This window comes from Pseudomonas sp. AC255 (assembly GCF_979258175.1).
The window spans coordinates 5,145,432-5,974,499 of record NZ_OZ409841.1; the positions used below are offsets into that span (position 1 = coordinate 5,145,432).

Consider the following 829,068-nt stretch of genomic DNA (forward strand, 5'->3'; position numbering starts at 1 on the left):
GAGACCGATGTTCTGGCCGTTCTCGATAATGTTGGAAACGATGAGGATTTCCGGGTGATTGGCCAGCAGGAACTGCTTGAGCACATGGATCTGCAACACGCCGAAGCGACGGCTGAAATCGATTTGCTGTTGCGGGGTGATCTGCTGATCGCGAAAGACCACGACGTGGTGATCCAGGTGCGCGCGGTGAATGCGCGCGAAGTCCTGATCATTGACCGGCCGGCGCAGGTCGAGGCCAACGATCTCGGCGCCGACGGCACCGCTGAAGGGGCGAATTTCGAAGATTTGCGGCGCGGCAGTTGCGGCGCTTTCGGTGGCAGTAGCGGCGGACATCAATCATCTCCCACGCACGGCGCGCTCATGGCCGCGCTCGTCGATCAGACACTCACGCTGGATTGCGTGTCGGTTCAGGTCGTGCGGCGCGCCGATTGGTCGGCAGGTACGCAGATGGGTGACTTTATAGCTATAAGAATTGGAAATTAAATACCGTTAATGAATAACGATATGGCGATTGGTGAGGGGGTGGGTGACCATTTGTGTCACTTACCGACGGATATGTAGCGCTTCGGAGGACGCCTTCGCGAGCAGGCTCGCTCCCACAGTTGGAATGCAATCTCCTGTGGGAGCGAGCCTGCTCGCGAATAGGCCGTCACCAGCGCCGAAGATCTAGCGCTCGTGCAACGCCTCAGCCCGCGCGCGAATGATCGGCTTGAGCAAATAGCTCAACACCGATTTCTTGCCAGTGATGATATCCACCGAAGCGACCATCCCGGGAATGATCAGCAAAGGCTTTTCATCCGTGCCCAAGTGGCTGCGCTCGGTGCGTACCTTGATCACGTAATAAGTGGTTTTCTTGTCTTCGTCGGTGATGGTATCCGCACCGATCTGCTCCAGCTGTGCCTTCAGGCCGCCGTAAATCGTGTAGTCATAGGCGGTGAATTTGACGATCGCTTCCTGACCCGGATGCAGGAACGCGATGTCCTGCGGGCGGATCTTGGCTTCGACCAGCAGGGTGTCATCCAGCGGCACGATTTCGACCATGTCGCTGCCCGGCTGGATCACACCGCCGATAGTGTTGACCAGCAACTTGTTGACGATACCCCGCACGGGTGAGGTGACCAGCGTACGGCTGACGCGGTCTTCCAGCGCCTTGCCGGTGGCCTGGGCCTTGTTCAGATCGGTGCGCGCTTCGTTGAGTTGGGTCAGCGCTTCGCTGCGGAATTTGCCGCGGGTTTCGTCGATCTTGCGCTGCACTTCCTTGATCGCCGATTCGGCGCGCGGAATGGCGAGCGTGGTCGCGTCGAGCTGGCCACGGGTTTCCACTTCGGCACGCTTGAGGCGCAACACTTCCACCGGCGAGACCGCGCCCTGCGCCACCAGCGGCTCGGACATGTTGATTTCCTGACGCTGCAAGCCGAGCTGCTGACGGTACTGCGCCTGCTTGGAGCTGAACTCACGCAGCTCCTGCTGACGCTGGATCAACTGCTCCTGCAAGCCGCCGATTTCATCGTGTAATTGCTGACGGCGGCTGATGTACAGCGACTCTTCGCTTTTCGCCTGACCCGGCACGGCTTTGAGTACGTCCTCGGGGAAATTCAGCGGACGATCATCGACTTCCGCGCTCAGACGCTCGACCCGCAGCAGCATCGACAGGCGATCGGCCTCGGTTTCGCCGACGTTGGAGGCAAAACGTGTGTCGTCGAGACGAATCAGCGGCGCGCCGGCCTCGACGATCTGGCCTTCCTTGACGAACAGCTCGGAGACGATACCGCCCTCCAGGTTCTGGATTTTCTGGATCTTCGACGACGGAATCGCCTTGCCGTCGCCCTTGGTCACCTCGTCGATCACGGCGAAGTTGGCCCAGAGCATGAGGAACACGAAAAAGCCGATGATCGCCCAGATGGTCAGGCGCACGACGCGCGGGGCGTCTTCGATCAGCGCCTTGTTGACCTCCGGCAGCGGCTGACCCTGCAGCGAGGCAGAGCCCTTGAAGTAGCGACGGATCGACTCCTTGACACCGGATTTAAGCAACACTGATCTGCCCCTTCTTCAACGCTTCCATCACGGCGGCTTTCGGGCCGTCGGCGAGAATCTGCCCGCGATCGATCACCAGCAGGCGATCGACCAGCGACAACAGTGATGCCCGGTGCGTGACCAGCACCACGGTCTTGTTTTCAATCACTGCTGCGAGGCGTTGCTTGAGGCGCTCTTCGCCGGTGTTGTCCATCGCACTGGTTGGCTCATCCATCAGCAGAATCGGTGGATTGAGCAACAGCGCCCGGGCCAGGGCGACGTTCTGTCGTTGGCCGCCGGAGAGGTTCTGCCCGCGCTCGCCGACTTGCAGCTCGTAGCCTTGCGGGTGCAGACGGGCGAATTCGTGGACGCCGGCCAGTTCGGCGGCTTGCAGCACCAGCTCGTCTTCGACGTAACGCGCGCCGGACACCAGGTTGTCACGCAGGGTGCCGGACAGCAGCTGGATGTCCTGCGGCACGTAACCTATGTTGTAGCGCAGTTCGCTGACGTCGATCTGGCGGATGTCCACGCCGTCGACCAGCAAGGCACCGTCGTCCGGTTGATACAGGCCCACCAGCAGTTTCGCCAGCGAACTCTTGCCCGAACCGCTGCGGCCGATGATGCCGATCTTCTCGCCGGGACGGATGACCAGGTTGATGTTCTTCAGCGCCGGGTTCTGCTGGTCCGGGTAGGTGAAGCTGAGCTGACGGCATTCGATCGCACCCTGCAAAACCTTGCGGCTCAGCGGGCGCTCTTCGAAATTGCGCTCCTGCGGCAGCTCCATCATCTGGTCGACCGAAGTCATGGTCACCCGCGCCTGTTGATAGCGCGTGAGCAGGCCGGACAGCGACGCCAGCGGGCTCAGCGCACGACCACTGAGCATGTAGCAGGCAATCAGCCCGCCCATGCTCAGGTTGCCGGCGATGATCTGGTATACGCCGAAGACGATCATGATCACCCCGGCCAGTTGCTGGATCAGCAAGGTGATGTTCATCGCCAGACCGGAGAGCATTTTCACTCGCAGCTCTAGGCGGCTGAGGGTGCCGATGGTCTGCTCCCACTGATACTGGCGCTCGCTTTCGGCGTTGTTGACCTTGACCGCGTCCAGACCGGCGAGGGTTTCGATCAGGCTCGACTGGCGCTCGGCGCCCAGCGCCATGGTCCGTTCCATGGTCGCGATCAACGGCTTCTGCAAGGCGTAGCCGATCAGCAGGGCAATCGGGAAAGCCAGCACCGGAATCCACACCAGATGCCCGCCGAGAATGGCGATGACGATGAAAATCAGGATGGTGAACGGCAGGTCGATCAGGCTGGTCAGGGTCAGCGACGCGAGAAAGTCGCGCAGGCTCTGAAACTCATGGATGTTCTGGGCAAAGCTGCCGACCCGCGCCGGGCGGTATTTCATCGCCATGCCGACAATGCGCTCGAACAGCGTGGCGGAGATGATCAGGTCGGTTTTCTTCCCGGCCAGATCCAGGCACAGGCTGCGCAGGCTCTTGAGGATCAAGTCGAAGATGTAAGCGCCGGTGATGCCCAGCGCCAGCACCCACAGGGTTGCTTCGGCCTGGTTCGGTACTACGCGGTCGTAGACGTTCATCACGAACAGCGGTGCGGCCATGGCGATGATGTTGATCAGGAAACTGGCGGCGATCGCATCGGCATACAGCCAGCGCGAACGCTTGAGGGTGTCGCGAAACCAGGAGCGTGCACGCGGGATCAGCGTGCCGTGATTGACGTCGAATTTGTGCTGCGGCTGGGCGAAGAACACTTTGCCGGTGTAATCGTCGCTCAGCAGTTCGCGGCTGACCACCGATTCGCCGCCATCGCTTTCGCTGAGCAGCACTCGTGCTTCATTGTCGCCCTGCCAGCCGAGCAGAACGGCGCTGCGGCCATCCTTGAGCAGCAACAGCGCGGGCATGGCGATCGCCGGAATTTCTTCGAGTTTGCGCTGCAACACCCGCCCCTGCAGCCCGGCGCGAGCCGCTGCGCGCGGCAGCAACTCGACACTCAAACGTTGTTTGGGCAGCGGCAGGCCGGTGGTCAGCATCGCCGCGCTGGCAGGCTTCTGGTGCAGCATGCACAGGGCGAGCAGACCATCCAGCAACGGATCGTCATGCAACGCGCGTGGATCATGGCTGAGTTGAACTCGACTGACTTCTGATTCCACGCTCGACACTCTTTAACAGTTGGAAGGGATAACTCAGTTCATCCCAGGCAGCTGGACCTTGGGCTTCACGTCGTTCTGCACAACGGATGCCAACGGCGCGACCACTCCCTGGCTTTTGAGCAATTGGCCCATGGTCGCCTTGATTCGGTACTGAGTAAATAACTGAATGTTCTTGATTTCCGCCAGACGCCGCGAGGCGGTAAACAGTTCGTTTTCGCTGTCGAGCAAATCCAGCAGGGTGCGTTCGCCGAGGCTGAATTGACGCTGGTAGGCGGTACGCACCGAGGTGCTGCGATCGACGTACTGCTGAGCGATCGGCACTTGGGCGTTGGCATTGTTCAGCGCGTTCCAGGCGAGGCCGAGCTCTTCATTCAACTGACGCAGGGCGTTGTTGCGGATGTCCAGCGCCTGGTTGGCCAGGTACGACTTGGATTCCAGATCGGCCTTGTTGCTGCCGCCGGAATACAGGTTAAAACGCATGCGCAGCATGGCCTGCCATTCGTTGTTGTGGCCGTTCTGACCATCGAGATCGTTGTCGGCGGAGCGGCCCAATTCGGCGTCGAAACGCGGGTAGAAGGTCGATTTGGCGGTGGCGAACTGCTTCTCGGCAGCGGCGATGTCCGACTCGGCGGAACGCAGGATCGGGCTGTTTTCCAGCATTTGCGCGCGGGCTTCATTGAGGTTGGCCGGCATCATCGCCATGAACGGCGCCGGGCGCTCGAGCTGGTCGGGCATCTGGCCTACGGCGCTGAGGAAGTTGGTTTCCGCGTCGGCGAGGTTGGTCTGTTCGGTGATCAGGTTGTTGCGGGCCTGGGCCATGCGCGCTTCGGCCTGATCAAGGTCGGCACCGCTGCCGACGCCGCGCTGGGTGCGCAACTGGATCTGGTCGTAGATGCGCTGGTGGCTCTTGAGGTTCTCCTCGGCCAGACGCACGAATTCGCGACGGGTCAGCACGTCCAGATACACCTGGGCGACGGTCAGTGCAGTACGCTCGGAAGTGCCCAGCAGCGAGTAAGCACGCGAGCTGACGTTGGCTTGTTGACGCGCAACTTCGTTGGACGTCGCGAAACCGTCAAAAACCATTTGCGAGAGACGTAAACTTGACTCGCTGCGGTTCAACGTCTCCCAGTGATTGCTTCCACCGTTCGCTCGCGTGGTCACACTGTCAGTGCCTTCACGGCCATAACCGCCCAGCAGATCGACCTTGGGCAGGTATCCCCCTTTCGCAGCCTTTAACTGATAATCCGCCGCCAATCGACTGTTGACCCCCGCCTGAATCTCCGGATGGACATCCAGCGCCTGTTGCATGGCTTCTGGTAAGGATTGTGCTTGTACAAAAGAGGCGGCGAGAGCGAAGGGAGCGGCAAGGAGCAAAAGCGAACGCATGGTTGGAATTTTCCCGGAACTTCTTGTCTTGAATCACAGCAGAAACGTGGTGCTGCGTCGGATGATGGCAACCCGAAAGACCGTATGTCGGAAAGTTCAAAACAGGAACTGGATGACAGGCTGAAGGACAGGTCGCCGCGGAAATATCAATGTGACATTAGTGGGGCGATTGTTTAGGATGGCTCCCAGAAGGTCAATAGTTTGGCATAAAGTTAATCGCGATAATTTATAGCCAGATTATTGACGGAAATACAGCGTCAATAAGTTATCCATTTATAGAAAGTACGTCCAGACTGAAGTGGCGCCGACGCCCGTCAGGTCCATGGAAGTCAACTGAATGTGACACCCCGGAGAGTCTTCAATGAGCAGTGTTGTTGCCGTCGTCAAAAGCATTGTCGGTCAGGTTTTCGTGGTGTCCCCAGAGGGCGTGCGTCGCGTACTCGTTGAAGGCGATCGCCTGTATGTCGGCGACCAGATCGATACCGGTCTGTCCGGCGCGGTGTCGCTGGAACTGGCCGATGGCCGCATGCTCGATCTGGGCCGTGACACCCAGTGGAGCGCCAGCTCGCCTGACTCCAGCACTGACCTGGCCGAAGCCACGGCGCAGGCTGCGCCTTCTGTAGAAGAACTGCAGCAAGCCATCGCCGCCGGTGTCGACCCGACCACCGCACTCGAATCCACCGCGGCCGGCCCGACCGCCGCAGGTACCGGTGGTGCTGCCGGCGGCGGTCACAGCTTCGTCATGCTCGACGCCACCGCTGGCCGCGTCGATCCGACCATTGGCTTCCCCACGGCGGGCATCAATTCTGCCGGGCAAGTCGCGCAGGACACCACGGGCGGCCTGACCACCGACACCACCACCAACGCACTGCGTGACTCGACCCTGAGCCTCAGCGCCACGCCGACCATCACCGAAGCCGGCGGCGTGCTGGTGTACACCGCGACCCTGACCCAGGCGCCGCTGACCGACCTGACTATCACCCTGTCCAACGGCGCAGTCATCGTCATTCCCGCCGGCGCCACCACCGGCACCGTCAACGTGCCGCTGGCGCCGAACGACACTGTCTATAACGACCCGACCCAGATCGACGTGACCGTCACTGGCACCAGCGGCGGCAACGGCATCACCGTGACCCCGCCGACTATCCCGGCGACCACGCAAGTCACCGACACCGTCGACACCACTACCGTCACGTTGACGGCTGGTTCGAGCGTGACCGAAGGCGGTCAGATCACTTACACCGCGACGCTGACTAACCCGGCGCAAACTCCGGTTACCGTCACGCTGTCGAATGGCTCGACCATTACCATTGGCGCTGGCCAGACTACCGGCACCGTCAACGTGCCGACCCCAGCCAATGACGTTTACAACAATGGCAGCACCGTTACGACCACGATCACCGGGGCTACCGGCGGCAACTTCGAAAATCTGGTGCCGAACCCGACACCAGCCGTTACCACCATCACAGACTCGGTTGATAACACCGGCCTCACGCTGACCGCGACCAACAACATCGTCGAAGGCGGCCAGATCACCTACACAGCGACACTGACTAATCCAGCGCAAACGCCGGTAACCGTCACTCTGTCCAACGGTTCGACCATCACCATCGCGGCTGGCGAAACCGTGGGCACCGTCAACGTGCCGACTGCGGCCAACGACGTCTACAACAATGGCGGCACCGTCAGCACCACGATCACTGGTGCAACCGGTGGCAATTTCGAAAACTTGGTGCCAAGCAACACGCCTGCGGTCACCACCATCACCGATTCGGTCGACAACACCGGCCTGACGCTGACTGCGACCAACAATATCGTTGAAGGCGGTCAGATCACTTACACCGCGACGTTGACCAACCCGGCGCAGACCCCGGTAACCGTCACGCTGTCCAACGGCTCGACCATCACAATTGCTGCGGGCGAAACCGTCGGCACCGTCAACGTGCCCACAGCGGCCAACGACGTCTACAACAATGGCGGCACCGTCAGCACCACGATCACTGGCGCTACCGGCGGCAACTTTGAAAACCTGGTGCCAAGCAACACGCCTGCGGTCACCACGATCACCGATTCGGTCGACAACACCGGTCTGACGCTGACTGCGACCAACAATATCGTTGAAGGCGGTCAGATCACTTACACCGCCACGTTGACCAACCCGGCGCAAACCCCGGTAACCGTCACTCTGTCCAACGGTTCGACCATCACCATTGCAGCCGGCGAAACCGTCGGCACCGTCAACGTGCCAACAGCGGCCAATGACGTCTACAACAATGGCAGCACCGTCAGCACCACGATCACTGGCGCTACCGGTGGCAACTTCGAAAACCTGGTGCCGAACACCACACCAGCCGTTACCACCATCACAGATTCGGTCGACAACACCGGCCTGACCCTGACCGCGACCAACAACATCGTTGAAGGCGGTCAGATCACCTACACCGCGACACTGACTAATCCGGCGCAGACGCCGGTTACCGTCACCCTGTCGAACGGTTCGACCATCACCATCGCGGCCGGCGAAACCGTGGGCACCGTCAACGTGCCGACTGCGGCCAATGACGTTTACAACAATGGCAGTACCGTCAGCACCACGATCACTGGCGCTACCGGTGGCAACTTCGAAAACCTGGTGCCAAGCAACACGCCTGCGGTCACCACCATCACCGATTCGGTGGATGACACTGGCCTGACCCTGACAGCGACCAACAATATCGTTGAAGGCGGTCAGATCACCTACACCGCGACACTGACTAATCCGGCGCAGACGCCGGTTACCGTCACCCTGTCCAACGGTTCGACCATCACCATTGCGGCTGGCGAAACCGTGGGCACCGTCAACGTGCCGACTGCGGCCAATGACGTTTACAACAATGGCAGTACCGTCAGCACCACGATCACTGGCGCTACCGGTGGCAACTTCGAAAACCTGGTGCCAAGCAACACGCCTGCGGTCACCACCATCACCGATTCGGTCGACAACACCGGTCTGACCCTGACTGCGACGAATAACGTCGTCGAAGGCGGTCAAATCACTTACACCGCGACACTGACCAATCCGGCACAAACCCCGGTAACCGTCACTCTGTCCAACGGTTCGACCATCACCATTGCTGCTGGCGAAACCGTGGGCACCGTCAACGTGCCAACAGCGGCCAATGACGTCTACAACAACGGCAGCACCGTCAGCACCACCATCACTGGCGCTACCGGCGGCAACTTCGAAAACCTGGTGCCAAACACCACACCTGCCGTTACCACGATCACCGATTCGGTCGACAACACCGGTCTGACCCTGACTGCGACGAATAACGTCGTCGAAGGCGGCCAGATCACTTACACCGCGACGTTGACCAACCCGGCACAAACCCCGGTAACCGTCACTCTGTCCAACGGTTCGACCATCACCATCGCGGCTGGCGAGACCGTCGGCACCGTCAACGTGCCCACAGCGGCCAACGACGTCTACAACAATGGCAGCACCGTCAGCACCACGATCACTGGCGCTACCGGTGGCAATTTCGAAAACCTGGTGCCAAACACCACACCTGCCGTTACCACGATCACCGATTCGGTCGACAACACCGGTCTGACCCTGACTGCGACGAATAACGTCGTCGAAGGCGGCCAGGTCACCTACACCGCGACGCTGACTAATCCAGCGCAGACGCCGGTAACCGTCACTCTGTCCAACGGTTCGACCATCACCATCGCGGCTGGCGAAACCGTGGGCACCGTCAACGTGCCGACTGCGGCCAACGACGTCTACAACAATGGCGGCACCGTCAGCACCACGATCACTGGTGCAACCGGTGGCAATTTCGAAAACCTGGTGCCGAACACCACACCTGCCGTTACCACGATCACCGATTCGGTCGACAACACCGGTCTGACCCTGGCTGCGACGAATAACGTCGTCGAAGGCGGTCAAATCACTTACACCGCGACACTGACCAATCCGGCACAAACCCCGGTAACCGTCACTCTGTCCAACGGTTCGACCATCACCATTGCTGCTGGCGAAACCGTCGGCACCGTCAACGTGCCAACAGCGGCCAGTGACGTCTACAACAATGGCAGCACCGTCAGCACCACGATCACTGGCGCTACCGGTGGCAACTTCGAAAACCTGGTGCCGAACACCACACCAGCCGTTACCACCATCACAGATTCGGTCGACAACACCGGCCTGACCCTGACCGCGACCAACAACATCGTTGAAGGCGGTCAGATCACCTACACCGCGACACTGACTAATCCGGCGCAGACGCCGGTTACCGTCACCCTGTCGAACGGTTCGACCATCACCATCGCGGCCGGCGAAACCGTGGGCACCGTCAACGTGCCGACTGCGGCCAATGACGTTTACAACAATGGCAGTACCGTCAGCACCACGATCACTGGCGCTACCGGTGGCAACTTCGAAAACCTGGTGCCAAGCAACACGCCTGCGGTCACCACCGTCACCGATTCGGTGGATGACACTGGCCTGAGCCTCAGCGCCACCGACTCTGTGGCCGAGGGTGGCCAGATCACCTACACCGCCACGCTGACGAATCCGGCCGGCACCCCGGTAACCGTGACCCTGAGCAACGGCTCGGTGATCACCATTGATGCCGGCAAAACCACGGGCACCGTTACCGTTCCAGCGCCGGCCGATGACGTCTACAAAGACGCCGGCCAGGTCGAAGTCAGCATCAAGGACGCCACCGGCGGCAACTTCGAAAATCTGGTGCCGAACACTACGCCAGCAGTGACCGAAATCACTGACACCGTCGATACCTCGACAGTGAAGCTGACCGCAGACACCTCGGTTGCCGAAGGCGGCACCGTGACTTACACCGCCACCGTCGGCGCGCCAGTCACCGGCTCGCCTGTGGTCGTGACGTTGGCCAACGGCCAGAACATCACCATTGGCGTCGGCCAGACCACTGGCTCCATCACCTACACCGCACCGAACGATGCCTTGACCGGCAACGCTCCGCTGACCAATTCGATCACTGGCGTAACCGGTGGCAACTACGAAAATCTGGTGGCGGACAAAACTCCAGTTTCGACCACCGTCACCGACGTGGCCGACACCACCAATCTGTCGCTGAGTGCGACCGCTTCCGTCGCTGAAGGCGGCCAGATCACTTACACCGCCACTTTGACCAATGCTGCTGGTTCGCCAGTGACCGTGACCTTGTCGAACGGCGCCGTCATCACCATCAAGGCAGGCGAAACCAGCGGTAATGTGAGCTTCCCGGCTCCGTCCGACGACGTCTACAAAGACGCCGGCTCCGTGCAGGCCACCATCACCAGCGCCACCGGCGGCAACTTCGAGAACCTCGTTCCGAGCACCACGCCAGCGGTCACTCAAGTCACCGACACCATCGACACCTCGACGGTCAAATTGACCGCCGACACCTCGGTCGCTGAAGGCGGCACCGTGACTTACACCGCCACCGTCGGCGCGCCAGTCACCGGCTCGCCTGTGGTCGTGACCTTGGCTAACGGCCAGAACATCACCATCGCCGTCGGCCAGACCACCGGCAGCGTTACCGCCCCGGTATCGAATGACGTGCAGATCGGTCACGCACCGCTGACCAACTCGATCACCAACGTCAGCGGCGGCAACTACGAGAATCTGGTCGCCGACAAGACCCCGGTCAGCACCACTGTCACCGACACCGTCGACACCACCAGCGTCGCGCTGACTGCCACCGGCAACGTCAACGAAGGCGGGCAGATCACCTACACCGCGACGCTGAGCAACCCGGCCGGCACGCCGGTAACCGTCAATCTGAGCAACGGTTCGGTCATCACCATTGAAGCGGGCAAGACCACCGGCACCGTGACCGTTCCGGCACCTGCCGACGACGTCTACAAAGACGCCGGCAAAGTCGAAGTGACCATCAAGGACGCCACCGGTGGCAACTTCGAAAATCTGGTGCCGAGCACTACGCCTGCGGTGACCAATGTTGCCGACACGATCAACACCACGCACCTGACCCTCAGCGCAGAAAGCTATGTGCTCGAAGGCTCTTCGATCACTTACACCGCAACGCTGACCAACGCCGCGCAGACGCCGGTGACCGTCAACCTGAGCAATGGCCAGACCATCACCATCGAAGCCGGCAAGACCAGCGGTTCGGTGACGATTGCCGCACCGAGCGATGACGTCTACAAGGACGTCAGCAAGCTCACCGTAACCATGACCGATGCCAGCGGCGGCAACTTCGAGAAACTCGACGTCAGCAAGACTCCGGTCAGCACCACGGTCAACGACACCGTCGACACAACCGCACTGACCCTGACCGCCAGCGATACCGTCAGCGAAGGTGGCCAGATCACCTACACCGCGACCCTGAGCAACCCGGCCGGCACTGCGATGACCGTGACCCTGGCCAACGGCGCGGTGATCAACATCGCGGCCGGTGCTACCAGCGGCTCGGTGAATTTCCCGGCGCCCGCCAATACGCCGTACATCGATGGCAGCAACGTGCGGACGGCGATCGCCAGCCACAGCGGCGGCAATTTCGAGCGCGTCGAGGCCGATCGTTCGGCTGTGGTGACCAAAGTCACCGACGCCGTCGACACCACCAACATCAGCCTGAGCGCCACCGGCAGCGTTGCCGAGGGCGGCTCGATCGTCTACACCGCCACCCTGAGCAATCCGGCCGGCACCGCCATGAGCGTGACCCTGAGCAACGGCGCGGTGATCAACATTGCCAAAGGCGCGAGCACTGGCACTGCGACCGTCGCCGCGCCTGGCGATGATGTGTACAAGGACGCCGGCAAGGTCGATGCGAACATCACCAAGACCAGCGGCGGCAACTTTGAAAATCTGGTGATCGACAAGACGCCTGCGGTAACTGATGTCACCGACACCATCGACAACAGCACCGTTGCGCTGACCGCCAGCGCCAGCGCGGTAGAAGGCGGCGTGGTTGTATACACCGCGTCCGTGACCGCCCCGGTCACCGGTTCGCCAGTGCTGGTGACCCTGTCCAACGGCCAGACCATCACCATTCCGGTCGGCGCCAGCAGCGCCAGCGTCAACTTCACCGCGCCGAACGATGCACAGGCCGGCGGCAACACCCTGAGCGTGAAAATCGACGGCGCCAGCGGTGGCAATTACGAAAATCTCGTCGCCGACCAAACCCCGGCGGTGACCTCGGTAACCGACGTCGCCGACACCACCAACCTGTCGCTGTCCGCGACCGGCTCCGTGGCCGAGGGCGGTTCGATTGTCTACACCGCGACCCTGAGCAACCCGGCCGGTACCCCGGTGACCGTTAATCTGAGCAACGGCGCGGTGATCACCATTGAGGCCGGCAAATCCACCGGCACCGTCACCGTTCCGGCACCTGCCGACGATGTCTATAAAGACGCTGGCAAAGTTGAAGTCACGATCAAGGACGCCACCGGCGGCAACTTCGAAAACCTGGTGCCAAGCACCACGCCAGCGGTCACTGATGTCACCGACACCGTCGACACCTCGACGGTCAAACTGACCGCCACCGAAACCGCGGCCGAAGGTGGCACTGTCACCTACACCGCCACCGTCGGCGCGCCGGTCACCGGATCGCCTGTGGTCGTCACCCTGGCCAATGGTCAGAACATCACTATCGAAGTCGGCAAGACCAGCGGCAGCGTGAGCACCACCGCGCCGAACGACGTCCTCGCCGGCCACGCGCCGCTGACCAACTCGATCACCAACGTCAGCGGCGGTAATTTCGAAAATCTTGTCGCCGACCAGACCCCGGTCAGCACCACCGTGACCGACACCGTCGACACCACCAACCTGTCGCTCAGCGCGACCGGCGCGGTGAACGAAGGCGGCCAGATTACCTACACCGCAACCCTGAGTAACGCCGCCGGCACACCGGTCACCGTGACCCTGTCGAACGGTGCGACCATCCTCATCGAGGCCGGCAAAACCACCGGCACCGTGACCGTCGATGCACCGAAAGATGACGTCTACAAAGACGCCGGCAGCGTTGAAGCGACCATCCAGAGCGCAACCGGCGGCAACTTCGAAAACCTCGTCACCAGCACAGCGCCGGCGGTAACCACGGTCAACGACACCATCGACACCACCACCGTGTCGCTGAGCGCCACTGCGAACGTCGCTGAAGGCGAAACCGTGGTCTACACCGCCACGGTGGGCGCGCCAGTGACCGGTTCGCCGGTCACCGTCAGCCTGTCCAACGGCCAGACCATCACCATCGCCGTTGGCGAAACCACCGGCAGCGTCAACTACGTCGCGCCGAACAGCCCGCTGGCGGGCGGCAGCTCCTTGAGCGTGACCATTGATGGCGCCACGGGTGGCAATTACGAAAAACTGGTGGTCGACGGCAAGTCCGCAGACACCGTGGTTTCCGACACCACCGACACCACCAACCTGAACCTGACCGCCAGCGATTCGGTCGCCGAAGGCGGCCAGATCACTTACACCGCAACGCTGACCAACCCGGCCGGCACACCGGTGACCGTGACCCTGTCGAACGGCGCCACGATCACTATTGATGCAGGCAAAACCACCGGCACCGTGACCGTCGACGCACCGAAAGACGACGTCTATAAAGATGCCGGCAAAGTCGAAGTGACCATCGAGAGTGCGACCGGCGGCAACTTCGAGAACCTGGTGCCAAGCGCGGTTCCAGCGGTGACCAATGTCACCGATACCATCGACACTTCGACCGTCAAACTGACCGCCGATACTTCGGTAGCCGAAGGCGGCACCGTGACTTACACCGCCACCGTTGGTGCGCCAGTTACTGGCTCGCCAGTTGTGGTAACTCTGGCCAACGGCCAGACCATCACCATCGGTGTCGGCCAGACTACTGGCACTGCAACCGCTGTTGCTGCGAACGATGCGCTGACCGGCAACGCCCCGATCACCAACTCGATCACTGGCGTAACCGGTGGCAACTTCGAAGATCTGGTGGCGGACAAAACTCCAGTTTCGACTTCTGTCACGGACGTTACCGACACCACCAACCTGTCGCTGAGTGCGACCGGCTCCGTGGCTGAAGGTGGCTCGATCGTTTACACCGCTACGCTGACCAACGCCGCTGGTTCGCCAGTGACCGTGACCTTGTCGAACGGCGCTGTGATCACCATCAAGGCTGGCGAAACCACCGGCACCGCAACTGTTCCTGCACCGTCCGACGACGTCTACAAAGATGCCGGTTCGGTGCAGGCGACGATCACAAGCGCTACCGGCGGTAACTTCGAGAACCTGGTACCGAGCACTGCTCCGGCCGTGACGACAGTCACCGACACCATCGATACGTCGACGGTCAAACTGACCGCCGATACCTCGGTCGCTGAAGGCGGCACCGTGACTTACACCGCCACCGTTGGTGCGCCAGTTACTGGTTCGCCTGTTGTGGTAATTCTGGCCAACGGTCAGACCATCACCATCGGCGTCGGCCAGACCACTGGCACTGCAACTGCTGTTGCTGCGAACGATGCGTTGGCCGGTAATGCTCCGATCACCAACTCGATCACTGGCGTGAGCGGCGGCAACTTCGAAGATCTGGTGGCGGACAAAACTCCAGTTTCAACTTCTGTCACGGACGTTACCGACACCACCAACCTGTCGCTGAGTGCGACCGGTTCCGTGGCCGAAGGTGGCTCGATCGTTTACACCGCTACGCTGACCAACGCCGCTGGCTCGCCAGTGACCGTGACCCTGTCGAACGGTGCTGTGATCACCATCAAGGCTGGCGAAACCACCGGCACCGCAACTGTTCCGGCACCGTCCGATGACGTCTACAAAGATGCCGGTTCTGTGCAGGCGACGATCACTAGCGCTACCGGTGGCAACTTCGAGAACTTGGTACCGAGCACAGCTCCGGCCGTGACGACTGTCACCGACACCATCGATACCTCGACCGTCAAACTGACCGCCGACACTTCGGTGGCTGAAGGCGGCACCGTGACCTACACCGCCACCGTCGGCGCTCCGGTCACCGGCTCGCCAGTTGTGGTAACTCTGGCCAACGGCCAGACCATCACCATCGGTGTCGGCCAGACTACTGGCACTGCAACCGCTGTTGCTGCGAACGATGCGCTGACCGGCAACGCCCCGATCACCAACTCGATCACTGGCGTAACTGGCGGCAATTTCGAAGATCTGGTTGCAGACAAAACTCCAGTTTCGACTTCTGTCACGGACGTTACCGACACCACCAACCTGTCGCTGAGTGCGACCGGCTCCGTGGCTGAAGGTGGCTCGATCGTTTACACCGCTACGCTGACCAACGCCGCTGGCTCGCCAGTGACCGTGACCCTGTCGAACGGTGCTGTGATCACCATCAAGGCTGGCGAAACCAGCGGTAATGTGACCGTTCCGGCACCGTCCGATGACGTCTACAAAGATGCCGGTTCCGTCCAGGCAACGATCACCAGCGCTACCGGTGGCAACTTCGAGAACCTGGTACCGAGCACTGCTCCGGCCGTGACGACAGTCACCGACACCATCGACACTTCGACCGTCAAACTGACTGCTGATACTTCGGTAACTGAAGGCGGCACCGTGACTTACACCGCCACCGTCGGCGCGCCAGTCACCGGCTCGCCAGTGGTTGTAACTCTGGCCAACGGCCAGACCATCACCATCGGCGTCGGCCAGACTACTGGCACTGCAACTGCTGTTGCTGCGAACGATGCGTTGGCCGGTAATGCTCCGATCACCAACTCGATCACTGGCGTGAGCGGCGGCAATTTCGAAGATCTGGTGGCGGATAAAACACCGGTTTCGACCACTGTCACCGACGTTTCCGACACTACCAATCTGTCGCTGAGTGCGACCGGTTCCGTGGCCGAAGGTGGCCAGATCACCTACACCGCGACCCTGACCAACGCCGCTGGCTCGCCTGTGACAGTCACCTTGTCGAACGGCGCTGTCATCACTATCAAGGCTGGTGAAACCACCGGCACCGCAACTGTTCCTGCACCGTCCGACGACGTCTACAAAGACGCCGGTTCTGTGCAGGCGACGATCACTAGCGCTACCGGTGGTAATTTCGAAAACCTGGTACCAAGCACTGCTCCGGCCGTGACGACAGTCACTGACACCATCGACACTTCGACCGTCAAACTGACCGCTGACACTTCGGTGGCTGAAGGCGGCACCGTGACCTACACCGCCACAGTCGGCGCTCCGGTCACCGGCTCGCCAGTTGTGGTAACTCTGGCCAACGGCCAGACCATCACCATCGGTGTCGGCCAGACTACTGGCACTGCAACCGCTGTTGCTGCGAACGATGCGCTGACCGGCAACGCCCCGATCACCAACTCGATCACTGGCGTAACCGGTGGCAACTTCGAAGATCTGGTGGCGGACAAAACTCCAGTTTCGACTTCTGTCACGGACGTTACCGACACCACCAACCTGTCGCTGAGTGCGACCGGCTCCGTGGCTGAAGGTGGCTCGATCGTTTACACCGCTACGCTGACCAACGCCGCTGGCTCGCCAGTGACCGTGACCCTGTCGAACGGTGCTGTGATCACCATCAAGGCTGGCGAAACCAGCGGTAATGTGACCGTTCCGGCACCGTCCGATGACGTCTACAAAGATGCCGGTTCCGTCCAGGCAACGATCACCAGCGCTACCGGTGGCAACTTCGAGAACCTGGTACCGAGCACTGCTCCGGCCGTGACGACAGTCACCGACACCATCGACACTTCGACCGTCAAACTGACTGCTGATACTTCGGTAACTGAAGGCGGCACCGTGACTTACACCGCCACCGTCGGCGCGCCAGTCACCGGCTCGCCAGTGGTTGTAACTCTGGCCAACGGCCAGACCATCACCATCGGCGTCGGCCAGACTACTGGCACTGCAACTGCTGTTGCTGCGAACGATGCGTTGGCCGGTAATGCTCCGATCACCAACTCGATCACTGGCGTGAGCGGCGGCAATTTCGAAGATCTGGTGGCGGATAAAACACCGGTTTCGACCACTGTCACCGACGTTTCCGACACTACCAATCTGTCGCTGAGTGCGACCGGTTCGGTAGCCGAAGGTGGCCAGATCACTTACACCGCGACCTTGACCAACGCCGCTGGTTCGCCAGTGACCGTGACCTTGTCGAACGGCGCTGTGATCACCATCAAGGCTGGCGAAACCACCGGCACCGCAACTGTTCCTGCACCGTCCGACGACGTCTACAAAGATGCCGGTTCGGTGCAGGCGACGATCACAAGCGCTACCGGCGGTAACTTCGAGAACCTGGTACCGAGCACTGCTCCGGCCGTGACGACAGTCACCGACACCATCGATACGTCGACCGTCAAATTGACCGCCGATACATCGGTGGCTGAAGGCGGCACCGTGACTTACACCGCCACCGTCGGCGCGCCAGTCACCGGCTCGCCAGTTGTGGTAACTCTGGCCAACGGCCAGACCATAACCATCGGTGTCGGCCAGACTACTGGCACTGCAACTGCTGTTGCGTCGAACGATGCGCTGACCGGCCATGCGCCGATCACCAATGCGATCACCAACGTCAGCGGCGGCAACTTCGAAAATCTCGTCGCCGACAAGACCCCGGTCAGCACCACCGTGACCGACACCGTCGACACCACCAATCTGTCCTTGAGCGCCACCAACTCGGTGGCCGAAGGTGGCCAGATCACCTACACCGCGACCCTGACCAACGCCGCTGGCTCGCCTGTGACAGTCACCTTGTCGAACGGCGCTGTCATCACTATCAAGGCTGGTGAAACCACCGGCACCGCAACTGTTCCTGCACCGTCCGACGACGTCTACAAAGACGCCGGTTCTGTGCAGGCGACGATCACTAGCGCTACCGGTGGTAATTTCGAAAACCTGGTACCAAGCACTGCTCCGGCCGTGACGACAGTCACTGACACCATCGACACTTCGACCGTCAAACTGACCGCTGACACTTCGGTAGCTGAAGGCGGCACCGTGACCTACACCGCCACCGTCGGCGCTCCGGTCACCGGCTCGCCAGTTGTGGTAACTCTGGCCAACGGCCAGACCATCACCATCGGCGTCGGCCAGACTACTGGCACTGCAACCGCTGTTGCTGCGAACGATGCGCTGACTGGCAACGCTCCGATCACCAATGCGATCACCAACGTCAGCGGCGGCAATTTCGAGAATCTCGTCGCCGACAAGACCCCGGTCAGCACCACCGTGACCGACACCGTCGACACCACCAACCTGTCCTTGAGCGCCACCAACTCGGTGGCCGAAGGTGGCCAGATCACCTACACCGCGACCCTGACCAACGCCGCTGGTTCGCCAGTGACCGTGACCTTGTCGAACGGCGCTGTGATCACCATCAAGGCTGGCGAAACCACCGGCACCGCAACCGTTCCGGCCCCGTCCGATGACGTCTACAAAGACGCCGGCTCCGTGCAGGCGACCATCAGCAAAGCTATCGGTGGCAACTTCGAAAACCTGGTACCGAGCACCACGCCAGCAGTGACCAGCGTCACCGACACCATCGACACCACCACCGTAAAACTGAGCGCAACCGCCACAGCGGCCGAAGGCGGCAACGTCGTCTACACCGCAACCGTCGGCGCACCCGTCACCGGTTCGCCAGTGGTGGTCACTTTGGCCAACGGCCAGAACATCACCATCGCGGTCGGCCAGACTACCGGCACCGTAACTGCCGTCGCACCGAACGATGCGTTGACCGGCAACGCTCCGCTGACCAACTCGATTACCAACGTCAGCGGCGGCAATTTCGAAAACCTCGTCGCCGACAAGACTCCGGTCAGCACCACCGTGACCGACACCGTCGACACCACCAATCTGTCACTGAGCGCAACCGGCTCCGTGGCCGAAGGTGGCCAGATCACTTACACCGCAACGTTGACCAACGCCGCAGGATCGCCTGTGACCGTGACCCTGTCGAACGGTGCCGTGATCACCATCAAAGCGGGCGAAACCACCGGCACCGTGAACGTTCCAGCGCCAGCTGACGACGTCTACAAAGACGCCGGCACCGTGCAGGCGACCATCAGCAGCGCCACCGGAGGCAGCTTCGAAAAACTGGTACCGAGCACCACGCCAGCGGTGACCAGCGTCACCGACACCGTCGACACCACCACCGTCAGCATCACCGGCAGCAGCTCGGTGACCGAAGGCCAGACCGCCAGCTATACCGTGAGCCTCAATCACCCGGCGCAGACCGAAGTGACCCTGAAAATCGTCTACAGCGGCACTGCTGCCGACGGTTCGGACTTCACCGGCGTGTACACCGTGAAGATCCCGGCGGGCGCCAGCAGCGCGCAGTTCAACGTCGCCACCCTCGATGACAAGATCACCGAAGGCACCGAGAACTTCGTGGTCAAGATCGATTCGGCTACCGGTGGCAACTTCGAGAACCTCGCGGTCAGCAGCACCAATGGCAGCGTCAGCACCTCGATCATCGACAATGATGCGCCACCGGTGCTGGATCTGGATGCCAACAACTCCAGCGGTGCGACCGGTGCCGATTACAAGGTGACGTTCACCGAGAACACCCCGGGCGCCGGCGTGTCGATCGCTGACACCGACATCAGCATCACCGACCCGGACAGCACGATGCTGACCGGCGCCACTGTGGTGCTGACCAACCGTCAGGACGGCGATGCGCTGAATCTGGGCAATAGCGTCAACGGCATCACCATCAATGCCAACAGCACCAACGGCACGGTAACCCTGACCCTCTCGGGTAACGCGACCCTGGCCGACTACATGCAGGCCATCAAGAACATCAGCTTCACCAACAGCAGCGAAAACCCGAGCACTGTGCCGCGCGTCATCACCGTGACGGTGACCGATGGCGGCAACTACTCGAACACGGCGACGACCACGGTCAACGTGGTGGCGGTCAACGATGCACCGGTTGCTGCGCCGAGCAATGTCACCGGCAACGAAGACACGCCGCTGGTACTCGGCTGGTCGACCTTCGGCGTCAGCGATGTCGACAGCCCGGCGAGCAGCCTCGGTATCAAGATCACGCAGCTGCCGGGCGAGGGCAAACTGCAGTATCTGGACGGCTCGACCTGGAAGGATGTTGCCAACAACCAGACCTTCAGCAAGGCCGACATCGACGCCGGCAAGCTGCGCTTCCTGCCGGATGCCAACGAGTCGGGCACCAACGGTTACGGCGGCACCGGTCTGGGCAACAATCAGGCGGACTACGCACAGATCAAGTTCCAGCCTACCGATGGCCAGGCGCTGGGCAGCACCGGCACGGTGAAGATCGACATCACGCCAGTGGCGGATGCGCCGACCGTAGCCGTGGCTGACAACAGCGTTAAATCCACCGGCCTGATCAAGGAAGTCTGGACCGGTCTCTCGGGGCTGGGCACTGACGGCAGCGGGGCGAATTCGACCACCCTGAAAAACGTCATCGACGCCGCCGGCAAACCGAACTCCAGTGGCAACGTCACCAACGTGCAGTCTGACGGCAGTGTCGCCGCCGGTACGGCGTCGAAGACCTCGGGCCTGATCTACCTGGAAGCCGGCAAGACCTACAGCTTCAGCGGCGTGGCCGATGACAGCCTGCTGATCACCATCGGCGGCAAGAACGTGGCGTCGGGTACCTGGGGCGCGGGGGTGCGATCAACGGCTCGTTCACCCCGACCACCAGCGGTTACTACACGCTCGACATCTACCACCACAATCAGAGCGGCCCGGGCAGCTACGACGTCAACCTGTCGGTCAACGGCGGCACGCCAATCGATCTGAGCAACGCCGGCGTGCCGATCTACACCGGTGTGCAGGATCTGATCAACTCGGGCGTGACCGTCTCCGATCTGCACGGCACCAACGGCGAAGGTTATTACGACGGCTACAAGCTCAACACCGGCGCTGAAGGCACCACGGTGAAACTGTCGGCAATCAGCACCGCGCTGACCGACACCGACGGCTCGGAAACCCTGAGCGTGAAGATCAGCGGCGCACCGGTCGGTTCGGTGCTCAGCGATGGCGCGGGGCATACCTTCACCGTTACCGCGAGCAATGGCGAAGCCAACGTCACCGGCTGGAACCTCGGCTCTCTGACCGTGACTCCGCCGACCTACTACAACGGCCAGTTCAACCTGACCGTGACCTCGACGTCCACCGAACAGGTCGGTGGCTCCGCGAGCAGCACCGCGACCATTCCGGTCACGGTAGTGCCTGCGGTGTACAACGCGGTCACCGCCACCTCGGGTGATGACAACGTCATCGGCACCGACGCCAACGACATCATCGTCGCTGACATCGGCGGCCTGACCGTGGTGCCGGGCACCAACTACAACATTGCGTTTATGGTCGACAGCTCGGGCAGCATGAGCACTTCGTCGCTGAACGCCGCGAAAGACTCGCTGACCTCGGTGTTCAACAGCCTCAAGCAAAGCCTGGGCGGCAGCAACTCGGGCACGGTGAACATATTCCTGGTGGACTTCGATACCCAGGTCAACAAATCGGTGTCGGTGAATCTCAACGACCCGAACGCGCTGACGATGCTCAAAGCCGTACTCAACTCGATGGGCTCTGGCGGCGGTACCAACTACGAGGACGTGTTCAAGACCACGGCCAACTGGTTCCAGAGCGCCGATGCGGTCGCCAACACCGGGGCGAAGAACCTCACGTACTTCATCACCGACGGCCAGCCGACTTACTACCAGACCGGCGAGCAGACCAACCCGACGCTGTATGGCAACGTGAAACTCGACAGCGTGGTAAACACCAGCAACTACAAGCAGGGCGACACGTTCAGCACCTACATCGACAACTCGCACTACCTGACCATCAACAGTGCTGGCAGCGTTGTGCTGCAAACCTACAACTCGTGGTGGGGCTGGAGCAGCGAGACCCTGGGCACGATTCATGCGCAGGGCGACGGTACTTATGAATTGTCGAACCTCGCGGGTACCGGCAACAGCACCAACTCGTCGACGACCAGCAACTCGACCAGCGGCTTTGCCTTGTTGAGCGGGTTGTCGAGCGTCGAAGCCATTGGCCTGAACAACGACGTCAGCCTCAACGACCTCAAGCCGTACGATTCGGACAAAACGCCGCAAACCAACATCGATCCGAAGGATCTGGCCAACTCGATCATCGGCCATACCGAAGCGACGATGCCGGGTAACGACACCGTCAACGGTGGCGAAGGCAACGACATCCTGTTCGGCGATCTGGTCAGCTTCAACGGCATTGCCGGCGAGGGTTACCAGGCGATGCAGGCGTTCGTCGCCAAAGAAACCGGCGTCGACGTCAGCAAAGTCAGCACCAGCAACGTGCACCAGTACATCACCGAGCACTATCAGGCGTTCGATGTATCCGGCGCGCACGATGGCAACGACACGCTGCTCGGTGGCGCGGGCAATGACATCCTGTTCGGCTCGGGCGGCAACGACCTGCTCGACGGCGGCAAAGGCAATGACATCCTGCTCGGCGGCACCGGTAACGACACGCTGATCGGCGGTCAGGGCAATGACATCCTGATTGGCGGTTCCGGTGGCGACACCTTCGTCTGGAAATCGGGCGACACCGGTAGCGATGTGATCAAGGATTTCAAAGCCAGCGAAGGCGACCGCATCGACCTGCGCGACCTGTTGCAGGGCGAGACCGGCAGCACGATCGACAACTTCCTGAAGATCACCACAGTGGATGGCACGTCGTCGCTGCAAGTCAGCTCGGCGGGCAAATTCAACTCGGGCGATGCCGCTGCGGCCACGCCGGACGTGACGATCAAACTGGAAGGCAACAACTGGGCGAGCGCCAACCTGCACAACCTGATTGCCGGCAGCGATCCGACCATCAAGGTCGATCACAACAACAGCTGAGGCTGAAACAACAACGGCCGCCTCTTGTGAGGCGGCCGTCGCGTTTGCGGGCAATGCAGCGGTGACGATTTCATCGGCGCCCCGCATACTGGCCCGCAGTTGGCTATGCTGCTGACAGCATGACGCTGTTCATTTGTGAGGGATGCTCAATGTTTTACGTGCAACGCGATGCGCAAGGCCAGTTGATTCGCGTGGAAGCTGCGGCGTACGCCGAGGCCACGGAAACGCTGCCCGCCGATAACCATGAGATTCAGGCGTGGTACGCCAACGAAGCCGTGGAAAACAGCCTCAAACAGCTCAAGCAGAGCGACTTTGAAATGATTCGGGTACTCGACGACCTGATTCAGGTGCTGACCCAGAAAGGCGTGATCCGCGTCACCGACCTGCCAGCGGCGGCCCAGGCCAAACTGATGGATCGTACCCAGGCACGTGAAGCGCTGGGCGGGTTGAGCCAGTTGATCGATGAGGATGAGGGCGGGTTGATCTGATCCTCCCAGGATCCAAAGCTTACCCTCACCCCAGCCCTCTCCCGGAGGGAGAGGGGGCCGATCGAGGTGTCTTGCGCTATCCATCGACCTGAGAGATCGAGTCGATTTTGGATTCAGTGGAGCTCTTGCACGTCGGCGTATCTCGTAAATATCCCACGGTCAGTCCCCTCTCCCTCTGGGAGAGGGTTAGGGTGAGGGCGCTTATTGGCTCACCCCCAAGGCTTCGGCTCACCGAGCAACTGCCCCTGCACGCCATACAAGCCCATCTCGCGAATCACTGACAACTCCCCTTCAGTCTCGACCCGCTCGGCAATCAGCGGCAAATCGATGCTGTGCGCCGCGCGCTGGATCGCTTCGATGAACAGGCGCTTGTCGCTCTCCTGATCGATCGCCCGAATGTAGCTGCCATCGATCTTCAAATACGCCAGACCCAACCGCGCCAGGTTGCCGATCATGCTGAAGCGCCCGCCGAAGCGCTGCAGGCTCAGCGAGAAACCGAGCTCGCGCAGGCGTCGGGTCAACTGCTCCAGCACCGCCTGTTCAGGCAATTGCTCCTCGCCAATTTCCAGAGTCAGACGCGCGCCGAGATTGGAATGCGCGCGCAGAATCTCGAAGACCTTGTTCAGCGCCTGCGGGTCGGCCAGCGTCGCCGAGGACAGGTTCAGCGCCAGCGAATCCTCGTGCCCTTTCATCTGATCAAGCACGCGTTCGAGCATCAGCCGATCGAGTCGCGCGGTCCAGCCGAAGCGCTCCAGCCACGGCAGAAAGCGCCCGGCGGGAATGGTCTGGCCCTGCTCGTCGAGCAAGCGCGACAGGACCTTGTAATGCAGCACCAGTTGCGTGTCCTGCGCGGCGACCACCGGTTGGAAATACAACTCGAAACGCTGCTGACTCAAAGCCTGATCCAGCAGTCGATGCCAAGCGTGATGGTCGTCACCGACCTCCGCCACCAGACTCTGATCGATGCACGCCCAATTCTGCTCGCCCTGCCCTTCGGCCTGCGCGAGTGCCTGATCGCCCAGTGTCAGCACCGCTTGCGGGGAGTCGCCGTGAGCGAAGGGCGCCAGCCCGATCGAAGCCACCGCCGGCACATCGGTCGCGCCAGTGGCATGCAGGCTGCTCAATGCATTGTCGAGATTCTGCGCCAGTTGCAGCGCTTCCTCACGCACCAGCCCCGGCGCCAGCACGGCGAATTCACCGCCGCGAATACGCGTGACCAAGTCCTGGGTTTGTGGATATCTGGCGCACTCGCGGGTCAGTTGCTCACCGACAGCCTTGAGCAATTGGTCGGTACGCTGGCCGCCGAGACGCTGGTTGAGCCCGGCCAGATCCTTGACCCGCAACAGCAGCAAATAACCGGAACTGGCCTGCTCCGGGTTGCTCACACGGTTGTTCAGTTGCATTTCGAAATAGCGGCGGTTGGCCAGGCCGGTGAGGTTGTCCTGATAGGACTCGGTACGCAGTTTTTCACTGCGCTCGGCCTGCTCCTGAAACAGCGTCTTGAGCTTCTCGACCATCTGATTCATCGCCTGCACCACGCGACGCAATTCAGGCGTGCGCGGCAGATCCGGCAGGCTGAGAAACTCGCGGCGGGCAATCGCATGGGACTGCTGAACCATGTAATCGAGGGGCTTCAACTGCCGACGCAGCAACAGCGCGCCGAGCACCGCACTCAATGCACCGCAGATCAGCAACCAGCCAAGGCTGCCCAGTGCGCTCTGCCACAGCTTGGCCACGGCGAACATCGGATGGCTGACGACTTCGACCCGCGCCGCCTGCTCCCAGCCACGACTGACCAGTGCATCGCCACCAGCCGGTTCGAGGCCGATCAATTTGACGAACCAGTCCGGCACGTTGCTCACCGCCGGGGTACCGCTACGCTCGACAATGGTCTGCTCGGTCTTCACGTCGACCACGCGGATGCTCGCGTAATAACCGCTGTCGAAAATCGAACTGACCAGCAACTCGACCATCGCCGGGTCGTCGATATTCGGCGTCAGCGACAACGCCAGCGCCGTCGCCGCGTCCTGTGCGTGGGAGCGCAACTGGTTGACGTACTGGGTGCGCGAGCTCTCCAGGCTGACCATGAAGCTGCCGGTGAAGGCCACGACCAGGAACAGACAGATAGCGATCAACAGCTGTTTGAACAAAGACATCTGAGCGCGTGCTCCTAGTTAGTCGTCTCGACCGGGAAACCTTCGGCCTGCATTTTTTTCAGCACATCCTGCCAGCGTGACAGGCGTTTGGTGTCGCCGACCTTTTTGTTGCCCTTGGCGCCGGGCAAATACAGGCCTTCGGCATTGAAAGAGTAGACCGGCAGCAAATCGGTTCGCTGCGCCGCCGGCTGGATCGGATCGATCAGGCTGTCGAGCACCAGCGGCATGGCATCGGGGGTCGCATAGTACGTCAACACCATGTGCGCGCGGTTCTGGCGCAGCGCCTTGACGTAGGTGATGCGCAGCTTGTCACTGGAAACGCCGAGATGGCGCAGGCTGAAATACTTGGCGATGGCGTAGTCTTCGCAGTCGCCGGCGCCCTTCCACAGCGCTTCGATCGGGGTTTCCCAGTAATCCACTTCGCGCCACAGATCTATGTCTTCGACGTAACGCACCTGCTTGTTGAAGAACAGGTTCACCACTTTGAGCTTGTCCATCTCACTGGCCTGCTTCTGCGTCGCCAGCAGATTCTGCCAGGCATCGATGCGCTGCTGCCCGGCGCCCAGTGGCCCATAAAGAGCAGTGGCCTTGCGGCTGATCGCGGAAAAATCCCAATCGGCGTGCAGACCGCCCAGCATGACGCCGGCCAGCAGCAATGCGCAGCCAAGCCAGCGCAAGGTCCGAGGGATCGCGAAACGTACCGCCACTGCAGGTTTCCAGAAGGACAGAAAGGAAGCGTTTGATGGTGAAGCCTAGCCCGGCAAAAAACAATGGCACCGTGAGATCATCGAAGACCCGCTAGACTTGAGATTGCCGCGCAACGTTTTACAAGGTTTGACAACCTGTAGAGCAATCACTAGTGTCATTTGGATCCAAATATTGCGACCTACAGGGTGTGTTGTCGTGACTCAGAAGCCCAAACCGCTGCACAGCATCAAAGTCGAAGGACCGATTCCTGCGCATCTGGCCCGGTCGGTGATTGAAGAAACCCTGCGCTCGGCTATTCTCGATGGCCGCCTGCCCTGTGGCACTGCGCTGCGCCAGCAGGATCTGGCCGATCTGTTCGGGGTCAGCCGCATGCCGGTGCGCGAAGCCTTGCGTCAGCTCGAAGCGCAGGAGCTGCTCAGCGTCACCACGCACAAAGGCGCCGTAGTCGCACCGCTGATCCAGGGCGATGCCGCTGAAACCTACGAGTTGCGCATTTTGCTCGAATCCGAGGCATTGCGGCAGTCCATTCCGCTGCTGACTGAGGCCGAGCATCAACTCGCCGCCGGCTACATCGAAGAACTGGAAGCGCAGCACGACTACAACGAGATCGGCCGCCTCAACCGTCTGTTCCACATGGCCCTGTACAGCAAGGCGCCCAATCAGCGACTGCTGCGTCTGGTGGAAGACGGTCTGAATGAAGAAGAACGTTTTCTGCGTTTCAATCTGGAAGCCATGGGCCTGGGCAAGCTGTCCCAGGATGACCATCGCGCCATGCTCCAGGCCGTGATCGAGCGGGACATCCCGCGCTCGCTCGAAATGCTGGAGCAGCACCTCAACCGTGGCGTCGAGGTCATCACCCGCTACCTCGCGACTCCCGCCGCACAGAAGCGCCACACCGCACGCTGATATCTCGTACGTCGAATAATCCCCTTACAAATCTTCGCGACCGCTCTGCTGCCGGGTCTGGCAGCGGATCGGCGTGCCCGCTGGCGACCGCCCCGACCCTGCCGACGCGTTTCCGCTGCCCGCCGATGACCAATCGGTAATAGCCCTGACGGCAATTTACCCGCACTCTTCCAGCGCCACCCCTACAGAACGGGGACGCGCCGCCCTGACGGCACAGTCCCCGCAACAGGAACCTACGGAAGGAGCCTTGTCACGGGAAACAGGAAGTCATGGCGCCGGTCCCGGCCAACTTTCGCCCCCTTTGAATTCATAAACTTCCCTTGTTTAAAAAGTTGCTTCGAGTGAGGCATTCACTCTTGTTATCGATTTTGGCCGTTATTAGCCGAAAGGAGTAACTACGCCCAAATAAAACTTGATCCGAAAGTTTTATCGGCCACTCTCATATTCAAAAAACAGCCAACTTAAAATAATTGAAAATAAACTTGTTAAATGCATTTGCCCTGTATTAGTTTTTCTCTCGCCAGGTTTGAACGTCGCCGTTCAGCGCGGCATACCTCACGTAACAACCGCAGCACCCGTGGCGCCGCAACGGCGCCACAGCGCAATCAATATTTGCCCGACCAACTTGCTATCCAACTTGCTCGACCGCTTACAGCGACTGAAAAGAACCGTGCACTTCAATCAATGATAAAGGACATCATGATGCCCACTAAGCAGCAACTCGCCCTGAAGAAAGCCGAACTGAGTATTCACCCGATCTTTTCCGAGATTACTTCGTTATCGGTATTACGCCGTTTCATGGAAACCCATGTATTTGCCGTATGGGACTTCATGTCGCTGACCAAGCGCCTGCAACAGGAACTGACCTGCACGCGTTTACCCTGGTTGCCGCCGCGCGATCCCCACGCCGCTCGGTTGATCAACGAGATCGTGCTGGGCGAGGAATCGGACGATCGCCTCGATGCCGGCCATTACAGCCACTTCGAGTTGTACCTGGATGCGATGCGCGAAATCGGCGCGAGCACCACGGCGGTGGAGCGCTTCGTCGCGTTGCAGCAGGAAGGCGTGAGTTATGACGTCGCGTTGCAGAGCGTCGACGTCGACCCGGCGGCGGCACAGTTTGTTCGCGATACCTTGCGCATTGCCCTGGAGGCGCCGGGACACAGCGTTGCCGCCGCGTTCCTGCACGGTCGCGAGAGCGTTATTCCGACGATGTTCCAGCGCATCCTTGATGACTGGGGCATCGGCATCGAACAGGCGCCGACCTTCCGCTACTACCTGCAACGGCATATCGAAGTCGATTCCGAAGACCATGGCCCCGCCGCCGAACAGTTGCTGGAGCGTCTGGTCGATGGCGATCCGCAGCGCGCAGCCGAGGTTTACGCCAGCGCCATCGCTGCCGTGGAAAGCCGCATCGCCTTGTGGGACGGGCTGCGCTTGAGCATGGGCGCAAAAGTTGCCGAGGTGACCCAATGAACGCTGCCGACTATCAATCCTTCGCCGAGGCCTGGGAAAGCCGCGCGACCATCCGCACCCGTCCCCGGCGGTTGCTCGAAGACGATCAGCGCTTGATCTATCCACTCAGCCGCCAGCCGCTGGTGCTCAGCGAAACCTTCCTGCGTGAATGCCCACAGCAACGTGATTTCGCCCTGGTGCAGACGTTGTACAAATTCATCAATGACGTAGTGATTTTCGAGACCGAAATCGTCGACAAGACCGCCCGCAGCATTGCCAAGAATCGCTTCGCCGTGGCGTTCCCGTTCGCCTGTCGTTACGACGCGATGACCGTGGTGGTCGATGAGGATTACCACGCGCTGGTGGCCATGGATTTCATGCAGCAGACGGTAGCCATGACCGGCATCGAACCGATTCAGCTACCTGATCAGATCGAGCTGAGCCGGGCGATTCCTGCCGCCGTCGCATTGGCGCCCGAGCCTTTGCGCAGCGCGGTGGAGCTGATCTGCGTGGCCATCGCGGAGAACACCGTGACCGGCGATGTCGCCGCGTTCGCCCGCGACGATTCGGTCAAGCCGTCGATCAAGGGCCTGATGGCCGACCACTTGCTCGACGAAGGTCGCCACTCGAGTTTCTGGGCGCGGATGGTGCGCATCTATTGGCACACCGCCAGCGACACGGACCGCGAAACCATCGCGCAGATTCTGCCGGTGTTCATCGGCCATTACCTGACCAACGACATCCAGAAGTCCTTCGACTTGCGCCTGATCGACGCGCTGACGGTCAGCGAAACCACGCGGTGCTCACTGCGCGAGGAAATCGCCGGACTGGCCTTCCCGATCAACCGCCACCACCCGCTGGTGGGCAACATCGTCAGGTTTTTCCACAACAGCTCGCTGCTCGACACACCGTGCGTGCAGCACGCGCTGCGCGACTATCTGGTTTGAGGAGGCTGACATGAAACGTCTCGACATTTTGCTCACCGGCGCCAGCCAGGCCATGACCGATCTGGCCCGGGAGCTCGAACAGCATGGCCATGCTGTGACCCGCAGCGGCGTGGCTCAAACGGCGGTGGATCTGATCATCGACGATGGCTTTATCGCTGCCGGCGACTTCTGCGCGATCCCGCATCTGCACCTGCGCCTGGGTATCGCCGCGCAAGACCATGGCGGCCTGCCGACCCTCGACTTGCTGTGCTTCCTCGGCTCGTCGCTGATCAGCCGTGTGCCGATTGGCGATGAGCCATCCGGCAACGGTCAGTCGCTACGCCAACGAGCGCTTGCCCATGTGGTCGATGAGGTGGCGTTGCTGGTCAGCCGCTTTTCCCGCGATGCCGATTATTTGCGCCATGCCCCGGCTCTTAGAGCGCCGGATTTCGAACGCCTGGAAGACCTGCTGTTTCTCGACAAGCTAGCGTACGTCCACCGTCTCAACGACACGGCAAACCCGGCGCTGCTGGAGCAGGCGCAAATCCCGCTGATCGAGCGTCTGCAGCCAAGCCTGATCGAGCATGCCGAACGACCGGCGCTGCATGTCGGCGGGAAGACCATCAGCTACGAGCAGCTTCACGCCCACAGCCGCGCGATTCAACAGCGCCTGCTGCCCTTGCTCGAGCAACATCCGCAGCCGTGGGTGGTCGCTGTCTGCCAAGGCAAAAGCCCGGCACTGTTCGCCTCGATTCTGGCGACTCTCGGCAGCGGCGCGGTGTACTTGCCGCTGGAGCCCAGCCATCCATTGCCGCGTCAGCAATACATCCTGGAAAACGCTGGTGCGGTGCTGTTGCTTCACGATGGACAGCAGGCGCTCAGCGAATCGATGGCGGGGCTGGATGTCAGTGGCATCGAAGCGCCGAACGCCGCTCTCGACCGGCCGCTGATGCAGCACCGCCCGGTGCTCGATGCGCCGTGCATGGCGCTCTACACCTCGGGTACCACCGGGCATCCGAAAGGCGTGCTGCTCAGCCAGGCCAATCTCGCCCACTTCACCGCGTGGTACGCCGACTACGTGCAGTTGCACGCCGAGAGTCGGGTGTTGCAGTTCTCATCGCTGAGTTTCGATTCATCGCTGATCGACATCTTCCCCAGCCTGCTCGCAGGGGCAGAACTGGTCGTGCCCGACGACACCCAGCGCCGCGATCCATTGCAGCTGGTTGCGCTGATTCGCCGACGGCAACTGACCCACGCCTTCCTGCCGCCGGCATTGTTGAGCATCCTGCCACTGGAGCAACTGGAGGGCGTGCAGGTGATGACCGGCGGTGATGTCTGCGAGCCGTACGTCATCGAGCAACTGACCCGCCAAGGCACCCTGCACAACCTGTATGGCCCGACCGAAGCCACCGTGCTGATCACCGCGCGCCAGCTCAAACCGGGCGACAGCAACCGCACGCTGGGAGGGCCAATCGCCAACAGTCGGGTGCTGATTCTCGACGACGATCTGCAACCGGTGCCCGATCAAACCGTCGGTGAGCTGTTCATCGTCGGCCCCGGTGTCTGCCTCGGTTACCTGAACAATCCGCAGCAGACCGCCGAGCGTTATCTGAGCCTGTCATTGCCCGGCGGCGAGACCCTGCGCGCCTACCGCAGCGGCGACATGGCCCAATGGGGCGAGCACGGTATCGAGCTGTGCGGGCGGCGCGACAATCAGGTGAAAATCCGTGGCTTCCGCGTCGAGCCGGAAGAGATCGAGCGCTGCCTGCGCGAGAGCCGCTTGTATCGGCAGATTGCCGTGGTCATCGACAATCAGCGGCGCATTCTGGCGTTCCTCGCCCAGCCACAAACCGAGACTGCCCGGGACGAATTGAAGCCTCACGCCCGGCAGTTTCTGCCGGACTACATGCAACCGGTAGCGTGGACCGAACTGGCGCAGATGCCGTTCGCCAGTAACGGCAAAGTCGATCGCAAGGCGCTGTTGGCATTGCCGGTGACGGTGCAGGACAACGCTGCGAAATGCCTGCCGGCCAATGCTGACGAAGCGCTGCTTCTGGAGATCTGGGCCGAATTGCTGGAACTGCCGACCAGCGACATTTCCATCGACGAAAGCTTCTTCAATCTCGGCGGTCATTCGATTCTGCTGTCGCGGATGTTGCTACGCTTGCGTGAGGAATTCGGCCGGAGCATTTCGATCAATCGCTTCATCGAACAGCCGACCATCAGCAAACTGGCGACGCTGGTGCGCGGCAGCGATGACAGCGCCGTGCTCAGCGCTCAGGCCATGGCCGACGCCGAGCGCGAGCTTGATATCGAACCGTTGCCGATCAGCCGCATGGGCGATGTGCACAAGGTCATCGTCACCGGTGCCAACAGTTTTGTCGGCGTGCACATCGTCGAAGCGCTGCTCGGTTGGGGCGCCAGCGAGGTCGCCTGTCTGGTACGTGATAGCGCCGGGCAAACGGCGACGCAACGCTTCGCTCAGGCACTGCGCGAAAACCGTCTGGAGCACCTCGACCTGAGTCGTGTGCGGGTTTACGCAGCTGATATCAGCCGTCCGCAACTGGGTCTCGGCGATGAGGATTATCAGCGCCTGGACCGCGAGTTCGGTGCACTGGTACACAACGCCGCCAACGTCAACCACGTGCTCGATTACGAGTCCCTGGCGGCGGACAACGTCGAGCCGATTTTCGCCCTGCTGAAACTGTGCGAGGGGCGCAGTAAGAAGGTCTTCAACTTCGTCTCGACCCTGTCGGCATCCAGCACCGTGGATGATGCCGGTCGAGTGCTGGAACTGCCCGCCGCCGCGACGCCGCCGATCTACATTCGCAACGGCTACAACCTGTCGAAGTGGGTCGGCGAACGCATCCTTGAGAGGGCGCGCGAGCAGGGTGTACGGGTCAATCTGTATCGCCCCGGCAACATCAGCTTCAATAGCCTGAGCGGCGTCTGCCAGCCGCACAAGAACCGCTTGATGCTGATGCTCAAAGGCTCGATCCAGCTCGGTCAGGTGCCGGCCTTTGCATTGAATTTCGACTTGATGCCGGTGGACTTTCTCGCCCGCTTCATCGCCTTCCATGCCAGCCGTTATTCAGCGGATCGCGCGGTGTTCAATCTGCACAATCCCGAGCCGCTGAGCTGGGATGCCTACGTCGCATCGTTCCGCGAAACCGGCAGCGAGTTTTCGCTGGTCAGCGTCGCCGACTGGCAGCAGCAACTGAACCGGGTCGACGCCGACAACGCGCTGTTCGGCGTGCTCGGTTTCTACCTCAACGGCTTTGAAGAAGACATCGGCGACATCTCGCTGATCGGCCACGCCAACGCCGAGGCCGGCGTGCAGCAGATGGGCGCGCACTACCCACAGAAATCCCCGGCGCTGCTGCGTCGCGGCTGCGACTACCTGAAAGAAATCAACTTCATCTGACTCATCCCAAAGGAGCAACACCATGAGCAATCTGCAACCCGACACCCTGATCAAAAACCCGCAAGGCTGCCACGTTGTGTCGTCGGTGGAAGTGCCGGCGGACGCGGCAAAAGTCTGGGCGATCGTTGGCGATTTCGCTGGCTTCGAACGATTCATTCCGGCGCTGTCGCACACCGAAATGACCGGCGAGGGCGTGTCTTCGCTGCGCAAGAAAATCTTCAAGGACGGCAACGTCGTGGTCGAACAACTCAACTCGCGCGATGAACAGGCACAGCGCATGACCTGGACGACGATTTACAACACCTTGGGGGTGGCGAATCTGTGGGCGGCAATGCAGGTGGAATCGCTGAGCGAAGGGAAGTCGCGAGCGACCTGGACGATCATTGCCGAACCGGCTGCGGGTGGGGATGAAGCATTGCCGGGGTTCAAGGATTTTGTGCAGGGGTTTGCCGATGATGCGATGGGCAATGTGCTGAAGCTGTTTGTTTAAGGCATCGGTTTGGCGGTGATTGAACCGCCGCTTTCGCGAGCAGGCTCGCTCCCACATTTGGAATGCATTTCCCTGTGGGAGCGAGCCTGCTCGCGAAGAACGATAACGCGGTCTGCGATCTGTGAATCAGATCTTGAAGCTGTCGACCAACTGCTTCAACCGGTTCGCCTGCTGCGACAACGCATCACAATCCTTCAACGTTTCGTTGAGGTTGGCCACGCTCTGCTGGTTCAACAGGTTTATCTGGTTGACGTCGACGTTGAGAGTTTCCACCACCGCAGTCTGCTCTTCAGTCGCAGCTGCCACCGACTGGTTCATACCGTCGATTTCGCCGATACGCTGAGTCACGCTGACCAGACGCAGACCGGCCTGATTCGCCACTTCCACGCTCTGCTCGCTTGACGCCTGGCTGGCGTTCATGGTGCTGACCGCCTCACGCGAGCCGACCTGCAGCGAGGTGATCATCTTGTGGATCTCTTCCGCCGATTCCTGGGTGCGATGCGCAAGGTTGCGCACCTCATCGGCGACCACGGCAAAACCGCGCCCGGCTTCACCGGCACGTGCGGCTTCGATGGCAGCATTGAGCGCCAGCAGGTTGGTCTGCTGCGAGATGCCTTTGATCACATCGAGAATGTGGCCAATGTTGTCGGTGCTGGCGTTCAGGGTTTCGATCTGTGTGCACGACAGGCTGATTTTCTGCGACAGCTCGGTCATCGCCTGAATGGTTTGCTCGACCACCTGACGACCGTCGTCAGCTTGCTCGCTGGCGCCGCTGGCGTGCTGCGAAGCATCCGCCGCGTTGCGCGCGATTTCCTGAGTGGCCGCGCCCAGCTGATTGATCGCCGCCGCCACGCTGTTGGTGCGCGCACTTTGCTCGTCGGAACCGACGATCGAAGCGTTGGACGACGCCATCACCCGTTGCGACAGGTCATGTACGTGACGGGTCGCCGACGACACTTCGGAAATCGATGCGTGAATCCGTTCAACGAACTGGTTGAACGCGCTGCCCAGTTCACCGAACTCGTCTTTGCTCTCGACCACCAGACGCCGGGTCAGATCGCCCTCGCCCTGGGCAATGTCTTTCATCGCGCGGCCCATGGTGGTCAGCGGACGCATCAACACGTTGATCAACAGGCTCAGCAGCAAAGCAATCGCCGCGACCGCGACAAACATGGCGATCAACGCCGAAGTGCGGAATTGGCTGAGTGCGGCGTAGGCCTTGTCGCGATCGATCGACAGACCGATGTACCACTGCGCATTCGGCAGATCGCTGACCGGGGTGAACGAGAGAATGCGCTCCTGACCGTTGAGCACGACATTCTGGTTGCCCTTCTCGATGCGCACGCTGGTGTTCGGGTAGATGTCCTTGAGGTTTTTCATTACCTGATCTTTGTCCGGGCTGACGATCACCTGACCGTCTGCACTGACCAGAAACGCATGGCCGAGGCCACCGAAGTCCACCGAGTTGATGATCTTCACCAGGGTTTCCAGGCTCAGGTCACCACCGACCACACCGAGCAATTCACCGTCCTTCTTCACCGGCATGGCGATGGTCACCACCAAGCCGCCGACTGCCGCCATATACGGCGGCGTCAGCATGGTTTTGTCGGCGGCCACGGCCTGCTTGTACCAAGGCCGCTGACGCGGATCGTAACCGTCCGGCATCTTCGCATCGGGGCGTTGGGTGAAGACACCGTTGGCCTGGCCGACGTAAGTGAACTGGAAGTTCGAAGTGAAGGCCGGTTGATCGACAAGGCCCGGCAAGTCGGCATTCCTGCCTTGATGGGCAACGTTCTGCGCGAGGTTTTCCAGCACCAGAATCCGTCCGCTCATCCAGTTCTGCACGCTGCTGGCGGTGAGGTCACCGGCCTGCTGCACAGAGGACTGCAGATTCTGGCGAATGGTGTTTCGCTGCAAGTAATCGTTGTAGAGCGTGAACAACGCGAACGCCAGGACGACGACGCCCGAAGCGGCCAGGAGGATTTTATGGCTGAACTTGAGATTCATTTCATGGGACTTCTTATGCCAAAAGTGGGGATGCGTTCCGGTTGCAACATTCCATGTACAGCGCAGGCAGCGTTCTTCTGGCCGCTCTACTTTGGTGCACGCATTTCTCACCAGTCTGTCGGCCAACGGCGGAGAAATCTTAGGGGCGCGTGAGAAATGGACGCTTTCTGGACAGGATTCCCGCCGGACGGCGTGCCAGAGCGGCTGCGATGGAATTTTTCACAACCGCCATAGGGGCGACGGTTGCAAAATCTGTAACCCTTGATGACAATGCGACTAATTATCATTTGTGACGTTCGGGCTGGCGTGTCATGTCTTCACCTGAGTTGGTCGTACAGGCGCTTTACGGTAGTCATCACGGCTGGCTCAATGCCTGGCTGCGCGCGCGGCTGGGCAACGCAGCGGATGCGGCGGATCTGGCTCAGGACACTTTCCTGCGCCTGCTGCAACGTACTGAACGCCTCGAACTCAAAGCGCCTCGCGCTTTCCTGCGGACCATCGCGCGCGGCCTGGTGATCGATCATTGGCGCCGCGAGGAAATCGAGCGGGCCTATCTGGAAACCATTGCTCATTTGCCTGAAGGCGAAGTACCTGACGCCGAATCGCGCGCGTTGGTGCTGGAACTGCTGGAAAGCATTGCGCGCATGCTTGAGGGTTTGAAGCCGAAAGTGCGTCAGGCGTTTCTCCTGGCGCAGTGCGAAGGTTTGACTCACAAACAGATCGCCGAGCAGTTGGGCGTGTCGGTACGTTCAGTGGAACGATACGTCGCCGATGCGCTGTATCACTGCTATGTGTTGCGATATGAAAGCTGATGCCTGTGGATAACCTCTCACTCGGTCGCCGCGTCGAACTGCGTCAACACGTGGTCAAGCAAGCGATTCACTGGCTGCTGCGGCTGCGCAATAACCACGGCAATTCGCGGCTGACTCGCCAATGCGAGCAGTGGCGCGCCGAGCATCACGAACATGAAATCGCCTGGCAGCGGGTACAGTCGCTGCAAGCCGAATTGAGCTCCAGTCTGCGCGCCGTGCCGGGTGCGCAGGTCGCTTTCAATACCTTGGAAAACAGTGCGCAGGGATTGGGCCGACGCCAGGCCTTGAAGTTGTTGTCGGGCGCGCTGTTGATGGGCTCCGCCGCGTGGCTGGCCAAGGACAGCGCCCCTTGGCAGCAATGGAGCGCCGACTACGCGACGGCGACCGGCGAACGGCGAAGTTTCCAGTTGCCCGACGGCACGCGCATCGAACTCAATACCGCCAGCGCCGTGGACCTGGATTACACCGCGCAGCAGCGCCTGATCAAACTGACCCGTGGCGAGATCATCGTTACCTGCGGTGGCTCTGACGAAGGCGCGGCGGCCGATCGACCGCTGCGCATACAGAATCGCCACGGCACTTATGCGCCGGTCGATGCGCGTTTCATTTTGCGTCAGGAAGATCAGTGCACGCGGCTCAGCGTTACCCGCGGCCGAGTGTTGGTTCGCGCTGGCGGTCATTCCCTCGAAGCGCTCGCCGGGCAGAGTTTTCTGGTCGACCAAAGCGGTTTGCGCGCAGCGCCGACGCCGGATATGGATGCGGGCGCCTGGCTCGACGGTTTGATCGTCACGCGCAATATGCGCCTGGGTGATTTTCTTGCTGAAGTCGCCCGTTATCGCCCGGGGTTTCTGAGTTGCGCGGCGGATATCGCAGACTTGCGCCTCTCTGGGGTGTTCCGTCTGGAGGACACCGACAGGCTGCTGGCGGTCCTGCCGCAGACGCTGCCGGTGCAATTGCGTTATCGCACCCGTTGGTGGGTGACTCTGGAGCGTGCGGTCTGAACATTTTTTGGCGGGTTTTCGCAGGCAGTCCGGCTTAGTCAGTAAGCACTTCAACTCAGCCCCCGCGACTGCCTACGGAAATCCACAATGACTGTCCGCGCCACTTGTAAGAACCCTCTGAATTTCACTGCAGAATCGACACTGCTGCGCCATGCGGTTCGGGCAGCGCTGTTGTCCACTGCGCTGGGCGTCAGCGTGTTACCGAGCCTGAGTCTGGCCGCCAACACCGGCACCGAGATCAGCCACCGCTACAACATTGCTGCCGGGCCATTGGGCGAGGCGTTGAATCAGTTTGCCCGGCAGGCCGGTATCACCCTGGCGATAACACCGCAACAGACTCAAGGTCAGCAATCACCCGGCGTGCAGGGTGAATATTCGACCGACCAGGCCTTGAGCCATTTGCTCGGCAGCTCAGGGTTGGAAGCCGTCAGCCAGGACGGCAGCAGCTACATTCTGCGCCCACTCGCTGAAAGCGAAGCACTGGCCTTGCCGACCACTGATATCAAAGGTTTTGCCCTCGGCAACGCGCTGGGCAGCATGGCCGGCTACAACGCCACGCACAGCCAGATCGCCACCAAGACCAGTACCGCCTTGCTGGAAACCTCGCAAAGCGTATCGGTGGTCACGCGCGAGCAAATGGATGACCAAGGCTCGCAGACCGTCTCGCAAGCGATGCGCTACGCCCCGGGCGTGCTGACCAACCCGTATGGCGCTACGCACCGTTACGACTACGTGGCGATGCGCGGTTTCAACGACGGCTCGGTGGACAACATCTACCTCGACGGCCTCAAGTCGATGGGCGACAGCGGCACCTACAGCACCATGCAGGTCGATCCGTATTTCCTTGAGCGTGTGGACATTCTCAAAGGCCCGTCATCGGTGCTGTACGGTCGCAGCTCGCCCGGAGGCCTGGTCGCATTGACCAGCAAAAAGCCGTTGTATGAGGCCTACCATCAGGTGCAGGCGACAGTGGGGACGCAAGGCCAGCGTGGGGTTGGTTTTGACTTCAGCGGTCCGGTCGATGACGACAAGCGCATTGCCTATCGTCTGACCGGACTAAGCGATCAGTCCGACACGCAATTCGACCATAACAAGGAAAAACGCTTCGCCCTTGCGCCGACGCTGAGCGTCGATTTCAGCGAAGACACCTCGCTGACTCTGCAAGCCTATCTGCAGCACGATCCGGACGGCGGCTATCACGGCGGCGTTCCGGCGGACGGCACAGTCCATCAGCGCAATGGCGAGCGCATCTCGTCGGGCTTCTTCGAGGGCGAGCCGGGGATCGATGGCTACTCCCGTGACCAGCAGTCGTTTGGCTATCAGTTCGAACATCGCTTCAACGATGTCTTCACCGCCCGGCAGAACTTCCGCTATCTCGATTCCAAAGTGAACATGGATCAGGTCTACGCCTATGGCTGGACCACCCCGACCAGCAATGAACTGAACCGCTATTACACCGGCGGTGATGAGCGCCTGCATGCGTTCATCGTCGACAACATGCTGCAGGCCGAATTCTTTACCGGCGCGACCAAGCACACGGTGCTGATGGGCGCGGATTATCAGCGACGTAAAACGGTGGTCGACTGGACCAGCGGTGGCCTCGCGCCGATCAATGCGTTCAATCCGGTGTATGGCAATTCGGCGATCGAAATGTACGGCGACACCAGCTATCTGCGTCGTCTCGAGCAGACCGGTGTGTACCTGCAAGACCTGATCGAGATGGACAAATGGCGCTTCTCGCTTGGCCTGCGTCAGGACTGGGTAGAGACATCCGATGAAAACCGCATTGCTGAAGCAGGGCGTCCTGTTGGCACAGAGATCAATGATCAACGCACGAAACTCACTGGCCGCGCCGGCGCGCTATACCTGTTCGATAACGGTCTGGCGCCATACATCAGCTACTCCGAGTCTTTCAACCCGAACTCCTATGCCGACAGCGCCGGCAACCCACTGGCTCCTACCGATGGCAAACAGTGGGAAGTCGGTTTGAAGTACCAGCCGCCGGGCACCGACAATCTGTTCACCGCCTCGCTGTTCCGCATCGACCAGGAAAACCTCGCGACCAAACTGCCGCAGGAAAACTTCTATCGCGCGGTCGGCGCTGTGCGCTCGCAAGGTCTGGAGCTGGAAGCGCACATGCAACTGACCGATAACTTGAAAGTGCTCGGCAGTTACACCTTCACTGATATCGAATATTCCAGATCGATGATCAGCACCTTGAGCACGCCGACCGATGTAATCGAGAACAAGGGCAACTCGCCGACTCAGGCGCCGCGCCACATGGCCTCGCTATGGGCTGACTACAAATTCGACAGCGCCGCACTTGATGGTCTGCGCCTGGGTGGCGGCGTGCGATATGTCGGCTACAGCTGGGCCGATGCGGAAAACACGATGAGGGTGCCGTCTTACACGCTGTTCGACGCCTCGATTGGTTATGACCTGGGCAAGGTCGGCTTGAAAGGTGTGGATGTACGGCTCAACGCGAACAACCTGACCAATGAATCCTATGTCGCGTCCTGCGCCAGTCTGAACTTCTGCTACATGGGCGAAGAACGCAACGTAGCGGCGACCGTCAGCTATCAGTTCTAAAGCCGTGTCCTGTGCATAAAAAAGCCAGCCCCTGATATCAGGGGCTGGCTTTGTCGTTTCTTCGGGGGTGTTCTGTATGCGTGCGTTTCTGGTTTTATTGCATCGATATATCGGCCTGGCCATTGCGGTGTTTCTATTGCTGGCGGGCCTTACAGGCAGTGTGCTGGCGTTCAATCATGAACTGGATGAATGGCTGAATCCGCAATTCTATAAAGCGACGTCAGTGGGTGAGCGCCTGCCGCCCGGCGCGTTGGTAGAGGCGGTGCAAACTGCACATCCGAAACTGCAAGTCTGGTACATGGAGTATCCCCATGAGACGGGGCATACGGCGCTGCTGGCGGCCGTTCCGCGTAAAGATCCGGCGACGGGCCAGCCGTTCGATGAGCGCAATCAGGTGTTCTATCTGGACCCGATCAGCGCGGAGCAAAAAGGCGCGCGCTACTGGGGTGAATGCTGTTTTCAACGAGAGAACTTCATCCCGTTCATTCTGGAGTTTCATTACAACCTGACATTGCCCGGTAACTGGGGATTGCTGTTGATGGGTGGGGTGGCGATCGCGTGGGTGATCGACTGCTTTGTCGCATTGTTCCTGACCTTGCCGCGGGGCAAGCCCTTCTGGAAGAAGTGGGCGACTGCTTGGAAGGTCAAAGGCGGGCATGCCTACCGCTTGAACTTCGATCTGCATCGCGCCGGAGGATTGTGGTTGTGGCTGCTGCTGTTACCGATCGCCGTCAGCAGCGTGGCGATGAACTTGCCGAGCCAGGTGTTCAAGCCTGCAGTTTCGTTGTTTTCGCCCATCGAGCCGAGCGTTTATGAAGCCAGAGGACGAATGCCCGCCAATCAACTGGGGACGACACAGTTGAGTTATCAACAGGCGTACGAAAGGGCATTGCAGGAAGGGAAACGATTAGGACTGACGGCGGCAATCGGCGAGTTGTATTACAGCTTTGAGTACAACTTCTACGGCGCAGGATTTGGACAGCACGATACGGACGCACATGGAAAATCCTGGTTGTTTTTTCACGGTACCGATGGCCGATTATTGGGACAGGAAATCGCTGGACAGGGAACGCTTGGAGAGCAGTTCTATCGACTCCAGTTGCCCATACATGGGGGACGGATCATCGGGGTAACAGGGCAGGTAATGATCGCGGTACTGGGTGTGTTGATTGCGGGGTTGTCAGGGACGGGGGTTTATATCTGGTGGCGCAAGTGGCAGGCAAGACGCAAAAGCAAGACTCGCAGAACGGCATGATCTTTCGTACACGTTTTAATGACAAAACCCCTGTCTGCGTTAGCAGACAGGGGTTTCGGAATTCAATCTTGACGATGACCTACTCTCACATGGGGAAACCCCACACTACCATCGGCGATACATCGTTTCACTTCTGAGTTCGGGATGGGATCAGGTGGTTCCAATGTTCTATGGTCGTCAAGAAATTCTTTATCTGGCCCGTCAACACGGTAACAAGCCAGCAAAAACAGGAACTTCTACTAAAACAAAACCCCAACTGCTTTCGCAATTGGGGTTTCGGAATTTAATCTTGACGATGACCTACTCTCACATGGGGAAACCCCACACTACCATCGGCGATGCATCGTTTCACTGCTGAGTTCGGGATGGGATCAGGTGGTTCCAACGCTCTATGGTCGTCAAGAAATTCGGGTACTGACTCGGGACCAGACGGCCTCGCTTCAGCAAATTGGGTATGTGACAGCTGGTGTTTGTGAACTTCGAACTTTCGGTTCGTTTCGTCTTCACACACCGCAATCTGGTGCCTTTTCAGGTCAGCAAATTGCTTGGGTGTTATATGGTCAAGCCTCACGGGCAATTAGTATTGGTTAGCTCAACGCCTCACAGCGCTTACACACCCAACCTATCAACGTCGTAGTCTTCGACGGCCCTTCAGGGAACTCAAGGTTCCAGTGAGATCTCATCTTGAGGCAAGTTTCCCGCTTAGATGCTTTCAGCGGTTATCTTTCCCGAACATAGCTACCCGGCAATGCCACTGGCGTGACAACCGGAACACCAGAGGTTCGTCCACTCCGGTCCTCTCGTACTAGGAGCAGCCCCTCTCAAATCTCAAACGTCCACGGCAGATAGGGACCGAACTGTCTCACGACGTTCTAAACCCAGCTCGCGTACCACTTTAAATGGCGAACAGCCATACCCTTGGGACCGGCTTCAGCCCCAGGATGTGATGAGCCGACATCGAGGTGCCAAACACCGCCGTCGATATGAACTCTTGGGCGGTATCAGCCTGTTATCCCCGGAGTACCTTTTATCCGTTGAGCGATGGCCCTTCCATACAGAACCACCGGATCACTAAGACCTACTTTCGTACCTGCTCGACGTGTCTGTCTCGCAGTCAAGCGCGCTTTTGCCTTTATACTCTACGACCGATTTCCGACCGGTCTGAGCGCACCTTCGTACTCCTCCGTTACTCTTTAGGAGGAGACCGCCCCAGTCAAACTACCCACCATACACTGTCCTCGATCCGGATAACGGACCTGAGTTAGAACCTCAAAGTTGCCAGGGTGGTATTTCAAGGATGGCTCCACGCGAACTGGCGTCCACGCTTCAAAGCCTCCCACCTATCCTACACAAGCAAATTCAAAGTCCAGTGCAAAGCTATAGTAAAGGTTCACGGGGTCTTTCCGTCTAGCCGCGGATACACTGCATCTTCACAGCGATTTCAATTTCACTGAGTCTCGGGTGGAGACAGCGCCGCCATCGTTACGCCATTCGTGCAGGTCGGAACTTACCCGACAAGGAATTTCGCTACCTTAGGACCGTTATAGTTACGGCCGCCGTTTACCGGGGCTTCGATCAAGAGCTTCGCGTTAGCTAACCCCATCAATTAACCTTCCGGCACCGGGCAGGCGTCACACCCTATACGTCCACTTTCGTGTTTGCAGAGTGCTGTGTTTTTAATAAACAGTCGCAGCGGCCTGGTATCTTCGACCGGCATGAGCTTACGGAGCAAGTCCTTCACCCTCACCGGCGCACCTTCTCCCGAAGTTACGGTGCCATTTTGCCTAGTTCCTTCACCCGAGTTCTCTCAAGCGCCTTGGTATTCTCTACCCAACCACCTGTGTCGGTTTGGGGTACGGTTCCTGGTTACCTGAAGCTTAGAAGCTTTTCTTGGAAGCATGGCATCAACCACTTCGTGTTCTAAAAGAACACTCGTCATCAGCTCTCGGCCTTAAGATCCCGGATTTACCTAAGATCTCAGCCTACCACCTTAAACTTGGACAACCAACGCCAAGCTGGCCTAGCCTTCTCCGTCCCTCCATCGCAATAACCAGAAGTACAGGAATATTAACCTGTTTTCCATCGACTACGCTTTTCAGCCTCGCCTTAGGGACCGACTAACCCTGCGTCGATTAACGTTGCGCAGGAAACCTTGGTCTTTCGGCGTGGGTGTTTTTCACACCCATTGTCGTTACTCATGTCAGCATTCGCACTTCTGATACCTCCAGCAAGCTTCTCAACTCACCTTCACAGGCTTACAGAACGCTCCTCTACCGCATCATCCGAAGATGATACCCGTAGCTTCGGTGTATGGTTTGAGCCCCGTTACATCTTCCGCGCAGGCCGACTCGACTAGTGAGCTATTACGCTTTCTTTAAAGGGTGGCTGCTTCTAAGCCAACCTCCTAGCTGTCTAAGCCTTCCCACATCGTTTCCCACTTAACCATAACTTTGGGACCTTAGCTGACGGTCTGGGTTGTTTCCCTTTTCACGACGGACGTTAGCACCCGCCGTGTGTCTCCCATGCTCGGCACTTGTAGGTATTCGGAGTTTGCATCGGTTTGGTAAGTCGGGATGACCCCCTAGCCGAAACAGTGCTCTACCCCCTACAGTGATACATGAGGCGCTACCTAAATAGCTTTCGAGGAGAACCAGCTATCTCCGAGCTTGATTAGCCTTTCACTCCGATCCACAGGTCATCCGCTAACTTTTCAACGGTAGTCGGTTCGGTCCTCCAGTCAGTGTTACCTAACCTTCAACCTGCCCATGGATAGATCGCCCGGTTTCGGGTCTATTCCCAGCGACTAGACGCCCTATTAAGACTCGCTTTCGCTACGCCTCCCCTATTCGGTTAAGCTCGCCACTGAAAATAAGTCGCTGACCCATTATACAAAAGGTACGCAGTCACAGAACAAAGTCTGCTCCCACTGCTTGTACGCATACGGTTTCAGGATCTATTTCACTCCCCTCTCCGGGGTTCTTTTCGCCTTTCCCTCACGGTACTAGTTCACTATCGGTCAGTCAGTAGTATTTAGCCTTGGAGGATGGTCCCCCCATATTCAGACAAAGTTTCTCGTGCTCCGTCCTACTCGATTTCATGACCAAGAGATTTTCGCGTACAGGGCTATCACCCACTATGGCCGCACTTTCCAGAGCGTTCCGCTAATCTCAAAGCCACTTAAGGGCTAGTCCCCGTTCGCTCGCCACTACTAAGGGAATCTCGGTTGATTTCTTTTCCTCAGGGTACTTAGATGTTTCAGTTCCCCTGGTTCGCCTCTTGCACCTATGTATTCAGTACAAGATAACCATCTTATGATGGCTGGGTTCCCCCATTCAGACATCTCCGGATCAAAGTCTGTTTGCCGACTCCCCGAAGCTTTTCGCAGGCTACCACGTCTTTCATCGCCTCTGACTGCCAAGGCATCCACCGTATGCGCTTCTTCACTTGACCATATAACCCCAAGCAATCTGGTTATACTGTGAAGACGACATTCGCCGAAAATTCGAATTTCTCAACTAAGAGAACTCACAAATTTTACCTTAGCCTGATCCGTTACCAGTGAAAGTAACGTTCAGTCTATCTTTCTATCACATACCCAAATTTTTAAAGAACGATCTAATCAAAAGACTAGAAATCAATATTCAGTTCGAATATTCATTTCTAAACTCTCAAACTTCGAAGCAGTTTATGGTGGAGCCAAGCGGGATCGAACCGCTGACCTCCTGCGTGCAAGGCAGGCGCTCTCCCAGCTGAGCTATGGCCCCATAACAAAATTGGTGGGTCTGGGCAGATTCGAACTGCCGACCTCACCCTTATCAGGGGTGCGCTCTAACCAACTGAGCTACAGACCCAATTTCGAGCTTGTAACTGTTAGCTCAGAGCTATCAGCTTGGAGCTTAAAGCTGCTTCTATCGTCTTCTTCAATGAATCAAGCAATTCGTGTGGGAGCTCATGCAGCAGCTGATGTCGTCGATTAAGGAGGTGATCCAGCCGCAGGTTCCCCTACGGCTACCTTGTTACGACTTCACCCCAGTCATGAATCACACCGTGGTAACCGTCCTCCCGAAGGTTAGACTAGCTACTTCTGGTGCAACCCACTCCCATGGTGTGACGGGCGGTGTGTACAAGGCCCGGGAACGTATTCACCGCGACATTCTGATTCGCGATTACTAGCGATTCCGACTTCACGCAGTCGAGTTGCAGACTGCGATCCGGACTACGATCGGTTTTATGGGATTAGCTCCACCTCGCGGCTTGGCAACCCTTTGTACCGACCATTGTAGCACGTGTGTAGCCCAGGCCGTAAGGGCCATGATGACTTGACGTCATCCCCACCTTCCTCCGGTTTGTCACCGGCAGTCTCCTTAGAGTGCCCACCATTACGTGCTGGTAACTAAGGACAAGGGTTGCGCTCGTTACGGGACTTAACCCAACATCTCACGACACGAGCTGACGACAGCCATGCAGCACCTGTCTCAATGTTCCCGAAGGCACCAATCCATCTCTGGAAAGTTCATTGGATGTCAAGGCCTGGTAAGGTTCTTCGCGTTGCTTCGAATTAAACCACATGCTCCACCGCTTGTGCGGGCCCCCGTCAATTCATTTGAGTTTTAACCTTGCGGCCGTACTCCCCAGGCGGTCAACTTAATGCGTTAGCTGCGCCACTAAGAGCTCAAGGCTCCCAACGGCTAGTTGACATCGTTTACGGCGTGGACTACCAGGGTATCTAATCCTGTTTGCTCCCCACGCTTTCGCACCTCAGTGTCAGTATCAGTCCAGGTGGTCGCCTTCGCCACTGGTGTTCCTTCCTATATCTACGCATTTCACCGCTACACAGGAAATTCCACCACCCTCTACCATACTCTAGCTTGCCAGTTTTGGATGCAGTTCCCAGGTTGAGCCCGGGGATTTCACATCCAACTTAACAAACCACCTACGCGCGCTTTACGCCCAGTAATTCCGATTAACGCTTGCACCCTCTGTATTACCGCGGCTGCTGGCACAGAGTTAGCCGGTGCTTATTCTGTCGGTAACGTCAAAATTGCAGAGTATTAATCTACAACCCTTCCTCCCAACTTAAAGTGCTTTACAATCCGAAGACCTTCTTCACACACGCGGCATGGCTGGATCAGGCTTTCGCCCATTGTCCAATATTCCCCACTGCTGCCTCCCGTAGGAGTCTGGACCGTGTCTCAGTTCCAGTGTGACTGATCATCCTCTCAGACCAGTTACGGATCGTCGCCTTGGTGAGCCATTACCTCACCAACTAGCTAATCCGACCTAGGCTCATCTGATAGCGCAAGGCCCGAAGGTCCCCTGCTTTCTCCCGTAGGACGTATGCGGTATTAGCGTTCCTTTCGAAACGTTGTCCCCCACTATCAGGCAGATTCCTAGGCATTACTCACCCGTCCGCCGCTGAATCCAGGAGCAAGCTCCTTTCATCCGCTCGACTTGCATGTGTTAGGCCTGCCGCCAGCGTTCAATCTGAGCCATGATCAAACTCTTCAGTTCAAACATCTTTGGGTTTTTAAGAAACCCTAAACTTGGCTCAGCAATCGTTGGTTACATCTTTGATTTCTCGCGGAGTAACTTGTGATGCTGATAATCTTGTTGACTATCAGTCTGACTGCACAAGCACCCACACGAATTGCTTGATTCAGTTGTTAAAGAGCGGTTGGTTAAGATCTTTCGTCTCAACCGAGGCGCGCATTCTACAGCAGCCTCATTTTCTGTCAAGTGATTATTTTCAGAAGTTTTCGAAGAATTCTTCAACAACTTCAACCACTTGCGCTTCCGATCTCTCGTTAGCGGGAGGCGAATTCTACAGCGTTAATCGCTGCTGTCAACACCTCTTTTTCTCCGCTTTCGACCGAGAAGATCGAACCGTTAAAAGAGCTACACATCGCTGCTCTTTCAACTCCTCCCAGGCCTCGATGATCTGAAGCAAGCCGCTGTCGAAAACTGCGTAACTCTTTGAATCTCAAGGAGTTTTCCGTTTCGACTGCGCCGGAAGTGGGGCGAATTATAGACCTCTGGAATCTGCCGTCAACCGTTAATTTCGCTTTTCTTTCAATAACTTGCGTATTGGTTAAAAAACATCCAATCAAATGAGAAAAGAGCTTCTTCTATATAGAAGAAGACTTAAAGGACGCCTTCCTCCTTCAACGCAGCCACCGCGCCTGCCCCCAGACCCAGCACCCGCTGCAGAACCTCTAATGTGTGCTCACCTAATAAAGGAGGCGCATGACGATATTCAACGGGCGTCTCCGACAATCGAATCGGGCTGGCCACCTGAGGCACCATCCCCGCCAATGCATGCGGCAGCTCTATCGCCAGACCGCGCGCCTTCACCTGGGGATCTTTAAACACCTGCGACAGATCATTGATCGGCCCACAAGGCACACCCGCCTGCTCCAGTTGAGCAACCCACTCGGCCGTGGTCTTGAAGACCGTAGCTTGGCGGATCAACGGGATCAGCACCGCGCGGTTCGCTACCCGCAGCTTGTTGGTCGCGAAGCGCGGATCATCCGCCCACTGCGGTTGGCCAGCCACCTCTGCGAACTTGCGGAACTGCCCGTCATTACCCACGGTAAGAATGAAGTCACCATCCGCCGTAGGAAAGTCCTGATAAGGCACGATGTTGGGATGCGCATTTCCCAGACGCTTTGGCGCATTGCCCGTGGTCAGGTAGTTCATCGCCTGGTTAGCCAGACACGCGACCTGCACATCCAGCAACGCCATATCGATGTGCTGGCCGCCACCGTCGTGATCGCGATGAGCCAACGCCGCGAGAATCGCCACCGTTGAATACAGCCCAGTAAGAATATCCGTGAGCGCGACACCGACTTTCACCGGACCGGTGCCCTCATCTCCGTCAGGCCGGCCGGTCAGGCTCATCAAGCCGCCAAGCCCCTGGATCATGAAGTCATACCCTGCGCGCTTCGCGTACGGGCCGGTCTGGCCGAAGCCGGTGATTGAGCAGTAGATCAGATTCGGGTTGAGAACCCTCAGCGACTCATAGTCCAGACCATAGGCCGCCAGACCGCCCACCTTGAAATTCTCGATCAGAATGTCCGACTTCGCCGCCAGGTCGCGCACCAGCTTCTGCCCTTCAGGCCGAGTGAAGTCGATGGTCACCGATTGCTTGTTGCGGTTTGCCGAGAGGTAATAAGCCGCTTCCGATGTGTTCTCGCCGTAAGCGTCTTTAAGAAAGGGCGGGCCCCAGGCGCGGGTGTCATCACCATTGCCCGGGCGCTCGACCTTGATCACCTCGGCGCCCAGGTCGGCGAGGATCTGTCCGGCCCAAGGCCCGGCCAGCACTCGTGATAAATCCAGTACCCGTAGATGCGACAGCGCGCCCATGGTCCGCCCTCCTATTAATAGAACGCCTGCAGACCGGTTTGCGCACGCCCGAGGATCAGCGCGTGAACGTCATGGGTACCTTCATAGGTATTCACCACTTCCAGGTTGACGAGGTGACGGGCCACGCCGAACTCATCGGAGATACCATTGCCACCGAGCATGTCGCGCGCCATCCGCGCAATATCCAGCGACTTGCCGCAGCAGTTGCGCTTCATGATCGAAGTGATTTCAATGGCCGCGGTACCTTCGTCCTTCATCCGGCCCAAGCGCAGGCAGCCTTGCAGCGCCAGAGTGATCTCGGTCTGCATGTCGGCGAGTTTCTTCTGCACCAGTTGAGTCGCGGCCAACGGTCGACCGAATTGCTGACGATCCAGAGTGTATTGACGCGCGGTGTGCCAGCAGAACTCGGCCGCGCCCAGTGCGCCCCAGGAAATGCCGTAGCGTGCGGAGTTGAGGCAGGTGAACGGACCTTTCAGACCTCGGACGTCCGGGAAGATGTTTTCTTCCGGCACGAACACATTGTCCATGACGATCTCGCCGGTGATGGAAGCGCGCAGGCCGACCTTGCCGTGAATCGCCGGAGCGCTCAGACCTTTCCAGCCTTTCTCCAGAACGAATCCACGGATATCGCCGGCATCATCCTTGGCCCAGACCACAAATACGTCAGCAATCGGGCTGTTGGTGATCCACATCTTCGCGCCGGTCAGGCTGTAGCCGCCATCGACCTTGCGCGCCCGGCTGATCATCGCGCCCGGATCGGAACCGTGGTTCGGCTCGGTCAGACCGAAGCAACCGATCCATTCGCCGGAAGCCAGTTTCGGCAGGTACTTCTGCTTCTGTGCTTCGGTACCGAATTCGTTGATCGGCACCATCACCAGTGAGGATTGCACGCTCATCATCGAGCGATAGCCAGAGTCGACGCGCTCGACCTCACGGGCAATCAGGCCGTAGCTGACATAGTTCAGACCGCTGCCACCGTATTGTTCGGGAATGGTCGCACCGAGCAGGCCGACTTCACCCATCTCGCGGAAGATTGCCGGGTCGGTCTTTTCATGACGGAAAGCTTCGAGCACACGCGGGGCGAGACTCTGTTGAGCGAACTGCGCGGCGGTGTCGCGGATCATCCGCTCTTCTTCAGTGAGCTGTTGATCCAGCAGCAGGGGATCGATCCAGTTGAAGCTAGCTTTACCGCCCATGAGTGTGCCCTCGCAATCGGGTGAATTAACGTGGCATTGATCCTAGGCGCGGTTCGCCGTCGGGGCAAACGAGGATTTCGCATTCTGTTGTGCTAATTTCTCACTCCGTACCGTCGCGAATAGCCTTTTATGCGGCGCATTAGTGAGGTTGACGTACATGCGCAGGAAGATTCCCAGCACCGCCGCCCTGATCAGTTTCGAAGCTGCCGCCCGCCATGAGAGCTTTACCCGTGCTGCTGAAGAACTGTCGCTCACCCAAGGCGCCATTTGCCGACAGATCGCCAGCCTGGAAGATTTCCTCAGCGTGGAACTGTTCCGACGCTCGCGGCGTGGAGTGAAACTGACCGAGGCGGGTCTTTCATATAGCCGTCGGGTGGCGACTCAGCTCGATGCAGTGGAGCGCGACACCCTTTCCGTGATGGGCCAGCAGGGCACCAACGTCATCGAGCTCGCAGTCGTCCCGACCTTCGGCACGCAATGGCTGCTGCCACGGCTCAAGGATTTCCAGCTCAAGCACCCGGAAGTGACCGTCAACCTGACCAACCGCACCCGGCCGTTCCTGTTTGCCGACACCGAATTCGATGCCGCGATCTACTTCGGCGATGCCGATTGGTCGGGTACCGAATCCCACAGATTGATGGGCGAGAATCCGATGCCGGTGTGCAGCCCCGCCCTACTCGGCGATCACACGCAGCTGACAGCGCAAGCCATCGCCGAGCTACCGCTGCTGCAGCAGACCACCCGACCTTACGCCTGGCGCCAATGGTTCAACTCGCAGCAACTGAATATCCCTCGCGACATGACAGGTCCACGCTACGAGCTATTCTCCATGCTTGCCCAGGCAGCCATGCACGACATGGGCGTTGCGCTGATTCCGCCGTTTCTGATTCAGCGCGAGCTGACAGAGAAACGTCTGGTGGTTGCCAACTCTCAAGCGCTCTCCAGCATCAAGGCCTATTACCTGATGATTCCGGAGCGAAAAGTCGAATCGGCTTCGCTGAAAGCATTTCGTGACTGGCTGGTAAATCAGGCGCAGAGCTACAGCCTAGAAGAATAAAGGCCTTGCGCAATACCTAACCCCGTAGTCAGAAAAACCAAAGCCCTACAGATATAACTATTTGTCGCTTCTGAGCAGACTGTATCCGAAAGTCGTACAGACGTCCCACAAGCTGCCAAACACGTGGCTTTGAGCCTCTAATGGCGACTCATTGCTGCCTATTCACGCCACCGATGCGAATTTTTTTCAAATTCAGCCAGAATCCTTGCAGGGCACGGCCTGCAAGGGGTTCAACTGGCCATCTGCGACATTCGGTCACGGCATGACTTGTAGTTAATTTTCCGTCACACGTCATAATCCCTTGAAGGGCATAAAGTTCGCCTGCAAAATGCCGCGCCCCGCCCTGATTCGGCGGGATCGTGCTGATCGGCCGCCCCAGTCGCACCATCCGTAGTGCATGGGTTTACTCAATAAGATCACGCAGGAGATTTGACGTGCACATTGGTGTTCCTCTCGAAACCCAGACCGGTGAAACACGGGTTGCTGCAACCCCGGAAACCATCAAGAAGCTGATCAGCCAAGGCCATAAGGTCACTGTGCAAAGCGGCGCTGGCGTCAAAGCCAGTGTCGTCGACAGTGCCTATGAAGCGGCCGGCGCAAGCATTGGCAGCGCCAATGACGCGTTTGGCGCCGAGCTGATTCTCAAAGTGGTCGCGCCAAGCGATGCCGAACTGCCGCTGATCAAGCGCGGCACGGTGCTCGTGGGCATGCTCAACCCGTTCAACAACGAGACCATCGCGAAGATGGCCGAATGCGGCATTACCGCATTCGCCCTCGAAGCGGCGCCGCGCACCTCGCGGGCGCAGAGTCTTGATGTGTTGTCGTCGCAGGCGAATATCGCCGGCTACAAAGCGGTGTTGCTCGCGGCTCACTATTACCCACGCTTCATGCCGATGCTGATGACTGCTGCGGGTACCGTGAAAGCGGCGCGGGTGCTGATTCTTGGCGCAGGCGTGGCCGGTTTGCAGGCGATTGCCACGGCGAAACGCCTGGGTGCGGTGATCGAAGCGTCCGACGTGCGCCCAGCGGTGAAGGAACAGATCGAATCCCTCGGCGCGAAGTTCGTCGACGTGCCTTACGAGACCGATGAAGAGCGCGAATGCGCCGTCGGTGTCGGCGGTTACGCGCGGCCGATGCCGGCGAGCTGGATGCAGCGTCAGGCCCAGGCCGTGCACGAGCGCGCCAAGCAGGCTGATATCGTCATCACCACTGCGCTGATTCCGGGCCGCAAGGCGCCGACGCTGCTCAGCGCCGAGACCGTGGCGCAGATGAAGCCGGGCTCGGTGGTCATCGACCTCGCGGCCGCTCAGGGTGGCAACTGTCCGCTGACCGTCGCCGATCAGGTCGTTGTGGAAAACGGTGTGACGATCGTCGGTCCGACCAACCTCGCCGGTGAAGTCGCCGCCGACGCTTCGGCGCTGTACGCACGCAACCTGCTGGACTTCCTCAAGCTGGTGTTTACCAAGGAAGGCCAGTTCGACGTCAACCTCGAAGACGACATCGTCGCCGCGTGCCTGATGTGCCGCGACGGCCAAGTCATCCGCAAAAACGCCTAAGCAGGGATTCAGACGATGGAAGAGCTTATCTCCCCCGGTATCTACAACCTGATCATCTTCGTGCTGGCGATTTATGTCGGTTACCACGTGGTCTGGAACGTTACGCCTGCGCTGCACACGCCGTTGATGGCAGTCACCAACGCGATCTCGGCGATCGTGATCGTCGGCGCCATGCTCGCCGCTGCGCTGACAATCACGCCTTTGGGCAAGACCATGGGCACGCTGGCTGTGGCACTGGCGGCGGTCAATGTGTTCGGTGGCTTCCTGGTCACCCGCCGCATGCTTGAGATGTTCAAGAAGAAAGCCCCGAAAGCAAAAGAAGAGGCGCCGAAGTAATGAGCATGAATCTCGTGACGACGCTCTACCTGATCGCGTCGATCTGCTTTATCCAGGCCCTCAAAGGCCTGTCGCACCCGACCACCTCGCGGCGCGGCAACCTGTTCGGCATGCTTGGCATGGCACTGGCCATCATCACCACGGTCGGCCTCATCTATAAGTTGGGCGCTGAACTGGCCACGGCTGGCATCGGTTATGTGATCGTTGGCCTGCTGGTCGGCGGCACCGCCGGTTCGATCATGGCCAAGCGCGTTGAAATGACCAAGATGCCGGAACTGGTAGCGTTCATGCACAGCATGATCGGCCTCGCGGCGGTGTTCATTGCCATTGCGGCGGTAGTTGAGCCGCAGTCGTTGGGTATCGTCAAACAGCTGGGCGATGCGATCCCGGCGGGCAACCGTCTGGAGCTGTTCCTCGGTGCGGCAATCGGTGCGATCACTTTCTCCGGTTCGGTGATTGCCTTTGGCAAGCTCTCGGGCAAGTACAAGTTCCGCCTGTTCCAGGGCGCACCGGTACAGTTCAGTGGCCAGCACAAGCTCAATGCGATTCTGGGTCTGGCAACGCTGGTTCTCGGTCTGACTTTCATGTTCACCGGCAACCTTACGGCGTTCGCACTGATGCTGGCCCTGGCGTTCGTGATGGGCGTGCTGATCATCATCCCGATCGGCGGCGCCGACATGCCGGTGGTGGTGTCGATGCTCAACAGCTATTCCGGCTGGGCGGCGGCGGGCATCGGTTTCTCGCTGAACAACTCGATGCTGATCATTGCCGGCTCGCTGGTGGGTTCGAGCGGTGCGATTCTCTCGTACATCATGTGCAAGGCGATGAACCGCTCCTTCTTTAATGTACTGCTCGGCGGTTTCGGCAATACGGCAGATGCAGGTCCTGCCGGTGCGCAGGAAGCCCGCCCGGTGAAATCCGGCTCGGCGGATGACGCGACTTTCCTGCTGACCAACGCCGACACCGTGATCATCGTCCCGGGTTATGGCTTAGCAGTAGCGCGTGCACAACATGCGCTGAAGGAGCTGACCGAGAAGCTGACCCATCGCGGCGTGACTGTGAAGTACGCGATCCATCCGGTGGCCGGTCGGATGCCTGGGCATATGAACGTCCTGCTCGCCGAGGCCGAAGTGCCTTACGACCAGGTGTTCGAGATGGAAGACATCAACTCCGAGTTCGGTCAGGCCGACGTGGTGCTGGTGCTCGGCGCGAACGACGTGGTCAACCCGGCCGCGAAGAACGATCCGAAGTCACCGATTGCCGGTATGCCGATTCTCGAAGCGTTCAAGGCCAAGACCATCATCGTCAACAAGCGCTCGATGGCCAGCGGCTACGCCGGCCTGGACAACGAACTGTTCTATCTGGACAAAACCATGATGGTTTTCGGCGATGCGAAGAAAGTCATCGAAGACATGGTCAAAGCGGTCGAGTAATTCACCACTGCAATAGCGAACGCCCCGACTTGTCGGGGCGTTTTTGTTTGCGCCAGACGCTGGACAATTTGCCGCGTTGTTGCAGATCCGGTAACGGTGTTTTACTGCAAACCCGCGAAATAGAGGCCTCGTTTGCGACCTTGGTAGCGGGACAGGCGCCGGCCAAATTCACTAGACTGCGCATCCTGCTACTCGTTGCCCGAGATAATAATCCATGTACCGTGACCGTATTCGCCTGCCTTCGTTGTTGGATAAAGTGATGAGCGCTGCCGACGCCGCTGCTCTGATTGAGGACGGCATGACCGTCGGCATGAGCGGTTTCACCCGCGCCGGCGAAGCCAAGGCCGTTCCCCACGCACTGGCCGAGCGCGCCAAGGTCACGCCGCTGAAGATCAGCCTGATGACTGGCGCCAGCCTGGGCAACGACCTCGACAAGCAACTGACCGAGGCCGGCGTGCTGTCGCGGCGCATGCCGTTTCAGGTCGACAGCACGTTGCGCAAGGCAATCAACGCCGGCGAAGTAATGTTCATTGATCAGCATCTCTCGGAAACCGTAGAGCAACTGCGCAACCAACAGTTGAAACTGCCGGACATTGCCGTCATTGAGGCAGTCGCCATCACCGAACAAGGTCATATCGTGCCGACCACGTCGGTGGGCAACTCGGCCAGCTTCGCGATCTTCGCCAAACAAGTGATAGTCGAGATCAACCTGGCCCACAACGCCAACCTCGAAGGCCTGCACGACATCTATATCCCGACGTACCGCCCGACGCGGACGCCAATCCCGCTGGTGAAAGTCGACGATCGCATCGGCAGCACGGCGATCCCGATTCCACCGGAGAAGATCGTTGCGATTGTCATCACTCAGCAGTCGGACTCGCCGTCCACAGTATCGGTACCGGACGTTGATACCAATGCCATTGCCGAACACCTGATCACCTTCTTCAAGCAGGAAGTCGCGGCCGGGCGCATGACCAACAAGCTTGGCCCACTGCAGGCCGGCATCGGCAACATCGCCAACGCGGTGATGTGCGGCTTGATCGACTCGCCGTTCGAAGACCTGACCATGTACTCGGAAGTGCTCCAGGATTCGACTTTCGACCTGATCGATGCCGGCAAGCTGAGCTTCGCCTCGGGCAGTTCGATCACCCTGTCCGAGCGCCGCAACAGCGACGTGTTCGGCAACCTGGAGAAGTACAAGGACAAACTGATTCTGCGGCCGCAGGAGATCTCCAATCACCCGGAAGTGGTGCGGCGCCTGGGCATCATTGGCATCAACACCGCGCTGGAGTTCGACATCTATGGCAACGTCAACTCCACCCATGTCTGCGGTACGCGGATGATGAACGGCATCGGCGGTTCCGGCGACTTCGCACGCAATGCGCATCTGGCGGTATTCGTGACCAAATCGATTGCCAAGGGTGGCGCGATTTCCAGCGTGGTGCCGATGGTCAGCCACGTCGACCATACCGAGCATGACGTCGACATTCTGGTGACCGAAGTCGGCCTCGCCGACCTGCGTGGCCTGGCGCCACGGGAACGTGCACGAGTGATCATCGACAACTGCGTGCATCCGGACTTCCGCCAGGCACTGAATGATTACTTCAGCGCTGCCTGTGCAATCGGCGGTCACACCCCGCATATTCTGCGCGAAGCCCTGAGCTGGCATATGAACCTGGAAGAAACCGGGCGCATGCTGGCAGTGTGATTCACACAGATAACCACCGAGGCAAACACAGTTTTGCCTCGAGGGATGCCCGCGAGAAGCAGGATCGCAAAAAAACTGTACTGCTGTACCGGTCTTTTCCTACCGCAAACTCCTACTCAACCCCCTGATACGAGCCGAAATGCACCAATCAAGTGCAGACAGGTACAGTTTGCCCAATTTCGACCCGTACACCATCCATAAACAGTTAACTGCTCACTCACAATACAAATGAACTGTATCTACAGAGACTATCCAAACGAGAGGATCATGGGCACCAGTCAAACCACTACCTGATCCCGCCACAAGCGGAAGGATGTCAACCATGGAACGTACACTCAGTTCCGAACTGTTCTTCGAAGACAAAGCTGTAAACACCCAGGCTTCCCTGCCTCTGCGCGTTATCTCCAACCTGATGTTGTGGCAGCGCCGCATCTCCAGCCGCCACCAACTGGCCCGTCTGGATTCGCGTCTGCTGGCCGACGCCGGTATCAGCGAAGCACAACGCTACGAAGAGCTGAGCAAGCCGTTCTGGCGCTAAGCAGCGTCGCTGGCTCTGGTCGTCAGACCCACCGCCAGCAACCCGAATTGCACAAGCAAAACCCGTCGTGGGCAGCCACGACGGGTTTTGTCGTTTCAGGGCCTTGAATGCTCTAAAACGCATAACTGAACGAGAACAGGTACAATTTACGAAAGCCTCAGGTAACACCAGTACAGTTATGCAGAACCTTTGGAGTATCACTGGCCACCACTGGGCGAACCGGATTTGGCAGCCTAATATCCATGCAGAACGTGGCGAACGTTGCGCAACAGGCGTCTGACTCCTCAGATACCGAGCCACCTCTCACTACGGTTTATCCAAAGGAGTTACATCATGACCCGTCTTCGCCTGCTCAGTGCCGCCGCCCTGCTGGCCGTGGCTGCCAACGCCAGTGCTACCAGTTTCATCGTCACCACCGACTCGATCGTCGGCGCGCTGAAAGCCACTTCCGACGCCACTTCCGATGTGACCTCCTCGTTCCGTGACGACAAGATCGTCCTCGCCGCCCGCGACGATGCCGCCAGCTTCGTGGCCAGCGAAGGCGATATCCGTGGGGTGAAGCTGGAAAGCGCGCTCGATCACATCCGCCATCAGGCGCCACAACTCAATGCCACCGATGCCCAATTGGCTCAGGCCATTCTGACGCTCTGATCGCTTGCGGTATTGCGGGACACGCCAGCCGTGTCCCGATGTTTCAACGCTGGCTCTGGCCCGGGCATTTGCGCTAGCCTTCAGGCTCGCTAACAGTTGTCGAGTCCCATGCGCTTTCTTCCAACTTTGCTCATCTCTTCTACTCTATTCACCGCCTGCTGGGCGATGTCTGCCAACGCCTTCGATGCTTTCAATGCATCGACCCAAGGTACGGTTGTCAGCGGTTACGCCACCAGCATGGTGTCTTCTGCGCCGTTCGACCGTAAACTGCTGCTCGCCGCCCATGATGACGCGGCCGCCTTCGTCGCCAGTGACGGTGAATGGCGAGGCGCACGGCTGGAATCCGCGCTGCATTACCTGCGCAAAACCCGGCCGAAACTTCATGCCAGCGACCTTGAACTGGCAGAAGCAATTCTCGTCCAATAGTTATCCTTGTCCTTCCGGAGTCGTTCCATGCGTAGCCCGCTGATTGCTGCCGCCCTTGGCCTGTTTGTGTTGGCCGATGTGGCCCAGGCGCACACCCTGGTAGCCACCAGTAACATCATCGTTCGTGCCTCCCAGCGCAGCATCGATTTCACCTCCGATACCACCACGTCGATTCGCGACTCGAAAATCATCCGCGAAGCCCACGACGACGCCGCCAGTTTCGTCGCCAGCAACGGCGACATCCGTGGCGCGCACCTCGAAGCCGCTCTCAACACCTTGCGTACACGGGTGCCGGAAGCGCGCGACGCCAGTGACCAGGTACTCGCCGAAGCCATCCTCGCACTGTGAGGTCCGTTGGCGCCTGGCTGCTGGCCGGGGCGTTGTTGCTGCTTGGCAACAGCGCCCACGCCGGCCTGCAATTGCGGCTCAAGACCGAGGGTCTGAGCCCCGCTCAACAACAGGCCAGTCAGGCGCTGATTGATGAGGCCATGGCGAAACTGCCGCCGAGCTTCATCGAGCGGCTGGATCGGCGTATCGATGTCGGCTGGACCGACGACATGCCGGCCAATGCTTACGGGCAGGCGACGCTGGTTGCCGAACTTGATCTGAATCGCAAGCTTCTCGCAGCTCTCACCGATGGCAGCGCGGCGAAAGAGAAAACCAATCGCCCCCACGGCACTGTGCGCCAGGAACTGCTGGCCACAGTGCTGCACGAAATCACGCATATCTACGACCGCGCGCGTTTATGGCCAAGCGCCGAGCGCACGTTGATCCAGCGCTGCACCCGACGCTTCAACAGCGCCGGGCTGATCGGTATTCCCGATGAGTGTCGCGGGCAGAACGGTCGCCGCTTCACCATCAGCGACGATCCGCGCCTGCTCGATCTGGCCGGGTGGCAACAGTACGTCGGCCGCCGTGGCGAGCGTGAACAACATAACCGGCAGATCGCTCGCAGCCCGGACCTCTACGAAATTTCCAGTCCCAAGGAATATGTCGCGGTCAACATGGAGTACTTCCTCCTCGACCCGAGCTACGCCTGCCGCCGCCCGGCGCTGTATCGCTACTACAAAGAACATTTCGGCTGGGCGCCGCCAGCGCAGGACACCTGCAGCAAGAGCTTTGCCTTTCTCAATGCGGGCAATGACTTCGCCAAGCAACCCTTGGGACAAGTCGATCCGGAACGGGTCTACGCGGTCGATTACCTGCTGGCCGAGGCCAATCAGAACTGGGTCAGTCGCTGGGGCCACAGCATGCTGCGCCTGGTGATCTGCGCCCCGGTCGCCCGCGCGGTCCGGATTGCCGCCTCGACCTTGACCAGCACCTGGTGCTGTCCTATCGCGCCTTCGTTGGCGATGTGCAGCTGTCGAGCTGGGATGGACTGGTCGGCAAATACCCGTCGCGGCTGTTCGTGTTGCCGCTGGCACAGGTGATCGACGAGTACACCAAGACCGAGCTGCGCAGCCTCGCTTCGGTGCCGTTGAGTCTGTCTCGCGAGGAAATCGAAGGCGTGGTCGAACATGCCGCCGAGATGCACTGGAGCTACGACGGCAACTATTTCTTCCTGTCCAACAACTGCGCGGTAGAGGGTTTGAAACTGTTGCGCAGCGGCAGCAATAACAGCCAACTGGTCGGCCTCGACAGCATCATGCCCAACGGCTTGCTGGAAGTGCTCAAGGGCCGTGGTCTGGCCGACACCAGTGTGCTCGACGATCCGAAAGAAGCGCTGCGTCTGGGTTACCGCTTCGACTCGTTCCGCGATCGCTATCAAGCGATGTTCGATGTATTGAAGAAGCAGCTGCCGATCAAGCAGACCACTGTCGAAGACTGGCTGTCACTCAGCGCTGAGCAACGCCGCGAATGGTTCGACCGCGCCGACCTGCGCACCAGCGCGGCGCTGTTGCTGCTTGAGCAGGCGAGTTTCCGCCGACAGTTGTTGCTGGCACAGGATGAGGTCAAGCAACGTTACCTCGGCGCCCGCGAGCTGGAAAACGGCGGCATGGACAAGGCCAACGCGACCTTGCAGGAGATTCTCGCCAACAGTGGTTTCCTCAGCCGCCCGGCGGAACTGCTCGACTCTAAAGGTTACGGACTGCCCCAGCCGAGCGAGTTTGGCCGACTGGAAGCGGAAAGCAGCCAGCGGCAGAAGAAGCTGCTGGCGCTGTCCGGCGACCTCGATACTGAAGTGCGCAAGCTGCTCGAACCCAAGCGCGCCGCCGAGATTGCCGCCAGCGAGGCCAACGTGAAACAGATTGGCGAGCATCTGCGCAAACTGCACAAGGCTTCGGGCGGACTGCAATTGCCCTGAGCACAAAAAAGGCTTCAGAACGCCTGTTCTGAAGCCTTTTTGTTTTCCCCTGCGGCTTTAGAGGCGAGCCTTGCGCACGCCTTGGGACAGCGCCGAACACAGACTCAACACGCCATCGATGGCCTGCTCAGGCGTATCGGCACTGGCGATGTGATCGATCAACGCCGAGCCCACCACCACACCGTCAGCCAGACGCGCGATGGCCGCAGCCTGCTCCGGTGTACGGATACCGAAGCCAATGCTGATCGGCAGGTCGGTATGCCGACGCAGACGTGCAACCGCCTCTTCCACGTGTTCCAGAGTCGCTGCACCGGCGCCGGTGACACCCGCGACCGACACGTAGTAGACAAAACCGGAACTGCCGTTGAGCACACGCGGCAGACGCGCGTCGTCGGTGGTCGGCGTGGTCAGGCGGATGAAATCCAGCCCGGCAGCCTGCGCCGGGTCGCACAGTTCTTCATTGTGCTCTGGTGGCATGTCGACCACGATCAGGCCATCGACGCCGGCATCCTTGGCTTCTGCGATGAAACGCTCGACGCCGAATTTGTGAATCGGGTTGAAGTAACCCATCAACACCAGCGGCGTGTCGCTGTTGCTTTCACGGAATTCGCGCACCATTTGCAGGGTTTTCGCCAGATTCTGTTTGGCGCCCAGGGCGCGAATGTTGGCCAGCTGGATCGCCGGGCCATCGGCCATCGGATCGGTGAACGGCATGCCCAGCTCGATCACATCGGCACCTGCGGCAGGCAGGCCTTTGAGGATTGCCAGCGAAGTGTCGTAGTCAGGATCACCAGCGGTGACGAAGGTCACCAGCGCCGCGCGGTTCTGTTGCTTGAGGTCGGCAAAGCGGGTTTGCAGGCGGCTCATCAGTGTTTCTCCTGCTGCGACTGTTGCATATGGTGCATCACGGTTTGCATGTCCTTGTCGCCACGGCCCGAGAGGTTGACCACCATCAGGTGATCCTTCGGCAGCTTCGGTGCACGTTTGAACACTTCGGCCAGAGCGTGGGCGCTTTCCAGGGCAGGAATGATCCCTTCCAGACGACAGCATTTGTGGAACGCTTCAAGCGCTTCGTCGTCGGTTACCGAGGTGTACTGGACGCGGCCGATGTCGTGCAACCAGGCGTGTTCAGGGCCGATGCCCGGGTAATCGAGGCCAGCGGAAATCGAGTGGGCGTCGATGATCTGGCCGTCGTCGTCCTGCAGCAGGAAAGTCCGGTTACCGTGCAGCACGCCCGGCACACCGCCGTTCAGGCTGGCTGCGTGCTTGCCGGTTTCGATGCCGTAACCGGCGGCTTCGACGCCGATGATCTCCACGCTCTTGTCATCGAGGAACGGGTGGAACAGGCCCATGGCGTTCGAACCGCCACCGATGCATGCCACCAGACTGTCCGGCAGACGACCTTCTTGAGCCTGCACCTGATCGCGGGTTTCCTTGCCGATGACGGCCTGGAAGTCGCGGACCATTGCTGGATAAGGGTGTGGGCCGGCCACGGTGCCGATCAGGTAGAAGGTGTTGTCGACGTTGGTCACCCAGTCACGCAGGGCTTCGTTCATCGCGTCTTTCAGGGTGCCGGTGCCGGCCACCACCGGAATGACTTCAGCGCCCAGCAGCTTCATGCGGAAGACGTTGGCCTGCTGACGTTCGATGTCGGTGGTGCCCATGTAGATCACGCAATCGAGACCGAAACGCGCAGCAACGGTGGCCGTGGCCACGCCGTGCATGCCGGCGCCGGTCTCGGCGATGATGCGCTTTTTGCCCATGCGCCGCGCCAGCAGGATCTGGCCGATGCAGTTGTTGATCTTGTGCGCGCCGGTGTGATTCAGCTCTTCACGCTTGAGGTAGATCTTGGCGCCGCCGCAGAACTCGGTCAGGCGTTCGGCGAAATACAGCGGGCTTGGACGTCCGACGTAATCACGCTGGAAGTAGGCCAATTCTTCTTTGAATGCCGGATCTTCCTTGGCAGCTTCGTATTCGCGGGCCAGGTCGAGGATCAACGGCATCAGGGTTTCCGCTACATAACGGCCACCGAACGCACCGAACAGGCCGTTGGCGTCAGGGCCGTTACGCAGATCAGAGGTGTTCGAAGTCTGGGTCATGGGTCGCTCCAGGTGAATTCGGTCAGAAGACAATGACGACCACTCTACCCCTGACTTTCCAGGCTGAAAACCGATAAGATCGCCGCAACCTGTCAGGAAAACTCACAGATACCATGAGCCACGACCTTCCCCCGCTCAATGCCTTGCGCGCCTTCGAGGCCACCGCCCGTCTGAACAGCGTCAGTCAGGCTGCCGAGCAGCTGCATGTCACTCACGGCGCTGTGAGCCGCCAGCTGAAAGCGCTTGAAGAACATCTCGGCGTGAGCCTGTTCGTCAAGGACGGGCGCGGCTTGAAACTCACAGATGCCGGCGTGCGTCTGCGCGATGCCAGCGCAGAGGCGTTTGATCGCTTGCGCACTGTTTGTGCGGAATTGACCCAAAGCACTGCCGATGCGCCGTTCGTGCTTGGTTGTTCGGGGAGTCTGCTGGCGCGCTGGTTCATTCCGCGCCTGGGGCGGTTGAATGCCGATTTGCCTGATCTGCGACTGCACCTGTCGGCCGGTGAAGGCGATCTCGACCCTCGGCGCCCGGGCCTCGATGCGCTATTGCTGTTCGCCGAGCCACCGTGGCCGGCCGATATGCAGGTCTATGAACTGGCGGCGGAACGCATCGGCCCGGTGATGAGCCCGTTATTCAGCGGTTATCAGAACCTGCACGACGCTCCTGCCGCAGAATTGCTCAAGCAGCCCTTGCTGCACACCACCTCTCGCCCGCAAGCCTGGCCCAGCTGGGCACAGCAAAACCACCTCGATCCCAAGGCGTTGAAGCTCGGGCAAGGTTTTGAGCATTTGTATTATTTGCTGGAGGCGGCTGTTGCAGGTCTCGGCGTGGCAATCGCACCGGAGCCGTTGGTAATCGAAGATCTGAAGGCAGGGCGCCTGGTTGCGCCATGGGGCTTCTGCGAAACCCCGGCGCAACTGGCGTTGTGGCTACCCAAGCGCGCCGCGGACGGGCGCGCCCGGCAACTGGCGCAGTGGCTCAAAAACGAGCTGCGCCAGCCTGATCACTCACCGCGCTTGAACAAAAAGTAGGCAGCGAGCAGACCGATTGCACCGACAGCCACACCGGCTGTGGTCCAAGGATGTTCCTGCGCGTAATCACGAGTGGCAATGCCGGTCTCGCGGGTTTTCACTTTGACTTCTTCGTACGCGTCGCTGAGCAGATGACGGGAATGTTTCAATGCACTTTCGGCATTGCTTTTCAGCGCCTTGAGGGTCTTGCGCGACTCGTCCGAAGCATCGTCTTTCAAGCTTTCCAACGATTTGAGCAGACTCTCGATCTCGGCTTCCATGCTTTGCAACGAGGCTTTACGTAAAGAGGTGTTGGCCATGGTGGCTCTCCTGCATTGGTGATGAGTGGCGTGTGTTGGTTGGGACTTCACCACTTCGAGAAAGTGCAGAAATTCTGAACTTCGGCAGCGCAGAGGCGCCGAAATCAACAGTGCAATTGCCTGCTAGGCTCAATTTCATACGCCATTCCAACCCAAGGAGAACGCCATGAGTGACCATCACACGTACAAGAAAGTCGAGCTGGTCGGTTCGTCCACCACCAGCATCGAAGACGCCATCAACAACGCACTGGCCGAAGCCAACAAAACCCTGCGCAATCTGGAATGGTTTGAAGTGACCGAAACCCGTGGCCACATCGAAAACGGCCAGGTGGCGCACTTTCAGGTAACGCTGAAAGTCGGCTTCAAGATTGCCGCCAGCTGAGTTTGAGCTAGTCTTCTGAACTTGCGCGCTGGCCGAGTGCCATAGGGAATGGCAAAGCGCTACAAGGTGAGCGCATCGGGTGGATGACCCGATGCCCGCCTCATTCAATCCGACCAGGGAGTGCGACCGATGAAGAAGTTCATGTTGGCAGTAGGTTTGTTGAGCCTTGCGGGTGGTGCGTTTGCAGCCGGCAAGCCTTGTGAAGAGCTGAAAAGCGAAATCGCCGCGAAGCTCGACGCCAAAGGCGTATCCGGTTATTCGCTGGAAGTTGTCGACAAGGGTGCGGCCGCTGATGGCGACGTCGTCGGCAGTTGCGAAGGCGGCAGCAAGGAAATCGTCTACAAGCGAGGTTGATTGCGCCTGAAATACGAAAGCCGACGCGGATGCGTCGGCTTTTTTGTGGACGATGATTTTCCGGGTAGGAGCTGCGGGACGCTGCGATATTTTGATCTTGATTTCAAATCATAATCAAAAGATCGCAGCCTCGTTGCACTCGACAGCTCCTACAAGGGTTCGCGTTATCCCTTCATGACTTGGGCCAGCAATTCGTAGGAATGGATGCGATCGGCGTGTTCGTAAAGATCACTGGTGAAAATCAGCTCATCCGCCTGGGTCTGCTCGATCAACACTTCCAGTTTGGCGCGGATCTTCTGCGGGCCGCCGACCATGGCGAGACCGAGGAAATCGCCCACCGCTTCACGTTCATGGGGCAGCCACAGGCCGTCCATGGTTTTCACCGGTGGACGCTGCACCAGGCTCTGGCCACGCATCAGCGCAAGAATGCGCTGGTACACAGACGTCGCCAGGTAATCGGCTTGCTCATCGGTATCCGCTGCCACCAGCGGCACGCCGAGCATCACGTACGGCTTGTCGAGCACCGCCGACGGTTTGAAGTGATTGCGGTAGATGCGGATCGCCTCGTGCATGAAGCGCGGCGCGAAGTGCGAGGCGAAGGCGTAAGGCAAGCCGCGCTCACCCGCCAATTGCGCACTGAACAGGCTTGAGCCGAGCAGCCAGACCGGCACGTTGGTGCCGGTGCCGGGCATGGCGATCACCCGTTGTTCCGGAGTGCGCGGACCGAGGTAGCGCATCAGTTCGGAAACGTCTTCAGGGAAGTCGTCAGCGCTGCCCGAGCGCTCACGGCGCAAGGCGCGGGCGGTCATCTGGTCAGAGCCGGGCGCGCGACCCAGACCCAGGTCGATCCGTCCCGGGTACAGGCTCTCGAGGGTGCCGAACTGCTCGGCGATCACCAGCGGCGCATGGTTGGGCAGCATTACCCCGCCGGAACCGACGCGGATCGTCGACGTGCCTCCGGCCAGATAACCGAGCAACACCGAAGTTGCCGAACTGGCGATGCCGTCCATGTTGTGATGTTCGGCGACCCAGAAGCGCGTGTAGCCGAATTTCTCGGCATGCTGCGCCAGGTCCAGCGAGTTGCGCAGCGATTGCGCCGCGCTGCCGTTTTCGCGTACCGGCACCAAGTCGAGGGTGGAAAATTTTACGTCGGACAGTTTTTTCATGAACCTGCATCTCCGGGTGGGGAGGCAGGTTTTTCTTGCGAGCGAAAACCTGCCAAATCCATAAGCGTGTTTTATGGAATGAGGGCATATACCCGAGATTCAATAGCAGCGACGAAATTTCCTACTAAAAAAGTCAACGATTCAGCCAGGCTGAACTTTGTTCCGCCGTCTATCCTCAGAAGCCTTGCTAGTAAAAACCGCGACGGCGCGGCGTTCCGCGCCACATTTGAGGAGGCAGACATGGCTATCGTGAAAAAGGCATCGGCGCATTGGGAAGGCGATCTGAAAACCGGTCTCGGCTCGATCTCCACCGAAACCGGCGTACTGCGGGAAGCACCGTACGGCTTCAAGGCGCGCTTTGAGGGCGGCAAGGGCACCAACCCGGAAGAACTGATCGGCGCGGCTCACGCCGGCTGCTTCTCCATGGCGTTTTCGATGATTCTCGGCGATGCCGGCCTGAAGGCAGACAGCATCGACACCAACGCTGAAGTCACCCTCGATCAGGTTGACGGCGGCTTCGCAATCACTGCGGTAAAGCTGATTCTCAAGGCGAAGATTCCAGGCGCAACTCAGCAGCAGTTTGAAGAACTGAGCAACAAGGCCAAGGAAGGTTGCCCGGTTTCCAAGGTGCTGAATGCGAAGATCACGCTTGAGGCTTCGCTCGTCAGCTGATTCGGCGTTTGCCGGGCTGACGCCTTCGCGAGCAGGCTCGCTCCCACAGGGGATTTGTGCACGTCGCGGATCCAGTGTGGGAGCGAGCCTGCTCGCGAACGCAGTCTCGAAACCAGCTCAGCGGCCGGCAATTAATACAAGGTGTGAGCAAAGTCAGAACCCGCTCCGCAGAATTGTGGTCGAATAATCGACAGCAGCTTCAGCGCACACCCGTGCGCGCTGCCTCAAGGAGCTTCATCGATGAAACGTATTGGCTTGGCGATCCTTTGCAGTGCATTGGCCACTTCCGCTTTCGCAGCCCCCAAGGACTGCGAAAAGCTCAAAAAAGAAATCGAGGTCAAAATTCAGGCGAAAGCGGTCCCTACGTACACCCTGGAAATCATCACGGCGGAGGAGGCGAAGCAGCATGACTCAGCCATGATCGTCGGTTCTTGCGAGAACGGCACCAAACGGATCATCTACCAGAAAAACGACAGCTGAAGCGCTAGATGATGCAGTGGAACTCGCGGTCTTCAGCAACGATCTCGCGCTTGGCATTGTACAAACGCGCGCTCGGCGTAAACGCCAGCGAGCGGCCTTCCAAGAGATAACGCTGGCCGGCCTCGAAGTGGTCATAGCGGATCGTCAGATAACACAAACGCTCCACCGGGCCGGTGAGCAGACTGCCACCACCGCCAAACACTTCGAAGTCGAAACGCACCCGCAGCTCGTGGCTGCCGGGCGTCACCTGAAAGAAGCGCCCGTCGCTCAAGCGCTGGTTATCGAGACGCTCGGCCATCAGCAACTTGCCGCCGGGGCTTGGCGTAGAGAAGTCGACCCAGGCCATGTGCGGGTCAACCGGTGGCAATGGCGTCTGGCAACCGGCGACAAGACCGACAACGAGCAACAGCAGCAAGGTACGCATGATGGATATCCGCAGATTCGAATAGCCAGCATAGCGCCGATCAACTGCTCTGACAGCCCGCCGGTGTGCCCTGACCGACAACCTTGCGCTTTTCGTCATACAGCTTGGCCCAAGGCCGGAAGCCGATGCTGCCCGCCTGCAGCTGATAGCGCTGGCCGGCATTGAAATCCTTGAATTTCACGCTCAACTGGCAATCGCGCCACAGCGGTTCGGCAGTCGGGCCGATGTTGGTGGCTTCGACCGGGAATTGATAGCGCACCTTCAGCTCATGGCTGCCGGGCTGCACTTCGAAATAGCGTTTGTCGATGGCCTGGGTGGCATCGACTTGTACGGCTTGCAGCGCCGTGTCGTGTTGGCGAGCGTCAAGATCGATCCAGGCTTGCGAGGGGTCGGGGTCGGGAATTCCGAATCCGGCACAACCGGCCAGCGTCAGCAGGCCTCCTGTCAGCATCAACATGCGCATAGCGGTGCTCCTTGAGGCGGGATAGTCTTGGGCAGACTTTCCGGGGAATTTCTTATTTTGATCAGGCCGCTTTCCAGCCTTGGGTTACTTGATCGCGTTTTTCCGATTTTGTTTCCGGGTGTGTTGTTTTTGTTGCTCAACGGTTGCGCCAGCGTCAGCTACTACAGCCAGTTGGCCAGCGGACAATTGCAATTGCTGCGCGCGCGGGAGCCAGTGGAAAAGGTCATTGCCGACCCAAGCCGCGACGCCAGATTGCGCGCGCATCTGACCCAATCGCAAAAGGCCCGCACGTTCGCCAGTGAGCATCTGCACCTGCCGGACAACCAGAGCTATCGTCTGTACGCCGACCTCGGCCGGCCGTTCGTGGTGTGGAACGTGTTCGCCACCGCAGAGTTTTCCCTCACGCCGCAAAATCATTGCTTCCCGATCGCCGGCTGCGTGGCCTATCGCGGCTACTACAGCCAGAGCGCCGCCCGTGGCGAAGCGGCGATTCAGCGATTGCAGGGCATGGACGTGTCGATCGGCGGAGTCGAGGCGTACTCAACGCTCGGCTGGTTCAATGACCCGATCCTCAATTCGATGATGGGCTGGGGCGATGAGCGATTGGCCACGCTGATCTTTCATGAACTGGCGCACCAGAAGTTCTATGTGAAGGACGACACCGAGTTCAACGAGTCATTCGCCACCTTCGTCGAGCAGGAAGGCACGCGGCAGTGGCGCTTATTTCGTGGGCTGCCGGCGGAGTCGGATGCCAGGCTCAAGCAGCGTGATCAGTTCATCGAACTGGTACTCGCCACGCGTTCACGACTGGAAAAGCTCTATGCGCAGCCGCTGTCGGTTGAGCAAATGCGTGAGCGCAAAGCAGCTGAATTCGAGCGCTTGCGCCGGGAGTATCGGGTAATGCGCGACAGTCAGTGGGGCGGGGACAAGCGCTATGACGCCTGGGTCAATGCGCCGCTGAACAACGCGCGACTGTTGCCGTTCGGGCTGTATGACCAGTGGGTGCCGGCGTTTGCGGCGCTGTTCAACCAAGTGGGTGGGGATTGGCTGAGGTTCTATGCCGAGGTTGAGCGGTTGGGGCGATTGCCGGTTGATGAGCGTAAGGCGGCTTTGAGGGCCTTGGCAGTTCCTGAGTCCACCAGCGGCTGAACGGGCCTCATCGCTGGCAAGCCAGCTCCCACAGGGACAGCGGTGAGCCTGAAGAATCGCTAACCTGTGGGAGCTGGCTTGCCAGCGATAGCCATCTGCTCAGCGCTGCAAAAAAGCCTGATGCAACGCATTCAAAGTTTCAAAGTGATAAGCCGGCGATTCGGCGTTCAATTCCTCGAAGCTGCCAAACCCATAGCCCACCGCCGCCGCATCCAGGCCGTTGCTGCGGGCGCCGATCAGGTCATGCTTGCGATCACCGATCATCAGGGTCTGTGCCGGGTCCAGGCGTTCTTCCTCAAGCAGATGCGCAATCAACTCAACCTTGTTGGTCCGCGTGCCGTCCAGCTCGCTGCCGTAGATCACTTTGAAATGCCGGGCGAAGTCGAAGTGCCGGGCGATCTCGCGGGCGAACACCCACGGTTTGGACGTTGCGATGTACAACTGCCGCCCCTGCCCGCTCAAGGTTTCCAGCAACGGCGTCACTCCGTCGAACACCCGATTCTCGTAGAGGCCGGTGACCTTGAAGCGCTCGCGATAGAAATTCACCGCTTCCCAGGCCCTGGCCTCGTCGAAGTCATAGAACTGCATGAACGCTTGCAGCAGCGGCGGGCCGATGAAGTGTTCCAGTTTGCTCAGGTCCGGTTCGTCGATGCCGAGATTGGCCAAGGCAAATTGAATTGAGCGGGTGATGCCCTCACGCGGGTCGGTCAGGGTGCCATCGAGGTCGAACAGTACAGTCTGGTAATGCATGGAAATTCCCGAGCAGGTGTAGGGCGATTCAGAGCTGGTCGTAGCCTTCGGCCAGATGCAGGTCCTTGAGCTTGACGTAATTCGCCGCGCTGTAGGTGAAGAAGGCGTTTTCCTTTTCGGTCAGCGGGCGCACTTGCTTGACCGGGCTGCCGACATACAGGAAGCCGCTCTGCAGGCGCTTGCCCGGCGGCACCAGGCTGCCGGCGCCGATGATCACATCGTCCTCGACCACGGCGCCGTCCATGACGATGCTGCCCATGCCGATCAATACGCGGCTGCCCACGGTGCAGCCGTGCAGCATGACCTTGTGGGCGATGGTCACGTCATCGCCGATCAGCAAGGGAAAACCGTCCGGGTTGAACGGGCCGGCGTGGGTGATGTGCAGCACACAGCCGTCCTGCACGCTGGTGCGCGCACCGATGCGGATGCGGTGCATGTCGCCACGGATCACCGTCAGCGGCCAGACCGAGCTGTCTGCGCCAATTTCGACGTCGCCGATCACCACCGCCGAACCGTCGACGAATGCGCCGATGCTCAGGCGTGGGGTGTGATTCTGGTATTTGCGAAGGGACACGATTAGTTCTCTCTCTGTCGCCGATAGCTGCGGTGAGTGTCGATTGTAATTAAGATGGGCGCATGTTTCTTCCAGCCAAGGTGCCAACCGTGAGCGTGAACAACCCTCTTTTGCAGTCCTACGACCTGCCGCCGTTCTCCACGATCCGTGCCGAACACGTCCTGCCCGCCATCGAAACCATTCTCGCGGACAACCGCGCCGCCATCGCCGAAATTCTCAAGACCCAGGGCAAGAACCCGACCTGGGCCGGTCTGGTGCTGGCGATGGACGAACTCAACGATCGCCTCGGTGCGGCATGGAGCCCGGTCAGCCATCTTAACGCCGTGTGCAACAGCGCCGAATTGCGTGAAGCCTACGAGTCGTGCCTGCCGGCTCTGAGCGCCTACTCCACCGAGATGGGCCAGAACCGCGAACTGTTCCAGGCGTATGAAGCGCTGGCCAACAGTCCGGAAGCTGCCAATTTCGACGTCGCGCAAAAAACCATTCTGGAACACGCCCTGCGCGATTTCCGTCTGTCGGGTATCGATCTGCCGGAAGCCGAGCAGAAACGTTACGCCGAAGTGCAGAGCAAGCTGTCCGAGCTCGGCAGCCGCTTCTCCAACCAATTGCTCGACGCCACTCAGGCGTGGACCAAACACATTACCGATGAAGCCGCCCTCGCCGGCCTGACCGATTCGGCCAAGGCGCAAATGGCTGCCGCCGCCCAGGCCAAAGGTCTGGATGGCTGGTTGATCACTCTGGAATTCCCCAGCTATTACGCGGTGATGACCTACGCGCAAGACCGCGCGCTGCGCGAAGAAGTCTACGCCGCCTATTGCACCCGTGCCTCGGATCAAGGCCCGAATGCTGGCCAGAACGACAACGGCCCGGTGATGGAAGAGATCCTCGACCTGCGCCAGGAACTGGCCCGACTGCTGGGCTTCGCCAGTTTCGCCGAGCTGAGCCTGGCGACGAAAATGGCCGAATCCAGCGATCAGGTGCTGAGCTTCCTGCGGGATCTGGCCCAGCGCAGCAAGCCGTTCGCCGCGCAGGATCTGCAACAGCTGCGCGCTTACGCTGCCGAACAGGGCTGCGCCGATCTGCAAAGCTGGGACAGTGGTTTCTACGGTGAAAAACTTCGCGAGCAGCGTTACAGCGTCGCCCAGGAAACCCTGCGTGCCTACTTCCCGATCGATAAGGTCCTGAGCGGTCTGTTCGCCATCGTCCAGCGTTTGTACGGCATCGAGATCGCCGAGCAGAAAGGCTTCGACACCTGGCATCCGGACGTCCGCCTGTTCGAGATCAAGGAAAACGGCCAGCACGTCGGCCGCTTCTTCTTCGACCTGTATGCCCGCGCCAACAAGCGTGGCGGCGCGTGGATGGATGGCGCCCGCGACCGTCGTCGCACCGTCGACGGCGTGCTGCAAAGCCCGGTCGCCAATCTGGTGTGCAACTTCACCCCGGCCGACAGCGGCAAGCCTGCGCTGCTGACCCACGATGAAGTGACCACCCTGTTCCACGAGTTCGGCCACGGCCTGCATCACCTGCTGACCCGCGTCGAACACGCTGGCGTATCCGGCATCAATGGCGTGGCCTGGGATGCGGTCGAGCTGCCAAGCCAGTTCATGGAAAACTGGTGCTGGGAGCCGGAAGGCCTCGCGCTGATCTCCGGCCACTACGAGACCGGCGAGCCACTGCCGCAGGACCTGCTGGAAAAAATGCTCGCGGCGAAGAATTTCCAGTCCGGGCTGATGATGGTGCGTCAGCTGGAGTTTTCGCTGTTCGACTTCGAACTGCACGCCACCCACGGCGATGGCCGCAGCGTGGCCCAAGTGCTGGAGGGCGTGCGTGACGAGGTGTCGGTGATGCGTCCACCGGCGTACAACCGCTTCCCCAACAGTTTCGCGCACATTTTTGCCGGTGGTTACGCAGCCGGTTACTACAGCTACAAGTGGGCCGAAGTGTTGTCCGCCGACGCCTTCTCGAAATTCGAGGAGGACGGCGTGCTCAACGCTGAAACCGGTCGTGCGTTCCGCGAAGCGATTCTGGCGCGCGGCGGTTCACAGGCACCGATGGTGCTGTTCGTCGACTTCCGTGGCCGTGAGCCATCGATCGACGCGCTGCTGCGCCACAGCGGTCTGAGTGAGGACGCGGCAGCATGAGCGACGGCCCTGTGATCACCAAGAAGCGCTTCATCGCCGGGGCGGTCTGCCCGGCGTGCAGCGAGCCGGACAAGTTGATGATGTGGAACGAAGACGGCGTGCCGCACCGCGAATGCGTGGCCTGCGGTTACTCCGACACGCTCAACGAGCAAGGCCTGTCGGTGCCCAAAGAGCTGGGCACGCGGGTCAATACCAGCGCGCTGAAGCCTGCCGCCGACAAAAAGGTTCAGGCGGTGCAGTTTTTCCCCAACCCCAAGTTGAAGAAAAAGCCCGACGAGCAACAATGACAACGACCGCTGCCTGCCGATCATCGTCGGCAGGTGGCGGTATCTATTCACCACCTTGCCCCTGCGCTTCCTGATTAGGCTGGCCAATCCAGCCCTCTCTCACGGAAGACGCCATGCCTGACACCAACCCACTCCTGCAACATTGGCAGTTGCCGCCCTGGTCGGCGATACGCGCCGAGCACTTGCTGCCAGCAGTCGAGCGCATCGTTGCCGACAACCTGCTGATCATCGAAAACGTCATCGCCACTCAGGTCGATCATCCCAACTGGGACGACGTGGTAATTGCCATCGATGAAGCCGATGCGCGCCTGGATGAAACCATGGCAATCATCGAATTCCTCTCGATCAGTCATGCCGATGAGCCCCAGTGGTTGATGCAGGAAGCCCTGAGTACGCACGCCGCGCAGCGTTACAAGACTGCGAAGGCCGGCAATCGACAGTTGCTCCAGGTTTATCAACGATTGGCACAGAGCTCCATAGCCGCCAGCTTCAGCGATGCACGCAAAGCCTCGCTGGCGAAAATCCTGCGCCGGTTTCACTTGGCCGGCAGTGAATTGTCGAGTGCGCAGCGCAAGGATCTGACGCGATTGAACGGCGAAATCGATCTGCTGGAAAAGCGCTTCATGAGCAACCTCAAATCGGTCAACGCGGCATGGAGCAAAGACATCGACGATGCCTCGCTATTGGCGGGACTGCCGGCCGAAATGCGGGCGCATCTGGCCACCAATGCCGACAAGGCCGGCCTGCCCGGGTGGCGGCTGACCCTGGATCAGAACACTTACCAACAGGTCATGAGGCGGGCACAACACCGCGGACTGCGCGAGGAGTATTTCAAAGCCTGGTGCACCCGCGCTTCGGACCAGGGGCCACAGGCCGGTCGCTTCGATAACGGGCCGGTTTTGCAGACGCTGCTGGCCGCACGTCATGCCAAAGCCCGGCTCTTGGGTTTTGACAACTTTGCCCATCTGCGCCTGCACAACCGTATGGCTACCGGTACCGATCAGGTTGGCCGTTTTCTGCGCCAGCAGATCGCCCGCAATGCCGTGTCACTGGCGGGCGAGACCGATGATTTGCAGGCCTTGGCCCGCGAGCACGGGGTTGAACAGCTAGAAGCGTGGGATCACGATTTCCTCGCCGAGCAATTACGCCTGAAGCAGTCCGGCGGCGCGGAGCAGGACCTGCGCGAGTTCTTCGCGCTGCAAGCCACACTGCACAGCCTCTGCCGTTTCAGCGAGCATATGTTCGGTATCAGCATCAGCGAAAATACCGTCCACGAGCGTTTCGCAGAAAATGTGCGCCTGTTCGAAATCAGCGAGCGTCAGCAACCGGTTGGTTACATCTACATCGACCCGTTCCACCGCGACGCGGGCAACGACTATGCCTGGACCGGTGTACTGCGCAATCGACGAATCACCGCCGAAGGCCGACCATTACTGCCGATTGCCTCGCTTCAATGCAATTACCCGGCAGCGGAAAACGGGCAAACGCACCTGCTGGATCCGCAGGATCTGCGCGTTCTGCTGCACGAATTCGGCCATTGCCTGCATCACGTGCTGACGCGTTCGCCGCATTACAACCTGTCCGGCATTTCGCATCTGAGCCGCGACGCTGCCGAGTTCGTCGGGCAACTGTTCGAAAAATGGGCGTTATCCGGGCAATTCCTGCGCTGGCTGGGTACGCATCACCAGAGCGGTGAGCGTCTCTCCGAAGCGCAGGCCAATACCGCGTTTTCCGCCACAGGCATCCAGCGCAGCCGGGAGACGGCAATGCTGTTGCTGAACGCGCTGGTCGACTTCGAACTGCACCGCTGTCACGGTGACGGTCGCACTGTTCAGCAAGTAGTCGAGGATGTGCAAAGTGAGTTCGCGCACCTGTCCATCCCGGCCTACTGCCGCTTCGCCAACAGCTGCGATTATCTGGTTACCGGTTATGAGGCTTCGCTGTACGCCTACAAATGGTCGGGTGTGCTGGCGAGCGAGGCGTTCAAGCGCTTCGAACGTGAAGGTCTGTTCAACGAACAGACGGGCCGCGACATGCGCGAACACCTGCTCTCGGGGGACAGGCAGGCACTGCCCGCCGCACTGCAAGCCTTTCTCGGAAAACCCATCGACAACGCGCTATTTCCTGCGCCAGCCGCTTGAGCTGATCAACGCTGAACGTGGGCCGAGTCGAACCAGCTCTTCATCGAGCACATGGCGAATGCACTGGTGCTGCATTCGCCATTGATCAAGGCTTCGTGCAAGCGGTCGACGTCGGCTTGCATCACGTAACGCACGCTGTCATGAAAGTGCTGGCTGTCACCAAATCCGCCCTCGGTCATTTCCTTGAGCGCCTGCTCTTTGCTCCAGCCCTGCACCACCACCCGGTACATCGCCGCCATCAGACCGGTGCGGTCAGAACCGTGCTTGCAGTGCATGAGCACCGGGCCGTCAGCTTCGGCGGACTGAATCGCGCGCAGAGCCTTGAGCACATCGCTGTCGTCGACGTGGTTGGTGCGATACGGCAGCTGCACTTGCTTGATGCCCGGCGCGGAGAGCCAGTCGCTATCAGCGTCAGGCAGGAAGTTGATCACCGTGACGACATGCAGATCGTTCAACAGCGGCACCGCACTGCGGCTGGGCAAGGCGCTGCGATACAGCGTCGGTGACATGCGGAACAGGTTGAACTGCGCCTCTACCGGTTGCGCCCACTCGGCCGGGCGAGATGGCGTGGCGTCGGCCGCCCGGGCGGCAATGCCATGCAACAGTGCAACAAGCGAAAAACATAACGCGGGGAAAAAGCGCACTCGAGACATGCTGGGCTGACCGTTTCGGCAATCTTCATGGGAGGAATTGCAGCTTCGCTATCAAGCGGTCAATACGCCGTGAGCCGGCCGTCAAAGAAACGTGAATCGGCGCCTCGCCGGGCTTTTTTCCGTGCAAACGGTTTTTCTTGATGCTTAGCCTGCTACCATTTGTCACATGATGTTGCAGAGGGAACGGCTTTTACCCGACCGGACCCTGATCGTCGCAACGCAAAATTCCTCGAGCTGCTCGCAGAAGCGGCTGACTTCTATGCCTGATGAGGTGCCCCCCATGTCTGATCAAGATCGAGACAACCCGCGGCGTGAGTTCTTGCGCAAATCCCTGACCCTGATTCCGGTGGTCACGCTTGCCGGTACCGGCCTGGGCAGCAGCGTGCTGCAAGCCGCACCTGAAAGCACACCGGCGCCGGCCGCAGCAAAACCGGCCTCTGTCGCTGGTGACTATCAGCCGAGCTTTTTCACCGCTGAAGAATGGGCATTCATCAATGCCGCCGTCGCCCAGTTGATCCCCAACGACGCGCAAGGCCCCGGTGCCCTCGAAGCCGGCGTGCCGGAATACATCGACCGGCAAATGAACACCCCGTACGCCGCCGGTGCCCTGTGGTACATGCAAGGCCCGTTCAATGCCGACGCCGCACCCGAGATGGGTTGGCAGAGCAAACTGGTGCCCAAAGACATCTATCGCCTCGGCATCGCCGCCACGGATCAGTGGGTAAAAGGTTTGAGCGGTAAAACATTTGCCGAGCAAGACAGCGCTACCCGAGACGATTTGCTCAAGCAACTGGAAGCCGGCAAGCCGCAGTTCGATGCGGTGCCGGCGAAGATCTTCTTCAATCTGCTGCTGCAAAATACCAAGGAAGGTTTCTTCTGTGACCCGATCCACGGTGGCAATAAAGGCATGGTCGGCTGGACCATGATCGGTTTCCCCGGCGCCCGCGCCGATTTCATGGATTGGGTGGAACGCAACGAGCAATACCCCTTCCCGGCAGTGTCGATTCGCGGCGAGAGGGCGTAAGCATGGCAACGGTAATGAAGAAGGTTGATGCAGTCATCGTCGGTTTTGGCTGGACTGGCGCGATCATGGCCAAGGAGCTCACCGAGGCGGGTCTGAACGTGCTGGCGCTGGAGCGCGGGCCGATGCAGGACACCTACCCCGACGGCAACTATCCGCAGGTGATCGACGAACTCACCTACAGCGTGCGCAAGAAACTCTTTCAGGACATCTCCAAAGAGACGGTGACCATTCGCCACAGCGTCAACGACATCGCCCTGCCCAACCGCCAGCTGGGCGCGTTCCTGCCGGGGAATGGCGTCGGCGGCGCCGGTCTGCACTGGTCGGGCGTGCACTTTCGTGTCGACCCGATCGAGTTGCGCATGCGCAGCCACTATGAAGAACGCTACGGCAAAAGCTTCATCCCCAAAGACATGACCATTCAGGATTTCGGCGTCAGCTATGAAGAGCTGGAACCGTTTTTCGACTTCGCGGAAAAAGTCTTCGGCACCTCCGGCCAGGCCTGGACGGTGAAAGGCCAACTGGTCGGTCAGGGCAAGGGCGGTAACCCTTATGCGGCGGATCGCTCCAATCCGTTTCCGCTTGAAGCGCAGAAGAACACCGTATCCGCACAGCTGTTCGGCAAAGCGGCCACAGAAGTCGGTTACAAACCCTACAACCTGCCTTCGGCTAATACTTCGGGGCCGTACACCAATCCCTACGGCGCACAGATGGGGCCGTGCAATTTCTGCGGTTTCTGCAGCGGCTACGTCTGCTACATGTATTCCAAAGCCTCGCCGAACGTGAACATTCTGCCGGCGCTCAAGCCCCTGCCGAATTTCGAGCTGCGGCCCAACTCCCATGTGCTGCGGGTCAACCTCGACAGCACGAAAAGCAAAGCCACCGGCGTCACCTACATCGACGGCCAGGGCCGCGAGATCGAGCAGCCGGCGGATTTGGTGATCCTCGGCGCATTCCAGTTGCACAACGTGCGTCTGATGCTGCTGTCCGGGATCGGCAAACCGTACGACCCGATCAGCGGCGAAGGCGTGGTCGGGCGTAACTTCGCCTACCAGAACATGGCCACCATCAAGGCCTTCTTCGACAAGGACACCCACACCAACAACTTCATCGGCGCTGGCGGCAACGGCGTGGCGGTGGACGATTTCAACGCCGACAACTTCGACCACGGCCCGCACGGCTTCGTCGGCGGTTCGCCGATGTGGGTCAACCAGGCTGGCAGTCGACCGATTGCCGGCACCTCGAACCCGCCGGGCACACCGGCCTGGGGCAGCGCATGGAAACGCGCCACCGCCGATTACTACACCCACCAGGTGTCGATGGACGCCCACGGCGCGCATCAATCCTACCGTGGCAACTACCTCGATCTCGATCCGGTGTACCGCGATGCCTACGGCCTGCCGCTGCTGCGCATGACCTTCGACTGGCAGGAAAACGACATCAAGATGAACCGCTTCATGGTCGAGAAAATGGGCAAGATCGCCCAAGCCATGGGCCCGAAAGCCATTGCAGTGATCGGCAAGCAGGTCGGCGATCACTTCAACACCGCCTCGTACCAGACCACCCACCTCAACGGTGGCGCGATCATGGGCACCGATCCGAAGACCAGCGCCCTGAACCGCTATTTGCAGAGCTGGGACGTGCACAACGTATTCGTCCCGGGCGCCTCGGCGTTCCCGCAGGGCCTGGGCTACAACCCGACCGGGCTGGTGGCGGCGCTGACCTACTGGTCGGCAAAAGCGATCCGCGAGCAATACCTGAAAAACCCCGGCCCGCTGGTGCAGGCTTAAGGAGCGATGACCATGAAAACCCTCGTTATCGCCACCGTCGCCCTGCTCGGCAGCACTGCAATTTATGCGGCCGATGTTGATCAAAATCTGATCAAGCAAGGTGAATACCTTGCCCGCGCCGGCGACTGCGTGGCCTGCCACACGGCCAAGGGCGGCAAGCCGTTCGCCGGCGGTCTGCCGATGGAGACGCCGATCGGCACGATCTACTCGACCAACATCACCCCGGACAAGACCGGTCTGGGCGACTACAGCTTCGAAGACTTCGATCAGGCCGTGCGCCACGGTGTGGCCAAAAACGGCAGCACGTTGTACCCGGCGATGCCGTATCCGTCCTACGCGCGGGTCAACCAGGCCGACATGCAAGCGCTGTACGCCTACTTCATGCACGGCGTCGAACCGGTGGCGCAGGAGAACAAGGCCAGCGACATTCCCTGGCCGTTGAGCATGCGCTGGCCGCTGATGGGCTGGCGCTGGCTGTTTGCGCCGAAGGTCGAGGATTACCAGGCCACATCGGCCGATCCGGTGATCGATCGTGGCGCATACCTGGTCGAAGGCCTCGGCCACTGCGGTGCCTGTCATACCCCGCGCGCGCTGACCATGCAGGAAAAATCCCTGAGCGCGGCGGACGGCAGCGAATTCCTCGCCGGCAGTGCACCGCTGGAAGGCTGGATCGCCAAGAGCCTGCGCGGCGATCACAAGGATGGCCTCGGCAGCTGGAGCGAAGAACAACTGGTGCAGTTCCTCAAGACCGGGCGCAGTGATCGCAGCGCAGTGTTCGGCGGCATGAGCGATGTGGTCACCCACAGCATGCAGTACATGAGCGACGCCGACCTCACCGCGATTGCCCGCTATCTCAAATCGCTACCGGCCAATGACCCGGCGGATCAGCCGCATCAGTACGACGAGAAAGTGGCCAAAGCGCTGTGGAACGGCGACGACAGCCAACGCGGCGCGTCGGTGTACATCGACAACTGCGCAGCCTGCCACCGTACCGATGGCCAGGGCTACACCCGGGTGTTCCCGGCGCTGGCGGGCAATCCGGTGCTGCAGACGGATGACCCGACATCGCTGATCCACATCGTGCTCAAGGGCGGGACTTTGCCGGCAACGCACACCGCGCCATCGACCTTCACCATGCCCGGTTTCGCCTGGCGCCTGTCGGATCAGGAAGTGGCAGATGTGATGAGTTTCATTCGTGGCAGCTGGGGCAACAAGGGTGCGCCAGTGAAAGCTGCCGATGTTGCCGAGTTGCGTACGGAGGATATGAAGCAGACCTCCGGTGACGATCTTGGCCAAGTGACGCAACACAACTGACCACTCGCCCGATGGCACTAGCCAGATGAGGATCGCCCCGATACTGTGCGCATATACAGTATCGGGGCGTTTTCATGTCTACTCCATTGCCACCTCGCGGTCGCGGCACCGCAACCAACCCGCACAACCGCTTTGCGCCCAGTCGTTCGGTGGCCGAGGACGATGGCTGGTATCAGGAAGTGCCAGAGACGCAAAACACCGAAGTGATCATCGAGAAGGCCAAATCGATCATCAGCCGCAACACCTCGCCGGATCTGCCCTTCGACCGTTCGCTCAATCCCTATCGCGGCTGCGAACACGGCTGCATCTATTGCTACGCACGGCCCAGCCACGCCTATTGGGACATGTCGCCGGGCCTGGATTTCGAAACCCGGCTGATTGCCAAGACCAATGCCGCCCAGGTCCTCGAGGAACAGCTGAGCAAACCCAGCTATCAATGTGCGCCGATCAATCTCGGTTCCAATACCGACCCGTATCAGCCCATCGAGCGCGAATACAAAATCACCCGTCAGACCCTGGAAGTGCTGCTGCGTTACCGGCATCCGGTGACCATTGTCACCAAAGGTTCGCTGATTCTGCGCGATCTCGATTTGCTGACCGAGTTGGCGCAGCAACGGCTGGTGTCGGTGATGATCAGCTTGACCACGCTGGATGATGAACTCAAACGCACCCTCGAACCGCGCGCCGCAGCGCCCAAGGCACGCCTGCGCGCGATCCGGGTCATGCGCGAAGCAGGCATTCCAGTAGGCGTGCTGTGTTCGCCGATGATTCCGATGATCAATGACAGTGAGATCGAAAGCCTGCTCACCGAGGCCCACGCCGCCGGTGCGCAAAGCGCTGCCTACATGATGCTGCGCCTGCCGCTGGAAGTCGCGCCGCTGTTCGAGGAGTGGTTGCAGGCGCACTATCCGCAACGTGCCGCCCATGTGCTGAGCCTGATCCGCCAGAGTCGCGGCGGCGAACTCTACGACAGCCGTTTCGGTGCGCGCATGCGCGGTGAAGGACCGTTTGCAGACCTGCTCGCACAAAGATTTGCCAAGGCCATCAAAAAGCTTGGCCTGAACAAACGCGAGGGCTATAACCTCGACTGCTCGGCCTTCTGTCCGCCGGGTCGCCAGATGTCGTTGATTTAGCGACAATTGGCTTTGGGTTGACGGGTTGGAATCCTTCCGCCGAAACACGCCAGTCACGTTTTTTGTGACCTGGAACACACGTTCTAGAGCGTTTGATTCAGTTTCAGTTAAGTTTCGGCGGCTACCTTGTTCATCGAGTGACTGACGGGTCGGGATGACCCGGATGGTTTAAACAGCCACTGGCTTCATACCGGAATACCGGGGAAGACTCCCTGAATCCGCACAAGAGGATGAATCATGAGTGACAAGGATAAACAGTCGTTGGCTGCCTCGGCGCAAAGCCCTGAAGCACAATCCGCCGATGCAGCACTGCGACAGATCGTTGATGGCTTTTTACGCTTTCATCATGACGTTTTTCCGCAGCAGGAAGAACTGTTCAAGAAGCTCGCCACCGCTCAGGCGCCCAAGGCGATGTTCATCACTTGCGCCGACTCGCGCATCGTTCCCGAGCTGATCACCCAGAGCTCGCCGGGCGATCTGTTCGTTACCCGTAACGTCGGCAACGTGGTGCCGCCCTACGGTCAGATGAACGGCGGCGTCTCCACCGCGATCGAATACGCGGTACTGGCGCTGGGCGTGCAGCACATCATCATTTGCGGCCACTCCGATTGCGGCGCCATGCGCGCGGTACTCAACCCCGACAGCCTGGAAAAAATGCCGACGGTCAAAGCCTGGCTGCGCCACGCTGAAGTCGCGAAAACCATGGTGCACGACAACTGCAACTGCACCGACGAAAAAGACAGCATGCCGATCCTCACCGAGGAAAACGTCATCGCCCAACTGCAGCACTTGCGTACCCATCCTTCGGTAGCCTCGCGCATGGCGAACGGTCATCTGTTCATCCATGGCTGGGTCTACAACATCGAAACCAGCGAAATCAAAGCTTACGACGCGGACCAGGGTCGTTTCCTGCCTCTCGACGGCAGCCATCCGATTCCTGTGGCGACGCCCAAAGCGCGCTTCTAAATCTTCCCAACAATCTGTGTGGTATGACGCCGGCCGCTGATTCAGCGGTCCGGCCTCGCCACGCCTGAAGAAAACTTCGGGAGAATCGCCATGCGTGCGGCTCAATTGAAAGCTGTGTTGCCACGGGAGCTGCTCGCCTCCGTGGTTGTGTTTCTGGTCGCCCTGCCGCTGTGCATGGGCATCGCGATTGCCTCAGGGCTGCCGCCGGCAAAAGGTCTGATCACCGGCATCATCGGCGGTCTGGTGGTCGGTTGGCTGGCGGGCTCGCCGTTGCAGGTCAGCGGTCCGGCGGCGGGTCTGGCGGTGCTGGTTTTCGAGCTGGTGCGCCAGCATGGCATCGAGATGCTCGGGCCGATCCTGCTGCTCGCCGGTTTTCTGCAACTGGTCGCCGGGCGGCTGAAGCTTGGCTGCTGGTTTCGGGTCACGGCGCCAGCAGTGGTCTACGGCATGCTCGCGGGCATTGGCGTGTTGATTGTGCTCTCGCAAATCCATGTGATGCTCGATGCCAAGCCGCAGCCTTCCGGTCTCGACAACCTCACGGCGTTCCCGGCGGCCGTAGCGCAAGCCTTGCCATCGTTCGGCTGGCAGGCGGGTCTGCTCGGTCTGTCGACGATTGCGGTGATGTGGCTGTGGGAAAAATTCCGCCCGCATTCGCTGCGCTTCATTCCCGGCGCATTGCTCGGTGTGGGTCTGGCCACCGTGGCGAGTCTGCTGCTGGCGTTGCAGGTCAAGCGCGTCGAGGTACCGGCGAACCTGGCCGAGGCGATCGATTGGCTCAAGCCAGCCGACCTGATGAGTCTGGCCGACCCGACACTGCTGATTGCCGCGTTCGCCGTGGCGTTTATCGCCAGTGCCGAAACCCTGTTGTCCGCCGCGGCGGTGGACCGCATGCACAGCGGCGTGCGTTCGGACTTCGACCGTGAACTGTCGGCGCAAGGTGTCGGCAACATGCTCTGCGGTCTGGTCGGCGCGCTGCCGATGACCGGAGTGATCGTGCGCAGTTCGGCCAACGTCCAGGCCGGTGCGACCACGCGCTACTCGACGATTTTCCATGGCCTGTGGCTGCTGGCATTCGTGCTGTTACTGTCGAGCGTGCTGCAAAGCATTCCGGTGGCGAGCCTGGCGGGCGTGCTGGTGTATACCGGTTTCAAACTGGTCGACCTGAAAGCCTTCCGTGGTCTGGGCCGGTACGGGCGGATGCCGATGTTCACCTACGCCGCTACAGCGTTGGCGATCATCTTCACTGACCTGCTCACCGGTGTGCTGATCGGCTTCGGTCTGACCATGTTGAAGCTGGCATTCAAGGCTTCGCGCCTGAAAATCAGCCTGATCGACCTGCCGCAGGACGGCGAAATGGAATTGCGTCTGGTCGGCGCGGCGACGTTCCTCAAAGTACCGGCGCTGACTCAAGTGCTGGGCAGCATTCCCCACGGCACCACGGTGCATGTGCCGCTGAACAACCTGAGCTACATCGACCATTCGTGTCTCGAGTTGCTTGAGGAGTGGGGCCGGGCGAATGCGGCGAAGGGGTCGAAGCTGTTGATCGAATCGCGTGGGTTGAAGCGACGGCTTGAGGGGCGGGTGCGGACCAATACCGGGATTGGCTCAGCCGCTTAAATCTCCGGGTTGACTCGACCCCTGTAGGAGCTGCCGCAGGCTGCGATCTTTTGATCTTGATTTTTAAAAACAACATCAAAAGATCGCAGCCTGCGGCAGCTCCTACATTGGATTGTGTATGACTCAGGCAGCAGGCTGATCCAGCTCAAGCCCCACTCCCAACCGGCGGCTCATGCACGGCCAGCGTTTCCACGCCGCGCCAGTGTCCGGACTGCTGAGTTTTTCGCGGTAGGCTTCTACCGACTCCAAAGCAAAACTCTCTTCGTTGAGCATCTCGTCGATCGCGTGATGCACCGCTTCGTCCAGTTGGTTGGCGAATTCCTCACCGATCAATTGGTGAGCAATCAGGTTGGCGACCGTCATGTCCAAGGGGATCAATGGCTGGCCGAAATGCTTGATGTACAGGTCGTTGACCTCTTCGACAAAACGGTGTGCCAGATAGGCCTCGTCGAGCAGGCTGTCCAGGCCGACGTGCCCAGCCATGATCGCCGGCGGCTGGAGGAAATACTGCTCGGCGATCTTCAGCACCGGTTTGATCTGCGATTCGATTCCCGCTTCCCTGGCGACTTCATTGGCTGCATCCAGCAGGTCCGGCACTTCATCGATGTAGGCGGCGACAAAACGTGTCAGCACGCCCTGGGCGTCGGCTTCCGGCAACTGGATCGCCGGGTGCAGGTGAGGCAGCTTGCTTTCCAGCTGACGGGTCAGCAGGCCGGTGTCTTTTTCGTGCTGTTGGGCTTGTTGGATCTGCTCGCGCAATGCGGCGGTGTTCATGAAAACTCCAGGAAACAAGGCAATGAAATAGGGAAGACATAACTTAGCTGGCTTACGAAAAACGCTAAGACGCATTTGTCATAATTATTTCATCCTTGATGCAGCTGCGTTATATCCATTCGCCACCACTCGTCTGCATCCTTCTCCATTCGGGCACTTGAACGCAAGCGCCGGGTGTTTCAGCTCATTTACGTGCCCGGGTTGCAATTCCCGGGCGCTGTCTATACTCGCCAATGAATGGAGTTAGCTGATGACGCCCGACTGCACCCGCAGCAAGGCCCGGCGATTCAAGTTCGTAGTCTGATGCAGCCGCTCCCTTGCCGCAGGCGATACGCCGGCGGGATAACAAGAACGATAAGGGGAACCCGCAATGATGCGACATCCACATGTCTGGATGGGCCTCCTGTTGTGGTCGATTTTCAGCCCGGCCAACGCGGCATGGACTGTGAATATGGCGCCTGGAGCGACTGAAATCAGTCACGCAGTATTCGACCTGCACATGACCATTTTCTGGATCTGTGTGGTGATCGGGATCATCGTCTTCGGCGCCATGTTCTGGTCGATGATGGTGCACCGCCGCTCTACCGGCCAGGTCGCGGCCAAATTCCACGAAAGCACCGGCGTCGAGATCATGTGGACCATCGTGCCGCTGCTGATTCTGGTGGCCATGGCCGTCCCCGCCACCGCGACGCTGATCAAGATGTACGACACCAGCGAGCCGGACATCGATATCCAGATCACCGGTTATCAGTGGAAGTGGCACTACAAATACCTGGGCCAGGACGTCGAGTTCTTCAGTAACCTGGCCACCCCCGCCGAGCAGATTCACAACAAAGAAGCCAAGGGCGAGCACTACCTGCTCGAAGTCGACAAGCCGCTGGTGCTGCCGATCGGCGCCAAGGTGCGCTTTCTGGTGACCTCCGCCGACGTCATTCACTCCTGGTGGGTGCCGGCATTTGCAGTCAAGCGCGATGCGATTCCCGGGTTCGTCAACGAAGCCTGGACGCGCATCGACAAACCAGGCCTCTACCGTGGCCAGTGCGCCGAATTGTGCGGCAAGGATCACGGCTTCATGCCGATCGTGGTCGAGGTCAAGGAACAGGCCGACTACGAAAAATGGCTCGCCGAGCGCAAGGCCGAGGCCGCGCAGCTCAAAGAACTGACCAGCAAGGAATGGACCCTCGACGAGCTCAAGGAACGCGGCGACAAGGTTTACCACACCACTTGCGTGGCCTGTCACCAGGCTGAAGGCCAGGGCCTGCCGCCGATGTTCCCGGCGCTCAAGGGCTCGAAAATCGCCACCGGGCCGATCAAGGACCACCTGAGCATCGTCTACCACGGCAAACCCGGCACCGCCATGGCGGCGTTCGGCAAACAGCTGTCGGAAGTCGATATCGCAGCGGTCGTGACTTACGAACGTAACGCCTGGGGCAACAACAAGGGCGACATGGTCACGCCAAAAGAAGTGCTGGAGCTGAAACAGGCGGAAAGCAAATGAGCCGGTCAATTGCGTATTCAGTGAACCGGTCAGGGCAGCGCGCCCCGGCCCGCCCCGTCCAACTTCGTAAAGGAGACCGGCCATGAGCGCTGTCATCGATGACCACGGTCACGCCGACCACGCCCACGGCCCCGCCAAAGGCCTGATGCGCTGGGTGCTGACCACCAACCACAAGGACATCGGCACGCTGTACCTGTGGTTTGCCTTCTGCATGTTCCTGCTGGGCGGCTCGTTCGCCATGGTCATTCGCGCCGAGCTGTTCCAGCCCGGCCTGCAGATCGTGCAGCCGGAATTCTTCAACCAGATGACCACCATGCACGGTCTGGTCATGGTGTTCGGTGCGGTGATGCCGGCCTTCGTCGGCCTCGCCAACTGGATGATCCCGCTGATGGTCGGCGCGCCCGACATGGCCCTGCCACGGATGAACAACTTCAGTTTCTGGCTGTTGCCGGCCGCGTTTCTGCTGCTGGTCTCGACCCTGTTCACCCCGGGCGGCGGGCCGAATTTCGGCTGGACGTTCTACGCGCCGCTGTCGACGACTTATGCACCGGAAAGCGTGACGTTCTTCATCTTCGCCATCCACTTGATGGGCATCAGTTCGATCATGGGCGCGATCAACGTAGTCGCGACCATCCTCAACCTGCGCGCACCCGGCATGACCCTGATGAAAATGCCGCTGTTCGTGTGGACCTGGCTGATCACCGCGTTTCTGCTGATCGCAGTGATGCCGGTGCTCGCTGGCTGCGTGACGATGATGCTCATGGACATCCATTTCGGCACCAGTTTCTTCAGTGCTGCCGGCGGGGTGACCCGGTGCTGTTCCAGCATGTGTTCTGGTTCTTCGGCCACCCCGAGGTGTACATCATGATCCTGCCGGCGTTCGGCGCGGTCAGCCAGATCATCCCGACCTTCGCGCGCAAGCCGCTGTTCGGCTACACCTCGATGGTCTACGCCACGGCGAGCATCGCGTTCCTGTCGTTCATTGTCTGGGCGCACCACATGTTCGTGGTCGGCATCCCGCTGGTGGGCGAATTGTTTTTCATGTACGCGACCATGCTGATCGCCGTGCCGACGGGTGTGAAAGTGTTCAACTGGGCGAGCACCATGTGGCAGGGCTCGATGACCTTCGAGACGCCGATGCTGTTTGCCGTGGCGTTCGTCATCCTGTTCTCGATCGGTGGTTTTTCCGGGCTGATGCTGGCGATCGCCCCGGCGGACTTCCAGTACCAGGACACCTACTTCGTTGTCGCGCACTTCCACTATGTGCTGGTGCCCGGGGCGATCTTCGGCATCTTCGCCTCGGCCTATTACTGGCTGCCGAAGTGGACCGGGCACATGTACGACGAAACCCTCGGCAAGCTGCATTTCTGGCTGTCGTTCGTCGGCATGAACCTGACCTTTTTCCCGATGCACTTCGTCGGCCTTGCGGGGATGCCGCGACGGATTCCGGACTACAACCTGCAGTTCGCCGATTTCAACATGGTCTCGTCGATCGGCGCGTTCATGTTCGGCGCCACGCAGATTTTCTTCCTGTTCATCGTCATCAAGACCATCCGTGGCGGCGCACCGGCCCCGGCCAAACCGTGGGACGGCGCCGAAGGGCTGGAGTGGAGCGTGCCGTCGCCGGCGCCGTATCACACCTTCACCACGCCGCCGGAAGTGAAATGAACACCTCCTGTTTTTTGCAATGTGTGCAGAGGCACAGATCCCCAGTGGATGCTCACAGATCTTCTGTGGATGTACACAGATCCCCCGTGGCGAGGGGATTTATCCCCGTTGGGCTGCGCAGCAGCCCCAAAATCTGCAATCGAAATTTATCAGGTAGACCGTGTGCGCTGGATTCAGGGCCGCTTCGCAGCCCAACGGGGATAAATCCCCTCACCACAGCATCACCGGCCACCAGGGAACACGAGGGAGGCATGAACCATGGCTGACTCGATCTCGCTGAAGAAACTCGTCACCCGCCTGTTGCTGGTGGTGGTGGCGATGTTCGTCTTCGGTTTCGCCCTAGTGCCGATCTACGACGTGATGTGCAAAGCCTTCGGCATCAACGGCAAGACCGGCGGCCAGTATGCGGGCGAGCAAGTGGTCGACACCTCGCGCCAGGTGCGCGTGCAGTTTCTCTCGACCAACACCGCCGACATGCCGTGGGACTTTTACCCGAAACACGACGAGCTGACCGCCAATCCCGGCGCGGTGAACGAGATGGTCTTCATCGCACGCAATCCCACCGACAAACCGATGAGTGCGCAAGCGGTGCCGAGTATTGCGCCGAGCAACGCCGCGGCGTTTTTCCACAAGACCGAATGCTTTTGCTTTACCCAGCAGGTGCTGCAGCCCGGTGAACAGATCGAAATGCCGGTGCGTTTCATCGTTGACCGCGACATGCCCAAGGAAGTGAAGCACCTGACGCTGTCCTACACGCTGTTCGATATCACCGCCCGACATCCGCCGGTGGCTGTTAACACTGGCGGTTGAGCGTGGCCGATAAGGAGAACAATAAATGGCAACTCATGAGCATTATTACGTCCCGGCCCAGAGCAAATGGCCGATCATCGCCACGCTCGGGATGTTCGTCACCGTGTACGGCCTCGCCACCTGGTTCAACGATCTCAAGGCCGCACGCCCGGACTCCCACGGCCCGCTGATCTTTTTCGTCGGCGGCCTGCTGCTGGCGTACATGCTGTTCGGCTGGTTCGGTGCGGTGATCAAGGAAAGTCGCGCGGGGCTGTACAGCCCGCAGCTGGACCGCTCGTTCCGCTGGGGCATGAGCTGGTTCATCTTTTCCGAGGTGATGTTCTTCGTCGCCTTCTTCGGCGCGCTGTTCTATGTGCGCCATGTGTCCGGGCCGGCGCTGGGCGGTGAGGGGCCGAAAGGCATCGCGCACATGCTCTGGCCGAACTTCGAATTTGTCTGGCCGCTGCTGCACACACCTGATCCGAAACTGTTCCCGCCGCCAAAAGAAGTCATCAGCCCGTGGGGCCTGCCGCTGATCAACACCATTCTGCTGGTCAGCTCCAGCGTGACCATCACCATCGCCCACCATGCGCTGAAGAAAGGCCATCGCGGCGCACTGAAACTGTGGCTGGCGATCACCGTACTGCTGGGCGTCGCGTTCCTCGGTTTCCAGGCGGAAGAGTACATCCATGCCTACAAAGAGCTGGGGCTGACCCTCGGCTCGGGCATCTACGGCGCGACGTTCTTCATGCTCACCGGATTCCACGGCGCCCACGTGACCATCGGCACGATCATCCTGTTCGTGATGCTGATGCGCATCATGAAGGGCCACTTCGACAACGAGCACCAGTTCGGTTTCGAGGCGGCGAGCTGGTACTGGCACTTCGTCGATGTGGTGTGGATCGGTTTGTTCTTCTTCGTTTACGTCCTCTGACTGCTGGCGCTACCAGGGCGCATGGGACACCAACTGGCCGCTGTAGAAACCCCAGGCCATCAGGCCGACGGTGCCCACGGCCAGTGCCACCCGAACACTCAAGGCGATGACCAGGCGATTGGAGCTGCTGTCGTCCTTGACCAGGAAAAACAGGCCGCTGAACAGGCTGACGACCGTGGCAATCAGCATCAGGACGATCGCTGCTTTGAACATGGCAAGACTCCGGGGGACAGGCGATGCAATTGAGTATAGCGATCGCGATGACTGACTTTATGGCGCGCCCATGAAGCGCTTTCGCCCGGGCGTGATTCCCACTGTCGTGGTGGCGCTGTTGCTGCCGCTGATGGTTGCGCTGGGCTTCTGGCAACTGGGCCGGGGCGCGGAGAAAACCGCGCTGCTGGCCAGTTATGCCGAACGTCGCGTGGCCGAACCGCTGGCCAGCAGTGAACTGCTCGGCAACGCCGACCCGGCTTACCGCCGCGTGCGCCTGCACGGCCAGTTCGACCCCGCCCATACCCTGTTGCTCGACAACCGCCAGCGTGGCGGCAAGGTCGGCGTTGAATTGCTGCAACCGTTTCAGGATCAACGCAGCGGTCTGTGGCTGCTGGTCAATCGCGGCTGGCTGCCTTGGCCCGACCGGCGTGTGCCGCCGCAATTTACAACACCCGCCGAGACGCTGACGCTCGACGCCTGGGTCTACGTCGCTCCCGGCGCGACGTTCCAGTTGCACGCCGATCCGGCCAGCAATGCCTGGCCGCAAACCATTACCGCCGTCGAGCCGGGCAAATTGTGGCGAACCCTGGAGCGCGACGGCTTCGCCTACGAATTACGCGCCGAACCCGGCCCGGTCAGCTATCAGACCGATTGGCCGGTAGTCGCGATGGGGCCGGAAAAACACCTCGGCTACGCCGTGCAATGGTTCGCCATGGCCACGGCCCTGCTTGGGCTCTACCTCTATTTCGGCTGGCACCACGCAAAGGAGAAACGCCATGGGAAGCGCCATGAATCCACCCAGCATGTCTGAGGCCAAACCTGCCCCCAGCCGCCGGCGCGGGCGCATTCAGTTGTTGCTGATCGTGCTTGGCGTGGTCGGGCCGATGCTGCTCGCCACCGGCATGTACAAATTGCAGTTCTGGGTGCCGGAAGGACGCAGCTATCACGGCGAGCTGATCGGCAACGGCCAGACCCGCGCCGACCTCGGCGTGCAGGCCGATGAGCAGCGCTGGCAGATTCTGGTCACGGCGCCGAAGGATTGCGCCGTCGATTGCCAGCAACTGGTTTATCTGGCGCGGCAGATCCAGATCAGCCTCGGCCGCGAAGCCGGCCGCGCCAGCCACGCCCTCGCCGCCGCGCAACCACTGAGCGCCGATTACGCCGCCAAGCTCGACCGTGAATATCCGCAGCTGCAGCGCTATCCGCTGGATGCCGGGGTGTTCAACAAGACCACCGGCGACAAAGCCGTGCCGCAGCTGTGGATCGTCGACCCGCACGGCAATCTGGTGCTGCGTTACGAGCCGAATGTGAAGGGCAAGGATCTGCTTAACGACCTGCGGCATCTGCTGAAACTGTCGAACATCGGATGAGGGCATCGTCATGGCCAAACCTGGATTTCGCCTCGCGCTGTTTGCCACCCTGCTGGCACTGATTGTAGTGCTGCTCGGCGCCTACACCCGCCTGACCCATGCCGGCCTCGGCTGCCCGGACTGGCCAGGCTGCTACGGCTTTATCAGCGTGCCGAAAAGCGAAGCGCAACTGGCCCATGCCGAACTGCACTTCCCTGACGCGCCAGTGGAGGCGCACAAGGGCTGGAACGAGATGATTCACCGCTACTTCGCCGGCACCCTCGGTTTGCTGATTTCAGTGCTGGCCGGGCGCGCGTGGGTCAACCGGCGCCATCCGGGCCAGCCGCTGAAACTGCCGCTGTTTCTGCTGGCGGTGGTCATCGCCCAAGCGGCGTTCGGTATGTGGACGGTGACGCTCAAGCTCTGGCCACAAGTGGTCACCGGACATTTGCTCGGCGGCTTTGCCACGTTGAGTCTGCTGTTTCTGTTGACGCTGAGGTTATCCGGCGTGCTGCCGGCGCTGACGGTACCGAAGCGCCTGCAATATTGGGCGACGGCGGGGCTGCTGCTGGTGATCGGCCAGATCGCCTTGGGCGGCTGGGTCAGTTCCAACTACGCAGCGGTGGCCTGCATCGACTTCCCCACCTGCCACGGCCAATGGCTGCCGCCGGCGGACTTCGCCAACGGTTTCCACCTGACCCAGCACATCGGCCCGAATTATCTCGGCGGACAACTCGATAGCGATGCACGCACGGCGATTCACCTGACTCACCGCATCGGCGCTTTGCTGGTGACGGTCGTACTGCTCGGTCTGGCCTGGCAGTTGAAAGTGGTGGGCATGACCCGACTGGCCGGTTTGCTGCTGATCGCCCTTGCGGCGCAGATCACCCTCGGCATCAGCAACGTGCTGTTTCATCTGCCGCTGCCGGTGGCCGTCGCCCATAACGCTGGCGGTGCGGCGCTGTTGCTGACTCTGGTGCTGGTCAATTATCACGCCCGCACCAGCCTGCTGCGGGTGAGCCAACCGGTGCTGGCGCGCTGGCGCTTGAGTGCGCACAAACCTGCCGTTGCGCCCATCGCATTGAAAGGAGAAACGCCATGGCGAGTCTGATCGGCGAGCGTGCGGCGCAAGCGCTGTGGCGCGATTATCTGGAGCTGACCAAACCGAAAGTCGTGGTGCTGATGCTGATCACCTCGCTGGTCGGCATGTTCCTCGCCACCCGCGCGGGCGTACCGTGGACAGTGCTGGTGTTTGGCAATCTGGGCATTGCGTTGTGTGCCGGCGGTGCGGCGGCGGTCAATCATGTGGTCGATCGGCGTATCGATGCGGTAATGGCGCGCACGCACAAACGTCCCTTGGCCGAAGGCCGGGTTTCACCTGCGGCGGCGCTGACCTTCGCTTTGGTGCTGGCGCTGCTCGGTCAGGCGCTGCTGCTGACTTTCACCAATCAGCTGACCGCGTGGCTGACCCTCGCCTCGCTGCTCGGTTACGCGGTGGTCTACACCGGTTTTCTCAAGCGTGCGACGCCGCAGAACATCGTCATCGGCGGCCTCGCTGGCGCCGCGCCACCGCTGCTCGGCTGGACCGCCGCCACCGGTCATGTCAGCGCCGAACCGCTGTTGCTGGTGCTGATCATCTTCGCCTGGACCCCGCCGCATTTCTGGGCGCTGGCGATTCATCGCAAGGAGGAATACGCCAAGGCCGACATTCCGATGCTGCCGGTGACCCATGGCGAGCACTACACCAAAGTACACATTCTGCTCTACACCTTCGCGCTGCTGGCGGTGAGTCTGCTGCCGTACGTGATTCACATGAGCGGCATGTTGTATCTGGTCTGTGCGCTGGCGTTGGGCGCAAGGTTTCTGCAATGGGCCGTGGTGCTGTACCGTGGCACTCGGCCGCACGCGGCGATCAATACCTTCAAGTACTCTATTTATTACTTGTTCCTGTTGTTCATCGCCCTGCTCGTAGACCACTACTTACTGTTGAACCTATGACCCGAACCCAGAAAACCGTCTTCATCCTCGTCGCCGTGATCGCGCTGATCCTCGGGCTTACCGTGAATAAAGTGCTGAACGGCAAAGGCCAGGGCGATCCGACTGCGCTGATCGACGCCGGGATCATTCTGCTGCCGCAGAGCCGCAACCTGCCGGACGTGACCATGACCGATCAGGACGGCAAACCGGTTGCCATCGATGAGTTGAAAGGCAAGTGGAGTCTGTTGTTCTTCGGCTACACCTTCTGCCCGGACATCTGCCCGACCACCCTGGCGCAACTGCGACAGATCAAGAGTGAACTGCCGAAAGAGGCTGTGGACAAGTTGCAGATCGTACTGGTCAGCGTGGACCCCAACCGCGATACGCCGAAGCAGTTGAAGCAGTATCTGGGCTACTTCGATCCGCAGTTCATTGGCCTGACGCCTTCATCTATCGAAGAGCTGCAGAAGGTGGCGAATGCGGTGAGCATTCCGTTCATTCCGGCTGATACCAGCAAGCCGAATTACACGGTGGACCATAGCGGCAATCTGGCGGTGATCGGGCCGGATGGTACGCAGCGTGGGTTTATTCGGGCGCCGTTGAATAACACCAAACTGGTGGCGCAATTGCCGGTGATGCTCAACCGCAAATAAACGCAGAAAGCGAAAAGCCCCTCACCCTAACCCTCTCCCAGAGGGAGAGGGGACTGATTGGGGGATGCTGAAGCAATACGCCGACTTGTAAGCGCTGTGCTGAATCCATAATCGACTGGATCTTTCAGGTCGATGCATAGCGCCAGACACCTCGGTCGGCCCCCTCTCCCTCTGGGAGAGGGCTGGGGTGAGGGGCAGCTTCACAGCAGGTCCAAAGCCAGACACCAGACACAAAAAAGGGGACGCCATTGGCGTCCCCTTTTTCATTGCAGCCATCCAAATCAGAACGCCGGCAATACCGCGCCTTTGTACTTCTCGGTAATGAACTGCTTCACTTGCGGGCTGTGCAGCGCAGCCGCCAGTTTCTTCATCGCGTCGCTGTCCTTGTTGTCCGGGCGGGACACGAGGATGTTCACGTACGGCGAGTCGTTGCCTTCGATCACCAGCGCATCCTTGGACGGATCAAGCTTGGCTTCCAGCGCGTAGTTGGTGTTGATCAGCGCCAGATCGACCTGAGTCAGCACGCGCGGGATGGTCGCGGCTTCCAGTTCACGGATCTTCAGGTCTTTCGGATTCTCGGCGATGTCTTTGACGGTCGACAGGATGTTCTTCGAATCCTTGAGCTTGATCACGCCAGCCTTGTCCAGCAGCAACAGCGCGCGGCCGCCGTTGGTGGCGTCGTTCGGGATCACCACGTTGGCACCGCCGGGCAGGTCTTTCAGATCCTTGATCTTGCTCGAATAAGCGCCCAACGGCTCCAGATGCACACCGGTCACGGCTACAAGATCAGTGCCCTTGGCCTTGTTGAATTCATCAAGATACGGCTGGTGCTGGAAGAAGTTCGCGTCCAGACGCTTTTCCGCGACCTGTACGTTCGGCTGAATGTAGTCGGTGAAGACCTTGACCTTCAGATCCACGCCTTCCTTGGCCAGGGCCGGTTTGACGAACTCGAGGATTTCCGCGTGCGGCACCGGAGTAGCGGCAACGGTCAGGGTCTCGGCGTGGGCCGAAAACGCCGCAACAGCGGCGAAAGCAGCGATCAGTTTTTTCATTCAGCTAACTCCTTGTGAGGGCGCCCGCCAGCGAATGGCCGGCGCCTCTTGATTAAAAAACCGCTTATTTGCGCGAGAAATGCACGACCAGGCGGTCGCCAACCATTTGCAGCACTTGCACCAGAATCAACAGCAGCACCACGGTGACGATCATCACGTCGGTCTGGAAACGCTGGTAGCCGAAACGGATCGCCAGGTCGCCCAGACCACCGGCGCCGACCACACCGGCCATCGCCGTGTAGGACACCAGTGTAATCGCTGTCACCGTAATCGCTGCGAAGATGCCCGGACGGGCTTCCGGCAGCAGGGCGTTCATGATGATCTGCCGCGTGGTCGCGCCCATCGACTGGGTCGCTTCGATGATGCCGCGATCGACTTCGCGCAGCGCGGTTTCCACCAGACGCGCGAAGAACGGCGTGGCGCCCACCACCAGCGGCGGGATCGCCCCGGCCACACCCAGCGAGGTGCCGGTGATCAGCACGGTGAACGGGATCATCACAATCAGCAGAATAATGAACGGCAGCGAACGCAAGATGTTCACCACCAGCGACAGCACGGCGTAGAGGCCACGGTTCTCCAGCAACTGACGCGGGCTGCAGAGAAACAGCAGCACCCCCAGCGGCAGGCCGAGCAGCACGGTGAACAGCAGCGAACCGCCGAGCATCAGCATGGTGTCGCCAGTCGCCAGCCAGATTTCGTACCAGTCGATATTGGCGAAGAAACTCATCAGGTCAGCCATTAGCGCAACACCTCCATGTGAACGTCAGCGGCGGTGAAGCGGGCAAACGCCGCCTCCATGTCGCCACCGGTGACAGCGAGGGTCAGTTGCCCGTACGGAATGTCTTTGATGCGGTCGATGCGACCGGCAAGGATGCTGTAGTCGACGCCGGTTTCCCGGGCGACGGTGCCGAGCAACGGCGCATAGGTCGCCTCGCCCTGGAAGGTCAGACGCACGATGCGCCCGGGCACGTGGGCGAAATCGTCACGCTGCTCGCTCTCGTCAATCTGCTCGCTTTCCTGCACGAAACGCTTGGTGGTCGGGTGCTGCGGATGCAGGAACACATCGGCCACCGGCCCCTGCTCGACGATCACGCCAGCGTCCATCACCGCGACCTGATCGCAGACGCGCCGGATCACGTCCATCTCGTGGGTGATCAGGACAATGGTCAGTTTCAGTTCGCGATTGATTTCTGCCAGCAGTTGCAGGACCGATGCGGTGGTCTGCGGGTCGAGGGCGCTGGTGGCCTCGTCGCACAGCAGAATCTTCGGCTTGGTCGCCAGCGCACGAGCGATGCCGACGCGCTGCTTCTGACCGCCGGACAGTTGCGCCGGGTACTTTTTCGCGTGGTCGGACAAACCGACCCGCGCCAGCAGCTCGGCCACCCGTTGATTGATTTCACTGCTCGACAGCTCACCGGCCAGGGTCAGCGGCAGGGCCACGTTGTCGGCGACAGTCTTGGAGGCGAGCAGGTTGAAGTGCTGGAAGATCATCCCGACCTGCTGGCGGAAACGGCGCAAGCCGTTGGCGTCCAGTGCAGTGACTTCTTCGCCGTCGACGATGATCTTGCCGCCACTGGAGTCTTCCAGGCGATTGATCAGACGCAGCAGGGTACTTTTGCCCGCACCGGAATGGCCAATCAGGCCGAACACCTGGCCGTTCTCGATGGCGAGACTGGTCGGGTGCAGCGCGGGAATATCCTTACCGGCAACGCGGTAAGTCTTGTGGACGTTTTGAAACTCGATCACGTAGCGAACCTTGTGGGGCGCGTTGGAAAAGGATCAGCGGTTAGCCGGGCGCGCATTTTAGCCTGTCCGTATAGAGGTTCTTAGCATTTATTTCGCAATTAACCTTCAATTTGGCAATAACGCGATCAAAGGTCAGATAAACGGAACGGCTGAGACGCTCATCAGTCACTACTTAAGCGACTTGAAACCCCTGGGTGCCGTGCCCGGGAATCACTCAAGGGTCTTCGGAAGGCATCCGGGGCCAAACGAGGAGTTTACGTCTGATGAGCATCAAAAAGCCTGCACCTGATAAAAGCGAAATGGCCGGGACCGATACCCCGGATCGCGCCAACACCAACGCCAAGCTCGACAGCCTGGAAGAATTCCGTTCCGACGCCACCGGTCAGGCACTGCGGACCAATCAGGGCGTGAAGATCGCCGACAACCAGAACACCCTCAAAGCCGGGCCGCGCGGGCCTTCGCTGCTGGAAGACTTCATCATGCGTGAAAAGATCACGCACTTTGACCATGAGCGCATTCCGGAGCGTATCGTCCATGCGCGCGGTACCGGCGCCCACGGTTTTTTTCAGACCTACGAGAACCATGCAGCACTGACCAAGGCCGGTTTCCTACAGGATCCGGGCAAGAAAACCCCGGTGTTCGTGCGTTTTTCTACGGTGCAGGGGCCACGTGGCTCCGGCGATACCGTGCGTGACGTGCGTGGCTTTGCGGTGAAATTCTTTACCGACGAGGGTAACTTCGATCTGGTCGGCAACAACATGCCGGTGTTCTTCATTCAGGACGCGATCAAGTTCCCGGACTTCGTCCACGCGGTGAAGCCCGAGCCGCACAACGAAATCCCGACCGGCGGCTCGGCTCACGACACGTTCTGGGACTTCGTCTCGCTGGTGCCGGAATCGGCGCACATGGTCATCTGGGCGATGTCCGACCGGGCCATCCCGAAAAGCCTGCGCAGCATGCAGGGCTTTGGCGTACACACCTTCCGCCTGATCAACGCCGAGGGCAAATCACGCTTCGTCAAATTCCACTGGCGCCCTACCGCCGGCACCTGCTCGCTGGTGTGGGACGAGGCGCAGAAGCTCGCCGGTAAGGACACCGACTACCACCGCCGCGACCTGTGGGAAGCGATCGAGATGGGCGATTACCCGGAATGGGAACTGGGCGTACAGATCGTCGAAGAAGAGAACGAACACGATTTCGACTTCGACATCCTCGACCCGACCAAGATCATTCCAGAAGAAATCGTCCCGATTACGCCGCTGGGCAAAATGACCCTGAACCGCAACCCGGACAACTTCTTCGCCGAAACCGAGCAGGTCGCCTTCTGCCCTGGCCACATCGTGCCGGGTATCGACTTCTCCAATGATCCGTTGCTGCAAGGTCGGCTGTTTTCCTATACCGACACGCAGATCAGCCGACTCGGCGGGCCGAACTTCCATGAGTTGCCGATCAACCGTCCGGTGGCGCCATTCCACAACGGCCAGCGCGACGCGCAACACCGCAGCACCATCGACAAGGGGCGTGCCTCGTACGAGCCGAACTCGATCGACGGCGGTTGGCCAAAAGAAACCCCGCCAGCGGCACAGGACGGTGGTTTCGAGAGCTACCCGGAGCGCATCGATGCGGCGAAGATCCGTCAGCGCAGCGAATCGTTCAGCGATCACTTCTCCCAGGCCCGCTTGTTCTTCAACAGCATGAGCGACCACGAGAAAGAGCACATCATCGCTGCCTACAGCTTCGAGCTGGGCAAGGTCGAACGTGAGTTCATCCGTGCCCGTGAAGTGAACGAGATCCTCGCCAATATCGACCTGACCCTGGCCAAACGTGTGGCTGAAAACCTTGGTTTGCCGGCACCCGCCAAAGGCACGGTCGAAGTGCGCAAGACCTCGCTGGAGCAATCGCCAGCGCTGAGCCAGGCCAACCTGCTGCCAGGCAACATCAAGACGCGCAAAGTGGCGATTCTCGCGGCCAACGGCGTTGATGCTGCAGCCATCGATGCGATGAAGAAAGCACTTGAAGCCGAAGGCGCCCACGCGAAACTGCTCGGCCCGACCTCGGCGCCAGTGAAGACCGCTGACGGCAAGGCATTGCCGGTGGATGCGTCGATGGAAGGCATGCCTTCAATTGCGTTCGATGCGGTGTTCGTACCGGGTGGCGCGGCGTCGATTACCGCGTTGAGCGGTGACGGCGTGGCGTTGCACTACCTGCTCGAAGCCTACAAGCACCTGAAGGCGATCGCGCTGCACGGCGAGGCCAAGCAGTTGCAGGACTTGTTGAAGCTCGACGCGGATGCGGGGTTGTTGCAGGGCGCGGATGTAGGGGCGTTGACCAAACCGTTTTTCGCCGCGATCGGCGAGCATCGGGTCTGGGCGCGGGAGCCTAAGGCCAAGGCTATTCCGGCTTAAGATCTTTATTGGCTGAGAGGACGCTTTCGCGAGCAGGCTCGCTCCCACAGGTACGCTGTTGCTCCTGTGGGAGCGAGCCTGCTCGCGAAGCTTTTTATGGCTTGCGCGGACTTAAAACCATCTGCGCCGGAACCGTGCGCAAGATCTGCTTCTCGATCTGCAAATCAAAATCAGGATCGAGCTTCTTTACTCGCTTGCTCAGCAACGTCGCCAGCCACGGATAATCCGCGGTGCGCGGCGCCTGAATGCTGACGGCGCATTCGTAATTCACCACATCGGCGGCGATCGCATCGAGTTGTCGTTGCAGCTTGTGAATATCACCGATGTTCAACGCAACAGTGGTGCTCTCGGCGGTCGGGTCGATGACCTTGGCTTTCGGCCTGGCTTCGGCAGCCAGCAACGCGGCCTCGGCCTTTTCCAGCTCGGCCTTGCGCGCTTCGGTGATCGCGCCGTTGACGCCGCCGGTCAGCGCTGGCGCCTTGGGCATCAGAGCACGGGCGCGGCTGAGCGCGGTGGCGGCAGCGTTGACATCGCCCTTTTGCAGAACGATCTGGCTGCGGCGCAGGTACGCCTCGGCCAGCTGCCGCTGGTACTGCTCAAGGGATTGATCGTTGGGGGTTGCGGCCTGCAAGGCGGCCAACTGGTCTTCGGCGGTGGCCAGTTCGCTGCTGGCCAGGCTTTGCTCCAGCTGCGCGATGGCCGTAGCCCGCGCATCGGGGACTTCAGCCACCGGCGGCGTGCTTTGGCAGGCGCCCAGCAGCACTGAAAATGCGACAAGGAGCAGATAACGGGAGGCGAACGGCTTCATTCCTGCGACTCTCTAATTGCGCAAAAAGCGGCCAAGTCTACACCCCACGACGGGGCAGAACAAAACTCAACAGAAACAGCGCGGCTGCCGTCACAACGATAGACGGCCCCGCCGGGGTGTCCTTGAACCACGACAACGCCAGCCCGCCGCACACCGCGAGCATGCCCAGCAGGCTCGCGCCCAAGGCCATCTGCTCCGGCGAACGGGCGTGACGCTGTGCCGCAGCCGCCGGGATGATCAGTAGCGATGTAATCAGCAACACCCCGACGATTTTCATCGCCACGGCGATCACCACCGCGATCAACAGCATCAGCGCCAAGCGCAAACCCGCAACCGGCAAGCCTTCGACCCGCGCCAGTTCTTCGTGCACGGTGATCGCCAGCAGCGGTCGCCACAGCGTCACCAGCAACACCAGCACCGCCGCGGTGCCACCGAGAATCCACGCAAGATCGCTCGGACTGATTGCCAGCAAGTCGCCGAACAGATAGGCCATCAGGTCGATCCGCACTTCATGCATGAAGCTTAGTACCACCAGGCCGAGAGAGAGGGTGCTCGGCGCAAGAATTCCCAATAGTGTGTCGGACGCCAGTGGCTGACGCTGTTGCAGCGTCACCAAGAGCACCGCCAGCAGCAGGCAACCGACCGTCACCGCCACCGTCGGGCTGACGTCCAGCAAAAAGCCCAGTGCCACGCCGAGCAATGCGGCGTGGGACAGGGTATCGCCGAAATAGGCCATGCGCCGCCACACCACAAACGAGCCGAGCGGTCCGGCCACCAGTGCCAGGGCCAGACCTGCAAGCAGGGCGTACAAAAGAAAATCAGCCATGCTTGCAGCCGTCTCCATGAACATGAGGTTGCCCGCCGAGCGGGCCTTTGACCACCGAACCGTGCAGGTCGTGGGCGTGGTCGTGATGGTGGTGATAGATCGCCAGACTCGGCGCGTTCTTGCCGAACAACTCGACAAATGCCGGATCGCCGCTGACCTGCTCGGGATGCCCGGAGCAGCAGACGTGACGATTGAGGCAGACCACCTGATCGGTGGTGCTCATCACCAGATGCAAATCGTGGGACACCATCAGCACGCCGCAACCGTGGCGGTCGCGCAGACGGGTGATCAGGCTGTACAGCTCGGCCTGCCCGGCCACGTCGACGCCCTGCACCGGTTCATCCAGCACCAACAGTTCCGGCTCACGCAGCAGTGCCCGAGCCAACAGCACACGCTGCATTTCGCCGCCGGAAACGCTCTGCACCGGGCTGTCGATCACGTGTTCGGCGCCGACTTCCTTCAACGCGGCCAAGGCACGCGAACGATCGACGCCAGGCACCAGGCGCAGGAAGCGCAGCACTGACAGCGGTAGCGTCGGGTCGACATGCAGCTTCTGCGGCATGTAGCCGACGCGCAGTTTCGGTTTGCGCCAGACGCTGCCACTGTTCGGCTTCAACAGCCCGAGCACGGCGCGTACCAGCGTGGTCTTGCCGGCGCCATTGGGGCCGATCAGGGTGACGATCTGCCCCGGCTCGACGCTCAGCTCGATGTTGTCCAGCACGGTCTGCCCGGCAAACGTGACGGCGACCTGCTCCAGACGGATCAGCGCGTTGCTCATCAGGCCCCCTGGCAACCGGCGCACAGACCAACCACTTCGACCGTCTGCGCTTCGACGATGAAACCCACGTCCTTGGCGCTGCTAATAATCGCGTCGCTGATCACTTTTTGCTCAAGTTCGATAGCGGCGTGGCACTCGCGGCAGATCAGGAACTGGCCTTGATGCGCGTGTTCAGGATGCACGCAGCCAACGAAGGCGTTGAGCGACGAGATGCGATGGACCAGGCCGTTTTCGAGCAGGAAATCCAGTGCGCGGTACACCGTAGGCGGCGCTGCACGGCGGCCGTCCTGCTCGCTGAGCACCGCAAGGATGTCGTAGGCACCCAGCGGCTTGTGACTCTGCCAGACCAGTTCCAGCACGCGGCGGCGCAGGGCAGTCAGACGCAAACCTTTCTGCGCGCACAAGGTATCGGCCTCGGACAGAGCGCTGTGCACGCAATGGGAGTGGTCGTGGGGACGGCTGGCAATCGGTGTAATAGGCATGAGCGGCGACGAGATTTGCTGGAGACGTTATTATGTTACCCGTTCTCGCTTCCTTGAGTGGTTATCGTGTCCCGACTTTTTTCTGTTTTTGTGGCTTGTGTTGCCAGTTTTCTGCTGATCGGTACGGCCCAGGCCGAGGTCAAAGTGCTCACCAGCATCAAACCGTTGCAGCTGATTGCCGCTGCCGTGCAGGACGGCGTGGCGATTCCCGAGGTGCTGCTGCCGCCGGGTGCCTCCCCACACAATTACGCCCTGCGCCCATCCGACGTACGGAAGGTGCAGTCGGTCGATCTGCTCTACTGGATCGGCCCGGACATGGAAGGTTTCCTGCCGCGCGTACTCGGCGGTCGCAGCCTGCCGAGCGTCGCCGTGCAGGATCTGCCGGGGCTCAAGCTGCGGCATTTTGGCGCGGACAACCATTCCCATGCCGAAGAAGCCGACGAGCATGATCACGATCATCGCCCCGGCTCGCTGGATGCACATTTGTGGCTGTCACCGGTCAATGCGCGGGTAATCGCCGACAAAATGGCCGCCGACCTCAGCGCCGCCGACCCGGCCAATGCCCAGCGCTATCAGAGCAATGCCAAAGCCTTCGATGAACGTCTGGATGCGCTGGATCAGCGCTTGAAGAAGCGTCTGGCCAATGTCGAAGGCAAGCCGTACTTCGTGTTTCATGAGGCGTTTGATTATTTCGAAGACGCTTACGGCCTGAAGCACGCGGGCGTGTTCGCGGTGGCCGCTGAAGTACAGCCCGGCGCCCAGCATGTCGCGGCGATGCGCAAGCGTTTGCAGGAAGTGGGCAAGACCTGTGTGTTCAGCGAGCCGCCATTGCGTCCGCGCCTGGCGGAAACCCTGGTGGCCGGTTTGCCGGTGAAACTCGCCGAGCTGGATGCGTTGGGTGGTTATACGCCGGCGACGGCTCAGGGCTATGAGCAGGTGCTGGAAAAACTCAGCAATGATCTGGCCGGGTGCCTGGAGTCGCTGTAACAACACAAACCCTGTGGGAGCGAGCCTGCTCGCGAAAGCGGTTGGTCAGTCAGCAAAAATGCTGAACGGGCCGCCGCCTTCGCGAGCAGGCTCGCTCCCACAGGTTCGTGTTTGCTTGGCGAATCTACTCAGAGGGCGAAGGGCAACGGTGTATTGACCTTCTGCCGCTGCGCCAGGCGCTGCTCGAATTCCTGCGGATCGTGAATCAACACATCCTGCCCGGCGAACTGCTCGGCGGCGATCAGGCGTGACAGCCAGAACCGCACACAAGCCACACGCAACATCGTTGGCCAGAGCTCAGCCTCCGCCGCCGTGAACGGGCGCAGCGCCGCGTAGGCACCGAGGAATGCCCGGGCGCGCGGGCCATCGATCACGCCCTCCTCGTCCGAACACCAGTCATTCAACGCGATCGCCACGTCGTACAGCATCGGCCCCGAGCAGGCGTTGTAGAAGTCGATCAACCCGGTCAGATGGGTGCCTTCGAACATGGCGTTGTCGCGGAACAGATCGGCGTGAATATTGGCCCGAGGTAGCGCAAGAATCTTCTCTTTGCGCTCGGTAATCTCATCCAGCGCCTTTTGCAGCAAGGCACGCGGCTCATCGCTCAGGTGCGAGAGAAATTCAGTGCCCTCCTCCAGCATCCAGTCCAGGCCGCGATCGGTTTTGCGCTTGATCATGCGCTCGCCCTGAGTCGCCAGATGCAGATGTGCCTGCAACTCACCGACCTGCGCGCAATGCTGGGCGTTGGCGACCTTGATGTGCTTGCCCGACAGACGCGGTTGCAGCAGCGCCGGTTTGCCTTTGAGCTCACGCAGGGCCAAGCCGTCAGTGGTGCGCAGGGCGTAAGGCACCGGGAGTTCGGCTTCGTGCAGCACGTCGAGCAGGTCGATGAAGAACGGCATCTCCTGCACCGGGCCGCGTTCGACCAGGGTCAGGACAAACTCGCCCTGCTCCAGACTGATGAAGAAATTGGTGTTTTCGCTGCCGGCGGCGATCCCCTGGAAATCGAGCAGGCGGCCGAGCCCGTAAGGGGCGAGAAAGGTTTCCAGCTCGGGCCGAGCCAGGGGAGTGAACACAGACATGTCTTGACTGCCAGTACGGGCGCCGCAACGGCGGCGCCACAAGTGAATTAAAACCTACTTCCATTCGAAGATCTTCCATGACGGGATCAGCATATCCGGCTGGTCCGAGCGGATGAAGTTGGCATCCGTTCCGTCGGCGCGCACCAGAAAGTACGGCGGCGCGCCCTTCGGCGTGACCTTGATCGCATACAGGAAACCGTTCTGACGGTACTCCTGAATAGTCTTGTCGCCCTCCGTGCGGATGGTGACCTCGGGGTCGCCGCCCGGCGCATCATCCGCCGCAATCGCGGCCAGTGGTGAAACAGCGATCAACCCGACCAGCAGCAAGCGATTTAACGTACGCATGATAACCTTGTCCCTTTGTCGTCAACGGTCCCGCTATTCTAGCGCCGGACCCGCCGAAAAGGTTGATCCTGCTCATGAGCCAAGCCCCCCTCGTCCTGGTGGACGGTTCGTCTTACCTGTACCGCGCCTTTCATGCACTGCCACCACTGACCACGTCCAAAGGCCTGCCGACCGGTGCGGTCAAAGGCGTGCTGAACATGCTCAAGAGTCTGCGCAAGCAGTACCCGGACAGCCCCTTCGCCGTGGTGTTCGACGCCAAGGGCGGGACATTTCGCGATGAGATGTACGCCGAATACAAGGCCAACCGGCCGAGCATGCCCGATGACATGCGCGTGCAGATCGAGCCGCTGCACCAGAGCGTGGTCGCCCTCGGCTTCCCGCTGCTGTGCGTGGACGGCGTCGAAGCCGACGACGTGATCGGCACCCTCGCCCGCAGCAGTGCGGCGGCCGATCGCCCGGTGATCATCTCCACCGGTGACAAGGACATGGCGCAACTGGTCGACGGCCACATTACCTTGGTCAACACCATGTCCGGTAGCTCGATGGATGTGGAAGGCGTGAAGGAGAAATTCGGCGTCGCACCGGAGCAGATCATCGATTATCTGGCACTGATGGGCGATTCCTCCGACAACATTCCGGGCGTTCCGGGGATCGGCCCGAAGACGGCGTCCGGCCTGCTGGTCGGCGTCAACGGCGGTCTGACCGAGCTGTACGCCAACCTCGACATCGTGCCGACCCTGCCGATCCGTGGCGCAAAAACCCTGCCGGCCAAGCTCGAAGAGCACAAGGAAATGGCTTTCCTGTCCTATCAACTGGCGACCATCAAGGTCGACGTGCCGCTGGATATCGGCCTCGACGATCTGCAGATGGGTCAGGAAGATCCGGCCAAACTCTACGAGCTGTACACCCTGCTGGAATTCAAGAGCTGGCTCAATGATCTGGATCGCGATGCCAAGCGTCTGGAACTGAGCGCGGCGGCCGAACCTGCGCCCGCCCATGATCTGTTCAGCGCCCCGCAAGCCGAGGCACCTGCTGCCCCTGCCGAAGCCGCCTACGAAACCATCCTCGATCAGGCTCGCTTCGACGTCTGGCTGGAAAAACTGCGCAACGCCAAGCTGATCGCCTTCGACACCGAAACCACCGGCATCGACGCGCAGCGAGCGCAACTGGTCGGTCTGTCGTTCGCCGTACAGGCCAACGAAGCTGCGTACATCCCGCTGACCCACTCCTACATCGGCGTGCCGGAGCAGCTGGATCGCGACACCGTGCTGCGCGCACTCAAGCCGATTCTGGAAGACCCGAGCAAACTCAAGGTTGGCCAGCACGCCAAGTTCGACATGAACATTCTGGCCAACTGCGCCATTGGCGGCGATCAGAGCCAGGGCATCAGCGTGCACGGCATCGCCTTCGACACCATGCTCGAGTCCTACGTACTCAATTCCACCGCGACCCGTCACGACATGGACAGCCTCGCGCAGAAGTACCTTGACCACACCACGGTGAGCTTCCAGGACATCGCAGGCAAAGGTGCCAAGCAACTGACGTTCGACCAGATCGCTCTGGAACAGGCCGGGCCGTATGCCGCCGAAGACGCCGACATCACTCTGCGCCTGCACCAGATCCTGTTCGACAAGCTCAGCGCGATTCCGAGCCTGGCCAGCGTCTTGACCGACATCGAAATCCCACTGGTACCGGTATTGGCGCGCATCGAACGCCAGGGCGCGTTCGTCGATGCCGAACTGCTCGGCATTCAGAGCATTGAGCTGGGCAACAAAATGGTCGCGCTGGAGCGTGAAGCCTTCGAAATTGCCGGGGAGGAATTCAACCTCGGCTCGCCGAAGCAGCTGGGCGTGATTCTCTATGAAAAGCTCGGCCTGCCGGTGCTGAAGAAAACCGCCAAGGGCCAGCCGTCCACCGCTGAAGAAGTGCTGGCGAAACTCGCCGAAGACGATCACCGCTTGCCGAAGGTGCTGATGGAGCACCGTTCGATGAGCAAGCTGAAAAGCACTTACACCGATCGCCTGCCTGAACAGATCAACCCGCGCACTGGGCGCATCCACACCTCGTATCATCAGGCCGTGGCTTCGACCGGACGCCTGTCCTCCAGTGATCCGAACCTGCAGAACATCCCGGTGCGCACCGCCGAAGGCCGGCGCATTCGTCAGGCATTCGTCGCGCCGAAGGGCTACAAACTACTGGCGGCGGACTATTCGCAGATCGAACTGCGGATCATGGCCCACCTGTCCCGCGACGAAGGCCTGATGAACGCCTTTCGCAACAATCTCGACGTGCACACTGCAACCGCTGCCGAAGTATTCAAGGTCGAGCTTGATCAAGTGACCTCGGACCAGCGCCGCAGCGCCAAGGCGATCAACTTCGGTCTGATCTACGGCATGGGCGCGCAGAAGCTCGGCAAGGACATCGGCGTCGACACCAAGACCGCCAAGGCTTACATCGACACCTACTTCGCCCGTTATCCAGGCGTTCGCGAATACATGGAGCGCACTCGTGCGCAGGCGGCGGATCAGGGTTACGTCGAAACTTTCTTCGGTCGTCGCCTGTACTTGCCGGAGATCAACTCGAACAAGCCGCAGGAACGCGCCGCTGCAGAACGCACAGCGATCAACGCGCCGATGCAGGGCACGGCAGCGGATATCATCAAGAAAGCCATGGTCGCAGTGGACAACTGGCTGGCGACGTCGGGGCTGGATGCCCGGGTCATCCTGCAGGTGCACGATGAACTGGTGCTGGAGGTTCGCGAGGATCTGGTCGAGCAGGTCAGTGCCGAAATTCGTACGCACATGAGCGAAGCGGCGAAACTGGATGTGCCGCTGCTGGTGGAAGTTGGCGTGGGCAACAACTGGGATGAGGCGCACTGAGTTTGTAGAGGTGCCGCGACGCGACGTCGCGGCAAGCCCCGTAAACCGGCTTAGAACGATAAATGCTTGAGGCTATTCCAAAGCTTTTTGAAAAAAATCTGAACTAATCTGTCGACCGAACACTCTGAGGTACTGAATGGCTGGTGAAGCCCTTCGATGCTCCTATGTTGTGTTAAGTGTTGGCAGATATCTGAACCCCGCCCTAGCGGTTCGGAACTTGAACCCCGGAACTTCTCCCTCCCCAATGAAGTCCGGGGCTTTTTTTGCCAAAAAATCGGCTGTCGCGCGGCCATGCTGCGTTAAAAGCATCGCTAAAAATGCTCATTTAGGTCCCCTAAACTCCGCTTTTTAGCGCTACTTTTGCCTTGCCTGGCCACACTACAATCAATTTTTCCCCATTCTGAATTTACTCGGCAGCGGCCTCGGTGTTTTTGTCTGCCAGTTCCATCCAGTCGGCCAATACGGTGTAGGCCTCTTCCAGGCCCATGCGTTTTGGTGCGGAGAACAACTGGATGGTGATCGAGTCGCCCCAGCCCTTGCGGATTTCCGACTGTACTTTCAGCAGGGTGTTCTTGGCTGCGCCGTAGGTGAGTTTGTCGGCTTTGGTCAGCAGGATGTGCATCGGCATGCCGGCGGCGACGGCCCAGTCGAGCATCAGCAGGTCGAAGTCGGTCATCGGATGGCGGATGTCCATCATCAGAATCAGACCTTTCAAACTCTCCCGACCACCGAGGTAAGCCTCAAGGTGGCGCTGCCAGTGTTGCTTGAGCGGGATCGGTACTTTTGCATAACCGTAGCCCGGCAGGTCGACCAGACGGCGATCATCGTCTAGCTTGAAGAAGTTCAACAGCTGTGTGCGACCCGGAGTTTTCGAGGTGCGCGCCAGGCTGGCGTGAGTCAGGGTGTTCAGCGCGCTGGATTTGCCGGCGTTGGAACGACCGGCAAACGCCACTTCGAAGCCTTCGTCGTCAGGGCATTGATCGACTTTGGCGGCACTGAGCATGAACGTGGACTGTTGGCACAGGCCGAGGATGGGATTCTTGAGTTGCATGGGATTTCCGATGTGGGCGGCGCCGGGATTGGGCGCGGAACGCGGTGTCGCTTCCGTTTCAGTGACGCCAGTATATAATGCCGCAGATTTTGTGTGTGCTTTGTCCCAGCGAAGGATGAAGTTCACGAGAGCGACAGACTTTGATTGCGCATTAGAACGCAGAACGCTCTCAACCCTGAAAAGGTCGTTTTATGACGAAATGGCTGCTGGCTGCCGGAGTCTTGATGCCGCTTTACAGCGCACAGGCTACACAGGATCCGGAAGCTGTGTACAACCGTGTTTGTGGTGCCTGTCATTCCGGCCAACTACCCATGGCGCCCGCAAGAGGCGATCAGGAAGCTTGGACGCCGAGGTTGGCGAAAGGTATGGGGACGCTGGTGCAACACGTGACCCAGGGTTTCAAGGCGATGCCGCCGCGTGGTTTGTGCATGGACTGCAGTGCCGAGGATTACCAGGCCATCATCCTGTGGATGAGCGAGAGTAAGCCCGGTCCATAACTTAACCCTTAGCCGTAGTTGGATTAGCTGATGAACAAATTGATCGTGAGTCTGCTGTTGACCGTGGGAATTTCAGGTGTCGCCCATGCTGCCGGCGATGCCGCAGCAGGCCAGGCCAAAGCTGCCGTGTGCGGAGCCTGCCATGGCCCGGACGGCAACAGCATGGCGCCAAACTTTCCGAAACTGGCAGGTCAGGGTGAACGCTACCTCGACAAGCAATTGCACGACATCAAGTCGGGCAAGCGCGTAGTGCTGGAAATGACCGGGCTGCTGACCAACCTGAATGACCAGGATCTGGCCGACATCGCTGCGTACTTCGCCAGCCAGAAAGGCAGCGTCGGCGCCGCCGATCCGAAGATCGTCGCTCGCGGTGAAGCGCTGTTCCGTGGCGGCAACCTGGAAAAAGGCCTGCCAGCCTGCACCGGCTGCCATTCGCCGAACGGTGCCGGCAATGCTGCAGCAGGCTTCCCGCACCTGGGTGGCCAGCATGCGCAATACATCGCCAAGCAACTGACCGATTTCCGCAAGGAAGAAGGCGGTCGCGCCAACGACGGCGACGCAATGACCATGCGCACCATCGCACGCAAGCTGAGCGACGAAGACATCGCTGCGGTTTCCAGCTACATCCAGGGCTTGCACTGAGACCCTGATTCGAGGGTTGCACGAGGCGCGTAACGCCTGCCACGTTAACGCTCGATTAATCCTTCGCAGCAAGTATAAAAAGGGTGGCTTTGGCCGCCCTTTTTTGTGGCCGCTGCCGTTACACTACAGCACTCATGCCCGCCAGGATCTGTGTCGCAACAGGTCGAGCGAGGCGACCCAAATTGTTCAGGAGTAAAGCATGCGTAATCTGATCATCAGCGCCGCCCTCGTCGCTGCCAGCCTGTTCGGCGTCACCGCCCAGGCCGCTGAAGCCCCTGCCGCCCCTTATGTCGAACTGGCCAATCCGGTGCCGGTTGCAAAGCCTGGCAAGATCGAAGTGGTCGAGCTGTTCTGGTACGGCTGCCCGCATTGCTACGCTTTTGAGCCAGTGATCAATCCATGGGTTGAAAAACTGCCGTCCGACGTCAACTTCGTGCGCATTCCCGCCATGTTCGGCGGCCCATGGGACGCTCACGGCCAGATGTTCCTGACTCTGGAAGCCATGGGTGTCGAGCACCAGGTGCACAACGCCGTGTTCAACGCGATCCAGAAAGAACACAAGAAGCTCACCGACAAGAATGACATGGCTGACTTCCTCGCCACTCAAGGCGTGGACAAGGACAAGTTCCTCGCCACTTTCGACTCGTTCGCTATCAAAGGCCAGATCGTCAAGGCCCGTGAGCTGGCGAAGAAGTACGAAATCACTGGCGTGCCAACCATGATCGTCAATGGTAAATACCGCTTCGACATCGGCTCTGCCGGTGGTGCCGAGCAAGCATTGAAGCTGGCTGACGATCTGGTCGCCAAAGAGCGAGCGGCTAACAAGGCTGCTGCCAACTAAGCGCGGCATTCGCCATGCGCCGCTGGAAGTCCGAACGCATCGTTGGCCTGCATGATCCGCAGGTCAACGAGCATCATCTGGCGTCTACGGGCCTGCCCGCAGACCAGCGTCTGCGCTTGCTCAGTTTCAACATTCAGGTCGGCATCAGCACCGAGCGCTATCGGCATTACCTGACCCGCAGCTGGCAGCATCTGCTGCCGCACACCGGGCGTTCCGGCAATCTGCAGAAGATCGGTGACCTGCTCGGCGACTTCGATCTGGTCGCCCTGCAGGAAGCCGATGGCGGCAGCCTGCGTTCGGGCTACGTCAATCAGGTCGAACATCTGGCCCATCTCGGCGCCTTTCCCTACTGGTATCAACAACTCAATCGCAACCTCGGTCGACTGGCCCAGCACAGCAATGGCGTGCTCAGTCGCCTGAAGCCGTGGGCGATCGAGGATCATCCGCTGCCCGGCCCGAAAGGTCGCGGCGCGATCCTGCTGCGCTTCGGCGAAGGTCCGGAAGCGCTGGTGGTGGTAATGATGCACTTGGCCCTCGGCGCGCGGACCCGCAGCCTGCAACTGGCCTACATTCGTGATTTGATCAGCGGTTACAAGCATCAGGTGCTGATGGGCGACATGAATACCCATGCCAGCGACCTGCTCGAACACTCGCCATTACGCGATCTCGGCCTGCTGGCCCCGCAGGTGGAAGCGACCTTCCCCAGCTGGCGCCCACAGCGTTGCCTTGATCATATTCTGCTCAGCCCGACCCTGACCCTGGAAAAGGTCGAGGTACTGGCCCAGCCCATTTCCGATCACCTGCCGGTCGCGGTGGAAATTCGTCTGCCGGGTTCGCTCACGGCCGACGCATTGCCCGCGTTGAGCCCTGCCCCTCGCGGAACCTGTGAATGAGCGACGACGCCCAGCGCTGGAAAGAGAAGTACCTCAAGAGCATCGAACAGCAGGACAAGCTCGAACGCCGCTGGGCCGCGCGACTCGACCTGCTGCGGCGCGGTCTGGTGCGCAGCACGCTGGCGGCCGAAGGCACCGACAAGGTCGTTGATCAGTGCATGAAAGAAATGCGCGAAGTGGTGCGTACCGATGACATGGACGCTGGCCTCGCCGCCCTGCTGCCGCGCCTGGAAAAAGCCGTGCTCGACTCCGAGCAGCGCCGCGAGACCCGCATCGATCAGGTCAGCACCGCGCTGACCGCGCTGGTCACCCAGTTGCAGGCTTTACCGCTGCCGCGCGAAGTCGCGCAACCGCTGAAGAAATTTGCCAAACAACTGGACAGCCGCGTCGGTCAGGCGCGGGAAATGCCACTGCTGCTGAGCGAACTCAGTGGCTTGCAGGGCAAGGCCTTGAGTCAGTTGGAAACGCCTGCCGAGCCGGGTCGGCCGGGGTTGTTGCAGCGTTTGTTTGGTAGTCGCGACGGTGAAGAAGCCGTTGCACCGGCGGCCGACATACCAGCAACACCAGTGCCGCAGCCGGTCGAAGCCCGGCAGCCTGAACCGGAGCCTGCGCAATCGGCACCGGTGGCCAACGCGGAGCCAGCGATCGCAGCGCCCGCGACCATCATCGAAACGCCCGCCCAGACCCCGCCTGATGTGCCGCAAGTCGTTGCGTTCGCTGCGCCTGTGGTCGTCGTTGAAGCCGAGCTAGCGCAAGTTGAACCCGCCGCGGACGCCGAGATGACCGTCGCTGCGCCAGCAACCGAGGCGTTCAACCCCGATGAATTGATCCACCCCGGCGATCCCTCGCCGCTGCTCCTCGACAGCCTGCCCTTGCCCGAGCCAATCGCTCAAGCCTTGGCCGCTATCGACCCGGAGCAGTCGGAACACGACATCCTCTTCGCGCTGCCGGATTCTCCGGAGCCGTCCTACAGCTCCGTGGCCAGACACATCGAAGACACGCTGATCGGCCTGCTCGATGACCTGACCCTGCCCGAGCGTCACCGGCCGCAAGCCGAAGCCATGCGCGAACGACTCAAACATGGGTTGAACTGGTACGAACTGCTGCCGATCCTCGACGATCTTGCAACTTTGATGCTGGCGATTACCGATAGCGGTCAGCACGAATTCGAAGCCTATCTGCAACAGCTCAACGAACGCCTTGAAGCGTTCCAGAGCAACCTGCAAGCGGCCAGCGAAGGGCATGCCGACAACAGCTCGGCGGCGCGGGCCATGGACACGCAGATTCGCGAGCAGGTCGACGGCTTGCAGAGCAGCGTCCAGCAAGCAGCCGACCTCGATGACCTCAAGCATGTGCTGGAGAATCATCTGGAAGGCCTGCTGGGAACGATGGATCAGCACCAGAAGCAGCGCGACGCCCGCGAGCAGGAAGTCGCCGCCAGATTGAAGAGCCTGTCGGAGCGCGTGGCGCATATGGAGCAGGAAGCCATGGGCTTCCGTGAACATCTTGAAGAGCAGCGGCAGAAAGCCCTGATCGATCCGTTGACCGGCCTGCCTAACCGCGCGGCGTGGAGTGAACGCCTGGAGCATGAAATCCAGCAATGGCAGCAGCACGGCAACACCCTCAGCCTGGCCATGCTCGACCTCGATCACTTCAAGCGGATCAACGACAGCTATGGCCATCTGGCGGGCGACAAAGTCCTGAAGATCATCGCCACAGTGCTGCGCAAGCGCCTGCGCGGCTCGGATTTCATCGCCCGTTTCGGCGGTGAAGAGTTCGTGCTGTTGCTGCCGGCGACGCCGCCAGCGGTGGGCGCAAAACTGCTGGAAACCCTGCGCGCGGCGATCGAAGCCTGCCCGTTTCATTTCAAAGGCGAGCGAGTGACCATTACGATTTCCATGGGATTGGCATCGTTCAGGGTCGGAGAACACAGCGATCTTGTGTTGAAAAGAGCCGATCAGGCGCTGTATAGGGCAAAAAACGCCGGGCGCAACCGAGTGGAGCTCGGCTAAGGCAATTGTTCCATTTTGTTTAAATCCGCCCGCTGGCGGACTCTGAGCAAATCCGTACGTTACACTGTTGCATTATCGTTTTCAGCGTATCGTCCCCTGCCATGAAATTCCTTGCCCTTGTTGCCTCGCTGCTCGTCCTCGCTGGTTGCGCCAGCGGTCCGCGCTATGACACCAGCCACCCTTCGGCCAATTACGACAGCCGCATCCAGTTCGTTGTGGTGCATTACACCTCGGCGTCGCTGGAGCGTTCGCTGCAATTGCTGACCCATGGCGACGTCAGCAGCCATTACCTGATCGGCGATGACAACAACGCCACAATCTACAAGCTGATGGATGAAAACCAGCGCGCCTGGCACGCCGGCGAAAGTCAGTGGCAGGGCCGTACCTGGCTGAACTCCAGTTCCATCGGCATCGAAATCGTCAATCCCGGCTACAAGGACACCCCGACCGGGCGCCTGTGGTATCCGTACAGCGAAGCGCAGATCGAATCGTTGATCACCCTGCTCAAGGACATCAGCAAGCGCAACGGCATCAGCCCGCGGCACATCATCGGTCACAGCGACATCGCGCCGCTGCGCAAGCTTGATCCGGGGCCATTGTTTCCGTGGAAACGTCTCGCTGATGAAGGGTTGGGTCTGTGGCCGAACGAGCAAGCGGTAGCGCGTCAGCAAGCCGTGTTCAACAGCAGTCCGCTGCCGGAACCAGGCTGGTTCCAGGCGCAACTTGCGCGCCTGGGTTACGACACGCCGCAAACCGGCGAACTGGACGTCGCCACGCGCCATGTCCTCGCCGCGTTCCAGATGCATTACCGCCCTGCTCGCTTCGACGGCACGCCGGATGCGCAAACCGCAGCACTTCTTCTGGTCCTCAATCAGACAAAATAATGACGCCCGCCCGACGGTCAGGGCGAAATCGCAATCAGCAGCTATAACTCATGGTAATTCTTCGGAAAATCCTTGATGGCTGCGACCCGAGAGACGCTGCGTAGCTGGTTTTATCGCCCTGCTTTTTGGCGATGATCGCGGCTGTCCTCAGCGCCAGCCTGTTGATCGCCGGCGGTATGTTCGCAGCGATACGCCAGATGGAAATGCGCGAGAGCCAGGAAATGAACGCCCAGGGCGAGCGTTTCCTTGCTCGCCTCGAACAATTGTTCGGTCAGTTGCGCGAAAGTCTCGACGATCTTGAAGCCCAGCCCTTGCGTGGCTGCGACGAAGAAATGATCGCGACCCTGCAGCAAGTCACCTTCAACTACCGCTTCGTCTATGAAGCGGCATATATGGACGCTTCGCGATTCTGCTCCAACCGTCCGCGCCAGGAAGGTCTGTCGTTGGTGCGTGCGCCGGACATTCAGGGCCCGACCTACAGCTATTGGCTGAATACCACCACCGAACCCGATGAAAACCGCGCGGCACTGATGCTCGGGCGCGGTAACTTCCGTGTCGCTACCTCGCGCGGACATTTGACCGACATGGTCGATCTGTCGCCCGGCAGCAGCCTGCTGGTGGTACTCGATCACGGCACTCGCGCGATTCCGGTGCTCGGCACCGCACAGACCTGGCCACCGACCGAACCCTGGCCACCGAAGAGCCGTGATGCGCTGCAAGTCACACAAACGCGGCTGATCTATCGCATGCCCACCGACAACCCGGAATATCAATTGGTGCTGATCACGCCGCGCACGGGCATGCACGTCCCGGCTGTGTGGTGGTGGCTGTTGCCGGTGTGCCTGATCGCCGGCGCCGTTGTCGGCTTTCTGACCTTGCTGCTGGTGCGTCAGCGCCAGTCACTGGATGCCGAGCTGCACGGGGCGATCCGCCGGGGTGAGTTGCAGGTGCTGTATCAGCCGATCTTCGACCTCGACAGCCGCCACTGCGTCGGCGCCGAAGCGCTGCTGCGCTGGCGGCGCCCGGACGGCACCCTGACCAGCCCCGACCTGTTCATTCCCATGGCGGAGAACACCGGGCAGATCCGGCAGATGACCGACTTCGTGTTGCAGCGTCTGCTCGAACAACTGGGCCAGTTACTGCGCGCCAATCCGCAGCTGTATATCTCGGTGAACCTCGCGGCCTGCGATGTCATGGTGCCGCGCATCGGCCAGGTCATGGCGCGGCTGCTGGCGCTGCACCGTGTCGCCGCGCGGCAGATAGCCTTCGAAGTGACCGAACGCGGTCTGATCGATGTAGTGGTGGCGCGGGAAAACCTGCAAGCCTTGCGCGACGTTGGCCATCAGGTGCTGATCGATGATTTCGGCACCGGCTATTGCAGCCTTGCCTATCTGCAGACCTTGCCGGTGGACTGCCTGAAGATCGACAAGGCGTTCATCGATGCGCTGGGCCATGACGCGGCGAGCAGCGGCGTCGCTCCGCACATCATTCACATGGCGCAGGCGCTGGATCTGAAAGTGATTGCCGAAGGCATCGAGCTGGAATCCCAGGCAGCGCTGCTCAGCAGTGAGGGGGTCAAGTTCGGTCAGGGCTGGCTGTTCGCCCACGCCTTGAGCGCCGTGCAATTCATCGAACTGATCACCCGAGGTCGACGCCTGGCCGGGCGGCGTATGGACGACGAGGCTTAAACGGCCAGCGCCATGTAGAACTGGGTGCCCTGCCCAGGCCGCGAGTAGACGCCCATGCGCCCGCCGTGCAACTGGACGATTTCCTTGCACAGCGCCAGGCCGAGCCCGGCGCCGCCCTTCTTGCGCCCGACCTGCACGAACGGCTCGAAAATCCGCCCCTGCTGGCCGTAGGCAATGCCTTCGCCATTGTCTTCGACGCTGATGATCACCCGCTCGCCATGGCGGCGCGCCTGCAGACGGATCTGCCCGTCGCGGGCGGTATGGCGCAAGGCGTTGTCGATCAGGTTGTCGAGGACTCGATCGAGTTGCGCCTGATCAGCCTGCAACCTCGGCAGCGGGCCTTGAATCTCGACGTTCAGCGCAACACCTTTGGCCGCAGCCACGTCAGCAAAGCGCAGTTGCGCCTGCTCCAGCAGGTCCTCAATGGAACATGGCGCCAGGGTGAGTTTCTGTAGACCGTTCTGGTAGCGCGAGAAATTCAGCAAGTCGTTGATCAATTGCATCAGCCGCTGCATTTCTTCGTTGACCGTATCCAGCAGGTCAGCTTCGCGCGATTCCACCGGGAACTTGGCCCGCTCGCGAAACAGCCCGAAAGCCATGTGCATGCCGGTGACCGGCGTGCGCAGCTCATGGGAAGCGCGCAAGACAAACTCACTGCGCACGCGCTCGAACGCGCGTTGCTCGGTGACGTCGTGCAGCACCATCACCGCACCGAGAATATGTCCTTGGGTATGACTGACCGGCGTCAGGCTGTAAGTCAGCAGGCGCGATTCGCCATCGACTTCGATGCTCAGATCTTCCGGCGCCCGCTCCAGCGTGCCGCCGCGCAGGACCAATTGCAGTTGCGCATCCAGTTCCGGGCGGCCGAGCGCGGTGCCCAAGCCTTGGCCCAGTCGATCGTCTTCCCAGCCCAACTGGCGCTGAGCAACAGGGTTGAGGTGCTCGAGCTGGCCCTGGCGGTCAATCATCAACAAACCGTCGTCGATACTATCGAGCACCGCTTGCAAGCGCTGCTGACCGGCCAACAGTTCGTCGACATTCATCGCCTGGTGTTCGCGCAACGCCTCGGCCATCAGGCCGAAGCGCCGCGACAGCAGGTTGACTTCCATGGCCGTGGAAATCGGCAGAGTCACGTCATAGTTGCCCTGGCCGATGTTGTCGGCAGCCTTGGCCAGCGCTTCGATCGGTGCGCCGAAGCGCCGAGCAATGCCCTGCGCCGTGACAAAACCGATGATCAGCACTGCCAGCCCGACCAGGCCAAGCAGCCCGGCTATCAGCAGGGCGCGTTCGCGAGCGGCGTGCTGCACCTCATTGATACTGTCCAGCGCGTGCTTGTGCTCAGCAATCAACCCATTACGCAGAATGTTGAAACGCTCGCGGAAATCCGTGCTAGTGCTGGCGTTCTTTGCCGCTTCGGCAGTCACGTCGAATGAGGCGAGGAAGTTCAGGTAATCGGCCTTGGCCTGGCGGAAACCGTAAGGCTGGCCATCGCCCTCCTGCTGCTGGGCGATGCCTTGGTCGAGCAACTCGAAGTAGTGCTGCTTGGACGCTTCGAACGCGACGGGGTCGGGCTTCTCGGCGAGCATGATGATCAATTGATCACCGAGGGTCTGGCGCAGCTTGAGGCCCAGATCCAGAGTGACAAAGTTGCTGCGCACCAACGCTTCCTGCGACCCGGCCATCTGCATCACGCTGACCAGCCCGAGCAAGAGCCCGAGCAAGGCCACGGTGATCAACGCAGAAATGCTCAGGAACAGGCGCGTGCGCAGCTTGATCGCCAGTTTCATCGCGCAGTGCTCACAGGTTGTACTGCTTGCGTTTGCGATACAGGGTCGAGGCGTCGATGCCGAGGGTTTTCGCCGCTTGATCCAGAGTGCCGGCGGTGGCCAGAACCGCGCCGATGTGCGCTTTCTCCAGCTCGTCCAGGCTCAGTGCCGCGCCGACCCGTGGCGCGTTGTTGGCCGGTTGTTCGGCCATGCCCAGGTGGCTGATTTCAACGCGTTCCTGCGGGCAGATGATGCTTGCTCGCTCGACCACGTTGCGCAGTTCGCGAATGTTGCCCGGCCAGCGATAACCGAGCAATGCTTCGCGCGCCTCATCGCTGAAGCCGCGCGCTGGGCGCGCGTACTCTTTGACGAAGCGTGCGAGGAAGCGATCGGCAAGGGTCAGGATGTCTTCGGCGCGCTCGCGCAATGGCGGCAGATGCAGGGTGATGACGTTGAGACGATAGAGCAGGTCTTCGCGGAAACGTCCGTCGCGGACCATGTCTTCGAGGTTGAGGTTGGTGGCGGCGAGGATGCGCACATCGGCGCGGCGAGTGACCGGGTCGCCGACCCGCTCGTACTCCTTGTCCTGAATGAAGCGCAGCAACTTGGGTTGCAAAGTCAGAGGAAAGTCGCCGATCTCGTCGAGAAACAGCGTGCCGCCATCAGCCTGATTAACACGCCCCAAGGTGCTTTCACTGGCACCGGTAAACGCGCCACGACTATGGCCGAACAGCTCGCTTTCCATCAGTTCGGCAGTCAGCGACGGGCAGTTGATAGTGACGCAGGATTTCTTCTCGCGCTTGCTCCAGCCGTGGATCGCACGGGCCAGTTCACCTTTACCCGTGCCGGACTCGCCAAGGATAAGAATGTTGGCGTCGGTGCTTGCGACCTGACGGGCCGTTTCCAGCACGACTTTCATCGCCGGGCTGTGGGAATCAAGACCGTCTTTCGGTTTGCGGATCTCGCCTTCCAGCGCTTCAAGGCGCGCGGAGAGCTGGCGCACTTCCAGTTGCTTGGCGGTGGCCAAGCGCAGTTGATCAGGGCTGCACGGCTTGACCAGATAATCGGCGGCGCCAGCCTGGATGGCATCAACCGCAGTGTCGACCGCCGAATGGGCAGTGACGATCACTACGCGCATCCACGGCGCCTGAATGCGCATCTGTGCAAGAACGTCGAGACCGTTGTCCTCGCCCAGACGCAAATCGAGGAAGCACAGGTCGAAGACCTGACGTTGCAGCAAAGCATCGGCTTGGGCCGCGCTATTGGCGGTGGCTACCGTATAGCCTTCGTCTTCGAGGCAATAACGAAACGTACGCAGGATGGCGGATTCATCGTCCACCAGCAGAATGCGGCCTTGTTGCTCAGTGGCAGATTCCATTTTTCCTACGCTCCATAGTGATTAGTCTTGGGTTAGTCCCGGAAAAATCGGGCAAGTTGCATGGTTGATTCTGAACGATACCAGCCATAGGAGGGTAGCTCTCTACTGCCATAACGGCCAATTCATTGATTTCGTTGAGTTTTAAAACATTCGGCGTTTTGCAGGGCAGATCCTGCGTCCTCTTCTGACATCTGCGTACCGGTAGCAATTCCATATCATCGAAATTTCCCACGAAATAATCGTGCATTGCGCACGACCGCAGAAGAGCCATCGTGCAGGATGCGTCGCAGGAAATTTCCGAAGAGTACGTAACTTATTGTTTTTATTGATAATTTCTGACATCAAAAAACTGGCATGCAGGCTGCAATACCTCACTCAGCCCGGGCAGAACAGCACTGCCCCAACAGAACAAGCGTGAGGAACACAGGATGACTCGCCCAATCGCCGCCCAAGTACGTATTTCGCCACTGCAGATCCAGCAAGGTCTGTTCGGTGTACTGGCGTTGCTGATCACCCTGATCGTCTGCCAGCAGTACATGAGCTGGGAAAACAGCCGTAAACCCGAGCCATTGATTTCGATGCAGCACAGCACTCAGACGCACTTCAGTGCCGTGAGCAGCAGCCAGGCTGAAAACGCTTCGATGCACATGATCGATGTCGACCAGGCGCAACCGCTGGATCAATTGCCACGGGAAGAGCGCTGGGTTTTCTAAGTCAGTGAATACATTCGGGCGCGTAGCGCCGGAAACCGGAAACACCCCTAAATAGAGAAGTAAGGAGAATCACCATGTTGAGCTGGGCAATTACATTCTTGATCATTGCCATCATCGCCGCCGTTCTGGGCTTCGGTGGTATCGCGGGCACCGCCACGGGTATCGCCAAGATTCTCTTTGTCGTGTTCTTGGTGATGTTCATCGCTTCCTTCTTCTTTGGCCGTCGCGGCCGAGGTTAACGATGATCGGTCTCAAGACATTGGCCGCCGCCCTGCTTCTGGGCGGCAGTACCATGGCCATGGCGGCCAATGACGGCCAGACCCGGGTCAACGAACTGCTCGCCTCCGACGCGCAGTACCGTGAAACCTGGGAAGGCGTGATCAAAAAGGAAGAGCGCGTACCGGAATGGGTGATCAACCTGTCCGGCACCTCCGAGCAACAGATGCATGCCGTTACGGAAGATGGCGATCAGTATCTGGTCGGCCCGCTCTGCGAGAGTCAGGACAAGTGCCTGAATCACCGTTTGATCGTGGCCTTCAGCTTCGACAAGGATGACGCCTACGCCATGCTGGTCGATGTGCCGGAAGGTCTGCCGCAAGACAAGTCGCCGACGCGACACGCGACTTATCGCTTCTTCGGCAAACCTGATCAGGGCATGCAGGATCTGCTGATGGAAACCCTGAAGAAAGATCCGAAGTGGTACTGACGCAGGACGCGCAAAGGTTTCGAACACGAAAGCAGCGCCCCGCTGCTTTCCATTGCACCGCCCGATGAGGGTCGGTGCATGACCAGGGGGCCGGGACGTTCTGACTGATGCACGGTCGGAGTGACCTACGGGTACAGGGAGTACCTGCGCAAGGGCCGGGTCAGGGTAAAGCTGCGCCGCAGGTTCGTCGACCCGATGGTCTGACGAATCTGCGCTGGGCTTTGAATCAGCTAAACCATTGATCCAGCGCGCCAATCCCCTTCTTTGAATCGTCGACACTGTGCGGAAAAACATTTCGCGGTGTTTCCTGACGACCGTATATCGACAAAGATCGCGCTCGATTCGTGTGACTCCTAGTCTTTCGATTTGGAGTTTTTCCGGAAATTTCCGCCAATTCCCGCTGTACAAAATTTGACCGCCCTAAGCTGTAATGGCCGGTTCACGGCACTTATGCCGGCTGAAATGTCACAATCGAACCGCTTGGGACGCCAGTTTCAATTGAAAAAGCTCATGCCGATTCGGCATAGGGTAGGCGTTTACGGCATTAGACGGCGCCACCTTGCATCGGAATAGTTGCGCCTTTTTTCGCCTGCCGAAGAGCCGTAAACACGCGCTTCGGGGCACCTTATACGGAGGCAGATGCACAGACTTTTCCGCTGATGAGCGTTCCAGTTCCTGCATGTGCCTGAGTCAAACGCAAGTAAGGGTAAAGATAATGAAGAAGGCAAAAATCAGCCTCGCCTGGCAGATCCTCATCGGTCTGGTTCTGGGGATTGCACTGGGTGCGTTGCTCAATCACTTCAGCGCCGAGAAGGCCTGGTGGATCAGCAACGTCCTGCAACCGGCAGGCGATATCTTTATCCGTCTGATCAAGATGATCGTGATCCCGATCGTCATTTCCTCGCTGATCGTCGGCATCGCTGGCGTGGGCGACGCCAAGAAGCTCGGGCGTATCGGCCTGAAGACGATCATCTATTTCGAGATCGTCACCACCATCGCCATCGTCGTCGGCCTGGTGCTGGCCAACGTGTTCCATCCGGGCACCGGCATCGACATGAGCACTCTGGGCACGGTGGATATCTCCAAGTACCAGGCGACCGCCGCCGAAGTGCAACATGAACATGCGTTCATCGAGACCATCCTCAACCTGATCCCGTCGAACATCTTCGCGGCCATGGCTCGCGGCGAAATGCTGCCGATCATCTTCTTCTCCGTACTGTTCGGTCTCGGCCTGTCGAGCCTGCAGTCGGACCTGCGCGAGCCGCTGGTAAAGATGTTCCAGGGCGTTTCGGAAAGCATGTTCAAAGTCACCCACATGATCATGAACTACGCTCCGATTGGCGTATTCGCACTGATCGCGGTGACCGTCGCCAATTTCGGCTTCGCTTCGCTGTTGCCGCTGGCAAAACTGGTGATTCTGGTTTACGTCGCCATCGCCTTCTTCGCCTTCGTCGTGCTGGGCCTGATCGCCAAGCTGTTCGGCTTCTCGGTGCTCAAGCTGATGCGCATCTTCAAGGATGAGCTGGTGCTGGCCTACTCCACCGCTTCCTCGGAAACCGTGCTGCCACGTGTCATCGAGAAGATGGAAGCCTACGGCGCGCCGAAAGCCATCTGCAGCTTCGTGGTACCGACCGGTTACTCGTTCAACCTCGACGGCTCGACCCTGTACCAGTCGATCGCGGCGATCTTCATTGCCCAGCTGTACGGCATTGACCTGTCGATCAGCCAGCAACTGCTGCTGGTGTTGACGCTGATGGTCACCTCCAAAGGCATCGCCGGTGTACCGGGCGTGTCTTTCGTAGTGCTGCTGGCGACTCTGGGCAGCGTCGGCATTCCGCTTGAAGGCCTGGCGTTTATCGCTGGTGTCGACCGCATCATGGACATGGCGCGTACTGCACTGAACGTGATCGGTAATGCCTTGGCAGTGCTGGTTATCGCGCGCTGGGAAGGCATGTACGACGACGCCAAGGGCGAGCGTTACTGGAATTCCCTGCCGCACTGGCGCAGCAAGGAAAAACTGCCGGCTGGCGAGATTTCCAAGAACTGACACCCCCTGTAGGAGCTGCCGCAGGCTGCGATCTTTTGATCTTGCTTTTAAAAAACAAAATCAAAAGATCGCAGCCTTCGGCAGCTCCTACAGTAGATTGAGGCCACCCAGTAAATCGGGGGGCGGCAGATCCATACGAACCCTGGAGAAATCCGGGGTTTGTCGTTTCTGGCGACCCCGCTATCATTCGCCGCATTCTTCGGGGGATTTGACTGATGCTTAATGGCCTGTGGCTTGGCTTCTTCATCGTGGCAGCCGTGTCGGCGCTGGCGCAGTGGCTGATCGGCGGCAACGCCGGGATCTTTGCGGCGATGGTGGAAAGCATTTTCGCCATGGCCAAGCTGTCGGTCGAAGTCATGGTGCTGCTGTTCGGCACCCTCACCCTGTGGCTGGGCTTTCTGCGCATCGCCGAAAAGGCCGGGATCGTCGAGTGGCTGGCCAAGGTCCTCGGCCCGCTGTTTCTGCGGCTGATGCCGGAAGTCCCGGCCGGCCACCCTGCCCTTGGCCTGATCACGCTGAACTTCGCCGCCAACGGTCTGGGCCTGGACAACGCCGCCACGCCGATCGGCCTGAAAGCCATGAAAGCGCTGCAGGAGCTCAACCCCAGCGCCACCATCGCCAGCAACGCGCAGATCCTGTTTCTGGTGCTCAACGCCTCGTCGCTGACCCTGCTGCCCGTGACCATCTTCATGTACCGCGCCCAGCAAGGCGCGCCGGATCCGACGCTGGTGTTCCTGCCGATTCTGCTGGCGACCAGTTGCTCGACCATCGTCGGCTTCCTCTCCGTTGCCTTCATGCAACGCCTGCGCATCTGGGACCCGGTGGTGCTCGCCTATCTGGTGCCCGGCGCGCTGATTCTCGGCGGCTTCATGGCCCTGCTCGGCACACTATCTGCAACGGCGCTGGCGGGATTGTCGTCGATCCTCGGCAATCTCACGTTGTTCGGCTTGATCATGCTGTTCTTGCTGATCGGTGCGCTGCGCAAGGTCAAGGTTTACGAGGCGTTCGTCGAAGGCGCGAAAGAGGGCTTCGATGTGGCGAAGAACCTCTTGCCGTATCTGGTGGCGATGCTCTGTGCGGTTGGCGTGTTGCGCGCCTCTGGTGCGCTGGATTTCGGCCTGGACGGTATTCGTCATCTGGTCGAGTGGGCCGGCTGGGACACGCGCTTCGTCGATGCGCTGCCGACGGCGATGGTCAAACCGTTTTCCGGCAGCGCCGCGCGGGCGATGCTCATCGAGACCATGCAGACCTCCGGCGTCGACAGCTTCCCGGCGCTGGTCGCGGCGACGGTGCAGGGCAGTACCGAAACCACGTTCTATGTGCTGGCGGTGTACTTCGGCGCGGTGGGGATTCAGCGCGCACGGCATGCAGTGGGTTGTGCGTTGTTGGCCGAGTTGGCCGGTGTACTCGGCGCGATTGGCGTCTGCTACTGGTTCTTTGGTTGATAAAGAACCCTGTGGGAGCTGGCTTGCCAGCGATGAGGGAAGCACATCCGAAATATCTGGTAGCTGACACACCGCCATCGCGGGCAAGCCCGCTCCCACAGGGATTGTGTTGGGCTTAAGGCCTTTGGGGGCCAGTTTCTGGCCTTGCTCCACGGCCCAGGCCACAACCTTGGCCGTAAGGCGATCACTGGCCTGGCCAAACCCGGCGACCACCGCCGGCACCTGCACATCATTCAGCGCCTGGCGCTCTTCAAAGCGGCGACTGGCCAGAATTCGCTGGTCATAGCCACGCACCAGCAACGCATCAACCCGCACCACAACGCCGGCCTGGGTGCCCTGATATTCGGTCTGAAACGCCTGCAAACTGCCGCCCAGTTCCAGATCCGCCTGAAAGTTGCTGTCGTCGGTGCTCAGCAGCGTCACTCGACCATCACGCTGGAATCCATCGAGCAGACGATTGCGCAGCAGTACCGGCGCCGGATCGCTCCAGCGCGAGCCCTTGTAGGAGCTGATCACATCGCCCTGCGGAATCACGGCAATGCTCGGCCGGTTCAGCGCTTCGCTGGCCTGCAATTTATTCAAGCGCAGCGACCACGGCTGAACCGTCGCCGGGCTGGCCGAGGCGGGCGCCGGTGCAGCGGGCAGGCGGTAAACATCCGAAGGTTCCGACTTGGGCAAGATCGAGCACGCGCCGATCAGGGTCAGGCCAGCGCCGAGCAGGGCGATTCGAGTCAGTTTCATGGGGTGAATTCCTTGTTCTTGTCGCTGCCCAGCAGGTAGCCGCTGGGGTTGGCCTCAAGGCGCTGGGAAATCGCGCGCAGCGAGGTCAGCGTCTCGCGCAGTTCGCGAATCGCCGGGGCCAGGCCGTTGAGGCCCTGCATGCCGTTATCCAGCGAATTCTGGTTTTTGCTGAGCAAGCCGTTGATGGTCACGCTGCTTTGCTCCAGCGACTTCATCGCCTGTTCGGCGCTGCCCAAGGCCTGCTTGCCCTGATCGTTGAGCAGGCCGTTGGCGTTGCGCATCAGCAGTGAGGTCTGCTCGAGCATGCTGCCGGCCTGTTTGCCGACGGTCGCCAGTTGCTGCATGGCTTGTTTGATGTCACCGCGCTGGTCATTGATGGTGCCGGTGGTCTGTTCCAGATGGGCAAGGGTCTTGCTCACACGCTCGACGTTTTCCGCGGAGAACATGTGGTTGGCGTTCTGCAGCAGGGCGCTGATGCCGGTCATCAAGTCGCTGCTGTCGTTGAGCAGACGTGAGATAGGCGAGGGCGAGGCGACCAGAGTTGGCAGCTTGCCGTCATGCCCGCGCAGTTTCGGGCTCTCGGGTGTACCGCCGCTGAGCTGAATGATCGACGTGCCGGTGATGCCGGTCAGTGCCAGTTTGGCCTGGGTGTCTTCCTTGACCGGGGTGTCGCCCGCCAGACGAATCCGCGCCAGCACCCGACGCGGGTCCTGCGGGTCAAGGCGCAGGCTGACCACGTCACCGACCTTGATCCCGCTGTACTGCACCGAACTGCCCTTGGACAGACCGCTGACCGCCTCGTTGAACACCACTTCGTAATCCTTGAACTCGGTGTCGACGCTGGATTTGGCCAGAAACAGGCCGAAGAGCAGGGCGCCGGCCACGACGATCACCGTGAACAGGCCGATCAACACATGATGGGCTCGGGTTTCCATATCAGACCTCGTTGAGCTGTTTGGCGGCGTCCAGCGCCGAGCGGCCGCGCGGGCCGTGGAAGTATTCGTGAATCCACGCGTCGGCGGTTTCCGAGACGTCGTCGATAGGGCCGGCGACCAGCACTTTCTTCTGCGCCAGCACCGCCACGCGATCGGTGATGGTGTACAGCGTGTCGAGGTCGTGGGTCACCAGAAACACGCTCAGCCCCAACGCATCACGCAGGGTCAGGATCAATTGATCGAACTGCGCCGCGCCAATCGGATCAAGGCCGGCGGTGGGTTCGTCGAGAAACAGAATGTCCGGATCCAGCGCCAAGGCCCGCGCCAGCGCCGCGCGCTTGATCATGCCGCCGGACAGCGACGCAGGGTATTTGTCCGCCGCCGACAACGGCAGCCCGGCCAGCGCCAGTTTCACCGCCGCTAGATGCTCGGCGTCGTGACGACTGAGGCCGGCGTGTTCGATCAGGGGCAGGGCGACGTTCTCGGTCACGGTCAGCGACGAGAACAGCGCGCCTTTCTGGAACAGCACACCGAAGCGGCGTTCGATCAGCGAGCGTTCATGCTCGGCCAGGTTCGGCAGGTTCTGGCCGAAGACTTTGACCATGCCTTCGCTGGGCCGATTCAGCCCGACAATGCTGCGCAGCAGCACCGATTTGCCGGTACCGGAGCCGCCAACCACGGCGAGGATCTCGCCCTTGTACACGTCCAGATCAAGGTTCTCGTGCACGCTCTGCGGGCCGAAGCGATTGCACAGGCCACGGACTTCGATCACCGCCTCCGAGGGCGCGCGGGGTAGACGACTCACCAGCCCATCTCCATGAAAAACAGCGCGGCCACCGCATCAAGCACGATCACCACGAAAATCGACTGCACCACGCTGGAGGTGGTGTGCGCGCCGACCGATTCGGCGCTGCCGCTGACCTTGAAGCCTTCCAGGCAACCGATCGCCGCGATCAGGAAGGCGAAGATCGGCGCCTTCACCAGCCCGACCAGAAAATGCTGAATGCCGATGTCCGATTGCAGCAGCGAGAGGAACATCGCCGGCGAGATGTCCAGCGACACCGCACAGACCACACCGCCGCCGACGATCCCCGAGAGCATCGCCAGAAACGTCAGCATCGGCAGCGCCACCAGCAGCGCCAGCACACGCGGCACCACCAGCAATTCGATCGGGTCGAGGCCAAGGGTGCGGATCGCGTCGATTTCTTCGTTGGCCTTCATCGAGCCGATCTGCGCGGTGAATGCACTGGCGGTGCGCCCGGCCATCAGGATCGCCGTGAGCAACACGCCGAATTCGCGCAGGAACGAGAAGCCGACCAGGTCCACAGTGAAAATCGTCGCGCCGAAACTGGCCAGCACCGTGGCGCCGAGAAATGCCACCACCGCACCGACCAGAAACGTCAGCAAGGCCACGATCGGCGCGGCGTCGAGGCCGGTCTGCTCGATGTGCGCGATCATCGGCGTAATGCGCCAGCGCTTGGGCCGCAACAGACCACGGGCGATGACTTCGAGAATCAGGCCGACGAAGCCGAGCAGTTGCAGCGTGTCGGTCCAGACCTTGTCCACCGCGCGGCCAATGCGCGTCAGCAGTTGCACGCTGACGCTGATTTCCGGTTCCTTGATCGGCACGCAGAAATCGCTCAGCGAGCAATACACGGTTTGCAGCAAGGCGCGATCAGCCGTCGAAAGGGTGCAATCGGGGTGTTCGGCGGTTTTGCCCAAGCGCTCGGAACCGAGCAGCTCGACCAGCAACGAGGCGCCGGCGGTGTCGAGGGCACCGAGGCCGTTCAGATCGATGGAAGTGTTGGCGTCGTACTGGCCGCGGAGCTTTTCGCTCAGATGCTTGAGCGCGGTGTAGTGGGCGAGCGTCCAGTCGCCGCTGACCCGCAGACGGGCAGGGCTGAGCGCGGTGTCCAGATGGGCACTGCCGGGGTTGGGCTGCTGGTCATAAGCTCCGTGCTTGTACGGCCGTTACGAGATCCTACGTAATAGCACGAACCGGATTACTTTTCTTTGGCCGGTGTGCTGTCGGTAATTGCGAAACGCAGCACGCCGATCAACTGGCCATCCTCGGTCAGCACCCGCACCTGCCACTTGCCCGCCGGGTTGCCGGGGAAATTCTGTTTGTGCGTCCACGCCCGGTAGCCTTCCTTGCGCCCGCCATGGATGTCGAGGGCGATGCGGTCGACCTCTTTGCCGTTGTAGGTCCACACGTGATAAATCCGCTCGTCGAGACCGCGCGGCGCGTTGATCGCAGTGTAGGCGTAGAGCCCGCCGCTGCGGATCTGCTCGGCACTGACGGTGTCGAGGCTGGCGCCGGGGGTGCGATCCTGCAACTGCGTGCTGATCGCTACGTCGGTCATCCACAGCGTTGCCGGCGGCACCCACGAACGCAGCGCCCAACCGACGCCGCCGATGCCGAAAGTAATGAACAGAATCGCCAGGGCATTACGCACCGTGCGGATCGGGAAGATCGACGCCAGGCTCGGGAACGACAGCAGCACGGCAATCCCCAGCGCCCATTTGAAACTCTGCGCGGTGGTCAGGTGCATGATCACCGGCAACGCAGTGAGCAGGGCGGCGAACAGGGTCAGGGTGTGCAGCGCGAGAAACGCCCAGCGCCGTGGCGCCAGCCATTTGTAGTACAGCGGATCGACGATAGAGATCAGTGCAGCAACGCTGAGCAGCCCCGTAAAGACAAACTGGCCGCTGTTCCACGTGGTGGTGATGAAAAAGAACGGCAGAACGAAAAACAGGCTTTCCTGATGGATCATCTGCGTCGCGTAGCGCAGCAGCGGCTGGGGAATTTCGCGTTTGAAGATCCGTGTGAACAGCCCGGTCAGGGTGTTTTCCAGCATCAGCCAGATCCAGCTGAGCAGCATGATCACCGTGATCCAGCTGGCCAGCCCCTGTTGGCGATCGACGAGGATGAAACTGCCGACCCCGGAAATGAAACCACCCGCCGCGATCAACCCGGGGTAGCGCTTCATCAGCTCGAGAAGGCGCTGGATAAGGAGGGTCAGTTTTGGCATTTTGGCGGTTCACGACGATATGGGGAAAATCCCGGAAAGGTTAACGCCGCATGCCCCCTGTGGCGAGGGGATTTATCCCCGATCGGCGGCGCAGCCGTCGTAGATCCTGCGAGCGAATTTTGTCTGGATATACCGAGCTGCCCTTATTGGGGCTGCTGCGCAGCCCATCGGGGATAAATCACCTCGCCACAAGTGCTCACTCACCACAGGATTAATGGCTTCCAGCAATTTTGTGGCGGCGATACACACGCCAGCCGATCAACATCAGCAGCACCAGACCGACCCCGCCTGCAGCCAGCCACAACACCTGATCATCACTGATCAACGGCTTCTCGATCCGGATATACCCCGGCTGCAACAGCAGCTCGCGCATCGCCTTGTTCGCCGCTTCCAGCGTCACCCCTTGCAGCTCGCGCGCGGGATTGGCAAAGCGGCCATCCTGATAGTCGGCCAGCGCGCTCCAGTAATAGTCCGCCAGTGCGCTGTTGCCCTGCACGGCCCAGGCCTGGTGAGCGATGGCGGCTTGCTTGATGCGGGCGAAGGTGCTCGGGTCGAGACCGTTTTGCAGCAGGTCGGCCTTGAGGTCTTCAAGCACCTGGATGGCTTCGTCGACGTCATCGCGATCCAGGTCAGCGTTGAGGCTCATGAAGCCGACACCGCCGAACACTTCGCGCTCGGCCCACGGCCCGTACGACAAGCCATGGTTGAGACGAATCTGCCGGTACAGCGCCCAGTCGAGGTAATCCTTGAGAATGTCGAACGTCTGATCGTACTGATCGTCGAGCACCGGTTCCGGCACCAGCCAGTGCAGCTTGGCGCTGTCGCCGATAAATCCACGGGTGAGGGTGCGTTCATGGGCGGCGCTGGTGCGGATGTCCGGCAGCGCCCGATGCTCGCTCGGCTCGACCGGCTCCAGCTCACCCCAGGTACGCTCCAGATAGGCCGGCAGCAGTTTGTCGAGTTCGCCGACGACGATCAGGGTCATGTTGTTCGGCGCGTACCAGGCTTTGCGCACCTTCTCCAGTTGTTCCTGAGTCAGATGGCCGACTTCGGCACGCTGCGGGCATTTCAGTCCCAGCTCGACAGCCAGTTGATTGCTCGCGGTATGACCGAGGTCCTGACGGTCGAGGAAACGTTGCAGCCTGGTGTAGTGCCCGCCGTCCTCACGCTCGACCACCCGTTTCGCCGCGTTGATTGCGTTGTCGTCGATGCGTGTCTGGGTCAGCAGCGCCAGCAGCAGGTCGAGCACCTTGCGCTGGTTTTTCGCCGGGGCTTCGATGACGAACGTGGTGTCGGCATTGCTGGTGAACGCATTCCAGTCACCGCCCAGCGCCTGCATGCGTTCTTCCAGACCACCTTCGCCGGTGGCGTCGATACCGCTGAACAGCAAGTGTTCGAGCAAATGCGGCAGCTCTTTCTCGTCGCAATCGAAGTCATCCAGGCCAACGCCGACCACCAACCGGATCGCCACATGCCCACGCTCGGTGCCTGGTTTGAGCATCAGCTGCAAACCATTGGGCAGCGCATAGCCTTCGACCTGAAACCGATCCAGGGCAAAGGCGGGCAGGGAACCGAGCAACAGACAGGCAAACAACAGGCAACGCATAACAGGCTTCCATACGGCTGATTTGGAGATCCGTGTCGTCAGTCAGGGCCCCATCGCTGGCAAGCCAGCTCCCACAAGGATCTGCGGCGCTTACAAAACCCTGTGGGAGCTGGCTTGCCAGCGATGACGGTCTCAAGGCTGAACCACTGTAACTGACTGGCCCCAGCCTCAGACGTTCAAGGCGAATGCGTAATGTCGGCCATGTCATCCACCGCCAGCGCGCCGGTGTCCGCCGTTTCCAGCACCACATAGGCGCTGCTGCAGAACAGCGAATTGAGCCGTTTCATGTCGGCGATCAACTCCAGATGCAGCGAGCTGGTCTCCAGACTCTGCACGATCTTGCGTTGCAAACGGCTGACATGCGCATGGGCCAGACGCCGTTCCTGCGCGCGAAAGCGGCGTTTCTCCCGTAACAACTGCCGCGCGCTTTCGCGGTCGCCGCTGAGAAACACTGACAGGCCCAGGCGCAGGTTGGCGATCAGTTGCTGTTGCAGCCCGGCAAGATCTTCCAGGCCTTCTTCGGAAAACGAACGGCGCTGCGAAGTCTTCTGCTGCTGGATCTTGCGCAGCATGCGCTCGATCAGGTCGGCGGCGAGTTTCAGGTTGATCGCCAGTTCGATGATCTCGGCCCAGCGCCGACTGTCGTGCTCGCCGAGATCCTCGCGGGGCATCTGCGCCAGATACAGCTTGATCGCGCTGTACAGCGCCTCGACGTCATCGGTCAGTCGGCGCATCTCCTGCGTGACGGCGGTCTGCTTGCCGCGCAGCACATCGAGGGAGGCGTCGAGCATGTTGTCGAGCAGATCGCCCATGCGCAGAGTTTCCCGCGCGGCATTGGCCAGCGCCAGGCTCGGCGTGACCAGCGCGGTCGGGTCGAGATGGCGTGGTTTGGCGGCGCCGTTGACCTCCGGCCGCTCTGGCAGCAGCCACGCACAAAGCCGCGCCATCGGCCCGACGCTCGGCAGCAGGATCAGGCAGCGCGCGGTGTTGTAGAGCAGGTGGAAGCCGATGACCATTTCCTGCGGGCTGAAATCGAGGCTGTCGATCCAGTGCACCAGCGGGTCGAGTACCGGGATGATCAGCAGCAGGCCGATCAGTTTGTACAGCAGACTGCCCAGCGCAACCTGGCGGCCGGCGGCGTTCTGCATGCTGGTGCTCATGAAGGCAAGAATGCCGCTGCCGATATTGGCGCCGATCACCAGACCGATCGCCACCGGCAAGCTGATCACCGCAGCACCGGCCAATGTAGCGGTGAGCAGCACGGCGGCGAGGCTGGAGTAGGAAATCATCGCGAACAGGGCGCCAACCAGGGCGTCGAGGAGGATGTCGCCGGTCAGCGAGGCGAAAATCACCTTCACCCCTTGCGCGTGCGTAATCGGCGCGGCGGCCTCGACGATCAATTGCAGGGCGAGAATGATCAGCCCCAACCCGATCGACACCCGGCCCATCTGCCCGAGCCGCGTCTGTTTGCGCGACAGAAAGAAAATCACCCCGAGGAAAATCAGCAGCGGCGACAGCCACGACAGATCGAGGGTCAGCACCCGCGCCATCAACGCGGTACCGACATCGGCGCCCAGCATGGTCGCCAGCGCCGGGGTCAGCGCCATCAGGCCCTGACCGACAAACGAAGTGACCAGCATCGCCGTGGCGTTGCTGCTCTGCACCATGGCGGTGACGAGAATACCGGCGATGAACGCCAGCCATTTCTTCGACATGTTCTGGCCGATGACATGTCGCAGATTGGTGCCATAAACCCGCAGGATGCCGGTTCGGACGATGTGCGTGCCCCAGATCAACAGGGCGACGGCGGACAACAGATTGAGCAGGGTGAGCATGCAGACCCCCTGTAGTAGCAGCGCCCCAGAGGGGCAAGTGAACGGCACCGCGCGGTTTCTACGTTTTTGATACTTAAGCTGTAGTTGGCGAACGGTCTCGGCGCCAGCATTGCACAGCTAAAGAGTGGATTGAAACAAAAGTGTCATGAGAAGCGCTTCATACACTCCCATTTAAATCAACGCCGCCCCTGTGGGAGCTGGCTTGCCAGCGATGGCGTCGGCACAACCAACATTGATGTCGCCTGACATTCCGCTATCGCTGGCAAGCCAGCTCCCACAGGGTCCGCGGTGCCTGAATGCTGCACAAACAAATGTGGGAGCGAGCCTGCTCGCGAAAGCGGTGGGCCAGCCAACATTGTTGTCGACTGGCACTCCGTCTTCGCGAGCAGGCTCGCTCCCACAGGGGTGTAGCGTGCTGCCGGGACTACCGGGTTATTGGCCCGGCACATCCTTGCGCAGTTTCACCGGATCCTGCTGTTTCTTTTTCCGGGCCATCGCGCCGCGCAGTTTGATGTTGATCGCTTCCACTGCCAGGGAGAACGCCATGGCGAAGTAGACGTAGCCTTTTGGCACGTGCACGTCGAACGATTCGGCGATCAGCACGGTACCGACCACCAGCAGGAACGACAGCGCGAGCATTTTCAGCGACGGGTGCTTGTCGATGAATTCGCTGATCTTGCCCGACGCCAGCATCATCACCAGCACCGCCACGATGATCGCCGCGACCATCACCGGCACGTGGGAAACCATGCCGACGGCAGTGATCACCGAGTCCAGCGAGAAGACGATATCGATGATCGCGATCTGGATGATGGTGTAGAGGAAGTTGCCGCCCTTGCCCGATGGCGCGTCGTCGCTTTCATCTTCACCTTCCAGCGCGTGGTACATCTCCTGCGAACTCTTCCACAACAGGAACAGGCCACCGAAGAACAGAATCAGGTCACGGCCGGAAATGCCCTGACCGAACACTTCGAACAGGTCGGCGGTGAGGCGCATGACCCAGGTGATCGACAGCAGCAACAGGATCCGCGTGACCATGGCCAGGCCAAGACCGAAGATCCGCGTGCGCTGCTGCATGTGTTTCGGCATGCGGCTGACCAGGATCGAAATCATGATGATGTTATCGATACCGAGGACGATTTCCAGGGCGGTCAGGGTAAAAAAGGCAACCCAGATTTCGGGGTTGGTCAGCCAATCCATGTGTATTCCTTTGAGCGAGTATTAAACCGAAAAAGGTCCGGGCTTCAAACCGCGAAGCCGGGACCCGTAACGGTGAGTCTTGGGCTTATAGAGTGCTGAACAGCGGGAAAGTCCCCAACAGCAGTGCAGCAATCAGAATGCAGATACACACCAGGATCGCCCATTTCAGGGTGAAACGCTGGTGATCACCGAAATCGATGCCGGCCAGCGCCACCAACAGATAGGTCGACGGCACCAACGGGCTCAGCAAGTGGACGGGCTGGCCGACGATCGAGGCACGGGCCATTTCCACCGCAGTGATCCCGTAGTGGCTGGCCGCTTCGGTCAGCACCGGCAATACACCGTAATAGAACGCATCGTTGGACATGAAGAAGGTGAAGGGCATGCTCACCAGCGCCGTAATCACCGCCAGGTACGGGCCGAGGAATTCCGGAATCACCGCCAACAGGCTCTTCGACATCGCATCGACCATGCCGGTGCCCGACAGGATACCGGTGAAGATACCGGCCGCAAAGATCAGCCCGACCACTGCCAGCACGCTGCCGGAATGCGCGGCGACGCGATCCTTCTGCATTTGCAGGCATGGGTAGTTGACGATCATGGCAATACTGAACGCCACCATGAACAGCACCGGCAGCGGCAACAGACCGCCGATCAGCGTGCACATCAGGCCGAAAGTCAGTGCGGCATTGAACCAGATCAGCTTCGGACGGCGTGCGTCGGGGAATTGCGAGACGCTGATTTCACTGTGATCAATCTCATCGCCGACCAAGTGCAGTTCACCGAGGCGGGCACGTTCACGCTTGCCGTAGAAGTAGGCAATCACCAGGATCGCCAAGACACCGGCGGCCATGGCCGGGATCATCGGTACGAAAATGTCCGAAGGATCCACATGCAGGGCACTCGCCGCGCGGGCGGTCGGGCCGCCCCACGGGGTCATGTTCATCACGCCACCGGCGAGGATGATCAGACCGGCCATGATTCGCGGGCTCATGCCGATGCGGCTGTACAGCGGCAGCATCGCAGCCACGCAGATCATGTAAGTGGTCGCGCCGTCACCATCGAGGGAAACGACGAGCGCCAGAACGGCGGTACCGACCGAAACTTTCAGCGGGTCGCCCTTGACCAGTTTGAGGATCTTGCGCACGGCCGGGTCGAACAGACCGGAGTCGATCATCAGGGCGAAATACAGAATGGCGAACATCAACATCACGCCGGTCGGCGCCAGTTTGGTGATGCCTTCAAGCATCATCGGGCCGATCTTCGGCGCGAAACCACCGAACAGGGCGAACAGGATCGGGATGATGATCAGGGCGATCAGCGCGGACAGGCGCTTGGTCATGATCAGGAACATGAACGTGATGACCATGGCGAAGCCAAGGAAAGTCAGCATGGGAATACTCCAGGCGTAGCGCGGCTAGTTGAATGAGCGGATCGGGCGGGATCAGCGCAGAACGGGAGGCGCGAGGCGTACGGGCGGAGTGACCAGCAGGAAGCGGGAGAAACGGCGGGTTGCAGAAGACATCAGAATCACCATTGTTGTTGTTAATTGGGCCGGGCCTGTGGAAAAAACACAGGGCTTGGGCCAACCGGTCTGTTGCCGGGAGTGGGGCGATCCTAATCGGGGAAGCTTTCAGCTACCTTTCGCGACCGAAAGCGATGAATGAATGGTCAACCGGCGGTCGGATGCAGCGACAGCCAATGAATACGGGACGAGAAGCGATACGAGGGAACGGATAGACAACGCTGGCTGGCAGTCTGGACATATTCGTTATCAGTTCAGTCCAAGCACCTGGTTAAAAATCGACAGATCCAGCGGCCGCACCGCGCCCATCCAGATCGCGTGTTCGGTGTGGTCGAGCAGGTCATCGCCAGTGTCCGGATGCAGGAACACCACCAATCCCTTGCGGTTAAGCGCCAGCCACGGCAGCACCTCGCCGATCAGCTCGGGACCGAAAGCCAGTTGGCAGCTCCAGTCGGGGTGCGGCCCCACCGGGCGTTCGTGCACGCGGCCCATTTTCAGCGCAAACAACTGCGCGGCCTGCTCGCACAAGGCCCGCGCCTGGTCGATGCTTTGTGCGTCGAAATAGACATGGGCGTGATAGCCCTTGATCCCTTGCATCGTGTCGCCTCTCAATCGGTTCGAACCCTTGGCTGTTTCCACCGTCACAGGTCATATAGGACAACTATAAGGAAAACAGCCATGAAAAATGCCGAGACCCCAGTGGTCAAAGTGGTGCTTTATGGTGCCATGGCCAGCCTGGGCGGTGCATTGATGGCTGAATTGCTGCGTCGCCAACACGAAGTCATCGCCATTCTCGACGATCTCACCGCACTCGCGCCGCGTCCGGGGTTGCGCACCAAGACCGGCGATCTATTCGACGCCGAGCGGGTCAATCAGAGCGTCGCCGGCAGTTCGGCGGTGATCTGCCTGCTGGACGCGCCGGGGCTGCCGTTCAGCAGCGACCACGTTGAGCGCTCGGTGACGCTCGGCCCAGTGGAGCAGGTGCTGGCAGTCGACGCCTTGGTCGAAGGTTTGCAACTGGCCAGCGTGCCGCGCCTGTTTCTGGTCGGCAACTTCGGTGTGCTCGACGAGCCTGACAATGACGAGCGTTTGCAACGTCACGCTGCCGAAGAAATCCTCGAGGCGGTACAAAGCAGCTCACTGCGCTGGACCTTGGTCAATGCGCCCCATGGCGTGGCCGGATTGACCATCGAGCACTTCAGTCAGGTCGGCGGCAATCTCGAACCGGGATTGGCTGAACCGCTGGAGCGTTTGAACCGTGTAGCGGTGGGTGTCGCCGATGAGCTGCGATTGAATCTGCATGTGGGCCAGCATGTGAATTTTGTGGCGGCTTCTGATTCGTAAAAGATCGTCCGATCTTTTGCTCTTCACACCGCAATCGAGGGCAGGGCCAGACCGTTAAGCGATTCGGCACTGCTGGCCTGTTCCGCCATTAACCAATCAACAAAATCCTGAATCAACGCACCCCGACGCTTGCGTTGCGGCAACACCACGTAATACCCCAGCCGCGACAGCGTGGTTTCCGCCAGCGGCCGGCACAGCAAACCCTGCACCAGCAAGTTATCCACAAGGTGCCGCCAGCCAATCGCCACGCCTTGTCCGCCGATCGCCGCCTGAATCAGCAAGGTGTAATTGTCGAAGCGCAATTGCCCCGGCGCTGGCGGCGTAGTCAGGCCCAACTGACGAAACAAGCCACTCCAGTCGAACCAGTTGCTGCTGTTTTCACCACGCAGATGCAGCAGCGGCAATTCCAGCAGGGCCTGCGCGGGCAACGGCAATGAACGCTCCTTGAGCAGCAGCGGGCTGCACACCGGGAACACTTCTTCGCTGAACAGCCAGTGGCTCTCACCCTGCTTGAATCGACCATCGCCAAACAGGATCGCCACGTCGATGTCGGTGCGCAGCATGTTGTGGTTGCGCTCGCTGGTGACCAGGCTGACATCAATGTGCGGATTGGCCTCATGGAAGCGATGCAGGCGCGGCATCAGCCAATAGGCGGCGAAAGCGAAATCCGTGGCCACTTGCAGCACTTCATGTTGCTGCTGAGTGCTGATTGCGCTTAATCCTGCGTCGATATTCTGCAAACCGAGGGCAACTTGCTGGAAAAGCAGGCTGCCCACCTCAGTCAATTCGATGCCCCGGTAGATCCGATCGAACAGGCGTGTGCCGAGCTGCTCCTCCAGACGTTTTATCTGCTGGCTGATAGCCGGTTGCGTGGTGCCAAGCTCAACCGCAGCAGCGGTAAAACTGCGATGGCGGGCCGCCGCTTCAAAAGCGCGCAGCAGATCGAGGGAGAGGTCACCGAGGGCGTCATACATAAGCTGTACTTATCCTAGTCATTGTCCGGCGCGGGCTTTACCGGAACAGGCATGGAATCCATGCTCGATCGAAGCACTCTCGCATAAATATTCAACATGGAATGCCGCGATCACATGAAGCGCAAGAACATTCTTTTCATCATGGCCGATCAAATGGCCGCGCCAATGTTGCCGTTCTACGGCCCATCGCCAATCAAACTGCCGAATCTGTCCCGCCTCGCCGCCCAAGGCGTGGTGTTCGATGCTGCTTATTGCAACAGCCCGCTATGCGCGCCGTCGCGCTTCACCCTGGTCAGCGGCCAGTTGCCGAGCAAGATCGGCGCCTACGACAACGCCGCTGATTTCCCCGCCGACATTCCGACTTACGCGCATTACCTGCGGCGTCTCGGCTACCGCACCGCGCTGTCGGGCAAGATGCATTTCTGCGGGCCGGACCAGCTGCACGGTTATGAAGAACGCCTGACCAGCGATATCTACCCGGCCGATTACGGTTGGGCGGTGAACTGGGACGAGCCGGACGTGCGGCCGAGCTGGTATCACAACATGTCTTCGGTATTACAGGCCGGGCCGTGCGTGCGCACCAATCAGCTGGATTTCGACGAAGAGGTGGTGTTCAAGGCGCAGCAATATCTGTTCGATCACATTCGCGAGGACGGCGAGCAACCGTTCTGCCTGACCGTGTCGATGACCCACCCTCACGATCCGTACACGATTCCCAAGGCTTTCTGGGATCTGTATGACGATGCTGATATTCCGCTGCCTACAGCCTTGAACCAGGACGAACTCGATCCGCACTCGCAACGTCTGCTCAAGGTTTACGACCTGTGGGACAAGCCTCTGCCTGTGGATAAGATCCGCGATGCCCGTCGCGCCTACTTCGGCGCTTGCAGCTATATCGACGCCAATGTCGGCAAACTGCTGCAAACCCTTGAGGAAACCGGGCTGATCGATGACACCGTCATCGTCTTCTCCGGTGACCATGGCGACATGCTCGGCGAGAAAGGCCTCTGGTACAAAATGCACTGGTTCGAGATGGCTGCTCGAGTGCCGCTGCTGATCAGCGCCCCGGGACAATTCGAGGCCGGCCGGGTCAGCGCCGCCGTTTCCACCGCCGACCTGCTGCCGACCTTCGTGGATCTGGCCGGTGGCACGCTTGAGCCGGGCCTGCCGCTGGACGGCCGTTCCTTGCTGCCGCACCTGCAAGGGCAGGGCGGACACGACGAGGTGTTCGGCGAATACATGGCCGAAGGCACTGTGAGCCCGCTGATGATGATTCGCCGGGGCGCCTACAAATTTATCTACAGCGAAAGCGACCCGTGCCTACTCTTCGATGTGGATAACGATCCGCGCGAAGAAGAAGAGCTGAGCCAATCGCCGCAACATCGTCAGCTGTTCGAAGACTTTCTCGCCGAAGCGCGGGCCAAGTGGGACATTCCGGCGATCCATCGGGACGTGCTGGCCAGCCAGCGCCGACGCCGTTTCGTCGCCGATGCGTTAACCATCGGCAAGTTGAAGAGCTGGGATCACCAGCCGCTGGTCGATGCCAGTCAGCAGTACATGCGCAACCACATCGACCTTGATGATCTGGAGCGCAAGGCCCGTTATCCACAACCCTGCCAAAACCAAAAATGTTAAGGGGAAGTCCATGCGCAAGTTATCCACAGCTGTCACTGTCGGTCTGATCGCATTGAGCAGCGCCTCGGCCTTCGCCGAGCAAAGCTGCGAGACCGTGAAGATGGCCGATCCGGGCTGGAGCGACATCGCCGCAACCAATGCCATCACCGGGTTTCTGCTGGACGGCATGGGCTATAAGGCCAAAGTCGACACCCTTGCGGTGCCGATCACCTTCGGCGGCTTGAAGGATGGCCAGGTTGACGTGTTCCTCGGCAACTGGATGCCGGCGCAGCAGGGCTTCTATGACAAGTTCGTCGCCACCGGTGATGTGACGCAATTGGCCAAGAACCTGGAAGGCACCGAATTCACCCTCGCCGTCCCCGACTATGTCTGGGAGGCGGGTGTGCATGATTTTGCCGACCTGAACAAATTCGCCGACAAGTTCGACAAGAAGATCTACGGCATCGGCTCAGGCGCGCCGGCGAACATTTCGCTGCAGGAGATCATCAAGAAGAACGACTTCAACATGGGCCAGTGGAAGCTGATCGAGTCCAGCGAACAGGCGATGCTCGCCGAAGTGTCGCGGGCGGTGAAGAAACAGAAATTCGTCACCTTCCTCGGCTGGACCCCGCACCCGATGAACGTGCAGCTGAAAATGCGTTACCTCAAGGGCGGCGAAAAATACTTCGGCGACACCGGCAGCGTCTTTACCCTGACCCGCAAGGGCTACGCCGAGGCCTGCCCGAATGTGGGCAAGTTACTGACCAATCTGGCGTTCACCCAGGACATGGAGAACAGCATCATGGCCGAGGTGGTGAACAAGAAGGTCAGCAATGCCGAAGCGGCGAAGGCGTGGATCAAGGCCAATCCGGCGGTGCTGGACAAGTGGCTGGACGGGGTGAAGACCGTGGATGGCAAGGATGCGTTGGTGGCGGTGAAGGCCAAGCTTTGATCTCAGGGTTGCTGGAATAGCGTTCGGCTGGAGATTTTTCCCCCTCACCCCAGCCCTCTCCCCCAAGGGGGCGAGGGGGAAAGGGAGCCGATCGCTGTTGAATCAAAACTTGCGTTCAACGCCGAAATCGCAGGTCGGTGAATCTTCAACAAACAGCTCGGTCAGTCCCCTCTCCCTCAGGGAGAGGGCTAGGGTGAGGGGCTTTTACACCTGACACCCTGATAACCTTGAACAAAACCCCAACCGCGAGGACCCATGGCCATCCCCAGCCGCCATTCACTTTTTCCTTTCCTGAGCTGGTTGCCACGGCAAACCCGCGCCAGCGTCGGGCGGGACCTGATCGTCGGCCTCAGCGGTGCGATTCTCGCCTTACCCCAGTCGATTGCCTACGCGCTGATTGCCGGGCTGCCACCGGAATACGGTCTATACGCCGCAATCATTCCGGTATTGGTCGCGTGCCTGTGGGGGTCGTCATGGCATCTGATCTGCGGCCCGACGGCGGCGATTTCGATTGTCCTGTACGCCAGCGTAAGCCCGCTCGCGGTGCCGGCTTCCGAGGACTACATCACTCTGATCCTGCTGCTGACGTTTCTCGCCGGGATTTTCCAATGGTTGCTCGGCTTGCTGCGCTTTGGCGCACTGGTGAATTTCGTTTCGCATTCGGTGGTGCTCGGCTTCACCCTCGGTGCCGCCGTGGTGATCGCCATCGGGCAATTGCCCAATCTGCTCGGGCTGGAATTGCCGGCCAACACCACGGCGCTCGCCAGCCTGATGGACCTGTTGCGGCATCTGGGGGCTGTGGATAAGCCTTCGCTGATGCTCGGCGTCGCCACGGTAATCGTCGGCGTGGCCCTGAAAAACTTCTGCCGCGCTGGCCGACGCTGTTGCTCACGCTGGTGCTGGCCAGCCTGCTGGTGTGGATCTGGCCAGCGATGTTCGGCCATGTGCATCTGGTCAGCGCTTTCGTCGGACGCCTGCCGCCGTTCAGTACGCTGCCGCTGGATCTGGAGGTTATCCTGCGCCTGCTGCCAAGCGCGGTGGCAGTGGGCATGCTCGGGCTGGTCACCAGCCTGTCGATTGCCCGCTCGATTTCGGCGCGGTCGCAGCAGTTGCTCGATGCCAATCAGGAAGTCCGCGCACAGGGTTTGTCGAACATCGTCGGTGCGTTCTTTTCCGGGTCGCTCTCAGCCGGATCGTTTACCCGTTCGGGATTGAGTTATGAGGCGGGTGCCTGCTCGCCGCTGGCCGGGGTGTTTTCGGCGCTCTGGGTGGCGCTGTTCGCGGTGTTCGGCGCAGGGCTGATCGCGCATATTCCGATCCCGGCCATGGCCGGCAGCATCCTGTTGATTGCCTGGGGTCTGGTCGATCACCGAGGCATTCGCGCTTTGCTGCGGGTCAGCCGCGCCGAGTTCGTGGTGATGGCCCTGACCTGTCTTGCGACCTTGCTGCTGGAATTGCAGACGGCGATCTACGCCGGGGTGCTGGCGTCGCTGTTTTTCTACCTCAAGCGCACCTCGCAACCACGGGTGCAGCATTGGCGCGACGGTGACGACGATGTGTTGCGCGTGGGTGGTTCGATCTTTTTCGGCGCCAGCCATTACCTGCAAGTGCGCCTGCAACGCCTGCATGGCGCACGGGTGGTGATCGAGGCAGAGCAGATCAACTTCATCGATTATTCGGGGGTGGAGATGCTGCATCAGGAAGCGCGACGCCTGCTGGGCCAGGGTCGCAGCCTGACCCTGCGCCGGGCGCGGTCGCCGGTGGTGGAGGAGTTGAGGAAGCTGGAGGGGGCGGAGAAGTGCCCAATCAGGTTTGAGGATTGATCTGATATCGCGGTGGTGATGCGATTCGCGAGCAGGCTCGCTCCCACATTGATCGTATTTCAATGTGGGAGCAAAGCTTAAAGGGCCAGTTGGCGGCGCAGTTCGGCGAGTACCGGCGCGGTATCCGGGCGTACGCCACGCCACAGCCAGAACGCCTCGGCTGCCTGTTCGGCGAGCATGCCCAGACCATCCATCGCCAGCGCCGCGCCGTGCTCAGTGGCCCAGCGGCAGAACGCGGTCGGTTCCTTGCCGTACATCATGTCGTAGCACAGCGTCTGGCCTGGCTCGATCAGGCTTGGCGCAATCGGCGGCACGTCACCGGTCAGGCTGGCGGAGGTGGCGTTGATGATCACGTCCACCGGTTCGCGCAGCCAGTCGAAACCACTGGCCGACACCGGCCCGAGGTCGCAGAACAACTCGGCCAGCAGTTCAGCCTTGTCCACGGTGCGATTGGCGATGATCACCGAGGCCGGCTTCTCCGCCAGCAATGGCTCCAGCGCACCGCGCACCGCGCCGCCAGCGCCGAGCAAAAGGATGCGCTTACCGGTCAGGCTGAACCCGGCATTCACCGTCAGATCGCGGACCAGGCCGGCGCCATCGGTGTTGTCGCCGAGCAGTGAGCCATCGTCCATTTTGCTCAAGGTGTTCACCGCACCGGCGCGCTGCGCGCGGGCGGTCAGGCTGTTAGCCAGACGGTAGGCGTCTTCCTTGAACGGCACCGTCACATTGGCGCCGCGCCCTTCGCGAAAGAACGCCTTGGCGCAGCCGACAAAATCATCCAGCGGCGCCAGCAGCGTGCTGTAGTCGAGGCGCTGGCCGGTCTGTTCGGCGAACAACTGGTGAATCATCGGCGACTTGCTGTGGCCGATCGGATTACCGAAAACGACGTAACGATCCATCACCCGTCCTCAGGCCTCGGCCAGCCAGTCGCGATCCTGCAGGAAGTAATCGGTCAGGCGCGCTTCTGCGCTGCCCGGCTCGGCCTTCCAGTCATAGCCCCAGCGCACTTGCGGTGGCAGCGACATCAGAATCGACTCAGTGCGGCCACCCGATTGCAGACCGAACAGCGTGCCACGGTCGTAAACCAGGTTGAATTCGACGTAGCGGCCTCGGCGGAATTCCTGGAATTCGCGCTGCTGGGCAGTGAAGGCGTCATTCTTGCGCCGCTGCACGATCGGCAGGTAGGCCTCGATATAGGCATCGCCGATGGCGCGCATGAAGGCGAAACTGGTGTCGAAATCCCACTCGTTCAGATCGTCGAAGAACAGACCGCCAATGCCCCGTGGCTCATGACGATGCTTGATATGGAAATAGGTGTCGCACCAGGCCTTGTAACGCGGATAGACGTCCGCACCGAACGGCGCACAGGCTTGCTCGGCGACGCGGTGCCAATGAATGCAATCTTCCTCAACGCCGTAATACGGGGTCAGGTCGAAACCGCCGCCAAACCACCAGACCGGTTCTTCGCCTTCTTTTTCAGCAATGAAAAAACGCACGTTGGCGTGGGAGGTCGGCACATGCGGGTTGTGCGGGTGGATCACCAGCGACACGCCGAGCGCCTCGAAACCACGCCCGGCCAGTTCCGGCCGATGGGCGCTGGCCGAGGGCGGCAGGCCGCTGCCGAATACGTGGGAAAAGTTGACCCCGCCCTTTTCGATCAGCGTGCCGTTTTCCAGCACGCGGGTGCGCCCGCCACCGCCCGCCGGCCGGGTCCAGGCGTCTTCGACGAAGCATTTGCCGCCGTCTTCGGTTTCCAGTGCAGCGCAGATGCGGTCTTGCAGATCGAGCAGATAGGCCTTTACGGCGTCGGTGCGGGTCGTCATGGCTTCACCTTGAATCGGGCGGCGCCCCGGCAGGCGGGCGGCGCAAATGGGCGCGTAGCATACCATCGCAGACCGGCGCGCCGCAGTTGACGAAGATCAAGCAGGGGAGTTGGATAGAGGGCTTAGCAACGACCCAAGGAGAGCAGGCAGATGGCAAAGCGTATCCAGTTCCGCGCCCACGGCGGTCCCGAAGTGCTCGAACATGTTGACTACGAACCCGCTGAACCCGGGCCGAATCAGGTGCGCGTGGCCAACCAGGCGATCGGCCTGAATTTCATCGACACCTATTACCGCAGCGGCCTCTATGCACCACCCGCGTTGCCGTCCGGCCTGGGTTCGGAAGGCGCCGGCACGGTCGAAGCGGTGGGCAGCGAAGTCACCCGTTTCAAGGTCGGCGATCGCGTGGCATACGGCAGCGGCCCGCTCGGCGCCTATAGCCAGCTGCATGTTCTGCCGCAGGACAATCTGGTGCACCTGCCCGATGAAATCAGTTTCGAAACTGCCGCCGGGGTCATGCTCAAGGGTCTGACGGTGCAATATCTGCTGCGCCAGACCTACCAACTGCAGGGCGGCGAAACCATTCTGTTCCACGCCGCAGCCGGTGGAGTCGGCTCTCTGGCCTGCCAATGGGCCAAAGCGCTGGGCGTGAAGCTGATCGGCACCGTCAGCTCGAAGGAGAAAGCCGAACTGGCCAAGGCCAACGGCGCCTGGGCCACCATCGACTACAGCCATGAAAACGTTGCCGAGCGCGTGCTGGCGCTGACTGACGGCAAGAAAGTCCCGGTGGTGTATGACGGCGTCGGCAAGGACACCTGGCTCACGTCCCTGGACAGCGTGGCACCACGTGGCCTGGTGGTGAGTTTCGGCAATGCTTCGGGCGCAGTCGACGGCGTCAACCTGGGCATTCTTGCCGCGAAGGGCTCGTTGTACGTCACCCGGCCTACGCTGGCGACCTACGCCAACAACGCCGAGAACCTGCAGCGCATGGCCGACGAGCTGTTCGAGATGATCATCAGCGGCAAGCTGAAGGTCGACATCAGCCAGCGCCATGCATTGGCCGATGCGGCAAAAGCACAAACCGAACTGTCGGCACGGCGCACTACCGGTTCCACGATTCTGTTGCCATAACGCTTCAAGTTGATACTCGGTGAACTCTTCCATGAGTTCGCCGAGTATCTTTCAGCTATATCAAGTACATCTTCCGGTGAAGTTTCTTCGCCGCTGGCCTACGACCGGAAAACTTCCTGCGCAACTTCTTCGACTCGTATACAAGCCATTTCTCTGCCCACTCTTCGATTATTGGCGGATCAATACTGACGGTTGTGAACATCACGATACTCCGGCTGATGCACGTTCATGTTCACTGGCTGATCCAGGGCCATCAGAATTTGCCGCCATTCGGCGGACAACAGCCAATAATCGCCCCGGGCACGCTGCTCGATATGCATGGCGTGCGAAGCGATCGGTGTCAGGCCGAAGCGCTGAAACAGTTGCCGCTGTGGCGATCTGCACAAGGCCGTCACCCCCTGATATCCGCGATCGATCGCCCATTCGGCGGCGGTGGCGAGCAAGCCATTGATCGACACCGGCCGGTGCTGCTGGGAATGGGTAATCAAGCGACTGAATTCGACATGCCGCGCCAATGCCACAGTGGGAGACACATGATGCTGCGCCAGTGAGGCCCATTCGAACGGCGCCGGGGTTGCCCGCAGCACTGCAATGAGTTGATCTCGCTGGTAGAGCAGGAAGTGCGTACTGCGCGAGGTGATCGCCAAGCGGGTTTCCAGCGCCCGGGCTCTGGAGGTGAGCATGTAATGCTGCAATCGCAGGCGAAACTGCCGACCAATGAAACGCTCGAATTCTCCGGCGTCCGACCCCGCCTCAAGAATGGCCACTCGATAGTCGGCCTGTTGATTCTTGAGTGTCTCCTGAAAGCCCTGCAGATAATCCTTGAGGTGTAAATCCGTAATATCCATTACTTCTCCGCAGCCATTAACATTTCGAAGTTGTATCAAGCACATTGAAAGAATGGTTGCTTTTGAAAATCTCGCCACTGCACGCGTTCTGATAATCGCGTAGGAAAACTTACAGATATTCCAGAGTCGAAGATCCGTCTGACGCATGCAAGAACAATGGCAACGGATAAGTTTTAAGCGAGTGCAGGAATAAACTGCGGGCATGCGCAGAACTCCTCGTCGACGCCGAGGAGTCCGCAAAAAATAAAAAGAATGGCGTCAGTCAGGACGAACGACGTTACCGGTGGCCAGGTCGCGGATCACGCTGGGATTCTTGCGCCCGCCAAGGCTCCCGCCGAGCACCAGATCGACCTGCCCACGGAAATACTGCTCGATGCGCAAACGCGTGCGCGCGGGCGGTCGCCCCTGTGGATTGGCTGATGTCGAGATCAGCGGCCCGACCAGCGAGCACAAGTCGCGCACCTGCGGGTGATCGCTGACTCGCAGCGCCACGGTGTCATGCACGCCTGTGACCCATTCCGGCAACAGGTTCTGGTGCGGCACCAGCCAGGTGTTCGGCCCCGGCCAGGTGCTGGCCATGCGGTCGATCCAGTCCTGCGGGAAGTCCTCGAAGAGGAAATCGAACTGGCGGATATTGTCGGCGACCAGGATCAGCCCTTTGCTCACCGAGCGATTCTTGATCGCCAGCAAGCGGTCCACTGCGTCTTCGTTCCACGGGTCGCAACCCAGCCCCCAGACGGCTTCGGTTGGATAGGCAATCACCGCGCCGGCGCGAACTTCCCGCGCGGCTTGTTGCACACGCCAACTGTTGACCATGAAAAAACTCTCCACAAACAGGTTTCGCGCAGTTTACCGATCTTCATCGTAAAACCTAGCTCGACCGCGCCAACCAGCGACCGTTTTCGCATACCGCACGGCCTTCGATCTCCAGCTCGGTCAACGTTGCCAGCACTTTCGGCAACGCCCAGCCACAGCTCGCGGCCAACGCCTCGCTGGTGTGCGGCGCCGCGTGCAGCAGCGTCAGCAACGGGTGATCGGCCTGCGGCGGCGCTGTGGATAACAACGGTTGCTGCCAGCCGCGCAGGGCTTCGAGGATATGTTCGATAGTCTCCACCAACACCGCCCCGTCGCGAATCAACTGATGACAACCGCGCGCGCCGGGGTGATGGATAGAGCCCGGAATGGCATAAACCTCGCGCCCTTGCTCTGCCGCCAGCCGCGCGGTAATCAACGAACCGCTGGCAACACTGGCCTCGACCACCAGCACGCCAAGGGATAAACCGCTGATGATGCGATTGCGCCGGGGGAAGTTGCTCGCGGTTGGCCCGGCGTCCAGCGGAAACTCCGAGAGCACCGCGCTGCCCGACGCAATCATCGCCTCAGCCAGGCGTTTATTGCGCTGTGGATAAAAATTCTCCAGGCCCGTGCCAAGCACCCCCACGGTCAACCCGCCAACGTCCAGAGCAGCCTGATGGGCAGCGGCATCGATGCCCAGCGCCAGACCACTGGTGATGACAAAACCGGCCCCGGCCAGACTGCGAGAAAACGCCGCCGCCGTGTCCATGCCCGGGCGCGAAGCGCGGCGGCTGCCGACCATCGCCAGTTGCGGTTTTTCCAGAATCGACGGATCGCCGGCGACGAATAACAGTGGCGGCGGGTCAGGAATCTGCGCCAGCAACGCTGGATAGTCCGCCTGGTCCCACATCAGCAAATGTTGACCGGGGCGCTCTAGCCAGCGCATTGCGTGGCTGGCGCCGTCGCGCACCGTCGGACTACGCCGTGCCTCGGCGCACGCCGCCGGCAACCCCAGCGAGCGCCAGGCACTGGCCGGCGCGCTGAGGGCTTTCGACGCCGAGCCGAAGGCTTCGAGCAGTTTGGCAAAACGCTTGGGGCCGATATCCGGCATGCGGTGCAGGCGCAGACGCGCCTCCAGTTCCGCCGGGGAAATGGCTGTACTGACAGACAACATGAATGGATCATCCTTGATCGTTCTGTGCTCCGAACCATTCGGAACAAGTTGTGGATAACTCTGTTGGTAACTTGTTAAGCAAGCTTACGGATTTCGCACCTTGTCGAGCACCGCCAGCGAGCGTGAAGCATTGAGGACCAGGCCGTAACTGAGTTTGTCGTAGGTGCGGAACACCATCAGCAGGCCGGCGCGTTCATCGGGAATCTTCAACGGCTGGCCAGTGATCCGGTCGCGCACCGTTTCGCCGGTTTTCATCACCGCCAGGACATTGCCTTCGGCCAGACCGTCACGTTTGCCTTTGTTCAGGGTAACCACGTCCATCACACCGATCTGCGTGACGCCGCGTGGCACGTCGATGATCAGGCCGTCGATGGAACGCTTCGGCGCGCTGGGCATGAACGTTGAATTGATCGAACGTTCTTCACCGCCGAACAAGCGGTCACCGAGGCGCACTTCCTGGGTGGTGCGTTGCAAGGCGAGAGTGGCGACGTCGCCTTCGGTGGCAACAACCTCGCCGCCGCCGATATCGTCGGCGTTGATGCCGAGGAATTCCTTGGTCTGCGGGTCAGTGTAGACCTTGCCCTGGCGGAAGATGCCGTACACCGGTTGCTCCGGATCGAAATGGCCACGGGCGAAGATGCGGTCACCGGTACCGCTGAGCACCCGTTCGGCATCGCCGGCGACGATGTACGGCGCCTTGTCGAAGTCTTCGGCCTTGTCGACGATGCGATTGCTCAGCAGAAAACTGTTGATCGATTTCAGCGGAATGCTCGGAATCGCCTCGGCCACCGGGCTGGTGCGAATCCGTGGCGAGAGCTTGATGGTGCCGCGCGACTCGCCACGCTGGACGGTCAACTGCGGTTGGCCGTTGACGTAGCTGAGTGTCAGCGTGTCGCCGGGATAGATCAGGTTGGGGTTTTCGATCTGCGGGTTGGCCCGCCACAGTTGTGGCCACTGCCACGGCTCGCGCAGGTATTTGCCGGAAATGTCCCAGAGCGTGTCCCCGGAAACCACCGTGTATTGCTGTGGAAAACCATCCCTGAGTTGCACTTGCCCTTGCGCGGCGCCGGCCGAAGCCAGAAGCAGCAGGGCGAGTAGTGTTTTCCTCATGCAGTGAATCCCTTTATCATGTGCATTCGCGTGAATCGTCAGAGCCCCCGTGGCTCGCTTCTGTTTTTCAGAAGCTACGCTTCACAACGGTAGCCTGCATCTTCGGACCCGCCAGGCCATCGACCCGACTTTACTCAACGTGTGCAGCAATCGAAGCCTATGGCCATTTTAAACATCCTCGAATTTCCGGACCCGCGTCTGCGCACTATCGCCAAACCAGTGGCTGTAGTGGACGACGAAGTGCGTCAGTTGGTCGACGACATGTTTGAAACAATGTATGAAGCGCCGGGCATCGGCCTCGCCGCGACCCAGGTCAACGTGCACAAACGTATCGTCGTGATGGACCTGTCCGAAGACCGTACCGAGCCACGGGTGTTCATCAACCCCGAGTTCGAACCGCTGACCGACGAGATGGACCAGTATCAGGAAGGTTGCCTCTCGGTACCGGGCTTCTACGAAAACGTCGACCGCCCGCAGAAGGTCAAAATCAAGGCGCTGGACCGCGACGGCAAGCCCTATGAGCTGATCGCCGAAGGCCTGCTCGCCGTGTGCATCCAGCACGAATGCGACCACCTCAACGGCAAATTGTTCGTCGATTACCTGTCCACGCTCAAACGCGACCGGATCAAGAAGAAGCTGGAAAAGCTGCACCGCCAGAACGCTTGATGCCCCTCTTCAAAGGCTTGCTGCGGCAAGCCTTTTTCTTTTATGAGACGCCTTTCATGACTGAGCCACTGCGCATTGTTTTTGCCGGTACCCCGGAATTCGCCGCTGAACACCTCAAGGCCCTGCTGAACAGCCCGTACGAGGTCGTTGCGGTCTACACCCAGCCGGATCGCCCGGCCGGCCGTGGGCAAAAACTGATGCCAAGCCCGGTCAAACAACTCGCCCTGGAAAATAATATCCAGGTGTTGCAGCCGCCGACCTTGCGCAATGCCGAGGCCCAGGCGGAGCTGGCCGCGCTGAAGCCGGACTTGATGGTGGTGGTCGCCTACGGTTTGATCCTGCCGCAAGCGGTGCTGGATATTCCGCGTCTGGGTTGCATCAACAGCCATGCGTCGTTGCTGCCGCGCTGGCGCGGTGCGGCGCCGATCCAGCGCGCGGTCGAACACGGCGATGCCGAAAGCGGTGTAACGGTGATGCGCATGGAGGCCGGGCTGGATACCGGGCCGATGCTGCTCAAGGTCGTCACGCCGATCAGCGCGCAAGACACTGGCGGCACCCTGCATGATCGCCTCGCCGAGATGGGTCCGCCCGCCGTGGTGCAGGCGATTGCCGGTCTGGCTGCCAGCACCCTGCAAGGTGAGGTGCAGAACGATGAGCTCGCCACTTACGCGCACAAACTGAACAAAGACGAAGCACGCATCGACTGGAGCCGCCCGGCGGTGGAGCTGGAACGTCTGGTCCGCGCCTTCAATCCATGGCCGATCACCCACAGCACGCTCAATGGCGAAGCGTTGAAAGTGCTGGCCGCGACCGTGGCCGAAGGCACTGGCGCTCCGGGTGAAATCCTCAGCGCCAGCAAGGACGGCCTGATTGTCGCCTGCGGTGCACAAGCGCTGTGCCTGACCCGCCTGCAATTGCCCGGCGGCAAGGCGCTGAACTTCAGCGACCTGTTCAACAGCCGCCGCGAGAAATTCGCCGTCGGCAGCGTCCTCGGCGCTGCGGTGGAAGCGCAATGAACCCGCGTCTGGCCGCCGCCAAGGCGCTCGCCGCCGTACTCAGCGGCAAGGCTTCGCTGAACAGCTCCCTGCCGACGCAACTGGACAAGGTCGAGGATCGTGATCGCGGTTTCACTCAGGATCTGGCCTTCGGCACCGCACGCTGGCAGCCACGCCTGTCGGCATTGGCGGAAAAACTCCTGCAGAAACCGTTTAAAGCCGCCGACGCTGATGTCGAGGCGTTGCTGCTGGTCGGTCTGTATCAACTGCTATACACCCGCGTGCCGGCGCACGCCGCCATCGGTGAAACCGTCGGCTGCGCAGACAAGCTGAAAAAGCCTTGGGCCAAAGGTCTGCTCAACGCCGTGCTGCGCAATGCCCAGCGCGAAAGCGAGACGATCTTCGCCGAACTGGAACGCGACCCGGTGGTGCGCACGGCCCACCCGCGCTGGCTGCAAAAATCCCTGAAGGCATTTTGGCCCGAGCAGTGGGAAGCGATCTGCGCAGCGAACAACGCGCATCCGCCAATGATCCTGCGGGTCAACCGTCGTCATCACGGCCGCGATGCTTATCTCGCGTTGCTGGGCGACGCCGGGATCGCCGCGACACCGTGCGTTTACAGCCGCGACGGCATCGTCCTCGAAGCTGCTGCCGACGTGCGCAGCCTGCCGGGTTTCGCCGAAGGCTGGATCAGCGTGCAGGACGAAGCCGCGCAACTGGCCGCCGACCTGCTCGATCTGGCCCCGGGCCAGCGCGTACTCGACGCCTGCTGCGCCCCTGGCGGCAAGACCTGCCACATCCTCGAAGCCGAACCGGCGCTCGCTGGCGTGGTAGCGGTGGATCTGGAAGCCAAGCGTCTGGTGCGGGTGAAGGAAAACCTTGAGCGCCTCGGCCTCGACGCTGAACTGATCGCCGCCGACGGTCGCGATATCGACAAATGGTGGGACGGCAAGCCGTTCCAGCGCATCCTGCTCGATGCACCATGCTCGGCCACCGGGGTGATCCGCCGCCATCCGGACATCAAGCTGACCCGCCAGCCGGACGACATCGTCGCCCTCGCGCAACTGCAAGGCGAACTGCTCGACGCCATGTGGAAAACTCTCGAAGTCGGCGGCATCCTGCTCTACGCCACGTGCTCGACACTGCCGACCGAGAACACCGAAGTCATCGCCGCGTTCCTCGCGCGCACCCCCGGTGCCCGTGAACTGGACCTGGCCACAGCGGCGGGAATCAAGCAGCCCCATGGCCGCCAGTTGCTGGCCCAGCAGGGCGGGCATGACGGGTTTTACTACGCCAAGCTGATCAAGATCGCCGCCGCGCGCGGCTAAACGGATTCATGGAGTGACTGGATGAAAATCATCATCCTCGGTGCGGGACAGGTCGGCGGTTCGCTGGCCGAACATCTGGCCAGCGAGGCCAACGACATCACTGTGGTCGACACCGATGGCGAGCGCCTGCGCGACCTCGGCGACCGCCTCGACATCCGCACCGTGCAGGGCCGGGGCTCGCTGCCGTCGGTGCTGCGTCAGGCCGGTGCCGACGACGCCGACATGCTGGTAGCGGTGACCAACAGCGACGAAACCAACATGGTTGCCTGCCAGGTCGCCCACACGCTGTTCCACACGCCGACCAAGATCGCTCGCGTGCGCGAAGCGTCGTACCTCAATCGCGAGGAACAGCTGTTCCAGAACGAAGCGATTCCGGTCGACGTGCTGATCAGTCCCGAGCAGGTCGTGACCAACTACATCAAGCGCCTGATCCAGCATCCCGGCGCCTTGCAGGTGATCGACTTCGCCGAAGGCGCGGCGCAACTGGTGGCGGTGCGCGCCTATTACGGCGGGCCTTTGGTCGGCCAGCAACTGCGCCAGTTGCGCGAGCACATGCCGAATGTCGAAACCCGCGTGGCGGCGATCTTCCGCCGTGACCGGCCGATTTTGCCGCAGGGCGACACGGTGATCGAGGCCGATGACGAGGTGTTCTTCATCGCTGCCCGTGAGGACATTCGCGCAGTGATGAGCGAAATGCGTCGCCTCGACGAAACCTACAAACGCATCGTTATCGCCGGTGGCGGGCAGATCGGCGAGCGCTTGGCCGAAGCCATCGAAAGCCGCTATCAGGTGAAGATCATCGAGATGAGCCCGGCGCGCTGCCGCTACCTCTCCGACACCCTCGACAGCACCGTGGTCTTGCAGGGCAGTGCCTCGGACCGCGATCTGCTGCTGGAAGAGAACATCGCCGACGCCGATATCTTCCTCGCCCTGACCAACGATGACGAAGCCAACATCATGTCGTCGCTGCTGGCGAAACGGCTGGGGGCGAAGAAGGTCATGACGATCATCAACAACCCGGCCTACGTCGACCTGATCCAGGGCGGCGACATTGATATCGCCATCAGCCCGCAACTGGCGACCATCGGCACCTTGCTCGCCCACGTGCGCCGTGGCGATATCGTCAGCGTGCACTCACTGCGGCGCGGCGCGGCGGAAGCAATCGAGGCGATTGCCCACGGTGATGCGAAATCGAGCAAGGTCATCGGCAAACCGATCGAGAAGATCGGCCTGCCACCAGGCACCACCATCGGCGCGGTGATCCGCAACGAGAACGTGATCATCGCCCACGACGACACGGTGATCGAAGCGGGTGACCATGTGATTCTGTTCCTTGTGGATAAAAAGCATATTCGCGATGTGGAGAAGCTGTTTCATGTGGGGTTGAGCTTCTTCTGACCTGAAGACAGCGTTGCCCGTGATGGCCCCTTCGCGAGCAGGCTCGCTCCCACAGTGGAATGCATTCCAAATGTGGGAGCGAGCCTGCTCGCGAAAGCGGTTTGACAGACTCGCAGGTTCTCTGACGAACAATAGAAAGGAATCCGCCAATGCTCGAATCCCTGGAAAAAATGCTCGCCAAGGGTGTGGATAACGCGCTGTTGCGCTTCGGTCTGGGCAAGGGTTATCTGGACTTGGGTGAAAACGCCAAGGCTGCCGAGCATTTTCAGCGTTGTGTCGCTTTCGATCCGAAATACTCGGCAGCGTGGAAACTGCTGGGCAAGGTGCAGCTGGCGCTAGGCGATCACGCCGCTGCGCGTCAGGCCTGGGAGCAAGGCCTGGCAGCGGCCCGCGCCCACGGTGACAAACAGGCCGAAAAGGAGATGACGGTGTTCCTGAAAAAGCTCGAGCGACAGGCGCCTTGAGCTATAGACAGCACAAGGCGTCTCCATTGACCGTCATCAGATCGAAGCCGCTCAGTACCAGCGCGCCTCGCCCGGCGGACGCTTCTTGAAGCGTTTCATGCTCCACATGTACTGGCTCGGATACGCCGCAACATAACGTTCCACTACCTTGCTCATCGCCGCGCAGGACTCTGCGGTATCGGTGCTGTACATCGCTTCGGGCGCGGCTTCGAGAATCACTTTGTAGCCCGAGCCGTCAGGCAGGCGCAGGGCGTGCAGGAACACACCGACCGCTTTGCCGCCGGCCAACATGTTCGGCACGAATTTGCTGGTCAGCGCCTGAGTTGCGAAGAACGGCACGAAAATCCCGGCGGATTCGGCCGGTTCCGGGTCGGCGGGAATGCCCACGGCACCACCCTTGCGCACTTCCTTGATGACGCTGAGAATGCCTTCCTTGGTCGACGCCGCGACCTTGTTGCCCAGCTGCACGCGCTGTTTGCGCAGCAATTCATCCACTGCCTTGAGCTTCGGCGGACGATAGAAAATGATCGGTTTGCACTGGCTGCAATAGAAGTGGTTGAGCACTTCCCAGTTGCCGAGGTGGCTGGTGATGCCGACCACGCCTTTGCCCGAAGCGAGCGCCTCCTTGAGCACATCGAGGCCTTCGACTTCACGGACCAGATCGATTGAGCGCTGCGCCGGCCAGATCCACGCGCAGGCGCTTTCGGTCAGCGACTTGCCGATGTCCTTCAAACTCTGTCCGACCAGACGCTCACGTTCGGCCGCATCCATCTGGGGAAAACACTTGGACAGGTTGATCCGCACCACGTCGCGGGAACGATTGGGGGTTTTCCACATGATCCAGCCGATCGCCGAACCCACGGCCTGCACGGCCCGCCATGGCAGCAGGGCAAACAGCCGCAGAGCGCCTACCAGCAAGGCGCCTTTAAACTTTTCCACAGGTCACTCCTGATCTTTGTGCTGTGCGCGAGGCGGGCATTCTAACCGGCGTTGGCGAGCTGCGCGTAGCGGTCGCAATCCTGGGTGTGGTCCATGACCATGCCCGAGGCCTGCATCAGCGCGTAGCAAATGGTCGGACCGACGAAGGTGAAGCCGGCTTTTTTCAGCGCTTTGCTCATCGCCAGCGCTTCGGGGGTGATCGCCGGGACTTCGCTGCGATCCTTGAAATGATTGATGATCGGTTGGTCGCCAACAAACGACCACAGAAATGCCACCGGATCCTCCAGCGCCAGCCACGCCTGGGCATTGCGCCGGGCGGCGTTGAGTTTCAGGCGATTGCGGATGATGCCCGGGTCGAGCATCAGTTCGTCGATCTCGGAGTCACTCATCTGCGCCACGCGCTGCACATCGAAGCCGAACAGCACCTGACGGTAACGCTCGCGCTTGCGCAGCACAGTGATCCACGACAACCCGGCCTGGAACCCTTCGAGCAAAAGCAACTCGAACAAACCCTGCGCATCGCGCAGCGGCGTGCCCCACTCCTGATCGTGATAAGCCATGTACAGCGGATCTTCGGTACACCAAAAGCAGCGTGGCATAAGGCTCCAGGGGGCGTGCGCAGCAACGAATCGGGTATACTCCCGCTCTTTAAATCGCAGCCCAAGAAACAGGTGAATTTCGTGAGCCAGCCTACGCCAGCCGTGCGTACCTTCCAAGACTTGATCCTCGCGCTCCAGCAATACTGGGCCGAGCAAGGTTGTGTGGTACTTCAGCCCTACGATATGGAAGTAGGCGCCGGCACTTTCCACACCGCGACCTTCCTGCGCGCCATCGGCCCGGAAACCTGGAACGCCGCGTACGTGCAGCCAAGCCGCCGTCCGACTGACGGCCGTTACGGCGAAAACCCGAACCGTCTGCAGCACTACTACCAGTTCCAGGTCGTGCTCAAGCCGAACCCGGACAATTTCCAGGAACTGTACCTGGGCTCGCTCAAGCATGTCGGCCTCGACCCGCTGGTGCACGACATCCGCTTCGTCGAAGACAACTGGGAATCGCCGACCCTCGGCGCCTGGGGTCTGGGCTGGGAAGTCTGGCTCAACGGCATGGAAGTCACTCAGTTCACCTACTTCCAGCAAGCGGGCGGCATCGAGTGCTACCCGGTGACCGGCGAGATCACATACGGTCTCGAGCGCCTGGCGATGTACCTGCAAGGCGTCGATTCGGTCTACGACCTGGTCTGGGCTGACGGCCCGTTCGGCAAAGTCACCTACGGCGATGTGTTCCACCAGAACGAAGTGGAGCAGTCCACTTACAACTTCGAACACGCCAACGTCGACAAACTGTTCGAGCTGTTCGACTTCTATGAAAGCGAAGCCAAGCGCCTGATCGAACTCGACCAGCCGCTGCCGTTGCCGAGCTACGAAATGGTGCTGAAGGCGTCGCACACCTTCAACCTGCTGGATGCGCGCCGGGCGATCTCGGTGACTGCGCGTCAGCAATACATTCTGCGCGTACGCACCCTGGCGCGTTCCGTTGCGCAAGCCTACCTGCTGGCCCGCGCCAAGCTGGGCTTCCCGATGGCGACCCCGGACCTGCGTGACGAAGTACTGGCCAAGCTGGAGGCTGCACAATGAGTGCGCAAGATTTTCTGGTTGAACTGGGCACCGAAGAACTGCCACCCAAAGCCCTGAACACTTTGGCTGATGCGTTCCTCGCCGGTATCGACAAGGGCCTGCAAGCCGCTGGCCTGAGCTACGAAAGCAAAACCGTTTATGCCGCGCCACGTCGTCTGGCTGTGCTGATCACTGCGCTGGCCACTCAGCAGCCGGATCGCAGCATCAACCTCGATGGCCCGCCACGTCAGGCCGCGTTCGACGCTGACGGCAATCCGACTCAGGCCGCCCTGGGCTTTGCCAAGAAGTGCGGCGTCGAGCTGAGCGAAATCGACCAGAGCGGTCCGAAACTGCGTTATAGCCAGAACATCGCCGGCAAGCCGACCGCGAGCCTGCTGCCGACCATCGTCGAAGATTCGCTGAACGACCTGCCGATCCCGAAACGCATGCGTTGGGGTGCGCGCAAGGAAGAATTCGTGCGTCCGACCCAGTGGCTGGTGATGCTGCTCGGTGACCAGGTCATCGACTGCACGATCCTCGCGCAGAAGGCTGGCCGTGAATCCCGTGGTCACCGTTTCCATCATCCGGAGAGCGTGCGCATCGGTTCGCCGTCGAGCTACCTCGCCGACCTGCGTGCCGCGTATGTATTGGCCGATGCCAACGAGCGTCGCGAGATCATCAGCAAGCGCACCGAGGAGCTGGCCACCCGTCAGGAAGGCACCGCGATCGTGCCGCCGGCACTGCTCGACGAAGTGACTGCGCTGGTTGAATGGCCTGTGCCGCTGGTGTGCTCGTTCGAAGAACGCTTCCTCGACGTGCCGCAGGAAGCGCTGATCACCACCATGCAGGACAACCAGAAGTATTTCTGCCTGCTGGATGCCGACGGCAAGTTGCTGCCACGTTTCATTACCGTGGCCAACATCGAAAGCAAAGACCCGCAGCAGATCATCGCCGGTAACGAGAAAGTGGTGCGCCCACGCCTGACCGACGCCGAGTTCTTCTTCAAGCAGGACAAGAAGCAGAAACTCGAAGACTTCAACCTGCGCCTGCAGAACGTGGTGTTCCAGGAAAAACTCGGCAGCGTCTACGACAAGGCCGAACGCGTATCGAAACTGGCCGCGTACATCGCCGCACGTATCGGCGGCAACGCGTCGTGGGCTGCCCGCGCGGGCCTGCTGTCGAAGTGCGACCTGGCCACCGAAATGGTCGGCGAGTTCCCTGAGATGCAAGGTGTCGCCGGTTACTACTACGCCCTCAATGACGGCGAGCCGCAGGACGTCGCGCTGGCGCTGAACGAGCAGTACATGCCACGCGGTGCCGGTGCCGAATTGCCAGCGACCCTGACCGGTGCAGCTGTCGCCATCGCCGACAAGCTCGACACTCTGGTCGGCATCTTCGGTATCGGCATGCTGCCAACCGGCAGCAAAGACCCGTATGCCCTGCGCCGTGCGGCACTGGGCGTGCTGCGTATCCTGATCGAAAAGAAACTCGATCTCGACCTGAACGACGCCGTGGCGTTCGCCGTGACTGCATTTGGCGGCAAGGTCAAGGCGGCCGGCCTCAACGAAGCCGTGCTGGAATTCATCTTCGACCGTCTGCGTGCGCGTTATGAAGACGAAGGCGTCGACGTCGCCACTTACCTGTCGGTCCGTGCCCTCAAGCCGGGCTCGGCGCTGGACTTCGACCAGCGTGTGCAAGCGGTTCAGGCCTTCCGCAAACTGCCGGAAGCGGCAGCGCTGGCGGCGGTGAACAAGCGCGTGTCGAACCTGTTGAGCAAAGTCGAAGGCTCGGTACCGACCGTGGTCGAAGCGAAGTATTTCGACAACGCCAACGAGTTCTCGCTGTACTCGGCGATCCAGCAAGCGGATCAGGCCGTGCAGCCAATGGCCGCAGCGCGTCAGTACAACGAATCGCTGGCACGCCTGGCGGCACTTCGCGAGCCGGTCGACGCGTTCTTCGACGCGGTGATGGTCAATGCCGACGACGCCAATGTGCGGGCTAACCGTTACGCGCTGCTGGCGCGCCTGCGTGGCCTGTTCCTCGGTGTTGCCGACATTTCGCTGCTGGGTTGAGGGATTGCTGTTGAAACTGCTGATTCTCGATCGTGACGGCGTGATCAATTACGACTCCGATGCCTACATCAAGTCGGTAGAGGAGTGGATCCCGCTGCCCGGCTCGATCGAAGCGATCGCGCAGTTGAGCAAGGCCGGCTGGACGGTGGCGGTGGCCACCAACCAGTCGGGCATTGCTCGCGGCTATTACGACCTCGCCACCCTCGAGGCCATGCACGCGCGCCTGCGCGAGCTGGTCGCGGAGCAGGGCGGTGAAGTCGGTTTGATCGTGTATTGCCCGCATGGCCCGGATGAAGGTTGCGAGTGTCGCAAACCGAAACCGGGAATGCTCAAAACCATTGCCGAGCATTACATGGTGCCGTTGACCAATGTCTGGTTCGTCGGCGACAGCCTTGGTGACCTGGAGGCCGCCAAAGCCGTCGATTCACAGCCAGTTTTGGTGAAGACCGGGAAAGGCGAAAAGACTCAGGGTAAAACCCTGCCGGTTGGCACCCTGATTTTTGACGATCTGGCGGCGATTGCCGCAGAACTTATCCACAACTAGAGTACTTCTGAATTTCCTGGCCAGGGATTGCTCGGGAGTGCGCTTGAACAGTCGGGGCATTGCCCCGTAACGGTAACCGTCGCCATGTCGATACTGCGGGCCTTCAGAATCTTTGTTTTTTATCTGCTGCTGGGCACAACAGCGTTGCTGTGGTGCAGTCTGAGCTTTTTCATCGCGCCGTTTCTGTCCTTCAAGGCGCGCTATCGTTTCATCAACGTGTACTGGTGCCGTTGCGCCCTGTGGCTGACCAAGGTTTTCCTTGGCATCCGCTACGAAATCAAAGGTGCGGAAAACGTGCCTGACCGGCCCTGCGTGATTCAATCGAACCACCAGAGCACTTGGGAGACGTTCTTTCTCTCCGCTTATTTCTCGCCATTGAGCCAAGTGCTCAAGCGCGAATTGCTCTACGTGCCGTTCTTCGGCTGGGCCATGGCCATGCTGCGCCCGATCGCCATCGACCGCGACAACCCGAAGGCCGCGCTCAAACAAGTCGCGGCCAAAGGCGACGAGCTGCTCAAGGATAACGTCTGGGTGCTGATCTTCCCCGAAGGCACACGAGTCCCCTACGGCACTGTCGGAAAATTCTCCCGCAGTGGCAGCGCATTGGCGGTGAATGCGGCGCTTCCGGTGCTGCCGATTGCACACAATGCCGGCAAATTCTGGCCAAAAATCGGCTGGGGCAAACAGGCCGGAGTGATCACCGTGGTCATTGGCGAACCGATGTATGCCGAAGGCAGCGGGCCGCGCGCCATCGCTGATCTGAATGACCGCGTGCAGGCGTGGAACGAAAAGACCCAGCGCGAAATGGGCTCGCTGCCACCGGCGCCACAGGCACCGGCCGCGAGTGACCAGCTGGCTGTCTGAATTTTGTGGATAACCTGTGTACGCTTTTGCTTAAAAAGACCGCAATTGTTTTATAACTTATTGATTTTCATAGATATTTATAAATTTATGAATTGAACAAAATCCGTGCATAAGTTTTATTCGGATGTAAAAAAACCGGCCGTTATAGCCGGTTTTTTTGTGCCCCTTTTTCATTCAGCAAGCAGCGGCAACTCGATAAGGAAAGTGGTTCCCGCATCGACCACGCTACGACACTCGATCGTACCGCCATGATGATCAATCACGGCTTTGACCATCGACAAACCCAAGCCCACGCCGTCGATGCCCTGGGCCGAAGAGAAACGCCGATACTGGCTGAACAGGTCAGGCAATTCACCGGCGGCAATGCCCTTGCCCTGATCGGTCAATTCGCAGCGCAGCCACTGTCCATCACAGCTGACCTGCAGTTGCACAGTGCTGTCTGCGGGGCTGTACTTGATCGCGTTTTCCAGCAGGTTGAACAGGGCGCGCGTCAGCAATCCCTGATCGGCCAGAATCAGCCGCTCCTGGCATTGCTCATCGACCTCGTTGAGTAGCTCGATGCGTTTCTGCTGGGCGATCGGCAGGGCCTGATCCAGCACGTCCAGTACCAGCATGGCGAACAATGTCGGGCGGAACTGGTAGGTTTCGGATTCAGCGCGCGCCAACAAGACAAAACCATCGGTCAGATCCAGCGCGCGGCGCACCTGGCGCTCAATCTGCTCGAACAGCGGCGCATCAGCACCCGCCTGATGACGATGCACATCCAGCAGGGCGAGGATCGCCGAATGGGGGGCGCGCAGGTCGTGGGACAGAAAACGCAGCAGGACGCCGCGCTGCTCCTCAGCCGCACGCTCGGCACTCAAGTCCGTCAGGCTGAGCAGCCAACCGATCGGCGTATCGCCGTCGACCGGCAGCAGCGCCGCTCTTTCCAGGCGCAGACTGCGTTCCTTGTGATCGCGAAATTCCAGCAGCGGCAGCGTGGCCAGCGGCGGTCGCGGCGTTGTGGATAATTCCGGATAGCCGAGCCGTGCCAGTTGATCGAGTACGTCATCGCCCACCAGCGCAACCTCGAACAACTCGCGCGCCTTGCGATTGCCCAGCAGGATCTTGCCCAGCGGATCACTGATCAGCGTCGCCACCGGCAGGTATTCCAGGCCATCGGCAATGAACCGCCGGGTGTCGCGGGTGCGGCTCATGGCTTGTTCGAGCGCCATGATCTGGCCCTGCAAACGGTCGGCACCGGTGAAGCGGGTCCGCCGACGTTCAGGGAAGACTTTCGGTTCGCTGTCCAGACGTGCCAGCTCCCAGCCAAAATAGGTCAGCACAACACTCAGGCGTCGCCAGTTCCAGATCAGGTAACCGAACAACATCCCCAAGGCTGCTGGCGTTGGCGACCACCAGTAGCGGACTTCGGCCAGCAGGGCGCTGGCGATCAGCGCACAGGCCATACCGACCAAGGTTACCCACAGCGCCCAACGCGGCCGCCACAGCAATAATCCCAGCACACCCGCGACCATCGCCACGGACAACAGAGCGCCGGGCGCTGGCGACGGATTGTGCAGATTGATCTGGGCGCGATAAGACAACAAGGCAGTCAGCGGCAACAGCACTAGACTTATCCACAACCACTCGCGCACCAGCCGCCGGAACAGACGCTGGACCTGGCTCGGCTCACGACTTTCACGTCGGCGTTGAGGGTTACGCATGAGGCAAAGGGCAGGGCAGTGGATAGGGTTTCATAGGTCTCGGGTCGGAGGCGTAGACCCGAAGAATCATAGCGGACGTCGACCACCGACGGGCTGCTTCTTTCATCGCGGCCGGGGAGTCGCTATTGTCGACATCCCAGCCCCAGCGACAAGGAACACCGCCGATGCGCGTTGCCATTCTGGACGACGAACCCGCCGAACTGCGCCGGGTCGAGCAAACCCTGGAGCAAATGGCCGAAGCGGGCGAGCAGCCGTGGTCACTGCACAGCTTCGAGCGCGGCGAAGACTTGTTGCGCCAGCTGCGCCGGGAAACCTTCGACCTGTTGATTCTCGATTGGCAACTTCCTGATCTCACGGGTCTGGCACTGCTGCGCTGGACCCGCGAACACATGGACGCGCCACCCGCTGCAATCATGCTCACCAGCCGCGATGGCGAGAGCGATATCGTTCAAGCCTTGAATGCCGGGGCTGACGATTATGTCAGCAAGCCGTTTCGCCCCAATGAGTTGAAGGCGAGGGTGGCTGCGGTATTGCGTCGGCATAGCCAACCGCGCAGCGCGGCGGGCGAAATACAGACGTTTCACGATCTGACTTTCGACGACGCCGAACTGACCGTCACCCGTGAAGGCAAACCGATCCTCATGACCGAACGCGAATACCGCCTGGCGCGTTGCCTGTTCAGCAACCTGGGGCGGCCATTGTCGCGGGATTACCTGTACGAGCGCTTCTGGCCGAACGAGGAGACAACTTCTTCGCGGCCACTGGATACGCATATCTACCGATTGCGCAACAAGCTCGGGCTGACAGCGGATCGGGGTTGGCAGTTGCTGACAATTTATGGGTATGGGTATCGGTTGGAGAGTGTCGGCACTGGAAATGAGTGAGGCCAAAAAAACCCCGGCATTGGCCGGGGTTTTTCATGAGCGGGTAGCAATCAGGATCAGAAATCCAGGTTGGAAACCGCCAATGCGTTGCTCTCGATAAAGTCTCGGCGAGGTTCGACCGCATCACCCATCAGGGTGTTGAAGATCTGGTCTGCACCGATGGCGTCTTCGATGGTGACTTTCAGCATGCGCCGCACGCTTGGGTCCATGGTGGTTTCCCACAGCTGATCCGGGTTCATTTCGCCCAGACCTTTGTAGCGCTGGATGGTGTGGCGCTTGGTGCTTTCGGCCATCAGCCAGTCGAGGGCTTCCTTGAACTCGGTAACGGCTTTCTTGCGCTCGCCACGCTGGATGTACGCGCCTTCGTCGAGCAGGGTGCTCAATTGGGCGCCCAAAGTGACCACGGTTTTGTAGTCGTTGCTGCCGAAGAAGTCGCGGTTGAAGGTGACGTAGTTCGACAGGCCGTGGGAGATCAGTTCGACCTCTGGCAGCCAGACGCCACGTTCGCGATCTTCACGCAGGCTGGCCTTGTAGACCAGGCCGGACTTCTCGTTGGTGCGCAGGCGAACTTCGTACTGGGCCAGCCACTCTTGCATCGCTGCGTGGTCGCCCAAGGTTTCCAGACTGACGGCCGGCAGATAGATGAAGTGCTCGGTCAGCTCCTGAGGGTACAGACGCGACAGACGCTTGAGGGTCTTCATGACCATGCGGAAGTCGTTCACCAGACGTTCCAGCGCTTCACCGGAAATGCCCGGGGCTTCTTCGTTCAGGTGCAGGCTTGCATCTTCCAGGGCCGACTGCGTCATGTACTCTTCCATGGCGTCGTCGTCTTTGATGTATTGCTCTTGCTTGCCTTTTTTGACTTTGTACAGCGGTGGCTGGGCGATGTAGATGTAGCCACGCTCGATCAGCTCCGGCAGTTGACGGAAGAAGAAGGTCAGCAGCAGGGTACGGATGTGCGAACCGTCGACGTCAGCATCGGTCATGATGATGATGTTGTGATAGCGCAGCTTGTCGATGTTGTACTCTTCGCGACCGATGCCGCAGCCCAGCGCGGTGATCAGCGTGCCCACTTCCTGGGACGAGATCATCTTGTCGAAGCGTGCCTTCTCGACGTTGAGGATCTTGCCCTTCAACGGCAGGATCGCCTGGGTCTTGCGGTTACGTCCCTGCTTCGCAGAACCGCCCGCGGAGTCACCTTCCACCAGGTACAGTTCGGACAGCGCCGGGTCTTTTTCCTGGCAGTCAGCGAGCTTGCCCGGCAGGCCGGCGATGTCCAGCGCGCCTTTGCGGCGGGTCATTTCACGGGCCTTGCGCGCAGCTTCACGGGCACGGGCGGCGTCGATCATCTTGCCGACCACCAGCTTGGCTTCGTTCGGGTTCTCCAGGAGGAAGTCGGAGAAGTATTTGCCCATCTCCTGTTCCACCGCAGTCTTCACTTCGGAAGACACCAGCTTGTCTTTGGTCTGCGAGCTGAACTTCGGATCCGGCACTTTCACCGAGATGATCGCGGTCAGGCCTTCACGAGCGTCGTCACCGGTGGTGGCGACTTTGTGCTTCTTCGCCAGACCTTCCTGCTCGATGTAGTTGTTCAGGTTACGCGTCAGTGCCGAGCGGAAGCCCACCAGGTGGGTGCCGCCGTCGCGCTGCGGAATGTTGTTGGTGAAGCACAACAGGTTCTCGTTGAAGCTGTCGTTCCACTGCAGGGCGATTTCCACGCCGATGCCGTCTTCACGCTGGATGTTGAAGTGGAACACCTGATTGACCGCAGTCTTGTTGGTGTTCAGGTATTCAACGAACGCACGCAGGCCGCCTTCGTACTTGAACAGCTCTTCCTTGCCGCTGCGCTCGTCCTTGAGGACGATGCCGACACCGGAGTTGAGGAAGGACAGTTCACGAATGCGCTTGGCGAGGATGTCCCAGCTGAAGTGAATGTTCTTGAAGGTTTCGCTGGAAGCCTTGAAGTGGATCTGGGTACCGGTGGTTTCGCTGTCGCCAACGATGGCCATCGGTGCCTGAGGCACGCCGTGGACGTAGGTCTGTTCCCAGATCTTGCCACTGCGGCGAACGGTCAGGACCAGTTCTTCGGACAGCGCGTTCACCACCGACACACCTACGCCGTGCAGACCGCCGGATACTTTGTAGGAGTTGTCGTCGAACTTACCGCCAGCGTGGAGGACGGTCATGATGACCTCTGCGGCGGAAACGCCTTCCTCTTTATGCACGTCTACCGGGATGCCACGACCGTTGTCTTTAACGGTGATGGATTCGTCCGGGTGAATGATGATGCTGATGTCGTCGCAATGGCCGGCGAGGGCTTCGTCGATCGAGTTGTCGACCACCTCGAACACCATGTGGTGCAGACCGCTGCCATCGTCGGTGTCACCAATGTACATACCGGGACGTTTGCGTACGGCATCCAGGCCTTTCAGCACTTTAATGCTCGTTGAGTCGTACGTATTTTCTTCGCTCAATGCCTTCACTCCCGATGGTCGTGGGTCTGGGTGATACGGCCCTGTTCCACGTGGAACAAAGCGACTGGCGTTTCCGTCTGCCAGCCTTCCCTCAGTAATTCGTGATCTACACAGGTGATAAACACCTGGCAGCGTAAGTCTTCCAGCAAGCGGCATAGCGCGCGACGGTGGCTCTCGTCCAGCTCGGACGGCAAGTCATCCACCAGATAAATACACTGTCCGCGACGGGCCTGGCTGACCAGGTGCCCTTGGGCAATCCGCAGTGCACAGACCACAAGCTTCTGCTGACCCCGGGACAAAATGTCCGCGGCATTGTGTGCGCCCAATCTGAGACGCAAATCAGCTCGTTGCGGTCCGGCCTGGGTGTGCCCCATCTGCTGGTCCCGTTGTACGGAAGCGGCGAGTACGGCGCTCAATTCGCGGTCCTTGTCCCAGCCTCGGTAATAGCTGAGCGTCAAACCCTCGAGCTCAACCAGTTCGCTCAAGGTCTGTTCGAAGACCGGTTTCAAGGCTGTGATGTAAGCGCGGCGGTATTCATCGATTTCAGCGCTGGCCTGGCACAGTTCCCTGTCCCAAACCGCTTGCGAAACGGCGTCAAGTGTACCATGCCGCAGCCAGGAGTTTCTCTGGCGCAGCGCCTTCTGCAAACGCTGCCAAGTGGCCATGAAACGCGGTTCGACGTGGAACACGCCCCAGTCGAGAAACTGCCGGCGAATCTTCGGCGCGCCTTCCAGCAGACGGAAGCTGTCCGGGTTGATCAACTGCAGCGGCAGGATCTCCGCCAACTGCGCAGCGCTACGGGCGTTCTGGCCGTCGATGCGAATCTGGAACTCGCCCTGACGGTCGCGGGAAATCCCCAGCGCACTGTGTCCGCCTTCAGCCAGCTCAACCTGACCGAATACGGTACAGGCGAGCTGTTCGTACTGAATAACGGGCAACAGCCGCGTGCTGCGAAACGAACGGGCAAGCCCCAGCAGATGAATGGCTTCCAGAACACTGGTTTTGCCGCTGCCGTTGGCGCCGTAAAGAATGTTGATGCGGGGGAGGGGAGAAGGTCACCGGGTGCAGATTGCGCACCGCGGTGACCGAAACACGACTTAACGACATTCAGGATCAGCTGATTACAGACGCATCGGCATGACAACGTAAGCCGAATCGTCATTGTCGGACTCTTGCACCAGCGCACTGCTGTTGGAGTCGGACAGGATCAGGCGAACCTGCTCGGTGGTCATCACGCCCAGCACGTCGAGCAGGTAGCTGACGTTGAAGCCGATCTCCAGCGAGCCGCCGTTGTATTCAACGCCCACTTCTTCTTCCGCTTCTTCCTGCTCCGGGTTGTTGGCCTGGATCTTCAACTGACCGCTGGCCAGTTGCAGACGGATACCGCGGTACTTCTCGTTGGACAGAATCGCGGTACGGCTGAACGCTTCACGCAACGCCTGACGATCGCCGAGTACCAGCTTGTCACCACCTTTCGGCAGGACGCGCTCGTAATCCGGGAATTTACCGTCGACCAGTTTCGAGGTGAAAGTGAACTCGCCTGTGGTGGCGCGGATGTGGTGCTGGCCGAGGACGATGCTGACATTGCCATCCGGCTCGGTGAGCAGACGCGCCAGTTCGAGGATACCTTTGCGCGGCACGATCACCTGATGGCGATCCGGCTGACCGATATCGGCCTGCATCGAGCACATCGCCAGACGGTGTCCGTCGGTGGCCACGGCGCGGATCACACCAGCGGAAACTTCCAGCAGCATGCCGTTGAGGTAGTAACGCACGTCCTGCTGGGCCATGGCGAAGCTGGTGCGTTCGATCAGACGACGCAGTTTGCTTTGCTCCAGGCTGCAGGTCAGCGAGCCCGGGCCTTCTTCGACGGTCGGGAAATCGTTGGCCGGCAGGGTCGACAGGGTGAAGCGGCTACGACCGGCCTTTACCACCAGCTTCTGCTCGTCGACCTTGATGTCGATCAGCGCATCGTTGGGCAGGCTTTTGCAGATATCCATCAGCTTGCGCGCCGGCACGGTGATGGAACCGGTTTCGGCCGGCTCTTCGAGTTGCACACGACCGACCAGCTCGACTTCCAGGTCGGTACCGGTCAGCGACAGTTGCTGGCCTTCGACGACCAACAGCACGTTGGACAGTACCGGCAAGGTCTGTCGGCGCTCGACGACGCCTGCGACCAGTTGCAGGGGTTTCAACAGGGCTTCGCGTTGAATGGTGAAATGCATGGTCTAGTCCCTTGCCTTAATAAGCTGCGCTGGTGTTCATCAAGTGGTCAGTGTACGCAGCAGGTTCTTGTAGTCCTCGCGGATGTCCGCGTCGGATTCCTTAAGTTCGTTGATCTTGCGGCAGGCGTGCAGCACGGTGGTGTGGTCGCGGCCGCCAAACACATCGCCGATTTCCGGCAGGCTGTGGTTGGTCAGTTCCTTGGACAACGCCATGGCCACCTGACGCGGACGAGCCACCGAGCGCGAACGGCGCTTGGACAGCAGGTCGGAAATCTTGATCTTGTAATACTCGGCTACGGTGCGCTGAATGTTATCCACAGAAACAAGTTTGTCCTGCAACGCCAGCAAGTCTTTGAGGGATTCGCGAATCAGCTCGATGGTGATGTCGCGGCCCATGAAGTGCGAGTGAGCGATCACACGTTTCAGCGCACCTTCCAGCTCACGGACGTTAGAGCGAATGCGCTGAGCAATGAAGAATGCGGCGTCGTGTGGCAGATCGACTTTGGCCTGATCGGCCTTCTTCATCAGGATCGCCACGCGGGTTTCCAGCTCAGGCGGCTCGACCGCAACGGTCAGTCCCCAGCCGAAGCGGGACTTGAGGCGTTCTTCAAGGCCTTCGATTTCTTTCGGGTAGCGGTCACTGGTGAGAATGACCTGCTGACCACCTTCAAGCAGCGCGTTGAAGGTGTGGAAAAACTCTTCCTGGGAACGCTCCTTGCGGGCGAAGAACTGAATATCGTCGATCAGCAAGGCATCCACCGAACGGTAGAAACGCTTGAATTCGTTGATGGCGTTCAGTTGCAACGCCTTGACCATGTCGGCCACGAAGCGCTCGGAATGCAGGTACACGACCTTGGCATTCGGATTCTTCTTTAATAGATGGTTGCCCACCGCGTGCATCAAGTGGGTTTTACCCAGGCCGACACCACCATAAAGGAACAGCGGGTTGTAACCGTGCTTGGGATTGTCCGCCACCTGCCAGGCCGCCGCACGGGCGAGCTGGTTGGATTTACCTTCAACGAAGTTTTCGAAGGTGAACGTGCGATTCAGGTAACTGGTGTGCTTGAGCGCACCTTCTACCTGCACGGTGCGCTGCTCCGCTCGAACCGGGGCCTGCTGCGAAGCGGCGCCGGCCATCGGGTCGAAGCTGTCGCGGGAAGGTTCTTCGCTGACTTCAGCGGCCTTCTGTGTGGAACGTTTGGCCGGAGCAGGCGCGGGCGCCGGTGCCGGGTTGCTCGCTGGCACATTATTGGCCTGCGCCTGAGCAACCTGCGCGGCCGCCAGTGGCGCATTGGGTGCAGCGCGAGGTGCCGAGCTGCGTTTGCTGCCTATTAACAAGGACAGCGCCGGCGTCGAGCCATTGCCGTGCTCATCCAGCAGTTCAAGAACGCGGCCCAGGTACTTTTCGTTGACCCAGTCCAACACGAAACGATTCGGTGCGTAGACGCGCAACTCGTCGCCTTCGGCTTCGACCTGTAGTGGACGGATCCAGGTGTTGAATTGTTGGGCAGGCAGCTCTTCGCGCAAAAGCTCCACGCACTGCTGCCAAAGTTCCACTGACACGGATATCCCCTAAGTTGAAAGCCGGTGAGGCAAAAACAAGCGGCCATTGTAGCGGCGAGCGGTTCACTTATCCACATGCAGGTAGGTCCATCGCCATCATTTATCAATGCGTTAAAGCATTAAAAGGCGACCAACGGCACATGAATAAGCCCTGTGGATAAACACCTCTGGGGGCACTGGACAACTGGGGGCTAAACCCGGTGGATAACCAGCCTGTGGATAACAAGCCCTTTCACACACAGCTTTTCCGATAGCGCAGCACAGGCTGAACACGGTTTTCCACTGTAGTTGTCATTCTCTGTACACCACACAAAATAAGGCCTGATAGCAGTTATCCACAGAAGATGGCGTGTCTAGCTTTTACAAGCTTTACAGAAAAGCTTTAAATAATTCCCTTCTTTATTTCTATATCTGGCTGACAGGCTTTCGAGTTCAAACCCTGCCCGGATCTATTTATAAGGAAACGCTGGTTGGAAATTGACCTGAAGGCTTGCTTTCTCTAGAATCCCCGGTCTCTTAAAACGGGGGCCATTCCGGCCCGTTGTGGACGAACCAGGTAACACGACATGAAACGTACTTTCCAACCAAGCACTATCAAACGCGCTCGTACCCACGGTTTCCGTGCTCGCATGGCTACCAAGAACGGCCGCGCAGTCCTGTCGCGTCGTCGCGCCAAAGGTCGTGCGCGTCTGGCAGTTTGATAATCCGGTACTGGAGGTGAGTCAGGACTTCAGTCGGGAAAAGCGTCTGCTTACCCCCCGGCATTTCAAGGCAGTCTTTGACTCCCCTACCGGCAAGGTTCCGGGGAAAAATCTCCTGCTCCTTGCACGCAACAACGATCTTGATCACCCCCGTCTCGGGCTGGTTATCGGGAAAAAGAGCGTGAAGCTCTCCGTTGAGCGCAATCGCCTCAAACGTCTGATGCGCGAATCGTTCCGTCTGCACCAGGATTCACTGGTCGGCTGGGACATCGTTATCGTCGCGCGCAAAGGTTTGGGTGATGTAGAAAACCCCGAATTGATTCAGCATTTCGGCAAACTCTGGAAGCGTCTGGCACGCAACAAGCCCGTTCCGGCAGTCAAAACCGAAACTGTAGGGGTAGACAGTACCGATGCGTAAACTGGCCCTCGTTCCGATCCAGTTTTATCGCTATGCCATTAGTCCTTTAATGGCCAGCCACTGTCGCTTCTACCCCAGTTGTTCCTGCTACGCGTATGAAGCCATTGAAAATCATGGCCTTCTGCGCGGTGGCTGGCTGACCTTTCGTCGTTTAGGTCGCTGTCATCCGTGGAATCCCGGTGGTTATGACCCGGTTCCACCTGTCCCTACCTCCCGTTCTTCTTCGATGGCCGAGTAATCATGGATATCAAACGCACGATCCTGATCGTCGCCCTGGCAATCGTGTCCTACGTCATGGTTCTTAAATGGAACCAGGATTATGGCCAGGCTGCCCTGCCGACTCAGAATGTTGCTTCCAGTACGACTACATCCGGTTTGCCGGACACCGCCACTGGCACAAATGCTGCCAGTGACGATATTCCGCGCGCCGCCAGCGATACCAGCGCACCTGCCGAAACGCCGGTCGCCGCCAGCAAGGATCTGATTCAGGTCAAGACCGATGTGCTCGATCTGGCGATCGATCCACAGGGTGGCGACGTTGCGCAACTGACTCTGCCTTTGTATCCACGTCGTCAGGATCGTCCTGACGTTCCGTTCCAGCTGTTCGATAACGGCGGCGAACGTGTATATCTGGCGCAAAGCGGTCTGATCGGTACCAACGGCCCGGATGCAAACCCGGCCGGTCGTCCGGTTTATTCCTCGGAGAAGAAGGTTTACCAACTGGCTGACGGTCAGGATCAACTCGTCGTTGACCTGAAATTCAGCAAGGACGGCGTCAACTACATCAAGCGTTTCACCATGAAACGTGGGCTGTACGATGTCGCTGTCTCCTACATTGTGGATAACCAGAGCGCTCAGCCCTGGAACGGCGCAATGTTTGCCCAGTTGAAGCGCGACGCCAGCGCTGATCCTTCGTCGACCACGGCTACTGGCACCGCGACTTACCTGGGCGCCGCCCTGTGGACAAGTTCCGAGCCGTACAAGAAAGTGTCGATGAAGGACATGGACAAGGCGCAGCTCAAGGAAACGGTCACCGGTGGTTGGGTAGCCTGGTTGCAGCACTACTTCGTGACCGCGTGGATTCCGGCCAAGGGCGAAAACAACATCGTCCAGACCCGTAAAGACAGCAAAGGCAACTACATCATTGGTTACACCGGTCCGACTCTGACCGCTGCTCCGGGTGCGAAAGTTGAAACCAGTGCTGTGCTGTACGCCGGTCCGAAGAGTCAGGCTGTACTGAAAGAGTTGTCCCCAGGTCTGGAACTGACCGTCGACTACGGCATTCTGTGGTTCATTGCCCAGCCGATCTTCTGGCTGCTGCAACATATCCACGCCATTGTCGGTAACTGGGGATGGTCGATCATCTTCCTGACCATGCTGATCAAAGGGATTTTCTTCCCGCTGTCGGCCGCCAGCTACAAATCGATGGCGCGCATGCGTGCCGTGGCTCCGAAACTGGCTGCGCTGAAAGAGCAACATGGCGATGACCGGCAGAAAATGTCGCAGGCCATGATGGAGCTGTACAAGAAAGAGAAGATCAATCCACTGGGCGGCTGCTTGCCGATCCTCGTGCAGATGCCGGTCTTCCTGTCGCTGTACTGGGTTCTGCTGGAAAGCGTGGAAATGCGCCAGGCGCCGTTCATGCTGTGGATCACTGACCTGTCGATCAAGGATCCATTCTTCATTCTGCCGATCATCATGGGCGCAACCATGTTCATCCAGCAGCAGCTGAACCCGACGCCTCCGGATCCGATGCAGGCGAAGGTCATGAAAATGATGCCAATCATCTTCACCTTCTTCTTCCTGTGGTTCCCGGCGGGCCTGGTGCTGTACTGGGTTGTGAACAACTGCCTGTCGATTGCACAACAGTGGTACATCACGCGTAAGATCGAAGCGGCGACGAAAAAAGCCGAGGCGTAACTTGCACTGTGGATAACACCACTCAAAGCGCCCCCTAGTGGGGCGTTTTGCTATCTGCCACTTTTGTCTGGATGCCGCTTTATGAGCACACCCCGTGAAACCATCGCCGCTGTCGCCACCGCTCAAGGGCGCGGCGGTGTGGGCATCGTCCGTATTTCCGGGCCGTTGGCCAGCGTTGCGGCAATAGCCATCAGCGGCCGAGAACTGAAACCACGTTACGCTCATTACGGGCCGTTTTTCAGTGACGACCAGCAGGTGCTGGACGAAGGTCTGGCTTTGTATTTTCCGGGTCCGAACTCGTTTACCGGCGAGGACGTCTTGGAATTGCAGGGCCATGGCGGCCCGATCGTTCTGGACATGTTGCTCAAGCGTTGTCTGGAACTGGGCTGCCGTCTGGCCCGTCCAGGTGAATTCAGCGAGCGCGCCTTCCTCAATGACAAACTCGATCTGGCCCAGGCCGAGGCAATCGCCGATTTGATCGAAGCCAGTTCTGCACAGGCTGCGCGCAATGCGCTGCGTTCATTGCAGGGTGCGTTTTCCCAGCGTGTGCATAACCTGACCGAGCAACTGATCGGCTTGCGTATCTACGTCGAAGCCGCCATCGACTTCCCGGAAGAGGAAATCGACTTTCTCGCCGACGGCCATGTACTGAGCATGCTCGACAAAGTACGCGATGAGTTATCCACAGTGCTGCGCGAAGCAGGGCAGGGAGCGTTATTGCGTGATGGCATGACCGTCGTCATCGCTGGGCGGCCGAATGCCGGTAAATCAAGCCTGTTGAATGCTCTAGCCGGTCGCGAGGCTGCCATCGTCACCGAGATTGCCGGCACCACGCGGGATATCCTGCGCGAACATATCCACATCGACGGGATGCCGTTGCATGTGGTCGATACTGCAGGACTGCGTGACACCGATGATCATGTGGAAAAGATCGGTGTGGAACGGGCGTTGAAAGCCATCGGTGAAGCGGATCGGGTTTTGCTGGTGGTCGATGCGACCGCACCAGAAGCATTGGATCCATTTGCCTTGTGGCCAGAATTCCTTGAGTCTCGACCGGATCCGGCGAAAGTCACCCTGATCCGGAACAAAGCCGATCTGACCGGTGAAGCGATTGCTCTGGAAACCAGTGACGACGGCCACGTGACCATCAGTCTCAGTGCCAAGTCTGCCGAAGGCCTCGATCTGCTGCGTGATCATCTAAAGGCGTGCATGGGTTACGAGCAGACCTCGGAGAGCAGCTTCAGCGCACGTCGCCGGCATCTGGAGGCACTGCGCCACGCCAGCGCGGCATTGGAACATGGCCGCGCGCAACTGACCCTGGCGGGCGCTGGGGAGTTGCTCGCTGAGGATTTGCGCCAGGCTCAACATTCCCTGGGTGAAATTACCGGGGCGTTCAGTTCTGATGATTTGCTCGGACGGATTTTCTCCAGCTTCTGCATTGGCAAATAAAGAGGGGGCTGTGGATAATTCATCCACAGCCCCTTTTTTGTTCACCAGTTATAGGACACCGTACCGAGCAAAGTACGATCCTCGCCCCAGTAACAGCGACCTGCATCGTTGCATCCCGAAACGTATTCCTTATCGAACAGGTTCTTCGCGTTCAGATCGACACTCCAGTGTGTATCGATCTGATATCCAACCGCCGCGTCGACCAATGTCACGTCGCCGGCATCCAGTTTTCCGTAGAGAGAAGGCGAAGTGTAGGCAAACGCACTGTCGAAATAACGCACGCCCCCCGCCACATACATGCCTTTCAAATCGCCGTCGAGGAAGCGATATTTCGCCCAGGCCGACGCTTGATTACGCGGCACGCCGGTCATTTGATGGCCCTTGACCAGCGACGTCGCTGCATCCTTGGTGATCTTTGCATCGGTGTAGGTATAAGCCGCCGTGACATTGAGGTTCTGCGTCAGATTACTGTTGAGTTCCAGCTCCACCCCTTTGGCGCGGCTTTCGCCCACCTGGCGATAGGTTGACGTCGTTGGGTCGAAATAGGTGTCGTCCTTTTTGCGCAGGTCATACACCGAAGCGGTGAAAGCGGTGTCCCAGCCCATCGGTTCGTACTTCAAACCCACTTCGTACTGGCTGCTGGTGATCGGATCAAGCGGTGCGCCGGCATTGGAAATCTGCTGTACCGGCACGAACGCTGTTGAATAGCTGACATACGGCGTCATGCCGTTGTCGAACTGATACATCACGCCGCCCTGATAGGTGAACTTCTTGTCCTCGGAGCTGATGTTGCTGCCTCGCGCCACCTTGTCGCGGAAGTCACTGTCGACCCAGTCCTGGCGCCCGCCCAGCAGGAACAGCCAGTGGTCGTACTTGCTCTGAATCTGTGCATAAACACCCTTCATCTGCTGCTCGAGCAAAGTGTTCTGCACGGCAATTGGCGTGGTCGGATCGCGCAGGTAAACCGGGTTATACACATCGATCGGCCCGACAACGCCGGCATTCCAGTCCTGGTTGAACGAGGTGCGATCGTAGCTGACGCCAAACAGCACGGTGTTTTCCAGCTCGCCCGCCTCGAACTTGCCTTCGAGCTGGTTATCCAGCGAATACACCATGGATTTGTTGAAGCGATCGTAAGCGGTCACGTTCAACCGCGTGCCGAAACCGGCGTTGTTCAGATTGCCCGGCCAGGTTTCGTGGCGGGTGATGCGCGACTGCATGTAACGCGAGTTCTGGCGGAACTGCCAGTCATCGTTGAACGAGTGGCTGAACTCGTAACCGCTGCTCCAGGTTTCCCGTTCGAAGGTATTCCAGTCCGGATCGCCGAGCATCGTGTCTTTGGATAACCGGCCGTTGGGATTGCTCAGCAACGTACCGGCGGCCGGCAGGCCAAGCTCCATGTTGGTGTGGTCTTTCTGGTAGTTGGCCAACAGCGTCAGCGTATTGAAATCGTCGAAATTCAGGGTCAGCGAAGGGGCGACATAAATCCGGTCGTCAGGAACGTGCTCGGTCTGGGTATCGGATTTGCGCCCCAGCATCACCACGCGTCCGAGAACGTTGCCGCTGTCATTGAGCGGGCCGGAGACATCTACGCCGATTTGCCGGCGATTGTTCGAGCCATAGCCCAATTGCACTTCGCCCTGAGGCGCGGCGGTCGGGCGTTTACTGACCAGATTGACCAGACCGCCCGGCGCATTTTCGCCATACAGCAGCGACGACGGGCCACGGAATACCTCGACCCGTTCAAGTCCGTACGGCTCGGTGCTGGTGTCATAGCGATTGCCCTGCACGCGCAGTCCATCGCGCAGCAGACCGTAGCCGTAATCGGTGGCGTTGAAACCACGGATATAGAACAGGTCGCCAGCCAGGCTGTCACCGGCGGCGAATGGTGGGGCGAAGATCCCCGGCACGTAGCCGAGGACGTCGGTGAGAGTCTGGGATTTCTGATCCTTGATGCGCTGCCCGGTTACCACTGACACCGAACGCGGTGTTTGCGACAGCGGCGTACTGGTTTTCGTACCGATCCGGCTGTTTTGCGCCTTGTAGCCGACGTCGGCGGCGTAATCCAGATGCATTGGATTGCCCAACTGCGCATTGATGTTGGTCGGCGCCAGTTCCAGGGAGTCACCGCTGGGCAAGTTCTGCAGAATGTAACTGCCGGGTGCTTGTGGCACTGCCTGTAAACCCGAGCCTTGCAGCAATTGAGCGAAACCTTGTTCGACGCTGAAATCGCCATTTAAACCGGCACTGCGCAAGCGGCTGGTCTGCTGCGGCGAGAACGACAGAATCACATTGGCGGCAGCGGCGAACTGGCTCAAGGCACTATCCAGCGGGCCGGCGGCAATGGCGAAGCGCTGGGATGTCGACGCCGCGAAGGCGCTGTTGCTGATCACCAGACAGGACGCAGCGCTGGCCATCAATAAGCTGTATGCAATGCAATGTGGAGAAAAGCGCTGACGGAACGTGGGAAGACGCATGTGTGGATTAGCCCTGAAGGTGGCGAAGAGCCGCGTTTATCGCGATTACCTGTAGGGCCGGGTCAGGGCGAAAAAAGATAACCCTGCTTGAAATTATTTTTCCCCAGGCATTTTTTGATCAAGCGCTATGGCTGATCGAGACCCAGTAACGGCTGAAATAACGCACGTTGATTGGCAACGAGGCCTGAAGGTTGGCCAGCACTGCGTCGGTCGAATCGAGCCGGAAAGTCCCGGAGACCCGCAGATCCCGAGCGCGGCGATCACAATGCAATACACCACTGCGATAGCGTCCCAACTCCGCGATTACATCGCCCAGGCGCGCATCGAGAACGATTAACTGGCCGTTGATCCAGCCGACGTCTGATGGTTGGAAGGGATGACTGAGGCCGATATGTCGACTATCGAAATCCGCGCCTTCGCCTGCTTTCAGAATGAGCGCAGCAGTGGATGACTGCGCGGGTTGAACGCTGACTCGATCCTCCAGCACGCCGACCCGGGTTGAGTCCGGCATCTGATGCACCGAGAACCGGGTGCCCAAAGCTTGAATCCGCCCGTCGCGGGTTTGCACATAAAACGGCCGCTGATCGCCAAGCTTGCCGGTTTGGATGAGGATTTCACCGGCACGCAGTTGAATCAGGCGTTGCGCTGCGTCGAAAGAAACATCAATGGCCGAGTCGGTGTTGAGCTGGATCTGGCTGCCATCGGCCAGGCTGATGGTGCGACGCTGGCCCACACCGGTTTTATAGTCGGCCCAGACGTTGCCCAGGGATGTGTGTCGTTGAACGTTCCAGCCAACGAAACCTGTTCCCGCTGCAAGCAACAGCAGTTTGAGTGCCTGGCGTCTTTGTTGGCCGCTATTGAGCGCACGTCGTTTCAGATCCTGCGGCAGCGTACCTAGGTGGCGCTGCAATTGTTCCATCTGGTTCCACGCCGCCAGATGCGCTGGATCGCTGTCTATCCACAGCTGCCAGGCCTTTTGCTCGGCAAGGCTCGGTGGCTGGGATTGAAACTGCACGTACCAGCTGGCGGCAGTTTCCAATACCTGACGGTTTGCAGCGGCGGCCATCATGGCTGCGCCATGACCAGGGCGCACTCAGTCAGGGCGCGGATCATGTGTTTTTTTACTGTGGTCAGCGAGACTCTCAATTGCACGGCGATCTGTTGATAAGTCAGTCCGTCGACTTGCGAAAGCATGAAGATCTGCCGTGTTCGCGGACCCAGTCCGGTCAATGCTTTATCCACAGCGATCAGGGTTTCAATGATCAGCGCCCTGTCTTCTTCGCTGATGACTGACGCTTCCGGCCGAGCTGCGAGGGCCTGCAGATAAGCGCTTTCAATCGCCCTGCGTCTATAACGATCGATGACCAGGCCGCGCGCAATAGTCGTCAGGTAATCCCTCGGCTCACGAATATGAGCTGCATTGCGCGCCGCCAGAATTCGCAAAAACGTGTCATGCGCCACATCGGCTGCATCGCAGGCGTTGTGCAGTTTGCCCTTGAGCCAACCATACAGCCACGAATGATGTTGCTCGTAGATTTGCTCGATCGCAGCGGTGTGGGCGGGTAGGGGCATGGGAGAAACTGATGTGTTAATGATAATGGCTATTATTAGCTTCTGTTACGTCCTCTCACAATAGCCTTTTCATTTCCTGCCCTTGGCTTGCCGAGCGTCACTAATCCCACGCTGACGCTTTTTTTGCGTCCGGAAAAAGACATGTAGGCGATTTTCTATGGACTAAGCCCTGTGAATAACTGCTCCTGAGGTCAGTTGATAAAGGGGTTGAAAACTGGATATAACCCACTCTGTGGATAACCACCCCTTTCATCCACAGGCTTACACCGGTTATCCAAGGGCCTCATTGCCACATGAGCACAGGTTTTTTAATCTCTGTACACATTGTAAAACATGGCCTGTAGAGATCTATCCACAGAAATGGTGCGCAGTAAGAATAAACATAAAAACAAAGGTTTTATAAATTTCTCTCTTTTTTATTCTTTTAACCTCGAGTTCTCCACAGCTGGTTAAATTTTGTGCAAAGGGTTCTTTAGAAAGGGCGAAGTCCCTATACTTGCCGACCAGGTCCAGAAACCTGGTTTCAATATTTCCTGAATGACCTACTTAAGCAGGCACGAGGTGCGTGGTGGATTTCCCTTCCCGTTTTGAAGTGATCGTCATCGGCGGCGGTCATGCCGGTACCGAGGCAGCACTGGCGTCAGCACGCATGGGGGCAAAAACCCTGTTGCTGACGCATAACGTGGAAACCCTCGGCGCCATGAGTTGCAACCCGGCCATCGGTGGCATCGGCAAAAGCCATCTGGTCAAGGAAATCGATGCCCTCGGCGGCGCGATGGCCATGGCTACCGACAAGGGCGGCATCCAGTTTCGTGTGTTGAACAGCCGCAAAGGCCCGGCAGTACGGGCCACCCGTGCGCAAGCCGACCGAATTCTCTATAAGGCCGCTGTCCGCGAAATCCTCGAAAACCAGCCAAACCTGTGGATATTTCAACAGGCTGCTGACGACCTGATCGTCGAGCAGGAGCAAGTCCGTGGTGTCGTCACACAGATGGGTCTGCGTTTCTTCGCCGATTCCGTGGTGTTGACCACCGGTACATTCCTCGGTGGACTTATCCACATTGGTTTGCAGAATTTCTCTGGCGGTCGCGCCGGTGATCCACCGTCGATTGCTCTGGCCCACCGTCTGCGTGAGTTGCCATTGCGTGTCGGGCGCCTGAAGACCGGTACACCGCCGCGTATTGATGGCAAATCTGTGGATTTCTCGGTGATGACCGAGCAGCCGGGTGACACTCCGATCCCGGTGATGTCGTTCATGGGCAGCAAGGAGCAGCATCCGCGTCAGGTCAGCTGCTGGATCACCCATACCAATGCCCGCACCCACGAAATCATCGCGGCGAACCTCGATCGTTCGCCGATGTATTCCGCTGCCGGGGAGATCGAGGGCGTCGGCCCGCGTTATTGCCCGTCGATCGAAGACAAGATTCATCGCTTTGCCGACAAGGAAAGCCATCAGGTGTTCATCGAACCGGAAGGTCTGACCACCCATGAGCTGTATCCGAACGGGATATCCACAAGCCTGCCGTTCGACGTGCAATTGCAGATCGTGCAGTCGATCCGCGGTATGGAAAACGCGCACATCGTGCGTCCGGGTTATGCGATCGAGTACGACTACTTCGATCCGCGCGATTTGAAGTACAGCCTGGAAACCAAAGTCATCGGCGGTCTGTTCTTCGCCGGGCAGATCAATGGCACCACCGGTTACGAAGAAGCCGGCGCTCAAGGTCTGCTCGCCGGGGCCAACGCTGCGCTGCGGGCCAAGGGCAAAGAAGCCTGGTGTCCGCGCCGCGATGAAGCGTACATCGGCGTTCTGGTCGACGACCTGATCACCCTCGGTACCCAAGAGCCGTACCGTATGTTCACGTCCCGCGCCGAGTACCGCCTGATTCTGCGCGAAGACAACGCCGACCTGCGTCTGACCGAAAAAGGTCGCGAGCTCGGGCTGGTCGATGACGCGCGCTGGGCGGCCTTCTGCAAGAAACGCGAAAGCATCGAGCTTGAAGAACAGCGTCTGAAAAGCACTTGGGTGCGGCCGAACACCCCGCAGGGCGATGCGATTGCCGAGAAATTCGGCACACCGCTGACTCACGAATACAACCTGCTCAACCTGTTGAGCCGTCCGGAAATCGACTACGCCGGTCTGGTCGAAGTGACCGGGCAGGGCGCCGAAGATCCACAGGTCGCCGAGCAGGTTGAGATCAAGACCAAATACGCCGGTTACATCGACCGCCAACAGGACGAAATCGCCCGTCTGCGCGCCAGCGAAGACACGAAATTGCCTGTGGATATCGATTACACCAACATCTCCGGCCTGTCCAAGGAGATCCAGAGCAAGCTCGGCGCCACACGTCCCGAAACGCTGGGCCAGGCTTCGCGGATCCCGGGCGTGACCCCGGCAGCGATTTCGCTGTTGATGATTCATTTGAAAAAACGCGGCGCGGGCCGTCAGTTGGAGCAAAGCGCTTGAGTGCCAAGGTCACTTCGCAACACGCCGAAGAGTTATCCACAGGAGCCCGCGAGCTCGGTGTCAATCTCACAGAAACCCAGCACGAATTGCTGCTGGGTTATCTGGCCCTGTTGATCAAATGGAACCAGGCCTACAACCTGACCGCCGTGCGCGATCCTGATGAAATGGTTTCGCGGCACTTGCTCGATAGTCTCAGCGTGATGTCGTTTATCGAAAACGGTCGCTGGCTCGATGTCGGCAGTGGCGGTGGCATGCCTGGTATCCCGCTGGCGATCCTGTATCCGGACTCGCAGGTGACCTGTCTGGACAGCAACGGCAAGAAAACCCGCTTTCTGACTCAGGTCAAACTGGAGCTGAAGCTGGATAACCTGCAAGTTATCCACAGTCGCGTCGAAGCGTTCCAGCCTGCGCAACCATTCAACGGGATCATTTCCCGGGCCTTCAGCAGCATGGAAAACTTCACCAACTGGACTCGCCACTTGGGCGATGCCGATACACGCTGGCTGGCAATGAAGGGCGTTCATCCGGCCGATGAGCTGGTAGCATTGCCGGCAGATTTCAAACTCGATAGCGAACACGCCCTGGCCGTCCCCGGTTGCCAAGGCCAACGCCATCTGCTGATACTGCGCCGCACGGCATGATTGGGAACACAAGCAAGAATGGCTAAGGTATTCGCGATAGCGAACCAGAAGGGTGGTGTGGGCAAGACCACCACCTGCATCAACCTCGCAGCATCCCTGGTCGCGACCAAGCGCCGGGTGCTGTTGATCGATCTCGATCCACAGGGCAACGCCACCATGGGTAGCGGTGTGGATAAACATGGTCTGGAAAACTCGGTCTACGATCTGCTGATCGGTGAATGCGACCTGGGTCAGGCCATGCACTTCTCCGAGCACGGCGGTTATCAATTGCTGCCGGCCAACCGCGATCTGACCGCGGCCGAAGTGGTGCTGCTGGAAATGCAGATGAAGGAAAGCCGTCTGCGCAGCGCGCTGGCGCCGATCCGTGACAACTACGATTACATTTTGATCGACTGCCCACCGTCGCTGTCGATGCTCACACTCAACGCACTGGTCGCCGCTGACGGGGTGATTATCCCCATGCAGTGCGAATACTTTGCGCTGGAAGGTTTGAGCGACCTTGTGGATAACATCAAGCGCATCGCCGAGCTGCTCAACCCGAACCTGAAAGTCGAAGGCCTGCTGCGGACCATGTACGACCCGCGCCTGAGCCTGATGAACGATGTTTCGGCGCAGCTCAAGGAACACTTCGGCGATCAGCTGTACGACACGGTGATCCCGCGCAACATTCGCCTGGCCGAAGCACCGAGCTACGGCATGCCGGCGCTGGCTTACGACAAGCAATCGCGTGGTGCCCTGGCCTATCTGGCTCTGGCAGGCGAGATGGTTCGTCGTCAGCGCAAAAATTCACGCATTGCTGCTGCTCAGCCAACTTAAGGAATCCCCATGGCCGTCAAGAAACGAGGTCTCGGACGTGGACTGGATGCACTGCTGAGTGGTCCGACGGTCAGCGCGCTGGAAGAACAAGCCGCGCAGGCCGACACCCGCGAACTGCAACACCTGCCGCTGGACCTGCTGCAGCGCGGCAAATATCAGCCGCGCCGTGACATGGACCCGCAGGCCCTGGAAGAGCTGGCGCAGTCGATCAAGGCCCAAGGTGTGATGCAGCCGATCGTGGTGCGCCCGATTGGCGGCGGTCGCTTCGAGATCATTGCCGGTGAACGCCGCTGGCGCGCCAGTCAGCAGGCCGGGCAGGAAACCATCCCGGCGATGGTTCGCGATGTGCCGGATGAAACCGCCATTGCGATTGCGCTGATCGAGAACATCCAGCGTGAAGACCTCAACCCGATCGAAGAAGCCGTCGCCTTGCAGCGCTTGCAGCAGGAATTCCAGCTGACTCAGCAGCAGGTTGCCGAGGCTGTGGGTAAGTCGCGGGTGACTGTGGCTAACCTGTTGCGACTTATTGCACTGCCCGAAGTGATCAAGACCATGCTGTCGCACGGTGACCTGGAAATGGGTCACGCGCGTGCCTTGCTCGGTCTGCCGGACAATCAGCAGGTCGAAGGGGCGCGACATGTTGTCGCACGAGGACTGACCGTGCGCCAAACCGAGGCACTGGTTCGTCAGTGGTTGAGTGGCAAACCGGAGCCTGTGGAAGCTGCAAAACCCGACCCGGACATCGCTCGCCTCGAGCAGCGCCTGGCCGAGCGCCTAGGCTCTGCGGTGCAGATTCGCCATGGCAAGAAGGGCAAAGGCCAATTGGTGATTGGTTATAACTCGCTCGACGAGCTTCAAGGTGTGCTCGCACACATCCGCTGAAACATTTCCTCATGTAGCGCGCAGTCGGAAATCACTACCTGACAGTTGAATAGGGGCAGAACCGCCCCTATACTCTGCGCGCATTTTGTCGGCACAAATTATGCCAAGTTATTGAATTTCGGCAGCCGACCATTGGAGAGCAACTGTGATGGAAACCCGCACGCCAAACCGCTTGCCTTTCCATCGCCTGGCGGTTTTTCCGGTGTTGATGGCTCAATTTGTCATTCTGCTCATTGCCGCTTTGGCGCTCTGGCAATGGCATGGAGTCGTTGCCGGATACTCGGGACTTTGCGGAGGCCTGATAGCCTTGCTGCCCAATGTTTATTTCGCTCACAGGGCATTTCGGTTTTCCGGCGCCCGAGCAGCCCAGTCCATCGTCCGGTCTTTTTATGCCGGCGAGGCAGGCAAACTTATTTTGACGGCAGTGCTGTTTGCACTGGTGTTCGCAGGTGTGAAGCCACTGGCGCCGATCGCAGTATTCGGCGTGTTCGTGCTGACGCAGTCGGTCAGCTGGTTCGCTCCCCTGCTGATGAGAACAAGACTTTCGAGACCTTAGGGCGTTTGAGGCAACCATGGCAGAGACAACCGCTTCGGGCTATATCCAGCACCACTTGCAGAACCTGACTTTCGGTCAGCTACCCAACGGCGGCTGGGGCTTTGCCCACACCGCAGCAGAAGCCAAGGAAATGGGCTTCTGGGCTTTCCACGTCGATACCCTCGGCTGGTCGGTCGCGCTGGGTCTGATCTTCGTTCTTCTTTTCCGCATGGCGGCAAAGAAAGCGACTTCGGGTCAGCCGGGTGCCTTGCAGAACTTCGTTGAAGTATTGGTCGAATTCGTCGATGGCAGCGTGAAAGACAGCTTCCATGGCCGTAGCCCGGTGATTGCACCGCTGGCACTGACCATCTTCGTCTGGGTGTTCCTGATGAACGCCGTCGACCTGGTACCGGTCGACTGGATTCCTCAGCTGGCCATCCTGATCTCCGGCGATGCCCACATCCCGTTCCGCGCCGTGTCGACTACCGACCCGAACGCGACTCTGGGCATGGCGTTCTCGGTGTTCGCACTGATCATTTTCTACAGCATCAAGGTCAAGGGCATCGGCGGCTTCATCGGCGAACTGACCCTGCACCCGTTCGGCAGCAAGAACATCTTCGTTCAGGCCCTGCTGATCCCGGTGAACTTCCTGCTGGAATTCGTCACCCTGATCGCCAAGCCGATCTCTCTGGCTCTGCGTCTGTTCGGCAACATGTATGCCGGCGAGCTGGTGTTCATTCTGATCGCTGTGATGTTCGGCAGCGGCCTGCTCTGGCTCAGCGGCCTGGGCGTAGTTCTGCAGTGGGCGTGGGCTGTATTCCACATCCTGATCATCACCCTGCAGGCGTTCATCTTCATGATGCTGACCATCGTCTACCTGTCGATGGCGCACGAAGAAAACCATTAAGACCAGTCTCGACTAGTCTGATGTTCCTCCCGGTCAAACGGGAGGGAGCTCCTTGCGGGGCAGCTGAAACGATTTGTTTTACCGCTTTAATCTAAAAAACCTAAACCATACGACGTAAAAGTCGGGAGGAAAGATGGAAACTGTAGTTGGTCTAACCGCTATCGCTGTTGCACTGTTGATCGGCCTGGGCGCACTGGGTACCGCAATTGGTTTCGGCCTGCTGGGCGGCAAGTTCCTGGAAGGCGCAGCGCGTCAGCCAGAAATGGTTCCAATGCTGCAAGTAAAAATGTTCATCGTTGCCGGTCTGCTCGACGCCGTAACCATGATCGGTGTTGGTATCGCTCTGTTCTTCACCTTTGCGAACCCGTTCGTTGGTCAGATCGCTGGCTGATTACTCGGATCTTCCGGGTAATTTGGTGTGATGGACAACGTAACTGCGAGGTGTTGGCGTGAACATTAATGCGACCCTGATTGGCCAGTCCGTTGCGTTCCTGATTTTTGTACTGTTCTGCATGAAGTATGTATGGCCTCCGGTCATCGCTGCTCTGCACGAACGTCAAAAGAAGATCGCTGATGGTCTGGACGCTGCCAGCCGTGCAGCTCGCGACCTGGAGTTGGCCCAAGAGAAAGCGGGTCAGCAACTGCGCGAAGCGAAAGCTCAGGCAGCTGAAATCATCGAGCAAGCCAAGAAACGCGGTAACCAGATCGTCGAAGAGGCTGTTGAAAAAGCCCGTATCGACGCTGACCGTGTGAAGGTTCAGGCTCAAGCCGAGATCGAACAGGAACTGAACAGCGTCAAAGACAAGCTGCGTGCCCAAGTGGGCTTGCTGGCTGTTGGCGGCGCCGAGAAGATCCTGGGTGCCACAATCGATCAAAACGCGCACGCAGAGCTGGTTAACCAACTGGCTGCTGAAATCTAAGCGAGGGCGATCATGGCAGAACTGACCACGTTGGCCCGACCTTACGCTAAGGCGGCCTTCGAGCACGCTCAGGCCCACCAGCAACTGGCCAATTGGTCAGCCATGCTCGGCCTGGCAGCAGCGGTGTCGCAAGACGACACCCTGCAGCGCGTGCTCAAGGCCCCGCGACTGACGAGCGCAGAAAAGGCCGCCACGTTCATTGACGTGTGCGGCGACAAGTTTGATGAAAAGGCACGCAATTTCATCAACGTCGTTGCCGAGAACGACCGTCTCCTGCTTCTGCCGGAGATCGCCGCTCTGTTCGACCTGTACAAGGCCGAACAAGAGAAATCGGTAGACGTTGAAGTAACCAGTGCATTTGCATTGAACCAAGAACAGCAAGACAAACTCGCCAAGGTTCTCAGTGCACGACTCAACCGGGAAGTGCGCCTGCAAGTTGCGGAGGACGCTGCCTTGATTGGTGGTGTCGTGATCCGCGCCGGCGACCTGGTTATCGATGGCTCGATTCGCGGCAAAATCGCGAAACTTGCCGAAGCATTGAAATCTTGAGTTTGAAGGGGCAGCAGAGCAATGCAGCAACTCAATCCTTCCGAAATAAGTGAAATTATCAAGGGCCGCATCGACAAACTCGATGTGACCTCCCAAGCCCGTAACGAAGGCACTGTCGTCAGCGTATCTGACGGCATCGTGCGGATTCACGGTCTGGCCGACGTCATGTACGGCGAGATGATCGAGTTTCCGGGCGGCGTCTACGGTATGGCCCTCAACCTGGAGCAGGACTCCGTAGGTGCCGTGGTATTGGGCTCCTACCAGTCGCTGGCTGAAGGCATGAGCGCCAAGTGCACCGGCCGCATCCTCGAAGTTCCTGTTGGTAAGGAATTGCTGGGCCGCGTAGTCGATGCTCTGGGTAACCCTGTTGACGGCAAAGGTCCACTGGGCAACACCGAGACCGACGCGGTCGAGAAAGTTGCTCCAGGCGTGATCTGGCGTAAGTCGGTAGACCAGCCTGTACAGACTGGCTACAAGGCTGTCGATGCCATGATCCCTGTCGGCCGTGGCCAGCGTGAGCTGATCATCGGTGACCGTCAGATCGGTAAAACCGCTCTGGCGATCGACGCGATCATCAACCAGAAAGACAGCGGCATTTTCTGCGTCTACGTAGCCATCGGTCAGAAGCAATCGACCATCGCCAACGTGGTTCGCAAGCTGGAAGAAAACGGCGCCCTGGCCAACACGATCATCGTGGCTGCCAGTGCTTCGGAATCTCCTGCGCTGCAATTCCTGGCACCGTACTCCGGTTGCACCATGGGTGAATTCTTCCGCGACCGCGGTGAAGACGCGCTGATCGTTTATGACGATCTGTCCAAGCAGGCAGTGGCTTACCGCCAGATTTCCCTGCTGCTGCGCCGTCCACCAGGCCGTGAAGCTTACCCAGGCGACGTGTTCTATCTCCACTCCCGTCTGCTGGAGCGCGCATCCCGCGTTTCGGAAGAATATGTAGAGAAGTTCACCAACGGCGCAGTGACCGGCAAAACCGGTTCCCTGACCGCACTGCCGATCATCGAAACCCAGGCTGGCGACGTTTCCGCGTTCGTTCCGACCAACGTGATTTCCATCACCGACGGTCAGATCTTCCTGGAATCGGCCATGTTCAACTCGGGCATCCGCCCTGCAGTGAACGCCGGTGTTTCGGTATCCCGTGTGGGTGGTGCCGCTCAGACCAAGATCATCAAGAAGCTCTCCGGTGGTATCCGTACCGCTCTGGCTCAGTACCGTGAACTGGCGGCATTCGCCCAGTTCGCTTCTGACCTGGACGAAGCGACCCGCAAGCAACTTGAGCATGGTCAGCGCGTTACCGAGCTGATGAAGCAGAAGCAATACGCACCAATGTCGATCGCTGACATGGCGCTGTCGCTGTATGCCGCTGAGCGTGGGTTCCTGACTGACATTGAAATCGCCAAGGTCGGCAGCTTCGAACAAGCGCTGATTGCTTTCTTCAACCGCGATCACGCCGATTTGATGGCCAAGATCAACGTTAAAGGTGACTTCAATGACGAAATCGACGCTGGCATGAAAGCCGGTATCGAGAAGTTCAAGGCCACCCAAACCTGGTAAGCCGCAGCGGGAGCCGCGAGGCTCCCGCTTGCTAACCTGATAGGTGTTACATGGCAGGCGCAAAAGAGATTCGCAGTAAGATTGCGAGCATCAAAAGCACGCAAAAGATTACCAGCGCCATGGAAAAAGTGGCGGTCAGCAAAATGCGCAAGGCACAAATGCGCATGGCTGCTAGCCGTCCTTATGCGGAGCGTATCCGCCAGGTAATTGGGCATCTGGCCAACGCCAACCCGGAATACCGCCACCCGTTCATGATCGACCGCGAAATCAAGCGCGTCGGTTATGTCGTCGTGAGCAGTGACCGTGGTCTGTGCGGCGGCTTGAACACCAACCTGTTCAAGGCCCTGGTCAAGGACATGGCGGTAAACCGCGAAAACGGCGTCGAGATTGATCTGTGTGTAGTCGGTAGCAAGGGTGCGGCCTTTTTCCGCAACTTCGGCGGTAACGTCGTTGCAGCTATCAGCCACCTGGGTGAAGAGCCGTCGATCAATGATCTGATCGGCAGCGTCAAGGTGATGCTGGATGCCTACCTGGACGGCCGTATCGACCGCCTGTCCGTGGTGTCCAACAAGTTCATCAACACCATGACGCAACAGCCTACCGTGGAGCAGTTGATTCCACTGGTGGCAACCCCGGATCAGGATCTCAAGCACCACTGGGACTATCTCTACGAACCGGACGCCAAAGAGCTGCTTGACGGCTTGATGGTCCGTTACGTCGAGTCGCAGGTCTACCAGGCGGTGGTCGAGAACAACGCGGCTGAACAGGCTGCGCGGATGATCGCGATGAAGAACGCTACCGACAACGCCGGTGATTTGATCAGCGATTTGCAGCTGATCTACAACAAGGCGCGTCAGGCTGCGATCACCCAAGAGATCTCGGAAATCGTCGGCGGCGCTGCCGCGGTTTAACGGTTCAAATATTCAGAGGATCCAGCTATGAGTAGCGGACGTATCGTTCAAATCATCGGCGCCGTTATCGACGTGGAATTTCCACGCGACAGCGTACCGAGCATCTACAACGCGCTGACTGTACAAAGCGCGGCCGCAACCACCCTGGAAGTTCAGCAGCAGCTGGGCGACGGCGTGGTGCGTACCATTGCGATGGGTTCCACCGAGGGCTTGAAGCGCGGTCTGGAAGTCACCGACTCTGGCGCAGCCATCTCCGTACCGGTCGGTAAAGCGACCCTGGGCCGGATCATGGACGTCCTCGGTAACCCGATCGACGAAGCTGGCCCGATCGACACCGAAGAGCGCTGGGGCATTCACCGCGCAGCACCTTCGTTCGCCGAGCAAGCAGGCGGCAACGACCTGCTGGAAACCGGCATCAAGGTTATCGACCTGGTCTGCCCGTTCGCCAAGGGCGGTAAAGTCGGTCTGTTCGGTGGTGCCGGTGTAGGCAAAACCGTAAACATGATGGAACTGATCCGTAACATCGCCATCGAGCACAGCGGTTATTCCGTGTTCGCCGGTGTGGGTGAGCGTACTCGTGAGGGTAACGACTTCTACCACGAGATGAAGGACTCCAACGTTCTGGACAAAGTGGCACTGGTTTACGGTCAGATGAACGAGCCGCCGGGAAACCGTCTGCGCGTAGCACTGACCGGCCTGACCATGGCCGAGAAGTTCCGTGACGAAGGTAACGACGTTCTGCTGTTCGTCGACAACATCTATCGTTACACCCTGGCCGGTACTGAAGTATCCGCACTGCTGGGCCGTATGCCTTCGGCAGTAGGTTACCAGCCGACCCTGGCTGAAGAGATGGGCGTTCTGCAGGAACGTATCACTTCGACCAAGGAAGGTTCGATCACCTCGATCCAAGCGGTATACGTACCTGCGGACGACTTGACCGACCCGTCGCCAGCGACCACCTTCGCCCACTTGGACGCCACCGTCGTTCTGTCCCGTGACATCGCTTCCCTGGGTATCTACCCAGCGGTAGATCCACTGGATTCGACTTCGCGCCAGCTGGACCCGAACGTGATCGGTCAGGACCACTACGACACCGCTCGCGGCGTTCAGTATGTTCTGCAGCGTTACAAAGAGCTGAAAGACATCATCGCGATCCTGGGTATGGACGAGCTGTCGGAAGCCGACAAACAGTTGGTTAACCGTGCTCGTAAGATCCAGCGCTTCTTGTCGCAGCCGTTCTTCGTGGCTGAAGTCTTCACCGGTGCTTCGGGTAAATACGTTTCCCTGAAAGACACCATTGCTGGCTTCAAAGGCATCCTCAACGGTGACTACGACCACCTGCCAGAACAAGCGTTCTACATGGTTGGCGGCATCGAAGAAGCGATCGAGAAAGCCAAGAAACTGTAATCCCGGCGCCCGGCAACGGGCGCTAATTTAGGTTGAGGCAATCAGATGGCTATGACAGTCCATTGCGATATCGTCAGCGCGGAAGGGGAAATCTTTTCCGGCCTGGTCGAGATGGTGATTGCGCACGGTGCACTGGGTGATCTTGGTATCGCTCTGGGTCACGCGCCGCTGATCACTAATCTCAAGCCGGGTCCGATCCGCCTGATCAAGCAAGGCGGGGAAGCCGAGGTGTTCTACATCTCCGGTGGTTTCCTCGAGGTTCAGCCGAACATGGTCAAGGTACTTGCCGATACCGTGCAACGTGCCGCCGACCTGGATGAAGCTCAGGCTCAGGCAGCTCTCAAGGCTGCCGAGAATGCCCTGAACGAAAAAGGCGCGGGCTTCGATTACGGCGCCGCTGCCACTCGTCTGGCCGAGGCTGCAGCCCAGCTGCGCACCGTCCAGCAGATCCGCAAGAAGTTTGGCGGTTAATCCGTCATCCGCTTGTTGTGCGATTGATAAAAAAGGGTAGCCTCGGCTACCCTTTTTCTTTTCCGAATTTCAAACCCGGTCGCAGTTGCTGACCACCCAGGATTGGTAGCCAGTCATGTCTCTCGAAATCGTTATCCTCGCGGCCGGTCAAGGCACGCGCATGCGCTCGGCGCTGCCCAAGGTGCTGCACCCGATTGCCGGCAATTCCATGCTCGGCCATGTTATCCACAGCGCTCGGCAACTTGATCCACAACGCATTCACGTGGTGATCGGTCACGGTGCCGATGTGGTGCGTGAGCGGCTGGCAGCTGATGACCTGAATTTCGTGTTGCAGGACAAGCAACTGGGCACTGGCCATGCCACCGCCCAGGCGGTGCCGTTCATTGATGCCGACACCGTGCTGATTCTTTACGGTGATGTGCCGCTGATCGAAGTCGAAACCCTGCAACGTCTGCTCAAGCATGTCGTGCCGGGCCAGATGGGTTTGCTCACTGTCGAGCTGGATGACCCGACCGGTTACGGCCGCATCGTGCGTGATGCTGACGGCAAGGTCGCGGCAATCGTCGAGCACAAAGACGCCAGCGAAGCGCAACGTGCGATCACCGAAGGCAACACCGGCATCCTCGCTGTGCCGGCCAATCGGCTGGCAGACTGGATGAGTCGCCTGTCGAACAACAACGCGCAGGGCGAGTACTACCTCACCGACGTGATCGAAATGGCGGTCAGCGATGGTTTGGTCGTCGCCACCGAACAACCGCACGACCCGATGGAAGTGCAGGGCGCCAACGATCGCAAGCAGCTCTCTGAACTGGAGCGTCATTACCAGTTGCGCGCCGGCCGCCGCCTGATGGCTGAGGGCGTGACCCTGCGTGACCCGGCCCGCTTCGACGTACGCGGCGAAGTCAGCGTCGGTCGCGATGTGCTGATCGACATCAACGTGATCCTCGAAGGCAAGGTCATCATTGAAGACGACGTACAGATCGGCCCGAACTGCGTGATCAAGGACAGCACCCTGCGCAAAGGCGTGGTAATCAAGGCCAACAGTCATATAGAAGGCGCCATTCTCGGTGAAGGCAGTGACGCTGGTCCCTTCGCGCGTTTACGCCCGGGCACTGTGCTCGAAGCGCGCGCCCATGTGGGTAACTTCGTTGAGCTGAAAAATGCACACATGGGCGAGGGTGCCAAGGCTGGCCATCTGACCTATCTGGGCGATGCAGAAATCGGCGCACGCACCAACATCGGCGCCGGCACCATCACTTGCAACTACGATGGCGCCAACAAGTGGAAAACCGTGTTGGGCGCTGACGTTTTCATCGGCTCCAACAACTCGCTGGTCGCCCCTGTGGATATCTCCAACGGTGCAACCACTGCGGCCGGATCGACCATCACGCAAAATGTGGATAACGCTCAGTTGGCGGTAGGCCGAGCCCACCAGAAGAACATCGACGGCTGGAAGCGGCCGGAAAAAATCAAAAAATCCTGATTTATCCACAATCCTTTGTAGGAGCGAGCCTGCTCGCGAATGCGGTTATCCGGTCACGTCTTCAGTGGCTGAGACTCCTTTCGCGAGCGGGCTCGCTCCCACAGTCATTTCAATCTTTCTGAATTTTTCTCCCCGCGTCTTGACGGCAACCTTTCGATAGAGTTTCATTGCTTGCGTTATCTTTCGAATCGAAACTTAAGCTGCCATGTCCAAGCGCAATACTCCTCAACGTCGCCATAACATCCTCGCCTTGCTCAATGAGCAGGGCGAAGTCAGTGTCGACGAGCTGGCCAAGCGTTTCGAAACTTCCGAAGTTACGATTCGCAAGGATCTCGCGGCGCTGGAAACCCATGGTCTGTTGCTGCGTCGTTACGGCGGGGCGATCACCATGCCGCAAGAGCTGGTCGCAGAAACGGCGCAGAGTATTTCCAAGTACAAGCAGGCGATCGCTCGCGCGGCGGTCAAACGCATCCGCGAGCACGCGCGTATCATCATCGATAGCGGCAGCACCACCGCCGCGATGATTCCCGAGCTGGGCCAGCAACCGGGTCTGGTGGTGATGACCAACTCGCTGCATGTTGCCAACGCCTTGAGCGAACTGGAACACGAGCCGGTGCTGCTGATGACCGGTGGCACCTGGGATCCGCACTCGGAATCCTTTCAGGGCCAGGTCGCCGAGCAGGTACTACGCTCTTACGACTTCGACCAACTGTTCATCGGCGCCGACGGTATCGATCTGGTGCGCGGTACCACGACCTTCAACGAACTGCTCGGCCTCAGCCGGGTGATGGCCGACGTTGCGCGAGAAGTCATCGTCATGGTCGAGGCCGACAAGATCGGTCGCAAGATTCCCAACCTGGAGCTGCCCTGGAGCAGCATCCATACCCTCATTACCGATGATCGCCTGTCTGTCGAGGCACGCGATCAGCTTCAGGCCCGTGGGATCACGTTGATCTGTGCGGCTGTCAGTCAGGAGAAATAACCATGTGTGGCATTGTCGGCGCTGTAGCTGAACGTAATATCACCGCCATCCTTCTCGAAGGCCTGAAGCGCCTCGAATACCGCGGCTATGACAGCGCCGGTGTGGCGGTTTATACCAATGACCAGACCCTGGAACGCATGCGCCGTCCGGGCAAGGTGAGTGAGCTGGAAACCGCCCTGGCCGAACAGCCGCTGTCCGGTCGTCTCGGTATCGCCCACACCCGTTGGGCGACCCATGGCGCGCCGTGCGAGCGCAACGCTCACCCGCATTTTTCCGGTGACATTGCAGTGGTGCACAACGGCATCATCGAGAACCACGAAGCTCTGCGCGAACAACTCAAAGCCTTGGGTTACTCTTTCAGCTCGGACACCGACACTGAAGTCATCGCGCACCTGCTGACCCACAAGCTCAAGGAACAACCGGACCTGACTGCAGCGCTCAAGGCAACCGTCAAGGAACTGCACGGGGCCTACGGTCTGGCGGTGATCAATGCGAGCCAACCGGATCGCCTGGTCGCCGCGCGCAGTGGCAGTCCATTGGTGATCGGCCTGGGTCTGGGCGAGAACTTCCTCGCTTCCGACCAACTCGCTCTGCGTCAGGTCACTGACCGCTTCATGTACCTGGAAGAAGGCGATATCGCTGAAATCCGTCGCGACAGCGTGCAGATCTGGGACGTGAACGGCAACGCTGTCGAGCGCCAGACCGTGCAGTACACCGACGGTGCCGAAGCCGCCGACAAGGGTGAGTTCCGCCACTACATGCTCAAGGAAATCCACGAGCAGCCGGCCGTGGTCCAGCGCACCCTCGAAGGTCGCCTGGGCAACAATCAAGTGCTGGTTGAGGCCTTCGGTCCACAAGCTGCCGAGCTGTTTGCCAAAGTGCGCAACGTGCAGATCGTTGCCTGCGGCACCAGTTATCACGCCGGCATGGTCGCGCGTTACTGGCTCGAAGAACTGGCCGGCATCCCGTGCCAGGTGGAAGTCGCCAGTGAATTCCGTTATCGCAAAGTGGTGGTGCAGCCGGACACGCTGTTCGTGACCATCTCGCAGTCCGGCGAAACCGCTGACACCCTCGCGGCCCTGCGCAATGCCAAAGAGCTGGGCTTCCTCGCCAGCCTGGCGATCTGCAACGTCGGCATCAGCTCGCTGGTGCGTGAATCCGACCTGACTCTTTTGACCCAGGCCGGCCGCGAAATCGGTGTGGCCTCGACCAAAGCCTTTACCACGCAACTGGTCGGCCTGTTGCTGCTGACTTTGTCGCTGGGTCAGGTGCGCGGCACTCTGGCCAATGGCGTCGAAGCCACGCTGGTCGAAGAACTGCGTCGCCTGCCGACTCGCCTCGGCGAAGCGCTGGCGATGGACAGCACCGTGGAAAAAATCGCCGAGCTGTTTGCCGAGAAAAACCACACCCTGTTCCTCGGCCGCGGCGCGCAATTCCCGGTAGCAATGGAAGGTGCCTTGAAGCTCAAGGAGATCTCCTACATCCATGCCGAAGCCTACCCGGCCGGCGAGCTCAAACACGGGCCGCTGGCACTTGTGGATAACGACATGCCAGTGGTGACCGTCGCGCCGAACAACGAACTGCTGGAGAAGCTCAAATCCAACCTGCAGGAAGTCCGCGCTCGCGGCGGCGAGTTGATCGTGTTCGCGGATGAGAAGGCTGCGATGACCAACGGCGAAGGCACCCACGTGGTGCAAATGCCGCACATCCACGACATTCTCTCGCCGATCCTTTATACGATCCCGCTGCAACTGCTGTCGTATTACGTCGCCGTGCTCAAGGGCACCGACGTTGATCAGCCGCGCAACCTGGCGAAATCGGTCACCGTGGAATAAGTTATCCACCGTTGATCTAAGCTCTCCCACAATCGCAGCCTCGGCTGCGATTGTCGTATCCGCGCCGAGGAATCCCATGGACCGCTTTCAGGAAATGCAGATCTTCGTTGTCGTCGCCCAGGAGCAAGGCTTTTCGGCGGCGTCGCGGCGTCTGGGGCTGTCGGCGGCGAGCGTCACCCGGGCGGTAGCGGCGCTGGAGCAGCATATCGGTACGCAGCTGCTGGTGCGTACCACGCGCACCGTGCATCTCACCGAAGCCGGGCAGCGTTATTTCGATGACTGCCGGCGGATTCTTGCCGAGGTGCAGGAGGCCGAGGATTCGGCGGCGGGCAGCCATGCCTTGCCGCGCGGGCAGTTGACGATTACTGCGCCGGTGTTGTTCGGCGATCTGTTCGTGACGCCAGTGATGGCCGATTACCTCTGTCGTTATCCGGATGTGTCGATCAACGCGTTGTTGCTGGATCGGGTGGTCAACATGGTCGAGGAGGGCATTGATGTCGCGGTACGCATCGGTGAGCTGCCGGACAGCAATCAGCATGCGATCCGAGTTGGGGAAGTGCGGCGGGTAATCTGCGCTTCGCCGGGGTTTCTGGCTGAACATGGCCGCCCGGAGCATCCGCAGGCATTGGCCGGGCTGCCGGTGGTGGCGACGTCGGCGATCGGTCAGCAACGCAACTGGCCGTTTCTCGACGGCGGTGAAGCACTCAGTGTGCGCACCGAACCGCGCCTGACCGTCACGGCCAATCAGTCGGCGATCACCGCTGCGCGCAAAGGCCTGGGCCTGACGCGAGTGCTGTCCTATCAAGTGGCGGACAAAGTCGCGGCGGGGGAGCTGGAAATCGTCCTCGCCGAGTTTGAATTGCCGCCGTTGCCGATCCATGTGGTTTATCAGGGCGGGCGCAAGGCACCGGCGCGGATCCGCAGTTTTGTCGACTTCGCCGTGAAGGCGCTACGCGAGCATCCGGCCTTGAGCGCAGCGGCGTTATTGCACGAGATGAAATAATCGATTGCAGCGGCTGGTTATTCTGTTGTTCCGGCAACCCATAGATGATGACTCCATCGGCGCGCTCATTCCCGTAGCGACGTCACTTTTCAGCGGAGTCGACCATGCAAGCGATCAAACTCTACAACTTTCCCCGTTCCGGTCACGCCCACCGCGTCGAGTTGATGCTGTCGCTGCTGCAACTGCCGACCGAGCTGATCTTCGTCGATTTGGCCAAAGGTGAGCACAAGCAGCCGCAGTACCTGGCGATCAACAGCTTTGGCCAAGTGCCGGCGATTGATGACAACGGCGTGGTGCTGGCCGATTCCAATGCGATTCTGGTTTATCTGGCGCAGAAATATGGCAACGGACGCTGGCTGCCGGCCGACCCGGTGGACGCAGCGCATGTGCAGCGCTGGCTGTCGGCAGCGGCGGGACCGATTGCATTTGGCCCGGCGGCGGCACGCCTGATCACGGTGTTTGGTGCGCAACTGAATGCCGAGGAAGTCATTGGCCGTGCGCACAACCTGCTCAAGGTCATGGAGCTGGAGTTGGGTAAAACTGCGTATCTGGCGGGCGAAGAGCCGACCATCGCTGACGTGTCTGCCTACAGCTACATTGCGCATGCCCCGGAGGGCAATGTCTCGCTGGACGACTACGCCAACGTTCGCGCCTGGCTGGCACGGATCGAAGCATTGCCGGGTTTCGTTGCGATGCCGCGCACTGTCGCCGGCTTGCAGAAGACCGCGTGACATTCCGCCTTCGCAGACGCGAGCCAATTCGCGTCCTCTGAAGGCGGGTCATGTTCACGCGTAGGACAGCGCCTTTTCTGCCAGCAATTCCTGATACAACTCAGTCCACTTGCGGCCCATCACGTCGGCAGTGAACAACTGCCGATAACGCGCTTCTGCCTTGATGCCCATGGCGGCTGCGCGCTCGGGGTTTTCCCATAACGTGCGCATGGCTTCGCTGAATGCCTGTGGATTACTGGGCGGCACCACCAGACCGGTTTCGTTGTGGATATTGATGAAACTGGTACCGGTGCCGATCTCACTGGAAATCATCGGCTTGCCGTACATCGCGCCTTCGAGCAACGAGATGCCGAAGGCCTCGGAGCGCAAGTGCGAAGGAAAGACGAACGCGTAGCTCAATTGCAGCAGCGCGACTTTGTCTTCATCGTCCAGGCGTCCGACGAAATGGATGTTGCGCAAGCCAAGTGCAGTGGCCTGAGCGCGCAGCTTCAGCTCCAGCGGGCCGGCGCCGACGATGACTGTCGGGTAGTCCGCCTGCTTGAGCGCGTCGAGCAGGATATGCAAGCCTTTGTAATAACGCATCACCCCAACGAAAAGGAAAAATTTGTCCCCGACTTGCTGACGCCAGCGGTTCATCCGCTCACCGTCAGGTTGTGGATAACCTGCCTTGTTCAAGCCGTAGGTAATGACGCGAGTCTTTTCCTGGAACTGCTGCAGTACATCACTGGTGTGCAAATAGTTGGGCGATGCGGCGACGATTCGGTCGGCGCTGGCCAGGAATCGTTGCATCAGCGGTCGGTACAACTTGAGCAGGTGTTTTTGCCGAATGATGTCCGAGTGATAGGTGACCACACTGGGTTTGTTCAGGGAGCTGGCGAAGTGCACGAGATCCATGAATGGCCATGGGAAGTGATAGTTGATCACATCGGCCTCGGCGGCCAACTCGCGGAACTGCTTGAACACGCTCCAGGAAAACCCGGTCGAGGCGAACTGGATATCCAGTTTCGCCCGGTGCACTTCATGCTGGCCCAACTGCATGACCCGTGGTGTCGGATCCGTGCTGAGAGTCAGGACTTGCGCTTCGATGCCGTGCTGAACGCCGCTTTCGCATAGTTGGAAGACGACTTGTTCAATGCCGCCGAATGAGTCGGGCAGGTAAGTCTTGAAAAAATGAAGAACACGCATTCAACCTCCCATGGCCTGGCGGTAGGCACCGGCCGTGGCCTGTGCACAACGTTGCCAGGAAAAAAGCCGCGCCTGCTGCAATCCTGCTTCGCGGCAGGCCTGCCAATGCAGCGAGTCGTCAAGCAGACGGCTCATTGCATCGCGCAAGCCCTCGGCATCGTTCGCTTCAATATAGTTGCCAGCCTCGCCGGCTACTTCCGGCATCGCCGAGGAACGGGTGGTCACCACCGGCGTGCCGCTGGCCATGGCTTCCAGCACCGGCAAGCCAAAGCCCTCATACAGCGATGGAAATACCAGCGCCCGGGCGCCGGCCAGCAGTTGCGCCAATTGCTCATCGGGCAGATAGCCGAGCAGGCACACGTGGCCGCTGGCCAGTGCCTGGCGCAGTGGCTCGTTGAACTGTTCGCGCTGCCACCCGGCCATGCCTGCAATCAACAAGGGAAAGCGCTGGCGCACGGCGTCGGGCAGCAGGGCGTGGGCCTGCAACGCCAGGCTCAGATTCTTGCGCGGCTCCAGAGTCCCGACACAGAGGAAATATTCCCGTGCCTGGACCGCGTGAGCCTTGAGCACACTGTCGATTTCCTCAAGTGGCCGGGGACGGAAGCGCTCGGACACACCCAACGGCGCCACAACGAATTGCTGTGCAGGGAGATTGAAGTAGGCCTGCGCCTCGTCAGCGATCGCCTGCGAATCGGTCAGAATGACCCGCGCCTGCTCCACACCGGCGGCCAGACGACGTTCGATTTCCCTCAAACGTGCAGGTGGCTGGGTTTCTGGAAAATGCAGGTGCGTCAGATCATGCAGGGTGATCACGGTCGGGCCGTCGAAGGCCAGCGGCCACAGGCTTGGCTCGTGATAAAGATCAATCTTTTGTGCACGCACCTGATCGAAACGTTTCTGCTCCAGCCAGCGGCGTGCCTGATAGGCCCCGGGAATTTTTCGCAGCAATGGCGTCATGCGCGAGTAGCCGGGCATGGCCGCGTCCGGCAGGGCCGAACTCCAGCCCCAGCCATGAAACAGGCTTACGTCCACATCAGGTTCGCTGCGCAAGGCGTTGACCAGTTCGGCGACGTAGTGGCCGATGCCGGTGCGCGGCGCTTGCAGGATGCGGGCGTTAAGAGCAATGCGCATGCGGCCTCGCTTGCACGCGCGGGGCCTGCAAAATATTTTCAAGACTGCGGGTCGCCAATTGCTCACTGGCCTCGCGCCAGCCGATCCAGCGCCAGTCAGCGACCTCGCGGGCGGCGGGAAACTGTCCGCTGCGCTGATAGGTTTCGATCAGATCGGCAAGGCTTTGTGGGTCCTGCAGATCGAAATAAGCCATGAACTCGCCACCGATTTCGCGGAATACCGCGATGTCGCTGCCCATTGCCGGCAACCCGCGTTGCATCGCTTCCACCAGCGGCAGGCCGAAGCCTTCGACGAACGAGGGGAAGACCAGCGCACTGGCCTGCGCATATGCGTATTCCAGGCTGGTGTCGCTCAGGTCATTGAACATGAACAGGCGCCGATTCAGTTCCGGATGATTGCGGATTCGCTCGAGCAGCGCCTCGCATTTCCAGCCGATACGCCCAGCGATGCACAAGCGTGCCGTCGAGCCGGCAGCCCAGGCGCGTTCGAAGGCGTCGAGCAGGTACCCATGGTTCTTGCGCGGCTCGATGGTGCTGACCATCAGAAAGATCGCTTCGGACCCGGCGAACAGATTCTTGAGGCGTGGTTCGACCGATGCTGCGCTGTGATGCAGATCGAGTTCGGAACCCAGATGGAAGAAATCAAACCAGCGACTGTCAGTCTGGTCAGCGCCGATTCTGCGCTGCAATTCGCCGTGCACCTGATCGCGCACGGTGGCCGAAATCGCCATGTAGCCGTCAGCGGTGCGAGTGATCCAGTCGAACCATTCGTTGAAAACCTCAACCAGACGCGTGTCGTAAAACTGCGGATGTGTCAGCGGAATCAGGTCGTAAACCACGGCGATCACGCCGACTCCGTCGCGTTTGAGCTGTTCGACGTGGGCGAAAAAGTCCGAGTGCCATGAGGAATCCAGCAGCACCAATTGATCGCCCTGCTGATGTTGCAGCGGCGAACAACGTTTGAGCAACTGCCTGCGATTGATCTGCCGGCTCAATCGTATCGGCAAGCCGAATACGCCGATTTGCGTGAGTTGATAGCCAACATACAGCAGCCCTCGGGACACTTTCGAAGTGCATCGCGCATCGCGGCGCTGGTGCCACTGCCAGAAACGATGAGCCAGGCGCTCCAGGCGTTCGCCGAAGGTTTGCAGAGCATTCAGGAACGGCGCGTCGAGCGGCGCCAACCTCAGCACACGATAGAGCTGGCCGTTGATCACCACCACTGGCAGGCACTCGACCCCTTGCGCACTGGCCGGCAATTGCTTGACGACGTTGCGCACCACGCGCTGGATTCCGGAATTGACCTTGGGGTGTTTGAATACGTGAGTGCATTCGACCAGCAGGCGGGTCATGGCGCGCGCTCGACAGACAGGGCCTCGGTGTCGCGGCTGATGGTGGTTTTGGCGTCCAGCCAGGTACAGCCGACGAAGTCTTCCCGACGGCTGTTGATCACCTGGAACACCATCCCGTAGTCACGCCACTCGAAATTGCGATCCAGATGTGAGTCCAGACGCGACAGGCTCAGCGACACCGAATAGTTGCCTTTGCCCAGGCCCATGATGAAGGCGAAGCGATAGGTGAAGCGTTCACCGGCGCGCAGATCGGTCAATGCCTTGTTCAGCCGGTGGGTGTTGATGCCGTACATCATCTGGCCGAGGCGATCCTTGAGAATGAAGCCCAGCACCAGCCGTTCGATGTCCTTGCGCACTTCGACCTGCACTTCGAGCACCACCGGTTGGCCGACTTCGACAGCCTCAATGCTGCGCTGGTTTTCATCGAGCAGGCGTACGCTCAGAATCGCCGCCTCGCCGGTGCCGGAGACCGTTTGCACCTCGCCGCCGGCGAGCGTTTCCTGGCGAACGACCTGACCCTCACGTTCGGCCATCAGCGCATTGTAATAATCGAGAACCGGCTCCGGTTTGCCGCGCATGGCCACGCGCCCATCCTTGAGCAGGATCGCCGAGTCGCAAATCGACTGAATCGCGAAGCGATCATGGGACACGATCAATAACGTCGTGCCGGATTTGCGAAAGCTGCGGATGCGTTCGAAGCTCTTGTGCTGGAAATAGGCATCGCCCACCGACAGCGCTTCGTCAACGATCAGGATGTCCGGGCGCCGGGCGGTGGCGACACTGAACGCTAAACGCATCTGCATGCCGCTGGAGTAAGTGCGGACCGGGTGATCGATGGCTTCGCCGATTTCGGCAAAACGCTCGATATCGGGCATCAGGGCCTGGATTTCTTCAAGCTGCATGCCCAACAACTGACCGGCCATGATTGCGTTCTGCCGACCGGTAAAGTCCGGGTGGAAACCCATGCCCAGCTCCAGCAGCGCTGCGACGCGACCCTGCAATTCAATCCTGCCCCGGGTGGGTTGAGTGGTGCCGGTGATCATTTTCAGCAAGGTGCTTTTGCCTGCTCCGTTGGCGCCGACGATACCCACCGCTTCACCCGGAGCAATCTCGAATTCGACATCTTGCAGTACCCAGTGCTGTTGATGCCGAAGCGGCGAAAACGGAATCAGCCACTCGGCCAGCCGTGCCCAGCGGTTTGGGTATTGCTTATAGGCCTTGCCCAGGCCGGTGACGCGAATATGTCCCATCAGAGTTCATCCACCATTTCGCCGACGCGCTGGCGAAACAGCCGCAGACCGATCAGACAGAACACCACGCCAGTAATGAAAACCGGCAGCAGCGAACTCCATACCGGCCACTGACCGTAGAGAAACAGGTTCTGATAACTGCTGAACAGGTTGGTCAGCGGGTTGAGTTGCAGCAGGCGCTGCACCCATTCCGGCAGGATCGTGATCGGGTAGACGATCGGTGTCAGCCAGAACCAGAACTGCAGGCAGATGCCGAACAACTGGCCGACATCGCGAAAGAACACGTTCAACACGCCAAGGACCATGCCCAGCCCGGCGCAGAACATCATTTGCAGAGCAATCAGCGGAATCAGCGCCAGCAAAGCCATTCCCGGCCAGCGTCCGGTGATCAGCAGAAAACCGAGAAACAGGCTGATGATGATGGCGAAATTGATCCCGGCATTGATCAATACAATCGCCGGAAGGCAGATCCTCGGGAAGCTGATTTTCTTCAGCAGGTTGGCGTTTTCCAGAAACATGTTCTGACTGCGCAGGGTTATTTCGGAAAACAGTCCCCAGGCCAGCAGACCAGCGCACAGGTAGACGCTGTAGGCCATGCTGTCGTCCACACCCGGTAAACGTGCGCGCATGATCTGGGAAAAGATCACCGTGTAGACAATGATCATCGACAGCGGATTGAAAATCGGCCATAGCGCGCCGAACAGCGAATTGCGATAACGCGCTTGAAACTCGCGCTGCACGCTGCCGAGGATGAATCCACGGTAGCTGCGCAGCGAGCGGTACAGGGAAAGCAGCATTCAGAGCGTCCTGCCGTATTGATCTTCAAAGCGAACGATATCGTCCTCGCCCAGGTATTCGCCGCTTTGCACCTCAATGATGACCAGGTCGATCACCCCGGGGTTCTCCAGGCGATGCTTGTGGCCGGCGGCGATGAACGTTGATTCATTCTTGGCGACCAGGGTCGTGCCGGAACCGTTGTTGGTGACCTTGGCCATGCCTTCGACCACTACCCAGTGTTCGTTGCGATGATGGTGCATCTGCAACGACAACTTGCCACCGGGTTTGACCACGATGCGCTTGATCTTGAAACGCGGGCCTTCCTCCAGAACGGTGTAGGTGCCCCACGGACGGCTGACCGTACGATGCAGGCGATAGGCTTCGTGGGACTTGTCCTTGAGTTGCTTCGCCACGCGGCGTACATCCTGCGCACGGTCGGCATGGGCCACCAGCACCGCGTCGGCGGTGTCGACGATGATCAGGTTATCCACACCGACGGTTGCCACCAGCCGGCCTTCGCTCTGCACGAAGTTGTTGTGGCTGTCGATGAAGATCGCTTCGCCGCTGGCGCGGTTGTTGTCGGCATCGGCGGGAATCAGCGCGGCGACCGCGCTCCACGAACCGATGTCGCTCCAGTCGAAACCGGCAGGCACCACCACGACTTTTTCCGAGCGCTCCATCAGCGCGTAATCGATGGAGATGTCGGTGATTTCGGCAAACAGGGTCGACGACAACTCCTGTTGCAGGCAGCCGACCGTTTCGACCGGTGCGCTGACGGCCATGCAGGCGCGGGTCTGTTCCAGCAACTCGGGTGCGTGCAGTTGCAGTTCGGCAATGAGCGTCGCGGTGGTGAAGCAGAACATCCCCGAATTCCACAGGAAGTTGCCGCTCTCCAGGTAATGCGTGGCGGTCTGCAGGTCGGGTTTCTCGACGAAGCGCTGCACCTTGGCCGCGCCTCTGGCGTCCAGCGGCGCACCGGTTTCGATATAGCCGAAGCCGGTTTCCGGCGCGGTAGGGACCACGCCGAAGGTCACCAGATAACCGTCCTTCGCCAGATTCACTGCGTGCTCGACCGCACACTTCAAGGCGTCCTGATTGACGATCAAATGATCCGCCGGCATCACCACCATGATTGCGTCGTCACCATGCAGCGCCTGCAATGACAGTGCTGCCGCTGCGATCGCCGGTGCGGTATTGCGCCCGCTCGGCTCCAGCAGAAAGTGCCCGCGATGGCGCGATACCTGAGCCGCGCAATAGTGATCCTTGCTCTGGAAGTAATACTCGCGGTTGGTCACCGTGACGATGTCGCCCCAGCCGTCCAGCAACGCCGCCGCACGTTGGTAGGTCTTGCCCAGCAGCGACTGGCCGTCGGGCAGGGCCATGAACGGCTTGGGGTGGCCCTCGCGGGACACCGGCCACAAACGGGTGCCGGCACCGCCGGACAGAATCACCGGAATCAGCATGGCCTACTCCTTGGCGACGCGTTTCATGTCCGCATCCATCATCATGCGGATCAAGGTATCCAGGTCGGTTTTCGGTTTCCAGCCCAGCACACGCTGGGCCTTGGCCGGGTTGCCGAGCAGCACTTCGACTTCGGCCGGGCGGAAGAACGCCGGGTCGATCTTCACGTAATCGCGGTAGTTCAGGCCGACGTGATCGAAGGCAATGCGGCACATCTCGCGCACGGTGGTGGTGACGCCCGTGGCGACCACAAAATCGTCGGGTTTGTCCTGTTGCAGCATCAACCACATGGCTTCGACGTAATCGCCGGCAAAACCCCAATCGCGCTTGGCGTCAATGTTGCCAAGCGCCAACTCGTGCTGTTTGCCCTGCTTGATGCGCGCGGCGGCGTCGGTGACTTTGCGTGTGACGAACTCAATACCGCGCAACGGTGATTCATGGTTGAAGAGGATGCCGCTGCTGGCGTGCAGGTTGAAGCTTTCGCGGTAGTTGACGGTGATCCAGTGGCCGTAGAGCTTGGCCACCCCGTAAGGGCTGCGTGGATAGAACGGGGTGTTTTCGTCCTGCTGCTCTGCCTGGATCAGGCCGAACATTTCGCTGGTCGAGGCCTGATAGAAGCGCGTGTGCGGGCTGAACTGGCGAATCGCTTCGAGCAGGTGCGTCACGCCCAGCCCATCGACGATGCCGGTGGTCACCGGTTGATCCCAGGAGGCGGCGACAAAACTCTGTGCGGCGAGGTTGTAGACTTCGTCCGGTGCCGATTTGATTACCGCACGCTGCACCGAGCAGGCATCGGCCATGTCGCCGTCGAGGTAGACAATGTCGGCTTCGACACCCATCTCGCGCAGGCGCCAGCGTGAATCGCTGCTGCGTCGAGCAACGAGGCCGTGAACCTTGTAACCCTTGTCCAGCAGCAGTTTGGCCAGATAGGCGCCATCCTGGCCCGTGATCCCGGTAATCAGTGCACTTTTTGTCATTCTTGTCGTACTCGCATCTCCCAGTCGGACAGGATCGCCCGCAGGGATTGTTGTGTGGTGGTGGCTGGCGCCCATCCTGTGGCGTTGGCCAGTTTTGCGTGGCTGCCGCAGACGCGGCGCTGGTCGGCGCGACGCATGCGCGCCGGATCCGGCACCAGTTCAACGTCGACTTCGGCCAGATCGGCCAATTGCTCGATCAGGCTGCGAATGCTTTGCTCGCGGCCCGAGCAGATGTTGTAGACCTGCCCCGGTGTGCCGTTTTCCAGCAATGCGAAGTACGCGCGAATCACATCGCCGACATCGAGGAAATCGCGGGTCACGTCGATATCGCCGACTTGCAGTTGCGGTGCTTGCAGGCTCTGTTTGATGCGGCAGATCTGCCGGGCGGCACTGGCGATCACGAAGCTGTCCTTCTGCGCGGTGCCGATGTGGTTGAACGGACGCGCCACCAGCACCGGCCAGCCTTCACTCAGGCCCCATTGCAAGCTGAGGAACTCCGCTGAAAGTTTGCTCACCGCGTAAGGATTGCGCGGCAGCGGCGGTTGTTGCTCGGTGATCGGCAGGTGCTGCTCGCCGACTTGCCCGTAAACGTCGCCGGAGCTGACGTACAGGAAAGTGCCGGCAAAGCCGCGAGCCTTGAGCGCCTGCAACAGGTTGAGGGTGCCGAAAAGATTGATATCGAGGGTGCGGGCCGGGTCACGAAAGGCTTCCGGCACGAAGGTCTGTCCGGCCAGATGAATGACTGCATCCGGCATCTCGGGCCAAAGGTCGATGAGGCTGTCGGCGTTCGTAAGGTCGTAGGCCGATGCGGCAGGCAGCAGCGCCCACGACGATCCCGGCGAAGCCAGACGAGACTGAATGTGTTGTCCCACGAAGCCGCTGAGGCCCGTGACGAACAGACGTTTTTTCAAACAGCGACCCCTTGGTCATGACTTGCGCCGCTTTCCCGGATGCTTTTGGGATAAGTCTGAAATACAGCGGGGAATATCCGCGCAAACAGCAGGCGAAGCCGTTGTTGTAGTTGTTTGGTTGCCAATCTGTGCCAATTGCTCGGCAATTTCAACCGGGCAAACCGTGACTGGTCAGTTCTCGTCAGCATAGTCCGATTTATTCTCGCCCGGCGGTTCCCGGACTCGCGATGGATGTGTTTAGAATGGCCTTCGTCGCGAGTTGGCCGGTTGTTTTTGGGGCGCCGCGACGCGGGGTGAAACTGACCACTAAAACAAGAACAGAGACGTGCCCGATGATGACGGACGAGTGCCGGCCTTGCCGACCCGATCCGACGCGCGGCCGTCATAGCATGAAGTAGCCGGGATGGCGCTTCATCGTGGGATGCCATGAATTTCATTCTTTATTCGGACGTCAACGACAGCTCCATCAGTGCCAGTCTGGGGCGTCCGGAATACAGCTATTACTTTGTCCTCAAAGCCTATCGCCCGGTGCTGGAAAGCCTGGGGCGCGTGCACGTGGCCGGATCTGTCGCCGACGTCGATGTGATTTACCGGCAATTGCTCGCCGCAGGTGAAGACACTGTGTTCCTGTCCTTCACCCCACCGCAGAAGACCCCGGTTGATCTGGAATGCCCGACGATTTGCGTGGTGGCCTGGGAGTTCGATTCGATCCCGAATGAACAATGGGACGACGATCCGCGTCAGGACTGGACACGCATGCTCGCGCGCCACGGCCGGGTCATCACTCTGTCGAGCCACACGGCAGCGGCCATCCGCCGCGCCATGGGCGAAGCGTTCCCGGTGCTGGTTTTGCCGACGCCGTTGTGGGACAGCTTCGCAACGATTCGTCAGCAACACCAACCCATGCCGGTCAATCCCGGGACTGCACTGGCGATCAAGGGCTGTATTTTCGATTCACGCACCCTCGGCCTGTCAGCCGATGCGCTGATCCCAACGCCAATCAGCCCTGAAGAGCAGGCTGCACTGGCCGCAGCAATTGAAGCCGCGCGCCCGCCACCGTTGACGTTCAAACGCCGACTGGTCATTGCTCGACATTATCTGCGCCTGTGGGTGCTGGATCTGGGACACGAGCAGGCGGAACCAGTGCCACGGGTGAAATTTCTGCACAACTGGTACTGGGAGGGCATTCGCGATCTGCTGCCGGACGCTTTGCATGGCTGGCTGCAACAGCGTTGGCCTGAGGTGTGCGGCGCTGCGCCGGTGCCCGTGATCGAACCGGCGCCACTCGATCTGCCGGACACCTCATCGGTGGTCGAAACCACAGTCGAGGGTGTGGTGTACGTCTCGGTATTCAATCCCAAGGATGGCCGCAAGAACTGGCATCGACTGATCAGCGCATTCTGCTGGGCGTTCCGCGAAACGCCCGACGCGACGCTGGTGCTCAAGATTACCCAGAATGATCTGGCGTCCTATTACAGCGAGTTGATGACCCTGCTGGCGCAACTCACACCGTTCGCCTGTCGGGTCGTGGTGATGCACGGTTACCTCGACGACGCGCAGTACGCCAGGCTCTATCAGGCGGCCAGTTTCTACGTCAACGCGTCACGTTGCGAAGGGCTGTGCCTGCCCTTGATGGAGTTCATGTCCAGCGGTAAACCGGTGATCGCCCCCGATCACACGGCGATGGAAGATTACATCGATGACTCGGTGGCGTTCGTGGTCAGGTCCAGTGAAGAGCTGACGATCTGGCCGCAGGACACGCGGATCATCTACCGCACGCTGCGGCACCGCCCCGACTGGGGCTCGCTGAAAAACGCCTACGAAAACAGCTATCGAATGGCCAAGGCCCAGCCGCAGGAGTATCAGCGGATGTCTGCCGCCGCCGTCGCGCGCATGCAGCAATACTGCGCCTTCGCGCCGGTGCGCAAACGGCTCGCGGAGTTCTTTGCGCTGACAGCAGGCCCCACCGATGCTGCGCCTGTGACGGATAACGCCTCATGCTGATCATCATTCATTCGGAAACCAACCGGCACACCATTGCGCAGAACCTCGGGCGTTCGGAGTACAGCTATTACTTCGTGCTCAAGGAGTATCGTCCGGTGCTCGAACGCATCGGTCGGGTCGTGGAAGTGGCCGATCCGCAGACGGAAGTCGATGCTCTGTATCTGGAGTGTCTGAGCCGTGGCGAGCCCTGCGTGTTTCTGTCGTTCTCGCCGCCGCATCGCACTCCCGTTCACCTGGCCTGTCCGACGCTGCCGGTGTTTGCGTGGGAGTTCAGCACGATCCCCAATGAAGCCTTCGCGGGCGAGCCGCGCAATGACTGGCGTAGCGTCTTGCATGCCTGTGGCGCAGCGATCACCCACTCCAGCTACACGGTCAATGCCGTGCACGAGGCGATGGGTGCCGAGTACCCGATCGTCGCGGTGCCGGCGCCGGTCTGGGACCGCTTTGCTGCCCGTGGCGCGAAAATGCCCGAGCAAGCCCTGGCCACCGCCTACAGCCTGACGATCAAAGGTCTGGTCGCGGACAGCCGCACCCTCAATCTGAATGCATTCGGGCCGGCGCACCTGCGCAGCGGCGACGGCATCGACTTCGCCGCGCCGGCCTCCGAGCAGACGCTGGTGCTTGACGGCGTGGTTTATACCTCGGTGTTCAATCCCGGTGACGGGCGCAAGAACTGGGAAGACATGCTCAGCGCTTTTTGCGTTAGTTTTCGCGATGTCGAAGACGCGACGCTGGTGCTCAAGCTCACTCACCACGACGCCGAAGAAGCGCTCAGCGATATCCTCCACCATTTGTACAAAAACCAGTCTTACCGCTGCCGCATCGTTCTGATCTACGGTTACCTTGCCGATCCGGACTACGAGCAACTGGTGCAGGCCACGCGGTATGTGGTCAACACCTCGTACGGTGAAGGCCAGTGCCTGCCGCTGATGGAATTCATGTCCTGCGGCAAGCCGGCGGTGGCGCCGCGTACCACGGCGATGATCGATTACCTGAGCACGGAAAATGCCTTTCTCATCGAGTCCACCGACGAGCTGACAGCCTGGCCCCACGACCCGCGCAAAGCCTTCCGAACCCTGCGTTATGTGACCAACTGGAGCTCATTGTGCGAGGCCTATCGGGCCAGTTACGACGTCGCGAAAAACCAGCCGCAGCGCTATGCCGAGATGTCGGCGCAGGCAGTCGTAAGTTTGCAGGCGTTCTGCAGCCAGACTGTGGCTGAACAGCGTTTGCGAGGGTTTCTGACGCAGTTGTTCGAGCATCGTGCGCCTGCTTTGGAAGCCCCCAGGCATGAACGCCAAGCGCATCATGGACGTTGAAGTCCTGCGTGCGGTCGCGGTGCTCGCGGTGTTGTTCCACCATTTGCCGGACAATCTGTTCACTGACCCGGTGCCGTCGCTGGCCCGGATCCACGAATGGGCGCAGACGTGGTGGGGCGTCGACCTGTTTTTTGCGATCTCCGGTTTTGTCATCGCCCGCAGCTTGATCCCGGTGCTGCAAGGCTGCACGACGGGCCAGGAGCGCTGGCAACAGGTGCGCCATTTCTGGCTGCGCCGGGCTTTTCGCCTGTTGCCTTCGGCCTGGTTATGGCTGGCGGTGATCCTGCTGGCCTGTATGTTTTTCAACCGGTCCGGTGCGTTCGGTACGCTGTCCGCCAATCTTCAGGCGACCCTCGCCGGGGTACTGCAATACGCCAATTTCCGCTTCGCCGACAGCTTTTTCCAATACGAATACGGCAGCAGTTTCGTCTACTGGAGCCTGGCGCTGGAGGAGCAGTTCTACCTGCTCTTTCCGTTGCTGATCCTGTTGTTTCGCCGACACCTGGTCTGGGCATTGCTGGCGCTGGTGGCGGTGCAGATTCTGACTGTGCGCACGCCTTTGCTGATGGTAGTACGCACCGATGCGCTGGCCCTTGGCGTGCTGTTGGCGATGTGGAGTGCGCAGCCGGGTTTTCAGCGCTGGCAGCCCTCGTTCTTGCGCCGACCATGGCTTGGCATTTCAGCGTTGATGGTCATTGGAGCGCTGTTGAGCTTCATGGCCACCGACCGTTTTACCCTGGCCAATTATCGGATCGGTTTGATCGCCGTGCTCAGTGCGCTGCTGGTCTGGATCGCCTCGTACAACTGTGACTACCTGATGCCTGCCGGACGCTTGCAGCGGTTGCTGGCATGGATCGGCAGCCGCTCCTACGGTATCTACCTCATTCACATTCCGGCGTATCTATTGGTGCGTGAACTGATCTTTCGCTTGCAGAGCAGTGGCCTGCCGAGCCCCGCCGGACATCCCATCATTACGATGCTGATTGCCTTTGGCCTGATCGCGCTCCTCAGCGAACTCAACTACCGCGTGATCGAAATGCCGATGCGCAATCGCGGTGCTGCACTGGTCAAGCGCCTCGACACCTCCCGAACCGCTATTACCTCACCCGGAGCCACCTCATGCTGAGCTTTTTGAAGAAACTCTCGGCGACAGCGCCTGCACAGCCTGCAGCAGAACCGGTCGCTGCGGTCGCCGACAAAGTCGACCCGTACATGCTCGGCCTTTACGATGCGAAGCTCAGCGGCTGGTTCAACCAGGAAACTCACGAGCTGTACACGGGGTTCGCCGTGAGCGCCGACGACACGCTGCTTGATGTCGGCTGCGGTGATGGCGGCAACGTGCACTTCTGCGGTATGCGCGGGGCGAAGATCATTCTTGCCGATATCGATACGGCCAAGGTCGAGGCCACGCGCCGGCGTCTGAGCGACACCCCGGCCCGGGACATCGAATGCCACGTTACCGACTGCAACCCGCTACCGATTGCCGAGGCAACGGCGACGCGCGTGGTCTGCACCGAAGTTATCGAACACGTTGACGATCCTGCGCAGTTTCTTGCCGAACTGGTACGGGTTGGCAAACCGGGTGCGTTGTATCTGCTGAGCGTGCCGCATCCCAGCTCCGAGGACCTGCAAAAGGACATCGCCGCGCCGGAGTATTTCCAGAAACCCAACCACATACGCATCATCAGCGAAGACCAGTTCAAGGCCATGGTCAGCGAGGCCGGGCTGGAAATCATCAGCCACAGCCAATATGGCTTCTACTGGTCGATGTGGATGATGTTGTTCTGGGAGGCCAAGGTCGAGTTCAGCAATCCCGATCACCCGATGCTCGAGCACTGGGCCAATACCTGGCAAGCGGTGCTTGATTCCCCGCGCGGCGCGCAGATCAAGCAGGCGCTGGATGCGGTGGTGGCCAAGAGCCAGGTGATTATCGCGCGCAAACCTGCGGCATCCCTGTAGGCGCTACGGCACGCTGCGATCTTTTGATCTGGAGTCTTGAAGCAAGATCAAAAGATCGCAGCCTCGTTTCACTCGTCAGCTCCTACACGGTTTTTGTGTAACCTTGCAGCCCTGTGGTTTCAGGGATTTTCAAGGTATGCGGTTGATTGTGTGTCTGTTCCTTGGCGTCTTGCTTGCGGGTTGCGAGCAACACGTCGCGCCGGCCCTCGACCAGCAACTCTACGTCTGGCAACGCCAATGGACACCTGCGCATGAACCGGCATTGCGCGACAGTCGCCATGACTTCTCGACCCTGCGCGTACTGGCATTGCAGGCCTTTCCTGGCGAGCGCTGGAGCCGGGCGCGGGTTGATCCGGCATTGTTGAAAGCCGATGGTCGCCCTCTGATCGCAGTGATTCGCCTCGATGGTCAGCTGCAATCACTGGACCAGCAGCAGGTCACCGCGCAGATTCGGCAAGTCATCGCCGATTGGCAGGCGCAGGGCCTCACGTTGAGCGGCGTCGAGATCGATCACGACGCCGGTACAGCACGGCTGCCTGCGTATGCCCAATTGCTCAAAGATCTGCGCGCGACCTTGCCGCCATCGTTGCCTTTGAGCATCACCGCACTGCCGGCCTGGCTCGACAGCGCGCACTTGCCGGCGCTGTTGCAGAGCGTCGACAGCAGCGTGCTGCAAGTCCACGCCGTGAGCGATCCGCGACTGGGTCTTTTCGACGCCAGGCAGGCGTTGAAGTGGGCCAAGGCCTGGGCACATGTCAGCGACAAACCGTTCTATCTGGCGCTGCCGGCCTACGGCGTTGCGCTGTTGAGCCATGATGGTGGCGCGCCGGTAGTGGAAAGCGAAGTGCAACTGGAGCGCGGCGGGCAGCGCCGGGAATTGCTCGCCGATCCGCAGCAACTAAGCCAATTGGCCAAAACCTTGCGCGAGAATCCGCCTGAGCATCTGGCCGGGTTGATCTGGTTTCGCTTGCCGCTGACCAACGATCGTCGCGCCTGGAGCCTCACCACTTTGCGCGCCGTGGCGCGGGGCGATTGGCTGAACAGTCGGTTGGATTTGTCATTCAAAGAGCAGGATGGACTCTATGACATCCAGCTCGAAAACCGCGGCAATCTCGACAGCCCGTGGCCCGCGCAAATTACGCTGAAGGCGCAGGATTGTGCAGGCGCCGATGCGATCGCCGGTTACTCGTTGCAACAAAGTGCCAATCTGCTTACCTTCACCCGCCTGCGTGACGGCCGCTTGCCGGCGGGCGGGCAGCGCGCTGTCGGTTGGGCGCGTTGTGCACATATTGATCAAGGAGGTTCGCATGTTGACCCGTAACTGGCCCCGCCATCTGCTCTGCCTGAGCCTCAGCCTGCCGCTGGGTTCGGCGCTGGCCTGCGGCCCGGACTTCCCGATGCGCCTGCTCGACAATCGCGCGCAGACCCTTGCCGATTTGCCCGAGGGCAGCTTCAGCTTCGAAATCAGTCGCCTGGGTAAAACCATTGCCGGGCTGAAAAACGTCACCGCAGCGACCCATAACCCCAACGACTATGCCGAAGACAACGCGTCAGAGCTGGCCCGCGAACAGGCTGAGCAGGTTGGCCTGAGCGCCGAGCAATACGCGGTAGTCAAGCGCCTGCGCGGGCTCAGCGATGCCCATCAGGCCGAGGAGCAGGGCGCCAGTCTGCCGGTGGAAATCCGTTTGTACGTCGCCGGCGCGGTGGCTTTTGCCACCGGTGATCATCAATTGGCCACGGAGTATTTCAACAAGGTGCTGGCCCTGCCGGCGGACCAGCGTCCGTTGCGCAGCACGTGGGCGGCGTATTCCCTCGGGCGCATCGCCTTCGCCATGAGCAACGAGGCGCACGATCGCATCGAAGCGCTGGAGCAGGCGCGCGATGCCTTTCGCCAAGCCCGGCAACTGAGCATCGACGGCTTCAGCGATCCGCTGGAACTGGGCGTTGCCAGCCTTGGTGAAGAGGCACGGGCGTTGCGCAGCGCGGGCGACTGGAGCGGCGCCATCGAACTGTACGAAGCACAGAACCTGCACGGTTCGGCCGTCGGTTACACCTCGCTCAAGCAACTGATGAACGAACTGGCCGAATTGCCGGAATCTCAGCTGGCCAAACTGCTCCAGCAGCCAGCAGTGCAGCAACTGGTCACGGCGTCGCTGGTCAGCCGTCAGGGCTGGTCTTTCGGTGAGCAGCCGCCGAATGAAAAGAAACTCGTCACACTCTTGCAAAACAGCACCCGTGGCAGCCTCGACAATGCCGATCGACTGGCGGCGATGAGTTATCAACAGGGCGACTACGCGTCTGCCAAGGCCTTTCTGGTAAACGCCGGGGACGGCGGACTGGCCTGGTGGCTGCGGGCAAAACTGGCAGTGCGTGACGGCGACACGACTGCCGCCGCTGCCGCCTACGCCAAAGCCGCCCAGGCCTTTCCGCAGAACGAAGACTGGGGTTATCGCCGCACGCCGGACTGGGCGTTTGAAACGGTACAGCCAAAATGCCGGGTGGAGGGCGAAAGCGCGATCCTGGCGTTGCAACGCGGCGAATACCTGCAGGCTTTCGTGCAGCTGTATCGCAGCAACAGCCTTTACTGGTTCGATGCCGTCACTGTTGCCGAGCGGGTGCTGACGGTCGATGAGCTCAAGCGGTACGTCGATGAGAACGTGCCGGCGCCGCCGCCATTGACGCAGCAAGAGCGCGACAACTATGTGCCGCTGTCGGTGGCCGCCAATCTGCGCAATCTGCTCGGTCGGCGCTTGCTGCGTGAGGGACGTTACGAGGAAGCGGTCGGTTATTTCGCCAGTGACGATCTGCAGCACAAGGCCCGGCTCTATGGCGAGCAACGGCTCAAGGCCGAGTCGGCGTGGTGGCCGAGCAAACGCGCCAGTGCGTTGTACAACGCCGCATGGACGGCCCGGGAGTGGGGCATGGACATCCTCGGTTATGAGATGGCCCCTGATTACGCCACCTTCGGTGGCAATTACACGCTGGAGAGCACGAAGCTGGATGTCGGCCCGCTGATTTCCACGGCGGAAGTGCAGCGCCAACAGGCCAGCGCCGCGCAACCGGATCAGCGTTATCACTATCGTTTCGTCGCCACGGCACTGGCCAGTCGCGCCGCCGATAACCTGCCGCACACCAGTCAGGCGTTTGCCGCCGTGTTGTGCAACGCGGCCGGCTGGAACAGCAGCCTTGAGGACCAGAGTGCGTTGTATCAGCGCTACGTCAAGGAAGGTCCTTATGTGCCGTGGGCGCAAGACTTCGGCAATCAATGCCCGTACCCGGACTTCGAAAATGCCGACAAGCGCTACGTCACCCAGGTGACCGATGCCGTGCGTGAAACGCTGCGGCCGTACAAGTGGCCGGTGCAGATCGGCGCGATCGTCGTAGTCGCGGCCATCGCGTTACTGCTGATCACCCGTCGTCAGCGCAAGGTGCGCAAAGGCTAGGCCTGTTGAATAAAGCTCAGGCGTACGGCGAAGCCAATCAACAGACTGCCGAACAGCCATTGCTGAACGCGCTGGGCGGTCGGACTGTGTTGCAGCCAACGGCCCAGAGCCGCGCCGGTCAGGGCAACCACGCTGTCGAACAGCAGGCCGACGCAGACCAGCACCAGGCCGAGCACGGCGAATTGGCTCAATACCGGCGCGCCGTGACTGACGATGAATTGCGGCAACAGCACTGAGCAGAACAGCAAAGCCTTGGGATTAAGCAGGTTGGTCAGCAAACCGCGACGGATCGCATCGCGCCACTGGCCGGGAGCAGGTGCCTGCTCTTGGTTTTGCAGACTCGGTACCAGCGAGCTGCGCAAACACTGGATACCGATCCACAACAGATAGGCCGCGCCAGCGATGCGCACCACGTCAAAAGTCCACGGCGCCGTTTTGAACAGCGCCGCCAGCCCCAATGCTGCCAGTGCCACGTGGCAGGCGCGGGCGATGGCCAGGCCCAGTGCGGTGGCCAGCGCCGCACCGCGACCTTGCCGCGCACCGGTTTGCAATAGCAGGATCATGTCCGGTCCCGGCAGTAGCAGAACCACAGCCAGCGTCAGAATAAACAGCCAAAGACTTGCCACATCACACCCCGTTTTCGATGTCGATTTTCTCGCGCCAGTCTAGAGCGAGACGGCAGGGCAGGTGCTTGCGTAGTCGGCTTCTATTGTTCACAGCTTTGGCATAACCTGCTGGATTTCAACCGTCAGACTATCGGGATCTGCCAAAGATGAAACTCGACGCTTATGACCGCAAGATTCTCGCTGCGCTGCAGCGCAACGGCCGCCTGAGCAATGTCGAGCTGGCGGAACAAATCGGCCTGTCGGCCTCACCGTGTCTGCGCCGGGTGCGCATGCTGGAAGAGGCGGGGGTGATCCGAGGCTACCAGGCCAATCTGGATCGCGATGAAGTCGGGCTGGGGCTGACGGTGTTTGTCGGGGTCAAGGTCGAGCGGCACAACGAAGAACGCGCCGAGGCTTTTTATGCGGCCGTCACTGCGTTGCCTGAAGTGGTCTCAGCATTTCTGGTGTCCGGCGAATCGGACTTTTTGTTGCAGGTAGTGGTGCCTGACTTGCGCGCTTATGACCGCTTTGTCAGCGGCCATCTGCTCAAGCTTCCGGGTGTGAGCGATATTCGCAGCAACTTTGCCATTCACACGGTGAAAGCGCCGGGGGCGTTGCCGTTGGGGCATCTGCCGCTGTAGACCGGGTGGCACCATTCGCGAGCAGGCTCGCTCCCACAGGGGGAACGCATTCCAAAGTGGGAGCGAGCCTGCTCGCGAAGACGGCGGCAAGGTTTGGAACCTACATCTGCGTCGCCATCCCCTCGACATTCATCGCTGCCTGCCGCAACGCTTCCGAACGCGTCGGGTGCGGATGGCAGGTCAGGGCAATGTCCTCGGCCGAGGCGCTGAACTCCATCGCCACACAGAACTCGCCGATCATCTCGCTCACGCTCGGCCCGACCAGATGCACGCCGAGCACTTCGTCCGTGCGCTCGTCGGCGAGGACTTTGGCAAAGCCTTCTGTTTCGTGATTGATCTTCGCCCGGCTGTTGGCGGTGAAGGGAAACTTGCCGACCTTGTAGGCGCGGCCCTCGGCCTTGAGCTGTTCTTCGGTCTGGCCGACGCTGGCCAGCTCCGGTTGGGTGTAGATGACGTTGGGGATCAGCGCGTAATTGACCTCGCCAGCCTTGCCGTGGATCTGCTCGACGCAGGCCATGGCCTCGTCTTCAGCCTTGTGCGCGAGCATCGGGCCGGACGTGACGTCGCCGATCACCCAGACCCCGGCGGCTTCGGTGCGATGTTGCTTGTTGGCGAGCATGCCGCGTTTGTCGGCACTCAGGCCGACGTTCTCCAGCCCCAGGCCCTTGGTGTACGGCCGGCGCCCGATGGCCACCAGCACATAGTCGGCTTCGATCAGCTCAGCCGTGCCACCGGCGGCAGGCTCGACGCTCAGCTGCACACCTGTAGCTGAGCTGGTGGCGCTGGTGACCTTCGAGCTCAGTTTGAAGGCAATGCCTTGCTTGCTCAGCGCGCGCTGCAAGGTCTTGCCGGCCTCGCCATCGACGCCGGGGCAGATGCGATCAAGGTATTCGACCACGGTGACCTGCGCGCCGAGTCGGCGCCATACCGAACCCAGCTCCAGGCCGATCACCCCGGCACCAATGACCACCAGATGTTTGGGCACTTCACTCAACGACAGCGCGCCGGTGGAATCGAGGATGCGCTGGTTGTCGATCTCGACGCCGGGAAGGGAGTGGGTTCGGAGCCGGTGGCAATGATGATGTCCTTGGCGCTGAGTTCGCTCTTGTTGCCTTGGGCGTCGGTCACCGTCACTTTGCCCGGGCCGTCGATATGGCCCCAACCCTTGATCCAGTCGACTTTGTTCTTGCGAAACAGAAATTCGATGCCCTTGGTCAGGCCGGCGACGCTTTCGTCCTTCTGCTTCATCATCTGCGCGAGGTTCAGCGTCGGTTTGACCTCGATGCCGAGATTGGCGAACTCTGTCCCCACCGCAGCGGCGTACAGCTCCGACGCGTGCAGCAAGGCTTTGGACGGCATGCAACCGACGTTCAGACAGGTGCCGCCGAGGGTTGCACGTCCTTCGACGCAAGCGGCCTTGAGCCCGAGCTGACCGGCGCGGATCGCTGCGTTATAACCGCCGGGGCCACCGCCCAGAATTACCACGTCATAGTTGCTCATGCGCTTGCTCCAGATTGCTCGATGGGGATAGCCAAGATTAGTTGCGATAAAGATTATGTGCGTAATATGAGCTTCGTCGAACATTTCGGTCAAGGCTTCAGGCAAGCGACAGCTGCGGCATCTTTGAATAGATGCAATTGTGTACGAATATTTCACAGTGTCCGTTATATCGTAACGCTATGAACGCTGAGCCAACATTTTCGGGGTGTTATGCAAGTCGATCTTGAGTTGGACGCCACGCCAGTCACCGGGCTGCCGCGCTTTCAGCAGGCAGCCGCGCAGTCACGCAAATTGCGTCGGTTGGCGTATGGACTCGGCGCAGTGGCCGCGTCGGGCTGGGTGCTGGCGTTTTTCGTCGGCCTGTTTGCGCCGCAGTCCCTGTGGTTACCGTTGTTGGTCAATCAGAGCGCGGCGTTGCTGGTGCTGGTCGCCGGGTTGCAATCGGCGTGGTGGGTGACGCAATGGCGCGCGCGGGTGATGCATCCGCCCGCTTCGCAATCGACCGTCATGGAAGAGGGCGGCGCAGCCGAGGGCTGGTACGAAAGGCTTCTGGAGCGCTTGAGTCAGCAGAGCCGCCATCTGCTTGGACAAATCGGCGCGCCGACATTGTGGCTCGGCGGCTGGGCGTTGCTGGTTCTGCTTGGTATTGAGCAGGTGTGGAATCTAACGTTGCCTGCGGCGGCCTTGGGGCTGTCGGCGAGCATCGGTGCGGCATTGGCGTTGTTGCTGGCGTTTGCCCTGCTGGTGCTGGAACGGCAACTGGCGCAGGAACCGCCGGCGCAATGGCCGGAAGCGGCTGCCCTGGCACAACTGACCCGGGTGGTGATCATCACCCTGTTGACCGGTGCGCCGTGTCTGTTGTTTGCCAGCGAAGACGCAGTCTGGCCGGCGCGTGTTGCGGTATTCAGCGCAATCCTGCCGATGTTGGTTGCCATCGAACTGTTATTGCGCGCGGTGCTGTCTGTTTTCAGCCCGCGCCGCGAACAACTCGAACCGACCCTGCTGGCGCGCAGTTTTATCGCCGATATGCTGCGTTGGCCGCCGCAGCCGTGGCTGGCGTTACAGCATGAAATGCACAACCGTTTCGGCATCGATTTGCGCCAGATCTGGGCCTTCAGTTACATGCGCCGGGCGTTGTTGCCGGTGTTGGCAGTGGTCGCCCTTAGCGGTTGGCTGCTGACAGGGGTACATGAAATTCCCCTGCAAGGTCGCGGCATCTATGAGCGCTTCGGTAAACCGGTACAGGTTTTCGGCCCGGGTTTGCATAGCGGGTTGCCTTGGCCATTGGGGCGTGTGATCCCCATTGAAAACGGCGTGGTCCATGAACTGGCAACCAGTGTCGGCGACAAGCCAATCGCCGTGCAGTCCGACTCCGCTGAAGGCCCGGCGCCGGTGACCGCCAACCGTTTGTGGGACGCCAGCCACGTCAATGACAAATCCCAGGTCATCGCCAGCAGCCGCGGCGCGCAACAGGGCCTGCAAATCGTCAACATGGACGTGCGCTTCGTTTATCGCATCGGTTTGAACGACGAGGCGGCACTCGCCGCGACTTATAACAGCGCCGATGTACCGACGCTGATTCGCAGCACCGCCAGCCGCATCCTGGTTCACGATTTTGCCTCGCGCACCCTCGACGGTCTGCTCGGCGACGACAGGGCAGGGCTGGCCGAGGAAATCGGTCGCTCGGTGCAAAGCGATCTGAACAGATTGAACAGTGGTGTAGAGATCCTTGCCACAGTTGTCGAAGCGATTCATCCGCCGGCCGGCGCGGCGAATGCCTATCACAGTGTGCAAGCGGCGCAGATCGGCGCGCAGGCGTTGATCGCTCGCGAACGCGGGGCGGCTGCGCAGGCCACTAACGAGGCGCAGTTGCAGGCGAGCGCGGCGCGGGATCAGGCAACGGCAAACGCGCGAGAGATCAGTGCCGCTGCGCAAACGGCAGACCTGAAATTCAGCGCCGAACAGAAAGCGTTCGCCAGTGCTGGCCAGGCCTTCGTGCTGGAGCAATATCTCAGCCAGCTCAGTCAGGGCTTGAGTAAAGGCAGGTTGCTGGTGCTCGACCATCGACTTGGCGGGAGCGCAAATGCGCCAACCATCGATCTGCGTACTTTCGCACTGCCGACTGATCCGTCGCCCGCCCGTACCACCGCTCAACCAGGAGCCACCCATTGAGCCAGTCGCCTGTTCATGACGTTCACGACCACAGCGGCCACGACCACGGCCACGGCGGGCATCACCATCATCATGGTCATCATCACCATCACGGCGAGGTGCCAGAAGCCGGACCATTTCCATGGCGGCGTATGGCCTGGGCTGCGTTGCTGGTGGCGTTTGCCATTGCCGCCGCGAGTCTGGTGCAAGTGCGCTCCGGCGAAGCCACGGTCATCACGCGTTTCGGAAATCCGTCGCGGGTATTGCTTGATCCCGGTTTGAGCTGGCGCTGGCCTGCGCCGTTCGAAGCGGCGATTCCAGTGGACTTGCGTCTACGTACCACCTCAAGTGGTTTGCAGGACGTCGGCACCAAGGACGGTTTGCGCATCATCGTTCAGGCCTACGTCGCGTGGCAGGTGCAGGGTGATCCTGAACACGTGCAGCGTTTCATGCGTGCCGTGCAGAATCAGCCGGACGAGGCGGCGCGGCAGATTCGCACCTTTGTCGGTTCGGCACTGGAGACCACGGCCAGCAGTTTCGATCTGGCCAATCTGGTCAACACTGATGCCAAACAAGTGCGCATCGGCGATTTTGAAGCGCAGTTGCGTCAGCAGATCGACCAACAGTTGCTCGCCACTTATGGCGTGCGCGTGGTGCAGGTCGGTATCGAGCGGCTGACTTTGCCCTCGGTCACGCTCAGCGCAACGGTCGACCGCATGCGCGCCGAGCGTGAAACCATTGCTACGGAACGTACAGCGATCGGCAAACGCGAAGCGGCGCAAATTCGCTCCGCCGCCGAGCGCGATGCGCGAATCGTCCAAGCTGATGCGACGGTGAAAGCCGCCGACATTGAAGCGCAATCGCGAGTCGAGGCTGCGCAGATTTATGGACGCGCCTACGCCAGCTCGCCGCAGCTTTACAACCTGCTCCGCTCGCTCGATACCCTCGGCACCATTGTCACACCGGAAACCAAACTGATTCTGCGCACCGATGCTGCGCCGTTCCGTGTGTTGGTCGACGGCCCACCGACTCTCGACAAAAAAGTCGGATCGCAGCCATGAGCGAAGAAGTTCCACGTGGAACACATGCGTTGAACAGTCCGTGGATTCAGGCCGGCCGTCTGACCTTCATCGCCTTGTATGCGATCACTGTTTTGGCCGCATTAGCATGGGCGGTCTCGAATGTCCGGCAGATTGATCCGCAAAACCGCGCAGTAGTACTGCACTTTGGCGCGCTTGATCGCGTTCAGAATGCCGGGCTGTTATGGGCGTGGCCGCAACCCTTTGAGCAGGTGATTCTGTTGCCGGCGGCTGATCGGGTGATCGAGCGTCGAGAGGAAAATCTGTTGCGCAGTGACGAGGCGTTGAAGGCTGACCGGGTGGCGTCCTTCGCTACGCCATTGAGCGATGCACTTGCCGGGTCTGGTTATTTATTGACCGGTGACGCCGGTGTGGTGCAATTGGACGTGCGAGTGTTTTACCAAGTCTCGGATCCCTATGCGTTCGTGTTACAGGGCGAACATGTGCTACCAGCGCTCGATCGGTTGGTGACGCGCAGCGCCGTAGCCCTGACCGCCGCGCGAGATCTCGACACCATTCTGGTCGCTCGCCCGGAATTGATCGGCGCCGACAATCAGGCAGCCGAGCGCCGTGAGCGATTGCGCGGTGATCTGGTGCAAGGCATCAACGCGCGTCTTGCTGAACTGAAGGCGAGCGGGCAGGGCATCGGTATCGAGGTGTCGCGGGTCGATGTGCAATCGAGTCTGCCGGAGCCAGCGATCACTGCTTTCAATGCGGTTCTGACGGCCAGTCAGCAGGCTGACAAAGCAGTGGCTAACGCGCGCACCGATGCCGAGAAACTTGCCCAGTCCGCCAACGAACAGGCAGACCGCACGCTCCAGGTGGCTCACGCGCAGGCAGGCGAGCGTCTTGCAAAAGCCTCAACCGATACCGCAACCGTCACGAGCCTGGCCACGTCTGCCGACCCGCAAATGCTCCTGCGTCTGTATCGCGAGCGCATACCGAAGATCCTGGATCAGGCCGGGTCGGTCACCACCGTCAATCCGAAAGACGATTCCCGGTTGATCATTCAAGGAGCCAGTCAATGACCGCGACCACCGCTGCTTCAAGTCTGTTGTCCTCGGCCGAACAACGTCGCGCCGCGCGCCAATTGACCCTGGCGATGCTTGCGCTCGGGCTGCTGGGTCTGGGGCTGGTCTGGCGCTGGATACTCCCGGAGCAAATCGGTGTCAGCCAACTGCTGCTGGGTTTCGCTTCTTTGCTCGTAGCGGTTCCGGTAATGCGTTCCGCCTGGTACAGCCTGCGTTATCCAAGCCTGCACGGCATCACCGATCAATTGATTGCGCTGGCCATGCTCGGTGCCTGGGCAACCGGTGATCTGCTCACCGCGGCGTTGTTGCCAATCATCATGATCTTTGGCCATGTGCTGGAAGAGCGTAGCGTCATCGGTTCTCAGGAAGCGATTAATGCGCTTGGCCGGCTGACCCGCAGCCATGCGCGCAAGCTGCAAGCGGACGGTTCGATCATCGAAGTGGACAACCGCACGCTCAGTGCTGGCGATATTGTCGAGGTGCGGGCCGGTGATCGGGTGCCGGCGGACGGTCGGGTATTGTCCGGCCAGGCGAGTCTCGATACGGCGTCGATTACCGGTGAATCGGTACCGGTGGAAGCGGGCGTGGGCATGCTGGTGTTTGGCGGCGCGATCAACCTCGATGGATTGCTGCGCGTCGAAGTCACCCGCACCGGCGACGAATCCACCTTGGGCAAAGTCATCGCCCTGATGCAAAACGCCGAGCGCTCGAAACCGCCGATCACGCGATTGCTCGAACGCTATGCCGGCAGCTACATGGTGCTGGTCTTGTTGCTGGCGGCGGTGACCTGGTTCGTCACCCATGATGCACAGGCGATGCTCGCGGTGCTGGTGGCGGCGTGTCCGTGTGCGTTGGTGCTGTCGGCGCCGGCCACGGCGATTGCCGGTGTCGCCGTCGCCGCGCGCCACGGGATTCTGATTCGCAGCTCGGCGTTCCTCGAAGAACTCGCCGATCTGACCTCACTGGTGGTCGACAAGACCGGCACGCTGACTTACGGCACGTTGCGTTTGCAGTCGATCGACAGCCTCAGTTTGGACACTAAAGAAGTGCAGGGGCTGGCCGCCAGTCTTGGCGCGGCGAGCAGTCATCCGGTGAGCCGGGCACTCGCCGGGATGGCCGATCAGGAAGCCTATTGGCCTCTGACCAACATCCATGAGCGCCAAGGCTTGGGCGTAGTGGCGACGACAGAGAAGGGCGAAGCTGCGCTCGGTCGTCCAGAGTTGTTCGCGCAACTGGGCATCACAACGACCCTCGTTCCTGAACACGATGGCCCGATTGCCGGCCTGGCTTTGAACGGTGAATTCCTCGCCTGGCTGCTGCTAGCAGACAGCATCAAACCCGAAGCGCGCTTTGCCTTGAGCGAATTGCGCGAACTGGGGCTGGGACGCCAACTCCTGCTGACGGGGGATCGTCAGAGCGTTGCCCTAACCCTGGCGCAGGAAGTCGGGCTGAATGAAGTGCAGGCGCAAGCGCTACCGGAGGACAAACTCAATCGCGTGCTCAAGGAAATCGATCACGGCTTCCGCCCGATGGTGGTCGGTGACGGCATCAACGATTCACTCGCTCTCAAGGCCGGCGTGGTCGGCGTGGCGATGGGCGCTGGCGGGGCCGATATTGCTCTGGCTTCAGCGGACATTGTGTTGATCGGCAGCGATTTGCGCCGCCTCGGTACTTGCGTGCGCTTGAGTCGTCAGTGCCGGCGTACTTTGCAGGTCAATGTGATCATCGGCCTCGGCTGGACCCTGGCGATCGTGGTCTTCGCGGCTTTCGGTTGGCTTGGCGCGGCCGGGGCGATGATCGCGGCGCTGCTGCATAACCTGAGTACCTTGTTGGTGTTGGGCAACGCCGGACGTTTGCTGCGCTTTCAGGAGCCATTGCTCAGGCTCGACCCTCAGGCTAAATGAAAGAAAATTCATCGAACCGCAGAGTACGCAGGCAGTCATCTATCGTAAGGCACGTTGCCTGTGGCGTTCAGCCGATGTGCCGATCACGATAGACAAGGCCGATCGAATCGATAGCCTGCTATTTTTCAAGGTTGGTCTACCCTCAGATCAGACGTCTGAAACAAGGGGGATTTTCCATGCTCGCGCAACTTCCACCGGCCTTGCAGAACCTGCATTTACCGCTTCGCCTGCGACTCTGGGACGGCCACGAGTTCAATCTGGGACCGACGCCCAGCGTAACCATCGTGGTCAAGGACCCGCAGATGGTTACTCAATTCACCCACCCAAGCCTGGATGTACTCGGTGCGGCGTTCGTCGAAGGCAAGCTGGAACTTGAGGGCTCGATCAGCGAGGTCATCCGGGTTTGCGATGAGTTGAGCAATGCGCTGCTCGACGAAGACGAAGACAGTCAGCCGGTGCGCGCGCAACACGACAAGGACACCGACGCCAAAGCCATCTCCTATCATTACGACCTGTCGAATGCCTTTTATCAGCTGTGGCTGGACAGCGACATGGCGTATTCCTGTGCCTATTTCGAAACCGGCAGCGAAACCCTCGAACAGGCTCAGCAAGCCAAATTCCGCCATCTGTGCCGCAAGCTGCGCTTGCAGCCGGGCGAATATCTGCTGGATGTCGGTTGTGGTTGGGGTGGTCTGGCGCGATATGCGGCGCGAGAGTTTGGCGTCAAAGTGTTTGGTATTACCTTGAGCAAGGAACAATTGGCCCTGGCGCAGGAGCGAGTCAAAGCCGAAGGGCTGGACGATCAGGTCGAACTGCAATTGCTCGACTATCGCGATTTGCCCCAGGACGGCCGCTTCGACAAGGTTGTCAGCGTCGGCATGTTCGAACACGTCGGACACGCCAATCTCGCCGAATACTGCAAAACCCTGTTTGGTGCGGTGAAGGAGGGCGGCCTGGTGATGAACCACGGCATTACCGCCAAGCACACCGATGGCCGCCCGGTTGGACGCGGCGCAGGCAACTTCATCGAAAAATACGTGTTTCCCAACGGCGAGTTACCGCACCTGGCGATGATCTCTGCCGAAATCAGTGAAGCGGGACTGGAAATTGTCGATGTCGAAAGCCTGCGCCTGCATTACGCGCGCACGCTCGATCACTGGAGCGAGCGACTGGAGGACAACCTCGAAGCTGCGGGGAAACTGGTGCCTGAGCAAGCACTGCGTATCTGGCGTCTGTATCTGGCCGGTTGCGCTTATGCCTTCGCGCGGGGCTGGATCAATCTGCATCAGATCCTCGCTGTGAAAGCGCATCCGGATGGCAGCCACGAACTGCCTTGGACCCGCGACGATATCTACCACCCCTGAAACGGGCCACTCAGAGTATCGGCGAAATCAGCCGGGCGATCCGCATGCCGACCTGTTGCAGGCGGTGGATCTCCCGGCTTTCTTCTTTGGCCACCTCATCGGCCTGGGCGAAATCGTCATTGAGCATGTGTTCCACGGCGGCGGCGAACTCACTGTCGACGGTCAGCAACATCACTTCGAAATTCAGGCGGAACGAGCGATTGTCCAGGTTGGCGCTGCCGATGGCGCTGATTTCGCTGTCGATCAACACCACTTTCTGGTGCAGAAAACCCGGTCGATAACGGAACACCCTAACGCCGGCCCGTACCGCTTCAAAGGCATACAGGCTTGAGGCGGCGTAGACAATGCGGTGATCAGGCCGTGACGGCAACAGCAGGCGCACATCGACACCACGCAATACCGCCAGCCTCAATGCCGCGAATACCGCTTCGTCCGGGACAAAGTACGGGCTGGTGATCCATACGCGTTGCGTTGCTGCGTGGATGGCTTCGACGAAAAACAGCGAGCAGGTTTCGTAGGCATCCGCCGGGCCGCTGGCAAGCAATTGGCAAAGCACGCCATCCTCCGGGTACGTATCCGGCAGGATCAACGGCGGCAGAGTGCGAGCAGCCCAGAACCAGTCTTCCGCGAACGATTCCTGCATGCAGGCCACCACCGGCCCGCGGACTTTGACGTGGGTGTCACGCCATGGCGCCAATGGTGGCTTCTCACCCATGTATTCATCGCCGACGTTATGCCCGCCGACAAAGCCGACTACGCCATCGACCACAACGATTTTGCGGTGGTTGCGGAAGTTGACCTGAAAGCGGTTGAGCCAGCCGCTGCGCGTGGCAAAGGCTTTGACCTCGACGCCGGCATCACGCAGCGCCTGCACGTAATGATGGGGCAGGGCATGGCTGCCGATGCGGTCGTAAAGCAAATGAATTGATACGCCTTCGGCGGCTTTCTTCAACAGCAAATCACGCAAGCGCTGGCCGAGCCGGTCGTCGTGAATGATGAAGAATTGGACCAGCACTGCTTGCCTGGCTTGTTCGATCGCCTGAAATATCGCATCGAAGGTCGAGGTGCCGTTCACCAGCAGTTGCACCTCGTTGTTCGCCAGGCACGGCATGCGCCCCAGTTTCGGCATCGCGCGCAGTGAGGCGTAGGCACTCGAAGCGCGAGCGGCCAGGGCTTCCTCCACCCACGGACGCCAGTTCAGTTCGGAAATGGCCAGGCGCATCTGCTCGTTGGCCTGGCGCCGGGCCTTGATGTAGCCATCGAAGGTGCTGCGACCAAATACCAGATACGGAATAAGCGTGAAGTAGGGAATGAAGATCAACGACAATGCCCAGGCGATCGAGCCTTGCGCTGTGCGCACGGTGAGCACCGCATGGATCGCCGCGATCGAACCGAGTGTGTGCAACAGGGCGATCAGGTAACCGAAAATGTGCGGTCCGAAAAAATCCATGGGGCAGCCTTGCTCCGCGAGATGCAATGCTTAACAGACCATGTTCTGCGGCGAATGTCTCTATTTAATCGGCGCATGAACCGACACAATCGGCCGGCGTCTAACGGCCACAACTGATCAGGAGTTACTCGATGAACGTTCGTCTGCTGGGTTTGGCGCTGGGTCTGGGTTTGGCATTACCGGTGGTTGCGCAGGCACAAATGCTGCAGCCGGGGTTGTGGGAAATGTCTTCGAGCAATCTGAAGGTCGATGATCAGGCCATGGACGTGCAATCGATCCTTGGCCAGATTCAAGGCCAGATCACCCCGCAGCAGCGGGCGGCGCTGGAGAAGAACGGCATCAACATCGGCGGTAAAGGTATCCGGGCCTGCCTGACGCCGCAGCAGGTGGCAACCAACGATATCCCGCTGGCCGATCCGCAATCGGGCTGCAAGCAACAGATCACCGAGCGCACCGGCAATCAATGGAAATTCCGCTTCAGCTGCCCGAAAGCCCAAGGCACCGGTGTGGCGACATTCCTCAGTGACCGCGAATTCACCACCGTTGCCAATGGCACCTTCAACGCCATCGGCATTAACCAGAAGGGTAGCCTGGAAACCCGTGCGGTGTGGCTGGGTCAGGATTGCGGCACGGTAAAACCCCGCGCTTAAAACCTTCGCAGCGCTCCACAGTTGGAACCCATTCCAACTGTGGGAGCGAGCCTGCTCGCGAATAGATCGGAAGTTCGCCTCAAGTCATGGCTGACTCAACGCCTTGTACAACGTATTGAGGTTGTATTCGAACAGCCCGGTAAAGGTGCTCGCCGGTCCACTCACCGCCAGCGCATCCGAGTACAGCGTGCCGCCGATGTGTGCGCCGCTTTCATCCGCGATCTGCTTGAGTAGACGCGCGTCCTTGATGTTCTCCATGAACACCGCTTTGACCTTCGCCTGGCGAATCTGCGTGATCAGCGCAGCGACTTCGGCGGCAGAGGGTTCGCGTTCGGTGGACAAACCCTGTGGCGCGATAAAGTCGATGCCATAGGCCTGACCCAGATAGCCAAAGGCATCGTGGCTGGTGACGATCTTGCGATTACCCGGCGGCAGCGCGCCGAGTTTGTTTTTGGCTTCGGCGAGCAGGGCATAGATCTGCTTGAGGTAGGTCTGGCTGTTGCGCTCGTAGTCAGGCTTGTTGGCCGGGTCGGCGGCGATCAGCGCCTTGGTGATGTTGGCGACGTACAACTCAGCGTTCGCCAGATTGTGCCAGGCGTGTGGATCCGCAACAGTCTCGCCGTCTTCATCGAGCGAACGTGGAATCACCCCGCGACTGGCGCTGATCACCGTCGCCTTGCTGTCGGTGCTGGTCACCAGGCGATCCAGCCAAGGCTCGAAACCGAGGCCGTTCTTGATGATCACTTTGGCTTTGAGCAATGCCTTGGCATCGTCCGGTGTTGGCTCGTAGGTGTGCGCATCGGCATCTGCGCCGACCATGTTGGTGATCTCAACGTGTTCGCCGCCGACCTGATGAACCATGTCGGCAAGGATGCTGAAGCTGGTAACCACCGGCAGTTTTTCGGCAGCCGACAGTGACATCGACAGCATCAGGCTGAACAGCACGAGTAGAGCGCGCATCGGGAAACACCTCATTGGGATGTGAGCAAAGGCGGGCGGCGCAGCAAACCGTGAACCGGTCCAAACACCACCGACAGCAGATAGCCGGCCCCGGCAACCAGGACGATGGCCGGGCCGCTGGGCAGCGAGTAATAGAACGACAGCAGCAAACCGAGCCACACCGACACGCAGCCCATGACGGCGGCGACGCCAATCAGTATTGGCAGACGGCGACTCCAGAATCTCGACGCGGCAGCCGGAAGCATCATCAGCCCGACTACCATCAGTGCGCCGATGGCCTGAAAGCCGATCACCAGATTCAGCACGACCAGGGTCAGGAACACGCCATGAGCCAGTGGCCCGAGACGACTGACCGTGCGCAAGAACAGCGGGTCGAGTGTGTCCAACAGCAGGGGTCTGTAGATCGCGGCCATAGCCATGAGGCTGATGGCCGAGACCCAAAGCATGCCGGTCAGCGTCGGTCCATCCACGGCTAGCGCCGAACCGAACAGCAAGTGCAGAAGGTCGAGGCGCTTGCCGGCAATACCGAGAATCAGCACGCCGCTGGCGAGTGAAATCGGATAGATCGCGGCGAGACTGGCGTCCTCGCGCAAACCCGTACGCCGGGTTATCCAGGCTGCAAGTCCGGCCATGCTCAGGCCGGCGCCGAGGCCGCCGAGCGTCAGGGCAGGAAGGCTCAAACCGGCAAACCAGAATCCCAGCGCTGCACCAGGGAGAATGCCGTGGGCGACAGCGTCGCCGATCAGGCTCATCCGTCTGAGAATCAGAAACACGCCCAAGGGCGCCGTGCTGCACGCCAACACTAAGCCGCCTAGCAAGGCCCGGCGCATGAACACAAACTCGCTGAACGGCTGCCAGAAATGGCTGACGGTGGCGAGCATCAGGCGACCTGCATGTGCGGTGTCGGCTGGATCAGTTCTCGGCTGGTTCCGTACACGCAGTGGCCGTTTTTGATCAGCAGCGTATGCGGAACATGTTCTCGTACCGCCGCCAGGTCATGGCAGACCACGACCAGTGTCCGGCCCTCGGCGTGCCAGTGGTGAATGTGTTGCCAGAGCAATTGCTGGCCGAGATCGTCGAGTGCGGCGTGCGGTTCATCGAGCAACAGCACCGGGGCGTCAGCGAGGCTCAGTCGTGCGAGCAGGGCACGTTGTAGCTCACCGCCGGACAGGGCCATCAACGGACGCTGTTCGAGGCCACTCAAGTGCCAGTCTTCCAATGCGTTTTTCAGTCGCTGCGTGCGCAGTTGCGTCGACAGCCGGCGGCCCCAGAAACCTGCGGCGATGAGTTCTTCCAGGCTTATTGGAAATTGCCGATCCAAGTGCTGCTGTTGCGGCAGAAAGGAAATTCCGCTTTGGCGTGGAACAGCCGTTTCCACTTTGCCAGCGAGAGGCTTCTGCAATCCGGCAATGACCTTTAGCAGGCTGCTTTTGCCGCAGCCGTTGGCGCCGATGATGGCGGTCAGGCTGGCGCTCTCGAACTCAAGACTCAGAGGCGTCGTCAGCGGTTGGCCGGGAGCGCCCCAGACCAGCGATTGGCAGCGGATCATTGCTGCTCCCGGTGCCAACTGCTCTCGGCGACAGCGTCATGGGCGTGCAGGCTTTCGGCGTGGATCACGCGGATATGCAATTGTTTGATGCCGGGCGTGCGCTGCAGTGCCAGATTGAGGCGGCGCGCGGCGTCTTCGCAGAACATCAGGTTTTGCCCATTGGCGAGTGCGAAGGCTTGCTCGTCGGGGCGCTTTACTGCGGTCTGCACGGCTGTGCCGAGGGCTGCTTCAGCGTCATCGATGATCGCTGTCAGCGGTAGCTCGTCGATGAAATTGTCGAGATGCAGGTGCAGTTGCGCATAGCTACGTTGGCTGTGCGGCGTCGCTACGATCCCTTTGGTTGAGCCAAGCCATGCCAAAACATCGGCATGTTGCAGAGCCTTGTTGGCGAAGTCGTCGATGAATTGCTGCTGGATCAATTGCCTTGCCAAGGCTGCCGAGCAGGGGCATGTCGAGGAATAGGGCACCTCGAGTCTTAGTTCCACGTGGAACATTTGCTGTTTCAGGCTTGCTGAAATGGTTGTCGGATAGGATTTCCAGCCGGCTAGGGGGCTGACTAACGCCGGTCGTTTCAGCAATAAGTCGGTGTGAATGTTCAGATATGCGCAGGCGGATAGACCTTGGTGACTTACCAGAAAACCCTTGAGTACCTGATGCAGCAGAGCGGGAGAAAGGCGTCGCTGTTCGAGGGCTTCGAGTGCCAGATACAAGCGCGACATGTGAATACCACGCGCTTCACCATCATCGAGACTCACGCCAGCGTCGACTCTGGCGCTGAGGCGTTGGCTTTCGAGCACAACGGGTAGGGCAATCCCACGCATGCCTACCCAATCGAGTGGCAGTGCCTGGCGCGCAGATTGGGCGGCGATATCCGGGAGAGTAAGAGCATTCATGGTTGAGACCGTCGTATTGATCTCTATTTACGTTACATTATAACAATCCATTCAGCGATGCTTTTTTCATGAAAAGGTTTTCACTAGCAGCCCGTCATCCGGCTGCAAGTGAACCTTGCGCTGCTACCACCCGAGCTGGAAAAACGGTTGATGGTCGTCCAGCCGACACGACGGGTATAGCCAACCCAAGCCTCGCCATCGGAGGCGATGCCGGTAAAAAAGGTTAATTGGCCGAAGCGGCTGTTGGTTTGCGCCCAATAGCGATGGCCGTCCTTCTCGAATCCGCGCAGGTAAAGCGTGGTGCCGACCGTATTGACGCTATAGGCATTGCCGTCGGCGTCCACACATGCCAGCAAATTAGCGCTGCGCGTGCAGTGCACGAGCGCCGGCATTTGCGCTTGGGCTTGGCCGGCCAGCGACGTAGCGCAGCTCAAAAGCAGGTATTTCAACCCATTGTTAATTGCGAGTTTCCACGATCGGTGGTGCGGCAATTTGCGAAATCTCCTGCGTCGGACTGGCAAGCTCAGGTTGTTATACCATAACATAAATCGCCACCAGCCTGAGCTGCCGATCACAATCGTTTGCCTTCATTGCCCCGAGTAATGGAGCGCAACACGCCAAGCGCACACCTGAAAGCGCAAATCGGCTGCCATTTATGAGGATTATCCAATGTCAGCCAAATTGCCCGTCACCGTACTTTCCGGATTTCTCGGCGCGGGAAAAAGTACACTTTTGAATTACGTACTACGTAACCGAGACGGCTTGCGTGTAGCGGTGATCGTCAACGATATGAGCGAAATCAACATCGATGGCAGTGAAGTCCAGCGTGATGTCAGCCTGAACCGCGCTGAGGAAAAACTCATCGAAATGAGCAATGGCTGTATCTGCTGTACGTTACGTGAAGACCTCCTTGAAGAAGTCAGCAAACTCGCTCGCGAGGATCGTTTCGATTACCTGCTGATCGAATCAACCGGCATTTCCGAACCGCTTCCGGTCGCTGAAACCTTCACCTTCCGCGATGAACAAGGGCAAAGCCTCGCCGACATCGCGCACCTGGACACCATGGTCACGGTCGTCGACGGCGTGAATTTCCTGCTCGATTACCAGGCGGCCGAAAGCCTGGCCTCTCGCGGCGAAATCCTTGGTGAAGAAGACGAGCGTTCCATCACCGATCTGTTGATCGAGCAGATCGAGTTCGCCGACGTCCTGCTGATCAGCAAAATCGACCTGATCAGCCAGCACGAGCGCGAAGAACTTACCGCGATCCTCAAGCGCCTCAATGCCCAGGCTGAAATCATTCCAATGGTGATGGGCGAAATCCCCCTGGAGAAAATCCTCAACACCGGTCGTTTCGATTTCGAGAAGGCCGCACAAGCGCCTGGGTGGCTGCAGGAATTGCGCGGTGAGCACGTCCCGGAAACACAGGAATACGGCATCGCCTCGACGGCCTACCGCGCGCGCCGGCCATTCCACCCGCAACGCTTTTTCAGCTTCATTGACCGCCCATGGCTGAACGGCAAGCTGCTGCGCTCCAAAGGCTTCTTCTGGCTCGCCAGCAAACCCACCGATGCCGGTAGCTGGTCTCAAGCCGGCGGTTTGATGCGGCATGGATTCGCCGGGCGCTGGTGGCGTTTCGTAGCAAAGAACCAATGGCCCGAAGATCAGGAAAGCGTGCAGGCGATCATGGATAACTGGACTCCAAGCGTAGGAGATTGCCGGCAGGAACTGGTATTCATCGGTCAAAACATAGATTTCCTGCAACTGTCCGCCGAACTCGATGCCTGCCTTTTGACCGATGAAGAAATGGCCATGGGTGTAGAAGGCTGGCGTTTGCTGCCTGATCCATTCGGCCCGTGGCAAGAAGAGGCCGCCTGATGCTCGCACTCAAGGATCAGCCGCTTCTTACCCGTCATCAGCACCAGGGTGTGACACCGCAAACGTTGACGCGAATCCTGGACGACCAGACCAATCTCGCCGTCTGGCAACGCCAGCTACCCGTGCACATCGCCGATTTTGCGCAATTGGTGCTGTCGCTCAACGAGCCCTTGGCCGAGTCGCTGTGTCTGGAATTGCCCGACGAAGATGCCGAACCGGATCTCGCCGGTCTGGCTGCAGGGCTGTGTGATCTGCAAGGATTCGAAGGTTTCATCAGCGACCTCAAGTGGCTGATCAGTGCCTTCGCCTGTCTGTTGGGCGCGCGGCGTATCGGCGTGCGTTTGCGCGTGCTGGACAAGGCCATGTGTCCGCGTTTCCACGTCGATCACGTGCCGGTGCGCCTGATCACTACTTACGCTGGCATCGGCAGCCAATGGCTTGAGGAGGGTGCGATGGACCGCGCGCAACTTGGCCAGTCCAATGCCGAACCGCAAGATCCAGCGTCGATTCGTCAGCTCAACAGCGGCGACGTCGCGCTGCTCAAAGGCGAAAAGTGGCACGGCAATGAAGGCTTCGGCCTGATCCATCGTTCGCCGCAACCGGCACCCGGTGAGCGCCGTCTGTTGCTGACCCTCGACTGGCTCGGCTGACACATCAGGGCTTGCGCCAGACGCCCTGGCTCTGGCCTTCGCAATATGGCTTGAGATACGCCGTATCGGTGGCCACGCCGTAATAGTGGATATCCTGGCGATAGGGCATATTGGCGACTTGCGCGTTGCTGCACACGCCGAAAGCGCCGCTCGGGCACTGGTCGACGTACTGCACCTCGACCTTCTGCCCGGCCAGCGTCGGTTGGCAGAAGCCGTCATTGAACAATTTCTGCGGAATCGTCCGGTTCTGCTGACAGACTTTGACGTCGAGCCGTTCGCCCTGTGTGTGCACCACGCAGGCCTGAGCCCACGCTTCACTCGACAGCAGCGCCAACAGCAACGACCATCCCGACCAGCGCATCTTCGATCTCCTCAATAACTGTCCGCAGAAAGTACCCGCCATGTTGCAGAACATTCCGACCCACGTCATCGCCGGCCCGTTGGGCGCCGGCAAGACCAGCCTGATTCGCCAGTTGCTGGCGCAACGGCCGGCGGACGAACGCTGGGCGGTACTGATCAACGAGTTCGGCCAGATTGGTCTGGACGCCGCGTTGCTGACTCGCGACGACGATGGTATCGCACTGGGTGAGGTGGCCGGGGGCTGCCTGTGTTGCGTCAATGGCGCGCCATTCCAGATCGGCCTTGGCCGCCTGCTGCGCAAGGCCAGGCCGGATCGACTGTTTATCGAGCCATCCGGGTTGGGCCATCCGGCGCAGCTGTTCAAGCAACTTAACGAGGCGCCGTGGCTGGGCGTGCTGGCGGTTCAGCCCTGTGTTCTGGTTCTGGACGCTCAGGCATTGCACGCGGGTAGGGACTTGCCGGACGCCCAGCAGCAAGCGTTGGCCAGCGCGGGGTTGTTGCTGTTGAACAAGGCGGAAGATCTCAATGAAACAGCTCGAGACAGAATCGCCAGCCAGTTGCCGCCCGTCAGGCTGATCTGGACGCAGCAAGCCCAGCTGCCTCTGAGCGAGCTGCCGGGGGTGAAAGTAAAAGCAAACGAAGGCGCAGGTCATCTGCCGCTGCCCACTGGATTGGCACAGCTGCCAGCGCTCTGGAGCGATCCGGCCGAACCGATTTGCCTGAGTCAGGCGCAGGAGGGTGGGTGGAGCATCGGTTGGCGCTGGCATCCGCAGCAGGTATTTGATCAAGCACGCATCGCCTATTGGCTGAGCGCGCTCGACTGGAACCGGGCGAAACTGGTTATCCACAGCACGGATGGCTGGGTTTCGGGCAATGCCCTGGAGCATGCCGAGCTGAGTTGGCAAGCCAGCGAATGGCGAAAAGACTCAAGAATCGAGCTGATCTTCGCTGAACCGCAGAACATCGAACAGCTGCAAGCCGGTTTGGCTGAATGCCGGATTCAGTGAGTCAGCTCAAGGCTTCCACTTGGTATGTTCCTGGCGCCACTGGCTCAGCTCGATGACTTCTGCGCGAGGCTTGTGCACTTCGACCACCGGCGGCGTGTCGTCGAACGGCGCCGGGTAGGGCGCCAGTTCAATCTGCGCACTGTGCGCGCCGAACTGGGTGACGGTGCCGTTGTGGCGGCTTTCGCCAGTCACGGTGAACTCGAAGTTGTAGACCCGCGCCAGTCGTCGGCGACCGTTGGCATCCCTGATCAGCCCGATCTTTTTCAGCGCGACGTTACCGTCCAGCAGCTCGACGCCGACATTGGTGCAATGCTGTTTGACCCGCTCCAGCGCGCGCTCGCGCAAGCCGTGGTTGTGCCATAGCCAGGCACCAGCGGCGGCGAACAGCATCAGCACGAAGATGTTTTCCAGGGTCAGCATCGACATCGAACTCCAAAAGATGGCGTCAGCTTAACTGTCTCGCCGGTCTGTCGTACAGGCTGTGTTTCGTCGCATACTGCGCGGCTTGAATTTCAATCGTTTTACGGAATGACCCGAATGAAACGTACGCCTCATCTGCTCGCCATCCAGTCCCACGTGGTGTTTGGCCACGCCGGCAACAGCGCTGCGGTTTTTCCGATGCAGCGCGTCGGGGTCAACGTCTGGCCGCTCAACACCGTGCAGTTCTCCAACCACACCCAGTATGGTCAGTGGGCCGGTGAAGTGCTGGCACCGCAGCAGATCCCCGAGCTGATCGAAGGCATCGCTGCGATTGGCGAGCTGGGCAATTGCGACGCGGTGCTGTCCGGCTATCTCGGTAGCGCCGCGCAGGGCCGGGCGATTCTCAGCGGTGTGGCGCGGATCAAAGCGGTCAATCCGAAGATGCTGTATCTGTGTGATCCGGTGATGGGCCATCCAGAGAAGGGTTGCAGCGTGCCCACCGAGGTCAGCGATTTCCTTCTCGATGAAGCGGCGGCCGTGGCGGACATCATGTGCCCGAACCAGTTGGAGCTGGACAGTTTTTCCGGGCGCAAGCCGCAGTCGCTGTTCGATTGCCTGGCGATGGCACGGGCGCTGCTGGCGCGCGGGCCGAAAGCGGTACTGGTCAAGCATCTGGATTATCCGGGCAAACCGGCGGATGGCTTCGAAATGTTGTTGGTGACGGCTGAGGGCAGTTGGCATTTGCGCCGTCCCTTGCTGGCGTTTCCGCGTCAGCCGGTGGGGGTGGGCGACCTAACGTCCGGCCTGTTCCTGGCGCGGGTACTGCTGGGCGACACGCTGTTGGCGGCATTCGAATTCACCGCAGCAGCGGTGCATGAGGTGTTGCTGGAAACCCAGGCGTGCGCCAGTTATGAGCTGCAACTTGTGCGGGCGCAGGATCGCATTGCGCATCCGCGGGTGAAGTTCGAGGCGACCGCGATCAGTCTGTAATCTCGTCGTTGTTCAAAAAGATCGCAGCCTTCGGCAGCTCCTACATGGGTTTGCATTCCAAAATGTAGGAGCTGCCGAAGGCTGCGATCTTTTGCTTTTTGGTCTCAGGCGTCGCCCTTGATCTCCTGATAACGCTTCTCCAGTTCCTGACGAATCTGCCGGCGCTGCTGCGCCTGCATGAAGCGGCGTTTGTCTTCGCTGTTCTGCGGTTGCAACGGCGGCACGGCGGCCGGTTTGCGCTGATCATCCACCGCGACCATGGTGAAGAAGCAGCTGTTGGTGTGGCGCACCGAGCGTTCGCGGATGTTTTCGGTGACCACTTTAATGCCAACTTCCATCGACGTGTTGCCGGTGTAGTTGACCGAGGCCAGGAACGTCACCAGTTCGCCGACATGAATCGGCTCGCGGAAAATCACCTGATCCACGGACAGGGTCACCACGTAGCGCCCGGCATAACGGCTGGCGCAGGCGTAGGCCACTTCGTCGAGGTATTTGAGCAGGGTGCCGCCGTGGACATTGCCAGAGAAGTTGGCCATGTCGGGGGTCATCAGTACCGTCATCGACAGCTGGGCGTTTCCGGGTTCCATAACGTTCTCACGGATCAAGGCTGATAGCAGGAAGCGCCTCTGCGGGCACCTGGTGGCTTTTCAAAAAGCACCGTTATCGGGACGCCGCGCGGCGGGCCGCCGTCACGCCGGTAGCGATCTGTTTCCATATATTGCACCGGCTTCCAGAGCGAAGTCGCGGTGTTAACCTGCAAAAGCCCTGCCCAAGGGCAATTCCTACATTAAAAGCGGATTTTTACCCTGCTCGCGCAGAACGTCTTACGTCTGTCCGCGCGCCTCGTCATCAAGGAGCCTACGCCATGCATGCCATCAGTTTTATTCAGGATCTGGCAGTGATCATGCTGGTCGCGGGCGTGGTAACCGTACTGTTTCATCGTTTCAAACAACCGGTGGTGCTCGGCTACATCGTCGCCGGCTTCATCATCGGCCCGCATACGCCGCCGTTCGGCCTGATTCACGACGAAGAAACCATCAAGACCCTGGCCGAACTCGGGGTGATCTTCCTGATGTTCTGCCTTGGCCTGGAGTTCAGCCTGCGCAAGCTGTTCAAGGTCGGCGCCACGGCGTTCATTGCCGCATTTCTCGAAATCATCCTGATGATCTGGATCGGCTACGAAATCGGCCGCTGGTTCGACTGGAACACCATGGATTCGTTGTTCCTCGGCGCGATTCTGGCGATCTCCTCAACCACCATCATCGTCAAAGCGCTGAATGACCTGAAGATGAAGAACGAGCGCTTTGCGCAGTTGATCTTCGGTGTACTGATTGTCGAGGACATCCTTGGCATTGGCATCATTGCGTTGCTGTCGAGCATCGCCGTCAGCGGCACGGTGAGCTCGGGCGAAGTCTTCTCCACGGTCGGCAAGCTGTCGCTGTTCATGATCGTCGCGCTGGTCATCGGCATTCTGTTGGTGCCGCGTCTGCTGGCTTATGTGGCGAAATTCGAAAGCAACGAGATGCTGTTGATCACCGTGCTCGGCCTGTGTTTCGGCTTCTGTCTGCTGGTGGTCAAGCTCGAATACAGCATGGTGCTCGGCGCTTTCCTGATCGGCGCGATCATGGCCGAGTCCCGGCAATTGCTGAAAATCGAACGGCTGGTCGAGCCGGTTCGCGATCTGTTCAGCGCAATCTTTTTCGTCGCCATCGGGCTGATGCTCGACCCGCTGATTCTCATCGAATACGCCTGGCCGATTGCGGTGATTACCGTGGCCGTAGTGCTGGGCAAGATGTTGTCCTGCGGCCTCGGTGCGTTTATCGCTGGCAACGACGGACGGACCTCACTGCGGGTCGGCATGGGTCTGTCACAGATCGGCGAATTTTCCTTCATCATCGCCGCGCTGGGCATGACCTTGCAGGTGACCAGCAACTTCCTCTACCCGGTCGCTGTAGCCGTGTCGGTGATCACCACACTGCTGACACCGTATCTGATCCGCGCGGCGGATCCGTTGTCGATCAAGCTCTCGGCAGTCGTGCCCAAGCGTCTAGGGCGTGTACTCGGCATGTATGGCGAATGGTTGCGCAGCATCCAGCCGCAAGGTGAGGGCGCGCTACTGGCGTCGATGATCCGACGGATCCTGTTGCAGGTCGGGGTCAATCTGGCGCTGGTGATTGCGATCTTCTTTGCCGGCGCATATTTCGCCGAGCGCATGTCGTTGTGGCTGCAGGACTGGATCAGCGATCCGAGCTGGCAGAAGGCACTGATCTGGGGCGGTGCGTTGCTGGTCTCGCTACCGTTCCTGATTGCGGCTTATCGCAAGCTCAAGGCGCTGTCGATGCTGTTGGCGGAGATGGGCGTCAAGCCGGAGATGGCCGGGCGTCACACACAGCGAGTGCGCCGGGTGATCGCCGAAGTGATCCCGATTCTCTCGCTGCTGGTGATTTTCCTGCTGTTGGCAGCCTTGTCGGCCAGTATCCTGCCGACCAACAAGCTGCTGGTGCTGATCGCAGTCGTGGCGGCCGCCGTAGCGGCACTGCTCTGGCGCTGGTTCATTCGCGTGCATACGCGTATGCAGGTGGCCTTGCTGGAAACCCTCGACAACCACAAGGAGTCGTCGGGGCATTGACCACCCGAGGCGTTTGGCGGATCAGCTTTCCAGCCAGACGTCCCGCGCCCAGTGCCACACCGATTCCCAGGTTTCTTCAGCAATCAGTTCTTCTTCGGCCTGCCACAGCACCACGGTGCCGTCTTCTTCGACACAGTAGTAGTCATCGCCGTCCTGACAGATCGGGATCAAGCTGCGATCAACACCCGCGTCCCATGCATTGGCCGCCACGTCCGGCAGATAGGTGTGCGATTGCGGGTCAGTGACGGTCACCGGCTCGAGGCTGCCATAGACCACATCGCTGACGGTCAGCAAAAATTCTTTGAAGACGAACGGAATGTCGATGAACAGTTGTTCTTCGATTTCTACCAGCAGGTCTTCGTCAGGCAATTCCAAAGGAACCGGTACGGGTTCGTTGGCTTCGCGCAGTTGTTCGATGATTTCTTCCACGTCCGGGATCCTCTTGCTGAATGGCGCGGTTTATATGGGCCGGTTTATACAGTAGCTCGCCATAGATGCAACCGTGAAATGAAAAACCCCGGCCGGGGCCGGGGTTCTGTTACCGCAAGTGAAGCGCAGCAGGGATCAGCCGTTCTGGCGGATACCGGCGACCAGCCAAGGCTGGTTGTCGCCCTGCGGACGTTCCATGTTCCAGCTTTCGCTGAACACTTCGCCCTGGTCGAAACGCGAGGTTTTCGACACGCCGGTGAAGGTCAGGGTGGCGATGGTCTTGTCGGCACGATCGTCGACGCCGTCCAGTTGCACCTGCAGGTTGTCGATGTAGGTCGACTGGAAGCCATCGCCCAGATCCGCACGCTCACGCTTGAGGAACTCAAGCATTTGCGGGGTCACGAACTCGGCGATCTTGTCCATTTCGTTGGCGTCCCAGTGCTGCTGCAGCGACTGGAAGTGGCTACGCGCAGCTTCAAGGAAGCGCTCTTCGTTGAACCAGGCCGGTGCGTTGATCACTGGACGGGCGGCAGCCGGAGCAGCCGAACCACCGAAGATCGAACCCATGGCGGCAGGCTTCTGCTCGAACACTTCACGCTGCATCGGCGCGCCGGCCGGAGCGAATTGCTCCTGCTGCTTACGACGACGGGCGGCGATGAAGCGGAAGATCACGAACGCGATCAGGGCCATGATCAGGATGTCGAAGATCTGCATGCCCTGGAATCCGTCGCCCATGAACATCGACGCGAGCAGGCCACCGGCGGCGATGCCCGCCAATGGGCCGAGCCAGCGCGAAGCACCGCCGGCCTTGGCCGCGGCGCCAGCAGCACCGGCAGCGCCAGCGGTCGCTGCTGCGCCGCCCACGCCTGGAGAAGAGGGAGCCATCTGGCTGGTCTGGTGCGTCGGCGCAGCGCCGGCGCTTTTGCCACCACCAAAGCGCTTGGCGTTGGCGTCGAGGCTCATCGTCAGGCCGATGCACAACGCCATGGCGATGCTAAGAAAACGTTTCATAAAGGGTATTCCCGTTTTGTGGAGACACGCGCGCCATGTTGCACAGCTGAAGTGTTACTGGCTAGCGAGAGAGTGTTTCGGGCTTTTGCCTGACAGGTTGCGTTCAGCTTGGCGAGGCAATCAGCCGATGTACTTTTGTCTGTAGGAAAAGGCGATAGGTTCAGAGGGATTGATGCACTTGCGCCGCATAACCTGTGGGAGCGAGCAGGCTCGCTCCCACATGGGTTCAGTGCCGGTGATTAGATCGCTTCCAGCTTGGCATAGCCGAGCATCAGCCACTTGCTGCCTTCGCTGAAATTCACCTGTACCCGGGCCTGGGCGCCGGAGCCTTCGAAGTTGAGGATCACGCCCTCGCCGAAGATCGAGTGACGTACGGCCTGACCGAGCACAAAACCGGTTTCCGGAATCTCGCTGCCGCTGAACAGGCTGCTGCCGCTCATCGACTGGTTGCCGCCGAACGGTCGGCTGACGCTATTGGACAGGCGCACTTCCTGGATCAGGCCTTTGGGCACCTCGCGGACGAAACGCGATACCTTGTTATAGGTTTCGCTGCCGTACAGGCGCCGGGTTTCCGCGTAGGTCATGACCAGATTCTGCATCGCCCGGGTGATACCGACGTAAGCCAGGCGCCGTTCTTCCTCGAGACGACCCGGTTCTTCCAGGCTCATCTTGTGCGGGAACAGGCCTTCTTCCATGCCCACGAGGAACACGTAAGGGAATTCCAGACCTTTGGCGCTGTGCAGGGTCATCAGTTGCACACTGTCTTCGTGCTCGTCGGCCTGAGTATCGCCGGCCTCCAGCGATGCGTGGCCGAGGAATGCCGCCAGTGGCGTGAGTTCTTCGTCCTCTTCGGTGTTCTCGAAGTTACGTGCGGCGCTGACCAGTTCCTCAAGGTTTTCTACCCGGGCCTGGCCTTTCTCACCTTTTTCCGCTTCGTGATAAGCGATCAGGCCGGATTGCTCGATGACGGTTTGCGTCATCAGGTGCAGCGGCATCTCGGCGCACTTGGCGGCGAGGTTCTCGATCAGTTCGATAAATGCACCGAGCGCGCTCGCTGCACGGCCGGTCAGGCCTTTGTTGGCCACCAGCTGGCGCATCGCTTCCCACATCGATACGTCGCTGTGCCGCGCATGCTCGCGGATCGCTTCGACGGTTTTCTCGCCGATGCCCCGCGCGGGTACGTTGATCACTCGCTCCAGCGCCGCGTCGTTGCCACGACCTTCGAGCAAGCGCAGGTAGGCCATGGCGTTCTTGATTTCCGCGCGTTCGAAGAAGCGCTGACCGCCATAGATGCGGTACGGGATGCGCTCGCGCAGCAGGGCTTCTTCGAGCACCCGCGACTGGGCGTTGGAGCGGTACAGAATCGCAATATCGCTACGGGCCAGACCGGTTTTCAGCGCGCTTTCGATGGTTTCCACCACGTAACGCGCTTCGTCGTGTTCGTTGAACGCGGCGTACAGGTTGATCGCTTCGCCGTCGCCGCCGTCGGTCCACAGCTCTTTACCGAGACGCCCGGTGTTGTTGGCGATCAGCGCGTTGGCGGCTTTGAGGATACCGGCGGTGGAGCGGTAATTCTGTTCCAGACGAATCGTTTCGGAGTCCGGGAAGTCCGAAGAGTACTGATGGATGTTCTCGATCTTCGCCCCGCGCCAGCCGTAAATCGACTGGTCGTCGTCGCCGACCACCATCAGGCTGTCGCCGCCCTTGCCGAGCAGGCGCAACCAGGCGTACTGCACGGCGTTGGTGTCCTGGAATTCGTCGACCAGAATATGCCGGAAGCGCTTTTGGTAGTGCGCCAGCAGGCCGGGGTGATCGCGCCACAGATCGAGCGCGCGCAGCAGCAGTTCGGAGAAGTCGATCACGCCAGCCCGCAGGCACGCTGCCTCGTAGGCTTCGTAGATGCCGCGCATGGTGGCGAGGAACAGGTCGCCGCTGGCCTGAATGTGTTGCGGCCGCAGACCTTCGTCTTTCTGGCCGTTGATGAACCACTGCGCCTGACGCGCCGGCCAGCGTTGCTCGTCCAGACCGAGCTCGCGGATCACCCGCTTGACCAGCCGTTGCTGGTCATCGCTGTCGAGAATCTGGAAGGTCTGGCTCAGGCCCGCTTCCTGCCAGTGCGCCCGCAGCAAGCGGTGCGCGAGGCCGTGGAAGGTGCCGACCCACATGCCGGCCGGGTTGATGCCCAGCAACTGCTCGATGCGATGGCGCATCTCGGCAGCGGCCTTGTTGGTGAAGGTCACCGACAGGATGGAGTGAGGCGAGGCGTTTTCGACCTGGATCAACCAGGCGATACGGTGCACCAGCACTCGGGTTTTACCGGAACCGGCGCCGGCCAGGACCAACTGACGGCCAACGGGGGCTGCTACGGCCTGGCGTTGGGCATCGTTGAGGGAGTTCAGCAGAAGGGAGAGATCATCGCGCATCGGGGCATTCTAGGGTGCGCCGCAGGCCCGGGCAAACCGTGCGTTGCATTAGCCGATGAAAGTGCTGCCGATGACGACCGGTCGGTCACTGGCTGCAGGCTTCGGCCCGTCTCGCCTGAGGGGTTGCAGCGGTGCGCAAGCGGCGGAAAATTTCCCCGCAATTGTGATCGGCAGCAGTTTGGCATCGGGATCGGCTTGTGTATGCTCCGTCCACGTTTCGGGCGCACGCCCTCCTATAAGAACAAGAACGTTGCCCATGATCCTCAGCGCCGAACTGTCGGGGCCCTCCGTGGACCCCCGGGTGATCCGCAAGCACTATGCCGTCGAAATGGCGGTGGAGCGCACGCGTCTGCTGTATCAGGGCTCGTTGTTGCCCACGCTGTTCATGTTGATCAATGGTCTGGTCTGCGCCGCTTTGCTCTGGAGCCCGCAGCGCTACTTCGTGGTCAGCGTCTGGCTGGTGTGGCTGCTGTCGCTGGTCGCGCTGCGGGTGATTCAGGTGGCCGCGTTCGATTCGGCGATTCCCGATCGCCAGGCCCGGCCGATTTGGTTCCGCATGTTCCTGCTCGGTTCGACCATGACTGGCCTGACTTTGGCCGGAGCCGGCATCGCTCTGGTACCCGCTGACAACTTCATGCAGCAAGCCTGGGTGTTCGGCCTGATCGGCGCGGCAACACTGTCCGCCAGCGTCGCCTACGCAGTAAGCCTGCCGGCGTTCCTCTCGTTTACCTTGCCGTGCCTGCTGCCAGCGATCGGCTACCTGTTCTGGGGCGGCGACGATCAGGCGCGGGGCTGGGGCTGGCTGGGGCTGATCCTGCTCGGTTCGCTGAGCGTGGTGGCGTGGCAGGTCAATCGGCTGATCGACCGTGGATTGCTGCGGCGCTTCCAGAATCAGCACTTGATCGAGCATTTGCAGCAAGCGCAGACGCGCAGCGAACAACTCAATCAGGAGCTTGGCAAAGAGATCGAACAGCGCCGCTGTGCCGAGGCGCAATTGCGTGAAGCGCAGGTCGATCTGGAAGATCGCGTGGCCCAGCGCAGCCGCGAACTGGATGCCGCCAATCAGGCCCTGAGCAAAAGCGAAGCGCGCCTGGCGCTTGCGCTCAAGGCCAGTGAGCTCGGATTGTGGGACTGGAACCTGCAGACCGACGAAGTCCATCACACACAGATTCAGGAACTGTTCGGCCTCGCCCCGGAGTACGTCACGGCGCTGCTGCGCGACCTCAAGCCACGACTGCACCCCGAAGACGTGCCGTCACTCAAGTTCGCCCTGGTCGAGCATTTGAAGGGGCGCACCGAGGATTATCAGGTTGAGTATCGCCTGCGCCACGGCGACGGCCACTGGGTGTGGATCGAGGACCGTGGCCGCGCCGTAGAGCGCAGCGCCAGCGGCCGGGTGATCCGCATGGTCGGCACTCGCCGCGATATCAGCGCCAGCAAAAGCCTTGAAGAGCAGCAGCGGCTGGCGGCCACGGTGTTCGAAGCGGCCAGCGAAGGCATCGTGATTCTCGACCCGAACTACGCGCTGATTGCGATCAACCAGGCGTTCAGCCGGGTCACCGGTTACGAGATCGACGACATGCTCGGGCGCAACGTCGTCGAGTTGCCCTGCAGCCGCGATGCCCATCGCCACTATGTGGCGATCCGTCATGCACTGGAGCAGCACGGCAGTTGGCAGGGTGAGTTGGTGGAAACCCGCAAGAACGGCGAGTTGTACCCGCAGTGGTTGCAGCTCAACGCGGTGCGCGACAGCCGGGGCAATGTCAGCCATATTGTCGGCTTCTTCGCCGACCTCTCGGCACGGCGTGCGTCGGAAGAACGCCTGCGTTATCTGACCCATTACGACGAGCTCACCGGCCTGGCCAACCGTTCACTGTTCCGCGAACGCCTGCACGAAGCCCATCAGCGGGTGCGGCAGGGCGGGCGCCGCAGTCTCGCATTGCTGCACATCAATCTGGATCGTTTCAAATTGCTCAATGACAGCCTCGGCCATGAAGTCGCCGATCAGCTGCTACAAAAAATGGCGCGGCGGCTGGTCAATGCCTTGCCTGAGGCCGACACCATTGCGCGCTTGTCCGGAGACGAGTTTGCCGTGCTGTTCGATGCCTACGGCAATCTGTCGAGCCTGGCACGGGTAGCGACGCGGTTGTCGGCCAAGCTGCGTTTGCCGCTGAGCGTCGACGGGCATGAACTGGTGGTCAGCGCTTCGATGGGCATCAGCCTGTTGCCGGACAACGCGCGGGAGATTTCCGCGCTGGTCAGCCAGTCGAACATGGCCATGCAGCATGCCAAACATCTGGGCGGCAACAATTTCCAGTTCTTCACCGACAGCCTGCAAGCCAGCACACTCGAACGCTTGCAGTTGGAAAACCACTTGCGCCGAGCCATTGAAGAACAGCAACTGACAGTGTTCTACCAACCCAAACTGTGCCTGCAAACCGGTCGGATGAATGCCGCTGAAGCGCTGGTGCGCTGGGATCATCCGAGCATGGGCCAGGTGCCGCCGGCAGATTTCATTGGCCTGGCCGAAGAGACCGGGCTGATCGGGCCGATCGGCGAATTTGTTTTGCGTCAGGCGTGCTGGCAAGCCTGCGAATGGCAGCGCCAGGGCCTGGCGCCGATCCGCGTGTCGGTGAACCTGTCGGTGCATCAACTGCGCCAAGGCAAGCTGGTCAGTCTGGTCCGGCAAGTGCTGGAAGAAACCGGGCTGGCGCCGCACTACCTCGAGCTGGAGCTGACCGAAAGTCATTTGCTCGACAGCGTCGAACACATCATTGCGACGTTCCAGCAACTGCGCGATCTGGGAGTGAAACTGGCGATCGATGATTTCGGTACCGGGTATTCGTCGTTGAGTTACCTCAAGCGCATTCCGGTGGATTACGTGAAGATCGATCAGGCGTTCATTCGCGGCTTGAGCGAGGGCAGTGCGGACGCGGCGATCACTCGCGCGATCATCGCCATGGCCCACGGACTGGCCCTCAAAGTCGTCGCCGAGGGTGTCGAGCGTGAGGATCAGCTGGCATTTCTGCGCGCCGAACGCTGCGACGAAGTGCAAGGTTATCTGATCAGCCGGCCAGTGGACGCTGCCCGTCTGGCCGGGCTTTTGCGTGATCAGGCCAATCCGCAGTAAGGGCTACATGCACCTCAGCGCGCCTGATGCCGGGACATCGAGTTACGCATTGAGCAGGCAAAATGCCCATTCATGTAGTATAACTACAAGCTTGCTACATCCTTGCCCACAAGAAGAGTCCAGCCCCTTGAATCTGCTGCAACACATCGCCCAGTCACGTCACCTGTTACGCAAGTCGGAGCTCAAGGTCGCCGACCACGTGCTGCTTGACCCTGCGGCAGTGATGCACAGCTCCATGGCCGACCTGGCTCACAGCGTCGGCATCAGCGAGCCGACCATCGTGCGCTTCTGCCGCGCCATCGGTTGTTCCGGCTTTCAGGATCTCAAACTTAAACTGGCTCAGAGCCTGGCCGCCGGCGCCAGCTTCGGCCAGTTCGCGATCCACGAAGATGACTCCGTCGCCGACTACAGCCTGAAGATTTTCGACACCACGCTGCACACCCTGATGGAAGTGCGCGAGAAGCTCGACCCGGTGGAGCTGCAACGCGCGGTGACGCTGATGTCCCAAGCGCAGCGTGTCGAGTTCTATGGCTTCGGTGCTTCCGGAGCGGTGGCCGCGGATGCACAGCACAAGTTTTTCCGTTTGCTGCTGACCGCGGCGGCGTATTCCGATCCGCACATGCAGGCGATGTCGGCTGTGACGCTGAAGCCTACCGATGTGGCGATCTGTATTTCCCAGTCAGGGCGCTCCAAGGATTTGCTGATCACCGCTAACCTCGTTCGCGAGAGCGGGGCGTCGTTGATCACCCTGTGTCCGAGCCAGACGCCGTTGGCCGAACTGTCGACCGTCAATCTGGCGATCGATGTGCACGAAGACACCGAAATCTACACGCCGCTTACCTCGCGAATCGCCCATCTGGTGGTGATCGACGTGCTGGCGATGGGCGTGGCCATGGCGCGCGGGCCGAGCCTGGTCAATCACCTCAAGAGCGTGAAGCGCAGTCTGCGCAGTCTGCGTTTGTCGCCCAAGGCCGTGAAAGCGCTAGACGATTGAGCAAGGTCGTTCCGACCTTGTTCGCGAGCAGGCTCGCTCCCACAGGGGGGCTTCTGAGAACATAAATTCTGGGTCATAACGGGATCAAATGTGGGAGCGAGCCTGCTCGCGAAAGCGTCCTCAACAACAGCACATCCCTGCGCACATTTCATCACATTGTCATCCCCGCGCAGCCAAACCGTCATCCCCCACGCCTATCGTAAAACTCCCGTACTCGCCCTGGGAGACTCGAAATGGCTCAGCCCTACGAAGAACGCAACAGCGCCGCGAAAACCCGTCGTCAGCAGGAAGATCAGCGCCGCATGGAATTTCGCCGCGCAATCGAGGATCGCTTCGAACTTCGCCAGCTTCAGGCCGAGATCGGCGATTTTCCCGAGATCACGCACTGGCAGGCAGCGCCCGCCGCTTCCCGTCGAAACGCTCAACCAGCGCAATAATCTGCGCCCGCTCGCTGCGGATGAACGCCAGGAAGGCGTGCGCCACCGGTGACAGCCGTTTGGCTTTGGCTTGCACCAGACACCAGCTGCGCATCAGCGGCAACTCCTCGACCGGCAGCTCGATCAGGCCGCCGGTCGCCAGCTCCAGGTTCAGGGCGTGGCGCGTCAGCAGCGCCAGGCCCAGACCCGCCAATACGCATTCGCGCTGAGCTTCGGCCGAGGCCACTTCCTGGGTCTGAGTGAAGTGCACGCGCTTTTCCTTGAAATATTCTTCGCAGGCCAGACGTGTGCCCGAGCCCGGCTCGCGGATCAGCAGCGTATACGGCTCCAGATCCTGCAAGCGCAACGGGCCCATGTGTGCCAGCGGATGATCCGGGCGCGCCACGGCGACAATCGGATTGTTGAGGAATGGCAGGAATTCCAGGCCCATGTCCTGCGGCACCATCGACATGATCACCAGATCATCGCGATTGTCCGAGAGGCGGCGGATGACCTGGCCACGGTTGACCACGGTCAGCTGCAAATTGACTTCCGGATGCTGGCGCTTGAACGCGGCGAACAGATGCGGCACGAAATATTTGGCGCTCGATTCCACCGCCAGTTTCAGCTGACCCTGCAGTGAACCCTGCATGTCCGACAGTTGCATGTCGAGGTTTTCCAGTCGTCCGAAAATGTCGCGGCTGGCGCGCTGAAGCGCTTCCGCCGCCTCGGTCATGTAGAGTTTTTTGCCGACATAGTCGAACAGCGGCTGGCCAATCAGCTCTTCCAGCTGACGAATCTGTAGGCTGACGGCCGGTTGTGTGAGGGACATTTCCTCGGCGGCGCGGCTGTACGAGCGTAAATCACACACCTCATTGAAGATCTGCAATTGACGCAATGTCATACGCATCAATGACTTACGCATAGTTTTCAGGCTCGGTCAGCGGTCAGGTAATTCAACTATAAGTGTTTGCTTATGCCTGACCCAATTTTTATTCATTTTTGTTAATCCCTCAGCAGCGCTAGTGTGGACCTGCGACTGAATTGAAACATTTGGTCACGCGTCGACCTGGGTCTAGCAGGTCGTGGTGCCACCGGCTCAAGGGAACCTCCAAGTGATAAAAAGATCCTGATCGCCAACCGTGGTGAGATTGCCGTACGCATCGTACGAGCCTGCGCCGAAATGGGCATTCGCTCGGTTGCGATTTTCTCCGACGCCGATCGCCATGCCTTGCATGTGAAGCGTGCGGACGAGGCCCACAGCGTGGGTGCCGAGCCACTGGCCGGCTATCTGAACCCGCGCAAGCTGGTGAACCTGGCGGTGGAAACCGGCTGCGATGCGCTGCACCCCGGCTACGGCTTCCTTTCGGAAAACGCCGAGCTGGCGGAAATCTGCGCCGAGCGCGGCATCAAATTCATCGGCCCGTCGGCGGAGGTCATCCGGCGCATGGGCGACAAGACCGAAGCGCGCCGCAGCATGATCAAGGCCGGCGTACCGGTAACGCCCGGTACTGAAGGCAACGTCTCCGGCATCGAAGAAGCCTTGGTCGAAGGCGACCGTATCGGTTATCCGGTAATGCTCAAGGCCACCTCCGGTGGTGGCGGGCGCGGTATCCGTCGCTGCAACAGCCGCGAAGAACTCGAACAGAACTTCCCCCGGGTCATCTCCGAAGCCACCAAGGCGTTCGGTTCGGCGGAAGTGTTCCTGGAAAAATGCATCGTCAATCCCAAGCACATCGAAGCGCAGATCCTTGGCGACAGCTTCGGCAACGTTGTGCATCTGTTCGAGCGTGACTGCTCGATCCAGCGCCGCAACCAGAAGCTGATCGAGATCGCGCCGAGCCCGCAGCTGACCCCGGAACAGCGCGCCTACATCGGCGACCTGTCGGTACGTGCAGCCAAGGCTGTGGGCTACGAGAACGCCGGCACCGTGGAGTTCCTGCTCGCCGAGGGCGAGGTGTACTTCATGGAAATGAACACGCGGGTGCAGGTGGAACACACCATCACCGAAGAAATCACCGGCATCGACATCGTCCGCGAACAGATTCGCATCGCTTCCGGCCTGCCGCTGTCGGTGAAGCAGGAAGACATTCAGCACCGTGGCTTTGCGTTGCAGTTCCGTATCAACGCCGAAGACCCGAAGAACAACTTCCTGCCGAGCTTCGGCAAAATTACCCGTTACTACGCCCCCGGCGGCCCGGGCGTGCGCACCGACACGGCGATCTACACCGGCTACACCATTCCACCGTTCTACGACTCGATGTGCCTGAAACTGGTGGTCTGGGCGCTGACCTGGGAAGAGGCGATGGACCGTGGTCTGCGGGCGCTGGACGACATGCGTCTGCAGGGCGTGAAGACCACCGCCGCGTACTACCAGGAAATCCTGCGCAACCCGGAATTCCGTAGCGGCCAGTTCAACACCAGCTTCGTTGAAAGCCACCCGGAACTGACCAACTACTCGATCAAGCGCAAACCCGAAGAGCTGGCCTTGGCCATCGCCGCCGCCATCGCCGCCCACGCAGGCCTGTGAGGAATACAAGAATGAGCAAGAAAATCTTCGTAACAGACACCATCCTGCGCGACGCTCACCAATCGCTGCTCGCCACCCGCATGCGCACCGAAGACATGCTGCCGATCTGTGACAAGCTCGACAAGGTCGGCTACTGGTCGCTGGAATGCTGGGGCGGCGCGACGTTCGACGCCTGCGTGCGCTTTCTCAAGGAGGACCCGTGGGAGCGCCTGCGCCAACTGCGTGCGGCGCTGCCCAACACCCGCCTGCAAATGCTCCTGCGCGGGCAGAATCTGCTCGGCTATCGCCACTACAGCGATGACGTGGTCAAAGCCTTCGTCGCCAAGGCAGCGGTGAACGGCATCGACGTGTTCCGCATCTTCGATGCGATGAACGATGTGCGTAACCTGCGCGTTGCCATTGAAGCAGTGAAAGCTGCAGGCAAACATGCGCAAGGCACCATCGCCTACACCACCAGCCCGGTGCACACCATCGACGCTTTCGTCACCCAGGCCAAGCAAATGGAATCCATGGGCTGCGACTCGGTAGCGATCAAGGACATGGCCGGTCTGCTGACCCCGTATGCCACTGGTGAACTGGTGCGTGCTCTGAAAGCCGAGCAGTCGTTGCCGGTGTTCATCCACTCCCACGACACCGCCGGCCTGGCCGCCATGTGCCAGCTCAAGGCGATCGAAAACGGCGCCGATCACATCGATACCGCAATCTCCAGCTTCGCCTCGGGCACCAGCCACCCGGGCACCGAATCAATGGTCGCCGCGCTCAAGGGCACCGAGTACGACACCGGCCTGAATCTGGAGCTGCTCCAGGAAATCGGCCTGTACTTCTATGCCGTACGCAAGAAGTACCACCAGTTCGAAAGCGAATTCACCGCCGTCGATACCCGTGTGCAGGTCAACCAGGTACCGGGCGGGATGATCTCCAACCTCGCCAACCAGTTGAAAGAGCAGGGCGCTCTGAATCGCATGGGCGAAGTGCTCGCAGAAATCCCGCGCGTACGTGAAGACCTCGGCTTCCCGCCGCTGGTGACCCCGACTTCGCAGATCGTCGGCACCCAGGCGTTCTTCAACGTACTGGCCGGCGAGCGCTACAAGACCATCACCAACGAAGTGAAGCTGTATCTGCAGGGCGGCTACGGCAAGGCACCGGGCGTGGTCAATGAAAAACTGCGCCGTCAGGCGATCGGCAGCGAAGACGTCATCGACGTGCGCCCGGCCGATCTGCTCAAGCCGGAAATGACCAAGCTGCGTGCCGATATCGGAGCACTGGCCAAATCCGAAGAAGACGTACTGACCTTCGCCATGTTCCCGGACATCGGCCGCAAATTCCTCGAAGAACGCGCCGCCGGCACTCTTACGCCGGAAGTGCTGTTGCCAATCCCGGAAGCGGGCACCGTTGCCTCGGCGGGCGGCGAAGGCGTGCCGACCGAGTTCGTCATCGACGTCCACGGCGAAACCTATCGCGTCGATATCACCGGTGTCGGCGTCAAGGCTGAAGGCAAGCGCCACTTCTATCTGTCCATCGACGGCATGCCGGAAGAAGTGGTGTTCGAACCGCTCAACGAATTTGTCGGTGGTGGCAGCAGCAAACGCAAACAGGCCTCGGCACCAGGCCACGTGAGCACCACCATGCCGGGCAACATCGTTGATGTGCTGGTCAAGGAGGGCGATACCGTCAAGGCGGGCCAGGCGGTACTGATCACCGAAGCGATGAAGATGGAGACCGAAGTCCAGGCTGCCATTGCCGGCAAGGTCACCGCGATTCACGTGGCCAAGGGCGACCGGGTCAACCCGGGCGAAATCCTCATCGAGATCGAAGGCTGAGATAACAGTCGCGATCCAATGCTTTAAACCTCGGGGGGCATGTGCTCCCCTTTTTTTGCCTGTGATTTTCCGACCTTGTCAGGTCATTGTCAGGGACCGCATGTGGGAGCGAGCCTGCTCGCGAATGCGCCAGGTCAGCCAATAGCATCTTTGTATGATTCACCGCTTTCGCGAGCAGGCTCGCTCCCACAGGAGGCGTGCTTAATCCATCAGAACGCCATGCGCCATTGACCCGCTACGCCATACGTTCGGCTGTCGCTGCCCAGCTCACCCGTCAAGCCCACGCCCAGTGTGTGCGCCGCCGAAAGGCCAAGATCGAACCCCGCATCCAGCGACAGACTGTTCCGATCCAGTGCCGCGCCGTTCACTTCGAAGCGCTTGCCGCCCTTGCGCAGTTGCTGGCGGGTGTCACTGTCGATGTCACCGTAGGTATGTTTCCAGCCTGCGCTCAATCGCGGGGTCAAATGCATGCCGTTATCCAGCGTATTGACCTGCGCAACCCGCAGACCGAAGGTGCTGCTGAAGTTGTCGCGGGTCTGGCCGTAGACTTTCAACGCCGCGTCGCCGCCCTTTTCGTTGTAGCTGTCGCGCTGATAGCGCTGATAGCCGAGGCTGGCGAAGGGTTCGAGGGTCACGTTGTTGCGGCCCAGGTTGAACCCGGCCTCGGCAAATGCTTGCTGAGTATTGGCGTCGTAATTGCCCTTGAGACGATCGCTGAAACCCTTGAACACGACCCGCCGTGTGCTGCTGCCGTCATGGCTGGCGTAGGTCGCGCCGAGACGCAGCGACAGCGGGCCGTCCTGACGCACGGCATAGGCACCGAGGTGCCAGCTGTCGAGGTCGCCGTCGTACTGGCGGGCATCGAGTTTCGTCTGCGATTTGCCGCCAAGCAGGCCGACATGCCAGTGCTCGTCGAGTCGCCAGTCAGCGCCCACGACCAGTCCTTGCGTGGCATGTTGGAGGATGCCGTCAGCGTCGCGGTCAACCTTGCCGCCGTGGCCCAGCGCCTGAACCCACACCCGTCCGGAGTCTTCGCTGCCTGCGGCCTGACGCGGTGAACTGCGCGAGCCGTAGGTCGAGGCGGAATGATTGTCCAGCTGCCGCATCGCCGAAAGCATGCTCGCACTGACGGGTGTGACACTGCTCAGCGTGGCTTTGGCGAGATTGGCATTGCTGCCTGCGGCAAGTTGATCGAGGGCGATTGGCGCGGTGGTTTTATCGCTGGTCAGCAGTGCGGCGACGGCGGTGTTAATGGGCTTTGCAGGCTCCGACGCGGGCTGTGCGGTGGTTTGTGCAGTTACGATTTCATCGGGTATCGATGATTCCACCGATGCGGAGTCTTCAATCAAGGTCGCAACTGAGGCCAGGGCGGGGGCTGGAGTTGCGATCCCCGCTGTCATTGAAGCTGGAGCGGGCGTTGTCGCGATCGGTACAGCGGGAGAAGTCGGCTGCTCTGGCTCGATAATACTTCCTGCAAGTGCGCCTGCATTTTCTGTAGGAGCGAGGCTTTCAAGCGGTTCACCATTGCGAGCGTAAGTCAGCCCAACCGATTTCTTGTTGTATTGAGCCGTGGCCGTCATATACGCCAGATCGTTCTCGATCCGGCCAAACTCGCCTTTCACCTCACGGGCTTCGATGATTTTGTATTGGCTGCTCTGCGGATATTCTCCGGGAGCCGAAACAATCTTCAGGGTGGCACCTTCGAGTTGGGCGGTGCCATCGACCTTGATCGTCTGAGAACCAGCGGGAGTGACCTCGTAAGCCAATTCGGCACCAGGCGCCAAGTGCAAATTACCCTTCACTCGTGGTGCGCCAAGCGCTGCATTGACGGTGAGCAGCCCACCCACCTCAAGATTTCCCACCGTGCCTTTACCGGCGAAACTGCCGCCATTCTGGACATACACATCACCCTTGATGCTGCCGAGGTTGGTCAACGCTCCACCGCTGTCGACCAGAACACCTTCATGGAAATCGCCTTTGGAGCTCAATGTCCAGTCGCCTTGGGCGACGAATAACCCATTGAAGTTGCGCGTGTCGTTCAACGTGCCGCCATCCGCAGCATTCAGGAACAACACGTTATCGCCCTTGCCGCCATCCAGCCGGCCAGTGAAGCTTGCCCCGTCTGCAAGGGTGATCAAGTCGTTGACGTCAGTCCCTTTGAACACGGCTTCCGGTGTCGTAAAGGTAATCGGCACTGTGCTCGCGTCGTTGAGAAAACCCTGGAGCCGTTCCAAAGCCTGTTGCTTGGGGTTGGCTTCGGGCTGCTCCGTCGTTTCCATGCTTGGGGGCTGCTCGATTGCTTCAGTGGATTGCTCGGCGTTAGCCAGCGCTACGCCACCCAGCGCCAGTGAAATAGCCAGAGCCAGGTGTTTTGGTGCGAATAGGTGTTGAGTGGGCATCAGGTTCGATTTCCGTATCGAGAAAATCCAACTCTATTGCTGCCTGAAAAAAACCGATGTCGGCCGCTTCCCACATCCACGCAGGCGACATCGGATCGTTGTGTAGAAAATCCTCACTGGTGTTCACAAATCAGAGATTTTGCGCAGTGGTGGCTGTTCTTTTTCCTACGGCTTTCTCCCGTTGAAGAACCTTAACCAGCGGCACGTCAGACGCTTAACTGCATTAATTTGCGTTCAGACGGCCACATGGGAGTGCTAATCTGCATTTTGTTGCAGATATTTAAGCGCGTAATAGTGCTCGTATGCACTATATTGCATGTATTGAAAGTTTTTCCTCGTTGAACTGCATTAAAATGCAAATGGAATCAACATGTACAACCTGACACTCCAGATCTTCACCGCCGGGCAATGGCTCGACGCAATGATTCTTGACTTCGATGATCCGGAAAAAGGCTTCGAAAGCCGCTGCAGTTTTGGCTATGAAGCGGACTATCTGGTGGAAAACATCGAGTTGATCGGGTCGCCTTTTTCCCAAGCCGTGAGTGCCCTGTATCCGCTGGATTGGGAAGGTCGGCGCGCGAAGACGCCGGCCTTTGTCCACGACATCGCACCGGCAGGCGCAGCCAAGCGGTTTCTACTCGCCCGCCTGGGTCAGGAAAGACCCGCCGAGATCAGCGCCGATCTCTTTCTGCTGGGTCGCAGTACACCGGCACCCATTGGCAACATGCGAATAAAGGAATCGGCGGAAGCAGTCGATGAGAGGAAGCCGATCGGATTCAAGCGCGAGGAGGTCATTAGCCGCGACAACCGCTTTCTTGAATATGCCTACGAGCTGGGCGCGGCCATCGGTGGCGCGACGGGGGCAGGTGGGGAAGCTCCAAAGCTCTTACTGGCAGAGAACAGCGCCGGGCTTCTGTATCCCGATGCGGTATTGGACGATGAAGAAGTGCGACAGCACTGGTTCGTGAAATTCGCCAGAAACAGGGGCGGGCAGACCGACCAGGACATCCTGCGCAGCGAATTCCATTACTACAAAGCGCTGCAGACATTGGGCATCGCAACCGTCGCGGCAGAAGGCCTGGCCTTGGAAGAGGCGACCAAACCGAGTTTGTGGATGCGGCGTTTTGATCGACAAGTGAAAGATGGGGCGGTGTCGCGTTTCGCCGTCGAATCGATTTATTCGCTGGCTGAAGTGACGACGCCAGGGAGCGCCATGAATCATCTGGAAGTGATCCGCATGCTCGCCGGGCTCTGGCGCAAAGCGGGTCAGGCCAGCCAGATTCCCGGCCTCGTCGCCGATTATCTGCGTCGCGACCTGATCAATAAAATCCTCGGAAACTCCGATAACCACGGTCGTAACACGGCGATCATCCGGCAAGAGAACGCTTTCCAGCTCGCGCCTATTTATGACCTCGCCCCGATGGTCATGGATGACGAAGGCGTGACGCGTACGACCAAATGGCCAAAAGAGTTGGAGCGGGCGGGCGATGTCGATTGGCGAGGTGTCTGCCGCGTATTGGCCGATAGCGCAGATCCGCACGATTCGTTGGCGGGGCTGGATGCCTCGGCGCTGTTCGAAGGCCTGCGCGCGGATGCCCGCCGTCTGGCCGCACTGCCGGATATTCTTGCGGCCAGCGGTTTGCCCGCCAGAACCATGAATCACCCGAGCGTTCATCTGAAAAACCTCGAGCAACGTTTGAAAGAGTGGGACCTGCAATGAGTCTGACCGTCCTCGAGCGCACGGCGCTCATCGAAAGCATTCAGCAAGCGCTGGCCGAAGGCACTCTGGAAATCGGTGACGCCGTGCGCCGTTTACGGGTCGAAGTCACCGGTCTGCATCAGACCCAGTTCGCGAAGATGTGCAAGATTTCAGTGCGCACGCTGGTGCATATCGAACATGGCGAAGGCAATCAGACCCTGAAGTCGCTGAACGCGGTGTTCCGCCCATTCGGCATGAAAATGGGCGTAGTGCGGATTCGCCGGGACACCATTTGAATGCACCTCAACTACGGCGCACATACGCCTTGCCGTAATGCCGCTCCATCCGTGCCTGAATCAGCTCCAGCCCGATCGACATCAGCCAGTAGATGATCGCCGCCGTGGTGAGCATTTCGATGTAGCGATAGCTTGAGCGCCCGTAGGACTGAGCGAGAAACATGACTTCCCAGACACCCATCACCGAGATCAGCGACGAGTCCTTGAGCATCGAGATGAACTGGTTGGTAGTCGGCGGGATAATCGTGCGCATGGCCTGGGGCAGGGTGATGCGCCAGAAGATCACGCTTTCGCGCAGGCCCAGCGCCAGGGATGCTTCGCGTTGGCCGTGATCGACGCCGAGGATGCCGGCGCGGAAGATTTCGCTCAGGTAGGCGCCATAGTTCAGCGACAGGGCAATGATGCCGGCGACGATGGCGCCGGGGACGATGCCCAGTTGCGGCAGGCCGAGGTAGATCAGCAGGATCTGGATCAGCAATGGCGTGCCGCGAAAGAACGAGGTGTAGAAACTGGCGATGCCAAACGCCACGGCGCTGCTCGACAGGCGCGCCAGCGCGGTGATGAAACCGAGCAGCGACGAGGCGATGATCGAGCAGGCGCAGAGAAACAGCGTCAGCGCTGCGCCTTGCAGGAAGCCGTTTGGCGCCAGCTTCAGGCCAACGAGGTTGGGCAGTTTGTCGAGGATGATCGCGAACTTCAGGTCGAAGCTGAGGAAGAATCCGGCGAACAGGCAGAACAGCGCCGCCCACGTCAGGTACAGGCGCGTGCGGAAACCAAAGAGCTTTTGCAGGCGTGTTTCAGCCACCGGTTGCGGTGGCTGTGGCGGGGTCGGAAAAGAAGTCATTGGCTGATATCGGCGCCGATCCATTTCTGCGACAGCTTGCTCAGGGTGCCGTCCTGTTTCAGTTGTGCGAACACCTCGCGTACCTTGGCGTCCCATTGCGGGTCACCCTTTTCGATGGCCACCGAGTTCGGTTCCGAGTACAGCGGTTCGCCGGCCAATTTGAAGCGCTGATCCTGATTCAGGCGCGGCTGTGCGGTGACCAGATTGGTAAGGATTGCATCCAGGCGCACGCCGGCGCCCAGGCCCAGATCCTGGAAGGCGACGTTGTCGGTGTCGTACGGGGCGATCTGCACATCCTCGAACGGATACTGCAACTGCGTATCCTCGGCGCCTTCGATCACCAGATTTTTGTTCAGATAACTTTCGTAGCTGGAGGCGCTGGTCAGGCCGACCTTTTTGCCGCTCAGATCCTTGGCGCTGTGGATGCGATCGTCCTTGGCATTGACCACGATTACCGCTGGCGAGGCGTAGTACTCGACCGGGAAGTCGAACACTTCTGCGCGGGCCTTGCTCGGGGTCATCGAGCAGATGCAGATGTCGTAGCGCCCGCTCCAGCGGCCGGCGGCGATCACGTCCCAGGACGGCGTTTCCAGACGCAGTTTGACGCCAAGCTTGTCCGCCACCGCTTTGGCAACGTCGACATCGAAACCGTCGAGTTGATTCTGCTCATTGAGAAACGAGAAGGGTGGATAGCTTTCCATGAGCACGCCGACCAGTTCTTTTTTCTGCTCGACGCGGTCCAGCGTCGCGCCGCCGAAGGCTTGGGTGGAGGCCAAAATGGTCAGGCCCAGGGCCAATAGCGGTTGGAGTTTCACAGTCGCTTCCTGTTGAAAAAAGAGGTTGTTATTAACCGAGTGGTGCGTATTAAATAGTTATAAGAACGACTCTGATAGTGAGTTATTTTCATAAGCATATGAGTGAAAAGCATATGGGCGCAGCAAGTACGGTCATTCTCGATGGCGGCATGGGCCGTGAACTGCAACGCGCCGGGGCGCCATTTCGCCAGCCCGAGTGGTCGGCACTGGCGCTGAGCGAAGCGCCGCAGGCGGTCGAGGCGGTGCATGCCGCTTACATCAACAGCGGCGCCGACGTGATCACCAGCAACAGTTACGCGGTGGTGCCATTTCACATTGGCGAGGCGCGCTTTGCGGCTGAAGGCCAGGCGCTTGCGGCACTGGCGGGGGAGTTGGCGCGGCGGGCGGTGCAGGCATCCGGCAAGCCAGTGCGTGTTGCCGGTTCGTTGCCGCCGCTGTTTGGTTCGTATCGTCCGGATCTGTTCGAAGCGGATCGCGTGAGCGAGCTGCTGACGCCGCTGGTCACGGGGCTGGCCCCGCATGTTGATCTGTGGCTGGCGGAAACCCAGAGCTCGATTATCGAGGCCCGCGCTATCCACGCCGGGCTGCCGAAGGACGGCAAACCGTTCTGGCTGTCGTTCACTCTCAAGGATGAAGACACCGATGAAGTGCCGCGCCTGCGCTCTGGCGAGCCAGTGGCCGAAGCGGCTGCGGTGGCGGCTGAACTCGGCGTCGAAACCCTGCTGTTCAACTGCAGTCAGCCTGAAGTGATTGGCGCAGCAATCGACGCGGCGCGCGCCACCTTTGAGCGTCTCGGCGTCATGATCAATATCGGCGCGTATGCCAACGCGTTTCCTCCGCAACCGAAAGAAGCCACGGCCAACGACGGCCTCGACCCGTTGCGTGACGATCTTGATCCGCCGGGGTATCTGCACTGGGCGCTGGACTGGCAACAGCGCGGCGCCAGCCATCTGGGTGGCTGCTGCGGGATCGGGCCAGAGCACATTGCGGTGCTGGCGCAAGAACTGCGTCGTTAAGAAAGACCCCGCCAATTGTGGGAGCGAGCCTGCTCGCGAAAGCGGTCAGTCAGGCCACATTTGCAGTGACTGACACACCGCCTTCGCGAGCAGGCTCGCTCCCACAGGGGTATCCGTGAAGTTCAGCTACGGCATTCGGCCAGACCTTTGAGTTGGCCAGCAGGCGTCTGGTTTTCATCGCTCAGCCAGCGCTCGAACCCAGCACCAATCGCCGGCCATTCCGCATCCAGAATCGAATACCACGCGGTATCGCGGTTCTGGCCCTTGACCACCATGTGCTGGCGGAAGACGCCTTCAAAGCTGAAACCCAGACGCTCGGCCGCGTATTTGGAGCGGGCGTTGCCGTTGTTGCACTTCCATTCCAGGCGCCGGTAACCCAGCTCGAACGAATACTTGGCCAGCAGGTACACCGCCTCGGTGCTTTTCGGCGAGCGTTGCATTGGCGCACCGAAAGTGACGTGGCCGATTTCGATGCGGCCCTGCGCCGGGACGATCGACATCAGGCTGAGGATGCCTTGGACCTGACCAGTCGCACGGTCGATGATGCTGAAGAAATACGGGTCGCTGTTGGCCGCATGATTGTTCAGCCAGTCGTTGAACGCGCTGCGCTCGGGAAACGGACCGTAAGGCAAGTAATCCCAAAGCTTCGGATCGGCACCCGGCCCTTCGAGGGCGGCGTAAAGCTCATCGCCATGACGCGCCGGGTCGAGTTTTTCCAGACGAATGAAACGGCCCTCGAGCAGCGTGGCGGAGGGGGCGGGGACGCCTTTCCAGTCAGCGAGTGAAGCAGTCATGTGCGCGTCTCCTTAAAGGGCTTTACGAAACTGGATGAATCCCGGACGTTCGGCAATGCGCTCGTAGAGCTGGATCGCCGTGGCGTTGGTTTCATGGGTCAGCCAGTGGACTTTGCAGCAACCATCGGCCTTGGCGGTAGCGTAGACATGCTCGATCAACAGCCGACCGACACCGGTGCCACGGGCTTCCGGCACCACCAGCAGATCCTGCAAATAGCAGGAATTTTCGATGCTCCAGTTCGAGCGATGATAGATGTAATGCACCATGCCCAGCGCTTTGCCTTCAGCCCAGGCGAGTGCGGCGTGGGTCGGTTCATTCGGGTCGAGCAAGCGCTGCCAGGTGCTTTGGGTGACGGCGTCTGGCAGTTCCGTGTTGTAGAAGCGCAAATAGGCTTGCCACAACGGCAGCCAGGCATCGTGGTCGTCGGCGCTGACCTGGCGAATGTCGATCTCAGTCATGGTGATTTCCTTAGCGCATCAAGCGGGCGAGGGTTTGATCGTTGGCGTCGGGGCTGGCGGCGAGGCCTTCGCGCACGCCGGCAATGTCTTCAGCGCTGCGGTTCTGGCTGAGCTTGCGTTTGCCTTCGAGGCGGTCGATGGGAATGGCAAACCCGACGATGGCCTTGAGCATGCCGTCGATGTAGTCGGCCGGCGCATCGTCGACCGACCACGGCTGCGCGCGGCCCGCTTCGTGACGGTCAGTGAGGGTGCTGACGATGTCGAGCAAGCGGCCGCCATCACTGAAGGTCTCGGCCTGGCCGTAGGCGTGCACGGCGATGTAGTTCCAGGTCGGCACGACCTTGCCGTGCTCGGCCTTGCTCGGATAGAAGCCCGGGCTTACGTAGGCGTCTGGTCCGGCGAAGATCAACATCGCCTCGGCGCCGTCACGCAGGTCTTTCCATTGCGGATTGGCCTTGGCCAGATGGCCGTAGAGCGTGCCGTATTCGCCCTGTTCGCGATGCAGCAGCACCGGCACGTGGCTGGCTTGGAGTCCGTTCTCACCGTGGCTGACCAGAATGGCCAGGCGCGTGGCGAGGATCAGTTCGTGCAGTTGGGACAAGTCTTCGATGGCAAAGGCGCGTGGCGTGTACATGGACAGATTTTCCTTGGCGAATGCCTGCATCCTAGGCAGGCTATTGGTCCGTTGTAAGAGCCATTGATGAGCCATTTCATAGGTCCATTAGCCATGCCCGATCTGCCACCCTTGTCGATGCCTTTCAATCCGGCCGGAATCGAACTCGATCGCCGTCAAGGCCTGAGTCGCCAGCTCTATCAGGCTCTGCGCCTGCGGGTGCTGGATGGACGCCTGGCCAGTGGCACGCGATTGCCGGCCAGCCGAGACCTGGCCTCGGCGCTGGGCATTTCCCGTAACAGCGTGGTGCGTGCCTACGATCAGTTGTATGCCGAGGGCTTTATCGAAGGGCGCGTCGGCGACGGTACTTACGTGGCGCAATTGGCTCAGACAGCCACGTCGAAGAAAAACTATCCACAAATTCATCCACAGGCTTGTCAACAGGCTTACCCACAGCCTTATCCACAAATTGGCTGGATTTACCTGTGAATCCATCCAGCAAAGTTATCCACAGTGGTGGCTTTTCTCGCATTGAAAGGCATCATTTACCTCGACCACCGAGCGGTCCGCCGCGCGCTTTTCGGGTGGGTGTGCCTGCATTCGATCTGTTCCCGTTCGAGGTCTGGGCCAAGCTGAACGCGGCTTTCTGGCGCAAACCGGATCTGCAGCAGCTGTGTTACGGCGACCCGGCCGGTGATGCGCGGCTGCGCGGCATGATTGCTGCGTATTTGCGCAGCTCGCGCGGCATGCAGTGCACGGCTGAGCAAATTGTGATCACCAGTGGCGCACAGCAGGGCATCAGCCTTTGTGCACAGTTGCTGGTCGAGCCGGGGGACGGGGTGGCGATCGAGAATCCGGGCTATCGCGCCGCCGGGCATGCCTTCGCTGTGGCGGGGGCGAAATTGCATGGGGTGGCGGTAGATAGCGACGGCATCGATTGCAGCGCCATGGCCCGGCTCATCGATTGTCGGGTGGCTTATGTCACGCCGTCTCATCAGTACCCGACCGGAGTGGTGATGAGTCTGGCCCGGCGTCTGGAATTGCTCGCCTGGGCCGAGCGTGTCGGCGGCTGGATCGTCGAGGATGATTACGACGGCGAGTACCGCTACACCGGCGCACCGCTGGCGCCGTTGGCCGCACTTGATCGTCAGGGGCGTGTGCTCTACGTCGGCACCTTCGGCAAGGTCGCTTTTCCGGCGTTGCGCCTTGGTTATCTGGTGCTGCCGCCAGCGCTGGTCGACGCGTTTGCGCAACGCCGCGCCGTCGATGTGCGGCATTCGGAGGTCAGCACCCAAGCGGTGATGGCCGAATTCATGGCTGCCGGGCATTTCCAGCGGCATATCCGCCGCATGCGCCGGGCTGCGCTGAGCCGACGCAACTGCCTGCTCGAAGGCTGGCCGATGATCGCCGGTGTCGGTCAGTTGCCGGCCGTTTCAGCCGGGCTGCACCTGACCGTCGCCGTGGACAGCATCGAGCGCGAGCAGCAATTGATCGCTCAGGCCGCTGATGTCGATGTCGAAATCAACGGCCTGAGCAGCTACTGGTTACCCGACTCGACTACGCCCATGGATCAGCGCGCCGGCCTGGTGCTGGGTTTTGCCGCCGTACCTGAGCCTGCGATCAAAGCGGCGCTGTCGCGTCTGCGGCAGGCTTGGCAAGATTGAAGAACAGCGTTTCGGCGCTGCGACTGGAAATTTCGCTGCGATGGATTTCAATCAGCCTCTGATTATCCACACCCGTTATTTCGGCGACGCCCCCCATGCGGTGCTGAGCGAGCGTTTTCATATGTCCACGCACAAATGCACCAACGGGCGCGTCGACGCTGCTGTAATGGAAATGCGCATAGCAGAGGACCTTGTCGGTATGCGCATCACGAATCTGATACTCGTCGAGAAAATCGTTCTGATGGCGCCTCAGACGCCGTCGGGTCAGGGTTTTCGAGATGCTCACTTCGCCCTTGTCCTTGAGCCACTCGACCCCGGCAGCTGTTGGCAGTTGTTGCTTGACCAGGCGGATTCGCGTGCTGGTGCCTTTTTGCTCCAGTGTCGTAGCCGCAGCGTCGAGCTTGTGGTTGAGCTCTTCGGACGGTTCGTGCAAAGCAGCGGTGAGGTTACTCGCCGTTAACGCTTCATCGATCGCCGCACCGGCTTTGCGCAACAGGGTGGCGTGATTGTGGTATTCCTCTTCGACCTCCACTGGAATGCGCGAGCCGCGTTTGAGACGCGACTCGATGCGCCGATGAAACGCCGCCAGCCCGTCGATCAATGCCTGCCCTTCGCTGATGCTCTTGTTGAGGTTGGGCCGGGCTTTAGGCAACGGTGCAGGCCGTGCACTCTGCTCGACCCAGATACCTGGCGATTCCTCCTTGAATGTCGCGATCACTCTCGTCAGCGCCGTACCGACTTCGACCAGATCGGTGTTCTTGCCGTCGAGGCTTTTTTCCGCTGGCCGACCAGGGTGCCCTTGTTGCGTGTCTTGATGATCTGCCGATTCGAAGCTGACGTTGCGGGTCTCGACGGACCGGCTTGCGGCACCAGTAGATGCCGGTAGCGCAACAGATCGGCGAGTCGGTTGTCGGCGCTATCCTTGAATGCGGCCACGCGCGCCTGCAATTGCCTGAGTCGTTCCGTGTGTATGTGTTCGGAATATTCACTCGCCAGGTCATCGAAACGCTTGTCCACGGAAGCGAACTGTTCGCTCACCTGACTCAGGGCGTCGATGCGTATGCGCAGATCACTGAGGCTTTCATCGGCGCTCAGGTCCCGCGAACTCTGAACGTTCAGCGCAGCATCTTCGAACAGACTGGCCAGCGCTTGTTGTGCCTCGACATGAGCGGTGGAATCGCCGGGCTTGATGCAGGTGTACTGGCCGAGACTGATTTGCAGAGTCTTCAGATCATCCAGCGGGTAGGGCGCCAGGCTGATGTTGTATTTCTGCTTTATCTCCAGGCCATCAGGTCCCAGCCTGGTCAGTTCATCCAGGCAGGCTTCAGCCGACTCCATTTTCTCGATAATGGTTTGAGTGGCATCGTTCAACTGTTCAAACGCAGAGGTGACTGCCTGCGATTCGCCGCGCAGTTCGTCGTCCAGTATCGCCTGCACCCTCAGTACGCGTTGCTGGTAATCCGAAGCGTTATTGCTGAGCCACTCCTGCCCCAGAAACAATTGCATGTCCAACCGCTCCGGCATGACCGTGCGGTAGTTGGGAATCGATTGCTTGCAGTTGAGTGTCTTGATCAGCTGAATGTTCGCGGCATATTCGTTGTGCTGTGAATCGAGCGTGGCGAGGTACTGCGCAAGCGCTTGTTCGCGTGCCTGCGCAGGGGCATCGCGCAGGCTATTGCGTTCGGCATCGAGACGGCTGCCTTTGCTCTCCATCGTCAAATCGAACGCGGTGATCTGCTCGGACAATACGGCCACCTCCTGGTTTTTGCCTTGCGCCACCTTGCGCCCGTCCTCCAGCCCGCCTCCGCGCAGGCGCAAACGCAGATCTATCACCCATTGGCCATTGGCGGTATAGGCCAGCTTGGGCCCGGGAGGTCGGGTGGACTGACGCGTATCGACGATGTGCACATCGCCTTGCGCGTTGCGCGCGACTTCGAACCATCGCTCGCCGACCCGGGCGTACCATTTGTCTGCGTGGGCGTAGAGGTCTCGGTACGCGCCTTCCCGGGTGGCTGCGCCAAGGGCTTTGGGCTTGCCGACCTTGAACCCGTCCAACAGCGTGGCGAGTGCCGTCGGGGATCGTTTCAGCGCCGTGATGCTGTCGATCGATGTGCCATGGAATTGGGTTAATTGCGGGCCGGTGATATCGGGCTGGCGCAGCGCTTTGACGATTCTGGCGGCAGGTCTGGTCGTCGCTGGGTCCTCTTCGAGCTCCGTGGCCACGGGTGTCGATGGCGCATCGCCCACCGCCGCACGGTGGGCGAGCACCATGCCCAGCGCCAGGAGAATATCGGCGATGGCCGTCCAGGCGATCTTCCCCGATTGCTCGTTGGCGCCGTCGGTGATTTCCTGCAGATCATCCATGATCTGCCAGATCCACGCCGCTGTGCCTACGCTGCGGCCCAGGAACGGCAGCGCGGCATTGAGCATCACCCAACCGCCCTGTTTCAGCGAGGCCCAGCGTGCTTCGGCATCGGAGACCGACTGCCGGTCGGCTTGAGTAACAAGCGCCTTGACGTTGCTTTCGTGCAGGGTTGCGAGGACATCGCTGGCGATCACCTGAGTGCCCAGCGCAACCGCGCCTGACATATCCAGCGCAGTGGTCGGATTGATCATCAGTTGCGGGATCGTCCACACCGACGGCAGCCTGGCGGTAAAGACGAACTGGCTGTAATTGAAGCGCACATCGTCCGGCAACCAGGCCAGTACCGAGTCACGCAAATGTCGCGAATGCTGGATCGCAAAAAGCAGATTCGCGGGCCCCGGATATTGCAGCAGAGTCTTGTCGAACAGCGGTCGATACAGCACGCACGGCCCTTTGTCGGCATCGCGCGGGCCTATGACATACATGTTGTCGACAGTGTCTGCGGTGGAGCGGCTGCGATGAGCGACGAAGGCCAAAGGGCGAATGACGATTTCCTCGCCATCGACGTAGCGTTCCGCGCCAGTCGTTGCGAATGCGGCGACCACGTATCGATAACCCGATTCATCGAGGCCGGCTTTACCCCGGATCTTGTGCTGCAACGCCAGCAATGGCAGCTCAATGCGCAGCTGACTGGTGTAGAGCCCTTGCAACAGCGGCGCTTGCACGGGGTCGTCTAGCAGCATGGCCTTGAGATGCGCCGGGTAGGTCTTGCCGATGTCGACCGTGCTGACCAGTTTTTCCAGAAAAGTCGCGCTCATCCACTCGGGTACCGGGCTGCCATCCTTGTACCGCACAGTCTTGTTGCCCAACGGCAGGCCTGCGAGGTTTTGCAGGGCAAGCTCGGTCAGCGTCCATGTCTGAGCCTGAGTATTTCCCGGCAATACAAACGTGCCCCAGACCACGAGACTGGTGATGGTGATTTCGATGTTGTCGATGTTCACGTCTTTGGCGCCGGGCTGCTCCTTGAGAATCTGCCTGATCAGCGCTGCACGAGTGAACGCCTGCAGGCTGGTGATTTCGCTTTGAAAGGATTTGCCGTTGTTTTCGTGCTGCAGCGTTGTCAGATCCAGCAGGTGCCGGCTGTAACGCGTCTGATCCATGGGCAGTGCGTCGTTCAGCCAGTCCGGAAGCATCGGCTGCAAACGCTCGAAGTGCGCTTCGAGGCGCGGTGTCGGTTGTGCCGGTTTGCCGGCCGTGCCGGTATGCGGATAGATGCGTTGACCAGGGGAATCCTGAAAAAACTGATTTCGCCCAAGGCATCCGCTTCCATGGAAATCAGCGTGCACGCCTGCTGGTCGAAGAAATTGCCCTGGGGTTCGACCAGCCGCCACTTGAGATCTTCGCCCGAGGCGCTTGCGCCATATATCCGCAGCAGAGCCTCGCCGAGTTCCTCCAGTGAATCGAAACGCTGAAAGCCCTGGGTGACCGCGTGGGTGAGAATCAACTTGCGGTCTGCGATTGTGCCGATCACTACTGCGGCATCGACCAGGGTCAAGTGCGATGACTTGTCGGAGCTACCGCGATCGAGGTCAATCAGATATGCCTTTGCCGAGTACGGGGCGGGGGCCAGGCGTTGTTGCGGGTCGGGCTGTTTGAAAATCGCCCGGGCCATGGCGATCTCGTCAGGTTCCCAGCCGACGCTGGCATCGACGTTCCACAGGTTGCGCAGTGCCTCGGACAATTGCTGCCAGCGCGGTTGCCCGGGGTAGGTGAACTCGTCCCAGTATTCGACGTGCTGCTCCTTGTAGGCGATGAACAGCAGTGGCGCCAGTTCGTTGAGCAACAGGCCGATGGCATCGATCTTTACCGGCAGATGCGCGGGTGCGGGCATGCCGGGTTGCAGGGTCAGATAGTGCTCGCCATCAAGGTACGTCACCGTGGTGCCGGACAGGCCGAGCCGCACCAGGGCGTTGGTCAGCGATCCAGCCTGATACCCATCGGGTACGACTCGACCATCCACAATGGCCCAAGTGGGTTGCACGACCATCGCCAGACGCGGGTCTATGTCGAGATTCGGATACAGCGTCTTGAGGGCATCGCGCAGCGTTTTTGAAGCGACTTCCTGCAGTGAGGGGCCAGTAACCAGCTGAGTCACGATATCGACGGCACTGGCTTTGGGAATGGCGGTCATGGTGGTTTCCTGCTCTGTCGGGACGCCGCAAGGGCGGCGGAGCAGGGCAAGTTAAAAGGCGCAACAGCGACCCGTGCGGTAGATAAAGCTGCCAGGCAAAAAAAGACCCGCCGAGGCGGGTCTTGAGCAAACGAGCCGGTTTCAGGTCCCGGACTTGATTTTCGTCCACGCTCGCGTGCGTGCGCGTTCGGCATCCCGAGGCAGCGGCTGCAAGGTGTAGAGCGTGCTCATTGCCGCGTCGGTCGGGTACAGGTTCGGGTTGTTGCGAATGGCTGGATCGACCAGGCCGGTGGCGTCCTTGTTCGGGTTCGGATAGCCGACAAAATCGCTGACCGGGGCAATCACCGCCGGTTGCAGCAGATAGTTGATGAAGGTGTAGGCGTCCTCGGTGTTCTTCGCGCCCTTGGGAATGGCGAGCATGTCGAACCAGATCGGCGCGCCTTCTTTGGGCAAGCGCATGTCCACCACCACGCCGTTTTTCGCTTCCTTGGCGCGGTTGGCCGCTTGCGAGAAGCTGCCGGAATAACCAACGGCCACGCAGATGTCGCCGTTGGCAATGTCGGCCATGTATTTGGAGGAATGGAAGTAGGTCACGTAAGGACGAATCTTCATCAGCAGCGCTTCGGCCTTGGCGTAATCCGCCGGCTTCTTGCTGTTGGGGTCCAGGCCCAGGTGTTGCAGAGCCAGCGGCAGAATCTCCGACGGCGAGTCGAGCAGGGCGACGCCGCACTGCTTGAGCTTGCTGATGTTCTCTTCCTTGAAGATCAGGTCCCAACTGTCCACGGGCGCGTCGTCGCCCAGCGCTGCCTTGATCTTGGCCGGGTTGAAACCAATCAGGATGGTGCCGTACATGTATGGCACGGCGAACTTGTTCCCCGGGTCATTGGCTTCGATCAGCTTCATCAGCTTCGGATCGAGATGATTCCAGTTCGGCAGTTTGCTGCGATCCAGTGGCTGAAATACCCCGGCCTCGATCTGCTTGGCGAGGAACACGTTGGACGGCACCACCACGTCATAGCCGGAGTTGCCGGTGAGCAGCTTGGCCTCGAGCGCTTCGTTGGTGTCGAAGATGTCGTAGATCAGTTTGGTCTGGCTGTTCTGTGCCTTGAAGTCGTCCAGCGCCTTGGGCGTGATGTAGTCGAACCAGTTATAGACGCGCAGCGTGCGTTCTTCGGCGTGGGCGCCAGCGCTCAGCATGGCTGCGCACAGCGCCGAGGCGATCAGTCGCTTTTTCATTGTTCGAAACCTTCCAGCACGTTCACTGCGTTGATGCCGATTTCTTCCACCGCGTAGCCACCTTCCATGACGAACAGGGTCGGCTTGCCGAGGGCGGCGATGCGCTTGCCCATGGCCAGGTAATCCGGGCTGTCGAGTTTGAACTGCGAGATAGGGTCGTCTTTGAACGTATCGACGCCGAGGGAGACGACAACGATGTCCGCTCCGTAGCGATCAATCTCGTCGCAGGCCTGATCCAGCGCTGCACTCCAGACATCCCAGCCGGAACCGGCCGGCAGCGGATAGTTGAAATTGAACCCTTCACCGGCGCCTTCGCCACACTCGTCGTCATAGCCGAGGAAGAACGGAAACTCCGCTTCCGGGTGACCATGGATCGAAGTGAACAGGACGTCGCTGCGTTCATAGAAAATCGACTGAGTGCCGTTGCCGTGGTGGTAGTCGACGTCAAGGATCGCGACTTTCTTGTGGCCCTGATCGAGAAAGGCCTGAGCGGCGATGGCGGCGTTGTTGAGGTAGCAATAACCGCCCATCAAGTCGCTGGCGGCGTGATGTCCCGGCGGACGGCACAGGGCGAAGGCCGCGCGTGCGCCACGCTGGATTTCTGCCTGCGCGGTAAGCGCCACTTGCGCCGCGCTATAGGCCGCTTGCCAGGTGCCGGCGGTAATCGGCGCGCCGCCGTCGAAGCTGTAATAACCGAGCTGGCCATGCAGGCTGGTCGGTTTGATCGCACGCAAGGTCCGCGCCGGCCAGGTGTAGGGCAGCAGGTCGCCGTCGGTGTTGAACTCGGTCCAGCGTTGCCATGCACCTTTGAAAAATTCCAGATAGTCGCGGCTGTGAATGCGCGCGATCGGCTCCAGGCCGAAATCCTTCGGCGCTTCGACCGCACCGAGGTTTTGCTTCTGCACGCGTTGCAGCACATGGTCGGCACGCGACGGCATTTCGAAGCACGGCTTGAGCTGGCCATCGATGAGTTCGCAGCGGCCATGGTGCAAGTGGTGATCGTCTGAGTAGATCGTCAGCATTTGTTGTTCTCCGCAAGGCTGATTCGGTGGCTTTCAGTGTTGCGGCGCAGTTTGAATCGGAGAACGTCGGGAGCGGCCAAAAGGGGATCGATATGGCCAAAACCTCTGACCGCAATTCGCCCCTCACAATCAAAGATCGCCGCCTTCGGCAGCTCCTACACCGATCCCTGTAGATACCGTCTTGAGCCTCACCGGGCAAGCGCAAGTTTCGGGTCATATGGCAGTCCTGACTTGAGCACTCCGTAAATGAAGTGCAGCAGCTTGCGCATTGCTGCGCAGATGATCTGCTTGGGGGCCTTGCCATTGGCTTCCAGGCGTTCTTTCATCGCCTTGATCGCCTTATTGTGTTTCAGCGCCACCATGCCAGGCATGTAAAGGCCTGCACGCAGCCGTGCTGACCCTACTCTTGAGATCAGGGTGTGACCTTTGAGCTTTCCTGATTCCTGCAGCTTTGGATTGAGCCCTGCGGCAGCGACCAGTTGGCGAGGATCACTGTATTTGCGCAGGTCACCCAGTTCGGCGAGCAATCGTTCAAGCGTTTTTTGTCCGATGCCGTCGATGGTTACGATGAGATCCCGCATCTGACGCATATCCGGGTCGTCATCGATGTGTTTTTTGATCGCCTTATGCGTTTCTACGATCTCTTTTTCGATATGGCGCAGAACGGAGTTGATCGAGTCTTTGACCTTTTCGTCGGAAACGTCCAGACGATTAAGCTCCATTTGTTCCATTTCCTGAAGGTCATCCAGGCGGCGCACCATTGCTTTTAACTGGCGGTATTTCAGCGGCTCAGGCGCCCATGGGTGAAGTTTTTGATCCTTTTCCCGGGCAAAGTCGGCGATCAGTTTGGCATCGCTTTTATCGGTCTTGATGCGGCGCAGTTCGCTGTCAGCGTACGCTTTGGTCGTAGCCGGGTTCACGACGCAGACCCGGAAGCCTTTGTTGTAAACGAATTCCGCGAGCTCCAAGTGGTAGACGCTGGTGGCTTCCATCACGATCAGGGCCGAACGCTCGGCGTTTTTTTCTAGCCACGCCTCAAACTCTTTAAAGCCCTTTGGATCGTTGGCCAGCTTGGCCTTGGTTTTGTGCTTGCCGTTGGGCTGGTGTGTAGCGATATCAAAGGTGTTCTTTGCGATGTCGACGCCAACGAAACCGGACATGATCGTTTCTCCACTTGTTCCCTGTTGCGATCATCACGTCACTCTGTCCAACCTTGCGAATGCGGGCTCTCGCCGCAGGCGGGCCCAAGATACCGTGCGAACTGTACGAGTGAGTGTGGAGGGCTGGAGCACGATCTACGTCACAGGCAAAAAGCCTAAGGAGCTGCGCGGCTTCCAAGTCCCTCCCTCGATGATCAGTCGAGAACTATCGCTCCTGACGGAGCGTTAGTCGAGATACAAGGAGCTGCCGAAGGCTGCGATCTTTGATCTTCAGGATCTGAACTGACTCGGCGCCACGCCACTCCAGCGCACAAATGCATGACGGAAACTCGCGGTCTCGCTGAAGCCCAGCGTCTCGGCGATCCGATAGATCGGCAACTGGTCCTCACACAACATCTGCTTGGCCCGTTCGAAGCGCAGTTCATCGAGCAGTTCCTGATAGCTGCTGCCCATGTCTTTCAAATGCCGGCGCAGGGTGCGCGGTGAGCACTTCATTTGCTGCGCGAGCCCCTCCAGCCCCGGCGCGGCATTCAATTGTGCGCTGAGCAACTGACGAATCCGCCCCAGCCAGGCCTGGCGTCCGGTGAATTCCAGATTCTGTTTGCGGCAACGTTCGGCCATGGCCTGATGAGTGATGGCGTCGGCCAGCGGCAGCGGCTGATCGAGCCAGTGGCGGTCGAAGGCGAAGGCGTTGTCTTTGGCCGAGAAGTGCAGTGGCGAGTTAAAGGGTTCGGCGTAGCTGTCGCGGTAGTCCGGCGCTGCATGTTCGAAGCGCGTGGCGCGCAGCGGCAGGGAATGGCCGAGCAAGTCGTCGCAGATGACTTTCAGGGACACCAGACAGAATTCGGCGTTGAACACCGCCATCGCCGCGCTTTCACGGTAATCAGCAGCGACGAACCAGACCTGCTCGCCATCGTCTTCCAGGCTCAGTTCGAACAACGTGCCCAACAGCGCCGGATAACGGATCGCCAGCCGCAAAGCGTCACCGAAGGTGGCACAGGTCAGCAGGGCGTAACCGAGCATGCCGTAACAGGACACGTGCATGCGCCGGCCCAATTCGAGGCCGATGTCACGCTTGAGTGCCACTGCGTTGGTGCAGACCTGCATCTCTTGATGGGTGGTGATGCGCGTATCGGCACGCTGCAGATCCGCTGCCACGATGCCGCTGCCGGCCAGTAACGCCTCGCTCGACAGGCCTTCGGCCTTGAACGTGTTGAGGATCAGCGAGACCGCGTTGAGGGTGGTGAGGTGGGAGTGGAGCATGGGATCTTCCAGCCTTGAGGTGGCTGGAACGCAGCAAGTTGCATGCCGCAGGCCCTCACCCCAGCCCTCTCCCAGAGGGAGAGGGGGCCGAACGGGGGATATTGCAGAACTACACCGACGTGAGACACCGCCGCCGAATCCATAATCGACACTGTTTATCAGGTCGGTGTATAGCGCAAGACAACAGGGTCAGTTCCCTCTCCCTCTGGGAGAGGGTTAGGGTGAGGGGCAATCCAGCGCCGAGCTCAGATCAACTCACCACACAAATCCAGTTCGATCAATCGTCGCACTTCAGCCGTTTCCAGCCCGGCCCCCAGCAAGCCATGCAACTTGCCGAACGCCGCCTCGCGGGTCATGCCGCCACCGGACAACACGCCCACCCCACGCAAGCGGCTGCCAGCCTCGTAGACATCCAGCTCTACCCCGCCTTCATGGCATTGCGTCACTGCCACCACCACCACGCCGTTATCCCGTGCACGGCCAAGGCTGGCGAGGAACTCGGGGTTATCGCTCGGCCCGGTCCCGCTGCCGTAGCATTCCAGCACCAGACCTTGAATGCCGCTGTCGAGCAGGCCGTCGAGGACTTCGGCACTGATGCCGGGAAACAGCGGCAACACCGCGACTTTCGCCAGTTGCTTCGGCTGGTTGTAGTTCAGCGCGCCTGGAATCGAAGGCGCCTTCACACCACCGCCCTGACGCTCCAGGCGTTTGAACGGATGGCGGCCGAAGCTGCGCACTTTCGCGCAGCGGGTCGGTGCCAGCAGTTCGCCGTGGAAGTACAGGTGCACGCCCGGCGCCAGGCCTTGGCCGAGGGCGACCAGCGCGCCGCCGAGGTTTTCCCAGGCATCACTGTCGGTCACACCCGCTGGCAGCATCGAACCGGTGAAACACACGCGGGCATGCAGACCGAGCAACTGAAAACTCATCGCCGCCGCGCTGTAGGCCAGGGTGTCGGTGCCGTGCAGAATCAGCACGCTGTCGCAGCCTTGCACGTCCACGGCATTGACCACCGCTTCGCGCAGTTGCTGCCAGTAGGCCGGGGTCATGTTGGCGCTGTCGATCAGCGGCGACATTTCCCGAAATTGCCACTGCGGCACTACCAGCTCAGGCTGACTGTGCAGGTAGTCGCGCATCCGCGCTTCGAAACCGGACGCCGGGGCCAGACCGTTGGCGCTGGCCTGCATGCCGATGGTGCCACCGGTGTAGAGCACCATGACGTGTTGAGCGGCGGGATAGGTCGACGAGCTCATAGGATTCTCCGAAACGATGAGGGCCCTGTGGGAGCGAGCCTGCTCGCGAAAGCAGTGTGTCATTCAACAATGATGTTGGCTGAAAGTCCGCCATCGCGAGCAGGCTCACTCCTACAGGTTATTGCATCACAATAACTGACGGGCGCAGGGGATGCGCCCGTCATTCACCTGTCAGCGTTGCGCTGCAGGTACGCCTTGCGGCGCAGTTTCAGTCTGGCCCGCCGCTGCTGGCGGGTTCACCGGCCAGGCGTTGCGATCCAGATCCAGATCGGCGAATTTGCTCGAATCAAACACTGGCTGTTTAACGCCGGCGCGACGCTGCTCATCGTAGTCGCGCATCACCCGCAGGCCGACCTTGAACAGCATGGCCAGGGCCACCAGGTTGACGAAGGCCAGGCAGGTCATGGTGATGTCGGCAAAGGCGAACACCGTCGTCAGGTCCTGCATCGAACCCCATACCACCAGCGCCAGCACCAGGCCGCGGAACAGCATCAGCAGGGCGCGGTTTCGGCTGAGGAACTGCAAGCTGTTCTCGCCCAGATAGTAGTTGTAGAGGATGCAGGTGAAGACGAACAGCGACAGCGCGACGCTGACGAACATGCGGCCCCAGTCACCGACCACGGCCGCCAGCGAGTTCTGGGTCAGGACGATGCCGTCACCTTCGAAACCCGGGGTGTAGAAGCCCGACAGCAGGATCAGCAGCGCGGTGCAGGTGCAGATCACGAAGGTGTCGAGGAACACGCTGAAAGCCTGGACCACGCCCTGCGCGCCCGGGTGCTTGACGGCGGCCACGGCGGCAACGTTCGGCGCACTGCCCAGGCCCGCTTCGTTGGCGAACACGCCACGCTTCACGCCCATGACAATGGCGCTGCCGAGCAGGCCGGCAAAGGCCGGGTCGAGGCCGAAGGCGCTCTTGAAGATGGTTTCCAGCATGGCCGGCACGTGTTCGATCTGGGTGCCGATCACGTACAGGGTCACGCCGATGTAGGCCAGGGTCTTGATCGGTACCAGCAGGTCGGACACCGAAGCGATGCGCTTGATCCCGCCGATAAAGGTGATGGCCAGCAGCACCGCCAGGACGATACCGGTGTGTTGCGGGTTGAAGTCAAAGGCGTTCTGCAGCGAGTGGGTCACGGTGTAGGACTGCAGGCCGATGAAGGCGAAGCCGTAGGTGACCAGCAGCAGAACGGAGAAGACTATCGCCATGCCTTTGAGCTTGAGCCCGTGCTGGATGTAGTAGGCCGGACCGCCACGGTACAGGCCGTCGCCATCCGCGCGCTTGTAGACCTGGGCCAGGGTGCACTCGAAGAAGCTGCTGGACATGCCGACCAGAGCGGTCACCCACATCCAGAACACCGCACCCGGACCACCGAGAGTCACGGCGATGCCGACACCGGCGATGTTGCCTGCACCGACGCGGCCGGCGAGGCTGAGCATCAAGGCCTGGAACGAGCTGAGTTGCCCGGCGCTGCCTTTGAGGCTGTCGCGGAACACCGCGAACATGTGGAAGAAATGACGCAGTTGAACGAAACGCGAGCGAATCGTGAAGTAACTACCGAGCCCGACAATGAGCACGATCAGTACTTTCCCTGAGAGGAAGTCGTTGATGACTTCGAGCATGGATTTATCCTCGCTGTTTTTTGTGGGTGCAAATGCTGGATCGGAGAAACATCGTGTTACACCGGCCTGCGCGCGGCACGACGGGTGAGGCGAAGGTTTCGTCCCGGATCCATATCGCGGGTTTTGTTATTAGTTCGGGTTTCGCATGGGTTATGGCCTCGTTACCGACGACCGCTCACGCGAAGAGGGGCGGCACTATACCGATCAGTGGCGCGCCCGTCTGCACGGTAGTGGTGCAAGCGACGAAACGAGGTTGCTGCAAATCAAAGATCGCAGCCTTCGGCAGCTCCTACAGGTGCACGTCAATCCTGTAGGAGCTGCCGAAGGCTGCGATCTTGGCGGTATCGAATACACAAAGCATCTAACGTCCTGCCCGCAAAGAAGTTAAAAAAAGGGCTCGGGGACAAAATCCCCAAGCCCTCAAAAGGTGAGAGGTGTCTAGTCCCTCGACCTGGTGAGCGGTGCTACAAGTTCGCGTCGGCTCAGGCTTTGAGCGGAACCAGACGCGGGGCAATCATGTTTTCCGGGCGCAGGATGTCGGCGAGCATGGCTTCGTCGAGCAGACCTTCTTCGCGCACCAGTTCCAGCACGCCGCGGCCGCTTTCGAGAGCGATACGGGCGATGCGGGTGGCGTTTTTGTAGCCGATGTACGGGTTCAGTGCGGTGACCAGACCGATCGAGTGCTCGACCAGTTCACGGCAGCGCGCTTCGTTGGCGGTGATGCCGACGATGCAGTGCTCGCGCAGCATGTCCATGGCACGTTGCAGCAGGCGGATCGAGTCGAGGATCTTGAAAGCGATCAGCGGCTCCATCACGTTCAGTTGCAGCTGGCCGCCCTCGGCTGCCATGGTCAGCGCCAGATCGTTACCGATGACCTGGAACGCGACCTGGTTCACGGCTTCCGGGATCACCGGGTTGACCTTGCCGGGCATGATCGAGCTGCCTGGCTGACGCGCCGGCAGGTTGATCTCATTGATGCCGGTGCGTGGGCCGCTGGACAGCAGGCGCAGGTCGTTGCAGATCTTCGACAGCTTGACCGCAGTGCGCTTGAGCATGCCGGAAAACAGCACGAAGGCGCCCATGTCGGAGGTCGCTTCGATCAGGTCGGCGGCCGGTACCAGCGGTTGCCCGCTGATCAGCGCCAGACGCTGTACCGCCAGCGCCTGATAACGCGGGTCGGCGTTGATGCCGGTGCCGATCGCGGTGCCGCCCAGGTTGACTTCGGTCAGCAGTTCCGGGGCCAGCGTCTTCAGACGCGCGAGGTCTTCGCCCATGGTGGTGGCGAACGCGCGGAATTCCTGGCCGAGGGTCATCGGCACGGCGTCTTGCAGCTGGGTACGGCCCATTTTCAGGACGTGGTCGAACTCTTTACCCTTGGCCGCGAACGCCTGAATCAGGCTGTCGAGGCTGGCCAGCAGCGCGTCGTGACCCAGCAGCAGACCCAGGCGGATCGCCGTCGGGTAGGCGTCGTTGGTCGACTGCGCCATGTTCACGTCGTCGTTCGGGTGCAGGTACTGGTACTCGCCTTTCTCGTGGCCCATCGCTTCCAGAGCAATGTTGGCGATCACTTCGTTGGCGTTCATGTTGGTGGAGGTGCCGGCGCCACCTTGAATCATGTCGACCACGAACTCTTCGTGGTAATCGCCGCGGATCAATCGCGCACAGGCTTCGCTGATGGCAGCGTGCTTGGCTTCGCTCAGGTGACCCAGCTCGCGGTTGGCGTCAGCGGCGGCCTGTTTGACCATCGCCAGGCCCACAACCAGTTTCGGGTAATGCGAAATCGGAACGCCCGAGAGGCGGAAATTGTTCACCGCTCGCAGGGTCTGGATGCCGTAATACGCATGGGCCGGTACTTCGAGGGCGCCAAGCAGGTCGGTTTCTGTGCGGAAAGATGCAGCGGAGGACATGATAGAAATCATCTCGATAAGGACCCGGTCTGTGCCGGAACGCTGCGAATGCTAGGCTTGTAGGGATTTTTGGGCCAATGCTGTTCAGCACTGCCCTATGCACATTCGGCATAATGCCCATGTGACGCCGCCTGTGCGGCAGACGTGTGACCTGTTTTGGTGCGTGTCCGGGAGGACGTGATGAATCTGGAAAGCAAATGGCTCGAGGACTTCAGTGCCTTGGCCGCCACCCGCAGCTTCTCGCAGGCGGCCGAACGGCGCTTCGTGACCCAGCCGGCATTCAGTCGGCGGATCCGCAGCCTCGAAGCGGCGCTGGGGCTGACTCTGGTCAATCGCTCGCGCACGCCGGTCGAACTGACGGCGGCGGGGCAGTTGTTTCTGGTGACTGCGCGCACCGTGGTCGAACAGCTCGGTGAAGTCCTGCGCCACCTGCATCATCTGGAAGGCGGGCAGGGCGAGGTCATGCAAGTCGCAGCGGCGCACTCGCTGGCGCTGGGCTTTTTCCCGCGCTGGATCGCCCAGTTGCGCAACGAAGGGTTGAACATCGCCACACGGCTGGTGGCGACCAACGTTGGCGACGCCGTGCACGCTTTGCGTGAAGGTGGCTGCGATCTGATGCTGGCGTTCTACGACCCGGATTCGGCGATGCAGATGGACCCGGAGATTTTCCCGTCGCTGCATTTGGGCCAGACCGAGATGCTGCCGGTGTGCGCGGCGGATCTTGACGGCAAACCATTGTTCGATCTGGAAGGCGAGGCGAGTGTGCCGTTGCTGGCTTACAGCGCCGGGGCGTTTCTTGGGCGTTCGGTGAATGGATTGCTCCGCCAGCGCCAGTTGCGCTTCACCACGATCTACGAAACCGCGATGGCCGACAGCCTGAAAAGCATGGCCCTGGAAGGCCTCGGCATTGCCTGGGTGCCGCAACTGAGCGTACGCGCCGAACTGGCTCGCGGTGAACTGGTGGTGTGCGGCGGCCCGCAATGGCATGTGCCGCTGGAGATTCGTTTGTACCGCTGCGCCCTGGTGCGCAAGGCCAACGTGCGGTTGCTGTGGCGCAAGCTTGAAGGCGGCGCTGCGCAAGGTACAACCGGAACCTGAGGTGAACGAAACACCCTGTGGGAGCTGGCTTGCCAGCGATTGCGGTGGTTCAGTCACCTTCTCTTTTTACTGATGCGACGCCATCGCTGGCAAGCCAGCTCCCACAGGGATCCGGAGATGTCTCGGTGCTGACCTTTAAGTCAATAAAACCGGGCGTTTCGCTCATTTGACAGATGGTCGTTTCGGGGGCTGTTTATTGCTTTCTTTGCGGTATACTGCGCGGCCTTCGGCCGGCACGTCCGGCCATTTTTCGTACAATCAAGCCACGCAACCTGCGTGGCTTGTTGTTTTATGACGCGCCTGCGGGCGCTCCAGAGAGAAGAGGCGCGACGATGAGTGCACTGGTTGGCGTGATCATGGGCTCCAAGTCCGATTGGTCCACCCTTAGCCACACCGCCGATATGCTGGAAAAGCTCGGCATCCCGTACGAGGTCAAGGTGGTTTCCGCCCACCGCACCCCGGATCTGCTGTTCCAGTACGCCGAAGAGGCTGAAAGCCGCGGCATCGAGGTGATCATCGCCGGTGCCGGTGGCGCAGCCCACTTGCCAGGCATGTGTGCGGCCAAGACCCACCTGCCGGTGCTGGGCGTGCCGGTGCAGTCGGCCATGCTCTCGGGCGTCGATTCGCTGCTGTCGATCGTGCAGATGCCAGCTGGCATTCCGGTTGCCACCCTGGCCATCGGCAAGGCTGGCGCAATCAACGCCGCCCTGCTCTCGGCGAGCATCCTCGGCGCCAAGCACCCGCAGTTCCACGCGGTACTGAAAACCTTCCGTGCCGAGCAGACAGACAGCGTCCTGGACAATCCAGACCCACGTATTGCCTGAGGTTGTTGAGATGAAGATCGGTGTAATCGGTGGCGGCCAGTTGGGTCGCATGTTGGCCCTGGCGGGCACTCCGCTGGGCATGAACTTCGCTTTCCTCGACCCTGCGCCGGACGCCTGTGCGGCCGCGCTGGGCGAACACCTGCGGGCCGATTACGGCGATCAGGATCATCTGCGCCAACTGGCCGATGAAGTCGATCTGGTGACCTTCGAATTCGAAAGCGTCCCGGCCGAAACCGTGGCGTTTCTTTCGCAATTCGTGCCGGTCTACCCGAGCGCCGAAGCCCTGCGCATTGCTCGTGACCGCTGGTTCGAAAAGAGCATGTTCAAAGACCTCGGCATTCCGACCCCGGCCTTCGCCGACATCCAGTCGCAAGCCGACCTGGATGCCGCCGTCGCTTCCATCGGTCTGCCGGCCGTGCTGAAAACCCGCACCCTGGGTTATGACGGCAAGGGCCAGAAAGTCCTGCGCAAACCGGAAGACGTGGCGGGTACGTTCGCCGAACTGGGCAGCGTTGCCTGCTTGCTGGAAGGCTTCGTGCCATTCACCGGCGAAGTGTCGCTGATCGCCGTGCGTGCCCGCGATGGCGAAACGAAGTTCTATCCACTGGTGCACAACACCCACGACAGCGGCATTCTCAAGCTGTCGGTGGCCAGCACCGATCACCCGCTGCAGGCGCTGGCGGAAGATTATTCCAGTCGCGTGCTCAAACACCTCGACTACGTCGGCGTGATGGCTTTTGAGTTTTTCGAAGTCGACGGTGGCCTCAAAGCCAACGAAATCGCCCCGCGCGTGCACAACTCCGGGCACTGGACCACCGAAGGTGCCGAGTGCAGCCAGTTCGAAAACCACCTGCGCGCCGTGGCTGGCCTGCCGCTGGGTTCGACCGCCAAGGTCGGCGAGAGCGCGATGCTCAACTTCATCGGCGTAGTGCCGCCGGTGGAAAAAGTCATCGCCATCGAAGACTGCCACCTGCATCACTACGGCAAAGCTTTCAAGGCCGGACGCAAGGTCGGCCACGCCAACTTGCGCTGCGCCGACATGGCCACGCTGCAAGCGCAGATCATCAAGGTCGAAGCGCTGATCGCCGAGTAAACCAGTTTCATGTGGCCGCGGCGGAACCATTCAGGGGCCGCCGTTCTCTCATGGCAGGATGCGAAACACTGGCTAGTCTTTCGCATATCTTCCAAATCAGAGGGAAATGCCATGGGAATTATCGGAACCATCTTTATCGGCTTGATCGTCGGCCTGCTGGCTCGGTTCCTGAAACCGGGCGATGACAGCATGGGCTGGATCATGACCATCCTGCTCGGTATCGGCGGTTCGCTGGCGGCCACCTACGGCGGCCAGGCTCTGGGCATCTATCAGGCGGGCGAGGGCGCTGGTTTCCTCGGCGCACTGGTCGGCGCTGTCGTGTTGCTGGTGATCTACGGTCTGATCAAAAAGAACTGATCGAAAGCGACAAAGCCCTCTCGGCCAGCGCGGCCGGGAGGGCTAGAATGCGCGGCGACTCACCGTCCATTCCTTTGCCTGCCGAGCACCTTCATGCGCCGTCTTCTGTTGACTCTCCTCTTGCTGGGCAGCTATCTCGCCCACGCCGGCGAACTGCCGGAAACCGACTGGCTGGAACTGATGCCCAAGTCGGATCAAAAGGCCCTCGAGGCCATGCCGGAAATCGACCACAACTCCCCCGAAGCCACCGGCACCTTCACCGAGAAGGGCGGGATGAAGCAGGCCAAGGGTCTGCCAGCGGTGATGTATTCGACGAAAACCGTGGCGTCAATGAACGACAAGCACATCCGCATCGGCGGATACCCGGTGCCGCTGGAATCCGACGCCAAGGGCCGCAGTACGCTGTTCTTCCTTGTGCCGTATCCGGGCGCCTGCATCCACGTGCCGCCACCACCGCCGAATCAACTGGTGCTGGTGCGGTATCCAAAAGGGTTGAAGCTGGAGGACATCTACACACCGCTTTGGGTGACCGGCACGCTTAAAATCGAAAAGGTCAGTAATGACCTGGCGGATGCGGCGTATGCGCTGGAGGCGGAGAAGGTGCGGGTGGTGCAGGAGGCTGACCTCTAAAGCGCGCCGCACATAAATTTGGGAGTGAGCCTTTGTGGTGAGGGGATTTATCTGTGGTGAAGGGATTTATCTGTGGTGAGGGGATTTATCTGTGGCGAGGGGATTTATCCCCGCTGGACTGCGCAGCAGGCCCCAGCTTTTGATTTAAAAAAAGCGGGGGCCGCTTCGCGACCCAGCGGGGATAAATCCCTCGCCACGGGGCTCTTTGCCCTTTTGTATTGCGCTAGAGCTTAGAGCGGCGTAGCGGCGACGCTAACACCCATCGTATGGCGCGCACCCGGCGCCAGGGTCACCAGATCATCCATCACATTCGCCGTTTCGATGCACAGCATGCGCTGCCAGCCATCGTTGTCCATGTCCGGCAGGGCGGCGGCGCGGCCGATCCACGGGTTCCAGATCACCGCCGTGCGTGAGCCGGTGGAGGTCAGCACGATGCGTCGTTCCCAGGTCGGATCAACGATGCTCAATTGCGGCGGAACGTCGAGGTAGATGCGGTCGGTCTCGCCGGCGAAATGCAGATCGCCGCTCTGGCTGGCCGTGTTCCAGTCGTCCAGGGTCTCGATGTAGTTGAGCCCGGCCACGCCGTCGACATGCACATTACGCACGTCACTCACGGCGAAATAGGTGTGCAGCGCCTGACTCAGCGTGACGCTGTCAGTCCCCCGGTTATGGCTGGTCAGACTGTAATGCAGTTGATCCGCCAGATGCAGGGTCAGGGTCAGATCGACTTCGTGGGGCCAGCCCGGCAGGCCACCTTCCGGGTAGGGCAGCTTGAATTCGACCTTGATGCCGTCAGCCTCTGATTCGATGTTGCCCAACTCCCAGTCCATCGCCCGCACCAGACCGTGCGCGGGGGCCGGCTGCTCGCCGGTATACATGGCCTGCACGCTGCTCGGGTTGCGTTCGAATTTGCCGAACCACGGCCAGCACACCGGCACGCCGGCGCGGATGCTCTTGCCGGTCTTGAACTCGGCCTTGTCGTTGAGCCAGATGATCGGCGGCTGGCCGTCGATCTGATAACTGAGGATGTGCGCGCCTTGCTGGGCCACCAGCACTTCGGCCTTGCCGTGGCGGATGCGCCAGCAGTTCAGTTCATCCTGTTTCACGGCTTCAACGTTGGGCGTGTTCATGGGCAACTCTCGATCAGACACTGGGGACGGCTATCGACCGCAAAACGGCCGCGAGGTTTAACGCGCGCGTGGCGGCACCGAACGGGTGCGACCGCTGCCGTCGATGGCGACGAAAACGAAGACCGCTTCGGTGACCTTGCGCCATTCGCTGGAGAGTGGGTCATCGCTCCACACTTCGACCATCATCTGGATCGAGCTGCGGCCGATTTCCAGGGTCTGGGTATAAAAGGACAACTGCGCGCCGACCGCGACCGGGACGAGAAACGCCATGCGGTCGATGGCGACAGTGGCAACGCGGCCACCGGCCACCCGGCTGGCCATGGCGGTGCCGGCCAGATCCATCTGCGCGACCAGCCAGCCGCCGAAAATATCGCCAAAGCCGTTGGTTTCGCGGGGAAGTGCGGTGATTTGCAGGGCCAGGTCGCCCTGTGGGATCGGATCTTCTTGTTCGAGCTCTATCATGCCGAGGGGCCTCTGACCCGTGACTCTTCGTGGGTATTGCGGGTGGTAGCCGTCTTCAAGAAAAACGATTCAACACCGAACACACTGCGTTCGTCACGTTTTCCATCAGGCGCCTAAAGGGAAACTCTGCGAAAAAGGCTAAATCCCGAGCAAAGGACGGGCCAACAACGTTTTCGCACAGCAACCTCTTACAAATCCTGCGCAGGTGGCGAGTATATCGGTCGATAGACCCCGCGACGACCACCCGGTTCTGATTTCGACCGTCAATTACGCGCCTCTATGTGCTTTTTCGAACAATTTGCTATGGTGCCGAACCTGTCCAAGCCACCGCCAGCGTTGTTGTGGCGACAGATTCGACTATAAGAGAAGCCCTTGCCATGACCACAGCGCCTTCGAGCCTCGCGCAGCCCGAGCAACCCGCACGACCGTTGACCCGCAATGACTACAAGACTCTGTCGCTGTCCGCCCTCGGCGGGGCGCTGGAGTTCTACGATTTCATCATCTTCGTCTTCTTCGCCACCGTCGTCGGCAAGCTGTTCTTCCCGGCCGACATGCCCGAGTGGCTGCGCTTGATGCAGACCTTCGGCATCTTCGCCGCCGGCTATCTGGCGCGTCCTTTGGGCGGCATCGTCATGGCGCACTTCGGTGACCTGCTGGGGCGCAAGAAGATGTTCACCCTGAGCATTTTCATGATGGCCGTGCCGACGCTGATCATGGGGCTGCTGCCGACCTACGCGCAGATCGGCATCTGGGCACCGATCCTGTTGCTGCTGATGCGGGTGATCCAGGGCGCCGCTATTGGCGGTGAGGTGCCGGGGGCGTGGGTCTTCGTTTCCGAACACGTACCGCAAAAGCACATCGGTTATGCCTGCGGCACGCTCACCAGCGGCCTGACTGCCGGCATCCTCCTCGGCTCGCTGGTCGCCACTGCGATCAACAGCATTTATACGCCAGCCGAAGTGTCGGATTACGCCTGGCGGATCCCGTTCCTGCTCGGCGGCGTCTTCGGCCTGTTCTCGGTGTACCTGCGCCGCTGGCTGCACGAGACACCGGTGTTCGCCGAACTGCAATTGCGCAAGGCACTGGCCGAAGAAGTGCCGTTGCGCGCGGTGCTGCGTGACCATCGCGGCGCCATCGCGATTTCGATGCTGCTGACCTGGCTGCTCTCGGCTGGCGTCGTCGTAGTCATCCTGATGACCCCGACCGTGCTGCAAACGGTCTACCACTTCTCGCCAACCACGGCGCTGCAGGCCAACAGCCTGGCCATCGTCTTCCTCAGCCTCGGCTGCATTGGTGCCGGCGCATTGGCCGACCGCTTCGGCGCCGGTCGCGTTTTCGTCTTTGGCTGCCTCGGTCTGCTGATCAGCTCCTGGACCTTCTACCACAGCCTCGCCGACCACCCGGACAGGCTGTTCCCGCTGTACGCATTGACCGGTTTGCTGGTCGGCACCATCGGCGCGGTGCCGTACGTGATGGTAAAGGCGTTCCCGCCGGTGGTTCGCTTCAGTGGCTTGTCGTTCTCGTACAACGTCGCTTACGCGATCTTCGGTGGCTTGACGCCGATGGTGGTGAGCCTGCTGCTGAAGGAAAGCGCAATGGGGCCTGCTTACTATGTGGCAGTGCTGTGCGGGATGGGGATTCTGGTAGGCGCCTGGCTCTGGAAGAAGGGGCGTTGATTTTCTCTCCCGCCTGATCGTTCCCACGCTCCGCGTGGGAATGCATCCTGTGACGCTCCGCGTCACGTCTTAAATGCGGACGCAGAGCGTCCATGGCTGCGTTCCCACGCAGAGCGTGGGAACGATCTGTCGCGACATGCTGGCCTTTCATCCAATTGTCATATTTCAGCCATAGAGTGTTCACACGGCCTGCTGATACTTGGCCCCGACTTAACACACCCTATCTGCTAGGAGTAAGGCATGAAACTGAAGCGTTTGATGGCGGCAATGACTTTTGTCGCTGCTGGCGTTGCGACCGCCAACGCGTTCGCCGCTGTTGACCCTGCTATCCCGAGCTACACCAAGACCACTGGTGTGTCGGGCAACCTGTCCAGCGTCGGTTCCGATACCCTGGCCAACCTCATGACCCTGTGGGCTGAGAACTACAAAAAAGAATACCCGAACGTCAACATCCAGATTCAGGCCGCTGGCTCCTCCACCGCGCCACCTGCACTCACCGAAGGCACCGCCAACCTGGGCCCGATGAGCCGCAAGATGAAGGACAACGAACTGCAGGCTTTCGAACAGAAGTACGGCTACAAGCCGACGGCGATCCCGGTTGCCGTGGATGCCCTGGCCGTGTTCGTGCACAAGGACAACCCGATCAAGCACCTGACCATGGCTCAGGTCGATGCGATCTTCTCCTCGACGCGCCTGTGCGGTGCCAAAGCTGACGTCAAGACCTGGGGTGACCTGGGCGTGACCGGTGACCTGGCCAACAAGCCGGTCCAGCTGTTCGGCCGTAACTCGGTGTCCGGCACCTACGGCTACTTCAAGGAAGAAGCCCTGTGCAAAGGTGACTACAAGCCAAACGTCAACGAACAACCAGGTTCGGCGTCGGTGGTGCAGTCGATCAGCAGCTCGCTTAACGGCGTCGGCTACTCGGGCATCGGCTACAAGACCGCCAGCGTGAAAACCGTAGCCCTGGCCAAGAAAGAAGGCGGCGAGTTCATCGAAGACACCGAAGAAAACGCCCTGAACGGCAAGTATCCGCTGTCGCGTTTCCTCTACGTTTACGTCAACAAAGCCCCGAACAAGCCTCTGGCCCCGCTGGAAGCCGAGTTCGTGAAGCTGGTGCTGTCGAAACAGGGCCAGGAAGTGGTAGTGAAAGACGGCTACATCCCGCTGCCAGCCAAGGTTGCTGCCAAAGCACTGGCTGACCTCGGTCTGCAAGAAGGCGGCGCGGTCGCCAAGAAGTAACACCCTGAGGCCGGCCTGACGCCGGACTCCTGTGGGAGCGAGCCAGCTCGCGAAGGGGCCGTCACATGCACCATCGATGTGACCGACCCGACGCTCTCGCGAGCAGGCTCGCTGCCGCAACCACCAAATTTTCGACTCCGCTGCCGGATCTTCCGGGTGGCGGATTTGCTGCGTCACTGCATTGTCATCTTTCTGTCATACAGGATCGCTAGGGTGTGCGCATGAATGATCTGGCCAATTCCCCAATGACTACGACTTCCCCTCCCAAGCGCATTGACTTCAATACGCCTGAGCTGCAACGCAAGCGCCGCATTCGCGCGCTCAAGGATCGCTTCACCCGTTGGTACGTCCTCGTCGGCGGCCTCGCGGTGCTAGCGGCCATCACCCTGATCTTCTTCTTCCTCGCCTACGTCGTTGCGCCACTGTTTCAAGGTGCCGACCTGACCGCGAAAGATTCGATCACCCCGGCCTGGATGCAGGACGCCGGCAAGCCGCTGATGATCTCGCTCGAGGAGCAGAATCAGGTGGCCATGCGTGTATCCGACAAGGGCCAGGCACTGTTCTTCGATCTCGACAGTGGCGCTGAATTGAGACGTGTCGAACTGCCGCTGCCAGCGGGCGCTACCGTGACGTCCATCGGCGAAGACCAGCCGGGTCATCCGCTGGTGGCCGTGGGCCTGTCCAACGGTCAGGCGCTGGTGTTCCGTCACACCTATAAAGTCAGCTACCCGGACGGCAAGAAAACCATCAGCCCGGCCATTGAATATCCGTATGGCGAGGCGCCAATTGCGCTGAACGAAAGCGGCGGCGCGCTGGAGCATGTCAGCCTCAATGCCACCGACTCGACGCTGATGCTGGTCGGCTCCACCGGCTCGCAACTCAATGTGCTTTCGCTGACCAGCGAAGAAAACATGATGACCGGCGAAGTCACCAACGAGCAGACGCGCATTGATCTGCCGCAGATGACCGAGCCTGTGAAAAACATCTTCGTCGACCCGCGCCAGCAGTGGCTGTACGTGGTCAACGGGCGTGCCCAGGCCGATGTGTTCAGCCTGCGCGACAAGAGCCTCAACGGTCGCTACAAACTGCTGGAAAACGCTGACGCCGAAGTCACTGCGACCACGCAACTGGTCGGTGGCATCTCGCTGATCGTCGGCGACTCCAAGGGTGGTCTGGCTCAGTGGTTCATGGCCCGCGATACCGACGGCGAGCTGCGTCTGAAGCAGATCCGCACCTTCCAGATGGGCACCACGCCGATCGTTGAAATCGCTGCCGAAGAACGCCGCAAAGGCTTCCTCGCCCTTGATGCCAGCGGCAAGCTCGGCGTGTTCCACAGCACCGCGCACCGCACGTTGCTGGTCGATCAGGTGGTTGAAGGCCAGGGCCTGTTCGGTCTCTCGCCACGCGCCAACCGGGTGATCGTCGAAGCCGGCGGCAAGCTGCAGCCGTTGCTGCTCGACAACCCGCACCCGGAAGTATCGTGGAGCGCGCTGTGGAGCAAGGTCTGGTACGAGAACTACGACGAGCCTAAATACGTCTGGCAATCGACCGCCGCCAACACCGATTTCGAACCGAAACTGAGCCTGTCGCCGCTGACCTTCGGCACCCTGAAAGCCGCGTTCTACGCCATGCTGCTGGCCGCGCCACTGGCCGTCGCCGCTGCGATCTACACCGCGTACTTCATGGCCCCGGGCATGCGCCGCAAGGTCAAACCGGTGATCGAACTGATGGAAGCGATGCCGACGGTGATCCTCGGTTTCTTCGCCGGCCTGTTCCTCGCGCCGTACGTAGAAGGCCATCTGCCGGGCATCTTCAGCCTGCTGATGTTGCTGCCGATCGGCATTCTGGTCGCCGGTTTCACCTTCAGCCGCCTGCCTGAATCGATCCGCCTGAAAGTCCCGGACGGTTGGGAAAGTGCGCTGCTGATTCCGGTGATCCTGTTTGTGGGCTGGCTCTCGCTGTACATGAGCCCGTTCATGGAGAACTGGTTCTTCGGCGGCGACATGCGCATGTGGATCTCCCATGACCTGGGCATCACCTACGACCAGCGCAACGCTCTGGTGGTCGGTCTGGCCATGGGTTTCGCGGTGATCCCGAACATCTACTCGATCGCCGAAGACGCCGTGTTCAGTGTGCCGCGCGGCCTGACCCTGGGTTCGCTGGCCTTGGGTGCGACGCCATGGCAGACCATGACCCGCGTGGTGATCCTGACCGCCAGCCCGGGCATCTTCTCGGCGCTGATGATCGGCATGGGCCGTGCGGTCGGCGAAACCATGATCGTGCTGATGGCCACCGGCAACACCCCGGTCATGGAGATGAACCTGTTCGAAGGCCTGCGCACCCTGGCCGCCAACGTCGCGGTGGAAATGCCCGAGTCGGAAGTCGGCGGCAGCCACTACCGCGTGCTGTTCCTCTCGGCGCTGGTGCTGCTGCTGTTCACCTTCGTCATGAACACCCTGGCAGAACTGATTCGTCAGCGTCTGCGCAAGAAATACTCGTCGCTTTAAGCAAAGGTAGAAGTCTGTGAAACAGAACTCCCTGAAAGGATGGTTCAAGAGCGGCGCCCCGGGCGTCTGGATCAGCGGTGGCGCGGTGTCCATCGCGGTCATCATGACCATTGGTCTATTGGCGGTGATTGCCGTGCGCGGTCTCGGTCACTTCTGGCCGGCGGACCTGATCCACGCGCATTACGACGTACCGGGCCAGGCCAATCACCTGGTGATCGGCGAAGTGGTGCAGAAAGAAGAAGTACCGCGCGCGCGTCTGAAGAGCGCCGGTCTGCCGGTGCCGGACGAAGGTCCGGAATTCATGACCCGCGAGCTGATCAAGGTCGGCAACCGTGACTTGAACGGTAACGACTTCACCTGGATCGTCGGCGAGTGGCTGACCAAGCAGACCACGCCGCCAGAATTGATGGCGATCGAGCGTCGCGAGTGGGGCAACTTCTACGGCTACCTGGTCAACGTCAAACAGGATGGCAAGGTCATCGCCGAAGGCGAGGCCGCTTGGCCTGAACTGCAAGCGCGCATCGATCGGGTGAACGATCTTGCTGCTCAACTGAAGACGCTGGAAAAAACCGACATCGGCGCAATCAATGCCGGCCTCGAGCGAATCCGTCTGCACGGGCGCAAACTCGAGCTGGAAGGCAAACTCGACGCCACCGCACAAGCGGACATGGAGTCCGAGCGCGCCGAGCTGGACGCGCGCTACAAAGACATCGAAGCACGTCTGTCTGATTTGCATGCTCAGTTCAACCGCGACGCCTTGACCGCCCGTGACGCCAACGGCAAGGAAATCGAAATCGGTCTGGGCAAAGTCGTGCATGCCTACCAGCCAAACGGCATGAGCACCTTGACCAAGGTTGGTTTCTACTTCAGCAAGATCTGGGAATTCCTCTCCGACGACCCGCGTGAAGCGAACACCGAAGGCGGGATCTTCCCGGCGATCTTCGGCACCGTGATGATGACCCTGATCATGGCGATGATCGTCACCCCGTTCGGCGTGCTGGCAGCGGTGTACCTGCGCGAATACGCCAAGCAGAACACCCTGACTCGCGTCATTCGTATCGCGGTGAACAACCTCGCCGGCGTACCGGCGATCGTTTACGGCGTGTTCGGTCTGGGCTTCTTCGTTTACGTACTGGGTGGTTCGGTCGACCGCTTGTTCTTCCCTGAAGCACTGCCGGCGCCGACCTTTGGTACGCCGGGCCTGCTCTGGGCCTCGCTGACCCTCGCGCTGCTGGCAGTGCCGGTGGTGATTGTGGCGACCGAAGAAGGTCTGGCGCGGATTCCTCGTACCGTGCGTGAAGGTTCGTTGGCCCTCGGCGCGACCAAAGCGGAAACGCTGTGGAAAATCGTTATCCCGATGGCCAGCCCGGCCATGATGACCGGGATGATCCTCGCCGTGGCCCGCGCCGCCGGTGAAGTGGCGCCGCTGATGCTGGTGGGTGTGGTGAAACTGGCGCCGTCGCTGCCGGTGGACGGCAACTACCCGTACCTGCACCTGGACCAGAAGATCATGCACCTGGGCTTCCACATTTATGACGTCGGCTTCCAGAGCCCCAACGTCGAAGCAGCCCGCCCGCTGGTGTACGCCACGGCGCTGCTGCTGGTGCTGGTGATCGCGACGCTGAACCTGTCGGCGGTGTATATCCGCAACCACCTGCGCGAAAAATACAAAGCACTGGATAGCTAAAGCCATTAGCCACAAGCGGCAAGCTACAAGCCGCTTTTGCTCAAACTTGCAGCTTGCAGCCAGAAGCTTGCAGCTACGAACGGAGTGAGACCCATGCAGCACGAAACACACAGCCACGGCATCAACATGTCTGCCCTGGGCCGCGACAAGCAGAGCCTCAACCTGGCGCAGGAAACCGTCGCCATCGAAGTGCCGGGCCTGAGCCTGTACTACGGCGACAAACAGGCACTGTTCGACGTCAGCATGAACATCCCGAAGCAGCGTGTGACCGCGTTCATCGGCCCGTCCGGCTGCGGTAAGTCGACGCTGCTGCGTACCTTCAACCGGATGAACGATCTGGTCGACGGCTGCCGTGTCGAGGGCGCGATCAACCTGTACGGCAACAACATCTATCGCAAGGGCGAAGACGTTGCCGAACTGCGTCGTCGCGTCGGCATGGTGTTCCAGAAGCCCAACCCGTTCCCGAAGACCATCTACGAAAACGTGGTCTATGGCCTGCGCATCCAGGGCATCAACAAGAAGCGCATCCTCGACGAAGCCGTTGAATGGGCGTTGAAAGGCGCAGCACTGTGGGACGAGGTCAAAGACCGCCTGCACGACTCGGCCCTCGGCCTGTCCGGTGGTCAGCAGCAGCGTCTGGTGATCGCGCGCACCATCGCGGTCGAGCCGGAAGTGCTGCTGCTCGACGAACCTTGCTCCGCTCTCGACCCGATCTCGACGCTGAAAGTCGAAGAGCTGATCTACGAGCTGAAGTCCAAGTTCACCATCGTCATCGTTACCCACAACATGCAACAGGCGGCACGGGTGTCCGACTACACCGCGTTCATGTACATGGGCAAACTGGTGGAATTCGGCGACACCGATACTCTGTTCACCAATCCGGCGAAGAAGCAGACCGAAGACTACATCACCGGTCGCTATGGCTGATTGGAGCAGCTGCACGCCGCAAGCTTCAAGCGGCAAGAAATAATTGGTGCGATATCAGGACTTATACATAACTGCTTGAAGCTTGCAGCTTGAAGCTTGCAACTTTCGCGGAGCGAACAATGATTTCCAAAGAAGGCCTTACCCATCACATTTCCGCGCAGTTCAACGCTGAACTGGAGGAAGTGCGCAGTCACCTCCTTGCCATGGGCGGGCTGGTCGAGAAGCAGGTCAACGACGCGGTCACGGCGCTGATCGAGGCCGACTCCGGCCTGGCTCAGCAGGTCCGTGAGATCGACGACCAGATCAACCAGATGGAACGCAACATCGACGAAGAATGCCTGCGCATTCTTGCCCGTCGTCAGCCGGCAGCCTCTGACCTGCGTTTGATCATCAGCATTTCCAAATCGGTGATCGACCTCGAGCGTATCGGCGACGAAGCCACCAAGATCGCCCGCCGCGCCATCCAGTTGTGCGAAGAAGGTGAAGCGCCGCGCGGTTACGTCGAGGTTCGTCACATTGGCGACCAGGTGCGCAACATGGTTCGTGATGCGCTGGACGCCTTCGCGCGTTTTGACGCCGATCTGGCCTTGTCGGTGGCGCAGTACGACAAGATCATCGATCGCGAATACAAAACCGCTTTGCGTGAGCTGGCCACCTACATGATGGAAGACCCGCGCTCTATCTCGCGGGTGCTGAGCATCATCTGGGTCCTGCGTTCACTGGAGCGCATCGGCGATCATGCGCGCAACATCTCCGAACTGGTGATCTACCTGGTGCGCGGCACCGACGTGCGCCACATGGGCCTCAAGCGCATGAAGGAAGAAGTTGAAGGCACAAGCGCTGAAACCGCTAATGTTCCGGGCGAAGCTGACGATAAGTAAGATTGCCTGAGAAAAGCGCCCGGCCCTCTGGCCGGGCGTTTTTGTTTCTGCTTTTCAGAAGCGGATTCGTATTAAAAGCAGCACCCGCGAACGAAAAGTCCCGGCGTGACTGAAGAGTTTTGGCAATGTGCCATCAGCCAGCGTTATGCTTGCCGGGATTTTAATAGGGGTGTTGGATGAGCAAGATCAGTGTGTTGGTCGTGGACGATGCTTCGTTCATTCGTGACCTGGTGAAAAAGTGCCTGCGTAATTACTTCCCGGGGATCCGCACCGAGGACGCCATCAACGGCAAAAAGGCCCAGGCGATGCTGGCCAAAGAGGCTTTCGACCTGGTGCTGTGCGACTGGGAAATGCCGGAAATGTCCGGCCTCGAACTGCTGACCTGGTGCCGCGAGCAGGACAACCTCAAGACCATGCCGTTCGTCATGGTCACCAGCCGTGGTGACAAGGAAAACGTCGTGCAGGCGATTCAGGCCGGCGTATCCGGTTACGTCAGCAAGCCGTTCACCAACGAGCAGCTGCTGACCAAGGTCAAGCAGGCACTGAACAAGGTCGGCAAGCTCGACACCTTGATGAACAGCGCGCCGACCAAGATGAATTCGGCATTCGGCAACGATTCCCTGAGCGCACTGACCGGCGGCAAGCCTGCCGTGGTCGGCGGCGCTGCGGCCAGGCCTGCCGCTGCTGCACCCGCTCCAGCCGCTGCGCCGTCGCGCGGTTTGCTCAACAGCCCGCCAGTTCAGGCGCCCGGTGCATCCAAGGCGCCGGTGGGCGGTCGTGGTCAGGGCCAGTTGCGCCTGCCGAGCGGTACTCAGCAATGCGTGATCAAGGCCTTGAGCATCAAGGAAGCCCTGCTGGTGGTGAAGCGCACCGAAACCCTGCCGCAGATCCTCGACAGCGCCGTGCTCGATCTGGAGCAGGGCGACAACGCCGAGATCGCGCGGCTCAATGGTTACCTGCACGCCATCGTCGCCCACGAGCAGAAAGCCGACAGCGACTGGCTGCAACTGACCTTCCGCTTTGTCGACCAGGATGCGCAGAAGCTCGACTACATCTCGCGCCTGATCGCCCGGGGCACGGCGCAGAAGCACTTCGTGCCCGGCGCGTAACCGCAGCGGCCCAAAGATCGCAGCCTTCGGCAGCTCCTACAGGGGAACGCATTCTCATGTAGGAGCTGCCGAAGGCTGCGATCTTTTGCTTTGTGTGCTGGCCATTTTGAAACATCTGTCGACTAGCCTGGTCTGTCTCAGCTGCTAGGCTGATTCCCAGGCCTTCCTTCGACAGACTTTTGCCCATGCTCGCGCGCCTGCTGTTTTTCTGCGGTCTCTGCCTGGCCTCCCAGCTGGCGATGGCCATGACCATCTACAAATCCACCGATGCCAACGGCGTGGTCTCGTACAGCGACCGCCCGAGCAAAGGCGCAAAGGTTTTCGTGTTTCAGGACCGTATGGTCGAGCGCCTCGACCGCCAGGTGTACCTGGACATCAAGAAGCAGAAAGGCGTCGACGTGGTGTTTGCGCGCAACGATTTGTACGCGCCGGTCGAGGTTGCCCTGGCCTTCATCGGCACGAGCAATGTGCGCGGCGTGCCCGCGCGGGCGATCCGTCGCGTGCTGCCGCCGCGCAGCAACACACGGCTGGCGCTGCTGACGGCGATCAGCCGTGACCAGCCGCTGGTGTATTCGCCGCAGTTCCAGTATTCGCTGGGCGACCCCGCAGGCACCGCACAGAGCTATCGCTATCCGCTGCCCTGGCGTGGCGGGCCGTTTCGCCTGAGTCAGGGCGCCAACGGCCAATACAGCCACTACGGGCCGAAGAACCGCTACGCCATGGACATCGCCATGCCGGTGGGCACGCCGATCATCGCCGCGCGAGCGGGAGTAGTGGTGAAAACCGAGAATTCCCAGAGCGGGCGCGGTACCGATGCCTCCGGCAATTTCGTCCGGGTGCTGCACGACGACGGCACGATGGGCGTGTACCTGCATCTGAAACAGGGTTCGGTGAGTGTGCGCGAAGGCCAGCGGGTCAAGGTCGGCAGCCCGCTGGCGCTGTCGGGCAACACCGGCAACAGCAGCGGCCCGCACCTGCACTTCGTGGTGCAGCGCAATACCGGAGAGGGGCTGGTGTCGATTCCCTATCAGTTCAACCAGCCACTGGGAGCCTTGCCCAACTTTGCGTTGGGCAAGCAATAGAGCAAAAGATCGCAGCCTGCGGCAGCTCCTACATGGGAATGCGATCCCTGTAGGAGCTGCCGAAGGCTGCGATCTTTTGGCAGGCAACGCGGTTTCCCGCATTGCACTCAATCCAGCATCAACACCTTGGCCAGGACAATCTTCGGCCCTTTCATCTTCTTTATGATGATCCGCAGGCCTTCGACTTCCAGCACTTCTTCCTCTTCCGGCACCCGTTTCAGGGTTTCGTAAACCAGCCCGGCAAGGGTTTCCGCTTCGATGTGATCGAGATCGATGCCCAGCAGACGTTCAACCTTGAACAATGGCGTATCACCGCGCACCAGCAGCTTGCCTGGCTGATAGGCGAGAATGCCGCGCTCTGCCTTGCGGTGCTCGTCCTGAATGTCGCCGACCAGCACTTCCAGCACGTCTTCCATGGTCAGGTAGCCGATGATGTTGCCGTCAGCCTCCTCGACCACGGCGAAGTGCGAGCCGCCCTTGCGGAACTGCTCCAGCAGTTGCGACAGCGGCATGTGCCGCGAGACGCGCTCCAGCGGGCGGGTCAGCTCGGCCAGGTTGAACGACTCGGGAATGTGGTCCAGCGCGGCCAGTTCCAGCAGCAGATCCTTGATGTGCAGCAGGCCGACGAACTCCTGGCGCTCGCTGTCGTACACCGGATAACGGCTGAACTTGTGGCGACGGAACATCGCCAGGATTTCCTTCAGCGGCGCGTTGAATTCGAGGGTGATCAGGTCTTCGCGGGAATTGGCCCAGTCGACCACTTCCAGCTCGCCCATTTCCACCGCCGAAGCCAACACGCGCATGCCCTGATCGCTCGGATCCTGGCCACGGCTGGAGTGCAGGATCAGTTTCAGTTCTTCGCGGCTGTAATGGTGTTCATGGTGCGGGCCGGGTTCACCTTGCCCGGCGATACGCAAAATCGCGTTGGCGCTGGCATTAAGCAGGTAGATCGCCGGGTACATCGCCCAGTAGAACAGGTACAGCGGCACCGCCGTCCACAGCGACAGCAGCTCGGGTTTGCGGATCGCCCACGACTTGGGCGCCAGCTCGCCGACCACGATGTGCAGGTACGAAATGATGAAGAACGCGGTGAAGAACGACACGCCTTTGATGATCTCTGGCGAGTCGACGCCGACTGCGCTCAGCAGCGGCTCAAGAATATGCGCGAACGCCGGTTCACCGACCCAGCCCAGGCCAAGGGAGGCGAGGGTGATGCCGAGCTGACACGCCGACAGGTAGGCATCGAGCTGACTGTGCACGGTGCGCAGGATGTGTCCGCGCCAGCCGTGTTGTTCAGCGATGGCCTCGACCCGGGTCGAGCGCAGTTTGACCATGGCGAATTCCGCTGCAACGAAAAAACCGTTGAGCAAAACCAGGATCAGAGCAAAAAGAATCATGCCGAAGTCGGCAAAAATGGTTGCGAGGGACAAGCCAGGGGAAGGGTCCATGATGGAGTTTTGCGGGTTCCGTGTGATTCGAAAGTAGGGAGAAACAGCGCCTGAAAGGCAGGCACAAGTCAGCCAATGTAGCGGCTGACCGTGCGATTGCCTAGTGGCGTGTGCCGGGCGGCATCACTCGGCGGCGCTGATCGCCCGTGCGCTGGCCACCTGAGCCGGGGCGAAATGGCAGGTGAACGTGCTGCCGTGGCCGGGCACGCTGCTGATCTCCATGCGCGCGCGGTGGCGCAGCAGCACGTGCTTGACGATGGCCAGGCCGAGGCCGGTGCCGCCCGTGTTGGAGTTGCGGCTGGAATCGACGCGGTAGAAACGCTCGGTCAGGCGCGGCAGGTGTTTGCTGTCGATACCGATGCCGGAATCCTGCACGCTCAGGTGCGCGCCCTGATCGTCGCCCCACCAGCGAATGCGGATGTTGCCCTCGGCGGGGGTGTACTTGACCGCGTTGAACACCAGATTGGAGAACGCGCTGCGCAACTCCGCTTCGCTGCCCTTGAGCAGCACTCCGGCATTGGCCTCGAGGCTGATGCGCTGGTTCTTCGCCCCGGACAACTGCTGCGCATCGCTGGTGATCGATTGCAACAAGGTGTCGATCTGCACCGGCTGGTTGTCCGACGGGTAATCAGTAGCCTCCAGCTTGGCCAGCAGCAACAGGTCGTTGAGCAGTGTCTGCATGCGCCCGCCCTGTTGCTGCATCTGCTGCAGGGCACGGCTCCAGCGCGGGTTCACTTCTTCGACATTGTCCAGCAGGGTTTCCAGATAGCCGCAGATCACCGTCAGCGGTGTGCGCAGCTCGTGGGAGACGTTGGCGATAAAGTCCTTGCGCATCTGTTCCAGCTGATGGATGCGCGTCACGTCGCGGACCAGCATCAGGTGTTCATTGTTGCCGTAGCGCGTCAGGTACAGCTGAATGCGCACGCGATCGTTGGTCGGCGAAGGGATTTCCAATGGCTCGGCAAAGCTGTCCTGCTCGAAGTATTCCTTGAAGCGCGGATGGCGCACCAGGTTGGTCACCGGTTGGCCGCTGTCCTGCGGAGTCTTCAGGCCGAGCAGGGTTTCAGCGGCGCGGTTCCACCATTCGAGATTGCCGTCGCTGTCGAGCATGATGACTGCATCTTTCAGCGCGGCGGTGGATTCCTGCACCCGGTCGATCACCGCTTGCAGACGCCCGCGCACCCGTTGGTCGCGGCGTTGCAGGTGATAGATGCTGTCGAACACCTCGCCCCACAGACCATAGCCATCGGGCGGCGCTTCGTCGGGTTGGTGCTGGCGCAGCCATTCGTGCAGACGCAGCAATTGCTTGAGCGTCCAGGCCAGATAAAGCCCCAGACCCGCCGCGAGGCTCCAGCCGTAATAGCCGGTGATCAACCCGATCACCAGACACGCTGTGACCAGCAGCAACATGTGGCGAATCAGGGTGCCATGCCAGTTTTGATTCACAGAGGCGTCCTTAGCCGCAGCGTCAAGTTTCAAGCTACAAGCTGCAAGTCAGAGCGGCTCGCTGTTTCTTGCCGCTTGTAGCTGAAAGCTTGCAGCTGCTTTCATGCTTTTGTGGAGAACCGGTAGCCGGTGCCGCGCACGGTTTGTACCAGATTTTCGTAAGCGTCGCCGAGGGCCTTGCGCAGGCGGCGGATGTGCACGTCGACGGTGCGCTCTTCGACGTAGACGTTGCCACCCCAGACCTGGTCAAGCAACTGGCCGCGGGTGTAGGCGCGTTCCTGATGGGTCATGAAAAATTGCAGCAGGCGGTATTCGGTCGGGCCCATCTCGGCGGGTTTGCCGTCGATGGTCACGCGGTGGCTGATCGGGTCGAGCAGCAGGCCGCCGACTTCGATCGGCGCTTCGCCATCGGTCGGTCCGGCGCGGCGCAGCACAGCCTTGAGGCGGGCGACCAGTTCACGCGGGGAAAACGGTTTGGTGATGTAGTCGTCGGCGCCGACTTCCAGGCCCTGGATCTTGTTGTCCTCTTCGCCCTTGGCGGTGAGCATGATGATCGGGATGTCCCCGGTCAGCTCGTCACGCTTGAGGCGCCGGGCCAGTTCGATGCCCGAGGTGCCGGGCAGCATCCAGTCGAGCAGGATCAGGTCCGGTTTGCGGTCGACGATGATGGCGTGAGCCTGCTGCGAGTTCTCTGCCTCGAGGCAGTCATAGCCGGCCATTTCCAACGCCACGGCGATCATTTCGCGAATGGGCGCTTCGTCGTCGACGATCAGAATGCTCCTGCCAACCATGCCTTAATCCTCTTGTCATTTAACTGTCTTGCGCCGCATTAGATAACGGAATTATTGCAGTCGTGTGACAGTATTTCAGGCCCGCAACATTTGCACCCATCCTCGACTAAGCTCTAAGTCCGAATCCTGACAACCACAAAAGAAGGTTTCCATGACTCAGATGACTGCTTCGTTCAAAGCCCTGCTGATGGCCGCCGCCCTGACATTACCGGGGCTGGCCATGGCGGCCGATCCGGCGATGGAGAAGGACGGCATGTACACCGACCACAAGGGCATGACCCTGTACACCTTCGCCAAGGACTCCGCTGGCAAGTCCGCGTGCAACGACAAGTGCGCGGCAAACTGGCCGCCGCTGATGGCGCAGGCGGGTGACAAATCCATGGGCGACTGGACGGTGATCAAGCGTGACGACGGCACGATGCAATGGGCCTACCAGGGCATGCCGTTGTACACCTTCGTGATGGACAAGAAGGCCGGCGACATGACCGGCGACGGCAAAATGGACGGCGCGTGGAAAGTCGCCAAGGCCAAATAACGCAAAAGATCGCAGCCTTCGGCAGCTCCTACACTGGAATGAGTAGGACCTGTAGGAGCTGCCGCAGGCTGCGATCTTTTCAGTCAGCGCAGTGCGTAATCCAGCACGATCCCGACAAATATCGCCAACCCTGCCCAGTGGTTGTGCAAGAAGGCCTGGAAGCAACGCATGCGGTCCTTGCTGCGTGTGTACCAGAACTCCCACGCATAACACCCCGCAGCCACCAGCAGGCCGAGGTGGAACCAGATCCCCAGCTCGAACTTCGACCCGGCCAGAATCAGGCAGCCCAATGACAGCGCCTGCAAGCTGAGGATGATCACCCGATCCGCCTCGCCAAACAGAATCGCCGTGGATTTCACGCCGATCTTCAGATCGTCATCACGATCGGTCATCGCGTAATAAGTGTCGTAGCCCACCGTCCACAGCAGGTTGGCAATCCACAGAAGCCACGCCGCCGCTGGCAACTCGCCGGTCTCGGCGGTAAAGGCCATCGGCATGCCCCAGGAGAACGCCGCACCCAGCACCACCTGCGGGTAGTAGGTGTAGCGCTTCATGAACGGATAAGTGAACGCCAGCGCCAGACCGCCGAGCGACAGCCAGATCGTCGGCGCATTGGTGCACAGCACCAGCAGAAAACTGATGCCCATCAGCACGGCAAAGAACACCAGCGCTTCCTTCGAGCTGATCCGGCCAGCAGCAAGCGGCCGTTGCGCGGTGCGTTTGACGTGGCCGTCGACCTTGCGGTCAGCCCAGTCGTTGATCACGCAGCCGCCGGCACGGGTCAGCACTACGCCAAGAACAAAAATCACCACGTTGGCCAGCGACGGCGAGCCCTTGCCGGCAATCCACAATGCCCACAATGTCGGCCACAGCAGCAGGTAAATGCCGATCGGCTTGTCCATGCGCGTCAACTGAACGAAATCCCAGGCGCGCGGGTTCAGACGGTTGAGGGACTTGAGCAGGCTTTGATACATCAGCAGTTCTCCGGATGGGCGCGGGCGGCGTCCCACAGGCTCGGCAGGAAGATTTCCGCGACCAGCACGCTCAGCGCGCCACGGTCGAAACGCGAGCGCCGGCCCCACAGGTCAGGGGCTTGCACCGCTGGCGGCAACCATTGTTCGGGGTAGCGGCAGACTTCGATCGCGCGGCGCTGGAACGCCTGATCACAAAACAGCAGTTCACCCAGCGAGCGGCTGCCCAGTTCATCCATGTGCAAACCATCACCTTGCAGAGCCGCCCGCGAGGCAACGCTGCGGGCGAACACCCAGGCCTCACCATGGCCGCGCAAATACACTTCGCGCACCCAGCCTTCGCTGCCCTCGGCCAGATCCAGCGCCGCGCATTCATCAGCGCGCAGGGTGTCCCAGCCTTCGAACAGCGGCGACACGCTGAAGCCATCCTCGGACAAACGGGTCAAACGGCGGGTCAGCGAACCTTCGTCGAACAACCAGTCCAGCGTCAACGGATCGGGGCGGGGCGTCAGGCGGTCCTGGGTCAGCCAGAGCGGGGCGGGGCAGGCATTTGAATGTTGCACAATGAGTCATTATTGGCCGCAAATGAGGCGGCGAGCTTACCATGGCGGGCGACAGGATCGAGCGGCGCCGGCTGCCGTTGCGCCGAACAGGCTTGCATCTGCCCGGCACCCTCAGTACAAAACGCCCTGAGCCGGATGGCAACGCAGCACCCATCGACCGTCCGCGCCGGCACTACGCCTGAACCCTGAGGAAGTACCTGAATGAAGAAGTGGCAATGTATCGTCTGTGGCCTGATCTATAACGAAGCCGATGGCTGGCCGGATGACGGCATCGCGCCGGGCACCCGCTGGGAAGACGTCCCGGCAGACTGGCTGTGCCCCGACTGCGGCGTCGGCAAGATGGACTTCGAAATGATCGAAATTAACTGAACACAACCAAGGAGTAAGGCATGAGCGCACCAGTCGTCATCATCGGCACCGGGCTTGCGGGCTACAACCTGGCCCGCGAGTTTCGCAAGCTCGACAGCGAAACCCCGCTGCTGCTGATCACCGCCGATGACGGCCGCTCTTACTCCAAGCCGATGCTCTCCACCGGCTTCGGCAAGAACAAGGATGCCGACGGCCTGAGCATGGCCGAACCCGGCGCCATGGCCGAGCAGTTGAAGGCCGAAGTGCGCACCCACACGCGCATCAGCGGCATCGATGCCGGCCACAAACGCTTGTGGATCGGCGAAGAAGCCGTGCCCTATCGCGACTTGATTCTGGCCTGGGGCGCGGAAACCGTGCGTGTGCCGATCGAAGGCGACGGCGGGGAACTGGTGTTCCCGATCAACGATCTGGAAGACTACGCGCGCTTCCGTGTCGCAGCGGCGGGCAAGCGTCGGGTCTTGGTACTCGGCGCCGGGCTGATCGGCTGTGAATTCGCCAATGACCTGATCCTCGGCGGCTACGAAGTGCAACTGGTCGCGCCGTGCGAACAGGTCATGCCAATGCTCTTGCATCCTGCCGCGGCGGCGGCCGTGCAGGCCGGGCTGGAAAGTATCGGGGCGAAGTTTCACCTCGGCCCGGTGCTGACCCGGCTGGAGAAAGTCGCCGATGGCCTGGAAGCGCACCTGTCCGACGGTCAGATCATCCCGTGCGATGTGGTGGTCTCGGCGATCGGTCTGCGCCCGCGCATCGATCTGGCAGCGGCTGCCGGCGTGCAGGTCAATCGCGGCGTGATGGTCGATCGTTACCTGAAGACCTCCCACGCCAACATCTACGCCTTGGGTGACTGCGCCGAAGTCGACGGGCTCAATCTGCTTTACGTGATGCCGCTGATGAGCTGCGCGCGCGCTTTGGCGCAAACCCTCGCTGGAAACCCGACTGCGGTCAGCTACGGGCCGATGCCGATCACCGTGAAAACCCCGGTGTGCCCGCTGGTGGTTTCGCCGCCGCCACGGGGCAGCGAAGGCATTTGGAGCGTCGAAGGGCAGGGCGCCGACGTCAAAGCGCTGTGCCACGGTGCCGACGGTCAGTTGCTCGGTTACGCCCTGACCGGCGGGGCGGTCATGGAAAAACTGGCCCTGAACAAACAGCTGCCGCCGCTTCTGGCGTAAATGCCGGTCGTTCTGTCGCAAACACCGCTCTTTCGCCCCGACAAAGGTCTTGGGGAGACTGGCGCCGCCGTTGGCGGCGTGCCATTCTCACTCCGTCTGCCGCAGAGTAGAGCCTGCGGCGCCTTGGGCGCTGTTCCAACGAGAACAGCACGGACATAACAACAAAAAACCGTCAAAGGGGCTTCACTAATGCGTAAACCAGAACTCGCCGCTGCAATCGCCGAAAAGGCAGACCTGACCAAAGAACAGGCCAACCGCGTCCTCAACGCCGTCCTCGAAGAAATCACCGGCGCCCTGCACCGCAAGGACAGCGTGACGCTGGTCGGCTTCGGCACCTTCCTGCAACGCCACCGCGGCGCCCGCACCGGCAAAAACCCGCAGACCGGCGAACCGGTCAAGATCAAGGCCAGCAACACCGTGGCGTTCAAGCCAGGCAAGTCGTTGAAAGACAGCGTCAATCCTTGATGGCGGCGTGCTCTCCTGAATGACGGGGAGAACCGCGAATGAGAAATGGGCACACCGATTGCGGTCGGGTGCCCATTTTTTGTGGTTGGAGCATTCGTCTAGATCAGACGGAGAAGAAGTAACGCGTCAGGTGAAAGAAGAGCGGTGCCGCGAAGCATATCGAGTCCATCCAATCGAGGATTCCGCCGTGACCTTTGATCATTGTGCCCCAGTCCTTCGCGCTCAGACTGCGTTTGATAGCGGACATGACCAAGCTGCCTAGCCAGCTTGCGGCAGTCATTGGGACTTAAGCATCGGGCAGCACGCCGACTACTCGGTCATCCGAACTGTTAATCGCAATGGCTTATCCTGGAATTGCTCAATTCGTAGCCTGCCCAAAATTTCATCGTTCGTACTCTGCCCTTTGCATACCAATTCATATTTGAAGACTTTACTTAACCGGGAGTCCGCATACTTACACTCGACTGAAAGCAAGTTCTCGTTCGACCCATGCTCGTCCAGTGGTTCATCTGCCAGGTCATTAATATGTATCCAGACGGCGCTTAAGCCAAGTTTCTCTGGATCCTCAGTCATGTCCATGATCCAGATCTTGATTTCGCTGAGGAGCGTGAGACAGCCCCCAATGCTGGGAAGTAATTTGACGTTGAACTTGGCGGTCTGCGCAGTGGGTTGCCAAGGTTGTTTAAATTTTTTGACTCCAAGGTTGGGGTCTCTTGCGTAGTTTTCTGGCGCGTAACAGTAATATGGGGAAAACGGCTGATAGTACGCTTCGGCGGTGACGCTAAAATTCGCAGGGATGTCCATGTTCAGTGTTGCCGAACTGGAGAACGAATTGCATCCAGTTCCAAATATTATGAAGCTGGCCAATAACAAAGCGCGGATCGAGTGCGTTGCAGTGACGAAGTTTAACTTGGGGGACAACGAGAGCATCGGTACTTCCTTGTTGACTGATTAAGTTAAATGAACGAATCAATATCCAGCCGAAACGGCGCGCCAACCGCATGCCCTCCGGTCATCGCGGCGATAGCGGCATCGTGGTCTTCAGCGGCTGGCGGAATCATCGCCAGTTGCTCCTGAACCAGGTTTTCAGGGTGGGCGTTCCAGCGCAGCAGACTTTCCTCGACCCATTCGGGCTGGTCGGCATAGCTGCCGTAAACGTCGACCTCGGTGACCCGTTGACTGCGCAGCGCTGTCAGGCGGGCCTTGGTCATGCTGATCTTGTCTATTTCCTGATTGAGCATCAGCGTCTTGTGCGCGCGCTCCTGCTCTCGCACGTAAGAACGGTGGTTGTTTTGCAGATCGCGCTTAACGGCCCGCAGCTGTTGCTGAATATTCTCCAGCGCGCTGCTGATCCACTCGAATTCGCGATTGGTCACCAGCGAACGCTTGAGCTGCAGTGCTTCCTGCCAACGGCGCAAGCTGGCCCAGCAGCCGGGGATGTAGCTGCCGACCATTGAGTGGTGACCCCGGTCGAACAACTGCCGCAGAAACGATCCGCGTTCGGGCAAGCCGTTGGTAGCGCGCAGGGCCTTGGCGCAGCCGTGATCGACGATCGTGCTGCAACCCGGCTCCCAGAGAAGGGAGGATCGGTGGTCCTTGTCGAACTCAACGGGCATGAAATGGCGCAAAGCACCGTGATGCCCATAGTCGTCGCCAAAGAAATTGATGATTCCCCAGATCAGCAGGCCGAGGCCGGCGACCGGGGTGAAGCCCAGCACCACGGCGTTGGTTGCGTACATCGGCCCAGGCTTGGCAAAGGTGTTCATCCAGGTCGCCGGCACGCTCGGTACCGGATCGTTCTGATTGACGATGCGGTGATGCACCAGCGATCTGGCGCTTTCGATGAAGGTGGTGTCGCCGGCGCGGGGGGCGCCGTAGGTGTAGAGCACGATTTGCGGGGAGAACTCCAGGTTGCGTCTCAGCATCTCGGACAGGATCAGTGCAACTGCACCGCCCAGACTGTGACCCGTGATCAGCAGCTTTTGCCCGCTGTAGAATTTTTCCAGATAAGTCACGATAAATGGATAAGCCGCCAAAGCGCCACCGTAGAAACCGCGGTGCACTTTGCCTTCGCCTTCGGCAAAGGGAACCTGATAGGCATCGCCGTCACGCCGGCCGTCGGGCCAGATCTCACTGGTACCGCGTACGCTGATCAGGATCAGTTCGTCGTGGTGGCAGATAAAGGCCTGGGTATCAGTACTGTTGTCTTTGTTACGGTCATCGAGACAGTGCAACTTGGCCGGGTGTTCTTGTTCGTCGCCCAACGCGGGGTCATTCACTTCGGGGTAAAGGTTCGGGTCGAACGGCACCACCTCCAGGCGTTTCGAATACGGCACGTCTTCGTACAGTGGGTAGTATTTCTGCGTTTGCGAGTCATCGACCTTCCACAACTCATCGAACTGCGGTAGCGCGTGGCCGAACCAGTTGCCGCTGCTGGGCTGTAGCGGAAAGCTTACCGTGTCGGTCTGCACCGGTTGAGTGTTGGGTTGCTGTCCGAAATCGGTGTAGCTCAGCGTCGCCATCACCGACAGCTGATAAAGGTTGAGCGCGCAGAACGCCTCGCCTGTCGACAGCATTGGCCGTAGCGCTCTCATCGGCCGTACTTCCAGCACATGGTGTTTGTTCGGCAGCAGCGCGACGCCCTTGGGCGGTGGCGGGGAAAACCCCAGTTCGACGGTGGCCATCTCCGCCGCACTCAAGATTGTGTGCAGTCCGCCATCCGCAGAAGTTTTATCGACGAGCGTGAAGTCTCTGGACTTCGCCGCCGATCGCATGAGCTTGTGCGCCGCCCTCTTCGGAGGGTCGCGACGAGCAACCAGTGGTGGCAGGTGGGCGATGTGCTTTACCAGTTCACTGACTTCGACCTGACAGTACGCGTCGGTTTCGGGCAGGTCCTTGGCGGGGTTTGCCTGGGTGCGAGTGCCTGTTTTGTGGAAGAAGCGGGTTTTTTCGGCGCGGACCTGGAGTTCGGTGATGGGAAGGGGATAGTGGGGGCGCTTTTGCAAAAATGTGTAAGATTTTTCGCTGCCTTGATAGCGGCTCTTCAATTTGAGTACTAGCGGACCGCAATAATGATCGTCGATCTTTGCAGATCCAGTCGCATCAAGTTTTCCGCTATGGACCGTGTCTTCGTAATCAATCACTTCGTAAGACAGACCAGCGTATGGCTTACCGTCGCCGAATTCGTCCACTAGCTGGAAGCTGGTACGATGGCCGCGTTTAGGGCAGGCATGTATGTCGCCCTGCATGAAGCGCAAATCGGTCGCCGAGGGAGTCTCAATGTTCATGGTGCCCCTTGCTCCGTGCATCCCGGATAGATGGTGCAAACCCGCCCATCGACCATTTTAAAAGTGCTGAAATTTGTGTCGTTGCCGTAGCAAAAGGCGTATTGATCCTCGAAGTTGTCACCCATACAGCGCTTCCAGCCGCGGGGTACTTTGATCCAGGTATCGCCGATGGCTGGAAGTTCTTCACTTGCCAGCCTGACCTTCAGCGTCACCTTTTTGCCCTCAAGTTGAGTCAATGTGTACGCCGTGGAAGGTCTCGTTCGCAGCACGTTTCCCTGTGCGTCCATGTTTTTGCAGGTCAGCAGTTTGATCAGGGAACGATGTGGACCGACGGTGCGGAATGACCACCTGCATTCACCATAAAACTCCCCTGCACCGTCCTCGTTGAAAGTGCCCTTTAGTCGTTCCAGCAAATCTGGACGTACGAAAATCGAGGCGTAGTCCATGCTGAAGTTGCTTCGGCCTTTTCCATAAAAGCCGATGACCTTGATTTCCACTTTGTTGAGCGCCAACGGACAATCGCTGACGGTTTTGTACAACTCGATTTCCGCAGTGCTTACATATTCCATGGTGGGTTTATTGAAGCTCACCCAGAAATCCGGCTTTCCTGGCACGCGGCAGGTTTCACCCGCTGCGGGCAGGTAGATAGCCTTCAGCTCATATTTGAATCCAGGCGGAAAATCCGGAACAAACGTAAACGTGTTCGGGGTCTTCACCGTCGTACAACCCACCAGCAATCCCAGGCAACCACTCAGCAGCAACCCTCGTTTCAAGTGCCTCATCGACCTACCTCTCCCTGCCAATACAACGCTTCCTGATATACCCGCTCAAAATGCATCGCCGGATCTTCACCGGGTTTGGGCAGCCATGATTTGCCTGGCCGATATCCCGGTAAATGCAAACTGCGGGTCAGCAAGAAATGCACTTGCTCCGGTTGTTGCCAGCCCCACAAGTGCGTCAGTTGAATCAGGCCCCACAGCCACTCATCGACGTCGAGCTGTTCGGCCAGCGTGGCCATGGCTTCGGTGTGTTCGCCGACCAGGTAACGGCGGGTGTTGTCGAACAGCACGTTGGCGTAGATCAGCTCCGGGGTCGGCGTGTGCAGCCACGGCGGATCCATCGGCAGCGGATGGTGGCCGGGGTCCGGGTTGTCGATCGCGTTCCATCGCTCTGCGTGCCAATAGCAGACGCTGTTGAATGGCCCGAGAAACGCCGCGCGGTGCTCGGGTTGCAGGTGCGCCAGCGCACGTCCCAGAACCCGGTTGTCATGCACGCGGTACACCGCCTGATTCGGGCGTTCGCCGGTTATCAGGCGCTCGCGCCAATGCGCCGCCAGCAGATCAAGTTCGACGTGACGGGCACTGGCAAGCCAGCCCCAATTGCGCTCGGGCGTGGCGAGCAAGGTCTGGATGGCGAGATGCTGCGCCGTATCGATTTGCAACAGTAGCGGGCCGGTCGGCACCAGCGACTCGGCCGGCGTGCCGCTGTAGAGCGGACGAAACCACTCGGTTCCGAGGTCGCGGGTCAACGCAGCGTGCTCTGCGCTGTGGCCGTCGGTGTCGAGCATCAGATACAGTTCGCAGCCGGCGCGGGACTGAGCGTGCAACCATTGTTCGACCGGGCTCATGCGACTTCTCCCAGCTCGCACTGACCCGCTGCGCAGGCTTCGCACAGCGGGCAAAAATCCGCTGCCTGCTGGCGGGCGCTGTTGACGATCGACAGCGGTGTGGCGCTGCTCGGAAGAACCAGGCCAGCCTCTGCCTGTAGCGGTTGTAGCGGTGCGAGACCCGGCAGTGGCGCGCCGCCCTGAACGATGGGCACGCTGCTGAAAATCCCGCCGGCATTGATCACGACGTGATGACCGCCCGCTGACAGCGTCAGGCTCATGCCGGCATCGATCACCACGTTGCTTGCCGTGACATGCGCCTGCTGGCCGGCCTGGATCACCAGAGCGCCCAGGGTCTGGCTGCTGGTGCCGCTGACCTGCAACAAGTCATCGGCGTTGATCACGGTGCTGCGCAGCCCTTGATGAGTGCGCGAATCCCTGCCCTCGATGAGACTGGTGCTGTCATTGCCGACATGCTCATGGCGGTCGCGAGTGATCAGGCTGCGGCTGTCGTTGAGGATCAGTTGCTCAAGGTCGCGCTGCGCGCGCAGGTAGATCTTCTCCTGCCCGGCGCGATCCTCGATCGACAATTCGTTGTAGCCGCCATTGCGCGGCGAACTCTGGCTGCGTAATACCGTGCGGGTTTTACTCGCCGGCAAGGGATGAGCGACGGCATTGACCTTGTTGGCGACGCAGCCGGTAATCAGCGGTTGGTCCGGGTCGCCTTCCTGGAAGGTCACGACCACTTCCATGTCGACCCGGGGAATGGTCACCGCACCGAATCCGTCACCTGCCCAACTGGACGCTACGCGTAACCAGCAGCTGCTTTTTCGCTGTTGCGTTCAGCGCGATCCCAGGGAAACTCGACACGAACCCTGCCGTATTCATCACAGAAGATCTCTTCTCCGGGAGGCCCGGTAACGCGCGCGGTCTGGCAGACCAGCAAGGGCCTTGGCGCGGGCAAAGGCGGACGGTAAACCACCTCTGCGGGAATGGCCCTGAAGGTATTGCGGTAACCCTGGGAAAAACCATCGGCAGGTTTCGCCTCGCTGCTGAAAGCCTCTTCGAGCACCGCCGGTTGCTTGCCTTCGTGACTGAGACTGACCAGCAGCCACAACTCGTTGCAGTCGGCCCTAGGATGTTCGCTCAGCTCGAACAGGTGACCGCTGCGCAAAATCGGCTGATTGCTTTTGCCTTCAATCCATTGATAGTCGCTGCGATGGCGCTCCAATGCCTGACGCGCCAGCTGTTTGCCGTGCTTCTCGGACTTGATCAGCAGTGGATAGCGATAGTCCTCCAGAGCCGGCGTGAACTCGGCGGTGAAGCGGCTTTCCAGCAGCAGGCTTGGGCGCTTGAGGTCATAGTCGCGGCGGGTGACGGTGCTGGTACGGGTGTTGAAGCCCATGGTCAGGTGGTTGACCACCGGGTGTTCGGCAACCATGCCGCTATCAACCCGAAAGGCTGTCGTACCCAATTTGGGTGCGAACACCGGGCTGTCGCTGAACACCAGCAAGTGCCTGTCGAGCGAATGCTGGTGGTGCCAGGCAATACCCTCTTCGGCGCACAGACGCTGAATGAACAGGAAGTCGCTTTCGCCGTATTGCGTGCAGTACTCACGAGGCTCACCGGCGGCGACATTGAACGTGAAGTCATCGGCCTGGATGCCATGGCCTTTGAGGACTTGCGCGATGATCTGCGGCACTGTCAGTTGCTGAAAAATCCGCTGGTCGTGGCTCATTTGCAGATAATGCAGCGCCGGTACCAGTGACAGCTCATAGCGGGTCAGGCGCTTTCCCGATTCGCCGAGCATGACATTTTCGATCCGCCCGTGAATGCCTTCGCCCGCTAACCCGAATTGCAGAAAAGCAGGCTGGCTGAGCAGGCTTTCCAGATCGAAGTCCGCGTACTCGCTCACCAGCTCGATGCGAAATGCGTACAGCTGACTGATCGCTTCGGTGCCAGTGAACGCGAGCACCTTGAAGTCGTGACGAATGGCCGGGATATGCAGTGAGAATGGCGCGCAGTGGCCTTTGCCGAACATGGGCTTGTCCTTAAGCAAAGTGAGTCAAAGCGCGATACCGCCCTCCCTGATCGCCGCGCATGAAAAGTTGCCAGGGCAAGCTAGCGGCGCGGCAAACCAATTGATGTAAGAAGTATCCCTGAAATTTGTCAGAGTATTCCGGTGTGGAAGTCTTGGTTGGAATGCGAGAAGTGTCTGTAGGACGCGGCTCGGATAACTATCGAAGTGCCAGTATTTGCCGGGGGAGTAAAGTTTCAGAATAATGAAATGCCATCATTATAGTGGCACTTTTTGCATTGATCGTTGTCGCTGCAAACTTCTCGATGGAACCCGGTCATTTTAGGAAGTGTCCTACTTCTATTTTTTTGAATTTGGCATGCTGCACGCCGCTCGAGGGTGCGGGCGTCAGGTAAACTCGCCCGGCTGCGGCCGAGGCTCTGGGACAATGGTTTGGCGGGAGCCGGGAAAATGCGCTGATTTATAAACGGCATCAGGGAAACCCCTGCGACATATAGGGCGATCTCCTGCAGACCTCAATGAACAGTTCGTCTTGTTGTTTAATCAGATGCTTGCTAGTGGCCATCATAGTGATTACGATGCGCCCACTTGAAAGAGCACATCTCAATTGGATGAGTCGCTGAACTGCTCTTCGATACTGTCCCGCGTTGCTGAAACTCCATTCACGCGCATGACTGTAATCCTTAATAAAGGCCATGGATGTCCTACTCAAGCAAACTTTCCGCCCATTACCTCGAACTCGCAAAAGTCTCTGTTTCCAAAGAGAATTTTGCGGGCGAAGACGTTCGTTTTTCGAGCGAATTCGAGGCGCTTGAAAGTGAGCTGGCCAAGGCTTCGTCGATGCACGAAAGCGGGCAGATCGACTGGCTGAAAATCCGCGAAAACAGCGAAAATCTGCTGCGTACCCAATCCAAGGATCTGCGTGTCGGCGCCTGGCTGACGTGGTCGCTATACCAGCGCGAATCCTTCCCCGGGCTGCTTGCCGGCCTCGGTCTGCTGCACCATCTGTCGGAAAACAACTGGGCCGACGTCCACCCGCTCAAACCCCGCACCCGTGCCGCCGCGATCGGCTGGCTGGTGCCGCGTCTCGAGCAGGTCATCACCGAAAACATTGCGATCAAAGAGCAGTTGCCGATGTTCCGGCAGCTCTCCGAGCACCTGGCCGGTCTTGAGGCCGCGTGCACTGAACATCTGGGCGATGACGCGCCACTGCTGCTGCCGATCTCCCGCCGCCTGAAAACCATGATCCAGCGTGCCGCCGACAACCAGCCGGCACCCGGCGTGGTGGGGGCGGCGGTGGCGCAGGTCAAGCAGGCCGCGACCCAGCTGCTCACTCCTGGCGCACCGATCGACAACGAGCGGGATGCGCACAAAGCCCTGCGCGCCCAGCAGGACAGCGCCCGGCCGTTGTGTGCCTGGTGGCTCAAGCAGAAGGCTACCGATCTGCGTGCCCTGCGCCTCAATCGCACGCTGTTGTGGATGACCATCGACGCAGTGCCCGAGCGCAACGCCGAGCAGATCACCGTGCTGCGCGGTCTGCCGCTGGAAAAACTCAAGCTCTATCAGGACCGTTTCGATCAGGGCAAATACGCCGATCTGCTGGTGGAACTGGAGGCGAGCCTGGCGAAGGCGCCGTTCTGGTTCGATGGCCAGAGGATGGTCTGGGAATGTCTCCAGAACCTCAACGCCGAGCTGGCAATGCGCGAAGTGGAAATCCACTTCGCGCTTTTGATTCAGCGCCTGCCGGGCATCATCGAGTTGCGCTTCCATGACGGCGCGCCGTTTGCCGATCCGTCCACCCGGGCGTGGATCGCCGCCAATGTCATGCCGCACCTGCAAAGCGCCAGCGCGCCGCGCAAGGTCGAAAGCGAGAACGTCGAAACCCAGCCGGCCTGGGAAAAAGCCCTCGAGGAAGTCCAGCCGATCCTGCGCAAGGAAGGCTTGAAGCCGGCCGTGCAGATTCTCAAGCAGGGTCTGCAATCGGCCCACGGTGGCCGTGAACGCTTCTTCTGGCAGTTCACCCTCGCGCGGCTGTGTTTCCTGGCCAAGAAATACGAACTGGCCAAGAACCAGCTCGAAACCCTCGATCAGACATTACAGGACTCAGGCCTGCACGCCTGGGAGCCCGATCTTGCATTGCAAGTGCTGCACCTGCTGCACAGTTGCTGCGAGTTGTTGCCGCAGAACCACGCCGTACGTGAAAGCAAGGAAGAGATTTATCGCAGGCTGTGCCACCTCGACCTCGAAGTGGTACTCGAATAGGCCCCAGGGCCACAACCGCAAGGAGAAAAGCCATGGCCAAAGAAGGCTCGGTAGCCCCCAAGGAACGCATCAACGTCACCTTCAAACCCGCCACCGGCGGAGCTCAGGAAGAGATTGAACTGCCGCTGAAGCTGCTGGCAATCGGTGACTACACCCACCGCAAGGACGATCGCAAAATCGAAGATCGCAAGCCGATCAGCATCGACAAGATGACCTTCGACGAAGTGTTGGCCAAGCAAGAGCTGGGTCTGACGCTGAGCGTGCCGAACCGTCTGCAGGAAGATGGCGAGGCTGAAGAGCTGGCCGTGCAATTGCGCGTCAATTCGATGAAGGACTTCAACCCGGCCAGCCTGGTCGAGCAAGTGCCTGAGCTGAAAAAACTGATGGAACTGCGCGATGCGCTGGTGGCCCTCAAAGGCCCGCTGGGTAACGCACCTGCGTTCCGTAAAGCGATCGAAGGCGTGCTCGCCGACGACGAATCCCGCGGTCGCGTACTCGGTGAGCTGGGCCTGAACGCCGCAGCCCCGGACGCCTGAGACTCCAGTAGCCAAGGAAGCCAACACAATGAGCACTAGCGCAGCACAAGAGAAGAGCGCCGCCAGCGGCGAATACAGCATTCTCGACAGCATCATCGCCGAAACCCGTCTGACCCCGGACGACGAAGCCTACGACATCGCCAAGCGTGGCGTGTCGGCGTTCATCGAAGAGCTGCTCAAGCCGCAGAACAACGGTGAGCCGGTCAAGAAAGCCATGGTTGACCGCATGATCGCCGAGATCGATGCCAAGCTCAGCCGTCAGATGGACGAGATCCTGCACCACCCGGATTTCCAGGCGCTGGAATCGTCGTGGCGTGGTCTGCAGTTGCTGGTCGACCGCACCAACTTCCGCGAAAACATCAAGATCGAAATCCTCAACGTCTCCAAAGAAGACCTGCTGGACGATTTCGAAGATTCGCCGGAAGTCATGCAGTCGGGCCTGTACAAGCACATCTACACCGCTGAATACGGCCAGTTCGGTGGTCAGCCGGTGGGCGCGATCATCGCCAACTACTACATGTCGCCAAGCTCGCCAGACGTCAAGCTGATGCAGTACGTGGCCAGCGTTTCGTGCATGTCCCACGCGCCGTTCATCGCTGCCGCCGGGCCGAAATTCTTCGGTCTGGAAAGCTTCACCGGCCTGCCGGATCTGAAAGATCTGAAAGACCACTTCGAAGGCCCGCAATTCGCCAAATGGCAGAGCTTCCGTACTTCGGAAGACTCGCGCTACGTTGGTCTGACCGTGCCGCGTTTCCTGCTGCGTAACCCGTACGATCCGGAAGAAAACCCGGTGAAATCGTTCGTGTACAAGGAAACCGTTGCCAACAGCCACGAGCACTACTTGTGGGGCAACACCGCTTACGCCTTCGGCACCAAGCTGACCGACAGCTTCGCCAAATTCCGCTGGTGCCCGAACATCATCGGCCCGCAGAGCGGTGGCGCGGTTGAAGACCTGCCGTTGCACCACTTCGAAAGCATGGGCGAAATCGAAACCAAGATCCCAACCGAAGTATTGGTTTCCGACCGTCGTGAATACGAACTGGCCGAGGAAGGCTTCATCTCCCTGACCATGCGCAAAGGCTCCGACAACGCGGCGTTCTTCTCCGCAAGCTCGGTGCAGAAGCCGAAGTTCTTCGGCATCAGCGCAGAAGGCAAGGCGGCAGAGCTGAACTACAAGCTCGGCACCCAACTGCCGTACATGATGATCGTCAACCGCCTGGCTCACTACTTGAAAGTGCTGCAGCGCGAGCAACTCGGTTCGTGGAAAGAGCGTACCGACCTCGAGCTGGAACTGAACAAGTGGATCCGTCAGTACGTTGCCGACCAGGAAAACCCGAGCGCCGAAGTGCGTGGCCGTCGTCCGCTGCGCGCTGCGCAAGTGATCGTCAGCGACGTTGAAGGCGAGCCGGGCTGGTACCGCGTGAGCTTGAACGTGCGTCCGCACTTCAAGTACATGGGTGCCGATTTCACCCTGTCGCTGGTTGGCAAGCTGGACAAAGAGTAAGAGCGACTCATGGACGGATACGGCAGCCTGTTCGAACGCCTCAACGGCGACGCACAACTACGCAAGGGCAACAGCCTTGAGGCTTGTGCCATGGCGTCAGTGGCTGCCCATTTGGCCAAAATGCTCAGCACCCGGGCCGGCAGCGTGCAAACGCTGGCCGACTACGGGTTGCCCGATCTCAATGACATGCGCCTGAGCCTGCACGACTCGCTGAGTCAGGCCCGTCTGGCCATCGAAAACTTCATCGAAGCCTACGAGCCACGCCTGAGCAACGTGCGTGTCATTTCCCTGCCGCGTGACCACGATCAACTTCGCCTGGCCTTCAGTATCGAAGGCCTGCTGGAAGTCGAGGGGTTCAAGCGTCAGGTCAGTTTCTCCGCGCGCCTGGATGGCAGCGGTCAAGTCAAGGTCACCTAAGGAGATCCCCGATGTCTGGCAAACCCGCAGCACGCGTATCCGACCCCACCGCTTGCCCGCTCCCCGGCCACGGCACCAACCCGATCGCCGCCGGTTCCGGCGACGTGTTCTTCGACGGCCTCGCGGCCGCCCGCCAAGGCGATGCCTCGGCGTGTGGTGGTGCGATGTCCGGCGGCTTGGCGACCACCGTGTTGATCAACGGCAAGCCTGCCGCGACGGTTGATTCGGTGGGAACCCATGGCAACAAGGTCACGGCTGGGTCCGGCACGGTGATTATCGGCAATTCGCATTCGCCGGCGCCGTTTGTGCCGCCGTTGCCGGTGGAGATTCAGTGGCCGTTTAACGAGCACTTTGTGATCAATTGCGAAGAAACAGGCAAACCCCTTGCAGGCGTGGAGTACACACTTAAAACCGCATCGGGGAAAATCATAAACGGCGTGACTGGCGCGGATGGGAAAACTCAAAAGTATTCTCCGCTACTGCAGAGGCAATTGAGTTGATTATTGAGCCTCAGAGTAGAGTCGTGCTCGCTTAGTTTCTCTTTTGAATTACAGAAATTTTGATTGCTGGAAAATATAGCAAAGGGATAGAGGAATGGCAGCGAAGACAGTGGCAACCATGATGACTCCGGCAAGTAATAACTCCGGTCAGATTGCTACTGCTCGCCAGTTCAAAATTACCGATATTCCAAATACGATGAAAAAAATCAATTGGCCCGTTGCTGCTGCGTTGATGAGCCATTGGTTCAATGGCAAGCCATGGACAACAAAAGATGGTGGAATGGATGATGTCGTAAAAAGACATGAGGCATTTGCACCTGCAGAGTACATCGAAGAAACCATCGTAAAAATGAATTGGGTCCTTGGATTCGAGCGTGCAAACGCAGCATTCAAACATTTGAAGGCCAACTGGAACAGCCCCGCTGGAATAAATCTGATAAAGACAAGATTGCTTAAGCAATTTTCCAATAGTGCTCCTGGCTGTTATCCGTTGACTTTTAATGGCGTGGCCAGTGCTGCAGAGAAATTCGGCTACTCAAATAACAAAGTTGTAGAGTTCGAGCAGGCTGGTGATGATGAAGTCAATGAGCTTCGCGCTGCACTTGCGAATTTCAATATGCGCGTGATTGCCGAAGGGGCGGTGGTGGTGACAGGCAAGAATATTGTTTTTACGCCGTCAAAAATCGGCTTTTACATTGAAGATGCGTATGATTTTAATGATGGAGTTGCTCTTTTTAGCCAGATTCTAGGTTATTGGAATTTCGATAAATTGGTCACTGACCCGGTTGAAGGCGTCAAAGCAAACGCTAAGCTGGCGGCTGAAATGAACTCTGTATTGGCTGAGTCTGCATATAAACGGGTTAGGGGAGAACAAACACCTCAGCAGAGAGAAGAGGCTGTTCGCCGGTATAAAGAGCTAGAAGGTAAGCATTACATGCTGGTTCAGAATAGCGATTTTCGAGATTATCGGGATGTGAATAAGAAAGGCGGGGATTTTCGCGTTTACTCAGACGTTTTGTACGAAAGCGTATCCGTGGCTCCTATCGAGGCGATCTCTAAATGAGTTCATGGCGCAAGTTTTTTCTAAGTTTGGCCGCACTACTGGTCAGTTTTTTAATTGCCGTCGCTTTTATCGTGAATGGAGTTTTGAGTCGTGCGCCTGATGTCTCAAAAAAGAGCCCTTACGGCCACTATCTTATAGAGTCAGTACCGGCCAGTTCGCTTTTGACTCCGCGAGACTCGGTTTACTTGCGTTTTACGGATTTGAATGACCTTGGTCATGTTTATCGAACTCCTTTGTTTTCTGATGTTTCACTGGATATGACCGCTGATGAAAGTGATGATGCTGTCGGTGTTGTTTTTATTATGCTGGATAAAAAAACAAGGAGTTCACGCTGGCGCTATCTAATCCAAGAAAGCATTGGCTGGATCTGTTTATCAGCAACACTCCGTATGAGGTTATTCCCAATTGAAGTGCCGAACCTTAGTTGGGCAAATCACGGTAAGTACTTTGGCGCGAATTAGTAATAATAAATGAGCGGTGGCTTGCGGCCAGCACGGAATATTTAATTCAGATTATGATCAGGCAATCACTCCATGTCCTTTAACCACTACTACCAAAGCGAACTCACCGCACTGCGCCAGCTCGGTCGCCGTTTCGCCGAGCGTAGTCCGGCGCTGGCGCCGTATCTGGGGCAGGCCGGGCGGGATCCGGATGTAGAGCGGTTGCTGGAAGGCTTTGCGTTCCTCACCGGGCGCCTGCGCCAGAAGCTCGATGACGAACTGCCGGAGCTCAGCCATTCGCTGATGCAGCTGCTGTGGCCGAACTACATGCGCCCGCTGCCGGCGTTCAGTATTTTGCAGTTCGATCCGCTCAAGCGATCCGGGCCTGCATTGCGCGTCGAGCGTGATACGCCGATTGAAAGCAAGCCGATCGAAGACGTGCGTTGCCGCTTCCGCACCTGCTACCCGACTGACGTGCTGCCGCTGGATCTGGCCGCGCTGAACTACTCGGTGAAGGGCGATGGCTCGCTGCTCAGCCTGCGTCTGGAAATGAGCGCCGACGGCCACCTCGGCGAACTGGAGCTGAGCAAGTTGCGCCTGCACTTTGCCGGTGAGCGCTACATCAGCCAGATGCTCTACCTGAGCCTGCTGCGCAACCTCGACGGCATCGAACTGATCCCGCTTGACGGCGCCGGCAAGCCGATCGATGGCGTCAGCGGCAAGCCGATGGCGTTCAAGATTCCCGGTGATCGGGTCAAACCGGTGGGTTTTGCCGAAGAAGAAGCGTTGATCCCGTATCCGCTGAATACCTTCCGTGGCTATCGCTACCTGCAGGAGTATTTCGCCTTCCAGGACAAGTTCCTGTTCGTCGACGTCAACGGTCTGGACATTCTCAAGGCGCTGCCGGAAGACACGCTCAAGCAGATGCGTGGCCTCGAATTGCGTTTCGACATTCGCAAGAGCGGCATCATGCGCATGCGCCCGACCCTCGATAACGTGAAGCTGTTCTGCACGCCGATCGTCAATCTGTTCGAGCACGACGCTCTGCCGATCCGTCTCGACGGCAAGCAGGACGAATACCTGTTGCTGCCGGCGGAATACGACCTGGAAAACTGCGGTGTGTTCTCGGTGGAAACCGTCACTGGCTGGAAGCCCGGCGGCCTCGGTTATCAGGAGTACGTGCCGTTCGAATCCTTCGAGCACGACCCTAGTTTCGACGTGCCCAACAGCCGTCCGCATTACAGCATTCGCCAGCGTTCGTCCTTGTTGCATGACGGCCTCGACACCTACCTGAGCTTCGGCATCCGCCACACCGAAGCCCACGAAACCCTGTCGATCGAGCTGATGTGCACCAACCAGAACCTGCCGAAAAAGCTCAAGCTCGGCGACATCTGCATGGCCAGCGAGCAGACCCCGGAATTCCTCAGTTTCCGCAACATCACCCCGGCCACTCCGAGTTTCGCGCCACCGCTGAACCGTGACTTCCTGTGGAAGCTGATCAGCAACATGTCGCTTAACTATCTGTCGCTGGCGGACGTCAATGCGTTGAAGGTGATTCTGGAAACCTACGACCTGCCGCGCTACTACGACCAGCACGCGGAAAAGGTCAGCAAGCGCCTGCTCGGCGGCCTCAAGCACATCAAGCATCACCACGTCGACCGCCTGCATCGCGGTCTGCCGGTGCGCGGTTTGCGCACCGAACTGACCATCGACCCGGAAGGCTATATCGGCGAAGGCGACCTGTTCGTCTTCGCTTCGGTTCTCAACGAGTTTTTCGCGCTTTACGCCAGTCTCAATTCATTCCATGAGCTGCGGGTAAAAAGCACACAGGGAGAGGTGTACCAATGGACACCACGTATGGGCCTGCAGCCCCTGCTTTAAGCGGGCTGACCAAGGTAATACGCGAGTACTCGCTGTTTCAGGCCGTGCTGCTGGTGATCGACCGGCTGCGCGAGGCACACCCGCATCTGAGCGAAGACGATCTGTACGACCAGGTCGAGTTCCAGGCCAACCCGAGCCTGGGTTTTCCGCGCAGCGACGTCGATCGCGTCGAGTTTTTCGAAGAGCACGGCAAGATGCGCGCGCGCATGCGCTTCAACCTGATCGGCCTGGTCGGCTCCGGTTCGCCGCTGCCGGCGTTCTATGGCGAACAAGCCCTGGGCGACAGCGAGGACGGCAACCCGACGCGTAATTTCCTCGACCTGTTCCACCATCGCCTGCAACGACTGATGCTGCCGATCTGGCGCAAGTACCGCTACCGCGCGAGCTTCCAGAGCGGCGCGATCGACCCGTTCTCGGCGCAACTCTTTGCGCTGATCGGCCTGGGCGGCGACGAGATCCGCAAGGCCAAGGAACTCAACTGGAAACGCCTGCTGCCGTACCTCGGTTTGCTCAGCTTGCGGGCGCACTCGGCGGCGTTGATCGAAGCCGTGCTGCGTTACTACTTCAAGCACGAAGACCTGGTCATCGAGCAGTGCATCGAGCGCCGCGTGGAAATCCTCGAAGAGCAACGCAATCGTTTGGGCCGCGCCAACAGCGTACTCGGCGAAGACCTGGTGCTGGGCGAGCACGTGCGCGACCGCAGCGGCAAATTCCGCATCCACATCACCGAACTCGACTGGCAGCGATTCCATGAATTCCTGCCGATCGGTTTCGGCTACCAGCCGCTCTGCGCGCTGGTGCGGTTCACCTTGCGTGACCCGCTCGATTACGACATCCGCCTGGTCCTGCGCCAGGAAGAAATCCGCGAACTGCGCATCGGTGAGCAGAACGCCTGTCGCCTCGGTTGGACCAGTTGGCTGGGCCGCGAGAAAGCGGACGGCGTGGTGACCCTGGGCAGCAAAATTCATTAAGGACGTGAGCCATGATCAACGTAGACCTGCAACAACTCATCCAGGCGCTGGACGCCGAAACCCGTCGTGATCTGGAACGTTCGGCCGAGCGTTGCGTCGCCCGTGGCGGGAGCAAGATTCTGGTCGAAGACTTGCTGCTGGGCTTGCTCGAGCGTCCGAACGGTTTGCTGTCGCGCGCGTTGCAAGATGCTGACGTCGACGCCGGTGAACTGACCGCTGCATTGCAGTCGCGGGTCGAGCACAGCGCTTCGCGCAACCCGGTGTTCGCCCCGGAACTGGTGCAATGGCTGCAAGACGCACTGCTGGTGGCCAACCTCGAACTGGGCCAGACCCAGGTCGAAGACGCGGCGCTGATCCTGGCGTTGCTGCGCAACCCGATGCGTTATGCCGGCAGCCGCTATCAACCGCTGCTTGCCAAACTGAACATTGATCGCCTGAAAGAATTTGCCCTGTCGCAACAGGAGCAACCGGCGGCCAACGGCAAACCGGCCGCACAGGGCGAATCGCTGTTGCAGCGCTTCACCCACAACCTGACCCAACAGGCCCGCGACGGCAAACTCGACCCGGTGCTCTGCCGCGATGGCGCGATCCGCCAGATGGTCGACATCCTTGCCCGTCGGCGCAAGAACAACCCGATCGTCGTCGGTGAGGCCGGTGTCGGTAAGACCGCCATCGTCGAAGGCCTCGCCTCGCGCATCGCTGCTGGTGAAGTGCCGCAGGTGCTCAAAGGCGTTGAATTACTCTCGCTGGACATGGGCCTGTTGCAGGCCGGCGCCAGCGTCAAAGGTGAATTCGAGCGTCGTTTGAAAGGCGTGATTGATGAGGTCAAAGCCTCGCCAAAACCGATCATTCTGTTCATCGACGAAGCTCACACCCTGATCGGCGCGGGCGGCAATGCCGGCGGTTCCGACGCGGCCAACCTGCTGAAACCGGCACTGGCCCGTGGCGAACTGCGCACCATCGCTGCCACCACCTGGGCCGAGTACAAGAAATACTTCGAGAAAGACCCGGCGCTGGCGCGTCGCTTCCAGCCCGTGCAACTGCACGAACCGACCGTCAGCGAAGCGGTGACCATTCTGCGTGGTCTGGCTCAGGTCTACGAGAAGAGCCACGGCATCTACCTGCGCGATGACGCGGTGGTGTCCGCCGCTGAATTGTCCGCGCGTTACCTGGCCGGTCGGCAACTGCCGGACAAGGCTGTAGACGTACTCGACACCGCGTGCGCCCGCGTGCGCATCAGCCTCGCTGCGGCCCCGGAAAGTCTGGAGCGCCTGCGTGGCGAACTGGCTGAAGGCGGTCGTCAGCGTCAGGCCCTGCGTCGCGATGCCGAGGCCGGTCTGCTGATCGACCACGAAGCGCTGGATGCGCTGGAAGCGCGGCTGGACGAAGCGGAAAGCGAGATGGTTGCGCTCGAGACCCTGTGGACTGAGCAGAAAGAGCTGGCCGAGCGTCTGCTGGAACTGCGTCAGCAACTGGCCAAGGCCCGCGAGGCTGCAGCTGTTGAGCCGACCGTCAGCGTGGAAGAAGACGCCGAAGGCACCGTGATTGAAACTCTGGTCGCCGAAGTCGAAGAAGGCCAAAGCGTCGAAGCGCTGGAAGCCCAATTGCATGAAACCCACGCCGCGTTGACGGCTGCGCAAGTCAAAGAACGCCTGGTCAGCTTCGAAGTCTGCCCGCGTCTGGTCGCCGAAGTGATCAGCGCCTGGACCGGTGTGCCGCTGGCGCAACTGGCCCGCGAGCACAACGCCAAGGTCGCCAGTTTCGCCACCGACCTGCGCACGCGCATCCGTGGTCAGGAACAAGCCGTGCACGCGCTGGATCGTTCGATGCGCGCGACCGCTGCCGGTCTGAACAAGCCTGATGCACCGGTCGGGGTTTTCCTGCTGGTCGGCCCGAGCGGCGTCGGCAAGACCGAAACCGCGCTGGCACTGGCGGACCTGCTGTACGGCGGCGACCGCTTCATCACCACCATCAACATGTCCGAGTTCCAGGAAAAGCACACCGTCTCGCGCCTGATCGGTGCGCCACCGGGCTACGTCGGTTACGGCGAGGGCGGCATGCTCACCGAAGCCGTGCGCCAGAAGCCGTATTCGGTGGTGTTGCTCGATGAAGTCGAGAAGGCTGATCCGGACGTGCTCAACCTGTTCTACCAAATCTTCGACAAAGGCGTGGCCAACGATGGCGAAGGTCGCGAAATCGACTTCCGCAATACGTTGATCCTGATGACTTCGAACCTGGGTAGCGACAAGATCAGCGAACTCTGCGAAGACGGCGCGCGGCCGACCGCCGAAGTGCTCGAAGAAACCATTCGCCCGGTACTCAGCAAACACTTCAAACCGGCGCTGCTGGCGCGGATGAAAGTGGTGCCGTACTACCCGGTGGGCGGCCCGGTGCTGCGCGAGCTGATCGAGATCAAACTCGGCCGTCTTGGCGAGCGCCTGAACCGTCGTCAGCTGGAGTTCAGCTGGTGCCAGAACCTCGTCGATCACCTGTCCGAGCGTTGCACGCAAAGCGAAAGCGGTGCGCGCCTGATCGATCATCTGCTCGATCAACACGTGCTGCCGCTGGTGGCCGATCGTCTGCTTGATGCGATGGCGACCGGCGAGAGCCTCAAGCGTGTGCATGCCACGCTCGACGGCAACTCCAGCGTGACCTGCGAGTTCGTCTGAGGTGGGCGTGATGTTCACTCAGGTGCCGCAGCCACTGGTCTATGCCGAAGCGTTGCTGGCGCAGTTCGCCAGTCTTTCGCGCGCGGCGGACAGTGCTGCGCTGCTGGGTGAATTCGTCCGTGGGTTGGCCGAGCTGAGCGGCTGCGAACTGACGCAGCTGTATCTGCTCGACGCCACCCACACCTGCCTGGGGATGAATGCCGAGTGCCTCGACGGCGCGCTGCAACCGCGTCAGGCGGCGAGCCTGCCGGCGGATTACAACGGTGAACAACTGCTGCAATTTGCCCTGTGCCAGAACCGCGTGGTGTGCCTCGACGACCTGACCGGCAGCCTGCACGAAACCAGTTTTCTACCGGCGACGAGCACGCCGTGGCAGTCGCTGTTGTGCGTGCCGCTGGTCAATCAGCACAAGTCGGTTGAGGGCTTGTTGCTGTGTGCCAGTCGTCGTCGCACTGACTTGCAGGGTTTCGCCGACTCCCTCGGCCAGCTCGGCTCGTTCGTGCTCGGCCAACTGCATCTGCTGCAACGCCTGCGTCAGCCAGCCGCCGAATCGGCCACCGCCACTCGCAGTGTGCCGAGCATCAGCGGCTACGGCCTGATCGGCAAAAGCGCGGCGATGCGCCAGACCTATTCGCTGATCAGCAAGATCCTTCACAGCCCGTACACCGTGCTGTTGCGTGGCGAGACCGGCACCGGCAAGGAGGTGGTGGCGCGGGCGATCCACGATTGCGGCCCGCGTCGCTCCCAGGCGTTCATCGTGCAGAACTGCGCGGCGTTCCCGGAAAACCTGCTGGAAAGCGAACTGTTCGGCTACCGCAAAGGCGCCTTCACCGGCGCCGATCGAGATCGCGCAGGGCTGTTCGACGCGGCCAATGGCGGCACGTTGCTGCTCGATGAAATCGGCGACATGCCGTTGTCGCTGCAAGCGAAGATTCTGCGTGTGTTGCAGGAAGGCGAGATTCGTCCGCTGGGTTCCAACGACACGCACAAGATCGACGTGCGCATCATCGCCGCGACGCACCGTGATCTGGCGGCGCTGGTCAGCGAAGGCAAGTTCCGCGAGGACTTGTACTACCGCCTCGCACAATTCCCGATCGAGCTGCCGGCCCTGCGTCAGCGCGAAGGCGACATCCTCGATCTGGCCCGGCATTTCGCCGAGAAGACCTGCACCTTTCTGCAGCGTGATCCGGTGCGCTGGTCGGATTCGGCGCTGGAGCATCTGTGCGGTTACACCTTCCCCGGCAACGTTCGCGAACTCAAGGCACTGGTCGAGCGCGCGGTGTTGCTCTGCGAGGGTGGCGAGTTGCTCGCCGAGCATTTTTCCCTGCGCCTGGAACCGATGCCCGAAGACAACAGCGGCCTGAATCTGCGCGAACGCCTGGAGCAAGTCGAGCGCACTTTGCTCCTCGATTGTCTGCGCAAGAACGACGGCAACCAGACCCTCGCGGCCCGCGAACTGGGCCTGCCACGGCGGACGCTGTTGTATCGACTGGGGCGCTTGAACATCAATCTGGGAGATTTCGATGGCTAGGCAAAAGGTCAGCGATCTTTCCGCAAAAACCCATTTCAGCGCCGCCCGCAAGGGTCGGCGCTTTGTGCTTTGTCTACACCTGGAGACCCTCTGATGTCTGTTCGTCACTGGCACGCTGTCCTGCTGACCCTCGTCGTTCTATGCGGCCTTGGCGGCTGTAGCGGCAATTACAAATTCAACGACAACGACTATCGCCCGTTGGGTGATCCGCAAGCGGTCAATCGCGGCAAGTGACCGCAAGGAGCATCAAACATGGAATTGGTTTTCGAAATGCTGAACACCAAGCAGTTCGTGCCCACCGAGCTGTGCCAGCGGACCTTCAAGCAGGCCGGCGGCGTGATCGGGCGCGGCGAGGACTGCGACTGGATCATCCCTGACCGCAAGCGGCACCTGTCCAACCACCACGCGATTGTCAGCTACCGCGAGGGCTCGTTCTTCCTCACCGACACCAGCAGCAACGGTGTCCAGGACGGCAGCAGCGGCGCGCGCCTGCACAAGGGCGAGCCGGTGCGCATCGAGCACGGCAGCACCTACATTCTCGGCGACTTCGAGATCCGTGCGCGGCTGGTCCGTGACCCGGCGACCTTCGACGGCGAAGTCGGCCGCCCGCGCGCCGCTGGCAGCATCATTCCGGATGACGCGTTCCTCGACCTCGACCCGCTCAACGCCCTCGAACAGCAAGAGCGCGTCTACTCGGAAATCGATGAGCTGCTGTCGCCCACCGCCAAGCCGGAAGATTCCCGTCAGCGTGCCGACTACGCGCGCATCGACATGGAAAGCCTGATGGTCCCCGAGCTGATTGCCGCCCCGGTCGAACCTGAGCCGGCGCCTGCGCCGAAAGCCGTCGAGCGTCAGAGCGAAGGTTTCTGGGAACACTTCGGCGCGGCGCTGGGCGTCGACGTCAAAGGCCTCAGCCACGACGAACGCGAAGCGCTGGCGCTCAACGCTGCGCGGCTGCTGCGCCAGAGCATCGGTGGTTTGCAGCAGAGCCTGCGCACCCGCTCGGAGCTGAAAAACGAGCTGCGTCTGGCCCAGACCACCGTGCAGGGCACCAACAAGAACCCGCTGAAATTCGCCGTCGACCCGAGCGAAGCACTGCAAATTCTGTTGCAGCCAAGCAAGCCCGGCCATCTGCCGGCCGAGCAGGCGATCTCCCGCGCATTCCGTGATTTGCAGGCGCACCAAGTGGCGCTGCTGACTGCCAGTCGCGCCGCCGTACGCGGCACGCTGGAGCACTTCTCGCCAGAGCAGCTGACCCTGCGTTTCGAGCGCGACAACAAGCCATTGATTGCAACATCGGGTGGGCGCTGGAGAGCGTTCGGCCGCTATCACCAGGCACTGCGTCAGGACGATGACTGGAGCGAGCGTCTGCTGGCCCGCGACTTCGCCCAGGCCTACGAAGAACAGATCCGCCTGATCTCCACCCTCCACACCGACCACCAAGGATGATGCGCATGTCTCGCCGCTCGACCGCTTTTTCAAGACGCTGACTGCGCTCACCGTGCTGGTGCTGCTTGCCGGTTGCTCGTCGCTGTCGCCGTACTCGAAAGTGACCAAGATCAACCTCAAGCTGACCGGCAGCGATCAGCTCAATCCGGACCTCAACGGGCGGCCGTCGCCGATCGTCGTGCGCCTGTTCGAACTCAAACACCCGGTGACCTTCGAGAACGCTGATTTCTTCAGCCTCTACGAGCGCGCCAAGGAATCCCTCAACCCGGATCTGGTGGCCAGCGAAGAACTCGAACTGCGCCCGGGTGAAACCGTGGAACTGAAACTCAGCGTGGAGGAGGGCAGCCGTTACGTGGGCATCCTCGCCGCCTATCGCGACCTGCCGGATACCCAGTGGCGCCACACCGTGCAGATCACTCCGCTGGAACTCACCGAGGCTGATCTGACCCTCGATCAGGCCGGTATCCGCAACACCCAACAAGTGCTCGCCAAGGCGGATGACTGATCATGAACACCCATAAAGTCATTTGGCAGGAAGGCATGCTGCTGCGACCGCAGCACTTCCAGCACAACGATCGTTATTACGATCACCAGATGAAAACCCGCACGCAATTGCTCGGTGGCTACACCTGGGGTTTTCTCAATCTGGAAATCGACTTGCAGTTCCTCAACATGGGCAAACTGGTGATCAGTGAAGCCTCGGGGATTCTGCCGGACGGCAGCCTGTTCGAACTCGGTGGCAACACCGAGCCGCTGGCGCTGGACGTGCCGCCGAACACCGGCAATACGCCGATCTATCTGGCGCTGCCGCTGGTCACCGGCAACCACATCGAGGCCCGGCGCCCGGAGCAATCCGACGTGCTCGCGCGCTACACCGCGTATGACGCGGAAGTCGCTGACTCCAACGCCGGCGACGATTCCGCCAGCCAGGTCAGCTGCGGTCGTCCGGACTTCAAACTGTTGCTCGGCGAGCAGCAGAGCGATCAGGCCTACGTGAAGCTGAAAATCTGCGACGTGCTCGACACCACGCCCGACGGCGTGATCAGCCTCGACCCGGATTTCGTCCCGACCTACATTCAGGCCCACGCCTCCAGCTACCTGCTGTCGTGCCTGAAAGAAGTCATCAGCATGCTCAGCCACCGTGGCGACACCATCGCCGAGCGGATTCGCTCCAACGGCAAGGTCGGCGGCGCTGAAGTCGGCGACTTCATGATGCTGCAACTGATCAACCGTACCGAACTGCTGCTGCGCCATTACCTCGGTCTTGAGCAGGTTCACCCGGAAGAGTTGTATCGCACGCTGCTGACCATGCTCGGCGATCTGGCGACCTTCTCCGGCGAGAGCAAACGCCCGCGTCTGGACAGCCGCTACTCCCACGCCGATCAGGGCGCGAGCTTTCGCAAACTGATGGAAGCGATCCGTCAGGTGCTGTCGATGGTGCTCGAACAGCACGCCATCGAACTGATCCTGCAGGCGCGTCAGTACGGCATCATCGTCTCGCCGTTGCACGACCACAAACTGCTCGGCTCGGCCTCGTTCGTGCTGGCAGCCAGTGCCAACTGCGACTCCGAAGAACTGCGTCAGCGCTTGCCGCAGCACCTCAAGGTCGGCCCGGTGGAGCGCATCCGCCAACTGGTCAACCTGCACTTGCCGGGGATCAAGGTCAAACCGTTGCCGGTGGCCCCACGGCAGATCGCGTTCCATTCGAACAAAACCTATTTCATCCTCGAACTCAGTTCCGAAGACCTGGCACAACTCGAGCGCTCCGGCGGTTTCGCGTTCCACGTGTCCGGCGAATTCGCCGAGCTTGAACTGAAATTCTGGGCCATCAGGAACTGACCGACATGATCAAGGAAACGGATTACAACCAGGACGACAAAACCGTCCTGCTCGACCGTCAGGGCCACGGACCGGCATCGAGTCCGCTGACCGACTTCGCCGCGCCGCCGCGTTTCGAGCAACTGGAAGAACGCATGATCTACGCCGCGCGCCTGCGTCCGGCGGAGGCGTTCAATATCAGCCTCAACTCGCTGGTCGCGGCCTCGTCCGACCTGCTCTCGGAAGTGGTGCGCCTCAAGCACAGCGAAACCCGTGAAGATCTGTACGCTCTCAATGAGCGTCTGACCGCCGGGCTGAAGTTGTTCGAAGTACGCGCCCTGCACAACGGCGCCGAAAGCAGCCAGGTGATGGCCGCGCGTTACGTGCTCTGCACCGTGGTCGACGAAGCCGTCGTGACCACGCCGTGGGGCAACGAAAGCGAGTGGTCGCAGATGAGCCTGCTGAGCAGCTTCCACAACGAAACCTTCGGCGGCGAGAAGTTTTTCCAGCTGCTCGATCGGCTGTCGAAAAACCCGGTCAAGCACCTGCCGATGCTCGAACTGATGTACCTGTGCCTGTCCCTCGGTTTCGAGGGCAAGTACCGCGTGCAGGCGCGCGGCATGCTTGAGCTTGAAGGCATCCGCGACGCCTTGTACCGGCAGATCCGTCAGTTGCGTGGCGACGTGCCGCGCGAGTTGTCGCCGCACTGGGAAGGTCTCAACGATCAGCGCCGCAACCTGGTGCGCATCGTGCCGGCGTGGATGGTGGTGCTCTTTACTCTGGTCTGCCTGGTGGTGATGTATTCGGGCTTCGCCTGGGTCCTGAGCGAACAACGCGACACCGTTCTGCATCCTTATCAGCCGCTTGATCCAGCCGCGGTGCAACCGCAGGCGCAGCCGTAAAACAGGGACGTGTGATGAAAAAGTTTTTCAAGAAAGTCGGCGCCTTCCTGCGCCAGACCTGGGTCTGGACTCTGCTGCTGGTGCTGTTCGTGGCGCTGCTGGTGTGGTTCGTCGGCCCGTTGTTGGCGGTCGATGATTACAAGTTCTGGGAAAGCGCGACCTCGCGCCTGCTGACCATCAGCGTGCTGTTCCTGATCTGGGGCCTGACCATGGTCTTCGTCAGCTGGCGCGCGGGTATCCGCAAGAAAGCCGAGGAAGAAAGCGAGGACGGTCAGGACCGTATCCGCCGCGAAGAGCTGATCGACGAAGAACAGAAAGAGTTGAAGGCGCGTTTCAAGGACGCGCTGAAAACCCTGAAGACGTCGAGCCTGTATCGCGGTCGCAGCGAGCGCTGGCGCAGTGACTTGCCGTGGTACCTGCTGATCGGTCCGCAGGCCTCCGGCAAGACCAGCCTGCTGGATTTTTCCGGTCTGGAATTCCCGATCAACAAGATCGACCGCAAGCTGACCCGCGACACCCTCGGCACCCGTCATTGCGACTGGTATTTCGCGGATCACGGTGTACTGATCGACACCGCCGGGCGTTACACCACTCAACCGGACGCCGAAGTCGACGGCAACGCCTGGACAACACTGCTGGAGCTGCTGCGCAAGCGTCGTCGCGGTCGTCCGTTGAACGGCGTGCTGGTGACCATTCCGGTGGAAACCCTGACCGGCGGCAGCGAGCAGGACATCGAAACCCTCGCACGCCAGGTGCGCAGCCGTCTGCAGGATGTGCATCAGAAACTGCACGTCGACGTGCCGGTGTATTTGGTCCTGAGCAAGGCTGACAAGCTGCTCGGCTTCGACGAGTTCTTCGATCAACTGACCCGCGAAGAAAGCGATCAGGTGCTCGGCACCAGTTTCCGCAAGGATCAGGTCGGCACCGACGTCACGGTCCTGCGCAACGAGTTCGAAGAGCTGCTGCGCCGCCTGAACAGCCAAGTGATCATGCGCATGCACTCCGAGCGCGACACTCAGCGCCGTGGCCGCATCCTCGACTTCCCGCATCAGCTCGGGCAGATCGGCGAGCGCCTGTGCCTGTTCGTCGACATGGCGTTCACCGGCAACCGCTATCAGCGCGCCACGCAACTGCGCGGTTTCTACCTGACCAGCGCGCCGCACCTGACCCAGGAAATGGATTCGACCACCGCCGGCATCGGCGCCAGCCTGGGCATGAACGCCGGCGTGCTGCCGACTCTGCGCAGCGGTCGTTCGCGATTCATCCACCACTTGCTCAGCCAGGTGATTTTCCCCGAGGCCGATCTGGCCGGTCTGGACAAGCGCGAGCGCAGCCGCATTCATTGGGGCCAGCGTGCGCTGTACGTCGGCGCACTGGCAGCACTGGCACTGTTCGGCATGCTCTGGGCCGGTGGTTTTTCGGCCAACTACGAGCGTCTGGAAAACCTGCGCACGCTGGCACAGAACTGGACCCAGCAACGTTCGGCCGTAACGCCGCGCGATGACGCCATGGGTGTGCTGAAAGTTCTCGACACCAGCTACGCCGCGACCCAGGTGTTCCCGAGTAAGGGCGACGTCTCGTACCACGAACGTGGCGGCCTGTATCAAGGCGAAGAGATCAACCCGGTGGTGAAAACCGCCTACGAGCGTGAGCTTGAAGCGCAGTTGCTGCCACGGTTGGCGACCATGCTCGAGGGGCAGATCCGCGCCAACATGAAGGACCGCGATCGCCTGCTCAACAGCCTGCGCGCGTACCTGATGCTGAACATGAAGGATCGTCGCGACGCGGCGTGGCTCAAGGACTGGGTCGCCACTGACTGGTCGCAGCGCTACACCGGTAACACTGCGGTGCAGAATGGTCTGAACACGCACCTTGAGCGCTTGCTCAAGCAGCCGTTCATCTACCCGCTGAACGATCAACTGGTGACGCAGGCGCGTCAGGTCCTGCGCAGCGAATCGTTGGCCAACGTGGTTTACCGCATGCTCCGCGAGCAGGCGCGCAACCTGCCGGACTACCGCTTCAGCCAGCACCTCGGCCCGCAAGGTTCGTTGTTCATCGGCACTGAATACGTGATCCCGGGTTTCTACACCCAGCAGGGTTATCAGCAGTATTTCTCGGTGCAGGGCGCGGCGCTGGTCACCGACATCCTGCGTGACAACTGGGTGCTGGGCGAAGGCGCGGGCATCAGCGACATGGATTTGCGTCGCCTGATGGTCGAGCTTGAGCAGCTGTACTTCCGCGACTACGCCAACTACTGGAGCGAAGCCGTTGGCCAGGTCGCACTGCCACCGATCAGCGACGCTGGCGAAGGCGCCGAGCAACTGGCGGGCCTGACTTCGGCCAACTCGCCGGTCCTCGCGCTGCTCACCGAAGTGCGTGAAAACACCCGCTTCGAAGCCGCGGCTGATCCGGTCGATGAAGCCGGCGAAGCTGCCGATGCGCTGGCCGGACAGAAAGGCAAACTGGGCAAGGTCGGCAAACTCGCCGCCGCTGCCGCCGACAAGGCTTCGGCGCTGAACGTGGCGAAGAACCTGCCGGACACCGCGAAGAAATCCCTGCAACGCCGCTTCGAACCGCTGCATCGTCTGCTCGACGACAACAACGGCCCGGGCGCCGACCTGACGCCAGCGTTCAGCGCACTCAACGACCTGCAACTGCAACTGGCCGGTCTGGCCCGTTCCAGCACGCCGGAGCAAGCCGCGTTCGAGATGGCCAAGACGCGCATGAGCGGCCAGCGTGATGCGCTGACCAACCTGCGCAATGCCTCCGGTCGTCTGCCGCGTCCGCTGAGCGTGTGGTTCAACGTGCTGGCCGAGGACTCGTGGCGTCTGGTGCTCAACGATGCCTATCAATACCTGAACGGCCGTTATCAGAACGAGCTGTACAGCGTGTATGGCAAAACCATCAGCAAGCGTTATCCGTTCAGCGCCAGCAGCACCAGCGACGTGGCGATCAGCGACTTCCGCGAGTTCTTCCGTGCTCAAGGTACCGTCGACCGCTTCTTCGACAGCTACATGCGTCCATTCGTCAGCGGCGATCCGGGCAACTACCGCATGCGCAGCGTCGACGGTCACAGCCTGCCGGTATCGAAGGTCTACCTCGATCAGATGGCGGCGGCGCAGACCATTCGCCAGAGCTTCTTCTCGATCAACCCGGCCGAGCCGACCGTGCAGTTCAAGCTCGAGCCGTACACCCTCGATCCGGCGGTCAGCCGTTCCGAATTCAAGTTCGGCGACAAGACCATGGAATACCGTCACGGCCCGATCCTGCCAATGACCTTCAAGTGGCCGACCGATGCTGAAGATGGTCGCACCAGCCTGGTCATGGACAAGATGGCCGGGCGTCCGATCGGGATCGAGAAGAACTCCGGCCCATGGTCGCTGTTCCGTCTGTTCGACCTGATGCAGACCGAGTACCTGAACGGTCGCGACGTGCTGGTACTGAAAGCCGACGTGGGCGGCCTGCGCGCCAACTACCTGCTGACCAGCCAGCGCACGCCGAACCCGTTCGACATGGGCGTACTGCGCACCTTCCGTATGCCGGTGCAGCTCTGATGCTGGTGGCCAGTCCCTGGCGCAGCGCGGCGCGTACCGACCCGGGCAAGGTGCGGGCGCGCAACGAAGATGCCTTCCTCGACTCGCCGCAGCATGGGCTGTGGGTGGTCGCGGACGGCATGGGCGGTCATCAGGGTGGCGACATTGCCAGCCAGTTGATCGTCGCCAGCCTGGCTGAGTTGCCGCAACACGAGGACTTCGACGAACGCCTCAAAGCCATCCGCCAGTGCCTGCACTGGCTGAACCGGCGCTTGGGGCAGGAGTTGACGGTCACTGCCGGACGTCACGACAGCATCATGGGCAGCACCGTCGTCGCGCTGCTGGTGGAAGGCAATCGCGCGGCCTGCATCTGGGCCGGCGACAGTCGTTGCTACATGTGGCGCGGGCAGCGGCTGTATCAACTGTCCAAGGACCATTCGCTGCAACAGCAACTGATCGACGAGCAGCAAATGAGCGTCGAACAGGCGGCAGCGCACCCGGCGGCTCAGGCACTCACCCGAGCCGTCGGCGCCGCCGACACACTGACCCTGGATGTGCTTGAACTCGAGGTCTATCCGGGCGATGTGTTTTTGCTCTGCAGCGATGGTTTGTATCAGGGCCTGAGCAGCGATGCCCTCGGCAACGCCCTCAGCCTCAGCGCGCCGCACGTGGCGCTGGAACGTTTGTTCGACGGCGCCCTGCGTGGCGCTGCGCGGGACAACCTGACTGCCGTGGTGATCCGCCAATGAGTGAACTCGAATCGCCCATCGATGACCTGCTGATCAGCGAAGAGCAGGCCAACAATCTGACCTACTTCGCCTTCGCGAAGGGCAACCAGGCCGAACCGTTGCTGGCGCCGACCAAGGCCAGCATCGGTGCGCTGCCAGATGTACTCGCCGGTCGCTACCACCTCGAGCGTCTGCTCGGGGCCGGTGGCATGGGCGCCGTTTACCGGGCGCGGGATCTGCTGCATGAGCAGTTCGGCGATCCCGATCCTTACATTGCGCTGAAAATCCTCAGCGAAGAATTTGCCGAATCGCCGGACGCCAGTGCCTTGCTCTACAGCGAGTTCGCCCTGACCCGACGCCTGCGCCACGACAACGTTGTGCGTGCACACACCTTTGAAGTCGACACCGACTGCCAGCGGGCCTTCATCACCATGGAATACATGCGTGGCCTGACCCTGGACAAATTGCTCTGCGAGCGGCCCCTCGGCCTGCCGTGGCAAGAATTGCGTGACATCGTCCTGCCGCTGCTCGACACGCTGGCCTACGCCCACCGTCGCGGCGTGCTGCACGGTGATCTGAAACCGAGCAACGTCATGCTCAGCGAAGACGGCCTGCGCCTTTTCGACTTCGGTCTGGGACAGGCAGAGGAGGGCACCTTGCCCGGTCTGCCGCACCTGAGCCGCGAGCGTTTCAACGCCTGGACCCCGGGCTACGCCGCCCCCGAACTGCTTGAGGGCCAACCATTGTCGGCCAGCGCGGACGTGTACGGCGTGGCCTGCGTGATCTATGAACTGGCGGGCGGCAAACACCCGTTCCGCCGCTTGCCCTCGACCCAGGCCCGCGACGAGCACCTGGAGCGCGAACTGCGCGCCCCAGCCAATCTACCCCAGCACGGCTGGCAAGCGCTGCGAACCGCGCTGAGCTTCAACCCGGCAGAACGCACCATCACTGCCCAACAATTGCGTGACGCCTTGGGCGCCACTTCGTCCTGGCTGCAACGTCTGCGACTTCGGGCGTAACGGATGACATTCGAACAGGGAGCACACGATGTTCAACTCAGCTAACGAAACCCACTTCAGCCTCAAGGTCGAAGACTACGTCGGCGACCTGCAAGTGCTGTCCTTCACCGGCACCGAAGGCATCAGCCAGGCGTATCGCTTCGACCTCGAACTGGTCAGCGAAAACCCCGATCTGGACCTCGAACAACTGCTGCACAAGCAGGCGTTTCTGGCATTCGATCCACAAGGTTCGGGCATCCACGGGCAGATCTACCGCGTCGCCCAGGGCGATGCCGGCAAGCGCCTGACCCGCTACAAAGTCTCGATCGTGCCGCAACTGCAATACCTGCATCACCGCACCAACCAGCGCATCTACCAGCAGATGTCGGCGCCGAAGATCATCGCGCTGATCCTCGAAGAGCACGGCATCAAGAGCAACGCCTACAGCTTCCAGCTCAGCCAGCCGTGCCCGGATCGCGACTACTGCGTGCAGTACGACGAAACCGACCTGCATTTCGTTCAGCGCCTGTGCGAAGAAGAAGGTATCCACTACCACTTCCAGCACAGCGAAAAAGCCCACTTGCTGGTGTTCGGCGACGACCAGACCGTGTTCCAGAACCTTGGGCAGCCAACTGCTTATGTGCAGGGCAGCGGCATGGTCGCCGACGAGCCGGTGATCAAAGCCTTCAAACTGCGCTTGGAAACCCGCACCACGCGCACCACTCGCCGTGACTACGACTTCGAAAAACCGCGCCTGCGAATGGAAGCGGCGTACAAACCTGACGGCGACAGCACCGAGCCGGATCTCGAAGATTACGACTACCCCGGCCGCTTCATCGACCGCGCGCGCGGCAAGTTCCTCAGCCAGCGCGCCCTCGAACGGCACCGCGCCGACTACCGCCAGGCCGAAGGCCGCGGCGACCAGACCAGACTGGTCAGCGGCCACTTCATGGAAATGTCCGACCACCCGCGCAGCGAGTGGAACGACCTGTGGCTGCTCACCGAAATCTTCCACGAAGGCAAACAACCGCAAGTCCTCGAAGAAGGCGTGACCAGCGACACCACCGACAACAAAGACGACTTCCACCAGGGCTACCGCAACACTTTCCTCGCCACCCCGTGGGACGTGTTCTATCGCCCGGCCCTCGAACACCCGAAACCACGCGTCCTCGGCAGCCAGACCGCCATGGTCACCGGCCCCAAAGGCGAAGAAATCCACTGCGACCAGTACGGCCGCATCAAAGTGCAATTCCACTGGGACCGTGAAGGCCTCGCCGACGACAAAACCAGCTGCTGGCTGCGCGTCTCCAGCTCCTGGGCCGGCGACCGCTACGGCGCCATCTCCATCCCGCGCATCGGCATGGAAGTCCTCGTCACCTTCCTCGAAGGCGACCCCGACCAACCGCTTGTCACCGGCTGCCTGTACCACAAGGAAAACCCGGTGCCGTACGCACTGCCGGCGAACAAGACTCGCAGCGTGTTCAAAACGCTTAGCTCACCGGGTGGTGGTGGTTATAACGAACTTCGCATTGAAGACAAGAAAGGTGCGGAGCAGATCTACATTCATGCGCAGCGTGACTGGGATGAGAACGTTGAGCACGACCAGAAGATTCGCGTCGGAAATGAACGTCACGACACGGTGGTGAAGAACACTTACACCGAGCTGAAGGCTGAAGAACACCGCACCACGATCTCTGATCGCAAGATTGAAGCGAAGCTGGATGATCACCTGACGATTGGGCAGAACCAGCATGTGAAGTTGGGCACGGCGCAGCTGACCAGCGTGGGGAAAGAGATTCACCTCAAGGCTGGGGACAAGATTGTTATTGAGGCCGGGACGGAGCTGACCATTCTTGGCGGTGGGAGCTTTATCAAGCTGGATGGCGGTGGGGTTACGGTGGTTGGGCCGGTGATCAAGATCAATGCGGGTGGCTCGGCTGGCTCCGGCACGGGGATCGGGATTAAACCGCCGGTGCTGCCGGGTGCGGCGGATAAGGATAAGGCGGGGAGTTTGATGGATCAGGCGTTGGCGAATTCGCCGCCTGAGAAGGTTAAGCCGAAGGCTTTTTTTGTGTTTTCTGAGTGATGAGTTCGTGATGAGAAAGAACAACCGAGTGCGTCAATTCAAGCTGAAATGTCTGGCGCTGCTGGCGTTCGGGGCGTGTTCAGGAGCCTTTGCTGCGCAATCGAGCACAGTGCAATGCCCGAGTGATAACTTCGCAGATTTCGTAAAAGAATTCTCGGCCAAGCCGGAGGTGCAGCAAGCGTTTATTGCCTCGCCCGTGATCGAGCAGACGGTAGCCGTCACCGACTCGAAGCCGCGAGTGTTGGAGCGGAAGTCGAAGGTGTTAGACCTCCAGTCGCTAGTGATGCTTGCTCCGGACAGCATCGCGAAGTCTGAGTTGAGCATGCAAGTCCAGTTGCCAAACCAAGTGATTGTTCGCGATCACAACGGTGAAGTGCTGAAGATCTTTGTTTTCAAACATAACGACTGCTGGGTATTGACCCGTATTGAAGACTGGTCGCTTGAGGCAGTACTTGATGCTCAATACCCGAAGTTAAAAAACTCGTCGGGTGAGCGCGCATTAAAAAGAGGGGCATTGTATAACCAGCTGGGTATTGATACCGACTCATCTTCTGCCAGCCAGTTGTACATTTCCGCTCTGAATAGTTACTTGAATGGGGCAGATCAAGGCTCAGCAGAGGCGGCCTTCGCAGCGGCGGGGATCAGCCTTTCAGGTCAAGCACCACGGTTGGAAAATGGAAAGATCCTTCAGCTCCTGGAATCAGCTGCCATAAACGTGCCTGAAGCAGGGGTCGCCCTTGCCGATTTCTATTGCGACGAAGGCAATTACGAAGAGACACGAGCCTGTGTCAGTCCAGAAAAATCATTGGGCGCTCTTGTGAACTCTGCCCGGCTCGGCTCCCCGGATGCACTGATTCAACTAGGAGGCGCCTATGAGGCCGGCGCCATCGTCTCTGGTGATTTGCCCCGGGCGATGGCCTGTTATCAAGAGGCCGACAAGAAAGGCAATGAGGCAGGTGCAAGAGGCGTTGAACGACTAAGCACCCAAGGCATTACCGCAAATAATTCAATTCATTGCCTTTAAAGCAGGATGCTATCGATGAGCACAGGACTACTCGAGCAGCGGGTCAACTACCCCAGCAGCGGATACGAATACGGTTACGGTAAGGGTGGAACTGCGGACGAAGACAGTGACGGCCGGAAGGAAATCGATTGTTCTCACTTACTCAATCTCATGCTCGGTGATGCGGGGTACAACATTCCGTACCGCACCACACGCCAACTCGCGACAGACACCACGCACTTCGAAGTCATACCCCTCAACAGTGTTCAGCCGGGTGATATTGCGCTTTGGACAGGAATGCACCATACCGGTGTGATCGAGGATATGGACGTCCACCGGACCAAGGGTAACTTCTTCGGCTCACAGAGCTCGACTGGGCCGAAGTCCGCAAAGTACGGTGCCGGTAGCGGTTACTGGCCGATGCCTGACAAGTACTTGCGGCCGAAAGCAGAGTACAAAAGCGGTGCGCAACCGGCGCCTGCTCCCGCGCCTGCACCGACCCCTGCTCCAGCGGGGTCGCCGCTCATGAGTTTCCAATACCCATTCAGAAAGGCGGATGGGAAGCAGTTTGAGAGTGCCGATGAAATATATAAGGCGTTAGAAAAAGAAACTTCGGGTCACTATCTCCTCGGCAGTAATAAGTTCTGGCATGGTGGCATTCATATCAGCAATGCCAGCGCTCCCCAGTGCATCTTGAACGAACCGATCCGCTGCATGGCCGACGGCGAGGTGGTGGCCTATCGACTTAACGAAGACTATCTGGAGTCGACGTTCGGTGATAACGAGAAAAAACTGAAGTATTCCAACTCGTTCTGTCTGGTACGGCATGAGTACAAATCTGCGCCGAATCCGGAGGAAGGGCCTAATAAGGGCAAACAAAACAAGCTGACCTTTTTCAGTCTTTACATGCATTTGCTTCCCTTCAAACGTTACCCCTTGTCCGATAACGAAAGACCCAAAACAAAAGTAACCATGAAGGTTAGTGACTTCAAGGCTTACGATGATTTTCCCGCAACCAGTAGTGTTGAGAATGTAGGGAAATTAGTCGCCGGTACGAAGCTCGAGATCTTAGAGCAGAAGGATGTAGTTAACCTCACCTACGCCAAAGGAAAGATCTTGTCGGGTAGTGTGAAGAAAAATTCGCATAAGGTGAGGGAAGTCGGGCAAGAAGTCTGGTTCGTCTATCTGAAAGATGGAGAGCCCTACAAAAACTCCAAACCTGCTCGTATATGGCTGGAAGACCCGATCCCGGAGCGATCCAAGCCCAAATATTGGCAAGGTAAGGTGAAGGGTACTGCAGTCAAAAAGCTGGATCTCTATCAGGACCCCGCTTCACCGCAGAATGGTCAGCCTGCTGGCGCGAAAATGGGGACGATGCAGCTTACACAGGGCAGTATTGTAGAATTCGAAAGCAAGGACGTTTTGAACCTCAATGTCTCTGGTTCGACTCGCAGTATGGCGAAATGTACCAGCAGTGGTAGCTTGGCTGGGGCGGGCAACCTCCCTCCCAGCTTCTGGGCAATTGTAGAAAATGAGTTCGTTGCCTGGGAGGTAATCCCTGCTAGTTTTGATTCGGTAGAGCCAGCCAATAGCGGGATCAAGGCTGGTGACCCGATAGGATATCTAGGATTGACTGAAAACCTGACTGGCGAAGATGGAGGCGTCGCGAGTAAGCACCAAGTTCATGTTGAAATTTTTACCGCTGAGGCTGATGTTCAAGATTTTCTGAAGAATACGGCTGGGTTGAAGGTCGGCAAGCAGTACTTGTATTTGCCCGCTGAAAGTGAATTAAAGAAAAAATCTCCTGTAACTGGCAGTTCAGTGTTGAAGCTAGAGCACTCGGTTGATTTGAACATTGCACCTATTATTAAAGAAGGTAATGATGAGTATTATGAAATCACCGTTGCCGAAAAAGAGGGGGCAGTCAGCGGGCTGGTAAAAAAAGCAGGCGCGCAGATTATCACGCAACACGACTGGGAAAAGCTTGGTTTCAAGATTGTAGAGGAAACCAATGCAGCAGCGGATGGGTTTCTTGATCATAAGGATATGCCTCAGTTCTTTCAGGGTCTTTTTAATAAGGTCGATAAAAGCGGCAATGGTGAAGTCGAACCGGATGAATTGACTGACGCTTTGAAAAATCCTGATACGAGAATGCAGTGGTCAAAATTGGTAGCCCATCATCCGACCGAATGGAAAGACAAGGCAGATGCACCTAAGTGGAGCAAACTGGATACAGAGCTGGTACATTCGCCCAAAACTCTAAAGCATGAAAAAGAAAGAATAAATAACTATGTTTTTTGGGATGAGTTGAGAGCAAAAGCTTCCATAAGTACCGGCATGATTTGGCATTTTCACCCTGTTGAATTCATTGCGAACGCCAAAGCGCAAAGCTCTATGATTATTACTTTGGCGATGCTTAAGGCGGTTTTCAAAAGTGCTGATGATTCCTCCCAATTGCAGCTTTTAGCGGATGAATTAAATCCAAGGCTTTCAGAGTATAAACTCGATACCCCTCTACGGTTAAGTCATTTTTTTGCACAAGTGCGCGTCGAGGTTGGCGATAGCTATGCTCTTGTGGAGTCGCTTAAATACCGGCCTCAAGTGTTGATTGATAAATTTGTTTATTTCAGAAACAGGCCAGACGAAGCTGATCTGTATGGGTTTAAACCTAATGTGCAAAGTGCGAATCAAGTTGAAATCGCCAACAGAGCATATAATGGAATTACTGGAAACTCTGATCTAGGTAATGGGAATATTGCAAGTGGAGATGGTTGGAAATATCGAGGTCGTGGTCTGAAACAGTTAACTGGGCGATACAACTACAATGATTTTACTAATAAGTACCCAGGGCTTTGGCCTGGTGAAAATTTGAATTTTATAAATAATCCAGCTTTATTGGAGCAGCCAAAGTATGCTGCTAGGTCAGCAGTCTATTTTTGGTTAAAAAATGAGCTGTATAATATTGCGGATAAGGGAGACTCTGGATCCTTTGTTAATGATATTACGAAAGTCATAAATCTGTACACGAGTAGTTATGCTGAGCGTCGAGCTCAATTTACAAGGATATGGGAAAATGAAAAAATTTTTAGATAGTTTGTTTTTGGGCTTATTTATTTTTTGCTTCGCTGCTAGGGTCAGTGCAGGGGATTATCTTGTCATTAATGCTGATGTGACGGGGGATGGGCAAGCAGACGTTATAAAGTTGTCCGAGGGCGGGCCTGATTTTTATGATCTCGTGGTCACTTCTGGCGGAAAAGATGTTCTTGAAAATAACAGTCTTGTACCAACGAAAAAAATGAACAATAGCGGGGGCTGGATGTATCGCATGGTCTATCTGTAATAGACGGAAATTTGGTAATTCAGTATCACTTCTGTGAGCCATCAACCAGTGTTTGCTACAGCAGAAATGTTGTGGGCACTTATAAGGATGGAAGCTTTTTGTTTTCTCGTGAAGAAGTTGTCGCTTCAGCTGAAAAAACGATAACGCGTGACGTTTTTTACCAACGCCCTGCCACGCCTCTGAGTGATCTAACCTATCAAAAGTTTCTCGAGAACGATGGCGATGCAAAGAAGTTATTTTCTTCTGCGTTTGGCACGTGTGTTCAAGAGCTAGGAGGGGATTCTCTGATGAAAATCTCTGATGAGTTGGAGAAAGAAAGTCCCGCGGAGTGGGTCCGGAACACTGGTTGTGTGACACCTGCTTTGGTATTCAGTTTACAGGGTCAAGGATTGCTCACTATGGAAGCTGCTTTGCGGTATGTCAGCTCCTTAGCTATTAAGTGAAGCTTATTTAACTGTTGCAGGGGAATGGGAACAGACCACGGTTTGAGTAATTACCCACAAAACGTGGTCTGTCCCATTTTTCCCTTTTTTCTGTCCCCTTTTTTCTTAAGCTCCCAGATCTGTTTAAGGCGAGGAGACAGTGATGAAGGTTTGGTTGATTATTTTGGTTCTTTCAATTTCGTCGGTTTCGTTCGCTAATGAAGCGAATGTGAAGTCGTCGGTCATATTTGCAGATATCAATGCGTGCAAATTTAAAATGAATAATTTGTACGGAGGTGATTATGTGGTGGATAAGGAAGAAGTGCCTGCGCTCTTATTTTATTCGAAGATTATTAAGCCTAATTCTAGGCGGCCGATAGAAGTCGATTTGAAATTACGATGTGTGGATCCCGCCGATGCCCAAACTTTTGCTAACTTTTCGGGTGGGAAAATGACTGACAAAGGATGGGTAATGAGTTTGGATCCAGATGTTGAGGCTGACACGTCCATGCATAATACTTTTTATGTATTAAAAGGGAAGAACTGGGAAGGTCCCGCGATATCTCAGGATGTTACAAATGGTGAAGAAGAGGATCGAACGCGTGGGTTTGGATTCTGCATCCCCCATGGATCTGCTGCACTTTGTGGAGGTGGAAGTGTGGCCTACTTGAATGATCTAAATGGTTCTGCGTTGAAGGAGGTTATTAAGATGGTTGAAACTATTGAGTTTGTTGAGTGAGGCTCTAAGGTAGAGGAAGGATTTGTTTTCATCTGAATTTTTTAATAATCAAAGGGGACGAATCAAAGTGGACGGATTTATTTGTTGCGTTCGATCGCTTTGAATTTGGTTGAGAACTTAAATAGATCTGGCCCGTTTTTCGGTTCTGACTCTATCTTCTGTCGCAGGCCCGTTCAGAATTGAACGGATCACTGAGTTTTTTACGGACGCCAAGGAATGCAGATTTTCAGATTCAGCCTCATTTTTTTACTTTCAATACTGTCGCCTGTGGTCATGGCTGAGGGCACGATGATTGCCACCATCCTTCAGGCCGACTTTTCCAAGGATCCGGAAGTCCGGTTGCTTGTCAGAGTCGTTGATGTGGGTGGCGGTTCGGATACCCCTTCCATGGCGGTTCGTACTCAATGCCTGGAGAGGAAGGCGTTCGCAGAACGTCCTGGGCCGGATCCGTGCTTTTCGATAGAGATCACTGAGAGCAATAAGCAACGGGCCATTGTTCGGCAAACGCTATTGAATGATCCTCAGCGCACAACCGACCCTATCTATTTGGAAATTGTTTATCGCTCAGAGGTCAGCGAAAGCGATCCGACGAATCACCATCAGCGATCCGCCACACTGAAGATCGAAGAAAACGGCCTCTACAATTGGAACAATGAGAGCGAACAGGCATTGGCGGACGTTGAGTGGTTTCCCTCGGGAAATGGCGTTCTTGATCTGATGGTTCCTGACGCGGATGCATTGTTGAATTCTGTATTTCGGGATCGTATGAGTCGGCTGGACGAAAGCGGTCAGAAAGCACTGAGAGAAACTCAAAGAGCCTGGATGAAATTTCGAGATGCGGAGTGCCAGGCCGACCCGAAATTGCATAAATCAGTTTTCGGTGAGTGGTCCGATGCCTGCCTAATTCGCGCGACGATAGAGCGTACTCGCCAATTGGCTTTGGCACCGGACAAAAGCAGACATTGAAAAGGACCAAAACCGGTGTGTTCGAAGAGTGGTAGCCGGACTGCGGCGATGGCTTCGTTAACCTGCGCGTCGACAAAAAACGCAAAGCGTTGCTCAGCACTTACTGGGAAATGAACATACCCAAGCAATGCATCACCCGATTCACCAAACGCAAAACCTGAATGACTCAAAGATGAACACAGTGAACCGTTTTGTTTTAACCCTGCTGGCCGTAATGCTGCCGGCTTCAGCTGCCTATGCGCAGGACGACTGCAGCCAAGTCACCTCAAGTCTGGAAATGGTGCCGTGCTCGGAGGCGGCGAAGAAGGCTGCCGATACGCAGTTGAATGTCAGCTACAAGCAACTGATGTCGCGGCTTGAGTCTGACTATCGGGCAAATCCGGCGTTGGGTGCGGAGTACGCGGCGAAGGTTAAAGAGTCGCAACGTGCGTGGCTGAAATTGCGCGATGCGAATTGTCCGTTGGAGGCATTCGAAATCGAGACTGGGATGTCAGCGCATGTGTTTGCCGTTAACTCGTGTATCGCCAGAATGAGTCGCGAGCGCTCGGCGTATCTGGAGAAGATCGCCCCTGCTCTTGCATTCGACAAGAGCGCTTCGACGGCACCGACCAATGACGCTTGCCCCTCGGAGGAGTTCGCTCCTTTCCTGACAGCGTTTTCCGCCAACAGCGAATCACAACGTCGGCTCACTGCGATGACGGTCAAGTCGCTGGTGTTGAAACCGGTAGCGGGGAAGGATCGAAGTACCTTCGAGCCTTCGACCTCGGGTGTCAGTGGAACAACCTTCACCTATCCGCTGATGGCTGCAATCACACCCGGCAAGACACCTGGAGTCGAGATCGAAGAGGTCGATGACAGTCACGTCAACGTTGTGGACAAACGGGCGGGCAACAGCAATATCAAGATTTTCAACTTCTCTCGTCAGGCGTGCTGGGTGCTTGAGGGGATTGAGGATTGGTCGATCAGCGAAAAGGATCTTGTCGCAACGGATAACCCGGGAATGAGCCGCGCCGAAAACTTTTGTTATCAGCGTGCAGAAGCGTTGGGTGGGCTGGGGTCTCTTGAGCAATACCGGCTGACTGCGGAGCTGATTGAAGCGTCGCTGGAAAATTTTGTGTGTGCTGCAGAGTCAGGTGATGCACAGGCCAGCCTGTCGGCGGCGAGCCTGAGTCTTTCGCAAATGGCATCTCAGTTGGAAACCCCTAAGGTTGAGGCTTTGTTCAAAGCGGCTTCGAAAATACCAAAGGGTGCGATGGGCTATGCGACGTTTCTTTGTTCGGGAAACTCCACTGACTATAACGGCCCTTGCCTTCATCCCAAGCAGGCAGAAGAGCAGGTTATTCGAGCGATTATCATGGGCTCTACGGACGCGATGAATTACCTGGCCTCTACCTTTGAGGGTGGGGAGTTGGGAACGAAGGATATATCTCGAGCGTTAGCCTGTTATCAAATGGCGGCTGACAAAGGTGATCAGCTGGGCCTCTTCAACGTGGGGCGATTGGGATCGTCAGCCACGGCGCCGATCAAAGCCAGCCACTGCATTTGAATTTCGAGGGGCTGTTTGAAGCGGTTTTTGCAAAAGTTTTGTCTGAATCCCTCACGCTAAAACGTTTAACGCTTGAGCATCTGACTCCCCCGATTTTCCTTTAAACTCCCCACCCCCAAGGAACGCGCTCAGGACACGGAATGCCAGCCTCTTCTTCCTCGCTTCGCCCAGCGTTGGTGCTTTGGCTATATGCCGCTGCGATCACGCACATCCTCGCCGGTTTTACCCTGACCTGGGCCGGTGACTCCGGCGTGCTCGATGGCTACCTGCAAGTCCTCGAACTGTCGTTCTGGGGCGCCGATGCCGTACCTGCTGCCGGCCACGAACAACAAGTCTGGTGGCTCGCGCTGTTCGGCGCGACGCTGCAAAGTTATTCGCTGTATATGCTCGCATTGGTGCATCTGGGCAATCGCCTCAAGGTGCCGGCAGTCTGGGGATGGTTGATCGCCGGCATCCTGTTATGGGCGCCGCAGGACATGTGGCTCTCGGCGCAACAGCAGGTCTGGTCGCACGTGTGGCTTGATGGATTTGCGTTGCTGGTGTTGTTGCCGCCGCTATTTTGGCTGTATCGGCATGACCGCCGAAAGGCTTCTTCAGTAAAGGCACCGAGCCAATCCAACCCGTTTGCCGATGGCGCCTACAAGCGAGTGCTAATCACCGGCGGCACCGGGTTCATCGGTGAAGCCTTGGTCAATCAATTACTCGACGCCGGCCACTCGGTCAGCATACTGACGCGCGATCCGTTGAACGCGGCCAATCTATTCAATGGCCGCGTCCGCTGTGTGCATTCGCTCAGCGAACTCAGCCACGACGACACCTTCGACGTAGTGATCAATCTCGCCGGCGCGCCTGTCGCCGGCCCACGCTGGACTCCCAAGCGTCAGGCACAACTGCTCGCCAGCCGAGTCGGCACCACCGAAGCGTTGATGACCTGGCTGAAGAACACCAAGCAGAAACCCTCGCTATGGATTCAAGCCTCGGCCATCGGTTTCTACGGCGTACGCGATGCCAGCGAAAGCCTCGACGAACACGCCAGCAAGGGCGACGGCTTCATGGCCGAACTCTGCGCGCGTTGGGAAGCCGCCGCGCAACCGGCCACCGAGTTTGGCGTGCGTCAGGTAGTGCTGCGTCTCGGCGTGGTGTTCGGCCCCGGCGGTGCGTTGACGCCGTTGCTGCTGCCATTCCGCCTGGGTTTCGGCGGGCGCATGGGTGACGGTCGGCAGATCATGAGCTGGGTGCATCGCGACGATGTGCTTCAGGTGATCGCGCGGGCTTTCAACGACGAAAATCTGCGTGGCACCTACAACATGGTCGCGCCCGAGACGGTCAGTCAGGCAGCGTTTGCCGAGCAGGCCGGCAAGGTCCTCAAGCGTCCGGTGTGGTTGCACATTCCCGCCGCGCCAGTGCGTGCAATGGCGGGGGAGATGGCGCAGTTGTTTTTCGACGGTCAGCGCGTGGTGCCGCAGCGTTTGACCGAGGCCGGCTACACATTCCGTTATCCAACTCTCGACGCCGCTCTGCGCGATCTGACCTGAGGATCGCTCATGAGCAAGCCGTTGATGTACCTGCTGGCCGGCAACGGCAGCGCCGCTGATTGGTGGGACGATGCGCTGCCGCACTTTCAGCGCTACGACTTGGTGCCACTGGAGTTGCCGGGCTTCGGCGCCAATCCGCAACCGCCCTGCGAGGATCTGGCGGACTACGCGCAAACCTTGCTGGCGATGACGAAGCAGGGCAGCGCGATCATGGCGGTCGGGGTCAACGCGTTGCTGGTGCTGCACGCGTTGCAACGTCGGCCCGGGCACTTTTCGCGTAGTGTTCTGTTGGCGCCGGTTGGGGCGTTTTTGTGGCAGCGTCGCTTGCCGGCATTAATGTCGCCGCTGCCGATCCGCAAGACCATCCACTGGCTGCTGTCGAACAAACCCACGCTGTTCGCGCGCAAGTTCTCTAACCAGACCTGGACGCCCGCGCAGTACCAGCGCATGGGCGCCGGCTATGCGCGCTGCCGTGCGTTTGTGCCGCACTGGGATCTGATTCGCGCCGACACCGCGTTGCCGCTGCTGGAGTGGATCACCGATCCGGTCGAGGTGGTTTGGGGCGATCAGGACGCTGTGCTCGGTATCGAGCAAGCGGCAGCGTGGTCGGCGATTCTCGCCCGCGCAGATCTGACCATCAGCCTGAAACCCGGTTGGGGCCATTACCCGTGGATCGACTCGCCCGCCGAATTCGCCGAGTGGCTGGAGTCGGGCGAGCGCGGGTTTGTCGCCCACACCAAGGGCGGGCGTTTGCGCCTGGCCGAACTGGCGCGGCAAGCGGTGCCGGCGGCGCTGACGCTCAACGATTGCAGCGATCCGCGTCTGCCGGCATTTCTCGCCGCCCAACCTGATGTGACCTGGGCGGTGCGCTCCTCCAGTTACGGTGAGGATCAGGCCGATTCGGCGAATGCCGGTTTGAGCACCACCTATCTGCGCGAGCCGACCGCCAACGTGCCGAAACGCATCGCCGAACTGACGGCCGAAGGCGTCGAGGAAGTGGTGGTGCAGCGCTTCATCACGCCGGTCGTTTCCGGCATCGCGTTCGTGCGCCATCTCTCGGTAGAACTTGAGTGGGTTGAAGGCCATCTCGAATCGCTGGCCGACGGTCACGTCAGCCCTTCGCGAGCAACGCTTTCGCGGCTCGGCGATGCGTGGCGAAGCGGCACGTTCACGCCGTCCCATGGATTGACCGAAGACCTGCTCTGGCGCTTTCTGCAAGACGTGTTGCGCGTGTTCCATTACGTGCCCGGCGACGTCGAATGGGCCTGGGATGGCTCGCAACTCTGGCTGCTGCAATACCGGCCGATCAGCGACTACGGCTGGCGCCGACACCTGACTGCCGCCAACATCGCCGAGATCCTGCCGCCGCAACCGAGCGTTTTTGTGGAGTACGCCCAGCGCCGGGCAGCGGCAAGTATCCCGGCGATCATGGCGCGTTGGGATGCGCGGGTGTTGCAGGACAACGAGCCGTTCACCGCCGTGTTCGGCGGCGCTTCCTACATCAACAACGACCTGTTCCTCGCCCGGCTGGCCGACTGGGGCATCAGCGCCGATAACTACGCTGGTGAAGTCGGTGGTGCGACGCCGCATTTGCCGTGGCAGCCACTGAAGATGTTGCGTTCGTTGCCGCTGTTTTTGCGCATGCAACGCAAGGCTCGCAGCCATTTGCTGAGCCTTGAAAATGGCTTGCAGCGCTTTGATCGGGAGCTGGCCGAACTCTTCGCCCAGAGTGCCAATGGCCAACAACTTGCGGACTGGTTCACCCGGTTTTACGTGTTCGTGGTGCAAGGCAATCTGTGCATCGCCACGGCGCTGGCCAGCAGTGGCGGCGACTGGCTGGGCCGCCCGCCGACCGCGTACGACAACCTCCAAAACAGCCCGCATCGATTGCCGTGGGAAACCGATCCCGCTACGCCTCGACCTACGGCGACTGAGCTGCCGTTACAAGCATTCCCGCAATGGTCAGGGCTGATCCGCCTAGCGCATTCGACCGGCCTGCCGGGCCTACGCGGTTACTACCTGCAAGTACGCGAGTGGTATCGCGACAACCTGATGCGCATCTTCTTCCGCCTGCACCACGCGATGCCGCTGTCGGATCGCGAGCACTGGTTTGCACCGCATCCCGATGTTCGCACCCGAGACGGCAGCTTCTGGCAGGACGGTCGCGAAGGTGCGGAGCAGGCCACCGGGTTCATGATTTATCCGGGGCAAGTGCAGGGCATTCTGGGCGAGGATATTTTGCTCGAAGACACACTCGATCCCGGGCGGCATGCACACTACCAAACCGCGCGGGCGGTGATTGCGCGAATGGGCGGGCGCTTGTCGCATGGTTCGACGTTGCTACGCGAATTGCGCAAGCCGTCGGCGGTGATGCCGCAGGTTGATCCGGCGTGGGTGGGGTGTGAGGTGTTGTATCGGGATGGTGAGTTGGAATTGATCAATTCGAAGGATACGAAGTGAAACGATTGCTGGTGTTATGTGTGAGCTGGTTGCCGATAGCGGTTATGGCGGCAGATGTTTGCAATCAGGAAGCTGACTCAAAATATTTCTTATCGCAATGGTCGCAGAGCAGTGAACATCCGGAAGACATACTTTCCAGTCTCGATGGAAAAGAATTTTCTATCGATCCGGGCCACGTGGTTTTTCGCGGCGATCTAAATGGCGATGGCATCGAAGACTTCATCTTCAATTCCCGCGTCGGCATTGGCTCATCAATGGATAGCACATTCGCCTTCCTGATCCAGTGCCGTGGTTATTTGAGGTATTCGGGCGGCGGTTACTTCGCCGGGGTCAAAGTTCTGGACGGCCCAGCCAAGGGGGAGGTGAGTTCAAGGACATCGAGATCTACTCCTACATCAGGGACAAGCGCGGGCGGATTCGCTACAAGGGTGAAAAGGCCATGACCCGGCCACATCTGTGGCAATTCGACCCGCAGACACAGCGTTACGAAGGGCAGGCTGAGTAAGCCGACGGTCCCCGCTGCATTTACGGAGTTACTACGTGAAAGGATTTTCGGTTCTTCTCGGCAGCTTGATATTGGCTGCCGCGTCCATGGCATTCGCTGCCGATCCAACCTTCAAGGATTACACCGTCACGCCAGTTTTCACCGGCCCCAACCATAAGCTGGTGCCCCAAGAAAACAGCAGCCCAATGATGGATCAGGCACGGGTGCAAGCCCTGAAAGGCAAGGTCAACTTCGCCGGCCATTACATCCTTCGTAGGCTCGGCTGTGGCGGTAGCGCTATATGCGGCGAAGTGCTGGACGCCCAGACCGGTGAAGTGGTTGGCGGTCTGCCGAATGCTTACGACGGCAGCACGTTCGGCATGGTTTACCAGCCCGACAGCCGTTTGATCATCGTGTCCGGCATCACGCTCGACGGCGAAGAAGATGCGCAGGGGAATGCTTTGGAAAGCGGCAACCGGGACCGTTACTACGAATTTGTGAACAACGAATTCCGGCTGCTGAGCATGACCGACGTGGAATCGTCGCCGATGGATGAGGAGTGAGTGGATGAACCGTCTTCTCGCGGGCAGCCTTAAGTGGTTGATGATTGTCATGAGCCTGACAGCTTCAGCCAATGCCTTGTCTGAAAATATTCAGATCGTGGGGGTTGGCGGGCACTTAGTGACATTGAAGGACAAGACATGGGGCAGGCCTGCTGCGGAGGCGGCGGTTGCCTCGTTTACCGCCAATGGAAAAACGTTTCCCCTCTATGTACCCGCGGTGGGTACTGAAACGCATGAGGCTTGGTTAAGTCCCGACAAGAAAACATTGCTCCTCCTTCAGACTCTGTATGGCGTTGTCATTGGCCAGGAGGGTGAAGAAATCCCAACAGAGGAAACTGGTTGCGGGGTCATTTCGATGGAGACCGGTTGCGTGCTCAGTCAGCCTGCAGCCAGGTTTTGCTACGGCAAGTGGGAGGGCAATCGGTGGACTTCCGGGGAAGAGGATGCGCCTGACCTCGTCATGCAGACGCCGTCTCCAAAGGACTTATTGAAGCAGGTCTCAAATATTGAGATGCCGCAATCTCGCGTGGAAGAACTCGCATTCAATCTTCGCACTATAAGTCCAGAGTCCTATATGGCTTGTCACCCACCGGCGCGCAATGTTCAAGCTTTTAACGACTTGGCTTTCTACTTGGCCGAGGGCGGCAACGATGAGCTGGCGCTGAAGTTTTATCGCGGCGTTGAGGCCGTTGGTAAACGCACGGTACTGATGTTGAACATCGCCGATTCACTCTGGCGTCTCGATCGCAAAGACGAAGCGCAGCGCTATTACAGCCAGTACCGCGACGCGATGAGCGCCGACGGCAAGGCGCAGAAAACTCCACAACGCGTAGTTGAGCGATCCGTCATTCAGGGAATGAAAAATTGAACATGTTTGCGCGTTTTATCGCGTTGTCCTTTGGATGCCTGTTTGCCTCTTTTGCGATGGCCGAGGACGACTGCAAAGAAATCACCGTGAGTGCTCAGGTCGATCGGTGTGTGGAGGCAGCTCGCAAAGAAGCCGACACGCAACTCAATGCCAGCTACAAGAAACTGCTGGGACGGTTTGAGACTCAACAACGGCGTGACCCTGAGCAGGGTAAGGCGCTGGTCGCAATGGCCAGAGAGTCCCAGCGCGCCTGGATCAAGCTGCGCGACACCACCTGCCCACTTGAAGCCACGGAAATCGAGCCTGGGGTGGCAGCGCATGTCACAACGGTTAACAACTGCATGGCCAGACTGAGTCTGGAGCGTGCGGCCTACCTGAACACAATCGTCGCTGATGAGCCGGGTAATGTGGTCGATCTCAACAAGGTGTACCTGTCCGGCTCCCAGCGCTTCGGCGATATTGTGGCACGTTATGTCAGCACCTTTGGCAGCCCATGTCTGACGGTCCAGATACTGGCGCCCAACGGCGGTTGGAGAGTGCTGTCTTCCAAGCGGTTTTGCAATTTCGAGGGCAAGGCTTTTTGGACGGACTATGCCGATGCCGGGTTTGAGGATCATGCGTTTGCCGACGATGGGTTGCACGTGACGCTCAGTTTGACGGAGCTTCGTGGGCTCGGAGAAAAGCGCCTCGCTTGTGTGATTCCGATCAAGAACGAGCAAATCAAAGAGCTGAAATGCGGCGCGCCTGAACCCGGTGCCTAATCGGGGCTCAATTGGGACGTATTTGGACATCATTTGATTGAATCAAGGATTGAAGAAAGTGAAACGCGTATTGCAGAGCGTTCTCTGCGCTCTAACTTGTTGTGTCGCTGTACCGGGTTCTCCCGCGCTTGCTGCGCCCCAAGTCCTCAAGGAAATTCCGGCTAGCTTGCTGGGTGATGCATCACGGCAAAAGGTGTTTGTACTGGCGGGCGATGCGGACGAAGTTTCTAACCGATTGTTGATTGCGCCGGAACAAGCGCGTGACGAGGACATCTTACTCGATACGTCGAAGGCGCTGCCTCTGATCAAGAGTCAGTACTCGTCTGCGCTTCAGGGTGTCTTCAGCGTCCATGTACTCAAAGGTCGCCCTGGCGTCATGACCGTCATTGATCCACAGGCTGAGGAAGCTGTGGTCAAGCAACCGTTCGTTGAGGCTGGGGATTACATCGCGCTGGTAACCAGCGAGGAAGATAACGCGGTTTACAACTTCAACCTGTTGTTCGCCTTCAACAGAGGTTCAAAGCAGTTTGAGCTGAAAGCTCTGCTGGAGGTGGCGAATAACGACTCCTGTGACCGGTCGCTTGTTAGCGCAGTGGAGTTGCCGGTGCAGACACTGGGCCCCATCACTCTCGCTTCTTTCGATGGGCGTGAAGTGCTGCAGAAGCTGCAGGTTGCTCGTACTGGCAGTATTGAGGGCGTTAGAAAGAAATTGATGACCGTCAATTCGGCTGATTTGCTGGATATGGCGCTGGCAGCCTACCGAAAGGGTGATGACTCTTCCTTCAAGGATACGATGAGCTACGCGTTGATGGGCGGTGGCCCGCATGACACTTGTCCCCCGGATAGCTATATCGTCGCAAAGTACTACTACCCGCAGCGTCCCGGCTGGTCCAACGACCTCGGTTTTCTGCTCGGCGAGGCGGGTTACTACGCTGAGTCGATTGAGTTGCTCAATGCAGTGATTGCCAACCACCCAAACAGGACGGTTGCTTACCTGAATCTCGCTGACAGTTATTGGGCCGTGAACGATAAAGAGCGGGCGGTGGCGGCGTACAAGCAATACGCATCGCGAATGTCTGAAGCGGGGAAGGTTTCGAAGATCCCGGCGAGGGTGGGTGAGCGCAGTGCTGGAGTCTCCAAGAAATGATTCGGGCCCTATTCCCGTAAAGTTCGCAGAAATGCACTTTCAATTGCCCATAAGTCGCTAAGGAATGATCGGTTTGAAATCGTCGTTTGCGTTTATTTCTGCGCTTCTTCTAATACCGCTGACCGCCCTAGGTGAGGTTACCACCGAGGTTTCCTGCTTCCGTTCGTTGGAAGGCAAGAACATCAATTTCGAGTTTCGATCCTATTACGACACCGTCTCACGGTGGAGCGGAGCAGGGGTCAAGTACACGAAGTCCCGAAAGGTCATTCCCCTTGTCTATCGGAGTGTCGAAGAGGAAGTCATGGCAGAGGGGCGGCCTTCTCAGTTCACGACAACTTGGGTAGAAGTGACCGAAGACTCGCTGACAGGCGAATATGAAATGGTCAGCCAGGGTGCTCGAATTTACGGGATGACTTACACGAACTACAAATCCGGAAAGAAGTATTCATTTGAACAAGACATCACCATGGATGCATCTCCAGAGACAGGCTGTCGGTGGTAAAACAGGGATCATCGAGAAAGGGGACTCAACGCCCCCTCTTTTTCATCCGCGAATCTCACTAAAACTTGGCCGCCACGCTTCGCACTTCAATCTGGTCGAGCGTCCCTTCCACCATCAATCTGACCCCGTCCGCCATCCTACTCAATGCCAATGCAACCGAGCGGCGTGAGCCATCTATGTCGTCCGCAAGATCCGCAGCGATGATGCTGATGGACAGCAGGTCTTCCGAGGCGTTGGCCAAGAGGGCTTCGGCGTCGATGTCCTGGTTCAGGCTGAACAAGCCTTCACGGCGTGGGGCCTGAGAGAGATCAGATTTGCCGAAGTGGTGATCAAGGGCGCGTTTGGCGGCTTCATGTAGTTTTCTTGAATCGAAGGATTCGTAGGGGGAGGTGTCCTCGGTGTTGGTATTTGAATTGGTCATCGGTGTAAATCCCTTGGAGTAAGAAGTAATTGCTCCCGAATTCGGACTTGCACATCCGGTCACCGAATACCCGATGACGCAGGAAGCCTATCGGTGATCTTCAAGCTCGCCTAGTTCACGGACAGCCCCGCACTTTGCAGGAAACTTCCCATGGATTCGCGGGCCGGAAGATCAAAAGATCGCAGGCTTCGCCGGCTCCTACAGGGATGTGTTTCAACAGGTGTAGGAAAGGTGAGTGGTGAGACGCGGAGCGTCTCGGGATGCATTCCCACGCGGATCGGGGGAACGATCAGTGGGCGAGCGCTGAATCGTGACTTGGTGGTCATCGTGCGGGAAATGGTCTGCATCCTCTTCCAACAGTGTCAGATACTGGCGTTATCGTCCGAATCCCTTACACTGCCCCGGCCGTTCATTTTCCTTTTGAGGCTGTGCGCATGAAATTTCGTTTTCTCCTGTGGATGATGGGTTTGTTGATGGGTAAGGCCAGCCGGACAAATCCTGCGTTTCAGCAGCAGTTGGGTGACAAGGACCTGGTGTTTCAGTTGCAGACGCTGGACGGGAAAGTGGCGCGGCATTTCGTGGTCAAGGATCAGCGCATCACCAGCAAGTCTGGCGTGGTGCCGGAGCCGGCGTTTGCGATTGCGTTTAAAGATGCCGGTTATGGCTTTGCCACAATGCAGGCGAAGAACAAGCAGTTAGCGTTTATGCAGGGGATTCAGGACAAGTCGATCCAGCTCAAGGGCAATCCGGCGCTGGTGATGTGGTTTCAGGGCTTGATGAAGTATTTGAAGCCGCGCAAGGCTAAACCGAATAAGGCCTGATATTGGTCGCTGGCTCGCCAAGTCGGTCATTTGTCTCTAAATACCATAAGCACCTGTCAGAAGTGACAGGTGCTTTTACTGGCGTCTTGGTGCTTCATGAGGAGATGGTCCAGCGGTAAAGGGACTGAACCTGTTTGGAGAATAACTATCATGACTACCAAGTCTGGCACGCCCGATCTTGAGTTTGGTAACAACGGAGCACGCATTTGGGATTTCCCTGAATTCGCCAGCATCGCTCCCCATGCCATTGTTTCTCTGCCCGATGGCAGGCTGGTTGCGGTGGCGAATGAGCCGGGTTATCCCCGCGGCTTCGTGATCGTGCGACTCACTGAAAAAGGGCAACTCGATGCAGGCACCGGCTTCGGGGTGGAACAGCGGGGTTTTGCGCGCATTACGATTCCTGAGAAACACATTGTTAGCATTTTAGGCTCCAGCCTACTCAGTGATGGCGGATTCCTGATCGTCTTGGAGTACTCATGGCGACCTAATGAAAACGGTCTTTTGGTTGTTCGACTTCTGGACGATGGCAGTCTCAACGACAAGTTTGGCAAGGGCGGAGTCCTTGTTCTTCCAGACCGTGCGGTGCCCGCAACTCTTAGCAGAGGAGCGTTGCGTACTGCCCGGCGAAGTGCGGGCCTGGATGCCGTGTCAGTTGTTCAGGGCGGCGACAATTCTGGAGTACGCGGCATCGAGTTGCCAGGCGGCAAAATTGTCCTGGCTACTTTTACTTACGATCCTTCTTCTTCGCAAACCAAGGGTTCGGTTATACGACTCAATCCTGATGGAACATTAGACAAAACCTTTAACAAGACCGGTTCGACCTGGGTTGAGTTGGGAATTGCTGGTGATAATGCCGCGCGTGGAGTGGCTGCACAGGCGGACGGTAGTTTAGTAGTAATTGGCGATTACTTTGATGCAGGTACCTTTGGTACCTATGTTGTGCGTTTCAAAGAGGATGGAGTGCGGGACGAGGAATTTCCCGATGTGGTGCTTACGTCCCGTTATATGCCCCGTTTTCGCGATATTGCCGTCAGAACAAAGGACGGGATGATTGCCATAGTAGGAGGTCAATTCGAAGACAATTTTCCCGAGGGTACAGGTGTAATTGTCGTGCTCAACGAGAACGGCTCACCGAATCTAGTGTTCAACGAAGGTAAACCGTTGTATTCCAAGCTATCACCTGAGAAAGGTCAGCAGTGGCAATCTTGCGCGTTTGGCGGAGCGGAGGACAGTAAGTTGATCGTTGCCGGCACAAGTGGCAGCGGAGATATTTTTTACGATACGCAGGCAGTGTGCGCACGTTACTTACTCACCGGTACGCTCGATAAGTCATTCAACACTGATAAGGGCTGGTTGGCTTTCAGTCAGCCCGATCGAATGGCGTCTGCCCTGGATGCAGTGATCACGTCCCAAGGCAAAATTGCCATCTGCGGTGAACTTTATAAAGACGAGCTTAGCCTTCCTGTTGGCGGGTGGATAGCGCGCTACTTTTCTTGATAAGCACTGATGAAAGCCCGCTCTCACCGATTTGAAATGATCTCGTGAGAGCGGATTGTTTATGCCTGGCTGAACTGCGAAGCCAGTTCACGCAGCAGCACTTCAGCCTCAAGCACTTTGCTGACGACATCGTTGGCTTTGTCACGGCTCAGGCCGACGCGTTCAAGCAGGGCATCCGGAATATCTTCATCCGGCCCGGAGCCAATCCCGCGGCTGCGTAGCAGGCGTACGGCCAGGCAGACGAGGTTCGGGTATTCGGCGTAGGCGCCGTCGTAGCTTGGGTCGTGCTGGAAGCGCAGGGCGGTGGCCAGTTCATCCGGCATGTCCCAGTAGCGCATCAGCCACGAGCCGATCTGTTCACGGCTGATACCGAGCAGGTGTTGCTCGATGTAGCTGTGGCACAGGTGCGGGTTGACCTCCAGGTGGCGGCAGATCAGCGAGAAGTGCGGCGGGAACACGTGGGCCAGCAGCAGGTAACCGAAGTTATGCAGCAGACCGGCCAGATACGTCAGGCCGGCTTCCGGGCGCTGGGCGCGCGGCATGGCGCGGGTCAGGCCTTCGATGACGGCGGCGGTGTAGATCGACTGCTGCCAGTACGGCGTGGTGTGTTGCGGGTGGTCTTTGGGCAGGCTCAGGGTCTTGCCGAGGGCCAGGCCCAGCGCGAGGTTGATCACCAGATCGAAGCCCAGCACGCGGACGATCGCGTCTTCCACCGAACGAATCTTGCCCGGCGAGGCGTAGTACGGCGACGCCGCCCAGCTCACCACTTGCGCGGCCAGCGCCGGGTCGGTTTCAACCACGCCGGTGATGTCGTCGATGGTGGCATTGGGGTCAACGCGCAGCTTGATGATTTTTTGCGCGGTTTCGGCCAGCGGCGGAATCTCGATGGTCGCTTCCAGACGCTGCTGAATGCGGCGTGCGGTGAACGCCTGCACGGCCTGGGTGATTTCCTCGCGGTCATCGTCCGGGCGGTCGAGGTTCGGGCGGATGCTGCTCAGGGCTTCGCCGAAGTTGGCGGCGCTGGCCTTGGTCAGCATCGATTTGAAGTCTTCGCTGCTGATTTCCAGCAGCAGGCCCGGCTCGCCGGAGTTGATCAGCAGCTTCGGCTCGCGCAGCAGGCTTTCTTCGTAGAGGCACGGCGAACTGGTTAGCGCCGGCAGGCCTGGGAGCAGGCTCAGATTGTGTTTGCCGAGCATCTTTTCCAGGCGTTCGGTGGACACGGCTGTGAGTCGGCGACCAGTGAGTTCGGCGAGGCGATTGAGATCCAGCAACTGGCTCTGTGGAAACAGCACCATCAACGCGCCCACGGCGTCGTCCAGCAACACGGCCTGCACTTTGCGCGAGGCATTGAGGCCGTGGTGGTCGAGCACTTCTTCGTAGGCAACGCCCAGCTTGTTGAGCAGCAGCCGAATAACAGACGGAGCTTGCGGAGATTCGGGGACGAGAGCAGCTTCGGTCATGGTCTGTATCCGTTTTTGAAACAATGGCAGGAGTATAACCAGCTCTGTAGGAACGATCCTGCACAAACTGCGACGGTGCTCACACTTGGCCGTATTGCTGCCCATGCCGCAGCCAACGGTCAAGCAATGGGCTGACGTGGGTCGGCCAGCGCTCCAGCAAAGCCTGGGCTGCATCGCGCACGGCGGGCAATAAATCGGCGTCGCGCATCAGGTCGGCGACCTTGAATTGCAGCAGGCCGGTCTGGCGGGTGCCGAGCATTTCCCCGGGGCCGCGCAGTTCGAGGTCCTTTTCGGCGATGACGAAACCGTCGTTGGTCTCGCGCATGATGCCCAGGCGCTGGCGACCGATCTGCGACAGCGGCGGATGGTAGAGCAGTACGCAATGGCTGGCGGCGCTGCCCCGGCCGACGCGACCACGCAACTGGTGCAACTGTGCGAGACCAAGGCGTTCAGGGTTTTCGATGATCATCAGACTGGCGTTGGGCACGTCGACGCCGACTTCGATCACTGTAGTGGCGACCAGCAGTTGCAGGTTGCCGGCCTTGAACTCGGCCATGACGGCGGCTTTCTCTACCGGTTTCATGCGCCCGTGAATCAGCCCGACCTTCAATTCGCCGAGGGCGGCGGTGAGGTCTTCAAACGTGGTTTCGGCGGCCTGGCAGGTCAGCTCTTCCGATTCTTCAATCAGCGTACACACCCAATAGGCCTGACGACCTTCAGCGCAAGCGCTGCGCACCCGTTCGATGACTTCGACGCGGCGGGTGTCGGTGACCAGCACGGTGTTGACCGGCGTTCGCCCGGGCGGCAATTCATCGAGGATCGAGGTGTCGAGGTCGGCGTAGGCGCTCATTGCCAGCGTGCGTGGAATCGGTGTGGCGGTCATGATCAACTGATGCGGACACATGCGCCCGCCGACGCCTTTCTGCCGCAGCGCCAGACGCTGCTGCACGCCGAAGCGGTGCTGTTCGTCGATGATCACCAGTGCGAGGTTCTTGAACTGCACTTCGTCCTGGAACAGCGCGTGGGTGCCGACCACCATTGGTGTGCCGCTGGCGATCTGCTCCAGCGCGGCGACGCGGTTTTTGCCTTTGAGCTTGCCGGCCAGCCACGCGACTTCAATGCCCAGCGGTTCGAGCCAGCGCTTGAAGGTGATGAAGTGTTGTTCGGCGAGGATCTCGGTCGGCGCCATCAATGCAACCTGATAACCGGCCTCCAGCGCTTGCAGTGCGGCGAGGGCGGCAACCACGGTCTTCCCCGCGCCAACGTCACCCTGAATCAGGCGTAACATCGGTTCGTGCTGACTGAGGTCGTAGGCGATTTCGTTGCCGACTCGCTGCTGAGCACCGGTCGGGTTGAAACCGAGGTTGGCCAGGTATTTCGGCGGCAGCTTTTTCGCTTTCGGCATCGCTGGGGCGCGCAAGGAACGCATGCTTTCGCGCAGACGTTGCTGTGAAAGTTGGTGCGTCAGCAGTTCTTCGAAAGCGAGACGATGCTGCGCCCAGTGATGGCCGAGGGCGAGTTCATCGACATCGGCATCGGCGGGCGGGTTGTGCAGGTAACGGATCGCGTCGGCCAGCGGCGCCAGTTGGTAGTCGCGGGCCAGTTCGGTCGGCAGCCAGTCCGGCAGGGTGCTCGGCTTGAGCAGCGTCAAGGTCTGCATGCACAACTGGCGCAGGCGCTGCTGGGTCAGGCCTTCGGTGAGCGGGTAGACCGGGGTCAGGGTTTCATCCACTGGCGGCGGTTCGTCGCCGGTGATGGCGCGGTATTCGGGGTGGTAGATTTCCAGGCCTGAGGCGCCGGGCCGGGCTTCGCCGTAGCAGCGAACCCGCGTGCCACGCTTGAGCCCTTCCTTCTGCGCGTTGCTGAAATGGTAGAAGCGCAGGCTCAGCCCGCCGGTGCCGTCCTGCAAGCGCACGACCAGACTGCGGCGGCGACCCATGACCACGTCGGCACCGCTGACGGTGCCTTCGACCACGGCGTCCTGCCCCGGTCGCAATGCGCCGATCGGCACCACGCGGGTGCGATCCTGATAACGCAGCGGCAAGTGGAAGAGCACGTCCTGCAGATTCTCGAGGCCGACCTTGGCCAGTTTCTCGGCCATGGCTTCGCCGACACCCTTGAGTGCCGTCACCGACACTTGCGACAGCTCCGTCATGACGCGCGCTTAACCGGCCGTAACCGGCGCCGCTGGCTTGGCCACCGAGCACAGGCGAATGGAGTCGGCGAGGATCTCGATGGCTTTCGGCCGTGGGAAGCTGGCGCGCCAGGCGATCGCCACGGTGCGGAACGGCACCGGCGCGGTCAGTGGGCGCACTTCGATCACGCCGGGGGCGTAGTGATGGCTGTCCACCGCCGACAGCGGCAGGATCGAGATGCCCAGGCCGGACGCGACCATGTGGCGAATGGTTTCCAGCGAGCTGGATTCCACCGTGGTGTGCTTGGCGCCGTCATTGCCCTTGGTCAGGGTCGGGCAGGCTTCGAGCACCTGATCGCGGAAACAGTGGCCTTCACCGAGCAGCAGCAGGCTCTTGTCGTTGAGCAGGCCGGCGTCGATGGATTCTTTCTTGGTCCACGGGTGCTGGGCCGGCATCAGGACGTAGAACGGCTCGTCGTAAAGCGGCAGGGTCAGCACGTCGGCTTCATTGAACGGCAGGGCGATGATGATCGCGTCGAGCTCGCCGTTACGCAGTTTGTCGCGCAGCACGTGGGTAAAGTTTTCTTCGATGTACAACGGCATCTGCGGGGCGACCCGGTGCAGTTGTGGAATCAGATGCGGGAACAGGTATGGGCCGACGGTGTAGATGGCGCCGACTTTCAGCGGTGCGGTCAGCTGGTTCTTGCCGGCCTGGGCCAGTTCGCGGATGCCCTGGGCTTGTTCCAGGACTTTCTGCGCCTGGGCGACGATGCCTTCGCCGACCGGGGTCAGGCGCACGGCGCTTTTGCTGCGCTCGAAAATCAGCACACCGAGTTCGTCTTCAAGTTTTTTCACGCCCACCGACAGCGTCGGCTGACTGACGTGGCAACGCTCGGCGGCATGGCCGAAATGCTGCTCTTGGGCGAGGGTAACGATGTAGCGTAATTCTGTGAGGGTCATAGCAAGCGTCCATGAAGATGCGCGCCAAGCATACCGGCTGCAATCGATAGACGCACGTTATCAGACTGCGGGCTGAGTGCGACACCGGTCGAGGTCGGTTTGCCGCTGGCAGATATGCAAAAGGCACCTTTCGGTGCCTCTTGGCTTGGTTCTCTCGGCTGGCGGAGAACCTTGTGGGAGCTGGCTTGCCAGCGATTGCGGTGGGTCAGCTAATAAATCCTTCTCTGACACACCGCTATCGCTGGCAAGCCAGCTCCCACAGGTATTGCGGTGCTTCTTAGCGGCGGCGTTCCAGCGAATAAACAAACGGCGCAACAATTTCGATCGAGCCGTTGTTGAGCATGTCGGCCGGAGGCTTGGGCAGCGGTTGCGCGCGGCGGATCATGTCCAGGGTGGCCCGGTCCAGATCAGCGTTGCCAGAGCGGCCCACCAGTTCGAACGACAGCACATTACCTTCGCCATCAACCACGAAGCGCAGACGATTCAAACCTTCCTTGCCCCGCGACTGCGCACTCTGCGGGTACTTCTTGTACTTCTGCAGATGCGCGAGCAGAGTGCCTTGCCAACTGGCCTTGGCCGCCAACTGAGCCGGCGACGGACCTGGTGCAGGCTGGGCGGATTTCTCCGTCGGTGCCTGGGTCGGCTGGGTATCGGCCGGTTTCTCCTCGGAAGGTTTCTCCTTCGGCGGCTCGGGCAGCTTTTTCTCGACCGGCTTCGGCGGTTTTGGCTTGGGCTTCGGCTTGGGTTTCGGTACCGCGATTTCCGCTTTTGGTGCTTCAGCCAGTTTCGGGATCGGCAACTCTTCAACCGGAGCCGGTGGCTGCGGCGGTGTGACGACTTTCGGCGGAACCGGCGGTGGCGGGGCAGGCAACGGGGCCAGCTCGACCATCATTGCCTGCGGCGGCAATTCGATGGGCGGGCGGGCGGTCCAGTTCAGCGCCAGCGCGATGGCCAGCGCGTGCACGCCCAGCACCACGGCCAGGCTACCGCTGTAACGCGTCAGCTTATGGCGCGTCGTGATCATTTCTTGGCTGCCGTCTCAAGTCCGACCAGACCAACCTTCAGGTAACCGGCGGCGCGCAGGCTGTCCATCACGCTCATCAGGTCGCCGTAATCCACGCCTTTGTCGGCCTGGAAGAAGATGGTGGTGTCTTTCTTGCCTTGGGTCTTGGCGTCGAGGGTGGCGCCGAGGGTTTCGGCTTTCACTTCGTCGTCACCGAGGAACAGGCGCTGGTCCGCTTTCACACTGAGGAACACCGGTTTCTCTGGCCGCGGCGCCGGTTTGGCGGTCGAGGCCGGCAGGTCGACTTTGATGTCCACAGTGGCCAACGGCGCGGCCACCATGAAGATGATCAACAGCACCAGCATCACGTCGATGAACGGCGTGACGTTGATTTCGTGGTTCTCGGCCAGATCGTCGTCTGCGCCTTCTTTCAAATGCAGGCCCATGGCCGATTACCCCACTTTAACCATGTGCGGCTGCGAGCTGCGCTCAGGCTGGTGGTCGAGATCGCGGCTGACCAGCAGCAGGACTTCTGCCGAGGCATCGGAGACCTGCGCCTTGTAACCGGCGATGGAACGGGCGAAGACGTTGTAGATCACCACCGCAGGAATCGCCGCAACCAGACCCAGTGCAGTGGCCAGCAGCGCTTCAGCGATACCCGGTGCGACAACTGCAAGGTTGGTCGTCTGGGTTTTGGCGATGCCGATGAAGGAGTTCATGATGCCCCACACGGTACCGAACAGACCTACGAACGGTGCGGTGGAACCGATGGTGGCGAGGACGCCGGTGCCGCTGCTCATGTTGCGACCGCAGGCAGCAACGAGGCGCTCGAGGCGGAAGCTGACACGCTCCTTGATGCCTTCTTTCTCGCGGCTGTTGACCGACAGGCGCATCTCTTCGAGCGCGTCATGCACCAGCAGGTTGGCGAGGGTGCCTTCCTTGCCAGCCGTGGCACTTGCTTCTTTAAGGGTGGTGGCTTTTTTCAGTGCAGCGATTTCGCCACGCAGACGACGCTTGGCGCCCATCAGCTCGAAGCCTTTGGCGATCCAGATAGTCCAGGTGATGATCGAAGCGATGGCCAGACCGATCATCACGATTTTCACGATGATGTCGGCGTTCTGGTACATACCCCACGGCGAAAGGTCGTGGGCCATGCCCAAGGTGTTGTCGGCTTCGAGGGCTTCAGGTGCGTCAGCGGCGTCGACAGCCTGCACCGGATCGGTGGCGGCTGGTGCAGCCGGAGCGGCAGCGGGTGCGCTCTGCTCGGTGGCGGCTGGGGTGGCGGGTGCTTGAGCGTCGGCGAAGGCGGCGGTCGGTGCCAGCATCAGGCTGAGCAACAGAGCCGCGACGGCGCTCCAGGCGCGAGGTCGAGTGGTTGGCGAAGCGGGAGTTTGATTACGTGTCATGCTGGCCGGACCTGAGATAGAAAAACGTTGTTGCTCTTCCAGGCCTCGTGAGGCCGAGAACAAAAGTGGCGTGCATTATTGCAAGTAATTCTTGTTAACAAAAGTAATAGAGTAACTTTTTTCCTTCATTGCTAGCCGTTCGTCCTGTGCCAGAGCTAGTCTGTGCCTTTCTGATGGGAGTTTTCTGATGTCCGCGCCTTCTGTTTTGATTGCCGGTTGTGGTGATGTCGGCAGTCGTCTGGCCACGCAATTGCTGGCGGCTGGCTGGCAAGTTCATGGCCTGCGCCGCGACGTTTCCAAGCTGCCGGAGGGTGTCATCGGCGTCGCCGGCGACCTGTTCGGCGAAGAGTGTCCGGCGACCTGGCCGGTAGGCGCTGTCGATTATCTGGTGTATTGCGCCGCGGCCACCGATCACGACGAAGAGGGCTATCGCAAGGCCTACGTGCAGGGTTTGCAGAATGTGCTGAGCTGGCTGGGTGACTATGGGCAAGTGCCCGAGCGGCTGATCTTCGTGTCGAGCAGCAGCGTGTACGGCCAGCAGGATGGAACATGGGTGGATGAGACCTCCGAGACGGTCGCGGCCGGATATTCAGGTCGCTTGATGCTCGAAGCCGAGCAGGTCGCGCTCAATAGCGGCATCCCGGCAAGCGTGCTGCGCCTGACCGGCATTTACGGCCCGGGCCGCGAGTGGCTGCTGACTCAGGTGCGTCGCGGCTATCGCGTGGCTACGGAGCCACCGCTGTATGGCAATCGTATTCATGCCGATGATGCAGCGGGGCTGCTGGCGTTCTTGCTGGAAAAAGACCGCGAGGGCGTCAAGCTGGACGAGCTCTATATCGGTGTGGATGACGCGCCAGCGCCATTGGCCGAGGTGGTGGGCTGGTTGCGCGAGTACCTGGGTGTGACTGAATGGGCGGACGACGCCAGTGTGCGGCGCACCGGCAGCAAGCGTTGCAGCAATGCGCGGGCGAAAGCGTTGGGGTGGGTGCCGAAGTATCCCAGCTATCGTGAAGGCTACGCAGCGATTCTTGAAGGTAAGTGCTGAATTTTCAGCAACACAAAAACCACTGTGGGAGCGAGCCTGCTCGCGAATGCGGTATGTCAGTCATTATCAGTTCGACTGACCCACCGCGTTCGCGAGCAGGCTCGCTCCCACATTTGATCTTCTGAGGTTTCGGAAGCAGGTTACTGTTTTTCCAGCAACCACTTGCGCTCACCCGCGGCAAACTGCGGTTGCTCATCCGCCAGCGCAGCGTTGACTGCTTGCAAAATCTCCAGCTCCTTGCCCTTGCGCACAAAGATCCAGTTATTGCCCTGGCCATTGAGTTGCAGCCACATGCTGTCGTTGCCATTGCTCATGGACGCGCAATCGCCGGCCAGACACAAGGCATAACGGTCAACGCCCGGCAGGCCGGTCACCTGGCCGTCGGCCTGGAACTGCACGGTGCCGCCTTCACCCTGGCCACTGGCGATGATCCAGTTGCCGCCCAGGTATGCTGAGTAGAGCGCGCGTTCGAAGCTGGCACCGATTGGCGCGCCTTCCGGCACGGGGATCTGTGCGCGATCGAAGACTTGTTCGGGTTCGTTGTCGCTGGCAGCTTGTTGCAGGCGCCCGCCGTCGCGTTTCAGTTCGCTGGCGGAGCTGCCATAGAAGTCGACTTTCCAGGCGCCGGACTCTTCGCCCAGCAGCCGTCCTTCGACGTTCTCAAAACCGTTGGTGTAGCGGGCCTGACCGGCCTTGGTGTTGACGTCCCATTCCAGATTCGGGCCGTAGGCCTGCAGCGCTTCACGCAGGGGGCCGCCCTTGGCGGCGGCATCGATCGCCACCTGGTTGATCCAGGTGCCGCTGATGTCACGGTCGGCAGGGTCGCTGGCGCAGCCGCCGAGAAACAGGGCGAGCAGCGAGAGAGCTAGCGCTTTGCGCATGGTGAAATCCTTTCAAAACCTTTTCTTGCAGCAGTCGGCGCGGCGTGAAGGCCGCGCCGTGCGCATCACTCGATGACCAGAATGGCATCCATTTCAACCTGCGCACCCTTCGGCAGGGCGGCCACGCCAATGGCGGCGCGGGCAGGGTATGGCTGGTCGAAGTACTTGCCCATGATCTCGTTGACCTTGGCGAAGTGGCTCAGGTCGGTGAGGAAGATGTTCAGTTTGACGATGTCCTTGAACGAACCGCCGGCGGCTTCGGCCACGGCTTTGAGGTTCTCGAAGACCTGGACGGTCTGGGTTTCGAAGCCCTCAACCAGTTCCATGGTTTTTGGGTCCAGAGGAATCTGGCCCGACATGTAAACGGTGTTGCCTGCCTTGATCGCCTGGGAGTAAGTACCGATGGCGGCCGGGGCCTTGTCGCTGGTGATGACGGTTTTGGTCATGTAGGACTCCTTGTAATAGGCAGGTTATGCGCGCATGCGGGTGATGCGGATCACCCCGGTCAAGGCGCGCAGTTTCTTGATCACGCGGGCCAGGTGCACACGGTCGTGGACGCTGACCACCAACTGCACGACGCTGATGCGACCATCGCGTTCGTCCATGCTGATTTTCTCGATATTGCCGTCGGCCGCGTTGACGCTGCTGGCCAGCAGGGCGATCAGGCCGCGCTGGTGTTCCAGCTCGACGCGCAACTCGACGTTGAATTCGCCGGTGACATCCTTGGCCCACGAGAGCTGGATGCATTTTTCCGGGTTGTGCCTGATTTCGCTGATGTTGCGGCAGTTATCCAGGTGCACGACCATGCCTTTGCCCGCCGACAGGTGCCCGACAATCGGGTCGCCCGGGATCGGCGTGCAGCATTTGGCGTAGCTGAGCACCAGGCCTTCGGTACCGCGAATCGCCAGCGGACCTTCCGGACTCGGCAGCTGCTCGCCTTCGCCAAGCAGGCGACGGGCGACCACGTACGCCATACGGTTGCCCAGGCCGATGTCTTCGAGCAGGTCTTCGATCAGTTCGAGGCGGTACTCGGTGAGCATCGCCTTGACGCGTTCCGCCGGAATCTTTTCCAGCGCGCTATCGAAACCGTTGAGCACCTTGTTCAGCAGGCGTTCGCCGAGGCTGATGGACTCGGAGCGGCGCTGCAGCTTCAGCGCATGACGAATGTGCGTACGCGCCTTGCCGGTAACGACGAAGTTGAGCCATGCCGGGTTCGGCCGGGCGCCGGGAGCGCTGACGATCTCGACCGTGGAGCCGCTTTGCAGCGGTTCGGACAGCGGCGCGAGACGACGATTGATGCGGCAGGCGATGCAGCTGTTGCCGACATCGGTGTGCACTGCGTAGGCAAAGTCGACCGCCGTGGAGCCTTTTGGCAGCTCCATGATCCGGCCTTTGGGCGTGAACACGTAAACCTCGTCCGGGAACAGGTCGATCTTCACGCTTTCTATGAATTCCAGCGAGTTGCCGGCGCGTTGCTGCATTTCCAGCACGCCTTTGACCCACTGGCGAGCGCGGGCGTGCGTGCCTTTCGGTTGCTCGTCACCGCTGGATTTGTATAGCCAATGGGCGGCGATGCCGTTGTTGGCCATTTCTTCCATTTCGCGGGTGCGGATCTGGATCTCGATCGGTACACCGTGCATGCCGAACAACGTGGTGTGCAGCGACTGATAGCCGTTGGCCTTGGGGATCGCGATGTAATCCTTGAAGCGCCCTGGCAACGGTTTGTACAAATTATGCACAGCACCCAATACGCGGTAGCAGGTATCGACCTTGTCGACGATGATCCGGAACGCGTAAACGTCCATGATTTCGTTGAAGGCCCGACGCTTGCCGCGCATTTTCTTGTAGATGCCGTAGAGGTGTTTCTGGCGACCGCTGACTTCGCCCTGGATGCCGTCGATGGCGAGGCAGTGACCGAGGGACTCTTCGATCTTGTTGACGATTTCCTTGCGGTTGCCCCGGGCGCGCTTGACCGCCTGGTAGATCCGCGCGGAACGCATCGGGTGCATGGCCTTGAAGCCGAGGTCTTCGAATTCGATGCGGATCGCGTGCATGCCCAGCCGGTTGGCGATGGGTGCGTAGATCTCGAGGGTTTCCTTGGCGATACGCCGGCGTTTTTCGCCGGACAGCACTTCCAGCGTGCGCATGTTGTGCAGACGGTCGGCGAGCTTGACCAGGATCACCCGGATGTCGCGCGCCATGGCCATGGCCATTTTCTGGAAGTTTTCCGCCTGCGCTTCGGCCTTGGTCTCGAAATTCATCTGGGTCAGTTTGCTGACCCCGTCGACCAGTTCGGCCACGGTTTCACCAAACTGCGCTTGCAGCGCTTCCTTGGCGATACCGGTGTCTTCGATCACGTCATGCAGCATCGCGGCCATCAGGCTCTGATGGTCCATGTGCATGTCGGCAAGAATATTGGCCACGGCAAGAGGATGCGTGACATACGCCTCGCCGCTGCGACGGCGTTGACCGTCATGGGCTTGTTCGGCGTAGAAATACGCTCGGCGGACCAGGTTGACCTGGTCGTTGCCGAGGTAGGTCGATAAGCGATCGGCGAGGGCGTCTATGCTCGGCATGATGATTCCTGCCGAAAGCTGTGACCCCGCGCCGTGCTACGTCGACCAGGCATAGGCTTAGACGGCCTCGTTCGACTCGTCCTCGAACGCTGCGAACAGCGGTTCATCCTGGACGATTTCCTGCTCGGCGATGAACTCGTAGCTCATCAGGCCTTCAGCAATTTCACGCAGCGCGACAACGGTCGGCTTGTCGTTTTCCCACTGCACCAATGGCTCTTTGCCGCCGGTGGCCAGTTGACGGGCACGCTTGGTAGAGAGCATGACCAGCTCAAAGCGGTTTTCCACGTGTTCTAGGCAGTCTTCAACGGTTACGCGGGCCATGGTATTCCTCGGAGCGAATGCAATATGCGCGCTGCCCGGTTGGGCGAGCGGACTGAGCAGTTTAAAAAATCACCAGCGATTAGGGAAGCGCTGATTTTTTGACCAGACCCTTCAACGCGCTGCAAGCACCAATGTAAAGCGCTTGCAGGCATTTTGGGAAGTGCTGTTTTAGTCGAGCAATTCAGCCAGCAATTTGCCGAAACGCACTTGCTGGCGTTTCTGTTGCAGCTGATTGGCGCGGAAAATCGCTTTCAGATCGTCCAGCGCGTGGGCGAAATCGTCGTTGATGATCAGGTAATCGTAATCGACGTAATGGCTCATCTCGCTGACCGCTTCGCGCATGCGGCCGTCGATGATCTCGTCGCTGTCCTGGCCACGATTGGTCAGGCGCTGGTGCAGGGCCTGCAGCGATGGCGGCAGGATGAAGATCGAGCGCGCTTGCGGCATCAGCTTGCGCACTTGCTCGGCGCCTTGCCAGTCGATTTCCAGAATCAGGTCGTGACCTTCGTCCAGGGTCTGTTGCAGGCGGCTTTGCGAGGTGCCGTAGAAGTTGCCGAAGACCTCGGCGCGTTCAAGAAAGTCGCCGTGTTCGCCCATTTTCACGAATTCTTCGCGGGTCACGAAATGGTAGTTCACGCCATCCACTTCGCCCGGGCGCATGGCGCGGGTGGTGTGCGAGACCGAAACGCGGATCTCCGGGTCGGCGTCGGTCAACGCCTTGACCAGACTGCTCTTGCCCGCGCCCGATGGCGCGGAAATGATGTACAGGGTGCCGGTATGTTGGGTCATGTCAGGGTAGCCTTACTCAATATTCTGCACTTGTTCGCGCATCTGCTCGATCAACACCTTGAGGTTGACGGCGGCCTGGGTGCTGCGCGGGTCGAAGGCTTTGGAGCCCAGTGTGTTGGCTTCGCGGTTGAGCTCCTGCATCAGGAAGTCCAAACGCCGCCCGGCGGCACCACCGGACTTGAGCACCCGGCGAACTTCGATGATGTGGGTGCTCAGGCGATCCAGTTCTTCGGCCACGTCGCTTTTTTGCGCGAGGATGACCATTTCCTGTTCCAGGCGCTGCGGGTCGAGCTCGGCCTTCATGTCGGCGAAGCGATCGAGGACTTTCTGGCGCTGGGTGGCGAGCATCTGCGGCACCAGTTCGCGCAGGGTCACAACGTCTTCTTCGATGGACGTCAGGCGGTCATTGATCAAGCGCGCCAGCTCCGCGCCTTCGCGCTCGCGGCCAGCCTTCAGATCTTTCAAACCCTGATTGAACAGCGCCAGCGCTTCGGCATTTAGCGCTTGCGGGTCGGTCGCATCGGCCACCAGCACGCCGGGCCAGGCCAGCACTTCCAGCGGATTCAGCGCAGCCGGATTCTTGATCAGCCCGGCAACGGTTTCCGCAGCGGCCACCAGTTGCGCGGCGCGCTCGCGGTCCACTTGCAGCGGTTTGCCGGTGCTTTCTTCGGTGAAGCGCAGCGTGCACTCCAGTTTGCCTCGCGACAGGCCCTGACGCAGTGCTTCACGCACGGCGCCTTCGAGGTCGCGGAACGATTCGGGCAAGCGCAGGTGCGGTTCCAGATAGCGGCTGTTGACCGAGCGCAGTTCCCAGCTCAGGGTGCCCTGAACGCCGGCTTTCTCGACGCGGGCGAAGGCGGTCATGCTGTGCACCATGGCGGTGACCTCGCAATGCAGATCGGCGCGAAACGCTGTTTCGCAGGCGCGATTTCAATGAATTTAAGCCGACTGGCAGCAAAGGCGCAGGATTGTAGCGCAGTGCGGCGAATGCGCCCAAACACACGATGTGACAAAGCGCTGCAGCCCGTCGGTTATGCGCGCTTGAGGGGCTTCGGTCGTCGGCCGGCGGTTTTAACCAGTGCCCACTCGCGGTGCAGGGCTCTATAATGCTCGGCAGTTTTCCGTCCTCAGTACAGGTATCCCTATGAAACGTCCAAGTGGTCGCGCTGCCGATCAGCTCCGCTCGATCCGCATCACCCGCAACTACACCAAACACGCCGAGGGATCCGTACTGGTCGAATTCGGTGATACCAAAGTCATCTGCACCGTCAGCGTCGAAAATGGCGTGCCGCGCTTCCTCAAAGGCCAGGGCCAGGGCTGGTTGACTGCCGAGTACGGCATGCTGCCGCGCGCCACCGGTGAGCGTAACCAGCGTGAGGCCAGCCGTGGCAAGCAGGGCGGTCGTACTCTGGAAATCCAGCGTCTGATCGGCCGCTCCCTGCGCGCGGCGCTGGATATGTCCAAGCTTGGCGACGTGACCCTGTATGTCGATTGCGACGTGATCCAGGCCGATGGCGGTACTCGCACCGCGTCCATCACCGGCGCCATGGTTGCGCTGGTCGATGCCCTGAAAGTGATCAAGAAGCGCGGCGGCCTGAAAGGCGGTGACCCGCTCAAGCAGATGATCGGTGCAGTCTCGGTGGGCATGTACCAGGGCGAGCCGGTGCTGGATCTGGACTATCTTGAAGATTCCGCTGCTGAAACCGACCTGAACGTAGTGATGACCAGCACCGGCGGTTTCATCGAAGTGCAGGGCACTGCTGAAGGCGCGCCGTTCCAGCCTGAAGACTTGAACGCCATGCTGGAACTGGCGAAGAAAGGCATGACCGAGATCTTCGAACTGCAGAAGGCTGCACTGGCCGACTGAGGTTTTCGACCACAAGGAGGACATGATGAGTGACGAGCAAGAGTTGCTGCCCAAACCGAGCCAGGAGGTTCGCCAGTGGGCAATGTTCTGTCACCTGTCCGCCTTGCTGGGGATCTGGATTCCGTTCGGCAATCTGATCGGGCCGTTGATCCTATGGCAGATGAAGCGCGAGAAAGACCCTTTTATCGATGCACAGGGCAAAGAGGCGTTGAATTTTCAGATCACGGTGGCGATAGCCTCAATGATCTGCTTCCTGCTCATGCTGCTGATCATTGGTTTCTTCCTGTTTGGTTTGTTGGCGATCGCCGCACTGGTCCTGACGATCATTGCAGGGGTCAAAGCCAACGAAGGTTTCCCATACAGATATCCGTTCACCTGGCGATTGATCAAGTGAAAGTCTGTTGTATCACAATATGAAAATACCCCGACTTATCGGGGTATTTTTATTTGTGCAACTTAATAATTGGTTTTTGCTGTAGGACTAGTCTGTTAACGATGTGCGGCTTGGCATTTATTTGCTGATGTTCCTCTATTACATCTTTGGTCACAACTGATCGGTCCAGTGCTTATTCCCGTTCTTGTTATTGGCGCGAGCTGGTTGTTAAAGTTGCCCGATGTAATGTTTCGGTTGAAACATTCCGATATGTTCAAGCCATCGATGGCACTTGAATTCCCCAGTAATCAGTGTTGAGAAAATCAGCCGGTTCACCCGTCGAGCCCAGGTAAACGCTCGCCTCGTGAATACTTAGCCAAGAATAATCCACATGATTGAGCTCGATTTCTACGGCACGCTCGTGGCCGCTTCTTTAGTACTGCTGCTCGGACGCGGACTTGTTACGCGTGTCGGCTTTCTGCGAAGTTACAATATTCCTGAACCGGTAGCGGGTGGCCTGGTGGTTGCCGTGCTCCTGTTGATATTGCGCACTTTCGACATTGAAGTGCGCTTCGATACATCATTGCAAACCCCCTGATGTTGGCTTTCTTTGCCACCATTGGCTTGAGTGCTGACCTTGCCAGTCTGAAGAAGGGCGGCCGCATAGTCGGTATCTTCCTGCTGGCGGTCATTGGCTTGCTGGTGGTGCAAAATGCCATGGGTATCGGCTTGGCAACCCTGCTCGGGCTCGACCCTTTGATGGGCTTGCTGACGGGCTCGATCACGCTGGCCGGCGGCCACGGCACTGGCGCGGCATGGGGCGCGGTGTTCAGCGAGAAATATGGCCTGGCGTCGGCTTCAGAGCTGGCGCTGGCCTCAGCGACGTTCGGTCTGGTGCTGGGTGGTCTGATCGGTGGGCCCGTTGCCCGGTTGCTGATCAAGCGCGTGCAAGTGCCGGGTTGCAATCCGCAACAAGCGCCGCGACTGCCAAGAGGTTTTGAACAGCCAAACAAGGAACGCTCAATCACGCCGTTTTCGTTCGTCGAGACGCTGGCGCTGATTGCCGTCAGCCTGCTCGCTGGCAACCTTCTGAATGGCGTTCTGCATGGCACTGCGTTCGAACTGCCGACGTTTGTTTGCGTGCTGTTTGTAGGTGTGGTGTTGCGCAACAGTCTGTCAGCACTTGGCTTGTATCAGGTGTTCGAACGTGAAGTTTCCGTGCTCGGCAATGTCAGCCTCTCGCTGTTTCTGGCGATCGCGCTGATGTCGCTGAAGCTTTGGGATCTGGCGGCGTTGGCATTGCCGATCTTCATCATTCTGGCCGTGCAGGCGCTGGTCATGGCGCTGTTCGCGATTTTCGTAACGTTCCGGGTGATGGGCGCCAACTACGATGCCGCAGTGCTGGCCGCGGGACATTGCGGCTTCGGTCTGGGTGCCACGCCTACGGCCATTGCCAACATGCAAGCGGTGACGCAGCGCTATGGCCCTTCGCAAATCGCGTTTCTGGTGGTGCCGATGGTAGGAGCGTTCTTCATCGATATCGTTAACGTCATCGTGATCAAGCTGTACCTGGCCTTGCCATTCTTCGCTGCGGTTTAGGAAGCACGGCGCATAAAAAATGCCCGCATCTCACGATGCGGGCATTTTCTTTGGCTGCGATACGACGCTTAGATGGTCAGCGTCCAGTCGTAGTCGACGATCAGCGGCGCGTGCTGCGAAAACCGTGGCTGACGCGGCAGGCGTGCACTGCGCACCGAGCGACGCAGGCCCGGGGTCAGGATCTGATAATCGAAACGCCAGCCCAGATTGAGCATCTCGGCCTGTTCGTTATCCGGCCACCAGCTGTACTGATCGCCTTCGCGGCTGACTTCGCGCAGCGCATCGACATAGCCCATGTTGCCGACAATCTCGTCCATCCAGGCGCGTTCCGGCGCCAGGAAGCCTGGAGATTGCTGGCTGTCGCGCCAGTTCTTGATGTCGAGCTTCTGCTGCGCAACGTACAGCGAGCCACAGTAAATGTACTCGCGACGTTTGCGTCGCTGTTTGTCCAGGTACTTGCCGAAATCGTCCATGAGCTTGAACTTCTGGTTCAAGTCCTCATCGCCGTTCATCCCCGAAGGAAACAGCAAGGTGGCAATACTGACTTTGTCGAAATCTGCTTGCAGGTAGCGCCCGTAGCGGTCGGCCGTCTCGAAACCGAGACCGCTGATGACAGCCTTCGGTTGCAACCGCGAATACAAAGCCACGCCGCCTTGGGCAGGGACTTCAGCATCGCAGGCATAAAGGAAGTAGCCATCCAGTTGGAAGGCTGGGTCATCCAGTTCAAAGGCGGAGGCACGGGTGTCCTGCAGGCAGATGACGTCGGCATTCTGGGCTTGCAGCCAACTGAGCAAACCGCGCTCGACTGCCGCCTGAATACCATTGACGTTCACACTGATGATCCGCATAAATGGCCCCAAAAATCGCGTGCGTGTATGATACACGGCGTCAAGCTAATTAGCTAAATCCGTGGTATTTGGGGTTTTTTCATGCAAGCGTATCAGCGCGATTTCATTCGTTTTGCCATCGATCGCGGCGTTTTGCGCTTCGGTGAGTTCACCCTGAAGTCCGGGCGCACCAGTCCCTACTTCTTCAACGCCGGCCTGTTCAACTCGGGTTCGGCCCTGGCGCAGCTGGGGCGTTTCTACGCCGCCGCCATCGCCGAGAGCGGCATTTCTTTCGACGTTCTGTTTGGCCCGGCTTATAAAGGCATTCCGCTGGCGGCCACGACCGCCGTTGCGCTGGCCGAACATCACGGCCGTGACCTGCCATGGTGCTTCAACCGTAAGGAAGCCAAGGCCCACGGCGAGGGCGGCAGCCTGGTTGGCGCGCCGCTGACTGGCGAAGTCTTGATCATCGACGACGTGATCACCGCCGGCACCGCCATTCGTGAAGTGATGCAGATCATCGCTTCCCAAGACGGCGCCAAAGCCGCCGGTGTGCTGATCGCGCTGAACCGCCAGGAGCGTGGCAACGGCGAATTGTCGGCCATCCAGGAAGTCGAGCGCGACTTCGGCATTCCGGTGATCAGCATCGTCTCGCTGAATCAGGTGTTGGAGTTCCTCGCCGACGATCCGCAGCTCAAGCAACACCTCCCAGCCGTGGAAGCGTACCGCGCCCAATTTGGCGTGTGATACGCACCTGTAGGAGCTGCCGAAGGCTGCGATCTTTGATCTTGTTTTTCAGGATCAAGATCAAAAGATCGTCCGATCGCGGCCCGAGCCTTCGGCAGCTCCTACAGTGGTCTACGCAGTTTTTGCCATTTGATCAGCAGTCTCAGCGCCAGTCCTGAGCGCCGGCCACGCCAGATTGAACATGAACGTAGTCAGGGTCAGCAGCAAGCCACTGACCGCGACGATGTCACTGAACGGCATTCAGACCCAGCGTCGCGCAGAGCAATGCGTGGGAATCTTCGCTGATCTCGAACTGTCCAGCGCGGCCCTTGCGTTTGGTGATGGGTTTGAAGGTCGGCTCGTTCTGGGTGATGAGCATGTTCAATTCATCGCGAATCACGTCGAGCTGATCACCACCAGAAAAGCGCATGGGCGATTTCGGCGTCGCCGATGCGCAAGGTCTTTTTCACCGGTTCCTTCTGTTCCTGCTCGAAAGCGTCGGCGTCGATCGTGAACGAGATCTGCATGGCTCAGGCGCTCCGGGATTATTTTTTGCTGGCAGCCGGCTTTTCGGTTTTTTCCGGGTACGGATCTTGAGGGGCGTCACCTTGGCCGGTGAGGGTTTTCCAGCCGTTCAGGACATGCGCCGTCTTGCGAAACTGCGGGCAGGGCGGCATTGAAGTCTTGGCTTGATTGGAATAACGATGACCGCAGTCCACGCATTCGTAGGTGCCTGCTGAAACATCGCTGCCGTAGGGAACGTAATCTTTCTGCATGAGTGAATCTCCGTTGGATGAGGGGAAGATCCTATGGAGATTTGTTCTGGAGGGATGTCGGACGTTTCGCTGTGTCGAGTCAGGCTTTTCCTGCGCGCACAAAAAAGATCGCAGCCTTCGTCAGCTCCTACAGAAATTTCGCATTAACGAAATTTGCAGGCGCTGCCGCAGACAGCGATCTCCGGTGTATCAGCGATCAGGGACGCTTGCGATTACTGATCAGCGTACCCACGCCAGTATCGGTGAAGATTTCCAGCAGGATCGCGTTCGGCACACGACCGTCGATGATCAACGAACTACCTACGCCACCCTGAACCGCTTCCAGTGCGCAGCGGATCTTCGGCAGCATGCCGCCGTAGATCGTGCCATCGGCGATCAGGTCGTCGACCTGCTGCGTGCTCAGGCCGGTCAACACGGTGCCCGACTTGTCCATCAGGCCGGCAATGTTGGTCAGCAGCATCAGCTTTTCAGCTTTCAGTGCTTCGGCAACCTTGCCCGCCACCAGGTCGGCGTTGATGTTGTACGACTCGCCGTTCTCACCGACGCCAATCGGCGCGATGACCGGGATGAAGTTGCCTTTGACCAGCAGGTTCAGCAGCTCGGTATTGATGCCGACGACTTCGCCGACATGGCCGATGTCGATGATTTCCGGCTGGGTCATCTCCGGGGTCTGGCGGGAGACGGTGAGCTTCTTTGCCCGGATCAGCCCGGCATCCTTACCGGTCAGGCCGATGGCGCTGCCGCCATGGCGGTTGATCAGGTTGACGATGCTCTTGTTGACCTGACCGCCAAGGACCATTTCCACCACGTCCATGGTCGCCGCGTCGGTAACGCGCATGCCGTCGACGAAGTGGCTTTCGATCGACAGGCGCTTGAGCAGATCACCGATCTGCGGGCCGCCACCGTGCACGACCACCGGGTTGATGCCCACGGCTTTCATCAGCACGATGTCGCGGGCGAAGCCGGTTTTCAGCTCCTCGCTTTCCATCGCGTTGCCGCCGTATTTGATCACCAGGGTCTTGCCGACATAGCGTCGGATGTAAGGCAGCGCTTCGGACAGGACCTTGGCAGTGTTGGCGGCGGCTTCGCGTTCGAGGGTCATTCAGGGCTCCGGGTGGATCAGAACGGTAGTTGGAGATCAGGTGCAACGCGTTTCAGTTGGGCGTGGAACACATCCTTGATGCGCTGCAATTCAGCCTCGTCATCGGCCTCGAAGCGCAGCACCAGCACCGGTGTGGTGTTGGACGCGCGCACCAGGCCCCAGCCTTTGGCGTAATCGACACGCACGCCGTCGATGGTGGTCAGGTCGGCGCCTTCGCCCCACTGAGCATCGTGCAGTGCATCAATGATGCTGAATTTGCTCTCTTCGGTCACATGGATATTGATTTCCGGCGTGGAAATATCGTTCGGAAAGGTCGCAAACAGCTCTTCAGCAGTGGATTTTTCCTTGCTGAGGATCTCCAGCAGACGTGCGGCGCTATAGATGCCGTCGTCGAAACCGAACCAGCGTTCCTTGAAGAAGATGTGCCCGCTCATTTCGCCGGCCAACAGCGCGCCGGATTGTTTCATTTTCTTTTTGATCAACGAGTGACCGGTCTTCCACATTAGCGGCCGACCACCGTATTCCTTGATCAATGGCACCAGGCGACGGGTGCATTTGACGTCGAAGATGATTTCCGCGTCCGGGTTGCGCGCCACTACGTCGCGAGCGAACAGCATCAGTAGGCGATCCGGGTAGACGATGCTGCCGGTATTGGTCACCACGCCAACGCGGTCGCCGTCACCGTCGAAGGCCAGGCCGATATCGGCGTTGGTCTCTTTGACTTTGGCAATCAGGTCTACGAGGTTTTCCGGTTTGCCCGGATCCGGGTGATGGTTCGGGAAGTTGCCGTCGACTTCGCAGAACAGCGGGATGACTTCGCAGTTCAGCGCTTCGATCAGTTGCGGGGCGATCACGCCGGCCGCGCCGTTGCCGCAGTCGACCACGACTTTCAGGCGGCGGGCCAGTTTGATGTCCTGGACGATTTCGGTGTTGTAGCGGTCGAGGATTTCGACCTGAGTGACGCTGCCCTGGCCGCTGCTCAGGTCATTGTTCTTGATGCGCTCGTGGAGCACCTGAATCTGCTCGTTGGCGAGGGTGTCGCCGGCGATGACGATTTTGAAGCCGTTGTAGTTCGACGGATTGTGGCTACCGGTGAGCATCACCCCGGACTTGCCGGCCAGCACGTTGGCGGCGTAGTACAGCGCTGGCGTTGGCACCAGGCCGACATCGCTGACGTGGCAACCGCTCTCGGCGATGCCGCGAATGAGTTCCGCGACCAGCTCCGGGCCGGACAGGCGACCGTCACGACCGACCGACACGTTCGGTTCACCCTGGGCCAGGCTCTGCGAGCCGATGGCGCGACCGATCCAGTAGGCGGTTTCACCGTTGAGGTATTCCGGCACGGTGCCACGAATGTCGTAGGCGCGGAAAATGCTGTCAGGCAGCGTCGGGGCGATCTTGGCGGGGGTGCTCATCTGTGGACATGCTCCATCTCGAAAAGGGCGGGACAGACCGGCGAAAGATTCGACGGCAGGCTCAAACTGAAGGGTATGACGGCGTTTTCCACAGAGAGTTCGTGCTATGAAAGGGCCATGACGCCCCGGCTGGCGTGGCTTTCGGCCGGCAAAACCTTGATTTACGGTGTTAAAACCTGCTGCCGATATAGCGCATTTTTTGTGGCGAGGGGATTTATCCCCGATGGGCTGCGCAGCAGACCCAAAATCTTGGGGCCGCTTCGCAGCCCAACGGGGATAAATCCCCTCACCACCATAATTTCTATCCGGTTATTTGGTGCCAGTGTGGCCAAAGCCGCCGGTACCGCGCTCGGTCTCGACAAACTCTTCAACCATTTCGAAATGCGCCTGCACCACCGGTACCAGCACCAATTGCGCCAGGCGTTCGCCGACGGTCATGGTGAAGTCGCTCTGGCCGCGGTTCCAGCAGGAGACCATCAGCGGGCCCTGGTAATCGGAGTCGATCAGGCCGACCAGATTGCCCAGCACGATGCCATGTTTGTGGCCCATGCCCGAGCGCGGCAGGATCAGCGCGGCGAGATTCGGGTCGCCGATGTACACCGACAGGCCGGTAGGAATCAGCACGGTTTCACCCGGTTTGATCACGATGTCCTGTTCCAGCATGGCGCGCAGGTCGAGGCCGGCGGAGCCCGGCGTGGCGTATTGCGGCAGCGGGAATTCGCTACCGATGCGTGGATCGAGGATCTTGGCTTGCAAAGCGTGCATGTAAATTAAACCTGGTTCAGACGTTCGGCGATAAAAGTGACCAGTTGGCGAGCGATCTTGCTCTTGCTGGTCTGGGCGAAAACCGTGGCGTGCAGCTCACGGTCGATGACGCTGCAGGCGTTTTCTTCGCTGTTGAAACCGATGCTCGGGTTGGCGACGTCGTTGGCGACGATCAGATCGAGATTCTTGTCCTTCAGCTTGCGTGCAGCGTAGTCGAGCAGGTGTTCGGTTTCGGCGGCGAAGCCGACACTGAACGGACGGTCGGGACGGGTCGCGATAGTGGCAAGGATGTCCGGGTTGCGCACCATTTGCAGGACGAAGCCGTCACCGCTCGTAGGATCTTTCTTGAGTTTATGCGGGGCGACGACTTCAGGGCGGTAGTCCGCCACCGCTGCCGACGAGATGAACACGTCGCAAGGCATGGCCGATTCGCAGGCGGCGAGCATGTCGCGGGCGCTGACCACATCGATCCGCGTCACGCGATCAGGCGTCGGCAAGTGCACCGGGCCGCTGATCAAAGTGACACGGGCGCCGGCTTCCACGGCTGCTTCGGCGAGGGCAAAACCCATTTTGCCGGAGCTGTGGTTGGTGATGTAGCGCACCGGATCGATGTTTTCCTGAGTCGGGCCGGCGGTGATCACCACATGCTTGCCGGTCAGGGCCTGGCGCTGGAAGCAATCAGCGGCGAGCAGGGCCAGATCGGTGGCCTCCATCATGCGGCCCATGCCGACGTCGCCGCAGGCCTGGCTGCCCGAGGCCGGGCCGAAAGTCTTCAGGCCACGGCTTTCCAGCAGTTGCAGGTTGGCCTGGGTCGCCGGGTCGCGCCACATCGCCTGATTCATTGCTGGCGCGACAGCAACCACGGCGTCGGTGGCCAGCACCAAGGTGGTCAGCAGATCGTTGGCGATGCCTTGGGCCAGACGGGCGATCAGGTCGGCGGTGGCCGGGGCGATCAGCACCAGATCGGCCCATTTCGCCAGCTCGATATGACCCATGGCGGCTTCGGCGGCAGGGTCGAGCAAGTCGAGGTGAACCGGGTGGCCCGACAGGGCCTGCATGGTCAGCGGGGTAATGAATTCGGCGCCGCCATGGGTCATGACCACGCGCACTTCGGCACCCTGGTCGATCAGGCGGCGAACCAGATCGGCGCTCTTGTAGGCCGCAATGCCGCCGCCGACGCCCAGAACGATGCGTTTCCGATACAGCCGCTGCATAGGTCTGCCTTTCATTTCGTTGATGACGGCGGCGCGATACCCCTCCCCAGGGTTGAATCGACCGCCAAAAAGATGGGCTACGATATCACAGCGACCGCTACGGAACAGCGGCGCCCACAGACAAGGAGGTGCTATGAGTATTCGCGATTGGCCGGCGGCGGAACGGCCTCGGGAAAGGCTGTTGGAACACGGCGCAGGGAGTCTTTCGGACGCTGAGTTGTTGGCGATTTTTCTGCGCACCGGATTGCCCGGAAAAAGCGCTGTGGACCTCGCCAGACATCTGCTGACGCAATTCGGTGGCCTGCGTTTGCTGCTCGAGGCCGATCAGGACGCATTCAGCAAACAACTGGGCCTCGGCCCCGCCAAGTTCGCGCAGCTGCAAGCCGCGCAGGAAATGAGCAAGCGCCATCTGGCCGAGCGCTCACGACAGAAACCGGCACTGGAGAACCCTCAGGTCGTCCGCGATTACCTCAAGGCGATGCTGCGGCATGAGCCGCACGAGGTGTTCGGCTGCCTGTTTCTCGATTCAAAGCATCAGGTGCTTAATTTCGAGGCGCTGTTTCGCGGCTCGATCGACAACACCAGCGTGCACCCACGGGAGGTGGTGAAGCGGGCGCTGGCCAATAACGCGGCGGCGGTGATCCTGTGTCACAACCATCCGTCCGGCAACACCGATCCTAGTCAGGCCGATCGGCTGCTGACCAAGCGCCTGCAGAAAGCGCTGGAGCTGATTGACGTGCGAGTGCTCGATCACTTCATCGTCGGAGACGGCGAACCGCTGTCGATGGCGGAGTGTGGCTGGATGTAGTTCTCGGCGCCGATTCTGGACCTTGTGGGAGCGAGCCTGCTCGCGAAGGCGTTTTATCAGTCAGCATCATTGTTTGCTGAATGACCGCTTTCGCGAGCGGGCTCGCTCCCACAGATTGTTTCCATCCACCGGTGTGTCAGGCAGGTTATTTGAGGCTGACCTTGGAATAATCCTGGCGGCCGAACGGGCTGACGGAATAACCCTGAACATCCTTGCGCGTCAAAGCGTAGGCCGTCGGGTGCGCCAGTGGCAGCCACAATGCCTGCTGCTGGATCTGCGCTTGTGCCTGCTCATACAGCTTGGTGCGCACGCCTTGCTCGCTGGTGGTCTTGCCGGCGCTGATCAGCTTGTCCAGATCGGCGTTGCAGTACCGCGCGAAGTTGGTCCCGGACTTCACTGCTGCGCAGGAAAATTGCGGGGTGAGGAAGTTGTCCGGGTCGCCGTTGTCGCCGGCCCAGCCCATGAACAGCAGATCATGTTCGCCGGCCTTGGCGCGACGAATCAGTTCGCCCCATTCGATCACACGAATTTCTGCCTGGATGCCGATCTCGGCCAGATCCGATTGCAGCATCTGCGCGCCGAGGCTTGGGTTCGGGTTGAGCAGGCTGCCCGATGGCCGCGTCCAGATTGTGGTCTGGAAGCCGTCCTTCAAGCCGGCCTTGGCCAGCAAAGCCTTGGCCTTGGCCACGTCGTGCGGATAGCCCGGCAGGTTCTTCGCGTAGCTCCAGGTGTTCGGCGGGTATGGCCCATTGGCTGCCTCGGCGGTGTCTTCGAACACGGCTTTGATGTAGTTGGCCTTGTCGAAGGCGAGGTTGATCGCCTGACGCACTTCCGGCTTGTCCAGCGGCGGATGCTGGCTGTTAATGCCCACGAAAGCGGTCATGAACGCGTCAGTCTTTTCGACTTTCAGCGTCGGTTCCTTCAGCGCGGCCTGTACATCCAATGGTTTCGGCGACAGGGCGATCTGGCACTCATTGCGCCGCAGCTTTTGCAGGCGCACGTTGGCGTCCGGCGTGATGGCGAAGATCAACGGGTCGACGGCAGGCTTGCCATGGAAATAATCCGGGTTGGCCTTGTAGCGAATCGCCGCGTCTTTCTGGAAGCGATTGAACACGAACGGACCGGTGCCGATCGGCTGGCTGTTGAGTTTGTCGGTGGCGCCGGCCTTCATCAGTTTGTCGGCGTATTCGGCGGAATAGATCGAGGCGAAACCCATGCTCAGGGTCGCGAGGAAGGTCGAATCTGGATGATCAAGCGTGAAGCGCACGGTGAGCGGGTCAAGGGCGTCGATCTTTTTGATCAGGGTTGGCAACTGCATCGACTGCGCATGGGGGAAGCCGCTCTGGGCGACTTTGTGCCACGGGTTGGCCGGGTCGAGCATGCGGTCGAAGCTGAATTTGACGTCTTCGGCACTCAGCTCGCGGCTCGGCTTGAAGTAATCGGTTGTGTGAAATTTCACCTGCGGGTGCAGTTTGAACACATAGGTGAGGCCGTCGGTGCTGACTTCCCAGCTGTCGGCAAGGCTCGGAATGACCTTGCCGCTGGCGGTGTCGAAATCCACCAGGCGGTTCATCAATACGTCAGCCGAAGCATTGGTGGTGGTCAGTGAGTTGTACTGCACCACGTCGAACCCTTCAGGGCTGGCCTCGGTGCACACGCTCAACGCGGCGGCCTGGGCAAGGGGGCTCAGCAGGAGCGGGGCGAGCAACAGGGGTAGGGCAGCGAGGCGCATGGTCGGTTTCCTTTACAGATCGAAGGCCCATCTGCAAGTGCAGTCTGGAAAAGTCCTACCCTAGAGCTCTGAATTGCAAATGACTATCCCCTTTTTGCATTTTCAGGCGCACTCTTGCGCGGTTTCTAGCGTGGGCCGCCCGATGAAAAGTCTGAATCGCCTGTAGGACGGGATTTCTGCGACGAGTGGTCAAAACTGGCCGCAGCCTTTGTCCAAGGCGTCTGCGGCGGAAAAAATCGCCCTTTTGCCGATTGATTGCACACCGATTGTTGTTGCACCCCGGTCTTTCTGGTATAAAGCAGCGCTCTTTTCTAGGGGCCCGGTTCCTTCACTGTAGGTGTAGCCGGTAAGACCTCTAAAGAAACGCGGCGCCTGGCGCCAAATGACTGAGAGATTAAGCGGCCAACCCATGCCGGGTTGGGCATGTGGTTTTAGAGGGCTGAGGCATGTCGAGAGTATGTCAAGTTACCGGTAAGGGTCCGGTGACTGGGAATAACATTTCCCACGCAAACAACAAAACCCGTCGTCGTTTCCTGCCGAACCTGCAGCATCACCGCTTCTGGGTTGAAGAAGAGAAACGTTTTGTGCGTCTGCGCGTATCTGCCAAAGGCATGCGTATCATCGACAAGCGTGGCATCACTGTCGTGCTCGCCGAACTTCGCCGCGATGGCAAGATTTAAGGGAGCTAATCATGCGTGAATTGATTCGTTTGATCTCGAGCGCCGGTACTGGTCACTTCTACACTACCGACAAGAACAAGCGTACTACCCCGGACAAAATCGAGATCAAGAAATATGATCCGGTTGTTCGCAAGCACGTGATGTACAAGGAAGGCAAAATCAAGTAATTGATTTTTCCTGACTGCGAAAAAGGCCCGTATCGTGAGATACGGGCCTTTTTTTGCCTTGGATTCTGCGGTGACCGGTTAGGCCTTATCGCTGGCAAGCCAGCTCCCACATTGATTGCCGGTCTTCACAGAACCTGTGTCATGCACAAAACCTGTGGGAGCTGGCTTGCCAGCGATGAGGGCCGATCAGCCAGCAAACATCTCAAGCCTTCTGTTCAAAGATCACATAAACCTTGCGGCAAGCCTCCAGCACTTCCCAGGTGCCGCGAAAACCCGCCGGGATCACGAAGCGATCGCCAACGCGCAAGGTCTTGGCATTGCCATCGCTGTCACGCAATACCGAAACCCCCTGCAGAATCTCGCAGTACTCATTCTCGGTGTAATTCACCGTCCACTGGCCCACCGCGCCTTCCCACACACCAACACCCATTTGCCCACAAGGGCTGTCGTATTGATGAAACACCGCCTGCTCAGGATCGCCCTTGAGCACTTTCGCCGGGTCCGGGCGATAACGCTCGGCTTCGCTGCTGGCGAGGCTGATGTCGACGACGTTCTGGATGTTCATTGTTGTTTTCTCCGTTAATGACGGCGCGTTGGCTGGAATGAGCCAAAGTCTATGTTTATTAAAATGAACACCGCAAGGCCGTATGGCCAGCTTATGTCAAATATATTGAAACAAACCCGGTCGCTGGTTTAGGGTGGCGGGTGCCTCGGGCCGAAAGTGCAGGCTGGCCGGGCAGAATTCTTGAACAGCGCCGCAGCGCTTGCGGTGCTCGTATTCAATAAGAGGAGGACACCCGAATGACCACCCTGACTCGTGCCGACTGGGAACAACGCGCCCGCGATCTGAAAATCGAAGGCCGCGCCTTCCTGAATGGCGAATACACCGACGCCGTTTCCGGCGAAACCTTCGAATGCATCAGCCCGGTCGATGGCCGCTTGCTCGGCAAGATCGCCAGCTGCGACGCCGCCGATGCTGACCGTGCTGTAGAAAACGCCCGCGCCACCTTCAACTCCGGCGTCTGGTCGCGCCTGGCGCCGACCAAACGCAAAGCCACCATGATCCGCTTCGCCAGCCTGCTGAAACAGCACGCCGAAGAACTCGCGCTGCTGGAAACCCTCGACATGGGCAAGCCGATCAGCGATTCGCTGTACATCGACGTGCCGGGTGCGGCGCAGGCGCTGAGCTGGAGCGGTGAAGCGATCGACAAGATCTACGACGAAGTCGCCGCGACCCCACATGATCAACTGGGCCTGGTGACTCGCGAGCCGGTGGGCGTGGTCGGCGCTATCGTGCCGTGGAACTTCCCGCTGATGATGGCTTGCTGGAAACTCGGCCCGGCGCTGTCGACCGGCAACTCGGTGATCCTCAAGCCGTCGGAAAAATCGCCGCTGACCGCCATCCGTATCGCTGCGCTGGCCATTGAAGCCGGGATTCCGAAAGGCGTGCTCAATGTGCTGCCGGGCTATGGCCACACTGTCGGCAAGGCGCTGGGTCTGCATAATGATGTCGACACGCTGGTCTTCACCGGCTCGACCAAGATCGCCAAGCAACTGATGGTCTACGCCGGCGAATCGAACATGAAGCGCGTCTGGCTGGAGGCCGGCGGCAAGAGCCCGAACATCGTCTTCGCCGATGCGCCGGATCTGCAGGCCGCCGCTGAATCCGCCGCCAGCGCCATCGCCTTCAACCAGGGCGAAGTCTGCACCGCCGGTTCGCGTCTGCTGGTCGAGCGCTCGATCAAGGACAAATTCCTGCCGATGGTGATCGAGGCGCTGAAAACCTGGAAGCCGGGCAATCCGCTGGACCCGGCGACCAACGTCGGTGCGCTGGTCGATACCCAGCAGATGAACACCGTGCTGTCGTACATCGAATCCGGCCATAGCGATGGCGCCAAACTGGTCGCCGGCGGCAAGCGCATTCTCCAGGAGACCGGTGGCACTTACGTCGAGCCAACCATTTTCGATGGTGTGAGCAATGCGATGAAGATTGCTCAGGAAGAGATTTTCGGCCCAGTGTTGTCGGTGATCGCTTTCGACAGCGCCGAAGAAGCCATCCAGATTGCCAACGACACGCCATACGGTCTGGCCGCAGCGGTGTGGACCCAGGACATCTCCAAGGCGCACCTGACCGCCAAGGCTTTGCGCGCCGGTAGCGTGTGGGTCAACCAGTACGATGGCGGCGACATGACCGCGCCGTTCGGTGGCTTCAAGCAGTCGGGCAACGGTCGCGACAAATCGCTGCACGCCTTCGACAAGTACACCGAGCTGAAGGCGACGTGGATCAAGCTGTAAGACGTTAGCGAGCCCGGTCACTCCGGGCTTCCTGACCAAACAGAGATCCGCTGTGGGAGCGAGCCTCTGTGGTGAGGGGATTTATCCCCGTTCGGCTGCGAAGTAGTCGCTAAACCATTGCACGCGGTGTACCTGGTACATCGTGGTTGCAGGTTTTGGGGCCGCTGCGCGACCCAACGGGGATAAATCCCCTCGCCACAGGGGCTCGCTCCCACAGTGATTTTGTGGTGCATATAAAAATATCCACAGGAGCGTGGAACATGCGGTGGGCGACGTATTTCGCCGTGTTGGCGTCTGTCTTGAGTGTCGGCCTGGCCCTGGGGGTCAGCATGCCGCTGGTGTCGTTGCGTCTGGAAGGCTGGGGCTACGGCTCGTTCGCCATCGGTGTGATGGCAGCCATGCCGGCAATAGGCGTGCTGCTGGGGGCGAAGGTTTCCAGCCATCTCGCCGCGTATTTCGGCACGGCGAACCTGATGCGCCTGTGCCTGTGGGCCGGGGCATTGTCGATCGGCCTGCTGGCGCTGCTGCCGAGTTATCCGATCTGGTTGCTGCTGCGGTTGCTGATCGGTGTGATCCTGACCATCGTGTTCATCCTCGGCGAGAGCTGGATTAATCAGCTGGTGGTCGAGCAGTGGCGCGGGCGTCTGGTGGCGCTGTATGGCAGCAGCTATGCGCTGAGCCAGCTGTCCGGTCCGTTGCTGCTGGGTGCGCTGGGTACCGAGCATGATTACGGTTTCTGGGTCGGGGCCGGTCTGCTGACGCTCTCGCCTTTCCTGCTGCTGGGGCGCAGCGGCGCGCCGAGCAGCGAGGCCAACAGCGTCACGTTTGGTGATCTGTGGGGCTTCGCCCGTGAGCTGCCGGCGATTGCCTGGGCGGTGTCGTTGTTCGCCGCGTTCGAGGCGATGATCCTGACGCTGCTGCCGGTGTACTGTCTGCAACAGGGGTTCACCGCCGAAATCGCGCTGGCCATGGTCAGCACCGTGGTGGTCGGCGATGCGCTGCTGCAATTGCCGATCGGCGCATTGGCCGATTACCTGTCGCGGCGCACGCTGTTTGCTGGTTGCGCTGTGGTGTTGATGCTGTCGAGTCTGGCCATTCCGATGTTGCTCGACACGCTGCTGATCTGGCCGCTTTGGGTGCTGTTCGGCGCCAGTGCCGGCGGCTTGTTTACCCTGTCGTTGATTCTGATTGGCGAGCGTTATCGTGACGATGCGCTGGTGCGCGCCAATGCGCATATTGCCCAGTTGTGGGGTGTCGGTTGTCTGGTCGGGCCGTTGGCGGCGGGGGCGGGGAGTCAGTGGATCAACGGGCATGCGTTGCCACTGTTGATGGCGGCGGGGGCTTTCGGGTTGGTTATCCTGTTGTTGCGCCAGGGCGCCTTCGGCAAAATCCAGACTGCTTGAGATCAAAGATCACAGCCTTCGGCAGCTCCTACAGGGCAAACGCATTTCCAACTGTAGGAGCTGCCGAAGGCTGCGATCTTTGCTTTTACAGCATCCGCTCCAGGCCGACGCTGGTGCTGAACCATGAGTTGAAGCGCCGCCACCAGCTCCCCGGTTCCTTGGTCAGGGTATGCATCTGGCCGTTGTCCTCGGTGACCCAGACGACCTTGCCGTCCTCGAGTTTCGCCTGATAACTCAAGGTTGGCGCCATGCCTTGCAGTGCCAGTGCGCGCACATGCTCGGCCAGTTCCGGGCTGTCCACCAGGACGCCGACCTCGGTGTTCCACAGCACCGAGCGCGGGTCGAAATTGAACGAGCCGATAAACGATTTGCGTCGATCAAAGATCATCGCCTTGCTGTGCAGGCTGGAATCCGAGCCGCGAAACGACTTGCTGTAGAACACGCGTGGCCCGCTGCCGTAGTTATCCCCAGGCTGGCGGCGCAACTCATAGAGTTTCACCCCGTGTTCAAGCAACGCCTTGCGATAGGGCGCGTAACCGCCATGCACCGCCGGCACGTCGGTAGCCTCCAGCGAATTGGTCAGCAGACTTACGGAGACCCCGGCATCGGCGCGCCCAGTCAGGTAAACCAGCCCCGGCTGACCCGGCACGAAGTAGGCGGAAATCATGATCAGCTCTTTGCTGACGCCGGTCAGTTCCGGCGCCAGTTGCGTGGTCAGCAGCAGATGCGGATCGGGTTCGCCCTTGGACAGGACCTTGCTCGGCGCATCCCACAAGGCCTGGTTCCAGGCCCAGATCAGCTCTCTGCGCCAGATGTCCATGCGCGGGTCGGTGGTGAACTTCATCAACTGCTGATACAGCGCGTGGTTCTGCTTGCGGGTTTCTTCCAGCGATTCTTCCAGGCGCGTGCGCGTGTTTTGCAGGTCGGCGGCGGTCGGTTGGCTGGAGAGAAATTCGTCGATCGGCTTGCTCAGCGCGCTGTTCCAGTACTGGTCGAAACTGTGCCCGAGCTGCTCGGCCACCGGGCCGATGCTGAGCATGTCGATGTCGGTGAAATTCAGGTTGGCTTCGGCGTCGAAATATTCATCGCCCAGATTGCGCCCGCCGACGATGGCCGCGCTGTTGTCCGCCAGCCACAACTTGTTGTGCATGCGCCGATGCTGCACGGACAGATTGAACAGTCGCCCGGCCGCGCGTGTTACGCCGGTGCTGCGCCCCAGGTGCAACGGATTGAACAAACGAATCTGGATCTGCGGATGTGCCGCAAGGGTCGCGATGATCTGGTCGAGGCCGTCGCTGGTGGTGTCGTCGAGCAGGATGCGCACGCGCACGCCACGGTCGGCAGCCTTGAGTACTTCCTCCACCAGCATTCGCGTGCTGATGCCGTCATGGACGATGTAGTACTGCAAATCGAGGCTGACCTGCGCATGACGAATCAGCTCGGCGCGGGCGGTAAACGCCTCGCCGCTGTCGGAGAGCAGGCGAAACCCCGACTGCCCCTTGTAGGGTGCGGCCTGAGCCTGAATCGAACGGCCGAAGCTGGAGTCCGACGCCGGCAGGGCCTGGCTCGGTTCGCGCGGCACATCAAGGCTGGCGCAGCCGCTGAGGAACGAGGCGAGTATCAGTAAAGCGAGTAAGGGCTGTCTGAAGCTCACGTAGGGTCGTTCCGGTTGGCGGCTGAGGTCGGCAATTTGGACGCCGGGCGCGCAAAAAAGGTCAGTCGGTCTCAGCGAGTAATTTGATTGCCGCAGCGCCGACCTTGCGCACCGCTTCTTCGATTTGCGCTGTTGGTTTGGCAGCGTAGTTCATCCGCAAACAATTGCGGTACTTGCCCGAGGCGGAAAAGATGCTGCCGACAGCAATCTGTACGCCCTGATCGTGCAACGCGCGATTCAGTTTCAGCGTGTCGAAACCTTCCGGCAGTTCCACCCAGAGCATGAAGCTGCCCTGCGGGCGACTGGCGCGGGTGCCGGCCGGGAAATAGCGCGTCACCCAGTCGATCATCGCGTCACGATTGCGTTGGTACTGCATGCGCATACGCCGCAAGTGCGGCTCGAAATGGCCGGCCTTGATGAATTCGGCGATAGCGATCTGCGGTTGTGGCGCGGTGGAGCCGGTGCTGATGTATTTCATGTGCAGCACTCGCTCCAGATATCGGCCCGGCGCCACCCAGCCGATGCGCAGCCCCGGCGCCAGGGTCTTGGAGAACGAGCTGCAGAGCAACACGCGGCCGTCTTCGTCGAAGGATTTGATCGTACGCGGGCGCGGGTAGGTATAGGCCAGCTCGCCATACACATCATCTTCGATGATCGCCACGTCGAAACGCTGGGCGAGCGTCAACAACGCGCGTTTGCGCGACTCGGGCATGACGTAGCCGAGCGGGTTGTTGCAGTTTGGGGTGAGCTGAATGGCCTTGATCGGCCACTGTTCCAGCGCCAGTTCCAGGGCGTCGAGGCTGATCCCGGTGAGCGGGTCGGTGGGGATTTCCAGGGCTTTCATGCCCAGGCCTTTGAGGGTCTGCATGGCGCCGTGAAAACTCGGCGAGTCCACCGCGACGATGTCGCCCGGCTCGCAGATCGCATGGATGCTGGTGGAGAGCGCTTCGTGGCAGCCAGTGGTGATCACCAGATCGCTGGCGCTCAACTGACAGCCGGAATCGAGCATCAGCCGTGCGATCTGTTCGCGCAGTTCGAGGTTGCCGTGGATGTTGTCGTAATACAGACCAGGCATGTCCTGCCGGCGGCTGATTCGCGCCAGCCCGCGCAGCAGCGGCTTCATGGTAGGTGAGCCAACATCGGGCATGCCACGTCCCAATTGCACGACGTCCTTGCGCGGTACGGCGCGAATGAGTTCCAGCACCTGATCCCATTGCGAAATCTCTACCGGCCGTTGCGCGGGGCGGCCTACTGCGGGCAGCTCCGGCAATTCGCGTCCTACGGGGACAAAATAGCCGGACTTGGGTTTTGGCGTGGCCAGACCGCTGTCTTCAAGCACGCGATAGGCCTGCTGCACCGTGCTCAGACTGACTCCGTGTTCGATGCTCAAGGCACGCACCGACGGCAAGCGATCACCGGGGCGGTAGAAGCCTTGTTCGATGCGGGTGCCGAGCAATTCGGCGAGGTTTACATACAGAGTCATGGTGGCCTCGGTGCGTCTTGGTGAAAACCAGTACAGATGCGGCAAAAATCAGTCATTCAGTCGATGAATCGGCAAATCTGTATGGAGTTAATACTGGTTCTTTGAGTCTGTAATGGTTTTGCTCGCCCGCGCATCATGGAATCTCTGGCTACCCAAGTAAACAGGAGCAACGAAAATGAACGGCTTGAGCGATGTGCGGCTGACGTTACACAGTCAGGAACTGGCGGCAGGGCAAAAGGACAACGCGCGCAATCTGCTGCGTAACGCGCCGTCCGGCCTCAGTCGCTGGGATCTGTTCTGGCATCGTCTGCACACGCGTAAGGCGTTGCTCGGCCTGACACCGGAGCAGCTCAAGGATGTCGGGTTGACGCGGGAGCAGGCAAGGGAGGAGGGGTTGAAGCCGTTCTGGCGGATATGAATACCGCAGAGCGTTCCCATGCTCTGCGTGGGAACGCCGGCCCGGACGCTCTGCGTCCGCTGTGACGCAGAGCGTCACTGGATGCATTCCCGCGCGGAGCGTGGGAACGATCCTGATTCGTCAGACCAACTCTTTCAGCCGATGCCACAACATCCCCAACGCCAACAACGGCGAGCGCAAGTGCTTACCGCCGGGGAAGGTGATGTGCGGCACCTTGGCGAACAGATCAAAGCCGCCGCCATGCTGCCCGCTGATCGCCTCGGCCAGCAGCTTGCCGGCCAGGTGTGTGGCATTCACCCCATGCCCTGAATAGGCCTGGGCGTAATACACGTTCGGCTGGTCGGCGAGCCGGCCAATCTGCGGCAAGCGGTTGGCACCGATGCCGATCATCCCGCCCCACTGATAATCGATTTTCACCCCGGCCAGTTGCGGGAACACTTCAAGCATCTTCGGTTGCATATAGGCGCCGATGTCTTTCGGATCGCGTCCCGAGTAATGACATGCGCCGCCAAACAACAAGCGTCGATCCGCCGAGAGCCGGTAGTAATCCAGCGCCACCCGCTGATCGCAGACCGCCATGTTCTGCGGCAGCAGGTTGTGCGCCTGCTCTGCGCTCAACGGTTCGGTGGCGATGATGTAGCTGCCGGCGGGCAGGACCTTGCCGCTCAGTTGCGGGTTGAGGTCATGGAGATAGGCATTGCAGCCCAGCACCAGAGTCTTCGCCCGCACCGAGCCTAGCGCGGTGTGCACCTTCACTTCGGGGCCGTAATCGATGCGCGTCACTGCCGATTGCTCGAACAATTGCACGCCTAGTTGCTGCGCCGCTGCCGCTTCGCCCAGCGCCAGATTCAGCGGGTGCAGATGCCCGGAACCCATGTCGATCAAACCGCCGACATAGCGCTTGGAACCGACCACGGTGTGCATTTCACTGGCCTGCAACAGACGGGTTTCGTAGCGATAACCCAGGCTGCGGAGTTCTTCGGCATCTTCGGCAAAACCGTCGAGATCGGAAGGCTTGTTGGCGAGGTCGCAGTAGCCCCAGGTCAGGTCGCAGGCAATGCCGAAACGCTCAACGCGCCGACGGACAATCTCCACCGCTTCCAGGCCCATGAGTTTCATCTCGCGCACGCCCTCGGCACCGATGACATTGGCGAACTGGTCAAGGCCGTGACCGACACCGCGAATCAACTGCCCGCCGTTGCGACCGCTGGCGCCCCAGCCGATCCGGTGCGCTTCCAGCAACACTACGCTGAAACCGCGTTCGGCCAGTTCCAGCGCCGTGTTCAACCCGGAAAAGCCACCGCCGACCACGCAGACATCCGCCACCACCTCGCCTTGCAGCACGGGATGGTCAGGCTGCGGCAGGCTGCTGGCGGCGTAATAAGAGGCAACGTGGGGTTGGCTCGCGGTGGTCGGGGCGCGGGCGGTCATGGGCATCATCCAACGGCTGAGTGTCGAGAAAATTTGACGGAGCATAAGCCGCGCGCCCGAACGTGGGCAACATCGGTCGGCCTGCGGTGTCTGGATCCGGACTTTTGCGGCACAATCATCAGCCCGCCACTTTGGTCACCGTTTCGATGAGCTGCAACAGTCAGAAAATCCGCACCCTGCGTCAGCAGATCCCCACGTTCGACTGCGTGCCGGGCTGCCACGACTGCTGCGGCCCGGTGACCACGTCGCCCGAGGAAATGGCCCGGCTGCCGCGCAAATCCCGCGCCGAGCAGGATGCCGCGCTGGAAGAACTCAACTGTGTGCACCTGGGGCCGAATGGCTGCACGGTGTATGAAGAGCGGCCGCTGATCTGTCGATTGTTTGGTACGACCAAGACCCTGCCGTGCCCGAACGAGCGGCGGCCGGTGGAGTTGATACATCCACGGGTCGAGAAGCAGATTTTCGAGTACATGGCGGCGAATCGGCAGGTGTTGGTGTAAGCGATCGTTCCCACGCTCTGCGTGGGAATGCAGCCCGGGACGCTCTGCGTCTCAAAGGCCGAACGCGGAGCGTCCGAAGAGGCATTCCCACGCAGAGCGTGGGAACGATCATTGCGGTGATCAGTCCGGAATCGGCAGGCAAAGGCTCTCTTTCACCTCTTCCATGACGATATAGCTCTTCGATTCACGCACATGTGGCAGCTTCAACAGAATGTCGCCGAGCAGTTTGCGGTACGAGGCCATCTCGGAAATCCGCGCCTTCACCAAATAGTCGAAATCTCCTGAGACCAAATGGCACTCCAGCACATGCGGCAGCTTCAGCACCGCGCGTCTGAATTCTTCGAATGTGTCGCCGGATTTGTAGTCGAGGCTGATCTCGACGAACACCAGCAGGCTACCCTTCAAATGCTGGGGATTGAGCCGGGCGTTGTAGCCCATGATGATCCCCTCGCGCTCCAGGCGCCGCACGCGCTCGGTGCAGGGCGTGGTCGAGAGACCGACCTTTTCCCCGAGTTCGGTAAAGGAAATCCGCCCGTCCGCCTGGAGGATGCGCAGGATGTTGCGGTCGATCTTGTCCAGCTCACGTTTGGTCTGAGTGTTGGTACGCATAGGGGATGCGCCTCCGTGAAAAGGGTTTTTGCCGAGAATTGTCGCCAAATATAGGCGCTTATATAGTGAAAAGCACTGGCATTTCTTTTTACACTGCGCCCATCATTGCTCTAACAAACAGTTCGGCGAAAAGCCGCGATGAGGGATTGAAAATGCGCGTCATGGTCTTGGGTAGCGGCGTCATCGGTACCGCCAGTGCTTACTATCTGGCCCGTGCCGGGTTTGAAGTGGTGGTGGTCGACCGGCAGCCTGCTGCGGCCATGGAGACCAGTTTCGCCAACGCCGGCCAGGTCTCGCCGGGTTACGCCTCGCCGTGGGCCGCGCCGGGCGTGCCGCTCAAGGCCATCAAGTGGCTGCTGCAACGCCATGCGCCATTGGCGATCAAGGCCACCGCTGATATCGACCAATACCTGTGGATGGCGCAAATGCTGCGCAACTGCACCGCCAGCCGTTACGCGGTGAACAAGGAGCGCATGGTGCGTCTGTCCGAGTACAGCCGCGACTGCCTCGATGAATTGCGCGCCGAAACCGGTATCGCCTACGAAGGCCGCAGCCTCGGCACCACGCAGTTGTTCCGTACTCAGGCGCAACTGGATAACGCCGCCAAAGACATCGCCGTGCTGAAAGAATCCGGCGTGCCCTTTGAAGTCCTCGACCGCGCCGGCATCGCCCGCGTCGAACCGGCTCTGGCAGGCGTGACTGACATTCTCGCTGGCGCGCTGCGTCTGCCCAATGACCAGACCGGCGACTGCCAGATGTTCACCACGCGCCTCGCCGAAATGGCGCGCAAGCTCGGCGTGGAATTCCGTTTCGGCCAGGACATCCAGAAGCTCGATTACGCCGGTGATCGCATCAACGGCGTGTGGATCGACGGCAAGCTGGAAACCGCTGACCGCTACGTACTGGCGCTGGGCAGCTACTCGCCGCAGTTGCTCAAGCCGCTGGGCATCAAGGCCCCGGTGTATCCGCTCAAGGGCTACTCGCTGACCGTGCCGATCACCAACCCGGACATGGCGCCGACCTCGACCATTCTCGACGAGACCTACAAGGTCGCGATCACCCGTTTCGACAACCGCATCCGCGTCGGCGGCATGGCCGAGATCGCCGGTTTTGACCTGTCGCTGAACCCGCGTCGGCGCGAAACCCTGGAGATGATCGTCAACGACCTTTATCCTCAGGGCGGCAATCTGGCCGAAGCGAGTTTCTGGACCGGCCTGCGTCCGACCACGCCGGACGGTACGCCGATCGTTGGCGCCACGCCGTTCAAGAATCTGTTCCTCAACACCGGTCACGGCACGCTCGGCTGGACCATGGCCTGCGGTTCCGGCCGTTTGCTCGCCGACCTGATGGCGAAGAAAAAGCCGCAGATCAGCGCCGAAGGCCTCGATATTTCCCGTTACGGCAACCAGACCCAGGAGTCCGCAAAACATGTCAATCCAGCGCCAGCTCACCAATGAGCGCATGAGTCAGATCGTCAGCCACAACGGCACCGTGTATCTGGCCGGGCAGGTCGGCGACGACTTTGAAGCCGGAATTGAACAGCAGACCCGCGAGGTGCTCGCCAATATCGAGCGCCTGCTCGATCTGGCCGGGACGGACAAGCAGCATCTGTTGTCGGCGACGATCTACCTGAACGACATTGAAGCGCACTTCGCCGGGATGAACGCGGTGTGGGACCAGTGGCTGCCAAAAGGCGCCGCACCGGCCCGTGCCACCGTCGAAGCGAAGATGGCCAAGCCGAGCATTCTGGTGGAGATATCCATCGTCGCCGCGCTGCCATAACGTTTTACAGCTCCCTCTCCCGGTGCTGTTGGCGGTTCACGCCGTCAGTCGGCGCCGGTTTTTCTTCCCATGACCGCCCAGAAGTCTGCCGCCATGCGTCCTGCCCGTGCCCTGATCGACCTTCAAGCCCTGCGCCACAACTACCGAATTGCCCGCGAAGTCACCGGCGCCAAGGCGCTCGCCGTGATCAAGGCGGACGCCTACGGCCATGGCGCGGTGCGTTGCGCTCAGGCGCTGGAAGCCGACGCTGACGGTTTTGCCGTGGCCTGCATCGAAGAAGCATTGGAGCTGCGTGCTGCCGGAATTCGCGCGCCGGTACTGCTGCTGGAAGGCTTCTTCGAAGCCGATGAGCTGGCGTTGATCGTCGAGCATGATTTCTGGTGCGTGGTGCATTCGCTGTGGCAGCTCGAAGCGATCGAACAGGCAGTCCTGAGCAAACCGATCACGGTGTGGCTCAAGCTCGATTCCGGCATGCATCGCGTCGGCCTGCATCCGAAAGATTATCCAGCGGCCTATCAGCGTCTGCTGGCCAGCGGCAAAGTCGCGAAAATCGTGTTGATGAGCCACTTCGCCCGCGCTGATGAACTGCATGCGCAAAGCAGCACCGAGCAAGTCGCGGTGTTTGAAGCGGCGCGTCAGGGTCTGGCGGCGGAAGTCAGCCTGCGCAACTCGCCAGCCGTGCTCGGTTGGCCAGAAATCCAAAGCGACTGGGTACGCCCGGGCATCATGCTCTACGGCGCGACCCCGTTTGAAGAAGTCAACGCCGTGGCCGAACGCCTGCAACCGGTGATGACCCTCGAATCGAAAGTCATCAGCGTGCGTGAATTGCCGGCCGGCGAACCGATCGGCTATGGCGCCAGGTTCATCACCGACAAGCCAATGCGCATCGGCGTGGTCGCCATGGGCTACGCCGACGGTTACCCGCGTCAGGCGCCGACCGGCACGCCGGTGCTGGTGGCCGGCAAACTCAGCCGCCTGCTGGGGCGTGTGTCGATGGACATGCTCTGCATCGACCTGACCGACATACCGGAAGCGGGCCTCGGTTCCAACGTCGAACTGTGGGGCAAGAACATCCTCGCCAGCGATGTGGCGAAGTGGGCCGATACCATCCCGTATCAGATCTTCTGCAACCTGAAACGTGTGCCAAGGCTCTATTCCGAGGGTTGACGCCGCTGCGGGGGCCAAGTGTTGTAAATACTGAACGCTGTCGCCATGATAACGCTCAATATTCTTACAACATCAGGAGGCTCCCGCCTTGGACGTCGGTGAACGACTGCAATCGATCCGCAAGCTCAAAGGGCTTTCCCAGCGTGAACTCGCCAAACGCGCGGGCGTCACCAACAGCACCATTTCGATGATCGAAAAGAACAGCGTCAGCCCATCGATCAGTTCGCTGAGAAAGGTGCTCGGCGGCATTCCCATGTCGATGGTCGAGTTCTTTTCCGAAGAGATCCTGCAGGACCAGCCGACCCAGATCGTCTACAAGGCCAATGAGCTGATCGACATCTCCGACGGCGCCGTGACCATGAAACTGGTCGGCCGCGCCCATCCGAGCCGCGCCATCGCCTTCCTCAACGAAATCTACCCGCCGGGCGCCGACACCGGCGAAGAAATGCTCACCCACGAGGGCGAGGAAACCGGAATTCTGGTCGAAGGCCGCCTCGAACTGGTGGTGGGTCTGGAAACTTTTATCCTCGAAGCCGGCGACAGCTACTATTTTGAAAGTACCAAGCCGCATCGTTTCCGTAACCCGTTTGACGTGCCGGCGCGACTAATCAGCGCAGCCACGCCGGCGAATTTCTAAGCAGAAGGCGCCAAGCCAATACGGCAAAGGCCCCAGAACCGTTTTACCGATGGGCAACAAGACCCCTCTAACCATGGGGTTGTTTCAGTACAGCGGCCTACCCGCTATACTTGCGCCCGCCTGCGAACCGTGGCCGCAGGCGTGAATAGCCACCATTGAGGGTGAACGCGTGAACCTAATTATGAAAATGCTGGCCGCACCAGCAACCGTACTGGCCCTCTGGGCTGTCAGCGCTCAAGCTGCGACAAATGACGACATCGCCAAGCGCCTCGAGCCCGTCGGCCAGGTGTGTGTTCAAGGGCAGGAATGCAAAGGCATGGAGGTGGCTGCGACCGCAGGCGGCGGTGGCGGGGCGAAGGCACCTAAAGACGTGATCGCCAAACACTGCAACGCTTGCCACGGCACGGGCCTGCTCGGCGCGCCGAAGATCGGTGACAAGGCAGCCTGGAAGGAGCGGGCCGATCATCAGGGTGGTCTGGACGGCATCCTCGCCAAGGCCATCACCGGCATCAACGCCATGCCGCCAAAAGGCACCTGCGCCGATTGCTCCGATGAAGAGCTCAAGGGCGCGATCAAAGAGATGTCCGGTCTGTAATCAGCGCCGGCTTTGAAAAAAACCGTCTTCGGACGGTTTTTTTGTGTCTGTGGTTTCTGGTTTCCGATTCATTCAGGCCCTGATCCCTCCAAACCAAACACTGTCCTTTGCAGCAAACTCAAGGCAATCTCGGTCTACCCCTATCAACAGAACGGGCGGGAGGCTTCAGATGGTGCAGTTGTGTTCGATCGAACAGGCGGTGGACGACGTGCTGGCGCGTTTGCCTGCGCACATCCACATGGGCCTGCCGCTGGGGTTGGGCAAGCCGAATCACTTCGTTAACGCGCTATACCGGCGCATCAAGGGCCTGCCCGAGCGGCAGCTGACGATCTATACCGCGCTGTGCCTCGGTCGGCCGAATCTGGGCGATGGCTTGCAGAAGCGTTTTATCGAGCCCTTCGTCGAGCGCGTGTTTGGTGATTATCCGGAGTTCGATTTCCTTGCCGATCTGCAGCGCGACAGCCTGCCCGCCAACATCCGTATCCAGCAGTTTTTCATGCAGCCTGGCAGTCTGCTCAACAGCGCGCCGGCGCAGCAGGATTACGTCAGCAGCAATTACAGCCATGCCGCCCGCGACATCAATGCGGCGGGCCTGAACCTTGTGGCGCAACTGCTGGCCAGCAACAGTGAGCATCCCGATCGTCTGAGCCTGAGCTGCAACCCGGACATCACCCTCGACCTGCTGCCGATGATCGCCAAGCGCCGCGAGGCGGGGGAGACCATTGTGCTGGTCGGCCAGGTCCATACGGATCTGCCGTACATGCCCGGCGATGCGGAAGTCGATATCGACACGTTTGATCTGCTGATCGACGAAAAGGACAGCAGCACGCTGTTTTCCACGCCGAATATGCCGGTGGGCTTTCAGGATCATTTCATTGGTTTGCACGCCAGTGCGCTGGTGCGCGATGGCGGCACGTTGCAGATTGGCATCGGTTCGATGGGTGATGCCCTGACCGCTGCGTTGCTTGCCCGTCAGGCCGATAACGCCGGTTATCAGGCGTTGCTCGATGACATCAACCTCAGCCAATGGGCGCAATTGATCCAGCGCGAGGGCGGCACCGCGCCATTTGCCAAAGGCCTTTACGGTTGCAGCGAGATGTTCGTCAACGGGCTGTTGGTATTGGCGGATGCCGGGATCATTCGGCGCAAGGTCTATCCGGATGTGCCGACCCAGGAGCAGGCCAATGCCGGTACCCTCGACGAAGGCGCGCAGCCCGACGGTATCTCGGTGCACGGCGGCTTCTTCCTTGGCCCGCGCAGTTTCTATGAGCGGCTGCGCGAGTTGCCGCAAAGCAAGCTGCTGGAATTCAACATGACCCGTATCAGCTACATCAACGAGCTGTACGGCCAGGAAGAGCTCAAGCGCTTGCAGCGCATCGATGCGCGCTTCATCAACACCGTGTTCACCATGACTCTGCTCGGCGCCGGCGTGGCTGATCAATTGGCAGACGGACGCGTGCTCAGCGGTGTCGGTGGGCAGTACAACTTTGTTGCTCAGGGACACGCACTGGAAGGCGCGAGATCGATGTTGATCCTGCGCAGCTGGCGCGAGTCCGGCGGCGAGGTCAGTTCCAATATCGTCTGGGACTACGGCCACTGCACGATCCCGCGGCACCTGCGCGACATCGTCGTCACCGAGTACGGCATCGCCGACTTGCGCGGAAAATCCGACGCAGCGGTGATCGAAGCGCTGCTCAACATCAGCGATTCTCGCTTCCAGCCGGGACTGATCGAACAGGCGCAGAAAGTCGGCAAGCTGCCAAAGGATTTCCGTATCGATCCACGGTTTGCCGATAACACACCGCACCGCTTGCAGGCGATTGCCGCGCGACATCCGAACCTGTTTCCGGAGTATCCGCTGGGCTGTGATTTCACTGTGATCGAACGGGATCTGCTGCGGGCGCTGAACTGGCTGAAGAGCAAGTTCAAGCTGACTGAGATTCTGGAATTGGGCAAGGCAGCGCTGGATGCGCCGGAGGCCTCAACGTTCCCGGAACATCTTGAAAGGATGCAGCTGACCAATCCGGAAGGTCTCAAGGAAGACCTGTTCCAGCGCTTGCTGCTCACAGGCCTCAAAGCTACCGCGCAATAACTGACCACCCCGGAACCCACTGTGGGAGCGAGCCTGCTCGCGAAAGCGGTGTGTCATTCACTCAACAGGGTGACTGACACAATGCATTCGCGAGCAGGCTCGCTCCCACAGGGGATAACTCGGGGCGGCGGGTTACTCGATGAAGGTAACGACGCCATCCTTCAGCGATTGCACGCGAGCCAGCGACTCAACGCGGTAGCCCTGCGAGTCCAGTTCGGCGCGGCCGCCCTGGAACGACTTTTCGATGACGATGCCCAGACCGGCGACGGTGGCGCCGGCCTGTTTGATGATCGAGATCAGCGCTTGCGAGGCCTTACCGTTGGCCAGGAAGTCGTCGATGATCAGCACGCGGTCGCTGCTGGTCAGGTGGCGCGGGGAAATGGCCACGGTGCTTTCGGTCTTCTTGGTGAACGAGTAGACGGTCGCCGAGAGCAGGTTTTCAGTCAGGGTCAGCGACTGTTGCTTGCGGGCGAAGATCACCGGCACGCCGAGGTTCAGACCGGTCATGATCGCCGGGGCGATGCCTGAGGCCTCGATGGTGACGATCTTGGTGATCCCGGAATCCTTGAACAGCGCGGCGAATTCGTCACCGATGAGCTTCATCAGGGCCGGGTCGATCTGGTGGTTCAGGAAAGCGTCGACTTTCAGGACCTGATCGGAAAGCACGATGCCTTCTTCGCGGATTTTTTTGTGCAGTGCTTCCACAACAGCTTCCTCTGTTGGCGCGATGGGCGCCGAAGGTAGATTAAAAAGTAGTCGATTCTAGCGCTTTAACATCGCGCGTATATCGGCCAATGCGCTATTGCCACGCACGGCTTTGACTTCAGTCGGGGTGTCGTCGTTGCCTTCCCAGGCCAGATCGTCCGGCGGCAGCTCATCCAGAAAGCGACTCGGCGCGCAGTCGATGATTTCACCGTACTGCTTGCGCTTGGCAGCGAAGGTGAATGCCAGGGTCTGGCGGGCGCGGGTGATGCCCACATAGGCCAGGCGACGCTCTTCTTCGATGGTGTCGGCTTCGATGCTGGAACGATGCGGGAGGATTTCCTCTTCCATGCCCATGATGAACACGTAGGGAAATTCCAGCCCTTTGGACGCATGCAGCGTCATCATCTGCACACCTTCGGCACCGTCCTCTTCTTCCTGCTGGCGCTCGAGCATGTCACGCAGCACCAGTTTGCCGATGGCGTCTTCGACGGTCATTTCGCCGTCTTCGTCTTTCTCGAGGGTGTTTTTCAACGCCTCGATCAGGAACCAGACGTTGCCCATGCGGTAGTCCGCCGCCTTGTCGCTGGAGCTGTTGGTGCGCAGCCAGTTCTCGTAGTCGATGTCCATGACCATGCTGCGCAGCGCCGAAATCGGATCTTCGCCGGCGCACTGCTCGCGGACCTTGTCCATGAAGCGCTTGAAGCGCGCCAGGCGATCGGTGAAGCGGCTGTCGAGATGTTCGCCCAGGCCAATTTCGTCGGTGGCGGCGTACATCGAGATCTTGCGTTCGGTAGCGTAGTTACCGAGCTTTTCCAGGGTGGTCGAGCCGATCTCGCGGCGTGGCACGTTGATCACGCGCAGGAAGGCGTTGTCGTCATCCGGATTGACGATCAGGCGGAAGTAGGCCATCAGGTCCTTCACTTCCTGACGACCGAAGAAGCTGTTGCCGCCGCTCAGGCGATACGGCACTTGGTGGTGCTGCAGCTTCAATTCGATCAGCTTGGCCTGGTAGTTACCGCGATAGAGAATGGCGAAATCGCTGTACGGGCGGTCGGTGCGCAAGTGCAGGCTGAGGATTTCCATGGCCACGCGCTCGGCTTCGGCGTCCTCGTTGCGGCAGCGGATCACGCGGATCTCGTCGCCGTGGCCCATCTCGCTCCACAGCTGTTTTTCGAATTCGTGCGGGTTGTTCGAGATCAGCACGTTGGCGCAGCGCAGGATGCGGCTGGTGGAGCGGTAGTTCTGCTCCAGCATCACCACTTTCAAGGACGGGTAGTCGTCCTTGAGCAGCATCAGGTTTTCCGGGCGCGCGCCACGCCAGGCGTAGATCGACTGGTCATCGTCGCCGACCACGGTGAACTGGTTGCGCTTGCCGATGAGCATCTTCACCAGCAAATACTGGCTGGCGTTGGTGTCCTGGTATTCGTCGACCAGCAGGTAACGGACCTTGTTCTGCCACTTTTCGAGAATGTCGGCGTGTTCTTCGAAGAGCTTTACTGGCAGCAGGATCAGGTCATCGAAGTCCACCGCGTTGAACGCCTTGAGCGTGCGCTGGTAGTGGGTGTAGACGATCGCGGCGGTCTGTTCCTTGGGATTGCGCGCGTTTTCCAGGGCCTGGGCGGGCAGGATCAGGTCGTTTTTCCAGGCGCCGATCATGTTCTTGATCTCGTCGACGCCGTCGTCGCCCGCGTATTCCTTCTGCATGATGTCGGTCATCAGGGCTTTGACGTCGGTCTCGTCGAAGATCGAGAAACCGGGTTTGTAGCCCAGCCGCGCATGCTCCTTGCGGATGATGTTCAGGCCCAGGTTGTGGAAGGTGCAGACGGTCAGGCCACGCCCTTCGCCGGCACGCAACAGGGTGCCGACCCGCTCTTTCATTTCGCGCGCGGCCTTGTTGGTAAAGGTCATGGCGACGATGTACTGGGCGCGGATGCCGCAGTTCTGGATCAGGTGCGCGATCTTGCGCGTGATCACGCTGGTCTTGCCGGAGCCAGCACCGGCGAGCACCAATAGAGGGCCGCCGACGTAGTTCACGGCTTCTTGCTGCCGGGGATTGAGTCGGGACATACGAAAATTCGGGAGTCGTTGACGAAATGGGCCGGCATTTTAACAGGCTCAGCGATTTGTGCTGCTCTGTCCGACTTGTGACGCAACACGCGATTCAAATTTGCCGGTTTTGTTACTTTCACGCAGGATACGCGGGGATTTTGCGGCTAATGTTCTCATTCGTGACACAAAATAACGTTTGGAGGTCGTTGTCATCAGACAACGCATTGGTCATTGTTCAGCACACCGGCATAATGCCCCGCCTACATCATTGCAGAGTCTAGGGAGTCAGCTTGTCTACGCCTGTCGAACCCTTGCGTTTGCTGCTACTGGCCGAAGAGCCAGCGTGGACAGCGTTGTTGCGTGAGTGTCTGGCTCCGATGGGGAGCGCGGCGGTGCTGATCAGCGCGCCGAACTGGGATTCGGTCAGCCGCCTGTTCGAAGACAACCGCCACGCGGTACTGCTGACCCTGCCAGCGTTGCAACCGGCGCCCGGTCGTTGCAGCCTGCCGACCGTTCTGCTGCTGGAGCACGAACCGGCCACTGCGCCGGTCGGTGTCAGCGATTGGCTGGTGTTCGACGCTCTCGACGCCGGCATGCTCCAGCGCTGCCTGCGCCATGTGCGCGAGCGCGGCGTGCTGGAAAACACTCTCCAGCGTCTCGCCGAACAGGATCCGCTGACTGGCATCGCCAATCGCCAGGGCTTTCAGACCCTGCTTACTGCGCGTCTTGCCGAAGGCGACGGGCGCGGTCTCGCCCTCGGCCATCTTGATCTCGACAATTTTCGCCATGCCAACGACGCCCTCGGGCATCAGGCCGGGGATCGTCTGATTCTGCAGGTCGTCGCGCGGCTGAAAAGTCAGCTGGAGGCCGGCGATCAACTGGCACGGCTGGGCAGCGATGAATTCGCTCTGCTGATCGATACCCGTCGTGCACCGCAACGCGCCGAGTGGATGGCCGAACGCATCACTGAGGCGTTGGCCGAACCTTATTGGGTCGACGGCGAGAGCCTGCTGATCGGCTCCAGCCTTGGCATCGCCCATGCCCGCGCCAATGGCGGCGCCGATCCATTGATGTGGCACGCGCACATCGCCATGCAGCAGGCCAAGAGCACGCAGGGCTGCACTTTTCATATCTTCAACGAACGCATCAACCGCAACGCGCGAAGCATGGCCGACCTCGAAAGCGAACTGCGCCGGGCCTTGCGCCGCGATGAGCTGGAACTGCATTACCAGCCACGCCTGAATCTTGAGGACGGCCAGATTGTCGGCCTCGAAGCGCTGGTGCGCTGGCGTCATGGCGAGCGCGGTCTGTTGCCACCGAGCGAGTTCGTCCCGCTGGCCGAGCAGAGCGGTCTGATCGTGCCATTGGGTTACTGGGTGATTTCTCGCGCCTTGCGCGACATGCAGGCTTTGCGCGAGCAGGGTCTGCCGGCGCTGCACATGGCGATCAACCTGTCGTTCCGCCAGTTTCAGGACAGCCAGTTGCTGCCGACACTCAGCCGTCTGATTGCCGAGCGCGGCGTCGAGGCGCAGTGGCTGGAATTCGAACTGACCGAAACCGCGGTAATGCGGCGCAGCGATCTGGTCAAACAGACCATGGATGCGCTCGGCCGCCTCGGTGTGCGCTTCTCCCTGGACGATTTCGGCACCGGGTTTTCGTCGTTCGTGCACCTCAACAGCCTGCCCATCACCTTGCTGAAGATCGACAAGAGTTTTGTCGGCGGCATGGAACAGCGCGAAGAGAACCGCAAACTGGTGCACGCGATGATCAACCTCGCGCACAACCTGCATCTGGAAGTGGTCGCCGAGGGCGTCGAGACGCCGGAGCAACTGGAGTTGTTGCGCGGGTTCGGCTGCGATCAGGTGCAGGGTTATCTGATCAGCCGGCCGTTGCCGTTGGATGAGCTGGTGGAATATCTGACGTCTGGATCGAACCAGCAGCCGGCCCTGGAAATCGTCGGTTGATCACAATTGTTGCGGCCGGCGCAAATCCCCGTGGGAGCGAGCCTGCTCGCGAAGGCGTTATGTCAGCTGGATGATCTGGGCCTGACACTCGGTCTTCGCGAGCAGGCTCGCTCCCACAAAGGAAACCCTCATTCGGCCTGTGGGATGTTGAAACCTTGAGCTTGCGGCTCGCGCCGAATCATCCGCTGCATCTTCCATTCGAACGCCAGCGTCAGGCTCACCGCCGCGCACGCCAGGCCCAACGCCAGACCCCACCAGACACCCGTCGGCCCCCAGTTGAGGTGGAACGCCATCCACCACGCCGCCGGTGCGCCAATCAGCCAATAGCAAGCCAGCCCGACCAGAAATGTGGTTTTGGCATCCTTGAGCCCGCGAATACAGCCCATGGCAATCGTCTGCGTGCCGTCGAACAGCTCGAACCACGCCGCTACTGCCAGCAGGCTCACCGCCAGACGGATCACCTCGGCAAACGCCGGGTCATTATGGTCCAGGAACAGGCCGACCAACTGGTTCGGCCACAGCCAGAACACCAGGGCGAAGCCGAGCATCACCACGGCGCCGAAAGCGATACCGACACGCCCGGACATCCGTGCATCGACCAGTTGCCCGGCGCCGTAGTGTTGGCCGACGCGCATGGTGATGGCATAGGACATCCCGGCCGGGACCATGAAGGCCACCGACACGATCTGCAGGGCGATCTGATGCGCACCCATTTGCGTACTGCCCATGGTGCCCATGCACAACGCGGCAAAGGCAAACAGCCCGACTTCCACCGCATAGGTGCCGCCAATCGGCAGGCCCAGGCGCCAGAGTTCTTTCAGGTATTGCCGGTTCGGCCGCGACAGACCGGCGCGCAACGGATAAGCGTCATAAGCCGGATGCCGACGGATATGCCAGGCCAGCGCCAGTGCCATGCAGTTGGCGACAATCGCCGTGACCAGACCGATGCCGGTCAGACCCAGTTGCGGCAGGCCGAACATGCCGGTGATCAGCGCGTAGTTGAGCAGGAAGTTGGCCACCGTGCCGGCGAGGCTGATGACCATCACTGGCGTCGCCCGGCCGATTGCACTGGTAAAGCCGCGCAGAGCCATGAAGCTCAGATAACCGGGCAGGGCGAAGGGCAGGGCGATGAGGAATTGCCCGGCGGCGTTGACGTTGGTTTCGGTCTGGCCGAACAGCAGCAACACCGGTTTGAGGTTCCACAACAGCAGCCCGGCGCCGAGGGCCATCAGCCACGCCAGCCACAACCCGGCCTGTGTCAGGCGCGCGGCACCGATGATGTCGCCGGCACCCTGACGGATCGCCACCAGAGTGCCGACCGCTGCAATCACGCCGATGCAGAAAATCGACACGAACGAGTAGCTCGCCGCACCGAGGCCGCCACCGGCCAGCGCTTCGGGACTGAGGCGCGCCATCATCAGGGTATCGGTCAGCACCATCAGCATGTGCGCCAACTGCGAAGCAATCAGCGGCCCCGCCAGCCGCAGGATGGCCCAGAGTTCGGTACGCACAGGATGCTGCATGGTCATCACCACCCAAATATCAGAGGAAGCAGAAGAGCGTCGATTCTCGGCGCTTGGCAGGCTTTGCACAAAGGGATAAAAAGGATGGGTGGCATGATTAATACTCATCCTGAAACGTACCCGCCGAATTGGCTACATCCCCGCTACTGGAGCTTTTTGTATGTCCCGACGCCTTCCGCCGTTGTATGCCCTGCGCGCATTCGAAGCGGCAGCGCGACACAGCTCGTTCACCCGCGCGGCGGAAGAATTGTCGATCACCCAGAGCGCGGTCAGTCGGCACATGCGCACCCTTGAAGAACACTTCGCCTGCCGGCTGTTTCATCGCAGCGGGCGCAACCTGCAACTGACCGAATCGGCACGGCTGCTGCTACCCGGAATCCGCGAAGGCTTCGCCGCCCTTGAGCGCGCCTGCAATACCTTGCGTGCCGAGGACGACATCCTGCGCATGAAAGCGCCATCTACCCTGACCATGCGTTGGCTGCTGGCGCGGTTGAGTCGCTTCCGCCATTTGCAGCCGGGCAATGAGGTGCAATTGACCAGCGCATGGATGGATATCGATTCGGTGGACTTCAACAACGAACCGTTCGATTGCGCGGTGTTGCTCAGTGACGGGCATTTCCCGCCGGACTGGGAAGCGAGCCTGCTGTTTCCCGAGGAATTGATTCCGGTCGGCGCGCCGAACCTGCTCAATGATCAACCTTGGGATGTAGCGCGTCTGGCGACCGCCGAACTGCTGCACCCGACCCCGGATCGCCGTGACTGGCGCAGTTGGCTGGAGCGCATGGGTCTGTCCGAGCAAGTTTCGCTTAAGGGCGGGCAAGTGTTCGATACGCTGGAGCTGGGCATGATCGCGGCGGCGCGCGGCTACGGCGTTTCGATGGGTGATCTGTTGATGGTTGCCGAAGATGTTGCGCAAGGGCGCTTGAGCCTGCCGTGGCCTACGGCCGTCGCCAGTGGCCTGAATTATTACCTGGTCTGGCCAAAGCCGCGCCCGGGAGGTGAACGTTTGCGCCGCCTCAGCGATTTTCTGCAGAGCGAAGTCCGCGCCATGCAACTGCCGGCGGTGGCGCGCTTGAGCTGAAACGTTCGAGCCGGCACAATGCCACCACTGCGCCATACCCACGCAATGCGCTCAAGTATTCGGTTTTACCGCCGACTACGAGCTTGTGGAACCGTCGTGCCGGTTCCGCGTTACACCCCACTATTAGAATATTTTCCGGGCAATTACCGCGATCAAGGAGGATTCGGTGGCTCGGCCAGGAGCTGTTCATGTCTCAACCTCGTGCTCGGATCGCCTCGCAGCTGGGTCTTGCCCTTGCTGTGATACTGGCGATAGTCATCAGCGGCAGTACGGTGTTCGCCTTGCGTTCGCTGGATTCCGCCAACCTCGCCACCCGTGAAGAGCATCTGGCCAGTGAGGCCCGGCTGCTGGCCGATCAACTGAGTACCTTCCACGGTACGCTGCGCGAAAGCACCCTGCGCCTGAGCGGTCTGTTCGAAAAACGCTTCGGCAGTGGCCTGAGTGTGCACCCCGATCAGCCAGTGACCGTGGCCGGCGTGCAGACCCCGGGTCTGCATCTGGGCAACGAAGTGCTGAACAACAACTTCAAGGAAGTTGACGAGTTCAAGCAGATGACTGCCGGTGTGGCCACGGTATTCGTGCGCAGCGGCGAAGACTTCATTCGCGTCAGCACCAACGTCAGCAAGCAGGACGGCACCCGTGCCATCGGCACCGTGCTCGATCATGCCAACCCGGCCTACGCGAAGTTGATGGCAGGGCAGAGTTATGTCGGCCGCTCGTTGCTGTTCGAGCGCTACTACATGTCGCAGTACACACCGGTGCGCGATGCGGGCGGCAAGATCATCGCCGTGTTGTACGTAGGTTTCGATTACACCGACGCGCAGAACGCGCAGTTCGCCAATCTCAAGCGCTTCCGTATTGGCAAGACCGGCTCGCTGGCCCTGCTCGACGAGCAGAACAAATGGCTGGTGCCGATTGCCGGCGTCGAAAACCTGGATCAAGCCGCCCCGACCATCAACAACCTGGTGAAAACCCCGGGCAAGGGTGAGTTCTGGAGCGACAAGGGCGAGGACTTCTACAGCATCGCCGTGCCGTTCGAAGGTGGTCCGTGGTCGGTGGTGGCGAGCATGCCGAAAGCCGAGATCCGCGCGGTGACCTGGAGCGTCGGTACGCAACTGGCGATCGGCAGCCTGCTGGCGATGTTGCTTGCGGTCGGTTCCGTGGTCTGGCTGCTGCGCAGCAAACTCGCGCCGTTGGGCGATCTGGTGCGTCAGGCTGAGGCCTTGGGTGCTGGTGATCTGAGCGTGCGTCTGAACGTATCGAGCCACGATGAAATCGGGCAGCTGTCCCGCGCGTTCAACCAGATGAGCCAGGCGCTGTCGACCATGGTCGAGCACATCCGCCGCGCTTCGGAAGAGGTCAATAGCCGTGCGCAGGCGCTGTCCGGTTTGTCCGGTGGTGCTTACGAAGGCATGGAGCAACAGTCGGGCGAAATCACCAGCATGGCCGGCGCCGTGGAAGAGTTCAGCGCGACGTCGTTGAACATCGCCGACAACATGGGCGCGACCCAGCGCCTGGCGCAGGAAAACGCTCAGCAAACGCAGATCGGCCGCAGCTCGATGGAAGAAGCGTCGTCGTCGCTGGAGCAGATCGCCGGTGCGCTGAACAGCACCGCCAGCGTGATCAATACGCTGGGGCAGCGTTCGCAGGAAATCGGCGGCATCGTCGGTGTGATCACCTCGATCGCCGAGCAGACCAACCTGTTGGCGCTCAACGCTGCCATCGAAGCCGCGCGTGCCGGTGAGCAGGGTCGCGGTTTTGCCGTGGTCGCGGACGAAGTGCGCAGCCTCGCCTCGCGTACCCGTCAGGCGACCGACGAAATCTCCAGCATGATCCACAGCATCCAGCAGGAAACCGGTAACGCGATCAGCACCATGGAGCAGGGCAATGTGCTGATGCAGGAAGGTTTGTCGCGCAACGCCAACGTGGCGTCGGCGCTGGCGCGGATTGACGAGCAGAGCCGTTCGGCAGGCCAGCAGTTTGCTGCGATCACCACCGCCACTCAGGAACAAAGCAGCACTGCGACGTTGCTGAGCAGCAATTTGCAGAGCATCGCCTTGGCCAACAGCGAGCAGCGTGAGGTGGTGTCGAACCTGGCTGTCACCGCGAAAGAGCTGGAGAAGCTGGCGGCGGATCTGCGTTCCGAGGTTGACCGCTTCCGTTGATGCATCTTTGAAACAGCTATCGCGAGCAGGCTCGCTCCCACAGTAGTCGGCGTAATTCACAAATATTGTGAAGGCCCGATGTCCCTGTGGGAGCGAGCCTGCTCGCGAATGCTTTTCTCCCACCGCTTCTTTGCACTTGCTGAAACGTTTCCGCAGCGCTATAAAAATGGCACAACTCCAATAAAGGCTGCTGCCATGACCCCGCTCAAACTCCTCGTCGCCCTCGGCGCATTCTCTGCCGCTTCTCATGCCATGGCTTGGGACTATGTCCTGCTCGACGCCAACACTCCGGCAAAAAAACGGACGATCACCAGTGAGCAACTCGGTGTAAAAACCGCCAAACCGTTTTCCGTGACCTTGCGTACTCTGCATGGCGGTCGTCAGGAGGGCGTCAGCATCGTCGACATCGATAACGGCACGATGAAACTCTCGGTGGTGCCGACCCGTGGCATGAACGTGTTGCAGGCCTCGGTGGGCGACGTGCGCATGGGCTGGGATTCGCCGGTCAAGGACGTGGTCAACCCAGCGTTCATCGAACTCAACGGTCGCGGTGGTCTGGGCTGGCTGGAAGGCTTCAATGAGCTGGTCACCCGTTGCGGTTACGAGTGGGTTGGCCATCCCGGCATGGACAACGGCGAACTGCTGACCCTGCACGGTCGCGCCGCCAACATCCCGGCCAGCACCGTCACTTTGCACATCGACGAGAAGCCGCCGTATGCCATCACGCTGCGTGGCGAGCTGAAAGAGCAGGCATTCAAGAAAGTCGATTTCTCGGTAGCGACCGAACTTGTCACCGAACCGGGCAGCGCAAGCTTCGCCCTTAACGACACCCTGACCAACAACGGCGACTATGCGAAGGAATATCAGGCGCTGTATCACAGCAACTTCAGCACGCCGTTTCTTGAGCAAGGGGCAAAATTCGCTGCGCCGGTGAAGCAGGTGTCGCCGTTCAACGACAAGGCCAAGGGTGATCTGGCCGACTGGCAGACGTATCGCGCGCCAACCAAGGACTACGACGAAACTGTCTACAACGTCGTGCCGTATGCGGACGCCAAGGGTGACACCCTGACCGTGCTGCACAACAAGGCCGGTAGCCTCGGCGTTGCGGTTGGCTTCAATACCCAGCAGTTGCCAGTGTTTTCGCTGTGGAAAAACACCGACACCCAAGGGCAGGGCTACGTCACCGGGCTGGAGCCTGGGACGAGTTTTTCCTATAACCGTCGCTATCAGCGGCCGTTGAATCTGGTGCCGACCATCGCCCCAAAACAGCACAAGCAGTTCCAGATCAGCTACAGCCTGCTGGCCGACAAAGGGGCGGTGGACAAGGCCCTCAAGCGCGTGACTGAAATTCAGGCCGGGCGCGATACTGAAGTGCGCCAAGCACCGCTGGTTGATCTGACCGAGCATTAAGGTGTCGCCGGCCGGTATTGCAGTGCCTCGGCCAAGTGTTCGCGCTTGATTGCATCGACTTGCTCGAGGTCTGCCAGAGTGCGGGCGACCTTGAGCAGGCGATGGGCCGAGCGCAGCGAAAGCGTCAGCCGTTCACAGGCTGATTCCAGCCATGTCTCATCGGCTGTGGATAACTTGCAGTGCCGCTTCAATCCCGGCAGATCGAGAAACGCATTGGCACAGCCCTGACGCTTCTGCTGTCGTTCGCGAGCCTCGGCCACCAAAGCCGCAGCGCTGGCGCTGTTTTCGCCGGGCTTGGCTGCCGGATTCAACGCGGTTGCCTCCCGCGCCACGGTCAGGTGCAGATCGATACGATCCAGCAGCGGCCCTGACAACTTGTTGCGATAGCGTTGGACCATATCCGGTGTGCACGAGCATTTGCCGCTGGGTTCGCCAAGATATCCACAGGGGCACGGATTCATCGCGGCAACCAATTGAAATCGCGCGGGGAAACGTACGCGATCCTTGGCCCGCGCGATGACGATATGTCCCGACTCCAAAGGCTCGCGTAAAACTTCCAACACCTTGCGATCAAACTCCGGCAACTCATCGAGAAACAGCACGCCGTGGTGGGCGAGGGTGATCTCGCCGGGTTGCGGTTTCGAGCTGCCACCGACCAATGCCGGCCCTGAAGCCGAATGGTGTGGTTGGCGGAAGGGGCGTTGCGGCCAGTGAGTCAGAGGCACCCCGCTGGCGACCGATTGAATCGCTGCCACTTCCAGCGCCTCGCATTCGGAAAGCGGCGGCAGCAAACCCGGCAGACGACTGGCCAGCAGCGTCTTGCCGGTTCCCGGTGGCCCGCTGAACAACAAATTGTGAGCTCCCGCTGCGGCAATCAGCAGTGCGCGCTTTGCGGCTGTTTGACCCTGCACTTCGTTGAGGTCGGGATAGGGCTTGGCAGCGTGCATCAAACCATCGGAAACGTAAGGCTCGACCGGCGTGTGCCCATTGAAATGCGCCACCGCTTCCAGCAAATGATCGACCGCAAACACCTTGAGCCCGGATGCCAGGCACGCCTCTTCTGCATTCGCTCGAGGCACCACCAGCGCCCGCCCGGCCTTGCGCGCCGCCAGTGCCGCCGGCAGCACACCACGCACCGGCCGCACGGCACCCGACAGCGCCAACTCACCCAGACATTCCACCTCGTCCAGGGTCAGGCAGGGCACCTGCACACTGGCCGACAAAATCCCCAAGGCAATCGCCAGATCGAAGCGTCCGCCATCCTTGGGCAGATCCGCCGGCGCCAGATTCAAGGTGATCCGCCGCGCCGGAAATTGCAGTCCGGAATTGATGATCGCGCTGCGTACGCGATCCTTGCTCTCCTTCACCGCCGCTTCAGGCAGGCCGACCATGGTCAGCGACGGCAGACCGTTGGCCAGATGGACTTCGACGGTAACAGCGGGGGCTTCCACGCCAATCTGGGCGCGACTGTGGACAATGGAGAGGGACATGGTCGTTCCTTGAGCTGAATCGGGGAGCCGCTTCATGCGGGTTTTTGAAGGGTAGTTGAGCCGGGTTTCGGTGCTGAAATAGAGGTTTACAAGACGTATCCAGACCCGATGGGCTGTCACTGCTTGCCTGAATTAGAGCGTTGACTCTCGCACGGCATTGAAGGATCATCCCATTCGAGGACTGCAACTGCGCATTCGTCGGGACTGGGCACCAGCAAAAGCTCCCCCGCATTTTTGGCAGCAGAGAAAGCTGGTTTCTCTGAAGTAGTGACGACGGGCTAGCCTGTCGGATTCTGAACCCAAGGCCGTAAAGCCAGGAGCTAAAGAATCGCTGCGACTACTCCTCAAAAAATACTTAAAAGGCGTCCATCGGACGCCTTTTTTTATTTCTGATTTGGTGGTGCTCGTGGTATCTGCCCCACTAACGTGCCATGTGCACGTTTTTGCGGGTACCAAGTCACCACGAAGTAACCAAATCCTGTGGCGCGCTCGTGTCGCGGTTCAAGAATCAGTGTTCCCATAGATGTCCTCAGTACCGCGACCCTGTTTCCACATCGTTGTTCTTTGAACTCACAATAGATTTGCGCCCCCGGGACGATCATTTTCGCAACAATCGCTGCTACCCCATCGGCAGTCTGGCAACCATGCTTGAGCAAATCGGCACTATGGGCTTCCCAAATGTGCACTACGCCAAAACCACTATTCGCTCGACGGTGAATACCTACCCGCAGATAAATCTTCCCGCCTGGCAAGCCGAATTTTGGCATATCGGGGATCGTGCCAAAGATGTAACCACCATCTGGATGCTGAACCAGCGTGTTTTCTTTGAGCTTGAGCAAATCAGACAAGAGGGATCCAGAACCAGAGTGTCTGGCGATCAATGTGTATCGCCTGGAACTCGACGAATAGGATCGACCAGCGCAGGCGAAAGCCACCAGCCTAATCACAGCGAAGAGCTCACGGAATCAGGCGCAGACGCTGATGTTTGTAGGGCCATGCCCTAATATTTGTAGGACGCTGGCGAAAGGGGTGTGAAGGTCTTGTACCGGGAGTCGGATGTTCCACTTTGGCCACTCAACGCAGCCTCTGGAGGCGAAAAATGGACCGCAATGGTATGCGCCCGATTCATCCGGGCGAGGTTCTGAATAAGTAATTCATGGAGCCGTTGGGCATGGCCGTCATGGAACTGGCCATGCCCACCAACTGGCCCGAAAGTGAGATCGAAAAGCTTGTGAAATGCCAGCTCAGGATCTGCGCCGATCTGGCAATCAGCCTCGCCATTCAGCTCAACACTACGCCTGAGTTCTGGATGAATCTCCAATCGACTTACGATTTGCGCAGAGCCCAGCTCCGGCATGCGGGCTCATAGCGATTGCAGCATCCGCGAAGCCCTTTCCACCATGGCCCTGCCCGGGTCGCCCAACCCTCTGCTGAACATTCAGCATCAGATGAGCTTAGAAACCTGGGCTTTTTGGCGCAATCGGACGGCGGTCATTAAGGTTGTAGGACGTTGCGGGGATGGTTCAAGGGCTGAAGATCAAAAGATCGCAGCCTTCGGCAGCTCCTACAGGGGACGCGAATTATTCAGCGGGCGGTGTCAGCTTCGCTTCCATCTCGGCAACCTTGGCTTCGAGGCTTTCGAGGCGGGCGCGAGTACGCGCCAGCACTACCATCTGACTATCGAACTCTTCCCGACTGACCAGATCAAGTTTGCTGAAGGCACTTTGCAGCAGCATTTTGAACTGGCTTTCGATTTCGGCTTTCGGCAGCGGGGTGTCGCCGTTGAAGAGGCGGGAGGCGGTGCCGCTCAGGGCGTCGAGGAAGTCTTTGGGCGCGAGCATGGGAAATGTCCTGGAAACAATGGCCGGCAGTGTATCACGCAGTGTCTATAGTCAATCCCGTTGCACGGATGCACGCTTTTCGCGCAGGGGGACGGACGGTGGCGCACCGTTGTTGTGCGTATCGGCAAAAGCTTTTCTGCCCGAGCGCGTGCAACAGGGGCCAAGAGATTGAAATGCAGGGTTTTTGCCGAGCTGGCAAGGTTTCTGCTTAGTCACCCTCGACCCATGCACTGATGCAGTCGCTGTGACGAATGCAGTGCGGCAGACGAAGCGGGGAGTTTCGTCTGATGCGGTTAGCTGGCGTCAACGATGCGTTACAAAGCCAGGCACTGCGCTTAGACTTGAGACGGGTTTGTTTTCCTGGGGCAAGTCCACCAATTCGGGAGAGAGTTTCATGAAGCTAGTCACTGCCATCATCAAGCCGTTCAAGTTGGACGACGTGCGCGAGTCGCTGTCCGAAATCGGCGTGCAGGGCATTACCGTCACTGAAGTCAAAGGCTTCGGCCGGCAGAAGGGTCACACCGAGCTGTATCGCGGCGCGGAATATGTGGTCGATTTTCTGCCCAAGGTGAAAATCGACGTGGCCATCGACGACAAGGATCTGGATCGGGTTATCGAGGCGATAACCAAAGCGGCCAACACCGGCAAGATCGGTGACGGCAAGATCTTCGTGGTCAATCTGGAACAGGCGATCCGCATCCGTACCGGCGAAACCGATACCGACGCGATCTAAGCGCCGCCACAAACCCAACGCCCCAGGAGAAAACAATATGACTCTGCGTAAATTCGCAGGGCTAGGCGCCCTGTTGTCCATCGTAATGCCCGGCATCGCCATGGCGGCAGACGAAGTGGCAGCGCCAGTCCTCAATTCCGGCGACACCGCCTGGATGCTCACCTCGACAGCGCTCGTGCTGTTCATGACCATCCCCGGCCTGGCGCTGTTCTACGGCGGTATGGTTCGCTCGAAAAACATTCTTTCCGTGCTGATGCAGTGCTTCGCCATTACCGGCCTGATCAGCATCCTGTGGGTCATTTATGGCTACAGCATTGCCTTCGACACCACCGGCATGGAACAGGGCGTCGTCAACTTCAATTCGTTCTTCGGCGGCATGGGCAAGGCGTTCCTCGCTGGTGTCACGCCTTCGAGTATCACCGGCCCGGCGGCGCTGTTCCCTGAAGCGGTGTTCATCACCTTCCAGATGACCTTCGCGATCATCACCCCGGCGCTGATCGTCGGTGCGTTCGCCGAGCGCATGAAGTTCTCCGCGATGCTGATTTTCATGGGCATCTGGTTCACTCTGGTTTATGCACCGATCGCGCACATGGTCTGGTCCGGTAACGGCGGCCTGATGTGGGACTGGGGCGTGCTCGACTTTGCTGGCGGCACCGTGGTGCACATCAACGCCGGTATCGCCGGCCTGGTCGCGTGCCTGGTACTGGGCAAGCGCAAAGGCTTCCCGACCACACCGATGGCTCCGCATAACCTCGGCTACACCCTGATGGGCGCGGCGATGCTGTGGGTTGGCTGGTTCGGCTTCAACGCTGGTTCCGCTGCTGCCGCCAACGGCACTGCCGGTATGGCCATGCTGGTTACTCAGATCGCCACCGCCGCTGCGGCACTGGGCTGGATGTTTGCCGAGTGGGTCACCCACGGCAAGCCAAGCGCACTGGGGATTGCTTCGGGCGTGGTCGCCGGTCTGGTCGCGATCACTCCGGCCGCTGGCACTGTAGGCCCGATGGGTGCACTGGTGATCGGTCTGGCCGCAGGCGTGGTGTGCTTCTTCTGCGCCACCACCCTGAAACGCAAACTCGGCTATGACGACTCCCTGGATGCCTTCGGCGTGCACGGTATCGGCGGTATCCTCGGCGCGATCCTCACTGGTGTGTTTGCCGCACCGGCACTGGGCGGCTTCGGCACCGTGACTGACATCGGCGCGCAGGTCTGGATTCAGATCAAAGGCGTCGGCTTCACGGTGATCTACACCGCGATCGTGACTTTCATCATCCTCAAGGTGCTGGACGCCGTCATGGGTCTGCGCGTAACCGAGGAAGAAGAGTCGGTCGGCCTCGATCTGGCACAACACAACGAACGCGGCTACAACCTGTAAGTACGCGCGATAAAAAATTGCCCGGTTCGCCGGGCATTTTTTTGTCCGGGATTTGTCATTCAAGGTGCGGCTGAAAGGATTTTTCTTACGGCTTTGGTCGTCTTTACGACGAGGCTTTTTCTGCGGGCAATCGCTTACATCGCTGCAGGAATATTAGGGCCTTTGTTTTTTTTCAGAGCACGCTAGAATGCGCCCCGAACGAGCGGAGAACTGTATGTGGCAACAGACTCTGATAACCCTGCGGGCAAGGCCCCGGGGCTTTCATCTGGTGACGGACGAGTTGCTCGCAGGCTTGCCTGAACTCAAGGCCTGTCGGGTCGGTCTGTTGCATTTGTGGCTGCAGCACACGTCGGCATCGTTGACCATCAACGAGAACGCCGATCCGGCAGTTCGTCGCGACTTCGAACGATTTTTCAATCGTCTGATCCCACAAGGAACAGACGGCTACGAGCACAACGACGAAGGCCCGGATGATCTCCCGGCGCACTTCAAGGCCAGCGTGCTCGGTTGCCAGGTCAGTCTGCCGGTTGCGGCAGGGCGGCTGGCACTGGGTACCTGGCAAGGGATTTATCTGGGCGAGCACCGTGATCATGGCGGTGCCCGTAAAGTCCTCGCCACCTTGCACGGTGAACAGGCATGAGCCGCTGCCGGGCAGCGGCAGAAGATTTTTCAACGGCGGCTTCGACAGCCGCCAAAGCTGGTCTATAACTAATCTGCTTTTGGCAAGTCATGAGGTAGAACATGAGCGACGATGATCTGGAAAACGACGACCTCGAAGTAGGCGACGAAGACGAGGCCGAGGAAGGCCTGGAAGCGGCAGCGGAAGACGTTACCGAAGACGATGGCGGTGACGACACGCCGGCCCCGGCTGCCAAAGGCAAAGCCAAGGCTGCGGTCTCGGTCGACGAGTTGCCGAGCATCGAAGCCAAGAACAAGGAGCGTGACGCCCTGGCCAAGGCCATGGAAGAATTCCTTGCGCGCGGCGGCAAGGTGCAGGAAGTGGAGGCCAACGTGGTCGCCGATCCGCCCAAGAAGCCGGATAACAAGTACGGCAGCCGCCCTATCTGAGGCGCGTCGCTCGCTTGCTGAAAAAGCCCGCCGTCGCTGCGGGCTTTTTTATGCCTGAAATAAAGGTTGTGAAGGCAATGCAGACCCTGTGGGAGCTGGCTTGCCAGCGATAGCTGCCTGTGAGACAACATTGATGTTGAATGTTCTGGCCTCTTCGCTGGCAAGCCAGCTCCCACAGGGAATGAAGTTAATTCAGGGTCTGTGTTGCTCATTCCAGCGCGAGAGCACGGCGGGCAATTCGGTCAGGCTGCGAATTTCCGCATCCGGCAAGCGCTCCGCCTCCCAGACCTTGCCTGTCGGGTTGAACCACACCGCGCGCAACCCCGCCTGCTGCGCCCCGGCGATGTCATCGCCAGGATGATCGCCGACATGCACCGCCGCTGCGGGGCTTACACCACCGCGCTGCAACGCTTCATGAAACAGCCGTGCATCCGGTTTGGCGATGCCGATGTCTTCGGCGCACAAGGCGAACTTGAAGTAATCCGCCAGCCCCAGCCGGCGCACGTCGGCATTGCCGTTGGTGACCACGCCGAGGGCGTAATGATTGGCGAGCAGCTCCAGCAGCGGCTCGACCTCCGGGAACACTTCGATCTGATGCCGCGCATGCAGGAACACTTCAAAAGCCTTGTCAGCCAGATCCGACGCCTCGCCGTGGGCATATCCGGCTTCTTCCAGCGCATGGAACAGCACGCGTCGACGCAGCGCGCTGATGCGGTGCTTGAGTCCCGGTTCGCCCGCCAGCACACGCTCGCGAATCGACCATAAATGCTCCACCGGCACCGCGCCCAGGTTCGACGCATGCTCGCTCAGCCATTCGCGCAACACGGTTTCGGCGCTGGCGATCACCGGAGCGGTGTCCCACAGGGTGTCGTCGAGGTCGAAGGTGATCAACTGAATGCTCATGAATCATCGCCTTTCATGCGTTTTGCCCGGGGATGGGCGCTGTCGTAGACCGCCGCCAGATGCTGGAAGTCGAGGTGGGTATAGATCTGTGTGGTTTTGATATCGGAGTGGCCGAGCAATTCCTGCACCGCGCGCAGATCCTGCGAGGACTCGAGCAAATGGCTGGCGAAGGAGTGCCGGAGCATGTGCGGGTGCAGGTTCTGCCCCAGTTCGCGCTCGCCAGCCAGTTTGACCCGCACCTGAATCGCGCGCGGGCCAAGGCGTCGGCCCTGCTGGCTGACAAATACGGCATCGTCTGCCGGGTTGGTCATTGCGCGTAGCGGCAACCAGTGTTCGAGGGCTTCGCGGGCCTTGGCGCCGACTGGCAGCAGCCGGGTCTTGCTGCCCTTGCCGAGCACCTGAACCATGCCGTCGGCGAGATCGAGTTGATCGAGATTGAGCCCGGTCAGCTCGGACAGGCGCAGGCCAGAGGAATAGAAAAGCTCCAGAATCGCCTGATCGCGCCGGGCGAGAAAATCGTCCTCGACCGCACCTTCCAGCAGCTGCAATGCGCGATCGGTATCAAGGGTTTTCGGCAGGCGTCGTTCGCCTTTCGGTGGGGCCAGGCCAGTGGCCGGGTCGTGGTCGCACAGGCCTTCGCGATTCAAGTAGTGATAGAGCCCGCGCACCGCCGAGAGCAGGCGGGCGAGGCTGCGCGAGGACTGGCCTTGCGCATGCAACCGGGCAATCAGGCTGCGCAGGCGCTGGATATCCAGCGCGGCCCAGCTGCCGATGTTCTGCTTGATGCACCAGCCAAGGACTTTATCGAGGTCGCGGCGATAAGCCGACAGGGTGTGCGGCGACACCTGTCGCTCACTGCGCAGATGTTCGCAGTAAGCGTCCAGTTGTCGTTCCATGGTCAGCGTACCGAGCGCAGCGAGCTGTTGACTCGTGGCAGCACACGGCCCATGACCTCGGCGATGTAGCTCAGGAACAGGGTGCCGACCGAACTCTTGTAATGCTGCGGGTCGCGGCTGGCGATGGCCAGAATACCGTGAATGCCCTGATGGCTGATGGCAACCACGGCGGTCGAGCCGATCTGCTGGCGCTGTTCTTCGCCGAAGAGGAAATCCAGCTCATGTTCACGGAGGCTGCCGCTGACGCTTTTGCCTTCGGTGAGCAGGCCGCCGATCGCGGTTTGCGCGTCGGCGTGAGTCACCCAGCGGCCGACCGGTGCGGGGTTGTCGCCGAGCAGGATAAGGCTGACGAAAGGCACCTGGAAATCCTGACGCAGGCTGTCCTCAACGCTGATGACCACGTCTTCCAGGGTCGATGCATCCATCAGCGCGAGAATCAGGCGGCGGGTTTTTTCAAACAGGCGATCGTTGTCACGAGCCACGTCCATCAGATGCGAAAGGCGATGGCGCATCTCGATATTGCGGTCGCGCAGGATGGTCATCTGCCGCTCGACCAGCGACACGGTGTCGCCGCGTCGGTGCGGAATGCGCAACGAGGGCAGCAGCTCTTCGTGCTCGACGAAGAAGTCCGGATGAGCCTCCAGGTAGGCGGCAACTGCGGCTGCCTCGAGGCTCTCGGACGCTGATTCGTCGGCTGGTCGGGCGGGTACCTGTGGCTTGTCGGTCATGATTTCTGCTCGCTCAAAGACGCACTTGTCCTTCGTATACACGCACTGCCGGACCGGTCATCAATACCGGTTCGCCCGGGCCGGCCCACTCGATGGACAGACGCCCGCCGGGCAGGTCGATCAACAGCGGCGAATCCATCCACCCCTGACTGATGGCCGCCACCGCCGCCGCACAGGCGCCGGTGCCGCAGGCCTGGGTTTCCCCGGCGCCGCGTTCCCACACACGCAGTTGCGCGCGATGGCGATCAATGACCTGAAGGAAGCCGACATTGACCCGCGCCGGAAAGCGCGGGTGGTGTTCGATCTTCGGCCCCAGTTCATGCACCGGTGCGCTGTTGATGTCGTCCACGCGAATGACCGCATGGGGATTGCCCATCGACACGGCGGCCAGTTCGACCGTGGTGCCATCGACTTCCAGCTGATAGCTGCTGGTCTGCGCTGGTGCCTGAAATGGAATGTCCGCCGGCACCAGGCGCGGCGCGCCCATGTTCACGCCGATCTGGCCGTCGTTACGCACGTCCAGTTCGATGATGCCGCCCTTGGTCTCGACGCGGATCTGCCGTTTCGCAGTCAGACGCTTGTCGAGCACGAAGCGGGCGAAGCAGCGCGCACCGTTGCCGCATTGCTCCACTTCCGAGCCGTCGGAGTTGAAGATCCGGTAGCGGAAATCCACATCCGGGTTGCTCGGCGCTTCGACGATCAGCAATTGGTCGAAACCGATACCGGTGTGGCGGTCGCCCCATTGCTTGGCGTGTTTGGGCTGAATGTGCGCGTGCTGGCTGACCAGGTCGAGGACCATGAAGTCGTTGCCCAGGCCGTGCATTTTGGTAAAACGCAGCAGCATGGGTTACTCCGGCAGCAGGCTTTCGCCGGCAAACAGCTCGGCCACGGTTTCGCGGCGACGCACTTCAAAAACCTGATCACCATCCACCAGCACTTCAGCGGCACGGCCGCGAGTGTTGTAGTTGGAGCTCATCACAAAACCGTAGGCGCCAGCCGAATGCACGGCCAGCAGATCGCCTTCTTCCAGCGCCAGCTCGCGGTCCTTGGCGAGGAAGTCGCCGGTTTCGCAGATCGGGCCGACGATGTCGTACTTGCGTGCAGCGCTGTCGCGCGGTTTCACCGCGGTGACGTCCATCCACGCCTGATACAGCGCCGGACGGATCAGGTCGTTCATCGCCGCGTCGACGATGGCGAAATCCTTGTGCTCGGTGTGCTTGAGGTATTCGACCTGCGTCAGCAGCACGCCGCCATTGGCAACGATGAAGCGGCCCGGCTCGAACACCAGCGCCAGATCACGCCCGTCGAGACGTTCGCGCACGGCTTTGATGTAGTCGGCAGCCAGCGGCGGCTCCTCATCGCGGTAACGCACGCCCAAACCACCACCGAGATCGATGTGGCGCAGGTGAATGCCGCAATCGCCGAGGCGGTCGACCAGATCCAGCAGGCGATCGAGTGCATCAATGAACGGCGGCAGGGTGGTCAGTTGCGAACCGATATGGCAGTCAACACCGACCACTTCCAGGTTCGGCAGATGCGCGGCGCGCACGTACACGTCTTCGGCATCGGCAATGGCGATGCCGAACTTGTTCTCTTTGAGACCGGTGGAAATGTACGGGTGGGTGCCGGCATCGACGTCCGGGTTCACGCGCAGCGAAACCGGGGCGCGAACACCCAGCTCGGCGGCGACTACTTGCAGGCGCTCAAGCTCATCGGTGGACTCGACGTTGAAGCAGTGCACGCCGACTTCGAGGGCGCGGCGCATGTCGTCACGGGTCTTGCCGACGCCGGAGAAAACGATCTTGTCGGCGCTGCCACCTGCGGCCAGTACACGTTCCAGCTCGCCTCGGGAAACGATGTCGAAACCGGCGCCGAGACGGGCCAAGACATTCAGCACACCGAGGTTGGAGTTGGCTTTGACCGCGAAGCAGACCAGATGCGGCATGCCGGCCAGCGCATCGGCGTAGGCCAGATACTGCGCTTCGATGTGCGCGCGCGAGTAGACATAGGTGGGCGTACCGAAGCGGTCGGCGATGGCGGACAGCGCCACACCTTCCGCGAACAGCTCCCCGCCACGGTAGTTAAAAGCGTCCATGGCGATCCCTTAGTAAACGTCGTGCTTATGAGCCTTGGATGGCTGCTTCTGCGAAGACTGGGCTTGTTCGGCCGGGTCCTGATCGTCATCCGGCAGGTACAGCGGGCCTTTTTGACCACAGGCCGAAACGAGGCAGGCAACCGCGACGAGCGCAGCAAGGGAAGAGATCAGGCGCTTCATGGCGAAATCCTTGAAAATGCGTTAATTGCGCCGGAGTATACCGGCCACCCGGCAGCTTGCCTATGCGAGGGGTTCCCGTCGGGCGGGGCTCCTGTGATGCGCATCATCCCTGTGGGAGCGAGCCTGCTCGCGAAGGCGTCGGCAAATTCAACAGGCTCGTTGCCTGACACACCGCTTTCGCAAGCAGGCTCGCTCCCACGGGGGCGGTGCTGGATGGGCCGACAGGTGCTTGGTCGTTAATCTTTGCAATCGGCCGGCAGCGTCCGTATCTTTCGGCGCTTGAGCCTGATCAGACATTTTTGAGGTTGCCGCAATGAGTTTGTCCGAAGCCCGTTTCCACGATCTGGTCGATGCTACCCAGCAGACGCTGGAAGATATCTTTGATGACAGCGACCTGGATATCGACCTGGAGAGCTCGGCAGGTGTCTTGACCGTCAAGTTCGAAAATGGCTCGCAGCTGATCTTCAGCCGCCAGGAGCCGTTGCGTCAGCTGTGGCTGGCGGCCGTGTCCGGTGGTTTCCACTTCGACTACGACGAAGAAAGCGAGCGCTGGATGTGCGACAAGAGCGAAGAGCAATTGGGCGAAATGCTTCAGCGCCTCGTAAAGCAGCAGGCTGGCGCCGAATTCGATTTCGAAGGTCTGTGATTCGTGACGGATGCCGCGCCTGTTCGCCCGCCGAAACCGCTCTACAGCAACGTCAGCCCGGCGGTGCCTTCGCCCTGCACGGGTGTGTGTCGACTGGACGAGCAGAAAGTCTGTCTCGGCTGTGCGCGCCACGTCGAGGACATTCGCGAGTGGCGCTCGGCGGATGATCAGCGGCGCCGGGTGATTTGCCAGCAGGCTACCGCACGAAAATCCCAAGCCTGTTGATACCGTGGCGAGGGGATTTATCCCCGTTGGGTCGCGTAGCGGCCCCAAAATCTATACGGCTGCTGCGCAGCCGAACGGGGATAAATCCCCTCGCCACAAGGGTTTCACCCAGGCAAAAAAGGGCGTGACTTGTATATTTTTTGAGCTGTGATAGTGTCCGCGAACGCCTCAAACCACCGAGGCACGGTGAAAACCCCGTCTTTTTTGGCGGGGTTTTGCTTTTTTGTGCAGAAGAAAGGAGTCTGCCTGGATCATGACCGCACCTTCCATCACCCTTACCCGTCTGGACGTGCAACGTCTGGAGCGCCTGATCGACAGCCTGAGCGACAAAGACCAGGCTGCGCCGGGCGTGATTGCGCTGCAAACCGAGCTGGACCGCGCCGATACCGTGGTCGGCCACGATGAAGTGCCCGCCGATGTCGTGACCATGAATTCCCGCGTGCATTGCCGCGAAGAAGGCAGTGGCAAGGACTACCACCTGACGCTGGTCTATCCCAAGGACGCCAACGCCGATGAAGGCAAGATTTCCATTCTCGCGCCGGTCGGCAGTGCGCTGCTGGGCCTGAAGGTCGGTCAGCATATCGATTGGCCGGCGCCGGGCGGCAAGTCGCTGAAACTGACCTTGCTGGAAGTGGAATCGCAACCGGTCAACGGCGGCGCCTTTCCCGAATAAATCCCCGCTTCAAACCTGTTCGAGCGCTTCATTCAACGAGCGCTCCAGGTCCGCCTTGTAGCGCAGATACAGATTGCTTGAACTGTGCCCGTCACCGAGCAGACCCGACAGGTCGAGGTCGGTGATGTAGCAGCGATAACGCTCGGTCTCGCGGCGCTGCTCGACGATCTCCCGGGCGACCACGCGGAACAACTGGTCGCCATGCTCCAGCTCGCTGAATTCCCGCTGATTGCAATACAGGGTGACCTGCACTTCGCCGGGTGCGGCTTTGCCGATGATCGCCTGCACGTCGTAGAACGGTTTGTTCACCGGCGTCTGCGGTGCCGGGCGGGTTTCGACCCTGCGCGAGCGTCCCGGGCCTGACGGCAACAGCTGGTAATACAAAGTCTCGGGGCTGCCCGCAGGGCCACCGTCCATCGGCAATTGCGCTTCCCGGCGGTACTGGATCGATTGCAGAAAACGTTGCAGCGGCACCAGCAGACTCTGCTCGTCGTGGTACGGCAGCTGCTGTTGCCACAGCGCATTGAATTCATCCAGCACGTACAGCTCGGCCTGCTGTTCGCTGATGCGATAGAACACCTGAATGCACTCCGGCTGACCCATCGGCAGGATCAGCGCCAGATCGTGATCTTCCAGCGCCATCGGGTCGAGGTGCAGCGGGCTGTAGCGCGGTTGTTCTTCGCCCAGATAATCGAGCAACGCCGGCAGGGTGGCGAGGGCGACATGGTTGACCTGACCCGGCACCAGCTCCAGCACGTGATAGTGCTGCTGCACCTGAATCAGGTAGCGGTGATTCAGCTCGCTGAGCAACAGGGTCTGCGCGGTGTCGACGATTTCTTCGACGCGGCGGGCAATGAATTGCGCGCGGTTGTGGCAGAAGCAGCGCACTTTCAGCGACGGCTGCACAGGGCCGCGCGGCAGGTTGTTGAGGTAATCGCGCAGGCAGTCGAGCAGCGCATGCGCGCCGTCGAAACGATTGACCAGCACTTCGTTCCAGCTGTTGAGCGTGACCTGATCGAGGGTCAGCACCAGATTCTCGCGCACGCCGGCATAGCTCAGCGAGTCGGTGCGTTCGGTGGTCATCAAAATGTTCAGATCACGGTGATGCTTGAGCGGATCGACGCCGACGTTGATCAGCAGCAGCACTTCGCTGGGCACGGCGGCGCGCAGCAAGGGCTCTTCGGCGACGGTGGACAAGGGCAGGGCGATGCACTGCTGCAGGCTGCCGAGCAGGTTGAACAGCTCGAACTCGCTCAAGTCGCTGGTGCCCGGATGCAGGGCCAGGCGGGTGCTGCTGTCGATCACGCCGTTGCGGTGGCACCAGGTCAGCAGTTCAAGTAGCTCGCGACTGCGCTTGATCGGCGCGAAGTGTTCCCACTCCAGCGCCGTCAGGCTGCCGTTGTACAAACCCCACTGGGTCTGCCCCGGCTCCTTTTTGTTCGGCGACTGCACCAGGGTCAGGGTGTCTTCGGCCAGGTCCGGGGCGATGCCCGGATTGATGAACTCGACCTTGTCGGCCTTGCGCTCGAATGCCGCGTAGAGTCGACGGCCGAGCACATTGAGGTCGCGCTTGTTGATCAGGCTGACAGTCTGTTCGCTGCGGGCGAACTGGGTCAGGAAGCGATAGCTGTAGTTGAGTTCGTTGACCAGCGCGCGGCGCTCGGCGCTGACCTGGCGGACTTTCCACTGACTGCGGCTGTCGAGCAGCGCCAGTTGCCGCTGATCCCAGTGCCACTCGCCGGCCAGGCGTTCGAGCAGTGCGCGTTGCCAACCCTGGCTGCGGCTGTTGCCGGTGAGCTTGCGGTTGACCTTCAGATACAGCGCACGGCGCACCAGCTCAAGACGTTCCGGTTCGTTGCGGGCGATCAGGTATTCCTCGATACGCCGGTACACGACCATGTATGGGTCAAGCTCATCGAGATCGAGCTGATTGGCGAATACGGCTTTCTTGAAGCGCAGACTCAGGCACTGCACGTGCGGGTGTTCACTGGCGTACACCTCGGTCAGCAGCAGTTTGAGCACAGACTTGTAGGGCGATTCGATGCCTTTGAACAACTGCCACAACCCGGCACCGATGAATTCCCCGGGCGGAATGGTCGCCATCGGCCCGAGATCGAGGGTTTCGTCGGCGCGAATAAAGCGTTTGGACAGCAGGGTGTGGGTGTAAGCGTCGTAGGCTGTTTCTTCATAGACTGGCACCAGCCACCAGATCGGCGTGCGCCCGGCCAGCCAGATCGCCGTGCGATAAAACTCGTCGAGCAGCAGATAGTGCTGGGTGCTGCCGCAGTTTTCCGAACTGAGCTGAGCATCACGTTCGCCTTTGACGAAGCGCGCCGGGTCGATCAGGAAGAAATGCGCCTCGGCACCCTGGCTCGCGGCCCAGGTTTCCAGCAACTGGCATTTCTTGCGTAGCTCGGCGAGTTCGCTTTCGCTCAGATCTGGGGCATGGCAGACCCACACATCCATGTCGCTCTGATCGGCCTGTGCCAGCGTGCCGAGGCTGCCCATCAGGAACAAACCGTGAATCGGTCGCGGCGGGTTGCTGCCATGGCGCGGTTTGTAAGAAAACGAGCGGGTCAGGCGCTGCGCCTCGGTCAGCGCATTGGCGTCCGGCTCATAATTCGAGAGACCGGCCGGCGTACTGCCCGAGACATAGCCGGGCAGCAACGGATGATTGACGTGAAAGAACAGCGGCAACAGCGTCAGCACGCTTTGCTGGCGCGTCGACAAACCTTCGAGGGCGCGGCCGAGGCGGCCTTCATTGAGTTTGAGAAAACGGGCGCGCAGCTGGCTGAGTACCTTGCGGTCGATGCCTTCGTCCAGGTCGGGGCGGATTTCGTGGGTGCGCGTCATGTCAGCTCAAACCGGCTTGCAGGCTCGGACGTAGAGGGTCTCGGAATGGCCGCAGTTTAGCCTCTGCGCAGCAGGAGGTTTAAGCTGAATTTGTTTTTTGACGTCAGATTTTCATCGGCAGTGATCAGGCTGGCCCGCGGAAATCCCGTGGCAGGAGTTTCCGTGGGCAAAGTCGGAAAAAGTCAGGCGGTTTCCTGCTCTCTCAGAATCGTCAGTACGGTCTGCACGTTTTGCGCGGCATCGCGGCCGAGGCTGGTCAGATAACCGCCATCGGGCTGGTCGGTGAGTTCTTTTTCGAAGAGGCGTTTGGCGGCGGCTATGTGTTTCGGGGCAGCGGTCTGATGAATTTTCAGACCTTCCTGGGAACTGTCCAGGTTGAAGAGTGCAAGGACTTCCAGTTCGGCAACCAACTCAGGGGTAAGCGACATAAGGACTCCAGACTTTCTAGGAATTGGACGACAGCGCCTCTAAGGTGAACCCGCTGGTGCAGCATGTCCAGTGCTCGGATCAGGGGATTTTGTCTTGAGGCGAATTCCAGTGTAGTCCGCATAAAAGATCGCAGCCTTCGGCAGCTCCTACAGGAGATTGGTGCAGGAGCTGCCGAAGGCTGCGATCTTTTGATTTTAGAGCTTTTCCGGTGGCAGCTCTGGCAATGCGCGCAAGGCCGCTTCATACCATTCGGTGTTGAACGCGCGGTCTTCATCGAGCATCGCGTCAATCTCATAGGCAAGCACGTGAGCCATGAGGTTGAGGATCTCTTCGCGCTCCATACCGACCAGAGTCAGCTTGTTCAATGTCGCCTTGGCCGCTGGGGGTGTCGCTTTCGATCTGGTTCTCGATGGCTTCGATCAGCGTCGCTTCGGTGAATGCTTCTTCGTCGTCATCGTTGACGATATCTGTCGGCTCGCTCATGGCAGGCTCCTCAGTGAAAGGCGCCAGTTTACCCGCATTCAGCGGCGTGATGCTGCTGGCGGGAAACGTCGCGGCGATCTATAAACAGGCACTGCCCACCCCGCACGGCCTGGAGGCTCTGTGATGTTCAAGCTCTACGGATTTGCTGTCAGCAACTACTACAACATGGTCAAACTGGCGCTGCTGGAAAAAGGCCTGCCCTTCGAAGAGGTGACGTTCTACCCGGCGCAAACCCCGGAGTCACTGGCGATCAGCCCGCGCGGCAAGGTCCCGGTGCTGGGCGTCGACGCCGGTTATATCAACGAAACCGCGATCATTCTCGAATACCTCGAACAATCACAAAAGGGCACGCCGCTCCTGCCCAGCGATCCGTTCGAGCGCGCGCAGGTATTGGCGATTGCGAAGGAGATCGAGTTGTACATCGAGTTGCCGGGGCGTGCCTGCTATGGCGAGGCGTTTTTCGGTATGACGTTGCCGGAGGCGATCAAAGAGAAGACCCGGACGGAGCTGCTGCTGGGCTTCGCGGCACTCGGCCGCCACGGCCAGTTCGCCCCGTATGTGGCGGGTGACAGCCTGAGCATTGCCGATTTGTATTTCCTCTACAGCGTGCCGCTGGCCTGTGCGGTCGGGCAGAAGCTGTTCGGGATTGATCTGCTGGCCGAGATGCCGCAGGCGAAGGCGCTGCTGGAGCGGTTAGAGCAGAATCCGCACGTGCAGAAGATTGCGGCGGATAAAGACGCGGCGATGCCGGCGTTTTTGGCGATGATTGCTGCCAAGAAGTGAATTTTGTAGCGCTCTGAAGTCAGTCATCGCTGGCAAGCCAGCTCCCACAGGGCTATGGGTCGAACGCAAAATTGTGTTCCACAAAGAACCCTGTGGGAGCGGGCTTGCCCGCGATGCTTCTAGCGGCTGGCCAGCAGGGCCTGACCGCGCGCCACCGCAGCCCTGACCTGCGCCGGCGCAGTCCCGCCGATATGGTCGCGGGCATTCACCGAGCCTTCCAGGGTCAGCACGGCAAACACGTCCTGCTCGATCTGATCGCTGAACTGACGCAGTTCTTCGAGGCTCATCTCGGCCAGATCCTTGCCCGTGTCCACGCCGTATTTCACCGCGTGGCCAACGATTTCATGGCAATCACGGAACGGCAGGCCACGGCGCACCAGATAATCCGCCAGGTCAGTCGCAGTGGAGAAACCGCGCAGTGCCGCTTCACGCATGATCGCGTGTTTCGGCTTGATCGCCGGGATCATGTCGGCAAACGCGCGCAGCGAATCGCGCAGGGTGTCGGCGGCGTCGAACAGCGGCTCCTTGTCTTCCTGATTGTCCTTGTTGTAGGCCAGCGGCTGGCCCTTCATCAGGGTCAGCAGGCCCATCAGCGCGCCGAAGACGCGGCCGGTCTTGCCGCGTACCAGTTCGGGCACGTCAGGGTTTTTCTTCTGCGGCATGATCGAGCTGCCAGTGCAGAAACGATCCGGCAGATCGATGAACTGGAACTGCGCGCTGGTCCACAGCACCAGCTCTTCGGAGAAGCGCGACAGGTGCATCATCGCGATGCTTGCGGCCGAGCAGAATTCGATGGCGAAGTCACGATCGGAGACGTTGTCCAGCGAGTTGCCGCCGACGGCGTCGAAGCCGAGCAGTTGCGCGGTGTATTCGCGGTCGATCGGGTAGGTGGTGCCGGCCAGTGCGGCGCTGCCCAATGGCATGCGGTTGGTGCGCTTGCGGCAGTCGACCAGACGCTCGTAGTCGCGGCTGAGCATTTCGAACCAGGCCAGCATGTGGTGCCCGAAAGTTACCGGCTGCGCGGTCTGCAAGTGGGTGAAGCCCGGCATGATGCTTGCGGCCTCACGCTCGGCTTGCTCCAGCAGGCCTTTTTGCAGGCGGGTGATCTCGGCGAGGATCAGGTCGATTTCATCGCGCAGCCACAGGCGGATATCGGTGGCGACCTGGTCGTTGCGGCTGCGCCCAGTGTGGAGCTTTTTACCGGTGACGCCGATGCGGTCGGTCAGGCGTGCTTCGATGTTCATGTGCACGTCTTCGAGGTCGACGCGCCAGTCGAACTGGCCGGCCTCGATTTCGCCCTGAATGGTCTTCAGGCCATCGATGATGCTGTCGCGCTCGGCATCGGTCAGCACGCCGACCTTGGCCAGCATGGTGGCGTGGGCAATTGAGCCCATGATGTCGTGGCGATACAGGCGCTGGTCGAAAGTGACGGAGGCGGTGAAGCGGGCGACGAAGGCGTCGACGGGTTCACTGAAGCGGCCGCCCCAGGACTGATTGGTCTTGTCAGTGCTCATGAATTCGCTCGTATCGGCTTGAAGAAATGGCGTGAAACGCTGGCGCGGATAATAACAGGGTTGCCAATCCTGTCGCTGACACCGGTCGATACGTTTTTTCGCGGATGTGTCAGGCATGTCCGGCGCGGTCTGCAAGGAATTTACAAAAGGATATTTTTTGATTGAGCAATATCGTTCCGACGAACGTCTACAGTGGACATAAGGGTCGGTGCGAATGCGGATCATGCAAAGGTCCGGCCACTGGCTATAAGAAGAGGGGGCGGGTGAGTTGTACAACGGTCACCCACCGCGAGAAACGCAGGAAACACTGGGCTCTGAGCCGTTCGACCCGGACGCTGGCAAATATTGCTGGCCGACGTACGGCACTTTTTGGCGCTCGGGCTAGTCTTAGCGTGGATCGCGGTGACGGAGGTCACTACACCTGTCTACGCTATCCTTGTGCGAGACTCACGCAGGAATCCAGCGCAATATGAATGTCCTGATCGTTGATGACGAACCCCTGGCTCGCGAGCGCCTAAGCCGTATGGTGAGCGAGCTCGAGGGTTACACAGTCCTGGAGCCCAGTGCCACGAATGGCGAGGAGGCGTTAGCGCTGATCGACAGCCACAAGCCGGATATCGTGCTGCTCGATATCCGCATGCCGGGCCTCGATGGCCTGCAGGTTGCTGCCCGACTGTGCGAACGAGAGACGCCGCCGGCCGTGGTGTTTTGCACCAGTCCCGATGAATTTGCCGTGGAAGCCCTGCAGGCCAGCGCCGTGGGCTATGTGGTGAAACCTGTGCGAACCGAACACTTGAATGAAGCCCTGAAGCGGGCTGAACGTCCCAACCGGGCGCAACTCTCGGCCCTGACCCGTCCCGCTGCCGAAAGTGGCAACGGCCCACGCAGCCACATCAGCGCACGGACCCGTAAAGGCATCGAGCTGATTCCGCTGGATCAGGTGGTCTACTTCATCGCCGACCACAAATACGTGACCCTGCGTCACGAAGCCGGCGAGGTGCTGCTCGACGAACCCCTCAAAGCCCTTGAAGACGAATTCGGCGAACGCTTTGTGCGTATCCACCGCAACGCGCTGGTCGCTCGCGACCGCATCGAGCGCTTGCAACGCACCCCACTGGGACATTTCCAGTTGTTCCTCAAAGGCCTCAATGGCGATGCGCTGATTGTCAGCCGTCGGCATGTTGCCGGTGTGCGCAAGATGATGCAGGGGCTGTGACCCGGTCTTCGCCGGGCCTTTCGAGTTCTTTTACCCGGCATGGCAGGCCAGGGAGGCCGCGCCGGTTCTGATTCAGGTCAAAGTGAAATTGACTGAGCTGTTATTATCCGCCGTATCTATTCAGTACGGATTGTTCCATGTCCCCTCGCGAAATCCGCATCGCCACCCGTAAAAGTGCGCTGGCCCTCTGGCAGGCCGAATACGTCAAAGCCCGTCTCGAGGCGGCCCACCCGGGCCTGCTGGTGACGCTGGTGCCCATGGTCAGTCGCGGTGACAAGCTGCTCGACTCGCCACTGTCGAAGATCGGCGGCAAGGGCCTGTTCGTCAAGGAACTGGAAACCGCGCTGCTGGAAAACGAAGCTGATATCGCCGTGCATTCGATGAAAGACGTGCCGATGGACTTCCCGCAAGGCTTGGGTCTGTTTTGCATCTGCGAGCGTGAAGACCCGCGCGATGCTTTCGTCTCCAACACCTACGCCAGTCTTGAAGGGCTGCCTGCCGGTGCCATCGTCGGCACCTCGAGCCTGCGTCGGCAGACGCAATTGCTGGCGCGTCGCCCGGATCTGCAGATCCGGTTCCTGCGTGGCAACGTCAACACCCGTCTGGCCAAGCTCGACGCCGGCGAGTACGACGCGATCATCCTCGCCGCTGCCGGCCTGATCCGCCTGGGTTTCGAAGAGCGCATCACATCGGCGATCAGTGTCGATGACAGCCTGCCGGCCGGTGGCCAGGGCGCGGTCGGCATCGAATGCCGCAGCGCCGACCACGAAATCCACGCCTTGCTCGCGCCTTTGCATCACGCCGATACCGCTTCGCGGGTGAATGCGGAACGCGCCCTCAACAAACATTTGAACGGCGGCTGCCAAGTGCCGATCGCCTGCTACGCCGTGCTTGAAGGCGAGCAGTTGTGGTTGCGCGGTCTGGTCGGTGAGCCGAGCGGTGGCAAGCTTCTCAGTGCCCAAGCCCGGGCGCCGCGTGCCGACGCGGAAACCTTGGGTGTGCAGGTCGCTGAAGACTTGCTCAAGCAAGGCGCTGACGACATTCTCAAAGCTGTCTACGGCGAGGCGGGTCACGAGTGACAGCCTGGCGTCTGCTGCTGACGCGCCCGGCAGACGACTGCGCGGCGCTGGCCGAACAGCTGGCCGGGCACGGGATTTTCAGCAGTTGTCTGCCGCTTTTGGACATTGTTCCGCTGCCGGTCTCTGACACTATTCGCCAAGCGATTTCGCGATTGCCCGCTTGCAGCGCAGTGATCGTGGTCAGCAAACCGGCGGCGCGGATCGCGGTGGACTTGCTCAAGTCTGAAGGCGCGCCGCCATTGAGCATGCCGTGGTTCAGCGTCGGCGCGGCGACCGCAGGCATTCTTCGCGAACACGGTCTCGATGTGAGCTTTCCGGTTGACGGCGATGACAGTGAAGCCTTGCTGCAATTGCCGCGTCTGCGCGAGGCGCTCGACCAGTCTGGTGCGCAGGTGATGATCCTGCGCGGCGAGGGCGGTCGTGAACTGCTCGCCGAGCGCCTGCGCGCGCTTGGTGCTAGTGTCGAGTATCTGGAGTTGTATCGCCGCGATCTGCCAGTCTACCCGCCAAACGAGCTGCCACGGCGGATCGAAGCGGAACGCTTGAACGGGCTGGTGGTCAGCAGTGGACAGGGTTTCGAGCACCTGCGGCAGATGGCCGGCGATGCCTGGCCGAGGATCGCGCAGTTGCCGTTGTTTGTTCCAAGCCCGAGGGTCGCCGAGCTGGCACGTGCCGCCGGGGCTCAAACAGTTGTGGATTGCCGCGGCGCGAGTGCCGCGGCTTTGCTGACGGCGTTACGGGAATTTCCCGTGCCGTTTTCTAATGCAAAGGATGGATACGTGAGCGAAACAGCCTTGCCAAAAGATGACGTCCAGCCTGCGCTTGATGCCCAGGTTGAAACTCCACCACCGGCCAAAGAGCCGCGCCGAGGCAATGGACTGGCAATTGTCGCCCTGCTGCTCGGCGCCGCCGGTGTCGCCATAGGCGGCTGGGGTGTCTGGCAGGTGCGCCACCTGCAGAACAACACGCAGCAACAGTCGAGTCAGGTGCAGGCGTTGAACGATCAGGCGCAGAGTCTGAAGCTCAACGAACAGCGTCTGACCGAGCGTCTTGCACAGTTGCCCGGTGCGGACGAACTCGCCGAGCGCCAGCGTCTGGTCACGCAACTGCAGGGCGATCAACAGCGCCTCAATCAACGTCTGGAAACCGTCCTCGGCGCCAGCCGCAAGGACTGGCGTCTGGCCGAGGCCGAGCACTTGCTGCGTCTGGCCAGCCTGCGCCTTTCAGCGTTGCAGGACATCAGCAGCGCCCAGGCGCTGGTGCAGGGCGCCGATGAAATCCTCCGTGAACAGAACGATCCGGGTTCCTTCGCCGCGCGCGAGCAAGTGGCGAAAACCCTGGTCGCCTTGCGCAGCACTGAACAGCCGGATCGTACCGGGCTGTTCCTGCGCCTTGGCGCTTTGCGCGATCAGGTCATCGACCTCACCGAGCTGGCGCCGGAGTACAAGGATCGCGGCGAGTCGCTGCTGGGGCTGACCGCCGACGGCGATGGCGCCGGTCGCTGGGCGCAGTGGTGGGACAAGGTGTCGCGCTATATCCGCATCGATTTCAACGCTGACAAAAACGTCAAACCGCTACTCGCCGGACAGAGCCTGAGCCAGGTGCGCCTGGCCCTGAGTCTGGCGCTGGAGCAGGCGCAGTGGGCGGCGCTCAACGGTCAGGCGGCGGTGTACACCCAGGCGCTGGCCGAGGCACGCGATGTGCTCAAGGGCAATTTCAACCCGGACAATCCGCAAAGCAAAGTCATGCTCGAACAGGTCTCCGAGCTGAGCAAGGAACCGGTCACCGTCAAGACGCCGGATCTGACTGGCACCTTGAGTGCGGTGCAGGGGTATCTGGAGCGGCGTAACGTCAATGCTGAAGAATCGGTGAAACCGTTTGCCAAACCGGCCGCCAATGCTGCGCAGGAGGCGACCCCATGAAGCGCCTCTATGTAATCGTGTTTCTGGTCATCGCCGCGACGGCAGCGCTGGGCCTGGCGATTGCCGAGCATTCCGGTTACGTGCTGGTGGCGTACAAGAGCTTCCGCTACGAATCGAGCCTGTGGGCGACCTTGGCGGTGATAGCGGTGCTGTGGCTGCTGTTCTGGGGCATCAAGGTGCTGGTCGAGCTGGTGATGACCTCCACCGGCGTGGTCAATCCGTGGTCGCGACGCAATCGCAGCCGCCGCGTGCAAGTGGCGATCGAGCACGGGCAGCTGGATCTGGCTGAAGGTCGCTGGGCCAGTGCGCAACGGCATCTGACCCGCGCGGCGGAAGCCGAGCGCCAACCATTGCTTTATTACCTCGGCGCCGCACGTGCGGCGAACGAGCAGGGCCAGTACGAAGAAAGTGATCGTTTGCTCGAACGCGCGCTGGAGCGTCAGCCGCAAGCCGAATTGGCAATTGCCCTCAGTCACGCCCAACTGCAAACCGACCGTGGCGACACCGACGGTGCGCTGGTGACCTTGCAGGCAATGCATGAGCGGCATCCGCGCAGCGCGCAGACGTTGCGTCAATTGCAACGTCTGCATCAGCAGCGTGGCGAATGGTCGGCGGTGATTCGTTTGCTGCCTGAGTTGCGCAAGGACAAAGTGCTGCCGCCAGCAGAACTGGCCGAGCTCGAACGGCGCGCCTGGGGTGAGAACCTCTCGCTGGCAGCGCATCGTGAAGAAGACGGTACGGTGGGTCTGCAATCGCTCAAGCGGGCGTGGGAACAGCTGACTTCGGCGCAGCGTCAGGAAGCACCTTTGGTACTGGCCTATGCCGAGCAATTGCGCCAGCTGGGCGCTCAGGTCGAGGCCGAAGAGGTCCTGCGAGCAGCGCTCAAGCGCAAATACGACAGCCATCTGGCGCGGCTTTATGGTCTGGTTCGTGGCAGTGATCCTGCGCGTCAGTTGCAGACGGCCGAAGGCTGGCTCAAGGAGCACCCGGCCGATCCGAGCCTGCTGCTGACCCTTGGACGCCTGTGTCTGCAAACCAGCCTTTGGGGCAAGGCCCGTGACTATCTGGAAAGCAGTCTGCGCGTGCAGCGCAATCCGGAGACCTGTGCGGAGTTGGCCCGTCTGCTTGCACAGCTTGGCGATACCGAGCGCAGCAATCAGTTGTTCCAGGAAGGTCTGGGGCTGCTTGATGAACGCCTGCTGGCGGCGCCTCTGCCAGTCTCGGCGAAGGTCTGAAAAGCGAGGGAGGATGCTCCCTCGTGAACTTCGATGACCGAAAATTCCCCTTCTTTGCGCTCTAGAGACAAAGTCCTACAAAGCGCTTCACCGTTTCCTATCGAGCCTGTCGGGTTTTCCCTACACCTGTGGTGAACTGTCGGCAGGCCCTTGCCTTGAAAGGCTGACACGCTTTCCTCTACCGTAACCGTCTGTCTCTACTGTTACGGAAAAGCCATGTCGTTGGCCTGCTCACGCTCCTTGTTCTTCATGGCTTTCATTGCGGGGGCCTTTGCTCTGGGAGCTTCCTATTACCTCGAATACGCGGTCGGACTGACGCCTTGCAGTCTGTGCCTGGTGCAGCGGTTGTTCCTCACATTGCTGTGCATCGGCTGCGGCGTGGCGGCGGTGCATGGCCCCCGGCGCGTTGGCTTATGGTGGTACTGGCTGTTTGCACTCGGCGCAAGTCTGGGTGGTACCACCGCCGCGTGGCGGCAGGTGTTGATCCAGAGTGATTCGATGCTGCAACTGGTCAAATGCTCGCCCACCGTGGAGTCAATGTTCAGCGACCTGCCGTGGATCTGCGCCCTGCAACGGATGTTCAACGGCGGCGCCGATTGTGCGGACATCTCCTGGACGCTGTTCGATCTGAGCATCCCCGAATGGAGCCTGCTGTTTTTTGTCGGTGTGTCGATCCTTGCGGTTTATCAGTTGTTGCGTCTGATCTGGAGCGCTCTGCAACGACCGGTCAGCGACGAAGCGTCGCACCACCTGCTGGTCAGGGATTAAACACTTGTATGAACTTTATCTCCTGCGTACCTTGAAGCCATAGGCGTGCGGGCATAATCTGGCCGGCACGTGTCATTGGATTTATGTTGCTCGATGACGCTCTGCCCGATCGTCCACCAGTCAAATCAGAACAGGGGCGCGGGTGTAGAGCAGCATGACCCACAAGGGAAGAGAGATCGCCATGCTCGAAAGTTGTCAGAATGCTCAGGAACGTTGGGGTGGAGTTCATCTGCTGATCGACCGCTGGTTGCAGGAGCGTGAAGAGCTGATTGGCGCCTACGACAAGCTCGGTGCTAAGCCTGATTCGCTGTCCGAGAGCCGCAAGCCTTTGCAGGAATTCTGCGGAGTGCTGGTCGATTACGTATCGGCGGGGCACTTCGAAATCTATGAACAGCTGACTGGCGAAGCCAAGGCGTTCAACGACAAGCGCGGTCTGGAACTCGCCGAGACCATCTACCCGCGCATCGACGTCATTACCGAGAAGCTGCTGGCCTTCAATGATCTGTGCGACGAAGGCAAATGCGTTGCGGAGAAATTCAAGGAATTGGGCGGCTTGCTGCATGAGCGCTTCGAACTTGAAGACTGCCTGATCGAAGTGCTGCACACGGCGCACAAGGCAGAAGATCCGGTTCAGGCCTGATCCACGTCCTTCATGAAAAAACGGTGCGCCCGCAAGCGCACCGTTTTTTTATGCCTGATCAGCTCGTCGCACCACGCAACTCCACTTCAAAAACCAGAGGCGTGAACGGCGCAATCAGGTCGCCGGCACCGTCGGCACCATAGGCTTGATCCGATGGAATCACCAGCCGCCATTTCGCCCCCACCGGCATGTTCTGCAAGGCGGTGCGCCAACCGGCGATCACACTGTCGAGGTTGAACCATTGCGGCTGGGTGTTCTGATCGAACACGGTGCCATCCGGCAGCTTGCCGATATACAGCACCTGCACTTTGCCGTCGGCGCCGGCCTTGGCGCCAGTGCCCGGAACCAGTTCAGTCAGGAGAATTCCATCGGCCAGTTCCTTCACCCCCGGTTTGGCTTTTTCCGCACTGAGAAAGCGTTGCTCGTTTTCCATCGCCGCGTCGCTCGATTGCCGTGATGCCTGCTCGGCATTTTGCGATTCATGGTCGGCCAGAATCTGTTCGATACGCGCTTCACTCAGCGCCAGTGGCTTGCCCTGATACGCCTGTTGCAGACCTTCGATCAGCGCCTGGATCTGCAACTGCGGCACCTCTTGGCGCAGTCGTTCGCCGAGGCTGGCACCGAGGCTGTAAGCCAGATCATGAGCATCGTTCGCCGTGGTTTTTTCATCGGCATACGCCGTCGAAAAAAACACGCAGAGGGACAAAATAAAGTAGCGCGACATGGGCACTCTCCGACCTGAGATGCGGGGGATTATGCCAGTGCAAACGTCTGCATCGGTGAACTGCTTTTTCCTCGGCGCAGAACATTTCGGCTGCGGTGCAACGCAACGGTGCAGATACTGTCAACATGCCCTAGCGGCGGTATCAGCAGAGGTCTAGTATGAGCCGCACTCACGTCAGCCAGGAGGTAAACCATGTCGGCCACCAAGAAGCCTGTAAATACTCCGTTGCACTTACTCCAACAATTGTCGGGCAGCCTGCTCGAGCATTTGGAAAACGCTTGCTCGCAAGCCTTGGCTGATGCTGAAAAACTGCTCGCCAAGCTGGAAAAACAGCGTGGCAAGGCGCAGGAAAAACTGCACAAATCGCGCACCAAGTTGCAGGACGCCGCCACTGCCGGCAAAGCCAAGGCTCAGAACAAAGCCAAGTCTTCCGTGAAAGAACTCGAAGAGCTGCTCGACGCTTTGAAAGATCGTCAGTCCGAAACCCGCAGCTACATTCTGCAACTCAAGCGCGATGCTCAGGAAAGCCTGAAACTGGCCCAGGGTGTTGGTCGCGTTCAAGAAGCAGTGGGCAAAGTTCTGTCGTCGCGCTCGGCCAAACCGGCAGCAGCACCAGCGAAGAAAGTCGCTGCTAAACCTGCTGCAAGCAAAGCCCCGGCGAAGACCGCTGCGGCGAAACCTGCTGTTGCGAAAACCGCCGCCAAACCAGCGGCGAAGGCGCCAGTGAAAGCGGCTGCCAAACCAGCGGCGAAAACTGCAGCGAAGAAGCCGGCGGCGAGCGCGGCAAAACCGGCGGCTAAAACCACCGCAGCCAAACCTGCTGCAGCCAAGCCAGCAGTGAAAGCCACCCCTGCCAAAGCCGCTGCAAAACCGGCCGCGAGCAAAGCTGCACCGGCGAAAACCGCAGGCGCCAAACCTGCTGCCAAAGCAGCAGCGAAACCAGCAGCAAAACCTGCTGCCAAGACCGCCGCTGCGAAGCCTGCTGCCAAGACTGCGGCCAAGCCGGCCGCCGCCAAACCTGCTGCGAAAGTGGCGGTAAAACCGGCTGCCAAACCAGCCGCAACATCGGCAGCAAAACCTGCGGCAAAAACCACTGCTAAGCCGGCCGCCGCCAAGCCTGCTGCCAAACCCGCTGCTGCCAAGCCTGCCGCTGCTGCAAAACCGGCCGCCAAGCCAGCCGCAAAACCAGCGGTGAAAAAGCCTGCAGCTGCCAAGCCAGCCGCGACCAAAACGGCTACCGCTCCAGCGGCCAAGCCTGTCACTGCCGCTACCCCGGCTGCTCCAGCTGCGTCGGCACCGTCGTCCGCCGCCCACTCGACCCCTTCGACTGCGCCAGCACCAGCCGCTTCGTCGAACGTCAGCAGCACCCCGACCAGCGCTTCCTAAGTGCCGGTTGCCGCGACGCGCAGCACTTGCAGCGCGTCGCGGTTCAGGCTGGCGGCATTGCCGGCCAGGTCTTCAAGCCAGGTCACCGAACCTGCATCGTTGCGCGTCCACTCCTGCGCCACACCTTCAAGGCGTGAAAGCAAGGTGCGCTCAGCTTCAAGCTCCAGTGATTTGATCTGCTCGCGCATGCCGGCCACCACCGCATCGTCGACGGCCCGCGCTTTCCATTGCAGGCGCAGGGTTCGCAGCGGCTGCACCACTTCGATATCCCATGGCGCGGTCAAGGCCTTGAGCAAGCGTACGCGCGGCTGATCGCAGGCCACCGCGCGCTGCTCCAGCCACAAACCGCACAGCAGCAGGCAGACATTGGCGCCCGCCGTTTGCAATTGCAGGCAGGCATCTTCCACACCCGGGCGGGCGTAGACATCAAGGGCAAAGCTCCACAGGTCAGAGGACATCGTGCTACTCGCGCCAGTTGTGAGCGAAGCTGGTAGACTCCGCCGCCATTATGATCCGACTTCAGAACCTGACTTTACAGCGTGGCCCGCAACGTCTGCTAGAAGACGCCGAGCTGACCCTGCACGCCGGCCACAAAGCCGGCCTCATCGGCGCCAACGGTGCCGGCAAATCCAGCCTGTTCGCCTTGCTGCGCGGCGAGTTGCACCCGGATTCGGGCGACTGCCTGCTGCCGGCCGACTGGCGCATCGCGCACATGCGTCAGGAGGTCGACACCCTCGAGCGCCTGGCGGTCGATTATGTGCTCGATGGCGACCTGCGTTTGCGCGAGGTGCAACGCGAGCTTGCCGCCGCCGAGGAGGCCCATGACGGCACCGCACTGGCGCGCCTGCACGCTGAACTCGACAGCGCCGACGGCTACACCGCCGATGCGCGGGCGCGCAAGCTGCTCGCCGGTCTTGGGTTCACCAATGAGCAGATGGATCGTCAGGTAGGCGATTTCTCCGGTGGCTGGCGGATGCGTCTGAATCTGGCGCAGGCACTGATGTGCCCGTCGGATCTGCTGCTGCTCGACGAACCGACCAACCATTTGGACCTCGATGCGATCATCTGGCTCGAAGAGTGGCTGAAGAGTTATCCGGGCACCTTGCTGCTGATTTCCCACGATCGGGATTTCCTCGACGAAGTGGTCGATCACGTTGCCCATGTCGATCAGCGCAAACTGACCCTCTACCGTGGCGGCTACACCGCGTTCGAGCGCGCCCGTGCCGAGCGTCTGGCCCAGCAGCAACAGGCCTACGAGAAGCAGCAGGCGCAGCGTGCGCACATGGAAAGCTACATAGCCCGCTTCAAGGCGCAAGCGACCAAGGCCCGTCAGGCGCAGAGCCGGATCAAGGCGCTGGAGCGCATGGAAGAATTGTCGGCGGCTCACGTCGATTCGCCGTTCGACTTCGTCTTCCGCGAGTCGACCAAGATCTCCAGCCCACTGATCGACCTGTCCGATGCGCGCCTGGGTTATGGCGACAAGACCATCCTCGAGAAGGTCAAGCTGCAACTGACCCCGGGTGCGCGGATCGGTCTGCTCGGGCCGAACGGCGCGGGTAAATCGACGCTGATCAAGAACCTCGCCGGCGAGCTCGAACCGCTGGCCGGGCGCCTGACCCGTGGCGAAAACACCGTGGTCGGCTACTTCGCTCAGCATCAGCTCGACTCGCTGGACTCCAAGGCCAGCCCGTTGCTGCATTTGCAGCGCCTCGCGCCGGGTGAGCGCGAGCAGACCTTGCGCGATTTCCTCGGCGGCTTCGACTTCCGGGGCGCGCGCATCGATGAGCCGGTGCTGAATTTTTCCGGTGGCGAGAAGGCACGTCTGGCCCTCGCGTTGATCGCCTGGGAACGGCCGAACCTGCTGCTGCTCGACGAACCGACCAACCACCTCGACCTGGAAATGCGCCTGGCGCTGACCATGGCCCTGCAGGAATTCAGCGGTGCGGTGCTGGTGGTCTCTCACGATCGGCACTTGCTCAAGAGCACCACCGACAACTTCTATCTGGTCGCTGACGGCAAGGTCGAAGAGTTCGACGGCGATCTCGAAGACTACGCGCGCTGGCTGGTGGAATACCGTCAGCGCACTGCGCCGGTCAGCAACACGCCTGTCAACCCGGACAAGACCGACAAGAAAGCGCAGCGCCAGGCGGCGGCAGCGTTGCGTCAGCAACTGGCGCCGCACAAGCGCGAGGCCGACAAGCTTGAAGCCGAGCTGGGCAAGCTTCACGAGAAACTGGCCAAGGTCGATGCCAGCCTCGGTGACAGCGATATCTACGAGCCGGCGCGCAAGAATGAATTGCGTGATCTGCTCGCCGAACAGGCCAAATTGAAGGTGCGTGAAGCCGAGCTGGAAGAAGCCTGGATGGAAGCGCTGGAAACCCTGGAAAGCATGCAGGCGGAGCTGGAGGCGTTGTCCTGATGGAAGCCTTCAAGCTGCCTTTCTCGGCGGTGTGGGTCGAACCGTTGTGGTTCACCGCGCAGATTCTGCTGATTCTGCTGGCCGGTTACCTGACCCAGCGTTTCGTCGCCAAAGGCCTCACTCGCCTGGGTGAGCGCTATCCGTTTCCGCCGCAGTTGCTGATGCCGCTACGCGGCGTGTTGCGCTGGCTGATCATGGGCAGCGCGCTGCTCTTCGTGCTCGAGCGCCTCGGCGTTTCGGCCACGGTGCTGTGGACGGCGCTGTCGGGATTTGTCGCGGTGGCGGCGGTGGCGTTCTTCGCCATGTGGAGCGTGCTGTCGAACCTGCTCTGCGCGATTCTCATCTTCACCGTCGGGCCGTTCCGCCTCGGCGACGTAGTCGAGCTGGTGGATACCACCGACAAGCCTGGCGTCAAAGGCCGGGTGATCGCGATCAATCTGCTCTACACCACGCTGGTCGAGGCCGAAGAGTTGGGCACCGGCAGCGCCATGGTGCAGGTGCCGAACAGCCTGTTCTTCCAGCGTTCGGTGCGGCGTTGGCGCGGGACAGATGTGTTTCCGTCGAGTGGCTTTGAGAAGTAGCTTTTCCAGCAAGATCAAAAGATCGCAGCCTTCGGCAGCTCCTACATTTGGAATACGATCCCTGTAGGAGCTGCCGAAGGCTGCGATCTTTTGCTTTTAGCCCCAAACAGCATTAGTTTTGACGACTTGTCACAAGCATCAGCCGAGGTGTGCGATGGAGCTTCAAACATGGCTGGCATTTTTTGCCGCCTGCTGGGTGATCAGCCTGTCCCCGGGCGCGGGCGCCATCGCGTCGATGTCCAGCGGTCTGCAGTACGGATTCTGGCGCGGCTACTGGAACGCACTGGGCCTGCAGATCGGTCTGGCGGTGCAGATCGCGATTGTCGGCGCGGGTGTTGGCGCTGTGCTCACCGCTTCGGCCACAGCATTCCATGCGATCAAATGGTTCGGTGTCGCCTATCTGGTTTACCTGGCGATCAAGCAATGGCGGGCGCTGCCCATGGACATGAGCGATGACGCCGCAGTGCGGCCGATCGGCAAGCCGCTGGCTTTGGTGTTTCGCGGCTTTCTGGTGAACATCAGCAACCCCAAGGCGTTGGTGTTCATGCTCGCGGTGTTGCCGCAGTTCATCAATCCCCATGCGCCGCTGCTGATTCAGTATGTGGTGATCGGCGTGACCATGGTTTTCGTCGATCTGATTGTCATGGCCGGCTACACCGGACTGGCGTCGAAGGTGCTGCGCCTGTTGCGCACGCCCAAGCAGCAGAAACGCATGAACCGCACCTTTGCCGGGTTATTCATTGGCGCGGCGGCGTTCATGGCGACGTTGCGCAAAGCGGCGGCGTAAACCGCTCGGACAGAAAAAAGGCGACCTCAAGAGGTCGCCTTTTTCATTTCTACCGAGACATCGGGGCAAGCGAGCTTTTGTGGCGAGGGGATTTATCCCCGTTGGACTGCGCAGCAGTCCCAATCGTCTTGAATCAATAGCGAGGGCCGCTTCGCGACCCAACGGGGATAAATCCCCTCGCCACAGAGCCCTTCGCCACAAAAGTCCTCAGATCGGCTCAGCGTAAAATCACCGGCGCCGTATCACGCGGCAGATTATTGCGCTGCGGCGCTTCACGCGGCTGCTCATAACCGTCACCGCCACCGAGTTGCATGCTCAGTTGCCCGGCCACGTCTTCGCCCAAGGCCTTCGACACCTCACGCACCACCCGCGGACGGTTCAGCGAGATCTTGATGTCGCGATGGTTCACCAGTTTGGTGTCCTGCGCTTCGCCCATCGCCGTAAAGGCCGAGGTGATCTCGTAGGTCTTGGTGTTGATCAGGCTGAAATCCGCCACCAGCGTCAGGCCCAGCACCGCCGAGTAGCTGTCGGTGTGCGCCAGCTCGTTGATGTCCTGGGTGAAATCGATGTCGGACACGGTGCCGAACAGCACGTAGTCGGCGCCTTTGAAGTTGCCGGCCTTGATGCGCTTGATCACGTCATACACGTCGCCTTTGGATGAGGCGGTATACGGCGTGCCCTGCACCAGCTGGAACATGCCGGTACGCAGGATTTCACCCTTGATGTCGCCGGTGAATTTGCGCAACTCGCCCTGTTCGATGTAGCTGGTGGTCGCTTCGATCTCGTTGTAGCTCGAAGAGCCGCTGGCGCTGTAGTAACTCTCACGATGATTACTCTGCGCCGAAACGATGTGGATGTATTGCTCCACGCGCTCCTGATACGCCAGATCCGTCACCGCCACTTTCGGGGCCGCCTGCGCGCTGAACGCGCAAGCCAGGGCCATCATGCCAATCCATGTGCGCATCGATTAACGCTCCGTGGTTTTGCGGATCTCTTTTTCGTCCATCCACTCGGCCAGACCGCTTTCGACGTCGATCAACTGCAGGCTGAATTTGTAGAAGACGTCCTTGTAGTCGCTGCTGCGCTTGACGATCGAGCTGATCGAGCCTTCGATGCGGTACTTGGCGGCAACCATGTTGCCGGTCTTGGCCACGGTGCTTTTCTTGTACAGGCCGCTCTGGTTTTGCAGCTTGAGCTGGTCAACCTGGCTCTGCATTGCATTGTTGTCGCTGGCGAAGCGCGCAACACCGGTCTTCATCAGCTGGGTCTTGATGCTGGTGGTGATTTCGCGGGTGTCGATGTACTCGCTGGTCTTGTTCTTCACATCGTAGACCTGAACCACCGGACGGCCCTGCAGAATGCCGGACTGGGCCAGCGAGCGGGTCATCGACTCGGCGATCATTTGCAGGTCGGTCGAACCGAATTCGTTGGTGACGGTTTCAACAGCCTTGGTGTCGCCGTAGCTGATGTTCTTGCTGCCCAGGGTCGGCGAGGTGTTGGCGCAACCGGAGGCGAGCAGGGCGATGACGGCGATGCAGGAAAAGCGTGCAAACATGAGAAAGCTCTCTCAATCAGAAATAGGGTGGCGGGCTTAAGGCGTCTTGATTTCCAGACGGAAATCCACGGCTTTCGGGGTCGGGGCGATGGCCTGAATGAAGCTGGTCTGGGCGCCGTACATCATCTGGCTTTTCCACACTTCTTCTTCGGCAACCGGGAAACCTTCGGCGCCGAGCCAGGCGAAGCGGTAGTAGAAAATCTTGTTGCTGTTAAGGGTGTTGCTCAACTGCACGTTGACGGTCATGAAGCCGTTTTCACGAGCCACGCGCATGGCGCCGACGACGATGTGTTTCTGCGGGCCCATGGCCACGACTTTGCTCGCGGCGCTGCCCGGCTCCGGCGGTGGCGGGGTGGCGCAGCCTGCCAGCAAGGCGAGGGCGGCGACGGCGATGATCTTCAAGCGCATTGCAAAGACTCCGTTCTTAAGGTTGTTTGAGGCTGGCGACGTTGGTCGCGGCAGCGCTCGGCATTACGTGAGCAGCGATGCCGCCAGCGAATACCTGGTTGCCCACGGCACGCAGGCTGATCACTTGGTAACGCTGGTCGACGGTGACCTTGACCACCGAGCCGCCGACGGCGCTCGGCAGGGTAACCTGATGCTCACCTTTTTTCAGGCGCAGACGCACCACTTGGGTGTTGTCCGGCAGGGTGCGCCATGTACGGGTATCGGCACCTTCGAGCACTGCTGAAGAAATACCCACAGCGAGACCGGCCAGCGGATTGGTTTCGTTGATCTGCTTCTGCGCCACGCCTTTGGTGATCGCGCGCACGGTGGTGCGCACGATGATCCCCGGCATGTCATCACGCAGGGCGCGGCGGGACATGGCGGTGGTGCTGTTCAGCGCGGTCAGGTCGACCTGCTTGCCGTCGACGCCGATCTGCGCAAAGGCGCGGTGGAGGTGTCCGGTTTGATGATCGGGAACGACAACGGGGTGATCACCACGTTGTTGGAAATCGGCAGCGGCAGCGGTACGCGAATCGAGTCACGGGCCGGGGCCAGACCGCTCTGCACGACGATGAGAATGTCGCTGTCATCGGATTTGGAAGGCTTGTCGAGATTGACCAGCGCCTGCTCGAGCAGCGGCGTGTTCGGGCGCAATTCGGCAGCCTTGCGATAACCCGGCGCGGCCAGATCCTTCTCGCCCAGGGCTTCGTAAACGAAACCGGCCAGGTAATGGCTGAACGCACTCTGGTAGCTGTTTTTCAGGCCGACCACTTCCGGCGCGTCGAGGCTGGCCACCGGATAACCCTGCAGATCCTTGTACTGGGTCTTGATGCCTTCTTTTTCGGCCTGTTCTTCGCTCTTGAGGTATTCCTTGTCGCGCAGGTCAGCGATCACCGCTTCGCGTTCGTGGGTCTTTTTGATCGCAGTGCGGGCGCCATCGAAATCGTTGACCGCCAACAGGTTCAAGGCCATCTGCGTGGTCAGCATGACTTTCTCGTAGTCATAGCCTTCGTAGCGACGCACCTTGTCGTTGACGATGAAGCTGCCGAACTGTGCCAGGTACTTGGCCGAATCGAGCTTGACCGCGTCTTCCCACTGACCGACCACCTGATCGGCGCTGCCCCAGGCGTTCTGGCTGCCTGACAGGTCGCCCTTGGCGCGCAGCAGTTCGCCTTTCTCGAAGTAATAGAGCAGGTCTTTGTCGGTACCGGTGTTGTTCTTCTCCAGCAGGGTCAGCGCGGCGTCGACGTTGCCGGAAGCCAGTTGCTGATTGGTCTGGGCCAGTTCGGAATCGTAGTTGCGAAACGCTGCGCAGCCGGACAACAGCGTGACGGCGCTGAGCGCGAGCAGCATGGGAGCGCGGAATGCCATGGGTACTTCTTCCCTGAGTAACAAAACTTGCAGCCGCGTGTGCTGGTCGGGCTGGTGTGACCTATCGACGGTGGCGCTGGCCTCCTGCCAATTCCTCATGCGTGAGGAGCTTTTGATGCCGGCTCGCTGGGCGAGGGCGCGGCATTATAAACGTGGGGTGATGGCTATGTAATAGCTTTTTGGGTGCATTTCTAGATGTTGTGCCATCACTTCTCCGCAGAAGCGGGTTTATCCAACGCGGGTTTTTGATTCGGTACAAAGGCTGATCCGACGGTATAGACCTGATCCCGGAATACCCGCAGGTGCAGAATCTGGCGGTCCTGGTCGACGCGCATTTCAAAAGGGTGGTCGATGGACGCAGGCGCAAAACGGAAGGTATGCAGGCCTTTCTTCAAGCGCAGGCGGGCGACCAGCGTCTTGTCCGGCAACGCTCGCCATGTGCGGGTGTCGGCTTCTTCGAACGGATCATGCTGAGTGACGATCAACGAGGCTTTCGCCGGGTTGCGCTCGTTTTCCTGCGCTTGACCGATGGCGGCCATGTTGGCGCGGAACATCGCCCGCGAGATGATTTGCGGCATGTCGTCGCGCAGTGTGCGCATGGACATATCGGTCACGCTATTGATCACTACCAACGGCTGTTTGCGACCGTCTACGGTGATATGGCTGAAGTTGGGCGTGACCGCGTCCGGCACCATCACCGGGAATGAAATGGGCGCGATGATGACCAGCGTTTCGTTCAGACGAACCGGGATCGGCACCTGCACGGAGCTGCGAGCCGGGGCCAGGCCACTCTGGATAATCAGCAACACATCGCTTTCATCGGCTTTCGCTGGCGGTTTGTCGAGATTGCGCAGGGCCTTTTGCAGCAAGGGCATGTCCGGCCGCAGTTCGATCGCCTGACGATAACCGGCCGCCGCGAGGGCGCGCTCGCCGAGGGCTTCATAGGTGAAACCGGCCAGATAGTGGCTGAACGCACTCTGGTAGCCGTTTTTCAGCTCGACGACCTGTGGCGCATCAAGCAAGGCGACCGGGTAGCCTTCCAGCTCCTTGTAATGGAGAACTTTGCCTTGAGCTTTTGCCTGTTCCTCGGCCGCTTCGTATTGCTTTTCACGCTGGCGGGCGATCAATGCTTCGCGTTCGTGGGTTTTCCTGATGTCTGCGCGGGCGCCGGCAAAGTCATTGACGGATAGCTGGTTCAAGGCCATTTGCGTAGTCAACATGACCTTTTCGTAATCGTAGCCTTCATAGCGCCGCAGCTTGTCGTTGACCAGCATCGTGCCCATTTCATCACCGAAACGGGCCAGTAATTTCATCGCGCCGGACGGGTTGGCTTCCTCGCGCTGGAAGATCATGCGGTCGGCATTGCGCCAGGCGTCCTGGCTGTCGGGCAGGGCACTGCCAGCGCTGAGGATCGCGCCTTTTTCCAGGTAATACAGCAGATCCTTGTCTTCCCACGGGTTGTTCATTTCCACCAGTGCCAGAGCCCCGGTCAGATTGCCCCGGGTCATTTGCTCGGTGGTCTGCTGCATTTCAAGATCGTAGTTGCGATAGGCGGCACAACCGCTCAACTGAACAGCGACGCAAAGCAGCAAAACGAACGGAAGACTCCGCATTGAGGTTGATTCCTTGCGCGCAAATGCTCTGGGGCGGGCAGTATAAAGTGGATGGTGGCAAATGGCTGCGATCTTGATCGAGCGTCAATCGGCAGCGGGCAGTGCGGCAATACTCGGCGACAAACGCTGCTGCCGTCTGCCGGGTATTTCCTGCCAATCAAAGCGAAACGCCGACAAAGCTTGAGAGAAATGTCTTCGAAGTGAACAATATGTAACTTCGCATTTCCATTTGAGATTCGTTCATGACTGCCTCGTCCCGATTGCTGGCCTGGCTGCTGTTCCCGTTATTGTCCCTGAGCAGCCTGCCGCTGCTGGCCGATACCGTGGAAGGCGCGCCGCAAGCGTTGCACCTGCTCGATTACATCAGTGCCGATTACCCGCCGACGGTCGCGGCAGGCAAAGTCATCGACGATGGCGAATACCGCGAGCAGCTGGAATTCACCCAGGTTCTGCAAGGCTTGATCACTGCATTGCCAGTCAAACCGGAAAAAGCCGCGCTGGAACAGGGCGTCGAGTCTCTGCACGCCGCCATCACTGCGAAGCAGGACGGTGCCGATGTCGCCCGTCAGGCCCGACAGCTGGGGGCGAAACTGGCGGTGACTTATGAAGTCAGCCAGGCACCGATCATCACTCCGGACCCGACACGCGGTGCGCCGCTGTATGCGCAAAATTGCTCGGTGTGCCATGGCGACACTGGTGCTGGCGACGGCCCGGCCGGTGTCGGTCTGACCCCTGCGCCAGCCAACCTGCGCGACGCTGCGCGGATGGATCACCTGAGCCTGTACGCGATCTACAGCACCCTCGGCCAGGGCGTCGAAGGCACCGACATGCCGGCGTTTGCCGATCAGCTCGATGATCGCCAGCGCTGGGATCTGGCCACCTACATCGCCGGCTTCAGCGCCGATGCGGCAGCCGCCAAGTCCGACAAGGTCTACAACATCGCTGACCTGGCCCGCCAGACCCCGGCCGAAGTGCAGGCGGCGGAGGGCGCAGAGGTCGCGGCGACGTTCCGTGCCCAGCGCGCGCAACCACCGCAGGTCAAGCGCGGGCCGGCGCAGTTGCTCGATTACACCGCCGCCACGCTGGACAAAAGCCTCGCGGCCTACCGTGCCGGTGAGCACGATCAGGCCTATGACCTGTCGGTGGCGGCGTATCTGGAGGGCTTCGAACTGGTCGAAAGCTCGCTGGATAACGTCGATGCCAACGTGCGCAAGGACACCGAAAAATCGCTGATGGCGTATCGGCAGTCATTGCAGGATGGTCTGCCGGTCGAGCAGGCCGAGCAGCGTCTGGACGCGGCCAAAGCCAAACTCAAGGAATCCGCCGGCCTGCTGGGCAGCGATGGTCTGAGCTGGTCGCTGAGCTTCATCTCCGGCCTGCTGATTCTGCTGCGCGAAGGCCTGGAAGCGATTCTGGTGCTGGCGGCGATCCTCGCCTTCCTGCGCAATACCGGTCAGCAATCGGCAGTACGCAGTGTCAACGTTGGCTGGGGTCTGGCACTGCTGGCAGGTCTGGGTACCTGGGCACTGGCGGCGTACGTCATCGACGTCAGCGGTTCGCAGCGTGAGTTGCTGGAAGGCGCCACCGCGCTGTTTGCCAGCGTCATGGTGTTGTGGCTCGGCGTGTGGATGCATGACCGCCGTCATGCGGCGGCCTGGCAGGATTACATCAAAAGCAGTCTGGTCGGCGGCGGTGGACGTTTCGGCTTTGCGATCCTGGCGTTCTTCTCGGTCTATCGCGAGTTGTTTGAAGTGATCCTGTTCTACGAAACCCTGTGGCTGCAGGCCGGGCCTGCCGGGCATAACGCCGTGCTGGCTGGCGGTGCCACGGCGCTGGTGCTGCTGGTCGGCCTGGCCTGGGTGATTCTGCGCGGTTCGGCGAAACTGCCGCTGACGCTGTTCTTCAGCATCAACGCCGCGCTGTTGTGCGCGTTGTCGGTGGTGTTTGCCGGGCATGGCGTGAAGGCGTTGCAGGAGGCCGGGATCTTCGGCACACGGCCGGTCGCGTTCTTTGAATTCGACTGGCTGGGGATCCATGCCGATGCCTATTCGCTGACCGCGCAGGTGGTGGCGATTGTGGCGATTGCTGTGCTGTATGGGCGCAGTTGGGTGGCGGAGAAGCGTCGGGTTTCGGCTGCATAAAGGCATTCGCTGCGCTCATATTCGCGAGCAGGCTCGCTCCCACAGGTTCGGTCTGTATCCTTTGGGAGCGAGCCTGCTCGCGAATTTTTGGAGGCAAGAACATGCGTGTATGGATCGATGCCGACGCCTGTCCACGGGCGGCGAAGGATCTTGTAGTGAAATTCGCCCTCAAGCGCCAGTTCGAAGTGGTGCTGGTAGCCGGGCAGCCGCAGACTAAGCCGGGGCTGGCCATCGTCAAACTGATCGTAGTGCCGAGCGGGCCGGATGCGGCGGATGACTATCTGGTTGAGCACGCCGTGCCGGGCGAGCTGGTGATCTGCAGCGATATTCCGCTGGCCGATCGGCTGGTCAAGAAGGGCGTGGCGGCACTGGATCCGCGCGGCAAGGAGTTCGATGCGCAGAACATGGGCGAGCGGCTGGCGGTGCGGAATCTGTTCACCGATCTCAGGGAGCAGGGCCAGATGAGCGGCGGCCCGGCGCCGTTTGGCGAGCGCGAGAAGCAGGCGTTTGCCAATGCGCTGGACCGGATTCTCACCCGGCTCACCCGCAAGCCCTGAAAAGATCGCAGCCTGCGGCAGCTCCTACAGGGGCGGTGTATGCCGCAATATCACGGCGCGACACGAAACCTGTAGGAGCTGCCGAAGGCTGCGATCTTTTGATTTCAAGCGTCGTTTTCGTGGGTCAGTTCGAGCACGCGGTCGACCAGTTTGTTGATCCCCGAAGCCGCTTCACTGATGGTCTGCGCCAGCATGTACGCCGGGGTGGTGACCAGTTTGCGCGCCTTGTCTTCGACGATTTCCGTCACGGCGCACTCTTCGTGGGTGGCGCCCATTTTGTTCATGGCCGCAGCGGTGTCGGCGTCGTTGCCGATGGTGCAAGTCACCCCCGGGCCATAGATTTTCGCCGCCAGCGCCGGTGAGATGCAGATCAGCCCGACCGGTTTGCCCGCTTCGGCAAATGCTTCGGCCAGGGCCAGCACTTCAGGTTGCACGGTGCAGCCGGCGCCTTCGATGGCGAAGTTCGACAGGTTCTTTGCCGCGCCGAAACCGCCGGGCACGATCAGTGCGTCGAAATCCTCGACATCGGCGTCGCGGATATCCTTGACGTTGCCCCGGGCAATCCGCGCCGATTCCACCAGTACGTTGCGCGATTCCGGCATTTCTTCGCCGGTCAGGTGGTTGATCACATGCAATTGCGCGATGTTTGGCGCGAAGCACTGCACCTGTGCGCCGCGCTGGTCGAGGCGCAGCAGGGTGATGACACTTTCCTGGATTTCGGCGCCGTCGTACACGCCACTGCCGGACAGGATCACTGCAACTTTTTTGCTCATGGGCTTCTCTCCAGATTCATGGCGCTCGATGTCCCTTAAATCGTCGCGCGTGGCCATAGGGGCATGGCTGACGCGCGCGGGAACAGAGCGCTCTCTCAATGGATCGCAACGGCGGCGGGGTGTTCATTATTTGCCTGGAATGCGCGTGGCAGCCGCCAGCGAATGGCTTATTCGGCTGGCGTTTTCGGCCCGGCAGGAGGGGCGCTTCGGCCTGGCGCAACTGCTCTGCCTCGGCGGCCTTGGCGAGCTGCTCGTCCTGATAGATTTTCTTTGCCAGTTGCGCATTCTTGAAGCGGCGCCGCAGCCACAGGCCCAGCCCGAGGATCAGCAAGGCGCCGAGCACCCATAGCTCGTACTTCTTGATGCTGCCAAGCATGCCTTCCAGCACTGCGCCGAAGTGGTAAGCCGCCGCAGCCAGTGCGGTGGCCCAGATCGCCGCGCCGATACCGTTGAGCAGCAGGTAACGTCCCGGTGGATAACCGGACAGGCCGATCGCCACCGGCATCACGGTGCGCAGGCCATAAACGAAGCGGAAGCTCAGGACCCAGATGTCCGGATGTTTGCGGATGTGCTCGAGCGCACGGTCGCCCATCATCTGCCAGCGCGGCTTGCGCGCAAGCAATTTGCGCCCGTGCTTGCGCCCCAGGAAGTACCACAGCTGGTCGCCGGCATAGCTGCCGAAGAACGCCACAACCACCACCAGGTTGATGTCCATGTATCCACGGAACGCAAGGAAGCCTGCGAGCACCAGAATGGTTTCGCCTTCGAAGAACGTGCCGAGGAACAAGGCAAAGTAGCCAAAGTCGTGCAGAAATTGTTGGAGCATTGTCTGGGTGCTGGCGAAATGAACGCGCAGCCTAACCCTTCGGGCACATTCATGAAAGTGTCCAAATGTGTCTCGACGTGAACATTTCCTACATCGACAATGGATTGCGGCTACCTGTCACAGAGCACACATAACTGTCATCTGTTAGTCATAATGGCCGTCTATAACTGTCACGCTCGCCCGTTTGCCCGGGCTCAGGAGTCTGCCGTGAGCTTTACCCCCGCCAATCGTCTGTTCCCAGCCACTCGTCTGCGTCGCAATCGTCGTGATGATTTTTCGCGGCGGCTGGTGCGTGAAAACGTATTGACGGTCGATGATCTGATTCTGCCTGTGTTCGTGCTCGACGGTGAAAACCGCCGCGAAGCCGTGGCCTCGATGCCGGGCGTCGAGCGACTGACCATTGATCTGCTGCTTGAAGAAGCGGCGAAATGGGTCGAGCTGGGCATTCCGGCGCTGGCGCTGTTCCCGGTCACCCCGCCTGAACTGAAATCCCTCGATGCTGCCGAAGCCTGGAACCCCGAAGGCATCGCCCAGCGCGCCACTCGCGCCCTGCGTGAGCGGTTCCCGGAGCTGGGCGTGATCACTGACGTGGCGCTGGACCCGTTCACCACCCACGGTCAGGACGGCATTCTCGACGAAGACGGCTACGTGCAGAACGACATCACCGTCGATGCGCTGGTGCGTCAGGCGTTGTCCCACGCCGAGGCCGGCGCGCAGGTGGTGGCGCCATCGGACATGATGGACGGCCGCATCCAGGCGATACGTGAGGCGCTGGAAATTGCCGGCCACGTCAACGTGCGCATCATGGCCTACTCGGCCAAGTACGCCAGCGCCTACTACGGCCCGTTCCGCGATGCCGTGGGTTCGGCGTCGAACCTCGGCAAGGCCAACAAGGCCTCTTATCAGATGGACCCGGCCAACAGCGACGAAGCGCTGCACGAAGTCGGTGCGGACTTGTCCGAAGGCGCGGACATGGTCATGGTCAAGCCGGGCATGCCCTACCTGGACATTCTTTTTCGGGTCAAAGATGCCTTCAAGGTGCCGACCTTCGTCTATCAGGTCAGTGGCGAATACGCCATGCACATGGCCGCTATCCAGAATGGCTGGTTGAGCGAAGCGGTGATCCTCGAGTCACTGACCGCCTTTAAACGTGCCGGTGCAGATGGCATCCTGACTTACTTTGCCGTTCGTGCCGCTCAATTGTTACGAGAGCAGAAATAGCCCTCCCAGGAACATTCCATGAATACCGAAGGACTCACTGAAGTTGCCGTAAAAGAAGCTCAGCCGGTGGTCGAGCAAATCACCGAAACCCCGCCGGAACTGGAGCCTGCGCCACCCGCGCCGGTTGCCGAAACCGCTGTGGCGGTACCGGCGATCGCCATTCCCGGCCTGGATGACAGCAGCCTGTACATCCACCGCGAGCTTTCGCAATTGCAGTTCAACATCCGCGTGCTGGAACAGGCGCTGGACGAGTCCTACCCGTTGCTGGAGCGGCTGAAGTTCCTGCTGATCTTCTCCAGCAACCTCGACGAATTCTTCGAGATCCGCGTCGCCGGGCTGAAAAAGCAGATCACCTTCGCCCGCGAACAGGCCGGCGCTGACGGTTTGCAGCCGCATCAGGCGCTGGCGCGGATCAGCGAACTGGTCCACGGTCACGTTGACCGCCAGTACGCGATCCTCAACGACATCCTCCTGCCGGAGCTGGAAAAGCATCAGGTGCGCTTCATCCGTCGGCGCAACTGGACGACCAAGCTCAAGACTTGGGTACGCCGCTATTTCCGCGACGAGATCGCGCCGATCATCACCCCGATCGGCCTCGACCCGACGCACCCGTTCCCGCTGCTGGTGAACAAGAGTCTGAACTTCATCGTCGAGCTCGAAGGCATCGACGCCTTCGGGCGCGACTCCGGTCTGGCGATCATTCCGGCGCCACGTCTGCTGCCGCGGATCATCAAGGTCCCGGAAGAAGTCGGCGGCGCTGGCGACAACTATGTATTCCTGTCGTCGATGATCCACGCCCACGCCGATGACCTGTTCCAGGGCATGAAGGTCAAAGGCTGCTACCAGTTCCGTCTGACCCGAAACGCCGATCTGGCGCTCGACTCCGAAGACGTCGAAGACCTCGCCCGCGCCCTGCGTGGCGAGTTGTTCTCGCGGCGCTACGGTGACGCGGTGCGTCTGGAAGTTGCCGACACCTGCCCGAAACACCTCTCGGACTACCTGCTCAAGCAGTTCAACCTGAGCGAGACCGAGCTGTATCAGGTCAACGGCCCGGTCAACCTGACGCGCCTGTTCAGCATCACCGGTCTGGACAGCCATCCAGAGCTGCAATACACGCCGTTCACCCCGCAGATCCCAAAACTGCTGCAGAACAGCGAAAACATCTTCAGTGTGGTCAGCAAGCAGGACATCCTCTTGCTGCACCCGTTCGAGTCGTTCACGCCGGTGGTCGACCTGCTGCGTCAGGCCGCGAAAGACCCGCATGTATTGGCCGTACGGCAAACGCTGTACCGCTCCGGCGCCAACTCGGAGATCGTCGATGCGCTGGTCGACGCCGCGCGTAACGGCAAGGAGGTCACCGCCGTGATCGAGCTGCGCGCGCGCTTCGACGAAGAATCCAACCTGCAACTGGCCAGCCGTCTGCAAGCGGCGGGCGCAGTGGTGATCTACGGCGTGGTCGGCTTCAAGACCCACGCCAAGATGATGCTGATCCTGCGCCGTGAGGCTGGCGAAATCGTCCGTTATGCGCACCTCGGCACCGGCAACTATCACGCCGGCAACGCCAAGCTCTACACCGACTACAGCCTGCTGACCTCCGACGACGCTTTGTGCGAAGACGTCGGCAAACTGTTCAGCCAGTTGATCGGCATGGGCAAGACGCTGCGCATGAAAAAGCTGCTGCATGCGCCGTTCACCCTGAAGAAGGGCATGCTCGACATGATTGCCCGCGAAACCCAGTTTGCCGTGGAAGGCAAGCCGGCGCACATCATCGCCAAGTTCAACTCGCTGACCGATCCGAAGATCATCCGCGCGCTGTACAAGGCCAGCCAGTCCGGCGTGCGCATCGATCTGGTGGTGCGCGGCATGTGCTGCCTGCGTCCGGGCATCGCCGGGGTCTCGCACAACATTCATGTGCGCTCGATCATTGGCCGCTTCCTCGAGCACACGCGGGTGTTCTACTTCCTCAACGGCGGCGACGAGCAGATGTTCCTTTCCAGCGCCGACTGGATGGAGCGCAACCTCGACAAGCGCGTCGAGACCTGCTTCCCGGTGGAAGGCAAGAAGCTGCTGACTCGGGTCAAGAAGGAGCTGGAGCTGTACCTGACCGACAACACCCACAGCTGGAGCCTGCAGTCGGACGGCCGCTACATCCGCAACACACCCACCGGCAACCAGAACCCGCGCAGTGCCCAGGCGACGTTGCTGGAGCGGCTGGGCAGCCCGATATTGCCTGTCAGCAGTTAAGTGCCGAAGGTCAAAAGCCCCTCACCCTAACCCTCTCCCGGAGGGAGAGGGGAGTGACCGAGGTGTCTTGCGTCATACACTGACCTGAAATACCTGATCGAACTCTGGCCTCAACGCTAGTACAAATCGGCTCCCTCTCCCTCGGGAGAGGGCTGGGGTGAGGGGAGAGCTACACCGCTGCTCTCAAGCCAAACCCAATAAAAAGGCGATCCTAACGGATCGCCTTTTTTGTGCCAGCCAGTTACTCAGTGCACCGTGAGGACAATTCCAACCCGCGTCAGCCAATCCGCTTCGAGGCCGAAATCCGCCTGGGTCAGCTGATTTTCATCCAGCCAGTTCTCCGGGAATTCCACGTCGAGATGATCGCCATTGGCATGCAGTGCCACCTGTGGCATCGCCTGGGTCCCGCGAATGTGATGGAACAGAATCGCAAACCGCAGCAGCACGCACAGGCGAATCAGTTTGATGCCGTCATCGCCGAATTCGGCGAACTTGTCCTTGGGGATATTGCGCCTGTGGCCACGCACCAATAGCGCGAGCATCTGCTGATCCTCGCGAGAGAAGCCTGCCAGATCGGAGTGCTCGATCAGGTAAGCGCCATGCTTGTGGTAGTGATAGTGAGCGATGTCGAGGCCGACTTCGTGCACTTTCGCCGCCCAGCCGAGCAGTTCGCGCCAGATGCCGTCATCCAGTTCCCAGTCCACGGCGACCTGATCGAAGGCGTGCAGGGCCTTGCGCTCGACCCGCGCTGCCTGTTCAAGATCGACGTGATAGCGCTCCATCAGCGAGGTCAGGGTGCGTTCGCGCACGTCTTCGTGATGATGGCGGCCGAGCAGGTCGTAGAGCACACCTTCACGCAGCGCGCCTTCACAATGATCCATGCGTTGCAGTTCGAGGGCGTCGAAGATCGCTTCGAGAATCGCCAGGCCCGCCGGGAAGATCGCCCGGCGGTCAGGCTTGATGCCTTCGAAATCGATCTTGTCGGCGTCGCCCAGCTTGAACAGTTTGCGCTTGAGCCACGCCAGGCCTTCGGCGTTGACCTCGCCGCTGCCGTGGCCGCCAGCCTTCAAGGCCAGGCCGATGGCGCGAATCGTACCGGAGGAGCCGATGGCTTCATCCCAGGTCAGGCGATGCAGCGCGTGCTCGATGCTCATGATTTCCAGGCGCGCCGCCGTGTAGGCCTGGGCGTAGCGCGCCGGGGTGATCTTGCCGTCCTTGAAGTAGCGCTGGGTGAAACTCACGCAGCCCATTTGCAGGCTTTCGCGCAGTAAAGGCTCGAAGCGCTGGCCGATGATGAATTCGGTACTGCCGCCGCCGATGTCGGCGACCAAACGTTTGCCTGGGGTGTCAGCGAGCGTGTGCGAAACGCCGAGATAGATCAGGCGCGCTTCTTCACGGCCGGAAATGACTTCTACCGTGTGGCCGAGGATTTCTTCGGCGCGGCGGATGAATTCGCCACGATTGCGCGCTTCACGCAGGGCGTTGGTGCCGACGATGCGCACGGCGCCGAGCGGCATACCGTTGATCAGTTGGGCAAAGCGCTTGAGGCAATCGAGGCCGCGCTGCATCGATTCTTCGTTGAGCTGGCGCGCGTCGTCGATGCCGGCGGCCAGTTGCACCTTCTCGCCGAGGCGCTCGAGGATGCGGATTTCGCCGTTCTGGGCCTTGGCCACGACCATGTGAAAGCTGTTGGAGCCCAGGTCGATTGCGGCGATCAGGGACAGATTCTTGGCTTGGGATTGCGGCATGGTCAGGGGGTCTCGGTCGATAACCCCGACATCGTGCCACGATCAAACGCTGGCGCCAACGCGCATGGCTCAAACCGCCGGAGCGCGCACCCCGAACCTGATCGTTCCCACGCTCCGCGTGGGAATGCCTCACCGGACGCTCTGCGTCCGCTTTTGGGACGCGGAGCGTCCCTGGCTGCATTCCCACGCGGAGCGTGGGAACGATCAGGATGAGGCTGCTTCAGGCTGTCGCTTCCACCGTGCCAATAAAGTTCGCCAGCTCGGCCGTCTGCGGATTGGCAAACAACACCTTTGGATCGCCCACCTCATGCACCTTGCCATGGTGCATGAACACCAGTTTGTCGCCCACCTCCCGGGCAAAGCGCATCTCGTGGGTGACCATGATCAGCGTCATGCCTTCCTTGGCCAATTGCCGCACCACGCTGAGCACTTCATTGACCAGCTCAGGATCCAGCGCCGAGGTGATTTCATCGCACAGCAGCACCTTCGGCGACATCGCCAGGGCGCGGGCGATCGCCACCCGCTGCTGCTGACCACCGGACAAGCGGTCCGGGAAGGCATCGAATTTTTCCCCGAGCCCGACTCGCTCGAGCATTTCGCGCGCCAGTTCGGCTGCCTTGGCCTTGGGTACTTTCTGCACCACTTGCGGCGCGAGCATGACGTTCTCCCCGACGGTCAGGTGCGGGAACAGGTTGAACTGCTGGAAGACCATGCCGACCTTCTGTCGCAGGCTGCGCAGATCGGCGCGGGCGGCGTCGAGGTATTCGCCGTCGACTTCGATCACGCCGTCGTTGATCGACTCCAGGCCGTTGAGTGTGCGCAATAGAGTCGATTTGCCCGAGCCGCTGCGGCCGATGATCGCCACGACCTGGCCTTCCTCGACGCTGAGGTCGATGCCTTTGAGTACGTGGTGATCGCCGTAATATTTATGCAGGGCGGAAATTCTAAGCAGAGGCATGCAGTCTCCTTTCCAGGTAGCGCGCACTGAGGGACAAGGGGTAGCAGAGCAGGAAGTAGCCGAGGGCGACGAGGCCGTAGACCATGAACGGTTCGAACGTGGCATTGGCGAGCATGCCGCCGGTCTTGGTCAGTTCGGTGAAGCCGATGATCGAGGTCACCGCTGTGCCTTTGACCACTTGCACCGAGAAGCCCACGGTCGGCGCCACGGCGATGCGCAGCGCTTGCGGCAGGATCACGTAGCGCAACTGCTCAAGCGGATTGAGCGCCAGGCTCGACGAGGCTTCCCACTGACCGTGGGGAATGGCCTCGACGCAACCGCGCCAGATCTCCGCCAGATAGGCGCTGGTGAACAAGGTCAAAGCGATCGCCGCGGCCATCCACGGCGAAATCTCGATGCCGGCCAGCGCCACGCCGAAGAACACCAGAAACAGTTGCATCAACAGGGGCGTGCCCTGAAACAGCTCGATCCAGGTGCGGGCGATGCTGCTTGGCAGCGTGTTCTTGGAGATGCGCATCACCAGAATCAGCAGCCCGACGAGGCCGCCGCCAATGAACGCCACCAGTGACAGCGCCAGGGTCCATTGCAGGCCGGTGAGCAGGTTGCGCAGGATGTCCCAGAAAGTGAAATCGCTCATTGGCTGCTCCTCGCAATGAACCGGCGGCCGAACCAGTTGAGCAACTGGCGGATCAGCAGCGCCATGCACAGATAGATCAGGGTGGTCAGCGCATAGGTTTCAAAGGCGCGGAAGTTGCGTGACTGAATGAAGTTGGCGGCGAAGCTCAATTCTTCCGTGGCGATCTGCGAACACACCGCCGAACCGAGCATGACGATGATGATCTGGCTGCTCAGCGCCGGCCAGACCTTGCCCAGCGCCGGCAGCAGGACGACGTGGCGGAACGCTTCGAAGCGCGTCATCGCCAGTGCCGCAGCCGCTTCCAGCTGCCCGCGCGGAATCGCCTGGATGCCGGCGCGGATGATTTCGGTCGAATAGGCGCCAAGGTTGATCACCATCGCCAGCACTGCCGCCTGCCACTCGGAAATCTGCACGCCGAGCGACGGCAGGCCGAAGAAGATGAAGAACAGTTGCACCAGAAACGGCGTGTTGCGGATCAACTCGACGTAGACGCCGAAGATCGCTGAGAACGGGCGGATCTGCCACGCTCGCACCAGCGCGCCGACAATGCCCACGCCGACCCCGAGCAGCGCGCCGATGGCGGTCAGCTCCAGCGTGAACAGTGCGCCGCGCAGCAGCAGGTCGGTGTTTTCCACCACCGGCATAAAATCGAACTGATAAGCCATGAACGTCTCCCGCGCAGTCGATCAGAGATCGGCCGGCAGCGGCTCTTTCAGCCAGGTCTGCGAGTTCTTTTCCAGTGCGCCGTCAGCCTTGGCGGTGTTGAGGATGTCGTTGACCTTGGCCAGCAACGCCGCTTCGTTCTTGTTCACGCCCACGTAGACCGGGGAATCCTTGAGCTTCACCTTCAGCGCCGGCACGCGCTTGGGGTTCTTCTCGCTGATGGCCACCATCACCACGTTGCCGCTGGCAATCAGATCGACCTGGCCTGCCAGATAAGCAGCGATGGTCGAGTTGTTGTCTTCGAAACGTTTGATGGTCACGCCTTCGGGGGCGACTTTGCTCAGCTCGATGTCTTCGATGGCGCCCCGGGTGACGCTGATGGTCTTGCCCTTGAGGTCGTCGAGGCTGGTGATCGCGGCGTCTGGCGGACCGAACACGGCGAGGTAGAACGGCGCATAGGCGCGGGAGAAGTCGATGACTTTCTCACGCTCGGCGTTTTTGCCGAGGCTGGAAATCACCAGATCGACTTTGCCGGTGGTGAGGAACGGGATGCGGTTGGTGCTGTTGACCGGGGTCAGTTCGAGTTTGACCTTGAGTTGGTCAGCGAGCAGTTTCGCCGTGTCGATATCCAGGCCGCGCGGCTTCATGTCCGGGCCGACCGAGCCGAACGGCGGGAAGTCCTGGGGCACGGCGACTTTCAGCGTGCCGCGTTTGACCACGTCGTCCAGACCGTCGGCGTGAGCGGGGGCCTGGCACAGCAGCAGGCCGGCAAACAGGGAAGCGAGGAGGGCGCTGTAACGCTGGGTCATGGACAATCTCCGGATCGGCGGGAAGTGGTTGCTGCGATCGGACAGAGCATGGGCCGTGCCAACAGGCGGATTTCGCCCCGGCAAGCCGCGGCACCAGCGGCTTCGTTCGGTCTTACTGGTCTGAACAGTCAACTCGGTTTTCGCACTGCGATGGCGCATCGGCAGTGCGCGCCGAACCCCGCTGGGGCACGACTTGCCGGACTCGACGAATAGCTTTACAACTAGCCGCACCTTGGCCCTGACGCGTCCGCACATCATGAATTCGATCTCCCGCGCCGTACCCGAAGTGGCGCTGCAAGCGATCCGCAAACTGATCACCGAACAGGGCTTCGGTGCCGGCGACGCGTTGCCTTCGCAACGGGATCTGGCGCTGCAACTGGGCGTCAGTCGGGCATCGTTGCGTGAAGCGCTGTCGTCGCTCAGTGCACTGGGCGTGGTCAGCATTCAGCCGGGCAAGGGCGTGTTCGTGCAGTCGCCGGTCGAATTGTCGCGCGGCGACAACGCGCCAGGCTGGTCGTTTGCGGCGCAGGCATCGCCGCTGGATATCTTTCAATTGCGCTATGCGCTCGAAGGGTTTGCAGCAGGGCTGGCGGCGGTGACGTTGAGCACGTTCGATCTGGATGCGCTGGAAGACAACGTTGCGGCCATGCGCGAGCAATTGAAGCTCGGCGACTTTGAGGCAGCGGCGAAACTCGACTTCGAATTCCACCGACGCATCCTTCTTGCCAGCGGTAATCAGGCGATGCTGAGCATTCTCACCGCCAGCGCCGAGATCTTTCTCGAGAGCCAGAAACTGCCGTTCATCCGCGCCGAGCGCGCCATGGAAACCTGGCAGGAACACCGCAAGATCCTCCGCGCACTGGCGCGCCGCGCCTCGGCGGCGGCGCAGAAAGCCATGCAGGAACACGTGCGCAACGCCGCCCTGCGCACTGGAATCGCCTTCATCGCTCCCGCCACGGCGTGACTTGAGCTATACCCAAACTCATCAAGGGCCATAGCAACACTCAATCATCTGCGGCTTCCTGAACAAGGGAAGGGCGGCTATGATGGGCCACGTTTTTTTGCTTACAACCTGGAGAATTCCATGAGCAGCGATCTGATCAAACACGTTAGCGACGCTAGCTTCGAAGCCGACGTACTCAAGGCCGAAGGCGCTGTCCTGGTCGACTACTGGGCTGAATGGTGCGGCCCTTGCAAAATGATCGCACCGGTTCTGGACGAGATTGCCGAGACTTACAAAGGCAAGCTGACCGTCGCCAAACTGAACATCGACGAAAACCAGGAAACCCCGGCCAAGCATGGCGTGCGTGGTATCCCGACGCTGATGCTGTTCAAGAACGGCAACGTTGAAGCGACCAAGGTCGGCGCACTGTCGAAGTCGCAGCTGGCGGCTTTCCTCGACGCCAACATCTGAGCGTCGCAGTAAAACGCTGAAAAAAGCCCCGCAAATCGCGGGGCTTTTTGCGTATTCAGGGCTAGACGCTCCGAAACTCAGGTGGTACATTCGGCCCCGCACTGGTTTCTCCAATGCCCCCTGCTAGCCGTCGCCGACGCACTCCTTTTCGAATTAGTTCGCGATCCTGTCGCCTTCTCCGCGGCGCGGCCTCATTAAGCCAAAAGCTTAATTTCCCCCTCCATAAATGATTACGTCATTCCTATATGAATCTGACTGAACTCAAGCAAAAGCCGATTACCGAACTGCTCGAATTGGCCGAACAGATGGGCATAGAAAATATGGCCCGTTCGCGCAAGCAGGACGTGATTTTCTCCCTGCTGAAAAAGCACGCGAAAAGCGGCGAGGAAATCTCCGGTGATGGCGTGCTGGAGATTCTCCAGGACGGCTTCGGCTTCCTGCGCTCCGCAGACGCTTCCTACCTCGCCGGCCCTGACGACATCTACGTCTCGCCGAGCCAGATCCGCCGCTTCAACTTGCGCACCGGTGACACCATCGTTGGCAAGATCCGCCCTCCGAAGGAAGGCGAGCGGTACTTCGCCCTGCTCAAGGTCGACACGATCAACTTCGATCGTCCGGAGAACGCGAAAAACAAGATTCTCTTCGAGAACCTGACGCCGCTGTTCCCGACGGTGCGCATGAAGATGGAAGCCGGCAACGGTTCCACCGAAGACCTCACCGGTCGCGTGATCGACCTGTGTGCACCGATCGGCAAAGGCCAGCGTGGTCTGATCGTCGCACCGCCGAAAGCCGGTAAAACGATCATGCTGCAGAACATCGCAGCGAACATCGCCCGTAACAATCCTGAAGTTCACCTGATCGTGCTGTTGATCGACGAGCGTCCGGAAGAAGTGACCGAAATGCAGCGCACCGTGCGCGGCGAAGTGGTCGCCTCGACCTTCGACGAGCCGCCGACCCGTCACGTGCAGGTTGCTGAAATGGTGATCGAGAAGGCCAAGCGCCTGGTCGAACACAAGAAAGACGTGGTGATCCTGCTCGACTCCATCACCCGTCTGGCCCGTGCCTACAACACCGTGATCCCGAGCTCCGGCAAGGTATTGACCGGTGGTGTCGATGCCCACGCCCTGGAGAAGCCGAAGCGTTTCTTCGGTGCCGCGCGTAACATCGAAGAAGGCGGCTCGCTGACCATTATCGCCACCGCGCTGGTTGAAACCGGCTCGAAGATGGACGAAGTGATCTACGAAGAGTTCAAGGGTACCGGCAACATGGAACTGCCTCTGGATCGCAAGATCGCCGAGAAGCGTGTGTTCCCGGCCATCAACATCAACCGCTCCGGCACCCGCCGCGAAGAGTTGCTGACCGCCGACGACGAGTTGCAGCGCATGTGGATTCTGCGCAAGCTGCTGCACCCGATGGACGAAGTCGCCGCCATCGAGTTCCTGGTCGACAAGCTGAAAACGACCAAGACCAACGACGAGTTCTTCTTGTCGATGAAACGCAAGTAAGACGCTGGCGTTTCAGCAAAGGACGCTCCCGCGAGGGGCGTTTTTTTGCCCCGAAAAATCTCGCGGCCATCACAGATATCTGTTGATGGGCCGATTCTGCGGCGTCGGCAGCGCACTCCCGAGTTGGAGGCCTGCGCCTTCGCCGCAGCGCGGGGGCCACAATCGAGCAATGACGGGCTGCTGTTTGCCCCTCAGAGCAGGTAGGATGTACGCCTATTTTGAGGGTGCCATCGTCAATGAAATTCAAGGATCTTCGGGATTTCGTGCAGCAGCTTGAGCAGCGCGGAGAGTTGAAACGCATCCAGATTCCCGTCTCGCCGGTGCTGGAGATGACTGAGGTGTGCGATCGCACGTTGCGGGCCAAAGGCCCGGCACTGCTGTTCGAGAAGCCTACCGGTTACGACATTCCGGTGCTCGGCAACCTGTTCGGCACCCCCGAGCGCGTGGCCATGGGCATGGGCGCCGAGTCGGTCAGCGAGCTGCGCGAAATCGGCAAGCTGCTGGCCTTCCTCAAGGAGCCGGAGCCGCCGAAGGGCTTGAAGGACGCGTGGTCGAAACTGCCGATCTTCCGCAAGATCATTTCGATGGCGCCGAAAGTCGTCAAAGACGCGGTATGCCAGGAAGTGGTCATCGAAGGCGACGACGTCGATCTGGCGATGTTGCCGGTGCAGACCTGCTGGCCCGGCGACGTCGGCCCGCTGATTACCTGGGGCCTGACGGTCACCAAAGGCCCGAACAAGGAACGCCAGAACCTCGGCATCTACCGCCAGCAAGTGATCGGCCGCAACAAGGTGATCATGCGCTGGCTCAGTCACCGTGGCGGTGCTCTCGATTTTCGCGAGTGGTGCGAGAAGCACCCGGGCCAGCCGTTCCCGGTGTCCGTGGCCCTTGGCGCCGATCCGGCGACGATTCTCGGTGCCGTGACGCCGGTGCCGGACAGCCTCTCCGAATATGCTTTCGCAGGGCTCTTGCGCGGCAACCGTACCGAACTGGTCAAGTGCCGTGGCAACGATCTGCAAGTACCGGCCACCGCCGAAATCATCCTTGAAGGCGTGATTCATCCGGGCGAAATGGCCGACGAAGGCCCGTATGGCGACCACACCGGTTACTACAACGAAGTCGACAGCTTCCCGGTGTTCACCGTCGAGCGCATCACCCACCGGATCAAGCCGATCTATCACAGCACCTACACCGGCCGTCCGCCGGATGAGCCGGCGATTCTCGGCGTGGCGCTGAACGAAGTGTTCGTGCCGATCCTGCAGAAGCAGTTCCCGGAGATCACCGACTTCTACCTGCCGCCGGAAGGCTGCTCGTACCGCATGGCCGTGGTGACGATGAAGAAGTCGTATCCGGGGCATGCCAAGCGCGTGATGCTCGGTGTCTGGTCGTTTTTGCGACAGTTCATGTACACCAAGTTCGTTATCGTCACTGACGACGATATCAACGCCCGCGACTGGAACGACGTGATCTGGGCCATCACCACGCGCATGGACCCCAAGCGCGACACGGTGATGATCGACAACACGCCGATCGACTACCTCGACTTCGCTTCGCCGATTTCCGGCCTGGGCTCGAAAATGGGCCTGGATGCCACCCACAAGTGGCCGGGCGAAACCACCCGCGAGTGGGGCCGCGTAATCGTCAAGGACGACGCCGTCACCCAACGGATCGATGCCATCTGGAATCAGTTAGGAATAGATTGATGCGTGTAACCCTGCAGCCTTCCGGAGCAGTGCTCGAGATACAGCCCGGTGAGCGGATTCTCGACGGTGCGCGGCGCCTGGGCTATGACTGCCCGCAAAGCTGCCGCAACGGCAATTGCCACGTGTGTGCAGCGCTGCTGGTCGAGGGCCGCGTCGAGCAGGCCGGCAAAGTCCACGACCATGGCGAGTTCTACACCTGCATCGCCGCACCGCTGGAAGACTGCGTGCTGTTGTGGGATGGCGTGCTCGCACTGGGTGAGCTGCCGGTGCGTAGCCTGTCGTGTCAGGTCATCGAGTGCCGCGAGGTCGGCGGCGATACCTGGCGCGTGCGTCTGCGGGCACCGGCGGGCAAGCCGCCGCGCTATCACGCCGGGCAATATTTGATGATCGAGCGTGAGAACGGTGAGAAATCGGCGTTCTCCATGGCTTCGGCACCCCACGGCGGACGTGATCTGGAAATCCATGTGCTGGCGCGCGAAACCAGTGCGTTGAACCTGATCGAGCAGCTGCAACGCAACCCGCTGGTGCGTGTCGAGTTGCCGTTCGGTGACACACATCTTGCGGAGCTGCCCGACGGTCCTCTGGTGTTGATCGCCGCCGGCACCGGCATGGGCCAGATTCACAGCCTGATCGAACATTGCCGCGCCAAAGGCTTCAAGCATCCAGTGCATCTGTACTGGGGTGTGCGCCGTCCCGAAGACTTTTATCAGATTGAGCACTGGTACGAATGGCTGAAGCTGCCCAATCTGTTCCTGCACAAAGTGGTCAGCGACCAGTGCGGCTGGGAAGGGCGCTGCGGGATGTTGCACGAAGCGGTTTGCGAGGATTTCCCCGATCTGAAGCCGCTGCACGTCTACGCCAGCGGTTCGCCAGCGATGGTTTACGGCACCTTGGACGCGCTGGTCGAGGCGGGGATGGATGCGCATCAGATGCGCGCCGACGTCTTCACCTATGCGCCGCGCTCCTGAGACTTATAACTTGGTATATAGCCGATCGGTATTTACCCTAAACAGTAAATATCGCTAGGTTATATATGAATCAGGCAATTAATCAGTGGCACTTAATTTGCCTTAAAACATATGTGCCTTATTGTTACAACGGTGCGTTCTATTAAGTAATTCTTCACCCGCGGGGAGCTGAACGCTATTCGCCATGAGCGCCATTGAAAACGCAATCCTGAACCTGGCTTACCCTCCGCGGCTCGATCTTGGGCCGCAGCTGACGCACGAACAACTTCTCGCTTCCATGCAATCAACCATGGCACGCCACAAGGGCGGGCCTGTGTGGCTGTTCGCCTATGGCTCGCTGATCTGGCGGCCGGAATGCACGGCGGTTGAGCGCATGCGCGGTCGCGTGCATGGCTATCATCGCGGCTTGTACCTGTGGTCCCACGAGCATCGGGGTACCCCGGAAATGCCCGGCTTGGTCTTCGGTCTGGATCGCGGCGGTTCATGCAGCGGTTTTGCCTACCGCTTGCCGGAAGACAATCTCGATACCGCGCTGTACGCGCTGTGGAAACGCGAGATGCCGTTTCCCTCGTATCGCCCGCACTGGCTCAATTGCCGGCTCGAAGATGGCACTCAGGTGCAGGCCTTGGGCTTCGTTCTGGAGCGTCACCTGCCGAGCTATGCCGGCAACTTGCCGGATCATGTGCTCAGCCAGGTGTTCGCCAGCGCCAGCGGGCGTTACGGCACCACTCGCGATTATGTCGAGCAGACCGCGCACGCCCTGCGCAGCCACGCCATGCCGGATCGAAATCTGGAGGCGCGGCTCAAGCGCTGTAAATCACACAGCGATCAGGCGACCGCTTCACGGCTCTGACTGGCGACTTGCTTGTGCCACAGCGTTGGCGCAAGGAAGGCCATCGCCAGCAGGCAAGCGCCGACCAGCAGCACGAAACCGCCATCCCAGCCGAAGTGGTCAACGGTGTAGCCCATCGCCGCACTGGCCGCGACCGAACCACCCAGATAACCGAACAGACCGGTGAAGCCCGCTGCGGTACCGGCGGCTTTCTTCGGCGCCAGTTCCAGCGCTTGCAGGCCGATCAGCATCACCGGGCCGTAGATCAGGAAGCCGATCGACAGCAGGGCGATCATGTCGACCATCGGATTGCCGGCCGGATTGAGCCAGTAAACCAGGGTCGCGACAGTCACCAGGGCCATGAACACCATGCCGGTCAAACCACGGTTGCCACGGAAGATCTTGTCGGACATCCAGCCGCACAGCAGCGTGCCCGGGATGCCTGCCCACTCGTAGAAGAAATAGGCCCACGAGGTCTTATCCACGGTGAAGCCCTTGGCTTCCTTCAGGTACGTCGGCGCCCAGTCCAGCACGCCGTAGCGCAGCAAGTAGACGAAGACGTTGGCCAGAGCGATGTACCAGAGCATTTTGTTGCGCAGCACGTATTTGACGAAGATTTCCTTGGCGCTGAATTCGTCTTCGTGGCTGGCGTCGTAGCCTTCCGGGTAGTCGTTCTTGTACTGCTCGATCGGCGGCAGGCCGACCGATTGCGGGGTGTCACGCATGGTGATGAAGGCGAATACTGCTACGCCCAGTGCGACTGCTGCCGGGACGTAAAACGCCGCGTGCCAGTCATTGAACAGACCCATGCCGATCAGGAACAGCGGGCCGATCAGACCGCCGCCGACGTTATGCGCCACGTTCCACACCGACACCACGCCACCGCGTTCCTTCTGCGACCACCAGTGCACCATGGTCCGCCCGCTCGGCGGCCAGCCCATGCCCTGCGCCCAGCCGTTGATGAACAGGAGGATGAACATCATCGTCACGCTGGACGTTGCCCACGGCGCGAAACCGAAAATGAACATCACCCCGGCCGAGACCAGCAGACCGAACGGCAGGAAGAAGCGCGGGTTGGAACGGTCGGACACCAGGCCCATGAGGAACTTCGACAAACCATACGCAATGGCGATCGCCGACATCGCCAGGCCGAGGTCGCCACGGCTGTAGCCTTCATCGATCAGGTACGGCATGGCCAGGGAGAAGTTCTTGCGCAGCAGGTAGTAACCGGCGTAGCCGATAAAGATACCGGCGAAGATCTGCCAGCGCAGGCGGCGGTAGGTGCTGTCTATTTTTTCTTCAGGCAATGGAGCCTGATGTGCGGCAGGACGAAAGAAAGCAAACATTCAAGAGCTCCAGTTTTCTTGTTTTGACTGCGGATGCGAATGTTACAGTTTCGTTACCGAAAATAGCATCGCTTCACGTCGGCAAAACAGCGGAAATTTGGGCAGATGAACGTACCTTTATGAACATGTCGCTCTGAGACAAGTACGCGGCGCTGAGGGAATGGTGGCTCGGGTGGGTTTCTGCGGTTTGACGCATGGGAGAGGCAGATCTCAGCGCTAAAGCGATCCGGATTGCTGCTCCGGATCGCTCCATGTTGTTAACGAACCTGAACGACAACCTTGCCCACAGCCTTGCGCTGGCCAAGATCATCGATCGCCTGCGCGGCATTGCTCAGCGGATACACCTGCGACACCAGCGGTTTGAGCTTGCCCTCGGCAAACCAGGCGAACAGCTGCTGGAAGTTGGCTGCATTGTCCTGTGGCTGGCGTTGGGCAAAGAACCCCAGAACACGCCGAGTACAGCCGCGCCCTTGAGCAGGGCGAGGTTGACCGGCAGTTCCGGGATGCGTCCGCTGGCGAAGCCGACTACGAGCAGGCGGCCGTTCCAGGCGATGGCGCGGATGGCCTGGTCGAACAGGTCGCCGCCGACCGGGTCGTAGATCACGTCGGCGCCCTGGCCGTCGGTGAGGCGTTTGATCTCCTCCTTGAGGCTGGCTTCGCTGTAATTGATCAGCTCATCGGCGCCGGCAGCCTTGGCCACCGCGAGTTTCTCGGCGCTGCTGGCGGCGGCGATCACGCGGGCGCCCATGGCTTTGCCGATCTCCACAGCGGCGAGGCCGACGCCGCCCGACGCGCCGAGCACCAGCAGGGTTTCGCCCGGTTGCAGGTTGGCGCGTTGCTTGAGCGCGTGCATCGACGTGCCGTAGGTCATGCTGAATGCAGCGGCAATGTTGAAGTCCATCGACGGCGGAATCGGCAGGACGTTGTAGCCCGGGACCGCCACCTGCTCGGCAAAACTGCCCCAACCGGTCAGCGCCATGACCCGGTCGCCGACTTTCAGATGGCTGACCTTTTCCCCGACTTCGCGCACCACGCCCGCCGCTTCACCGCCTGGCGAAAACGGGAAGGGCGGTTTGAACTGGTATTTGCCCTCGATGATCAGCGTGTCCGGGAAATTGACTCCGGCAGCGTGCACGTCCAGCAGGATTTCATTCTTCTTCGCGACAGGGCTGGCGACGTCTTCCAGCACCAGCGATTCGGCAGGGCCGAAGGCTTTGCACAGCACGGCTTTCATCAGGGCTATTCCTTTGGGAGTGATGGCCGATAAGTGTAGGTGTGTGAATCAACGGGTCAACGAGCATGCCCGGCCCTGATAGTCAGCCATAAGCTTGTGCTTGCGCGGCGGGTCGTTATGCTAGGCCGCAAACCGGATAAGGAGCGAATTGTGAAAGCGTGGATCATGTTGTTGCTGGCCCTGTCTCTGCCTGTGGCAGCACTGGCCGAAGAAGCCAAAGAAGGCGAGGCGCCGAAGGTCAATTACATCACCCTGAGCCCGCCGTTCGTCGGCAACTATGGCCTGGACGGCACCGCCAAACTCAAGGTCTACAAGGCCGATGTGGCATTGCGTGTGACTGGTGAGGAGGCGACCAAACTGGTCAAGGCCAACGAGCCGCTGATCCGCAATCAGCTGGTGGCGCTGTTCACTCAGCAGTCGACCGAGGCGATGGGCAGCATCGAGGGCAAGGAAAAGCTGCGTCAGGAAGCGTTGAAGCAGACCCAGCAGGTCATGAATGACGAGACCGGCAAGCCTGTTGTTGAGGATCTGTTGTTCAACAACCTGATCATTCAGTAAATACGTTGGCTGCTGCTCTTCAGGACGCCAGACTTTTGCGAAAGCGTGCCAGGGCGATGGCGAAGAACAGCAGACCGATGGCAGTCAGCGCCAGCAACTCCGGCCAGACCACGCTCAGCCCGGCGTCGCGAAACAGAATCGCGGCGCTGAGGCTGACAAAATGCGTGGACGGTGAGCCCTGCATGACCCACTGCAGCCAGTGCGGCATGCTGTCCAGTGGCGTGCTGCCGCCCGACAGCAGCAGCATCGGGATGATCACCGGAATCGCCAGCAAGCCGAACTGCGGCGTCGAGCGCGCGAGTGTCGCCAGAAAGATGCCCAGCGCGGTACTGGCAAACAGATAAACCGCAGTCACCAGCAAAAACAGGCTCATTGAGCCGGAAAGCGGCACGCCGAGTGCGCCTTTGACCACCACCTCCACGGACAGCCAGGTGCACAGCACCACCACCAGCAGGTTGCTCCAGATTTTCGCCAGCATGATTTCCAGCGCCGTCAGCGGCAGCACCAGCAAATGGTCGAGCGTGCCGTGCTCGCGTTCGCGCAGCAGCGCCGTGCCCGTGAGGATGATCGCCAGAATGGTGATGTTGTTGACGATCTGGATCACCGCCAGAAACCAGCCGCCCTCCAGGTTGGTATTGAATAGCGCGCGGGTGGTCAGCGAAATCGGCGTCTTGCTCGCGGCATCGCTCTGACCGCCGTAGGCCTGCAGTTCACGCTGGAAGATCCGGCCGATGTAACCGGCGCCCATGAACGCCTGGCTCATCGCGGTGGCATCGACGTTGACCTGAATGGCCGGTCGCCGCGCCGCGAGCAGGTTGGTTTGAAACCCCGCCGGAATGTTGATCACGAAGGTGTACTGGCCGCTGTCCATCACCTGATCCAGTTGCGGGTAAGGCAGCAGCACCGGCGTCTGGAACTCCGGCGGTTGCAGGGCCTGGGCCAACTGGCGCGAGAGGGCGCTGCGGTCTTCGTCGACGATCGCCACGCTGGCGTTGTGCACGCCGATTACCGAACCGGCGGCGGGCATGTAGATCGCCACCGTGAAGGCGTAGAACAGGAACAGCAACAACACGCTGTCGTGGCGCAGGCTGGTCAGTTCCTTGAGTCCCAGGCGCAGGATGTGCGCGAACTTGTGCATCAGGCCTCCTGCTTTTTCAGCATGATCAGGCTCAACCCTGTGAACCCGACGAAGAAGCCGAACAGGGCCAGGCATTGTGGCCACAGCTGCCGCAAGTCCAGCGCCTTGGTGAACGTCCCCACGGCAATATCGAGAAAATGTCCTGCCGGAAACAGCATGCCCATCACCGCAGCCGCACCTTGCAGCGAAGAACGCGGCACGATCAGCCCGGAGAACTGGATGGTCGGCAGGCTGGTGATGATCATGGTGCCGAGGATCGCGGCGATCTGTGTGCGGGTGAAGGCCGAGATCAGCAGACCCATGCTGGTGGTCGCCAGCACGTAGAGCAGGCCGCCAAACGCCAGTGTCAGCAGGCTGCCCTTGAACGGCACGCCAAACAGCCAGCGGTTCATTGCCACCAGCAGCGCAAGGTTGATCAGACTGACCAGCAGGTATGGCGCCTGCTTGCCCAACAGAAACTCCAGGCGGGTCAGAGGCGTGGCGTAGAAGTTAGTGATCGAGCCCAGTTCTTTCTCGCGCACGATGCCGAGTGCGGTGAGCATCGCTGGAATGAACGCCAGTATCAGCGCCATGACGCCGGGGCCGATGGCGTTGACGCTGACCACATCCTGGTTGTAGCGAAAGCGTGTTTCCAGGCTGGCGCCCGCCTGATGGTTGATGGCGAGACTGCTCTGTTCGGCCAACTGTTGCAGGTTGGCCAGGTGCACGGCTTCGACATAATTGCGGCTGGTCTCGGCGCGAAACGGCATGCCGCCATCCAGCCATGCCGCCACCGCGGGCTGGCGTCCCGCGTACAGGTCACGGCCGAAACCGGGGGGATTTCCAGCGCAAGTTTGATCTCCGAGCGTTGCAGGCGTCGGTGCAATTCCTGTGCATCATGGATGGCTGGCCGTTCATCGAAGTAACGCGAGCCGCGAAAGGCCTCCAGATAGGTTCGGCTCTGCGGTGTCTGGTCCTGGTCGTACACGGCAAACGCGAGGTTTTCCACGTCCAGGGAAATCCCGTAGCCGAAAATCACCATCATGAAAATTGCCCCCGCCAGGGCGAATGCCATGCGCACCTTGTCACGCAGCAGCTCCTTGCCTTCGCGACTGGCCACTGCCAGCAGGCGACCGAGGCTAAAACCGCGCTGCTGGAGCGGCGGCGTGGCGGTCGTTGGCGCGGTCGGCGATTCACTGGCAGGCGGCGACTGCGCAGTGCCCTGAGCCTGTTCCAGGCACGTCACGAAAGCGGCTTCCAGCGTTTCTCCAGCGAACTGACGTTGCAGCGCTGCCGGGGTGTCGCACGCCAGCACTTGGCCGGCGTGCATCAGCGAAATGCGGTCGCAGCGCTGGGCTTCGTTCATGAAGTGGGTGGAGAGAAAAATCGTCACGCCTTGCTCGCGAGACAGTTCGATCAACAGTCGCCAGAAGTCATCGCGGGCGGCCGGGTCGACGCCGGAGGTCGGCTCATCGAGGATCAGCACTTCCGGACGATGCAACACCGCAACCGCCAGCGACAGGCGTTGACGCAGCCCCAGAGGCAGGGCGCCGGACGGCTGATCGGCGACGCTGAGCAGGTTGAAGCGTTGAATGAGGGCATCGATGCGTGGCGCACTCTCGGCTTTGGGCAAGTCGAACAGCCGGGCGTGCAGATCCAGGTTCTGTCGCACACTGAGTTCGCCATACAGCGAAAAGCTCTGGGACATGAAGCCAACCCGTTTGCGCGTGGCCAGATCCTTGGCATTTACCGGGTTGCCGAGCAATGTCGCGCGGCCTTCGCTGGCCGGCATCAGCCCGGTCAGGACTTTCATCGTAGTGGTCTTGCCGCAGCCGTTGGAGCCGAGAAAACCGAAAATTTCGCCGCGACCGATGGCGAAGTTGACGTGATCGACCGCAGTGAAGTCGCCGAAACGCAGTGTCAGGTCGTGGGCCTCGATGGCGGTGTCGCTGCTGCCACTGCTACGTGGCGGAATCACCAGCGGCCTGGCGTCATGCTGGCTGTCACCCTGGAAATGGGTGAAGGCCTCATCGAGTTTGCCACTGGGGGTGCCGGCCGCCAGTTCACGGCTCAGACCGGTGGCAATCAATTTGCCGTTGTCGAGCATCAGGCAATGCTCGAACTGTTCGGCTTCTTCCATGTACGCGGTGGCGACCAGCAGGGTCAGTTGCGGGCGCTGGCGCCGCACGTCGTCGATCAGCTCCCAGAAACGCCGTCGTGAGAGCGGGTCGACGCCGGTGGTCGGCTCATCGAGGATTAACAGATCCGGTTCGTGGATCAGCGCGCAGCACAGTCCGAGTTTCTGTTTCATGCCGCCGGACAACTTGCCGGCGGGGCGCTCGGCGAACTTCAGCAGGTCGGTGGCAAGCAGCAGATTGCGCATGCGTTGTTCGCTGTCGGCCTTCGACAGGCCGAACAGCGTGGCGAAGAACTGAATGTTTTCGCGGATCGACAGTTCTGGATACAGGTTGCCGCCCAATCCCTGCGGCATGAAAGCGATGCGTGCATACAGCGTGTCGCGGTGGTGGCGCTGCTGGATCGGCCCGCCAAGGACGTCCAGTTGCCCTTGCTGCAAGGCCTTCACGCCGGCGATCAGCCCCAGCAGGCTGGACTTGCCCGCGCCATCGGGGCCGATCAGACCGCAACGGGTGCCGGCTGGCAGGCTGAAGGTGATATCGCTCAGTGCTTGCTGTTTGCCGTAGCGGTGCGCGATAGCATTGGCCTGGACCGCGAGGCTGCTCATTGCAGATTGGCCGGCCAGGCGATCGGCGCGGTGCGCGCATACCCGGCACCGGGCATGCCGGGCTTGGCTTGCGGTACGGCGCTGGGTTGGGTCAAGCGCAGTTTGACGCGGAACACCAGTTTTTGCCGCTCGTCGCGGGTTTCGACTTCCTTGGGGGTGAACTGCGATTTGCCGGCGACAAAACTGATTTTCGCTGGCAAGGGCTTGTCGGGCAGGGCATCGAGCAGTACCCGGGCCTCATCGCCCACCGCCAGACGCCCGGCCACCGAGGCGGACAAGTAGAGGTTCATGTACTGATCGTTGGGATCAATCAACAGCAGGACGCGGCCACCGGCACCCAGCACTTCGCCGGGTTCGGCCATGCGCAACTGGATCACCCCATCAATCGGCGCGCGCAGGCTGCTGTCGTCGATTTCGCTGGTCAGTTGAGCGACCTGCGCCTGGGCTGCGCCGATCGCTGCAGCGACCGCCGACACTTGGGCGCGAGCCGCCGTCACGGCAGCGTTGCCGGTGCCGATGCGCGACTGCAATTGATCGATGACCTGAGCGCTGACGAAACCGTGCTTGAACAGCGACTCAGAGCGCCCGAGTTCCTGTTGGGCCAGCAGTAGCTCACTCTGACGCAACTGCACGTTGGCTTGGGCGGCGTTGAGGTTTTCCCGGGCGCGCACCACCTCGGCTTCGGCCTGGTTGCGCTGGGCTTCAAGAGTGCGGGTGTCCATGCGGGCCAGCAGTTGGCCTTGAGTGACCTTGTCGCCTTCATCGACCAGCACCTCGGCGAGGCGACCGGGGGTCTTGCTGGCGATTTGCACTTCGGTGGCCTCAAGTCGTCCGTTGCCGGCCGACAGCCCCTCGGGCAGGCGGCTGCTCATCGACTTCCAGTAACCGAAGCCGCCAGCGGCCAACAGCAAGGCTATGAGCGATCCGGCAAATAACAGTGAGGAACGGCGGTGCGTCGACATAGGGGCATCCTGCGGCTGTGGCGTCCACTCTGACGGTTCAAGCGCTGGGGGCGCTTGATGTCAGTCAAATGAGCGTCAAGCCTAGACCCTTTTGTCTGCCACCACGGTGTGACTTGGCAGTTCTCAGCGCAGGCCGAGCACTGCGGCCCATTGTTCGGCGGTGACGGGCATCACTGAAAGCCGCGAGCCTTTCTGCACCAGTGGCATTTCTGCCAGCGCGGTCTGCTGTTTCAGGTAGTCGAGCTTCAAGACTCGCGCAAAGGTTTCGACGTGCGCCACGTCGATGGCGCTCCAGGCATTCTTCTGCGCGGTGGCCTTCGGATCGAAGTAATGGCTCTGCGGCTCCAGCGCCGTCGGATCGGGATACGCTGCTTCGATAATTTTGCCAATCCCGGCAATCCCCGGCTCGGGGCAGCTGGAATGGTAGAAAAAGAACTCGTCACCGACCGCCATCGCCCGCAGGAAATTGCGCGCCTGATAGTTGCGAACCCCGTCCCAGCGCGCCTTGCCGAGCTTTTCCAGACCCTTGATCGAGAGTTCGTCGGGCTCTGATTTCATCAGCCAGTAGGCCATGTCGTGTGCTCCTGAAGCGGTCATTGGGCAGGTTGTCGGGCAATTTTATGACAAACCGACAGTCGGTTGACGTCAGCGTTTGCGCACAGGTTCACGTTGCCGCAAAATGCCGGCCTTTAAAGCTTGACGCTGCTGCACGGCCTACGAACGGAAACCGCTGCTGTCATCGTGATGATGTGCCTTGAGGGGGCAATCGATGAAACGCAAACCGGATTTGCTATGGACTTTGGTAATTTTGTTTGGCCTGGGCGTGGTAACCACCGGTTACGCGCAGAGCCTGTGGGCGAACAAGACCGACGCGCCGATTGAAGTGGCGCAACAGGTGCAACAGTCGACCGCTTTCAAACGCTGAACCTGTCTCTTCGACGCCGCTGTTCCATGCGGCGTCTACTCTGCGAAATACCACGCCTTGTCGGTGACCGTGCCTTGTAACGGCACATCCCAGCTCGCCTGCGCCAGACGTTCGACCTTCTGACACTCATGGGCCAGGCCCAGCAGCGTCGGCTTGCGCCAGTTCTTGCGGCGGGCCAGATAGGCGAGGCTGCGATCATAAAATCCGCCGCCCATGCCCAGGCGCCCGCCGACATCGTCAAACCCTACCAGCGGCAACAGCACCAGATCCAGCGCCCAGACCTTGCGTTGCCGAGTCAGATTGGCCCGGGGCTCGAGGATGCGGAAACGATTGGGGGTCAGCTTTTCGCCGGGGCGGATGCGCTGGAAGACCATTTTCGTTCGTGGCCACGCGCTGAGTACCGGCAGATAAGTTGCCTTGCCGCGACGCTGGGCTTCGCGCAGCAGCAGGCGCGGATCGATTTCACCGTCGGTGGGTAAATACAGAGAGATATGTTTTGCCCGGCGAAAGTGCGGGTCCTGGGCCAATTGGCGGAACAGGCCTTTGGCCGCCTGGCGTTGTTCGCCTGGCGTCAGTGCGCGACGGGCCTTGCGCAGCAGGCGGCGGAGTTGCGGGCGGGGCAGCAGCGCGGGCTCGGTCATGGTTCGGCTTCGGCAGGTGGATGCAAAAACGTACGCATAAAAAATCCGATGTCGGCATACACCGACATCGGATTCGAATCAGGCTCCCCGGATGAACCGCTGTCAACTCAGCCCTTGAACCCGAAAGTTCAAGGTGGAAGAAGCAGTAGACTTTAAGGCTTTCCGTCTAGCGGACATGCACACCAGCCCAACGTGCAACTTCCAGGGTAGTGCGAATCGGCTCCGGGACATCGTCAACTGGCAAGCACCCCAGGGAGTGCCGCGAGTATACCTCAAGCTGTCAGGCGAATCAGCCCTTGGCGGTGTTCTGATCGTCGGCCAGGACCAGATCGACACGATCGAGCAAGTCGCGCACCTGTTCGCGGGTCGAACCGCTGGCCTGGATGTCCGGGCGCTCTTCTTTGTGCAACAGGTCGTGGGTGATGTTCAGCGCGGCCATCACGGCAATGCGGTCGGCACCGATGACTTTGCCGCTGCTGCGGATCTCGCGCATCTTGCCGTCCAGGTAGCGCGCGGCACTGACCAGATTGCTGCGTTCTTCCGGCGGGCAGATGATCGAATACTCTTTGTCGAGGATCTGCACGGTAACGCTATTGCTTGAACTCATGAGTCTTGCTCCAGGGCCTTGAGGCGCGAAATCATCGATTCGACCTTACGCCGGGCGATTTCGTTTTTTTCAATGAGGTGAGCGCGTTCCTCGCGCCAGGTTTTTTCCTGAGCTAGTAAGAGTGCGTTTTGACTCTTAAGTTGCTCGACTCGGCCAATCAGCAGTTCGAGTCTGGCCATCAGCGCTTGCAGGTCGGTGTCTTCCATTGGGTCCACGTGTTCGTCTGATGGGTGGTGACTGGCGGACAGCCTTTAATGGTCTTGGCGGGGCTGTCGATGTAGGATACAAGGCCTTCATTCTAGACATAGCGCCGTCTGGCGCCTAGCTGCCCATGACCATTGCGAATTCCCCGTACCAAGCCTTTGCCACCCTGCTGACTGCCAGCGGCCACAACGTCTCGCCTGCCGAACTGCACGGCGTGCTGCTCGGGCGCAGTTGCGCCGGGGCCGGCTTCGATCACGAAGGCTGGCTGATCGACGCCGCCGAACTGCTCGAAGGCGACATCCAGGACAACGTCCGCAACGCTCTGATCGGCCTGCAGGAGATGGTTAAAGGCGAGCTGACCGGCGACGACGTCACTGTCGTGCTGCTGCTGCCGACCGACGATGCACCGCTGGCCGACCGCGCTGCCGCACTGGGCGAGTGGTGCCAGGGCTTTCTCAGCGGTTTCGGCCTGAACTGCCGCGACAGCAGCATGCTCAGCACCGAAGCCACCGAAGTGCTGCAGGATCTGGCCGCCATTTCCCAGGTGCAGGACGCGCTGGAAGAATCCGAAGACGGCGAATCCGACTACATGGAAGTCATGGAATACCTGCGCGTCGCGCCGTTGCTGCTGTTCTCGGAAACCAAAAAAGCCGATGTGCCGCCAGCCGCCAAGCCGTCGCTGCATTAATCGCGTGCCAGGGAAAGCCATCTGCCCATGACCCATATCCCCAAAGCGGAATACAGCCGTCGCCGCAAGGCCCTGATGGCGCAGATGGAACCCAACAGCATCGCGATCCTGCCCGCCGCCGCGGTGGCCATCCGCAACCGCGACGTCGAGCACGTCTACCGTCAGGACAGCGACTTCCAGTACCTCAGCGGTTTTCCCGAGCCACAAGCCGTCATCGTCCTGATGCCCGGCCGCGAGCACGGCGAGTACATCCTGTTCTGCCGTGAACGCAATGCCGAGCGCGAATTGTGGGATGGCCTGCGCGCCGGGCAGGAAGGCGCGATCCGCGAGTACGGCGCCGACGACGCCTTTCCGATTACCGACATCGACGACATCCTCCCGGGCCTGATCGAAGGCCGCGACCGAGTGTATTCGGCGATGGGCAGCAACCCTGAATTCGATCGGCATTTGATGGACTGGATCAACGTGATCCGCTCCAAGGCGCACCTCGGCGCGCAGCCGCCGAATGAATTCGTTGCCCTGGATCACCTCCTGCACGACATGCGCCTGTATAAATCGGCGGCAGAAGTGAAGGTGATGCGCGAAGCCGCGCGGATTTCGGCGCAGGCGCATATCCGCGCGATGCAGGCCAGTCGTCCGGGGCTGTATGAATACAGCCTCGAAGCCGAGCTGGATTACGAATTCCGCAAGGGCGGGGCGAAGATGCCGGCCTACGGTTCGATTGTCGCCGCCGGGCGCAACAGCTGCATCCTGCATTACCAGCAAAATGACGCGCTGCTCAAGGACGGCGATCTGGTGTTGATAGACGCTGGTTGCGAGATCGACTGCTACGCCAGCGACATCACCCGCACCTGGCCGGTCAATGGCAGGTTCTCGCCGGAGCAGAAGGCGATCTACGAGTTGGTGCTGGCTTCGCAGGAAGCGGCATTCGCCGAGATTGCCCCCAACAAGCACTGGAACCAGGCGCACGAAGCCACGGTGCGGGTGATCACCGCAGGTCTGGTCAAGCTTGGCTTGTTGCAGGGCGAGGTTGACGAGTTGATCGCCAGCGAAGCCTACAAGGCTTTTTATATGCACCGCGCCGGCCACTGGCTGGGCATGGATGTGCATGACGTCGGCGAGTACAAGGTCGGCGGCGAATGGCGCGTGCTGGAAGTCGGCATGGCGCTGACCGTGGAGCCGGGTATCTACATCGCGGCGGACAATCAGAACGTGGCGAAGAAATGGCGCGGCATTGGCGTGCGCATCGAGGATGACGTGGTCGTGACCCGATCCGGCTGTGAAATCCTCACCAGCGGCGTGCCAAAAACCGTCGCCGAGATCGAAGCGCTGATGGCACAAGCAAGGACACACGCAGCATGAGTCGAGTCAATCTGGCAATCATCGGTGGCGGTCTGGTCGGCGCCAGTCTGGCGTTGGCGTTGCAGGCCGGGGCCAAGGCGCAGGGCTGGAAAATTGTCCTGATCGAACCGTTCGCCCCCGGCGACAACTGGCAGCCGAGCTACGACGCCCGCTCCTCGGCGTTGTCCTTCGGCTCGCGGCAGATTTATCAGCGCCTGGGCGTGTGGCAGGAAATTTCCCGCCGAGCCGAGCCGATCAAACAGATTCACGTCTCTGACCGTGGCCGCTTCTCCACCGCGCGCTTGTCGGCGATGGAAGAGGGTGTGCCAGCGCTCGGTTACGTGGTGGAAAACGCCTGGCTCGGCCAGTGCCTGTGGCAGCACCTCGACAAAGACGTGATCACGTGGCGCTGCCCGGCGGAAGTCACGCGCATGGAGCCGTTGGCCGATGGCTATCGCCTGACCCTCAACGATGAAACCACGCTGGAATGCGATCTCGCAGTGCTCGCCGATGGCGGCCGCTCCGGCTTGCGCGAACAGTTGGGCATCAACGTGCGCAAGCGCCCGTACAACCAGAGCGCGCTGATTGCCAACATCACCCCGAGTGAAGCGCACAACGGCATGGCCTTCGAGCGCTTCACCGACGAGGGGCCGATGGCCCTGCTGCCGCTGCCGGACAATCGCTGCGCCTTGGTCTGGACCCGTCTGGGCATGGATGCGCAGCGTCTGACCGAGTTGAGCGAGCGTGATTTTCTCAGCGAGCTGCAAGGCGTGTTCGGTTACCGCCTCGGCACTTTGAAACAGGTCGGCGCACGGCATTTGTATCCGCTGGCACTGATCGAGGCTGAAGAACAGGTGCGCTCGCATCTGGCCGTGCTCGGCAACGCCGCACACAGCCTGCACCCGATCGCCGGCCAGGGCTTCAACCTGTCGCTGCGTGACGCCGACGCCTTGGCTGCCGCGCTGCTGGCCAGCGACAAGCCGCTGGGCGACTTCGCCACGTTGCAGGCCTATCGCGAACGGCAGCGCCTCGATCAGGACCTGACGGTGGGCTTCTCCGATCAGGTCACGCGTCTGTTCGGCAGCACCCAGCCGCTGGTGTCGCTGGGGCGCAACCTCGGCCTGCTCGGCCTCGACCTGCTGCCGCCAGCCAAACGCTGGTTCGCCCGGCAGGCGATGGGTCTGGGAACCCGTCCGGATGCTTGAGTGGCTGAGCAACACATTCGGCAAGGCACGACTGATGCGTTGGGTAATGACCTGCTACCCGCCATATCTCGGCGCGGGTGTGCGGGTGCGCCACATCAGCGATGACTTTCGCGACGTTCAGGTGTCCATGGGGTTGGGCTGGTACAACCGCAACTATGTCGGCACCCAGTTTGGCGGCAGTCTGTATTCGATGGTCGACCCGTTCTTCATGTTGATGCTCATGGAAAACCTCGGTCCGAAGTACATCGTCTGGGACAAGGCTGCCGACATCGATTTCATTGCGCCGGGCAAAGGTAAAGTGTTCGCCCGGTTCAACATCGACCAGACGTTGCTCGACGAGATCCGCCGACAGACCGCCAACGGCGATAAATACCTGCCGCAGTTGCAGGTCGACATTCATGACGGCGCCGGCAACCTTGTGGCGCGGGTCGGTAAAACCCTTTACGTGCGGCTCAAGCCGCAAGCGAGACAGGCCTAAAGCATGGAAATGCGCGCAGATCTGCTGATTGTCGGAGCCGGAATGGTCGGCAGCGCCCTGGCGCTGGCGCTACAGGACAGTGGGCTGGAAGTGCTGCTGCTCGACGGTAGCCCGCTGAGTGTCAAACCCTTCGCTGCCGAAGCGGCGTTCGAACCGCGCGTCAGTGCATTGTCGGCGGCGAGCCAGCGCATTCTCGAGCGCCTTGGCGTCTGGGACGGCATCGCCCAGCGGCGCAGCAGCCCGTACACCGACATGCACGTGTGGGACGGCAGCGGCACCGGGCAGATTCATTTCTCGGCGAGCAGCGTGCATGCCGATGTGCTCGGCCACATCGTCGAAAATCGCGTGGTCCAGGATGCGCTGCTCGAGCGTCTGCATGATTGCGACCTCGGCATGTTGGCCAATGCGCGGCTGGAGCAGATGCGTCGCTCCGGCGATGACTGGCTGCTGACCCTGGCCGACGGCCGCACCTTGCGCGCGCCGCTGGTGATCGCGGCCGATGGCGCCAATTCTGCTGTGCGCCGTCTGACCGGCGTGGCGACTCGCGAGTGGGATTATCTGCATCACGCCATCGTCACCAGCGTGCGCTGCAGCCAGCCGCACCGCAAAACCGCCTGGCAGCGCTTTACCGATCACGGGCCGCTGGCGTTTTTGCCACTGGAGCGTGACGGTCAGCAGGACTGGTGCTCGATCGTCTGGTCGACCACGCCGGGTGAAGCCGAGCGCCTGATGGCACTCGAGGAGACTGCGTTTTGCGCTGAGCTGGAGCGAGCGTTCGAAGGGCGCCTCGGTGAAGTGATCAGCGCCGATCCGCGTCTGTGCGTGCCGCTGCGTCAGCGCCATGCCAAGCGCTACGTCGCTGAGGGCCTGGCCTTGATCGGTGATGCGGCGCACACCATTCACCCGTTGGCGGGGCAGGGTGTGAACCTTGGTTTCCTCGATGCAGCGGTGCTGGCGGAAGTGCTCCTGCAAGCGCATGAGCGCGGTGAGCGACTGGCGGACGTCAAAGTGTTGAGCCGCTACGAGCGTCGGCGCATGCCGCACAATCTGGCGCTGATGGCGGCGATGGAAGGCTTCGAGCGGTTGTTCCAGGCCGACCCCCTGCCGCTGCGCTGGTTGCGCAATGCCGGATTGAAACTGGTCGAGCAGATGCCCGAGGCCAAGGCGTTGTTTGTGCGCGAGGCGCTGGGGTTGACGGGGGACCTTCCGGCCTTGGCCAAACCCTGAGATGTTCGTTGTTGCTGCTGACCTCATCGCGGGCAAGCCCGCTCCCACAGTGGTCGGTGTGAAGCATTAATGTTGGACACACCGAAAACTTTGTGGGAGCTGGCTTGCCAGCGATGGCGTCGGCAAACCCGACACAAAAAAACGCTGTGCAACATCTGGTAACGCCTTCCCCCAGTGTTCGATTGTGGTGGTAAATGTGAGTCCTTATCATTTGGCCCACCTTTCCCGACCGTGAGACCACTCCCATGTTGGCACCCAAGCGTCTTCTGACCGCACTGGCCTTGACCCTGATCGGCAGCACCACTGCCCAGGCCGCCGATGAGGTGGTGGTGTACTCGTCGCGCATCGATGAGCTGATCAAACCGGTATTCGATGCCTACACCGCCAAGACCGGGGTGAAGATCAAGTTCATCACCGACAAGGAAGCGCCGCTGATGCAGCGCATCAAGGCCGAAGGCGAAAACGCCACCGCCGACCTGCTGCTCACGGTCGATGCCGGTAACCTGTGGCAGGCCGAGCAGATGGGCATTCTGCAGCCTTTCACCTCGAAAACCATCGACGCCAATATCCCTCAGCAATATCGCTCGTCCACCCACGCCTGGACCGGCCTGAGCCTGCGCGCACGGACCATCGCCTATTCCACCGAGCGGGTGAAGCCGGGCGAACTGACCACCTACGAAGCGCTGGCCGACAAGAACTGGGAAGGCCGCCTGTGCCTGCGCACGGCGAAGAAGGTCTACAACCAGTCGTTGACTGCGACCATGATCGAAGTTCACGGCGCCGAGAAGACCGAGAAAATCCTCAAGGGCTGGGTCAACAACCTGTCCACTGACGTGTTCTCCGATGACGTTGCAGTGCTGGAAGCGATCAACGCCGGGCAGTGCGATGCCGGCATCGTCAACACCTACTACTACGGTCGCCTGCACAAGCAGAAGCCTGAACTGCCGGTGAAGCTGTTCTGGCCGAATCAGGCGGATCGCGGTGTGCATGTGAACCTGTCGGGCATCGGCCTGACCAAACATGCACCGCACCCGGAAGCGGCCAAGGCGCTGGTCGAATGGATGACCACGCCTGAGGCGCAGAAGATTTTTGCTGATGTGAATCAGGAATTCCCGGCCAACCCGGCGGTGGCGCCATCGGAAGAAGTGGCGGCGTGGGGCAAGTTTGTTGCTGATACGTTGCCGGTTGAGGTGGCGGGTAAACGTCAGGCTGAGGCGATCCGGATGATGGATCGGGCGGGGTGGAACTGAGGCGTTTCGTGTAACTGTTGATCTAAGATCGCTCCCTCACCCCAGCCCTCTCCCGGAGGGAGAGGGAGCCAACTTGTGTTGTTTTCGAAACTTGAGTTCGACTCAATATCTCAGGTCGATGTAGTTTGCATGAGCACCTCGGTCAGTTCCCTCTCCCTCCGGGAGAGGGCTAGGGTGAGGGCAGCAATCCCAACCTGAAATACGCATTCCAAGAACACCCCAATCCCTCCAGAGACCCAAAAGTGGCCCACCCCGCCCAACGCCGCTGGTACCCCATCGTCTTCGCCATCGCCGCGCTGGTGTTGTTGCCCCTGAGCGTGTTGCTGCTGTCGTGGCAAACCATCGATCAGCAGATCTGGTCGCACCTGTGGCAAACCCAGATGCCGCGTCTGCTCGGCAATACCCTGACGCTGATCCTCGGCGTCGGTGTCGGCGTGACTCTGCTGGGTGTCAGCCTGGCCTGGCTGACCAGCCTCTGCGAATTTCCCGGTCGGCGCTGGCTCGACTGGGCGCTGATGCTGCCATTCGCCATTCCAGCGTATGTACTGGCGTTCGTTTTCGTCGGCCTGCTCGATTTCGCCGGGCCCGTGCAGTCCCTGTTGCGCGAATGGTTCGGCACCGGCCTGCGCCTGCCTCGGGTACGGTCCACCGGCGGGGTGATCGTGGTGCTGGTGCTGGTGTTTTATCCCTACGTTTATCTGCTGGCGCGCACCGCGTTTCTGGCTCAGGGCAAAGGCCTGATGGAAGCGGCGCGGGTGCTCGGGCAATCGCCGTGGCAGGCGTTCTGGCGGGTCGCGCTGCCGATGGCGCGTCCGGCGATTGGCGCGGGCGTGGCGCTGGCGCTGATGGAAACCCTCGCCGATTTTGGCGCGGTATCGGTGTTCAATTTCGACACCTTCACCACGGCAATCTACAAGACCTGGTACGGCTTCTTCAGCCTGCCCAGCGCTGCGCAACTGGCCAGTCTGTTGCTGCTGGTGGTGATGCTGGTGCTGTACGGCGAGCGCCGTGCACGCGGGGCGAATCGGGCCAGCAACGAGCGGCCACGGGTGAAGGCGCTGTATCACCTGCGCGGGCTCAAGGCGTTCGCGGCGACGGGCTGGTGTGGATTGGTGTTCGCCTGCGCCTTCGTCATCCCGGTGCTGCAACTGATCGTGTGGTTCTGGCAGCGTGGACGCTTCGATCTGGATGAGCGCTACGCCGGACTGATTCTGCACACGCTGTACCTGGGTGCCATGGCGGCGCTGATCACCGTCAGCGTTGCACTGTTGCTGGCGTTTGCCCGGCGCCTGGCGCCGACCCCAGCCATCAACTCCGGCGTCGGTCTGGCCAATCTCGGCTACGCCTTGCCCGGTTCGGTGCTGGCGGTGTCGATCATGCTTGCCTTCAGTTATCTGGATCGTGAGCTGGTGATTCCGCTTTCGTCATGGCTCGGCGGTGCGGGCAGACCGTTGCTGCTCGGCAGCCTCGCAGCTTTGCTGATGGCGTATCTGGTGCGCTTTATCGCTGTCGCTTACGGGCCGCTGGAAAGCAGTCTGGCGCGTATACGGCCATCTTTGCCCGAAGCGGCACGTAGCCTGGGTGTCAGTGGGCCGCGGCTGTTTTTCAAAGTGTATCTGCCGCTCTTGCTGCCCGGCACTTTGAGTGCGGCGTTGCTGGTGTTCGTCGATGTGCTCAAGGAAATGCCCGCGACCCTGCTGATGCGCCCGTTTGGCTGGGACACGCTGGCGGTGCGCATCTTTGAAATGACCAGCGAAGGCGAATGGGCGCGCGCCTCGTTGCCGGCATTGACCCTGGTGCTGGTTGGTCTATTGCCAGTGATCGGATTGATTCGACGTTCGGCGCACCGAAACTAGGGGGCGTTCTCGATTGGTTTCCCCACCGCGCCGGGTCTGCTGTTGTGCAGGGCAAGACGCGAGAAGCGTGGTTTGGTTGTTCCAAATAAGCTTCGAGCAACGCAGCCCTGCACAACAGCAGGCCCGGCCCTCCGGGTTGTGCCTAAAAGCGAGCCAGCCTGCGTTGCAGGCCTTGAAAAGGGAATACCATTCCCAGCGGCCTGCGCCTTGCCTGGCTCGCTTTTAGGCGACAACGCGGTGGGGAAACCAATTGAGAACGCCCCCGTAGTAGTGAGTCCTACATCATGCGGCTACAATGCGCGGCATTCGGTGCGGTTCGTCTGACAGACCCGTGCGCTGGAATCGGCTGCAAGCCTTATTCATCAAGGCCTTCAGCCGTATAGCGGCGGTCCGCACCCTCGCCACGCCCGGAAGGAGAAACCCATGGGACAGCGTACGCCTCTGTATGACCTGCACCTCGCGCTCGGCGCGAAGATGGTCGATTTTGGCGGTTGGGACATGCCACTGCATTACGGCTCGCAGGTCGAGGAGCACCACGAAGTGCGCCGCGATTGCGGGGTGTTCGATGTTTCCCATATGACCGTGATCGATGTCACCGGCGCCCAGGCCAAGGCCTGGCTTCAGCATTTGCTGGCCAACGACGTCGAACGTCTGCACCGCCCGGGCCGGGCGTTGTACAGCACCATGCTCAATGAGCGCGGCGGCATCGTCGACGACATGATCGTCTATCGCCTCGACGACGCGTACCGGCTGGTGTTCAACGCCTCGACCCGCGATCAGGATCTGGCCTGGATGAACGCCCAGCTCGGCGCCTACGACGTGCAACTGCACGAGCGCGCGGAGCTGGCGATGCTTGCCATCCAAGGCCCGCAGGCCCGGCACAAGATTGCCGAACTGGTGACCCAGTCGCGCGCCACGCTGATCCAGCAACTCAAACCTTTCGAAGGCGCCATCGACGGCGACTGGTTTATCGCGCGCACCGGTTACACCGGCGAGGATGGCCTGGAAATCTGCCTGCCCGCCAATCAGGCGCCGGGTTTCTTCAACGACCTGGTCGGTGCCGGTATTTCTCCGATCGGCCTTGGCGCTCGCGACACCTTGCGTGTCGAGGCCGGAATGAACCTGTACGGTCAGGACATTCATCAGGACGTTTCACCGCTGGCCTCGAACATGGCCTGGAGCATCGCCTGGGAGCCGGCCTCGCGGCAGTTCATCGGCCGCGCGGCGCTGGAGGCGGAAAAACCGCCGGCGTGGCGCACAAACTGGTCGGTCTGGTGCTGGAAGAACGCGGGGTTTTGCGCGCTCACCAGGTGGTGCGCATCGCCGATGTTGGCGAAGGGGAGATCACCAGTGGTAGTTTCTCTCCTACGCTGAGCAAATCGATTGCCCTGGCGCGTGTACCGATGGCAACCGCCGACCGCGCTGAAGTGGAAATCCGTGGCAAGTGGTACCCGGTGCGAGTGGTCAAACCGACCTTCGTGCGCCATGGCAAAACCTTGATCTAACCTTTTCTGGCGGGTATGACCGCTGACCAATTTCCGAGGAACCGAAGATGAGCGATATCCCTGCCGAACTGCGTTTTGCCGAAAGTCATGAATGGGCGCGTCTGGAAGCTGACGGCACTGTCACCGTGGGCATCAGCGATCACGCGCAGGAAGCGCTGGGCGACGTGGTGTTCGTCGAGTTGACCGAAGTCGGCAAGGTGTTCGCCGCCGGTGATCAATCCGGCGTGGTCGAGTCGGTGAAAGCCGCCTCCGACATCTACGCCCCGGTCAGCGGTGAAGTCATCGCGATCAACGAGGCGCTGACCGACTCGCCAGAAGAGCTGAATAATGACCCGTACGGCGCGTGGATCTTCAAGCTCCAGCCAAGCGACAAGGCCGAGCTGGACAAGCTGCTGGATGCTGCTGGGTACAAGGCTGCAATCGGCGAGTAAGTTGCCGGCAACACCCAAAGCCCCGATTCGTCGGGGCTTTTTTTCAGAATCAAAAGATCGCAGCCTTCGGCAGCTCCTACCTTTGAAATACATTCCCCTGTAGGAGCTGCCGAAGGCTGCGATCTTTTGATCTTCGAGGGCACTGCTATGCTGGTTTGACCGTGTCGATTGACGCCAAGCGCCAGCCAGGAGAGCCCGTCATGTCCCAGTCGCCGTCCCTGAGCCAGTTACGCGATCCCGAAGCCTTTCTGCGCCGCCACCTTGGCCCGGATGCCGCCGAGCAGCAGGCGATGCTCGACAGCCTGGGCCTGGGCAGTCGTGCCGAGCTGATCGAGCAGACCGTGCCGCCGAGCATTCGCTTCAATCGCGCACTGGATCTGCCGCCGGCCCTCGACGAACAGACTGCGCTGGCGAAACTGCGCGGTTATGCCGAGCAGAATCAGCTGTTCACCAGCCTGATCGGCATGGGCTATCACGGCACCGTGACGCCGACCGTCATTCTGCGCAATGTGCTGGAAAATCCCGGCTGGTACACCGCGTACACCCCATACCAACCTGAAATCGCTCAAGGCCGGCTCGAAGCGCTGCTCAATTTTCAGCAACTGACCATCGACCTCACCGGCCTGGAGCTGGCCAACGCCTCGCTACTCGATGAGGCCACCGCAGCGGCCGAAGCCATGGCGTTGGCCAGGCGCGTGGCGAAGTCGAAGAGCAATCTGTTTTTTGTGGATGAAAACTGCCATCCGCAAACCCTCTCCGTGGTGCAGACCCGCGCCGAAGGTTTCGGCTTCGAGCTGGTCGTCGACGCGGTGGATAACCTGGCGCAGCACGAGGTGTTCGGCGCGCTGCTGCAATACCCCGACACCCACGGCGAAATCCGCGATCTCAAACCCTTGATCAACCACCTGCACGCACAACAGGCCCTGGCCTGCGTCGCTACCGATTTGCTCAGCCTGCTGGTGCTGACGCCGCCGGGTGAGTTGGGTGCCGACGTGGTGTTCGGTTCGTCCCAGCGTTTCGGTGTGCCGATGGGTTATGGCGGCCCGCACGCGGCGTTTTTCGCCAGTCGTGAAGAATACAAACGGGCGATTCCGGGACGAATCATCGGTGTATCGAAAGATGCTCGTGGCAACGTCGCGCTGCGCATGGCCCTGCAAACCCGCGAGCAACACATCCGCCGCGAGAAAGCCAATTCGAACATCTGCACCGCGCAGGTATTGCTGGCCAATATCGCCAGTTGCTACGCGGTGTATCACGGCCCGGAGGGTTTGAAGCGTATCGCCCAGCGCGTGCATCGCCTGACCTGCCTCCTCGCCGCGGGACTCGAGCGCAACGGCATCAAGCGGCTCAACAGGCAATTCTTCGACACCCTGACCCTGGAGGTCGGCGGTGCGCAAACGGCGATCATCGAAAGCGCTCAGGCGGCGCAGATCAACCTGCGCATTCTTGGCCGCGGCCGCGTCGGTCTGAGTCTGGACGAGACCTGTGATGAACACACCGTGGCGAAGCTGTTCGATGTGCTGCTCGGCGCCGATCACGGCCTGAGCGTTGATGCGCTTGATGCGCAGGACATCGCCTCGGGAATTCCCGACGAACTCCAGCGCAGCACGCCGTACCTGCAACATCCGGTGTTCAACGCTCACCACAGCGAAACCGAGATGCTGCGTTACCTCAAACAACTGGAAAACAAGGATCTGGCGCTCAATCAGTCGATGATTCCGCTCGGTTCCTGCACGATGAAGCTCAACGCCACCAGCGAGATGATCCCGATCACCTGGCCGCAGTTCGCCCATCTGCATCCGTTTGTGCCGAGGGAGCAGGCTGTCGGTTACACACTGATGATCGAAGAGCTTGAGCGTTGGCTCTGCGCGATTACCGGTTTCGATGCGATCTGCATGCAGCCCAACTCCGGCGCCCAGGGCGAATACGCCGGGCTCCTGGCGATCCGTAAATATCACGAGAGCCGAGGAGAGGGCGCGCGGGATATCTGCCTGATTCCGTCGTCGGCCCACGGCACCAATCCAGCGTCGGCGCAGATGGCCGGGATGCGCGTAGTCATTGTCGAATGCGATGAGGCGGGCAACGTCGATCTGGATGATTTGCAGCTCAAAGCCGCCGAGGCTGGGAATAAGTTGTCGTGCCTGATGGCGACCTATCCGTCGACCCATGGCGTTTACGAGGAAGGCATCAGCGACATCTGCGCAGTGATCCACCAGCACGGCGGCCAGGTGTACATGGATGGCGCCAACCTCAATGCCCAGGTTGGTCTCGCCCGACCGGCGGACATTGGCGCCGACGTGTCGCACATGAACCTGCACAAGACCTTCTGCATTCCCCATGGCGGCGGCGGGCCGGGCATGGGGCCGATCGGCGTCCGTGCGCATCTGGCGCCGTTCGTCGCCAACCATCCGGTGGTGCCGATTGACGGGCCGCTGGCGCAGAACGGCGCAGTCAGCGCAGCACCGTGGGGCAGTGCGAGCATTTTGCCGATCAGTTGGATGTACATCGCCATGATGGGCCCGCAACTGGCGGACGCCAGCGAGGTGGCGATTCTGGCGGCGAATTATCTGGCGCAGCATCTATCCGGGGCATTCCCGGTGCTTTACGCCGGGCGCAACGGCCGGGTGGCGCATGAATGCATTCTTGATCTGCGCCCACTGAAGGCGCAGACCGGCATCAGCGAGGAAGACGTTGCCAAGCGGCTGATGGATTACGGCTTCCACGCGCCGACCATGTCCTTCCCGGTAGCGGGTACGTTGATGGTCGAGCCGACCGAGAGCGAATCCAAGGCAGAACTCGACCGCTTCATCGCGGCGATGCTGAGTATTCGCGCAGAGATCAATGAAGTGCAGAAGGGCAACTGGCCGGGCGAAGACAACCCGCTCAAACGCGCGCCGCATACGCTGGCCGATGTCACTGGGATCTGGGAACGGCCGTACAGCATCGAACAGGCCATCACCCCGGATGCGCACACGCGATTGCACAAATATTGGCCGGCGGTGAATCGGGTGGATAACGTCTACGGCGATCGCAATCTGTATTGCGCCTGCGTGCCGGTGGATGATTACCGCTGAAGATCAAAAGATCGCAGCTCCTACAGTAGGAATGCATTCCAAAGGTAGGAGCTGCCGAAGGCTGCGATCTTTTGATTCTGGCGCAAAAAAAGCCGCTCGATCGAGCGGCATTTTTGAGGGTGCGAGGCTTACTCGGACGCCACGGCGTTCTTCGCCAGAATCGCGTTCGCCAGTTCCATGTCCGAAGCCTGCAGGCCCGGGTTGTCGGCGCGGACTTTCTGCATGGCTGCTTCCAGGTACGGGCCACGGATGCCGCCGTCGCTGGCGACGAAGCTGCCGGCGTCGTCCTGGGCGGCGACGATCAGCTTGTGATCCTTGAACGTCAGGTAGGTCGAGCCGGTGGTGGCACCGGAGGAGATGACGTTACGCCAAAAGCTGTCCGCCATGGCCGAACCAACGGGAAGCGACAGCAGGGCCAAGGTGGCGACAGCAAGTTTGAGACGCATGATGAGGTGACTCCTGGGATTGACTACGGCGTTGGATAGCCGATCCCCCGATCCAGTTCCGTGCTGAATTATTTCAACTCACTTTGCGGCGTCACCCGCAGTACTTCTTCCACCGTGGTCAGCCCCGCCGCGACTTTCTGCGCGCCGGACAGGCGCAGGCTGCGCATGCCTTCCTTGAATGCCTGACGCCTGATCGCGGTGAGGTCGGTATCCGGGGTGATCAGCGCTTTGAGGCTGTCGCTCAGTTGCATGATTTCGTAGACCCCGGCGCGGCCGCGATAGCCGGTGTCGCGGCATTCCAGGCAACCGATCGCTCGCTGCGCATTGCTCGGCAGCGGCGCTTGCCAGGGCCGGGTCAGGGTTTGCCAGTCTTCATCCTCGAGCGTCAGTGGCGCCTTGCAGTGCGGGCATAACGTGCGCACCAGACGCTGAGCCATAACGCCGAGCACGGTGGCTTTGATCAGGTAATGCGGCACACCGAGTTCGAGCAAACGGCTGATGGCGCTCGGCGCATCGTTGGTGTGCAGCGTCGACAGGACCAAGTGCCCGGTGAGCGCGGCCTGAATCGCCATTTCCGCAGTTTCCAGATCGCGGATCTCGCCGATCATGATGATGTCCGGGTCCTGTCGCATCAGCGCGCGCACCCCGGCGGCGAAGGTCAGTTCGATGTTGTGCTGCACCTGCATCTGGTTGAAGGCCGGCTCGACCATTTCGATCGGGTCCTCGATGGTGCAGAGGTTGACCTCCGGCGTCGCCAGTTTTTTCAGCGTGGTGTACAGGGTGGTGGTCTTGCCCGAACCGGTCGGCCCGGTGACCAGAATGATGCCGTTTGGCTGGCGGGTCATGTCCTGCCAGCGCCGCAGGTCGTCGGCGCTGAAACCCAACTGGTCGAAATTTTTCAGCAGCACTTCCGGGTCGAAGATCCGCATGACCATTTTTTCGCCGAACGCCGTCGGCAAGGTCGACAAACGCAACTCCACTTCGCCGCCGTCCGGGGTCTTGGTCTTGACCCGGCCATCCTGGGGTTTGCGTTTTTCCGCGACGTTCATGCGACCGAGGCTTTTCAGGCGGCTGACAATCGCCATGGTCACCTGCGGCGGGAATTGATAGACGTTGTGCAACACGCCATCGATGCGAAAGCGCACGGTGCCGTGCTCGCGGCGCGGTTCGATGTGGATGTCGCTGGCGCGCTGCTGGAAGGCGTACTGGAACAGCCAGTCGACGATGTTGACGATGTGCGCGTCGTTGGCGTCCGGTTCCTGGTCGCTGGCGCCGAGATTGAGCAGTTGTTCGAAATTGCCGAGGTTGCCGCCCTGGGCGTCGGCATTGCTGGCGCCGCTGACCGATTTGGCCAGACGAAAGAATTCGACGCTGAAGCGCTGGATGTCGACCGGGTTGGCCACAACGCGTTTGATCGGCAGCTTCAACACGTGGGTCAGGTCGGCTTCCCAACCGCTGACGTAGGGCTGAGCGCTGGCCACGGTGACCGAATCGCGGTCCACGGCGACGGCGAGAATCTTGTGGCGCTGGGCGAAGGCATAGGACATCAGCGGCGTGATCGCCGCGACATTGATTTTCAGCGGATCAATGCGCAAATACGGCTGACCGGCCTGTTGCGCCAGCCACAGGGTCAGGCTTTCCAGATCCAGATGTTTGCCCGGACGGCTGAGGTCGTCGAGTTGCTGGCTGGCGATGAATTCCAGCGGATGCATCTGCCCGTGAGCAGCATGGCGACGGCGGGCGTTGAGCGCCTGTTCCGCCGCGTCCTGGCAGATGAAGCCTTGGGCGACCAGTTCCCGTAATACATCGTTGAGGTCCAGCCAGCGGTCCTGAGTGACAAATTGAACGGACATGCGGCTTTCCTTTTTAAGCGTCATGCGCAAAAGGATAGTCGTGGCTCTGCTGACCGTTGGGCCACTACCCGACGAAGCCGTTGCCGGATTTGTCAGCCGGCAGCCTGGGCGGGCGCTTGCCACGCGGCGTCGGCGTTGTGCAGGTCCACCGCGCAGACGCTGATCAGGTTGCGCAGTTTTTCCGCGATCACTTGCGCGCGATGCCAGCTCAGGCCGCTCATGAGGAGGTCGATCGACAGCAGATCGTCCTGGCGCTGGACGTTGACCTGCTCCGGGGTCAGAAACTGCAAGGCGAACAGATTCAGCACGCGCACCAGCAGGTCCGGCTCGGCCTCGGCAAGGATTCGGTACTGCGCCAGGCAGTGAGCGTTGTTGAGGTTCCAGACATCGGCGCGGGTGGGGGTGCTGTTCACGGCTTCAAGGTGCGGCATGGCGAGTCTCCAAAATCACTGGAGAAATTTTTACATTCGGTGCGGGGTATTTCTTGGCTATGATCGGCGTCTGAACGGATTTATCGAAAGAGTTGATTCGTGAAAGCTGATCTTTGAGGATTTTTATGCACAGCGAGCTGGACGCCTACGACCGCAAGATCCTCGCCTTGCTCCAGGAAGACGCTTCGCTGTCGAGCGCGCAGATCGCCGAACAGGTCGGCCTGTCGCAATCGCCGTGCTGGCGGCGGATTCAGCGGATGAAGGAGGAGGGCATTATTCGCGGTCAGGTGACCTTGCTGGATCGCAAGAAGATCGGCCTGAACACGCAGATCTTTGCCGAGATCAAACTCAACGCTCATGGGCGTTCGAACTTCACTGAATTCACCGAGGCGATTCGCGGCTTTCCGGAAGTGCTGGAGTGTTATGTGCTGATGGGCGCGGTGGATTTCATGTTGCGCATAGTCGCGGCGGACATCGAGGCGTACGAGCGGTTCTTCTTCGAGAAGCTGTCGCTGGTGCCGGGGATACAGGAAGTGAATTCGATCGTGGCGCTTTCTGAAATCAAGTCCACCACCAGCCTGCCGGTCTAGTGCGGATGGCCTTTGTGGCGAGGGGATTTATCCCCGCTGGGCTGCGCAGCAGACCCCGCTTGATCGTTCCCACGCTCCGCGTGGGAATGCAGCCCGGGACGCTCTGCGTCCCAAAGCGGACGCAGAGCGTCCATTGAGACGTGCCCACGCAGAGCGTGGGAACGATCAGGTGGGAAGGTGTTTAGCTGCGCAGGAGGATTTTCCAGGCGCGGTTCTGGTACACCGCAATTGCCTGATGCTTGCGTGCATCGAGCAGTTCGTCGGTGATGGTCGGCTCGTTGGCCAGTTGCGCCAGTTTGTTCAGCTCACCGTACAGGCGATCCATTTCCGGGATGTCCAGCACGTTGCGCGCATGGTGCAACCAGACCTGAATGCGTTCGATACGCGGCAGTTGTTCAGCGAGATCTTCCGGCTGCTGCTGATAGCGTTGCAGCTGCAGAGCAGTGGCTTCTTCGCCGAGCAGACGCGGCAGCCAGCTGTGCAGTTGCGCGTCACCCTGACGATTACCGCGAGTGTTGCGGTCGGCGGTCCAGGTGCGGGCCAGCAGCCAGCGTGAAGCGTTCAGCGAGAACTGGCCCCAGCGCGGGTCTTCCAGTTCTTCGAGGAACTGCTCCGGCGCGGCCTTGCGCACGTCTTCGTCTTCGATACCGACCTGTACCAGCGGACGCCAGTCTTCCAGCAAGGCATCGAGGGCCACGCGCAGATCGTGGGTCGACTGACGCGGCGCAGCCTGACCGAGGCTGCTGAGCAGGGCGCGCATTTCCGCGAGGTTCTCGACCCAGTCCTGCAACAGACGCCAGTGGCCGTTGAAGCGATATTGTTCGGCCAGACGCTGGCTGCTGCCGAGCAGATGCCAGCTCAGCGCGGCGAAGGCGTCGTCGAGACGGGTTTCGCTGGTCAGCTGCGGCGCTGGCAGGCTCAGCGAGTAGCTGTTGGCGTCGTGCAGGCGATAACCACGCTCGGCCTTGCTGATATCGCATGGCATCAGCGCCAGGGTTTCGGCCAGTTCGGCAGCCAGTTCCAGCAACGCGGCAGGCTCGCCTTCGCGCAGCTCCAGTTCCAGCTCGCAGATTTCTTCTTTCTGCTTGCCGACCACCACGTGACCGAGATCCAGCGCGGCCTCGATAACCACTTTGGTCTTGCCACGGCCCCAGGCGATTTCGGCGCGCTCGCGGACGAAATCGGTGGTGAAGATCGGCTTGAGGGTTTTCTTGTCCAGCTCGGCGAGCGACTCTGGCCAGCATTCGCCGTCGAGTTTCTTCACGTCGAGCTTGGCTTTCGGCAGTTTCCAGTCGTACTCGTTACGCTCGGACAGACCGGCGACGCTCTGGCCACGGGTCTTGAGGGTCTGAATCACTTCGTCACCGTCCTTGCGCAGGCGCAGGGCGACCTTGGCCTGGGCGAGGTCGCGCTCGGGGGTGTCGAAGTACTGGTTCATCAACTCACGGCGTTCCCAGCCACTTTTGTTGCGTTTCTTCAGCAGCGGGTGCTCGCGCAGGGCAGCGAGGGTTTCGCGGCTGACGCGGAGTTTGATTTCAGTTTCTTTTTGCATGGCCGGAACATCCAGAATCGGGAGCGCAGCCGGGGGAATGTGTGGCTGCCAAGGCCGTGCAGTGTACAGGAGTCAAACTTCCTACGCCCTGCGGCGGTTTATTCCGCGCGCCGGATGGTTCTATAGTGGGCCTCAATCCGGGACCTGGAGTCAGTGATGCCATTGCCGTCCATGCAAGACCAGTTCGCCGCGCTGATTGCCGCGCCATCGGTCAGCTGCACCCAACCGAACCTGGACCAGTCCAACCGCGCCGTCATCGATCTGCTGGCGGGCTGGCTCGGTGACCTGGGTTTCAGCTGCGATATCCAGCAGGTCAGCCCCGGCAAATTCAATCTGCTTGCCAGTATCGGCAGCGGCCCCGGCGGCCTGGTGCTGGCCGGGCACAGCGACACCGTACCTTATGACGATGCGTTGTGGCAGACCGACCCGCTGAAGCTCACCGAAGTCGACGGTCGCTGGGTCGGGCTGGGCAGTTGTGACATGAAGGGCTTCTTCGCGCTGATCATCGAAGCCGTGCAGCCGCTGCTCGATCAGCCGTTCAAACAGCCATTGCTGATCCTCGCCACCTGCGACGAAGAAAGCTCGATGTCCGGCGCCCGCGCGCTGGCCGAGGCCGGGCAGCCGCTGGGCCGCGCGGCGGTGATCGGCGAGCCGACCGGGCTCAAGCCGATTCGCATGCACAAAGGCATCATGATGGAGCGCATCGACATCCTCGGGCAGAGCGGCCACTCCTCGGATCCGCGCCTGGGCCACAGCGCCCTTGAAGCGATGCACGATGCCATCGGCGAACTGCGCGGTCTGCGTCTGTTGTGGCAGCGCGAATTCAGCAACCCACAGTTCAGCGTACCGCAACCGACGATGAACTTCGGCTGCATTCATGGCGGCGACAACCCCAATCGCATCTGCGGCCAGTGCTCGCTGGAATTCGACCTGCGCCCGCTGCCGGGCATGGACCCGAGCGTGCTGCGTGCGGAAATCCTGCGCAAGCTCAACCCGGTGGCCGAGCGGCATAAGGTGAAAATCGATTACAAACCGCTGTTCCCGGAAGTGCCGCCGTTCGAGCAGTCCGAAGATGCCGAACTGGTGCGCATCGCTGAAAAGCTCACCGGCCATCGCGCCGAAGCAGTAGCGTTCGGCACCGAAGCGCCTTATCTTCAGCGCCTCGGCTGCGAAACCATCGTCCTCGGCCCCGGCGACATTGCCTGCGCGCATCAACCCGGCGAGTACCTTGAAATGTCACGTTTGCAGCCTACCGTGCATCTGATTCGGCAGTTGATTGAACATTATTGCCTGACGACAGACGAACGATGACGACCCTGTGTGGGAGCGAGCCTGCTCGCGAAAGCGTTTTGTCAGTCGCGATTGATGAACCTGATCCACCGCTTTCGCGAGCAGGCTCGCTCCCACAGGGTTAAATGTCTTGCATCAACCCGGTAAATTGCCTGCACCACAACCCGTATTCATGAGGAGAGCGCGCGTGTCGCCAAGCCTGTTCCGACGATAACCATCAGCCCGCTGTGCGTTTTTCGTTTCGCCCCTTTTTTCGGCTGCTCTTTATTACAGGCCCAGGTTCATGCCCGAATACGTTAATTGGCTTCGCCACGCGTCTCCCTACATCAATGCCCACCGCGATTGCACCTTCGTCGTCATGCTTCCCGGCGACGGCGTCGAGCATCCGAATTTCGGCAATATCGTCCACGACCTGGTCTTGCTGCACAGTCTGGGCGTGCGTCTGGTGCTGGTGCACGGCTCGCGCCCGCAGATCGAAACCCGCCTCGCCGCCCGTGGCCTGACCCCGCATTACCATCACGGCATGCGCATCACCGATGCCGCGACGCTTGAGTGTGTGATCGATGCGGTGGGCCAGTTGCGCATCGCCATCGAGGCGCGGCTGTCGATGGACATGGCCTCGTCGCCGATGCAGGGCTCGCGTCTGCGCGTGGCCAGCGGCAACCTCGTCACCGCGCGGCCGATCGGTGTGCTGGAAGGTGTCGACTATCACCACACCGGTGAAGTGCGTCGGGTTGACCGCAAGGGGATCAATCGCCTGCTCGATGAACGCTCGATCGTATTGCTGTCGCCGCTGGGCTACTCGCCGACCGGTGAAATTTTCAACCTCGCCTGCGAAGACGTCGCCACCCGCGCCGCGATTGATCTGGGCGCGGACAAGCTGCTGTTGTTCGGCGCCGAACTCGGCCTGATCGACGAAAACGGCAAACTGGTGCGCGAACTGCGCCCGCAACAAGTGCCGGCACATTTGCAGCGCCTCGGCATGAGCAACTATCAAGCGGAGTTGCTCGATGCCGCCGCCGAAGCCTGCCGTGGCGGTGTGGCGCGCAGTCATATCGTCAGTTACGCCGAAGATGGCGCGCTGCTGACTGAGCTGTTCACCCGTGACGGTGGCGGTACGCTGGTCGCGCAGGAGCAGTTCGAACTGGTGCGCGAAGCGGCGATTGAAGACGTCGGCGGTTTGCTCGACCTGATCAGTCCGCTGGAAGAGCAGGGCATTCTGGTGCGCCGCTCGCGGGAAGTGCTGGAGCGCGAGATCGAGCAGTTCAGCGTGGTCGAGCGCGAAGGCATGATCATCGCCTGTGCGGCGCTGTATCAGATTGCCGATTCCGATGCCGGCGAACTGGCGTGTCTGGCGGTGAATCCGGAATACCGCCACGGCGGACGCGGCGACGAATTGCTGGAACGCATCGAAACCCGCGCGCGGGCGCAGGGTTTGAAAACCCTGTTCGTACTTACTACGCGCACTGCGCACTGGTTCCGCGAGCGCGGGTTCGAGCCTAGCAGCGTGGAACGCCTGCCAGCGGCGCGGGCGTCGCTGTACAACTATCAGCGCAATTCGAAAATTTTCGAAAAGACCCTCTGAACACCAGCGAGGTCTGTGGCGAGGGATTTATCCCCGCTGGGTCGCGTAGCGGCCCCCTGTGTTTTCACTTGGAATCGCTGGGGGACTGCTGTGCAGTCCAACGGGGATAAATCCCCTCGCCACTTTCTGCATTCAGTCAGAGATGAACCTGGCGCTGACGTACGGCGAATAATCCGCCAGCACTGTTTCGACCTTGCCCTGTTCCTTCAAGAATTTCGCCGTTTCGGCAATGGCCTTCGCGGTGCCGCCGTCCAGCAGCGCCGTGCTTTGCTGCGCCTTGGCATCCGGGAACGCCGAACCGGCCAGCAGTTCCGGTACATCTGCTGCGTTGGCACCGGTCAATTTGGCGATTTTCTGCACAGGCACCGAGTCGGCCGTCCAGCTGTCTTTGTGCGCGGCGTACTCAGCGAACGAATCCAGGGTGACCTTGGCGAATTTCGCCACGACCTCGGGATGCTTCTCGGCAAAGTCCTTGCGCGCCACCCACACCTCGAAGGTCGGCGCACCCCACTGGCCGACCTGGGCGGCGTCGGCCAGGGTCTTGCCGGTCTTGCGGATCTCGCCTAGCGCCGGCGACCAGACAAACGCCCCATCAATGTCGCCACGCTTCCACGCGGCGGCGATTTCCGCCGGTTGCAGGTTGACCACTTTGACTTGCGAAGTATTCAGGCCCCAGTGCTTCAGCGCCCCAAGCAGACTGTAGTGCGAGGTCGACACGAACGGTGTGGCGATGGTCTTGCCGACCAGATCCTGCGGTTTGTCGATGCCGCTGCCGTTGCGCACCACCAAGGCTTCTGCGGCATTAATCTGCGCCGAAACGATAAACGCCACGATCGGCAGATTGCGTGAAGCAGCTGCTGCCAGTGGGCTTGAGCCAAGGTTGCCGATCTGCACGTCGCCAGAAGCAATGGCAGTGACGACTTCCGGGCCGCTGTTGAAACGACGCCAGTCGATCTTCTCGCCGATGGTTTTTTCATAGACACCATCGGCCTGCGGCACTTTGCTCGGATCGATCCCGGTCTGGTAACCGACCGTCAGACCGGCGGCATGTGTGGAAAAAGAAAACAGTGCCGACACACAAACTGTAACAAATTGACTTGATAGTGCGCGTTTCGCCATGATGCGTCGCCTTTTCGATGGGATTTGCCGTGTTGGGAGCACGGCAAAGCTAATCGATCTAAAAAAGGTCAACAAATACCATTTAGGAATGAGCTTAGGCGCCGATACGCTGTTTCCCGGCGCGGATGGCCATTAATGGGCCATATACCTGAATGGCATGAAAAAGAACGAATAAATTCTTTTGGGATTATCAGGAAGTCTTTACGCTGCAGGGACCAAATCACTCGCGATTAGACGATGGTCGTAGACATACAAGGTTACGATTGACTTGGCAGTCACGGTCTGGCGCTAATCGCGGATCTTAGGATTCAGGGCAAATCGACCCCGAACCAGGAACACAAGAATTAGAACGAGAGGAGCGATACATGAACAAGTCCACCTTGGCCCTGGCTGTGGCCGTTGGGGTTATGGCGCAGCAGGCAGGCGCCGCCGGTTTCATCGAAGACAGCAAGGCTACTCTGGGGCTGCGTAACTTCTACATCAACACTGACAACCGTAACGGCACTGCCGAACCAAGCCGCAACGAAGAGTGGGGCCAAGGCTTCGATCTGCGTTTCATTTCCGGTTACACCCAAGGCACTGTCGGCTTCGGTATCGATGCCATCGGCCTGTTGGGCGTACGTCTGGATTCGGGCGGCGGCACCAACGGTAACGTTGCCTCCAACGGCACCCCAGGCACTGCTTACGGCGGCACTGTTTTCCCAAGCGAATCCAACGGTCAGGCAGTTGATAACTTCTCCAGCCTGGGCCTGACAGCCAAAGCGAAGATCTCCCAGACCGAACTGAAGCTGGGTACTCTGCAGCCGAAGAACCCGGTCATCGTCACCAACGACGGTCGTTTGCTGCCGCAAACCTGGCAGGGTGGCCAGATCACTTCCGGCGAGATCAAGGACCTGACTCTGGTCGGTGGCCAGATCGAGCACGTGAAAGGTCGTAACTCCAGCAACAATGAACAGCTGTCGATCGGTGGTGCAAACGCACGCACCGCGAACAGCAACAAGTTCATCTACGCCGGTGGTGATTACAAAATCACCAAGGACCTGACTGCCCAGTACTACTACGGCAATCTGGAAAACTTCTACAAGCAGCATTTCCTGGGTCTGGTGCATAACTGGTCGATCGGTCCAGGTGTGTTGAAGTCCGACTTCCGTTACTTCAATAGCTCCGACGACGGCCGTAATGGCGATGAATCTGCCTATTTCAGCAACGGTGCCTACGGCAACAGTTCGCTGGGTAACGGCAAAGGCAAGGTCGACAACAATCTGTACAGCGGCCTGTTCCTGTACACCGTTGCCGGTCACACCTTTGGTGGCGGCTATCAGGTGAGCAACGGCAGCAGCGACTTCCCTTGGCTGAACCAGGGCGACGGTTCGTCGAACTACACCATCACCGACATGCAGATCCAGAAGTTCAACCGTGCCGGCGAGCGCACCTGGCAAGCACGTTACTCCTATGACTTCGCCAAGGTTGGCGTGCCTGGCCTGACCGCAGGCATGGTTTACCTGCGTGGCGACAATGTCGATACCTACGCGAGTCGTGTGCAAACCTCCAATGGCGCTTCCGAGTGGGAACGCGATCTGACCGTGGCGTACGTGGTTCCGGAAGGCCCGTTGAAGAACGTCGGCTTCATGTGGAAAAACGCTTCGTGGCGCACCGACATCGCTGGTCAACGCGACCAGGACGAAAACCGCCTGATCCTCAGCTACTCGATCCCGCTGCTGTAATAGCGCTCGAGCAACTGAAGCAAAAAAAGCCCCGTCCGGCATCGCGCCGGACGGGGCTTTTGCGTTTCGAGTCAGGCTCACCCCCGTAAGCCTTTCTCGATTTCCCTCTTTGCTGCAACTCAAGGCCTTCTCGAACCTTGGTTGGATGTTCGTCGCGATGCCGTCTGGTGTCCAATGAACAGATGTTTAATATTCACTAATGATCTAGATATCTAGTTATTTATTCTTTTTCACACTGATTGATCCCGAGCTACAGTTGTTGTCTCCCATCCCTCATCAGGAGCAGCACCATGAGCCTCAGACTCGGCGACATCGCCCCCGATTTCGAACAGGATTCCAGCGCCGGCAAGATTCGTTTCCACGAATGGCTGGGCGATAGCTGGGGCGTGCTGTTTTCCCATCCGGCGGACTTCACTCCGGTGTGCACCACCGAGCTGGGTTTCACCGCCAAGCTCAAGGATGAATTCAGCCGACGCGGCGTCAAGGCCATCGCGCTGTCGGTTGACCCGGTGGACTCGCACCACAAGTGGATCGAGGACATCAACGAAACCCAGAACACTATCGTCAACTTCCCGATCCTGGCCGATGCCGATCGCAAGGTCTCCGATCTCTACGACCTGATCCACCCGAACGCCAATGACACGCTGACCGTGCGTTCACTGTTCGTCATCGACCCGAACAAGAAGATCCGTCTGACCATCACCTACCCGGCGAGCACCGGGCGTAATTTCCACGAGATTCTGCGGGTGATCGACTCGCTGCAACTCACCGACAACTACAAAGTCGCCACACCGGCTAACTGGCAGGACGGTGAAGAAGTGGTGATCGTGCCGTCGCTCAAGGATGAGGACGAGATAAAGCAGCGCTTCCCCAAAGGTTATCGCGCGGTGAAGCCGTACCTGCGCCTGACGCCGCAGCCGAACAAATGAATCAGTGAGATTTTGATCGTTCCCACGCTCTGCGTGGGAATGCCGCCCGTGACGCTCCGCGTCACAGTGGACGCGGAGCGTCCATGGATTCATTCCCACGCAGAGCGTGGGAACGATCATCATCACGGAGCCACAAAGCAGGGGATTTCAGGCCGTTTCGACGGCCTTTTTTTCGCCTGGATTCTGCTCCGCGATATATCTCTTAAATGCATAACCAAATGAATAAATATGATTTATGGATATATAAATCAGCTGGTAAGGTCACTGCCATTGAAGCGAGATCGCAGCCTGCGAATCGCCTGTAACGCTTAAAGGAATCTGCAATGCTGGTCGTCTCACTCGGTGGCAGTCCCAGCCTGCGCTCCCGTTCCGGGGTGCTGCTGGAGCGTTCGCAACGCTGGTTGCAACAGCAAGGGGTGGAAGTGGTGAGTTATCAGGTGCGGGACTTCCCGGCCGAGGATCTGCTCCACGCGCGCTTCGACAGTCCGAAGGTCCTCGACCTGTTGCAACAGATCGCAAACGCCGATGGCCTGCTGATCGCCACGCCGGTGTACAAGGCCTCGTTTTCCGGAGCGCTGAAGACCCTGCTGGATCTGCTCCCCGAGCGTGCCTTGAACCACAAGATTGTCTTGCCGATGGCCACGGGCGGCAGCATCGCCCACATGCTGGTGGTCGATTACGCGCTCAAGCCTGTGCTGTCGGCACTCAAGGCCCAAGAGATGCTTCAGGGCATTTTCGCCGAGGACAGCCAGATCGCTTATGGCGAAGGCAGTGCCGCCGCGCAACTGGCGCCGGCCCTGGAGCAGCGCTTGCACGAGGCCCTGGATCAGTTCATCGGCGCCATGGCGCGCCGGCCGAAACCGCTGGAGCCAGGCCTGCTGAACGAACGTTTGTTGAGTGCTCGCTGGAGCATTTAAGCCTTATCGAAATTTGAAGTACTGGCCTTACTCGCCCGCCAACGGGCAAGCAGGTGCAGCCACAACCCAACAGCAAAAAGGAGAGCGCTATGCGCACTGTATTTTTGCGTCGTGGTCTGGTCGCTCTGTTTGCTGCGGCTGTCACCTTCGGCGCCATCACCCAAGCTCAAGCCGAGACATTGCGGATCGGTTATCAGAAGTACGGCACGCTGGTGCTGCTCAAAGCCAAAGGCACGCTGGAAAAACGCCTCGCCGCGCAAGGCGTCGACGTGCAATGGACGGAATTCCCTGGCGGCCCGCAGTTGCTCGAAGGCCTCAACGTCGGCTCGATCGATTTCGGTGTGACCGGCGAAACCCTCCGGTTTTCGCACAGGCCGCTGGCGCGGATCTGCTCTACGTCGCCTATGAACCGCCAGCGCCGAACAGCGAAGCGATCCTCGTGCCGAAGGACTCGCCGATCAAATCGGTGGCAGATCTCAAAGGCAAGAAAGTCGCCCTGAACAAAGGCTCCAACGTCCACTACCTGCTGGTGCGCGCGCTGGAAGACGCCGGCCTCAAGTACAGCGATATTCAGACCGTGTTCCTGCCGCCGGCTGATGCCCGCGCTGCGTTCGAACGTGGCAGTGTCGACGCCTGGGTCATCTGGGATCCGTATCAGGCCGCTGCCGAGAAGCAACTGCAAGCGCACACCCTGCGCGACGGCAAAGGCATCGTCGACAACCATCAGTTCTATCTGGCCACAAAACCTTACGCGCAGAAAAATCCCGAGGTGATCAAGACCCTCGTCGAAGAGGTGCGCGCGGTTGGTGAATGGTCGAAAGCCAATCCCGAAGACGTGACGCAACAGGTCGCGCCACTGCTTGGCCTGCCGGCGGACATCACCCTGACCTCGGTGAAGCGCCAGGGCTACGGCGCGCTGTTCCTGACCCCGGAAGTGGTCGCTGCGCAACAGAAAATCGCCGACACGTTCTTCCAGCTCAAGCTGATTCCCAAGCCGTTGAGCATCAAGGATGTGATCTGGACCCCGCCGGCCGCTGTGGCCCAAAGCTCCCAAGCCCAGTAATTCGAATCCACAAGGAGACCACTCCATGAGCCTCAACATCTTCTGGTTCCTGCCGACCCACGGCGACGGCCATTACCTTGGCACCGCCGAAGGCGCCCGCGCGGTTGATCACGGTTATTTGCAACAGGTCGCGCAAGCGGCGGATCGTCTGGGTTTTGGCGGGGTGCTGATTCCGACCGGGCGTTCCTGCGAAGACTCATGGCTGGTGGCAGCCTCGCTGATTCCGGTGACCCAGCGTCTGAAATTCCTCGTCGCCCTGCGCCCCGGGATCATTTCCCCGACGGTCGCGGCGCGCCAGGCTGCGACGCTGGATCGTCTGTCCGGCGGGCGTGCCCTGTTCAATCTGGTCACCGGTGGTGACCCGGAAGAACTGGCCGGTGACGGGCTGTTCCTCAACCACGAAGAGCGCTATCAGGCCTCGGTGGAATTCACCCGCATCTGGCGCCGTGTGCTGGAAGGCGAAACCGTCGATTATGACGGCGAGCACATCAGCGTGAAGGGGGCGAAGCTGCTGTATCCGCCGATCCAGCAACCGCGTCCGCCGCTGTATTTCGGTGGCTCTTCGGAAGCGGCGCAAGATCTGGCCGCCGAGCAAGTGGAAATGGTCCTGACCTGGGGCGAGCCGCCGGCAGCGGTGGCCGAGAAGATCGCACAAGTGCGCGCCAAAGCTGCCAGGCTCGGCCGCACCGTACGCTTCGGTATTCGTCTGCATGTGATCGTCCGTGAAACCAACGCCGAAGCCTGGCAGGCAGCGGACCGGCTGATCTCGCATCTGGACGACGACACCATCCAACGTGCCCAGGCTTCGCTGGCGCGCTTCGATTCGGTCGGCCAGCAACGCATGGCCGCGCTGCACGGCGGCAGCCGCGACAACCTTGAAGTCAGCCCGAACCTCTGGGCCGGCGTCGGTCTGGTACGTGGCGGTGCCGGTACGGCGCTGGTCGGCGATGGCCCGACCGTGGCAGCGCGGGTCAAGGAATATGCGGATCTGGGCATCGATACCTTCATCTTCTCCGGTTATCCACACCTCGAAGAATCGTATCGGGTAGCCGAGCTGCTGTTCCCGCATCTTGACGTTGAACGCCCGGAACTGCCGAAGAGCGCCGGTTATGTCAGCCCGTTCGGCGAGATGGTCGCCAACGACATCCTGCCCAAAGCCGCGTCGCAGAGCTGAGGCGCGGCCATGAACAAATTTATCCACAGCCTCGCGCCCTGGGCGTTGCCGGTGTTGCTGCTGGCGGTGTGGCAGTTGTCGGTGTCGGCCGGTTGGTTGTCGACGCGGATTCTGCCGGCACCGGTGGCGGTGATCGAAGCCGGTGTCAGTCTGGTGCGCAGCGGCGAGATCTGGACACACCTGGCGATCAGCGGCTGGCGCGCAGCACTCGGTTTCACCATCGGCGGCAGCATCGGTCTGGTGCTGGGTTTCATCACCGGCCTGTCGAAGTGGGGCGAACGCCTGCTCGACAGCTCGGTGCAGATGATCCGCAACGTGCCGCACCTGGCGCTGATTCCGCTGGTGATCCTGTGGTTCGGCATTGACGAGTCAGCGAAGATTTTCCTCGTGGCGCTGGGCACTTTGTTCCCGATTTACCTCAATACTTACCACGGCATCCGCAACGTCGACCCGGCGTTGGTGGAGATGGCGCGCAGTTATGGTCTGAGCGGTTTCAGCCTGTTCTGGCAGGTGATTCTGCCGGGTGCGTTGCCGTCGATTCTGGTTGGCGTGCGCTTCGCCCTGGGCTTTATGTGGCTGACGCTGATCGTCGCTGAAACCATCTCGGCCAGCTCCGGTATCGGCTATCTGGCGATGAACGCCCGCGAGTTCCTGCAGACCGATGTGGTGGTGCTGGCGATCCTGCTTTACGCGGTGCTCGGCAAACTCGCCGACCTCGCCGCCCGTGGTCTTGAACGTGTGTGGCTGCGCTGGCACCCGGCCTATCAGGTTGCCAAGGGAGGTGCGGCATGACCGCTCAACAACCTCCACGCCTGCTGCGCGGGATTCCGCTGGCGGTGCGCAATCTGCAGAAAACCTTCGGCGCGCGCCAGGTGTTGCGCGACATCGATCTGCACATTCCGGCGGGGCAGTTTGTCGCCGTGGTCGGGCGCAGCGGTTGTGGCAAGAGCACGTTTTTGCGCCTGCTCGCCGGCCTCGATCAACCGACTGGCGGCGAGCTGCTGGCCGGCTCCGCGCCGCTCAGCCAGGCGCGCGACGATACCCGGCTGATGTTCCAGGAAGCGCGGCTGCTGCCGTGGAAAAGGATCATCGACAACGTCGGTCTTGGCCTCAAGGGCAACTGGCGCCAGCAAGCGCTGGATGCACTGGAAGCAGTGGGCCTGGCCGATCGCGCCAATGAATGGCCGGCGGCGTTGTCCGGCGGCCAGAAGCAGCGTGTCGCGCTGGCTCGGGCGCTGATTCACCAGCCGCGTCTGCTGTTGCTCGATGAGCCGCTCGGCGCGCTGGATGCGCTGACCCGAATCGAGATGCAGCAACTGATCGAACGGCTCTGGCAGCAACACGGTTTTACCGTGCTGCTGGTGACCCATGACGTCAGTGAAGCGGTGGCGATCGCCGATCGGGTGATCCTGATCGAGGACGGCGAAGTTGGCCTCGACCTGCACGTCGAACTGCCGCGCCCCAGGGTGCGTGGCTCGCATCGCCTCGCCGCACTGGAAACCGAAGTGCTCAACCGTGTTCTGTCCCTGCCCGGCGAACCGCCGGCGCCGGAACCCGTTTCACCCCTGCCTACGCAATTGCGTTGGGCGCAATGAAGCAGCTGCAAGCTTCAAGCTACAAGCCGCAAGAACAAGCCTGGTGCTTTTACTTGCAGCTCATTTCGATCCTAGGAGAAATGCCATGACTATCAAAGCCATCAACGTGCGCAACCAGTTCAAAGGCTCGATCAAGGAAATCGTCCTCGGCGACGTGCTGTCGGAAATCGACGTGCAGACCGCTTCGGGCATCGTCACTTCGGTGATCACCACCCGTTCTGTGAAAGAGTTGGAGCTGGTGGTCGGCAGTGAGGTGATCGCCTTTGTGAAATCCACCGAGGTGTCGATCGCCAAGTTGTGAGCCGGTGAGCAAAAAACAACCCCGGAGGGTGTGAGCCCTTCGGGGTTTTTTGTGCCTGTCGCGGATTCGGCGGCGCGGCTTTCGCGAGCAGGCTCGCTCCCACAGGGGAACGCATTTCAAATGTGGGAGCGAGCCTGCTCGCGAAAGGGCCGGTGCATGCGCTAGAGATTTCTTTTGGGTAAATATGGCGGAAGGTACAACCCGATATAGGCATCAAACACGCGCATCCCTTCCTCGGCCATGCGCGGGGTGATCTGCCCGTGCTGCTGCACCGAACGGGCATAAACCCGGTCGCCCAGTTCCATCGCCAGGGCAAACACATCGACATCGTCCGGCAGCCTCGGCAACTCGAAATGCTGGTCGAACAGCTTGTGCATCAGGTCGCCCAGTTCGAGGTCGTGCTGGCGGTCGGCCTGGGTGACTTCGGTCAGGCCATGTTGCGCCAGAATCAATTGCCGCGCGGCTGCGTCTTCGTCGTAGATCTCCAGCATGCGCTGTTCGACCAGTCGCGACAGATCTCGCCAGTCGCGCAAAGCATCATGATCGATCGGCGCTTGCAGGCAGGCGCGGAAGGCCGCGTGGACATCGGCGGTCAGCGCTTCGAGCAGCGCCGGGACGCTGGCGAAAAAGTGATACACGGAGGAGGGCGGAATCTGCGCGCGTTCGGCGACGCTGTAGATCGACAGACTGGCCACGCCCTCGGCCGCCAGCAACGTGCGCGCGGCATCGAGGATCGAATCGATCCGCGCCTGACTGCGGGCACGGGGTTTGCGGACGGTGGCGGGACGCGTCATGGAAGTCTCCTGCGGGGCAGCGGGCATTGTACGAGGCGGCTTGTGCGTTGTCTGCCAGTACCCTGTGGCGAGGGGATTTATCCCCGTCCGGCTGCGCAGCAGTCGTAAACCCTGAGAGCCGGGTATTCCTGACACACCGAGTGGTATGGATTTGGGGCTGCTTCGCAACCCAACGGGGATAAATCCCCTCGCCACAGGTTTTGTGTTCGGCCATAAAAAAAACGCCGTGGGCGCGAAGCCAACGGCGTTTCTTTGGACGTTACAACGCTTAAACAGTATGCAGATACCAGTTGTATTCAAGGTCGGAGATGGAGTGTTCGAACTCCTCCAGCTCGCTTTCCTTGCAGGCAACGAAGATATCGATGTATTTCGGATCGATGTACTTGGCCATCACCTCGCTGTCGTCCAGCTCGCGCAGGGCATCGCGCAAGTTGTTCGGCAGGCTCTGTTCGTTCTGCTCGTAGCTGTTGCCTTCGACAGGCGCGCCCGGTTCGATCTTGTTGACCAGGCCGTGGTGCACGCCGGCCAGTACCGAAGCCATCAGCAGGTACGGGTTGGCGTCGGCGCCGGCCACGCGGTGCTCGATACGTACGGCATCGGCAGAGCCGGTCGGTACGCGAATCGCCACGGTGCGGTTGTCCAGGCCCCAGCACGGCGAGTTCGGTACGTAGAACTGCGCGCCGAAGCGACGGTAGGAGTTGACGTTCGGGCAGAGGAAAGCCATCTGCGCCGGCAGGGTCTCGAGCACACCGCCGATCGCGTGACGCAGCGCGGCGTTCTGCTCGGGATCCTCGCTGGCAAAAATGTTTTTGCCGGCTTTGTCCAGAATCGAAATGTGTACGTGCAGACCATTGCCCGCCTGGCCCGGATACGGCTTGGCCATGAAGGTGGTGTCCATTTCATGGTCGTAGGCGATGTTCTTGATCAGACGCTTGAGCAGGACCGCGTAGTCGCAGGCCTTGATCGGGTCGGCGACGTGGTGCAGGTTCACTTCGAACTGCGCCGGGGCACTTTCCTTGACGATCGCGTCGGCCGGGATGCCTTGTTCTTTGGCACCTTCCAGAATGTCCTGGAGGCAGTCGACGTATTCGTCGAGGTCGTCGATCAGGTAGACCTGAGTCGAGTGCGGGCGTTTGCCGGAGATCGGCGAGCGTGGCGGCTGTGGACGGCCGTTCACGTTTTCCTGGTCGATCAGGTAGAACTCGAGTTCGAAGGCGGCGCAGATGGTGAGGCCGAGCTCGTCGAACTTGGTCACCACCTGGCGCAGCACTTCACGGGGATCGGCGAAGAACGGATCGCCTTCGAGTTCGTGCATGGTCATCAACAGCTGCGCGGTCGGGCGCTTCTGCCATGGCTCGTTGCACAGGGTATCGGGGATCGGATAGCAGATGCGATCGGCGTCGCCGATGTCCAGGCCCAGACCGGTGCTTTCCACCGTGGAGCCATTGATATCCAGAGCAAATAGAGAGGCCGGCAGGTTGATGCCTTTCTCGTAAACCTTGTGGAGGCTGGTGCGTTCGATGCGCTTGCCGCGCACCACACCATTCATATCCGCAATCAGAAGGTCAACGTACAGAACCTCAGGATGTTCCTTAAGGAACGCGTTCGCTTCGTTAAGCTGAACGGCACGCGGGGGTACCGACATGATGCAACACCTTTGTTGTTAAAAATATCAATCATTGATCTTTTCTGGTTTCAGTCAACCCGAACGGCCTGCCGAAGTCAAGCGAGGCCTTTTTTGCCCCGAAAAAGCGCTTGAAGGGCATTTATGGGGCACTTTGGGGCGTTTTTTTCAACCTTGAACGTTGCTCAGCTGCGGGCTTGAGCAGGCCGTGTTGTATTTTTTACGGGGGTGTTGTGTAAAAAAATGAACAAGGCTAAGCTCCGGTCAAACCCATAACAGCAATAATACCGGGGTGCTTCATGTCTCGCCTGCCGTTAATCGGCATCACCGACTGCTCGCAACAGTCCGGTCTGCATGCTCATCACATCAGTGGCGATCAATCCGTCCGTAGCGCAGCCAGCAAGGCGCGCAGCCTGTTGACGAGACTCTCTTCGAAATCCGGCAAAACGGCAGCGTCCGATATTCTGGACGTCGGGCACAGCATCCGCTTTATGGCGTCTCCTTCCACTATAGAACTCTTTCCCGCTCAAAGCCCGTGCCGCACTTGGCGCCGTGCTTTTGATTCTGCACGTTTGCAAAGTGCACGGGAAATGCAACGCCAGCGTCAAGGGCAGGTAAGCTCCTCTTTCATTGTCTATGCGCGGTGCCAGGCGTAAGCCGGCACTGCGCGAGCAAGCCCCTTTAACGCGACGCCGCAAGCGTCAAAATTGCCTGACATCGCGTCAGGAGACTCAGCCCAGAGGCATTTATGAGTAACAACCTCGACCAGCTCACCGATTGGTTGAAAGACCGCAAGATCACAGAAGTCGAATGCATGATCGGCGACTTGACCGGTATTACCCGGGGCAAGATTTCGCCGACCAACAAGTTCATCGCCGAGAAAGGCATGCGTCTGCCGGAAAGCGTGCTGTTGCAGACCGTGACCGGCGACTACGTCGAAGACGACATCTATTACGAACTGCTCGACCCGGCCGACATCGACATGATCTGCCGTCCCGACCAGAACGCCGTGTACCTGGTGCCGTGGGCCATCGAGCCGACCGCGCAGGTGATCCACGACACCTACGACAAGCAAGGCAACCCGATCGAGCTGTCGCCGCGCAACGTCCTCAAGAAAGTCTTGAAGCTGTATGCCGACAAGGGCTGGCAGCCAATCGTGGCGCCGGAAATGGAGTTCTACCTGACCAAGCGCAGCGACGACCCCGACTATCCGTTGCAGCCGCCGATCGGCCGCTCGGGCCGTCCGGAAATCGGCCGGCAGTCGTTCTCCATTGAAGCGGCCAACGAATTCGACCCGCTGTTCGAAGACGTCTACGACTGGTGCGAATTACAGGAGCTGGACCTCGACACGCTGATCCACGAGGACGGCACGGCGCAGATGGAAATCAACTTCCGTCACGGTGACGCCCTGTCGCTGGCCGATCAGATTCTGGTGTTCAAGCGCACCATGCGCGAGGCCGCGCTCAAGCACGATGTCGCTGCGACATTCATGGCCAAGCCGATGACCGGCGAGCCGGGCAGCGCCATGCACCTGCACCAGAGCATCATCGACATTCAGACCGGCAAGAACGTTTTCTCCAACGAAGACGGGACCATGAGCCAGTTGTTCCTGCACCACATCGGTGGCTTGCAGAAGCTGATCCCCGAGCTGTTGCCGCTGTTCGCGCCGAACGTCAACTCGTTCCGCCGCTTCCTCCCGGACACATCGGCACCGGTGAACGTCGAGTGGGGCGAAGAGAACCGTACCGTCGGCCTGCGCGTACCGGATGCCGGCCCGCAGAACCGCCGCGTGGAAAACCGTCTGCCGGGCGCCGACGCCAACCCGTACCTGGCGATCGCCGCGAGTCTGCTCTGCGGTTACATCGGCATGGTCGAGGGCCTGAACCCGAGCGCGCCAGTGGTCGGCCGTGGTTACGAGCGCCGCAACCTGCGCCTGCCGCTGACCATCGAAGACGCGCTGGAGCGCATGGAAAACAGCGCGACCATCGAGAAGTATCTCGGCAAGACCTTCATCACCGGCTACGTCGCGGTCAAGCGCGCCGAGCATGAAAACTTCAAGCGCGTGATCAGTTCCTGGGAGCGTGAGTACCTGCTCTTCGCCGTCTGATACGCCGGGCGCGGCGGCCAGCCGTCGCGCCTTCACCGATAACAAGGAGAATTGGCATGACCAGCAACAACCCGCAAACCCGTGAGTGGCAAGCGCTGAGCAGCGATCACCACCTGGCCCCGTTCAGCGACTTCAAGCAACTGAAAGAGAAAGGCCCGCGGATCATCACCAACGCCAAGGGCGTTTATCTGTGGGACAGCGAAGGCAACAAGATCCTCGACGGCATGGCCGGCCTCTGGTGCGTGGCGATCGGTTACGGTCGCGATGAACTGGCCGATGCCGCCGCCAGGCAGATGCGCGAGCTGCCGTACTACAACCTGTTCTTCCAGACCGCCCACCCGCCCGCGCTGGAACTGGCCAAGGCGATCGCCGACGTGGCGCCAGAAGGCATGAACCACGTGTTCTTCACCGGCTCCGGCTCCGAAGGCAACGACACCATGCTGCGCATGGTCCGTCACTACTGGGCGATCAAAGGCCAGCCGAACAAGAAAGTCATCATCAGCCGCAAGAACGGTTATCACGGTTCGACCGTGGCCGGCGCGAGCCTCGGCGGCATGACTTATATGCACGAGCAGGGCGACCTGCCGATTCCGGGCATCGTCCACATCGCGCAGCCGTACTGGTTTGCCGAAGGCGGTGACATGTCGCCGGAAGAGTTCGGCATCTGGGCGGCCAATCAGCTCGAAGAAAAGATTCTCGAAGTCGGCGTCGACAACGTCGGTGCCTTTATTGCCGAGCCTATTCAGGGTGCCGGCGGCGTGATCATTCCGCCCGACACCTACTGGCCGCGCATCAAGGAAATCCTCGCCAAGTACGACATCCTCTTCGTTGCCGATGAAGTGATCTGCGGTTTCGGCCGTACCGGTGAGTGGTTCGGTAGCGATTTCTACGACCTTGCGCCTGACATGATGACCATCGCCAAGGGCCTGACCTCCGGCTACATCCCGATGGGCGGATTGATCGTGCGTGATTCGGTGGTGGCCGTGCTCAACGAAGGCGGCGATTTCAACCACGGCTTCACTTACTCCGGGCACCCGGTGGCAGCAGCGGTGGGCCTGGAAAACATCCGCATCCTGCGCGACGAAAAAATTATCGAGAACGCCCACAACGAAACGGCACCGTATTTGCAGAAACGTCTGCGCGAGCTGAACGATCACCCGTTGGTGGGTGAAGTTCGCGGCGTCGGTCTGCTGGGGGCGATCGAGCTGGTGCAGGACAAGGCCACGCGCAAGCGTTACGAAGGCAAGGGCGTGGGCATGATCTGCCGGCAGTTCTGCTTCGACAACGGCCTGATCATGCGCGCGGTGGGCGACACCATGATCATCGCGCCGCCGCTGGTGATCAGCAAAGCCGAAATCGATGAGCTGGTTACAAAAGCACGCAAGTGTCTGGACCTGACCCTCAATGCGCTGCAGGCCTAGGTGCTAGGCTTTGGGCGGGGAGCTGCGGCGCACTCGCTCAAAGCTGTCAGAAAGGCTGGTCTTTTGTTGAAAGACCGCCTCGGATCTTGCCAGACTAGCCGCGGTTCCAGTTGTCCGGGTTCGGCCGCTGAACAAAGTGGTTCAAAAAAGAAAAATTTGGAGCATGACGCATGAAGGCATTAGGTAAAAAGCTAGCTGGCAAGACTCTGCTCGCGCTGTCCATGGCGGGCATGATGGCGGGTGCGGTGCACGCGGACGACAAGGTGCTGCACGTCTACAACTGGTCCGACTACATCGCGCCGGACACCGTGGCCAACTTCGAAAAAGCCACCGGGATCAAAGTCGTCTACGACGTCTTCGACAGTAACGAAACCCTGGAAGCCAAGCTGCTCGCCGGCAAGTCCGGTTACGACATCGTGGTGCCTTCCAACAACTTCCTCGCCAAGCAGATCAAGGCCGGGGTTTACCAGGAGCTGGACAAGTCCAAGCTGCCGAACTGGAAAAACCTCGACGAAGACCTGCTCAAGGCCGTTGGCGACGCCAGCGACCAGGGCAACAAACACGCCTTCCCGTACATGTGGGGCTCGATCGGCATCGGCTACAACCCGGCCAAGGTCAAGGCTGCGCTGGGTATCGACAAGATCGATTCGTGGGACGTGGTGTTCAAGCCGGAAAACATCGAGAAACTCAAAAGCTGCGGCGTGAGCTTCCTCGATGCCCCGACCGAAATGATTCCGGCGGCATTGCACTATCTGGGCAAGCCGACCAACAGCAAGGACAAGGCTGATCTGAAAGCCGCCGAAGACCTGTTCCTGAAGATCCGTCCTTCGGTCGCCTACTTCCACTCGTCCAAGTACATCTCGGATTTGGCCAACGGCAACATCTGCGTCGCCGTCGGTTACTCGGGTGACCTGGAGCAATCCAAGACCCGCGCCCAGGAGGCCGGTGACAAGGTCAAGCTGGCCTACACCATTCCGAAAGAAGGCGCCGGTACTTTCTACGACATGGTCGCCATTCCCAAGGATGCCGAAAACGTCGAAGCCGCCTACAAGTTCATGAACTACCTGCTGGAGCCGCAAGTGATGGCCGGCATCACCAACGCCGTGCGTTTCCCGAACGGCAACAAGGCGGCAACGCCTCTGGTGGACAAGGACATCACCAGCGACCCGAGCATCTATCCTTCGGCTGAAGTGAAGAAGCAGCTCTATGCGATCAGCGATCTGGACGCCGCCACACTGCGTCTGATCACCCGCAGCTGGACCAAGATCAAATCGGGCAAATAAGCCGGTTTGTCGCCACAACCACTGGCCGTCGTCGTCGCGACGGCGGCCAGCGGATAATTAAATGACAGAAAGTTTTGCTGGATCGGTTTTTCGAGGGTAAGTTGCGCGCCGGTTTTGTTGTCGGGCAGCCATGGCTGTCATGCAGCGCGGGGCAACTTGGGCCCAATCAATTTAGAGGACCTCCACTTGCCTGTATTTTCTTCTTTGCGCAAAGCCCTGCTGGCCGCTGCCGGCCTGACAATCGCTGTCGGAGCCCAGGCCGCCGGTACGGTGCATATTTATAACTGGTCCGATTACATCGGCGAATCGACCCTGGCCGACTTCGAGAAAGAGACCGGGATCAAACCGGTCTACGACGTTTTCGACTCCAACGAAACCCTGGAAGGCAAGCTGCTCGCCGGGCGCACCGGTTATGACGTGGTCGTGCCGTCGAACCACTTTCTTGGCAAGCAGATCAAGGCGGGCGCGTTCCAGAAGCTCGACAAGGCGCAGCTGCCCAATTATTCCAACCTCGACCCGGTGCTGCTCAAGCGCCTGGAGCAGAACGATCCCGGCAACCTCTACGCCGTACCGTATCTGTGGGGCACCAACGGCATCGGCTACAACGTCGACAAGGTCAAAGCTGTGCTGGGCGTCGACAAGATCGATTCCTGGGCCGTGCTGTTCGAGCCGGAAAACATCAAGAAGCTGCACAGCTGCGGTGTCGCGTTCCTCGATTCGGCTGACGAAATGATGCCGACCATGCTCAATTACCTGGGCCTGAACGCCAACAGCACCAACACCAAGGACTACGAAAAGGCCACCGCCAAGTTGCTCGCGGTGCGTCCCTACGTGACCTATTTCCATTCGTCGAAGTACATCGGCGATCTGGCCAACGGCGACATCTGCGTGGCCATCGGTTTCTCCGGCGATATCTTCCAGGCGAAGAACCGTGCCGAGGAAGCCAAGAAGGGCGTCAACATCGCCTATTCGATTCCGAAAGAGGGCGGCGCGCTGTGGTTCGACATGCTGGCGATCCCCAAGGATTCGTCCAACGTCAAACAGGCCCACGCCTTCATCAATTATTTGCTGAAACCTGAGGTGATCGCCCAGGTCAGTGATTACGTCGGTTACGCCAACCCCAATCCGGGTTCGGACAAGCTGATGGAACAATCCATTCGCACCGATGAAGCGGTTTACCCACCGCAAGCAGTCCTCGACAAGACCTACGTGTCGACCGAGTTGCCAGCCAATATTCAGCGTTTGATGACCCGTAGCTGGACCAAGGTCAAGTCGGGCAAATAACGCACAAACTATCCAGGGTTCGTCTTGCGGGGCGAACTGCTGCTTCTGTTGGGAGTTTCGTAAATGGCAGTTGCCTCCGGCGCCTACAAGAAAGCCCTCGAGGGCGACCAGACACCAAAACAGGTGCTGGTCAAAATCGACCGGGTCACGAAGAAGTTCGACGAGACGATTGCCGTGGACGACGTGTCCCTGGAAATCAAGAAGGGCGAAATTTTTGCTCTGCTCGGCGGTTCGGGATCGGGCAAATCCACCTTGCTACGGATGCTGGCAGGCTTCGAACGGCCCACGGAAGGGCGGATTTTCCTCGACGGCGTCGACATCACCGACATGCCGCCGTACGACCGTCCGATCAACATGATGTTCCAGTCCTACGCTTTGTTCCCGCACATGACCGTGGCGCAGAACATTGCCTTCGGCTTGCAGCAGGACAAGATCCCCAAGGCCGAGATCGACGCCCGCGTGGCCGAGATGCTCAGGCTGGTGCAGATGAGCCAGTACGCCAAGCGCAAGCCGCATCAACTGTCCGGCGGCCAGCGTCAACGCGTGGCCCTGGCCCGTTCGCTGGCCAAGCGGCCGAAGCTGTTGCTGCTCGACGAACCGATGGGCGCACTGGACAAAAAGCTGCGTTCGCAGATGCAGCTGGAACTGGTGGAAATCATCGAGCGCGTCGGCGTGACCTGCGTGATGGTGACCCACGACCAGGAAGAGGCCATGACCATGGCCGAGCGCATCGCGATCATGCACCTGGGCTGGATTGCGCAGATTGGTAGCCCGATTGACATCTACGAAACCCCGACCAGCCGTCTGGTCTGCGAATTCATCGGCAACGTCAACATCTTCGAAGGCGAAGTGATCGACGACGCCGAAGGCCACGCGACCATCACCTGCAAGGACCTCGACCGGCAGATCTACGTCGGCCACGGCATCAGTACCTCGGTGCAGGACAAGTCGGTCACCTACGCGATTCGCCCGGAAAAACTGCTGGTCACCGCCGACATGCCGACCTGCGAGTACAACTGGTCGAGCGGCAAGGTCCACGACATCGCTTATCTGGGCGGGCACTCGGTGTTCTACGTCGAATTGCCGAGCGGCAAACTGGTGCAGTCGTTCGTCGCCAACGCCGAACGTCGCGGCGCGCGTCCGACCTGGGGCGATCAGGTCTACGTGTGGTGGGAAGACGATAGCGGCGTGGTACTTCGCTCATGAACATGCGCAAATTCAAACGCCGTATAAACCGAATCATCCCCAATGGCCGGCAGCTGGTCATCGGGGTGCCGTTCATCTGGCTGTTCCTGTTCTTCATGCTGCCGTTCTTCATCGTTCTGAAGATCAGCTTCGCCGAAGCCGACGTGGCGATCCCGCCGTACACCGAGATCTACACCTACGCCGAGCAGAAGCTGCAACTGCTGCTGAACCTGGGCAACTACGCGTTGCTTGGCGACGACGAACTGTACATCGCCGCCTATCTCGGCTCGCTGAAAATGGCCTTTATCAGCACCGTGCTCTGCCTGCTGATCGGTTACCCGATGGCCTACGCCATCGCCAGCGCGCGCAAGGAGCTGCAAACGGTGCTGGTGCTGCTGATCATGATGCCGACCTGGACGGCGATCCTGATCCGCGTGTACGCGTGGATGGGCATCCTCAGCAACAACGGCCTGCTCAACGGCTTCCTGATGAGCATGGGCCTGATCGACGAGCCGCTGCAGATCCTCAACACCAACCTGGCGGTGTACATCGGGATTGTCTATTCGTACCTGCCGTTCATGATCCTGCCGCTGTACGCCAACTTGGTGAAGCATGATCAGAGTCTGCTGGAAGCCGCGTCGGATCTGGGTTCGAGCACCTTCAACAGCTTCTGGAAAATCACCATTCCGCTGTCCAAGAACGGCATCATTGCCGGCTGCATGCTGGTGTTCATTCCGGTGGTCGGCGAGTTCGTGATCCCGGAACTGCTCGGCGGCCCGGAAACCCTGATGATCGGTAAGGTGCTGTGGCAAGAATTCTTCAACAACCGCGACTGGCCGGTGGCGTCCGCCCTGGCGGTGGTGATGCTGGCGATCCTGATTGTGCCGATCATTCTGTTCAACCGCAGTCAGGCCAAGGAAATGGAGGGTAAAGAATGAAGCGCTTCCGTTTCTCCAGCCTGATGCTGGTATTGGGTCTGATCTTCATCTATCTGCCGATGCTGATCCTGGTGATCTACTCGTTCAACGCCTCGAAACTGGTGACGGTGTGGGGCGGCTGGTCGATCAAGTGGTACGTCGGCCTGCTCGACAACTCGCAATTGATGGGCTCGGTGTTGCGCTCGCTGGAAATCGCCTGTTACACCGCCGTGGCGGCGGTGGCACTGGGTACCCTGGCAGCGTTCGTGCTGACCCGTATCACGCGCTTCAAGGGCCGTACGCTGTTCGGTGGCCTGGTGACTGCGCCGTTGGTGATGCCGGAAGTGATCACCGGTCTGTCGCTGTTGCTGCTGTTCGTGGCCATGGCCCAAATGATCGGCTGGCCGCAGGAGCGCGGCATCGTCACCATCTGGATCGCCCACACCACGTTCTGCGCCGCGTATGTGGCGGTGGTGGTGTCAGCGCGCTTGCGTGAGCTGGACCTGTCGATCGAAGAGGCGGCGATGGACTTGGGCGCGCGGCCGTGGAAGGTGTTCTTCCTGATCACCATCCCGATGATCGCGCCATCACTGGCGGCAGGCGGGATGATGTCGTTCGCGCTGTCGCTGGATGACCTGGTGCTGGCGAGCTTCGTGTCCGGCCCGGGTTCGACGACCCTGCCGATGGAAGTGTTCTCGGCCGTGCGCCTGGGTGTGAAACCGGAAATCAACGCCGTGGCCAGCCTGATTCTGCTGGCGGTGTCGCTGGTGACCTTCCTCGTCTGGTTCTTCAGCCGCCGCGCCGAAGAAGCCCGCAAGAAAGCCATCCAGCAAGCCATCGAAGAAAGCGCTGCCGATTCGTGGAAACAACCGGACGCACGCCGCGCGCCAGCGCCGGAAGCGGCCTAAGCAATATCAGGTTGGCCTCAACCTCGAGGCCAACCTGGTTGTAAATGTGGGAGCGAGCCTGCTCGCGAAGACAGAGTGTCAGTCGACTCAGATGTCGGCTGACACAGCGCTTTCGCGAGCAGGCTCGCTCCCACATTTGGAATGCAATCTCCTGTGGGAGCGAGCTTGCTCGCGAAAGGGCCGGTGCAGATTGCATCAATCTATCGCGCAGCCCGCGCAGGCAACAGCTTCAACGTACTGCGTGTATTCGCCAGCACCTCTTCCTCGCTGAAATGCGCCTGCACATAAATCCCTTCTACATACGCTTCAGCCTGATCGTCATAGTGACTGTCCAGCGGTACGCCGCTCTGGCCGACCGGATTGATTGTCAGGCCATGTACCGGATCGGCGAAGTCCACCAGGCGTCGGGTCGACGGTCCATACGTCACCGGCCACGGCGCCGGGCCGATCTTTGCCGAGAGGTTGTTCGGCACTTCGTGGCTGCCCGGCGCTGCGAACGGGCCGACGTTGAACAGGCGATCCAGCGGCTTCTGCTGCCCCAGCGGATGGCCGTGAGTCAGGGTGTGCGCCGCGCCCCACTGCCAACCGGCCACGTTATCGCCGAGGGTCAGTTTCAGATGCGCCATGCTTGCCGCCCACGCCGTGCGCACGACATCGGCGCGGGTTTCTTTGGCCGGCGTGCTGCGATTGTCCCACCACCGTGAGTCCGCCTTGACCGCCAGGCGTGGCAACGCCGAATCGATTACCCGCGTCGACAGCAGTGTCTCGAAGAAGTCATTGCCCAACTCATCGCGCATCGCCGCATCGGCAAGGTCGTAGAGGAATTGGTTGAACACCGTCGCGCTGATCGAATTCAGCGGATAGTCGCCGGGCCACTGCGCCAGTTGCTCGACCAGTTTCAGCTGCGCCGGATCACTCACCACCTCACGCAACACCGGCAACAGTGGCGCCAACAGACGCGGGCCGTAACCGGTCGCCGTGCCCAGCTGCAGTTGCTGGTTGGCCTCGTTGCTCCACTTCACCCGGTTGTCGCTGAGCTGACGGTCAAGCTGCTGACCGCGATCGGCAAGGTTGTAATAACCGGGAATCTCCATGCCGGTCGGCGACACGGGCTGGAAGTTGGCCGAGACGATATAGCCGCGCGCCGGGTTTTCTTCCTGCGGGTTGGCGCTGAACGGGTAGTAGCCGTCCTTGTCCGCTTCGGGCGTGCTGCCGTCGAGGATGAAGCCCGGTTGCACCCCGGCCGGACGTTTGGGCAGCAGGGCCGAGGCCCACCAGGCGATATCGCCTTTGGCGTTGGCGTACACCAGATTCAGGCCCGGCGCCTGCACCTTGGCCGCTGCCGCGCGGGCCTTGGCCAAGGTGTCGGCGCGGTTGAGCTGGTAGAAGCCGTCGAGGATCGGGTTAGGTGTTTCGAGGAAGGCCCACCACATCGCGATCGGGGTCTTGCCGGCGGCGCTGCCAAGAGCATCGTTGACGATTGGCCCGTGCGGGGACTGGCGCAAGGTGAGAGTCACCGGCGCCTGACCCTTTACATTGATCTGTTGTTCGCTGAGGAGCATCTCGGTCCACTGGCCGCGATACCAGACCTGATTGGGGTTGGCCGGGTTGACCTTCTCGGCGATCAGATCGAGGTCATCGTTCTGGAACATGGTCAGGCTCCAGCCGAAATCGAGGTTGTGTCCCAGAAACGCGAACGGCACCAGTGCCTGATGATGGCCGTACAACTCGAAACCCGGCGCCGACAGCTGCGCCTCGTACCACACCGACGGCACCGAGAAACGAATATGCGGATCGCCGGCCAGCAACGGCTTGCCACTCTGGCTGCGGCTGCCGGCAATCACCCAGGCGTTGCTGCCCTCGAACTGCGGCAGGCCGTTGTCGAGCAGCGCCTGTTCGCTGAGGCGGGCGAGGGCGGTGAGGTCCTGCCAGTCGCCGGCGGCGAGGGCCGGTGCGTGCCGGGTGTGATCGGTGGCCAGAACGCCTTTGGCCTGCCAGTCGAGATCGAAGACATTGAGGTAATCGGCGCCGAGCTGATCGCGCACGTAGGTCAGCAGCGGCTCGGTGCGAAACGCGGCGGCAAAGCTGTAGGCCATGTAACCGGCGACGCTGATGCTGTCTTCGGCCGTGAACGGCCGCTTGGGGATGCCCAGCACGTCGAACTCGATCGGCGCGGCGTGGCTGTCCTGATATTGGTTGATGCCGTCCAGATAGGCTTGCAGGCCCTTCCACGCCGGCGACTGCTTGTCGAGGCTAGCGACGTAACTGGCCGCACGCTCGCGAATGCGCAGGCTGCGAAACAGTTTGTCGGTGTCGAGCAGTTTCGGCCCGAGCACTTCGGCCAGCTCACCGCGGGCGAGGCGGCGCATGGCTTCCATCTGGAACAGACGATCCTGCGCGTGCACATAACCGAGGGCGCGATAGAGGTCGGTTTCGTTCTCGGCGCGGATATGCGGCACACCGCGCTCGTCATAGCGCACGGTCACCGAGCCTTGCAGGTTGCGCAGCTCGACCTGGCCCTGGCGCGTCGGCTGCTTGCTGTAGATATACCCGCCGGCGGCGCCGAGCAGGACAACGATGAGCAAGGCAACGACGATCAACGCACGCTTCATGGTGACTCCTTGTGCAGGCGGGAAGGCCACCCGTCGGGCTGCAAACATTTAGCACAGAGCATCTGTGCGGTGCAGCGCTGTCCTTGAAAAGTCCGGAATGCCTTACTTCGCGTCCGGCTGCCATGGGCAATAACAACCCACCGCCAAGGTGTGGGTAGCATTGACCGGGCGATCTTCCGTCAGGGCATGCAGGATCGGTTCGATAAAGCTGTTGCTGGAGTTGCAGGTCAGGCCTTCGCTGTACGGGCCGAAGTAGGCGAGTTTGCCGCTGCGATCCCAGATCGCCACGGCAGGGCTGGCGGGGATCTGTTCGGCGCCGGGCAGGACGACGATGGTTTTCAGGCTGGCGAGGGTGGCGGGCAACTGGCCGTGGCTGCCGGGCTTTTGCACGGCGAAGAACTCCACGCCACGCGCGCCGAACTGTTCGACCATCTCGCTCAGGTGCTGTTGATTGCCGACATTGCACGGACAGGCCGGGTCCCAGAAGTGCACGAGGCGGATATTTCCCGGCCCGGCGAGGTTGTCCGGCAGGCGCAGCGGGTCGCCGGAAAATACCGCCGTATGTTCGCTGAACGCGCGCAGGTAGCGGCCCTGAAACCAGTCATATGCCGCCCACAACACCCCGGCGCAGATAAGCGCGAGCAGGCTGGCGAACAGTGCGGTGCGGTAGGGCGAGCGCATGGTTTTCGATCCTCGAAAGGCCGGCTAGCTTGCCATGTCTGCCTCTACAGATGAATATCGCAGGCCGATAAAGTCCGTTTACCGTTCTGGAATGTCCGCATGCCTGATACTTTCGACCCCGATCATTTACGCGCGAGCCTCAAGCCATTGGCCGAGTGGCAGCCGTTATCGGATGAGGCGAAGGCTTATCAGCGCTTCTACAAGACCGACTTCGCCGAGCGCGATGTCTGGCGCGGCATGGGTCGTTTCGAAGTCGATGGCTACGAGCTGGTCAGCCATTGCTGGTGGCCGGAGAAGGTCAAGGCGACGCTGTTTCTGCTCCACGGTTACTACGATCACATCGGCCTGTACCGGCATGTGATCGAGTGGGCGCTGGATCAGGATTTCGCCGTGATCGCCTGCGACTTGCCGGGCCATGGTCTGTCGAGCGGGCCACGGGCAAGCATTCGTGATTTCGCTGAATACCAGGACGTGTTGCAGGCGCTGTTCGCTGAAGCGAACTCGATCGCGCTGCCGCAGCCTTGGCATTTGTGCGGGCAAAGCACCGGTGGCGCGATTGTCGTCGATCATCTACTCAACCATGGCGAGAACAGCCCGGCGCAGGGGCAGGTGATTCTGCTGGCGCCGTTGGTGCGACCGAGGGCGTGGGGCTGGTCGCAGTTGAGTTATTACCTGCTGCGGCCGTTTGTACGCGGTGTGGCGCGACGCTTCAGCGAGAATTCCAACGATCCGGACTTTCTGCCGTTTCTGCAGGCCGATCCGTTACAGCCAAGGCGACTGCCGACGAAATGGGTGGGCGCGCTGTCGCGCTGGATCATCCGCGTCGAGCACGCGAAAAAAGTCCGCGACGGCCGCTGATCATTCAGGGGCAGGCGGACATGACTGTCGACTGGCAGCACAATCTGCAGGTGTTGAAATGGAAGTTCGACCGGCCGCAGATTCTGCTGTTGGCCGAGGCACGGCATCACCTGGCCAATGAAACGGCGGAGATGCGTGAGGAGTATTTCGAGTTCTTGAGCAAGCGGATCAGGGGCCGGAATCTCTGAAGCGTTAAGGCAAGATCAAAGATCGCAGCCTTCGGCAGCTCCTACAGGGGGACGCGTTTCAATGTAGGAGCTGCCGAAGGCTGCGATCTTTAAGGTTGGCCGACCGCCAACCCCGCCCGAATCGCCGCCAGTGCCGCCTGGTAGTAAGCCTTGCCCTCGGTCGACTCGGCAAACGTCGCAAACTCTTCCAGCTCTTCATCCGACAAATCGCGATAGACGTAGAGCAACGTGTTGTTCAGATCGGCGCCGATCTGATCCATCAGCCGCTGGCGCTGACCGTTCAACATGCCCTGTGCCTGTCCACCGCCAAGCAATCCCGGAATCATCGAACTCAAGCTGTCCGCTGCCACGCCGGCAATCGCCAGGCTGACCTCGGCGCCAGCCTCACGGGCCGGCAGGGCCTGGGCGAGATGGCCGATGATCAGCAAGCGACTGTCGCTGGCCTGCATCTTCGGCAGGCCCTGGGCATTTTTTGCCAGTTGATCGCGACGGGTTGCGAGCAGTTCGGCGGCGACGATTTTCTTGCCCAGTGGTGACTGGAAGAAGGTCAGCGCCGGTTTCGGGTCGGCGAGTTTCTGCCGCAGTTGCGCTTCGGCACGCTGATCCATGGCCTGCGCGGCGAAGCGCTGATTGCTGTTGTTGACCAGCGCCTGAAATACCGCAGGCGGCAGGCTGTTCTGATAGCGCTGCTGGGCGGCGCTCAGGGCATCGTTGAAATGCGCGCGTTGTTCTGGCCAGCCGGCGACCTTGTACAACTGATCGTGGCCGTCCGCCCAGGCGGGCAATACGCAGAACATCAACAGTGAAAAAAGCAAACGGCGCATAGGGACTCCTGTCAGCAGCGGACTATTGTCCGTGCGGTGCCGGTACTTGTCGAGAATTCGTAGCAAGGCGCTGCGTGGCTCTGTCGGATTTGTTGCCGTCGGCATACTATGCGCGCCATGCCGATATCCTCTGAACACCCGCTGCTGTTACGCATTGTCGACGACCTGGCCGAACACGGCTGGTCGCAGCAGAACATCTTCCTGCCCGCCGATCTGACCCGGGCGCTGGCGGCCGAGTGCCGTAAACGTGAAGCCGAGGGTGAGCTGGCGCCGGCGGCGGTCGGACGCGGGCCGTTCTCGGAGATTCGCGAGGGTATTCGCGGCGATCACATCCAGTGGATCGACCCGGGTCAGGCCGACGCCACTGACCGTTACCTGAGCCTGATGGACAGTCTGCGCGAGGCGCTCAATCGCGGCTTGTTTCTGGGACTTGAAGATTTCGAATGCCATTTCGCCCTGTACCCGCCCGGCGCGTTTTACCTCAAGCACCTCGACCGCTTTCGCGATGATGACCGGCGCATGGTCTCGGCCGTCATCTACCTCAACGACGCCTGGCTGCCGGAGGACGGCGGACAGTTGCGCATGTACCTGGGCGATGAGCGCGTGCACGACGTGCAGCCGACCGGCGGCTGCCTGGTGGTGTTTCTCTCCGGCGAAGTGCCTCACGAAGTACTGCCGGCCCATCGCGAGCGCCTGTCGCTGACTGGCTGGTTCCGTCGCCGTGGCAACGAGCCGTTCTGAACATGGAAAAGATCCTGGTCAGTCGCTGCCTGCTGGGCCATCGCGTGCGCTATGACGGTGGCGCGAGCGGGCCGTTTGATCTGCTTGAGCAATGGATCGAAGAAGGGCGGGTAGTGCCGTTGTGTCCTGAGGTGGCCGGAGGATTGCCGACGCCGCGGGCGGCGGCGGAGATTCCTGGCGGGCAGGGTGTTGAGGTGCTGGATGGCATTGCCGCAGTCATCACTACTGAGGGCGAGGATGTCAGCGCGCAATTTCTCGAGGGGGCGCGGCAAGCGCTGGAACTGGTGCAAAAGCACGGCATTCGGGTGGCGGTGCTCAAGGCCAACAGCCCCTCTTGCGGGAATCTGTTGACGTATGACGGCACGTTCAGTGGGGTCAGAGTCAGTGGCGAAGGGGTGACGGCGGCGTTGCTCAAGCGTCATGGGGTTCGGGTTTTCAGTGAACTTGAGCTGGCTGAGGCGGCGGTGACTCTGGCGGCTTTGGACTGATCAGCCATCGTTGCCCTCACCCCAGCCCTCTCCCGGGGGAGAGGGGGCCGACCGAGGTGTCTGGCGCTGTCCATCGACCTGAAATACCTTGGCGACCAGGGATTCGACAAAGCCATGATCAGTCGATTTCGGATTCGGTATAGCAATCCCAAGTCGGCGTACCTCTAAAGCATCCCCGGATCAGTTCCCTCTCCCTCCGGGAGAGGGTTAGGGTGAGGGGCTCTTACGGTTTCAACCACTTCTCGGACAGCGCCGCCAACCGCCCATCCGCCTTGATCCGTTCCAGCGCGCTCTTGAGGCTGGCCTGAAATGCCGGATTACCCTTCTGAAACGGGATCGCCAACTCGACCGGCGCTGCCGCTTTCGGCTTCGCTTCGGTCAACGCCTGCACCAGCACCAGCGGCCGCGGCGTCTCGTCCTTCTTCGCCAGCAACTGCCCGTCGACCTCGCCGTACGGCTCGCTGAAGTCGAAACGATCCTTGAGTTCGGGTGTCAGTGCTATGTGGTTGAGCGCGACATCGTATTTGCCGCTTTCAACGCCCTGGAGCAGGTCGCCCTCGTCGGTGACGATGAAGTCGGCGCGTACATCCAGCTCTTGGGCCAGAAGTTGCCCAAGCTCGACCTCGAACCCCGTGAGGGTGTCGCCTTCCTTGTAATTGAAGGGCGGTGTATTAGCCTCAAGGGCTATGCGCAGCTCGCCACGGTCGTTGACGTCATCAATCAGTTCGGCGTGAGCCAGTGGGCTCAGAAAGGGTAGCAGGCAGATCAGGCCAGGCAGCAAGCGCATGGTCACTCCTTTGAAATCATTATCGCGACGCTCTGATTCAGGCTCGCTTTGCTATGGTTGTCGAGTGCCTTCGACAACGAATGGTCATGAAGTTGTCATGGCCGTGCGGATTTTACGGAAAAACTGGAGAAGAAAATGAAAAGCTTTTTGTCACGTGCAGCGTTGGCCGGTGTGCTGATGGGTGTTTCGGTGCTGGCCAGTGCGGCGACACCGGCGCCGAAGGATGCTGAAGTGTTCATCGTCTCTCCCGAGGACGGCGCCACCGTCTCGCAGGAATTCAAGGTCAAGTTCGGCGTCAAGAACATCGCGCTGGCCCCGGCGGGTGACACCACCAGGAACACCGGCCACCATCACCTGCTGATCGACGTCGACGACCTGCCGGCCGAAGGCGCGCCGATCCCGACTGACGCTCACCACATGCATTTCGGCAAGGCGCAGACCGAAGCCACGATCAAACTGGCCCCGGGCAAGCACACCTTGCAACTGATCCTCGGCGACAGCGGCCACATGCCGTTCGACCCATCGATCGTTTCGGAAAAAATCACGGTCAACGTGAAATAAAAAAGGAGCCCTGCGGGGCTCCCTTTTTATTCAGCTTCAAGTGGCTAGCTGCAAGCGGCAAGTAAAGGCAAAGCGCTTTCACTTGCCGCTTGCAGCTGCTTTTAGAAAAGCACCCGACTACGGATAGTACCGTTGACGTGCTGCAGCTTCTCTTGCGCCAGCTCCGAGTATTCGGCATCGACGTCGATCACCACGTAGCCGACTTTCTCGTTGGTCTGCAGGAACTGACCGGAGATGTTGATGCCGTTTTCGGCGAAGACCTTGTTGATCTCGCTCATCACACCCGGGATGTTCTCGTGGATGTGCAGCAGGCGGTGCTTGCCAGGGTGAGCCGGCAGGGCCACTTCCGGGAAGTTGACCGACGACACCGAGGTACCGTTGTCGCTGTACTTGACCAGTTTCTCTGCCACTTCCAGACCGATGTTGGCTTGCGCTTCGGCGGTCGAGCCACCGATGTGCGGGGTCAGGATCACGTTGTCGAGGCCACGCAGCGGGCTTTCGAACTCTTCGTCGTTGGAGCGGGGCTCCACCGGGAACACGTCGATGGCCGCGCCGATCAGGTGCTTGTCCTTGATCGCGTCCGCCAGGGCGTCGAGCTCGACCACGGTGCCACGTGCAGCGTTGATCAGGATGCCGCCCTTCTTGATGGCGCGGATTTCCTTCTCGCCGATCATCCACTGAGTGGCGGCGGTTTCCGGTACGTGCAGGGTGACGATGTCGGACATGCCCAGCAGCTCGTGCAGATTGTTGACCTGCGTAGCGTTGCCCAGTGGCAGCTTGGTCACGGTGTCATAGAAGAACACTTGCATGCCCAGACCTTCAGCCAGCACCGACAACTGCGTGCCGATCGAGCCGTAGCCGACGATGCCCAGCTTCTTGCCACGGATCTCGAACGAGTTGGCAGCGGACTTGATCCAGCCGCCACGGTGGCAGGAGGCATTTTTCTCAGGGATGCCGCGCAGCAGCAGGATCGCTTCGGCCAGTACCAGCTCGGCTACGGAACGGGTGTTGGAGTACGGCGCGTTGAACACGGCAATACCGCGCTCGCGGGCCGCACTGAGGTCAACCTGGTTGGTGCCGATGCAGAAACAGCCGACCGCGACCAGTTTCTTCGCGTGATCGAAGATCTCTTCGGTCAGTTGCGTGCGCGAGCGAATGCCGATGAAGTGAGCGTCAGCAATCTTTTCCTTGAGCTGGGCTTCCGGCAAGGAACCAGTCAGGTATTCGATGCTGGTGTAGCCCGCCGCCTTGAGGACGTCGACAGCCGATTGGTGGACGCCTTCGAGAAGAAGGAACTTGATCTTGCTCTTATCGAGAGAAGTCTTGCTCATCTGCGTAAACCTGTATCCCGGAGAAAAATGGCAGGGAGGGAGCAGCCTGGAGCTGACCCGCACGGCAACAAAGCCGTCACCGCGGATCTGGCCTTGGGCACTGTCCTGCGGGGTCGGTATGCTAGCATAGCCACCCCGCTAAACACTCATTCCTGCGACGTGAAGCGTTCTCAGGATGACCATGAATTGTTCGAGAGTTCTGTCGATGACCAATCCTGCGCTGATTGATGAACTGAAGACCCTGGTTGAGCCTGGCAAAGTCCTCACCGACGCCGACTCCCTGAACACTTACGGCAAGGATTGGACCAAGCACTTCGCCCCGGCACCGAGCGCCATCGTGTTTCCCAAGACCATCGAGCAAGTGCAGGCCGTGGTGCGTTGGGCCAACACCCACAAAATTGCGCTGGTGCCGTCCGGCGGGCGCACCGGGTTGTCCGCCGCTGCGGTGGCGGCCAATGGCGAAGTGGTGGTTTCGTTCGATTACATGAACCAGATTCTCGACGTCAACCTCACCGACCGCACTGCCGTGTGCCAACCGGGCGTGGTCACTGAGCATCTGCAGAACGTCGCCGAAGAAAACGGCCTGTACTATCCGGTCGACTTCGCCTCGGCAGGTTCCAGCCAGATTGGCGGCAATATCGGCACCAATGCCGGCGGGATCAAAGTGATTCGCTACGGCATGACCCGCAACTGGGTGGCCGGCATGAAAGTCGTCACCGGCAAGGGCGATGTGCTCGAACTGAACAAGGACCTGATCAAGAACGCCACCGGTTACGACTTGCGTCAGCTGTTCATCGGCGCCGAAGGCACCCTTGGTTTCGTCGTCGAAGCGACCATGCGCCTTGATCGCGCGCCGAAAAACCTCACGGCGATGGTCCTCGGTACCGCCGATTTCGATTCGATCATGCCGGTGCTGCATGCCTTCCAGAGCAAGCTCGACCTGACTGCGTTCGAATTCTTCTCCGACAAGGCGCTGGCCAAGGTCATGGGCCGTGGCGACGTGCCGGCGCCATTCGACACCGAGTGCCCGTTCTACGCCCTGCTGGAATTCGAAGCGACTACCGAAGAAGTGGCCAACAGCGCGCTGGAAACCTTCGAACACTGCGTTGAACAGGGCTGGGTGCTCGACGGCGTGATGAGCCAGAGCGAAACCCAACTGCACAATCTGTGGAAGCTGCGCGAGTACATCTCCGAAACCATTTCCCACTGGACGCCGTACAAGAACGACATCTCGGTTACCGTCTCGAAAGTGCCGGCGTTCCTGCGCGAAATCGATGCGATCGTTGGCGAGCACTACCCGGATTTCGAAATCGTCTGGTTCGGCCACATCGGCGACGGCAATCTGCACCTGAACATCCTCAAGCCGGAAAATCTGAGCAAGGACGAGTTCTTCGCCAAGTGCGCCACCGTCAACAAGTGGGTGTTCGAAACCGTCGAGAAATACAACGGCTCGATCTCGGCTGAGCACGGCGTCGGTATGACCAAGCGCGATTACCTGACCTACAGCCGCTCGCCGGCCGAGATCGAGTACATGAAAGCGGTCAAGGCAGTGTTCGACCCGAACGGCATCATGAACCCGGGCAAGATTTTCCCGGTTTGATCGGTAATCTCTGTTGAATCAATAAAGGCAGGAGTCGGTAAATGAGCTATCAGCACCAGTACGTCGACGGCACGCGCATTCACTTCCCGATCGGGAAAGTCGTATGCATTGGCCGCAATTATGCCGAACACGCCAAGGAACTGGACAATCCGGTGCCGACCGAGCCGCTGCTGTTCATCAAGCCGGGCAGTTGCGTGGTGCCGCTGGAAGGCGGTTTCAGCATTCCGACCGAGCGTGGTTCAGTGCACTACGAGGCGGAGATCGCCGTGTTGATCGGCAAGCCGCTGTCGACCAAACCGAGCCGTGAAGAAGTCCTCGACGCAATCTCCGGTTTTGCCCCGGCGCTGGACCTGACCCTGCGCGACAAGCAAGCCGAGCTGAAAGCCAAGGGCCTGCCGTGGGAAATCGCCAAGTCGTTCGACGGCGCGGCGGTGATCGCGCCGTTCGTGGTCGGCAGCACCTTCGCTGACCTGACCGACATCGGCATCCGCCTGACCATCAACGGCGAAGTGCGTCAGGACGGCAACAGCAGCGCGATGCTCAACCCGATCGTGCCGATGATCCAGCACATGGCCGGCTGCTTCTCGCTGCAGGCCGGCGACGTGATCCTCACCGGCACGCCAGTGGGCGTCGGCCCGCTGAATGTCGGCGATGAAATCGTCCTCGAGCTGCCGGGGGCGAGCAGCTTCAGCAGCAGCGTGCGCTAACCGCAGAAGCCCTTGCAGGGGGTGAGCTTTGTGGTGAGGGGATAAATCCCCTCGCCACAAGTGTGTTGCTGGCAAACGCACACGCCAATCCCGCCATTTCCCGTTTTTTTCACATCCTCTCTGGATAATTCCCGCGATTCTGGCGTCTCAGCCGGCCTCTTTGTGCTATTACCCTTGGCCTGAATTAACGGAACGCATCCCTCGATGGCATCTCGAACTCAGCAGAAATCCCCTCCCGTTCGCGCTTCGTCCTGCGCTGGTATGTCTGGCTGTTGCTGGTCATCGCCGCAGCCTATGGGCTGGCGTTCGCCATGCATTGGGATGATCGCGGCGTGCTGTGGGTGCTGGAGCGCTTCGAGAGCAAGGCCGAGCAAAAGGAGAGTGTGTGGCTGCCGGATTATCAGGTGGTCATCGATGCCAAGCCGCTGCCGGGTATGGAAAAGGACGAAGCTTCGGATCTGGCCTATAACCCGCAGACCAAGACCCTGTTTGCGGTGATGGGCAAGAATGCCTTCCTGGTCGAGCTGACGCTTGAGGGCGACGTGTTGCGCAAGATGCCGCTGGTGGGCTGGAGCAATCCGGAAGGCCTGACGGTCATGGAAAACGGTTTGCTGGCCATTGTCGATGAGCGTGAGCATACCTTGTCGATCGTCAAGATCGACGCCGTGACTCGTGAGCTGAACATCGCCGATTTCCCGAAATACGATCTCGGGCCGTCGAAAGATCAGAACAAGGCGTTTGAGGCCATCACGTGGGATCCGCGCAATCAGCGACTGATTCTGGGGGAGGAACGCCCACCGGCGCTGTTCACCTGGAAAAGCGATGGCGGCCAGACCCTGCAGGGCGACAAGCAGAAGCTGGCCAGCGATCAGCTGGATCTGCGCAACCTGTCGGCGCTGGCTGTCGATCCGCGCACTGGCCATCTGCTGGTGCTGTCGGCGGATTCACATCTGTTGCTTGAACTCGACGAGGATGGCAAGCAAGTCAGCTTCATGACGTTGCTTGGGAATTTCAACGGTCTGAAAGACACCATTCCCCGCGCCGAAGGCATGACCGTGGATGCGGACGGCACGCTGTACATGGTCAGCGAGCCGAACCTGTTCTACCGATTCGAAAAACACCGGTGATGCCTTCCCTGTAGGAGCTGCCGCAGGCTGCGATTTTTGATCTTGCTTATGAAAGTCAAAAAATCGCAGCCTTCGGCAGCTCCTACGGCGCTTGGCTTGTGATCTGAGGCAAGTGGCCATTAAGCTTCAGTTCAGACAGGCGTGATATTTCATCGGCCTGTCATGAATCCGAGCCTGCCTGAATGCGTCGACTTGCCCGCCCCAAACCGCTGATTCTCGTCCTGTTGATGATTGTCCTGATTGCGTTGATCGCGATCGGCCAATACCTGCGTCTGTTCGAGCGCGCCTGGTTCAACCTGCACACGCTGTGGCAACCGGTGAGCAGCGAGGCGATCGGGCTCGACCAGTATCGGGTGACGATCGAGGCGCGGCCGATCGAGGGGCTCGACGATGACGTCTCGGCGCTGACCTACGATCCGGTGCGCAAAAGTCTGTTCACGGTCACCAACAAGAATTCCGAACTGGTCGAATTGTCCCTGGAAGGCAAGATTCTGCGGCGCATCGCTCTGGTGGGGTTTGGCGATCCGGAAGCCGTCGAGTACATCAGTGCCGACACCTACGTGATCACCGACGAGCGTCAGCAACGCCTGATCAAGATCCACCTCGAGGCCGACACCACTTTTCTCGATGCCGAGGATGCCGAGCAAATGACCCTTGGCGTGCACATGTCCGGCAACAAGGGTTTCGAAGGGCTTGCTTATGATTCTGTGGGCAAGCGGCTGTTCGTGGCGAAAGAACGCGACCCGATGCTGATCTACGAAGTCCACGGCTTCCCGCATTTCAAACCGGACAAGACCTACGCGGTGCACGTGATCAACAACCCCAAGCGCGATGCCGGAATGTTTGTGCGTGATCTGTCGAGTCTGCAGTACGACGAGCGCAGCGGGCACTTGCTGGCGCTGTCGGACGAGTCGCGGTTGATTATCGAACTGGATGTCGACGGGCGCCCGTTGAGCACCATGTCGATCAGCGGCGGGCGCCAGGGTTTGCAGAAAACCGTGCCGCAGGCGGAGGGAATTGCAATGGATGATGACGGCACGTTGTACCTGGTGAGCGAGCCGAATCTGTTTTACGTCTTCAAAAAACCGGCACAGCCCTAACCAACACCCCAAAACACTGTGGGAGCTGGCTTGCCAGCGATGAGGCCATCACTTTCAACATCACTGTTGACTGACAGGCCGCTATCGCTGGCAAGCCAGCTCCCACAGGTATTTCATTTGCCCACACCAGTGTGGGCAGTCCGGCTTACTCAGCCTTGAGGGTTTTCACGCCTTCACTGGTGCCCAGCAACAACAGATCCGCCGGGCGCGCGGCGAACAGGCCGTTGGTGACCACGCCGACGATGGCATTGATCTGTGCTTCCAGCTCCACCGGGTTGGTGATCTGCAGGTTGAACACGTCGAGGATGATGTTGCCGTTGTCGGTCAGCACGCCTTCGCGGTACACCGGGTCGCCGCCCAGTTTCACCAGTTGGCGGGCAACGTGGCTGCGGGCCATCGGGATGACTTCCACCGGCAGCGGGAACTCGCCGAGCACCGGCACCAGTTTGCTGGCGTCAGCGATGCAGATGAAGGTCTTGGCCACAGCGGCGACAATCTTCTCGCGGGTCAGGGCCGCGCCGCCGCCCTTGATCAGGTTCAGGTGCGCATCGCTCTCATCGGCGCCGTCGACGTAGAACTCCAGATCGCTGACGGTATTTAGCTCATACACCGGAATCCCATGGCCCTTGAGGCGCGCGGCGGTGGCTTCGGAGCTGGCGACCGCGCCATCGAACGCGCCCTTGTGCTGGGCCAGGGCGTCGATGAAGCAATTGGCGGTGGAGCCGGTGCCGACGCCGACGATGCTCTTGTCGTCGAGTTTCGGCAGGATGAAGTCGACGGCGGCCTGGGCCACGGCCTGTTTGAGTTGATCCTGGGTCATGCGGGCTCCGGAAGCGGGCAAGGGTTGGGCAGAAAGGCCGGCATTATAGGCCTCGCGGTGGTACAGGGGGAAACAAGCTGTGGCGAGGGGATTTATCCCCGTTCGGCGACGCAGTCGTCGTAAAACCCAGGAACGCGGTGTGACTGAAAAAGCAGGGGAGCGCTTCGCACTCCAGCGGGGATAAATCCCCTCACCACAACGGTGCTCACTCAAGATTGGGTTTCCAGACCTTAAAACCACCTGTTTAGTGTGGTCGCCTCGGCAAAAGGCGGGTTAGACTCGCTGGTCCCGCCCAATCGCCAGTGATGCTTTCCGATGCTCGAACAGTACGTCAAAAAGATCCTCACCTCGCGCGTTTATGACGTTGCCGTAGAAACCCCGCTGCAGAACGCCCGCCAGCTCTCCGAGCGGCTGGGCAATGACATCTGGCTCAAGCGCGAAGACTTGCAGCCAGTGTTCTCGTTCAAGATTCGCGGCGCCTACAACAAGCTGACGCAATTGAGCGACGAAGAGCGCGCTCGTGGCGTGGTCACCGCGTCGGCGGGCAATCATGCGCAGGGTCTGGCTCTGGCGGCGAAAGTGTTGGGCGTCAAAGCCACCATCGTCATGCCCAAGACCACCCCGGAAATCAAAGTCGAAGGCGTGCGTTCGCGCGGCGGCAAAGTGGTGCTGCACGGTGACTCGTTTCCGGAGGCGCTGGCCTATTCGCTGAAACTGGTCGATGAAAAAGGCTACGTCTACATCCACCCGTACGACGATCCGCACACCATTGCCGGGCAGGGCACCGTGGCCATGGAAATCCTGCGTCAGCACCCGCAGCCGCTGGATGCGATCTTCGTCCCGGTCGGCGGGGGCGGGCTGATCGCCGGTATCGCGGCTTACGTGAAATACCTGCGTCCGGACATCAAGGTAATTGGCGTCGAACCGGACGATTCCAACTGCCTGCAAGCAGCGATGGCTGCCGGTGAGCGCGTGGTTCTGCCGACCGTAGGCATCTTCGCCGACGGCGTGGCGGTGGCGCAGATCGGCCAGTACACCTTCGAGATCTGCAAGGATTACGTCGACGAAGTGATCACTGTCAGCACCGACGAGATCTGCGCGGCGATCAAGGATATCTACGACGATACCCGCTCGATCACCGAGCCTGCCGGCGCGCTGGGCGTGGCCGGGATCAAGAAGTATGTTGAGCAGCGTGGCGTCAGCGGGCAGACTTTCGTCGCCATCGACTCCGGCGCCAACGTCAATTTTGACCGCCTGCGCCACGTCGCCGAACGCGCCGAACTGGGCGAAGGTCGCGAAGCGATCATCGCCGTGACCATTCCGGAAAAGGCCGGCAGCTTCAAGGCGTTCTGCGAAGCCATCGGCAAGCGCCAGATAACCGAATTCAACTACCGCTACAACACCGGCAGCGAAGCGCACATTTTCGTCGGCGTGCAGACCCACCCGGACAACGACCCGCGCAGCGCCTTGCTGGCGAGCCTGACCGAGCAGGGGTTCCCGGTGCTCGACCTGACCGACAACGAGCTGGCCAAGCTGCACATTCGCCACATGGTCGGTGGCCGCGCCGCGCAGGTGGTCGATGAAGTGGTGCTGCGCTTCGAATTCCCGGAGCGTCCGGGCGCGTTGTTCAACTTCCTCAACAAGCTCGGCGGGCGCTGGAACATCTCGATGTTCCACTACCGCAACCACGGCGCGGCGGACGGGCGTGTGGTCGCCGGCTTGCAAGTGCCGCATGACGAGCGTCATCTGGTGCCGGCGGCGCTGGCGGAAATCGGCTATCCATACTGGGATGAAAGCGATAACCCGGCCTATCAGCTGTTTCTTGGCTGAGCGGCTACGCTGATGGGCATGGATCTACGGATGAGAACGACATGGAAACCCTGACCACCATGAAAGTCATTCACGTCGCGGCGACCGTGGTGATCCTCGCGAGCGGGCTGGGGCTCGCCGCCCTGACCTGGCGAAATCGCAGCGAAGGGCCGGCCAGTACGATGCGCCGTCCCTGGCTGTTCATCTGGTGTCTGATGCTGATCGGCATGCTCAGCATGCCCTTCACCGGCTGGTGGCTGGTGCATCTGGTGGGCTGGCCGTTGGGCCAATTGTGGATTCTGGGATCCAGCGTGATCTACGCCGTGGCCACGTTCAGTGCGGTCTGGCTGCTGGTCCGGCTGGATCGGCTGTGGACAAGCGGGGTGGGCAATCGCAAGTTCAATCTGGCGCTGGCGATTGTCAGCGGCGTCGGATTTGTCGCCATCGCGGCGTTGATGGGGGCCAAGCCGGTTTAAGGCTTGAGGCCGAGTTGACCCCCATCGCTGGCTTGCCAGCGATAGCAATCTCAGTCGCGCAACGAAATCACCGGCCAGCCACGCTTCTCGGCCTCGGCCCGCAGATTCGGATCCGGATCCACCGCCACCGGATTCGCCACCTGCTCCAGCAGCGGCAGATCATTCATCGAATCGCTATAGAAATAGCTGTCCTCAAGCGAATAGCCGGTCTCTTCCAGCCAGCGATTGAGGCGCGTGACCTTGCCTTCGCGGAAGCACGGGATGTCGGTGCTGCGCCCGCTGTAGCGGCCGTCGATCATTTCGCATTCGGTGGCAATCAGGGTTTCCACGCCCAGGCGCACGGCGATCGGTGCCGTCACGAAACGGTTGGTGGCGGTGATGATCACTAGTTTGTCGCCGGCATCGCGGTGCTTCTTCAGCAGCTCCAGTGCCTTGGGCAGCACGATCGGCTCGATGCAGTCGCGCATGTAATCGCTGTGCCATTGCTCAAGCACGGCCATTTCCGTGCGGCCGAGAATTTCCAGGCAGAAGTTCAGGTAGGCGGCGTTGTCCAGCTTGCCGGCCAGGTAATCCTGATAGAACTCGTCGTTACGCGCCTTGTAGGCGATCGGGTCGAGGAAGCCGCGCTCGCACAGATAATCGCCCCAGGCGTGATCGCTGTCGCCGCCCAGAAGGGTGTTGTCCAAATCGAATAAAGCCAGGCGCATTGCAGTTACCCGCTGAAAAGTCAGTAAAAAGGCGACAAGAATACGGTCTTTTCACAAGAGTGCACATAAGGTAGGAACCTTCGTTGCCGCCTGATCAAGCTTTGTGGAACAATGCGGCGACATGCGTTTGCGAGGTTGTTGCCGTGATCGACCCCGATGGTTTCCGCCCCAATGTCGGGATCATTCTGACGAATGACGCCGGCCAGGTGCTATGGGCTCGCCGTATCAATCAGGACGCCTGGCAGTTTCCGCAAGGGGGGATCAACCCCGAGGAGACGCCGGAAGACGCCTTGTACCGCGAGCTGAACGAAGAAGTTGGCCTGGAACGTGAAGATGTTGAAATACTGGCCTGTACCCGGGGCTGGTTGCGCTATCGTTTGCCGCAACGCCTGGTGCGTACCCACAGCCAACCGCTGTGCATCGGCCAGAAACAGAAATGGTTCCTCCTGCGCCTGATCTCCAACGAGCAGCGGGTGCGGATGGATCTGACCGGTAAACCGGAGTTCGATGGCTGGCGCTGGGTCAGCTATTGGTATCCGTTGGGCCAGGTGGTGACATTCAAGCGCGAGGTGTATCGACGCGCTCTCAAAGAGCTTGCCCCGCGCCTTTTAGCGCGCGACTGACGACGGAGTTCGACCCCGAGCCATGCTCAATACGCTGCGCAAGATCGTCCAGGAAGTTAACTCCGCCAAGGATCTCAAGGCGGCGTTGGGGATTATTGTGTTGCGCGTCAAAGAGGCCATGGGCAGCCAGGTCTGCTCGGTCTACCTGCTTGATCCGGAAACCAATCGCTTCGTCCTGATGGCCACCGAGGGCTTGAACAAGCGCTCGATCGGCAAGGTCAGCATGGCCCCCAACGAGGGTCTGGTCGGTCTGGTCGGCACGCGTGAAGAACCCCTGAACCTGGAAAACGCGTCGGTTCACCCGCGCTATCGCTACTTCGCCGAAACCGGTGAAGAGCGTTACGCCTCGTTCCTCGGTGCACCGATCATCCACCACCGCCGCGTCGTCGGCGTGTTGGTCATCCAGCAGAAAGAACGCCGCCAGTTCGACGAAGGTGAAGAAGCCTTCCTCGTGACCATGAGCGCGCAGCTTGCCGGCGTGATCGCCCACGCCGAGGCCACCGGTTCGATCCGTGGTCTGGGCCGGCAGGGCAAGGGCATTCAGGAAGCCAAGTTCGTCGGCGTACCGGGTTCGCCGGGTGCTGCCGTCGGTACCGCTGTGGTCATGCTGCCGCCGGCGGACCTGGACGTGGTGCCGGACAAGACCATCACCGACATCGACGCTGAGCTGGCGCTGTTCAAGACTGCCATCGAAGGCGTGCGCGCCGACATGCGCGCCTTGTCCGCCAAACTCGCGACCCAACTGCGCCCGGAAGAGCGCGCGTTGTTCGACGTCTACCTGATGATGCTCGACGATGCCTCGCTGGGCAGCGAAATCACCACCGTGATCAAGACGGGGCAGTGGGCTCAGGGCGCGCTGCGTCAGGTGGTCACTGAGCACGTCAACCGTTTCGAACTGATGGACGACGCCTACCTGCGCGAGCGTGCTTCGGACGTCAAAGACCTTGGCCGCCGTCTGCTCGCCTATCTGCAGGAAGAGCGTCAGCAGAACCTGGTCTACCCGGAAAAAACCATTCTGGTCAGCGAAGAGCTGACGCCGGCGATGCTCGGCGAGGTGCCGGAAGGCACGCTGGTCGGTCTGGTTTCGGTGCTCGGTTCAGGTAACTCCCACGTTGCGATTCTCGCCCGAGCCATGGGCATTCCGACAGTGATGGGCCTGGTCGATCTGCCGTACGCCAAGGTCGACGGCATCGAAATGATCGTCGACGGCACCCGTGGCGAGGTCTACACCAACCCGAGCGAAGTGCTGCGCAAGCAGTTCGCCGAAGTCGTCGAAGAAGAGAAACAACTGGCGCTGGGCCTCGACACCCTGCGCGACCTGCCGTGCGTGACCCTCGATGGCCACCGCATGCCGCTGTGGGTAAACACCGGCCTGCTCGCCGATGTGGCGCGGGCGCAGAAGCGTGGCGCCGAAGGGGTCGGTCTGTACCGCACCGAAGTGCCGTTCATGATCAACCAGCGCTTCCCGAGCGAGAAGGAACAGCTGGCGATCTACCGCGAACAGCTCGCCGCGTTCCACCCGCAACCGGTGACCATGCGCAGCCTCGACATCGGCGGTGACAAATCGCTGTCGTACTTCCCGATCAAGGAAGACAACCCGTTCCTCGGCTGGCGCGGTATCCGCGTCACCCTCGACCACCCGGAAATCTTCCTGGTGCAGACCCGCGCAATGCTCAAGGCCAGCGAAGGCCTGAACAACCTGCGGATTCTGCTGCCGATGATCTCCGGCACTCACGAACTCGAAGAAGCCCTGCACCTGATCCACCGCGCCTGGGGCGAAGTGCGCGACGAAGGCACCGACGTGCCGATGCCGCCGATCGGCGTGATGATCGAGATCCCGGCAGCGGTGTACCAGACCAAGGAACTGGCGCGGATGGTCGATTTCCTTTCGGTCGGCTCCAACGACCTGACCCAGTATCTGCTGGCGGTAGACCGCAACAACCCGCGCGTCGCCGACCTCTACGACTATCTGCACCCGGCGGTGCTGCAAGCCCTGCAAACCGTGGTCACTGACGCCCACGCCGAAGGCAAACCGGTGAGCATCTGCGGCGAGATGGCCGGTGATCCGGCGGCGGCGGTGCTGTTGATGGCGATGGGTTTCGACAGTCTGTCGATGAACGCCACCAACCTGCCGAAGGTGAAGTGGATGTTGCGTCAGGTGAACCTGAGCAAGGCCCAGGAGATGCTGGCCGAACTGATGAAGATCGATAACCCGCAGGTTATCCACAGCTCGCTGCAACTGGCGCTGAAGAATCTCGGGTTGGCCAAGATGAATTCGCCGGTGGTGACCAAGGCTCTCTAAAGATCAAAGGCCCCTCACCCTAGCCCTCCCGAAACGTCGGACCGCCCAGAGGGAGAGGGGACTGATTGGGGGATGCTGCAGAACTCCGTCGACCTGTAAGTGCTTTGCTGAATCCATAATCGACTCGATCTCTCAGGTCGATGTATACCGCATGACACCTCGGTCGGCCCCCTCTCCCTCCGGGAGAGGGCTGGGGTGAGGGGCTGCTGTTAGACACAAACCTCAACTTCCCCGAGATGCCCGCCATACGGCCCAAAACTGCGCTCTACCATCCGCCGCGTTCCGTCCGCCTGCACAACCAACGCTGTACTCGCCCGCGTTCCGTAACTTTGGCTGGCAATAAACACGCTCGACAGCAACGACTCCGTTGCCATGCCCACTCCGGTATCCGGCAACTCGGCCTCGGGTGCGGTCTGTGCATCGCTGAGCAGGGTCAACAAGCGCTCAGGCTGCGGATCATCCAGTACCGCGCTCAACGCCGCCCTGGCCTTGAGCAGTTTCGGCCACGGCGTATCCAGCCCCGCGTTGGATAACCCATAAACCCCCGGCTGCAACATCACCGGCTCTGACGCCCGCGCATTGAAGTGCCACAACTCATGGGCATTGCCCAGCAGCAGATTGAACCCGGCATATTCGGCGGCACGAGCCACCACATCGCTCAAATAATCATCAATCGACAGATCGCCCGCAAGAAACCGCGCCACCAGCTCGCCCCGGGATTTGGTCGCGGGCGGCTGTTGCGGATCGCGAATATTGGTCAGTGCGGCGAAGCGCCCGTTGGCGCCGATCCCCAGCCAGGTGCCGCCGGCCTCAAGATCGCGCCCGGCATGCACCTGTGACGCCTCGGGCCAAGGTGCCAATGGCAGGCTGGGGCGGGCGTAGAACTCGTCGCGGTTGGCCGCGACGATCAGCGGCTGGGCATGGCCCGGGCGCCAGGCGAAAACAATCAGGCACATAAGGTGGTCCTTGTGTGTTTTTTGCCCACTCTACGCATCCGGCGTCCGTGCATCCATCGCCAGTGGAGCAGAAGGCTGCGCATCCGTTAACATGCCGCTCCTGTTTTGCCGATGCGTGCTGGAGACGGTCATGGAATTTCTGCTCTACCTGGCGCTCGGTGCCTGTGCGGGCGTGCTCGCCGGGCTGTTTGGCGTTGGCGGCGGGATCATCATCGTCCCGGTGCTGGTGTTCAGCTTCACTTTGCAGGGCTTCGATCAGTCGATTCTTACGCACCTGGCGGTGGGCACGTCGCTGGCGACGATCATATTCACCTCGGTCAACGCCGTGCGTGAACATCACCGTCGCGGCGCGGTGCGCTGGGCGATTTTTCGCTGGATGACCGTGGGCATTCTGCTCGGCGCCGGTTTCGGTGCGCTGACCGCCGAAGCCATCTCCGGGCCGAACCTGCAAAAGATCATCGGCGTATTTGCCCTGGTGATCGCCGTGCAACTGGCGCTGGACGTCAAACCCAAGGCCAGCCGAACGGTACCGGGCAAACTCGGTCTGACCGCTGCCGGTACGGTGATTGGCTGGGCCTCGGCGATTTTCGGTATTGGCGGCGGCTCGCTGACCGTGCCGTTTCTGACCTGGCGCAGCGTGCCGATGCAGCAGGCCGTGGCGACCTCGTCGGCCTGTGGCCTGCCGATTGCCTTGGCCAGCGCGTTAAGTTTCATGATTCTGGGGTGGCACGATCCGTTGTTGCCGGCCCATAGTCTCGGTTTTGTGTATTTGCCGGCATTGTTGGGCATCGCCCTGACCAGCATGGTCTTCGCCCGGCTCGGCGCGCGTCTGGCACACAGGTTGTCGCCGCGCTTGCTGAAAAGGCTGTTCGCCGCTTTGCTGTTCTGCGTGGGTTTGAGCTTTCTGCTCTGATCGCGTGGCAATCCTGGCTTAATCCTGAGGTGGCAGCGTCACCCGGGAATTTTGCTTTCAACTCTAACAAGGAGTCGCAATGCTGCCTTACCCGCAGATCGACCCGGTGGCCCTGGCCATCGGTCCGCTGAAAATCCACTGGTACGGTCTGATGTACCTGATCGGCATCGGCGGCGCGTGGCTGTTGGCGTCGCGCCGGCTCAACCGCTTCGACCCGACCTGGACCAAGGAGAAACTCTCCGATCTGGTGTTCTGGCTATCGATGGGCGTGATCGTCGGCGGCCGTCTGGGTTACGTGCTGTTCTATGATCTGAGCGCGTACCTGGCCAACCCAACGCTGATTTTCGAAGTGTGGAAGGGCGGCATGTCGTTCCACGGCGGATTCATCGGCGTGATGCTCGCGGCCTTGTGGTTCGGCAAGCGCAATGGCAAGTCGTTCTTCCAGCTCATGGACTTCGTCGCGCCGATGGTGCCGATCGGTCTGGGCGCCGGGCGCATCGGCAACTTCATCAACGCCGAGTTGTGGGGTAAGGCCACCGACGTGCCGTGGGCCATGGTGTTCCCGCCGTTCAGCGATCCGGCGCAGTTGCCGCGCCACCCGTCGCAGCTGTATCAGTTCGCCCTCGAAGGCGTGGCGCTGTTCCTGATCCTGTGGATCTTCTCGCGCAAACCGCGTCCGACCATGGCGGTCTCCGGCATGTTCGCGCTGTTCTACGGCATCTTCCGTTTCATCGTCGAGTTCGTCCGCGTCCCGGATGCTCAGCTCGGCTACTTGGCGTGGAACTGGCTGACCATGGGTCAGGTGCTCTGCGTGCCGATGATTGTCGGCGGGCTGTTGCTGATCTGGCTGGCCTATCGTCGCGCCCCGGCAGCGCCACTCGCGCCGACGGCTTAAACTACGAACCCCGGCGCGCGACGCCGGGGCTCCAAGGACACAGGTAACTCATGAAGCAATATCTCGAACTGGTCTCGCACGTCATTCAGAACGGCACCAAGCAGGCCAACCGCACCGGTATCAACACCATCAGTTTCCCGGGAGCGATGCTGCGTTTCGATCTTCAGGAAGGCTTCCCGGCGATCACCACGCGCAAGATGGCCTTCAAATCGGCCATCGGCGAGATGTGCGGGTTTCTCCGTGGCGTGAACAACGCCGCTGAATTCCGCGCGCTGGGCTGCAAGGTCTGGGACCAGAACGCCAACGAAAACGCGCAGTGGCTGGCCAACCCGTTCCGTCAGGGCGACGACGACCTCGGTGAAATCTACGGCGTGCAATGGCGCAAGTGGCCGGCGTACAAGCAGATCCCGCTGAGCAATACCGCCGCCATCGAACAAACCCTGAGCAACGGCTACAAGCAGATCGCCCAGGGCGAAGAAGACGGCCAGGCCTACGTCGTGCTGTACAAGGCGATCGATCAGGTGCGCCAGTGCGTCGACACGATCATCAAGGATCCGGGCAGCCGCCGCGTTCTGTTCCACGGCTGGAACGTCGCCCAGCTCGATGAAATGGCCCTGCCGCCATGCCATCTGCTGTACCAGTTCCACCCGAACGTCGAGACCAAAGAGATCTCGCTGACCCTGTACATCCGCTCCAATGATCTGGGACTGGGCACGCCGTTCAACCTCACCGAAGGCGCCGCACTGCTGAGCCTGATCGGTCGCCTGACCGGTTACACGCCGCGCTGGTTCACCTATTTCATCGGCGATGCGCACGTCTACGAAAACCACCTGGACATGCTCAACGAACAGCTCAAGCGCGAGCCGTTTGCCATGCCGAAACTGAAAATCTCCGACCGCGTGCCGGAGTTTGCCAAGACTGGTGTATATCAGCCGGAATGGCTGGAATTGGTTGAGCCGAGCGATTTCTCGCTGGAAGGCTATGAGCACCATCCGCCGATGACCGCGCCGATGGCGGTCTAAACCACACCGCAATATCCCTGTGGGAGCGAGCCTGCTCGCGAAGAGGGCGTGTCAGTCACAGATGTGTCGACTGATACACCGCTTTCGCGAGCAGGCTCGCTCCCACATTTGTTTTTGCGGTGTGCTTAGTGGCCGTGGCTACGGCCGACGTGGGAATGCTCAACTTCGGTCGCGACAACCCCGCCACTCACCTCCAGCCGCTGCAAGATCCCGCATTGATCCGCCTCCGGCCCTTCGCCACAGCGTTGGCGCAGGTCGAGCAGTTGTGTCTGCAAGGCCAGCAAGCCATCAATCCGCGCCTTCACATGCTGAATATGTTCGTCGATCAGCGCATTGACGCTCTCGCACTGATCCTGCGGGCTGTCGCGCAGGGCGAGGAGGCTGCGGATTTCTTCGAGGGTCATGTCGAGGGTGCGGCAGTTGCGGATGAAGGTCAGGCGCTCGGCGTGGGCCTGGGTGTAGACGCGGTAGTTGCCGTCGCTGCGCGCCGGTTCCGGCAGGAGGTTTTCGCGCTCGTAGTAGCGGATGGTTTCAACCGCACAGTCGGTGAGTTTCGCCAGTTCGCCGATCTTCATGACCGCCATCTCCAAAAGGGTGCTTGACCCTATAGTGGCTACAGGGTCTTTACTTGGCAACAGGCACCTTCATGGACGCGACCAATGAGCGATTCCCTGCACACCCACAAGCCCGGCGACGGTCACGATCACAGTCATAAATTGCAGCCCGTGCATAAACATGCGCATGGCGGCGATTCCTGCTGCTCGTCAAAAGCCGCCGCACCTGCGCGGGTGCAACTGAGCGAAAAGACCAGCGCCGACGCGCGCCTGAGCAGCTTCCGCATCGAGGCAATGGACTGCCCGACCGAGCAGACGCTGATCCAGAACAAACTCGGCAAACTGGCCGGGGTGCAGCAACTGGAATTCAACCTGATCAACCGCGTACTTGGCGTGACCCACAATCTGCCGGGCACCGAGCCGATCACCGAAGCGATCAAGTCCCTCGGCATGCACGCCGAGCCGCTGGAGGCGGGTGTCGACGCGCCGGCACCGGCTGCGGTGAAAAAACACTGGTGGCCATTGGCGCTGTCCGGCTTGACCGCGCTGGGCGCCGAAGTCATTCATTTCACCAGCGCCGCGCCGGACTGGGTGGTGGCAGTCGTTGCGCTGGTGTCGATCCTCAGCGGCGGCCTCGGCACCTACAAAAAGGGCTGGATTGCCCTGAAGAACCTTAACCTCAACATCAATGCGCTGATGAGCATCGCCGTAACCGGCGCCATCCTCATCGGTCAGTGGCCGGAAGCGGCGATGGTGATGTTCCTTTTCACCGTCGCCGAGTTGATCGAGGCACGCTCGCTGGATCGTGCACGCAATGCGATCAGCGGCTTGATGCAGATGACCCCCGAGCAAGCCACGGTCTTGCAGGCCGACGGCAACTGGCGCGAACAAGAGGTGAAAAGCGTCGAACTGGGCGCCCGCGTGCGGGTGAAACCCGGCGAGCGCATCGCGCTGGACGGCGCGGTGGTCAGCGGCAGCTCGACCATCGACCAGGCGCCGATCACCGGCGAAAGTCTGCCGGTGGAAAAAACCGTCGGTGACAAAGTCTTCGCTGGCACCATCAATCAGGCCGGTTCGCTGGAATACACGGTGACCGCTGCGGCGAACAATTCGACCCTGGCGCGGATCATTCACGCCGTCGAACAGGCCCAGGGCGCGCGGGCGCCGACGCAGCGTTTCGTTGACCAATTCTCGAAAATCTACACCCCGGCGGTATTCGTCTTCGCCTTGGCCGTGGCGATCATCCCGCCGTTGTTCATGGGCGCGGCGTGGTTCGACTGGATCTACCGCGCGCTGGTGTTGCTGGTGGTTGCCTGCCCGTGCGCACTGGTGATTTCCACCCCGGTGACCATCGTCAGCGGCCTCGCGGCGGCGGCGCGCAAGGGTATTCTGGTCAAGGGCGGCGTGTATCTGGAGGGCGGCTTCAAGCTTGATTATCTGGCGCTGGACAAGACCGGCACGATCACCCACGGCAAACCGGTGCAGACCGATTACCTGTCACTCGACCCGACGGCCGATGCCAGCGCACCGGCAATCGCCGCCGCGCTGGCCGGGCGCTCCGATCACCCGGTGTCGCTGGCGATTGCCAACGCCGCTGTGGATAAAAACTTCGCCGCGCTGACTGTGGATAACTTCGCCGCGCTGGGCGGGCGGGGCGTCAAAGGCGACATCAACGGCCAGACTTATCACTTGGGCAACCATCGTCTGGTCGAAGAGCTCGGCCTGTGCTCACCGCAACTGGAAGAGAAGCTGTTCGCGCTGGAAAAACAGGGCAAATCCGTGGTGCTGCTGCTCGACAGCTCAGGCCCACTGGCACTGTTCGCCGTGGCCGACACGGTCAAGGAAACCAGCCGCGAAGCGATTCGTCAGTTGCATGAACTCGGGGTGAAAACCCTGATGCTGACCGGCGACAACGTCCACACTGCCGAGGCGATTGCCGCCCAGGTCGGCATCGACGAGGCGCGCGGCGATTTGCTGCCGACCGACAAGCTGCAAGCCATCGAAGATCTGTACAAGCAGGGCCACCGGGTCGGCATGGTCGGCGACGGCATCAATGACGCCCCGGCATTGGCCCGCGCCGAGATCGGTTTCGCCATGGCCGCCGCCGGCACCGACACCGCGATCGAAACCGCCGATGTCGCCCTGATGGACGACGATCTGCGCAAGATCCCTGCGTTCATCAGCCTGTCGCGCAACACCGCGAGCATCCTGAAACAGAACATCGCACTGGCGCTGGTGATCAAGGCGATCTTTCTTGCGGTAACCTTTGCCGGGCTTGCCACCATGTGGATGGCGGTGTTTGCCGATATGGGCGTGAGCCTGCTGGTGGTGTTCAACGGTTTGCGCCTGCTGCGCAAGTAAACGTGAGGGATGGTTGTGCTGAGTGCCGAGCTGAAAGCGTTTTACATGGTCGCCCGCCTGGGCAGCATCACGCTGGCGGCGAAAAAACTCGGCCTCAGCCAACCGACCGTGACCACGCAGATCCGCAATCTGGAAAGTCAGTACTCGGTGGAGTTGTTCTACCGAGGCGGCCGCCGTTTAAGCGTCAGTGACGAAGGCGCGCGGCTGCTGCCGATGGTCAAGACCCTGTTGCAGCAAGAGGCGGACATCGAGTTTTTCCTGCGCAACAGCGGTCAGGTGCAGGGCACGCTGCGCATTGCCGCGACGGCGCCGTATTACATCCTCGATCTGGTGAAGACCTTCCGCGAGCGTTTGCCGCAGGTGGAAGTGTCGGTGGAGATCGGCAATTCGCAGCAAGTGCTCGAAGCGCTGGAGGATTACCGCGTGGATGTCGCGGCGTCGTCACAGCTGCTCGACGATGCGCGGTTGATTCGCCGGGTACTCGGCACCGATCCGCTGGTGCTGGCGGTGCATCGCAATCATCCGTTGGCCTCGCTGGAGCATGTGACGTTGAATGCGCTGGCCGGGCATACGTTGTTGATGCGCGAGCCGGGTTCGACCACGCGGCGCTTGACCGAAGAGTTGCTGGCCAGCGCCGGGGTCAGTTTCGGGCCGTTGCTGGAGATCGGCAGCCGCGAGTCGATTCGCGAGGCGGTGCTGCGCAATATCGGCATCAGCATCATCGCCCGCCAGGAAGTGCCGCATGATCCGCAGTTGCGCGTGCTGACCATCGAGAATGCGCCGCAGATTCCGGAGTATCTGTATTGCCTCAAAGAGAGGAAGGGGCGCGGTTGCCGGCAGCGTTTCTTGGGTTGGCCCAAGAGATGTCTCCGGCCTGAAGATCTTCATTGCCTGAGACGGCCTCTTCGCGAGCAGGCTCGCTCCCACATTGATCGTATTCACAACGTGCGACTTCTGTGGGAGCGAGCCTGCTCGCGAAGGCGCCAGTTCAGGCGACAAATCAGCAACCCAAATTACCGAATACCACTATCAGCCGTTTTTGCCTCGTTGCCACATGACGGACGCATTACAACTCTAGGATTGGCCTCATCCGTTTGATGAGGCCTGTCCATGAATCCTGCCATCGCAACTGCCCTGACCAACCCCGGCGCGCCAATGAAAGTGCGCGGCGTGCACAAGCGTTTCGGTGCGTTCACTGCGCTGGATAACGTCTCCCTTGATGTCGCCGCCGGCGAACTGGTGTGCCTGCTCGGTCCGTCGGGCTGTGGCAAGACCACGTTGCTGCGCTGCATTGCCGGGCTGGAGCAGCAGGACAGTGGCGAGCTGTATCTGGGTGATCGCGACGTCTCGCACCTTGCCCCGCAAGCGCGGGATTACGGGATTCTGTTCCAGTCCTACGCGCTGTTCCCCAATCTGACGGTCGAAGCGAACATTGCCTACGGCCTCGCCGGCAGCGGTCGCGATGAAGTGCGCCGGCGTGTCGGCCAGATGCTGGAACTGGTCGGCCTCACTGGCAGTGAGAAAAATACCCAGGCCAATTGTCCGGCGGTCAGCAACAGCGGGTGGCGCTGGCTCGCGCATTGGCGCCGGCACCGTCGCTGCTGTTGCTGGATGAACCGATGTCGGCTCTCGACGCGCGGGTGCGTGAGCATCTGTGCACTGAGCTGCGTCAGCTGCAACGCAACCTCGGCATCACCACGCTGATGGTCACGCACAATCAGGACGAAGCGATGTTGATGGCCGATCGCATCGCCGTGATGAACAACGGCCGCGTCGAGCAGTACGCCACGCCGCAGGAAATCTACAACCGCCCGGCCACGCCGTTCGTGGCCGAGTTTGTCGGCCAGGGCAACTGGCTACCGTTTCAGCGCAGCAGCGACAGTCACGCCAAGGTTGGCGGGATGAATCTGCGCTTGGCCGAGGGCAGCGTACACGGCGCTTCGGGTCGACTGTTCTGCCGCCCGGAGGCGATCAACGTTAATCCGCTGGTGCACGAAGAGAACCTGTTCCCGGCCAGGGTTCGCGAAATCACTTTCCTCGGCAACCGCTGCCGGATGAGCTTCGAACTTGATCAATTGCCGGGCCACGCGCTGCTCGCCGAAATCGCGCCAGAAGCCATGCCGCGCCTCGGCGCCCAGCAGATCATGGTCGCCTTGCCGCCGCGCAGTTTGCAGGTGTTCGCCTGATGAACAGCAACCTCGCGCTGCCGCTACCGCACAAGCAGGTGCGACAGTCCTCGAAAGCCGAGATCGGCGATCGCCTGTTCGTGGTCGGCGGCAAAGTCGTTCTGCTGGTGTTGCTCGGCCTCGCGGTGCTGCTGCCGTTGCTGGCGATCTTCTGGCGCGGCTTCAGCAATGACGCCGGGCAGGGCGGTGGCTGGCTCGCGGCGAAGGAGTTGGTGACCAGCGCCAATTTCCACTGGTTGCTCGGCAACAGCCTGAAAGTGTCCCTCAGCGTGGCGGCCATTGTCGTACCGCTGGCCTACCTGTTTGCCTACGCGCTGCAACGCACGCTGATTCCGGGCAAAGGCATCTGGCGCGGGATCTCGCTGCTGCCGCTGATGGCGCCGTCGATGCTGCCGGGAATTGCGCTGGTCTATCTGTTCGGCAACCAGGGCATGCTGCGTGGGCTGCTCTCGGACAATATCTACGGGTTCTGGGGCATTGTGCTGGGTGAGGTGATCTACACCTTCCCCCATGCGTTGATGATTTTGCTCTCGGCGTTGTCGCTGGCCGATGCGCGGCTGTTCGATGCCGCATCGAGCATGGGCGCCAGCCCTGCGAAGGCGTTTCGCAGCATCACCTGGCCGGCGACCCGTCAGGCGGTGTTCGCCGCGTTCTGTCTGGTGTTCACCCTGACCATTACCGATTTTGGTGTGCCGGTGGTGGTCGGTGGCGACTATCAAGTGCTGGCGCTGGAGGCCTACAAAGCCGTGGTCGGCCAGCAGCAATTCGGTCGCGGCGCGTTGATCGGCATGGTGCTGTTGCTGCCGGCGCTGTTCAGTTTCGGTGTCGATGCCTGGTTGCGTCGCCGCCATGGTGACTCGATGAGCGGGCGCGCGCAGGTGTTCAAACCGCTGCCGTCGAAAATGCGCGACGGCTGCTATCTGGCGATCGTTTTGCTGATTTGCGCCGCGCTGCTGCTGGTATTCGGCATGGCAGTGTTCTCCTCCCTGGTGAAGTTCTGGCCATACAACCTGTCGCTGTCGCTCAATCACTACCAGTTCAACGAAACCGCCGGCGGTGGCTGGCTCGCCTACGGCAACAGTCTGAAGATGGCGCTGGGCACGGCGCTGATTGGCAGCGTGCTGATTTTCACTGGCGCCTATCTGATGGAGAAAACCCGCACTCAGCGCGGGCTCAACCTGGCTTTGCGTATGCTCAGCTTCGTGCCGATGGCGGTGCCGGGGCTGGTGCTGGGCCTGGGTTACGTCTTCTTCTTCAACCTCAGCGGCAATCCGCTGCACGTGCTCTACGGGACGATGACGCTGCTGATCGTCTGCACCATTGCGCACTATCTGACCACCGCCCAAATGACCGCGACCACCGCGCTGCGCCAGCTCGATGCTGAGTTCGAGGCTGCGGCGCTGTCGCTGAAGGCGCCCCTGTACCGGCATTACCTGCGTGTCACCGTGCCGATCTGCCTGCCGGCGCTGCTGGACATCGTGCGCTACCTGTTCGTCTCGGCGATGACCACGGTTTCCGCTGCGATCTTCCTTTACAGCCCCGACACCATCCTCGCGGCGGTGGCGGTGCTGAACATGGACGACGCCGGCAACGTTGGCGGCGCGGCGGCGATGTCGACCCTGATTCTGTTCACCTCGGCCGGCGTGTCCTTGCTGCTGGCGTGGGCTTCGCGCGGTTTGCTGCGCCGTTCCCAGGCCTGGCGGCAAACCGCGCCCGGTCACTGATTGCTACTCCGTTCAACTCATCTACAGGAAAACGCTCATGTTCAAGCCTATGGCCCTGGCCGCTGCTGTGCTCGCGACTTTCAGCCTGAATGCCTTCGCGGCAAAAACCGAGTTGACGGTGTACACCGCACTCGAAGCCGAGCAACTGAAGTCCTACAAGGACGCGTTCGAAAAAGCCAACCCGGACGTCGAGATCAAATGGGTGCGCGATTCCACCGGGATCATCACTGCCAAACTACTCGCCGAAAAAGCCCGCCCGCAGGCTGACGCGGTGTGGGGCCTGGCCGCGTCGAGCCTGGCGATTCTCGATCAGCAAGGCATGCTGCAAAGCTATGCACCGAAGGATCTCGGCAAGATCGGCGCGAATTACCGCGACGCCGCCAACCCGCCAGCTTGGGTCGGCATGGACGTGTGGGCCGCGACCATTTGCTTCAACACCGTCGAGGCTGAGAAGCAGGGGCTGAGCAAACCGGTCAGTTGGCAGGACCTGACCAAGCCTGAGTACAAGGGCAAGATCGTCATGCCCAATCCGGCGTCGTCCGGCACCGGTTTCCTCGACGTCAGCGCCTGGCTGCAAACCTTCGGCGAGAAACAGGGCTGGGCCTACATGGACGGCTTGCACCAGAACATCGGCCAGTACGTTCACTCCGGTTCCAAGCCGTGCAAACTGGCGGCGGCGGGGGAGTTTCCGATCGGGATTTCCTTTGAATATCCAGCCGTACAGCTGAAACGCCAGGGCGCGCCGCTGGACATCATCCTGCCGAAGGAAGGTCTGGGCTGGGAGATCGAAGCGACGGCGGTGATCAAGGGCACGCCGCATGAAGAGGCAGCGAAAAAACTCGCTGACTTCTCCGCCAGCGCCGAGGCGATGGATCTGTACAAGGAAAACTTCGCAGTGCTCGCCCAGCCGGGGATTGCCAAGCCGCAGACCGAATTGCCAGCCGACTATGAGCAGCGTCTGATCAAGAACGACTTTGCCTGGGCCTCAAAGAACCGCGACGAGATCCTGGCTGAATGGCGCAAGCGGTATGACGGCAAGTCCGAGAAAGTTGTCGCCAAGTAAGATCTTTATCGACTGACAAGGCCCCTTCGCGAGCAGGCTCGCTCCCACAGTTGCAATGCTGTCCCCTGTGGGAGCGAGCCTGCTCGCGAAAGCGGTTTCTCATTCAGAGCACCTCTACATGACACAACCCAAAGACCTGCTCATCATCGGCGCTGGCATCCTCGGTCTGTCCCACGCCTATGCTGCTGCCAAACGCGGCCTGAAAGTTGCGGTATTCGAACGCACCGCCACGCCCCTCGGCGCTTCGGTGCGCAACTTCGGCCAGGCGCTGGTGACCGGTCAGCCGCCCGGCATCATGCTTGAACTGGCCAAGGCCAGCCGCGAGATCTGGGGCGACTGGGCGCAACTTGCCGGTGTGCAGATCAAGCGCAACGGCTCATACCTGTTCGCCCGCAGCGAGGCCGAAGAACACCTGCTCGAAGCCTTCTGCACCGGCCGCGCGATCGAGCATGGCTACAACGTCGATTTGCTGCGCGGCGCGGCGTTGCGTGATCTGTATGGCGGCCAGTTCAGCCATCACCGCGCCGCGTTGCACGGTATCGATGATCAGCAGTTGTACTCGCGCGAAGCGATTCCGGCGCTGATCGACTACTTGCGCCGCGACCTGGGTGTCGAGTTTCACTTTTCCACGCTGGTGCGCGACGTCGAGCCGGGGCGACTGCGCAGCACTGTCGGTGAGTTCTGCGCCAAGCAGATCATCGTCTGCTCCGGCCACGACTATCAGACCCTACTGGCCGAGCCTATTGCTGCGCTCAATCCGCAGATCTGTCGTCTGCAAATGCTGCGGGCCAAACCGCAGGTCGATCTCAATCTGCAACACGCCGTGCTCACCGGCCTGAGCTGCGTGCACTACGGCGCCTTCGCCGATTTGCCGCAAGCCGCAGCGGTGCAGGCGCAGATTCTCCGTGAACAACCGCACCTGCACGCCAACGGCATTCACTTGCTGATCAGCCCGACACCGTATGGCGAACTGATCATCGGCGATTCGCATCATTACGGCAGCGATGCGTCGCCGTTCAACGCCGAGCAGGTCGACAACTGGATGCTCGAACTCGCCGAGCAGACGCTGGGCTGTCAGGTGCAAGTGGTCGAACGCTGGCAGGGCGTCTATGGTGCTCGTGGGCCTGGTCCGTTTTCTTTCCTGCGCCCGGCACCGGGCCTGAGCGTGGCGCTGATGCACACCGGCGTCGGCATGAGCGTCGGCCCGGCGCTGGCCGAACGCAACATCGCGCAATTACTGGAGGAGGCATGAATCACGAACAGGTGATCGCCCGGGTGTTCGGCCTGTATGAACGCTTCGGCGCCAGCGATTACATCGGCGAACCGGTGTCGCAGCTCGAGCACATGTCCCAGGCCGCAGAACTGGCTATGGCTGAAGGCTGTGACGATGAAGTGGTGCTGGCGGCGTTCTTTCATGACATCGGCCATTTGTGTGCCGAGGGCGCGGAAAACATGGGCGGTTATGGCGTGGTCAGCCATGAACGGCTCGGGGCCGATTATCTGCGTGAGGCAGGTTTCAGCGAACGGCTGGCGCGACTGGTGGAATATCACGTTCAGGCCAAGCGCTATCTGACCTTGCGCGAGCCGGGCTATTACGCACGGTTGAGTGAGGCGAGTCGCAGGACGCTGGAATATCAGGGCGGGGTAATGAGCGCGGCTGAGGCGGATGCGTTCGAGGCTGATCCGTTGTGTGCGCTGAGTCTGCGCATGCGGTGTTGGGATGAGTTGGCGAAGGAGGTTGCGGTGCCGCTGGTGGATCTGAGTGTGTTAAAGCGCAAGGCTGAGAAATTGTTGTCGGCTGAGTGATTGCAGCCCTCACCCCAGCCCTCTCCCGGAGGGAGAGGAGCTGATCTCCATGCTTTTCAAACCTGAGTCCGACTGGATATCTCAGGTCGGTGTATGACCCAAGAGCAACACAGTCGGCCCCCTCTCCCTCCGGGAGAGGGCTGGGGTGAGGGGGTAGCGATCTAAAGCTCAAGCACCCGATCAACCAACGCCTCAACCTGCTCCTGCCTTTCCGCCTGATTCAACTTCGCCTGCGGATTGAGCGACGACCACTGCGGATGCGCGCGCGCCTTGTTCAGCGCTTCCGGCAACTTGCCTTCGCGCCAGGTCTTGTCCAGAGGCGTGGCCACCTGAATGCTGTCCATCGCCGCATGCCCGCGCTGATCCAGGGCCAGCAGTAACTGGCGCTGGCGCAACGCCAACAGGCGCAGCACGGCGTCATCCACTGTCAATTCCCGCTGGCCTTTGATTTTGCCGAGCAGGCGACTGCCATAACTGCGCGCGGTTTGCAGCGCACCGCCGGCGATCGCACCGGCCAACGCCGCCGCGCCAAGGGTAATCCCGCCGACCAGCAAATCCACCCCAGCCCCGGCCGCTGCACCGGCAGCAATGCCGCCGCCGACGCGCACGCCGAGTTGCTTCAGGGTTTCCGGGTTGAACAGATCATCGCCCCAGCGCCCGTCGAGCAACGGCAAGTCACTGGCCGCCGCGTCCTGCGGGCGAAACGCGTAGAGCTTGAGCAGCGCCTCAACGCACTTCTGCTCACGCTGACGTACGGCTTTGCGCAGCTCGCTGATCGCCTGTTGTTCCTGCTCGGCTTCGCTGACCACACTGCGTCGGCACGCAGCGCAGTCGATCAGCAATTCGGCAATCAGGCGCGCGGCGCTTTGCTGACGGGCGAGGCGCTGCGCCTGCTGGTCGGCGATCAACCGCTCCAGTTGCGGGCGGGCGTTTTCCAATAGCAGGGCGAGGCTCTCGTACAAGCGCCGCTCGCCATCCTCGGGCGGCGCGACGCTGTCGAAACGTACCAACGCATGCAGCCCCAACCGCGCCAGCGCTTCACGCCAATCGGGTTCGCGATGGTTGGCGCTGCTGACGAAATTCAGCACCGGCAGCAGCGGTTTGCCACAACTGGCGAGCACTTCCAGTTCGTCGCGGTACTTGGCCAGCACCGGTTCGCGGGCGTCGATCACATACAGACCAGCGTCGGAGGCGAGCAATTGCCGCAGCACCTTGGCTTCCTGTTCGAAACGCTGGCGCGCCTCGCTGCCGTCGAGAAACCGCGCCAGTCGTGCCGGGCCGTCGAGGCGTTCGCCGGGGCGTTCCAGACGCTCGAGAAAATCCAGCAGGGCGATCGCATCTTCCAGCCCCGGCGTGTCGTACAGATCGAGCAACGGCTCGCCGTCCACCGACAACCGCGCGCCTTCGACATGCCGGGTGGTGCTCGGCCGGTGCGAGACTTCGCCGAAGCCGACGTCACGGGTCAGCGTGCGCAGCAGCGAGGTCTTGCCGACGTTGGTGTGGCCAACCACTGCCAGTTTCAGCGGTGCCTTGCGTGCATCAGTCATGTCCGCTCTCCAGCCAGTTCATCGGCGCGCAATCGGCGAATGGCAGTTCCAGCTGTTGCAGCGTCGCGTGCCAGTCACCCAGACGTTGCCCGTCCAGCGCTTCGCCAGGCGGCGCTTGCAGCAGCCAGATGCGGGTGGCGCTGGCGTTGCGCGCGAGTTCGGCGATCAATGCGAGGCTGCCGCGATCCGGCGAACGTCGTGGATCGCAGGCGATGGCCAGCCGCGCCGGCGGGAAGCGACTGAGTTGCTCGAGCAGTTTGTGCCGCGATTCGCGACTGTCGAGGATGCCCGCGTTGCTGACGTTTTTCGGCAGCGCGGGTGGCCACGGACGCTGTTCGTCCAACTCGATCGCCACCAGCAGCGCGCCTTCGCTGGCGCGTTCACCGATGTTGCTTTCGACGCGATGCAGTTGCGCCGGCTCCGGGTCGTTGACACCAAGGCGCTCGCTGGTCGGCATCAACCGTTCGCGCAGTTGCGCGTAGCCGGGCAGGTTCAGATCCAGGCGCAGCGCGGCTTTGCCGCTGTTCCAGCGCCACAGGCAGAACAGCGCGAGCAGCAGGCGCGGCAGCACGCCGTAGACCACCAGCACACCGACCAGCCAGGTCGCCCAGGCTTGTCGTGCGCTTTCAATATCCAGTGCGCCGTCGCCGCTGGCGCGGATCATTTCCTCGGTCGGCACATTGAAGCCGAGCAGCGCCGGCAGATAGCCAAGGGCCTGGGTGACATGGATAAAGGTGTCGGCGCCGAGGATCGTGGTTTCCCAGACAAAGCCGTAGCGCCGCGTGGCCATCAGGGTCAGCAACAGAATCAGCGCGCTGAGCATTGCCAGTAGCCACAGGCCATTGACCAACGCGCCGAGCGCCCAGCGGTTGAGTTTCTTGCGTTGCAGCAGCAACAGCAGGGCCGGTGCCAGTTGCGCGGCTTTGGCGTCGCGGGCGAATTTTTCGCTGAGCCACAGCCACAAGCGCCCGAGGGTGGCGCCGTGTTCGCCAGCGAAAATCAAGCCCAGCGCCCAGCTCAGCAGCAAAATCATATTGATCCCGAGCAGACTGCCCAGCGCCCAGAACACATTTACCGGCGTCTGCCCAAGTGCGGCGAATGCCAGACCGGCGCCGCTGAGCACGGCGAAAATCATCAACAGCACCAGCGCCAGGCGCGCGCCTTGCAGCCAGTGCTTGAGCGCGGCGGTCAGTCCGTCGCGCTCGGCCAGCCATAGCGCCCGGCGCGCAATGCGGCTCGGCAGATCGCCACCAGCGGCGCGGGCCAGACGATTGGCTTCCAGGTCATCCAGCGGCCCCGCGTGTTCTTCGCGCAGGCGGATGGTTTCGGTGAGCCAGAGGTTTTGCAGTGGAGTCAGTTCAGTCACGCGGCGTCCCGTCGCTAAATCGAGCGCTGAGCATAACCGCTGTGGCGCTTATCGGGGTAAGCGCGGCTCTGGTATCCTCGCCGGCATGACTAAATCACTGCCCCTCAGCCTGATCGCAGCCCTCGGTGAAAACCGCGTGATCGGCGTCGACAACAGCATGCCCTGGCACCTGCCGGGGGACTTCAAATACTTCAAGGCGACCACGCTCGGCAAGCCGATCATCATGGGTCGCAAGACCTGGGACTCGCTCGGCCGGCCGCTGCCGGGGCGCTTGAACATCGTGGTCAGCCGTCAGCCTGATCTGCAGCTCGAAGGCGCCGAGGTCTATCCGTCGCTGGAAGCCGCCGTGGCGCGCGCCGAGGAATGGGCGAAAGCCCAGGGCGTTGATGAACTGATGCTGATTGGCGGCGCGCAGTTGTATGCGCAAGGGCTGGCGCAGGCCGATCGGCTGTACCTGACCCGCGTAGCGCTGAGCCCGGAAGGGGATGCGTGGTTTCCGGAGTTTGATCTGAGCGAATGGAAGCTGGTGTCGGATGTACCGAATCCGGCAGAGGGCGATAAACCTGCATATAGCTTTGAGGTCTGGGAGAAAGCCTAACAGCTTCGCGAGCAGGCTCGCTCCCACAGGGGAACGCATTTCAGTGTGGGAGCGAGCCTGCTCGCGAAGAGGCCCGCTCAGTCGCTGAGAAGCTTAAGCCTGGGCCAACTCTGCGTGTTCATCGGCATCCAGCAGCGCTTTATCCGTCTGCTGCATGACCTGACTGGTAATCGCCCCGGCGGTAATCGAGCCACTCACGTTCAACGCGGTGCGCCCCATATCGATCAGCGGCTCGACCGAAATCAGCAACGCCACCAGTGACACCGGCAGGCCCATCGCTGGCAGCACGATCAGTGCGGCGAACGTCGCGCCTCCACCCACTCCGGCGACACCGGCCGAACTCAACGTGACAATCGCTACCAGCGTCGCGATCCACAGCGGATCCAGCGGGTTGATGCCGACCGTTGGTGCCACCATCACGGCCAACATCGCCGGGTACAGGCCGGCACACCCGTTCTGGCCGATGGTCGCACCGAACGAGGCAGCGAAACTGGCGACTGACGACGGAATGCCCAGACGACGGGTCTGCGCTTCAATGCTCAGCGGGATGGTCGCCGCGCTGGAGCGACTGGTGAAAGCAAACGTCAGCACCGGCCAGATCTTGCGGAAGAAGCGCAGCGGGTTGATCCCGGCGGCCGACACCAGCACGCCGTGCACGACGAACATCAGGCCCAGGCCGATATACGAGACCACGACGAAACTGCCGAGCTTGATGATGTCCTGCAGGTTGGAACCGGCGACCACTTTGGTCATCAGCGCCAGCACACCGTACGGGGTCAGCTTCATCACCAGACGCACCAGACGCATCACCCAGGCTTGCAGGGTGTCGATGGCGTTGATCACTTTCTGACCTTTCTCGACGTCGTCCTTGAGCAGTTGCAGCGCGGCAACCCCGAGGAACGCGGCGAAGATCACCACACTGATGATCGAGGTCGGCTTGGCCCGGGCCAGGTCGGCAAACGGGTTCTGCGGAATGAACGACAGCAGCAATTGCGGCACATTCAGGTCGGCGACCTTGCCGGCGTAGTCGTTCTGAATGGTTTGCAGGCGCGCCATTTCCTGAGTGCCGGCGACCAGACCTTCAGCGGTAAGGCCGAACAGGTTGGTCAGGCCGATGCCGATCAGCGCCGCGATGGCGGTGGTAAACAGCAGCGTGCCGATGGTCAGGAAACTGATCTTGCCCAGCGACGAGGCATTGTGCAGGCGGGCCACGGCGCTGAGGATCGAAGCGAACACCAGCGGGATCACGATCATTTGCAGCAACTGCACGTAACCGTTGCCGACCAGATCGAACCAGCCGATCGAGGCTTTCAGCACCGGATTGCCGGCACCGTAAATCGTGTGCAGCGCGACGCCGAACGCCACGCCGAGGACCAGTGCGAGCAGGACTTTTTTCGCCAGGCTCCAGGTGGTGTGGCGCGTCTGCGCCAGACCGAAGAGCAAGGCGAGGAACACCAGCAAGTTGAGAATCAGCGGTAGATTCATGAGAACTCCAGTAAAGACTGTGCCAACAGCCATCCGGGGCTGCTGCGAACCGGCAAGCCTAACAGCTTGATTTGCAATGATTTAATACCAAAATGGCTGGGCAACCGTCGTTTTTGGAATAAGCGCGTGTCGCTGTCGGCAATGCAACTGACGCGCAGGGGACGTCAGCGGTCGCTGACAGGCGAGGGTTGTCACACTGATTTGTTAGCGTCGAACTCTTTGCATCGGGGAGTAGCGCTATGAGAATTGCACGCACGTTGTTGGCTGTAGCACTGGCGGCTGGCCTCGCCGGCCATGCATTCGCCACGGACCTCAAGCACTGGCCGGCGGATCAGGCCAAGGCGCTGGACGCGATGATTGCCGCCAACGCCAACAAGGGTAATTACGCGGTGTTCGACATGGACAACACCAGTTACCGCTACGACCTCGAAGAATCCTTGCTGCCGTTCATGGAAAACAAGGGCCTTATTACCCGCGACAAGCTCGACCCCTCGCTGAAACTGATGCCCTTCAAGGACACCGCCGAGCACAAGGAAAGCCTGTTCAGTTATTACTACCGGCTCTGCGAAGTCGACGACATGGTCTGCTACCCGTGGGTGGCGCAGGTGTTCTCTGGCTTCACCCTCAAGGAACTCAAGGGCTACGTTGACGAGCTGATGGCTTCGGGCAAACCGGTGCCGGCGACGTATTACGAAGGCGATGTGGTGAAGAAGCTCGATGTCAATCCGCCGAAGATCTTCACTGGCCAGCAGGAGCTGTACAACAAGCTGATGGAGAACGGTATCGAGGTCTACGTGATGACCGCCGCTTCAGAGGAACTGGTACGCATGGTCGCGGCGGATCCCAAGTACGGTTACAACGTCAAACCGCAGAACGTCATTGGCGTTTCACTGCTGCTCAAGGATCAGAAGACCGGCGAGCTGACCACTGCGCGCAAACAGATCACTGCCGGCAAATATGACGAGAAGGCCAACCTGGGCCTGGAGCTGACGCCGTACCTGTGGACCCCGGCAACCTGGATGGCCGGCAAGCACGCGGCGATCCTCACCTACATCGATGAATGGAAAAAACCGGTACTGGTCGGCGGCGATACCCCGACGAGCGACGGTTACATGCTGTTCCATGATGTCGACGTGGCCAAGGGCGGCATTCACTTGTGGATCAACCGCAAGGACAAGTACATGACGCAAATCAACGGCATGATGGCCAAGCACGCGGCGGCGCAGGCCAAGGAAGGCTTGCCGGTGACGGCGGACAAGAACTGGGTGATCGTCAAACCGGAAGACATTCAGTAAGCCACGATCGCATGTAGGAGCTGCCGAAGGTTGCGATCTTTTGATCTTGTTTTGGATCGTTCCCACGCTCTGCGTGGGAATGCAGCCCGTGACGCTCCGCGTCACTGGACGCGGAGCGTCCCTTGAGACATTCCCACGCAGAGCGTGGGAACGATCAGCCCCGCACATGGCGGGGCATTTTTGCATCGACGATTTGACGGTTACAGCCCGTCGAGCATCGCTTTGTTACGCACCGCGCCCTTGTCGGCACTGGTCGCCAGCAGGGCATAGGCCTTGAGCGCGGTGGTCACTTTGCGTGGACGCACCTCGACCGGTTTCCAGCCTTTCTTGTCCTGCTCGGCACGGCGTGCCGCCAGTTCTTCGTCGCTGACCAACAGGTTGATCGAGCGGTTCGGAATGTCGATCAGCACCTTGTCGCCATCCTGCACCAGACCAATCGCGCCGCCGGCCGCAGCTTCTGGCGAAGCGTGACCAATCGACAGGCCGGAAGTACCGCCGGAGAAACGCCCGTCGGTGAGCAGCGCACAGGCTTTGCCCAGACCTTTGGATTTCAGGTAGGACGTCGGGTAGAGCATTTCCTGCATGCCCGGGCCGCCTTTCGGGCCTTCGTAGCGAATGATGACGATGTCGCCTTCCTTCACTTCGTCAGCGAGGATGCCGCGCACGGCGCTGTCCTGACTTTCGAAAATTTTCGCGTTGCCTTCGAAGACGTGGATCGACTCATCGACCCCGGCGGTTTTCACCACGCAACCGTCCTGCGCGATGTTGCCGTACAGCACGGCGAGGCCGCCTTCTTTCGAATAGGCGTGCTCGAAGCTGCGGATGCAGCCGTTTTCACGATCGTCGTCGAGGGTTTCCCAACGGGTCGACTGGCTGAACGCGGTCTGGGTCGGAATGCCCGCAGGACCTGCCTTGAAGAAGTGATGCACGGCTTCGTCGCTGGTCTGGGTAATGTCCCACTTGGCGATGGCTTCTTCCATGCTGCGGCTGTGCACGGTCGGCAGGTCGGTGTGCAGCAGGCCGCCACGGGCCAGCGAACCGAGGATGCTGAAAATGCCGCCGGCGCGGTGCACGTCTTCCATGTGGTACTTCTGGATGTTCGGCGCGACTTTGCACAGCTGCGGCACGCTGCGCGAGAGGCGGTCGATGTCGCGCAGGTCGAAATCGATCTCGGCTTCCTGGGCGGCTGCGAGCAAGTGCAGGATGGTGTTGGTCGAACCGCCCATGGCGATGTCGAGCATCATCGCGTTCTCGAACGCCTTGAAGTTGGCGATGTTGCGCGGCAGCACGGAGTCATCGTTCTCGCCGTAGTAACGCTTGCACAGCTCGACGATGGTGCGACCGGCCTGCAGGAACAGCTGTTCGCGGTCGCTGTGGGTGGCCAGAGTGGAACCGTTGCCCGGCAAGGCCAGACCCAGTGCTTCGGTCAGACAGTTCATCGAGTTGGCGGTGAACATGCCGGAGCACGAACCGCAGGTTGGACAGGCGCTACGCTCGTACTCGGCGACTTTCTCGTCAGAAGCGCTGGAGTCGGCGGCGATCACCATGGCGTCGACGAGGTCGAGGCCGTGGGAGGCGAGTTTGGTCTTGCCCGCTTCCATCGGGCCACCGGAAACGAAGATCACCGGGATGTTCAGGCGCAACGCGGCCATCAGCATGCCCGGGGTGATCTTGTCGCAGTTGGAAATGCACACGATAGCGTCGGCGCAGTGGGCATTGACCATGTACTCGACGGAGTCGGCGATGATCTCGCGGCTCGGCAGCGAATACAGCATGCCGTCGTGGCCCATGGCGATGCCGTCATCGACGGCGATGGTGTTGAATTCCTTGGCCACGCCACCGGCGCGTTCGATCTCGCGGGCGACCAGTTGACCCAGGTCCTTCAGGTGCACATGCCCCGGGACGAACTGGGTGAACGAGTTGGCGATGGCAATGATCGGCTTCTTGAAGTCGTCATCTTTCATGCCGGTGGCGCGCCACAGTGCGCGGGCGCCGGCCATGTTGCGGCCGTGGGTGGATGTTTTCGAGCGGTAATCTGGCATGGAGCACTCCGGGCGGCTAATCACGTACTAAAGGGGAGTGAGCTTCTGTTGACCTCTGAAACACCCGAAAAATGGCCGTGTGTCCGGAAGCTGCCGATGACGTTGCGGGATCGCCGCTGGTCTCAGCCTGAGCTCATAAACCCGCCGGGGATGAATGGCGATGAATGAGGCGATTCTACACCGCTGGCGTCGCGAGGGAATGGCGCAAAGCATCGTTGACTTGCTGATGCGGTGCGCGGGATGACGACTGGCAGGGTCAATGGTCGCCTCCGGGCATCAACCTGTTGCTGCGCAGGTTGCTGACGCGGCGGCCAATCACGCTGTTGAGCAACAGGGATATGCCGCTCAACAGGACGAAACCGTAGCCCAGCGTCGCTTGCAGGTTGGCCGGGCCGAGGCTGATCAAGGCGCTGACCAGCCCGCCACAGATAAAGATGATGGTGCTGCCGGCAGACGCCGATGCGCCGGCATTTTCGGCAAACAGGCTCATGGCGCGGGAGGTAGCCGGTGGCCGGGTAATGGTCGTGCCCACCGTGCAGATGAGCATTGGAATCAGCACAGTCGCAGCTGACAAATCATGGTTGGCGGCCAGATAGAGCATTACCAGTCCCGAGAGCAGGATCAGACTCAGCCCGGTAAAAATCTGCTGTTGCGCATTGATATGCCGGTTCAGCACGCTGGCGAGCACGCCGCCAAAGACATAGGCGGCGCCGTAGATCAGCAGGATCAAGGCGAAATCGTAAGGTGCCATCTGCAGCTGCTCCATGAAGATCAGCGGGGAAATGACGATGAAGGAAAAGTGGCAAGCGAAAGCGAATGCGGAAATCAGCCAACAGCCGACAAATTCGAAATTGCCCAGAACGCGCTGATAGGACTGGATGAAGCCCAGACGGTTGGCATCATGAGGAGGACGGCTGTTATCGAGCAATCGCCAGGTCTTGATCAGAACTGCTGCGGCCAGGGCGATGAAGACCCAGAAGCTGCCGCGCCAGCCGAGCGTGGCCTGCAGAAACGTGCCCGCCAATGGTGATACCGAAATGAAGATGCCCGTTGCGGTGACCATCAGGATCCGCAGGCGATCACGCTCGTTGCCTTCGAACAGATCCTGCACCAGTGCCTGGGACAGCACGAAGCAACCGCATCCCAGCGCCTGCATTACCCGGAAAATCAGGAACAGCGTGTAGTCATTGCTCAGCACGCAGCCAAGTGCGCCGAGCAGCGACACGCTCATGCCGGCAAGCAGCAGACCTTTGCGCCCGATCACATCTGACAGCGGGCCGATCAATAACTGGGCAAATGCGATGCCCACGGCAAACAGACTGATCGACAGCGCGATGTCGTTTGCCGATCGGCCAAAGTGGGCTGCCAACGCCGGAAAGGAAGGCAGCAGCACATCCAGCGGAAACACGCCAAGCAGGATCATCGCCAGCAGCAGGCTGATTGCTCCGCGCTGTTGTCGGCGGGTGGTTGCACGGCTGTGTTTATCCATCGATCAATCCTGCTTTGGCGAAGAGTGTCTGGTTATGGGGCAATGCAAAGAAGCCGGCCTTGTGCAGGGCCTCCACCGTAGGTTTGCAGCCAACGCGTGCACGGGCGCGGTTGGCCTGCACCGTTGCCGTGCCGCCGACAATCTCCATCACGTCGATCTCGGCAATACCGGCCGAACGCAGGCTTTGTTGCAGCCAGCCTTCATCTGCTTCGAAGAAGATGGAAATGATCTCCACGAGGGTCTTGCTGGCGAACAGGCGTTGACGACTGTTCATCGCAATCCAGAAGTAATGGAAGGCTTCGGCGAAATAGCGGCTGTGCCGGGCTTCGTCGGCAAGGTGATCGCGCAACATGTCACTCACACTGGACACCAGCGTGTCGCGGCAGACCTCCAGCAACTCGCGGGCAATGATGGTTTCCGAGACAAATCCCAGCAGGAACCAGGCCAATGCACGGTTTTTCTCCGGCGTGCGCGCGATCAAAGCGTTCATGCGGCTGATCCGCTTCGGAATGACCGGTCGCCGGGTGATGCCGTAGAGCGCAGCGATCTGCTCGGCAATCTGGTTGGAAAACAGCGCGTGGTAGCCCTCGTCGGTATACAGCTGCAGTGCCGCATGTTTCATCGGTAGCGGTATATAAATGGGCAGTTCGCGGTGCACGATGACTTCCACCGCGCGGTTGACGATGCGGTGTTCGAGCAGGGTGGTGTAGTCGAGGAAATACACCAGATGATTGGCGGTAAGGCGGTGCAGGGTTTCGCGACCTTTGGCCTGGATGGCCGGATGCGCCAGATAGGGCACAAAGGCCGGGGGTAACCAGTAGCGGGTTTGCAATTGCTGCTCGACATCGCCCGGTAACCGATAGTCATGGACACTGCTGCGTACCGATGCACGGTTCTCCCAGCCTGGAAGCGTGAATTTGAGCGACCATGACACCGGGGCTTCGCTCTCGTCCATAGCCGTGGGAATCATGACTGTGCTCCGCTGAGCAGATCACGCATTTCCTGGCACATGGCCTGGCCATCGCTTTGTCCGCAACCGACGAAGAACAACGGTTGCTCGGCGCTGTCCGCGATGCCGAGCAGGGTTTCAATCTGTGCGTCGGCAAACGCGCCGGTCAACCAGGTGTTCAACCCTAGCGTCGTCGCTACCAGTTGAAAGGTTTGCGAGAGATGACCGGCTTCGATGAAGGCCATGCGATAGGCACGCGAGTGCTCGTACTTCCACCAGAGACGATCAAACCTTGCAGTGATGAACACGCCCAGTGGCAGGTTGTTGATGAAATGCTGGCCGCCGAGCAATTGACCCAGCTCCGGATCCGGCAGCGCATTGATCCGACTCAGGGCGTGTTCGGCAGGGTGATAGGCGTAGATGCCGGGTTCCAGTCCGCTGACATTTTGCGCCAGGACAAATCCCTCACAGGCGTTCAGTCCGCCGCCGGACGGGCAGCTTCGGCGTGCCTCCAGACCCGGTGCGACCGGATCGTCGTGGACATTGTCGCGTGGGGGAAGGTAGCCGAGGGTCAGATACAGCAGCGTGCCGACCTCATCCAGTGTCACCGCTGCACCGGTGTAGGAACGACAGGTTTTGCGCCTCATCAGGGCCTGAGTCAGGCTGTCATCATCAATGGCGCCAGGTACGGGCAGGGTAATCAGGGGCTGCACTGATCGCCGCGCCCGGGTGTCTGCAGGTTCTGGCTTCGCCAGCACTTCGCTGCAGTGCGCCAGATATTGCCTGGACCACTCGTGGATATTCCGAGGCGTATGTGCGCTAGGTATGTTTTGTGTGCCGATGTGATAGATCTTCGACAATTCATCCCAGCCCCAATTCGGACTGTCTATTTGTGAAGTTGTCAGAATTCCTGCGTCCAGAAGTTGTGTGTCTATTATGTTGTTCGGATCAAATAATTCAGGGTTGTGTATAAGTCTGGCGAGGCGATGGGAGTAATCAAGATCAAGTTCGTGTTGAGTGTGGTTCTTGTAGTTCCAGACAACTTGTCCAGGCGGGCGCGGCAATATAAAAAGAAAAGGATTGATATACATGGGCTCAGGTCACTCGGGAAAAAGTCTGATGGACGCCAGAGTGCCGGCACTCTCCGGCGTCCAGGCTTACTTAGCGGCCGGTGGCTGCAACCAGAAAGGCCAGGTTGGCGAGTTTGTCTGTTTCGAGATAAATGGTTTTCATGATGTGAACTCCTTGTTCGTTGGTAGTTGAGTCGCTTCGTTGCGACAACTTCATATTAGTTTGTAATCGAATATTGGCAAGCGGATATTAAGTAGGAATATTCCAGTAATTTTGTCGGAGTGATCTTTTGCAGGAGGCTTACTGCGTAGGTTTAATTTCCATGATTGACAGGCATGACGAAACTTCCTGCAAGGCAGCGAGAAAGAAGTTGTAGGAAGAGGGCAGGACACTCATGTCGAGTGTGAAAAAACGGGGGCAGGGCGCACAAAAAAAACGGGGAGCTCAGTGGCTCCCCGGTGTGCAAGCGCAATCAGCTGTTGGGCAGCAGACGGCAGGTGATGCTTTTGATGTAACGGGTTTCAGCGATGGCCGGATGCACCGGATGATCCGGACCCTGACCGCCACGCTCGAGCATCTGGATATTGCGGTCCAGGTGACGGGCGCTGGTCAGCAGGATGTTCTGCAGATCATCTTCCGGCAGGTGCATGGAGCACGAAGCACTGACCAGAATGCCGTCCTTGGTCAGCAGGCGCATGGCTTGCTCGTTCAGACGACGGTAGGCGCCTTCGCCGTTCTTCATGTCTTTCTTGCGTTTGATGAAGGCCGGCGGATCGGCAACGATCACGTCGAAGCGTTCTTCGCTGGCTTTCAGTTCCTTCAGCGCTTCAAAGACGTCGCCTTCGATGCAGGTCATCTTGTCAGCAAAACCGTTCAGCGCAGCGTTGCGCTCTACACCGTCGAGGGCGAATGCGGAGGCGTCGACGCAGAACACTTCGCTGGCGCCGAACGCGGCGGCCTGCACGCCCCAGCCACCGATATAGCTATAGAGGTCGAGCACGCGTTTGCCTTTGGCGTAGGGTGCCAGGCGCGCGCGGTTCATGCGGTGATCGTAGAACCAGCCGGTTTTCTGCCCTTGAATCACCGGCGCTTCGAACTTCACACCGTTCTCTTCCAGCGCGACCCACTCCGGCACCAGACCGAACACGGTTTCGACATAACGGTTGAGGCCTTCGGCGTCGCGGGCGGCGGAGTCGTTCTTGAACAGGATGCCGCTTGGCTTGAGCACCTGGGTCAACGCGGCGATCACGTCGTCCTTGTGCGCTTCCATGGTCGCCGAAGCGATCTGCACCACGAGGATGTCGCCGAAACGATCGACCACCAGACCCGGCAGCAGGTCGGAGTCGCCGTAGACCAGACGATAGAACGGCTTGTCGAACAGACGCTCGCGCAACGACAGCGCGACGTTCAGACGGTGCACCAGCAACGACTTGTCGAGTGCCAGTTTGATGTCGCGCGACAGCAGGCGCGCGCAGATCAGGTTGTTCGGGCTCATGGCGACGATGCCCAACGGCTTGCCGCCAGCGGCTTCGAGCACCGCCTGATCGCCGGCCTTGAAGCCGTGCAGAGGCGTGGCGGCCACGTCGATTTCGTTGCTGTAGACCCACAAGTGGCCGTTGCGCAGGCGACGGTCGGCGTTGGCTTTGAGGCGCAGGCTAGGCAGGGACATGACGTCGCTCCGGAAAAAGAGCGGGAGTATAGCGTGTTGAGGTTTGCGCAGGGCTGAGGATGCGATGAAACGCTGATGATGCCTTCGCGAGCAGGCTCGCTCCCACACTTGCAATGCATTCACCTGTGGGAGCGAGCCTGCTCGCGAAAGCGATTTCAGCTCTTATGCAGCCAGTGCGTCAATCAGGGCCTGACTGAACGCCGGCACATCATCCGGTTGGCGGCTGCTGATCAGGTTGCCGTCCTTGACCACTTCCTGGTCGACCCAGTTGACCCCGGCATTGACCAGATCGTCCTTGACCGTTTTGTAGCTGGTCATGGTCTTGCCATTGACCAGCCCTGCGGAAATCAGCAGCCAGCTGCCATGACAGATCACGGCAATCGGCTTGCCCGCCGAAGCGGCAGTCTTGACCAGATGCTGAGCATCCTGGTCGATACGAATGGTGTCGGAATTTTGCACACCACCCGGCAGCAGCACGGCATCGTATTGATCGATGCTCACGGCCTGGAAGGTGTTGGCGACCGGAAAGTCGTCGGCCGGCTTGTCATGGTTCCAGCCTTTGACCGTGCCAGCCTCGGCGGAAAGGATATCGACCTGCACGCCGGCCTGCTCCAGGGCATCCTTGGGGCCGGTCAGTTCGACCTGTTCGAAACCATCGGTAACCAAAATAGCGACGCGTTTGCCATTGAGGAAGTTGCCATCGGTAAGCTCCTGAGTCTGTGGAGATTTTGCCTTCGCAGCGAACCGTTGAGGTCCGATGCGCCCTACAGATTCCGAAGCCTGGGCACAGATGAAAGTTCCGACGATGTGCCCATCGGTGTGTCGCCCTGCCGTTTCAGCGGTTAGAATCGCCGCCTGCCCCGGAGTGTGTACTTATGTCCCAAGAGCTGACCACCCAACAGATTCAACAATCGCTGCAAGGCATCAGTGTGCCGGCGCAACCGCAGATCATGGTGGATCTGCAAATGGAGCAGTACATGCCCGACCCGGACCTGGAGGTGATCGCCAAGCTGATCTCCCAGGATCCCGGTCTGTCCGGCGCGTTGCTGAAAATCGTCAACTCGCCGTATTACGGCCTGAGCAACAAGATCACCTCGATTCAGCGTGCGGTGAACCTGTTGGGCAGCCGCTCGATCATCAACCTGATCAACGCGCAGTCGATCAAGGGCGAGATGAACGACGACACCATCGTCACCCTCAACCGTTTCTGGGACACCGCGCAGGACGTGGCGATGACCTGCCTGACCCTGGCCAAGCGCATCGGTACCCAGGCCGGTGACGAAGCCTATGCGTTAGGGCTGTTCCACGATTGCGGCGTACCGTTGATGCTGCAACGTTTCCCCAACTACATGACCGTACTGGAAGAGGCCTATGCCAGCGCCAGCCCGGAATGCCGCGTGGTCGATACGGAAAACCGTGTGTTCAACACCAACCACGCCGTGGTCGGTTACTACACGGCCAAGTCCTGGCGCCTGCCGGAGCATGTCAGCGCCGCCATCGCCAACCACCACAACGCGCTGGCGATCTTCAGCGACGAATCGTCGAAGAACAGCCAGCTGAAAAATTTGCTGGCGATTCTGAAAATGGCCGAGCACATCTGCGCCTCGTATCGGGTGCTGGGTAACCAGAGCGAAGATTTCGAGTGGAACGCGGTCGGCCCGCTGGTGCTCGATTACGTCGGTCTGTCGGACTACGACTTCGAAACACTCAAACAAACGATTCGCGACCTCGGCGCGCATTGATCCGAGGACACCATGCCTGAACTGCCGGAAGTCGAAACCACCCGTCGCGGGATCGCCCCGCACCTGGAAGGCCAGCGGGTCAGCCGCGTCATCGTCCGCGACCGGCGCCTGCGCTGGCCGATACCCGAAGACCTCGATGTGCGCCTGTCCGGGCAGCGCATCGTGCTGGTGGAGCGGCGCGCCAAATACCTGTTGATCAACGCCGAGATCGGCACGCTGATCAGCCATTTAGGCATGTCGGGCAACCTGCGTCTGGTCGAGGCCGGGTTGCCGGCGTTGAAGCACGAGCACGTCGATATCGAACTGGAATCGGGTCTGGCCCTGCGCTACACCGACCCGCGACGGTTCGGCGCGATGCTGTGGAGCAACGACCCGCTCAATCACGAACTGCTGATTCGCCTCGGACCGGAGCCGCTGACCGATCTGTTCGATGGCGAAAGATTGTTCAAGCTGTCACGCGGGCGCTCGATGGCGGTCAAGCCGTTCATCATGGACAACGCGGTGGTGGTCGGGGTGGGCAATATCTATGCGACCGAAGCGCTGTTCGCCGCCGGCATCGACCCGCGCCGCGAAGCCGGAAGCATTTCCCGCGGGCGTTACTTGAAACTGGCGATCGAGATCAAACGCATCCTCGCCGCCGCCATCGAGCGTGGCGGCACGACATTGCGCGATTTCATTGGCGGCGACGGTCAGCCCGGCTATTTCCAGCAGGAACTGTTTGTCTACGGCCGGGGAGGGCAGCACTGCAAGGTCTGCGGCACCGGTCTGCGCGAAGTGAAGCTCGGTCAGCGCGCCAGCGTGTTTTGCCCGCGCTGCCAGACCTGAAAAATCCTTCGGTCTATAGTGAGAAGTCTCACTGTTCAGCCCGAAGGATCGTGCCATGAAACTCCTGCAAGTCTTCTTCGTCACGCTGCTGCTGTGTTCCAGTCTGGCTGCTCACGCCTCGGAAAACGGCAGCGGTGACCCGCGATACACCATCCAGAATCCCCCGGCCTACGCCATGCTCGGCGACCTGCTGATTGCCCGACCTTTGCTGGTGGTAGCAACGGTGATCGGTGCGGGAGCGTTTGTGGTGTCGTTGCCGTTTACCGCGCTCGGCGGCGGTGTTGGCGATGCCGGTCAGGCGCTGGTGGTAGACCCGGCGAAAGCGGCGTTTGTGCGGTGTCTGGGGTGTACGGGGGAGGGGTTCGAGCAGCGCGAGTGAGCTAATCGGGTTTCAGGGGTGTGGCTGATGGCCCATTCGCGAGCAGGCTCGCTCCCACAGGAGAATGCATTGCAAATGTGGGAGCGAGCCTGCTCGCGAAGAGGGCCGGACGGGCACTGAAGAGATCAGGCCTTGCCGGTGATCTTGCGGTACTTCTCCATCAACTGTTCTTCAGTCTCCGGATGGGCTTCGTCCAGTGGAATGCAATCCACCGGGCAGACCTGCTGGCACTGCGGCTCGTCGTAGTGGCCGACGCACTGGGTGCACAGGTTCGGGTCGATCACGTAGATCTCTTCGCCTTGGGAAATGGCGGCGTTCGGGCACTCGGGTTCGCAGACGTCGCAGTTGATGCAATCGTCGGTGATGATCAGGGACATGCTAACTCCAGCCGGGGCGGCAGGCCCGGGCGCTATAAATCAATGCGCGCAATTGTGCCGCATTGACGCTCGCAGTGCACGCGGGGGCGATCAAGGGCACTCTTTGGCTGCGATCCAGAAACGAAAGGATCGCAGCCTGCGGCAGCTCCTACTTCTTGAAGCGCAGGGTCAGCGCGTCGGCCACGGCCGGGTGGACGAACTTGCTGATATCGCCGCCCAGCGCAGCAATTTCCCGCACCAGCGTCGAGGAAATGAACGAATAACGCTCCGACGGCGTGAGAAACAGGCTCTCCACATCCGGTGCCAGTTGGCGGTTCATGTTGGCCAGCTGGAATTCGTATTCGAAGTCCGACACCGCACGCAGACCACGCAGGAACACATTGGCGTTCTGCTCTTTGGCGAAATGCGCGAGCAGCGTCGAGAAACCGACCACTTCCACGTTCGGCAGGTGTTTGGTGACCTCGCGAGCCAGTTCGACCCGTTGTTCCAGCGGGAACAGCGGGTTCTTTTTCGGGCTGGCGGCGACCGCAATGATCACGTGATCGAACAGGCGCGAGGCGCGTTCGACCAGATCGCCATGGCCCTTGGTAATAGGGTCGAAGGTACCTGGGTACAACACTCGGTTCATCGCGTCGTCCTGGCGGGAGTCCGTTGGGGAGTCGGATGGTATCGCAGCCTTCCCGGTCGGCCAAGTCGCCTGTTGGGTAAGAAAGCACTATAGACGATAGGAATATTCCGCTTTTTCATGGATTTTTCAGTCGGTCAGCCAAGGCTGTCGCCAGTTGCGCGGTCAGGCCATACACCGACAACTGCGGGTTGGCGCCGATGCTGGTGGGGAACAGCGAGCCGTCGTGAATCGACAGATTGCGCAGTTGATGATGGCGACCGAGGCTGTCGGCGACCGCGCTTTTCGGATCTTCCCCCATCGCACAACCACCCATCACGTGGGCACTGCCCAGCCGCGTGCGGTACAGCTCCAGGCTCAATCCGTCGATCAGCGAGCGCGCCTCAGCCAGTGTCTTCACATAGCGACCGTCGGCGTGCATCGGCATGACCGATTGCGCGCCGCCGGCGAACTGGATTTCGGCCATCACGTGAAAGGCCCGGCGCAAACCGTCCCAGGCGTACTGCGAAACCTGATAGTCGAGCACCGGCGAGCCGTCGCCGCGCAGCTCCACCGAGCCACCGCTGCTGTCCGGGTGGAAGCCGTCGCGCAGCAGCGCCAGCATCGCGTGGGTGTGCGGCAGGTCGGCCATATGCCGGGCGTTTTCCTGGCCGAAACCACCCAGCAGCGTGGCGGCCAGCGCCGGGTGCAGTGGTGGCACTTCGAGCTTGAATGCCATCGGCCCGGTGGTGCCGTCCTTCCATTGAAAATGGTCGGAATAAATCGACTGCGGCGCGCCGTAGAACGGATTGACCACCTCGGCGAAACGCGCGGCGGACATGTTCACCGGGTGCAGAAAGGTGCGCTTGCCTATGCGCTCATGCGGATCCGGCGCGTCGGAGCGCAGCAACAGCGCCGGGCTGTTGATGCCGCCGCCGGCCAGCACATAATGCCGCGCCTTGACGGTGATGCTGCGCCCGGTCGGCTCGACGCAGCGTTCGTCCATCGCCACGCAATGCAGCCCGGTAACCTTGTCGCCACTGATCAGCAGTTTCTCCACCCGCGCCAGATACAGCAGCTCGCCGCCCTTTTCCAGCGTCGCCGGGATGGTCGTGACCATCATCGATTGCTTGGCGTTGCTCGGGCAGCCCATGCCGCAATAGCCCAAATTCCAGCAGCCGCGCACGTTGCGCGGGATCACGTGCCAGCTGTAGCCGAGTTGCTCGCAGCCTTTGCGGATCACGTCGTTATTGGCGTTGGGTGGCACCATCCACGGCGCGACCCCGAGGCGCTGCTCCATTTTTTCGAACCACGGCGCCATCTCTGCCGGGCTATGGCCTGTGACGTTGTGCTCGCTGGCCCAGTGTTCGAGGGTCGGCTCGGGCGTGCGGAAGCTCGAGGTCCAGTTGATCAGCGTCGTACCGCCGACCGCGCGGCCCTGCAGGATCGTGATCGCGCCGTCCTTGCTCATGCGCCCGATGCCTTCCTGGTAGAGGCTGCTATAGGCCTCGTCTTCGAGCAGTTTGAAATCCGAGCTGGTCTTCAGCGGGCCTTCTTCGATCAGCAGGACTTTGTAGCCGGCCGCGCTGAGGATTTCCGCTGTGGTGCCGCCGCCGGCGCCACTGCCGATGATGGCGACGTCGGCTTCGAGGGTGAGGTCGTCGCTCAATTGCGCGCCGTTGTAGGTTTTCCAGCCTCGGGCGAGGCCTTCGCGGAAGGGATCGGGTACGGGCATCGGTCAGGTTCTCTTTATTATTCTGGATGCTGAGGTGATGCAGCAGGCCCCTTCGCGAGCAGGCTCGCTCCCACAGGGGGATGCATTTCAAATGTGGGAGCGAGCCTGCTCGCGAAGGCCGCGCCCTGGTTTCAGACCTTAGGCGGCCCGGGATAACCGCAATGCGCCCAGGACTCGGCGCGGGTGTACCAGGCCATCATCACCATCTGCTGCAACGAGCTGTGGCCCATGCGCAACAAGCTCAGTGAACTGTTCTCCCAGCGTTCAAGGAAATGCCGCATCGCTTCAGGGCTGGCGTTTTCCCAACTGCCCCAGATGCCGGTGAGCGGGCCACGGGTCACGGCCATGCCCAGCACATCGAAGAGTTGCCGAGTGAGCTTGAGCATTTCCGGCGACAGGTGATCGAGGCTGTAGTCCAGCGACTTCAGCGTGCCGTCGAGCGCAGCGGGCATTTTCTCGGCGGCCACGGCGCCGTCGAGCATCACCGGGATCAGCGCGCGCAGGAACAGCAGATCGCCGTCGCGCAAACTGACGAAGCCGTTGGCGCTGATGCTCGACGAGCAGCCAGTGAGGCTGGCGCCAAGGCCGGCGGTGGCGAGAAACGCGCTGGCGCCAAGGCTGAATTTCAGCAGGCCACGGCGCGACAGGGCGGGTGTTTCGGTCAGGCTTGGGTGCATTGTTTTTATTACCCGGCGTCGACGAACGTTTAGCGAATGAACAGCTTCTGAATCAGTTTCTGAATCGATGTGCCGTAGGGCGGGTAGATAAGCCGGGCCGCGTTGAAGCGCTGTTTGATCAGCACGCCCTTGGCCTTGCTGAAGGTCAGGAAACCTTCGTGGCCGTGGTAATGGCCCATGCCCGAGGGGCCGATGCCACCGAAGGGCATATCGTCCTGAGCGACATGCAACAAGGTGTCGTTCAGGCATACGCCGCCGGAATGGGTCTCGTGCAGCACGCGATGCTGTTCGCGTTTGTCGTAGCCAAAGTAGTAAAGAGCCAGAGGACGAGGCCGCTGATTGATGTAAGCGAATGCCTGCTCCAGATCGCGATAAGGCACGATTGGCAGCAATGGGCCGAAGATTTCGTCCTGCATCACCGTCATCTCATCGCTGACATTGAGCAGCACGCTGTGCGGCATGCGTCGGCCCTGGCCTTGTTCGAACAACGGGATCAGCAGCGCGCCCTTGCTGGTCGCGTCGCTGACGTAACCGTTCAGTCGGGACATCTGGCGTTCGTTGATGATCGCGGTGTAGTCGGCGTTGTCGGCCAGGGTCGGGTAGAAGCCTTTCACAGCCTGACGGTAGGCCTCGACGAAGGCGCCGACGCGGTCTTCCGGCACCAGCACATAATCGGGCGCGACGCAGGTCTGCCCGGCATTGAGAGTTTTGCCGAAAGCGATGCGTTCGGCGGCGTCCTTGAGCGGTACGTCTGTGGAGACGATGGCCGGCGACTTGCCGCCCAGTTCCAGGGTGACCGGCGTGAGGTTTTCCGCCGCAGCGCGCATGACGTGTTTGCCGACGCTGGTGGAACCGGTGAACAGCAAGTGATCGAACGGCAACCGCGAGAACGCTACGCCGACATCCGCTTCGCCCAGCACTACACAAACCAGGTCTTCGGGAAAGATCCGCGCGAGCAGCTCTTTGAGCAACAGGCCGGTGGCCGGGGTCGATTCGCTGAGCTTGAGCATCACCCGATTGCCCGCCGCCAGGGCGCCGACCATCGGCCCTACGGCCAGATACAACGGGTAGTTCCACGGCACGATCACACCGACCACGCCCAGCGGCTGGTAAACCACCTTTGCCGAAGCAGGCTGGAACGCCATGCCGACCTTGCGCCGCGATGGCTTCATCCAGTTCTTCAGATGACGGCTGGCGTAGTGAATGCCGTGCAGGCTCGGCATCAGTTCGGCGAGCAGGGTTTCGTCGGCGCTGCGGTGACTGAAATCGGCGCTGATCGCCTCGATCAATGTCTGCCGTTCAGCGCTGAGCAGATCGCGCAAAGCCTTGAGCCATTGCTGACGTTGTGCGGCCGGCGGCATCGGGTTGGCGGCGTACGCGGCCCGTTGTGCCTGGAACTGCCGATCGAGGGTTTCAAGAGGCTGTTGCAGGGTTTGCAGGTAGGCAATGTCGGCAGTCATCGCGGGCTCCGGATTTTATTGTAATGGGCACTTTTTAGAGTCTAAGCTCTAGAAAGTCAAACGACTTCCGTGCACGGCAAGGTTTTATCCATTTCCGGTTAGGTCGTAAGATGCGCCGTCTACGCACTCTGAATTAAAGCTCAAGCCATGGCCCCACGAATAAAAACCAGCGAGCGCATCGTTCAGAACAGCCTGGAGCTGTTCAATCAGCAGGGCGAGCGCAGCGTCAGCACCAACCACATCGCCGCGCACATGGAGATTTCTCCGGGCAACCTGTACTACCACTTCCCCAACAAGCAGGCGATCATCGCCGTGTTGTTCAGTGAGTACGAAGCCCTGGTGGACAGCTTTTTGCGTCCGCCTCAGGGTCGCCCGGCGACCGTCGAGGACAAGCGTTTCTATCTCAAGGAACTGCTCTCGGCCATGTGGCGTTACCGTTTTCTGCATCGCGATCTTGAGCATCTGCTCGACAGCGATGCGGAACTGGCCGCGCGCTATCGGCGCTTTTCCCAGCGCTGCGTGATCCAGGGCGCAGCGATCTACGAAGGCTTCGTCGCCGCCGGCATCCTGAAAATGGACCGTGTGCAGATCGAATCGCTGACCCTCAATGCGTGGATCATCCTGACGTCGTGGGTGCGTTTTCTGTGCACCACCCGGGAAAACTCCAACCACCTCAGCGAACAGGCCGTGAAGCGTGGCGTGTATCAGGTGCTGGTGCTTGAGGCAGGGTTTGTCACCGATCAGGCGCGGGATGAAGTCAACGCACTGTTCGACGAGTTCTATGTGCCGCTGGCGCAGGCCCTTGAAGACGTGAAATAAACCGTTCAGCCGAATGCCACAGGAGCCCGTTATGTCGATTGCGCAGTTGATCAGCCCACAAGCTTTGGACGCTCGCAAAGAGCAGCCGGGGCTGGTGATTCTCGATTGTCGTTTCGCCCTCGAAGATCCGGATTACGGCCAGCGCAGCTACGCCGAAGGGCACATTGCCGGGGCGAGTTTCGCCGATCTGGAGCAGGATCTGAGCGGTAAAGTCGAGAAGGGCGTGACCGGACGTCATCCGTTGCCCGAGCCGGCGGTGTTGATCGAGCGCCTGCAAGCCTGGGGCATCAGCAACGACAGCGATGTGGTTTTGTACGACGACGGCCCGGGTGCGTATGCGGCGCGGGCGTGGTGGTTGCTGGCATGGCTGGGCAAGCGCGACGGCGTGTTCATTCTCGACGGCGGGCTCAAGGCCTGGCACGCGGCCGGCCTGCCGCTGAGCCTGGATCCGCCGAGCATGACGCCCGGCCACTTCAGCGGTCAGCCGGACATGAGCCTGCTGCTCAGCGCCGAGCAATTGCAGCAGCGCCTCGGCCAGCCAACCCTGACCCTGCTCGACGCCCGCGCCTTGCCGCGCTTCAAGGGCGAAGTGGAACCGATCGATCCGGTGGCTGGGCATATTCCCGGCGCGCAGTGCGCGGCGTTCACCGACAACCTCGGCAGTGATGGACGTTTTCTGCCGGCGGAGCAGCTCAAGCAGCGCTTTGCCGCGAAACTGGGTGATCGCTCACCGTCGGAACTGGTCGCCTACTGCGGCTCCGGGGTGACGGCGTGCCATAACCTGTTCGCACTGTGCCTGGCTGGGTATCCGCTGGGGGCGCTGTATGCCGGATCGTGGAGCGAGTGGATCAACGAACCGTCGCGCGGCATTGCCACGGGCGAATAAACACAGCGATCTCTCTGTAGGAGTGAGCCTGCTCGCGATGGCGGTGTGTCAGTGAGTTAAATGCCACCTGACCCACCGCATTCGCGAGCAGGCTCGCTCCCACATTGAATCAGGTTGTGCCATGCATTTTCATGCCGACACAAATCCCTGTGGGAGCGAGCTTGCTCGCGAAGGCGTCCTGTCAGGCATTGAATTTCCAGACTGACCCATCGCCATCGCGAGCAGGCTCACTCCTGCAAGGGCCATGCGGCGTTTATTGACCGAGTGCGGCCAGCCATTGCGGGACACGCCGCTCCAGGTAATACCCGGGCCGGCGAAACGAGCCGTCGACGAAGCCGACATGACCGCCACGCGCCTGCAATTCGAACTGGGTGCAGGCTGACAACTCATCGGCTTGCGGCAGGCTGTGGGGAAATACGAACGGATCATCCGCTGCCTGAATGATCAGCGTCGGCGTGCGGATCTCGCCGAGGTAGTAGCGGCTCGAGGCGCGGCGGTAGTAATCCTCGGCATCGGTGAAACCATGCAGCGGCGCGGTGACCCGGCCGTCGAAATCCCAGAACGTACGCATGTTTTCCAGCGAGCCGAGCGCGGCCAGTTTCGCCAGGCCGTCTTCGCGTCCGTCATGCTGGAACTGGCGCTGCTTGTTCTTGATGTAGGCGACCATTTCGCGCATGAAATGCGCCTGGTAAACCCGCGAAAATCCCTGGCCAATCCGGTCTGCGCACTGGTCGAGCCTGAACGGCACCGACACCGCCACCGCGCCGAGCACGCCGCTGTTGCTGCCGGTTTCGCCAAGATGTTTGAGCAGCACGTTGCCGCCCAGTGAATAGCCGACCGCGTACAACGGCGCCAACGGTCGTTTGGCGCGCAGGTGCTGGATGGCTTCGGCAAGGTCTTCGCTGGCGCCGGAGTGGTAGCTGCGCGGCAACAGATTCGGCTCGCCGGAACAACCGCGCCAGTTCAGCGCGACGCTGGCCCAGCCCTGCTCGGCCAAGGCCTTTTGAATGCCCGCCACATAGGGCGAATTGGATGAGCCGGTCAAACCGTGCAGCACCAGTACCAACGGCGCCTCGGCGCTGTGCGGGCCGTGCCAGTCGAGGTCGAGGAAGTCGCCGTCCTCGAGCCACAGGCGTTCGCGTTCGCGCTCGATGTGCACGGTCTTGCGCCACAGCGGACCCCACAGGGTTTGCAGATGCGGATTGCCGAGGCCGAAGGCCGGAACGAAACGCGAGGCGGGAAGCGGGGACGGTGAATGCACGGCAAATCTCGACAGGTCTTGCGTAAAGCGACCGGCGCACAGGGCGGGCTGTCGCTTCTCAACGAAAGCGCCTAACTTGCCACAAAGCCCGGGTCGGCGCGACACATGTCCTCTTCAGCCTGACCGATCGGCGCAACCTCCGGTCCAGGCAGTGGCTGTTGCTCGACACTGGGGCCGACCGTAACCGACACCCAGCGATCAACAGACAAGTGACGGTTCATGGCGAGTTTGATGTCGTCCACCGTCAGCTTCTGCACTTGTTGCATTGTGTAATCCAGATCGAGCGGCAAGTCGTAGCGGTTGATCTCCACGAGTCTGGCCAGAATGTGCCGGTTGCTGGCGCTGGTGAGCACATTTCTGTTGGCCAGCCTGCGCTTGAGGTGCTCGAGTTCCGGGGCGGTCGGCCCTTGCCGAAGAAAATCATTGAGCATCGAGCGCACCAAAGCGACGGTGCTGTCGCTCATGGAGCTACCGGTCTGCAAGGTGACGGTCAGCAACCCGGCGCCACCAGCCCAATTGACGCTGGCGCCATACACGTCATAAACCTGTCCGCGCTTGTGCCGCAGTTCATTCATCAACCGACTGTTGCTGCCTCCGGCGAGAATCTGACTGGCGGCGTACAAGGCGGGGTGATCGGCATGTCGTCGCGGCACGCTGATTTGGGCAAAGGCAATGTGGGTCTGCAGTTGATTCAGTTCCAGGTGACTGGACTGGACGTTTCCGGGCGTTGCCATTGCTGAAGACACCAGCGCGTCAGGAGGCTTGGGCAGGGCATTGCTGATCTGCAGGCTGATCGCTTGTGCCTGGTCCAGAGTGAGGTCGCCGACCAGGGTGATTTGCGCATGTCGGGCAGCGTAATAGCGGCGATGGAAATCCTCCACGGCGGCCCGGGTCACGGCATTGAGGCCCCATTGCGTGCCATAGACCGGAAGGCTGTAGGGGCTGTCCGGCGCAAGCAGTGCCTTGATGCTCTGCGAGGCCAGACCCGCGGCATCGCCTTGCTCTGCGATGAGCGCGGCGCGCAGTTCGTCTTTCACTGGCGGCAGGCGCTGGGCGCTGAGCGATGGCTCGCTGAATATTCGCGTCAACAGATCCATCGCCGGTAGGCGCTTGGCCGGATCGCTGAGGCTGCGCAGGGAGAACACGGCGCGGTCGTGATCGATGTCCATTTCCCATTGCGCGCCGAGCCCGTCGAAGGTTTCGACGATGGCGGACAAATCCTTGCCGGGGATACCTTCATTGAGCATGGAAAAGGTCGTGGCAGCCAGGCCCGGCAGGCTACCGTCGCGGGCGCTGCCTGCGGCGAAGCTGACGTGAATATCGAACATCGGCAGATCGCTCGTGCGCACGAACAGCACCTTGGTGCCGGTCAGGGTTTTCCAGCCCCTGATCTGCAATGCGCGCGGCTTGATTTCCAGCGCCTGGACTTCGCTGAGCGATTGCAGGCGCGATGTCCGCGCTTGTTCAGGCTGGCCATCAGCGCAAGCCGCCGCAGCCGACAGCCACATCAGGATCAATCCCGTGCGCCTTGAGAACCTGCTCATCGGACGTCCACCTTGCGCACTTGGGCAACGCTGAGACGCTCGGGTATCAGCCACGTGGCGGCCACTTCGCGGATCTGTTGCGGCGTCACTTTCGCCAATGCAGCTGCATCTTCATCGAGTATTCGCCAAGGCAAGCCGATGGCCTGGAGCCTGGCCAGCTGACGCGCCTGTTCCTGAATCGAATCGCGGGCATACACCTGCTGCGCGATCAGTTGCGTGCGTGCCCGCTCGAGCTCTTCCGCCGACGGTGGTGTGGTGCGCAACGTTTCGATCTGCTCCCACACCCGCGCTTGCGCACCTTCAAGATCGGTCAGCGGCGGATCGGCCAGCTCGGCAGTCAACAGCAGCAGGCTGTCGCCGCGCGTCCGTTCGTCGTAGTGAGTGTCGACACGATTGAGCACGCGGTCGGTGAAAATCAGTTTCTTTTGCAGGCGCGCGCCATGTGCGCCGCCGAGTATCGCGTTGATCAGGCGCAGGGCGTGCACGGCGTGCAGGTCTTTGGCCGTGGCCAGTCCGGGCAGATTGAAAGCCATCAGCAACCGCTCTGCTGGGACATGGCGCTGCAAGGTCAGTCTGCGTTCGCCCGGCACTTTCAGCTCCACGGGCCGTAACAGGCGCGGCACGGGACGATTTGCGAGCGCGCCAAAATAGCGCTCGGCCAGCGGCTGCACGTGTGCGAGCGTGACATCGCCGACGATCACCAGTACGGCGTTGCCCGGCGCATAACGGCTTTGATACCAATGGCGAAGTTCCTTGGCGTCCACGTGCTGCAGGTCGTGCATCCAGCCGATGACTGGCGTGCGATAGCTGTTGGCGACATGCGCCTGGCTGGTGAAGTGTTCCAGCGCAGCGGCGTCGACATCGTCGTCGATGCGCAGCTGGCGCTCTTCGCGGATGACTGCCAGTTCGGTTTTCAGGTCGTCGACGTGCAAATCAGCAGTCGTCATCAGGTCGGCCATCAGCTCGAAAACCACGCCCAGATAGCGCGGCGACAAGGTCTGGTAGTAGCCGGTGACGTCCTCGGCGGTGAAGGCATTTTCTTCGGCACCCAGGGACTCCAAAAGACGCGAAGCCTCACCGGCGCAGGTCTTGTGGCTGCCTTTGTAGAGCATGTGTTCAAGAACGTGCGATAGCCCGGCTTGCCCCGGCGCCTCGTCTGCCGAGCCGACCTTGAACCACAAATGCGAAGTGACCAGCGGCGCACGGTGATCCTCGCGCACCAGTACCTGCAAACCGTTTTCCAGGGTGAATTGATGAGTCGGCGGGGGCGTGGCGGCCAGCGTCATGAACGGCGCGAGGCCAAGAAAAAGCAGCATCCGGCTGCAGAGCGTATCCATACGCGAAATCCTCAGTGGTTAACGCAGATTGCGGTAACCACTGTGGCGGACTGCGAGGCACTGGGTGCGGTAACTATCTACCGCACGCTAAAGCGCAGTACGGATGGTTCAAGCGCTGCGCTGCCACAGCGCGTAATACACACGACCGGATTTCTGTTCGCGGTGCAGGCGCCAGTTGCCCGGCAGGCCCAGCGTCGATGGCGCTGTTTCGCTTTCAGTGTAGATCCACGAATCGGCCGCCAGCCATTGGCGCTCTTCCAGCAAAGTACAAACCGCTGGCAACAGGTTCTGGTTGAACGGCGGGTCGAGGAACACCAGATCGAACGGCGTCGCGGCCTGGGTTTCCAGGTAGCGCAGCGCATCGGCAGTTTGCACCTGGCCGTTGCTGCAACGCAGGGTGCCGAGGTGTTCTTTCAGGCTGGAAACTGCAACGTTGCTGGCGTCCAGCGCCTGGGCCGTGGCCGCGCCTCGGGACAGCGCTTCGAGAAACAGCGCGCCGCTGCCGGCGAACGGGTCGAGCACTTTCGCCCCTTCGACATAGGGCGCGAGCCAGTTGAACAGGGTTTCACGCACGCGATCCGGGGTCGGGCGCAGGCCCGGTGCGTCGGGGAAGCTCAGCTTGCGGCTGCGCCACTGGCCGCCAATGATGCGCAGCTGGTTCACGCCGTTGTGCACGTTTTGCACAGGTTTTTTCGGTGCTCGAGTGGCCATTAATGCTCCGGAACCCCGAGCGGTTGCTCGGCAGGTTTATCAGATGGGGCCGGTAACGGCTTTTGCGGCACGGTCGGGCCAGCGGTGACGATGACCATTTTCTCCGTGCTCAGGTGTTTGTTCAGCGCATCGCGGACCTGCTCTACGGTCAGGCTCTGCGACTGCCGCATGAAATCGTCGAGATAGCTCAGTGGCAGATTATAGAAGCCCATCGCGCCCAATTGGCCAACGATGTCGGCGTTGCTCGCGGTGGACAGCGGGAAGCTGCCGGCCAGTTCGCGCTTGGCATCGTCGAGTTCTTTCTGTGTCGGCCCGGTTTTCAGGTAGTCGGCGAGCACGTCCTGCACCAGCTTCAGGGTGCCTTCGCTCATCTCGGCGCGGGTCTGCAGGTTGATCATGAACGGGCCACGGGCCTGCATCGGGCTGAACGCCGAATACACGCCGTAGGTGAGGCCACGCTTCTCGCGCACTTCGCTCATCAGGCGCGTTCCGAAACCACCCCGCCGAGGATCTGGTTGCCCAGCGACAGCGCGGCGTAATCCGGATCGTCGCGATCGATGCCCAGTTGCGCGAGCATCAGGTTGGTCTGTTTCGACGGAAACTCGATGTGGTTGACGCTGGCTTGCGGTTCCTGCGGCGCAGCGATTTTCGCCAGTGCCGGGCCTTTCGGCAGGGCAGAGGAGACCTGATTGGCGATCGCCTCGGCTTCGGCTCGCGACAGGTCACCGACCAGTGCAATCACAGCATTGCCGGCGGCGTAGGCCTTGGCGTGGAACTCGCGCAATTGCGCGACGGTAATCTTCGGCACGCTTTGCGGATTGCCGTCGCTGGAATGCGCGTACGGGTGATCGCCGTACAGACGCTTCATCAGCTCCAGGCTGGCGAGTTTGCCGGGGTTCTGTTTCTGGTATTCGAAACCGGCGAGCAGCTGGTTCTTGATGCGCGCGAAGGAATCGGCGGGGAAGGTCGGTTTGCCGACCACATCGGCGAACAGCTTCAACGCCGGTTCACGCTGCTCAGTTGCGCTCAGGCTGCGCAACGAGGCCAGCGCCATGTCCTTGAACGCACCGTTGCCGAAGTCGGCCCCGAGACCTTCAAAGCCCTGGGCGATGGCGCCGACGTCTTTGCCGGCGATGCCTTCGTTGAGCATGGCGTTGGTCAGCACCGCGAGGCCGGGCGCGTTGCCGTCCTGGCTGCTGCCAGCGGCGAAGATCAGGCGCATGTCGAACATCGGCAGCTCATGCGCTTCGACGAACAGCACTTTGGCGCCTTCAGCGGTGTTCCAGGTCTGCACATCGAGCTTGCGGCTGGCCGGGGCCTTGCCGTCGAGTTCGGCCAGCGATTGCAGTTTCTGGCTGGACTTGGCGTTATCCAGTGCTTCGCTGGCCTTGCTGTCAGCGCTTGGCGACAAATAAACCGCTGCGGAGCCGATCACCGCGACAGCAATCAGGCCAAACAGCATCAGACGTGGGGTTTTGCGCTCACTCATGAGTCGTCTCCAAAGGCAGGACGTGGGCGACGCTGAGACGTTCGCGGGTGAAATACTTTTTCGCGGCGTTCTGGATGTCTTGCGGGGTCACGCTTTCCAGATCGGCCAGTTCGGTGTCCATCAGCTTCCACGACAGACCGACCGTTTCCAGTTGACCGATCGCGGTGGCCTGGCTGGTGATCGAGTCACGCTCGTAGACCAGGCCGGCGATGACTTGAGCGCGGACGCGTTCCAGCTCTTCGGCAGACGGCGCGGTGGTTTTCAGTTGCTCAAGCAGTTTCCACAGGCCGGCTTCGGCCTGGGCGATGGTCTTTTTCTTCTGCGTATTTGGCGTGGCCGACAGGGTGAACAGGCTGTCACCACGGGTGTAGGCGTCATAGTCCGACGAGCCGCCGGAGACCAGCTCTTCGCCACGTTCCAGCTGCGCCGGGATGCGCCCGCTGTAGCCGCCATCGAGCAGCGCGGAGATCAGGCGCAGAGCATTGACCGAGCGTTTGTCTTCAGCCGTGGCAATGCTCGGCACGTTGAAGCCGAGCATCAGGCTTGGCAGTTGGGTCTGCACGCGCAGGGTGATCTGACGTTCGCCGGGCTCGGCCAGTTCCAGCGGTTTTTTCGCCGGTGGCACGTCGCGTTTGGCGACCGGGCCGAAGTAACGCTGGGCGAGGGTTTTCACTTCGTCTGGAGTGACGTCACCGACCACCACCAGCGTAGCGTTGTTCGGCGCGTACCAGGATTGGTACCAGTGGCGCAGTTCTTCGACTTTCATACGGTCGAGGTCAGCCATCCAGCCGATGGTCGGCGTGTGATAACCGCTGGCCGGGTAGGCCATGGCCTTGTAGCGCTCATAGGCCTTGGACATCGGCTTGTCATCGGTGCGCAAGCGGCGCTCTTCCTTGATGACTTCGATTTCCTTGGCGAATTCGTCGGCCGGCAGGCGCAGGTTGGCCATGCGGTCGGCTTCAAGCTCGAAGGCCACGCCGAGGCGATCGCGGGCCAGCACCTGATAGTAAGCGGTGAAGTCGTCGCTGGTGAACGCGTTCTCTTCGGCACCGAGGTCGCGCAGGATCAGCGAGGCTTCGCCGGGGCCGACTTTTTCGCTGCCCTTGAACATCATGTGCTCAAGCGCGTGGGACAGACCGGTCTGCCCCGGAGTCTCGTAGCTGGAACCGACCTTGTACCAGATCTGGGAAACGACCACCGGCGCACGATGGTCTTCGCGCACGACGACCTTGAGGCCGTTGTCGAGGGTGAATTCATGGGTCGGTTGCGGGTCGGCCGCCAGGGCCGAAAGGGGCAGGCAGACTGCGCTGAGCAGCAGGCCAGCAGCGCGGCGGGCTAGAGCATTCATTCGTTTTTCAACCTGTTGGGCTGCCCGCTTGGTCTTAGCGTCGGCGGGCGAGAGGGTGCTAGGATACTGATCCGTTTTACTGGCGGCCACGTCTATGAGGTTCTGCAACCTGATAAGGCTGAATGGGTTTGCGGCACAAGGCAGCGGTTTGGCAACCAGACCCTGCGTTTTCGCCGATTTTTGCCGGTTTAGATCATCGTAAAAACGATCCTTGAGGTGCCTTCGGTGCCTCGACAAAATGTTGCGCGTGAACAAGCTGGGTGAAACACAGTCTGTTCTGCATCGAATATTTATTTGCCGGGGCGCCCTGTTGGCGCGTCGCTACCGTGAGATAGCCGTCCTCCATGTTTGGTTCCAACGACGACAAGAAGAGCCCAGCTGCGGCTGGCGAGAAGAAAAGCCTGTTCGGATGGCTGCGGAAAAAACCGCAGGAACCCGTCGTCGAACAGCCGCCCGCGATTCCTGAACCGGCCCCCGCGCCAGCTCCTGTAATAGAAGAAGAGCCGGCGCCGATTGTGCTGCCGATCGCCGAGCCGGTGCTGCAACCGGAGGCTGAAGCCGAGCCGGAAGCGCCCGCCGCTCCCGAACTGCCGCTGACGCCCGCCGCCGAGCCGTGGCTGACCTTGCCGGTGGCAGAAGAACCGGTCGCGCTTGTTGAAGATGCGGCGCCACATGTGACGCCAGTGATTCCTGCGCCGGTTGCCGAGGTGCCTGCGCAGCCTGTGCCTGAGCCGGTTGTCGAGCCAGCGCCGGTCATTTCTGAACCCGCCGCCCCGGTTGTCCCGCCGTCCGAGCCTGCACCGATTGCCGCTGCGCCGGTTGTCGCTCCGGTCGTGCCGGTCGAAGTCCCTGTAGAAGCGCCAGTCGAAACACCGCGCACCGAAGAAACCAAAGCCGGTTTCTTCGCCCGCCTCAAGCAAGGCCTGTCGAAGACCAGCGCCAGCATCGGCGAGGGCATGGCCAGCCTGTTCCTCGGGCGCAAGACCATCGATGATGACCTGCTCGATGACCTCGAAACCCGACTGCTGACCGCCGACGTCGGTGTCGAGGCTACGACGCAGATCATTCAGCGTCTGACCCAGAAGGTTGCTCGCAAGGAACTGGCCGACGCCGACGCTCTGTATAAATCTCTGCAGGCTGAACTGGCAGCGATGCTCAAACCGGTTGAACAACCGCTGAAAATCGCCTCGCAGAACAAGCCTTTCGTGATTCTGGTGGTCGGCGTCAACGGCGCCGGCAAAACCACCACCATCGGCAAACTGGCGAAGAAGCTGCAACTGGAAGGCAAGAAAGTCATGCTCGCCGCTGGTGACACCTTCCGTGCTGCGGCGGTAGAGCAATTGCAGGTCTGGGGCGAGCGCAACAAGATTCCGGTGATCGCTCAGCACACCGGCGCCGATTCCGCTTCGGTGATCTTCGACGCCGTGCAAGCGGCCAAGGCCCGTGGCATCGACGTGCTGATCGCTGACACCGCCGGTCGTCTGCACACCAAAGACAACCTGATGGAAGAACTGAAAAAGGTTCGCCGGGTGATCGGCAAGCTCGACGCCGACGCGCCGCATGAAGTGCTGCTGGTGCTCGACGCCGGTACTGGCCAGAACGCGATCAACCAGGCCAAGCAGTTCAATCAGACCGTCGAACTGACCGGCCTGGCGCTGACCAAACTCGATGGCACTGCCAAGGGCGGGGTGATTTTCGCCCTGGCCAAGCAATTCGGCCTGCCGATCCGCTACATCGGCGTCGGTGAAGGCATCGACGATTTGCGTACCTTTGAAGCCGAACCCTTTGTCCAGGCACTGTTTGCCGAGCGGGAGCGTTCATGATTCGTTTCGAACAGGTCGGTAAACGCTACCCGAACGGTCACGTCGGCTTGCATGAGCTGAGCTTTCGAGTCCGTCGTGGCGAGTTCTTGTTTGTCACCGGCCACTCCGGTGCCGGTAAATCCACGCTGTTGCGCCTGTTGCTGGCAATGGAACGGCCGACCAGCGGCAAATTGCTGCTCGCCGGGCAAGACCTGAGCACTATCAGCAATGCGCAGATTCCGTTTCTGCGCCGACAGATCGGCGTGGTGTTCCAGAATCACCAGTTGCTGTTCGATCGCACGGTGTTCAACAACGTCGCCTTGCCGCTGCAGATCCTCGGCCTGTCCAAGGTCGAGATCGCCAAGCGCGTCGATTCGGCGCTGGAGCGCGTGGCGCTGTCGGATAAATCCGATCTGTACCCGGGCGACCTGTCCACCGGTCAGCAACAGCGCGTCGGCATTGCCCGCGCCATCGTCCACCGCCCGGCCTTGCTGCTGGCGGACGAACCGACCGGTAACCTCGACCCGCGTCTGGCCGCCGAAATCATGGGTGTGTTCGAAGACATCAACCGTCTGGGCACCAGCGTGCTGATCGCCAGTCACGATCTGGCACTGATCGCGCGCATGCGTCATCGCATGCTGACCCTGCAACGCGGCCGCCTGATCGGCGACGGGGAGGCCGGGGTATGAGTGCGACACGCAGTCCGAAGGTTTCCGAGCGCGTGGCCCCGAAGGCCGCCGATCCGCAACCGCAGAAAAAGAAAAAGCACGACGATGACGACGGCCCGGACTTCGCCACGCTGTTTCGCGCCTGGATCGAAAGCCATCGCGCCAGCCTGCTCGACAGCCTGCGCCGTCTCGGCAAACAGCCGATCGGCAGCTTCTTCACCTGCATGGTGATGGCCGTGGCGTTGAGTCTGCCGATGGGGCTTTCGCTGTTGCTCAATAACGTCGAACGTCTCGGCGGTTCCTGGCAGCGCGCGGCGCAGATTTCCCTGTACCTGCAACTCGACGCCAGCCCGGAACAAGGCGAAGCGCTGCGTGAGCAGATCAAAGGCATGCCGGGCGTCGCTGATGCCGAATATGTCGGCCGCGATCAGGCGCTGGAAGAGTTCCAGCAGCAATCCGGCCTGGGCGAAGCCCTGCGTGAGCTGCCTGACAACCCTTTGCCGGGTGTGGTGCTGGTGACACCGAACGAAGTCGACAAGCCGACACTCGAAGCATTAAGACAAAAACTTTCCGAGCTGCCGAAGGTACAACAGGCGCAACTTGATCTAGTCTGGGTCGAGCGTCTGGCCGCCATCCTCAAGCTTGGCGACCGCTTTGTCTTCGGTCTGACGGTGTTGTTGGTGTCTGCATTACTTTTGGTGATAGGCAATACCATTCGTCTTCATATTGAAAACCGCCGCACCGAGATAGAAGTGATTAAACTCGTCGGCGGCACTGACAGTTATGTGCGCCGTCCTTTCCTTTATATGGGCGCGTTGTATGGCTTCGGTGCAGGGCTGTTGTCCTGGGGCGTATTGGCGTTCGGCCTCAACTGGCTGAACGATGCGGTGGTCGGACTGGCCGGCTTGTACGGCAGTGATTTCGCCCTGGCCGGTGTGCCAGTGGCCGACGGTCTGTCGCTCTTGCTTGGCGCGGTGCTGTTGGGTTATATCGGTGCATGGATTGCAGTCGCACGTCATCTCAGGGAGCTGGCGCCGAAGTAGAATCTTTTTTGCGCGTGATTGACCTTGCGGTTTTTATGGGAACTTGTACCTGAGTTCCCGGTCAATTTTTCGCAGTGCCGAGAGGCACGAGTATGTGAGTGGGAGGTTTTTTCGTATGACCAATTCTTTGCAACCTGCGTATGCGTTGGTTCCGGGTGCGAACCTGGAAGCCTACGTGCACACCGTCAACAGCATTCCATTGCTGACGCCGGAGCAGGAGCGTGAACTGGCCGAGAGTCTCTACTATGAGCAGGATTTGGGGGCGGCTCGGCAGATGGTGCTCGCCCACCTGCGTTTTGTCGTACACATTGCCCGTAGCTATTCCGGCTACGGTCTGGCTCAGGCTGACCTGATCCAGGAAGGCAACGTCGGCCTGATGAAGGCCGTCAAGCGCTTCAACCCGGAAATGGGCGTGCGTCTGGTGTCGTTCGCCGTGCACTGGATCAAGGCGGAAATTCACGAGTTCATCCTGCGCAACTGGCGCATTGTGAAAGTCGCGACCACCAAGGCCCAGCGCAAGCTGTTCTTCAACCTGCGCAGCCAGAAGAAGCGCCTGGCGTGGCTGAATAACGAGGAAGTCCACCGTGTGGCGGAAAGCCTTGGCGTCGAACCACGTGAAGTGCGCGAGATGGAAAGTCGTCTGACCGGTCACGACATGGCCTTCGACCCGGCTGCCGAAGCCGACGACGACAGTGCTTTCCAGTCTCCGGCCAACTACCTGGAAGACCACCGGTACGACCCGGCGCGTCAACTGGAAGATGCCGACTGGAGCGACAACTCGAACACCAACCTGCACGAAGCACTGGAAGTGCTGGACGAACGCAGCCGTGACATCCTCTACCAGCGCTGGCTGGCGGAAGAGAAAGCCACGCTGCACGATCTGGCGCAGAAGTACAACGTGTCGGCCGAGCGAATCCGTCAGCTCGAAAAGAGCGCGATGAACAAGCTCAAGTTGTCGATCGCCGCTTAACTGGCGAATCCGCAATAAAAAACGCCCCGATCAGCGATGATCGGGGCGTTTTCATTTCTGTTTCAACACAAATCCCTGTGGGAGCGAGCCCGCTCGCGAAAGCGGTTTATCAGTGCCATCAATGCAAGCTGACACACCGCTTTCGCGAGCAGGCTCGCTCCCACATTGGAATTTCGGTGTTATTCAGCCCAAGGCGCCCGCCGCGAATCGTTCAGCCCGAGCAAGTAACTGTCCCCGCCCAACTGACTCATCTGCTGCCGAATCCACCCAGCCCGGCGCGATACATAACCAGTCGGATGGCTGGCGCTCCACACCCGTGGATTGGGCAGTACGGCAGCCAGATAACTCGCCTGCTGGCGCGACAACGACTTCGCGCTCACACCAAAGTGATGGCGAGCCGCCGCTTCAGCGCCAAACACGCCGTCATCCCACTCGACGCTGTTCAGGTACACCTCGAGAATTCGCTGCTTGGGCCAGAACACCTCGATCAGCGCGGTAAACCACGCTTCCAGGCCTTTGCGCAGATAACTGCGGCCCGACCACAGAAAGAGGTTTTTCGACACCTGTTGGCTCAAGGTGCTGGCACCGCGAATCGAACCGCCCAGTTCGTTGTGGGCCAGAGCAGCCTGAATCGCGCGCAGATCGAAGCCCCAGTGCTCGGGGAATTTCTGGTCTTCGCCAGCAATTACCGCCACTTTCAGGTCATCGGAGATCTCGTTCCACGGTTTCCAGGTGCGCTGCAGGTCAATCGGCTCGCCGTCGACCCAGGATTCGACCTTGCGCTCGACCATCAGCGCCGTGCCCGGCGGTGGCACGAAGCGAAACACCAGCACCAGCAAGACACTGCCGCCGGCGAACCAGAGCAGAGCCTTCGTGAGACGACGGAAAATTGAACGCAGCATAGAGATGGCTTGGCCGAACCCGTGGAGCGGGCCATTATACAGACCCTGCCGATGGCGTCTGACTGGAGTTCCCCATGCTGCGTGGCTTTTTGATGCTGGCTGCTTTTTTCGGATTCACCGGTGTTGCGCTGGGCGCGTTTGCCGCCCACGGCCTGAAAAACCGTCTGACGCCGGAATACCTGACGATCTTCCACACTGGCGTCACCTACCAACTGGTGCACACGCTCGCACTGTTCGGCGTTGCGCTGCTGGCCACGCAGATTCCAGGGCGGCTGGTCACTTGGGCCGGCGTGTCCTTCACCGTCGGCATTGTGTTGTTCTCCGGCAGCCTGTATCTGCTGACCACCACCGGCATCAGCAAGCTCGGTATCATCACGCCGTTCGGAGGCCTGGCGTTTCTCATAGGTTGGTTATGTCTGGGGCTAGCCGCTTGGCGCTTGCAGCTAACCGCTTGACGCTTGGTACTGACCTTTAGGTCATGATCGGGCTAGAATGCCAGCCCCTAAAAATGATGGCGGCGTTGTGCATGCGCATTCAGTTGAACGGTGAGTCCTTTGAACTGCCCGACGGTGAAACCGTTGCGGGCCTGATCACCCGTCTGGATCTGGCCGGACGTCGGGTGGCGGTCGAGCTCAATCTGGACATCGTCCCGCGCAGCCAGCATGCCGACACTACGTTGAACGACGGCGACAACGTCGAAGTGGTCCACGCCATCGGCGGCGGCTGATCGCCCGGCCCGCAAGGGCACAGAATTCTGCAAGACCCTCACCCTTAAAGAGGATTCCCCATGAGCATCGTTCGTAGCGACAAGCCTTTTGTGCTGGCCGGTCGTACTTACCAGTCGCGTTTGCTGGTCGGTACCGGCAAGTACCGTGACATGGAAGAAACCCGCCAGGCCATCGAAGCCTCGGGTGCCGAGATCGTCACCTTCGCCGTACGCCGCACCAACCTGGGCCAGATCGAAGGCGAGCCGAACCTGCTTGAAGTGTTGTCGCCGGATCGCTACACCTTCCTGCCGAACACTGCCGGTTGCTACGACGCCATCGAAGCCGTGCGCACCTGCCGCCTGGCGCGTGAACTGCTCGACGGCCACAATCTGGTGAAGCTGGAAGTGCTGGCCGACCAGAAGACCCTGTTCCCCAACGTGATCGAAACCCTCAAGGCCGCCGAAACCCTGGTCAAGGAAGGCTTCGACGTGATGGTCTACACCAGCGATGACCCGATCATCGCCCGGCAACTGGCGGAAATCGGCTGCATCGCCGTGATGCCGCTGGCCGGTCTGATCGGCTCCGGTCTGGGCATCTGCAATCCGTACAACCTGCAGATCATCCTCGAAGAAGCCAGGATCCCGGTGCTGGTGGATGCTGGTGTCGGTACCGCTTCCGACGCGACCATCGCCATGGAACTGGGTTGCGACGCCGTACTGATGAACTCGGCCATCGCCCACGCCCAGCAACCGGTCATGATGGCGCAAGCCATGCAGCACGCCATCGTCGCCGGTCGCCTGGCGTACCTCGCCGGCCGCATGCCGAAAAAACTTTATGCCAGCGCCTCTTCGCCGCTGGATGGTCTGATCAAGTAAGAGCCATTGATGACTGAATCGAACGACACGCCTGTCCAGCCGGACGAAGGCGACGAGCGCCAACACCGCCGCATCAAGAGTTTCGTGATGCGCGCCGGGCGCATGACCGAAGGCCAGCAACGCGGCCTGGACCAGGGCGCGCCGCTGTATGTGCTGCCGCTGGCCGATGCGCCGGTCGATTACGACCAGGTGTTCGGCCGTTCGGCGCCGCGCTCGCTGGAAATCGGTTTTGGCATGGGCCATTCGCTGCTGGAAATGGCCGCGGCCGCTCCAGAGCAGGATTTCATCGGTGTTGAAGTACACCGTCCGGGTGTCGGCGCGCTGCTCAATGGCGTGCTGACCCAAGGGCTGACCAACCTGCGGGTCTACGATTGCGACGCGATCGAAGTGCTCAACCGCTGCATCGCCGACAACAGCCTCGATCGCCTGATGCTGTTTTTCCCGGATCCGTGGCACAAGAGCCGCCACCACAAGCGCCGCATCGTCCAGGCCTCGTTCGCTGAACTGGTGCGCAGCAAGTTGAAGGTCGGCGGCATTCTGCACATGGCCACCGACTGGGAACCGTACGCCGAGTACATGCTGGAAGTGATGAACGTCGCCCCGGGCTACCGCAACCTTGCCGAAGACGGCAAATGCGTCCCACGCCCGGCCGAACGCCCGATCACCAAGTTCGAACGCCGTGGCGAACGACTTGGCCATGGCGTGTGGGATTTGAAGTTCGAGAAGATCGCTTAAGCATCACGCAAAAAAACTGTGGGAGCGAGCCTGCTCGCGAAAGCGGTCTGACGTTCAACGATGATGTTGGATGTCAAGACGCCTTCGCGAGCAGGCTCGCTCCCACAATTGTTTTGTGTATGAGGAGATTACAGGGGGCAAGAAATCGAGCGGGCACCTGCTCTGTCAACCAGACGCCATTTTCGGCCTGATAGAACTTGAAGCCCTGTTCTTCCATCTGCTTCGCGGCAACCTTCAGAACGACTGGCGTTCCGTAGCGTTGACCCACGGCCGACGCGGTGGCGATCTCGTCGGACAGATGCACCTGATGGCGTTGTCCTGGAATCAAGCCTTGTCTGTGGATCGAGTCGAGAAAACGCGTCGCTGTTCCGTGGTAGAGCGTTTGCGGTGGCTGTTTCTGCTCGAATTGCAGATCAACGCTTTTCGTCGAGTGGCCTTGAACAGCGCGTATACAGTGGCCATCAGCGGAAATCGTAAAACGCTTCTTGTCACTGCTGGTCACGACGTTTTCAATCAGCTCACGACTTAAATGCCTGCCATCACGCGCCGCGCCGCTGATCAGTGCTTCGATATTTGCCCAGCCTTCCGAATTCAGATTCAGTCCGATCGCCTGAGGCTCGTGACGCAACACGAAGCTAAGAAATTTGCTCGTCTCATCCAGTAGTTTTTTACTCATGAACTTCCCTTTCATTGCGATCAACTGTGGGAGTGAGCCTGCTCGCGAAAGCGGTCTGACAATCAACGATGATGTTGGATGTCATGACGCCTTCGCGAGCAGGCTCGCTCCCACATTTCGTTTCGGGGTGCTTGCGGGGTCAGCGGCGGTCGGCGACGACGCCGATCAACACCAGTACCACCAGCAGCACCGGCGCCAGGCTGTAGTTGTTGAACTGGCTCAGGCCTTTGATCACCCACGGCGTGGCGTAGATCAGCGCGGCGCCGCTGCCGATCAGGCAGAGCAGGGCCATCAGGGGCACGCGCAGGGCGCCGGCGATGCTGCCCAGGCGTTGCTCGACCCAGCCTTTGAAGTCAGCGCCGAACAGCACCAGCAGGCAACCGACCAGCGCCAGGGCGATTTCCGAGAGATTGCTGCGGCTCCAGCGGGAGACGGTGGCCAGCAGGTCGAGTATCAAATCCATGCGTTTTCCCTTTGAGCTGAAGTCAGTTCAGAAATTGTTGCAGCAAATCGTTGAGGAACAGTTGGCCGCGTTCGGTCGCCGCCAGGCGTGACGGTTCGACCTGCAACAGGCCGCTTTGTTCGGCTTCGCGCCGGCGTTCGGCGAGGGTGTCCAGCGACAGGCCGGTGCGCTCCGGATACAGGCGCGATTCGACCCCGGCAGTCAGTCGCAGGGCGTTCATCAGGAACTCGAACGGCATCTCGTCATTGCTCAGCGATTTCTCGCCGGCCTGAAAGCTTTTCGCCGGGTTCAGATAATCCTTCGGCAGGCGGGTTTTCCATGTGCGCACGATGCGCCCGTCCGGGTGGCTCAACTTGCCATGGGCGCCGGCGCCGATGCCGATGAAGTCGCCGAAGCTCCAGTAATTAAGGTTATGCCGCGCCGGTCGACCGGCCTGGGCGTACGCCGACACTTCGTATTGCGCGTAACCGTGCTCGGCCAGCAGCGCCTGGCCGGCTTCCTGAATGTCCCACAGCGTGTCGTCTTCCGGCAGCGCTGGCGGCTGGTTCCAGAACACCGTGTTCGGCTCCAGCGTCAGCTGATACCAGGAAATGTGCGTCGGCTTCAGCGCGATGGCCTGACGCAGATCGCTCAAGGCATCGTCCAGCGACTGATCGGGCAAACCGTGCATCAAGTCCAGGTTGAAGTTATCGAACCCGGCCTGCCGCGCCATGCCCGCCGCACGCACGGCTTCGTCACCGTTGTGGATGCGGCCGAGGGCCTCAAGCTTTTCCTGCTGAAAGCTCTGGATACCGATCGACAGCCGATTGATCCCCAGCTTGCGATAGGCGACAAACTTCTCTTGCTCGAAGGTGCCCGGATTGGCCTCAAGGGTGATTTCGATGTCGGCAGCGAACGGGATGCGTTGTTCGACGCCCTTCAACAAACGCCCGAGGGCTTCGGCGCTGAACAGGCTGGGCGTCCCGCCACCGAAGAAAATCGAAGTCAGCTCACGGCCATACACCGCATGCAGATCCTGATCGAGATCGGCCAGCAGCGCGTCGACGTATTCCTGCTCCGGCAGCACCGGGCTGGCGGTGTGCGAGTTGAAATCGCAATACGGGCATTTGCGCACACACCACGGAATGTGGATGTACAGCGCCAGGGGCGGCAGAGTTGGCAGCGGCGCCCGAGGCGAGGACGCGGCGCCGCCGATAATCAGCGACGACGCGGAAGAATCAGTGGTCATTTCAAGCCCAGACGCTGGCGCAGCAGATCCATTGCACGGGCGCGGTGGCTGATCTGGTTCTTGTCGGCCGGGCTCAGCTCGGCGCTGGAGCAGTCGCGCTCCGGCACCCAGAACAGCGGGTCGTAACCGAAGCCGTGTTCGCCGCTGGCTGCGGTGAGGATGCGCCCGTGCCACAGACCTTCGCAGAGAATCGGCAGCGGATCATCGGCGTGGCGCACCAGTGCCAATACGCAGACGAACTGCGCGCCGCGCTCGGCTTGTGGCACGTCCTTCAGCGCATCGAGCAGTTTGGCGTTGTTCGCCGCATCGCCTTGACCGTCGGCGTAACGCGCCGAGTAGATACCCGGTGCGCCGCCAAGGAAGTCCACTGCCAGCCCGGAATCGTCGGCCAGCGCCGGCAGCCCGGAAATACGCGCGGCGTTGCGGGCCTTGAGAATCGCGTTCTCGACGAACGACAGACCGGTTTCTTCCGGCTCGACCTTGCTCCATTCGCCAATCGAGCGCAGTTGCACCGAGTCGCCGAGCATGGCCTGGAGTTCTTTGAGTTTGCCGGCGTTATGGCTGGCCAGTACGAGCTGCTTGATGTTCATCATTCGCCGGGAAAGAGTTCTTGGTTGAAATTGATGGTGTTGATCTTGTCGCCATTCTGCACCTTGATTTCAAAGGTGCGGGTTTCCTGCTGCGGCACCGGGTACTGGGCGATGTAGTAGATCGCGCCCTGTTCGGTGATCTGGCGGAATTTCAGCGCCACGCTGTTGCTGGTCAGGTCCTTGATCGTGCCGGTGACGCTGGCGATCACCGGTTTGCCGTCCTTGACCACCGAGACGTTGATCACGCCTTGGTTCTTGCTGCGGATCAGCTCGGCAGCCTTGGCGATGTCCGGTTGCAGGAACGTCGAGTTGAAGGTGTTGTAGTGCACCGTGATGTCGCCGAAGGTTTCCTTGCGCTCACCTTTGATGACGTCCGCCGCCATGGTGCTGGCGCTCAGGCAGGCGGTGAATAACAGCAACGCTAGACGGCTCATGTTCGTGCTCCTTCAAATGCCCTGGCTCAGACCGCGACTCGGGCGTCCGCCAACTGCGGACTGCTGACGCGGTAGATACCGATTTCACCTAACAGATTAGGCCATAGCTTACTGGCCCACCCGTGGCGGTGCTGTTGATCCACGGCAAGCCGATCAATGACCTTGGCGTCACGTTCGCGGCACAGTTCTTCGAAATCCTCGAAGGTGCAGAAGTGAATGTTCGGCGTGTTGTACCAGGTGTAGGGCAGGAATTCCGAGACCGGCATGCGGCCCTTGCTCGCCAGATACCAGCGGCAGCGCCAGTGACCGAAGTTGGGGAAGGTAATGATGCACTGACGGCCGACCCGAAGCATTTCGTCGAGGATCTTGTCCGGGTAATGCACCGCTTGCAGGGCCTGGGTCATGACGACGATGTCGAAACTGTTGCTGGCAAAATTGCCCAGGCCTTTGTCCAGATCCTGCTCGATGACGTTGATGCCCTTGGCCACGCACTCGGCGATGTTGTCGGCGTCGTTTTCCAGGCCATAACCGGTGACGTTCTTGTTGTCGCGCAGCCAGGTCAGCAGCTCGCCGTCACCGCAACCCAGGTCTAGGACGCGGCTGCCGGCGGGGATCCATTCCTGGATGATTTCCAGATCAGCTCTCATGGCTTTCTCACAACGAAATGCGGTTCATGTAATTGCCGAACGCCTGCAAGTAACGCGGGATCGGAATCAGGAAGGCGTCGTGGCCTTGCGGTGCGTCAATTTCCAGATAGCTGACGTCCTTGCGCGCGGCCATCAGCGCATCCACCAGTTCCCGCGAACGCGCAGGAGAAAAGCGCCAGTCGGTGGTGAACGACATCACGCAGAACTTGGCTGTGGCGTTTTCGAAGGTTTTCGCCAGATCATCGTCGAAGTTCGCCGCCGGATCGAAGTAGTCCAGCGCCTTGGTCATCAGCAGATAGGTATTGGCGTCGAAGCGCCCGGAGAACTCTTCGCCCTGATAACGCAGATAGCTTTCGACCTGGAACTCGACACTGTGGAAGTCGTAGTTGAGCTTTTCACTCTTCAGGCCACGGCCGAATTTCTCACCCATGGAATCATCGGACAGATAGGTGATGTGGCCGACCATGCGCGCGAGCATCAGCCCGCGCTTGGGGATCACGCCGGCTTCCTGGAACGAACCGCCGTGGAATTCCGGATCGGTGAGGATCGCCTGGCGCGCGACTTCGTTGAAGGCGATGTTCTGCGCCGACAGTTTTGGTGCCGAGGCGATGGCCAGGCAGTGCCGCACGCGATCGGGGTAGGTGATGGTCCATTGCAACGCCTGCATGCCGCCGAGGCTGCCGCCGATCACCGCCGCCCACTGGCCGATGCCGAGCAGGTCAGCCAGACGCGCCTGGCTGTGCACCCAGTCTTCCACGGTGAGCACCGGGAAATCGGCGCCGAACGGCTTGCCGGTCTCCGGGTTGATACTGCTCGGGCCGGTGGAGCCGTTGCAGCCGCCGAGGTTGTTCAGGCTGACCACAAAGAACTTGTTGGTGTCGATCGGCTTGCCGGGGCCGATGCAGCTGTCCCACCAACCGGGCTTGCGGTCGTCGACGCTGTGATAACCAGCGGCGTGATGATGACCGGATAAGGCGTGGCAGATCAGCACGGCGTTGCTCGCCTGGGCGTTCAGCGTGCCGTAGGTTTCATAAATCAGATCATAAGCGGCCAGGGAACGCCCACAGGCCAGCGTCAGCGGTTCGCTGAAATGCGCGGTTTGCGGCGTTACCAGACCAACAGAATCGGCGGGAAAGGCAGTTGGCATCGACCCTGCTCTCGTTGAAATGAGGCGTAAGTCTAAAGACCGGGGGGTTAGCGGCAAGCAGCCCTCACCCTAACCCTCTCCCAGAGGGAGAGGGGACTGACCAAGGTGTTCTGTCGAACTGCGCCGACCTGATAATTGCGAGTCGAACTCCAATCTTGAGCTCAACACAAATCGGCTCCCTCTCCCTTGGGAGAGGGCTGGGGTGAGGGGCGCAGACGACGCCATATCAAGCCGAGCGCCGATCCCTCTCATCTCACATCAGCAAACGCAGAATCTCCGGCATCATCGTCATCGCCGCCAGATTGTTGATCACCAGCATGTCGATCAATTTCAGCGCAAGGAAGGCGAAGATCGGCGACAGGTCCAGACCGCCGAGGTTCGGCAGGAAGCGGCGGAACGGTGCCAGCGCCGGTTCGCAGATCTGGTTGACCAGCTCAGCGCCCGGATTGTGGCTGCCCGGTGCGACCCACGACAGAATCACGCTGATGATCAGAGCGAAGAAGAAGATCTTCAGGAACAGCGCAGTGACGCCGATCAGCGACCAGATCAACAGTTGCAGCGGGTTTCCGGTGGTGCCGTAGGTCAGCAGCAGGGTCAGCGCCATCAGCAGCAGTTGCACCAGAATCGCCAGCACCAGCGACGACATGTCGAGGCCGAACAGGCTCGGGATGATCCGGCGCAAAGGCTTGAGCAGCGGCTGAGTGGCCTTGACCACGAACTGGCACAGCGGGTTGTAGAAGTTCGCCCGCACCAGTTGCAGGACGAAGCGCAGCAGCACGATCAGCAGGTACAGGCTGCCGAGGGTTTGCAGCACGTAAACCGCTGCGGTGTTCAATCCGATCATGTAAGGCTCCTTTATTTGCCCAGTTGTTCGGCCATTTCGGCCGAGCGGTGCGCGGCGGCGCCGAGTGCGGTTTCAACCAGCGCTTCGAAGCCGCCAGCCTGGAATGATTTGATCGCTGCTTCCGTGGTGCCGTTTGGCGAGGTCACGCGGCGACGCAATTCGGCGGCGTCGACATCGCTGGATACCGCCATGTGCGCGGCGCCCAGAGCAGTCTGCACGGTCAGTTGCTCAGCGATCTCTTGTGGCAGGCCAAGTTTGACGCCGGCGGCGGTCATCGCTTCGATCAACAGGAAAAAATACGCCGGGCCGGAGCCGGACACTGCGGTGACCGCGTCCAGTTGCTGTTCTTCTTCCAGCCACAGGGCGATGCCGACGGCGGACAGCAGCTCTTCGGCTTGCTGACGCTGCTCGGCGGTTACTTCGCTGGTCGCGTACAAACCGCTGACACCCTGACGCAGCAGCGCCGGGGTGTTCGGCATGCAGCGCACGATTGGCTGTTCGCCGAGCCACGCGGTCATGCTCGCGCAGGTAATGCCGGCGGCGATCGACACCACCAGTTGATTCGGTTTCAGGCTTGGGCGAATCGCCTCGCACACGGCTTTCATCGCCTGTGGCTTGACCGCCAGCACGATGACATCGACGCCGTCGATGGCCTGGGCGTTGTCAGCGAAGGTTTCGATGCCGTGTTCGGCGCTGACTTTGGCGCGGGTGTCTTCGCCCGGATCGCTGGCGCGGATCTGCGCCGCTTCCAGACCTTTGGCGCGCAAGCCGCCAATCAGACTGGCCGCCATGTTGCCCGCACCGATAAACGCAATACGTGTGTTGCTCATGTGTGGTCCTTATCTGGAAACGTTCAAGACTGGGAGTAATCTCTGGCGCCAAACAGCGCGGTACCGATCCGCACCCAGGTGGCGCCTTGGGCAATGGCCGACTCGAGGTCGTGGCTCATGCCCATGGACAGTGTGTCGAGCGGCAGAGCGAGGCTCGCCTGCAATGTCTGCACGGCGGCGAAGGCAGCGTCCTGTTCAGCGCGCTCTTCGGTCGGCTCGGGAATCGCCATCAGTCCGCGCAATTTCAGCCGGGGCAGGGCGCTGATGGCCTCGGCCAGCGCTGGCAGATCGGCCGGGGTGCAACCGGATTTGCTCGCCTCGCCGCTGACATTGACCTGAATGCAGATGTTCAGGGGCGGCAATTCGGCCGGGCGCTGCTCGGACAGGCGTTGGGCAATTTTCAGCCGATCCACGGAGTGCACCCAGTCGAAATGCTCGGCAATCGCGCGAGTCTTGTTCGATTGAATGGGGCCGATGAAGTGCCAGATCAAGGGCAGGTCGGCCAGCTCCAGCTGTTTGCCCAAGGCTTCCTGCAAGTAGTTTTCGCCGAAGTCGCGCAGGCCGGCGGCGTAGGCCTCCCGCAGGGCCTGGGCGGGTTTGGTCTTGCTCACGGCGAGCAAATGGATGCTGTTTTCGTCGCGGTGCGCAGCTTTCGCCGCTGCCTGGATGCGCGAACTAACCTGAAGGATGTTGTCTGCTATCGTGGACATCAAGAGGCGCCGGCGGTCTGTAGGTTCGCGGCATTCTACTGGAATTGAGGGACGCTATGGATATCACTGAATTGCTGGCCTTCAGCGCCAAACAGGGCGCTTCCGACCTGCACCTGTCGGCCGGCCTGCCGCCGATGATCCGTGTCGATGGCGACGTGCGACGGATCAATCTGCCGGCGCTGGATCACAAGCAAGTGCACGAGCTGATCTACGACATCATGAACGACACCCAGCGCATCGAATTCGAGAAAAATCTGGAAACGGATTTTTCCTTCGATGTACCCGGCGTGGCGCGCTTTCGGGTCAACGCATTCAACCAGAACCGTGGCGCTGGCGCCGTGTTCCGCACTATTCCGTCGAAAGTGCTGAGCATGGAAGACCTCGCCATGGGCGATGTTTTCCGCAAGATCACCGATGCGCCGCGCGGGCTGGTGCTGGTCACAGGGCCGACCGGCTCCGGCAAATCGACCACGCTGGCGGCGATGATCGATTACCTCAACACCCATCGCCATCACCACATCCTCACCATTGAGGACCCCATCGAGTTCGTCCATGAATCGCGCAAATGCCTGATCAATCAGCGCGAAGTCCATCGCGATACGCGGAGCTTCGCCACCGCACTGCGCTCGGCGCTGCGTGAAGACCCGGACGTGATTCTGGTCGGCGAAATGCGTGATCTGGAAACCATTCGCCTGGCGCTGACCGCCGCCGAGACCGGGCATCTGGTGTTCGGCACCCTGCACACGACCTCGGCGGCGAAGACCATCGACCGCGTGGTCGACGTGTTTCCCGGCGACGAGAAGTCGATGGTGCGTTCGATGCTGTCGGAGTCGTTGCTGGCGGTGGTGTCGCAGACGTTGATCAAGAAGATCGGCGGCGGGCGGGTGGCAGCTCATGAAATCATGCTCGGGACATCGGCGATCCGTAACCTGATCCGCGAGGACAAGGTGGCGCAGATGTATTCGGCGATTCAGACCGGTGGTTCGTTGGGGATGCAGACACTCGATATGTGCCTGAAGGATCTGGTGACCAAGGGCTTGATCAGCCGCGAGCATGCGCGCGAGAAAGCGCGCACCCCGGATAACTTCTGAGGGTCGGTGGTGCGGCTGCCGGCCCTTCGCGAGCAGGCTCGCTCCCACATCAAACCGCATTCCTTCAGCTGGAATGCATTCTTCTGTGGGAGCGAGCCTGCTCGCGAAGGTGGCGGTACTGCTTGAGCAGATTTCCGGATCAGTCAGCTCAGCGCTGGACTACGCGCAGCTGCTGTTGTTCTTTCGGCAATACGCGCTTGGCGACGACGTAATGCTTTTCCCAGTACGGCTTGTTCAGCGTGTCGATGCTCACCGCTTTGCCACGGCGCGGGGCGTGGATGAAGCGGTCGTTGCCCAGGTAGATGGCAACGTGGTTGACCCGACGGCTCTTGATGTTGAAGAAAATCAGATCGCCCGGCTTCAGATCCTTGCGCTCGACTTTCTCGCCGTGACCGCTGGCCATGGCATTGGAGGTGCGTGGCAGGTCGAAAGTAGCGTCGTTGAACGCGTATTTCACCAGACCGCTGCAATCGAAGCCTTTACTTGGGCTGCTGCCGCCCCAACGATAAGGTGTACCGAGGACGTTTACCGCACGGCTCAGCACATTGCTGCTTTCCTTGCTCGCCATCGGTGGCACCAGCTTGCTGCGGCTCTTGCTGCTCAGCGTGGTGGTCTTGCTCTTGCTGCTTTTGCTCGAAGGAGCCGAAGCATGGGATTTCGGGGTGAAGCCGTTGACGTTGGGAAGACGTTGCTCACGATTGGTGGCGTGGGCGGCCAGTGGCATTAATAGGCAAATAGTCAGCCATGTCTTGAAAAATGGTCGCATTAGGCGTGGCTCATAAGTGATAGCGCGCAACTTTATAACAGCTTTTTTTGCCGTTCCGAGGCCGTTCATCGATTCATTCCGCCGGCTACGGAACCAAAAACGCTCAAAAAGTACGCAATTGTCCGACAGAAGTCAGGTTCTACAAGGGTTTCGCGCTAGCAACGGTAACATTTGCCATACGTCGGCCACCTGTAAAAAAGTCACAAAGAAATGAAGAATATTTATCTATCGAGTGCAATGAGGTCTTAATGAACAGCTATCAGCTACCCCGCGTGAAAGAAAAAGACACTCACAGCAAAGTCATCGGCTACCTGCTGTGGATTTTCGGATTCACTGGCGCGCACCGCTTTTACTACGGCAAACCGGTGACCGGGACGATCTGGTTCTTCACCTTCGGTTTGCTGGGGATTGGCTGGCTGATCGACCTGTTTCTGATCCCGGCGATGGATCGCGAAGCGGATTTGCGCTTTGCTGCCGGGCCGATCGAGTACAACGTCGCGTGGATTCTGCTGACCTTTCTCGGTGTGTTCGGCGTACACCGCATGTACCAGGGCAAATGGATCAGCGGCTTGCTGTATCTGCTGACCGGCGGGTTGTTCTTTATCGGCGTGCTGTATGACTTCTGGACGCTGAACGATCAGGTGTCGGTGCGCAACGCGCAGAATCGCGGCGCCTTTCAGTAAGTTTTTGCCAGATCAAAAGATCGCAGCCTGCGGCAGCTCCTACAGGGAAATGCATTCCAAAGTAGGAGCTGCCGCAGGCTGCGATCTTTTGCTTTTTAGGCCTGGTGAGTAATCCGCCCATCCACCAGCGTATAGCGCACCACGCCCGGCAGACTGTGCCCGATGAACGGGCAGTTCTCACCCTTCGACAGCCATTGTTCACCGGCCACCGTCGATGACTTCGGATCGAACAGCACGATATCCGCCGCACCGCCTACCGCCAGTTTGCCCGCCGGCAGGCGCAGGGCTTCGGCCGGTCCTGCGCTGAGACGTGCCAGCAGCGTCGGCAAGTCGAGCAAACCATCCTCAACCAGCGTCATCGCCAGCGGCAGCAGCAACTCAACACTGCTGATGCCCGGCTCGGTGGCGCCGAACGGGGCCAGTTTGGCGTCGCGCTCGTGGGGCTGGTGATGGCTGGAAATGGCCGAGACCACCCCGGACTTCACAGCTTCACGCAGGCCATCGCGATCGGCGCGGGTGCGCAGCGGCGGTTGCACGTGATAGAGGCTGTTGAAGTCGATCAGCGCTTCGTCAGTCAGGATCAGCTGATACAACGCAACATCCGCCGTTACCTTCAAGCCACGGGCCTGCGCTTGGGCAATCAGCGCCACACCGCGCGCACTGGTCAACTGGCTGAAATGCGCACGTACGCCGGTTTGCTCGACCAGCAGCAGATCGCGAGCCAGCGCCACGGTTTCCGCCGTCTCCGGAATCCCCGGCAGGCCAAGGAAACTGGCGACCGCGCCTTCGTGGGCGAGACCGCCCTCGGCCAGATCGTGATCCTGCGAGTTGAAGATCACCGTCAGGTCGAAAGTAGCCGCATATTCCAGCGCCCGGCACAGGGTGCGGCTGTTGCGAAAGCTCTCCAGACCGTTGCCGAACGCCACGCATCCGGCGTCCCGCAGGGCCACCAGTTCGGCCAATTGCTCGCCGTCGAGGCCTTTGCTCAAGGCGCCGATCGGGAACACCTTGGTGTTGCCGGCTTCGCGGGCGCGGTCGAGGATCAGTTCGGCGACGGCTGAGGTGTCGAGCACCGGTCTGGTCTTCGGTGGGCAGCACAGGCTGGTCACGCCACCGGCAGCGGCGGCGCGGGTTTCGCTGACGATCGAGCCTTTGCGGCTGTAACCCGGCTCGCGCAGGGCAACATTGAGATCGACCAGACCAGGCGCGGCGACCAGGCCTTGGGCATCGATGGTTTCCACTGCGCTGAACCCGGCCGGCGCCGCGCCGAGGGCGACGATCTTGCAGGCTTCAACGTGGATGTCGGTGATTTGATCCAGACCGCTGCTGGGATCGATAACGCGTGCGCCGAGGATGCTGAGCTTCACTGGGCGTTCTCCTGCTCGAATTGACGTTGCGCAGTCTGCCCGCTCATGGCCATGGACAGCACAGCCATACGAATCGCGATGCCGTAGGTCACTTGATTGAGGATCACCGAGTGCGGGCCGTCGGCCACCGCCGACTCGATCTCCACGCCACGGTTGATCGGCCCCGGGTGCATGACGATGCAATCGGGTTTGGCCCCGGCCAGACGTGCGGTGGTCAGGCCGAACAGGCGGTAGAATTCGCCTTCGCTGGGCAGCAGGCCGCCGGTCATGCGCTCGCGCTGCAGGCGCAGCATGATCACCACGTCGACGTCTTTCAGGCCTTCAGCCATGTCGGTGTAGACCTTGACGCCGTATTGCTCGATGCCGATCGGCAGCAGGGTTTTCGGCGCGATCACGCGGATATCCGGGCAGCCGAGGGTTTTCAGCGCGAGCATGTTCGAGCGCGCCACCCGCGAATGCAGGATGTCGCCGACGATCGCCACCGAAAGGTTTTCGAAACCGCCCTTGTGCCGACGGATAGTGAGCATGTCGAGCATGCCTTGGGTCGGGTGCGCATGCCGGCCGTCGCCGCCGTTGATGATCGCCACCTGCGGGCAGACATGCTCGGCGATGAAGTGCGCCGCGCCCGAGTCGCCGTGACGCACGACAAACATGTCGGCGGCCATCGCTTCAAGGTTGCGCAGGGTATCGAGCAGCGTTTCGCCCTTGCTCGCCGACGATGTCGACACGTTCAGGGTGATCACGTCTGCCGACAGCCGCTGGGCCGCCAGTTCAAACGTGGTGCGGGTGCGCGTGGAGTTTTCGAAGAACACGTTGCACACGGTCTTGCCGCGCAGCAACGGGACTTTCTTCACCGCCCGGGCACCGACTTCAAGGAACGAGTCGGCAGTGTCGAGGATTTCCGTCAGCAACTCGCGGCGCAGGCCGTCGAGCGAGAGGAAGTGGCGCAGCTGGCCCTGATCATTGAGCTGCAGCGGGCGCTTGGTATCTAGAGGCGTCATCGCGAGGGGGACTCTCAATAGGGCGGATTAAAGGGTGACGTCTTGCAGTTCGAGCGTCAGCGGCTCGGGGCCGGACAACTTGACCCGCTGGTTGCCGGCCAGGGTCAGGGTGGCGCCGACCACGTTGGGGCGGATCGGCAGCTCGCCGGCGTCCAGGTCCAGCAGGCAGACCAGGGTGACGCTGGCCGGGCGGCCGTAATCGAACAATTCATTCATGGCGGCGCGGATAGTCCGACCGCTCATCAGCACGTCGTCGATCAGCACCAGATGCTGGCCTTCGATCTCGAAGGGCAGGGCGGACGGGCGCACTTGCGGGTGCAGGCCATTCTGGCTGAAGTCATCGCGATAGAAGGACACATCCAGCGTGCCCAGTGGCGCATCGCTGTTCAGTTCCTTGAGCAGCGCCTGCGCGACCCAGATGCCGCCGGTGCGGATACCGATGTAACGCGGTTCGCTGATGTCACGCTGGGCAAGGTGCGCCTTGAGGCGGGTCGCCATCTGGCTGATCAGATCGGCGGGATTGGGCAGGCTCATGGTTGCTCCTTCGTGATTCCGCGCTGCGTCCTGCTGGACGAAGCTCGGTTTATAACCAAAAGAAAAGCGCCGAAGCGCTTGTCAGGATTCAAACAATGCAGTGTTTTCATCGAGCCAGCCCTGCAGCAGCAGGGCAGCGGCGATGGCGTCCACCGGGTTGTCGCGGTAACTGCCTTTCTGCCCGCCACGCACCAGTCGCTCGCCCTTGGCTTCGAAAGTGGTCAGGCGTTCGTCGTGGGTATAGAAGGGCAGGTTGTAGCGGCCGTTGAGGCGGCGGGCGAATTTCTCGGCGCGTACGCACATGTCGCTGGGCGTGCCGTCCATGTTCAGCGGCAGGCCGACCACCACGGCGTCGGGTTTCCATTCTTTTATTAGCGCTTCGACCTGATCCCAGTTCGGCACGCCGTTCTGCGCTTTCAAAGTGCACAGCTCGCGGGCCTGGCCGGTGATGACCTGGCCGACCGCGACGCCGATCTGTTTGGTGCCGTAGTCGAAGCCGAGAATCAGGCGCAGGGCCATCAGGCGTGACCTGCCTGGCTGGTGAGCAGATTGAGATCGATGCCCAAGTGCCGCGCTGCCGCTTCCAGGCGCAATTCGCTGCGGGTGTTGAACAGTATGTCGGCGTTGAAAGGGCAGGTCAGCCAGGCGTTGTCGGCCAGTTCGGCTTCCAGTTGCCCGGCTTCCCAGCCGGCGTAACCCAAGGTAATCAGGCTCTGCGCGGGGCCGACGCCGTCAGCGATGGCGAACAGCACGTCCTGCGAAGTCGACAGGGCCAGGTCGCCATCCAGTTGCGCCGTGGCCTGGAACGTTTGGCCCGCCGGGTGCAGGACAAAACCGCGATCGGTCTGCACCGGCCCGCCGATGAAGATCGGCACATCCTGGCAGCGTGCCGGCGGCTCGATGTCCGGGCGCAACTGTTCAAGGATGTCGGCCAGATTCAACTCTTGCGGCCTGTTGACCACCAGCCCCATCGCGCCATTGGCCGTGTGCTCGACGATGTAGGTCAAGGTGTGGGCAAAGTTCGGGTCGGCCATGTGTGGCATGGCGATCAGGAAGTGATGCTTGAGGTAGCTGGGGCTGACGTTTTTCATGAGCGCTAGTGTGGCGTCGAAGGGGCAAACTGACAAGCTGAGGCTTTAAAAGATCGCAGCCTTCGGCAGCTCCTACAGGGTGTACGCAGGCCCACTGTAGGAGCTGCCGAAGGCTGCGATCTTTGATTTTGCTCTTAATTGCTTGAAAGCTTGTCGCCCCGGGCAAATTTCCAGGTGCGGATGATTTCCAGGCGGTCGATGTCCGACAGATCGCCGGTAAACGGTGCAAACGGCGCGGCCAGGCGGACGATGCGCTGCGCGGCCTGATCGAGCAGCGGCTGGCCGGAGGATTCGAGCACCAGCACCTCATACAGCGAACCGTCGCGGTTGATCGAGACCATCAGGCGCAAATTGCCGTAGATCTGCTTGCGCCGTGCTTCTTCGGGGTAGTTGAGGTTGCCGATGCGCTCGACCTTCTTGCGCCAGTCGTCCTTGTACCAGGCGCCCTTGTCGCGCATGGTCGAGGCCGCGCTCAAGCGGTGGATGCGCGGGCGTTTGGCGTACAGCTGTTGTTCCTTGGCCAGCTCCGCCTCGAGGCTGGCGATGTCGCTGGACAGCTGCGAGCTGTCGAACACCGGCGCGTCGACGGTCGGTTTGACTTCGGTTTTGCTTTCTTCTTTCTTGGTCGGCGCCTTTTTCGGTTTCGGCGCGACGGTGGTCACCGCTGCCTTCGGTGCGGCTTCCTGCACCACTGGCTTGGCGGCGGGCGGCGGGGTGACCTTTTTGACCTGATTGTCCTGGAAAGGCGCGACTTCAGTGGTCTTGGGCAGGGCCTTCTTATCGAGCGTGCCGCTGCCTTCCTGGTTTTCCTGGGCGAGAAAATCTGCCTTTTCCGGCTTCTTCTCGGCCTTGAAGGTGGCCAGGGTGATTTCCAGGGTTTTGCTGATCTGCTGCGGCTCGACCATGGTGAAGCCGACGCCGAGCAGCAGCGCCAGGTGAATCAGCGCTGCCAGAAACAGTGTAAAACCGAGGCGATCGGCCGGGCGCACGCCACGATGGGCGAGTTCAGCGGGCAGATCGGACGGGAGGGTCATGACAAGAAAACCAACATCGCGTTTTTCAGAGGCTGCGCATGATAACGCAATGTTGGTTTCGCGCCTTGGGCTTCACGCTTCAAGCGACAGGCTGCATGTGACGTACATCAAGCTTGTGGCTTTTTGCCGGCCGCTTGCAGCTTTTTATCGATCGCATCCATCAGCATCCCGCCGATATCAGTGCCGAACGCATTGTCGATTTCGCGGATGCAGGTCGGGCTGGTGACGTTGATTTCGGTCAGGTGCTCGCCGATCACGTCGAGGCCGACAAACAGCAGGCCTTTCTCGCGCAAGGTCGGGCCGACCTGGGCGGCGATCCAGCGATCCTTCTCGGTCAGCGGACGCGCTTCGCCACGGCCACCGGCGGCGAGGTTGCCACGGGTTTCGCCCAGAGCCGGAATCCGCGCCAGGCAGTAATCCACCGGTTCGCCATCGATCATCAGGATGCGCTTGTCGCCATCGACGATCGCCGGCAGGTAGCCCTGAATCATGATCTGCTGCTTGCCGTGCAGGGTCAGGGTCTCGAGGATCACCGAGAGGTTCGGGTGGCCGGCGGTATGGCGGAAGATCGACGAACCGCCCATGCCGTCCAGCGGCTTGAGGATCACGTCACCGTGATGGTCGGCGAACTGACGCAATACGTCCGGGCGGCGGCTGACGATGGTCGGCGGCGTGCACTGCGGAAACAGCGTAGCGAACAGCTTTTCATTGCAGTCGCGCAGGCTCTGCGGCTTGTTCACCACCAGCACGCCAGCGGCTTCGGCCTGTTCCAGCAGATAAGTGGAATAGACGAATTCCATGTCGAACGGCGGATCCTTGCGCATCAGGATCACGTCCAGGTCGCTCAGCAGCTTGTCCTGCTCGGCGTCCAGTTCGAACCATTTGTCCGGGTTGGCGAAGACTTTCAGCGGGCTCATCCGCGCCCGCGCCTGGCCTTCGGCCTGATACAGGTCTTTCTGTTCCATGTAGAACAGTTCCCAGCCACGCTTCTGCGCGGCCAGCAGCATGGCCAGCGAGCTATCCTTTTTATAGGAGATGCTGGCGATAGGGTCCATGACAATCCCGACGCGAACGCTCATTGGGTTTTCCTCGAAATTTGGCTACCGGATCGGTATTGAAAAAGTGCCGCCAGAGTGGCGCCGGGCGGGTTTCGGGTCAAGGAAAAAGCCGTCGATAGATTGCATCTGGAGACTGTGCTAAAAAGGCTGGCAGATCGCGCCGCCCCATGGGTTTCAAGGGTTTCAGGCCATTATTCACAGCAAAACGGACAATTTGATTCGCAAAGGCGACGGTAGAACCCTCTTATGGAACAGCAGTCCAGCGCCTTGAAGGTCATGGTGATCGACGACTCGAAAACGATTCGCCGCACCGCCGAAACATTGTTGAAGAATGTCGGTTGCGAAGTGATCACCGCCATCGACGGTTTCGATGCGCTGGCGAAGATCGCCGACCACCATCCCGGGATCATCTTCGTCGACATCATGATGCCGCGTCTGGACGGTTATCAGACCTGCGCCCTGATCAAGAACAACAGCGCCTTCAAGGCGACGCCGGTGATCATGCTTTCATCCAGGGACGGGTTGTTCGACAAGGCCAAGGGGCGGATTGTCGGTTCTGATCAATTTCTGACCAAGCCGTTCAGCAAAGAAGAACTGCTCAACGCGATCCAGGCCCATGTTCCGGGCTTCGCCGCCGTTTTGCCGCAGTAAGACACGCACAGTGACGCTCGGCCAGCGGGCCGGCAGTCGACCAGAAAAATGGGGAAGACCATGGCACGTATCCTGATCGTCGATGATTCGCCGACTGAAATGTACAAACTCACCGGCATGCTCGAAAAGCACGGCCATGAAGTGCTCAAGGCCGAGAACGGCGCCGACGGCGTGGCCCTGGCCCGTCAGGAAAAACCCGACGCGGTGCTGATGGACATCGTCATGCCCGGCCTCAACGGTTTTCAGGCGACCCGGCAGTTGACCAAGGATGCCGACACTGCGCACATCCCGGTGATCATCATCACCACCAAGGATCAGGAAACCGACAAGGTCTGGGGCACCCGCCAGGGCGCCAAGGATTACCTGACCAAACCGGTCGACGAAGACACCCTGATCAAGACCCTGAACAACGTCCTCAACGGCTGATCGCGCGATCATGAACGAATCGCTGACCGCGTTCGAACTGCTCTGGCAGATCGACCAGCGCTGCCGCCTGCTGGCAGCGGACCTGCCGTCGCAAGCGGCGCGCCCGGATCGCTGGAGCGGCATCGGCTTTCGCCTCGGCGAGCATTGGTATGTGGCGCCGATGGGCGAAGTCAGCGAAGTCCTGCATGAACCGCGCTTCACCCAGTTGCCCGGGGTCAAGCCGTGGGTCAAGGGTGTCGCCAATCTGCGCGGGCGGCTGCTGCCGATCATGGACCTGTGCGGCTTCTTCGGCCATGAGCTGTCGCCGCTGCGCAAACAACGGCGGGTATTGGTGGTGGAACATGAAGACGTGTTCGCCGGGGTAATGGTCGACGAAGTCATCGGCTTGCAGCATTTCGAACAGGGCAGTTTCGAGCCGCTGTCGATCAGCAAGCGCCAGGGCTCCAAGGCCGAATTCGTCAAAGGCTATTTCCGCCGTGAACAGAACTGGCGGGTGTTCAGCCTGTTCGCACTGGCCAGATCCCCGGTGTTCATGGGTGTCGCTCTTTAGCACGAACAACAGAACCCATGTGGACGCGAGCCATGTGGCGAGGGGATTTATCCCCGTTGGGTCGCGCAGCGGCCCCAAAAACTGCAATGCCTGACACTGTCAGCGCATGCGATATTTTTGCGACTGCTTCGCAGCCGAACGGGGATAAATCCCCTCGCCAGCAAGGTTCGCTCCCACAAGGGCCATGGCAGGTTTCATAGGCGAGGACCGATGACAAAAGCAAAAACAGGCAAGTCGGCAGAAGCATCGCGCAGTCGCGCACAGATCATCGTGCTGTTTATCGCACTGATCGTGTTCATCATGCTGCTGTTCGCCAACTTCGCGTACCTCAACACCCAGGCGAACTACGACAAGCAGTACATCGGCCATGCCGGCGAACTGCGCGTGCTCTCGCAACGCATCGCCAAGAACGCCACCGAAGCGGCGGCGGGCAAGGCGGCCGCCTTCAAACTGCTCAGTGATGCGCGCAACGATTTTGCCCAGCGCTGGGGCTACCTGAAGAAGGGTGACCCGAACACCGGCCTGCCGCCGGCACCCGTCGCCGTGCGCCCGGAAATGCGCGCGGTGCAGATGGACTGGGAGCGCCTGTTGAAAAACACCGATGCGATCCTCAGCAGCGAACAGACCGTGCTGTCGCTGCATCAGGTCGCCGCGACGCTGGCCGAAACCGTGCCGCAGTTGCAGATCGAATACGAAAAAGTCGTGGAAATCCTGCTCCAGCGCGGCGCCCCGGCGGCGCAGGTGGCAATGGCGCAACGGCAATCGTTGCTTGCCGAACGCATCCTCGGTGCCGTCAACACGGTGCTTGCCGGTGACGAAAACTCGCAGCAGGCCGCCGACGCCTTTGGCCGCGATGCCGCGCGTTTCGGCCTGGTGCTTAACGGCATGTTGCAAGGCAACCCGGCGCTGAAAATCAGCCAGGTCGAAGACCGCGACGCCCGTGCGCGTTTGAGCGAAATCTCCGAGCTGTTCCAGTTCGTCTCCGGCTCGGTGGACGAAATCCTCGAAACCTCGCCAGAGCTGTTCAAGGTCCGCGAGTCGGCCAGCAACATCTTCACCCTGTCGCAAACCCTGCTCGACGAAGCCTCACACCTTGCTACAGGTTTCGAGCATCTGGCCGGCGGGCGCAACACCGACACCATTGGCGGCTATGTGCTGGGCCTGCTGGCGCTGGCCTCGATCATCCTCATCGGTCTGGTCATGGTCCGCGAAACCAATCGCCAGTTGCGTGAAACCGCCGAGAAGAACGAGCGCAACCAGAACGCGATCATGCGCCTGCTCGACGAAATCGAAGACCTCGCCGATGGCGACCTCACCGTGACCGCTTCGGTGACCGAAGACTTCACCGGCACCATCGCCGACTCGATCAACTATTCCGTCGACCAATTGCGTGATCTGGTGGCGACCATCAACCTCACCGCCGGCCAGGTTGCCGCCGCTGTGCAGGAAACCCAGGCCACCGCCATGCATCTGGCCCAAGCGTCTGAGCAACAGGCCCAGCAGATTTCCGAAGCCTCGACGGCGATCAGCGACATGGCCGAGTCCATCGATCAGGTCTCGGCCAACGCTGCCGAATCGTCGGCGGTGGCCGAGCGTTCCGTGGAAATTGCCAACAAGGGCAACGAGGTGGTGCACAACACCATCCACGGCATGGACAACATCCGCGAACAGATTCAGGACACCGCCAAGCGCATCAAGCGCCTCGGCGAGTCGTCCCAGGAAATCGGCGACATCGTCAGCCTGATCGATGACATCGCCGACCAGACCAACATTCTCGCCCTCAACGCAGCGATCCAGGCATCGATGGCCGGTGATGCCGGGCGCGGTTTTGCCGTGGTTGCCGACGAAGTGCAACGGCTGGCCGAACGTTCATCCGCCGCGACCCGGCAGATCGAAACCCTGGTGCGGGCGATTCAGGCCGACACCAATGAAGCGGTGATTTCCATGGAGCAGACCACCACCGAAGTGGTGCGCGGCGCGCGACTGGCGCAGGATGCCGGTGTGGCCCTGGAAGAAATCGAAGGCGTGTCCAAGACCCTCGCCGCGCTGATCCAGAGCATTTCCAACGCGGCGCAACAGCAGACGTCTTCGGCCGGGCAGATCTCGCTGACGATGAACGTGATCCAGCAGATCACGTCGCAGACTTCGTCGGGGTCCACGGCCACCGCCGAGAGCATCGGCAACCTGGCGAAAATGGCCAGTCAGTTGCGCCGTTCGGTGTCCGGTTTCACCTTGCCGGCGGCGACAGATAAAGCGTGAGTGGAGTGGTTATGGGTGATCGGCACGACTACGTGGCCCTGGAATGGGTCAAGGGCGAAATTGCCGAAACGCTGAAGCTGGCGCATCAGGCGATCGAAGCCGTGCTCGACGATCCGCAGGCCTTCCCCGGGCTGGACGAATGTCTGGCGTACATTCATCAGGTCCACGGCAGTCTGCAAATGGTCGAGTTCTACGGCGCAGCGTTGCTCGCCGAAGAAATGGAGCATCTGGTCGAAGCCCTGCAACATCAACGCGTGCCACACCGCGACGAGGCCTTGCACCTGCTGCTGCAAGCCCTGGGGCAACTGCCGCTTTACCTTGACCGCGTGCAGAGCGCCCGCCGCGACCTGCCGCTGGTGGTGTTGCCGCTGATCAACGATCTGCGCAGCGCTCGCGGTGAAAGCCTGCTAGCGGAAACCAGCCTGTTCAGCCCGCCACTGCCCGAGCTGGCGCCGCTCGGCGACGAGGCACTCGCCGCGCTGGAACCGCCCGATCTGCCGAACGTGCTGCGCAAACTGCGGCAGATGCTGCAAATGGCTCTGGTCGGTCTGCTGCGCGAACAGGACGACCAGACGCACCTTGGCTATCTGGCCAAAGTCTTCAGCCGTCTCGAAGCGCTGAGCGGCGATGCGCCGTTGAGCCCTTTGTGGCAAATCGCCTCGGCATTGGTCGAGGGCATGCGCGAGGGCGTCATCGCCAACAGTCCGGCGCTGCGCAGCCTGTTCAAGGACGCCGACCAAGAGCTCAAGCGCCTGCTCGAGCAGGGCATCGTCGGGCTCAATCAACCGGCGCCGGCCGAGCTGCTGAAAAGCCTGTTGTTCTATATTGCCAAAGCCGAACATCCCACCGGGCAGATGCTGACCATGAAAGATCACTACTCCCTGGACGACGCGTTGCCCGACAGCGCGATGGTCGATGAAGAACGCGCGCGCCTCGCCGGCCCCGACCGCGATGCCATGCGCTCGGTGCTGGCGGCGCTGTGCGAAGAGCTGGTGCGGGTCAAGGAGCGCCTCGATCTGTTCGTGCGCAGCGACCGCCAGCACGCCTCGGATCTGGACAGCCTGCTCGCGCCGCTGCGACAGATCGCCGACACCCTCGCGGTGCTGGGTTTCGGCCAGCCGCGCAAAGTCATCATCGACCAACTGGCAGTGGTGCTCAGCCTCGCTCAGGGCCAGCGCGAACCGAACGACGCGATCCTTATGGACGTCGCCGGGGCCTTGCTCTACGTCGAAGCGACGCTGGCCGGCATGGTTGGCACGGTGGAGACGCAAAGCGCCGAAGACGCGCGCCTGCCGACCACCGACCTGACGCAGATCCATCAGATCGTGATCAAGGAAGCGCGCATCTGCCTGCAACAGGCCAAGGACATGATCGTCGACTACATCGACGCCGATTGGGACCGCCAGCATCTGCAATCGCTGCCCGAACTGCTGACACAGGTGCGCGGCGCGCTGGCGATGATTCCGCTGGCCCGCGCGGCGAGTCTGGTCGAGGCCTGCAACGGTTTCATTCGCGAGCATTTGATGTTCGATGCCCATGAACCTGGCTGGGAACAACTCGATCATCTGGCCGATGTGATCAGCAGCCTCGAGTATTACCTCGAACGCCTGAGCGACGACCCGCAGGCGCCCGCCGAGCATCTGCTCGATGTCGCGCAAAACAGCCTTGCCAGCCTCGGCTTCTTTGCCAACGAGCAGCCCGGCGAAGCGCAAGTACCGGTGCTTGATGAGGTGCTCAGCCCCAGCGAAGCGCAGCTCATGCAGGATCTGCAAGCGCTCGACGACCCTGACGTCGTGCAGTCGCTGGCCGAAGTGCTGGCCAGCCCGCTGTCGGCGCTCAACCCGCCGGCGCGCAACAGCCCCGACAGCCTGATGCCGCCGCCAGCCGATGAAGAACCGGTCGACGATGAACTGCGCGAAGTGTTCCTCGAGGAGACCGACGAAGTCCTCGCGGTCCTCCACGAATACCTGCCGCGCTGGACCGCCAATCCCCAGGACCGCGCCGCGCTGACCGAACTGCGCCGGGCCTTTCACACCTTGAAGGGCAGCGGGCGCATGGTCCGCGCGTTGGTCCTTGGCGAGCTGGCCTGGGCGGTGGAAAACCTGCTCAACCGCGTGCTCGAACAAAGCGTCGAACCCGGGGCAGTGCTGCGCCAATTGCTCGGCGACACCGTGTTGCTGCTGCCCGAGCTGATCAACGAATTTGCCACCCAGCGTCAGCGCCAGCGCAACGATGTCGATCAACTCGCCGCCCGCGCCCACGCGTTGGCCAAAGGCGATGAGCCGCTGGCTGCCGAAGACACCGACGACGTCGCTGCGCTTGATCCGCTGCTGCTGGAAATCTTCCGCAAAGAAGCCGAAACCCACCTCGCCAGCCTCAACCGTTTCCTCGATCAGGCCGCCGAACAGGTGCCGTTGCCGGCCAGCGACGAACTGCAACGGGCGCTGCACACGCTCAAGGGCAGTGCCTCGATGGCCGGCGTATTGCCGATGGCCGAACTGGCGGCTTCACTGGATCAACTGGCACGCGAGTTCAAGGCGCATCAGTTGCCGCTGGATCTGGACGAGGTCGAACTGCTGCTCGAAGCCGAGGGCCTGTTCCGCGTCGGCCTGCGTCAGCTCAAACACGATCCGCTGGCGCCGATTGTCGGTGCGCAGTCGCTGATCAAACGCACCGAGGCGCTGCTCGCCGAGCGCCTGCAAGCCAGCTCCGATGGCGCTGACAGCGGCCTGCGCCTCAAGCGCGATCCGCAGCTGATCAACAACTTCCTCGCCCAGGGCATGGACATCCTCCTCGACGCCGAAAACCTTTTGCAGCGCTGGCAGCAGCACCCCGGCGAGCGCCAGGAACTCAGCGCTCTGCTCGATGAGCTGACCACTCTGGGCGAGGGCGCGCACCTTGCCGATCTGCTTCCGGTCGATGGCCTCTGCGAAGCTTTGCTCGACCTGTATGGCGCGATGGAAGAAAGCAGCCTGGCGGTCAGTGAGCGGTTTTTCCACGAAGCGCAACTGGCCCACGAAGCGCTGATCAACATGCTCGACGAACTCGCTGCCGGCCAGGAAATCACCGCGCAACCGGAGCGGATTCGTGCCTTGCAGGAACTGCTCGACGAAGGCCTCGACCCGGCGGCGATGGGCCTGATCCGCAGCGACGGCAGCCGCACCCTGGACATTCGCGAACTGGGCAGCGCCACCGCGCAATTGCAGCAATCGGTTGCCGCCCTTGAGCCTGACGACGAGATCGTCGAAATCTTCCTCGAAGAGGCGGTGGACATTCTCGACAGCGCCGGGCAAGCCTTGCAGCGCTGGCGCAAGGATCCGGACAACGCCGCGCCGCTGTCGTCATTGCAGCGCGACTTGCACACGCTGAAGGGCGGCGCGCGCATGGCCGAGGTCGAGGTTATCGGCGACCTTGCCCAGGAGCTGGAAAACCTCTACGAAGGGCTGGTCGATCGGCGTTACAGCCACAGCGTCGTGCTCGAAGGTTTGCTCCAGCAAAGTCACGAGCGTTTGGCGCTGATGCTGGAGCAACTGCAAGCGCATCAAGCGCTGACCCCGGCGCAGGATCTGATCGACGCGATCCGTCAATTGCGTCAGGGCCAGGCCGCCAGCGAATCTGCCCCCGCAGCGGTCGAACACGACAACGCCGGGCATGATCCGGAACTGTTGGAAATCTTCCTCGAAGAAGGTTTCGACATCATCGAAAGCTCCGGCGCCGCGCTGTTGCGCTGGCAGGCCGAGCCGGGTAACCGTCAGGAGATTGAAACCCTGCTGCGCGATCTACACACCCTCAAGGGTGGCGCGCGGATGGTCGAAATCGGCCCGATCGGCGACCTCGCCCATGAGCTGGAATTTCTCTACGAAAGCCTCTCTAGCGGTGCGCTGCAACCGTCTGCCGAACTGTTCGCGCTGGTGCAGCGCGGCCATGACCGACTGGCGCAAATGCTCGATGGTGTGCGCGCCGGGCAACCGTGCCCGCCGGCCGATCGGCTGATCAATGCGATCCAGAATTTCAGTCACCCGGTGCAGGTTGAAGCGCTGCCGGCGCCGGTCGCGGCGCCGGTCGCGGCACCGGTGGCCAAGCCCGAGGCTGCGCCACCGGCCGCCGATGCTGGCGCGGACATGGTCAAGGTCTCGTCCGAGCTGCTTGATGAACTGGTCAACCTGGCCGGGGAAACCTCGATCTTTCGTGGGCGGATCGAGCAGCAAGTCAACGATGCGCAGATTGCCCTCAACGAGATGGAAACCACCATCGAGCGCATGCGCGATCAGTTGCGCCGCCTCGACACCGAAACCCAGGGGCGCATTCTCAGCCGCCAGCAAGTCGATGGCGAACGCCTCGGTTATGAAGACTTCGACCCGCTGGAAATGGACCGCCATTCGCAGCTTCAGCAACTGTCGCGGGCGCTGTTCGAATCCGCCTCGGACCTGCTCGACCTCAAGGAAACCCTCGACCGCCGCAATCACGACGCGGAAAACCTGTTGCAACAACAGGGGCGGATCAACACCGAGCTGCAGGAAGGCCTTATGCGTACGCGCATGGTGCCGTTCGAACGCATGGTGCCGCGTCTCAAACGCATCGTGCGGCAGGTCGCCGAAGAGCTGGGCAAGGACGTCGCATTCGTCGTCGGCAACGCTGATGGCGAGATGGATCGCAACGTGCTGGAGCGCATGGCCGCGCCGCTGGAACACATGCTGCGCAACGCCGTCGACCATGGCCTCGAACCCGCCGATGTGCGGCTGGCGGCAGGCAAACCGGCGCAAGGGCAGATCACCCTTGATCTGTCCCGCGAAGGCGGTGACATGGTTTTCGACATCCGCGACGACGGCGCCGGGGTGCCGCTGGAAGCCGTGCGGCGCAAGGCGATCAAACGCGGCTTGCTGGCGCCCGACGCCGAGATCAGCGACCGCGACGTGTTGCAGTTCATCCTTCAGCCGGGTTTCTCCACGGCGGAAAAGATCACCCAGATTTCCGGGCGTGGCGTCGGCATGGACGTGGTCCACGAAGAGGTGCGTCAGCTCGGCGGCAGCATGAGTATCGATTCGGTGCCGGGGCAGGGCGTGCATTTCCGCATTCGCCTGCCGTTCACCGTGTCGGTCAACCGCGCACTGATGGTGCAGTGCGGCGAGGATCAGTACGCGATTCCGCTGAACACCATCGAAGGCATCGTGCGCGTGTTGCCGAATGATCTGGAAGGGCATTTCCGTCACGATCCACCGAGCTATCAATACGGCGGCCAGCGGTATGAGCTGTGCTATCTCGGCGAGCTGTTGAAGACTGCGCCACGGCCGAAACTGCTCGGGCAGAACCTGCCGTTGCCGGTGCTGCTGGTGCATTGCAACGACCGCCACATTGCCGTGCTGGTCGACGCCATGGCCGGCACTCGCGAGATCGTGGTCAAGAGCCTCGGCCCGCAGTTCGCGGCGGTGCAGGGCGTGTCGGGGGCGACGATTCTCGGCGACGGCCGGGTGGTGCTGATTCTGGATCTGCTCGCACCGATCCGCGCGATGCAGGCGCGCCTGGCGCAGGAACCGACGCCCACGGAGATCGACAGCGAACCGCACAAGCCGTTGCTGATTATGGTCGTCGATGACTCGGTGACGGTGCGCAAGGTCACCAGCCGTTTGCTTGAACGTCACGGCATGAACGTGCTGACCGCCAAGGACGGTGTCGATGCGATGCTGCTGCTCGAAGAGCACCTGCCCGATCTGATGCTGCTCGACATCGAAATGCCGCGCATGGACGGCTTCGAAGTCGCCACCCAGGTGCGCGCCGACGAACGCCTGTGCCACTTGCCGATCATCATGATCACCTCGCGCACTGGCCAGAAACACCGCGACCGCGCCATGGCCATCGGCGTCAACGACTACCTCGGCAAGCCGTATCAGGAATCGGTGTTGCTGGAGAGCATCGCCCAGTGGAGCAAGAAACATGCATGAGCACCGGCACAACCCGCGCACCAGCCAGCTCACCGGGCTGCTGCTGCCGCTGGCCGATCGCAACCTGATCCTGCCCAATGTCGCCATTGCCGAGCTGATCGACTACCAGGCCAGCGCCTTCGATCTCGACACGCCGCCGTGGTACCTGGGCCGGGTGACGTGGCGTGAGCGGCAGATTCCGCTGATCAGTTTCGAATCGGCCTGCGGGCAGAAAATCGTCATCGGCGAACGGGCGCGGATCGTCATTCTGAATGCCTTGGGCGGCTTGCCCGAGCTGAGATTCATCGCCCTGTTGGTGCAGGGGATTCCTCGGTCGTACAAGCTGGACAGTCAGTTGAGTTACGTGGATGTGCCGTTGTGTGCGCTGGAGCAGGCGGCGGTGCAGGTCGGCGAGCAGGTGGCGAAGGTGCCGGATTTGTTGGGGCTGGAGCAGTTACTGGTGGATGCGGGATTGGCCCGCTGATCCAAGGCTTGACTGATCGTTCCCACGCTCCGCGTGGAAATGCAGCCCGGGACGCTCCGCGTCGGCAACGGGCTCAGGTCAGCGTCATTCCCAAGCATCCCCCAATCGGTTCCCTCTCCCTCCGGGAGAGGGCTAGGGTGAGGGTAGCTTTTGAACGTTACGCTCAGCGTAATGATTCACCGCCCAGCTTGATTGATGCCCTCACCGCACACGCCTAACTTGGCTCCACGACAGCGAACCCGTGGAGTGAGCATGACAACAACAATTTCCCCCGACTCGCGCTGGACGCGGCGGCGTGACGAAAAGCAGCGCCGGCTCGACAAGGTGCGCGGGCTCGCCGATGGCGCGGTGCTGCCCAGCGACAAAATCGTCGCCGCGCTCGAAGCGCTGATCCATCCCGGCGACCGTGTGGTGCTGGAGGGCAACAACCAGAAGCAGGCGGATTTCCTCTCGCGTTCGCTGGCCAAGGCCGACCCGGCCAAACTCCACGATCTGCACATGATCATGCCCAGCGTCGGCCGCTCCGAGCACCTTGATCTGTTCGAACGTGGCATTGCCCGCAAGCTCGATTTCTCCTTCGCCGGCACCCAGAGCCTGCGCATCAGCCAATTGCTCGAAGATGGCTTGCTCGAAGTCGGCGCCATTCACACGTACATCGAACTCTACGCCCGCCTCGTCGTGGACCTGATCCCCAACGTTGTGCTCTCGGCCGGTTTCATGGCCGACCGCGCCGGCAACATCTACACCGGCCCGAGCACCGAAGATACCCCGGCACTGATCGAACCGGCGGCGTTCAGCGATGGCATCGTTATCGTTCAGGTCAACCAATTGGTCGATGACGTCAGCGAACTGCCCCGCGTAGACATTCCCGCTTCATGGGTCGATTTCGTCGTGGTCGCCGACAAGCCGTTCTACATCGAACCGCTGTTCACTCGCGACCCACGGCACATCAAGCCTGTGCACGTGCTGATGGCGATGATGGCGATTCGCGGGATCTACGAAAAACACAATGTGCAGTCACTCAACCACGGCATCGGTTTCAACACCGCCGCCATCGAATTGATCCTGCCGACCTACGGCGAATCCCTCGGTTTGAAAGGCAAGATCTGCCGCAACTGGACGCTCAACCCGCACCCGACGCTGATCCCGGCGATCGAAAGCGGCTGGGTCGAGAGCGTGCATTGCTTCGGCACCGAACTGGGCATGGAAAACTACATTGCCGCTCGGCCGGATGTGTTCTTCACTGGCCGCGACGGCTCGCTGCGTTCCAACCGCATGGTCTGCCAACTCGCCGGGCAGTACGCGGTGGATCTGTTCATCGGCGCGACGTTGCAAGTCGACGGCGACGGCCATTCCTCGACCGTGACTCGGGGCCGTCTCGCCGGTTTCGGTGGTGCGCCAAACATGGGTCACGACCCGCGCGGCCGCCGTCACGGCACCCCGGCGTGGCTGGACATGCGCCACGCCGATGGGCCGCAACCGATGCTCGAACGCGGCAAGAAACTCGTGGTGCAAATGGTCGAGACCTTCCAGGAGGGCGGCAAACCGACCTTCGTCGAAACCCTCGACGCGGTGGAAGTGGCGAAGAAAAGCGGCATGCCGCTGGCGCCGATCATGATCTACGGCGACGACGTCACCCACCTGCTCACCGAAGAAGGCATCGCCTACCTTTACAAGGCGCGCTCGCTGGAAGAGCGCCAGGCGATGATCGCAGCGGTTGCCGGGGTTACCGCCATCGGCCTGCGGCACAACCCGAAAGACACCGAACGCATGCGCCGCGAAGGCCTGATCGCCTTGCCCGAAGACCTCGGCATCCGCCGCACCGACGCCACGCGCGAATTGCTCGCGGCGAAAAGCGTCGCCGATCTGGTCGAGTGGTCCGGTGGCCTGTACAACCCGCCCGCCAAATTCAGGAGCTGGTAATGCACGCATTCAACCTGCAAGCGAAACCGCTGTCCCTGGCCGAACGCCTGGCCGATCTGGCGGTGGACGCGCTGATCGACGAAGCCGATCTGTCGCCGAAACCGGCGCTGGTCGACCGTCGTGGCAACGGCGCACACACCGATCTGCACCTGGGCCTGATGCACGCGTCGGCGCTGGCCTTGTGGCCGGCATTCAAGGAAATGGCCGAGGCCGCGCTGGAGACCGGTGAAGTCGGTGTGCCGTTGCGCGAAGCGATTGGCCGCATCGGTCGTGAAGGCGAGCAAGCCATGCTCGTGACCACCAACGGCGTCAACACCCATCGCGGTGCGATCTGGGCATTGGGGCTGTTGGTGACGGCCGCCGCGCTGCAACCGAAATCCATCGCCCTGTGTGCCGCACGCCTGGCACTGCTCGACGACCGCTACGCACCGACACCGCTCAGCCACGGCGCACAAGTCGCCCAGCGTTACGGCGCACGTGGCGCTCGGGAAGAAGCGCAACTCGGCTTCCCGTCCGTGCTGCAACGCGGCCTGCCGCAACTGCACAAAAGCCGCGCCAACGGCCACGGCGAACAGAACGCCCGGCTTGATGCGTTGCTGGCGATCATGACCGAGCTGGCCGACACCTGCGTGCTTTACCGCGCCGGCGAGCCCGGTCTGCACGCCATGCAGGCCGGCGCGCAAGCGGTGCTTGATGCCGGCGGCAGCGCCAGCCTCAGCGGTCGTCGGCGCCTGCACGAACTGGATCAACAACTCATCGCATTGAATGCCTCGCCCGGTGGCGCCGCTGACTTGCTCGCGGCCACGCTGCTGCTCGATCGCATCGAGCGCGACGGCATTGTTCAGGGAGCGTTTTGATGGAAAGCCTATCGTTTGAATTCCCCGCCGGGCAGCCGCCACGCGGGCGGGCGCTGGTCGGTTGTGTCGGCTCGGGTGATCTGGAAGTGCTGATCGAACCGGGTCTGGCCGGCAAGCTGACGATCAACGTGCAGACCTCGGTCAACGGCGCGCAGCAGCGCTGGCAACACCTGTTTGCGCGGATGTTCGACGGCACCACGCCGCCGGCGATGGCCATCGATATCCACGATTTCGGCGCGACACCGGGGGTGGTGCGCTTGCGTCTGGAACAGGGTTTCGAGGAGATCGGCCATGACTGACAGCGCAGCGTTGCTCAACAAACACAGCTTCGTCGAACTTGGCGCACGGCAGCGGGCGAAAGCCTTGCTCGACGCCGGGACCTTTCGCGAACTGCTCGATCCGTTTCAACGGGTCATGTCGCCGTGGCTCGAGCGCCAGGGTGTAGTGCCGCAAGCCGACGACGGCGTGATTATCGCCAAGGGCAGTCTTGACGGTCTGCCGATAGTGATCGCAGCGATTGAAGGTGCGTTTCAGGGCGGCAGCCTTGGCGAAGTCGGCGGGGCGAAGATTGCCGGTGCGCTGGAACTGGCCACTGAAGACAACCGCAACGGCATCCCCACCCGCGCCGTGTTGCTGCTGGAAACCGGCGGCGTGCGCTTGCAGGAAGCCAATCTAGGGCTGGCGGCGATTGCCGATATTCACGCGGCGATTGTCGATTTGCAGCAATACCAACCGGTGGTCGGCGTGGTCGCCGGCAGTGTCGGTTGCTTCGGCGGCATGTCGATCGCCGCAGCGCTGTGCAGTTATTTGCTGGTGACCCAGGAAGCACGTCTCGGCCTGAACGGCCCGCAGGTAATCGAGCAGGAAGCCGGGATCGAGGAATACGACTCCCGCGACCGGCCCTTCATCTGGAGCCTGACCGGCGGCGAGCAGCGTTTCAACACGGGGCTGGTGGACCGTTATGTCGGCGATGACGTGGCGCAAATTCGTCAGCAGGTCGGTGAATTGCTCCAGCAAGGCTTGCCGGCACAGTCACGCAGTCAACGCGCCGAGTGGTTCCTGCAACGCTTGGCGAGCCTGGACACGAACGCGCAAATCGAGCCTTCGGTGGTTCGCGATCTGTATCAAGGAGAGCGCTCATGAGCGGTTATTCATTGCGCGGTTTGCACTGGTTCAACGCCTTGAGCACCGGCGCTGAAAGCGTCGAAGGGTTGCCGCCGTCATTGAAAGCGGCCGACGCTGAGCTCGGGCGTTTTATCGCCGTGGTCGCCGACCCGGACAATCGTTTCCCCCGCGCCCGAAACGGCGAAGTCGGTTTGCTCGAAGGCTGGGGGCTGGCCAAGGCTGTGGATGACGCGATCAGCGCCGACCGCGACAACGCGAAGAAGCGCCCGATCATTGCCATCGTCGATGTGCCGAGCCAGGCGTATGGCCGCCGCGAAGAAGCCCTCGGCATTCATCAGGCGCTGGCCGGCGCGGCGGACAGTTATGCTCGTGCGCGTCTGGCCGGGCATCCGGTGATTGCGCTACTGGTGGGCAAGGCCATGTCGGGTGCGTTTCTCGCTCACGGTTATCAGGCCAATCGCCTGATTGCTTTGCGCGATCCCGGTGTGATGGTGCACGCGATGGGCAAGGCCTCGGCGGCGCGGGTGACATTGCGCAGTGTTGAAGAACTGGAAGCGCTGGCCGCCAGCGTGCCGCCCATGGCCTACGACATCGACAGCTACGCCAGCCTCGGCCTGCTCTGGGAAACCCTCTCGGTGCAGCAGATCGAGCAACCGACGGCGGAAGATCTGACGCGCGTGACTGAGTGCCTCAAGCAAGCGATCAACGATGTGACCAGCACAGATTTGAAAGGGCGCCTTGGTGCGAGTAATCGTGCCGCCTCCAGCCGCGTCCGCGAACTGCTGAGGGCGCAGTGGTGAACCTGCCCCTGGCCCACGATCTGCTCTGGGGCATGACCCCGGCGCAGTTGCCGGCGGATGCGCCGCAGTGGGCGATCGCGGCGCTGGCGGCCGGGCAACCGGTGGTGGTGCGCCGGGCCTTGAGCGAGGAAGGTCAGGTCGCGGTCGGTGTGCGCGGTGTGTTGCGCGAGCAGCGGCTGGCGGCGTTTATGGCGCTGGATTCGATTGCCTGTCGGGTCAGTCCCGAAGCCCTTTGTCATATTGAGTGCGAGCGAGATCTGCCGGTGATGCAGGCGCTCAAACAACTGCGGCCGATGCTCGATGACTGCCGTTGGGTCTGGGGTGTCAGCGGCAGTGTCGGATTTGAATTGGCCAGTGGTTTTGCAGCGATGCATGCGGCCAGTGATCTCGATCTGATTCTGCGTGCGCCGCAGATGATCGGCCGTGATCAGGCGCGCGAACTGGTCGCGCTATTTGATCAGACTGTGTGCCGAGTCGACATGCAATTGCAGACGCCATTCGGCGCGGTGGCGCTGCGTGAATGGGCCAGCGGTTCGTCCCGAGTGCTGCTGAAAAATGCTTATCAGGCCTGTCTGGTGACGGATCCGTGGAACCCGCAGGAGCAGGCAGCGTGAGCAGCCTGTTGGTGTTTCCCGGCCAAGGCGCGCAGCAAGCGGGCATGCTCCAGCGTTTGCCAAGGGAAACGCTGGTCGAGGCCAGTGATGTGCTCGGCGAGGATGTCTTGCTGCTGGATTGTGCCGAGGCATTGCGCACGACACGAGCGGTTCAGCTGTGCCTGCTGATCGCCGGTGTCGCTGCTTCGCGGCAGTTATTGCAGGATGAACTGAGCGCGGATTACGTCGCCGGCCTGTCCATCGGCGCCTACCCGGCGGCGGTGGTGGCAGGGGCCTTGAGTTTCAGCGATGCGCTGCATCTGGTCAGCCTGCGCGGTGAGCTGATGCAACAGGCCTATCCACAGGGCTACGGCATGACCGCGATCATCGGCTTGCAGTTATCCACCGTCGAAACGCTGCTGGCGCAAGTGCACAGCGAAGATGCGCCGGTGTATCTGGCCAACATCAACGCCGATAACCAAGTGGTGATTGCCGGCAGCGACAAGGCCATGCACGCGGTGGCCGAACTGGCACGCAGTCGCGGCGCCGGAGTGGCGAAACGGCTGGCGGTGAGCGTGCCGTCGCATTGCCCATTGCTGGAAAAACCGGCGCAGGCGCTTGCCGAAGCCTTCGCCAGGGTCGAACTTAAAACGCCACGGATCGGCTATCTCAGCGGCAGCCGCGCCCGCCCTGTGAGCAAAGTCGAAGCGCTGCGTGACGACCTCGCTTTCAACATGTGCCGCGTGGTGGACTGGCGCGGCACCGTGCAAAGCGCCTACGAGCGCGGCGTACGTCTACAGATCGAACTGCCGCCCGGTGCGGTGCTGACCGGGCTGGCGCGCCGGGTGTTCGAGCAGGGCACCGTCACTGCCTTCGACAGTGCCCGCCTCGATACCCTGCAAGCGCTGTTGCGCGAGGAGGGTGGCCGCCAACTCTAAAACCGCCGCGACTCAAGCTTCGAACAACAAAAACAACATTCGACGATGCACTTTGAGGACTACAACAATGATTATTTACGGTGTGGCATTTCTCGCCTTTTGCACGCTGGTCGGTATCTGGGTCGGTGAATTGCTCGGCAAGCTGATCGGCGTGCCGGCCAATGTCGGCGGTGTCGGTATTGCGATGCTGCTGTTGATCGGCCTGGGCAGCTATCTCTACAAGAGCGGCTGGCTCAAGGGCAAGACCGAGCAGGGCGTGGAGTTCTGGAGCGCGATCTACATCCCCATCGTGGTCGCCATGGCCGCGCAGCAGAATGTCTACGGTGCGCTGAAGGGCGGGCCGATGGCGATTCTCGCCGGCACCCTCGCCGTAGTGATCGCTTTTGCCCTGGTGCCGGTGCTGACGCGCATGGGCAACAAGCAAGAGACGCCGATTGCTCCTGCCAAGACTGCGGTGTAATCGCCATGTACGAATCAATGATGAAAGTGATCACCGGCTACGGTTTGATCAGCGGCTTTTTGATTGTCGGCCTGACCATGTGGGTGTCCTACTGGATGTCCAACACTTTCACCAAGGGCCGTCTGCACGGTTCGGCGATCGCCATTCTGCTCGGGCTGGTGCTGTCGTATATCGGCGGCGCACTGACCGGTGGGCAGAAGGGCGTGGTGGATATTCCCCTGCTGTCCGGCATCGGCCTGCTCGGCGGTGCGATGCTGCGGGATTTCGCGATTGTGGCGACGGCGTTTGGCGTGAGTGTCGATGAGCTCAAACGCGCCGGATTCGTCGGTGTGCTGGCGCTGTTTGTCGGCGTTGGCACCTCGTTCGTCGCCGGGGTCGGCGTGGCGATGGCGTTCGGCTACACCGATGCGGTGAGCCTGACCACCATTGGCGCGGGTGCCGTGACTTACATTGTCGGCCCGGTGACCGGCGCGGCGATTGGTGCCAGTTCCGAGGTGATGGCGCTGTCGATTGCGGCGGGGCTGATCAAGGCGATTCTGGTGATGGTGATGACACCGTTCGTGGCACCGATGATCGGCCTGAACAATCCGCGCAGCGCGGTGATTTTCGGTGGCTTGATGGGCACCTCCAGCGGCGTTGCCGGAGGCCTGGCGGCCACCGATCCGAAGCTGGTGCCGTACGGTTGCCTGACGGCGGCGTTCTACACCGCGCTCGGGTGTCTGCTTGGGCCTTCGCTGTTGTTTCTGGCGATGCGCGGATTGATGGGTTAGTCAATTTAAGCTGCCCTCACCCTAACCCTCTCCCGGAGGGAGAGGGGACTGACCGAGTTGTTTTGGCGTTATACATCGACCTGAAATTTCTAAGTCGAACTCAGGTTCTGAAAAAGCCCCCGATCTGCTCCCTTTCCCCCTCTACCCCTTGGGGGAGAGGGCTGGGGTGAGGGGGTAGCTCTTGATTTTGATCTTGATCTAAACCCCAGCCTGCCGATTGGCATACATCCGACACTCCGCCAGCAACGCCAACAAATTCGGATCACGCTCCTTGGCCTTGAGAAACACCACGCCAATGTGCTGCTGCAACCGGTACTTCTCCTGCAACGGGATGAGCTTCACCCGATTTTCGTACACCGCCGCAATCCTTCCCGGCAGCAACGCATAACCCACCCCCGAGCTGACCATGCTCAGCAGGGTGAAGATGTCATTGACCTGCATCGCCACCTTCGGCTCGAACCCCGCTTGCTTGAATACCCGCACACCGTCCTGATGCGTGGCGAAGCCCTGGGTCAGGGTGATGAAGGTTTCATCACGCACTTCCGCCAGATCGACTTCACTGCGCTGAGCAAATTTTGAATCGGCCGGGGTGGCGAGGAAGATGTCGTCGGAGAACAGCGCAATCTGTTCGCAATCGGGGTCGTTGATGCTGTCGTCCAGCGACACCAGAATCGCGTCGACTTCCATGTTTTTCAGCTTGTAGAGCAGGTCGATGTTCGAGCCGAGGATCAGGTCGATGTTGAGTTCGCTGCGGCGGATTTTCAGGCCCATGATCAGCTGCGGCACGGTCTTCACCGTCAGCGAATACAGCGAGCCGAGCTTGAAGCGCTCGGCGGAGAACCCGGCGGCTTCGCGGGTCAGGCGCACGCTGTCGACGACGTCGTTGATCAGCTTCTGCGCACGTTCTTCCAGCACATAAGCGCTTTCCAGCGGCGTCAGGTTGCGCCCTTCGTGTTTGAACAGCGGGCAGCGCAGGGCGTTTTCCAAAGAGTGAATGGCGCGGTGCACGCTGACGTTGCTGGTCTGCAGTTCGGCGGCAGCGCGGGCGAGGTTGCCGGTGCGCATGAAGGCGAGGAACACCTCGAGTTTTTTCAGGGTCAATTCTTCGTCGATCAGCATGGCGCGGACTCTTTTTTTAATGCGCCGATTGTGCCCAATTCCCGCGGGCCGCGCAGGCGAGGTTGAACAGAAACATTGCGCTTTTACGCTCAAGGCCCGAGCCTTGCGCGCTGCGGTAACGAATGTGAGGTGAGCAATACATGTATCACGGGGAAAAACTCAACGCCTGGACCCATCTGGTCGGGGCCATCGCCGCGTTTATCGGCGGCGTGTGGATGCTGGTGATTGCCAGCCTCGACGGCAGTCCGTGGAAGATCGTCAGCGTAGCCATTTACGCCTTCACTTTGCTGGTGCTCTACAGCGCCTCGACCGTGTACCACAGCGTGCGCGGGCGCAAGAAAGCGATCATGAAGAAGGTCGATCATTTCTCGATCTACCTGCTGATCGCCGGCAGCTACACGCCGTTCTGTCTGGTGACGTTACGCGGGCCTTGGGGCTGGACGCTGTTCGGGATTGTCTGGGGGCTGGCGCTGATCGGCATCCTGCAAGAGATCAAACCGCGTTCCGAAGCGCGGATTCTGTCGATCGTGATTTACGCGGTGATGGGCTGGATCGTGCTGGTCGCAGTCAAACCGCTGATTGCCGCACTGGGCACAGCGGGGTTTGCCTGGCTGGCATCGGGAGGGGTTCTGTATACGGTGGGGATTATCTTTTTTGCCCTGGATCACCGGCTGCGGCATGCCCATGGCATCTGGCATCTGTTCGTGATTGCCGGGAGTTTGCTGCACTTTGTGGCGATTATGTTTTACGTCCTGTAAATGCAATCCCTGTGGGAGCGAGCCTGCTCGCGAAGGCGTCAGGTCAGCCAACACCTTCGTTGAATGAAACACCGCTTTCGCGAGCAGGCTCGCTCCCACAATAAATCTTCAGTGAACTCTGGTTTTGTGAACACCCTAGATCCAATGTGGGAGCGAGCCTGCTCGCGAAGGGGCCTTAGAAGTCACCCCACAGTTGCTGGGCCACCGCCAACGCCACCACCGGCGCGGTCTCGGTGCGCAACACGCGCGGGCCGAGGCGGGCGGCGTGGAAGCCATTGCCTTTGGCCTGCTCGACTTCGCCGTCCGTCAAGCCACCTTCCGGTCCGATCAGGAACGCCAGCGTCGCCGGTTTGGCATGACTCACCAACGGCTCCGCCACCGGGTGCAGCACCAGTTTCAATTCGGCTTCGGTCTGCTTGAGCCAGTCCGCCAGCAATACTGGTGGATGAATCACCGGCACCCGTGAACGCCCGCACTGTTCGCAGGCACTGATCGCCACTTGGCGCCAGTGCAGCAAGCGCTTGTCGGCGCGTTCGTCCTTGAGCCGCACTTCGCAGCGTTCGCTGAAGATCGGGGTGATTTGCGTCACGCCGAGTTCAGTGGCTTTCTGAATCGCCCAGTCCATGCGCTCGCCCCGGGACAGGCCCTGGCCGAGGTGGATCTGCAGCGGCGATTCGATTTGCCCGGCGAACTGCTCGTCGATCTGCACGACCACGCGCTTCTTGCCGACTTCGACGAGCGATCCGCGAAACTCATGGCCGGAACCGTCGAACAACTGCACCGCATCGCCTTCGGCCATGCGCAGGACGCGGCTGATGTAATGCGCCTGGGCCTCCGGCAGTTCGTGTTCGCCAGTGCTCAGCGGGGCGTCGATAAAGAAGCGGGACAGTCTCATGCGGGGTCTCTGTAAAAAGTGTAAAAGTCTGGCGGCCCTATCGCTGGCAAGCCAGCTCCCACAAGGACTTGCGCAGGACCTGTGGGAGCTGGCTTGCCAGCGATGACGGTAGTCCGTTCACCGCTGAAGCTTAAGTGAAATAGATCAGCCCGGATCGCGGAAGCCGGGATGGAAGTCTTTCGGCACCGCAACACTGACGCTGTCCCGCGTAGCAATATCAATACCTTCACTGGCCACTTCGGCCAGAAAGTCGATCTGCTCCGGGGTGATCACATACGGCGGCAGGAAATACACCACGCTGCCCAGCGGCCGCAACAACGCACCACGTTCCAGTGCATGCTGGAAAACCTTCAAGCCACGACGCTCCTGCCAAGGGTAGGCCTCTTTCGTGGCTTTATCCTTGACCATCTCGATGGCCAGGACCATGCCGGTCTGGCGCACTTCGGAGACGTTCGGGTGATCCACCAGATGCGCAGTCGCCGAGGCCATGCGCTGAGCCAAGGCTTTGTTGTTCTCGATGACGTTGTCCTGCTCGAAGATATCCAGGGTCGCCAATGCCGCCGCGCAGGCCAGCGGGTTGCCGGTGTAGCTGTGCGAGTGGAGGAAGGCGCGCAGGGTCGGGTAGTCGTCGTAGAAGGCGCTGTAGACCTCGTCGGTGGTCAGGCACGCGGCCAGCGGCAGGTAGCCGCCGGTGAGGGCTTTCGACAGGCAGAGGAAGTCCGGGCGGATGCCGGCCTGTTCGCAGGCGAACATCGTTCCGGTGCGGCCGAAGCCGACGGCGATTTCGTCGTGGATCAGGTGCACGCCGTAACGGTCGCAGGCCTCGCGCAACAGCTTGAGGTACACCGGGTGATACATGCGCATGCCGCCCGCGCCCTGAATCAACGGCTCGACGATCACTGCCGCGACGCTGTCATGATTCTCTGCCAGCGTCTGTTCCATGGCCGCGAACATATTGCGTGAGTGTTCTTCCCAGCTCATGCCGTCGGGCCGGCCGTAGCAATCCGGGCTCGGCACTTTGATGGTGTCCATCAGCAGCGCTTTGTAGGTCTCGGTGAACAGCGGCACATCGCCGACCGCCATCGCCGCCATGGTCTCGCCGTGATAGCTGTTGGTCAGGGTGACGAAGCGCTTCTTGTTCGGCTGGCCGCGATTGAGCCAGTAGTGAAAGCTCATCTTCAGCGCGACTTCGATGCAGGACGAGCCGTTATCGGCGTAGAACACCCGGTTCAGGCCTTGCGGGGTCATCTTCACCAAGCGCTCGGACAGCTCGATCACCGGCTGATGGCTGAAACCGGCAAGAATCACATGTTCGAGTTGATCGACCTGATCCTTGATGCGCTGGTTGATGCGCGGGTTGGCGTGGCCGAACACGTTGACCCACCAGGAACTGACTGCGTCGAGGTAGCGCTTGCCTTCGAAGTCTTCGAGCCAGACGCCTTCGCCGCGCTTGATCGGGATCAGCGGCAGCTGTTCGTGGTCTTTCATCTGGGTGCAGGGATGCCACAACACCGCGAGATCGCGTTGCATCCACTGGTTATTCAGGCCCATTTACAGTCTCCTCGAGGCGGCTCGCGTCAGGCGCGGGCGAACAATCGCGCAAGCCTATGCAATGCATCGCGCGGGAACAACCCATTGTGTCGATTGAACTACTTTGTCTGAGCCGATAGACGTCGCTGGCGGCGTTTTGATGGCTAACGTATTCTTCGCGGTTCTTTGAGTCGTCTGACTCGCAAAACTGCTTTTTCCCACATGTTTTTCCGGAGTTCGCTGAATGTCTGTCGGTTGGCTGCGCGCCTGTGCGCTGGTGATGTTGGGGCTGTTCAGCGTTACGGCGCTGGCCAAGGATAAAACCGCGATCGTGATCGGCGGCGGCCTCTCGGGTCTGACCGCTGCTTACGAACTGCAGAACAAAGGCTGGCAGGTCACCCTGCTGGAAGCCAAGCCGAGCCTGGGCGGGCGCTCGGGCATGGCCACCAGCGAGTGGATCGGCAACGACAAGACCCAGCCGGTGCTGAACAAGTACGTGTCGACCTTCAAGCTCGGCACCACGCCGGCGCCGGAATTCGTGCGTACGCCGGGTTATCTGATCGACGGCGATTATTTCTCCGCCGCTGATCTGGCCACCAAACAGCCAGCCACCGCCGATGCGCTCAAGCGCTACCAGAAAACCCTCGACGATCTGGCGCGCTCGATCGACGACCCGCAGAACCCGGCGGCGACCGCCACCCTGCATGCACTGGACCAGATCACCGTATCGAGCTGGCTCGACAAGCAGAACCTGCCGGCCACCGCGCGTCAGTTGATCAACCAGGACATTCGCACCCACTACGACGAACCTTCGCGTCTGTCGCTGCTGTATTTCGCTCAGCAGAACCGCGTCTATCGCGGCGTTTCCGACCGCGACCTGCGCGCCTCGCGTCTGGTCGGCGGCAGCCAGGTCCTGGCCCAGGCCTTCGTCAAACAGATCAAGACCATCAAGACCAGCTCGCCGGTCTCGGCCATCATCCAGGACAAGGACGGTGTGACCGTCAAAGTCGGCAGCGTCGGCTATCAGGCCGACTACGTTGTGCTGGCGGTACCGCTGCGCGCGCTGAACAAGATCGCCCTGACCCCTGCGCTGGATGCCCAGCATCTGGCGGCGATCAAAGGCACCAACTACGGCTGGCGCGACCAGATCATGCTGAAGTTCAAGACGCCAGTGTGGGAAAGCAAATCGCGCATGTCCGGCGAGATCTACAGCAATACCGGTCTGGGCATGCTCTGGATCGAACCGGCACTGAAGGGCGGCGCCAACGTGGTGATCAACCTGTCCGGCGATAACGCCCGTGTGATGCAGGCGTTCGGCGACAAGCAGATGGTCGATCAGGTGCTGATCCGTCTGCACGCGTTTTACCCACAGGCCCGTGGCTCGTTCACCGGTTATGAAATCCGTCGCTACAGCACCGACCCGTCGATGGGCGGCGCCTACCTGGCTTACGGCCCGGGGCAGATCAGCAAGTTCTGGCGCCTGTGGGAACGTCCGCTGCAACGCGTAGCGTTCGCCGGCGAACACACCGACACCTTGTACCCGGGCACCTTGGAAGGCGCACTGCGCACCGGCCAGCGCGCGGCTAGCCAGGTTGAAGATCTGGCGGCAGGCAAGTCGTTCGAACCGGCCAAAGTGGTTCCGGCTGCAGCTGCGGCAGGCGCGGCGGGTGCGGTAGCGGCGAAGAAGGGCAACTTCTTCAGCAACCTGTTCGGCGGTTCGGATGACGAGAAAAAGCCAGAGCCTGTTAAAGCGCCAGAGCCAGCACCTGCTCCGGCCGCTCCAGCGCCTGCACCGACCCCGGCACCTGCACCTGCGCCGGTGGAAGCACCGAAGCCAGCGGCCCCGGTAAAAGCCGAGCCAGCGAAGAAAGCAGCGGCCAAGCCAGCGGCGAAGAAACCGGCGGCAAAAACCGAAACGAAAAAGCCGGCGGCCAAACCGGCGGCGAAGAAGGCTGAACCGGCGAAGAAGCCAGCGGCCAAGCCTGCTGCAACGACCGAGACCAAGGCGCAGTAAGGCTTTGCGGTGAATGAAGAAGCGCGGCGTATATGCCGCGCTTTTTTTGCCTGCAAGATCGCTATCGCGAGCAGGCTCACTCCCACATTTGACCGAGTACTGTCAGTAGGAATGCGATTACCTGGGGGCGAGCCTGCTCGCGAAGGGGCCAACTCAGACACCCAAATTCCATTGCCTGGGGACAACAATCCGCCACACTTTTGCCTTTAATCTTTTCTTAACTCGTCACTTCCAGACTCTTGATCGTATTTATCGATATTTCAAAGCAAAATTTTCCGCTTTAATTCGATAGATAACTCGCTAGTCTTGGTTCGCAGTTCTCACAGGATTTGGGCAATGCAGCTACGTAACTCTTCTTCGCGCTATGGTTGGGTCAGCATCTTCATGCACTGGGGCGTGGCGCTGGCGGTCTTCGGGCTGTTTGCGCTGGGTCTGTGGATGGTTGGGCTGGATTACTACAGCACTTGGCGCAAAGACGCGCCGGATCTGCACAAGAGCATCGGTCTGGTGCTGCTTGGTGTGATGGTGTTGCGGGTGCTGTGGCGCTTCATCAGCCCACCGCCGCCAACGCTGCAAAGCTACAGCCGCATGACCCGTATCGGCGCTAAGTTCGGCCACGGGTTTCTGTATCTGGCGCTGTTCGCTGTGATGATTGCCGGTTACCTGATTTCCACCGCAGACGGTGTCGGGATCCCGGTGTTTGGCCTGTTTGAAGTCCCTGCTCTGCTCTCCGGACTACCGGATCAGGCAGATACCGCTGGGGTGATTCATCTGTGGCTGGCGTGGGCACTGGTAATTTTTTCCGGTCTCCATGCGTTGGCAGCATTGAAGCACCACTTTATCGATCGTGATGCGACCCTCACTCGAATGCTCGGTCGCAAAGCCTGAAATTCAACCTCGACTCAAAGGAAAAGAAAGCATGTTGAAAAAGACTCTGGCCGCTCTGGCAATCGGTTCGGCCGTGCTGTCCGCCAACGTAATGGCTGCTGACTATGTAGTAGACAAGGAAGGCCAGCACGCCTTCGTCGACTTCAAGATCAGCCACCTGGGCTACAGCTACATCACCGGTACCTTCAAGGACATCGACGGCAAGTTCAGCTTCGACGCTGCCAAGCCTGAAGACAGCAAGATCGAGTTCAACGTCAACACTGCCAGCGTGTTCACCAACCACGCCGAGCGCGACAAGCACATCGCCAGCGCTGATTTCCTCAACGCCAGCAAGTTCGGCAAGGCCACCTTCGTGTCCACCAGCGTCAAGTCCACCGGTGCCAACACCGCTGACGTGACCGGCGACCTGACCCTGCTGGGCGTGACCAAGCCAGTTGTCGTCAAGGCCACCTTCCTGGGCGAAGGCAAGGATCCATGGGGCGGCTACCGTGCCGGCTTTGAAGGCACCACCACCATCAAGCGCTCCGATTTCGGCAAGCAGAAAGACCTCGGTCCTAAGTCCGACGCGGTCGAGCTGTATGTTTCGTTTGAAGGTGTGAAAGCGAAATAACTTTCGCCGCCACATGAAAACGCCCCCGGTCGAAAGGTCGGGGGCGTTTTTTATTGCTGTAACACGCTATTCCGTGTGGGAGCGAGCCTGCTCGCGAAAGCGGTGTGTCAATCGGCAAAGATTCAGCTGACCCGCCGCCTTCGCGAGCAGGCTCGCTCCCACAGGGGTATTGCGGTGTGGCAGAGATAATCGAGGTAAAAAAATGCCCCGGCTCTTTCGAGTCGGGGCATTTTTCATGACGGTATGAAACTCAGCGATTGCGGGTCAGCAGTGCTGGTTTCTCGCCACGCGGGCGGCTTGGCAGTTGATCGAGCTGCTCAGGCGTCGGGAAGCGGTCGGCTTTCGATTCCTTGTGCATGATCTTCGGACCGTTGCTGCGCGGATTCTGCACGGCCGGTTCGCTGCGAGGCTGATCGTCACGGGCCGGGCGGCGATTGCGCGGCGCGGATTCGTCGCGACGACCCTGACCGTCACGCGGAGCGCCATTGCGCGGGCCGCTGCGTTTGGCCGGTGGCGTGCCGGTGCTCGAACCGTTGCTGTTGCGCGGACCGTTCTGGCGACCCTGTGGCTGACCACCGCGTGGTGCGCCAGTGCCTGCACCTTGCGCCGGTGCGCCCGGACGACGGCCACGGCCGCCGGCAGGAGCGGCCTTCGGCACGTAGTCAACGCGGTTACCGAAGTTATCGATATCGTCGTCGAGGAACTCGTCCGGGGCACGGTCAGCCGCTGCACGCGGTGGCTGGCTTGGGCGCTGGTCGCGGCTCGGGGTGCCTTCGCGCGGTTTCTGCTGACGGGCAGGGCGCTCGCCACGTTCACCGGCCGGCTTTTCCTTGCCCTTGTCTTTGCCTTTGTCCTTGCGACCGCCGCCACCGCCGCCGCCATTCGGGCCGTCGCCACGCGGGCCACGGGAATTGCGCGGGTTGCGGATGTCCGGACGCTCGCGGGCTTCCGGCTTCTCGGCTTCGATGGTGCTGGAGTCGAAGCCCATCAGATCGCCGTCGGCAATCTTCTGCTTGGTCATGCGCTCGATGCTTTTCAGCAGTTTTTCTTCGTCCGGCGCGACCAGCGAGATCGCCTCGCCCGAACGACCGGCGCGGCCGGTACGGCCGATACGGTGCACATAGTCTTCATCGACGTTCGGCAGCTCGAAGTTGACCACATGCGGCAACTGATCGATGTCCAGGCCACGGGCAGCGATGTCGGTGGCAACCAGAATGCGTACTTCGCCGGCCTTGAAGTCGGCCAGGGCTTTGGTGCGCGCGTTCTGGCTCTTGTTACCGTGGATCGCCACAGCCGGCAGGCCGTGTTTGTCCAGGTATTCAGCGAGACGGTTGGCGCCGTGCTTGGTGCGGGTGAAGACCAGCACCTGTTCCCACGCGCCGGCGGTGATCAGGTGCGCCAGCAGCGCACGTTTGTGGCTGGCCGGCAGGCGGAACACGCGTTGTTCGATGCGCTCGACCGTGGTGTTCGGCGGCGTCACTTCGATGCGTTCCGGGTTGTGCAGCAGCTTGCCGGCGAGGTCGGTGATGTCTTTGGAGAAGGTCGCCGAGAACAGCAGGTTCTGACGCTTGGCCGGCAGACGCGCGAGGACTTTCTTCACGTCGTGGACAAAACCCATGTCGAGCATGCGGTCGGCTTCGTCGAGAACGAGAATTTCCACGTGGGACAGATCGACGCTGCCTTGGCCGGCGAGGTCGAGCAAGCGACCCGGGCAGGCGACGAGAACGTCGACGCCACGGGACATGGCCTGGACCTGCGGGTTCATGCCGACGCCGCCGAAGATGCAGGCGCTGACGAATTTCAGGTCACGGGCGTAGATCTTGAAGCTCTCGTGCACCTGGGCCGCGAGTTCGCGGGTCGGGGTCAGGACCAGCACGCGCGGTTGGCGCGGGCCGTGACGCTGGGATTTGTCCGGGTGACCGTTGGGGAACAACCGCTCCAGAATCGGGAGGGCGAAGCCGCCGGTTTTACCGGTACCTGTCTGAGCCGCCACCATCAGGTCGCGACCTTGCAACACGGCGGGAATGGCCCGCTGTTGCACCGGAGTAGGCTCGGTATAGCCCGCATCTTCGATGGCACGGACTAAAGCCTCGGAGAGACCGAGGGAAGCAAAGGACATGAGTAATCCTGTTTTAGTTAGGGCTTGGCCCAATGGGAGTCTTGCCTGGCGCGAATCACGTTTAAGAGGACGCAATCCCGTCCGGTCCAGCGGCGGTTCCGAAGGCACGTCAGGAGCGCTCGCGCGGGCTGGAAGCTGCGCTGTAGCGGGTCGAGAGGCCTGTTACGGTTCCGGGCGTCCGGGCGTGAGCCTGGCGGGAACGCCGGAGTATAACAGAGCAATCACTGCGCGCTGCTTTCCTGCTGCTCAACGGTTTCGCCGCTGGCCGTGGCCGAGCGCAGTGATGCCCTATCGACAGGCGCGGCACCGTAGCGCGCGCTGAGCTCCGCGTAGGCCGGTTCGCGCTTGAAACGCTTGAGCTCGGCACCGAAACGCTGCACCAGCAAATCCATGCCGGCATTGCGCCGAACTGCTAGAAACTGGCTCTGGCGGCTGATAACCGTCGGGTTTTCCGTGATCAGATCGCGAATATCCAGTTCATCGAGCAAATGCTGACCGACGCGGCGATCGGTAATCAGCAGGTCAATCCGCCCGCGCACCAGTTTGCCGAAATTGGCTTCATGAGTTGGCGCCGGTTCACGGGTAAACAGGTCCGACTGGCTGAAGTCAGGGCTGTACAGATAACCCGGCGAGGTGCCGATGGTCAGGCCTTTGAGTTGTTCGAGGGTGTTGAATGGATGCGGCCGCTCGTTGGCGTAGAACATCACGAATTCGACGTCGGACAGCGGTTCGCTGGGGTAGAGCAGAGTGGCGTCGCGTTCGGCGCTGTGAAAGATGTCCAGCGCACCGTCGGCTTGACCGGTCTCGAGCATCGACAGGCAGCGCTTCCACGGCAGGAACTGCCATTCCACTTCAATGCCCAGGCGCTGGAACACGATGGCGGTGGTTTCGTAGTCAAGACCGAGGTTTTTACCACCCTGTTCGTAGACGTAAGGCGCCCACGGCTCGGTGACAATACGCAACTTCTCCCCCGAGCGGCGACGCTCAGGCAAGTCAGAAGAATAACGCTCAGCAGTTGGGCAATAAGGGGCATGGCCTGAGGTTAGTACGCGAAACGCCTGATGAGAAGCTCTGGCATGCATGTTTCGCGCAGACCCCGGGCGCAATGGCCGCGATGGCCTTATTTGCTTGCGGTTTTCAGCAGGTGTTGGTGGACCTTCGCGTGACGCGAACCAAGGATCCGCTTGACCAGGCCGCGACTGAACCAGTCCCTGAGCAAGTGCCTGCAAACCGGCTTGCCGATGCGTTGCTGCTGGTTTTCCAGCGCCTTGTCCCACCAGACCGCTGCACACGCCTGATCGAACTCGTTGGGATGTTCATAGCAGCCGTAAAGGATTTCGCGAATGAACTGACGCAGATGTGCCGGCAGCAGCAACGTGACGAGCTTGTAGAACATCCGCTGCAGTCGCGGTGGTCGAGGCAGTTGCGGTGATACACGTCGGGTGTCGTCCAGTGCAGCCTCGCCGGTCGGGTTGTCGCCATGTTTGGCGACCCAGGCCTGAACCTTGGCCCTGAACAGGTGCTTGCGGCTCCAGTAATGGTGAATCAGATCCGGGCACTTGTTGACGTCCAGCGTGCGGTAGGCGGCCACTGACAGGCAGAACTCTTCGAGGGTGTAGGCGCCCTGTGCCGACGGGAACAGCTCATCGATCAAAGCGATGGAGCGGTCGAGCACGTGAGCGTCCTGGCGGTGCAAGCCGATGACGCCGGAGTTGAGCAGGCGCATGTGATCGTCAGTCAGACCTTTGTCCAGCAGTGTGGCCGACAGCGTGCGGTAGAGCAGGCTCATCTTGTTGTCGCCATAGCGGGCGTAGTAGTCGTTGCACAGCAGGGTGCCGGGCTGCACCCGCTCGAACAGTTTGAGCGGCGAGCAGTGGAAGAACGTGTCGGTGTCGATCAACAGCGCCGTTTCATGCTCTTCAAGTACCGAGCGCAAAGCGACATGTTTGATGCGGAAATGATAACCGTGGGGCTCGCTCCATTTCTGGCGCGTTTCGGCGTCCAGCGGGCGAACGCGTACGGGGAGATGTGCATAGGGTTGCGGATTGTCGCTGAAGACCTGGATATCGATCGGGGCATCCGGTGTCTCGCGCAACCACGCCAGAGCACTGGCGATGCTGAAAACAGCTTCCTGATGGTAAGTCTCGGCACCGAAAACCAGATAGACCAGTTGAGGGCGTGTTTTTGTTTGCGCGCAGATCATCGACGACAATATTCCATTTGTGCTTTTCAGTGAAAAGGCCCGGTGAGGGCCTTTTTTATCGCATGGAAAACCTTCAGCGCGGCAGCTTGAGGTTGTTCCAGATCGCCAGGCTAGGTTCGGCCTGGTTCATCGAGTAGAAGTGCAGCCCCGGTGCGCCGCCCTGCAGCAGGCGTTCGCACATTTCGCTGACGACTTGTTCGCCAAAGCTTTGAATGCTTCGCGTGTCATCGCCGTAGGCTTCCAGTTGCTTGCGGATCCAGCGCGGGATTTCCGCACCGCAGGCATCGGAGAAGCGCGCGAGTTTGCTGTAGTTGGTGATCGGCATGATCCCCGGCACGATCGGCAGATCCACGCCCAGCGCCTGCAAACGGTCGACGAAGTAGAAGTAGCTGTCGGCGTTAAAGAAGTACTGGGTGATCGCGCTGTCGGCACCGGCCTTTGCCTTGCGCACGAAGTTGGCGAGATCGTCTTCGTAGTTGCGTGCTTGCGGATGCATCTCCGGGTAAGCCGCGACTTCGATATGGAAATGATCGGCGGTTTCTTCACGAATGAATTCCACCAGTTCATTGGCGTGACGCAGCTCACCGCTGGTCATGCCCATGCCGGACGGCAGGTCGCCACGCAGGGCAACGATGCGCTTGATGCCGGCAGCCTTGTATTCGTTCAGCAGGCCGCGCAGGTCGTCCTTGCTGTCACCGACGCACGACAAGTGCGGAGCGGCGGGTACTTTGACTTCGCTTTCCAGCTGCAACACGGTGTTGAGCGTGCGATCACGGGTCGAACCGCCAGCGCCGTAGGTGCAGGAAAAGAAATCAGGATTGTAGGTGGCCAACTGGCGGGCAGTGGCGAGCAGCTTTTCTTGCCCGGCATCGGTCTTGGTCGGGAAAAACTCGAAGCTGTAGCGACGGTCTTGGGACATGGTCATACCCTTGGAAACAAGTACCTTCGAGACGCTGCAATCCGGTGTGGTAGCGAGCCTGCTCGCGAAAGCGCTGGGTCAGACAACACGGATGTTGAATGATAAGCCGCCTTCGCGAGCAAGCTCGCTCCCACAGGGAGAGCGAGCATTCAGCGCCTGTTAGTAGCGGTAGGCGTGCGGCTTGAACGGGCCTTCGACGGTGACGCCGATGTAGTCAGCCTGTTGCTTGGTCAGTTGGGTGACCACGCCGCCGAAGCCGCGAACCATTTCCAGGGCCACTTCTTCGTCGAGTTTCTTCGGCAGCACTTCAACGGTCAGACGCTCGGCTTTCTGCGCTGGCGACAGGTCGGCGTATTTCTGACCGAACAGGAAGATCTGTGCCAGTACCTGGTTGGCGAACGAACCGTCCATGATGCGGCTCGGGTGACCGGTGGCGTTGCCCAGGTTCACCAGACGGCCTTCGGCCAGCAGGATCAGGTAATCGTCGTTCTGTGGATCGAAGCTGCCGGCACCGGTGCGGTGAACCTTGTGCACCTGTGGCTTCACTTCTTCCCATGCCCAGTTCTTGCGCATGAAAGCGGTGTCGATTTCGTTGTCGAAGTGACCGATGTTGCAGACCACGGCGCGCTTCTTCAGGGCTTTGAGCATGTTCGCGTCGCAAACATTGACGTTACCGGTGGTGGTCACGATCAGGTCGATCTTGCCCAGCAGCGCTTTGTCGATGCTCGCTTCGGAACCGTCGTTGATACCGTCGATGAATGGCGACACCAGTTCGAAACCGTCCATGCAGGCTTGCATGGCGCAGATCGGGTCAACTTCGGAGACTTTAACGATCATGCCTTCCTGACGCAGCGACTGGGCCGAGCCCTTGCCCACGTCACCGTAACCGATGACCAGCGCTTGCTTGCCGGACAGCAGGTGGTCGGTGCCGCGCTTGATCGCATCGTTCAGGCTGTGACGGCAGCCGTACTTGTTGTCGTTCTTGGACTTGGTCACCGAGTCGTTGACGTTGATCGCCGGGATCTTCAGCTCGCCCTTGGCCAGCATGTCCAGCAGACGGTGTACACCAGTGGTGGTTTCTTCGGTCACGCCGTGAACGCGATCGAGCACTTGCGGGTATTTCTTGTGCAGCAGCTCGGTCAGGTCGCCGCCGTCGTCGAGGATCATGTTGGCGTCCCATGGCTGGCCATCCTTGAGGATGGTCTGCTCCAGGCACCACTCGTACTCTTCTTCAGTCTCGCCTTTCCAGGCGAACACCGGGATACCGGCGGCAGCGATAGCGGCAGCGGCCTGATCCTGAGTGGAGAAAATGTTGCAGGACGACCAGCGTACTTCGGCACCCAGGGCAACCAGGGTTTCGATCAGCACGGCGGTCTGAATGGTCATGTGGATGCAGCCGAGGATTTTCGCGCCCTTGAGCGGCTGTTCGGCAGCGTATTTGCGGCGCAGACCCATCAGGGCAGGCATTTCCGATTCGGCGATGATGGTTTCGCGACGGCCCCAGGCAGCCAGGGACATGTCGGCAACTTTGTAATCGGTAAAATCGGCAGGCGTGTTGACAGCGCTCATGAAGAGCCTCCATTCGTAATGTATGCGAATGGGCGCCGTTGTGCGTTTAGTGTCCGGCGTGAGCCGGTCAACGCCCCATCCGAGCCTGACAGGTCGAACCTGCTGCAGCGCCCCTCGGACAGGTGGCGGGAAAACGGTAGCCAATGAACGTTACCGTTTTTTGAAACGGGGGCGATTATAGCCGCCCGGGCTGATCTTCCAAAGGGTTTCTGTCGGCCAGATGAAGATCGCCAATGGCGACCATAGTCGCAGCTGCCTGGAGCCTGACTGAGCAGTCTGCCAAGATGGGCACATCTTTCGGCAAGCGCTCAGGAGTGAACATGAATTTCCACACCCGCAAATGGGTTAAACCTGAAGACCTCAACCCCAACGGCACCCTGTTCGGCGGCAGCCTGCTGCGCTGGATCGATGAAGAAGCGGCGATCTACGCCATCGTGCAACTGGGCAACCAGCGCGTGGTGACCAAGTACATCTCGGAAATCAACTTCGTCAGCGCCTCGCGCCAGGGCGACATCATCGAACTGGGCATCACCGCCACCGAATTCGGCCGCACCTCGATCACCCTGACCTGCGAAGTGCGCAACAAGATCACCCGCAAGAGCATCCTGACCGTCGAGAAAATGGTGTTCGTCAACCTCGGCGAAGACGGCCTGCCGGCGCCGCACGGGCGTACCGAGATCAAATATGTGAAAGACCAGTTCAAGGATGACGAAGCCGTCAGCGAGTAATGCGAGCCCTGTAGGAGCTGCCGAAGGCTGCGATCTTTTGATCTTGTTTCTGAAAATCAAAATCAAAAGATCGCAGCCTTCGGCAGCTCCTACCCTGGATTGGCGTGCATCCAGAGATTTGCGCCGCGCCTACAGAACGTATTCCCAAGCGCAACGGTCGTAGCTACATCGCCCCCCACCGGTTGCCACGCCATGACCACCCCCACCAGCGAAAAGACCCCCGACCTCTCGGCCAAGGAGCAGCACGAAGTCGAGAAGAGCCAGCCGCCGCGCGCGGCCGTTCTGCATGAAATCATCCGCACCCAGGGCGACCAGGAACTGGAGCGCAGCATTGCCGCGCTGTGGTGGTCGGCGCTGGCGGCAGGATTGACCATGGGCCTGTCCCTGATGGGCATGGGCCTGCTCAATTCGCGCCTGCCCGACGGAGACGAATTCAAGGTGATCGCCAGTTTCGGCTACTGTGCCGGTTTCCTCGCGGTGATCCTTGCCCGCCAGCAGCTGTTCACCGAGAACACCTTGACCGCCGTGCTGCCGGTGATGACCAAGCCGACGCTGAAGAACTTCCTGCGACTGATCCGTCTGTGGACAGTGGTACTGGTCGGCAACCTCTGCGGGACGATTCTGGTCGCCTACGTGATGCTGGAACTGCCGATTTTCGACAGCAAGACCGACGTCGCCTTCCTCGAGATCGGCCGCAAGGTCATGGAACACAGCGCCAGTCAGATGTTCGCCAAGGGCATCGTCTCCGGCTGGATGATCGCCACCATGGTCTGGATGATCCCGTCCATGGAGAGCGCGAAGATGTGGATCATCATCCTCATTACCTACTTCATGGCGCTGGGCGACTTCACCCATATCGTCGTCGGATCGGCGGAAGTGTCCTATCTGGTGTTTGCCGGCGAGTTGCCGTGGAGTGATTTCTGGGCGGTGTTCGCCGGGCCGACGCTGGCAGGAAATATCATCGGCGGCAGCTTTATCTTCGCGCTGATCAGCCATGCGCAGATTCGCAGCGAAAGCGGTGCGCCGAAGGAATCTGCGGATCAGGCTGTTAAGCCCGATCCGCAGTCGATCAAGAAATGATCAGTGGTGGGCTGGCTCAGCCACGCTCGCCGGCTCGTTGCGCGTCGCGTGCTTGACCAGTTTGCCGATGGTCAGGCCCTGCAGCAGGATCGACGACAGCACGACGATGTAGGTGATGCTCAGCAGCAGGTCGCGCTCCGGGCCCAGCGGCAGCGCCAGCGCCAGTGCCACCGAAACACCGCCGCGCAAACCGCCCCAAGTGAGGATGCGGATCGTGCCGGCCGGCACTGAGCGCCAGCGCCGCAGCAGCAGGATCGCCGGCGCCACGGTAAGCAGGCGCGACAACAGAATCGCCACCGCCAGCAGACCTGCGGCGGCCATGTGCAGCCAGTTGAACGGCAGCAGCAACAACTCCATGCCGATCAGCGCAAACAGCAGCGCGTTGAGCATGTCATCGAGCAACTCCCAGAAACCGTCCAGATAACGGCGGGTCATGTCGTTCATTGCCAGATTGCGCCCGAGGTTACCGATGATCAGACCGGCCACCACCATCGCAATCGGCGCCGAGACGTGCAACTCGGTGGACATCGCCGAGCCACCGATCACCAGGGCCAGGGTCAGCATCACGGTGATCTGATGCTGCTCGACGCTTTTGATCATCCGATAGACCAGATAACCAATCAGTCCGCCGAACAACACACCACCAATCGCCTCATGGACGAAGAGCATGGCCGTGGCGCTGACGGTCGGGGTTTCGCCCAGTTGCGCGATGCCCAGCAGCACGGTGAAGACCACGACCGCCGTGCCGTCGTTGAACAGTGATTCGCCGACGATGGTGGTTTTCAGTGGCTTCGAAGCGTTGGCGGTACGCAACACGCCGAGTACCGCAATCGGGTCGGTCGGTGAGATCAGCGCGCCGAACAACAGGCAGTAGAGGAAACTCACGTGCCAGCCGAACAGGGCAAAAATGTAGAAGGCCAGGCTGCCGATCACCACGGTGGCGATCAACACGCCGAAGGTCGCCAGCAGGCCGATTGGCCAGCGGTAGCTGCGCAAATCATTGAGGTTGACGTGCAGGGCGCCGGCGAACAGCAGGAACGAGAGCATCCAGTTCATCAGCAGGTCGCCGAAATCGATCTGGCCGATCAGTTGCTGCACGCGGTCTTCGAGGCCGGGAAAGCCGAGGACGCTGAGGCCTTGCAGGAGCAGTGAGAACAGCAGGGCGGTAACCATCACGCCGATGGTCGGCGGCAGGCCGATAAAGCGGAAATTGACGAAGGTCAGGAGGGTGGTGAGGCAGATGAAAGCGGCGACAAGTTCAAGCATCCGGGGTCCTTTGGATGAGGGGTGAATGGAGCGCGACCGGAGGTTGGACGCAGGGGTTTGATGGGGCGGGGTTGGCTGAGGGCACATTCGAATGGCGCGTCATGCTCAACAACCCCCTCACCCCAGGCCTCTCCCGAGGGAGAGGGAGCTGACCGAGGTGTCTGGCGAGGTGCATCGACCTGGACGATCGGGTCGATTATGGATTCAGCAATGCACGTTCAAGTCGGCGTGGGTATCGAGCATCCCCCGATCAGTCCCCTCTCCCTTCGGGAGAGGGCTAGGGTAGGGCTCTATCTGACACACCACGATCAGCCAGTCACATTGACCGCACTCGCCTGCCGACGTTGCAGGTAAATGAACAACAGCGCCGTCAGCACCGTCAGCACGCCAACCAGCGCCCCGGTCCACGGCAGATCCGCCAGATCCGCGCCGCTGGCAACCACCAGTCCGCCAATCCAGGCACCTGCTGCGTTGCCCAGATTGAACGCGCTCTGGTTCAGCGTCGAACCCAGATTCGGCGCTTCATGCGCTTGATCGATGATCAGCAGCTGCAGAATCGGGCACAGCGCAAAAGCGAAAATTCCCCACAGCACCAGAGTGATCGCCGCCGGAATCACCGCACGGCTGGTCTGGCTGAACGCCGCCAGAATCACCACAACTGCCAGTGCCACGCCGACCAGTGACGGCAGCAAGCGGCTATCGGCCAGACGCCCGCCGAGCATGCTGCCCGCTGTCAGGCCGACGCCGAACAACAGCAGCATCACCGTCACGCCGTGGGGGCTGACGCCAGTGATGTCTTGCAGGATCGGTGCGATATACGTGAACACGCTGAACAGGCTGGTCGAGGCCAGCACGCTCATGCCCAGCGCCAACAAGACGTTGGCCTTGCCCAGCACTTTGAATTCGCTGGCGAGATTGGCCTTGTCCATCGCGATGTGTTTGGGCAACCACAACCATTGCGCCAACGCCGCCACAATGCCGATCACCGACACCGCCCAGAAGGTCGAGCGCCAGCCAGCGTATTGGCCCAGCGCTGTGCCGAGTGGCACGCCGAGCACGTTGGCCAGGGTCAGGCCGGTGAACATCATGGCAATGGCTTGCGCGCGTTTGTTCGGCGCAACCAGGCCGGCGGCAACCACCGAGCCAATGCCGAAAAACGCGCCATGACACAGCGCCGTGACCACGCGCGCCGCCATCAGCGTCGCGTAGTTCGGCGCGAGCGCGCAGAGCACGTTGCCGAGGATGAACATCAGCGTCATGCCCAGCAGTGTCGCTTTGCGCGGCATATTGGCGGTGCCGATCGCCAGGATCGGTGCGCCGAACACCACGCCCAGGGCGTAACCGGTGATCAGCAGCCCGGCATGAGGAATGCTCACCGCCAGATCGCGGGCAACGTCGGGCAGCAGGCCCATGATGACGAATTCGGTGGTGCCGATGCCGAATGCGGCAACGGCGAGTGCAAGTAAAGCGAGGGGCATGCGCAAGGTCTCTGTCGGTAGTCTTGACGCTTTGATCAGGCATACGCGTGCCAGCGACCGTTTTCGAAGAAAGCGGAGCAGGCAGCTTTTATTGGAGTTTTTTGGTGTGCAGCTGAGTACGGCGTGGTGGGTTGCAGTATAAACAGCTGCTGACACATGGCGAATCAGTAATCTGACTAATCGGTTCCGGATTCGGATGTTCACCGTAGACGCTGTCGTGAAATATCCGCCTGAAAGAACCTTTCGGCCGGGCGCTGCTCTTAGCCTGTGGGCAGGTGCTGATCGGCATGCTGGTGATGAAGTTCTGACCGCTCGCCAATTTCTCCAATCGAAAAAAGGACGACGTTATGACAGTGGCTCTGTGGTGTGTGTTGATCGCGATTTTCCTGCCGTACGTGTGCACGATCGTGGCGAAGGCCACCGGCGGTTTCCGCCTCAAGGACAATTACGATCCACGGGACTTTCTCGACAGCGTCGATGGCGTCGCCCGTCGCGCCCACGCCGCGCAACTGAACAGCTTTGAAGTAACGCCCGCGTTTGCCGCTGCGGTGATCGTTGCGCATCTGGTCGGCACTGCGGAGCTGGTGACGGTCAATGTGCTGGCCGTGCTGTTTATCACCAGCCGCCTGCTGTACATCATTTGCTACCTGGCTGACTGGGCTGCACTGCGTTCGGTGGTGTGGTTTATCGGGATGGGGCTGATTGCTTCGTTTTTCTTTGTGTCGATCTGAAAGCAGGTTCAAAAGATCGCAGCCTGCGGCAGCTCCTACAGAGGAATGCATACTCCTGTAGGAGCTGCCGAAGGCTGCGATCTTTTGCCTTTAGGGTTTGTCAGCCACCTGCGGCACTTGCGGCAGCTCTTTTCCTTTAGGCCAGAGCATCCAGATCTGCCCCTGCTGTTTCATGTCCCCGGCCAGTTGCCCGGCCGCATCGCCGGTGCCCCAGAACAGATCCGCGCGCACCTCGCCGGCAATCGCGCCGCCGGTGTCCTGCGCCGCGACCGGGCGCACCAGCGGGGTGCCATCCGGTTTGGTGGTCGACAGCCATAACAGACTGCCCAACGGAATCACCTTGCGATCCACCGCCGCGCTGTAGCCGGCGGTCAGCGGCACGTTCAGCGAGCCGCGTGGGCCTTCGTTGCTGTCCGGGTTGCGGGTGAAGAACACGTAGCTCGGGTTGCTGGCGAGCAGTTCCGGAATGCGCATCGGGTTGGCCTTGGCCCAGTTGCTGATCGCGGTCATGGTCACGTCTTCTTTCTTCAGCTCTCCTTGCTCGACCAGCCAGCGACCGATCGGCCGGTACGGGTGGCCGTTCTGATCGGCGTAGGCGATGCGCAACTGTTTGCCGTCCTCGGTCTGGATCCGGCCCGAGCCCTGGATCTGCAGAAATTGCAGGTTCATCGGATCAGTCAGATAGGCGACCACTGGCGCTTTCACACCTTTGGATTCAATGGTCGCCGCGTCGTCGTAAGGCTTGAGCACGCGTCCTTCGAGGCGGCCGCGCAGGCGCTTGCCTTTCAATTCCGGGTAGATGCTGTCGAGCGAGACGATGATCATGTCTTCCGGCACGCCATACACCGGCACGTTCGCCGTTGCGGTGGGCGTCAGGCTGCCGGGGTACACCGGTTCGTAGTAGCCGGTGATCAGACCGTTGGGGTTGTCGTTCTCGGCGCGCAGGCCGTAGACATCGAGATTCTGCTTGAGGAATGCACGAATCTCGGCGGCGCTTTGCGGCACATTCGCCGCCGCAGCGCAGGTCGGCCCCCAGACTGCGTCGGCTTTGAGTCGGGTGCACGCGCTGCGCCAGGAACCGAAACCGGCGACCAGATCGCTGTCGGAGACAGCGGGCAAGGCTTCCCAGGTCGCGCTGGAATAGGTGGCCAGCGCATGGGTTTTTGGTTTGGCGCTGTCGCCGCCTGTGCAACCGGCGAGGATGGCGAGCAGTGGAAGGGTGACGATAAGCGGGTGACGCCAGGCCGTGAAGCGGCTGTTCATGGAGTGATTCCTGTGCCGATTGGCCGAGAGCTCCATGCGCTCGACCAACCCGTATTTTTAATAGGGCTATTGGTGTTTGGCGGTGAGCCGAGGATACTGGCCGCCGATTTCCGCGACCTGAAGCCATCATGACTCTGAAACCAATTGCTGTTGTATTGCTGGCCTGTCTGAACTTGTCCGCCTGTGGCGGCGTCGACCCGAATTCGCCGCTGGGTCAGCGCAAGGCCATCTTCAAGCAGATGCTCAAGACCAGCGAAGACCTCGGCGGCATGTTGCGCGGGCGCATTGCCTTCGACGGACCGAAATTTGCCGAGGGCGCGGTCAGACTTGATGCGTTGGCCCATGAACCGTGGAAGCATTTTCCGCAGGTGCGCGAGGAAGATCACACCAGCGCCAAGGACGATGTCTGGCAGAAACAGGCGCGTTTTCAGCAACTGGCCCGCGCCCTCGAAGCGGCAACCGGTGAACTGGTGGTCGCCAGTCAGGTTCAGCCGTACAAGGCCAGCAATCTCGGACCGGCAGTGCAGAAAGTCGAGGATGCCTGCAGTGCTTGCCATAAAGAGTTTCGCGATCATTGATTCCTGAGGCTGCTGAGTACCTTGTGGCGAGGGGATTTATCCCCGATGGGCTGCGAAGCAGCCCCAAAACCATATAACCGAGTTTTTTCAGTCGGACCCGACCAGTCGAATTTGCGACGGCTTCGCCGCCGGACGGGGATAAATCCCCTCACCACAGGGCTTGGGTTACTTATCGATCTCGTCCAGTGCTTCCTGCAGTTCCTTGCGCGACTCGGCGAGCTTTTCCTTGCGTTTGTTGATCTTCTCCGGATCGCCCTTCTTCATGGCCTTGTCGAGATCCGCTTGACGCTGGCTGACTTCATGCTTGGCCTCAAGCACCTTGTTTTCACGTTCTTTTTTCAGCCCGGCGTCGGTGCAATGTTCGTTCACTTCACGCAGTGCGGTTTCCAGGCCTGCCTGCTGCTCCATGTTGCCGCGCGACTTGGCCTGTTCGATCTGATTGATGATGCCCTGCTTCTTGGCAGCGCAACCGGTCAGGCCCGGGCCGTCTTCTTCGGCCATGACCGGGGCGGCCATGACGCCGCAAAGAGTAAGCAGGGCGAGCGGTGCGAGAAATTTCATAAAAGCTCCATGTGCAAAGGCAATCGGGGTGGGAGGGCACTGCGCTGTTGGAGCGTCTGGCCGGCCGTTGGGTTCCCGCCGGGCGGGGATTGCAGGTTCAGAAGCCGTCGATTCCGGCGGCTTTCAGGGTGTCACTCAAAGCCAGTACCTGCGGGTCACGAAAGAATGCGCTCAGTTGCGCCGCGCGTCCCGGGCCGATACCGGCTTCTGCCTGCCATTGTTCAGTGTCGCGTTGTGCCAGGGCCTGCCACGAATCGTCCAGTTGTGCCTGTCCGGCCGGCGGCATGCCCAGCGCTTTCAACCATCGAGCGAACGGCTTTTGCCGCGCGCCCTGAAAACTGTCGATCAGCCGTGCGCTGCTGCGCTCGCCGAGGCCGGCAATGTTAGCAAGCTCTGACGCATCGAGGGTCAGCCAATCCAGCAGGTGTTTCAGACGGCCTGTTTCCAAAAGTTTCTCCCAGGTGCCGCGACCGACATGCTGCATGGCCAGGCCCTGCTTGCCACTGAGCCAGGTCAGACGCGCGAGAAACTGGCTTTCACACCCCGGCGTCGGTTGCCAGCAGCTCAGGGCGTGGTAGTCGCCAGCATCGGGGATGTTGATGTCCGCCCGTTCGCTCCTGCGCAGCACGACACTGTCGAGGCGCGGAATGGTCAGCCCGGCCAGACTGATTGCCACCTGATCGCCGGGACGGATGTCGAGGGTTTGCCAGCGCTTGAGTGAGCTGACGCTGACCCGTTTGATTTCGCGGTCATCGAGTCTGACCGGCAGCAGTTCCAGCACCGGCGTGATCCGCCCGGTGCGGCCGATCTTGAAATTGACCTTGCGCACTTCGGCCAATGCCTGGGCGAAAGGGTATTTCCAGGCGATCGCCCAATAAGGTGCCTTGGCCTGCCAGCGTTCGGCGGGTGGCCGTTGGCTCTGACGCAGCACCACGCCGTCGCTAGCAAAGGGCAGTGGCGAGCGATACCAGTGCTCGCGCCATTTTTGCGCGTCTTCGAATCGGGTGACGGGCTGGGTATAGGGCTCGGTTGTGGCGAACCCCAATGTCTGAAGTTCGGACAATCTTTCCGGCAGCCGCACAGGACCTTGCGGCCAGTCCCAGACAAACAGGCCGATCCCGGCGGCCTGTTCAACATCGAGTGTTTTACGTCCCATCAGCCCGGCGACGGTGGCGCGGGCATTGACGCTGCCGGACTGTGATTGAACATGCGCGCTCAGGCGCCAATAGAGTTCGCCCTGTACCAGCAGATCCCGTGGCTGCCTCAAACGTTGCGGAATGGCTGCAATCCTGCGCGCGGAGGCGGTCCAGTCCTGGCCGTTGACCCCGTCACCGCGACTGATGGCCTGCTGCAATATCCCCTGGCGGTAGATCAGCGTGACAGCCACGCCGTCGACTTTGGGCTGCACCCAGACGTTCTGGCGATCGCGCAGCCAGTGGGCGACGTCTTCGACTTTGTGCAGCTTGTCCAGACCGGTGTGGGCGATGGGGTGGGTGACCGTGCCGGACGCGGTGCGCAACGGCTGCGGGGATGTGGGTTGGTTGAAACAGGCTTGCCATTCTTTCAGCCGCAGTCGGGACTGGTCATAGAGTTCGTCGCTGATCAATGAACGGCCTTCGCGGTGATAGGCGTCGTCCCATTGGTCGATCCGGTTTTGCAGGCTGGTGATTTCGCGTTGGGCTTGGGAATGATCCCAGTTCGGACAGTTGGCTTGGCTGACAAGGGTGATGAGTGCCAGCAGGAGAGCCAGCAACAGGCGCAGTGTGAAGAGCATCGTTGAGCGTCCTTGCTCGGGGGTAATATTTGAAGGGTAGGTGAGGATTCGAAATGCGTTACCGGGGGTGTTTTTCGAGGTGTTTCCGGATTCTGAATTGACGTTGCATGGGCGGGCGCCTTCGCGAGCAGGCTCGCTCCCACAGGGATCTAAAGAATGTTTCAGGCATGAAAAAGCCCCGCACGGCGCGAACCGTGCGGGGCTTTCTAGCAGCCAGGGAATTACAGGCCAGCGGCGGAACGCAGGGCGTCGGCGCGGTCGGTTTTTTCCCAGGTGAACGTGGTGAAGCTGTCTTCGCCAACGGTCTTGGTCTGCGGCGCACGACCGAAGTGGCCGTAGGCTGCGGTTTCCTGGTACATCGGGTGCAGCAGGTCGAGCATGGTGGTGATCGCGTATGGACGCAGGTCGAACACTTCACGCACCAGTTTGATGATCTTGTCATCGCTGATCTTGCCGGTGCCGAAGGTGTTCAGCGAGATCGAGGTAGGCTGGGCCACACCGATCGCGTAGGACACCTGGATCTCGCAACGCTCGGCCAGGCCGGCCGCAACGATGTTCTTGGCTACGTAACGGCCAGCGTAGGCAGCCGAACGGTCAACCTTCGATGGATCCTTGCCGGAGAACGCGCCGCCGCCGTGACGGGCCATGCCGCCGTAGCTGTCGACGATGATCTTGCGACCGGTCAGACCGCAGTCACCAACCGGGCCGCCAATGATGAACTGGCCGGTCGGGTTGATGTGGAACTGGGTGTCCTTGCTCAGCAGTTCGGCAGGCAGTACGTGCTTGACGATCAGCTCCATCACGCCTTCGCGCAGGTCTTTGTACGACACTTCCGGGTTGTGCTGGGTCGACAGAACAACAGCGTCGATACCGACAACCTTGCCGCCTTCGTAACGGCAGGTCACTTGCGACTTGGCGTCCGGACGCAGCCACGGCAGCAGGCCCGACTTGCGTGCTTCAGCCTGACGCTGCACCAGCTGGTGCGAGAAGGTGATCGGTGCTGGCATCAAAACGTCGGTTTCGTTGCTGGCGTAACCGAACATCAGGCCCTGGTCGCCGGCGCCCTGATCTTCAGGCTTGGCGCGGTCGACACCCTGGTTGATGTCAGGGGACTGCTTGCCGATGATGTTCATCACGCCGCAGGTCGCGCCGTCGAAGCCGACTTCGGAGCTGGTGTAGCCAATGTCGCAAATCACGTCACGAACGATCTGCTCCAGGTCGACCCAGGCGCTGGTGGTCACTTCACCAGCAACGATGGCGACGCCGGTCTTGACCAGGGTTTCCACGGCCACGCGAGCGTGTTTGTCCTGGGCAATAATGGCGTCCAGCACCGCATCGGAAATCTGGTCGGCGATTTTGTCCGGATGTCCTTCAGACACGGACTCGGAGGTGAAGAGGGAGTATTCGCTCATCTCGATGTTTTCCTGAATTTACCGATGGTGAGTGTCGCCAGCCGGTCGCTGAAAGTGGCGAACCTGGATCTGGAAACCATTACGTAAGCCTACATAGAGGCTTTCCCCGGGAACGAGTCCCGCAGCGGTGGCCCAACGGGCCAGATCGTCCTGTTCAAACCCCAACCAGAGATCACCGCAGGCCTCCCTGGCCCAACTCTGGTTGTGGCTACATAACTCTGTCACGAGCAGGCTACCGCCCGGTTGCAGCAGATCGGCCATGTGCCTGAGCGCATCGGCCGGAGCGGCGAAATGGTGCAGGACCATGTTCAACACCACGCAATGGGCCTTGAGGCTTGTGCCGTTCAATGCATCGGCCAATTGCAGGCTGACGTTAGCCAGCTGTTCACGTTCACACACCTGACGCGCCAGTTCGAGCATCGCCGGGCTGTTGTCCAGCGCGGTTACGGTGCCGAAACGACGGGCCAGTTCCGGCAGAAAAGCACCATCGCCGGGGCCGACTTCAATGGCCGTGGCTGCACCATCGAAGTTCAGTTTGTCGAGCAGGGCCAGCACGCTGTCACGGTACTGCGGCAGGCCTGCGATCAAATCTTGCTGGGCACGGAATTTCTCCGCGACCCGGGCGAAAAAATCCCGGCTGGCGGCGGCACGCTGACCATGAACCTGCTCGATGCGTGCTTGCACTTCATCGGGCAGATCCAGATTGTCGACTTCTTCCAGCAATGCCGCGTGCAGCTTGCCGCCGAGCAATCCGCTGTGGGGCAGGGCGCGACGATAGAAAATCGCGTTGCCCTCACGGCGTGTCGCCACCAGATCGGCTTGCGCCAGCACCTTGAGGTGGTGGCTCATGCCCGACTGGCCGATGCCGAAAATCTGCGCCAGCTCCAGCACGCCAAACGAATCGTTGGCCAGCGCGCGCAATACATTCAGCCGCAGCGGATCGCCGCCGGCCTTGCACAGGGCCGCCAGCTCGTCGCAATCGTCATGGCGAATGGAAGGCACGCGTAAGTTCATAGGGCTGGCAGTCTAGAGACGGGGGCAAGGCACCGCAAGGTCAATATCAAAAAGTTTTGATATTGCTCGATAAATGGCACTTCTCGGCGGACGGCAGTCTCTACAAACGAATAGCGGAAAGGTTTCACCAAGCGAAACCTGTGCTATCGATTGGAAAAACGCCTGCCGATGACTATCTGTCATTGCCCCGAGGCGCATGGGTGAGGGAAAATGCCCTCCTTTTTTCCGTTTCAGTCTATTCACACCCAGGAGATCAGCGATGCCTAGCCGTCGTGAGCGTGCCAACGCCATTCGTGCCCTCAGCATGGATGCCGTGCAAAAAGCCAACAGCGGCCATCCCGGTGCCCCTATGGGTATGGCAGATATTGCCGAAGTGCTGTGGCGCGACTACCTCAAGCACAACCCGAGCAACCCGTCGTTCGCCGACCGTGACCGCTTCGTGCTGTCCAACGGCCACGGCTCGATGTTGATCTACTCGCTGCTGCACCTGACCGGCTACGACCTGTCGATCGACGACCTCAAGCAGTTCCGTCAACTGCACAGCCGCACTCCAGGCCACCCGGAATTCGGTTACACCCCGGGCGTCGAAACCACCACCGGCCCGCTGGGTCAGGGTCTGGCCAACGCCGTCGGTTTCGCCCTGGCTGAAAAAGTCATGGGCGCGCAGTTCAACCGTCCCGGCCACAACATCGTTGATCACCACACCTACGTGTTCCTCGGTGATGGCTGCATGATGGAAGGCATTTCCCACGAGGTCGCCTCCCTGGCCGGCACGCTGGGCCTGGGCAAGCTGATTGCCTTCTACGATGACAACGGCATTTCCATCGACGGTGAAGTCGAAGGCTGGTTCACCGATGACACGCCGAAGCGTTTCGAAGCCTACAACTGGCAGGTGATCCGCAACGTCGACGGCCACGATCCGGAAGAGATCAAGACCGCCATCGAAACCGCACGCAAGAGCGCTCAACCGACGCTGATCTGCTGCAAGACCACCATCGGTTTCGGTTCGCCGAACAAGCAGGGCAAGGAAGATTGCCACGGCGCCCCACTGGGTGACGCGGAAATCGCCCTGACCCGTCAGGCGCTGAACTGGAACTACGGCCCGTTCGAAATTCCGGCCGAGATCTATGCCGAGTGGGACGCCAAAGAAGCTGGCCGCGCGGTCGAAGCCGAGTGGGATCAGCGTTTCGCCGCCTACTCCGCTGCATTCCCGACTGAAGCCAACGAGCTGATCCGTCGTCTGAGCGGCGAACTGCCGGCCGACTTCTCGGAAAAAGCCTCGGCTTACATCGCCGAAGTCGCCGCCAAGGGCGAAACCATCGCCAGCCGCAAAGCCAGCCAGAACACCCTCAACGCTTTCGGCCCGCTGCTGCCGGAAATGCTTGGCGGTTCGGCTGACCTCGCCGGTTCCAACCTGACCCTGTGGAAAGGCTGCAAAGGCGTCAGCGCTGAAGATGCCAGCGGCAACTACATGTACTACGGCGTGCGCGAGTTCGGCATGACCGCGATCATGAACGGCGTCGCCCTGCACGGCGGTCTGGTGCCTTACGGCGCGACCTTCCTGATGTTCATGGAATACGCACGCAACGCCGTACGTATGTCGGCTTTGATGAAGAAGCGCGTGATCCACGTGTACACCCACGACTCTATCGGTCTGGGCGAAGACGGCCCGACGCACCAGCCGATCGAGCAATTGACCAGCCTGCGCAGCACGCCGAACCTCGACACCTGGCGTCCAGCCGATGCCGTGGAATCGGCAGTGGCCTGGAAAAACGCGCTGGAGCGCAAGGACGGCCCGTCGGCGCTGATCTTCTCCCGGCAGAACCTGCAGCACCAGGAACGCGATGCTGGCCAGATTGCCAACATCAGCCGTGGCGGTTATGTGCTCAAGGATTGCGCAGGCGAGCCTGAGCTGATCCTGATCGCCACCGGTTCGGAAGTCGGTCTGGCCGTACAGGCCTTCGACAAACTGACCGAGCAGGGCCGCAAAGTTCGCGTGGTTTCGATGCCTTGCACCAGCGCGTTCGATGCTCAGGATGCGGAGTACAAGCAGTCGGTTCTGCCATTGCAGGTCAGCGCGCGTATCGCCATCGAAGCGGCCCACGCCGATTTCTGGTTCAAGTACGTGGGTCTGGAAGGTCGTGTGATCGGCATGACCACCTACGGTGAGTCGGCGCCGGCTTCGGCATTGTTCGAAGAGTTCGGCTTCACCCTGGAAAACATCCTCGGTCAGGCTGAAGAGCTGCTGGAAGACTAAGCAGTACGAATGCGGTGGCCCTGGCCGCCGCGTTCCCCTGTAGGAGCTGCCGAAGGCTGCGATCTTTTGATCTTGATCTTAAAAACAAGATCAAAAGATCGCAGCCTCGTTTCACTCGTCAGCTCCTACATGGGGTTGTGTTGTTAGCGAATCTATCGAGAACCCCATGCCTCAACCGCGTCCCTACAAAGTTGCACTCAACGGCTACGGCCGCATTGGTCGTTGCGTCTTGCGTGCGTTGTTTGAGCGAGGCGAGAAAGCCGGGTTTGAAATTGTCGCGATCAACGATCTGGCCGACATGGCCAGCATCGAATACCTGACACGCTTCGACTCCACCCACGGCCGCTTTCCCGGCGAAGTGCGGGTTGAAGGCGATTGTCTGCATATCAATGGCGACTGCGTGAAGGTCCTGCGCAGTGCCACCCCCGAAGGCATCGATTGGGCGTCGCTGGGCGTCGATCTGGTGCTTGAGTGCTCCGGCGCTTACCACACCCGTGCCGATGGCCAGCGTTTTCTCGACGCCGGCGCACCGCGCGTGCTGTTTTCGCAGCCGATGGCCAGCGAAGCGGATGTCGACGCCACCATCGTCTACGGCGTCAATCAGGACTGCCTGACCGGCGACGAACTGCTGGTGTCCAATGCCTCCTGCACGACAAATTGCGGCGTGCCGCTGCTGCGCCTGCTCGATCAGACGATCGGCCTCGATTACGTGTCGATCACCACGATTCACTCGGCGATGAACGATCAGCCAGTGATCGACGCCTATCACCACGAAGACCTGCGCCGCACGCGTTCGGCGTTCCAGTCGGTGATCCCGGTGTCCACTGGTCTGGCGCGTGGTATCGAGCGCCTGCTGCCGGAACTTGCCGGGCGAATTCAGGCCAAAGCCGTGCGCGTGCCGACAGTCAACGTGTCCTGCCTCGACATCACGATGCAGACCGCCACGGCGACTGACGCCAATGAGGTCAACCGGATCCTGCGCGAAGCCGCCACCAGCGGCCCGCTCAAAGGCCTTCTGGCCTATACCGAGTTGCCGCACGCCAGCTGTGATTTCAACCATGACCCACATTCGGCCATCGTCGATGCCAGCCAGACCCGAGTTTCCGGCCCCAAACTGGTGAACATCCTGGCCTGGTTCGACAACGAGTGGGGTTTTGCCAACCGAATGCTGGACGTTGCAGATCACTATCTGCAAACAGCAACTTCAAAAAAACCGTAGGAAGTGCGACCCATGACCGTGTTGAAGATGTCCGACCTCGATCTGCAAGGTAAGCGCGTATTGATCCGCGAAGACCTCAACGTCCCCGTCAAGGACGGTGTTGTCACTAGCGACGCGCGCATCCTGGCTTCGCTGCCGACCATCAAGCTGGCCCTGGAAAAAGGCGCGGCGGTGATGGTCTGCTCGCACCTGGGCCGTCCGACCGAAGGCGAGTTCTCCGCCGAAAACAGCCTGAAACCTGTCGCCGACTACCTGAGCAAAGCGCTGGGCCGTGAAGTGCCGCTGGTGGCTGACTACCTCGGTGGCGTGGAGGTCAAGGCTGGCGACATCGTGCTGTTCGAAAACGTACGCTTCAACAAGGGCGAGAAGAAGAACGCCGACGACCTGGCCCAGCAATACGCAGCCCTGTGCGATGTGTTCGTGATGGATGCTTTCGGTACTGCTCACCGCGCCGAGGGTTCGACCCATGGTGTAGCCAAGTTCGCCAAAGTCGCTGCCGCCGGCCCGTTGCTGGCCGCTGAGCTGGATGCACTGGGCAAAGCCCTCGGCGCGCCGGCCAAGCCAATGGCAGCCATCGTTGCCGGCTCCAAGGTGTCGACCAAACTCGACGTGCTGAACAGCCTGAGCCAGATCTGCGATCAACTGATCGTCGGCGGCGGCATCGCCAACACCTTCCTCGCGGCGGCTGGTCACCCGGTCGGCAAGTCGCTGTACGAACCGGACCTGCTCGACACCGCGCGTGAAATCGCTGCCAAAGTCAGCGTACCGTTGCCGGTTGACGTTGTGGTCGCCAAGGAATTTGCCGAAAGCGCTGAAGCGACTGTGAAGCTGATCGCTGACGTGGCGGCTGACGACATGATTCTCGACATCGGCCCGCAAACCGCCGCCAATTTCGCCGAGCTGCTGAAGTCGTCGAAAACCATTCTGTGGAACGGCCCGGTTGGCGTGTTCGAGTTCGATCAGTTCGGCAACGGCACCAAAGTGCTGGCCCAGGCCATCGCCGAGAGCTCGGCATTCTCCATCGCGGGCGGTGGCGACACCCTGGCGGCGATCGATAAATATGGCGTGGCTGAGCAGATCTCCTACATTTCCACCGGTGGTGGCGCGTTCCTCGAATTCGTCGAGGGCAAGGTGCTGCCTGCCGTTGAAGTCCTGGAAAGCCGGGCCAAGGCCTGAGGCCGCCCGTTTGGCCAGGCAAAGGAGTGTTCACATGGTCAAGTCGTTAGCGCTGTTGTTGCTGACCGGTACGCTGGCGGCCTGCGGGAGCACCCCGAAGGCCGACGCGACGCCAGCACCGAGCGAGCCGCAGAAGGGCTGTTATCAGGCCGACTGGCAGGCCGAAACCAACCCGGTGCTGAACAAGCGCTCGGGCCCGGACGGCCTGGACAAATACGAGACGCAAACCCCGGTCAAGGAACATGGTTGTCCTTGACGGGTCTGACTCTTTAACTCAGGGCTGGCGGCGTGCGTCGTCAGTCGAGGAACACGGATGAAAGGCTTGATCGCCGTTGCGGCGTTGGCATTGTTGGGTGGTTGCGCGCAGTTGAACCTGTTTCAGTCGTCGGCCCCGGCAGACAACTGGACGACCTGGACCTGCGACAGTCAGGCCAAGGTGTTGTGGCGTTACGCCGATGCCGGCCAGAAGGAAGTCGACGTTCGCCTCGGCGGCGGTGATCAGGTCTATCGCCTGAAAGAAGAGCCGGGCGCCTCGGGCACGCTGTACAGCGACGGCATGCTGGCGTTTCACGTCAAGGGTGACGAAGGCCTGGTGTACTGGGTCGCCACCAATGACCTGATTGGCCGTGGTTGCAAGGCCGAGTAACACGATTGAATTGGTGTACAGAGATCCAAATGTGGGAGCGAGCCTGCTCGCGAAAGCAATCTTGCCGTCGATGATGCAGTGTCTGTCAGACCGCTTTCGCGAGCAGGCTCGCTCCCACAGGGGGTCTCTGTTGTTCACACAGTTTTGGTAACACCGAATCACCAGGTCGGGCCTCAACCCCCGATCTGCATTAACTTGAATAGCCGCCGCCGCTTCGGCAGGCTGGCACGATCAACGACCCTCAACCGGGAGAGACACACACAATGGCACTTATCAGCATGCGCCAGATGCTGGACCACGCAGCCGAGTTCGGCTACGGCGTTCCAGCCTTCAACGTCAACAACCTTGAGCAGATGCGCGCCATCATGGAAGCCGCTGACAAGACTGACTCCCCGGTGATCGTCCAGGCTTCGGCCGGCGCCCGCAAATACGCCGGCGCACCGTTCCTGCGTCACTTGATCCTGGCCGCGATCGAAGAATTCCCGCACATCCCGGTGTGCATGCACCAGGACCATGGCACCAGCCCTGACGTTTGCCAGCGCTCGATTCAACTGGGCTTCAGCTCGGTAATGATGGACGGCTCGCTGGGCGAAGACGGCAAGACCCCGACCGACTACGACTACAACGTCCGCGTTACCCAACAAACCGTGGCCATGGCTCACGCCTGCGGCGTTTCGGTAGAGGGCGAGCTGGGTTGCCTGGGTTCGCTGGAAACCGGTATGGCCGGTGAAGAAGACGGCATCGGCGCTGAAGGCGTTCTGGATCACAGCCAGATGCTGACCGACCCGGAAGAAGCCGCTGACTTCGTCAAGCGCACCCAGGTCGATGCCCTGGCCATCGCCATCGGCACCAGCCACGGTGCCTACAAGTTCACCAAGCCACCAACCGGCGACGTGCTGGCGATCGACCGCATCAAGGAAATCCACAAGCGCATCCCGAACACCCACTTGGTGATGCACGGTTCGTCCTCCGTGCCACAAGAGTGGCTGGCGATCATCAACCAGTACGGCGGCGACATCAAAGAAACCTACGGCGTCCCGGTTGAAGAGATCGTCGAAGGCATCAAGCACGGCGTGCGCAAGGTCAACATCGACACCGACCTGCGCCTGGCCTCCACTGGCGCCATGCGTCGCCTGATGGCCACCAACCCGAGCGAATTCGACCCACGTAAATTCTTCGGCGCCACCGTGACGGCAATGCGCGATGTATGTATCGCTCGTTATGAAGCGTTCGGTACTGCCGGTAATGCCTCGAAGATCAAACCGATCTCGCTGGAAGCGATGTACCAGCGTTATCTGAAGGGTGAGTTGAACGCCAAGGTTAACTGAGCCTGAGCGTTGAGCTGATTAAAAAGAAACCCGCCGAGAGGCGGGTTTTTTTGTGGTGGAAGCGTTGTGACAAGACATCGGCATCCTTTTGCTTGAAATGTCACCTAAAGGGGACTTTACTGGTAATAATCTATTTAAAGTCCAATATGGGTGACATTTTGCTTCTCGATAATCCAGCAACGTTTGCCCAGCGTATTCGCCAATTGCGCAAAGCCAAGGGCTACAGTCAAGCGCTGCTTGCGCATAGGGCTCATTGCAGCCGCAAAACCATCATCGATCTAGAAGCAGGCGAAAACGTCGCTTTTTATACGGTGTTTAGAGTTATTGCCGCGTTAGGCATGGCGTTGGAGATTGTCGATAACCGAATCGATCTCAAATCACTCGCCGAATTGGTAGAGCATGATGAGTAAGGTGAAACGACTGAATGTCATGACGCCTCAGGGCCATTCCGGCGAGTTGTCCAAAGGTTCGCAGTTTTCATTCGCTTACCAGTCAGCGTCGCCACTCAAGGAAGTTTCCCTGGTCATGCCCTATGACCCGACACCGTCGGTGAGCAGCGTATTGCAGCCCATCTTCGATATGAATGTGCCTGAGGGATATCTGGCCGACCAAATCAAGCGGCGCATGGCCAAGCATATGCAAGTGGATGAAATGCGCCTGTTGTCCGTCATTGGCGGTAATCAGATCGGTCGCCTCACGTATGAGAATCCGGTAGAACCTTCAGGCTCTGTTCGTGCGCAGGTCGGCCTGCAGGAGATCCTGTCGGCGGACACCTCTCAGCATGTTTTCGGTTTTTTGGTCGAAACCTACTTCGAATCGGGGATTTCAGGTGTTCAGCCCAAGGTTCTGGTGCCCGATCTGGACAAACTGACTGGTAGCCGAAAAACAGTGATCAGCTCCGACCTTATCGTCAAATCAGGAGCGGAAGAGTATGAGCACCTGGCTCAAAACGAGTTTCTGTGTCTGGAAGCAGCGCGGCTGGCTGGACTGTACACGCCGCCTTTCTGGCTTTCCGATAACGGTGAGCTGTTTGTCATGGAGCGTTTTGATCTGACAGCGTCTGATCGCCTTGGCTTTGAAGACATGGCGGTGCTGCTGGGGTTAAACAAGGATCCCCACGACAACTATAAATATTCGCAGAGCTACGAAACCCTTGCTGCAGTGATCCGTCAGGTATGCAGGCATGCCGACCCGATACGAGAACTGGAACGATTTTTTCATCCGTCTGTCTTTCGGTCATGGTGCGTAACGGCGATGCGCATTTGAAAAACTTCGGGGTGACCTACACGCACCCCGCGGCCTCTGAAACGGTGCAGTTGGCGCCGGTATACGATGTCACGACGACAACCGTATACGAGAACTACAACCCCAGGACCGGGCGATCGCTGGTTGACCGTACTCTCGCCATCAAGATGAACAAGGCCAAAGCTTATCCGGATCGTCAGCAGTTGATTGAGTTTGGTCGTAAACACTGCGCTGTGGATAAGCCAGCACTGATCGTCGACCGGATAGCCGAGGCAATGAGTCAGGCGCTTTTGATTCACCGACCACGGATAGACGTTGAATTGTTTGCAAGGATGCAACGCGAATGGGACATCGGGCGCATGGTTGCGTTGAATGACTCGGTCGGTTCGGGTTTGAAGCGTCATCCTTTATCAAGCGGTAGAAAGGAAAAGGCTGATAAATGATAAGCGGTGTACCGCTACGGTGACATTTGCTACTCAAAGTCGCGTATACGCGACATTTCGCCAAGGCAGCGGCCCGCATTTGGAGGTGGCGCAGTCCGCAGCCCACCCCTGAAGCCCTTGCAGGAGTGAGCCTGCTCGCGATAGCGGAGTTTCAGACACATGAATATTGAATGACACACCGTTATCGCGAGCAGGCCCACTCCTACAATTGGAGCGAGTGTGGTCTGCAAGTTATGGGTTGTTTGTCATTTTGGCGGCTAGCTACTTGTCGTGATCAATATCCAGTTTGGTAAACGTCACCTGTCCACCCTCACTGGTATAGCCGGTGTTGTCCTGCACATACACGCCGGCCTTGAAGTACAGCGGCTTGTCGCGCCAGGTCGCGCTGATCTGGGAGTCCCACTGATAGCCCGCCGCACTCACGCCCAGGGCACCGCCGGGGCTCAAGTGGATGAGGTAGTTGAATTCGCGATCAAGCTTGACGCCGGTGGCGAGGGTGATGACGCGGCTTTCGGCGTCGTCCGGGCGCATGCGCACTTTGATCACCAGATTGCCGGTCTGGGTTTTTTCCTTGTACTGATATTCGAGCTTGACCATCGGCCGCTGGCTTTCGTACGCGTGAATCTGGCCGATGACGATCTTGCCCGAGCTCGGCACCTTGTTCACCGCGAGGGTGGCGCGCAGCAGGTTGTCGGCGTCCGGGTAGTACCAGTTGCGCAGGGTGCCGTTGCTGTAGGTTTCGCGCAGTTCGGTACGCGGGTAGATGGCGTTTTCGGTTTTCGAGCCAGTCACCGGGGACCAGAAGAACAGGGTGCCGGTGTCGGAATGGAAGTACTGATCCTTGAAGCCATCCACCAGTTTCGAGGTTTCGACGGTGTACGGCGGGCTGCCAACAGGAACGCTGAGGTTCCAGGTTGCGAGGTCGATCATGACGGTTCTTCCAATCAATTCATCCGGAACGCCGGTGCCAGAAGCTCTAGCCCGCGCGTTTTCGGGCGTCTTTATAAGCGTAGCGGCAATTTTTGTTAATGCCCGTCCGGCGATTACTTGACGTCAAAGTCCTGTCGAAATGCCATCCCGCCCGGTTTTCGGGGGCTGTAGCGGTGACCGTTAGTCGGCTGGGTTGAGCATTGTTTAAATGATGGCGGGATGACAGCTTCTGCTTTCACTGATCCGCGTCTAGAGTGAAGGCTCAGTACGTCTATGGTTTTGCCGGCAACCGGTCCCGATAAGAGAAGCAGCATGGAATGCGCGCAACCCCAGCCAGGTGAAGGCAGCTCGGTCCTTTTGATCGTCGATGATTACCCCGAAAATCTGATCAGCATGCGCGCGTTGCTGCAGCGTCAGGATTGGCACGTGATGACCGCCGCCTCCGGTTTCGAGGCGCTGAACCTTTTGCTCGAACACGACATCGACCTGGTCCTGCTCGATGTGCAGATGCCCGGCATGGACGGTTTCGAGGTCGCGCGGCTGATGCGCGGCAGCCAGCGCACGCGGCTGACGCCGATCATTTTCCTCACCGCCAACGAGCAATCCCAGGACGCCGTGATCAAAGGCTATGCCAGCGGCGCGGTGGATTACCTGTTCAAGCCGTTCGATCCGCAAATCCTCAAGCCCAAGGTCCAGGCGCTGCTCGAGCACCAGCGCAATCGCCGTGCCTTGCAACGCCTGAGTCATGACCTGGAAGTGGCGCGCGCCTTCAATGCCTCGGTGCTGGACAACGCCGCCGAAGGCATTCTGGTGTTGAGCGAGGACGGCGTGATCCGCTTCGCCAATCCGGCGATTTCGCGGTTGCTCAATGCGCCGGTGAAGGATCTGGAAGGCAAGGAGTTTCTCGATTTCCTGCAGAAGCCACACATTCCCCTGTGGGCCGATTCCGAGTTCTACGCCGGCTACCAACGCGGTGAAACCCTGCGCCTGCATGATGCGTTGTTGCGTACTGCGCCCGGGCAGCAAGTGCCGGTGGCCTTGTCCTGCGCGCCGCTGCCCTCGGAGCAGCATGCGATGGTGGTGACGGTGCTGGACATGTCGGTGGTGCGTCACTTGCACCAGCAACTGGAGTTCCAGGCGGTGACCGATCCGCTGACCGGTCTGCTCAACCGGCGCGGGTTCTACCAGACCGTGGAAAACCTGCTGTTGCGCGGCGAACGCAGCGACAGCAGTTGGGTGTTGCTCTACCTCGATCTCGACGGCTTCAAACGGGTCAACGATTCCCTCGGTCACGATGCCGGCGACCGCGTGTTGCGCTGGGTTTCCGAGCAATTGAAAGCGTGCCTGCGGCCGTTCGATATTCTCGCGCGCATGGGCGGCGATGAATTCACCGCGCTGCTGGATCTGGAATTCCCCGAGCAAGCGGCGAAGATTGCCGAAAAACTCATCGAACGGGTATCGGTGTGTCAGCAGATCGAAGGTCTGGATATCGTTCTTGGCGCCAGTATCGGCATCGCCACCTATCCTGACTGCGGGCGCAATCTCGACGGCTTGCTGCGCGCCTCGGACATCGCTATGTACGAGGCCAAGCGCGCCGGGCGTCAGCAATATCGTTTCTATGACCCTGAAATGAACGGCCGCGCACGCTCGCGTCTGATGCTGGAAGACAGCGTGCGCGAGGCCATCGAGAATCGCGATTTCAATCTGGTCTATCAGCCGCAGGTGGCGATCGGCAGCGGACAGATCCGTGGGTTCGAGGCGTTGCTGCGCTGGCAGCATCCGAGCGTCGGCGATGTGCCGCCGGGGTTGTTTCTGCCATTGCTGGAAGAGGCGCGCTTGATCAGTCGCCTCGGCAGCTGGATCTATCACCGTGGCGCCGGTCAGCGTAAAGCCTGGGAAACCTTGTTCGCTGAAGATCTGGTGCTCGGCGTGAGCCTGAGCAATACCCAGTTCGGCCTGCCGAATCTGGTCACTGAATTGCGTCAAGTCATGGAACGCCATGCGCTGCAACCGCGGCAACTGGAAGTCGAAGTCACCGAAGAAGCGTTGATGCAAGACCCGGACGAAACCCGCAAGCAACTGCGGCTGCTGCGTCATCTCGGGGTGCGCGTGGCGCTGGATGATTTTGGTTCGGGGCCGTGCTCGCTGGCGCATCTGCGCGATCTGGAGCTGGACACGCTGAAGCTCGACCGCCACTTGATCGCGCGCCTGCCGGACTCGCCTCGTGATGCGGCGCTGGTGCGCATGGTCATCGACCTGTGCAAGCAATACGGTCTGCTGGTGATTGCCGAAGGAGTGGAAACCCTCGAGCAATATCAGTGGCTGCAAGCCCATGGCTGCGAGTATGTGCAGGGCTTCCTCGTCGCGCGGCCGTTGATCGCCGAAGACGCGGTCAGCTTCGTCGAACCCTTTGACTGGAGCGCGCTGCCCGGTTGAATTCGCTACACTGGCGGACCTTTTTCGAACCGCGTCGCTTGTCCATGACTGTGTTGAAGTACCTCCAGGCCTACCCCGCGCAATTGCAGGATCAGGTGCGCCAACTGATTGCCGAAGGGCGTCTGGGTGAATACCTGAATCAGCGCTATTCAGGGCGACACGACGTGCAGAGCGACAAGGCCTTGTACAGCTACGCGCTGGATCTCAAGCAGCAGTACATGCGTAATGCGCCGGCGATCGACAAAGTGCTGTTCGACAACCGCCTCGACCTGACCCACCGCGCGCTCGGTCTGCACACCACGGTGTCACGGGTGCAGGGCGGCAAGCTCAAGGCCAACAAGGAAATCCGCATCGCCGCGCTGTTCAAGGACGCTGCGCCGGATTTTCTGAAGATGATCGTGGTGCACGAGCTGGCGCACTTCAAGGAATCGGAGCACAACAAGGCGTTCTATAAACTGTGCGAGCACATGCTGCCGGGGTATCACCAGATCGAGTTCGATCTGCGTGTGTACCTGACGTGGCGGGATATGCAGTAAAGATCAAAAGATCGCAGCCTTCGGCAGCTCCTGCAGTTGAAATGCGATCTTCTGTAGGAGCTGCCGAAGGCTGCGATCTTTTAACGGTGGGAGTGTTTAGATGGACGTAAGCAAGACCAAAAGCAGTTTCTATCGCCGTTTGTACGTGGCTTATCTCATCGATAGCGGCCTGGCGCCGAGTGTGCCGACGCTGACCGAAGTCACCGGCATGCCGCGACGCACGGCGCAGGACACGATTGCCGCGCTGGCCGATCTGGACATCATCTGCGAGTTCGAACAGGAAGAGGGCGCACGCAATCATGCCGGGCGCTATCGGATTCGCGAGTGGGGAGCGATTGATCGCGGATGGATCGAGCGCAATTTGCGGCAGATAAAAGCGGTGCTGGAATACCCCTGATTCCTGCGGCGCCTGAACTGACGCAATCGCTGGCAAGCCAGCTCCCACAGGGATCTCCAGCGAACACGGTTTTCGTGAACGAGCGATGAACCTGTGGGAGCTGGCTTGCCAGCGATGAGGCCCTCAAGAACGACGCATGCCGATATGTGGAATGTCATCCTCAAGATATTCCTCACCCACCACGACAAACCCGTACCTGCCGTAATACCCCTGCAGATGCGCCTGTGCTGACAAATAGATCGGCACCTGCGGCCAGTGCTTTTCGGCCTGCTTCAGCGCCTGTTCCATCATCGCGTGGCCCAACCCTTTGCCACGGCCGGCGGGCGCGGTCACCACGCGGCCAATCACCACGTCGCCGCCCTGGGATTCCGGATCCAGCAGGCGCAGGTAAGCCATCAACTGATCATCCTCCCAACCCATCAGGTGATGGGTATCGCCCTCCAGATCCTGGCCGTCGAGATCCGGGTAGGCGCATTTCTGTTCGACCACGAATACATCAGAGCGCAGCTTCAACGAGGCGTACAACTGCTCTTTGCCCAGATCGCGATGATGTTTGCAGATCCACTCGATTGTCATTTTTCGATTCCTTGACCATGTCGCCCGATACTAAGCGCAGCTGCGCCATATGTCTGTATGGCGCAACAGTCTGTGATAAAGGTCAAAATGCCACCATTCCTTTCTCGCGCCCGCCGAGACTTTGTGTAATCTGCTCAAGAGCACTGCGCACTGGTTCCCATGAGCTAATGTTCAATGCTTGGGTTTTGCCGGTAAGGGGCCTTTGGTTTTGACGTGAAACCACGTCGGGCGGTTGCCCGCTGAGGATGTTCAAGCATGCTGCGATTGCTTCAAGCCGTTGCTTTGATCGTACTGCTGGTGCTGGGCCAGGATGCTGCGGCGCAGAAGCTGCGGCTGGCGTTCGATAATTGGCCGCCGTTTACCGACGATGCACTGGTCAACGGTGGACTGGCCACCGACATTGTCAGCACCGCACTGGCTCGCGCCGGTTATGCCAGCGGTTACGAACAAGTGCCGTGGGCGCGAGCATTGCTGGGGATTGGCGAGGGGCGTTACGACGTACTGGTCAACGCCTGGTACAACGACGAACGCACGCAGATCGGTCAGTTTTCCGGTGAGTACCTGATCAACCGCATCCGCTTCCTCAAGCGCAAAGACGCACCCATCGACTACAGCAACCTCGAGCAACTGCACACTTACCCGATTGCCGTGGTGCGCGGGTACGCCTATTCCGCACCTTTCGATGCCGATACGGCGATGCAGAAAGTCCCTGTGCACAACTTCGCCATGGGCGTGCGCATGCTCGCGGCGGACCGGGTCAAGCTGACCCTGGAGGATGAGTACGTGGCCAAGTATTACCTGGCACGGGAATCGGCCAAGGTACGCAATTCGGTGGAGTTTTTACCCAAGCCGTTGAGTGAGAATAGCCTGCATATTCTGGTCAGCCTGAAGAACCCGCAGCATGAGCAGATCGTCGCCGGGTTTGATCGAGCGATCGAGGCGATGAAGGCTGACGGGACTTATGAGAAGTTATTGCGGCGGCATGGAATGTGAAGGGTGATCCGGCAATTTCTTTGTGGCTGATGACCTCTTCGCGAGCAGGCTCGCTCCCACAATTTGAAATGCATACCCTGTGGGAGCGAGCCTGCTCGCGAACGCGTCGTCTCAGGCGCCGCTGATTTCGGCAGTGTCCTTGATCAAATGCGCCGCCAACGTCCGAAGCGGCCCCAACTGCCGGCAAATCAGCGCCAGCTGCGTCTGCACCAACCGTTGCCCTTCATCGATTTCATCCGGCATCTGTTCCAGCTCATTGGCCAGCGCTTCCTCGTCATCACTCTGAATCGCAATCGGCTGCTTGCTCGCCAGGCCTTGGGCGATTTCGTCGATGCTGGTCGCCAGTTTCACCCCGGCGCCTTCGATCAGATGCTCGCGCACCTCCGCTGGTAACTGTGTTTCACGGTGCGCGCCGAGCCCTGACAAATAGCTGAGCAACGTGTGCGATAGCACCAGGAAGCGGAAGCCGACATCCGCCTCCTTACGGAAATGCCCCGGCTCCATGAGCATGTTCGCCAGTGTTGTCGACAGCGCTGCGTCAGCGTTATGGGCGTTGCGTCGGGCCAGGCGATAAGCGAGGTCATCGCTTTTGCCGGCGGCGTATTGCTGCATGATCTGGCGCAGGTAGATGCTGTTGCAGGTCAGGGTGTTGGCCAGCACTTTGTTCAGGCGCCGACCCTGCCAGTCCGGCAGGAACAGGAACACCGCCAGACCTGCGATCAGGCTGCCCAGCAGGGTATCGAACAGCCGTGGCAGGAACAGCCCGTAGCCATCGCCGACCTGATTGAAGCAGAACAGCACCATGATCGTGATCGCCGCCGTCGCCAGGGTGTAGCGGGTGGTGCGGTTGGTGAAGAACACTACCCCGGCAGCGATGGCGAAGCACGATTGCACCACCGGGTTGGGGAACAGATCGAACAGCGCCCACGCCACCGTCAGGCCAATGGCCGTGCCGATGATCCGCTGGCCGAGTTTGCGCCGGGTGGCGCCGTAGTTCGGCTGGCAGACGAACAGCGTGGTGAGGATGATCCAGTAGCCTTGCGACGGGTGAATCAGGTGCACCATGCCGTAGCCGATGCTCAGTGCCAGCGGCAAGCGCAGGGCATGGCGGAACAGCAGCGAGGTCGGCGTCAGTTGCGTACGCAGGCGAATCCATACGTCCTTGAGATTGCGCGGTGAACGGTCGAGCAGGCTGCTGTCGGTGGCGTCCGCCAGAGCATCGGGGTTGCTGGCATCGCTAAGCAGGCGGTCGAGGGTGCCGAGGTTGGCCGCCAAGGCGCGCAGCGAGCGCAGCAGGCCGCGCCATGCCGGATTGCTCTGGATGCGCAAGTGTTCGAGGGAGGCATGCAGGTCGTTCAGGGCTTCGGCGAAACTGGCGTCATAGATGAACGGCTGGCGCATCTGGATTGACTCGGCCAAGGCCCGGCAGGCCTTGCCTTGCTGGCGCAGCAGGCGCTGGCAGCGAAACAGCACGTCGCTGTGGAAGAACGCCTCGGCCAGCGCGTTATACGGGTAGTGCGAAGAGCTGGCGCGTTCGTGAATGTCCTGCGCGAGGAAATACAGCTTCAGATAACGGCTGACTTTCGAGCCCGGTCGACCGTTGCCGACCCGATGCAGGATGATTTCCTTGGCCGTGTTCAGGGCGGCGACCACCCGGCCATTCTGCTGCGCCAGTTCGAGGCGGCGGGCTTCGACGTCCATCTGCCGGATCGGCTCGAACAGCGAGGATTTCAGCTTCAGGTAAAGTCCCAGTTCACGGAACAGCCGCGCCAGACTTTGCTGCACCGGTTGATTGGAAAACAGTGCCTGCCACAGCACCGAGAGCAGGCCGTACCACGCCGCGCCAGCGACCAGCAGCATCGGTTCATGCCAGAAATCAGTGACCGCGCCGCCGCGCTGATCAACGCCGATCATCGTGTACACCGACAGAATCAGCGTCGCCGAGGCGATCGCGCCGTAACGCTCGCCCAGCGCACCGAGCATGGTCAGGCCGAAACTGGCCAGTGCCAGGGCCACGGCGAAAATGATCGGGTAGGGAAACAGCAATTCCACCGACAGCGCGGCGATGCTGAAACACACCAGCGTCACCGCCAGAGCGTTGAGACGACCCTGCCAACTGTCGTCGGTTTCGGCCAGGGCGCTGGCGATGATGCCGAGGAACAACGGGATCAGCAGGCCCATTTCATCCTGATACCAGCACAGCGCCATGCTGCCGGTCAGGGCGATGAATACCCGCACGCTGTAACTGAATTTATCCAGCGCCCAAAGGCGCCGCAAAGACTGACGAAACGAGGTCGAGGACATGAAGTGCGAAGGCCTTCCGAGGCGATGCCGCTAAATTGAGCCAGTAATGACGCCGACGCAATGGCGCCGAGCACATCTGACAGCAAAAAGTGTTCCTTGATCGCCCGCCCCCCTGTAGATACCGTCTTGAGCCTCACCGGGCAAGCGCAAGTTTCGGGTCATATGGCAGTCCTGACTTGAGCACTCCGTAAATGAAGTGCAGCAGCTTGCGCATTGCTGCGCAGATGATCTGCTTGGGGGCCTTGCCATTGGCTTCCAGGCGTTCTTTCATCGCCTTGATCGCCTTATTGTGTTTCAGCGCCACCATGCCAGGCATGTAAAGGCCTGCACGCAGCCGTGCTGACCCTACTCTTGAGATCAGGGTGTGACCTTTGAGCTTTCCTGATTCCTGCAGCTTTGGATTGAGCCCTGCGGCAGCGACCAGTTGGCGAGGATCACTGTATTTGCGCAGGTCACCCAGTTCGGCGAGCAATCGTTCAAGCGTTTTTTGTCCGATGCCGTCGATGGTTACGATGAGATCCCGCATCTGACGCATATCCGGGTCGTCATCGATGTGTTTTTTGATCGCCTTATGCGTTTCTACGATCTCTTTTTCGATATGGCGCAGAACGGAGTTGATCGAGTCTTTGACCTTTTCGTCGGAAACGTCCAGACGATTAAGCTCCATTTGTTCCATTTCCTGAAGGTCATCCAGGCGGCGCACCATTGCTTTTAACTGGCGGTATTTCAGCGGCTCAGGCGCCCATGGGTGAAGTTTTTGATCCTTTTCCCGGGCAAAGTCGGCGATCAGTTTGGCATCGCTTTTATCGGTCTTGATGCGGCGCAGTTCGCTGTCAGCGTACGCTTTGGTCGTAGCCGGGTTCACGACGCAGACCCGGAAGCCTTTGTTGTAAACGAATTCCGCGAGCTCCAAGTGGTAGACGCTGGTGGCTTCCATCACGATCAGGGCCGAACGCTCGGCGTTTTTTTCTAGCCACGCCTCAAACTCTTTAAAGCCCTTTGGATCGTTGGCCAGCTTGGCCTTGGTTTTGTGCTTGCCGTTGGGCTGGTGTGTAGCGATATCAAAGGTGTTCTTTGCGATGTCGACGCCAACGAAACCGGACATGATCGTTTCTCCACTTGTTCCCTGTTGCGATCATCACGTCACTCTGTCCAACCTTGCGAATGCGGGCTCTCGCCGCAGGCGGGCCCAAGATACCGTGCGAACTGTACGAGTGAGTGTGGAGGGCTGGAGCACGATCTACGTCACAGGCAAAAAGCCTAAGGAGCTGCGCGGCTTCCAAGTCCCTCCCTCGATGATCAGTCGAGAACTATCGCTCCTGACGGAGCGTTAGTCGAGATACAAGGAGCTGCCGAAGGCTGCGATCTTTTGACTTTGATGTGTAAAAACAAGATCAAAAGATCGCAGCCTTCGGCAGCTCCTACACGGGGAGTGTTGTTCCGGTCAGACGAACTGCGCAGCAGAGTAGCCCGAGGCCCAGGCCCACTGGAAATTGAAGCCGCCCAGATGCCCAGTGACGTCGAGCACTTCCCCAATAAAGTACAGGCCCGGGCTTTTCAGCGATTCCATGGTCTTGGACGACACCTCGCGGGTATCGACGCCACCCAGAGTCACCTCAGCCGTGCGATAGCCTTCGGTCCCCGCCGGCACGACTTTCCAGCTGCCAAGCTTCTCGGCAATCTCCGCCAGTTCGGCGTGGGTGTACTGCTTCATCGGTTTGGAGACAAACCAGTTGTCCGCCAGCAGATTGGCCATCTTCTTGGTGAAGATCTCGCCAAGCAAAGTTTTCAACTCGCTGTTCGGGCGTTCGGCGACTTGCTGTTGCAGCCAGCTCGCGGCGTCGTGATCCGGCAGCAGGTTGATCTCCACCGTGTCGCCGGGCTCCCAGAACGAACTGATCTGCAAGATCGCCGGGCCACTGAGGCCACGATGGGTGAACAGGATGTTCTCGCGAAAGCTCTGGTCATTGCAGCTGACCAGACAATCCACCGAAGTGCCGGACAGCTCTGTGCACAACTCCTTCAGCTGGTCGGTGATGGTGAACGGCACCAGCCCGGCGCGGGTCGGCAGCAGTTCATGGCCGAACTGTTTGGCGACCTGGTAACCGAAACCGGTAGCGCCCAGGGTCGGAATCGACAGGCCGCCGGTGGCGATCACCAGCGATTGGCACTGGACCTGACCGAGGGTGGTGTCGAGCAGGTAGCCGCTGTCGGTTTTTTCGATGGTCTGGATCGAGGTGTCCAGGTGCAGCTCGACGCCGGCCTGATCGCATTCATCAAGGAGCATGCCGAGGATGTCGCTGGACTTGTTATCGCAGAACAGCTGGCCGAGTTTCTTCTCGTGGTACGGCACACCGTGCTTGCCCACCAGACCGATGAAATCCCACTGGGTGTAACGCGCCAGCGCCGATTTGCAGAAATGCGGATTCTGCGAGAGGAAATTGCCCGGTTCGGTGTACATGTTGGTGAAATTGCAGCGACCGCCGCCGGACATGAGGATTTTCTTGCCGGCCTTGTTCGCGTGGTCGAGCAGCAACACCTGACGCCCGCGCCCGGCGGCAGTCAGGGCACACATCAAGCCGGCCGCGCCAGCGCCAATGATCACGACTTCGGTAGAGCGCAAAACGGTGTCCTCTTGGTGGGTCGCTACAAAACAAACTGTGGGAGCGAGCCTGCTCGCGAAAGCGTTGTGTCATTCAACAATGATGTCGACTGACAGATTGCATTCGCGAGCAGGCTCGCTCCCACAGGGGATCTCCTATGGATGGAAGATCGCTTACAGAATACGCACGCGCAACGAGCGGCCCTTGATCTTGCCGTCGTTCAGGCGCTGCAAGGCCTGCATGGCCACGGTGCGCTCGACAGCGACGTAGGCCTGGAAATCGAAGATCGCGATCTTGCCGACCTGCGCACCGGGAATGCCCGCTTCGCCGGTCAGTGCGCCAAGAATGTCGCCCGGGCGCACTTTGTCTTTGCGGCCAGCGCCGATGCACAGGGTGGTCATCGGCGGTTGCAGCGGCGCCAGGCCCTGGGACTTGAGGTTGTCGATCTGATCCCAGTTCAGGGGCGCTTTCTGCAGTTGTTCGATGGCTTGCGCACGATGAGCTTCGGACGGCGCGACCAGACTGATGGCGATGCCTTTCTCGCCGGCACGACCGGTACGGCCAACGCGGTGGATGTGGATTTCCGAATCGCGAGCCAGCTCGACGTTGATCACCATGTCCAGCGCATCGATATCCAGACCACGGGCTGCGACGTCGGTGGCGACCAGCACCGAGGTGCTGCGGTTGGCGAACATCGCCAGTACTTGATCGCGGTCACGCTGTTCCAGATCGCCGTGCAGGCCAACAGCGGAAATGCCTTTGGCGGTCAGGTGATCGACGGTTTCCTGCACTTGCTGCTTGGTGAAGCAGAACGCCACGCAGGACGCCGGACGGAAGTGGTGCAGGACCTTGGTCACCGCGCTCATGCGCTCTTCCGGGGAAATCTCGTAGAAGCGCTGCTCGATCTGCGTGTCGTCGTGGAAGGCTTCAGCCTTGACGGTCTGCGGATCGCGCATGAATTTCGAGGCCAGTTGCTTGATGCCCACCGGGTAGGTCGCGGAGAACAGCAGAGTCTGCCGGCGCTCCGGGGTCTTGATGATGATGTCTTCGATGGCGTCGTAGAAGCCCATGTCGAGCATGCGGTCGGCTTCGTCGAGGATCAGCGTGTTCAGGCCATCGAGCACCAGCGAACCCTTGCGCAAATGCTGCTGAATGCGCCCCGGGGTGCCGACGATGATGTGCGCGCCGTGCTCCAGCGAAGCGATCTGCGGGCCGAACGACACGCCGCCGCACAGGGTCAGGACCTTGATGTTGTCTTCGGCACGGGCCAGACGACGGATTTCCTTGGCCACCTGGTCGGCCAGCTCACGCGTCGGGCAGATCACCAGTGCCTGGCAACCGAAGTAGCGCGGGTTGATCGGGTTGAGCAGGCCGATGCCGAACGCGGCGGTCTTGCCGCTGCCGGTCTTGGCCTGGGCGATCAGGTCCATCCCCTTGAGGATCACCGGCAAGCTCTGCGCCTGGATCGGCGTCATCTGGGCATAACCGAGTGATTCGAGGTTAGCCAGCATGGCGGCGGACAGCGGCAGAGTATTAAAAGCGGTGGCGATGGTGGTCACGGGACTGGCCTGCAAAACAAAATGTCGCGCAGTGTAGCAGCCCCGTGCCGGTTTCCTCGACAGTTCTGGACGAACAGCGATTGAACCCGAGGCAGGGATTAACTGTGGCGAGGGGATTTATCCCCGCTGGGGTGCGTAGCGCCCCCCAAAAAGATGAATGCGATCAGCCTGACTGGCCGAGGCGACAGCAGAAGCAGAGGGGCGCTACGCGCCCCAACGGGGATAAATCCCCTCGCCACAGAGCTCTCCCCCACACATCAGTGCTCGATGTGCTCTTCCGGGCGCTTGGCGCGGCGCCCGTCTTCCTTCGACAGTTGCGAGAAGATCGTCGCCGCCAGCATCGCCATCACGCCGACCGTGACGAAGGTCAGTTGGAACGCACCGAGTACGGTTTCCACGCCATCGTTGCCGACCTTCGCAGTGAAGCCGCCGAGCAGCGCGCCGGCGCAGGCCACGCCGAGGCTCAGCGACAATTGCGCGACCACCGACAGCAAACTGTTGCCGCTACTGGCGCTGGCATCGTCGAGGTCGATCAGCGTCACCGTATTCATCGCGGTGAATTGCAGCGAGTTGATTGCCCCCAGCACCGCCAGCAGGCATAGCAGCAGCCAGTACGGCGTCTGCTCGCTGACCAGGCCCATGCTCGCCAGCATGATCCCCAACGCCAGGGTGTTGCCGGTGAGCACGATGCGATAGCCGAGACGTTCGATCAGCGGCCGCGCGACCCACTTGGCGACCATCGCCGCAGCGGCCAGCGGCAACATGCTCATCCCGGCTTGCGAGGGCGAATAACCCAGCGCCACTTGCAGCAACAACGGCACCAGAAATGGCAAAGCGCCGCTGCCCAGTCGCGCGAACAGGTTGCCGAGGATGCCGACGGCGAAGGTGCGGGTCTTGAATAATGACGGCGCGAACAACGGGTTTTCGATGTGCCCGGCGCGCAGCCAGTACGCCGCCAGACAGGCCATGCCGGCGAATAGCAGCAGCATCACCCGCAGGTGCGGCAGGTGCAGTTCGCCAAGACCTTCCATGGCGATGGTGATGAGGATCATCGCCGCGCCGAACAGCAAAAAGCCGAGGCTATCGAAGCGGGTGCGCTCCGTGCCGCGCAGGTCGGGAATGAACTTCCACACCGCATAACAGCCGATCACCCCGACCGGCAGATTGATCAGGAAGATCCAGTGCCACGTCACGTATTCCACCATCCAGCCGCCCATGGTCGGGCCGATCAGCGGGCCGAGCAGGCCGGGAATGGTGATGAAACCCATGATCCGCACCAGTTCCGAGCGCGGGTAGGCACGCAGCACCACCAGCCGCCCGACCGGCAACATCAGCGCACCGCCGAGGCCCTGGATCACCCGTGCGCCGATAAGCATGCTCAGGCTGCTGGATAACGCGCAGAGCAACGAGCCGAAGCTGAACAGCAGAATCGCGCCGAAGAAGATTTTCTTGGTGCCGAAGCGGTCGGCGATCCAGCCAGAGGCCGGGATCAGCAGGGCCACGGTGAGCATGTAGGCGATGATCACACCCTGCATGCGCAACGGGTCTTCGGCCAGATCGCTGGCCATGGCCGGCAGCGCGGTGTTGAGGATGGTCCCGTCGAGGGACTGCATGAAGAACGCAATGGCGACGACCCACGGCAACCAGCGGGCGGTGATGGCGTCGAGAGGCGGGCGGTTGGGCATGGAACCTCTTGTGGTCTGTTTGATGATCGTTCCCACGCTCTGCGTGGGAATGCCTCAACGGACGCTCTGCGTCCGCTTTTGGCTGGGACGCGGAGCGTCCCGGGCTGCATTCCCACGCGGAGCGTGGGAACGATCGCCGTCAGAGGGTCAGGGTCAACCGGCTGACCAGCGCCCCCGGCAACAGCGATGACGAGGTATTGCGCTGGCTGTACGTACTCGCCGACAGCAGCAGCTCACGCTCGGTGGTCAGTGCCTCCAACTGCGAACCGAGCAGGTTGTAGGCGCTATCGTCGAAGCGCATGGTGCTGACCGGCGCCTGGATTTCGCCGTTCTCGACCCAGAAGGTCGCGAAGCGGGTCATGCCGGTCATGCGCGCCGCCGGTTGATCCGAGTAGTTCAGATACCACAGGTTGCTGATGTACAGCCCGGTGCCCAACTGCTTCAGGATCTCTTGCTGCGACAGATCACCGGCGGCCATGTTCAACGCACTGGGCATCTCGCCGCCGCCCGCACCGTTCGCCGCCAGACCATATTCGGCGGCGCTGCGCGAGCCCACCAGTTGATCGCCGGCCTTGCCCTCGATGATCAGACGCAGATCGCTGCGCGGATAACCCTCGGCGGAAAACGCCGGGCTCAGGGACTCGCTGACTTTTTCGTCCAGCGACAGCAACGGGCTGAACGCCTGATCGCCGACGTAGAGCTTCTGCAACGGGCTGCTCTTGCTGGCGATCGATTGCGCCGAGAACCCGCCCCAACTGAGCATGCCCATGATTTCTTCCAGTGCCGCCGGTGCCAGATAGGCGCGGTACTGCCCCGGTGCCAGGGTGCGTAACGGTCGGCCGAGAAACTCAAGCTGTTCGCGTGCCTGGGCGAAACGGCGGGCGAAGCCCTCGTCGCTCCAATCGTGGCCGGCATAGCTGGCCTTCACCGCTTCGCCGTTTTCGTGGAACAGGCTGAAGTCGAAATTGAAGCTGTTGGCTTCATGCCAGCCGAACGCGCCAGCGGAGCTGGCAAAGCCACGGCTGATCGGACCGGCAGCATAAAAACCGACCAGATCGAGACCTTCAGCGGCGGCGCAGATTTGCCCGACGACATCTTCGGTGTCCGGCAGTGGATGCGCTTGTACGTGCGTGCTCTGCCAGCTGTTGTGATTGAGCAGCAAGTACGGGTCCTGCGGCAGCAGCGGCAAGGTTTCGCGCAATTGTTGCAGGCCTTCGGCGAGCCGTTGCAGATCGGCTTCCTGATCCCCGGACAAGGTGATCTGCAGGTCGGCGTGGCGACCGTCGTTGATCAGTTTCAGGCCGACGTTGGCCTGCTGCACTTGCCCGGCCTGGCGCACCTTGGCGTGATTGAAGCGCACGAACGCCGAGGCTTCGGCGGCGTAGCTGAGCGTGAACTGTTCCGGCTCGCGCACGCTGTCGCGCAGCCAGTTGACCATGACCTTGAAGGCGTCGGACTGACGCTTCGAAATGCTCATCAGGCGTCTCCCCCAAACACATCAATGTTGCTGAATACGCAGGCCGGCGAAGCATGGCCGACGCGAATCACCTGGTTCGGTTCGCCCTTGCCGCAGTTCGGCGTGCCCAGCACCTTGACGGTGCTGGCATCGCCGACGGCGCGCAGGCTCTTCCAGAAGTGCGCGGAAATCGCCCGGTAGTTGGGGTTTTTTACCACGCCTTTCAGTTCACCATGCTCGATCAACTGGCCCCATTCGCAGCCGAACTGGAATTTGTTGCGCGCATCGTCGATCGACCACGAACGGTTGGTGCTCATCAGAATGCCGTGCTCGATACCGCCGATCATCTGCTCCAGCGTTTGATCACCCGGCTCGATGTTGAGGTTGGCCATGCGGTCGATCGGCGGCCGGTTCCAACCGCAGGCGCGGCTGTTGGCAACGCCATCGAGGCCGGCGCGATATTGCGACAGCGCTCCGCCTAGTGGCCGCAGCAACAGGCCGTCGCGAATCAGGAATTGTTTGCTCGCCGCGGTGCCGTCGTCGTCATGGCCGTAGCTGGCGAGTTCTTCCGGGATGCCGGGGTCGAAAGTCACGTTGAGCAAATTCGAGCCGTATTGCAGGCTGCCGAAATCGCTGGTCTTGACGAAACTGGTGCCGGCGTAATTGCGCTCATCGCCGAGGATGCGGTCGAGCTCCAGCGGGTGACCGATGGATTCGTGGATCTGCAGCATCATCTGATCGGGCATCAGCAGCAGGTCGCGCCGGCCTTGCGGGGTGTTCGGCGCGAGCAGCAATTGCAGGGCCTGATCGGCGACTTGCGGACCGGCACCGACCAGGCCGCAACGGCTGATGACGTCGGCGCCACCCTGCTGGCCGAAGTTCTCGCGGCCGAGGCTGCGGGTCTGGCTGTCGTTGCCGTCGTAGGCGGTGACGTCGAGGCTCGGATAGACAAAGCGCTGGGCCTGACGCAATTCGGCGCCGGCGCTGCTCAGGTAGATCTGCTCGACGTTAGTGATGCCGATGCTCACCTGCCAATTGACCAGGCGTTCATCCTTGGGCACCGAGGCGGACTCCGCACCGAGCAGATCGAAGCATTCGCTCAGGGACGGGAAGGGCTGTTCGAGATTGGGTGAAAAATAATCAGCGCGATCGCTGGAAAGCGGCTGCTCGCGCAGATCGAGCAAGGCGTGCGGCTTGAGCCGGCGGGCCTGTTGCTCAGCGCGCTCGAGAGCGGCTTGCAGGCCTTGTTGCGAGAGGTCATTGGTCGCCGCATAGGCTTCGACGCCATTGACCCGGACGGTGAGCATCACCCCTTCATCGCGGCTCAAACTCGGCGGTTCGGCGACGTTCTTGCGCACCGATAGATACTGCCCGGACTCGCGCACATATCGCAGGGAAAAAATTCAGCGCCCGTGCGCAAGGCAGCAAAGCGCTGCTTGAGCTGGGGGTGGAAATCGAACATTCGGGAACCTCCTTGTAATGGAGTAGCGGCATGGCGACAGCGGGGAGGGGTGAAACGGTTGCGCGAGGTCTAGAGTAGGCCTGCGTGGGGGTAGGATCAAGTGAAGAGGGGGTGTAGGGGGATTTACTGTGCAGCGGGGAAGTGTGTGTTGCTGTGAGGGCCTCTTCGCGAGCAGGCTCGCTCCCACAGGGGATTTGTGAATGCCACAGATCCAGTGTGGGAGCGAGCCTGCTCGCGAAGGCGGCGCCTCGGTACTACGACTTACTGCGTAACCGGGGTGATATCCCGCATCGGCTTGCCTTTGACCGGCGCGCCGTTCGCGACGTAATAAGCAGCGGTGCTGCGCGGCAGCGGCTTGCGGCCACGGATCCTGTCGGCGATTTTCTCGGCCATCATGATCGTCGGCGCGTTGAGGTTGCCGGTGGTGATGATCGGCATGATCGAGGCATCGACCACGCGCAGGCTCTGCATGCCGTGCACACGACCTTCGCCATCGACCACGGCCATCTCGTCGGTGCCCATCTTGCACGAGCAGGACGGGTGGAACGCGGTTTCGGCGTGCTCGCGGATGAACTTGTCGAGCTGCTCATCGGTTTGCACTTCGATGCCCGGGCTGATTTCGCGACCACGGAACGCGTCGAGAGCCGGTTGCTGCATGATTTCGCGGGTCAAGCGAATACCGTCGCGGAATTCCTGCCAGTCCTGCTCGGTGGCCATGTAGTTGAAGAGGATGCTCGGGTGCTGACGCGGATCCTTGGATTTGACCTGGATGCGGCCACGGCTCGGCGAGCGCATGGAACCCATGTGCGCCTGGAAACCATGTTCTTTCACGCCGTTGCTGCCGTTGTAGTTAATCGCCACCGGCAGGAAGTGGTACTGGATGTTCGGCCATTCGAATTCCGGACGCGAACGAATGAAACCGCCGGCCTCGAACTGGTTGCTGGCGCCGATGCCGGTGCCGTTGAACAGCCACTCGGCACCGATCGCCGGCTGGTTGTACCAAAGCAGCGACGGGTACAGCGAAACCGGTTGGGTGCAGGCGTATTGCAGGTACAGCTCGAGGTGATCCTGCAGGTTTTCACCGACGCCCGGCAGATCGTGGACCACCGGGATGTCGAGGCTTTCCAGCAGTTTCGCCGGGCCGACACCGGAGCGCTGCAGAATCTGCGGCGAAGCGATGGCGCCGGAGCACAGCAGGACTTCCTTGCGCGCCTTGGCTTCAACACGTTCTTCAGCGTCGCCGATCAGGTAACGCACGCCGACCGCACGCTTGCCTTCAAAGAGAATCTTGTCGGTCAGGGCGTGGGTGACGATGGTCAGGGTCGAACGTTTTTTGGCGATGTCGAGGTAGCCACGGGCGGTGGAAGCACGGCGGCCGTTCGGCGTCACGGTGCGGTCCATCGGGCCGAAGCCTTCCTGCTGGTAACCGTTGAGGTCTTCGGTACGCGGGTAACCGGCCTGCACGCCGGCTTCAACCATGGCGTGGAACAGCGGGTTGTTGCCGGCTTTCGGCGTGGTCACGCTGACCGGGCCGTCGCCACCGTGGTAATCGTTCGGGCCGATGTCGCGGGTTTCGGCTTTGCGGAAATACGGCAGGCAATCGAGGTACGACCAGTCTTCCAGGCCCGGCAGTTTCGCCCAGCCGTCGTAGTCCATCGCGTTGCCACGGATGTAGCACATGCCGTTGATCAGCGAAGAGCCGCCAAGGCCCTTGCCGCGACCGCATTCCATCCGGCGACCGTCCATGTGTGGCTCTGGATCGGTTTCGTAGGCCCAGTTGTAGCGACGACCCTGCAGCGGGAACGCCAGCGCGGCGGGCATCTGGGTACGGAAGTCGAGGCGGTAGTCCGGCCCCCCGGCTTCGAGCAGCAGAACGGTGACGCCTTCGTCTTCAGTCAGACGGGTCGCCAGGGTGTTACCGGCCGAGCCGGCACCGATGATGATGTAGTCGAATTCTTGGGACATTGAATGCACCCTCTTTGATAGTGGTCAGGTCGGACCTTGGCGAGTGCTGTGCACTCGAATCGCTGGCAAGCCAGCTCCCACAGGGATTGGGGGCTGCCACAAATTGGGTGGACGACTCCAACCTGTGGGAGCGGGCTTGCCCGCGAAGAGGCCTTCGCGAGCAATGCAAATCTCGGGTCTTAGAACACCGAAACGTAATCGCCCAGCTCGACCTGTACCGATTTGATGCGCGTGAAGTTGTTCAGCGAGCTGATCCCGTTCTCACGGCCCACACCCGACTGCTTGTAGCCGCCGACCGGCATTTTTGCGTCGGACTCGCCCCAGGCGTTGATCCAGCAGATACCGGCTTCCAGTTGATGAATCACGCGGTGGGCGCGGTTCAGGTCTTTGGTGACGATACCGGCAGCCAGGCCGAAGTCGGTGTCGTTGGCGCGGCGGATCACTTCTTCTTCGGTTTCGTAGGAGAGGATCGCCATGACCGGACCGAAGATTTCTTCGCGGACGATGGTCATGTCGTCGGTGCAGTCGGTGAACACGGTTGGCGCAACGAACGCGCCTTTGGCGAATTCGCCGTCGGTCAGGCGACCACCGCCGCACAGGACGCGGGCACCTTGTTCCTTACCTTTTTCGATGTAGGCCAGCACGCTTTCCATGTGGGCGAAGCTGACCAGCGGGCCGAAATTGGTGTTTTCGTCTTCCGGGTTGCCGACGCGGATGCGCGCAACGCGCTCAACGATCTTGGCCTCGAACGCGGCTTTCAGATGCGCCGGTACGAATACGCGAGTGCCGTTGGTGCAGACCTGACCGGAGCTGTAGAAGTTGGCCATCATCGCCGTGTCGGCGGCGCGATCGAGGTCGGCGTCGTCGCAGATGATCAGCGGCGACTTGCCGCCCAGTTCCATGGTCACGTCCTTGAGCGACGAAGCCGAAGCGCTGGCCATGACTTTCTTGCCAGTGTCGGTGCCGCCAGTGAAGGAGATTTTCTCGATGCGCGGGTGCTCGGTCAGCCAGGTGCCGACTTCGCGGCCGCTGCCGGTCAGGACGTTGAACACGCCGTTCGGTACGCCGGCTTCGGTGTAGATCTCGGCCAGTTTCAGGGTGGTCAGCGAGGTGACTTCGCTTGGCTTGAAGATCATCGCGTTACCGGCCGCCAGGGCTGGAGCGGATTTCCACAGGGCGATCTGGATCGGGTAGTTCCACGCGCCGATACCGGCGACCACGCCCAGCGGCTCGCGACGGGTGTAAACGAAAGAGGTGTCACGCAGCGGAATCTGCTCGCCTTCTATGGCGGGCACCAGGCCTGCGTAGTATTCCAGCACGTCAGCGCCGGTGACGATGTCGACGTACTTGGTTTCGGAGAAGGATTTGCCGGTGTCCAGGGTTTCCAGCGCAGCCAGCTCATCGTTGCGCTCGCGCAGGATGTCGACGGCGCGACGCAGGATGCGCGAACGCTCCATGGCGGTCATCGCGGCCCAGATTTTCTGGCCCTTTTCGGCGCTGACCACGGCGCGCTCGACGTCGTCTTTGGTCGCACGTTGCACCAGTGCGAGGACTTCACCGTTCGCCGGGTTGATGGCTTCGAAGGTGGCGTCGCTGCCGGCGTCGGTGTACGCGCCATCGATGTAGAGTTTTTGCAGTTCGAAACGGGCCATAGTGTCCTCGCAAGTGCATTGGTGGTTGGCGTTGACCACCGCGATGACGCTGCGGTGGAGTTCAGGGGCCGAGCATTTTCTGTGTGCTCTAGCTCACCTTCTTGGCCAATTGGAAATCCATGTATTCGTAAGCGATCTGTTGCGCCTGCGCCGTGTCGAAAGCGTCTCCCGACAGCGCGCCGCGCAACCACAAGCCGTCAATCAACGCTGCCAGACCCCGGGCGGCGCTGCGCGCATCTTCGAGCGGCAGCACACGGCGGAACTGGCAGCACAGGTTGGAATACAGACGGTGATCGTTGATCCGCTGCAACCTGTGCAAAGACGGCTGGTGCATGCTGGTGGCCCAGAAGGCCAGCCAGGTTTTCATTGCCGGGCCATTGACCTGGCTGGCGTCGAAGTTGCCTTCGATGATCACCTGCAGATGCGCCCGTGGGTTGTCATCTGCCAGCGCCTGACGGCGCGCGGTGACGCTCTCGCTGAGGGCGGTCATCAGGTACCGCATCGTGGCGGCGATCAGGCCGTTCTTGTCCTGAAAGTAATGACTGATGATGCCATTCGAGACACCGGCCAAACGGGCGATCAGCGCAATGCTGGCGTCCCCCATTCCGACCTGATCGACCGCTTGCAAAGTGGCTTCGATCAATTGTTGGCGGCGGATGGGTTGCATACCGACCTTGGGCATCTTGCACATCTCCTTAGGCCTTCCGAGAGGCGAATGACGCCGATCGGATTGAGGGCCAGTCTATTTTGTTTTGATTGAACGTTCAATCAACAAAGAATAAGATCTGCGACAATTCGTCGCTGCCTACAGAAAATTCCTACGTGTAATGACGATAAAAACCGACACCTGAAACGGCTCGAAACCTGCGTGGGGCATGGCGCGGTTCGCGATTCGAAGGACGTGTTGAAAGGGCAAGACGCTCGGGGCCAGGTTTCGGATGAACGTCCGTCGCCTCTGGCCACGAAAGCGAATACGCAACGCCATTTCGGCAGGTTCGGGCTTTTTTCGGAGTGTCTTTATATCACCCGCCGGTCGGCTGCCAACTAACCGATTGGTCGGGTTCCGTGATGCCTTGTGTTCTTCTCTCGCACTGCCTGGAGCATTTGTGCCATGAGTTCTGCCTCGCTAATAAAGACCCCGCCCGAGAAGGTGACGGTCAACGGTTGGGTGTTCTACACCTCGACCGCGCTGATTCTGTTGTTGACCGCCATTCTGATCATCGCCCCGCAAGAGGCCGGCAGAATGTTGGGCATGGCCCAGGCCTGGTTGTCGCGCAGCTTCGGCTGGTACTACATGGTGGTGATCGCCGCCTACCTGGTGTTCGTGGTCGGTCTGGCGTTTTCCTCGTACGGCAAACTCAAACTGGGCAGCAAGGACGACACCCCGGATTTCAGCTACGGCGCCTGGGCGGGGATGCTGTTCTCGTCGGGCATCGGCATTTCGCTGCTGTACTTCGGCGCGTCCGAGCCGCTGGATCACTACTTCAATCCGCCGGAAGGCACCTCGGCGACGAATATGGCGGCGCGGCAGGCGGTGCAACTGACTTTCCTGCACTGGGGCCTGCACGGCTGGGCGATCTACGCACTGGTCGGCCTGGCCGTCGCGTATTTCGCCTATCGGCATAACCAGCCGCTGGCCCTGCGTTCGGCGCTGTATCCGCTGGTCGGCGAGCGCTGGGTCAAAGGCGCGGCCGGGCACGCGGTGGACGGCTTCGGCATGTTCGTAACGCTGCTGGGCCTGGTGACCAACCTGGGGATTGGCTCGCTGCAAGTGTCGTCCGGGCTGGAAAACCTGTTCGGCATGGAGCACAGCAACACCAACCTGCTGATCGTCATCATCGTCATGAGCACAGTAGCGACCATCGCCGCTGTGTCCGGTGTGGAAAACGGCATCCGTCGTCTGTCCAACCTGAACATCGTGCTGTTCAGCGGCCTGCTGATTTTCGTCCTGCTGTTCGGCCCGACCCTGCACCTGCTCAACGGCTTCGTGCAGAACATTGGCGACTATCTCAACGGCGTGGTGCTGAAGACCTTCGACCTTTACGTCTATGAAGGCGACAGCGCCAAGTCCGACCGCTGGCTGGGCCTGTGGACGCTGTTCTACTGGGCCTGGTGGATTTCCTGGGCGCCATTCGTGGGCATGTTCATTGCGCGGATTTCCCGTGGCCGCAGCGTGCGTGAACTGGTCGCTGGCGTGCTGCTGATTCCGCTGGGCTTCACCTTGGCGTGGCTGTCGATCTTCGGCAACTCGGCGCTGGATCTGGTGATGAATCAGGGCGCGGTGGAGCTGGGCAAGACGGCGCTGGAACAGCCGTCGATGGCGATCTATCAGTTGCTTGAGCATTATCCGGCGTCGAAAGTCGTGATTGGTGTGTCGATCTTTGTCGGCTTCGTGCTGTTCCTGACCCCGGCCGACTCCGGCGCGGTGATGATGGCGAATCTTTCCTGCAAGGGCGGTAACGTCGATGAAGACGCGCCGCACTGGCTGCGGATCTTCTGGTCGGTGGTGATCACGCTGGTGACCATCGGCCTGCTGTTCGCCGGCAACTTCGAAGCCATGCAGACCATGGTCGTGCTGGCCGGCCTGCCGTTCTCGGTGGTGCTGATCTGCTTCATGTTCGGCCTGCACAAGGCGATGCGCCAGGACGTGCAGATCGAACAGGAGCAAGCACAACTGGCCGAGCGCGGACGCCGTGGTTTCAGTGAGCGCCTGACGCAACTGGATCTGCAGCCGAGCCAATCGGTGGTGCAGCGCTTCATGGACAAGCACGTCACTCCGGCGCTGGAAGATGCAGCGGCGCAATTGCGCAATCAGGGCATTGAAGTGCAGACGCTGCTGGGCAAAGCCAAGCGTTGCATGGGTGTGCGGGTCGAGATGGAAGAGGGCAACCCTTTCGTTTACGAAGTGAGCCTGGATGGTTATCTGGCGACCCCGACCGAATCGGCGCAGTCCGATGAAGCGCGTCAGCGTTATTACCGCGCTGAGGTGTATTTGCACAATGGCAGTCAGGACTATGACTTGATGGGCTTCACCCCGGAGCAGATCACCCGGGATGTGCTCGATCAGTTTGAAAGCCATCGGCAGTTGTTGGGGCGGGTTTATAGCTAAAGTCAAAAGCTGACCCTCACCCCAGCCCTCTCCCGGAGGGAGAGGGAGCCGACTGAGGTGTCTGGCGTTGTACATTGACCTGAAAGATCGAGTCGATTATGGATTCGGTAAAGCAAGATCAGGTCGGTGCAGATCTGCAGCATCCCCCGATCGGTCCCCTCTCCCTCTGGGAGAGGGCTAGGGTGAGGGGCTATTCCTGACCCAACAAAAAGGGATCGCTCACCGCGATCCCTTTTTTATCCCACCTGGCGCATTACCCCAGATTCTTGCCCAGCAACGCGTGATACAACTCGCTGTCGCCCAGAATCCCCACCACATGATTGTTATCGTGCAGCACCAGCTTGTTGCCGGTCTGATAACGGATCTGCAGCGCGTCACGCATGCCGATGTTCGAGTCCACCAGCGTTGGCTTGCGCTCCAGGCCTTCCACCGCTTGGCCAGGTGCCCAGTTCTGCAGGTTCAGCACCGAGCCGTTCTGCCGCGCGCCTTTGATGGTGTTGCCTTCGGCCAGGTCCAGCCACGAGTCGCCGCCCGGATCGAGGCACACCGAGCCGTTGATGCGTTTGCACTTGTCCAGCGTGCGCATCAGGCTGCGGCCGCAGAGCACGTTGAGCGGATTGGTGTGGGCGACGAAGGTGCGCACATAGTCGTCCGCCGGGTTGAGGACGATTTCCTCCGGCACGCTGTACTGGATGATCCGACCGTCCTTCATGATCGCGATGCGGCTACCCAATTTGAGTGCTTCATCGAGGTCGTGGCTCACAAACACGATGGTCTTGCTCAGCTTGCGTTGCAGTTCCAGCAGTTCATCCTGCAGACCCTGGCGGATCAACGGGTCGAGGGCCGAGAACGGTTCGTCCATCAGCAGAATGTCGGCGTCCATCGCCAGCGCGCGTGCGAGGCCGACGCGCTGCTGCATGCCGCCGGATAGCTCATCAGGCTTCTTGTTGCGCCATTGGGTCAGGCCGACCAGTTCGAGTTTTTCATCGACCAGTTTCTTGCGTTCCTTCTCCGGTCGGCCCTGCATCTCCAGACCGAAACTGATGTTCTCGCGCACTGTCAGCCAAGGCATCAGGGCGAACTTCTGGAACACCATGGCAATGCGCTTGGTGCGCATCATCTTCAGCTCGGCGGGCGTGCAGGACGCGATGTCGATCTGGCGGTTTTCATGCTCGACGAACAGCTTGCCGCGGCTCACGGTGTTGAGGCCGTTGATGCAGCGCAGCAGGCTCGATTTGCCCGAGCCGGAGAGGCCCATCAGCACGCAGATCTCGCCCTTGTTGATGTCCAGCGTGGCTTTTTCCACGCCGACGATCTGCCCGGTCTTCTTCAGGATCTCGTTGCGGGTCATGCCCTGATCGAGCAGCTTGAGTGCCTCGCGCGGATCCTTGGAGAAGATTACGTCGACGTCTTCGAAGCGAATTATGCTCATGCGTCACCCCCTACTTTAGCGTCGGGTTGTTTGCAGATACGGTCGAGCATGATCGCCAGCAGTACGATTGCCAGGCCTGCTTCGAAGCCCAGCGCAATATCAGCAGTGTTCAGTGCGTTGACCACCGGTTTGCCGAGTCCGTCGGCGCCTACCAGTGCCGCGATCACCACCATCGACAGCGACAGCATGATGCACTGGGTGATGCCGGCCGCGATGCTCGGCATGGCGTGCGGCAGTTCGATCCTTGAGAGCAATTGGCGACGCGAGCAGCCGAAGGCCTTGCCGGCGTCCATCAGTTCTTGCGGGACATCACGGATGCCCAGGTAGGTCAGGCGGATCGGCGCCGCGATGGCGAAGACCACCGTGGAGATCAGGCCCGGGACCACACCCAGCCCGAAGAGGGTCAGGGTAGGAATGAGGTAAACGAAGGTCGGCACGGTCTGCATCAGATCGAGCACCGGCCGCATCATGGTGTAGAACATCGGTTTGTGCGCGGCGACGATGCCCAGCGGCACGCCGATCAACACGCAGACCAGGGTGGCGAACAGCACCTGGGCGAGGGTTTCCATGGTTTCCTGCCAGTACCCCAGGTTGAGGATCAGCAGGAACGAGGCAACCACGAACGCGGTCAGGCCCCACTTGCGTTGAATCAGATGGGCGATGATGGCAATCAGGCCAATCAGCACCAGTGGGTTGAACCAGGTCAGCGCAAACGTCACGCCGTGGATCATCGTTTCCAGTGTCACGGCGATTGCGTCGAAGGTGTTGGCGCCGTGTTGCGTCAACCATTCGACGAAGCCCGCGATGTACTGGCCTAAAGGTATTTTCTGATCAATCAGCATGGTAGTGAACGTCCGCATGCAAGGAAATTAACAGCCCGGGCAGGCACGCCTGCCCGGCATAAGCGGTGCCCCTCAAATCAAGGCGCGAGCTTGGCTTTCACGGCCTCCAGGCCTGGTTTACCGTCAATGGTGGTCACGCCAGCGAGCCAGGTTTCGAGCACCTGTGGATTCTTTTTCAGCCAGGCCTTGGCGGCCGCGTCAGGCTTCATCTTGTCGTCGAGGATGTTGCCCATCAGTTCACTTTCCATGTCGACGGTGAACTCCAGGTTTTTCAACAGCTGACCGACATTGCTGCATTCTTCGGCGTAACCCTTGCGGGTGTTGGTCGCTACGGTGGCTGCGCCGAAATCGGGGCCGAAGAAGTCGTCGCCGCCGGTCAGGTATTGAATCTTGAAGCGCTTGTTCATCGGGTGCGGTGCCCAGCCGAGGAAGACCACGGCGGTGTCGCGCTTCTGCGCCCGGTCGACTTGCGAGAGCATGCCGGCCTCGGAAGATTCGACGATCTTGAAGCCAGCGGTTTTCAAACCGAAGGCGTCCTTGTCGATCATGCTCTGGATCAGCCGGTTGCCGTCGTTGCCCGGCTCGATGCCGTAGATCTTGCCGTCGAGTTCTTTCTTGAATTTGGCGATGTCGGCGAAGTCATGCAGGCCTTTGTCGTACAGGGCTTGCGGCACGGCGAGGGTGTATTTGGCACCCTTGAGGTTGGTGCGCACGGTGTCGACGGTGCCGGCATCGCGATACGGCTTGATGTCGTTCTCCATGGTCGGCATCCAGTTACCGAGAAACACGTCCATGTTCTTGCCGTCGGCCAGCGACTTGTAGGTCACGGGCACGGAGATCATGGTGGTCTTGGTCTTGTAGCCGAGGGCGTTGAGAACAACGGAAGTGGTGGCGGTGGTGGCGGTGATGTCGGTCCAGCCGACATCGGAGAAGTTAACGAGGCTGCACTGTGCCGGTTCTGCGGCTTGCGCCAGTAACGGCAGACTCAGCAGGGCGGCCAACAACAACGACGGGGAACCTTTCATGGATGGACTCCTTGGTGTTTTTTTGGCAGTGTTCCGACTGTGGACCACCGCACTTATGGGTTGCGGTTGGTGGCGTTTTTGAGACAGCTCTACCGCAGCGCCTTGCAATCGAGTCATCCCGATCATGTACCAGTGAAAATCTGACGCCTACAGGGAGGGTCGTATCCAGTACAGGGATGGTCGCTTCCAGTGTCGGTGACGTCGCTTACAGCTTTTTTCCGCCCCCGATGACCTGCTCGACTGCATAAAAACGGCGTATTTGCGGGGCGAAAACGTGACGACGCTGCTGGACATGACTGCGTCGGTGTCAGACGCCGTGCGCGCCGACAAAAGCCCGATGATGCCGGCATTCGGCGGATCGCAGCTTGAGCGTAGCAGCTCCGCCAGCGGGCGCTTTTGCCGCCCGGACCGGTATTCTCAGGAGCTTCGCAGCAATGGCTATCAGCGTTTTCGACCTGTTCAAAATCGGCATCGGCCCTTCCAGTTCCCACACCGTCGGCCCGATGCGCGCCGCCGCACTATTTGTCGAGTCGCTGCGCGGCAAGCATCAACTGGAGCAGGTGCGGCGCATCGAGGTGCAGTTGTTCGGATCGCTATCGGCCACCGGCATCGGCCACGGCAGCGACAACGCGGTGATCATGGGCCTGATGGGCGAGTGGCCGGACGCAATCGACCCGGCGCAGATCGGCCCGCGCATTCAGGCGCTGCGCGAAACCCATACGCTTTTATTGGATGGCCGTCTGGCTGTGCCGTTTGTGTGGGCGCGGGACATGCGCCTGATCGACGAAAACCTGCCATTCCATCCCAACGCCATGACCCTGGTGGCCGAAGGCGAATTCGGTGAGCTGCATCGTGACACCTACTATTCAGTCGGCGGCGGCTTCGTCGTTGATGAGGCGCAAGCGGCCAGCGGTGTGGTCGATCTGGATCGCACCGAATTGCCCTACGATTTCTCCAGTGCGGTCGAGCTGCTGCAGTTGTGCAAAACGCACAACCTGCGCGTCGCCGAACTGATGATGGCCAACGAAAAGGTCTGGCGCAGCGAAGAAGAGATCCGTGCCGGGCTGATGAAACTGTGGCGGGCGATGCAGGATTGCGTCGAGCAGGGCCTCAAGCACGAAGGCATTCTGCCCGGCGGCCTGAACGTGCGGCGGCGTGCGGCGAAGTTGCACCGCAGCCTGCAAGAGCTGAATAAACCCAATGTCATCGGCTCGACCCTGAGCGCGATGGAGTGGGTCAACCTGTTCGCCCTGGCCGTCAATGAAGAGAATGCTGCCGGCGGGCGCATGGTTACCGCGCCGACCAACGGCGCGGCGGGGATCATCCCGGCGGTGCTGCACTACTTCATGAAATTCAGCGAGGCAGTCACTGACGCCAACGTCGTCGACTATTTCCTCGGCGCGGCGGCGGTCGGCATTTTGTGCAAGAAGAATGCTTCGATCTCTGGTGCGGAGGTCGGCTGCCAAGGCGAGGTCGGTTCGGCCTGCGCCATGGCGGCGGCAGGGCTGGCGGAGATTCTCGGCGCCACCCCTGAGCAGTTGTGCAACGCGGCGGAAATCGGCCTGGAGCACAATCTGGGCCTGACCTGCGACCCGGTCGGCGGGCTGGTGCAAGTGCCGTGCATCGAGCGCAATGCGATTGCCGCAGTGAAAGCGATCAACGCGGCGCAGATGGCTCTGCGTGGCGACGGTCAGCACTTTATCTCGCTGGACCGGGTGATCCGCACCATGCGTGATACCGGCGCCGATATGCATGACAAATATAAGGAAACTTCGCGCGGTGGCTTGGCGGTCAGTGCGGTTGAGTGCTGAAACCGCGTTGCCCTTATCGCTGGCAAGCCAGCTCCCACAGGTTCTTCAGCGTTGATGCCATTTGGTTTACACCACAAATCCCTGTGGGAGCTGGCTTGCCAGCGATAGGGCCAGACCAGTCAAAACTGCTCGACAAAAGAACACCTCGATCCAGCCACGCCACCTTTTGGCGCGTCGCAATCAGACAAGCGTCATTGTCAGTCGTGACTCGTCAGTCGTTACCTGACCGTCCGTCGCCCGTGCTTGCGGTGACACTCTGTGCAAATCCTCTGCAGGCCAGTTCCCACAAGTGCTACCGATCTGCTCACAGGCTGCGCGGCAGGGCAGTCACGGCGCCTGATGGCACTTCAAAATGGCGTGTTCCGAGGTCTCGTATAGACGCGTCGCGAGGTCGTTTTCAGGAGTTATTGAATGGCCGTCCAATTTCAGGCACGGCAATTGCTCTGTCATAACAAAGCCTGCTTTCTCTGTGAGACGCGGGCAATAACAAGAGCCTCCGCCTGAGGCCGCCACCCGCTTTGTGTGAGGAGATACCGCGATGACGTCGTTCAACTCCGGGGCCCAACCCCAGAACCGTGCGCCTCAATCCATCGGCTTTCTGCTGCTGGACAATTTCACGCTGATTTCCCTGGCGTCCGCCGTTGAGCCGCTGCGCATGGCCAACCAGTTGTCCGGTCGCGAGCTGTATCGCTGGAGCACCCTCACCGTCGATGGCGGCCAGGTCTGGGCCAGTGACGGTCTGCAGATCACTCCCGACGCCTCCATGCACAAAGCCCCGCCCCTGGACACTGTAATTGTCTGCGGCGGCATCGGCATTCAACGCACCGTGACCCGTGAACACGTCTCTTGGCTGCAAAGTCAGGCGCGCCAGTCCAAGCGCCTGGGCGCGGTGTGCACCGGCAGTTGGGCGCTGGCCTGCGCCGGTCTGCTCGACGGCTTCGATTGCAGCGTGCACTGGGAATGTCTGGCGGCGATGCAGGAAGCTTTCCCGCGCGTGGCCATGAGCACACGCCTGTTCACCCTCGACCGTAACCGCTTCACCAGTTCCGGCGGTACCGCGCCGCTGGACATGATGCTGCACCTGATCAGCCGCGATCACGGTCGTGAACTGTCGGCAGCGATCTCGGAAATGTTCGTCTACGAGCGCATTCGCAACGAACAGGATCACCAGCGTGTGCCGCTCAAGCACATGCTCGGCACCAACCAGCCGAAGCTGCAGGAAATCGTCGCGTTGATGGAGGCCAATCTGGAAGAGCCGATCGACCTTGATGAGCTGGCAGTGTATGTCGCGGTGTCGCGTCGACAGCTGGAGCGGTTGTTCCAGAAATACCTGCACTGCTCCCCATCGCGCTACTACCTGAAGCTGCGCCTGATCCGCGCCCGGCAACTGCTCAAGCAGACGCCGATGTCGATCATCGAAGTGGCGTCGGTGTGTGGTTTCGTCTCCACGCCGCACTTCTCCAAGTGCTATCGCGAGTACTTCGGCATTCCGCCACGTGACGAGCGCGTGGGCTCCAACACCACCCAGCAGGTAGCCATGCTGCCGCTGCCGCAGGCCATCGTGATGTCGCCGCTGTCGGGGCCGATGTCGGCGCTGAGTCAGGCGCGCAATGAGTCGACGTTTGCCAGCGTAAGGCTGTAAAGCAAAAGATCGCAGCCTTCGGCAGCTCCTACTTTTGGAATACGTTCCCCTGTAGGAGCTGCCGAAGGCTGCGATCTTTTGATCTTTTCTCAGGCGCTGTGTGACTGCTGGTATTGCGAGAGGGCCGGCAACAACTGTTTGTCGATCGCCTGACGCACCGCCGGCTGAATGCTGGCGCCGCTGGTGTACATGTCCTTGACCATCTTGCGCAGTTCGAATGCGCGAACATTATCCAGGCCACGCACCGCGCACTCACAGGCCTGCTCGGCGGTGGTACCGCTCGGCACCTGAATACCCAAGGCCTTGAGCTGGCCCAACAGATCTTCCTGGTCAATCAAATCGGCGTACATCATTACGCAAATCCTTCTGTGGCAACGGAGGTCTTGGCTCGATTCTGGTGGCCCCGACCGGACGCGGCAAGGGCGTTTTGTCGCGGTGGCCGGGACGACTATGAACAGGTCGTTTTCGGCTAACCGACTGGATTGTCGACTAGGCACACTGGCCTCAGCTCGCTTCACGAAGGTTTGGTCACCCTCGCCTGGCAGCTCCTCAACAGTACCCTCCTCAGCTCCGATCCTGTCACGGCTTGATCGGAGTTTTTTTGCCGTGAATCACGGGGGTGATCGAGCTGACGCCATCGCTGGCAAGCCAGCTCCCACAGATCTACCTCTGTAACACCAGAATCCGCGACAACAACTCATCCCGGTCGACATAGCAGCCCTGAAAATGCCGCGCCCCGGTCGCTGGATCAAAAGCATTGCGCGCATGCAGCGTGCGGCGGTTGTCAAAGCACCACAATTCGCCCGGCTTGAGCCGCTGCATCAGCCGGAATCGCGGCTCGCGGGTCATCGCAATCAAGCGCCGATAGGCGCGATACAGCAACGGCATCTGCGCCACCGACGTATCGAACGCCCCGCGCAGAAAGTTGGCCATGCGAATCTCCGCCACCCGGCCCAGCGCATCCAAAGCGATGACCGGTGCCAGGCAGCGATAGTCGCTGTGCCGGTCCTTGTTGCGGAACTCCACGGGTATTTCACACAGGGCCTCAAACAGCTGCGGCTCCTCCAGACGCAAGGCGTCGGCGATCGCAAAACCATCGACGAAAATACTCTCGCCACCCTCGGCATCATTCACCAGGCAATGCAGAAATTGCAGCCCCGGTTGCAGCTCGCGAGTCGGCAAATCCGTGTGCAATGGCAGGTTGAAGGCGGTGTAGGCGTTGCTGTCGGCGTCGGCTTTGGATTGCACATTGAACAGCACGCCGAAATTGCTTTCGCGAATGAAGGAAATCCGTTGCGCGATGAGCTTCAGCGAGCCCGGCTCGGTGGGCACGCCGCGCACTTGGGTCAGGCCGATGTCGCGCACGGCGAGCAACCATTGCAGCAGCGCGGCGTTGTCGTTCATCAGCGCGGTGAAGTCGAACACTGGCAACTGCAGATCGCTGTGCCACAAACGGGGCTGCGGTTTGCCGGCCAGGCGTTCGGCGCGGGATTCATCGTCATAGGCATGTGCGCGCAGCCAGCCCGGGTCGAAGCGGCTGAGGTGACCGTCCTGCCAGTCGATGCGCAGGCAACCATCGGTGTCGATGCGCGTGGCCAGCGGTTGCAAATCCTCGGCGGCATCGACGCTTTCGAAGACTTGCTCGCGAGTAACGCTGTAGACACATTGATCACACGGGCAATTGTCGCGCAGCCATACGTGGTGAAACGGGCTGACACGACCGTCAGCCCATTCGATGACAACGCGATCCGCCAGACCCTGCACGCCACCGAGCGCGCTGATCAACGGATAAGTACGAAAATCGGCAACAGCGACGGCGGTGTTCATGGCGGCTCCTTGGCGATGGGGGGATTTACCGAGCGGGTGGCAGCGCGATCACACGGCCGATGTAAGCGGGAGCGGGCAGGTCGGTCTGATCCGCGACGATGGTCTGCAAGCGATGCAACGTATCGGGGCTGAACGGCGCCGAGCGCGGGCCGGCGAGGTCGACGTGCAAAAGCATCTGTTCATTGCCGGCCAACTCTTGCTCATCGCCGACCTTGTGCAGGCTGTGATAGAGGTGCAGGCGCTTGCTGTCATGGCCGATGATTTGCGTGCGCACTTCGACCTCGGTGTCGAGTTTCACTTCGTGCAGATAATTGAGGTGCAGTTCGAGGGTGAACAGCGAGTGGCCGCTGGCCTCGCGGTTGCTGCTGTCCATGCCGAGGCGGTCCATCAGCGCATCGGTGGCGTAGCTGAAGATCAGCAGGTAGAAGGCATCGCGCAGGTGGCCGTTGTAGTCGACCCAGTCGGGGATGATGGTGGTTTGGTAGGTGGTGAGGTGGGGCATGGTTTCTCCTGGCGGCGATCGTTCCCACGCTCTGCGTGGTAACGCCTCCTGTGACGCTCTGCGTCACGCTTCTGGGACGCGGAGCGTTCCGGGCTGCATTCCCACGCAGAGCGTGGCAACGATCAGGTGGCGGATTATTCGCTGAAACTCATTCCGTGCTTCTCTTTGGTGGTCTTCACCGCTTCAAGCACCGCCAGCAAACAATCATCACGATAGCGCTCCAGCGCCGAAATGCTGTGCCGACCGAGCTGATCAGTGGTGCCATCGACCACATCATCGATCAGCTTGTCGGTCAGCTCCGGTGCCGGCAGATACGTCCACGGCAACTGCAACGCCGGACCGAATTGCGACATGAAGTGGCGCATGCCGGCATCGCCGCCGGCCAGGGTGTAGGTCAGGAACGTGCCCATGAACGACCAGCGCAGACCAGCGCCAAAACGGATTGCATCGTCGATCTCGCCGGTCGTCGCGACACCGTCGTTGACCAGGTGCAATGCCTCACGCCACAGCGCTTCAAGCAAGCGATCGGCGATGAAACCCGGCACTTCCTTGCGCACATGCAACGGGCGCATACCGAGGGACTGGTAGACTTGCATCGCCGCTTGCACCGCCTCGGGCGCGGTGTTTTTGCCGCCGACCACTTCCACCAGCGGCAACAGATACACCGGGTTGAACGGATGCCCGACCACGCAGCGTTCAGGGTGCGTCGAACTCTCGTAGAACTCGCTGGGCAACAGGCCTGAAGTGCTGGAGCCGATCAGCGCATCGGGCTTGGCCGCGGCGCTGATTTTGCTGTGCAGATCGAGCTTCAGTTCCAGCCGCTCCGGGGCGCTTTCCTGGATGAAGTCGGCGTCACGCACGCATTCCTCGATGGTCGCGACAAAACGCAGACGATCCTGCGAAGCACCCGGCGCCAGGCCGTTCTTCTCCAGCGCGCCCCAGGCATTGGCCACGCGTTGGCGCAATGCCGCCTCAGCGCCGGGCGCCGGATCCCAGGCCACTACATCGAGGCCGTGTGCGAGGGCACGGGCGACCCAACCACTGCCGATGACACCGCTACCGAGAGCGGCGAAGGTTTTGATTTCGGTGATAAAGCGCATGGTGATGTCCTGAAGAGTTCGAAGAGCCCTGTAGGAGCTGCCGAAGGCTGCGATCTTTTGATCTTGCTTCTAAAAAATCAAAGTCAAAAGATCGCAGCCTTCGGCAGCTCCTACAGGTGAAATGGGTGATGGATCAGCCGCGCTGGGTCAGGCCCATTTTCTTCCGGCCTTCTGCCGGTGTGAGCACCCGGGCACCGAGGCGGCTGAGGATCTCCGTGGCGCGCTCAACCAATTGGCCATTAGTCGCCAGCACACCTTTGTCCAGCCACAAATTGTCTTCCAGGCCGACCCGCACGTTGCCGCCGAGCAGCACCGCTTGCGCCGCCATCGGCATCTGCATGCGGCCGATGCCGAAGCCGGCCCACACCGCGTCGGCGGGCAGGTTGTCGACCATGGCTTTCATCGTGGTGGTGTCGGCCGGTGCGCCCCACGGGATGCCCAGGCACAGCTGGAACAGCGGGTTGTCGAGCAAGCCTTCCTTGATCATCTGCTTGGCGAACCACAGATGCCCGGTGTCGAAAATCTCCAGTTCGGCCTTCACCCCCAGTTCGGTGATGCGCTTGGCGCCGGCGCGCAGTTGCGCCGGAGTGGATACGTAAATGGTGTCGCCGTCGCCGAAGTTCAGCGTGCCGCAATCGAGGGTGCAGATTTCCGGCAGCAACTGTTCAACGTGGGCGAGACGGGTCAGCGGACCGACCAGATCGGTGTTCGGGCCGAACTCCATCGGCTTCTCGCCAGGTCCGATTTCCAGGTCGCCGCCCATCCCGGCGGTCAGGTTGACGATGATGTCGACGTCCGCCTCGCGAATGCGCTCCATCACTTCGCGGTACAGCGCCACGTCACGGCTGAACTTGCCGGTCTGCGGATCGCGAACATGGCAGTGCACCACGGTGGCGCCAGCCTTGGCCGCTTCCACCGCTGCAGCGGCAATCTGTTTCGGGGTGATCGGCACATGTGGACTTTTGGCGGTCGTGTCGCCAGCACCGGTGAGTGCGCAGGTGATGATGACGTCGTGGTTCATGGTGCGTTTCCTTCAGGCGTGATGTGTCTGTCCGCAGCCCGTTGCGGGGCTGCGAAGCGTCGTCAAATTCCCCTCTCCCTTGGGGAGAGGGTCAGGGTGAGGGGCTCTTCAATCGAGGGGCTATTTGCTGGTCAGTTGCAGATTTTCAGCAGCCGGTTTGCCATCGAAAGTCGTCACACCTTCAAGCCAGCGCTGTTTGTCTTCGGGGTGATCCTTGAGCCACTGCTTCGCCGACTCGAAGGCATCCTTGTGATCGAGCAGCGGCTGCATCATCCGGCTCTCGGATTCGGCGGTGAAAGTCAGGTTGGCCAGCAGGCGGCCGATGTTCGGGCATTGCTCGGCGTATTTCGGCGCGGTGACCGTCCAAACCGTGGCCATGCCTTCGTTCGGGCCGAGGGCGTCTTCGCTGCCGGTCAGATAGGTCATCTGGATGTTGACGTTCATCGGGTGCGGCGCCCAGCCGAAGAACACTACGGCTTCCTTGCGGCGCACGGCGCGATCGACGGCGGCGAGCATGCCGGCCTCGCTCGATTCGACGAGCTGGAATTTGCCCAGACCAAACTGGTTCTTGGCGATCATCGCTTTGATCTGCGTGTTGGCGCCCGAGCCTGGCTCGATGCCGTAGATCTTGCCGCCCAATTCCTTCTCGAATTTGGCGATGTCGGCGAAAGTTTTCAGCCCCTTGTCGGCCAGATAAGTCGGCACGGCGAGAGTGGCGCGGGCATCTTTCAGGCTCGGTGCTTCGAGCACTTTCACCTGATTGGCCTCGACGAACGGCGTGATGGTCTGCGTCATCAGCGGGTTCCAGTAGCCGAGGAACAGGTCCAGACGCTGATCGCGGATCCCGGCGAAGATGATTTGCTGCGAGGCGCTGGTCTGTTTGGTGCTGTAGCCGAGGCCGTCGAGCAGGACCTGGGTCATGGCACTGGTGGCGATCACGTCAGTCCAGTTGACCACGCCCATGCGTACGTTCTTGCAGGAGGCCGGTTCGGCCGCCATCACGCCGGTGCTGAAGAAAGCGGTACCGCTGAGTGCAAGAACGCAGCTGCTGATCAGTCGTTTCATGTCGGGTTCCTCGGCAGTTCGATTATTGTGGTTCCCGGCATCTGCGCGCCGGTGAGGCCAAGTTACGCAGCTATAGGCCCGTGAAAGCGCACTGCGGCGACTGGCATTTGCACTGTAGCGACCTGCACGCTTGAACGCCGCCGATAATCGGCGTATCAACGAGCCACGCGACCCGCCAACCGAGTGCGCCCATGTCCCAGGATTTCTACTTTTTACTGATGCCGGGGTTCTCTGCCATCGGCTTTATTTCCGCGATCGAACCGTTGCGCGTGGCCAACCGTTTTCGCGGCGAGTTGTACCGCTGGCATGTGCTCAGCGCCGATGGCGGCGCGGTATTGGCGAGCAACGGCATGTCGGTCAACGCCGATGCAGCGCTGGAGCCGCTGAAGAAAGGCGCGACCTTGCTGGTGGTGGCCGGCTTCGAACCGCTGAAGTTCATCACGCCGACGCTGGAGCACTGGTTGCGCAGGCTGGACAACGACGGCGTAACCCTCGGTGCGATCGACACCGGCAGCTTCGTCCTTGCCGAAGCAGGCCTGCTCGACGGCCATCGCCTGACCCTGCACTGGGAGGCGATCGATGCCTTCAAGGAATCTTATCCACAGCTCAGCGTCACCCAGGAGCTGTTCGAGATCGACCGGCGGCGGATCACCTCGGCGGGAGGTACGGCCTCGATTGATCTGATGCTCGACCTGATCGCCCAGGCCCACGGCCCGCAACTGGCGATTCAGGTCAGCGAGCAGTTTGTGCTCGGGCGCATACGCCCGCGCAAGGATCACCAGCGCATGGAAGTCGCCACGCGTTACGGCATCAGCAACAAGAAACTGGTGCAGGTGATCGGCGAGATGGAACAGCACAGCGAACCACCGCTGACCACGCTGCAACTGGCGGAGTCGATCAAGGTGACCCGGCGGCAACTGGAGAGGTTGTTCCGGCTGCACCTGAACGATACGCCGAGCAATTTCTATCTGCGGTTAAGGCTGGAAAAGGCCCGGCAGTTGCTGCGCCAGACCGACATGAGCGTGCTCGAAGTGAGCATTGCCTGCGGGTTTGAATCGCCGTCGTATTTCACCCGCAGCTATCGCGCACGTTTCGCCCGCTGCCCCCGGGAAGACCGGCGTACCGCGCAGGCGTGAATGGGCTTGCATGAAAGCAATGTGGGAGCGAGCCTGCTCGCGAAAGCGGTCTGTCATCCAACACTGATGTTGCCTGACACATTGCATTCGCGAGCAGGCTCGCTCCCACATAATTTCCGGCGCCTGAGAGAGGCTTATTTCTTCACCAACGCCGAGCACGCCGCCTTGTAAGCCTCATGCTGATATTTGTTCAACGTCCCCGGCAGTTCAAAGTTGTGCTTCTTGGCCTGGGCATTGATCGTCTGCGGCGACAGCAGCGTCACCTCACAGCCATCAAGCAACTGAAACACGCCCTCGATCTTGAACGTCGTCGGCCCACCGGCAAACTCGCCCTTTTTGCTGCGCTTCTTGATCGCGATCCGGTCCACCGAGTTTTCCCGCACAAACGACGCCACCTGCGCCGCAAACCGCCGCACGTTCGCCGCCTCGTCGTCGTCATCCAGAGCAATCTTCTTCGTGGCGAGAGGGACGTGGCTCAACGTCGAACCATCGAGCGCCGCCACGGCGATGATCGCTTCGCTGCCTTTGATTTCAATGCCGCAGATGTTCATGGGAATTCCTTTGAATAAAGAGGGCAGCCTACAGCTCAAGCTGACTGGCTGTGATGCCGAACGCGGCGGCGATTTTCTCGCGGGTGGCCTTGCGGGGTTTGGCGACTGTTTCCTGCTGGGCAAACGCCGGTTGCGAGATGCCCATGCGCTTGGCCACTTCTTCCTGAGTCAGGTTGAGATGTTCGCGCCAGGCGCGGATCGGTGTTGCGCCATCAACCATATGGCTGACCACTTCATGAGGAATCATTGATTTATCCTTTGTATGTTTATTCCTGCCCGATCGACTCCAAAAACTCCGACCGTTCATCACTCATCCGCGCGACACAATCATTCTGCGCAATGGTGAAGGCCTTGCTTCCCGCCGTGGCCGGGAACGCTTCCACCGCGCAATCCGCATCCCGCGTCTTCAACCACTGCTGCTGGGCGGTTTTCAGTTTGGCGGTGATGTCGGCCAGTTGCGTCGGGTTCTTGCCGTAGGCGGTCTGCATGCGTTCGTTGAGGCTGGCGTAGTTGTCCTTGAGCAGGTCCTCGGCGGTGCTGCGGCTGTAGGCAGAGCATTCCAGGGTCTGGATGTCGTTTTCCACCGCATCGCACGGGTTGTTCTCGGATTCTTCGGCGGCGTGGGCGCCGGTCGCAATCAGTGCCAGGGCGAGGATTATTGATTTCATTGGGGTCGCTCTAATCCGTTGGTAGGTGCAGGCTGCGGCAGATTCTGGCGTAAGCGCGCGGGCTTGAACAGCCAGCCGAGGAGGGCGGCCGACGACCCTTTGTCGCGGATTGACGCTTTCGGCAATTCCCCTGTCGTTTTTGCACCCGGTCGCCCCGGCACCGAGGCATATGCTGGCCCCAAAGCGCCGGCAGACGATTCGGCGCATGAATCGCCAATAAGGGGACGCCTGATGAGCCCAGCCGAATTACACGCCGACAGCATCGTTATCGACGGTCTGATCATTGCCAAATGGAACCGCGAGCTGTTCGAAGACATGCGCAAGGGCGGTCTGACGGCGGCCAACTGTACTGTGTCGGTGTGGGAAGGCTTTCAGGCGACCGTGAACAACATCGCTGCCAGCCAGAAACTGATCCGCGAGAACAGCGACCTGGTGATGCCGGTGCGCACCACCGCCGACATCCGTCGCGCCAAGGAGCAGGGCAAGACCGGCATCCTCTTCGGCTTCCAGAATGCCCACGCTTTCGAAGACCAGATCGGCTATGTCGAGGTGTTCAAGCAGCTCGGCGTTGGCATCGTGCAGATGTGCTACAACACCCAGAATCTGGTCGGCACCGGTTGCTACGAGCGTGACGGCGGCCTGTCGGGTTTTGGTCGCGAGATTGTCGCCGAGATGAACCGCGTCGGCGTCATGTGCGACCTGTCCCACGTCGGTTCCAAGACCTCCGAAGAAGTCATTCTCGAATCGAAAAAACCGGTCTGCTATTCGCACTGCCTGCCGTCGGGTCTCAAAGAGCACCCGCGCAACAAATCCGATGCAGAGCTGAAGTTCATTGCCGACCACGGAGGTTTCGTCGGCGTGACCATGTTCGCGCCGTTCCTCGCCAAGGGCATTGATTCGACCATCGACGATTACGCCGAAGCGATCGAATACACCATGAACATCGTCGGCGAAGACGCCATCGGTATCGGCACCGATTTCACTCAGGGTCACGGCCAGGACTTCTTCGAATACCTGACCCACGACAAGGGCTACGCCCGCCGCCTGACCAGCTTCGGCAAGATCATCAACCCGCTGGGCATCCGCACCGTCGGCGAATTCCCCAACCTCACCGAAACCCTGCTCAAGCGCGGCCATTCCGAGCGTGTGGTGCGCAAGATCATGGGTGAGAACTGGGTAAGCGTTCTTAAGAACGTCTGGGGCGAATAACGCTTTCTCAAGACCGCCGCCGATCTGCCCCCTCTCCTGCGGGAGAGGGCTGGGGTGAGGGCCGCGGCCAACACTGAACCATCATTTTTCTGGAGTTAAGTTTCCATGGCCAAGATCGCCCCGCAATTGCCAATCGAAGTCGACAGCGAGACCGGTGTCTGGACCTCCGACGCCCTGCCAATGCTCTATGTGCCGCGTCACTTTTTCGTCAACAACCACATGGGCATCGAGGAAGTGCTCGGCGCTGAAGCCTATGCCGAGATCCTCTACAAGGCCGGCTACAAATCCGCCTGGCACTGGTGTGAAAAGGAAGCCGAATGCCACGGCCTGGAAGGCGTCGCGGTGTTCGAGCACTACATGAAACGCCTGTCGCAGCGCGGCTGGGGTCTGTTCAAGATCCAGGACATCGACCTCGACAAAGGCACCGCCAGCGTCAAGCTCGAGCACTCGGCGTTTGTCTATGTCTACGGCAAGGTCGGGCGCAAGGTCGACTACATGTTCACCGGCTGGTTCGCCGGCGCCATGGACCAGATTCTCGAAGCCCGTGGCAGCAAGATTCGTACTGTGGCCGAACAAGTCTACGGGGGCTCCGAAGAGGGCCACGATGACGGCTTGTTTATCGTCAAGCCGTTGTAAGCCGAGGACCGTGCCATGGCTTTCGAAGCAATGTTCCAGCCGATCCAGATCGGCAAACTGACCATCCGCAACCGCGTGCTCAGCACCGCGCACGCCGAGGTCTATGCGACTGACGGTGGCATGACCACCGACCGCTACGTCAAATACTACGAAGAGAAAGCCAAGGGCGGCATCGGCCTGGCCATCTGTGGCGGTTCGTCCGTGGTGGCGATCGACAGCCCACAGGAATGGTGGAGTTCGGTCAATCTGTCCACCGACCGGATCATTCCGCACTTCCAGAATCTGGCCGACGCCATGCACAAGCATGGCGCCAAGATCATGATCCAGATTACCCACATGGGCCGTCGCTCGCGCTGGGACGGCTTCAACTGGCCGACCTTGATGTCGCCCTCGGGCATCCGTGAACCGGTGCACCGCGCCACTTGCAAAACCATCGAGCCGGAAGAGATCTGGCGAGTGATCGGCAACTACGCCCAGGCGGCGCGCCGGGCCAAGGCCGGTGGCCTCGATGGCGTCGAACTGTCGGCCGTGCACCAGCACATGATCGACCAGTTCTGGAGCCCGCGCGTCAACAAGCGTACCGACGAATGGGGCGGCACCTTCGAAGGGCGGATGAAGTTCGGCCTGGAAGTCCTCAAAGCCGTGCGCGCCGAGGTCGGTGACGATTTCTGCGTGGGCATGCGCCTGTGCGGTGACGAGTTCCACCCGGACGGCTTGTCCCACGAGGACATGAAGCAGATCGCCAAGTATTACGACGACACCGGCATGCTCGACTTCATCGGCGTGGTCGGCTCGGGTTGCGACACCCACAACACCCTGGCCAACGTCATTCCGAACATGAGTTATCCACCGGAGCCGTTCCTGCATCTGGCTGCCGGGATCAAGGAAGTGGTCAAGGTGCCGGTGCTGCACGCGCAGAACATCAAGGACCCGAACCAGGCCACGCGCATCCTTGAAGGCGGTTACGTCGACATGGTCGGCATGACCCGCGCGCACATCGCCGACCCGCACCTGATCGCCAAGATCAAGATGGGCCAGATCGACCAGATCAAGCAGTGCGTCGGCGCCAACTATTGCATCGACCGCCAGTATCAGGGCCTGGACGTGCTGTGCATCCAGAACGCCGCGACCTCCCGTGAATACATGGGCGTGCCGCACATCATCGAGAAATCCACCGGGCCGAAACGCAAAGTGGTGATCGTTGGTGCCGGCCCGGCCGGGATGGAAGCAGCACGCGTGGCTGCCGAGCGGGGCCACGACGTCACACTGTTCGAGAAAAAAGACTTCATCGGCGGGCAGATCACCACCGCATCGAAAGCACCGCAGCGTGACCAGATCGCCGGCATCACTCGCTGGTTCCAGCTGGAACTGGCGCGGCTGAAAGTCGATCTGCGCCTGGGCACGGCGGCGGATGCCGACACCATCATGGACCTGCGTCCGGACGTGGTGGTGCTGGCGGTCGGCGGTCATCCGTACCTTGAGCAGAACGAACACTGGGGCGCGGCCGAAGGGCTGGTGGTCAGCAGCTGGGACGTGCTCGACGGCAAGGTTGCGCCGGGCAAGAACGTGCTGGTCTACGACACCATCTGCGAGTTCACCGGGATGTCGGTGGCCGACTTCCTCGCCGACAAGGGCAGCCAGGTCGAGATCGTCACCGACGACATCAAGCCGGGCGTGGCCATCGGCGGTACGTCGTTCCCGACCTACTACCGCAGCATGTACCCGAAAGAAGTGATCATGACCGGCGACATGATGCTGGAGAAGGTCTACCGCGAAGGCGACAAGCTGATCGCGGTGCTGGAGAACGAATACACCGGCGCGAAAGAGGAGCGGGTGGTCGATCAGGTGGTCGTCGAAAACGGCGTACGCCCGGACGAGGAAATCTACTACGCGCTCAAGGACGGCTCGCGCAACAAGGGCCAGATCGACGTCGAAGCGCTGTTCGCGATCCAGCCGCAACCTTCGCTGAGCGAAGCGGGCGACGGCTACTTGCTGTTCCGCATCGGCGACTGTGTGGCGCAGCGTAATACCCACGCCGCGATCTATGACGCACTCAGACTGTGTAAAGACTTTTAAGGCTTGCACATAACCCTGTGGGAGCGAGCCTGCTCGCGAATGCTATCTGTCAGTTGACGCTGATGTCGACTGACCCAGCGCTTTCGCGAGCAGGCTCGCTCCCACAGTAAAGCGGATCGTGTTTCTCCAGGCTGTCTGGTGGGAGCTTCACCATGTTGAACACCCTTCTTCCAATCCTGTTGTTCGCAGCCCTGGGCCTTGCTGTCCTCGGCGCGTTGCGGCGGATGAACATGTGGCGCCGGGGGCGGGCGGCGAAGGTCGATCTGCTCGGCGGTCTGCTGGCCATGCCCAAGCGCTACATGGTCGACCTGCACCACGTCGTCGCGCGGGACAAATACATTGCCAACACCCACGTCGCCACGGCGGGCGGTGCGGTGGCGTCGATTGTGCTGGCCACTCTGGTGCACGGTTTCGGCCTGCATAACCGCATCCTTGGCTACGCCTTGCTGCTGATGTCGGCGGTGATGTTTGTCGGCGCGATCTTCATGTATCTGCGCCGGGTCAATCCACCTGCGCGTCTGTCGAAAGGCCCGTGGATGCGCCTGCCGAAAAGCCTGCTGGCCTTCTCCGCGTCGTTTTTCCTGGTGACCCTGCCGGTGGCGGGAATCCTGCCGGAAAACTTCGGCGGTTGGGTGCTCGCCGCCATCCTCGGTGTTGGCGTGCTGTGGGGCGTGTCGGAGCTGTTCTTCGGCATGACCTGGGGCGGGCCGATGAAACACGCCTTTGCCGGAGCGCTGCACCTGGCCTGGCACCGTCGCCCGGAACGCTTTGGCGGCGGGCGCTCGACCGGTTTGAAGCCGCTGGACCTGAACAATCCCGATGCGCCGCTGGGCGTGGAAAAACCCAAGGATTTCACCTGGAACCAGTTGCTCGGTTTCGACGCCTGCGTGCAGTGCGGCAAGTGCGAAGCGGCGTGCCCGGCCTTCGCCGCCGGCCAGCCGCTGAACCCGAAAAAACTGATTCAGGACATGGTCGTCGGCCTCGCCGGCGGCACTGACGCTAAGTTCGCCGGCAGCCCGTATCCGGGCAAACCAATCGGCGAGCATTCCGGCAATCCGCATCAACCAATCGTCAACGGTCTGGTCGATGCTGAAACCCTGTGGTCATGCACCACGTGCCGCGCCTGCGTCGAGGAGTGCCCGATGATGATCGAGCACGTCGATGCGATCGTCGACATGCGCCGGCATCTGACCCTGGAAAAAGGCGCGACGCCGAACAAGGGTGCCGAAGTTCTCGAGAACCTTATTGCAACCGACAACCCCGGCGGTTTCGCCCCGGGCGGGCGGATGAACTGGGCAGCGGACCTGAACCTCACTCTGCTCAGCGAAAAGAAATCCACCGACGTGCTCTTCTGGGTCGGCGACGGCGCCTTCGACATGCGCAACCAGCGCACCTTGCGTGCCTTCGTCAAAGTGCTGAAGGCAGCGAAAGTCGACTTCGCCGTACTCGGTCTTGAGGAACGCGACAGCGGAGATGTGGCCCGCCGTCTCGGCGACGAAGCAACGTTCCAGCAGCTCGCCAAACGCAATATCCAGACGTTGGCCAAATACAGCTTCAACCGCATCGTCACCTGCGATCCGCACAGTTTCCATGTGCTGAAAAACGAGTACGGCGCCTTCGACGGCAACTATCTGGTGCAGCACCACAGCAGTTACATGGCCGAGATCATTCAGGCCGGCGCGCTCAACCTCGGGCAGCACAAAGGCCACAGCGTGACCTATCACGATCCATGCTATCTCGGCCGCTACAACGGCGAGTACGAAGCGCCGCGTGAAGTGCTGCGCGCGCTCGGCATCGAAGTCAAAGAGATGCAACGGTCAGGTTTCCGCTCGCGCTGCTGCGGCGGCGGTGGCGGCGCGCCGATCACCGACATTCCGGGCAAGCAGCGCATCCCCGACATGCGCATGGAAGACATCCGCGAAACCGGCGCCGAACTGGTGGCGGTGGGTTGTCCACAGTGCACGGCGATGCTCGAAGGCGTGGTCGAACCGCGTCCGCTGATCAAGGACATCGCCGAACTGGTGGCCGACGCGCTGCTCGAAGACGCCGCGCCAAGCAAGCCTGCCACGCCGGCCAAACGTGAACCTGCGGAGGTGCACTGATGAGCGACATTATCCGCCGCGACCCGCGCGCCGAATGGATTGCGCGCAACCGCCTGCATCCGCTGCACGCGGCGATGCAACCGGCGCAACACAGCTGGATGGGTCCCAATGGCGTCATCCGCAAGAATCTGCACGGCATGGGTTTTATCGGCCCCAACGGCATCAAACGCATTGACCGCAGCGGCGCGCAGCAGGGTGGGGCGGTCAAACGCTCGGCTGCTGTTGAAGTGCAGTTGCCGCTGCATCAGGTACCGGCCCCGGCGTTCTACATCAGCGTGGTGCCGGATATGGTCGGCGGTCGCCTGAGCAGCCACGACCGCGATCTGCTCGGCCTTGCTCACCAACTGGCCGGCACCGATGGTGCGGTGCTCGCCGTGGTGTTCGGCGAGCATAAGGAAAGCGCTTTCGAGACCGCTGGCGTCGATCGCCTGTTGCTGCTCGAAGGCGATGAATTCAGCGGTTATGCACCGGAACAACGGGTGCAGGGCTTGCGCGCTGTGGATAACCAATTCAACCCGCGTCACTGGTTGCTGCCGGACAGCCGCAGCGGTGGCGGCGAACTCGGCCGACGCTTTGCTGCAGCGCTGGGTGAGCGTCCGGCCACGCGGGTCTGGCAGGTCAAGGATCAGGAGTGCATCGGCCGCGCCGGGGCCGGATTGCAAGATCTGGCGCGTCCGGTGGCGCGGTTGATTCTCGCCGCTGCCGAATGCGCAGAACCGGTCAGCGAAACTCGTCACGAAGCGTTGCCAGTGGAGTTATCCACAAGCGTCGCGCGCAGCTTGTCGCGAATCGAAGATCTTGGTGCCGTGGCGGTGGATCCGGCAGCGATTCCGATGGCCGAAGCGGAGTTCATTTTCTCCGGCGGCAACGGCGTCAAGGATTGGCAGCTGTTTCACGAAACAGCGGCGGCCCTCGGCGCCACCGAAGGCGCTTCGCGGGTTGCGGTGGACGACGGCTTCATGGCGCGCGATCGTCAGGTCGGCGCGTCCGGCACCTGGGTCACTGCGCGGGTCTATGTGGCTGTGGGTATATCTGGCGCAATCCAGCACCTGCAAGGCATTGGCGCCTGCGACAAGGTGGTGGCAATCAACCTTGATCCGGGTTGCGACATGATCAAGCGTGCCGACCTCTCGGTGATCGGCGAAAGCGCAGAGATTCTGCAAGCGTTGATCGAAGCGGTCGCGGCTTACCGCAACGAAGCCAAGCGCGATGCGGCGTAAGGAAACCCTATGAACACGAATGTTATCAGTCTGGTTTCAATCGGCGCTCACCCGACCTCAGGTCGGCCACGGCGCGCCGATCAGGATGCGCGCGCGGTGGAACTGGGCCTGCAATTGGATGGGGATAACCTGCAAGTGCTGCATGCCGGTGATGTTGCCGAACCGGCCCTGCGTGCCTATCTGGGCATGGGCCTGGAACAACTGCATGTGCTGGAACAACCCGTTGGCGCCGATGCATTGCCGGCGCTGACCGCGTACCTGCGCGACGCCGGGGCGCAAGTGGTGCTGACCGGCAGTCAGGCGGAAACCGGGGAAGGTTCGGGGATGTTGCCGTTCCTCCTGGCCGAAGGCCTGGGCTGGCCGCTGGTGGTGGGCCTGGCGCAGGTCGAATCAATCAATGACGGTTCGGCGCTGGTCCTGCAAGCGTTGCCGCGCGGGCAGCGACGCCGCTTGAAGGTGAAACTGCCGTTTCTGGCGACTGTGGATAACGCCGCCCCGAAGCCTCGGCAGAGCGCGTACGGCCCGGCGCGACGGGGCGAATTGGCCGCCGACGACGTTGAAACGGTGGAAGATGAGTTGTTGGCCGTTGCCACGCTGCAACCGGCCAAGCCACGGCCCAAGCGCTTGAAGGTGATCAAGGCCAAGAGCGGCGCCGACCGGATGAAGGCCGCTACGGCCAAAGCCAGTGGTGGCGGTGGGCAGGTGCTCAAGGGCGTTACCGCGCAGGCTGGGGCGGAGGCGATTCTGAAGCTGCTGATTGAAGAGGGCGTTGTCCGCTAGTCACCCTCTTCCAGGCATGGAATAACCTCTGTGGGAGCGAGCCTGCTCGCGAAAGCTATGGGTCAGTCGATACATGTATCAGCTGATAGTCCGCTTTCGCGAGCAGGCTCGCTCCCACATTGGCATTTCTTCACCGCCAATCTGTACTGCTTACCCATAATCCCTGTTGGCGAAGCTGTGGATAACGTGTTCGCCCTTCCGCGCATTCCACGCCATTCAAGCCTTCCAGCCGTAAGATCAAAAAACGATCAGCGTAACTCTCGGATTTAACGGGCTTTTCCCTCGGTATAAATCGAGAAGTTGCCCCCAATCTCTGTTGGCGCTTCTGTGGATAAGATGTTCGCTATCAGCTGTAGGCCATATGGACCGTGGCTTCCATTGGCTTGATCAATTATTGATCAAATGTGATCCCCGGGCGCCGAGAGCTGTTAAGACGAAGGGGTTTTCCCCAGTCATGGGTGTTTTTCCACAGGAGATTGAAAGTTGTCCCCGATCTCTGTTGGCGCTTCTGTGGATAACGTGTTCGCTACCCGCTACAGGCCTTTGAACCCGTGCTGTGTACGGGCATGATCAAAAAACGATCAATTGTTTTGGGAAACCGCGATTCAGCATAAGTCACGATTTTTCTTTGCAAATCAGCAGGATATTTTTTGAGTCATCCACAGTTACCCCCATTTGCTGTGGGCGGGTATGTGGATAACTTGTTTGCGGAAGGCTGGAGGGCTTGGTGGGTATGGGGACGGGGGTGGTTGATCGGAAATTGATCAGCTGGAAGATGTAGCGTGGGTCAGGGCGTCTTCGCGAGCAGGCTCGCTCCCACAGGGGAATGCATTCCACCTGTAGGAGCTGCCGCAGGCTGCGATCTTTTGCTCTTGATCAGCCCTGAACCGGTACGCCTTTGAGGTAAGGCGCTGGCTCAGCCCCGAGGTTGTTCAACATCCTCTCGCTGTACCAGTCGACGAAGTTGACCACGCCGAATTCATAGGTTTTGGAGTAAGGCCCCGGCTGGTAAGCGGTGGAGTTGATCCCGCGCTGGTTTTCCTCAGCCAGACGGCGGTCCTGATCGTTGGTCGCATCCCACACCTGGCGCATGCGCTCGACGTCGTAATCGACACCTTCCACGGCGTCCTTGTGCACCAGCCACTTGGTGGTGACCATGGTTTCCTGGGCGCTGATCGGCCACACGGTGAAGACGATAATGTGATCGCCCATGCAGTGGTTCCACGAGTGCGGCAGATGCAGGATGCGCATCGAGCCCAGGTCCGGGTTCTTGATGCGGCCCATCAGTTTCGCGCAGCCCTGCTTGCCGTCGAGGGTCATCGACACGGTGCCCTTGAGCAGCGGCATGCGCACGATACGGTTGCGCAAGCCGAAACTGGCGTGAGCGTAAGGGATCTTTTCCGCTTCCCAGGCAGCGGCGGAAGCGGCGACGTGATCCTTGAACGCCTGATCGGCGCGCGGGTCGGTGACGTCGTCCCATTCCAGCAGGGTTTTCAACAGTTCCGGGTGCGATGCGTTGCAGTGGTAGCACTCGCGGTTGTTTTCCAGCACCAGTTTCCAGTTGGCCTTTTCCATCAAGGTGGTGGTGATCGCCACCTTGGTGTTCTCCATGTCGTACGGTTCCATGTAATGGTTGAGCGTCGACAGGAAGTCATCGATGGCCGGCGGGTTCTCCGCCAGGCTGATGAAAATGTAGCCGCCAGCGGTTTTCACGTTCACCGGTTTCAGGCCGTACTGATTCATGTCGAAGTCGGCGCCCATCTCGGTGCCGGCAAACAGCAGGCGACCGTCCAGTTCGTAGGTCCACTGGTGGTAATGGCAGACCAGTTTGGCGACCTTGCCTTTTTCACTGGTGCACAGGCGCGAGCCACGGTGGCGGCAGACGTTGTGGAACGCGTGCACCACGCCCTCGGCGCCGCGAATGACGATGATCGGGTTCTTGCCGACCTGCAGGGTCAGGTAGTTGCCCTTGGCCGGGATCTCGCAGGTCATGCCAGCGATCAACCATTCCTTCTGGAAGATCTCCTGCATATCGATATCGAACAGGCGCTCGTCGCTGTAGAACGGCTGTGGCAGCGAAAAAGTGCGCTCGCGCTCCTGAAGCATTTGCGCGGTGGCCTTGCGTGCGGGTTCCAGCGGATCGCCCAGGCTGATTTTTGCGGTGACGTCCATCGATGTAATCCTCATGGCCCTCTGCGTGGCCGGCGAAAGTGGCTGATCAGGTGTGCTGCAAAACGGTTGCTACGCAAGGTGTAAAGAAGTCGTCTTGTGTTGGGGCGAGTGTGGGGCCGGCGCTGGGGGGAACCTTATCCATGCGCGACATGGCGCAATCTGTTCCCGACGCGCAAGCCCCGGTGTTCAAGGGCTGGTCGCGATAAGTATGTCAATGTCGCGGATAGGTAAACGCACGGTCTGCGCTATACGCAGAATCGCCGACAAGAGGCCGACAGTCGGCCGTGGAGAACAGCATGTCCAACAGCTTCCTGAATCCGGTCACCACCCAGACCTGGGCCAATGGCCGACACATTGTCCGTTGCGTCAAAGTCATCCAGGAAACCTGGGATGTGCGCACCTTCTGCTTTATGGCCGACCAGCCGATCCTGTTCTTCTTCAAGCCGGGGCAGTTCGTCACCCTGGAGCTGGAAATCGAAGGCCAGCCGATCATGCGCTCCTACACCATCTCCAGCTCGCCGTCGGTGCCGTACAGCTTCTCGGTGACGATCAAGCGCGTGCCAGGTGGCAAGGTCTCGAACTGGTTGCACGACACCCTGCATGAAGGTCAGGAGCTTGCGGTGCACGGCCCGGTCGGGCTGTTCAACGCCATCGACTTCCCAAGCCCGAAGGTCCTGTATCTGAGCGGTGGCGTCGGCATCACCCCGTGCATGTCGATGGCGCGCTGGTTCTACGACACCAACGCCAATGTCGACATGACGTTCGTGCACAGCGCGCGGTCGCCGAAAGACATCATTTACCACCGCGAGCTTGAGCACATGGCGTCGCGGATCGACAACTTCAGCCTGCACCTGATCTGCGAAAAACACGGCCTCGGTGAGCCATGGGCCGGTTATCGCGGTTACCTGAACCACAAGATGCTCGAACTGATGGTTCCGGACTTCCTCGAACGCGAAGTGTTCTGCTGCGGCCCGACGCCGTACATGACTGCGGTCAAACGCTTGCTGGAAGCGGCCGGCTACGACATGTCGCGCTACCACGAAGAATCCTTCGGCGCCACTCCACCCGAGGCCCGCGCCGACGCGGTGGAACAGGCCGAACAAGCCGCCGATGCGCCGGAAATCGACGCCGCGGATCTGCACCAGGTCGAATTCACCGCCTCCGGCAAAAGCATCCGCGTCGGCCCGGGCGAAACCGTACACGCAGCCGCCGCCAAACTCGGCCTGATGATCCCGAAAGCATGCGGCATGGGCATTTGCGGAACGTGCAAGGTGATGAAACTGGGCGGCGAAGTGGAGATGGAACACAACGGCGGGATTACCGAGGATGACGAGGCTGAAGGGTTTATCTTGTCGTGCTGCAGCGTGCCGAAGGGGATGTGCGGATTGAGTTTTAAATAGGCATGAACTTGGGTCGATCTCCTAAATGAGGAGATCGACCGGGAAAGTGCAATTTCAAATCAGCCCGAACAAAGCGAGCAGGCCGAAGCCCACAAAGGCAAAGCCAAATATTTGCTGGTATTTATTCAGTTTGAGCAGGTCGCGTTTGAGTTTTGGCGGGAAATTCTTAACGTCTCTTGCGCTGACTTTGCCTTGGGAAATGTACCGTGCGGGTTTTTTGAGGATGCCGAAAATTTCACCCAACATATAAATACGTCCCCCCAGGCCCGCTTGCCATAACATGAGCAAAGACGATGTGATTGAACTGCGTTTCAGGCTATTTAGGATCGTTTCCAGTCTTCTCTTGGCGGTATAAAGTAAAATTCCATTTACCACTAAAAGACCTGTGAAACTCACCAGTGTCATGATCACAATTGGATCTTTTACGATATTGTTAATTTGATCTACGGATGAGCTTATTCCCAGGCACATCATAATTGCAAAAAAAATGAAAACCAGTTTGTATAAAATAATCAGGTTCTTTTTCAGTTTTTTGGGGAAGTTTTCGAAGTCTTTCGCGCAAAGCTTTCCTGTGTGAATGTAAAATTCAGGGTTTCGCATGATGTCGAACACTTCTCCCATCATGTAGATTTTGCCCCAAGGACCTCCGTGCCAAAGCATTATCAGTCTGCTCGAAATAGAACTGTTTGTTAGATGGTCCAATATGATTTCGGTCTTTGTTTTCGCGACATACAACATCACTCCTATCAAAATAAATATGCCGACGAAGTCTACAATACCAATCAACAAGAATATTTTCTCTGAAGTACGAAGAGTCATTTAACAGCCTCGTATACTTTCTGTGCGATCCGTTCGCCGCCTTTCTCGCCCAAAGTCCCGCCGGTGTAATTTCCTAGTCCTGCGTGCCAGATCTACCGGACGGGATGTCCAAAAAACGATGCGCTGAAATAAAGCAGTGGAGTTGAGATGAAGCTGAAAATTAAGATCCGATCAAATGGCTTTGAATTGAAATGTTTGCCTTGGTCTCCAATGATGATTGAAAAAGTCGTCATCAAAACCGCAAGCATAAACATTGCTGACAAGGGGGCTGCTATTTCCAATCCGTTGAATTCGTACCACTGGGTTTTTCTCTGAATTCTGTAAGGTAACTGAATGCTCTGTTTGTAAATTGCGCGAGCAGCAACGATAAACAAGCATAGGGTCGCCAGGTCGCATATTAGAAGTCCACGCCTTCTCGGTGTAAGGGCAAACCATTTTTTTGGCTGCGGCAGGCGTTTTTCAAACCTGCTGCCACAAACATGACATTTGAAAAGCGTCTTTTTATTTTTGGCACTGCATGTTTTGCATATTTTTGTTCGTGGTTTCATAAAGAAAGACGCTATTTGGTTCTGCTTGGAGTGTTCGCTGGTTTTATATCGGGAAATGTTTGGTCAGGCGACTTATCGAGAATCTTGGTAAATTATCTCAGCAGCATCTTCGCCCAATGTTTCACCTATTATTACCGCTGCAAGAGATCCGACGCCCACCGCTACTGCACCGCAGACCAAGGTGCCAACTCCTCCTGTCGGAACGCCTATTCCCAGACAAATTTTCGCTGCTAGTGGCGCAGTCAAGAGGCGACTGCTGATTGCTCCTCCAACCATGCCACCCATAAAGCTTCCGGTTTCCGTGAATTTCACCTTTTCACACGCCTCGGTATTCCCATGCAGGCACACATCCTGCACCTTCAAGGCCGAGGCGCCACCGCCTACTGCTGTGCCGATCCAGCCGCCATATTTGACGTACTGTGACGCTTGGCTGATAGCCCGAATATGTGTGGCATAACCTGGGTTCTGGCCGATGCCGCCAGCCTTTCTCCAGCGGTGCACAAGGTGAGGATGATCGATGCCGAGAGCGGTCTTGAGGCTCGGGTGATCCGGGAGACCAATGCTTTGCCGCGTGAACCGGTTGAGATGGACGTCCAGTTTTTCCAGCAACTGCGCACGTTGTTTTTTGAACGGCTTCGAGTTCAGACTGCCTTTTACGTCCAGCGTTTGAACATGCAACTTCTCAAGATCTGCGAGAACATTTTTTATGCCATCCAGATGATTGGCTGCCATGGCCGTGACGACCCCGATCACTTTTGATTCATAGGCGAGTGCGGTCTGGATTACGCCATAGTGCTGCGCCATGAAATCCGCTTCTTCCACGGTCAGCGGTTCCAGCGTCGCACTGACGAAACGCGCGGTCTGCATCAGCAATGCTTCCTCGTATGTGCATTGCTGATTGTCAGGGTCGCTCAGCACGATCATCGAACCGGCTTTAATCATGTCCGGAGTCGGATTCAAACTTCTGAATCTGGCGATGACATTCGGGTTGGCGGAGGGGAGCAGTTGTGCCTCAAGCTTCTCGGCGACAATACTTTTCTGCACGATGTAAAAACCCGGCTCCGATGGGGCCGGACGATCTTGCGGCCAGTGCTCGCTGGGGAAGAACTTCAAGTCGTTGATGGGGTGAGGGCTGCGCGCGGTGCTGCTGTTATTAACGCGCGCCACCCTGAGGTTCTGCTGATGAATCGCGCGCAGCAACCTGTCTGGATCGGAGCGCGAGGCAGGCTGCCTGAGCATCGATAACGGGCGTTTTTTCACCGCTTCAGGAACGGCACCTTTGGTGCCGCGTACCAGAACTCTGGATTGGTTCAGAAGATGACGCTGTTCCTGTGCAAAGGCGTCAAGGCCCATGTCCGCTGAAAGGCGGCCGCTGGCGACATCATCGACAATGCCCTTGGCGAAGCGCGCGACCTCCTGATTGAACTGCACGCGCGCACTGCCGAATGCCAGATGACGTGAGCCGACTGTCTGTGCCTGTGCGAGCAGCTTGCCGGCAACGTGTCGAACGTCGCTGAGACCATGGCGCCGATCGCTCAACCTTCTTCGCCCCACGAGGCATGGCCGCTGGTCCCGGCGAGGTGATGCACCCAGCTGATGCCACGATAACGAATGGCGACCTGCTCCTGAGGTTCCGCGTCGTTGTGCAGAATGACGTGGGGCATATCCAGGTTCAGTTCGGTGAGCACCGCACCGTCGATCGAGACAGAAAAGTATTTTTCCTGCTGACCCTGAGGGGAGGTTCGGTAGAAGTTGATCTTGCAGTCGATCTCTTCACGGTTGGCCAGTGCCTGGGCCAGCAGCGGTGAAGATTTGTCGACGACTTTGGTGACAATGACCGGCGCGTGGGTGGCTCGGTGAGAGTTGTCGAGGTTGGCGAGGTTGTGGCTGTACGACAGCACCATGATTTCATCGGTGTGTGCCGCCTGATATCTGTTGCCCACCGAATCAGGCGTTGAGCAGCCTGCCGAAATCAGCCCTTGGGTCTTGCCCGTGATCGTCATGTAGCCGGGAATTGCCATCGCGTGCGCTCCTTGAATCGGGAGCAAGCAGTCTATGGCGGGTTTTTTGTGCTTTCTGTAGGCCTTGGTGTAGGCCGATTCTGAAAATGCAGGTCCGCGACGCGCAGCCTCTGGGTTGCATTCCCGTGCTGAGCATGGGAATGCAACTTGGGAGGGAATCAGGCCGACATGACCTCGCGAATATCGCGCGCCAGTTCGCGCACGCGCTCTTCTTCGGTGTCCCAGGAGCACATGAAGCGTGCGCCGCCCTTGCCGATGAAGGTGTAGAAGCGCCAGTTCTTTGCAGTCAACGCAGCGATGGCCGGCTCGGACAGTTGCAGGAACACGCCGTTGGCCTGAACTGGGAACATCAGTTCGACCCCGGGAATGTCGCTGACCAGTTCTGCCAGCAGTTGCGCGCAGTGGTTGGCGTGGCGGGCGTATTTGAGCCAGGCGTCGTTTTCCAGAATGCCGACCCACGGTGCCGACAAAAAGCGCATCTTCGACGCCAGTTGCCCGGCCTGCTTGCAGCGGTAGTCGAAGTCTTCGGCCAGTTTGTGGTTGAAGAACAGGATCGCTTCACCCACCGCCATGCCGTTTTTCGTGCCGCCGAAGCACAGCACGTCGACGCCGGCTTTCCAGGTCAGGTCGGCGGGCGAGCAGCCGAGGAATGCGCAGGCGTTGGAGAACCGCGCGCCGTCCATGTGCAGATGCAGGCCCAGCTCCTTGCAGGTTGCGCTGATGGCGCGGACTTCTTCCGGGGTGTACACACTGCCGACTTCGGTTGCTTGAGTCAGGGTCACCACGCGCGGTTTCGGGTAATGGATGTCCTGACGCTTGAGCGCGACTTCGCGGATCGATTGCGGGGTGATCTTGCCGTTTTCGGTGCCGGCGATCAGCAGCTTCGAGCCGTTGGAGAAGAATTCCGGAGCGCCGCATTCGTCGGTTTCGACGTGGGCGGTTTCCGAGCAGATCACGCTGTGGTAACTCTGGCACAGCGACGACAGGGCCAGCGAGTTGGCGGCGGTGCCGTTGAAGGCGAAGAACACTTCGCAGTCGGTTTCGAACAGTTTGCGGAAATGATCGGCCGCGCGGGCGGTCCATTCATCGTCGCCGTAAGCGCGCTGGTGGCCGTGGTTGGCCTGTTCCATGGCGGCCCAGGCTTCAGGGCAGATCCCGGAATAGTTGTCGCTGGCGAATTGTTGGCTCTTGTCGGTCATGGCCGGCTTCCGTAATCGAGACTCTTGTGAAGGCTCGTGGTCAATGAGGATGCGCACTTTACCGAAGATCTTCCGGGGAGCACATGCAATGTCGGGTGGGGAAAATTACCAGTTTATGGGCCGATTATGCACCTGAGCCAACGCGACGGTGCCCTGGATCTGCTCAAGTGGCTGGCGCTGCTGAGCATGTTGCTCGATCACCTGCGATATGTCGGCTTCTCCGCCGATTGGCTGTATGTGCCAGGTCGCCTTGCATTTCCGTGGTTTTGCCTGGCGATGGCGGCGAATCTGGCCCGGGACGATTCGCGCAAGATGGAATGGCGCTATCTGGGCTGGCTGGTGCTGTTCAGCGCCATCAGCGAAATCCCTTATCGCTTTTATATCCCCGACCCTGACACGTTCAACGTAATGCCGACGCTGGCGCTGGGCTTGCTGGTGGCGCGTGGCTGGCAGGATTCAGCATCGGTGGCGCGATTGCTCGCACTGGCCGCGCTGGTGGTTGCGGCGGTTTTTTCAGAACGACTGATGTTCGGTTTCTTCGGCGTATTGTTGCCGTTGGCGCTGCTGCTGGTGTTCCGCCGATCCTGGTATTTCAGCCTGTTGCCGGGGCTGGTGTGTCTGGCGGCGAACCAATGGCAGGTGCTGCTCGAGTCGGCGCGGTTCGGCAACAGCGTGGCGATTCTCGGCCTGGCGACATGTCTGTTTGCGCCGATGCTGGGAATGTTCTTTTTGCGACATGGGCGACATCTGCAGCCACCACCGATGCGGCGCTGGGCCTATGCGCTGTATCCCGCGCATTTCCTCCTGCTGCTTGCCATCCGCCAAATCATCGCCTGACCCCTGTAGGAGCTGCCGAAGGCTGCGATCCTTTGATCTTCAAAGTCAAAGTCAAAAGATCGCAGCCTTCGGCAGCTCCTACAGGGGAGTGCATTCTTCGGGTCATTTCCAGCCATGTCGTAAACGCACCTTTGCGTGGCGCGCGCAGGCATTTGAGCTGTCTGTGCCGGTCATACCATCGCATCAAAGGGCACTGCCATCATTGCCAGTGCCTTACCGAGACGAATGGCGCACAGATGCCGCTGGGAGAGACGCGATGTTCAGCAAGCAAGACCAGATCCAGGGTTACGACGATGCACTGCTGGCGGCGATGAATGCCGAGGAGCAACGTCAGGAAGATCACATCGAGCTGATCGCGTCGGAGAACTACACCAGCAAACGCGTGATGCAAGCGCAGGGCAGCGGCCTCACCAACAAATACGCCGAAGGCTATCCGGGCAAGCGCTACTACGGTGGCTGCGAGCATGTGGACAAAGTCGAAGCACTGGCCATCGAACGCGCCAAGCAACTGTTCGGTGCCGACTACGCCAACGTCCAGCCGCACTCCGGTTCTTCGGCCAACAGCGCCGTGTATCTGGCGCTGATCCAGCCGGGTGACACTATCCTCGGCATGAGCCTGGCCCACGGCGGTCACCTGACCCACGGCGCCAAAGTGTCGTCCTCGGGCAAGCTCTACAACGCCGTGCAGTACGGCATCAACACCGACACCGGACTGATCGACTACGACGAAGTCGAGCGTCTGGCGGTCGAGTGCAAACCGAAAATGATCGTTGCCGGTTTCTCCGCTTACTCGAAGACTCTGGACTTCCCGCGCTTCCGTCAGATCGCCGACAAGGTTGGTGCACTGCTGTTCGTCGACATGGCCCACGTCGCCGGTCTGGTCGCTGCTGGCCTGTATCCGAACCCGCTGCCGTACGCCGATGTGGTCACCACCACCACGCACAAGACCCTGCGCGGTCCGCGTGGCGGGCTGATCCTGGCCAAGTCCAACGAAGAGATCGAGAAAAAGCTCAACGCGGCCGTTTTCCCCGGCGCCCAGGGCGGTCCGCTGATGCACGTCATTGCCGGTAAAGCAGTGTGCTTCAAGGAAGCGCTGGAGCCTGGCTTCAAGGCTTATCAGCAACAAGTGATCGACAACGCCCAGGCGATGGCCAGCGTGTTCATCAAGCGTGGCTACGATGTGGTCTCCGGCGGCACCGACAACCATCTGTTCCTGGTCAGCCTGATTCGTCAGGGCCTGACCGGCAAGGACGCCGATGCCGCGCTGGGCCGTGCCCACATCACCGTGAACAAGAACGCCGTGCCGAACGACCCGCAGTCGCCGTTCGTGACCTCGGGCCTGCGCATCGGCACCCCGGCGGTGACCACGCGCGGCTTCAAGGTCAGCCAGTGCGAAACCCTCGCCGGCTGGATCTGCGACATCCTCGACAACCTCGGCGACGCCGATGTCGAGGCCAATGTCGCCCAGCAGGTCTCGGCCCTGTGCGCAGACTTCCCGGTTTATCGCTGAGTCGGTTTTGGAGTAATGACTATGCAACGCTATTCCGGCTTCGGCCTGTTCAAACACTCGCTCAGCCACCACGAAAACTGGCAGCGCATGTGGCGCACGCCCACCCCGAAAAAGTCTACGACGTGGTCATCGTCGGCGGCGGCGGGCACGGCCTGGCGACGGCCTACTATCTGGCCAAGGAGCACGGCATCACCAATGTCGCCGTGGTCGAGAAGGGCTGGCTGGGCGGCGGTAACACCGCGCGCAACACCACCATCGTGCGCTCCAACTACCTGTGGGACGAGTCGGCGCACCTCTACGAACACGCGATGAAATTGTGGGAAGGCCTGTCGCAGGATCTCAACTACAACGTGATGTTCTCCCAGCGTGGCGTCTACAACCTGTGCCACACCCTGCAGGACATCCGTGATTCCGAGCGTCGGGTCAGTGCCAACCGCCTCAACGGAGTCGACGGCGAATTGCTCGACGCCAAGCAGGTTGCGGACGAGATTCCGTACCTGGACTGCTCGAAAAACACCCGCTACCCGATCATGGGCGCGACCGTGCAGCGTCGCGGCGGCGTCGCCCGTCACGATGCCGTGGCGTGGGGCTTCGCGCGTGCCGCCGATGCCTTGGGCGTGGACCTGATCCAGCAGACCGAAGTGATCGGTTTCCGCAAGGAAAACGGTGTGTGCATCGGCGTCGAAACCAACAAGGGTTTTATCGGCGCCAAGCGCGTCGGCGTGGTGACGGCCGGTAACTCCGGGCACATGGCCAAGCTTGCCGGTTTCCGCCTGCCGATCGAATCCTACCCGCTGCAAGCGCTGGTGTCCGAGCCGATCAAGCCGATTATCGACAGCGTGATCATGTCCAACGCCGTACACGGTTACATCAGCCAGTCCGACAAGGGCGACCTGGTGATCGGCGCCGGTATCGACGGTTACAACGGCTACGGCCAGCGTGGTTCGTACCCGGTGATCGAACACACCATTCAGGCCATCGTCGAGATGTTCCCGGTGTTGTCCCGCGTACGCATGAACCGCCAGTGGGGCGGCATCGTCGACACCACCCCGGACGCCTGCCCGATCATTTCCAAGACGCCGGTACCAAACATGTTCTTCAACTGCGGTTGGGGCACCGGCGGTTTCAAAGCCACACCTGGCTCGGGCAACGTGTTTGCCGCGAGTCTGGCCAAGGGTGAAATGCACCCATTGGCTGCACCTTTCTCCATCGACCGTTTCCACAACGGTGCGTTGATCGATGAACACGGCGCTGCTGCGGTTGCCCACTAACAGGAGAAATCCCCATGTTGCATATCTTCTGTCCTCACTGCGGCGAACTGCGCTCTGAAGAGGAATTCCACGCATCCGGTCAGGCGCATATCCCGCGTCCGCTGGATCCGAACGCCTGCACCGATGAGGAGTGGGGTGACTACATGTTCTTCCGCGATAACCCGCGCGGTCTGCACCACGAGTTGTGGGACCACGTTGCCGGTTGCCGCCAGTACTTCAACGTCACTCGCGATACCGTGACCTACGAGATTCTCGAGAGCTACAAGATCGGCGAGAAGCCGCAATTCACCGACAAGGCTGGCACTGCGAAAACAGCCACGACGGCGCTGGGAGAGAAGGTATGAGCCAGACCAATCGCCTGTCCAACGGTGGACGGATCGACCGCAACAAAGTGCTGAGCTTCACCTTCAACGGCCAGACCTACAAAGGCTATGAAGGCGACTCGCTGGCCGCTGCCCTGATCGCCAACGGCGTCGACATCATCGGCCGCAGCTTCAAGTATTCGCGCCCTCGCGGCATCTTCGCGGCTGGTTCCGAAGAGCCGAACGCGGTGCTGCAGATCGGTGCTACCGAAGCCACGCAGATTCCCAACGTGCGCGCCACGCAACAGGCGTTGTATCAGGGTCTGGTCGCCACCAGCACCAACGGCTGGCCGAGCGTCAACAACGACATGATGGGCATTCTCGGCAAGGTCGGCGGCAAGCTGATGCCGCCGGGTTTCTACTACAAAACCTTCATGTACCCGCAATCGTTCTGGATGACTTACGAGAAGTACATTCGCAAGGCTGCCGGCCTCGGCCGTTCGCCGACCGAGAACGATCCGGACACCTACGACTACATGAACCAGCACTGCGACGTGCTGATCGTCGGCGCTGGCCCGGCCGGTCTCGCCGCTGCCCTGGCCGCTGCGCGCAGCGGTGCCCGCGTGATTCTGGCCGATGAGCAGGAAGAGTTCGGCGGCAGCCTGCTCGACTCGCGCGAAAGCCTCGACGGCAAACCGGCGATTGAATGGGTCGCCAGTGTCATCGCTGAATTGAAGAACACTCCGGACGTGCTGCTGTTGCCGCGCGCCACGGTCAACGGCTACCACGACCACAACTTCCTGACCATTCACGAACGCCTCACCGATCACCTCGGTGACCGCGCGCCGATCGGACAGGTGCGTCAGCGCATCCACCGTGTCCGCGCCAAGCGCGTGGTGCTGGCGACTGGCGCCCACGAGCGTCCGCTGGTCTACGGCAACAACGACGTGCCGGGCAACATGCTCGCTGGCGCGGTGTCGACTTACGTGCGTCGTTATGGCGTAGCGCCAGGCAAGAAACTGGTGCTCTCGACCAACAACGATCACGCCTACCGCGTCGCTCTGGATTGGCTCGATGCCAGTCTGCAAGTGGTCGCCATCGCTGATGCCCGCAGCAATCCGCGCGGTGCATTGGTCGAAGAAGCGCGCGCCAAAGGCATTCGCATCCTCACCGGCAGCGCCGTCATCGAAGTGCGTGGCAGCAAGCGTGTGACCGCTGCCCGCGTCGCCGCGATTGACGTAAAGGCCCACGCCGTGACCAGTCCGGGCGAATGGCTCGACTGCGATCTGGTGGCCAGCTCCGGTGGTTACAGCCCGGTGGTTCACCTGGCTTCGCACCTCGGTGGCAAACCGGTCTGGCGCGAAGACATTCTCGGTTTCGTGCCGGGCGAAGCACCGCAGAAACGCGTGTGCGTCGGTGGCATCAATGGCGTCTACGCGCTCGGCGATTCGCTGGCCGACGGTTTTGAAGGTGGCGTGCGCGCTGCCGCCGAAGCCGGTTTCCAGACCGTCGAAGGCGTGTTGCCGAAAGCCCTGAGCCGTCTCGAAGAGCCGACCCTGGCGCTGTTCCAGGTGCCGCACGAGAAGAACTCGGCGCGTGCCCCGAAGCAATTCGTCGACTTCCAGAACGACGTCACCGCCGGTGGTATCGAATTGGCGACCCGTGAAGGATTCGAGTCGGTCGAGCACGTCAAACGCTACACCGCGCTGGGCTTCGGCACCGATCAGGGCAAGCTCGGCAACGTCAACGGTCTGGCCATTGCCGCCCGTTCGCTGAACGTGACCATCCCGCAGATGGGCACCACCATGTTCCGTCCGAACTACACGCCGGTGACCTTCGGCGCCGTGGCCGGTCGACACTGCGGGCACATCTTCGAACCGGTGCGCTACACCGCGCTGCATGCCTGGCATGTGAAGAACGGCGCCGAGTTTGAAGACGTCGGTCAGTGGAAGCGTCCCTGGTACTTCCCGAAAAACGGTGAAGACCTGCACGCGGCGGTCAAGCGCGAATGCAAAGCCGTGCGCGACAGCGTTGGCCTGCTCGATGCTTCGACCCTCGGCAAGATCGACATTCAAGGCCCGGATGCCCGCGAGTTTCTCAACCGCGTGTACACCAACGCCTGGACCAAGCTCGACGTGGGCAAGGCTCGCTACGGTCTGATGTGCAAGGAAGACGGCATGGTCTTCGACGACGGTGTGACGGCGTGTCTGGCCGACAACCATTTCGTCATGACCACCACCACCGGCGGCGCGGCTCGCGTGCTGCAGTGGCTGGAGCTGTACCACCAGACCGAATGGCCGGATATGAAGGTGTACTTCACCTCCGTTACCGATCACTGGGCGACCATGACCCTGTCCGGGCCGAACAGCCGCAAGCTGCTCAGCGCCGTGACCGACATTGATCTCAGCAACGAAGCGTTCCCGTTCATGACCTGGAAAGAAGGTCTGGTCGGCGATGTGCCGGCGCGGGTGTTCCGTATCTCGTTCACCGGTGAGCTGTCGTACGAAGTCAACGTGCAGGCCGATTATGCGATGGGCGTGCTGGAGAAAATCGTCGAGGCCGGCAAGCAGTACAACCTGACGCCGTACGGCACCGAAACCATGCACGTGCTGCGGGCCGAGAAGGGCTTCATCATCGTCGGTCAGGACACCGACGGCTCGATGACCCCGGACGACCTGAACATGGGCTGGTGTGTCGGTCGCACCAAACCGTTCTCGTGGATCGGCCAGCGCGGCATGAACCGCGAAGATTGCGTGAAAGACCAGCGCAAACAACTGGTGGGCCTCAAGCCGATCGATCCGACCAAATGGCTGCCGGAAGGTGCGCAGCTGGTGTTCAACACCAAACAGGCGATCCCGATGACCATGGTCGGCCACGTGACCTCGAGTTACGCGCACAACTCCCTCGGTTATTCGTTTGCCATGGGTGTGGTCAAGGGCGGTCTCAAGCGCATGGGCGAGCGGGTGTTCGCACCGCTGGCCGATGGCAGCGTGATCGAGGCGGAAATCGTTTCTTCGGTGTTCTTCGATCCGAAGGGTGATCGGCAGAACATCTGACAACCTCGGGAGCGGTGGGCGGGCGGCTATTCGCGAGCAGGCTCGCTCCCACATTCGATCGCGTTCCCCTGTGGGAGCGAGCCTGCTCGCGAAGGCGGCGGCACAGCAACCACAGGAACCAACAGAATTCAGAAGGTGCTTTATGACCACAGCCAATGTTTACCAACAACGCCCGACCACTGGCGCCAAGGCCGAATCGTCGCTGCACCATGCCGACCTCGCCAGCCTGGTCGGCAAGGGCCGCAAGAACGCCGGCGTGATCGTGCGGGAAAAGAAACTCCTCGGCCACCTGACCATTCGTGGTGATGGTCACGATGCCGCGTTCGCTGCCGGTGTGCACAAGGCGCTTGGCATTGAATTGCCCGGTGCGCTGAGCGTAATCGTCAAAGGCGAAACCAGCCTGCAATGGATGGGCCCGGACGAGTGGCTGCTGATCGTGCCAAGCGGTGAGGAATTCGCCGCCGAGCAGAAACTGCGCGAAGCGCTGGGCGATCTGCACATTGCCATCGTCAACGTCAGCGGCGGCCAGCAGATTCTCGAATTAAGCGGCCCGAACGTGCGTCAGGTGCTGATGAAGTCGACCAGCTACGACGTGCACCCGAACAACTTCCCGGTCGGCAAAGCGGTGGGCACGGTGTTCGCCAAGTCGCAGTTGATGATTCGTCATACCGCCGAAGACACCTGGGAACTGCTGATCCGGCGCAGTTTCTCGGATTACTGGTGGTTGTGGTTGCAGGATGCTTCGGCCGAGTACGGGCTGAGCGTTCAGGCCTGAAGATCAAAAGCCACCCCCTCACCCCAGCCCTCTCCCCCTGAGGGGGAGAGGGGGAAAGGGAGCAGATTTGTGTGTTTTTCGAGCCTGAGTTCGACGCGCTATTTCAGGTCGGCGTAGCTCGAAAGAACGCCTCACCCTAGCCCTCTCCCTCTGGGAGAGGGCTAGGGTGAGGGAAAACCTGACACCCCGCACAACGAACAGGAGTCACCGCACCATGAGCCGCGCCCCAGACACATGGATTCTGACCGCCGACTGCCCCAGCGTCCTCGGCACGGTGGACGCGGTCACGCGTTTTCTGTTCGAGCAGGGCTGCTACGTCACCGAGCACCATTCGTTCGATGACCGCCTCTCCGGGCGTTTCTTCATTCGCGTGGAATTCCGTCAGCCCGACGGCTTCGACGAACAATCCTTCCGCGCCGGGCTGGCCGAGCGCGGGCAGGCGTTCGGCATGCTCTTCGAACTGACCGCACCGAACTACCGGCCGAAAGTGGTGATCATGGTCTCCAAGGCCGATCACTGCCTCAACGACTTGCTCTATCGCCAGCGCATCGGCCAGTTGTCGATGGACGTCGCGGCGGTGGTGTCCAACCATCCGGATCTCAAGCCGTTGGCCGACTGGCACCAGATTCCCTACTACCATTTCCCTCTCGACCCCAATGACAAGCCGGCGCAGGAGCGTCAGGTCTGGCAGGTGATCGAAGAAGCCGGCGCCGAACTGGTGATCCTCGCCCGCTACATGCAGGTGCTATCGCCGGAGCTGTGCCGCAAGCTCGACGGCAAGGCGATCAACATTCATCACTCGCTGTTGCCGGGCTTCAAGGGCGCCAAGCCTTATCACCAGGCTTACAACAAGGGCGTGAAACTGGTGGGCGCGACGGCGCATTACATCAACAACGACCTCGACGAGGGGCCGATCATCGCCCAGGGCGTCGAGGCGGTGGATCACAGTCATTACCCCGAGGATCTGATTGCCAAAGGGCGGGATATCGAAGGCCTGACCTTGGCGCGGGCGGTTGGGTATCACATCGAAAGACGAGTTTTTTGAACGCCAACAGAACCGTCGTTCTCTAGATCGCTTTCGCGAGCAGGCTCGCTCCCACAGGGTATGCATTCCAATGTGGGAGCGAGCCTGCTCGCGAAGGGGCCGTAACAAACAACGCAAGACCAACAAGCAATACCCGAGCACTCAACGCGCTGCCCAACCGGGGCAACGCAGTTCCATAAAAACAACAGCGAGGTGAAAGCATGTCTGGCAATCGTGGTGTGGTGTATCTCGGCGCTGGCAAGGTCGAAGTACAGAAAATCGACTACCCGAAAATGCAGGACCCGCGCGGTCGCAAGATCGAGCATGGGGTCATTCTCAAAGTGGTTTCCACCAACATCTGCGGCTCCGACCAGCATATGGTGCGCGGCCGGACCACGGCGCAGGCCGGTCTGGTGCTGGGCCATGAGATCACCGGCGAGGTGATCGAAAAGGGCTCCGACGTCGAAAACCTGAAGATCGGCGATTTGGTCTCCGTTCCGTTCAACGTGGCTTGCGGGCGCTGCCGTTCCTGCAAAGAGCAACACACCGGCGTCTGCCTGACCGTCAACCCGGCCCGTGCCGGCGGCGCATACGGTTACGTCGACATGGGCGACTGGACCGGTGGCCAGGCTGAATACGTGCTGGTGCCGTACGCCGACTTCAACCTGCTGAAACTGCCGGATCGCGACAAGGCCATGGAGAAAATCCGCGACCTGACCTGCCTCTCCGACATCCTCCCGACCGGCTATCACGGCGCCGTCACTGCCGGCGTCGGTCCGGGCAGCAGCGTTTACATTGCCGGCGCCGGTCCGGTCGGCCTCGCCGCTGCCGCTTCCGCACGTTTGCTCGGTGCGGCGGTGGTGATCGTCGGCGACGTCAACACCATCCGCCTGGCCCACGCCAAGGCCCAGGGCTTTGAGGTCGTCGACCTGTCCAAAGACACCCCGCTGCACGAACAGATCGCCGCGCTGCTGGGCGAGCCGGAAGTCGATTGCGCGGTGGACTGCGTTGGCTTTGAAGCACGCGGCCACGGCCACGACGGCGTCAAGGCCGAAGCCCCGGCCACGGTGCTCAACTCACTGATGGGCGTGGTGCGCGTTGCCGGCAAGATCGGTATCCCCGGCCTGTACGTCACCGAAGATCCGGGCGCCGTCGACGCTGCCGCGAAAATGGGCAGCCTGAGCATCCGCTTCGGCCTGGGCTGGGCCAAATCCCACAGCTTCCACACCGGCCAGACTCCAGTGATGAAGTACAACCGCCAGTTGATGCAGGCGATCATGTGGGACCGCATCAACATTGCCGAAGTGGTCGGCGTGCAAGTGATCAGCCTCGATCAGGCGCCAGAAGGTTACGGCGAGTTCGATGCGGGCGTGCCGAAGAAGTTTGTGATTGATCCGCATAAGTTGTTCAGTGCGGCGTAAGGTTTTACCGCAACGCAAAACGGCGACCTCAGGGTCGCCGTTTTTATTGCCGCGTTTTCACATTTTCTCGACGGACCGTGGCTGAGAATGGACTTGCAACCCGGAACATGCCACCGGATCACCGGTCAAACCGGCAGTTTCGTCGCCGTTGTCCGGCGGCTGCTTTTCCCAAGAGGATGTCTGAATGAAGATTTCACGCGGTTTTGCCTTGGCATCGCTCCTGACTCTGGCCGCCGGGCCGGTGTTTGCCGGTTTCAGTTTGAACGACGTGGCCGGTGCGGTAGCGGGGATGCAAGGTGGTGACAAGGCGGCCGCTGCAGCGCCGACTTCGGAGACCGCTGGTTTGTTGAGTGCTTTGAGTGCGCTGGACGTCACGCCGGAGCAGGCCGTTGGCGGTACCAGTGCGATGCTTGGGCTGGCGAAGAATCAGTTGAGCAGCACCGACTACTCGCAACTGGCCAAGGAAGTGCCGGGCATCGACAAACTGTCCGGTGGCAGCGGCAATCTGGCGGCGCTCGGGGCTTTGCTCGGTTCGTCCGGCAAGTCCGCAGGTCTTGAAAATGCGCTGGGCAATGTCAAAGACACTAACGACCTGAACAACGCGTTCAGCGCGCTGGGCATGGACAGCGGCATGATCGGCCAGTTTGCCCCGGTGTTGCTGCAATATCTCGGTCAGCAGGGCGTCGGTGGTTCGCTGTTGAGCAGCCTGGGCAGCATCTGGGGCACCGGCACCGGCACTTGAGTCAGCCGCGCTCGTTGCGCAGCTCGACGATGCGCTGATCCTTCTCGGTCCAGAGCTGGTTGACCCAGTTCTGGACGTATTGGCGAAAGGCCGGATCCTTCTCGTAATCGCCCTGCCACAGCGCCGGGTCGAGTTCGCGGGTCCTGATGTCGATGATCACTCGCGGCACGTTGCCGCTGATCAGGTCCCAGAAGCCCGGGATTTTTTCCTGCGGATACACCACCGTCACATCGAGCATCGCGTCGAGCTGTTCACCCATCGCCGCCAGCACGAACGCCACGCCGCCGGCCTTGGGTTTGAGCAAGTGGTTGAACGGTGATTCCTGTTGGGTGCTTTTCGCCAGGGTGTAGCGCGTGCCTTCCAGATAATTCACCACCGTCACCGGCTGGCGCTTGAACAGCTCGCACGCCGCTTTGGTGATTTCCAGATCCTTGCCTGCCAGCTCTGGGTTCTTTGCCAGAAAGGCTTTGGTGTAGCGCTTCATGAACGGGTAATCCAGCGCCCACCACGCCAAGCCCAGGAACGGCACCCAGATCAGCTCTTTCTTCAGAAAGAACTTGAAGAACGGCGTGCGCCGGTTGAAGGTCTGGATCAGTGCCGGAATGTCGACCCACGATTGATGGTTGCTGACCACCAGATAGGACGTGTCGCGGCGCAGATCGTCGCCGCCGCGAATGTCCCATTGCGTCGGGATGCACAGCCGGAAGATCAGCTTGTCGATCTCGGCCCAGGTCTCGGCGATCCACATCACCGCCCCCGATGCGTAATCCCGCCAGCGCCCGGGTGCGACCAGTTTGAGCAGGGCAAACACCATCAATGGCCCGATCAGGACCAGGGTGTTGAGCAACAGCAGCAGGGTGACGAAACAGCCGGTGAGCAGGCGGCGCATAAGCAACTCTATGAAGTGGCAGGGGCGAGCCATGATAAGCAGCTTCGCGCGACAGGCCAAATCGGCGCTGACGAATGTTTCACTTCAGTCCCGTTAACCTGATCGTTCCCACGCTCTGCGTGGTAACGCCGCCCGGGACGCTCCGCGTCCCCTGTGACGCAGAGCGTCACTGGATGCATTCCTACGCAGAGCGTGGGAACGATCAACCGCGCGACGGTCTAAAATGCCGTTGCCCAACCTCCCAAGGAAGCCCCTTACGTGAAATCCCTCCTTGCTCTGTTTGCCCTCGTCGCGCTTCCGGTCATGGCCGCCGAGCCGACGCTGTACGGTCGCTACGAATACATCGCGCTGCCGGAAATCGGTGGCGAAGTGCTCAAGGCCAAGATGGACACTGGCGCGCTGACCGCCTCGCTGTCGGCCAAGGACATCGAGACCTTCACCCGTGATGGCGAAGACTGGGTGCGTTTTCGCCTCGCCACCAAGGACGCCAGCAACAAGGTTTTCGAGCACAAGGTCGCGCGGATCAGCAAGATCAAAAGCCGTTCCGACGAGGACGATGAAGAGCGCGACAGCAGCGATGTCGCCAAGCGCCCGGTGGTCGATCTGGAACTGTGCCTGGGCAACGTCAAGCGCACCGTCGAGGTCAACCTGACCGACCGCAGCCACTTCAACTATCCGCTGCTGATCGGCGCCAAGGCCTTGCGCGAGTTCGGCGCGGCGGTAAACCCGGCGCGGCGCTACACCGCCGACAAGCCTGACTGCTAAGTGGTCTGATTGACGTAACCCCGGGCTTGGGGCACCGTTCGCGCACTAACTGCCACGGGCTCGGACGCCATGCCGCACATCCTGATTGTCGAAGACGAAGCGGCAATAGCCGACACACTGATTTTTGCCTTGCAGGGCGAGGGGTTCAGCACCACGTGGCTGAACCTCGGCGCGGCGGCGCTGGAGCATCAGCGGCAGACGCCGGCCGACCTGATCATTCTCGATATCGGTTTGCCGGACATCAGCGGCTTCGAGACTTGCAAGCAACTGCGGCGCTTCACGGAGGTGCCGGTGCTGTTTCTCAGCGCCCGCGACGCCGAGATCGACCGCGTGGTGGGTCTGGAGATCGGTGCCGACGATTACGTGGTCAAGCCGTTCAGCCCGCGTGAAGTGGCGGCGCGGGTCAAAGCCATCCTCAAACGCATGGCGCCGCGCGCAACCCTGGAAGCAGGCTCAACGCTGTTTCGCATCGATGCCGAACGCGTACAGATCAGCTATCGCGGCCAGCCGCTGAGCCTGACCCGCCATGAATTCCGCTTGTTGCAATGCCTGCTCGAACAACCTGAGCGAGTGTTCAGCCGCGAGCAATTGCTCGATGCGCTGGGCGTAGCGGCAGACGCCGGTTACGAACGCAGCATCGACAGCCACATCAAAAGCCTGCGCGCCAAGTTGCGCCTGGTGCGCGCCGAGGCCGAGCCGATCCAGACCCATCGCGGCCTCGGTTACAGCTACAGCCCGGGGCACAGCTGATGTCGCTGGGGCTGCGGATCTTTCTGGTGTACGTGCTGTTTGTCGGCCTGACCGGTTATTTCGTCCTCAACACGGTCATGGAAGAAATCCGCCCCGGCGTGCGTCAGTCCACCGAAGAGACGCTGGTGGACACTGCCAACCTGATGGCAGAAATCCTGCGCGACGATTTCAAGGCCGGCACCCTCAGCGAGAACCGCTGGCCGCAATTGCTCCGCGCCTATGGCGAGCGGCAGCCGCAAGCGACGATCTGGGGCTTGCCGAAAAATCAGGTCAACCACCGCATCTATGTCACCGACGCCAAGGGCATCGTCGTGCTCGACTCCAGCGGCGTCGCGGTCGGCCAGGATTATTCGCGCTGGAACGACGTCTACCTGACCCTGCGTGGCGAGTACGGCGCGCGCTCCAGCCGCAGTGATCCTGACGATCCGAGCTCTTCAGTGATGCACGTCGGTGCGCCGATCCGCGACAACGGCAGGATCATCGGCGTGGTCACCGTGGCCAAGCCCAACAGTTCGTTGCAACCCTACGTCGATCGCACCGAGCGGCGCTTGCTGTTTTACGGCGCCGGACTGATCGGCCTCGGTCTGCTGTTCGGCGCTTTGCTCTCATGGTGGCTTAGTCGTGCGCTGCACCGTTTGACCGGTTATGCCCAGGCGGTCAGCGAAGGCCGGCGCGTGGAAGTGCCGCATTATCGCGGCGGCGAGCTGGAGCAACTGGCCACGGCGGTCGAGCAGATGCGCACGCAGCTCGAAGGCAAGGCCTACGTCGAGCGTTATGTGCACACCCTGACCCATGAATTGAAAAGTCCGCTGGCGGCGATCCGGGGTGCGGCGGAGTTGCTGCAAAGCGAGATGCCGGCCGTCCAGCGTTTGCGCTTTGTCAGCAACATCGACAGCGAAAGCGCGCGGATGCAGCAGTTGATCGAGCGCCTGCTCAACCTGGCGCAAGTCGAACAACGCCAAGGGCTGGAAGAACGGGTGGCAGTGCCGCTGGCGCTGTTGGTCGCAGAACTGCTCAAGGCGCAGGCCGCGCGGATCGAGGGCAAACAACTGCGCGTCGAGCAAGCGATCGGCGAGGATCTGCTGTTGATTGGCGAGCCGTTTCTGCTGCGCCAGGCGTTGGGCAATCTGCTGGAAAACGCGTTGGATTTTACACCGGCGCAGGGCCTGCTGCGCTTGCGTGCCGAGCGGGTTGGCGAGCAGATCGAGTTCCGCCTGTTCAACCAGACCACGCCGATTCCCGATTACGCCTTGCCGCGTCTGACCGAACGCTTCTACTCGTTGCCGCGCCCGGACAGCGGACGCAAGAGCACCGGGCTGGGGCTGAACTTCGTTGAAGAAGTGGTCAAGTTGCATGGCGGGGTGATGCGCATTGGCAATGTCGAGGGCGGGGTTGAGGTGGTATTGCGCCTGCCTTGAAACCGAGTCGCGGCCTTCGCGAGCAGGCTCGCTCCCACAGGGGAATGCATTCTCCACACAATCTCCATATTCCCCCCACACTCCCACCACACCGCATCAGCAGACTCCCCCATCCAAACAGGGAGAGTCCCATGAACAAGAATCTGACCATCAAGCTCGGCGCGATTGCCTTGTTGATCCTGCTGTTGCTGATACCGCTGTTGATGATCGACGGCATCATCGACGAACGTCAGCAACTGCGCGACGGTGTGCTCGAAGACATCGCGCGCAGCTCCAGTTACAGCCAGCAGCTGACCGGGCCGGTGATGGTAGTGCCATATCGCAAGGTGGTGCGCACCTGGAAAACCAACGAGAAAACCAACAAGCGCTACGAGGAGATCGGCGAAGCGCGCGGGCGTCTGTACTTTCTGCCAGAGCGTTTTGAACTCGACGGCCAGGTGCAAACCGAACTGCGCAAACGCGGCATTTACGAGGCGCGACTGTTCCACGCCGACAACCGCATCGATGGGCATTTTTCCCTGCCGGCGCAGTTGGGCATCAAGGAAAATTTTGCCGATTATCAGTTCGATGCGCCGTTCCTGGCTGTGGGGATCAGCGACATTCGCGGCATCGAAAACGCGCTGAAACTCGAGCTCGCCGACCAGCAACTGGACTTCGTGCCAGGCAGTGAAGTGGCGTGGATCGGTGAGGGCGTACACGTGACTCTGCCGGCGCTCGACGCCAGCAAAGCCACGCAACTGACCTTCGGTTTCGACCTGCGCCTGCAAGGCACCGGCTCGCTGCGGGTGGTGCCGGTGGGCAAGACCAGCAGCGTCAGCCTCGCCGCCAATTGGCCGCACCCCAGCTTCGTCGGCAACTTCCTGCCGGCCAAGCGCGAGATCAACGATCAGGGTTTCAGTGCCGACTGGCAGACCTCGTTTTTTTCCACCAACCTGCAAGAGGCGATGGAGCGCTGCGTCGCTGGCGACTGTGACGCGCTTAACGGGCGCAGCTTCGGCGTGAGCTTCATCGACCCGGTGGATCAGTACCTGAAGAGCGACCGGGCGATCAAATACGCGCTGCTGTTCATCGTTCTGACATTCGCCGGTTTCTTCCTCTTCGAAGTGCTCAAGAGCCTGGCGGTGCACCCGGTGCAATATGCCTTGGTCGGTGTCGCGCTGGCGTTCTTTTACCTGCTGCTGTTGTCGCTGTCGGAACACATCGGTTTTGCGCTGGCGTATCTGTTGTCGGCGAGTGGCTGCGTGTTGCTGATCGGCTTCTATGTCAGCCACGTCCTGCGCAGCGCGCGGCATGGGTTGAGCTTCTCGGCCGGGCTGGCGGCGCTGTATGGCTTGCTGTACGGCTTGCTCAGCGCCGAGGATTACGCGCTGCTGATGGGCTCGTTGATGTTGTTCGGTCTGCTCGGGGTGTTCATGGTGCTGACGCGCAAACTGGACTGGTACGGGATTGGTTTGAAACCGGCCAAGCCGCTGGAGTTTGATGTGGAGGCGATGCAATGAGCGGGTTGAGGGCTGAGCGCAGGGAAGTGGCGGTTCTGCTGACGCTGATTGTTGCAGCGCTGCCGCCAGAACCGAGGTGGTGCCATCGCTGGCAAGCCAGCTCCCACAGGATATATGCCGACACACAGGTCAGCGGTCTGTCCCGATTCAATGTGGGAGCTGGCTTGCCAGCGATGGGGGCAGATCAGGCGCCGCAGAATCAGGGCTTGGGCATCGTCGCCACCATGGACGGTCGCTGACTCACTTCAAAATACCAGTTGGCCAGTTGCGGATTGGCCGCGCGCCAGTCCATGTCCGGGAAGCGCAGATCCAGATAACCCAGTGCGCAGGCCACGCTGATCGCCGCGACATCGAAATGGCTGGTCAGCTCGGCAATCGCTTCGTTCTCCAGCACGGCGAGGGCGCGGCGGATCTTGTCGCGCTGGGCGTCGAGCCATTCGTCCCAGTGTTTTTCCACCGGGCGCAGCACAGTTTCATAACGCACCATCACCGAGGCATCCATGATCCCGTCAGCCATCGACGCCAGGGTCAGGCGCCGCCAGCGCGCCGCACCTTCACGGGGGATCAGCGGATTGCCGACGTGCTGCTGATCGAGGTATTCGAGGATGACGCGGCTGTCATGGATGACATTGCCATCGGCCAGACGCAGGGCAGGGATCTTGCTCAGCGGGTTGTCGGCAATCAGCGCCGGGTTCGGGCTGACCGGGCTGAGCACGCAGTCCTGCAGCGCGACACGATCCTGCTGACCGGTTTCGTGCAGCAGCACCATGACTTTGCGGACAAAGGGCGACAGGGTGTTGTGGTACAGGGTCATGCTGGGGGCGGACATGGCAAGGTCTCGATCAGGACAATGATCGGGCAGCATAGCCTGCTCGCGTCCGGCGCAGAACCCATGTGGGAGCGAGCCTGCTCGCGAAGGCGTCGTGACAGTCGACTTTGATGTTTGAATGTCCGGGCGCTTTCGCGAGCAGGCTCGCTCCCACAAGGGATTCTCAGCGTCGCGGCAGTAAACCTCTTATCGCCAGAAATGCCGGCACGCCAAGCCCGACCCAGCTCAACGCATCCCAAATTCCATCCCCCAGCAACGCCGCAAACAGCCCCGCCGCACTGAGCAGGGCGATCACGATCGGTGTGCTGAAAACCTTCCAGAAACTCGACTGACGCGGCTTCATGCCGAGGCCTCCGCCGTTTCCAGAACAGGCTTGGCCGCCTTGCGCCGCACCACCCACAAATACACACCACTGGCCAGCACGATGATCGTCAGCACATCCAGCGTCGCCCAGAGAATCTTCATCGGCATGCCGCCGTAGTCACCAAAGTGCAGCGGCTGCGACATGCCCATGGCGTCCATGTACCACGGCCGTTCGGCCACGGCGGTGACCTGCAAGGTCGTGGCGTCGATCAGCACCGGCGTCAGCAGGTGCGAGGTCAGGTGCGTGCCGCCCTTCATGAACACCGAATAATGGTGCTCGCTGGAAAAACGGGTGCCGGGGAAGGCGATGAAATCCGGCTTCATCCCCGGTGCGACTTCCTCGGCGATGTCGAGCAGCCGCGTAGCCGGCGCCAGTTGAGTCAGCGGCGGCGCATCGCGATACGGCGCGATCAGGGTGGTCAGTGCATCGTTGCGCCAGGCGGCGATGAGCAGGTCGGCGCAGGCGCTGATCACCCCGGTCACGCCCACCACCAGGCACCAGGTCAAAGTGACGACGCCGATCAGGTTGTGCAGATCGAGCCAGCGCAGTCTTGTCGACTTGTCCTGGCGCACGGTGCCAAATTTCAAGCGGCGCATGAACGGCAGGTACAGCACCGTGCCGGAGACGATCGCCACGACAAACAGCAGCCCCATGAACGCCAGCAGCAGCTTGCCCGGCAGCCCGGCGAACATGTCGACGTGCAGACGCAGGATGAACAGCATCAAACCGCCATTTGCCGAAGGGGTTTCCAGCGCTTCGCCAGTACGCGCATCGAGCATGAAGGTGTGCGAAGAGTTCGGCTCGGTGTCGGCCGTCCTGGCCATGATCGCGAACGCCGCGTTCGGCTCTTCGTCGTCATAACCGAAGTACTGCATGACTTCGCCCGGGCGATGTTTCTGCGCGGCATCGACCAGTTGCTGCAGGTTGAGTTGCGGCGTGTCGGCCGGCATCTCGCGCAGCTCCGGGGCGTTGCCGAGCAAATGATCGATCTCGTGGCTGAAAATCAGCGGCAGACCGGTCAGTGCGAGCATCAGCAGAAACACCGTGCAGATCAGGCTGGTCCAGGTGTGGATGAACGACCAGCGGCGGATGGTTTTACTTTTCATTGCATGACCTTCAAAAACACCAAAGCCGTCCGGTACGGACGGCCTGGGAACAGGGCCTGTTTCAGCTCACTGGCTTACCACTTGTAAGTGGCGCTGGCGACGACACTGCGCTGGTCGCCGTAGTAGCAGTAGAAGCTGTCGCAGGTGGAAATGTAGTCCTTGTCGAACAGGTTGGTCGCGTTCACCGCCAGCGATGCACCTTTGAGACTGTTGTCCAGACGGCCGAGATCATAATGCACGCTGGCGTCGAACACGGTGTAAGCGTCAGCCTTGCCCAGCCAGGTGTTGGCCTTGTCGCCGTAGGTGTTGCCGGTGTAGCGCACGCCGGCGCCAATGCCGAAACCGTCGAGCACGCCGGCGTGCCAGGTGTAGTCGGTCCACAGCGAGGCTTGTTGGTTGGGCATCAGTTGCAGACGATTGCCCTTGTCGACGCCTTTCTGCACTTCGGACTTGGCCAGGGTGTAGGCGGCGATGACTTTGAGGTTGTCGGTCACATCCGACACGGCCTCGAGTTCCAGGCCTTTGACCTTCACTTCGCCGGTCTGGCTGGTCACCGAAACGTTGTTGACGAAGGTGTTCACCGCGACGTTCTTCTGGGTCAGGTCATACACGGCGGCGGTCAGCAGGGTCTTGCTGCCCGGAGGCTGGTACTTGATTCCCAATTCCCATTGCTTGCCTTCGGTTGGCTTGAGCGAGCCGGTCGAGGTGGCATCGGCGCCCGTGGTCGGCTGGAAGGATTCGGCGTAGGACAGGTACGGCACGAAGCCGTTGTCGAAGACGTAGCTGAGCGCCGCGTTGCCGCTGAATTTCTTGTCACGCTGAGTGTTGGTGGCGTCGCTCTGGTTGATGAATTGGGTGCTGGTGTGCACCCAGTCTTCACGGCCGCCGAGGGTCAGGCGCCACTGATCGAGGGCCATTTGGTCCTGCACGTAGAGGCCGGTCTGGTAGGTCTTCTGGTTGTAGTCGTAAAACGCGGTGGAGCGCGCCGGACGTACGATCGGCTGGCCGTAGATCGGGTTGATGACGTTGGTTTGCAGACCATCGCCAAAGATCGAGGTGTAGTTGGTGTTGCTGCGCTGGTGATCCAGACCCAGCAGCAAGGTATGGCGAATCTCACCCGTGGCGAAGTCGGCCTGGAAGTTGTTGTCCACGGCGAACTGGCTGATGTCTTCGTCGACGCTGGTGCTGGTGCGGCCGACGTTGCCCTCTGCATCCACGGTGGTGAACGGGTAGGAACCGGGGGTCAGCGACTGGAACGACAGGTCCGACTTGGTGTAGCGCAGGTTCTGCTTGAACTGCCAGACATCGTTCAACCGATGTTCGAAGGCATAACCCAGCGCGTAGTAGGTGCGGTCGTAGTATTCCCAATCCGGATCGCCGAGATTCTTGTGATGGGAAATATCACCGAGCGGCGATTTGATCTTCGTGCCCTGGATCGGCAGAAACTGGCTGGTGATGCCGGTGTCGTCGCGGGTGAACTGGCTCAGCAGAGTGAGTCTGGTGTCGTCATCGATGTTCCAGGTCAGGCTCGGCGCGATGTTGTAGCGCTTGTTGTCGACGTGATCGACCTGGGTGCCGCTGTCGCGCACCACGCCGCTGAGGCCATAGAGAAACTGCCCGGCGTCATCGATCTTGCCGGTGCTGGCGAAGTTGATCTGGCGGTGATTGTCGCTGCCGTATTGCAGCTGGATTTCGCTGCTGGCTTCAGCGCTCGGGCGGCGGCTGACCATGTCGAGCAAACCGCCCGGCGGGGTCTGGCCGTACACCGACGAAGCCGGGCCACGCAGCAGGGCGAGGCGGTCGAGGTTCCAGGTTTCCTGTTTCGGGTTGGCGTACACGCCTTTGGGCAGCGGCAGGCCATCGAGGAACTGGGTCGGCTCGAAACCACGCACGCGCAGCCAGTCGGCGCGGGTGTCGCTGCCGTAGCTGCTGGCGGTGATGCCCGGCATGTAGCGCACGGCGTCATCGAGGCTGTGCACGCTGCGGTCGTCCATTTGCTGGCGGGTCGCCACCGAGATCGAACGCGGTGCTTCGACCAGGGCGGTGTCGGTCTTGGTGCCGGCGGCGGTGCGAGTCGCGGTGTAGCCTTCGACCGGGCCCCAGGCGCTTTCGAAGTTTTCCACGCCGATGACCGAAGTTTCCGGCAGGGCCAGCGTGCCTTCAGGCACGGCCACCAAGGTGTAGGTGCCGGCGCTGCTCTGTTCCAGTTGCAGACCGGTACCGCGCAAGGCCGCGCGCAGGGCTCCGGCGGCGTCGTACTGGCCGTTGACCGGGGCCGAGGTCTTGCCGGCGGCCAGCGCAGGATTGAGCGACAGGGCGAGGCCGCTCTGGCTGGCGATCTGGTTCAGGGTGGTCGACAGCGGCGCCGCCGGCAGGTTGTAGGCGCGCACGCTGGACGCTTGCTCAGCGGCGAGCAACGGGCTGCTGATCAGCGGCGTGCCGAAAGCGATGGCAAAAGCCAGCAGACTGGGGCGCAACAAGGTGTCTGGCGAACGGGACATACGGCGGCTCCTGAATGGAAATATTTCTCAATTGCCTGTGTGCCGGACGAGATTGGAAAAGTGATAGGGCTGGGTGGAAATTATTTTTTGCTGGAAATGGTTGTGCGGCTGATGCCGTCATCGCGAGCAGGCTCGCTCCCACATTGATCGTTCCCACGCTACGCGTGGGAATGCCTCATTGGACGCTCTGCGTCCGCTTCGGCAGGGACGCAGAGCGTCCCGGGCTGCATTCCCACGCAGAGCGTGGGAACGATCATGTCAAGGGAAGGAGGGCTCCGCCTTCGCCACGGTGACCCAATACGGCGTATGCCGCTCGATCTGCACCGGCAAGGTTGGCAGCAACGCACTCAGGGCCTTGTCGGTGTCGTGCAACGGAAAGCTGCCGGTAATGCGCAGATCGGCCACTTCCGGCGCCACACCCAGATGCCCGCGACGATAGCGCCCCAGCTCGTGCACCAGATCGCCCAGCCGTGCGTTGTCCACCACCAGCATGCCGCGCGTCCAGGCATCCGCGCCTGGGGCGAGGGCGGCAATCGAGCCCAGCCCGTCACTGCGCAACAGCACCTGCTGGCCTTCGCGCAGAATCTGTTCTTGCGGATTCGCCTGGGCATGGGCCGCCACCGCCGACTGCAACACGCTCAGGCGGGTGCCATCGTCCTCGCGCTTGACCAGAAAGCGCGTGCCCAGCGCGCGCATGCTGCCTTCGCGGGTTTCGACGATAAACGGCCGCGCATCGCCATGGCCGGTCTCGACGAGGATTTCGCCTTCCTGCAGCACGATCAAGCGGCGCTCGTCATCGAAGCGTACGTCGACCGCGCTGTGGGTATTGAGGTTGAGCAGAGTGCCGTCGGACAGGCGCACGCTGCGCTGTTCACCGGTGGCGGTGCGCTGATCGGCGAGCCAGTAATCCAGCGGCAGATAGCGCTCGCTGACAAACAGCCCGAGCCCGATGATCACCACGACACTGGCCAGCCCGCTGCCGAGTTTGCGCACGCGGCGGCGAATGCCTTCGCGCGATTGCAGCAACGCACTTCGGGCCGGGCCTTTGGCGACACTGAAGCGCTGATCGAGCATGCCCAACTGGCGCCACGCGCGGGCGTGTTCCTCATGGGCCGCATGCCACTTGGCGAATTCCTCGCGCTCCAGCGCGGTGCTCGAATCGAGGGTCAATTGCCAGGCAATTGCCGCGTCCAGCACATGCGCCGGCACCGGGCGCGAACTGGCCGCCGTCATGTCGGCTCACCGTACAGGGCGATGTAGCACTGGCGCAGACCTTGGGCCAGATACTGCCGCACGCGCGGCACTGACACGCCGAGTCTGGCGGCGATTTCGCCGTGGCTGAGGCCGTCGAGGCGGTTATACAGGAAGGCCGCGCGCGCCTTGGTCGACAGCTTGCCGAGCAGCCGGTCGATGGCCTTTAGATCGTCGAGGATCATTTGCTGTTCTTCCACCGACGGCTGTTCGTCTTCGGGGATCAGCATCAGTTCGGTGAGGTAGGCCTGTTCCAGCGCGGCGCGGCGGAAGTAGTCAAACAACAGGCCTTTGGCGATCGCCACCAGAAATGCCCGAGGTTCGCGCGGCGTCAGCAGTTCGTCGCGGTTGAGCAGGCGCACGAAGGTGTCCTGGCTCAGGTCCTCGGCACGCTGCGGACACGCCACATTGCGCCGCAACCACGCCAGCAGCCAACCGCGATGGTCGCGATACATCGCACCGACGAGCTCACTGTGGGGGTTGGGCACTGACGACACCGGACATCACCGATTGGGAAATGTTAACTAACGAGAATAGTTCGCGATTCTGGCAGAGGTGGGAATGGTTAGCAATTGGCCACTGGTCAGGTGATGAATCAAGGGCAGCCCCTCACCCTCACCCTAGCCCTCTCCCGGAGGGAGAGGGGACTGATCGGGGGATATTCTGGAGGTACGCCGACCTGAACGATTTTCAGCGATTCCTCAATCGACTCGGTCTTTCAGGTCGATATAAGGCTTCAGACACCACGATCGGCTCCCTCTCCCTCCGGGAGAGGGCTGGGGTGAGGGGCTTTTGATCTGAATGATTCTAAAAGGACGGCGCCTGCTGCCTGCGCTTCCACTGACTCAACCGCTGCTGCAACTGCAACGGACTGTAGATCTGCTGCGCCCGCGCGCGGCTGAACAGGATCAACGCCAACTCCGCCGTGGCCAGCGCATCGGCACTCGCGTTATGCCGCTCGAACACTTCAAGGCGAAACCACTCGATCCACTCATCCAGCCCGGCCTCGCGAATCTGCGCCTGCGGACACAGAAACGGCGCGACATCTGCCACATCCAGAAACACATGCTGCAGCTTATGCCCCAGGTGTTCTTTCACTGCGCGCCCGAGCATGTGCTGATCGAACGGCGCATGAAACGCCAGCACCGGGCTGTCGCCGATGAACTCCAGCAACTCCAGCAACGCTTCCGCCGGGTCGCTGCCTGCGGCAATCGCATTCGGTCCCAAGCCATGAATCAGCACGCTGGGGCTGAGCTTCAATTCGCGGCATTGCAAGGTGCGCTCGAACTGCTGACTGAAATCGATCGCGCCGTCCTCGATCACCACCGCGCCAATCGACAGGACCCGATCCTTGCTCATATTCAGGCCGGTGGTTTCCAGGTCCAGCACCACCCAGCGCTGCTCACGCAGGCTGCATTCGCTCAGCTCGGCAAGCGCCGGCAGATTCGCCAGCCGCTGCTGTAGATCCGCCGACACAACGGGACTTGACGGGCGCAGCCAGGAAAACAGGCTCATAGCTGATACCGCAAGCTCAGGCTGCTCTGCAGGCGTTGCGCTTGGCGCAGGGATTCACGCAGGATGCGCCGGTCAAGGTGATTGAGGCTGTCGGGATCGACGCGGTTGGAGTACGGCTGGTTCTCCCGGGTCTGGAGCTGATGCTGCTGCATGCGCGTTTGCTGAATGAAGTGATAGGCCTCTTCATACGCCGCGCCGTCGAGCGGCTCGATGACTTGTTTATCGACCAATTGGCGGAAGCGTTCGAGGGTGTTGTTGGCGTCGATGCCGTTGGCCAGCGCCAGCAAGCGGGCGCCGTCCACGAACGGCGTAAGACCCTGAATTTTCAGATCCAGCGTGGCCTTCTCGCCGTTCTTGCGTGCCAGCACGAACTCACGGAAGCGCCCAACGGGAGGGCGATTGCGCAGGGCATTTTCGGCGAGCATGCGCTGGAACAGACGGTTGTCAGCGACTTGATCGAGAATGCCCCGGCGCAATTGCTCGCAGCCTTGCTCATCGCCCCAGACCACGCGCAGGTCGAAATAAATGCTCGAACCCAGCAGGTTCTCTGGCGTGGCTTCGCGGATGAACGCCGCGAAGCGTCGCGCCCATTCGGCCCGCGACAGACACAGCTCGGGATTGCCGGCCATGATGTTGCCCTTGCACAGAGTGAAACCGCACTGCGCCAGGCTCTGGTTGATCTGCTGGGCGATCGGCAGCAGCTTGCCGCGTATCTCCGCTGCGTGCGCCGCATCGCGGGCATCGAACAGGATGCCGTTGTCCTGATCGGTGTGCAGCGTCTGCTCGCGCCGGCCCTCGCTGCCGAAACACAGCCAACTGAACGGCACACCCGGGTCGCCCTTTTCCGCGAGGGTCAGTTCGATGACCCGGCACACCGTGTGATCGTTGAGCAGGGTGATGATGTGGGTGATTTGCGTCGACGACGCGCCGTGGGCGAGCATGCGTTCGACCAGTTGGCCGATCTCGCCGCGCAAGGTCACCAGTTGCTCGATCCGTTGCGCGCTGCGGATGGTCCGGGCGAGGTGGACCAGATCGACCCGTTGCAGGGAGAACAGATCACGCTCGGACACCACGCCGCACAGGCGTTGATCCTTGACCAGACAGACGTGGGCGATGTGCCGCTCGGTCATGGCGATCGCCGCATCGAAGGCGCTGTGATCCGGCGACAGATAAAACGGTGATCGAGTCATGTGCTGTTCGATGGCGTCGCTGAAATCGCCGACACCTTCGGCGACCACATGGCGCAAATCGCGCAGGGTGAAAATCCCCAGCGGCGCCTTGTGCTCATCCACCGCGACGATGCTGCCGACCTGTTGCTCGTGCATCAGCTTCACCGCTTCACGCAGTGGTGTATCGGCGCTGCAAGTCACCGGATGGCGCATCGCAAGTTCACCGAGACGAGTGTTCAGCGAGTATTGGGTGCCGAGGGTTTCCACGGCTTTTTGCTGGACTTGCTGGTTGACCTGATCGAGCAGGCTGCTCACCCCACGCAAGGCGAAATCGCGGAAGGCACTGGAGAGGGCGAACAGTTTGATGAACGCCAGCTTGTTCAGTTGCAGGCAGAAGGTGTCTTCGCCCGCCAGATGTTCGGTGCGCGTGGCGCGCTCACCGAGCAGCGCGGCCAGCGGAAAGCATTCGCCGGTGGTGATTTCGAAGGTGGTTTCGGTGCCGGGCTTGGTGATGTGCTGGCGTTCGCCGACCACCCGACCCTGTTTGACGATATAAAAGTGCTCCACCGGGCCGTCAGCCGGTTTGATGATGCTCTCGCCCTGGGCAAAAAAACGCAGCTGACATTGCTCCACCAGATAGGCGAGGTGGGCGTGTTCCATCTGATTGAAGGGCGGGAAGCGCTGAAGGAATTGCAGGGTGCCCTGAATGTTCTGCAACACCGCGGTTTTCCCTGCCTGGGTGAAGGCGTCCGCTTTGCTCATAACCATTACCGCAGTCTTTTTCGAATTGTTGTTGTCGGATCGTTGCCACCATGGTCAACCCCGGCGGGCAGGGTGCCCATTGGACGTAAGTCTAGGTTTTGCCACCATTGGCCGATTTTCGGAAATAACCTACGCAAAAGCTCGGAAAAGCTTGCGCTAGCCACTTGGAAAAATTCCGACGAAGTGCACATTGAAGCGCTGTCCGGTGATGTCTGACGACTTGCCAGGGATTGTTTGAACATTTAGAGAGCGCCATGTCCGACCACGATATTTTGAGCGACGCCGAGCGAGAAGCGCTCAGCGCAGTCATGCTCGAACCCGATCTGCCGCCGCAGCGTGTCCTGATCGTCGACGACGACAAGGACGCCCGCGAGCTGTTGTCGGAGATACTCGCGCTGGACGGCATTCGCTGCATGACCGCAGCCAGCGGTGAAACCGCGCTGAAAATGCTCGATGAAAAGCCTTCGATCGGTCTGGTGATTACCGACCTGCGCATGGGCAATGTCGACGGCCTCGAGCTGATTCGCCAGGTGCGTGAATCGGTACGGGCAGCGATGCCGATCATCATCGTCTCCGGCGATGCCGACGTGAAAGACGCGATCGAAGCGATGCATTTGAGCGTGGTGGATTTTCTGCTCAAGCCGATTGATACGGGGAAGTTGCTTGAGTTGGTGAAACACGAATTGGGCATCGAGCCCTAGAAGCCCCTCACCCTAACCCTCTCCCAGAGGGAGAGGGGACTGACCGCGGTGAATGTTGGAGGTACACCGACCTGAATTTCATGAGTCGAACTCAGGAATTGAAACTTCCCCAATCTGCTCCCTTTCCCCTCTACCCCTTGGGGGAGAGGGCTGGGGTGAGGGGGATGGATCTCAAGCCCAGCACAACAATCCAATCCACCTCACAAACAAAAAAGGCCCTGATCTCTCGATCAGGGCCTTTTTCATTTCCAGCGTCAGCGCAAATTACAGACCATTCGCGGCCTTGAACTCGCGACGACGACGGTGCAGCACCGGCTCGGTGTAGCCGTTCGGTTGCTTGGTGCCTTCGATCACCAGTTCGACTGCCGCCTGGAAGGCGATGTTGCTGTCGAAGTCCGGTGCCAGCGGGCGATACAGCGGGTCGTTGGCGTTCTGGCGGTCAACCACCGGCGCCATGCGCTTGAGGCTTTCCATCACTTGCTCTTGGCTGACGATACCGTGGCGCAGCCAGTTGGCGATGTGCTGGCTGGAGATACGCAGCGTCGCACGGTCTTCCATCAGCCCAACGTCGTTGATATCCGGGACTTTGGAGCAACCGACACCCTGGTCGATCCAGCGCACCACGTAACCGAGAATGCCCTGGGCATTGTTGTCCAGTTCGTTCTTGATCTGCTCTGGCGTCCAGCTTGGGTTCACTGCCAATGGAATGGTGAGGATGTCGTCCACCGAAGCGCGCGCACGTTTGGCCAGTTCAGCCTGACGCGCAAACACGTCAACCTTGTGGTAGTGCAGCGCGTGCAGCGCAGCGGCGGTCGGCGATGGCACCCAGGCAGTGTTGGCGCCGGCGAGTGGGTGAGCGATTTTCTGCTCGAGCATCGCTGCCATCAGATCCGGCATCGCCCACATGCCTTTACCGATCTGCGCACGACCTTGCAGGCCAGTGCTCAGACCGATATCGACGTTCCAGTTTTCGTAGGCGCCGATCCACTTCTCGGCCTTCATGTCAGCCTTGCGCACCACTGGGCCGGCCTCCATGGAGGTGTGGATTTCGTCGCCGGTGCGGTCGAGGAAGCCGGTGTTGATGAACACTACGCGCTCGCTGGCGGCCTTGATGCAAGCCTTGAGGTTGACCGTGGTGCGGCGCTCCTCGTCCATGATCCCGACTTTCAGGGTGTTGCGCGGCAAGCGCAGGACATCTTCGATGCGCCCGAACAGCTCGTTGGTGAACGCCGCTTCTTCCGGGCCGTGCATTTTCGGTTTGACGATGTACACCGAACCGGTGCGGGTGTTGCGCCGCGAAGTGTTGCCGTTGAGGTTGTGCATTGCGGCCAGGCAAGTCACCAGACCATCGAGGATGCCTTCCGGTACTTCGTTGCCTTGGCTGTCGAGGATCGCATCGATGGTCATCAGGTGGCCGACGTTGCGCACGAACAACAGCGAACGACCGTGCAGGGTCACTTCACCGCCGTTGGGCGCGGTGTAGGTGCGATCCGGGTTCATGGTGCGGGTGAAGGTCTGGCCGCCCTTGGACACGGATTCCGCGAGGTCGCCCTTCATCAGGCCGAGCCAGTTGCGGTAGATCACCACTTTGTCGTCGGCATCGACGGCGGCCACGGAATCTTCGCAGTCCATGATCGTGGTCAGCGCCGCTTCCATGAGGATGTCTTTGACGCCGGCGGCGTCGGTCTGGCCGACCGGGGTGCTGGCGTCGATCTGGATTTCGAAGTGCAGGCCGTTGTGCTTGAGCAGAACGGCGATCGGCGCGTTGGCGTCACCCTGGAAACCGATCAACTGAGCGTCATCGCGCAGGCCGCTGTTGCTGCCGCCCTTGAGCGTCACGACCAGTTTGCCGTCAGCGATCCTGTAGCCGGTCGAATCGACGTGGGAGCCTGCGGTCAGAGGCGCGGCTTCGTCGAGGAAGGCGCGGGCGAAGGCGATGACTTTGTCGCCACGCACCTTGTTGTAGCCTTTGCCTTTTTCCGCGCCGCCGTCTTCGCTGATCGCGTCGGTGCCGTAGAGGGCGTCGTACAGCGAACCCCAGCGGGCGTTCGAAGCATTGAGCGCGAAGCGCGCATTCATCACCGGCACGACCAGTTGCGGGCCGGCGGTGCGGGCGATTTCATCGTCGACGTTTTGCGTCGTCGCCTGGAAATCAGCCGCTTCTGGCAGCAGATAACCGATCTCTTGCAGGAAAGCTTTGTAGGCCACGGCATCGTGCGCCTGGCCGGCATGCTGCTGATGCCAGGCATCGATGCGCGCCTGGAAGTCATCGCGTTTGGCGAGTAGGGCTTTGTTCTTCGGCGCCAGGTCATGAATGACCTTGTCGGCACCTTCCCAGAATTGTTCGGCGGTGAGGCCGGTACCGGGAATGGCTTCGTTGTTCACGAAGTCGAACAGGACTTTGGCGACCTGCAGGCCACCGACTTGAACGTGTTCAGTCATTGCTTGCCTCACTCTGCTCAGCTATTTCGCTTTTCAGCTCGTCAATTTAACAATGAAGCTTCCGGCCATTTAAACCACAAACCTGCGGACCAGTACATGCCATCGCTGGCGGCTGGGCTAGGACCAATCAACGGCTTGGAGGCCTTGCTGACGGGGCTTTCAGGGTTGCGAAGGGCCTTGGGCAGACATCGATCCAGCGTTATGTAGTGCGCGCTGCGGCATACTACATGATGAGTTGCGCTTGTGAAAATCAGACTAATTACGTCGTTCTGCGACCTCATGACGCATTGCGGTCACGTCGCGGAACGGGATGTTCTCAAAAAGCATTGGATTGTTCCAGCTAAATATCGAAAGTTGTACACGATTTGTCTTTCGCGCAGCTCCCCAGTGCTGCCCTTCGCGAGCAGGCTCGCTCCCACATTTGGAATGCGACCCCTGTGGGAGCGAGCCTGCTCGCGAAGGGGCCGGTCGATTCAACACATAATCAGCCCTTGCCTATACTTGCCCTTCGATAACAAAAGTCATGACAAGAGGGCTGCGCCATGGACCATCTCGTACTCACCGTTTTCGCCCCGGACAAGCCCGGGCAGGTCGAGCGCATCGCCCAATGCATTGCCGAGCACGGCGGCAACTGGCTGGAAAGCCGCATGTCACGCATGGCCGGGCAGTTCGCCGGGATTCTGCGCGTGGGCGTGCCGGCGGAGGCTTACGACGAACTGGTCGATGCCCTGCAAGCGCTGTCGGCCCATGGCATTCGGGTATTGATTGCCGAAAGCGGAGTGGAGCAGTCCTGCACGTGGAAACCGATCGCCATGGAACTGGTCGGCAATGACCGACCGGGTATCGTTCGTGATATCACTCGCCTGTTGAGCGAGCAGGGCGTGAACCTGGAGCGACTGGTAACTGAAGTGCGCCCGGCGCCGATGAGCAGCGAGCCGCTGTTCCACGCCGAGGCGATTCTCGCGGTACCACTGACGCTGTCGCTGGATGTGTTGCAGGCGCGCCTGGAAACCCTGGCCGATGATCTGATGGTCGAACTGGTGTTACGCACAGAGGTTTAAACGTTCACAGGGTTATTCAGGTTTAACGTGCACCTGCCTGTGGATAACCTGTAGAGACAGACCGCCACGCCACGCCGGCCGTGGCTTTGCGCCCGTTGATCAAAAAACCGCCAACATTCAGTGACTTGCGCACAAACGGCGGGGATCACGCTGTGGATAAGCTTGGGAAGGAACGATGCAGGCCACGAGAACCGTGGCCTGCGGAGCTTTGTGCGTTTTTTGATCAGGCCCGTCGGCGCAAACTTATCCACGCATCAACGCTGTAGACCGCCAGACCGGCCCAGATAAACATGAACGCGACCAGCGTGCTGGACGACAAATGCTCGCCAAATAGCAGCACGGCTTGCAGCAACACCAGCGTCGGCGCGATGTATTGCAGGAAGCCGATGGTGGTGTAGGGCAAGTGGCGGGTGGCGGCGTTGAAACACACCAATGGCACCAGCGTCACCGGGCCGGCAGCCACGAGCCACCAGGCTTCGGAGGTGGTCCAGAAGGCCGGCTGCACACTCGTGGCAGTCTGATTGAACAGCAACCATGCGATCGCAATCGGCACCAGCATCCAGGTTTCCACCACCAGCCCCGGCAATGCCTTGACCGGCGCCTGCTTGCGGATCAGGCCGTAGAAACCGAAGGTCAGCGCCAGCGCCAGCGACACCCACGGCAAGCTGCCGACCTGCCACACCTGCTGCGCTACGCCGATGGCCGCGAGACCGACCGCAACCCACTGCATGCGCCGCAGCCGTTCGCCAAGGATCACCATGCCCAACAGTACGTTGACCAGCGGATTGATGTAGTAACCCAGACTCGCCTCGAGCATGCGGCCGTTGTTCACCGACCAGACATAGGTCAGCCAGTTGGCCGCGATCAGCGTGCCGCTCAGGGCCAGAATCGCCAGGCGTTTTGGATTGTCGAGCAGCTCGCGCAGCCAGCCCGGGTGTTTCCACACCATCAGCAGCAACGCACCGAACAGCGCCGACCACAGCACCCGATGGATGATGATCTCGACGGCCGGGACTTCGGCGATGGCTTTGAAATAGATCGGGAACAGGCCCCAGATGATGTAGGCGCTCAGGCCCAGAATGTACCCGCGACGCGGGTTGGCGGCTTGCATGCAGAATCCTTGCTCAGGCAGCTGACAAAGGAAGGATTGTAAGGAGATTTGTCTGCAAGTGAGTTGTGAATTTGTGAACACCGGACAAATGTAGGAGTGAGCCTGCTCGCGATAGCGTCGGGTCAGCCAACATCAAAGTTGAATGTCCGTCCGCTATCGCGAGCAGGCTCGCTCCCACAGGGTTCAGGTTTGAATCAGAAAAGTTTCAGCGGCTCTTCATTCAGTGCCGCCAGCTGCTCACGCAAGGCCAGCACCTGGTCGCCCCAATACCGCTCCGTGCCAAACCACGGAAAGCTGCGCGGGAATGCCGGGTCGTCCCAGCGCCGCGCCAGCCAGGCGCTGTAGTGCATCAGGCGCAGGGCGCGCAACGGTTCGATCAGCGCCAGTTCGCGCGGGTCGAAATCATGGAATTCGTTGTAGCCGTCCATCAATTCCGACAACTGCCCAAGACACTCCTGACGATCGCCGGCGAGCATCATCCAGATGTCCTGCACCGCCGGGCCCATGCGGCAATCGTCGAGGTCGACGATGTGGAACATCTCGTCGCGGCACATCATGTTGCCGGGGTGGCAGTCACCATGCATGCGGATGTTCTGGTGCGGCGTAGCGGCGTAGACATCTTCGACGCGTTTGAGCAGGTCGCGGGCAACCGACTCGTACGCCGGCAGCAGGCTCTTGGGAATGAAATTGCCCTCAAGCAGGGTGTTCAGCGAAGCATGGCCGAAGTTCTGCACCGCGAGGGCTTCGCGGTGCTTGAACGGCTTGGTACCGCCCACCGCATGCATGCGCCCGAGCAACTGGCCGAGGCGATACAGCTGATCAAGGTTGCCCGGCTCCGGCGCCCGACCACCACGGCGCGGGAACAGGGTGAAGCGGAAGCCGGCGTGCTCATGCAGGGTTTCGCCGTTGTGGATCAGCGGCGCTACCACCGGGATGTCGATGTCGGCCAGTTCGAAGGTGAACTGGTGCTCTTCGAGGATGGCCTCGTTGGTCCAGCGCTGCGGACGATAGAACTTGGCAATCAGCGGCTCGGAGTCTTCGATACCGACCTGATACACACGGTTTTCGTAGCTGTTGAGCGCCAGAATGCGCGCGTCGCTGAGGAAACCGATGCTTTCAACGGCATCCAGGACGAGATCGGGGGTGAGGGTTTCAAACGGGTGGGCCATGCTGACTCCTGCGCGCAGCAGGCTGCTGCGTCCGGCTCGGCATGGTAGCGCAGATGGCGGCGGCGGAGGTGGTTGGTGTCATTGCTGATGCCATCGCTGGCAAGCCAGCTCCCACAGGTTTTGCGCAATACCTGTGGGAGCTGGCTTGCCAGCGATGAGGGTTTATCAGGCGCCGACGATCCCACCATCCTCGCGCGTAATCGCCATCACCGAAGACCTTGGCTTGCCATTGGGCAGGTGCTCGGGGAAGGTCGAACCACCGTTTTCGCCCGGATGCTGGATGCCGACAAACAGGGTTTTCTGATCCGGCGAGAAGCTGATCCCGGTCACTTCACAACCCACCGGCCCGACCATGAAACGGCGAATCTCACCGGTCGCAGGATCGGCGCAGAGCATCTGGTTGTTGCCCATGCCGGCGAAGTCGCCAGCGTTGCTCGAGTCGCCGTCGGTGAGAATCCACAGGCGTCCGGCCTTGTCGAAACCCAGACCGTCGGGGCTGTTGAACATGTTCTGCGGGGTGATGTTCGATGAGCCACCCTTCGGCGTCCCGGCATGCACGCCCGGGTTGCCGGCGACCACAAACAGATCCCAGGCGAATGTCTTCGAGGCATGGTCATCGCGGTCGGTGCGCCAGCGCAGAATTTGCCCATAGACGTTCTTCTCGCGCGGGTTCGGCCCGCCCACCGGTTGACCGTCTTCGCCACGTTTGGCGTTGTTGGTCAGGGTGCAATAGACCTGGCCGTCCTTGGGGCTGACGACGATCCATTCCGGGCGGTCCATGCGTGTTGCGCCGACGACGCTGGCGGCGAGGCGCGCGTGGATCAGCACTTCGGCCTGATCGGCAAATCCGCTGCTGGCGTCGATGCCGTTCTTGCCGTGGGTCAGTTCGATCCACTGGCCCCGGCCTTTCGGGTGATCAGGGTTGCCGTCACCGGCATCGAATTTGGCCACATACAACGTGCCGTGATCGAGGATGTCGCGGTTGGCCTTCTGATTGCGATGGTTGATGCGATCGCGGCTGACGAATTTGTAAATGAACTCGCCACGCTCGTCGTCGCCCATGTACACCACAGCGCGACCATCGTCGGTCTCGGCGAGTGCGGCGTTTTCATGCTTGAAGCGGCCCAGCGCGGTGCGTTTGACCGGAGTCGATTGCGGATCGAATGGGTCGATCTCGACCACCCAGCCGTGACGGTTGAGCTCGTTGGGGTTCTTGGCCATGTCGAAGCGCGGGTCGTGCGGGTGCCAGTTGATGTCTTTGCTGCTGGCGACAACGCCGTAGCGCTTTTGCGCGGCATCGAATTGCTGCTGGGCGTTGCTGCTGCCGAAGCAGTCGGTGAAGTTTTCTTCGCAGGTCAGGTAGGTGCCCCAAGGCGTCTTGCCGTTGGCGCAGTTCTGGAACGTACCGAGGACTTTTTTGCCGTGCTTGTCGGCAGCGGTTTTCATCAAGTCGTGGCCGCGGGCCGGACCGCTGATGCGCAGCGGCGAGTTGCCGTGGATGCGGCGGTTGTAGCGCGAGCCCTGGACGAATTGCCACTGGCCGTTCTTGCGCTGCACTTCGATCACCGACACGCCTTCGCAGGCCAATGCCTTGCGCACATCCTCAGCTGACTGCGGCATGCCGCCATGCGGATACAGGTAGCGATAGTTGGTGTATTCGTTGTTGATCGCCATCAGCGCGCGGTTCTTGTCGTCCGGGAAGGCGAACAGGCTCATGCCGTCATTGTTGTCGCCGAACTGCACTTCCTGTGCGGCAGCGGTGCCGTTACCGCTCGGGTCGAAGGCCGGGCCGTTCTTGTGCAGCGGCTGGCCCCAACTGATCAGCACCGAAGACTTGTAGCCCTTGGGCAGGCTGATGGCGTCGGTGGTCGCCGCCGGAATGCTCTCGAAACCGAGCAGGCGGCTGTTGCCGGCGCTGACGCTGGCGGCCATGACGCTGCGGCTCAACAGGTTGCCGCCAAGGAACATCGCCGCGCCGCACAAGGCACCGGCGCTGATGAAACCGCGACGGCTGAGGCCGACCATTTTTTCCAGATCAGTGGATTGGTTTTCTTCTAATAGGCTCACATCAGGCTCCCTGCTTGGTTATGGGCAACACCTTAATGCGGGTCGATGACGCTTTTGTGGCAAGGGCTAATCAGAGCGGGGTGCCGATCAGCACGTTAGATGGTGCGCATTGCACCTGCACCGGATTGCCGACCTCCAGCCTGTGGCTGCGCAAGTGCAGCGGTTCGGCCAAGGCGCAAAGTGTCTGGCCGTTGGGCAGGGAAATGCGCACCTCGCTGGGACCGTCCTCGGCATCGAGGATGGCTTCGATGGTGCCGCGCAGGACATTGTGTCCGGGCGTGGCCGGCTGATCGGCGCCGAGCAACTCAAGCCAGCCAGCCTTGATCAGCGCCATCACTTCGGTACCGACCTGCAATTCCAGATGCACGGTGCTGTCGTGGGTGATCTGCGCCTCCAGAGCAATGCCTTCGGCCAGTTCAAGGCGGATCAAGTCATTGCGACCCTGCGCCTGAATCGCTGCCACCGTGCCATGCAGCTGATTGCGCGCACTGGTCCTGAGCATCAGCCGCCCGAGCAGGTCGAGATCACTGGCGTCTTCCGCCGCTTCCAGCACCTGCGCCTGCAACGCCTGCAATTTCTGATACAGGCGCAGCACTCGCTCGCCCTCGCTGGACAATCTGGCGCCGCCGCCACCCTTGCCGCCCACCACGCGCTCGACCAGGGGTTTCTGCGCCAGGTTGTTCAGCTCATCGATCGCATCCCACGCCGCCTTGTAACTGAGCCCCGCGCTTTTCGCCGCACGGGTGATCGAGCCCTGCTCGGCGATGTGTTGCAGCAGGGCAATGCGCTGCGGGCGGCGGACGATGTGCTGGGAGAGCAGGGTGGGCAGGGACATGGCAGAACGCTTCTGGCTCGGGCGATGAAATGGACGTTGGCCACTTGCAACGCATGAGTCAAGCCTGACGCAAAGCCCCTGTGGGAGCGAGCCTGCTCGCGAAAGCGGTTTGACCAACAACAGCTTTGTTGAATGTGATGCCCATTCGCGAGCAGGCTCGCTCCCACACGATATCTGTATTCGCTTCAGGTACCGGGCTTCGGCGTACGAGCCAGGCAATACACATCGACCCGCGCCGCACCTGCATTCATCAGCAACCGCGACAGCGCTTGAGCGGTCGCGCCCGTGGTCAGAACATCATCCACCAGCGCCCAATGGCGGCCACTGACCTGCGCGTCAGGCGCCAGCGCAAAGGCATTGCGCAAGTTGCGTTTGCGCGCCTTGGCGTCGAGATCCTGCTGGGCGTCGGTGTCCATGACTCGCCTTAGAAGCTGTTCTTCACAGGGCAGATCCAGAGAAACACTCAACCAGCGCGCGAGCATCGCCGCTTGATTGAATCCTCGCCGACGCAGGCGTTTATTCGCCAACGGCACCGGTAGCAGTACATCGGGGCGCGGCAGGTCCTCGGCGAAGCGATGCTGCAGGTATTGGCCGAGAACGTCGGCGAGCAGGTGACCAAACGGCCATTTCGCGTTGTGTTTAAAGCGCGTGATCATGCTGTCCACCGGGAAGCCATAAACCCACGGCACGGCAACCTGTTCGAAGGCCGGAGGCTCTAGCAGGCACTCGCCGCAAGTCAGGCCATCCGCCGCCAGTGGCAAAGCGCAGGTCTGGCAGTGACTGCCGAGCCAGGGCAGCTCGGTTTCACAGGCCTCGCACATTGGCATTTGTGCTTCTGCGGGCTCATCGCACAGCAAACAGGTCTGTACGTTTTTTAAACAGATGTAAACCTGTCCTTGGTATTGCGGTTGACAGCGCATCGCTCTTCCTTAAATATGCCGAACATCCGTGTAGCGCCTGTGGGTATTCCGTTTCCCCCAGCGCCAGCCAAGCATAACCAAGGAATTGCCCATGAGCGCGAGTACCACCGCCACCCTGCGTCACGATTGGTCTCTGGCCGAAGTCAAAGCACTCTTCGTACAGCCATTCAACGACTTGCTGTTCCAGGCGCAAACGGTGCACCGCGCACATTTCAACGCCAACCGCGTGCAGGTCTCGACACTGTTGTCGATCAAGACCGGTGCCTGCCCGGAAGACTGCAAGTATTGCCCGCAGTCCGGGCACTACAACACCGGGCTGGAAAAAGAAAAACTGATGGAAGTGCAGAAGGTCCTCGAAGAGGCGGCCCGCGCGAAAGCCATTGGTTCGACGCGGTTCTGCATGGGCGCAGCGTGGAAACATCCGTCGGCCAAAGACATGCCGTATGTGTTGAAGATGGTTGAAGGGGTGAAAGCCCTAGGCCTGGAAACCTGCATGACCCTCGGACGTCTCGATCAGGAGCAGACCGAAGCGCTGGCCAAGGCCGGTCTCGATTACTACAACCACAACCTCGACACCTCGCCGGAGTTCTACGGCAGCATCATCACCACCCGTACTTACAGCGAACGTCTGCAGACGCTGGCCTATGTACGCGAGTCGGGAATGAAAATCTGCTCCGGCGGCATTCTTGGTATGGGCGAATCGCTGGACGATCGCGCCAATCTGCTGATCCAGTTGGCCAACCTGCCGGAGCACCCGGAATCGGTGCCAATCAACATGCTGGTGAAAGTCGCCGGCACCCCGCTGGAAAACGCCGAAGACATCGACCCGTTCGACTTCATCCGCATGCTCGCCGTGGCGCGCATCCTCATGCCGCAATCCCATGTGCGCCTGTCCGCCGGTCGCGAAGCGATGAACGAGCAGATGCAGGCCCTGGCATTTTTCGCTGGCGCCAACTCGATTTTCTACGGCGACAAATTGCTCACCACCGCCAACCCGCAGGCGGACAAGGACATGCAGCTGTTCGCGCGCCTCGGTATCCAGCCGGAGGCTCGCGAAGAGCACGCGGATGAAGTGCACCAAGCGGCGATCGAGCAGGCGCTGGTGGAGCAGAAAAGCAGCGAGCAGTTCTATAACGCTGCCATCTAAAAGCTGCACGGATTGCGCTGAAGGAATGCAAAACCTCTGTGGGAGCGAGCCTGCTCGCGAAAGCGGTTTGGCTGCGAATATCCATGTTGGATGTGACGCCCATTCGCGAGCAGGCTCGCTCCCACAGGGGATCTGTGTCATTTGAAAATCGAGGCCTGCATGTCATTCGATCTCGCCGCACGCCTTGCTGCCCGCCGTGCCGACAACCTCTACCGCCAGCGCCCGCTGCTCGAATCGCCGCAAGGCCCGCAAGTCGTGGTCGACGGCCAACCGCTGCTCGCTTTCTGCAACAACGACTATCTGGGCCTGGCCAATCATCCGCAGGTGATCGAAGCCTGGCGCGCGGGGGCCGAGCGCTGGGGTGTTGGCGGTGGCGCATCCCATCTGGTGATCGGCCACAGCAGCCCGCATCACGCGCTGGAAGAAGCGCTCGCCGATCTGACCGGGCGCCCACGTGCGCTGCTGTTCACCACCGGCTACATGGCCAACCTCGGCGCGGTCACCGCGCTGGTCGGGCAGGGCGATACGGTACTCGAAGACCGGCTCAATCACGCTTCGTTGCTGGACGCAGGCCTGTTGTCCGGCGCGCGTTTCAACCGCTATCTGCACAACGACGCCGAAAGCCTGGGCAAACGCCTGGAGAAAGCCACTGGCAACACACTGGTGGTGACCGATGGCGTATTCAGCATGGACGGTGACATCGCCAATTTGCCGGCACTGGCCCGCGCGGCCAAGGCCAAAGGCGCGTGGCTGATGGTCGACGATGCCCACGGCTTCGGCCCGTTGGGCGCCAACGGTGGCGGTATCGTCGAGCATTTCGGCTTGAGCCAGGACGATGTGCCGGTGCTGGTCGGCACCCTCGGCAAAGCCTTCGGCACCGCCGGGGCCTTTGTCGCTGGCAGCGAAGAGTTGATCGAAAGCCTGATCCAGTTCGCCCGCCCGTACATCTACACCACCAGCCAACCGCCGGCGCTGGCCTGCGCGACGCTGAAAAGCCTCGAGCTGTTGCGCAGTGAACACTGGCGCCGTGAGCATTTGCAGACACTGGTCCGCCAGTTCCGCCACGGCGCCGAGCAGATCGGGCTGGAGCTGATGGACAGCTTCACGCCGATCCAGCCGATCATGATCGGCGATGCCGGCCGCGCGGTGCGGCTCTCGCAAATGCTCCGCGAGCGCGGCTTGATGGTGACCGCGATCCGTCCACCGACCGTGCCGGCCGGCAGCGCGCGGTTGCGCGTCACGCTGACCGCCGCCCACAGCGAGGCGCAGGTGCAACAGTTGCTGGATGGGCTGGCAGATTGTTTCGCCCGATTGTCGTTGGAGCCAAGCCATGCGTAATCGTCTGATCCTGCTGCCCGGCTGGGGCCTCGGCGTGTCGCCGCTGGAACCGCTGGCCGCAGCATTGCGCGGCCTCGACGAACATCTGCAAGTCGAGATCGAACCGCTGCCGGAGCTGGACTCCGCTGACCTTGAAGACTGGCTCGACGAACTCGATGCGCGCATTCCGCAGGAAGTCTGGCTTGGTGGCTGGTCGCTGGGCGGCATGCTCGCCAGCGAACTGGCGGCACGACGCGGCGAGGCGTGCTGCGGGCTGCTGACGCTGGCGAGCAACCCTGCGTTTGTCGCCCATGAGCAGTGGCCGAACGCGATGCCTGGCGAGACCTTCGATGCGTTTCTTGCCGGTTGTCAGGCCGACCCGCGTACCACGCTCAAGCGCTTCGCTCTGCTATGTGCGCAAGGTTCACCAGACCCGCGCGGCTTGTCGCGCTTGCTGCTCGCTGGCGCGCCGGCCACCGCGCCGACCGCGCTGATGGCAGGGTTGGAGCTGCTCGCGCAGATGGATACACGCCAGGCGTTGCAGGCGTTTCGCGGGCCGCAGTTTCATCTGTTCGGCGGGCAGGACGCGCTGGTTCCGGCGGAAGCGGCCGGCGCATTGTTCGCGCTGTTGCCGGATATCGAAATTGGTCTGATCGAACAGGCCAGCCATGCTTTTCTGCTGGAAGACCCGCATGGAGTCGCGGGCGCGATCCAGGCTTTTCTACATGAGTGCGCTGATGACTGATCTGTCCCTTGTGCTCCCTGAGGGCTTGCCCGACAAGCGCCAGGTGGCGGCGTCTTTTCCCGCGCTGCGGCCAGTTACGACAGTGTCGCGGAGTTTCAGCGTGACGTCGGCACGCAGCTGCTTGAGCGTTTGCCTGGGAGTTTCATGCCGTCGCGGTGGCTCGATCTCGGTTGCGGCACCGGCTATTTCACTCGTGCGCTGGCCTCGCGTTTCACCCAGGGCAGCGGTGTCGCGCTGGACATCGCCGAGGGCATGCTCAATCACGCACGGCCGCTGGGTGGCGCTGAGCATTTCATTGCCGGCGATGCCGAAAGGCTGCCGTTGCAGGACGCGAGCTTCGATCTGATTTTCTCCAGCCTTGCAGTGCAATGGTGCGCCGACTTCGAGGCGGTGCTCAGCGAAGCCTTTCGCGTGCTTAAACCGGGGGGATTTTTGCGTTAGCTAGTCTTTGTACAGGGACGCTGTTCGAGTTGCGTGAGAGTTGGCAGCAGGTCGACGGGCTGGTGCACGTCAATCGCTTCCGCGCCTTCGCCCGCTATGAGCAGTTATGTGCCGGCAGTGGCATGCGCATTTTGGCGCTGGAGAATCAGCCGCACGTGTTGCATTACCCGGATGTGCGCAGCCTGACCCATGAGCTGAAGGCGTTGGGCGCACACAATCTGAATCCCGGGCGGCCGGGCGGTTTGACCGGACGGGCGCGGATTCTCGGGCTGATCGACGCGTACGAGCGGTTCCGTCAGGCGTCGGGGCTGCCGGCAACGTATCAGGTGGTATACGCCGTGTTGGAGAAACCTCTATGAGCGCAGCCTATTTCGTCACCGGTACCGACACCGATGTCGGCAAGACCACCGTTGCTGCCGGATTGCTCCATGCGGCGCGGTCGGCAGGCTTGAGCACGGCGGCGGGCAAACCGGTGGCATCGGGTTGCGACGTCACGCCCAAGGGCTTGCGTAATTCCGACGCCCTGGCGCTGCTGGCCGAATGTTCGTTGCCGCTGACTTATCAACAGGTCAACCCAGTGGCGTTCGAGCCAGCGATAGCTCCCCATCTCGCGGCGCGCGAAGCGGGTGTGGCGTTGACGGTGCAATCGCTGCTGGCGCCGATGCGCGGGATTCTGGCGATGAACGCCGATTTCACCCTGATCGAAGGCGCGGGCGGCTGGCGGGTGCCGTTGGCCGATCAGGACAATCTCTCGGACCTGGCGATTGCACTGAAGCTGCCGGTGATTCTGGTGGTGGGCGTGAGGCTGGGGTGCATCAGTCATGCGTTGCTGACCGCCGAGGCGATTGCCCGCGATGGTCTGCAATTGGCGGGGTGGGTGGCGAATATCATCGATCCGAAAACTTCGCGGCTGGAGGAAAACCTCGCGACCCTGGCCGAGCGCATTCCCGCGCCATGCCTGGGCCGGGTGCCGAAACTCAAGGCGTTGAGCGCCGAAGCGGTGGCCGAGCATTTGCAACTGGATTTGCTCGATTAAGTTTCTCGCTATGAACAGGCACTGTGCCATTAGTGTTTTTGACGGGTGTTTTGTTGGCGCGTCTGCTTCAATGGCGACCATTGATCCTTTGCAAGGATGAGAGCGACTATGGAAATCTCAGGTAACACAGCTTTTTATGCGGGGCTGAGCTCGATTCAGTCCGGGCAGAACCGCGTCGATCAGGCTGCCAGCCAGATCGCCAACAACACTATCGAACGTTCGGTGACCAGCCAGTCGTCCGAAGTGCAGGTCAATCGCCTGCGCGGTGTGGATCGCGCACAAGAATCGGATCTGGCGAGCAATATCGTCGAGCTGTCGCAGGGCAAGATCCAGGCAGAGTTGGGTGTGAAGGTGGCCAAGGCATCCGACGAAATGCTCGGGACGATCATCGATACCTTTGCCTGATCGAATTTGTTATAGACCCCGAAACGCCGCGCCCTGTCGCGGCGTTTTTCGTTTAAGTCCTTCTTGCTCAACTAATCTTTTTACAACGCCCGTGGCTTATATCAAGTCGCGGCGATTTGTCGTCTCCGGCATTTGGAGAGCGTGATGACGAACGGCAAAAGATCGATGCTTGACAAGATTTCGGCGTAAACGTATGTTTCAAACAACTGTTTGACCGTCACAACAATTCAACACGGTCGTTCATTCCCGGTTACATCAGCAGAGGTTTATCGCTATGCCTGACTACAAGGCCCCCTTGCGTGATATTCGCTTCGTTCGTGACGAACTGCTCGGCTACGAAGCGCACTATCAGAGCCTGCCAGCGTGCGCAGACGCCACGCCGGACATGGTTGACGCCATCCTCGAGGAAGGCGCCAAGTTTTGTGAGCAGGTACTGGCGCCGCTGAACCGCGTGGGCGACATCGAAGGCTGCACCTGGAGCGAGTCCGGCGTGAAAACCCCGACTGGCTTCAAAGAGGCGTACAAGCAATTCGTCGAAGGCGGCTGGCCAAGCCTGGCGCACGACGTCGAGCACGGCGGTCAGGGTCTGCCTGAGTCGCTGGGCCTGGCAGTGAGCGAAATGGTTGGCGAAGCCAACTGGTCGTGGGGCATGTACCCAGGTCTGTCGCACGGTGCGATGAACACCATCTCCGAGCACGGCACCCCAGAGCAGCAGGAAGCCTATCTGACCAAACTGGTCTCCGGCGAATGGACCGGCACCATGTGCCTGACCGAACCGCACTGCGGCACCGACCTGGGCATGCTGCGCACCAAGGCCGAGCCTCAGGCCGACGGTTCCTACAAAGTTTCCGGCACCAAGATCTTCATCTCGGCCGGCGAACACGACATGGCCGATAACATCGTCCACATCGTACTGGCGCGTCTGCCGGATGCTCCGGCTGGCACCAAAGGCATCTCGCTGTTCATCGTTCCAAAGTTCCTGCCAAACGCCGATGGCACCATTGGCGCGCGCAACGCAGTGAGCTGCGGTTCGCTGGAACACAAGATGGGCATCCACGGCAACGCCACCTGCGTGATGAACTTCGACGGCGCCACCGGTTACCTGATCGGCCCGGCGAACAAAGGTCTGAACTGCATGTTCACCTTTATGAACACCGCTCGCCTCGGTACCGCACTGCAAGGTCTGGCTCACGCCGAAATCGGCTTCCAGGGCGGTCTGAAATACGCTCGTGATCGCCTGCAAATGCGCTCGCTGACTGGCCCGAAAGCGCCGGACAAAGCCGCTGACCCGATCATCGTCCACCCGGACGTGCGCCGTATGCTGTTGACCATGAAGGCGTTCGCCGAAGGCAACCGCGCGATGGTCTACTTCACTGCGAAGCAGGTCGACATCGTCAAATACGGCGTCGATGAAGAAGAGAAGAAGAAGGCCGACGCACTGCTGGCGTTCATGACCCCGATCGCCAAAGCGTTCATGACCGAAGTCGGTTTCGAAGCCGCCAACCACGGCGTGCAGATCTACGGCGGCCACGGTTTCATCGCCGAGTGGGGCATGGAGCAGAACGTTCGCGACAGCCGCATTTCGATGCTGTACGAAGGCACCACCGGCATCCAGGCCCTCGACCTGCTCGGCCGCAAAGTGCTGATGACTCAAGGCGAGGCTCTGAAAGGCTTCACCAAGATCGTCCACAAGTTCTGCCAGACCAACGAAGGCAACGAAGCCGTCCAGGAATTCGTCGCGCCGCTGGCTGCACTGAACAAGGAATGGGGCGAGCTGACCATGAAGGTCGGTATGGCTGCCATGAAAGATCGCGAAGAAGTCGGCGCGGCCTCCGTGGATTACCTGATGTACTCCGGTTATGCCTGCTTGGCCTACTTCTGGGCAGACATGGCACGTCTGGCTGCGGAAAAACTGGCTGCCGGCACCAGCGACGAGGCGTTCTACACCGCCAAGCTGCAAACCGCGCGCTTCTACTTCCAGCGCATCCTGCCGCGTACCCGTACGCACGTGGCCACTATGCTGTCGGGTGCTGGCAACCTGATGGACATGAAAGAAGAAGACTTCGCACTGGGCTACTAAGCCTTAACGCAGTCTGACGAAAACCGCTGCTCCCGTTAGGGGGCAGCGGTTTTTTTGTTTGTGGATCGCTCAGATAGTCGAGCTTCCGGCCGTTACAGAGACCGTGTGTGATCTGGATCACATTGTATGGGCTTGGCCGCACTTTGCAGGCACAATGCCATCTCTTTGCTATGACGGGTCGGAGCTTACCCTTGCCGCGTTCTTCCGCTGTGCGTTTCAGCCATTTCCTGCCATCACTGCTGTTATTGCTTGCGGGGCTGGCGGCTGCGTACGTCAAAGACCTCAGCGTATTCTTCACATCGCTGTTCAACGTCCTGCCGACATTGGTTCTGCTCCTCGGTGGCGCGTATTGCGCGGTGTATCGACGTCAGCGCGAACTGTTTCTGATGCTCACGGTGTACATCGCCTACTTTCTGCTGGACACCCAGACAGATTTCTACCGCGACAACGGCAAGGTCCGCGAAGACGCTGCGGTGGTGTTTCATCTGGTCTGCCTGTTGCTGCCGTTGTTGTTCGGATTATTCGCCGCATGGCAGGAACGTACCCATCTGTTTCAGGACATGGTCGCGCGCTTTGCCGTGCTGCTGGCATTTGGCAGCGTGGCGCTGGGACTGGAGCAAAGTTACCCACAGGCGCTGCTGCTGTGGTTGTCGGAGATCCGCTGGCCGGCGCTGCATGGGGCATGGATGAGTCTCATCCAGTTGTCCTATCCGGTGTTCATCTCGGCCTTCCTGCTTCTGGCCTGGCAATACTGGCGCAACCCGCGCCCGTTGCACGCGGCGCAACTGGTTGGCTTGCTCGGTGTGTTCTGGATGCTGCCGAAGACCTTCATTCTGCCGTTCACCCTGAACATCATGTGCAGCCAGGTGATGCTGATGATCGCCGCCGCCGTTGCGCATGAGGCCTATCAAATGGCCTTCCGCGACGAGCTCACCGGCCTGCCGGGACGACGTGCGCTCAACGAACGCATGCAGCGACTGGGGCGCAACTATGTGCTGGCGATGAGCGACGTCGATCACTTCAAGAAATTCAACGACACCCACGGCCACGATGTCGGTGATCAGGTGCTGCGGCTGGTCGCCAGCAAACTGTCGAAAATCAGCGGTGGCGGTAGGGCGTATCGCTACGGCGGTGAGGAATTTGCCTTGGTGTTCGCAGGCAAGACCCTTGAGGAGTGCATGCCGCACCTGGAAGTGATCCGTGAATCGATTGCGTCTTATAGCATTCAGCTACGCAACCAGGAAAACCGCCCGCAGGATGATCAGCAAGGTCGCCAGCGGCGCAGCGGTTCCGGGGCTTCGGCGGTGTCGGTGACGGTGAGCATCGGCGTCGCCGAACGTGTCGAGCAGCGCACCCCTGAAGAAGTGCTCAAGTCCGCCGACCAGGCGTTGTACAGCGCCAAGGGCGCCGGGCGTAACTGCGTCATGGCGTTCGGGCAGAACCGCCGTGGCGCGGTGCGCATGGACGCTGCTGCGGGTTGAGTGATGACGGCGCATTCAGCGCCTGCACAGTGATTGTCGCGCGTGGTGGCCAGCAGTAGGTTGAACAAATCTGCTGACGGAGAATCCACCATGCCCGAGTACAAAGCTCCCCTGCGCGACATGCGCTTTCTGATCGATCACGTCTTCGACTTCCATACCAACTACGCCGCTCTCGGCGCTCATGACGCCAGCCCGGACATGATCAGCGCGATCCTCGAAGAAGGCGCGAAGTTCTGCGAGAACGTGCTGGCCCCGCTCAATCGCAGCGGCGACGAAGAGGGCTGCCATTTCGACAACGGCGTGGTGACAACGCCTACAGGCTTCAAGCAGGCCTTCGCACAATATGTCGAGGGCGGCTGGCACGGTTTGGCGGCTGATCCGGCTTACGGTGGCCAAGGGTTGCCGAGTTCGCTAGGGCTGGTGATCAGCGAGATGGTCGGCTCCAGCAACACGTCCTGGGGCATGTACCCCGGCCTGACCCACGGCGCGATGTCGGCGATCCACGCCCACGGTACCGCCGAGCAGAAAGACACCTACCTGAGCAAACTCACCGCTGGCCAGTGGACCGGCACCATGTGCCTGACCGAAGCGCACTGCGGCACTGATCTGGGCATCATCAAGACTCGCGCGGTGCCCCGGGCCGACGGCAGCTACGCGATCACCGGCAGCAAGATTTTCATCTCCGCTGGTGAGCATGACCTGAGCGACAACATCATCCATCTGGTCCTGGCCAAGCTGCCGGACGCACCGGCCGGAACCAAGGGCATTTCCCTGTTTATCGTGCCCAAGTTTCTGCCCGATGCAGCAGGCGAAGCGGGTGAGCGCAATGGCGTTTCCTGTGGCTCGATCGAGCACAAGATGGGCATCAAGGCTTCTGCTACGTGCGTGCTGAATTTCGATGCCGCCACGGGTTACTTGATCGGCGAGCCGAACAAGGGCCTCAACTGCATGTTCACCATGATGAACCACGCGCGGCTTGGTACTGGCATGCAGGGGCTGTGTCTGGGCGAGGCGAGTTTTCAGGGCGCGATCAAGTACGCCAATGACCGCCTGCAGATGCGCGCCCTGACCGGTGCCAAATCCCCGGAAAAACCTGCCGACCCGATCATCGTTCACCCCGATGTGCGACGCATGTTGCTGACCATGAAAGCCTTCAACGAAGGCAACCGCGCGCTGACCTATTTCACTGCGCAGATGCTCGATGTTGCGCACCTGAGCAGCGATGCCGATGCGCGTCAGGAGGCCGAAGACCTGCTGGCGTTCCTCACGCCGATCTGCAAGGCGTTCATGACCGACACCGGGCTGGAAGTGACCAATCACGGCATGCAGGTATTCGGCGGCCACGGCTTCATTCGTGAGTGGGGCATGGAGCAACTGGTGCGCGATTGCCGGATTGCGCCGATCTACGAAGGCACCAATGGCATTCAAGCGCTCGACCTGCTCGGGCGCAAGGTGCTGGGCAGTCAGGGCAAGCTGCTGCGCGGCTTTACCAAAATCGTCCACAAGTTCTGCGCAGCGAACGCCGAACATGCGCAGCTGGGCCGCTTCGTCGCGCAACTCAACGGGCTCAACCAACAGTGGGGCGACCTGACCATGAAGGTCGGCATGGCGGCCATGAAGAACCCGGACGAAGTCGGTGCTGCGTCGGTGGATTATCTGATGTACAGCGGCTACATCATCCTGGGCTACCTGTGGCTGCGCATGGCGTTGGTTGCGCAGGCACAGCTGGAGGCGGACGAGGGTGAGGCTGATTTCCTCAAGGGCAAACTGGCGACGTGCGAGTTCTACTTCAAGCGCTTGCTGCCGCGTACGGCTGCGCATCAGGCGGCGATCGAGGCGGGGAGTGATTGTTTGATGAATCTGCCGGCGCAGGCGTTTGCTTTGTAGGGCAGATCGAAAGATCGCGGCGATCTTTTTCCGGTGACCAAAAATAACAAATCAGTCACCGGTTGACCCTATGTGTCGCAAAAGTTGTTGAGGTACACTCCGGATCAACGAAAACATCATTCCACGAACCACCTGTTTAGATCTTGCGAGGTTTGCCATGGCTGACTACAAAGCGCCGCTGCGCGATATGCGCTTCGTCCTCAATGAAGTGTTCGAAGTCGCCAAACTCTGGGCCGAGCTGCCGGCGCTGGCCGAGACCGTCGATGCCGAAACCGTTGAAGCGATTCTCGAAGAGGCCGGCAAGGTCACCAGCAAAAGCATCGCGCCACTGAGCCGTGCTGCTGACGAGGAAGGTTGCCATTGGGCGGACGGTGCTGTCACCACGCCGGCCGGTTTCCCACAGGCCTATCAGACTTATGCTGAAGGCGGCTGGGTCGGTGTTGGCGGCGATCCGGCCTACGGCGGCATGGGCATGCCCAAAGCCGTGTCGGCGCAGGTCGAAGAAATGGTCAACTCCGCCAGCCTGGCGTTCGGTCTGTACCCGATGCTGACCGCCGGCGCCTGCCTGTCGATCAATGCCCACGCCAGTGAAGAACTGAAAGCTGCGTACCTGCCGAACATGTACGCCGGCATTTGGGCCGGTTCCATGTGCCTGACCGAGCCGCACGCCGGCACCGACCTGGGCATCATCCGCACCAAAGCCGAACCTCAGGCCGACGGTTCCTACAAGGTCAGCGGCACCAAGATCTTCATCACTGGTGGCGAGCACGACCTCACCGAAAACATCATTCACCTGGTACTGGCCAAGCTGCCTGACGCGCCGGCCGGTCCAAAAGGTATTTCGCTGTTCCTGGTGCCGAAGTTCATGGTCAATGCCGACGGCAGCCTCGGTGCGCGTAACCCGGCCAACTGCGGTTCGATCGAGCACAAGATGGGCATTCAGGCCTCGGCGACCTGCGTGATGAACTTCGACGAAGCCGTGGGTTATTTGGTCGGCGAGCCGAACAAAGGCCTGGCGGCGATGTTCACCATGATGAACTACGAGCGCCTGGGTGTTGGTATTCAAGGCCTGGCCACGGGCGAGCGCTCTTATCAGAACGCTGTTGAATACGCGCGCGATCGTCTGCAGAGTCGTTCGCCGACCGGTGCGCAGAACAAGGACAAAGTCGCCGACCCGATCATCGTCCACCCGGACGTGCGGCGCATGCTGCTGACCATGAAAGCCTCGAACGAAGGCGGCCGTGCGTTCTCCACGTATGTGGCGATGCAACTGGACACCGCCAAGTTCAGCGAAGACGCGACCACCCGCAAGCGCGCGGAAGATCTGGTGGCGTTGCTGACGCCGGTGGCGAAAGCCTTCCTGACCGACCTGGGTCTGGAAACCACTGTCCACGGCCAGCAGATTTTCGGCGGCCACGGCTACATCCGCGAGTGGGGCCAGGAGCAACTGGTGCGTGACGTGCGCATCACCCAGATCTACGAAGGCACCAACGGTATTCAGGCGCTGGACCTGGTCGGGCGCAAGATCGTTGGCAGTGGCGGCGCGTTCTACCAGCTGTTCGCTGACGAGATCCGCCATTTCACCGCAACCGCCAGTGCTGATCTGGGCGAGTTCACCAAGCCGTTGAACGATGCCGTCGACACCCTCGACGAGTTGACCGCGTGGCTGCTGGACCGGGCGAAAAACAATCCGAACGAAATCGGCGCGGCCTCGGTCGAATATTTGCAAGCGTTCGGCTACACCGCTTACGCCTACATGTGGGCGTTGATGGCCAAAGCCGCGCTGGGCAAGGAAGCGCAGGAGGATTTCTACGCGAGCAAGCTGGGCACCGCGCGCTTCTATTTCGCCCGTCTGCTGCCGCGTATCCACTCGTTGAGCGCGTCGGTCAAGGCCGGTAGCGAGTCGCTGTTCCTGCTGGATGCGGCACAGTTTTGATCCTGTAGACGTCATGTAAGCATTTGCTTACGTGACGTGCTGCTGTTCTCCCATATCCGTATATTGGATCCACGGCTAATCTACATTTCATGGACGTCGCGCAGGAAGCGCAAAGTAAACAACACGGACACGTAGGATTCTGCCAGGGTGGCGGAGTGAAATGGATGTCAGGGAAACAGTCTGCAAAGCCCCGCTTCGGCGGGGTTTTCTTTTGCCTGAAGAAAAGTTTCAGGCGAGCGGATCAAGGGGCGGCTTCGTTTCGCGGTCGATCACCTCTTCAAGCAATGTCCGCAGCAATGCCAACGAGGCCTGCTGGCGTTGCACATCACGGCACACCAGGCCAACTTGCAACGGCACCCGTGGTTCGCTCAGCGGTTTCCATAGCAGATCTTCATCGTCATATTCCTTTTGCGAACGTCCCGGCAGCACCGTTGCCAGCCTGGTGTGCGGCAGGCTATCGAGAATCCCCAGCATAGTGTTCAACTCGGCCTGCACCTGCGGGCGTCGTCCGAGGCTGGTCAGTTGTGCCTGCCAGATCTGTCGGATCTGGAACTCTTCGCCGAGCAGCAACATGGGCAGCTCAGCAGCCTGGCGCATCGAGACCTTCTTGAACTCGCGCAAGGGATGGTCCGCCGGGATGACCAGCGTCAGTTCATCTTCGTACAGCAACACACCGTGCAGACCGGGTTGGCGCGGTGGCAGATAGCTGATGCCGATGTCCAGGGAACCATTGAGCAGACGCCGTTCGATTTCCAGCCCGGTCAGTTCATAGATTTGTACCACCAGATGCGGCTGCGCCTTGCGCACACGCTCGAGCATCTGCGGCACAAGGCTGGTGTGCACCGTTTGCAACACACCGATCGCCAGTGTGCGCAGTGCCTGACCCTTGAAACTACCCAACGCCTCGCGCGCCCGCTGCAAGCCATCGAGCAATGGCAACGCGTGGTTGTACAGCGTATGCGCAGCGAGGGTCGGCAGCAGGCGTTTACTGCTGCGTTCGAACAGGGTTACGTCGAGGTTCTGCTCCAGCTGACGGATCTGTTGCGACAGCGCCGGTTGCGAGATCGACAAGCGCTCAGCCGCACGGCCGACATGGCCTTCTTCGTAGACCGCGACGAAATAACGCAGTTGTTTGAAATCCATAAGTAGCGCTTATCGAAATGGCTGAGAAATCGAAATGGCCTGAAGCCGTTTGCGCGCCTAGTCTAACCGCATTCACAAGGCTTGCAGGGCCAGAAAGCGTGACGAATTCCATTTGCTTCGTTCGTGATTACATAGGCAGTTCAAAAAACCTCCAGCGAGGTTTTTCCGCATGAATCTGTTCAGTTTGCGGCGTCAGACGCCGAGTCTGGATGACCTCTGCTTCGAGGCGGGGCCATCCGCTATGACCGACCATCTCAATGCCCAACGCCTGATGCCCAGCGTCGATCGGCCGCAACAAGTGTTCGTTCGCGGCCAGGGTTCCTGGCTGTGGGACAGCAACGATCGCGCCTACCTCGACTTTTCCCAGGCCGGCGGCGCCAACAGCCTTGGCCACAGCCCCACGGCGCTGGTCAAAGCCATCGCCAATCATGCCCAGGCGCTGATCAATCCAGGCTTCAATCTGCGTAATCGCGGCATGCTCAGCCTCGCCGAACGTTTGTGCGCCAGCACGTCCAGCGATCAGGCGTACCTGCTCAACAGTGGCAGCGAGGCTTGTGAGGCGGCGATCAAACTGGCGCGCAAATGGGGGCAGCTGCATCGCGGCGGCGCCTCGCGGATCATCATGGCTGAGCAGGGTTGTCATGGCCGCAGTCTGGCGACGATTGATCGAGTGCCATTCAACGACCTGCCGGCGCTGCATGCGGCGGTAGACGCGCAGACCGTGGCGATCATGCTGGAGCCGATCCAGAGCGATGCCGGGGTCATTCCCGCGACCGAGCATTACCTCAAAGGGGTCGAACGACTGTGCCGTGAACTGGGCATTCTGCTGATTCTCGACGAAGTGCAGACCGGTATCGGCCGCTGCGGCAGCTTGCTCGCCGAACAGTCCTACGGGATTCGCGCCGATATCGTCGTGCTCGGCAAAGGCCTTGGCGGCGGCTTGCCATTGGCGGCTTTGCTGGCGCGGGGCACGGCCTGCTGTTTCGGCGTTGGCGAATTGGGCGGCACTCATCACGGTAATGCACTAATGACGGCGGCCGGTCTGGTAGTGCTCGACAGCATCCATGACCGCAGCTTTCTCCAGCAGGTTAACGACAGCGGCCAGCATTTGCGCGAAGGCCTTGCGCGACTGGCGCACCGCTACCGCCACGGCGAGTTACGCGGCCAAGGCCTGTTTTACGGGTTGACGCTGTCCGACGAATGCGCCGACGCCGTCGTCCATGCCGCACTTCACGAAGGCCTGATATTGAACGCCGCGCAGCCTGACTGCCTGCGCTTCACCCCGGCCCTCACTGTCAGCAAAGCCAACATCGACGAAATGCTCCTGCGCCTGGGCCGCGCCTTCTCGCGAGTGCGCACCGCCCAAGTGCAATGTCGCAAGGGCATTGCCGTGTGAGCTGAGCAGCCCCAACCGATTACTCGAACCGTCTCGCGGTATAACGCACGCCCCACGCCTGATTCTTTTGGCGTGGGGCGTTTTTTTGTGGCCGGGTTTTACAGACGTGATTTAGAGCTTGAGGGATCGTACCGTGGATGGTCTTTTAGAGAATGCCAGCAAGGGATGCGGCTACGGCCTGATCGGTATCACCGAAAAAGCCGTTTTGCGATCTGTACCACTAGGTGGTATGTTTTTGGAAGGGATACCTATGCCATTGAGGCTGTTCAAGACCAAACGCTTCGCCCTCCAGGCCAGTAGGGCGTGGATCACAGATGAAGAGTTGCAAGAGGCGTTTCACCAGATGCTTCAGGGACAGGCGGACAATCTTGGCGGAGGCGTGTGGAAGAAGCGCTTGAAGGCGAACCGTCACCGTTCGATTGTTTTGGCAAAAGGTGGACGTCACTGGATCAACCAAGTGCTTTTCGCCAAGCAGGATCAAAGCAATATCACGCCAACAGAATTGAAGGATTTACGTAAATTGGCAAAGGTCTATGCGCAACTGACCGAAGCGCAGATCAGCGACTTGTTGGCGATGAAGGAGTTTGTGGAGATATGTCATGAGTAAGAAATTCAAAAGTGAAGTTTTTGAATCGATACACGAATCAGCCGGGGCGTTGCTTGCTGTCGGAGCAATAAACAAGGCAACGATGCGAGAATTTGATGACTCCTGTCTGGCATCGGTTCCCTTAGCGATCCCGGCTGAGGAGATCAAGGCGCTACGCGAGCGAAACAAGGTCAGCCAACCGGTATTTGCACGCTATCTCAACACAAGTGCATCCACGGTGAAGCAGTGGGAATCGGGTGACAAACATCCCAGCGGTATGGCGCTCAAACTACTGAGCATCGTACAAAAACATGGGTTGAAAATTCTCGCTTGAGCCTGACGCAGCTATCGCACTGAACCCTGACGAACGGCGCGTGTCGATTAGCTTGTATGGCTCAAGTGAGCCAACCCCCATTCAGGAGCTGCCCCATGGATTTCATTCGTATCATCATCGCTATTCTGTTGCCGCCACTGGGCGTGTTTCTGCAGGTCGGGTTTGGCGGGGCGTTCTGGCTGAACATTCTGCTGACGTTGTGCGGCTACATTCCAGGGATCGTGCATGCGGTTTATATCATCGCCAAGCGCTGAGTCCGCTAGCGCAACTTAGATAGCTTTCGCGAGCAGGCTCGCTCCCACACTGGATCTGTGGTGTACACAAGTCCTCTGTGGGAGCGAGCCTGCTCGCGAAGGGCGCAACACAGTTTTCAGTCAACCAGCCCCATCACCCGCCGATAAAACGTCCACTCCTGCTCCAGCGCATGGGCCTGGTTGGCCGCGCGGCGGAAGCCGTGCCGTTCGTCAGGGTAGTAATGCGCCTCGACCGGGATGCCGTTGTGCTCCAGCGCCGCGACCATGTCGCGGGTTTGTTGCGGCACGACCACCGCGTCCAGTTCACCTTGAAAGAAAATCACCGGCACGCGAATGTTGTCTGCGTGCAGCAGTGGCGTGCGGGAGGCATAGCGTTCGGCATCTCGCTCGGGATCGCCGATCAGCCAGTCCAGATAATCGCCCTCGAACTTGTGCGTTGCGCGAGCCAACGCGACCGGATCGCTGACGCCGTAGAGGCTGGCGCCTGCGCGGAAAACCTGTCTGAACGCCAGCGCACACAGCGTTGTGTAGCCACCCGCACTGCCACCGCGAATGAACGCGCGGTCACCATCGATCAAACCTTGGCCAGCGAGATAGCTGACCACCGCGCAGGCATCCTCGACATCCACCTCGCCCCAGCGCAGATGCAGCGCTTGGCGATATTCGCGACCATAGCCACTGCTGCCGCGATAGTTGAGGTCGGCGACGGCGAAACCGCGCTGCGTCCAGTATTGGATGCGCGGGTCGAGTATCGGATAGCACGCCGACGTCGGGCCGCCGTGGATAAACACCACCAGCGGCGGTTTTGCTTCACCGCTCATGGCCGGGTAGAAGAAACCGTGCGCCTCGCCGGAGCCGCTCGGATAACGCAAGGTCTGCGGACGGCTGATGCGTTCGGCAGGCAATGGAGCCACGCCGCCAGCGAGGATTTTCACGGCATGAGACACACGATCAATGGCGATCACTGCCGACGGGCTGGTCGGCGATGCAGCGATGCAATAGATGAATTGTTGATCCATCGCCAAGTGGCGGAAGCGGCTGTAGTCACCGCTGAAATCTTCACTTCCAAGGGCCAGGCGACCGAAACCACCCTCGCTCCAACTGGCTAAAAATTGATCACCGACAGGCAGCCACGTGCAGCCGCCTAGCTGCCACGGCGCGGGCGCGTGATCGGCCTCGGCACTCGGTAGCGCGTGCAAGCCATCAGACGTTTCGCCCCACGGCTGCCAGTAGCCGCCACGGTCCGTCAGGCAACAGAGCCGCCCATCAGCGTCGAATCGCGGCTGCTGGATCGACTCCTCGATCTGCTCACCGGCAACACAGCGAGGCGCAGAAAAATCGCCTTGCGCGCCCATCAACCGGGTCGAGGTCCACGGCTGATGCGGGCGACTCCACTCGATCCACGCCAGCCGCTGGCCATCGGGGCTGAGCGTTGGCGACGCATAGAAATCCGCACCTTCGGCCAGCACCTGTCGCGTTCCGGTGTTCAGATCAATCGCCACCAGTCGATGCCGATCCTGCTGCTCTTCAACCGCCAATACCCGGCCAGCGGCGAATTGCAGATCGCCGTAGCGGCAGTCAGTCGACGTCAGCGCGACCGGCTCGCCATCCAGCGCCTGCCGATACATCTGCTGATCCGCTTCATTGACGAAAACCACCCCGTCAGGCGTCAGACAAAACGCACCACCGCCATATTCGTACACGCGGCTACGCACGCTGAAGCCGTCCGGCGTCAGACTTTTCGCTGCGCCATCGCGCCAATGCCAGATCCGGCATGCGGCATCCTCGGGGCGGTATTCATTCCAGAACACACCATGGGCGCCGAGCTGCAGTTCGGCGAAGTCGGTTCCGGCGGCGACGGCCTGGGCGGCGCTGAAAGGCTCAGCCCTTGGCGATGAGGCGTGAGTTTCGTTCATTGCGAAAGGCCAATTGTTCGATGGTTTGAGTGGCGGTCTCGGCTTCTTCGCGGGCCTTGAGGATCACGCCGTGATGTTCGGACTTGCTGCACACCGGGTCGGCATTACTGGCGTCGCCGGTGAGCATGAACGCCTGGCAGCGGCAGCCGCCGAAGTCTTTTTCTTTCTCGTCGCAAGAGCGGCACGGCTCGGGCATCCAGTCGTAACCGCGAAAACGGTTGAAGCCGAACGAGTCATACCAGATGTGTTGCATGCTGTGATCGCGCACGTTGGGAAACTGCACCGGCATCTGGCGGGCACCATGGCAGGGCAGGGCGGTGCCGTCCGGGGTGACGGTCAGGAAGATGCTGCCCCAGCCGTTCATGCAGGCTTTCGGGCGTTCTTCGTAATAGTCCGGAGTGACGAAAATCAGCTTGCACGGATGCCCTTCGGCTTCCAGCCTGGCCCGGTATTCGTTGGTGATGCGTTCGGCGCGCACCAGTTGCTCCCTGGTCGGCAGCAGGCCAACACGGTTGAGCTGCGCCCAGCCGTAGAACTGGCAAGTGGCGAGTTCGACGAAGTCGGCCTCCAGCGCAATGCACAGTTCGATAATGCGGTCGATCTTGTCGATGTTGTGCCGATGGGTGACGAAGTTCAGCACCATCGGATAGCCGTGGGCCTTGACTGCGCGAGCCATTTCCAGCTTTTGCGCAAAGGCCTTTTTCGAACCGGCGAGCAGGTTGTTCACTTGCTCGTCGCTGGCCTGAAAACTGATCTGGATGTGATCGAGCCCGGCCTTTTTGAAGTCGCTGATTTTCTGCTCGGTCAGGCCAATGCCGGAGGTGATCAGGTTGGTGTAGAAACCCAGCTGCCGCGCTTCATGGATCAGTTCGGCCAAGTCCTGACGCACCAACGGTTCGCCCCCGGAAAAGCCCAATTGCGCCGCGCCCATCTCCCGCGCTTCGCGGAACACCTTGATCCATTGCTCGGTGGTCAGCTCTTTGCCCTGCTCGGCGAAATCCAGCGGATTGGAGCAGTACGGGCATTGCAGCGGGCAGCGGTAGGTCAGCTCGGCGAGCAACCAAAGGGGCAGGCCGACTTCAGGTTTCGGCGGTACTTGCACTGACGAATCAGGCAAGTTCGATCCAGTGCTGCGCACGGGCAACCTCCATGAATTGCTCGATGTCGTCACCAAGCTCGGGCACGCCGGGGAACTGCTCGTCGAGTCTGGCAATGATCGCCGCGACATCGCGTTCGCCATCAATCAAGCCGCCGATCAGTGCGGCGCTGTCGTTGAGCTTGATCATGCCTTCCGGGTACAGCAACACGTGGCCTTTTTGCGCCGGCTCGTATTGGAAGCGATAGCCCGGGCGCCAGCTCGGCACTTTGCTGCGGTCGAAACTCATAAGATGATTCCTTTATGCCAGACCCGTTGTCCGGTCACGCTGTGATACGGCGGACGGTTCAGTTCGTAGGCCATGCTCATGGCATCGAGCATGCTCCAAAGAATGTCCAGTTTGAACTGGAGAATTTCCAGCATGCGCTCCTGGCCTTCGCGGGTCTTGTAGTGCTCGAGGGTGATCGCCAGCCCATGTTCGACGTCACGCCGCGCCTGACCGAGGCGGGTGCGGAAATATTCATAACCGGCCGGGTCGATCCACGGGTAATGCTGCGGCCAACTGTCCAGACGCGACTGGTGGATCTGCGGCGCGAACAGTTCGGTCAGCGAGCTGCTGGCGGCCTCCTGCCAACTGGCGCGACGGGCGAAGTTGACGTAGGCATCGACGGCGAAACGCACGCCGGGCAGCACCAGTTCCTGGGAGCGCAGTTGGTCCGGGTCGAGGCCAACAGCCTGGCCCAGACGCAGCCAGGCTTCGATGCCGCCATCTTCACCGGGGGCGCCGTCGTGGTCGAGCAGGCGCTGAATCCACTCGCGGCGGATTTCCCGATCCGGGCAATTGGCGAGGATCGCTGCGTCCTTCAGGGGAATGTTCACCTGATAGTAGAAGCGGTTGGCGACCCAGCCCTGAATCTGCTCGCGGGTCGCACGGCCTTCGTACATCGCCACGTGGTAAGGGTGGTAGATGTGGTAGTAGGCGCCCTTGGCGCGCAGGGCCGCTTCGAATTCGGCGGGGGACAGCGGGGTGTCGGTCATGTCTGTTCTCCGGGAACAACCCTGGAAATCTCTGGTGTCTGTGCTGGCTTCTTCGCGAGCAGGCTCGCTCCCACAGTTGATCGCATTCCATTGTAGGAGTGAGCCTGCTCGCGATAGACCGCGCAGCGGTCTCGATTGCTTAAAGCACGATACTCATGCCGTCGAACGCCACTTCAACATTACGCCGCGCCAGTTCGGCACGCTCCGGCGAATCCTCGTCGAGGATCGGGTTGGTGTTGTTGATGTGGATAAGTACCTTGCGCTGCTCGGGCAACTGCTCCAGCACTTCGAGCATACCGCCGGCGCCGTTCTGCGCCAGATGGCCCATCTCGCGACCGGTGCGGGTGCCGACGCCACGGCGCTGCATTTCATCGTCATCCCACAGCGTGCCGTCGACCAGCAGGCAATCGCTGCCCGCCATGATTTCCAGCAACGGCGCATCGACCTTGCCCAGCCCTGGCGCGTAGAACAGCTTGCCGCCAGTGTTGAGGTCTTCAACGATCAAACCGATGTTGTCGCCCGGATGCGGATCGAAACGGTGCGGCGAATACGGCGGCGCGGCGCTGCGCAACGGCAACGGGGTGAAACGCAGATTCGGGCAGGCGGCTACGGTGAAGCTCTGGTCGAGCTCGATACGGTTCCAGTCCAGCCCGCCGTTCCAGTGGGTGAGCATCTTGAACAGGGGAAAACCGGTGCTCAGGTCTTCGTGAACCATGTCCGTGCACCAGACCTGATGCGGGCAGCCTTCGCGCAGACTCAGCAGGCCGGTGGTGTGGTCGATCTGGCTGTCCATCAGGATGATCGCGCTGATGCCGGTGTCGCGCAGCGCCCGGCCCGGTTGCATCGGGGCGAAGCTTTGCAGTTGCGCGCGGATGTCCGGCGAGGCATTGCACAGCACCCAGTTCACGCCGTCATCGGAAATGGCGATGGACGATTGGGTGCGGGCCTTGGCATTCAGGCTGCCGTCGCGAAAGCCTGCGCAGTTGACGCAGTTGCAGTTCCACTGCGGAAAACCGCCACCGGCGGCCGAACCCAGAATCTGGACGAACATGAACGCTCCATCATTTCAACGCGGAAAATAAAACGCCTCGGCGAGCCGAGGCGTTGCACTGCGATTCTGCGTAGGCAGAACTCAGCGGCTGGCGAAGTACATGGTGACTTCGAAGCCGATACGCAGGTCGGTGTAAGCAGGTTTGGTCCAGGCCATGAGATGTCTCCTTCTGAGGGTTGGGATAGCGCTATCCATAGTTATAGTCCACGGCAGCGCGGTGATGTTCCAATTAGTTAGGCGGCTATGTTACTCAAAATTTCAACGCCGTGACCCGTGAATCTTTGAGAAAGCTCCTTGCAGCCTCGGTAATGATCAGTTTGCCGCTTGCCACGGTGTGCCCGGCATCGATTCATTGGCCAGGCAATGCCAGCCACTCTCGGCATTGATCAGGCGCTGCGCAGCGGCCAGCAAAGCCTGGCGATCGAGTTGCCGGATCGCCGTGACCAACTGCTCCCGGTAATCCGACGAATGGCCGACAAGCTTGCCTTGCCAGAGGAGTTCGGCGGCATCCTTGGTGGACAGTGTGGTGTCGTCGAACTGATCGGCGAGGCTTTGGCGCTGTTGCTCGAGGCTTGCTTCATCGAGCGTTTCGATCAACGCGGGAATGCTATTGAAAAACTCCTGAATGTATTCGAGCAACTTGCCCGCCAGGATCGTCGGCGATTGCACGCCAAAGACAATCGCGGTCATGCCGTGCAATTGACGCAGCGCGCTGAACACGGCGTACCCCAATTGCAATTCGACGCGCAGGCGCTGATAGAAAGGCGTCTGGCACAACTGAGCCAGAAGGCGCCACGCTGCTTCATCAGCGATGTCGCGGCTGGCAGTCGGGCAGATCAGCAGCAAGGCGTGTTCGCTGGAGGCGGTGTTGATCTGGCTCCAGTGGTACTGGCCTTGGGTGATCGGTGTCACCGGTAGTTGATTGTCCGGTGTGCCGGGAATGCGGCTCAGCGCCAGGCCCAAGGCTGACTGGGTGGATTGGTTAAGGCCTAGAGCGAGGCCGTCCCAGCGCGAAGTTGTCCACGGCTGATTGGCATCATCGCTGGTTTCAATCGTGGGCAGGGATTTCTCTGGCAACGCTTCGAGTAGTTGGCGGATCGGCATCGACGGTATCTGCACCTCGTCGCGCGGCGAATCGGCGCCGATCATCGTCAGACATTTCAGCGCATGCTCGAGGATGCTGGGCATCGGTTCCTGTAGTCCGGTCATTTTCAGCAGGCATTGGTTACCTGCGGCGCTGAAAGACAAGTCCACTCCGGCTTCGGACGCATCCTGTCGGGTCTGGCGCAGACTGCGCTGCAATCTTGAGCGCAGATCGGCGCTGGCCGCCGTCTCGACCTGCCAGCGCAGGTAAATCGCGCCCTCATCGCTGTTGTCCGGCAGCGCCTGGCTGAACTGCATCGGCGATCGCTCGCGACGACTGCGCGAGCGATCCTGGGCGAAGGTGCGCAGGCCACGGTGGGCGCTGGTCTGGCCGCGAATCAGACCGGCGTTTGCCAGTGGCTCGCTGGCTCGCAGAAAAGGATTGGCGGCGGGCAGGTGCCAATGATCGCTGAAGTTATCCACAACGCCGATTTCGCGAAGGATGTGCTCAAGCGCGGCAGCGCCGGATTCGGACAGGCCGAATGCTTGCTGCTCGATGTCGGTTCGCGCCAGTTGCAATGCGCCGCTGACTTGCTGCTGGCGCTGAAGCAGGGCGGCGTATTCCTCGCGCAACGGCGTCCAGTCCTGACGGGCGAAGAAGCTCAGCCAGTCCAGCAGGTGTTCGCGAATGGTATCCAGGCGGTCGCCGCCAGCATTGAATTGAAGATGCAGCAGCGCTTGGCCGGCGAGCTGGTAGAGCGGCGTGGCTTTCAGGCTGTCAGCCAGATTCTGTTGATGCAGGTATGCGAGCAATCCACCAGGTTTTGCGCTATTCAACCAATGACAGAGAAAAGCCATCGCCTCGGCGGATGACTCGGGCAACGCGTCGAAAGCGAATAACAGGTTCGCGTGAGCGCCGACCTGTTGATAACTGTTCACTGCCAACGGTGGCGGTGCGGCCTGGGCAACTTTATCCCCAATCGGCAACACCGCTGCGAATTGCTGCGCCAGCTCCCGAAGCTCATCGATACTTTGTGGCCCGACCAGACTCAGGCTCATTTGCCCGGTTCGATAAAACCGCTGATGGAAGTCTTGCAGCGCCGACTGAAACCCAGGCGATTCGACCTGCAAGCTGTCCCGATTGCCCGCATGAAACCCACGCAACGGGTGCTGCGCGGGTAAACCTTCATACAGGGCAAACTGCTGCTGTGCTGTCGGATCCTGCGACCAGGCGACAAACTCCGCCTGCAGCACTTCCCGTTCACGCAGTTGATCGTCCCGATTCATCCGTGGCCGGGCGAGCATGTCTGACAGACGCTCGAGCCCCGCGCTGAAGGACGGCACGGGCAGCTCGAAGAAAAAGTCCGTGGTGCGCTCACGGGTGCTGGCATTCACTTGGCCGCCGTGACGTTGCACGTAGGCCATCAGCCCTTCGTCTGTGGGAAAACGCTCGGTGCCGAGAAACAGCAAGTGCTCGAGAAAATGCGCCAGCCCCGGCCATGCCAGCGGCACGTCATGGCTCCCGGCCGCCACGCGCAACGCGGCAGCGCTGCGCTTGAGACCGGGCACGTGGCGCAGGGTCACGCGCAGGCCGTTGGCCAGGGTTTCAGAGTGGGGGCGGGGATGAGTCGGCGCGGGCATGGGCACTTCCAGAACAGTGAAGTGCCCATGCTAGCGGATTAGCGGCGGTTGAGCGCGCCGTAAAGCTCCGGGCGGCGATCGCTGAGATAGCGATTGGCCTGGCGTGAATCGTTCATCAGTTGTCGGTCCAGTTCGCCGACGATCAACGCCTCGTCCAGACCTGCCAGGGCGATACGGCTGCCGTCCGGCGCGGCAATGCTGCTTTGTCCACAATACTGGATATCGCCTTCATGTCCGCAGTAATTGGCGTAAGCCACGTAGCACTGGTTTTCGAAGGCGCGGGCACGCACGGTGACATCGGCAACGAAATCGAACGGAATCATGTTGGCCGTCGGCACCACAATCAGCTCGGCGCCGGCCAAGGCCAAGCGCCGCGCGTTTTCCGGAAACTCCAGGTCGTAGCAGATCAGGAAGCCGAGCTTCCAGCCGTTCAGCTCAACCACCGGCAACTCCGCTTCGCCGGAGCTGAACATCGACCGGTCGAGATCGCCGAACAGATGCGACTTGCGGTAATTGCACAGACGCTCGCCGTGGGCGTCGATCAGTTGCACGGCGTTGTAGATCTGCCCGTCGGCGGTGCGCTCCGGGTAGCCGTAGACAATCGCCAGACCGGCAGCCTTGGCAATCCGGCCGATCTGCTGCGCCCATTCACCGTTATAGACCTCGGCCAGCGTGCCGACCGCTTCGGCGCCGATGTTGTAGCCGGTCATGAACATCTCCGGCAGCACCAGCAGATCGGCGCCTTTGGCCTCCATCGCTACCTGATGCAGGCGATGCAGGTTGGCGGCGGGGTCCAGTGGCAGCGGTGGACATTGGTAAACGGCTACGCGCATCGGGGAATCCTCTTACTCGGGCAGGGCGATAGGGCCGATGTCTTTGAACACATCACCCGGGCCGGGGTTCTCTTTATGTGTGGAGCCGCCGAAATGTTTCATGATGCCCCACACCGCGTTGAGCGAAGTCTGCACCGCGCCTTCGACCCACGCCGGTGTCCACGACACGTCGTCGCCGGCGATGAAAATCCCGCGCTGTTCGGCCGGCATGTCGTCCTGCATGAAGTGCGCGTACATACGCTGGTTGTAGCGATAATGGCCGGGCAGGGCGCCTTTGAAGGCACCGAGGAAATACGGATCGGCTTCCCACGACACGGTGATCGGGTCGCCGATGATCCGCGCGGCGATGTCGACTTTCGGGTAGATCTTTTTCAGTGCGTTCAACGCCAGCTCAACGCGTTTTTCCACCGGATGCGGGAGCATTTTCAACGCGTCGCTCATCCACGAGTACGACAGGCAGATCACCCCCGGCTTGTCGTCGCCGTTGTCGAACAGATAGGTGCCACGGGTCAGGCGATCGGTAAGGGTCATGCTCATCACGTCGCGGCCGGTCTCCGGATCCTTGTCCTTCCAGAATGGCCGGTCGACCATCACGAAGGTTTTCGACGACTGCATGTAGCGCGTGCGGTCGAGGGCCATCCACATCTTCTGCGAGAACAGGGTTTCATCGCATTCGATCTGAGTGGTCAGCAGCCAGCTCTGGCAGGTTGTCAGGACGGCGGCGTATTCGCGGGTGTCACCGTTGTTGTCGGTAACGGCGAAACGGCCTTGCGGTGCGTGAGCAATTTTCTTCACACCGGAACGTGGTGCGCCACGGTGCAGGGATTTCAGGCTGGTGCCGGCCGGCCAGTGCACGCAGCGCTCCGGCACATGGCGCCAGATGCCCTGTGGCACCTGCTCGACGCCACCGACCACCAGGTGTTGGTGATCGTCGCAATTGGTCATCACCACGCGGAAGATTTCCAGCATCGAATTGGGGAAGTCCGAATCCCAGCCGCCGGTGCCGAAACCGACCTGCCCGAACACTTCGCGATGCTGGAACGACAATTTGGCAAAGGCTTTCGAGGTGGCGACGAAGTCATAAAAGGTCCGGTCGTCCCACAGCGGCACCAGCTTGTTCCACAGCTCTTTCAGGCGCGGCACATCGCGATCGCGAATGGCTTGCTGGATATCGGAGAACTGCGAACCGGCTTCCAGCGCATCTGCCCAGGCGTCAGCGACTTCCTGGAACAATGCAGGAAGATCCTTCAGGCTTTCGGCGTAATAGGTTTCGCCTTCCAGATCGATCACGGTACTGCCCGAAGCACCGGTCAGCGGGTTGGGGAAAGGCTTGGTTTCGAGGCCGAGCTTGTCCACGTAGTGATAGAACGCCGTGGAGGACACTGGAAAGCGCATGCCGCCAAGCTCCGCGACGATGGCGTCGGTACCGTTGAAGGCTTGCGAGCGCAGACGACCGCCGAGTTTCGACGCCTCGTACACCACCGGTTTCAAACCGAGTTTCATCAGTTCATACGCAGCCACCAGACCGGCAATGCCCGCCCCGACAATCGCCACCTCAGCGCCATGGTGCTGCTCGGGAATGCTCCCCAGGCCGGCGGGATGCTCGATCCAGTCGTCAAACGCGAACGGAAAGTCCGGACCGAAAATGGTGACAGGTTTTTTTCCGTCTGCAGGATGGCGGTTGTTCTTGTTCATGGCTGACCTTGTTGGTGACCCGACGCAGGGTTCGCGTCTGAGTATAGGAAAAGATGTCAGCCATTCTAGGGAGCGTGGAGCGCGTTAATAAGGCGCAATGTGTCGTCATTTTGCATGATTATTGTGCAGATTGACGATTGCAGGCTGCATACCGACCAAAGTGTGGGAGCGAGCCTGCTCGCGAAGAGGCTCTGAAATTCACCCGAGAAGCTCGATCAAAATCTTAAACCGGCTGACCCCGATCTATCTTGCTACTCAGAATGATCGACGTCGTGGTCTTCTCCACCCCATCGACGCTGCCAATCTGATCCAGCAACTGATCGAGCTGCTCCGGTGAGTCGGTGCGTAACCACGCCACATAATCAAACTCGCCACTCACCGCACACAACTGCTGCACCTGCGCCATCGCACTCAAACGCCGCAACACGTCCTTGCCGGAACGCGGCTGCACCTTGATCCCGACGTACGCCTGCAAGCCACCATCGACCACACGCTGACCAAGACGCACGCCATAACCGGTGATCACTCTGGCCTTTTCCAGCCGGGCCAGGCGCGACGTCACCGTCGTGCGAGCAATGCCTAGCTGACGGGCGAGCATGGCCACGCTTTCGCGGGCGTTGATTTGCAGCGCGGCGATTAGCTGGCGGTCGATTTCGTCGAGGATGGGTTGGCGGGTGTCTGGCAAGGTGGGCTCCGATGGCGTGGGCGATGAGATTGCCGATGGTACAGGGTCAAGCGCATTGGGGCATATTTGGAACCCATCGCTCGATGAGAGGGATAACGGCTGTGACGGTTGCTCTTGTCAGGTTCAAGGGCTATGATCGGTACGTCAGCACAGACCGGAACTTTGTAAGCAAAGGGTGTTGATTTCGGTGGCGCAAGCCACTCCTAGCCAGTGAGCGGGATAAGCGGGAAACCGTAAAAGGACAGGCCGATATTTCAGATTTACAGAAAGCCCCGTTGCGCAAGCATCGGGGCTTTTTGCTTTCTCTCACACGGATTTCCCCGCGCTACGCATTTCCAGAATGTAGCGGACGTTATGTGGTTTTCCTTTTGGCAGCTTCGAGCGTCCCCATTCAGCGACCTCGTAGGCGGAAATGATCCGGAGTTTGAGAAAGTTTGTTGTATTTTGCGGCTTGCTGATCGAAAAAAAGACCGCGTAGTCATGCAAATCAAGGCAGTAATAGCGCTGACTGTTTTCGACGTAGAAGGGCACCGCCAGGCCTTTGAAAAAGCGTTTTTGCAGGTAGTCCGTGATCTGGCTGCTGTAGTAGTGGCGGTCCGCACAGAAATACCGAGCTTCTCCTCTGTGTCTTAATGGCTGACCGTGACCTTTGTCATCGGTAAAACAGTGGAACCCGAATTCAAACCTGACGACAAGCTGCTGCTCCGCCACTTCAAATGTCTGTTCAAAAGGCTGTAGATGCGCCATGCAATATCTGCGTCCGCCAATAATCAGGTCTTTCCATTCCATTGTTACTGTCGCCGGACGTATTGATTTGTAGGGATTTCCAAGCCCGGTCGCTGATAAGCAGCGACGTCTCGAGAGTATCCCTGCGAAGACATCATCAACAGATGTCTAACCGCTCAAAACCGCAGCTTAGGATCTTTCCTACAGCTCTGGTTAGGTCTTCCGAACATTGCGCCCGCCGAGACGAAACCCAACCACTCGCCCACAAAAAAGCCGCGCATTCAGCGCGGCTTTTCAATTTGGTGGGCCCACACGGACTCGAACCGTGGACCAAAGGATTATGAGTCCTCTGCTCTAACCAACTGAGCTATAGGCCCTCAGTAGGCCGCGGATTATAGCGACGGTTTCGCGGCTGTGCTATCCGAAAAATCCGATACGGTTACATGCAGAAACGTCGCGGCGAATTCGTCCGGGGGCAGCGGCAGGCTGACGATGTAGCCCTGGATCTGTTCGCACCCTTCAGCAGCGAGGAATTGTTGTTGCGCCTGGGTTTCCACGCCTTCGGCAATCACGGTGAATTGCATGCTGCGACCGAGCGCGATGATGGCGCGCACAATGGCCGCGTCGTGGGGATCGTCAGGCAGTCCGCGGACGAAGGACTGGTCGATCTTGAGGATGTCCAGCGGCAGGCGTTTGAGATAGCTGAGCGACGAGTAGCCGGTGCCGAAGTCATCGATCGCCAGTTGCACGCCGAGGTGTTTGAGCTGGTGCAGCACTGCCAGCGCCTCTTCGGCCTGACTCATGATGAAATTCTCGGTAATTTCCAGTTGCAGTAAATCCGGCCTGAGGCGGTTGTCCTTGAGCAGTTGCTCGATGCGCACCAACAGGTTCGGCTGACGCAGCTGTGCGCCAGCGAGGTTTACCGAGAGCGGCCCGAGCGGTTGGTAGATCCGACTCCACTCGAACATTTGCCGGCAAGCGGTTTCGAGCACCCAGTCACCGATCTGCAGGATCATGCCGTTCTCTTCGGCCAGCGGAATGAAATGCTCGGGCGGCACGTCGCCGAAGGTTGGGTGGCGCCAGCGAATCAGCGCCTCTGCACCGACCAGACTGTGGTCGACCAGGCTGATTTTCGGTTGGTAATAGAGAAACAGCTCATCGCGCTCGATGGCGCGGCGCAGTTCGTGTTCCAGCGCTACGCGCTCGCTGGCCTGGGCGGTGAGGTCGCGGGTGTAGCTTTCGACGCGGTTACGCCCCTTGGCTTTGGAGCGGTACATCGCCGCGTCGGCGTTTTTCACCAGGGTGGCGACATCGCAGCCGTCGCGGGGATAGAGGCTGGTGCCGATGCTCGCGCTGATAAAAACTCGTGTTCGCCGGCCTGGAACGGCGCACCGAAGCAGTTGAGCAGTTTCGTCGCGATGTTGTCGGCATCGCTGGCTTGCTGCAGGCCCGGCAGCAGAATGATGAACTCGTCGCCGCCCAATCGCGCGACCGTGTCGATATCGCGCAATTGTTCTTTCAAGCGCACGGCGATGCCCTTGAGCAACAGGTCGCCGACCGGGTGGCCGAGGCTGTCGTTGATGTGTTTGAAACGGTCGAGATCGAGAAACAGCACGGCACCCTGGCCGCCATTTTCCTGCTGGCTGGTCAGGGCCATTTGCAGGCGGCTCTCGAACAAGGTGCGGTTTGGCAAGCCGGTGAGCGGGTCGTGGTGAGCCTGGTAATCAAGCTTGGCCTGGGCATGCTTGAGGCTGGAAATATCGGCGAACACCGCGACGAAGTGGGTGATGAACTTGTCGCGATTGCGCACGGCGCTGATGGTCAGCCAGCTTGGGTACAGCTCGCCGTTCTTGCGCCGGTTGGAAATCTCGCCCTGCCAGTGGCCTTCGTCGGTCAATTGGTGCCACATCGCCGCGTAGAAAGCGCTGTCATGCAGCCCTGACGCCAGCAAGCGTGGCGTGTGGCCCAGCGCTTCACTTTCGCTGTAACCGGTGATTTCGGTGAAAGCGCGATTGACGGCGCTGATGTGTTGTTGAGTATCGGTGATCAACACGCCCTCGGCGGTGCTCTCGAAAACGGTCGCGGCCTGCTGCAGTTTTTCCTGCATGAGATGGCGTTCGGTGATGTCGCGGGCGATGGTCAGCATGCAATCCTCGTCGCCGATCGGCAGCGGGCGACTGGACACTTCGCACAGGCGAATCTGCCCGTCGCTGCGACGGATGTGGCATGTGAAGTCGCGGACAAACCCGTCGCGCTTTAGCAGATCGAGCATCTGTTTGCGTTCGTTGAGGTTGACCCAGATGCCCAGATCCAGCGTTGAACGATCCACCGACATGGCGCTGTTGAAACCAGTGATACGACTAAAACCTTCGTTGACCTCCAACAGCAGGCCGTCGCTCTGGCGCGACAGCAACAGGCCATCCGGCGACGCATGGAAAGCCTTGGCGAACTTCTCTTCAGAGGTTTGCAGTTGTTGTTGGGTTTCCTTGAGCTGGCTGATGTCGCGAACTACCACCACCAGCGCCGGTGTGGTATCGAGGTCGAAGGGCTCGGCGGAAATCAGCCCGGTGAACAGTTGGCCGTTGTTGCGGCGAAAGGGCATTTCCAGATTACGGATGCTGCCGGCCTGCAAACGCTGCAAGAGGCCCGGCCCGACCCCGGCAATGCCCCAGATATTGAGGTTGGTGGCGGTCTGCCCGATCACGTCCTCGGCCCTGAGGCCGATCTGCTCCTCGAAGGCCTCGTTGACCTCCAGCAGGCAGCCGTCGGACAGGCGTGCAATCACCAGAATGTCCGGGCATTGCTCGAACACCGAAGCGAACTTCTGCTCGGACAGGCGCAGCGCCTCTTCGGTGCGTTTGATTTCGCTGATATCGATCATCAACCCGCGCATCACCGGTTCGTGGCCATGCTCGATCAGGCTGACAATGTCGCGCACCCACAGGCAGCGGCCGTCGGCGGTGATCACGCGATAATCGACGATGTGATCGCGGCCCTGGCGCAGCGCTTCCTGCAATAGTTTTGCGTGCGGGTCAGGTCGGCCGGGTGAATGATGTTGTGCCAGAAACCCGGAATCAGCCAGTGAGACTGTGGATACCCGAGCAGGTCTTCAGCATGGGGCGACACATAGCTGTAGGTGAAGTCGCTCATCCGCGCTTCCCAGGCGATCGCCGACAAGCTCTCCACCAGGCCACGGTAGTGATATTCGCTGCTGCGCAATTCCTGTTCGAGGTCGATGCGCCGGGAGATTTCCGAGCTCAGGCGACGGTTGATGCGAATCACCACGGCCAGCACCGTCATCAACAACAACAGACCGGGCAGGCCATACATCAGCAGGTCCGACCAGAACGTGCGGTGGTCGAGCACATTACCGACCCAATGTTCCTGAATGCTGCTGATTTCCGCCGGTGTCATGTCGGCCAGGACTTTATCGAGGATGCCCACCAACATCTTGTTATCGCGAGGCACGGCCATTGCCAGTTGATAACGATACGGGGTTTCGCCGCTGACGTAGAGGCCGTCGAGTTTGAGCTGGCGCAGGCTCCACACGCTCGAAGCCAGATCGCCGACCACCGCGTCCACTTCATCGGTCGCCAGGGCTTGCAGCGCCGAACTGACATTGGGCATGGCCACCAGATTCAGATCGGGATGGTGAGTGCGCAGCAGTTCGTGGGGGGCATAGTTTTCCACTACGGCGATTTTCAGACCGTACAGGTCGTCGAGTTTGCGCGGCTGGGCGCCGCCGACATGAGCGAGGATGACGATCGGGAAGTCGAGGTACGGCCGGGTAAACGACAGATAGTTCTGGCGCTCCGGCGTGGACATGATTCCCGGCAGCAAATCGATTTTGCCTTTTTTCACCTGCTCCAGCACCACTGTCCAGCTTGCTGGCTCGATGGGCGTCAGCTTGATTGCCAGACGTTCACGGATCACCTCGATATAGTCGGCAGCCAGGCCCTGATAGCGGTTCTGATCGTCACGGAACTCGAAGGGCGGCCACGATGCATCAACACCCAGGCGCAAGTCAGGGTGAGCCGCCAGCCAGCTGCGTTCTTCATCGGTGAGAGTCAGCGCGTCAGCCGTGGCGGTGCAGATCATCAATGACAGCAGAAAAAGCACGGGCGCCAGTCTGGGCATAACGCTCTCGTCAGGGCTTGGGATGATTGTTTCGAGTGTAGACGGGGTACGCGACGGGGAGGGCGGAGCGGGGAATTTAATCTGCCATAAAACAAAACCCCCGGCCTGGGCCGGGGTTCTGGTATCACTCGTCGAGGAAGGAGCGCAGATGCTCGCTTCGCGTCGGGTGGCGCAGCTTGCGCAGCGCCTTGGCTTCGATCTGACGGATCCGCTCACGCGTTACGTCAAACTGTTTGCCCACCTCTTCGAGCGTGTGGTCGGTGTTCATGTCGATACCGAAACGCATGCGTAGTACCTTGGCTTCACGGGCAGTGAGGCCGGACAGCACTTCGCGAGTCGCTTCCTTCAGGCTTTCCACTGTGGCGACATCGATTGGCGACTGCATGGTCGAGTCTTCGATGAAGTCGCCCAGATGGGAGTCTTCGTCATCACCGATCGGGGTTTCCATGGAGATCGGCTCTTTGGCGATCTTCAGTACCTTGCGGATCTTGTCCTCAGGCATTTCCATGCGTTCGCCCAGCTCTTCCGGAGTCGGTTCGCGACCCATTTCCTGCAGCATCTGCCGGGAAATACGGTTGAGCTTGTTGATCGTCTCGATCATGTGCACCGGAATACGGATGGTGCGGGCCTGGTCGGCGATCGAGCGAGTGATCGCCTGACGGATCCACCAGGTGGCATAAGTCGAGAACTTGTAGCCACGACGGTATTCGAACTTGTCCACCGCCTTCATCAGACCGATGTTGCCTTCCTGGATCAGATCGAGGAATTGCAGACCGCGGTTGGTGTACTTCTTGGCGATCGAGATCACCAGACGCAGGTTGGCTTCAACCATCTCTTTCTTCGCGCGGCGGGCCTTGGCCTCACCGATCGACATGCGACGGTTGATGTCCTTGATTTCAGCAATGGTCAGGCCGGTCTCGGTTTCCAGCGCAATCAGCTTCTGCTGGCAACGGATGATGTCCGGCTGCACGCGACCGATGGCTTCGGCGTACTTGCTCTTGCCTTTGGCCAGGGCGTCGGACCAGCTTTCGTCGACTTCGTTGCCCGGGAACTGACGCAGGAAATCGGCGCGCGGCATACGTGCATCACGTACGCACAGCTGCATGATCGCGCGCTCTTGCTGACGCAGGCGATCCAGGGCACTGCGTACACGCTCGACCAGGGCTTCGAATTGCTTCGGCACCAGTTTGATCGGCATGAACAGCTCGGCCAGGGCCAGCAACTCGGCAACCGCTGCCCTGTTGTGACGACCGTGCTTTTTCAGGGCCTTGCGGGTGATTTCCATCTGGTCGGCGACGGCGCCGAAGCGCTGCGCAGCGATGACCGGATCCGGACCGCTTTCGGCTTCTTCTTCGTCGTCGGAAGATTCGGCATCATCGTCGTCGGTATCGTCGTCGGCCTTGACGGCTTTCGGGTCAACCGGCGGCGGCACTTCTGCCGCAGGCGGCGCGATGCCGTCGTCCGGGTCGATATAACCGCTCAGGACGTCGGACAGGCGACCACCTTCGGTGGTGACGCGGGTGTACTCGGAGAGAATGTGGTCAACCGTGCCTGGGAAGTGCGCAATCGCGCTCATCACTTCACGAATGCCTTCTTCGATCCGCTTGGCGATTTCGATTTCGCCTTCACGGGTCAGAAGCTCGACCGTACCCATTTCACGCATGTACATGCGCACCGGGTCAGTGGTGCGACCGATATCGGTCTCCACCGCCGCCAACGCAGCGGCTGCTTCTTCCGCAGCGGCCTCGTCGGTATCGGCGTCGGCCAACATAAGGGCGTCCGCATCCGGAGCACTCTCGTGTACGGGGATCCCCATGTCGTTAATCATGCGGATGATGTCTTCCACCTGCTCCGGATCTGAAATATCCTCGGGCAGGTGGTCGTTGACCTCGGCGTAAGTCAGATACTTCTGCTCACGACCCAGTTTGATCAACTCAATAATACGAGACTGCTGTTGCGCTTTTCCGGACATAACACCCTATCCACTGAAGGTCTTGGCGGGCAAAAAACAAGCCGAGGATTATACCTGAGCTATGACCTCACGCGCCAGTTGAGGTCGGGTTTGATGCGGAAACATTGCGACTTAAAAGGTCGCGCAGTTGATTTTTCTCTTCGACGCTCAGTTCGCTTTGCCGCGCTTTCCTGAGTAACTGTTCGAGATTTCGCTCGCGTTGGCGGGCGGACAAGCTAGTAATGGTGTCGAAAAACTGTTGTTCAAGGTTATCTCCGTCAATCAGCCATTCCTTTTCTGCCAGCGCCTTGAGCAAGCGACCCTGTTCAGTACCGTGCCATCGCGCGATCAGCTGAAATGAGTTTAGCTTGGGATTCTTCTGTACGGCTTCGAGCAGCGCCACAAGCAGCTGGGCGTTGGTCTGATTTTCATCGGCAATGTGCCCGGCGTCTTCGACGCGCTTGGCCAGTTGCGGATGATGGAGCAATGTTCGCAGTGCCGTCAGGGTTGGCGATTCAACGCCAATCGGCGTACGCGGGCGCTGCTGTTCGCGATCGCCACCACGTTTGCCGTTCTTGTCCCACGGTTTCTTGTCCCACTTCTTGCCGCCGGCGCCGGGTTTCTTCGGCGTCCATTCCTGCTGCGGCACATACATGTCCTGTGCCTGCGGCTGATGGTAGTCGCTGTAGTCCGGCATGGCGTCATAATCGAAGCCCGGATCGTAGGCGGGCGGTGCTTCCTGCGGCGCACTCTGAACCAATTGGCTGACGGTCTCGCTGCTCAGGCCGGTAATCTCGGTCAGGCGCTGACGCATGAGGATGCGCAGGTTCGCTCCCGGCACCTTGTCGATCAATGGTGCGGCGAGGGTGGCCATGTGTGCCTTGCCCTCAAGAGAGCGCGGGTCGGCTTCTTCGGTCAGTTGCTGGAAAAAATAATCGGCCAGCGGCTGCGCGTGCTGATTGATGCGCGCCTTGAAAGCATCGGTGCCTTCGGCGCGAACCAGGGTGTCCGGGTCTTCGCCTTCGGGCAAAAACAGGAACCGCGCGCGACGACCGTCCTGCAGGCACGGCAGGGTCGCTTCCAGTGCGCGCCAGGCTGCGTTGCGGCCGGCCTGGTCGCCGTCGAAGCAGAACAATACGTTCGGCACGACGCGGAACAGGCGCTTGAGGTGTTCTTCGCTGGTCGCGGTACCCAGCGTGGCGACGGCATTGCGCAAGCCTTGCTGGGCGAGGGCGATGACGTCCATGTAACCCTCGACAACGATGATTTCATCGAGGTTGCGATTGTTCTTGCGCGCTTCATAGAGGCCGTAGAGTTCCTGGCCTTTATGGAATACCGGAGTTTCCGGTGAGTTCAGGTACTTGGGCTTGTCGTCGCCCAGTACGCGGCCGCCGAAGGCGATGATCCGTCCGCGGGTGTCGCGGATCGGGAACATCACGCGATCGCGGAAGCGATCATAGCGCTTGCCGGTTTCGGCGTTCTCGATCAGCAGGCCGGCTTCGATCATGGCTTTCTGTTGCAGGGTGTCGCTGCTCAGATGCTTGAGCAGGTTGTCCCAGCCCGGCGGGGCAAAACCGAGGCCGAAATCCCGGGCGATCTCGCCCGTCAGACCCCGCCCCTTGAGGTAATCCACCGCAGCCTTGCGCGACGGATGACTCTTGAGTGCCTGCCGGTAGAAATCAGCAGCGGCGGTCAGCAGCGGGTACAGCGGCGAATCGGTCGGCTGGCGCGGCTTGCGCTCGCGGCCGCTTTCTTCGCGGGGGATTTCCATGCCGGCGGCTTTGGCCAGATCTTCGACAGCCTGGGGGAAATCCAGATTGTCGTGATCCATGAGAAAGCCGAGGGCGTTGCCGCCGGCGCCGCAACCGAAGCAGTAATAGAACTGTTTGTCGGGGCTGACGCTGAATGACGGGGTTTTCTCTTTATGGAACGGGCAGCAGGCGGTGTAGTTCTTGCCGGCCTTCTTCAATTGCACGCGCGAGCTGACCACGTCGACGATGTCGGTGCGGTTCAGCAGGTCGTCAATGAAGCTCTGGGGAATCAGCCCGGCCATGGCGTTCTCGTCGTCTGCGCTGCAATAAATCCGTTGCGACAGGCCGTCGGACGCGGGCCATTGCTGGAAACGCACAAAAAGTGCGGCTCGACCGGTGTCGTCTGCGTAATCGCTGTCGGGAAGTGTATCTGCCGAAAATCCACTGACGTTAGTACCTATCAGTCTTCGACTATGTGAAAGTGTTGCGCTGAATCCGCTGACGGCCGGTTGTCGACCTCGGATAGCTCAATAAAGCGGGCACGCATGCAGGTGCCTTGGGCTGATCGTCGTAAGAGGAATCAGTGGGTGTGCTCGTCAGTAGCCTTGAAAGGCTCGTCAGAAAAGACGTGCACCGCTGGCAAAAGAGCCAGGCCTGACGCGGTGAAGCAGATTTGTCTCGGTCGCATCGGCGGCGTCGACGGTGAAGCATCAAGCGTTTTACGCAAATGCCATTAGCCCGGCTGAGGGCCGGGCTTAGGCAAGAAGCTTGCTACGAACGTCTGTGGATTAGTACAGACGAACGGCGCGGCGCTGTTCGCGCTGAACTTTCTTGGCGTGACGCTTAACAGCAGCTGCTGCTTTGCGCTTACGCTCAGAAGTTGGCTTCTCGTAAAATTCGCGGCTACGAACTTCAGCCAGTACACCGGCTTTTTCGCAGGAGCGCTTGAAACGACGCAGAGCTACGTCGAAGGGTTCGTTCTCTTTTACTTTGACGGCTGGCATCCAGAGCTACCTTCATTCATTACCGGGGTCAACATCCTCGCGGCAAAAGAGCACTTGAAGACGTCGGTTTTTAAGGGTTGCGGATGTTAACCCCTCATCGCTCGGAATGCAAAGCCTCTGATCGAAAACCGCTGGTCGGGGCATCACGTGGCGACTATTATGCGCGCCTTCGAATTCAGCCTAAACAAGGCGCAAACCCATGCTAGTACTGGGATTAGAAACCTCCTGCGACGAAACCGGCGTCGCATTGTATGACAGTGAACGCGGTCTGCTGGCCGATGCGCTGTTCAGTCAGATAGACCTGCACCGTGTCTATGGCGGTGTGGTGCCGGAGCTGGCCTCGCGTGACCACGTCAAACGCATGCTGCCCTTGATCCGTCAGGTGTTGGCCGAGGCCGACTGTGTGCCGACCGAGATCGACGCAATCGCCTACACCGCAGGTCCTGGCCTGGTCGGCGCGCTGCTGGTGGGTGCGTCCTGCGCGCAGGCGCTGGCGTTTGCCTGGGGCATTCCGGCGCTTGGCGTGCACCACATGGAAGGCCACTTGCTGGCGCCGATGCTGGAGCCGAAACCGCCGGAATTTCCGTTCGTCGCTTTGTTGGTTTCCGGTGGCCATACGCAGTTGGTTCAGGTCGACGGCATTGGTCAATACAGCCTGCTCGGCGAGACGCTCGACGATGCGGCCGGTGAAGCCTTCGACAAAACCGCAAAGATGATGGGCCTCAATTACCCCGGTGGGCCGGAAATCGCCAAGCTGGCCGAGAAGGGCGTCGCAGGACGTTTCACCTTTCCGCGTCCGATGTGTGATCGCCCGGGTCTGGACTTCAGTTTCAGCGGCTTGAAAACCTTCGCCCTCAATACCTGGCAGCAATGCGTCAGCGCCGGGGACGACGGCGAGCAAGCCCGTTGCGACATCGCGCTGGCGTTCCAGCAGGCCGTGGTGGAGACTTTGACCATCAAGTGCAAGCGCGCCCTGAAACAGGCAGGCATGAAGCGGCTGGTGATTGCCGGCGGCGTCAGCGCCAACAAGGCGTTGCGGGTTTCGCTGGAAAAGATGCTCGGCGATATGAAGGGTGATGTGTTCTATGCGCGCCCGGAGTTCTGCACCGACAATGGCGCGATGATCGCATTTGCCGGTTGCCAGCGCCTGAAGGCCGGTCAGCAGGAAAGTCTGGCAATCACCGTGCAGGCACGCTGGCCAATGGAGCAGTTGTCGGCGCTGTAATGAGCGACGCTCATGGACGGCAGTCAGAAATGCCGTTCGCGCCCGGCAAACAGGTCGCGTAGATTGCCGCGATGGCGCCAGACAATCAGCAAGGTCAGCGCGCTCATTGGCAGCAAGGCTTCCGGCTCCTGCCAGGCCAGCAACGGCAGGGTCAGTGGCGTGGCAATCAGCGCCGCCAGCGAGCTGGTGCGGGTCAGGTAAAACGTCAGTAGCCAGGCACATACTGCCAGCAGCGCGGCGGGTGGATACAGGCCGAGCAGCATGCCGGCGGCAGTGGCAACGCCTTTGCCGCCACGAAAGCGAAAGTACAAAGGGAACAGGTGACCGATCACGGCGCATACGCCAATCCAGGCCTGATCCTGCACTGAAAGGCCCGCGCCCGAGGCGATCAGCACCGGCAGCAGGCCTTTGCACAGATCACCGAGCAGGGTCAGGATCGCCAGTTTGCGACCGGCCAGGCGCAGCATGTTGGTGGCGCCGGCATTACCCGAGCCACTCATTCGCGGATCCGGATTTCCGGTCAGGCGGCTGAGCAAAATGGCAAAGGACAGCGAGCCGAGCAGGTAGGCGAGAATCGCCAGTAGCCAAAACATGCTAACTATTCCGGGCGAGGACGCCCTGATTCTAACGGCGCATCGCGCCCTTGTCGTGCAGCGGAGAGAAGTGCTTGGACAGAGTGTTTATCGAGGGCCTGGAAGTCGACACCGTGATCGGTGCCTACGACTGGGAGCGCGGCATCCGTCAGTGCCTGCGTCTTGATCTGAGCTTCGCCTGGGACAATCGCCCGGCCGCCGCCGGTGACGACCTGACCCTGGCGCTCGATTACGCCAGTGTTTCCACGCGCATTCAGGCCTTCGCCGAGCAGGCGCAGTTCCAGCTGGTCGAAACCTTCGCCGAGCGTCTGGTTGAAGTGCTGATGGCCGAATTCAAGATCACCTGGGTGCGACTGAAACTGACCAAACCGGGCGCCGTTCCAGCGGCCAAGGGTGGTGTGGGTGTGGAGATCGAGCGCGGATGTCGCTGACTCAGGTCTACCTCGGGCTCGGTAGCAATATCGAGCGCGAAACCCATTTGCGCGCCGGTCTCGATGCGCTGGCCACGTTCCTGGTGGATATCCGTTGTTCGGCGGTGTTCGAGAGCCAACCGGTGGGCATCAAGAGCGGGCCGTTCTTCAATTTCGTGGTCTCGGCCTACACCGATCTGCCATTGATGGAGCTCGACCGCCGCTTGAAATTCATCGAGGCGGACAACGGTCGTTATGCCCCGGATCGCAAAGGTCTGCCGCTGGATATCGACGTGCTGCTGTATGGCGATCTGGTGGGTAATTTCGATGGATTGATGCTGCCGCGTGCGGAAATCCTGAAAAATGCCTTTGTGCTGTGGCCGCTGTCGTTGATTGCGCCGGATCGGGTGCATCCGGGAGTGGGCAAGAGCTTTGCGATGTTGTGGGCCGAGGCGCAGATTGATCAGGTGTTGGCGCCGGTTGCGTTCGAATGGCGGGGGGAGCAGCTCACGCCTTCGGATTTGCGGTGATATCAAATGCGCTTTCGCGAGCAGGCTCGCTCCCACATTGGATCGAGGTCTCCTGTGGGAGCGAGCCTGCTCGCGAAGTTTTTTATCAGGCTGTCGCCGCCTCTTTGTAGGCTTTCAACGCCTTCAGTCGTTCCCGCTTCAGCGCTTCGCCCAGTTCCGGCCCCTTGAATCCCTGCTCCAGCAACGGCTGCACCGCCACCGCTCGCGCAGCTTTCGCCGCTCCGCGCAAATAATCCGCCTGTGGATAACTGCGCTGCTCCAGGCCCTTGCGGCCACGGGCGTCCATCTCGCACGCGGCGATAAATTCCTCGAAGCGCTGTGGCCGGCGATAGATATCGAAACTTTGCAGCAACTCCAGCAGCGTCGAGGCTTTCAACTCGAGCGCCCGGTGCCCATGGGTGTGGTACTGCCCCACCAGCAGCGCCAGTTCCTGACAGTCCTTGGGGACCTTGAAGCGCTCGTTGACCGCTTTAATCAGCTTCAGCCCGGTGTGCTCATGGGCGATATGCCTGGGCCACTCATCTTCCGGCGTCAGGCCTTTGCCCAGGTCATGCAGCAGGCAGGCCCAGCGCACCGTCAGTGGTTGTTTGTGCAGGGCTGATTGCTCCAGCACGCTCAGGGTGTGCAGGCCTGTGTCAATTTCCGGGTGATGGGTCTCTGGCTGCGGCACGCCGAACAAGGCGTCGACTTCCGGCAATAGCTCTTTGAGTGCGCCACAGTCGCGCAAGACCTGGATGAACACCTGTGGATGATCTTCCATCAGTGCCCGGGAAATCTCCTTCCAGCTACGTTCGGCAGTCAGCGCCTGCAATTCGCCGGACTCACTGAGCTGGCGCATCAAGTCCATGGTTTCATCGGCGACCGTAAAGCCCAATCCTGCGTAGCGTGCAGCAAAACGGGCAACGCGCAGCACTCGCAACGGATCTTCGGCGAACGCCGGGGAAACATGGCGAAGGATTCGTGCTTCGAGATCGCGCTGACCATGGTACGGATCGGTCAGGTTGAGCTGATCGTCCTCGGCCATGGCATTGATCGTCAGGTCGCGGCGAATCAGGTCTTCTTCAAGCGTCACTTCGGGACTTGCGTAGAAGGTGAAGCCGCCGTAACCCCGGCCACTCTTGCGTTCCGTACGGGCGAGGGCATATTCCTCACCGGTTTTGGGGTGCAGAAACACCGGAAAATCGGCGCCAACCGGGCGGTATCCCCTGGCGAGCATTTCCTCCGTGGTGGCGCCCACCACGACTCTGTCGATGTCAGTGACCGGCAACCCCAACAGGCGATCACGTACTGCGCCGCCAACCTTGTAAACCTGCATAAAAACCTCCGTCAGTCCGACAGGATAACCCTTGCGTCAGACTTTCGGAGGCCGGAACCGGATCAAAGATGAATCACGGCCAGATCGAGCCGGCCGTAATCGCCTTCGCTGTGTTCACTGCGTGGCGGCACGTGATGGGTTTTCATGATCTGGTCGCCTTGCAGGGTTTCCAGATGAATGTCGAAGCCCCAGAGCCGGTGCAGGTGCTTGAGGACTTCTTCGGTGGAGTCGCCCAAGGGTTTGCGGTCGTGCTGCTGATGGCGCAGGGTCAGCGAGCGATCGCCCCGCCGATCGATGCTGTAGATCTGCACGTTCGGCTCACGATTGCCGAGGTTGTATTGCGCTGCCAGGGTTTCACGGATGATGCGGTAGCCGCCCTCATCATGAATGGCCGGCACCAGCAAGTCGTCTTTCTGGTCGTCATCGAGAATGCTGAACAGCTTCAGATCACGGATCACCTTGGGCGACAGGTACTGCAGGATGAAGCTCTCATCCTTGAAACTGCTCATGGCGAACTTGATGGTCGACAGCCAGTCGGAACCGGCGATGTCCGGGAACCAGCGGCGATCCTCTTCGGTAGGCTCTTCGCACATGCGCCGAATGTCGCGGTACATGGCGAAACCCAATGCATAGGGGTTGATGCCGCTGTAGTACGGACTGTCGAAACCCGGCTGGAATACCACGCTGGTGTGCGAGGTGAGGAATTCCATCATGAAACCGTCGGTCACCAGGCCCTCGTCGTACAGATCATTCATCAGCGTGTAATGCCAGAACGTTGCCCAGCCTTCGTTCATGACCTGAGTCTGGCGCTGCGGATAGAAATACTGGGCGATCTTGCGCACGATGCGCACGATTTCGCGCTGCCAGGGTTCCAGCAGCGGCGCGTGTTTCTCGATGAAATAGAGGATGTTTTCCTGCGGTTCGGCCGGGAAGCGGGCGTTGTCCTTGTCGCTGTATTTGTCCGCGCCTTTGGGAATGGTGCGCCACAGATCATTGATCTGCTTCTGCATGTGCTCTTCGCGATCCTTCTGCCGCCGGCGCTCTTCTTCGGCGGAAATCGGATACGGGCGCTTGTAGCGGTCGACACCGTAATTCATCAGGGCATGGCAGGAATCGAGCAGGTCTTCCACGGCATCGATGCCGTGGCGCTCTTCGCACTGCATGATGTACTGCTTGGCGAACACCAGGTAATCGATGATCGAACTGGCGTCAGTCCAGGTACGGAACAGGTAGTTGCCCTTGAAGAAGCTGTTGTGGCCATAGCAGGCATGGGCCACCACCAGCGCCTGCATGCAGATGGTGTTTTCTTCCATCAGATAGGCGATGCACGGGTCGGAGTTGATCACGATCTCGTAAGCCAGGCCCATCTGTCCGCGACTGTAGGATTTCTCTGTGCTGAGGAAGTGTTTGCCGTAGGACCAGTGGTGATAGCCCAGCGGCATGCCCACCGAGGCATAGGCGTCCATCATCTGCTCGGCGGTAATCACTTCAATCTGGTTGGGATAGGTATCCAGCGCGTAGCGGGCCGCGATCCGGGCGATTTCGCGGTCGTAGGTCTGGATCAGCTCGAATGTCCATTCGGAGCCGGTGGAAATGGGTTGGCGCTTCTGCTCTTTGGCGGTCATGTCACTAACCTGCGCTGGAAGAGTTCACGGAAGACCGGATAGATATCTCCGGCCGAGACCAGTTGCTGCTGGGCAAACGTGTCAGAGAAGGCTTCGGCGATGCGTTCGTATTCGTACCACAGGGCCTGATGTTCGCGCGGGGTGATCTCCACGTAAGTGTAGTACTGCACAAACGGCATGATCTGATTGATCAGGATGTCGCGGCAGATCGGCGAATCGTCGTTCCAGTTGTCGCCGTCGGAGGCCTGAGCGGCGTAGATGTTCCACTCGTTGCTCGGATAGCGCTCGGCCATGATTTCCTGCATCAGCTTCAGGGCGCTGGAAACAATGGTGCCGCCGGTCTCACGAGAATAGAAAAACTCCTCTTCGTCCACTTCCCGGGCGCTGGTGTGGTGACGGATGAACACCACGTCGATCTTGTCGTAGTTACGTTTGAGAAACAGGTAAAGCAGGATGAAAAAGCGCTTGGCGATGTCCTTGGTGGCCTGCGTCATAGAACCGGACACGTCCATCAAGCAGAACATCACTGCTTTGGAGCTGGGGTTGGGTTGCTTGACCAACAGGTTGTATTTCAAGTCGAAGGTGTCGAGGAACGGCACGCGGTGAATGCGCGCGCTGAGTTTCTCGATTTCAGCTTCGAGTTCCTGGATATCGCCGAAGTTGTCCGGTTCTTCGCACTTGAGCCGTGCCAGCTCATCCTTGGTTTCGCGCAATTTCGCGCGGCTGCTGCCGGACAGGGCGATACGACGCGCATGAGCCGAACGCAACGTGCGAATGATATTGATGCGTGAGGGGTTACCTTCGTTACTGATCCCGGCGCGGACGGTTTTGAACGTGTCGGTGCCGGTCAGGTTGCGTTTGACCAGATTCGGCAGTTCCAGGTCTTCGAACATGAACTCGAGGAACTCTTCCTGAGTGATCTGGAAGACGAACTCGTCCATGCCTTCGCCGGAATTACCCGCCTTGCCCGGACCGCGCCCACCGCCGCCGCCCGGTGGACGGGCGATATGTTCACCGGCCGTGAACTCTTTGTTGCCGGGATGCACCACGGTCTGTTTGCCGCCGCGTCCGTGATGGAGCACCGGTTCGTCGATGTCGCGACCGGGAATGCTGATCTGTTCACCGTGCTCCATATCGGTAATGGAGCGGCGACTGACTGCCTCTTCGACAGCCTTTTTGATGTGGTCACGGTAACGCCGCAGAAAACGCTGGCGGTTCACCGTGCTCTTGTTTTTGCCATTGAGGCGTCGGTCGATCACATAGCTCATAAGGCCCCTCCGGGGAGCTTCAAGTTTTGAGCTGCAAGCTGCAAGTAGAGGCCGATTCACCCGGATGGGGATTCACGCGCGTTCTCCTTGCAGCTTGTGGCTTATAGCTTGCAGCTGCCTCACTGCGACTTGCGGACCCGCAGGTACCATTCGGACAGCAGGCGTACCTGTTTATCGGTGTAGCCACGTTCAACCATTCGCGTAACGAAGTCGTTGTGTTTTTGCTGATCCTCCTTGCTGGCCTTGGCGTTGAAGCTGATGACGGGCAGCAGGTCTTCGGTGTTGGAGAACATTTTCTTCTCGATGACCACCCGCAGTTTTTCGTAGCTGAGCCAGGTCGGGTTCTTGCCGTTGTTGTTGGCCCGGGCGCGCAGGACAAAGTTGACGATCTCGTTGCGGAAATCCTTCGGATTGCTGATTCCGGCCGGTTTTTCGATTTTTTCCAGCTCTTCGTTCAGGGCCACGCGGTTGAGGATCTCGCCGGTTTCCGGGTCGCGATACTCCTGATCCTGAATCCAGAAATCCGCGTACAGCACGTAGCGATCGAAGATGTTCTGGCCGTATTCGCTGTAGGACTCCAGATAAGCGGTCTGGATTTCCTTGCCGATAAACTCGATGTAGCGCGGCGCCAGGTATTCCTTCAGATAGCGCAGGTAACGTTCGCGGGTTTCGGCCTGGAACTGTTCCTGTTCGATCTGTTGTTCAAGCACATAGAGCAGGTGCACCGGGTTGGCGGCGATTTCATGCGGATCGAAGTTGAACACCTTGGAGAGGATCTTGAAGGCGAAGCGGGTCGACAGACCGTTCATGCCTTCGTCAACACCGGCCGAATCGCGGTACTCCTGAATCGACTTGGCCTTCGGATCGGTGTCTTTCAGGTTTTCGCCGTCGTAGACGCGCATCTTCGAATAGATGTTGGAGTTTTCCGGCTCCTTGAGGCGCGACAGCACAGTGAACTGCGCGAGCATTTTCAGGGTGTCCGGTGCGCAGTGCGCCTTGGACAGGGAACTGTTGAAAAGCAGTTTGTCGTAGATCTTCACTTCGTCGCTGACGCGCAGGCAGTACGGCACTTTGACGATGTAGATCCGGTCGATGAACGCCTCGTTGTTCTTGTTGTTGCGGAAGGTGTGCCACTCCGATTCATTGGAGTGAGCCAGCAGGATGCCGGTAAACGGAATCGCGCCGAGGCCTTCGGTACTGTTGTAGTTGCCCTCCTGGGTAGCAGTCAGCAATGGGTGCAGCACCTTGATCGGCGCCTTGAACATTTCGACGAATTCCATCAAGCCCTGGTTGGCCCGGCACAGCGCACCGGAGTAGCTATAGGCGTCAGCGTCGTTCTGTGGGAATTCTTCGAGTTTGCGGATATCGACCTTGCCGACCAGCGCCGAGATGTCCTGGTTGTTCTCGTCACCGGGTTCGGTCTTGGCCACGGCAATCTGATTGAGGATCGACGGGTACAGCTTGACCACGCGGAACTGGCTGATGTCGCCGCCGAATTCGGCCAGGCGCTTGGTCGCCCAGGGCGACATGATGGTGTTCAGGTAGCGCCGTGGAATGCCGAAATCTTCCTCGAGGATCGCGCCATCTTCGGTGGCGTTGAACAGACCCAGAGGCGACTCGAAGACCGGCGAGCCCTTGATGGCATAAAAGGGCACTTTCTCCATCAGCTGTTTCAGCTTCTCGGCCAGGGACGATTTACCGCCGCCAACGGGGCCGAGCAGATAAAGAATCTGTTTCTTCTCTTCCAGGCCTTGGGCGGCGTGGCGGAAATACGAGACGATCTGGTCGATGCATTCTTCCATCCCGTGGAAGTCTTCAAAGGCCGGATAGCGGCGGATCACCTTGTTGGAGAAGATGCGCGACAGCCTCGAATTGGTCGAAGTGTCGAGCAGTTCCGGTTCGCCGATCGCCATCAACAGACGTTCGGCGGCGGAAACGTAGGCGCTGCGATCGTTTTTGCACAGCTCCAGGTACTCCTGCAGAGAGAGTTCTTCCTGGCGTGTGGATTCGAAGCGTTGTTGGAAGTGGCTAAAGATACTCATGACGTCACCTCGCTCGATACGTGGAGCCGACGCCGGATCACTCAGTCGATGCTGGCAGCAGTCGCTGTGGCAGCTGCTGTTTACCCCCAGAATTCTCCCACGGTCGACAAACCGCGAAAGCTACTCCCGATGACCCGCGCGCCGGTGTACCGGCTCTCCCCTGTTTTGGATGGCCTGCGCTTAAGGATAGTTGGGAATTCGAGAGGTAAAGGCGAGATACGTAATTAGTTGTGGCAGACCGTTCGTCTGCCGCGCGCAGGCCCATGGCAGCCGGGGCCTGCGCCGCGCAAAAATTATTCGTCGGTGCCTTGCGCGGTTTCCGAAGGATAGGTCGTACGCCATAGCTCGAAACCGCCATCCATGCTGTAGACGTCGGAGAAGCCCTGGCCGACCAGATAGGCGGCTGCGCCTTGGCTGGAATTGCCGTGGTAGCAGACCACGACGGTCGGTGCATCGAGGTCGGCGCCTTGAATGAAAGCGTGCAGGGAATGGTTGTCGAGATGTTTGGAGCCGCTGATGTGCAGCGCGGCAAAGGTCGCCGGATCGCGTACGTCGACTACGACTGCGCCCTGTTCACGCAGGGCCTGCGCCTGTTCCGGGGGGATTCGTTTGAATTCGGTCATGACAAAGTACCTGTTGCTCTACTGAAGGCGCAGTCTAACGCGAGGCGTTGACGGGCGAATCGTTGGGGGTGAGTGGGGCGACTGATGGCGCAAGTCCGCCGTGCTCGTCGCATTTGCATGACAGGCGTTCGCCGCTGTCGACGTTCATCAGGGTCAGGCTGCCGCCCCATACGCATCCGGTGTCCAGCGCGGAAATGCCCGGCTCGTGGATATTGCCTTCGAGCGCCGCCCAGTGGCCGAAAATGATGCGCAGACCTTTAGTCTTGCGCTCCTTGTGCTGAAACCACGGCTTGTAGCCGGGCGGTGCGCTGTCGAGGCCTTCCTTGCTTTTGAGGTCGAGCTTGCCCTCAGCGGTGCAAAAGCGCATGCGCGTGAAGTAATTGGTGATCACCCGCAGCCTATCAATGCCTTTGAGATCGTTGTCCCATTTTGCCGGCTCGTTGCCGTACATACCGTCAAGGTAGGCGGGGAACACGTTGTCGTCACGCAAGGCGGTCTCCACTTCGGCGGCGCACTTCAACGCACGGCGCAGCGACCATTGCGGCGGGATGCCAGCATGGACCATCGCAACATCGCGTGTTTCGTCGTAATGCATCAGCTTTTGCTGGCGCAGCCATTCCATCAGTTGCGGCCCATCGGGGGCCTCGATGATTTCGCGCAGTGTGTCGCTTTTCTTCAGGCGCTCGATCTTCTTCGCGGCGGCCAGCAGGTGCAGGTCGTGATTGCCGAGCACGCAGACCAGCGACTCACGCATGCCAAAGAGAAAACGCAGGGTTTCCAACGACTGCGGGCCACGGTTGACCAGATCGCCGACCAGCCACAGCCGGTCAAGCGCCGGGTCGAAGGCAACTTGTTTGAGCAGGCACTTGAGCGGTTCGAGGCAGCCTTGCAGGTCACCGACGGCATACGTCGTCATCAGTGCAGGGCTCCGGGCACGGCGAGGCGAAACGGTTCAATGATTGCATCGAAATGTTTGCCGTCGTCGGCGAGCATTTGATAAGTGCCCTGCATGGTGCCGACCTTGGTGGTCATCACTGTGCCGCTGGTGTAGACATGGCTCTTGCCTACATCGATCGACGGTTGCTGGCCGACGACGCCTTCACCGCGCACGTGTTCGACATGGCCGTCACCATCGGTGATCACCCAGTGCCGGGACAGAAGCTTGGCCGCAACCTTGCCGTTGTTCTGTACGGTGATGGTGTAGGCGAAGGCGAAACGGTCGTGTTCGGGTTGCGATTGGTCTGGCAGATAGCGGGTGACGACGCTGACATCGACCTGATAACGGGAATCGGACATGCAAGAAGGCCTTAATGAAGCGGAACGCGGGGCTTAGCTGATGGGGAATCAGTCTAGGCAAGTATCGGGCAGTAAACCAGAGTGGTGTGCTGCCCGATAGCGTTCATCGCGGGTCAGTCGGCGGCGGGAGCTGCCGGGACCTGTATCGCGAGCTGGTCGGCCAGACGCACGAATGCAGCCAGATCCAGTTGCTCGGGACGCAGGCTGCCATCGACGCCGGCGGCTTCGATTTCGGCATTGCTGAGCAATTGCTTGAGGGTGTTGCGCAAGGTTTTGCGGCGCTGATTGAAGGCTTCGCGTACCACGCGCTCCAGCAACTTGTGATCCTTGGCCGGGTGCGGCAGTACCGCGTGGGGCACCAGACGAACGATCGCCGAGTCGACTTTCGGCGGCGGGTTGAATGCGCCCGGGCCGACGTTGAACAGATGTTCCACGCGGCAATGGTACTGGACCATGATCGACAGACGACCCCAGTCACCGCCACCCGGGCCTGCGGCCAGGCGCTCGACCACTTCTTTCTGCAGCATGAAGTGCATGTCGCGAATGATGCCGGCGTTGTTCAACAGGTGAAAAATCAGCGGCGTGGAGATGTTGTACGGCAGGTTGCCAACCACCCGCAGGCTGTTTGGCGCGGCGTTCAGCGTATTGAAGTCGAACTTCAGCGCATCGCCTTGATGCAGGTTGAAATTACTCATGCCGGCAAACTGCTGATTGAGGATCGGGATCAGATCCTTGTCGAGTTCCACTACGTCGAGTTGCGCGCCGGAGCCGAGCAGGCCCTGCGTCAGCGCACCCTGACCGGGGCCGATTTCCAGCAGGCGATCGTCAGGCTTGGCATGGATGGAGCGCAGGATGCGGTCGATAACGCCGGCATCGTGCAGGAAGTTCTGACCAAAGCGTTTGCGCGCCTTGTGTTGATATTGCTCGTTCATAAACGGGTCTCGGCCATCTGGTAGGCGGTTTCCAGGGCGACTTGCAGGCTGCCGGTGTCGATCCTGCCGCTGCCGGCCAGATCCAGGGCGGTGCCATGGTCGACCGAGGTGCGGATGATCGGCAGGCCCAGCGTCACGTTGACGGCAGCGCCGAAGCCTTCGTACTTGAGCACGGGCAAGCCCTGGTCGTGGTACATCGCCAGCACTGCGTCGCAGTGCTCCAGATATTTGGGGGTAAACAGAGTGTCGGCAGGCAGCGGGCCACGAAGGTCCATGCCCTCGCCGCGCAGGCGCTCTAATGTCGGTTCGATGATGTCGATTTCTTCATGGCCCAGGTGGCCGCCTTCACCGGCATGCGGGTTGAGGCCGCAGACCAGGATGCGTGGCCGGGCGATGCCGAATTTGTCTTGCAGGTCGGCGTGCAGGATTCGCGTCACTCGCTCGAGCCGTTCAGGGGTGATCGCGTCGGCAATCTCGCGCAGGGGCAGGTGGGTGGTGACCAGCGCCACGCGCAAACCGCGAGTGGCCAGCATCATCACTACCTGCGCGGTGTGCGTCAGGTCGGCGAGAAATTCAGTGTGTCCAGAGAACGCGATGCCCGACTCGTTGATCACACCTTTGTGCACCGGCGCGGTGATCATCCCTGCGAAATCACCGTTCAGACAGCCGTTGCCGGCGCGGGTCAGGGTTTCGAGGACGAATGCAGCGTTGGCCTTGTCCAGTTGCCCGGCGATTACCGGTGCGCTGAGCGGCGTGTCCCAGACGTACAGGCTGTTGGCCGGTGCTGGAACATCTGGCCACTGCCCCGGCGCGACATCCAGCAGACTGACGGCCAGCCCCAGCTGCGCGGCCCGCTCAAGGAGCAGGTCGCGGCTGGTGATGGCAATCAGGGGATGTGGCTGGGCTTGCGAGGCGAGCAGCAGGCACAGGTCGGGACCGATGCCGGCCGGTTCGCCGGGTGTCAGCGCGAAACGCTTGGGTTTCACTGCGCTGCCTGGTCTGCACCAGGAAGTTTGATCTCTACGTACGCTTCGTCACGGATCTGACGCAGCCAGGTTTGCAGCTCTTCATCGTATTTGCGGTTACGCAGTACGGACATCGCTTGCTGCTCACGGGCCTGTTCGGTGCCGTCAGTGGCGCGACGGCCGAGGACTTCCAGCACGTGCCAGCCGTATTGGGTCTGGAATGGCTTGGACAGCTGACCTTGTGGGGTCGAAGCCATCACTTCGCGGAATTCCGGTACCAGCACGTTCGGGTCGATCCAGTTCAGGTCGCCGCCGTTGAGGGCGGATCCCGGGTCTTCCGAGTAGTTTTTCGCCAGCTCGGCAAAGTCTTCGCCGGCGGTGATGCGTTCATACAACGATTGCACCAGTGCCTTGGTCTTGGCTTCGTCGCGGATCGGGCTCGGCTTGACCAGGATGTGGCGGACGTGCACTTCGTCGCGCATCTGCGCTTCGCCGCCACGTTTGCCCAGCAGCTTCAGAATAATGAAGCCGCCCGGCGTGCGCGCAGGCTGAGTGATGTCGCCAACCGCCATGCTGCTCAGCTCACGATCGAACGGAGGTGGCAGTTGTGCGGCTTTACGCCAGCCCATGTCACCGCCTTCCAGCGCGTTGTCGCTGCCGGATTTGGCCACGGCCATCTGACCGAAGTCGGCGCCTTGCTTGAGCTGCTGGTAGACCTCCATGGCCTGACGCGCAGCGCTCTGAATCGCTTCAGAGTTGGCGCTTTCCGGGGTCGGAATCAGGATGTTGGCCAGGTGCAGTTCTTCGGACAGTTGCATCTTGCCGAGGTCGGAGGCGAGGAAGTTCTTCACTTCCTGCTCGGACACCTGGATGCGCTCGGCCACACGACGCTGACGCACACGGCTGATGATCATCTCGCGCTTGATCTGATCACGGGCGTCGTCATAGTTCAGGCCGTCACGAGCCAGTGCAGCACGAAACTGATCGACACTCATGTTGTTGCGCTGAGCAATGGTGCCGACAGCCTGGTTCAACTCTTCGTCAGTGATGCGGATGCCCGAGCGTTCGCCGATCTGCAGTTGCAGGTTTTCGACGATCAGGCGCTCGAGCACTTGCTGATCGAGCACACCCGGAGGCGGCAGGCCGCCACCGCGCTTGGCGATGGTCTGCTGAACTTCATGAACCCGCTGGTCCAGTTGGCTCTGCATGACCACGTCGTTGTCGACGATCGCCACCACTTTGTCGATGGACTGTACGGCGGCGTTGGCCGCCGTACCCAGGAACAGCGCGCCCAGCAGCACCGGGCGCAGACAATCAGAAAGCTTGGTCTTCACGTTCACGATAACCTTGAATGCCTTGATCGAGGAAACTCTCTGTCTTGGCGCCAGTCAGGCCGCCGAGTCCCTTCAGAACAATTTGGAGGAAGACGCCATGGTCGCCTTTTTCGTTTTGCGGAGCTTCCTGGCTGAACTCGTCATAGGCAACCCAGTAACGGTTGATCAGGCGCAGTTTCCAGCAGCAGTTGTCATATTCGAAACCACCGAAGGCTTCCAGCGTGCGATTGCGGTTGTAGTCGTACTGCCAGCGGCTGATGGCGCTCCACTGCGGAACGATCGGCCAGATGACCGAAAAGTCATGTTGCTGGATCTTGTAGTAGTCCTTCACGTAGCCAGGCTGCCCCGGGGTGCCGTAGTCACCACCGCCCACCGACCATTGACCGGTATTCTGGTCGTAGCGAATCTGGTCGTTGCGATAGCGGTAACCGGCGTTGATGACCTTGTTCGGGTTGTCCGCAGGCTGGTAATGGAACATCGCGCTGCCGGAGCGCGGGCTGCGGGTGTCCGGATCCCAGTTGTAATCGGCAGTGGCGCGCCAGTCACGGTTCCAGCGGTATTCATATTCGAGCGCGTACGGCGAAACGCTGGATTTGGAATCTTCACGAGTTTTCGCATCGATGCCAGGCAGTTGCACTTCGCGGTTCTTGAAGTAGTACGCCTGGCCCACGCTGATGCGCTGGCGCTCGAAACCATCTTCTTCGATCCATCGACTGGTCACGCCCAGCGACAGTTTGTTCTCGTCGCCGACGCGATCGGAGCCGGAGAAACGGTTGTCACGGAACAGCGACGAGTAGTTGAAGGTGTACTCGCTGGAGTCGAATATCGGGATGTCGGACTGATCTTCCTCAGGAACGTAGAGATAGAACAGGCGTGGTTCCAGAGTCTGGCGATAATTCTTGCCGAAGTAGGACGTATCGCGGTCGAAGTACAGGCCGCTGTCGACACTGGCGATCGGGACACCACGATTCTGATTGCTGCTGAATTTGCCGTAGAGCTTCTGGTTTTCTGGCGACAGCGCATCGATCTGCGATTTACCGGTGCCGTCCAGATCAAGCTGATACTGAGTGTATTGATACTTCAGGGAAGGCTTGAGGAAACCATAACTCCAGTTCATCGGCAAGCTCACGCCCGGCTTCAGATTCAAGCGGTCGCCGGTGGCACGAGCCAGGCCGGTGATGTTGTTGTCCAACCGCGACTCGGTGGTGATGCCGTCTTCCTGTACAAACCTGCCGCTGCGCAGATCGCGATCAAAACGTACCAGCTCTGTTTCGTAATCGAAATTCAGGCCTTCCGGATGATATGGCAGTTGACCATTGAAGGTGATCTGCGGCAGGCGGTCATACGGCGTGATGCTCGAAACGGTCGCCAGCTGATAGGCCTGGGCGTTCAGCTGTGCGGTGTAACTGTCGCCGCGATAGGTGATCGCGCCTTGCTGGTTAACGTAATCTCCGCTCTTCACGCCAATCTGATCGGTCTGCAGATCCTGGAAGTAATACGGGTCGCTGATCTTGGTGTAGTCGACCTGGGTCAGCACGCGGGAGTCGAGACCGCCCTTGTGCTGCCAGTTGTACATATAGCGAGTGTCTTTGTAGTCGGACTGAAGCTTGCGATCGTCGTTCTCATCGTTGAGATACGCCGCACCGAACTGCCCTTCACTCGACTTGGTCAGGTAGCGGAACTCACCCTCCACCAGCATGCCGCGCTTGCTCATGTAACGCGGGTACAACGTGGCGTCATAGTTCGGCGCCAGGTTGAAGTAGTACGGGGTGACCAGCATGAAGCCGGTGTCGCTGCCCGAACCGATGGTCGGCGGCAGGAAGCCTGACTGGCGACGGTCGTCGATCGGGAAGTAGATGTACGGGGTGTACAGAATCGGGATGTCTTTGACGCGCAACGTCACGTTGGTCGCGGTGCCGAAACCGGTCGCCGGGTTCAAGGTGATGTTGTTGCCCTTGAGCTGCCACGCGTTGCTGTTCGGTTCGCACGTGGTGTACGTGCCGTCCTTCAAGCGGATGATCGCGTTTTCGGCACGCTTGGCATACAGCGCGTTACCGCGGATGCGCGATTTGTGCATCACGTATTCGGCGTTGTCGACCTTGGCTTCACCAGTGTCGAGCTGTACATCGGCGTGGTCGCCGACGATCAGCGCGCCGTTGTCGCGGATGCGCACGTTGCCGGCCAGTTCGCCACGGCTCTCGGCCTGATACAGATTGGCCTCGTCGGCTTCGACCTGCATGCTGCCCTGACGCATGATCACGTCACCGGCAAGGCTGGCGACCTGGGTGTCCTGCTCGTAACGCGACGCTTTGGCACCGATGAAGGTCGGCGCGTCACTTTTATTCGTCTTGTCATTCATGCCAGGACGAATCGGTTCGATATAGGAACCAGAGCAGTAAGGACCAGTCTCGGCCAATTGCGCAGCGGTGAGCTTCTCGCGCGGAACCCAGTCGAGGTGACTGTAGTCTTCGCTACGGGATTTCAGGCCGCGGCCCTTGGACTCGGTAACCAGTGCGGTTTTCGCGCCAGTGTCGGCGTCGGAACCCTTGTCGGCCGCAGGCTCGCCGGCAGCGCTGACGGCACTGCCGTCATGCACCGGACGCGGCGGCAATGCCGCGGCGGGCGACTTGGGCGCACAGTCCCAGCCACCCGTAGCCGAGACGGAGCAGTCATACTGCTCGGCGGCAACAACGAATTGACTGGCCAGAGGTTGCATAGCCAGCAGACTGCCGGTTACCAACAACGGAAATTTTTTACGAAACGCGGGGGATTTCAATGCCATCTTATTAGTCCGGGCTTCCTGCGTGCCATCTGCCCGCGGTGTGGGCCGCACGCCTCTCGATGGTCTGAAAAAGATGCTGGATAATAAAGCATGACCCGCTTGACGGCTAGCGCCGTCGGAGACCCTTGCAATGCCTGACCAAGATGTACGCTTGCAACACCTGAAAGTTTGGCTCGATGAGCAGTTGGCAAAGTTGTTTGCCGAGCAGGGCTGGGGCACCGTGCCCCCGGCCACGTTGACCGCGGCCAGCAGCGACGCGAGTTTCCGCCGCTACTTCCGCTGGGAGGGCGATGGTCGCAGCTTCGTCGTGATGGACGCGCCGCCACCCCAGGAAAACTGCAAACCGTTCGTGGATATCGCTTTTTTGCTGGCGAAATCCGGAATTAATGTGCCGAAAATTTACGCCGAAGACCTCGAGCGCGGTTTTCTTTTGCTCAATGACCTGGGCAACAAGACCTATCTCGACGTCATCGATGGCGAAAATGCCGACGCGTTATTCCACGATGCCCTGCAAGCGCTGTTGGCTTTTCAACAGTTGCCGATGGTGGCGCCATTGCCCAGTTACGACGTCGCCTTGTTGCGTCGCGAGCTGGAATTGTTCCCCGAGTGGTACGTCAAGCGCGAGCTGGGCGTCGAGTTCGATGCGGCCCAGCAGCAACAGTGGCAGCACATCAGCGAGCTCTTGATCGACAGCGCGCTGGCGCAGCCGAAAGTGCTGGTGCACCGCGACTACATGCCGCGCAACCTGATGCTCAGCGAGCCGAACCCTGGCGTGCTGGACTTCCAGGACGCGGTGTACGGCCCGGTGACCTACGACGTGACTTGCCTGTTCAAGGACGCTTTCCTCAGCTGGCCGGAAGAACGTGTATGCGGCTGGCTGAAAAGTTATTGGCAGCAAGCCTCGGCACTGGACATTCCGGTGCAATCTGATTTCGAAGACTTCCTGCGCGCCAGCGACTTGATGGGCGTGCAACGTCACCTGAAAGTCATCGGCATCTTCGCGCGTATCTGCCATCGCGATGGCAAGCCGCGTTATCTGGCCGATGTGCCGCGCTTCTTCTCTTATATAGAAGCAGTGATCGCCCGCCGTCCTGAACTGGCGGAGCTGCAAGCGCTGTTCAGCAGCTTGCGTGCTGGAGCGACGGCATGAAGGCAATGATTCTGGCGGCGGGCAAAGGCGAGCGTATGCGCCCGCTGACCCTGACTACGCCGAAACCGCTGGTGCGTGCCGCTGGCGTGCCGCTGATCGAGTATCACCTGCACGCCCTCGCGGCCGCAGGCTTCAACGAAATCGTCATTAACCACGCCTGGCTCGGTCAGCAGATCGAGGATCATCTGGGTGACGGTTCGCGTTTCGGCCTGAGTATTCAGTACTCGCCGGAGGGCGAGCCGCTGGAAACCGGTGGCGGGATTTTCCGTGCGCTGCCGTTACTTGGTGACGATGCTTTTCTGGTGGTCAACGGCGACATCTGGACCGATTACGACTTCAGCGTGCTGCACCAGCCAATCAATGGCCTGGCGCATCTGGTGCTGGCGGACAATCCGGCGCATCACCCGAAAGGCGACTTCACTCTCATCGACGGCAAAGTGCAGGACGGCGAGCCTGATGCGCAGACGCTGACTTACAGCGGCATCGCGGTGCTGCATCCGCAGTTGTTCGATGGTTGCAGCGATGGCGCGTTCAAGCTCGCGCCGCTGCTGCGCAACGCCATGGCCAAAGGTGAAGTGACGGGCGAGCGCCTGAAGGGGCATTGGGTGGATGTCGGTACCCACGAGCGTCTGGCCGAAGCCGAAGCCTTGATAAGAGCGAGTCACTGAGATGCTGTGGCCAGGGACTCTGATTGGAGCCGGAGTGGGGTACGCGATTGCCAGCATTCCGGGGGCCATGCTTGGGGCGTTGTTGGGGCAGGCGCTGGATCGGCGCCTGCACTTGCAGAGCTGGGGACACTTACGCGAAAAGCTCGGCGGCCGGCCGATGCTGCGCAACGATGAACTGCTGTTCGTGTTGCTCGGGCGTCTGGCCAAGAGCGACGGGCGCGTCACTGACGGGCATATCCAGCAGGCGCGCAATGAAATGCGCGCGCTGGAAATGAGCGAGCCGGCGACACGGCGGGCAATTGCCGCGTTCAATCGCGGCAAGTCCGGCAGCGACAATCTGCGCGGCTATCTGCGTCGTCTGAGTTCTCAACCGCACGCGGCCGAAGGTGTGTTGCGCGCCTGTTGGCGAATGGTTTGGGCTGATGGTCGCGCCGGGGTCAGCGAACGCGAGTTGCTGGCGCAGTGGGGCAAGTGGCTCGGCTGGACGTCGCAGCAGGTGCAAGCGCTGGCCAGCGATTACGAGCCGGGCAAGCGGCCGATCGTCAGTGCGGCAGTGAGCTATCAGGAGGCGATGAAGCTGCTTGGGGTGTCGGCGAGCAGCGAGCCGGCACAGATCAAGCGCGCTTACCGGCGATTGCTCAGTCGCCATCACCCGGACAAAATCGCCGGCAGCGGCGCGACCCCGGCGCAGGTGCGTGACGCGACCGAGCGTACGCGGGAACTGCATAGCGCCTATACGCTGATTCGCGAGCGACGGGATTTTCGCTGACCCTTGAAGATCAAAAGATCGCAGCCTTCGGCAGCTCCTACCTTTGGAATGCATTTTTCCGGTAGGAGCTGCCGAAGGCTGCGATCTTTTGCTTTTATCAGTCCGTATTTTGTGGATTCAACCATCCTCGCACCCGCCGAAACAATTGTTCCTGCTCAGCCTTCTTGTCCGGCAACACCTTCAGCGCCACCTGGCTGAACGCCGAGGTCTTCAGGCGCTTGCTCGCCTGCATGCGCTCCAGCGCCGCGTTGCGATCCAGCGCTCTGTCCATGTAGAAAATATCCACCGTCGGCAGCTTCAGTGTCGGCGTCAGTTCGGCGAGTGGCGGCAGGGCTTTGGCTGGTGCTTGTGCGTCAACCATGACCAGTTTTTCCACCTGCGGCGTTTGTCGCTCGCTGAGAAAACGCGCCGCCCAGTAGGCACCGGTGCCGTGACCGAGCACGACAATGCTGCGCGCGCTCTGCTGTTCGGCGTAGGCAATCGCCGCGTCGATCCGTCCGAAAATGCGCTCGGCGTCGGCTTTGGTTTGTTCTTCGCTGGTCTCGGCCACTACCTGTTCGGCAACTTCCGCTTCCCCACCAGCGGCTTGCTCAATCGGTTGCGCGGTGGTGGCGTCTTTGCTTGTGGTTTCCGGGGCTTTCGGCGCTGCGGCCGGTTCGATTACGCGCGGAGCAATGGCGTCGCTTTGCAGATCCGGCAGGGTGATACTCAGGCTGCTCCACTCGGCATCCGGCAATTTGCCTCGCAACGGGCCAACTGCCTGCGGCCAGTCAGCGGTTTCGCCGGCACCGGGAACGATGATCACCGCGCCTTTGGGCTCGGCGCTGTTGGCTGGTTTCCACAGGGCGAGGAAAGTGTCGCTGCCAGCCTGCAGTTGTTGCTGCTCTTGCGCCGGCAGTTTACGTTGCAGTGCGGCGGCCTCTTCCTGACTACGCTCAAGCAGTGGCTGGCGCTCGGCCGGTTTTTCTTCGGCGGGTTTATCCGTGGCCGCAGGCGCAGGGTCGGCGGCTTCGGCGGAAAACGCACAAGGCAGGATCAGCGACAGGCACAATGCTGGCAGTGCCAGGCGGTAGACAGAGGGCATCGGTTATTCCAGGCCAGAAAAGTATCCCGGCAGCCTAATGGGTTGGTCAGAATTTGTCAGTGTATGAGACTTCAATGAAGCGATTTTGCTGCCTGTGGGTTATCGGCTGTTTGTGGTTTCCCTTGATGGGCTGGGCGGCGCCTGCGCCGCCGGGCCATACCGCGCAATTGTCGCCAGAGCAGCAGCAATGGCTGGCGCAGCACAACGAATTGCGCGTCGGCCTGGTGTTGCAGGCGCCTTACGCGACCTACGATCGGCGCTTGCAGCGATTGTCCGGGGCCAATGTCGAGTTGATGAAGCTGCTCGCCAGAACCTTGGGCGTGGAGCTGAGCTGGCGCAACTTCCAGGATCTCGGGGCGCTGGAAAACGCTTTGCGCGAGGGCGAGATCGACATCGCTCCGGGCCTCAGCCAGACCCCGAGCGCGCTGCGCCTCTGGCAGTTTTCCGACCCGTACATGCGCGTCCCGCAATTGGTGGTCAGCGATCAGAAAAGCAGCGGCGCGGTCGATCTGGAAAAGCTCGACAGCCAGACCCGCGTCGCCGTGCGCATGCCCAGCAGCACCGCCGATTACCTGCGCAGCAATTATCCGCACTTGAATCTGCAAGGCGTGCCGCTGGAGCGTCAGGCCTTGCAACTGCTGTTGAGTCAGCAAGCCTCCTACGCAGTGGTCGACGAAGCGCAGTTGGGGCGTCTGTCGGTGGAGCCGGAGTTTGCCGAACTGGTGGTGGTCGGCGATATCGGCCTGCCGCAGTTGCTGCGCGTGGCCTCGCGGCGCGATTGGCCGGAACTGGCCGGTATCGTCCAGAGCGCCTTGCGCGCAATACCGGCCAAGGATCTGGAACAACTGCACAACCAATGGCTGCAGCCGAAGTACCCACGGCTGACCGAATCGCCGGGATTCTGGCAGAATCTCAGCCTGTTGTTCGCGGTGATGCTGCTCAGTTGCGCGGTGATCGTGGTGTGGCAGCGGCGCCAACAACACAGCCTCGAACAACGCTTGCTCAGCGCCCGCGAGGACATCGCGTTGCGCGCCGCCAGCGAAGAGGCCCTGCGACTGACGCAGTTTTCCATCGACCAAAGTACCGTCGGCATTCTTTGGGTCAATTGGGACAGCCATGTGCGCTACGCCAACCGCGCGGCGGAAAACATGCTCGGCTATCCCTCGGGCGGGCTGATCGAACGGCCGCTGATCGATTTCGAGCCCGGCCTTCACATGGATCGCTGGCTCAATCTGTGGAAGCGTGCACGGGCCAGTGAAGAAGGGCCGCTGAGCTTCGAAACCAGCTGCCTGCGCGCAGATGGCAGTGTGCTGCCGGCGGACGTTTCCCTGAGCTTTCTGCGTTTTCGCGACAGTGAATATCTGGTGGTCTACCTCACCGACGTCACCGACCGCCGCCGCGCGCTCGCCGCTTTGCAGGAAAGCGAGGCGCGCCTGCAAGGCATCGCCGCCAACGTTCCGGGTCTGGTGTTCAGGCTGGAGCGGGCACCGGTCACCGGGCAGATCGACTTTGCCTACATCAGTGAGGGCAGCGAAAGTCTGGTCGGTTATGCACCGGCAGCCATCGCCCATCGCGACATGGGCCTGCGCAGTCTGGTGCACCCCGATGACAGGGCCAGTTATCACCGTACCCAGGATCAGGCGCTGGACACTGACAGCGACTGGTCGTGGCAGGGCCGCATCGTCACGCGCCGGGGCGAGCAGCGCTGGGCCGAGATCAAGGCGATCACCCGCCAGCTGGAGGATGGCGCCTACGTGTGGGACGGCATTGTCTGGGACATCAGCGAAAGCAAACGCATCGAGCTGGAACTGGCGGCCTCGCGCGAGCAACTGCGCGAATTGTCGGCGCATCTGGAGAGCGTGCGCGAAGAAGAGAAGGCGCGTATCGCCCGGGAAGTCCATGATGAGTTGGGACAGATGCTCACCGTGCTGAAACTGGAGACATCGATGTGCGAGCTGGCCTACGCGCAACTCGATCCGGGACTCAACGAGCGGCTCAACAGCATGAAGCGCCTGATCGCACAGTTATTTCAGCTGGTGCGCGATGTGGCGACGGCGTTGCGCCCGCCGATTCTGGATGCCGGGATTGCCTCGGCCATCGAGTGGCAGGCACGACGCTTCGAGGCACGCACGCAGATTCCGTGTCTGGTGCAGGTGCCGGACAACCTGCCGGCGCTCAGCGATGCCAAAGCGGTGGGGCTGTTCCGGATTTTGCAGGAGGCACTGACCAACGTGATGCGCCATGCTCAGGCACATACGGTGGAGTTGACGCTGGAGCTTGCGGGCGATGAATTGTGTCTGACCGTCAGCGATGATGGCGTAGGATTTGTCGCGGCCGAGGGTAGGCCGACCTCGTTTGGTCTGGTTGGCATGCGTGAGCGGGTGCTGATCATGGGCGGGCGGCTGGAGCTTGTGAGTGAGCCGGGGGAGGGCACCAGTCTTCAAGTGTGGGTGCCGGTAAGTGAGGTCTGAGGTTTTGTATTGTGAGTGCTGACGCCTTCGCGAGCAGGCTCGCTCCCACAGGGATTGGTGTGTACCTGAAATCTGGAGAAGAACGTGATCCGTGTACTGGTAGCCGAAGACCACACCATCGTCCGCGAGGGCATCAAGCAACTGATCGGCCTGGCCAAGGATCTGCAAGTAGTGGGGGAGGCGAGCAATGGCGAGCAACTGCTCGAAACCCTGCGCAGCGTGCCGTGCGAGGTGGTGCTGCTGGACATCTCCATGCCTGGCGTCAACGGACTTGAAGCGATCCCGCGTATCCGTGCGCTGAACAATCCGCCGGCGATTCTGGTGCTGTCGATGCACGACGAAGCGCAAATGGCCGCGCGCGCCTTGAAGGTCGGCGCGGCCGGGTATGCGACCAAGGACAGCGATCCGGCGCTGCTGCTCACGGCGATCCGCAAAGTTGCGGCGGGCGGGCGTTACATTGACCCGGAACTGGCCGACCGCATGGTCTTCGAAGTCGGCCTGACCGATACCCGGCCGCTGCATTCGCTGTTGTCAGAACGCGAATTCTCAGTGTTCGAGCGCCTCGCTCAGGGCGCGAACGTCAACGAAATCGCCCAGCAACTGGCCTTGAGCAGCAAGACCATCAGCACGCACAAGGCGCGGCTGATGCAGAAGCTCAACATCACCTCGCTGGCGGAGCTGGTGAAATATGCGATGGAGCACAAACTCCTCTGACCGTCACCGCCCTCATGTGGGAGCGAGCCTGCTCGCGAAGGCGGCGTAACAGTCAGCCATTCAGTTTGATGACCCACCGCATTCGCGAGCAGGCTCGCTCCCACAGGTTCGGAGTTGGCATATCCATTAGCGACAGACGCTTTTGCCTTTACTAGCGGCTTGCAGCTTGCCCCTTGCCGCTGCGTTTGCCCAAACGCGCCATCCTTGTAGGGCATTCCCTACCCCCAACCTTCCATTGCGCTTAAGCGATTCTCTCCTGCGCCCCGATTTGCGTGGCCGCCGCCAGCCACTAGGCTTGATGAACAAGCAGTCATCAACAACAAAGGTGTGGGTATGAGCCAGGTCGATACAAGCGCAGGGACCAGTGATGTGCTGGTCAGCTTTCGTGGTGTGCAGAAGAGCTACGACGGCGAGAACCTGATCGTCAAAGACCTCAACCTGGACATTCGCAAAGGCGAATTCCTCACCCTGCTCGGGCCGTCCGGTTCCGGCAAGACCACCAGCCTGATGATGCTCGCCGGATTCGAAACGCCGACCGCCGGTGAAATCCTTCTGTCCGGGCGTTCGATCAACAACGTGCCGCCGCACAAGCGCGATATCGGCATGGTGTTCCAGAACTACGCGCTGTTCCCGCACATGACTGTCGCGGAGAACCTTGCTTTCCCGTTGACCGTGCGCGGCCTGAATAAAAGCGATGTCAGCGAGCGGGTGAAGAAAGTCCTCAGTATGGTTCAGCTCGATGCCTTCGCCTCGCGTTATCCGGCGCAGTTGTCCGGCGGTCAGCAGCAGCGTGTGGCACTGGCCCGCGCGTTGGTGTTCGAGCCGCAACTGGTACTGATGGACGAACCGCTGGGCGCCCTCGACAAACAACTGCGTGAACACATGCAGATGGAGATCAAGCACCTGCACCAGCGCCTCGGCGTGACCGTGGTCTACGTGACCCACGACCAGGGCGAAGCACTGACCATGTCCGACCGCGTCGCGGTGTTCCATCAAGGCGAGATCCAGCAGATTGCGCCGCCGCGCACGCTTTACGAAGAACCGAAAAACACCTTCGTCGCCAACTTCATTGGCGAGAACAACCGCCTCAACGGTCGCCTGCTCAGCCAGAGCGGCGAGCGCTGTGTGGTCGAGTTGGGCCGTGGCGAAAAGGTCGAGGCGCTGGCCGTCAACGTTGGCCAGACCGGCGAACCGGTGACCCTGTCGATCCGTCCGGAGCGCGTCAGCCTCAACGGTTCGAGCGATCAATGCGTCAACCGCTTCTCAGGGAGGGTGGCGGAATTCATCTATCTGGGCGACCACGTCCGGGTGCGCCTGGAAGTCTGCGGCAAGACCGACTTCTTCGTGAAACAACCGATTGCCGAGCTCGATCCTGCGCTCAGCGTCGGCGACGTGGTACCGCTTGGCTGGCAGGTCGAGCACGTTCGTGCGCTCGATCCGCTTTTAGAGGCGCACTAAGCGCCCCGGCAATACCAACACCAACCCTGCACGTGGAGAGAACAATAAATGTTGAGATCCCTGAAGTTCACCGCCCTGACTCTGGGCCTGATGGGTGCGACCGGCGCAATGGCCGCCGGCCCGGACTTGACCGTGGTGTCGTTTGGCGGGGCGAACAAGGCGGCGCAAGTCAAAGCCTTCTATGCACCCTGGGAAGCGGCGGGTAACGGCAAGATCGTCGCTGGCGAATACAACGGCGAGATGGCCAAGGTCAAAGCCATGGTCGACACCAAGAGCGTGTCGTGGGATCTGGTCGAAGTTGAATCGCCAGAGCTGTCCCGTGGCTGCGACGAAGACATGTTCGAACAACTCGACCCGGCGCTGTTCGGCAAGACTGAAGACTACGTCAAAGGCGCGATTCAGCCTTGCGGCGTGGGCTTCTTCGTTTGGTCGACTGTACTGGCTTACAACGCCGACAAGCTGAAAACCGCGCCGACCAGTTGGGCGGATTTCTGGGACACCAAGAAATTCCCGGGCAAGCGTGGCCTGCGCAAAGGCGCCAAGTACACCCTCGAATTCGCGCTGATGGCCGATGGTGTGGCGCCGAAAGACGTCTACAAAGAGCTGGCGAGCAAGGGTGGCCAGGATCGCGCGTTCAAGAAACTTGATGAGCTGAAGCCGAGCATCCAATGGTGGGAAGCCGGTGCGCAACCGCCGCAATACCTCGCTTCCGGCGACGTAGTGATGAGCTCGGCCTACAACGGTCGCATCGCTGCCGTGCAAAAAGAATCCAACCTGAAAGTGGTGTGGAACGGCGGCATCTACGACTTCGACGCCTGGGCCATCCCGAAAGGTCTGGACGCCAAACGCGCGGAAGCGGCGAAGAAGTTCATCGCCTTCTCGGTACAGCCGCAGCAGCAGAAGACCTACTCGGAAAACATCGCTTACGGCCCGGCCAACACCCAAGCCGTGCCGCTGCTGGCCAAGGATGTCCTGAAAGACATGCCGACCACCCCGGAAAACATCGCCAACCAGGTGCAGATCGACGTCAGCTTCTGGGCTGACAACGGCGAGCAACTGGAACAGCGTTTCAACTCTTGGGCTGCCAAATAAGCCAAGCATGCGGACCGATGGCTTTCCGGATGATCGTTCCCACGCTCTGCGTGGGAATGCCGCCCGGGACGCTCCGCGTCCCTGTGTGACGCAGAGCGTCACTGGATTCATTCCACGCAGAGCGTGGGAACGATCACTGGCAAAAGTTCGAGGTGGTTCGCCACCTCTGTAACGATCAAAGATTTGCGGAGTACGTCATGGCCATCGCCGTTCCCCTGAACGAGGGCAACAGCCCCACCTTGAAGCAGAAGCTCAAGCACGCCGAGCGGGTCAACCGCTGGAAGGCCCAGGCACTGATTGCGCCGCTGGTGCTGTTTCTGCTGCTGGTGTTTCTGGTGCCGATCGTGGCGCTGCTCTATAAAAGCGTCGGCAACCCGGAAGTGGTTGGCGGCATGCCGCGCACTGTCACTGCCATCGCGAGTTGGGACGGCCGTGGTCTGCCCGCCGAGCCGGTGTACAAGGCGGCCAGCGAAGACCTCGCCGAAGCCCGCAAAAACCAGACGCTGGGCGATCTGTCCAAGCGCTTGAACATGGAGTTGGCCGGCTACCGCAGCCTGCTGACCAAAACCGCCCGGGCGCTGCCGTTCGCCAGCGAACCGGCTTCTTATAAAGAAGCGCTGGAAGCGCTCGACGAACGCTGGGGCGACCCGGCCTACTGGCAAGCGGTGAAACGCAACACCAGCAGCATCACTCCGTATTACCTGCTGGCGGCGGTCGATCACCGTATCGATGATCTCGGCGAACTGGCCCCGGCCACCCCGGATCAGGCGATCTACCTCGACATCTTCGCCCGCACGTTCTGGATGGGCCTGGTCATCACCGTGATCTGCCTGCTGCTCGCCTATCCACTGGCTTATCTGCTGGCGAATCTGCCTTCGCGGCAGAGCAACCTGCTGATGATCCTGGTGCTGCTGCCGTTCTGGACTTCGATTCTGGTGCGGGTCGCAGCGTGGATCGTGCTGCTGCAATCGGGCGGCCTGATCAACAGTGCGCTGCTGGCCATGGGCATCATTGATAAACCGCTGGAACTGGTGTTCAACCGCACCGGCGTGTACATCTCGATGGTGCACATTCTGCTGCCGTTCATGATTCTGCCGATCTACAGCGTGATGAAAGGCATCTCGCCGACCTACATGCGCGCGGCGATTTCCCTCGGCTGTCATCCGTTCGCCAGTTTCTGGCGGGTGTACTTCCCGCAGACCTATGCCGGCGTTGGCGCCGGCTGCCTGCTGGTGTTCATCCTCGCGATTGGCTACTACATCACCCCGGCGCTGCTCGGCAGCCCGAACGACCAAATGGTCAGCTACTTCGTCGCTTTCTACACCAACACCAGCATCAACTGGGGCATGGCCACCGCGCTCGGCGGCTTGCTGTTGCTGGCGACCGTGGTGCTTTATCTGATCTACAGCTGGCTGGTCGGCGCCAGTCGCCTGCGCCTGAGCTAAGGGGAATTTGCGATGCTGAGTCCTTACATGTCGCCCATCGAACGGGTGTGGTTCTACAGCCTGCGGATTCTCTGTGGCCTGATCCTGTTGTTCCTGATCCTGCCGGTGCTGGTGATCGTGCCGCTGTCGTTCAACTCGGGGAGTTTTCTGGTCTATCCGCTGCAGGGCTTCTCGCTGCAGTGGTACCACGACTTCTTCGCCTCGGCGGAATGGATGCGCGCGCTGAAGAACAGCATCATCGTCGCCCCGGCGGCGACGGTGCTGGCGATGATCTTCGGCACCCTGGCGGCGATCGGCCTGACCCGTGGCGACTTCCCCGGCAAGTCGCTGGTGATGGCGCTGGTGATTTCGCCGATGGTGGTGCCGGTGGTGATCATTGGCGTGGCCAGCTATCTGTTCTTCGCGCCACTGGGGCTGGGTAACAGCTTCTTCTCGCTGATCGTCGTGCATGCGGTATTGGGTGTGCCGTTTGTGATCATCACCGTTTCGGCAACGTTGCAGGGTTTCAATCACAACCTGGTGCGTGCTGCTGCGAGTCTCGGTGCTTCACCCTGACGGCGTTCCGCCGGGTGACCTTGCCGCTGATTGCGCCGGGAGTGATTTCCGGGGCGCTGTTTGCCTTTGCGACTTCTTTCGATGAAGTGGTGGTGACGCTGTTTCTCGCCGGGCCTGAGCAGGCGACATTGCCTCGGCAGATGTTCAGCGGGATTCGCGAAAACCTCAGTCCGACGATTGCGGCTGCTGCGACGTTGCTGATTGCCTTCTCCGTCATCCTGCTGCTGACGCTGGAATGGCTGCGCGGGCGTAGCGAGAAACTGCGTACTGCGCAAGTCTGAGATCAAGGTCAAAAGCCACCCCTCACCCCAGCCCTCTCCCCAAGGGAGCGAGGGGGAAGGGAGCAGATCTTCGTGGCTTTCGCGGCCGGAGTTCGACTCGGTAATTCAGGTCGATGTATTTCGAGAGTACAACCCGGTCAATCCCCTCTCCCTCCGGGAGAGGGTTAGGGTGAGGGGCTCTTGATCTTCCTATCCGATCAACCATTCACACCCTGAATAGCAGACAACCCCAAATCCCCAGCTAGTCTTGTGCCCAGCTCCCACATCTATAAGAGGCTGCGCACCATGAGTCTGTCCCAGTTCAAAATCGCTCACAAACTGATCACCGGCGCCGCAGCCATCGAACAACTGGCCGCTGAACTCACCCGTCTGGACATCGACAATCCGCTGATCGTCACCGACGCCGCGCTGGTCAAGTCCGGTACTGTCGAACTGGCGCTGGTGCAACTCGGCGGGCGCGAGTACGAGATTTTCGACCGTGTACTGCCCGATCCGGAAATCGCCATCGTCGAAGACTGCATGCGCGCCTATCGCGAAGGCGGCCATGACGGCTTGATCGGCCTCGGGGGCGGCAGCGCCATCGATATTGCCAAAAGTGTCGCCGCCTACGCCGGATATCACGGCGCGCTGGAAGATCTGTTCGGCGTCGACCAAGTCCCGCGCAAAGGCCCGCCGCTGATCGCCATCCCCACCACCGCCGGCACTGGTTCCGAAGTCACCAACGTGGCGATCCTCTCCGACAAGGTCGCGCAGTTGAAGAAAGGCATCGTCAGCGACTATCTCCTACCGGATGTGGCGCTGGTCAGTCCGCAAATGACCCTGACCTGTCCGCGCAGCGTCACTGCTGCCAGTGGCGTCGATGCACTGGTGCACGCCATCGAATCCTACCTGTCGGTGAATGCCTCGCCGATCACCGACTCCCTCGCCATTGGCGCGATAAAGCTGATCGCCAGCGCTCTGCCCAAGGCCTACGCCAACGGCGCCAACCTGCAAGCGCGCGAAGACATGGCCACCGCCAGCCTCATGGCCGGCATGGCGTTCGGTAACGCCGGGGTCGGTGCGGTGCATGCGTTGGCGTATCCGCTGGGCGGGCGCTTCAACATTGCCCACGGTGTCAGCAACGCCTTGCTGCTGCCCTATGTGATGACCTGGAACAAAATGGCCTGTGTCGAACGCATGCAGGATATTGCCGAAGCCATGGGCGTGAAGACCGCGCATCTGAGCGCCAGCGAAGCCGCGGACAAAGCCGTGCAGGCCATGACCGACCTGTGCGCGGCAGTGGAAATCCCTGCCGGGCTGCGCAGTTTCGGGGTGCCGGAGGAAGCGATCCCAGCGATGGCCGTGGAGGCCGCCGGCATCGAGCGGCTGATGCGCAACAACCCGCGCAAACTCAGCGCCGGCGACATCGAGAAGATCTACCGCGCGGCTTACTGAGGCGCGGGCGCTGAGGGCACATGGCACAACCCAATCATCGCGGTCCCGGTGCGCGCGTGGAAACTTGAGGTATACAATGCGCGCCATCGTGATTTAGCTCAGCACAGGTGCGTCATGCAGCCCTTCGTAATTGCTCCGTCGATCCTCTCCGCCGACTTCGCCCGCCTCGGCGAGGAAGTGGACAACGTTCTCGCCGCCGGCGCCGACTTCGTCCACTTCGATGTCATGGACAACCACTACGTACCGAACCTGACGATCGGCCCGATGGTCTGCGCGGCGCTGCGCAAGTACGGCGTCACCGCGCCGATCGACGCGCACCTGATGGTCAGCCCGGTGGACCGCATCGTCGGCGACTTCATCGAAGCCGGCGCGACTTACATCACCTTCCACCCGGAAGCCACTTTGCACGTCGATCGCTCGCTGCAACTGATCCGCGAAGGTGGTTGCAAATCCGGTCTGGTGTTCAACCCGGCGACTCCGCTGGACGTGCTCAAGTACGTGATCGACAAGGTCGACATGGTTCTGCTGATGAGCGTCAACCCGGGCTTCGGCGGGCAGAAGTTCATTCCCGGCACCCTCGACAAATTGCGTGAAGCGCGGGCGATCATCGACGCTTCCGGTCGCGACATCCGTCTGGAAATCGACGGCGGCGTCAACGTCAACAACATCCGCGAAATTGCCGCTGCTGGCGCCGATACCTTCGTCGCCGGCTCGGCCATTTTCAACGCGCCAAACTATCAGGAAGTCATCGACAAGATGCGCTCCGAACTGGCACTGGCGCGCCCATGAGCGGTTTTGAGCAGTTGTTCCCGGGGCAGCTGCCACGCTTGGTGATGTTCGATCTGGATGGCACGCTGATCGATTCGGTTCCCGACCTGGCAGCAGCGGTGGACACCATGCTGCTCTCCCTCGGCCGTCCGCCGGCAGGTATCGAAGCGGTGCGCGAATGGGTCGGCAATGGCGCGCCGGTGCTGGTGCGTCGGGCCTTGGCGGGTGGCATCGATCACTCGGCAGTGGACGACGCTGAAGCCGAGCGCGCACTGGAGATTTTCATGGAGGCGTACGGCGCCAGCCATGAACTGACCGTGGTCTATCCCGGTGTGCGCGACACGCTCAAGTGGCTGCACAAGCAAGGCGTGGCCATGGCGTTGATCACCAACAAGCCGGAGCGCTTCGTCGCGCCGCTGCTCGATCAGATGAAGATCGGGCGCTACTTCAAGTGGATCATCGGCGGCGATACCCTGCCGCAGAAGAAGCCTGACCCGGCGGCGCTGTTTTTCGTGATGAAAATGGCCAACATTCCGGCCTCGCAATCGTTGTTCGTCGGCGACTCGCGCAGTGATGTGCAGGCCGCGAAAGCAGCGGGGGTCAAGTGTGTGGCGCTGAGTTATGGCTACAACCATGGCCGGCCGATTGCCGAGGAATCGCCGGCTCTGGTGATCGACGATTTGCGCAAACTAATTCCCGGTTGCCTGGATCTGGCCGGTGGGATAACGTTGCCCGACGCTGTTCAACCCCCTTCTGGAAACGCCATCGTGGTGGTCACCCGCAAACTCTGGATGAAAGTCATCAAGGCCCTGGCCCGCTGGCGTTGGCGCGCCTGACTGATTCTGGCCGGCCCTGCCGGCGCGTTTGCATACTTGACTGATTGCACCTCACCCCACGAGGCACTTTATGAATCGCGAAGAATTCCTGCGTCTGGCCGCTGACGGCTATAACCGCATCCCGTTGGCCTGCGAAACCCTGGCCGACTTCGACACGCCGCTGTCGATCTACCTGAAACTGGCCGACCAGCCCAACTCCTACCTGCTCGAGTCGGTGCAGGGCGGTGAGAAATGGGGCCGTTACTCGATCATCGGCCTGCCGTGCCGCACCGTGCTGCGGGTGCACGACCATCACGTCAGCATCAGCGTTGATGGCGTCGAGACCGAAAGCCACGAGGTTGAAGACCCGCTGGCGTTCGTCGAAACCTTCAAAGCGCGCTACAACGTGCCGACCATCGCCGGCCTGCCGCGCTTCAACGGTGGACTGGTCGGTTACTTCGGTTACGACTGTGTGCGCTATGTCGAGAAGCGTCTGGGCAAGTGCCCGAACCCGGATCCGCTGGGCGTGCCGGACATTCTGCTGATGGTCTCCGACGCCGTCGTGGTGTTCGACAACCTGGCTGGCAAGATGCACGCGATCGTCCTCGCCGACCCTGCGCAGACCGATGCCTTCGAGCAAGGTCAGGCGCGTTTGCAGGAACTGCTCGAGCAACTGCGTCAGCCGATCACCCCGCGTCGTGGCCTGGATTTCAGCAAACAGCAATCGGCTGATCCGGTGTTCCGTTCGAGTTTCACTCAGGACGATTACGAAAAAGCCGTCGACACCATCAAGGAATACATCCTTGCTGGCGACTGCATGCAGGTGGTGCCGTCGCAGCGCATGTCGATCGACTTCAAGGCTGCGCCGATCGATCTGTATCGCGCGCTGCGTTGCTTCAACCCGACGCCGTACATGTACTTCTTCAACTTCGGCGATTTCCACGTCGTCGGCAGTTCGCCGGAAGTGCTGGTGCGCGTCGAAGACAACCTGATCACCGTGCGCCCGATCGCCGGCACGCGCCCACGCGGCGCCACCGAAGAAGCCGATGTGGCGCTGGAGCAGGACCTGCTCTCGGATGACAAGGAGATCGCCGAGCACTTGATGCTGATCGATCTGGGCCGCAACGATACCGGGCGCGTTTCGGAAATCGGTTCGGTGAAGCTCACCGAGAAAATGGTCATCGAACGTTATTCCAACGTGATGCACATCGTCTCCAACGTCACCGGCCAGTTGAAGTCGGGCCTGACCGCGATGGACGCACTGCGGGCGATCCTGCCGGCGGGTACGTTGTCGGGTGCGCCGAAAATTCGCGCGATGGAAATCATCGACGAACTGGAACCGGTCAAGCGCGGTGTGTACGGCGGTGCGGTCGGTTACTTCGCCTGGAACGGCAACATGGACACCGCCATTGCCATTCGCACAGCGGTGATCAAGAACGGTGAGTTGCACGTGCAGGCCGGCGGCGGCATCGTCGCCGACTCGGTGCCGGCGCTGGAATGGGAAGAAACCCTGAACAAACGCCGCGCGATGTTCCGCGCCGTGGCCTTGGCCGAGCAAACCCCGGACGCCTGATCCACGCAATTTCCCATGTGGGAGCGAGCCTGCTCGCGAAGAGGTGAGTCAGTCACCGTTGATGCTGACTGACCCAGCGCTTTCGCGAGCAGGCTCGCTCCCACATTGTTTTGTGTTGAGGCATAAAAAAGCGGCGCCCTGACAGGCGCCGCTTTTTTGCATCTACGACTCAGAAATCCAGCACAACCCCGACATTCAGGCCCTGCTGCTTGAAGTCATCATCCTTGCGGAACGTATAACCCCCACGCAGCGCCAGATCTGCCGTCAGCTTGTGACTGACGCCCAGGCTCAAGCGGTTCAGGTGACTTGCCGGTGTATAGCCTTCAAGGGTGAAGTCATTGGCCGGCAGGGTATTGAGGGCGATGTTGACCTTCTGCACGTCATCTTCGTACTCACGCTCGTGGGCGTATTCGCCATACACCTGGGTTTGCGCGGTGAAGTTGTACTTGCCTTGAATCCCCAGGCCCAAGCGTTTCGAATCGCGGCTCTGGTCATCGAAGGTCAGCGCGGTGGCGCGGTTGCTCTTTTCCGAGTAACCGTCGACATCGACACTGGCGTAATCGGCGCTGACGAACGGCGACAGGTGCCATTGGCTGCCCGGTTGCGCAATGTCATAGCCCAGGCGCGTGCTGAACGCCCACAGGCTGCCGTCGGTATCGCCTTTCTCCGCGCCCTCGCTGGCGCCGAGGTCGAACTTGCGCTTGAGGTTGTCGTAGTCGAGTTTGCCGCCGGTCAGCGCCGCGTCGGCCCACCAGCGGTTCTTCTGGAACTGGGCGAACGCGGTGGCCATGTAGCTGTTGAGTTTGTAGTCGGAATCGTTGTGCCCGGCCTCAAGATTCTGCCGGTACAAACCGGCCGCCACGCCCACGCGCCAGGCCTCATTGAGACGATAGCTGCCGCCGACGTTGAGGTTGTAACCGCTGCCATCGGCGCTGGCGCCGCTGCTTTGGCTGTCGACATCCAGACGCTGTCCGCCGGCGGAGACAATCGCACGCCATTGGCCGACCGCTTGCCAGTTCTCCCAGTCCGCCTGCCATTGATTGCGCAATTCATCCTGATGCGCGCGCACGGTGCCGTGGGCCATTTCAGGTAGCAGGCTCAATTCCCATGGCGCAGCCAACAGCGAATAGGCGTAATCGGCGATCAGTTTTTGCCCGGATTCGGTCGGGTGTACGCCATCGTTGTAGATCAGTTTGGTCGGATCCGGCGTGGCGCTGTTGATCCCGTAACGGGCGTTTTCCGTGCAGCTATTGCCACTGAAGCAGGTCGCGGTGAGGTTCTGGTCGGTAGCCAGACCAAAGCGCCCCGGGTCGGCGAAGACTTCCGAGAGCAGCACCGGAATGTTCAGCGGAATGACTTCGGCGTCGATGCCTTGCAGGCGCGTCACCAACTGACTGTTGAACTGGTTGGCGAGGGTGCTGCTGAACGCTTGCAGCGGCGTGCCGTTCAGAGCAGGTGTCAGGCCCACGTCGGGCAGCAGCCAGACCATCACGTATTTGGCGCCGGCGGTCTGCAGGGTTTGCACGCTATCGGCCAGTCGATCGGCTGCGGCGTTGGCCTGGGGCAGGCTGAGAATGCGGCCCTGGAGGAAATCGTTGCCGCCACCGGAAATGTAATACAGCGCATTCGGGTCGGCGCGGAAGCCGTTCGACGGCAGGTAACCGGCGCGGGTGCGTTCGCCGGTGGCAGATTGGGTGGTGATCGAGTCGAGAATCTGGTCGGTGCGATAACCACCGACCGCCCAGTTGTTGCCGTCAGGCTGGCCGTTTTCCGCGCGCACTGCGGAGCTGGAAGAGGCTGTCTGGTCGGGCGAAAAGCCCAGGCGGCCGCCGAGCAACTGGGTGGAATTCAATGAAAAAACTTCGCCACTGCCATCCTGATACACCGGCCCGGTACGGTTGGTGTAACGCTCGGTGGAGCCCGCCGGGCCGCCCGTGTCGGCGAAGGTGCCGGCATCGTTGAGGCTGTCACCGAAGACGATGAAACTGGAATAAGGATTGGGCGCTGCATTGGCCTGGGCGCAAGCGAGTGCGAGCAAGCAGCTGGCCAGCGGTACAAACAAAGTCTGTCTGATCATGAGCAAGTCCGTTTATTTATTGTTGTAGGTGAACGAAACGACAGTACCAAAAACTTTCGGCATTTTGCCATCGGTCGCGAATCCTTCTGCCGTTTTATAACCCGCAGGTCCCGCCATATTGCACGCTCCGCCCAGCTAAGTTACTGTGCCGGAACGTATGAACGAGACCTTCCCCGTGTTGATCACCAGCAAACTCCTGGATCAAGTCATCAAGGCACACGCCCGCTGGCGTTGGCGCGCCTGAATCTTCTCTGCCGGCTCCGCCGGATCTGTATCGCTTTGCCTTCCTTGTCTGTTTGAAATGCCGCTGTGCTGGCGCCCTCTGCGCGTCCGACATCGCGCAGCGCCCTGCGGGCAAGTCATCTGAAGGCTGTCATCAAGTCAGAATTCAAGAGGTTCGAAACGCCATGTTGCTGATGATCGACAACTACGACTCCTTTACCTACAACGTTGTGCAATACCTCGGCGAGCTGGGTGCCGAGGTCAAAGTGGTGCGCAACGACGAACTGACCATCGCCGAAATCGAAGCGCTGAATCCCGAGCGCATTGTGGTTTCCCCGGGGCCGTGCACGCCCACCGAGGCGGGCGTTTCCATTGATGCGATCAAGCACTTCGCCGGCAAGCTGCCGATCCTCGGCGTTTGCCTCGGCCACCAGTCCATCGGCCAGGCCTTCGGCGGTGATGTGGTGCGTGCCCGCCAAGTCATGCACGGTAAGACTAGCCCGGTATTCCACGAGGACAAGGGCGTGTTTGCCGGCCTCAATCATCCGCTCACCGTTACCCGTTACCACTCGCTGATCGTCAAGCATGACAGCCTGCCCGATTGCCTCGAGCTGACCGCATGGACCCAGCACGACGACGGCTCGGTCGACGAGATCATGGGCCTGCGTCACAAGACCCTGAACATCGAGGGCGTACAGTTCCACCCCGAATCGATCCTCACCGAGCAGGGTCATGAACTGTTTGCCAATTTCCTCAAACAAACCGGCGGCACGCGCTAAGGACTTCCCATGAATATCAAGACAGCCCTCAGCCGTATCGTCGAACACCTCGACCTCAGCACCGATGAAATGCGCGATGTGATGCGCGAGATCATGACCGGCCAGTGCACCGAAGCGCAGATCGGCGCGTTCATGATGGCCATGCGCATGAAGAGCGAGAGCATCGACGAAATCGTCGGCGCGGTGTCGGTGATGCGCGAGCTGGCCGATCAGGTCGAGCTGAAAACCCTCGACGGCGTCGTCGATGTGGTAGGCACCGGCGGTGACGGTGCGAACATCTTCAACGTATCGACCGCGTCTTCCTTCGTTGTCGCAGCCGCCGGTTGCACCGTCGCCAAGCACGGCAATCGCGCGGTGTCCGGCAAGAGCGGCAGTGCCGATCTGCTGGAAGCTGCCGGAATTTATCTGAACCTGACCCCGGTGCAGGTCGCGCGCTGCATCGACAACGTCGGCATCGGTTTCATGTTCGCCCAGACTCACCACAAAGCGATGAAGTACGCCGCCGGCCCGCGCCGCGAACTCGGCCTGCGCACGCTGTTCAACATGCTCGGCCCGCTTACGAATCCGGCCGGTGTGAAGCATCAGGTAGTCGGCGTGTTCACTCAGGCGCTGTGCCGGCCATTGGCCGAAGTCTTGCAAAGACTGGGCAGCAAACACGTGCTGGTCGTGCATTCGAAGGACGGCCTGGATGAGTTCAGCCTCGCCGCGCCGACCTTTGTCGCTGAATTGAAAAACAACGAAATCACTGAGTATTGGGTCGAACCGGAAGACCTCGGCATGAAGAGCCAGAGCCTGCACGGCCTGTCGGTTGAAGGCCCGGAAGCATCGCTGGCGCTGATCCGTGACGCCCTCGGCAAGCGCAAAACCGAAAACGGCCAGAAAGCTGCCGAGATGATTGTGCTCAATGCCGGTGCGGCGCTGTATGCCGCCGACCTCGCAAGCAGTCTGAAACAAGGTGTGGAGCTGGCGCACGATGCGCTGCACACCGGCCTCGCTCGGGAAAAGCTCGAGGAGCTGGGTGCCTTTACCGCGGTATTCAAAGTGGAGAATGAAGGATGAGTGTACCGACGGTTCTGGAAAACATTCTGGCGCGCAAGGTTGAGGAAGTCGCCGAGCGCAGCGCTCGGGTCAGCCTGAGCGAGCTGGAAAGTCTGGCCAAGGCGGCCGATGCACCCCGTGGTTTTGCCCAGGCTTTGCTGGCGCAAGCGAAGAAGAAACAACCGGCCGTGATTGCCGAAATCAAAAAGGCTTCGCCGAGCAAAGGCGTGATCCGCGAAGACTTCGTGCCGGCAGACATTGCCAAGAGCTACGAAAAGGGTGGGGCCACCTGTCTGTCGGTGCTGACCGATATCGACTACTTCCAGGGCGCCGATGCCTACCTGCAACAGGCGCGCGCCGCCTGCAAATTGCCGGTGATCCGCAAGGATTTCATGATCGATCCGTACCAGATCGTTGAAGCCCGTGCGCTTGGCGCCGATTGCGTGTTGTTGATCGTCTCCGCCCTGGACGACGTGAAAATGGCCGAGCTGGCCGCCGTGGCCAAAGGGGTCGGTCTCGACGTCTTGGTGGAAGTGCACGACGGTGACGAGCTGGAGCGCGCGCTTAAGACTCTCGACACGCCGCTGGTCGGGGTCAACAACCGCAACCTTCACACATTTGACGTCAGTCTGGAAACCACCCTCGACCTGCTGCCGCGCATCCCGCGCGATCGCCTGGTGATCACCGAGAGCGGCATCCTCAATCGGGCCGACGTCGAGCTGATGGAAATCAGCGATGTGTACTCGTTCCTGGTCGGCGAAGCGTTCATGCGCGCGGAAAATCCAGGCATTGAATTGCAGCGCCTGTTCTTTCCGGAGCGTGGTGTGCCGATCAGTGGTTCGACCCTCGACTGACCGAGTCGACCTCATTCGCGAGCAGGCTCGGTCCCACAGGGAAATGCATTCCAGTGTGGGAGCGAGCCTGCTCGCGAAGAGGCGCTAAATTCCGCTAAAGAGATTCAATCTGCCGGAGCTCACCATGTCGTTGCCAAACCCCCTGACCATCGAATCCGGCCTGCAAGCCGAACAGGACTTGCTGGCCTCGGTCTGCGCTGGCGACGCCGAATTCGGCCTGCTGTTCTGGCAACCCACCGATCGCGCGCTGGTCATGCCGCGCCGCCTCAACCGTCTCCCGCATTTCGACCACGCCTGCGAAGTTTCCGCTGCTGCTGGCTGGCCGGTGCTGTTGCGTGAAACCGGTGGTGAGCCCGTCCCGCAATCCGCTGCGACCATCAACATTGCCTTGGTGTATGCCCCGCCTCGCAGCGAAGGCGATCTGAACCGCATCGAAACCGGCTACCGCCGCCTGTGCGATCCGATCTGTCAGTTGCTGGATGAATTGGGTGGCACCTCGTCGGTCGGGGAAATCGACGGCGCATTCTGTGATGGACGTTTCAACATCAATCTCGACGGTCGCAAGATGGTCGGCACGGCCCAGCGCTGGCGCCAGAGTCAGGGCGGCCAGCGTCCGGTGGGCCTGGTGCACGGTGCGATGCTGATGGATGACGAGCGCGAAGCGATGGTTGCTGCGGTCAATCGCTTCAATGAAGCCTGCGGCCTGGATCAGCGGGTGAGGGCGCAAAGCCACATCGCCCTGCATGAGAAATTCAACGCGCCACAGGCATTGGCGCGTCTCGATGAATTGTTTCGTTTGATGCTGGCGCAGATTTACAGTGCCTGATTTACGAGCTTAGCGCGTACCGAAGACCACCATGGTCTTGCCTTTCACATCGACCAGGTTGCGTTCTTCCAGATCCTTGAGCACGCGGCCGACCATCTCTCGAGAACAGCCGACGATTCGACCGATCTCCTGGCGGGTGACCTTGATCTGCATGCCGTCCGGGTGAGTCATGGCGTCCGGTTGTTTGCACAACTCCAGCAGGCAGCGGGCGACTCGGCCAGTGACATCGAAAAACGCCAGGTCGCCGACTTTGCGCGTGGTGTTACGCAGGCGTTGTGCGATTTGTCCGCTGAGGGCGTAAAGAATGTCTGGATCTTGCTGCGACAGTTCGCGGAACTTGGCGTAACTGATTTCCGCGGTTTCGCATTCAACTTTGGCACGCACCCAGGCGCTGCGCTCCTGCTCCTGACCTGCCTGCTCGAACAGACCCAGTTCGCCGAAGAAATCCCCGGCGTTCAGGTAAGCGATGATCATCTCGCGACCATCGTCGTCTTCGATGAGGATGGTGACGGAGCCTTTGATGATGAAAAACAACGTGTCCGAGCGATCCCCGGCGCAGATGATATTGCTCTTGGCCGCATGACGCCGGCGCTGGCAATGCATCAACAGCTTGTCGATGTTCTTGATTTTGGGTGTGGGGGTAATAGCAACCATGGTTGTATCCCGAAAAGACTGCACGGTGATGTTTGAGTTTTTATGAGGCGCTGAAGGCGGTCGCTACAGAGCTGACGAATTGGCGCCAGCGAATTGGCGCCAGCTTACCAGACACTCCGTCGAGAATTCGAGAAATTACCTACAGCCAGAAAGCATCGGTCCTAGGACGTCGTTCCTGTCGGGACAAAGTGCTGTGCTAAGCTGGCGACCCTTTTTTTACAGTGGAGTCTGGGCGATGAAGGCACGCATCCAATGGGCTGGCGAAGCCATGTTCCTCGGCGAATCCGGCAGTGGTCATGTCGTGGTGATGGACGGCCCGCCAGATGCCGGTGGCCGTAACCTCGGGGTTCGCCCGATGGAAATGCTCTTGCTGGGTGTCGGCGGTTGCAGCAACTTCGACGTGGTCAGCATCCTGAAGAAGTCGCGCCAGGCCGTTGAAAGCTGTGAAGCCTTCCTTGATGCCGAGCGTGCGACTGAAGATCCCAAGGTGTTTACCAAGATCCACATGCACTTCGTGGTCAAGGGCCGGGGCCTGAAGGAAGCTCAGGTCAAGCGCGCCATCGAGCTGTCGGCCGAGAAGTATTGCTCGGCGTCGATCATGCTCGGCGCGGCTGGCGTGGCAATCACCCACGATTATGAAATCGTCGAACTCGGCTGAACCGACATTCAACTATCATAAAAGCAGTGCAGACTCTGGCGATCCCCCGCTGACGTCTGCATAATGCGCCACTTTTTTCAGGGCAGTGATCGGTCAGCCGACGGGTCATCCGCCTGAACAGATAACCAAAATCGCCATCGCGAAGAGGTGTTAACCGTCCTACGCAGGTGCGTTGTTCGCACTTGACGGGCATGCTTGATCACGCGGCCGCGCCGCATACATAGAGAGTTTTTAACGGTGAAAAGCAAACTCAAGCTCCACGGGTTCAATAACCTGACAAAGACCTTGAGCTTCAACATCTATGACATCTGCTACGCGGAAACCCCGCAAGACCAGCAGGCTTACGTTGAGTACATCAATCAAGAGTACAACGCGAAACGCCTGACGCAGATTCTCACAGAAGTTGTCGAGATCATTGGTGCCAACATCCTGAACATCGCCAGTCAGGACTATGAACCCCAGGGCGCCAGCGTCACGATTCTGATTTCGGAAGAGCCGGTAACCCCGACTGACAGCCAGATCGAAGAATCGCCGGGCCCGTTGCCCGAAATTATTCTGGCCCACCTCGACAAGAGCCACATCACGGTGCACACCTATCCGGAAATCCATCCGGACGACGGTATTGCAACGTTCCGTGTGGATATCGACGTGTCGACCTGTGGTGTCATTTCACCGCTCAAAGCGCTCAACTTCCTCATTCACCAGTTCGATTCGGACATCGTGACCGTGGATTACCGTGTGCGCGGTTTCACCCGTGACGTTGAAGGCAACAAGCACTTCATCGACCACGAGATCAACTCGATCCAGAACTACCTCTCCGAAGACACCCGCGACGCGTACCAGATGACCGACGTGAACGTGTACCAGGAAAACCTGTTCCACACCAAAATGCTGCTGAAGAACTTCGAACTGGACAACTACCTGTTCGGCGACGCCACCAGCAACCTATCGCCCGAGCAGCGTGCCCAGGTGACCGACCGTGTGAAACACGAAATGCTGGAAATCTTCTACGCGCGCAATATGCCGACCTAAGATTCCCGGAAACAAAAAAGGCGACCTCCTGGTCGCCTTTTTCATGCTTCAGACAAAACCCCTGTGGGAGCTGGCTTGCCAGCGATAGAGCAATGTCGGGCGATACATATCTCAGATCCGATAAGAACTCTTGGTCATCACCTTGGCCAACAAGCTCATCCCGAACTTGACCGGCGCCGGAAAACGAAACCCGCCCGCATCCAGGGCACTTTCCGCATGGTGTTCTTCATCGATGCGCATCTGCTCAAGAATCGCCCGGGACTTTTCGTCCTCGGCCGGCAATTGCTCCAGATGTTCGTTCAAGTGCTTGCAGACCTGATGCTCGGTCGCCGCTACGAACCCTAGACTGACCTTGTCGCTGATCAGTCCTGCGACCGCGCCGATACCGAACGACATGCCGTAAAACAGTGGGTTCAGCACGCTGGTGTGGCTGCCCAACTGATGGATGCGCTGCTCGCACCAGACCAGATGATCGATCTCTTCTTCAGCCGCGTGCTCCATGGCTGCGCGTACCTGCGGCAACTTGGCGGTCAGCGCTTGCCCCTGATACAGCGCCTGAGCGCAGACTTCGCCGGTATGGTTGATGCGCATCAGACCGGCGACGTGGCGAGTGTCTTCATCGCTCATCTGCGTATCCGGCTGCAGAATCGCTGGCGACGGGCGGTACGGCTGGCCACTGAAGGGCAACAGAGTGCGCATCGCGGCATCGGCTTGCAGCAGCAGACGGTCTATGGGCGAGTAGTGACGTTGGGTAGTCATGCTGACCTCCGGGAAGAATCTCGGCGGCCAGTTTAACCGAATCGGCCGGCGAGGGTTTGCGCTGGGTCACTTGCTGCGCGGTCAGGCTTTTTTGTGGGAGCGAGCCTGCTCGAGAAAGCGGATTATCGGATACTGAAGTGTTGAATGTATCGGCGCCTTCGCGAGCAGGCTCGCTCCCACAGTTGGTTGTCGCCAGTCAGCCCGGCGGCCAGTTCATCTGGCGCTGACCCAGCACGTGCATATGAATGTGATAGACAGTCTGCCCACCAAGTTCATTGCAGTTCATCACTACGCGGAAGCCTTCTTCGCAACCCAGTTCCAGCGCCAGACGCTGCGCGGTGAACAGGATGTGCCCGGCCAGCGCCTTGTCGTCTTCGGTCAGGTCGTTGAGCGTGCGCACCGGTTTTTTCGGGATTACCAGAAAGTGCACCGGAGCCTGGGGGGCGATGTCGTGGAAGGCCAGAACCTGGTCGTCCTCGTAAATGATCTTCGCCGGGATTTCCCGGTTGATGATCTTGGTGAACAGAGTATCCACTGCTGTTTCTCCGTTGAGTTGGGCTGAATCGAGTGTACCGCTTCGAAGTTGTCTTCCTAGCGGGGGCAGTAAGCTTTGTTGACCATGCCGACAATCGTCCGGTTAAGCCAGCGCGAACCCAGCCGCGGCAGGAACGCCAGCCAGCGATTGCGTCGTCCCGGAATGATGATGGCGCGGTTTTTATCTAGTGCGCGTACGGCATGCAGTGCCACTTCTTCCGGACTCATCAGCGAGTGGCTGCTTTCGATCTTTTCGCTACTCATCTGTGCGGTTCGGAAGAACGGTGTGCGCGTCGGGCCGGGGCACAGCACCGAAACTTTCACGCCGCTTTGTTTGAGCTCCACGCGCAAGGCTTCGGAAAAATGCAGCACATAGGCTTTGCTGGCGTAGTACGTGCTCATCCACGGGCCAGGACTGTAGGCGGCGACCGACGCGACGTTGAGAATCTGCCCGCCACCCAGCAGCGCCATGCTGTTACCCACCGCATGACAGAGGCGGGTGAGGGCGAGGATATTGACCTCGATGAGGTCCTGCTCGGTCATCCAGTCCTGCGCGAGGAATGGCCCGCAAGTGCCGATGCCGGCGCAGTTGACCAGTAGATCGATCTGCCGGTCACCTTCTTCGAGCTCCAGCAAAAAACCGGAAAGGCGCAACGGTTCGCCGAGGTCGCAGGCGCGAAACAATACTTCGACATCGAAACGCTGGGTCAGCTCGATGGCGATACTTTCCAGCTGATCACGCTGCCGTGCCACCAGAATCAGGCTGCGGCCGCGCCGGGCCAGTGCTTCGGCCATGGCCAGGCCGATGCCGCTGGAAGCACCGGTGATCAGAGCGTAACGGGTCATGCAGTTCTCCATCGCAACAGCTCCGCGCCGGCGACGCGGTTGTCGCGGCAGGGAGCGCTGTTCATTCTTGCGCAGAGTCTACAGGGGCCTGCGCCGGTTCGGCTGCCTCGTCGGCGGAAATCGCTGGCGGCTCGACAACCTCAACTTCGTCGGTGGTCACCGCGCCGCTGTCATAGCTGCTCTCCAGATTGCTTTCATATTCTTCCTGCACAGCCGAGAAGCCGCCAAGAAGGCCTCCGGCAAAAATCAGTGCGAAGAACACGATCCACAACGAGCACAGCACTTTGACCGCCGTGCTGTTCGGCGGTGGTGGCGGGCCATAGCGGTTGGCGCCGGTATTGCCGGGTACGACCATCATCACCAGCGGGAAAAAACTGCCGACGAACGGCACCAGATTCAACAACCACAGCCAGCCCGACCAGCCGATATCGTGCAGGCGCTGAACGCTGAACAGAATGCTGACGATCATGAAACCGAGGAACAGGAAGACCGCCAGAATGCCGCCGAGGATCAGGCCTGTGGTTGAATCGCCACTGACCAGACCCAAGGCAATCAAGGCAAACACACCGACGATGGGCAGGGTCACCAGGCTCAGGACCATGGTCCAGGCGAGAAAGCGCAGGCGACCGATCCGGCCTTCGACGCTGAATGGCTTGAGCGTGGCGAATGGCGGCAGAGCTTCACCGACATTGGCGCGCGGTGGGGCGTAAGGCGAGTCCGGTTCCACAACCGCTGCAGAGTTATCGTGGACGTCCGCCAGATTCAGCTCGATGGCGGTTTCCGCTTCTATCCGCGCATCGATCCCGGTTTTGTTCAATGCCTGCAGATACGTCTGGGCATCGCTGTGGGACAGATCACGTTTGAGGGCGATGGTGCGGCCATTGAACAGGCGCTCGATGGCGGCCACATCGCTTTTGAACAGATCCGCCAGATTCAGTTTGGCGGTGGTGAGGTCGACGCCGGGCTGCAGCGCGCCGTCGAAGACGATCTTGTAACGGGTGTCGCTCATGGCCGAGGCATCCTTGTCGCGATTGGGTTTGCAGTAGTCAGTTCAAGGCCAGTCTGAAAGCGACTGGCCGGGGGTATTGCTCAGCGCGGCCAGCGTTCCGGCAGCTGTGCGGCGCGCGCCTGAGCCTGACGATATTCTGCGTCGAGCCGCGCAATCAACTGATCCACGCTTGGCAGGTCACCAATCTGGCCAACACCCTGGCCCGCCGACCACACGGTCTTCCAGGCTTTGGCTTCATCGTTGATCGGCTTTAGCTTGTCGCCGAAGTTCACCTCGCCCTTGCCTTGCAGTGCCGCCATGTCGAAACCGGCCGCCTCCAGGCTCTGGCGCATGAAACTGGCCGGCACTCCCGACACTGCTGGAGTATGAATGATGTCGGCAGCCTTGGCTGTCAGCAGCATGTCTTTGTAGGCGTCAGGCGCGTGACTTTCTGTGGTGCCGATAAATCGCGTACCGAAGTAGGCCAAATCCGCGCCGAGCAGTTGCGCGGCGAGAATCTCATGGCCGTGGTTCAGACATCCTGCAAGCAAGAGTGTCTTGTCGAAGAACTCACGGATCTCGGCAATCAGCGCAAACGGGCTCCAGGTACCAGCATGCCCGCCGGCACCGGCCGCGACGGCAATCAGCCCGTCGACACCGGCTTCAGCGGCTTTTTCGGCATGGCGCCGCGTGGTCACGTCGTGAAACACCAGACCGCCATAGCTGTGCACCGCGTCGACCAGTTCCTTCACCGCGCCGAGGCTGGTGATAACGATCGGCACCTTGTGCTCCACGCAGATGTCCAGATCCGCCTGCAGGCGCGGATTACTGTGGTGAACAATCAGGTTCACCGCATAAGGGGCCGGATTATCCAGAGTCGCCAGGCTTGCTTCGATCTGTTCCAGCCAAGCCTTGAACCCACTGCTTTCGCGTTGGTTCAGCGCCGGAAAGCTGCCGACCACACCATTGCGGCAGCAGGCGAGCACCAGTTCCGGATTGGAGATCAGGAACATCGGTGCCGCCACCACGGGCAGACGCAGACGTTGTTCGAGCAAAGCGGGCAGCGACATTGTGAACACCCCGAAGATTTTTATTGATTGAAGTTAGAACGGCTTGACCACGACCAGAATTACGATAGCCAGCAATATCAGAACCGGCACTTCATTGAACCAGCGATAAAAGACATGGCTGCGGGTGTTTTCGCCACGGGCAAAGCGTTTGACCTGCGCGCCGCACATGTGGTGGTAGCCGATCAGCAATACGACCAGGGTCAGTTTGGCGTGGATCCAGCCGCCCTGGCTGAAAAGGCTAGGGTTGAGGTAGATCAGCCAGCCACCGAAGATCAGCGTGGCGATCATCGCCGGGCCCATGATGCCGCGATACAGCTTGCGCTCCATGACGCTGAAGCGTTCCTGGCTGATCGTGTCTGCGCTTTGCGCGTGGTAAACGAACAGGCGCGGCAAGTAGAACAGTCCGGCAAACCAGCAGACGACGCTGACAATGTGAAACGCTTTGAGCCATAGATAGAGCATTTTTGGGTATTCCCTCATTCACGGTAGCCAGATAGTAGAGGCTTGAGCGTCCGCGCGTCACCTTGGCGGTTGTCGCAGGCGCGCGCGGCCCCTATTATCGACGGCTTTCCAGTGGGTTCGTTGAGGGCAGGTTTATGGTCAAGGTCGGTATCGTCGGCGGCACGGGTTACACCGGTGTCGAACTGCTGCGTCTGTTGGCACAGCATCCGCAGGCAGAAGTGGTCGTCATCACTTCCCGATCCGAGGCCGGTCTGGCCGTAGCTGACATGTACCCGAACCTGCGCGGTCACTATGACGGGCTGGCCTTCAGCGTGCCGGACGTGAAAACCCTTGGCGCTTGCGATGTGGTGTTTTTCGCCACGCCGCACGGTGTGGCTCACGCCTTGGCAGGCGAACTGCTGGCGGCGGGCACCAAGGTCATCGACCTGTCCGCCGACTTCCGTCTGCAAGACGCTGATGAATGGGCCAAGTGGTACGGCCAGCCGCACGGCGCACCGGAATTGCTGGACGAAGCGGTCTATGGTCTGCCGGAAGTCAATCGCGAGCAGATCAAGAAAGCGCGCCTGATCGCGGTACCGGGTTGCTATCCGACCGCAACGCAATTGGGTTTTCTCCCATTGCTGGAAGCAGGTCTGGCTGACGCATCGCGTTTGATCGCCGACTGCAAATCCGGTGTCAGTGGTGCCGGGCGTGGTGCGGCTGTAGGTTCTTTGTACTCCGAGACGTCGGAAAGCATGAAGGCCTACGCGGTAAAAGGTCATCGCCACCTGCCGGAAATTCGCCAGGGCCTGCGTCGCGCGGCGGGCAAGGATGTCGGCCTGACCTTCGTACCGCACCTGACGCCGATGATTCGCGGTATCCATTCGACGCTCTACGCGACTGTGGTCGATCGTTCGGTGGATCTGCAGGCACTGTTCGAAAAGCGCTATGCCAACGAACCGTTCGTCGATGTAATGCCAGCCGGCAGCCATCCGGAAACCCGTAGCGTGCGCGGCGCCAACGTGTGCCGCATCGCCGTGCATCGTCCACAGGATGGCGATCTGGTGGTGGTACTCTCGGTGATTGACAACCTGGTCAAGGGCGCCTCGGGCCAGGCGGTGCAGAACATGAACATTCTGTTCGGACTGGACGAGCGCTTCGGCCTGTCACACGCCGGTATGCTGCCGTAACGTTAGCCACAACCTGTAAGCCGCAAGCTTGGAGCTCACTGCTTGAAGCTTGCCGCTGCTCCTCTAATAGTTGACCAATTTTCTAGGACAAGCGGATAATGCGCGTCATCACGCATTATGGCGGCGTAACGCCGGGAGATAGTCAGCATGAGCGTCGAATCCTTCACCCCCACGGCTTTGCAATTCACTCAAGGTGCTGCGCACAAGGTGAAGAGCCTGGTCGATGAAGAGGGGAATGATCGCTTGAAGCTGCGCGTATTTGTTACGGGCGGCGGTTGTTCAGGGTTTCAATACGGTTTCACCTTCGATGAAGACGTGGCTGATGACGACACCATTGTCGAGCGCGAAGGCGTGAGTCTGGTGGTTGATCCGATGAGTTTCCAGTACCTGGCCGGCGCGGAGGTGGACTACCAGGAAGGTCTGGAAGGTTCACGCTTCGTGATCAAGAACCCGAACGCGACAACGACTTGTGGTTGCGGGTCGTCGTTCTCGATCTGATCGCGCTTTACAGCACACAACAAAACGCCGCAGAGCCTTTCGGTTCTGCGGCGTTTTTGTTTCTGAAGGTTATGCCGGGTAGATGGCGCCGAGTACGCGCAGGCCGCGAGCGCCGGTGACGCTTGGCCGATTGGCGGCGATGCCTTCCAGGCAGCAATGGGCGAGCCAGGCGAAGGCCATGGCTTCCACCCAATCCGGATCAACCCCGTGAGTTGCGGTGCTGGCGACTTGGGTATTTGGCAGCAGGTCCGCCAGACGTTTCATCAGCGTGGCGTTGTGCGCGCCGCCGCCACAGACCAGCAGTTCCTGAGTGCCCGATTGAGCGCTTTGTAGCGACTCGACGATGGTCAGCGCCGTAAGTTCGAGCAGGGTGGCCTGAACGTCTTCGGCAGCGAAAGTCGGCAGACGCGATAGATGCTGTTCCAGCCATGGCAGATTGAAGACTTCCCGGCCCGTACTTTTCGGGCCTTTGGTCACGAAGAACGGGTCGCTGAGCAGCGCCTTGAGCAGGGCTGGTTCAACCTTGCCGGTCGCAGCCCATTTGCCGTCCCGGTCATAGTTTTCGCCACGTTGCCGGTGAATCCAGGCGTCCATCAGAACATTCCCCGGCCCGCAGTCGAAACCGGCTACCGGTTTGTTCGGCTCAATCAGGCTGAGATTGCTGAATCCGCCGACATTCAAGACAGCCTGGTTACCAGTACGCTCTTCAAACAAAGCTTCGTGAAAGGCTGGTACCAGAGGCGCACCTTGGCCACCCGCTGCGACATCGCGGCTGCGGAAATCACCGACGACGGTAATACCGGTCAACTCAGTCAGCAGGGCTGGATTACCGATCTGCACGGTAAACCCGCGCGCCGGCTCATGGCGAATGGTCTGACCGTGGCTGCCGATAGCGCGGATTGCTTCGGGCTTGAGTTGTTGCTGCGCGAGGAGGGTGTGAATGCCCGACGCGGCAAGTTCGACCCAGTGTTGCTGGGCAATCGCCGAGCGGGCGATCTCGTCGGGGCCGCTGGCGCACAAGCCAAGCAGCTCGGCGCGCAGGGAGTCAGGCATTGGCAGGTAGTGGGTGGCGATCAGTTTGATCGCCGAGGTCTGCTCGATCAGGGCGATGTCCAGCCCGTCGAGACTGGTTCCGGACATCACACCGATATACAGGGCCATGGCTTAGCGCTTGCTCGAAGCCAGCATGGTGGCCTTCTCTTGATCCATGCGCGCCATCAGTGGCTGGCTCTGCGCGAGGAAGCGCGCGCGTTCGGACTTGGCGATCGGATCGGCCATTGGCAGCTTCTGGCCCAGCGGATCGACGTGAACGCCGTTGACCTGGAACTCATAGTGCAAATGCGGGCCGGTGGACAGTCCGGTGGTGCCGATATAGCCAATGACTTGACCTTGCTTGACGCTGCCACCGGTTTTCACGCCTTTGGCAAAGCCTTGCATATGGCCATAGAGCGTACGGTAAGTGTTGCCGTGCTGAATGATCACAGTGTTGCCGTAGCCACCACGACGACCGGCCAGCAACACTTTGCCGTCACCGGCAGCCTTGATCGGCGTGCCTCGCGGCGCTGCGTAGTCGACACCTTTGTGGGCGCGGATCTTGTTGAGGATCGGGTGCTTGCGGCCCATGGAAAACTTCGAGCTGATGCGGGCGAAGTCAACAGGGGTGCGGATGAAGGCCTTGCGCATGCTGTTGCCATCGGCAGTGTAATAGCTGCTGTTGCCTTGTTTGTTGGTGTAGCGAACGGCGGTGTAAGTCTTGCCGCGGTTGGTGAAGCGCGCCGACAGGATCGGGCCGGTGCCGACGGCCTTGCCGTTGATGACTTTCTGCTCGTAGATCACATCGAATTCATCGCCCTGACGAATGTCCTGCGCGAAATCGATGTCGTAGCCAAAGACACTGGCCATGTCCATGGTCATGCTGTGAGAAAGGCCGGCGCGGGCTGCGGACTGCGACAGTGAGCTGTTGATGACACCGTGGACGTAGGCAGTGCGAACAGTTGGCTTGGCAGTCACTCGGTTGAACGAATAACCCTTGTCATTCTTGGTCAGGGTGATGGTTTCAACGTCGCTGACCTTGCTGTGCAGGCTGGTCAACTGGCCTTCCGGACTCAGTTCGAACTCGAGTTTCTGGCCACGCTTGAGCTGGCTGAACTGTTTGGCTTGCTTGTCGCTTGCCAGTACTTCGTGCACGGAGGCTGCAGGCAGACCGACTTTTTCAAACAGGGTAGACAGCGTATCGCCTTTGGAAACCACGACTTCACGGTGCCCAGGCTCTTTCGGTTTCTCAGCAGGCGCCACAGGTGCTGGCGCGGTTTCAGCGGTTTGCGCGGCGTTTTCGTCGCTGTTTTCGATTTGGGCGAACGGCGAAGCTGCGGGCTCGTTTGTGGCTTGAGCCGCATCAGCAGCGTCTTGATCTTGTGTCAGTTGTTCAGCAGGACTTTCCAGTTCAAGACTCAGAGTCGTCTTTTTGGCTTCAACATCGCTGGAGGGAAATACCAGCAGCGCCAGGCTGAGAAGGGCGGCGATTCCACTTGCGGCGAGCAGGTGGGTCTTCGGGTAAAGCGGGGGCGCTTTAGACGGTTCTGTGGTCATAGGTAATTTTTGACTTTGAAATAGATGAATTGGAAAAGATGAATGACATGATGAAGATGAAATAACTGTATAAAATATAACCAAATCATCGCTGAAGCAAGTCTACAGACCTCGGGTCTGTGGATTGGTGTCCGTGCGCCGGGCAAAACTTGTAATTGGTGCGCGTTCTTGTATGGTTGGTTCCCTTTGAATCTGAGCCTTGCGGGTCTGTTATGAAGTCGGTTGAAGAGCAGCTAGCGCTGATTAAACGTGGTGCGGAAGAACTGTTGGTCGAGTCCGAGCTGGTCGAGAAGCTCAAGCGCGGCCAACCGCTGCGTATCAAGGCTGGTTTCGATCCGACCGCTCCGGATCTGCATCTGGGTCATACGGTGCTTATTAATAAGCTGCGCCAGTTCCAGGAGCTGGGGCACCAGGTCATCTTCCTTATAGGTGACTTCACCGGGATGATCGGTGATCCGAGTGGCAAAAGCGCAACGCGTCCACCGCTGACGCGTGAACAGGTTCTGGAAAATGCTGAGACTTACAAGACTCAGGTTTTCAAAATCCTTGATCCGGCGAAAACCGAAGTTGCCTTCAACTCCACCTGGATGGACAAGATGGGGCCGGCGGATTTCATTCGCCTGACTTCGCAATACACGGTCGCTCGCATGCTTGAGCGCGATGACTTCGACAAGCGCTACACCACCAACCAGCCAATCGCTATTCACGAATTCCTCTATCCGCTGGTTCAGGGTTATGACTCGGTCGCGCTGCGCGCCGATGTCGAGCTGGGCGGTACCGATCAGAAATTCAACCTGCTGATGGGGCGTGAGTTGCAGCGTGGGTATGGTCAGGAGGCACAGTGCATTCTGACGATGCCATTGCTGGAAGGTCTGGATGGCGTGAAGAAGATGTCCAAGTCGCTGGGCAACTATGTCGGTATCCAGGAAGCACCAGGCGTCATGTACAGCAAGCTGGTTTCCATCCCGGATGCGCTGATGTGGCGTTACTTCGAGTTGCTCAGCTTTCGCTCAATGGACGAGATCAACGCCTTCCGGGCTGACGTCGAAGCTGGAGCGAATCCACGCGACATCAAAATCAAGCTGGCTGAAGAGATCGTTGCGCGCTTCCATGGTGAAGAGGCTGCGGCGAATGCTCACCGAGGCGCCGGCAACCGCATGAAGGATGGCGAGCTTCCAGATGACTTGCCTGAGATCGAACTGTCTTCGGTTGAGGATATGCCGATCGCTGCCGTCCTTAATAAGGCAGGCCTGGTGAAGAACTCGGCGGCGGCGCGTGATCTGTTGGCGGCGGGTGGGGTGCGTGTTGATGGTGAGGTGGTTGATCGTTCCTTTATATATGTACTGGGCACGACTCACGTTTGTCAGGCCGGCAAGAAGGCTTTTGCACGTATTACGCTGAAATCTGAATAAAGTTGAAATTGGGGGTTGACGGCGAATTTTAGAA

General features: G+C 60.4%; 698 protein-coding genes, 3 tRNA genes, 4 rRNA genes, 1 other RNA gene, 37 pseudogenes and 1 riboswitch (1 of these 744 cut by a window edge). Of the genes and pseudogenes, 405 read left to right on the forward strand and 338 right to left on the reverse strand.

The features are described from left to right. The 4 genes from ACZZ0K_RS23200 to ACZZ0K_RS23215 all read right to left on the reverse strand — a co-directional run. On the reverse strand, nucleotides 1-333 hold the start of the coding sequence (locus tag ACZZ0K_RS23200; protein WP_130928977.1) for a TauD/TfdA dioxygenase family protein. 564 nt of this gene lie to the left of the window's left edge; the window shows 333 of its 897 coding nt (coding positions 1-333); its start codon is at nucleotides 331-333; its stop codon lies beyond the left edge, outside the window. A 333-nt stretch (nucleotides 334-666) separates the two neighbouring features. Continuing rightward, the gene (locus tag ACZZ0K_RS23205; protein ID WP_024011116.1) at nucleotides 667-2,034 is read right to left on the reverse strand and encodes an HlyD family type I secretion periplasmic adaptor subunit; all 1,368 of its coding nucleotides are present in this window, start codon (nucleotides 2,032-2,034) and stop codon (nucleotides 667-669) included. Next, nucleotides 2,024-4,180: a type I secretion system permease/ATPase gene (locus ACZZ0K_RS23210; protein WP_051600365.1), complete on the reverse strand. Its 2,157-nt coding sequence runs from the start codon at nucleotides 4,178-4,180 to the stop codon at nucleotides 2,024-2,026. The genes ACZZ0K_RS23205 and ACZZ0K_RS23210 overlap by 11 nt, the downstream gene beginning before the upstream one ends. 33 nt (nucleotides 4,181-4,213) lie before the next feature. Next, nucleotides 4,214-5,566: a TolC family outer membrane protein gene (locus tag ACZZ0K_RS23215; protein ID WP_095181152.1), complete on the reverse strand. Its 1,353-nt coding sequence runs from the start codon at nucleotides 5,564-5,566 to the stop codon at nucleotides 4,214-4,216. A 361-nt stretch (nucleotides 5,567-5,927) separates the two neighbouring features. Between ACZZ0K_RS23215 and ACZZ0K_RS23220 the strand changes: the two genes are divergently transcribed. From ACZZ0K_RS23220 to ACZZ0K_RS23230, 3 genes are all read left to right on the forward strand, one after another. Continuing rightward, complete coding sequence (locus ACZZ0K_RS23220) at nucleotides 5,928-21,281, forward strand: immunoglobulin-like domain-containing protein (protein WP_463559427.1); 15,354 nt, start codon at nucleotides 5,928-5,930, stop codon at nucleotides 21,279-21,281. Nucleotides 21,282-21,292: 11 nt separating this feature from the next. After that, nucleotides 21,293-23,365, forward strand: a complete 2,073-nt coding sequence (locus ACZZ0K_RS23225; protein ID WP_463559429.1) for a type I secretion C-terminal target domain-containing protein — start codon at nucleotides 21,293-21,295, stop codon at nucleotides 23,363-23,365. Between the two features lie 149 nt (nucleotides 23,366-23,514). Continuing rightward, nucleotides 23,515-23,853: a hypothetical protein gene (locus ACZZ0K_RS23230; protein ID WP_016772279.1), complete on the forward strand. Its 339-nt coding sequence runs from the start codon at nucleotides 23,515-23,517 to the stop codon at nucleotides 23,851-23,853. Between the two features lie 209 nt (nucleotides 23,854-24,062). On the opposite strand, the gene lapD is transcribed toward ACZZ0K_RS23230, so the two are convergent. Both lapD and lapG read right to left on the reverse strand, forming a co-directional pair. Then, a complete protein-coding gene (gene lapD, locus ACZZ0K_RS23235; RefSeq protein ID WP_252868571.1) occupies nucleotides 24,063-26,009 on the reverse strand; it encodes a cyclic di-GMP receptor LapD in 1,947 nt (648 codons plus the stop codon). 14 nt (nucleotides 26,010-26,023) lie between these two features. Continuing rightward, a complete protein-coding gene (lapG, locus tag ACZZ0K_RS23240) occupies nucleotides 26,024-26,716 on the reverse strand; it encodes a cysteine protease LapG (protein ID WP_056786901.1) in 693 nt (230 codons plus the stop codon). Between the two features lie 196 nt (nucleotides 26,717-26,912). Between lapG and ACZZ0K_RS23245 the strand changes: the two genes are divergently transcribed. From ACZZ0K_RS23245 to ACZZ0K_RS23265, 5 genes are all read left to right on the forward strand, one after another. Further along, nucleotides 26,913-27,623, forward strand: coding sequence for a GntR family transcriptional regulator (locus ACZZ0K_RS23245; RefSeq protein WP_056786898.1), 711 nt, complete (start codon nucleotides 26,913-26,915; stop codon nucleotides 27,621-27,623). A 699-nt stretch (nucleotides 27,624-28,322) separates the two neighbouring features. Continuing rightward, nucleotides 28,323-29,099: a DUF3050 domain-containing protein gene (locus ACZZ0K_RS23250; protein WP_258707422.1), complete on the forward strand. Its 777-nt coding sequence runs from the start codon at nucleotides 28,323-28,325 to the stop codon at nucleotides 29,097-29,099. Continuing rightward, nucleotides 29,096-30,025 (forward strand): diiron oxygenase, encoded by a 930-nt coding sequence (locus ACZZ0K_RS23255; protein ID WP_258707421.1) that lies wholly within the window; start codon nucleotides 29,096-29,098, stop codon nucleotides 30,023-30,025. The genes ACZZ0K_RS23250 and ACZZ0K_RS23255 overlap by 4 nt, the downstream gene beginning before the upstream one ends. A gap of 10 nt (nucleotides 30,026-30,035) precedes the next feature. Further along, entirely contained in the window at nucleotides 30,036-33,428 is a 3,393-nt protein-coding gene (locus ACZZ0K_RS23260) for a non-ribosomal peptide synthetase (RefSeq protein WP_258707420.1), read from the forward strand. A 22-nt stretch (nucleotides 33,429-33,450) separates the two neighbouring features. After that, a complete protein-coding gene (locus ACZZ0K_RS23265) occupies nucleotides 33,451-33,918 on the forward strand; it encodes an SRPBCC family protein (protein ID WP_252879198.1) in 468 nt (155 codons plus the stop codon). A gap of 126 nt (nucleotides 33,919-34,044) precedes the next feature. Here ACZZ0K_RS23265 and ACZZ0K_RS23270 read toward each other — a convergent pair whose 3' ends face one another. After that, on the reverse strand, nucleotides 34,045-34,830 hold the full coding sequence (locus ACZZ0K_RS23270; RefSeq protein WP_370593577.1) for a methyl-accepting chemotaxis protein: 786 nt from the start codon (nucleotides 34,828-34,830) through the stop codon (nucleotides 34,045-34,047). Nucleotides 34,831-34,899: 69 nt separating this feature from the next. Next, nucleotides 34,900-35,925 (reverse strand): annotated as a pseudogene (locus tag ACZZ0K_RS23275) (HAMP domain-containing protein); the annotation flags it as partial. Nucleotides 35,926-36,236: 311 nt separating this feature from the next. Here ACZZ0K_RS23275 and ACZZ0K_RS23280 point away from each other — a divergent pair. The 4 genes from ACZZ0K_RS23280 (at nucleotide 36,237) to ACZZ0K_RS23295 (ending at nucleotide 41,582) form a co-directional block, all read left to right on the forward strand. Beyond that, nucleotides 36,237-36,737, forward strand: a complete 501-nt coding sequence (locus ACZZ0K_RS23280; protein WP_041479723.1) for a sigma-70 family RNA polymerase sigma factor — start codon at nucleotides 36,237-36,239, stop codon at nucleotides 36,735-36,737. Continuing rightward, nucleotides 36,737-37,738, forward strand: a complete 1,002-nt coding sequence (locus ACZZ0K_RS23285; protein ID WP_150742973.1) for a FecR domain-containing protein — start codon at nucleotides 36,737-36,739, stop codon at nucleotides 37,736-37,738. Before ACZZ0K_RS23280 ends, ACZZ0K_RS23285 begins: the two co-directional genes overlap by 1 nt. Before the next feature lie 87 nt (nucleotides 37,739-37,825). Further along, the gene (locus tag ACZZ0K_RS23290) at nucleotides 37,826-40,327 is read left to right on the forward strand and encodes a TonB-dependent siderophore receptor (protein ID WP_258707419.1); all 2,502 of its coding nucleotides are present in this window, start codon (nucleotides 37,826-37,828) and stop codon (nucleotides 40,325-40,327) included. 76 nt (nucleotides 40,328-40,403) lie between these two features. Further along, nucleotides 40,404-41,582 (forward strand): PepSY-associated TM helix domain-containing protein, encoded by a 1,179-nt coding sequence (locus ACZZ0K_RS23295; protein ID WP_463559435.1) that lies wholly within the window; start codon nucleotides 40,404-40,406, stop codon nucleotides 41,580-41,582. Nucleotides 41,583-41,648: 66 nt separating this feature from the next. Here ACZZ0K_RS23295 and rrf (ACZZ0K_RS23300) read toward each other — a convergent pair. The 8 genes from rrf (ACZZ0K_RS23300) to ACZZ0K_RS23335 form a co-directional block, all read right to left on the reverse strand. Beyond that, nucleotides 41,649-41,764 (reverse strand): 5S ribosomal RNA (gene rrf, locus ACZZ0K_RS23300). Between the two features lie 105 nt (nucleotides 41,765-41,869). Further along, nucleotides 41,870-41,985 (reverse strand): 5S ribosomal RNA (gene rrf, locus ACZZ0K_RS23305). Nucleotides 41,986-42,138: 153 nt separating this feature from the next. Next, nucleotides 42,139-45,032, reverse strand: a 23S ribosomal RNA gene (locus tag ACZZ0K_RS23310). A 238-nt stretch (nucleotides 45,033-45,270) separates the two neighbouring features. After that, a tRNA-Ala gene (locus ACZZ0K_RS23315) sits at nucleotides 45,271-45,346 on the reverse strand. Between the two features lie 10 nt (nucleotides 45,347-45,356). Next, nucleotides 45,357-45,433, reverse strand: a tRNA-Ile gene (locus tag ACZZ0K_RS23320). Between the two features lie 123 nt (nucleotides 45,434-45,556). Further along, nucleotides 45,557-47,093: ribosomal RNA gene (locus ACZZ0K_RS23325) — 16S ribosomal RNA — on the reverse strand. Together the 16S, 23S and 5S rRNA genes with 2 tRNA genes alongside form the textbook arrangement of a ribosomal RNA operon. A 630-nt stretch (nucleotides 47,094-47,723) precedes the next feature. After that, on the reverse strand, nucleotides 47,724-48,944 hold the full coding sequence (locus ACZZ0K_RS23330; protein WP_463559437.1) for a CaiB/BaiF CoA transferase family protein: 1,221 nt from the start codon (nucleotides 48,942-48,944) through the stop codon (nucleotides 47,724-47,726). 14 nt (nucleotides 48,945-48,958) lie between these two features. Next, nucleotides 48,959-50,140 (reverse strand): acyl-CoA dehydrogenase, encoded by a 1,182-nt coding sequence (locus ACZZ0K_RS23335; protein WP_463559439.1) that lies wholly within the window; start codon nucleotides 50,138-50,140, stop codon nucleotides 48,959-48,961. A 157-nt stretch (nucleotides 50,141-50,297) separates the two neighbouring features. On the opposite strand from ACZZ0K_RS23335, the gene ACZZ0K_RS23340 reads away from it, so the two are divergent. The 10 genes and pseudogenes from ACZZ0K_RS23340 (at nucleotide 50,298) to ACZZ0K_RS23385 (ending at nucleotide 60,150) form a co-directional block, all read left to right on the forward strand. Continuing rightward, the gene (locus ACZZ0K_RS23340) at nucleotides 50,298-51,197 is read left to right on the forward strand and encodes a LysR family transcriptional regulator (protein ID WP_095182267.1); all 900 of its coding nucleotides are present in this window, start codon (nucleotides 50,298-50,300) and stop codon (nucleotides 51,195-51,197) included. 434 nt (nucleotides 51,198-51,631) lie between these two features. Next, the gene (locus tag ACZZ0K_RS23345; RefSeq protein WP_041476446.1) at nucleotides 51,632-52,753 is read left to right on the forward strand and encodes a Re/Si-specific NAD(P)(+) transhydrogenase subunit alpha; all 1,122 of its coding nucleotides are present in this window, start codon (nucleotides 51,632-51,634) and stop codon (nucleotides 52,751-52,753) included. Nucleotides 52,754-52,768: 15 nt separating this feature from the next. Then, complete coding sequence (locus ACZZ0K_RS23350) at nucleotides 52,769-53,089, forward strand: NAD(P) transhydrogenase subunit alpha part 2 (RefSeq protein WP_217828949.1); 321 nt, start codon at nucleotides 52,769-52,771, stop codon at nucleotides 53,087-53,089. Continuing rightward, on the forward strand, nucleotides 53,089-54,522 hold the full coding sequence (locus tag ACZZ0K_RS23355; protein ID WP_041476447.1) for an NAD(P)(+) transhydrogenase (Re/Si-specific) subunit beta: 1,434 nt from the start codon (nucleotides 53,089-53,091) through the stop codon (nucleotides 54,520-54,522). The genes ACZZ0K_RS23350 and ACZZ0K_RS23355 overlap by 1 nt, the downstream gene beginning before the upstream one ends. Nucleotides 54,523-54,736: 214 nt before the next feature. After that, entirely contained in the window at nucleotides 54,737-56,230 is a 1,494-nt protein-coding gene (locus tag ACZZ0K_RS23360; protein WP_071173986.1) for an acetyl-CoA hydrolase/transferase family protein, read from the forward strand. 322 nt (nucleotides 56,231-56,552) lie between these two features. Continuing rightward, nucleotides 56,553-56,768, forward strand: coding sequence for a DUF1127 domain-containing protein (locus tag ACZZ0K_RS23365; protein WP_258707417.1), 216 nt, complete (start codon nucleotides 56,553-56,555; stop codon nucleotides 56,766-56,768). A 333-nt stretch (nucleotides 56,769-57,101) separates the two neighbouring features. Next, the gene (locus ACZZ0K_RS23370) at nucleotides 57,102-57,419 is read left to right on the forward strand and encodes a DUF2388 domain-containing protein (protein WP_016772298.1); all 318 of its coding nucleotides are present in this window, start codon (nucleotides 57,102-57,104) and stop codon (nucleotides 57,417-57,419) included. Nucleotides 57,420-57,527: 108 nt separating this feature from the next. Then, a complete protein-coding gene (locus ACZZ0K_RS23375) occupies nucleotides 57,528-57,845 on the forward strand; it encodes a DUF2388 domain-containing protein (protein WP_095182269.1) in 318 nt (105 codons plus the stop codon). A gap of 27 nt (nucleotides 57,846-57,872) precedes the next feature. Then, nucleotides 57,873-58,193, forward strand: a complete 321-nt coding sequence (locus ACZZ0K_RS23380; RefSeq protein ID WP_041476450.1) for a DUF2388 domain-containing protein — start codon at nucleotides 57,873-57,875, stop codon at nucleotides 58,191-58,193. Next, nucleotides 58,190-60,150, forward strand: a pseudogene (locus tag ACZZ0K_RS23385) (DUF7844 domain-containing protein). Before ACZZ0K_RS23380 ends, ACZZ0K_RS23385 begins: the two are co-directional and overlap by 4 nt. Nucleotides 60,151-60,207: 57 nt before the next feature. Here ACZZ0K_RS23385 and trpA read toward each other — a convergent pair. Together trpA and trpB are read right to left on the reverse strand one after the other, a co-directional pair. Next, entirely contained in the window at nucleotides 60,208-61,017 is an 810-nt protein-coding gene (trpA, locus tag ACZZ0K_RS23390; protein WP_258707415.1) for a tryptophan synthase subunit alpha, read from the reverse strand. Then, nucleotides 61,017-62,249: a tryptophan synthase subunit beta gene (gene trpB, locus ACZZ0K_RS23395; protein WP_463559446.1), complete on the reverse strand. Its 1,233-nt coding sequence runs from the start codon at nucleotides 62,247-62,249 to the stop codon at nucleotides 61,017-61,019. The genes trpA and trpB overlap by 1 nt, the downstream gene beginning before the upstream one ends. Nucleotides 62,250-62,362: 113 nt before the next feature. On the opposite strand from trpB, the gene ACZZ0K_RS23400 reads away from it, so the two are divergent. Further along, nucleotides 62,363-63,280 (forward strand): LysR family transcriptional regulator, encoded by a 918-nt coding sequence (locus ACZZ0K_RS23400; protein WP_258707414.1) that lies wholly within the window; start codon nucleotides 62,363-62,365, stop codon nucleotides 63,278-63,280. Here ACZZ0K_RS23400 and ACZZ0K_RS23405 read toward each other — a convergent pair. Beyond that, on the reverse strand, nucleotides 63,253-63,579 hold the full coding sequence (locus ACZZ0K_RS23405) for an ElaB/YgaM/YqjD family protein (protein ID WP_039757078.1): 327 nt from the start codon (nucleotides 63,577-63,579) through the stop codon (nucleotides 63,253-63,255). The genes ACZZ0K_RS23400 and ACZZ0K_RS23405 overlap by 28 nt on opposite strands. A gap of 166 nt (nucleotides 63,580-63,745) precedes the next feature. On the opposite strand from ACZZ0K_RS23405, the gene ACZZ0K_RS23410 reads away from it, so the two are divergent. Next, a complete protein-coding gene (locus ACZZ0K_RS23410; protein ID WP_016772305.1) occupies nucleotides 63,746-63,961 on the forward strand; it encodes a dodecin in 216 nt (71 codons plus the stop codon). A 129-nt stretch (nucleotides 63,962-64,090) separates the two neighbouring features. After that, entirely contained in the window at nucleotides 64,091-64,315 is a 225-nt protein-coding gene (locus tag ACZZ0K_RS23415; protein WP_016772306.1) for a DUF1161 domain-containing protein, read from the forward strand. 164 nt (nucleotides 64,316-64,479) lie between these two features. On the opposite strand, the gene ACZZ0K_RS23420 is transcribed toward ACZZ0K_RS23415, so the two are convergent. After that, a complete protein-coding gene (locus ACZZ0K_RS23420) occupies nucleotides 64,480-65,481 on the reverse strand; it encodes an LLM class flavin-dependent oxidoreductase (RefSeq protein ID WP_150637340.1) in 1,002 nt (333 codons plus the stop codon). A gap of 240 nt (nucleotides 65,482-65,721) precedes the next feature. Here ACZZ0K_RS23420 and ACZZ0K_RS23425 point away from each other — a divergent pair, with 240 nt between their 5' ends. Continuing rightward, entirely contained in the window at nucleotides 65,722-66,153 is a 432-nt protein-coding gene (locus ACZZ0K_RS23425; protein WP_016772308.1) for an OsmC family protein, read from the forward strand. A 240-nt stretch (nucleotides 66,154-66,393) separates the two neighbouring features. Next, nucleotides 66,394-66,633 carry a DUF1161 domain-containing protein gene (locus tag ACZZ0K_RS23430; protein ID WP_252879192.1) on the forward strand — a complete coding sequence of 80 codons (240 nt, stop codon included), beginning with the start codon at nucleotides 66,394-66,396 and terminating at the stop codon, nucleotides 66,631-66,633. A 4-nt stretch (nucleotides 66,634-66,637) separates the two neighbouring features. Here ACZZ0K_RS23430 and ACZZ0K_RS23435 read toward each other — a convergent pair whose 3' ends face one another. Both ACZZ0K_RS23435 and ACZZ0K_RS23440 read right to left on the reverse strand, forming a co-directional pair. After that, the gene (locus ACZZ0K_RS23435; protein WP_150743242.1) at nucleotides 66,638-67,057 is read right to left on the reverse strand and encodes a PA0061/PA0062 family lipoprotein; all 420 of its coding nucleotides are present in this window, start codon (nucleotides 67,055-67,057) and stop codon (nucleotides 66,638-66,640) included. A 40-nt stretch (nucleotides 67,058-67,097) separates the two neighbouring features. Further along, on the reverse strand, nucleotides 67,098-67,520 hold the full coding sequence (locus ACZZ0K_RS23440; protein ID WP_258707413.1) for a PA0061/PA0062 family lipoprotein: 423 nt from the start codon (nucleotides 67,518-67,520) through the stop codon (nucleotides 67,098-67,100). 57 nt (nucleotides 67,521-67,577) lie between these two features. Between ACZZ0K_RS23440 and ACZZ0K_RS23445 the strand changes: the two genes are divergently transcribed. Next, on the forward strand, nucleotides 67,578-68,669 hold the full coding sequence (locus ACZZ0K_RS23445) for an aminopeptidase (protein WP_252879190.1): 1,092 nt from the start codon (nucleotides 67,578-67,580) through the stop codon (nucleotides 68,667-68,669). A gap of 99 nt (nucleotides 68,670-68,768) precedes the next feature. On the opposite strand, the gene ACZZ0K_RS23450 is transcribed toward ACZZ0K_RS23445, so the two are convergent. Together ACZZ0K_RS23450 and ACZZ0K_RS23455 are read right to left on the reverse strand one after the other, a co-directional pair. After that, nucleotides 68,769-69,419 (reverse strand): HAD family hydrolase, encoded by a 651-nt coding sequence (locus tag ACZZ0K_RS23450; RefSeq protein WP_073470769.1) that lies wholly within the window; start codon nucleotides 69,417-69,419, stop codon nucleotides 68,769-68,771. 28 nt (nucleotides 69,420-69,447) lie between these two features. Beyond that, on the reverse strand, nucleotides 69,448-69,993 hold the full coding sequence (locus tag ACZZ0K_RS23455) for a gamma carbonic anhydrase family protein (RefSeq protein WP_258707412.1): 546 nt from the start codon (nucleotides 69,991-69,993) through the stop codon (nucleotides 69,448-69,450). 62 nt (nucleotides 69,994-70,055) lie between these two features. Between ACZZ0K_RS23455 and prlC the strand changes: the two genes are divergently transcribed. The 3 genes from prlC (at nucleotide 70,056) to ACZZ0K_RS23470 (ending at nucleotide 74,562) form a co-directional block, all read left to right on the forward strand. Then, nucleotides 70,056-72,134 (forward strand): oligopeptidase A, encoded by a 2,079-nt coding sequence (gene prlC, locus ACZZ0K_RS23460; RefSeq protein ID WP_164558344.1) that lies wholly within the window; start codon nucleotides 70,056-70,058, stop codon nucleotides 72,132-72,134. Beyond that, on the forward strand, nucleotides 72,131-72,421 hold the full coding sequence (locus tag ACZZ0K_RS23465; RefSeq protein ID WP_016772316.1) for a YheV family putative zinc ribbon protein: 291 nt from the start codon (nucleotides 72,131-72,133) through the stop codon (nucleotides 72,419-72,421). The genes prlC and ACZZ0K_RS23465 overlap by 4 nt, the downstream gene beginning before the upstream one ends. 113 nt (nucleotides 72,422-72,534) lie before the next feature. After that, nucleotides 72,535-74,562, forward strand: a complete 2,028-nt coding sequence (locus ACZZ0K_RS23470) for a M3 family metallopeptidase (RefSeq protein WP_258707411.1) — start codon at nucleotides 72,535-72,537, stop codon at nucleotides 74,560-74,562. A 5-nt stretch (nucleotides 74,563-74,567) separates the two neighbouring features. Here the strand turns inward: ACZZ0K_RS23470 and ACZZ0K_RS23475 are convergent, their stop codons facing one another. Then, nucleotides 74,568-75,215 carry a phosphatase domain-containing protein gene (locus ACZZ0K_RS23475; protein ID WP_024015019.1) on the reverse strand — a complete coding sequence of 216 codons (648 nt, stop codon included), beginning with the start codon at nucleotides 75,213-75,215 and terminating at the stop codon, nucleotides 74,568-74,570. A gap of 280 nt (nucleotides 75,216-75,495) precedes the next feature. Here ACZZ0K_RS23475 and ACZZ0K_RS23480 point away from each other — a divergent pair, with 280 nt between their 5' ends. The 6 genes from ACZZ0K_RS23480 (at nucleotide 75,496) to ACZZ0K_RS23505 (ending at nucleotide 83,056) form a co-directional block, all read left to right on the forward strand. Beyond that, nucleotides 75,496-76,239, forward strand: a complete 744-nt coding sequence (locus ACZZ0K_RS23480) for a gluconate 2-dehydrogenase subunit 3 family protein (RefSeq protein WP_056791272.1) — start codon at nucleotides 75,496-75,498, stop codon at nucleotides 76,237-76,239. Nucleotides 76,240-76,241: 2 nt separating this feature from the next. Continuing rightward, nucleotides 76,242-78,026: a GMC family oxidoreductase gene (locus tag ACZZ0K_RS23485; protein WP_041476464.1), complete on the forward strand. Its 1,785-nt coding sequence runs from the start codon at nucleotides 76,242-76,244 to the stop codon at nucleotides 78,024-78,026. Nucleotides 78,027-78,038: 12 nt separating this feature from the next. Then, complete coding sequence (locus tag ACZZ0K_RS23490) at nucleotides 78,039-79,340, forward strand: c-type cytochrome (RefSeq protein ID WP_258707410.1); 1,302 nt, start codon at nucleotides 78,039-78,041, stop codon at nucleotides 79,338-79,340. A 74-nt stretch (nucleotides 79,341-79,414) separates the two neighbouring features. Further along, nucleotides 79,415-80,473 (forward strand): PA0069 family radical SAM protein, encoded by a 1,059-nt coding sequence (locus ACZZ0K_RS23495; protein WP_258707409.1) that lies wholly within the window; start codon nucleotides 79,415-79,417, stop codon nucleotides 80,471-80,473. Between the two features lie 237 nt (nucleotides 80,474-80,710). Then, nucleotides 80,711-81,439 (forward strand): carbonic anhydrase, encoded by a 729-nt coding sequence (locus ACZZ0K_RS23500; RefSeq protein ID WP_016772323.1) that lies wholly within the window; start codon nucleotides 80,711-80,713, stop codon nucleotides 81,437-81,439. A gap of 90 nt (nucleotides 81,440-81,529) precedes the next feature. Further along, a complete protein-coding gene (locus ACZZ0K_RS23505; protein WP_258707408.1) occupies nucleotides 81,530-83,056 on the forward strand; it encodes a SulP family inorganic anion transporter in 1,527 nt (508 codons plus the stop codon). 123 nt (nucleotides 83,057-83,179) lie between these two features. Here ACZZ0K_RS23505 and ACZZ0K_RS23510 read toward each other — a convergent pair whose 3' ends face one another. Then, on the reverse strand, nucleotides 83,180-83,830 hold the full coding sequence (locus ACZZ0K_RS23510) for a hypothetical protein (protein ID WP_041476468.1): 651 nt from the start codon (nucleotides 83,828-83,830) through the stop codon (nucleotides 83,180-83,182). Between the two features lie 370 nt (nucleotides 83,831-84,200). On the opposite strand from ACZZ0K_RS23510, the gene coxB reads away from it, so the two are divergent. The 4 genes and pseudogenes from coxB to ACZZ0K_RS23530 all read left to right on the forward strand — a co-directional run bounded on the left by coxB (nucleotide 84,201) and on the right by ACZZ0K_RS23530 (nucleotide 88,719). Continuing rightward, a complete protein-coding gene (gene coxB, locus ACZZ0K_RS23515) occupies nucleotides 84,201-85,328 on the forward strand; it encodes a cytochrome c oxidase subunit II (protein WP_016772326.1) in 1,128 nt (375 codons plus the stop codon). Nucleotides 85,329-85,539: 211 nt separating this feature from the next. Continuing rightward, a pseudogene (locus ACZZ0K_RS23520) lies at nucleotides 85,540-86,996 on the forward strand (cytochrome c oxidase subunit I). A gap of 258 nt (nucleotides 86,997-87,254) precedes the next feature. After that, the gene (locus tag ACZZ0K_RS23525) at nucleotides 87,255-87,806 is read left to right on the forward strand and encodes a cytochrome c oxidase assembly protein (RefSeq protein WP_016772328.1); all 552 of its coding nucleotides are present in this window, start codon (nucleotides 87,255-87,257) and stop codon (nucleotides 87,804-87,806) included. A gap of 25 nt (nucleotides 87,807-87,831) precedes the next feature. Next, nucleotides 87,832-88,719, forward strand: coding sequence for a cytochrome c oxidase subunit 3 (locus tag ACZZ0K_RS23530; protein WP_217864743.1), 888 nt, complete (start codon nucleotides 87,832-87,834; stop codon nucleotides 88,717-88,719). Nucleotides 88,720-88,728: 9 nt separating this feature from the next. Here ACZZ0K_RS23530 and ACZZ0K_RS23535 read toward each other — a convergent pair whose 3' ends face one another. Further along, on the reverse strand, nucleotides 88,729-88,932 hold the full coding sequence (locus tag ACZZ0K_RS23535) for a twin transmembrane helix small protein (protein ID WP_056791257.1): 204 nt from the start codon (nucleotides 88,930-88,932) through the stop codon (nucleotides 88,729-88,731). Between the two features lie 70 nt (nucleotides 88,933-89,002). Between ACZZ0K_RS23535 and ACZZ0K_RS23540 the strand changes: the two genes are divergently transcribed. From ACZZ0K_RS23540 to ACZZ0K_RS23560, 5 genes are read left to right on the forward strand one after another with little or no spacing between them, the layout of a single operon-like run. Next, nucleotides 89,003-89,743 (forward strand): SURF1 family protein, encoded by a 741-nt coding sequence (locus ACZZ0K_RS23540; RefSeq protein WP_252885094.1) that lies wholly within the window; start codon nucleotides 89,003-89,005, stop codon nucleotides 89,741-89,743. Then, nucleotides 89,709-90,302 (forward strand): hypothetical protein, encoded by a 594-nt coding sequence (locus tag ACZZ0K_RS23545; protein WP_252885093.1) that lies wholly within the window; start codon nucleotides 89,709-89,711, stop codon nucleotides 90,300-90,302. Before ACZZ0K_RS23540 ends, ACZZ0K_RS23545 begins: the two co-directional genes overlap by 35 nt. Nucleotides 90,303-90,312: 10 nt before the next feature. Further along, nucleotides 90,313-91,392 carry a COX15/CtaA family protein gene (locus ACZZ0K_RS23550; protein WP_056791248.1) on the forward strand — a complete coding sequence of 360 codons (1,080 nt, stop codon included), beginning with the start codon at nucleotides 90,313-90,315 and terminating at the stop codon, nucleotides 91,390-91,392. After that, nucleotides 91,380-92,279, forward strand: a complete 900-nt coding sequence (gene cyoE / locus ACZZ0K_RS23555; RefSeq protein ID WP_095182288.1) for a heme o synthase — start codon at nucleotides 91,380-91,382, stop codon at nucleotides 92,277-92,279. The genes ACZZ0K_RS23550 and cyoE overlap by 13 nt, the downstream gene beginning before the upstream one ends. After that, entirely contained in the window at nucleotides 92,276-92,911 is a 636-nt protein-coding gene (locus ACZZ0K_RS23560; protein ID WP_122748192.1) for an SCO family protein, read from the forward strand. The genes cyoE and ACZZ0K_RS23560 overlap by 4 nt, the downstream gene beginning before the upstream one ends. 281 nt (nucleotides 92,912-93,192) lie before the next feature. Here ACZZ0K_RS23560 and ACZZ0K_RS23565 read toward each other — a convergent pair whose 3' ends face one another. The 3 genes from ACZZ0K_RS23565 to ACZZ0K_RS23575 form a co-directional block, all read right to left on the reverse strand. After that, a complete protein-coding gene (locus ACZZ0K_RS23565) occupies nucleotides 93,193-93,963 on the reverse strand; it encodes a MetQ/NlpA family ABC transporter substrate-binding protein (protein WP_252879183.1) in 771 nt (256 codons plus the stop codon). 64 nt (nucleotides 93,964-94,027) lie between these two features. After that, nucleotides 94,028-94,702, reverse strand: coding sequence for a methionine ABC transporter permease (locus ACZZ0K_RS23570; protein ID WP_016772337.1), 675 nt, complete (start codon nucleotides 94,700-94,702; stop codon nucleotides 94,028-94,030). Beyond that, nucleotides 94,702-95,709 carry a methionine ABC transporter ATP-binding protein gene (locus tag ACZZ0K_RS23575; protein ID WP_016772338.1) on the reverse strand — a complete coding sequence of 336 codons (1,008 nt, stop codon included), beginning with the start codon at nucleotides 95,707-95,709 and terminating at the stop codon, nucleotides 94,702-94,704. The genes ACZZ0K_RS23570 and ACZZ0K_RS23575 overlap by 1 nt, the downstream gene beginning before the upstream one ends. A gap of 263 nt (nucleotides 95,710-95,972) precedes the next feature. Here ACZZ0K_RS23575 and katE point away from each other — a divergent pair, with 263 nt between their 5' ends. Continuing rightward, a complete protein-coding gene (gene katE, locus ACZZ0K_RS23580; RefSeq protein WP_252885092.1) occupies nucleotides 95,973-98,114 on the forward strand; it encodes a catalase HPII in 2,142 nt (713 codons plus the stop codon). A gap of 94 nt (nucleotides 98,115-98,208) precedes the next feature. Here the strand turns inward: katE and ACZZ0K_RS23585 are convergent, their stop codons facing one another. The 4 genes from ACZZ0K_RS23585 to ACZZ0K_RS23600 are packed head-to-tail and all read right to left on the reverse strand — an operon-like array spanning nucleotide 98,209 to nucleotide 101,008. After that, complete coding sequence (locus ACZZ0K_RS23585) at nucleotides 98,209-98,922, reverse strand: PA5502 family lipoprotein (protein WP_016772339.1); 714 nt, start codon at nucleotides 98,920-98,922, stop codon at nucleotides 98,209-98,211. Between the two features lie 37 nt (nucleotides 98,923-98,959). Further along, the gene (gene znuB / locus ACZZ0K_RS23590) at nucleotides 98,960-99,748 is read right to left on the reverse strand and encodes a zinc ABC transporter permease subunit ZnuB (RefSeq protein ID WP_150637310.1); all 789 of its coding nucleotides are present in this window, start codon (nucleotides 99,746-99,748) and stop codon (nucleotides 98,960-98,962) included. Continuing rightward, nucleotides 99,741-100,526, reverse strand: a complete 786-nt coding sequence (znuC, locus tag ACZZ0K_RS23595) for a zinc ABC transporter ATP-binding protein ZnuC (RefSeq protein ID WP_024014991.1) — start codon at nucleotides 100,524-100,526, stop codon at nucleotides 99,741-99,743. Before znuC ends, znuB begins: the two co-directional genes overlap by 8 nt. Continuing rightward, nucleotides 100,526-101,008, reverse strand: coding sequence for a Fur family transcriptional regulator (locus ACZZ0K_RS23600; protein ID WP_024014990.1), 483 nt, complete (start codon nucleotides 101,006-101,008; stop codon nucleotides 100,526-100,528). The genes znuC and ACZZ0K_RS23600 overlap by 1 nt, the downstream gene beginning before the upstream one ends. A 66-nt stretch (nucleotides 101,009-101,074) precedes the next feature. Here ACZZ0K_RS23600 and ACZZ0K_RS23605 point away from each other — a divergent pair, with 66 nt between their 5' ends. Beyond that, a complete protein-coding gene (locus ACZZ0K_RS23605) occupies nucleotides 101,075-101,995 on the forward strand; it encodes a zinc ABC transporter substrate-binding protein (protein ID WP_236167891.1) in 921 nt (306 codons plus the stop codon). A gap of 128 nt (nucleotides 101,996-102,123) precedes the next feature. Here ACZZ0K_RS23605 and ACZZ0K_RS23610 read toward each other — a convergent pair whose 3' ends face one another. Both ACZZ0K_RS23610 and ACZZ0K_RS23615 read right to left on the reverse strand, forming a co-directional pair. Continuing rightward, the gene (locus ACZZ0K_RS23610; protein ID WP_095182294.1) at nucleotides 102,124-103,077 is read right to left on the reverse strand and encodes a homoserine kinase; all 954 of its coding nucleotides are present in this window, start codon (nucleotides 103,075-103,077) and stop codon (nucleotides 102,124-102,126) included. A gap of 54 nt (nucleotides 103,078-103,131) precedes the next feature. Continuing rightward, complete coding sequence (locus ACZZ0K_RS23615; RefSeq protein WP_041476480.1) at nucleotides 103,132-103,422, reverse strand: DUF2782 domain-containing protein; 291 nt, start codon at nucleotides 103,420-103,422, stop codon at nucleotides 103,132-103,134. A 74-nt stretch (nucleotides 103,423-103,496) separates the two neighbouring features. On the opposite strand from ACZZ0K_RS23615, the gene polA reads away from it, so the two are divergent. Beyond that, entirely contained in the window at nucleotides 103,497-106,301 is a 2,805-nt protein-coding gene (polA, locus tag ACZZ0K_RS23620; protein ID WP_258707406.1) for a DNA polymerase I, read from the forward strand. A 406-nt stretch (nucleotides 106,302-106,707) separates the two neighbouring features. Here the strand turns inward: polA and yihA are convergent, their stop codons facing one another. Continuing rightward, nucleotides 106,708-107,352, reverse strand: coding sequence for a ribosome biogenesis GTP-binding protein YihA/YsxC (yihA, locus tag ACZZ0K_RS23625; protein WP_056791221.1), 645 nt, complete (start codon nucleotides 107,350-107,352; stop codon nucleotides 106,708-106,710). A gap of 191 nt (nucleotides 107,353-107,543) precedes the next feature. Between yihA and ACZZ0K_RS23630 the strand changes: the two genes are divergently transcribed. The 7 genes and pseudogenes from ACZZ0K_RS23630 to ACZZ0K_RS23660 all read left to right on the forward strand — a co-directional run bounded on the left by ACZZ0K_RS23630 (nucleotide 107,544) and on the right by ACZZ0K_RS23660 (nucleotide 114,809). After that, nucleotides 107,544-107,849 (forward strand): c-type cytochrome, encoded by a 306-nt coding sequence (locus ACZZ0K_RS23630; RefSeq protein ID WP_016772347.1) that lies wholly within the window; start codon nucleotides 107,544-107,546, stop codon nucleotides 107,847-107,849. Nucleotides 107,850-107,879: 30 nt separating this feature from the next. Beyond that, nucleotides 107,880-108,491, forward strand: a complete 612-nt coding sequence (locus ACZZ0K_RS23635) for a c-type cytochrome (protein ID WP_122506337.1) — start codon at nucleotides 107,880-107,882, stop codon at nucleotides 108,489-108,491. Nucleotides 108,492-108,690: 199 nt separating this feature from the next. Beyond that, complete coding sequence (locus tag ACZZ0K_RS23640) at nucleotides 108,691-109,332, forward strand: thiol:disulfide interchange protein DsbA/DsbL (RefSeq protein ID WP_016772349.1); 642 nt, start codon at nucleotides 108,691-108,693, stop codon at nucleotides 109,330-109,332. A 14-nt stretch (nucleotides 109,333-109,346) separates the two neighbouring features. After that, entirely contained in the window at nucleotides 109,347-110,225 is an 879-nt protein-coding gene (locus tag ACZZ0K_RS23645; protein WP_024014985.1) for an endonuclease/exonuclease/phosphatase family protein, read from the forward strand. Next, nucleotides 110,222-112,237: a GGDEF domain-containing protein gene (locus tag ACZZ0K_RS23650; RefSeq protein WP_252885089.1), complete on the forward strand. Its 2,016-nt coding sequence runs from the start codon at nucleotides 110,222-110,224 to the stop codon at nucleotides 112,235-112,237. Before ACZZ0K_RS23645 ends, ACZZ0K_RS23650 begins: the two co-directional genes overlap by 4 nt. A 101-nt stretch (nucleotides 112,238-112,338) precedes the next feature. After that, nucleotides 112,339-113,121: an N-acetylmuramoyl-L-alanine amidase gene (locus ACZZ0K_RS23655; protein ID WP_258707405.1), complete on the forward strand. Its 783-nt coding sequence runs from the start codon at nucleotides 112,339-112,341 to the stop codon at nucleotides 113,119-113,121. A gap of 75 nt (nucleotides 113,122-113,196) precedes the next feature. Further along, nucleotides 113,197-114,809, forward strand: a pseudogene (locus tag ACZZ0K_RS23660) (EAL domain-containing protein). Here ACZZ0K_RS23660 and ACZZ0K_RS23665 read toward each other — a convergent pair. Both ACZZ0K_RS23665 and algB read right to left on the reverse strand, forming a co-directional pair. Beyond that, nucleotides 114,806-116,596 (reverse strand): ATP-binding protein, encoded by a 1,791-nt coding sequence (locus ACZZ0K_RS23665; protein WP_258707404.1) that lies wholly within the window; start codon nucleotides 116,594-116,596, stop codon nucleotides 114,806-114,808. The pseudogene ACZZ0K_RS23660 and the gene ACZZ0K_RS23665 overlap by 4 nt on opposite strands. Nucleotides 116,597-116,606: 10 nt before the next feature. Next, a complete protein-coding gene (gene algB, locus ACZZ0K_RS23670; RefSeq protein ID WP_024014980.1) occupies nucleotides 116,607-117,953 on the reverse strand; it encodes a sigma-54-dependent response regulator transcription factor AlgB in 1,347 nt (448 codons plus the stop codon). A gap of 428 nt (nucleotides 117,954-118,381) precedes the next feature. Between algB and ACZZ0K_RS23675 the strand changes: the two genes are divergently transcribed. The 5 genes from ACZZ0K_RS23675 to ACZZ0K_RS23695 all read left to right on the forward strand — a co-directional run bounded on the left by ACZZ0K_RS23675 (nucleotide 118,382) and on the right by ACZZ0K_RS23695 (nucleotide 122,864). Then, a complete protein-coding gene (locus ACZZ0K_RS23675; RefSeq protein ID WP_024014979.1) occupies nucleotides 118,382-118,666 on the forward strand; it encodes a hypothetical protein in 285 nt (94 codons plus the stop codon). Nucleotides 118,667-118,740: 74 nt separating this feature from the next. After that, nucleotides 118,741-118,905: a DUF1328 domain-containing protein gene (locus ACZZ0K_RS23680; RefSeq protein ID WP_003177151.1), complete on the forward strand. Its 165-nt coding sequence runs from the start codon at nucleotides 118,741-118,743 to the stop codon at nucleotides 118,903-118,905. Nucleotides 118,906-118,907: 2 nt separating this feature from the next. Beyond that, nucleotides 118,908-119,372, forward strand: coding sequence for an inhibitor of vertebrate lysozyme family protein (locus ACZZ0K_RS23685; protein WP_258707403.1), 465 nt, complete (start codon nucleotides 118,908-118,910; stop codon nucleotides 119,370-119,372). A gap of 715 nt (nucleotides 119,373-120,087) precedes the next feature. Beyond that, a complete protein-coding gene (gene gltP / locus ACZZ0K_RS23690) occupies nucleotides 120,088-121,419 on the forward strand; it encodes a glutamate/aspartate:proton symporter GltP (protein ID WP_039757150.1) in 1,332 nt (443 codons plus the stop codon). Nucleotides 121,420-121,634: 215 nt separating this feature from the next. Beyond that, the gene (locus ACZZ0K_RS23695) at nucleotides 121,635-122,864 is read left to right on the forward strand and encodes a nucleoside recognition domain-containing protein (RefSeq protein WP_095182301.1); all 1,230 of its coding nucleotides are present in this window, start codon (nucleotides 121,635-121,637) and stop codon (nucleotides 122,862-122,864) included. 126 nt (nucleotides 122,865-122,990) lie between these two features. On the opposite strand, the pseudogene ACZZ0K_RS23700 reads toward ACZZ0K_RS23695, so the two are convergent. The 10 genes and pseudogenes from ACZZ0K_RS23700 to ACZZ0K_RS23745 form a co-directional block, all read right to left on the reverse strand. Next, nucleotides 122,991-123,605 (reverse strand): annotated as a pseudogene (locus tag ACZZ0K_RS23700) (ABC-type transport auxiliary lipoprotein family protein); the annotation flags it as partial. Further along, entirely contained in the window at nucleotides 123,602-124,540 is a 939-nt protein-coding gene (locus ACZZ0K_RS23705; protein ID WP_016772359.1) for an MlaD family protein, read from the reverse strand. The pseudogene ACZZ0K_RS23700 and the gene ACZZ0K_RS23705, both read right to left, overlap by 4 nt. A 1-nt stretch (nucleotide 124,541) precedes the next feature. Beyond that, nucleotides 124,542-125,345 carry an ABC transporter ATP-binding protein gene (locus ACZZ0K_RS23710; protein WP_122612880.1) on the reverse strand — a complete coding sequence of 268 codons (804 nt, stop codon included), beginning with the start codon at nucleotides 125,343-125,345 and terminating at the stop codon, nucleotides 124,542-124,544. Next, the gene (locus ACZZ0K_RS23715; RefSeq protein ID WP_463559811.1) at nucleotides 125,342-126,457 is read right to left on the reverse strand and encodes an ABC transporter permease; all 1,116 of its coding nucleotides are present in this window, start codon (nucleotides 126,455-126,457) and stop codon (nucleotides 125,342-125,344) included. Before ACZZ0K_RS23715 ends, ACZZ0K_RS23710 begins: the two co-directional genes overlap by 4 nt. Before the next feature lie 86 nt (nucleotides 126,458-126,543). After that, the gene (locus tag ACZZ0K_RS23720; RefSeq protein ID WP_252887070.1) at nucleotides 126,544-127,572 is read right to left on the reverse strand and encodes a DUF5924 family protein; all 1,029 of its coding nucleotides are present in this window, start codon (nucleotides 127,570-127,572) and stop codon (nucleotides 126,544-126,546) included. A gap of 211 nt (nucleotides 127,573-127,783) precedes the next feature. Next, complete coding sequence (locus ACZZ0K_RS23725) at nucleotides 127,784-129,178, reverse strand: M16 family metallopeptidase (RefSeq protein WP_252882932.1); 1,395 nt, start codon at nucleotides 129,176-129,178, stop codon at nucleotides 127,784-127,786. A gap of 176 nt (nucleotides 129,179-129,354) precedes the next feature. Then, entirely contained in the window at nucleotides 129,355-131,013 is a 1,659-nt protein-coding gene (locus tag ACZZ0K_RS23730) for a Na/Pi cotransporter family protein (RefSeq protein WP_110599651.1), read from the reverse strand. Nucleotides 131,014-131,445: 432 nt separating this feature from the next. Further along, entirely contained in the window at nucleotides 131,446-132,213 is a 768-nt protein-coding gene (locus ACZZ0K_RS23735; RefSeq protein WP_041476497.1) for a TerC family protein, read from the reverse strand. An 85-nt stretch (nucleotides 132,214-132,298) separates the two neighbouring features. Then, the gene (locus tag ACZZ0K_RS23740; protein ID WP_056791180.1) at nucleotides 132,299-133,606 is read right to left on the reverse strand and encodes a CitMHS family transporter; all 1,308 of its coding nucleotides are present in this window, start codon (nucleotides 133,604-133,606) and stop codon (nucleotides 132,299-132,301) included. Nucleotides 133,607-133,987: 381 nt separating this feature from the next. After that, a complete protein-coding gene (locus ACZZ0K_RS23745; protein WP_463559477.1) occupies nucleotides 133,988-134,335 on the reverse strand; it encodes a DOPA 4,5-dioxygenase family protein in 348 nt (115 codons plus the stop codon). An 81-nt stretch (nucleotides 134,336-134,416) separates the two neighbouring features. On the opposite strand from ACZZ0K_RS23745, the gene ACZZ0K_RS23750 reads away from it, so the two are divergent. After that, nucleotides 134,417-135,082, forward strand: a complete 666-nt coding sequence (locus ACZZ0K_RS23750) for an NAD(P)-dependent oxidoreductase (protein WP_095182307.1) — start codon at nucleotides 134,417-134,419, stop codon at nucleotides 135,080-135,082. A 23-nt stretch (nucleotides 135,083-135,105) separates the two neighbouring features. On the opposite strand, the gene ACZZ0K_RS23755 is transcribed toward ACZZ0K_RS23750, so the two are convergent. Continuing rightward, entirely contained in the window at nucleotides 135,106-136,056 is a 951-nt protein-coding gene (locus ACZZ0K_RS23755; protein ID WP_252879170.1) for a choline sulfate utilization transcriptional regulator, read from the reverse strand. A gap of 114 nt (nucleotides 136,057-136,170) precedes the next feature. On the opposite strand from ACZZ0K_RS23755, the gene betC reads away from it, so the two are divergent. From betC to ACZZ0K_RS23770, 3 genes and pseudogenes are all read left to right on the forward strand, one after another. After that, complete coding sequence (betC, locus tag ACZZ0K_RS23760) at nucleotides 136,171-137,691, forward strand: choline-sulfatase (protein ID WP_252877179.1); 1,521 nt, start codon at nucleotides 136,171-136,173, stop codon at nucleotides 137,689-137,691. 10 nt (nucleotides 137,692-137,701) lie between these two features. Further along, nucleotides 137,702-138,622: a choline ABC transporter substrate-binding protein gene (choX, locus tag ACZZ0K_RS23765; protein WP_056791166.1), complete on the forward strand. Its 921-nt coding sequence runs from the start codon at nucleotides 137,702-137,704 to the stop codon at nucleotides 138,620-138,622. Nucleotides 138,623-138,877: 255 nt separating this feature from the next. Further along, nucleotides 138,878-140,445 (forward strand): annotated as a pseudogene (locus tag ACZZ0K_RS23770) (SulP family inorganic anion transporter). A 77-nt stretch (nucleotides 140,446-140,522) separates the two neighbouring features. Here the strand turns inward: ACZZ0K_RS23770 and aroE are convergent. Both aroE and hemF read right to left on the reverse strand, forming a co-directional pair. After that, the gene (aroE, locus tag ACZZ0K_RS23775) at nucleotides 140,523-141,344 is read right to left on the reverse strand and encodes a shikimate dehydrogenase (protein ID WP_095182311.1); all 822 of its coding nucleotides are present in this window, start codon (nucleotides 141,342-141,344) and stop codon (nucleotides 140,523-140,525) included. Nucleotides 141,345-141,353: 9 nt separating this feature from the next. Further along, nucleotides 141,354-142,268, reverse strand: a complete 915-nt coding sequence (gene hemF, locus ACZZ0K_RS23780; protein WP_024014963.1) for an oxygen-dependent coproporphyrinogen oxidase — start codon at nucleotides 142,266-142,268, stop codon at nucleotides 141,354-141,356. Between the two features lie 150 nt (nucleotides 142,269-142,418). Between hemF and ACZZ0K_RS23785 the strand changes: the two genes are divergently transcribed. Further along, nucleotides 142,419-143,396 carry a quinone oxidoreductase family protein gene (locus ACZZ0K_RS23785; protein WP_056791157.1) on the forward strand — a complete coding sequence of 326 codons (978 nt, stop codon included), beginning with the start codon at nucleotides 142,419-142,421 and terminating at the stop codon, nucleotides 143,394-143,396. Nucleotides 143,397-143,575: 179 nt separating this feature from the next. On the opposite strand, the gene ACZZ0K_RS23790 is transcribed toward ACZZ0K_RS23785, so the two are convergent. The 4 genes from ACZZ0K_RS23790 to ACZZ0K_RS23805 form a co-directional block, all read right to left on the reverse strand. Beyond that, on the reverse strand, nucleotides 143,576-144,244 hold the full coding sequence (locus ACZZ0K_RS23790; protein ID WP_052392118.1) for a hypothetical protein: 669 nt from the start codon (nucleotides 144,242-144,244) through the stop codon (nucleotides 143,576-143,578). 258 nt (nucleotides 144,245-144,502) lie between these two features. Continuing rightward, a complete protein-coding gene (tsaC, locus tag ACZZ0K_RS23795; RefSeq protein ID WP_039757175.1) occupies nucleotides 144,503-145,060 on the reverse strand; it encodes an L-threonylcarbamoyladenylate synthase type 1 TsaC in 558 nt (185 codons plus the stop codon). Between the two features lie 55 nt (nucleotides 145,061-145,115). Further along, nucleotides 145,116-146,213: a DNA-processing protein DprA gene (gene dprA / locus ACZZ0K_RS23800; protein WP_258707401.1), complete on the reverse strand. Its 1,098-nt coding sequence runs from the start codon at nucleotides 146,211-146,213 to the stop codon at nucleotides 145,116-145,118. 84 nt (nucleotides 146,214-146,297) lie between these two features. Continuing rightward, on the reverse strand, nucleotides 146,298-147,323 hold the full coding sequence (locus ACZZ0K_RS23805) for a LysM peptidoglycan-binding domain-containing protein (protein ID WP_150743208.1): 1,026 nt from the start codon (nucleotides 147,321-147,323) through the stop codon (nucleotides 146,298-146,300). A gap of 159 nt (nucleotides 147,324-147,482) precedes the next feature. On the opposite strand from ACZZ0K_RS23805, the gene def reads away from it, so the two are divergent. The 5 genes from def (at nucleotide 147,483) to ACZZ0K_RS23830 (ending at nucleotide 152,174) form a co-directional block, all read left to right on the forward strand. Then, nucleotides 147,483-147,989, forward strand: a complete 507-nt coding sequence (gene def, locus ACZZ0K_RS23810; RefSeq protein WP_016772378.1) for a peptide deformylase — start codon at nucleotides 147,483-147,485, stop codon at nucleotides 147,987-147,989. A gap of 56 nt (nucleotides 147,990-148,045) precedes the next feature. Then, nucleotides 148,046-149,005, forward strand: a complete 960-nt coding sequence (fmt, locus tag ACZZ0K_RS23815) for a methionyl-tRNA formyltransferase (protein ID WP_258707400.1) — start codon at nucleotides 148,046-148,048, stop codon at nucleotides 149,003-149,005. Next, entirely contained in the window at nucleotides 149,002-150,312 is a 1,311-nt protein-coding gene (rsmB, locus tag ACZZ0K_RS23820; protein ID WP_150743206.1) for a 16S rRNA (cytosine(967)-C(5))-methyltransferase RsmB, read from the forward strand. Before fmt ends, rsmB begins: the two co-directional genes overlap by 4 nt. Nucleotides 150,313-150,333: 21 nt before the next feature. Further along, nucleotides 150,334-151,710 (forward strand): Trk system potassium transporter TrkA, encoded by a 1,377-nt coding sequence (trkA, locus tag ACZZ0K_RS23825; RefSeq protein ID WP_041476512.1) that lies wholly within the window; start codon nucleotides 150,334-150,336, stop codon nucleotides 151,708-151,710. A 149-nt stretch (nucleotides 151,711-151,859) separates the two neighbouring features. Beyond that, nucleotides 151,860-152,174 (forward strand): tetratricopeptide repeat protein, encoded by a 315-nt coding sequence (locus ACZZ0K_RS23830; protein WP_258707399.1) that lies wholly within the window; start codon nucleotides 151,860-151,862, stop codon nucleotides 152,172-152,174. A 51-nt stretch (nucleotides 152,175-152,225) separates the two neighbouring features. Here the strand turns inward: ACZZ0K_RS23830 and ACZZ0K_RS23835 are convergent, their stop codons facing one another. After that, the gene (locus ACZZ0K_RS23835) at nucleotides 152,226-153,113 is read right to left on the reverse strand and encodes a lysophospholipid acyltransferase (protein ID WP_150743205.1); all 888 of its coding nucleotides are present in this window, start codon (nucleotides 153,111-153,113) and stop codon (nucleotides 152,226-152,228) included. Between the two features lie 41 nt (nucleotides 153,114-153,154). Continuing rightward, nucleotides 153,155-153,712, reverse strand: coding sequence for a DNA-3-methyladenine glycosylase I (locus ACZZ0K_RS23840; RefSeq protein ID WP_252885078.1), 558 nt, complete (start codon nucleotides 153,710-153,712; stop codon nucleotides 153,155-153,157). Nucleotides 153,713-153,793: 81 nt separating this feature from the next. Between ACZZ0K_RS23840 and glyQ the strand changes: the two genes are divergently transcribed. The 4 genes from glyQ (at nucleotide 153,794) to ACZZ0K_RS23860 (ending at nucleotide 158,206) form a co-directional block, all read left to right on the forward strand. Next, the gene (gene glyQ / locus ACZZ0K_RS23845) at nucleotides 153,794-154,747 is read left to right on the forward strand and encodes a glycine--tRNA ligase subunit alpha (RefSeq protein WP_003187265.1); all 954 of its coding nucleotides are present in this window, start codon (nucleotides 153,794-153,796) and stop codon (nucleotides 154,745-154,747) included. Continuing rightward, complete coding sequence (gene glyS, locus ACZZ0K_RS23850) at nucleotides 154,744-156,798, forward strand: glycine--tRNA ligase subunit beta (RefSeq protein WP_095182327.1); 2,055 nt, start codon at nucleotides 154,744-154,746, stop codon at nucleotides 156,796-156,798. Before glyQ ends, glyS begins: the two co-directional genes overlap by 4 nt. A 4-nt stretch (nucleotides 156,799-156,802) precedes the next feature. Then, nucleotides 156,803-157,342, forward strand: coding sequence for a D-glycero-beta-D-manno-heptose 1,7-bisphosphate 7-phosphatase (gene gmhB / locus ACZZ0K_RS23855; protein WP_252879160.1), 540 nt, complete (start codon nucleotides 156,803-156,805; stop codon nucleotides 157,340-157,342). 84 nt (nucleotides 157,343-157,426) lie between these two features. Further along, nucleotides 157,427-158,206, forward strand: a complete 780-nt coding sequence (locus ACZZ0K_RS23860; RefSeq protein WP_041476517.1) for a lysophospholipid acyltransferase family protein — start codon at nucleotides 157,427-157,429, stop codon at nucleotides 158,204-158,206. A gap of 170 nt (nucleotides 158,207-158,376) precedes the next feature. On the opposite strand, the gene ACZZ0K_RS23865 is transcribed toward ACZZ0K_RS23860, so the two are convergent. Further along, the gene (locus tag ACZZ0K_RS23865) at nucleotides 158,377-159,912 is read right to left on the reverse strand and encodes a sensor histidine kinase (RefSeq protein WP_258707398.1); all 1,536 of its coding nucleotides are present in this window, start codon (nucleotides 159,910-159,912) and stop codon (nucleotides 158,377-158,379) included. A 164-nt stretch (nucleotides 159,913-160,076) separates the two neighbouring features. Here ACZZ0K_RS23865 and ACZZ0K_RS23870 point away from each other — a divergent pair, with 164 nt between their 5' ends. Next, nucleotides 160,077-160,796, forward strand: coding sequence for a response regulator transcription factor (locus ACZZ0K_RS23870; RefSeq protein WP_073470814.1), 720 nt, complete (start codon nucleotides 160,077-160,079; stop codon nucleotides 160,794-160,796). A 56-nt stretch (nucleotides 160,797-160,852) separates the two neighbouring features. On the opposite strand, the gene gyrB is transcribed toward ACZZ0K_RS23870, so the two are convergent. The 4 genes and pseudogenes from gyrB to dnaA form a co-directional block, all read right to left on the reverse strand. Beyond that, entirely contained in the window at nucleotides 160,853-163,270 is a 2,418-nt protein-coding gene (gene gyrB / locus ACZZ0K_RS23875) for a DNA topoisomerase (ATP-hydrolyzing) subunit B (protein ID WP_024014948.1), read from the reverse strand. 5 nt (nucleotides 163,271-163,275) lie between these two features. Beyond that, nucleotides 163,276-164,377: pseudogene (gene recF, locus ACZZ0K_RS23880) on the reverse strand (DNA replication/repair protein RecF). 14 nt (nucleotides 164,378-164,391) lie between these two features. After that, a complete protein-coding gene (dnaN, locus tag ACZZ0K_RS23885; RefSeq protein ID WP_016772390.1) occupies nucleotides 164,392-165,495 on the reverse strand; it encodes a DNA polymerase III subunit beta in 1,104 nt (367 codons plus the stop codon). 39 nt (nucleotides 165,496-165,534) lie between these two features. Further along, nucleotides 165,535-167,058, reverse strand: a complete 1,524-nt coding sequence (gene dnaA / locus ACZZ0K_RS23890) for a chromosomal replication initiator protein DnaA (protein WP_150743202.1) — start codon at nucleotides 167,056-167,058, stop codon at nucleotides 165,535-165,537. A gap of 566 nt (nucleotides 167,059-167,624) precedes the next feature. Here dnaA and rpmH point away from each other — a divergent pair. The 5 genes from rpmH (at nucleotide 167,625) to mnmE (ending at nucleotide 171,546) form a co-directional block, all read left to right on the forward strand. Further along, a complete protein-coding gene (gene rpmH, locus ACZZ0K_RS23895; protein WP_003213577.1) occupies nucleotides 167,625-167,759 on the forward strand; it encodes a 50S ribosomal protein L34 in 135 nt (44 codons plus the stop codon). Between the two features lie 16 nt (nucleotides 167,760-167,775). Further along, the gene (gene rnpA / locus ACZZ0K_RS23900) at nucleotides 167,776-168,177 is read left to right on the forward strand and encodes a ribonuclease P protein component (RefSeq protein WP_024014946.1); all 402 of its coding nucleotides are present in this window, start codon (nucleotides 167,776-167,778) and stop codon (nucleotides 168,175-168,177) included. Next, entirely contained in the window at nucleotides 168,170-168,415 is a 246-nt protein-coding gene (yidD, locus tag ACZZ0K_RS23905; RefSeq protein WP_027901580.1) for a membrane protein insertion efficiency factor YidD, read from the forward strand. Before rnpA ends, yidD begins: the two co-directional genes overlap by 8 nt. Before the next feature lie 2 nt (nucleotides 168,416-168,417). Then, nucleotides 168,418-170,097, forward strand: coding sequence for a membrane protein insertase YidC (yidC, locus tag ACZZ0K_RS23910; RefSeq protein ID WP_041476523.1), 1,680 nt, complete (start codon nucleotides 168,418-168,420; stop codon nucleotides 170,095-170,097). An 81-nt stretch (nucleotides 170,098-170,178) separates the two neighbouring features. Next, nucleotides 170,179-171,546, forward strand: a complete 1,368-nt coding sequence (mnmE, locus tag ACZZ0K_RS23915; protein ID WP_258707397.1) for a tRNA uridine-5-carboxymethylaminomethyl(34) synthesis GTPase MnmE — start codon at nucleotides 170,179-170,181, stop codon at nucleotides 171,544-171,546. 41 nt (nucleotides 171,547-171,587) lie between these two features. On the opposite strand, the gene ACZZ0K_RS23920 is transcribed toward mnmE, so the two are convergent. The 3 genes from ACZZ0K_RS23920 to ACZZ0K_RS23930 all read right to left on the reverse strand — a co-directional run bounded on the left by ACZZ0K_RS23920 (nucleotide 171,588) and on the right by ACZZ0K_RS23930 (nucleotide 175,595). Continuing rightward, nucleotides 171,588-174,023, reverse strand: a complete 2,436-nt coding sequence (locus ACZZ0K_RS23920) for a TonB-dependent siderophore receptor (protein ID WP_258707396.1) — start codon at nucleotides 174,021-174,023, stop codon at nucleotides 171,588-171,590. A 118-nt stretch (nucleotides 174,024-174,141) separates the two neighbouring features. Then, nucleotides 174,142-175,089: a FecR domain-containing protein gene (locus tag ACZZ0K_RS23925; protein WP_258707395.1), complete on the reverse strand. Its 948-nt coding sequence runs from the start codon at nucleotides 175,087-175,089 to the stop codon at nucleotides 174,142-174,144. Then, nucleotides 175,089-175,595 carry a sigma-70 family RNA polymerase sigma factor gene (locus tag ACZZ0K_RS23930; protein WP_258707394.1) on the reverse strand — a complete coding sequence of 169 codons (507 nt, stop codon included), beginning with the start codon at nucleotides 175,593-175,595 and terminating at the stop codon, nucleotides 175,089-175,091. Before ACZZ0K_RS23930 ends, ACZZ0K_RS23925 begins: the two co-directional genes overlap by 1 nt. 568 nt (nucleotides 175,596-176,163) lie before the next feature. Here ACZZ0K_RS23930 and mnmG point away from each other — a divergent pair. The 18 genes from mnmG to ACZZ0K_RS24020 all read left to right on the forward strand — a co-directional run bounded on the left by mnmG (nucleotide 176,164) and on the right by ACZZ0K_RS24020 (nucleotide 193,701). Next, nucleotides 176,164-178,062 carry a tRNA uridine-5-carboxymethylaminomethyl(34) synthesis enzyme MnmG gene (mnmG, locus tag ACZZ0K_RS23935; protein WP_123441913.1) on the forward strand — a complete coding sequence of 633 codons (1,899 nt, stop codon included), beginning with the start codon at nucleotides 176,164-176,166 and terminating at the stop codon, nucleotides 178,060-178,062. Beyond that, nucleotides 178,059-178,703, forward strand: coding sequence for a 16S rRNA (guanine(527)-N(7))-methyltransferase RsmG (gene rsmG, locus ACZZ0K_RS23940; RefSeq protein WP_016772399.1), 645 nt, complete (start codon nucleotides 178,059-178,061; stop codon nucleotides 178,701-178,703). The genes mnmG and rsmG overlap by 4 nt, the downstream gene beginning before the upstream one ends. An 18-nt stretch (nucleotides 178,704-178,721) precedes the next feature. Beyond that, entirely contained in the window at nucleotides 178,722-179,519 is a 798-nt protein-coding gene (locus tag ACZZ0K_RS23945) for a ParA family protein (protein ID WP_016772400.1), read from the forward strand. A gap of 9 nt (nucleotides 179,520-179,528) precedes the next feature. Further along, on the forward strand, nucleotides 179,529-180,401 hold the full coding sequence (locus tag ACZZ0K_RS23950) for a ParB/RepB/Spo0J family partition protein (RefSeq protein WP_007960777.1): 873 nt from the start codon (nucleotides 179,529-179,531) through the stop codon (nucleotides 180,399-180,401). A 148-nt stretch (nucleotides 180,402-180,549) separates the two neighbouring features. Then, nucleotides 180,550-180,957, forward strand: a complete 408-nt coding sequence (locus tag ACZZ0K_RS23955) for a F0F1 ATP synthase subunit I (protein WP_016772401.1) — start codon at nucleotides 180,550-180,552, stop codon at nucleotides 180,955-180,957. Between the two features lie 16 nt (nucleotides 180,958-180,973). Continuing rightward, nucleotides 180,974-181,843, forward strand: a complete 870-nt coding sequence (atpB, locus tag ACZZ0K_RS23960) for a F0F1 ATP synthase subunit A (protein WP_016772402.1) — start codon at nucleotides 180,974-180,976, stop codon at nucleotides 181,841-181,843. 133 nt (nucleotides 181,844-181,976) lie between these two features. Continuing rightward, nucleotides 181,977-182,234 (forward strand): F0F1 ATP synthase subunit C, encoded by a 258-nt coding sequence (gene atpE, locus ACZZ0K_RS23965; protein WP_003097235.1) that lies wholly within the window; start codon nucleotides 181,977-181,979, stop codon nucleotides 182,232-182,234. Between the two features lie 58 nt (nucleotides 182,235-182,292). Next, the gene (locus ACZZ0K_RS23970) at nucleotides 182,293-182,763 is read left to right on the forward strand and encodes a F0F1 ATP synthase subunit B (RefSeq protein WP_016772403.1); all 471 of its coding nucleotides are present in this window, start codon (nucleotides 182,293-182,295) and stop codon (nucleotides 182,761-182,763) included. Nucleotides 182,764-182,775: 12 nt separating this feature from the next. Then, the gene (locus ACZZ0K_RS23975; protein ID WP_016772404.1) at nucleotides 182,776-183,312 is read left to right on the forward strand and encodes a F0F1 ATP synthase subunit delta; all 537 of its coding nucleotides are present in this window, start codon (nucleotides 182,776-182,778) and stop codon (nucleotides 183,310-183,312) included. Nucleotides 183,313-183,333: 21 nt separating this feature from the next. Next, entirely contained in the window at nucleotides 183,334-184,878 is a 1,545-nt protein-coding gene (atpA, locus tag ACZZ0K_RS23980) for a F0F1 ATP synthase subunit alpha (RefSeq protein ID WP_016772405.1), read from the forward strand. A gap of 50 nt (nucleotides 184,879-184,928) precedes the next feature. Next, nucleotides 184,929-185,789: a F0F1 ATP synthase subunit gamma gene (gene atpG / locus ACZZ0K_RS23985; protein WP_007911960.1), complete on the forward strand. Its 861-nt coding sequence runs from the start codon at nucleotides 184,929-184,931 to the stop codon at nucleotides 185,787-185,789. Nucleotides 185,790-185,816: 27 nt separating this feature from the next. Next, a complete protein-coding gene (gene atpD, locus ACZZ0K_RS23990; RefSeq protein WP_016772406.1) occupies nucleotides 185,817-187,196 on the forward strand; it encodes a F0F1 ATP synthase subunit beta in 1,380 nt (459 codons plus the stop codon). 45 nt (nucleotides 187,197-187,241) lie between these two features. Further along, the gene (locus ACZZ0K_RS23995; protein ID WP_463559493.1) at nucleotides 187,242-187,667 is read left to right on the forward strand and encodes a F0F1 ATP synthase subunit epsilon; all 426 of its coding nucleotides are present in this window, start codon (nucleotides 187,242-187,244) and stop codon (nucleotides 187,665-187,667) included. Between the two features lie 115 nt (nucleotides 187,668-187,782). Continuing rightward, nucleotides 187,783-189,150 carry a bifunctional UDP-N-acetylglucosamine diphosphorylase/glucosamine-1-phosphate N-acetyltransferase GlmU gene (gene glmU / locus ACZZ0K_RS24000; RefSeq protein ID WP_463559494.1) on the forward strand — a complete coding sequence of 456 codons (1,368 nt, stop codon included), beginning with the start codon at nucleotides 187,783-187,785 and terminating at the stop codon, nucleotides 189,148-189,150. Between the two features lie 205 nt (nucleotides 189,151-189,355). Further along, entirely contained in the window at nucleotides 189,356-190,132 is a 777-nt protein-coding gene (locus tag ACZZ0K_RS24005) for a DeoR/GlpR family DNA-binding transcription regulator (RefSeq protein WP_016772409.1), read from the forward strand. 2 nt (nucleotides 190,133-190,134) lie between these two features. Then, the gene (gene glmS, locus ACZZ0K_RS24010; protein ID WP_252868518.1) at nucleotides 190,135-191,967 is read left to right on the forward strand and encodes a glutamine--fructose-6-phosphate transaminase (isomerizing); all 1,833 of its coding nucleotides are present in this window, start codon (nucleotides 190,135-190,137) and stop codon (nucleotides 191,965-191,967) included. 76 nt (nucleotides 191,968-192,043) lie between these two features. Then, the gene (locus tag ACZZ0K_RS24015) at nucleotides 192,044-192,970 is read left to right on the forward strand and encodes a LysR family transcriptional regulator (protein WP_041476539.1); all 927 of its coding nucleotides are present in this window, start codon (nucleotides 192,044-192,046) and stop codon (nucleotides 192,968-192,970) included. 104 nt (nucleotides 192,971-193,074) lie between these two features. Further along, nucleotides 193,075-193,701 carry a glutathione S-transferase family protein gene (locus ACZZ0K_RS24020; RefSeq protein ID WP_258707376.1) on the forward strand — a complete coding sequence of 209 codons (627 nt, stop codon included), beginning with the start codon at nucleotides 193,075-193,077 and terminating at the stop codon, nucleotides 193,699-193,701. Between the two features lie 54 nt (nucleotides 193,702-193,755). Here the strand turns inward: ACZZ0K_RS24020 and ACZZ0K_RS24025 are convergent, their stop codons facing one another. From ACZZ0K_RS24025 to ACZZ0K_RS24060, 8 genes are read right to left on the reverse strand one after another with little or no spacing between them, the layout of a single operon-like run. Further along, nucleotides 193,756-194,886, reverse strand: a complete 1,131-nt coding sequence (locus ACZZ0K_RS24025; RefSeq protein ID WP_150743180.1) for a glycosyltransferase family 4 protein — start codon at nucleotides 194,884-194,886, stop codon at nucleotides 193,756-193,758. Then, nucleotides 194,887-196,017, reverse strand: a complete 1,131-nt coding sequence (locus ACZZ0K_RS24030) for a glycosyltransferase family 4 protein (protein ID WP_150743179.1) — start codon at nucleotides 196,015-196,017, stop codon at nucleotides 194,887-194,889. It abuts the gene before it with no gap. Next, nucleotides 196,001-197,368: a glycosyltransferase family 4 protein gene (locus tag ACZZ0K_RS24035; protein WP_150743178.1), complete on the reverse strand. Its 1,368-nt coding sequence runs from the start codon at nucleotides 197,366-197,368 to the stop codon at nucleotides 196,001-196,003. The genes ACZZ0K_RS24030 and ACZZ0K_RS24035 overlap by 17 nt, the downstream gene beginning before the upstream one ends. Then, the gene (locus ACZZ0K_RS24040; RefSeq protein WP_258707375.1) at nucleotides 197,365-198,618 is read right to left on the reverse strand and encodes an ABC transporter ATP-binding protein; all 1,254 of its coding nucleotides are present in this window, start codon (nucleotides 198,616-198,618) and stop codon (nucleotides 197,365-197,367) included. The genes ACZZ0K_RS24035 and ACZZ0K_RS24040 overlap by 4 nt, the downstream gene beginning before the upstream one ends. Further along, a complete protein-coding gene (locus ACZZ0K_RS24045) occupies nucleotides 198,618-199,415 on the reverse strand; it encodes an ABC transporter permease (RefSeq protein WP_258707374.1) in 798 nt (265 codons plus the stop codon). Before ACZZ0K_RS24045 ends, ACZZ0K_RS24040 begins: the two co-directional genes overlap by 1 nt. Beyond that, complete coding sequence (locus ACZZ0K_RS24050) at nucleotides 199,416-200,858, reverse strand: mannose-1-phosphate guanylyltransferase/mannose-6-phosphate isomerase (RefSeq protein ID WP_252885066.1); 1,443 nt, start codon at nucleotides 200,856-200,858, stop codon at nucleotides 199,416-199,418. A 3-nt stretch (nucleotides 200,859-200,861) separates the two neighbouring features. Beyond that, nucleotides 200,862-201,833 carry a GDP-mannose 4,6-dehydratase gene (gene gmd, locus ACZZ0K_RS24055; protein WP_105704732.1) on the reverse strand — a complete coding sequence of 324 codons (972 nt, stop codon included), beginning with the start codon at nucleotides 201,831-201,833 and terminating at the stop codon, nucleotides 200,862-200,864. Continuing rightward, nucleotides 201,830-202,744: a GDP-mannose 4,6-dehydratase gene (locus ACZZ0K_RS24060; protein WP_258707373.1), complete on the reverse strand. Its 915-nt coding sequence runs from the start codon at nucleotides 202,742-202,744 to the stop codon at nucleotides 201,830-201,832. The genes gmd and ACZZ0K_RS24060 overlap by 4 nt, the downstream gene beginning before the upstream one ends. A gap of 426 nt (nucleotides 202,745-203,170) precedes the next feature. Between ACZZ0K_RS24060 and ACZZ0K_RS24065 the strand changes: the two genes are divergently transcribed. From ACZZ0K_RS24065 to ACZZ0K_RS24090, 6 genes are all read left to right on the forward strand, one after another. After that, nucleotides 203,171-204,748 (forward strand): glycosyltransferase, encoded by a 1,578-nt coding sequence (locus ACZZ0K_RS24065; protein WP_150743173.1) that lies wholly within the window; start codon nucleotides 203,171-203,173, stop codon nucleotides 204,746-204,748. After that, a complete protein-coding gene (locus tag ACZZ0K_RS24070; RefSeq protein ID WP_463559503.1) occupies nucleotides 204,742-206,067 on the forward strand; it encodes a glycosyltransferase in 1,326 nt (441 codons plus the stop codon). Before ACZZ0K_RS24065 ends, ACZZ0K_RS24070 begins: the two co-directional genes overlap by 7 nt. Further along, on the forward strand, nucleotides 206,039-207,193 hold the full coding sequence (locus ACZZ0K_RS24075; RefSeq protein WP_258707372.1) for an acyltransferase family protein: 1,155 nt from the start codon (nucleotides 206,039-206,041) through the stop codon (nucleotides 207,191-207,193). Before ACZZ0K_RS24070 ends, ACZZ0K_RS24075 begins: the two co-directional genes overlap by 29 nt. After that, nucleotides 207,187-208,026 carry a class I SAM-dependent methyltransferase gene (locus ACZZ0K_RS24080; protein ID WP_150743170.1) on the forward strand — a complete coding sequence of 280 codons (840 nt, stop codon included), beginning with the start codon at nucleotides 207,187-207,189 and terminating at the stop codon, nucleotides 208,024-208,026. The genes ACZZ0K_RS24075 and ACZZ0K_RS24080 overlap by 7 nt, the downstream gene beginning before the upstream one ends. A 136-nt stretch (nucleotides 208,027-208,162) precedes the next feature. Continuing rightward, the gene (locus ACZZ0K_RS24085; protein ID WP_258707371.1) at nucleotides 208,163-209,347 is read left to right on the forward strand and encodes a DUF3142 domain-containing protein; all 1,185 of its coding nucleotides are present in this window, start codon (nucleotides 208,163-208,165) and stop codon (nucleotides 209,345-209,347) included. After that, a complete protein-coding gene (locus ACZZ0K_RS24090) occupies nucleotides 209,334-211,469 on the forward strand; it encodes a hypothetical protein (protein ID WP_463559506.1) in 2,136 nt (711 codons plus the stop codon). Before ACZZ0K_RS24085 ends, ACZZ0K_RS24090 begins: the two co-directional genes overlap by 14 nt. Here ACZZ0K_RS24090 and ACZZ0K_RS24095 read toward each other — a convergent pair. Further along, nucleotides 211,466-212,095 carry a LysE family translocator gene (locus ACZZ0K_RS24095; protein WP_252882908.1) on the reverse strand — a complete coding sequence of 210 codons (630 nt, stop codon included), beginning with the start codon at nucleotides 212,093-212,095 and terminating at the stop codon, nucleotides 211,466-211,468. The two genes, ACZZ0K_RS24090 and ACZZ0K_RS24095, sit on opposite strands and share 4 nt — an antisense overlap. Nucleotides 212,096-212,241: 146 nt before the next feature. On the opposite strand from ACZZ0K_RS24095, the gene ACZZ0K_RS24100 reads away from it, so the two are divergent. After that, on the forward strand, nucleotides 212,242-212,715 hold the full coding sequence (locus ACZZ0K_RS24100; RefSeq protein WP_056791036.1) for an Lrp/AsnC family transcriptional regulator: 474 nt from the start codon (nucleotides 212,242-212,244) through the stop codon (nucleotides 212,713-212,715). Nucleotides 212,716-212,815: 100 nt separating this feature from the next. Here the strand turns inward: ACZZ0K_RS24100 and lpdA are convergent. Next, nucleotides 212,816-214,215: pseudogene (lpdA, locus tag ACZZ0K_RS24105) on the reverse strand (dihydrolipoyl dehydrogenase). Nucleotides 214,216-214,425: 210 nt separating this feature from the next. Here lpdA and hflK (ACZZ0K_RS24110) point away from each other — a divergent pair. The 5 genes from hflK (ACZZ0K_RS24110) to cfaB all read left to right on the forward strand — a co-directional run bounded on the left by hflK (ACZZ0K_RS24110) (nucleotide 214,426) and on the right by cfaB (nucleotide 221,744). After that, the gene (gene hflK / locus ACZZ0K_RS24110; protein ID WP_258707369.1) at nucleotides 214,426-216,387 is read left to right on the forward strand and encodes a protease modulator HflK; all 1,962 of its coding nucleotides are present in this window, start codon (nucleotides 214,426-214,428) and stop codon (nucleotides 216,385-216,387) included. Beyond that, complete coding sequence (gene hflC, locus ACZZ0K_RS24115) at nucleotides 216,384-217,427, forward strand: protease modulator HflC (RefSeq protein WP_150743164.1); 1,044 nt, start codon at nucleotides 216,384-216,386, stop codon at nucleotides 217,425-217,427. Before hflK (ACZZ0K_RS24110) ends, hflC begins: the two co-directional genes overlap by 4 nt. Beyond that, the gene (gene hflK, locus ACZZ0K_RS24120; protein WP_258707368.1) at nucleotides 217,424-218,473 is read left to right on the forward strand and encodes a protease modulator HflK; all 1,050 of its coding nucleotides are present in this window, start codon (nucleotides 217,424-217,426) and stop codon (nucleotides 218,471-218,473) included. Before hflC ends, hflK (ACZZ0K_RS24120) begins: the two co-directional genes overlap by 4 nt. Next, the gene (locus ACZZ0K_RS24125; RefSeq protein WP_258707367.1) at nucleotides 218,470-220,380 is read left to right on the forward strand and encodes a cation-translocating P-type ATPase; all 1,911 of its coding nucleotides are present in this window, start codon (nucleotides 218,470-218,472) and stop codon (nucleotides 220,378-220,380) included. The genes hflK (ACZZ0K_RS24120) and ACZZ0K_RS24125 overlap by 4 nt, the downstream gene beginning before the upstream one ends. Before the next feature lie 176 nt (nucleotides 220,381-220,556). Next, a complete protein-coding gene (cfaB, locus tag ACZZ0K_RS24130) occupies nucleotides 220,557-221,744 on the forward strand; it encodes a C17 cyclopropane fatty acid synthase CfaB (protein WP_252885055.1) in 1,188 nt (395 codons plus the stop codon). A gap of 10 nt (nucleotides 221,745-221,754) precedes the next feature. On the opposite strand, the gene cls is transcribed toward cfaB, so the two are convergent. Further along, nucleotides 221,755-223,194 (reverse strand): cardiolipin synthase, encoded by a 1,440-nt coding sequence (gene cls / locus ACZZ0K_RS24135; protein WP_252882901.1) that lies wholly within the window; start codon nucleotides 223,192-223,194, stop codon nucleotides 221,755-221,757. Between the two features lie 131 nt (nucleotides 223,195-223,325). Here cls and ACZZ0K_RS24140 point away from each other — a divergent pair, with 131 nt between their 5' ends. After that, on the forward strand, nucleotides 223,326-223,844 hold the full coding sequence (locus tag ACZZ0K_RS24140; RefSeq protein WP_016772436.1) for a DUF3617 domain-containing protein: 519 nt from the start codon (nucleotides 223,326-223,328) through the stop codon (nucleotides 223,842-223,844). Nucleotides 223,845-223,928: 84 nt separating this feature from the next. Here the strand turns inward: ACZZ0K_RS24140 and ACZZ0K_RS24145 are convergent, their stop codons facing one another. The 5 genes from ACZZ0K_RS24145 to ACZZ0K_RS24165 form a co-directional block, all read right to left on the reverse strand. Beyond that, nucleotides 223,929-224,804, reverse strand: a complete 876-nt coding sequence (locus tag ACZZ0K_RS24145; protein WP_252879136.1) for a metal ABC transporter substrate-binding protein — start codon at nucleotides 224,802-224,804, stop codon at nucleotides 223,929-223,931. 11 nt (nucleotides 224,805-224,815) lie between these two features. Then, nucleotides 224,816-225,685: a metal ABC transporter permease gene (locus tag ACZZ0K_RS24150; RefSeq protein WP_252882899.1), complete on the reverse strand. Its 870-nt coding sequence runs from the start codon at nucleotides 225,683-225,685 to the stop codon at nucleotides 224,816-224,818. Beyond that, complete coding sequence (locus ACZZ0K_RS24155) at nucleotides 225,685-226,353, reverse strand: metal ABC transporter ATP-binding protein (protein ID WP_258707366.1); 669 nt, start codon at nucleotides 226,351-226,353, stop codon at nucleotides 225,685-225,687. Before ACZZ0K_RS24155 ends, ACZZ0K_RS24150 begins: the two co-directional genes overlap by 1 nt. Continuing rightward, the gene (gene folE2 / locus ACZZ0K_RS24160) at nucleotides 226,350-227,246 is read right to left on the reverse strand and encodes a GTP cyclohydrolase FolE2 (RefSeq protein ID WP_252885051.1); all 897 of its coding nucleotides are present in this window, start codon (nucleotides 227,244-227,246) and stop codon (nucleotides 226,350-226,352) included. The genes ACZZ0K_RS24155 and folE2 overlap by 4 nt, the downstream gene beginning before the upstream one ends. A gap of 83 nt (nucleotides 227,247-227,329) precedes the next feature. Next, a complete protein-coding gene (locus tag ACZZ0K_RS24165) occupies nucleotides 227,330-227,638 on the reverse strand; it encodes a glutamine synthetase (RefSeq protein WP_374046359.1) in 309 nt (102 codons plus the stop codon). Nucleotides 227,639-227,915: 277 nt separating this feature from the next. Between ACZZ0K_RS24165 and zigA the strand changes: the two genes are divergently transcribed. After that, on the forward strand, nucleotides 227,916-229,121 hold the full coding sequence (gene zigA, locus ACZZ0K_RS24170; protein WP_258707365.1) for a zinc metallochaperone GTPase ZigA: 1,206 nt from the start codon (nucleotides 227,916-227,918) through the stop codon (nucleotides 229,119-229,121). Further along, the gene (locus ACZZ0K_RS24175; RefSeq protein WP_252882896.1) at nucleotides 229,121-229,771 is read left to right on the forward strand and encodes a DUF1826 domain-containing protein; all 651 of its coding nucleotides are present in this window, start codon (nucleotides 229,121-229,123) and stop codon (nucleotides 229,769-229,771) included. Before zigA ends, ACZZ0K_RS24175 begins: the two co-directional genes overlap by 1 nt. Nucleotides 229,772-229,775: 4 nt before the next feature. Here ACZZ0K_RS24175 and ACZZ0K_RS24180 read toward each other — a convergent pair whose 3' ends face one another. After that, nucleotides 229,776-230,132 carry a hypothetical protein gene (locus ACZZ0K_RS24180; protein WP_041476571.1) on the reverse strand — a complete coding sequence of 119 codons (357 nt, stop codon included), beginning with the start codon at nucleotides 230,130-230,132 and terminating at the stop codon, nucleotides 229,776-229,778. Between the two features lie 40 nt (nucleotides 230,133-230,172). Between ACZZ0K_RS24180 and ACZZ0K_RS24185 the strand changes: the two genes are divergently transcribed. Beyond that, nucleotides 230,173-231,138 carry a CobW family GTP-binding protein gene (locus tag ACZZ0K_RS24185; protein ID WP_258707364.1) on the forward strand — a complete coding sequence of 322 codons (966 nt, stop codon included), beginning with the start codon at nucleotides 230,173-230,175 and terminating at the stop codon, nucleotides 231,136-231,138. A gap of 6 nt (nucleotides 231,139-231,144) precedes the next feature. Here the strand turns inward: ACZZ0K_RS24185 and ACZZ0K_RS24190 are convergent, their stop codons facing one another. Next, a complete protein-coding gene (locus tag ACZZ0K_RS24190) occupies nucleotides 231,145-231,558 on the reverse strand; it encodes a DUF3301 domain-containing protein (protein ID WP_038861179.1) in 414 nt (137 codons plus the stop codon). A 117-nt stretch (nucleotides 231,559-231,675) separates the two neighbouring features. Here ACZZ0K_RS24190 and pdxY point away from each other — a divergent pair, with 117 nt between their 5' ends. After that, complete coding sequence (pdxY, locus tag ACZZ0K_RS24195; RefSeq protein ID WP_041476573.1) at nucleotides 231,676-232,548, forward strand: pyridoxal kinase PdxY; 873 nt, start codon at nucleotides 231,676-231,678, stop codon at nucleotides 232,546-232,548. Nucleotides 232,549-232,652: 104 nt separating this feature from the next. On the opposite strand, the gene ACZZ0K_RS24200 is transcribed toward pdxY, so the two are convergent. Further along, a complete protein-coding gene (locus tag ACZZ0K_RS24200; protein WP_016772447.1) occupies nucleotides 232,653-233,135 on the reverse strand; it encodes an acyl-CoA thioesterase in 483 nt (160 codons plus the stop codon). A 278-nt stretch (nucleotides 233,136-233,413) separates the two neighbouring features. Between ACZZ0K_RS24200 and ACZZ0K_RS24205 the strand changes: the two genes are divergently transcribed. After that, nucleotides 233,414-235,177 carry a cation:proton antiporter gene (locus ACZZ0K_RS24205; protein WP_056790983.1) on the forward strand — a complete coding sequence of 588 codons (1,764 nt, stop codon included), beginning with the start codon at nucleotides 233,414-233,416 and terminating at the stop codon, nucleotides 235,175-235,177. A gap of 21 nt (nucleotides 235,178-235,198) precedes the next feature. On the opposite strand, the gene ACZZ0K_RS24210 is transcribed toward ACZZ0K_RS24205, so the two are convergent. The 3 genes from ACZZ0K_RS24210 to uvrD form a co-directional block, all read right to left on the reverse strand. After that, nucleotides 235,199-235,606, reverse strand: coding sequence for an SMI1/KNR4 family protein (locus ACZZ0K_RS24210; protein WP_127649567.1), 408 nt, complete (start codon nucleotides 235,604-235,606; stop codon nucleotides 235,199-235,201). A gap of 135 nt (nucleotides 235,607-235,741) precedes the next feature. After that, the gene (locus tag ACZZ0K_RS24215) at nucleotides 235,742-236,617 is read right to left on the reverse strand and encodes a Tim44 domain-containing protein (RefSeq protein ID WP_016772449.1); all 876 of its coding nucleotides are present in this window, start codon (nucleotides 236,615-236,617) and stop codon (nucleotides 235,742-235,744) included. Between the two features lie 239 nt (nucleotides 236,618-236,856). Next, a complete protein-coding gene (uvrD, locus tag ACZZ0K_RS24220; RefSeq protein WP_041476575.1) occupies nucleotides 236,857-239,040 on the reverse strand; it encodes a DNA helicase II in 2,184 nt (727 codons plus the stop codon). Nucleotides 239,041-239,296: 256 nt separating this feature from the next. Here uvrD and ACZZ0K_RS24225 point away from each other — a divergent pair, with 256 nt between their 5' ends. The 3 genes from ACZZ0K_RS24225 to ACZZ0K_RS24235 all read left to right on the forward strand — a co-directional run bounded on the left by ACZZ0K_RS24225 (nucleotide 239,297) and on the right by ACZZ0K_RS24235 (nucleotide 243,601). Next, a complete protein-coding gene (locus ACZZ0K_RS24225; RefSeq protein WP_150743149.1) occupies nucleotides 239,297-242,170 on the forward strand; it encodes a GGDEF domain-containing phosphodiesterase in 2,874 nt (957 codons plus the stop codon). A gap of 127 nt (nucleotides 242,171-242,297) precedes the next feature. Then, nucleotides 242,298-243,164: a transcriptional regulator HexR gene (hexR, locus tag ACZZ0K_RS24230; RefSeq protein WP_007962240.1), complete on the forward strand. Its 867-nt coding sequence runs from the start codon at nucleotides 242,298-242,300 to the stop codon at nucleotides 243,162-243,164. Nucleotides 243,165-243,397: 233 nt separating this feature from the next. Next, the gene (locus tag ACZZ0K_RS24235; protein ID WP_080902479.1) at nucleotides 243,398-243,601 is read left to right on the forward strand and encodes a PA3496 family putative envelope integrity protein; all 204 of its coding nucleotides are present in this window, start codon (nucleotides 243,398-243,400) and stop codon (nucleotides 243,599-243,601) included. On the opposite strand, the gene ACZZ0K_RS24240 is transcribed toward ACZZ0K_RS24235, so the two are convergent. Further along, entirely contained in the window at nucleotides 243,543-244,505 is a 963-nt protein-coding gene (locus ACZZ0K_RS24240; protein WP_252868494.1) for a LysR family transcriptional regulator, read from the reverse strand. The two genes, ACZZ0K_RS24235 and ACZZ0K_RS24240, sit on opposite strands and share 59 nt — an antisense overlap. 144 nt (nucleotides 244,506-244,649) lie before the next feature. On the opposite strand from ACZZ0K_RS24240, the gene ACZZ0K_RS24245 reads away from it, so the two are divergent. Continuing rightward, entirely contained in the window at nucleotides 244,650-246,110 is a 1,461-nt protein-coding gene (locus tag ACZZ0K_RS24245) for an acetyl-CoA carboxylase biotin carboxylase subunit (protein WP_463559813.1), read from the forward strand. An 11-nt stretch (nucleotides 246,111-246,121) separates the two neighbouring features. Beyond that, nucleotides 246,122-247,930: a sodium-extruding oxaloacetate decarboxylase subunit alpha gene (gene oadA / locus ACZZ0K_RS24250; RefSeq protein WP_258707363.1), complete on the forward strand. Its 1,809-nt coding sequence runs from the start codon at nucleotides 246,122-246,124 to the stop codon at nucleotides 247,928-247,930. A gap of 209 nt (nucleotides 247,931-248,139) precedes the next feature. Here the strand turns inward: oadA and ACZZ0K_RS24255 are convergent, their stop codons facing one another. After that, the gene (locus ACZZ0K_RS24255) at nucleotides 248,140-250,329 is read right to left on the reverse strand and encodes an autotransporter outer membrane beta-barrel domain-containing protein (protein WP_258707362.1); all 2,190 of its coding nucleotides are present in this window, start codon (nucleotides 250,327-250,329) and stop codon (nucleotides 248,140-248,142) included. Nucleotides 250,330-250,699: 370 nt separating this feature from the next. Here ACZZ0K_RS24255 and ACZZ0K_RS24260 point away from each other — a divergent pair, with 370 nt between their 5' ends. Both ACZZ0K_RS24260 and ACZZ0K_RS24265 read left to right on the forward strand, forming a co-directional pair. Beyond that, complete coding sequence (locus tag ACZZ0K_RS24260; RefSeq protein ID WP_258707361.1) at nucleotides 250,700-252,049, forward strand: HipA domain-containing protein; 1,350 nt, start codon at nucleotides 250,700-250,702, stop codon at nucleotides 252,047-252,049. Next, entirely contained in the window at nucleotides 252,046-252,324 is a 279-nt protein-coding gene (locus ACZZ0K_RS24265; protein ID WP_039757273.1) for a helix-turn-helix domain-containing protein, read from the forward strand. The genes ACZZ0K_RS24260 and ACZZ0K_RS24265 overlap by 4 nt, the downstream gene beginning before the upstream one ends. Before the next feature lie 7 nt (nucleotides 252,325-252,331). On the opposite strand, the gene ACZZ0K_RS24270 is transcribed toward ACZZ0K_RS24265, so the two are convergent. Together ACZZ0K_RS24270 and ACZZ0K_RS24275 are read right to left on the reverse strand one after the other, a co-directional pair. Further along, nucleotides 252,332-253,168, reverse strand: coding sequence for an amino acid ABC transporter permease (locus ACZZ0K_RS24270; protein ID WP_122698746.1), 837 nt, complete (start codon nucleotides 253,166-253,168; stop codon nucleotides 252,332-252,334). Beyond that, complete coding sequence (locus ACZZ0K_RS24275) at nucleotides 253,165-253,983, reverse strand: ABC transporter substrate-binding protein (protein ID WP_016772458.1); 819 nt, start codon at nucleotides 253,981-253,983, stop codon at nucleotides 253,165-253,167. The genes ACZZ0K_RS24270 and ACZZ0K_RS24275 overlap by 4 nt, the downstream gene beginning before the upstream one ends. Before the next feature lie 113 nt (nucleotides 253,984-254,096). Between ACZZ0K_RS24275 and ACZZ0K_RS24280 the strand changes: the two genes are divergently transcribed. Then, on the forward strand, nucleotides 254,097-254,999 hold the full coding sequence (locus ACZZ0K_RS24280) for a homocysteine S-methyltransferase family protein (protein ID WP_258707360.1): 903 nt from the start codon (nucleotides 254,097-254,099) through the stop codon (nucleotides 254,997-254,999). 122 nt (nucleotides 255,000-255,121) lie between these two features. Here ACZZ0K_RS24280 and ACZZ0K_RS24285 read toward each other — a convergent pair whose 3' ends face one another. From ACZZ0K_RS24285 to ACZZ0K_RS24295, 3 genes are read right to left on the reverse strand one after another with little or no spacing between them, the layout of a single operon-like run. Further along, nucleotides 255,122-255,793, reverse strand: a complete 672-nt coding sequence (locus ACZZ0K_RS24285; RefSeq protein ID WP_056790955.1) for a GNAT family N-acetyltransferase — start codon at nucleotides 255,791-255,793, stop codon at nucleotides 255,122-255,124. A 12-nt stretch (nucleotides 255,794-255,805) separates the two neighbouring features. Next, nucleotides 255,806-256,252 (reverse strand): GNAT family N-acetyltransferase, encoded by a 447-nt coding sequence (locus tag ACZZ0K_RS24290; protein ID WP_258707359.1) that lies wholly within the window; start codon nucleotides 256,250-256,252, stop codon nucleotides 255,806-255,808. Nucleotides 256,253-256,262: 10 nt separating this feature from the next. Beyond that, entirely contained in the window at nucleotides 256,263-256,886 is a 624-nt protein-coding gene (locus ACZZ0K_RS24295; protein ID WP_122698742.1) for an FMN-binding negative transcriptional regulator, read from the reverse strand. A gap of 93 nt (nucleotides 256,887-256,979) precedes the next feature. On the opposite strand from ACZZ0K_RS24295, the pseudogene pdxR reads away from it, so the two are divergent. Next, a pseudogene (gene pdxR, locus ACZZ0K_RS24300) lies at nucleotides 256,980-258,529 on the forward strand (MocR-like pyridoxine biosynthesis transcription factor PdxR). Here the strand turns inward: pdxR and ACZZ0K_RS24305 are convergent. The 10 genes from ACZZ0K_RS24305 to aspA all read right to left on the reverse strand — a co-directional run bounded on the left by ACZZ0K_RS24305 (nucleotide 258,486) and on the right by aspA (nucleotide 272,543). Continuing rightward, entirely contained in the window at nucleotides 258,486-259,247 is a 762-nt protein-coding gene (locus ACZZ0K_RS24305) for a hypothetical protein (RefSeq protein ID WP_463559520.1), read from the reverse strand. The pseudogene pdxR and the gene ACZZ0K_RS24305 sit on opposite strands and share 44 nt — an antisense overlap. A gap of 5 nt (nucleotides 259,248-259,252) precedes the next feature. Then, nucleotides 259,253-262,054, reverse strand: coding sequence for a dermonecrotic toxin domain-containing protein (locus ACZZ0K_RS24310; protein ID WP_463559522.1), 2,802 nt, complete (start codon nucleotides 262,052-262,054; stop codon nucleotides 259,253-259,255). 14 nt (nucleotides 262,055-262,068) lie between these two features. Then, complete coding sequence (locus ACZZ0K_RS24315; RefSeq protein WP_463559523.1) at nucleotides 262,069-263,085, reverse strand: hypothetical protein; 1,017 nt, start codon at nucleotides 263,083-263,085, stop codon at nucleotides 262,069-262,071. A gap of 141 nt (nucleotides 263,086-263,226) precedes the next feature. Next, the gene (locus ACZZ0K_RS24320) at nucleotides 263,227-264,321 is read right to left on the reverse strand and encodes a polyamine ABC transporter substrate-binding protein (RefSeq protein WP_258707357.1); all 1,095 of its coding nucleotides are present in this window, start codon (nucleotides 264,319-264,321) and stop codon (nucleotides 263,227-263,229) included. Continuing rightward, on the reverse strand, nucleotides 264,318-265,343 hold the full coding sequence (locus tag ACZZ0K_RS24325; RefSeq protein ID WP_252885037.1) for a histone deacetylase family protein: 1,026 nt from the start codon (nucleotides 265,341-265,343) through the stop codon (nucleotides 264,318-264,320). Before ACZZ0K_RS24325 ends, ACZZ0K_RS24320 begins: the two co-directional genes overlap by 4 nt. Nucleotides 265,344-265,531: 188 nt before the next feature. Continuing rightward, entirely contained in the window at nucleotides 265,532-266,503 is a 972-nt protein-coding gene (locus ACZZ0K_RS24330) for an IS110 family RNA-guided transposase (protein ID WP_252867835.1), read from the reverse strand. Between the two features lie 270 nt (nucleotides 266,504-266,773). Further along, nucleotides 266,774-267,766 carry an AraC family transcriptional regulator gene (locus ACZZ0K_RS24335; RefSeq protein WP_095181211.1) on the reverse strand — a complete coding sequence of 331 codons (993 nt, stop codon included), beginning with the start codon at nucleotides 267,764-267,766 and terminating at the stop codon, nucleotides 266,774-266,776. 245 nt (nucleotides 267,767-268,011) lie between these two features. Beyond that, nucleotides 268,012-269,016, reverse strand: coding sequence for an asparaginase (locus ACZZ0K_RS24340; RefSeq protein ID WP_258707356.1), 1,005 nt, complete (start codon nucleotides 269,014-269,016; stop codon nucleotides 268,012-268,014). Between the two features lie 171 nt (nucleotides 269,017-269,187). After that, nucleotides 269,188-270,636: an alanine/glycine:cation symporter family protein gene (locus ACZZ0K_RS24345; RefSeq protein ID WP_016772471.1), complete on the reverse strand. Its 1,449-nt coding sequence runs from the start codon at nucleotides 270,634-270,636 to the stop codon at nucleotides 269,188-269,190. Between the two features lie 482 nt (nucleotides 270,637-271,118). Next, entirely contained in the window at nucleotides 271,119-272,543 is a 1,425-nt protein-coding gene (gene aspA / locus ACZZ0K_RS24350) for an aspartate ammonia-lyase (protein ID WP_016772472.1), read from the reverse strand. Between the two features lie 180 nt (nucleotides 272,544-272,723). Here aspA and ACZZ0K_RS24355 point away from each other — a divergent pair, with 180 nt between their 5' ends. The 5 genes from ACZZ0K_RS24355 to ACZZ0K_RS24375 all read left to right on the forward strand — a co-directional run bounded on the left by ACZZ0K_RS24355 (nucleotide 272,724) and on the right by ACZZ0K_RS24375 (nucleotide 276,545). Continuing rightward, a complete protein-coding gene (locus ACZZ0K_RS24355; protein ID WP_150742873.1) occupies nucleotides 272,724-273,641 on the forward strand; it encodes a LysR substrate-binding domain-containing protein in 918 nt (305 codons plus the stop codon). Between the two features lie 332 nt (nucleotides 273,642-273,973). Further along, a complete protein-coding gene (purE, locus tag ACZZ0K_RS24360; RefSeq protein WP_007920220.1) occupies nucleotides 273,974-274,465 on the forward strand; it encodes a 5-(carboxyamino)imidazole ribonucleotide mutase in 492 nt (163 codons plus the stop codon). Between the two features lie 10 nt (nucleotides 274,466-274,475). Then, entirely contained in the window at nucleotides 274,476-275,558 is a 1,083-nt protein-coding gene (locus ACZZ0K_RS24365) for a 5-(carboxyamino)imidazole ribonucleotide synthase (RefSeq protein ID WP_041476593.1), read from the forward strand. A gap of 111 nt (nucleotides 275,559-275,669) precedes the next feature. Next, on the forward strand, nucleotides 275,670-275,915 hold the full coding sequence (locus ACZZ0K_RS24370) for a GlsB/YeaQ/YmgE family stress response membrane protein (RefSeq protein WP_016772475.1): 246 nt from the start codon (nucleotides 275,670-275,672) through the stop codon (nucleotides 275,913-275,915). A 93-nt stretch (nucleotides 275,916-276,008) separates the two neighbouring features. Further along, nucleotides 276,009-276,545, forward strand: a complete 537-nt coding sequence (locus tag ACZZ0K_RS24375; protein WP_056790934.1) for a DUF3299 domain-containing protein — start codon at nucleotides 276,009-276,011, stop codon at nucleotides 276,543-276,545. 230 nt (nucleotides 276,546-276,775) lie between these two features. On the opposite strand, the gene ACZZ0K_RS24380 is transcribed toward ACZZ0K_RS24375, so the two are convergent. Both ACZZ0K_RS24380 and ACZZ0K_RS24385 read right to left on the reverse strand, forming a co-directional pair. After that, complete coding sequence (locus ACZZ0K_RS24380; RefSeq protein WP_252882881.1) at nucleotides 276,776-277,675, reverse strand: D-hexose-6-phosphate mutarotase; 900 nt, start codon at nucleotides 277,673-277,675, stop codon at nucleotides 276,776-276,778. 57 nt (nucleotides 277,676-277,732) lie between these two features. Beyond that, on the reverse strand, nucleotides 277,733-278,137 hold the full coding sequence (locus ACZZ0K_RS24385; protein WP_003229628.1) for an acyl-CoA thioesterase: 405 nt from the start codon (nucleotides 278,135-278,137) through the stop codon (nucleotides 277,733-277,735). 377 nt (nucleotides 278,138-278,514) lie between these two features. Between ACZZ0K_RS24385 and ACZZ0K_RS24390 the strand changes: the two genes are divergently transcribed. From ACZZ0K_RS24390 to ACZZ0K_RS24425, 8 genes are all read left to right on the forward strand, one after another. Continuing rightward, nucleotides 278,515-279,813: an MFS transporter gene (locus ACZZ0K_RS24390; RefSeq protein ID WP_252885034.1), complete on the forward strand. Its 1,299-nt coding sequence runs from the start codon at nucleotides 278,515-278,517 to the stop codon at nucleotides 279,811-279,813. A 240-nt stretch (nucleotides 279,814-280,053) separates the two neighbouring features. Next, nucleotides 280,054-281,052 carry a phosphate ABC transporter substrate-binding protein PstS gene (locus ACZZ0K_RS24395; protein WP_016772480.1) on the forward strand — a complete coding sequence of 333 codons (999 nt, stop codon included), beginning with the start codon at nucleotides 280,054-280,056 and terminating at the stop codon, nucleotides 281,050-281,052. A 473-nt stretch (nucleotides 281,053-281,525) separates the two neighbouring features. After that, nucleotides 281,526-283,559 carry an ABC transporter permease subunit gene (locus ACZZ0K_RS24400; protein WP_177327001.1) on the forward strand — a complete coding sequence of 678 codons (2,034 nt, stop codon included), beginning with the start codon at nucleotides 281,526-281,528 and terminating at the stop codon, nucleotides 283,557-283,559. Nucleotides 283,560-283,575: 16 nt separating this feature from the next. After that, nucleotides 283,576-285,246: a phosphate ABC transporter permease PstA gene (pstA, locus tag ACZZ0K_RS24405; RefSeq protein WP_016772481.1), complete on the forward strand. Its 1,671-nt coding sequence runs from the start codon at nucleotides 283,576-283,578 to the stop codon at nucleotides 285,244-285,246. 93 nt (nucleotides 285,247-285,339) lie between these two features. Further along, entirely contained in the window at nucleotides 285,340-286,173 is an 834-nt protein-coding gene (gene pstB, locus ACZZ0K_RS24410; RefSeq protein WP_041476597.1) for a phosphate ABC transporter ATP-binding protein PstB, read from the forward strand. Between the two features lie 119 nt (nucleotides 286,174-286,292). Further along, nucleotides 286,293-287,054 (forward strand): phosphate signaling complex protein PhoU, encoded by a 762-nt coding sequence (gene phoU, locus ACZZ0K_RS24415; RefSeq protein ID WP_016772483.1) that lies wholly within the window; start codon nucleotides 286,293-286,295, stop codon nucleotides 287,052-287,054. 176 nt (nucleotides 287,055-287,230) lie between these two features. Continuing rightward, on the forward strand, nucleotides 287,231-288,163 hold the full coding sequence (locus tag ACZZ0K_RS24420; protein WP_041476598.1) for a response regulator: 933 nt from the start codon (nucleotides 287,231-287,233) through the stop codon (nucleotides 288,161-288,163). A gap of 185 nt (nucleotides 288,164-288,348) precedes the next feature. Beyond that, nucleotides 288,349-289,245: a peptidoglycan DD-metalloendopeptidase family protein gene (locus ACZZ0K_RS24425; protein ID WP_041476599.1), complete on the forward strand. Its 897-nt coding sequence runs from the start codon at nucleotides 288,349-288,351 to the stop codon at nucleotides 289,243-289,245. A gap of 107 nt (nucleotides 289,246-289,352) precedes the next feature. Here the strand turns inward: ACZZ0K_RS24425 and ACZZ0K_RS24430 are convergent, their stop codons facing one another. The 3 genes from ACZZ0K_RS24430 to phoB all read right to left on the reverse strand — a co-directional run bounded on the left by ACZZ0K_RS24430 (nucleotide 289,353) and on the right by phoB (nucleotide 292,930). Next, nucleotides 289,353-290,693, reverse strand: a complete 1,341-nt coding sequence (locus ACZZ0K_RS24430; protein WP_016772486.1) for a hemolysin family protein — start codon at nucleotides 290,691-290,693, stop codon at nucleotides 289,353-289,355. A gap of 123 nt (nucleotides 290,694-290,816) precedes the next feature. Continuing rightward, the gene (phoR, locus tag ACZZ0K_RS24435; protein WP_231991049.1) at nucleotides 290,817-292,103 is read right to left on the reverse strand and encodes a phosphate regulon sensor histidine kinase PhoR; all 1,287 of its coding nucleotides are present in this window, start codon (nucleotides 292,101-292,103) and stop codon (nucleotides 290,817-290,819) included. Nucleotides 292,104-292,240: 137 nt separating this feature from the next. Then, nucleotides 292,241-292,930 carry a phosphate regulon transcriptional regulator PhoB gene (phoB, locus tag ACZZ0K_RS24440; protein ID WP_007896474.1) on the reverse strand — a complete coding sequence of 230 codons (690 nt, stop codon included), beginning with the start codon at nucleotides 292,928-292,930 and terminating at the stop codon, nucleotides 292,241-292,243. A gap of 151 nt (nucleotides 292,931-293,081) precedes the next feature. Here phoB and ACZZ0K_RS24445 point away from each other — a divergent pair, with 151 nt between their 5' ends. Further along, nucleotides 293,082-293,465 (forward strand): COG4315 family predicted lipoprotein, encoded by a 384-nt coding sequence (locus ACZZ0K_RS24445; protein ID WP_252877130.1) that lies wholly within the window; start codon nucleotides 293,082-293,084, stop codon nucleotides 293,463-293,465. Between the two features lie 83 nt (nucleotides 293,466-293,548). Here the strand turns inward: ACZZ0K_RS24445 and ubiA are convergent, their stop codons facing one another. Next, entirely contained in the window at nucleotides 293,549-294,439 is an 891-nt protein-coding gene (ubiA, locus tag ACZZ0K_RS24450; RefSeq protein WP_122506247.1) for a 4-hydroxybenzoate octaprenyltransferase, read from the reverse strand. Continuing rightward, nucleotides 294,439-294,999, reverse strand: a complete 561-nt coding sequence (locus tag ACZZ0K_RS24455) for a chorismate--pyruvate lyase family protein (protein WP_252879118.1) — start codon at nucleotides 294,997-294,999, stop codon at nucleotides 294,439-294,441. Before ACZZ0K_RS24455 ends, ubiA begins: the two co-directional genes overlap by 1 nt. Before the next feature lie 201 nt (nucleotides 295,000-295,200). Between ACZZ0K_RS24455 and ACZZ0K_RS24460 the strand changes: the two genes are divergently transcribed. The 3 genes from ACZZ0K_RS24460 to ACZZ0K_RS24470 all read left to right on the forward strand — a co-directional run bounded on the left by ACZZ0K_RS24460 (nucleotide 295,201) and on the right by ACZZ0K_RS24470 (nucleotide 297,002). Continuing rightward, nucleotides 295,201-295,368, forward strand: coding sequence for a rubredoxin (locus tag ACZZ0K_RS24460; RefSeq protein WP_003177199.1), 168 nt, complete (start codon nucleotides 295,201-295,203; stop codon nucleotides 295,366-295,368). 20 nt (nucleotides 295,369-295,388) lie between these two features. Next, nucleotides 295,389-296,537 (forward strand): NAD(P)/FAD-dependent oxidoreductase, encoded by a 1,149-nt coding sequence (locus ACZZ0K_RS24465; protein ID WP_252882879.1) that lies wholly within the window; start codon nucleotides 295,389-295,391, stop codon nucleotides 296,535-296,537. 189 nt (nucleotides 296,538-296,726) lie between these two features. After that, on the forward strand, nucleotides 296,727-297,002 hold the full coding sequence (locus tag ACZZ0K_RS24470; RefSeq protein WP_003213368.1) for an HU family DNA-binding protein: 276 nt from the start codon (nucleotides 296,727-296,729) through the stop codon (nucleotides 297,000-297,002). Between the two features lie 103 nt (nucleotides 297,003-297,105). On the opposite strand, the pseudogene ACZZ0K_RS24475 reads toward ACZZ0K_RS24470, so the two are convergent. From ACZZ0K_RS24475 to tssI, 6 genes and pseudogenes are all read right to left on the reverse strand, one after another. After that, a pseudogene (locus ACZZ0K_RS24475) lies at nucleotides 297,106-297,267 on the reverse strand (phosphatidate cytidylyltransferase); the annotation flags it as partial. Between the two features lie 44 nt (nucleotides 297,268-297,311). Then, a complete protein-coding gene (locus tag ACZZ0K_RS24480; RefSeq protein WP_143497966.1) occupies nucleotides 297,312-297,932 on the reverse strand; it encodes a hypothetical protein in 621 nt (206 codons plus the stop codon). 26 nt (nucleotides 297,933-297,958) lie between these two features. Continuing rightward, complete coding sequence (locus ACZZ0K_RS24485) at nucleotides 297,959-300,289, reverse strand: lipase family protein (protein ID WP_150742879.1); 2,331 nt, start codon at nucleotides 300,287-300,289, stop codon at nucleotides 297,959-297,961. Further along, nucleotides 300,286-301,071 (reverse strand): hypothetical protein, encoded by a 786-nt coding sequence (locus ACZZ0K_RS24490; RefSeq protein WP_150742880.1) that lies wholly within the window; start codon nucleotides 301,069-301,071, stop codon nucleotides 300,286-300,288. The genes ACZZ0K_RS24485 and ACZZ0K_RS24490 overlap by 4 nt, the downstream gene beginning before the upstream one ends. After that, nucleotides 301,068-301,916 carry a DUF4123 domain-containing protein gene (locus ACZZ0K_RS24495; RefSeq protein ID WP_258707355.1) on the reverse strand — a complete coding sequence of 283 codons (849 nt, stop codon included), beginning with the start codon at nucleotides 301,914-301,916 and terminating at the stop codon, nucleotides 301,068-301,070. Before ACZZ0K_RS24495 ends, ACZZ0K_RS24490 begins: the two co-directional genes overlap by 4 nt. After that, nucleotides 301,913-303,936 (reverse strand): annotated as a pseudogene (tssI, locus tag ACZZ0K_RS24500) (type VI secretion system tip protein TssI/VgrG). Before tssI ends, ACZZ0K_RS24495 begins: the two are co-directional and overlap by 4 nt. Before the next feature lie 696 nt (nucleotides 303,937-304,632). Here tssI and tssA point away from each other — a divergent pair. The 35 genes and pseudogenes from tssA (at nucleotide 304,633) to ACZZ0K_RS24675 (ending at nucleotide 345,557) form a co-directional block, all read left to right on the forward strand. Then, nucleotides 304,633-306,195, forward strand: a complete 1,563-nt coding sequence (gene tssA / locus ACZZ0K_RS24505) for a type VI secretion system protein TssA (protein ID WP_056790892.1) — start codon at nucleotides 304,633-304,635, stop codon at nucleotides 306,193-306,195. A 32-nt stretch (nucleotides 306,196-306,227) separates the two neighbouring features. Further along, a complete protein-coding gene (gene tssB / locus ACZZ0K_RS24510; RefSeq protein WP_016772498.1) occupies nucleotides 306,228-306,731 on the forward strand; it encodes a type VI secretion system contractile sheath small subunit in 504 nt (167 codons plus the stop codon). A 28-nt stretch (nucleotides 306,732-306,759) separates the two neighbouring features. Continuing rightward, a complete protein-coding gene (tssC, locus tag ACZZ0K_RS24515) occupies nucleotides 306,760-308,235 on the forward strand; it encodes a type VI secretion system contractile sheath large subunit (protein WP_016772499.1) in 1,476 nt (491 codons plus the stop codon). Nucleotides 308,236-308,244: 9 nt separating this feature from the next. Beyond that, a complete protein-coding gene (gene tssE / locus ACZZ0K_RS24520; RefSeq protein WP_007920274.1) occupies nucleotides 308,245-308,652 on the forward strand; it encodes a type VI secretion system baseplate subunit TssE in 408 nt (135 codons plus the stop codon). Nucleotides 308,653-308,663: 11 nt separating this feature from the next. After that, a complete protein-coding gene (locus tag ACZZ0K_RS24525; protein ID WP_463559531.1) occupies nucleotides 308,664-309,152 on the forward strand; it encodes a PAAR domain-containing protein in 489 nt (162 codons plus the stop codon). Nucleotides 309,153-309,246: 94 nt separating this feature from the next. After that, nucleotides 309,247-310,215: a DUF6402 family protein gene (locus tag ACZZ0K_RS24530; protein ID WP_150742884.1), complete on the forward strand. Its 969-nt coding sequence runs from the start codon at nucleotides 309,247-309,249 to the stop codon at nucleotides 310,213-310,215. Further along, the gene (locus tag ACZZ0K_RS24535; RefSeq protein ID WP_463559533.1) at nucleotides 310,212-310,676 is read left to right on the forward strand and encodes a hypothetical protein; all 465 of its coding nucleotides are present in this window, start codon (nucleotides 310,212-310,214) and stop codon (nucleotides 310,674-310,676) included. The genes ACZZ0K_RS24530 and ACZZ0K_RS24535 overlap by 4 nt, the downstream gene beginning before the upstream one ends. A gap of 72 nt (nucleotides 310,677-310,748) precedes the next feature. Further along, nucleotides 310,749-312,536 (forward strand): type VI secretion system baseplate subunit TssF, encoded by a 1,788-nt coding sequence (gene tssF, locus ACZZ0K_RS24540; RefSeq protein ID WP_150742885.1) that lies wholly within the window; start codon nucleotides 310,749-310,751, stop codon nucleotides 312,534-312,536. Then, a complete protein-coding gene (gene tssG, locus ACZZ0K_RS24545; protein WP_095181222.1) occupies nucleotides 312,500-313,507 on the forward strand; it encodes a type VI secretion system baseplate subunit TssG in 1,008 nt (335 codons plus the stop codon). The genes tssF and tssG overlap by 37 nt, the downstream gene beginning before the upstream one ends. 11 nt (nucleotides 313,508-313,518) lie before the next feature. After that, nucleotides 313,519-316,176: a type VI secretion system ATPase TssH gene (gene tssH / locus ACZZ0K_RS24550; RefSeq protein ID WP_258707353.1), complete on the forward strand. Its 2,658-nt coding sequence runs from the start codon at nucleotides 313,519-313,521 to the stop codon at nucleotides 316,174-316,176. Between the two features lie 10 nt (nucleotides 316,177-316,186). Further along, complete coding sequence (locus tag ACZZ0K_RS24555) at nucleotides 316,187-317,707, forward strand: sigma-54 interaction domain-containing protein (RefSeq protein ID WP_150742887.1); 1,521 nt, start codon at nucleotides 316,187-316,189, stop codon at nucleotides 317,705-317,707. A 93-nt stretch (nucleotides 317,708-317,800) separates the two neighbouring features. Then, nucleotides 317,801-317,941 (forward strand): hypothetical protein, encoded by a 141-nt coding sequence (locus ACZZ0K_RS24560; protein ID WP_003229566.1) that lies wholly within the window; start codon nucleotides 317,801-317,803, stop codon nucleotides 317,939-317,941. A gap of 18 nt (nucleotides 317,942-317,959) precedes the next feature. Further along, nucleotides 317,960-319,156 carry a type VI secretion system-associated FHA domain protein TagH gene (gene tagH, locus ACZZ0K_RS24565; RefSeq protein ID WP_056790868.1) on the forward strand — a complete coding sequence of 399 codons (1,197 nt, stop codon included), beginning with the start codon at nucleotides 317,960-317,962 and terminating at the stop codon, nucleotides 319,154-319,156. Between the two features lie 5 nt (nucleotides 319,157-319,161). Further along, nucleotides 319,162-319,661 (forward strand): annotated as a pseudogene (gene tssJ, locus ACZZ0K_RS24570) (type VI secretion system lipoprotein TssJ). A 2-nt stretch (nucleotides 319,662-319,663) separates the two neighbouring features. Next, on the forward strand, nucleotides 319,664-320,995 hold the full coding sequence (tssK, locus tag ACZZ0K_RS24575) for a type VI secretion system baseplate subunit TssK (protein ID WP_016772510.1): 1,332 nt from the start codon (nucleotides 319,664-319,666) through the stop codon (nucleotides 320,993-320,995). A gap of 5 nt (nucleotides 320,996-321,000) precedes the next feature. After that, complete coding sequence (gene icmH, locus ACZZ0K_RS24580; protein ID WP_016772511.1) at nucleotides 321,001-321,876, forward strand: type IVB secretion system protein IcmH/DotU; 876 nt, start codon at nucleotides 321,001-321,003, stop codon at nucleotides 321,874-321,876. A gap of 14 nt (nucleotides 321,877-321,890) precedes the next feature. Beyond that, a complete protein-coding gene (tssM, locus tag ACZZ0K_RS24585) occupies nucleotides 321,891-325,430 on the forward strand; it encodes a type VI secretion system membrane subunit TssM (protein WP_258707352.1) in 3,540 nt (1,179 codons plus the stop codon). Beyond that, nucleotides 325,430-326,158, forward strand: coding sequence for a PP2C family protein-serine/threonine phosphatase (locus ACZZ0K_RS24590; RefSeq protein WP_041476618.1), 729 nt, complete (start codon nucleotides 325,430-325,432; stop codon nucleotides 326,156-326,158). The genes tssM and ACZZ0K_RS24590 overlap by 1 nt, the downstream gene beginning before the upstream one ends. After that, the gene (locus ACZZ0K_RS24595) at nucleotides 326,155-327,156 is read left to right on the forward strand and encodes a serine/threonine-protein kinase (protein ID WP_217849762.1); all 1,002 of its coding nucleotides are present in this window, start codon (nucleotides 326,155-326,157) and stop codon (nucleotides 327,154-327,156) included. The genes ACZZ0K_RS24590 and ACZZ0K_RS24595 overlap by 4 nt, the downstream gene beginning before the upstream one ends. A 28-nt stretch (nucleotides 327,157-327,184) precedes the next feature. Further along, nucleotides 327,185-329,221, forward strand: a complete 2,037-nt coding sequence (locus tag ACZZ0K_RS24600) for a type VI secretion system Vgr family protein (RefSeq protein ID WP_258707351.1) — start codon at nucleotides 327,185-327,187, stop codon at nucleotides 329,219-329,221. 10 nt (nucleotides 329,222-329,231) lie between these two features. Continuing rightward, a complete protein-coding gene (locus ACZZ0K_RS24605) occupies nucleotides 329,232-330,245 on the forward strand; it encodes an SEL1-like repeat protein (protein ID WP_252885020.1) in 1,014 nt (337 codons plus the stop codon). Between the two features lie 15 nt (nucleotides 330,246-330,260). Next, nucleotides 330,261-333,317 (forward strand): glycoside hydrolase family 19 protein, encoded by a 3,057-nt coding sequence (locus ACZZ0K_RS24610; RefSeq protein ID WP_463559536.1) that lies wholly within the window; start codon nucleotides 330,261-330,263, stop codon nucleotides 333,315-333,317. Beyond that, on the forward strand, nucleotides 333,298-333,564 hold the full coding sequence (locus ACZZ0K_RS24615; RefSeq protein WP_463559537.1) for a hypothetical protein: 267 nt from the start codon (nucleotides 333,298-333,300) through the stop codon (nucleotides 333,562-333,564). Before ACZZ0K_RS24610 ends, ACZZ0K_RS24615 begins: the two co-directional genes overlap by 20 nt. Nucleotides 333,565-333,635: 71 nt before the next feature. Continuing rightward, complete coding sequence (locus ACZZ0K_RS24620) at nucleotides 333,636-334,007, forward strand: hypothetical protein (protein ID WP_463559539.1); 372 nt, start codon at nucleotides 333,636-333,638, stop codon at nucleotides 334,005-334,007. 142 nt (nucleotides 334,008-334,149) lie between these two features. Then, complete coding sequence (locus tag ACZZ0K_RS24625; protein ID WP_252882875.1) at nucleotides 334,150-334,725, forward strand: hypothetical protein; 576 nt, start codon at nucleotides 334,150-334,152, stop codon at nucleotides 334,723-334,725. A gap of 216 nt (nucleotides 334,726-334,941) precedes the next feature. After that, entirely contained in the window at nucleotides 334,942-335,691 is a 750-nt protein-coding gene (locus ACZZ0K_RS24630; protein WP_252882874.1) for a lysozyme inhibitor LprI family protein, read from the forward strand. Between the two features lie 181 nt (nucleotides 335,692-335,872). Continuing rightward, nucleotides 335,873-337,237, forward strand: coding sequence for a lysozyme inhibitor LprI family protein (locus ACZZ0K_RS24635; protein WP_252883906.1), 1,365 nt, complete (start codon nucleotides 335,873-335,875; stop codon nucleotides 337,235-337,237). A 140-nt stretch (nucleotides 337,238-337,377) separates the two neighbouring features. After that, nucleotides 337,378-338,772, forward strand: a complete 1,395-nt coding sequence (locus tag ACZZ0K_RS24640; protein ID WP_252882873.1) for a TIGR01777 family oxidoreductase — start codon at nucleotides 337,378-337,380, stop codon at nucleotides 338,770-338,772. A gap of 9 nt (nucleotides 338,773-338,781) precedes the next feature. Next, complete coding sequence (locus tag ACZZ0K_RS24645) at nucleotides 338,782-341,232, forward strand: alpha/beta fold hydrolase (protein WP_252882872.1); 2,451 nt, start codon at nucleotides 338,782-338,784, stop codon at nucleotides 341,230-341,232. Continuing rightward, nucleotides 341,229-341,675, forward strand: coding sequence for a hypothetical protein (locus ACZZ0K_RS24650; RefSeq protein ID WP_463559543.1), 447 nt, complete (start codon nucleotides 341,229-341,231; stop codon nucleotides 341,673-341,675). The genes ACZZ0K_RS24645 and ACZZ0K_RS24650 overlap by 4 nt, the downstream gene beginning before the upstream one ends. 148 nt (nucleotides 341,676-341,823) lie before the next feature. Then, on the forward strand, nucleotides 341,824-342,279 hold the full coding sequence (locus tag ACZZ0K_RS24655) for a hypothetical protein (RefSeq protein ID WP_150742969.1): 456 nt from the start codon (nucleotides 341,824-341,826) through the stop codon (nucleotides 342,277-342,279). Nucleotides 342,280-342,283: 4 nt separating this feature from the next. Further along, nucleotides 342,284-343,147 (forward strand): tetratricopeptide repeat protein, encoded by an 864-nt coding sequence (locus ACZZ0K_RS24660; protein WP_150742899.1) that lies wholly within the window; start codon nucleotides 342,284-342,286, stop codon nucleotides 343,145-343,147. Between the two features lie 2 nt (nucleotides 343,148-343,149). Beyond that, nucleotides 343,150-343,908 carry a lysozyme inhibitor LprI family protein gene (locus ACZZ0K_RS24665; RefSeq protein WP_252882871.1) on the forward strand — a complete coding sequence of 253 codons (759 nt, stop codon included), beginning with the start codon at nucleotides 343,150-343,152 and terminating at the stop codon, nucleotides 343,906-343,908. A gap of 58 nt (nucleotides 343,909-343,966) precedes the next feature. Next, nucleotides 343,967-345,055, forward strand: a complete 1,089-nt coding sequence (locus tag ACZZ0K_RS24670) for a tetratricopeptide repeat protein (protein WP_252882870.1) — start codon at nucleotides 343,967-343,969, stop codon at nucleotides 345,053-345,055. Nucleotides 345,056-345,119: 64 nt separating this feature from the next. Continuing rightward, complete coding sequence (locus ACZZ0K_RS24675) at nucleotides 345,120-345,557, forward strand: hypothetical protein (protein ID WP_081489846.1); 438 nt, start codon at nucleotides 345,120-345,122, stop codon at nucleotides 345,555-345,557. Nucleotides 345,558-345,615: 58 nt separating this feature from the next. On the opposite strand, the gene ACZZ0K_RS24680 is transcribed toward ACZZ0K_RS24675, so the two are convergent. Next, on the reverse strand, nucleotides 345,616-345,978 hold the full coding sequence (locus tag ACZZ0K_RS24680; protein WP_150742902.1) for a DUF6124 family protein: 363 nt from the start codon (nucleotides 345,976-345,978) through the stop codon (nucleotides 345,616-345,618). Nucleotides 345,979-346,412: 434 nt separating this feature from the next. On the opposite strand from ACZZ0K_RS24680, the gene ACZZ0K_RS24685 reads away from it, so the two are divergent. Both ACZZ0K_RS24685 and ACZZ0K_RS24690 read left to right on the forward strand, forming a co-directional pair. Then, complete coding sequence (locus ACZZ0K_RS24685; protein ID WP_252879099.1) at nucleotides 346,413-346,799, forward strand: SCP2 sterol-binding domain-containing protein; 387 nt, start codon at nucleotides 346,413-346,415, stop codon at nucleotides 346,797-346,799. A 150-nt stretch (nucleotides 346,800-346,949) separates the two neighbouring features. Further along, entirely contained in the window at nucleotides 346,950-348,296 is a 1,347-nt protein-coding gene (locus ACZZ0K_RS24690) for a delta-60 repeat domain-containing protein (RefSeq protein ID WP_463559552.1), read from the forward strand. A 59-nt stretch (nucleotides 348,297-348,355) separates the two neighbouring features. Here ACZZ0K_RS24690 and ACZZ0K_RS24695 read toward each other — a convergent pair whose 3' ends face one another. The 6 genes from ACZZ0K_RS24695 to exbB all read right to left on the reverse strand — a co-directional run bounded on the left by ACZZ0K_RS24695 (nucleotide 348,356) and on the right by exbB (nucleotide 355,259). Continuing rightward, the gene (locus ACZZ0K_RS24695; RefSeq protein WP_041476626.1) at nucleotides 348,356-349,756 is read right to left on the reverse strand and encodes an aminoacyl-tRNA deacylase and HDOD domain-containing protein; all 1,401 of its coding nucleotides are present in this window, start codon (nucleotides 349,754-349,756) and stop codon (nucleotides 348,356-348,358) included. 79 nt (nucleotides 349,757-349,835) lie between these two features. After that, nucleotides 349,836-351,911, reverse strand: coding sequence for an ATP-dependent DNA helicase RecG (recG, locus tag ACZZ0K_RS24700; protein ID WP_056790822.1), 2,076 nt, complete (start codon nucleotides 351,909-351,911; stop codon nucleotides 349,836-349,838). Nucleotides 351,912-351,920: 9 nt separating this feature from the next. After that, entirely contained in the window at nucleotides 351,921-352,850 is a 930-nt protein-coding gene (locus ACZZ0K_RS24705; protein WP_024014805.1) for a hydrogen peroxide-inducible genes activator, read from the reverse strand. Nucleotides 352,851-353,127: 277 nt separating this feature from the next. Then, entirely contained in the window at nucleotides 353,128-353,874 is a 747-nt protein-coding gene (locus tag ACZZ0K_RS24710; protein ID WP_252882868.1) for an energy transducer TonB family protein, read from the reverse strand. Further along, nucleotides 353,871-354,299, reverse strand: a complete 429-nt coding sequence (gene exbD, locus ACZZ0K_RS24715) for a TonB system transport protein ExbD (RefSeq protein ID WP_016772535.1) — start codon at nucleotides 354,297-354,299, stop codon at nucleotides 353,871-353,873. The genes ACZZ0K_RS24710 and exbD overlap by 4 nt, the downstream gene beginning before the upstream one ends. Nucleotides 354,300-354,305: 6 nt before the next feature. After that, nucleotides 354,306-355,259, reverse strand: a complete 954-nt coding sequence (exbB, locus tag ACZZ0K_RS24720; protein WP_041476629.1) for a tonB-system energizer ExbB — start codon at nucleotides 355,257-355,259, stop codon at nucleotides 354,306-354,308. Nucleotides 355,260-355,446: 187 nt separating this feature from the next. Between exbB and ACZZ0K_RS24725 the strand changes: the two genes are divergently transcribed. Continuing rightward, nucleotides 355,447-356,304 carry an SDR family oxidoreductase gene (locus tag ACZZ0K_RS24725; protein ID WP_463559556.1) on the forward strand — a complete coding sequence of 286 codons (858 nt, stop codon included), beginning with the start codon at nucleotides 355,447-355,449 and terminating at the stop codon, nucleotides 356,302-356,304. A gap of 140 nt (nucleotides 356,305-356,444) precedes the next feature. Here the strand turns inward: ACZZ0K_RS24725 and ACZZ0K_RS24730 are convergent, their stop codons facing one another. The 6 genes from ACZZ0K_RS24730 to ACZZ0K_RS24755 form a co-directional block, all read right to left on the reverse strand. Continuing rightward, entirely contained in the window at nucleotides 356,445-357,185 is a 741-nt protein-coding gene (locus ACZZ0K_RS24730; RefSeq protein WP_016772538.1) for a hypothetical protein, read from the reverse strand. A gap of 65 nt (nucleotides 357,186-357,250) precedes the next feature. Then, nucleotides 357,251-357,631 carry a RidA family protein gene (locus tag ACZZ0K_RS24735; protein ID WP_150742909.1) on the reverse strand — a complete coding sequence of 127 codons (381 nt, stop codon included), beginning with the start codon at nucleotides 357,629-357,631 and terminating at the stop codon, nucleotides 357,251-357,253. Between the two features lie 24 nt (nucleotides 357,632-357,655). After that, the gene (gene spoT, locus ACZZ0K_RS24740; RefSeq protein ID WP_064589822.1) at nucleotides 357,656-359,761 is read right to left on the reverse strand and encodes a bifunctional GTP diphosphokinase/guanosine-3',5'-bis pyrophosphate 3'-pyrophosphohydrolase; all 2,106 of its coding nucleotides are present in this window, start codon (nucleotides 359,759-359,761) and stop codon (nucleotides 357,656-357,658) included. A gap of 57 nt (nucleotides 359,762-359,818) precedes the next feature. Next, nucleotides 359,819-360,082: a DNA-directed RNA polymerase subunit omega gene (gene rpoZ / locus ACZZ0K_RS24745; protein WP_008030604.1), complete on the reverse strand. Its 264-nt coding sequence runs from the start codon at nucleotides 360,080-360,082 to the stop codon at nucleotides 359,819-359,821. Nucleotides 360,083-360,250: 168 nt separating this feature from the next. Further along, nucleotides 360,251-360,871, reverse strand: a complete 621-nt coding sequence (gmk, locus tag ACZZ0K_RS24750; protein ID WP_463559561.1) for a guanylate kinase — start codon at nucleotides 360,869-360,871, stop codon at nucleotides 360,251-360,253. A gap of 12 nt (nucleotides 360,872-360,883) precedes the next feature. Then, on the reverse strand, nucleotides 360,884-361,747 hold the full coding sequence (locus ACZZ0K_RS24755) for a YicC/YloC family endoribonuclease (RefSeq protein WP_016770639.1): 864 nt from the start codon (nucleotides 361,745-361,747) through the stop codon (nucleotides 360,884-360,886). Between the two features lie 268 nt (nucleotides 361,748-362,015). On the opposite strand from ACZZ0K_RS24755, the gene rph reads away from it, so the two are divergent. The 3 genes and pseudogenes from rph to gltS all read left to right on the forward strand — a co-directional run bounded on the left by rph (nucleotide 362,016) and on the right by gltS (nucleotide 364,710). Beyond that, nucleotides 362,016-362,738, forward strand: coding sequence for a ribonuclease PH (gene rph / locus ACZZ0K_RS24760; protein WP_150742910.1), 723 nt, complete (start codon nucleotides 362,016-362,018; stop codon nucleotides 362,736-362,738). Between the two features lie 25 nt (nucleotides 362,739-362,763). Next, nucleotides 362,764-363,132 carry a DUF4870 domain-containing protein gene (locus ACZZ0K_RS24765; protein WP_016772541.1) on the forward strand — a complete coding sequence of 123 codons (369 nt, stop codon included), beginning with the start codon at nucleotides 362,764-362,766 and terminating at the stop codon, nucleotides 363,130-363,132. Nucleotides 363,133-363,502: 370 nt separating this feature from the next. Further along, a pseudogene (gene gltS / locus ACZZ0K_RS24770) lies at nucleotides 363,503-364,710 on the forward strand (sodium/glutamate symporter). 68 nt (nucleotides 364,711-364,778) lie between these two features. Here the strand turns inward: gltS and ACZZ0K_RS24775 are convergent. Then, nucleotides 364,779-365,558 (reverse strand): exodeoxyribonuclease III, encoded by a 780-nt coding sequence (locus ACZZ0K_RS24775; protein ID WP_016772543.1) that lies wholly within the window; start codon nucleotides 365,556-365,558, stop codon nucleotides 364,779-364,781. A gap of 81 nt (nucleotides 365,559-365,639) precedes the next feature. On the opposite strand from ACZZ0K_RS24775, the gene pyrE reads away from it, so the two are divergent. Then, complete coding sequence (pyrE, locus tag ACZZ0K_RS24780) at nucleotides 365,640-366,284, forward strand: orotate phosphoribosyltransferase (RefSeq protein ID WP_016772544.1); 645 nt, start codon at nucleotides 365,640-365,642, stop codon at nucleotides 366,282-366,284. Between the two features lie 226 nt (nucleotides 366,285-366,510). Here the strand turns inward: pyrE and ACZZ0K_RS24785 are convergent, their stop codons facing one another. From ACZZ0K_RS24785 to coaBC, 6 genes and pseudogenes are all read right to left on the reverse strand, one after another. Then, on the reverse strand, nucleotides 366,511-366,693 hold the full coding sequence (locus ACZZ0K_RS24785) for a hypothetical protein (RefSeq protein WP_236167771.1): 183 nt from the start codon (nucleotides 366,691-366,693) through the stop codon (nucleotides 366,511-366,513). 115 nt (nucleotides 366,694-366,808) lie between these two features. Next, nucleotides 366,809-367,039: a hypothetical protein gene (locus ACZZ0K_RS24790; protein ID WP_041476633.1), complete on the reverse strand. Its 231-nt coding sequence runs from the start codon at nucleotides 367,037-367,039 to the stop codon at nucleotides 366,809-366,811. Nucleotides 367,040-367,235: 196 nt separating this feature from the next. Further along, complete coding sequence (gene argB / locus ACZZ0K_RS24795) at nucleotides 367,236-368,141, reverse strand: acetylglutamate kinase (RefSeq protein WP_016772548.1); 906 nt, start codon at nucleotides 368,139-368,141, stop codon at nucleotides 367,236-367,238. Between the two features lie 17 nt (nucleotides 368,142-368,158). Continuing rightward, nucleotides 368,159-369,562, reverse strand: a pseudogene (locus ACZZ0K_RS24800) (phosphomannomutase/phosphoglucomutase); the annotation flags it as partial. Between the two features lie 303 nt (nucleotides 369,563-369,865). After that, on the reverse strand, nucleotides 369,866-370,321 hold the full coding sequence (gene dut / locus ACZZ0K_RS24805) for a dUTP diphosphatase (RefSeq protein ID WP_041476635.1): 456 nt from the start codon (nucleotides 370,319-370,321) through the stop codon (nucleotides 369,866-369,868). Nucleotides 370,322-370,326: 5 nt separating this feature from the next. Further along, nucleotides 370,327-371,535: a bifunctional phosphopantothenoylcysteine decarboxylase/phosphopantothenate--cysteine ligase CoaBC gene (gene coaBC, locus ACZZ0K_RS24810; protein ID WP_016772551.1), complete on the reverse strand. Its 1,209-nt coding sequence runs from the start codon at nucleotides 371,533-371,535 to the stop codon at nucleotides 370,327-370,329. 133 nt (nucleotides 371,536-371,668) lie between these two features. On the opposite strand from coaBC, the gene radC reads away from it, so the two are divergent. Next, on the forward strand, nucleotides 371,669-372,343 hold the full coding sequence (gene radC / locus ACZZ0K_RS24815; protein ID WP_041476636.1) for a RadC family protein: 675 nt from the start codon (nucleotides 371,669-371,671) through the stop codon (nucleotides 372,341-372,343). Nucleotides 372,344-372,488: 145 nt separating this feature from the next. Here the strand turns inward: radC and ACZZ0K_RS24820 are convergent, their stop codons facing one another. Next, on the reverse strand, nucleotides 372,489-374,075 hold the full coding sequence (locus ACZZ0K_RS24820; RefSeq protein WP_150742912.1) for an ABC transporter substrate-binding protein: 1,587 nt from the start codon (nucleotides 374,073-374,075) through the stop codon (nucleotides 372,489-372,491). 446 nt (nucleotides 374,076-374,521) lie between these two features. Between ACZZ0K_RS24820 and rpmB the strand changes: the two genes are divergently transcribed. Continuing rightward, a complete protein-coding gene (rpmB, locus tag ACZZ0K_RS24825; protein WP_007920377.1) occupies nucleotides 374,522-374,755 on the forward strand; it encodes a 50S ribosomal protein L28 in 234 nt (77 codons plus the stop codon). Between the two features lie 11 nt (nucleotides 374,756-374,766). Beyond that, the gene (gene rpmG, locus ACZZ0K_RS24830) at nucleotides 374,767-374,922 is read left to right on the forward strand and encodes a 50S ribosomal protein L33 (protein WP_016772554.1); all 156 of its coding nucleotides are present in this window, start codon (nucleotides 374,767-374,769) and stop codon (nucleotides 374,920-374,922) included. Nucleotides 374,923-375,124: 202 nt separating this feature from the next. Here the strand turns inward: rpmG and ACZZ0K_RS24835 are convergent, their stop codons facing one another. Beyond that, nucleotides 375,125-375,487 (reverse strand): cupin domain-containing protein, encoded by a 363-nt coding sequence (locus tag ACZZ0K_RS24835; RefSeq protein ID WP_150742913.1) that lies wholly within the window; start codon nucleotides 375,485-375,487, stop codon nucleotides 375,125-375,127. A gap of 236 nt (nucleotides 375,488-375,723) precedes the next feature. On the opposite strand from ACZZ0K_RS24835, the gene ACZZ0K_RS24840 reads away from it, so the two are divergent. Both ACZZ0K_RS24840 and ACZZ0K_RS24845 read left to right on the forward strand, forming a co-directional pair. Continuing rightward, nucleotides 375,724-377,217 (forward strand): aldehyde dehydrogenase, encoded by a 1,494-nt coding sequence (locus ACZZ0K_RS24840; protein ID WP_041476638.1) that lies wholly within the window; start codon nucleotides 375,724-375,726, stop codon nucleotides 377,215-377,217. 260 nt (nucleotides 377,218-377,477) lie between these two features. Continuing rightward, complete coding sequence (locus ACZZ0K_RS24845; protein WP_041476639.1) at nucleotides 377,478-378,620, forward strand: MFS transporter; 1,143 nt, start codon at nucleotides 377,478-377,480, stop codon at nucleotides 378,618-378,620. An 85-nt stretch (nucleotides 378,621-378,705) separates the two neighbouring features. Here ACZZ0K_RS24845 and ACZZ0K_RS24850 read toward each other — a convergent pair whose 3' ends face one another. Both ACZZ0K_RS24850 and ACZZ0K_RS24855 read right to left on the reverse strand, forming a co-directional pair. Continuing rightward, complete coding sequence (locus ACZZ0K_RS24850; protein ID WP_217864871.1) at nucleotides 378,706-380,274, reverse strand: phospholipase D family protein; 1,569 nt, start codon at nucleotides 380,272-380,274, stop codon at nucleotides 378,706-378,708. A 61-nt stretch (nucleotides 380,275-380,335) separates the two neighbouring features. Further along, nucleotides 380,336-381,757 carry an aminotransferase-like domain-containing protein gene (locus ACZZ0K_RS24855; RefSeq protein WP_076564538.1) on the reverse strand — a complete coding sequence of 474 codons (1,422 nt, stop codon included), beginning with the start codon at nucleotides 381,755-381,757 and terminating at the stop codon, nucleotides 380,336-380,338. Nucleotides 381,758-381,932: 175 nt separating this feature from the next. Between ACZZ0K_RS24855 and ACZZ0K_RS24860 the strand changes: the two genes are divergently transcribed. Further along, nucleotides 381,933-382,175 (forward strand): DUF1127 domain-containing protein, encoded by a 243-nt coding sequence (locus ACZZ0K_RS24860; RefSeq protein ID WP_041476642.1) that lies wholly within the window; start codon nucleotides 381,933-381,935, stop codon nucleotides 382,173-382,175. Nucleotides 382,176-382,295: 120 nt separating this feature from the next. On the opposite strand, the gene ACZZ0K_RS24865 is transcribed toward ACZZ0K_RS24860, so the two are convergent. Continuing rightward, nucleotides 382,296-383,606 (reverse strand): NAD(P)/FAD-dependent oxidoreductase, encoded by a 1,311-nt coding sequence (locus ACZZ0K_RS24865; protein ID WP_236167768.1) that lies wholly within the window; start codon nucleotides 383,604-383,606, stop codon nucleotides 382,296-382,298. 146 nt (nucleotides 383,607-383,752) lie between these two features. Between ACZZ0K_RS24865 and ACZZ0K_RS24870 the strand changes: the two genes are divergently transcribed. Then, entirely contained in the window at nucleotides 383,753-384,106 is a 354-nt protein-coding gene (locus ACZZ0K_RS24870; RefSeq protein ID WP_041476668.1) for a YkgJ family cysteine cluster protein, read from the forward strand. Nucleotides 384,107-384,226: 120 nt separating this feature from the next. Here ACZZ0K_RS24870 and ACZZ0K_RS24875 read toward each other — a convergent pair whose 3' ends face one another. After that, the gene (locus ACZZ0K_RS24875) at nucleotides 384,227-384,715 is read right to left on the reverse strand and encodes an Lrp/AsnC ligand binding domain-containing protein (protein WP_010465173.1); all 489 of its coding nucleotides are present in this window, start codon (nucleotides 384,713-384,715) and stop codon (nucleotides 384,227-384,229) included. 152 nt (nucleotides 384,716-384,867) lie between these two features. Here ACZZ0K_RS24875 and dadA point away from each other — a divergent pair, with 152 nt between their 5' ends. The 6 genes from dadA to ACZZ0K_RS24905 all read left to right on the forward strand — a co-directional run bounded on the left by dadA (nucleotide 384,868) and on the right by ACZZ0K_RS24905 (nucleotide 390,988). Then, nucleotides 384,868-386,172 carry a D-amino acid dehydrogenase gene (dadA, locus tag ACZZ0K_RS24880; RefSeq protein WP_122506211.1) on the forward strand — a complete coding sequence of 435 codons (1,305 nt, stop codon included), beginning with the start codon at nucleotides 384,868-384,870 and terminating at the stop codon, nucleotides 386,170-386,172. Further along, entirely contained in the window at nucleotides 386,144-386,497 is a 354-nt protein-coding gene (locus ACZZ0K_RS24885) for a RidA family protein (protein WP_258707340.1), read from the forward strand. The genes dadA and ACZZ0K_RS24885 overlap by 29 nt, the downstream gene beginning before the upstream one ends. 93 nt (nucleotides 386,498-386,590) lie before the next feature. Further along, nucleotides 386,591-387,664 (forward strand): alanine racemase, encoded by a 1,074-nt coding sequence (alr, locus tag ACZZ0K_RS24890; protein WP_236167918.1) that lies wholly within the window; start codon nucleotides 386,591-386,593, stop codon nucleotides 387,662-387,664. Nucleotides 387,665-387,752: 88 nt separating this feature from the next. After that, nucleotides 387,753-388,301: a cupin domain-containing protein gene (locus ACZZ0K_RS24895; protein ID WP_016772566.1), complete on the forward strand. Its 549-nt coding sequence runs from the start codon at nucleotides 387,753-387,755 to the stop codon at nucleotides 388,299-388,301. A gap of 181 nt (nucleotides 388,302-388,482) precedes the next feature. After that, the gene (locus ACZZ0K_RS24900; RefSeq protein ID WP_039757383.1) at nucleotides 388,483-388,896 is read left to right on the forward strand and encodes a c-type cytochrome; all 414 of its coding nucleotides are present in this window, start codon (nucleotides 388,483-388,485) and stop codon (nucleotides 388,894-388,896) included. A gap of 169 nt (nucleotides 388,897-389,065) precedes the next feature. Next, nucleotides 389,066-390,988 carry an acetyl-CoA hydrolase/transferase C-terminal domain-containing protein gene (locus ACZZ0K_RS24905; protein ID WP_258707339.1) on the forward strand — a complete coding sequence of 641 codons (1,923 nt, stop codon included), beginning with the start codon at nucleotides 389,066-389,068 and terminating at the stop codon, nucleotides 390,986-390,988. A 132-nt stretch (nucleotides 390,989-391,120) separates the two neighbouring features. Here the strand turns inward: ACZZ0K_RS24905 and ACZZ0K_RS24910 are convergent, their stop codons facing one another. Then, nucleotides 391,121-391,693, reverse strand: a complete 573-nt coding sequence (locus tag ACZZ0K_RS24910; protein WP_016772573.1) for a xanthine phosphoribosyltransferase — start codon at nucleotides 391,691-391,693, stop codon at nucleotides 391,121-391,123. Between the two features lie 57 nt (nucleotides 391,694-391,750). Further along, nucleotides 391,751-393,760: a DNA helicase Rep gene (gene rep / locus ACZZ0K_RS24915; protein WP_016772574.1), complete on the reverse strand. Its 2,010-nt coding sequence runs from the start codon at nucleotides 393,758-393,760 to the stop codon at nucleotides 391,751-391,753. 272 nt (nucleotides 393,761-394,032) lie between these two features. Here rep and ACZZ0K_RS24920 point away from each other — a divergent pair, with 272 nt between their 5' ends. After that, a complete protein-coding gene (locus ACZZ0K_RS24920; protein ID WP_041476648.1) occupies nucleotides 394,033-395,706 on the forward strand; it encodes a putative bifunctional diguanylate cyclase/phosphodiesterase in 1,674 nt (557 codons plus the stop codon). A 128-nt stretch (nucleotides 395,707-395,834) separates the two neighbouring features. On the opposite strand, the gene ACZZ0K_RS24925 is transcribed toward ACZZ0K_RS24920, so the two are convergent. After that, nucleotides 395,835-397,229 carry a NorM family multidrug efflux MATE transporter gene (locus tag ACZZ0K_RS24925; protein ID WP_056791616.1) on the reverse strand — a complete coding sequence of 465 codons (1,395 nt, stop codon included), beginning with the start codon at nucleotides 397,227-397,229 and terminating at the stop codon, nucleotides 395,835-395,837. Nucleotides 397,230-397,389: 160 nt separating this feature from the next. Here ACZZ0K_RS24925 and ACZZ0K_RS24930 point away from each other — a divergent pair, with 160 nt between their 5' ends. From ACZZ0K_RS24930 to ACZZ0K_RS24940, 3 genes are all read left to right on the forward strand, one after another. Beyond that, nucleotides 397,390-398,310, forward strand: coding sequence for a LysR substrate-binding domain-containing protein (locus ACZZ0K_RS24930; RefSeq protein WP_460059652.1), 921 nt, complete (start codon nucleotides 397,390-397,392; stop codon nucleotides 398,308-398,310). A 188-nt stretch (nucleotides 398,311-398,498) separates the two neighbouring features. Beyond that, nucleotides 398,499-400,475 carry a methyl-accepting chemotaxis protein gene (locus ACZZ0K_RS24935; RefSeq protein WP_016772578.1) on the forward strand — a complete coding sequence of 659 codons (1,977 nt, stop codon included), beginning with the start codon at nucleotides 398,499-398,501 and terminating at the stop codon, nucleotides 400,473-400,475. 195 nt (nucleotides 400,476-400,670) lie between these two features. Beyond that, entirely contained in the window at nucleotides 400,671-401,885 is a 1,215-nt protein-coding gene (locus ACZZ0K_RS24940; RefSeq protein ID WP_463559572.1) for an aldose 1-epimerase family protein, read from the forward strand. On the opposite strand, the gene ACZZ0K_RS24945 is transcribed toward ACZZ0K_RS24940, so the two are convergent. Both ACZZ0K_RS24945 and ACZZ0K_RS24950 read right to left on the reverse strand, forming a co-directional pair. Next, nucleotides 401,882-403,375: a YifB family Mg chelatase-like AAA ATPase gene (locus ACZZ0K_RS24945; protein ID WP_095181251.1), complete on the reverse strand. Its 1,494-nt coding sequence runs from the start codon at nucleotides 403,373-403,375 to the stop codon at nucleotides 401,882-401,884. The two genes, ACZZ0K_RS24940 and ACZZ0K_RS24945, sit on opposite strands and share 4 nt — an antisense overlap. A 383-nt stretch (nucleotides 403,376-403,758) precedes the next feature. Beyond that, nucleotides 403,759-404,223: a hypothetical protein gene (locus ACZZ0K_RS24950; protein ID WP_082530345.1), complete on the reverse strand. Its 465-nt coding sequence runs from the start codon at nucleotides 404,221-404,223 to the stop codon at nucleotides 403,759-403,761. Nucleotides 404,224-404,531: 308 nt separating this feature from the next. On the opposite strand from ACZZ0K_RS24950, the gene ACZZ0K_RS24955 reads away from it, so the two are divergent. Continuing rightward, nucleotides 404,532-404,744 carry a HigA family addiction module antitoxin gene (locus ACZZ0K_RS24955; protein ID WP_258707337.1) on the forward strand — a complete coding sequence of 71 codons (213 nt, stop codon included), beginning with the start codon at nucleotides 404,532-404,534 and terminating at the stop codon, nucleotides 404,742-404,744. A 211-nt stretch (nucleotides 404,745-404,955) separates the two neighbouring features. On the opposite strand, the gene ACZZ0K_RS24960 is transcribed toward ACZZ0K_RS24955, so the two are convergent. Next, complete coding sequence (locus ACZZ0K_RS24960) at nucleotides 404,956-405,216, reverse strand: accessory factor UbiK family protein (protein WP_008086041.1); 261 nt, start codon at nucleotides 405,214-405,216, stop codon at nucleotides 404,956-404,958. Nucleotides 405,217-405,610: 394 nt separating this feature from the next. Here ACZZ0K_RS24960 and glnK point away from each other — a divergent pair, with 394 nt between their 5' ends. From glnK to sutA, 4 genes are all read left to right on the forward strand, one after another. Beyond that, nucleotides 405,611-405,949, forward strand: a complete 339-nt coding sequence (gene glnK, locus ACZZ0K_RS24965) for a P-II family nitrogen regulator (protein ID WP_002555808.1) — start codon at nucleotides 405,611-405,613, stop codon at nucleotides 405,947-405,949. 37 nt (nucleotides 405,950-405,986) lie between these two features. Continuing rightward, complete coding sequence (locus ACZZ0K_RS24970; RefSeq protein WP_041476939.1) at nucleotides 405,987-407,324, forward strand: ammonium transporter; 1,338 nt, start codon at nucleotides 405,987-405,989, stop codon at nucleotides 407,322-407,324. Between the two features lie 214 nt (nucleotides 407,325-407,538). Beyond that, nucleotides 407,539-407,964 (forward strand): secondary thiamine-phosphate synthase enzyme YjbQ, encoded by a 426-nt coding sequence (locus tag ACZZ0K_RS24975; RefSeq protein WP_110644492.1) that lies wholly within the window; start codon nucleotides 407,539-407,541, stop codon nucleotides 407,962-407,964. Nucleotides 407,965-408,065: 101 nt separating this feature from the next. After that, on the forward strand, nucleotides 408,066-408,392 hold the full coding sequence (gene sutA / locus ACZZ0K_RS24980) for a transcriptional regulator SutA (protein WP_056791627.1): 327 nt from the start codon (nucleotides 408,066-408,068) through the stop codon (nucleotides 408,390-408,392). Between the two features lie 192 nt (nucleotides 408,393-408,584). Here sutA and ACZZ0K_RS24985 read toward each other — a convergent pair whose 3' ends face one another. The 6 genes from ACZZ0K_RS24985 to lptM are packed head-to-tail and all read right to left on the reverse strand — an operon-like array spanning nucleotide 408,585 to nucleotide 413,194. Next, entirely contained in the window at nucleotides 408,585-409,295 is a 711-nt protein-coding gene (locus tag ACZZ0K_RS24985) for an HAD family hydrolase (RefSeq protein ID WP_252882858.1), read from the reverse strand. Next, nucleotides 409,292-410,191 carry a tyrosine recombinase XerC gene (gene xerC / locus ACZZ0K_RS24990; protein WP_095181255.1) on the reverse strand — a complete coding sequence of 300 codons (900 nt, stop codon included), beginning with the start codon at nucleotides 410,189-410,191 and terminating at the stop codon, nucleotides 409,292-409,294. The genes ACZZ0K_RS24985 and xerC overlap by 4 nt, the downstream gene beginning before the upstream one ends. Before the next feature lie 2 nt (nucleotides 410,192-410,193). Next, the gene (locus ACZZ0K_RS24995; RefSeq protein ID WP_041476935.1) at nucleotides 410,194-410,919 is read right to left on the reverse strand and encodes a DUF484 family protein; all 726 of its coding nucleotides are present in this window, start codon (nucleotides 410,917-410,919) and stop codon (nucleotides 410,194-410,196) included. 13 nt (nucleotides 410,920-410,932) lie between these two features. Beyond that, nucleotides 410,933-411,763: a diaminopimelate epimerase gene (gene dapF, locus ACZZ0K_RS25000; RefSeq protein ID WP_258707336.1), complete on the reverse strand. Its 831-nt coding sequence runs from the start codon at nucleotides 411,761-411,763 to the stop codon at nucleotides 410,933-410,935. A 3-nt stretch (nucleotides 411,764-411,766) separates the two neighbouring features. Further along, the gene (gene lysA / locus ACZZ0K_RS25005) at nucleotides 411,767-413,014 is read right to left on the reverse strand and encodes a diaminopimelate decarboxylase (RefSeq protein WP_056791636.1); all 1,248 of its coding nucleotides are present in this window, start codon (nucleotides 413,012-413,014) and stop codon (nucleotides 411,767-411,769) included. Between the two features lie 9 nt (nucleotides 413,015-413,023). Next, nucleotides 413,024-413,194 (reverse strand): LPS translocon maturation chaperone LptM, encoded by a 171-nt coding sequence (lptM, locus tag ACZZ0K_RS25010; protein WP_016772589.1) that lies wholly within the window; start codon nucleotides 413,192-413,194, stop codon nucleotides 413,024-413,026. A 313-nt stretch (nucleotides 413,195-413,507) separates the two neighbouring features. On the opposite strand from lptM, the gene cyaY reads away from it, so the two are divergent. The 3 genes from cyaY to rnk all read left to right on the forward strand — a co-directional run bounded on the left by cyaY (nucleotide 413,508) and on the right by rnk (nucleotide 414,738). Beyond that, on the forward strand, nucleotides 413,508-413,840 hold the full coding sequence (cyaY, locus tag ACZZ0K_RS25015; protein WP_056791639.1) for an iron donor protein CyaY: 333 nt from the start codon (nucleotides 413,508-413,510) through the stop codon (nucleotides 413,838-413,840). A gap of 3 nt (nucleotides 413,841-413,843) precedes the next feature. Then, entirely contained in the window at nucleotides 413,844-414,065 is a 222-nt protein-coding gene (locus tag ACZZ0K_RS25020; protein WP_076564524.1) for a DUF1289 domain-containing protein, read from the forward strand. 253 nt (nucleotides 414,066-414,318) lie between these two features. After that, nucleotides 414,319-414,738: a nucleoside diphosphate kinase regulator gene (gene rnk, locus ACZZ0K_RS25025; RefSeq protein ID WP_024014769.1), complete on the forward strand. Its 420-nt coding sequence runs from the start codon at nucleotides 414,319-414,321 to the stop codon at nucleotides 414,736-414,738. A gap of 9 nt (nucleotides 414,739-414,747) precedes the next feature. Here rnk and ACZZ0K_RS25030 read toward each other — a convergent pair whose 3' ends face one another. From ACZZ0K_RS25030 to ACZZ0K_RS25040, 3 genes and pseudogenes are all read right to left on the reverse strand, one after another. Then, nucleotides 414,748-417,591: a class I adenylate cyclase gene (locus ACZZ0K_RS25030; RefSeq protein ID WP_258707335.1), complete on the reverse strand. Its 2,844-nt coding sequence runs from the start codon at nucleotides 417,589-417,591 to the stop codon at nucleotides 414,748-414,750. Between the two features lie 182 nt (nucleotides 417,592-417,773). Beyond that, complete coding sequence (locus ACZZ0K_RS25035; RefSeq protein WP_003229392.1) at nucleotides 417,774-418,019, reverse strand: TIGR02647 family protein; 246 nt, start codon at nucleotides 418,017-418,019, stop codon at nucleotides 417,774-417,776. Between the two features lie 195 nt (nucleotides 418,020-418,214). After that, nucleotides 418,215-418,503, reverse strand: a pseudogene (locus ACZZ0K_RS25040) (hypothetical protein). Between ACZZ0K_RS25040 and ACZZ0K_RS25045 the strand changes: the two are divergent. Next, nucleotides 418,430-418,627: a hypothetical protein gene (locus tag ACZZ0K_RS25045; RefSeq protein WP_463559822.1), complete on the forward strand. Its 198-nt coding sequence runs from the start codon at nucleotides 418,430-418,432 to the stop codon at nucleotides 418,625-418,627. The pseudogene ACZZ0K_RS25040 and the gene ACZZ0K_RS25045 overlap by 74 nt on opposite strands. Beyond that, nucleotides 418,627-419,286, forward strand: coding sequence for a glutathione S-transferase family protein (locus ACZZ0K_RS25050; protein WP_056791651.1), 660 nt, complete (start codon nucleotides 418,627-418,629; stop codon nucleotides 419,284-419,286). The genes ACZZ0K_RS25045 and ACZZ0K_RS25050 overlap by 1 nt, the downstream gene beginning before the upstream one ends. A 119-nt stretch (nucleotides 419,287-419,405) precedes the next feature. Here the strand turns inward: ACZZ0K_RS25050 and argH are convergent, their stop codons facing one another. After that, nucleotides 419,406-420,800 carry an argininosuccinate lyase gene (argH, locus tag ACZZ0K_RS25055; protein ID WP_056791653.1) on the reverse strand — a complete coding sequence of 465 codons (1,395 nt, stop codon included), beginning with the start codon at nucleotides 420,798-420,800 and terminating at the stop codon, nucleotides 419,406-419,408. A gap of 317 nt (nucleotides 420,801-421,117) precedes the next feature. Here argH and ACZZ0K_RS25060 point away from each other — a divergent pair. From ACZZ0K_RS25060 to ACZZ0K_RS25095, 8 genes and pseudogenes are all read left to right on the forward strand, one after another. Next, a pseudogene (locus ACZZ0K_RS25060) lies at nucleotides 421,118-421,273 on the forward strand (sensor histidine kinase); the annotation flags it as partial. Then, the gene (locus tag ACZZ0K_RS25065; RefSeq protein ID WP_016772598.1) at nucleotides 421,270-422,016 is read left to right on the forward strand and encodes a LytR/AlgR family response regulator transcription factor; all 747 of its coding nucleotides are present in this window, start codon (nucleotides 421,270-421,272) and stop codon (nucleotides 422,014-422,016) included. The pseudogene ACZZ0K_RS25060 and the gene ACZZ0K_RS25065, both read left to right, overlap by 4 nt. A gap of 137 nt (nucleotides 422,017-422,153) precedes the next feature. Next, nucleotides 422,154-423,095: a hydroxymethylbilane synthase gene (gene hemC, locus ACZZ0K_RS25070; RefSeq protein ID WP_252882855.1), complete on the forward strand. Its 942-nt coding sequence runs from the start codon at nucleotides 422,154-422,156 to the stop codon at nucleotides 423,093-423,095. Continuing rightward, nucleotides 423,092-423,838 (forward strand): annotated as a pseudogene (locus ACZZ0K_RS25075) (uroporphyrinogen-III synthase); the annotation flags it as partial. The gene hemC and the pseudogene ACZZ0K_RS25075, both read left to right, overlap by 4 nt. Nucleotides 423,839-423,874: 36 nt before the next feature. Then, entirely contained in the window at nucleotides 423,875-425,017 is a 1,143-nt protein-coding gene (locus ACZZ0K_RS25080; RefSeq protein WP_056791721.1) for a uroporphyrinogen-III C-methyltransferase, read from the forward strand. Then, on the forward strand, nucleotides 425,014-426,252 hold the full coding sequence (locus ACZZ0K_RS25085; protein WP_258707334.1) for a heme biosynthesis protein HemY: 1,239 nt from the start codon (nucleotides 425,014-425,016) through the stop codon (nucleotides 426,250-426,252). The genes ACZZ0K_RS25080 and ACZZ0K_RS25085 overlap by 4 nt, the downstream gene beginning before the upstream one ends. A 216-nt stretch (nucleotides 426,253-426,468) precedes the next feature. Continuing rightward, the gene (locus ACZZ0K_RS25090) at nucleotides 426,469-427,020 is read left to right on the forward strand and encodes a disulfide bond formation protein B (protein WP_150637090.1); all 552 of its coding nucleotides are present in this window, start codon (nucleotides 426,469-426,471) and stop codon (nucleotides 427,018-427,020) included. Between the two features lie 181 nt (nucleotides 427,021-427,201). Beyond that, on the forward strand, nucleotides 427,202-427,660 hold the full coding sequence (locus tag ACZZ0K_RS25095) for an Rsd/AlgQ family anti-sigma factor (protein WP_041476920.1): 459 nt from the start codon (nucleotides 427,202-427,204) through the stop codon (nucleotides 427,658-427,660). Between the two features lie 58 nt (nucleotides 427,661-427,718). Here the strand turns inward: ACZZ0K_RS25095 and ACZZ0K_RS25100 are convergent, their stop codons facing one another. Continuing rightward, nucleotides 427,719-428,384, reverse strand: a complete 666-nt coding sequence (locus ACZZ0K_RS25100) for an FKBP-type peptidyl-prolyl cis-trans isomerase (RefSeq protein WP_258707333.1) — start codon at nucleotides 428,382-428,384, stop codon at nucleotides 427,719-427,721. A 192-nt stretch (nucleotides 428,385-428,576) separates the two neighbouring features. Between ACZZ0K_RS25100 and ACZZ0K_RS25105 the strand changes: the two genes are divergently transcribed. Further along, nucleotides 428,577-429,770 carry an AlgP family protein gene (locus ACZZ0K_RS25105; RefSeq protein WP_252886964.1) on the forward strand — a complete coding sequence of 398 codons (1,194 nt, stop codon included), beginning with the start codon at nucleotides 428,577-428,579 and terminating at the stop codon, nucleotides 429,768-429,770. Here ACZZ0K_RS25105 and ACZZ0K_RS25110 read toward each other — a convergent pair. Beyond that, the gene (locus ACZZ0K_RS25110; protein WP_095181264.1) at nucleotides 429,767-430,228 is read right to left on the reverse strand and encodes a TIGR02444 family protein; all 462 of its coding nucleotides are present in this window, start codon (nucleotides 430,226-430,228) and stop codon (nucleotides 429,767-429,769) included. The genes ACZZ0K_RS25105 and ACZZ0K_RS25110 overlap by 4 nt on opposite strands. A 50-nt stretch (nucleotides 430,229-430,278) precedes the next feature. On the opposite strand from ACZZ0K_RS25110, the gene ACZZ0K_RS25115 reads away from it, so the two are divergent. From ACZZ0K_RS25115 to rhtB, 3 genes are all read left to right on the forward strand, one after another. Next, entirely contained in the window at nucleotides 430,279-432,189 is a 1,911-nt protein-coding gene (locus ACZZ0K_RS25115; RefSeq protein WP_150637082.1) for an ATP-binding cassette domain-containing protein, read from the forward strand. Then, on the forward strand, nucleotides 432,189-432,770 hold the full coding sequence (locus tag ACZZ0K_RS25120; RefSeq protein WP_056791670.1) for a mechanosensitive ion channel family protein: 582 nt from the start codon (nucleotides 432,189-432,191) through the stop codon (nucleotides 432,768-432,770). Before ACZZ0K_RS25115 ends, ACZZ0K_RS25120 begins: the two co-directional genes overlap by 1 nt. A 154-nt stretch (nucleotides 432,771-432,924) precedes the next feature. After that, nucleotides 432,925-433,557 carry a homoserine/homoserine lactone efflux protein gene (gene rhtB, locus ACZZ0K_RS25125; protein WP_024014759.1) on the forward strand — a complete coding sequence of 211 codons (633 nt, stop codon included), beginning with the start codon at nucleotides 432,925-432,927 and terminating at the stop codon, nucleotides 433,555-433,557. 217 nt (nucleotides 433,558-433,774) lie between these two features. On the opposite strand, the gene ACZZ0K_RS25130 is transcribed toward rhtB, so the two are convergent. The 5 genes and pseudogenes from ACZZ0K_RS25130 to ACZZ0K_RS25150 all read right to left on the reverse strand — a co-directional run bounded on the left by ACZZ0K_RS25130 (nucleotide 433,775) and on the right by ACZZ0K_RS25150 (nucleotide 438,543). Next, the gene (locus ACZZ0K_RS25130) at nucleotides 433,775-434,521 is read right to left on the reverse strand and encodes a hypothetical protein (protein ID WP_016772609.1); all 747 of its coding nucleotides are present in this window, start codon (nucleotides 434,519-434,521) and stop codon (nucleotides 433,775-433,777) included. 3 nt (nucleotides 434,522-434,524) lie between these two features. Then, nucleotides 434,525-435,112, reverse strand: coding sequence for a penicillin-binding protein activator LpoB (lpoB, locus tag ACZZ0K_RS25135; RefSeq protein WP_016772610.1), 588 nt, complete (start codon nucleotides 435,110-435,112; stop codon nucleotides 434,525-434,527). 36 nt (nucleotides 435,113-435,148) lie between these two features. Beyond that, nucleotides 435,149-435,520 (reverse strand): YcfL family putative periplasmic lipoprotein, encoded by a 372-nt coding sequence (locus tag ACZZ0K_RS25140; RefSeq protein WP_016772611.1) that lies wholly within the window; start codon nucleotides 435,518-435,520, stop codon nucleotides 435,149-435,151. Nucleotides 435,521-435,536: 16 nt separating this feature from the next. Further along, nucleotides 435,537-436,930 (reverse strand): annotated as a pseudogene (locus ACZZ0K_RS25145) (COG3014 family protein). A 206-nt stretch (nucleotides 436,931-437,136) separates the two neighbouring features. After that, nucleotides 437,137-438,543 (reverse strand): COG3014 family protein, encoded by a 1,407-nt coding sequence (locus ACZZ0K_RS25150; RefSeq protein ID WP_095181267.1) that lies wholly within the window; start codon nucleotides 438,541-438,543, stop codon nucleotides 437,137-437,139. A 242-nt stretch (nucleotides 438,544-438,785) separates the two neighbouring features. On the opposite strand from ACZZ0K_RS25150, the gene ACZZ0K_RS25155 reads away from it, so the two are divergent. Next, on the forward strand, nucleotides 438,786-440,684 hold the full coding sequence (locus ACZZ0K_RS25155) for an FTR1 family protein (protein ID WP_258707332.1): 1,899 nt from the start codon (nucleotides 438,786-438,788) through the stop codon (nucleotides 440,682-440,684). Nucleotides 440,685-440,785: 101 nt separating this feature from the next. Next, a complete protein-coding gene (locus ACZZ0K_RS25160) occupies nucleotides 440,786-441,241 on the forward strand; it encodes a YaiI/YqxD family protein (RefSeq protein WP_041476910.1) in 456 nt (151 codons plus the stop codon). A 104-nt stretch (nucleotides 441,242-441,345) separates the two neighbouring features. Here ACZZ0K_RS25160 and elbB read toward each other — a convergent pair whose 3' ends face one another. Beyond that, nucleotides 441,346-442,014, reverse strand: coding sequence for an isoprenoid biosynthesis glyoxalase ElbB (gene elbB / locus ACZZ0K_RS25165; protein WP_016772616.1), 669 nt, complete (start codon nucleotides 442,012-442,014; stop codon nucleotides 441,346-441,348). A gap of 286 nt (nucleotides 442,015-442,300) precedes the next feature. Next, a pseudogene (locus ACZZ0K_RS25170) lies at nucleotides 442,301-442,840 on the reverse strand (DedA family protein); the annotation flags it as partial. Between the two features lie 207 nt (nucleotides 442,841-443,047). Here ACZZ0K_RS25170 and hemB point away from each other — a divergent pair. Then, nucleotides 443,048-444,061: a porphobilinogen synthase gene (gene hemB / locus ACZZ0K_RS25175; RefSeq protein ID WP_041476908.1), complete on the forward strand. Its 1,014-nt coding sequence runs from the start codon at nucleotides 443,048-443,050 to the stop codon at nucleotides 444,059-444,061. A gap of 18 nt (nucleotides 444,062-444,079) precedes the next feature. Then, nucleotides 444,080-446,305 (forward strand): polyphosphate kinase 1, encoded by a 2,226-nt coding sequence (gene ppk1 / locus ACZZ0K_RS25180; RefSeq protein WP_236167746.1) that lies wholly within the window; start codon nucleotides 444,080-444,082, stop codon nucleotides 446,303-446,305. A 245-nt stretch (nucleotides 446,306-446,550) separates the two neighbouring features. On the opposite strand, the gene ppx is transcribed toward ppk1, so the two are convergent. From ppx to ACZZ0K_RS25205, 5 genes are all read right to left on the reverse strand, one after another. After that, a complete protein-coding gene (ppx, locus tag ACZZ0K_RS25185; protein WP_041476907.1) occupies nucleotides 446,551-448,053 on the reverse strand; it encodes an exopolyphosphatase in 1,503 nt (500 codons plus the stop codon). Between the two features lie 220 nt (nucleotides 448,054-448,273). Further along, nucleotides 448,274-449,011 (reverse strand): amino acid ABC transporter ATP-binding protein, encoded by a 738-nt coding sequence (locus tag ACZZ0K_RS25190; RefSeq protein WP_007911148.1) that lies wholly within the window; start codon nucleotides 449,009-449,011, stop codon nucleotides 448,274-448,276. Then, nucleotides 448,998-449,648 carry an amino acid ABC transporter permease gene (locus tag ACZZ0K_RS25195; RefSeq protein WP_016772621.1) on the reverse strand — a complete coding sequence of 217 codons (651 nt, stop codon included), beginning with the start codon at nucleotides 449,646-449,648 and terminating at the stop codon, nucleotides 448,998-449,000. Before ACZZ0K_RS25195 ends, ACZZ0K_RS25190 begins: the two co-directional genes overlap by 14 nt. Then, entirely contained in the window at nucleotides 449,645-450,313 is a 669-nt protein-coding gene (locus tag ACZZ0K_RS25200) for an amino acid ABC transporter permease (RefSeq protein WP_024014752.1), read from the reverse strand. Before ACZZ0K_RS25200 ends, ACZZ0K_RS25195 begins: the two co-directional genes overlap by 4 nt. A 21-nt stretch (nucleotides 450,314-450,334) precedes the next feature. Then, nucleotides 450,335-451,120 (reverse strand): transporter substrate-binding domain-containing protein, encoded by a 786-nt coding sequence (locus tag ACZZ0K_RS25205; protein ID WP_016772623.1) that lies wholly within the window; start codon nucleotides 451,118-451,120, stop codon nucleotides 450,335-450,337. A gap of 256 nt (nucleotides 451,121-451,376) precedes the next feature. On the opposite strand from ACZZ0K_RS25205, the gene ACZZ0K_RS25210 reads away from it, so the two are divergent. The 6 genes from ACZZ0K_RS25210 to ACZZ0K_RS25235 all read left to right on the forward strand — a co-directional run bounded on the left by ACZZ0K_RS25210 (nucleotide 451,377) and on the right by ACZZ0K_RS25235 (nucleotide 457,563). Further along, nucleotides 451,377-452,084: a FadR/GntR family transcriptional regulator gene (locus ACZZ0K_RS25210; RefSeq protein ID WP_056791723.1), complete on the forward strand. Its 708-nt coding sequence runs from the start codon at nucleotides 451,377-451,379 to the stop codon at nucleotides 452,082-452,084. 120 nt (nucleotides 452,085-452,204) lie between these two features. Further along, the gene (gene trxA, locus ACZZ0K_RS25215; RefSeq protein WP_003206727.1) at nucleotides 452,205-452,534 is read left to right on the forward strand and encodes a thioredoxin TrxA; all 330 of its coding nucleotides are present in this window, start codon (nucleotides 452,205-452,207) and stop codon (nucleotides 452,532-452,534) included. Nucleotides 452,535-452,779: 245 nt separating this feature from the next. Further along, nucleotides 452,780-454,039, forward strand: a complete 1,260-nt coding sequence (gene rho, locus ACZZ0K_RS25220) for a transcription termination factor Rho (protein ID WP_003229334.1) — start codon at nucleotides 452,780-452,782, stop codon at nucleotides 454,037-454,039. Nucleotides 454,040-454,275: 236 nt separating this feature from the next. Continuing rightward, entirely contained in the window at nucleotides 454,276-455,742 is a 1,467-nt protein-coding gene (ubiD, locus tag ACZZ0K_RS25225) for a 4-hydroxy-3-polyprenylbenzoate decarboxylase (protein ID WP_039757427.1), read from the forward strand. Further along, nucleotides 455,742-456,710, forward strand: a complete 969-nt coding sequence (locus ACZZ0K_RS25230) for a CDP-6-deoxy-delta-3,4-glucoseen reductase (protein WP_463559591.1) — start codon at nucleotides 455,742-455,744, stop codon at nucleotides 456,708-456,710. Before ubiD ends, ACZZ0K_RS25230 begins: the two co-directional genes overlap by 1 nt. Before the next feature lie 184 nt (nucleotides 456,711-456,894). Then, nucleotides 456,895-457,563: a gamma-glutamylcyclotransferase gene (locus tag ACZZ0K_RS25235; RefSeq protein WP_024014748.1), complete on the forward strand. Its 669-nt coding sequence runs from the start codon at nucleotides 456,895-456,897 to the stop codon at nucleotides 457,561-457,563. On the opposite strand, the gene glpT is transcribed toward ACZZ0K_RS25235, so the two are convergent. Both glpT and ACZZ0K_RS25245 read right to left on the reverse strand, forming a co-directional pair. Next, nucleotides 457,539-458,888, reverse strand: a complete 1,350-nt coding sequence (glpT, locus tag ACZZ0K_RS25240) for a glycerol-3-phosphate transporter (RefSeq protein ID WP_024014747.1) — start codon at nucleotides 458,886-458,888, stop codon at nucleotides 457,539-457,541. The two genes, ACZZ0K_RS25235 and glpT, sit on opposite strands and share 25 nt — an antisense overlap. Nucleotides 458,889-459,145: 257 nt before the next feature. Beyond that, nucleotides 459,146-460,122 (reverse strand): annotated as a pseudogene (locus tag ACZZ0K_RS25245) (NADPH:quinone oxidoreductase family protein). A gap of 150 nt (nucleotides 460,123-460,272) precedes the next feature. On the opposite strand from ACZZ0K_RS25245, the gene ACZZ0K_RS25250 reads away from it, so the two are divergent. Further along, nucleotides 460,273-460,680 carry a flagellar basal body-associated protein FliL gene (locus ACZZ0K_RS25250; protein ID WP_056791694.1) on the forward strand — a complete coding sequence of 136 codons (408 nt, stop codon included), beginning with the start codon at nucleotides 460,273-460,275 and terminating at the stop codon, nucleotides 460,678-460,680. Between the two features lie 19 nt (nucleotides 460,681-460,699). Here the strand turns inward: ACZZ0K_RS25250 and ACZZ0K_RS25255 are convergent, their stop codons facing one another. The 4 genes and pseudogenes from ACZZ0K_RS25255 to ACZZ0K_RS25270 form a co-directional block, all read right to left on the reverse strand. Beyond that, nucleotides 460,700-461,818, reverse strand: coding sequence for an ABC transporter permease (locus ACZZ0K_RS25255; RefSeq protein WP_095181272.1), 1,119 nt, complete (start codon nucleotides 461,816-461,818; stop codon nucleotides 460,700-460,702). Then, a pseudogene (gene rbbA / locus ACZZ0K_RS25260) lies at nucleotides 461,818-464,540 on the reverse strand (ribosome-associated ATPase/putative transporter RbbA). The gene ACZZ0K_RS25255 and the pseudogene rbbA overlap by 1 nt, the downstream one beginning before the upstream one ends. Further along, complete coding sequence (locus ACZZ0K_RS25265) at nucleotides 464,537-465,502, reverse strand: HlyD family secretion protein (RefSeq protein WP_463559595.1); 966 nt, start codon at nucleotides 465,500-465,502, stop codon at nucleotides 464,537-464,539. Before ACZZ0K_RS25265 ends, rbbA begins: the two are co-directional and overlap by 4 nt. A 123-nt stretch (nucleotides 465,503-465,625) precedes the next feature. Continuing rightward, on the reverse strand, nucleotides 465,626-466,075 hold the full coding sequence (locus ACZZ0K_RS25270) for an EVE domain-containing protein (RefSeq protein WP_095181275.1): 450 nt from the start codon (nucleotides 466,073-466,075) through the stop codon (nucleotides 465,626-465,628). 196 nt (nucleotides 466,076-466,271) lie between these two features. On the opposite strand from ACZZ0K_RS25270, the gene ACZZ0K_RS25275 reads away from it, so the two are divergent. Continuing rightward, complete coding sequence (locus ACZZ0K_RS25275) at nucleotides 466,272-466,427, forward strand: hypothetical protein (protein ID WP_024014743.1); 156 nt, start codon at nucleotides 466,272-466,274, stop codon at nucleotides 466,425-466,427. A gap of 35 nt (nucleotides 466,428-466,462) precedes the next feature. Here ACZZ0K_RS25275 and ACZZ0K_RS25280 read toward each other — a convergent pair whose 3' ends face one another. The 4 genes from ACZZ0K_RS25280 to ACZZ0K_RS25295 all read right to left on the reverse strand — a co-directional run bounded on the left by ACZZ0K_RS25280 (nucleotide 466,463) and on the right by ACZZ0K_RS25295 (nucleotide 467,881). Continuing rightward, nucleotides 466,463-467,068 (reverse strand): 5-formyltetrahydrofolate cyclo-ligase, encoded by a 606-nt coding sequence (locus tag ACZZ0K_RS25280; protein ID WP_258710701.1) that lies wholly within the window; start codon nucleotides 467,066-467,068, stop codon nucleotides 466,463-466,465. Nucleotides 467,069-467,148: 80 nt separating this feature from the next. Then, nucleotides 467,149-467,327: non-coding RNA, 6S RNA (gene ssrS, locus ACZZ0K_RS25285), on the reverse strand. 30 nt (nucleotides 467,328-467,357) lie between these two features. Beyond that, on the reverse strand, nucleotides 467,358-467,675 hold the full coding sequence (locus ACZZ0K_RS25290) for a cell division protein ZapA (protein WP_016772632.1): 318 nt from the start codon (nucleotides 467,673-467,675) through the stop codon (nucleotides 467,358-467,360). Then, nucleotides 467,672-467,881 (reverse strand): TIGR02449 family protein, encoded by a 210-nt coding sequence (locus tag ACZZ0K_RS25295; protein WP_007911197.1) that lies wholly within the window; start codon nucleotides 467,879-467,881, stop codon nucleotides 467,672-467,674. Before ACZZ0K_RS25295 ends, ACZZ0K_RS25290 begins: the two co-directional genes overlap by 4 nt. 125 nt (nucleotides 467,882-468,006) lie before the next feature. On the opposite strand from ACZZ0K_RS25295, the gene ACZZ0K_RS25300 reads away from it, so the two are divergent. The 10 genes and pseudogenes from ACZZ0K_RS25300 (at nucleotide 468,007) to gcvP (ending at nucleotide 480,934) form a co-directional block, all read left to right on the forward strand. Continuing rightward, the gene (locus ACZZ0K_RS25300; protein ID WP_016772633.1) at nucleotides 468,007-468,567 is read left to right on the forward strand and encodes a YecA/YgfB family protein; all 561 of its coding nucleotides are present in this window, start codon (nucleotides 468,007-468,009) and stop codon (nucleotides 468,565-468,567) included. Nucleotides 468,568-468,594: 27 nt separating this feature from the next. Continuing rightward, nucleotides 468,595-469,929: a Xaa-Pro aminopeptidase gene (gene pepP, locus ACZZ0K_RS25305; RefSeq protein WP_041476895.1), complete on the forward strand. Its 1,335-nt coding sequence runs from the start codon at nucleotides 468,595-468,597 to the stop codon at nucleotides 469,927-469,929. Next, nucleotides 469,926-471,113 (forward strand): 2-octaprenyl-6-methoxyphenyl hydroxylase, encoded by a 1,188-nt coding sequence (gene ubiH, locus ACZZ0K_RS25310; protein WP_041476893.1) that lies wholly within the window; start codon nucleotides 469,926-469,928, stop codon nucleotides 471,111-471,113. Before pepP ends, ubiH begins: the two co-directional genes overlap by 4 nt. Further along, complete coding sequence (locus tag ACZZ0K_RS25315) at nucleotides 471,106-471,591, forward strand: DUF4442 domain-containing protein (RefSeq protein WP_252882845.1); 486 nt, start codon at nucleotides 471,106-471,108, stop codon at nucleotides 471,589-471,591. The genes ubiH and ACZZ0K_RS25315 overlap by 8 nt, the downstream gene beginning before the upstream one ends. A gap of 9 nt (nucleotides 471,592-471,600) precedes the next feature. Further along, complete coding sequence (locus ACZZ0K_RS25320; protein ID WP_463559817.1) at nucleotides 471,601-472,818, forward strand: 2-octaprenyl-3-methyl-6-methoxy-1,4-benzoquinol hydroxylase; 1,218 nt, start codon at nucleotides 471,601-471,603, stop codon at nucleotides 472,816-472,818. Nucleotides 472,819-473,063: 245 nt separating this feature from the next. Beyond that, nucleotides 473,064-474,068, forward strand: a complete 1,005-nt coding sequence (locus ACZZ0K_RS25325) for an extracellular solute-binding protein (protein WP_258707328.1) — start codon at nucleotides 473,064-473,066, stop codon at nucleotides 474,066-474,068. Between the two features lie 242 nt (nucleotides 474,069-474,310). Then, the gene (locus ACZZ0K_RS25330; RefSeq protein WP_258707327.1) at nucleotides 474,311-475,924 is read left to right on the forward strand and encodes an ABC transporter permease; all 1,614 of its coding nucleotides are present in this window, start codon (nucleotides 474,311-474,313) and stop codon (nucleotides 475,922-475,924) included. A 423-nt stretch (nucleotides 475,925-476,347) separates the two neighbouring features. After that, nucleotides 476,348-477,429 (forward strand): annotated as a pseudogene (gcvT, locus tag ACZZ0K_RS25335) (glycine cleavage system aminomethyltransferase GcvT). Between the two features lie 47 nt (nucleotides 477,430-477,476). After that, complete coding sequence (gene gcvH / locus ACZZ0K_RS25340; protein WP_150742944.1) at nucleotides 477,477-477,860, forward strand: glycine cleavage system protein GcvH; 384 nt, start codon at nucleotides 477,477-477,479, stop codon at nucleotides 477,858-477,860. A 200-nt stretch (nucleotides 477,861-478,060) separates the two neighbouring features. Continuing rightward, a complete protein-coding gene (gene gcvP, locus ACZZ0K_RS25345; protein ID WP_252879071.1) occupies nucleotides 478,061-480,934 on the forward strand; it encodes an aminomethyl-transferring glycine dehydrogenase in 2,874 nt (957 codons plus the stop codon). Nucleotides 480,935-481,062: 128 nt separating this feature from the next. Here gcvP and ACZZ0K_RS25350 read toward each other — a convergent pair whose 3' ends face one another. From ACZZ0K_RS25350 to ACZZ0K_RS25360, 3 genes are all read right to left on the reverse strand, one after another. Next, a complete protein-coding gene (locus tag ACZZ0K_RS25350) occupies nucleotides 481,063-481,383 on the reverse strand; it encodes a DUF2388 domain-containing protein (protein WP_172667868.1) in 321 nt (106 codons plus the stop codon). Nucleotides 481,384-481,448: 65 nt separating this feature from the next. Further along, nucleotides 481,449-483,233, reverse strand: coding sequence for a type IV pilus assembly ATPase TfpB (gene tfpB / locus ACZZ0K_RS25355; RefSeq protein ID WP_024014732.1), 1,785 nt, complete (start codon nucleotides 483,231-483,233; stop codon nucleotides 481,449-481,451). A gap of 92 nt (nucleotides 483,234-483,325) precedes the next feature. Next, the gene (locus tag ACZZ0K_RS25360) at nucleotides 483,326-483,664 is read right to left on the reverse strand and encodes a hypothetical protein (protein ID WP_258707325.1); all 339 of its coding nucleotides are present in this window, start codon (nucleotides 483,662-483,664) and stop codon (nucleotides 483,326-483,328) included. A 125-nt stretch (nucleotides 483,665-483,789) separates the two neighbouring features. On the opposite strand from ACZZ0K_RS25360, the gene ACZZ0K_RS25365 reads away from it, so the two are divergent. Then, nucleotides 483,790-484,254, forward strand: a complete 465-nt coding sequence (locus ACZZ0K_RS25365; RefSeq protein ID WP_024014730.1) for an Lrp/AsnC family transcriptional regulator — start codon at nucleotides 483,790-483,792, stop codon at nucleotides 484,252-484,254. 181 nt (nucleotides 484,255-484,435) lie between these two features. On the opposite strand, the gene ACZZ0K_RS25370 is transcribed toward ACZZ0K_RS25365, so the two are convergent. Beyond that, nucleotides 484,436-485,806, reverse strand: a complete 1,371-nt coding sequence (locus ACZZ0K_RS25370) for a CYTH domain-containing protein (RefSeq protein ID WP_056786219.1) — start codon at nucleotides 485,804-485,806, stop codon at nucleotides 484,436-484,438. A gap of 156 nt (nucleotides 485,807-485,962) precedes the next feature. On the opposite strand from ACZZ0K_RS25370, the gene argE reads away from it, so the two are divergent. After that, complete coding sequence (gene argE / locus ACZZ0K_RS25375; protein WP_258707324.1) at nucleotides 485,963-487,117, forward strand: acetylornithine deacetylase; 1,155 nt, start codon at nucleotides 485,963-485,965, stop codon at nucleotides 487,115-487,117. 262 nt (nucleotides 487,118-487,379) lie between these two features. Next, the gene (argA, locus tag ACZZ0K_RS25380) at nucleotides 487,380-488,681 is read left to right on the forward strand and encodes an amino-acid N-acetyltransferase (protein WP_016772647.1); all 1,302 of its coding nucleotides are present in this window, start codon (nucleotides 487,380-487,382) and stop codon (nucleotides 488,679-488,681) included. A gap of 132 nt (nucleotides 488,682-488,813) precedes the next feature. Here the strand turns inward: argA and tauA are convergent, their stop codons facing one another. After that, nucleotides 488,814-489,803, reverse strand: a complete 990-nt coding sequence (gene tauA, locus ACZZ0K_RS25385; protein ID WP_252886070.1) for a taurine ABC transporter substrate-binding protein — start codon at nucleotides 489,801-489,803, stop codon at nucleotides 488,814-488,816. Nucleotides 489,804-490,165: 362 nt separating this feature from the next. Between tauA and ACZZ0K_RS25390 the strand changes: the two genes are divergently transcribed. From ACZZ0K_RS25390 to ACZZ0K_RS25425, 8 genes and pseudogenes are all read left to right on the forward strand, one after another. After that, nucleotides 490,166-491,524, forward strand: a complete 1,359-nt coding sequence (locus ACZZ0K_RS25390) for an OprD family porin (RefSeq protein WP_095181290.1) — start codon at nucleotides 490,166-490,168, stop codon at nucleotides 491,522-491,524. Between the two features lie 290 nt (nucleotides 491,525-491,814). Beyond that, nucleotides 491,815-492,453 carry a peroxiredoxin gene (locus tag ACZZ0K_RS25395; protein ID WP_041476878.1) on the forward strand — a complete coding sequence of 213 codons (639 nt, stop codon included), beginning with the start codon at nucleotides 491,815-491,817 and terminating at the stop codon, nucleotides 492,451-492,453. A gap of 323 nt (nucleotides 492,454-492,776) precedes the next feature. After that, the gene (gene ssuE, locus ACZZ0K_RS25400; protein WP_041476877.1) at nucleotides 492,777-493,370 is read left to right on the forward strand and encodes an NADPH-dependent FMN reductase; all 594 of its coding nucleotides are present in this window, start codon (nucleotides 492,777-492,779) and stop codon (nucleotides 493,368-493,370) included. Nucleotides 493,371-493,459: 89 nt separating this feature from the next. Then, nucleotides 493,460-494,433: pseudogene (locus ACZZ0K_RS25405) on the forward strand (sulfonate ABC transporter substrate-binding protein). 25 nt (nucleotides 494,434-494,458) lie between these two features. Beyond that, a complete protein-coding gene (gene ssuD, locus ACZZ0K_RS25410) occupies nucleotides 494,459-495,607 on the forward strand; it encodes an FMNH2-dependent alkanesulfonate monooxygenase (protein WP_133335804.1) in 1,149 nt (382 codons plus the stop codon). A gap of 9 nt (nucleotides 495,608-495,616) precedes the next feature. Next, entirely contained in the window at nucleotides 495,617-496,399 is a 783-nt protein-coding gene (ssuC, locus tag ACZZ0K_RS25415) for an aliphatic sulfonate ABC transporter permease SsuC (protein ID WP_027610511.1), read from the forward strand. Continuing rightward, nucleotides 496,396-497,202 (forward strand): aliphatic sulfonates ABC transporter ATP-binding protein, encoded by an 807-nt coding sequence (ssuB, locus tag ACZZ0K_RS25420; protein ID WP_016772655.1) that lies wholly within the window; start codon nucleotides 496,396-496,398, stop codon nucleotides 497,200-497,202. Before ssuC ends, ssuB begins: the two co-directional genes overlap by 4 nt. 85 nt (nucleotides 497,203-497,287) lie before the next feature. Beyond that, nucleotides 497,288-497,503, forward strand: a complete 216-nt coding sequence (locus tag ACZZ0K_RS25425) for a TOBE domain-containing protein (protein ID WP_003229256.1) — start codon at nucleotides 497,288-497,290, stop codon at nucleotides 497,501-497,503. 161 nt (nucleotides 497,504-497,664) lie between these two features. Here the strand turns inward: ACZZ0K_RS25425 and ACZZ0K_RS25430 are convergent, their stop codons facing one another. Both ACZZ0K_RS25430 and ACZZ0K_RS25435 read right to left on the reverse strand, forming a co-directional pair. Further along, a complete protein-coding gene (locus ACZZ0K_RS25430) occupies nucleotides 497,665-498,297 on the reverse strand; it encodes a TetR/AcrR family transcriptional regulator (protein ID WP_041476873.1) in 633 nt (210 codons plus the stop codon). Between the two features lie 268 nt (nucleotides 498,298-498,565). Further along, nucleotides 498,566-499,942, reverse strand: a complete 1,377-nt coding sequence (locus ACZZ0K_RS25435; RefSeq protein ID WP_016772657.1) for a glutamine synthetase family protein — start codon at nucleotides 499,940-499,942, stop codon at nucleotides 498,566-498,568. Between the two features lie 278 nt (nucleotides 499,943-500,220). Between ACZZ0K_RS25435 and ACZZ0K_RS25440 the strand changes: the two genes are divergently transcribed. The 8 genes from ACZZ0K_RS25440 to ACZZ0K_RS25475 all read left to right on the forward strand — a co-directional run bounded on the left by ACZZ0K_RS25440 (nucleotide 500,221) and on the right by ACZZ0K_RS25475 (nucleotide 509,026). Beyond that, the gene (locus ACZZ0K_RS25440) at nucleotides 500,221-500,577 is read left to right on the forward strand and encodes a glutamine amidotransferase (RefSeq protein ID WP_252877077.1); all 357 of its coding nucleotides are present in this window, start codon (nucleotides 500,221-500,223) and stop codon (nucleotides 500,575-500,577) included. A 92-nt stretch (nucleotides 500,578-500,669) separates the two neighbouring features. Continuing rightward, nucleotides 500,670-502,028 (forward strand): glutamine synthetase family protein, encoded by a 1,359-nt coding sequence (locus ACZZ0K_RS25445; protein WP_016772658.1) that lies wholly within the window; start codon nucleotides 500,670-500,672, stop codon nucleotides 502,026-502,028. A 56-nt stretch (nucleotides 502,029-502,084) separates the two neighbouring features. After that, nucleotides 502,085-503,449: an aspartate aminotransferase family protein gene (locus tag ACZZ0K_RS25450; RefSeq protein ID WP_236167738.1), complete on the forward strand. Its 1,365-nt coding sequence runs from the start codon at nucleotides 502,085-502,087 to the stop codon at nucleotides 503,447-503,449. 170 nt (nucleotides 503,450-503,619) lie between these two features. Beyond that, nucleotides 503,620-504,732, forward strand: a complete 1,113-nt coding sequence (locus ACZZ0K_RS25455; RefSeq protein WP_039757472.1) for a polyamine ABC transporter substrate-binding protein — start codon at nucleotides 503,620-503,622, stop codon at nucleotides 504,730-504,732. Between the two features lie 186 nt (nucleotides 504,733-504,918). Next, on the forward strand, nucleotides 504,919-506,016 hold the full coding sequence (locus ACZZ0K_RS25460) for a polyamine ABC transporter substrate-binding protein (protein ID WP_290128311.1): 1,098 nt from the start codon (nucleotides 504,919-504,921) through the stop codon (nucleotides 506,014-506,016). A 63-nt stretch (nucleotides 506,017-506,079) separates the two neighbouring features. Further along, the gene (locus ACZZ0K_RS25465; RefSeq protein WP_258707323.1) at nucleotides 506,080-507,222 is read left to right on the forward strand and encodes an ABC transporter ATP-binding protein; all 1,143 of its coding nucleotides are present in this window, start codon (nucleotides 506,080-506,082) and stop codon (nucleotides 507,220-507,222) included. Nucleotides 507,223-507,257: 35 nt separating this feature from the next. Further along, the gene (locus ACZZ0K_RS25470; protein ID WP_177327003.1) at nucleotides 507,258-508,139 is read left to right on the forward strand and encodes an ABC transporter permease subunit; all 882 of its coding nucleotides are present in this window, start codon (nucleotides 507,258-507,260) and stop codon (nucleotides 508,137-508,139) included. Continuing rightward, on the forward strand, nucleotides 508,136-509,026 hold the full coding sequence (locus ACZZ0K_RS25475; RefSeq protein WP_056786237.1) for an ABC transporter permease subunit: 891 nt from the start codon (nucleotides 508,136-508,138) through the stop codon (nucleotides 509,024-509,026). Before ACZZ0K_RS25470 ends, ACZZ0K_RS25475 begins: the two co-directional genes overlap by 4 nt. 200 nt (nucleotides 509,027-509,226) lie before the next feature. On the opposite strand, the gene ACZZ0K_RS25480 is transcribed toward ACZZ0K_RS25475, so the two are convergent. Both ACZZ0K_RS25480 and ACZZ0K_RS25485 read right to left on the reverse strand, forming a co-directional pair. Further along, nucleotides 509,227-511,638 carry a penicillin acylase family protein gene (locus ACZZ0K_RS25480; protein WP_463559606.1) on the reverse strand — a complete coding sequence of 804 codons (2,412 nt, stop codon included), beginning with the start codon at nucleotides 511,636-511,638 and terminating at the stop codon, nucleotides 509,227-509,229. A gap of 102 nt (nucleotides 511,639-511,740) precedes the next feature. Continuing rightward, nucleotides 511,741-512,319, reverse strand: a complete 579-nt coding sequence (locus ACZZ0K_RS25485; protein ID WP_258707321.1) for a DUF6436 domain-containing protein — start codon at nucleotides 512,317-512,319, stop codon at nucleotides 511,741-511,743. A 99-nt stretch (nucleotides 512,320-512,418) separates the two neighbouring features. Here ACZZ0K_RS25485 and bipL point away from each other — a divergent pair. Then, nucleotides 512,419-513,365 (forward strand): annotated as a pseudogene (bipL, locus tag ACZZ0K_RS25490) (phospholipase BipL). Nucleotides 513,366-513,454: 89 nt separating this feature from the next. Here the strand turns inward: bipL and ACZZ0K_RS25495 are convergent. Beyond that, complete coding sequence (locus ACZZ0K_RS25495; protein WP_041476866.1) at nucleotides 513,455-514,189, reverse strand: DUF2059 domain-containing protein; 735 nt, start codon at nucleotides 514,187-514,189, stop codon at nucleotides 513,455-513,457. A gap of 108 nt (nucleotides 514,190-514,297) precedes the next feature. Between ACZZ0K_RS25495 and ACZZ0K_RS25500 the strand changes: the two genes are divergently transcribed. Further along, on the forward strand, nucleotides 514,298-514,930 hold the full coding sequence (locus ACZZ0K_RS25500) for a 2OG-Fe(II) oxygenase (protein ID WP_041476865.1): 633 nt from the start codon (nucleotides 514,298-514,300) through the stop codon (nucleotides 514,928-514,930). A 2-nt stretch (nucleotides 514,931-514,932) separates the two neighbouring features. After that, nucleotides 514,933-515,418, forward strand: coding sequence for a 2-thiouracil desulfurase family protein (locus ACZZ0K_RS25505; RefSeq protein ID WP_252879062.1), 486 nt, complete (start codon nucleotides 514,933-514,935; stop codon nucleotides 515,416-515,418). A 223-nt stretch (nucleotides 515,419-515,641) separates the two neighbouring features. Here ACZZ0K_RS25505 and ACZZ0K_RS25510 read toward each other — a convergent pair whose 3' ends face one another. After that, on the reverse strand, nucleotides 515,642-516,205 hold the full coding sequence (locus ACZZ0K_RS25510; RefSeq protein WP_258707320.1) for a transporter substrate-binding domain-containing protein: 564 nt from the start codon (nucleotides 516,203-516,205) through the stop codon (nucleotides 515,642-515,644). A 135-nt stretch (nucleotides 516,206-516,340) separates the two neighbouring features. Between ACZZ0K_RS25510 and ACZZ0K_RS25515 the strand changes: the two genes are divergently transcribed. Continuing rightward, complete coding sequence (locus ACZZ0K_RS25515; RefSeq protein WP_258707319.1) at nucleotides 516,341-516,766, forward strand: DUF4399 domain-containing protein; 426 nt, start codon at nucleotides 516,341-516,343, stop codon at nucleotides 516,764-516,766. 101 nt (nucleotides 516,767-516,867) lie between these two features. Here the strand turns inward: ACZZ0K_RS25515 and serA are convergent, their stop codons facing one another. Beyond that, nucleotides 516,868-518,097 (reverse strand): phosphoglycerate dehydrogenase, encoded by a 1,230-nt coding sequence (serA, locus tag ACZZ0K_RS25520; RefSeq protein WP_024014707.1) that lies wholly within the window; start codon nucleotides 518,095-518,097, stop codon nucleotides 516,868-516,870. Nucleotides 518,098-518,302: 205 nt separating this feature from the next. Here serA and ACZZ0K_RS25525 point away from each other — a divergent pair, with 205 nt between their 5' ends. From ACZZ0K_RS25525 to ACZZ0K_RS25540, 4 genes are all read left to right on the forward strand, one after another. After that, the gene (locus tag ACZZ0K_RS25525; protein WP_258707318.1) at nucleotides 518,303-519,697 is read left to right on the forward strand and encodes an FAD-binding oxidoreductase; all 1,395 of its coding nucleotides are present in this window, start codon (nucleotides 518,303-518,305) and stop codon (nucleotides 519,695-519,697) included. A gap of 41 nt (nucleotides 519,698-519,738) precedes the next feature. After that, nucleotides 519,739-520,404: a fumarylacetoacetate hydrolase family protein gene (locus ACZZ0K_RS25530; protein WP_024014705.1), complete on the forward strand. Its 666-nt coding sequence runs from the start codon at nucleotides 519,739-519,741 to the stop codon at nucleotides 520,402-520,404. A gap of 272 nt (nucleotides 520,405-520,676) precedes the next feature. Continuing rightward, nucleotides 520,677-521,531: an SdiA-regulated domain-containing protein gene (locus ACZZ0K_RS25535; protein WP_463559612.1), complete on the forward strand. Its 855-nt coding sequence runs from the start codon at nucleotides 520,677-520,679 to the stop codon at nucleotides 521,529-521,531. A 182-nt stretch (nucleotides 521,532-521,713) separates the two neighbouring features. Next, a complete protein-coding gene (locus ACZZ0K_RS25540; protein WP_041476859.1) occupies nucleotides 521,714-522,631 on the forward strand; it encodes an SdiA-regulated domain-containing protein in 918 nt (305 codons plus the stop codon). Between the two features lie 145 nt (nucleotides 522,632-522,776). On the opposite strand, the gene rpiA is transcribed toward ACZZ0K_RS25540, so the two are convergent. Next, the gene (rpiA, locus tag ACZZ0K_RS25545; RefSeq protein ID WP_007913886.1) at nucleotides 522,777-523,451 is read right to left on the reverse strand and encodes a ribose-5-phosphate isomerase RpiA; all 675 of its coding nucleotides are present in this window, start codon (nucleotides 523,449-523,451) and stop codon (nucleotides 522,777-522,779) included. 315 nt (nucleotides 523,452-523,766) lie between these two features. On the opposite strand from rpiA, the gene ilvA reads away from it, so the two are divergent. Together ilvA and ACZZ0K_RS25555 are read left to right on the forward strand one after the other, a co-directional pair. Beyond that, nucleotides 523,767-525,281: a threonine ammonia-lyase, biosynthetic gene (ilvA, locus tag ACZZ0K_RS25550; protein WP_016772678.1), complete on the forward strand. Its 1,515-nt coding sequence runs from the start codon at nucleotides 523,767-523,769 to the stop codon at nucleotides 525,279-525,281. Nucleotides 525,282-525,322: 41 nt separating this feature from the next. Next, nucleotides 525,323-525,736, forward strand: coding sequence for a DUF2269 family protein (locus ACZZ0K_RS25555; RefSeq protein ID WP_463559615.1), 414 nt, complete (start codon nucleotides 525,323-525,325; stop codon nucleotides 525,734-525,736). A 50-nt stretch (nucleotides 525,737-525,786) separates the two neighbouring features. On the opposite strand, the gene ACZZ0K_RS25560 is transcribed toward ACZZ0K_RS25555, so the two are convergent. Continuing rightward, complete coding sequence (locus tag ACZZ0K_RS25560) at nucleotides 525,787-526,443, reverse strand: histidinol-phosphatase (RefSeq protein WP_041476856.1); 657 nt, start codon at nucleotides 526,441-526,443, stop codon at nucleotides 525,787-525,789. 143 nt (nucleotides 526,444-526,586) lie between these two features. Here ACZZ0K_RS25560 and ACZZ0K_RS25565 point away from each other — a divergent pair, with 143 nt between their 5' ends. Together ACZZ0K_RS25565 and ptsP are read left to right on the forward strand one after the other, a co-directional pair. Next, on the forward strand, nucleotides 526,587-527,066 hold the full coding sequence (locus tag ACZZ0K_RS25565) for an RNA pyrophosphohydrolase (RefSeq protein ID WP_003229203.1): 480 nt from the start codon (nucleotides 526,587-526,589) through the stop codon (nucleotides 527,064-527,066). Between the two features lie 22 nt (nucleotides 527,067-527,088). Further along, nucleotides 527,089-529,368, forward strand: coding sequence for a phosphoenolpyruvate--protein phosphotransferase (ptsP, locus tag ACZZ0K_RS25570; protein ID WP_041476855.1), 2,280 nt, complete (start codon nucleotides 527,089-527,091; stop codon nucleotides 529,366-529,368). 209 nt (nucleotides 529,369-529,577) lie between these two features. Here the strand turns inward: ptsP and ACZZ0K_RS25575 are convergent, their stop codons facing one another. Beyond that, nucleotides 529,578-530,324, reverse strand: coding sequence for an NRDE family protein (locus tag ACZZ0K_RS25575; RefSeq protein WP_252884985.1), 747 nt, complete (start codon nucleotides 530,322-530,324; stop codon nucleotides 529,578-529,580). Between the two features lie 130 nt (nucleotides 530,325-530,454). On the opposite strand from ACZZ0K_RS25575, the gene ACZZ0K_RS25580 reads away from it, so the two are divergent. The 3 genes from ACZZ0K_RS25580 to ACZZ0K_RS25590 all read left to right on the forward strand — a co-directional run bounded on the left by ACZZ0K_RS25580 (nucleotide 530,455) and on the right by ACZZ0K_RS25590 (nucleotide 533,154). Further along, on the forward strand, nucleotides 530,455-531,237 hold the full coding sequence (locus ACZZ0K_RS25580) for a sulfite exporter TauE/SafE family protein (protein ID WP_041476853.1): 783 nt from the start codon (nucleotides 530,455-530,457) through the stop codon (nucleotides 531,235-531,237). 79 nt (nucleotides 531,238-531,316) lie between these two features. Next, nucleotides 531,317-532,132, forward strand: coding sequence for a prolipoprotein diacylglyceryl transferase (gene lgt, locus ACZZ0K_RS25585; protein ID WP_016772683.1), 816 nt, complete (start codon nucleotides 531,317-531,319; stop codon nucleotides 532,130-532,132). Nucleotides 532,133-532,182: 50 nt separating this feature from the next. Further along, nucleotides 532,183-533,154 carry a thymidylate synthase gene (locus ACZZ0K_RS25590; RefSeq protein ID WP_463559622.1) on the forward strand — a complete coding sequence of 324 codons (972 nt, stop codon included), beginning with the start codon at nucleotides 532,183-532,185 and terminating at the stop codon, nucleotides 533,152-533,154. Between the two features lie 125 nt (nucleotides 533,155-533,279). On the opposite strand, the gene cadR is transcribed toward ACZZ0K_RS25590, so the two are convergent. After that, on the reverse strand, nucleotides 533,280-533,729 hold the full coding sequence (cadR, locus tag ACZZ0K_RS25595) for a Cd(II)/Pb(II)-responsive transcriptional regulator (RefSeq protein WP_016772685.1): 450 nt from the start codon (nucleotides 533,727-533,729) through the stop codon (nucleotides 533,280-533,282). 84 nt (nucleotides 533,730-533,813) lie between these two features. On the opposite strand from cadR, the gene ACZZ0K_RS25600 reads away from it, so the two are divergent. From ACZZ0K_RS25600 to ACZZ0K_RS25630, 7 genes and pseudogenes are all read left to right on the forward strand, one after another. Further along, nucleotides 533,814-536,069, forward strand: a complete 2,256-nt coding sequence (locus ACZZ0K_RS25600) for a heavy metal translocating P-type ATPase (RefSeq protein WP_258707313.1) — start codon at nucleotides 533,814-533,816, stop codon at nucleotides 536,067-536,069. A gap of 15 nt (nucleotides 536,070-536,084) precedes the next feature. Next, nucleotides 536,085-536,947 (forward strand): annotated as a pseudogene (locus tag ACZZ0K_RS25605) (LysR family transcriptional regulator). A gap of 232 nt (nucleotides 536,948-537,179) precedes the next feature. Beyond that, nucleotides 537,180-538,255: pseudogene (locus ACZZ0K_RS25610) on the forward strand (putative 2-aminoethylphosphonate ABC transporter ATP-binding protein). Next, nucleotides 538,255-539,979: a putative 2-aminoethylphosphonate ABC transporter permease subunit gene (locus ACZZ0K_RS25615; protein ID WP_258707312.1), complete on the forward strand. Its 1,725-nt coding sequence runs from the start codon at nucleotides 538,255-538,257 to the stop codon at nucleotides 539,977-539,979. The pseudogene ACZZ0K_RS25610 and the gene ACZZ0K_RS25615 overlap by 1 nt, the downstream one beginning before the upstream one ends. Before the next feature lie 37 nt (nucleotides 539,980-540,016). After that, complete coding sequence (locus ACZZ0K_RS25620; protein ID WP_130900350.1) at nucleotides 540,017-541,042, forward strand: putative 2-aminoethylphosphonate ABC transporter substrate-binding protein; 1,026 nt, start codon at nucleotides 540,017-540,019, stop codon at nucleotides 541,040-541,042. Between the two features lie 118 nt (nucleotides 541,043-541,160). Further along, a complete protein-coding gene (locus ACZZ0K_RS25625) occupies nucleotides 541,161-542,294 on the forward strand; it encodes a TIGR03364 family FAD-dependent oxidoreductase (protein WP_258707311.1) in 1,134 nt (377 codons plus the stop codon). Further along, nucleotides 542,291-542,848 (forward strand): phosphonate degradation HD-domain oxygenase, encoded by a 558-nt coding sequence (locus ACZZ0K_RS25630; protein WP_150742968.1) that lies wholly within the window; start codon nucleotides 542,291-542,293, stop codon nucleotides 542,846-542,848. The genes ACZZ0K_RS25625 and ACZZ0K_RS25630 overlap by 4 nt, the downstream gene beginning before the upstream one ends. A gap of 161 nt (nucleotides 542,849-543,009) precedes the next feature. Here ACZZ0K_RS25630 and ACZZ0K_RS25635 read toward each other — a convergent pair whose 3' ends face one another. Together ACZZ0K_RS25635 and ACZZ0K_RS25640 are read right to left on the reverse strand one after the other, a co-directional pair. After that, the gene (locus tag ACZZ0K_RS25635) at nucleotides 543,010-544,395 is read right to left on the reverse strand and encodes a GTPase/DUF3482 domain-containing protein (protein WP_095181316.1); all 1,386 of its coding nucleotides are present in this window, start codon (nucleotides 544,393-544,395) and stop codon (nucleotides 543,010-543,012) included. Further along, nucleotides 544,388-545,761, reverse strand: a complete 1,374-nt coding sequence (locus ACZZ0K_RS25640) for a DUF2868 domain-containing protein (protein ID WP_463559628.1) — start codon at nucleotides 545,759-545,761, stop codon at nucleotides 544,388-544,390. Before ACZZ0K_RS25640 ends, ACZZ0K_RS25635 begins: the two co-directional genes overlap by 8 nt. A gap of 85 nt (nucleotides 545,762-545,846) precedes the next feature. Between ACZZ0K_RS25640 and ACZZ0K_RS25645 the strand changes: the two genes are divergently transcribed. Next, nucleotides 545,847-546,359: a dihydrofolate reductase gene (locus tag ACZZ0K_RS25645; RefSeq protein WP_095181318.1), complete on the forward strand. Its 513-nt coding sequence runs from the start codon at nucleotides 545,847-545,849 to the stop codon at nucleotides 546,357-546,359. A 93-nt stretch (nucleotides 546,360-546,452) separates the two neighbouring features. Here ACZZ0K_RS25645 and ACZZ0K_RS25650 read toward each other — a convergent pair whose 3' ends face one another. Then, on the reverse strand, nucleotides 546,453-547,844 hold the full coding sequence (locus tag ACZZ0K_RS25650; protein ID WP_042606536.1) for an L-cystine transporter: 1,392 nt from the start codon (nucleotides 547,842-547,844) through the stop codon (nucleotides 546,453-546,455). Nucleotides 547,845-548,083: 239 nt separating this feature from the next. Between ACZZ0K_RS25650 and ACZZ0K_RS25655 the strand changes: the two genes are divergently transcribed. After that, nucleotides 548,084-549,139, forward strand: a complete 1,056-nt coding sequence (locus ACZZ0K_RS25655; protein WP_258707309.1) for an HAD family hydrolase — start codon at nucleotides 548,084-548,086, stop codon at nucleotides 549,137-549,139. Nucleotides 549,140-549,339: 200 nt separating this feature from the next. Here ACZZ0K_RS25655 and ilvD read toward each other — a convergent pair whose 3' ends face one another. The 6 genes and pseudogenes from ilvD to ACZZ0K_RS25685 all read right to left on the reverse strand — a co-directional run. Further along, nucleotides 549,340-551,181 (reverse strand): dihydroxy-acid dehydratase, encoded by a 1,842-nt coding sequence (gene ilvD, locus ACZZ0K_RS25660; protein WP_024014684.1) that lies wholly within the window; start codon nucleotides 551,179-551,181, stop codon nucleotides 549,340-549,342. Nucleotides 551,182-551,437: 256 nt separating this feature from the next. Then, nucleotides 551,438-552,670, reverse strand: coding sequence for an MFS transporter (locus ACZZ0K_RS25665; RefSeq protein WP_252884977.1), 1,233 nt, complete (start codon nucleotides 552,668-552,670; stop codon nucleotides 551,438-551,440). Then, entirely contained in the window at nucleotides 552,663-553,640 is a 978-nt protein-coding gene (locus tag ACZZ0K_RS25670) for a diiron oxygenase (protein ID WP_095181321.1), read from the reverse strand. Before ACZZ0K_RS25670 ends, ACZZ0K_RS25665 begins: the two co-directional genes overlap by 8 nt. Beyond that, complete coding sequence (locus tag ACZZ0K_RS25675; RefSeq protein WP_463559631.1) at nucleotides 553,637-554,710, reverse strand: SagB family peptide dehydrogenase; 1,074 nt, start codon at nucleotides 554,708-554,710, stop codon at nucleotides 553,637-553,639. Before ACZZ0K_RS25675 ends, ACZZ0K_RS25670 begins: the two co-directional genes overlap by 4 nt. Nucleotides 554,711-555,162: 452 nt before the next feature. Continuing rightward, nucleotides 555,163-556,359 carry a class I SAM-dependent rRNA methyltransferase gene (locus tag ACZZ0K_RS25680; RefSeq protein WP_016772700.1) on the reverse strand — a complete coding sequence of 399 codons (1,197 nt, stop codon included), beginning with the start codon at nucleotides 556,357-556,359 and terminating at the stop codon, nucleotides 555,163-555,165. Nucleotides 556,360-556,521: 162 nt separating this feature from the next. Then, a pseudogene (locus ACZZ0K_RS25685) lies at nucleotides 556,522-557,049 on the reverse strand (type 1 glutamine amidotransferase domain-containing protein); the annotation flags it as partial. 239 nt (nucleotides 557,050-557,288) lie between these two features. On the opposite strand from ACZZ0K_RS25685, the gene ACZZ0K_RS25690 reads away from it, so the two are divergent. From ACZZ0K_RS25690 to ACZZ0K_RS25700, 3 genes are read left to right on the forward strand one after another with little or no spacing between them, the layout of a single operon-like run. Beyond that, the gene (locus tag ACZZ0K_RS25690; RefSeq protein ID WP_161984078.1) at nucleotides 557,289-558,101 is read left to right on the forward strand and encodes an HDOD domain-containing protein; all 813 of its coding nucleotides are present in this window, start codon (nucleotides 557,289-557,291) and stop codon (nucleotides 558,099-558,101) included. 12 nt (nucleotides 558,102-558,113) lie between these two features. Further along, nucleotides 558,114-558,926, forward strand: a complete 813-nt coding sequence (gene mutM, locus ACZZ0K_RS25695) for a bifunctional DNA-formamidopyrimidine glycosylase/DNA-(apurinic or apyrimidinic site) lyase (RefSeq protein WP_150743578.1) — start codon at nucleotides 558,114-558,116, stop codon at nucleotides 558,924-558,926. Between the two features lie 55 nt (nucleotides 558,927-558,981). Continuing rightward, nucleotides 558,982-559,305, forward strand: a complete 324-nt coding sequence (locus ACZZ0K_RS25700) for a multidrug transporter (protein ID WP_252877061.1) — start codon at nucleotides 558,982-558,984, stop codon at nucleotides 559,303-559,305. A 125-nt stretch (nucleotides 559,306-559,430) separates the two neighbouring features. Here ACZZ0K_RS25700 and ACZZ0K_RS25705 read toward each other — a convergent pair whose 3' ends face one another. From ACZZ0K_RS25705 to ACZZ0K_RS25725, 5 genes are all read right to left on the reverse strand, one after another. After that, on the reverse strand, nucleotides 559,431-559,682 hold the full coding sequence (locus ACZZ0K_RS25705; RefSeq protein WP_003195146.1) for a YfhL family 4Fe-4S dicluster ferredoxin: 252 nt from the start codon (nucleotides 559,680-559,682) through the stop codon (nucleotides 559,431-559,433). Nucleotides 559,683-559,830: 148 nt separating this feature from the next. Then, complete coding sequence (gene coaD, locus ACZZ0K_RS25710) at nucleotides 559,831-560,310, reverse strand: pantetheine-phosphate adenylyltransferase (protein WP_003229157.1); 480 nt, start codon at nucleotides 560,308-560,310, stop codon at nucleotides 559,831-559,833. Between the two features lie 115 nt (nucleotides 560,311-560,425). After that, nucleotides 560,426-562,021, reverse strand: a complete 1,596-nt coding sequence (locus tag ACZZ0K_RS25715; protein WP_150636941.1) for a GMC family oxidoreductase — start codon at nucleotides 562,019-562,021, stop codon at nucleotides 560,426-560,428. A 131-nt stretch (nucleotides 562,022-562,152) separates the two neighbouring features. Continuing rightward, nucleotides 562,153-562,698, reverse strand: a complete 546-nt coding sequence (locus ACZZ0K_RS25720; RefSeq protein ID WP_258707308.1) for a twin-arginine translocation pathway signal protein — start codon at nucleotides 562,696-562,698, stop codon at nucleotides 562,153-562,155. A gap of 29 nt (nucleotides 562,699-562,727) precedes the next feature. After that, entirely contained in the window at nucleotides 562,728-564,158 is a 1,431-nt protein-coding gene (locus ACZZ0K_RS25725; RefSeq protein ID WP_258707307.1) for a coniferyl aldehyde dehydrogenase, read from the reverse strand. Nucleotides 564,159-564,305: 147 nt separating this feature from the next. On the opposite strand from ACZZ0K_RS25725, the gene ACZZ0K_RS25730 reads away from it, so the two are divergent. Further along, the gene (locus ACZZ0K_RS25730; RefSeq protein WP_016772708.1) at nucleotides 564,306-564,977 is read left to right on the forward strand and encodes a TetR/AcrR family transcriptional regulator; all 672 of its coding nucleotides are present in this window, start codon (nucleotides 564,306-564,308) and stop codon (nucleotides 564,975-564,977) included. 31 nt (nucleotides 564,978-565,008) lie between these two features. Beyond that, on the forward strand, nucleotides 565,009-565,863 hold the full coding sequence (locus ACZZ0K_RS25735; protein WP_258707306.1) for a sulfurtransferase: 855 nt from the start codon (nucleotides 565,009-565,011) through the stop codon (nucleotides 565,861-565,863). A gap of 253 nt (nucleotides 565,864-566,116) precedes the next feature. On the opposite strand, the gene ACZZ0K_RS25740 is transcribed toward ACZZ0K_RS25735, so the two are convergent. From ACZZ0K_RS25740 to ACZZ0K_RS25765, 6 genes and pseudogenes are all read right to left on the reverse strand, one after another. Continuing rightward, nucleotides 566,117-567,124, reverse strand: coding sequence for a hydrolase (locus tag ACZZ0K_RS25740; RefSeq protein ID WP_252882824.1), 1,008 nt, complete (start codon nucleotides 567,122-567,124; stop codon nucleotides 566,117-566,119). A 71-nt stretch (nucleotides 567,125-567,195) separates the two neighbouring features. Beyond that, on the reverse strand, nucleotides 567,196-568,668 hold the full coding sequence (locus tag ACZZ0K_RS25745) for a M16 family metallopeptidase (protein WP_258707305.1): 1,473 nt from the start codon (nucleotides 568,666-568,668) through the stop codon (nucleotides 567,196-567,198). Then, the gene (locus tag ACZZ0K_RS25750; protein ID WP_258707304.1) at nucleotides 568,665-570,005 is read right to left on the reverse strand and encodes a M16 family metallopeptidase; all 1,341 of its coding nucleotides are present in this window, start codon (nucleotides 570,003-570,005) and stop codon (nucleotides 568,665-568,667) included. The genes ACZZ0K_RS25745 and ACZZ0K_RS25750 overlap by 4 nt, the downstream gene beginning before the upstream one ends. A 108-nt stretch (nucleotides 570,006-570,113) precedes the next feature. After that, nucleotides 570,114-570,716: a 16S rRNA (guanine(966)-N(2))-methyltransferase RsmD gene (rsmD, locus tag ACZZ0K_RS25755; RefSeq protein ID WP_041476826.1), complete on the reverse strand. Its 603-nt coding sequence runs from the start codon at nucleotides 570,714-570,716 to the stop codon at nucleotides 570,114-570,116. Next, nucleotides 570,716-572,205 (reverse strand): annotated as a pseudogene (locus ACZZ0K_RS25760) (M16 family metallopeptidase). The gene rsmD and the pseudogene ACZZ0K_RS25760 overlap by 1 nt, the downstream one beginning before the upstream one ends. Further along, complete coding sequence (locus tag ACZZ0K_RS25765) at nucleotides 572,198-573,553, reverse strand: M16 family metallopeptidase (RefSeq protein WP_071172213.1); 1,356 nt, start codon at nucleotides 573,551-573,553, stop codon at nucleotides 572,198-572,200. The pseudogene ACZZ0K_RS25760 and the gene ACZZ0K_RS25765 overlap by 8 nt, the downstream one beginning before the upstream one ends. 344 nt (nucleotides 573,554-573,897) lie before the next feature. Here ACZZ0K_RS25765 and ftsY point away from each other — a divergent pair, with 344 nt between their 5' ends. From ftsY to rpoH, 4 genes are all read left to right on the forward strand, one after another. Further along, on the forward strand, nucleotides 573,898-575,376 hold the full coding sequence (gene ftsY, locus ACZZ0K_RS25770) for a signal recognition particle-docking protein FtsY (protein WP_258707302.1): 1,479 nt from the start codon (nucleotides 573,898-573,900) through the stop codon (nucleotides 575,374-575,376). After that, the gene (ftsE, locus tag ACZZ0K_RS25775; protein WP_016772715.1) at nucleotides 575,373-576,044 is read left to right on the forward strand and encodes a cell division ATP-binding protein FtsE; all 672 of its coding nucleotides are present in this window, start codon (nucleotides 575,373-575,375) and stop codon (nucleotides 576,042-576,044) included. Before ftsY ends, ftsE begins: the two co-directional genes overlap by 4 nt. Further along, nucleotides 576,041-577,066, forward strand: a complete 1,026-nt coding sequence (gene ftsX, locus ACZZ0K_RS25780; RefSeq protein ID WP_016772716.1) for a permease-like cell division protein FtsX — start codon at nucleotides 576,041-576,043, stop codon at nucleotides 577,064-577,066. Before ftsE ends, ftsX begins: the two co-directional genes overlap by 4 nt. 115 nt (nucleotides 577,067-577,181) lie before the next feature. Continuing rightward, entirely contained in the window at nucleotides 577,182-578,036 is an 855-nt protein-coding gene (rpoH, locus tag ACZZ0K_RS25785; RefSeq protein ID WP_016772717.1) for an RNA polymerase sigma factor RpoH, read from the forward strand. Nucleotides 578,037-578,215: 179 nt separating this feature from the next. Here the strand turns inward: rpoH and mtgA are convergent, their stop codons facing one another. Further along, nucleotides 578,216-578,938 carry a monofunctional biosynthetic peptidoglycan transglycosylase gene (gene mtgA / locus ACZZ0K_RS25790; protein ID WP_095181330.1) on the reverse strand — a complete coding sequence of 241 codons (723 nt, stop codon included), beginning with the start codon at nucleotides 578,936-578,938 and terminating at the stop codon, nucleotides 578,216-578,218. Between the two features lie 74 nt (nucleotides 578,939-579,012). On the opposite strand from mtgA, the gene ACZZ0K_RS25795 reads away from it, so the two are divergent. The 4 genes from ACZZ0K_RS25795 to trmB all read left to right on the forward strand — a co-directional run bounded on the left by ACZZ0K_RS25795 (nucleotide 579,013) and on the right by trmB (nucleotide 581,255). Further along, entirely contained in the window at nucleotides 579,013-579,393 is a 381-nt protein-coding gene (locus tag ACZZ0K_RS25795; RefSeq protein WP_252886932.1) for a DUF423 domain-containing protein, read from the forward strand. A 71-nt stretch (nucleotides 579,394-579,464) separates the two neighbouring features. Then, nucleotides 579,465-579,665 carry a sulfur carrier protein ThiS gene (thiS, locus tag ACZZ0K_RS25800; RefSeq protein ID WP_038861193.1) on the forward strand — a complete coding sequence of 67 codons (201 nt, stop codon included), beginning with the start codon at nucleotides 579,465-579,467 and terminating at the stop codon, nucleotides 579,663-579,665. Nucleotides 579,666-579,725: 60 nt separating this feature from the next. Beyond that, nucleotides 579,726-580,520 (forward strand): thiazole synthase, encoded by a 795-nt coding sequence (locus ACZZ0K_RS25805; protein ID WP_041476820.1) that lies wholly within the window; start codon nucleotides 579,726-579,728, stop codon nucleotides 580,518-580,520. A 9-nt stretch (nucleotides 580,521-580,529) separates the two neighbouring features. Continuing rightward, entirely contained in the window at nucleotides 580,530-581,255 is a 726-nt protein-coding gene (trmB, locus tag ACZZ0K_RS25810) for a tRNA (guanosine(46)-N7)-methyltransferase TrmB (protein WP_024014663.1), read from the forward strand. A gap of 73 nt (nucleotides 581,256-581,328) precedes the next feature. On the opposite strand, the gene ACZZ0K_RS25815 is transcribed toward trmB, so the two are convergent. The 10 genes from ACZZ0K_RS25815 to ACZZ0K_RS25860 all read right to left on the reverse strand — a co-directional run bounded on the left by ACZZ0K_RS25815 (nucleotide 581,329) and on the right by ACZZ0K_RS25860 (nucleotide 588,824). Further along, nucleotides 581,329-581,931, reverse strand: a complete 603-nt coding sequence (locus ACZZ0K_RS25815) for an RNA 2'-phosphotransferase (RefSeq protein ID WP_463559636.1) — start codon at nucleotides 581,929-581,931, stop codon at nucleotides 581,329-581,331. Nucleotides 581,932-582,070: 139 nt separating this feature from the next. After that, the gene (locus tag ACZZ0K_RS25820) at nucleotides 582,071-582,394 is read right to left on the reverse strand and encodes a DUF3392 domain-containing protein (protein ID WP_008083808.1); all 324 of its coding nucleotides are present in this window, start codon (nucleotides 582,392-582,394) and stop codon (nucleotides 582,071-582,073) included. A gap of 22 nt (nucleotides 582,395-582,416) precedes the next feature. Continuing rightward, nucleotides 582,417-583,622, reverse strand: coding sequence for a radical SAM family heme chaperone HemW (gene hemW / locus ACZZ0K_RS25825; RefSeq protein WP_258707301.1), 1,206 nt, complete (start codon nucleotides 583,620-583,622; stop codon nucleotides 582,417-582,419). After that, nucleotides 583,619-584,215 carry an RdgB/HAM1 family non-canonical purine NTP pyrophosphatase gene (rdgB, locus tag ACZZ0K_RS25830; RefSeq protein ID WP_024014661.1) on the reverse strand — a complete coding sequence of 199 codons (597 nt, stop codon included), beginning with the start codon at nucleotides 584,213-584,215 and terminating at the stop codon, nucleotides 583,619-583,621. The genes hemW and rdgB overlap by 4 nt, the downstream gene beginning before the upstream one ends. Continuing rightward, a complete protein-coding gene (locus ACZZ0K_RS25835; protein ID WP_252882816.1) occupies nucleotides 584,212-584,646 on the reverse strand; it encodes a DUF4426 domain-containing protein in 435 nt (144 codons plus the stop codon). Before ACZZ0K_RS25835 ends, rdgB begins: the two co-directional genes overlap by 4 nt. Nucleotides 584,647-584,672: 26 nt before the next feature. Continuing rightward, nucleotides 584,673-585,293 carry a methionine biosynthesis protein MetW gene (metW, locus tag ACZZ0K_RS25840; RefSeq protein ID WP_056786380.1) on the reverse strand — a complete coding sequence of 207 codons (621 nt, stop codon included), beginning with the start codon at nucleotides 585,291-585,293 and terminating at the stop codon, nucleotides 584,673-584,675. 7 nt (nucleotides 585,294-585,300) lie between these two features. Then, a complete protein-coding gene (gene metX / locus ACZZ0K_RS25845; RefSeq protein WP_024014658.1) occupies nucleotides 585,301-586,440 on the reverse strand; it encodes a homoserine O-succinyltransferase MetX in 1,140 nt (379 codons plus the stop codon). A gap of 253 nt (nucleotides 586,441-586,693) precedes the next feature. Next, a complete protein-coding gene (locus ACZZ0K_RS25850) occupies nucleotides 586,694-587,284 on the reverse strand; it encodes a YggT family protein (protein ID WP_039757546.1) in 591 nt (196 codons plus the stop codon). An 11-nt stretch (nucleotides 587,285-587,295) separates the two neighbouring features. Further along, nucleotides 587,296-588,114, reverse strand: coding sequence for a pyrroline-5-carboxylate reductase (gene proC, locus ACZZ0K_RS25855; protein WP_150743565.1), 819 nt, complete (start codon nucleotides 588,112-588,114; stop codon nucleotides 587,296-587,298). 23 nt (nucleotides 588,115-588,137) lie between these two features. Beyond that, entirely contained in the window at nucleotides 588,138-588,824 is a 687-nt protein-coding gene (locus ACZZ0K_RS25860) for a YggS family pyridoxal phosphate-dependent enzyme (RefSeq protein ID WP_071172225.1), read from the reverse strand. 56 nt (nucleotides 588,825-588,880) lie between these two features. On the opposite strand from ACZZ0K_RS25860, the gene ACZZ0K_RS25865 reads away from it, so the two are divergent. Continuing rightward, complete coding sequence (locus ACZZ0K_RS25865; RefSeq protein WP_041476813.1) at nucleotides 588,881-589,915, forward strand: type IV pilus twitching motility protein PilT; 1,035 nt, start codon at nucleotides 588,881-588,883, stop codon at nucleotides 589,913-589,915. A 148-nt stretch (nucleotides 589,916-590,063) separates the two neighbouring features. Here the strand turns inward: ACZZ0K_RS25865 and ACZZ0K_RS25870 are convergent, their stop codons facing one another. Continuing rightward, nucleotides 590,064-590,681, reverse strand: a complete 618-nt coding sequence (locus tag ACZZ0K_RS25870; RefSeq protein ID WP_024014657.1) for a C40 family peptidase — start codon at nucleotides 590,679-590,681, stop codon at nucleotides 590,064-590,066. A 248-nt stretch (nucleotides 590,682-590,929) separates the two neighbouring features. Here ACZZ0K_RS25870 and ACZZ0K_RS25875 point away from each other — a divergent pair, with 248 nt between their 5' ends. Further along, the gene (locus tag ACZZ0K_RS25875; RefSeq protein WP_016772734.1) at nucleotides 590,930-591,364 is read left to right on the forward strand and encodes an NINE protein; all 435 of its coding nucleotides are present in this window, start codon (nucleotides 590,930-590,932) and stop codon (nucleotides 591,362-591,364) included. Between the two features lie 95 nt (nucleotides 591,365-591,459). Here ACZZ0K_RS25875 and ACZZ0K_RS25880 read toward each other — a convergent pair whose 3' ends face one another. From ACZZ0K_RS25880 to gshB, 7 genes are all read right to left on the reverse strand, one after another. Beyond that, complete coding sequence (locus tag ACZZ0K_RS25880; protein WP_024014656.1) at nucleotides 591,460-592,731, reverse strand: dihydroorotase; 1,272 nt, start codon at nucleotides 592,729-592,731, stop codon at nucleotides 591,460-591,462. Then, on the reverse strand, nucleotides 592,728-593,732 hold the full coding sequence (locus ACZZ0K_RS25885) for an aspartate carbamoyltransferase catalytic subunit (RefSeq protein ID WP_016772736.1): 1,005 nt from the start codon (nucleotides 593,730-593,732) through the stop codon (nucleotides 592,728-592,730). The genes ACZZ0K_RS25880 and ACZZ0K_RS25885 overlap by 4 nt, the downstream gene beginning before the upstream one ends. Nucleotides 593,733-593,759: 27 nt before the next feature. Beyond that, complete coding sequence (gene pyrR, locus ACZZ0K_RS25890) at nucleotides 593,760-594,266, reverse strand: bifunctional pyr operon transcriptional regulator/uracil phosphoribosyltransferase PyrR (RefSeq protein WP_016772737.1); 507 nt, start codon at nucleotides 594,264-594,266, stop codon at nucleotides 593,760-593,762. A gap of 81 nt (nucleotides 594,267-594,347) precedes the next feature. Next, complete coding sequence (gene ruvX, locus ACZZ0K_RS25895; RefSeq protein ID WP_041476809.1) at nucleotides 594,348-594,785, reverse strand: Holliday junction resolvase RuvX; 438 nt, start codon at nucleotides 594,783-594,785, stop codon at nucleotides 594,348-594,350. Next, nucleotides 594,785-595,357, reverse strand: coding sequence for a YqgE/AlgH family protein (locus ACZZ0K_RS25900; protein ID WP_150636915.1), 573 nt, complete (start codon nucleotides 595,355-595,357; stop codon nucleotides 594,785-594,787). The genes ruvX and ACZZ0K_RS25900 overlap by 1 nt, the downstream gene beginning before the upstream one ends. A 134-nt stretch (nucleotides 595,358-595,491) precedes the next feature. Continuing rightward, nucleotides 595,492-596,391: an energy transducer TonB gene (locus tag ACZZ0K_RS25905; RefSeq protein WP_039757551.1), complete on the reverse strand. Its 900-nt coding sequence runs from the start codon at nucleotides 596,389-596,391 to the stop codon at nucleotides 595,492-595,494. Nucleotides 596,392-596,498: 107 nt separating this feature from the next. Next, a complete protein-coding gene (gene gshB / locus ACZZ0K_RS25910; RefSeq protein ID WP_110644425.1) occupies nucleotides 596,499-597,470 on the reverse strand; it encodes a glutathione synthase in 972 nt (323 codons plus the stop codon). A 225-nt stretch (nucleotides 597,471-597,695) separates the two neighbouring features. Here gshB and pilG point away from each other — a divergent pair, with 225 nt between their 5' ends. The 15 genes from pilG (at nucleotide 597,696) to madM (ending at nucleotide 615,203) form a co-directional block, all read left to right on the forward strand. Next, the gene (gene pilG, locus ACZZ0K_RS25915) at nucleotides 597,696-598,100 is read left to right on the forward strand and encodes a twitching motility response regulator PilG (protein ID WP_016772743.1); all 405 of its coding nucleotides are present in this window, start codon (nucleotides 597,696-597,698) and stop codon (nucleotides 598,098-598,100) included. A 60-nt stretch (nucleotides 598,101-598,160) separates the two neighbouring features. Beyond that, nucleotides 598,161-598,526, forward strand: a complete 366-nt coding sequence (gene pilH / locus ACZZ0K_RS25920; RefSeq protein WP_016772744.1) for a twitching motility response regulator PilH — start codon at nucleotides 598,161-598,163, stop codon at nucleotides 598,524-598,526. Nucleotides 598,527-598,536: 10 nt separating this feature from the next. Next, nucleotides 598,537-599,076, forward strand: a complete 540-nt coding sequence (locus ACZZ0K_RS25925; RefSeq protein WP_016772745.1) for a chemotaxis protein CheW — start codon at nucleotides 598,537-598,539, stop codon at nucleotides 599,074-599,076. Between the two features lie 210 nt (nucleotides 599,077-599,286). Then, entirely contained in the window at nucleotides 599,287-601,335 is a 2,049-nt protein-coding gene (locus tag ACZZ0K_RS25930) for a methyl-accepting chemotaxis protein (protein ID WP_041476807.1), read from the forward strand. A gap of 11 nt (nucleotides 601,336-601,346) precedes the next feature. Continuing rightward, nucleotides 601,347-607,274: a hybrid sensor histidine kinase/response regulator gene (locus ACZZ0K_RS25935; RefSeq protein ID WP_463559641.1), complete on the forward strand. Its 5,928-nt coding sequence runs from the start codon at nucleotides 601,347-601,349 to the stop codon at nucleotides 607,272-607,274. Then, nucleotides 607,267-607,737, forward strand: coding sequence for a chemotaxis protein CheW (locus ACZZ0K_RS25940; protein ID WP_071172230.1), 471 nt, complete (start codon nucleotides 607,267-607,269; stop codon nucleotides 607,735-607,737). Before ACZZ0K_RS25935 ends, ACZZ0K_RS25940 begins: the two co-directional genes overlap by 8 nt. Nucleotides 607,738-607,989: 252 nt before the next feature. After that, entirely contained in the window at nucleotides 607,990-609,660 is a 1,671-nt protein-coding gene (gene mdcA / locus ACZZ0K_RS25945; RefSeq protein ID WP_016772750.1) for a malonate decarboxylase subunit alpha, read from the forward strand. Then, nucleotides 609,660-610,517, forward strand: a complete 858-nt coding sequence (locus ACZZ0K_RS25950) for a triphosphoribosyl-dephospho-CoA synthase (protein WP_258707299.1) — start codon at nucleotides 609,660-609,662, stop codon at nucleotides 610,515-610,517. Before mdcA ends, ACZZ0K_RS25950 begins: the two co-directional genes overlap by 1 nt. Beyond that, on the forward strand, nucleotides 610,517-610,816 hold the full coding sequence (locus tag ACZZ0K_RS25955; protein ID WP_056786420.1) for a malonate decarboxylase subunit delta: 300 nt from the start codon (nucleotides 610,517-610,519) through the stop codon (nucleotides 610,814-610,816). The genes ACZZ0K_RS25950 and ACZZ0K_RS25955 overlap by 1 nt, the downstream gene beginning before the upstream one ends. Further along, complete coding sequence (locus ACZZ0K_RS25960) at nucleotides 610,809-611,660, forward strand: biotin-independent malonate decarboxylase subunit beta (RefSeq protein WP_258707298.1); 852 nt, start codon at nucleotides 610,809-610,811, stop codon at nucleotides 611,658-611,660. The genes ACZZ0K_RS25955 and ACZZ0K_RS25960 overlap by 8 nt, the downstream gene beginning before the upstream one ends. Continuing rightward, complete coding sequence (mdcE, locus tag ACZZ0K_RS25965; protein WP_258707297.1) at nucleotides 611,657-612,442, forward strand: biotin-independent malonate decarboxylase subunit gamma; 786 nt, start codon at nucleotides 611,657-611,659, stop codon at nucleotides 612,440-612,442. The genes ACZZ0K_RS25960 and mdcE overlap by 4 nt, the downstream gene beginning before the upstream one ends. Next, nucleotides 612,436-613,056, forward strand: coding sequence for a malonate decarboxylase holo-ACP synthase (locus tag ACZZ0K_RS25970; RefSeq protein ID WP_252879031.1), 621 nt, complete (start codon nucleotides 612,436-612,438; stop codon nucleotides 613,054-613,056). Before mdcE ends, ACZZ0K_RS25970 begins: the two co-directional genes overlap by 7 nt. Then, nucleotides 613,053-613,973: a malonate decarboxylase subunit epsilon gene (mdcH, locus tag ACZZ0K_RS25975; protein WP_252884956.1), complete on the forward strand. Its 921-nt coding sequence runs from the start codon at nucleotides 613,053-613,055 to the stop codon at nucleotides 613,971-613,973. The genes ACZZ0K_RS25970 and mdcH overlap by 4 nt, the downstream gene beginning before the upstream one ends. Before the next feature lie 67 nt (nucleotides 613,974-614,040). Next, nucleotides 614,041-614,433 (forward strand): malonate transporter subunit MadL, encoded by a 393-nt coding sequence (gene madL, locus ACZZ0K_RS25980; protein WP_463559643.1) that lies wholly within the window; start codon nucleotides 614,041-614,043, stop codon nucleotides 614,431-614,433. 5 nt (nucleotides 614,434-614,438) lie between these two features. Then, nucleotides 614,439-615,203, forward strand: coding sequence for a malonate transporter subunit MadM (gene madM, locus ACZZ0K_RS25985; RefSeq protein ID WP_041476796.1), 765 nt, complete (start codon nucleotides 614,439-614,441; stop codon nucleotides 615,201-615,203). 198 nt (nucleotides 615,204-615,401) lie between these two features. Here the strand turns inward: madM and ACZZ0K_RS25990 are convergent, their stop codons facing one another. Continuing rightward, a complete protein-coding gene (locus ACZZ0K_RS25990) occupies nucleotides 615,402-616,322 on the reverse strand; it encodes a LysR family transcriptional regulator (protein ID WP_056786436.1) in 921 nt (306 codons plus the stop codon). A gap of 140 nt (nucleotides 616,323-616,462) precedes the next feature. On the opposite strand from ACZZ0K_RS25990, the gene trhA reads away from it, so the two are divergent. Beyond that, nucleotides 616,463-617,080: a PAQR family membrane homeostasis protein TrhA gene (trhA, locus tag ACZZ0K_RS25995; RefSeq protein WP_323619797.1), complete on the forward strand. Its 618-nt coding sequence runs from the start codon at nucleotides 616,463-616,465 to the stop codon at nucleotides 617,078-617,080. Nucleotides 617,081-617,255: 175 nt separating this feature from the next. On the opposite strand, the gene ACZZ0K_RS26000 is transcribed toward trhA, so the two are convergent. Continuing rightward, nucleotides 617,256-617,975 (reverse strand): 16S rRNA (uracil(1498)-N(3))-methyltransferase, encoded by a 720-nt coding sequence (locus ACZZ0K_RS26000; RefSeq protein WP_056786439.1) that lies wholly within the window; start codon nucleotides 617,973-617,975, stop codon nucleotides 617,256-617,258. A gap of 144 nt (nucleotides 617,976-618,119) precedes the next feature. Continuing rightward, the gene (locus tag ACZZ0K_RS26005) at nucleotides 618,120-619,526 is read right to left on the reverse strand and encodes an adenosylmethionine--8-amino-7-oxononanoate transaminase (RefSeq protein WP_095181345.1); all 1,407 of its coding nucleotides are present in this window, start codon (nucleotides 619,524-619,526) and stop codon (nucleotides 618,120-618,122) included. A 223-nt stretch (nucleotides 619,527-619,749) separates the two neighbouring features. On the opposite strand from ACZZ0K_RS26005, the gene ACZZ0K_RS26010 reads away from it, so the two are divergent. The 3 genes from ACZZ0K_RS26010 to ACZZ0K_RS26020 all read left to right on the forward strand — a co-directional run bounded on the left by ACZZ0K_RS26010 (nucleotide 619,750) and on the right by ACZZ0K_RS26020 (nucleotide 623,017). Beyond that, entirely contained in the window at nucleotides 619,750-621,519 is a 1,770-nt protein-coding gene (locus tag ACZZ0K_RS26010) for a flavin monoamine oxidase family protein (RefSeq protein WP_236167701.1), read from the forward strand. Between the two features lie 336 nt (nucleotides 621,520-621,855). After that, nucleotides 621,856-622,407 (forward strand): cytochrome b, encoded by a 552-nt coding sequence (locus ACZZ0K_RS26015; protein WP_041476792.1) that lies wholly within the window; start codon nucleotides 621,856-621,858, stop codon nucleotides 622,405-622,407. A gap of 31 nt (nucleotides 622,408-622,438) precedes the next feature. After that, a complete protein-coding gene (locus tag ACZZ0K_RS26020) occupies nucleotides 622,439-623,017 on the forward strand; it encodes a YceI family protein (protein WP_039757580.1) in 579 nt (192 codons plus the stop codon). Between the two features lie 250 nt (nucleotides 623,018-623,267). On the opposite strand, the gene ACZZ0K_RS26025 is transcribed toward ACZZ0K_RS26020, so the two are convergent. The 5 genes and pseudogenes from ACZZ0K_RS26025 to ahcY form a co-directional block, all read right to left on the reverse strand. Beyond that, nucleotides 623,268-625,136, reverse strand: a complete 1,869-nt coding sequence (locus ACZZ0K_RS26025) for a DEAD/DEAH box helicase (RefSeq protein WP_252882809.1) — start codon at nucleotides 625,134-625,136, stop codon at nucleotides 623,268-623,270. Between the two features lie 221 nt (nucleotides 625,137-625,357). Beyond that, nucleotides 625,358-626,169 (reverse strand): annotated as a pseudogene (locus tag ACZZ0K_RS26030) (substrate-binding periplasmic protein). 87 nt (nucleotides 626,170-626,256) lie between these two features. Next, on the reverse strand, nucleotides 626,257-627,339 hold the full coding sequence (locus tag ACZZ0K_RS26035; protein ID WP_056786451.1) for a hypothetical protein: 1,083 nt from the start codon (nucleotides 627,337-627,339) through the stop codon (nucleotides 626,257-626,259). A gap of 73 nt (nucleotides 627,340-627,412) precedes the next feature. Next, nucleotides 627,413-628,258 carry a methylenetetrahydrofolate reductase [NAD(P)H] gene (metF, locus tag ACZZ0K_RS26040; protein ID WP_056786871.1) on the reverse strand — a complete coding sequence of 282 codons (846 nt, stop codon included), beginning with the start codon at nucleotides 628,256-628,258 and terminating at the stop codon, nucleotides 627,413-627,415. Between the two features lie 159 nt (nucleotides 628,259-628,417). Continuing rightward, nucleotides 628,418-629,827: an adenosylhomocysteinase gene (gene ahcY / locus ACZZ0K_RS26045; RefSeq protein ID WP_016772771.1), complete on the reverse strand. Its 1,410-nt coding sequence runs from the start codon at nucleotides 629,825-629,827 to the stop codon at nucleotides 628,418-628,420. Nucleotides 629,828-629,850: 23 nt separating this feature from the next. Continuing rightward, a riboswitch (S-adenosyl-L-homocysteine riboswitch) is annotated at nucleotides 629,851-629,949 on the reverse strand. 198 nt (nucleotides 629,950-630,147) lie between these two features. Between ahcY and ACZZ0K_RS26050 the strand changes: the two genes are divergently transcribed. After that, entirely contained in the window at nucleotides 630,148-630,555 is a 408-nt protein-coding gene (locus tag ACZZ0K_RS26050; protein WP_071173389.1) for an acyl-CoA thioesterase, read from the forward strand. Nucleotides 630,556-630,747: 192 nt separating this feature from the next. Beyond that, nucleotides 630,748-631,635: a formate/nitrite transporter family protein gene (locus ACZZ0K_RS26055; protein WP_041476959.1), complete on the forward strand. Its 888-nt coding sequence runs from the start codon at nucleotides 630,748-630,750 to the stop codon at nucleotides 631,633-631,635. On the opposite strand, the gene ACZZ0K_RS26060 is transcribed toward ACZZ0K_RS26055, so the two are convergent. Next, nucleotides 631,636-632,901 (reverse strand): cation:proton antiporter, encoded by a 1,266-nt coding sequence (locus ACZZ0K_RS26060; protein ID WP_024014630.1) that lies wholly within the window; start codon nucleotides 632,899-632,901, stop codon nucleotides 631,636-631,638. A 308-nt stretch (nucleotides 632,902-633,209) separates the two neighbouring features. Then, a complete protein-coding gene (locus ACZZ0K_RS26065; protein ID WP_150743445.1) occupies nucleotides 633,210-634,379 on the reverse strand; it encodes an MFS transporter in 1,170 nt (389 codons plus the stop codon). Between the two features lie 347 nt (nucleotides 634,380-634,726). On the opposite strand from ACZZ0K_RS26065, the gene ACZZ0K_RS26070 reads away from it, so the two are divergent. Next, entirely contained in the window at nucleotides 634,727-635,110 is a 384-nt protein-coding gene (locus ACZZ0K_RS26070) for an MAPEG family protein (protein ID WP_024014628.1), read from the forward strand. A gap of 90 nt (nucleotides 635,111-635,200) precedes the next feature. Here the strand turns inward: ACZZ0K_RS26070 and mltA are convergent, their stop codons facing one another. Then, nucleotides 635,201-636,373: a murein transglycosylase A gene (gene mltA, locus ACZZ0K_RS26075; RefSeq protein WP_252884954.1), complete on the reverse strand. Its 1,173-nt coding sequence runs from the start codon at nucleotides 636,371-636,373 to the stop codon at nucleotides 635,201-635,203. A 128-nt stretch (nucleotides 636,374-636,501) separates the two neighbouring features. On the opposite strand from mltA, the gene ACZZ0K_RS26080 reads away from it, so the two are divergent. After that, nucleotides 636,502-636,951, forward strand: a complete 450-nt coding sequence (locus ACZZ0K_RS26080; protein WP_252884953.1) for a c-type cytochrome — start codon at nucleotides 636,502-636,504, stop codon at nucleotides 636,949-636,951. Between the two features lie 165 nt (nucleotides 636,952-637,116). Here the strand turns inward: ACZZ0K_RS26080 and ACZZ0K_RS26085 are convergent, their stop codons facing one another. From ACZZ0K_RS26085 to ACZZ0K_RS26100, 4 genes are all read right to left on the reverse strand, one after another. Further along, nucleotides 637,117-637,512, reverse strand: coding sequence for a DUF1090 domain-containing protein (locus ACZZ0K_RS26085; protein ID WP_016772779.1), 396 nt, complete (start codon nucleotides 637,510-637,512; stop codon nucleotides 637,117-637,119). 97 nt (nucleotides 637,513-637,609) lie between these two features. Further along, nucleotides 637,610-639,286: an NAD-dependent DNA ligase LigB gene (gene ligB / locus ACZZ0K_RS26090; protein ID WP_252884952.1), complete on the reverse strand. Its 1,677-nt coding sequence runs from the start codon at nucleotides 639,284-639,286 to the stop codon at nucleotides 637,610-637,612. 221 nt (nucleotides 639,287-639,507) lie between these two features. Continuing rightward, nucleotides 639,508-640,698, reverse strand: coding sequence for a methionine adenosyltransferase (gene metK / locus ACZZ0K_RS26095; protein WP_024014624.1), 1,191 nt, complete (start codon nucleotides 640,696-640,698; stop codon nucleotides 639,508-639,510). Nucleotides 640,699-640,716: 18 nt separating this feature from the next. Next, on the reverse strand, nucleotides 640,717-641,712 hold the full coding sequence (locus ACZZ0K_RS26100) for an ArsR/SmtB family transcription factor (RefSeq protein WP_217849546.1): 996 nt from the start codon (nucleotides 641,710-641,712) through the stop codon (nucleotides 640,717-640,719). A gap of 259 nt (nucleotides 641,713-641,971) precedes the next feature. Between ACZZ0K_RS26100 and tkt the strand changes: the two genes are divergently transcribed. From tkt to ACZZ0K_RS26140, 8 genes and pseudogenes are all read left to right on the forward strand, one after another. Further along, complete coding sequence (gene tkt, locus ACZZ0K_RS26105) at nucleotides 641,972-643,969, forward strand: transketolase (protein WP_150743450.1); 1,998 nt, start codon at nucleotides 641,972-641,974, stop codon at nucleotides 643,967-643,969. A gap of 166 nt (nucleotides 643,970-644,135) precedes the next feature. After that, nucleotides 644,136-645,188, forward strand: a complete 1,053-nt coding sequence (gene epd / locus ACZZ0K_RS26110; protein WP_252884951.1) for an erythrose-4-phosphate dehydrogenase — start codon at nucleotides 644,136-644,138, stop codon at nucleotides 645,186-645,188. A gap of 12 nt (nucleotides 645,189-645,200) precedes the next feature. Then, complete coding sequence (locus ACZZ0K_RS26115) at nucleotides 645,201-646,364, forward strand: phosphoglycerate kinase (RefSeq protein ID WP_016772785.1); 1,164 nt, start codon at nucleotides 645,201-645,203, stop codon at nucleotides 646,362-646,364. A 34-nt stretch (nucleotides 646,365-646,398) separates the two neighbouring features. Continuing rightward, the gene (locus ACZZ0K_RS26120) at nucleotides 646,399-646,620 is read left to right on the forward strand and encodes a hypothetical protein (RefSeq protein ID WP_016772786.1); all 222 of its coding nucleotides are present in this window, start codon (nucleotides 646,399-646,401) and stop codon (nucleotides 646,618-646,620) included. Between the two features lie 57 nt (nucleotides 646,621-646,677). Then, nucleotides 646,678-647,010 (forward strand): MliC family protein, encoded by a 333-nt coding sequence (locus tag ACZZ0K_RS26125; RefSeq protein WP_071173874.1) that lies wholly within the window; start codon nucleotides 646,678-646,680, stop codon nucleotides 647,008-647,010. A 263-nt stretch (nucleotides 647,011-647,273) separates the two neighbouring features. Beyond that, nucleotides 647,274-648,338, forward strand: a complete 1,065-nt coding sequence (gene fba / locus ACZZ0K_RS26130; protein WP_008081027.1) for a class II fructose-bisphosphate aldolase — start codon at nucleotides 647,274-647,276, stop codon at nucleotides 648,336-648,338. A gap of 146 nt (nucleotides 648,339-648,484) precedes the next feature. Further along, nucleotides 648,485-648,748 carry a helix-turn-helix transcriptional regulator gene (locus ACZZ0K_RS26135; protein WP_024014619.1) on the forward strand — a complete coding sequence of 88 codons (264 nt, stop codon included), beginning with the start codon at nucleotides 648,485-648,487 and terminating at the stop codon, nucleotides 648,746-648,748. A 19-nt stretch (nucleotides 648,749-648,767) separates the two neighbouring features. Further along, nucleotides 648,768-650,026 (forward strand): annotated as a pseudogene (locus tag ACZZ0K_RS26140) (type II toxin-antitoxin system HipA family toxin). A gap of 261 nt (nucleotides 650,027-650,287) precedes the next feature. Here ACZZ0K_RS26140 and ACZZ0K_RS26145 read toward each other — a convergent pair. After that, complete coding sequence (locus ACZZ0K_RS26145; protein ID WP_016772792.1) at nucleotides 650,288-650,956, reverse strand: polysaccharide lyase family 7 protein; 669 nt, start codon at nucleotides 650,954-650,956, stop codon at nucleotides 650,288-650,290. Nucleotides 650,957-651,268: 312 nt separating this feature from the next. On the opposite strand from ACZZ0K_RS26145, the gene ACZZ0K_RS26150 reads away from it, so the two are divergent. The 3 genes from ACZZ0K_RS26150 to ACZZ0K_RS26160 all read left to right on the forward strand — a co-directional run bounded on the left by ACZZ0K_RS26150 (nucleotide 651,269) and on the right by ACZZ0K_RS26160 (nucleotide 654,325). Next, nucleotides 651,269-653,392: a putative bifunctional diguanylate cyclase/phosphodiesterase gene (locus ACZZ0K_RS26150; RefSeq protein WP_041476777.1), complete on the forward strand. Its 2,124-nt coding sequence runs from the start codon at nucleotides 651,269-651,271 to the stop codon at nucleotides 653,390-653,392. Between the two features lie 44 nt (nucleotides 653,393-653,436). Beyond that, nucleotides 653,437-653,928: a YgjP-like metallopeptidase domain-containing protein gene (locus ACZZ0K_RS26155; protein WP_041476958.1), complete on the forward strand. Its 492-nt coding sequence runs from the start codon at nucleotides 653,437-653,439 to the stop codon at nucleotides 653,926-653,928. Nucleotides 653,929-654,028: 100 nt separating this feature from the next. Then, the gene (locus ACZZ0K_RS26160; RefSeq protein ID WP_016772794.1) at nucleotides 654,029-654,325 is read left to right on the forward strand and encodes a winged helix-turn-helix domain-containing protein; all 297 of its coding nucleotides are present in this window, start codon (nucleotides 654,029-654,031) and stop codon (nucleotides 654,323-654,325) included. Between the two features lie 123 nt (nucleotides 654,326-654,448). Here ACZZ0K_RS26160 and ACZZ0K_RS26165 read toward each other — a convergent pair whose 3' ends face one another. After that, a complete protein-coding gene (locus ACZZ0K_RS26165) occupies nucleotides 654,449-654,901 on the reverse strand; it encodes a GNAT family N-acetyltransferase (protein ID WP_150743452.1) in 453 nt (150 codons plus the stop codon). A 255-nt stretch (nucleotides 654,902-655,156) separates the two neighbouring features. Between ACZZ0K_RS26165 and ACZZ0K_RS26170 the strand changes: the two genes are divergently transcribed. Beyond that, the gene (locus ACZZ0K_RS26170) at nucleotides 655,157-655,894 is read left to right on the forward strand and encodes a substrate-binding periplasmic protein (protein WP_252884950.1); all 738 of its coding nucleotides are present in this window, start codon (nucleotides 655,157-655,159) and stop codon (nucleotides 655,892-655,894) included. A gap of 111 nt (nucleotides 655,895-656,005) precedes the next feature. Here ACZZ0K_RS26170 and yccS read toward each other — a convergent pair whose 3' ends face one another. From yccS to betI, 10 genes and pseudogenes are all read right to left on the reverse strand, one after another. After that, nucleotides 656,006-658,198 (reverse strand): YccS family putative transporter, encoded by a 2,193-nt coding sequence (gene yccS, locus ACZZ0K_RS26175; protein ID WP_252868403.1) that lies wholly within the window; start codon nucleotides 658,196-658,198, stop codon nucleotides 656,006-656,008. 133 nt (nucleotides 658,199-658,331) lie between these two features. Continuing rightward, entirely contained in the window at nucleotides 658,332-659,303 is a 972-nt protein-coding gene (locus ACZZ0K_RS26180; protein ID WP_252867835.1) for an IS110 family RNA-guided transposase, read from the reverse strand. A 339-nt stretch (nucleotides 659,304-659,642) separates the two neighbouring features. Next, nucleotides 659,643-660,821 (reverse strand): BaiN/RdsA family NAD(P)/FAD-dependent oxidoreductase, encoded by a 1,179-nt coding sequence (locus tag ACZZ0K_RS26185; RefSeq protein ID WP_258707295.1) that lies wholly within the window; start codon nucleotides 660,819-660,821, stop codon nucleotides 659,643-659,645. A 153-nt stretch (nucleotides 660,822-660,974) separates the two neighbouring features. Continuing rightward, complete coding sequence (gene dbpA, locus ACZZ0K_RS26190) at nucleotides 660,975-662,312, reverse strand: ATP-dependent RNA helicase DbpA (protein WP_252869572.1); 1,338 nt, start codon at nucleotides 662,310-662,312, stop codon at nucleotides 660,975-660,977. Nucleotides 662,313-662,617: 305 nt separating this feature from the next. Continuing rightward, nucleotides 662,618-664,045, reverse strand: coding sequence for a multidrug transporter subunit MdtD (gene mdtD / locus ACZZ0K_RS26195; RefSeq protein ID WP_123443790.1), 1,428 nt, complete (start codon nucleotides 664,043-664,045; stop codon nucleotides 662,618-662,620). 139 nt (nucleotides 664,046-664,184) lie between these two features. Next, entirely contained in the window at nucleotides 664,185-665,522 is a 1,338-nt protein-coding gene (locus ACZZ0K_RS26200; protein ID WP_056786510.1) for a TldD/PmbA family protein, read from the reverse strand. Further along, nucleotides 665,522-666,963 (reverse strand): annotated as a pseudogene (locus ACZZ0K_RS26205) (TldD/PmbA family protein). The gene ACZZ0K_RS26200 and the pseudogene ACZZ0K_RS26205 overlap by 1 nt, the downstream one beginning before the upstream one ends. 261 nt (nucleotides 666,964-667,224) lie before the next feature. After that, nucleotides 667,225-668,928, reverse strand: a complete 1,704-nt coding sequence (gene betA / locus ACZZ0K_RS26210; protein ID WP_252884948.1) for a choline dehydrogenase — start codon at nucleotides 668,926-668,928, stop codon at nucleotides 667,225-667,227. A gap of 179 nt (nucleotides 668,929-669,107) precedes the next feature. Then, a complete protein-coding gene (betB, locus tag ACZZ0K_RS26215; RefSeq protein WP_039757620.1) occupies nucleotides 669,108-670,580 on the reverse strand; it encodes a betaine-aldehyde dehydrogenase in 1,473 nt (490 codons plus the stop codon). 88 nt (nucleotides 670,581-670,668) lie between these two features. After that, a complete protein-coding gene (gene betI / locus ACZZ0K_RS26220; protein ID WP_041476768.1) occupies nucleotides 670,669-671,262 on the reverse strand; it encodes a transcriptional regulator BetI in 594 nt (197 codons plus the stop codon). Nucleotides 671,263-671,748: 486 nt separating this feature from the next. Between betI and ACZZ0K_RS26225 the strand changes: the two genes are divergently transcribed. Continuing rightward, nucleotides 671,749-673,689 carry a BCCT family transporter gene (locus ACZZ0K_RS26225; RefSeq protein WP_223630511.1) on the forward strand — a complete coding sequence of 647 codons (1,941 nt, stop codon included), beginning with the start codon at nucleotides 671,749-671,751 and terminating at the stop codon, nucleotides 673,687-673,689. A 253-nt stretch (nucleotides 673,690-673,942) separates the two neighbouring features. Here the strand turns inward: ACZZ0K_RS26225 and choV are convergent, their stop codons facing one another. From choV to ACZZ0K_RS26240, 3 genes are all read right to left on the reverse strand, one after another. Next, nucleotides 673,943-675,121 carry a choline ABC transporter ATP-binding protein gene (gene choV, locus ACZZ0K_RS26230; RefSeq protein ID WP_016772804.1) on the reverse strand — a complete coding sequence of 393 codons (1,179 nt, stop codon included), beginning with the start codon at nucleotides 675,119-675,121 and terminating at the stop codon, nucleotides 673,943-673,945. Beyond that, complete coding sequence (gene choW / locus ACZZ0K_RS26235) at nucleotides 675,118-675,963, reverse strand: choline ABC transporter permease subunit (protein ID WP_016772805.1); 846 nt, start codon at nucleotides 675,961-675,963, stop codon at nucleotides 675,118-675,120. Before choW ends, choV begins: the two co-directional genes overlap by 4 nt. A gap of 77 nt (nucleotides 675,964-676,040) precedes the next feature. Beyond that, entirely contained in the window at nucleotides 676,041-676,988 is a 948-nt protein-coding gene (locus ACZZ0K_RS26240; protein ID WP_095181365.1) for a choline ABC transporter substrate-binding protein, read from the reverse strand. Between the two features lie 434 nt (nucleotides 676,989-677,422). Here ACZZ0K_RS26240 and ACZZ0K_RS26245 point away from each other — a divergent pair, with 434 nt between their 5' ends. Together ACZZ0K_RS26245 and gbdR are read left to right on the forward strand one after the other, a co-directional pair. Then, a complete protein-coding gene (locus tag ACZZ0K_RS26245) occupies nucleotides 677,423-678,799 on the forward strand; it encodes an L-serine ammonia-lyase (RefSeq protein WP_150636868.1) in 1,377 nt (458 codons plus the stop codon). A 538-nt stretch (nucleotides 678,800-679,337) separates the two neighbouring features. Continuing rightward, entirely contained in the window at nucleotides 679,338-680,441 is a 1,104-nt protein-coding gene (gene gbdR / locus ACZZ0K_RS26250) for a choline metabolism transcriptional regulator GbdR (protein WP_007949927.1), read from the forward strand. An 89-nt stretch (nucleotides 680,442-680,530) separates the two neighbouring features. Here gbdR and ACZZ0K_RS26255 read toward each other — a convergent pair whose 3' ends face one another. The 6 genes from ACZZ0K_RS26255 to ACZZ0K_RS26280 all read right to left on the reverse strand — a co-directional run bounded on the left by ACZZ0K_RS26255 (nucleotide 680,531) and on the right by ACZZ0K_RS26280 (nucleotide 685,956). Then, complete coding sequence (locus ACZZ0K_RS26255; protein WP_041476764.1) at nucleotides 680,531-680,794, reverse strand: hypothetical protein; 264 nt, start codon at nucleotides 680,792-680,794, stop codon at nucleotides 680,531-680,533. 310 nt (nucleotides 680,795-681,104) lie between these two features. Further along, nucleotides 681,105-682,268: a gamma-butyrobetaine dioxygenase gene (locus tag ACZZ0K_RS26260; RefSeq protein WP_258707294.1), complete on the reverse strand. Its 1,164-nt coding sequence runs from the start codon at nucleotides 682,266-682,268 to the stop codon at nucleotides 681,105-681,107. A 25-nt stretch (nucleotides 682,269-682,293) separates the two neighbouring features. Then, nucleotides 682,294-682,770, reverse strand: a complete 477-nt coding sequence (locus tag ACZZ0K_RS26265) for a thioesterase family protein (RefSeq protein ID WP_056786520.1) — start codon at nucleotides 682,768-682,770, stop codon at nucleotides 682,294-682,296. A 134-nt stretch (nucleotides 682,771-682,904) separates the two neighbouring features. Then, nucleotides 682,905-683,870 (reverse strand): L-carnitine dehydrogenase, encoded by a 966-nt coding sequence (locus ACZZ0K_RS26270; RefSeq protein ID WP_056786523.1) that lies wholly within the window; start codon nucleotides 683,868-683,870, stop codon nucleotides 682,905-682,907. A gap of 133 nt (nucleotides 683,871-684,003) precedes the next feature. Then, the gene (gene cdhC / locus ACZZ0K_RS26275; protein ID WP_056786525.1) at nucleotides 684,004-684,891 is read right to left on the reverse strand and encodes a 3-dehydrocarnitine:acetyl-CoA trimethylamine transferase CdhC; all 888 of its coding nucleotides are present in this window, start codon (nucleotides 684,889-684,891) and stop codon (nucleotides 684,004-684,006) included. A 120-nt stretch (nucleotides 684,892-685,011) separates the two neighbouring features. Continuing rightward, nucleotides 685,012-685,956 (reverse strand): choline ABC transporter substrate-binding protein, encoded by a 945-nt coding sequence (locus tag ACZZ0K_RS26280; RefSeq protein WP_071173857.1) that lies wholly within the window; start codon nucleotides 685,954-685,956, stop codon nucleotides 685,012-685,014. A 191-nt stretch (nucleotides 685,957-686,147) separates the two neighbouring features. On the opposite strand from ACZZ0K_RS26280, the gene ACZZ0K_RS26285 reads away from it, so the two are divergent. Further along, complete coding sequence (locus tag ACZZ0K_RS26285) at nucleotides 686,148-687,092, forward strand: GlxA family transcriptional regulator (RefSeq protein WP_041476759.1); 945 nt, start codon at nucleotides 686,148-686,150, stop codon at nucleotides 687,090-687,092. Nucleotides 687,093-687,226: 134 nt separating this feature from the next. Here the strand turns inward: ACZZ0K_RS26285 and ACZZ0K_RS26290 are convergent, their stop codons facing one another. From ACZZ0K_RS26290 to ACZZ0K_RS26300, 3 genes and pseudogenes are all read right to left on the reverse strand, one after another. Next, a complete protein-coding gene (locus ACZZ0K_RS26290) occupies nucleotides 687,227-687,643 on the reverse strand; it encodes a DUF3010 family protein (RefSeq protein WP_016772815.1) in 417 nt (138 codons plus the stop codon). Between the two features lie 28 nt (nucleotides 687,644-687,671). Next, a pseudogene (locus ACZZ0K_RS26295) lies at nucleotides 687,672-687,899 on the reverse strand (helix-turn-helix domain-containing protein); the annotation flags it as partial. Between the two features lie 10 nt (nucleotides 687,900-687,909). After that, nucleotides 687,910-688,311, reverse strand: a complete 402-nt coding sequence (locus ACZZ0K_RS26300; RefSeq protein WP_039757631.1) for a lysozyme inhibitor LprI family protein — start codon at nucleotides 688,309-688,311, stop codon at nucleotides 687,910-687,912. A gap of 231 nt (nucleotides 688,312-688,542) precedes the next feature. Between ACZZ0K_RS26300 and ACZZ0K_RS26305 the strand changes: the two genes are divergently transcribed. The 6 genes from ACZZ0K_RS26305 (at nucleotide 688,543) to etfB (ending at nucleotide 696,334) form a co-directional block, all read left to right on the forward strand. Next, entirely contained in the window at nucleotides 688,543-689,520 is a 978-nt protein-coding gene (locus ACZZ0K_RS26305) for a dipeptidase (RefSeq protein WP_024014597.1), read from the forward strand. Nucleotides 689,521-689,625: 105 nt separating this feature from the next. Beyond that, the gene (locus tag ACZZ0K_RS26310) at nucleotides 689,626-690,156 is read left to right on the forward strand and encodes a 4-vinyl reductase (RefSeq protein ID WP_039757633.1); all 531 of its coding nucleotides are present in this window, start codon (nucleotides 689,626-689,628) and stop codon (nucleotides 690,154-690,156) included. A 15-nt stretch (nucleotides 690,157-690,171) separates the two neighbouring features. After that, nucleotides 690,172-692,232: a dimethylglycine demethylation protein DgcA gene (dgcA, locus tag ACZZ0K_RS26315; RefSeq protein ID WP_024014595.1), complete on the forward strand. Its 2,061-nt coding sequence runs from the start codon at nucleotides 690,172-690,174 to the stop codon at nucleotides 692,230-692,232. Nucleotides 692,233-692,384: 152 nt separating this feature from the next. Next, nucleotides 692,385-694,334 carry a dimethylglycine demethylation protein DgcB gene (dgcB, locus tag ACZZ0K_RS26320; RefSeq protein WP_258707293.1) on the forward strand — a complete coding sequence of 650 codons (1,950 nt, stop codon included), beginning with the start codon at nucleotides 692,385-692,387 and terminating at the stop codon, nucleotides 694,332-694,334. Next, complete coding sequence (etfA, locus tag ACZZ0K_RS26325) at nucleotides 694,334-695,554, forward strand: electron transfer flavoprotein subunit alpha (protein ID WP_258707292.1); 1,221 nt, start codon at nucleotides 694,334-694,336, stop codon at nucleotides 695,552-695,554. Before dgcB ends, etfA begins: the two co-directional genes overlap by 1 nt. A gap of 9 nt (nucleotides 695,555-695,563) precedes the next feature. Then, the gene (gene etfB, locus ACZZ0K_RS26330) at nucleotides 695,564-696,334 is read left to right on the forward strand and encodes an electron transfer flavoprotein subunit beta (protein ID WP_258707291.1); all 771 of its coding nucleotides are present in this window, start codon (nucleotides 695,564-695,566) and stop codon (nucleotides 696,332-696,334) included. Between the two features lie 876 nt (nucleotides 696,335-697,210). On the opposite strand, the gene gbcA is transcribed toward etfB, so the two are convergent. Continuing rightward, nucleotides 697,211-698,506 (reverse strand): glycine-betaine demethylase subunit GbcA, encoded by a 1,296-nt coding sequence (gene gbcA / locus ACZZ0K_RS26335; RefSeq protein WP_197891314.1) that lies wholly within the window; start codon nucleotides 698,504-698,506, stop codon nucleotides 697,211-697,213. A gap of 296 nt (nucleotides 698,507-698,802) precedes the next feature. Between gbcA and gbcB the strand changes: the two genes are divergently transcribed. Beyond that, on the forward strand, nucleotides 698,803-699,906 hold the full coding sequence (gbcB, locus tag ACZZ0K_RS26340; protein ID WP_463559673.1) for a glycine-betaine demethylase subunit GbcB: 1,104 nt from the start codon (nucleotides 698,803-698,805) through the stop codon (nucleotides 699,904-699,906). A gap of 54 nt (nucleotides 699,907-699,960) precedes the next feature. Here the strand turns inward: gbcB and ACZZ0K_RS26345 are convergent, their stop codons facing one another. Beyond that, nucleotides 699,961-700,725, reverse strand: coding sequence for a hypothetical protein (locus ACZZ0K_RS26345; protein ID WP_252884940.1), 765 nt, complete (start codon nucleotides 700,723-700,725; stop codon nucleotides 699,961-699,963). A gap of 147 nt (nucleotides 700,726-700,872) precedes the next feature. On the opposite strand from ACZZ0K_RS26345, the gene ACZZ0K_RS26350 reads away from it, so the two are divergent. Continuing rightward, nucleotides 700,873-701,040, forward strand: coding sequence for a hypothetical protein (locus ACZZ0K_RS26350; protein ID WP_163018906.1), 168 nt, complete (start codon nucleotides 700,873-700,875; stop codon nucleotides 701,038-701,040). Between the two features lie 305 nt (nucleotides 701,041-701,345). Here ACZZ0K_RS26350 and ACZZ0K_RS26355 read toward each other — a convergent pair whose 3' ends face one another. From ACZZ0K_RS26355 to ACZZ0K_RS26365, 3 genes are all read right to left on the reverse strand, one after another. Then, nucleotides 701,346-702,812 (reverse strand): hypothetical protein, encoded by a 1,467-nt coding sequence (locus tag ACZZ0K_RS26355; RefSeq protein ID WP_252884939.1) that lies wholly within the window; start codon nucleotides 702,810-702,812, stop codon nucleotides 701,346-701,348. Next, nucleotides 702,809-703,294, reverse strand: coding sequence for an Hcp family type VI secretion system effector (locus tag ACZZ0K_RS26360; RefSeq protein WP_056786550.1), 486 nt, complete (start codon nucleotides 703,292-703,294; stop codon nucleotides 702,809-702,811). The genes ACZZ0K_RS26355 and ACZZ0K_RS26360 overlap by 4 nt, the downstream gene beginning before the upstream one ends. A 158-nt stretch (nucleotides 703,295-703,452) precedes the next feature. After that, nucleotides 703,453-704,493: a threonine aldolase family protein gene (locus ACZZ0K_RS26365; RefSeq protein WP_016772826.1), complete on the reverse strand. Its 1,041-nt coding sequence runs from the start codon at nucleotides 704,491-704,493 to the stop codon at nucleotides 703,453-703,455. A gap of 126 nt (nucleotides 704,494-704,619) precedes the next feature. Here ACZZ0K_RS26365 and ACZZ0K_RS26370 point away from each other — a divergent pair, with 126 nt between their 5' ends. The 9 genes and pseudogenes from ACZZ0K_RS26370 (at nucleotide 704,620) to ACZZ0K_RS26410 (ending at nucleotide 715,431) form a co-directional block, all read left to right on the forward strand. Further along, nucleotides 704,620-705,330: a conjugal transfer protein TraX gene (locus tag ACZZ0K_RS26370; RefSeq protein ID WP_258707290.1), complete on the forward strand. Its 711-nt coding sequence runs from the start codon at nucleotides 704,620-704,622 to the stop codon at nucleotides 705,328-705,330. A 256-nt stretch (nucleotides 705,331-705,586) separates the two neighbouring features. Further along, nucleotides 705,587-706,840, forward strand: a complete 1,254-nt coding sequence (glyA, locus tag ACZZ0K_RS26375; protein WP_024014589.1) for a serine hydroxymethyltransferase — start codon at nucleotides 705,587-705,589, stop codon at nucleotides 706,838-706,840. Between the two features lie 21 nt (nucleotides 706,841-706,861). Then, nucleotides 706,862-708,111 (forward strand): annotated as a pseudogene (locus ACZZ0K_RS26380) (sarcosine oxidase subunit beta family protein). A gap of 14 nt (nucleotides 708,112-708,125) precedes the next feature. Continuing rightward, the gene (locus tag ACZZ0K_RS26385) at nucleotides 708,126-708,455 is read left to right on the forward strand and encodes a sarcosine oxidase subunit delta (RefSeq protein WP_016772830.1); all 330 of its coding nucleotides are present in this window, start codon (nucleotides 708,126-708,128) and stop codon (nucleotides 708,453-708,455) included. Next, complete coding sequence (locus tag ACZZ0K_RS26390; protein WP_258707289.1) at nucleotides 708,452-711,469, forward strand: sarcosine oxidase subunit alpha; 3,018 nt, start codon at nucleotides 708,452-708,454, stop codon at nucleotides 711,467-711,469. Before ACZZ0K_RS26385 ends, ACZZ0K_RS26390 begins: the two co-directional genes overlap by 4 nt. Nucleotides 711,470-711,611: 142 nt before the next feature. Then, on the forward strand, nucleotides 711,612-712,244 hold the full coding sequence (locus ACZZ0K_RS26395) for a sarcosine oxidase subunit gamma (RefSeq protein ID WP_041476747.1): 633 nt from the start codon (nucleotides 711,612-711,614) through the stop codon (nucleotides 712,242-712,244). 214 nt (nucleotides 712,245-712,458) lie between these two features. Then, nucleotides 712,459-713,315, forward strand: a pseudogene (purU, locus tag ACZZ0K_RS26400) (formyltetrahydrofolate deformylase). Between the two features lie 174 nt (nucleotides 713,316-713,489). After that, on the forward strand, nucleotides 713,490-714,689 hold the full coding sequence (gene fdhA, locus ACZZ0K_RS26405) for a formaldehyde dehydrogenase, glutathione-independent (protein ID WP_463559679.1): 1,200 nt from the start codon (nucleotides 713,490-713,492) through the stop codon (nucleotides 714,687-714,689). Between the two features lie 184 nt (nucleotides 714,690-714,873). Further along, nucleotides 714,874-715,431 carry a DUF2780 domain-containing protein gene (locus ACZZ0K_RS26410; RefSeq protein WP_016772837.1) on the forward strand — a complete coding sequence of 186 codons (558 nt, stop codon included), beginning with the start codon at nucleotides 714,874-714,876 and terminating at the stop codon, nucleotides 715,429-715,431. Between the two features lies 1 nt (nucleotide 715,432). Here the strand turns inward: ACZZ0K_RS26410 and ACZZ0K_RS26415 are convergent, their stop codons facing one another. Next, nucleotides 715,433-716,320, reverse strand: coding sequence for an acyltransferase (locus ACZZ0K_RS26415; RefSeq protein ID WP_258707288.1), 888 nt, complete (start codon nucleotides 716,318-716,320; stop codon nucleotides 715,433-715,435). A gap of 258 nt (nucleotides 716,321-716,578) precedes the next feature. On the opposite strand from ACZZ0K_RS26415, the gene rloA2 reads away from it, so the two are divergent. From rloA2 to creD, 4 genes are all read left to right on the forward strand, one after another. Further along, a complete protein-coding gene (gene rloA2, locus ACZZ0K_RS26420; protein WP_016772839.1) occupies nucleotides 716,579-717,085 on the forward strand; it encodes a retropepsin-like aspartic peptidase RloA2 in 507 nt (168 codons plus the stop codon). A gap of 69 nt (nucleotides 717,086-717,154) precedes the next feature. Then, the gene (gene creB, locus ACZZ0K_RS26425) at nucleotides 717,155-717,835 is read left to right on the forward strand and encodes a two-component system response regulator CreB (protein ID WP_024014583.1); all 681 of its coding nucleotides are present in this window, start codon (nucleotides 717,155-717,157) and stop codon (nucleotides 717,833-717,835) included. Then, nucleotides 717,835-719,253, forward strand: a complete 1,419-nt coding sequence (gene creC / locus ACZZ0K_RS26430; RefSeq protein ID WP_041476741.1) for a two-component system sensor histidine kinase CreC — start codon at nucleotides 717,835-717,837, stop codon at nucleotides 719,251-719,253. The genes creB and creC overlap by 1 nt, the downstream gene beginning before the upstream one ends. Nucleotides 719,254-719,384: 131 nt before the next feature. Beyond that, nucleotides 719,385-720,752: a cell envelope integrity protein CreD gene (gene creD, locus ACZZ0K_RS26435; RefSeq protein ID WP_258707287.1), complete on the forward strand. Its 1,368-nt coding sequence runs from the start codon at nucleotides 719,385-719,387 to the stop codon at nucleotides 720,750-720,752. A gap of 199 nt (nucleotides 720,753-720,951) precedes the next feature. Here the strand turns inward: creD and ACZZ0K_RS26440 are convergent, their stop codons facing one another. From ACZZ0K_RS26440 to ACZZ0K_RS26475, 8 genes are all read right to left on the reverse strand, one after another. Beyond that, nucleotides 720,952-721,581 carry a glutathione S-transferase gene (locus ACZZ0K_RS26440; RefSeq protein ID WP_095181385.1) on the reverse strand — a complete coding sequence of 210 codons (630 nt, stop codon included), beginning with the start codon at nucleotides 721,579-721,581 and terminating at the stop codon, nucleotides 720,952-720,954. Between the two features lie 163 nt (nucleotides 721,582-721,744). Continuing rightward, nucleotides 721,745-721,924 carry a hypothetical protein gene (locus ACZZ0K_RS26445; RefSeq protein ID WP_095181386.1) on the reverse strand — a complete coding sequence of 60 codons (180 nt, stop codon included), beginning with the start codon at nucleotides 721,922-721,924 and terminating at the stop codon, nucleotides 721,745-721,747. After that, nucleotides 721,921-723,051 carry a PepSY-associated TM helix domain-containing protein gene (locus ACZZ0K_RS26450; protein WP_258707286.1) on the reverse strand — a complete coding sequence of 377 codons (1,131 nt, stop codon included), beginning with the start codon at nucleotides 723,049-723,051 and terminating at the stop codon, nucleotides 721,921-721,923. Before ACZZ0K_RS26450 ends, ACZZ0K_RS26445 begins: the two co-directional genes overlap by 4 nt. Nucleotides 723,052-723,125: 74 nt before the next feature. After that, nucleotides 723,126-725,552 (reverse strand): TonB-dependent siderophore receptor, encoded by a 2,427-nt coding sequence (locus tag ACZZ0K_RS26455; protein ID WP_258707285.1) that lies wholly within the window; start codon nucleotides 725,550-725,552, stop codon nucleotides 723,126-723,128. A gap of 258 nt (nucleotides 725,553-725,810) precedes the next feature. Then, entirely contained in the window at nucleotides 725,811-726,785 is a 975-nt protein-coding gene (locus ACZZ0K_RS26460) for a FecR domain-containing protein (RefSeq protein WP_150743476.1), read from the reverse strand. Then, nucleotides 726,782-727,258 (reverse strand): RNA polymerase sigma factor, encoded by a 477-nt coding sequence (locus tag ACZZ0K_RS26465; protein WP_221264883.1) that lies wholly within the window; start codon nucleotides 727,256-727,258, stop codon nucleotides 726,782-726,784. Before ACZZ0K_RS26465 ends, ACZZ0K_RS26460 begins: the two co-directional genes overlap by 4 nt. Nucleotides 727,259-727,610: 352 nt before the next feature. After that, nucleotides 727,611-728,318, reverse strand: a complete 708-nt coding sequence (locus ACZZ0K_RS26470; RefSeq protein ID WP_258707284.1) for a 3'-5' exonuclease — start codon at nucleotides 728,316-728,318, stop codon at nucleotides 727,611-727,613. Then, the gene (locus tag ACZZ0K_RS26475; RefSeq protein ID WP_305885242.1) at nucleotides 728,315-730,249 is read right to left on the reverse strand and encodes a putative nucleotidyltransferase substrate binding domain-containing protein; all 1,935 of its coding nucleotides are present in this window, start codon (nucleotides 730,247-730,249) and stop codon (nucleotides 728,315-728,317) included. The genes ACZZ0K_RS26470 and ACZZ0K_RS26475 overlap by 4 nt, the downstream gene beginning before the upstream one ends. 254 nt (nucleotides 730,250-730,503) lie before the next feature. On the opposite strand from ACZZ0K_RS26475, the gene ACZZ0K_RS26480 reads away from it, so the two are divergent. After that, nucleotides 730,504-730,950 (forward strand): response regulator, encoded by a 447-nt coding sequence (locus tag ACZZ0K_RS26480; RefSeq protein ID WP_016772851.1) that lies wholly within the window; start codon nucleotides 730,504-730,506, stop codon nucleotides 730,948-730,950. A gap of 264 nt (nucleotides 730,951-731,214) precedes the next feature. Here the strand turns inward: ACZZ0K_RS26480 and ACZZ0K_RS26485 are convergent, their stop codons facing one another. Continuing rightward, nucleotides 731,215-733,392, reverse strand: coding sequence for a malate synthase G (locus tag ACZZ0K_RS26485; protein WP_258707283.1), 2,178 nt, complete (start codon nucleotides 733,390-733,392; stop codon nucleotides 731,215-731,217). Between the two features lie 542 nt (nucleotides 733,393-733,934). Between ACZZ0K_RS26485 and ACZZ0K_RS26490 the strand changes: the two genes are divergently transcribed. Continuing rightward, nucleotides 733,935-734,453 carry a glycine cleavage system transcriptional repressor gene (locus ACZZ0K_RS26490; protein WP_016772854.1) on the forward strand — a complete coding sequence of 173 codons (519 nt, stop codon included), beginning with the start codon at nucleotides 733,935-733,937 and terminating at the stop codon, nucleotides 734,451-734,453. A 223-nt stretch (nucleotides 734,454-734,676) separates the two neighbouring features. On the opposite strand, the gene rarD is transcribed toward ACZZ0K_RS26490, so the two are convergent. The 5 genes from rarD to ACZZ0K_RS26515 all read right to left on the reverse strand — a co-directional run bounded on the left by rarD (nucleotide 734,677) and on the right by ACZZ0K_RS26515 (nucleotide 740,555). Continuing rightward, nucleotides 734,677-735,564, reverse strand: coding sequence for an EamA family transporter RarD (gene rarD, locus ACZZ0K_RS26495; RefSeq protein WP_041476730.1), 888 nt, complete (start codon nucleotides 735,562-735,564; stop codon nucleotides 734,677-734,679). A 194-nt stretch (nucleotides 735,565-735,758) separates the two neighbouring features. Further along, entirely contained in the window at nucleotides 735,759-736,733 is a 975-nt protein-coding gene (locus tag ACZZ0K_RS26500) for a serine/threonine protein kinase (RefSeq protein ID WP_150743555.1), read from the reverse strand. A 165-nt stretch (nucleotides 736,734-736,898) separates the two neighbouring features. After that, nucleotides 736,899-738,800 carry a PhoX family protein gene (locus ACZZ0K_RS26505; protein WP_064361248.1) on the reverse strand — a complete coding sequence of 634 codons (1,902 nt, stop codon included), beginning with the start codon at nucleotides 738,798-738,800 and terminating at the stop codon, nucleotides 736,899-736,901. A 70-nt stretch (nucleotides 738,801-738,870) separates the two neighbouring features. Beyond that, nucleotides 738,871-739,635, reverse strand: a complete 765-nt coding sequence (locus ACZZ0K_RS26510; RefSeq protein WP_150743553.1) for a TOBE domain-containing protein — start codon at nucleotides 739,633-739,635, stop codon at nucleotides 738,871-738,873. Nucleotides 739,636-739,820: 185 nt separating this feature from the next. Then, complete coding sequence (locus ACZZ0K_RS26515) at nucleotides 739,821-740,555, reverse strand: double zinc ribbon domain-containing protein (protein ID WP_463559698.1); 735 nt, start codon at nucleotides 740,553-740,555, stop codon at nucleotides 739,821-739,823. A gap of 91 nt (nucleotides 740,556-740,646) precedes the next feature. Between ACZZ0K_RS26515 and bioB the strand changes: the two genes are divergently transcribed. The 10 genes and pseudogenes from bioB to ACZZ0K_RS26565 all read left to right on the forward strand — a co-directional run bounded on the left by bioB (nucleotide 740,647) and on the right by ACZZ0K_RS26565 (nucleotide 753,030). Further along, complete coding sequence (bioB, locus tag ACZZ0K_RS26520) at nucleotides 740,647-741,702, forward strand: biotin synthase BioB (RefSeq protein ID WP_056786610.1); 1,056 nt, start codon at nucleotides 740,647-740,649, stop codon at nucleotides 741,700-741,702. A gap of 159 nt (nucleotides 741,703-741,861) precedes the next feature. Then, nucleotides 741,862-743,040, forward strand: coding sequence for an 8-amino-7-oxononanoate synthase (gene bioF / locus ACZZ0K_RS26525; RefSeq protein WP_258707281.1), 1,179 nt, complete (start codon nucleotides 741,862-741,864; stop codon nucleotides 743,038-743,040). Continuing rightward, the gene (locus ACZZ0K_RS26530) at nucleotides 743,033-743,764 is read left to right on the forward strand and encodes an alpha/beta fold hydrolase (protein WP_258707280.1); all 732 of its coding nucleotides are present in this window, start codon (nucleotides 743,033-743,035) and stop codon (nucleotides 743,762-743,764) included. The genes bioF and ACZZ0K_RS26530 overlap by 8 nt, the downstream gene beginning before the upstream one ends. Further along, nucleotides 743,757-744,564 (forward strand): annotated as a pseudogene (gene bioC, locus ACZZ0K_RS26535) (malonyl-ACP O-methyltransferase BioC). Before ACZZ0K_RS26530 ends, bioC begins: the two are co-directional and overlap by 8 nt. Further along, entirely contained in the window at nucleotides 744,561-745,241 is a 681-nt protein-coding gene (gene bioD / locus ACZZ0K_RS26540; RefSeq protein WP_041476721.1) for a dethiobiotin synthase, read from the forward strand. The pseudogene bioC and the gene bioD overlap by 4 nt, the downstream one beginning before the upstream one ends. A gap of 108 nt (nucleotides 745,242-745,349) precedes the next feature. Further along, nucleotides 745,350-745,646 carry a pyrroloquinoline quinone biosynthesis protein PqqE gene (locus ACZZ0K_RS26545; protein WP_252884925.1) on the forward strand — a complete coding sequence of 99 codons (297 nt, stop codon included), beginning with the start codon at nucleotides 745,350-745,352 and terminating at the stop codon, nucleotides 745,644-745,646. A 274-nt stretch (nucleotides 745,647-745,920) separates the two neighbouring features. After that, on the forward strand, nucleotides 745,921-747,726 hold the full coding sequence (locus tag ACZZ0K_RS26550) for a phenylacyl-CoA dehydrogenase (protein ID WP_024014564.1): 1,806 nt from the start codon (nucleotides 745,921-745,923) through the stop codon (nucleotides 747,724-747,726). A gap of 191 nt (nucleotides 747,727-747,917) precedes the next feature. Next, complete coding sequence (locus ACZZ0K_RS26555; protein WP_039757672.1) at nucleotides 747,918-749,207, forward strand: GGDEF domain-containing protein; 1,290 nt, start codon at nucleotides 747,918-747,920, stop codon at nucleotides 749,205-749,207. 90 nt (nucleotides 749,208-749,297) lie between these two features. Further along, nucleotides 749,298-751,094: an acyl-CoA dehydrogenase C-terminal domain-containing protein gene (locus ACZZ0K_RS26560; protein WP_258707278.1), complete on the forward strand. Its 1,797-nt coding sequence runs from the start codon at nucleotides 749,298-749,300 to the stop codon at nucleotides 751,092-751,094. Nucleotides 751,095-751,251: 157 nt separating this feature from the next. Continuing rightward, nucleotides 751,252-753,030: an acyl-CoA dehydrogenase C-terminal domain-containing protein gene (locus ACZZ0K_RS26565; RefSeq protein ID WP_041476717.1), complete on the forward strand. Its 1,779-nt coding sequence runs from the start codon at nucleotides 751,252-751,254 to the stop codon at nucleotides 753,028-753,030. A 228-nt stretch (nucleotides 753,031-753,258) separates the two neighbouring features. On the opposite strand, the gene ACZZ0K_RS26570 is transcribed toward ACZZ0K_RS26565, so the two are convergent. Further along, nucleotides 753,259-754,173, reverse strand: a complete 915-nt coding sequence (locus tag ACZZ0K_RS26570) for a LysR family transcriptional regulator (RefSeq protein ID WP_150743545.1) — start codon at nucleotides 754,171-754,173, stop codon at nucleotides 753,259-753,261. A 169-nt stretch (nucleotides 754,174-754,342) separates the two neighbouring features. Between ACZZ0K_RS26570 and ACZZ0K_RS26575 the strand changes: the two genes are divergently transcribed. The 4 genes from ACZZ0K_RS26575 (at nucleotide 754,343) to ACZZ0K_RS26590 (ending at nucleotide 756,743) form a co-directional block, all read left to right on the forward strand. Continuing rightward, nucleotides 754,343-755,569 carry an aspartate aminotransferase family protein gene (locus tag ACZZ0K_RS26575; protein WP_258707277.1) on the forward strand — a complete coding sequence of 409 codons (1,227 nt, stop codon included), beginning with the start codon at nucleotides 754,343-754,345 and terminating at the stop codon, nucleotides 755,567-755,569. A 250-nt stretch (nucleotides 755,570-755,819) separates the two neighbouring features. Continuing rightward, complete coding sequence (locus tag ACZZ0K_RS26580) at nucleotides 755,820-756,176, forward strand: type II toxin-antitoxin system RelE/ParE family toxin (RefSeq protein WP_252883905.1); 357 nt, start codon at nucleotides 755,820-755,822, stop codon at nucleotides 756,174-756,176. Further along, the gene (locus ACZZ0K_RS26585; RefSeq protein ID WP_039757682.1) at nucleotides 756,169-756,489 is read left to right on the forward strand and encodes a helix-turn-helix domain-containing protein; all 321 of its coding nucleotides are present in this window, start codon (nucleotides 756,169-756,171) and stop codon (nucleotides 756,487-756,489) included. The genes ACZZ0K_RS26580 and ACZZ0K_RS26585 overlap by 8 nt, the downstream gene beginning before the upstream one ends. A gap of 95 nt (nucleotides 756,490-756,584) precedes the next feature. Continuing rightward, nucleotides 756,585-756,743, forward strand: coding sequence for a YqaE/Pmp3 family membrane protein (locus tag ACZZ0K_RS26590; RefSeq protein WP_003228885.1), 159 nt, complete (start codon nucleotides 756,585-756,587; stop codon nucleotides 756,741-756,743). Between the two features lie 116 nt (nucleotides 756,744-756,859). On the opposite strand, the gene ACZZ0K_RS26595 is transcribed toward ACZZ0K_RS26590, so the two are convergent. From ACZZ0K_RS26595 to rpsU, 16 genes and pseudogenes are all read right to left on the reverse strand, one after another. Then, nucleotides 756,860-758,659, reverse strand: a complete 1,800-nt coding sequence (locus ACZZ0K_RS26595; protein ID WP_258707276.1) for a S9 family peptidase — start codon at nucleotides 758,657-758,659, stop codon at nucleotides 756,860-756,862. Continuing rightward, complete coding sequence (pqqE, locus tag ACZZ0K_RS26600) at nucleotides 758,625-759,797, reverse strand: pyrroloquinoline quinone biosynthesis protein PqqE (RefSeq protein ID WP_056786640.1); 1,173 nt, start codon at nucleotides 759,795-759,797, stop codon at nucleotides 758,625-758,627. Before pqqE ends, ACZZ0K_RS26595 begins: the two co-directional genes overlap by 35 nt. Continuing rightward, on the reverse strand, nucleotides 759,769-760,044 hold the full coding sequence (gene pqqD / locus ACZZ0K_RS26605) for a pyrroloquinoline quinone biosynthesis peptide chaperone PqqD (RefSeq protein ID WP_041476711.1): 276 nt from the start codon (nucleotides 760,042-760,044) through the stop codon (nucleotides 759,769-759,771). Before pqqD ends, pqqE begins: the two co-directional genes overlap by 29 nt. Beyond that, on the reverse strand, nucleotides 760,041-760,793 hold the full coding sequence (gene pqqC / locus ACZZ0K_RS26610) for a pyrroloquinoline-quinone synthase PqqC (protein WP_258707275.1): 753 nt from the start codon (nucleotides 760,791-760,793) through the stop codon (nucleotides 760,041-760,043). Before pqqC ends, pqqD begins: the two co-directional genes overlap by 4 nt. 139 nt (nucleotides 760,794-760,932) lie before the next feature. Further along, the gene (gene pqqB / locus ACZZ0K_RS26615) at nucleotides 760,933-761,844 is read right to left on the reverse strand and encodes a pyrroloquinoline quinone biosynthesis protein PqqB (protein ID WP_150743541.1); all 912 of its coding nucleotides are present in this window, start codon (nucleotides 761,842-761,844) and stop codon (nucleotides 760,933-760,935) included. 81 nt (nucleotides 761,845-761,925) lie between these two features. Then, a complete protein-coding gene (gene pqqA / locus ACZZ0K_RS26620; RefSeq protein ID WP_003444522.1) occupies nucleotides 761,926-762,000 on the reverse strand; it encodes a pyrroloquinoline quinone precursor peptide PqqA in 75 nt (24 codons plus the stop codon). A 156-nt stretch (nucleotides 762,001-762,156) separates the two neighbouring features. Continuing rightward, entirely contained in the window at nucleotides 762,157-764,568 is a 2,412-nt protein-coding gene (gene pqqF, locus ACZZ0K_RS26625) for a pyrroloquinoline quinone biosynthesis protein PqqF (protein WP_463559707.1), read from the reverse strand. A 38-nt stretch (nucleotides 764,569-764,606) separates the two neighbouring features. Further along, nucleotides 764,607-765,401, reverse strand: a complete 795-nt coding sequence (locus ACZZ0K_RS26630; protein WP_252884918.1) for a carbon-nitrogen hydrolase family protein — start codon at nucleotides 765,399-765,401, stop codon at nucleotides 764,607-764,609. Nucleotides 765,402-765,413: 12 nt separating this feature from the next. Next, entirely contained in the window at nucleotides 765,414-767,096 is a 1,683-nt protein-coding gene (locus ACZZ0K_RS26635; protein WP_016772878.1) for a flavin monoamine oxidase family protein, read from the reverse strand. A gap of 223 nt (nucleotides 767,097-767,319) precedes the next feature. Further along, a complete protein-coding gene (locus ACZZ0K_RS26640) occupies nucleotides 767,320-767,781 on the reverse strand; it encodes an Lrp/AsnC family transcriptional regulator (protein ID WP_041476707.1) in 462 nt (153 codons plus the stop codon). Between the two features lie 306 nt (nucleotides 767,782-768,087). Continuing rightward, a complete protein-coding gene (locus tag ACZZ0K_RS26645) occupies nucleotides 768,088-768,528 on the reverse strand; it encodes a hypothetical protein (RefSeq protein WP_309475383.1) in 441 nt (146 codons plus the stop codon). Between the two features lie 279 nt (nucleotides 768,529-768,807). Then, nucleotides 768,808-768,884: transfer RNA gene (locus tag ACZZ0K_RS26650), tRNA-Ile, on the reverse strand. 15 nt (nucleotides 768,885-768,899) lie between these two features. Beyond that, nucleotides 768,900-772,644 (reverse strand): annotated as a pseudogene (locus ACZZ0K_RS26655) (bifunctional diguanylate cyclase/phosphodiesterase). A 124-nt stretch (nucleotides 772,645-772,768) separates the two neighbouring features. After that, nucleotides 772,769-774,616: an RNA polymerase sigma factor RpoD gene (rpoD, locus tag ACZZ0K_RS26660; RefSeq protein ID WP_258707271.1), complete on the reverse strand. Its 1,848-nt coding sequence runs from the start codon at nucleotides 774,614-774,616 to the stop codon at nucleotides 772,769-772,771. A 67-nt stretch (nucleotides 774,617-774,683) separates the two neighbouring features. Next, entirely contained in the window at nucleotides 774,684-776,648 is a 1,965-nt protein-coding gene (dnaG, locus tag ACZZ0K_RS26665; protein ID WP_150743558.1) for a DNA primase, read from the reverse strand. Nucleotides 776,649-777,134: 486 nt separating this feature from the next. After that, a complete protein-coding gene (gene rpsU, locus ACZZ0K_RS26670; protein WP_002551877.1) occupies nucleotides 777,135-777,350 on the reverse strand; it encodes a 30S ribosomal protein S21 in 216 nt (71 codons plus the stop codon). 199 nt (nucleotides 777,351-777,549) lie between these two features. Between rpsU and tsaD the strand changes: the two genes are divergently transcribed. Then, entirely contained in the window at nucleotides 777,550-778,575 is a 1,026-nt protein-coding gene (gene tsaD, locus ACZZ0K_RS26675; RefSeq protein ID WP_039757706.1) for a tRNA (adenosine(37)-N6)-threonylcarbamoyltransferase complex transferase subunit TsaD, read from the forward strand. 23 nt (nucleotides 778,576-778,598) lie between these two features. Here tsaD and plsY read toward each other — a convergent pair whose 3' ends face one another. After that, nucleotides 778,599-779,168 carry a glycerol-3-phosphate 1-O-acyltransferase PlsY gene (plsY, locus tag ACZZ0K_RS26680; RefSeq protein WP_041476705.1) on the reverse strand — a complete coding sequence of 190 codons (570 nt, stop codon included), beginning with the start codon at nucleotides 779,166-779,168 and terminating at the stop codon, nucleotides 778,599-778,601. Between the two features lie 74 nt (nucleotides 779,169-779,242). Here plsY and folB point away from each other — a divergent pair, with 74 nt between their 5' ends. Together folB and folK are read left to right on the forward strand one after the other, a co-directional pair. After that, nucleotides 779,243-779,599 (forward strand): dihydroneopterin aldolase, encoded by a 357-nt coding sequence (folB, locus tag ACZZ0K_RS26685; protein ID WP_016772885.1) that lies wholly within the window; start codon nucleotides 779,243-779,245, stop codon nucleotides 779,597-779,599. Next, a complete protein-coding gene (folK, locus tag ACZZ0K_RS26690) occupies nucleotides 779,590-780,108 on the forward strand; it encodes a 2-amino-4-hydroxy-6-hydroxymethyldihydropteridine diphosphokinase (RefSeq protein WP_095181407.1) in 519 nt (172 codons plus the stop codon). Before folB ends, folK begins: the two co-directional genes overlap by 10 nt. An 85-nt stretch (nucleotides 780,109-780,193) precedes the next feature. Here the strand turns inward: folK and ACZZ0K_RS26695 are convergent, their stop codons facing one another. From ACZZ0K_RS26695 to ACZZ0K_RS26745, 11 genes are all read right to left on the reverse strand, one after another. Beyond that, nucleotides 780,194-781,423: a multifunctional CCA addition/repair protein gene (locus tag ACZZ0K_RS26695; RefSeq protein ID WP_258707270.1), complete on the reverse strand. Its 1,230-nt coding sequence runs from the start codon at nucleotides 781,421-781,423 to the stop codon at nucleotides 780,194-780,196. A gap of 62 nt (nucleotides 781,424-781,485) precedes the next feature. Continuing rightward, nucleotides 781,486-783,048 (reverse strand): SpoVR family protein, encoded by a 1,563-nt coding sequence (locus ACZZ0K_RS26700; RefSeq protein ID WP_024014545.1) that lies wholly within the window; start codon nucleotides 783,046-783,048, stop codon nucleotides 781,486-781,488. Beyond that, nucleotides 783,045-784,316 (reverse strand): YeaH/YhbH family protein, encoded by a 1,272-nt coding sequence (locus tag ACZZ0K_RS26705; protein WP_258707269.1) that lies wholly within the window; start codon nucleotides 784,314-784,316, stop codon nucleotides 783,045-783,047. The genes ACZZ0K_RS26700 and ACZZ0K_RS26705 overlap by 4 nt, the downstream gene beginning before the upstream one ends. 119 nt (nucleotides 784,317-784,435) lie before the next feature. Continuing rightward, nucleotides 784,436-786,358: a PrkA family serine protein kinase gene (locus tag ACZZ0K_RS26710; protein WP_016772892.1), complete on the reverse strand. Its 1,923-nt coding sequence runs from the start codon at nucleotides 786,356-786,358 to the stop codon at nucleotides 784,436-784,438. A gap of 293 nt (nucleotides 786,359-786,651) precedes the next feature. Beyond that, the gene (gene glpE, locus ACZZ0K_RS26715) at nucleotides 786,652-786,981 is read right to left on the reverse strand and encodes a thiosulfate sulfurtransferase GlpE (RefSeq protein ID WP_056786663.1); all 330 of its coding nucleotides are present in this window, start codon (nucleotides 786,979-786,981) and stop codon (nucleotides 786,652-786,654) included. A gap of 34 nt (nucleotides 786,982-787,015) precedes the next feature. After that, nucleotides 787,016-787,897, reverse strand: coding sequence for a symmetrical bis(5'-nucleosyl)-tetraphosphatase (locus ACZZ0K_RS26720; RefSeq protein WP_056786666.1), 882 nt, complete (start codon nucleotides 787,895-787,897; stop codon nucleotides 787,016-787,018). After that, nucleotides 787,897-788,277, reverse strand: coding sequence for a Co2+/Mg2+ efflux protein ApaG (apaG, locus tag ACZZ0K_RS26725; protein WP_095181410.1), 381 nt, complete (start codon nucleotides 788,275-788,277; stop codon nucleotides 787,897-787,899). Before apaG ends, ACZZ0K_RS26720 begins: the two co-directional genes overlap by 1 nt. 113 nt (nucleotides 788,278-788,390) lie before the next feature. Further along, complete coding sequence (gene rsmA, locus ACZZ0K_RS26730; protein ID WP_041476699.1) at nucleotides 788,391-789,209, reverse strand: 16S rRNA (adenine(1518)-N(6)/adenine(1519)-N(6))-dimethyltransferase RsmA; 819 nt, start codon at nucleotides 789,207-789,209, stop codon at nucleotides 788,391-788,393. Further along, complete coding sequence (gene pdxA, locus ACZZ0K_RS26735; protein ID WP_258707268.1) at nucleotides 789,206-790,195, reverse strand: 4-hydroxythreonine-4-phosphate dehydrogenase PdxA; 990 nt, start codon at nucleotides 790,193-790,195, stop codon at nucleotides 789,206-789,208. Before pdxA ends, rsmA begins: the two co-directional genes overlap by 4 nt. Then, on the reverse strand, nucleotides 790,192-791,514 hold the full coding sequence (gene surA, locus ACZZ0K_RS26740) for a peptidylprolyl isomerase SurA (RefSeq protein WP_191622429.1): 1,323 nt from the start codon (nucleotides 791,512-791,514) through the stop codon (nucleotides 790,192-790,194). The genes pdxA and surA overlap by 4 nt, the downstream gene beginning before the upstream one ends. Next, nucleotides 791,489-794,290, reverse strand: a complete 2,802-nt coding sequence (locus ACZZ0K_RS26745; RefSeq protein WP_150743534.1) for an LPS-assembly protein LptD — start codon at nucleotides 794,288-794,290, stop codon at nucleotides 791,489-791,491. Before ACZZ0K_RS26745 ends, surA begins: the two co-directional genes overlap by 26 nt. Before the next feature lie 130 nt (nucleotides 794,291-794,420). Between ACZZ0K_RS26745 and ACZZ0K_RS26750 the strand changes: the two genes are divergently transcribed. Genes ACZZ0K_RS26750 through ACZZ0K_RS26760 form a run of 3 tightly spaced genes read left to right on the forward strand, consistent with a single transcriptional unit; the run spans nucleotide 794,421 to nucleotide 796,877 of the window. After that, on the forward strand, nucleotides 794,421-795,440 hold the full coding sequence (locus ACZZ0K_RS26750; RefSeq protein ID WP_463559715.1) for an aminoglycoside phosphotransferase family protein: 1,020 nt from the start codon (nucleotides 794,421-794,423) through the stop codon (nucleotides 795,438-795,440). Then, nucleotides 795,437-796,108 carry an N-acetylmuramate alpha-1-phosphate uridylyltransferase MurU gene (gene murU / locus ACZZ0K_RS26755; RefSeq protein WP_463559717.1) on the forward strand — a complete coding sequence of 224 codons (672 nt, stop codon included), beginning with the start codon at nucleotides 795,437-795,439 and terminating at the stop codon, nucleotides 796,106-796,108. Before ACZZ0K_RS26750 ends, murU begins: the two co-directional genes overlap by 4 nt. 1 nt (nucleotide 796,109) lies before the next feature. Beyond that, on the forward strand, nucleotides 796,110-796,877 hold the full coding sequence (locus ACZZ0K_RS26760; RefSeq protein ID WP_041476693.1) for a TerB family tellurite resistance protein: 768 nt from the start codon (nucleotides 796,110-796,112) through the stop codon (nucleotides 796,875-796,877). Nucleotides 796,878-796,974: 97 nt separating this feature from the next. On the opposite strand, the gene ACZZ0K_RS26765 is transcribed toward ACZZ0K_RS26760, so the two are convergent. Next, a complete protein-coding gene (locus ACZZ0K_RS26765) occupies nucleotides 796,975-797,961 on the reverse strand; it encodes an alpha/beta hydrolase family protein (protein ID WP_095181415.1) in 987 nt (328 codons plus the stop codon). A 74-nt stretch (nucleotides 797,962-798,035) separates the two neighbouring features. On the opposite strand from ACZZ0K_RS26765, the gene ACZZ0K_RS26770 reads away from it, so the two are divergent. The 10 genes and pseudogenes from ACZZ0K_RS26770 to trpE all read left to right on the forward strand — a co-directional run bounded on the left by ACZZ0K_RS26770 (nucleotide 798,036) and on the right by trpE (nucleotide 810,567). Beyond that, a complete protein-coding gene (locus ACZZ0K_RS26770) occupies nucleotides 798,036-800,432 on the forward strand; it encodes a PAS domain-containing sensor histidine kinase (RefSeq protein WP_463559720.1) in 2,397 nt (798 codons plus the stop codon). A gap of 84 nt (nucleotides 800,433-800,516) precedes the next feature. Continuing rightward, the gene (locus ACZZ0K_RS26775; protein ID WP_041476690.1) at nucleotides 800,517-801,146 is read left to right on the forward strand and encodes a response regulator; all 630 of its coding nucleotides are present in this window, start codon (nucleotides 800,517-800,519) and stop codon (nucleotides 801,144-801,146) included. A gap of 333 nt (nucleotides 801,147-801,479) precedes the next feature. Next, a complete protein-coding gene (locus ACZZ0K_RS26780; RefSeq protein ID WP_041476689.1) occupies nucleotides 801,480-802,604 on the forward strand; it encodes an ABC transporter ATP-binding protein in 1,125 nt (374 codons plus the stop codon). Nucleotides 802,605-802,652: 48 nt separating this feature from the next. Beyond that, nucleotides 802,653-803,696 (forward strand): ABC transporter substrate-binding protein, encoded by a 1,044-nt coding sequence (locus ACZZ0K_RS26785; RefSeq protein WP_016772907.1) that lies wholly within the window; start codon nucleotides 802,653-802,655, stop codon nucleotides 803,694-803,696. Nucleotides 803,697-803,893: 197 nt separating this feature from the next. Next, on the forward strand, nucleotides 803,894-805,141 hold the full coding sequence (locus ACZZ0K_RS26790) for an ABC transporter permease (protein ID WP_076564337.1): 1,248 nt from the start codon (nucleotides 803,894-803,896) through the stop codon (nucleotides 805,139-805,141). Between the two features lie 12 nt (nucleotides 805,142-805,153). After that, nucleotides 805,154-805,977 (forward strand): annotated as a pseudogene (locus ACZZ0K_RS26795) (ABC transporter permease). Between the two features lie 285 nt (nucleotides 805,978-806,262). Further along, nucleotides 806,263-807,411, forward strand: coding sequence for an iron-containing alcohol dehydrogenase (locus tag ACZZ0K_RS26800; RefSeq protein ID WP_016772910.1), 1,149 nt, complete (start codon nucleotides 806,263-806,265; stop codon nucleotides 807,409-807,411). Between the two features lie 114 nt (nucleotides 807,412-807,525). Next, a complete protein-coding gene (rpe, locus tag ACZZ0K_RS26805; protein ID WP_007918813.1) occupies nucleotides 807,526-808,200 on the forward strand; it encodes a ribulose-phosphate 3-epimerase in 675 nt (224 codons plus the stop codon). Beyond that, nucleotides 808,197-809,015 (forward strand): phosphoglycolate phosphatase, encoded by an 819-nt coding sequence (locus tag ACZZ0K_RS26810; RefSeq protein ID WP_041476686.1) that lies wholly within the window; start codon nucleotides 808,197-808,199, stop codon nucleotides 809,013-809,015. Before rpe ends, ACZZ0K_RS26810 begins: the two co-directional genes overlap by 4 nt. Before the next feature lie 70 nt (nucleotides 809,016-809,085). Beyond that, a complete protein-coding gene (trpE, locus tag ACZZ0K_RS26815; protein WP_024014533.1) occupies nucleotides 809,086-810,567 on the forward strand; it encodes an anthranilate synthase component I in 1,482 nt (493 codons plus the stop codon). Between the two features lie 169 nt (nucleotides 810,568-810,736). Here the strand turns inward: trpE and estP are convergent, their stop codons facing one another. Next, nucleotides 810,737-812,644, reverse strand: a complete 1,908-nt coding sequence (estP, locus tag ACZZ0K_RS26820) for an esterase EstP (RefSeq protein ID WP_463559723.1) — start codon at nucleotides 812,642-812,644, stop codon at nucleotides 810,737-810,739. Between the two features lie 407 nt (nucleotides 812,645-813,051). On the opposite strand from estP, the gene ACZZ0K_RS26825 reads away from it, so the two are divergent. From ACZZ0K_RS26825 to ACZZ0K_RS26840, 4 genes are all read left to right on the forward strand, one after another. Beyond that, on the forward strand, nucleotides 813,052-813,645 hold the full coding sequence (locus ACZZ0K_RS26825; protein WP_041476683.1) for an aminodeoxychorismate/anthranilate synthase component II: 594 nt from the start codon (nucleotides 813,052-813,054) through the stop codon (nucleotides 813,643-813,645). Nucleotides 813,646-813,654: 9 nt separating this feature from the next. Then, on the forward strand, nucleotides 813,655-814,704 hold the full coding sequence (gene trpD / locus ACZZ0K_RS26830) for an anthranilate phosphoribosyltransferase (RefSeq protein ID WP_041476682.1): 1,050 nt from the start codon (nucleotides 813,655-813,657) through the stop codon (nucleotides 814,702-814,704). Continuing rightward, the gene (gene trpC / locus ACZZ0K_RS26835) at nucleotides 814,701-815,537 is read left to right on the forward strand and encodes an indole-3-glycerol phosphate synthase TrpC (protein ID WP_041476681.1); all 837 of its coding nucleotides are present in this window, start codon (nucleotides 814,701-814,703) and stop codon (nucleotides 815,535-815,537) included. The genes trpD and trpC overlap by 4 nt, the downstream gene beginning before the upstream one ends. A gap of 124 nt (nucleotides 815,538-815,661) precedes the next feature. Continuing rightward, complete coding sequence (locus ACZZ0K_RS26840; RefSeq protein WP_258707263.1) at nucleotides 815,662-816,363, forward strand: lipoate--protein ligase family protein; 702 nt, start codon at nucleotides 815,662-815,664, stop codon at nucleotides 816,361-816,363. Between the two features lie 9 nt (nucleotides 816,364-816,372). Here the strand turns inward: ACZZ0K_RS26840 and crp are convergent, their stop codons facing one another. After that, on the reverse strand, nucleotides 816,373-817,017 hold the full coding sequence (crp, locus tag ACZZ0K_RS26845; protein ID WP_041476679.1) for a cAMP-activated global transcriptional regulator CRP: 645 nt from the start codon (nucleotides 817,015-817,017) through the stop codon (nucleotides 816,373-816,375). Nucleotides 817,018-817,252: 235 nt separating this feature from the next. On the opposite strand from crp, the gene ACZZ0K_RS26850 reads away from it, so the two are divergent. Continuing rightward, on the forward strand, nucleotides 817,253-817,675 hold the full coding sequence (locus ACZZ0K_RS26850) for an OsmC family protein (RefSeq protein WP_016772921.1): 423 nt from the start codon (nucleotides 817,253-817,255) through the stop codon (nucleotides 817,673-817,675). Nucleotides 817,676-817,912: 237 nt separating this feature from the next. Beyond that, nucleotides 817,913-818,707: an adenosylmethionine decarboxylase gene (speD, locus tag ACZZ0K_RS26855; protein WP_024014530.1), complete on the forward strand. Its 795-nt coding sequence runs from the start codon at nucleotides 817,913-817,915 to the stop codon at nucleotides 818,705-818,707. Between the two features lie 111 nt (nucleotides 818,708-818,818). Here the strand turns inward: speD and coq7 are convergent, their stop codons facing one another. From coq7 to hemJ, 6 genes are all read right to left on the reverse strand, one after another. Next, nucleotides 818,819-819,466, reverse strand: coding sequence for a 2-polyprenyl-3-methyl-6-methoxy-1,4-benzoquinone monooxygenase (coq7, locus tag ACZZ0K_RS26860; RefSeq protein WP_252878989.1), 648 nt, complete (start codon nucleotides 819,464-819,466; stop codon nucleotides 818,819-818,821). A gap of 196 nt (nucleotides 819,467-819,662) precedes the next feature. Further along, nucleotides 819,663-820,001: a histidine triad nucleotide-binding protein gene (locus ACZZ0K_RS26865; protein ID WP_017128660.1), complete on the reverse strand. Its 339-nt coding sequence runs from the start codon at nucleotides 819,999-820,001 to the stop codon at nucleotides 819,663-819,665. 56 nt (nucleotides 820,002-820,057) lie between these two features. Continuing rightward, nucleotides 820,058-820,846 carry an SDR family NAD(P)-dependent oxidoreductase gene (locus ACZZ0K_RS26870; RefSeq protein ID WP_122612457.1) on the reverse strand — a complete coding sequence of 263 codons (789 nt, stop codon included), beginning with the start codon at nucleotides 820,844-820,846 and terminating at the stop codon, nucleotides 820,058-820,060. A gap of 61 nt (nucleotides 820,847-820,907) precedes the next feature. Then, nucleotides 820,908-821,855, reverse strand: a complete 948-nt coding sequence (locus tag ACZZ0K_RS26875) for a DUF805 domain-containing protein (protein WP_258707262.1) — start codon at nucleotides 821,853-821,855, stop codon at nucleotides 820,908-820,910. An 80-nt stretch (nucleotides 821,856-821,935) separates the two neighbouring features. Continuing rightward, nucleotides 821,936-822,904 (reverse strand): NAD(P)H-dependent flavin oxidoreductase, encoded by a 969-nt coding sequence (locus ACZZ0K_RS26880; RefSeq protein WP_150743520.1) that lies wholly within the window; start codon nucleotides 822,902-822,904, stop codon nucleotides 821,936-821,938. A 33-nt stretch (nucleotides 822,905-822,937) separates the two neighbouring features. After that, entirely contained in the window at nucleotides 822,938-823,366 is a 429-nt protein-coding gene (gene hemJ, locus ACZZ0K_RS26885) for a protoporphyrinogen oxidase HemJ (protein WP_039757756.1), read from the reverse strand. A gap of 134 nt (nucleotides 823,367-823,500) precedes the next feature. On the opposite strand from hemJ, the gene argC reads away from it, so the two are divergent. Both argC and erpA read left to right on the forward strand, forming a co-directional pair. Continuing rightward, nucleotides 823,501-824,535 carry an N-acetyl-gamma-glutamyl-phosphate reductase gene (gene argC, locus ACZZ0K_RS26890; RefSeq protein ID WP_042610443.1) on the forward strand — a complete coding sequence of 345 codons (1,035 nt, stop codon included), beginning with the start codon at nucleotides 823,501-823,503 and terminating at the stop codon, nucleotides 824,533-824,535. Nucleotides 824,536-824,682: 147 nt separating this feature from the next. Beyond that, nucleotides 824,683-825,033, forward strand: a complete 351-nt coding sequence (gene erpA / locus ACZZ0K_RS26895) for an iron-sulfur cluster insertion protein ErpA (RefSeq protein WP_007918905.1) — start codon at nucleotides 824,683-824,685, stop codon at nucleotides 825,031-825,033. Nucleotides 825,034-825,102: 69 nt separating this feature from the next. On the opposite strand, the gene ACZZ0K_RS26900 is transcribed toward erpA, so the two are convergent. Continuing rightward, the gene (locus tag ACZZ0K_RS26900; protein WP_258707261.1) at nucleotides 825,103-826,194 is read right to left on the reverse strand and encodes an anhydro-N-acetylmuramic acid kinase; all 1,092 of its coding nucleotides are present in this window, start codon (nucleotides 826,192-826,194) and stop codon (nucleotides 825,103-825,105) included. A gap of 3 nt (nucleotides 826,195-826,197) precedes the next feature. Continuing rightward, complete coding sequence (locus ACZZ0K_RS26905) at nucleotides 826,198-827,622, reverse strand: peptidoglycan DD-metalloendopeptidase family protein (protein ID WP_041476672.1); 1,425 nt, start codon at nucleotides 827,620-827,622, stop codon at nucleotides 826,198-826,200. A gap of 212 nt (nucleotides 827,623-827,834) precedes the next feature. On the opposite strand from ACZZ0K_RS26905, the gene tyrS reads away from it, so the two are divergent. After that, nucleotides 827,835-829,034: a tyrosine--tRNA ligase gene (gene tyrS, locus ACZZ0K_RS26910; RefSeq protein ID WP_016772931.1), complete on the forward strand. Its 1,200-nt coding sequence runs from the start codon at nucleotides 827,835-827,837 to the stop codon at nucleotides 829,032-829,034. Nucleotides 829,035-829,068 lie beyond the last annotated feature (34 nt).

Bases quoted from the DNA above. Each gene is read 5' to 3' on its own strand.
- metX (WP_024014658.1), bottom strand. From the start codon at position 586,440: ATGCCAACTGCCTTTCCCGCCGATTCTGTTGGTCTGGTAACGCCGCAA.
- ACZZ0K_RS23830 (WP_258707399.1), top strand. From the start codon at position 151,860: ATGCTCGAATCCCTGGAAAAAATGCTCGCCAAGGGTGTGGATAACGCG.
- ACZZ0K_RS24325 (WP_252885037.1), bottom strand. From the start codon at position 265,343: ATGCTGACGATCTACTCAGACGATCACCACTTGCACCATGGCCGCTGC.
- ACZZ0K_RS24150 (WP_252882899.1), bottom strand. From the start codon at position 225,685: ATGCTCGCCACCGTCAGCCATTTCTGGCAGCCGTTCAGCGAGTTTGTG.
- ACZZ0K_RS25530 (WP_024014705.1), top strand. From the start codon at position 519,739: ATGAGCTATCAGCACCAGTACGTCGACGGCACGCGCATTCACTTCCCG.
- ACZZ0K_RS25850 (WP_039757546.1), bottom strand. From the start codon at position 587,284: ATGATCGGATTGAACACCGCAGCGGTTTACGTGCTGCAAACCCTCGGC.
- ACZZ0K_RS26450 (WP_258707286.1), bottom strand. From the start codon at position 723,051: ATGAAAAGTAAAACCATCCGCCGCTGGTCGTTCATCCACACCTGGACC.
- rho (WP_003229334.1), top strand. From the start codon at position 452,780: ATGAATCTGACTGAACTCAAGCAAAAGCCGATTACCGAACTGCTCGAA.
- glyS (WP_095182327.1), top strand. From the start codon at position 154,744: ATGAGTGCGCAAGATTTTCTGGTTGAACTGGGCACCGAAGAACTGCCA.
- ACZZ0K_RS23330 (WP_463559437.1), bottom strand. From the start codon at position 48,944: ATGGGCGCGCTGTCGCATCTACGGGTACTGGATTTATCACGAGTGCTG.
- ACZZ0K_RS25235 (WP_024014748.1), top strand. From the start codon at position 456,895: ATGAGCGCCATTGAAAACGCAATCCTGAACCTGGCTTACCCTCCGCGG.
- ACZZ0K_RS25190 (WP_007911148.1), bottom strand. From the start codon at position 449,011: ATGCCTCTGCTTAGAATTTCCGCCCTGCATAAATATTACGGCGATCAC.
- ACZZ0K_RS24270 (WP_122698746.1), bottom strand. From the start codon at position 253,168: ATGACTTCTTTTCCGACCCCGCCACAGCCACCGCAACCGGTGGCTGAA.
- ACZZ0K_RS24480 (WP_143497966.1), bottom strand. From the start codon at position 297,932: ATGCTCTCGTTGTCCCCCAAGTTAAACTTCGTCACTGCAACGCACTCG.
- pstB (WP_041476597.1), top strand. From the start codon at position 285,340: ATGCAGCACGAAACACACAGCCACGGCATCAACATGTCTGCCCTGGGC.
- ACZZ0K_RS25480 (WP_463559606.1), bottom strand. From the start codon at position 511,638: ATGAAGCGTGCGTTGATCGTCGTTGCCTTGCTCATCGTTGTCCTGCTC.
- ACZZ0K_RS25650 (WP_042606536.1), bottom strand. From the start codon at position 547,844: ATGAATCTACCGCTGATTCTCAACTTGCTGGTGTTCCTCGCCTTGCTC.
- ACZZ0K_RS23680 (WP_003177151.1), top strand. From the start codon at position 118,741: ATGTTGAGCTGGGCAATTACATTCTTGATCATTGCCATCATCGCCGCC.
- ACZZ0K_RS25795 (WP_252886932.1), top strand. From the start codon at position 579,013: ATGCTGCGTGGCTTTTTGATGCTGGCTGCTTTTTTCGGATTCACCGGT.
- ACZZ0K_RS23490 (WP_258707410.1), top strand. From the start codon at position 78,039: ATGAAAACCCTCGTTATCGCCACCGTCGCCCTGCTCGGCAGCACTGCA.
- recG (WP_056790822.1), bottom strand. From the start codon at position 351,911: ATGACGGAGCTGTCGCAAGTGTCGGTGACGGCACTCAAGGGTGTCGGC.
- murU (WP_463559717.1), top strand. From the start codon at position 795,437: ATGAAGGCAATGATTCTGGCGGCGGGCAAAGGCGAGCGTATGCGCCCG.
- rpoH (WP_016772717.1), top strand. From the start codon at position 577,182: ATGACCAATTCTTTGCAACCTGCGTATGCGTTGGTTCCGGGTGCGAAC.
- ACZZ0K_RS25930 (WP_041476807.1), top strand. From the start codon at position 599,287: ATGACAAAAGCAAAAACAGGCAAGTCGGCAGAAGCATCGCGCAGTCGC.
- ACZZ0K_RS23270 (WP_370593577.1), bottom strand. From the start codon at position 34,830: ATGGCGTCGTCCAACGCTTCGATCGTCGGTTCCGACGAGCAAAGTGCG.
- estP (WP_463559723.1), bottom strand. From the start codon at position 812,644: ATGATCAGACAGACTTTGTTTGTACCGCTGGCCAGCTGCTTGCTCGCA.
- ACZZ0K_RS25510 (WP_258707320.1), bottom strand. From the start codon at position 516,205: ATGCGCTTGCTGCCTGGCCTGATCTGCCTGCTACCCTTTCTGAGCCCA.
- ACZZ0K_RS26585 (WP_039757682.1), top strand. From the start codon at position 756,169: ATGAGTAAGAAATTCAAAAGTGAAGTTTTTGAATCGATACACGAATCA.
- ACZZ0K_RS26630 (WP_252884918.1), bottom strand. From the start codon at position 765,401: ATGCGCGTAGCCGTTTACCAATGTCCACCGCTGCCACTGGACCCCGCC.
- ACZZ0K_RS24340 (WP_258707356.1), bottom strand. From the start codon at position 269,016: ATGAGCTCGTCGACCTATCCCGCCGCTCAACACGTCATGGTGCTCTAC.
- trpB (WP_463559446.1), bottom strand. From the start codon at position 62,249: ATGACCCAGACTTCGAACACCTCTGATCTGCGTAACGGCCCTGACGCC.
- ACZZ0K_RS25030 (WP_258707335.1), bottom strand. From the start codon at position 417,591: ATGACGCGCACCCACGAAATCCGCCCCGACCTGGACGAAGGCATCGAC.
- ACZZ0K_RS24840 (WP_041476638.1), top strand. From the start codon at position 375,724: ATGACCACCCTGACTCGTGCCGACTGGGAACAACGCGCCCGCGATCTG.
- ACZZ0K_RS23540 (WP_252885094.1), top strand. From the start codon at position 89,003: ATGAAGCGCTTTCGCCCGGGCGTGATTCCCACTGTCGTGGTGGCGCTG.
- ACZZ0K_RS24975 (WP_110644492.1), top strand. From the start codon at position 407,539: ATGTGGCAACAGACTCTGATAACCCTGCGGGCAAGGCCCCGGGGCTTT.
- ACZZ0K_RS25635 (WP_095181316.1), bottom strand. From the start codon at position 544,395: ATGACTGATGCACGCAAGGCACCGCTGAAACTGGCAGTGGTTGGCCAC.
- cyoE (WP_095182288.1), top strand. From the start codon at position 91,380: ATGGCGAGTCTGATCGGCGAGCGTGCGGCGCAAGCGCTGTGGCGCGAT.
- ACZZ0K_RS23975 (WP_016772404.1), top strand. From the start codon at position 182,776: ATGGCAGAACTGACCACGTTGGCCCGACCTTACGCTAAGGCGGCCTTC.
- ACZZ0K_RS26440 (WP_095181385.1), bottom strand. From the start codon at position 721,581: ATGTCCGCCCCCAGCATGACCCTGTACCACAACACCCTGTCGCCCTTT.
- ACZZ0K_RS26065 (WP_150743445.1), bottom strand. From the start codon at position 634,379: ATGCCCCTCGCTTTACTTGCACTCGCCGTTGCCGCATTCGGCATCGGC.
- ACZZ0K_RS23565 (WP_252879183.1), bottom strand. From the start codon at position 93,963: ATGAAAAAACTGATCGCTGCTTTCGCCGCTGTTGCGGCGTTTTCGGCC.
- ACZZ0K_RS24610 (WP_463559536.1), top strand. From the start codon at position 330,261: ATGAGCACAGGACTACTCGAGCAGCGGGTCAACTACCCCAGCAGCGGA.
- ACZZ0K_RS25580 (WP_041476853.1), top strand. From the start codon at position 530,455: ATGGAATTTCTGCTCTACCTGGCGCTCGGTGCCTGTGCGGGCGTGCTC.
- madM (WP_041476796.1), top strand. From the start codon at position 614,439: ATGTACGAATCAATGATGAAAGTGATCACCGGCTACGGTTTGATCAGC.
- ACZZ0K_RS23260 (WP_258707420.1), top strand. From the start codon at position 30,036: ATGAAACGTCTCGACATTTTGCTCACCGGCGCCAGCCAGGCCATGACC.
- rnk (WP_024014769.1), top strand. From the start codon at position 414,319: ATGACCGCACCTTCCATCACCCTTACCCGTCTGGACGTGCAACGTCTG.
- ACZZ0K_RS23630 (WP_016772347.1), top strand. From the start codon at position 107,544: ATGACGAAATGGCTGCTGGCTGCCGGAGTCTTGATGCCGCTTTACAGC.
- ACZZ0K_RS23615 (WP_041476480.1), bottom strand. From the start codon at position 103,422: ATGCGTACGTTAAATCGCTTGCTGCTGGTCGGGTTGATCGCTGTTTCA.
- betB (WP_039757620.1), bottom strand. From the start codon at position 670,580: ATGGCCCGTTTCGAACTGCAAAAACTCTACATCGATGGCGCGTACACC.
- ACZZ0K_RS26010 (WP_236167701.1), top strand. From the start codon at position 619,750: ATGTCTGTCGGTTGGCTGCGCGCCTGTGCGCTGGTGATGTTGGGGCTG.
- ACZZ0K_RS26035 (WP_056786451.1), bottom strand. From the start codon at position 627,339: ATGATCTGCGCGCAAACAAAAACACGCCCTCAACTGGTCTATCTGGTT.
- ACZZ0K_RS25875 (WP_016772734.1), top strand. From the start codon at position 590,930: ATGAACAGCTATCAGCTACCCCGCGTGAAAGAAAAAGACACTCACAGC.
- ACZZ0K_RS25265 (WP_463559595.1), bottom strand. From the start codon at position 465,502: ATGTCGACGCACCGCCGTTCCTCACTGTTATTTGCCGGATCGCTCATA.
- gshB (WP_110644425.1), bottom strand. From the start codon at position 597,470: ATGAGCGTTCGCGTCGGGATTGTCATGGACCCTATCGCCAGCATCTCC.
- ACZZ0K_RS23695 (WP_095182301.1), top strand. From the start codon at position 121,635: ATGCTTAATGGCCTGTGGCTTGGCTTCTTCATCGTGGCAGCCGTGTCG.
- ACZZ0K_RS25105 (WP_252886964.1), top strand. From the start codon at position 428,577: ATGTCGGCCACCAAGAAGCCTGTAAATACTCCGTTGCACTTACTCCAA.
- ACZZ0K_RS25300 (WP_016772633.1), top strand. From the start codon at position 468,007: ATGACCATTGCGAATTCCCCGTACCAAGCCTTTGCCACCCTGCTGACT.
- ptsP (WP_041476855.1), top strand. From the start codon at position 527,089: ATGCTCAATACGCTGCGCAAGATCGTCCAGGAAGTTAACTCCGCCAAG.
- ACZZ0K_RS24675 (WP_081489846.1), top strand. From the start codon at position 345,120: ATGATCGGTTTGAAATCGTCGTTTGCGTTTATTTCTGCGCTTCTTCTA.
- choW (WP_016772805.1), bottom strand. From the start codon at position 675,963: ATGCTGATTGATCAGAAAATACCTTTAGGCCAGTACATCGCGGGCTTC.
- ACZZ0K_RS26825 (WP_041476683.1), top strand. From the start codon at position 813,052: ATGTTGCTGATGATCGACAACTACGACTCCTTTACCTACAACGTTGTG.
- ACZZ0K_RS24905 (WP_258707339.1), top strand. From the start codon at position 389,066: ATGGTGCAGTTGTGTTCGATCGAACAGGCGGTGGACGACGTGCTGGCG.
- ACZZ0K_RS24355 (WP_150742873.1), top strand. From the start codon at position 272,724: ATGAATCTGGAAAGCAAATGGCTCGAGGACTTCAGTGCCTTGGCCGCC.
- ACZZ0K_RS26410 (WP_016772837.1), top strand. From the start codon at position 714,874: ATGAAGATTTCACGCGGTTTTGCCTTGGCATCGCTCCTGACTCTGGCC.
- ACZZ0K_RS24240 (WP_252868494.1), bottom strand. From the start codon at position 244,505: ATGCGTAAGTCATTGATGCGTATGACATTGCGTCAATTGCAGATCTTC.
- purE (WP_007920220.1), top strand. From the start codon at position 273,974: ATGAGTGCACTGGTTGGCGTGATCATGGGCTCCAAGTCCGATTGGTCC.
- trpC (WP_041476681.1), top strand. From the start codon at position 814,701: ATGAGTGTACCGACGGTTCTGGAAAACATTCTGGCGCGCAAGGTTGAG.
- glyA (WP_024014589.1), top strand. From the start codon at position 705,587: ATGTTCAGCAAGCAAGACCAGATCCAGGGTTACGACGATGCACTGCTG.
- ACZZ0K_RS24900 (WP_039757383.1), top strand. From the start codon at position 388,483: ATGAAAATGCTGGCCGCACCAGCAACCGTACTGGCCCTCTGGGCTGTC.
- ACZZ0K_RS24215 (WP_016772449.1), bottom strand. From the start codon at position 236,617: ATGAAACGTTTTCTTAGCATCGCCATGGCGTTGTGCATCGGCCTGACG.
- rpmH (WP_003213577.1), top strand. From the start codon at position 167,625: ATGAAACGTACTTTCCAACCAAGCACTATCAAACGCGCTCGTACCCAC.
- madL (WP_463559643.1), top strand. From the start codon at position 614,041: ATGATTATTTACGGTGTGGCATTTCTCGCCTTTTGCACGCTGGTCGGT.
- ACZZ0K_RS25110 (WP_095181264.1), bottom strand. From the start codon at position 430,228: ATGTCCTCTGACCTGTGGAGCTTTGCCCTTGATGTCTACGCCCGCCCG.
- ACZZ0K_RS23745 (WP_463559477.1), bottom strand. From the start codon at position 134,335: ATGCAAGGGATCAAGGGCTATCACGCCCATGTCTATTTCGACGCACAA.
- ACZZ0K_RS26760 (WP_041476693.1), top strand. From the start codon at position 796,110: ATGCTGTGGCCAGGGACTCTGATTGGAGCCGGAGTGGGGTACGCGATT.
- rsmD (WP_041476826.1), bottom strand. From the start codon at position 570,716: ATGGCCACTCGAGCACCGAAAAAACCTGTGCAAAACGTGCACAACGGC.
- ACZZ0K_RS25090 (WP_150637090.1), top strand. From the start codon at position 426,469: ATGTCGTTGGCCTGCTCACGCTCCTTGTTCTTCATGGCTTTCATTGCG.
- ACZZ0K_RS24625 (WP_252882875.1), top strand. From the start codon at position 334,150: ATGAAGGTTTGGTTGATTATTTTGGTTCTTTCAATTTCGTCGGTTTCG.
- rhtB (WP_024014759.1), top strand. From the start codon at position 432,925: ATGGAGCTTCAAACATGGCTGGCATTTTTTGCCGCCTGCTGGGTGATC.
- coaD (WP_003229157.1), bottom strand. From the start codon at position 560,310: ATGAACCGAGTGTTGTACCCAGGTACCTTCGACCCTATTACCAAGGGC.
- ACZZ0K_RS24155 (WP_258707366.1), bottom strand. From the start codon at position 226,353: ATGATCCGCTGCCAATCGCTGGTCTGGGGCGCTCCCGGCCAACCGCTG.
- ACZZ0K_RS24765 (WP_016772541.1), top strand. From the start codon at position 362,764: ATGAGTGACGAGCAAGAGTTGCTGCCCAAACCGAGCCAGGAGGTTCGC.
- ACZZ0K_RS24125 (WP_258707367.1), top strand. From the start codon at position 218,470: ATGACCGCGACCACCGCTGCTTCAAGTCTGTTGTCCTCGGCCGAACAA.
- epd (WP_252884951.1), top strand. From the start codon at position 644,136: ATGCCTCAACCGCGTCCCTACAAAGTTGCACTCAACGGCTACGGCCGC.
- ACZZ0K_RS26385 (WP_016772830.1), top strand. From the start codon at position 708,126: ATGTTGCATATCTTCTGTCCTCACTGCGGCGAACTGCGCTCTGAAGAG.
- phoB (WP_007896474.1), bottom strand. From the start codon at position 292,930: ATGGTTGGCAGGAGCATTCTGATCGTCGACGACGAAGCGCCCATTCGC.
- ACZZ0K_RS26265 (WP_056786520.1), bottom strand. From the start codon at position 682,770: ATGCCCCACCTCACCACCTACCAAACCACCATCATCCCCGACTGGGTC.
- ACZZ0K_RS24560 (WP_003229566.1), top strand. From the start codon at position 317,801: ATGTCTGTTCGTCACTGGCACGCTGTCCTGCTGACCCTCGTCGTTCTA.
- ACZZ0K_RS24290 (WP_258707359.1), bottom strand. From the start codon at position 256,252: ATGACTGAGATCGACATTCGCCAGGTCAGCGCCGACGACCACGATGCC.
- ACZZ0K_RS25590 (WP_463559622.1), top strand. From the start codon at position 532,183: ATGAAGCAATATCTCGAACTGGTCTCGCACGTCATTCAGAACGGCACC.
- rph (WP_150742910.1), top strand. From the start codon at position 362,016: ATGAAACGTCCAAGTGGTCGCGCTGCCGATCAGCTCCGCTCGATCCGC.
- ACZZ0K_RS25315 (WP_252882845.1), top strand. From the start codon at position 471,106: ATGCTTGAGTGGCTGAGCAACACATTCGGCAAGGCACGACTGATGCGT.
- ACZZ0K_RS25515 (WP_258707319.1), top strand. From the start codon at position 516,341: ATGAAAAGCTTTTTGTCACGTGCAGCGTTGGCCGGTGTGCTGATGGGT.
- folE2 (WP_252885051.1), bottom strand. From the start codon at position 227,246: ATGAATGCTCTTACTCTCCCGGATATCGCCGCCCAATCTGCGCGCCAG.
- ACZZ0K_RS25050 (WP_056791651.1), top strand. From the start codon at position 418,627: ATGTTCAAGCTCTACGGATTTGCTGTCAGCAACTACTACAACATGGTC.
- ACZZ0K_RS24045 (WP_258707374.1), bottom strand. From the start codon at position 199,415: ATGCTGCTTTCCCTGTACCGCTCGCTGCGCAGCTACCGTGGATTCATC.
- ACZZ0K_RS24465 (WP_252882879.1), top strand. From the start codon at position 295,389: ATGAGCGCACCAGTCGTCATCATCGGCACCGGGCTTGCGGGCTACAAC.
- ACZZ0K_RS25680 (WP_016772700.1), bottom strand. From the start codon at position 556,359: ATGTCCCTGCCTAGCCTGCGCCTCAAAGCCAACGCCGACCGTCGCCTG.
- rpmB (WP_007920377.1), top strand. From the start codon at position 374,522: ATGTCGAGAGTATGTCAAGTTACCGGTAAGGGTCCGGTGACTGGGAAT.
- ACZZ0K_RS26085 (WP_016772779.1), bottom strand. From the start codon at position 637,512: ATGAAATTTCTCGCACCGCTCGCCCTGCTTACTCTTTGCGGCGTCATG.
- ACZZ0K_RS26545 (WP_252884925.1), top strand. From the start codon at position 745,350: ATGGAAATCTCAGGTAACACAGCTTTTTATGCGGGGCTGAGCTCGATT.
- ACZZ0K_RS25500 (WP_041476865.1), top strand. From the start codon at position 514,298: ATGCGCGCCATGCCGATATCCTCTGAACACCCGCTGCTGTTACGCATT.
- ACZZ0K_RS26300 (WP_039757631.1), bottom strand. From the start codon at position 688,311: ATGAAATCAATAATCCTCGCCCTGGCACTGATTGCGACCGGCGCCCAC.
- ACZZ0K_RS25485 (WP_258707321.1), bottom strand. From the start codon at position 512,319: ATGCGCTCGCCCTACCGCACCGCACTGTTCGCCAGCCTGCTCGCGCTT.
- cadR (WP_016772685.1), bottom strand. From the start codon at position 533,729: ATGAAGATCGGCGAACTGGCGAAACTCACCGACTGTGCGGTTGAAACC.
- ACZZ0K_RS25440 (WP_252877077.1), top strand. From the start codon at position 500,221: ATGTCTCGCCTGCCGTTAATCGGCATCACCGACTGCTCGCAACAGTCC.
- ACZZ0K_RS26720 (WP_056786666.1), bottom strand. From the start codon at position 787,897: ATGACGACGTATGCCGTCGGTGACCTGCAAGGCTGCCTCGAACCGCTC.
- tssG (WP_095181222.1), top strand. From the start codon at position 312,500: ATGGACACCACGTATGGGCCTGCAGCCCCTGCTTTAAGCGGGCTGACC.
- ACZZ0K_RS26260 (WP_258707294.1), bottom strand. From the start codon at position 682,268: ATGAACACCGCCGTCGCTGTTGCCGATTTTCGTACTTATCCGTTGATC.
- ACZZ0K_RS24255 (WP_258707362.1), bottom strand. From the start codon at position 250,329: ATGCCCACTCAACACCTATTCGCACCAAAACACCTGGCTCTGGCTATT.
- ACZZ0K_RS26870 (WP_122612457.1), bottom strand. From the start codon at position 820,846: ATGACCCGTTACGCTCTGATCACCGGTGCTTCCAGCGGCATCGGCCTG.
- ACZZ0K_RS23280 (WP_041479723.1), top strand. From the start codon at position 36,237: ATGTCTTCACCTGAGTTGGTCGTACAGGCGCTTTACGGTAGTCATCAC.
- ACZZ0K_RS23510 (WP_041476468.1), bottom strand. From the start codon at position 83,830: ATGAACACCGCCGCATTGCGCGAGCAGATCCAACAAGCCCAACAGCAC.
- ACZZ0K_RS23655 (WP_258707405.1), top strand. From the start codon at position 112,339: ATGAAATTCCTTGCCCTTGTTGCCTCGCTGCTCGTCCTCGCTGGTTGC.
- ACZZ0K_RS23600 (WP_024014990.1), bottom strand. From the start codon at position 101,008: ATGCCTATTACACCGATTGCCAGCCGTCCCCACGACCACTCCCATTGC.
- bioB (WP_056786610.1), top strand. From the start codon at position 740,647: ATGAGCGCGAGTACCACCGCCACCCTGCGTCACGATTGGTCTCTGGCC.
- ACZZ0K_RS23645 (WP_024014985.1), top strand. From the start codon at position 109,347: ATGCGCCGCTGGAAGTCCGAACGCATCGTTGGCCTGCATGATCCGCAG.
- ACZZ0K_RS24235 (WP_080902479.1), top strand. From the start codon at position 243,398: ATGGCTCAGCCCTACGAAGAACGCAACAGCGCCGCGAAAACCCGTCGT.
- ACZZ0K_RS25115 (WP_150637082.1), top strand. From the start codon at position 430,279: ATGATCCGACTTCAGAACCTGACTTTACAGCGTGGCCCGCAACGTCTG.
- gcvP (WP_252879071.1), top strand. From the start codon at position 478,061: ATGTCCCAGTCGCCGTCCCTGAGCCAGTTACGCGATCCCGAAGCCTTT.
- alr (WP_236167918.1), top strand. From the start codon at position 386,591: ATGCGTCCTGCCCGTGCCCTGATCGACCTTCAAGCCCTGCGCCACAAC.
- serA (WP_024014707.1), bottom strand. From the start codon at position 518,097: ATGAGCAAGACTTCTCTCGATAAGAGCAAGATCAAGTTCCTTCTTCTC.
- ACZZ0K_RS23425 (WP_016772308.1), top strand. From the start codon at position 65,722: ATGGCTATCGTGAAAAAGGCATCGGCGCATTGGGAAGGCGATCTGAAA.
- ACZZ0K_RS26160 (WP_016772794.1), top strand. From the start codon at position 654,029: ATGGACGTAAGCAAGACCAAAAGCAGTTTCTATCGCCGTTTGTACGTG.
- ACZZ0K_RS25630 (WP_150742968.1), top strand. From the start codon at position 542,291: ATGAATCACGAACAGGTGATCGCCCGGGTGTTCGGCCTGTATGAACGC.
- icmH (WP_016772511.1), top strand. From the start codon at position 321,001: ATGATCAAGGAAACGGATTACAACCAGGACGACAAAACCGTCCTGCTC.
- ACZZ0K_RS26365 (WP_016772826.1), bottom strand. From the start codon at position 704,493: ATGACCGACAAGAGCCAACAATTCGCCAGCGACAACTATTCCGGGATC.
- ACZZ0K_RS23665 (WP_258707404.1), bottom strand. From the start codon at position 116,596: ATGAAACTGGCGATCAAGCTGCGCACGCGCCTGTTCCTGAGCATTTCT.
- ACZZ0K_RS25705 (WP_003195146.1), bottom strand. From the start codon at position 559,682: ATGTCCCTGATCATCACCGACGATTGCATCAACTGCGACGTCTGCGAA.
- rpmG (WP_016772554.1), top strand. From the start codon at position 374,767: ATGCGTGAATTGATTCGTTTGATCTCGAGCGCCGGTACTGGTCACTTC.
- argA (WP_016772647.1), top strand. From the start codon at position 487,380: ATGCCCGAATACGTTAATTGGCTTCGCCACGCGTCTCCCTACATCAAT.
- ACZZ0K_RS24945 (WP_095181251.1), bottom strand. From the start codon at position 403,375: ATGTCCCTCTCCATTGTCCACAGTCGCGCCCAGATTGGCGTGGAAGCC.
- ACZZ0K_RS25435 (WP_016772657.1), bottom strand. From the start codon at position 499,942: ATGTCGGTACCCCCGCGTGCCGTTCAGCTTAACGAAGCGAACGCGTTC.
- ACZZ0K_RS26080 (WP_252884953.1), top strand. From the start codon at position 636,502: ATGACTCTGAAACCAATTGCTGTTGTATTGCTGGCCTGTCTGAACTTG.
- ACZZ0K_RS24645 (WP_252882872.1), top strand. From the start codon at position 338,782: ATGAGCAAGCCGTTGATGTACCTGCTGGCCGGCAACGGCAGCGCCGCT.
- ACZZ0K_RS24710 (WP_252882868.1), bottom strand. From the start codon at position 353,874: ATGATCACGACGCGCCATAAGCTGACGCGTTACAGCGGTAGCCTGGCC.
- ACZZ0K_RS26645 (WP_309475383.1), bottom strand. From the start codon at position 768,528: ATGGCGCATCTACAGCCTTTTGAACAGACATTTGAAGTGGCGGAGCAG.
- ACZZ0K_RS23755 (WP_252879170.1), bottom strand. From the start codon at position 136,056: ATGTATGACGCCCTCGGTGACCTCTCCCTCGATCTGCTGCGCGCTTTT.
- ACZZ0K_RS25835 (WP_252882816.1), bottom strand. From the start codon at position 584,646: ATGAGCCGTCTAGCGTTGCTGTTATTCACCGCCTGCCTGAGCGCCAGC.
- ACZZ0K_RS25745 (WP_258707305.1), bottom strand. From the start codon at position 568,668: ATGAGCAGGTTCTCAAGGCGCACGGGATTGATCCTGATGTGGCTGTCG.
- atpD (WP_016772406.1), top strand. From the start codon at position 185,817: ATGAGTAGCGGACGTATCGTTCAAATCATCGGCGCCGTTATCGACGTG.
- ACZZ0K_RS25325 (WP_258707328.1), top strand. From the start codon at position 473,064: ATGTTGGCACCCAAGCGTCTTCTGACCGCACTGGCCTTGACCCTGATC.
- ACZZ0K_RS26025 (WP_252882809.1), bottom strand. From the start codon at position 625,136: ATGTCCTTTGCTTCCCTCGGTCTCTCCGAGGCTTTAGTCCGTGCCATC.
- ACZZ0K_RS26710 (WP_016772892.1), bottom strand. From the start codon at position 786,358: ATGAGTATCTTTAGCCACTTCCAACAACGCTTCGAATCCACACGCCAG.
- ligB (WP_252884952.1), bottom strand. From the start codon at position 639,286: ATGCTCTTCACACTGCGCCTGTTGCTGGCTCTCCTGCTGGCACTCATC.
- ACZZ0K_RS23295 (WP_463559435.1), top strand. From the start codon at position 40,404: ATGCGTGCGTTTCTGGTTTTATTGCATCGATATATCGGCCTGGCCATT.
- ACZZ0K_RS26285 (WP_041476759.1), top strand. From the start codon at position 686,148: ATGTCCCAGGATTTCTACTTTTTACTGATGCCGGGGTTCTCTGCCATC.
- ACZZ0K_RS23530 (WP_217864743.1), top strand. From the start codon at position 87,832: ATGGCAACTCATGAGCATTATTACGTCCCGGCCCAGAGCAAATGGCCG.
- ACZZ0K_RS25600 (WP_258707313.1), top strand. From the start codon at position 533,814: ATGAGCGATTCCCTGCACACCCACAAGCCCGGCGACGGTCACGATCAC.
- ACZZ0K_RS25425 (WP_003229256.1), top strand. From the start codon at position 497,288: ATGACTATCAAAGCCATCAACGTGCGCAACCAGTTCAAAGGCTCGATC.
- ftsY (WP_258707302.1), top strand. From the start codon at position 573,898: ATGTTTGGTTCCAACGACGACAAGAAGAGCCCAGCTGCGGCTGGCGAG.
- ACZZ0K_RS24525 (WP_463559531.1), top strand. From the start codon at position 308,664: ATGTCTGGCAAACCCGCAGCACGCGTATCCGACCCCACCGCTTGCCCG.
- fba (WP_008081027.1), top strand. From the start codon at position 647,274: ATGGCACTTATCAGCATGCGCCAGATGCTGGACCACGCAGCCGAGTTC.
- sutA (WP_056791627.1), top strand. From the start codon at position 408,066: ATGAGCGACGATGATCTGGAAAACGACGACCTCGAAGTAGGCGACGAA.
- ACZZ0K_RS23725 (WP_252882932.1), bottom strand. From the start codon at position 129,178: ATGCGTTGCCTGTTGTTTGCCTGTCTGTTGCTCGGTTCCCTGCCCGCC.
- ACZZ0K_RS24140 (WP_016772436.1), top strand. From the start codon at position 223,326: ATGAACGTTCGTCTGCTGGGTTTGGCGCTGGGTCTGGGTTTGGCATTA.
- ACZZ0K_RS23220 (WP_463559427.1), top strand. From the start codon at position 5,928: ATGAGCAGTGTTGTTGCCGTCGTCAAAAGCATTGTCGGTCAGGTTTTC.
- ssuE (WP_041476877.1), top strand. From the start codon at position 492,777: ATGCTGGTCGTCTCACTCGGTGGCAGTCCCAGCCTGCGCTCCCGTTCC.
- ACZZ0K_RS26700 (WP_024014545.1), bottom strand. From the start codon at position 783,048: ATGACCGCCAAAGAGCAGAAGCGCCAACCCATTTCCACCGGCTCCGAA.
- etfB (WP_258707291.1), top strand. From the start codon at position 695,564: ATGAACACGAATGTTATCAGTCTGGTTTCAATCGGCGCTCACCCGACC.
- choV (WP_016772804.1), bottom strand. From the start codon at position 675,121: ATGAGCATAATTCGCTTCGAAGACGTCGACGTAATCTTCTCCAAGGAT.
- ACZZ0K_RS23255 (WP_258707421.1), top strand. From the start codon at position 29,096: ATGAACGCTGCCGACTATCAATCCTTCGCCGAGGCCTGGGAAAGCCGC.
- betC (WP_252877179.1), top strand. From the start codon at position 136,171: ATGAAGCGCAAGAACATTCTTTTCATCATGGCCGATCAAATGGCCGCG.
- ACZZ0K_RS23740 (WP_056791180.1), bottom strand. From the start codon at position 133,606: ATGCTGACTTTCCTTGGCTTCGCCATGGTCATCACGTTCATGTTCCTG.
- ACZZ0K_RS26280 (WP_071173857.1), bottom strand. From the start codon at position 685,956: ATGAAACGACTGATCAGCAGCTGCGTTCTTGCACTCAGCGGTACCGCT.
- ACZZ0K_RS25665 (WP_252884977.1), bottom strand. From the start codon at position 552,670: ATGGATAAACACAGCCGTGCAACCACCCGCCGACAACAGCGCGGAGCA.
- ACZZ0K_RS25885 (WP_016772736.1), bottom strand. From the start codon at position 593,732: ATGACGCCTCTAGATACCAAGCGCCCGCTGCAGCTCAATGATCAGGGC.
- tssA (WP_056790892.1), top strand. From the start codon at position 304,633: ATGTCCTACTCAAGCAAACTTTCCGCCCATTACCTCGAACTCGCAAAA.
- ACZZ0K_RS23750 (WP_095182307.1), top strand. From the start codon at position 134,417: ATGAAAAATGCCGAGACCCCAGTGGTCAAAGTGGTGCTTTATGGTGCC.
- ACZZ0K_RS24090 (WP_463559506.1), top strand. From the start codon at position 209,334: ATGTTGACCCGTAACTGGCCCCGCCATCTGCTCTGCCTGAGCCTCAGC.
- ACZZ0K_RS23265 (WP_252879198.1), top strand. From the start codon at position 33,451: ATGAGCAATCTGCAACCCGACACCCTGATCAAAAACCCGCAAGGCTGC.
- pepP (WP_041476895.1), top strand. From the start codon at position 468,595: ATGACCCATATCCCCAAAGCGGAATACAGCCGTCGCCGCAAGGCCCTG.
- ACZZ0K_RS23355 (WP_041476447.1), top strand. From the start codon at position 53,089: ATGAGCATGAATCTCGTGACGACGCTCTACCTGATCGCGTCGATCTGC.
- ACZZ0K_RS23370 (WP_016772298.1), top strand. From the start codon at position 57,102: ATGACCCGTCTTCGCCTGCTCAGTGCCGCCGCCCTGCTGGCCGTGGCT.
- hemC (WP_252882855.1), top strand. From the start codon at position 422,154: ATGTCCCCTCGCGAAATCCGCATCGCCACCCGTAAAAGTGCGCTGGCC.
- bioD (WP_041476721.1), top strand. From the start codon at position 744,561: ATGAGCGCAGCCTATTTCGTCACCGGTACCGACACCGATGTCGGCAAG.
- gltP (WP_039757150.1), top strand. From the start codon at position 120,088: ATGAAGAAGGCAAAAATCAGCCTCGCCTGGCAGATCCTCATCGGTCTG.
- ACZZ0K_RS26115 (WP_016772785.1), top strand. From the start codon at position 645,201: ATGACCGTGTTGAAGATGTCCGACCTCGATCTGCAAGGTAAGCGCGTA.
- ACZZ0K_RS25295 (WP_007911197.1), bottom strand. From the start codon at position 467,881: ATGGAAGACACCGACCTGCAAGCGCTGATGGCCAGACTCGAACTGCTG.
- ACZZ0K_RS25395 (WP_041476878.1), top strand. From the start codon at position 491,815: ATGAGCCTCAGACTCGGCGACATCGCCCCCGATTTCGAACAGGATTCC.
- ACZZ0K_RS25540 (WP_041476859.1), top strand. From the start codon at position 521,714: ATGCGTCGACTTGCCCGCCCCAAACCGCTGATTCTCGTCCTGTTGATG.
- ACZZ0K_RS25475 (WP_056786237.1), top strand. From the start codon at position 508,136: ATGAAGCGCTTCCGTTTCTCCAGCCTGATGCTGGTATTGGGTCTGATC.
- ACZZ0K_RS24835 (WP_150742913.1), bottom strand. From the start codon at position 375,487: ATGAACATCCAGAACGTCGTCGACATCAGCCTCGCCAGCAGCGAAGCC.
- ACZZ0K_RS26455 (WP_258707285.1), bottom strand. From the start codon at position 725,552: ATGTCCCGTTCGCCAGACACCTTGTTGCGCCCCAGTCTGCTGGCTTTT.
- tssH (WP_258707353.1), top strand. From the start codon at position 313,519: ATGATCAACGTAGACCTGCAACAACTCATCCAGGCGCTGGACGCCGAA.
- ACZZ0K_RS25870 (WP_024014657.1), bottom strand. From the start codon at position 590,681: ATGCGACCATTTTTCAAGACATGGCTGACTATTTGCCTATTAATGCCA.
- ACZZ0K_RS23430 (WP_252879192.1), top strand. From the start codon at position 66,394: ATGAAACGTATTGGCTTGGCGATCCTTTGCAGTGCATTGGCCACTTCC.
- ACZZ0K_RS23340 (WP_095182267.1), top strand. From the start codon at position 50,298: ATGCGCAGGAAGATTCCCAGCACCGCCGCCCTGATCAGTTTCGAAGCT.
- ACZZ0K_RS25230 (WP_463559591.1), top strand. From the start codon at position 455,742: ATGCGTGTAACCCTGCAGCCTTCCGGAGCAGTGCTCGAGATACAGCCC.
- ACZZ0K_RS26170 (WP_252884950.1), top strand. From the start codon at position 655,157: ATGCTGCGATTGCTTCAAGCCGTTGCTTTGATCGTACTGCTGGTGCTG.
- ubiA (WP_122506247.1), bottom strand. From the start codon at position 294,439: ATGTATCAAAGCCTGCTCAAGTCCCTCAACCGTCTGAACCCGCGCGCC.
- trkA (WP_041476512.1), top strand. From the start codon at position 150,334: ATGAAAATCATCATCCTCGGTGCGGGACAGGTCGGCGGTTCGCTGGCC.
- ACZZ0K_RS26770 (WP_463559720.1), top strand. From the start codon at position 798,036: ATGAAGCGATTTTGCTGCCTGTGGGTTATCGGCTGTTTGTGGTTTCCC.
- ACZZ0K_RS24495 (WP_258707355.1), bottom strand. From the start codon at position 301,916: ATGAGCCCGGTCGAACAATGGTTGCACGCTCAGTCCCGCGCCGGCTGC.
- ACZZ0K_RS25320 (WP_463559817.1), top strand. From the start codon at position 471,601: ATGCGCGCAGATCTGCTGATTGTCGGAGCCGGAATGGTCGGCAGCGCC.
- ACZZ0K_RS24295 (WP_122698742.1), bottom strand. From the start codon at position 256,886: ATGTACACGCCACGCGCCTTTGCCATCGAAGACTTGTCCCAACTGCAC.
- ubiH (WP_041476893.1), top strand. From the start codon at position 469,926: ATGAGTCGAGTCAATCTGGCAATCATCGGTGGCGGTCTGGTCGGCGCC.
- ahcY (WP_016772771.1), bottom strand. From the start codon at position 629,827: ATGAGCGCTGTCAACACGCCTGCCGATTTTACCGATTACAAAGTTGCC.
- ACZZ0K_RS24200 (WP_016772447.1), bottom strand. From the start codon at position 233,135: ATGGAACCCGGAAACGCCCAGCTGTCGATGACGGTACTGATGACCCCC.
- ACZZ0K_RS26480 (WP_016772851.1), top strand. From the start codon at position 730,504: ATGTCCGACCACGATATTTTGAGCGACGCCGAGCGAGAAGCGCTCAGC.
- ACZZ0K_RS26150 (WP_041476777.1), top strand. From the start codon at position 651,269: ATGGAATGCGCGCAACCCCAGCCAGGTGAAGGCAGCTCGGTCCTTTTG.
- ACZZ0K_RS25130 (WP_016772609.1), bottom strand. From the start codon at position 434,521: ATGCGCACATGGATTGGCATGATGGCCCTGGCTTGCGCGTTCAGCGCG.
- ACZZ0K_RS26635 (WP_016772878.1), bottom strand. From the start codon at position 767,096: ATGAACAAGAACAACCGCCATCCTGCAGACGGAAAAAAACCTGTCACC.
- trpD (WP_041476682.1), top strand. From the start codon at position 813,655: ATGAATATCAAGACAGCCCTCAGCCGTATCGTCGAACACCTCGACCTC.
- metK (WP_024014624.1), bottom strand. From the start codon at position 640,698: ATGAGCGAATACTCCCTCTTCACCTCCGAGTCCGTGTCTGAAGGACAT.
- ACZZ0K_RS24165 (WP_374046359.1), bottom strand. From the start codon at position 227,638: ATGCCGGCGCTCGTGCACTGCACGCGCAGCGCTAATTTGCTGGCATGT.
- gmk (WP_463559561.1), bottom strand. From the start codon at position 360,871: ATGACCCAACATACCGGCACCCTGTACATCATTTCCGCGCCATCGGGC.
- yihA (WP_056791221.1), bottom strand. From the start codon at position 107,352: ATGCAACTCAAGAATCCCATCCTCGGCCTGTGCCAACAGTCCACGTTC.
- ACZZ0K_RS26875 (WP_258707262.1), bottom strand. From the start codon at position 821,855: ATGAGCGACACCCGTTACAAGATCGTCTTCGACGGCGCGCTGCAGCCC.
- ACZZ0K_RS26125 (WP_071173874.1), top strand. From the start codon at position 646,678: ATGAAAGGCTTGATCGCCGTTGCGGCGTTGGCATTGTTGGGTGGTTGC.
- ACZZ0K_RS25445 (WP_016772658.1), top strand. From the start codon at position 500,670: ATGAGTAACAACCTCGACCAGCTCACCGATTGGTTGAAAGACCGCAAG.
- ACZZ0K_RS26390 (WP_258707289.1), top strand. From the start codon at position 708,452: ATGAGCCAGACCAATCGCCTGTCCAACGGTGGACGGATCGACCGCAAC.
- ACZZ0K_RS24860 (WP_041476642.1), top strand. From the start codon at position 381,933: ATGAACGGCTTGAGCGATGTGCGGCTGACGTTACACAGTCAGGAACTG.
- ACZZ0K_RS26790 (WP_076564337.1), top strand. From the start codon at position 803,894: ATGGCCATCGCCGTTCCCCTGAACGAGGGCAACAGCCCCACCTTGAAG.
- ACZZ0K_RS24330 (WP_252867835.1), bottom strand. From the start codon at position 266,503: ATGTCCGGTTTCGTTGGCGTCGACATCGCAAAGAACACCTTTGATATC.
- ACZZ0K_RS23410 (WP_016772305.1), top strand. From the start codon at position 63,746: ATGAGTGACCATCACACGTACAAGAAAGTCGAGCTGGTCGGTTCGTCC.
- ACZZ0K_RS24380 (WP_252882881.1), bottom strand. From the start codon at position 277,675: ATGAACACGCCCAACGTTGAAGCCGTGAAACAGGATGAACTGAACTGC.
- ACZZ0K_RS25200 (WP_024014752.1), bottom strand. From the start codon at position 450,313: ATGGCTTATCAGTTCGATTTTATGCCGGTGGTGGAAAACACCGACCTG.
- ACZZ0K_RS23470 (WP_258707411.1), top strand. From the start codon at position 72,535: ATGCCTGACACCAACCCACTCCTGCAACATTGGCAGTTGCCGCCCTGG.
- ACZZ0K_RS24375 (WP_056790934.1), top strand. From the start codon at position 276,009: ATGCGCCGTCTTCTGTTGACTCTCCTCTTGCTGGGCAGCTATCTCGCC.
- ACZZ0K_RS25555 (WP_463559615.1), top strand. From the start codon at position 525,323: ATGGAAACCCTGACCACCATGAAAGTCATTCACGTCGCGGCGACCGTG.
- ACZZ0K_RS25815 (WP_463559636.1), bottom strand. From the start codon at position 581,931: ATGAGTAAAAAACTACTGGATGAGACGAGCAAATTTCTTAGCTTCGTG.
- exbD (WP_016772535.1), bottom strand. From the start codon at position 354,299: ATGGGCCTGCATTTGAAAGAAGGCGCAGACGACGATCTGGCCGAGAAC.
- ACZZ0K_RS25525 (WP_258707318.1), top strand. From the start codon at position 518,303: ATGACCAATCCTGCGCTGATTGATGAACTGAAGACCCTGGTTGAGCCT.
- ACZZ0K_RS24595 (WP_217849762.1), top strand. From the start codon at position 326,155: ATGAGTGAACTCGAATCGCCCATCGATGACCTGCTGATCAGCGAAGAG.
- dadA (WP_122506211.1), top strand. From the start codon at position 384,868: ATGCGCGTCATGGTCTTGGGTAGCGGCGTCATCGGTACCGCCAGTGCT.
- ACZZ0K_RS23650 (WP_252885089.1), top strand. From the start codon at position 110,222: ATGAGCGACGACGCCCAGCGCTGGAAAGAGAAGTACCTCAAGAGCATC.
- ACZZ0K_RS26005 (WP_095181345.1), bottom strand. From the start codon at position 619,526: ATGGGCCTGAATAACCAGTGGATGCAACGCGATCTCGCGGTGTTGTGG.
- ACZZ0K_RS24605 (WP_252885020.1), top strand. From the start codon at position 329,232: ATGAGAAAGAACAACCGAGTGCGTCAATTCAAGCTGAAATGTCTGGCG.
- tssB (WP_016772498.1), top strand. From the start codon at position 306,228: ATGGCCAAAGAAGGCTCGGTAGCCCCCAAGGAACGCATCAACGTCACC.
- rpoZ (WP_008030604.1), bottom strand. From the start codon at position 360,082: ATGGCCCGCGTAACCGTTGAAGACTGCCTAGAACACGTGGAAAACCGC.
- tfpB (WP_024014732.1), bottom strand. From the start codon at position 483,233: ATGTCCGTTCAATTTGTCACTCAGGACCGCTGGCTGGACCTCAACGAT.
- trpE (WP_024014533.1), top strand. From the start codon at position 809,086: ATGAATCGCGAAGAATTCCTGCGTCTGGCCGCTGACGGCTATAACCGC.
- ACZZ0K_RS24855 (WP_076564538.1), bottom strand. From the start codon at position 381,757: ATGACTCTGTATGTAAACCTCGCCGAATTGCTCGGCACCCGCATCGAA.
- ACZZ0K_RS23870 (WP_073470814.1), top strand. From the start codon at position 160,077: ATGCGCGTTGCCATTCTGGACGACGAACCCGCCGAACTGCGCCGGGTC.
- ACZZ0K_RS23415 (WP_016772306.1), top strand. From the start codon at position 64,091: ATGAAGAAGTTCATGTTGGCAGTAGGTTTGTTGAGCCTTGCGGGTGGT.
- ACZZ0K_RS26020 (WP_039757580.1), top strand. From the start codon at position 622,439: ATGTTGAAAAAGACTCTGGCCGCTCTGGCAATCGGTTCGGCCGTGCTG.
- creB (WP_024014583.1), top strand. From the start codon at position 717,155: ATGCCGCACATCCTGATTGTCGAAGACGAAGCGGCAATAGCCGACACA.
- ACZZ0K_RS23375 (WP_095182269.1), top strand. From the start codon at position 57,528: ATGCGCTTTCTTCCAACTTTGCTCATCTCTTCTACTCTATTCACCGCC.
- ACZZ0K_RS26395 (WP_041476747.1), top strand. From the start codon at position 711,612: ATGACCACAGCCAATGTTTACCAACAACGCCCGACCACTGGCGCCAAG.
- coq7 (WP_252878989.1), bottom strand. From the start codon at position 819,466: ATGACTACCCAACGTCACTACTCGCCCATAGACCGTCTGCTGCTGCAA.
- phoR (WP_231991049.1), bottom strand. From the start codon at position 292,103: ATGTTGCTGCTGGTCACAGCGTGTCTGGTGATCGGGTTGATCACCGGC.
- ACZZ0K_RS23635 (WP_122506337.1), top strand. From the start codon at position 107,880: ATGAACAAATTGATCGTGAGTCTGCTGTTGACCGTGGGAATTTCAGGT.
- ACZZ0K_RS23480 (WP_056791272.1), top strand. From the start codon at position 75,496: ATGTCTGATCAAGATCGAGACAACCCGCGGCGTGAGTTCTTGCGCAAA.
- ACZZ0K_RS24690 (WP_463559552.1), top strand. From the start codon at position 346,950: ATGACTACCAAGTCTGGCACGCCCGATCTTGAGTTTGGTAACAACGGA.
- rep (WP_016772574.1), bottom strand. From the start codon at position 393,760: ATGTCCCGACTCAATCCCCGGCAGCAAGAAGCCGTGAACTACGTCGGC.
- pqqB (WP_150743541.1), bottom strand. From the start codon at position 761,844: ATGTTCGTCCAGATTCTGGGTTCGGCCGCCGGTGGCGGTTTTCCGCAG.
- rpe (WP_007918813.1), top strand. From the start codon at position 807,526: ATGCAGCCCTTCGTAATTGCTCCGTCGATCCTCTCCGCCGACTTCGCC.
- radC (WP_041476636.1), top strand. From the start codon at position 371,669: ATGAGTATTCGCGATTGGCCGGCGGCGGAACGGCCTCGGGAAAGGCTG.
- ACZZ0K_RS25210 (WP_056791723.1), top strand. From the start codon at position 451,377: ATGAATTCGATCTCCCGCGCCGTACCCGAAGTGGCGCTGCAAGCGATC.
- ACZZ0K_RS25735 (WP_258707306.1), top strand. From the start codon at position 565,009: ATGTCGATTGCGCAGTTGATCAGCCCACAAGCTTTGGACGCTCGCAAA.
- ACZZ0K_RS26370 (WP_258707290.1), top strand. From the start codon at position 704,620: ATGCACCTGAGCCAACGCGACGGTGCCCTGGATCTGCTCAAGTGGCTG.
- ACZZ0K_RS25990 (WP_056786436.1), bottom strand. From the start codon at position 616,322: ATGCTGATCGACGAAGAATTGACCCTGAAAAAACTCGAGGTGTTCCTC.
- ACZZ0K_RS25465 (WP_258707323.1), top strand. From the start codon at position 506,080: ATGGCAGTTGCCTCCGGCGCCTACAAGAAAGCCCTCGAGGGCGACCAG.
- ACZZ0K_RS24870 (WP_041476668.1), top strand. From the start codon at position 383,753: ATGAGCTGCAACAGTCAGAAAATCCGCACCCTGCGTCAGCAGATCCCC.
- ACZZ0K_RS23525 (WP_016772328.1), top strand. From the start codon at position 87,255: ATGGCTGACTCGATCTCGCTGAAGAAACTCGTCACCCGCCTGTTGCTG.
- def (WP_016772378.1), top strand. From the start codon at position 147,483: ATGGCCATTTTAAACATCCTCGAATTTCCGGACCCGCGTCTGCGCACT.
- ACZZ0K_RS24725 (WP_463559556.1), top strand. From the start codon at position 355,447: ATGTCCGCGCCTTCTGTTTTGATTGCCGGTTGTGGTGATGTCGGCAGT.
- ACZZ0K_RS24075 (WP_258707372.1), top strand. From the start codon at position 206,039: ATGAACGCCAAGCGCATCATGGACGTTGAAGTCCTGCGTGCGGTCGCG.
- ACZZ0K_RS26245 (WP_150636868.1), top strand. From the start codon at position 677,423: ATGGCTATCAGCGTTTTCGACCTGTTCAAAATCGGCATCGGCCCTTCC.
- cyaY (WP_056791639.1), top strand. From the start codon at position 413,508: ATGAGTTTGTCCGAAGCCCGTTTCCACGATCTGGTCGATGCTACCCAG.
- ACZZ0K_RS23735 (WP_041476497.1), bottom strand. From the start codon at position 132,213: ATGGATTGGCTGACCAACCCCGAAATCTGGGTTGCCTTTTTTACCCTG.
- ACZZ0K_RS26465 (WP_221264883.1), bottom strand. From the start codon at position 727,258: ATGTATCGCGACCATCGCGGTTGGCTGCTGGCGTGGTTGCGGCGCAAT.
- ACZZ0K_RS24590 (WP_041476618.1), top strand. From the start codon at position 325,430: ATGCTGGTGGCCAGTCCCTGGCGCAGCGCGGCGCGTACCGACCCGGGC.
- trpA (WP_258707415.1), bottom strand. From the start codon at position 61,017: ATGAGCCGCCTGCAAACCCGCTTTGCCGACCTCAAGCAACAGAACCGC.
- ACZZ0K_RS24100 (WP_056791036.1), top strand. From the start codon at position 212,242: ATGAAACTCGACGCTTATGACCGCAAGATTCTCGCTGCGCTGCAGCGC.
- ACZZ0K_RS24735 (WP_150742909.1), bottom strand. From the start codon at position 357,631: ATGACCAAAACCGTCATCACCAGCGACAAGGCCCCGGCCGCCATCGGT.
- ACZZ0K_RS23360 (WP_071173986.1), top strand. From the start codon at position 54,737: ATGTACCGTGACCGTATTCGCCTGCCTTCGTTGTTGGATAAAGTGATG.
- mtgA (WP_095181330.1), bottom strand. From the start codon at position 578,938: ATGCTGCGTTCAATTTTCCGTCGTCTCACGAAGGCTCTGCTCTGGTTC.
- glpE (WP_056786663.1), bottom strand. From the start codon at position 786,981: ATGACCGAATTCAAACGAATCCCCCCGGAACAGGCGCAGGCCCTGCGT.
- ACZZ0K_RS26780 (WP_041476689.1), top strand. From the start codon at position 801,480: ATGAGCCAGGTCGATACAAGCGCAGGGACCAGTGATGTGCTGGTCAGC.
- ACZZ0K_RS25950 (WP_258707299.1), top strand. From the start codon at position 609,660: ATGCACGCATTCAACCTGCAAGCGAAACCGCTGTCCCTGGCCGAACGC.
- pyrR (WP_016772737.1), bottom strand. From the start codon at position 594,266: ATGAGCCTGCCCAATCCCGCCGATCTGATCAGCCAGATGGCGACCCGC.
- ACZZ0K_RS25860 (WP_071172225.1), bottom strand. From the start codon at position 588,824: ATGTCCACGATAGCAGACAACATCCTTCAGGTTAGTTCGCGCATCCAG.
- ACZZ0K_RS24145 (WP_252879136.1), bottom strand. From the start codon at position 224,804: ATGCGCGCTCTACTCGTGCTGTTCAGCCTGATGCTGTCGATGTCACTG.
- metW (WP_056786380.1), bottom strand. From the start codon at position 585,293: ATGAGAGCTGATCTGGAAATCATCCAGGAATGGATCCCCGCCGGCAGC.
- ACZZ0K_RS25255 (WP_095181272.1), bottom strand. From the start codon at position 461,818: ATGCACAAGTTCGCGCACATCCTGCGCCTGGGACTCAAGGAACTGACC.
- fmt (WP_258707400.1), top strand. From the start codon at position 148,046: ATGACTGAGCCACTGCGCATTGTTTTTGCCGGTACCCCGGAATTCGCC.
- ACZZ0K_RS26470 (WP_258707284.1), bottom strand. From the start codon at position 728,318: ATGAGCCTGTTTTCCTGGCTGCGCCCGTCAAGTCCCGTTGTGTCGGCG.
- ACZZ0K_RS25730 (WP_016772708.1), top strand. From the start codon at position 564,306: ATGGCCCCACGAATAAAAACCAGCGAGCGCATCGTTCAGAACAGCCTG.
- glmU (WP_463559494.1), top strand. From the start codon at position 187,783: ATGTCTCTCGAAATCGTTATCCTCGCGGCCGGTCAAGGCACGCGCATG.
- argB (WP_016772548.1), bottom strand. From the start codon at position 368,141: ATGACCCTCGAACGCGAAGCCGCCGCCAACACTGCCAAGGTCCTGTCC.
- ACZZ0K_RS24335 (WP_095181211.1), bottom strand. From the start codon at position 267,766: ATGCTCCACTCCCACCTCACCACCCTCAACGCGGTCTCGCTGATCCTC.
- dprA (WP_258707401.1), bottom strand. From the start codon at position 146,213: ATGTTGTCTGTCAGTACAGCCATTTCCCCGGCGGAACTGGAGGCGCGT.
- ACZZ0K_RS26575 (WP_258707277.1), top strand. From the start codon at position 754,343: ATGAATCTGTTCAGTTTGCGGCGTCAGACGCCGAGTCTGGATGACCTC.
- ACZZ0K_RS24655 (WP_150742969.1), top strand. From the start codon at position 341,824: ATGGCATTCGCTGCCGATCCAACCTTCAAGGATTACACCGTCACGCCA.
- phoU (WP_016772483.1), top strand. From the start codon at position 286,293: ATGATTTCCAAAGAAGGCCTTACCCATCACATTTCCGCGCAGTTCAAC.
- mltA (WP_252884954.1), bottom strand. From the start codon at position 636,373: ATGAACAGCCGCTTCACGGCCTGGCGTCACCCGCTTATCGTCACCCTT.
- uvrD (WP_041476575.1), bottom strand. From the start codon at position 239,040: ATGCGCGATGATCTCTCCCTTCTGCTGAACTCCCTCAACGATGCCCAA.
- metF (WP_056786871.1), bottom strand. From the start codon at position 628,258: ATGTCCCAAGACCGTCGCTACAGCTTCGAGTTTTTCCCGACCAAGACC.
- ACZZ0K_RS23435 (WP_150743242.1), bottom strand. From the start codon at position 67,057: ATGCGTACCTTGCTGCTGTTGCTCGTTGTCGGTCTTGTCGCCGGTTGC.
- ACZZ0K_RS26510 (WP_150743553.1), bottom strand. From the start codon at position 739,635: ATGTCCCTGCCCACCCTGCTCTCCCAGCACATCGTCCGCCGCCCGCAG.
- glnK (WP_002555808.1), top strand. From the start codon at position 405,611: ATGAAGCTAGTCACTGCCATCATCAAGCCGTTCAAGTTGGACGACGTG.
- ruvX (WP_041476809.1), bottom strand. From the start codon at position 594,785: ATGGCCCTGCGCCTGATTCTCGGCTTCGACTACGGCACCAAACAGATC.
- ACZZ0K_RS24320 (WP_258707357.1), bottom strand. From the start codon at position 264,321: ATGAAAAAGCGACTGATCGCCTCGGCGCTGTGCGCAGCCATGCTGAGC.
- argH (WP_056791653.1), bottom strand. From the start codon at position 420,800: ATGAGCACTGACAAGACCAATCAGTCCTGGGGCGGCCGCTTCAGTGAA.
- hemW (WP_258707301.1), bottom strand. From the start codon at position 583,622: ATGACCACTGATTCTTCCGCGTCGTCGCTGATTATCGGCGGCGCCGCG.
- gbcB (WP_463559673.1), top strand. From the start codon at position 698,803: ATGTCCAACAGCTTCCTGAATCCGGTCACCACCCAGACCTGGGCCAAT.
- ACZZ0K_RS23790 (WP_052392118.1), bottom strand. From the start codon at position 144,244: ATGGATATTACGGATTTACACCTCAAGGATTATCTGCAGGGCTTTCAG.
- ACZZ0K_RS25715 (WP_150636941.1), bottom strand. From the start codon at position 562,021: ATGCCCGTACCCGATCCCTTCCGCGAAGGCCTCGCCCGAGGCTGGAAA.
- prlC (WP_164558344.1), top strand. From the start codon at position 70,056: ATGTTTCTTCCAGCCAAGGTGCCAACCGTGAGCGTGAACAACCCTCTT.
- znuB (WP_150637310.1), bottom strand. From the start codon at position 99,748: ATGGCTGATTTTCTTTTGTACGCCCTGCTTGCAGGTCTGGCCCTGGCA.
- ACZZ0K_RS25045 (WP_463559822.1), top strand. From the start codon at position 418,430: ATGGCTTCGATCAGCGTCGCTTCGGTGAATGCTTCTTCGTCGTCATCG.
- ACZZ0K_RS26360 (WP_056786550.1), bottom strand. From the start codon at position 703,294: ATGGCAATTCCCGGCTACATGACGATCACGGGCAAGACCCAAGGGCTG.
- ACZZ0K_RS23420 (WP_150637340.1), bottom strand. From the start codon at position 65,481: ATGAAAAAACTGTCCGACGTAAAATTTTCCACCCTCGACTTGGTGCCG.
- ACZZ0K_RS25675 (WP_463559631.1), bottom strand. From the start codon at position 554,710: ATGTATATCAATCCTTTTCTTTTTATATTGCCGCGCCCGCCTGGACAA.
- tssM (WP_258707352.1), top strand. From the start codon at position 321,891: ATGAAAAAGTTTTTCAAGAAAGTCGGCGCCTTCCTGCGCCAGACCTGG.
- yidC (WP_041476523.1), top strand. From the start codon at position 168,418: ATGGATATCAAACGCACGATCCTGATCGTCGCCCTGGCAATCGTGTCC.
- bioF (WP_258707281.1), top strand. From the start codon at position 741,862: ATGTCATTCGATCTCGCCGCACGCCTTGCTGCCCGCCGTGCCGACAAC.
- ACZZ0K_RS23560 (WP_122748192.1), top strand. From the start codon at position 92,276: ATGACCCGAACCCAGAAAACCGTCTTCATCCTCGTCGCCGTGATCGCG.
- ACZZ0K_RS25360 (WP_258707325.1), bottom strand. From the start codon at position 483,664: ATGCCGCACCTTGAAGCCGTGAACAGCACCCCCACCCGCGCCGATGTC.
- argC (WP_042610443.1), top strand. From the start codon at position 823,501: ATGGTCAAGGTCGGTATCGTCGGCGGCACGGGTTACACCGGTGTCGAA.
- ACZZ0K_RS24730 (WP_016772538.1), bottom strand. From the start codon at position 357,185: ATGCGCAAAGCGCTAGCTCTCTCGCTGCTCGCCCTGTTTCTCGGCGGC.
- ACZZ0K_RS26165 (WP_150743452.1), bottom strand. From the start codon at position 654,901: ATGACAATCGAGTGGATCTGCAAACATCATCGCGATCTGGGCAAAGAG.
- trxA (WP_003206727.1), top strand. From the start codon at position 452,205: ATGAGCAGCGATCTGATCAAACACGTTAGCGACGCTAGCTTCGAAGCC.
- ACZZ0K_RS25095 (WP_041476920.1), top strand. From the start codon at position 427,202: ATGCTCGAAAGTTGTCAGAATGCTCAGGAACGTTGGGGTGGAGTTCAT.
- ACZZ0K_RS23380 (WP_041476450.1), top strand. From the start codon at position 57,873: ATGCGTAGCCCGCTGATTGCTGCCGCCCTTGGCCTGTTTGTGTTGGCC.
- hemF (WP_024014963.1), bottom strand. From the start codon at position 142,268: ATGACGACCCGCACCGACGCCGTAAAGGCCTATCTGCTCGATCTGCAA.
- ACZZ0K_RS24955 (WP_258707337.1), top strand. From the start codon at position 404,532: ATGGAGCCGTTGGGCATGGCCGTCATGGAACTGGCCATGCCCACCAAC.
- rsmB (WP_150743206.1), top strand. From the start codon at position 149,002: ATGAACCCGCGTCTGGCCGCCGCCAAGGCGCTCGCCGCCGTACTCAGC.
- ACZZ0K_RS24225 (WP_150743149.1), top strand. From the start codon at position 239,297: ATGATCCTCAGCGCCGAACTGTCGGGGCCCTCCGTGGACCCCCGGGTG.
- dapF (WP_258707336.1), bottom strand. From the start codon at position 411,763: ATGCTGCTGCGTTTTACCAAAATGCACGGCCTGGGCAACGACTTCATG.
- ACZZ0K_RS23610 (WP_095182294.1), bottom strand. From the start codon at position 103,077: ATGTCTGTGTTCACTCCCCTGGCTCGGCCCGAGCTGGAAACCTTTCTC.
- ACZZ0K_RS24885 (WP_258707340.1), top strand. From the start codon at position 386,144: ATGTCAATCCAGCGCCAGCTCACCAATGAGCGCATGAGTCAGATCGTC.
- ACZZ0K_RS23500 (WP_016772323.1), top strand. From the start codon at position 80,711: ATGAGTGACAAGGATAAACAGTCGTTGGCTGCCTCGGCGCAAAGCCCT.
- ACZZ0K_RS24925 (WP_056791616.1), bottom strand. From the start codon at position 397,229: ATGCAGCATCCTGTGCGTACCGAACTCTGGGCCATCCTGCGGCTGGCG.
- ACZZ0K_RS24185 (WP_258707364.1), top strand. From the start codon at position 230,173: ATGTTGCAGAACATTCCGACCCACGTCATCGCCGGCCCGTTGGGCGCC.
- ACZZ0K_RS25720 (WP_258707308.1), bottom strand. From the start codon at position 562,698: ATGCACCCAAGCCTGACCGAAACACCCGCCCTGTCGCGCCGTGGCCTG.
- ACZZ0K_RS24640 (WP_252882873.1), top strand. From the start codon at position 337,378: ATGCCAGCCTCTTCTTCCTCGCTTCGCCCAGCGTTGGTGCTTTGGCTA.
- tssE (WP_007920274.1), top strand. From the start codon at position 308,245: ATGGACGGATACGGCAGCCTGTTCGAACGCCTCAACGGCGACGCACAA.
- ACZZ0K_RS24790 (WP_041476633.1), bottom strand. From the start codon at position 367,039: ATGCAGAAAGATTACGTTCCCTACGGCAGCGATGTTTCAGCAGGCACC.
- ACZZ0K_RS23475 (WP_024015019.1), bottom strand. From the start codon at position 75,215: ATGTCTCGAGTGCGCTTTTTCCCCGCGTTATGTTTTTCGCTTGTTGCA.
- ACZZ0K_RS23495 (WP_258707409.1), top strand. From the start codon at position 79,415: ATGTCTACTCCATTGCCACCTCGCGGTCGCGGCACCGCAACCAACCCG.
- gbdR (WP_007949927.1), top strand. From the start codon at position 679,338: ATGACGTCGTTCAACTCCGGGGCCCAACCCCAGAACCGTGCGCCTCAA.
- ACZZ0K_RS24365 (WP_041476593.1), top strand. From the start codon at position 274,476: ATGAAGATCGGTGTAATCGGTGGCGGCCAGTTGGGTCGCATGTTGGCC.
- ACZZ0K_RS25290 (WP_016772632.1), bottom strand. From the start codon at position 467,675: ATGAGTTCAAGCAATAGCGTTACCGTGCAGATCCTCGACAAAGAGTAT.
- ACZZ0K_RS23535 (WP_056791257.1), bottom strand. From the start codon at position 88,932: ATGTTCAAAGCAGCGATCGTCCTGATGCTGATTGCCACGGTCGTCAGC.
- pilH (WP_016772744.1), top strand. From the start codon at position 598,161: ATGGCACGTATCCTGATCGTCGATGATTCGCCGACTGAAATGTACAAA.
- atpE (WP_003097235.1), top strand. From the start codon at position 181,977: ATGGAAACTGTAGTTGGTCTAACCGCTATCGCTGTTGCACTGTTGATC.
- mdcE (WP_258707297.1), top strand. From the start codon at position 611,657: ATGAGCGGTTATTCATTGCGCGGTTTGCACTGGTTCAACGCCTTGAGC.
- ACZZ0K_RS24190 (WP_038861179.1), bottom strand. From the start codon at position 231,558: ATGCTGACCCTGGAAAACATCTTCGTGCTGATGCTGTTCGCCGCCGCT.
- ACZZ0K_RS26240 (WP_095181365.1), bottom strand. From the start codon at position 676,988: ATGAAAGGTTCCCCGTCGTTGTTGTTGGCCGCCCTGCTGAGTCTGCCG.
- ACZZ0K_RS23230 (WP_016772279.1), top strand. From the start codon at position 23,515: ATGTTTTACGTGCAACGCGATGCGCAAGGCCAGTTGATTCGCGTGGAA.
- ACZZ0K_RS25120 (WP_056791670.1), top strand. From the start codon at position 432,189: ATGGAAGCCTTCAAGCTGCCTTTCTCGGCGGTGTGGGTCGAACCGTTG.
- rdgB (WP_024014661.1), bottom strand. From the start codon at position 584,215: ATGATGAACATCAAGCAGCTCGTACTGGCCAGCCATAACGCCGGCAAA.
- ACZZ0K_RS24315 (WP_463559523.1), bottom strand. From the start codon at position 263,085: ATGACCGCCATTCCCAAAGCCAGTGCCGTCGATATCGTGACTCAGCTG.
- lapD (WP_252868571.1), bottom strand. From the start codon at position 26,009: ATGTCTTTGTTCAAACAGCTGTTGATCGCTATCTGTCTGTTCCTGGTC.
- ACZZ0K_RS24845 (WP_041476639.1), top strand. From the start codon at position 377,478: ATGCGGTGGGCGACGTATTTCGCCGTGTTGGCGTCTGTCTTGAGTGTC.
- ACZZ0K_RS25450 (WP_236167738.1), top strand. From the start codon at position 502,085: ATGACCAGCAACAACCCGCAAACCCGTGAGTGGCAAGCGCTGAGCAGC.
- ACZZ0K_RS23350 (WP_217828949.1), top strand. From the start codon at position 52,769: ATGGAAGAGCTTATCTCCCCCGGTATCTACAACCTGATCATCTTCGTG.
- ACZZ0K_RS25575 (WP_252884985.1), bottom strand. From the start codon at position 530,324: ATGTGCCTGATTGTTTTCGCCTGGCGCCCGGGCCATGCCCAGCCGCTG.
- aroE (WP_095182311.1), bottom strand. From the start codon at position 141,344: ATGGATCGTTACGTCGTTTTCGGTAATCCGATCGGCCACAGCAAGTCG.
- ACZZ0K_RS25560 (WP_041476856.1), bottom strand. From the start codon at position 526,443: ATGCGCCTGGCTTTATTCGATTTGGACAACACCCTTCTGGGCGGCGAC.
- ACZZ0K_RS23285 (WP_150742973.1), top strand. From the start codon at position 36,737: ATGCCTGTGGATAACCTCTCACTCGGTCGCCGCGTCGAACTGCGTCAA.
- polA (WP_258707406.1), top strand. From the start codon at position 103,497: ATGAGCCAAGCCCCCCTCGTCCTGGTGGACGGTTCGTCTTACCTGTAC.
- ACZZ0K_RS23705 (WP_016772359.1), bottom strand. From the start codon at position 124,540: ATGGAAACCCGAGCCCATCATGTGTTGATCGGCCTGTTCACGGTGATC.
- ACZZ0K_RS23785 (WP_056791157.1), top strand. From the start codon at position 142,419: ATGGCAAAGCGTATCCAGTTCCGCGCCCACGGCGGTCCCGAAGTGCTC.
- ACZZ0K_RS26500 (WP_150743555.1), bottom strand. From the start codon at position 736,733: ATGGCCCACCCGTTTGAAACCCTCACCCCCGATCTCGTCCTGGATGCC.
- ACZZ0K_RS25645 (WP_095181318.1), top strand. From the start codon at position 545,847: ATGACTAAATCACTGCCCCTCAGCCTGATCGCAGCCCTCGGTGAAAAC.
- ACZZ0K_RS26750 (WP_463559715.1), top strand. From the start codon at position 794,421: ATGCCTGACCAAGATGTACGCTTGCAACACCTGAAAGTTTGGCTCGAT.
- tsaC (WP_039757175.1), bottom strand. From the start codon at position 145,060: ATGGTCAACAGTTGGCGTGTGCAACAAGCCGCGCGGGAAGTTCGCGCC.
- tkt (WP_150743450.1), top strand. From the start codon at position 641,972: ATGCCTAGCCGTCGTGAGCGTGCCAACGCCATTCGTGCCCTCAGCATG.
- argE (WP_258707324.1), top strand. From the start codon at position 485,963: ATGCCATTGCCGTCCATGCAAGACCAGTTCGCCGCGCTGATTGCCGCG.
- ACZZ0K_RS24430 (WP_016772486.1), bottom strand. From the start codon at position 290,693: ATGGACCCTTCCCCTGGCTTGTCCCTCGCAACCATTTTTGCCGACTTC.
- ACZZ0K_RS23720 (WP_252887070.1), bottom strand. From the start codon at position 127,572: ATGCCAAAACTGACCCTCCTTATCCAGCGCCTTCTCGAGCTGATGAAG.
- ssuD (WP_133335804.1), top strand. From the start codon at position 494,459: ATGAGCCTCAACATCTTCTGGTTCCTGCCGACCCACGGCGACGGCCAT.
- ACZZ0K_RS23920 (WP_258707396.1), bottom strand. From the start codon at position 174,023: ATGCGTCTTCCCACGTTCCGTCAGCGCTTTTCTCCACATTGCATTGCA.
- ACZZ0K_RS23250 (WP_258707422.1), top strand. From the start codon at position 28,323: ATGATGCCCACTAAGCAGCAACTCGCCCTGAAGAAAGCCGAACTGAGT.
- ACZZ0K_RS25495 (WP_041476866.1), bottom strand. From the start codon at position 514,189: ATGCGCCGTTTGCTTTTTTCACTGTTGATGTTCTGCGTATTGCCCGCC.
- ACZZ0K_RS24470 (WP_003213368.1), top strand. From the start codon at position 296,727: ATGCGTAAACCAGAACTCGCCGCTGCAATCGCCGAAAAGGCAGACCTG.
- ACZZ0K_RS23860 (WP_041476517.1), top strand. From the start codon at position 157,427: ATGTCGATACTGCGGGCCTTCAGAATCTTTGTTTTTTATCTGCTGCTG.
- ACZZ0K_RS25620 (WP_130900350.1), top strand. From the start codon at position 540,017: ATGTTCAAGCCTATGGCCCTGGCCGCTGCTGTGCTCGCGACTTTCAGC.
- ACZZ0K_RS24080 (WP_150743170.1), top strand. From the start codon at position 207,187: ATGCTGAGCTTTTTGAAGAAACTCTCGGCGACAGCGCCTGCACAGCCT.
- ACZZ0K_RS25700 (WP_252877061.1), top strand. From the start codon at position 558,982: ATGAAACTCCTGCAAGTCTTCTTCGTCACGCTGCTGCTGTGTTCCAGT.
- ACZZ0K_RS24310 (WP_463559522.1), bottom strand. From the start codon at position 262,054: ATGGATCAGACGCGTTACAGCCGGCACCTGCTGGATCTGACAACGCTG.
- ACZZ0K_RS23640 (WP_016772349.1), top strand. From the start codon at position 108,691: ATGCGTAATCTGATCATCAGCGCCGCCCTCGTCGCTGCCAGCCTGTTC.
- hflK (WP_258707368.1), top strand. From the start codon at position 217,424: ATGAGCGAAGAAGTTCCACGTGGAACACATGCGTTGAACAGTCCGTGG.
- glpT (WP_024014747.1), bottom strand. From the start codon at position 458,888: ATGTTTGCTTTCTTTCGTCCTGCCGCACATCAGGCTCCATTGCCTGAA.
- ilvA (WP_016772678.1), top strand. From the start codon at position 523,767: ATGCTCGAACAGTACGTCAAAAAGATCCTCACCTCGCGCGTTTATGAC.
- pqqC (WP_258707275.1), bottom strand. From the start codon at position 760,793: ATGACCGACACCCCGCTGTCCCCCGCCGAATTCGAAGCGGCCCTGCGC.
- ACZZ0K_RS25195 (WP_016772621.1), bottom strand. From the start codon at position 449,648: ATGAGCGATTTCACTTTCTGGGACATCCTGCGCAACCTGCTCACCGGC.
- ACZZ0K_RS26705 (WP_258707269.1), bottom strand. From the start codon at position 784,316: ATGAGCTATGTGATCGACCGACGCCTCAATGGCAAAAACAAGAGCACG.
- ACZZ0K_RS24280 (WP_258707360.1), top strand. From the start codon at position 254,097: ATGGGCGCAGCAAGTACGGTCATTCTCGATGGCGGCATGGGCCGTGAA.
- ACZZ0K_RS26120 (WP_016772786.1), top strand. From the start codon at position 646,399: ATGGTCAAGTCGTTAGCGCTGTTGTTGCTGACCGGTACGCTGGCGGCC.
- ACZZ0K_RS26255 (WP_041476764.1), bottom strand. From the start codon at position 680,794: ATGATGTACGCCGATTTGATTGACCAGGAAGATCTGTTGGGCCAGCTC.
- ACZZ0K_RS24085 (WP_258707371.1), top strand. From the start codon at position 208,163: ATGCGGTTGATTGTGTGTCTGTTCCTTGGCGTCTTGCTTGCGGGTTGC.
- ACZZ0K_RS23550 (WP_056791248.1), top strand. From the start codon at position 90,313: ATGGCCAAACCTGGATTTCGCCTCGCGCTGTTTGCCACCCTGCTGGCA.
- ACZZ0K_RS23675 (WP_024014979.1), top strand. From the start codon at position 118,382: ATGACTCGCCCAATCGCCGCCCAAGTACGTATTTCGCCACTGCAGATC.
- lgt (WP_016772683.1), top strand. From the start codon at position 531,317: ATGCTGCCTTACCCGCAGATCGACCCGGTGGCCCTGGCCATCGGTCCG.
- algB (WP_024014980.1), bottom strand. From the start codon at position 117,953: ATGGAATCTGCCACTGAGCAACAAGGCCGCATTCTGCTGGTGGACGAT.
- ACZZ0K_RS23955 (WP_016772401.1), top strand. From the start codon at position 180,550: ATGGAAACCCGCACGCCAAACCGCTTGCCTTTCCATCGCCTGGCGGTT.
- zigA (WP_258707365.1), top strand. From the start codon at position 227,916: ATGTCAGCCAAATTGCCCGTCACCGTACTTTCCGGATTTCTCGGCGCG.
- ACZZ0K_RS24985 (WP_252882858.1), bottom strand. From the start codon at position 409,295: ATGAGCATTCAGTTGATCACCTTCGACCTCGACGACACCCTGTGGGAC.
- creC (WP_041476741.1), top strand. From the start codon at position 717,835: ATGTCGCTGGGGCTGCGGATCTTTCTGGTGTACGTGCTGTTTGTCGGC.
- ACZZ0K_RS23545 (WP_252885093.1), top strand. From the start codon at position 89,709: ATGGGAAGCGCCATGAATCCACCCAGCATGTCTGAGGCCAAACCTGCC.
- ACZZ0K_RS26100 (WP_217849546.1), bottom strand. From the start codon at position 641,712: ATGAACTTACGCGTGCCTTCCATTCGCCATGACGATTGCGACGAGCTG.
- atpA (WP_016772405.1), top strand. From the start codon at position 183,334: ATGCAGCAACTCAATCCTTCCGAAATAAGTGAAATTATCAAGGGCCGC.
- ACZZ0K_RS23995 (WP_463559493.1), top strand. From the start codon at position 187,242: ATGGCTATGACAGTCCATTGCGATATCGTCAGCGCGGAAGGGGAAATC.
- ftsX (WP_016772716.1), top strand. From the start codon at position 576,041: ATGAGTGCGACACGCAGTCCGAAGGTTTCCGAGCGCGTGGCCCCGAAG.
- ACZZ0K_RS25455 (WP_039757472.1), top strand. From the start codon at position 503,620: ATGAAGGCATTAGGTAAAAAGCTAGCTGGCAAGACTCTGCTCGCGCTG.
- ACZZ0K_RS23925 (WP_258707395.1), bottom strand. From the start codon at position 175,089: ATGGCCGCCGCTGCAAACCGTCAGGTATTGGAAACTGCCGCCAGCTGG.
- mdcA (WP_016772750.1), top strand. From the start codon at position 607,990: ATGACAACAACAATTTCCCCCGACTCGCGCTGGACGCGGCGGCGTGAC.
- ACZZ0K_RS26305 (WP_024014597.1), top strand. From the start codon at position 688,543: ATGAGCCCAGCCGAATTACACGCCGACAGCATCGTTATCGACGGTCTG.
- ACZZ0K_RS26155 (WP_041476958.1), top strand. From the start codon at position 653,437: ATGACTGTGTTGAAGTACCTCCAGGCCTACCCCGCGCAATTGCAGGAT.
- ACZZ0K_RS24050 (WP_252885066.1), bottom strand. From the start codon at position 200,858: ATGCTGATTCCGGTGATTCTGTCCGGCGGTGCCGGCACCCGTTTGTGG.
- ACZZ0K_RS25670 (WP_095181321.1), bottom strand. From the start codon at position 553,640: ATGATTCCCACGGCTATGGACGAGAGCGAAGCCCCGGTGTCATGGTCG.
- tagH (WP_056790868.1), top strand. From the start codon at position 317,960: ATGGAATTGGTTTTCGAAATGCTGAACACCAAGCAGTTCGTGCCCACC.
- ACZZ0K_RS25505 (WP_252879062.1), top strand. From the start codon at position 514,933: ATGGAAAAGATCCTGGTCAGTCGCTGCCTGCTGGGCCATCGCGTGCGC.
- ACZZ0K_RS24865 (WP_236167768.1), bottom strand. From the start codon at position 383,606: ATGACCGCCCGCGCCCCGACCACCGCGAGCCAACCCCACGTTGCCTCT.
- rpsU (WP_002551877.1), bottom strand. From the start codon at position 777,350: ATGCCAGCCGTCAAAGTAAAAGAGAACGAACCCTTCGACGTAGCTCTG.
- ACZZ0K_RS24065 (WP_150743173.1), top strand. From the start codon at position 203,171: ATGAATTTCATTCTTTATTCGGACGTCAACGACAGCTCCATCAGTGCC.
- ACZZ0K_RS26050 (WP_071173389.1), top strand. From the start codon at position 630,148: ATGAATTTCCACACCCGCAAATGGGTTAAACCTGAAGACCTCAACCCC.
- ACZZ0K_RS26905 (WP_041476672.1), bottom strand. From the start codon at position 827,622: ATGACCACAGAACCGTCTAAAGCGCCCCCGCTTTACCCGAAGACCCAC.
- mnmE (WP_258707397.1), top strand. From the start codon at position 170,179: ATGAGCACACCCCGTGAAACCATCGCCGCTGTCGCCACCGCTCAAGGG.
- ACZZ0K_RS26565 (WP_041476717.1), top strand. From the start codon at position 751,252: ATGGCTGACTACAAAGCGCCGCTGCGCGATATGCGCTTCGTCCTCAAT.
- betA (WP_252884948.1), bottom strand. From the start codon at position 668,928: ATGTCCCAAGAATTCGACTACATCATCATCGGTGCCGGCTCGGCCGGT.
- ACZZ0K_RS25865 (WP_041476813.1), top strand. From the start codon at position 588,881: ATGGATATCACTGAATTGCTGGCCTTCAGCGCCAAACAGGGCGCTTCC.
- tssF (WP_150742885.1), top strand. From the start codon at position 310,749: ATGTCCTTTAACCACTACTACCAAAGCGAACTCACCGCACTGCGCCAG.
- trmB (WP_024014663.1), top strand. From the start codon at position 580,530: ATGACTGAATCGAACGACACGCCTGTCCAGCCGGACGAAGGCGACGAG.
- ACZZ0K_RS24660 (WP_150742899.1), top strand. From the start codon at position 342,284: ATGAACCGTCTTCTCGCGGGCAGCCTTAAGTGGTTGATGATTGTCATG.
- ACZZ0K_RS26530 (WP_258707280.1), top strand. From the start codon at position 743,033: ATGCGTAATCGTCTGATCCTGCTGCCCGGCTGGGGCCTCGGCGTGTCG.
- pyrE (WP_016772544.1), top strand. From the start codon at position 365,640: ATGCAAGCGTATCAGCGCGATTTCATTCGTTTTGCCATCGATCGCGGC.
- znuC (WP_024014991.1), bottom strand. From the start codon at position 100,526: ATGAGCAACGCGCTGATCCGTCTGGAGCAGGTCGCCGTCACGTTTGCC.
- ACZZ0K_RS26015 (WP_041476792.1), top strand. From the start codon at position 621,856: ATGCAGCTACGTAACTCTTCTTCGCGCTATGGTTGGGTCAGCATCTTC.
- ACZZ0K_RS24705 (WP_024014805.1), bottom strand. From the start codon at position 352,850: ATGACCCTCACAGAATTACGCTACATCGTTACCCTCGCCCAAGAGCAG.
- ACZZ0K_RS24875 (WP_010465173.1), bottom strand. From the start codon at position 384,715: ATGCGTACCAACACTCAGACCAAACGTGAGCTGGACAAGATCGACCGC.
- ACZZ0K_RS25085 (WP_258707334.1), top strand. From the start codon at position 425,014: ATGAAGCGCCTCTATGTAATCGTGTTTCTGGTCATCGCCGCGACGGCA.
- erpA (WP_007918905.1), top strand. From the start codon at position 824,683: ATGAGCGTCGAATCCTTCACCCCCACGGCTTTGCAATTCACTCAAGGT.
- ACZZ0K_RS26560 (WP_258707278.1), top strand. From the start codon at position 749,298: ATGCCCGAGTACAAAGCTCCCCTGCGCGACATGCGCTTTCTGATCGAT.
- dbpA (WP_252869572.1), bottom strand. From the start codon at position 662,312: ATGCTGGCTAACCTCGAATCACTCGGTTATGCCCAGATGACGCCGATC.
- ACZZ0K_RS26290 (WP_016772815.1), bottom strand. From the start codon at position 687,643: ATGAACATCTGCGGCATTGAAATCAAAGGCAGCGAAGCGATCATCGCC.
- ACZZ0K_RS23335 (WP_463559439.1), bottom strand. From the start codon at position 50,140: ATGGGCGGTAAAGCTAGCTTCAACTGGATCGATCCCCTGCTGCTGGAT.
- ACZZ0K_RS25765 (WP_071172213.1), bottom strand. From the start codon at position 573,553: ATGAATGCTCTAGCCCGCCGCGCTGCTGGCCTGCTGCTCAGCGCAGTC.
- ACZZ0K_RS25365 (WP_024014730.1), top strand. From the start codon at position 483,790: ATGCACAGCGAGCTGGACGCCTACGACCGCAAGATCCTCGCCTTGCTC.
- ACZZ0K_RS24400 (WP_177327001.1), top strand. From the start codon at position 281,526: ATGCAGGACGCCGGCAAGCCGCTGATGATCTCGCTCGAGGAGCAGAAT.
- ACZZ0K_RS24025 (WP_150743180.1), bottom strand. From the start codon at position 194,886: ATGCGTGTTCTTCATTTTTTCAAGACTTACCTGCCCGACTCATTCGGC.
- choX (WP_056791166.1), top strand. From the start codon at position 137,702: ATGCGCAAGTTATCCACAGCTGTCACTGTCGGTCTGATCGCATTGAGC.
- ACZZ0K_RS24395 (WP_016772480.1), top strand. From the start codon at position 280,054: ATGAAACTGAAGCGTTTGATGGCGGCAATGACTTTTGTCGCTGCTGGC.
- ACZZ0K_RS26445 (WP_095181386.1), bottom strand. From the start codon at position 721,924: ATGAAGCCGCGTCAGTCGAGTTTCTGGAAGGTTTTCAGCACACCGATC.
- katE (WP_252885092.1), top strand. From the start codon at position 95,973: ATGAGCATCAAAAAGCCTGCACCTGATAAAAGCGAAATGGCCGGGACC.
- ACZZ0K_RS23585 (WP_016772339.1), bottom strand. From the start codon at position 98,922: ATGAAGCCGTTCGCCTCCCGTTATCTGCTCCTTGTCGCATTTTCAGTG.
- ACZZ0K_RS25955 (WP_056786420.1), top strand. From the start codon at position 610,517: ATGGAAAGCCTATCGTTTGAATTCCCCGCCGGGCAGCCGCCACGCGGG.
- plsY (WP_041476705.1), bottom strand. From the start codon at position 779,168: ATGTTTTGGCTACTGGCGATTCTCGCCTACCTGCTCGGCTCGCTGTCC.
- ACZZ0K_RS26695 (WP_258707270.1), bottom strand. From the start codon at position 781,423: ATGCAGGTTTACAAGGTTGGCGGCGCAGTACGTGATCGCCTGTTGGGG.
- cdhC (WP_056786525.1), bottom strand. From the start codon at position 684,891: ATGAACCACGACGTCATCATCACCTGCGCACTCACCGGTGCTGGCGAC.
- ACZZ0K_RS23400 (WP_258707414.1), top strand. From the start codon at position 62,363: ATGAGCCACGACCTTCCCCCGCTCAATGCCTTGCGCGCCTTCGAGGCC.
- ACZZ0K_RS25805 (WP_041476820.1), top strand. From the start codon at position 579,726: ATGAGCATCGTTCGTAGCGACAAGCCTTTTGTGCTGGCCGGTCGTACT.
- ACZZ0K_RS24775 (WP_016772543.1), bottom strand. From the start codon at position 365,558: ATGCGGATCATCAGTGTGAACGTCAATGGTATTCAGGCGGCAGTCGAG.
- pdxY (WP_041476573.1), top strand. From the start codon at position 231,676: ATGAAACGTACGCCTCATCTGCTCGCCATCCAGTCCCACGTGGTGTTT.
- ACZZ0K_RS23485 (WP_041476464.1), top strand. From the start codon at position 76,242: ATGGCAACGGTAATGAAGAAGGTTGATGCAGTCATCGTCGGTTTTGGC.
- ACZZ0K_RS25150 (WP_095181267.1), bottom strand. From the start codon at position 438,543: ATGCGGAGTCTTCCGTTCGTTTTGCTGCTTTGCGTCGCTGTTCAGTTG.
- tyrS (WP_016772931.1), top strand. From the start codon at position 827,835: ATGAAGTCGGTTGAAGAGCAGCTAGCGCTGATTAAACGTGGTGCGGAA.
- ACZZ0K_RS26580 (WP_252883905.1), top strand. From the start codon at position 755,820: ATGCCATTGAGGCTGTTCAAGACCAAACGCTTCGCCCTCCAGGCCAGT.
- ppk1 (WP_236167746.1), top strand. From the start codon at position 444,080: ATGAATACCGAAGGACTCACTGAAGTTGCCGTAAAAGAAGCTCAGCCG.
- ACZZ0K_RS23465 (WP_016772316.1), top strand. From the start codon at position 72,131: ATGAGCGACGGCCCTGTGATCACCAAGAAGCGCTTCATCGCCGGGGCG.
- ACZZ0K_RS24260 (WP_258707361.1), top strand. From the start codon at position 250,700: ATGTACAACCTGACACTCCAGATCTTCACCGCCGGGCAATGGCTCGAC.
- ACZZ0K_RS23950 (WP_007960777.1), top strand. From the start codon at position 179,529: ATGGCCGTCAAGAAACGAGGTCTCGGACGTGGACTGGATGCACTGCTG.
- ACZZ0K_RS26055 (WP_041476959.1), top strand. From the start codon at position 630,748: ATGACCACCCCCACCAGCGAAAAGACCCCCGACCTCTCGGCCAAGGAG.
- glmS (WP_252868518.1), top strand. From the start codon at position 190,135: ATGTGTGGCATTGTCGGCGCTGTAGCTGAACGTAATATCACCGCCATC.
- ACZZ0K_RS26570 (WP_150743545.1), bottom strand. From the start codon at position 754,173: ATGGATTTCAAACAACTGCGTTATTTCGTCGCGGTCTACGAAGAAGGC.
- ACZZ0K_RS24030 (WP_150743179.1), bottom strand. From the start codon at position 196,017: ATGCGCATTGCTCTTAACGCCCGCATCCTGCAAGCGCCGCGCACCGGC.
- fdhA (WP_463559679.1), top strand. From the start codon at position 713,490: ATGTCTGGCAATCGTGGTGTGGTGTATCTCGGCGCTGGCAAGGTCGAA.
- pilG (WP_016772743.1), top strand. From the start codon at position 597,696: ATGGAACAGCAGTCCAGCGCCTTGAAGGTCATGGTGATCGACGACTCG.
- ACZZ0K_RS25615 (WP_258707312.1), top strand. From the start codon at position 538,255: ATGAACAGCAACCTCGCGCTGCCGCTACCGCACAAGCAGGTGCGACAG.
- ACZZ0K_RS24820 (WP_150742912.1), bottom strand. From the start codon at position 374,075: ATGCGCCTCGCTGCCCTACCCCTGTTGCTCGCCCCGCTCCTGCTGAGC.
- ACZZ0K_RS24425 (WP_041476599.1), top strand. From the start codon at position 288,349: ATGCTCGCGCGCCTGCTGTTTTTCTGCGGTCTCTGCCTGGCCTCCCAG.
- proC (WP_150743565.1), bottom strand. From the start codon at position 588,114: ATGAGCAACACACGTATTGCGTTTATCGGTGCGGGCAACATGGCGGCC.
- ACZZ0K_RS25905 (WP_039757551.1), bottom strand. From the start codon at position 596,391: ATGACCCTCCCGTCCGATCTGCCCGCTGAACTCGCCCATCGTGGCGTG.
- ACZZ0K_RS25370 (WP_056786219.1), bottom strand. From the start codon at position 485,806: ATGCAAAAAGAAACTGAAATCAAACTCCGCGTCAGCCGCGAAACCCTC.
- ACZZ0K_RS26145 (WP_016772792.1), bottom strand. From the start codon at position 650,956: ATGATCGACCTCGCAACCTGGAACCTCAGCGTTCCTGTTGGCAGCCCG.
- coaBC (WP_016772551.1), bottom strand. From the start codon at position 371,535: ATGCAGCGGCTGTATCGGAAACGCATCGTTCTGGGCGTCGGCGGCGGC.
- ACZZ0K_RS24680 (WP_150742902.1), bottom strand. From the start codon at position 345,978: ATGACCAATTCAAATACCAACACCGAGGACACCTCCCCCTACGAATCC.
- ACZZ0K_RS26785 (WP_016772907.1), top strand. From the start codon at position 802,653: ATGTTGAGATCCCTGAAGTTCACCGCCCTGACTCTGGGCCTGATGGGT.
- ACZZ0K_RS25140 (WP_016772611.1), bottom strand. From the start codon at position 435,520: ATGCGCTTGAAGATCATCGCCGTCGCCGCCCTCGCCTTGCTGGCAGGC.
- coxB (WP_016772326.1), top strand. From the start codon at position 84,201: ATGATGCGACATCCACATGTCTGGATGGGCCTCCTGTTGTGGTCGATT.
- ACZZ0K_RS26800 (WP_016772910.1), top strand. From the start codon at position 806,263: ATGAGTCTGTCCCAGTTCAAAATCGCTCACAAACTGATCACCGGCGCC.
- apaG (WP_095181410.1), bottom strand. From the start codon at position 788,277: ATGTCCGATTCCCGTTATCAGGTCGATGTCAGCGTCGTCACCCGCTAT.
- ACZZ0K_RS23930 (WP_258707394.1), bottom strand. From the start codon at position 175,595: ATGCCCCTACCCGCCCACACCGCTGCGATCGAGCAAATCTACGAGCAA.
- ACZZ0K_RS25935 (WP_463559641.1), top strand. From the start codon at position 601,347: ATGGGTGATCGGCACGACTACGTGGCCCTGGAATGGGTCAAGGGCGAA.
- ACZZ0K_RS26460 (WP_150743476.1), bottom strand. From the start codon at position 726,785: ATGACGGCGGCCAGTTCGCGCCCGGTGCCGGCGCATGTGCTGGACGCG.
- ACZZ0K_RS26515 (WP_463559698.1), bottom strand. From the start codon at position 740,555: ATGCGCTGTCAACCGCAATACCAAGGACAGGTTTACATCTGTTTAAAA.
- ACZZ0K_RS23450 (WP_073470769.1), bottom strand. From the start codon at position 69,419: ATGCATTACCAGACTGTACTGTTCGACCTCGATGGCACCCTGACCGAC.
- hflK (WP_258707369.1), top strand. From the start codon at position 214,426: ATGCAAGTCGATCTTGAGTTGGACGCCACGCCAGTCACCGGGCTGCCG.
- ftsE (WP_016772715.1), top strand. From the start codon at position 575,373: ATGATTCGTTTCGAACAGGTCGGTAAACGCTACCCGAACGGTCACGTC.
- ACZZ0K_RS23840 (WP_252885078.1), bottom strand. From the start codon at position 153,712: ATGCCACGCTGCTTTTGGTGTACCGAAGATCCGCTGTACATGGCTTAT.
- ACZZ0K_RS24685 (WP_252879099.1), top strand. From the start codon at position 346,413: ATGAAATTTCGTTTTCTCCTGTGGATGATGGGTTTGTTGATGGGTAAG.
- gcvH (WP_150742944.1), top strand. From the start codon at position 477,477: ATGAGCGATATCCCTGCCGAACTGCGTTTTGCCGAAAGTCATGAATGG.
- ACZZ0K_RS24930 (WP_460059652.1), top strand. From the start codon at position 397,390: ATGTCCCGACGCCTTCCGCCGTTGTATGCCCTGCGCGCATTCGAAGCG.
- ACZZ0K_RS25940 (WP_071172230.1), top strand. From the start codon at position 607,267: ATGCATGAGCACCGGCACAACCCGCGCACCAGCCAGCTCACCGGGCTG.
- ACZZ0K_RS26745 (WP_150743534.1), bottom strand. From the start codon at position 794,290: ATGGCATTGAAATCCCCCGCGTTTCGTAAAAAATTTCCGTTGTTGGTA.
- ACZZ0K_RS23805 (WP_150743208.1), bottom strand. From the start codon at position 147,323: ATGAGGAAAACACTACTCGCCCTGCTGCTTCTGGCTTCGGCCGGCGCC.
- ACZZ0K_RS24385 (WP_003229628.1), bottom strand. From the start codon at position 278,137: ATGATAGAGCTCGAACAAGAAGATCCGATCCCACAGGGCGACCTGGCC.
- ACZZ0K_RS24460 (WP_003177199.1), top strand. From the start codon at position 295,201: ATGAAGAAGTGGCAATGTATCGTCTGTGGCCTGATCTATAACGAAGCC.
- ACZZ0K_RS23440 (WP_258707413.1), bottom strand. From the start codon at position 67,520: ATGCGCATGTTGATGCTGACAGGAGGCCTGCTGACGCTGGCCGGTTGT.
- ACZZ0K_RS24555 (WP_150742887.1), top strand. From the start codon at position 316,187: ATGTTCACTCAGGTGCCGCAGCCACTGGTCTATGCCGAAGCGTTGCTG.
- exbB (WP_041476629.1), bottom strand. From the start codon at position 355,259: ATGACACGTAATCAAACTCCCGCTTCGCCAACCACTCGACCTCGCGCC.
- rsmA (WP_041476699.1), bottom strand. From the start codon at position 789,209: ATGAACGAGCAATATCAACACAAGGCGCGCAAACGCTTTGGTCAGAAC.
- dnaG (WP_150743558.1), bottom strand. From the start codon at position 776,648: ATGGCCGGGCTGATTCCCCAGAGCTTCATTGACGACCTGCTGAACCGC.
- ACZZ0K_RS26880 (WP_150743520.1), bottom strand. From the start codon at position 822,904: ATGTCGCTGCCCGCTTTGCTCGAACAACGTCTGCGTCTGCCCGTGGTG.
- ACZZ0K_RS24695 (WP_041476626.1), bottom strand. From the start codon at position 349,756: ATGACCGAAGCTGCTCTCGTCCCCGAATCTCCGCAAGCTCCGTCTGTT.
- ACZZ0K_RS24600 (WP_258707351.1), top strand. From the start codon at position 327,185: ATGTTCAACTCAGCTAACGAAACCCACTTCAGCCTCAAGGTCGAAGAC.
- ACZZ0K_RS24665 (WP_252882871.1), top strand. From the start codon at position 343,150: ATGTTTGCGCGTTTTATCGCGTTGTCCTTTGGATGCCTGTTTGCCTCT.
- ACZZ0K_RS25160 (WP_041476910.1), top strand. From the start codon at position 440,786: ATGCGTGTATGGATCGATGCCGACGCCTGTCCACGGGCGGCGAAGGAT.
- ACZZ0K_RS24970 (WP_041476939.1), top strand. From the start codon at position 405,987: ATGACTCTGCGTAAATTCGCAGGGCTAGGCGCCCTGTTGTCCATCGTA.
- ACZZ0K_RS25270 (WP_095181275.1), bottom strand. From the start codon at position 466,075: ATGGCCTACTGGCTGATGAAATCAGAGCCCGACGAACTCTCGATCAAG.
- ACZZ0K_RS24630 (WP_252882874.1), top strand. From the start codon at position 334,942: ATGCAGATTTTCAGATTCAGCCTCATTTTTTTACTTTCAATACTGTCG.
- ACZZ0K_RS24995 (WP_041476935.1), bottom strand. From the start codon at position 410,919: ATGACCGACAAGCCACAGGTACCCGCCCGACCAGCCGACGAATCAGCG.
- ACZZ0K_RS25205 (WP_016772623.1), bottom strand. From the start codon at position 451,120: ATGACCCAGCGTTACAGCGCCCTCCTCGCTTCCCTGTTTGCCGGCCTG.
- hemJ (WP_039757756.1), bottom strand. From the start codon at position 823,366: ATGCTCTATCTATGGCTCAAAGCGTTTCACATTGTCAGCGTCGTCTGC.
- ACZZ0K_RS24015 (WP_041476539.1), top strand. From the start codon at position 192,044: ATGGACCGCTTTCAGGAAATGCAGATCTTCGTTGTCGTCGCCCAGGAG.
- ACZZ0K_RS25725 (WP_258707307.1), bottom strand. From the start codon at position 564,158: ATGACTGCCGACATTGCCTACCTGCAAACCCTGCAACAGCCTCTTGAA.
- ACZZ0K_RS23865 (WP_258707398.1), bottom strand. From the start codon at position 159,912: ATGCGTAACCCTCAACGCCGACGTGAAAGTCGTGAGCCGAGCCAGGTC.
- ACZZ0K_RS24785 (WP_236167771.1), bottom strand. From the start codon at position 366,693: ATGCGCTTTTCTGGTGGTGATCAGCTCGACGTGATTCGCGATGAATTG.
- ACZZ0K_RS26180 (WP_252867835.1), bottom strand. From the start codon at position 659,303: ATGTCCGGTTTCGTTGGCGTCGACATCGCAAAGAACACCTTTGATATC.
- ACZZ0K_RS26840 (WP_258707263.1), top strand. From the start codon at position 815,662: ATGTCGTTGCCAAACCCCCTGACCATCGAATCCGGCCTGCAAGCCGAA.
- atpG (WP_007911960.1), top strand. From the start codon at position 184,929: ATGGCAGGCGCAAAAGAGATTCGCAGTAAGATTGCGAGCATCAAAAGC.
- rarD (WP_041476730.1), bottom strand. From the start codon at position 735,564: ATGCAAGCCGCCAACCCGCGTCGCGGGTACATTCTGGGCCTGAGCGCC.
- ACZZ0K_RS24040 (WP_258707375.1), bottom strand. From the start codon at position 198,618: ATGGGACATATTCGCGTCACCGGCCTGGGCAAGGCCTATAAGCAATAC.
- ssuC (WP_027610511.1), top strand. From the start codon at position 495,617: ATGAACAAATTTATCCACAGCCTCGCGCCCTGGGCGTTGCCGGTGTTG.
- yccS (WP_252868403.1), bottom strand. From the start codon at position 658,198: ATGTCCTCGACCTCGTTTCGTCAGTCTTTGCGGCGCCTTTGGGCGCTG.
- ACZZ0K_RS25390 (WP_095181290.1), top strand. From the start codon at position 490,166: ATGAACAAGTCCACCTTGGCCCTGGCTGTGGCCGTTGGGGTTATGGCG.
- dnaN (WP_016772390.1), bottom strand. From the start codon at position 165,495: ATGCATTTCACCATTCAACGCGAAGCCCTGTTGAAACCCCTGCAACTG.
- spoT (WP_064589822.1), bottom strand. From the start codon at position 359,761: ATGCCGAGCATAGACGCCCTCGCCGATCGCTTATCGACCTACCTCGGC.
- ACZZ0K_RS24530 (WP_150742884.1), top strand. From the start codon at position 309,247: ATGGCAGCGAAGACAGTGGCAACCATGATGACTCCGGCAAGTAATAAC.
- trhA (WP_323619797.1), top strand. From the start codon at position 616,463: ATGTATCACGGGGAAAAACTCAACGCCTGGACCCATCTGGTCGGGGCC.
- crp (WP_041476679.1), bottom strand. From the start codon at position 817,017: ATGGTTGCTATTACCCCCACACCCAAAATCAAGAACATCGACAAGCTG.
- ACZZ0K_RS24370 (WP_016772475.1), top strand. From the start codon at position 275,670: ATGGGAATTATCGGAACCATCTTTATCGGCTTGATCGTCGGCCTGCTG.
- ACZZ0K_RS25925 (WP_016772745.1), top strand. From the start codon at position 598,537: ATGAACGAATCGCTGACCGCGTTCGAACTGCTCTGGCAGATCGACCAG.
- ACZZ0K_RS26590 (WP_003228885.1), top strand. From the start codon at position 756,585: ATGGATTTCATTCGTATCATCATCGCTATTCTGTTGCCGCCACTGGGC.
- ACZZ0K_RS23215 (WP_095181152.1), bottom strand. From the start codon at position 5,566: ATGCGTTCGCTTTTGCTCCTTGCCGCTCCCTTCGCTCTCGCCGCCTCT.
- xerC (WP_095181255.1), bottom strand. From the start codon at position 410,191: ATGGAACGACAACTGGACGCTTACTGCGAACATCTGCGCAGTGAGCGA.
- ACZZ0K_RS25100 (WP_258707333.1), bottom strand. From the start codon at position 428,384: ATGTCGCGCTACTTTATTTTGTCCCTCTGCGTGTTTTTTTCGACGGCG.
- tssK (WP_016772510.1), top strand. From the start codon at position 319,664: ATGAACACCCATAAAGTCATTTGGCAGGAAGGCATGCTGCTGCGACCG.
- yidD (WP_027901580.1), top strand. From the start codon at position 168,170: ATGCGTAAACTGGCCCTCGTTCCGATCCAGTTTTATCGCTATGCCATT.
- ACZZ0K_RS24490 (WP_150742880.1), bottom strand. From the start codon at position 301,071: ATGAGGCACTTGAAACGAGGGTTGCTGCTGAGTGGTTGCCTGGGATTG.
- tsaD (WP_039757706.1), top strand. From the start codon at position 777,550: ATGCTAGTACTGGGATTAGAAACCTCCTGCGACGAAACCGGCGTCGCA.
- mutM (WP_150743578.1), top strand. From the start codon at position 558,114: ATGCCTGAACTGCCGGAAGTCGAAACCACCCGTCGCGGGATCGCCCCG.
- ACZZ0K_RS24005 (WP_016772409.1), top strand. From the start codon at position 189,356: ATGTCCAAGCGCAATACTCCTCAACGTCGCCATAACATCCTCGCCTTG.
- pqqF (WP_463559707.1), bottom strand. From the start codon at position 764,568: ATGCCCGCGCCGACTCATCCCCGCCCCCACTCTGAAACCCTGGCCAAC.
- ACZZ0K_RS24960 (WP_008086041.1), bottom strand. From the start codon at position 405,216: ATGCTCGCGCCCAAAGACTTCCTCGACGCCCTGAGCGGCACCGCCTCC.
- ACZZ0K_RS25750 (WP_258707304.1), bottom strand. From the start codon at position 570,005: ATGGATACGCTCTGCAGCCGGATGCTGCTTTTTCTTGGCCTCGCGCCG.
- cls (WP_252882901.1), bottom strand. From the start codon at position 223,194: ATGGATTTTTTCGGACCGCACATTTTCGGTTACCTGATCGCCCTGTTG.
- ACZZ0K_RS24180 (WP_041476571.1), bottom strand. From the start codon at position 230,132: ATGCGCTGGTCGGGATGGTCGTTGCTGTTGGCGCTGCTGTCGAGTGAA.
- ACZZ0K_RS23365 (WP_258707417.1), top strand. From the start codon at position 56,553: ATGGAACGTACACTCAGTTCCGAACTGTTCTTCGAAGACAAAGCTGTA.
- ACZZ0K_RS25430 (WP_041476873.1), bottom strand. From the start codon at position 498,297: ATGACGCGTCCCGCCACCGTCCGCAAACCCCGTGCCCGCAGTCAGGCG.
- lpoB (WP_016772610.1), bottom strand. From the start codon at position 435,112: ATGTTTGCACGCTTTTCCTGCATCGCCGTCATCGCCCTGCTCGCCTCC.
- ACZZ0K_RS24390 (WP_252885034.1), top strand. From the start codon at position 278,515: ATGACCACAGCGCCTTCGAGCCTCGCGCAGCCCGAGCAACCCGCACGA.
- ACZZ0K_RS26765 (WP_095181415.1), bottom strand. From the start codon at position 797,961: ATGCCCTCTGTCTACCGCCTGGCACTGCCAGCATTGTGCCTGTCGCTG.
- ACZZ0K_RS26595 (WP_258707276.1), bottom strand. From the start codon at position 758,659: ATGAACGAAACTCACGCCTCATCGCCAAGGGCTGAGCCTTTCAGCGCC.
- ACZZ0K_RS23945 (WP_016772400.1), top strand. From the start codon at position 178,722: ATGGCTAAGGTATTCGCGATAGCGAACCAGAAGGGTGGTGTGGGCAAG.
- ACZZ0K_RS24265 (WP_039757273.1), top strand. From the start codon at position 252,046: ATGAGTCTGACCGTCCTCGAGCGCACGGCGCTCATCGAAAGCATTCAG.
- ACZZ0K_RS26415 (WP_258707288.1), bottom strand. From the start codon at position 716,320: ATGCGCCGCCTGCTCACCGGCTGTTTCGTCACCCTGCTGCTGTTGCTC.
- ppx (WP_041476907.1), bottom strand. From the start codon at position 448,053: ATGCCGCAATCCCAAGCCAAGAATCTGTCCCTGATCGCCGCAATCGAC.
- ACZZ0K_RS24020 (WP_258707376.1), top strand. From the start codon at position 193,075: ATGCAAGCGATCAAACTCTACAACTTTCCCCGTTCCGGTCACGCCCAC.
- ACZZ0K_RS26350 (WP_163018906.1), top strand. From the start codon at position 700,873: ATGAAGCTGAAAATTAAGATCCGATCAAATGGCTTTGAATTGAAATGT.
- ACZZ0K_RS25655 (WP_258707309.1), top strand. From the start codon at position 548,084: ATGAGAATTGCACGCACGTTGTTGGCTGTAGCACTGGCGGCTGGCCTC.
- ACZZ0K_RS26270 (WP_056786523.1), bottom strand. From the start codon at position 683,870: ATGCGCTTTATCACCGAAATCAAAACCTTCGCCGCTCTCGGTAGCGGT.
- ACZZ0K_RS26550 (WP_024014564.1), top strand. From the start codon at position 745,921: ATGCCTGACTACAAGGCCCCCTTGCGTGATATTCGCTTCGTTCGTGAC.
- ACZZ0K_RS26060 (WP_024014630.1), bottom strand. From the start codon at position 632,901: ATGCTTGAACTTGTCGCCGCTTTCATCTGCCTCACCACCCTCCTGACC.
- ACZZ0K_RS24345 (WP_016772471.1), bottom strand. From the start codon at position 270,636: ATGCTCGAAGTCATCAACGACTTCCTCTCAGGGAAAGTACTGATCGTG.
- rpiA (WP_007913886.1), bottom strand. From the start codon at position 523,451: ATGACCCAGGATCAACTCAAACAGGCCGTGGCCCAGGCCGCCGTCGAC.
- gbcA (WP_197891314.1), bottom strand. From the start codon at position 698,506: ATGGACGTCACCGCAAAAATCAGCCTGGGCGATCCGCTGGAACCCGCA.
- ACZZ0K_RS24485 (WP_150742879.1), bottom strand. From the start codon at position 300,289: ATGAACATTGAGACTCCCTCGGCGACCGATTTGCGCTTCATGCAGGGC.
- betI (WP_041476768.1), bottom strand. From the start codon at position 671,262: ATGCCCAAGGTCGGTATGCAACCCATCCGCCGCCAACAATTGATCGAA.
- ACZZ0K_RS24205 (WP_056790983.1), top strand. From the start codon at position 233,414: ATGCATGCCATCAGTTTTATTCAGGATCTGGCAGTGATCATGCTGGTC.
- ACZZ0K_RS26070 (WP_024014628.1), top strand. From the start codon at position 634,727: ATGACAGTGGCTCTGTGGTGTGTGTTGATCGCGATTTTCCTGCCGTAC.
- ACZZ0K_RS26475 (WP_305885242.1), bottom strand. From the start codon at position 730,249: ATGAGCAAAGCGGACGCCTTCACCCAGGCAGGGAAAACCGCGGTGTTG.
- ACZZ0K_RS23405 (WP_039757078.1), bottom strand. From the start codon at position 63,579: ATGGCCAACACCTCTTTACGTAAAGCCTCGTTGCAAAGCATGGAAGCC.
- ACZZ0K_RS25155 (WP_258707332.1), top strand. From the start codon at position 438,786: ATGACTGCCTCGTCCCGATTGCTGGCCTGGCTGCTGTTCCCGTTATTG.
- ACZZ0K_RS23685 (WP_258707403.1), top strand. From the start codon at position 118,908: ATGATCGGTCTCAAGACATTGGCCGCCGCCCTGCTTCTGGGCGGCAGT.
- pqqD (WP_041476711.1), bottom strand. From the start codon at position 760,044: ATGAGTTTCGACCGCAGCAAAGTGCCGAGCTGGCGCCCGGGCTATCGC.
- ACZZ0K_RS25035 (WP_003229392.1), bottom strand. From the start codon at position 418,019: ATGTCGCTTACCCCTGAGTTGGTTGCCGAACTGGAAGTCCTTGCACTC.
- atpB (WP_016772402.1), top strand. From the start codon at position 180,974: ATGGCAGAGACAACCGCTTCGGGCTATATCCAGCACCACTTGCAGAAC.
- thiS (WP_038861193.1), top strand. From the start codon at position 579,465: ATGCGCATTCAGTTGAACGGTGAGTCCTTTGAACTGCCCGACGGTGAA.
- ACZZ0K_RS24535 (WP_463559533.1), top strand. From the start codon at position 310,212: ATGAGTTCATGGCGCAAGTTTTTTCTAAGTTTGGCCGCACTACTGGTC.
- ACZZ0K_RS25820 (WP_008083808.1), bottom strand. From the start codon at position 582,394: ATGGATTTGATACTCGACCTGCTGGCCACCGTCTCCCGCTGGAGCCGC.
- ssuB (WP_016772655.1), top strand. From the start codon at position 496,396: ATGACCGCTCAACAACCTCCACGCCTGCTGCGCGGGATTCCGCTGGCG.
- ACZZ0K_RS26490 (WP_016772854.1), top strand. From the start codon at position 733,935: ATGGACCATCTCGTACTCACCGTTTTCGCCCCGGACAAGCCCGGGCAG.
- ACZZ0K_RS26200 (WP_056786510.1), bottom strand. From the start codon at position 665,522: ATGAGCATTTCGAAGCGTCAGTCCGACGCCTTCAAGGTCATGGTCAAC.
- ACZZ0K_RS25065 (WP_016772598.1), top strand. From the start codon at position 421,270: ATGAATGTCCTGATCGTTGATGACGAACCCCTGGCTCGCGAGCGCCTA.
- dgcA (WP_024014595.1), top strand. From the start codon at position 690,172: ATGGCTTTCGAAGCAATGTTCCAGCCGATCCAGATCGGCAAACTGACC.
- ACZZ0K_RS25625 (WP_258707311.1), top strand. From the start codon at position 541,161: ATGACACAACCCAAAGACCTGCTCATCATCGGCGCTGGCATCCTCGGT.
- ACZZ0K_RS25900 (WP_150636915.1), bottom strand. From the start codon at position 595,357: ATGAAAAACGTCAGCCCCAGCTACCTCAAGCATCACTTCCTGATCGCC.
- ACZZ0K_RS23290 (WP_258707419.1), top strand. From the start codon at position 37,826: ATGACTGTCCGCGCCACTTGTAAGAACCCTCTGAATTTCACTGCAGAA.
- ACZZ0K_RS24285 (WP_056790955.1), bottom strand. From the start codon at position 255,793: ATGACTGCTTCACTCGCTGACTGGAAAGGCGTCCCCGCCCCCTCCGCC.
- oadA (WP_258707363.1), top strand. From the start codon at position 246,122: ATGAGCAAGAAAATCTTCGTAACAGACACCATCCTGCGCGACGCTCAC.
- ACZZ0K_RS25960 (WP_258707298.1), top strand. From the start codon at position 610,809: ATGACTGACAGCGCAGCGTTGCTCAACAAACACAGCTTCGTCGAACTT.
- mdtD (WP_123443790.1), bottom strand. From the start codon at position 664,045: ATGCCCAACCGCCCGCCTCTCGACGCCATCACCGCCCGCTGGTTGCCG.
- ACZZ0K_RS24175 (WP_252882896.1), top strand. From the start codon at position 229,121: ATGCTCGCACTCAAGGATCAGCCGCTTCTTACCCGTCATCAGCACCAG.
- ACZZ0K_RS23730 (WP_110599651.1), bottom strand. From the start codon at position 131,013: ATGCTCACCCTGCTCAATCTGTTGTCCGCCGTCGCCCTGTTGATCTGG.
- ACZZ0K_RS23570 (WP_016772337.1), bottom strand. From the start codon at position 94,702: ATGGCTGACCTGATGAGTTTCTTCGCCAATATCGACTGGTACGAAATC.
- ACZZ0K_RS24420 (WP_041476598.1), top strand. From the start codon at position 287,231: ATGAGCAAGATCAGTGTGTTGGTCGTGGACGATGCTTCGTTCATTCGT.
- rpoD (WP_258707271.1), bottom strand. From the start codon at position 774,616: ATGTCCGGAAAAGCGCAACAGCAGTCTCGTATTATTGAGTTGATCAAA.
- ACZZ0K_RS26135 (WP_024014619.1), top strand. From the start codon at position 648,485: ATGGGTGACATTTTGCTTCTCGATAATCCAGCAACGTTTGCCCAGCGT.
- ACZZ0K_RS26310 (WP_039757633.1), top strand. From the start codon at position 689,626: ATGGCCAAGATCGCCCCGCAATTGCCAATCGAAGTCGACAGCGAGACC.
- aspA (WP_016772472.1), bottom strand. From the start codon at position 272,543: ATGTCCTCCGCTGCATCTTTCCGCACAGAAACCGACCTGCTTGGCGCC.
- dut (WP_041476635.1), bottom strand. From the start codon at position 370,321: ATGCACGCTTTGCAAGCCAAGATCCTCGATCCACGCATCGGTAGCGAA.
- tssC (WP_016772499.1), top strand. From the start codon at position 306,760: ATGAGCACTAGCGCAGCACAAGAGAAGAGCGCCGCCAGCGGCGAATAC.
- ACZZ0K_RS23505 (WP_258707408.1), top strand. From the start codon at position 81,530: ATGCGTGCGGCTCAATTGAAAGCTGTGTTGCCACGGGAGCTGCTCGCC.
- cfaB (WP_252885055.1), top strand. From the start codon at position 220,557: ATGCTCGCGCAACTTCCACCGGCCTTGCAGAACCTGCATTTACCGCTT.
- gmd (WP_105704732.1), bottom strand. From the start codon at position 201,833: ATGACAAAAAGTGCACTGATTACCGGGATCACGGGCCAGGATGGCGCC.
- creD (WP_258707287.1), top strand. From the start codon at position 719,385: ATGAACAAGAATCTGACCATCAAGCTCGGCGCGATTGCCTTGTTGATC.
- ACZZ0K_RS24615 (WP_463559537.1), top strand. From the start codon at position 333,298: ATGAAAAAATTTTTAGATAGTTTGTTTTTGGGCTTATTTATTTTTTGC.
- elbB (WP_016772616.1), bottom strand. From the start codon at position 442,014: ATGAGCAAAAAAGTTGCAGTGATCCTGTCCGGCAGTGGCGTGTACGAC.
- lysA (WP_056791636.1), bottom strand. From the start codon at position 413,014: ATGGACGCTTTTAACTACCGTGGCGGGGAGCTGTTCGCGGAAGGTGTG.
- ACZZ0K_RS24935 (WP_016772578.1), top strand. From the start codon at position 398,499: ATGTCTCAACCTCGTGCTCGGATCGCCTCGCAGCTGGGTCTTGCCCTT.
- ACZZ0K_RS26000 (WP_056786439.1), bottom strand. From the start codon at position 617,975: ATGAGACTGTCCCGCTTCTTTATCGACGCCCCGCTGAGCACTGGCGAA.
- ACZZ0K_RS24035 (WP_150743178.1), bottom strand. From the start codon at position 197,368: ATGACCCGCCTGCTGGTCGAATGCACTCACGTATTCAAACACCCCAAG.
- dgcB (WP_258707293.1), top strand. From the start codon at position 692,385: ATGTTGAACACCCTTCTTCCAATCCTGTTGTTCGCAGCCCTGGGCCTT.
- ACZZ0K_RS26900 (WP_258707261.1), bottom strand. From the start codon at position 826,194: ATGGCCCTGTATATCGGTGTGATGTCCGGAACCAGTCTCGACGGGCTG.
- ilvD (WP_024014684.1), bottom strand. From the start codon at position 551,181: ATGCCAGATTACCGCTCGAAAACATCCACCCACGGCCGCAACATGGCC.
- ACZZ0K_RS25275 (WP_024014743.1), top strand. From the start codon at position 466,272: ATGAAACGCAAACCGGATTTGCTATGGACTTTGGTAATTTTGTTTGGC.
- lptM (WP_016772589.1), bottom strand. From the start codon at position 413,194: ATGAAGCGCCTGATCTCTTCCCTTGCTGCGCTCGTCGCGGTTGCCTGC.
- ubiD (WP_039757427.1), top strand. From the start codon at position 454,276: ATGAAATTCAAGGATCTTCGGGATTTCGTGCAGCAGCTTGAGCAGCGC.
- ACZZ0K_RS25280 (WP_258710701.1), bottom strand. From the start codon at position 467,068: ATGACCGAGCCCGCGCTGCTGCCCCGCCCGCAACTCCGCCGCCTGCTG.
- ACZZ0K_RS26810 (WP_041476686.1), top strand. From the start codon at position 808,197: ATGAGCGGTTTTGAGCAGTTGTTCCCGGGGCAGCTGCCACGCTTGGTG.
- ACZZ0K_RS26850 (WP_016772921.1), top strand. From the start codon at position 817,253: ATGAAGGCACGCATCCAATGGGCTGGCGAAGCCATGTTCCTCGGCGAA.
- ACZZ0K_RS26345 (WP_252884940.1), bottom strand. From the start codon at position 700,725: ATGACTCTTCGTACTTCAGAGAAAATATTCTTGTTGATTGGTATTGTA.
- ACZZ0K_RS24445 (WP_252877130.1), top strand. From the start codon at position 293,082: ATGACTCAGATGACTGCTTCGTTCAAAGCCCTGCTGATGGCCGCCGCC.
- ACZZ0K_RS24070 (WP_463559503.1), top strand. From the start codon at position 204,742: ATGCTGATCATCATTCATTCGGAAACCAACCGGCACACCATTGCGCAG.
- folK (WP_095181407.1), top strand. From the start codon at position 779,590: ATGTCGCTGACTCAGGTCTACCTCGGGCTCGGTAGCAATATCGAGCGC.
- ACZZ0K_RS26485 (WP_258707283.1), bottom strand. From the start codon at position 733,392: ATGACTGAACACGTTCAAGTCGGTGGCCTGCAGGTCGCCAAAGTCCTG.
- etfA (WP_258707292.1), top strand. From the start codon at position 694,334: ATGAGCGACATTATCCGCCGCGACCCGCGCGCCGAATGGATTGCGCGC.
- ACZZ0K_RS24940 (WP_463559572.1), top strand. From the start codon at position 400,671: ATGACCCCGCTCAAACTCCTCGTCGCCCTCGGCGCATTCTCTGCCGCT.
- ACZZ0K_RS24755 (WP_016770639.1), bottom strand. From the start codon at position 361,747: ATGGTGCACAGCATGACCGCCTTCGCCCGCGTCGAGAAAGCCGGCGTT.